Origin of the sequence: Christensenella massiliensis, assembly GCF_040409835.1 — a bacterium.
GTDB classification, from domain to species: domain Bacteria; phylum Bacillota; class Clostridia; order Christensenellales; family Christensenellaceae; genus Christensenella; species Christensenella massiliensis.
This window is the reverse complement of record NZ_CP117826.1, coordinates 230,685-1,153,430: the sequence shown is the minus strand read 5'-3', so window position 1 is coordinate 1,153,430 and position 922,746 is coordinate 230,685. Positions and strand designations below refer to the sequence as shown.

837 protein-coding genes, 23 tRNA genes, 3 other RNA genes, 5 pseudogenes, 4 riboswitches and 2 other annotated features (2 of these 874 running past the window's edge) are annotated in these 922,746 nt (G+C 48.6%); of the genes and pseudogenes, 594 read left to right on the top strand and 274 right to left on the bottom strand.

Going from position 1 to position 922,746, the window contains the following annotated elements:
• The 5 genes from PUP29_RS05505 to PUP29_RS05485 all read left to right on the top strand — a co-directional run.
• Positions 1-1,002, top strand: partial view of an aldose 1-epimerase family protein gene (locus PUP29_RS05505; protein WP_353423965.1) — the 3' portion only. The gene continues 57 nt to the left of window position 1, outside the view; 1,002 of the gene's 1,059 nt are visible here — the last part of the coding sequence; its start codon lies off the left edge, out of view; its stop codon occupies positions 1,000-1,002.
• 416 nt (positions 1,003-1,418) lie between these two features.
• Positions 1,419-2,510 carry a substrate-binding domain-containing protein gene (locus tag PUP29_RS05500; RefSeq protein WP_353423964.1) on the top strand — a complete coding sequence of 364 codons (1,092 nt, stop codon included), beginning with the start codon at positions 1,419-1,421 and terminating at the stop codon, positions 2,508-2,510.
• Positions 2,511-2,588: 78 nt separating this feature from the next.
• Complete coding sequence (locus tag PUP29_RS05495) at positions 2,589-4,103, top strand: sugar ABC transporter ATP-binding protein (RefSeq protein ID WP_079546771.1); 1,515 nt, start codon at positions 2,589-2,591, stop codon at positions 4,101-4,103.
• A gap of 15 nt (positions 4,104-4,118) precedes the next feature.
• A complete protein-coding gene (locus PUP29_RS05490) occupies positions 4,119-5,150 on the top strand; it encodes an ABC transporter permease (RefSeq protein WP_079546772.1) in 1,032 nt (343 codons plus the stop codon).
• A gap of 2 nt (positions 5,151-5,152) precedes the next feature.
• Entirely contained in the window at positions 5,153-6,151 is a 999-nt protein-coding gene (locus tag PUP29_RS05485; protein WP_079546773.1) for an ABC transporter permease, read from the top strand.
• 421 nt (positions 6,152-6,572) lie between these two features.
• Here the strand turns inward: PUP29_RS05485 and PUP29_RS05480 are convergent, their stop codons facing one another.
• The 7 genes from PUP29_RS05480 to PUP29_RS05450 form a co-directional block, all read right to left on the bottom strand.
• On the bottom strand, positions 6,573-7,637 hold the full coding sequence (locus PUP29_RS05480; protein ID WP_079546774.1) for a LacI family DNA-binding transcriptional regulator: 1,065 nt from the start codon (positions 7,635-7,637) through the stop codon (positions 6,573-6,575).
• Positions 7,638-8,286: 649 nt separating this feature from the next.
• Positions 8,287-8,664 (bottom strand): type II toxin-antitoxin system death-on-curing family toxin, encoded by a 378-nt coding sequence (locus tag PUP29_RS05475; protein WP_079546775.1) that lies wholly within the window; start codon positions 8,662-8,664, stop codon positions 8,287-8,289.
• The gene (locus PUP29_RS05470; protein ID WP_079546776.1) at positions 8,661-8,903 is read right to left on the bottom strand and encodes a type II toxin-antitoxin system Phd/YefM family antitoxin; all 243 of its coding nucleotides are present in this window, start codon (positions 8,901-8,903) and stop codon (positions 8,661-8,663) included. Before PUP29_RS05470 ends, PUP29_RS05475 begins: the two co-directional genes overlap by 4 nt.
• Before the next feature lie 114 nt (positions 8,904-9,017).
• Positions 9,018-10,241: a tyrosine-type recombinase/integrase gene (locus tag PUP29_RS05465; protein ID WP_079546777.1), complete on the bottom strand. Its 1,224-nt coding sequence runs from the start codon at positions 10,239-10,241 to the stop codon at positions 9,018-9,020.
• A 154-nt stretch (positions 10,242-10,395) separates the two neighbouring features.
• Positions 10,396-11,004, bottom strand: coding sequence for a recombinase family protein (locus PUP29_RS05460; RefSeq protein ID WP_079546778.1), 609 nt, complete (start codon positions 11,002-11,004; stop codon positions 10,396-10,398).
• Positions 11,005-11,248: 244 nt separating this feature from the next.
• Positions 11,249-14,026 carry a leucine-rich repeat protein gene (locus tag PUP29_RS05455; protein WP_079546779.1) on the bottom strand — a complete coding sequence of 926 codons (2,778 nt, stop codon included), beginning with the start codon at positions 14,024-14,026 and terminating at the stop codon, positions 11,249-11,251.
• 57 nt (positions 14,027-14,083) lie between these two features.
• Positions 14,084-14,875 (bottom strand): hypothetical protein, encoded by a 792-nt coding sequence (locus PUP29_RS05450; RefSeq protein WP_353423963.1) that lies wholly within the window; start codon positions 14,873-14,875, stop codon positions 14,084-14,086.
• A gap of 207 nt (positions 14,876-15,082) precedes the next feature.
• On the opposite strand from PUP29_RS05450, the gene PUP29_RS05445 reads away from it, so the two are divergent.
• Both PUP29_RS05445 and PUP29_RS05440 read left to right on the top strand, forming a co-directional pair.
• Positions 15,083-15,454 (top strand): helix-turn-helix domain-containing protein, encoded by a 372-nt coding sequence (locus tag PUP29_RS05445; RefSeq protein ID WP_079546781.1) that lies wholly within the window; start codon positions 15,083-15,085, stop codon positions 15,452-15,454.
• A 264-nt stretch (positions 15,455-15,718) separates the two neighbouring features.
• The gene (locus tag PUP29_RS05440; RefSeq protein WP_079546782.1) at positions 15,719-16,000 is read left to right on the top strand and encodes a hypothetical protein; all 282 of its coding nucleotides are present in this window, start codon (positions 15,719-15,721) and stop codon (positions 15,998-16,000) included.
• Between the two features lie 83 nt (positions 16,001-16,083).
• On the opposite strand, the gene PUP29_RS05435 is transcribed toward PUP29_RS05440, so the two are convergent.
• The 6 genes from PUP29_RS05435 to PUP29_RS05410 all read right to left on the bottom strand — a co-directional run bounded on the left by PUP29_RS05435 (position 16,084) and on the right by PUP29_RS05410 (position 19,862).
• The gene (locus tag PUP29_RS05435) at positions 16,084-18,336 is read right to left on the bottom strand and encodes a phage/plasmid primase, P4 family (RefSeq protein WP_079546783.1); all 2,253 of its coding nucleotides are present in this window, start codon (positions 18,334-18,336) and stop codon (positions 16,084-16,086) included.
• A 12-nt stretch (positions 18,337-18,348) separates the two neighbouring features.
• On the bottom strand, positions 18,349-18,531 hold the full coding sequence (locus PUP29_RS05430; RefSeq protein WP_079546784.1) for a helix-turn-helix domain-containing protein: 183 nt from the start codon (positions 18,529-18,531) through the stop codon (positions 18,349-18,351).
• 293 nt (positions 18,532-18,824) lie between these two features.
• Positions 18,825-18,901: transfer RNA gene (locus PUP29_RS05425), tRNA-Met, on the bottom strand.
• A 150-nt stretch (positions 18,902-19,051) separates the two neighbouring features.
• Positions 19,052-19,237 (bottom strand): hypothetical protein, encoded by a 186-nt coding sequence (locus PUP29_RS05420; protein ID WP_079546785.1) that lies wholly within the window; start codon positions 19,235-19,237, stop codon positions 19,052-19,054.
• A gap of 11 nt (positions 19,238-19,248) precedes the next feature.
• Positions 19,249-19,461, bottom strand: coding sequence for a hypothetical protein (locus PUP29_RS05415; RefSeq protein ID WP_079546786.1), 213 nt, complete (start codon positions 19,459-19,461; stop codon positions 19,249-19,251).
• A gap of 20 nt (positions 19,462-19,481) precedes the next feature.
• On the bottom strand, positions 19,482-19,862 hold the full coding sequence (locus PUP29_RS05410; RefSeq protein ID WP_079546787.1) for a tyrosine-type recombinase/integrase: 381 nt from the start codon (positions 19,860-19,862) through the stop codon (positions 19,482-19,484).
• A 253-nt stretch (positions 19,863-20,115) separates the two neighbouring features.
• Here PUP29_RS05410 and bsh point away from each other — a divergent pair, with 253 nt between their 5' ends.
• The 4 genes from bsh to PUP29_RS05390 all read left to right on the top strand — a co-directional run bounded on the left by bsh (position 20,116) and on the right by PUP29_RS05390 (position 23,729).
• On the top strand, positions 20,116-21,093 hold the full coding sequence (gene bsh, locus PUP29_RS05405) for a choloylglycine hydrolase (RefSeq protein ID WP_079546788.1): 978 nt from the start codon (positions 20,116-20,118) through the stop codon (positions 21,091-21,093).
• A 477-nt stretch (positions 21,094-21,570) separates the two neighbouring features.
• Positions 21,571-22,422 (top strand): tyrosine-type recombinase/integrase, encoded by an 852-nt coding sequence (locus PUP29_RS05400; protein ID WP_079546789.1) that lies wholly within the window; start codon positions 21,571-21,573, stop codon positions 22,420-22,422.
• 141 nt (positions 22,423-22,563) lie between these two features.
• Positions 22,564-23,145, top strand: a complete 582-nt coding sequence (locus tag PUP29_RS05395; protein ID WP_079546790.1) for a TetR/AcrR family transcriptional regulator — start codon at positions 22,564-22,566, stop codon at positions 23,143-23,145.
• The gene (locus PUP29_RS05390) at positions 23,142-23,729 is read left to right on the top strand and encodes a TetR/AcrR family transcriptional regulator (RefSeq protein WP_079546791.1); all 588 of its coding nucleotides are present in this window, start codon (positions 23,142-23,144) and stop codon (positions 23,727-23,729) included. The genes PUP29_RS05395 and PUP29_RS05390 overlap by 4 nt, the downstream gene beginning before the upstream one ends.
• Positions 23,730-23,853: 124 nt before the next feature.
• On the opposite strand, the gene PUP29_RS05385 is transcribed toward PUP29_RS05390, so the two are convergent.
• Both PUP29_RS05385 and PUP29_RS05380 read right to left on the bottom strand, forming a co-directional pair.
• Positions 23,854-24,723 carry a radical SAM protein gene (locus PUP29_RS05385; RefSeq protein ID WP_079546792.1) on the bottom strand — a complete coding sequence of 290 codons (870 nt, stop codon included), beginning with the start codon at positions 24,721-24,723 and terminating at the stop codon, positions 23,854-23,856.
• A gap of 44 nt (positions 24,724-24,767) precedes the next feature.
• Positions 24,768-25,133, bottom strand: a complete 366-nt coding sequence (locus tag PUP29_RS05380) for an FtsB family cell division protein (RefSeq protein ID WP_353423962.1) — start codon at positions 25,131-25,133, stop codon at positions 24,768-24,770.
• A gap of 220 nt (positions 25,134-25,353) precedes the next feature.
• On the opposite strand from PUP29_RS05380, the gene PUP29_RS05375 reads away from it, so the two are divergent.
• The 5 genes from PUP29_RS05375 to PUP29_RS05355 all read left to right on the top strand — a co-directional run bounded on the left by PUP29_RS05375 (position 25,354) and on the right by PUP29_RS05355 (position 29,170).
• On the top strand, positions 25,354-26,496 hold the full coding sequence (locus PUP29_RS05375) for a DUF3048 domain-containing protein (RefSeq protein WP_353423961.1): 1,143 nt from the start codon (positions 25,354-25,356) through the stop codon (positions 26,494-26,496).
• 119 nt (positions 26,497-26,615) lie between these two features.
• Positions 26,616-27,122, top strand: coding sequence for a GNAT family N-acetyltransferase (locus PUP29_RS05370; RefSeq protein WP_079547842.1), 507 nt, complete (start codon positions 26,616-26,618; stop codon positions 27,120-27,122).
• A gap of 32 nt (positions 27,123-27,154) precedes the next feature.
• On the top strand, positions 27,155-27,661 hold the full coding sequence (locus tag PUP29_RS05365) for a DNA-deoxyinosine glycosylase (RefSeq protein WP_079546795.1): 507 nt from the start codon (positions 27,155-27,157) through the stop codon (positions 27,659-27,661).
• A gap of 43 nt (positions 27,662-27,704) precedes the next feature.
• Positions 27,705-28,436, top strand: a complete 732-nt coding sequence (locus tag PUP29_RS05360; protein WP_353423960.1) for a cation:proton antiporter regulatory subunit — start codon at positions 27,705-27,707, stop codon at positions 28,434-28,436.
• Positions 28,437-28,456: 20 nt separating this feature from the next.
• Positions 28,457-29,170: a lysoplasmalogenase family protein gene (locus PUP29_RS05355; RefSeq protein WP_079546797.1), complete on the top strand. Its 714-nt coding sequence runs from the start codon at positions 28,457-28,459 to the stop codon at positions 29,168-29,170.
• A 12-nt stretch (positions 29,171-29,182) separates the two neighbouring features.
• Here PUP29_RS05355 and PUP29_RS05350 read toward each other — a convergent pair whose 3' ends face one another.
• The 3 genes from PUP29_RS05350 to PUP29_RS05340 form a co-directional block, all read right to left on the bottom strand.
• Positions 29,183-30,859, bottom strand: a complete 1,677-nt coding sequence (locus tag PUP29_RS05350; protein WP_079546798.1) for a PQQ-binding-like beta-propeller repeat protein — start codon at positions 30,857-30,859, stop codon at positions 29,183-29,185.
• Between the two features lie 504 nt (positions 30,860-31,363).
• Complete coding sequence (gltA, locus tag PUP29_RS05345; RefSeq protein WP_079546800.1) at positions 31,364-32,758, bottom strand: NADPH-dependent glutamate synthase; 1,395 nt, start codon at positions 32,756-32,758, stop codon at positions 31,364-31,366.
• A 2-nt stretch (positions 32,759-32,760) separates the two neighbouring features.
• The gene (locus tag PUP29_RS05340) at positions 32,761-33,612 is read right to left on the bottom strand and encodes a sulfide/dihydroorotate dehydrogenase-like FAD/NAD-binding protein (protein WP_079546801.1); all 852 of its coding nucleotides are present in this window, start codon (positions 33,610-33,612) and stop codon (positions 32,761-32,763) included.
• A gap of 174 nt (positions 33,613-33,786) precedes the next feature.
• Between PUP29_RS05340 and PUP29_RS05335 the strand changes: the two genes are divergently transcribed.
• A complete protein-coding gene (locus tag PUP29_RS05335) occupies positions 33,787-35,214 on the top strand; it encodes an MATE family efflux transporter (RefSeq protein WP_079546802.1) in 1,428 nt (475 codons plus the stop codon).
• Positions 35,199-35,819 carry a TetR/AcrR family transcriptional regulator gene (locus PUP29_RS05330; protein WP_079546803.1) on the top strand — a complete coding sequence of 207 codons (621 nt, stop codon included), beginning with the start codon at positions 35,199-35,201 and terminating at the stop codon, positions 35,817-35,819. The genes PUP29_RS05335 and PUP29_RS05330 overlap by 16 nt, the downstream gene beginning before the upstream one ends.
• Before the next feature lie 63 nt (positions 35,820-35,882).
• Here PUP29_RS05330 and PUP29_RS05325 read toward each other — a convergent pair whose 3' ends face one another.
• From PUP29_RS05325 to PUP29_RS05315, 3 genes are all read right to left on the bottom strand, one after another.
• Positions 35,883-36,398: a ferritin gene (locus tag PUP29_RS05325; RefSeq protein WP_079546804.1), complete on the bottom strand. Its 516-nt coding sequence runs from the start codon at positions 36,396-36,398 to the stop codon at positions 35,883-35,885.
• A gap of 72 nt (positions 36,399-36,470) precedes the next feature.
• The gene (locus PUP29_RS05320; protein ID WP_353424061.1) at positions 36,471-37,472 is read right to left on the bottom strand and encodes an alpha/beta hydrolase; all 1,002 of its coding nucleotides are present in this window, start codon (positions 37,470-37,472) and stop codon (positions 36,471-36,473) included.
• A gap of 13 nt (positions 37,473-37,485) precedes the next feature.
• Entirely contained in the window at positions 37,486-39,705 is a 2,220-nt protein-coding gene (locus PUP29_RS05315; protein ID WP_079546806.1) for a bifunctional metallophosphatase/5'-nucleotidase, read from the bottom strand.
• A gap of 172 nt (positions 39,706-39,877) precedes the next feature.
• Here PUP29_RS05315 and PUP29_RS05310 point away from each other — a divergent pair, with 172 nt between their 5' ends.
• Complete coding sequence (locus PUP29_RS05310) at positions 39,878-40,447, top strand: NUDIX domain-containing protein (RefSeq protein WP_079546807.1); 570 nt, start codon at positions 39,878-39,880, stop codon at positions 40,445-40,447.
• Positions 40,448-40,521: 74 nt separating this feature from the next.
• Here the strand turns inward: PUP29_RS05310 and PUP29_RS05305 are convergent, their stop codons facing one another.
• The 3 genes from PUP29_RS05305 to PUP29_RS05295 form a co-directional block, all read right to left on the bottom strand.
• Positions 40,522-41,013: a hypothetical protein gene (locus PUP29_RS05305; protein WP_079546808.1), complete on the bottom strand. Its 492-nt coding sequence runs from the start codon at positions 41,011-41,013 to the stop codon at positions 40,522-40,524.
• Between the two features lie 9 nt (positions 41,014-41,022).
• Complete coding sequence (gene cobT, locus PUP29_RS05300) at positions 41,023-42,072, bottom strand: nicotinate-nucleotide--dimethylbenzimidazole phosphoribosyltransferase (protein WP_353423959.1); 1,050 nt, start codon at positions 42,070-42,072, stop codon at positions 41,023-41,025.
• A 207-nt stretch (positions 42,073-42,279) separates the two neighbouring features.
• Positions 42,280-43,662 (bottom strand): glycine--tRNA ligase, encoded by a 1,383-nt coding sequence (locus PUP29_RS05295; protein ID WP_079546810.1) that lies wholly within the window; start codon positions 43,660-43,662, stop codon positions 42,280-42,282.
• A gap of 293 nt (positions 43,663-43,955) precedes the next feature.
• Here PUP29_RS05295 and PUP29_RS05290 point away from each other — a divergent pair, with 293 nt between their 5' ends.
• Entirely contained in the window at positions 43,956-44,243 is a 288-nt protein-coding gene (locus tag PUP29_RS05290; RefSeq protein ID WP_079546811.1) for a hypothetical protein, read from the top strand.
• Positions 44,240-44,608 carry a fluoride efflux transporter CrcB gene (gene crcB, locus PUP29_RS05285; RefSeq protein WP_079546812.1) on the top strand — a complete coding sequence of 123 codons (369 nt, stop codon included), beginning with the start codon at positions 44,240-44,242 and terminating at the stop codon, positions 44,606-44,608. The genes PUP29_RS05290 and crcB overlap by 4 nt, the downstream gene beginning before the upstream one ends.
• 37 nt (positions 44,609-44,645) lie before the next feature.
• Here crcB and PUP29_RS05280 read toward each other — a convergent pair whose 3' ends face one another.
• Positions 44,646-45,149: a TspO/MBR family protein gene (locus PUP29_RS05280; protein WP_079546813.1), complete on the bottom strand. Its 504-nt coding sequence runs from the start codon at positions 45,147-45,149 to the stop codon at positions 44,646-44,648.
• A gap of 220 nt (positions 45,150-45,369) precedes the next feature.
• Between PUP29_RS05280 and PUP29_RS05275 the strand changes: the two genes are divergently transcribed.
• The 8 genes from PUP29_RS05275 to PUP29_RS05240 all read left to right on the top strand — a co-directional run bounded on the left by PUP29_RS05275 (position 45,370) and on the right by PUP29_RS05240 (position 53,480).
• Positions 45,370-45,960, top strand: coding sequence for an ECF transporter S component (locus PUP29_RS05275; protein WP_079546814.1), 591 nt, complete (start codon positions 45,370-45,372; stop codon positions 45,958-45,960).
• Positions 45,961-46,000: 40 nt separating this feature from the next.
• On the top strand, positions 46,001-46,762 hold the full coding sequence (locus PUP29_RS05270; protein WP_079546815.1) for a type III pantothenate kinase: 762 nt from the start codon (positions 46,001-46,003) through the stop codon (positions 46,760-46,762).
• Between the two features lie 28 nt (positions 46,763-46,790).
• Positions 46,791-48,068, top strand: coding sequence for a homoserine dehydrogenase (locus tag PUP29_RS05265; RefSeq protein ID WP_079546816.1), 1,278 nt, complete (start codon positions 46,791-46,793; stop codon positions 48,066-48,068).
• A 65-nt stretch (positions 48,069-48,133) separates the two neighbouring features.
• On the top strand, positions 48,134-48,478 hold the full coding sequence (locus PUP29_RS05260; RefSeq protein ID WP_079546817.1) for a cupin domain-containing protein: 345 nt from the start codon (positions 48,134-48,136) through the stop codon (positions 48,476-48,478).
• Between the two features lie 40 nt (positions 48,479-48,518).
• A complete protein-coding gene (locus PUP29_RS05255) occupies positions 48,519-49,085 on the top strand; it encodes a LemA family protein (protein ID WP_079546818.1) in 567 nt (188 codons plus the stop codon).
• Positions 49,086-49,227: 142 nt separating this feature from the next.
• The gene (locus PUP29_RS05250; RefSeq protein WP_353423957.1) at positions 49,228-51,129 is read left to right on the top strand and encodes a DUF2207 domain-containing protein; all 1,902 of its coding nucleotides are present in this window, start codon (positions 49,228-49,230) and stop codon (positions 51,127-51,129) included.
• Positions 51,130-51,408: 279 nt separating this feature from the next.
• Positions 51,409-52,143 (top strand): elongation factor P 5-aminopentanone reductase, encoded by a 735-nt coding sequence (gene ymfI, locus PUP29_RS05245; RefSeq protein ID WP_079546820.1) that lies wholly within the window; start codon positions 51,409-51,411, stop codon positions 52,141-52,143.
• A 74-nt stretch (positions 52,144-52,217) separates the two neighbouring features.
• On the top strand, positions 52,218-53,480 hold the full coding sequence (locus PUP29_RS05240) for an O-acetylhomoserine aminocarboxypropyltransferase/cysteine synthase family protein (protein ID WP_079546821.1): 1,263 nt from the start codon (positions 52,218-52,220) through the stop codon (positions 53,478-53,480).
• A gap of 122 nt (positions 53,481-53,602) precedes the next feature.
• Here PUP29_RS05240 and deoC (PUP29_RS05235) read toward each other — a convergent pair whose 3' ends face one another.
• Positions 53,603-54,304 (bottom strand): deoxyribose-phosphate aldolase, encoded by a 702-nt coding sequence (gene deoC / locus PUP29_RS05235; protein ID WP_079546822.1) that lies wholly within the window; start codon positions 54,302-54,304, stop codon positions 53,603-53,605.
• 161 nt (positions 54,305-54,465) lie between these two features.
• Here deoC (PUP29_RS05235) and PUP29_RS05230 point away from each other — a divergent pair, with 161 nt between their 5' ends.
• Positions 54,466-54,879, top strand: coding sequence for a PaaI family thioesterase (locus PUP29_RS05230; RefSeq protein ID WP_079546823.1), 414 nt, complete (start codon positions 54,466-54,468; stop codon positions 54,877-54,879).
• A 45-nt stretch (positions 54,880-54,924) separates the two neighbouring features.
• Here the strand turns inward: PUP29_RS05230 and PUP29_RS05225 are convergent, their stop codons facing one another.
• Positions 54,925-56,124: an OFA family MFS transporter gene (locus tag PUP29_RS05225; RefSeq protein ID WP_079546824.1), complete on the bottom strand. Its 1,200-nt coding sequence runs from the start codon at positions 56,122-56,124 to the stop codon at positions 54,925-54,927.
• Positions 56,125-56,325: 201 nt separating this feature from the next.
• On the opposite strand from PUP29_RS05225, the gene araD reads away from it, so the two are divergent.
• The 24 genes from araD to mutM all read left to right on the top strand — a co-directional run bounded on the left by araD (position 56,326) and on the right by mutM (position 82,960).
• The gene (araD, locus tag PUP29_RS05220; RefSeq protein WP_079547843.1) at positions 56,326-57,003 is read left to right on the top strand and encodes an L-ribulose-5-phosphate 4-epimerase AraD; all 678 of its coding nucleotides are present in this window, start codon (positions 56,326-56,328) and stop codon (positions 57,001-57,003) included.
• Positions 56,993-57,982 (top strand): helix-turn-helix transcriptional regulator, encoded by a 990-nt coding sequence (locus PUP29_RS05215; RefSeq protein ID WP_353423956.1) that lies wholly within the window; start codon positions 56,993-56,995, stop codon positions 57,980-57,982. The genes araD and PUP29_RS05215 overlap by 11 nt, the downstream gene beginning before the upstream one ends.
• Before the next feature lie 3 nt (positions 57,983-57,985).
• Positions 57,986-59,170: an NAD(+) synthase gene (nadE, locus tag PUP29_RS05210; RefSeq protein ID WP_079546826.1), complete on the top strand. Its 1,185-nt coding sequence runs from the start codon at positions 57,986-57,988 to the stop codon at positions 59,168-59,170.
• Positions 59,171-59,214: 44 nt separating this feature from the next.
• Complete coding sequence (locus PUP29_RS05205; RefSeq protein WP_079546827.1) at positions 59,215-60,591, top strand: GTP pyrophosphokinase; 1,377 nt, start codon at positions 59,215-59,217, stop codon at positions 60,589-60,591.
• A gap of 68 nt (positions 60,592-60,659) precedes the next feature.
• Positions 60,660-62,597, top strand: a complete 1,938-nt coding sequence (thrS, locus tag PUP29_RS05200) for a threonine--tRNA ligase (protein ID WP_079546828.1) — start codon at positions 60,660-60,662, stop codon at positions 62,595-62,597.
• Between the two features lie 92 nt (positions 62,598-62,689).
• Positions 62,690-62,815 (top strand) — a sequence feature (ribosomal protein L20 leader region).
• A 37-nt stretch (positions 62,816-62,852) separates the two neighbouring features.
• On the top strand, positions 62,853-63,362 hold the full coding sequence (gene infC, locus PUP29_RS05195; RefSeq protein WP_079546829.1) for a translation initiation factor IF-3: 510 nt from the start codon (positions 62,853-62,855) through the stop codon (positions 63,360-63,362).
• Between the two features lie 47 nt (positions 63,363-63,409).
• Complete coding sequence (gene rpmI, locus PUP29_RS05190) at positions 63,410-63,607, top strand: 50S ribosomal protein L35 (RefSeq protein WP_079546830.1); 198 nt, start codon at positions 63,410-63,412, stop codon at positions 63,605-63,607.
• A gap of 28 nt (positions 63,608-63,635) precedes the next feature.
• The gene (gene rplT / locus PUP29_RS05185) at positions 63,636-63,995 is read left to right on the top strand and encodes a 50S ribosomal protein L20 (RefSeq protein ID WP_079546831.1); all 360 of its coding nucleotides are present in this window, start codon (positions 63,636-63,638) and stop codon (positions 63,993-63,995) included.
• 123 nt (positions 63,996-64,118) lie between these two features.
• Positions 64,119-64,889, top strand: a complete 771-nt coding sequence (locus PUP29_RS05180) for a TrmH family RNA methyltransferase (protein ID WP_353423955.1) — start codon at positions 64,119-64,121, stop codon at positions 64,887-64,889.
• Between the two features lie 44 nt (positions 64,890-64,933).
• Positions 64,934-65,950, top strand: coding sequence for a phenylalanine--tRNA ligase subunit alpha (gene pheS, locus PUP29_RS05175; RefSeq protein ID WP_079546833.1), 1,017 nt, complete (start codon positions 64,934-64,936; stop codon positions 65,948-65,950).
• Between the two features lie 65 nt (positions 65,951-66,015).
• Complete coding sequence (gene pheT / locus PUP29_RS05170) at positions 66,016-68,385, top strand: phenylalanine--tRNA ligase subunit beta (protein WP_079546834.1); 2,370 nt, start codon at positions 66,016-66,018, stop codon at positions 68,383-68,385.
• A gap of 68 nt (positions 68,386-68,453) precedes the next feature.
• A complete protein-coding gene (locus tag PUP29_RS05165) occupies positions 68,454-68,744 on the top strand; it encodes a cell division protein ZapA (RefSeq protein WP_079546835.1) in 291 nt (96 codons plus the stop codon).
• Between the two features lie 269 nt (positions 68,745-69,013).
• Positions 69,014-70,861, top strand: a complete 1,848-nt coding sequence (locus PUP29_RS05160) for a dockerin type I repeat-containing protein (protein ID WP_353423954.1) — start codon at positions 69,014-69,016, stop codon at positions 70,859-70,861.
• Between the two features lie 30 nt (positions 70,862-70,891).
• Positions 70,892-71,563: a hypothetical protein gene (locus PUP29_RS05155; protein WP_353423953.1), complete on the top strand. Its 672-nt coding sequence runs from the start codon at positions 70,892-70,894 to the stop codon at positions 71,561-71,563.
• Between the two features lie 114 nt (positions 71,564-71,677).
• Complete coding sequence (locus PUP29_RS05150) at positions 71,678-72,562, top strand: class B sortase (protein ID WP_079546838.1); 885 nt, start codon at positions 71,678-71,680, stop codon at positions 72,560-72,562.
• A 15-nt stretch (positions 72,563-72,577) separates the two neighbouring features.
• A complete protein-coding gene (locus PUP29_RS05145; RefSeq protein ID WP_079546839.1) occupies positions 72,578-72,976 on the top strand; it encodes an RrF2 family transcriptional regulator in 399 nt (132 codons plus the stop codon).
• 96 nt (positions 72,977-73,072) lie between these two features.
• Entirely contained in the window at positions 73,073-75,439 is a 2,367-nt protein-coding gene (locus PUP29_RS05140) for an endonuclease MutS2 (protein WP_079546840.1), read from the top strand.
• A 34-nt stretch (positions 75,440-75,473) separates the two neighbouring features.
• Complete coding sequence (locus PUP29_RS05135) at positions 75,474-75,911, top strand: DUF523 domain-containing protein (protein ID WP_079546841.1); 438 nt, start codon at positions 75,474-75,476, stop codon at positions 75,909-75,911.
• A 28-nt stretch (positions 75,912-75,939) separates the two neighbouring features.
• Positions 75,940-76,611, top strand: coding sequence for a response regulator (locus tag PUP29_RS05130; protein ID WP_079546842.1), 672 nt, complete (start codon positions 75,940-75,942; stop codon positions 76,609-76,611).
• A 139-nt stretch (positions 76,612-76,750) separates the two neighbouring features.
• Complete coding sequence (locus PUP29_RS05125) at positions 76,751-78,175, top strand: sensor histidine kinase (protein ID WP_079546843.1); 1,425 nt, start codon at positions 76,751-76,753, stop codon at positions 78,173-78,175.
• Between the two features lie 119 nt (positions 78,176-78,294).
• Positions 78,295-79,611: a S1C family serine protease gene (locus PUP29_RS05120; protein WP_079546844.1), complete on the top strand. Its 1,317-nt coding sequence runs from the start codon at positions 78,295-78,297 to the stop codon at positions 79,609-79,611.
• A gap of 168 nt (positions 79,612-79,779) precedes the next feature.
• Complete coding sequence (locus PUP29_RS05115) at positions 79,780-80,925, top strand: cysteine desulfurase family protein (protein WP_079546845.1); 1,146 nt, start codon at positions 79,780-79,782, stop codon at positions 80,923-80,925.
• A gap of 27 nt (positions 80,926-80,952) precedes the next feature.
• Positions 80,953-82,122: a tRNA uracil 4-sulfurtransferase ThiI gene (gene thiI / locus PUP29_RS05110; RefSeq protein ID WP_079546846.1), complete on the top strand. Its 1,170-nt coding sequence runs from the start codon at positions 80,953-80,955 to the stop codon at positions 82,120-82,122.
• A gap of 16 nt (positions 82,123-82,138) precedes the next feature.
• Positions 82,139-82,960, top strand: a complete 822-nt coding sequence (mutM, locus tag PUP29_RS05105; protein WP_353423952.1) for a bifunctional DNA-formamidopyrimidine glycosylase/DNA-(apurinic or apyrimidinic site) lyase — start codon at positions 82,139-82,141, stop codon at positions 82,958-82,960.
• 207 nt (positions 82,961-83,167) lie between these two features.
• Here mutM and PUP29_RS05100 read toward each other — a convergent pair whose 3' ends face one another.
• From PUP29_RS05100 to PUP29_RS05090, 3 genes are all read right to left on the bottom strand, one after another.
• Positions 83,168-84,202 (bottom strand): PTS transporter subunit IIC, encoded by a 1,035-nt coding sequence (locus tag PUP29_RS05100; protein WP_079546848.1) that lies wholly within the window; start codon positions 84,200-84,202, stop codon positions 83,168-83,170.
• 193 nt (positions 84,203-84,395) lie between these two features.
• The gene (locus PUP29_RS05095; protein ID WP_079546849.1) at positions 84,396-85,727 is read right to left on the bottom strand and encodes a HAMP domain-containing sensor histidine kinase; all 1,332 of its coding nucleotides are present in this window, start codon (positions 85,725-85,727) and stop codon (positions 84,396-84,398) included.
• The gene (locus PUP29_RS05090) at positions 85,724-86,401 is read right to left on the bottom strand and encodes a response regulator transcription factor (RefSeq protein ID WP_079546850.1); all 678 of its coding nucleotides are present in this window, start codon (positions 86,399-86,401) and stop codon (positions 85,724-85,726) included. Before PUP29_RS05090 ends, PUP29_RS05095 begins: the two co-directional genes overlap by 4 nt.
• Before the next feature lie 237 nt (positions 86,402-86,638).
• On the opposite strand from PUP29_RS05090, the gene PUP29_RS05085 reads away from it, so the two are divergent.
• Entirely contained in the window at positions 86,639-88,039 is a 1,401-nt protein-coding gene (locus tag PUP29_RS05085) for a glutamate decarboxylase (protein ID WP_079546851.1), read from the top strand.
• A 129-nt stretch (positions 88,040-88,168) separates the two neighbouring features.
• Positions 88,169-89,722: a glutamate:gamma-aminobutyrate antiporter gene (gadC, locus tag PUP29_RS05080; protein WP_079546852.1), complete on the top strand. Its 1,554-nt coding sequence runs from the start codon at positions 88,169-88,171 to the stop codon at positions 89,720-89,722.
• Positions 89,723-89,779: 57 nt separating this feature from the next.
• On the opposite strand, the gene PUP29_RS05075 is transcribed toward gadC, so the two are convergent.
• Positions 89,780-89,989: a cold-shock protein gene (locus PUP29_RS05075; protein ID WP_079546853.1), complete on the bottom strand. Its 210-nt coding sequence runs from the start codon at positions 89,987-89,989 to the stop codon at positions 89,780-89,782.
• 242 nt (positions 89,990-90,231) lie between these two features.
• Between PUP29_RS05075 and PUP29_RS05070 the strand changes: the two genes are divergently transcribed.
• Together PUP29_RS05070 and PUP29_RS05065 are read left to right on the top strand one after the other, a co-directional pair.
• Positions 90,232-90,549 (top strand): PadR family transcriptional regulator, encoded by a 318-nt coding sequence (locus PUP29_RS05070; RefSeq protein ID WP_079547844.1) that lies wholly within the window; start codon positions 90,232-90,234, stop codon positions 90,547-90,549.
• Complete coding sequence (locus PUP29_RS05065) at positions 90,546-91,079, top strand: DUF2812 domain-containing protein (protein ID WP_079546854.1); 534 nt, start codon at positions 90,546-90,548, stop codon at positions 91,077-91,079. The genes PUP29_RS05070 and PUP29_RS05065 overlap by 4 nt, the downstream gene beginning before the upstream one ends.
• 6 nt (positions 91,080-91,085) lie before the next feature.
• Here the strand turns inward: PUP29_RS05065 and PUP29_RS05060 are convergent, their stop codons facing one another.
• A complete protein-coding gene (locus PUP29_RS05060; protein WP_079546855.1) occupies positions 91,086-91,592 on the bottom strand; it encodes a DUF6560 family protein in 507 nt (168 codons plus the stop codon).
• A 170-nt stretch (positions 91,593-91,762) separates the two neighbouring features.
• On the opposite strand from PUP29_RS05060, the gene PUP29_RS05055 reads away from it, so the two are divergent.
• Together PUP29_RS05055 and PUP29_RS05050 are read left to right on the top strand one after the other, a co-directional pair.
• Positions 91,763-93,154: a radical SAM/SPASM domain-containing protein gene (locus tag PUP29_RS05055; protein WP_353423951.1), complete on the top strand. Its 1,392-nt coding sequence runs from the start codon at positions 91,763-91,765 to the stop codon at positions 93,152-93,154.
• Positions 93,154-94,077: a 4Fe-4S cluster-binding domain-containing protein gene (locus tag PUP29_RS05050; RefSeq protein ID WP_079546857.1), complete on the top strand. Its 924-nt coding sequence runs from the start codon at positions 93,154-93,156 to the stop codon at positions 94,075-94,077. Before PUP29_RS05055 ends, PUP29_RS05050 begins: the two co-directional genes overlap by 1 nt.
• Positions 94,078-94,210: 133 nt before the next feature.
• Here PUP29_RS05050 and PUP29_RS05045 read toward each other — a convergent pair whose 3' ends face one another.
• Positions 94,211-95,404, bottom strand: coding sequence for an ATP-binding protein (locus tag PUP29_RS05045; protein WP_079546858.1), 1,194 nt, complete (start codon positions 95,402-95,404; stop codon positions 94,211-94,213).
• Positions 95,405-95,534: 130 nt separating this feature from the next.
• Positions 95,535-96,644, bottom strand: coding sequence for a class II aldolase/adducin family protein (locus PUP29_RS05040; protein WP_353423950.1), 1,110 nt, complete (start codon positions 96,642-96,644; stop codon positions 95,535-95,537).
• 192 nt (positions 96,645-96,836) lie between these two features.
• On the opposite strand from PUP29_RS05040, the gene PUP29_RS05035 reads away from it, so the two are divergent.
• The 3 genes from PUP29_RS05035 (at position 96,837) to fucO (ending at position 101,121) form a co-directional block, all read left to right on the top strand.
• Positions 96,837-98,123 (top strand): PHP domain-containing protein, encoded by a 1,287-nt coding sequence (locus PUP29_RS05035; RefSeq protein ID WP_079546860.1) that lies wholly within the window; start codon positions 96,837-96,839, stop codon positions 98,121-98,123.
• 170 nt (positions 98,124-98,293) lie between these two features.
• Positions 98,294-99,832, top strand: coding sequence for a M1 family metallopeptidase (locus PUP29_RS05030; RefSeq protein ID WP_079546861.1), 1,539 nt, complete (start codon positions 98,294-98,296; stop codon positions 99,830-99,832).
• A 131-nt stretch (positions 99,833-99,963) separates the two neighbouring features.
• Entirely contained in the window at positions 99,964-101,121 is a 1,158-nt protein-coding gene (fucO, locus tag PUP29_RS05025) for a lactaldehyde reductase (protein WP_079547845.1), read from the top strand.
• A 41-nt stretch (positions 101,122-101,162) separates the two neighbouring features.
• On the opposite strand, the gene mutY is transcribed toward fucO, so the two are convergent.
• From mutY to PUP29_RS05010, 3 genes are read right to left on the bottom strand one after another with little or no spacing between them, the layout of a single operon-like run.
• On the bottom strand, positions 101,163-102,224 hold the full coding sequence (gene mutY / locus PUP29_RS05020) for an A/G-specific adenine glycosylase (protein WP_079546862.1): 1,062 nt from the start codon (positions 102,222-102,224) through the stop codon (positions 101,163-101,165).
• Between the two features lie 6 nt (positions 102,225-102,230).
• Positions 102,231-102,464: an acyl carrier protein gene (locus tag PUP29_RS05015; protein WP_079546863.1), complete on the bottom strand. Its 234-nt coding sequence runs from the start codon at positions 102,462-102,464 to the stop codon at positions 102,231-102,233.
• A gap of 9 nt (positions 102,465-102,473) precedes the next feature.
• On the bottom strand, positions 102,474-104,123 hold the full coding sequence (locus PUP29_RS05010) for an AMP-dependent synthetase/ligase (RefSeq protein WP_079546864.1): 1,650 nt from the start codon (positions 104,121-104,123) through the stop codon (positions 102,474-102,476).
• Positions 104,124-104,718: 595 nt separating this feature from the next.
• Between PUP29_RS05010 and PUP29_RS05005 the strand changes: the two genes are divergently transcribed.
• Positions 104,719-105,294 carry a WxL domain-containing protein gene (locus PUP29_RS05005; protein WP_079546865.1) on the top strand — a complete coding sequence of 192 codons (576 nt, stop codon included), beginning with the start codon at positions 104,719-104,721 and terminating at the stop codon, positions 105,292-105,294.
• 227 nt (positions 105,295-105,521) lie between these two features.
• Here PUP29_RS05005 and PUP29_RS05000 read toward each other — a convergent pair whose 3' ends face one another.
• Positions 105,522-106,595, bottom strand: a complete 1,074-nt coding sequence (locus tag PUP29_RS05000) for a site-specific integrase (protein WP_353423949.1) — start codon at positions 106,593-106,595, stop codon at positions 105,522-105,524.
• A gap of 42 nt (positions 106,596-106,637) precedes the next feature.
• Positions 106,638-107,243, bottom strand: a complete 606-nt coding sequence (locus PUP29_RS04995; RefSeq protein ID WP_353423948.1) for a helix-turn-helix domain-containing protein — start codon at positions 107,241-107,243, stop codon at positions 106,638-106,640.
• Positions 107,244-107,445: 202 nt separating this feature from the next.
• Between PUP29_RS04995 and PUP29_RS04990 the strand changes: the two genes are divergently transcribed.
• The 5 genes from PUP29_RS04990 to PUP29_RS04970 all read left to right on the top strand — a co-directional run bounded on the left by PUP29_RS04990 (position 107,446) and on the right by PUP29_RS04970 (position 111,244).
• Positions 107,446-107,652, top strand: a complete 207-nt coding sequence (locus tag PUP29_RS04990; RefSeq protein WP_353423947.1) for an ICEBs1 excisionase — start codon at positions 107,446-107,448, stop codon at positions 107,650-107,652.
• Entirely contained in the window at positions 107,639-108,790 is a 1,152-nt protein-coding gene (locus tag PUP29_RS04985; RefSeq protein ID WP_353423946.1) for an AAA family ATPase, read from the top strand. The genes PUP29_RS04990 and PUP29_RS04985 overlap by 14 nt, the downstream gene beginning before the upstream one ends.
• Positions 108,791-108,888: 98 nt before the next feature.
• Positions 108,889-109,143, top strand: a complete 255-nt coding sequence (locus PUP29_RS04980) for a complexin-2 (protein WP_353423945.1) — start codon at positions 108,889-108,891, stop codon at positions 109,141-109,143.
• 388 nt (positions 109,144-109,531) lie between these two features.
• The gene (locus PUP29_RS04975; protein WP_353423944.1) at positions 109,532-110,794 is read left to right on the top strand and encodes a plasmid recombination protein; all 1,263 of its coding nucleotides are present in this window, start codon (positions 109,532-109,534) and stop codon (positions 110,792-110,794) included.
• A gap of 174 nt (positions 110,795-110,968) precedes the next feature.
• Entirely contained in the window at positions 110,969-111,244 is a 276-nt protein-coding gene (locus PUP29_RS04970; RefSeq protein ID WP_353423943.1) for a hypothetical protein, read from the top strand.
• A 7-nt stretch (positions 111,245-111,251) separates the two neighbouring features.
• Here PUP29_RS04970 and PUP29_RS04965 read toward each other — a convergent pair whose 3' ends face one another.
• Together PUP29_RS04965 and PUP29_RS04960 are read right to left on the bottom strand one after the other, a co-directional pair.
• On the bottom strand, positions 111,252-112,403 hold the full coding sequence (locus PUP29_RS04965) for a sensor histidine kinase (protein ID WP_353423942.1): 1,152 nt from the start codon (positions 112,401-112,403) through the stop codon (positions 111,252-111,254).
• Positions 112,400-113,077 (bottom strand): response regulator transcription factor, encoded by a 678-nt coding sequence (locus PUP29_RS04960; RefSeq protein WP_353423941.1) that lies wholly within the window; start codon positions 113,075-113,077, stop codon positions 112,400-112,402. The genes PUP29_RS04965 and PUP29_RS04960 overlap by 4 nt, the downstream gene beginning before the upstream one ends.
• 147 nt (positions 113,078-113,224) lie before the next feature.
• Between PUP29_RS04960 and PUP29_RS04955 the strand changes: the two genes are divergently transcribed.
• Genes PUP29_RS04955 through msrB form a run of 4 tightly spaced genes read left to right on the top strand, consistent with a single transcriptional unit; the run spans position 113,225 to position 116,378 of the window.
• The gene (locus PUP29_RS04955; protein ID WP_165643166.1) at positions 113,225-113,371 is read left to right on the top strand and encodes a CD1871A family CXXC motif-containing protein; all 147 of its coding nucleotides are present in this window, start codon (positions 113,225-113,227) and stop codon (positions 113,369-113,371) included.
• A 25-nt stretch (positions 113,372-113,396) separates the two neighbouring features.
• The gene (locus PUP29_RS04950) at positions 113,397-114,296 is read left to right on the top strand and encodes a 4Fe-4S binding protein (protein ID WP_353424060.1); all 900 of its coding nucleotides are present in this window, start codon (positions 113,397-113,399) and stop codon (positions 114,294-114,296) included.
• Between the two features lie 2 nt (positions 114,297-114,298).
• Positions 114,299-115,228 (top strand): TlpA disulfide reductase family protein, encoded by a 930-nt coding sequence (locus PUP29_RS04945; RefSeq protein WP_353423940.1) that lies wholly within the window; start codon positions 114,299-114,301, stop codon positions 115,226-115,228.
• Between the two features lie 37 nt (positions 115,229-115,265).
• On the top strand, positions 115,266-116,378 hold the full coding sequence (msrB, locus tag PUP29_RS04940) for a peptide-methionine (R)-S-oxide reductase MsrB (RefSeq protein WP_353423939.1): 1,113 nt from the start codon (positions 115,266-115,268) through the stop codon (positions 116,376-116,378).
• A gap of 79 nt (positions 116,379-116,457) precedes the next feature.
• Here the strand turns inward: msrB and PUP29_RS04935 are convergent, their stop codons facing one another.
• Entirely contained in the window at positions 116,458-116,676 is a 219-nt protein-coding gene (locus tag PUP29_RS04935) for a DUF6061 family protein (RefSeq protein WP_353423938.1), read from the bottom strand.
• A 302-nt stretch (positions 116,677-116,978) separates the two neighbouring features.
• Between PUP29_RS04935 and PUP29_RS04930 the strand changes: the two genes are divergently transcribed.
• Positions 116,979-118,052, top strand: a complete 1,074-nt coding sequence (locus tag PUP29_RS04930; RefSeq protein ID WP_353423937.1) for a DUF916 and DUF3324 domain-containing protein — start codon at positions 116,979-116,981, stop codon at positions 118,050-118,052.
• Between the two features lie 12 nt (positions 118,053-118,064).
• A complete protein-coding gene (locus tag PUP29_RS04925; RefSeq protein WP_079546867.1) occupies positions 118,065-120,401 on the top strand; it encodes a hypothetical protein in 2,337 nt (778 codons plus the stop codon).
• A 54-nt stretch (positions 120,402-120,455) separates the two neighbouring features.
• Here the strand turns inward: PUP29_RS04925 and rlmD are convergent, their stop codons facing one another.
• The gene (gene rlmD, locus PUP29_RS04920) at positions 120,456-121,802 is read right to left on the bottom strand and encodes a 23S rRNA (uracil(1939)-C(5))-methyltransferase RlmD (RefSeq protein WP_353423936.1); all 1,347 of its coding nucleotides are present in this window, start codon (positions 121,800-121,802) and stop codon (positions 120,456-120,458) included.
• A gap of 221 nt (positions 121,803-122,023) precedes the next feature.
• Between rlmD and PUP29_RS04915 the strand changes: the two genes are divergently transcribed.
• The 15 genes from PUP29_RS04915 (at position 122,024) to PUP29_RS04845 (ending at position 142,714) form a co-directional block, all read left to right on the top strand.
• Complete coding sequence (locus PUP29_RS04915; RefSeq protein WP_353423935.1) at positions 122,024-123,298, top strand: dihydrolipoamide acetyltransferase family protein; 1,275 nt, start codon at positions 122,024-122,026, stop codon at positions 123,296-123,298.
• Between the two features lie 15 nt (positions 123,299-123,313).
• The gene (lpdA, locus tag PUP29_RS04910) at positions 123,314-124,678 is read left to right on the top strand and encodes a dihydrolipoyl dehydrogenase (protein ID WP_079546870.1); all 1,365 of its coding nucleotides are present in this window, start codon (positions 123,314-123,316) and stop codon (positions 124,676-124,678) included.
• Between the two features lie 33 nt (positions 124,679-124,711).
• Entirely contained in the window at positions 124,712-127,183 is a 2,472-nt protein-coding gene (locus PUP29_RS04905) for an alpha-ketoacid dehydrogenase subunit alpha/beta (RefSeq protein ID WP_079546871.1), read from the top strand.
• A gap of 174 nt (positions 127,184-127,357) precedes the next feature.
• The gene (locus PUP29_RS04900; protein WP_353423934.1) at positions 127,358-128,929 is read left to right on the top strand and encodes a response regulator transcription factor; all 1,572 of its coding nucleotides are present in this window, start codon (positions 127,358-127,360) and stop codon (positions 128,927-128,929) included.
• Positions 128,926-130,695 carry a cache domain-containing sensor histidine kinase gene (locus tag PUP29_RS04895; protein ID WP_353423933.1) on the top strand — a complete coding sequence of 590 codons (1,770 nt, stop codon included), beginning with the start codon at positions 128,926-128,928 and terminating at the stop codon, positions 130,693-130,695. Before PUP29_RS04900 ends, PUP29_RS04895 begins: the two co-directional genes overlap by 4 nt.
• Complete coding sequence (locus PUP29_RS04890) at positions 130,692-131,663, top strand: substrate-binding domain-containing protein (RefSeq protein ID WP_353423932.1); 972 nt, start codon at positions 130,692-130,694, stop codon at positions 131,661-131,663. The genes PUP29_RS04895 and PUP29_RS04890 overlap by 4 nt, the downstream gene beginning before the upstream one ends.
• Before the next feature lie 203 nt (positions 131,664-131,866).
• Positions 131,867-133,357, top strand: a complete 1,491-nt coding sequence (locus PUP29_RS04885; protein WP_353423931.1) for a sugar ABC transporter ATP-binding protein — start codon at positions 131,867-131,869, stop codon at positions 133,355-133,357.
• Positions 133,358-133,371: 14 nt separating this feature from the next.
• On the top strand, positions 133,372-134,382 hold the full coding sequence (locus PUP29_RS04880; protein ID WP_079546876.1) for an ABC transporter permease: 1,011 nt from the start codon (positions 133,372-133,374) through the stop codon (positions 134,380-134,382).
• A 63-nt stretch (positions 134,383-134,445) separates the two neighbouring features.
• Positions 134,446-135,609, top strand: coding sequence for a substrate-binding domain-containing protein (locus tag PUP29_RS04875; protein ID WP_353423930.1), 1,164 nt, complete (start codon positions 134,446-134,448; stop codon positions 135,607-135,609).
• Between the two features lie 139 nt (positions 135,610-135,748).
• A complete protein-coding gene (locus tag PUP29_RS04870; protein ID WP_353422785.1) occupies positions 135,749-137,506 on the top strand; it encodes an L-fucose isomerase in 1,758 nt (585 codons plus the stop codon).
• Between the two features lie 217 nt (positions 137,507-137,723).
• On the top strand, positions 137,724-138,791 hold the full coding sequence (locus PUP29_RS04865; protein ID WP_353423929.1) for a DNA recombination protein RmuC: 1,068 nt from the start codon (positions 137,724-137,726) through the stop codon (positions 138,789-138,791).
• Between the two features lie 49 nt (positions 138,792-138,840).
• A riboswitch (TPP riboswitch) is annotated at positions 138,841-138,946 on the top strand.
• A gap of 93 nt (positions 138,947-139,039) precedes the next feature.
• Positions 139,040-139,651, top strand: coding sequence for an ECF transporter S component (locus PUP29_RS04860; protein ID WP_353423928.1), 612 nt, complete (start codon positions 139,040-139,042; stop codon positions 139,649-139,651).
• A 15-nt stretch (positions 139,652-139,666) separates the two neighbouring features.
• Positions 139,667-140,566 carry an ABC transporter substrate-binding protein gene (locus tag PUP29_RS04855; protein ID WP_353423927.1) on the top strand — a complete coding sequence of 300 codons (900 nt, stop codon included), beginning with the start codon at positions 139,667-139,669 and terminating at the stop codon, positions 140,564-140,566.
• Positions 140,550-142,016 (top strand): ABC transporter ATP-binding protein, encoded by a 1,467-nt coding sequence (locus PUP29_RS04850; protein ID WP_353423926.1) that lies wholly within the window; start codon positions 140,550-140,552, stop codon positions 142,014-142,016. Before PUP29_RS04855 ends, PUP29_RS04850 begins: the two co-directional genes overlap by 17 nt.
• Entirely contained in the window at positions 142,013-142,714 is a 702-nt protein-coding gene (locus PUP29_RS04845; RefSeq protein ID WP_079546883.1) for an energy-coupling factor transporter transmembrane component T family protein, read from the top strand. The genes PUP29_RS04850 and PUP29_RS04845 overlap by 4 nt, the downstream gene beginning before the upstream one ends.
• A gap of 26 nt (positions 142,715-142,740) precedes the next feature.
• Here the strand turns inward: PUP29_RS04845 and yaaA are convergent, their stop codons facing one another.
• Positions 142,741-143,505: a peroxide stress protein YaaA gene (gene yaaA, locus PUP29_RS04840; RefSeq protein WP_079546884.1), complete on the bottom strand. Its 765-nt coding sequence runs from the start codon at positions 143,503-143,505 to the stop codon at positions 142,741-142,743.
• A gap of 173 nt (positions 143,506-143,678) precedes the next feature.
• On the opposite strand from yaaA, the pseudogene PUP29_RS04835 reads away from it, so the two are divergent.
• From PUP29_RS04835 to PUP29_RS04825, 3 genes and pseudogenes are all read left to right on the top strand, one after another.
• Positions 143,679-143,974: pseudogene (locus tag PUP29_RS04835) on the top strand (aldo/keto reductase); the annotation flags it as partial.
• The gene (locus tag PUP29_RS04830) at positions 143,971-144,351 is read left to right on the top strand and encodes an aldo/keto reductase (RefSeq protein ID WP_353424059.1); all 381 of its coding nucleotides are present in this window, start codon (positions 143,971-143,973) and stop codon (positions 144,349-144,351) included. The pseudogene PUP29_RS04835 and the gene PUP29_RS04830, both read left to right, overlap by 4 nt.
• Positions 144,248-144,739, top strand: coding sequence for a flavodoxin (locus tag PUP29_RS04825; RefSeq protein ID WP_079546885.1), 492 nt, complete (start codon positions 144,248-144,250; stop codon positions 144,737-144,739). Before PUP29_RS04830 ends, PUP29_RS04825 begins: the two co-directional genes overlap by 104 nt.
• Positions 144,740-145,352: 613 nt before the next feature.
• Here PUP29_RS04825 and PUP29_RS04820 read toward each other — a convergent pair.
• Positions 145,353-148,088, bottom strand: a complete 2,736-nt coding sequence (locus PUP29_RS04820) for an AAA domain-containing protein (RefSeq protein WP_353423925.1) — start codon at positions 148,086-148,088, stop codon at positions 145,353-145,355.
• Positions 148,089-148,809: 721 nt separating this feature from the next.
• On the opposite strand from PUP29_RS04820, the gene PUP29_RS04815 reads away from it, so the two are divergent.
• From PUP29_RS04815 to PUP29_RS04785, 7 genes are all read left to right on the top strand, one after another.
• Positions 148,810-149,415 (top strand): helix-turn-helix domain-containing protein, encoded by a 606-nt coding sequence (locus PUP29_RS04815; RefSeq protein ID WP_353423924.1) that lies wholly within the window; start codon positions 148,810-148,812, stop codon positions 149,413-149,415.
• Positions 149,415-149,714 (top strand): DUF6809 family protein, encoded by a 300-nt coding sequence (locus tag PUP29_RS04810; protein ID WP_353423923.1) that lies wholly within the window; start codon positions 149,415-149,417, stop codon positions 149,712-149,714. Before PUP29_RS04815 ends, PUP29_RS04810 begins: the two co-directional genes overlap by 1 nt.
• Positions 149,715-149,866: 152 nt before the next feature.
• Positions 149,867-150,241 carry a TnpV protein gene (locus tag PUP29_RS04805; protein WP_353423922.1) on the top strand — a complete coding sequence of 125 codons (375 nt, stop codon included), beginning with the start codon at positions 149,867-149,869 and terminating at the stop codon, positions 150,239-150,241.
• Between the two features lie 120 nt (positions 150,242-150,361).
• A complete protein-coding gene (locus PUP29_RS04800) occupies positions 150,362-151,753 on the top strand; it encodes an ATP-binding protein (protein ID WP_353423921.1) in 1,392 nt (463 codons plus the stop codon).
• A 62-nt stretch (positions 151,754-151,815) separates the two neighbouring features.
• Positions 151,816-154,581 (top strand): type I restriction endonuclease subunit R, encoded by a 2,766-nt coding sequence (locus PUP29_RS04795; protein ID WP_353423920.1) that lies wholly within the window; start codon positions 151,816-151,818, stop codon positions 154,579-154,581.
• 14 nt (positions 154,582-154,595) lie between these two features.
• A complete protein-coding gene (locus PUP29_RS04790; protein WP_353423919.1) occupies positions 154,596-156,164 on the top strand; it encodes a type I restriction-modification system subunit M in 1,569 nt (522 codons plus the stop codon).
• 2 nt (positions 156,165-156,166) lie between these two features.
• Positions 156,167-157,405 (top strand): restriction endonuclease subunit S, encoded by a 1,239-nt coding sequence (locus tag PUP29_RS04785; RefSeq protein ID WP_353423918.1) that lies wholly within the window; start codon positions 156,167-156,169, stop codon positions 157,403-157,405.
• Here PUP29_RS04785 and PUP29_RS04780 read toward each other — a convergent pair.
• A complete protein-coding gene (locus tag PUP29_RS04780; RefSeq protein ID WP_353424058.1) occupies positions 157,398-158,606 on the bottom strand; it encodes a restriction endonuclease subunit S in 1,209 nt (402 codons plus the stop codon). The two genes, PUP29_RS04785 and PUP29_RS04780, sit on opposite strands and share 8 nt — an antisense overlap.
• Positions 158,607-158,709: 103 nt before the next feature.
• Between PUP29_RS04780 and PUP29_RS04775 the strand changes: the two genes are divergently transcribed.
• Positions 158,710-159,387 carry a restriction endonuclease subunit S gene (locus tag PUP29_RS04775; protein WP_353423917.1) on the top strand — a complete coding sequence of 226 codons (678 nt, stop codon included), beginning with the start codon at positions 158,710-158,712 and terminating at the stop codon, positions 159,385-159,387.
• On the opposite strand, the gene PUP29_RS04770 is transcribed toward PUP29_RS04775, so the two are convergent.
• A complete protein-coding gene (locus PUP29_RS04770) occupies positions 159,380-160,549 on the bottom strand; it encodes a restriction endonuclease subunit S (protein WP_353424057.1) in 1,170 nt (389 codons plus the stop codon). The two genes, PUP29_RS04775 and PUP29_RS04770, sit on opposite strands and share 8 nt — an antisense overlap.
• Before the next feature lie 86 nt (positions 160,550-160,635).
• Here PUP29_RS04770 and PUP29_RS04765 point away from each other — a divergent pair, with 86 nt between their 5' ends.
• The 8 genes from PUP29_RS04765 (at position 160,636) to PUP29_RS04730 (ending at position 167,312) form a co-directional block, all read left to right on the top strand.
• Positions 160,636-161,583 (top strand): tyrosine-type recombinase/integrase, encoded by a 948-nt coding sequence (locus tag PUP29_RS04765; RefSeq protein WP_353423916.1) that lies wholly within the window; start codon positions 160,636-160,638, stop codon positions 161,581-161,583.
• A 945-nt stretch (positions 161,584-162,528) separates the two neighbouring features.
• Complete coding sequence (locus PUP29_RS04760) at positions 162,529-162,762, top strand: helix-turn-helix domain-containing protein (RefSeq protein WP_161213322.1); 234 nt, start codon at positions 162,529-162,531, stop codon at positions 162,760-162,762.
• Complete coding sequence (locus PUP29_RS04755) at positions 162,755-163,111, top strand: cysteine-rich VLP domain-containing protein (protein WP_178200110.1); 357 nt, start codon at positions 162,755-162,757, stop codon at positions 163,109-163,111. The genes PUP29_RS04760 and PUP29_RS04755 overlap by 8 nt, the downstream gene beginning before the upstream one ends.
• Positions 163,112-163,237: 126 nt before the next feature.
• Positions 163,238-164,254: an AAA family ATPase gene (locus PUP29_RS04750; protein WP_303671155.1), complete on the top strand. Its 1,017-nt coding sequence runs from the start codon at positions 163,238-163,240 to the stop codon at positions 164,252-164,254.
• A 58-nt stretch (positions 164,255-164,312) separates the two neighbouring features.
• Positions 164,313-164,573 (top strand): plasmid mobilization protein, encoded by a 261-nt coding sequence (locus tag PUP29_RS04745; protein WP_177653156.1) that lies wholly within the window; start codon positions 164,313-164,315, stop codon positions 164,571-164,573.
• A 127-nt stretch (positions 164,574-164,700) separates the two neighbouring features.
• Entirely contained in the window at positions 164,701-165,039 is a 339-nt protein-coding gene (locus tag PUP29_RS04740) for a plasmid mobilization protein (RefSeq protein WP_353424056.1), read from the top strand.
• Between the two features lie 13 nt (positions 165,040-165,052).
• Complete coding sequence (locus tag PUP29_RS04735) at positions 165,053-165,976, top strand: ParB/RepB/Spo0J family partition protein (RefSeq protein WP_353423915.1); 924 nt, start codon at positions 165,053-165,055, stop codon at positions 165,974-165,976.
• A gap of 169 nt (positions 165,977-166,145) precedes the next feature.
• A complete protein-coding gene (locus PUP29_RS04730) occupies positions 166,146-167,312 on the top strand; it encodes a site-specific integrase (protein ID WP_353423914.1) in 1,167 nt (388 codons plus the stop codon).
• A gap of 116 nt (positions 167,313-167,428) precedes the next feature.
• Here the strand turns inward: PUP29_RS04730 and PUP29_RS04725 are convergent.
• Positions 167,429-167,517 (bottom strand) — tRNA-Ser (locus tag PUP29_RS04725).
• Positions 167,518-167,816: 299 nt separating this feature from the next.
• Between PUP29_RS04725 and PUP29_RS04720 the strand changes: the two genes are divergently transcribed.
• The 33 genes from PUP29_RS04720 (at position 167,817) to rplA (ending at position 203,245) form a co-directional block, all read left to right on the top strand.
• The gene (locus PUP29_RS04720) at positions 167,817-168,227 is read left to right on the top strand and encodes a hypothetical protein (protein WP_079546887.1); all 411 of its coding nucleotides are present in this window, start codon (positions 167,817-167,819) and stop codon (positions 168,225-168,227) included.
• Entirely contained in the window at positions 168,220-168,666 is a 447-nt protein-coding gene (gene tadA, locus PUP29_RS04715) for a tRNA adenosine(34) deaminase TadA (protein WP_079546888.1), read from the top strand. Before PUP29_RS04720 ends, tadA begins: the two co-directional genes overlap by 8 nt.
• A gap of 10 nt (positions 168,667-168,676) precedes the next feature.
• Positions 168,677-168,871 carry a DUF6485 family protein gene (locus PUP29_RS04710; protein ID WP_079547846.1) on the top strand — a complete coding sequence of 65 codons (195 nt, stop codon included), beginning with the start codon at positions 168,677-168,679 and terminating at the stop codon, positions 168,869-168,871.
• Complete coding sequence (locus tag PUP29_RS04705; protein ID WP_079546889.1) at positions 168,871-169,374, top strand: GNAT family N-acetyltransferase; 504 nt, start codon at positions 168,871-168,873, stop codon at positions 169,372-169,374. Before PUP29_RS04710 ends, PUP29_RS04705 begins: the two co-directional genes overlap by 1 nt.
• A 12-nt stretch (positions 169,375-169,386) precedes the next feature.
• Positions 169,387-170,181: a pur operon repressor gene (purR, locus tag PUP29_RS04700; protein ID WP_079546890.1), complete on the top strand. Its 795-nt coding sequence runs from the start codon at positions 169,387-169,389 to the stop codon at positions 170,179-170,181.
• A 126-nt stretch (positions 170,182-170,307) separates the two neighbouring features.
• The gene (spoVG, locus tag PUP29_RS04695; protein WP_079546891.1) at positions 170,308-170,589 is read left to right on the top strand and encodes a septation regulator SpoVG; all 282 of its coding nucleotides are present in this window, start codon (positions 170,308-170,310) and stop codon (positions 170,587-170,589) included.
• A gap of 129 nt (positions 170,590-170,718) precedes the next feature.
• Positions 170,719-172,083, top strand: a complete 1,365-nt coding sequence (gene glmU, locus PUP29_RS04690; protein WP_353423913.1) for a bifunctional UDP-N-acetylglucosamine diphosphorylase/glucosamine-1-phosphate N-acetyltransferase GlmU — start codon at positions 170,719-170,721, stop codon at positions 172,081-172,083.
• A gap of 223 nt (positions 172,084-172,306) precedes the next feature.
• Positions 172,307-172,861 carry an aminoacyl-tRNA hydrolase gene (gene pth / locus PUP29_RS04685; RefSeq protein ID WP_079546894.1) on the top strand — a complete coding sequence of 185 codons (555 nt, stop codon included), beginning with the start codon at positions 172,307-172,309 and terminating at the stop codon, positions 172,859-172,861.
• A 35-nt stretch (positions 172,862-172,896) separates the two neighbouring features.
• Positions 172,897-176,295, top strand: coding sequence for a transcription-repair coupling factor (gene mfd / locus PUP29_RS04680; RefSeq protein ID WP_079546895.1), 3,399 nt, complete (start codon positions 172,897-172,899; stop codon positions 176,293-176,295).
• Positions 176,296-176,390: 95 nt separating this feature from the next.
• Positions 176,391-177,620 carry a peptidylprolyl isomerase gene (locus PUP29_RS04675; protein ID WP_079546896.1) on the top strand — a complete coding sequence of 410 codons (1,230 nt, stop codon included), beginning with the start codon at positions 176,391-176,393 and terminating at the stop codon, positions 177,618-177,620.
• Positions 177,621-177,688: 68 nt separating this feature from the next.
• On the top strand, positions 177,689-179,146 hold the full coding sequence (gene mazG, locus PUP29_RS04670; RefSeq protein WP_079546897.1) for a nucleoside triphosphate pyrophosphohydrolase: 1,458 nt from the start codon (positions 177,689-177,691) through the stop codon (positions 179,144-179,146).
• 13 nt (positions 179,147-179,159) lie between these two features.
• A complete protein-coding gene (locus PUP29_RS04665) occupies positions 179,160-179,516 on the top strand; it encodes an HU family DNA-binding protein (RefSeq protein ID WP_434542799.1) in 357 nt (118 codons plus the stop codon).
• Positions 179,517-179,858: 342 nt separating this feature from the next.
• Positions 179,859-180,101, top strand: coding sequence for an RNA-binding S4 domain-containing protein (locus PUP29_RS04660; RefSeq protein ID WP_079546898.1), 243 nt, complete (start codon positions 179,859-179,861; stop codon positions 180,099-180,101).
• Positions 180,102-180,104: 3 nt separating this feature from the next.
• Complete coding sequence (gene ispD, locus PUP29_RS04655; protein ID WP_079546899.1) at positions 180,105-181,271, top strand: 2-C-methyl-D-erythritol 4-phosphate cytidylyltransferase; 1,167 nt, start codon at positions 180,105-180,107, stop codon at positions 181,269-181,271.
• Between the two features lie 10 nt (positions 181,272-181,281).
• Positions 181,282-182,475: a hypothetical protein gene (locus tag PUP29_RS04650; RefSeq protein WP_079546900.1), complete on the top strand. Its 1,194-nt coding sequence runs from the start codon at positions 181,282-181,284 to the stop codon at positions 182,473-182,475.
• Between the two features lie 14 nt (positions 182,476-182,489).
• On the top strand, positions 182,490-183,839 hold the full coding sequence (gene radA, locus PUP29_RS04645) for a DNA repair protein RadA (protein WP_079546901.1): 1,350 nt from the start codon (positions 182,490-182,492) through the stop codon (positions 183,837-183,839).
• Positions 183,840-183,952: 113 nt separating this feature from the next.
• Positions 183,953-185,053 carry a PIN/TRAM domain-containing protein gene (locus PUP29_RS04640; RefSeq protein ID WP_079546902.1) on the top strand — a complete coding sequence of 367 codons (1,101 nt, stop codon included), beginning with the start codon at positions 183,953-183,955 and terminating at the stop codon, positions 185,051-185,053.
• 71 nt (positions 185,054-185,124) lie between these two features.
• Entirely contained in the window at positions 185,125-185,859 is a 735-nt protein-coding gene (locus PUP29_RS04635; protein ID WP_353423912.1) for a DUF1638 domain-containing protein, read from the top strand.
• Between the two features lie 247 nt (positions 185,860-186,106).
• Positions 186,107-189,880, top strand: coding sequence for a DNA-directed RNA polymerase subunit beta (gene rpoB, locus PUP29_RS04630; RefSeq protein ID WP_353423911.1), 3,774 nt, complete (start codon positions 186,107-186,109; stop codon positions 189,878-189,880).
• Positions 189,881-189,960: 80 nt separating this feature from the next.
• Positions 189,961-193,530, top strand: a complete 3,570-nt coding sequence (rpoC, locus tag PUP29_RS04625; RefSeq protein WP_353423910.1) for a DNA-directed RNA polymerase subunit beta' — start codon at positions 189,961-189,963, stop codon at positions 193,528-193,530.
• 95 nt (positions 193,531-193,625) lie between these two features.
• Complete coding sequence (locus PUP29_RS04620; RefSeq protein ID WP_079546905.1) at positions 193,626-194,420, top strand: hypothetical protein; 795 nt, start codon at positions 193,626-193,628, stop codon at positions 194,418-194,420.
• A 49-nt stretch (positions 194,421-194,469) separates the two neighbouring features.
• Positions 194,470-194,718 (top strand): ribosomal L7Ae/L30e/S12e/Gadd45 family protein, encoded by a 249-nt coding sequence (locus PUP29_RS04615; protein ID WP_079546906.1) that lies wholly within the window; start codon positions 194,470-194,472, stop codon positions 194,716-194,718.
• 73 nt (positions 194,719-194,791) lie between these two features.
• Positions 194,792-195,166, top strand: a complete 375-nt coding sequence (gene rpsL, locus PUP29_RS04610; RefSeq protein ID WP_079546907.1) for a 30S ribosomal protein S12 — start codon at positions 194,792-194,794, stop codon at positions 195,164-195,166.
• Positions 195,167-195,432: 266 nt separating this feature from the next.
• On the top strand, positions 195,433-195,903 hold the full coding sequence (rpsG, locus tag PUP29_RS04605; RefSeq protein WP_079546908.1) for a 30S ribosomal protein S7: 471 nt from the start codon (positions 195,433-195,435) through the stop codon (positions 195,901-195,903).
• Between the two features lie 132 nt (positions 195,904-196,035).
• Complete coding sequence (locus PUP29_RS04600) at positions 196,036-196,158, top strand: hypothetical protein (RefSeq protein WP_353423909.1); 123 nt, start codon at positions 196,036-196,038, stop codon at positions 196,156-196,158.
• Positions 196,159-196,266: 108 nt separating this feature from the next.
• Positions 196,267-198,345 (top strand): elongation factor G, encoded by a 2,079-nt coding sequence (gene fusA, locus PUP29_RS04595; RefSeq protein WP_079546909.1) that lies wholly within the window; start codon positions 196,267-196,269, stop codon positions 198,343-198,345.
• 41 nt (positions 198,346-198,386) lie between these two features.
• Positions 198,387-199,601, top strand: a complete 1,215-nt coding sequence (gene tuf, locus PUP29_RS04590; protein WP_079546096.1) for an elongation factor Tu — start codon at positions 198,387-198,389, stop codon at positions 199,599-199,601.
• 184 nt (positions 199,602-199,785) lie between these two features.
• A complete protein-coding gene (locus PUP29_RS04585) occupies positions 199,786-200,736 on the top strand; it encodes a glycosyltransferase family 2 protein (protein WP_353423908.1) in 951 nt (316 codons plus the stop codon).
• Between the two features lie 163 nt (positions 200,737-200,899).
• A complete protein-coding gene (gene rpmG / locus PUP29_RS04580; protein ID WP_079546962.1) occupies positions 200,900-201,049 on the top strand; it encodes a 50S ribosomal protein L33 in 150 nt (49 codons plus the stop codon).
• An 18-nt stretch (positions 201,050-201,067) separates the two neighbouring features.
• A complete protein-coding gene (gene secE / locus PUP29_RS04575) occupies positions 201,068-201,340 on the top strand; it encodes a preprotein translocase subunit SecE (RefSeq protein WP_079546963.1) in 273 nt (90 codons plus the stop codon).
• Between the two features lie 15 nt (positions 201,341-201,355).
• Positions 201,356-201,985 (top strand): transcription termination/antitermination protein NusG, encoded by a 630-nt coding sequence (gene nusG / locus PUP29_RS04570; RefSeq protein ID WP_353423907.1) that lies wholly within the window; start codon positions 201,356-201,358, stop codon positions 201,983-201,985.
• 138 nt (positions 201,986-202,123) lie between these two features.
• A complete protein-coding gene (rplK, locus tag PUP29_RS04565) occupies positions 202,124-202,549 on the top strand; it encodes a 50S ribosomal protein L11 (RefSeq protein ID WP_079546964.1) in 426 nt (141 codons plus the stop codon).
• A gap of 3 nt (positions 202,550-202,552) precedes the next feature.
• Positions 202,553-203,245 carry a 50S ribosomal protein L1 gene (gene rplA, locus PUP29_RS04560; RefSeq protein ID WP_079546965.1) on the top strand — a complete coding sequence of 231 codons (693 nt, stop codon included), beginning with the start codon at positions 202,553-202,555 and terminating at the stop codon, positions 203,243-203,245.
• A gap of 133 nt (positions 203,246-203,378) precedes the next feature.
• Here rplA and PUP29_RS04555 read toward each other — a convergent pair whose 3' ends face one another.
• The 9 genes from PUP29_RS04555 to argC all read right to left on the bottom strand — a co-directional run bounded on the left by PUP29_RS04555 (position 203,379) and on the right by argC (position 213,313).
• A complete protein-coding gene (locus PUP29_RS04555) occupies positions 203,379-204,980 on the bottom strand; it encodes a DUF4153 domain-containing protein (protein WP_353423906.1) in 1,602 nt (533 codons plus the stop codon).
• Between the two features lie 157 nt (positions 204,981-205,137).
• Positions 205,138-205,353 carry a helix-turn-helix domain-containing protein gene (locus PUP29_RS04550; protein ID WP_079546967.1) on the bottom strand — a complete coding sequence of 72 codons (216 nt, stop codon included), beginning with the start codon at positions 205,351-205,353 and terminating at the stop codon, positions 205,138-205,140.
• Between the two features lie 9 nt (positions 205,354-205,362).
• Positions 205,363-205,806, bottom strand: coding sequence for a DUF2975 domain-containing protein (locus PUP29_RS04545; RefSeq protein WP_353423905.1), 444 nt, complete (start codon positions 205,804-205,806; stop codon positions 205,363-205,365).
• A gap of 203 nt (positions 205,807-206,009) precedes the next feature.
• A complete protein-coding gene (locus PUP29_RS04540; protein WP_353423904.1) occupies positions 206,010-206,279 on the bottom strand; it encodes a hypothetical protein in 270 nt (89 codons plus the stop codon).
• Positions 206,280-206,342: 63 nt separating this feature from the next.
• On the bottom strand, positions 206,343-206,870 hold the full coding sequence (locus PUP29_RS04535) for a GNAT family N-acetyltransferase (RefSeq protein ID WP_353423903.1): 528 nt from the start codon (positions 206,868-206,870) through the stop codon (positions 206,343-206,345).
• A gap of 13 nt (positions 206,871-206,883) precedes the next feature.
• Positions 206,884-210,078, bottom strand: a complete 3,195-nt coding sequence (carB, locus tag PUP29_RS04530; RefSeq protein ID WP_353423902.1) for a carbamoyl-phosphate synthase large subunit — start codon at positions 210,076-210,078, stop codon at positions 206,884-206,886.
• 66 nt (positions 210,079-210,144) lie between these two features.
• The gene (locus PUP29_RS04525; RefSeq protein WP_353423901.1) at positions 210,145-211,338 is read right to left on the bottom strand and encodes an aspartate aminotransferase family protein; all 1,194 of its coding nucleotides are present in this window, start codon (positions 211,336-211,338) and stop codon (positions 210,145-210,147) included.
• Between the two features lie 15 nt (positions 211,339-211,353).
• Positions 211,354-212,232, bottom strand: a complete 879-nt coding sequence (argB, locus tag PUP29_RS04520) for an acetylglutamate kinase (protein WP_353423900.1) — start codon at positions 212,230-212,232, stop codon at positions 211,354-211,356.
• Positions 212,233-212,278: 46 nt separating this feature from the next.
• Entirely contained in the window at positions 212,279-213,313 is a 1,035-nt protein-coding gene (gene argC, locus PUP29_RS04515; protein WP_353423899.1) for an N-acetyl-gamma-glutamyl-phosphate reductase, read from the bottom strand.
• A 176-nt stretch (positions 213,314-213,489) separates the two neighbouring features.
• Positions 213,490-213,705: riboswitch (cobalamin riboswitch) on the top strand.
• 131 nt (positions 213,706-213,836) lie between these two features.
• Between argC and PUP29_RS04510 the strand changes: the two genes are divergently transcribed.
• The 7 genes from PUP29_RS04510 to PUP29_RS04480 all read left to right on the top strand — a co-directional run bounded on the left by PUP29_RS04510 (position 213,837) and on the right by PUP29_RS04480 (position 222,641).
• Positions 213,837-214,811 carry an ABC transporter substrate-binding protein gene (locus PUP29_RS04510; RefSeq protein ID WP_353423898.1) on the top strand — a complete coding sequence of 325 codons (975 nt, stop codon included), beginning with the start codon at positions 213,837-213,839 and terminating at the stop codon, positions 214,809-214,811.
• Between the two features lie 16 nt (positions 214,812-214,827).
• Positions 214,828-215,838, top strand: coding sequence for a FecCD family ABC transporter permease (locus tag PUP29_RS04505; RefSeq protein ID WP_079546974.1), 1,011 nt, complete (start codon positions 214,828-214,830; stop codon positions 215,836-215,838).
• Positions 215,839-216,609: an ABC transporter ATP-binding protein gene (locus PUP29_RS04500; RefSeq protein ID WP_079546975.1), complete on the top strand. Its 771-nt coding sequence runs from the start codon at positions 215,839-215,841 to the stop codon at positions 216,607-216,609. It begins immediately after the preceding gene.
• 197 nt (positions 216,610-216,806) lie between these two features.
• Complete coding sequence (locus PUP29_RS04495; protein WP_353423897.1) at positions 216,807-220,028, top strand: lectin like domain-containing protein; 3,222 nt, start codon at positions 216,807-216,809, stop codon at positions 220,026-220,028.
• Positions 220,029-220,107: 79 nt separating this feature from the next.
• Entirely contained in the window at positions 220,108-221,550 is a 1,443-nt protein-coding gene (gene proS / locus PUP29_RS04490) for a proline--tRNA ligase (protein ID WP_079546977.1), read from the top strand.
• A gap of 149 nt (positions 221,551-221,699) precedes the next feature.
• Positions 221,700-222,110: a flavodoxin family protein gene (locus PUP29_RS04485; protein ID WP_079546978.1), complete on the top strand. Its 411-nt coding sequence runs from the start codon at positions 221,700-221,702 to the stop codon at positions 222,108-222,110.
• Between the two features lie 12 nt (positions 222,111-222,122).
• Complete coding sequence (locus tag PUP29_RS04480) at positions 222,123-222,641, top strand: nitroreductase family protein (RefSeq protein WP_079546979.1); 519 nt, start codon at positions 222,123-222,125, stop codon at positions 222,639-222,641.
• 109 nt (positions 222,642-222,750) lie between these two features.
• Here PUP29_RS04480 and PUP29_RS04475 read toward each other — a convergent pair whose 3' ends face one another.
• Positions 222,751-223,332, bottom strand: coding sequence for a TetR/AcrR family transcriptional regulator (locus PUP29_RS04475; RefSeq protein WP_079546980.1), 582 nt, complete (start codon positions 223,330-223,332; stop codon positions 222,751-222,753).
• A gap of 158 nt (positions 223,333-223,490) precedes the next feature.
• Here PUP29_RS04475 and PUP29_RS04470 point away from each other — a divergent pair, with 158 nt between their 5' ends.
• Both PUP29_RS04470 and PUP29_RS04465 read left to right on the top strand, forming a co-directional pair.
• On the top strand, positions 223,491-225,542 hold the full coding sequence (locus PUP29_RS04470) for an efflux RND transporter permease subunit (protein WP_079546981.1): 2,052 nt from the start codon (positions 223,491-223,493) through the stop codon (positions 225,540-225,542).
• A 53-nt stretch (positions 225,543-225,595) separates the two neighbouring features.
• Positions 225,596-227,434, top strand: coding sequence for a YhgE/Pip domain-containing protein (locus tag PUP29_RS04465; RefSeq protein ID WP_353423896.1), 1,839 nt, complete (start codon positions 225,596-225,598; stop codon positions 227,432-227,434).
• Positions 227,435-227,760: 326 nt separating this feature from the next.
• Here PUP29_RS04465 and PUP29_RS04460 read toward each other — a convergent pair.
• Positions 227,761-227,837: transfer RNA gene (locus tag PUP29_RS04460), tRNA-Ala, on the bottom strand.
• A 171-nt stretch (positions 227,838-228,008) separates the two neighbouring features.
• On the opposite strand from PUP29_RS04460, the gene PUP29_RS04455 reads away from it, so the two are divergent.
• The 5 genes from PUP29_RS04455 to uvrA all read left to right on the top strand — a co-directional run bounded on the left by PUP29_RS04455 (position 228,009) and on the right by uvrA (position 238,438).
• Complete coding sequence (locus PUP29_RS04455) at positions 228,009-228,713, top strand: ABC transporter ATP-binding protein (protein ID WP_079547852.1); 705 nt, start codon at positions 228,009-228,011, stop codon at positions 228,711-228,713.
• 4 nt (positions 228,714-228,717) lie between these two features.
• The gene (locus tag PUP29_RS04450) at positions 228,718-232,203 is read left to right on the top strand and encodes an FtsX-like permease family protein (protein ID WP_353423895.1); all 3,486 of its coding nucleotides are present in this window, start codon (positions 228,718-228,720) and stop codon (positions 232,201-232,203) included.
• A 132-nt stretch (positions 232,204-232,335) separates the two neighbouring features.
• On the top strand, positions 232,336-233,412 hold the full coding sequence (locus tag PUP29_RS04445) for an LCP family protein (protein WP_079546984.1): 1,077 nt from the start codon (positions 232,336-232,338) through the stop codon (positions 233,410-233,412).
• A 128-nt stretch (positions 233,413-233,540) separates the two neighbouring features.
• Entirely contained in the window at positions 233,541-235,499 is a 1,959-nt protein-coding gene (uvrB, locus tag PUP29_RS04440; protein WP_079546985.1) for an excinuclease ABC subunit UvrB, read from the top strand.
• Positions 235,500-235,576: 77 nt separating this feature from the next.
• Positions 235,577-238,438: an excinuclease ABC subunit UvrA gene (gene uvrA / locus PUP29_RS04435; RefSeq protein ID WP_079546986.1), complete on the top strand. Its 2,862-nt coding sequence runs from the start codon at positions 235,577-235,579 to the stop codon at positions 238,436-238,438.
• Positions 238,439-238,518: 80 nt separating this feature from the next.
• On the opposite strand, the gene PUP29_RS04430 is transcribed toward uvrA, so the two are convergent.
• Positions 238,519-239,304 carry an SDR family NAD(P)-dependent oxidoreductase gene (locus PUP29_RS04430; protein WP_353423894.1) on the bottom strand — a complete coding sequence of 262 codons (786 nt, stop codon included), beginning with the start codon at positions 239,302-239,304 and terminating at the stop codon, positions 238,519-238,521.
• 562 nt (positions 239,305-239,866) lie between these two features.
• Between PUP29_RS04430 and PUP29_RS04425 the strand changes: the two genes are divergently transcribed.
• The 9 genes from PUP29_RS04425 to PUP29_RS04385 all read left to right on the top strand — a co-directional run bounded on the left by PUP29_RS04425 (position 239,867) and on the right by PUP29_RS04385 (position 250,868).
• Complete coding sequence (locus PUP29_RS04425) at positions 239,867-240,646, top strand: glucose 1-dehydrogenase (protein WP_079546988.1); 780 nt, start codon at positions 239,867-239,869, stop codon at positions 240,644-240,646.
• 95 nt (positions 240,647-240,741) lie between these two features.
• On the top strand, positions 240,742-241,740 hold the full coding sequence (locus tag PUP29_RS04420; RefSeq protein WP_079546989.1) for an ABC transporter permease: 999 nt from the start codon (positions 240,742-240,744) through the stop codon (positions 241,738-241,740).
• A gap of 73 nt (positions 241,741-241,813) precedes the next feature.
• Positions 241,814-242,950 (top strand): sugar ABC transporter substrate-binding protein, encoded by a 1,137-nt coding sequence (locus PUP29_RS04415; RefSeq protein ID WP_079546990.1) that lies wholly within the window; start codon positions 241,814-241,816, stop codon positions 242,948-242,950.
• A gap of 79 nt (positions 242,951-243,029) precedes the next feature.
• The gene (locus tag PUP29_RS04410) at positions 243,030-244,568 is read left to right on the top strand and encodes a sugar ABC transporter ATP-binding protein (protein WP_079546991.1); all 1,539 of its coding nucleotides are present in this window, start codon (positions 243,030-243,032) and stop codon (positions 244,566-244,568) included.
• A gap of 111 nt (positions 244,569-244,679) precedes the next feature.
• Positions 244,680-245,447 (top strand): GolD/DthD family dehydrogenase, encoded by a 768-nt coding sequence (locus tag PUP29_RS04405; RefSeq protein WP_079546992.1) that lies wholly within the window; start codon positions 244,680-244,682, stop codon positions 245,445-245,447.
• A 16-nt stretch (positions 245,448-245,463) separates the two neighbouring features.
• Positions 245,464-246,147, top strand: coding sequence for a deoxyribose-phosphate aldolase (gene deoC / locus PUP29_RS04400; RefSeq protein ID WP_079546993.1), 684 nt, complete (start codon positions 245,464-245,466; stop codon positions 246,145-246,147).
• Positions 246,148-246,280: 133 nt separating this feature from the next.
• Positions 246,281-247,015 carry a deoxyribose-phosphate aldolase gene (deoC, locus tag PUP29_RS04395; RefSeq protein WP_079546994.1) on the top strand — a complete coding sequence of 245 codons (735 nt, stop codon included), beginning with the start codon at positions 246,281-246,283 and terminating at the stop codon, positions 247,013-247,015.
• Positions 247,016-247,053: 38 nt separating this feature from the next.
• Positions 247,054-249,315 carry an extracellular solute-binding protein gene (locus PUP29_RS04390; protein WP_079546995.1) on the top strand — a complete coding sequence of 754 codons (2,262 nt, stop codon included), beginning with the start codon at positions 247,054-247,056 and terminating at the stop codon, positions 249,313-249,315.
• A gap of 20 nt (positions 249,316-249,335) precedes the next feature.
• Positions 249,336-250,868, top strand: coding sequence for a xylulokinase (locus PUP29_RS04385; protein WP_079546996.1), 1,533 nt, complete (start codon positions 249,336-249,338; stop codon positions 250,866-250,868).
• A gap of 342 nt (positions 250,869-251,210) precedes the next feature.
• On the opposite strand, the gene PUP29_RS04380 is transcribed toward PUP29_RS04385, so the two are convergent.
• A complete protein-coding gene (locus PUP29_RS04380) occupies positions 251,211-251,480 on the bottom strand; it encodes a type II toxin-antitoxin system HicB family antitoxin (RefSeq protein WP_079546997.1) in 270 nt (89 codons plus the stop codon).
• Positions 251,481-251,692: 212 nt separating this feature from the next.
• Between PUP29_RS04380 and PUP29_RS04375 the strand changes: the two genes are divergently transcribed.
• From PUP29_RS04375 to PUP29_RS04350, 6 genes are all read left to right on the top strand, one after another.
• Positions 251,693-252,184 carry a hypothetical protein gene (locus PUP29_RS04375; RefSeq protein WP_353423893.1) on the top strand — a complete coding sequence of 164 codons (492 nt, stop codon included), beginning with the start codon at positions 251,693-251,695 and terminating at the stop codon, positions 252,182-252,184.
• Positions 252,185-252,304: 120 nt separating this feature from the next.
• Complete coding sequence (locus PUP29_RS04370) at positions 252,305-252,883, top strand: biotin transporter BioY (RefSeq protein ID WP_079546999.1); 579 nt, start codon at positions 252,305-252,307, stop codon at positions 252,881-252,883.
• Complete coding sequence (gene bioB / locus PUP29_RS04365) at positions 252,883-253,839, top strand: biotin synthase BioB (RefSeq protein WP_079547000.1); 957 nt, start codon at positions 252,883-252,885, stop codon at positions 253,837-253,839. The genes PUP29_RS04370 and bioB overlap by 1 nt, the downstream gene beginning before the upstream one ends.
• A gap of 472 nt (positions 253,840-254,311) precedes the next feature.
• Positions 254,312-254,749 carry an Rrf2 family transcriptional regulator gene (locus PUP29_RS04360; RefSeq protein ID WP_079547001.1) on the top strand — a complete coding sequence of 146 codons (438 nt, stop codon included), beginning with the start codon at positions 254,312-254,314 and terminating at the stop codon, positions 254,747-254,749.
• A gap of 338 nt (positions 254,750-255,087) precedes the next feature.
• Entirely contained in the window at positions 255,088-255,633 is a 546-nt protein-coding gene (locus PUP29_RS04355) for a flavodoxin family protein (RefSeq protein ID WP_079547002.1), read from the top strand.
• 9 nt (positions 255,634-255,642) lie between these two features.
• Complete coding sequence (locus PUP29_RS04350) at positions 255,643-256,920, top strand: MFS transporter (RefSeq protein WP_079547003.1); 1,278 nt, start codon at positions 255,643-255,645, stop codon at positions 256,918-256,920.
• Between the two features lie 52 nt (positions 256,921-256,972).
• On the opposite strand, the gene PUP29_RS04345 is transcribed toward PUP29_RS04350, so the two are convergent.
• The 3 genes from PUP29_RS04345 to PUP29_RS04335 all read right to left on the bottom strand — a co-directional run bounded on the left by PUP29_RS04345 (position 256,973) and on the right by PUP29_RS04335 (position 260,486).
• The gene (locus tag PUP29_RS04345) at positions 256,973-258,442 is read right to left on the bottom strand and encodes a methyltransferase (RefSeq protein WP_079547004.1); all 1,470 of its coding nucleotides are present in this window, start codon (positions 258,440-258,442) and stop codon (positions 256,973-256,975) included.
• A complete protein-coding gene (locus PUP29_RS04340) occupies positions 258,439-259,500 on the bottom strand; it encodes an undecaprenyldiphospho-muramoylpentapeptide beta-N-acetylglucosaminyltransferase (RefSeq protein WP_079547005.1) in 1,062 nt (353 codons plus the stop codon). Before PUP29_RS04340 ends, PUP29_RS04345 begins: the two co-directional genes overlap by 4 nt.
• Positions 259,501-259,682: 182 nt before the next feature.
• Positions 259,683-260,486: a DeoR/GlpR family DNA-binding transcription regulator gene (locus PUP29_RS04335; protein ID WP_079547006.1), complete on the bottom strand. Its 804-nt coding sequence runs from the start codon at positions 260,484-260,486 to the stop codon at positions 259,683-259,685.
• Between the two features lie 426 nt (positions 260,487-260,912).
• On the opposite strand from PUP29_RS04335, the gene PUP29_RS04330 reads away from it, so the two are divergent.
• The 9 genes from PUP29_RS04330 to srlD all read left to right on the top strand — a co-directional run bounded on the left by PUP29_RS04330 (position 260,913) and on the right by srlD (position 271,470).
• Positions 260,913-261,917, top strand: coding sequence for a sugar ABC transporter substrate-binding protein (locus PUP29_RS04330; protein WP_079547007.1), 1,005 nt, complete (start codon positions 260,913-260,915; stop codon positions 261,915-261,917).
• A gap of 93 nt (positions 261,918-262,010) precedes the next feature.
• A complete protein-coding gene (locus PUP29_RS04325; protein WP_079547008.1) occupies positions 262,011-263,510 on the top strand; it encodes a sugar ABC transporter ATP-binding protein in 1,500 nt (499 codons plus the stop codon).
• Positions 263,511-263,543: 33 nt separating this feature from the next.
• Positions 263,544-264,518: an ABC transporter permease gene (locus PUP29_RS04320; RefSeq protein ID WP_079547009.1), complete on the top strand. Its 975-nt coding sequence runs from the start codon at positions 263,544-263,546 to the stop codon at positions 264,516-264,518.
• Positions 264,519-264,535: 17 nt separating this feature from the next.
• Positions 264,536-265,717 (top strand): zinc-dependent alcohol dehydrogenase, encoded by a 1,182-nt coding sequence (locus tag PUP29_RS04315; RefSeq protein WP_079547010.1) that lies wholly within the window; start codon positions 264,536-264,538, stop codon positions 265,715-265,717.
• A gap of 26 nt (positions 265,718-265,743) precedes the next feature.
• Positions 265,744-266,781 carry a 2-hydroxyacid dehydrogenase gene (locus tag PUP29_RS04310; RefSeq protein ID WP_353423892.1) on the top strand — a complete coding sequence of 346 codons (1,038 nt, stop codon included), beginning with the start codon at positions 265,744-265,746 and terminating at the stop codon, positions 266,779-266,781.
• 26 nt (positions 266,782-266,807) lie between these two features.
• The gene (locus PUP29_RS04305; RefSeq protein ID WP_079547012.1) at positions 266,808-268,286 is read left to right on the top strand and encodes an FGGY-family carbohydrate kinase; all 1,479 of its coding nucleotides are present in this window, start codon (positions 266,808-266,810) and stop codon (positions 268,284-268,286) included.
• Positions 268,287-268,302: 16 nt separating this feature from the next.
• Complete coding sequence (locus PUP29_RS04300) at positions 268,303-269,208, top strand: class II fructose-bisphosphate aldolase (RefSeq protein WP_079547013.1); 906 nt, start codon at positions 268,303-268,305, stop codon at positions 269,206-269,208.
• Positions 269,209-269,552: 344 nt separating this feature from the next.
• Positions 269,553-270,665: an MGDG synthase family glycosyltransferase gene (locus PUP29_RS04295; protein WP_079547014.1), complete on the top strand. Its 1,113-nt coding sequence runs from the start codon at positions 269,553-269,555 to the stop codon at positions 270,663-270,665.
• A gap of 31 nt (positions 270,666-270,696) precedes the next feature.
• On the top strand, positions 270,697-271,470 hold the full coding sequence (gene srlD / locus PUP29_RS04290; RefSeq protein WP_079547853.1) for a sorbitol-6-phosphate dehydrogenase: 774 nt from the start codon (positions 270,697-270,699) through the stop codon (positions 271,468-271,470).
• Between the two features lie 60 nt (positions 271,471-271,530).
• On the opposite strand, the gene PUP29_RS04285 is transcribed toward srlD, so the two are convergent.
• Together PUP29_RS04285 and PUP29_RS04280 are read right to left on the bottom strand one after the other, a co-directional pair.
• The gene (locus PUP29_RS04285; RefSeq protein WP_079547015.1) at positions 271,531-271,845 is read right to left on the bottom strand and encodes a YbjQ family protein; all 315 of its coding nucleotides are present in this window, start codon (positions 271,843-271,845) and stop codon (positions 271,531-271,533) included.
• Positions 271,846-271,968: 123 nt separating this feature from the next.
• Positions 271,969-273,450 carry a radical SAM protein gene (locus PUP29_RS04280; protein WP_079547016.1) on the bottom strand — a complete coding sequence of 494 codons (1,482 nt, stop codon included), beginning with the start codon at positions 273,448-273,450 and terminating at the stop codon, positions 271,969-271,971.
• 418 nt (positions 273,451-273,868) lie between these two features.
• Between PUP29_RS04280 and PUP29_RS04275 the strand changes: the two genes are divergently transcribed.
• The 3 genes from PUP29_RS04275 (at position 273,869) to PUP29_RS04265 (ending at position 276,886) form a co-directional block, all read left to right on the top strand.
• Positions 273,869-274,627: a DeoR/GlpR family DNA-binding transcription regulator gene (locus PUP29_RS04275; RefSeq protein WP_353423891.1), complete on the top strand. Its 759-nt coding sequence runs from the start codon at positions 273,869-273,871 to the stop codon at positions 274,625-274,627.
• 58 nt (positions 274,628-274,685) lie between these two features.
• Positions 274,686-275,945: a zinc-binding dehydrogenase gene (locus tag PUP29_RS04270; protein WP_079547019.1), complete on the top strand. Its 1,260-nt coding sequence runs from the start codon at positions 274,686-274,688 to the stop codon at positions 275,943-275,945.
• Between the two features lie 170 nt (positions 275,946-276,115).
• Positions 276,116-276,886 (top strand): ABC transporter permease subunit, encoded by a 771-nt coding sequence (locus PUP29_RS04265; protein WP_353423890.1) that lies wholly within the window; start codon positions 276,116-276,118, stop codon positions 276,884-276,886.
• 88 nt (positions 276,887-276,974) lie between these two features.
• Here the strand turns inward: PUP29_RS04265 and PUP29_RS04260 are convergent, their stop codons facing one another.
• The gene (locus PUP29_RS04260) at positions 276,975-277,601 is read right to left on the bottom strand and encodes a hypothetical protein (protein WP_353423889.1); all 627 of its coding nucleotides are present in this window, start codon (positions 277,599-277,601) and stop codon (positions 276,975-276,977) included.
• A 463-nt stretch (positions 277,602-278,064) separates the two neighbouring features.
• On the opposite strand from PUP29_RS04260, the gene PUP29_RS04255 reads away from it, so the two are divergent.
• The 27 genes from PUP29_RS04255 to PUP29_RS04125 all read left to right on the top strand — a co-directional run bounded on the left by PUP29_RS04255 (position 278,065) and on the right by PUP29_RS04125 (position 308,707).
• Complete coding sequence (locus PUP29_RS04255; RefSeq protein ID WP_079547854.1) at positions 278,065-278,514, top strand: complex I 24 kDa subunit family protein; 450 nt, start codon at positions 278,065-278,067, stop codon at positions 278,512-278,514.
• 39 nt (positions 278,515-278,553) lie between these two features.
• On the top strand, positions 278,554-280,428 hold the full coding sequence (nuoF, locus tag PUP29_RS04250; RefSeq protein ID WP_079547022.1) for an NADH-quinone oxidoreductase subunit NuoF: 1,875 nt from the start codon (positions 278,554-278,556) through the stop codon (positions 280,426-280,428).
• A 42-nt stretch (positions 280,429-280,470) separates the two neighbouring features.
• Positions 280,471-282,189: a [FeFe] hydrogenase, group A gene (locus PUP29_RS04245; RefSeq protein WP_079547023.1), complete on the top strand. Its 1,719-nt coding sequence runs from the start codon at positions 280,471-280,473 to the stop codon at positions 282,187-282,189.
• On the top strand, positions 282,186-282,428 hold the full coding sequence (locus PUP29_RS04240; RefSeq protein ID WP_353423888.1) for a (2Fe-2S) ferredoxin domain-containing protein: 243 nt from the start codon (positions 282,186-282,188) through the stop codon (positions 282,426-282,428). The genes PUP29_RS04245 and PUP29_RS04240 overlap by 4 nt, the downstream gene beginning before the upstream one ends.
• Positions 282,429-282,514: 86 nt before the next feature.
• The gene (locus PUP29_RS04235) at positions 282,515-284,227 is read left to right on the top strand and encodes a [Fe-Fe] hydrogenase large subunit C-terminal domain-containing protein (protein WP_079547025.1); all 1,713 of its coding nucleotides are present in this window, start codon (positions 282,515-282,517) and stop codon (positions 284,225-284,227) included.
• The gene (locus PUP29_RS04230; protein WP_079547026.1) at positions 284,211-285,383 is read left to right on the top strand and encodes a SpoIIE family protein phosphatase; all 1,173 of its coding nucleotides are present in this window, start codon (positions 284,211-284,213) and stop codon (positions 285,381-285,383) included. The genes PUP29_RS04235 and PUP29_RS04230 overlap by 17 nt, the downstream gene beginning before the upstream one ends.
• On the top strand, positions 285,384-286,952 hold the full coding sequence (locus PUP29_RS04225; protein WP_353423887.1) for a zinc ribbon domain-containing protein: 1,569 nt from the start codon (positions 285,384-285,386) through the stop codon (positions 286,950-286,952).
• A 265-nt stretch (positions 286,953-287,217) separates the two neighbouring features.
• Positions 287,218-287,661, top strand: a complete 444-nt coding sequence (locus PUP29_RS04220; protein WP_353423886.1) for a thioredoxin family protein — start codon at positions 287,218-287,220, stop codon at positions 287,659-287,661.
• A gap of 3 nt (positions 287,662-287,664) precedes the next feature.
• On the top strand, positions 287,665-288,351 hold the full coding sequence (locus PUP29_RS04215) for a cytochrome c biogenesis CcdA family protein (RefSeq protein WP_079547029.1): 687 nt from the start codon (positions 287,665-287,667) through the stop codon (positions 288,349-288,351).
• 25 nt (positions 288,352-288,376) lie between these two features.
• A complete protein-coding gene (locus PUP29_RS04210; RefSeq protein ID WP_353423885.1) occupies positions 288,377-291,013 on the top strand; it encodes a response regulator in 2,637 nt (878 codons plus the stop codon).
• Between the two features lie 18 nt (positions 291,014-291,031).
• Positions 291,032-291,370 carry an Hpt domain-containing protein gene (locus PUP29_RS04205; RefSeq protein ID WP_079547031.1) on the top strand — a complete coding sequence of 113 codons (339 nt, stop codon included), beginning with the start codon at positions 291,032-291,034 and terminating at the stop codon, positions 291,368-291,370.
• 11 nt (positions 291,371-291,381) lie between these two features.
• Positions 291,382-292,440 carry a response regulator gene (locus tag PUP29_RS04200; RefSeq protein WP_353423884.1) on the top strand — a complete coding sequence of 353 codons (1,059 nt, stop codon included), beginning with the start codon at positions 291,382-291,384 and terminating at the stop codon, positions 292,438-292,440.
• 43 nt (positions 292,441-292,483) lie between these two features.
• Positions 292,484-292,969 (top strand): acyl-CoA thioesterase, encoded by a 486-nt coding sequence (locus tag PUP29_RS04195; protein WP_353423883.1) that lies wholly within the window; start codon positions 292,484-292,486, stop codon positions 292,967-292,969.
• 102 nt (positions 292,970-293,071) lie between these two features.
• Positions 293,072-294,955 (top strand): ABC-F family ATP-binding cassette domain-containing protein, encoded by a 1,884-nt coding sequence (locus tag PUP29_RS04190; RefSeq protein ID WP_079547034.1) that lies wholly within the window; start codon positions 293,072-293,074, stop codon positions 294,953-294,955.
• 107 nt (positions 294,956-295,062) lie between these two features.
• The gene (locus PUP29_RS04185; RefSeq protein WP_079547035.1) at positions 295,063-296,115 is read left to right on the top strand and encodes a LacI family DNA-binding transcriptional regulator; all 1,053 of its coding nucleotides are present in this window, start codon (positions 295,063-295,065) and stop codon (positions 296,113-296,115) included.
• 231 nt (positions 296,116-296,346) lie between these two features.
• Positions 296,347-297,834: a sugar ABC transporter ATP-binding protein gene (locus PUP29_RS04180; protein ID WP_353424054.1), complete on the top strand. Its 1,488-nt coding sequence runs from the start codon at positions 296,347-296,349 to the stop codon at positions 297,832-297,834.
• Positions 297,834-298,832 carry an ABC transporter permease gene (locus PUP29_RS04175; RefSeq protein WP_353423882.1) on the top strand — a complete coding sequence of 333 codons (999 nt, stop codon included), beginning with the start codon at positions 297,834-297,836 and terminating at the stop codon, positions 298,830-298,832. The genes PUP29_RS04180 and PUP29_RS04175 overlap by 1 nt, the downstream gene beginning before the upstream one ends.
• A 17-nt stretch (positions 298,833-298,849) precedes the next feature.
• Positions 298,850-299,860: a substrate-binding domain-containing protein gene (locus tag PUP29_RS04170; protein WP_353423881.1), complete on the top strand. Its 1,011-nt coding sequence runs from the start codon at positions 298,850-298,852 to the stop codon at positions 299,858-299,860.
• Positions 299,861-299,948: 88 nt separating this feature from the next.
• Entirely contained in the window at positions 299,949-301,397 is a 1,449-nt protein-coding gene (locus tag PUP29_RS04165; RefSeq protein ID WP_353423880.1) for a M81 family metallopeptidase, read from the top strand.
• Positions 301,394-303,469 carry a glycoside hydrolase family 20 zincin-like fold domain-containing protein gene (locus PUP29_RS04160; RefSeq protein ID WP_353423879.1) on the top strand — a complete coding sequence of 692 codons (2,076 nt, stop codon included), beginning with the start codon at positions 301,394-301,396 and terminating at the stop codon, positions 303,467-303,469. Before PUP29_RS04165 ends, PUP29_RS04160 begins: the two co-directional genes overlap by 4 nt.
• A 34-nt stretch (positions 303,470-303,503) precedes the next feature.
• Entirely contained in the window at positions 303,504-304,676 is a 1,173-nt protein-coding gene (locus PUP29_RS04155; RefSeq protein WP_079547039.1) for a M24 family metallopeptidase, read from the top strand.
• Between the two features lie 18 nt (positions 304,677-304,694).
• Positions 304,695-305,054, top strand: coding sequence for a sensory rhodopsin transducer (locus tag PUP29_RS04150; RefSeq protein ID WP_353423878.1), 360 nt, complete (start codon positions 304,695-304,697; stop codon positions 305,052-305,054).
• Positions 305,055-305,200: 146 nt separating this feature from the next.
• Positions 305,201-306,583, top strand: a complete 1,383-nt coding sequence (cysS, locus tag PUP29_RS04145) for a cysteine--tRNA ligase (protein WP_353423877.1) — start codon at positions 305,201-305,203, stop codon at positions 306,581-306,583.
• Between the two features lie 17 nt (positions 306,584-306,600).
• Positions 306,601-306,942: a hypothetical protein gene (locus PUP29_RS04140; RefSeq protein ID WP_353423876.1), complete on the top strand. Its 342-nt coding sequence runs from the start codon at positions 306,601-306,603 to the stop codon at positions 306,940-306,942.
• A 118-nt stretch (positions 306,943-307,060) separates the two neighbouring features.
• On the top strand, positions 307,061-307,441 hold the full coding sequence (locus tag PUP29_RS04135) for a DUF1622 domain-containing protein (protein ID WP_353423875.1): 381 nt from the start codon (positions 307,061-307,063) through the stop codon (positions 307,439-307,441).
• Positions 307,434-308,264 carry a P-loop NTPase gene (locus PUP29_RS04130; protein WP_079547044.1) on the top strand — a complete coding sequence of 277 codons (831 nt, stop codon included), beginning with the start codon at positions 307,434-307,436 and terminating at the stop codon, positions 308,262-308,264. The genes PUP29_RS04135 and PUP29_RS04130 overlap by 8 nt, the downstream gene beginning before the upstream one ends.
• Positions 308,261-308,707: a C-GCAxxG-C-C family protein gene (locus PUP29_RS04125; RefSeq protein WP_353423874.1), complete on the top strand. Its 447-nt coding sequence runs from the start codon at positions 308,261-308,263 to the stop codon at positions 308,705-308,707. The genes PUP29_RS04130 and PUP29_RS04125 overlap by 4 nt, the downstream gene beginning before the upstream one ends.
• Positions 308,708-308,752: 45 nt before the next feature.
• Here PUP29_RS04125 and PUP29_RS04120 read toward each other — a convergent pair whose 3' ends face one another.
• The gene (locus PUP29_RS04120) at positions 308,753-309,163 is read right to left on the bottom strand and encodes a DUF2871 domain-containing protein (protein ID WP_353423873.1); all 411 of its coding nucleotides are present in this window, start codon (positions 309,161-309,163) and stop codon (positions 308,753-308,755) included.
• 171 nt (positions 309,164-309,334) lie between these two features.
• Here PUP29_RS04120 and PUP29_RS04115 point away from each other — a divergent pair, with 171 nt between their 5' ends.
• From PUP29_RS04115 to trxA, 19 genes are all read left to right on the top strand, one after another.
• Positions 309,335-309,901, top strand: coding sequence for a cyclase family protein (locus PUP29_RS04115; RefSeq protein ID WP_079547047.1), 567 nt, complete (start codon positions 309,335-309,337; stop codon positions 309,899-309,901).
• On the top strand, positions 309,898-310,626 hold the full coding sequence (locus tag PUP29_RS04110) for a TIGR01906 family membrane protein (RefSeq protein WP_353423872.1): 729 nt from the start codon (positions 309,898-309,900) through the stop codon (positions 310,624-310,626). Before PUP29_RS04115 ends, PUP29_RS04110 begins: the two co-directional genes overlap by 4 nt.
• Positions 310,598-311,605, top strand: a complete 1,008-nt coding sequence (gene tsaD / locus PUP29_RS04105) for a tRNA (adenosine(37)-N6)-threonylcarbamoyltransferase complex transferase subunit TsaD (RefSeq protein ID WP_079547049.1) — start codon at positions 310,598-310,600, stop codon at positions 311,603-311,605. The genes PUP29_RS04110 and tsaD overlap by 29 nt, the downstream gene beginning before the upstream one ends.
• A 6-nt stretch (positions 311,606-311,611) precedes the next feature.
• A complete protein-coding gene (locus PUP29_RS04100) occupies positions 311,612-312,319 on the top strand; it encodes an N-acetylmuramoyl-L-alanine amidase family protein (RefSeq protein ID WP_353423871.1) in 708 nt (235 codons plus the stop codon).
• Positions 312,316-312,726 carry a Mini-ribonuclease 3 gene (locus tag PUP29_RS04095; protein ID WP_079547051.1) on the top strand — a complete coding sequence of 137 codons (411 nt, stop codon included), beginning with the start codon at positions 312,316-312,318 and terminating at the stop codon, positions 312,724-312,726. The genes PUP29_RS04100 and PUP29_RS04095 overlap by 4 nt, the downstream gene beginning before the upstream one ends.
• Positions 312,727-312,744: 18 nt before the next feature.
• Positions 312,745-313,488: an FAD-dependent thymidylate synthase gene (gene thyX / locus PUP29_RS04090; RefSeq protein WP_079547052.1), complete on the top strand. Its 744-nt coding sequence runs from the start codon at positions 312,745-312,747 to the stop codon at positions 313,486-313,488.
• Positions 313,481-314,260, top strand: coding sequence for a 23S rRNA (guanosine(2251)-2'-O)-methyltransferase RlmB (gene rlmB, locus PUP29_RS04085; RefSeq protein WP_079547053.1), 780 nt, complete (start codon positions 313,481-313,483; stop codon positions 314,258-314,260). The genes thyX and rlmB overlap by 8 nt, the downstream gene beginning before the upstream one ends.
• A 47-nt stretch (positions 314,261-314,307) precedes the next feature.
• A complete protein-coding gene (sigH, locus tag PUP29_RS04080; RefSeq protein WP_353424053.1) occupies positions 314,308-314,946 on the top strand; it encodes an RNA polymerase sporulation sigma factor SigH in 639 nt (212 codons plus the stop codon).
• Between the two features lie 129 nt (positions 314,947-315,075).
• On the top strand, positions 315,076-315,552 hold the full coding sequence (gene greA / locus PUP29_RS04075) for a transcription elongation factor GreA (protein ID WP_079547054.1): 477 nt from the start codon (positions 315,076-315,078) through the stop codon (positions 315,550-315,552).
• An 11-nt stretch (positions 315,553-315,563) separates the two neighbouring features.
• Positions 315,564-317,048, top strand: a complete 1,485-nt coding sequence (gene lysS, locus PUP29_RS04070) for a lysine--tRNA ligase (RefSeq protein WP_079547055.1) — start codon at positions 315,564-315,566, stop codon at positions 317,046-317,048.
• 114 nt (positions 317,049-317,162) lie between these two features.
• Positions 317,163-317,744 (top strand): hypothetical protein, encoded by a 582-nt coding sequence (locus tag PUP29_RS04065; protein WP_079547056.1) that lies wholly within the window; start codon positions 317,163-317,165, stop codon positions 317,742-317,744.
• A 52-nt stretch (positions 317,745-317,796) separates the two neighbouring features.
• Positions 317,797-318,750 (top strand): tRNA dihydrouridine synthase DusB, encoded by a 954-nt coding sequence (gene dusB / locus PUP29_RS04060; protein WP_079547057.1) that lies wholly within the window; start codon positions 317,797-317,799, stop codon positions 318,748-318,750.
• Between the two features lie 61 nt (positions 318,751-318,811).
• Positions 318,812-319,063 carry a preprotein translocase subunit SecG gene (secG, locus tag PUP29_RS04055; RefSeq protein ID WP_079547058.1) on the top strand — a complete coding sequence of 84 codons (252 nt, stop codon included), beginning with the start codon at positions 318,812-318,814 and terminating at the stop codon, positions 319,061-319,063.
• A gap of 106 nt (positions 319,064-319,169) precedes the next feature.
• Entirely contained in the window at positions 319,170-321,257 is a 2,088-nt protein-coding gene (gene rnr / locus PUP29_RS04050; RefSeq protein ID WP_079547059.1) for a ribonuclease R, read from the top strand.
• A 38-nt stretch (positions 321,258-321,295) separates the two neighbouring features.
• Positions 321,296-321,739 (top strand): SsrA-binding protein SmpB, encoded by a 444-nt coding sequence (gene smpB, locus PUP29_RS04045; protein ID WP_079547060.1) that lies wholly within the window; start codon positions 321,296-321,298, stop codon positions 321,737-321,739.
• Between the two features lie 55 nt (positions 321,740-321,794).
• Positions 321,795-322,179, top strand: a transfer-messenger RNA (tmRNA) gene (gene ssrA / locus PUP29_RS04040).
• A gap of 862 nt (positions 322,180-323,041) precedes the next feature.
• Positions 323,042-323,239: a 4Fe-4S binding protein gene (locus PUP29_RS04035; RefSeq protein WP_079547108.1), complete on the top strand. Its 198-nt coding sequence runs from the start codon at positions 323,042-323,044 to the stop codon at positions 323,237-323,239.
• 19 nt (positions 323,240-323,258) lie between these two features.
• On the top strand, positions 323,259-325,238 hold the full coding sequence (locus tag PUP29_RS04030) for an FAD-dependent oxidoreductase (protein WP_353423870.1): 1,980 nt from the start codon (positions 323,259-323,261) through the stop codon (positions 325,236-325,238).
• Between the two features lie 4 nt (positions 325,239-325,242).
• Entirely contained in the window at positions 325,243-325,560 is a 318-nt protein-coding gene (gene trxA, locus PUP29_RS04025) for a thioredoxin (RefSeq protein WP_079547109.1), read from the top strand.
• Between the two features lie 52 nt (positions 325,561-325,612).
• On the opposite strand, the gene PUP29_RS04020 is transcribed toward trxA, so the two are convergent.
• Positions 325,613-326,290 (bottom strand): Crp/Fnr family transcriptional regulator, encoded by a 678-nt coding sequence (locus PUP29_RS04020; RefSeq protein WP_079547110.1) that lies wholly within the window; start codon positions 326,288-326,290, stop codon positions 325,613-325,615.
• A 270-nt stretch (positions 326,291-326,560) separates the two neighbouring features.
• On the opposite strand from PUP29_RS04020, the gene PUP29_RS04015 reads away from it, so the two are divergent.
• From PUP29_RS04015 to PUP29_RS03875, 29 genes are all read left to right on the top strand, one after another.
• Positions 326,561-327,010, top strand: coding sequence for a hypothetical protein (locus tag PUP29_RS04015; protein ID WP_079547111.1), 450 nt, complete (start codon positions 326,561-326,563; stop codon positions 327,008-327,010).
• A gap of 10 nt (positions 327,011-327,020) precedes the next feature.
• Complete coding sequence (locus tag PUP29_RS04010; RefSeq protein WP_079547112.1) at positions 327,021-327,329, top strand: hypothetical protein; 309 nt, start codon at positions 327,021-327,023, stop codon at positions 327,327-327,329.
• Between the two features lie 98 nt (positions 327,330-327,427).
• Entirely contained in the window at positions 327,428-329,347 is a 1,920-nt protein-coding gene (locus PUP29_RS04005; protein WP_079547113.1) for a proton-conducting transporter transmembrane domain-containing protein, read from the top strand.
• A 1-nt stretch (position 329,348) separates the two neighbouring features.
• Positions 329,349-330,215: a respiratory chain complex I subunit 1 family protein gene (locus tag PUP29_RS04000; RefSeq protein ID WP_079547114.1), complete on the top strand. Its 867-nt coding sequence runs from the start codon at positions 329,349-329,351 to the stop codon at positions 330,213-330,215.
• Between the two features lie 31 nt (positions 330,216-330,246).
• On the top strand, positions 330,247-330,702 hold the full coding sequence (locus PUP29_RS03995; protein ID WP_079547115.1) for an NADH-quinone oxidoreductase subunit B family protein: 456 nt from the start codon (positions 330,247-330,249) through the stop codon (positions 330,700-330,702).
• A complete protein-coding gene (locus PUP29_RS03990; RefSeq protein WP_079547116.1) occupies positions 330,695-331,030 on the top strand; it encodes an NADH-quinone oxidoreductase subunit C in 336 nt (111 codons plus the stop codon). The genes PUP29_RS03995 and PUP29_RS03990 overlap by 8 nt, the downstream gene beginning before the upstream one ends.
• A gap of 39 nt (positions 331,031-331,069) precedes the next feature.
• Complete coding sequence (locus PUP29_RS03985; protein ID WP_079547117.1) at positions 331,070-332,149, top strand: nickel-dependent hydrogenase large subunit; 1,080 nt, start codon at positions 331,070-331,072, stop codon at positions 332,147-332,149.
• Between the two features lie 7 nt (positions 332,150-332,156).
• On the top strand, positions 332,157-332,552 hold the full coding sequence (locus PUP29_RS03980; protein ID WP_079547118.1) for a 4Fe-4S dicluster domain-containing protein: 396 nt from the start codon (positions 332,157-332,159) through the stop codon (positions 332,550-332,552).
• A 1-nt stretch (position 332,553) separates the two neighbouring features.
• The gene (locus PUP29_RS03975; protein ID WP_079547119.1) at positions 332,554-332,895 is read left to right on the top strand and encodes a hydrogenase maturation nickel metallochaperone HypA; all 342 of its coding nucleotides are present in this window, start codon (positions 332,554-332,556) and stop codon (positions 332,893-332,895) included.
• A gap of 3 nt (positions 332,896-332,898) precedes the next feature.
• A complete protein-coding gene (gene hypF, locus PUP29_RS03970; RefSeq protein ID WP_079547120.1) occupies positions 332,899-335,136 on the top strand; it encodes a carbamoyltransferase HypF in 2,238 nt (745 codons plus the stop codon).
• Positions 335,137-335,158: 22 nt separating this feature from the next.
• Positions 335,159-335,371 carry a HypC/HybG/HupF family hydrogenase formation chaperone gene (locus PUP29_RS03965; protein WP_079547121.1) on the top strand — a complete coding sequence of 71 codons (213 nt, stop codon included), beginning with the start codon at positions 335,159-335,161 and terminating at the stop codon, positions 335,369-335,371.
• On the top strand, positions 335,368-336,405 hold the full coding sequence (gene hypD, locus PUP29_RS03960; RefSeq protein ID WP_079547122.1) for a hydrogenase formation protein HypD: 1,038 nt from the start codon (positions 335,368-335,370) through the stop codon (positions 336,403-336,405). Before PUP29_RS03965 ends, hypD begins: the two co-directional genes overlap by 4 nt.
• Before the next feature lie 18 nt (positions 336,406-336,423).
• The gene (gene hypE / locus PUP29_RS03955; protein WP_079547123.1) at positions 336,424-337,410 is read left to right on the top strand and encodes a hydrogenase expression/formation protein HypE; all 987 of its coding nucleotides are present in this window, start codon (positions 336,424-336,426) and stop codon (positions 337,408-337,410) included.
• A 153-nt stretch (positions 337,411-337,563) separates the two neighbouring features.
• Complete coding sequence (gene lgt / locus PUP29_RS03950; RefSeq protein ID WP_079547124.1) at positions 337,564-338,325, top strand: prolipoprotein diacylglyceryl transferase; 762 nt, start codon at positions 337,564-337,566, stop codon at positions 338,323-338,325.
• Positions 338,326-338,607: 282 nt separating this feature from the next.
• Complete coding sequence (locus PUP29_RS03945; RefSeq protein WP_079547125.1) at positions 338,608-339,579, top strand: thiamine pyrophosphate-dependent dehydrogenase E1 component subunit alpha; 972 nt, start codon at positions 338,608-338,610, stop codon at positions 339,577-339,579.
• Complete coding sequence (locus PUP29_RS03940; RefSeq protein WP_079547126.1) at positions 339,576-340,553, top strand: alpha-ketoacid dehydrogenase subunit beta; 978 nt, start codon at positions 339,576-339,578, stop codon at positions 340,551-340,553. The genes PUP29_RS03945 and PUP29_RS03940 overlap by 4 nt, the downstream gene beginning before the upstream one ends.
• Positions 340,554-340,640: 87 nt before the next feature.
• Positions 340,641-342,380 (top strand): GTPase HflX, encoded by a 1,740-nt coding sequence (gene hflX / locus PUP29_RS03935; RefSeq protein WP_079547127.1) that lies wholly within the window; start codon positions 340,641-340,643, stop codon positions 342,378-342,380.
• 41 nt (positions 342,381-342,421) lie between these two features.
• Entirely contained in the window at positions 342,422-342,916 is a 495-nt protein-coding gene (locus PUP29_RS03930) for a hypothetical protein (RefSeq protein ID WP_353423868.1), read from the top strand.
• Positions 342,917-342,927: 11 nt separating this feature from the next.
• Complete coding sequence (locus PUP29_RS03925) at positions 342,928-344,346, top strand: aminotransferase class I/II-fold pyridoxal phosphate-dependent enzyme (RefSeq protein WP_353423867.1); 1,419 nt, start codon at positions 342,928-342,930, stop codon at positions 344,344-344,346.
• A gap of 17 nt (positions 344,347-344,363) precedes the next feature.
• Positions 344,364-345,005 (top strand): dTMP kinase, encoded by a 642-nt coding sequence (gene tmk / locus PUP29_RS03920; RefSeq protein ID WP_353423866.1) that lies wholly within the window; start codon positions 344,364-344,366, stop codon positions 345,003-345,005.
• The gene (locus PUP29_RS03915; protein ID WP_079547130.1) at positions 344,998-345,936 is read left to right on the top strand and encodes a hypothetical protein; all 939 of its coding nucleotides are present in this window, start codon (positions 344,998-345,000) and stop codon (positions 345,934-345,936) included. The genes tmk and PUP29_RS03915 overlap by 8 nt, the downstream gene beginning before the upstream one ends.
• A complete protein-coding gene (locus PUP29_RS03910; RefSeq protein ID WP_079547131.1) occupies positions 345,933-346,823 on the top strand; it encodes a PSP1 domain-containing protein in 891 nt (296 codons plus the stop codon). Before PUP29_RS03915 ends, PUP29_RS03910 begins: the two co-directional genes overlap by 4 nt.
• A gap of 65 nt (positions 346,824-346,888) precedes the next feature.
• Entirely contained in the window at positions 346,889-347,059 is a 171-nt protein-coding gene (locus tag PUP29_RS03905; RefSeq protein WP_079547132.1) for a DUF362 domain-containing protein, read from the top strand.
• Between the two features lie 91 nt (positions 347,060-347,150).
• A complete protein-coding gene (locus tag PUP29_RS03900; protein ID WP_079547133.1) occupies positions 347,151-347,873 on the top strand; it encodes a tRNA1(Val) (adenine(37)-N6)-methyltransferase in 723 nt (240 codons plus the stop codon).
• Complete coding sequence (gene rsmI / locus PUP29_RS03895; protein ID WP_079547134.1) at positions 347,874-348,719, top strand: 16S rRNA (cytidine(1402)-2'-O)-methyltransferase; 846 nt, start codon at positions 347,874-347,876, stop codon at positions 348,717-348,719.
• A gap of 133 nt (positions 348,720-348,852) precedes the next feature.
• Positions 348,853-349,569: a 2-phosphosulfolactate phosphatase gene (locus PUP29_RS03890; protein ID WP_079547135.1), complete on the top strand. Its 717-nt coding sequence runs from the start codon at positions 348,853-348,855 to the stop codon at positions 349,567-349,569.
• Positions 349,570-349,679: 110 nt separating this feature from the next.
• Entirely contained in the window at positions 349,680-351,608 is a 1,929-nt protein-coding gene (metG, locus tag PUP29_RS03885) for a methionine--tRNA ligase (RefSeq protein WP_079547136.1), read from the top strand.
• Positions 351,601-352,374, top strand: coding sequence for a TatD family hydrolase (locus PUP29_RS03880; protein WP_353423865.1), 774 nt, complete (start codon positions 351,601-351,603; stop codon positions 352,372-352,374). Before metG ends, PUP29_RS03880 begins: the two co-directional genes overlap by 8 nt.
• A gap of 64 nt (positions 352,375-352,438) precedes the next feature.
• Positions 352,439-353,023: a TatD family nuclease-associated radical SAM protein gene (locus tag PUP29_RS03875; RefSeq protein WP_079547137.1), complete on the top strand. Its 585-nt coding sequence runs from the start codon at positions 352,439-352,441 to the stop codon at positions 353,021-353,023.
• 75 nt (positions 353,024-353,098) lie between these two features.
• On the opposite strand, the gene PUP29_RS03870 is transcribed toward PUP29_RS03875, so the two are convergent.
• The 6 genes from PUP29_RS03870 to radC all read right to left on the bottom strand — a co-directional run bounded on the left by PUP29_RS03870 (position 353,099) and on the right by radC (position 356,958).
• Positions 353,099-353,797: a hypothetical protein gene (locus PUP29_RS03870; protein WP_079547138.1), complete on the bottom strand. Its 699-nt coding sequence runs from the start codon at positions 353,795-353,797 to the stop codon at positions 353,099-353,101.
• 21 nt (positions 353,798-353,818) lie between these two features.
• A complete protein-coding gene (locus PUP29_RS03865; RefSeq protein WP_079547139.1) occupies positions 353,819-354,658 on the bottom strand; it encodes an ATP-binding cassette domain-containing protein in 840 nt (279 codons plus the stop codon).
• Complete coding sequence (locus tag PUP29_RS03860; RefSeq protein ID WP_079547140.1) at positions 354,651-355,022, bottom strand: GntR family transcriptional regulator; 372 nt, start codon at positions 355,020-355,022, stop codon at positions 354,651-354,653. The genes PUP29_RS03865 and PUP29_RS03860 overlap by 8 nt, the downstream gene beginning before the upstream one ends.
• Positions 355,023-355,133: 111 nt before the next feature.
• Positions 355,134-355,547: an EamA family transporter gene (locus PUP29_RS03855; RefSeq protein WP_079547860.1), complete on the bottom strand. Its 414-nt coding sequence runs from the start codon at positions 355,545-355,547 to the stop codon at positions 355,134-355,136.
• An 87-nt stretch (positions 355,548-355,634) separates the two neighbouring features.
• Positions 355,635-356,090 (bottom strand): GNAT family N-acetyltransferase, encoded by a 456-nt coding sequence (locus PUP29_RS03850; RefSeq protein WP_079547141.1) that lies wholly within the window; start codon positions 356,088-356,090, stop codon positions 355,635-355,637.
• Between the two features lie 91 nt (positions 356,091-356,181).
• The gene (gene radC / locus PUP29_RS03845) at positions 356,182-356,958 is read right to left on the bottom strand and encodes a RadC family protein (protein ID WP_353423864.1); all 777 of its coding nucleotides are present in this window, start codon (positions 356,956-356,958) and stop codon (positions 356,182-356,184) included.
• A gap of 167 nt (positions 356,959-357,125) precedes the next feature.
• On the opposite strand from radC, the gene pepV reads away from it, so the two are divergent.
• A complete protein-coding gene (pepV, locus tag PUP29_RS03840) occupies positions 357,126-358,511 on the top strand; it encodes a dipeptidase PepV (protein ID WP_079547143.1) in 1,386 nt (461 codons plus the stop codon).
• A 25-nt stretch (positions 358,512-358,536) separates the two neighbouring features.
• Positions 358,537-360,327 (top strand): alanine--tRNA ligase, encoded by a 1,791-nt coding sequence (locus tag PUP29_RS03835; RefSeq protein ID WP_079547144.1) that lies wholly within the window; start codon positions 358,537-358,539, stop codon positions 360,325-360,327.
• A gap of 53 nt (positions 360,328-360,380) precedes the next feature.
• Here the strand turns inward: PUP29_RS03835 and PUP29_RS03830 are convergent, their stop codons facing one another.
• Entirely contained in the window at positions 360,381-361,652 is a 1,272-nt protein-coding gene (locus PUP29_RS03830; protein WP_353423863.1) for a PucR family transcriptional regulator, read from the bottom strand.
• Complete coding sequence (locus PUP29_RS03825; protein ID WP_079547146.1) at positions 361,642-362,886, bottom strand: PucR family transcriptional regulator; 1,245 nt, start codon at positions 362,884-362,886, stop codon at positions 361,642-361,644. Before PUP29_RS03825 ends, PUP29_RS03830 begins: the two co-directional genes overlap by 11 nt.
• 374 nt (positions 362,887-363,260) lie before the next feature.
• Here PUP29_RS03825 and PUP29_RS03820 point away from each other — a divergent pair, with 374 nt between their 5' ends.
• From PUP29_RS03820 to PUP29_RS03800, 5 genes are all read left to right on the top strand, one after another.
• On the top strand, positions 363,261-364,016 hold the full coding sequence (locus tag PUP29_RS03820) for an SDR family NAD(P)-dependent oxidoreductase (protein WP_079547147.1): 756 nt from the start codon (positions 363,261-363,263) through the stop codon (positions 364,014-364,016).
• 25 nt (positions 364,017-364,041) lie between these two features.
• The gene (locus PUP29_RS03815) at positions 364,042-365,982 is read left to right on the top strand and encodes an FAD-dependent oxidoreductase (RefSeq protein WP_079547148.1); all 1,941 of its coding nucleotides are present in this window, start codon (positions 364,042-364,044) and stop codon (positions 365,980-365,982) included.
• A gap of 28 nt (positions 365,983-366,010) precedes the next feature.
• Positions 366,011-367,300 (top strand): MFS transporter, encoded by a 1,290-nt coding sequence (locus tag PUP29_RS03810; RefSeq protein ID WP_079547149.1) that lies wholly within the window; start codon positions 366,011-366,013, stop codon positions 367,298-367,300.
• A gap of 30 nt (positions 367,301-367,330) precedes the next feature.
• Complete coding sequence (locus tag PUP29_RS03805; RefSeq protein WP_079547150.1) at positions 367,331-368,395, top strand: zinc-binding dehydrogenase; 1,065 nt, start codon at positions 367,331-367,333, stop codon at positions 368,393-368,395.
• 130 nt (positions 368,396-368,525) lie between these two features.
• Positions 368,526-369,695 carry a hypothetical protein gene (locus PUP29_RS03800; RefSeq protein WP_079547151.1) on the top strand — a complete coding sequence of 390 codons (1,170 nt, stop codon included), beginning with the start codon at positions 368,526-368,528 and terminating at the stop codon, positions 369,693-369,695.
• A 245-nt stretch (positions 369,696-369,940) separates the two neighbouring features.
• On the opposite strand, the gene PUP29_RS03795 is transcribed toward PUP29_RS03800, so the two are convergent.
• The 3 genes from PUP29_RS03795 to PUP29_RS03785 form a co-directional block, all read right to left on the bottom strand.
• Positions 369,941-370,642, bottom strand: a complete 702-nt coding sequence (locus PUP29_RS03795) for an HAD family hydrolase (protein ID WP_353424052.1) — start codon at positions 370,640-370,642, stop codon at positions 369,941-369,943.
• A gap of 80 nt (positions 370,643-370,722) precedes the next feature.
• Complete coding sequence (lepB, locus tag PUP29_RS03790; RefSeq protein WP_353423862.1) at positions 370,723-371,691, bottom strand: signal peptidase I; 969 nt, start codon at positions 371,689-371,691, stop codon at positions 370,723-370,725.
• The gene (locus PUP29_RS03785; RefSeq protein ID WP_079547153.1) at positions 371,681-371,872 is read right to left on the bottom strand and encodes a DUF951 domain-containing protein; all 192 of its coding nucleotides are present in this window, start codon (positions 371,870-371,872) and stop codon (positions 371,681-371,683) included. Before PUP29_RS03785 ends, lepB begins: the two co-directional genes overlap by 11 nt.
• Before the next feature lie 285 nt (positions 371,873-372,157).
• Here PUP29_RS03785 and PUP29_RS03780 point away from each other — a divergent pair, with 285 nt between their 5' ends.
• The 3 genes from PUP29_RS03780 (at position 372,158) to PUP29_RS03770 (ending at position 376,020) form a co-directional block, all read left to right on the top strand.
• A complete protein-coding gene (locus PUP29_RS03780; RefSeq protein WP_079547154.1) occupies positions 372,158-373,099 on the top strand; it encodes a magnesium transporter CorA family protein in 942 nt (313 codons plus the stop codon).
• A 176-nt stretch (positions 373,100-373,275) separates the two neighbouring features.
• Positions 373,276-374,562 (top strand): UDP-N-acetylglucosamine 1-carboxyvinyltransferase, encoded by a 1,287-nt coding sequence (locus PUP29_RS03775; RefSeq protein WP_079547155.1) that lies wholly within the window; start codon positions 373,276-373,278, stop codon positions 374,560-374,562.
• Between the two features lie 120 nt (positions 374,563-374,682).
• Positions 374,683-376,020, top strand: coding sequence for a hemolysin family protein (locus PUP29_RS03770; RefSeq protein WP_353423861.1), 1,338 nt, complete (start codon positions 374,683-374,685; stop codon positions 376,018-376,020).
• A gap of 131 nt (positions 376,021-376,151) precedes the next feature.
• On the opposite strand, the gene PUP29_RS03765 is transcribed toward PUP29_RS03770, so the two are convergent.
• Complete coding sequence (locus tag PUP29_RS03765; RefSeq protein ID WP_079547157.1) at positions 376,152-377,540, bottom strand: PLP-dependent aminotransferase family protein; 1,389 nt, start codon at positions 377,538-377,540, stop codon at positions 376,152-376,154.
• 122 nt (positions 377,541-377,662) lie between these two features.
• Between PUP29_RS03765 and pdxS the strand changes: the two genes are divergently transcribed.
• On the top strand, positions 377,663-378,538 hold the full coding sequence (gene pdxS / locus PUP29_RS03760) for a pyridoxal 5'-phosphate synthase lyase subunit PdxS (RefSeq protein WP_079547158.1): 876 nt from the start codon (positions 377,663-377,665) through the stop codon (positions 378,536-378,538).
• Positions 378,535-379,125: a pyridoxal 5'-phosphate synthase glutaminase subunit PdxT gene (pdxT, locus tag PUP29_RS03755; protein ID WP_079547159.1), complete on the top strand. Its 591-nt coding sequence runs from the start codon at positions 378,535-378,537 to the stop codon at positions 379,123-379,125. The genes pdxS and pdxT overlap by 4 nt, the downstream gene beginning before the upstream one ends.
• A 47-nt stretch (positions 379,126-379,172) precedes the next feature.
• On the opposite strand, the gene epsC is transcribed toward pdxT, so the two are convergent.
• The gene (epsC, locus tag PUP29_RS03750; RefSeq protein WP_079547160.1) at positions 379,173-380,084 is read right to left on the bottom strand and encodes a serine O-acetyltransferase EpsC; all 912 of its coding nucleotides are present in this window, start codon (positions 380,082-380,084) and stop codon (positions 379,173-379,175) included.
• Positions 380,085-380,360: 276 nt separating this feature from the next.
• Between epsC and PUP29_RS03745 the strand changes: the two genes are divergently transcribed.
• The 6 genes from PUP29_RS03745 (at position 380,361) to PUP29_RS03720 (ending at position 385,591) form a co-directional block, all read left to right on the top strand.
• The gene (locus PUP29_RS03745) at positions 380,361-381,017 is read left to right on the top strand and encodes a YczE/YyaS/YitT family protein (protein ID WP_079547161.1); all 657 of its coding nucleotides are present in this window, start codon (positions 380,361-380,363) and stop codon (positions 381,015-381,017) included.
• A gap of 156 nt (positions 381,018-381,173) precedes the next feature.
• Positions 381,174-382,100, top strand: coding sequence for a homoserine O-acetyltransferase MetA (gene metA / locus PUP29_RS03740; protein WP_079547162.1), 927 nt, complete (start codon positions 381,174-381,176; stop codon positions 382,098-382,100).
• Between the two features lie 8 nt (positions 382,101-382,108).
• On the top strand, positions 382,109-383,020 hold the full coding sequence (gene cysK / locus PUP29_RS03735; protein WP_434542798.1) for a cysteine synthase A: 912 nt from the start codon (positions 382,109-382,111) through the stop codon (positions 383,018-383,020).
• A gap of 26 nt (positions 383,021-383,046) precedes the next feature.
• On the top strand, positions 383,047-383,481 hold the full coding sequence (locus PUP29_RS03730; protein ID WP_079547163.1) for an RbsD/FucU family protein: 435 nt from the start codon (positions 383,047-383,049) through the stop codon (positions 383,479-383,481).
• A gap of 22 nt (positions 383,482-383,503) precedes the next feature.
• On the top strand, positions 383,504-384,589 hold the full coding sequence (locus tag PUP29_RS03725) for an iron-containing alcohol dehydrogenase family protein (protein ID WP_079547164.1): 1,086 nt from the start codon (positions 383,504-383,506) through the stop codon (positions 384,587-384,589).
• Between the two features lie 18 nt (positions 384,590-384,607).
• Positions 384,608-385,591, top strand: coding sequence for a hypothetical protein (locus tag PUP29_RS03720; RefSeq protein WP_079547165.1), 984 nt, complete (start codon positions 384,608-384,610; stop codon positions 385,589-385,591).
• A gap of 65 nt (positions 385,592-385,656) precedes the next feature.
• On the opposite strand, the gene PUP29_RS03715 is transcribed toward PUP29_RS03720, so the two are convergent.
• Entirely contained in the window at positions 385,657-386,826 is a 1,170-nt protein-coding gene (locus tag PUP29_RS03715; protein ID WP_079547166.1) for an iron-containing alcohol dehydrogenase, read from the bottom strand.
• Between the two features lie 259 nt (positions 386,827-387,085).
• Between PUP29_RS03715 and PUP29_RS03710 the strand changes: the two genes are divergently transcribed.
• Complete coding sequence (locus PUP29_RS03710) at positions 387,086-388,825, top strand: ABC transporter ATP-binding protein (RefSeq protein WP_353424051.1); 1,740 nt, start codon at positions 387,086-387,088, stop codon at positions 388,823-388,825.
• The gene (locus PUP29_RS03705; protein WP_353423860.1) at positions 388,783-390,561 is read left to right on the top strand and encodes an ABC transporter ATP-binding protein; all 1,779 of its coding nucleotides are present in this window, start codon (positions 388,783-388,785) and stop codon (positions 390,559-390,561) included. The genes PUP29_RS03710 and PUP29_RS03705 overlap by 43 nt, the downstream gene beginning before the upstream one ends.
• Positions 390,562-390,590: 29 nt before the next feature.
• Here PUP29_RS03705 and PUP29_RS03700 read toward each other — a convergent pair whose 3' ends face one another.
• The gene (locus tag PUP29_RS03700; RefSeq protein WP_353423859.1) at positions 390,591-392,192 is read right to left on the bottom strand and encodes an ABC-F family ATP-binding cassette domain-containing protein; all 1,602 of its coding nucleotides are present in this window, start codon (positions 392,190-392,192) and stop codon (positions 390,591-390,593) included.
• Between the two features lie 89 nt (positions 392,193-392,281).
• Here PUP29_RS03700 and PUP29_RS03695 point away from each other — a divergent pair, with 89 nt between their 5' ends.
• The gene (locus tag PUP29_RS03695; RefSeq protein ID WP_353423858.1) at positions 392,282-393,331 is read left to right on the top strand and encodes an FkbM family methyltransferase; all 1,050 of its coding nucleotides are present in this window, start codon (positions 392,282-392,284) and stop codon (positions 393,329-393,331) included.
• Between the two features lie 48 nt (positions 393,332-393,379).
• Here PUP29_RS03695 and PUP29_RS03690 read toward each other — a convergent pair whose 3' ends face one another.
• From PUP29_RS03690 to PUP29_RS03680, 3 genes are read right to left on the bottom strand one after another with little or no spacing between them, the layout of a single operon-like run.
• Positions 393,380-394,546, bottom strand: coding sequence for an ABC transporter permease (locus tag PUP29_RS03690; protein WP_353423857.1), 1,167 nt, complete (start codon positions 394,544-394,546; stop codon positions 393,380-393,382).
• Positions 394,543-395,217, bottom strand: coding sequence for an ABC transporter ATP-binding protein (locus PUP29_RS03685; RefSeq protein ID WP_079547170.1), 675 nt, complete (start codon positions 395,215-395,217; stop codon positions 394,543-394,545). The genes PUP29_RS03690 and PUP29_RS03685 overlap by 4 nt, the downstream gene beginning before the upstream one ends.
• Positions 395,218-395,230: 13 nt before the next feature.
• Entirely contained in the window at positions 395,231-397,483 is a 2,253-nt protein-coding gene (locus tag PUP29_RS03680; protein ID WP_079547171.1) for a biotin/lipoyl-binding protein, read from the bottom strand.
• Positions 397,484-397,689: 206 nt separating this feature from the next.
• On the opposite strand from PUP29_RS03680, the gene PUP29_RS03675 reads away from it, so the two are divergent.
• Positions 397,690-397,965 carry a hypothetical protein gene (locus tag PUP29_RS03675; RefSeq protein WP_079547172.1) on the top strand — a complete coding sequence of 92 codons (276 nt, stop codon included), beginning with the start codon at positions 397,690-397,692 and terminating at the stop codon, positions 397,963-397,965.
• Positions 397,966-398,003: 38 nt separating this feature from the next.
• Here PUP29_RS03675 and PUP29_RS03670 read toward each other — a convergent pair whose 3' ends face one another.
• The 3 genes from PUP29_RS03670 to PUP29_RS03660 form a co-directional block, all read right to left on the bottom strand.
• Positions 398,004-398,156, bottom strand: coding sequence for a hypothetical protein (locus tag PUP29_RS03670; protein WP_353423856.1), 153 nt, complete (start codon positions 398,154-398,156; stop codon positions 398,004-398,006).
• Positions 398,153-398,767 carry a hypothetical protein gene (locus tag PUP29_RS03665; RefSeq protein ID WP_079547173.1) on the bottom strand — a complete coding sequence of 205 codons (615 nt, stop codon included), beginning with the start codon at positions 398,765-398,767 and terminating at the stop codon, positions 398,153-398,155. Before PUP29_RS03665 ends, PUP29_RS03670 begins: the two co-directional genes overlap by 4 nt.
• 67 nt (positions 398,768-398,834) lie before the next feature.
• A complete protein-coding gene (locus PUP29_RS03660; protein WP_353423855.1) occupies positions 398,835-399,017 on the bottom strand; it encodes a hypothetical protein in 183 nt (60 codons plus the stop codon).
• Between the two features lie 302 nt (positions 399,018-399,319).
• Between PUP29_RS03660 and PUP29_RS03655 the strand changes: the two genes are divergently transcribed.
• The 3 genes from PUP29_RS03655 (at position 399,320) to cls (ending at position 402,123) form a co-directional block, all read left to right on the top strand.
• Positions 399,320-399,886 carry an HdeD family acid-resistance protein gene (locus PUP29_RS03655; protein WP_079547175.1) on the top strand — a complete coding sequence of 189 codons (567 nt, stop codon included), beginning with the start codon at positions 399,320-399,322 and terminating at the stop codon, positions 399,884-399,886.
• An 84-nt stretch (positions 399,887-399,970) separates the two neighbouring features.
• Positions 399,971-400,597, top strand: coding sequence for an SOS response-associated peptidase family protein (locus PUP29_RS03650; RefSeq protein WP_353423854.1), 627 nt, complete (start codon positions 399,971-399,973; stop codon positions 400,595-400,597).
• Complete coding sequence (gene cls / locus PUP29_RS03645) at positions 400,594-402,123, top strand: cardiolipin synthase (RefSeq protein WP_079547177.1); 1,530 nt, start codon at positions 400,594-400,596, stop codon at positions 402,121-402,123. The genes PUP29_RS03650 and cls overlap by 4 nt, the downstream gene beginning before the upstream one ends.
• A gap of 614 nt (positions 402,124-402,737) precedes the next feature.
• On the opposite strand, the gene PUP29_RS03640 is transcribed toward cls, so the two are convergent.
• Positions 402,738-402,824 (bottom strand) — tRNA-Leu (locus tag PUP29_RS03640).
• A gap of 104 nt (positions 402,825-402,928) precedes the next feature.
• Here PUP29_RS03640 and PUP29_RS03635 point away from each other — a divergent pair.
• The 7 genes from PUP29_RS03635 to PUP29_RS03605 all read left to right on the top strand — a co-directional run bounded on the left by PUP29_RS03635 (position 402,929) and on the right by PUP29_RS03605 (position 411,172).
• Entirely contained in the window at positions 402,929-404,389 is a 1,461-nt protein-coding gene (locus tag PUP29_RS03635; RefSeq protein WP_353423853.1) for a glycoside hydrolase family 3 protein, read from the top strand.
• A gap of 148 nt (positions 404,390-404,537) precedes the next feature.
• Positions 404,538-404,912, top strand: coding sequence for a CidA/LrgA family protein (locus tag PUP29_RS03630; protein WP_079547178.1), 375 nt, complete (start codon positions 404,538-404,540; stop codon positions 404,910-404,912).
• Positions 404,905-405,585 carry an LrgB family protein gene (locus PUP29_RS03625; RefSeq protein WP_079547179.1) on the top strand — a complete coding sequence of 227 codons (681 nt, stop codon included), beginning with the start codon at positions 404,905-404,907 and terminating at the stop codon, positions 405,583-405,585. The genes PUP29_RS03630 and PUP29_RS03625 overlap by 8 nt, the downstream gene beginning before the upstream one ends.
• 141 nt (positions 405,586-405,726) lie before the next feature.
• Positions 405,727-408,243 carry a DNA polymerase I gene (gene polA / locus PUP29_RS03620; RefSeq protein WP_079547180.1) on the top strand — a complete coding sequence of 839 codons (2,517 nt, stop codon included), beginning with the start codon at positions 405,727-405,729 and terminating at the stop codon, positions 408,241-408,243.
• The gene (coaE, locus tag PUP29_RS03615) at positions 408,240-408,830 is read left to right on the top strand and encodes a dephospho-CoA kinase (protein ID WP_079547181.1); all 591 of its coding nucleotides are present in this window, start codon (positions 408,240-408,242) and stop codon (positions 408,828-408,830) included. Before polA ends, coaE begins: the two co-directional genes overlap by 4 nt.
• A complete protein-coding gene (locus PUP29_RS03610) occupies positions 408,811-409,404 on the top strand; it encodes a lytic transglycosylase domain-containing protein (RefSeq protein WP_079547182.1) in 594 nt (197 codons plus the stop codon). The genes coaE and PUP29_RS03610 overlap by 20 nt, the downstream gene beginning before the upstream one ends.
• Positions 409,370-411,172 carry an ABC transporter substrate-binding protein gene (locus tag PUP29_RS03605; protein WP_079547183.1) on the top strand — a complete coding sequence of 601 codons (1,803 nt, stop codon included), beginning with the start codon at positions 409,370-409,372 and terminating at the stop codon, positions 411,170-411,172. Before PUP29_RS03610 ends, PUP29_RS03605 begins: the two co-directional genes overlap by 35 nt.
• Before the next feature lie 56 nt (positions 411,173-411,228).
• On the opposite strand, the gene PUP29_RS03600 is transcribed toward PUP29_RS03605, so the two are convergent.
• Entirely contained in the window at positions 411,229-411,975 is a 747-nt protein-coding gene (locus PUP29_RS03600) for a peptidoglycan-binding domain-containing protein (RefSeq protein WP_079547184.1), read from the bottom strand.
• A 75-nt stretch (positions 411,976-412,050) separates the two neighbouring features.
• Between PUP29_RS03600 and PUP29_RS03595 the strand changes: the two genes are divergently transcribed.
• From PUP29_RS03595 to PUP29_RS03565, 7 genes are all read left to right on the top strand, one after another.
• Positions 412,051-412,665, top strand: a complete 615-nt coding sequence (locus PUP29_RS03595; protein ID WP_079547185.1) for a RecX family transcriptional regulator — start codon at positions 412,051-412,053, stop codon at positions 412,663-412,665.
• Positions 412,662-413,627 (top strand): biotin--[acetyl-CoA-carboxylase] ligase, encoded by a 966-nt coding sequence (locus PUP29_RS03590; protein ID WP_079547186.1) that lies wholly within the window; start codon positions 412,662-412,664, stop codon positions 413,625-413,627. The genes PUP29_RS03595 and PUP29_RS03590 overlap by 4 nt, the downstream gene beginning before the upstream one ends.
• An 11-nt stretch (positions 413,628-413,638) precedes the next feature.
• Positions 413,639-414,562 (top strand): P1 family peptidase, encoded by a 924-nt coding sequence (locus PUP29_RS03585; protein WP_079547187.1) that lies wholly within the window; start codon positions 413,639-413,641, stop codon positions 414,560-414,562.
• Entirely contained in the window at positions 414,559-414,927 is a 369-nt protein-coding gene (gene acpS, locus PUP29_RS03580; RefSeq protein WP_079547188.1) for a holo-ACP synthase, read from the top strand. Before PUP29_RS03585 ends, acpS begins: the two co-directional genes overlap by 4 nt.
• The gene (locus PUP29_RS03575) at positions 414,924-416,942 is read left to right on the top strand and encodes an NAD(P)H-hydrate dehydratase (protein ID WP_079547189.1); all 2,019 of its coding nucleotides are present in this window, start codon (positions 414,924-414,926) and stop codon (positions 416,940-416,942) included. Before acpS ends, PUP29_RS03575 begins: the two co-directional genes overlap by 4 nt.
• A 12-nt stretch (positions 416,943-416,954) precedes the next feature.
• Complete coding sequence (locus tag PUP29_RS03570; RefSeq protein ID WP_079547190.1) at positions 416,955-417,461, top strand: flavin reductase family protein; 507 nt, start codon at positions 416,955-416,957, stop codon at positions 417,459-417,461.
• A 224-nt stretch (positions 417,462-417,685) separates the two neighbouring features.
• Positions 417,686-419,044: a sodium-dependent transporter gene (locus PUP29_RS03565; protein ID WP_079547191.1), complete on the top strand. Its 1,359-nt coding sequence runs from the start codon at positions 417,686-417,688 to the stop codon at positions 419,042-419,044.
• Between the two features lie 88 nt (positions 419,045-419,132).
• Here the strand turns inward: PUP29_RS03565 and PUP29_RS03560 are convergent, their stop codons facing one another.
• Positions 419,133-419,354 (bottom strand): hypothetical protein, encoded by a 222-nt coding sequence (locus PUP29_RS03560; RefSeq protein WP_353423852.1) that lies wholly within the window; start codon positions 419,352-419,354, stop codon positions 419,133-419,135.
• 132 nt (positions 419,355-419,486) lie between these two features.
• Between PUP29_RS03560 and PUP29_RS03555 the strand changes: the two genes are divergently transcribed.
• A complete protein-coding gene (locus PUP29_RS03555; RefSeq protein ID WP_353423851.1) occupies positions 419,487-419,738 on the top strand; it encodes a helix-turn-helix domain-containing protein in 252 nt (83 codons plus the stop codon).
• A gap of 205 nt (positions 419,739-419,943) precedes the next feature.
• On the opposite strand, the gene PUP29_RS03550 is transcribed toward PUP29_RS03555, so the two are convergent.
• From PUP29_RS03550 to PUP29_RS03540, 3 genes are all read right to left on the bottom strand, one after another.
• Positions 419,944-420,027: transfer RNA gene (locus PUP29_RS03550), tRNA-Leu, on the bottom strand.
• A 75-nt stretch (positions 420,028-420,102) separates the two neighbouring features.
• Complete coding sequence (locus PUP29_RS03545) at positions 420,103-421,317, bottom strand: hypothetical protein (protein WP_079547194.1); 1,215 nt, start codon at positions 421,315-421,317, stop codon at positions 420,103-420,105.
• A 99-nt stretch (positions 421,318-421,416) separates the two neighbouring features.
• Positions 421,417-422,835 carry an alanine/glycine:cation symporter family protein gene (locus PUP29_RS03540; RefSeq protein ID WP_434542803.1) on the bottom strand — a complete coding sequence of 473 codons (1,419 nt, stop codon included), beginning with the start codon at positions 422,833-422,835 and terminating at the stop codon, positions 421,417-421,419.
• A 132-nt stretch (positions 422,836-422,967) separates the two neighbouring features.
• Positions 422,968-423,086: riboswitch (FMN riboswitch) on the top strand.
• A gap of 65 nt (positions 423,087-423,151) precedes the next feature.
• Between PUP29_RS03540 and PUP29_RS03535 the strand changes: the two genes are divergently transcribed.
• From PUP29_RS03535 to PUP29_RS03450, 18 genes are all read left to right on the top strand, one after another.
• The gene (locus tag PUP29_RS03535) at positions 423,152-423,739 is read left to right on the top strand and encodes an ECF transporter S component (protein ID WP_079547195.1); all 588 of its coding nucleotides are present in this window, start codon (positions 423,152-423,154) and stop codon (positions 423,737-423,739) included.
• A gap of 105 nt (positions 423,740-423,844) precedes the next feature.
• Entirely contained in the window at positions 423,845-424,270 is a 426-nt protein-coding gene (gene tsaE, locus PUP29_RS03530; RefSeq protein WP_079547867.1) for a tRNA (adenosine(37)-N6)-threonylcarbamoyltransferase complex ATPase subunit type 1 TsaE, read from the top strand.
• The gene (tsaB, locus tag PUP29_RS03525; protein WP_353423849.1) at positions 424,267-424,941 is read left to right on the top strand and encodes a tRNA (adenosine(37)-N6)-threonylcarbamoyltransferase complex dimerization subunit type 1 TsaB; all 675 of its coding nucleotides are present in this window, start codon (positions 424,267-424,269) and stop codon (positions 424,939-424,941) included. The genes tsaE and tsaB overlap by 4 nt, the downstream gene beginning before the upstream one ends.
• A complete protein-coding gene (rimI, locus tag PUP29_RS03520; RefSeq protein WP_353423848.1) occupies positions 424,938-425,414 on the top strand; it encodes a ribosomal protein S18-alanine N-acetyltransferase in 477 nt (158 codons plus the stop codon). The genes tsaB and rimI overlap by 4 nt, the downstream gene beginning before the upstream one ends.
• A 46-nt stretch (positions 425,415-425,460) precedes the next feature.
• A complete protein-coding gene (locus PUP29_RS03515) occupies positions 425,461-426,681 on the top strand; it encodes an NADP-dependent isocitrate dehydrogenase (RefSeq protein ID WP_353423847.1) in 1,221 nt (406 codons plus the stop codon).
• Positions 426,681-427,184 (top strand): SEC-C metal-binding domain-containing protein, encoded by a 504-nt coding sequence (locus tag PUP29_RS03510; RefSeq protein WP_079547198.1) that lies wholly within the window; start codon positions 426,681-426,683, stop codon positions 427,182-427,184. The genes PUP29_RS03515 and PUP29_RS03510 overlap by 1 nt, the downstream gene beginning before the upstream one ends.
• Positions 427,185-427,381: 197 nt before the next feature.
• Positions 427,382-428,842 carry a 4-alpha-glucanotransferase gene (gene malQ / locus PUP29_RS03505; RefSeq protein ID WP_353423846.1) on the top strand — a complete coding sequence of 487 codons (1,461 nt, stop codon included), beginning with the start codon at positions 427,382-427,384 and terminating at the stop codon, positions 428,840-428,842.
• A 66-nt stretch (positions 428,843-428,908) separates the two neighbouring features.
• Positions 428,909-430,297, top strand: a complete 1,389-nt coding sequence (locus PUP29_RS03500) for a glucose-6-phosphate isomerase (RefSeq protein WP_079547200.1) — start codon at positions 428,909-428,911, stop codon at positions 430,295-430,297.
• A gap of 38 nt (positions 430,298-430,335) precedes the next feature.
• Entirely contained in the window at positions 430,336-432,243 is a 1,908-nt protein-coding gene (gene glgB, locus PUP29_RS03495) for a 1,4-alpha-glucan branching protein GlgB (protein ID WP_079547201.1), read from the top strand.
• Positions 432,240-433,445 (top strand): glucose-1-phosphate adenylyltransferase, encoded by a 1,206-nt coding sequence (locus tag PUP29_RS03490; RefSeq protein ID WP_079547202.1) that lies wholly within the window; start codon positions 432,240-432,242, stop codon positions 433,443-433,445. The genes glgB and PUP29_RS03490 overlap by 4 nt, the downstream gene beginning before the upstream one ends.
• Positions 433,445-434,572: a glucose-1-phosphate adenylyltransferase subunit GlgD gene (gene glgD, locus PUP29_RS03485; protein WP_079547203.1), complete on the top strand. Its 1,128-nt coding sequence runs from the start codon at positions 433,445-433,447 to the stop codon at positions 434,570-434,572. Before PUP29_RS03490 ends, glgD begins: the two co-directional genes overlap by 1 nt.
• A gap of 5 nt (positions 434,573-434,577) precedes the next feature.
• Positions 434,578-436,002, top strand: coding sequence for a glycogen synthase GlgA (gene glgA, locus PUP29_RS03480; RefSeq protein WP_434542802.1), 1,425 nt, complete (start codon positions 434,578-434,580; stop codon positions 436,000-436,002).
• A gap of 185 nt (positions 436,003-436,187) precedes the next feature.
• Entirely contained in the window at positions 436,188-436,490 is a 303-nt protein-coding gene (locus PUP29_RS03475; RefSeq protein WP_079547205.1) for a hypothetical protein, read from the top strand.
• 221 nt (positions 436,491-436,711) lie between these two features.
• Entirely contained in the window at positions 436,712-439,156 is a 2,445-nt protein-coding gene (locus PUP29_RS03470) for a glycogen/starch/alpha-glucan phosphorylase (protein ID WP_079547207.1), read from the top strand.
• Between the two features lie 16 nt (positions 439,157-439,172).
• Entirely contained in the window at positions 439,173-441,179 is a 2,007-nt protein-coding gene (locus tag PUP29_RS03465; protein WP_079547208.1) for a glycoside hydrolase family 13 protein, read from the top strand.
• A 46-nt stretch (positions 441,180-441,225) separates the two neighbouring features.
• Complete coding sequence (locus tag PUP29_RS03460; RefSeq protein WP_079547209.1) at positions 441,226-441,879, top strand: HAD hydrolase-like protein; 654 nt, start codon at positions 441,226-441,228, stop codon at positions 441,877-441,879.
• Entirely contained in the window at positions 441,876-442,448 is a 573-nt protein-coding gene (locus PUP29_RS03455) for a LytTR family DNA-binding domain-containing protein (protein WP_079547210.1), read from the top strand. The genes PUP29_RS03460 and PUP29_RS03455 overlap by 4 nt, the downstream gene beginning before the upstream one ends.
• Before the next feature lie 5 nt (positions 442,449-442,453).
• Entirely contained in the window at positions 442,454-442,876 is a 423-nt protein-coding gene (locus tag PUP29_RS03450; RefSeq protein ID WP_079547211.1) for a DUF3021 family protein, read from the top strand.
• A 42-nt stretch (positions 442,877-442,918) separates the two neighbouring features.
• Here the strand turns inward: PUP29_RS03450 and PUP29_RS03445 are convergent, their stop codons facing one another.
• From PUP29_RS03445 to ppk1, 3 genes are all read right to left on the bottom strand, one after another.
• Positions 442,919-444,307, bottom strand: a complete 1,389-nt coding sequence (locus PUP29_RS03445) for an MATE family efflux transporter (RefSeq protein ID WP_079547212.1) — start codon at positions 444,305-444,307, stop codon at positions 442,919-442,921.
• Positions 444,307-444,756, bottom strand: coding sequence for a MarR family winged helix-turn-helix transcriptional regulator (locus tag PUP29_RS03440; RefSeq protein WP_079547213.1), 450 nt, complete (start codon positions 444,754-444,756; stop codon positions 444,307-444,309). The genes PUP29_RS03445 and PUP29_RS03440 overlap by 1 nt, the downstream gene beginning before the upstream one ends.
• Positions 444,757-444,911: 155 nt before the next feature.
• Positions 444,912-447,041: a polyphosphate kinase 1 gene (ppk1, locus tag PUP29_RS03435; protein ID WP_079547214.1), complete on the bottom strand. Its 2,130-nt coding sequence runs from the start codon at positions 447,039-447,041 to the stop codon at positions 444,912-444,914.
• A gap of 162 nt (positions 447,042-447,203) precedes the next feature.
• Between ppk1 and PUP29_RS03430 the strand changes: the two genes are divergently transcribed.
• Genes PUP29_RS03430 through PUP29_RS03420 form a run of 3 tightly spaced genes read left to right on the top strand, consistent with a single transcriptional unit; the run spans position 447,204 to position 451,155 of the window.
• On the top strand, positions 447,204-447,389 hold the full coding sequence (locus PUP29_RS03430) for a hypothetical protein (RefSeq protein ID WP_079547215.1): 186 nt from the start codon (positions 447,204-447,206) through the stop codon (positions 447,387-447,389).
• A 20-nt stretch (positions 447,390-447,409) separates the two neighbouring features.
• Positions 447,410-450,046 carry a valine--tRNA ligase gene (locus PUP29_RS03425; protein WP_079547216.1) on the top strand — a complete coding sequence of 879 codons (2,637 nt, stop codon included), beginning with the start codon at positions 447,410-447,412 and terminating at the stop codon, positions 450,044-450,046.
• A gap of 2 nt (positions 450,047-450,048) precedes the next feature.
• Positions 450,049-451,155: a bifunctional folylpolyglutamate synthase/dihydrofolate synthase gene (locus PUP29_RS03420; RefSeq protein WP_079547217.1), complete on the top strand. Its 1,107-nt coding sequence runs from the start codon at positions 450,049-450,051 to the stop codon at positions 451,153-451,155.
• Here the strand turns inward: PUP29_RS03420 and PUP29_RS03415 are convergent.
• Entirely contained in the window at positions 451,147-451,671 is a 525-nt protein-coding gene (locus tag PUP29_RS03415) for a DUF4364 family protein (RefSeq protein ID WP_079547218.1), read from the bottom strand. The genes PUP29_RS03420 and PUP29_RS03415 overlap by 9 nt on opposite strands.
• 105 nt (positions 451,672-451,776) lie before the next feature.
• Here PUP29_RS03415 and PUP29_RS03410 point away from each other — a divergent pair.
• Positions 451,777-451,853, top strand: a tRNA-Val gene (locus PUP29_RS03410).
• A gap of 349 nt (positions 451,854-452,202) precedes the next feature.
• On the opposite strand, the gene PUP29_RS03405 is transcribed toward PUP29_RS03410, so the two are convergent.
• Positions 452,203-453,195 (bottom strand): linear amide C-N hydrolase, encoded by a 993-nt coding sequence (locus tag PUP29_RS03405; protein ID WP_079547219.1) that lies wholly within the window; start codon positions 453,193-453,195, stop codon positions 452,203-452,205.
• A gap of 169 nt (positions 453,196-453,364) precedes the next feature.
• Between PUP29_RS03405 and PUP29_RS03400 the strand changes: the two genes are divergently transcribed.
• The 4 genes from PUP29_RS03400 (at position 453,365) to PUP29_RS03385 (ending at position 459,100) form a co-directional block, all read left to right on the top strand.
• On the top strand, positions 453,365-454,774 hold the full coding sequence (locus PUP29_RS03400) for an amidophosphoribosyltransferase (protein ID WP_079547220.1): 1,410 nt from the start codon (positions 453,365-453,367) through the stop codon (positions 454,772-454,774).
• A 246-nt stretch (positions 454,775-455,020) separates the two neighbouring features.
• Positions 455,021-455,488 (top strand): MarR family winged helix-turn-helix transcriptional regulator, encoded by a 468-nt coding sequence (locus PUP29_RS03395; protein ID WP_079547221.1) that lies wholly within the window; start codon positions 455,021-455,023, stop codon positions 455,486-455,488.
• Complete coding sequence (locus PUP29_RS03390) at positions 455,485-457,218, top strand: ABC transporter ATP-binding protein (RefSeq protein WP_079547222.1); 1,734 nt, start codon at positions 455,485-455,487, stop codon at positions 457,216-457,218. Before PUP29_RS03395 ends, PUP29_RS03390 begins: the two co-directional genes overlap by 4 nt.
• The gene (locus PUP29_RS03385) at positions 457,211-459,100 is read left to right on the top strand and encodes an ABC transporter ATP-binding protein (RefSeq protein WP_079547223.1); all 1,890 of its coding nucleotides are present in this window, start codon (positions 457,211-457,213) and stop codon (positions 459,098-459,100) included. The genes PUP29_RS03390 and PUP29_RS03385 overlap by 8 nt, the downstream gene beginning before the upstream one ends.
• A 49-nt stretch (positions 459,101-459,149) precedes the next feature.
• Here PUP29_RS03385 and PUP29_RS03380 read toward each other — a convergent pair whose 3' ends face one another.
• The 4 genes from PUP29_RS03380 to PUP29_RS03360 all read right to left on the bottom strand — a co-directional run bounded on the left by PUP29_RS03380 (position 459,150) and on the right by PUP29_RS03360 (position 461,433).
• Complete coding sequence (locus PUP29_RS03380; RefSeq protein ID WP_079547224.1) at positions 459,150-459,377, bottom strand: hypothetical protein; 228 nt, start codon at positions 459,375-459,377, stop codon at positions 459,150-459,152.
• Between the two features lie 727 nt (positions 459,378-460,104).
• Positions 460,105-460,178, bottom strand: a tRNA-Gln gene (locus tag PUP29_RS03375).
• 11 nt (positions 460,179-460,189) lie between these two features.
• A non-coding RNA gene (gene ssrS, locus PUP29_RS03370) (6S RNA) lies at positions 460,190-460,367 on the bottom strand.
• Positions 460,368-461,070: 703 nt separating this feature from the next.
• Positions 461,071-461,433, bottom strand: coding sequence for a helix-turn-helix domain-containing protein (locus PUP29_RS03360; RefSeq protein ID WP_079547225.1), 363 nt, complete (start codon positions 461,431-461,433; stop codon positions 461,071-461,073).
• Positions 461,434-461,634: 201 nt separating this feature from the next.
• On the opposite strand from PUP29_RS03360, the gene eno reads away from it, so the two are divergent.
• The 5 genes from eno to PUP29_RS03335 all read left to right on the top strand — a co-directional run bounded on the left by eno (position 461,635) and on the right by PUP29_RS03335 (position 468,814).
• Positions 461,635-462,918 (top strand): phosphopyruvate hydratase, encoded by a 1,284-nt coding sequence (eno, locus tag PUP29_RS03355; RefSeq protein ID WP_079547226.1) that lies wholly within the window; start codon positions 461,635-461,637, stop codon positions 462,916-462,918.
• Positions 462,919-463,131: 213 nt separating this feature from the next.
• Positions 463,132-464,796, top strand: a complete 1,665-nt coding sequence (locus PUP29_RS03350; protein ID WP_079547227.1) for an AMP-binding protein — start codon at positions 463,132-463,134, stop codon at positions 464,794-464,796.
• An 11-nt stretch (positions 464,797-464,807) separates the two neighbouring features.
• The gene (lgt, locus tag PUP29_RS03345) at positions 464,808-465,668 is read left to right on the top strand and encodes a prolipoprotein diacylglyceryl transferase (RefSeq protein WP_079547228.1); all 861 of its coding nucleotides are present in this window, start codon (positions 464,808-464,810) and stop codon (positions 465,666-465,668) included.
• 69 nt (positions 465,669-465,737) lie between these two features.
• Entirely contained in the window at positions 465,738-467,150 is a 1,413-nt protein-coding gene (locus PUP29_RS03340; protein WP_079547229.1) for a nicotinate phosphoribosyltransferase, read from the top strand.
• 11 nt (positions 467,151-467,161) lie between these two features.
• A complete protein-coding gene (locus PUP29_RS03335; protein WP_079547230.1) occupies positions 467,162-468,814 on the top strand; it encodes a PQQ-binding-like beta-propeller repeat protein in 1,653 nt (550 codons plus the stop codon).
• A gap of 59 nt (positions 468,815-468,873) precedes the next feature.
• On the opposite strand, the gene PUP29_RS03330 is transcribed toward PUP29_RS03335, so the two are convergent.
• On the bottom strand, positions 468,874-470,097 hold the full coding sequence (locus PUP29_RS03330) for an AI-2E family transporter (RefSeq protein WP_079547238.1): 1,224 nt from the start codon (positions 470,095-470,097) through the stop codon (positions 468,874-468,876).
• 361 nt (positions 470,098-470,458) lie between these two features.
• On the opposite strand from PUP29_RS03330, the gene gdhA reads away from it, so the two are divergent.
• The 19 genes from gdhA to pyrE all read left to right on the top strand — a co-directional run bounded on the left by gdhA (position 470,459) and on the right by pyrE (position 486,391).
• Positions 470,459-471,793 (top strand): NADP-specific glutamate dehydrogenase, encoded by a 1,335-nt coding sequence (gene gdhA / locus PUP29_RS03325; RefSeq protein WP_079547239.1) that lies wholly within the window; start codon positions 470,459-470,461, stop codon positions 471,791-471,793.
• Between the two features lie 123 nt (positions 471,794-471,916).
• Positions 471,917-472,234 (top strand): STAS domain-containing protein, encoded by a 318-nt coding sequence (locus PUP29_RS03320; protein WP_353423845.1) that lies wholly within the window; start codon positions 471,917-471,919, stop codon positions 472,232-472,234.
• Positions 472,234-472,620 carry a hypothetical protein gene (locus PUP29_RS03315; RefSeq protein WP_079547241.1) on the top strand — a complete coding sequence of 129 codons (387 nt, stop codon included), beginning with the start codon at positions 472,234-472,236 and terminating at the stop codon, positions 472,618-472,620. The genes PUP29_RS03320 and PUP29_RS03315 overlap by 1 nt, the downstream gene beginning before the upstream one ends.
• 17 nt (positions 472,621-472,637) lie before the next feature.
• On the top strand, positions 472,638-473,381 hold the full coding sequence (locus PUP29_RS03310; RefSeq protein ID WP_353423844.1) for a sigma-70 family RNA polymerase sigma factor: 744 nt from the start codon (positions 472,638-472,640) through the stop codon (positions 473,379-473,381).
• A 168-nt stretch (positions 473,382-473,549) separates the two neighbouring features.
• Positions 473,550-473,939, top strand: a complete 390-nt coding sequence (locus PUP29_RS03305) for an ATP-binding protein (protein WP_353423843.1) — start codon at positions 473,550-473,552, stop codon at positions 473,937-473,939.
• Positions 473,940-474,021: 82 nt separating this feature from the next.
• Positions 474,022-475,203, top strand: a complete 1,182-nt coding sequence (locus PUP29_RS03300) for an HlyD family efflux transporter periplasmic adaptor subunit (RefSeq protein ID WP_353423842.1) — start codon at positions 474,022-474,024, stop codon at positions 475,201-475,203.
• Positions 475,204-475,206: 3 nt separating this feature from the next.
• Positions 475,207-475,893 carry a YggS family pyridoxal phosphate-dependent enzyme gene (locus PUP29_RS03295; protein WP_353423841.1) on the top strand — a complete coding sequence of 229 codons (687 nt, stop codon included), beginning with the start codon at positions 475,207-475,209 and terminating at the stop codon, positions 475,891-475,893.
• A 16-nt stretch (positions 475,894-475,909) separates the two neighbouring features.
• Positions 475,910-476,419, top strand: coding sequence for a cell division protein SepF (locus tag PUP29_RS03290; protein ID WP_079547246.1), 510 nt, complete (start codon positions 475,910-475,912; stop codon positions 476,417-476,419).
• A gap of 23 nt (positions 476,420-476,442) precedes the next feature.
• Positions 476,443-477,117 carry a DivIVA domain-containing protein gene (locus PUP29_RS03285; protein ID WP_353423840.1) on the top strand — a complete coding sequence of 225 codons (675 nt, stop codon included), beginning with the start codon at positions 476,443-476,445 and terminating at the stop codon, positions 477,115-477,117.
• 91 nt (positions 477,118-477,208) lie between these two features.
• Positions 477,209-477,703: a signal peptidase II gene (gene lspA, locus PUP29_RS03280; RefSeq protein ID WP_353423839.1), complete on the top strand. Its 495-nt coding sequence runs from the start codon at positions 477,209-477,211 to the stop codon at positions 477,701-477,703.
• Positions 477,678-478,589, top strand: coding sequence for an RluA family pseudouridine synthase (locus PUP29_RS03275; RefSeq protein WP_353423838.1), 912 nt, complete (start codon positions 477,678-477,680; stop codon positions 478,587-478,589). Before lspA ends, PUP29_RS03275 begins: the two co-directional genes overlap by 26 nt.
• Before the next feature lie 199 nt (positions 478,590-478,788).
• Positions 478,789-479,343, top strand: coding sequence for a bifunctional pyr operon transcriptional regulator/uracil phosphoribosyltransferase PyrR (gene pyrR / locus PUP29_RS03270; RefSeq protein ID WP_353423837.1), 555 nt, complete (start codon positions 478,789-478,791; stop codon positions 479,341-479,343).
• A 93-nt stretch (positions 479,344-479,436) separates the two neighbouring features.
• A complete protein-coding gene (locus tag PUP29_RS03265; protein WP_353423836.1) occupies positions 479,437-480,756 on the top strand; it encodes a uracil-xanthine permease family protein in 1,320 nt (439 codons plus the stop codon).
• A gap of 48 nt (positions 480,757-480,804) precedes the next feature.
• Positions 480,805-482,085, top strand: a complete 1,281-nt coding sequence (locus PUP29_RS03260) for a dihydroorotase (protein ID WP_353423835.1) — start codon at positions 480,805-480,807, stop codon at positions 482,083-482,085.
• Positions 482,066-482,992 carry an orotidine-5'-phosphate decarboxylase gene (gene pyrF, locus PUP29_RS03255; RefSeq protein ID WP_353423834.1) on the top strand — a complete coding sequence of 309 codons (927 nt, stop codon included), beginning with the start codon at positions 482,066-482,068 and terminating at the stop codon, positions 482,990-482,992. The genes PUP29_RS03260 and pyrF overlap by 20 nt, the downstream gene beginning before the upstream one ends.
• Before the next feature lie 50 nt (positions 482,993-483,042).
• On the top strand, positions 483,043-484,107 hold the full coding sequence (locus tag PUP29_RS03250; protein ID WP_079547253.1) for a carbamoyl phosphate synthase small subunit: 1,065 nt from the start codon (positions 483,043-483,045) through the stop codon (positions 484,105-484,107).
• On the top strand, positions 484,104-484,889 hold the full coding sequence (locus PUP29_RS03245) for a dihydroorotate dehydrogenase electron transfer subunit (RefSeq protein ID WP_079547254.1): 786 nt from the start codon (positions 484,104-484,106) through the stop codon (positions 484,887-484,889). Before PUP29_RS03250 ends, PUP29_RS03245 begins: the two co-directional genes overlap by 4 nt.
• Entirely contained in the window at positions 484,882-485,796 is a 915-nt protein-coding gene (locus PUP29_RS03240) for a dihydroorotate dehydrogenase (RefSeq protein WP_079547255.1), read from the top strand. The genes PUP29_RS03245 and PUP29_RS03240 overlap by 8 nt, the downstream gene beginning before the upstream one ends.
• Before the next feature lie 13 nt (positions 485,797-485,809).
• Entirely contained in the window at positions 485,810-486,391 is a 582-nt protein-coding gene (gene pyrE / locus PUP29_RS03235) for an orotate phosphoribosyltransferase (RefSeq protein ID WP_079547256.1), read from the top strand.
• Positions 486,392-486,441: 50 nt separating this feature from the next.
• Here pyrE and PUP29_RS03230 read toward each other — a convergent pair whose 3' ends face one another.
• Positions 486,442-487,035 (bottom strand): hypothetical protein, encoded by a 594-nt coding sequence (locus PUP29_RS03230; protein ID WP_079547257.1) that lies wholly within the window; start codon positions 487,033-487,035, stop codon positions 486,442-486,444.
• Positions 487,035-488,792: an Rqc2 family fibronectin-binding protein gene (locus PUP29_RS03225; RefSeq protein WP_079547258.1), complete on the bottom strand. Its 1,758-nt coding sequence runs from the start codon at positions 488,790-488,792 to the stop codon at positions 487,035-487,037. Before PUP29_RS03225 ends, PUP29_RS03230 begins: the two co-directional genes overlap by 1 nt.
• A 92-nt stretch (positions 488,793-488,884) precedes the next feature.
• On the opposite strand from PUP29_RS03225, the gene rph reads away from it, so the two are divergent.
• The 4 genes from rph (at position 488,885) to PUP29_RS03205 (ending at position 491,533) form a co-directional block, all read left to right on the top strand.
• The gene (gene rph, locus PUP29_RS03220) at positions 488,885-489,610 is read left to right on the top strand and encodes a ribonuclease PH (RefSeq protein ID WP_079547259.1); all 726 of its coding nucleotides are present in this window, start codon (positions 488,885-488,887) and stop codon (positions 489,608-489,610) included.
• A complete protein-coding gene (locus tag PUP29_RS03215) occupies positions 489,607-490,191 on the top strand; it encodes an XTP/dITP diphosphatase (protein ID WP_079547260.1) in 585 nt (194 codons plus the stop codon). The genes rph and PUP29_RS03215 overlap by 4 nt, the downstream gene beginning before the upstream one ends.
• Positions 490,192-490,683, top strand: coding sequence for a YfcE family phosphodiesterase (locus tag PUP29_RS03210; RefSeq protein ID WP_079547261.1), 492 nt, complete (start codon positions 490,192-490,194; stop codon positions 490,681-490,683).
• A gap of 97 nt (positions 490,684-490,780) precedes the next feature.
• Positions 490,781-491,533: a GntR family transcriptional regulator gene (locus tag PUP29_RS03205; RefSeq protein WP_079547262.1), complete on the top strand. Its 753-nt coding sequence runs from the start codon at positions 490,781-490,783 to the stop codon at positions 491,531-491,533.
• A gap of 92 nt (positions 491,534-491,625) precedes the next feature.
• Here PUP29_RS03205 and PUP29_RS03200 read toward each other — a convergent pair whose 3' ends face one another.
• On the bottom strand, positions 491,626-492,135 hold the full coding sequence (locus tag PUP29_RS03200; protein ID WP_353423833.1) for a helix-turn-helix domain-containing protein: 510 nt from the start codon (positions 492,133-492,135) through the stop codon (positions 491,626-491,628).
• A gap of 127 nt (positions 492,136-492,262) precedes the next feature.
• The gene (locus tag PUP29_RS03195; protein WP_079547276.1) at positions 492,263-492,553 is read right to left on the bottom strand and encodes a helix-turn-helix domain-containing protein; all 291 of its coding nucleotides are present in this window, start codon (positions 492,551-492,553) and stop codon (positions 492,263-492,265) included.
• A gap of 126 nt (positions 492,554-492,679) precedes the next feature.
• Here PUP29_RS03195 and PUP29_RS03190 point away from each other — a divergent pair, with 126 nt between their 5' ends.
• Positions 492,680-492,985 carry a hypothetical protein gene (locus tag PUP29_RS03190; RefSeq protein WP_079547277.1) on the top strand — a complete coding sequence of 102 codons (306 nt, stop codon included), beginning with the start codon at positions 492,680-492,682 and terminating at the stop codon, positions 492,983-492,985.
• 244 nt (positions 492,986-493,229) lie between these two features.
• Here PUP29_RS03190 and PUP29_RS03185 read toward each other — a convergent pair.
• The 4 genes from PUP29_RS03185 to PUP29_RS03170 all read right to left on the bottom strand — a co-directional run bounded on the left by PUP29_RS03185 (position 493,230) and on the right by PUP29_RS03170 (position 493,652).
• Positions 493,230-493,305, bottom strand: a tRNA-Lys gene (locus PUP29_RS03185).
• Positions 493,306-493,383: 78 nt separating this feature from the next.
• A tRNA-Gln gene (locus PUP29_RS03180) sits at positions 493,384-493,458 on the bottom strand.
• A 21-nt stretch (positions 493,459-493,479) separates the two neighbouring features.
• Positions 493,480-493,556: transfer RNA gene (locus PUP29_RS03175), tRNA-His, on the bottom strand.
• A gap of 19 nt (positions 493,557-493,575) precedes the next feature.
• Positions 493,576-493,652, bottom strand: a tRNA-Arg gene (locus PUP29_RS03170).
• 315 nt (positions 493,653-493,967) lie between these two features.
• On the opposite strand from PUP29_RS03170, the gene PUP29_RS03165 reads away from it, so the two are divergent.
• The 6 genes from PUP29_RS03165 to PUP29_RS03140 all read left to right on the top strand — a co-directional run bounded on the left by PUP29_RS03165 (position 493,968) and on the right by PUP29_RS03140 (position 501,377).
• Positions 493,968-495,245 (top strand): glycosyltransferase family 2 protein, encoded by a 1,278-nt coding sequence (locus PUP29_RS03165; RefSeq protein WP_353423832.1) that lies wholly within the window; start codon positions 493,968-493,970, stop codon positions 495,243-495,245.
• A 244-nt stretch (positions 495,246-495,489) separates the two neighbouring features.
• On the top strand, positions 495,490-495,915 hold the full coding sequence (locus PUP29_RS03160) for an EamA family transporter (protein WP_079547278.1): 426 nt from the start codon (positions 495,490-495,492) through the stop codon (positions 495,913-495,915).
• 159 nt (positions 495,916-496,074) lie between these two features.
• Positions 496,075-497,247, top strand: a complete 1,173-nt coding sequence (locus PUP29_RS03155; RefSeq protein WP_079547279.1) for an iron-containing alcohol dehydrogenase — start codon at positions 496,075-496,077, stop codon at positions 497,245-497,247.
• Between the two features lie 94 nt (positions 497,248-497,341).
• A complete protein-coding gene (locus tag PUP29_RS03150; RefSeq protein ID WP_079547280.1) occupies positions 497,342-498,457 on the top strand; it encodes an exonuclease SbcCD subunit D in 1,116 nt (371 codons plus the stop codon).
• Positions 498,454-500,895 (top strand): AAA family ATPase, encoded by a 2,442-nt coding sequence (locus PUP29_RS03145; RefSeq protein ID WP_079547281.1) that lies wholly within the window; start codon positions 498,454-498,456, stop codon positions 500,893-500,895. The genes PUP29_RS03150 and PUP29_RS03145 overlap by 4 nt, the downstream gene beginning before the upstream one ends.
• A gap of 50 nt (positions 500,896-500,945) precedes the next feature.
• Positions 500,946-501,377 (top strand): hypothetical protein, encoded by a 432-nt coding sequence (locus PUP29_RS03140; RefSeq protein WP_079547282.1) that lies wholly within the window; start codon positions 500,946-500,948, stop codon positions 501,375-501,377.
• Between the two features lie 92 nt (positions 501,378-501,469).
• On the opposite strand, the gene PUP29_RS03135 is transcribed toward PUP29_RS03140, so the two are convergent.
• Positions 501,470-503,164: a U32 family peptidase gene (locus PUP29_RS03135; RefSeq protein WP_079547283.1), complete on the bottom strand. Its 1,695-nt coding sequence runs from the start codon at positions 503,162-503,164 to the stop codon at positions 501,470-501,472.
• A 117-nt stretch (positions 503,165-503,281) separates the two neighbouring features.
• On the opposite strand from PUP29_RS03135, the gene typA reads away from it, so the two are divergent.
• The 7 genes from typA to PUP29_RS03100 all read left to right on the top strand — a co-directional run bounded on the left by typA (position 503,282) and on the right by PUP29_RS03100 (position 513,958).
• Positions 503,282-505,096, top strand: a complete 1,815-nt coding sequence (gene typA, locus PUP29_RS03130) for a translational GTPase TypA (protein WP_079547872.1) — start codon at positions 503,282-503,284, stop codon at positions 505,094-505,096.
• A complete protein-coding gene (locus tag PUP29_RS03125; protein ID WP_079547284.1) occupies positions 505,093-505,722 on the top strand; it encodes a class I SAM-dependent methyltransferase in 630 nt (209 codons plus the stop codon). The genes typA and PUP29_RS03125 overlap by 4 nt, the downstream gene beginning before the upstream one ends.
• Positions 505,723-506,006: 284 nt before the next feature.
• Positions 506,007-507,143 (top strand): sodium ion-translocating decarboxylase subunit beta, encoded by a 1,137-nt coding sequence (locus PUP29_RS03120; protein WP_079547285.1) that lies wholly within the window; start codon positions 506,007-506,009, stop codon positions 507,141-507,143.
• 13 nt (positions 507,144-507,156) lie between these two features.
• Positions 507,157-507,282 (top strand): hypothetical protein, encoded by a 126-nt coding sequence (locus PUP29_RS03115; RefSeq protein ID WP_353423831.1) that lies wholly within the window; start codon positions 507,157-507,159, stop codon positions 507,280-507,282.
• The gene (locus PUP29_RS03110) at positions 507,282-507,944 is read left to right on the top strand and encodes a 4Fe-4S double cluster binding domain-containing protein (protein WP_079547286.1); all 663 of its coding nucleotides are present in this window, start codon (positions 507,282-507,284) and stop codon (positions 507,942-507,944) included. The genes PUP29_RS03115 and PUP29_RS03110 overlap by 1 nt, the downstream gene beginning before the upstream one ends.
• 175 nt (positions 507,945-508,119) lie before the next feature.
• On the top strand, positions 508,120-509,592 hold the full coding sequence (locus PUP29_RS03105; protein WP_079547287.1) for a peptidoglycan-binding protein: 1,473 nt from the start codon (positions 508,120-508,122) through the stop codon (positions 509,590-509,592).
• Positions 509,593-509,701: 109 nt separating this feature from the next.
• On the top strand, positions 509,702-513,958 hold the full coding sequence (locus PUP29_RS03100) for an acyl-CoA dehydratase activase-related protein (RefSeq protein ID WP_353423829.1): 4,257 nt from the start codon (positions 509,702-509,704) through the stop codon (positions 513,956-513,958).
• Between the two features lie 23 nt (positions 513,959-513,981).
• Here PUP29_RS03100 and PUP29_RS03095 read toward each other — a convergent pair whose 3' ends face one another.
• The 4 genes from PUP29_RS03095 to PUP29_RS03080 form a co-directional block, all read right to left on the bottom strand.
• Entirely contained in the window at positions 513,982-514,380 is a 399-nt protein-coding gene (locus tag PUP29_RS03095) for a hypothetical protein (protein WP_353423828.1), read from the bottom strand.
• A gap of 23 nt (positions 514,381-514,403) precedes the next feature.
• The gene (locus tag PUP29_RS03090) at positions 514,404-514,838 is read right to left on the bottom strand and encodes a hypothetical protein (protein WP_353423827.1); all 435 of its coding nucleotides are present in this window, start codon (positions 514,836-514,838) and stop codon (positions 514,404-514,406) included.
• Between the two features lie 11 nt (positions 514,839-514,849).
• Positions 514,850-515,791 (bottom strand): hypothetical protein, encoded by a 942-nt coding sequence (locus PUP29_RS03085; RefSeq protein WP_353423825.1) that lies wholly within the window; start codon positions 515,789-515,791, stop codon positions 514,850-514,852.
• A gap of 126 nt (positions 515,792-515,917) precedes the next feature.
• Positions 515,918-516,793 (bottom strand): patatin-like phospholipase family protein, encoded by an 876-nt coding sequence (locus tag PUP29_RS03080; protein WP_353423823.1) that lies wholly within the window; start codon positions 516,791-516,793, stop codon positions 515,918-515,920.
• An 82-nt stretch (positions 516,794-516,875) separates the two neighbouring features.
• Between PUP29_RS03080 and PUP29_RS03075 the strand changes: the two genes are divergently transcribed.
• The 3 genes from PUP29_RS03075 to PUP29_RS03065 all read left to right on the top strand — a co-directional run bounded on the left by PUP29_RS03075 (position 516,876) and on the right by PUP29_RS03065 (position 518,550).
• Positions 516,876-517,694 carry a glycerophosphodiester phosphodiesterase family protein gene (locus tag PUP29_RS03075; protein WP_353423821.1) on the top strand — a complete coding sequence of 273 codons (819 nt, stop codon included), beginning with the start codon at positions 516,876-516,878 and terminating at the stop codon, positions 517,692-517,694.
• The gene (locus tag PUP29_RS03070) at positions 517,687-517,872 is read left to right on the top strand and encodes a hypothetical protein (protein ID WP_353423820.1); all 186 of its coding nucleotides are present in this window, start codon (positions 517,687-517,689) and stop codon (positions 517,870-517,872) included. Before PUP29_RS03075 ends, PUP29_RS03070 begins: the two co-directional genes overlap by 8 nt.
• Positions 517,873-517,998: 126 nt before the next feature.
• Entirely contained in the window at positions 517,999-518,550 is a 552-nt protein-coding gene (locus PUP29_RS03065) for a glutathione peroxidase (protein ID WP_079547295.1), read from the top strand.
• A gap of 72 nt (positions 518,551-518,622) precedes the next feature.
• Here the strand turns inward: PUP29_RS03065 and PUP29_RS03060 are convergent, their stop codons facing one another.
• Complete coding sequence (locus tag PUP29_RS03060) at positions 518,623-520,296, bottom strand: formate--tetrahydrofolate ligase (protein ID WP_353423818.1); 1,674 nt, start codon at positions 520,294-520,296, stop codon at positions 518,623-518,625.
• Positions 520,297-520,382: 86 nt separating this feature from the next.
• Here PUP29_RS03060 and PUP29_RS03055 point away from each other — a divergent pair, with 86 nt between their 5' ends.
• The 22 genes from PUP29_RS03055 to PUP29_RS02950 all read left to right on the top strand — a co-directional run bounded on the left by PUP29_RS03055 (position 520,383) and on the right by PUP29_RS02950 (position 546,245).
• Positions 520,383-520,997 carry a hypothetical protein gene (locus tag PUP29_RS03055; RefSeq protein ID WP_079547297.1) on the top strand — a complete coding sequence of 205 codons (615 nt, stop codon included), beginning with the start codon at positions 520,383-520,385 and terminating at the stop codon, positions 520,995-520,997.
• A 153-nt stretch (positions 520,998-521,150) separates the two neighbouring features.
• Positions 521,151-521,630 carry a hypothetical protein gene (locus tag PUP29_RS03050; protein WP_079547298.1) on the top strand — a complete coding sequence of 160 codons (480 nt, stop codon included), beginning with the start codon at positions 521,151-521,153 and terminating at the stop codon, positions 521,628-521,630.
• Between the two features lie 71 nt (positions 521,631-521,701).
• A complete protein-coding gene (locus PUP29_RS03045) occupies positions 521,702-522,253 on the top strand; it encodes a helix-turn-helix domain-containing protein (protein WP_079547299.1) in 552 nt (183 codons plus the stop codon).
• Between the two features lie 14 nt (positions 522,254-522,267).
• Positions 522,268-523,926 carry an AMP-binding protein gene (locus PUP29_RS03040; protein ID WP_079547873.1) on the top strand — a complete coding sequence of 553 codons (1,659 nt, stop codon included), beginning with the start codon at positions 522,268-522,270 and terminating at the stop codon, positions 523,924-523,926.
• A 12-nt stretch (positions 523,927-523,938) separates the two neighbouring features.
• Positions 523,939-524,799, top strand: a complete 861-nt coding sequence (locus PUP29_RS03035) for a hypothetical protein (RefSeq protein WP_353423817.1) — start codon at positions 523,939-523,941, stop codon at positions 524,797-524,799.
• Between the two features lie 119 nt (positions 524,800-524,918).
• A complete protein-coding gene (locus tag PUP29_RS03030) occupies positions 524,919-525,335 on the top strand; it encodes a secondary thiamine-phosphate synthase enzyme YjbQ (RefSeq protein ID WP_353423816.1) in 417 nt (138 codons plus the stop codon).
• Positions 525,336-525,361: 26 nt separating this feature from the next.
• Entirely contained in the window at positions 525,362-526,159 is a 798-nt protein-coding gene (locus PUP29_RS03025; RefSeq protein WP_353423815.1) for a lysophospholipid acyltransferase family protein, read from the top strand.
• A complete protein-coding gene (gene galU / locus PUP29_RS03020) occupies positions 526,149-527,021 on the top strand; it encodes a UTP--glucose-1-phosphate uridylyltransferase GalU (RefSeq protein ID WP_079547303.1) in 873 nt (290 codons plus the stop codon). The genes PUP29_RS03025 and galU overlap by 11 nt, the downstream gene beginning before the upstream one ends.
• Positions 527,018-528,256 carry an adenosylhomocysteinase gene (locus PUP29_RS03015; protein ID WP_079547304.1) on the top strand — a complete coding sequence of 413 codons (1,239 nt, stop codon included), beginning with the start codon at positions 527,018-527,020 and terminating at the stop codon, positions 528,254-528,256. Before galU ends, PUP29_RS03015 begins: the two co-directional genes overlap by 4 nt.
• 4 nt (positions 528,257-528,260) lie before the next feature.
• Complete coding sequence (locus tag PUP29_RS03010) at positions 528,261-529,544, top strand: amidohydrolase (RefSeq protein ID WP_353423814.1); 1,284 nt, start codon at positions 528,261-528,263, stop codon at positions 529,542-529,544.
• 11 nt (positions 529,545-529,555) lie between these two features.
• Positions 529,556-531,394, top strand: coding sequence for a hypothetical protein (locus PUP29_RS03005; protein WP_079547306.1), 1,839 nt, complete (start codon positions 529,556-529,558; stop codon positions 531,392-531,394).
• Positions 531,395-531,478: 84 nt separating this feature from the next.
• Complete coding sequence (locus PUP29_RS03000) at positions 531,479-532,963, top strand: B12-binding domain-containing radical SAM protein (protein ID WP_079547307.1); 1,485 nt, start codon at positions 531,479-531,481, stop codon at positions 532,961-532,963.
• Positions 532,964-533,043: 80 nt separating this feature from the next.
• The gene (locus PUP29_RS02995) at positions 533,044-533,508 is read left to right on the top strand and encodes a CtsR family transcriptional regulator (RefSeq protein ID WP_079547308.1); all 465 of its coding nucleotides are present in this window, start codon (positions 533,044-533,046) and stop codon (positions 533,506-533,508) included.
• Between the two features lie 5 nt (positions 533,509-533,513).
• Positions 533,514-533,981 (top strand): UvrB/UvrC motif-containing protein, encoded by a 468-nt coding sequence (locus PUP29_RS02990; protein WP_079547309.1) that lies wholly within the window; start codon positions 533,514-533,516, stop codon positions 533,979-533,981.
• Positions 533,982-534,102: 121 nt separating this feature from the next.
• Complete coding sequence (locus PUP29_RS02985; protein WP_353423811.1) at positions 534,103-536,535, top strand: ATP-dependent Clp protease ATP-binding subunit; 2,433 nt, start codon at positions 534,103-534,105, stop codon at positions 536,533-536,535.
• A 93-nt stretch (positions 536,536-536,628) separates the two neighbouring features.
• Positions 536,629-537,720, top strand: a complete 1,092-nt coding sequence (locus tag PUP29_RS02980; RefSeq protein ID WP_079547310.1) for an MraY family glycosyltransferase — start codon at positions 536,629-536,631, stop codon at positions 537,718-537,720.
• A gap of 108 nt (positions 537,721-537,828) precedes the next feature.
• Positions 537,829-539,277 (top strand): IMP dehydrogenase, encoded by a 1,449-nt coding sequence (gene guaB / locus PUP29_RS02975; protein WP_434542797.1) that lies wholly within the window; start codon positions 537,829-537,831, stop codon positions 539,275-539,277.
• A gap of 7 nt (positions 539,278-539,284) precedes the next feature.
• Entirely contained in the window at positions 539,285-540,061 is a 777-nt protein-coding gene (locus PUP29_RS02970; RefSeq protein ID WP_079547312.1) for a hypothetical protein, read from the top strand.
• Positions 540,058-541,590, top strand: coding sequence for a glutamine-hydrolyzing GMP synthase (gene guaA, locus PUP29_RS02965; RefSeq protein ID WP_353423810.1), 1,533 nt, complete (start codon positions 540,058-540,060; stop codon positions 541,588-541,590). Before PUP29_RS02970 ends, guaA begins: the two co-directional genes overlap by 4 nt.
• Before the next feature lie 122 nt (positions 541,591-541,712).
• A complete protein-coding gene (locus tag PUP29_RS02960; protein WP_353423808.1) occupies positions 541,713-542,669 on the top strand; it encodes a tyrosine-type recombinase/integrase in 957 nt (318 codons plus the stop codon).
• Positions 542,670-543,631: 962 nt separating this feature from the next.
• Positions 543,632-544,681: a hypothetical protein gene (locus tag PUP29_RS02955; protein WP_079547316.1), complete on the top strand. Its 1,050-nt coding sequence runs from the start codon at positions 543,632-543,634 to the stop codon at positions 544,679-544,681.
• An 85-nt stretch (positions 544,682-544,766) separates the two neighbouring features.
• Complete coding sequence (locus PUP29_RS02950; protein ID WP_079547317.1) at positions 544,767-546,245, top strand: DEAD/DEAH box helicase family protein; 1,479 nt, start codon at positions 544,767-544,769, stop codon at positions 546,243-546,245.
• 46 nt (positions 546,246-546,291) lie between these two features.
• On the opposite strand, the gene PUP29_RS02945 is transcribed toward PUP29_RS02950, so the two are convergent.
• The gene (locus PUP29_RS02945) at positions 546,292-546,588 is read right to left on the bottom strand and encodes a helix-turn-helix transcriptional regulator (protein WP_353423805.1); all 297 of its coding nucleotides are present in this window, start codon (positions 546,586-546,588) and stop codon (positions 546,292-546,294) included.
• 134 nt (positions 546,589-546,722) lie between these two features.
• On the opposite strand from PUP29_RS02945, the gene PUP29_RS02940 reads away from it, so the two are divergent.
• The 15 genes and pseudogenes from PUP29_RS02940 to purD all read left to right on the top strand — a co-directional run bounded on the left by PUP29_RS02940 (position 546,723) and on the right by purD (position 562,675).
• Positions 546,723-547,487, top strand: a complete 765-nt coding sequence (locus PUP29_RS02940; RefSeq protein ID WP_353423804.1) for a hypothetical protein — start codon at positions 546,723-546,725, stop codon at positions 547,485-547,487.
• A 50-nt stretch (positions 547,488-547,537) separates the two neighbouring features.
• Complete coding sequence (locus PUP29_RS02935; RefSeq protein WP_353423803.1) at positions 547,538-549,154, top strand: Ltp family lipoprotein; 1,617 nt, start codon at positions 547,538-547,540, stop codon at positions 549,152-549,154.
• 48 nt (positions 549,155-549,202) lie between these two features.
• Positions 549,203-549,937, top strand: a complete 735-nt coding sequence (locus PUP29_RS02930; RefSeq protein ID WP_079547320.1) for a hypothetical protein — start codon at positions 549,203-549,205, stop codon at positions 549,935-549,937.
• A gap of 559 nt (positions 549,938-550,496) precedes the next feature.
• Positions 550,497-551,105 (top strand): recombinase family protein, encoded by a 609-nt coding sequence (locus PUP29_RS02925; protein WP_353423802.1) that lies wholly within the window; start codon positions 550,497-550,499, stop codon positions 551,103-551,105.
• Positions 551,106-551,136: 31 nt separating this feature from the next.
• Complete coding sequence (locus tag PUP29_RS02920) at positions 551,137-551,631, top strand: hypothetical protein (RefSeq protein ID WP_079547321.1); 495 nt, start codon at positions 551,137-551,139, stop codon at positions 551,629-551,631.
• 628 nt (positions 551,632-552,259) lie between these two features.
• Positions 552,260-552,550, top strand: a pseudogene (locus PUP29_RS02915) (glutamine-hydrolyzing GMP synthase); the annotation flags it as partial.
• Between the two features lie 292 nt (positions 552,551-552,842).
• Entirely contained in the window at positions 552,843-553,301 is a 459-nt protein-coding gene (locus PUP29_RS02910) for an exonuclease domain-containing protein (protein ID WP_079547322.1), read from the top strand.
• A gap of 691 nt (positions 553,302-553,992) precedes the next feature.
• Positions 553,993-555,450, top strand: coding sequence for an NCS2 family permease (locus PUP29_RS02905; RefSeq protein WP_079547323.1), 1,458 nt, complete (start codon positions 553,993-553,995; stop codon positions 555,448-555,450).
• 77 nt (positions 555,451-555,527) lie between these two features.
• The gene (purE, locus tag PUP29_RS02900) at positions 555,528-556,019 is read left to right on the top strand and encodes a 5-(carboxyamino)imidazole ribonucleotide mutase (RefSeq protein ID WP_079547324.1); all 492 of its coding nucleotides are present in this window, start codon (positions 555,528-555,530) and stop codon (positions 556,017-556,019) included.
• Complete coding sequence (gene purC, locus PUP29_RS02895; protein ID WP_079547325.1) at positions 556,016-556,732, top strand: phosphoribosylaminoimidazolesuccinocarboxamide synthase; 717 nt, start codon at positions 556,016-556,018, stop codon at positions 556,730-556,732. The genes purE and purC overlap by 4 nt, the downstream gene beginning before the upstream one ends.
• A 5-nt stretch (positions 556,733-556,737) precedes the next feature.
• Positions 556,738-558,195, top strand: a complete 1,458-nt coding sequence (gene purF, locus PUP29_RS02890; protein ID WP_079547326.1) for an amidophosphoribosyltransferase — start codon at positions 556,738-556,740, stop codon at positions 558,193-558,195.
• Between the two features lie 17 nt (positions 558,196-558,212).
• Positions 558,213-559,226: a phosphoribosylformylglycinamidine cyclo-ligase gene (purM, locus tag PUP29_RS02885; RefSeq protein WP_079547327.1), complete on the top strand. Its 1,014-nt coding sequence runs from the start codon at positions 558,213-558,215 to the stop codon at positions 559,224-559,226.
• A complete protein-coding gene (gene purN / locus PUP29_RS02880; protein WP_353424048.1) occupies positions 559,223-559,840 on the top strand; it encodes a phosphoribosylglycinamide formyltransferase in 618 nt (205 codons plus the stop codon). Before purM ends, purN begins: the two co-directional genes overlap by 4 nt.
• Before the next feature lie 16 nt (positions 559,841-559,856).
• Positions 559,857-561,398, top strand: coding sequence for a bifunctional phosphoribosylaminoimidazolecarboxamide formyltransferase/IMP cyclohydrolase (purH, locus tag PUP29_RS02875; RefSeq protein ID WP_079547329.1), 1,542 nt, complete (start codon positions 559,857-559,859; stop codon positions 561,396-561,398).
• 20 nt (positions 561,399-561,418) lie between these two features.
• On the top strand, positions 561,419-562,675 hold the full coding sequence (gene purD / locus PUP29_RS02870; RefSeq protein WP_079547330.1) for a phosphoribosylamine--glycine ligase: 1,257 nt from the start codon (positions 561,419-561,421) through the stop codon (positions 562,673-562,675).
• A 98-nt stretch (positions 562,676-562,773) separates the two neighbouring features.
• Here the strand turns inward: purD and PUP29_RS02865 are convergent, their stop codons facing one another.
• From PUP29_RS02865 to PUP29_RS02845, 5 genes and pseudogenes are all read right to left on the bottom strand, one after another.
• Positions 562,774-564,153, bottom strand: coding sequence for an NAD(P)/FAD-dependent oxidoreductase (locus PUP29_RS02865; RefSeq protein WP_079547331.1), 1,380 nt, complete (start codon positions 564,151-564,153; stop codon positions 562,774-562,776).
• 26 nt (positions 564,154-564,179) lie between these two features.
• On the bottom strand, positions 564,180-564,656 hold the full coding sequence (locus PUP29_RS02860) for an ACT domain-containing protein (RefSeq protein WP_353424047.1): 477 nt from the start codon (positions 564,654-564,656) through the stop codon (positions 564,180-564,182).
• A pseudogene (dapB, locus tag PUP29_RS02855) lies at positions 564,639-565,394 on the bottom strand (4-hydroxy-tetrahydrodipicolinate reductase); the annotation flags it as partial. The pseudogene dapB and the gene PUP29_RS02860, both read right to left, overlap by 18 nt.
• Before the next feature lie 13 nt (positions 565,395-565,407).
• Positions 565,408-566,289 (bottom strand): 4-hydroxy-tetrahydrodipicolinate synthase, encoded by an 882-nt coding sequence (gene dapA, locus PUP29_RS02850; RefSeq protein ID WP_079547333.1) that lies wholly within the window; start codon positions 566,287-566,289, stop codon positions 565,408-565,410.
• Between the two features lie 21 nt (positions 566,290-566,310).
• Positions 566,311-567,324 carry an aspartate-semialdehyde dehydrogenase gene (locus tag PUP29_RS02845; RefSeq protein ID WP_079547334.1) on the bottom strand — a complete coding sequence of 338 codons (1,014 nt, stop codon included), beginning with the start codon at positions 567,322-567,324 and terminating at the stop codon, positions 566,311-566,313.
• 116 nt (positions 567,325-567,440) lie between these two features.
• A riboswitch (Lysine riboswitch) is annotated at positions 567,441-567,623 on the bottom strand.
• Between the two features lie 116 nt (positions 567,624-567,739).
• Here PUP29_RS02845 and PUP29_RS02840 point away from each other — a divergent pair.
• The 12 genes from PUP29_RS02840 to PUP29_RS02785 all read left to right on the top strand — a co-directional run bounded on the left by PUP29_RS02840 (position 567,740) and on the right by PUP29_RS02785 (position 578,942).
• Positions 567,740-568,882 (top strand): M20 metallopeptidase family protein, encoded by a 1,143-nt coding sequence (locus PUP29_RS02840; RefSeq protein ID WP_079547336.1) that lies wholly within the window; start codon positions 567,740-567,742, stop codon positions 568,880-568,882.
• Complete coding sequence (locus PUP29_RS02835) at positions 568,875-569,639, top strand: class I SAM-dependent DNA methyltransferase (RefSeq protein ID WP_079547337.1); 765 nt, start codon at positions 568,875-568,877, stop codon at positions 569,637-569,639. Before PUP29_RS02840 ends, PUP29_RS02835 begins: the two co-directional genes overlap by 8 nt.
• Positions 569,632-570,513: an Hsp33 family molecular chaperone HslO gene (gene hslO, locus PUP29_RS02830; RefSeq protein WP_079547338.1), complete on the top strand. Its 882-nt coding sequence runs from the start codon at positions 569,632-569,634 to the stop codon at positions 570,511-570,513. The genes PUP29_RS02835 and hslO overlap by 8 nt, the downstream gene beginning before the upstream one ends.
• A gap of 1 nt (position 570,514) precedes the next feature.
• The gene (locus PUP29_RS02825) at positions 570,515-572,215 is read left to right on the top strand and encodes a tetratricopeptide repeat protein (protein WP_079547339.1); all 1,701 of its coding nucleotides are present in this window, start codon (positions 570,515-570,517) and stop codon (positions 572,213-572,215) included.
• Positions 572,212-572,892, top strand: a complete 681-nt coding sequence (locus PUP29_RS02820) for an HD domain-containing protein (RefSeq protein ID WP_079547340.1) — start codon at positions 572,212-572,214, stop codon at positions 572,890-572,892. The genes PUP29_RS02825 and PUP29_RS02820 overlap by 4 nt, the downstream gene beginning before the upstream one ends.
• Positions 572,889-574,007, top strand: a complete 1,119-nt coding sequence (locus PUP29_RS02815; protein WP_353423797.1) for a THUMP domain-containing class I SAM-dependent RNA methyltransferase — start codon at positions 572,889-572,891, stop codon at positions 574,005-574,007. The genes PUP29_RS02820 and PUP29_RS02815 overlap by 4 nt, the downstream gene beginning before the upstream one ends.
• 107 nt (positions 574,008-574,114) lie before the next feature.
• Positions 574,115-574,190, top strand: a tRNA-Thr gene (locus PUP29_RS02810).
• A gap of 4 nt (positions 574,191-574,194) precedes the next feature.
• A tRNA-Pro gene (locus tag PUP29_RS02805) sits at positions 574,195-574,271 on the top strand.
• 291 nt (positions 574,272-574,562) lie between these two features.
• Positions 574,563-575,402: a DUF1002 domain-containing protein gene (locus PUP29_RS02800; protein WP_079547342.1), complete on the top strand. Its 840-nt coding sequence runs from the start codon at positions 574,563-574,565 to the stop codon at positions 575,400-575,402.
• Positions 575,403-575,550: 148 nt separating this feature from the next.
• Positions 575,551-576,453: a cation diffusion facilitator family transporter gene (locus PUP29_RS02795; protein WP_353423796.1), complete on the top strand. Its 903-nt coding sequence runs from the start codon at positions 575,551-575,553 to the stop codon at positions 576,451-576,453.
• Positions 576,454-576,856: 403 nt separating this feature from the next.
• Positions 576,857-577,489 carry a corrinoid protein gene (locus PUP29_RS02790; protein WP_079547344.1) on the top strand — a complete coding sequence of 211 codons (633 nt, stop codon included), beginning with the start codon at positions 576,857-576,859 and terminating at the stop codon, positions 577,487-577,489.
• A gap of 82 nt (positions 577,490-577,571) precedes the next feature.
• Positions 577,572-578,942, top strand: coding sequence for an ASKHA domain-containing protein (locus PUP29_RS02785; RefSeq protein ID WP_353423795.1), 1,371 nt, complete (start codon positions 577,572-577,574; stop codon positions 578,940-578,942).
• Between the two features lie 294 nt (positions 578,943-579,236).
• Here PUP29_RS02785 and PUP29_RS02780 read toward each other — a convergent pair whose 3' ends face one another.
• The 4 genes from PUP29_RS02780 to aroF (PUP29_RS02765) form a co-directional block, all read right to left on the bottom strand.
• Complete coding sequence (locus tag PUP29_RS02780; protein ID WP_353423794.1) at positions 579,237-580,466, bottom strand: hypothetical protein; 1,230 nt, start codon at positions 580,464-580,466, stop codon at positions 579,237-579,239.
• 84 nt (positions 580,467-580,550) lie between these two features.
• A tRNA-Ala gene (locus PUP29_RS02775) sits at positions 580,551-580,626 on the bottom strand.
• A 119-nt stretch (positions 580,627-580,745) separates the two neighbouring features.
• Positions 580,746-581,978, bottom strand: coding sequence for a peptidoglycan-binding protein (locus PUP29_RS02770; RefSeq protein WP_353423793.1), 1,233 nt, complete (start codon positions 581,976-581,978; stop codon positions 580,746-580,748).
• 231 nt (positions 581,979-582,209) lie between these two features.
• On the bottom strand, positions 582,210-583,223 hold the full coding sequence (gene aroF / locus PUP29_RS02765) for a 3-deoxy-7-phosphoheptulonate synthase (RefSeq protein ID WP_079547348.1): 1,014 nt from the start codon (positions 583,221-583,223) through the stop codon (positions 582,210-582,212).
• Positions 583,224-583,797: 574 nt separating this feature from the next.
• Between aroF (PUP29_RS02765) and aroF (PUP29_RS02760) the strand changes: the two genes are divergently transcribed.
• From aroF (PUP29_RS02760) to PUP29_RS02735, 6 genes are read left to right on the top strand one after another with little or no spacing between them, the layout of a single operon-like run.
• Complete coding sequence (gene aroF / locus PUP29_RS02760) at positions 583,798-584,802, top strand: 3-deoxy-7-phosphoheptulonate synthase (protein ID WP_079547350.1); 1,005 nt, start codon at positions 583,798-583,800, stop codon at positions 584,800-584,802.
• A gap of 11 nt (positions 584,803-584,813) precedes the next feature.
• Entirely contained in the window at positions 584,814-585,824 is a 1,011-nt protein-coding gene (gene aroB / locus PUP29_RS02755; RefSeq protein ID WP_079547351.1) for a 3-dehydroquinate synthase, read from the top strand.
• Between the two features lie 5 nt (positions 585,825-585,829).
• Positions 585,830-587,074: a 3-phosphoshikimate 1-carboxyvinyltransferase gene (gene aroA, locus PUP29_RS02750; RefSeq protein WP_353423791.1), complete on the top strand. Its 1,245-nt coding sequence runs from the start codon at positions 585,830-585,832 to the stop codon at positions 587,072-587,074.
• Positions 587,071-588,147: a chorismate synthase gene (gene aroC / locus PUP29_RS02745; protein ID WP_353423790.1), complete on the top strand. Its 1,077-nt coding sequence runs from the start codon at positions 587,071-587,073 to the stop codon at positions 588,145-588,147. Before aroA ends, aroC begins: the two co-directional genes overlap by 4 nt.
• Entirely contained in the window at positions 588,140-589,258 is a 1,119-nt protein-coding gene (gene pheA / locus PUP29_RS02740) for a prephenate dehydratase (protein ID WP_353423788.1), read from the top strand. Before aroC ends, pheA begins: the two co-directional genes overlap by 8 nt.
• Position 589,259: 1 nt before the next feature.
• Positions 589,260-589,757 (top strand): shikimate kinase, encoded by a 498-nt coding sequence (locus PUP29_RS02735; RefSeq protein WP_353423787.1) that lies wholly within the window; start codon positions 589,260-589,262, stop codon positions 589,755-589,757.
• Here the strand turns inward: PUP29_RS02735 and aroE are convergent.
• Entirely contained in the window at positions 589,735-590,568 is an 834-nt protein-coding gene (gene aroE, locus PUP29_RS02730) for a shikimate dehydrogenase (protein ID WP_353423786.1), read from the bottom strand. The genes PUP29_RS02735 and aroE overlap by 23 nt on opposite strands.
• A 71-nt stretch (positions 590,569-590,639) precedes the next feature.
• Here aroE and aroQ point away from each other — a divergent pair, with 71 nt between their 5' ends.
• The 3 genes from aroQ to PUP29_RS02715 all read left to right on the top strand — a co-directional run bounded on the left by aroQ (position 590,640) and on the right by PUP29_RS02715 (position 592,401).
• The gene (aroQ, locus tag PUP29_RS02725; protein ID WP_353423784.1) at positions 590,640-591,074 is read left to right on the top strand and encodes a type II 3-dehydroquinate dehydratase; all 435 of its coding nucleotides are present in this window, start codon (positions 590,640-590,642) and stop codon (positions 591,072-591,074) included.
• Positions 591,071-591,910 carry an aldo/keto reductase gene (locus tag PUP29_RS02720; protein ID WP_434542796.1) on the top strand — a complete coding sequence of 280 codons (840 nt, stop codon included), beginning with the start codon at positions 591,071-591,073 and terminating at the stop codon, positions 591,908-591,910. Before aroQ ends, PUP29_RS02720 begins: the two co-directional genes overlap by 4 nt.
• Positions 591,911-591,990: 80 nt before the next feature.
• On the top strand, positions 591,991-592,401 hold the full coding sequence (locus PUP29_RS02715) for an HIRAN domain-containing protein (RefSeq protein ID WP_079547358.1): 411 nt from the start codon (positions 591,991-591,993) through the stop codon (positions 592,399-592,401).
• A gap of 50 nt (positions 592,402-592,451) precedes the next feature.
• On the opposite strand, the gene groL is transcribed toward PUP29_RS02715, so the two are convergent.
• A complete protein-coding gene (groL, locus tag PUP29_RS02710; RefSeq protein WP_079547359.1) occupies positions 592,452-594,089 on the bottom strand; it encodes a chaperonin GroEL in 1,638 nt (545 codons plus the stop codon).
• Positions 594,090-594,108: 19 nt separating this feature from the next.
• Entirely contained in the window at positions 594,109-594,393 is a 285-nt protein-coding gene (gene groES, locus PUP29_RS02705) for a co-chaperone GroES (RefSeq protein WP_079547360.1), read from the bottom strand.
• A gap of 327 nt (positions 594,394-594,720) precedes the next feature.
• On the opposite strand from groES, the gene PUP29_RS02700 reads away from it, so the two are divergent.
• From PUP29_RS02700 to PUP29_RS02445, 52 genes are all read left to right on the top strand, one after another.
• Complete coding sequence (locus tag PUP29_RS02700) at positions 594,721-595,170, top strand: deoxycytidylate deaminase (RefSeq protein ID WP_079547361.1); 450 nt, start codon at positions 594,721-594,723, stop codon at positions 595,168-595,170.
• 18 nt (positions 595,171-595,188) lie between these two features.
• The gene (locus tag PUP29_RS02695) at positions 595,189-595,542 is read left to right on the top strand and encodes a DRTGG domain-containing protein (protein ID WP_079547362.1); all 354 of its coding nucleotides are present in this window, start codon (positions 595,189-595,191) and stop codon (positions 595,540-595,542) included.
• 1 nt (position 595,543) lies between these two features.
• Positions 595,544-595,957 (top strand): ATP-binding protein, encoded by a 414-nt coding sequence (locus PUP29_RS02690; protein ID WP_079547363.1) that lies wholly within the window; start codon positions 595,544-595,546, stop codon positions 595,955-595,957.
• Positions 595,958-595,986: 29 nt separating this feature from the next.
• Entirely contained in the window at positions 595,987-597,312 is a 1,326-nt protein-coding gene (locus tag PUP29_RS02685; protein WP_079547364.1) for a [Fe-Fe] hydrogenase large subunit C-terminal domain-containing protein, read from the top strand.
• Positions 597,309-597,647 carry a hypothetical protein gene (locus tag PUP29_RS02680; RefSeq protein ID WP_079547365.1) on the top strand — a complete coding sequence of 113 codons (339 nt, stop codon included), beginning with the start codon at positions 597,309-597,311 and terminating at the stop codon, positions 597,645-597,647. The genes PUP29_RS02685 and PUP29_RS02680 overlap by 4 nt, the downstream gene beginning before the upstream one ends.
• Before the next feature lie 4 nt (positions 597,648-597,651).
• On the top strand, positions 597,652-598,344 hold the full coding sequence (locus PUP29_RS02675; RefSeq protein WP_353423780.1) for a hypothetical protein: 693 nt from the start codon (positions 597,652-597,654) through the stop codon (positions 598,342-598,344).
• Between the two features lie 97 nt (positions 598,345-598,441).
• A complete protein-coding gene (locus PUP29_RS02670; RefSeq protein WP_079547367.1) occupies positions 598,442-598,927 on the top strand; it encodes an NAD(P)H-dependent oxidoreductase subunit E in 486 nt (161 codons plus the stop codon).
• Between the two features lie 15 nt (positions 598,928-598,942).
• Positions 598,943-599,494, top strand: coding sequence for an ATP-binding protein (locus PUP29_RS02665; RefSeq protein ID WP_079547368.1), 552 nt, complete (start codon positions 598,943-598,945; stop codon positions 599,492-599,494).
• 343 nt (positions 599,495-599,837) lie between these two features.
• Positions 599,838-600,215: a (2Fe-2S) ferredoxin domain-containing protein gene (locus PUP29_RS02660; protein ID WP_079547369.1), complete on the top strand. Its 378-nt coding sequence runs from the start codon at positions 599,838-599,840 to the stop codon at positions 600,213-600,215.
• A gap of 31 nt (positions 600,216-600,246) precedes the next feature.
• The gene (gene nuoF, locus PUP29_RS02655; protein WP_079547370.1) at positions 600,247-602,037 is read left to right on the top strand and encodes an NADH-quinone oxidoreductase subunit NuoF; all 1,791 of its coding nucleotides are present in this window, start codon (positions 600,247-600,249) and stop codon (positions 602,035-602,037) included.
• Positions 602,038-602,054: 17 nt separating this feature from the next.
• Complete coding sequence (locus PUP29_RS02650; RefSeq protein WP_079547371.1) at positions 602,055-603,797, top strand: NADH-dependent [FeFe] hydrogenase, group A6; 1,743 nt, start codon at positions 602,055-602,057, stop codon at positions 603,795-603,797.
• 148 nt (positions 603,798-603,945) lie between these two features.
• A complete protein-coding gene (gene dnaG, locus PUP29_RS02645) occupies positions 603,946-605,706 on the top strand; it encodes a DNA primase (RefSeq protein WP_353423777.1) in 1,761 nt (586 codons plus the stop codon).
• A 74-nt stretch (positions 605,707-605,780) separates the two neighbouring features.
• Positions 605,781-606,905 carry an RNA polymerase sigma factor RpoD gene (gene rpoD, locus PUP29_RS02640; protein ID WP_079547877.1) on the top strand — a complete coding sequence of 375 codons (1,125 nt, stop codon included), beginning with the start codon at positions 605,781-605,783 and terminating at the stop codon, positions 606,903-606,905.
• A 612-nt stretch (positions 606,906-607,517) separates the two neighbouring features.
• On the top strand, positions 607,518-608,996 hold the full coding sequence (locus PUP29_RS02635; protein ID WP_353423775.1) for a sugar ABC transporter ATP-binding protein: 1,479 nt from the start codon (positions 607,518-607,520) through the stop codon (positions 608,994-608,996).
• Between the two features lie 18 nt (positions 608,997-609,014).
• Positions 609,015-609,986: an ABC transporter permease gene (locus tag PUP29_RS02630; RefSeq protein ID WP_079547373.1), complete on the top strand. Its 972-nt coding sequence runs from the start codon at positions 609,015-609,017 to the stop codon at positions 609,984-609,986.
• Positions 609,987-610,040: 54 nt separating this feature from the next.
• Entirely contained in the window at positions 610,041-611,117 is a 1,077-nt protein-coding gene (locus PUP29_RS02625; protein ID WP_079547374.1) for a substrate-binding domain-containing protein, read from the top strand.
• Positions 611,118-611,592: 475 nt separating this feature from the next.
• Complete coding sequence (locus PUP29_RS02620) at positions 611,593-612,273, top strand: tRNA (adenine(22)-N(1))-methyltransferase (RefSeq protein ID WP_353423772.1); 681 nt, start codon at positions 611,593-611,595, stop codon at positions 612,271-612,273.
• Positions 612,264-613,376, top strand: a complete 1,113-nt coding sequence (locus tag PUP29_RS02615) for a Nif3-like dinuclear metal center hexameric protein (RefSeq protein WP_353423771.1) — start codon at positions 612,264-612,266, stop codon at positions 613,374-613,376. The genes PUP29_RS02620 and PUP29_RS02615 overlap by 10 nt, the downstream gene beginning before the upstream one ends.
• Positions 613,377-613,384: 8 nt before the next feature.
• On the top strand, positions 613,385-614,119 hold the full coding sequence (locus tag PUP29_RS02610; RefSeq protein WP_353423770.1) for a zinc ribbon domain-containing protein: 735 nt from the start codon (positions 613,385-613,387) through the stop codon (positions 614,117-614,119).
• 5 nt (positions 614,120-614,124) lie between these two features.
• An RNA gene (gene rnpB / locus PUP29_RS02605) (RNase P RNA component class A) lies at positions 614,125-614,458 on the top strand.
• A gap of 235 nt (positions 614,459-614,693) precedes the next feature.
• The gene (locus PUP29_RS02600) at positions 614,694-617,759 is read left to right on the top strand and encodes a hypothetical protein (protein ID WP_353423769.1); all 3,066 of its coding nucleotides are present in this window, start codon (positions 614,694-614,696) and stop codon (positions 617,757-617,759) included.
• Between the two features lie 146 nt (positions 617,760-617,905).
• Positions 617,906-618,424, top strand: coding sequence for a cob(I)yrinic acid a,c-diamide adenosyltransferase (locus tag PUP29_RS02595; protein WP_079547379.1), 519 nt, complete (start codon positions 617,906-617,908; stop codon positions 618,422-618,424).
• 86 nt (positions 618,425-618,510) lie between these two features.
• Positions 618,511-618,861 carry a DUF134 domain-containing protein gene (locus PUP29_RS02590; RefSeq protein ID WP_079547380.1) on the top strand — a complete coding sequence of 117 codons (351 nt, stop codon included), beginning with the start codon at positions 618,511-618,513 and terminating at the stop codon, positions 618,859-618,861.
• A gap of 89 nt (positions 618,862-618,950) precedes the next feature.
• Positions 618,951-620,714, top strand: a complete 1,764-nt coding sequence (locus tag PUP29_RS02585) for a YgiQ family radical SAM protein (protein ID WP_079547381.1) — start codon at positions 618,951-618,953, stop codon at positions 620,712-620,714.
• Between the two features lie 122 nt (positions 620,715-620,836).
• On the top strand, positions 620,837-622,270 hold the full coding sequence (tig, locus tag PUP29_RS02580) for a trigger factor (RefSeq protein WP_353423768.1): 1,434 nt from the start codon (positions 620,837-620,839) through the stop codon (positions 622,268-622,270).
• 49 nt (positions 622,271-622,319) lie between these two features.
• On the top strand, positions 622,320-622,910 hold the full coding sequence (gene clpP / locus PUP29_RS02575) for an ATP-dependent Clp endopeptidase proteolytic subunit ClpP (RefSeq protein ID WP_079547383.1): 591 nt from the start codon (positions 622,320-622,322) through the stop codon (positions 622,908-622,910).
• A gap of 19 nt (positions 622,911-622,929) precedes the next feature.
• Positions 622,930-624,207 carry an ATP-dependent Clp protease ATP-binding subunit ClpX gene (gene clpX, locus PUP29_RS02570; protein WP_079547384.1) on the top strand — a complete coding sequence of 426 codons (1,278 nt, stop codon included), beginning with the start codon at positions 622,930-622,932 and terminating at the stop codon, positions 624,205-624,207.
• A 111-nt stretch (positions 624,208-624,318) separates the two neighbouring features.
• A complete protein-coding gene (locus PUP29_RS02565) occupies positions 624,319-626,298 on the top strand; it encodes a DNA gyrase/topoisomerase IV subunit B (protein ID WP_434542795.1) in 1,980 nt (659 codons plus the stop codon).
• A complete protein-coding gene (gene gyrA / locus PUP29_RS02560) occupies positions 626,279-628,720 on the top strand; it encodes a DNA gyrase subunit A (protein WP_353423767.1) in 2,442 nt (813 codons plus the stop codon). The genes PUP29_RS02565 and gyrA overlap by 20 nt, the downstream gene beginning before the upstream one ends.
• 79 nt (positions 628,721-628,799) lie before the next feature.
• Entirely contained in the window at positions 628,800-629,099 is a 300-nt protein-coding gene (locus tag PUP29_RS02555) for a YerC/YecD family TrpR-related protein (RefSeq protein WP_079547387.1), read from the top strand.
• Positions 629,100-629,101: 2 nt separating this feature from the next.
• Positions 629,102-631,285 carry an ATP-dependent helicase gene (locus tag PUP29_RS02550; protein ID WP_079547388.1) on the top strand — a complete coding sequence of 728 codons (2,184 nt, stop codon included), beginning with the start codon at positions 629,102-629,104 and terminating at the stop codon, positions 631,283-631,285.
• Between the two features lie 13 nt (positions 631,286-631,298).
• Positions 631,299-633,260: an NAD-dependent DNA ligase LigA gene (gene ligA / locus PUP29_RS02545; RefSeq protein ID WP_353423766.1), complete on the top strand. Its 1,962-nt coding sequence runs from the start codon at positions 631,299-631,301 to the stop codon at positions 633,258-633,260.
• Positions 633,261-633,275: 15 nt separating this feature from the next.
• Entirely contained in the window at positions 633,276-633,665 is a 390-nt protein-coding gene (locus tag PUP29_RS02540) for a C-GCAxxG-C-C family (seleno)protein (protein ID WP_079547390.1), read from the top strand.
• 139 nt (positions 633,666-633,804) lie between these two features.
• Entirely contained in the window at positions 633,805-634,092 is a 288-nt protein-coding gene (gene gatC, locus PUP29_RS02535) for an Asp-tRNA(Asn)/Glu-tRNA(Gln) amidotransferase subunit GatC (protein WP_353423765.1), read from the top strand.
• Between the two features lie 12 nt (positions 634,093-634,104).
• Positions 634,105-635,559 (top strand): Asp-tRNA(Asn)/Glu-tRNA(Gln) amidotransferase subunit GatA, encoded by a 1,455-nt coding sequence (gatA, locus tag PUP29_RS02530; RefSeq protein ID WP_079547392.1) that lies wholly within the window; start codon positions 634,105-634,107, stop codon positions 635,557-635,559.
• Between the two features lie 12 nt (positions 635,560-635,571).
• Positions 635,572-636,999, top strand: coding sequence for an Asp-tRNA(Asn)/Glu-tRNA(Gln) amidotransferase subunit GatB (gene gatB, locus PUP29_RS02525; RefSeq protein ID WP_079547393.1), 1,428 nt, complete (start codon positions 635,572-635,574; stop codon positions 636,997-636,999).
• Positions 636,996-637,982 carry an AIR synthase-related protein gene (locus tag PUP29_RS02520; RefSeq protein WP_079547394.1) on the top strand — a complete coding sequence of 329 codons (987 nt, stop codon included), beginning with the start codon at positions 636,996-636,998 and terminating at the stop codon, positions 637,980-637,982. The genes gatB and PUP29_RS02520 overlap by 4 nt, the downstream gene beginning before the upstream one ends.
• A 54-nt stretch (positions 637,983-638,036) precedes the next feature.
• Positions 638,037-638,903, top strand: a complete 867-nt coding sequence (locus PUP29_RS02515; RefSeq protein ID WP_353424045.1) for a YicC/YloC family endoribonuclease — start codon at positions 638,037-638,039, stop codon at positions 638,901-638,903.
• 12 nt (positions 638,904-638,915) lie between these two features.
• Positions 638,916-639,179, top strand: coding sequence for an extracellular matrix/biofilm regulator RemA (gene remA, locus PUP29_RS02510; RefSeq protein WP_079547396.1), 264 nt, complete (start codon positions 638,916-638,918; stop codon positions 639,177-639,179).
• Entirely contained in the window at positions 639,163-639,744 is a 582-nt protein-coding gene (gene gmk, locus PUP29_RS02505) for a guanylate kinase (RefSeq protein WP_079547397.1), read from the top strand. The genes remA and gmk overlap by 17 nt, the downstream gene beginning before the upstream one ends.
• Positions 639,745-639,758: 14 nt before the next feature.
• Positions 639,759-639,965 carry a DNA-directed RNA polymerase subunit omega gene (rpoZ, locus tag PUP29_RS02500; RefSeq protein ID WP_079547398.1) on the top strand — a complete coding sequence of 69 codons (207 nt, stop codon included), beginning with the start codon at positions 639,759-639,761 and terminating at the stop codon, positions 639,963-639,965.
• 1 nt (position 639,966) lies between these two features.
• Positions 639,967-641,151: a bifunctional phosphopantothenoylcysteine decarboxylase/phosphopantothenate--cysteine ligase CoaBC gene (gene coaBC, locus PUP29_RS02495; protein WP_079547399.1), complete on the top strand. Its 1,185-nt coding sequence runs from the start codon at positions 639,967-639,969 to the stop codon at positions 641,149-641,151.
• Between the two features lie 54 nt (positions 641,152-641,205).
• Positions 641,206-643,410: a replication restart helicase PriA gene (gene priA, locus PUP29_RS02490; protein ID WP_079547400.1), complete on the top strand. Its 2,205-nt coding sequence runs from the start codon at positions 641,206-641,208 to the stop codon at positions 643,408-643,410.
• A gap of 12 nt (positions 643,411-643,422) precedes the next feature.
• Positions 643,423-643,911 carry a peptide deformylase gene (def, locus tag PUP29_RS02485; RefSeq protein ID WP_079547401.1) on the top strand — a complete coding sequence of 163 codons (489 nt, stop codon included), beginning with the start codon at positions 643,423-643,425 and terminating at the stop codon, positions 643,909-643,911.
• Positions 643,895-644,860: a methionyl-tRNA formyltransferase gene (gene fmt, locus PUP29_RS02480; RefSeq protein WP_353423763.1), complete on the top strand. Its 966-nt coding sequence runs from the start codon at positions 643,895-643,897 to the stop codon at positions 644,858-644,860. Before def ends, fmt begins: the two co-directional genes overlap by 17 nt.
• Complete coding sequence (rsmB, locus tag PUP29_RS02475) at positions 644,857-646,158, top strand: 16S rRNA (cytosine(967)-C(5))-methyltransferase RsmB (RefSeq protein ID WP_079547402.1); 1,302 nt, start codon at positions 644,857-644,859, stop codon at positions 646,156-646,158. Before fmt ends, rsmB begins: the two co-directional genes overlap by 4 nt.
• Positions 646,155-647,198, top strand: a complete 1,044-nt coding sequence (rlmN, locus tag PUP29_RS02470; protein ID WP_079547403.1) for a 23S rRNA (adenine(2503)-C(2))-methyltransferase RlmN — start codon at positions 646,155-646,157, stop codon at positions 647,196-647,198. Before rsmB ends, rlmN begins: the two co-directional genes overlap by 4 nt.
• Positions 647,195-647,929: a Stp1/IreP family PP2C-type Ser/Thr phosphatase gene (locus tag PUP29_RS02465; protein ID WP_079547404.1), complete on the top strand. Its 735-nt coding sequence runs from the start codon at positions 647,195-647,197 to the stop codon at positions 647,927-647,929. Before rlmN ends, PUP29_RS02465 begins: the two co-directional genes overlap by 4 nt.
• Positions 647,926-649,806, top strand: coding sequence for a protein kinase domain-containing protein (locus PUP29_RS02460; protein WP_079547405.1), 1,881 nt, complete (start codon positions 647,926-647,928; stop codon positions 649,804-649,806). The genes PUP29_RS02465 and PUP29_RS02460 overlap by 4 nt, the downstream gene beginning before the upstream one ends.
• Positions 649,807-649,812: 6 nt before the next feature.
• Positions 649,813-650,664, top strand: a complete 852-nt coding sequence (rsgA, locus tag PUP29_RS02455) for a ribosome small subunit-dependent GTPase A (protein ID WP_079547406.1) — start codon at positions 649,813-649,815, stop codon at positions 650,662-650,664.
• On the top strand, positions 650,665-651,318 hold the full coding sequence (gene rpe, locus PUP29_RS02450; RefSeq protein ID WP_079547407.1) for a ribulose-phosphate 3-epimerase: 654 nt from the start codon (positions 650,665-650,667) through the stop codon (positions 651,316-651,318).
• Positions 651,315-651,965, top strand: a complete 651-nt coding sequence (locus tag PUP29_RS02445) for a thiamine diphosphokinase (RefSeq protein ID WP_079547408.1) — start codon at positions 651,315-651,317, stop codon at positions 651,963-651,965. Before rpe ends, PUP29_RS02445 begins: the two co-directional genes overlap by 4 nt.
• A gap of 62 nt (positions 651,966-652,027) precedes the next feature.
• On the opposite strand, the gene rpmB is transcribed toward PUP29_RS02445, so the two are convergent.
• Positions 652,028-652,219: a 50S ribosomal protein L28 gene (rpmB, locus tag PUP29_RS02440; protein ID WP_079547409.1), complete on the bottom strand. Its 192-nt coding sequence runs from the start codon at positions 652,217-652,219 to the stop codon at positions 652,028-652,030.
• Positions 652,220-652,403: 184 nt separating this feature from the next.
• On the opposite strand from rpmB, the gene PUP29_RS02435 reads away from it, so the two are divergent.
• From PUP29_RS02435 to PUP29_RS12740, 28 genes and pseudogenes are all read left to right on the top strand, one after another.
• Positions 652,404-652,757: an Asp23/Gls24 family envelope stress response protein gene (locus tag PUP29_RS02435; RefSeq protein WP_079547410.1), complete on the top strand. Its 354-nt coding sequence runs from the start codon at positions 652,404-652,406 to the stop codon at positions 652,755-652,757.
• Positions 652,758-652,770: 13 nt separating this feature from the next.
• Positions 652,771-654,417, top strand: coding sequence for a DAK2 domain-containing protein (locus PUP29_RS02430; protein WP_079547411.1), 1,647 nt, complete (start codon positions 652,771-652,773; stop codon positions 654,415-654,417).
• 81 nt (positions 654,418-654,498) lie between these two features.
• Positions 654,499-656,505 carry an ATP-dependent DNA helicase RecG gene (gene recG / locus PUP29_RS02425; protein ID WP_353423761.1) on the top strand — a complete coding sequence of 669 codons (2,007 nt, stop codon included), beginning with the start codon at positions 654,499-654,501 and terminating at the stop codon, positions 656,503-656,505.
• Between the two features lie 82 nt (positions 656,506-656,587).
• On the top strand, positions 656,588-657,757 hold the full coding sequence (gene hisZ / locus PUP29_RS02420) for an ATP phosphoribosyltransferase regulatory subunit (RefSeq protein ID WP_079547413.1): 1,170 nt from the start codon (positions 656,588-656,590) through the stop codon (positions 657,755-657,757).
• Between the two features lies 1 nt (position 657,758).
• A complete protein-coding gene (gene hisG / locus PUP29_RS02415) occupies positions 657,759-658,391 on the top strand; it encodes an ATP phosphoribosyltransferase (protein ID WP_079547414.1) in 633 nt (210 codons plus the stop codon).
• Position 658,392: 1 nt separating this feature from the next.
• Entirely contained in the window at positions 658,393-659,676 is a 1,284-nt protein-coding gene (gene hisD / locus PUP29_RS02410; protein ID WP_079547415.1) for a histidinol dehydrogenase, read from the top strand.
• 11 nt (positions 659,677-659,687) lie between these two features.
• Positions 659,688-660,275: an imidazoleglycerol-phosphate dehydratase HisB gene (hisB, locus tag PUP29_RS02405; RefSeq protein WP_353423759.1), complete on the top strand. Its 588-nt coding sequence runs from the start codon at positions 659,688-659,690 to the stop codon at positions 660,273-660,275.
• Complete coding sequence (gene hisH / locus PUP29_RS02400; protein WP_353423758.1) at positions 660,272-660,877, top strand: imidazole glycerol phosphate synthase subunit HisH; 606 nt, start codon at positions 660,272-660,274, stop codon at positions 660,875-660,877. Before hisB ends, hisH begins: the two co-directional genes overlap by 4 nt.
• Positions 660,874-661,587 (top strand): 1-(5-phosphoribosyl)-5-[(5-phosphoribosylamino)methylideneamino]imidazole-4-carboxamide isomerase, encoded by a 714-nt coding sequence (hisA, locus tag PUP29_RS02395; RefSeq protein ID WP_079547418.1) that lies wholly within the window; start codon positions 660,874-660,876, stop codon positions 661,585-661,587. Before hisH ends, hisA begins: the two co-directional genes overlap by 4 nt.
• The gene (hisF, locus tag PUP29_RS02390) at positions 661,588-662,346 is read left to right on the top strand and encodes an imidazole glycerol phosphate synthase subunit HisF (RefSeq protein ID WP_079547419.1); all 759 of its coding nucleotides are present in this window, start codon (positions 661,588-661,590) and stop codon (positions 662,344-662,346) included.
• 2 nt (positions 662,347-662,348) lie between these two features.
• Positions 662,349-662,951, top strand: coding sequence for a bifunctional phosphoribosyl-AMP cyclohydrolase/phosphoribosyl-ATP diphosphatase HisIE (gene hisIE / locus PUP29_RS02385; RefSeq protein ID WP_079547420.1), 603 nt, complete (start codon positions 662,349-662,351; stop codon positions 662,949-662,951).
• Positions 662,952-663,088: 137 nt separating this feature from the next.
• On the top strand, positions 663,089-663,913 hold the full coding sequence (gene rpsB, locus PUP29_RS02380) for a 30S ribosomal protein S2 (protein ID WP_079547421.1): 825 nt from the start codon (positions 663,089-663,091) through the stop codon (positions 663,911-663,913).
• Between the two features lie 21 nt (positions 663,914-663,934).
• A complete protein-coding gene (gene tsf, locus PUP29_RS02375) occupies positions 663,935-664,582 on the top strand; it encodes a translation elongation factor Ts (RefSeq protein ID WP_079547422.1) in 648 nt (215 codons plus the stop codon).
• A gap of 656 nt (positions 664,583-665,238) precedes the next feature.
• A complete protein-coding gene (locus PUP29_RS02370) occupies positions 665,239-665,463 on the top strand; it encodes a hypothetical protein (protein WP_079547423.1) in 225 nt (74 codons plus the stop codon).
• Positions 665,464-666,040: 577 nt separating this feature from the next.
• Complete coding sequence (locus tag PUP29_RS02365; protein WP_353423756.1) at positions 666,041-667,240, top strand: sugar ABC transporter substrate-binding protein; 1,200 nt, start codon at positions 666,041-666,043, stop codon at positions 667,238-667,240.
• 176 nt (positions 667,241-667,416) lie between these two features.
• Positions 667,417-668,349, top strand: coding sequence for an ABC transporter permease (locus tag PUP29_RS02360; RefSeq protein WP_079547425.1), 933 nt, complete (start codon positions 667,417-667,419; stop codon positions 668,347-668,349).
• 32 nt (positions 668,350-668,381) lie between these two features.
• Entirely contained in the window at positions 668,382-669,887 is a 1,506-nt protein-coding gene (locus PUP29_RS02355) for a sugar ABC transporter ATP-binding protein (RefSeq protein ID WP_079547426.1), read from the top strand.
• Positions 669,888-669,899: 12 nt separating this feature from the next.
• The gene (locus tag PUP29_RS02350; protein ID WP_079547427.1) at positions 669,900-670,820 is read left to right on the top strand and encodes an ABC transporter permease; all 921 of its coding nucleotides are present in this window, start codon (positions 669,900-669,902) and stop codon (positions 670,818-670,820) included.
• A 158-nt stretch (positions 670,821-670,978) separates the two neighbouring features.
• Positions 670,979-672,946: an FAD-dependent oxidoreductase gene (locus tag PUP29_RS02345; protein ID WP_353423753.1), complete on the top strand. Its 1,968-nt coding sequence runs from the start codon at positions 670,979-670,981 to the stop codon at positions 672,944-672,946.
• Positions 672,947-672,959: 13 nt separating this feature from the next.
• Positions 672,960-673,808: an electron transfer flavoprotein subunit beta/FixA family protein gene (locus PUP29_RS02340; protein WP_079547429.1), complete on the top strand. Its 849-nt coding sequence runs from the start codon at positions 672,960-672,962 to the stop codon at positions 673,806-673,808.
• 19 nt (positions 673,809-673,827) lie between these two features.
• Positions 673,828-675,051, top strand: coding sequence for an electron transfer flavoprotein subunit alpha (locus PUP29_RS02335; protein WP_353423752.1), 1,224 nt, complete (start codon positions 673,828-673,830; stop codon positions 675,049-675,051).
• 47 nt (positions 675,052-675,098) lie between these two features.
• Positions 675,099-675,935: a TIM barrel protein gene (locus tag PUP29_RS02330; protein ID WP_079547431.1), complete on the top strand. Its 837-nt coding sequence runs from the start codon at positions 675,099-675,101 to the stop codon at positions 675,933-675,935.
• A gap of 51 nt (positions 675,936-675,986) precedes the next feature.
• On the top strand, positions 675,987-677,321 hold the full coding sequence (gene melA / locus PUP29_RS02325; protein WP_079547432.1) for an alpha-galactosidase: 1,335 nt from the start codon (positions 675,987-675,989) through the stop codon (positions 677,319-677,321).
• A 73-nt stretch (positions 677,322-677,394) separates the two neighbouring features.
• Positions 677,395-678,510 (top strand): GntR family transcriptional regulator, encoded by a 1,116-nt coding sequence (locus PUP29_RS02320; RefSeq protein ID WP_079547433.1) that lies wholly within the window; start codon positions 677,395-677,397, stop codon positions 678,508-678,510.
• Positions 678,511-678,527: 17 nt separating this feature from the next.
• Positions 678,528-680,198 (top strand): ribulokinase, encoded by a 1,671-nt coding sequence (gene araB, locus PUP29_RS02315; protein ID WP_079547434.1) that lies wholly within the window; start codon positions 678,528-678,530, stop codon positions 680,196-680,198.
• Positions 680,191-680,889, top strand: a complete 699-nt coding sequence (locus PUP29_RS02310) for an L-ribulose-5-phosphate 4-epimerase (protein WP_079547435.1) — start codon at positions 680,191-680,193, stop codon at positions 680,887-680,889. The genes araB and PUP29_RS02310 overlap by 8 nt, the downstream gene beginning before the upstream one ends.
• 11 nt (positions 680,890-680,900) lie before the next feature.
• A pseudogene (locus PUP29_RS12745) lies at positions 680,901-680,993 on the top strand (hypothetical protein); the annotation flags it as partial.
• Positions 680,994-681,058: 65 nt separating this feature from the next.
• Positions 681,059-681,151: a hypothetical protein gene (locus tag PUP29_RS12740; protein ID WP_079547436.1), complete on the top strand. Its 93-nt coding sequence runs from the start codon at positions 681,059-681,061 to the stop codon at positions 681,149-681,151.
• A 517-nt stretch (positions 681,152-681,668) separates the two neighbouring features.
• Here the strand turns inward: PUP29_RS12740 and PUP29_RS02295 are convergent.
• The gene (locus tag PUP29_RS02295; RefSeq protein WP_079547437.1) at positions 681,669-684,152 is read right to left on the bottom strand and encodes a glycyl radical protein; all 2,484 of its coding nucleotides are present in this window, start codon (positions 684,150-684,152) and stop codon (positions 681,669-681,671) included.
• A 403-nt stretch (positions 684,153-684,555) separates the two neighbouring features.
• On the opposite strand from PUP29_RS02295, the gene PUP29_RS02290 reads away from it, so the two are divergent.
• The 82 genes from PUP29_RS02290 to PUP29_RS01885 all read left to right on the top strand — a co-directional run bounded on the left by PUP29_RS02290 (position 684,556) and on the right by PUP29_RS01885 (position 768,484).
• Positions 684,556-685,473 carry a glycyl-radical enzyme activating protein gene (locus tag PUP29_RS02290; protein WP_079547438.1) on the top strand — a complete coding sequence of 306 codons (918 nt, stop codon included), beginning with the start codon at positions 684,556-684,558 and terminating at the stop codon, positions 685,471-685,473.
• 43 nt (positions 685,474-685,516) lie between these two features.
• The gene (locus PUP29_RS02285; protein WP_079547439.1) at positions 685,517-686,152 is read left to right on the top strand and encodes a class II aldolase/adducin family protein; all 636 of its coding nucleotides are present in this window, start codon (positions 685,517-685,519) and stop codon (positions 686,150-686,152) included.
• 10 nt (positions 686,153-686,162) lie between these two features.
• A complete protein-coding gene (locus tag PUP29_RS02280) occupies positions 686,163-687,020 on the top strand; it encodes an L-ribulose-5-phosphate 3-epimerase (protein WP_079547440.1) in 858 nt (285 codons plus the stop codon).
• Between the two features lie 20 nt (positions 687,021-687,040).
• Positions 687,041-688,549 (top strand): FGGY-family carbohydrate kinase, encoded by a 1,509-nt coding sequence (locus PUP29_RS02275; RefSeq protein WP_353423749.1) that lies wholly within the window; start codon positions 687,041-687,043, stop codon positions 688,547-688,549.
• Between the two features lie 30 nt (positions 688,550-688,579).
• Positions 688,580-689,560, top strand: coding sequence for a sugar-binding transcriptional regulator (locus PUP29_RS02270; protein WP_079547442.1), 981 nt, complete (start codon positions 688,580-688,582; stop codon positions 689,558-689,560).
• A gap of 34 nt (positions 689,561-689,594) precedes the next feature.
• On the top strand, positions 689,595-690,692 hold the full coding sequence (locus PUP29_RS02265) for a GntR family transcriptional regulator (protein WP_079547443.1): 1,098 nt from the start codon (positions 689,595-689,597) through the stop codon (positions 690,690-690,692).
• A 1,296-nt stretch (positions 690,693-691,988) separates the two neighbouring features.
• Positions 691,989-692,951, top strand: coding sequence for a hypothetical protein (locus PUP29_RS02260; protein WP_353423748.1), 963 nt, complete (start codon positions 691,989-691,991; stop codon positions 692,949-692,951).
• A 6-nt stretch (positions 692,952-692,957) separates the two neighbouring features.
• The gene (locus PUP29_RS02255) at positions 692,958-693,791 is read left to right on the top strand and encodes an FUSC family protein (protein ID WP_353424044.1); all 834 of its coding nucleotides are present in this window, start codon (positions 692,958-692,960) and stop codon (positions 693,789-693,791) included.
• Between the two features lie 315 nt (positions 693,792-694,106).
• On the top strand, positions 694,107-694,817 hold the full coding sequence (gene pyrH / locus PUP29_RS02250) for a UMP kinase (protein ID WP_079547880.1): 711 nt from the start codon (positions 694,107-694,109) through the stop codon (positions 694,815-694,817).
• Positions 694,818-694,929: 112 nt separating this feature from the next.
• Complete coding sequence (gene frr / locus PUP29_RS02245) at positions 694,930-695,493, top strand: ribosome recycling factor (RefSeq protein WP_353423746.1); 564 nt, start codon at positions 694,930-694,932, stop codon at positions 695,491-695,493.
• On the top strand, positions 695,483-695,692 hold the full coding sequence (locus PUP29_RS02240) for a hypothetical protein (protein ID WP_353423744.1): 210 nt from the start codon (positions 695,483-695,485) through the stop codon (positions 695,690-695,692). Before frr ends, PUP29_RS02240 begins: the two co-directional genes overlap by 11 nt.
• Positions 695,693-695,725: 33 nt before the next feature.
• Entirely contained in the window at positions 695,726-696,475 is a 750-nt protein-coding gene (locus tag PUP29_RS02235) for an isoprenyl transferase (protein ID WP_353423743.1), read from the top strand.
• A gap of 9 nt (positions 696,476-696,484) precedes the next feature.
• Complete coding sequence (locus PUP29_RS02230) at positions 696,485-697,324, top strand: phosphatidate cytidylyltransferase (RefSeq protein ID WP_353423742.1); 840 nt, start codon at positions 696,485-696,487, stop codon at positions 697,322-697,324.
• Between the two features lie 16 nt (positions 697,325-697,340).
• Entirely contained in the window at positions 697,341-698,501 is a 1,161-nt protein-coding gene (dxr, locus tag PUP29_RS02225; protein ID WP_079547450.1) for a 1-deoxy-D-xylulose-5-phosphate reductoisomerase, read from the top strand.
• A 4-nt stretch (positions 698,502-698,505) separates the two neighbouring features.
• Complete coding sequence (locus PUP29_RS02220) at positions 698,506-699,540, top strand: M50 family metallopeptidase (protein ID WP_353423741.1); 1,035 nt, start codon at positions 698,506-698,508, stop codon at positions 699,538-699,540.
• Between the two features lie 9 nt (positions 699,541-699,549).
• Positions 699,550-700,614, top strand: coding sequence for a flavodoxin-dependent (E)-4-hydroxy-3-methylbut-2-enyl-diphosphate synthase (ispG, locus tag PUP29_RS02215; protein WP_079547452.1), 1,065 nt, complete (start codon positions 699,550-699,552; stop codon positions 700,612-700,614).
• Positions 700,611-704,969, top strand: a complete 4,359-nt coding sequence (locus tag PUP29_RS02210; protein ID WP_353423739.1) for a PolC-type DNA polymerase III — start codon at positions 700,611-700,613, stop codon at positions 704,967-704,969. Before ispG ends, PUP29_RS02210 begins: the two co-directional genes overlap by 4 nt.
• Positions 704,970-705,111: 142 nt before the next feature.
• Positions 705,112-706,413: a protein translocase subunit SecD gene (gene secD / locus PUP29_RS02205; protein ID WP_353423738.1), complete on the top strand. Its 1,302-nt coding sequence runs from the start codon at positions 705,112-705,114 to the stop codon at positions 706,411-706,413.
• On the top strand, positions 706,413-707,345 hold the full coding sequence (secF, locus tag PUP29_RS02200; RefSeq protein ID WP_353423737.1) for a protein translocase subunit SecF: 933 nt from the start codon (positions 706,413-706,415) through the stop codon (positions 707,343-707,345). Before secD ends, secF begins: the two co-directional genes overlap by 1 nt.
• Positions 707,346-707,422: 77 nt before the next feature.
• On the top strand, positions 707,423-709,420 hold the full coding sequence (gene recJ, locus PUP29_RS02195) for a single-stranded-DNA-specific exonuclease RecJ (protein WP_353423736.1): 1,998 nt from the start codon (positions 707,423-707,425) through the stop codon (positions 709,418-709,420).
• A gap of 1 nt (position 709,421) precedes the next feature.
• Positions 709,422-709,934 carry an adenine phosphoribosyltransferase gene (locus PUP29_RS02190; RefSeq protein ID WP_079547457.1) on the top strand — a complete coding sequence of 171 codons (513 nt, stop codon included), beginning with the start codon at positions 709,422-709,424 and terminating at the stop codon, positions 709,932-709,934.
• Between the two features lie 16 nt (positions 709,935-709,950).
• Complete coding sequence (locus PUP29_RS02185) at positions 709,951-712,089, top strand: RelA/SpoT family protein (RefSeq protein ID WP_079547458.1); 2,139 nt, start codon at positions 709,951-709,953, stop codon at positions 712,087-712,089.
• A 10-nt stretch (positions 712,090-712,099) separates the two neighbouring features.
• On the top strand, positions 712,100-712,549 hold the full coding sequence (gene dtd, locus PUP29_RS02180; RefSeq protein ID WP_079547459.1) for a D-aminoacyl-tRNA deacylase: 450 nt from the start codon (positions 712,100-712,102) through the stop codon (positions 712,547-712,549).
• 34 nt (positions 712,550-712,583) lie between these two features.
• On the top strand, positions 712,584-713,171 hold the full coding sequence (locus tag PUP29_RS02175; RefSeq protein WP_353423735.1) for an MBL fold metallo-hydrolase: 588 nt from the start codon (positions 712,584-712,586) through the stop codon (positions 713,169-713,171).
• Positions 713,172-713,240: 69 nt separating this feature from the next.
• Positions 713,241-714,659, top strand: coding sequence for a coproporphyrinogen dehydrogenase HemZ (hemZ, locus tag PUP29_RS02170; protein ID WP_353423733.1), 1,419 nt, complete (start codon positions 713,241-713,243; stop codon positions 714,657-714,659).
• Between the two features lie 107 nt (positions 714,660-714,766).
• Positions 714,767-714,992, top strand: a binding site (T-box leader).
• Between the two features lie 62 nt (positions 714,993-715,054).
• Positions 715,055-716,305 (top strand): histidine--tRNA ligase, encoded by a 1,251-nt coding sequence (gene hisS, locus PUP29_RS02165; protein WP_079547462.1) that lies wholly within the window; start codon positions 715,055-715,057, stop codon positions 716,303-716,305.
• 25 nt (positions 716,306-716,330) lie between these two features.
• Positions 716,331-718,115, top strand: a complete 1,785-nt coding sequence (gene aspS / locus PUP29_RS02160; RefSeq protein ID WP_079547463.1) for an aspartate--tRNA ligase — start codon at positions 716,331-716,333, stop codon at positions 718,113-718,115.
• A complete protein-coding gene (locus tag PUP29_RS02155; protein ID WP_079547464.1) occupies positions 718,115-718,816 on the top strand; it encodes a tRNA threonylcarbamoyladenosine dehydratase in 702 nt (233 codons plus the stop codon). The genes aspS and PUP29_RS02155 overlap by 1 nt, the downstream gene beginning before the upstream one ends.
• Positions 718,813-719,256 carry a SoxR reducing system RseC family protein gene (locus tag PUP29_RS02150; protein WP_079547465.1) on the top strand — a complete coding sequence of 148 codons (444 nt, stop codon included), beginning with the start codon at positions 718,813-718,815 and terminating at the stop codon, positions 719,254-719,256. Before PUP29_RS02155 ends, PUP29_RS02150 begins: the two co-directional genes overlap by 4 nt.
• Entirely contained in the window at positions 719,247-722,798 is a 3,552-nt protein-coding gene (gene smc, locus PUP29_RS02145) for a chromosome segregation protein SMC (RefSeq protein WP_353423732.1), read from the top strand. The genes PUP29_RS02150 and smc overlap by 10 nt, the downstream gene beginning before the upstream one ends.
• Before the next feature lie 19 nt (positions 722,799-722,817).
• Positions 722,818-723,717, top strand: a complete 900-nt coding sequence (gene ftsY / locus PUP29_RS02140) for a signal recognition particle-docking protein FtsY (RefSeq protein ID WP_079547467.1) — start codon at positions 722,818-722,820, stop codon at positions 723,715-723,717.
• Positions 723,718-724,365, top strand: a complete 648-nt coding sequence (locus PUP29_RS02135; RefSeq protein ID WP_079547468.1) for an MBL fold metallo-hydrolase — start codon at positions 723,718-723,720, stop codon at positions 724,363-724,365. It abuts the gene before it with no gap.
• 93 nt (positions 724,366-724,458) lie between these two features.
• Positions 724,459-724,698 (top strand): YlxM family DNA-binding protein, encoded by a 240-nt coding sequence (ylxM, locus tag PUP29_RS02130; RefSeq protein WP_079547469.1) that lies wholly within the window; start codon positions 724,459-724,461, stop codon positions 724,696-724,698.
• Entirely contained in the window at positions 724,699-726,021 is a 1,323-nt protein-coding gene (gene ffh / locus PUP29_RS02125; RefSeq protein ID WP_079547470.1) for a signal recognition particle protein, read from the top strand.
• A 71-nt stretch (positions 726,022-726,092) separates the two neighbouring features.
• On the top strand, positions 726,093-726,332 hold the full coding sequence (gene rpsP, locus PUP29_RS02120) for a 30S ribosomal protein S16 (RefSeq protein ID WP_079547471.1): 240 nt from the start codon (positions 726,093-726,095) through the stop codon (positions 726,330-726,332).
• 14 nt (positions 726,333-726,346) lie between these two features.
• On the top strand, positions 726,347-726,574 hold the full coding sequence (locus PUP29_RS02115) for a KH domain-containing protein (RefSeq protein WP_079547472.1): 228 nt from the start codon (positions 726,347-726,349) through the stop codon (positions 726,572-726,574).
• A complete protein-coding gene (gene rimM / locus PUP29_RS02110) occupies positions 726,571-727,092 on the top strand; it encodes a ribosome maturation factor RimM (RefSeq protein ID WP_079547473.1) in 522 nt (173 codons plus the stop codon). Before PUP29_RS02115 ends, rimM begins: the two co-directional genes overlap by 4 nt.
• A complete protein-coding gene (gene trmD / locus PUP29_RS02105) occupies positions 727,082-727,819 on the top strand; it encodes a tRNA (guanosine(37)-N1)-methyltransferase TrmD (RefSeq protein WP_079547474.1) in 738 nt (245 codons plus the stop codon). The genes rimM and trmD overlap by 11 nt, the downstream gene beginning before the upstream one ends.
• A gap of 102 nt (positions 727,820-727,921) precedes the next feature.
• Complete coding sequence (gene rplS, locus PUP29_RS02100; protein WP_079547475.1) at positions 727,922-728,263, top strand: 50S ribosomal protein L19; 342 nt, start codon at positions 727,922-727,924, stop codon at positions 728,261-728,263.
• Between the two features lie 78 nt (positions 728,264-728,341).
• Positions 728,342-729,184, top strand: a complete 843-nt coding sequence (gene ylqF / locus PUP29_RS02095; protein ID WP_079547476.1) for a ribosome biogenesis GTPase YlqF — start codon at positions 728,342-728,344, stop codon at positions 729,182-729,184.
• A 1-nt stretch (position 729,185) separates the two neighbouring features.
• Entirely contained in the window at positions 729,186-729,821 is a 636-nt protein-coding gene (locus tag PUP29_RS02090; protein ID WP_353423731.1) for a ribonuclease HII, read from the top strand.
• Complete coding sequence (locus tag PUP29_RS02085) at positions 729,814-730,170, top strand: YraN family protein (protein WP_079547478.1); 357 nt, start codon at positions 729,814-729,816, stop codon at positions 730,168-730,170. Before PUP29_RS02090 ends, PUP29_RS02085 begins: the two co-directional genes overlap by 8 nt.
• Positions 730,171-730,188: 18 nt before the next feature.
• Entirely contained in the window at positions 730,189-733,419 is a 3,231-nt protein-coding gene (locus tag PUP29_RS02080) for a glycosyltransferase family 39 protein (protein ID WP_079547479.1), read from the top strand.
• Positions 733,420-733,439: 20 nt separating this feature from the next.
• The gene (locus PUP29_RS02075; protein WP_079547480.1) at positions 733,440-734,987 is read left to right on the top strand and encodes a YifB family Mg chelatase-like AAA ATPase; all 1,548 of its coding nucleotides are present in this window, start codon (positions 733,440-733,442) and stop codon (positions 734,985-734,987) included.
• Positions 734,980-736,086 (top strand): DNA-processing protein DprA, encoded by a 1,107-nt coding sequence (dprA, locus tag PUP29_RS02070; RefSeq protein WP_353423729.1) that lies wholly within the window; start codon positions 734,980-734,982, stop codon positions 736,084-736,086. Before PUP29_RS02075 ends, dprA begins: the two co-directional genes overlap by 8 nt.
• Before the next feature lie 64 nt (positions 736,087-736,150).
• Positions 736,151-738,331 (top strand): type I DNA topoisomerase, encoded by a 2,181-nt coding sequence (gene topA, locus PUP29_RS02065; protein ID WP_079547482.1) that lies wholly within the window; start codon positions 736,151-736,153, stop codon positions 738,329-738,331.
• A complete protein-coding gene (gene trmFO, locus PUP29_RS02060) occupies positions 738,312-739,631 on the top strand; it encodes a methylenetetrahydrofolate--tRNA-(uracil(54)-C(5))-methyltransferase (FADH(2)-oxidizing) TrmFO (protein ID WP_079547483.1) in 1,320 nt (439 codons plus the stop codon). Before topA ends, trmFO begins: the two co-directional genes overlap by 20 nt.
• 13 nt (positions 739,632-739,644) lie before the next feature.
• Positions 739,645-740,178 (top strand): ATP-dependent protease subunit HslV, encoded by a 534-nt coding sequence (gene hslV, locus PUP29_RS02055; protein ID WP_079547484.1) that lies wholly within the window; start codon positions 739,645-739,647, stop codon positions 740,176-740,178.
• Between the two features lie 9 nt (positions 740,179-740,187).
• Positions 740,188-741,567 carry an ATP-dependent protease ATPase subunit HslU gene (hslU, locus tag PUP29_RS02050; protein ID WP_079547485.1) on the top strand — a complete coding sequence of 460 codons (1,380 nt, stop codon included), beginning with the start codon at positions 740,188-740,190 and terminating at the stop codon, positions 741,565-741,567.
• Between the two features lie 146 nt (positions 741,568-741,713).
• Complete coding sequence (locus PUP29_RS02045; protein WP_353424043.1) at positions 741,714-743,351, top strand: ribonuclease J; 1,638 nt, start codon at positions 741,714-741,716, stop codon at positions 743,349-743,351.
• Positions 743,352-743,364: 13 nt separating this feature from the next.
• Entirely contained in the window at positions 743,365-743,718 is a 354-nt protein-coding gene (locus PUP29_RS02040) for a YlbF family regulator (RefSeq protein WP_079547487.1), read from the top strand.
• 17 nt (positions 743,719-743,735) lie between these two features.
• Complete coding sequence (mltG, locus tag PUP29_RS02035) at positions 743,736-745,046, top strand: endolytic transglycosylase MltG (RefSeq protein ID WP_353423728.1); 1,311 nt, start codon at positions 743,736-743,738, stop codon at positions 745,044-745,046.
• The gene (locus PUP29_RS02030) at positions 745,043-746,260 is read left to right on the top strand and encodes a peptidase U32 family protein (protein WP_353423726.1); all 1,218 of its coding nucleotides are present in this window, start codon (positions 745,043-745,045) and stop codon (positions 746,258-746,260) included. Before mltG ends, PUP29_RS02030 begins: the two co-directional genes overlap by 4 nt.
• Positions 746,261-746,272: 12 nt before the next feature.
• Positions 746,273-747,121, top strand: coding sequence for a TIM barrel protein (locus PUP29_RS02025; protein WP_079547490.1), 849 nt, complete (start codon positions 746,273-746,275; stop codon positions 747,119-747,121).
• A gap of 4 nt (positions 747,122-747,125) precedes the next feature.
• Positions 747,126-748,178, top strand: a complete 1,053-nt coding sequence (locus PUP29_RS02020) for an aminopeptidase P family protein (RefSeq protein WP_079547491.1) — start codon at positions 747,126-747,128, stop codon at positions 748,176-748,178.
• 18 nt (positions 748,179-748,196) lie between these two features.
• Positions 748,197-748,754, top strand: coding sequence for an elongation factor P (gene efp, locus PUP29_RS02015; protein WP_066518755.1), 558 nt, complete (start codon positions 748,197-748,199; stop codon positions 748,752-748,754).
• Positions 748,755-748,841: 87 nt separating this feature from the next.
• The gene (locus tag PUP29_RS02010; protein WP_079547492.1) at positions 748,842-749,294 is read left to right on the top strand and encodes an Asp23/Gls24 family envelope stress response protein; all 453 of its coding nucleotides are present in this window, start codon (positions 748,842-748,844) and stop codon (positions 749,292-749,294) included.
• A gap of 148 nt (positions 749,295-749,442) precedes the next feature.
• The gene (amaP, locus tag PUP29_RS02005) at positions 749,443-749,997 is read left to right on the top strand and encodes an alkaline shock response membrane anchor protein AmaP (RefSeq protein ID WP_079547493.1); all 555 of its coding nucleotides are present in this window, start codon (positions 749,443-749,445) and stop codon (positions 749,995-749,997) included.
• Positions 749,998-750,015: 18 nt separating this feature from the next.
• The gene (locus PUP29_RS02000) at positions 750,016-750,237 is read left to right on the top strand and encodes a DUF2273 domain-containing protein (protein ID WP_079547494.1); all 222 of its coding nucleotides are present in this window, start codon (positions 750,016-750,018) and stop codon (positions 750,235-750,237) included.
• Between the two features lie 28 nt (positions 750,238-750,265).
• Positions 750,266-750,682 carry a transcription antitermination factor NusB gene (nusB, locus tag PUP29_RS01995; RefSeq protein ID WP_079547495.1) on the top strand — a complete coding sequence of 139 codons (417 nt, stop codon included), beginning with the start codon at positions 750,266-750,268 and terminating at the stop codon, positions 750,680-750,682.
• Positions 750,679-751,590, top strand: a complete 912-nt coding sequence (locus tag PUP29_RS01990) for a hypothetical protein (protein WP_079547496.1) — start codon at positions 750,679-750,681, stop codon at positions 751,588-751,590. The genes nusB and PUP29_RS01990 overlap by 4 nt, the downstream gene beginning before the upstream one ends.
• A gap of 5 nt (positions 751,591-751,595) precedes the next feature.
• Positions 751,596-752,444, top strand: a complete 849-nt coding sequence (folD, locus tag PUP29_RS01985; protein WP_079547497.1) for a bifunctional methylenetetrahydrofolate dehydrogenase/methenyltetrahydrofolate cyclohydrolase FolD — start codon at positions 751,596-751,598, stop codon at positions 752,442-752,444.
• Positions 752,437-753,642 (top strand): exodeoxyribonuclease VII large subunit, encoded by a 1,206-nt coding sequence (gene xseA, locus PUP29_RS01980; RefSeq protein ID WP_353423724.1) that lies wholly within the window; start codon positions 752,437-752,439, stop codon positions 753,640-753,642. The genes folD and xseA overlap by 8 nt, the downstream gene beginning before the upstream one ends.
• On the top strand, positions 753,635-753,829 hold the full coding sequence (gene xseB / locus PUP29_RS01975; RefSeq protein WP_079547499.1) for an exodeoxyribonuclease VII small subunit: 195 nt from the start codon (positions 753,635-753,637) through the stop codon (positions 753,827-753,829). The genes xseA and xseB overlap by 8 nt, the downstream gene beginning before the upstream one ends.
• 4 nt (positions 753,830-753,833) lie before the next feature.
• Entirely contained in the window at positions 753,834-754,715 is an 882-nt protein-coding gene (locus PUP29_RS01970) for a polyprenyl synthetase family protein (RefSeq protein WP_353423723.1), read from the top strand.
• A gap of 11 nt (positions 754,716-754,726) precedes the next feature.
• Complete coding sequence (cmk, locus tag PUP29_RS01965; protein WP_079547501.1) at positions 754,727-755,392, top strand: (d)CMP kinase; 666 nt, start codon at positions 754,727-754,729, stop codon at positions 755,390-755,392.
• Positions 755,393-755,400: 8 nt separating this feature from the next.
• Complete coding sequence (locus PUP29_RS01960) at positions 755,401-755,997, top strand: lysophospholipid acyltransferase family protein (RefSeq protein ID WP_079547502.1); 597 nt, start codon at positions 755,401-755,403, stop codon at positions 755,995-755,997.
• Positions 755,985-758,087, top strand: a complete 2,103-nt coding sequence (locus tag PUP29_RS01955; protein WP_079547503.1) for a bifunctional 4-hydroxy-3-methylbut-2-enyl diphosphate reductase/30S ribosomal protein S1 — start codon at positions 755,985-755,987, stop codon at positions 758,085-758,087. The genes PUP29_RS01960 and PUP29_RS01955 overlap by 13 nt, the downstream gene beginning before the upstream one ends.
• 171 nt (positions 758,088-758,258) lie before the next feature.
• Positions 758,259-758,335 (top strand) — tRNA-Pro (locus PUP29_RS01950).
• 27 nt (positions 758,336-758,362) lie between these two features.
• A tRNA-Glu gene (locus tag PUP29_RS01945) sits at positions 758,363-758,437 on the top strand.
• 37 nt (positions 758,438-758,474) lie between these two features.
• Positions 758,475-758,551: transfer RNA gene (locus tag PUP29_RS01940), tRNA-Ile, on the top strand.
• A 63-nt stretch (positions 758,552-758,614) separates the two neighbouring features.
• Positions 758,615-758,691: transfer RNA gene (locus tag PUP29_RS01935), tRNA-Asp, on the top strand.
• A gap of 4 nt (positions 758,692-758,695) precedes the next feature.
• Positions 758,696-758,771 (top strand) — tRNA-Phe (locus PUP29_RS01930).
• 9 nt (positions 758,772-758,780) lie between these two features.
• Positions 758,781-758,856: transfer RNA gene (locus PUP29_RS01925), tRNA-Thr, on the top strand.
• Between the two features lie 5 nt (positions 758,857-758,861).
• Positions 758,862-758,946 (top strand) — tRNA-Tyr (locus PUP29_RS01920).
• Positions 758,947-758,951: 5 nt separating this feature from the next.
• Positions 758,952-759,038: transfer RNA gene (locus tag PUP29_RS01915), tRNA-Leu, on the top strand.
• Positions 759,039-759,229: 191 nt separating this feature from the next.
• Complete coding sequence (locus PUP29_RS01910) at positions 759,230-760,396, top strand: peptidoglycan-binding protein (protein WP_353423721.1); 1,167 nt, start codon at positions 759,230-759,232, stop codon at positions 760,394-760,396.
• Positions 760,397-760,503: 107 nt separating this feature from the next.
• Positions 760,504-761,850 (top strand): tRNA (N6-isopentenyl adenosine(37)-C2)-methylthiotransferase MiaB, encoded by a 1,347-nt coding sequence (miaB, locus tag PUP29_RS01905; protein WP_353423720.1) that lies wholly within the window; start codon positions 760,504-760,506, stop codon positions 761,848-761,850.
• Complete coding sequence (gene mutS, locus PUP29_RS01900) at positions 761,850-764,444, top strand: DNA mismatch repair protein MutS (RefSeq protein WP_353423719.1); 2,595 nt, start codon at positions 761,850-761,852, stop codon at positions 764,442-764,444. The genes miaB and mutS overlap by 1 nt, the downstream gene beginning before the upstream one ends.
• The gene (mutL, locus tag PUP29_RS01895) at positions 764,434-766,302 is read left to right on the top strand and encodes a DNA mismatch repair endonuclease MutL (protein ID WP_353423717.1); all 1,869 of its coding nucleotides are present in this window, start codon (positions 764,434-764,436) and stop codon (positions 766,300-766,302) included. The genes mutS and mutL overlap by 11 nt, the downstream gene beginning before the upstream one ends.
• The gene (miaA, locus tag PUP29_RS01890) at positions 766,299-767,213 is read left to right on the top strand and encodes a tRNA (adenosine(37)-N6)-dimethylallyltransferase MiaA (RefSeq protein WP_353423716.1); all 915 of its coding nucleotides are present in this window, start codon (positions 766,299-766,301) and stop codon (positions 767,211-767,213) included. Before mutL ends, miaA begins: the two co-directional genes overlap by 4 nt.
• Entirely contained in the window at positions 767,213-768,484 is a 1,272-nt protein-coding gene (locus PUP29_RS01885; protein WP_353423715.1) for an aminotransferase class I/II-fold pyridoxal phosphate-dependent enzyme, read from the top strand. Before miaA ends, PUP29_RS01885 begins: the two co-directional genes overlap by 1 nt.
• A gap of 16 nt (positions 768,485-768,500) precedes the next feature.
• On the opposite strand, the gene PUP29_RS01880 is transcribed toward PUP29_RS01885, so the two are convergent.
• The 15 genes from PUP29_RS01880 to nagB (PUP29_RS01810) form a co-directional block, all read right to left on the bottom strand.
• Entirely contained in the window at positions 768,501-769,553 is a 1,053-nt protein-coding gene (locus PUP29_RS01880) for a tyrosine-type recombinase/integrase (RefSeq protein ID WP_079547519.1), read from the bottom strand.
• 178 nt (positions 769,554-769,731) lie between these two features.
• On the bottom strand, positions 769,732-770,172 hold the full coding sequence (gene rnhA / locus PUP29_RS01875; protein ID WP_353423713.1) for a ribonuclease HI: 441 nt from the start codon (positions 770,170-770,172) through the stop codon (positions 769,732-769,734).
• 37 nt (positions 770,173-770,209) lie between these two features.
• On the bottom strand, positions 770,210-770,992 hold the full coding sequence (gene proC / locus PUP29_RS01870) for a pyrroline-5-carboxylate reductase (protein ID WP_353423712.1): 783 nt from the start codon (positions 770,990-770,992) through the stop codon (positions 770,210-770,212).
• 160 nt (positions 770,993-771,152) lie between these two features.
• Entirely contained in the window at positions 771,153-771,866 is a 714-nt protein-coding gene (gene nagB, locus PUP29_RS01865; RefSeq protein ID WP_353423711.1) for a glucosamine-6-phosphate deaminase, read from the bottom strand.
• A gap of 85 nt (positions 771,867-771,951) precedes the next feature.
• Complete coding sequence (locus tag PUP29_RS01860; protein ID WP_079547522.1) at positions 771,952-772,656, bottom strand: PIG-L deacetylase family protein; 705 nt, start codon at positions 772,654-772,656, stop codon at positions 771,952-771,954.
• A gap of 25 nt (positions 772,657-772,681) precedes the next feature.
• Complete coding sequence (locus tag PUP29_RS01855; RefSeq protein WP_353423707.1) at positions 772,682-773,506, bottom strand: hypothetical protein; 825 nt, start codon at positions 773,504-773,506, stop codon at positions 772,682-772,684.
• Positions 773,507-773,627: 121 nt separating this feature from the next.
• The gene (locus PUP29_RS01850; protein ID WP_079547524.1) at positions 773,628-774,395 is read right to left on the bottom strand and encodes an SDR family NAD(P)-dependent oxidoreductase; all 768 of its coding nucleotides are present in this window, start codon (positions 774,393-774,395) and stop codon (positions 773,628-773,630) included.
• Between the two features lie 13 nt (positions 774,396-774,408).
• Positions 774,409-775,185 (bottom strand): SDR family NAD(P)-dependent oxidoreductase, encoded by a 777-nt coding sequence (locus PUP29_RS01845; protein WP_079547525.1) that lies wholly within the window; start codon positions 775,183-775,185, stop codon positions 774,409-774,411.
• A 35-nt stretch (positions 775,186-775,220) separates the two neighbouring features.
• A complete protein-coding gene (locus tag PUP29_RS01840) occupies positions 775,221-776,171 on the bottom strand; it encodes a glucosamine-6-phosphate isomerase (RefSeq protein WP_079547533.1) in 951 nt (316 codons plus the stop codon).
• Positions 776,172-776,270: 99 nt separating this feature from the next.
• Complete coding sequence (locus tag PUP29_RS01835) at positions 776,271-777,296, bottom strand: Gfo/Idh/MocA family protein (RefSeq protein ID WP_079547883.1); 1,026 nt, start codon at positions 777,294-777,296, stop codon at positions 776,271-776,273.
• Positions 777,297-777,318: 22 nt separating this feature from the next.
• Positions 777,319-778,353: a sugar ABC transporter substrate-binding protein gene (locus tag PUP29_RS01830; RefSeq protein ID WP_353423710.1), complete on the bottom strand. Its 1,035-nt coding sequence runs from the start codon at positions 778,351-778,353 to the stop codon at positions 777,319-777,321.
• 106 nt (positions 778,354-778,459) lie between these two features.
• Positions 778,460-779,461: an ABC transporter permease gene (locus PUP29_RS01825; protein ID WP_353423709.1), complete on the bottom strand. Its 1,002-nt coding sequence runs from the start codon at positions 779,459-779,461 to the stop codon at positions 778,460-778,462.
• Entirely contained in the window at positions 779,439-780,953 is a 1,515-nt protein-coding gene (locus PUP29_RS01820) for a sugar ABC transporter ATP-binding protein (RefSeq protein ID WP_353423708.1), read from the bottom strand. The genes PUP29_RS01825 and PUP29_RS01820 overlap by 23 nt, the downstream gene beginning before the upstream one ends.
• 236 nt (positions 780,954-781,189) lie before the next feature.
• Positions 781,190-782,419, bottom strand: a complete 1,230-nt coding sequence (locus PUP29_RS01815; protein ID WP_079547528.1) for an ROK family transcriptional regulator — start codon at positions 782,417-782,419, stop codon at positions 781,190-781,192.
• 345 nt (positions 782,420-782,764) lie between these two features.
• Positions 782,765-783,478: a glucosamine-6-phosphate deaminase gene (gene nagB / locus PUP29_RS01810; protein ID WP_079547529.1), complete on the bottom strand. Its 714-nt coding sequence runs from the start codon at positions 783,476-783,478 to the stop codon at positions 782,765-782,767.
• A 150-nt stretch (positions 783,479-783,628) separates the two neighbouring features.
• On the opposite strand from nagB (PUP29_RS01810), the gene PUP29_RS01805 reads away from it, so the two are divergent.
• Positions 783,629-783,702 (top strand) — tRNA-Trp (locus tag PUP29_RS01805).
• A 60-nt stretch (positions 783,703-783,762) separates the two neighbouring features.
• Here PUP29_RS01805 and PUP29_RS01800 read toward each other — a convergent pair.
• From PUP29_RS01800 to pta, 78 genes and pseudogenes are all read right to left on the bottom strand, one after another.
• Positions 783,763-784,467 carry a PIG-L deacetylase family protein gene (locus PUP29_RS01800; protein WP_079547522.1) on the bottom strand — a complete coding sequence of 235 codons (705 nt, stop codon included), beginning with the start codon at positions 784,465-784,467 and terminating at the stop codon, positions 783,763-783,765.
• Positions 784,468-784,492: 25 nt separating this feature from the next.
• A complete protein-coding gene (locus tag PUP29_RS01795) occupies positions 784,493-785,317 on the bottom strand; it encodes a hypothetical protein (protein ID WP_353423707.1) in 825 nt (274 codons plus the stop codon).
• 121 nt (positions 785,318-785,438) lie between these two features.
• Positions 785,439-786,206, bottom strand: coding sequence for an SDR family NAD(P)-dependent oxidoreductase (locus PUP29_RS01790; protein ID WP_079547524.1), 768 nt, complete (start codon positions 786,204-786,206; stop codon positions 785,439-785,441).
• Positions 786,207-786,219: 13 nt separating this feature from the next.
• A complete protein-coding gene (locus PUP29_RS01785; protein WP_079547532.1) occupies positions 786,220-786,996 on the bottom strand; it encodes an SDR family NAD(P)-dependent oxidoreductase in 777 nt (258 codons plus the stop codon).
• Between the two features lie 35 nt (positions 786,997-787,031).
• A complete protein-coding gene (locus PUP29_RS01780; protein ID WP_079547533.1) occupies positions 787,032-787,982 on the bottom strand; it encodes a glucosamine-6-phosphate isomerase in 951 nt (316 codons plus the stop codon).
• 99 nt (positions 787,983-788,081) lie between these two features.
• Positions 788,082-789,107, bottom strand: coding sequence for a Gfo/Idh/MocA family protein (locus tag PUP29_RS01775; protein ID WP_079547883.1), 1,026 nt, complete (start codon positions 789,105-789,107; stop codon positions 788,082-788,084).
• Between the two features lie 98 nt (positions 789,108-789,205).
• Positions 789,206-790,267, bottom strand: a complete 1,062-nt coding sequence (locus tag PUP29_RS01770) for an autoinducer 2 ABC transporter substrate-binding protein (RefSeq protein ID WP_353423705.1) — start codon at positions 790,265-790,267, stop codon at positions 789,206-789,208.
• 96 nt (positions 790,268-790,363) lie between these two features.
• Entirely contained in the window at positions 790,364-791,362 is a 999-nt protein-coding gene (locus tag PUP29_RS01765; protein ID WP_079547536.1) for an ABC transporter permease, read from the bottom strand.
• Positions 791,362-792,345, bottom strand: coding sequence for an ABC transporter permease (locus PUP29_RS01760; protein ID WP_353423703.1), 984 nt, complete (start codon positions 792,343-792,345; stop codon positions 791,362-791,364). Before PUP29_RS01760 ends, PUP29_RS01765 begins: the two co-directional genes overlap by 1 nt.
• Before the next feature lie 36 nt (positions 792,346-792,381).
• Positions 792,382-793,881, bottom strand: a complete 1,500-nt coding sequence (locus PUP29_RS01755) for a sugar ABC transporter ATP-binding protein (RefSeq protein ID WP_079547538.1) — start codon at positions 793,879-793,881, stop codon at positions 792,382-792,384.
• Positions 793,882-793,918: 37 nt separating this feature from the next.
• Positions 793,919-794,692, bottom strand: coding sequence for an SDR family NAD(P)-dependent oxidoreductase (locus PUP29_RS01750; RefSeq protein ID WP_353423702.1), 774 nt, complete (start codon positions 794,690-794,692; stop codon positions 793,919-793,921).
• 203 nt (positions 794,693-794,895) lie between these two features.
• The gene (locus PUP29_RS01745) at positions 794,896-795,876 is read right to left on the bottom strand and encodes an ROK family protein (protein WP_353424042.1); all 981 of its coding nucleotides are present in this window, start codon (positions 795,874-795,876) and stop codon (positions 794,896-794,898) included.
• 84 nt (positions 795,877-795,960) lie between these two features.
• Positions 795,961-796,125, bottom strand: a pseudogene (locus PUP29_RS01740) (MarR family transcriptional regulator); the annotation flags it as partial.
• Between the two features lie 369 nt (positions 796,126-796,494).
• Positions 796,495-797,874, bottom strand: coding sequence for a citrate/2-methylcitrate synthase (locus PUP29_RS01735; RefSeq protein WP_353423700.1), 1,380 nt, complete (start codon positions 797,872-797,874; stop codon positions 796,495-796,497).
• Between the two features lie 284 nt (positions 797,875-798,158).
• The gene (locus PUP29_RS01730) at positions 798,159-799,334 is read right to left on the bottom strand and encodes an NAD(P)-dependent malic enzyme (RefSeq protein WP_353423698.1); all 1,176 of its coding nucleotides are present in this window, start codon (positions 799,332-799,334) and stop codon (positions 798,159-798,161) included.
• 87 nt (positions 799,335-799,421) lie between these two features.
• On the bottom strand, positions 799,422-800,138 hold the full coding sequence (locus PUP29_RS01725) for an NAD-dependent protein deacylase (RefSeq protein WP_353423697.1): 717 nt from the start codon (positions 800,136-800,138) through the stop codon (positions 799,422-799,424).
• Positions 800,131-801,393: a competence/damage-inducible protein A gene (locus tag PUP29_RS01720; protein WP_353423696.1), complete on the bottom strand. Its 1,263-nt coding sequence runs from the start codon at positions 801,391-801,393 to the stop codon at positions 800,131-800,133. The genes PUP29_RS01725 and PUP29_RS01720 overlap by 8 nt, the downstream gene beginning before the upstream one ends.
• A gap of 14 nt (positions 801,394-801,407) precedes the next feature.
• Positions 801,408-802,325: a glycosyltransferase family 2 protein gene (locus tag PUP29_RS01715; RefSeq protein WP_353423694.1), complete on the bottom strand. Its 918-nt coding sequence runs from the start codon at positions 802,323-802,325 to the stop codon at positions 801,408-801,410.
• A 124-nt stretch (positions 802,326-802,449) separates the two neighbouring features.
• Complete coding sequence (rbr, locus tag PUP29_RS01710) at positions 802,450-802,995, bottom strand: rubrerythrin (protein ID WP_079547546.1); 546 nt, start codon at positions 802,993-802,995, stop codon at positions 802,450-802,452.
• 81 nt (positions 802,996-803,076) lie between these two features.
• Entirely contained in the window at positions 803,077-804,504 is a 1,428-nt protein-coding gene (gene purB, locus PUP29_RS01705; protein WP_353423692.1) for an adenylosuccinate lyase, read from the bottom strand.
• Positions 804,505-804,743: 239 nt separating this feature from the next.
• Positions 804,744-806,285 (bottom strand): ribonuclease Y, encoded by a 1,542-nt coding sequence (rny, locus tag PUP29_RS01700; RefSeq protein WP_079547548.1) that lies wholly within the window; start codon positions 806,283-806,285, stop codon positions 804,744-804,746.
• 113 nt (positions 806,286-806,398) lie between these two features.
• Complete coding sequence (locus tag PUP29_RS01695) at positions 806,399-807,628, bottom strand: NAD(P)/FAD-dependent oxidoreductase (protein WP_079547549.1); 1,230 nt, start codon at positions 807,626-807,628, stop codon at positions 806,399-806,401.
• A complete protein-coding gene (locus PUP29_RS01690; protein ID WP_079547550.1) occupies positions 807,621-808,523 on the bottom strand; it encodes a MurR/RpiR family transcriptional regulator in 903 nt (300 codons plus the stop codon). The genes PUP29_RS01695 and PUP29_RS01690 overlap by 8 nt, the downstream gene beginning before the upstream one ends.
• 43 nt (positions 808,524-808,566) lie before the next feature.
• Positions 808,567-809,361: a 5'/3'-nucleotidase SurE gene (gene surE, locus PUP29_RS01685; RefSeq protein WP_353423690.1), complete on the bottom strand. Its 795-nt coding sequence runs from the start codon at positions 809,359-809,361 to the stop codon at positions 808,567-808,569.
• Positions 809,362-809,563: 202 nt separating this feature from the next.
• The gene (locus tag PUP29_RS01680; RefSeq protein WP_353423688.1) at positions 809,564-810,334 is read right to left on the bottom strand and encodes an SDR family NAD(P)-dependent oxidoreductase; all 771 of its coding nucleotides are present in this window, start codon (positions 810,332-810,334) and stop codon (positions 809,564-809,566) included.
• Between the two features lie 24 nt (positions 810,335-810,358).
• Positions 810,359-810,751: a VOC family protein gene (locus tag PUP29_RS01675; protein ID WP_353423686.1), complete on the bottom strand. Its 393-nt coding sequence runs from the start codon at positions 810,749-810,751 to the stop codon at positions 810,359-810,361.
• 13 nt (positions 810,752-810,764) lie between these two features.
• Positions 810,765-811,661 carry a sugar phosphate isomerase/epimerase family protein gene (locus PUP29_RS01670; RefSeq protein WP_353423684.1) on the bottom strand — a complete coding sequence of 299 codons (897 nt, stop codon included), beginning with the start codon at positions 811,659-811,661 and terminating at the stop codon, positions 810,765-810,767.
• 26 nt (positions 811,662-811,687) lie between these two features.
• On the bottom strand, positions 811,688-812,122 hold the full coding sequence (locus PUP29_RS01665; RefSeq protein WP_353423683.1) for a VOC family protein: 435 nt from the start codon (positions 812,120-812,122) through the stop codon (positions 811,688-811,690).
• Entirely contained in the window at positions 812,097-812,825 is a 729-nt protein-coding gene (locus PUP29_RS01660; RefSeq protein WP_353423681.1) for a hypothetical protein, read from the bottom strand. The genes PUP29_RS01665 and PUP29_RS01660 overlap by 26 nt, the downstream gene beginning before the upstream one ends.
• Before the next feature lie 12 nt (positions 812,826-812,837).
• The gene (gene deoC, locus PUP29_RS01655; protein WP_353423679.1) at positions 812,838-813,524 is read right to left on the bottom strand and encodes a deoxyribose-phosphate aldolase; all 687 of its coding nucleotides are present in this window, start codon (positions 813,522-813,524) and stop codon (positions 812,838-812,840) included.
• Between the two features lie 12 nt (positions 813,525-813,536).
• Positions 813,537-814,217: a deoxyribose-phosphate aldolase gene (deoC, locus tag PUP29_RS01650; RefSeq protein WP_353423677.1), complete on the bottom strand. Its 681-nt coding sequence runs from the start codon at positions 814,215-814,217 to the stop codon at positions 813,537-813,539.
• Positions 814,218-814,381: 164 nt separating this feature from the next.
• On the bottom strand, positions 814,382-815,482 hold the full coding sequence (locus tag PUP29_RS01645) for a sugar ABC transporter substrate-binding protein (protein WP_353423675.1): 1,101 nt from the start codon (positions 815,480-815,482) through the stop codon (positions 814,382-814,384).
• A 32-nt stretch (positions 815,483-815,514) separates the two neighbouring features.
• Entirely contained in the window at positions 815,515-817,038 is a 1,524-nt protein-coding gene (locus tag PUP29_RS01640; protein WP_353423673.1) for a sugar ABC transporter ATP-binding protein, read from the bottom strand.
• Between the two features lie 16 nt (positions 817,039-817,054).
• Complete coding sequence (locus tag PUP29_RS01635) at positions 817,055-818,029, bottom strand: ABC transporter permease (RefSeq protein WP_353423671.1); 975 nt, start codon at positions 818,027-818,029, stop codon at positions 817,055-817,057.
• Positions 818,030-818,045: 16 nt separating this feature from the next.
• The gene (locus PUP29_RS01630; protein WP_353423669.1) at positions 818,046-819,581 is read right to left on the bottom strand and encodes a xylulokinase; all 1,536 of its coding nucleotides are present in this window, start codon (positions 819,579-819,581) and stop codon (positions 818,046-818,048) included.
• A 197-nt stretch (positions 819,582-819,778) separates the two neighbouring features.
• Entirely contained in the window at positions 819,779-820,552 is a 774-nt protein-coding gene (locus PUP29_RS01625) for a DeoR/GlpR family DNA-binding transcription regulator (protein ID WP_353423667.1), read from the bottom strand.
• Positions 820,553-820,754: 202 nt separating this feature from the next.
• Positions 820,755-822,152 carry an oxaloacetate decarboxylase subunit alpha gene (locus PUP29_RS01620; protein ID WP_353423665.1) on the bottom strand — a complete coding sequence of 466 codons (1,398 nt, stop codon included), beginning with the start codon at positions 822,150-822,152 and terminating at the stop codon, positions 820,755-820,757.
• Positions 822,153-822,176: 24 nt separating this feature from the next.
• Positions 822,177-823,316 (bottom strand): sodium ion-translocating decarboxylase subunit beta, encoded by a 1,140-nt coding sequence (locus PUP29_RS01615; RefSeq protein ID WP_079547886.1) that lies wholly within the window; start codon positions 823,314-823,316, stop codon positions 822,177-822,179.
• A 64-nt stretch (positions 823,317-823,380) separates the two neighbouring features.
• Positions 823,381-823,800, bottom strand: coding sequence for a biotin/lipoyl-containing protein (locus PUP29_RS01610; RefSeq protein WP_079547553.1), 420 nt, complete (start codon positions 823,798-823,800; stop codon positions 823,381-823,383).
• A 27-nt stretch (positions 823,801-823,827) separates the two neighbouring features.
• Positions 823,828-824,202, bottom strand: a complete 375-nt coding sequence (locus PUP29_RS01605) for an OadG family protein (protein ID WP_079547554.1) — start codon at positions 824,200-824,202, stop codon at positions 823,828-823,830.
• Between the two features lie 15 nt (positions 824,203-824,217).
• Complete coding sequence (locus tag PUP29_RS01600; protein WP_353423663.1) at positions 824,218-825,726, bottom strand: acyl-CoA carboxylase subunit beta; 1,509 nt, start codon at positions 825,724-825,726, stop codon at positions 824,218-824,220.
• Positions 825,727-825,923: 197 nt separating this feature from the next.
• Positions 825,924-826,643, bottom strand: coding sequence for a pseudouridine synthase (locus PUP29_RS01595; protein ID WP_353423661.1), 720 nt, complete (start codon positions 826,641-826,643; stop codon positions 825,924-825,926).
• Positions 826,644-826,671: 28 nt separating this feature from the next.
• Positions 826,672-827,208, bottom strand: coding sequence for an SMC-Scp complex subunit ScpB (gene scpB, locus PUP29_RS01590; protein WP_353423659.1), 537 nt, complete (start codon positions 827,206-827,208; stop codon positions 826,672-826,674).
• Positions 827,205-827,951 carry a segregation and condensation protein A gene (locus tag PUP29_RS01585; RefSeq protein ID WP_353423657.1) on the bottom strand — a complete coding sequence of 249 codons (747 nt, stop codon included), beginning with the start codon at positions 827,949-827,951 and terminating at the stop codon, positions 827,205-827,207. The genes scpB and PUP29_RS01585 overlap by 4 nt, the downstream gene beginning before the upstream one ends.
• Positions 827,929-828,471 carry a site-2 protease family protein gene (locus tag PUP29_RS01580; RefSeq protein ID WP_353423655.1) on the bottom strand — a complete coding sequence of 181 codons (543 nt, stop codon included), beginning with the start codon at positions 828,469-828,471 and terminating at the stop codon, positions 827,929-827,931. The genes PUP29_RS01585 and PUP29_RS01580 overlap by 23 nt, the downstream gene beginning before the upstream one ends.
• 230 nt (positions 828,472-828,701) lie before the next feature.
• Positions 828,702-829,517 carry a purine-nucleoside phosphorylase gene (locus PUP29_RS01575; RefSeq protein WP_353423653.1) on the bottom strand — a complete coding sequence of 272 codons (816 nt, stop codon included), beginning with the start codon at positions 829,515-829,517 and terminating at the stop codon, positions 828,702-828,704.
• 26 nt (positions 829,518-829,543) lie between these two features.
• Positions 829,544-830,281, bottom strand: a complete 738-nt coding sequence (locus PUP29_RS01570; protein ID WP_079547561.1) for a sporulation initiation factor Spo0A C-terminal domain-containing protein — start codon at positions 830,279-830,281, stop codon at positions 829,544-829,546.
• A gap of 12 nt (positions 830,282-830,293) precedes the next feature.
• Entirely contained in the window at positions 830,294-832,003 is a 1,710-nt protein-coding gene (gene recN / locus PUP29_RS01565) for a DNA repair protein RecN (protein ID WP_353423651.1), read from the bottom strand.
• 16 nt (positions 832,004-832,019) lie between these two features.
• Positions 832,020-832,472 (bottom strand): arginine repressor, encoded by a 453-nt coding sequence (locus tag PUP29_RS01560; protein ID WP_079547563.1) that lies wholly within the window; start codon positions 832,470-832,472, stop codon positions 832,020-832,022.
• A gap of 12 nt (positions 832,473-832,484) precedes the next feature.
• On the bottom strand, positions 832,485-833,327 hold the full coding sequence (locus tag PUP29_RS01555) for an NAD(+)/NADH kinase (RefSeq protein ID WP_079547564.1): 843 nt from the start codon (positions 833,325-833,327) through the stop codon (positions 832,485-832,487).
• A 66-nt stretch (positions 833,328-833,393) separates the two neighbouring features.
• The gene (locus PUP29_RS01550; RefSeq protein ID WP_353423649.1) at positions 833,394-834,188 is read right to left on the bottom strand and encodes a TlyA family RNA methyltransferase; all 795 of its coding nucleotides are present in this window, start codon (positions 834,186-834,188) and stop codon (positions 833,394-833,396) included.
• Positions 834,185-834,721: a hypothetical protein gene (locus tag PUP29_RS01545; RefSeq protein ID WP_353423647.1), complete on the bottom strand. Its 537-nt coding sequence runs from the start codon at positions 834,719-834,721 to the stop codon at positions 834,185-834,187. Before PUP29_RS01545 ends, PUP29_RS01550 begins: the two co-directional genes overlap by 4 nt.
• A 661-nt stretch (positions 834,722-835,382) precedes the next feature.
• Positions 835,383-836,417, bottom strand: coding sequence for a recombinase RecA (gene recA / locus PUP29_RS01540; RefSeq protein ID WP_353423645.1), 1,035 nt, complete (start codon positions 836,415-836,417; stop codon positions 835,383-835,385).
• Between the two features lie 18 nt (positions 836,418-836,435).
• On the bottom strand, positions 836,436-836,978 hold the full coding sequence (gene pgsA, locus PUP29_RS01535) for a CDP-diacylglycerol--glycerol-3-phosphate 3-phosphatidyltransferase (RefSeq protein WP_079547568.1): 543 nt from the start codon (positions 836,976-836,978) through the stop codon (positions 836,436-836,438).
• Positions 836,975-838,300: a 30S ribosomal protein S12 methylthiotransferase RimO gene (gene rimO / locus PUP29_RS01530; protein ID WP_079547569.1), complete on the bottom strand. Its 1,326-nt coding sequence runs from the start codon at positions 838,298-838,300 to the stop codon at positions 836,975-836,977. Before rimO ends, pgsA begins: the two co-directional genes overlap by 4 nt.
• A gap of 1 nt (position 838,301) precedes the next feature.
• Positions 838,302-840,707, bottom strand: a complete 2,406-nt coding sequence (locus PUP29_RS01525; protein ID WP_079547570.1) for a DNA translocase FtsK — start codon at positions 840,705-840,707, stop codon at positions 838,302-838,304.
• 154 nt (positions 840,708-840,861) lie between these two features.
• Entirely contained in the window at positions 840,862-842,139 is a 1,278-nt protein-coding gene (locus PUP29_RS01520; protein WP_353423642.1) for a M16 family metallopeptidase, read from the bottom strand.
• Between the two features lie 91 nt (positions 842,140-842,230).
• Positions 842,231-844,336: a polyribonucleotide nucleotidyltransferase gene (locus PUP29_RS01515; protein ID WP_079547572.1), complete on the bottom strand. Its 2,106-nt coding sequence runs from the start codon at positions 844,334-844,336 to the stop codon at positions 842,231-842,233.
• Between the two features lie 139 nt (positions 844,337-844,475).
• Positions 844,476-844,739 carry a 30S ribosomal protein S15 gene (gene rpsO, locus PUP29_RS01510; RefSeq protein WP_079547573.1) on the bottom strand — a complete coding sequence of 88 codons (264 nt, stop codon included), beginning with the start codon at positions 844,737-844,739 and terminating at the stop codon, positions 844,476-844,478.
• Positions 844,740-844,835: 96 nt separating this feature from the next.
• Complete coding sequence (locus tag PUP29_RS01505) at positions 844,836-845,762, bottom strand: bifunctional riboflavin kinase/FAD synthetase (protein WP_353423640.1); 927 nt, start codon at positions 845,760-845,762, stop codon at positions 844,836-844,838.
• Positions 845,734-846,657 (bottom strand): tRNA pseudouridine(55) synthase TruB, encoded by a 924-nt coding sequence (gene truB, locus PUP29_RS01500; RefSeq protein ID WP_079547575.1) that lies wholly within the window; start codon positions 846,655-846,657, stop codon positions 845,734-845,736. Before truB ends, PUP29_RS01505 begins: the two co-directional genes overlap by 29 nt.
• Positions 846,654-847,604 (bottom strand): DHH family phosphoesterase, encoded by a 951-nt coding sequence (locus tag PUP29_RS01495; protein WP_079547576.1) that lies wholly within the window; start codon positions 847,602-847,604, stop codon positions 846,654-846,656. Before PUP29_RS01495 ends, truB begins: the two co-directional genes overlap by 4 nt.
• Positions 847,601-847,957: a 30S ribosome-binding factor RbfA gene (gene rbfA, locus PUP29_RS01490; RefSeq protein WP_079547577.1), complete on the bottom strand. Its 357-nt coding sequence runs from the start codon at positions 847,955-847,957 to the stop codon at positions 847,601-847,603. The genes PUP29_RS01495 and rbfA overlap by 4 nt, the downstream gene beginning before the upstream one ends.
• Positions 847,958-847,969: 12 nt before the next feature.
• Positions 847,970-850,450 carry a translation initiation factor IF-2 gene (gene infB, locus PUP29_RS01485; protein ID WP_353423637.1) on the bottom strand — a complete coding sequence of 827 codons (2,481 nt, stop codon included), beginning with the start codon at positions 850,448-850,450 and terminating at the stop codon, positions 847,970-847,972.
• Positions 850,437-850,775: a L7Ae/L30e/S12e/Gadd45 family ribosomal protein gene (locus PUP29_RS01480; protein ID WP_079547579.1), complete on the bottom strand. Its 339-nt coding sequence runs from the start codon at positions 850,773-850,775 to the stop codon at positions 850,437-850,439. Before PUP29_RS01480 ends, infB begins: the two co-directional genes overlap by 14 nt.
• Complete coding sequence (gene rnpM / locus PUP29_RS01475) at positions 850,762-851,028, bottom strand: RNase P modulator RnpM (RefSeq protein WP_353423635.1); 267 nt, start codon at positions 851,026-851,028, stop codon at positions 850,762-850,764. Before rnpM ends, PUP29_RS01480 begins: the two co-directional genes overlap by 14 nt.
• Positions 851,029-851,040: 12 nt before the next feature.
• The gene (gene nusA / locus PUP29_RS01470; protein ID WP_079547581.1) at positions 851,041-852,246 is read right to left on the bottom strand and encodes a transcription termination factor NusA; all 1,206 of its coding nucleotides are present in this window, start codon (positions 852,244-852,246) and stop codon (positions 851,041-851,043) included.
• Between the two features lie 16 nt (positions 852,247-852,262).
• A complete protein-coding gene (gene rimP / locus PUP29_RS01465) occupies positions 852,263-852,721 on the bottom strand; it encodes a ribosome maturation factor RimP (protein WP_079547582.1) in 459 nt (152 codons plus the stop codon).
• A 118-nt stretch (positions 852,722-852,839) separates the two neighbouring features.
• Positions 852,840-853,445 (bottom strand): glycerol-3-phosphate 1-O-acyltransferase PlsY, encoded by a 606-nt coding sequence (plsY, locus tag PUP29_RS01460; protein WP_079547583.1) that lies wholly within the window; start codon positions 853,443-853,445, stop codon positions 852,840-852,842.
• A gap of 3 nt (positions 853,446-853,448) precedes the next feature.
• On the bottom strand, positions 853,449-854,780 hold the full coding sequence (gene der, locus PUP29_RS01455) for a ribosome biogenesis GTPase Der (protein WP_353423632.1): 1,332 nt from the start codon (positions 854,778-854,780) through the stop codon (positions 853,449-853,451).
• Positions 854,781-854,791: 11 nt separating this feature from the next.
• On the bottom strand, positions 854,792-856,090 hold the full coding sequence (locus PUP29_RS01450; protein ID WP_353423630.1) for a DUF512 domain-containing protein: 1,299 nt from the start codon (positions 856,088-856,090) through the stop codon (positions 854,792-854,794).
• A 55-nt stretch (positions 856,091-856,145) separates the two neighbouring features.
• Positions 856,146-857,333 carry a serine hydroxymethyltransferase gene (glyA, locus tag PUP29_RS01445; protein ID WP_434542801.1) on the bottom strand — a complete coding sequence of 396 codons (1,188 nt, stop codon included), beginning with the start codon at positions 857,331-857,333 and terminating at the stop codon, positions 856,146-856,148.
• A 58-nt stretch (positions 857,334-857,391) separates the two neighbouring features.
• Positions 857,392-858,072 carry a ribonuclease III gene (gene rnc, locus PUP29_RS01440; protein ID WP_353423628.1) on the bottom strand — a complete coding sequence of 227 codons (681 nt, stop codon included), beginning with the start codon at positions 858,070-858,072 and terminating at the stop codon, positions 857,392-857,394.
• On the bottom strand, positions 858,053-859,072 hold the full coding sequence (gene plsX, locus PUP29_RS01435) for a phosphate acyltransferase PlsX (RefSeq protein WP_079547588.1): 1,020 nt from the start codon (positions 859,070-859,072) through the stop codon (positions 858,053-858,055). Before plsX ends, rnc begins: the two co-directional genes overlap by 20 nt.
• Before the next feature lie 109 nt (positions 859,073-859,181).
• Complete coding sequence (gene rpmF / locus PUP29_RS01430) at positions 859,182-859,370, bottom strand: 50S ribosomal protein L32 (RefSeq protein WP_079547589.1); 189 nt, start codon at positions 859,368-859,370, stop codon at positions 859,182-859,184.
• Positions 859,371-859,393: 23 nt separating this feature from the next.
• A complete protein-coding gene (locus PUP29_RS01425; protein ID WP_079547590.1) occupies positions 859,394-859,879 on the bottom strand; it encodes a YceD family protein in 486 nt (161 codons plus the stop codon).
• 98 nt (positions 859,880-859,977) lie between these two features.
• On the bottom strand, positions 859,978-861,180 hold the full coding sequence (locus PUP29_RS01420; RefSeq protein ID WP_353423625.1) for an acetate/propionate family kinase: 1,203 nt from the start codon (positions 861,178-861,180) through the stop codon (positions 859,978-859,980).
• A 19-nt stretch (positions 861,181-861,199) separates the two neighbouring features.
• Positions 861,200-862,198: a phosphate acetyltransferase gene (pta, locus tag PUP29_RS01415; RefSeq protein WP_353423623.1), complete on the bottom strand. Its 999-nt coding sequence runs from the start codon at positions 862,196-862,198 to the stop codon at positions 861,200-861,202.
• 110 nt (positions 862,199-862,308) lie between these two features.
• Here pta and PUP29_RS01410 point away from each other — a divergent pair, with 110 nt between their 5' ends.
• Entirely contained in the window at positions 862,309-863,481 is a 1,173-nt protein-coding gene (locus PUP29_RS01410) for a nucleotidyltransferase (RefSeq protein ID WP_353423621.1), read from the top strand.
• Here PUP29_RS01410 and PUP29_RS01405 read toward each other — a convergent pair.
• The 24 genes from PUP29_RS01405 to fusA (PUP29_RS01290) all read right to left on the bottom strand — a co-directional run bounded on the left by PUP29_RS01405 (position 863,470) and on the right by fusA (PUP29_RS01290) (position 885,391).
• Complete coding sequence (locus PUP29_RS01405) at positions 863,470-864,246, bottom strand: patatin-like phospholipase family protein (protein WP_353423619.1); 777 nt, start codon at positions 864,244-864,246, stop codon at positions 863,470-863,472. The two genes, PUP29_RS01410 and PUP29_RS01405, sit on opposite strands and share 12 nt — an antisense overlap.
• Before the next feature lie 63 nt (positions 864,247-864,309).
• Positions 864,310-864,780 (bottom strand): hypothetical protein, encoded by a 471-nt coding sequence (locus PUP29_RS01400; RefSeq protein WP_079547595.1) that lies wholly within the window; start codon positions 864,778-864,780, stop codon positions 864,310-864,312.
• The gene (coaD, locus tag PUP29_RS01395; protein WP_079547596.1) at positions 864,767-865,255 is read right to left on the bottom strand and encodes a pantetheine-phosphate adenylyltransferase; all 489 of its coding nucleotides are present in this window, start codon (positions 865,253-865,255) and stop codon (positions 864,767-864,769) included. Before coaD ends, PUP29_RS01400 begins: the two co-directional genes overlap by 14 nt.
• Positions 865,252-865,806 (bottom strand): 16S rRNA (guanine(966)-N(2))-methyltransferase RsmD, encoded by a 555-nt coding sequence (gene rsmD / locus PUP29_RS01390; RefSeq protein WP_353423617.1) that lies wholly within the window; start codon positions 865,804-865,806, stop codon positions 865,252-865,254. Before rsmD ends, coaD begins: the two co-directional genes overlap by 4 nt.
• Positions 865,803-866,354, bottom strand: a complete 552-nt coding sequence (locus tag PUP29_RS01385; RefSeq protein WP_353423615.1) for a 5-formyltetrahydrofolate cyclo-ligase — start codon at positions 866,352-866,354, stop codon at positions 865,803-865,805. Before PUP29_RS01385 ends, rsmD begins: the two co-directional genes overlap by 4 nt.
• Before the next feature lie 8 nt (positions 866,355-866,362).
• Complete coding sequence (gene alr, locus PUP29_RS01380; RefSeq protein ID WP_079547599.1) at positions 866,363-867,526, bottom strand: alanine racemase; 1,164 nt, start codon at positions 867,524-867,526, stop codon at positions 866,363-866,365.
• Between the two features lie 11 nt (positions 867,527-867,537).
• The gene (locus PUP29_RS01375; RefSeq protein ID WP_079547600.1) at positions 867,538-867,966 is read right to left on the bottom strand and encodes an ACT domain-containing protein; all 429 of its coding nucleotides are present in this window, start codon (positions 867,964-867,966) and stop codon (positions 867,538-867,540) included.
• A gap of 54 nt (positions 867,967-868,020) precedes the next feature.
• A complete protein-coding gene (locus tag PUP29_RS01370; protein WP_353423613.1) occupies positions 868,021-868,605 on the bottom strand; it encodes an indolepyruvate oxidoreductase subunit beta in 585 nt (194 codons plus the stop codon).
• Positions 868,596-870,329, bottom strand: a complete 1,734-nt coding sequence (gene iorA, locus PUP29_RS01365; RefSeq protein ID WP_353424041.1) for an indolepyruvate ferredoxin oxidoreductase subunit alpha — start codon at positions 870,327-870,329, stop codon at positions 868,596-868,598. The genes PUP29_RS01370 and iorA overlap by 10 nt, the downstream gene beginning before the upstream one ends.
• Positions 870,330-870,378: 49 nt before the next feature.
• Complete coding sequence (locus PUP29_RS01360; RefSeq protein ID WP_353424040.1) at positions 870,379-871,677, bottom strand: phenylacetate--CoA ligase family protein; 1,299 nt, start codon at positions 871,675-871,677, stop codon at positions 870,379-870,381.
• 146 nt (positions 871,678-871,823) lie between these two features.
• The gene (locus PUP29_RS01355; RefSeq protein WP_079547603.1) at positions 871,824-872,390 is read right to left on the bottom strand and encodes a histidine phosphatase family protein; all 567 of its coding nucleotides are present in this window, start codon (positions 872,388-872,390) and stop codon (positions 871,824-871,826) included.
• Positions 872,387-872,959, bottom strand: coding sequence for a bifunctional adenosylcobinamide kinase/adenosylcobinamide-phosphate guanylyltransferase (gene cobU / locus PUP29_RS01350; protein WP_353423610.1), 573 nt, complete (start codon positions 872,957-872,959; stop codon positions 872,387-872,389). Before cobU ends, PUP29_RS01355 begins: the two co-directional genes overlap by 4 nt.
• A 56-nt stretch (positions 872,960-873,015) precedes the next feature.
• Positions 873,016-873,429 (bottom strand): ATP synthase F1 subunit epsilon, encoded by a 414-nt coding sequence (gene atpC, locus PUP29_RS01345; RefSeq protein WP_079547605.1) that lies wholly within the window; start codon positions 873,427-873,429, stop codon positions 873,016-873,018.
• Complete coding sequence (atpD, locus tag PUP29_RS01340; RefSeq protein ID WP_079547606.1) at positions 873,430-874,845, bottom strand: F0F1 ATP synthase subunit beta; 1,416 nt, start codon at positions 874,843-874,845, stop codon at positions 873,430-873,432.
• Between the two features lie 17 nt (positions 874,846-874,862).
• Complete coding sequence (atpG, locus tag PUP29_RS01335; RefSeq protein WP_079547607.1) at positions 874,863-875,723, bottom strand: ATP synthase F1 subunit gamma; 861 nt, start codon at positions 875,721-875,723, stop codon at positions 874,863-874,865.
• Entirely contained in the window at positions 875,720-877,561 is a 1,842-nt protein-coding gene (gene atpA, locus PUP29_RS01330) for a F0F1 ATP synthase subunit alpha (protein WP_353423609.1), read from the bottom strand. Before atpA ends, atpG begins: the two co-directional genes overlap by 4 nt.
• 14 nt (positions 877,562-877,575) lie before the next feature.
• Positions 877,576-878,052 carry a F0F1 ATP synthase subunit B gene (atpF, locus tag PUP29_RS01325; RefSeq protein WP_079547609.1) on the bottom strand — a complete coding sequence of 159 codons (477 nt, stop codon included), beginning with the start codon at positions 878,050-878,052 and terminating at the stop codon, positions 877,576-877,578.
• A 55-nt stretch (positions 878,053-878,107) separates the two neighbouring features.
• Positions 878,108-878,332 carry an ATP synthase F0 subunit C gene (atpE, locus tag PUP29_RS01320; protein ID WP_079547888.1) on the bottom strand — a complete coding sequence of 75 codons (225 nt, stop codon included), beginning with the start codon at positions 878,330-878,332 and terminating at the stop codon, positions 878,108-878,110.
• A gap of 53 nt (positions 878,333-878,385) precedes the next feature.
• Positions 878,386-879,066 (bottom strand): F0F1 ATP synthase subunit A, encoded by a 681-nt coding sequence (locus PUP29_RS01315; RefSeq protein WP_079547610.1) that lies wholly within the window; start codon positions 879,064-879,066, stop codon positions 878,386-878,388.
• A complete protein-coding gene (locus tag PUP29_RS01310) occupies positions 879,066-879,356 on the bottom strand; it encodes a hypothetical protein (protein WP_079547611.1) in 291 nt (96 codons plus the stop codon). Before PUP29_RS01310 ends, PUP29_RS01315 begins: the two co-directional genes overlap by 1 nt.
• A 116-nt stretch (positions 879,357-879,472) precedes the next feature.
• Positions 879,473-880,510, bottom strand: coding sequence for a GNAT family N-acetyltransferase (locus PUP29_RS01305; RefSeq protein ID WP_079547612.1), 1,038 nt, complete (start codon positions 880,508-880,510; stop codon positions 879,473-879,475).
• The gene (locus PUP29_RS01300; RefSeq protein ID WP_079547613.1) at positions 880,507-881,415 is read right to left on the bottom strand and encodes a DUF2156 domain-containing protein; all 909 of its coding nucleotides are present in this window, start codon (positions 881,413-881,415) and stop codon (positions 880,507-880,509) included. The genes PUP29_RS01305 and PUP29_RS01300 overlap by 4 nt, the downstream gene beginning before the upstream one ends.
• 8 nt (positions 881,416-881,423) lie before the next feature.
• Positions 881,424-883,175: a pyruvate kinase gene (pyk, locus tag PUP29_RS01295; protein ID WP_079547614.1), complete on the bottom strand. Its 1,752-nt coding sequence runs from the start codon at positions 883,173-883,175 to the stop codon at positions 881,424-881,426.
• A gap of 140 nt (positions 883,176-883,315) precedes the next feature.
• On the bottom strand, positions 883,316-885,391 hold the full coding sequence (gene fusA, locus PUP29_RS01290) for an elongation factor G (protein WP_079547615.1): 2,076 nt from the start codon (positions 885,389-885,391) through the stop codon (positions 883,316-883,318).
• A 187-nt stretch (positions 885,392-885,578) separates the two neighbouring features.
• Between fusA (PUP29_RS01290) and PUP29_RS01285 the strand changes: the two genes are divergently transcribed.
• Complete coding sequence (locus PUP29_RS01285; RefSeq protein WP_079547616.1) at positions 885,579-885,869, top strand: hypothetical protein; 291 nt, start codon at positions 885,579-885,581, stop codon at positions 885,867-885,869.
• A 40-nt stretch (positions 885,870-885,909) separates the two neighbouring features.
• Here the strand turns inward: PUP29_RS01285 and PUP29_RS01280 are convergent, their stop codons facing one another.
• The 3 genes from PUP29_RS01280 to murI form a co-directional block, all read right to left on the bottom strand.
• Complete coding sequence (locus PUP29_RS01280; protein WP_079547617.1) at positions 885,910-886,572, bottom strand: hydrolase; 663 nt, start codon at positions 886,570-886,572, stop codon at positions 885,910-885,912.
• Between the two features lie 130 nt (positions 886,573-886,702).
• Positions 886,703-888,937, bottom strand: a complete 2,235-nt coding sequence (locus PUP29_RS01275; protein WP_079547618.1) for a vitamin B12-dependent ribonucleotide reductase — start codon at positions 888,935-888,937, stop codon at positions 886,703-886,705.
• A 98-nt stretch (positions 888,938-889,035) separates the two neighbouring features.
• Entirely contained in the window at positions 889,036-889,824 is a 789-nt protein-coding gene (gene murI / locus PUP29_RS01270) for a glutamate racemase (protein ID WP_079547619.1), read from the bottom strand.
• A gap of 167 nt (positions 889,825-889,991) precedes the next feature.
• Here murI and rpsT point away from each other — a divergent pair, with 167 nt between their 5' ends.
• A complete protein-coding gene (gene rpsT / locus PUP29_RS01265; RefSeq protein WP_079547620.1) occupies positions 889,992-890,255 on the top strand; it encodes a 30S ribosomal protein S20 in 264 nt (87 codons plus the stop codon).
• A gap of 47 nt (positions 890,256-890,302) precedes the next feature.
• Here the strand turns inward: rpsT and holA are convergent, their stop codons facing one another.
• The 19 genes from holA to PUP29_RS01170 all read right to left on the bottom strand — a co-directional run bounded on the left by holA (position 890,303) and on the right by PUP29_RS01170 (position 921,364).
• On the bottom strand, positions 890,303-891,319 hold the full coding sequence (gene holA / locus PUP29_RS01260) for a DNA polymerase III subunit delta (protein ID WP_353423607.1): 1,017 nt from the start codon (positions 891,317-891,319) through the stop codon (positions 890,303-890,305).
• Positions 891,320-891,326: 7 nt separating this feature from the next.
• On the bottom strand, positions 891,327-893,531 hold the full coding sequence (locus tag PUP29_RS01255) for a ComEC/Rec2 family competence protein (RefSeq protein WP_079547622.1): 2,205 nt from the start codon (positions 893,529-893,531) through the stop codon (positions 891,327-891,329).
• A 35-nt stretch (positions 893,532-893,566) separates the two neighbouring features.
• Entirely contained in the window at positions 893,567-894,283 is a 717-nt protein-coding gene (locus tag PUP29_RS01250) for an MBL fold metallo-hydrolase (protein WP_353423606.1), read from the bottom strand.
• Positions 894,280-894,792, bottom strand: coding sequence for an ECF transporter S component (locus tag PUP29_RS01245; RefSeq protein ID WP_079547624.1), 513 nt, complete (start codon positions 894,790-894,792; stop codon positions 894,280-894,282). Before PUP29_RS01245 ends, PUP29_RS01250 begins: the two co-directional genes overlap by 4 nt.
• A gap of 15 nt (positions 894,793-894,807) precedes the next feature.
• On the bottom strand, positions 894,808-896,241 hold the full coding sequence (locus PUP29_RS01240) for a GerMN domain-containing protein (RefSeq protein ID WP_079547625.1): 1,434 nt from the start codon (positions 896,239-896,241) through the stop codon (positions 894,808-894,810).
• Between the two features lie 7 nt (positions 896,242-896,248).
• Positions 896,249-897,226 carry a GerMN domain-containing protein gene (locus PUP29_RS01235; RefSeq protein WP_079547626.1) on the bottom strand — a complete coding sequence of 326 codons (978 nt, stop codon included), beginning with the start codon at positions 897,224-897,226 and terminating at the stop codon, positions 896,249-896,251.
• Positions 897,223-898,665, bottom strand: a complete 1,443-nt coding sequence (locus tag PUP29_RS01230; protein ID WP_079547627.1) for a HAMP domain-containing sensor histidine kinase — start codon at positions 898,663-898,665, stop codon at positions 897,223-897,225. The genes PUP29_RS01235 and PUP29_RS01230 overlap by 4 nt, the downstream gene beginning before the upstream one ends.
• Before the next feature lie 298 nt (positions 898,666-898,963).
• Positions 898,964-908,314, bottom strand: a complete 9,351-nt coding sequence (locus PUP29_RS01225; RefSeq protein ID WP_353423604.1) for a Cna B-type domain-containing protein — start codon at positions 908,312-908,314, stop codon at positions 898,964-898,966.
• A gap of 1,096 nt (positions 908,315-909,410) precedes the next feature.
• Positions 909,411-910,097 carry a response regulator gene (locus PUP29_RS01220; RefSeq protein WP_079547629.1) on the bottom strand — a complete coding sequence of 229 codons (687 nt, stop codon included), beginning with the start codon at positions 910,095-910,097 and terminating at the stop codon, positions 909,411-909,413.
• A gap of 112 nt (positions 910,098-910,209) precedes the next feature.
• On the bottom strand, positions 910,210-910,977 hold the full coding sequence (locus PUP29_RS01215) for an ABC transporter ATP-binding protein (protein ID WP_079547630.1): 768 nt from the start codon (positions 910,975-910,977) through the stop codon (positions 910,210-910,212).
• Between the two features lie 290 nt (positions 910,978-911,267).
• Positions 911,268-913,280, bottom strand: a complete 2,013-nt coding sequence (locus PUP29_RS01210; protein WP_079547631.1) for an FtsX-like permease family protein — start codon at positions 913,278-913,280, stop codon at positions 911,268-911,270.
• A complete protein-coding gene (locus PUP29_RS01205; RefSeq protein ID WP_079547889.1) occupies positions 913,270-914,037 on the bottom strand; it encodes an ABC transporter ATP-binding protein in 768 nt (255 codons plus the stop codon). Before PUP29_RS01205 ends, PUP29_RS01210 begins: the two co-directional genes overlap by 11 nt.
• 169 nt (positions 914,038-914,206) lie before the next feature.
• A complete protein-coding gene (locus PUP29_RS01200; protein WP_079547632.1) occupies positions 914,207-915,217 on the bottom strand; it encodes a sensor histidine kinase in 1,011 nt (336 codons plus the stop codon).
• Positions 915,214-915,876 carry a response regulator transcription factor gene (locus PUP29_RS01195; protein ID WP_079547890.1) on the bottom strand — a complete coding sequence of 221 codons (663 nt, stop codon included), beginning with the start codon at positions 915,874-915,876 and terminating at the stop codon, positions 915,214-915,216. Before PUP29_RS01195 ends, PUP29_RS01200 begins: the two co-directional genes overlap by 4 nt.
• Positions 915,877-916,026: 150 nt before the next feature.
• Complete coding sequence (locus PUP29_RS01190) at positions 916,027-917,475, bottom strand: sensor histidine kinase (RefSeq protein ID WP_353423600.1); 1,449 nt, start codon at positions 917,473-917,475, stop codon at positions 916,027-916,029.
• Positions 917,465-918,133: a response regulator transcription factor gene (locus tag PUP29_RS01185; RefSeq protein WP_353423598.1), complete on the bottom strand. Its 669-nt coding sequence runs from the start codon at positions 918,131-918,133 to the stop codon at positions 917,465-917,467. Before PUP29_RS01185 ends, PUP29_RS01190 begins: the two co-directional genes overlap by 11 nt.
• 115 nt (positions 918,134-918,248) lie before the next feature.
• Complete coding sequence (locus PUP29_RS01180; RefSeq protein WP_353423597.1) at positions 918,249-919,736, bottom strand: rhamnulokinase; 1,488 nt, start codon at positions 919,734-919,736, stop codon at positions 918,249-918,251.
• Entirely contained in the window at positions 919,733-920,365 is a 633-nt protein-coding gene (locus PUP29_RS01175) for a class II aldolase/adducin family protein (RefSeq protein ID WP_079547636.1), read from the bottom strand. The genes PUP29_RS01180 and PUP29_RS01175 overlap by 4 nt, the downstream gene beginning before the upstream one ends.
• Positions 920,366-920,434: 69 nt before the next feature.
• Positions 920,435-921,364, bottom strand: a complete 930-nt coding sequence (locus tag PUP29_RS01170; RefSeq protein WP_353423596.1) for a 1-phosphofructokinase family hexose kinase — start codon at positions 921,362-921,364, stop codon at positions 920,435-920,437.
• Positions 921,365-921,677: 313 nt separating this feature from the next.
• On the opposite strand from PUP29_RS01170, the gene PUP29_RS01165 reads away from it, so the two are divergent.
• A protein-coding gene (locus PUP29_RS01165; RefSeq protein WP_079547638.1) for a xylulokinase crosses the window boundary here: on the top strand, positions 921,678-922,746 show its 5' portion. The gene runs 470 nt beyond the window's last position; 1,069 of the gene's 1,539 nt are visible here — the first part of the coding sequence; it begins with the start codon at positions 921,678-921,680; the stop codon falls past the right edge of the window.

Here is a 922,746-nt window from a genome sequence, read left to right as displayed (position 1 = left end):
AAGGAATTCATGCTTTTGAGAGGAAAAGAAAACGGCGTCCGTATGATGCAGGTCAAAAATGGCGGGAAGCTGCGCTTCGATGTTGTTACCGACCGGGCGCTGGATATTGGGAATCTGGAATATAAAGGGCTCAATTGCAGCTTTATGAGCAAGACGGGGATCGTAAATTCAAAATACTATGTGGAAAACGGCCCCGACGGATTTTATAAGAATTTTTACGGCGGGATGCTGACAAGCTGCGGAATGACGCATATGGGTGCACCCTGTGAAGACGAGGGGAGAAAGTTGGGGCTGCACGGACCGCTGTCCTGTACGCCTGCGGAAGAGGTCAGCGTGCGGACGGAAAAGACTGATACCAATGCGCCCTATATTGAGATCAAGGGAAAAATGCGTCAAAGCGAGGTATATGCGGAAAATCTTGTCATGGACAGGACAATACGGGTCGATTATGGAAAGGATATCATAAGCATACGCGATACCGTCACAAATAAAGCGTTTGTTCCGGCGCCGTTCATGCTGCTGTACCACTACAATTTTGGTTATCCGTTTTTAAGCGAAAAAACAAAGCTTATGCTTTCCTATAAGGAATTCACGCCCCGTGATGAACCTGCGGCCAAAGGGCAGAACAGAAAATATGTGTTCGAAAAACCGGAGGACGGCCGTCCGGAGGAATGTTATTTCTATAAACTGGCAAGCGATGGGAACGGTATTACAAAAGTCCTTGTGGAAAATGAGGAATTGGAGATCGCTGCGGTTCTTCAATTCAATACCGGTCAGCTGGAGTATATGACAGAGTGGAAATCTATGATGGCCGGCGATTATGCGCTCGGTATCAACCCGGGAACCTATACTCCTATGGGCAGAGCGCATGCGAGGCAGAATGGCCTTTTGAAATTCATACAGCCGGGTGAATCGCTCCATTTTGATGTGAGTATAGAATTTACTGATGATAAAAACTATATAAAAAAATTACAAAACATAATAAAATGCTTGACGTTTTAATGTTGAAACCGTATAATTTAGCTATACAAATAAAACGTTTTTCAAAAATTTTCTCAATAAATAATACAGAAAAGGAACACGGAAAATACAGCTTAGGCCATAAAATGTGCGCATAGAGCGCATAGAGGCAGTTATAAAAGTATACATTGATAACCACTGCAATACCGTTGCCATTACGCGCATAAAAAGGCGCGTTTTTTTGTGGTCAATTTTTTATAGTTTTTACATCGTTTTACACAAATTTTGGCAAAAAAGGCACTATCGCATAAATTTTTGGACATCAGAATCATTTTTGCCATAACGGTAACAGTTAGATGGAACGTTGTGTTCACGGCAATCGAAACGGAAAGCATTGCAGGGGTACACCTTCCATTTGACTTCATAAATAAAAAGCTTAGGAGGTAAAGAAAAAGGAAATGATGAAAAGAATCGTAGGGATTGTATTGGTTGTCCTGTGCATATTTGCACTTGTAGCCTGCTCGGGCAGCGGCGGAGAGACGTCTGCTGAGCCGCCGGCATCTGCGGAAGCGTCTGCTGAGGCATCGGCGCCCGCGGAGACGGAGGGATCAGCAGCTACCGAATCCGCGGCGGAAACGGAAGGGGAGACTGTTCTTGCCGAAGTGATCGATACCGACATGAGTGTTTTGCAGGGATTGAAGGTCGGTTATGCGCAACGGAATACAAACGGCGCATGGCTGATCGCTCAGACGGAAAATTTAAAGAAAATAGCGGAGCAATACGGTGTTGAATTTATCATGACCGATGCGGATGACGATCAGAACAAGCAGCTTTCCGACGTGGAAGACCTTTGCGCGCAGGGGATCGATATTTTGGTATACCCCCCGATCGAATACGAAGCGGGCGCGGCGGCCTTGGATATCGCGGCCCAGTATGGTGTTCCGGTCATGCTGCTTGGCAATGACTGCGCAAAGGAAGACAGCCAGTATGTCGCATCTATGCTGTTCAACTATGTTATGGACGGTGGTGCCTGCGGCGAATATGTGGCGGAGAATCTTGACGGCGCCAAGATCGTAGAGATCCAAGGGATATTGGGCTCCGATCCGGAGATTGGCAGGTCAGAAGGTTTTGCAGCAGAACTGGAAGGAACAAATTGCGAGATCATCGTTCAGCAGACGGCAAATTTTCTGATGGACGAAGCACAGGAAGTCATGGAAAACATCCTTCAGTCCTATGACGGCCAATTCGACACTGTTTATTGTCATACAGACGAGATGGCGCTCGGCGTTGTTGCGGCGCTGAAAGCGGCTGGAAAAGAAGGAACAGTAAATGTATTGGGGATCGATGGACAAAAACTGGCGGTTCAGGAGATCATTGACGGGAACATCACGGCGATCGCAACCTGTGATACACAAAACGGCGAACTGCTGTTCTCAACGATCGCTGCTTATCTGAACGGCGAGCTGGAGAACAAGGACGTAACGATCCCGCCAGAAATCATTGACGCTTCCAATGCGGAAGAAGCAATGACTAACGGCATGGCGTTTTAAAATAAAAGAGTGGAGTGATGCTGGAGAACAGAAAATTCTGTTCTCCAACATCTTTTGTGTAACATTTGGAGGTTAACTATGTCAGAGGAAAAGCGTGTTTTGCTCGAGATGAGAGATATATGCAAATCTTTTATCGGAGTAAATGCTTTGAAAGGTGTTGATCTTGTCGTCCGGGAGGGCGAGGTGCATGCGCTTGAGGGTGAAAATGGCGCGGGAAAGTCGGTCCTTATCAAAATATTGACCGGGATTTACCAAAAAGATGCGGGAACGATCCGGTTTGACGGAAAAGAAGTGAATTTTACATCTCCTGCACAGGCACAGGAAGCGGGCATAAGGCCGATCTATCAGGAACTCACGATTTGCCCGATGCTCAGCGTCGCGGAGAATATGTTTATGGGAAACGAGATCAAGAAAAGAGGCTTGATCGATTGGAGAGCGACCTATAAACGGGCAGAAGAGATTTTGCAGAGTGTGAATTTGAATATCGATGTCAGGCAGCCTATGGGGCAACTTTCCGCGGCGATGCAGCAGATGGTAGCAATCGCAATGGCGGTCTCGTTGGATGCCAAGCTTATTATTATGGACGAAGCAACTTCCTCCCTCGACGATAAGGAAGTCCAGTCCTTGCTTAATATCGTAAAGGAATTGCAGAAGAAAAATATAGCAATCATCTTTATAACACACAGAATGAATGAGATCTATGAAGTATGCGAAAGATGCACAGTTTTAAAAGACGGCGAGTTTATAGGCTGCTATGATCTGGATAAGCTGCCTAAGCTCGAGTTGATATCCAAAATGGTAGGAAGAGACGCCTCCACAATCGTCAATTTTAAGAAGCAGTATAACAGTGATATAGAAAGCAATGAGGTCATCTGTGAATTTAAGAATGTCGCGCAGGGGCTGAGATTAAAAAATATTGAATTCGAGCTGAAAAAAGGAGAGGTTCTTGGCTTTGCAGGGCTTTTAGGCTCAGGAAGAACAGAAACGGGAGAGGTGCTATTCGGCATTCGGAAATATACGGGCTCCATCACCGTAAAAGGAAAAGAAGTACATTATGCGAATGCGGGTCAGGCAATGAAGGATAATATTGTTCTTTGTCCGGAGGAAAGAAAACGGGACGCGATTTTTCCGGATATGTCGATTGAAGACAATATTACAATTCCCATCATGAATAAAATCAGCAGGCTCGGCTTTATCGATCGGAAGAAGCAGGCTGAATTGGTTGACAAGTATATTCAGATGCTGAAGATCAAAACGCCGAATAAAGAGCAGCTGATCAAATTTTTATCAGGGGGCAATCAGCAAAAATGCATTATTGCCCGGGCAATGTGCTGCGATCCGGAAATCATTATTTTAGATGAACCGACGCGTGGGATCGATGTCGGGGCAAAATATGAAATAGAAATGCTGATTCAGGATATCGCCAAATCCGGTATCAGCGTTATTATGATCTCTTCAATATTGGAAGAGCTGGAAAGAGACTGTGATCGGGTCGTCATCATGCGTGAAGGTATTGTGGTCGGTGAATTGCTGCATGAGGATATTACAGAAGAGAATATCATTCACACGATTTCTGAAGCACATACGAACTAAAAGGAGGGTGTTGGAGTGGAAAATGACGTAAATGCAAGCTTGCTTCAAATTCAGGAATTGAGCAATAAAGCATTGAAGCGCAGCGAATTTGCAAAAAAATACGGCGCACTGATCGTATTTGCAATTCTGATCATATTTAATTTGATTGTGACCCCGGGCTTTGTGGATTCCAGTACGGTCTGGAATCTAATCATACATACTACGACGACACTCGTCGTAGCAATGGGCATGACATTTGTGATTGCAACTGCGGGGATCGACATCAGTGTTGGTTCCACGATGGCGCTGACAGCAGTCGTCACCGCTACGTTGCTGCCAATGCTCGGAATGGCCGTTTCGATCATGATCGGTCTGGCTCTGGGTGCCGGAATCGGTCTTTTGATCGGCACGCTGACGGTGAAATTCAAAATACAGCCGATGGTCCTGACGCTGGCGCTCATGATTGCATTGCGCAGTATCGCAAGAATGGTGAGCAATGCCAAAACAGTCAATATTGCCGATGAAGGATTTATTGGTCTTTCCGTCAATTATATTGGAGGCACAGTTCCGGTCCAGTTGATTTATGTGGTCGTTATCGCAATCGTCTTTTATATTATCGCAACAAGGACGGTGTTCGGAAAATCGGTCGAAGCGATCGGCAACAATCCGTCGGCTGCGAGGTTATCCGGCATTAAGGCGGACAAAAATACGATCATGGTTTATGTTCTGCTGGGAATACTCTCTGCATTGGCAGGATGCTTGGCGATAGCCAGAACAATGAACTGCAATCCCTCGTCGGTCGGCTCAGGCATGGAGATGGACGCGATCGCCGCGGTGGTGATCGGCGGAACGTCAATGATGGGCGGTAAGCCACGGATCTTGGGAACGGTGATTGGCTGCTTCATCATCACGCTGATCACAACGACTGTCAATATGAACGGTATCCCGAGCGAGTGGTCAATGGTATTTAAGGCAGCTATCATTATTCTTGCCGTTTATATCCAGTCTGAAAAGAAGATCAAAGTAAGGCAGAGCAAAATAAAGCCCATTGCAAGTAAGGAGGTGTAAGCATGGACAGATCGATCAGCGCAAAACATGTTATTACGCAAAATGCCACTCTGGTCGCTGCCGTTGCGATCATAATAGCGGCCGGCATCGCTTTTGATAATTTTTTTACTGTAGTCAATCTATCTAATATTTTCAGACAGGCCAGTATGATCGGGATCATGGCGATCGGCAGCTCCTTTGTCATCCTTACGGGAGGGATAGATCTCTCGGCGGGTTCGCTGTTTGGGTTCGCTGCCGTTATGTGCGGTATTGTAGATGCCTTTTGTCCCAATCCATTCGTGATGGGGCTCATTGCGATCCTGACCTGTGCAGGATTTGGCGCCTTGAACGGATTTTGCGTGACAAAGCTTCGTATTCCTCCGTTTATCGTGACGTTAGCCATGATGTCCGGCGTGCAGGGCCTCGGGCTCATTATCACTGAAGGGGGAAATACGCTGCCGATTACTGCGGAGGGCTTTACAAATATTGCTACAGGTACGATTGGCTCTGTTATAAATGATAAGGGCTTAGAGGTAGGCGTCGTTCCAGTTCCTGCCATCATCATGATCGTGGGCTTTGTCATTGCAGTCATCGTTTCGAAATATACCACGTTTGGAAGAAATTGCTATGCGGTCGGCGGTAATGAGGATGCAGCCATTATGAAAGGGATATCTGTCAACAGAACAAAATTTTTAGCTTATCTTATGAGTGGGATATGCTGCGGGATCGCAGGTATCATCGTTGCGGCGCGCACCAGAGGAGGACAAATCACAGTTGGAGACGGTTATGAGATGGACGTTATTGCATCAGTAGTCCTTGGCGGTACTCTTTTAAGCGGCGGGCAGGGTAAGGTGCTGAATTCCATGTGGGGCGCATTGATCATCACAATGATCGGAAATATCATCAATCTAAATTCTGATGTTATCTCTTATCTGTGGGAGGGCACGATCACGGGGATACTGCTGCTTGTTATTCTGGTAGCACAGTCCAAAATGCAATCGAATAAGTTAGGTGCGAGATGATTTTAGGGCCGTCACAGCGGAACTGCTGCGGCAGTCCGGCCAACGTCTGAGAAAAAAATACTGAAAGTAGGCTTATCGTTTGATTCCCCCTGAAATACAGATTAGAAAAGCCCCGGCATTCATGCCGGGGCTTTTCTTTTTCCGGGCTTCTGGGGCACGGTATCACTGGTTCAAATACAAATATAAAGGCCGAACCCGAATGCTTCCGGAAAATGGAATGCTCCGCGGATGCACAATACAACGTGTACAAAAAAGAATAAAGGGATAGTGTGATAAGCAAAATACAGCCATTAAAACGGCTGTATTGGAAAGAAATACGCTGTTGGATTTTGATATTTGCACAAAAGGCTGATACGATCTGCTCCGTTCCCAACGTGAGCAGCCGGCCTTGCCGACTGCTATGTTCGATCCAGACACAGGTTCACCAACCCGAAATGTCCCATGGCGGGTGCATCGAGGTGTCGGTTGAATTTCTTACAATGATTTTTGTTTTCAAATAGGTAGGCGCTAAATAATTAGGCTTTTCTTCACTGTCGATCAATTCTAAAAGTCTTGTGATCGCTGTTTTCCCTAACCGATAAGAAGGAATGTCGATCGTCGAAAGAGATGGAGAGATCAATGTGCCGGTATAGATATTATCTGTACCAATAATCGCAATATCATCAGGAACATGATATCCGGTATCCTTGATTGCCTTGATTGCGCCAATACCGATTTCGTCATTTCCAGCAAAAACTGCGTCGATATCCTCCTGTGTCAACAGATCCTTCATGTTGGAATAGCCGTTTTCCGGAAGAAACGGGCCGTAGCGTATCAATGCCGGATCAAAAGGGATTCCTGCGCTTTCCAATGCGCGTTTATAGCCGGAAAGCCGTTTTTGCGTTACGTCATACATCGCGCGGCCGGCAATATGCGCAATATTTTTTCTTCCAAGCCTGATCAAATGCTGAACAGCCTGAAAACTGGCCTCTTCATAATCGGATAATATAGATTCTACGCCAACGATCGGCAGATAACGCTCAATACTGATGATTGGTATATTCTTTTTCGATTTTGTAATACTCCTAAGAAGGCTATAGCATTTAGCACCGTGCTTTTCTGCGTCGTTTGCGTAGCTTGATATAATGATCCCATCAGGCTGGGAAGTCAAACAGATTCGAAGACATTGCTCCTCGATCTTTTGGTCCATGTCTGTAGTATATGTATTAATGATGAGATTCCTGCCAAAACAAACCTCCTGTATACCCTTTAATATCTGTGAATGAAAAATATGGGTATAAGAAGGGATAATGACGCCGATGATATGATTTTTTTTCCCGCGCAAACCACTTGCCATAGGGTTTGGCACATAATCCAATTCTGCGATCGCGTCATTGACGCGCTTTACCAATTCAGGACGTACATATTTATTGCCTGTTCTTACATTGGATACCGTAGATACAGAAACCCCCGCTAATTTCGCAACATCTCGAATACTCGGCTGCATAATGAAAAATCCCCATACTCTAAAGCCTGCTTTATTAATATATTATTAGTATATCGCAAAACAACAGAAACAGCAACACAGAAAAATGTTTTTCCGTTTTGGATACAGCAGATGATTTCAAAAATGCAATCATGATATATCGAGTAAAAGAAGACCATTCGATCTTGTCGGTCAAGCGGTTTTAAATGGAATAACTACCCTGTTTGAGAACTTTTTATCCGCGATAAATCGCGCCGCAGGCATACAACCGTAAAAAGGCGGAAGAACACCAGCGTGTTATGAGCGTATTTACCAAGAGAGCAGCGTAGCTTTTTTGCAAAAGAGGGGAGACATCAAGGCAAACAAATACCCCGCCATTCAGGCGGGGTATTGTAAGCGGAGCACGCTCCGATGTGGTTGCGGGGACAGGATTTGAACCTGCGACCTCCGGGTTATGAGAAACCGTTTCGTTGTACTATTATTTTATAAAGCGTCCTATAATATAGTATTATAAAGCCTTTCTCGGGATTGATTTATTATATTTTATTATTATCTCGCATTATCTCTCATCGTAATTATAAGGAAAATTATAAGGTTTTATATTTTCATCTCTTCATTTTCAGCGCAAAAAACAGTCGTTTTCACGACTGTTTTGAGTGTTGTCTAAATTTCATAATTCATGATTAAGTATCCAGTGCAGAAGCTGTTCATCGTTCATTGTGCCATCTGCAATCTCTAATCCTATGCGTATCAAATCGTCATCTTCACAGTCAATTTTTATTTCGTTTAGCTCAAGAAAAGACAACATTGCCATAATCCCTACACGCTTATTGCCGTCTACAAAAGGGTGATTGCAAATCAGGGAATATCCGAGCCTTGACGCTTTATGTTCAAGCGTAGGATATACATATACACCGTCAAAGGTCTGAAAAGGAGAATTGATTGCCGATTCAAACAGGTTTTCATCCCGCAGGCCATCTAAACCACCGGTTTCATCCAGCAGAATTTTATGCAGCAATTTGATTTGCTCGCCTGTCAACCGCTTCATTTTGCCAGTTCCTCAAAGGCATGCCGGTTTTTTGCAAGAATCCTGCGCCCGATTCTTTCGACCTCTTCTGTTGCGGCCTCTTCTTCTTTTTGAAATTGGCTGATCTCCATTAAAACATATTTTGGAGTATTATTTTTCAAAATCACCGCCGCACCGTTTTCGTCTACCAGTCTGGCAACACGAGAAAAATTTTGATTCGCTTCCGAAATAGATACAAGATTATTTGTATTGACATTCATCGTTCTCACCTCTACTAATATTATACGCATATTTTAGGATAAATACAACCTAAATCATAAAATAATATAGACGATTCGTCGTCTTGTTAGGGATTGACTGCGATTCCTGCTGATTTATTCTTCCTTTTCTTTTTCCGATATTCCCATGCAGGCGGCAATTTTATCCATGGCTTCGCTTTGTAGTTCAGGTAACACATGCATATAGGTATCCATTGTAATTTGTACCGACGCATGGCCTAAAAGCTGACTCACTACTTTTACTGGGATTCCTGCTTCCAATGCTCTTGTTGCAAAGGTATGTCTTAATGCATGAAAAGTATGATGTTTTACTCCCGCTTCGTTCAGCTTCTGCTGATAATGATCACGAAAAGTCGCAGGGTCAATATAATAACCGTCCTCCCGGGAAAAAATCATGTCTAAATGGTGATATCCTTTTCCAAATCTCCTTTTTTGCTCATCCTGCTGTATTTTGTACCTGTCAAACAACTTTATCAATCCTTCTGGAATAGGTATCGTGCGGTTTGAATTCTTCGTTTTTGTATCATCCTGTATTCCTAACCGTGTTTTGGCCTTTGCGTTTGGGTTGTAATCCTTTAATCTGTTTACCTGACGGCATATCGTCAAAGTTCTATTTTGATGATTAATATCTTTCCATTGAAGCCCCAATAATTCGCCCAGTCGCATACCTGTTAATAAGTCTACCTTTATAGCTACGCTATATACATCATCGCCACATGCATTTATTAGAGCTTCCTGCTCCTGTCGCGTCAAGACTTCTACCTCTTTCTTTTTTGTATTTGTACTTCGCAATGTTGGAACATCTGCTATATCTGCGGGATTCTTTATAATTAGCTCGTGCTTCATTGCCTCGCTTAACGCTTTATGTAAAACTAAAGCCACATTGTTCACCGTCTTAACGCTTAATCCGCCTTTACCATCTGCACGGCCTTTTTTCAATAGAGTAAGATACATTTCTTCGATATCAGCCTTTTTTAATTTATCCAACTTAATATGGCCGATATAAGGGATTAAATGCCTTTGAATAATAGTCTCATAACTGCTTTTTGTTGAAATCTTTACATTTTTATCCACATAATCATCAAACCATTTCAATAGCCACTTTGCGACAGTCATGTTTCCGTTGGATCTCGGTTCTATTCCTTTCTGATTTGCAATATAATTGGCTAATTTTGCGGCGACTACACTTCGTTTTTTTGATGTAAAGGTTTTGAATGTTGGTTTCCCCTTGACATCTCTGCCAATCATAATACGAGCTTCCCATGTACCATCTTTCAAATGATAAATTCCGCCTTCGCCATTGCCTCTTCTTGAAGCCATTTTTCTGTCTCCTCCAATCAATTTAATCTATTTGGGGGTGAACGAAAGAAAGCCCTCTTCTCCCCCGATCTATATAACGACTGAAGGAGTAACTTTCCGAGTAAGGAGGGGTTTATGCCAAATAGACTGTATTGATTTGTGGTATATTATGGATTTATGAGTTTTTTTCTTCTTTTACAAACTTATAAAATGTATTTGTTTTGAGACCTAATATTTTCATTGCCGCTACTGCGGTTATTTCCTTGTTTACCCATTTCTGATATATCTCATCCCAATTCTCCGGCCTTTTGGCCTTTGGTCTGCCGATAGGCACTCCTTTGGCCTTTGCATTTGCAATACCCTGCGCCTGCCTTGCCCTGATATTTTCGCGTTCTTTGGCGGCAACATAGGAAAGTATCTGCAAAACCAAGTCCGCGACAAAACGGCTGTCTATGGAATCTTTTTCCGTCCGCGTATCGAGCAAGGGCATGTCCAATACCTGTATATCCGCTCCCAATTCGTTTATAATATGCCGCCATTGTTCCTGTATTTCGGTATAATTACGGCCTAAACGGTCGATAGAAGGGATAATGATTAAATCACCTCTGCGTACTGCGTTCAACATTCGCTGATATTCCGGCCTGTCAAATGACTTTCCGCTGATTTTATCAATGTAGATATCCCGCTCGGAAACTCCGGCTTCCTTTAGGGAATTGATTTGCCGTTCCTCGTTCTGTTCCTTTGTAGAAACTCTCGCGTAACCGTGTATTCTGATTTCGCTCATATCCTTTACCACCTTTATCTGTGATAATGATATTATATAATAACTATTTACAAAAGTCTATGGATTTGCAAATATATTTATAAAATATTTTTAGACTTAAATCAATATAAATCCCTATGGAGATTTAGGGGAAATGACATATTTGTAAAGGTGTACTTTTATAAAGGGATAGGGGAAGGAGGGAAGCAGAAAAACAAATACCCCCGGATTTCTCCGAGGGTATTCGCTCAAATCAACATCGTTATTAGTTTACAATACGTCTAAAAGCATAGCTGTGATAGATTTCTCCAAACCATGTATAGGATAACAATTCTGCCGCCTGTGCAGGGTCAGCAAGAACCTCCGGCTCTATATCATACCAAGTTTCCCAATCTTCGCCTGTGCCTTGACGTTGCCAACCTGTCGTTTCCTCAAAGTAGACTGTTTGCAATCCAGTATTTCCGAAAGAAGAATTGGCAATTTCTGTTAAGCTTGCTGGAATTGTTAAAGTTGTTAAAGAAGTACAACTACCAAAAGCGCTTTCAGTTTCTATTGTTTGCAGACTCTTACTGAGATTTATGGATGTTAATGATTCACAATATTGGAATGCGCTGCTTTTTATAGTAGTAATTGTATCAGGCATAGAAACCGTTTTGAGATTGCGACAAGACTGAAAACCTGCCTCCGCAATCTGCGTAACTGTCCTGCCGTTATAGGTTTCTGGTATGACTACTTCTTCAATACTGTCTCTGTACTGCTCGGCTATGGCTACGCTGACCTCGGAATCATTCAGTATGGTAAACTTGAAATACTGCGGGTCAGTCGGTTCCTCCGGGTCAGTACCGGAGCCGGAAGAAGTGATCTTGCCGAGGTTGTCCTCTGTCCCATCGGTATAGGTTACAATCAGTTCGCCGCTTCCGTTTATCTCCATGTCAGCAATCCCGCGCCCATCTTCGCCGGGTTCGCCTTTATCACCTTTGTCTCCTTTGTCGCCTTTTGCACCTTTCACATTTCCAAGATTCTGAACGGTATTATCCGTCAAGGTAACGCTCAAATCTCCCGAAGCAGAGAGGGTAATGCTCTTGATTCCAACGCCGTCTTTGCCGTCCTGTCCGCTTGTTCCGTCCGTTCCAACTACTTTACCAAGATTCGATGTTCTTCCGTCTGAATAGGTCAAAACAAGCTCGCCGAGACCGTTTATCTCAGATTTTGTAATGCCGATTCCGTTCTCGCCCTTGATGTTTCCAAGCTCTAACCGCGTTCCATTGGTAAGCTCTACGGTCAACGCGCCTTCCGGGGATATGGTTACATCAGAGATACCAACGCCATCCGTTCCGTCTGCGCCGTTTTGCCCATCCGCACCAACAACTTTACCGAGATTGATACTGGAAGAATCCGAGAAAGTAAGCTCCAGTTGACCGCTTCCATTGATAGACGCTTCTGTGATACCGATTCCATCTTTGCCATCCTGTCCGTCTGCACCATCGCGCCCATCCTGACCGTCCTGTCCATCCGAACCGACGACAAGGCCAAGATTTTTGGAATCCCCGTTGGTATAGGTAATGACAAGCTCGCCGGACGGGTTGATTTCCGTTTTCTCTACGCCGATACCGTCCTCGCCATCCTGTCCGTCCGCTCCGTTTTGTCCGTCCTGTCCATCCATACCATCTTTTCCATCTTCGCCGACTACTTTACCGAGATTGGTGGAATTTCCGTCCGAATAGGAGATAATGAGTTCTCCTGCGGAGTTGATAGAAGTCCCTGTTACGCCGATACCGTCCTCGCCGTCCGCTCCATCCTCGCCGTCTGCGCCTTTGATTGTGCCAAGATTTAAGTTTGTACCGCTCGTCAGCAGGATTTCCAGTTCGCCGCTTGCGTTGATTTCAATCGTCTCAATCCCTACGCCGTCTTTGCCGTCCTGCCCATCTTGACCGTCCTGCCCGTCAAGGCCGCCGACTACACGGCCGAGGTTGTCCACCACATCATCCGAATAGGTCAACACCAGTTCACCGTTCTGATTGATTTCGGATTTTACAACGCTTCTTCCATCTTCGCCATCCTGCCCGTCAATACCGTCTTTGCCATCCGCGCCGATTACTTTGCCGAGATTGGATTTCTGCCCGTTGGAGTAGGTGAGTACCAGTTCGCCATCGGTATTGATTTCAGAGCCAGATACGCCGATTCCATCCGTTCCGTTCAGCCCATCTTCACCGACTACCTGACCGAGATTAACGGAATTGCCATCGGTATAGGTCAAAAGAAGCTCGCCGTTCCCGTTGATGGAAGCATTGGCAACGCTGAGACCATCTTCGCCGTCCTGTCCGTCCGTTCCGTCCTGACCGTCTGCACCTACGACCTTTCCTACATTGGCCTGCTGACCATTGGAGTAGGTGAGCACCAATTCTCCCTGCGGGTTGATTTCGGATTTTGTCACGCTTACGCCGTCTTTGCCGTTTACGACCGTGATTTTATCCAGATTGACAACACGGCCGTCAGAAAAACTGATAAGAAGCTGTCCCGCGTCATTGACGCTCGCGCCCGTAATGCTCACGCCGTCTTTACCGTCCTGTCCATCTGCGCCGTCTTTACCGTCGCGCCCGTCCGTTCCATCCTGCCCGTCCGCGCCGTTCCTGCCGCTTGCGCCGACAGCCCTGCCAAGATTCAGTTCGGTACCGTCAGTGAGGGTGAGCACTAAATCCCCGTCAGAGGAAAAATGCGCCGTTGAAATGCCTGCGCCGCCTTGCTCCGCCGCAGCCGCCAAAGAATTGACCCATTCCTGCTCTGTACCGGAATATCCGTTTTCAACCGCAATATCATAGGCAGATTTCCCGACGAGGGAATCCAGCCATTCCTGCACCGTTCCTTCATACCCATACTGCACCGCCAGTTCATAGGCTGATAAACCATTTTCTACGGGTTCAGCCGTTACGCTTTGGGCGTCTTCGGTATTACTGTTTCCCTGACACGCCGATACGCTGAATATGATAGCAAATGCCAAAACAGCGCATAATGCCTTTACAAAAATATGCCGTCCTTTTTTCATTCTGTAACCTCCGCAATAGTGATGATAGAAGCCCGCTTCCGGGCCGCTTTTCATTGTTTAGGATTTTGTATATCTGCATCTATCTTTTACTCTGCAAACATGGCAGTTGGGATAACTTTTCGTACAAATCCCGGTATATCCCGTTGCACAGTAAGACCACAGGATGTAATCTGTCTCGGCAACAGATTTTCCCGCCTGCTTCGCCAGTTCTTCCACAATTTTCAACGCTTCATATTCTCCGGCGTCTTCTTTCTCCGAAAGGACGAGCCGTTTGCTCCCTAAAATCCGCCGGACATGCCTGTCCGGCTTGGCAATGTCATAGCCGACATTCCGCAGATACTCCGAAACCAAAGCAATCCCCATCTGCTCCATTTTGCTGTTCGGACTGCCACTGCTGGCTTCAGATAAAGAACGAATCAAATCTTTGATCGTAGGAAAAGTATTGTAATATGCCTCGATACTGCCGTATTCAGCTTCAAATTCCTGTAATTTTGGTATGTTTGTTCTAATAAGAGCATCTAATTGCTTCTTCAAATAGGGGGTACCGCCTACGGTTTGTTGTATCTCTCTGTAAAGTTTGTCAGAAGTGGAGTTTAACACAAAATTCACTTCATATTGGTGGAAAATATTGTCAATTTTTGGGATTCTTCCGTGTTCTTCTATGAGTGGTTCCAGCCGCGTCCATATGATTCCAGAGCTGAGGAAAGAATACACCATTGCGCGGATGTGGTCTTGGATGAAAAAGGGTTTTTTAGCCTTTCTTCTGTCTATATGGTGTTTGATATGGGTATTCTCCCATGATTTTTGGGGATTCATACGCCAGACTGTTTCCCGCAGGTATTGTTCCATCTGCAAAACGGCTTCTGCCGCCAATTTCAGACTTGTTTTTCCCATTTTTCGCACAACCCCCTCCTGTATCGCTGAAATTCTGCAAAATACCTCTATTCAGTATAAAACTATTTTCTCGTTTCATCAACGAGATTTTAGTTTTAATAGGCCTTTTAGTTGTGCTCTATGGGAAAATAGAAAATAAAGTGTAGATTGGTGGTTATCATTATGACTTTAGGAAGGAAACTTCGTATTTTACTGGAAGACCGAAACATGACACAAAAACAATTGGCAACGGAGTTGAATATTGCTCCATCAACCATAGGGGGATATATTCAAGATAGTAGTGAGCCGGATTTTTCAACCTTAAAGTTATTGGCTTCCTATTTTCATGTAACTACCGACTATCTTCTGGATTATCACCACAATACAGCCGTTCATCAAAAAGAAATTGATGAATTATTACGCATTTTTGATTCCATGACACCGGAACAACGAGAATTGTATTTAGAGCAGGGAAGAGCCTTCTTGAAAATCAATTCTAAAAGAAAGGCCACATCATCCGGGTTGATTTCACAAAAAAATAAACAGATAAAATAGGAAAGATAAAATAGAATCAATGCCCCCTATAATTATATACCCGTGAGCCATTATCTTTTGTCTCTCGTCCTTCTGCAAATGCAAAACATATAAATTTTATGGATTTTACCTTGTATATGAATAGATAAGAGAAAACCTCTTTTTCAGCTTTCGTTTTGGAGAATAAAACCGTCATTCTCCCGAAAGAAAGGACAGGGAAACGCCTGTCTTTGGATGTTTGCAGGTTCTCTCTGGTTTTCAATCACAATACAAGGAGAATGATATATGAAAATATTAGTTAAGCCTGTAACAGCCGCAGAAACTGTCTGCGAGCCTTACGACGATGAAATGTGGGATGTAAGATATGAGGAAGTACGCGGAGAAATTATGACCGCGTTTCGGGAAGGGTATTTAAGCAAGGCAGATTTCTTTCATCTGATGGACTGTCTGGAAAATATCACGCCGGACCGTCCGTATGAAAACCTTTCGGATGAAAAACGGCAGCAAGCCTCTGATTATTTAGATACTTTATCCAATGATGTCCGCCAATGTATGCAGATGCAGTAATAAAGGAAGACCGCCGGAGGCCTTCGGGTTTTGCCTACCGGCGGTTTTTATATGCTAATAGTTATGCTTTTAATATTAACTTTTCAAAAGTTTATGTCTTCGGTGTCATCCTCCGTCATTTCTTGTTCTCGTGAAAAATTATATTCCGGAAGAGAATATACGGAATCCACCATTGGCATATCCTCGTCTGCAAGTTGCAAGCCTTTATAATAGGCTCCTTTACTATTTCTGTTCCACTGATATCCGGCTTCTACCAATGCTTTTTTGAAATCGCTTGCTGGTCTGACATACCGCTCCCCGGTATCTTCGCAATATTTTTGGTATGCCTTATACAATTCGCCGGATTTTACGGAAAGGCCCCCTCCTGTTTCGCAACGGTCAATGATAAAGTTATTTAACCAATCATTTTCCGCCCGGTATTGCTCTATTGCTTGCCGTACTACTTCGGGCTCTGTAACTTTGCAGTTTGATTGGATAAATTTTTTTGCGCCCTCTATCATCCATGATAGAATAGCTCCCCCTGCCTGATTGTAAAGAAATTCGGCGTAATTTTTTATATCATTCTGCTCCTCGATCTCCGCGAGAAATGGAATAACAACCAACCGCCGCCATGTGCCTTTGTCTATGGTACCAACTGCCGGTAAATGATTAGTATAAAGAACAATCGTATGTGAGGGAATGAACTGGAAGGGATCTTTATACTTTTTTTCCGCATAAATTGGATCAGTAGAGCACAGTTTTTTGACGACCGATGTATCGAGCCTCATGCCTTCTTCCAATTCAGCCGCAATGATAAAACGCTTCCCTCGCAGTTCTGCAAACTCAGGACTTTTGTTTTTTCTGCTTCGTGATGTCAGTATCTCTGCGGATACCATTCCTGCATAACTGCCCAAGACGAGGGAAATAGCATTGAAAAATGTACTTTTTCCGTTCCGCCCGCTTCCGTATGCAATAATAAGGTTTTCACGGAAAACCTTTCCGACCAGAAACATTCCTGCAATTATTTGCAGATATTCCTGTAAATCAGTATCACCGCAGGTAATTGTTTCTAAAAAGGTTTGAAACAGCTCGGCACCTTCGTTGTTTGGTTCTGCCGCCGTTATCTTTGTGCAGTAGTCCAACGGGTTATGCGGAGATGTCTCTCCAGTTCTCAAATCGACAAGGCCGCCGGGAGTATTCAGCTTCATTCCGTCAGCGTCAAGCAACGAAACATCAATCTCAACCATTGGTTGTACTTCACGCATAATGCCGGATATATGTCTGCTGTCCCTGCAACGCAGAATAAATTTATAATACGCTTTTTCCTTTTCGCCGTCTGCCGACTTTTTGCCGGTTAATGTCTGTAACTGCCATTCGGTTAGTTCCTGCGCCAATCCATGCACTTTGATTTCATCTTCAGACCAGACCGTGCCTGTATAATAAAGAAATTTTGTAGCCGCAGAATAACCAGTTATGTTTCCAAACACATTGGCTAAAACCCGTGCTTCTCCTACATCCGTAAAGTCGCTCGGTTTCAGTTTTTTGGCTGTAGGAAAATTAAATTGCTCCGGCGGGATATAGTCTGGTTTTATCTGTATATTTTCACAATAATATTTTTGTGCTCCCCGCCAAATTTCATCTATTTCCTGCTGCTCCAGTAAGGGAATACATGTTTTTGACTTTTGAAGATAGGCTTGACGGGCCGCCTCTGTATCTCCCCAACGCGTCAATACTTTCAGCGCGTATTTATGCAATGTGTTGTTTCTTTCCCCTTGCGGGATAATATCTGCTTCATGCTTGGAAGTGCCGTTCTGCGAGCAGGGGATGGAAACGGCAGAAGCCGTCTCCATAAAATTCAAAAGGCTGATCTCGCCGTCAACATACATGACCTGCGGATTTTCCACACCGTAAAAGAAACGCGCCACGTCCTTTGCGTTTTTATCGAAGCCGCAAAAATATCGGCATACCCTTTCTTTCAACTGTTCATATTCACCGCTATCGCAGATAGTATCATGCGGGAAATACACATGAAATTTTGGTCGCGGTCTTTTGCCGTCCTTCTCTTTCATGTGATTGCGCGAAAAAACAATGTAATGTTGTACACCGGGAAAGCTCTTTTTAATGTCCTCGGGTGTAAGCCATTCATTTGCGTTATCACTATGTATGTTATCAACATCAAACATACTGCAATCAGCCTGAACATAGTTTTCTTTCCTGCGCCGATTGTCCTTATATTGTACGCAAACATGGTCATAGTGTACCGCATCACGAAAGTCATTCTCATTCATAATCACCCTATGAAATGGATATTCCGCATTGGTGGCCTTTTGCTTGCATTGATTATAGAAAATTTTCATCTTAATCTCCTCCTATTTTTCGTAGCATACTACATTTTTTGAGACCCAAATCCGTAGCTCTGCTACGGGAACCATCAGCCGTTTGCCTATACGCAGAACGGGGAAGCCGTCTGTATGAGCCAGCCGATATGCAAGCGCTTCTGATACGCCGAAATATTCAGCTAATTCTCGGATGCTTAATATTTCTTTGTCCATTTTTTTCCCTCCCTTCTGATGTTTTGTATTGATATAGAAGGTCAAGGAAAAAGCTAAAATCGGTATTTTTTTAACAGAAATAAATTGTTTACAAAAAGTTCACAATTTTATGCCGTTTAATTTAAAAAGCAAAGGTTTTGACAAAAAATTAAAATTTTATTGAGAGAAATAATTTTGTTAGATAGTAAAATGACAAGAAATATTTAGGTTGATTTTTCAAAATTATAAGGGAAATTATAAGGAAAATAAAACAATAAGGCTTTCGGAATTTACCGAAAACCTTATTCTCATTATGGTTGCGGGGGCAGGATTTGAACCTACGACCTCCGGGTTATGAGCCCGACGAGCTACCAAACTGCTCTACCCCGCGACGTATTTTATGCTGTTTATTTAAGACAGCTTAATTATTATATAACAGGTTTATAGATATGTCAACCTTAACGCCATATTAAATTTCAATATCATAAATCCGTCAAATCATGGGGGCCAAATGGGGGCCTGATTCTGTACGGACAGGAAGCTATCTGTTCAGCCTGTCAGAGATGACGGCAAGTGTCTTGGCCGCACGCCGCAAGTCCGAAGCCTCCGCTTCGCTCAATGCAGCGTCATGATGGGTTTCGTAGAGTACTTCCAGTATCAGGTTCTTAGCCTCCCTCAGCTTATCGGACGGTGTGCTCAGTTCCGTAATCTCGATTCCATTCCCCATGCTATCCCTCCTCATTCCATATTTCCAGTTTCACATAATCCACGCAAACGGTCAACAAGTATCTCCAGTTTGAATCTCATATCCCGCAAATCGTCAAACTCCCGTTCCGAAAAATAGGGAGCGTCCACATTGGCAGACATAGCATCCGTAACATACTGATACGCCTTATCCAGATTATCCGCTAATGTCTTTTTGTCCGTTACTTCTTCCGTAATCTCAATCATATTCTGTCCTCCTTAACATATTACCTCACAGCCAGCACAGCGTCCAGCTTATCCGCCGCGTCGCTGTCCTTTGTCTTCAGGGCATGAGCATACACATCCAATGTGATGGATGTATTTGCATGACCTAACCTCTTAGAGACCGTACAGATGTCCACCCCCTCCGCTATCATAAGGGTTGCATTGGTATGACGCAGGGAATGGAGGGTTACTTTGGGCAGGTCATGGCGTTTCAGGAATTTGGCGAACCATTCCGTTACCGTATCGGGATAAATGGGTTCTCCGTTGCTTTGGGTAAACAGCCTGTCTGTATTCACCCAGCGTTCTCCTATACGAAGCCTCCGTGTATTCTGCCATACCCTGTAATCTTTCAGCAGAGTACAGAGGGTAGGACTGAGCGACAGCTCCCGCCGTCCTGAACGTGTCTTGGATTATTTCATGATAATATAATTTTATTATTTGATATCTTCTGCCTGACCTCCCTGAATGTTTACAGGATTTTAAAATGGTTAATAAATAGAACAACAGTTCAAAAGTTTAAAAAGATAGAACTATAAAAAATATAGGTAAAATCAGCATAGATAATGGTATTTAATTATGAAGATGGAGAACCGATAGCTGCTTTACAGAAATTAAATATATGAGGAGAAGATACAAATGTGCACAGCAATCACATATTACACAAAAGATCATTATTTTGGAAGAAATCTGGATTTGGAATTTTCTTATAATGAAACGGTAACGGTCACACCAAGATATTATCCATTTCATCTTCGCAATGGGAAAACGCTCGATCATCATTATGCAATGATAGGAATGGCTTATATAGTTGATGGGTTTCCGCTTTACTATGATGCAACAAATGAAAAGGGCCTCAGCATGGCAGGACTAAATTTTCCAAACAATGCAGATTATAAAGAGGAGAGGGAGGGCTGCGATAATATTGCTCCTTTTGAATTTATTCCATGGATCCTCGGTCAATGTGCAAATGTGAATGAAGCAAGGATCCTTTTAGAACGGATCAACTTAGTAGATTTGAATTTTAGTGAAGAGCTGCCGCTTTCTCCACTACATTGGATGATTTCTGACAAGGGAAATTCTATTGTGGTGGAATCGGTAAAGGATGGTTTGAAAATCTTCGAAAATCCTGTAGGAGTTATGACAAATAATCCTACGTTTGACTATCAAATGTTCAATCTCAATAATTATATGCATTTATCTAAAGAACCTCCTGCAAACACATTTGCTGCCAAATTGGAACTTGAACAATATAGCCGGGGTATGGGTGCGATAGGCCTCCCCGGAGATCTATCATCCGTTTCAAGATTCGTAAAAACAGCATTTACAAAAATGAACTCGGTTTCCGGTGATTCGGAATTGGAAAGCATCAGCCAATTTTTTCACATTCTTGGCTCGGTAGAGCAGCAACGAGGCTGCGTACATCTTGGTGGAGATAAGTATGAAATAACAATTTATTCTTCCTGCTGTAATATGGACAAGGGGATTTACTATTATACAACCTATGAAAACAGTCAGATCACAGCAGTTGATATGTATAGAGAAAATCTGGACGGAAACACTATAATAAGCTATTCGCTCGTGAAGAAACAGCAGATCAATTATCAGAATCGCTAATGCCTGCAAATTTTAATTATTTAGACTAAGCGTATTTCAAAGCCGTAAATATTTATAGTACGTAGATATTACGGAGCGACTGTAAATCAAAATTGCATTATTAAAAGTAATGCCAAAGCCCCGCCTAACATTTCATCAAGCGGGGCCTTGGCATGTTGAGGTCCATGGTTTATGATGGTGTTTGGCTGATTTTTTGAAAATTTTAACAAAAACGGGAAAGAAAGGACGGGGATGCGTATTTTGCAAAGATGCCCTCGTTCGGCTTTTTTAAAATTTGTATAGTATGGAAAAGGGGAACATATTTAAAGCAATACAAAAATAACAGTATCCCGATCTCTATACATACTTTACAATTATGGTTTTCCACGTTATTTTAATCGAATGGAAACACCCTTTTTATAAATAAGACATATTTTATCCACATTCTGAGGTTATGTTAACAATGCGTAGTGTAACGCAATAAAATAGGAGGAAAATATGGTTCAAAATATAACCTTACAAGAGGTGGAGGAGAAGAAAAAGGGATATCTGGAGCAGCTGCTTATGCAGGAAAAAGCGGCAAATACGATGTCAGCCTACGCTCGTCATATCGATACCTTTATCAGGTATATCCGTGAGGAAAAGGAGAGCGGAGAATTTGGAAAGATGGAAGTGGTGGCTTTCAAACAATGGTTGCTGCCTAAATATTCCCCTGCAACGGTCAATTTAGTGATTAGCTCTCTGAATGGATTATTTGCTTTTATGGGGTTGGATTTTATGAAGCTGAAAAAACTAAAATATCAAAGATCCAACAGCGTAGAAAACGTCCTGACGGTAACAGAATACAGGAAGCTCTTGACAGCTGCAAAAATGTATAATGAAAAGCTGTATTATATTATCCGTACCCTGGCAGGAACGGGGATCCGCGTTGGAGAACTGAAATATATTACAGTAGAGGCGGTGAAGCGGGGGGAAGCCAAAGTGATCAATAAAGGGAAGATACGGAATGTGGTACTGAAAGAAAATGTACGCCGAATGCTGGAAAGCTACTGCGAGCAGCAGGGAATACTCGGGGGGGTGATTTTTGAAGGCAGGAACGGACGGGAGGTGATCAGCCGTTCCTATATTTGCTCGGCCATGAAAGAGCTGGGAAAACGGGCAGGTATTGCGCGGGAAAAATTATTCGCTCATAATCTGCGCCATCTTTTCGCGAAACGGTTTATCGAGAAAACAAATGATATCGTAATGCTTGCTGATGTGCTCGGACATACAAGCATCGATACGACGCGAATCTATACAAGGACCTCCAATGCAGAAAAGAGGGCTAAAATCGAGACAGTCGATCTGTAAAAGCACCGGCTATCTGCACGAGGATACTGCCCGCCATTTATATCCAGTCCAATACGAAGCTCTATTGTTTTTTAGAAAAGTTGAAAGATACGAAAGGGGATTTCTGTGGTATAGTATAACCAGAAAAAAGGAGGGTGATGAGTGGTGCAGACCCGAAAAAGTAAACAAACCAGAAATAGATTGATCGATACGGGGATCGAGTTGCTCCGAAAAAAGGGAATGAAAAAGTTTTCGATTCGGGAGGTTGCGCGTGAGTGTGGCATGTCGCCGAAAGCGCCGTATAATTATTTTGAAGATGCAGCTGCATTTTTAGCAGGTATGCGGCATCAAATTTTTCGAGAGATGATGAAGCGTCTTTATTCAGACGAAGTGCTGAGGGAAACGGATCCTTTTAAACGGATTACAGAGCTGGAAAAGGAATTCTATGCATATCATGAAAAATATTTTCCGCTGCTGCGGCAAATATTTATAAAAGCACCTATGACACAATACTATATTGAGGAAGACGGAGCGATTTGGCAGTATGTTACAGATTATCCGGTCGTAATAGACGGACAGGATGATTGGAACCTCCGCTGGTATAAACAGATGATAATGGGCGCCTTGATCGAAGGGATGCCCTATACAGCCGGCGAATGGGACGATGGAACCCGCATCGAACGAATTCTGAAAACGGGAATGTCTTGTTTGGACAATAAGAGGACCGGAGGGGAAGGAGAATGACAAAGCACGGAACCATGAATCCCACCAAAGGGATCCTGTTGGATACTGCGCTCGCCATGGTAAAAGAGGATGGGATCGAGAATTTTTCAGCAAGAAAATTGGCGGAGCGCTGCGGCCTTACCCATCAGGCTCCCTACCGCTACTTTAAAAATAAGGATACGCTTATAGAAGGGATGGCGGAAGAGGTTTGCAATAGGCTGACTGTATATGTGAACCGGCAGATGAAACGGCGAAGCGGTGAAGAGGCGTTTCTGGTGCTGATCGAAGAGATGATACGTTTTCTTGTAAAGGACCCAAGCTATGGACTTCTATTCTATTCAGAGCACAGGACTGGTCCGGCGGGCTGTAGGGCAGGAGGAAGAGACCAGCGGTTTTATGCCCGGTTCAGGGATACGGCGCAGACTCATCTCATGAAGTGCTGCGTTCCGGAAGAAGAATGGGAGGATACGGCGGATGCCATCTATGCAATCCTTTCCGGCCTCATCATCCGCATCATTAATAAGGCTGTCATCATAGACGGAGCGCTTGCTCCGGTAGTCCGCATTATAATAGAAGATATTCTTCATTTGAAGCCTAAAAAATAATGGAAGCGCCGTACGGCGCTTCCGATCTATGAGGAAGAATATGAAAAAAACTTGATGTATTTATCATAAAGCAATTTTATGAACAGTAAATATTAAAATTATGAAAAATATATGAATATAATGCTCACAGCATGCGCAAATATTCTTTCTTATAATCGATATGCCCGGCCAGCGCACTATGCAGCTGTTCCATCATTGCACTGCGGTCTTTATTCAAAGTGCCGCGCAGGGAAATATAATTAGAAGCATGGTTGCTGCGGAAGATGCTTCCCTCACAATCCATGTGCTCCAGCATAACGAGAGTCTCAAGGGCTGCCTCATCCGGTGAGAGAACGGCAAATCTGCCGGCAGCGGCGTCAGAGAAAAGAGGCGTTCCTTTCTCGAGCATCAAGGTCAAAAGTCCGATATAATCGGGCTTTAAGGCAGTAAACGCCTTTCCGGTATCGACCGCATGCCCATGCCAAAGCGCTTTTCCGCCCAGACCGCTGATAGCGGTAACGGAAAGCCTGATGCCTGCACATTTGACCCGTTGCCCAGCGGAAATGATCTCTTGAGCGGAAACACCCTTATGGACGAGACGCAGAACCTCATCGTTTCCGGATTCCAACCCGAGATATACCATATCGAGGCCCGCCGCACAAAGGCAGGTCAATTCCTCTGCCGTTTTCAGCATGATGCTGCGCGGCGAAGCGTATGCGGAAATGCGCCGGCAGGCTGGGAAGCAGGTGCGAATATGAGAAAGCACAGTAAGCATTTCAGCAGTGGGGAGGATCAGGGCGTCGCCGTCCGCGAGAAAAATACGCTCCGCCCCGGGATACAGAATGGAAGCCTCTGTAAGATCGGCCAATATGTCTTCTGTTGGACGGACACGGAACTGTTTTGCTTTATACATGCTGCAAAATGTGCAGCGGTTATGGGAACAGCCCACCGTAGCCTGCACGATCAGGCTGTGCGCTTCGCTTGGCGGACGGTAAATATCGCCTTCATACTGCATAACATTCTCCTATCAAAAAACCTGCCCTGTGGCAGGTCTTGATTTTATTCAGCCGGTTCGGAGGATGGAACGGTATCGCTTGGAGCCGGTTCGGAGGATGAGTCCGCGGCAGGATCGTCGTTCTCTGGAAAAACATATTTTTTCTCACCCGGCTTCAGCCAGCCGAGGCGTTCCCGCGCTTCCCGCTCCACATAGTCATCGCTTCCAATATATTCGCGTTCATTTTTGTAATAATCGATTTCCTGATTGAGCGCTTCCTGCTCCGCCAATAATTCCTCCTGCTTGGTTTGTTGGGCGGCAAGAAGCGTTTGCTGGTTAAAAAAAGTCAAACTGGCATATACAAGCACGCCAATCAGAACGAATACTTTGATACGGCTAAAACGAAATGTTTTTTTCTTCTTTTTCGCCACAGAACAAACCTCCCTCAATTATTTATAACATACTCGGCTATGTACTGCAAGCGAAATGCAGATAAACGGGGAAAAGCGGAAAGAATCTTAATTTTTTACGGATTTGTTTAAAAAATATGAAGTAAGTGTTATAATAATAACCAGTTTTACAGGCAGCCGGATTGGCTGCAGGGATATGCGTAAGCAGATCTCCAAAAATGTTAAAAGAGGTTCTGTCTATATGAAAAAGTTTTTAACAGTGATGCTGGCTGCAATAGTGGCCTGCAGTATTTTTACAGCCTGCTCTCAGCCTGTGGAGGAGGAACCATCCGTACAGCCGACGGTGATCGAGGCGGCAACGCCTGCTCCTGCGGAAACGCCGGCGCCGGAAGCATCCGCCGACCCCACAGAAATTTCGCCCACGACGGGCCTGCCCGGAAATACAGTCTATAAACCAATCATGGTGCAGATCGACAATGCAGACGCCGCGCGGCCGCAAACGGGGCTCAGTTATGCTGATATCGTCTATGAAACGGACGTAGACGGCGGGGACACAAGGTTCACGGCGCTTTATAACGATGCGGTGAACGGAACGGATGCACCGGACGAGCTGATCGTCGGGCCGGTGCGTTCTTCGCGGTATTATCATCAATGGATACAGGAAGAATGGGACGCTCTCTATGTACATATGGGAGGGCCGGATACGACAACAGATGACGAGACCGATATTTGGGGCTCCAGCAGCGAGCATATCCGGCAGCGCATCAACGGAGCGGGGCGGCATGCCGTCAATCATGATCTCTTTTTTCCGCTGAAAGACGGATATTCCGAATCGGACTATGCAGGGATCGACCTGATGGAGGCGCTCGCGATTTATGATTATGAGCCGCAGGCGCTTCAGTCCTTTGCGTTTTATCCGGCGCAGGATTACACGGACCAGCCGGAGATTCAGGAGATCGGCCTGCATTTCTTTGGAGATAGAGAGTTCGCATCCTATGAGTATGATGCGGACGCCGATAGTCTGCTGCGCTTTACAAGAGGGAAAGAGCACAGGGACGATGCGACAGGCGAACAAATTACAGTTCAAAATGCGGTCATCCAGTTTGTTCACGATGCAAGGGCAAACGACGGCCCAGGCAGCGACCGCAGGATCGTTGATGTAAAGGGAAGCGGCGACGCGCTGTTCGTGATTCATGGAAAGCTGATAAAAGGCACGTGGGAACGGCCGACCTATGACAGCCCGACCTCCTATACGCTGGAAAGCGGGGAAGAGCTCACGCTCGCGCCGGGCAATACGTGGATCACGATGATGCCCTCCGGGCGGGAAGTGACTGTCACATACGCCGACGGTACGGATGAGACGATCGTCGGTGAAGCTGACTGATAAAGCAGAGCAGAAAGAGGGCAGCCGCGGCGCTGCTCTTTTTTCTGCCCGCCGCTCAGGGGAAGAGACGGTTGACCGGACAGGCGGAGGGTGCTACGATGAAAAAAAGGAGGGGGAATATGGAATTTGTACTCAGAAGATGGAAGGAAGAAGATGCGGCGTCCATACAGAGCTATGCGAATCATGAGAAAATTGCGGCAAACCTAAGGAATGTCTTTCCATATCCCTATCCGCCCGGCGCCGCTGCTCAATATATCCGTTCCTGTATAGAACAGGAGGGAGACGGACAGGTGACGCGCGCCATTGCAGTCGATGGAACAGCCGTGGGAAGTATCGGCGTTTTTTTCGGGAGCGATGTGTATGAAAAGAGCGCAGAGCTTGGCTATTGGCTCGGTGAACCGTTCTGGAATCAAGGGATCATGAGTGAAGCGGTCGTGAAAATGTGCCGTTATGTTTTCTCGAAATATAATATCGAACGGATTTTTGCGGAACCGTTTGCGGGAAACGCCGCTTCCCGCAGGGTGCTTGAAAAAGCAGGGTTTTCGTTGGAGGGCATCCTGAAAAACAGCATATATAAAAACGGCGTTCTGCAGGATTCCTGTATGTATGCGCTGACAAGAAGATAGCAGCTCCGCTCTGCACATGTTATAATAACTGCATGGAGAAAAAAACGAGCCGGCTCGTCCACCCGTTGAGACCGGTGTTTGATAAGCGGTCCAGAATATTGATCCTCGGAACGTTTCCGTCTGTTAAATCGCGGGAAACAGGCTTTTATTATGGGAATCCGCACAATCGTTTCTTTCCGGTGCTTGCAGCTTTGTTCGGCCGGCCTGTGCCGGAGGGAACGGAAAACAGGCGATGCTTTTTGCTGGAAAATAAGATCGCGGTGTTTGACGTGCTGCGGTCATGCGAGATCAGAGGGAGCGCAGATGCGTCCATCAAAGCGCCGGAGCCGAACGATTTGACAGAGATTCTTCAAACGGCCGACATCCGCGCTATTGCTGCAAATGGGAAAAAGGCGGGAGAGCTATATCGCAGATACTGCAAGGAGGCTGTGGAAAGACCGGCCCTCTGTCTGCCGTCGACCAGTCCTGCTAACGCGGGAATGACGATCGAAAAATTGATTGGCGCATGGAAAGTCCTGCTGGAGTATTTGAAAGAATAAACAGAAAAGAATGTGCACAGCACACGAAGGAGGGAGCAGACGGATGACGCTTTCCGTTTCCATTTCTTTATTTTTTGCGGTAGCAGTATTGTATATCTTGATTATCGATATTTTTACGATCCTGTTCCGCATGTCGGGCCTCACAGAGGAAAAAGCAAAATTTCAGGTGATATCCTTGCTTACAAACAGCGGATATACGACGCAGGAGAGCGAACTCATTATGGGAAAGCTTCTGCGCCGGCGGCTTGCGCGTACGATCATGCTGTTCGGCTACATTTTTTCCATTACGATCGTTACGGCATTTGTAAACGTCGTTCTGAACCTGCCAAAAGCGATTCAGGAAGATTTTTGGACGCTCACAGTCATACTTGCAGTGGTATTCGTCATATTTATGATTGTCAAGCGCGTGCCGGGAGCAAAACAAAGGTTTAATGACCTGATCGAAAAAATGGGACGCAAATGGATGTTCCGGGGCAGTGTCAATATCGTAAGCGTAGTGGATCAATACGCGAAGGGCGTAGTCGCGGGCGTCAGCATCGCGGCCGTACCCGACAGCATACAGGGCAAGAGCTTGGGGGAGAGCGGCCTGATGGAAAATTTTGGGGTGCGTATCATCCTGATCCAACGCGGCGGCGAGGTAATGGAATATATCACCCGGGATACGAAAATAGAGAAGGGTGATAAGCTCGTTGTCTTTGGAAAATTGGAAAAAATTCGGAGCCTGTTCGTGCTCGGCGACGCGCAGGAGACAATACAGAATACAGAAACTCTGTAAAGGAGCATGAGGGTAAGGCTATGGTAGGTATCATTTTATTTGCGGCAGCCTATTTTGTCCTACTGTCTTTCTATATTCGGGAAGACATTTTCGGACGGTTCAGCCGTGCGACCAAACTAAAAATGACGCTCAGCACACTTTTTTGTGTATTAGGTGGATGGGGGCTACTGTCATGGCCCGCCGGTCCTCCTGAAGAGGCGGTATTTATTTTATGCGGACTTGTATGTGCGCTCATAGGGGATTATTTTCTGCGCTTTATTCAGATCGATGCGCGGAAATTCAATTGCGGCATTTTGTTTTTTGCAGGCGCGCAGGCATTCTTTCTCGTTTCCATGTTTACTGTGCAGGGGATCGGACCCGCTGAATTCGTTTTCACAGCGCTCTTGCTCGCGGCAGCGCTGATCCTGATGAAAAAGCAAAGCTGGCAGCTTGGAAAAGCACAGGGCCCGCTTACGGTCTATATGATACTGCTTTCCCTTATGATGGCAAAAGCGCTCGTAACAGTACTCGCCCCAACTGCCGGTGCAGAGCTGTGGCCGTCCACAGTAAGCCCGCATATCCCGGCTTATTTTTTCATGGCAGCGGGAGCAGTCCTGTTTTGGACGTCTGACCTCCTGCTTGGAATATGGAACTATCACAGCAGGAAAAACAGCATCACCGCATGGAATTCGATCACCTATTTCACAGGCGTTTTCCTGATCGCTCTGAGTTTACAGTATACGCTTCCTATATAACGTGAGAATTTTTTAACCAAGCAAAATCCCAGTTCCGCCGAAAACAGCGGTACTGCCGAAAACAGCGGCAGGAGCCCCCGTGCTTTCGGGAACGTCGAGAGAATCGAGGAGAGTTCCCGAATTGTCTAACAGAACAGCCCGCCCCTCTGCAGAAAGGAATACTGCTGCCGCTCCGTCCGGAGTATAAATGGGAACCGGCGAATCGGACGCAGCAAGCCCTGTTTGATATTCCCATTTGATTTCCCCCGTATCATCGGCAAGCGAATAGACGGCGGAATAAGAGCCGTCTGCATGAGAAACTGTACAAAGCACAGCGCCGTCCAAGGAGCCATATCCCGGAACAGGCGTGGAAAGGACTCCGCCCGCTTCCCCGCATGAAAATTCGCGCTGCCAGATGATTTCGCCCGAAAGGCCTTTTATTTTGTAAAGAGAGGCGGCAGCGTTGGAGGCGCTGGTGCCAATGTAAAGATAAATACCGTCTGCTTCTTCCTCCAGAAGAGGAGCGGCAGCACAGGCTCCGTTCAGATACTGTATATAAACCGGGTTCATAGTGTTAAGGTCAATGCATTGCAGATAACCGCCGCTGTCCGTCACAAAGGCATATCCCCGCCATGCACACAGACCGGTGATCGAATAGCTTTCATTTTCCGCGCCGGAGGAAATGCTGTACCGGTATTTCACGGGCGAATCAGGATTGACGGACACGGTCCCTGCCGCACGGTCAAAGTCTGAATTTAGCACAAAGGTATAGAGAACGCCGTTGTTTCCTGCCCAAACAAGCGTATCTGCATCCGCAGAGACGAGGGGAGAGCAGGAGAACCCTTTTTCTGTATCTGCGGGAGAAAATGTGTCCGTCTGGCTGTCATATCGGTACAGAAGCTCGCCGGATAAAAGGCTGTAGATACGGATGGACGGGTCCTCCGTTCCGCCGCCGGCATAGAGCAGCGGATATCCCCGCGGATCGAGAGCGAAAGAGCTCCCGGAGCCAAGCGAAAGTGCATCACGGGTGGGACTGCCGTCTGAAAGGTCCTGAAAGGCAAGCGTTCCATCGTCTTGGAGCGAAAGCACTTCCACGAGGCCATCCTTATTTTGTTTTTCGGGATAAAGCTCCATCATCTGCCGCAGGTCAGCCTCCCATTCCACGATAAGCGGCTGTAAAGAAGAGGACGTGGTCTTTTCGTGCCATGCCGTCTCAAGTGAGCCGGCTCTTTCAGAAAGTGCGCCAAAGCTTTTTGCGGAACGATAATTGTTTCCGTTTGCCAAGGCGATCCCGGAAAGGAGGGAATAATCGTTTGCGGACGGAAATAGGATGTCCTTTGCGCGTACAGCGGATGAAACGGTATTTCCATCCTGCTCGATCTCAAAAGAAAGGCCGAATGCCGTGGGCTGCGTCGAGTCGGCTGCGGCCGGAGCAGCGTCGGCAGGCGCGGAAGCATAAGCAGGCTCAAAGGAGGAAACGGATTGACTGCCATCGGCTGACCGGGCAACATCCTCCGTCGAGAATACGCCGGTTTTCGTCAAAAACATGATACCAAATACGATCCCCGCAATGACAGCAGCAAAAATCAGGATCAGAAGAAGCAGACGGCCAACGCGCAGACGGCCTCGATGACGGCGGGGCCGGTAGCCTCCGCCGGAATAACTGCGGTGATAAGAACGCTTGCGGTGATAATGAGAATGGTACGGCATGTGAGTAGCTCCTTACAATAATCGCTCTGCTGTCATTATACATGAAATATGGGGAACATGAAAGTGCCGGCTGCCATCGCCTGTGCATATAGAAGAAAGAATAAATATTTTATGCATAAAAAGAATGGAATATGCAAGACGCTGTTTGTAAAAAAGGTGAAAAAACGCTGTCAAGTCCGGAAGAAATGTGTGCAGGTTTTCCGCATGCCAAAAACCCGCATATTTATGCGGAAAAGAAAAGTTATCCACAGAAAGATGTGGATAACTTTTTCTGCGAAAAACGGCTCTGTAAAGCTGTTCTTTCAGAAAATGAAGCTCCGGCAAAGAATGAGTTATCCACAAGTGCAAAAAACGCGCTGCTGTGCTGAAAACAGCTTGTCAATAGGAAAACGGAAAAAAGTTCTGAAAATCAGAAAAATTTTCTGATACAAGAATTTTTATTCATAAGAATGAATAAAAAGACCGCGGAAAAAGCCGCGGTCTTTTCTCATTTGTTTTATCCTTTCAACGGCTCAGATAGGCGTCGATGCTTTTTGCGGCGGTCTTGCCCGCACCCATGGCAAGGATCACAGTTGCTGCGCCCGTCACGGCGTCGCCGCCCGCATAAACACCGGGGATAGAGGTCTCTCCGGTTTCCTCGTTTGTAATGATGCCACCCCACGGCTGCGTTTCCAACGCAGGCGTAGAATTTTTGATCATCGGATTAGGCGACTGACCGATCGCTACGATGACCGCATCCACCGGGAGGACATATTCACTTCCTTCGATAACAACGGGTCTGCGCCGTCCGGAGGCATCCGGCTCACCAAGCTCCATGCGAACATCTTTCATGCCCGTTACGTTGCCGCGCTCGTCTCCGAGGATTTCGACAGGCGCCTCCAGAAGTCGGAATTCGATCCCTTCCTCCTTCGCGTGGTGGACCTCCTCCAAACGGGCGGGCATTTCTGCTTCGCTCCTGCGGTATACGATATAGACCTTGCCCGCGCCAAGACGCTTTGCGCACCGTGCAGCGTCCATCGCCACGTTGCCGCCGCCGATGACCGCGACATTGGAATAAGGCTTGATGGGCGTATCGTAGGACGGATATTCGTAAGCATGCATCAGGTTGATGCGCGTCAGAAACTCGTTTGCGGAATATACGTCATTCAGATTTTCACCGGGAATGTTCATAAAGGACGGGAGTCCTGCGCCGCTGCCGATAAAAATCGCTTCATAGCCCATCTCTTTCAGCTCGTCGATCGTCAATATCTTGCCGATTACCATATCGAGTTTGATCTCCACGCCCATTTCTTTCAGGACGTTGATTTCAAGGTCGACGATCTCTTTCGGGAGACGGAACTGGGGAATACCATATTTCAAAACGCCGCCCGCGGTATGGAAAGCTTCAAAGACAGTAACGTCATATCCCTTTTTTGCAAGGTCGGACGCACAAGTAAGCCCTGCCGGACCGCTGCCGATTACTGCGACCTTTTTGCCTTTTTTAGGAGCGATATCCTTTGCACCGAGCGCGCCCTGACTCATCGCAAAATCTGCCGCAAAGCGCTCGAGACGGCCGATGCCGACAGGCTGGCCTTTTTTGCCGCGCACACAGTATTTTTCGCACTGGCTTTCCTGCGGGCAAACTCTGCCGCACACGGCGGGCAGACCGTTCGTCTCCACGATCTTCTGATAAGCAGCCATAAAATTGCCTTCTTTGATCTCGTGGATAAATTCCGGGATATTGACCTGCACAGGGCAGCCCGATACGCACGGCTTATTTTTGCATTCGAGACACCGGTTGCTTTCCTCCTGCGCCATTGCAGGTGTATAGCCGAGTGCGACCTCTTCAAAATTGGTCGCACGTACTTTGGGGTCGAGCTCCGGCATCGTTACTTTTTCAAGAGACATATTTCTTTCCATGGTCATTTGTCCTCCGCATTATCTGCCATTTGAATCAATCTGCAATCCGCTTCACGCTCTTTCATGCCATCATACATGGAAAGGCGGCGCATAGCCGCGTCGAAATCGACCTCATGGCCATCGAAATCAGGACCGTCGATGCATGCGAATTTGGTCTTGCCGCCAACCGTCAGCCGGCAGCCGCCGCACATACCGGTGCCGTCTATCATCACAGGATTCATGCTGACGATCGTCTTGATCCCATATTCTTTAGTCAGCAGGGAAACGAATTTCATCATAGGGATAGGTCCGATCGCAACGACGATGTCGTATTTGACGCCGCTCTCGATCTGTTTTTTGAGGGCGTCCGTCACAAAACCGTGCATGCCGAACGAACCGTCGTCCGTCGTGATGATGAGGTTATCCGAAGCCTCTGTCATTTCCTTTTCCAGAATGATGATATCCTTGGTCTTAAATCCGGCGATCATATCTACAGAAACGCCCATCTGCTTCAGATGCTTTGCCTGCGGAAGAGCGATCGCGCAGCCGAGGCCGCCGCCGATCACTGCGGCTTTTTTGATGGAGGGGTCAAAGTGCGAAGCAACGCCGAGAGGCCCAACCACGTCGAGGATATTTCCGCCTTCCGGAAGCTCGCCAAGCTGCTGGGTCGATTTGCCGACTTGTGCGAAGATGATCGTTACCGTTCCGGCCTCGCGGTCAAAATCCGCGATCGTGAGCGGGAACCGTTCGCCCTTTTCATGAGTACGCAGAACGAGGAACTGGCCGCTTTGCGCTTTTTTAGCAATCAGCGGAGCATCGATGACCATTTTGGTAATGCCGTTTGCCAGTGTTTCTTTCTTTAAAATTTTAAACATAATGCACTCCCCATTATATAAGATTCGTGAATTGCCGTACATAAATATTATAAACGAAACGGCAGCGCACTTACAAGGGGAAAATAAACAGTTGACATTGCGGGAGGGGCATAATAAGATGATAGATGTAAATGAACATGCGTTCAGTTTGCAGCGCCGCAGGAGAGAAACAGGATGGAGCAGACGGTTGATAAGCGCGCGGAAATGATGGGCACGGCAAAGGTGCCCAGCGCGATCGTACGGCTTGCGGTCCCGGCCATTGTCAGTATGGTCGTGATGGCCGTTTATAATATGGCGGATACCTATTTTGTCAGCCTATCGCCGGAAGGGTATCTCGGTACGGCGGCGGTGTCGGTCTATATGCCGATCATGCTTCTTACGCAGGCGTTGTCTGTTTTGTTTGCGGCAGGCGGAGGAGCATATCTTTCCCGGCTTTTAGGAGCGGAGGAAAAGGAAAAGGCAGGCCGCACGGCGACGGCTACTATTCTCCTCGCCTTTTTGTCCGGTGTGCTTGTTGCGGTTGTGGGAAGTATCTTTGCAGAGCCGGTTCTGCTTGCGCTTGGGGCCTCCGGCGATACGATCGGCCTTGCGCTCGATTATGCGCTGATCCTGCTGCTTGCGTCTCCGGTACAGCTCACGAATATGGCGTTCAATAATCTGCTGCGTGCGGAAGGAAGCGCGGTCCAGTCCATGACCGGCATGGTGATCGGGGCGGTGCTGAATATCATTCTCGATCCGGTCTTTATTTTTACCTTTGATATGGGCGTAATGGGAGCGGCAGCCGCTACGGCGCTTTCGCAGGGGATTGCATTTGTCCTCCTCGCTTCCAATTATTGGAGAAAAAAGACGGTCGCACGATTTAGGCTGAAAGGCTTCCGCTTCGAGAAAGAAATCGTCGCCTACATCGTCCGCATTGGTTCCTCGACCTTTTTGACTCAGCTTCTTGCAGCGGTGGGTTTTGCGGTCATCAACATCTGCGCAAAACCGTATGGGGATGCGGCGATCGCGGCGTTTGGGATCGTAAACCGGATCCAGTTTCTGGGATTTGCACTGATGTTTGGTTTTACGCAGGGATATCAGCCGGTAGCAGGATATAATTTCGGAGCGCACCGTTTTGGACGGCTGAAAACCGCCATGAAATTTGGGATCGCGGTCTCTCTTGTGATCGGGGCGCTTGTCACGCTGGCCTGCTATTTGTTTGCGCCGCAAATGCTGCGCCTGTTTACAACGGATGCCTATGTCATGGAGATAGGGGTGCCCGCGCTTCGCTGGTTCACCTCCGGATTTACGATCACCGCGTTCACACTCGTTATGCTCATGACGCATCAGGCTCTGGGGAAAGCGGGAGGAGCGCTGATCTTGTCGGTCTCACGGCAGGGAGTGTGCCTGATACCGACGGTCATGGTGCTTGCCAATGTGCTCGGCCTGCTGGGGATCATGCTTTCTCCTCTGGTATCGGATGTCATATCGGGGGGGATCGCCGTCGTATTGGCAATGCGCATTTTCCGGTTTATTCGGGAAGAAAAAGAAAAATATGCGGCTGCTCCGACAGGAGAAGACGCGCAGGGCTCAGGAAAGGAAGGATCATGCCGAAAAAAATAGAGGACGTAACACAGAAAATCATCAGCGCGGCGCTCGATATTTATCATAAAGAAGGGTACGACAGCCTTTCCATGCGTAGGATCGCTGAAGTGAGCGGGCTTTCCGTAGGAACGGTGTATACGCATTTCGACGATAAGGAAGCGCTGCTCGCACAGGTGCTCGCAGGCGAGATCGAGCAGATCATGAATGAATTTATGCGCAATGTGTTTGGGAAAGAGCCGAAGGAAGCGCTTTATGGGGCGATCTATTGCTTTATTGCGCGTATGGTAGAGACACCGCAGGATGTGATCAATCAAGTTGTGAACTTTGAGTCGGATAAAGAATATATTGAGCGGACACTATTTGGGATACGTAAGCAGGTGCAGCAGCTTCTGATCGAGCTCATCACCCGAGTATTCGCAGAGTGTGGAACAAAATTGACGGAGGAAGAGGCGGAGGTCCTCTCCGAGCTTCTGTTTGGCATGCTGAATGCGGTCTCGCTGCATGGTGCAGGAAATGTGGAGCGTCGTTCCGTGTTGGTGTACGACATGTTTATCGCCTATGCGGAGAAGCAAAGCAAAGCACGGAAGCTGCTGCACAGGCGGCGGACGAAAAAAGAAAAATAGTCCTGCAAAAAACACAAAAAAACGGCGAATCACGATTCGCCGTTTTCGTTTTTTAGGATGCGTTTAGTTGGAAGCCTGCGTAGAGGGAGTATAGACCCTCGATGCAGCGTCGCTGTCCATGTAGAGGATACCAGCCTCGCTGTTTCCGCTGATTTTCAGCTTCTCGATCAGTCCGCTGGCATTCTCTTCCTCTTCGACCTGCTCGGTCACGAACCATTGCAGGAACTGCTGCGTTTTGAAATCGCGCTCGTCAACAGCGTTTGCCATCAGATCATTGATCATTCCGGTCACCTTCTGCTCATGCTCCAGCGTCTTTTCAAAAATATCCATTGGCGATTTGAAATCCGTGTCCGGTGCCTCGATGGCGCGGAATTCTGCATTCCCGCCTACACGCAGGATATAATTCATGAGCATCGTGGCATGGTCGCGCTCCTCCTGCGCCTGTACGGTATACCAATTCGCAAACCCATTCAGGTTTTTGGAAGAGAACCATGCAGCCATCGAAAGATAGAAATAAGCGGAGAAAAATTCGTTCTTCACCTGCTCATTGAGCATATCTTCCATTTTTTTACTGATCATAATACTTACCCCCTTAAAATATAAAATCCAAATCCAGATACTATTATAATACCCCAAAATAAAAAACGAAAACTATTTTTTTGTGCGCTCCAAAAATTCTATGAAACGGGAAAAAGTCTTTATAGCTTCGGACCTGTGCATCAGAAATTGATACTCATGCGGCAGAAAAACGGAAGAGCGGGAGTAGAATACTGTTTCCACAGACGTGCCGCATTCCCGGAGCGCCTGCGCATAAGCGATCCCTTGCTCGGTGAAGGTGCCGATATTTCCATCCGTCAGGAAAACGGGAGGAAATCCGCAGCGAGGAATGTGGCGTACGACGGAAGCTTCTTCAAGCGCCGGGCCGTTTCTCCAATTTGGATCAGCCGTTACGCCCCAAAAAACACGCCGGACCAAATAGGAAAGAGGCGTGCGGCGGTCAAAGCGCGCGGCATAGGCTTCAGCGTCATATAAGCCGCAGAACAAAGCGGCACCGCGAATGGTATCGGGCGGAACGACCTGTCCGATACCGGCGGCGCGCGCATAGCTTTCATCGAGCTGAGCTGTTACGAACTGCGCTGCCATTTGCGCGCCGGCGGAGTCTCCGGCGAAATAGACGCTTGACAGATCGGCGTTCAGCTCAATGAGGCGCGAACAAATAAAACGGTATGCATCCGCGACGGCACGGACGCCGGACGGATAGGGAGACTCCGGTGCAAGCGGATAATTGATATTTGCCACAATGTATCCGCATGCGGCGATTTGTACGGCATAGCCCTCTACGTCGGATTTATCACCGCCGACATAAGCGCCGCCATGCAGCCAGAATAGGACGGGGAGGGGAGGAGCGGAGACTGCAGCGGGCGAGATGATATCTAGCCGGCTGCAGCGTACGTTACGTTCTCTATAGGGCAGGTCTCGTTCGATTCGGACCGACGCGCGCGCAAAAGCGTAGTCCCGCGGACGGATATAGGTCCCGAAGCGAAACAGATTGCGCAGGAACAGGCAGGCAGGTCTGGGAGAGAATGGAAAAATCAACAGCGGGAACGACAGCCCTGTCAATATGATCTTTATAAGCCATTTCAAAATATTCATAAACGGCAAAAATTTATTCCTTTTCCTTTTTTGCAGGCTGTTTTTGCGCGCCTTTCTTTGTAATGAGGAAAAATACGACCCAAACGGCAAATACAGACACGAGGACGACAATCCCCAGCGTAAACGGATGGTTCGCCGTCGGATTCTCAAATATGGTCGCGGCATTCAAAAGCCTCGAATTCAACAGATAAGTAACGCCCGGAGAGACGGAGAACGTTACATTCCCGGTATGATCGACCTCGATACCGTCCTCGTTCAGTGGCAGAATGTCCCGGTTCTGATCGTAATAATACAGATAGACGAGGGAACCGGGCGGGTAGACATCTCCGACGTAAATGCTGATACTGGTCTCCGGCGGGAGAGCGTCGTTTTGGGAGAGGTCGAGAAATACAGCCTCCGCGTCTGCAGACGAGGCAGTGCGCTTGCCCTGCGGAGGTTCCTGAGAAACATTGGCAGAGAGGCTTATATTCATTGGAACAGAAAGGTCTGTTCCGTTAAAGATAAAGGAGTAGGGACGGTCTCCCTGCATGGTAAAGGTCAGGTTCCGGTCCTGTCCGATCAATGGATAAACGACGCTTTCCGGAATGATGGAAGCTTCGTTTAAAAATACGTGAACGTCCTCGGGAACTTCCGCCTCCAGCTTTGCGGATATGCTGTCAGCGTCGATCGTTTCCTCCCATATCGTAAGAGGAGAGGGATCGGATAAGGATGAAAGCGTTTCCGCAGTTTCTTCGTTCAGATAATTGATGACGGTATCAAAAAGAGTCGGCCCCTCCTTAAGGAGCGGCTCGCTGAATGTGTAGCCGTCTCCGCCGTAATACATAAGATCGGTCACAGCGATTGTAAAACGATCCGTATCGGCGATCTCTTTTCCGTCCTTTGTGAGGGCTTGGACTGCAGCGGCGGATTCCCCGTCTTCATTGAGATATTTCCGGGCGGAAGCCTCAAAACCTGCAAATTGAGGAAAGGACCCGCTGCCCATAATAAGATGTTCGTTCAAAAGGTCTTTCAACTCCGCACCGGAGATCTCCGTCGTAACAATCGTGCTGTCATAAGGAATGGCATTATACAGGGCTCCGAAAGAGACCGCTCCCTCAGGAATGGAAGAAGACAGGATGCTGCTGCTCATAAGCGCGATATCAGCCCCTGTGGCTTTGAGCATAGCCTGCGTGCATAGCTGGCCGAAATTTGTACTTCCTGTGAGGACAAAGGCCGGATCGGCATTCAAAAAAACAGGCGTATAAGAGACCGTTTCGGTCATGATAGGCTGCTGTTCCTTTTCATATTCTATTACCGTCTCGGAAACTTTTTTATCGGGAGAATAGCCCGAAGCCTCCTCGATCTCCACAAGCCGTTCGCTTACACCTATCAGCATACCGTTGCTGTCAAAAGACAAACTGGCGATCCCGAAATTTTCAAAATTTTTTCCGGTCTGTACGATAAGAGGCGTACGTCCCTCGATATATCCGGGATAGCTTGTATAACCTGTTTCATAGACTGCATCGGATTGGCCGTCTATGATCAGATCGATCCCGCTCACATGTGTTGCCACATCGACGCATGCGGGCTGCCGGCGATCCGACGTTCCCAAAGAAGAAAGCACGACTACGGCGTTTACGTTCTGGGCGCGCAGGTCGTTTACGGCGTTCTGCACCGCAGTAAAAAGGGGCTCGCCATCAAGAAAGCTGGCGCCGTCCAAATTACGCGTATCGGCAAATTCAGCCGCCTCGGGAGAAGCGATGCCGATCACGCCGATCCGAATGCCGCTTTCCTGAAAGATATGGTAAGGCTCAAAAACAGGAGTGCCGTCTTTACCGATGATATTGACTGCAATACCGGCAGTGCCGGAGCTGTCCAGCAGGCTGAGAAGCGTCTCACTGCCAAAACTAAAATCGTGCGTGCCGGGAACCATGCCGTCATAACCGATCTGGTCCATCAGCGCGGCGATGCTCTGACCGTTGCTGAGGTTGGAAAATGCAGTCCCGGAAAAAACGTTTCCGGCATCGAGCACAAGGCGCCCGTCCGCATTGTCCTCCTTTAAAATGGTCCGCAGCCGCGCATAGCCGACGGCGGTTTCCGTGCCGACCGCGTGGCCGCGTACATTTCCGGTATGATAAATATTGATGACCGTCTCGATATCCGCAGCCGCAGGCTCTGCAGCTGCAAGACCGGGGAGGGCTGCAATGGCGATCAGGACCGCGATCAGGACCGCCCAAGCTGTTTTATGACGCATAATGCCTCCATGATTCCGCAAGGGTGCGTTTCCTGCATTATATCAAAAAAGCGTACGCTATGCAATTTTCGTCTTGCTGGATTTCTGTGCCGATGCGTGGTAAGATGAAAAAAATATCGTGGCGCGGCAGGACCGCCAAAAAAGACTGAAAATATGCTGCCGGGAGGGAAAAATGGAACTGAAAGAAACAAAATTATCTTCAGAAACGGTCTATGATGGAAAAATCATTAAGGTACAAAAAGATACGGTAGAGCTTCCAAACGGAAAAGAAGCGGTAAGAGAGGTAGTACGCCATTCGGGCGGCGTATGCGTATGCGCGGTGGATGGAGCGCTCAATTTGTTTTTCGTGCGCCAATACCGCTATCCATTCGCGGAGGAAATGCTTGAGCTTCCGGCCGGAAAGCTCGATGTTGAGGGAGAGGACGCTTACGACGGTGCGCTCAGGGAGCTTAGGGAAGAGACGGGGATCCACGCAGCAGATTTGATGCCGCTCGGAGAGATCTATTCCAGCGTCGGTTTTTGCGATGAGGCGATCCATCTGTATCTTGCGGTCAATATCGAGCAGGGAACGCAGTGCCTTGATGAGGATGAATTTATCAGCGTAGAAAAAATACCGCTTGGCCGGGCGGTAGAAATGTGCCTGAAAGGCGAGCTTCGGGACGCGAAAACGGTCGCGTGCGTGCTGAAAGCGTATATCATTTTGGAGCAGCTGCAGCGCGGAGCGGAGCAGGAAAACGCTTGAACACGGGAGGAAAAACCGTCTGCTGCAGAAAATGAAAAGACAGGCCGGGCACAGAAGGGCGCCGGCCTGTTTTCTTACCTATAGCGGCGTGCGGCGAGAAAATAAACGAGATAGACAGCCCCTCCCGCAACAGCGGAACGGATCAGCATATTCCGAAAATCAGGGGAATGGAGTGTGATGTTTTGTTCATAAACGCGCAGCATCAAAATGCATGTGACCACTACGGCGATCAGTTGCCCGGTGCACAAAGCGATCTTGGCAATGTGATACTGCAGCTCCACATTGTCCGCATTGATCTTTACCGGATACCGGTACAGGCGTGGAAAACGGGATAAAAGAAACAGCAGGCCGCACACTCCGCCGCCCAAAGCAAACAGAATAAACAGTACGGTCCGCATCCCATATTTTGCGACGAGTCCGTCCGCGTCGGGAGACGGCGCGGGAGCGGGCAGGATGCTCGCCGTAAGGGCAAAGACCACCACCATACAGATGATGCTGATAAAGGTCGCCCATTCCAGCAGAAAACGCCAGTTGCGCAGGACGTTTAAACGCAGGTCCGTTTTCATGACAAAATATCACCCGCGCAGATCGACATAATTGGTCGGATCGATGCAGCCCTCCTCAAATGTTCCCATATCCTCGAGCATGCGCAAAGATGCCTCGAGAATATAGAACATAAGCGGGCAGCCGCTGCCCTCGCCGAGGCGCATATCCAGCATGAGGGCGGGGGAAAGGCCGAGCGCCTTTGAGATCGCGGCATATCCCTGCTCGTAGCTCTTGTGCGACGCGAACATATAGCCGAGACTCATCGGGGAGATACGCATTGCGCACAGCGCGGCACAGGCGGAGATAAAGCCGTCGATCACGACAGGAACCTTATAGTGGGCGCAGGCGAGATACGCGCCGGTCATCGCGGCAATATCAAGGCCGCCGACCTTGGCGATCACATCTACCGGGTCGTTTGCGTCCGGCTCGTTCACTTCGATTGCCCGGCTGATTGCGGCGATTTTTTTCTGATACTGTTCTTCCGTGATGCCTGCGCCCTTTCCGGTCATCGCGCTGACGGGTTTGTCTAAAAGAACGGAAGCAACGGCAGCCGTTGTAGAGGTATTGCAGATACCCATTTCACCGAGGCCGAGCACGTCATAATCCGCATGCGCCGCGGCAGCCTCATATCCGGCTTTCATAGCGCGTTCGCATTGCCCGCGCGTCATGGCAGGCCCTTTGGTCATATCGTTCGTGCCGCGCATCACGACTGCGTCGATGATATTTTTCTGACGGACCTCCTTTGCGATGCCGACATTGTAAACGAATACATCTGCTCCGGCCTGCGCTGCGAAAGCGTTTACTCCCGCAATGCCGTTGGCGATATTGATCGTCTGCATCGGCGTTACGTCCTGTGGAACGGGGGTGATCCCCTGTTCATAAATACCGTTGTCCGCCGCGAATACGAGCACCGCGCGTTTTGCCAGCGTACCGCCCATAAACCCGCGGATCCCGGCGAGCTTCACGGCATAATCCTCAAGCTGTCCAAGGCTTCCGAGCGGTTTGGAAAGGGAGTCGATGCGCTGGCGCGCCTCCGTCATAGCGGATTCGTCTAACGGTAATACATCTGCATAATTCATAAACGGTTTTCTCTCCTTTTGAAGTGTATCCGTCTCCGGAACAGGCCAAGAAGCGAAAAGAGCCATTTGAAGTGTTCCGTTTTTATAAAGCGGATATTTTTTATTATATCCAGTATGGCATATTTTTTTCTTGTAATGCAATCTAAAAATTGGTAAGATTTCACGAAAAAGAGGGCGCATGCACTGCATACGCCCTCTTTCTGCACGTCAGAATACGAGCTTATCCTCGATAAACTGCTTGACAGCGTCCATCGAAATGCGCTCCTGCGCCATCGTATCGCGGTCACGCACCGTCACGCAGCCGTCCTCGAGAGAGTCGAAGTCTACGGTCACGCAGTAGGGCGTGCCAATCTCGTCCTCGCGGCGGTAGCGCTTGCCGATCGAGCCCGCAAGGTCGTAATCCACGTTGAAATGCTTCGCAAGGTCGGCGAACAATTTGTCCGACGTTTCCGCGAGCTTTTTCTGGAGCGGAAGGACGGCGGCCTTGAAAGGCGCGAGCGCCGGATGGAAATGCAGCACCGTGCGAACGTCACCGTTCTCCAGCGTTTCCTCGTCGTAAGCCTCGCACAGGAACGCGAGCGTCACGCGGTCCGCGCCGAGGGAAGGCTCGATGCAGTACGGAACATATTTCTGCCCGGTGGAGGGATCGAGATATTCGAGGCTCTCGCCGGAATGCTGCATGTGCGCCTTGAGATCGAAATCCGTGCGGTCCGCGATGCCCCACAGCTCGCCCCAGCCGAATGGGAAACGGTACTCGATGTCCGTCGTCGCGTTGGAATAATGGGAAAGTTCTTCCTGCGCATGGTCGCGCAGCTTAAGGTTCTCGTCGTGGATGCCGAGGGAGAGGAGCCAGTTGTGGCAGGTGTCCTTCCAGTAGTTGAACCATTCGAATTCCTCTTTCGGATCGCAGAAGAATTCAAGCTCCATCTGCTCGAATTCCCGAATACGGAAAATAAAGTTCCCCGGGGTGATCTCGTTGCGGAACGATTTGCCGATCTGGCCGATCCCCATCGGCATCTTGCGGCGCGTCGTGCGCAGCACGTTTTTGAAATTGACGAAAATGCCCTGAGCGGTCTCCGGACGCAGGTAGATCTGCGCCGCCGTATCCTCGTTGACGCCCTGAAAGGTCTTGAACATCAGGTTGAACTGGCGGATAGGCGTGAAGTCGTTTTTTCCGCAGGACGGGCACACGATATGCTCTGCGATAAACGCTTCCATTTCTTCTTTGCCCATAGCTTCCACCGGACCGATATCGAGGCCGTTCTCCGCCACATAGTCCTCGATCAGCTTATCTGCACGGAACCGTTCCTTGCAGCTTTTGCAGTCCATCAGCGGGTCGTTGAAGCCGCCCACATGACCAGAAGCGACCCATACCTCCGGGTTCATCAGAATGGCTGCGTCAAGGCCGACGTTGTACGGGCATTCCTGCACGAACTTCTGCCACCACGCGCGCTTCACATTGTTTTTGAATTCTACGCCGAGCGGACCGTAATCCCACGAATTTGCGAGCCCGCCGTATATCTCCGAGCCGGGATATACAAAGCCGCGCCCTTTTGCGAGCGCTACGATTTTGTCCATTGTTTTTTCCATCGTTTACCCTCCAAAATTTTGTAAAAAAAATCTTTCGCTCCCTATCGATCAGGGACGAAAGAACATCTTCCGCGGTTCCACCCTTTTTGGTCAAAAAACCCGCCTTCTTTGATGCGTTTCTTTTGCGCGGGGCGCCACACCCGCAAAACGCGCTATTCACTTACAGCCACAATCATATCAAGTTTAAAGGCGGATTTCAAGATTATTTTCCAAAATACCGGGGACCGGATTTTACGGAGACGCGGCATGTGATATACTGAATGGGAATCAAAAACATACAAAGGAGTACCATCATGACTGGGCTTGGCCTGTTTGGAATCATTACGGTATGCTCTACGCTGGCCGTTTTCATCGTATGCCTCGCGCTTTACTGCCGCATTCAAACAAAACGGCATTTTAAATGCCCCTATTGCGGCGCGCGCTTCAAGATGCCCGGAATGCGCACATTTTTTGCGGCGCGTCAGGGAACGGACCGTTTGCTGTTCTGTCCGCAGTGCGGACAAAGCGGATATATGGAAAATATTCCGGATGCGGACTATGAGGCGGAAAAAACAGAAGAAAAAGAGGACGGCAGAACATGACTGTGCTGCTGATCGGCCTCGGAGGCTTTGCGGGCGCGGTGGGACGTTATGGCATGAGTCTGCTGACAAAAGGACTGTCCGGAGATTTTCCGTGGGGAACACTCCTTGTGAATCTTATCGGATCCTTTTGTATCGGCTTGGTATATCAAATGACGCTTGCGTGGAACATAGACGAACGGCTCTCGAGCATGGTGATGCTGGGCGTTCTGGGCGGGTTTACGACGTTTTCCACTTTTTCACTCGAAACGCTGCGCCTTTTCGAAAAGGGCGATTTGCTTTTTGCGCTGCTGAACATTTTGTTGTCTGCTGCGGCATGCGTGTTTGCGGCATGGCTCGGGAGACTGCTGGTCCGTACGTTTTCATGACGGGGAACGGCCGCTTTTCTTGCGCAGCTCCGCGCATTCAGTTGAGCGCGAGGATCGAAACGTTGAGGACTGCCGCGATGCAAAGCCATATAAGATAGGGGAGCAGAAGAACAAAGGCAGGACGGTCTTCTGAAAAAACGCTGCGCAACAGGAAGAACAGATTCACGAGCAGGGCGGCCATAACGATAAGTGCCGGCAGAGGCGCATGGGCAAGAAAAAAGACGGGAGACCAAAGCGCGTTCAATATGATATTGATGATATAACCGGCTGCAGCGGCCCTGCATATACGGCGTTTCGAAACGATGCGGATAAAAGAAACGGCCAGCAGGATATATAAAACGGTCCATATAGCGGCAAAAGCCCATGGCGGCGGCTGAAGCGGGGAAAGTGTAAGGCCCGTATACCATGCGGACGAAGTATCCGTAGAGAGCCCGCCTATTACAGCGCCGGCGGCAGTTGCGGCGGCGGCGCCGATCATTCTGAAAACGCGCATATTTTTTTCGTGCTTTCGTTCCTCCATACTATAAGTCATGACAAACATAGCATATCCTCTCTTTCTCCGGGAAAAGAATCCCGGAATCTTCGATAATTCCTTGCAATATAACGCGTAGCTGGGCTATAATAAATCATTGGAGATCTGTCCGGCGCTATCGCGCAAGCAGTTTAATGATAACCGCGAAGCGCACGGGTAAACGGTTTTTCCATTAAAATTCACTTATGTAGGGTATCCGCCGTATGCGGAACCTGAGCGGAGGTAACAAATGAATAAGAAAACGAGAACGCTGACCCTGACGGCGATTTTGATCGCCATAACGCTGCTGTTTGGTTTCACGCCGATCGGTTATATCCAGACGCCTTTCGGCATCGTGATCACACTGATGTGTCTGCCGGTCATTATCGGAACGCTTACGTTGGGCTGGAAAGCGGGTCTTGCGCTCGCAGCTCTTTTTGCGGTCACGAGCATCGCAAAAATACCGTCTGACGTATTCGGGCCGACGCTGCTTGCCGCGGATCCGGTGCTGCTGATGGTCAACATCATTGTTCCGCGTCTTTTGATCCCGCTTGTGGTCGCACTGGTATACCGTGTGATGCATACAAAGCGGGAGCTTCTCAATATTGGAGTCGCGGCGGTAGCAGGATCGCTGACGAACACGGTGCTGTACCTCGGATTTCTGTATGCGTTCTTTTCCGGCATCGTGGCCAGTGGGATCATTATTTCAGTAGCGCTTCTCAACGGTATCATCGAGGCGGTGGTCGCGGCGCTCCTGTGCCCGCCCATCGTGCGCGCGCTGAGAAAGACGGTGCCGCCGCTTGGCAGGGGGGCGTCCGCGAAACAGACGGCGGCCGAATAAAACGCGCGGATAGCCGCGCTCAAAGGAGATTTTACAGCAGATGATATTTGTGATGGATGTGGGCAACACCAACATCAAATGCGGCATGTTTGAGGGGAATGTACTCGTACATTCCTTCCGGATGACGACGGATATCGACGCAACGTCGGACCAGTATGGTATTCAGATGATAGAGTTTTTTGATTATCTGGACCATGCGCCGATGGACATTGACGGGATCATCATTTCTTCTGTCATTCCGTCTATCAACTACACGCTTGACCACATGTCGCGCGAATATTTTAAAAAGAAGCCTATGTTCGTCGGGCCGGGGATCAAAACGGGGATCAATATCAAATACGATAATCCAAAAGAGCTCGGAACGGACAGGATCGTCAACGCGGTAGGCGCCTATGAGCTGTTCGGCGGCCCGGTCATTACGATCGATTTTGGAACGGCAACGAGCTTCGGCGCGATCTCCGCAAAAGGGGATTTTCTCGGCGGTGCGATATGCCCGGGGCTTCGCATCGCGTCCGATGCGCTTACGGAAAATGCAGCCAAGCTGCCGCGCATCGAACTCAAACGCCCGGAGACGGTCATCAATAAAACGACGGTCACGTCTATGCAGGCGGGCATCATTTATGGCTATGTCGGGCAGGTGCAGTATATCGTCGAGCGAATGAAAGACGAAATGGGCGGCGCAAAGGTCGTAGCGACGGGCGGCTTTTCCGAGCTGATCGCGCAGGAGACCAATTGTATTGACGAGATCATACCGACGCTCACGCTGATCGGTTTGAATAAGATTTATATGAAAAACTGCTGAGCAGTTTTCCGGAAAAGGAGTTACGGCTATGAAAGACATAAAAATAGCGATTCTGGGAATGGGTACGGTAGGCGGCGGTATCTATCAGCTCATCGAACAGGAACAGAAGAATATCGAACACAAGGACGGCATACGCCTTACGGTCAAAAAGACGCTTGCGCTTTCCTATGCGGTAGATGTGCCGGAAGAAAAGAAAGCCAAGGATATCGACGAGATCGTGAACGATCCGGAGATATCGATCGTTGCGGAAGTGATGGGTGGCCAGCATCCTGCCAAAGAGTTTATTTTAAAAGCGCTTGAAGCGGGCAAGACGGTCGTTTCTGCGAATAAAGACATGATCTCGCAGAACTGGCCGGACCTTGAGGCGGCGGCAAAGCGCAGCGGAGCCGGCTTTTATTTTGAAGCGGCTGTCGGGGGAGGAATACCGATCCTGCGGGCGCTAAACGATTCTATGCAGGCAAACAGCATCAGGGAAGTATATGGGATCGTAAACGGAACGACCAACTATATCCTGACTAAAATGGACGACGAGGGGCGCGATTTTTCCGATGTGCTGAAAGAAGCGCAGGCGCTGGGCTATGCGGAAGCAAATCCGGAGAGCGACGTGGAGGGCTACGATGCGCGGTATAAGCTTTCCATTCTTGCCTCTATGGCATTTCATGCACGTGTGCCGGTGGATAAGATATACTGTGAGGGCATCACAAAGCTGACGAAAGCGGACATTGCGATCGGGCGGGAGCTTGGCTATGTGGTCAAGCTGCTCGCTATCGGAAAAAAGGATGCAGACGGCAGCATCGAGGTACGCGTACATCCTACGATGATCCCGAAGGAGCATGCGCTCGCGAACATCAAGGGCTCGTTCAACGCGATTTTCATCGATGGCAGCGCTGTAGGGGAAATGATGTGGTATGGAAAGGGCGCGGGCGATTTCCCGACTGCGAGCGCTCTTGTATCCGACATGGTCTATGCCGTGCATAATGCCGGTCATCCGCGTTATGCGACATTTGACAACAGGTATGAAGCAGATCAGGTGAAATTCAATAACGATTGGATCACAGAATATTTCATCCGCACCGATGTGCAGGATAAGCCCGGTGTGCTCGCAAAGATAGCGGGGATATTCGGAAAGCATGACGTCAGCATTGAAAGCGTCATCCAGAAAGGCGCAAAGCCGGGCGAAGAGAGCGCGCCGCTCATTTTGGTGACGCATAAGGCGCATGAACAGGACCTTAGGGATGCAGTAAAAGAGATACAGGAGCTTGAGGCAGTCGTTGGAACTGTCAACTGCATCCGGGTGGAAAAATAGCAGTAGAAGAGGGGGCGGCCGCTGCAAAGCACGCAGCCTGCCGGAATTATGAAAGGAGAATCGAAATGGTAATTGGAAAACATGAAGCAGTAAATGCGGATAAGCTGGGCGGAAACGGCGAGGGAAAGGCGCAGCTTTATCACTGGCTGGACGGAGCCGAAATGTGTCCGAATCTTGAACTGCTCACAACGATCACGCTCGAGCCGGGTGCAACGGTGAGTGACCATCCGCATCACGGAGAAGCGGAAATCTATTGCCTTACGGAAGGCAGCGGGGAATATAATGACAACGGAAAGACCGTTGCCGTAAAAGCGGGCGATGTAACGGTCTGCTATGACGGGGAAATGCACGGACTTAAGAACACGGGAGACGGAACGCTTGTGTTCCATGCGATCATCGTAAAAGGATAACGCCTGCAGAGAAAGCTGTACCGACGAAAGGAGAAACAGAATGGAATGGTGGACGTGGCTCATTATTGCTGTCGTAGCTGTCGTTGTTATCATCGTGATTTGGTATATCACGGCGTACAACAGCTTCATCAAAATGAAAAACAGCATCGAAGAAGCGTGGGCGACAATCGATGTATATCTCAAAAAAAGGTTCGACCTGATCCCGAACCTTGTGGAAACGGTAAAGGGCTATGCGGCGCATGAACGGGGAACGCTCGATGAAGTGACCGCAGCGCGCAACAGCGTGGCAAGCTCGGCAACGACGGAAGAGAGGCTTGCAAACGAGAATATTCTTTCCGGTACGCTCAGAAGCCTGTTTGCAGTTGCGGAAGCGTATCCGGACCTGAAAGCGAATACGAATTTCCTCGATTTGCAGAACCAGCTTAATATGGTGGAAACAGACCTTGCAAACGCGCGCAAGTATTATAATGCGAACGTGAGAATGTTCAATACCAAGCTTGAGACTTTCCCGACACGCTTTATCGCGCGGAAGTTCAATTTCACGAAGCAGCCGATGTATGAAGTGGAGAACGCGGCAGAGCGCGAAAATGTGAAGGTGCAGTTTTAAAGAATATCGCTTATGGAAATACGCAGCCGCAAAGCGGCTGCGGTTTTATATAAGCACATAAAAGGGCCTGTATCGGCCTAAAATGCGGACCGCATCCGGCAGGAACAGGAATCGTATGCGGCCCCATCATAAGGGAACTAATATGAAAAAATTTTTAACCGGCCTCGTCATAGTGCTTCTGCTGTGCCTGTCGTTTGTTTCGACGGGGTTTGCAGCAGACGCTGATTATGTCATCGAGGACTATCACCGGAAGATCACGGTGCACGAAAACAATACATACAGTATAGAAGATACCATGACGGTAAACTGGCTTACGCCTGCCCATGGCCTGCGTGTGGATATCCCGACGAAGGCGGAGCTTACGCGTGAATATGAAGGGAAAAGCTATCGAGACACCTATCAGGTCCTTGTGAGCGACGTGCACGCACAGCGGCAGTATAGTACAGAAAAAAGCGGCGATACGTTTCTGATAAAGATAGGTGATCCGGATTCGTATGTAACAGGCAGGCATACCTATACCTTTGGTTATCTGTTTGACCCGGGCGATGATGGACATGAGGAGTTCGATGAATTCTATTTTAACCTTGTTGCACCGGCATGGGCGGCGCCGATCGAACACTTTTCATTCGAGATAGAGATGCCGAAGGAATTCGATACTTCGAAGATCGGATTTTCAACGGGGGCCTATGGAACCTCAGGCTATAATACGGATGCACTGCGATTCACAGCAGACGGTACGAGCATTGCGGGAGAGGTGACGCAGACGATAGCACCCTACGAGGGAGTGACTGTCGCTGTTCAGCTGCCGGACGGATATTATGTGGGAGCGCGGGACCCGCACAGCCAGATTTTTCCGTGGATCATCGGCGGGCTTGCTGCCCTTGGCGTCATAGTGCTGCTGTATGTTACGGCGGGACCGCGCCGCAGGGAGATACAGACGGTGGAATTTTATCCGCCGGAAGGTATGAATCCTGCGGATGTCGGCTATATCATAGACGGGATCGTAGAAGACCGGGACGCCGTATCCCTGCTTATCTATTGGGCCGACAAGGGTATCATCGAGATCTATCAGGAAGAAAAAGAAGAGCTGCGTTTCCGTAAAAAATCGGAGCTGCCCGCGGAGGCGAACGATTATGAGCGTATTCTGTTTGATAAAATGTTCAGCGGGCGGGAAAGCGTACGTCTGAAAGATATGCGGTATCATTTTGCGTCTACGGTCTCGGCCGTAAAAGACCGCATTCGGGATAAATACAGGACAGAGGAGAACCTTGTGTTTACAAAAGGCTCCGGGCCGCGGCAAACGGCGGCGTGCTTTTTTGCCGTGCTTCCGGCAGTCCTGATGTTCCTGTTCGGCAACTATATGGAAGAGTTCGACCTATTTACAGCGGTGTTTTCGGGTGTCGTTGCATGTGTATTCGGCTGCGCTTTCGTTTCGATGCTGTGCAGAAATATCAATAAATGGAAGTCGGAAAAGCTGGCCTCCAAAACAGGAGCGATGATTCTCAATATCGTATTGATCGCAGGCTGGCTGGGCGTGCTCCTGTTGTTCAGTATCGATAGCTTCAGCACATGGGCGCTCGTGCCTGCGGCGGCTTCGCTTGCAGGTATGGTCCTTGCGACGCAGATGCGCAGACGGACAAAGCGCGGCGCTGATTGGGCGGGCCGTATCCTCGGACTTAAGCATTTTATCGAAACAGTGGAAGCGGATAAGCTGGAAATGCTGGTGGAAAGCGACCCGCATTATTTTTACAATATTCTTCCCTATGCTTATGTGCTGGGTGTGACCGACAAATGGGCGAAGCAGTTCGAGAGCATCGCGGTCGAGCCGCCGGATTGGTATTACGGATATAACGGCTCGGTCTTTACGACGGTACTGTTTGCGAATATGCTTTCCCACAACCTCTATTATGCGCAGCAGAGCATGATGGCGGTTAAGAATTCCGGCGGAAACGGCGATTTCGGAGGAGGGATCGGCGGCGGAGGCGGCTTCTCCGGCGGCGGATTTTCCGGAGGCGGCTTCGGCGGCGGAGGCGGGAGCTGGTGACGTCGCAGCGCGCCTCTTTGCTCGCTTTACCGTTTTACGGTAAAGCTTCGCCTTTCCGGCGGCTGCAGCTCTGCATACCTTTATTTTTCCAATCGCGCGGCGCTTTCGCTTGCGCTCTTGGAATTACAGGCATCCTTTTCCCCACCCGAACCGCTTACGCTGGGTTCGTACGGGGACCCCGGCAAAGGCGTTAACAGCGCACCCCTTTGCTCGCTTCGCCGTTTTGCGGCCATCGGATCGGGGATGCAGTAAACAATTAGAAACTTTGGAGTGACAGTTATGAAAGGAACAGTCCTTATCACAGGGGCCTCGCGCGGGATCGGCCGGGCATGTGCTCTTGCGTTTGGAAAAGCAGGCTGGTGTGTCGCGGCAAATTATCATACGAATAAAGAGGCCGCGCATTCGCTGCTTTGCGAGCTAAAAGACCTGCATGTCAGCGCTGGGATATTTCAGGCGGATGTTTCCGATGCCGTACAGGTCGCGCGTATGTACGGCGAGGTCAGGGAACGGTTCGGGAACGTGACCGTTCTGGTCAACAATGCGGGGGCCGCGCAGCAAAAGCTATTTACGGATATTACCGAAGCAGATTGGCAGCGGATATTCGATATCAACGTAAAAGGAATGTTCCTGTGTACGCGGGCGGTCTTTCCGGATATGATCAGCCGTAAACAGGGATGTGTCATCAATCTCTCGTCGATTTGGGGAATAGCCGGCGCATCATGCGAAGTACATTATTCCGCAGCCAAAGCGGCAGTTATTGGCTTCACGAAAGCGCTTGCAAAGGAAGCGGGGCCGTCCGGCATACGCGTCAACTGCATTGCGCCCGGTGTGGTCGAAACGGATATGCTCGCCGGCATTGACGAAGCCGCCCGGCAGGAGCTTGCAGAAGAAACGCCGCTCGGCTGCCTCGGCACACCGGACGATATCGCACAGGCAGCGGTATTCCTCGCGGGAGAGGGAGGAAGGTTCATAACAGGACAGATATTGAGTCCGAACGGGGGGCTCGTCATTTAAAAAGCGTTTTGACGCTGGACTTTCAGTCCAAAAGGAGTACAATAAAAGCAAAAAGTAAAAGCGGGAGAATGGATATGAAGATAGAGACAAAATGCCTGCATGAAGGCTGGAAGCCTAAAAACGGAGAAGCACATGCGCTTCCGATCTACCAAAGCACGACCTTTAACTACGATTCGACAGAACATATCGGAGACCTTTTCGATCTCAAGGCAGAGGGTTATTTTTATACACGCCTCGCAAACCCGACGGTCGGCTTCGTGGAAGAGAAGATCGCGGCGCTTGAGGGCGGCGTGGGCTGTATGTGTACCTCCTCCGGACAGGCTGCCAATATGATCGCGCTCCTTAATATTATGGGTGCAGGGGATCACATGATCTGCGCTTCCGAGGTATATGGCGGTACGATCAACCTGTTTGGCGTGACGCTGGAAAAGCTGGGGATCGAGTGCACATTTGTAGATCAGAATGCGCCGGACAGCGAGCTTGAAAAAGCTTTCCGGCCAAATACGAAGCTTGTATTCGGAGAAACGATCGCCAACCCGGCCATTAGTGTATTTGATATTGAGCGTTTTGCGGGACTTGCGCACCGGCACGGCGTGCCGCTGATCGTGGATAACACGTTTGCCACGCCCGTCCTGTGCCGGCCCTTTGAATTCGGCGCCGATATCGTGACGCATTCTACCTCCAAATATATGGACGGTCATGCGGTACAGCTTGGCGGGGCGATCGTCGACAGCGGCAATTTCGACTGGAAGGATTATCCGGGACTCACGCAGCCGGACGAGAGCTATCATGGCGTGACTTATACGGAGACATTCGGAAAGCTTGCCTATATCACCAAGGCGCGTGCGCAGCTCATGCGTGATATCGGCGCGAGTCCGACTGCGCATGCGGCATTTTTGCTGAATCTTGGCCTTGAGACACTTGCGCTTCGCATGGAACGTCACAGCGCGAATGCGCAGGCGGCGGCAGAGTTTCTCGCGGCACAACCGGAAGTGGAGGAGGTCAATTATCCGGGACTCAAAGATGACCGGTACTACGGGCTGGGGCAGAAATATTTGCCGAAAGGTGCGAGCGGCGTCGTGTCCTTTTCCCTCAAAGAGGGGCGCGAAGCGGCCGTGAAGTTTATGGATAGCCTCGAGCTTGCCTCGAATGTAGTACATGTAGCGACAGTCAAGACTTGTGTACTGCATCCCGCAAGCGAGACACACAGGCAGCTTTCGGATGAACAGCTGATCGCCGCAGGCATCACGCCCGGCATGATACGCCTATCGGTCGGTATAGAGAATATTGATGATATCATCAAAGATCTGGAAAAAGGATTTCGGGCCGTTCGCTGAAAAGTTGTCCGGTTTGTTTCCTGCACGAAAAGCAAGAGGAAGACGCTTTCTGGATGAAAACGGCATCTTCCTCCGCGGAGTTCAATAAAAAAGCCGTTTTCCAAACGGCTTTTTTGATTTGCTCATTCTTTTTGACCGATCATATTTTCCCGGCCGAGCCTTTGATCGAGCTCCCGCAATATCCCGTCGCAGCCGCGTACGCCGAGACCAAAACGCTCCGCTCCTGCATCGGCCATTTCAAGAAGCGTATCGAGGCTGCGGATGCCGCCCGAGGCTTTTACTTTTACGGTATCTCCTACCGCGTCTTTCATGATGCGGACCATTTCTACTGTAGTAGGCTTTCCCTGAAATCCGGTGCTGCTTTTGACCCACGGCGCCCCTGCGCCCGCGACGAGCTCTGCCGCCCGCGCGATTTGTTCATCCGTCAAAAGCGCCGTCTCGATAATGACCTTGACGGGGATCTTTACGGCGTCGCATACTGCTGAAATGTCCTGTTTGGTATATTTCAGATTCCCTGAAAGAAAAGCGCCTATATTCATGACCATATCGATCTCCTGCGCGCCTAAAAGCTCGAGCTGTTTGGCCTCGTATACTTTGGCGGACGTGAGCTCGCCGCCGAAAGGAAAACCGGTCACACAGCCGTGCAGCAGGTCGTAGCCGATCGTATTCTTCAGCGTGCGGGAAAAATAACAGGGCAGGGTGATCGTAGAAGCACAATGATACGCTTTTGCGATATCACAGATGCGGTCTACGTCCGACAGGCGCGTATCCGCGGCAACTGCAGTAATGTCAATCATATTCGGTAGAGTTTCCAAAGAAACCATAGCGTGATCCTCCGATATTCAGGTCGAATTTAGCGGCTGATGCCTAAAACAGTATTATCATAGACCGTGGACCCCGGTGTTGTCAATGAATAAAAGTAAGAAATTTTCTATATTTTGCTGTATAATGAAAGCGGAACAAAAATAGAAACGGAGCATCAAAAATGAACATTGAAGCAGTTAAGGAATTTTTCAGGCAGGACAGATTCGTTCAGGCAGCCGGGATCGAGATCAAAAGCGCGGAAGCCGGGGCGTGCGAGTGCGTTGCGAAGATCAGGGAAATGCACCTCAACGCAGGAAATGTGGTGCAGGGCGGAATGATTTTTACGATTGCAGATTTTGCGTTCGCGGTCGCCGCGAACTGCCGGCACGGGAACGTTGTTTCTCTGAATAATAATATCACCTATGTGCGCCCGCCGAAAGGGAAACTGCTGATCGCCCGCGCGAGAGAAAAGGCGGCGACGAGAAAGACCTGTCTGTATGAGGTCGAGATCACAGATGAGCTCGAAACGCCGGTAGCGTTCATGACGACGTCCGGCTATATCAAGGGAGGCAGCATCGGCCTGCCTGAGAAATAAAAAAGAACGGGAGCATCTCAGCACTCCCGTTCTTTTATTATCCGGTCAAGCGGGCTTTTTTGCTGCATCGCGTTTCAGAGCCAGTGTTACGAAGATACCGGCAACGGATGCGATCGCCGGAACGAGGAACGTCCATGCCGTCGGGATGCCGCTCGGCGTTACGACGGTCGCGATCGCAGGGAACATGAGGCCGGAGGCGGCGAACGCGATCATGACGAGGCCGTAATTCGTGCCGTTGTTTTTGATGCCGAAATAATCAGCCGTCACGGCAGGGTAGACTCCGGCGCTCCCGCCGAATGCAAACGATATAAGCGCGATGAGTACGATGAAGAAATAGCTTTGCGCAAAGGTCAGAAGCAAAATACTCACGAGCGTGATACCATACAAAAGGAACAATACGTTCCTGCGGCCGAGACGGTCGGACAGCCATGGAGCGAGCAGTCTGCCGGCGGCGGAGGCCATACCTGTAGCCATCACGCCGGCAAGCGCCGCGGCTTCCGTGAGGCTGCGCAGCTCTCCCAACGATTTCAGCAAAGGATTGATGATAAAATAAGCGGGGGTTAAAAGCAGCATGCTGAAGAAAATAAAGTAATAATATTTTGTTTTGAGGACCTCGCCGGGCGTATATTGTTTTTGCGCGGAAAGATCGGGCAGCTTTGTCTCGAAACGCTCCATATATCCTTTGGAGGGATTTTTGACGAACCAACCGAAAATAAGAAGCACGGCGAGGAAAATAAGCGAAAGGGTCAAAAATGTCTGCGAGACGCCGACGGCTTTCAGCAGCGTGTTTGCGACTGGAGTGAACACAACGGTGGAAGCGCCGAACGTACAGACGATCACGCCCGTTGCGAACCCTTTTCTGTCCATGAACCATTTTTGCGCGCAGGAGATCGTAGACGTATAGGCCGCTCCTACGCCAAAGCCTGCAAGCCCGCCGTAGAACAGCCAAATCAGCTGGGGCATATCCTTTGGAACGAGGGACGAGAGGAAAATACCTGCGCAAAACAGGAGGCCGCCGAGAAATACAACAGGCCGCGGTCCTTTTTTATCGCCCAGCCGCCCGCCGAGCACGATGCCGAGGACGAAAGTTGCGAGCATGATCGAAAAGGTCACGGAAGCGTCCGCTGCACTCCATGAATAATATTCCATGACGGAGGGCTGGAAAATACTCCAAATATAGATGATCCCAATACAGAGCTGGATGACTGCACCGGCAATCAGGGGGAGAGCCTTGTTTTCTTTCATAGGGTACCTCCGAAAGCGTATTTTAATATGCTAACATAATAATAGACGATTTCAGCAGGAAAAGCAACGCTGCCGGGCGCATTTTACGGGCGGGAATATTTTTTCGGGTGCGGGGGCCTCTTGTGGATTCAGGCGGCAGGATGTAAAATAAGGAATAGGCGGAAGAGCCGGACGGCAACGAAAAAGAGGACAGAAGACGATATGCTGGAAGGAATCAAAATAGAAGTATATAAAGCGAATCAGGAGCTTGCAAAAAACGGGCTTGTTACCCTGCGCTGGGGTAATATATCGGCGAAAGACGAGAATACAGGGTATATTGTCATCAAACCGCGGCGGACGGCGAGCGCGCTTCTCCGGCCGGACGATCTGATCGTCTGCGATATGGACGGGAAAATACTGGAGGGAACGCACGCGCCGACCTCCGATCTATTTACGCATCTGGAGATCTATAAGGCGTTCCCGCAGGTCATGAGCGTTGCGCATACCCATTCCAAGTGGGCGACGGTGTTCGCGCAGGCCGGGAAGAGCATTCCCAATCTCGGCACGGCGCATGCGGATTATTTTAAATACGATATCCCCGTCACACGCACGATGCGCCCGGAAGAGATCGCAAAGGACTATGAAAAAAATACGGGCCGTATCATTGCGGATGCTTTTACTCTGAAAGACCCAATGACCACACCGGCGGTGCTCGTCAAAAGCCACGGGCCGTTCGTCTGGGGACAGAGCATCCATGAAACGGTAGATAATGCGGTGGCGCTCGAATATGTAGCGGAAATGGCGTTCTATACGCTGCGGCTCAATACGGATACGGATATGAATACGTATCTGATCGAAAAGCATGTACAAAGAAAACAGGGAGGGCGGAATGAGCAATAAGTCCACCTCGACGGAGCGGCAGCTTTTTATCCTGTCGCTGCTCTCGCAAAGAAAGAGCGGATATACGATTACCGAGATCATCGACAGCCTGAAGCGTATGGCGGATATCGACGCAACGCGCCGTATGGTCGCGCGGGATATGGATTATATTTCACAGAATTTCTTTGTGTACGAGGAAGAGCATGATGGGAGGCTCGTCTATAAGGCGGATAAATACGCCCTTTCAGATATTGATTTTTCCATTGCGGAGATCGTGTCGCTGTATTTTACGGAACAGGTCCTGAAGACCTATCGCTCTCTCGGTATGGCAAAGGATGCTCTTACGATTATACGGAGGATATTGGATAAGCTGCCCGGCCTATCGCGCAGCGCGATAGAAAATGTGAAAAAAATGATCAAGATCGTTCCGGAAGCAGGCGACGATCCGGCGGATGAGGAAGTCTTGGCGCTTGTGCAGGAGGCGCTTGAAGCGTCCCGCAGCCTGCGGCTCACCTATCGTTCTTTTTCCTCGGGTGAGACGGCGCAGCGCGTATTCGACCCATACGTGCTTGAAATACGCGAGGGCTGCTGGCACACGCTGGGCTTCTGCCATCTGCGGCAGGCGGTGCGCGATCTGCGCGTATCGCGCATTATAGCGGCGGAGCTCACAGATGAGACATTCACGCCCCCGCAGCGCTTTTATGAGGAATACCGTAAAACGCGGTTCGATAAACTGGCGGGAGAGGAGCTTTGCGATATCCGAATACGGTTCACAGGAGACGCGGCGCGCCTCGTTCGGGAATATCATGCGCGCAAGGCGGACCGTATAGAAGAAAACGAAGGCTCGATCTTATTTGAGAAAAAAGCGGCTGTCACGCCGGACCTGAAAAGCTGGCTGCTTTCTTTCGGCGGGCAGGCTGAGGTGCTCGCGCCGGACAGGCTGAAAAAGGAACTGAAAGAGGAAGTGGAGCGCATGAGCGCTTTATACGGGAAGGAGTAACCAATGAAACAGAGACAGATATTGAATACCCTCTCTCCTGATTTTAAACGTGATGGTCAGGGGCAGGAAGCATATATCCGAACGAAAAGAGCACAGACGGTGGATTTCGTGCGGCGTTATTTAAACAGGGCTCACGCCGGAGGCGTGGTGCTGGGCGTTTCGGGCGGGATAGACAGCTTTCTTGCGGCGGCGCTGTGTGCGCAGGCCTGCGCAGAGGAAGGGAAAAAAATGTATATCGTGCTCCTTCCGAACGGAACACAGAGCGATTTTGAGGACGCTGAGGCCTGTGCGCGGCAAATCAGGCAAATCAATCCGCAGACGGTATGCGATACGGTTTCCATCGCGGGCGGCTACCGGGGCGCGGTAGAAGACCTCTCTGCCGCGCAGGGCTTTTCGCAGGACGCCTATACGCTCGGAAATCTCCAGCCCCGGCTGCGCATGATGTACCAATACGCGCTCGCGAAAGGGATGCTCGTTGCCGGAACAGACCATGCGACGGAGGCGATCACAGGCTTCTATACAAAATACGGGGACGGCGGGAGCGATTTCAATCCACTGCAGGAGCTTGTAAAGGACGATATTTATGATATGGCGAAAACTTTCGGCGCGCCGCAGGCTGTGCTCGATAAGCAGCCCGCCGCAGGCCTTGGGATATCCGCAACGGATGAAGAAGAGCTCGGGATAAGCTATACGGATATCTGTGCATATCTGAAAGGGCATGTGATCGAAGACAGCGTACGGGAAAAGCTCGAAGCAGCATACGACCGCTCTGCGCATAAGCGCGCGATGGCCGCGTCGCTGAAAGATGAATATTCGCCGGTAAAGCCGGTCACGCATATCCATATTGGCCATGCGGACGAGCAGCGGGTGGAAAAAAGTACGATCGCCTATATCAACGCACATCCGGAGCAGAATGTGCTTTATGTAACAGACGGGCGGCTTGAAGATGCGTTTTATCATGAGATCAAAAAGACAGTCAATACGCCGGTCGCGCATTATAATTGCTTTGCGCCCGACGGAGACGGCGGAGTGAACAAAGAATTCGGACGGCTGGCGGATAATCTTGAAATGGACGTGGTGGTCTCCGGCAAGGTGGACGATACGTTCCGGCGCATTCTGCTGCACCTGATGAACAGCCGGTATCAGGTTACGCTCCTGAAAGACTGTCTGACAAAAGTAAAAAAATAAAAAGAGGGGCGGAGGCCTGCCAAAAACGGTAAAAGGGGAAAATTATGGATATTTTCAAGTATGTGGACGAAGTGGTCGATTATTACGAGACCATACAATATAAATATAAAAATATTGCGCATGACCTGAAGCACATGATGGAAGAAGCGGTATGTAAAAATTCAGAATATACGCTGAATATCTCTTACCGGGTAAAGGAGCCGGAGAGCGTGCGGGAAAAGCTGATACGCAACAGCTACTACCGCCTGCATACGACAAAAGAGGAGATCGTCGCCAATATACAGGATATCATCGGCCTGCGCATCGAGTGCAAATTCAACGACGACGAGGCCTACGTCTATTCGCTTATGCTCAAGCTGTTCAACCGGACGGACGACCAAATTTTTTATTATAACGATAAGTTCCCCAAAATGCGCTTCAAGCTGAACGAAAAACAGCCGGCGAAACAGAAAAACGGCTTCGATATTTATAAAATAGACGCGCGCTATGAAGACCATAAGGGAGAAGAGGACGAGATACGCGTCAACTTTGAAGTGCAGATCAAATCGATGGTCAACATGTTCTGGGGCGATATCGAGCATAAGATCATCTATAAAAATCCTTCCTACTTCATGGTAGAACAGCAGGTCATTGAGAACATGGTTTCTATCAAGGAGAACCTGAACCTTGTCGATCATCAGCTCCATGTGCTGTATAAGCGGTATAAGCGCGATAACAACTCCAAGCTGCATTACCGCAAGGAGAATATCCAGAATATCATCAGCAAGCTGATCCACGATACCATCGCGCGTAAGATGAAAAACGACCTCGGCTTCGTCGTGCAGTTCAAGGACAGCTGCGACAGCATCGTCGATTACATTTTCATCGTGAACAACGCGGCGCAGATGGAGGATTACGGGCGCGTTATGACGGAGATGTTTTATATCACAGGAACGATGAGCGGCGAAGAGCTCAATTTCCGCGAATCGCTTCAGCTCGAGCGTGAATTCAATACAGGCGATCCGTTTATCGATACGGTAGGGACGACGATCCAAAAGCTGATGAACGTGGATTTCAACTGGCATCTTTACTGTATGATCCTGTTCGAACTGGAGCGCGGCAGCCGGATCGACGCGCTCGAGACGTTTATCCGATACTATAAGGGGAGACTGACGGCGAATTCGGAGCTGCACCGCCTCGGGGAAGTATTCCCGTCGGAAACGGCGAAGAAGATCAAGGCGGATCTGCTCTCGGAAATGGGCTATGTGTTCCGCCGTCACGCGGATATCACCCTGCTGCACGAAGAGGGGATTCTCGAAATGACACGCGCCCTGAAAAAAACGGTATCCAATATCATCAAGGACAATCCGGACTGGAATAAAGAGAAATCCATCTATTTTCTGTATCTGAACAACAGTGTCAATCTGGAAACGCGAAATTGACAAAAGGCCCTGTGTGGCAGTAAGATTGTAAAAGAAATGCAAATAATTGAAAAAGAGGACGAGAGGCAATGAAAATCAAACTGGCTGACGGCAGCGTCAAGGAATTTAAGGATGGCATGACCGCTCTTGAGATCGCAAAAGAGCTGAGTCAGAAACTGGGCAAATCCGCAGTAGCGGCAAAAATCGACGGTACAGTCACGGAACTCACGGCGGTTCCGACGGATGGCGCTGCGCTCGAGATCCTGACGTTCGGCGACGAGGAGGGCAGAAAAGCGGTTTGGCATACGGCGTCCCATGTGCTCGCACAAGCGGTAAAGCGCCTGTATCCGGATGCGAAGCTGGCGATCGGTCCGGCGACAGACAGTGGATTCTATTATGATTTCGATACGGAAAAGCCCTTTTCAAACGATGACCTTGCCAAAATCGAAAAGGAAATGAAAAAGATCGTGGCGGAAAATATCCCGCTTACGAAATATACGCTTCCGCGCGCGGAAGCGATCGCGAAAATGAAAGAAGCGGGAGAGCCCTATAAAGTAGAGCTCATTGAGGACCTGCCCGAGGACGCGGTGCTGAGCTTCTATGAGCAGGGAGATTTTACCGACCTGTGCGCGGGGCCGCATGCGGCGGCAACCGGCAGGGTAAAAGTGCCGAAGCTCCTGCGGACAGCGGGCGCGTATTGGCGGGGCGACGAAAAGAACAAGATGCTCCGCCGCATCTATGGTATCGCATTTCCGACGCAGAAGGAGCTGGACGAGCACCTGCAAAAGCTGAAAGAAGCGGAAGAACGCGACCACAACAAGCTGGGCCGTGAGCTTCACTATTTCACCACCAGCCCGGTGGTCGGACAGGGGCTGCCTCTTTTAATGCCCAAGGGCGCGAAAACGATCCAGCTTTTGCAGCGCTTTGTGGAGGATGAAGAAGAACGGCGCGGCTATGTGCTCACCAAAACGCCGTACATGGCAAAAAGCGACCTCTACAAGATATCGGGGCATTGGGACCACTACAAGGAAGGCATGTTCGTGCTGGGCGACGAGGAAAAGGACGACGAAGTGCTCGCACTGCGTCCGATGACATGCCCGTTCCAATATACGGTCTACAACGCGGAGCATCATTCATATAAGGATCTTCCGATCCGCTACGGGGAAACGTCCACCCTGTTCCGCAATGAAGCGTCGGGCGAGATGCACGGCCTCATCCGTGTACGCCAGTTTACGCTTTCGGAGGGACATATCATTTGTACGCCGGGACAGCTCGAGGATGAATTTATGGGCGTGCTCGACCTTATCAAATACAATATGGGTGTGCTCGGGATCGAAAAGGACGTGACCTATCGTTTTTCCAAATGGGATCCGAACAATAAGGAAAAATATGTCGGAGACGAAGCGGAGTGGGAACGTGTGCAGGATGCGATGCGCCAGATTCTCGACCATACCGGCCTCAAGTATTATGAGGCGGACGGAGAGGCTGCGTTTTATGGCCCGAAGCTCGATATCCAGTTCAAAAACGTATTCGGCAAGGAAGATACGCTGTTTACGGTGCAGATCGATTTCTCACTCGCGGAACGGTTCCAGATGACCTATGTGGACCGGGACGGACAGAAAAAAACGCCGTATATCATCCACCGTTCCTCGATCGGCTGCTATGAACGTACGCTTGCTATGCTGATTGAAAAATATGCGGGCGCGCTGCCAATGTGGATGATGAGCGAGGAGGTTCGTCTGATGAACATTACAGAAGCGGCGGCGGCCTATTGCCACGAATATGCACAGCGGCTGCGGGCCGCGGGCCTGCGCGTCACGGTGGATGACCGTCAGGAAAAAATAGGCTACAAGATACGCGAAGCGCGGAATGAACGAATCCCCTACATGCTGGTTGCCGGGGAAAAGGAGATCACGGGCGGCACGTTTGCAGTACGCCGACGCGGCGAAGGAGAGATCGGCAGCATGACGCAGGATGATTTTCTGGAGATGGCGGTACGGCAGGATCGGGAAAAGACGATTTTCTGATGCAGCCGCAGGGCGGCATGGAAAAGTATAAAATGCATATAGCCGTATTTTTGCTTGACACTATGCCAAGCGCATGATATAGTAATAACGTTAAAACAAAGCAGAGGCTGCCCGCTTCTCACCTGTACGCAAGGGCGTGCATGGTCAAATAACAGACGAAAGCTTTATTTGTCGGTATTTTTGCGGGTAGTGTAAGCTGCCCGCTTTTTTGTGGGCAGAGGGTAAAACGACATCCGATGTTAGGGGGAAAAAACCATCGCAAACGAACCGCTCATCAATGAGCAGATCAGAGAACCGGAAGTTCGGTTAGTTGCCGAGGACGGAAGACAGCTTGGCGTGATGTCTTCACGCGAAGCGCAGAAGCTGGCGGACGAGGCTGACCTTGACCTTGTCAATATCTCGCCTAAGGCGAAGCCGCCGGTATGCAAGCTTATGGACTACGGCAAATACCGCTTCGAACAGAATAAACGGCAAAAGGAAGCAAAGAAGAACCAGAAGGTCATTACCTTGAAGGAAATGCGTCTTTCTGCCACGATCGACAAGCACGATATGGAAGTGAAGGCCAAAAACGTCAAAAAGTTCTTGGAAGCAGGAGATAAAGTAAAAATATCGATTCGTTTCCGCGGCCGTCAGCTTTCCCATACAGATCAGGGCCGTCAGGTCATGGAGCTGTTCCTTGAGATGCTCGGGGAAGCGGCAGTGGTCGAGAAGAATGCAAAAATGGAAGGCCGGAGCATGTTTATGATCCTGTCTCCCAAAGCATAAAATAGAGTACCAAACGAAAAGTTTTTATACAGAAGGAGGGCGTCAAGATGCCTAAGATGAAGACACACAGGGGCGCGGCAAAAAGATTCAGCCTCACGAAATCGGGAAAAGTCAAAAGAGCCAAAGCGTACAAGAGCCACATATTGAATAAAAAATCCTCCAAGAGGAAGCGGAATCTCCGCAAGGGTACTTATATCAGCGCGGCAGAGCAGAAGAACGTAAGAGTTCTGATTCCGTATAAGTGATCGGAAAAGAGACGAGGAGGTTTAAAAAATGGCAAGAGTAAAAAGGGCAGTAAGCTCCCATAAAAAACGCAGAAAAATATTTAAGCTCGCAAAAGGATATTTCGGAGCAAAATCCAAGCAATACAGGTCCGCAAAGCAGCAGGTAATGAAATCCATGCACTATGCTTATGCGGGACGCAAGCTTAAAAAGCGCGATATGCGCCGCCTGTGGATCGTGCGTATCAATGCGGAGGCGCGGCAGAATGGTATCAGCTATTCTCAGTTTATGAACGGTCTTAAGCAAAGCGGGATCGACCTCAACCGGAAAGTACTGGCTGACATGGCTGTAAGCGACAAAGCCGCATTCAAACAGCTTGCTGAAACGGCGAAGAAAAAGGTGCAGGCATAAAACGGAAATGTACGCAAGGGGGATAGTAGGCTAAAGTACTATCCCCATTTTTATTTATACATGCAGGATGCGGCATCTGTATCCGGACGGATAGATATGCGCAGGGTATACAGAGGGAAAACAATGAAAGAGATCAGGAGCCATTCCAACGAATATATCAAGATGCTGAGATCCCTGAAGCGCAAAAAATTCCGGGATGAACAGGGCCTGTATATTATTGAGGGAGCTAAGACCATTGAGGAGGCGGTTTCTTCAGGACAAGAGCTCGCCTGTATTCTGATATCAGATAAAAACGGCTCTGTTATGCGGTTTGCGCAGCAGCATAATGTAGAAACAATAACTGTACCATATGAAATAGTACAGCAGGTCGCGGATACAAAATCTCCGCCGAAAGAGCTTGCATGCGTGAAAAAACAGGAAAATCTTCCTGATCTCGGCGGCAGCTTCTATGTAGCGCTGGACGATGTGAACGATCCCAAAAATCTGGGTACGATCATTCGGACGGCAGATGCCGCAGGAGCGGACGGCGTGTTTATTTCAGAGACGAGCGCGGACTTCTACGGCCCGAAAGCGCAGCGGGCCGCGATGGGAAGCACCTTTCATATACCAATCGAGGTCTGTGATCTGAAAAAACGTCTTGCGGGGCTGAAAGAAAGCGGAGTAAAAATCGTTTCCGGCTCGCTTCAGGGAAAGGAAGAAATGCCGGAAGGCCTCACGGCGGCATGCGTAGTGGTCGGGAACGAAGCGCGCGGGATATCGAAAGAAATTGCAGACATGAGCGACGTGCTCTATAAGATATGCATCTATGGACAGGCGGAAAGCTTGAATGCGAGCGTCGCGGCGGGTATAATGATGTATGATGTGCGGCGCGCACTGAAAGAAGCTATTATTTAGTTTATCATAATTGATTTGTATTTTGATTTTGAGAGGAAACGAAAATGGAATGTGAGCAGATCGTAGCAAAGGCGCAGGGCGAGATCGCCGCGGCGCAGTCGAGCGCAGAGCTTGACGGCATTCGTGTGAAGTATCTCGGTAAAAAAGGCGAGATCACGCTGCTGATGAAGCAGATGGGCGCCCTTTCCAAAGAGGAACGCCCGGCGTTCGGGCAGGCAGTCAATGCGGCAAGGAAAGCCGTAGAAGAGACGCTTGCACAGGCAATAGAGAAAATTGCAAAAAAAGAAAACGAAGAAAAGCTGGCGGCGGAGCGTATAGACGTTACGCTGCCCGGAAGAAAACAGGCGCTTGGGGCGCTTCACCCACTGACGCAGGTATACCGCGAGGTGCGCGATATCTTCCTCAGTATGGGCTTTGATGTTACAGAGGGACCGGAGGTAGAGCTTGACCGGTATAACTTCGAGCTTTTGAATATTCCGAAGGATCACCCTGCCCGTGATATGCAGGATACGTTTTATGTCAGCGAGGATGTGGTGCTGCGGACACACACCTCCCCGGTACAGGTGCGCACGATGCTCTCACAGAAGCCGCCGATCCGCATGGTGTGCCCGGGGCGCGTGTTCCGTACGGACGACGTAGACGCCACGCATTCCCCTGTATTTATGCAGATGGAAGGGCTCGTCGTGGGAAAGAACATTCGTTTTTCCGATCTCAAGGGAACGATCAACACGTTCATCCGTAATTTTTACGGGGAGCATGTGAAAACAAAATTCCGTCCCGGCTTCTTTCCGTTTACAGAGCCGTCCGCAGAGGTGGACGTCACATGCACGGTATGCGGCGGTAAGGGCTGCGGAGCCTGCAAGGGCGCGGGTATGATCGAAGTGCTCGGCTGCGGGCTTGTGAACCCGGTCGTGCTTGAAAACTGCGGGATCGACCCGAACGAATATTCCGGCTTTGCGTTTGGACTGGGGATCGACCGTTTGGCGAATACCAAATACGGCATCACGGATATCCGTCTGCTGTATGAAAACGACGCGCGCTTCCTGCGCCAGTTCGTATAAAGAAGAAACAGGATAGCGGACGTTCGGCGCGTTCTTTATTGGAATGATAGAAAGAGGATAGATATATGTTAGCACCCTATAGATGGATCTGCGATTACGCAGATATAAAATCAGATCCGCATACACTTGCGGAAAAAATGGTCATGACCGGAAACGGCGTAGAAGAGATCGTAGAGCTGGGCAAAAATATTCAAAATGTGGTGGTCGGCCGGATCGAGAAGATCACAAAGCATCCGGACGCGGATAAGCTGCAGATTTGTATGATCGATGTGGGAGACGAAGAGCTCCTGCAGATCGTCACAGGCGCGGACAATGTGTTCGAGGGCGCCTATATCCCGGTTGCGAAAGCGCCGTCTATGCTTCCGGCAGGGCCGATCAAAAAAGGCAAGCTTCGGGGCGTGGAGTCGTTCGGGATGCTGTGCTCGGGCGAGGAGCTGAATTTAAAGGAAGAAGACTACCCGGGCGCGGGCGTAAACGGTATCATGATACTTGAGGGCGAGCCTGCGGTCGGAACGGATATCCGCGAGCTTTTAAACCTTTCGGGAACGGTGATCGATTTTGAGGTCGGCGCGAACCGGCCGGACTGCCTTTCCATTTTAGGAACAGCGCGCGAGGCTGCTGCCGCGGACGAAACGGCGTTCCGCCTCCCGGAAGTAAAATATGAAGAACACGGGATCAATACAGAAGATCTGGTCAGCGTAAGCATTCAGGCGCCTGAACTGTGCACGCGCTATATTGCAGCGGCGGTGACCGATGTTAAGATAGAGCCGTCGCCGGAATGGATGCGGGTGCGCCTGCGCGAGGCGGGCATACGGCCCATCAACAATATTGTGGATATCACAAATTTCGTTATGCTGGAAACAGGCCAGCCGATGCATGCGTTCGACGCCTCCAAAATACGCGGGGGAGAGATCATTGTGCGCCGGGCGAAGAACGGCGAGAAGATGAAGACGCTTGACGATAAGGAGCGCACCTTTACGGAAAATATGCTGCTGATCTGCGATAAGGAAGGCCCGATCGGCGTTGCGGGCGTCATGGGCGGCCTTGATTCGGAAATCACAGATCAGACCAAAACGGTCGTGTTTGAATCCGCGAAATTCATGTATGGAAATATTCGTCAAACGTCGCGCGGCCTCGGACTCGCGACAGAAAGCTCTATGCGCTTTTCAAAGGGCGTAGACGCAGTGACAACGCTGCTTGCGATGCAGCGTGCACTCACGCTGATCGATATGCTCGGAGCAGGAAAGGTAGCGAGCGGCATGATAGACGTGCTGAACGAGGACCTGAAACAAAAGGTCATCAAAGTCAATGCGGCGCGTGTCAACGCAAAGCTCGGCACAGATATCTCTGCAAAAGAGATGCAGCAGTATCTGAACCGCGTATTTATCCAGACGGGGCTTATAGGCGATGAGCTGGTGTGCACCATTCCGGCTTTCCGCGGGGATATTTGCGGTACGGCTGATATCGCAGAGGAAGTGGCGCGCATTTATGGTTATGACAATATCCCGGAGACAGACGCGCTCATGCATCTGTGCCGCGGGCGTATGTCCGCTTATGAAAAGAAAGCGGACGCCATAAAGGATTATTTAAAGGATATGGGCTTTCTCGAATGTGTGACCTATTCCTTTACCGGCCCGCAGGATTATGCGAAAATCGGTATGGGCGTGCCGGACAGCGTGAAGATCATCAATCCGTTGGGGGACGATTCCTCCCTTATGCGCACTACGCTCGTTCCGCACATGCTTTCTGTCGTCGCGCTGAACCAAAACCGGAAAAATGAAAACGTACAGCTTTTTGAAGTGTCGCGTGGTTATTTCCCGCAGGACGGGGAGCCGCTGCCGCATGAAGTGCCGATGCTTGTTCTGGCGCAGACAGGCAAGGATTTTTTCGATATGAAAGGGATCATAGAGAACATCGTACGCCTGACGGCCGGAGGGGATATCCGCTGCAGGCGGGCAAACGAGCCGTGGCTGCACCCGGGCATATCGGCGGATATTTTCGCGGGCGGACAGAAGATCGGCGTGATGGGAAGCGTACATCCGGATACGATGGAAGCGTTTGATATGCCGGAACGCGCGGTGATCGCGCAGATCGATCTCGAAGCATTATACGCAATAGAAAAACCGGAACGGAAATTCCATGCGCTTCCGAAATTCCCGGCTGCAACGCGGGACCTTGCGGTGATCGTAGACCGGGAGACCGGCGCGGGAGATATGATGGAAGCCATGAAAAAAGCGGGCGGCAGGCGCGTAGAAAAAGTGGAGCTGTTCGACGTATTCAGCGGCGCGCAGGTCGGAGAAGGAAAAAAGAGCGTAGCCTACGCCATTACGATGCGCAGCCCGGAAGGAACGATGCGGGATGAAGAAGTGGACGCGGTCATAAAGAAGCTTCTTAGAACGCTCGAAAAAGAGTTCGGGGCGCAGCTCCGGCAATAATGCAGGTTGTGGAAAAGCAGAGCCTGTTGTATAATAGAAGAAAACCCGGATGAGAGAGGGAATGCGGCATGGAAAAAACAAAGACGGTCGTCAGTATCGGCGGAAAAGAATATACGATCTGCGGAACAGACAGCGCGGAATATATCCACAGAGTCGCCCTGCACGTCAACAAGAAATTGACGGAGCTCAAAAAAGCGAATCCGGACCTGAATAATATCCAGCTTGCCATGCTTACTTCCCTGAATATCGCAGACGATTATATGAAAATCAGCGACGAGCTCGCAGCGGCAAAGCAGGAGCTTGAGCGGCTCGGGAAAAATACGGGAAACAGTCATCCGGCACAGTTCAACAGACGGTAATGAGACCATAAAAACAGGCGCGCGCGCCTGTTTTTTTTGTGCCCCGAACGGCGGAAAACGGCAGGCCGCGCGGGAAAGGAAACCGGAAAACCGCCTCAAACGGGAAAGAATCTCCATAAGTGAATCACCTAAAAGCCATATTTTGCATGATTTTGTAAGTACATATACAAAAAAACGTGCCCTTCACAGGAGGAGCGCGTAATTCTTATAAAGTATGCCTTTTGAAACAAAAGAGCAAAAATTATTATTATGAGAAGGAGAATTTCAAAATGAGAAGAAAAAAATTCTTAGCTGTTTTACTGGCGGCGCTTTTAGTGTTGGCGGCTCTACCAACTATGGCGTCCGCAGCTCCGGTATACGATGTAGTCGGAGTAGAGGTGGTGGACGGAACAGACGGCTGGACGCCTGTTACGGCGCCTGAAGCCGGACAAAAGCTGACGGCAAATATTTATACGACTAACCCGGATGAACCGGCGATCGGTTCCTATCCGGTGAATGAAAATGCGCGGTATAAGTGGTATTACAAGGAAAGCCCGGATACCGTGCTTGGTACCGAAGCGGTTTATACCGCAACGGCAGATAATACTAACAAAACACTGTGCGTGGAGGTGAGCGTAAACGGTTACAACGGCAAAGCGGTATGGGAAGCGCCCGGAACGGTGCGGTATAATGTAACCGGAGTAGAAGTGGTGGATGGAACAGATGGCTATACGCCCGTTGTCATTCCGAAGGACGACCAGAAATTGATTGCGAACATTAAGACGGATGACCCGGACAACGCGGTGATTGGTTCCTATCCGGCGAATGAAAACGCGCAGTATAAGTGGTATTACAAGGAAAGCCCGGATACCGTGCTTGGTACTGAAGCGGTTTATACGGCCACAACGGATAACTTTGGCAAAACGCTATGCGTGGAAGTGAGCGTAAACGGTTATACCGGAACGGCTGTATGGGAAGCGCCTAACACGGTCGGAGATAAAGATAATTATGATATAACCGGGATAGAGGTAGTAGATGGAACGGACGGCTATACGTCTGTTACTATTCCGAAATCCGGTCAGAAACTTCTTGCGAATATTAAGACGGGTGATCCGGACAACGCGGTGATCGGTTCCTATCCGGCGAATGAAAACGCGCAGTATAAGTGGTATTACAAGGAAAGCCCGGATACCGTGCTTGGTACCGGAGCATATTACACCGTAACGACAGATAATACTAACAAAACGCTGTGCGTGGAGGTGAGCGTAAACGGTTACAACGGCAAAGCGGTATGGGAAGCATCTGCGAAAGTGCCCTATAACGTGACCGGAGTAGAGGTGGTGGACGGAACGGACGGCTATACGCCTGTTACGGCGCCTCAAAATGGACAGAAGCTGACCGCAAACATTAAGACGGACGATCCGGACAACGCGGTGATCGGTTCCTATCCGGCGAATGAAAACGCGCAGTATAAGTGGTATTACAAGGAAAGCCCGGATGCTGTGCTTGGTACCGAAGCAACTTATACTGTAACGGAAGACAATGTTGATAAGGTACTGTGTGTGGAAGTGAGTGTAAATGGTTATACCGGAACGGCTGTATGGAAAGCGGATTCTGTTGTAACAAAGCCGGTTTATAGGATTCTCGGCGCGGCGGTAGTAGAAAAAGACGGTGTTACACCTGTAACGGTTCCACAGGTGGGAGATATCCTGACGGCTAATATCATTACGAGCGATTTTGAAGATCCGGTAATCGGGGCGTATCCGATCAATAAGAATGCAAAATACAGATGGCATTATGAAGATAGTGACAACGTACTTGGCACAGATCCGGTTTATACGGTAACAAGCGATAATGTCGGCAAAACGTTGTGTGTGGAAGTAAGTGTAGCAGGATACAGCGGAAGCGCTGTATGGACGGCTAAAGGAGCGGTAGAAGAAGTGTCGGTCGTAATTCCGGGCGATGTGAACAAAGATGGTCTTGTTGACCTTCTGGATATGATCCAGATCAATAACGTGATAAACGAAGAAGCGGAATTTGATGCCGATGCGTTTAAAGCGGCAGATATCAATGCAGATGGCCTGCTCGATCTTCTGGATATGATTCAGGTCAATAACATAATAAACAGCAATATCTAAAAAGCAGTAGGAAATTTGGAGGTAAATAACATGAAGAAAAAAACGATATTGTCGATTGCGTTGGCAGCCATTCTCGTGTTGGCTTTCGCGACGACAGGCATGGCGGCAGATGTTCCGGTAAAAGTAACGATTGACAATTCAAATCCAAATCCGGGAGATACGGTAAATATCACCGTATCCTGTACAGGAAATGATATAGGTGGATTTGAGGGAAAAGTCACAACGAGCGGCTTGAAATATATAAGTGATGATGGCCAATTCAGCAATGAAACGCAGCTGAGAGCGATGGGGAGCGGTAGCGTGACCTATACCTATACGGTAGAGGGACAGCCGGGAGATGCGATTAAATTTTCGCTGTCTGATGTAAAGGTTGGAGATGCAGCTGGTAGCTCTTGGCATAATCCGGTTGGAGACTTTGCCGTAAGCGGCACGGTAGAAGCGGCAGTAAATCCGCAGCCGAGCACGCAGCCGAGCGAAGACCTGCAGCCGTCCGAGGACCCGTCCGAGCCGACGCAGCAGCCGTCTGAGCCCACGGGCGAGCCGAGCGCACAGCCGTCCGATTCCCAGAACGCTGACGAACTGGACGACGTTCCGAAGACCGGCGACGCAACAACGGACCTTTGGGTGCTCGCAGTAGTTGGCATCGCAGCAGCCGCGACAGTGGCGGTCGTTGCAGGCAAAAAAGTGTTTTCTCATAAGTAATAACTTTATCCATACAATGACGCACAAGTAACCTATGAGCAGTAAGAACGCGGCGGGCGGGGATCACTCCCCGCCCTGCGGCGTTTTTGCGGGAAGAACGGAAAAGGAAGACCAATGGAGCGAAACAATAACGGATATCATAGCAATACGGGCGGCCGGCAAAGGCGCAGGGCGCAGGCCTCCCCCGCAAAGAAAAAACGGCCGGGCGGGAAAAAGAGGCTGTGGATCGTGATCATGGCAGCCGCAGCCGCGGCGGTATGCATCATCCTTGCCGCCGCCCTGCCGATGTCGCAGCCCGCGCCCCGGCCCGTGCACGTTACGACGGAAACGGCGAGCGTCAGCACGCCCGCGCCGAGCGCGGCGCCAACGGGAAAGAAGATGCTTCCCGCTATGCAGACGCTGTATGAGCAGAACAGCGATATTGCGGGCTGGATCACGATAGAGGGGACGGAGGTGGATTATCCGGTCATGTATACGCCGGAGGACGGAGAGTACTACCTGTACCGGAATTTTGAAAAGGAGGACGACCCGACGAAGGAGGGGTGCCTTTTCATCGATAAAAACTGCACGGTAGAGCCGCGCAGCACGAATCTTCTGATCCACGGGCACAACATGAAGAACGGAACGATGTTCCACACGCTCATCAGCTATCAGGACGAGGCGTTTTATAAGGAGCACCCGACGATACGCTACAGCACGCTCTATGAGGAAGAGGAATACGAGATCGCGGCGGTATTCCTGTCGAAGATATACAAAAAGAGCGAAACGGACGTATTCAAATTCTATCAGTTCTATGACGCGGAGACGGAAGAAGAATTCGATGAATTTGTGCGGAGCATCAAGGAGCAGGAGCTGTATGAAACGGGCGTGACGCCGGAATACGGCGACGAGCTCATCACGCTGACGACGTGCGAATATTCGCAGGAGAACGGCAGAATGGTTGTCGTAGCGCGCAAGGCGGAAAAGGAAGCGCAGGCTGCGGAAACGGCGGCAGGCTGAACGGAGGGAAGGGATATGCGGATCAAGGCGACGACGGTCTACGCTGTAAGGATATTGGGGTTCATGATGCGTCGGCCCGGGGTCACGACGGTAAGCGAACTCGTCCGGGGCGTCGGCATCACGCACCAGTACTGTATGAAGATATTGAACGAGCTGCGGCACGCGGGGCTGGTCGTATCGGAGCAGGGCTGCAAGGGCGGCTTTCGGCTGGCGGCGGAGGACGGGATCATCACCCTGTATGACGTCGTGGCGCTGTTCGAGCCGGAAAAGCAAAGTGAGAAAGGCTGGAAAGCCGCGGAGGGAGACCTTTTCCACAGCCATCTTCTGAAAATATGGGAGGAAAGCGTGGAAAGGCTGAAAGGGCTGAAGCTGAAAGAGATCTATGCGGGCTGTTCCGCAGAAAAAACATTTTGATTTGACCGCGGCGCTTTTTATGTGCAGATATAAAAAGCGCCGTTTTTATTTGGAAAGATTTCTGGACGGCATATTTTATGATATAATAACCATGCTATGAATAAGATGAACTTGCCAAAAGCATTGGAATTTAAAAAAATATTGGAACGGCTCGCGGAAAAGGCGGTTTCCGGGCCGGGAAAGGAAGCGGCACTTACGGTATGGCCGGAATCTGCTTTTGAAGCAGCGGAGCTTTCCATGCGGAAGACGATGGAAGCGGAAACGATGCTCATCAAGCGGCCGGGATACCCGATGCGCGCTTTCTCAAATATCGAGGCAGAGCTCAGACGGCTGAAAACGGGCGCGGCCCTTTCCTGCGGCGAGCTACTGCGCGTTGCGGGGGTGTTCCGCGCGGCGAAAGCGGCGGGTCCGCTCGCCAAGCCTGCAAAAGACGAAAACGTCACGCTCATTCCAGAGCTTGCGCGCGGGCTTTATTATGACGGAGCAGCGCTGAAGCGCATCACAGACTGCGTCCTTTCGGAAGACGAGCTTGCAGACGAGGCGTCCCCGGAGCTTGCGCGTATCCGAAAGGCAATGCGCAGGGAGAACGAATCGATTCGGGAGAAGCTGCAGTCTATGATTCGTTCGCAGAACGATTCCAAATATTTACAGGATGCGATCATCACCCAGCGCGGTGGCCGGTTTGTCGTACCCGTCAAAGCGGAATACCGGGGCAACGTGCCGGGGATCGTACATGAAAGAAGTGCTTCCGGTGCGACGCTGTTTGTAGAGCCGGCAGGCGTCGTAGAGGCGAATAACCGTATTCGGGAATTGGAGGGAGAGGAGGCACGGGAGGCAGCCCGTATCCTTGCGGAACTCACCTCTATGCTGTATCCATACCAAAAAGAACTGCGGGAGGATATCGAGATATTGACCGAGCTCGATCTGCTTTTCGCAAAGGCCTCGCTCGGCCTTGAAATGAAAGCCGTTCCGGTCACGTTCGAGCGGAAGAAAAACCTTGAGATCAATGAGGGCCGGCACCCGCTGATCGATACGCAAAAGGTGGTTCCGGTCACGGTGCACATGAAAAACGGCATACATGCACTGGTGGTGACAGGGCCGAATACAGGCGGAAAAACGGTCACGCTGAAGCTCGTCGGCCTGTTTGCGGCAATGGCGCAGGCCGGATTTTTCATCCCGGCGAAATCGCCCGTGCGGCTGCCTGTGTTTGACGGTATTTTTGCAGATATCGGAGATGAGCAAAGCATTGAACAATCCCTCTCTACATTTTCCGCGCACATGAAGAGTATTATTTTTGCTTTGAAGCATGCGCACGGAGCTTCCCTCGTGCTTTTGGACGAGCTTGGAGCGGGCACGGACCCGCAGGAGGGAAGCGCGCTTGCGCAGGCTGTCCTCGCGGAGCTGGATACTAAGGGCTGTACCATTCTTGCGACGACACACATCGGCGAGCTGAAGGTGTTCGCGGGGGAACGGGAAGGGTTTGAAAACGCCAGTATGGAATTTGACGCGGCGACACTCACGCCGACGTACCGTCTGCTGATGGGAGTGGCCGGGCGCTCCAATGCGCTCTCTATTTCGCAAAAATTAGGGTTGCCGAAGCATGTGCTCCAGAATGCACGAAATTATATGAACGAGGAACATGTGGAATACAGCAGACTCATTGAGAACGCGGAAAAGGCGCAATCCCGTGCGGACCGCATGATGAATCAGGCTTATCAGGCGCTGGAGGAAGCAAAAAAACAGCGCCGGCGCGCGGAAGAGGAAGCGCAGCGTCTGAATGAGAAGAGAAAGAAAATGCTCGAACAGGCGAATGAAAAGGCCATTGAGATCATAAACGAAGCCCGCAATACGGCGGAGGAAGCGATTAAGGAGACGCGCAGGCTTAGAAAACAGGACGAATCGCAGCGGACAAAGACCGTTCAAAAGGTACGCGATAAGCTTGAACATAAGAAACAGTATATTGAAAAACACAAAAAGCTGCAGAGAAAGGTCAAAACACTGCAGCCGGAGGACATCCATGCGGGCGATACGGTGACGATCGTTTCCATGGATGCGCCTGCAACAGTGCTCGAGCCGCCGAATGGGAGAGGAATGGTGCGCCTTAAGGCGGGCATCATGACGGTGGAGCTCCACTATACAGAGCTTGCGGCGGGAAAAGGGCAGGAACAGAAGCAGGCGGCGGAGCGCATGTCGCGCATCACGCTCAGCCGGGGCAAGGCGGTGCCGCTGGAGCTTGACCTGCATGGGCAGGCGGTAGACGACGCGCTTATCATACTGGATAAATATCTGGACGATGCGTTTCTGGCTGGCCACCATGAGGTGCGGATCGTGCACGGACGCGGAACGGGAACGCTCCGCAACGGCGTTCAGCAGTATTTGCGCACCCATCCGCATGTTGCAAAACAGAGGCTGGGAGAATATGGCGAAGGCGGGATCGGTGTGACGGTGGTCACCCTGAAATGATACCGGCCGGTCTGGGATGACAAAGGAGTTTTTGATGATCATAGTAAGCGCCTGTCTTGCAGGCAAACCATGCAGATATGATGGAGAGGCAAGGCCGAATGAAGAAACCGTGCGTCTCGTACGCGAGGGAAAAGCAGTATGCGCCTGCCCGGAGGCAATGGCCGGGCTTACGATACCGCGTCCTCCGGCCGAAATATGCGGAGGAGACGGTTTTGACGTTTTAAGTGGAAAAGCCGGTGTTTATAATAAAGAGGGAGCGTGTATCACGCAGGATTTTATAGAAGGGGCGCAGAAGTTTTTACAATATGCACAGAAAATAGGAGCGGAAGAGGTATGGCTGAAAGCCAAAAGCCCGTCGTGCGGCACGAGCCGCATCTATGACGGTTCCTTTCAGGGCGTGCTTCGCGAGGGCTGCGGCGTAACTTGTGCGCTTCTCAAGAAAAATGATATAAAAGTAGTGGAAATTCCATAAAGCCACCCGGGAATAAAGGAGGAGTTGGATGAAACAGAATATTTTAGTGATCGATGACGATAAAAATATTCGCGAGGTAGTAAAGCTATACCTGCGCAAGGAGGGATATGAGGTCACGGAAGCGGCGGACGGTGCGATCGGCGTGGACCTGTTTTTCGGCAAGCAGTACGATCTTGTGATCCTCGACATCATGATGCCGGTTCAGGACGGCATTGAGACGATCAAGCAGATTCGCGCAAAGAGCAACGTGCCTGTAATCATGCTGACGGCAAAAGGCGAGACGTTCGATAAGGTACTCGCGCTCGAGCTCGGCGCAGACGATTATATCGTAAAACCGTTTGATCCCAAAGAACTCGTTGCGCGCGTAAAGGCGGTCATCCGGCGCAGTACGCAGGATGAAAAAACGGATATTCTTGAATATCCGGATCTTAAGATCGATATGCAGAACTATCAGGTGATTTATGAAGGCAAGGAGCTGCAAATGCCGCCCAAGGAAATCGAGCTGCTGCATTTTCTCGCCTCACGTCCCAATAAGGTGTTCACGCGCGACCAGCTTTTAGAGCAGGTATGGGGATTCGAATATTTCGGCGATTCCCGCACGGTCGACGTGCATATCAAGCGTCTGCGCGAGAAATTCAAAGACGGGGAGCCATGGCAGATCAAAACGGTGTGGGGCGTTGGATATAAATTCGAGGTCTGACCCCGCGCGCATAAAAGTGTGAAAGAAGCGGAATGATCTGTATGCGCTGCATACAGATTATTTCATATTTTTTTCATATATTTGACATAAAGAAGGCCTATAATGACCGGAGAAGGAAACGAAAAGACGGGAAGAGCGGATGATTAAAACCATTTTTGGCAAAATAATGCTGCTGTTTATGGCGATCATTATGATAGCCCTGCTTTTGTCCGGCCTTATGATGAGTCAGGTCGTACGCAATGCCTATCTTGACGACAGCAAGCAGCAAATGACGGCGACAGCGGACGATGTGGAAAATTTAGTGAATCTTTATTCCAAAGGCGTGCTGTCCTTTTCCCAGCTCAATGAGCAGATCGCCGCAAAAGCGAAAGCCGACAATAATGCGATATGGGTCATCAACAGCAATCTGTTCGGGTGGCTGATGGAAGACCCGAGCGGCCGTACGAGCGTCACGAAGGAAGAGATACAAACCTATTATGAGGACATGATCACGGAACTGAATAAGGGAAATACTGTGCGCAAGATCACCGAAGCGAACAATGTATTCAATACACCCGTGCTGACGGTGGCAACGCCGGTCGTGAGCGGCGGCCAGATCGTAGGGTATGTTTTTGTTCATAAGCAGGTCTATGAAATGGAGCAGTCTCTTATGGCAATGTACCGGCAGATCGTGCTCGCCGCAGGCATATCGGCGGCACTTGGGATCGTATTGACGTATATTTTTTCCAAGAGTATGCTGCGGCCGCTTTCAGTGGTGACGCTCGGCGCACGTCAGCTTGCAAAAGGGGATTTCGATATCCACCTGCGGGTCAGTTCAAAAGACGAGATCGGGCAGCTCGCCTATACGTTCAACAGCGTGGCGCGGGACCTGAAAAAGTATGAGGCGTCGCGCGAGAGCCTGATCGCTAACGTATCTCACGAGCTCAGGAGCCCGCTTACCTCCATACAGGGGCTGGTACAGGCGGCTCTGGACGGAACGATACCAAAGGACGAAATCGACCATTATCTGGAAGTTGTGCTGGACGAATCAAAACGGCTGAATCTTTTGATTACGGACATGCTCGACCTTGCGAAGATCGAATCGGGGCAGTTCCCGATGCAAATGGAACGCATAGATATCGGAGAGCTGATACGCCGCGTGCTGATCTCCTTTGAAAGTAAGATCAGCGCGAAAAAGCTGGAAGTCGAAGCAGCACTCATGGAAGAGAAGATATATGTTTTAGCAGATATGAACCGGATCACACAGGTGTTGCACAATATCATGGAGAATGCAATCAAATTCGTTCCCGAAAATGGAACGCTGCGCGTGTCGGACGAGGTGCATGGCGACAGCGTGTGGGTGAGCGTTAATAATTCCGGTGAGCCGATCCCGAGCGAAGACATTCCCTATATTTTCGACCGGTTCTATAAGATAGACAAATCGCATACGCGGACGAAAGAGGGAACAGGCATCGGCCTTTCCATCGTCAAAAACATTTTAAAGGCGCATGGGCAAAAAGTTTGGGTGACGTCAAACGAACAGGACGGAACGACGTTCACCTTTACGCTGAAAAAAGCGAATTGAGCCATCTCAAAAATCAAATGCGTTTTTTCATTTGTTCATACATTTTTCATATAATTCGCGTATGATAATAATTGGAAATAAACGGTCTGAAGAAGGCGGCCGCGAGGAGGAAAACAGTTATGGACGAGAATGGGTTCAATCAGTATAACGGCGGGCAGGATACACCGCCCGGACAGGGACAGCCCTATAGTTATAGCGGCTATGGAGCGCCGCAGCCGGGTATGGCAGGACAAGGACCAGCAGGAGGAGAGCCGGCCCCTCCAAAGAAAAAAAGAAAATTTCCCAAGATATTGGTAGCCGCAGCAGCGGGCGTCGTAGCAGGCGGGCTCATTACCGGTTTTCTGATCGTACCGGCAATAACGGGGCAGTGGGTGCAGAGCAGCGGTCTGCAGCAGCTCCCGACAAAAGAGGAACAGGCGCAGGCAAATGCGGCGGAAGAAGCGCCGAACCTCGGCGGAGAGGCGGAGAATATCCAGAATACGCAGAATCCTGCAGTAGAGATCGCGGAAAACCTGTCGGGCAGCGTAGTGGGCATTACTGCTTATAACAAGCAGCTTGTTTCCGGGCAGGAGCCGGTAGAACAGGCGCTCGACGCAGGCACAGGTTTTGTGATATCCGAAGAAGGTCATATCCTGACCAATAATCATGTAGTCGCAGATGGAAACCTCATCAAGGTAACGACGCCTGACGGGCAGGAGCACATTGCGGAAAAGATCGGCGGAGATGCTGCCACGGATATCGCGGTCATACAGGTGGAGGGGCTCGGTATCAAAGCCGTACCAATAGGAGACAGCGATTCCATCAAAGCAGGCGAGCTCGCAGTCGCCATCGGGAATGTACGGGGAACGACGTTCAACAATTCCGTTACGGTCGGACATGTGAGTATCGCGGAGCTGGAGGTAGCACTCGACGGAAATAAAATGACGATGATCCAGACGGATGCTGCAATCAATCCCGGAAACTCCGGCGGCCCCCTTATTGGAGAAGACGGCAAGGTGATCGGTGTCAATACGGCGAAAAAGTTTTATTCCGGAATGGACGCCAACGGGAACCTGCTCGATTCGGAGGGAGTAGGATATGCGATCCCGATCAACCGGGCGGTCAGCATTGCACAGCAGCTGATTGAAAACGGCAGCATCCCGCGTGCGGGGATTGGAATCACCTATACGCTGATATCCGAGATCGATGCAAAGCTGTGGGATACGCCGCGCGGCGCTCTTGTGGTCGACGTTACGGCGGGAGGGCCTGCGGATCAGGCAGGGCTTCAGCAGAATGATGTGATCACGGAGATCGACGGGGTCGACCTTACGACAGGTGCGGATATGCCTGTCCTATCTGAAAAAGCAGTAGGGGAAACGATAACGGCCAAGGTATGGCGGGAGGGCAAGGAATATTCCGTGGAATTCACCCTCGCGGATATGAACAATCTTGGATGAAAAAGAGCCGTATGCCTAAGGCGGCAGGCTGAAGTATAGAACGGAGAAGAAAGGCACGGGGAACCGTGCCTTTTGTGTTTGCCCGAATAAAAAGTTATGGAGAAAGGTATTTATGCGCGGAGTATGCTATAATAATACAGATCAAATGAATTCTGAGGCGGCGGTTTTATGGAACAGGAGATATATTTAGATAACGCGGCGACAACGAAGCCGTTAGAGCAGCTAAAGGACGTTTATGCGGAATATGCCGCGGAAATGTGGCAAAACCCCTCTGCGTTGTATGCGGGAGCCACGCGCACGCAGAAAAAGATCGACGAGGCAAAGGAAACGCTGCTCCGTGCATTCGGCGCGCAGGAACATAAATGCTTTTTTACAAGCTGCGGTTCAGAGAGTGCGAATACGGTCATTTTACGTGGGGCAAAGCAAAAGAAAGCGATGCACTATGTATGCGGGGGAGCGGAGCACCCGTGCGTAGAGGAAAGCTTTAAGCTTCTTCAGAGCGCGGGATGCGAGGTGACCTTTGTGCCCACGGACAAAAACGGCGTGACTGCCCCGGAGGCAGTCGCGGATGCGGTGAATGAAAACACTGTGCTCGTCAGCATTATGCATGTCAACAACGAAACAGGAGCCAAAAACGATGTGGAACGCATCGCATCACTCGTAAAAGCAAAAAATCCGAATGCCCTGTTTCATTCGGACGGCGTACAGGCCTTTTGCCGGGAACGGCTGCAAAACACTTCGAGCATCGATTATTATACGGTCAGCGCGCATAAGCTGCACGCGCACAAGGGAACGGGCGCCGTATTCTATAAGGAGCATACGCCACTCAAGCCCTATATCCTCGGGGGAGGACAGGAAAGCGGCCTGCGGTCAGGAACACAGAATAATCTGGGTATCTTCAGCTTTGCGGCAGCAGTGGAATATTTTGAAAATAATCCGGCAGAAGAAAAGATACAGGAGATAAGGAGGGTGTTTTTGAACGAGTGTTCAAAAATACCGGATACCGTTATCCTGTCGCCGCAGGAGGAAGAACGGTCCTGCGGACATATCATAAGCATTTCTGTTCTAGGTGTGAACGGGGAAACGCTGCTGCATACGCTGGAAGCGCAGGGGATCTATATTTCGACCGGTTCGGCCTGTTCCTCCAAAAAGGGGAAGAGCCGGATCGCAGCAGCGCTCGGCCTCACGCCGGAAGAGGCGGCAGGCGCTGTGCGTATCAGTTTTTCGCCTTTCACTACGAAAGAGGAAGTGCGCGCCGCAGCGGACGCGATCGCAAAAAATGCCGCGCTTCTGCGCAGGTTCACACGGAAATAAATTTATGATGAAACGGGAGAGAAAAGTATGATATTACTGGTTCGTTATGGAGAAATACATTTAAAAGGCCAAAACAGGCCGCATTTCGAATCCCTGCAGTTAAAAGCGATCAAACGGGCGCTGCGGGAATTTCCGAATGCTGTGACACAAAAAGGATACGGGCGTTTTTATGTGACGGGCCTTACGGAAGAAGAGATGCCGCGCGCGGTGCGGGCGGTGTGCAAGGTTTTCGGGATCCATTCCGTTTCTCCGGCGGTGGAAATGAAGAAGGATATCGACTCCATCGGCGAAACGATGATTCGCCTTGTGCGGGAGTATATGGAGACAAAAGGAATCAAAGAGGCAAGCTTCAAGGTGCAGGCGAAGCGTGCAGACAAGCGGTTCCCGCTTTCCTCGATGCAGCTTGCCGCCGAGCTCGGCGGACGTATTTTAGAAGCAGTGCCGGAGCTTTTCGTAGATGTACACGAGCCTGATTTCAACGTTTACGTAGAAGTACGGGAGCAATGCTATGGATATGTGGATATCATCCCGGCTGTAGGAGGGATGCCTCAGCATTCGAACGGGCGTGCTATGCTGCTGCTTTCCGGCGGGATCGACAGCCCGGTCGCCGGATATATGATAGCCAAGCGTGGAGTGGAGATCAACGCCGTACACTATCACAGCTTCCCCTATACGAGCGAGGCGGCAAAACAAAAGGTGATCGACCTTGCGAAGCTCGTGTCGGAATATGCGGGCAGGATACATCTGAATGTGGTCAGCTTTACGGATATCCAGACGCAGATCTATGAAAAGTGCCCGCACGAGATGCTCGTTATTATCATGCGGCGTTTTATGATGCGCATTGCGCAGAAGCTTGCCGAAAAATGCGGCGCGCAGGCCATCGTTACGGGGGAGAGCATCGGGCAGGTCGCGAGCCAGACGATGGAAAGCATGTATGTTACGAACAGCGTCGTTTCCATGCCTGTGTTCCGGCCGCTGATCGGTATGGATAAGCTCGATATCATCGGTATCGCAGAGAAGATCGGAACCTATGAAACGTCCATTCTGCCGTACGAGGATTGCTGCACGGTATTCGTTCCCAAGCATCCGCTTACGCGGCCGAAGCTTGACCGCATCGCAGAAGCAGAGCAGGCGCTTGATATCGATGCTTTGGTAGAGGAGGCAGTTGAAAGCGTAGAGCATATCGTCATTGGCTGAACGGAAGAGAGGATCAATGCCGGAATTACCTGAGGTAGAAACAGTCAGACGGGTATTGGAGCCGCAGCTCGCCGGACGGCTGATCAAAAAAACAGTAGTAAATAGACCGGAGGTCATCGGCTGGCCCCGGCCGGAACGGTTCTGTGAAGGCGTTGCGGAGCAGCACATCACGGGACTGGAAAGGCGGGGCAAGTTTTTGTTGGTATGTCTTGCGGGCGGAACGGTCGTCGTGCACCTCCGTATGACGGGCAGGCTCGTTGCCGTACCCTCCGGCTTTCCGGAGGAAAAGCATACGCATGTCGTTTTCCATCTGGATAACGGAACGGAGCTGCGGTTTATCGATACGCGCCGCTTTGGAAAGCTTTGGTGGATACCGGACGGAGAGGAAGACCGGTTCAGCGGGCTTGGAAAATTAGGCCCGGAGCCGTTCGGAACTGCGGCGGATGCCGGATATTTACAGGCAGTGTGCGGAACAAGGAAACGGGCCGTCAAAGAATGCCTGCTTGATCAGAGCATCATCGCCGGGATCGGAAATATCTATGCAGACGAGATTTTGTTTGCATCGCATATCCGGCCGGATAAGCCTGCCCGCTCTCTTTCCGAAGCGGAATGGAAAAGCCTTGCGAAAACCATTCCTGAACGGCTGAATTATTTCATCGAAAAAAATAGGGTCACGCCTGCAGAATATCTTGCCGGAAAGGGAAAGAAGTACCGCAATACTCCATTTTTGCAGGTATACGGACGGAAAGGGAAGCCTTGCCCGGTGTGCGGTGCTGCCCTCTGCCGTATAGTCATTGCGGGTAGGGGAAGCGTTTTTTGCCCGCACTGTCAGAAATAATGCATGGGGAAGCTGTGTGCAATTCTGGATGCGCCGATACAGGAATATATAGAAAACAGGAAATGTTCGTCCAATCTATCATAGCTTCCATTTTGCAGGATAAAGCTTGGCTCCCATAAGCGGGTTGGTTTTTCCCGAGGGGTTCCTTAATGATCGGACCAAAAAGGGAAGCGCGTGACCGCGTTTCCCTTTTTGTATCTGTTTTCCTTATTTCATCATTTCGAGCTTTAAGTCCTGCGGGCGTATCCATCCGGCTTTTCGCATGAGCGCTGCAAAAATCAAAGTAAAGATGGCCGGAAGTACGAAATGGACAAGGGCGATCTCGAGGATGAGCATCGGTGCGGGCGTCGCAGAGCTCATGGCAGCCCACGCACCAAACTGACCGACAAGGCCGGAGGTTCCCATGCCCGCGCCGGTCGGCGTATTCGTCATTTGGAACACCATCGTTGAAATAGGACCTACGATCGCAGATGCAATGATAGGGGGCAGCCATATCTGCGGGCGGCGCAGGATATTCGGAACCTGAAGCATCGATGTGCCGAGGCCCTGCGCCAGAAGGCCGCCCCAGCCGTTTTCTTTGAAGCTCATGACCGCGAAGCCGATCATATTGGCACAGCAGCCGGCAACTGCAGCACCAGCTGCAAGTCCGCTGATCCCCATCATGATGCACAAAGCGGCGCTGCTGATGGGCAGGGTGAGCGCCATGCCGACCAATACGGAAACGATAATACCCATCGGAAGCGGGGCAAGGACGGTCGCCGAATTGATGACCTCGCCGAGCCACGTCATGAACGTATTGAGCGGCGGCCCGACCAAAAGGCCGATAAAGCCGCCTGCAAGGATCGTAACGATGGGCGAAACGATGATGTCGACGGGCGTTTTGCCTGAAACGAGGCGGCCGACTTCAGCACCCACGAGCGCGGCCACATAGGCGCCGACAGGACCTCCCATGGCGTAACCGAACGCGCCCGTTGCCGCAGACGAAAAAATGACGAGAGGCTTGTTTTTCAAACCGTATGCGATCGCCACGCCGATCGCGGCGCCTACCACAGGCGACTGCGCGCTTAGTACCTCCGTAAATTGCGATAAGACAGAAAGTCCGGGGATCGTCGCAAGCTGTGAAATGATCAGCCCAATGATAAGACTGGAGAAAAGACCGAGCGCCATCGCGCCCATTCCATCGATGAACCAGCGTTTTGCATATTTTTTGATCGCTGCTGTTGCGTTTGCATGATTTTGCATAAAAAAATACCTCCCAAAAAGTTCATATTTGTTGCAATCAGCAAATATCGGTACTTCTCGAGCGGTACGTATACCGGAAACTATGTTTCACGACCCGGAAATCATGTGTCTTGAACTGCACATGATACCAATCAGCGTGTTTTATTATACAGAAAATCACTCTGCGATGCAAGTAGTGTTTGTGAAAAAAAGCTCAGCCTTTTTTCTGCTTCTTCTGCGGGAGAGGAAGGAGGACAGTAAAGCACGTTCCCTCTCCAAGGCGGCTGCGGACGGAAATTTTACCGCTACAGCTGTCTAAGATCTGTTTTACGATCGCAAGGCCAAGACCGTTTCCCTGTTTGGAATGGGAAGGATCACCCTGATAAAATTTTTCAAAGATACGGGGCAGGGCTTCTTCTGCGATCCCTGCGCCGTTGTCTGCGATCTCAGCCCTCGCAAAGGCGCCGTCGTTTTCGAGACGGACACGCAGCAGACCGCCGTCGTGTGAAAATTTGATAGCATTGGAGAGCAGGTTGATCCATATCTGCTGGATCATTTCCTCATTTCCCACATAGCGTATGGACTGCATCTCGATATCGAGCTCGATGTTTTTTTTGCTCCAGTCGTTTTCGAGCAGCAGCAGGGTCTTGCGAATCTGCTCGTCGAGAGAAAATTCGGAATCCTGTTCGGGTATCGCTTGATTTTCCAGCCGGGACAGGCGCAAAAGATTGGAAGAAAGCTTAGCGAGACGGCCGCTCTCGCTAATAATAACATCGGTATATTCATCAAATTCTTCAGGGGATAGGTCTTTGGATTTCAAAAGGCGCGCAAAGCCTTGAATAGAAGCAATAGGCGTCTTGAATTCGTGAGATACGCTGCTCACAAAATCCTTTCGCAGATATTCCATATTTTTCAGCTCGCGCGTCATCAGGTTAAAGTGGTGCGCAAGCTGGCCGACCTCGTCACACGATTCATAATCCACGGTCACGTCAAAATTACCTTTGGCAACTTCTTTGGTGGCCTGTGTAAGGCGCTTTACGGGCTTTGTCACCTGCATGACGGCTACAAGGATCAGAATAGCGCCGATCGATGCGCAGAACAGGAGTGCCGTCAGGGAATTGCTGCGGAAATAGGTCAGCTCATTGTTATCCGCATGCGGCGTCATCACTATATAGGAATCCCGCACTTTCAGAAACGCATAGGGAAATCGGTCTCCGTCCCGCGGTGCAAAATATATGGTGTTCTCTTTGAGGGAAGCAAGATTTTCAGAGGCTACACCTCCGGGCGGCGCGGCCGTATCCGGGTCATAAATGCTGATGGAATAAAAGGGGCTGGCGACCGTATCGAGTATCTCATCCATACTCAGGTCTGTGTCGGAAAGCCGGACGATATTTTCGGAGGTCGTCATGATCTGATTTTTCATTTCGCTGAGGATCGCCGACTGCACAACGCCGGACGCAAGAATCAGCGCGCCGGTGCATGCAATGAGCAAAATGCCCACGAATACGAACATGAATTTCAGCTGGATCGAGTGGAAATGCCTCATACGTACCGTTCCGCCTTGTAGCCGAGACCGCGTATCGTAATGATCTTAAATTCGGAAAGCTCTTCAAATTTTTCGCGGAGTCTCTTGATGTGCACATCTACTGTACGTTCGTCTGCTTCGGCATCCATCCCCCATATTTCGTCCATAAGCTGCTGGCGGGTGAAAATTTTTTTTGGATAGGAGAGCAGCTTGAATAAAAGATAAAATTCCTTTTTGGGAAGCTCATACAGCCTGCCGTGCGCGTGTACGGTAAGGCTGTCGTAATCGAGGAGGATATCGTCGCCGATCTGCAGCTTATGCTCGTTGGCGATATTCGCTCTGCGCAGGAGCGCGGCGACACGGAGCAGCATTTCCTCCATGTCGATCGGCTTGACCATATAATCGTCCGTTCCGGCAAGAAAGCCTTTCTTTTTATCCTCAAAGGTCTCCTTTGCCGTCACCATCAGGATAGGTATAGTGAACCCTGCGGCGCGTAATTCCTCCACCAATTCATAGCCGTCGATGTTCGGCATCATGATGTCGCTGATCATCAGGTCGATATGCGTGGAATCCAGAACGGTGAGCGCTGCTTCGCCATCCTCTGCATGATAGACCTCATATCCCTCCTGCTCGAGATAAGCGGCCATGAGCCGCCGCAGGTTTTTATCATCCTCTACAACCAGTATATGAAACATAGAAAACTCCAGCCAGTATATTTTTTACTATAGTATAGCACGATTGTGAATTGAAAATGAAGCGGCTTTCACTGCTCCCTGATCATAAAGGACAGCGTCGCGTTCTTTTTTGCAAACATTAAAATTTGGCACTATTTGTTTAGGCTGCGGAGGAGGCGTTACATATATGCATAATGATTCATGAATGGTCCACACTTGCGGACACGGTTTCAAATTTATTTTTTAGGAGTGATAAACATGCTACATACGAACAAACGGTTAAAAGAGGATCAAACAGATTCCCTGAATCTCGCGATTTTTGGAGCAGATGAGGGAATGCCGAAGAATGCTTTGAACGAAAAGCCGATTCCGGCGGAGGCGGCATACCGCCTCATTAAGGACGAGCTGATAGACGAGGGGAACGCCCGGCAGAATCTTGCGACCTTCTGCCAAACCTATATGGAGCCGGAAGCGACGAAGCTGATGGCTGAAACACTTGCGGTGAATGCGATTGATAAATCGGAATATCCGCAGATGACAGAGGTGGAGAACCGCTGTGTCAATATCATAGCGGACCTTTGGAACGCGCCGGAAGGAGAGGCGATGGGCACATCCACCGTGGGCTCCTCCGAGGCGTGCATGCTCGGGGGGATGGCTATGAAATTCCGTTGGCGTGAACTCGCAGAAAAAGCAGGGATCGATACGAAAGCAAAAAAACCGAATCTGGTCATTTCCTCCGGCTATCAGGTCTGCTGGGAAAAATTCTGTGTTTACTGGGATATCGAGATGCGTCTCGTTCCGCTCGATGAGCAGCATATGAGCATGAATATGGATACGGTCATGGATTATGTGGACGATTATACCATAGGGATCGTCGGGATCCTCGGTATTACCTATACGGGGAAATTCGACGACATCAAGAAGCTGGATAAACTGGTAGAAAAGCATAACAAATCGGCAAAGGTACCGATCGGTATTCATGTGGACGGCGCCTCGGGCGGACTGTTCGTGCCGTTTACGGATCCTGAGCTCGAGTGGGATTTTCGTTTGAAAAACGTACATTCCATCAACGCTTCCGGACACAAATACGGCCTCGTCTATCCGGGTATCGGATGGGTATTGTGGAAGAGCAAAGAATATCTTCCGGAAAAACTCATTTTTTATGTAAACTATTTGGGCGGGGAGCAGCCGACGATGGCGATCAATTTCTCGCGCTCCGGCAGTCAGATCATCGGCCAGTACTATATCTTTCTGCGGTATGGGCGGGAAGGGCTTCAGCTCGTACAAAAGCATACGCAGGAGGTTGCGCTGCATATTACGCAGGCAGTCCGCGATATGGGGATTTTTGAGATCTACAACGATGCGACGAACATCCCGATCGTGTGCTATAAGCTGAAAGATCCGGGCAAGCATAAATGGACGCTTTATGAACTGGCGGACAGGCTGGCGATGAAGGGCTGGCAGGTTCCGGCCTATACGCTGCCTGAGAATATGACGAACGTTCTGATTCAGCGTTATGTGGTGCGCGCGGACCTTTCCTACAACATGGCGGATTCCCTCATTCAGGATATGAAGATGGCTATCGAATACCTTGAAAAGAATACAAAAGAAGAAGCGCCGGGCAAGCAGAAGAGCGGCGCACAGGGCTTTACGCATTAAATGAGCTCCGGACGCTTTACGGCGCTCCGGCAGATCGATAGCTTGGGCAAGGTCTGCGGCTCTTCCGCCGCAGCCCCGGCCCGAATGAAAGAAAAAGAGTATGGAAATTTTTTCCAAAGGAGGTAATTTATGAAAAGTGTTGTGTCTGCCGCATCCGGTAATAAGCATTTAACACTGTTCGGATTTTTTGCGATCACAGCTTCCATGGTCATGACCGTATATGAATATCCGACGTTCGCATCCTCCGGATTTTCACTTGTATTTTTCCTGATCCTCGGCGGCGTTTTATGGTTTTTGCCTGTAGCGCTCTCCGCCGCGGAAATGGCGACCGTAAAGGGCTGGGATACCGGCGGCGTTTACACATGGTCTGGAAATATGCTGGGTGAGAAATGGGGATTTGCGAATATATTTTTCCAATGGTTCCAAATCACGGTAGGGTTTGTGACAATGATCTATTTCATATTGGGGGCGCTTTCCTATGTCTTGAACTGGGATGCGCTGAACAGCAACCCTGTGATCAAATTTATCGGTGTTCTGGTCATTTTCTGGGCGCTGACCTTTTCCCAGTTCAAAGGAACAAAATTTACGGCAAAGATATCAAAGATCGGATTTATATTCGGTATTATGATCCCGGCCATCGTGCTTTTCGCATTGGCGATCGGTTTCTTTACAACGGGAGGCAAGAGCCTCGTGCCGCTTGACGCAAAAGCGCTCATTCCGGATTTCACGAAGCTCGACACTCTGGTGGTGTTCGTGTCCTTTATCCTCGCTTATGCGGGAATCGAAGCGTCAGCAACGCATGCCAATGAAATGAAGAATGTGAAAAAAGACTATCCGGTCGCCATCATCATATTGGTGATTTTAGCGATCGTGCTCAATACGATCGGTGGTACCTCGATCGCCGCCGTAGTGCCGGAGAGCCAGCTTGGGCTTTCCACCGGCGTCATTCAGGGCTTTGAAGGCTTGGTGCACCATTTCGGAAGCGGAATGGACTGGATCGTCAGTATCATTGCGGTCCTTATTGCAGTCGGTGTGATCGCGGAAGTCTCCGCATGGGTGGTCGGCCCGTCGTGGGGCATGCTCGAAGCCGGAAAGAACGGGCTTTTGCCCAAAAAGCTGTCTGAAACGAACAAGCATGGAGTACCGACAAAGTTCCTGCTCCTTCAGGGCGTTATCGTAACGATCTGGGCGGCTGTACTTACGTTTGGCGGCGGCGGCAGCAACGTGTCGTTTTTCACGGCCATCTCGCTCACGGTAATCATTTATATTGTCGGTTACATCATCTTTTTCCTTGCCTACATCAAGCTGGTCAGGAAGCATGACGATCTTCCGAGGGCGTTTGAAATATCAAAGAAAAAGCCTGTAAAATTGATTATGGCGGTCATTGGCCTTGCGGTCTCTATTTTTGCCTTGGTCATCTCGTTTGTTCCGCCGTCTCAGCTTACCGGGCAGAATGCCGCTGCGGATTATCTGACGATCCTGATCATCAGCTTCGCAGTAGTCATATTCATTCCGTTCATTATCTATCATTTTATGCGGAAGAAAAATCCGCTTCCTCCGGGGGTGAAGATGCCGCAGACACATGAAGCTTCGGCAGAAAACGCCGCACCAGCGGATGGAAGCGGCAGTACACGAACGGCGCCTCATGCAGCCCCGGTAGGACAAAAGCCAAAAGAGCCGTAATGGGATAGCAGAGTGATCAAAAAATGCCGGGGGGATTTCCCCCCGGCATTTTTGCGTTCAGAGCGCGCACACGTTGCACGCCCTTACCTTACTGCTCCTCGCATCAAGCTCCGTATCGAACGTGACATGCTGACCGTCATTTAACGCTTTATAACCGTCCGTCTGGATCGCGGAAAAATGTACGAATACATCCTCTCCCGTGCTGTCGTTCGTGATAAATCCATATCCCTTTTCTGCGTTGAACCATTTTACCGTACCATTATTCATTGTGGTACCTCCTGAAATTAGTATTTGTAACGATGTAAAAAGAAAAACCCCATATTTCTGTAAACCATGACGCAGGATGATTTACACAAATACGAGGTCAATCAACTACATGAATACAATATTATTATAACATTTTCGGACGGAGAAGTCAAATTTTATGAAAAAAATAGTTCCGGCAGTTGACATATATCACGATACGATATAAAGTATATCGTAATGTGATATATATGAGGAAAGGAAAAATGGACGGGAAAAGAGCGGAAAACCGATATATCCCCATGAGTGAAACGATGTTCTATATTCTGTTTTCGCTGCGCAGGAAGCGGCATGGCTATGGGGTCATGCTGCACGTGGAGGAGCGTACGCATGGCAGGCTGCGTATTGGAGCAGGAACCATGTATCAAAGCCTGTCAAAGCTTGCGGGAGACGGGCTGATCCGCCCGGCGGGAGAAGAAGGACGGCAAAAGAAATATGAGATCACCGCGCTTGGCGAAACGATCTTGAAAAAAGAGGCGCGCCGGCTGCGGGAGCTATACGAAGCCGCGGAGGAACTGTTATGAAAACAACGAAAAGAGCGTGGTGGACGCCATATAAATACGCCGTGCCCTCCGATTGGGAACATTTTATGGAAGATATGGCCGCGCAGGGCTGGAACGTAGACAAGATACGGCAGAGCAGCTCTTTTTGCATGGTGTTCCGTAAAACGGAGCCGAAGCGGTACCGATATGTAATGGACCTCAATGCCTTTCCAAAAAAGGACTATACTGCGACCTTTGAGGCGTTCGGCTGGGAGCTTGTGGGGAAGATGGCGAGCGAGTATATCTGGCGGAAAGAATATGAGGGCGAGCGGCCGGAAGCGTTCAGCAGCGAGGAGAGCAGGATAAAACGGTCGATGAATATTATAAACGTGCTTCGTATCTTATTGCTTCTGATGCTCGCCGGGGCGGGGATAGTCACAGCGGTTCGGATAGCGGCTCCGCAGTATTTCAACCGTCCGGAAGAATATGCGGCGCCCGTTGTGATCTTTGGGGCAATGGCGGTATTTTTGGGGATATTCATCGGGAAGATATACCGAAAGCGGGAATATTGAAGCCTGCTACAGAAAACGGGCGATATCCACATGGTTCTCACGCAGGCGGACGAGAAACGCTTCACGATAGACGATACCAGCGGAAAAACGGTAGGTTTTGGCTGCCGTTTCCATCAGAAAAAGCCTGCGGGTGACGGTAACATGCCGGATATCCTTGAAATAGACCTGCCTTTTTCGTCCAAAGATGTTATAGGTCATCACATATTCGGAAAAGACCTTGATGCGCCATACGAGGGCAAGAAGCAGGACATATACGCCGCATGCGGCGAGGATGGAAAGAAGGATAACGCCCGTCCAGTCAAACGCATGCCAGATGAGGAGCAGCAGCAAAACGCAGGAGAGGAAACAGAAAAACACTACCGCGAGCCACACGAATACGCGGGGATAGCGGACAGTAAAATCCTGCCCTGCAGACAGTGCGGGAACACGCTCGTTTTTTCCGGCGGTTAAAATAAAATTGACCGCCACCGCGATGAGCACGGCGGCGAGGATGATTTGAAAAGCTGCTGACATGCCTGCGCTTCCTTTGTTGTTATTTTACCCTGTTTATTATAGCATAGAGAAAAGAGAAACGGAAAGCGGTCGCTATGTTTTGAAACGGTGTAAAAATATTTGCGCAGTCTTCTTGATAAAGTGATAAAATAGAAATAGAAATGTTTGGTTCTCAAAAGGGGGTTATACAAATGGTAACAGCTGAACAGGTGCAGCGTTTTTTAGGGAGCGCTTTTATCCAACGCAGCCTAAAAAAGCTGTCGGAGGCCGAGGGGGACGGCCGGATGCGTATAGACCACTTGATGGCCGCATACGCGCGGGAGGAGAAAAAACAGTTCAGGAATATTCCGTATCATATTTTGCTGTCTTTTCTTCCCTTGTTTTTTAAAGTGAAACGCAGCGAGATCGAAGAGACGTTTGCGCAGCCGTTCTACCGAAAGGCGATCTGTAATATTGCGAACAGCCTGCCGGAGTTCGGATTGAGTGCGCCGCAGTGCTTTTCTTCGCCTATCCTGATCGTGTGGAATTTTACAAATATCTGTAATCTGCGCTGTGTGCATTGCTATCAGGACGCGCATAAAGCGCTGCCTGACGAGCTTACGCTGGAGGAACGTCTGCATGTGATAGACGAAATGGATAAAAACTATGTGGCGTCGCTGGCGATCTCCGGCGGGGAACCGCTGATGCATCCGGATTTTTGGAAAGTAGCGGAATACGCACACCAAAAGGGCATTTATCTTTCCGTAGCGACGAATGGAACGCTGATCGACGAGGAAACGGCTGCGCGCCTCCACGAGGTCGGCGTAGATTATGTCGAGATCAGCGTGGACAGCGTAGACCCGGAAACGCACGATACGTTCCGCGGCGGGAAGGGGCTGTGGGATAAAGCAGTGCAGGGCATCAAAAACTGTGTGGCAACGGGAAAGCTCGACGTAGGTATGGCGTCCACCATTACGCGCCGGAATTTCGGAGAATTAGACGCGCTTATTGACCTCGCCACGTCGCTGAAAGTAAACTCTTTTTACGCATTTAACTATATTCCGGCAGGACGGGGAAAGAGTATAGAGGAAGAGGACCTTACTCCCGAAATGCGGGAAGAGATGCTGCATAAGCTGCATACGGCGCTGCTTGATGATAAAAAGGTGGATACGTTTTCCACCTGCACGCAGTATGGGCGTTATTGTATCGAAAATGCACCGGACGATAAAATAATCGTGAACCATTACGGGGCGTTCAAAGGACAGCAGGCAAAAATGCTCTGCGAATATATAGGAGGGTGCGGAGCCGGAAGATTGTACTGCGCGCTCCAGCCGAACGGTCTTGTAACGCCTTGCGTTTTTATCCCGAAGGTAGTAGGCGATCTGCGGAAGCAAAGTCTGAACGAGGTATGGCATGAATCGGAGGTCATGCAGCAGCTGAGGGACCGCACACTGCTGGAGGAACACTGTGTATCGTGCAAAAACCGCACCATTTGCGGCGGCTGCCGCGCACGGGCGTATGGCTATTATGACGACTATCTGGCGCCCGATCCGGGCTGTATCTACAATACAGAGGCATGGAACAGCCTCGCAGGAATGAAATAATGGCGGCAGGAGAAGCGCTCGCACACTGCACATTATGTCCGCACGCGTGCGGAACAAACAGGCTTTCGGGGGAAAAGGGAGCCTGCGGCATGGATGCCCGGCTGCGGATAGCGCGGGCGGCGCTCCACTTCTGGGAAGAACCGTGCATTTCAGGAACGGCAGGCTCCGGGGCTGTGTTTTTTTCCGGATGCCCTCTTCACTGCGTCTATTGCCAGAATGCGGAAATCAGCGAAGGCAGGGCGGGCGCAGTGGTAAGCACACGCCGCTTGGCGGATATCTTCCTCGAGCTTCAGGAAAAAGGGGCTGTGAATATCAATCTTGTCACGCCGACACAGTATGCGGTGCAAATCAGGGAGGCGCTTTGCGATGCGGACAAAAGAGGGCTTTCCATTCCTATCGTTTATAATTGCGGCGGATATGAAAGCGTACAGGCCCTCCGAATGATAGAGAGCAGCATAGATATTTATCTTACGGATTTCAAATATATGGATAGGAAGCTGGCCGGACGTTTTTCGCATGCGGAAGATTATCCGCTGTGTGCGCGGGAAGCGCTGAAAGAAATGGTGCGGCAAAAGGCAGAGGCTGTGTTCGATGAGACGGGTATGATGAAAAGAGGCGTGATCGTCCGGCATCTCTTGCTTCCGGGCTGCCTCGAGGATTCCAAACAGGTCGTACGCTATTTATATGAAACGTATGGAAACGATATTTATATCAGCCTGATGCGCCAGTATACTCCTGTGCATGCCGAAAACCTGCCGGAGGAATTACGCCGTACGGTGTGCACGGAGGAATATGAAGAATTGGTCGATTATGCGCTTGCGCTTGGTGTGGAAAATGGATTCCTTCAAGAGGAAGGAACGGCAAGCGAGAGCTTTATTCCTCCCTTTGATCTTACAGGAGTGCTGGAAAAGACGCGGAGATGAGGAAAATAAAAAGAAGACAGATAGATACACAAAACAGATAGATACACAAAAACCGCTGTATATAGCGGTTTTTATAACTGTATTATTATGCATAATACAGATTGTTCCGGGCAAAATGCCCGTTTTTCACCCGCTATATTCCAATCGCCTGCACCTGTTCCAAAAACTGCTTTGCCACACGGGGCGAACGTCCGCCGCGTTCAAGCGCATAGATCTCAGCCTGACGGAAAAGCTCGTCGCGTTCGGTCTTGATACTGTAAATATCGGCGAGATGTCCAACGATTGCAAGATATTGTTCCCGATTCGGACGGGAGAACGTGAGCGTGAGGCCGAACCGGTCCGAGAGGGAGGTAAGCTGCTGCACCGTATCGTTTGCGTGCACCTCATCGCCCTCGCGGTCGGAAAAGGTCTCGCGCACCAAGTGACGGCGGTTGCTGGTGGCATATACCGCCAGATTTTTCGTCCGCGCGGAAACAGAGCCCTCGAGGATCGCTTTCAGCGCGCCGAAATCATCGTCGTCCCGCGTGAAGGAAAGATCGTCGATGAACAGAATGAATTTCAGCGGATTTTCGCCCAAGCTATCGATCAGGCCGGGGATCATACGAAGCTGATTTTTTTTGATCTCGATCAGCCGCAGCCCTCTTCCGGCAAATTCGTTCACAACAGCCTTTACGGTAGAAGATTTTCCGGTGCCGCTGTCGCCGTACAGCAAGACGTTTGCGGCGGGCTTCCCGTCCAGCAGCGCAAGCGTATTGCGAATGACACAGCTCCGTTCATATTCATAGCCGGATAACTCGGAAAGCCGTGTACTGTCCGGATGCTTCACGGGAACAAGGTTCCCGTCTGCAACTGTAAAGAAATGATGATTTGCAAACGGGCCGTAGCCGTATATGCCAATGTGCGCGATATGCTCCCGATAGGCGCGTATAAAATCATGTTTTGATATTTCCCAGTCGGGCAGGAAACCATCGTAGGGAATGAGGCGTTTTACTTGTGCGCTGGAAACGGCGGATAATTCCTGAAGAATGGCAAGCTCATTCTTCAGGCAGCGTTCCAGCCCGTGCGCGGGCCGCTCTCCTTTGCCCTTTTTCAGCGCATACAGGTTTTCGCTTTCCAGTACGGCATTTAAAATATGATCGCTGAAATTCGTTCCATGTGCAAAAAGATGAGCGCAGAAGCCGGAATAGGCATCCAAGCATTTTTCAGGATTGCCCTGCTCGGCGGCGCGCATCAGTGCGGTGAATTTCCGCAGGACCGGAGTTTTCAGCAAATTGCGGAATAATACGAGAGAATGAAGCTTCAGAGACAATTGCTGCAAAGTTTCCATGATATAGCTCCCTTTCTGCCAAATCTAAAATACCCGTTTATTATACTGCGTTTTCTTTTTGAAAGCAAAGGCCGCAGGAACAGAAAAGGGGCCTGCACTAAGGTGCAGGCCCCTGCCGTTTGCGAACCGCTCAGCCCTGATTTACTTTCTGGCGGTATGCTTCCATTTCCCAGTTAGTAATGAAATCGATCAGCTCGGGCGTCATGTGCAGAGGACCTCCGAAGTTTTCCGAATAAACGGCGATCTTTACCGCATCAAGGAACAGCGCCTTTGAAGTCGCGATCTCCTTTTCCGTATTTCCGAGGATAAACGCGCCAAAACCCTTGATGCAGACGATCTTGGGAGCATAGCCGTTTTTGTCCATGAATTCCGTAAACTTTACGTCGAGCAGATCGGGAGCTTCCGTATACAGGAATTCAGCCTTGCAGTAAACGATATGGTCGGGCGTGAAAGCTGCCGAAAGAGGGGCAAAAGCGCTCTTTGAAGCCGTAAGGGATAAAATTTCCCGATTGCACAAAAGCTCGGCCTTTCCGTTCGGCGAATAGAGCGCGGCCAGTTCGCGCTTCAGGGCTTCCGCCTTTTCCATATCGCAGGAAGCTTCTGAAAAGTCCGGCGTGCGGCCGAGCCTGCCGTTTAGCTGCCCGATCACATGTGTCATCAGCGCGTCGATCTCCTCCCGCGTGTCGGCGGCAACAAAGATACCATGATTTTGCAGCAAGAGGATCTGCGCTTCTTTTCCGTGCTTCGCCTTATATTCCGCGAGCTTTTTCCGGCACAACAGCGATAACACATAGCCCGGGCGTGAAAGCGGGATCCATACATGCTCGCCGGGGAAGAGCTCCGCCGCGATCCTCTCGCCCTCCTGCCCGCAGGTGAGGCCGTTTACCAGCGCCGGATGTATGTGCAGGATCAGACGGAACGGGAACAAATTGTGAAGCGTCGTTTCAACGCTCGGGCGCTTTTCCTCAAAGCCGGGAAGGCGCGCGGCCATCATGTCCGCAAGAGAAGCCGCTTCCCGCTCTTTATCGCCGGACGGGTAATCCGCCGTCATCATGGCGGAGAGCTTTGCACGGTCCATACCGACGAATCCGTCTTCCGTAATGGTAGCAAGCGTCGTCCCCGAGCCTTTGATATACATTTCCCGCTCGTCTTTCAGAGAAGTATTTCCCCCGCCTGCAAGAACGTAATCTTCGTTTTTGCCGTAATCATTCGAAAGTTTTACCAGTTCCGCAAGATTCAATTTCGTTACCTCTTTTCCTGAATTTTGTTTAGATTTTCCTATGAAAATCGTGAGAAGCATGATATAGTAAAGATGAGTTTGAACGTTTCATACACTACTGCTTCATTATATGTAATTTATTTGTGCTTTTCAATAAGAAAATTGTGAAAAAATAACACAATATTGAGGGGCAACAGAAATGGAGGAAGAGCGATGGATCAGGAGACATTGTTAAAAGGTTTAAACGCGCCGGAAAAGCAGCAGCGCCTTGAAGCTCTGCGCGGCCTGCGCAAAATGCTTGACGAAGGACAGATTGCGGAGCCGGAGCGCACGACGGACACGAACAATCACGTTCACACGACGTATTCGTTTTCTCCCTATTCGCCGTCTGCGGCAGTCTATTATGCTTACATGAGCGGACTGTGCACGGTCGGGATCATTGACCATGACTCGATCAGCGGTGCGCGGGAATTCATAGAGGCAGGGGAAATTATGCGTATCACGACCACGATCGGCTGCGAGGTACGCGTGAGCTTTGCGGGAACTCCTTTTGAGGGACGCACGCTCAACAATCCGGACGAGCCGACAGTCGCCTATATCGCACTGCATGGCCTGCCGCACAACAAAATAGACGAAATGGACGCCCTGCTCATGAAAATCCGCGCGAAGCGCAATGAACGGAATGCACAGCAGGTGCAGAGGCTGAACGGGATCATAAAGCCTTACGGACTCTCGCTGGATTTTGAAGAGGACGTGAAGCCGCTTTCCATGGCGCACGATGGCGGCAGCGTCACGGAGCGCCATATCCTGTTTGCACTGACGAAAAAGCTGATCGGCCGATATGGAAAAGGAGAAGGGCTGATCCGCTTCCTTGAAGAGCGTATGAGGCTCACGATCAAGCCGAATGTGAGGAAAATGCTCGAGGATACGGAGTTTTTTGCCTATGAATACGATGTGCTCAATATCTTAAAGTCGGAATTTGTTCCGCAGTTCTTCATTGCGGGAGGCGAAGACAGCTTCCCGGTGAAGGAGGTCGTGGAATATGCGCGTTCTCTGGGCGTGATACCGACCTATTGTTATCTCGGAGATGTGGCGGAATCGCCCACGGGGGATAAAAAAGCGCAGAAGTTTGAGGATGAATTCTTGGACGAACTATTCCCGTTCGTAAAAGAGCTCGGCTTTGAAGCGCTTTCCTATATGCCTTCGCGGAACACGATGGAACAGCTTGTGCGCGTGATGGACAAATGCCGTGAGCTTGACTTCTTTGAGATATCCGGAGAAGATATCAACCAGCCACGGCAGAGTTTTATCTGTATGAAGCAGCGCGACGAAGCGTTCCGGCATCTGTCGGACAACACATGGGCGCTCGTCGGACACGAAAACGCGGCGACCGCCGACCCGGAGGAGAGTATTTATTCGGATAAGATCAAAAAAGAGTATCCCGGGCTGAAGGAACGGGTAGCCCATTTTAAGGAGATCGGACTGCAATACAAAAAATAAAAACCTGTCAATACAAGAAAAGAGGCCGCCCGGCGGTCTCTTTTTGTGCCCGAAAAACAGTATGGAAAATTATCTGCGAAAGATTTTATGAGCCGTTTGAGCAGGAAAGATACAACTGTGAAACAAACGGGCGGTATCGTAGATAAAAATCCAATAGACAGAGGTAAAAAATGAAAAAAGTAATTGCAGCCATTCTAACGGCGGTCCTGCTCCTTTTCTGTACCGCCTGCCAAACGGAAAAAGCCGCGAAAGAAGGAGGAGCGGCGGTATTCCTTCCGGTGGAGAGCGGCCAGCCGGAGCGCCTTGCGGAAGAGACGCCCGCGCCGTCTTCTGACGCGATCCCGTTTCCCCAAGGAGGGGAACCGATTAACCGGTTCGATTTACAGTTTACGCTCGACGACGCTTCGCATACGCTGGTCGTACAGGAAAAGCTCAAGTATTATAACGGTACGGGAAACGGACTTACAGAGCTTTACTTCAATCTCTATCCGAACGCTTTCCAGACGGACGGCGGCGGAATCGAATTGAAAACGTTTGAGATAGAGGGAGAGGCGTCGGAGCTTGCGCAGGCGGATGGAACGGTTTGGAAGACAGAACTGCCGGAGGAGCTTCCGGCAGGAGAAACGGTCGGCATACAAATGGAATATATCGTCTGCATCCCCAACATCAACAACCGCTTCGGTTATCAGGATGAGGTTTATAATCTGGGGAATTGTGTGATCACGCCCGCCGTATATGGGGAAAACGGCTGGACGGTTGAGCCGTATGTGGACCTCGGAGACGCATTTTATACGGATATAGCGGATTATACGGCGGAAATAGAAGTGCCGGACGGCTACATGATCGCAGCGGGAGGAACGGAAACACAGCCGGGTATATTTGAGGCGCGGAACGTGCGGGATTTCGTGTTTTGCGCGGGTAAGGCGTATGAGCAGCGTTCCGCCGAGGTACAGGGGACGGAAATTCATGTTTTCTGCGATAAGGAACTGCCGGAAACAGGGGAATTTCTACTGGACGCGGCGTGTAAGGCGCTTACGCTCTATAATGAATTGCTCGGACGGTATCCCTATGATACGCTGACAGTCGTGAGCAGCGGCCTTACGGGAGGGGTGAGCGGCACGGAATATCCGACGCTGATTATGGTCGCGCCTGAGGTGCCGTTGGAGCAGTTCGAGATGGGGATATCCGGTTCCGATGGCCCGGGGAGAGAATATTATGAAGCACAACTCGCGGTTACGGTGGCGCACGAGGTCGCGTACCAATGGTTTTATGGAATCGTAGGCAACGACCAGATCCAGGACCCGTGGCTCGACGAGGGCTTTTGCCGGTTCGCGGAATATTTCTACGAGCAGGAATATCTGCCTGAGGAGATCGAAGGCTTTTATTGGAAGCGGGAACGGTTTAAAGATACGGACGTTATGCAGCGGGGCGGAAACGAAAACACGATAAGCGACCAAACGAAGATCGGCGGTTCTCTTTATGATTGGCTGAACGAGCCGGCCGAATATTCGTCCGGCGTATACGATAAGCCGGCGGCGATGCTTTATCAGATGATGCTGCAGATGGGCGGGGAACAGTTTCTGAACGCTTTGAAGGAATATGTCGCCGTGTTTGCGTGGGATTTTGTGTCGCCCGGGGACTTCAGGGCCTTTTGGAACGGAAAAGAGGATTTTTCCGAGCTGTTCGCTTTATATATGGGGGAAGCATGAACGGAAAGCGGCCTGAGCTTCCTAAAAAATGGTGTAAAATAAAGGAAAAGACGGTTGTACAGACAGGGAAAAAAGACTACAATAAATGCAATGAAAGAATTTTTGCCGCTCGCATAAAGGAGGAAGAGCAGATGCCGCAGAGAATGATATTAAATGAAACGTCCTATTTCGGGCAGGGGGCGCTTTTGAATTTGCCGGAGGAGGTGCGCAGGCGCGGTTTTCGGAAAGCGCTTATCATAACAGACGCCGTTTTGGTAGAACGCGGCGTTGTCGCTAAGGCAACGGCGTTTTTGGACGCAAACGGTATGCCCTATAATATTTTTTCGCAGGTGAGAGCAAACCCGACCGTAGACGTCGTAAAGAAGGGGCTCAATGCGTTTCGGGTGAGCGGAGCGGATTATTTGATCGCGATTGGCGGAGGTTCGTCTATCGATACGGCGAAGGCGGTGGGGATCATTGCCGCGAACCCGGAGTTTTCAGATGTCGTGAGCCTCGAGGGAACGGCAAATACGGCGCGTCCGGCGGTTCCGATCATCGCCGTTCCCACGACGGCAGGCACGGCGGCGGAGGTAACGATCAACTATGTTATCACAGACGAAGAAAGAAAACGGAAATTCGTATGTGTGGACGCGCACGATATCCCGCAGGTCGCGATCGTGGATCCGGATATGATGGCGTCTATGCCGCGGGGGCTTGCGGCGGCTACGGGAATGGACGCCCTGACGCATGCCATAGAGGGTTATGTGACAAAGGGCGCATGGGAAATGACGGATATGTTCCATCTGCAGGCAATCAAAATGATAGCGGAAAATCTTCGGGCAGCGGTGGACGGCAACGCGGCGGCGCGCGAGAAAATGGCGGCCGCTCAATATATCGCGGGAATGGGATTTTCAAACGTAGGGCTGGGAGCGGTGCACGGAATGGCGCACCCGCTGGGCGCGTTTTACGATACGCCGCACGGAGTGGCAAACGCGGTGCTGCTGCCCTATGTGATGGAGCATAATCAGGACGAGACGGGAGAAAAATACCGCGAGATCGCACGGGCGATGGGCGTTTCGGGTGTGGACGGCATGAGTCCGGAGGAATACCGCCGGGCGGCGGTCGAAGCGGTGCGGGAGCTTTCAAGAGCGGTCGGTATCCCGCAGACGCTTGCAGAGATCGGCGTGCGTACGGAGGACCTTGAAGACCTCGCAAAAGCGGCGCTGCGCGATGTGTGCACGGGTGGAAATCCAAAGGAGATGACGGAAGAGAGCATTCTCGGCGTGTATCGCTGGGCGCTTGGGATTTGATTTTAAAAGATAAAGAGGAGTATCAAAATAAGCCTCCGGCCTTATAGGCCGGGGGCTTTTAAATACTGTATGGCAGTTTTGGTATAGGTGCGGAACGCGGAGGGAAGCGCGTGCGTATGCGCCAGCTCCTCCCATGTGCACCATGTGAATCCCTCGCCCGGAGAGGACGTGTCCACGAGATAACCCGTCATGCGCCATTCGATGTGCGTAAAAATATGCTTCGCAGGCGCGAGCGGTACAATGCGGTACGGAACGATACCGGAGGCGCGGAGAAAATCTTCCGCCTCCGCAGAAGAAAGCGCGCCCTCTGTACCCGGAAATTCCCACAGGCCGGCGAGCAGACCCTTTTCTTCTCTTTGCCGTATGGCGGCGCGGCTGCTGCGAATGAGCACGAATATGGTGCGCGCCTCGATCCGCCGTTTTTTCTTTGCGGCTTTTACGGGGATATCGCCTGTGAGCCCCTCCGCATACGCCCGGCACAATGAAGCGAGCGGACATTTTCCGCATAGGGGCTGCCCGTTCGGCAGGCAAACGACAGCGCCGAGCTCCATCATCGCCTGATTAAAATCGCCCGCACAGCCGTGCGGGAGGATTGCCGCGATGTCTTCCGAAATACGGAGCTTTACTTTTGGATCGGCAATGTCGTCTTTGCTGGCGCGCAGGCGGGAAACAACGCGCAGTACGTTTCCGTCTACCGCCGGAACAGGAATGCCGAACGCGATAGATGCAATCGCGCCTGCGGTATAGGCGCCGATACCGGGAAGAGAAAGCAGAGCATCAAAAGAGGAGGGAAGCTCTCCCTTCCATTGCTCCACAATGATTTGGGCGGCTTTTTTCAGGTTGCGCGCCCGATTGTAATATCCAAGCCCCTCCCACAGCTTCATCAGCTTTTCGTCAGGAACCGCTGCGAGCTCCGCGGGGGAAGGAAGCGCATGCAAAAAACGCTCGTAATACGGCATGACCGCCGTAACGCGCGTTTGCTGGAGCATGATTTCAGATATCCATACGCGGTATGGGGAGGGTTCGTTCCGCCACGGCAGGATACGAGCGTTTTCGCCGTACCATTGGAGCAGCGGGGCGGGAATACGGGATAAGACGTCCACGGAGCTTCAGCCCTTGGAAGCGTGCTGCTTCAGATAGGCTTCGATATCCGCGACGCGCTGAAAAGAACGCAGGTCGTCGTTCGATATCTCCACGCCGAATTCGTCCTCAAACGCCACAACAATGTTGATCACGTCAAGCGAATTCAGTCCGAGGTCGGCAGTCAGCCGGGCATCCGGAACAATGCTGCCCCGGTCTGCTCCCGAATATTCCTGTAAGATGGTAACGATTTTTTCAAACATGATGCTTCCTCACTTATTTAAAACGAAACGTTTTATTTTTTTGGTCGTGGTCTTTTCAAATTCCACATCGCGGAATTTGACCGCCTGTATCTGCTTATATTGGGGAAAAGACGCGTTGAGCTTATCGATCTCCCCGCGCAGGAACGCCTGCACATCCGCGACCTTTTCACGTTCCGCGGCTTCGATATCCGGGAACAGCTCTGCTGTAACCGCGCCGCCGCTTTCATAGACGACAGCCTCTTTGATAAGCGGTATGCGCATCAGATAGGTCTCCAGCTCTTCCGGACTGATGTTTTCCCCGTTGCTCAAAATAATCAGGTTCTTTTTACGGCCGGTGATGTGGAGAAACCCTTTTTCATCTACACGGCCAAGATCGCCTGTGCGGAACCAGCCGTCCGAAAAAGCGGCCTGCGTCTCCGCGTCGTTTTTGTAATATCCGAGCATTACATTGTCGCCCTTCACAAGGATCTCGCCGTCCTCTATTTTCAATTCGCAGCAGGGAAGAGCAGGGCCCACCGAAGAATCATTATAATACTTTTCACGGTTTACTGCAACAAGCGGGGAGCACTCCGTAATGCCGTACCCCTGCAGCATCACGATGCCGAGATCGCGGAAAAATTCTGTGATCTGCGGGTCGAGCGCCGCGCCGCCTACAAAGGCTTTTTTGAAGCGCCCGCCAAACGGCTCGTATACGTCGCGGAACAGCCTGCGCGGAACGCCAAGGCCGAGCTTACGCATAAAATGGCTTAACTTTCGCCCAAACATCAGCTTTTTATATTTCCCCATCCGTTTGGCGCCCTCGATCACCTGCTTATACATCGTTTCGGAGAACATGGGAACGAGCGACATACCGGTTGGCTTAAATAATTTCAGGTTATCAAAAAAATATTTCAGATTTTCGTTGAAGCATACGACCGTGCTGGTGTGGAGCATTGCGAGAATGCCACAGTTGCTTTCGTAGGCATGATGCAGCGGGAGTACGGAAAGCATGACGTCGTCTTCTGTGAAGCTGACGTGCTTGCAGGCGCAGTCAAAGCTTGTGATCAGGTTTTTCTGCGACAGCATAACGGCCTTGCTGTTGCCGGACGTACCCGACGTAAAGAGGATAGCGGCCATTTTTTCCGTATCGGGCTGTATGTCCAGATAAGAACGGTCTCCTGCTTCAAGCAGCGCACGCCCCTCTTCAATGAGCGCGCCGAGCGTCACGCCGAACGTCTCTTCGCCGTTCGTGCTTGCAAAAAGCGTTATTTCGGGCAGCGAGGGCGCGAGCTCCTGCATTTTTGCTTCGTAGGTTTTGGAAAAAAAGACGGCCGTCGCATCGGAAAACCGCATTTGTTCCGCGAGCTTTTCAGCGGGCAGGTCACGGTCGAGCGGTACGATCACACCCGCGCCGCATAAAACGGCCATATAGACGAGCACCCATTCGTAGGAGTTTTCGCCGATCACGCAAATGTGCGCGTCTGCAAGTCCGCGGCGGCAAAGAGCCGTTCCAAGCGCGTTCACATCACTTTCAAATTGCTTCCATGAAATACCTTTATAATGATTGCGGTCGATACGCACGCGGAAAGCGTCTTTTTCGGGCGTGCGGGACGCAGGCCAAGAAATCACGTCCCGAAGTGTGGAAACGGGCCGCGTCTCATAATAAGGATAGGGTCTCAATGTTTTTCCTCCATTGCTTGCTCTTTTAACATACTAAATCATTATACCAGTTGGGAATGGTTTTGTGAATATAGCTGGCGGAAAAACAGTGCAGGAAAGATACGGATCGGAGGGCTGCCCTCCGGCCCTTTTATTAAGGCTTTAGCTAGGCGAGTACACAAAAGATGAGAAATATAAACCACCCATTATACGGATACGCGATAAAAGTTATATCTCAAAATTGCTGTTAGATTTTTGGAATGATACTTTGGAGTACCCAAGCTATCTATCCTGCTGTTTTACTAAATCGAAATGAGTAGAAGACGACAGTATTATATCGTATCGGAGAACGGAATCGCACTCGAAATTTTGTATGCATGGCAGAAAGGCAGATGAGGCAAATAGTTTATGACGATGAAAGACAGGGTATAAGTAACGCAACAGAAGGGATAAACGTTTTTGAGCCGGGAAAAATCAAATGATATAAATGAAACAGCAAAACACAGTTAAAAAAGAAATTTTTGTTATTTCTATCGGAGATATATCTTGACACAAGCGATATTGTTTTCTCTGCTGCACAAGAAAAGAACCGAATTGGTTCGGAAAGGAAGATTTTATGAAAAAAAGAAAATTGTTTGCCGTTATAGCGGCGGTAGGCATCTTATTTGCATTTGGAGCGACTGGATTCGCAGCGGGTGCGGATACGAAAACTTCGGAGGCTTCGATTGAATTCAAAGCCGGGATTCTGGAATTGAATTCTGTTCCGGCACTTGATTTTGGAGCGCATACGATCGATGGAACGACTACTCAGTTCCCAATGGCTGACGGCACCCCCTCTATGCAGGTGGCGGACGCGAGGGGAAACGGCGCAGGATGGAAAGTAACAGCTGCGCTTGGCGCGTTTTCCACAACAGGAGGCGCGACGCCTATTGAGAGTGCGACGATCACGTTAGGACAGGGTACCTCAAGAGCAACGGGGACCTTAGACACGGCTCCGACGGTCAAGCAAGCCGTTACCTTAGCGGCAAACGGCGCGTCGGATACGGTTGCAACGGCTGCTGTAAGCTCTGGACGCGGAACATGGAACGTGGACTGGACTGCGGGCAACATCATGATCGATGTGCCGATACAGCACCAGCGTACAGGAACGCACACGGCGACACTCACATGGACACTGGAAGATGCGCCGTAAGAGAAAAACGGAAAACGTGTACCCGGGTGAGACCGGGTACGCGTTTTATATGGACGATCTTTGTATAGACGGTAAACCCGGATCTGACAAGGAGAGGATAGAGTGGGAATAAATATTTAGTGTTTTCTGAATCCTGAAAAGCGTTGGTAATACAGCGTTTTTCAGGATTTTTCTTTTTTGCCGGCTACAAATTGGCTACATTTGCAGCGATTTTTGTAGCCAGAGGCTCACGGCATGATGCCGTCAAGCTGTCTGGCTACCTCCACCTGCTTGTTGGGGTACAGGTGGCTGTACGTGTCCATCGTGGTCTGCACCTTCTCGTGTCCGAGCCGCTCCGCGATCAGCAGCGGTGAGAAGCCCATCTCCACCAGCAGGCTGGCGTGGCTGTGACGAATGTCATGCACCCGGATGCGCTTTACCCCCGATGCCTTGCAGCCATACTCCATTTCGTGATACAGAAAGCTCTTGGTGTAGGGAAACAGCCGATCATCATTTTGCAGTCCGTAGCAATGGGACATATACTCTTGCAAACAGTTGCAAAGACCGTCGGGAATGGGGATAGTGCGGATGCTTTTCGGTGTTTTCGGAGGGGTGATAATATCCTCTCTGCCGAGGCGCTGATAGCTCTTGTTCACCGTCAGGGTCTTCTTCTCGAAGTCGATGTCCGACGGTGTGAGCGCCAGCAGCTCTCCCTCCCGAATCCCCGTGTAGTACATGGTCATGAATACCGTGTAGCTGGCGGGACGGTCTTTCATGCTCTCGATAAAGGTCTGGAACTCGTCCTTTGTCCAGAACAGCATCTCATCGGCTTTCTTCTTGCCCATGCTCCCCGCCTTGTGGCAGGGATTTTCTTTCAGCCCATAGTATTTGACTGCGTAGTTGAAAATTGCCGTGAGCTGGTTGTTGATGCACTTGAGATAGGTCTGGGCGTAAGGCTTGCCGTTTTCATCCCGATAGCTGGTCAGGGAGTTCTGCCATTGGCGCACATGAGTGGGCTTGATCTCGTTCAGCGGGATTTTCTTGAAGAAAGGCGTTACCTTCAGGTCAATCAGCCATTTCTTGCTGGCAACGGTGGAGGGCTTGAGGCGGTGCTCCATATCCTTGACATACAGGGCGATGAAGTCACCGAAGGTCATGCCGAGGCTACCCGTGGATTGGCTGATGAAGTCACGTTCCCATTGAAGGGCTTCCTTTTTGGTGGCGAAGCCGCGCTTCTTCTTGTGGATGGTCTTGCCCGTCCAGTCCGTCACGCGGATCTGGGACATCCAGCGACCGGTGTCGCCGTCTTTTGTTACTGACATTTTTACCTCCTTCCCTCAAGAATCGGGCTTTGATGGGGTTATTTACTCATTACTCTCGTTTTTACCGTATTCCTTTTCCAAAAGCTCTGTCCGTCTTGCAATCAGTTCATCACGGTCAAGTTCTTCCGGCTCTGTGCATTTGACTGCGTTCGCGGCATAGTATGCAAGCGTCTGCTCCTTCCAGCGCTTATATGCTGCCTGCGTGGAGTTATAGGCGCGAAGCTCGCTGCGTTCGTCCTCCCACTGCTCAAGGAACAGGCACATATCGGCGTTGAACTCTGCCATGCTCTTTCCGTCAAAGGAAATGGAACATTCCCACTGCTTGCTGCGGGGTGGCTTCTGCACGTCGATCTTGAAGTCGATGCCCTCTACCGTTTCCAGCTTGAAGAGAAAGTCCATCACGTCGGAAAGCGTTCTGATCTGCGTTGTACTGGATTCGTAGCCGAGGATATAGGTCGGCGTTGAATCCAACAGGTCGGCAATCTGATTGACAACGGCAATCGACACTTCGATCTCTCCAGTTTCGTACTTCTGTACGGTGCGGAGAGATTTTTTCAGCATTTGTGCCAGTTCGGTCTGGTTCAGCCCCTTGCGTTTTCGGAGCTGCTTGATTCTCTGCCCAATGGCGGGATAATCGAAATTGTCCATATCTGATTCACCTCGTCCATATCATACCACAGAATAAAGCGAATTGCAAGTACATATTTTTGTTCCGTAAAGGCTTGACAGATGCACCTTGTATTCGTATAATAAAATATGTACTCAGGGTACGTATTTCGGAGAGGCTGGAGAAGGGAGGTGAACAAAAGATACGCAGGCCGAGGCAGATCACATTGAAACAGGAGGTACTATGAGAGCACAGTTTATCACAGCGTCAGAGGTGGCAGAGATCATGGGAATCAGCCGCAGCAAGGCGTATCAGATCGTCCGGGAAATGAACAGGGAACTGAAATCCCAAGGCTATCTGACCGTAGCCGGAAAATGCCCTGCCCAGTATTTCAAGCAGAAGTTCTACGGCTTCCAGATTCCCGGAGGTGAGTGCAATGACGGAAAATGAGAAAACGACCGCCCTCATCCCATCTGTTGGCGCAGATGGAGGGCAGCCGCCTCACAATTCAACTAACCAGAGCATACCACATGAAACCTGCGAAAGCAATCCCCCGGAGGAAAATATTGAGGAAATGCGTGAGAAAATCCGGCGCATGAACGATCCTCGTTATCTTCATACGGTTTCCATGACAGAGCTGTATCAGACCGCCTACAAGAGCAGACCGCCCGTCATAGACGGTCTGCTCTACTCCGGGGCATATATCCTCGCAGGAGCACCCAAAATCGGAAAATCATTTCTGGTAGCGCAGCTTGCCTACCATGTCAGCACAGGGCAAAGGCTGTGGGGTTATGAAGTCCATTCCGGCACGGTGTTATACCTCGCGCTGGAGGATGATTTCCAGAGAATCCAGAGCCGGATGTTTATGATGTACGGCGTGGCGGATACCGCCAGCCTGCATTTTGCAACGGCAGCAAACAAAATCGGAAACGGTCTTGACGAGCAGCTTGAGAATTTCATGCGCGAGCATCCCGACACCAAACTCATTATCATCGACACCATGCAGAAAATCCGGGAGGTCGGCGGCGAGGCGTACAGCTACGCCAGCGATTATGAGATCATCGGTAAGCTCAAGCAGTTTGCCGACAAGCACTGCATCTGCGTTTTGACCGTCCACCACACCCGTAAGCAGCCTGCCGGAGACAGCTTTGAGATGATCTCCGGCACAACGGGATTGCTCGGCTGCGCGGACGGCTCGCTGCTTATGCAGAAGAAAAAGCGCACGGCGCTGGACGCCACCATTGACGTGGTGGGACGCGACCAGCAGGATCAGATTCTCTATCTGAAAAAGGATGCCTATACGCAGATTTGGGATCTTGAAAAGGTGGAAAACGAGCTACACAAGGAACCGCCCGATCATATTCTGGAAGCGGTTGCCAAGCTGGTGTCCGCAGAGCAACCGGTATGGACAGGCTCACCCTCTGCGCTTGCCGATGTCGTTTCTGCTGGCATGGTGGCAAATGCACTGAGCAAGTATCTGAATGTGAAGTCCGGTAGGCTGCTGGATGAATACCATGTCCGCTACGAGAACAAGGTTCGGCATGAGGGGCGGCGAATTACGCTGACCTATGATGCTGAAAGCAAATAAGCCGCGCGACGGCTGCGACGGTTGCAACGGTGAAAATGATACCTCTAAAACAACCGTCGCAATCGTTGCGACCGTCGCGGATAGGAAAGGATAGAAAAATGAAAAGCGTACAAATCCCCTATGATCTGTTCATCGACCTCGCCATGTACCATCTGCGGGGCGAGGATGATTTTGAAGAAGAAATTCGGCAAGGCTTGGAGAAGAAGCTCGACGCCATGCTGAACCGGCAGCTCTATTCCCAGTACAAGACCGCTCCCACCGAAGAGGAACGGGAGCAGGCAAGGCAGGAGTATCTTGACCGCTGTGGAGTGCCGCAAAGCTATCGCTGGACTACTCCTCCTTGGGAACTGTGACAGGAGCGTGGCACGCTCCTGTTGCTGGAGGACAAGGCAAAGCATTGGCTGACACAGCCCCTCGCATCCCCGTCCCCATCGAAAACCCCGCAGATTTTGAGATGGATGGCGGAGAGGATTTTCAAAATTCTCTCTGCCTGTGGGCGGCAGCGTTGAAGCAAATTCGATTGCTGAAAGGCTGGCGGTCACGCTGTGGATTTTGCAAAGTGGGTACTACTTGCAAGCCACGGCAGAGGCTTCCGCAGAAGCCGCATACCCCCTCGGAGAGCCCACGATACTTTGCAGCCGCAGGATGAAAGTATCATAGTGGGTTATTACACTTCCGCAGAAGTGCCTCCCCGAAAGCTGCCCCGTCCTGCACAATCTGAAATCAGGAGGTAAACTGCCTATGGCAAGAGGCGACGGTATCCATCGTACCAACGCAAGAAATATGAGGCTGACCGCTGCCAGAATCGGCAACGCGCAGCAGCACAACGAACGGGAAAAGGAATCCTATGTCAATCAGGATATTGTCCCGGAGAGAACGCACCTCAATGTCCATTTCAAGAAACCGACCGCCGGATATGCGGAGATGTTTGAGCAGTTGAAAAAGGACGGGATCATCTCCACCCGTGGATTGAAAGAGGATGCCTTTCTCTACGGCGAGCTGGTCTTTGACGTAAACACCGCCTATTTTCATAATCACGGCGGCTATGACTTCGCAAAACAATTTTACACCGGCGCATACAAATCCGCAATAGAAATCGTCGGCGGCGAGCAGTATATCCTTTCGGCGGTCATGCACGCCGACGAGCGCAACCGCGCCATGTCCGACGCGCTGGAGCAGGACGTGTACCACTATCACCTTCATGTGGTCTACATTCCCGTCGTAGAAAAGCAAATCCTGTGGTCGAAACGCTGCAAGGATAAATCGCTGGTGGGTACGGTCAAGGAAACAATACAGCAGGTCAGCATGAGCAAAAAGTGGGATTCCAAGCCCGCGCTGGACGAGCATGGGAAACCGCTGCTGAACGCAAACGGGAAAACTGTGCTCCGAAAATCCTATTCCGTTCTGCAAGATGATTTCTTCGCTGCCATGCGACAGGCAGGGTATGACGATGTGGAGCGAGGCGAACGCGGCAGCTCCGAGGAACATCTGACGGTGACGCAGTTCAAGGTGCAGCAGGAACAGGCGCGGCTGGCAGAATTCACAGAGCAGAACCGTCAGCAGGAAAAACAGGCAGCAACGCTTGGGAGCAAAATTGAAAAAATCCAGAATCAGCGGGTCGATGTGCGGTCTATCAAAAAAATCGTGGCAACGTCCATTCCCTTCTCATCCAAAGTTGCCGTGGAGCGTGAGGACTTTGACCGGATTTCCACTCTGGCAAAGAAGTACGTTACAGCAGAGAAAAAGGAATCCAAACTGCAAAAGGCGGTGGATGCGGCAAACAAACTGATTGCAAAGCTCAAGGCTGAGATTGACAGTTTGAAACAGGAAATTTCTGATTATAAGTCTGTCCACAGCAAGCTCCGTGCGGCAGAATTGGAGCGTGAAAATACGGAGCTACGCGGGAAAGTCCGCAGCTATGAGGATGTAATTCAGCGTAATAATCTGTGGCGATTCTTCCATCCGCTCAGAGAAAAAGCGGTCACGAGGGACGAAGCTCGCTGATTCCTGTGTAGAGCCGGAAAAAACGCATTTTATCGAATGGGAGCGCGTCGGACAGGGCAGACATCGTCCGGCGCGCTCCTGTTTGAAAATCGCCATTTTTCCCAAGTCAAGAGCCGAAGAAAATCCCCCAAAAACACCCCTATTGCGTGACAGAGCCGCAGAAAGGATAAGCCTATGAGAACAGGACTTACCAAGCAGGAAAAGACCACCGAAATCTACTTTGACGAGAAAGAACCCATCATCTTCATCCGCACCCACAACACAGACCTCAGGAACAGGCTGACCGAGTACAGCCGCAAATATCCTGCCGCCTGCAAGCTGACAGACTATGACCCGGACACAGGCTGCATGGAATTTGAGATTGAAAAGGGACACTTCTCTTTCCGGCTGACCGCCCCATACAGCGAGGAGCGCCGCAGGGCGGCAAGCGAGGCGGCAAAAAACGAATAAAAGGGTTTTAGGGCTTCGTTGATTGTTGCGTTGGCAGCTCCACCGCGATGGTCGTGCCCTTGTCCGAACTTTTCTCTACCCAAACGGAGCCGCCGTGGAGGTCGGCGATCTCCCATACCAGTGAGAGCCCAAGTCCTGCGCCACCGTATTCCCGGCTGCGAGACTTGTCCACCCGGAAGAAAGGCTGGAAGATACTGCGCTGATACACCTCCGGGATGCCGCAGCCGGTGTCGGAAACGCGAATGATGCACTTTTCCTGCCCCTGCGCAAGCTCGACCCGCACCGAGCCGCCGGGACGGTTGTATTTGACGGCGTTCTCCGTCAGGTTAAAGAGCAGACGATAGATCAGCGCGTCGCTGCCGGTGAGAGCGGCGTCGCCCTCCGCTTCCAGCGTGATGCTTCGCTTCTCCGCCAGCGGCGCAAGATCCGTTAAGATCTCCTCAACCATGGGGGCGAGCTGAAGCTGCTCGTTCCGCGCCACCTGCTGCAAATTGCTCATCTCCAGCAGTGTCTTGGTCATCTGCGTCAGCCGCTCCGTCTGCTCGCGCAAAAGCGTGAGGAACTCCGCCGTCTCCGGTCGCACATCGGGATGCTCCGCGGAAAACAGCTCCAACTGCGCCTGCATCAGCGCCAGTGGCGTGCGCAGCTCGTGGGCGGCGTTGCCGGTGAACTGCCGCTGGGCGGAAAAGGCGTTGTTCAGTCGCTCCAGCATCTGGTTGAACGAGCGGCTCAGCTGCCGGAACTCCGAAATAGCGTCCTCATCGATCCTCATATCGGCAAGATTGTTCAGCTGCACCTGCTCCACCTGCGAGGCAAAGCTGCGCAGGGGCTTGAGAGCGCGTCCGCTGACGAAATAGGCGAGGATGCCGCTGAGCAGCGTTACCGCCGCCGTGATATACCAGTTGGTGGTGCGGAAGCGCCCCTGCACCCCATCGACGACGATGGTCAACTCCTCGTTGGGCGCTATGAGCTGCGGGTCAAAGCTCGCCGCGCCGCCCTCATTCAGGATCACCGTGCCGCCGCCCTGTAAGCTGTCCGCAATGGTGTCCATATAGTACACACCGGAGGAGCACAGCAGCAAATTCATGGCCACGCAGGTGATGCCGATGAGCAGGACGGACATCAGCGTGATGCGCCACTGCAAGGAAAGCCGCTTCATTCCTCCTCGCCTCCCATCAGATAGCCCGCGCCGATGCGGTTGCGGATGGGGTCATAGCCCAGCACGGCGCGGAGCTTTTTGCGCAGGGCGGAGATGTGGACGCGAATGGAATTGCTGAAGCTGTCCACGCTATTGTCCCAAACGCGATCCATCAGCTCCTCCTGACTTACTGGCCTTCCTTGATGCGCCATCAGGTATTCCAGGATTCCCGTTTCCTTGCGGGTCAGCGTCAGCGTCTGCCCGTTGACAGCGGCGGTACGGGAGCGGGTGTCAAAGGTCAGACCTCCGCAGCTTAGCAGCACATCCTGCTGGGTGAACTGCCGCAATGTCAGGCTGCGGATGCGGGCCTCCAGCTCCGCCAAGTGGAAGGGCTTCGCCAGATAGTCGTTCGCCCCGGCATCCAAGCCCTGCACCTTGTCCTCCACCTCGCTGCGGGCGGAGAGGATCAGCACCCGCGTCTCCCGGTCGGTCTGCCGCAGGGTGCGCAGCACCGTCATGCCGTCCTTTTTCGGCAGATTCAGATCAAGAAGCACCAGATCGTATCGTTCCACGCCCAGAAGCGCCAGCGCCTTTTCCCCGTCATAGCAGTAGTCCACGCTGTAGGCCAGCCGCCGCAGGCTGCGGACGATGGTCTCGCACAGGGCGCGTTCATCTTCAATTACTAAAAGGTGCATGAGAGCCCTCCTTTTTATTTTTCCGTTTTTGTGTTGCTTTCATTATAGCAAAAACAGATAAGGTTTGCGTTAAGTTTTCGTTCTTAACAGAGACTTTAACTCTCCCGCGCTATGATGGGGGCAGAAAATCGGAAAGGGTGATGAAAAATGAGCTGCGGGAAAAAGGCCGCGGCGCAGATCGTGCTGCTGATGGCCGGAGCCGCCATGCTGTGCTTTGGTGTCTGGCGGGGCGAGGCGGCGACAGTGCTGAGCAAAGCAATCAAATTATGTCTGGAGTGTGTGGGCATTGGGTAAAAAGTTTTCAGGCGTTTCGCAGACCATGTCCCGCTTCCGGGGCTGGATTCAGGCGGGGGCGACGCTGCTGACCAACCTGCATCTGCCGAATTTCCTCAAGGGCGGACTGTATCAGGGGGCGGGGAAGACTGTCTGCGTGCCGGGGCTGAACTGCTACTCCTGTCCGGCGGCCTCCGGAGCCTGTCCCATCGGGGCGTTTCAGGCGGTGGTGGGCTCGTCCAAGTTCAGCTTCTCCTATTATATCACAGGCTTTCTCATTCTGCTGGGCGTGCTGCTGGGGCGCTTTATCTGCGGCTTCCTCTGTCCCTTCGGCTGGTTTCAGGAGCTGCTGCATAAGATCCCGACAAAGAAGCTCTCCACAAAGAAGCTCAAGCCCCTGACATACCTCAAATACGCTGTCCTGCTGGTGATGGTCGTTCTCCTGCCGGCGTTCCTTGTGAACGATGTGGGCATGGGCGACCCGTTCTTCTGCAAATACCTCTGCCCCCAGGGTGTGCTGGAGGGAGCCATCCCGCTGTCCCTTGCCAATTCCGGCATCCGGGCGGCGCTGGGCAGCCTGTTTACCTGGAAATTCAGCATTCTGCTGTCGGTGATCGTGCTGAGTATCGTATTTTACCGTCCCTTCTGCAAGTGGCTGTGCCCGCTTGGCGCGTTCTATGCGCTGTTTAACAGTGTGTCCCTCTTCCAGATGAAGGTGGACAAGAGCAAGTGCGTCTCCTGTGGGAAATGTGCCAGAGCCTGCAAGATGGATGTGGACGTGACAAAAACGCCCAACCATACCGAGTGCATCCGCTGTGGGATGTGTATACGCGCCTGTCCCACAGGTGCCGTTTGCTTCCGCTACGGCTTTGGAGACGGTCAAGATAAGCAAACCCTTGCGGCCAAAGCGCCGCAGAAAAACAACGACATGAATCAGGAGGAATAAAAATGAACGTCAAAAAACTGGTAACCTTGCTGCTGGCCGCTGTGCTGGTCTTCTCTCTGGCAGCCTGCGGTGCGGCGGGCGGCGATAAAAAGGACGGCGAGCCGAAAAACGCCGAGGAGGCGGCCGCCATGTACAAGGAACTGATGGAGCAGGAAAACGCGATTCTTGGAAAAAACACCGAGCTTTGGGAAAAGGTTTTCATGGCGGCCGACAAGGGCATGACCATGCAGGAGGACGGCAAAAACTATGGTGAGTTCTTGTTGGACACCATCGAAGGTTCCAAAGATCAGTTTACGGAGGATGAGCTGAAGCTGCTCAAGGAGGCGGCGGAGAAGATCCGCGAGATTGAAAACAAGCTGACCATGATTGAGAAAAAGTACCCCGAGGCGGCACAGCAATCTAAGGATGGCGCTATGAGCGTGCCCGCGGGCAGCGACATGACCACGCCGCCTGATGACGGCAGCATGCAGAAGTTCCCCGCCTTTGAGGGCAAAGACCTGGACGGCAACACGGTGAAGAGCAAGGAGCTGTTTTCCGGCAATGCCGTCACCGTGGTGAATTTCTGGTTCACCACCTGCAATCCCTGCGTGGGCGAGCTTTCCGAGCTGGACGCACTGAACAAGGAGCTTGCGAAGAAGGGCGGCGCACTCATCGGTGTCAACACCTTCACATTGGATGGCGACGAAGCGGCAATTTCCGAAGCAAAAGATGTACTGGCCAAGAAGGGCGTGACCTACCAGAATGTGTATTTCGCTTCCGACGGCGAGGCTGGCAAGTTCACTACAAACATTTTTGCCTACCCCACCACCTATGTGGTTGACCGCAACGGCAATATCGTGGGTGACCCCATCGTAGGTGCTATTACGGAAAAGAAGCAGGCTGAGACGCTGCAAAAGCTCATCAACCAGGCCCTTGCCGCCGATATGGGTTGACAAACGGATTTATCTCCTCAGGAAGGAGGGATACACCATGTATCGGAGCGTATTGCCGCTTCTGCTCACCGCGGTACTGCTGCTGAGCGGCTGTACTGCCGGGCAGAAAAATATGCCGCAGAAAACGGACGAGAAGGAAATGACCGGACAGCCCTCTGATATGTCCGGTGAAGGAAGCATGTATATGGATACCACGGAAAACGTCATATATCTGGCGGGCGGCTGCTTCTGGGGCCTGGAACAGCTGATGCAGTCCATCCCCGGCGTCATCGATGCCGAGAGCGGCTATGCCAACGGCACCTGCGAGGCGGACGCCGATTACAAGACCGTCTGCAAGGGCGAGACCGGCTTTCGGGAGACCGTGCGGGTGGAGTATGACCCCGAACAGGTGAGTCTCGACGCCCTGCTGCTGGCCTACTTCTATGTGATCGACCCCACGGTGGAGAACCGGCAGGGCAACGACCGGGGCAGCCAGTATCAGACCGGCGTCTATTACACCAACGAAAGCGCGAAGGAAACGGTGGAGCGCATCGCGGAAATCGAGCGGGGACGCAATGAAAAGTTCTTCGTGGAGATCGGCCCACTCAAGAACTACTACCCCGCCGAGGAGTACCACCAGAACTACCTCGAAAAGAACCCGAACGGCTACTGCCACATCCCGCGCGCGGAGATGGAGCTGTTTTCCCGGCTGCGCATCGATCCGGGCGACTATCAGAAGCCCGCGGCGGAATCCATCCGGGACAAGCTGACGGCGGAGCAGTACCGTGTTACGCAGGAGAGCGGCACGGAGCGTGCCTTCACGGGCGAGTTCTGGGACAAGTTTGAAAAGGGCATCTATGTGGATGTCGTCACCGGCGAGCCGCTCTTTTCCTCCACGGATAAGTACGAGAGCGGCTGCGGCTGGCCGGCTTTCACAAAGCCCATCGAGGGCCCTGCCGTAGTGGAAAAAGAGGATCTGAGCCACGGGATGCGCCGCACGGAGGTCAGAAGCCGCGCCGGAGATTCTCACCTTGGTCATGTGTTCACCGGCGATCCGGAGTCCCCCAATGGCGTGCGCTACTGCATCAACAGTGCGGCCCTGCGCTTCGTCCCCTATGAAAAAATGGAGGCCGAGGGCTACGGATACCTCCTGTATCTGTTCGAGGAATGAGTTCGCAAAATACAATGATATAATAAGCAGCGGCCCAATCATTATGAACCGGGATGCTGTCGTTTATGCTCATGTCGGTTTATTCAAACAGGACGTTCAGCTTGCTGTTCAGAATCAGATCGGCATAAGCAAGCGGGTCGTTGTAGATCAGATAATCCAGCTCTGACCGCTGGAAGCGGTTATCGGCAACTCCGTTTTCAACGGCGGTGAAGTCAATGGAAATCCGGCTTCCATCGTCAAAAACCAATTCCACGCAGGCCGTGTCTATGTTGAATTGACAGGATATAAGTTTGCTCATGGTCATACCTCCAGGATGTTTTTTGAGGTGAATCAGGCGGTCAATTTCCGGGTGATTATTGGCGGGAATCATATCGAAACCCGCTGCAAATCATTCAAAGAAAGTCGTTGCGAACGGTTAGTACGTATAAAATAGCTGGCTACAAAACGGCTACAAAATTCGTAAGGAACCTATGTACAGCCCGAAATACGTGGATTATGTGGACAAAAAGCGTATCGAGAGTGCATTTTATAACCCTAAATCAAAGCCCAAGACTTGAGTGGGGATAAAAGAAAATGGAAACGGTCCGAAGAAACGGATATATGAAAAAAAGAAAAATTGGAATAAGCAAGTGGTTTATCGCTTTGATCTTGGCTGCGGCTTTGCTTTTCGGATCAGTTCCGGCGGCGTATGCCTCCGGGGAACCGGAACAGGTGACATTCGCAGTCAGCGCGGTTTTGCCGGAGAATCAAATCAATGAGACGGTATCCTACTTTGATCTGCGCATGCAGCCGGAGGAAGAACAGGATTTGGCAGTCACAGTATATAATCAGGGTACGAAAGAAATAAAGGTGCGGGCAGAGGCGATCAGCGCGTCTACGAACGCGAATGGTATCATCGATTATAAAACACCGGATAAAAAGGATGAGACTCTGAAAATACCATTTTCGGAGATCGCGGAAGTAAAGACTCCCGTGCTTACTATTCCGGCTGGCGGTGAAAAAACGGCGTATATACATGTTTCTATGCCCCGAAGTTTATATGACGGCACAGTACTTGGCGGGATCGTTTTGACACAGGAGAAAGAACCGGAAGCTGCGGAGGAAACAAAACAGGGCGTAGTGATTCAAAACGAATACAGCTATGTAGTCGGCATAAAACTGTCTGAAACAGATGTGGAAGTGCTGCCTGAATTCGAGCCGGTCGAAGCTGTTCCGGGGATAGAAAACTACCATGCGGCAGTCACTCACTATATCCGGAACAGAGAAGCGGCGATCGCAAAGGATATATCGCTCGCGATCGAAGTATTCCGTGACGGAAAGCAGGAAGCAGTAAAAACTTCCGCAGCGACTGTTGATATGGCGCCGAATTCCGTGCTCCCTTATCCGATTCTATGGGAAGAAGAACTCCAGCCCGGGAAATATGTCAGCCATGTTGAGATGGAAATGGACGGCAGAACTTGGGAAATGGATATGCCCTTTGAAATAACCGCACAGGCGGCGCAGGAGATCGCAACTGGTTCTGTTGATACAGAGCCGGGCCTGCCATGGTGGGGGATCCTGCTTATCGTCTTAGTCATTGTATTGATCGTGATCCTGCTTCTGCTGCTTGCCGCAGTCAAGAGAAAAAAGAGGAATGATCCGGATGAGAATACCAGAGCGGGAAGACGAAAATAAGAAAGATATATTATGATGAAGCAAACGAGAAAAAAACTGTTTCCGGTCTTGGCAGCCGTTCTCCTGATAGTGATGGCACTGACGTTTGCCGGAAGTGCGTTGGCCTATTCTGAGGCGGAAGTTGGGAACGGAGAAGAGGGCTTTTCTGAAGAAGGTTCTAACTCAGAAGAAGAACCAAAGGAGCCGCCGGTGCCGGAGGAAGCGCCGGAAAAAAGCGATCCCCCCGAAACGGAAGAAAATGTCGGGGTAAGCCCTGATACAGAGCCTGAAGCGACAGGTGAACCCGTGCCGGATGAAGAAGTAAAACCGGAGGCAAGTCCTGAAACAAGTATGGAGCCAACTCTTATAGAGCAGGAAGAGGCTGTGCCGGACGCGGAAGAGAATGCCGTGCTCATGCCGGCTTCTATCATAACAGATGGACTCGCCGCAAACGAGGTAATGGTCAGCAGTTTTGCAGACCTTAAAACAGTTTTGACAGATTACAGTACTTATGCGGGGATAGACACCGTTTATTTGAACGGAGATATCGTTTATGAGCCGGGAGGGATTGCGATCCATGCGAGCAGAAGCAAACTCACGATCGTCGGACACCCGAAGGGTGGAACAGGACGGCATACGGTCAGCGATATTGCGGGAGGACAAGGCAACTTGATCCGCCCTCAGCAATCGGGCTTCAGCCTGACGGTAAAAGATGCTGTGATCGCCGGAAAAAATTATTACGGCGCCTTTACGGTCTCGGATTCCTACAGCGGGGTAACGACCAGCTATGTGAACGTTTCCTACCATGGCCCGCAGTTTTCCTATAACCGTCGGGGACTGGTACGCTATATCGACACGTCCATTACGATCGCGAATACCGGAGGAGACCCTGCGCAGGAGATCGCGGAGCTGGCGCAGCTTGAGATAGGCGGCAATACAACGCTTACGAATACGGCGGGCGGAAACGCAATGTTCTGGCTTGCGGGGAATTCGGGAAGCAATCAATATTTTAAAGTGTTGGACGGGGCGAATGTAACGGCTGTTCACAATTCCGCCAATTCTCCCTATGGCTTTATTTATGTGGAAGGCTCCGGCAGCACTGCGAATCAGAAGCCGGAAGTTACGGTCGGAACGAATGCGTCCTTATCCGTCACGACCAAGGTCGGCTTTACGCACAGCGGGCATCGTGTAGAGTCCATAACAGTGCAGCCGGGCGGTACTCTTACGGTCGCGCAGACGAGCAATTCGGGAGACTATCCCTCCATTTATGTAAATTCATCGGTGACGGTGCGCGAGGGAGGAACCTTGAGCGTGAAAAGAGGCGCGAATACCAGCTCGAATGGATTGGTTCGTTTTTACAATGCGGGCGGCGTGATGAAGCTGGATGCCCCGCGAAGGATTCTGCTCTATAATCCAAATGGGCGGCTCATTACAACAAATTCCGGAACAGCGGCTATAGAGGGCTCCATACAGGCAGTCAATGTATGGGATACGGATAAAGGCTTTACCGACAGCATGGAAAATATGCCGAAAAATATCTGGAACAAAAATGATTCGGGAGCAATGGAGCTGAAAGCGGTCCTGAATACTTCCGGCGTAACGTCCGCCGTTATATCGAACCGGACGGAAGACGATCCATTTACCGCGGAATTTAACGCTGCATCGTTCAATACCTATGCGATGCCGATGCTGGCGATGGGAAGCTATACGCTCGAACCTGATACGGTGTATACGAACAGCATCGGTATATCGGGCAGCAGCCGAGCAGGCGCTAAGATACAGGCCGGCTATCAAAATGCAGGAACGGCCCAAAAGCTTTCGGCTGAAGCGGATTCATCCGGACGGTATGATATGGCGATACCAGATGCGCCTCTCAGCGTGGGAACAAAGATACTGACATTATGCCACTCTGATTTTTTAAAAGTACAGAAACAAAATGCTGTACAGCTGCCTCCGGCGGTCCTTGAATTCGAAACAGTTCCGGATATTCTGTTTCAAACAACGATATCAGCGCTGCCGCAAACAGTGCAAAGGACTGATGCGGATTGGGCTATGTCCGTGTATGATACGCGCGGAGCGGGAAGCATGTGGAGGATAGAGGCCGCAGCCGCTCATCCGCTCACGGGGCTGTATAATGGAAGCAGCGTTACACTCCCGGAAGCGCTTGTATTTATAGACGAAGAGGGAGGAACGCATCCGCTTGAGAATGGATCTGTTGTAGTCCGGGAGGGAACGACGGGGAACACAGCGCTGAATGAAGTGCGGTGGCAAGAAAATGAAGGAATACTCGTATCGCTGAACGGCGGAGAGGGAAAGCCCGGCGTGACCTATAAAACCACGATCGAATGGACGCTGGTGGACGCACCGTAAAATAACAAATAAAAGCCGTATCCGGCAAAAATCTGGATACGGCTTTTATATTCCTTAATTTTTACAGGACAAAACAACAACGCACTCCACATGCGTCGTCTGCGGAAACATATCGACAGGCTGAACGACGCCCGCGCTGTAGCCAAGCTCGCTGAACAAGGCAAGATCGCGCGCAAGCGTAGACGGATTGCAGGAAACATAACCGATCTTCGGTACGCCGGACGCGGCGAGCGCGCGTACAACAGCCTCGTCGAGCCCTTTGCGCGGTGGGTCGACGATCACGGTGCTGACGGCTTCGCGTTCCAAAACGGACGGAAGCAGACGGGCGGTATCTCCGGCAAAGAAAATGGCGTTTTCAATGCCGTTCAATTTGGCGTTAAATTTTGCGTTTTCCACGGCTTCCTCCACAAGCTCGATACCGATCACCCTTTTTGCGCGTCGCGCGGCGGCAAGCGATATCGTTCCGGCACCGCAATAAAGGTCGAGGACGGTATCGGCCTTGGTAAGGGCGAGCATGCGCAGCAGCGTGTTGTAAAGAGCCTCCGTTTGCGCGGAATTGACCTGCAAAAAGGTCTGCGGCCCGATGCGGAATTCAAGCCCGCACAGCGTCTCGAACAGATAGTCTTTGCCATAGATGCATACAGAGCGGCCGCCCATGATAGTATTGGTTCGTTTTGTATTGAAGCTGAGTATGATAGATTTCACCTGTGGAAGTACAAATTCGAACAGCATGATAAGGTGCGCCTTATTCGGAATATCCTCCCCGTTGATACACAGGATCAGCATAAGCTCGCCCGCCTTGTTTTCACGCAGGACGATGTGGCGCAGAAGCCCGGTGTGCGTACTTTCATCGTAAATGGAAACCTTGTTTTTTACGAGCCATACCCGCAGCTGCGACATCACGATGCGGAGCGCGGACGGCTGTATCCGGCAGTCGTCCACATCGATCAAACGGTGCGAATGCGCCGCATAAAAACCGATGTCGATCTGCTCCCCGTTTTTTTGCACCGGAAAGGCCGCTTTGTTACGGTAACGGTATTCATTGCGCGCGGGCAAAGGAAAATTGACGGGAAGCTCCAGCTTCCCGATGCGCTGGATACAATTCCGGACAAAATTTTGCTTGAATTGAAGCTGTGCAGCATAGGAAAGATGCTGCAAACTGCAGCCTCCGCATTTTCCAAAAACGCGGCAGGGCGGTTTGACGCGCATGGGAGAGGCAGATAGGATCTCCTCCAGTTTGCCCACAACATAATTTTTTTTCAGCGCGATCACTTTTGCACGCACCCTTTCTCCGGGTAAGGCGCCGTCCACAAAAACAGCCGCTCCGTCTTTGTGCCCGATCCCCTGACCGTCCGTGCCGAGGTCGTCGATATCAAGTTCGATCCAATCATTTTTTTTCATACCGTTATTATATCAGAAGATAGAAAAAAGTGATAGGAAAACCTCATAAAAGGTAGTGAAATGCATTGACAAAGAGAAGAGGTATTTGTTACAATGAGAACATAAAAATGTTAAATTTTAACAAGAATGTGTCCGAAATTGTTGAATGAAGCGTTTTTAACATGTAAAATTAACAATTTTGGTACATTTTAACAAATTGAATGACGACGGAGGTAAATTCGATGGCAACAGCGGTAATCATGCCAAGACAGGGACAGTCTGTAGAGAGCTGTATCATTACCAAGTGGAACAAAAAGGTAGGGGACAGCGTAGCGGAGGGCGACATCCTTTTTTCCTATGAAACGGATAAAGCGTCCTTTGAAGAAGAAGCCAAGATATCCGGTACGATGCTCGCGATTCTGGCGGAAGAGGGAGACGACGTTCCGTGTCTTGAAAATGTATGCGTGATCGGAGAGCCGGGCGAGGATGTGTCCGGGTTTGCAGCGGCGGCGACGATCGGCGGCGAAGCGGCAGCTCCGGCTCAGCAGGAAGCGTCCGCGGCACAGGCGGAGGCAGCGCCTGCGGCAACTCCGGCTGCCGCTGCGACGGGCAGCATACAGGAGGGAGAACGCATCAAGATCTCTCCGCGTGCAAGAGGCATTGCGGAAAACCAGAATCTTGATATCAAAAAGGCAGTTCCGACGGGGCCGAACGGTCGTATCATCGAACGTGATATCTTAACGCTTTCGAAGCTCGGCGCGGATGCAATGGTCTCTGCGGCTCCAGCGGCGGCAAGCACAGCGGAAGCAGTGGCGCCGGCGGCAGAATATGAGGATGTGCCGCTGCCGAATATCCGGAAGGTAATCGCGAAATCGATGCACGCATCGCTGTCGGAAATGGCGCAGCTGACGCACTCGTTCTCGTTCGACGCGACACAGATCATGGCATACCGCAAGCTCGTGAAAGAGAACGCGGAAAAGATTGGGCTGGCGAACATCACGTTCAACGATATCATCCTGTACGCGGTATCGCGCGTGCTGCCGAAGCATAAGGACCTGAACGCACATTTTCTCGGAGACAAGATGAGATACTTCACGGACGTGAACCTCGGTATGGCGGTAGATACGCCGAGAGGGCTGCTGGTGCCGACGATCTTTGGAGCGAACAAGCTGTCGCTGAACGAGATCGCGCTCAAGGCAAAGGAGCTTGCGAAGCAGGCACAGGAGGGGACGATCTCGCCGGACCTTTTGAGCGGGGCGTCGTTCACGGTATCGAACCTCGGAACGTTCGGGGTAGAGCACTTCACACCGGTGATCAACCCGCCGCAGACGGGCATCTTGGGAGTGAACAATATCCAGACGCGTCTTAAGATGGTGGACGGGGAAGCGGTGCCGTATCAGGCGATGGGGATATCGCTGACGTACGACCACAGGGCGCTGGACGGTGCGCCGGCGTCGCGGTTTGCACAGGAGCTGTGCAAGACGCTGGAGAACTTCATGGCACTTTTGGCAAAATAAGAAGAGGTAAAGCAAATGAGTTACGATCTGGTAGTGCTGGGCGGCGGCCCGGCGGGATATCTTGCCTGCGAGCGCGCGGCGCATGAGGGCATGAAAGTAGTATTGATTGAAAAAAGGAACGTAGGGGGCGTATGTCTCAACGAGGGCTGTATTCCGTCGAAAACGTTCCTGTATTCGGCAAAGCTGAAGGACGGCGCGGCGCATGGCAATAAATACGGCGTGAAATGCAAGGGAATCGAGATCGACCATCCGGCAGTCGTCGCGCGGAAGAATAAAGTAGTCAAGACGCTGACAGGCGGCATTGCCTCCATGCTGAAAGGACTCAAGGTAGAATGGGTGAAAGCAGCGGGCGTCATCAAAGGGAAAGGGCCGGACGGCTATGAAGTGGAAGCGGACGGCAAGATCTATGCAGGTAAACGTCTCTTGATTGCAACGGGCAGCGAGGCGGCCATGCCCCCGATCGACGGGCTGTACGAGCAGTTTGAAAAAGGGTTTGCGCTTACGAACCGCGAGATATTGGATATCGAAGCGGTGCCGAAAAAGCTGGTCGTGATCGGCGGCGGTGTGATCGGCCTCGAAATGGCAAGCTATTTCAATTCGGCGGGCAGCGAGGTAACAGTCATCGAGATGCTCGATCAGATCGGCGGGCCGATCGATTCGGACATTGCGAAGCTGCTGAAAAAGAATTACGAAGCAAAGGGCATCACATTCAAGATGGGGTGCAAGGTCACGAAGATAGAAGCGGGTGCAGTCGTTTACGAGGAAGCGGGCAAGCAGCAGAAAGCAGAATGCGATAAAACGCTTGTGTGCATCGGCCGCAAAGCGAATACACAGGGCATCGGCCTTGAGACGATCGGCGTTCTTACGGAACGCGGCGCGGTCGTGACGGATGAACGCATGAAGACGAACCTGCCGGAGGTATATGCGGCGGGCGATGTGAACGGGAAGTCCATGCTTGCGCATACGGCTTACCGCGAAGCAGAAGTCGCAGTGAACAATATGCTCGGCAAAAAAGACATTATGAAATATAATGCGATCCCGGGCGTCATCTATACGAATCCGGAAGTTGCTGGAGTGGGCGAAACGGAACAGAGCGCAAAGGCGAAAGGGCTTGACGTGACTATCAAGAAAGTACCGATGCAGTTTGCGGGGCGCTACGTTGCGGAGAACGAAGGCGGCAACGGCTTCATCAAGATCATCGTCGACAATAAATGGAACAAGCTCGTGGGCGTGCACATGATCACGAATTATTCTTCCGAGATCATTTGGGGAGCAGACGCTCTCGTAGATAAGGAAATGAATATCGAAGCGATCAAGAAAATCGTGTTCCCGCACCCGACGGTCAGCGAGATCATTCGCGAAGCGATTTTCCAGCTGTAAATGATTAGTGAATTTATATAAAGGAGAAAAACAATGACGAAAAGTTTGGTAATCGAGCCTAAAAAGATGAGAAAACCGGGCAAGATCACGTTCAAGGATATCCCGATGAACGTCTATCAGAAAACGGTAAAAGACGAAGTAAAGAACTTCACAAAGGAACAGTTCAAGAATATTTACAGGGATATGTGGGTCGTCCGTGAATTTGAGACGATGCTCAATTCCATTAAAACGACGGGACAGTATGAGGGCATCGAATATAACCACCCGGGTCCGGCCCATCTTGGCATCGGGCAGGAAGCGGCCTATGTTGGTCAGGCGTTCGAGCTTGGCGTAGAAGATTTTACCTTTGGTTCCCACAGAAGCCACGGCGAAATTCTTGCGAAGGGCATGTCCTGCATTGAAAAGCTTTCCGACGACCAGCTGATGGAAATCATGGAAAACTTCTTCGACGGCGAAACGTTCGCGGTCGTAAAGGAGCATACACAGTATAAAGCGGTAAAGGATATGGCGCGCGAATTCCTGCTGTATGGCATGGTCGCTGAAACGTGGGGACGCCAGACGGGCTTTAACCGCGGCCTCGGCGGCTCGATGCACGCATTCTTCATTCCATTTGGCATTTTCCCGAACAATGCGATCGTAGGCGGCAGCGCTCCAATCTCGACAGGCGCGGCGCTCTTCAAGCGCGTAAACCAGAAGCCGGGCATGGTCGTCTGCAATATCGGCGACGGCTCCATCGGCTGCGGTCCGGTTTATGAATCCATGAACTTTGCTTCCATGGACCAGTTCAACACCCTGTGGGATAAAGATCACAAGGGAGGCCTACCGATTATTTACAACATCTGGAACAACAGCTATGGCATGGGCGGTCAGACAAGCGGAGAAACGATGGGCTACGGCGAAGTGGCGCGTCTCGGCGCAGGCGTGAACCCGGACGAGATGCATGCGGAGCGCATCGACGGTATGAACCCGCTGGCAGTAATCGACGCTTACCGCCGTAAACGGAAAATCATTGAAGACCGCAAAGGACCGGTTCTCCTCGACGTCGTGACCTACAGGACTTCCGGCCACAGTCCGTCAGACTCGTCCTCCTATCGTACGAAAGAAGAGATTGCGATGTGGGCGGAGATCGACTCCATCAAGGTGTTCGGAGAGCAGATGATCGAAGCAGGTGTTGCAACGGCGGAAGAGCTCAAAGAGATTGAACTGGGCATCCGCAGAGATATGACGTGGGCCGTGAAGCTCGGCAAAGACGAGACCATTTCTCCGCGTATCAACCTTGACAAAGACCCGAACGCGATTGCGGATATGATGTTTACGAATCTTGAGATCCCAAGCATGGATACGACGAGAAAGCCCGACGTTCTCATGCCGAAGGAAGAAAACCCGCGCGTGCAGAAGCTTGCCAAGAAAGTAAGAAGCGCGTTTGAAGCGGACGGAAAACCGGTCTCCAAAAACAGAACCTTCCAGAACCGTGACGCGATTTTCGAAGCGACGATTGATAAATTCTATCAGGACCCGACGTTTATTGCCTATGGTGAAGACAACCGCGACTGGGGCGGTGCATTCGGCGCATATACGAACCTCACGGAATCCATTCCGTATCACAGGTTCTTTAACTCCCCAATTTCCGAGGCGGCGATCGTGGGTACGTCCGTCGGTTATGCGATGGCAGGCGGGCGCGTGATGTCCGAGCTGATGTATCTTGACTTCATCGGCCGTGCGGGCGACGAGGTGTTCAACCAAATGGCAAAATGGCAGGCAATGAGCGGCGACGTTCTGAAAATGCCGTTTGTGCTCCGCTGCTCGGTTGGCTCCAAATACGGCGCGCAGCACTCTCAGGACTGGTCGGCGCTGTGCACGCACATTCCGGGCCTCAAGGTCGTGTTCCCGGCAACGCCTTATGACACGAAAGGCCTGCTGAACGCAGCTCTCAACGGAACGGATCCGGTCATCTTCCTTGAAAGCCAGAGAACCTACGACCTCGGCGAAATGTTCCAGAAGGAAGTACCGGCAGGATATTATGAAGTAAAAATTGGTGAGCCGGACGTAAAACGCGAAGGAAAAGACCTCACGATCCTGAGCGTCGGCGCAACGCTGTACAGAGTGACGAAAGCAGCGGATATCCTTCAGGAAAAATACGGTATCTCTACGGAAATCATCGACGCACGCTCCCTTGTACCGTTCAACTACGAGCCGGTCATCGAATCCGTTAAGAAGACGGGCAAGATCATCGTGACGGGCGACGCCTGCGAGCGCGGCTCGCACCTGAAAGACTTTGCGCAGTCTATCAGCGAGATGGCGTTCGATTACCTCGACGCGCCGCCGGTCGTTGTGGGCGCGAAGAACTGGATCACGCCGGCGCACGAGCTGGAAGAATACTTCTTCCCGCAGCCGGAATGGATCATCGATGCGGTGCATGAGCGCATCATGCCGCTGCCGGGCCATACGTGCACGACAAACCAGACGATCCTCCAGCAGATCGAAAACGATAAGAAAGGCGTATAACGCCAAGGATAAAAAAGGAACGGCGCATGCCGTTCCTTTTTTGTGTTGTCCGCGGCGTTTTTGCAGGCGTTTTCGGTAGGGCGTGTCTATCCGGACGGTATTGAGACTTGACCGGCGCGCAGAAAGAGAATAAAATGTGAACAACCCATCTGTTGGAGAGGGGAAAGGGGATTTATGTACCGTATTCTGATCGTCGACGACGAAGCCCTTGTGCGCAGGGGTATCAAGAAGAGCATCAATTGGAACGAGCTTGATATAGAAATGGTGGCCGAAGCGGAAAACGGCGTGGAAGCGTTGGAGCAGGTGCTTGAAAATGTACCGGATATTATTCTGCTCGATATTTGCATGCCGAAAATGGACGGCCTTGAGTTTGCCAGTATTGTCAAGCAGAAATATCCGCAGATGCGGATCGTTATTATTACCGGCTTCGATGATTTCGAATATGCCCGCAGCGCCCTGCGCGCCGGCGTTGACGACTATATTCTCAAGCCGATCACGCGGGAAATGGTGGAGGATGTCGTAAAAAAGCAGATCGAAAAAATTGCCGAGGAACGGGAAAAAAATATACCGGTAAAGCCGGACGAAAGTAAAGCCGCTGCTGCCGTTCTGAATGCGGCACTGCGGCGTGAAGCGCGTGCGGGGCAGGACTTTTCGGTGTTTCTGGATTATGCGCAAATCCAAGACGAGCACATCTATTTTGTCATCATGAAGGATTATCTGTCGCGGTGTAAAATATGGGCTGATGCAGCGGCCGATGATCTTGCAGGCTTTGCGATCCTGAATATTGCAGAAGAGCTTTTGCGCGATACTCGTATGGGCTTTGCCTTTGAAACCTACCGAAACGAGCTGGCTATGGTGGTATCATGCGCCACTCTCCGCGGACTGGAGGAGCTTCTGGCCGATATCTACCATAGTATTCTGGATTTTATCGAGATCCCCGTAGATTTTGCAGTTTCCGAGGAAGGAACGCTCGCAAAGCTTCCTGAGCTTGCAGAGCAGGCACGGGAGGCGCTTGAATGCACCTTTGTGCTTTCCGAAAAAAATATTATTCATTACGGGGAGGTAAAAGCACACGGCGCTGCAGATTTTCAATATCCAGAGAAGATCGAAAAAGAGCTTTTGGCTGTCATGTATTCCGGCGATGCGGAAGAAAGCAAGAGGCTGATCGAAGAGTTCTTTTCCCGCCTGCGGGAGGCAACGCCGGATGTGACACGTTGCAAAAGTATGCTGCTTCGCCTGCTTTTGAATTTGTCGAACACAATGGAATCCGTGAGCTCACGTTTACATATTGAGACGAGGAACGGTGCTGTGTTATTCGATCCGGTGAAAAGACTGGAACAATTCGAGACATTGGAAGAGGCGGAGGAATGGGTGAAAAAGCTTTATCAAGAGACGCTTTCCTATGTATCCGCCATGCGGTCGCGCAGCGGGCAGCTGTTTTTGAAGATCGTTCAATATATTGAAAAAAACTATGGAGACAGCGATTTGAATTTGAAAAAGTGCAGCGAAGACCTTTTTCTTTCCTCCGGATATATCAGCATGATCCTGAAAAAAGAATCCGGAAAGACGTTTGTAGACTACCTGAATGAATTCCGTATTGCGCGTGCTGTCGAACTGCTGGAGGAGCCGGAAAGCAAGGTGTATGAGGTGGCCGCGGACGTGGGCTTTACGCATCAAACCTATTTCAGCTCGGTTTTTAAGAAGATAATAGGTGTATCTCCCAAGCAATTCAAGGAAAGAAAATGAAAAAGGCGCGCGTTCCGAAACGCATCTCAACGATTATCATTTTATGCTTTTCCCTGTTTATGATAGCGATCCTAATTATCATGAGCGTTCTTTCCTATTATTATTCCTATGAAAGTATGCGGGAACGGACGATCGCAGATACAGAGGTGATCCTGTCTCAGGTCGGAAAAAACATAGGGCGCTACATCAGCAATATTGAAAGTATTTCCGAGATCATCAATGCAAATCAGGACGTTTTGACCTATCTGAAGGATCCGGATGCGGAAAATGCGGGGCTCACCCGGACGAATTTCAGCAATTTTCTCAACTATCTTCCCCAAATCGATGCAAACATTGTTTCCATCTTTATTTTTGACCGGGAAAATCGGCCCGTCTATGTTCCGGCAAACCTGCGTATGAAGAAGAACTATGATATTACGCAGGATAAATGGTATCAAAATATGGAAAATTATAAGGCGGGACAGCCGGCCTTAACGGGCACGCAGGTGCGCGTCATGACGGAAAAGGAAAATCCGTGGGTGCTCTCTCTCGCTCAGCGCATACTAAACACCGCGACAGGAGAGGTGATCGGCACACAGCTGGTAGAATTGAATTACAGTGTTATAGACGATATCCTAAACGATATCAGTCTTGGAACACGGGTTTATATTTTTGTGATCGATTCGGAAGGACAAATGGTGTATCATCCACAGCTCCAACTGATTTATTCGGGTCTGAAAACAGAGGAAACCGCGCAGGTATTAAGCACGCAGAGCACTACGCTGGAATTTCCGGAGCAAAACAAACTGTACAGCATCAGCGATATCCCGAATACTGAATTTAAAATGGTCGGAGTATCCTATCTTGATGAGATCGTTGCATCGGCACGCGAGATGATCACACTCTATATCATTTTTACGCTGGTCATGGTGCTGGCCGCGTTTATCGGAGCGGTCAAGATTGCCGAATATATCACGCGGCCGCTCTCACGGCTCGAGCTTGCGGTCAATGAGGTAGAGGCAGGTAATCTGGACGCAGATTTTGCCATACAGGGTACGGAGGAAATTGAGAAATTCGCAGGCTCTCTTTCGGCGATGACAGGAAATGTAAAACAGCTTATGAAGCAGATCGTTGTCGATCAGGAAATGATACGTACCAGCGAGCTGAAAGCGCTCCAGTCTCAGATCAATCCGCATTTCTTGTATAATACGCTGGATTCCATCGTATGGATAGCCGAAGAAACGGGAAACGAAAAGATCAAAGAGATCACAGTCGCATTGGCAAATTATTTCCGTATCGTTTTGTCTGCGGGAAAAGATATCATAAGCGTACAGGAGGAAGTGGAGCATGTCCGCAGCTATCTTGTGATCCAAAAAATGCGTTATGAAACGCTGGATTACCATATTGAGGTCGAAGAAGCCGCGCTGCCGTTTACCATGCCCAAGCTCCTCCTGCAGCCGATCGTAGAAAATGCGATCTATCATGGGATCAAGAACGAGCCGGATGGCGGGACCATTTCAATACGGGGTTTTGTAGAAGATGGAAAGCTGATTTTTATCATAAGTGATAACGGAAGAGGAATGCGTCCGCATGAACTGAAGCACATATTTGAACCAAGGCGGAAAAATAGACCAATACGCCACGGCGGCGTAGCGATGCACAATATCAAGGAACGGATCGATCTTTATTACGGACCGGAATATGGTATGAGGGTGGAAAGCGAGTACCACAGGGGAACGCGTGTTACGATCACACTCCCGGCAAGAAAGGGAAAGGAACCGAGATGAGCAGGAAAGTATTTTATACAGTAATCGCATTCCTGCTGGCGGGCATATTCGTTACATTCGGGATATTCCTGTTCCAGAGGGATATGACAGCAGGAAAGGTCGATGCAGCGCTTATCGTAAAATCGCGGCAGTCTGGTTTTGAATTTTGGGAGCAGCTCGAAAAGGGGGCGGAAGAGGGCGCCAAGGAATTCGGGGTCGATTTAAAGGTGGACGGCGCGCTGTCCGAAGACGATACGGAGGGGCAGATTGCCGCTGTGCAGCGCGCGATTGCAGAGGGACCGGATGTTCTCATTTTAGCGGCTGTCGATCAGGATGCCCTGCTTCCTTATGCAAAAGAGGCAAAGGAAAAGGGGATCAAATTGATCCTTGTAGATTCCGGTCTTCGGGAACCGGTAGAGGACTGCTTTGTCAAAACAGATAATTATGAGGCGGCCAATTATGTGGGAGATGTTATGGGACGGGAAATGGGAGCCGGCAAGGTGGTAATTGTTTCCCATGCGAGACAGACGACGACCGCGCAGCAGAGGATCGCCGGCTTTGAACGCGCGATCCTCAACTATCCGGAGATCGAGATCATAGGAGTGTACGATACCGGAGACAGTACCCGGCGGAGCTACGAGACTACGGCAAAGCTTTTGCAGGAAAATTCCGATATCACGGGGATATTTGCGACCAACCAAATTTCGGCGGAAGGCGTTTCGCAGGCGATCGAGGAAGCGGAACGCAGCGGTATTTACTTTTATGCGTTCGATCACTCTGCCGCGCAAAATGAAGCGCTCGAAAAAGGGATCGTAAACGGTTTTGCTGCACAGAATGCTTTTAATATGGGCTATACGGCCGTTAAAGCTGCGGCAGAGGCTTCGCGGGGCACGCTGCGGGAAAATGTGATCGATACTGGCTTTACATTTGCGACTCGTGAAAATATGCGTGAGGAGGAAATACAAAAGCTGATTTATCCGTTCGTATAACAAAAAAGCACAGCAGGACGCCGTATACACGGGCATAAGGAAGCGCTTTTCAGAAAATAAGGGCAACCACACAAGGCTTAAAGAGTATGGAATCTTTAATGTTTTGTGTGGTTTTGTTTATTACCATTTTTACTCCAACCCTTTATAGTATAGGCATAGAAAGCGTGCGGGAACATGAAGTCTAATAAAGGGGTGAACAGTATATGGCTGAAGTAGTGGTAAGCATGAAGAATATCCAAAAGCGGTTCCCCGGCGTGCACGCGCTCGATAACGCGCAGATCGAACTCAAAAAAGGAGAGGTCCATGGGCTTGTCGGCGAAAACGGAGCGGGCAAATCGACGCTTATGAAAGTGCTCACCGGAATTTATGAAAAAGACAGCGGAATAGTAATTGTGAAAGGACGGGAGGTCAGTTATAAAACTCCGGCCGATGCGCTTGAGGATGGGATCAGCATGATCCATCAGGAATTGAACCTGATGCCGCATCTGACGGTCGCGGATAACATTTTCATCGGACGGGAGCCTAAAAAAGGGCTTGTGCTCGATAAAAAGAAAACTCTTCAAATGACAAAAGAGCTTTTGAAGTCGCTGCATCTGGATATTGAGCCGGACGTAACGGTTGGACAGCTTACGGTGGCGAAGCAGCAGATGATCGAGATCGCAAAAGCGATATCACTCAACGCGGATATCCTGATCATGGACGAACCGACTGCAGCGCTTACCAATTCCGAGATCGACGAGCTGTTTAAATTTGTAAGCGATCTGAAGAAGAAAGGGGTCGGTATCGTATATATTTCCCACCGCATGGAGGAGCTGAAAATCATTACAGACGATATTACGGTCATGCGCGACGGACAGTATGTCGATACGGTAAGAACGAAAGATACGGAAATGGCACAGATCATCAGTATGATGGTCGGCCGTACGATTTATGAGGAACCAAAGACGCACAGCATGGTTCCTAAAGACGCTCCAACGGTCCTTCGGGTAGAGCATCTTTCGTCTCCGGTGGTCCGCGACGTCTCTTTTGAGCTGAAAAAAGGTGAGATTTTAGGGTTTGCCGGCTTGATGGGCGCCGGACGGACAGAAACGGCGCGACTGATTTTTGGGGCGGATCCCAAGACCGAAGGGAAAATATTCGTGAACGGAAGAGAAGTACGGATTGAAAGCCCGCAGGACGCGGTCGAGAATGGGATCGGATACCTTTCCGAGGACCGCAAAGCATTTGGGCTCGCAATCGGGCTTTCGGTGGCGGACAACACCGTTATGGCAAAGCTGGACGATTTTGTAAGCGGCGGCATAGTGAACGAAGCGAAGATCGCAGCGGTCACAAAGGAATATGTGGAAAAACTCGATCTAAAAACGCCGTCTATCCGGCAGCTTGTCAGAAACCTTTCAGGCGGCAACCAGCAAAAGGTAGTCATTGCGAAATGGCTGGTACGGGATTGCGATATCCTGATATTCGACGAGCCGACGCGCGGAATCGACGTTGGTGCGAAAAGTGAGATCTATAAGCTGATGAACCGGCTTGCCGGCGAAGGGAAGTCGATCATCATGATATCATCGGAAATGCCGGAACTTCTGCGCATGAGCGACCGTGTGCTCGTCATGTGCGAAGGGAAGATAACGGGCGAGATCGATATCAGTGAAGCAACGCAGGAAGGCATTATGCAATATGCTACACAAAGAAGTTAAGAGAGGTGGAAACAATGAGTAATGAAGCGAAAGCATTGAAACAGCAGGGAACAAAGAGGATCGACCTGCAGAAGCTGTTGGCGCTGGGCGCGCTCGTCATTCTGTTCGTATTCTTCTTCATCGCAGCTGTATTTGGAAATAACGTAAACGGCCTCACGTTTATCACGAATGTTTTGGAATCATCTTACTTTGTGGGTTTTTTGGCGCTTGGTGTGACCTTTGCGATCATTACCGGAGGGATAGACCTTTCCATCGGAACGATCATGATGTGCGGTGCGCTGATCGGCGGCTATCTGTATAACGCCTGCGGACTGCCTCTTATTGCAGCGATCATCATTACCATATTGATCCCCACGGGCTTTGGAATATTGAACGGATTCATGATCGCACGGCTCAGGCTCCCCGCCTTTATTGCAACGCTTGGCACCATGATGATCTCGCAGGGGCTAGGCTCTATCGTAACGTCGGTACAGACGCAGCGCTGGCCCACGGCAGCCGATGTAGACGGGTGGTTCAAATCTGTATTCCTGAAAACGCCGGAGGGCTTTCCGACGGGGATCCTGTGGCTGGCCGGCTTCTTTCTGCTCGCCATGTTCCTGCTCAACAAGACGAAATTCGGGAAATATACATTCGCGATCGGTTCCAACGAAGAAGCAGCCCGTCTTTCCGGCGTGAACACCTCAAAGTGGCTCATACTCGTCTATACGGTAAACGGTCTTTTCTGCGGGTTTGCGGCCCTGATGTATGCGGCGACCTACACGACAGTGCTTCCCGGAACGGGCAACGGGCTTGAGCTTCAGGGAATCGCGGCAGTCGTGATCGGCGGAACCTCGCTCGCAGGCGGCGTCGGCTCCATGTCGGGCACTCTGATCGGCGTGTTCATCATGTCGGTCTTGAAAATGGGTCTTACCTCGATTGGCCTGCAGCCTCAATGGCAGACATTTTTTGTCGGTGTAGTCGTGATATTAGCGGTATTGATGGATATTTACCGCCAGAGATCCGCTAATAAAGTAAAGGCGGTATGATCGGTGCTTTTCAGGGAATCCCTGATTGCAATAAAGAAAGCTATTTCTGAAGGAGGAATAAAAATGAAAAAAAGATGGATCAGTATTCTTATGGTAGCTCTGGCATGTGCATTTCTGTTTGCGGCCTGCGCACCGGCAGCAGAGGCACCATCAGCGTCAGCTTCCACGGAAGCTTCCGCGGAAACATCTGCTGAAGCGTCTGCAGAGGCCTCGGAGCCCGCAGCCGCCGGAGATTTGACAGTAGAGATCGTTGCCAAAGGATTCCAGCACCAGTTTTGGCAAGTTGTTAAGCAGGGCGCGGACGCAGCCGCCGCGGACCTCGGAGTGTCAATCAACTTCCAAGGACCGCCGTCTGAAAGCGACATTCAGGCGCAGGTCGATATGCTGAACAGCGCGCTCTCGAAGAATCCGTCTGCGATCTGCCTCGCGGCGCTCGATACCGGGTCCGTAACGTCGCAGCTTGCAGACGCGCAGGCAGCAGGGATCCCGATCATCGGTTTTGATTCCGGTGTTCCGGACGCACCGGAAGGACAGGTCCTTGCAACAGCTGCGACGGATAATAAAGCGGCGGCAGGCATCGCAGCAGACGAAATGATGAAAGACCCTGCTTTTCTGGAAAAATTAAAGGCTGCAACGCCGGAAAAGCCGGTGAGAGTAGCGGTGCTTTCACAGGATGCGACCTCCACCTCGGTCACACAGCGCACAGAAGGCTTTATCGAGGCGTTCAAAGCTGCTGCGGAAGAAATTTTTCCGGATCAGGTAGCGGTGGAAGGACATGACCTGTATGCACAGGCTGCTGCACAGACGCCGGCAGTTATCGTCTCCGTACATATCGCCCCCACGACAGATGCGGGGGATTTGAAAAATATTGGCAGCGCAGCCCTGCAGGAAGAAAATCTGATCGGCGTGTTCTGCTCCAATGAAGGCTCAGTCACAGGCTTCCTGAACGCGACGAACGACGGCGCGGATCTTGACCGGGAGAACGGTGCCTACAAGGATCTGACGGTAGCGGGCTTCGACGCGGGCAGTACGCAGAAGACAGCGGTACGCAACAATTGGTTCCTCGGCTCTGTTACGCAGGATCCTTACCAGATCGGTTATCAGGCAGTAGAACTTGCGGTAAAAGCAGCGCAGGGAGAGAAAGTATCAGATGTTGATACAGGAGCAAAATGGTACAATTCTGAGAACATCGACAGCGCAGACATCAAGGATTTGGTATATGATTGAGCAAAAAAACTGTCTTGCACGAAGGAGGCGGCTGGAGCCGCCTCCAAAATCCTTTATAACTTCGTTCCGTCCTTCCAAGCAGGAGGACGGAACGAAGTTATAACGATACGGCGGAAAATAAGAAAAAGGAGACGAAGCAATGGTAAAGATCGGGATCAGACCAACGATAGACGGACGGGAAAAGGGGATCAGAGAGAGCCTTGAGGAGCAGACGATGCGCATGGCGCATGCGGCTGCGAGGCTGATCAGCGGGAATGTGAAGGACGAGGACGGGAACGCGGTGGAGTGCGTGCTCGCAGACGGAACGATCGGCGGCGTGGCGGAAGCGGCGCGGTGCCGGGAGAAATTCGAACGGGAGGGCGTGTGCGCGACGCTGACGGTCACGCCGTGCTGGTGCTATGGGAGCGAAACGATGGATATGGACCCAAGGACGCCGAAGGCGGTCTGGGGGCTGAACGCAACAGAGCGGCCGGGGGCGGTGTACCTCGCGGCGGTCATGGCGGCGCACGCGCAAAAGGGGATACCGGCCTTTTCTATCTACGGACGGGACGTGCAGGACGCAGATGATGAGCGGATACCGGAGGATGTAGCGGAAAAGATCCTGCGGTTCGCGCGTGCGGCAGCGGCAGCCGGGCAGATGAAGGGGAAGTCATACCTGTCTGTAGGGAACGTGGCAATGGGGATCGCAGGAAGCATGGTAGACCCGGATTTCTTTGAGGAATATCTTGGGATGCGGTGCGAATATAAGGATATGAGCGAGATCATCCGGCGGGTGGAGAATGAAATCTATGACAAAGAAGAATATGAACGTGCGCTGGCATGGGTCAAAGAGAACTGCAAAGAGAATGAGGATATCTACAACGGAGAAAACGGACACAGCCGGGAGCAGAAAGACGCGGAGTGGGAATACTGCGTAAAGATGGCGCTGATCGTGCGTGATATGATGCAGGGAAGCGAGGCAGTGAAAGCAAAAGGCTGGAATGAAGAAGGAAACGGGAATAATGCAATTGCGGCCGGTTTCCAAGGTCAAAGACAGTGGACGGACTTCATGCCGAACGGTGACTTTATGGAGTCTATCTTGTGCTCTTCTTTTGACTGGAACGGGATCCGCAAGCCGCTTGTGGTGGCGACGGAGAACGACTGCCTGAACGGTGTGGCAATGCTGCTGGGGCATCTGGTGACGAATACAGCGGCAGTATTCAGCGATGTGAGGACCTACTGGAGTCCGGAGGCGGTGAAGCGTGTGACAGGCTATGAGCTGGAAGGGCAGGCGAAGAACGGGATCATCCATCTGATCAACTCAGGAGCAGCTTCGCTGGACGCATCGGGCGAGCAGGAAAAGGACGGGAAACCTGCGATGAAGCCGTTCTGGGAGATCACGGAGGAGGAGGCGCAGAGGTGCCTTGATGCGACGAAATGGACGCCTGCGAATGTGGGATATTTCCGGGGAGGAGGATTCTCCTCGACGTTCCTGACGAAGGGGGATATGCCTGTTACGATGTGCCGTATGAACCTTGTGAAAGGGCTTGGGCCGGTGCTTCAGATCGCGGAGGGGTACACGGCAGCGTTGCCGGAGGAAGTGAACAAAGCGCTTTGGGACAGGACGGACCCGGGTTGGCCGTGCACATGGTTCGCACCGGTGCTGACGGGCGAGGGAGCGTTCCGGGATGTATACAGCGTGATGTCGAACTGGGGAGCGAACCACGGAGCGTCGGTATACGGGCATGTGGGAGCGGAGCTGATCACGCTGGCGAGCATGCTGAGGATACCGGTGAGCATGCACAATGTGAGCGGGGAGCGGATATTCCGGCCGGCGGCATGGAACGCGTTCGGCACACAGGACCGGGAGGGTGCGGACTACCGCGCCTGCAGGACTTATGGCCCCCTGTATAAGTGAAACAGTATTTCCTTCCTGTTATATATAGCTCCAACAAGAAAGGATGCGGCAATAAATAGGCCGCATCCTTTCTTGTTGGAGGAAGAGGGCGTTTCAGCAGGAGGTTTGACAGACTATAAGAGGCAAGAAGCCGGACAAAAATTTGTGCATGAAATGCTCTGCCATTTGTAAACCGGATATGATAGGATATAGGATAAGCAAAGAAGGAGAAAACAATATGGAATGGATATTGATTTTAACGGCCCTTGCCGTGCTCGTTATACTCTGTGCTGTGATCTTGCTGCGGCAGAAAAGGGAAACGAACGATGATGCGGCCCTGCGGACAGAACTGATCAATCAGTTTCAGCTTTTGTCGGGCATGGTGCTCGATACCGTGGATAAGGCGTCCGCGGCGAATGGCAGAAACATCGGGCTGCTGCGGCAGACAGTGGAGGAAAAATTGGCGGAGATCCGTATCTCAGTGGACCAGAAGCTCGATACTACATTGAGAAGCGGACTTACGACTTCCTTTGCGCGTGTCAGCGAACAGCTTCAGCAGGTCTACAAAAGCATGGGAGAGGTGCGTGCGCTCACCAATGGGGTGGGCGATTTAAAGCAGATACTTTCGGGCGTCAAAACGCGTGGAATATGGGGAGAGGTGCAGCTTTACCGTCTCCTTTCGGACTTCCTTTCCCCCGGACAATTTATAGAAAATGTGCGTATTGCGAATGATAGTACAGTTGAATTTGCCGTGTGCATGCCAAGCGACGAGGGCGAAAACATCCTGCTTCCCATTGACTCCAAATTCCCGATGGACCGTTATGCGCGCGTAGCGGCGCTCGCGGAAGCGGGAGACGGGCAAGCGCTCGCCGCAGCACAAAAAGAGTTTGTTCAGGCGATCGTAGCTGAAGCAAAAAAAATCAGCAGCAAATATATCCGGCCGCCTAAAACGACGGATTTTGCAGTTATGTTCCTGCCCTCCGAGGGATTGTACGCAGAGGTGATCCGTCTTGGGCTTGTGGACAGGCTGCAAAGCAAATACCGTGTGATGGTTACAGGACCGTCCACGCTCGGTGCTTTTCTGACCAGCCTGCAGGCAGGCTTCCGCACCTTATCGATTAGAGAGCATTCCGCCGCCATAGAACGGATGCTTGCGGAGATCCGAAGCGAGTTCGACGTGTTCGCGGATACGCTGCGTAAAACACAAAATTCTCTTGCAGCAGCTCAAAATCATTTGGATGCGGTTCAGAAACGTTCTGCACGAATCAAAACAAAGCTTTCGGACGCGGCGGGAACGGAACTTTAACGTTGACATTGTTACTGCATTTTGATATATTAAAACCATAAAACTGCATAGAAAAAGGCAGGGGAGCCGCCGTAAGCGGCTGAGAGTAAGCAGTAGCTTAGACCCTTGAACCTGACCCGGTTAATACCGGCGGAGGGAGCACAGATTTTGTTGGAAAAATCCTTTCCGTATGGCCGCGGAAAGGATTTTTTTAACGGGAATCGATGCGGTGCTTTTTGCTATGCGAGTTCAGAAAAGAGGGAAGAATTATGAGTGGAAAAATAAAAAGGTATGCGTGGCAGCTAAAGGACATTATCATGATCGGAATACTCGGCGTCCTGTTTGCCCTGATCTATCTGGGGGCTTTTTACATTGGCATGGCATTGCAGGGAGCGCTGACACCGTTTGGGCTTGCGCCGTTTGGACTTGAATTCATGTATGGCGTATGGTTTATGGCGGCGACGCTCGCGGCGTTTATCATGCAGAAGCCGGGTGTTGCGTTTGTAACGGAGGTTTTGGCGGCGTTTCTCGAGCTGTTGATGGGAAACTTCCCAATCGTGATCACGACGGGGATCATTCAGGGCGCAGGACTGGAGATTGGCTTTGCTGTATTCCGCTACAAGAAATATAATATGTTGAGCATGTGCGTATCTGCTGTATTTGCATGCATCCTGAGTTTTATTTGGACATATTTTACGAATGGATATGCTGCTCTGGAGGTCGGAATGCTGGTCGGAATGTTTGCGGTACGACTCGGTACATCGCTCCTGTTTGCCGGCGTACTCAGCAATCTGCTTGGAAAAGGGCTCGCGCGCACGGGCGTTCTGAAGGGCTATCCGGTCGGCGCGAAATATGTTCATCAGGATATTATGGACGACTAAAAAGGGAGAAATACAATGAAAACACTTCACATGGAATTGGATTGGTTCGCCAATACGAACCACACAGGTTTTTATGTGGCGCTGAAAAAGGGCTACTATCAGGATATGGGTATCGAATTGAAAATCAAGGGAGAATTCGGCGGCTGCGGGCACCAGTTTGCCGGAGAGCCGGACATCGTAGTCGCGCCGGAACCCGCGATGCTCGTCTATATGGATGAAACGCCGGAGGAAGAGCAGGTGCAGGCCATTGCAGTGCTCACACAGGTGAATGATTCGGGAATCATTTCCCTCAAGGAAGAGGGGATCACACGTCCGCGCGCGCTGGAAGGGAAGCGCCTCACGCACTGGACGCCGGAGTGGTTCCATAAGGTGATCGGCTACGCAGTAGAGGAGGATGGCGGCGACTATTCCAAGGTAAAACTGGTCAATAAGGACGTAGGAGATATTGCAGAAACGCTCGGAAACGACGGCGACGCGGTGTGGATCTATAAGAACTGGGAATGGTTTGTAATGAAGCACGCACATAAAGACTGTAATTATTTTGCCCTTGCAGATTTCGATCCGGTGCTTGACTTCTGTGCGCCTGCCGTAGCGGCAAAGACAAGGCTGATCAAAGAGGAGCCGGAAGCGATCCGCGCTTTTGTGAAGGCGAGCGATCAGGGGTTCGTCGACGCAGCGAGCGATCCGGAAGAGGCTGCTAAGATCCTGCACGGCTATACGCCTCATTTTGCGCTCGATCTGCTTGTGGAAAGCCAGCAATATATTTCCGGGCTTTATCTCAATGAAAACGGGCGCTGGGGCACGATACGGCCGGAACGCTGGGACCGGTTCAGCGCGTTTATGCAGGAAAAAGGGATGACGAAGAAAAATATTTCGGGAGAAAACGGCGGATATACGAATGCATTCCACGATTGAGCCGGGCGGGATACGGTGCGAGGGCCTCACATTCCGCTATATGGAAACAAGCAAATATAAGGTCGTGGACCATACGGAACTTGCGATACCAGAGGGACGGGTCACGATACTGACCGGCCCGTCCGGCTGCGGCAAAAGCACGCTTCTTTATTTGATGGCCGGGATATATCCTCAGAATGCGGGTGTAGTAGATGAGGGGCGCGTCACGGTAAACGGAAAGGAGCTCGGCAGTCTCTATCCGCACGAACGGGCGCCGGTCGTGGGGATGATGTTCCAGAATCCCGACCTCCAGTTTTGTATGGATACAGTGGAGAACGAGCTTGCATTCTGCCTTGAGAATAAAGGCGATGAGCCTGCGGGAATGCGGAAAAAGATCGGGGAGGCGCTTGATTTCTGCGGTATCAGGCATCTTGCGGAACGGTCCTTTCATACGCTGTCCGGCGGGGAAAAGCAGAAGGTTATGCTCGCGTGCGCTGTTCTGATACGGCCGCAATGGCTGCTTCTCGATGAACCGTTTGCGAATATCGATCCGGATTCCGCGCGCGGGCTGGTGGAAAAGCTTGGCCAGCTGCATCGGGAGCGGGGAATGAGCATCGTAGCCGTAGACCATCAGTTTGCGCCATGGCTGCCGATCATGGACGAAGCAATTTTGCTGGAGGAGGGGGCCCGCGCAGCGATACGCGGCATCATGCGGGAAAACCTCGCGGAGCACGAAGCGGATTTTTGCGAGCGTGGGATCGCCTTTCCGGGACGGCCTTACCGGGAAAAGCAAAAAGCGAACAGGCCGGATATTCCGGTGCTGAAGCTGCGCGGTGTGTGCGCAGGCTATGGCGGGGAAAGCATTTTGCATGATCTGGATGCGGATTTTTACCGGGGAAAGGTGCACGCCATAACAGGCGCGTCCGGCAGCGGAAAAAGCACGTTGTTTTCTATCCTGTGCCGCGTCATACCCTATAAGGGAAGCATTCGTCTTGAGGACAGGGAATTAAAAGCCATCCGCAGGAAAACGATGGCACACCGCTTGGGCTTTGTATTCCAAAATCCGCAGGATCAATTTGTCGCGCAGAGCGTATACGAAGAAATGGCCGTCAGCTTGCGGCAGACCTATCAGGGGGAAGAGCTTGAACAGAAAATCAAGGAATATCTTCAGGAGGTAGGCCTGTGGCGCTACCGCAGGATGTCTCCCTTTATGCTCAGTCAGGGTCAGCAAAGGCGGCTTGCAGTCGCGGCTCTGCTGGCATACGATTGTTCGGTGCTCGTGTGCGACGAGCCGACGTATGCACAGGATGCGCGTTCCCTTCAGGCAGTGATGGAGCTCTTGATGAAGCGCGTAGAGGAAAACGGCCTCACTCTCATTTTTTCAACGCACGACAGGCAGCTTGCCGCAGATTACGCGGATATATGGTATGTGCTTGAGGACGGCAAACTGAAGCGGAGGATGGATGTATGAAAAAGATCAATCCTTCATGGAAGCTGATCGGGGTCCTTGCACCTATTGTGATTCTCGCCTTTTTCTACAACATTACGCTCAATTTTGTTATTTTCGGCGGGTGCCTGATCGTTCTTGCATTTTCTAAAATACGGTGGAGCACGGCCCTGAAGATCATGATCCCTGTTGCCATACTGGCTGTAGGCATGTATGTAACGGGAATGAAATTTCATGCCGGGGCCAATATTGGGATAGGAACGAGCGAGGGCTTTCTTTCAGATGTGGCGGTGGAAAACGGGCTTCAGCTTGGAAGCCGTGTACTTGCGTTCGCAGGGCTCGGGCTGCTGTTTGTGACGACGACGGATATTATGGAGCTGGTACGTTCACTCGAGCAGCAGCTTCATTTTCCCGTAAAGTTTGTATATGGGCTGCTCGCCGCGTTTCAGATACTGCCGAATATGCAGCAGGAGTATCGGAAAACCAAAGCCGCGTTCTGGGCACGGGGCGTATATCCGGCGGCGGTGTCGCCGCGGCTGCTCGTACCGCTTATGGTCAAAGCGGTACGCTGGTCGGAGGCGCTTGCTGCGGCTATGGAATCCAAGGGGTTTGATGAGAAAGCGCAGCGGACGATTTACCGCAGGATTCCTGTGCGCCCGGTCGACTATGCATTTCCTTTTTTGACGACCGGGCTGCTCATTCTCGGACTGTTGTTTCTATGACAAAATCAATAAGGCGCTGAGGGCTATTACTGTTCGGCGTCTTTTTTAGTCTGTCTTAAAAACACATACCGTTCAGGAGCGGAAAGATCGTCCCGATAGGAATAACCGAGACGGTCGAAGTGTTTTACGTCTTCCGGTCTGCGAATATCGTTTTCCGCCATGAAACGCACCATTTCGCCGCGCGCCATTTTTACATAAACGCCCTTTTCTCGTATCTTCCCGTTCTCCTGCTCTCCGAAGATGCAGGTAATATAGGAAATATCCGGTGTAAGATGTTTTTCAATGCAGCGGCTGTATTCTGCCGAAGCGAGATTTAAAATCGTGCGGGTATTCTTGGTCAGTTCCCGAAAAATGCAGTCTCCCCAAAAATCATATAAATTCCGGAACGGAAGCCCCTTGGGTTTTGCCTGCATTTCGAGCCGGTAGGGAACTACCCCGTCGAACGGACGCAGAATACCGTAAAAGCCTGAAAGAATACGCAGATGCTTCCGTACATAATCAAAATAAGTATACTCGAATATGCGGGGCGCCATATATTGATATTGGATACCTACATAAGAAAGAAGAGCAGGCGAAAGGCCGCGCAAGAGGTCCATATTGCGGTAGCGCTGAAAATTAAGAGTTGCGATCTGGTCATTACAGCAGAGCAGCTTTTTCAGTTCGGGATAGGAAAGGCTGCGCAGATAATCCAGAAGTTGCTGCGCCTTTTCAAGAAAAACGGGAGTGTCCTGAAAGCCCGGCTCATCCGGATAATATTCCATCCCTTTTGCGGGTGAAATGATAATTTTCATCATGAACCCTCCTTACAGCCATTATAACAGAAAGGACGCAGAGATAGTATTTGAAAAAACAAAAGTAAAAAAATTTCAGAAAGCCTATTGACTTAGAGTAAACTCCAAGTGTTACTCTGGATAAGAACCGAGGCATAGTAAAATATTACAATAAACAAAAAAGGGGAAAAGAGATGGAATATGCTGAATTAGGAAAATCAGGCATTCGGATCCCGCGTCTTTGCGTCGGTTGTATGAGCTTTGGAGACCCAGCGAGCCAAATGCATATATGGACGCTGGACCCACGGGAAAGTGAAAAAATCGTTAGGCATGCGATTTGGGAATCAATTTTTTTGATACTGCCAACATCTATTCTGCAGGGCCGAGCGAGGAATATCTCGGAAAGGCGATTCGGAGCAATGTAAAGAGAGAAGACGTTGTACTGGCCTCCAAGGTCTATTTTCATGACGGACATCCAAAGAAGCGATCGCCCGCGGAGAGATACTGAAAAATGAAGGGGTCGCTTCTCTTGCGAAGAAATACGGCGTTTCCACTGTGCAGCTTTGTATCAGATATGTAATGGAGCTTGGAGCGGCAGCGCTTCCCAAAGCCGGAAGCAAAGAACACATGTGGGAAACCATGAAGCTTAGCTTCAATAGTTCGCCGGAGGACATGAAAGCACTCAAAAGCCATGAATATGATACGGGATCATGGAAAATACAGCCATTTTCCGGTATTCAGCGGAAAATAGAAAGGGAAGAAAATGATGGAACAAAAGAAAACATTGGTAGCATATTTTTCATGCAGCGGAGTAACAAAAAAAGCAGCGGAAGCAGTTGCAAGCGTTGCGGATGCGGACCTTTATGAAATCAAACCGGAGATACCCTATACAAGTGCGGATCTCGATTGGACAGACCCAAAAAGCAGGAGCAGTATTGAAATGAAAGACCCATCCTCACGTCCGGCGATCGCGGAAAAAGCGGCGGGGATGGACGGATATGAAACCATTTTTGTAGGCTTTCCGATTTGGTGGTATGTCGCACCGACGATTATCAGCACATTTTTGGAGAGCTATGACTTTTCTGGAAAAACGATCGTTCCATTCTGTACCTCCGGCGGGAGCGGCCCCGGAAAAACGGACGATATCCTGCACGCTCTTTGTCCTGATTCGGTGCAATGGCGTCCATGCAGGCTGCTCAACGGGCATCTGTCCGAGAAAGAATTGCATAGATGGATCGAAAGCCTCAGCCTATAAGCGAGGAAGTTCGTTTTACATGTAAAACTGTTGTTCGAACGATCAGAATAAAACGGAAAAGGAAGATAAATCTTTTGTAGCTACGTTCTTGGCGGCGGAAGCGGTGGATAGTACAGATATTATCTGTAACTCGTTTTGTACGGAAAGCCTATAGAATAAAAAAGCCTATACGTTTCGCATAGGCTTTTTTTGATGGAGTTAGGCGTTGGACTGGATTTGAACTTTGCAATGATAAACGCCGTACCGCGGGTGCAAACTGTAAAAAACTGACGGCGGTGAACCGTTATGAACAGACTTGCGGCCTGCAAACGAACGATTGAGCCAAGTGTGACTCTTATAGAAGAGAAAGAGCAGAAAAACACCTTGTTTTACTAAAGCTAAAAAAATAAGACGGAGCAAAGCGGATTTGCTCCGGTGCGGCGGAGGAGGAAGGGGTGCGGGTCAGAGCGTGGAATCCGCGCATAAAGAAGACCATGGGCGAACGAGTGCGATCCGGATTTCCCTACCGAACTGCTGGCAGACATGAAAGAGGTCGCAGCGTATGAATTGAACTACACGGCGATACATAAATGGTTGCCGTAGATGGAAAGCAGCATTTGGAAGCCGGCGGCGCTTACTCCAAAGCTCGAAGAATCTGCTCCCGTTCTCTGCTGCCATTGGTGGGAAGCCGTAAAAAAGGAATCTCATATTTTTTCAAAATGGAGTCCTTAAGTGCATCGCGCCGAAGCTGCTCCGGCCTGTTTTCATGGAAAGCAAAACCATCCACTTCCACCACTAATTTGCAAGACTTATCCTGCTTATAATATACGACAAAATCCAAAGAAGCACGGTTGTTGACGTAAGCCAATTCTTCGTCACTGAGATTTTCTACGGTATTTAAGAGGTTACGCAGCAGCATCCCCTGTGCGTAGTTAAAACGATTATACTGCGGCTGTGTGAGAATTTCCTCCAGCAGCACACGGAGCGCCTCTTCTGACTGGTACCGTGCCGCCGAGTCCATCTTGGCTTTCAAAGGGAGCAGCTTTTTGGAATACTGTTTGTACAACAAGTCGAAAACCGATACCACCTGACTTTCGATAACATTTTCATCGAGCGTACTGTACTGCATATAGCGAATCAGATCGCCGATGTTCTTTCCCTTTTTATAAAACAAATCATGATCCGTAACCAAAACAAATTGCCTGACAGCACGGGATACAGCTACATTTACCATATGAGGATCGTCCACGAATTCCAAACCTCGCTGCCCCTGCCATGAACCATCCAATACGGTGGACAATATCATCAAGTCTTTTTCACGTCCCTGATACTTGTGGACAGTATCACTTTCAATCCCGGCCGGCATCAGGCCGCTGGCAAGATTCGCCTGCTTACGGTACGGTGTCACAAAGCCGATTTGGCTATTCTCGGTTGCGAGATCAGGATTTTGTAAAATTTCTTCAACCGTTACATCCAGTTCCCGCTGATTATATGTTCCTTGTTTTTCTCCACGCGTAACTCTGCGCATATGGTTTCCTTCTGCCGTTTTATACAGTACAAGCGGGGTACGTGACAAATCTGGATTAGTATAAGGAATCAGCTTGCCGTCATAATATTTTTGATTGCAAAATTCGATGATTTGAGGGTGACAGCGGTAATGCTCCCGGAGAACCACGCGCGGCAGATGCTTGCCATATAACTCGATGACAGAGGACAGGATGCTGTGGTTAAAATAGTTGTATACAGGTTCCGGCGGAATATTTTTCAACTGCGGTTGAATTTTTTGATCGGTTATTTGAGGAAGCTGTTTTGTGTCGCCCACCACAATGACATTGCGGCAACAGGAAAAAGCCAGTACGCCGGTAATCAAGTCTACCTGTGATGCTTCATCGATAATGACATAATCAAGCAAATAGTTCTGTGGAATGGAACGGCGTAAAGCATGCGTCGTGCTGAGAATAATGGGATAAGCCTCAATAAACTGCCGGAATTTTGCCTTAAAGTTCTTTTTCGTAAAGCTGCCGGCGGTTCGTCCGCCATGACTTTGATACAGACACTTGCGAAACAGTTTTTCGGAAACATGTTGATGCTGTTCCAGTAGTGCGTCAAACGATGTGCCGTTCAACTGATCTTCCAAAGATTCGACATCGTTCTCCAGTTTTTGAATTTGTTTTTGGTAGAATACCCGTTCAAGCAACAGCAACACAGAAGCCTCCTGCCGCTGTAGCTTTCGGAAAGCTCCTCTGTATTTTATGAGCATTCTCAGTTTATACATCAGCTTTTCCGTGTACTCGCGTTCTTTCGCCAGCGAGGTTTCCGCAAGGAAAGAAATAATCCGGTCTGAATTTGCTCTTAACAGGGGAAGTTTTTCAATTTCAACTACATTCTGACGACTGTAATATTCGTTAAAATGCTCCTGCTCCAATTGCCATGCCCGCAATTCCTGTTTCAGTTGGGCTCTTTTTCTATCGAGCTTCAACAGGGTATTCAGTCGCACATTCAGGCTTTCAATCATTTGGACAAGCTCTTTCTTCTCTTCCGGACAGTTCCAATCATCCGTATGGGGCACCGGCAGTTCGGCGAAGAAAGCATCTTGATTTTTCTTTTTCCCAAGCAACGCTGTAAGAAAACTATACCCTTTCTTCGTCATTTTCTCAATAACATTCTTGACCGCCTCGTTGTTGTTGGAAACCACCGCTACACTTTTCCCATGGATAGCCACAAGATTCGCCAGGATATTTAAAATTGTTTGTGTTTTTCCTGTACCTGGTGGTCCCTCGATCACAGACATGGAATGGGTAAGGGCATTTTCAAGCGCAGATTTCTGGCTGAGATTAAAACGGAACGGAAAAATAATGCCGTCCATAGGCGGCGTTCTGTTTTCAACGGGCTGACGATTCAAATATTGTCCTAACACGCTTTCCGGATGAACAAATGTTAGCTGATCCATCTCCTGCTTTAAAAATGCTTCCTCCGCCGGATCGTTTGCTGTGCACCTTGAAATCTCACGCAGATACGCCAAGATTTGCTGAACATTTTTATCGGAGGAACCATTTTCCACAAGCGATAGCTCTTCGGGCTTTACTGATTGCATGGTACCGTTTTTTTGAATGATCCGTATGCGGTTTTTGAAATCAAGTATAAGCCGGGGGTCATAAACGGGCATCCCGTTTATATAGGCCACCCTTCCGTTCAGGTCGATGTTTTTGGGGTTTTCCAGAACCAGCACATTCGCCGAATTATAAGAATAGGAACGTCCGCCAATATATGTTACCTGTGTTTTCCGGCTTGCGGTGTCAAAGGAAACAGCGGCAACCGTCTCCGTTTTATCCTCACCTCTAACAAGAATCATTGTTTTTTCTATGTCCATACTGTCATGTCCTCTACGAGTCTTATACTTTTAAATAAAGTAAGAATATCACTTCAACAACTTGAACCTTGTCCGGAACCGTTTCAATTATCCAGTCGTTGTTTCGATGGAACCCATAACAAACTTTGCCGAAAATCTAAGATAATTTCATATCACGGTTTCCTTCCGGAATTGTATCATTAATTTGCGTTTTTTAACAATAATATAAAAGTAAATATTAGTGGATTTATGATTTCATTTGTCTTTTATCTTATGACTATGGCCCGCAAATTAATTATATAAAAGAACAGAATAAAAAACGACCTGTTTTTCATCAAAATCAAGCCACTATCAATACCATAATTCTATTTTTAACCTATTAGTTGATAAAAGAAGAGACAAACCTACTCTAAAACAAGTTTGCCTCTTTTTGGCGGAGGAGGTGGGATTCGAACCCACGTGCCCGTTAAGGCTACACGATTTCGAGTTTTATCGCCGTCTGTTACTTACATGGTTTCTCCTGTCAGTTTCAGTCAGCCTTGTACGCCCGCAAACCCGCATGAAATCTGGATTTTTTGAAGAAATCGCCCGAAAATACTGAGAAATCGCCCATCGGTTCCAATCAGCGATTTTTCTGCTTTTGGAAAGAACTGCGGAAAGAACGGAAAGAACAAAAATCAATAGGCAATACACGGACAGTTCGAATGCCGACAAAGCTTATCAAGATATGAGGTGTATTGTCATGAAAGAAAACGCAATCAACTGGGACGATGTCCCCGATGTAATTACGAAAGATCAGCTGTATCGCATTTGCCACATCAGCAAATCCACCGCCCTGTACCTGCTCCAAAGTGGGAAAATCCCCTGCGAGTACACGGGCAGGAAAACACGCTGCTACAAAATCAAAAAAGAGGATGTGATCGCCTATCTGGAAAACCGCAAGGTGTTCCCCGAAAGTTACTCCGCCCCGGCGGGCTGGTACAAGGGCGATTATACTGTCCAGATGGAGGAACAAGTTCCCCCAATCGTGCGGGAGCATTTGCGGCTGTATTATACCGAGTTGCTCTCCAACTATCCCGACGTGCTGACCACCCAAACGGTTTCCAAAATCACCGGCTACGGAAAAACTTCAATCAACAACTGGTGCAATCAGGGACACATCAATTCTTTCCGGAAAAACAACGTCAACCACATTCCGAAGGCTTATCTGGTGGAGTTTTTCTGCTCTACCTACTTTCGCACCATCACCCGCAAATCGCCGTGGCACATCCGCACTCTGCAAGGCTTTTCAAGCTGGCGGAAAATCCGTGACCTGCACACGGCAGAAAGCGAAGGAAGTGCAGAGTAATGGCAAATTTCTTAGAAGAGCTGTACTACGGAAATGTTGATCCGCAGGCAAGAGGATACCGAAAGGGCAGTCATACTCTTAAGGTTTCAAAAAACATAAACGAGCTGGAAGAAAAGCTGACCGAGCGTTTAAGCGGCGAGGACAAGGCGATGTTCCTCGATTTCTGCAATGCTTATGGCGAGCTGATGGGCGAAAGCGGTCTCGATTCCTTTCTCGTCGGCTTCCGCCTCGGCGCAAAAATGATTTTCGATACCTTTTGCAGCGATGACGCACCGTTTGAAAGCTATCTGAAAGACTAAAAGGTCTGCTGAATCGAAATTTAGTCAATTACGATTGACTAAATTGTAGTTGACGAATTTTATCAATATATAACGTGCGATAATCAAAATCGCACATTCGAAAAGCAAAGCTTCCTTTGGTACAATGATGGTATCAAAGGAGGTTTTGCATTATGGCTAAAACAATATTTGAACAAACGGGCGGCACATACACCATGCAGGGCGACTATTGTTTGCCTGATCTTACATTACCAGCCGAAGAAGAACGCCCCATCGGCGTCTGGGCACACCGACGCCTGCGGTATCTAAAGCAGCACCATAAAATCCTGTACTACAATCTGCTCACTTCCGGCAAGCTCCACTCCCATCTCGGTGATGTGGAGGAAGAAGCGCAATCTCTTTTTCTTCGGCTAGTCAAAGAATACGCCGAGCGTGAAGGCGTAACCGAACAGCTGAAAGCGGAAAATCCAATGGAGTGGGTGCAGAAAGTGAACAACATTCGCAGCCGTGCGGCGGAAACCGTTTGTGCCGACTTGATTTTTGCGTAACAACAGAGAATAATCAGTAAAGAAATTAGTCAAGCGTGATTTGCCGAATCATACTTGACTAATTTTAATTTTGTGGTATACTATACTCAGTGAATTTATGGCAGATGGGAGGATACCGCCATGTTTATCGGCAGAGAGCATGAACTTGCGGCGCTGAATAAGTTATACGCATCGGATAAGTTTGAATTTGTTGTCATTTACGGTCGCCGCCGTGTCGGCAAAACGGCGCTGATCAGTCGCTTTATAGAAGATAAAAACGCCATTTATTTTATGGGCGTCGAGAGCAACGCTAAGCAGAACCTCGAAAATTTCAGCAAGAGCATTCTAAGCTTCCACACCGGCATGGAGGCTGAAACCTCTTTCCTATCCTTTCAGGCGGCTTTGGAGTATGTGTTCAAGTTGTCCGAAAAAGAACGGATTATTCTTGCAATCGATGAATACCCTTATGTCGCCCGTTCATCAAAAAGCCTCGCTTCCACCATTCAGCTTTTGATTGACCAGTACAAGGACACCTCCAAGCTGATGCTGATCCTTTGCGGCTCGTCCATGTCCTATATGGAAGACCACGTCCTTGCCTACAAAGCGCCGCTTTACGGCAGACGGACAGCGCAGATGAAAATTCTCCCCTTTGATTTCGATGAAACTTGCCATTATTTCAAAAATTTCACCGATGAAGAAAAAGCCTATGTGTACGGCATTGTCGGCGGTACACCCCAGTATCTGCTTCAGATGAGTGATAAGCTGAGCATTGAGGACAATATTAAAAACACATTCCTGAATCCCAACTCCGCCCTGTTTGAAGAGCCGGAAAACCTGCTCAAGCAGGAGGTGCGGGAACCGGCGCTCTACAATGCCATCATCACGGCGATTGCCACCGGCGCTTCCCGTATGTCGGAGATTTCCGGAAAGGTTGGAGAAAGCACCAATATTTGCTCCGCCTATGTGAAAAACCTGATCTCCCTCGGCATTATTGAAAAAGAGACACCATACGGTGAAAAAGCATCCCGGAAAGCGATTTATTCAATTGCGGACAATATGTTCCGCTTCTGGTATCGTTTTGTGCCGGAAAACAATTCAATCATCGCTCGTGGCGCTGCCGACTTGGCATACAAACGTATCGAGCCGTATCTGTCCGATTATATGGGCAAGGTATTTGAGGAAATCTGCAAGCAATATCTCTGGAAGCTGCTGCTCTCCGGCGAATGTCCGGTGGAGTTTTCCTCTCTCGGACGCTGGTGGGGCAACAACCCTAAAGAAAAGCGTCAGACGGAGATTGATATTCTCGCCGAGCAGGACAAAAACACCGCCCTTTTCGGGGAGTGCAAATGGACGAATGAGAAAGTCGGTCTCGGTGTTTTGGAAACACTCATAAATCGCAGCGAGCTGTTTCCCTACAAGAATGTCCAATACTACCTCTTTGCCAAAACCAGCTTCACCAAAGGGTGTATAGACCGTGCAAATGAGATGGGGAATGTGACGCTGGTGAGTTATGAAGATATGGTGAGTAAATGAAATAAAGTGCACTCACATTAAAGACAATTTATAAATGATCCTCAAGTAATGGAGATGAAGATATGGCATATCAAAGTGAAGCAGAACTCGAACTTCAATTTATAGATCAACTAAACAAACAAGGTTATAATACCGTTTCAATTCCTGACTATGATGCGCTGGTGGAGAACTTTAAGGTGCAATTCGAGGCGTTCAATGCGAGCAAGTTGGACAAGCCGCTCACAGATAAAGAATGGGAACGCATTTTCAACCTGATGCTCGGCAAATCTGTGTTCCAGAGTGCAAAAATACTCAGGGATAAGTTTGTCTTGGAACGTGAGGATGGATCGAAGGTTTATCTTTCGTTTTTTGACAGTGACCACACAAAGAATATCTTTCAGGTAACGCACCAGACTACTGTTGTCGGGAAATATGTCAACCGTTACGATGTAACCATTCTCGTCAACGGACTTCCACTGATTCAAGTGGAGTTGAAGCGTAGAGGCATTGACATCCGTGAAGCAGTCAATCAGGTGATGCGGTATAAAAAGCATTCTTACAATGGGCTTTACCACTTCATTCAAATCTTTATTATTTCTAATGGCGTAGATACAAAGTATTTTGCAAACTCGGATCGGGAGATGCTACATAGCCTCGCATTCTTTTGGACGGACTTTGATAATGTTCGCCTTACGAATTTGAAGGATTTTTCGATAGCTTTCCTTGCCCGTGACCATATCATCAAAATGTTGACACGGTATATGATTTTGAATGATACGGACAAGTTGCTGATGGTTATGCGTCCTTATCAGGTTTATGCTGTTGAAGCGCTTGTTCGGCAAGCAACGCTGACAAACCGCAATGCTTACGTCTGGCATACAACCGGCGCCGGTAAGACTCTGACCTCTTTTAAGACGGCTCAGATTCTGGCAGCCAATCCAAATATCAAGAAAGTCATCTTCCTTGTTGACCGCAAAGACTTGGACTCTCAGACTACGGAAGAATTCAACAAGTTTGAAAACGGATCGGTGGATGCAACCGACCGCACCGATGTTCTCGTTAAACAAATGCAAGATAAGAACCGGCAGCTCATTGTTACCACCATGCAGAAGATGGCAAATGCAGTCAAGCGTCCGCAGTATGCTAAAATCATGGATGCATATAAAGATGAAAAAGTCGTTTTCATCATCGACGAATGCCATAGAAGTCAGTTCGGCGATATGCACAAAGATATTGTGCGGCATTTCCAGAAAGCACAGTTCTTTGGCTTTACTGGAACGCCTCGTTTTGAGGTCAACGGAAAAGTAGAAGGAAAAATCACGCAGACTACAGAAATGCTGTTCGGGGAGTGCGTCCATAACTACCTGATTAAAGACGCTATTTTCGATAACAATGTCCTCGGCTTCCATGTGGAGTACATAAAGACGATGGAGGGAGATTTTGATTGGGACGATCCCACATTGGCAAATGCCATCGATGTGAATGAACTTTACCTATCCGAAGAGCGAATGTCCTTGATTGCCAATCACATCATTCAGAACCATAAGGCAAAAACACGGAATAGGCAGTATACTGCCATATTCGCAGTTTCGTCGATTGAGGCGCTGGTCAAGTATTACGACATCTTCAAGAGCATCAAACACGACCTAAATATTTCCGGTATCTTTTCTTATGGACAGAATGAAGATGCGGAGGGAAAAGACGAGCATAGCCGTGATGCGTTGGAGCGGATCATCAAAGATTATAATGAGATGTATAGCACCAACTTCTCGACCGATACCTTCGCCGCCTATCACAAGGATATTTCGGATCGTGTGAAGGGTAAGAAGACGAAGCCGCTGGACATCCTTCTCGTGGTCAATATGTTCCTCACCGGCTTTGACAGCAAAACGCTCTCTGTCCTTTATGTGGACAAAGATTTGAAGTATCACGATCTGTTGCAAGCCTATTCCCGTACAAACCGTGTGGAAAAGGAAACAAAGCCGTTTGGTATAGTCATCTGCTACCGCAACCTCAAAAAGCAGACGGATGATGCACTCACTTTGTTTTCAAAGGCGCAGGACACGTCGGGCATTATTGTTCCAGACTATGATTATTTCGTCGAGAAATTCAACGAAATGGTGATTAAACTGAAGGAAATCGCCGATACTCCCGCTGCGGTAGATACCATGCAGAGCGAGGAAGATCAAAAGCAGTTTGTTGTGACTTTCCGTGAGCTTACAAAGTATCTGCAATCCCTGCACACCTTTATAGAGTTTAGCTTTGACCAAAATGCGCTCACAATGTCTGAACAAGAGTATCAGGATTACAAGAGCAAATATCTGATGCTCTATTCAAGGCAGAAAACAGACCGTGAAGTTGTTTCAGTGCTTAACGATGTGGATTTCTGCATTGAGCTAATGGAAAGCGACCGAATCAATGTCGCTTATATCATGAACCTTATCCGCAATATCCACTTTGATGACGCAAAGCAGAAAGACTACGACATCAAGCACATCAAAGATGAACTTGGCAGGACGGACAACCCGCAGTTGCTCAAAAAGGTTGAAATTCTGCAATCGTTCTTGGATACGGTTGTCGCAGGGCTTAACAGCGCTGATGAAATTGACGCTGCCTACAACGACTTCGAGAACGCTGAAAAGCAAAAAGAAATTGAAGCTTTTGCCCATCAGGAGGACATCGACGCTAAGATACTTACCGACTTCATCTCGGAATATGAATTTTCCGGTACGATGGATGCCGGAAATATCCGTGACCGGCTAACAAAACCCATGCCGCTTTTGAAAAAACGGTCATTGGTCAATCGTATTGTGGAATTTATCAGGAAGCATACCGAAAAATATCAATAAGGAGAAAGTGAAAAATGGACAACACCATTCAAGCTCACCAAAAAGAGCTTTGCAACAAGCTTTGGGCAATGGCCAATGCCCTCAGAGGTAATATGGAAGCCTATGAGTTCAAAAATTACATCTTGGGCATGATTTTCTACTACTATCTTTCAGACAAAACAGAAAAGTACATGGCAAATCTTTTGAAAGATGATGGAATTGGGTATGAAGAGGCGTGGGCCGATCCTGAGTACAAGGAAGCCGTCGTGGAGGAAGCTTTGCGTGACTTGGGATTTGTGATTGAACCGCAGTTTCTTTTCCGCAAGATGGTTAAGATGGTGGAAAACCGTTCGTTCGATATTGAGTTTTTGCAAAAGGCCATCAACTCCTTAATGGAGTCCACCATAGGCAATGATTCTCAGGAAGATTTTGACGGCTTGTTCTCGGATATGCAGCTCGATTCTACGAAGCTTGGACATACCGTCAAGGACAGAAGCGCAGTTATGTCCAAAATCATTTCATCTCTTGATGAAATCAATTTTGGTGTGGAAGATACGAAGATTGATGTGCTTGGAAACGCTTATGAATACCTGATCGGCCAATTTGCCGCCACAGCCGGTAAAAAGGCTGGTGAGTTCTACACGCCTTCGGGCCCTGCTGAACTGCTTTGCCGGATTGCTTGTCTTGGGCTGTCGAATGTTAAGGATGCTGCTGATCCGACTTGCGGCTCCGGTTCTCTTCTGCTACGCCTCAAAAACTATGCTAATGTACGCAACTACTATGGTCAGGAGCTTACCTCTACTACCTATAATCTTGCCAGAATGAACATGATTCTGCGTGGTATTCCCTATCGCAATTTCAATATCTACAACGGTGACACCTTGGAGCATGACTACTTTGGCGATAAAAAATTCCGTGTTCAGGTAGCAAATCCACCATATTCAGCGCATTGGTCAGCCGACATGCGGTTTATGGAAGATCCTCGTTTCAATGAGTATGGCAAACTCGCCCCGAAGAGTAAGGCAGACTTTGCATTCGTGCAGCACATGGTTTATCACATGGATGAAGATGGACGAGCTGTCGTGCTGCTGCCTCACGGTGTTCTGTTCCGTGGCGCTGCTGAAGAGGTAATTCGTAAGCATCTTATCCAAAAACTGAATGTACTGGATGCTGTTATCGGTCTTCCGGCAAACCTCTTCTTTGGCACAGGCATTCCCGTCTGTGTCCTCGTTCTTAAAAGAGAGCGCAACGGCAATGCGGATAACATCTTGTTCATTGATGCTTCCAAAGACTTTGAAGCTGGAAAGAATCAGAACATCCTCCGTGAGTGCGACATCGACAAAATCGTAGAGACTTATGAGCATCGTGAAGACGTGGATAAGTATGCACATGTGGCGACGATGCAGGAGATTGAGGACAATGGCTTTAACCTCAACATTCCCCGCTATGTTGACACCTTTGAGCCGGAAGAGGAAATTGATCTGAACGAAGTAGCTGTGGAAATCCGCAAGCTCCAAAGCGAAATTAAAGACATCGACGCAGAGTTGAAACCGTATTTCGACGAACTGGGGCTGGATTTCCCGTTTGATGTGGAGGGCAAATAATCATGGCAAATGTATCCTCAAGTAACGGTCTTGAAAAGCGCCCGAAGCTGCGCTTTCCGGGCTTTGACGAGCCGTGGAATGAATCAAAGTTATCAGCGTGTTTTGCAAAGAACATAAAGAAAAATACGGATGGGAGCATTTCCAATGTAATTTGCAACTCCGCAAAGATGGGGCTTATCCCCCAGCGTGATTACTTCGATAAAGACATTGCAAACAGTGATAACACCAGCGGGTACTACATAATTGAACGTGATGACTTTGTTTACAATCCAAGAAAGTCATCCGATGCGCCATACGGGCCTATAAGCCGATATACTTATTCAGAGGCGGGGATTGTTTCGCCGCTCTATCTCTGTTTTCGAGCCAAAGGAAATGTAGACTCAAACTTTTTTGAGTGGTATTTCCGTTCATCCGCATGGCATCGCTATATTTATATGACAGGTGATAGTGGCGCACGGCATGACAGAGTTAGTATTAAAGACACAGATTTTTTCGCAATGCCGATCCGTTATCCCTCTACCACCGAGCAAGAAAAAATTGCGTCATTCTTGACAGCTATTGAAGAGCGAATCAGCTCTCAACAACTTCTTGTGGACAACCTCAAGAAGTATAAAAGAGGTGTCATCCAGCACATTTTTCGCCGCTCGCATGGACAAACTGAAAGCCAACAGTGGCAACAAGTTCGTTTGGGCGATATATTCAAAAAAGTCTCCCGCAGGAATACTGACGGAAAGATAAAAAATGTTATTACGAACTCCGCTGAGTATGGGCTTATCCCGCAGCGAGACTTTTTCGATAAAGATATAGCTATTGAGGGGAATACAGAGAATTACTATGTAATTGAAAACGGAGATTTTGTTTATAATCCAAGGAAGTCAATTACAGCACCTTACGGACCGTTTAACCGCTATACTCTTAAAGATCAGGGGATCATCTCTCCTTTATACACTTGCCTTGTTCTTAAAGTCAACATCAATCCATCCTACCTCGCATGGTACTTTAAGAGTGACGCATGGCATAGATACATTTACGATAATGGGTCACAGGGTGTGCGTCATGATAGAGTCTCCATGACTGATGATTTACTCATGGGGATTCCCGTCATTTTTCCTGATCGTACAACTCAAGATAGCATCGCAAACGCTTTGGATTTAGTTGAGAACAGACTTCATCTGGCACAAAATAAAATGGATTTATTGAATATGACTCGAAAGGGCTTTATGCAGCAACTCTTTATATAAAGAGCTGTTGCATCAGTCCGTTTCGCAGCTCGGTTAGCTTGTTTAATCCTTTTTGCGATATTTCAAGTTTTTCTTGAATCAAGGAAAGAAATGTGGCAATGACCGTCTGCTCTTTAGTATCAGTTGGAAGGATATGCGTTGTATTAAAGAACCCATCAGTAGGCACATTCAAAAGTCCATGATTCCTCGCACCTTCGGCACAGATTTCATTTATGCTGCGATACCACTGCGATGACTCAAAGTACCATTTTACAAAATCATTTACCATAACATTTTCGTTTACTGAAAAGCACAGATAGAGAGTGGACACCGCTCCTTTATCATAAAGCTCAAGTCTTTTTATGGAGCCAAAAGGGTAATCATTTGAAGTGCTGCGGTTGTATGCGTATTCGCCTTTTCGGAGCAAATAGTAACCGCTCATATCAGCACTTGCAACTACTTTAGAGAAAAAGTCTCTTTGATCTATCAATCCATATTGGGCCGAAATGGTAAGCGGAATATCAGTTGTTCCATTGTTTTTCCTTATTATTCGAGAAGCGAAGTCACTGAGTTTGAAAATTTTCCAATCTCTTTGCTCTTCTTTGGAAACAAGGCGTAACTTACGAGAAAAGATAGCCTCAAAGACACCTCTTTTATACTTCTTGAGGTTGTTAATAATTTCAGACTGTTTTTCAATTCTATTATCAACTAAGCTCAAAATAGTCACGATCTTTTTGCGCTCATTGCCAGATGTAGGATAAAAGGTGCGTATATCAAGAATATCGCTTGCGTTGTACGATGGCAAAGCTCCGACCTGGCTGTACTTACTGAGTTTGATTTTTTGAAACAAGTGATATATAAACTCCAAGTCTTCTTTCTGCTTTGGGGTAAACGCCATCATATTATTGTCTATAAGAAAAGGTGAAAGGGCAATTCGCTTTCTCTCATGCGAAATTGCAGCGCCAACTTTTGCAAATACTATTGCATCTTCAAAGAATGGGCGCACTCGAAGTTTTTTCACCGTTGATTGAGAGACATAGTTGTTTGCCTGCTGCATAACTTTTATGTTTTTAGGGAGATTCATGTCTGACACCTTATAAAATGGTATCTCTGAAGTTTCTTCTCCTTGATATGCGTCCGGGAAGCCGAATCCACTTGATGCTTCCCCGACATCAGAAAGGTGTATTGCCTTCCACGGCTCATCAAAGCCCGGAAAACGCAGTTTCGGGCGCTTTTCAAGACCGTTACTTGAGGTTTATTTTGGCAGTCAAAATTGATATAGTACCATAGCAAAATCCCTTGCAGTAGCAGAGGTAAATCCGCTATTGCAAGGGATTTCGGTATTTATAGATCGTTTCTGCATACTTGAACAGAAGTATAAAAGAGGTACGGTAAGGTATCTTCTCTCACCAAAATCATGCCCACTCAAAAATGCGAGGTGGACTACTGCCAAGCTGGGCGAACTCGGCAACTTCGTAAAGGGAGCGCCTTTATCCAAAGCCGATATATCCGAGGATGGCACACCCTTTATCCTCTATGGAGAGCTTTATACCACCTATAACGAGGTTGTAACCAGCGTCAAGCGGCGGACGCAAGCACAAGTTGATGAGCTGTTTCTGAGCCGTGTAGGAGATGTCGTGATCCCGACTTCCGGCGAAACGTCAGAAGAGATTTCAACGGCTTCCTGCGTCATGCTGCCCGGTGTCATCCTTGCCGGAGACCTCAATATTTTTCGTAGCGACAAGGTGGATGGGCGCATAATGAGCTATCTGCTCAATCATGTTGTCAACGCCAAAATCGCCCGCATAGCGCAGGGAAAATCAGTTGTTCATATTCAAGCAAGTGAATTGGGTAAGCTTACTTTGTCATACCCTGATGAAAACACCCAGAAAAAACTTATAGACTTCCTTTCCAAATTTGATGATAAGATCGTGATTGAAGAAAATGCTCTTACTTTTTTGACTGGCCTAAAAGAAGGGCTTATGCAGCAGCTCTTTATATGAAGAGCCGCTGCATCAATGCCTCTTTTGTACGAATCAGCTCTTGTGCGCAAGCATTGCAAATGTCAATCTTCAAATCCATAGTATAGAGCATGGAAGCTATTCGTGATTGCATCTCGTATGAAGGAAAAACAACAGATGTTTTCATTATCTCGCTTTTGCTTATCGAGGAAACCTTTGTCCCTTGTATCAGTGGTAGTATCTGCGCTCTGAACCGATTAGAGTTGATAAAATAGCCGAGATACATCGGTGCAAAAGAAAGCTTAGGACGGCACGGTATTGTGTGAAGCCCCGATAATGCCTTTTCATCAGTAATCCCAGCTATCTCTACTGCCTTGCCGACTGTGTAATCTTCTGCGGTGTCTGCGATCACTATATCCCCATCTCTCAGATAACTATGCTGAGCGAACTTTGAAAGGCTTACATCCGATTTAATGTAAGGAACCTCAACTTTTGAAAGATCGACCACAGTACCGTATTTGATCAGGACATCGCCATAATGGATATTATAAACAATTCCGTTTTCAGTTGACATTTCATCCCGTGAGAAAGTGTTGTTTTGCAGCAACTCGAAAGCTTCACTAAATGGAATTGCAGTCCAATCATCTGTTACTCCATTCTTACTAAAAAGCTCATCAGAGAGTCCTCTTTTATACTTCTTGAGGGAATCAACAAGTTGCCGTTGTTTCTCAATTTTCTTATCAAGCACCAATAGGAAATCATCGATGTGAGATTGTTCTGCAAGAGAAGGAATATAAATACAAATCTCCGACATCACATTGTTCATTAACTTTGGATTACCCACATACGATACATATCTTTTACTGACTCTTCCTAATATTTCAGCAATGCAGCGATTCGCATAACCATACGAATTTAGCAGTACTCCGCAAACATTAGTGCAGTAGAACTTTCCTTTACGGAAATGAACAGTGCCAGCATTAGCGCCGTCGGTTGTCCATGTAATTGCATCTTCAAACAGGAACTCATTATAATATCCCATCAATCCATCATCTTTAGTTTGTGATGAAAAAACTGGATATGTATAACCGTTGGATTTTTCTGATGAAACCAACGCAGAAGAAAGAACATTGCCTCTGGTTACCTTGAAAATATCGCCTATCTTAATTTCTTTCCACGGCTCATCAAAGCCCGGAAAACGCAGTTTCGGGCGCTTTTCAAGACCGTTACTTGAGGTTTATAATGCCTTGATTATTCCTCCATCAGATAATGTTCGTGGAGGTGGTCAATATGACTAACAATACACAATTCAAGACGCTGCTGAACACTTGGCTAAATCAAAAGAAGCCAATGATCACGCCGTCAACCCACGCCAGCTTCACGCTGATTGCCGAAAATCACTTAATCCCATACTTCGGCAAGCGTAAGATTGGCAGCATCACCGAAACGGACATTCAGAGCTACATTTCGTATCTCTACAATGCCGGTCGGCTGGACAACACGGGAGGACTGACCGTAAAGACCATACGGGATGTTATCCTCGTTCTCAGGCTTGCAATGGAATATGCCTACAAGGAAAGGGCGATTCCTTTGCTGAACTGGGACTTGATTGAGTACCCTAAAGAACTGGGTGTCAAAAAAGTCAACTCGCTTTCCAAAGATCAAGAACAAGCGCTTATTCAGTGCATCTACATGAATTTGAGCAGGAAAACGGCTGGAATTCTAATTGCGCTGTTTACCGGCATTCGAATTGGTGAACTTTGTGGACTTCAGATGAAGGATATTTCCCTTACGGAGAAAACGATCAATATCAACAAGACTGTCCAGCGTATCTACGACAAGAGAAAGGGTAAATCCTATCTTCACATAGGTCCGCCAAAGACAAAGACATCTGCAAGAATAATTCCAGTTCCGTCACTACTCATGAACATCATCAAGAAGTTTTATACGGAGAATCCGAATCACTACTTTCTGACAGGTAAGACGAAACCAACTGAACCTCGTACATACCGGCAGTTTTTCTCTCGATTTCTCAAGCGTAATGGACTGCAAAAGGTAAAGTTTCATGAGATTCGTCACACCTTTGCAGTACGAGCAATCGAGATACCGGAGTTTGACATCAAGTCGCTCTCTGAAATCCTTGGCCACAAGAATGTATCGTTCACCCTGAATGTCTATGGGAGCGCAAATCTCCAACAGAAAGTGAAGTGCATGAATCTTCTTAACGATTTATTATAAACAAGCCGTGTTGTCGTCTCCATGCAAACACAAAAACGCCCGCCATATCCGGCGGGCAAATTTTTTTGCCTTTTTTCGGGATTACTATCCCCAAATGCCCTCTCCCAGTGGGAACAAGTGAGGGGATGTTTTTGAGATAAACAGCTTTTTCAAAAAAATTTTCTGTTTTTTCTAAAAAACAGGTTGCGTTTTGGCGCTCAAATTCCAAATAAGTGAAAGGACTTTTTAGGTAAGTAAAATAAGCCGTCCCACAATCGAACAAAATATTTTTCAAATTTTTTGTGAAAACAGGGTGCGTTTCGACTTCCCAATTCCAAATAAGTGAAGGGATAAAATTTTTTGAGATTTAGGGTGTGCATTTGGTTTCTCGCAGTGGGAATAAGTGAGGAGGTTTTTACAAACAGCAAAATATTTTTTGAAACAGGGTTGGAATTAACCCCTTCCCGGTGGGAATAAGTGAAGAGACTTTTTCTTCGGTAAGTAAAAACAAATCATCCCTTAACAGGGCAAAAAATATTTTCAGTTTTTCTGAAAAATAGGGTGTCATTTGGCTTTGTAATTCCAAATAAGTGAAGGGTAAATTTTTTCTCAAAAAAATTTTTGAGAAAAAGCCCGGAAATGGGTGTGCATTTCGGCACCCTTTGTCCAAATGAGTGAAGGGAGTTTTTAATCCGTAAATATTTTTCCCGTTTAGGGGGTGCGTTTGACCTCTCCCTGTGGGAATAAGTGAAAGACCTTCTTACTGTACCTTGAAAATTGAATAATAATCCGAGTGGGATATGACTGTGCCACGACCTTCCGAAAGAAGCGAGCACGGCGACGCCGCTTGACGGGGGCAGGGATAGAAAACGACATTCGGAAAAACGCAGCAGATATCGGATGGCACTATGATCCTCACGCCGGTATCTGCCTTACATAGCCGTAAAAAAGGAGGATTGAAGCGCTATGAAAAAATCGGAGCTCAAAGAGCTTTATCAGATGATGTTTCCGGAATATCCGGACATCGTGACCGTCCGGCAGCTTCGGGAAATGCTGGGTATCAGCCGACAGCTTGCCTACGATCTCATCAACGATGGTGAATTGCAGGCAATCAAAATCGGCAATAGTTTCAAAATCCCGAAAGTCAGTGTAATTAACTTCGTGACCGAAGAGAAAAAGGAGGTGAAATCAAGTGCCTGAAATCCTGCGGCTTACCCCGTCCCAGCGTTCAAGGTGCAACCGCCTGATCAAAAGGCTGTGCGCCAATTATGACGATGGCAACTGCCTATTGCTGGATGACGGCGAGCCCTGCGTCTGTCCACAGACCATTTCCTATTCGTTGCTGTGCCGGTATTTCCGCAATGCGGTTTTACCCGCAGAAAAGGAACTGTATGCGGACATTTTCAAACAGCGTACTTATCACTGCGCCGAGTGCGGAGCGGCTTTTGTGCCAAACTCCAACCGGCAAAAATACTGCCTATCGTGCAGCAAAAAGGTGCACCGCAGGCAGAAAAACGAGAGCGCCAGAAAGCGTAAAGCAGACAATTAGGGACCCAAAAACGCCCTATTTTCAAGGCCTTTTTGACACCAAATCGGGATATATAGGGTAAGAATACTAAACCCTTCGATTTCGGTGTTCTAACTGTCCGAATAACAAAAACGAAAGGATGTACTTATGAAAAGAAAATTAGTGACCGTGGACGCAGAAACTCTGCTGGCCACACCGATGAGTAAGACCATGTTCATTGTCGATGGGCTGATCCCACAAGGGGTGAATGTCTTGAGCGGAGCCGCCAAAATCGGCAAAAGCTGGCTGATGTTGTGGCTTGGATTGCAAGTGTCTCAAGGACTACCCGTTTGGGGAATCCCGACCATGCACTGCGATGTGCTGTATCTCTGTTTGGAGGATACACAAAGACGAATTAAAGACCGACTTTTCGATTTGACCAATGATCCGCCTCGGAGTTTCCATTTGTCTGTAACCTGCGGCTTGATTGGAAACGGGCTGGAAGAAGAAATCATTAACTTCTTGGAGGACTTCCCGAAGACAAAGCTGGTAATTATCGACACGCTTCAAAAGGTGCGGGATTCCAAAGGCAGCACCGGGAAAACGGGAATGTACGGCAACGATTACGACGACATTTCCTCCATTAAGCGGATCGCAGATGAGCACGATATTTCCATTATTCTCGTCCATCATCTGCGAAAACTCAAGGACGGAGACGATCCGTTCAACGAGGTGTCCGGCTCTACCGGCATCACCGGAGCGGCGGACACCAATTATGTGCTTAAGCGCAAACGAAGCAGCAGGGACGCCACCCTTCTTGCCTGCGGGCGGGATGTGGAATATCAGGAGCTGACTCTGCGGTTTCAAGACCTGAAATGGGAGCTTGTGGAGCACAAAAACACAGAAGAAATCCGCAAAGCGGAAATCCCGCAGTTTCTTTTTCGGGTAGCGGAATTTATGAAATCCCGCACCGAATGGGTAGGAACTGCCACCGATTTGATTGCAGATATGGCGGAAACCGAAACCACGCCCAATGTGGTAACCAAGTATTTAGGACAGTTTTCAAATGAGGTACTGGAACCTGCCGGGATTGAGTACCGAACCAAGCGGACAGGGCAAAGCAGGCTGATCAAGTTCATACGGCATGACGGCGGTGACGCAAATGACGGGGCAAACGATATATAGCGAAAAGTGTGTCACAAGCGTCATTACCGTCACAATTTTAAGAAAGGATTTGATGTTTATGAGAAGCAAAACACTTGGAATCAACGTAAGAGTAACACCTGCCGAGAAGGAGAAACTCAGCGAAAACGCATATTATTGCGGACTTTCTCTATCGGAATATCTGCGGAGGTTGGGACTTGGAAAAGATGTAAAAGCCGCAACCGATGAGAAAATCTACAAGACTTTTCGGCTTATCCGACAACTGAAAAAGGATTTTGAATCACTCGAAAGAAGCGAAATCCTCCATCGGATAAGCACGATAGAGGATTTCCTAAAGTAGATAATACAAGACAGCGGTTTTAGGCTGCGTTATCTTAGCGAGCAGACCGTTTATACTCCCAAAAGTCGTAAAACGGTGAATCTCGTTAGGGCGCACCCTAATACCCCGTAAAGAAAGGATGAAAAAGATGAAACGAAGAGTTAAAAAGCAATTCTGGCTTTCCCCACAGGACGCCAGAGAATTAAAACGCAAGGCAAAGCTTTGCGGAATTACAGAGACAGCAGTGATCCGCATCCTGTTACACGGCTACGAGCCCAAGGAAAAGCCGGACACAAGATTTTATGAAGCAATGCGCCAGCTTTCCGCCATCGGCAACAACATCAACCAGCTTGCAGTGAAAGCAAATACACTCGGCTTTATTGACACGCCGATGCTGAAAACCGAAGCCCTGCGCTGGCATCGCTTTCAGGCAGATATCGAAGCGGTGTTTCTCCGCCCCGGCAAAAGCAATTTGAAATGGCAATAAGGAGGCGAACATAATGACAAAACGAAAATCTGATTTTACTTTACCAACAAATTCGCTGGACGAGCTGTTTTCCTCGCAGGAGGAAAGGGACGACGCAAAGCTGGAACGGGTAAAAGAAATTCCTCTTTATGAGTTGCACCCGTTCAAGGAGCACCCGTTCAAAATCCAAAACGATGAGGAAATGAAACGCCTGATTGAGAGCATCCAAAAGTTCGGGACGCTCACACCGGCGCTCGCCCGCCCCTTGCCGGAGGGCGGGTACGAGTTGATCTCCGGGCACAGAAGGCTGGCGGCGTGTCAGGTGCTCGGAATTGAAACAATGCCCGTTATCGTCCGGGAGATGAGTGACGATGAAGCGGTGATTGCAATGGTGGACGCCAACCTGCAACGGGAACATATTTTGCCCGGTGAAAAAGCGTTTGCCTATAAGATGAAATTAGATGCGATAAAACATCAGGGTAAAGCTTCTGTGCAAGTTGCAGAGAAGTTGTTGAGTGTGGAAAAAGTAGCCGACGATGCAGGTGAAAGCAAAGACCAAGTCCGCAGATATATTCGCTTGACCTACTTGATCCCCGAACTATTAGAAATGGTAGACGAAAACAAAATTGCTTTCAACCCTGCCGTTGAAATTTCGTACTTAGAGCAATCGGAACAACGGGTATTGTTAAACGCAATGGAGCTCAACGACTGCACGCCGTCCCACGCACAGGCAATCCGCTTAAAGAAACTTTCGCAGGAGGGGGTACTGCAAGACCAGACGATCTACGCCATCCTCGCCGAGCAGAAGCCCAACCAGCAGGAGCAATATAAATTCAAGCGGGAGGACATTCGCAAATATTTCCCGAAGAGTTACACGGACAAGCAGGTCTGCGATACGGTCATCAAGCTGTTGGAACAATGGCAGCGCAGACGGGAGCGTGACAGGGACAGCCGCTGATTCGAACCGAAAATGTGTGCGGAGCACGACCTTCACACAATGGAAAGAACGGCACCGGCAGGGTATAATGGCCTTGTCGGTGCCGGACTGTCCTGTGTAAAAGCAAAGAAAGGAGTTTCATCAATTGGTATCAGGACATTTACAGGTTAAAAAGGGGTACTACTACGCTGTGCTAAGCTTCTACGACAGCAAAAACAAGCGGCACGTCAAGTACATATCCACCGGACTTCCCGAAAAGGGAAACAAACGAAAGGCCGAAGCGGTGCTTGTAAAAATCCGCAACGCCTTTGAGCCGCCCGCAGAGATCGGCGAGCTTTGCTCCAACATGCTCTTTGCCGACTATCTGCTCGGCTGGCTGGAAATTGTCAAGGTCAGGGTGAAGCCCACCACCTTCGGGTCCTATGAGAGCATGGTAAAGCAGACCATCGAGCCGTATTTCCGGAATAAGCCGATCACGCTGAAAGACTTGGAAGCAAGACACATCCAGCAGTTCTATTCCGAAAAGCTGCGGACGGTCAAGCCCAATTCCGTGATTCATTACCACGCTGTCATTCATCAGGCGCTGAAATACGCCATGAAAACCGATCTGGTAGCACAGAACGTGGCGATGAAGGTAGACCGCCCAAAAAAGAATGATTTCCAGCCAGTGTTTCTGGATGCGGCGGAGCTTCAGCACTTATTTGAAGTGGTTAAGGGTACAAAGCTGGAGCTGCCGGTGCTGGTTGCCGCCTTTTACGGCCTGCGCCGTGGCGAGGTGCTGGGGCTCAAGTGGGACGCTATTGACTTTGAGCGTGGAACGCTGACCATCAAACGGACGGTGACCTCCGTCAATGTGGGCGGGAAAACGCAGGTCATCGAGCAAGAATCGGCAAAAACCAAATCCAGTATGCGCACTCTGCCGCTGGTGGGAAGATTCAAGGAATATTTTGCGGAGGTCAAGGTGGCGCAGGAGCTGAACAAGCAGGTCTGCGGCAACTGCTATAACTATGAATACGACGGCTTCGTGTTCGTGGACGAGCTGGGCGAGCGGATGAGGCCCGATTACCTGACCTCGCAGTTTCCTGCTTTCATCCAGCGGCACGGCATGAAAAAGATGCGCTTCCACGATCTCAGGCATAGCTGCGCCTCCCTCTTACTTGCCAACGGCGTACCGCTCAAGCAGATTCAGGACTGGCTGGGGCACTCGGATTTTTCCACCACGGCAAACATTTACGCCCATCTGGATTACAGTTCGAAACTGTCCTCGGCGCAAGCGATGATGAGCGGTATGCCGCTTCCCGAAGCGGGAGATTTCGGCAGCAGATGGGAGCAAAACGCAGAAAAAAACGGGGCATAAAGCAAAAAGCTGTTCTTTCCAAAATTTATGGAAAGAACAGCCCAAAATCGGGTGATTTTTAAAGCGAACGCAAAAAAGAAAAATCCAGAAACCCGCATGGTTACTGGATTTTTCGATGGCGGAGCGGGTGGGATTCGAACCCACGAGCCCGTGAGGACTACCTGATTTCGAGTCAGGCCCGTTATGACCACTTCGATACCGCTCCCTATATGTTCAGCCGCCGTTTTCCCCCGCCTTTTTCCGATAGAAAAAGGCTTTGGAAAGAACTGACGGAAAGAACAGCAAACTTATTCAATTTTCGAACCGGGTAAAACCCGCATGGTTACAAGGTTTCGGCTGGACGAAACGGACAGCTCCCCGCAAGATTTCGAGTCGCGCCCGTTATGACCACTTCGATACTCCTCCGTATGACGAATTCCATTTTATCAAAAAATATGTCTGATTGCAATATGATAATGAAATTCGTATAATAGAAAGAAAAAAGTTGCGGAAAGGAGCGGAGGCATGAAAAAATATATTTGCTGTGTCGTTGCAGCAATGTTATTTCTGGCAAATGCCTGTGCACTCTCTTCTGCAGATCGATATGATAATTTCATCAATGATTTAGACGCTGTAACCCGTTTACAGACGGGTTTGCGGCAGATGGAGGAGGGAGAAATGACGCCCTATGTCCGTGCAGATATGGAAACGCTTGTACAGGACCTTTCCATACTGCAGACGGATGATGCAGAGATCCTGAAGATAAACGGGGCTTTTATCGATACAGCGTGTCTGCTGCAGGAAAGCATGGATGCAGCTGCAAGTGCGGAACAAAAGGCGGCACGGTCGCTGTATGAGAAAGCGGAAAAATGCTTTGCTATGGGCTATGAGTCATTTTTTGCGCTTTTAACGGGGGGAGGACGCGTCAATGGATGACGAACAATGGATGCGTGCGGCTATCCGGCAGGCGCTATTGGCAGAGACGCTCGACGAAGTCCCGATTGGTGCAGTGATCGTGCGTGACGGCGCTGTCATAGCGGAAGCGCATAATACGCGTGAAACGCAGAAAGACCCGCTCGGGCATGCTGAAATCGGGGCGATCGCACAGGCGGCCAAAATACTTGGAGGCTGGCGGCTTATCGGATGCACCTTATATGTGACCCTTGAGCCGTGCCCGATGTGTGCGGGAGCGGTGATCAACGCGCGTATCCCAAGGGTCGTGTTCGGCGCCTATGATAAAAAGGCGGGAGCCATGGGAACGGTATATGATCTTGCAGAGGGCAAATTGAATCATAGGCCGGAGGTTCGGGGCGGCGTGCTCGAAAGCGAGTGTGCACAGCTTTTAAGCAGCTATTTCAGAAACAAAAGAAAGTGAGATGATCGGTATGGAATGTAAGAGGGAACGAAATGAAACGATGTGTACTTGTTCGTTTTCGTGCACGAGAAAAGGACTATGCTGTGAATGCGTGAAGCATCACCGGGAAAAGGGTCAGCTGCCGGGCTGTTATTTTTCTGAAGAAATGGAAAAAACAGGAGACCGGAGCATTGAAGCATTCTTTCGGGATTGGCAGGCGCGTTGATGGCAAGGGCAAGATTAAAACGGATCAGCAGAGAGCGGGAGTTCCTTTCGGCGGCAGAGCTTGCGCATGCGATATGGAGGGAACATTATGCGGGGCTCTTGTCCGGCGACCAAATCGAATATATGCTTGAACGGTTCCAGTCGGCTGCAGCGATCAAAGAGGCGGACGCGCAGGGCTGCGAATATTATCTGATTCGCGTGCTGGGCGTGAATGTTGGCTATGCGGCATTTCAGCCGGATCATCCGCAGGGAAAGCTATTTCTCAGCAAGGCTTATCTGCTCAAGGATTACCGGGGAAAAGGATATTTCAGCAGTGTGATTCGCGAGGCATGTGAAATGGCGCGCACGATGCGGCTCAAAAATATATGGCTCACAGTCGCAAAAAACAACCGTTCGTCAATCGCCGTATATGAACATCTTGGATTTATTCATACGGAAGATATTTGTACGGATATCGGCGGCGGCTTTGTAATGGATGATTATATTATGGAACTCACCGTCTGAAAGGGACAATAGATGCGGAACAAAAAGCAGCGGATAGCGGCGATGTGTGCAGTTTTAGCCAAAAATCCAAATAAGCTGTATTCTCTCAATTATTTTCAGGAGATGTTCAGCGCGGCAAAATCGAGCATTTCCGAAGATGCGGCCGTTATCAAACAGGCGTTTGAAGACGTGGGCATCGGGCGAATAGAGACGGTGGCAGGTGCGCACGGAGGCATCCGCTACATTCCCAGCATGCCGCAGGCGGCAAGGGTACTCCTGTTGAAAGAGCTGACGGAAAAAATGACGGATACGTCGCGTATTCTGCCGGGCGGCTATATGTATATAGCAGATCTGTTTTGTACGCCATATTATGTGGATGGCATGGCGCAGATCATGGCTGAATGGTTTGTGGGCGCGCGCGCAGATTTCATCGTTACGGTCGAGACGAAAGGCATACCGCTTGCTATGAGCGTAGCCCGCATTTTGAATCTCCCGCTTGCGATCGCGCGCAGGGAAAGCAAGCTGACGGATGGCTCCGTCTTTTCGATCAATTATCTTTCGGGTTCGTCGCGGCGCCTGCAGACCATGTCGCTCTCTAAGCGGATGATCCGGGAGGGAACGCGGGCGCTTGTGATCGACGATTTTATAGCAGGCGGCGGAACAGTAAAGGCGATTTGCGATATGCTGGGGGAATTCATGATCGAGGTAGTAGGTATTGCGGCGGCGATTGTGAACCGTTATCCTCAGAAAAAGAGGATCAGCGGCTATCGGGCGATCTTTGAATTGGAGGAACTGAGTGAAACGAAAATAGAGATTTCAGCCTGCTGAAAGGCCGGAGGTTGCAATTTTCCGAGAGATATGTTAAATTTAACATAAGTGAAATCAATGGGGTGGATTTGCTTGGAGCCGCTTTTTGGAAGCGGAAAGCTCAACAACAAGGTGGAGGATTGAAGAATGGAGATCACAGATATTCGCATCAGAAAAATTGACGGTACGGGTAAAATGAAAGCGATCGTTTCGGTGACGTTTGACGATATGTTCGTGATTCATGATATGAAGATCATCGAAGGAGCCAGCGGTCTTTTTATAGCGATGCCCAGCAGAAAGACGCCGAGCGGAGAATATAAAGATATCGCCCATCCAATCAATTCAGATACGCGCGAGATGATTCAGCAGATCATACTGAAAGAATATGAGAATATGCCGGATGAGGCGTCCATACCGGAAGAGTATTGAAAGACATAAAAAGCCCTTCCAGCCGGAGGGGCTTTTTTCTATGCCCGGACCGCTTTGCATACAAGGCGGTTTTGTGTATAATAAAAAATTAGACAGAGAAAATAAGAGCATACAGGAGAGCGGACAGAGATGAAAAAATGCATGGCAGTCATCCTTGCGGCGGGCGAGGGGACTCGTATGAGATCAAAACGGCCCAAGGTGTTGCATGAGGCGGCAGGCCGCAGCATGCTGGAATGGGTCATGCGCGCGGCGCACGGCGTTGAGATGGAAAAATGTATCGTAGTTTGCGGACGCGGGAGTGAGCAGGTGCAGGAGCGCCTTGGAGAGAAAGCAGTCTATGTACAGCAGGCCGAACGTAAAGGAAGCGGACACGCGGTGATGTGCGCGGCGGAAGAACTGAAGGGCTTTGATGGATATACCTTGATCATCGCGGGCGATATGCCGCTTCTGCGCACAGAAACGATCGCTTCTCTTGCGAACATGGCGGAAATGGGCGGCTATGCCTGCACATTGCTGACGGCACAATTGGACGAGCCCTATGGATATGGACGGATCGTACGGGGAACGCACGGGGATGTGGCAGAGATCGTAGAGGAAAAGGACGCGACAGACGAGCAGCGCAAGATCACAGAGGTAAATGCATCGTGCTATTGCGTCCGTACGCCGCTTCTGCTGGACTGCCTGAAAGAAATAAAACCGGCAAACACACAGGGAGAGTATTATCTGACGGACATCATAGGCATCCTGAATCGGAAGGGCGAAAAAGTAGGCGCCTGCATTGCAGAAGACGCGCAGGAATGTATGGGCGTAAATGACAGAATACAGCTTGCGCAGGCCTCAAAGATTTTGCGGGAACGTATTCTGGAAGAGCACATGAAAAACGGCGTGACACTGATCGATCCCCAAAATACCTATATCGATGCAGAGTGCGAGATCGGACGCGATACGGTCATCTATCCGAATGTTACGCTTGAGGGGCATACGAAGATCGGTGAAGATGTTATACTCTATCCGGGTTCCCGTATCAAAGACAGTATCGTTGGAGACGGAACACAGGTGCAGAATTCGGTCATTCTGGAGGCGGAGATCGGAGAGCATTCGACGGTTGGTCCAAATGCCTATATCCGGCCGGATTCACAGGTAGGCAGCCATTGCCGTATCGGTGACTTTGTGGAAATCAAAAATTCTAAGATTGGAGACGGTACTAAGGTGTCGCATCTCACCTATATCGGAGATTCGGATTTCGGAGAGCAGATCAACGTGGGCTGTGGTGTAGTGGTCGTGAACTATGATGGAAAGCATAAGTTCCGTACTGCGGTAGGTGACGGCGCATTTATCGGCTGTAATACCAATCTGATTTCTCCGGTGAACGTAGGTGACGGTGTTTATATTGCCGCAGGCTCGACCATTACGGACGACATCCCGGCAAATGCCTTTGCGATCGCGCGGAGCCGGCAGACGGTAAAGGCGGATTGGAAGGATAAGCGGAAATAGAGGCTTTGCTGCCGGAAGAAAAAGCGCGGAGCAAAGGCAACAAGGGGCCCCCGCGCGAGTCCAGCGGAAGCGAGTCGTGCGGGGAAGAGGAGCAGCCGCCGAAAAGGCGAAGGTTCGCCGGGGAACGGCGAAGCGAGCAAAAAGGCGCGATGCGACGAGCGATCGCGCGGAGCCGGCAGACGGTAAAGGCGGATTGGAAGGATAAGCGGAAGTAGGTACACAAATGTATTTTATCGCCGGCCTCGGTAACCCGGGGCTCAAATATAAAAATACGCGGCATAACGCTGGCTTTCAGGCGCTCGATGTCCTTGCCAAACGGCACGGGATCAAGCTGAAAGCTACAAAATTCGATGCACATGCCGGACAGGGGATGATCGGCGGCGAAAAAGTGATGCTGATTCGCCCCACGACTTTTATGAACAACAGCGGCTATGCTGTAGACGGTATTTTGCACTATTATAATGCGGAGCTTTCCCGGCTCATCGTCATGTATGACGATATTGATATCCCATTTGGCACGCTGCGTATCCGCGAAAAGGGAAGCGCCGGAACACATAATGGCATGCGCTCTATTATAAGCTATACCGGCTCGGGAGATTTCCCGCGTATCAGGATCGGGATCGGGAAGCCGCAGGGCGATCTGATCGGACATGTATTAGGAAAATTCGAAAAGGAAAAACGCGAACAGGCACAGGAGCTGTTTGCACGTGCGGCGGATGCCTGTGAATCTATCCTGACGGAAGGCGTTGCAAAAGCACAGGCCAAATTCAACTGCTGACCGTACGGGAGTAAATAAAGGAAAGGACGGAACCATTGGGAGATACGGTAAGTCCGCTGATCATGAAAAGCGGCGCGTTTCAGGACATACTTGACGATATCCGGGGAGGGCGGCTGCCTTGCTCGGTTTTTGGCGTTACGCCGCATGCGAAAGCATATTTTGCGGCGGCCGTTGCGCGAAGTATTCAGAGGCAGGTCGTTTGTATTACGAATACGGAACAGGCGGCGCGGGAATATGCCGCCGCCGCAGGCGTGCTCTTTCCCGAAAATGAATTTTCACTGCGTGCCGCGGAAGCAAAGGGACGTGACGAAGAGCTTGTGCGCGTCAAGATCATGAAAAATGCCGCCGCCATCAAGAAACCGGTGTTTCTTTCCATACGCGCCTTTCTCGGACGCGTCGTTCCTCCGGAATACTTCAGAAAAACGTGTTTTGAGCTTATTGCCGGCAAAAGCTATAACGGCGAAGAACTGATGAAGGAGCTCGCAAAAAACGGTTATGAACGAGTAGGAACGGTTTATTCGCGCGGAGAGTTTGCGCGCCGCGGAGAGATACTGGATATTTACCCGCCGGATTCGAGGATGCCGCTGCGCATCACTTTTTTCGATGATGAGATCGAAAGTATCCGTCCGTTCGACAGCGAGACGCAGCGTTCGGTAGGAAAAGCACTGGAAGCCTATCTTGTTCCGCCTGCGCGCGAGGTGGTGCTCGGAGAACGGGAAAAAGAAAAGCTATTTGTCTATCTGGAAGCACAAGATAACCGGAAGCTTGCCGATTCCATTATGGCGGATGTGGAGGAGTATGGCAACTTTGAAAATGCCGATACTTTTCTTCCGGTCTTATTTGCTCCGGCTTATGTGAAAGATTATTTTCCGGACGCGCTTCTGCTGTTTGATGATTTCGAGCGGATCTACGGTGAATCGAAGCGTATTCTGACAGAGTTTACCGATATGGCAGCCGCCCTTGAAGCGGAGAAAGAGGCCTTTCCTGTGCAGGGCGAGAGCATGGGAGAACTGCGGAACCTGATCCGCACAAAAACTGCGGACCTGATCGACATGGCAGGAACAAAGAACGCGCAGCTCAAAACTGTATCTGAAGTGGATATGGATATGCGCGGCGCCATAGAATACCGGGGACACGTAGAGCAACTCGCGAAAGACCTTCTTACGCGGCGGGAGCATGGATATTCCGTGCGCATGTTTGCGGGAGGAAAAGCGCAGTCGCTTTCGGCAGCGCTGGCGGAGCTTGACGTTATCGTACCGGTAGAAAAGGAAATGACTGCGCCGCTCAGTATAAGCGAGGATTACGTTTCTTACGGTTTTGAGCTTCCCACGGGGAAGCTGCTCGTGCTTGGAGCAAACGATATTTACGGACGTGTGCGGAAGACAGGGGTACGCAAAAAGCGCCGGCGTACGGAAGAAGATATATTCAGCGATCTTTCGCCGGGTGATTTCGTTGTGCATGAAGTGCATGGGAAGGGAAAATATTTAGGCCTTAAAACGCTGGACGCAGGCGGAGTCACGGCGGAATACATGGAGATAGAATATCGCGGAGGAGATAAGCTCTATATCCCAACCGCGCAGATCGACCGTGTACAGAAATACATTGGCAGCGAGGATGCGCCGCCGCAGCTTTCAAAGCTCGGGGGGCGCGAATGGGAAACGGCGAAAACAAAAGCGCGCGAGTCGGCCCTGAAGCTTGCTTTCGATCTTGTGGACCTGTATGCGCAGCGTTTTGAAAGCAAAGGGCATGCGTTCCCGAAAGATACCGTGTGGCAGAAACAATTTGAAGAGGCTTTCGAATATGAGGAAACGGAAGGACAGCGTGAGAGCATCGAAGAGATCAAAAAAGATATGGAATCTCCCCGCGTGATGGACCGCCTCTTGCTTGGAGACGTAGGCTACGGAAAAACGGAGGTCGCCATGCGTGCCGCGATGAAAGCGGTGACAGACGGAAAGCAGGTTGCTGTGCTCGTGCCGACGACGCTGCTTGCACGGCAGCATATCAAAACGTTCCGCGAGAGGTTCCGCGATTTTCCTGTGACGATCGAAGGCTTGACCCGCTTCTCAAAAGGAAGGCATAAGGAAGTGTTGGAGGAACTCCGGCGGGGCAAGGTAGATATCATCATCGGAACGCACCGTTTACTTTCTTCAGACGTACAGTTCAACGATTTGGGGCTTCTTATCGTTGACGAGGAGCAGCGGTTCGGCGTGACGCATAAAGAGAAGATCAAGCTGCTGAAGCAAAGCGTGGATGTGCTGACGCTTTCAGCTACGCCGATTCCGCGCACACTGGAAATGTCGCTTGTAGGGATACGCGATATGAGCACGCTCGATACGCCTCCGTCTATGCGCAAGCAGCCTTATTCCTATGTGATGCGCTACTCGGACGGACTGCTGCGCGACGCAGTCATGCGCGAGATCGGACGCAACGGACAGGTTTATTTTGTCTGCCGCAGGATCAATGAGATGGACAAACTCGTAGCTGATGTAAAACGCAATGTGCCTGAAGCGCGCGTTGCGGCGGCTCATGGACAAATGAGTGAAGCGGAGCTGGAACGTGTGGTCGGCGGGTTCATCGACGGAGAATACGATGTACTCGTCTGCACGACGATCATCGAAAGTGGGATCGACATTCCGAGCGTCAACACGATCATCGTATATGAAGCGGATAAATTCGGACTTTCGCAGCTCTATCAGCTCAAGGGACGCGTCGGGCGTTCCGATAAAAACGCGTACGCTTACTTCACCTATCTGGGCGACGGCGGAATGAAGGAAAATGCAGCGAAACGTATGGCGGCAATCCGGGAATTTACTCAGCTCGGAAGCGGCTTTAAAATCGCTATGCGGGACCTGCAGATACGCGGCGCGGGGAATTTGCTCGGCCCGGAGCAAAGCGGGCATATGGCAAACGTAGGCTATGCGATGTATTGCAAGCTGATGCGCGAGGCTGTTGCAACGGCAAAAGGCAAGCATGTCGAAGCGGAGTTTGAAACGGCGGTGGAACTCGGCGTTCCGGCCTATATACCGGACAGCTACATCAGCGGGCAGACGGATAAAATGGATATTTACAAGCTGATCTCAAAGATCAGAACGGTTGCAGATGCGAAAGCAGCGGCAAAAGAGCTCGCCGACCGGTTTGGGAAAATACCGCGGGAGGTCAATAATCTGATCGTGACCGCAACCGTCAAGAGCTATGCGGCAGCGGCGGGAATCGCGAGTGTGATAAAAAAGACGGATGGTATCGAGCTGAAATATTCGGAAACAGTCGATCCGAATGTAAAGAAACTGTTAAAAATCGTGAGCGGCAGGGCAAATGATGTTATACTGAGACCGTCTACCCCGCCGGCATTGATCTATAGGACGGACAAAGGGTTCGACACAAACGCATTTCTGGAATTTCTGGGTGGGATCAAGCTGCGCCGGCGGAAAAGATAGGAAGGGCTTTATCGTGGGTTTGCGTTGCAAATTACAGGGGCTTCCTGTATAATAATATTCGTTGCGTATTTATTTTGGAAAGGAAAAAGAGGAGTATGAGTCGGATAAAAAAAATCATAACTGCTGCGGTATGTGCAGTTTTATGCATGACATTCGTTTCGTGTTCTATGGTGTCGGTCAATGAAGAGAAAGACCGTGCGCAGGTAGCGGCCGAGGTGAACGGAACGCAGATAACCAAAGGAGAGGTTTTGGATCAGGTCGATATGACGATCACAGGATATGGCATGACGTCGCGGGAAGCGTTCGTGGAGCAGTATGGAGCGGATCAGTTCACTTCCTTGAAAGAGAGCGCGCTGGATCAGATGGTGGAGAATGAGATCCTGTATCAGCATGCGCAGGCAGATGGGTTGGCAGACGATTCCGAAGAAGCAAAAGCGGAAAAGCGGGCGGAGATCGAAAGCTCGCTGGAGAGCCTGAGGGCAAGTATTGAAAGCGTAGCGGAAAATGACGATTCGATCACGGATAAGGAGGCCTATGTGGAGGAGCAGTATAATGAGTACATCAATACATACGGCTATGCGGATCTCGACAAAGCAGTAGAGACTGCCCTCCGGTCGGATGCTATCAATGCCGAGGTCGGAAAGCTGAATGATGAGGTTTCCTATACAGAGGAAGACGCAAAGGGCGAATATGATTCTCTGCTGTCGCAGCAACAGCAGCTGATCGATCAGGATCCGACCAATTACACGACCTATGAGCAGCTTGGAACAGTAGTATATGAGCCGCAGGGCTCGCGTTACATCAAAAATCTGCTCATCGGACTGCCGGAGGACGTACAAAGCGAGATCAAAACGCTGCGCCAGAACGGAGACGATGAGGGGGCAGATGCGCTGCGGGATGAGGAGCTTGCAAAAATCAAAGCCGATGCTGACGCTGCGCTTGCGCGCGCAAAAGCGGGAGAAGATTTTGATGCGCTCATCGAAGAACTGGGTACGGATACGGGAATGACCCAGGAGCCGGCAAAGACAAAAGGCTATCTTGTGTTCGAAGGCTCGGGCATGGTAGCGGAATTTGAGGAAGCGGCATTGGCGCTGCCGTCGGTCGGCGCGATCTCCGAGCTGGTAGCGACCGATTATGGCTATCATATCCTCCAGTATACGAGCGAGGGAGGCGGCGCGATCCCGTTTGAAGAGGTAAAAGAAACGCTCATGAGCGACGGGCTCAGCACGGCGCAGTCTGCGCATTTAAACGATACGCTCACGCAGTGGAAAGAAGCGGAAGATATCAAAACATATCCTGAAAGGCTTTCGACCTTTGAGGGCTGACAAAAGAAAAGGCGTAAGGGCCGTGCGGTTGCGTACGGCTCTTTTTTGAAAAATGGGAGAGAAAAAGTATGATGGATCTGCAGATCATAGAGCTTGCCGGAGAACCGGACCTGCTTCCGGTGCGCGCGGTGGAAGCGATAAAAAAAGCGGACATCGTGATTTTACAGAGCGAACGGGCGGAATGTGCAGGGGAACTGGCAAAATGGAATAAAAACCGGATAACGCTTGACAGCCTGTTTGAAGAGGCGGAGGATTTTGATACTCTGTATGCTGCGGGCGCACAGCAGATCATACGGGAAATGAAACAGGAAGACCGAGCTGTATTCTGTATACTTGGCAACGCGGGAACGAATGGATTTGTAAGGGAACTCGCGCAGCGGAGAGTAAAGATGGAATACATCTCCTGCGGCGGGGCAACGGCAGCAGCGATCGCAGCGGCACGCAGCTGCTTTGAGATAGCCGAATATTCTGTGTTCGACGCACGCAGCCTTTGCGAAGCAGTATTCGATACATCCGCAGCGCTCGTGATCGACGGGCTCGACAATACCTATTGTGCGGAAAACGTAAAATGTGTTTTATCGGACTATTATGCGGAAGAGACGGAGGGACTCCTTTATGCGGGGGGAACGGCACGGCGCGTACGGCTGTATGACCTTGACCGGGATGTTTCGCTTGGAACAGGGGGCGTATTCGTGCTTCCGGCGGTATCCTTATATCAAAAGGAACGTTATGGGCTGTATGATCTTGTTCGCATCATGAAAGTCCTGCGCGGAGAAAACGGCTGTCCGTGGGACAGAGAGCAGACGCATGAGAGTCTGCGGCAGTATATGCTTGAGGAGGCTTATGAAGCGGTAGATGCGATCGATGCAGACGACATCTGTGCCTTGTATGACGAATTGGGAGACGTGTTCCTGCAGGTGGTGTTCCATGCGGAGGTTGCGCGTGAGTGCGGAGAGTTTGATATTGATGATGTTGCGACAGCGGTGTGTAAGAAGATGATCCACCGCCATCCGCATATTTTTGGGAACGGAAAAGCGGATACTGCGCAAGAAGTAATAACAAACTGGGAAGCGATCAAGCGCAGGGAAAAGAACAATGAGAATTTTGTATCTGTCCTGCGCGATGTGCCGCGTTCGATGGGCGCGATGATGCGGGCCTATAAGCTGCAGAAAAAGGCGGCGTCGATCGGGTTCGACTGGAAGGATGCAGAAGCGGCGCTTCCCAAGGTGGAGGAAGAGCTTGCAGAATGGAAGACGGAGCTTTGCAGCGGAGAAAACGACGCGATGGAAGGAGAAGCGGGAGACCTGCTGTTTGCAGTTATCAATGTACTTCGCCTTAAAAAAACGAATCCGGAATTGTGCCTCAACAAGACATGCGAAAAGTTTATTGCACGTATGGAATCGATGGAGAGAAATGCAGGGCGGGAACTTGCGGGCATGACGCTTGCGGAACTTGACGAATTATGGGAGCGTGCAAAGCGGGAAAAAGCGGATAAAATAGGGAAAAATGCTGAAAATATGGGTTGATTTATGAGGGAGATTGTATTATAATCATCACAGTGTCAAACCGCGCGGAGTGGCTTCCGCCCGGAAATCTATTAAAAATCTCAAGGAGGGTAAAGTTTTGAATAAGACTGAACTCGTAGCTGCTATCGCGGCAAAAGCCGGAATTTCTAAAAAAGATGCAGACGCTGCTCTGAGTGCATTTGCAGACAGCATTATCGCAGAGATCAAAAAGGGCGGAAAAGTACAGATCGTGGGATTCGGCACGTTTGAGGCAAGAAAGCGCGCTGCAAGAACGGGTATCAATCCGCAGACGAAAGAACAGATCAAGATCGCTGCTTCGACGGTTCCCGCTTTCAAAGCCGGCAAGGCTTTCAAGGATGCTGTAAAATAAGTGATTCTGCAAATAAAGCGCTCACCTATAAAGTGGGTGCTTTTTTGTTGCGGTGAGAAAAAACTGATGAGGAGCCTTAGAAACCGGATTTCCGAGCGCTGGTATGCGCGCGGGAAATCAACCTTGAGCAAAGGGGGCCCACGGGGGAAATGCAATTTCCTCCCGTGAAGCGACCGGAGGGAGCGCTTCGGGGTGTGGGTGCTTTTTTGTTACGGTGAGAAAAAACTGATGGGGAGCCTTAGAAATCGGATACCGCCTTGATGCGAGGAAGATGCGGGCATTGAATCCGGACGCAAAAAAAGATATAATATATCTATCTATATGCTTAAGAGAGGAATTGCATTGAGACTGGATAAATATCTGAAGGTGTCCCGGCTGATCAAACGGCGTACAGTAGCGCAGTCTGCCTGTGCGGGCAGCCGGGTTTTCGTGAATGGGAAAGAGCGTAAGCCAAGCTATGCCGTGAAGATCGGAGACGAGATCACGATCGAATTCGGCTCAAAGCCTCTGCGTATCCGTGTGCTTGCTTTGACGGAGACGACGAAAAAACAGGATGCCGAAGGAATGTATGAGGTGCTTGATTAAGCGATGAGGATATGTGCGATCATTCTTGCGGCAGGCAGCGGCCGCCGCATGAAAATGGATACCAATAAGGTTTTTATCAAATTTGACGAACAAAGCGCCGTGGTCCGGTGTATGAAAACATTCGAAACGACGGGACTTTTTTCGGATATCATCGTTGTGTGTAAGCGGGAAGAACGCGAGATGATGGAGCGCAAGGCAGCCCGTTATATTAAAAATATGCGGTGCATCTTCTGCGAGGGCGGCAAGGAACGTCAGGATTCCGTGGCGAATGCTCTCCAGCTTGTACCCGACGATGCGGACATCGTTATGGTACACGATGCGGCACGGTGTTTTGTAACGGAACGCATCATCCGCGATTGCGCGGCAAGCGCCATTCGCTGCGGGAGCGGCGTAGCGGCGATCCCAGCGACCGATACCATTAAGCGGGCAAGACGGAACGTGGTGAAAGAAACGCTCCCGCGGGAAGAGCTTGTATGCGTACAAACACCACAGGCGTTCTCGCGCGACCTTATCATGCGTGCCTACGCGCAGGCGGCGGAGGATGGCTTCCTCGGGACAGATGATGCGTCGCTTGTGGAGCGTATTTGCGATGAAGTCCACATCGTGCCGGGTTCTCCCGATAATATCAAGCTGACGACGCGGGCCGATGTGGAGCAGGGAAACGACATCGCGCGCAAGCAGCAGGCATCGGATATCCGCATTGGCAACGGATTCGACATGCATGCGTTTGCAAAGGGCCGCAGGCTGATCCTCGGTGGTGTGGAGATACCGTCCGAATATGGCTTGGATGGGCATTCCGACGCAGATGTGCTGGTGCATGCCATTATGGACGCGCTTCTCGGCGCGGCGCGCATGGGCGATATCGGCGGCTTGTTCCCGGATACGGATCCCAAGTATAAAGATATTTACTCGATCGCTTTGCTTGAGGAGGTAGGCAATCTTCTGACGAAATATGGGTACTGCGTCGTGAATATAGACAGCACGCTCATTATGCAGAAACCGAAGGTCATGCCCTATCGTGACGCAATGGTCGAAAATATTGCAGGCGCGCTCGGTATGCCGCGTTCGTACGTGAACGTAAAAGCGACGACGACGGAATATCTTGGCGCGGTAGGACGCGGGGAGGGTGCTGCGGCGCAGGCGGTATGTATCCTGCAAAAGAGGAGATAAAGAAAAAAGGATGCGCAGACACAGACATAAAAGCATGACGACCGTCCGGCAGCCGATGATGCTCAGCCGGATCAAGAGAAGTAATTTCTGGGCGCGCTTCCGTATTATCCTGCTGGTCGCAGGGATCGCGGCGGGCATCCTTGCGGTAATATTTTTTGGATTCCCGCTCGTGGAGGACCTGATCAAAGGAGTAGATCCTTCTCTGCGTTATCAGCCGAAAGTAGAGGCGAGCTTTACGCATGAGGAAGAGAGCGTACCGCAGAGCATCGAATCGGCAGAATTATATTTCGATAAAAAATACCAGCTGAAGAATGAGCCGTATATCGACGGTGACCAGATCATCTTCACGACGCAGGCGCAAAAAGGCGTGTCGCAGAATCTTGACGGAGTCGTGGTCTATAACACCCAAACGGGGGAAGAACGGCTGCTTGAGAATACGGAAAAGAAATACGATAATTTCATTTGTCCGGTGCTCTCGGGCAATATTGCGGTGTTCCTTGACAGCATGGAAGCGGGCGGAGGACGTATTTTAGGCTACGATCTTGAAACGGGGGAGCAGTTCCTGATCAAGGAATACGCCTATGCGCCTCCGCATCTTTCGATGAGCGGCGACTTGCTCGCCTTTATGCAGTGGGCAGGAGAGGAAACGCAGCGTCTTTATGTGTATAATGTGCAGACGCGCGAGCCGGTTACAGTCAAGCTATATGAAGCGGCAGCCGGGAACAGCGATGTGGATATTTCAGATTCCGATATGGTATGGGCGGAAAAAGACGGCAAGGGAAACAGCGTGCTGAAGCGCGTTGTATTCCGTAGCGACGGCACGTCGGAATTTGAGAATTATAATTTCGGAAACGCCGTCTATGGGCCGAAAACGAACGGCAGGCAGATCGTGTATAAGACGGAGGAAAACAGTATCTCCGGTACGCTTATGATCTCTACGGAGGGCGGAGAGCCGACTAAACTCGCAGAGGGCGTGTTTGATTACGAGATCGGCGATAATTTTGTGGCATACTCGAAAGACGGGCAGATCTATGTGGCCTACACCAATGCGGCGGATACGGTCCAGCTCACGAATGAGATCACGCGCAACTTGCTTGCGTCGGCAAACGGAAACGGCGTCTGCTATTATGATATTACGGATAAATCGACGGAAAATGCGGTGCTGGACGAGGTCGTCCAGTATGCGTATGTGCCGGAGACATAACGGCGGGATAAAAAATGGCAAAGACAAAAACACAATTTGTATGCAGCGAATGCGGATATGCCAGCGGAAAGTGGTCGGGGCAGTGCCCGTCCTGCGGGAGCTGGAACACGATGACGGAGGAAATGGTGACAACCGCACCGCAGGGAGCAGTACGTCCGGCCTCTGTGCCCGGGCGTATCGTGACTTTCGATAAAATACCGCTTGAATCAGGAAAACGCTTTAAAACCGGGATCGGAGAATTTGACCGCGTTCTTGGCGGGGGCGTCGTTTCCGGCGGGGTGACGCTTGCCGCGGGAGAGCCGGGGATCGGGAAATCGACCTTGTTTCTGCAGATCGCCAAAAGCCTGACCGCATACGGAAACGTTCTCTATGTATCCGGAGAGGAATCGCCTTCGCAGGTCAAAATGCGTGCGAAGCGGCTTGGGATCGAGGATAATATCTATTTGATGGCTGAAACGGAAGTGGGAAGCATTCTTGCCGGAACAGAGCAGCTTTCCCCGAAGTTTTTAATTGTAGACTCCATACAGACGCTGTATGACGCGTCTCTTTCCTCCGCGCCGGGAAGCGTAGGACAGGTGCGCGGCTGTGCCTCGCGCATCACGCAGGCTGCAAAGCACATGGGCATAGCCGTTTTTATCGTGGGGCATGTAACGAAGGAGGGTGCGATCGCCGGGCCGCGTGTTCTTGAGCATATCGTAGATACCGTATTGTATTTTGAAGGCGAGCGGACCTCCAACCTCCGGATCCTGCGGGCGGTCAAAAACCGTTTTGGTTCAACGGACGAGATCGGCGTTTTCGAGATGCGGGATGCGGGTATGATGGAAGTGAAAAACCCAACCATGCTTTTTGAAGGGGATTTCGGGCAGGATATGAGCGGTGTTTCTATTTTTGCAGCTACGCAGGGCACACGGCCTATGCTGCTTGAGATGCAGGCGCTGTGCACGCACACGCAGCTCAATATTCCACGCCGTCTTGTGTCGGGCATCGACCAGAACCGGCTTTACATGGTATGTGCGGTGCTGGAGAAAAAGATCGGCCTGAAATTGTATCAGCAGGATATCTTTATAAACGTTGCGGGCGGGATACGGGTGCGCGAGCATGCCGCAGACCTCGCAATGGCAGTGTCTATCGTGTCGTCTTTGCGCAATTTGGGGCTGCCGCGGGATACGGCTTTTATTGGAGAGGTGGGCCTTTCGGGAGAGATCCGGCATGTGACGCAGCTTTCAAGGCGTATTTCCGAATGTGAGAAAATGGGGATACGCAGGGTGTTTGTTCCGAAAACAAGCTTGGAGCGCGGCGCGTCATACGGCATACAGGTGGAGGGTATGAATACGCTTTCGGATGTTCTGGCAAGAGCCTTTTGAATTTCGTAAAGGGCCGTTCATAAAAAAGACATAAATTTCCGCTATACTAAAGCTATCAGCGAACGCGCTTCGCGGAGCTGAATAAAAATTAAATAACAGAAAGGAGTGGTGAAATGTTTTATAAACTGATGCGGCTCTTTGTCGTAGTAGTCGGCTGTTTCATCGGGCCGGGGCTGGTGCTCCTCGGGGTGACGCTGTACAACTACTTCGCATCGGCGGATCTTTTCAGCACGCTTCAGACGTGGGTGCCGTTCGTATCCTATATCGCCAGTGGAATCATATCCGGAATCATATTTTTTATTTTATCCAGACGGCTGGCAAACGCGTTTGATAAAAACACAAAGAAGGTAGAGGCAAAGCTTGCGGCAACGCCGTCGGCAACACTTCTTTCCGGAACCATCGGATTGATACTTGGGCTCGTGGTGGCGGCTTTGATCTCCATTATTATCGGTCTGATCCCGATTGCGTGGATATCGATCCCCCTTACGATCCTTGTGTACCTGATGTTTGGCTCGATCGGCCTTTCCATCGGTGTGCGCCGCCGTTTCGATCTTTCGGCATTTCTGCATACGCGCAGATCGGGAAAAGGAGCGGAGCCTAAAAGGGAAACCGGAAATGGTGTTTCGCCCAAAATATTGGATACCAGCGTCATTATCGACGGGCGCATCCTCGATATCTGTAGGACAGGAATGTTTGAGGGAGACATTATTGTACCGGAGTTTGTGCTGAAAGAGCTGCAGCGGATCGCGGACTCGAGCGACTCTATGAAGCGGACGCGCGGCCGGCGCGGCCTTGACATATTGGGCAGTATGCAAAAGGAACTGAAAAATGCGGTCAAGGTCGTTGATACAGATTATGAAGACGTTCCGGAGGTGGATATCAAGCTTTTGAAGCTGGCAAAAGACCTTGGCGGCAAAGTCGTGACGAACGACTATAATCTGAATAAGGTAGCGGCTGTGCAGGATGTTCCGGTATTCAATATCAATGAGCTGGCAAATGCCGTAAAGCCCATTCTGACTGCGGGCGAAGAGATGAAGGTCACTATCGTAAAGGATGGAAAAGAGGCGAACCAAGGCGTTGCCTATCTTGATGACGGAACGATGATCGTCGTGGAGGGTGCCAAGGGTATGGCGGGTGAGACGCTTGAAGTAGCTGTAACGAGCGTGCTTCAAACTGCAGCAGGACGGATGATATTTGCGAAAATGAAATCATGACGGCTTTCGGGAAGCGCGGGTCAAGGGTCCGCGTTTCCTGCTTTGGGGAGGGGAAAAAGATGAGGTTGAAAATGATTGCGTGTAAGGCCCTTTACCGTGAGTTATCTCTGCTGACGGCAAAATGCGGGAATTTTGTCGATATGACTTATATGCGGCAGGGACTGCACGATACGCCTGTGCTTCTTGCGCAGGCGCTTCAGGAAGAGATCGATAAGATAGATGCGGGCGAAGACCTGCATACCTATCATTCCTACTATTCCAGCCGGGATTTTGATGCGATTTTACTCGGATACGGCCTGTGCTCCAATGGAACAGTGGGACTTTCCTCCAAGCGGTATCCGCTGGTCGTACCGCGGGCGCACGACTGTATCACGCTGTTTCTCGGTTCGAAGGAAAAATATAGGGAATATTTTGACCGGCACAGCGGCACCTATTGGTACAATGCTTCGTGGATCGAGAACGGAGGAACGCCCTCGGAGGAAACGGAAAAGGATATGCTGCGGGTATATGCGGAAAAGTATGGAGAGGAAAACGCAGAGTTTTTGCTCTATACTGAGCTTACGGGAAATTACAACCGGTGCGCGTATGTGAAATGGAAAGAGCTGCCGTTCCCGCAATATGAGGAATATACCCGGCGCGCGGCGGAGCATTACGGCTGGGAGTTCGACTGTGTCGAGGGGGATGCCCGGCTGATGGAGGAATTTCTGAGCGGAAACTGGCGGAACGAGGATTTTCTCGTCGTACCGCCGGGAAAGAAGATCGCTGCGGATTATCTGGACGGAGACAGGATACTTTCCTATGAATAAATGCGTATGCTGCCCGCGGTCAAAAAGATTTAAAAAATAAGGGATTTTTTTGTTGACACCTTGATTTTTCTATGATAATATAGTAAACTGCATTAGCATAGTTGTACTGTGGTGAACTGGCTTTAGCAGTTTGCCCTGAAATGCCTTTGAGAAGCCACTTTCGGGGCGTTTCAAAAAGCGGCGCAGCAGATGTGTCCGCGTTTTTGGTCGTGAATAATCAATTTAAATATAGGAGTTGTTGTTTAGTATGCATGAAGTTAAGTTTGGAACGAATAAGAGAATGAGCTTTTCCAAGATCAAAGAAGTTCTTGATATGCCGGACTTAATCGAAATCCAAAAGAACTCTTACAAACGTTTTTTAGAGGAGGGGCTTGGAGAAGTACTGAAGGACATCTCCCCCATTACGGACTATTCCGAAAACCTCGTGCTTGAATTTATCGATTATCGTATTTCAGACGCGCCGAAATATGACGTGGAGGAGTGCAAGGAACGCGATGTGAATTATGCCGCGCCTTTGAAGGTGCAGGTCCGCCTGTTCAATAAGGAAACGGGTGAGGTCAAGGAACAGGAAGTGTTCATGGGCGATTTTCCGCTGATGACAGAAAAAGGAACTTTTATCATCAACGGCGCGGAGCGCGTTATCGTGTCTCAGCTCGTAAGATCGCCGGGCGTATATTTTGGAGCGGCAAAGGATAAAACAGGCAAAGACCTGTTCAGTTCGACGGTCATTCCGAACCGCGGCGCGTGGCTCGAATATGAAACGGATTCCAATGACTGCATGTATATCCGCGTGGACCGTACGAGAAAGCTTCCCGTAACGGTGTTTTTGCGTGCGATGGGGCTTTCTACAGATGCAGACCTGCGTGCGTTCTTCGGCGACGACGTCAATCTGGAAGCGACCTTGAAAAAGGATAATACATCTATTAAGGAAGAGGGCCTGCTTGAAATCTACAAGCGTCTGCGCCCGGGCGAGCCGCCGACGGTAGAGAGCGCAAATATTCTTATAAGCTCACTGTTTTTCGATAACAAACGGTACGACCTTGCGCGTGTCGGGCGGTATAAATTCAACAAAAAGCTGGCGATTTCCAGCCGGATCGAAAATCAGGTGGCTGCGGCAAATGTAATCAATGAAGATACCGGCGAGCTGCTTGCCGCTGCGGGCGACGTCATTACGCCGAAAGCCGCGCTTGCGATCGAGAACGCGGGTATCGCCTCCGTGGATATTTCCGTCGGAGAATCGGTCGTGCGCGTACACGGAAACCGTTTTGTAGATGCGAAAGCGCACCTCGACTTTAAGCCTGCGGACGCAGGGATCAATGAAAAAGTATACTATCCGGCCCTGAAAGAGATACTGGACGAGTGCGGACAGGATAAAAAGAAGCTCAAGGAAGTCATTCGCGAGAACCTGCACGTTCTCATCCCGAAACATATCATCATTGACGATATGTTCGCTTCCGTGAGCTATTTTCTCGGTCTCAAGCATGGGATCGGCGTGACGGACGATATCGACCATCTGGGCAACAGGCGGCTGCGTTCGGTAGGCGAGCTTTTGCAGAATCAGATACGCGTCGGCCTTACAAGGCTCGAACGTGTCGTGCGCGAAAGAATGTCGATTCAGGACATGGATGTCGCAACGCCGTCGAACCTGATCAATATTCGGCCGGTGACGGCTTCCATTAAAGAATTCTTTGGTTCCTCACAGCTTTCGCAGTTCATGGACCAGACGAACCCGCTTGCAGAGCTGACGCACAAGAGAAGGCTGTCGGCGTTGGGGCCGGGCGGACTGAACCGTGACCGCGCGAGCTTTGACGTGCGCGACGTTCACCATTCGCATTACGGACGCATGTGCCCAATCGAGACGCCTGAAGGTCCGAACATCGGCCTCATTGGCTCCCTTTCGACGTACGCGCGGATCAACGAATATGGGTTCATCGAAACGCCGTTCCGCATCATTGATAAGAAGAACGGCATCGTAACGGATAAAGTACAGTATATGACGGCGGACGAGGAGGAAGAGCTCATCGTTGCGCAGGCAAACGAGCCGATCGACGAAAACGGGCAGTTCGTACGCGAGCGTGTTATGTGCCGTGTGCGCGATCAGATCGTAGAGGTCACGAGAAACGAAGTGGATTTGATGGACGTTTCTCCGAAGCAGCTCGTTTCGGTAGCAACGTCGCTGATCCCCTTCCTCGAAAACGACGACGCGAACCGCGCGCTGATGGGTTCGAACATGCAGCGGCAGGCGGTTCCGCTCCTGATCCCGGAAGCTCCGGTGGTTGGAACGGGCATGGAATATAAAGCGGCCTACGATTCGGGCGTGTTGTCTATTTCCAAAAAGAGCGGCGTTGTCAAAAAGGTGGACGCCAAAAACATTGTGATCGCAAACGACGATGGAACGGAATCGGAATTCCATCTGATCAAATTTGCACGCTCTAATCAGGGAACCTGCATCAACCAGCTTCCCATCGTTTATGAGGGACAGCGGATAGAAGCGGGTCAAGTCGTGGCGGACGGCCCGTCTACGGCGAAAGGCGAGCTTGGGCTCGGCAAAAATGTCCTGATCGGCTTTATGACTTGGGAAGGCTATAACTACGAGGACGCAATGCTCCTTTCTGAGCGGCTTGTGAAAGACGACGTATTCACTTCCATGCACGTTGCAGAGTATGAAGCGGAAGCGCGGGATACGAAGCTCGGACCGGAAGAGATCACGCGGGATATTCCGAATGTCGGAGAGGACGCGCTGAAAGACCTCGATTCGCGCGGCATTATCCGCATTGGCGCGGAGGTGAGAAGCGGAGACATATTGGTCGGCAAGGTTACGCCCAAGGGCGAGACGGAGCTGACGGCGGAGGAACGCCTGCTGCGCGCGATCTTTGGAGAAAAAGCACGCGAGGTGCGCGATACTTCTCTGCGCGTTCCGCATGGAGAGGGCGGCGTGGTCGTCGACGTTAAGATATTTACACGCGAGAATAAAGACGAGCTGACGGCAGGAGTCAACAAGCTCGTGCGTGTTTACATCGCGCAGAAACGGAAAATTTCCGTGGGAGATAAAATGGCGGGACGTCACGGCAACAAGGGTGTTATCTCGCGCATCCTCCCGATGGAGGATATGCCGTTCCTGCCGGACGGACGTCCGCTGGACATTGTGCTGAACCCGTTGGGTGTACCTTCCCGTATGAACATAGGACAGGTGCTGGAGGTCCATCTTGGAATGGCGGCCCGGCAGCTTGGTTATGATGTTGCAACACCGGTATTCGACGGAGCAACGGAGGAGGACATCGAGCAGCTTCTCGAGCAGAGCGGACTCTCGCCGGACGGCAAAACGGTGCTTTACGACGGGCGCAGCGGCGAACCGTTTGAAAACCGTGTAACGGTCGGCTATATGTATATCTTAAAGCTCCACCATTTGGTAGACGATAAGATCCACGCACGCTCCACAGGCCCGTATTCCCTTGTTACGCAGCAGCCTCTCGGCGGTAAGGCACAGTTCGGCGGACAGCGTTTCGGAGAGATGGAAGTGTGGGCGCTTGAAGCGTACGGCGCGGCAAACACGCTGCAGGAAATTTTGACTGTGAAGTCGGACGATGTAGTCGGGCGTGTCAAAACGTATGAAGCCATCGTCAAAGGTGAAAATATACCGGAGCCGGGAGTACCGGAATCCTTTAAGGTCCTCATCAAAGAGATGCAGAGCCTTGGCCTTGACATCAAGGTGCTGTCTGAGGATAGAGGAGAGATTGCCATCAAGGAAACAGATGAGGATGACGGCATGGCGATCGATATCAACATCGCGGGTGTGGAAGACCTGCCGGAGGGAGAAGAAGAGTTCGACGCAGGAGATATGGTGATCGAAGACCTCGACGATCTTTCTATGGATGAGCTGGATCTGCCGGATATCGGACTGCTTGACGACGAGGAGCTTGGCTTTGACGACTTCGAGGACGATGTGATCGGAGACCTCGACGATGATATCGGCATCGGCGATGTCGACATCGATGCCGGCGGTATGGATGATGATATGTGATTTTAGCTGGCGCGAAGAGCGCATGGGCATACAAATAGTTTATAATTTTTTTGAGATAGCAGAGAGGAGTGGAGTTACCTTTGTTTGAACTCAATACATTTGATTCGATACAGATTGGTTTGGCATCTCCGGAAAAAATACGCGAATGGTCGCACGGCGAGGTAAAAAAGCCGGAAACGATCAACTATCGTACTTTGAAGCCGGAGAAGGACGGACTTTTCTGCGAACGCATTTTCGGACCGACAAAGGACTGGGAGTGCCACTGCGGACGCTATAAGCGCATCCGCTATAAAGGCATCGTATGCGAAAAGTGCGGTGTAGAGGTGACGCGCGCGAAGGTGCGCCGCGAACGTATGGGCCACATCGAATTGGCCGCGCCCGTATCGCATATCTGGTATTTTAAAGGAATCCCGTCCCGCATGGGCCTGCTTCTCGATATGTCTCCCCGTTCGCTCGAAAAGGTGCTTTATTTTGCGGCCTTTGTCGTTACGGACCCGGGAGAAACTCCTCTTGAATATAAGCAGCTCCTCACGGATAAGGAATACCGCGAAGCGCAGGCAAAGTTCGGTGAGAATTCATTTTCGGCAGGGATGGGCGCGGAAGCGGTCAAGGTATTGCTGAAAAAGGTCGATCTTGAAGAAGAAGCAAAGGCTCTGCGCGAGGAATTGAAAACCTCCACGGGACAGAAGCGTATCCGTGCGATCAAGCGCCTCGAGGTGGTGGAGGCGTTCCGGCAATCCGGGAACAAGCCCGAATGGATCATTATGGACGTCGTACCGGTCATCCCGCCGGAACTGCGCCCGATGGTACAGCTTGACGGCGGCCGTTTCGCGACCTCCGACCTCAATGACCTGTACCGCCGTGTCATCAACCGCAACAACCGCCTCAGCAGGCTTTTGCAGCTGCGTGCGCCGGACATCATCGTGCGCAACGAAAAGCGTATGCTGCAGGAAGCGGTAGATGCGCTGATCGATAATGGAAGGCGCGGACGCCCGGTGACGGGCCCCGGCAACAGGCCGCTGAAATCCCTTTCGGATATGCTGCGCGGCAAGCAGGGGCGTTTCCGGCAGAACCTGCTCGGAAAGCGCGTAGACTATTCCGGCCGAAGCGTTATCGTAGTCGGGCCGGAGCTGAAAATGTATCAGTGCGGCCTTCCGAAAGAAATGGCGCTCGAGCTGTTCAAGCCGTTCGTCATGAAAAAGCTTGTGGAGGAAGGCTTTGCCCATAACATCAAATCCGCAAAGCGGATGGTGGAAAAGGTGCGCCCGGAGGTTTGGGACGTGCTTGAGGAAGTGATTCAGGGGCATCCGGTGCTTCTCAACCGTGCACCTACGCTGCACAGATTAGGCATCCAGGCGTTCGAGCCGATCCTTGTGGAAGGGCGGGCGATCAAGCTCCATCCGCTCGCGTGTACGGCATATAATGCAGACTTTGACGGCGACCAGATGGCCGTGCACGTTCCGCTTTCCGTGGAAGCGCAGTCTGAAGCGCGGTTCCTGATGCTTGCGGCAAACAATATTTTGAAGCCGCAGGATGGAAAGCCCGTCGTATCGCCTACACAGGATATGGTCATTGGCTCGTATTACCTGACGATCCATAAAGAGGGCGCTAAGGGAGAGGGCAGCATCTTTGCTTCACCGGATGAAGCGATCCTTGCCTATAATACGGGCAACATCGATTTGCAGGCAATGGTGAAGATCCGTGTGACCAAAGAAGTGAACGGCGAAATGAAAACGGGCATTATCGAGACGACGACGGGCCGCGTGATTTTCAATCAGGCGATTCCGCAGGACCTCGGATATATGGACCGGTCGATACCGGGGAACGAACTGAAATTCGAGGTAGACCGGCTGATCGACAAAAAGCAGCTCGGTAAGCTTGTTGATCTTTGTTATGCAAAGCTCGGACCGACGAAAACGTCTTATGTACTGGACGATATCAAAAAGCAGGGCTTCCATTATTCGACGATTGGGGCAATTACGGTCTCCGTATCGGATATCAAGATCCCGCCGGCGAAGAAGAAGCTGATCGCGGAAGCGGAAGACCGCGTTTTGACGATCGAAAAGCAGTATAAGCGCGGTCTGCTGACAGATAAAGAAAAGAAAGACAATGCAGTTAAGGTTTGGGAAGAGACGACCAATAAGGTGACAGATGCTCTGATGAAGAGCCTCGACAAGTTTAACCCAATCTATATGATGGCGAACTCCGGTGCACGTGGTTCTACGAACCAAATCAGACAGTTGGCTGGGATGCGCGGCCTGATGGCCGACCCGAACGGCGAGATCATCGAGATCCCGATCCGTGCGAACTTCCGCGAGGGGCTTACCGTTTTGGAATTCTTCATTTCCTCGCACGGCGCGCGGAAAGGACTTGCAGATACGGCTCTTAGGACGGCAGACTCCGGATATCTGACGCGCCGCCTCGTTGACGTTTCCCACAATGTCATCGTGCGCGAGGTGGATTGCTTTGAGAATCTCGGGGAACAGGTGCAGGGCATGCCGATCCGCAAGCTGACCAACTCGAATGGCAAGGAAGTTATCGAGCCGCTTGCTGACCGCATCCGCGGACGTTATACATCGCAGGATGTGATTGGCCCGGACGGCGAGGTGATCATCAAGGCAAACGAGATGATCACGGCAGAGATTGCCAACCAGATTGAAAAAGCGGGCATCGAAGAAGTCTACATCCGTACGGTATTCACCTGCAAGAGTGAGCACGGTGTATGCGCAAAATGCTACGGCGCGAATATGGCAACGGGCAACCTCGTTGACATCGGCGAAGCGGTCGGCGTTATCGCGGCGCAGTCCATCGGCGAGCCGGGTACGCAGCTTACGATGCGGACGTTCCACACGGGCGGCGTTGCCGGCGGCGATATTACGCAGGGTCTTCCGCGTGTCGAGGAATTGTTCGAAGCAAGAAAGCCGCGCGGCCTTGCGGTCATCTCGGAGATTGCGGGAACGGTCGCCATCAACGATACGCGCAAGAAGCGCGAGATCACAGTGGCGAACGATTCGGGAGAGGCAAAGACGTATCTTATTCCGTATGGCTCCCGCGTGACCGTTACAGACGGACAGGTGATCGAAGCGGGCGACGAGCTCACCGAGGGCTCGATCAACCCGAACGATATTTTGAAGATCAAGGGCGTGAAGGGCGTTCAGGAATACCTGCTGAAAGAGGTACAGATGGTTTACCGGATGCAGGGCGTTGAGATTTCCGATAAGCATCTTGAGATCATTGTGCGGCAGATGCTCAAGAAATGTAAGATCGAAGATGCCGGAGACACGACGATGCTTCCGGGAGAACTGGTCGATATCTTCCAGTTCGACAAAGAGAACGAACAGATGCTGCGTGAAGGAAAAGAACCCGCGACTGCGTCGCGCGTGCTGCTTGGTATCACCAAAGCGTCGCTTTCTACGAACAGTTTCCTTTCGGCGGCTTCTTTCCAAGAAACGACGCGTGTGCTTACAGAAGCGGCGATCAAAGGCAAAGTCGATCCGCTCCTCGGTCTTAAGGAGAACATTATTATCGGTAAGCTGATACCGGCCGGAACGGGAATGAAGCGGTATAAGAACATCGACGTGATCAGCAATGTAGTGAACGACGATATCGCAGCACAAATAGATGATGATATCGCGGATATGGATATCTAAGTAATAGATGTGCAGCGCACATAGGGCGGGGGCGGCAGCGTCCCCGCTTTTTGGAAAACGCCGGATAAAAATGGGCGCTTCTACAGGAGGAATGAATGGAACATACAAACTATGATTCGCGCGGTAATGAAGGACTCAAAAAGCATTGCCCCATCAGCGACAGCGAGCTATGCGATTGGTTAGGGAAAAAGGGCTGCTATCAATGTTATATCAGCACCTTGAAAACGGAGACACAAAAAACAGATGCGCTTGAACGCTGGAAAGTGACGCTTTCCTATCTTCCGGATAATATCGACGACCTGCATACGTCGGACGAATGCCAGTTCTGTAAAGACGAAAAACCGGAAAAAGCGCAGTATTATGCGACTTTTGAGATGGCTCATCCCGAGCCGTACGCAGAAAAAGGAATGATACTCGGCTTTGGGAAAAAGGTGCGGACGCCGGTGGGTTCTCTGCTGACGATTCAGGCCGCGATTGGAAAAGAGTGCAAAAAAGCGTTCCGTATGGCGGATATTTTGCAGCTCGGGATATTTATTGGATTTATGGCCGCGGCGTTCCTGATGCTGATGATCCCCCAGCTTGGTCAAACTATGGCCAGCTGGACGCCGCTTATGCCCTATATCTTTATTGCGCTCATGCTGGTCGCGGGGTATTTTCTGGGGCGTAATCTTGCATCGGCATATATCAGAAAGGCAAAGCAAAAAGTTAAGATCGATCTATCGGAGATCCCGCTGATAAAGCAAATGCTGAATCTGGGCTGGTTCTTTTTCCAGACGGGGAGCGATGGAATGCCAAAGGTCTTCTTCCACAAGGAAAAGACGTATGATAGAATCGTAAGACCACGAAATGATGAGGATGAAGACGAGCCGCTTGACAACATCAACATTTGAGTGGTATTATATTTAGGCGCGCTTTTTTGCGTTTTTGTGGGGAACAAGGATGTTTGAAGAACTAAAAAATGCCGAAAATAAGGTCGTCGGCTTAAAACAGCTTTTGCGCGGCCTTGCTGCAGACGATGTCTCGGTCGTGTATATCGCGGACGACGCAGACAGGCATGTAAAGGAGCAGATCTTAACGGCGATCGGTGAAAAGGATATCCACATCGTGAATGTGGAATCGATGCGCGAGTTAGGCGAGCAATGCGGGATCGATGTTTCGGCCGCATGTGCTGCGATCCTCAACAATTGATTCTCTTCAGGGTTGCGGAGAATTTGAACGATATGTTGCATAAATTGACGATGAAAGAAAGGAAGGTGCGTGTATGCCTACCATAAATCAGTTGGTAAAACACGGCAGAAAAACTCAGGTTTCGAAATCAAATTCGCCTATATTGAAGCAGTCGCCTCAAAAAAGAGGCGTATGTCTCGCAGTAAGGACGATGACTCCTAAAAAGCCGAACTCTGCGCTTCGTAAGATCGCGAGGGTCCGTCTTGTAAACGGGATGGAAGGTACCGCCTATATCCCGGGTATTGGCCACAATCTGCAGGAGCACAGCGTTGTTCTCATCAGAGGCGGAAGAGTCAAAGACCTCCCGGGTGTAAGATATCATATCATCCGCGGTGCGCTTGATACAGCCGGCGTTGCGGACAGAAAGCAGGCGCGCAGCCGTTATGGCGCGAAAATGCCGAAAAAATAAGTCGCGTATATGCTTGGATGCGGGCTGAACATCTTGTTATGCTTGCTTATGTTTGTGCGAACGGAAGACGAAACATTTTTTGTCGCGGCAGGCAGGAAATAGAAAGACTTTAGAGTGCATCCGAAGAGTATACGTTTGATACAGATCGGTTCCGAAAAGACCGAATCGTGTCAGTGTGCTGCAGAAATGGTGGGATATTGCCGAAAATGTTTCCCATCGTTGGTGGCAACTTTCATTATTTATTAGATTAAAAGGAGGGCTTTGAAATGCCTAGACGCGGTGGAGTACCGAAACGTGAGGTAATAGCGGATCCTATGTATAACAGTACGGTCGTGACCAAGCTCATCAATCAGATCATGGTTGACGGAAAGCGGGGAACGGCGCAGCGGATCTGTTATGACGCTTTTGAAATAATCAAAGAAAAAACAGGGCAGGATGCGATGGATGTATTCAATTCCTGTATGGAAAATGTAATGCCTGTACTGGAGGTAAAAGCACGGCGCGTTGGCGGTGCGACCTATCAGGTACCGATGGAGGTTCGGCCGGAGCGCCGTCAGACGCTTGCGATTCGTTGGCTGGCACTCTTCTCGAATAAGCGTGGAGAGCGTACGATGCGGGAACGCCTTGCGGCGGAGATCATGGATGCGGCCAATAATACGGGCGCAAGTGTGAAGAAAAAAGAAGATATGCATAAGATGGCGGAAGCGAACAAGGCATTCGCGCATTATCGGTGGTAAGCGCCGGGCATATCAACTGAATGGCAACAGGAATTTTGCGGAAGCGGTTTTGCGGGGGAACCCTGTAAAACCGCCGATGCTTTACGGGAATCTCCTGCGGCGTTGCGCAGAGAGCAGAGAAAAAGAGCGCGCATGGGAAGTTCACGCGAAAGCGGAATGGAGCAGGCGGGCTTTGCAGCGTTAAGCGAACACGCGGCTGCGTGTGTCGGTTATTTTGCGGCTCGCAGCCGTAAATTTACCGTAAACGGAGCGTAAATTTTTCGTGAAAACACTGGCGGCTGCCAAAAGGAAACGCTATACTGTTGTCTGTTAGAGGGAAAGATTTTTTCATATAAATTTTAAGTGAATTGGAAAGGAGATACAATGTCTGGAAAATTTCCGCTTGAAAAAGTAAGAAATATCGGCATCATGGCGCATATCGACGCAGGCAAAACGACTGCGACGGAACGAATCCTGTTCTATACGGGCCGGACCTATAAGATTGGCGATACGCATGACGGAAATGCCGTTATGGACTGGATGGAGCAGGAGCAGGAGAGAGGTATCACGATCACCTCCGCTGCAACGACCACGCAGTGGGAAGGCCATCAGATCAATATCATCGACACGCCGGGCCACGTTGACTTCACAGTTGAGGTGGAGCGTTCTCTGCGTGTACTGGACGGCGCTGTTGCCGTATTCTGTGCAAAGGGCGGCGTAGAACCGCAGTCTGAAACGGTATGGCGTCAGGCAGAGGGCTATGGTGTTCCGCGTATGGCGTTCGTCAATAAAATGGATATCATGGGCGCGGATTTCTATAATGTAGTAGATATGATCAAGGAACGCCTTGGCGCGAATCCGGTGCCGCTTCAGCTCCCGATTGGTGTGGAAGACACCTTTTCCGGAGTGATCGACCTCGTGGAGATGAAAGCGATCACTTACCCGGACGACGACCCGACAGGCACTAAGTTCGTTGTGGGCGATATTCCGGAAGACATGAAAGAGATTGCCGATGATTACCGCGAGAAGCTGATCGAAGCAGTTGCAGATCAGGATGAATCTATCATGGAAAAATATTTCGCGGGCGAGGATATCACAAAAGAAGAGATCATCAAGGTGCTGCGCAAAGGAACGATCGCTGGTACGATCATTCCGGTATGCTGCGGCAGCGCCTACCGGAACAAAGGGATCCAGCCTTTGCTCGATAAGATCGTCGAGCTGATGCCCTCTCCGCTTGATATTCCGGCCATCAAGGGGATCAAGCCGGGAACAGAGGAAGAGATCGAGCGTCCGGCAGATGTAAACGGCCCGTTCGCGGCTCTTGCATTCAAGATCATGGCAGACCCGTTTGTTGGAAAGCTGGCGTTCTTCCGCGTTTATTCCGGTAAGCTGAGGAGCGGCTCGTATGTTCTCAACTCCACGAAGGGCAAGCGCGAGAGGATCGGACGTATCCTGCGGATGCATGCAAACCATAGAGAAGAAGTAGACGAGGTCGAAGCGGGCGATATCGCGGCGGCTGTCGGCTTCAAGGATGTGGGAACGGGCGATACGCTGTGCGACGACAAGCAGCAGATCATACTTGAGAATATGGTATTCCCGGATCCGGTCATTCAGGTCGCAATCGAGCCGAAGACAAAGGCCGGACAGGAAAAGATGTCTGTTGCGCTCCAGAAGCTGGCGGAGGAAGACCCGACATTCCGTGCTTACACGGACGAAGAAACGGGCCAGACGATCATCGCAGGAATGGGCGAGCTCCATCTTGAAATCATCGTGGACCGTATGCTCCGCGAGTTCAAGGTGGAAGCGTCGGTCGGTAAGCCGCAGGTTGCTTACCGAGAAGCGATGACAAAGCCGGTCGACGTAGAAGGTAAGTATGTCCGTCAGTCTGGTGGTAAAGGTCAGTATGGTCATTGTAAGATCCATGTTGAACCTCTTGAGCCGGGCAGCGGCTATGAATTTGAAAACAAGATCGTCGGCGGCGCTATCCCGAAGGAATACATTCCTTCCATTGACGCAGGTATTCAGGAAGCGGCCAAGAGCGGTCTTGTCGGCGGTTATGAAGTAGTAGACTTCAAGGTCACGCTGGTCGACGGTTCCTACCACGAAGTCGACTCCTCTGAAATGGCATTCAAGATCGCAGGCTCTATGGCAATCAAGGAAGCGTTTGCAAAGGGCGGCAGTATTCTGCTTGAACCTATGATGAAAGTGGAAGTTGTCGTTCCGGAGGAATACCTCGGCGACGTCATGGGTAATGTCAACTCCCGCCGCGGGCGTATCGAAGGAACGGAAGCGCGCGGCGGCGGACAGATCATCCGCGCGATGGTGCCGCTTTCCGAAATGTTCGGTTATGCGACAGACCTGCGTTCGAGAACGCAGGGACGCGGTCAGTTCACTATGCAGTTCGACCACTATGAACCGGTTCCGAAGAGCATGGTAGAAAAGATCACCGGAGAAAAGAAATAAGTTATTATTAACGAAAGAAAAGAAATAAGGAGAAAAGAGCAATGGCAAAGGGTAAGTTTGAAAGAACGAAGCCGCATGTAAACATCGGAACGATCGGGCACGTAGACCACGGGAAAACGACGCTGACAGCGGCGATCACGATGGTGCTGGCAAAGAAGGGCCAGGCGGAAGCGACGAAATATGACGAGATCGATAAGGCGCCGGAGGAAAAAGAGCGCGGGATCACGATCAACACGGCGCACGTAGAGTATGAGACGGAAAAGAGACACTACGCGCACGTAGACTGCCCGGGGCACGCGGACTATGTAAAGAACATGATCACGGGGGCGGCGCAGATGGACGGAGCGATCCTTGTGGTATCGGCGGCAGACGGCCCGATGCCGCAGACGAGAGAGCACATCCTGCTGGCGAGACAGGTAGGAGTACCGTACATCATCGTATATATGAACAAGACGGACCAGGTAGACGACCCGGAGCTTCTGGAGCTGGTCGAGATGGAGATCCGGGAGCTGCTTTCGGAATACGACTTCCCGGGCGACGACACGCCGATCATCAAGGGAAGCGCGCTGAAGGCGCTGGAAGCGGCGCAGGCGTCGGACGACATCGCGGACAATCCGGACTGCCAGAGCATCTTCGAACTGATGGATGCAGTAGACAGCTATATTCCGGAGCCGCAGAGAGACGTAGACAAGCCGTTCCTGATGCCGGTAGAGGACGTATTCTCGATCACAGGGCGCGGGACGGTAGCGACGGGCCGAGTGGAGAGAGGAACGGTCAAAGTACAGGATACGGTAGAGATCGTAGGGCTGACGGAGGAGAAGAGAAGCGTCGTGGTAACGGGCGTGGAGATGTTCCGGAAGCTGCTTGACGAGGCGATCACGGGAGATAACATCGGAGTGCTTCTGAGAGGGGTACAGAGAGACGAGATCGAAAGAGGCCAGGTACTGGCGAAGCCGGGCTCGATCCATCCGCACACGCACTTCAACAGCAGCGTATACGTGCTGAAGAAGGAAGAGGGCGGGAGACACACGCCGTTCTTCAACGGATACCGTCCGCAGTTCTATTTCCGTACGACGGACGTAACGGGAGTGATCGAGCTTCCGACGGGAACGGAAATGGTAATGCCGGGAGATAACGTAGAGATGGAGATCAAGCTGATCACGCCGATCGCGATCGAGGAAGGACTTCGGTTCGCGATTCGTGAAGGCGGCCGCACGGTAGGATCCGGCGTCGTAACGGGGATCATTGAGGACTAAGAAGTGTTGACGGGCAACACAAAGGGAGCGCACCGCGCTCCCTTTTTCTATACGAATATCGGATGAATAGAGCTGTCTGTAAGCCGATGCAAATGAAAACGCTTTGTAAACAAACGGGAGGCAGATTGATTTTAAACGGCAGATATAGTATGATTATGATATCAAAAAACAGGAAGAACGACGTATGGATTCTCTTTATATCGTAGTTCCGTGCTACAATGAAGAAGAAGTGCTGCACGAGACGACAAGGCGGTTGACGGATAAACTGAATAGAATGGTAGCGGACGGAATGATTGCAGGCACGAGCCGTATTATGTATGTGGACGACGGCTCTAAGGACCAGACGTGGCAGATCATCGGGCAGCTGCATGCGGAAAACCCGTATGTGACGGGGGTGAAGCTTTCCCGCAACCGGGGACATCAGAATGCGCTTCTGGCAGGCCTTATGACGGCGAAAGACCTGTGCGATGTAACGGTTTCCATGGATGCGGATCTTCAGGACGACATTGAGGTGCTGGACGAATTTATCCAAAAATACCGTGAAGGATGCGACATTGTATACGGCGTGAGAAGCAACCGGGATACAGATACAGGATTTAAGCGCAATACGGCGCAGGCATTTTATAAGCTGCTCAAATTTTTTGGAGTGGACGCAGTCTATAATCATGCGGATTACCGGCTGATGTCAAAACGGGCTCTCGACGGCCTCGCGGAGTTTGGAGAAGTGAATCTTTTCCTGCGTGGAATCGTACCGCAGATCGGATATCAAACGGCGGTCGTGGAGTATTCCCGGGGCGAACGCTTTGCAGGAGAATCAAAATATCCGCTGAAAAAAATGATGGCCTTTGCATTTGACGGGATCACGTCGTTTTCCATTAAACCGATCCGCATGATATTAACAGTGGGGCTCGTGATTTTTCTGGTGAGCCTTGTGATGCTCATTTATTCTCTTGTCGTCAATGCTTTGGGACAAACGGAAACCGGATGGACGAGCATGATGATGTCGATCTGGCTCCTTGGAGGCTTGCAGCTGATGGCGGTCGGTATCATTGGGGAATATGTCGGCAAGGCCTATCTGGAGACGAAAAAACGGCCGAAATATATCATTGAAACAGTATTGAAAGACAGGGAATAGGAGCGGCGGGAAAAAACCGCCCGTTCCTCTTAAAAGCGCGAAAAAATTTGGCTGAAATCTTGACAACAACGGGGTTTAATGGTATCATATAAAAGCATCTTTGATAAAAGGCAGAGAGTGCCTTTTTTAGATTGCCTAAAAACAAAAGACCGGAGGAAAGAAAATGCGCACGAAGATCACGCTTGCTTGCACGGAATGCAAACAGAGGAACTATGATACGATGAAGAATAAAAAGAACGATCCGGACAGACTTGAAATGTCTAAATACTGCAAGTTCTGCAAGAAGCATACCGTACATAAGGAAACCAAATAATTTTGAGGTGGCATTACGATGGCTAAGACCAAACTGCTCGGCGAGGAACGGGAAAAGCACCTGAAGGAGCAGAAAAAGCTCGCCAAAAAAAAGAATAAAAAGCAGAGAAGGAGCCCTGCCCGTTTCTTTAAAGACGTTTGGGGCGAAGTGAAAAAGGTAACGTGGCCGACGCGCAAGGACCTCTTTAAAACGACGTTTGCGGTTATTGTTTTCATTGTTATTTTTGCGGTTATCGTCGGACTGATGGATTGGGGCTTTGGTTCACTGTTCAGAACGTTCCTGCAGTCTTAGGAGAAAAAACTGTTTATGAGTATGGATAAAAATGGACCGGAAGACGTCCTGATCCCCGAGGGGAATACGAATATCGAGAGGCCTGCCGAAGAAAAAGAGGAGCGTCCTAAATTCCTGAAGCAGGAAAAGACGGATAAGCCCTATTGGTATGTTGTATACACCTATTCCGGTTATGAAAATAAAGTAATGGATAACCTCCTGAAAACAGTGGAAAACCATAATCTTCATGATACGATCATGGATGTCAAGGTACCGATGGAGGAATCTGTAGAAGTCAAAAACGGAAAGAAGCGCCATGTTTCCCGGAAAATGTTCCCCGGCTATGTCATGGTGAAAATGTTTCTGACCGATGAATCGTGGTATGTCGTACGGAACACACGCGGCGTGACCGGGTTTGTCGGACCGTCATCCAAGCCGATCCCGCTTTCTGATGCGGAAGTGCGGGCAATGGGAATCGAAAATGTACGAATCAGCCTTGATGTTGAAGTCGGAAATAATGTGATCGTGACCTCAGGACCGCTCGAAAGCTTCGTCGGCGTAGTAGAGGAAGTAAATACGGAGCGCCAGAAAGTACGTGTTCTGGTTTCTATGTTCGGGCGTGATACTTCTGTAGAGCTTGACTTCGTACAGGTAAAACGGATTTAACAAAGGCTGCCGTACCCGGGATATTGCGGTGGAAAACGCCGCAGAGGAAAGAGGACGGCAGGAAGATAATTTGTTTCAGAGTGGGAGGCGTAATCCTCACGCCGCGCACCACATCACATAAAAGAAGGAGAAAAGAAAATGGCAAAAAAAGTTGCAGGGTATATCAAATTGCAGATACCCGCAGGAAAAGCGACGCCCGCGCCGCCGGTAGGTCCGGCTCTTGGACAGCATGGCGTCAACATTATGGACTTCACAAAGGCGTTCAATGAAAAAACGGCGCAGCAGGCCGGACTTATCATTCCGGTTGTTATCACAGTATATGCAGACCGTTCGTTCAGCTTTATTACAAAAACGCCTCCGGCAGCCGTACTGATCAAGAAAGCCTGCAAGATCGAGAAAGCTTCGGGCGTTCCGAATAAGCAGAAGGTCGCGAAGATCACGCGTGCGCAGCTGGAAGAGATCGCTACCCTGAAAATGCCCGACCTCAATGCGGCCAGCCTTGAGGCAGCGGTCAGCATGATCGCAGGAACAGCGAGAAGTATGGGCGTAGAAGTGGAGGGCTAAACGATGAAAAGAGGAAAGAATTATCAGGACAGTGTAAAGTCCTATGACAAAATGAATCTGTTTGACCCGGAAGAAGCGGTAAAGATCTGCAAAGAGACTGCCAAAGCGAAATTTGACGAGACGATCGAGCTTTCGGTAAAGCTGGGTGTAGATCCTCGCCATGCAGACCAGCAGGTCAGAGGCGCGGTTGTGCTGCCGCACGGAACGGGTAAAACGGTACGTGTGCTCGTGATCACCAAGGGGGATAAAGCAAAGGAAGCGCAGGAAGCTGGTGCGGATTTCGTAGGCGCAGAGGAAATGATCGAAAAGATCCAGAAAGAAAACTGGTTTGATTTTGACGTTATCGTAGCGACGCCCGACATGATGGGCCAGATTGGCCGTATTGGTAAGATCCTCGGACCGAAAGGCCTTATGCCGAACCCGAAATCCGGTACGGTCACGATGGAGGTCGCAAAAGCGATTGCCGATATCAAGGCCGGTAAGGTTGAGTATCGCGTCGATAAGACGGCAATCATTCACGTGCCGATCGGAAAAAAGAGCTTCAGCGAGGATCAGCTGAAGGAAAATCTGAAAGCGATCATGGACGCGATCGTCAAGGCGAAGCCGTCCGCAGCAAAGGGCACGTATTTAAAGAGCGTCGTTCTTTCCGCAACGATGGGTCCGGGCGTGAAGTGCAATCCGCTGAGATTCATCTAAAGAGTGTATATAAAGAAAAGGAGACTCGTGAAGAGTCTTCTTTTTTATAACCGCTATAGCAAATTCGGTGTGCAAAGAAAGGGCCGCCTGTAAAGACGAGCGGCCCTGATATTGCGGGAAGTAAGAAAGTGCATTAGGACAGCCCGGCAGTCAAGGCCTCCTTGATTTTATCAATATTTTCTATAAGCTGGGGGTTCGCTGCAAGCGCTTCCTGTGCGGCTTCCCGGCCAACGTTGAAATAACGCCAGTCGCCGGCTGAAGATTCGAGACTGCGCATCATGCGCCGCAGATGCCAAGCCTGCCTGAGCGTTTCATCATCTTGATACAGAAGTATCCTGTCGTTGCCTAAATATTGATAGGCCGCGGTATCATATTGGAATTCGTCCTCTGGAATGATCGTTATGGTGAAGTCGCTTTCATCCAGCAAACCAATATAATAGGGAAGCGCATCGGCACTGAGTGTGGTCAGGTAGGAGATATCTGCTTTTTTTCCTTGATTTTTGATGTTTTCCCGCGCGATAAATGCGTCGATATTCCAAAAAGCAAGAATAAGGTAGCAGGTCATAAAGCAGAAAAAGGCACATTTTTTCAGATCGATGCGTGGGAGCCACAGTCGCAGGATAACGATGATTAGAAATGCGAAAAGGGCGGTCATAAAAAACTGTGTAAAGAGGCGGAGCTGGGAAAAGCCGAAAGCCTGTTCGTAAAGCGTCATGCGGGAAAAAGAAGATAAAAGCAGAATGAGAGTACAGCCGAGAAGAAATGCGGCTAAAATGCGCCGAAGCTGAAACGCGGCAGGCGTGCACGGACAGCCGAAGCGGAGCAGTAGGAGGACTGTCAGCATGACGATAACAGCAGCGCCGAGGAGCTGCCAGAAGCCGCTGCGGGCATATTCCGCATAGGTCACTCCCGCAGGAACACGGCTGGAGAACAAATAGAAAAACTGGATGGCGCAAAAAACGGCAAGCACTGCCGATAACGCAAACAGTATGATCAAAGAGGCGGAGAAAGGAATCGTTCTTTCTTTTTTTGCCGCCGGGGCGGCGGAAACGGGCGGCTTTCGCGGGGCCCTATTTGCAAGAGACCAGAATAAACCGGAGAAGAGAACAAACAAAGCAAGGGCGATGAGTACGCGGCCAATAATGTCACCCCATTCCAGACTGCCGAATGCCGCGGTAAAGAAGTGGGCGAATACGGCGTCTCCAGATAAAAGCAAAGGAATGACAGCGAAAAGAATGGGAACGGCTATCGTGATCCCGATCAGTATCCCGGAAAAACGGCTGCCGTTCTCATTTCTATATTGGCGGAACGCTCCGCCGATGCCGCCAAAGGAAAGGGAAAACCAACAGGAAAGGCTGTCGCCCACCATGTGGACAGAATAAGGCGCGTAAAGCGCCTGTCCTGTGCCAAGCATGATTTGCTCACCCACAAGCAAAATGATCAGGCAGGCGTTGATTGAGAGCAGAACAGGATCGTTGAACAGAACGAACGTAATGGAAAGAAGAACGGCATAGACAGAATGAAACGGTGCACGTACAAGAAGACGAAAAAATTTTTTACCGAAGGCTGCGGCCATAAGCAGATAGAAAGCTGCGAGGCTGAGCGGAACGTTGAGCCCGAACGGCTTTAGATGAAACAGATTATCGTAAAACAGGATGCAAAATAACAGCGCGGGAACCACACCCGCAAGAAGAAGCTTTAAAGTACTGATATTGTTTTGGTTTGTGGTATTCATAAAAATACTCCTTTTGTTTACTAAGGTATGAGGGAGGTACGGTTTCCTTTTATATACAGCCCCCGATCACGGTCATTTTTGCGTACAAAAATCTAGTTGCCATGCACAAAATGAAACTGTGGGCAAGAAAGAGCAGATTTCATTGCAGAACAAGATATTACAGCTCCTCGTCCGGAATGTATTCAAGGAGCTCGGACGGCTGACAATCGAGCGCCTTGCAAAGCGCATTCAGCGTAGAGAAGCGTATTGCCTTACATTTATTATTTTTTAAGATAGAAAGATTGGCAAGCGAGATATCTACTGCGGCAGAGAGCTCGTTTAAGCTGATTTTTCTTTTTGCCATCATTACGTCAAGATTTACTAAGATCGCCATACCGTCACCTCACACAGTCAGGTCGATCTCTTCACGGTACTCGGCAGCCCGTTCGATCAGATGAGCTAAAACCTGCGCACACAGGATACCAAGAAGTAGGACCGCGATGCAGAGAAGCTTTGAAATAGAAGGAACAAAACAGAAAATAAAAATGAAATCAGCCATCAAAAGTCCAAGCGCAAGAGAAAGACGCTTTAAGCTTACTACGTTGCGCCGAACAAACGGATTTCCCGCTTTTACGCTCAAAATCAGCCTGCGCAGTTCCCATAAAAACCACAGCGCGATCGCGCCGGCGGAATAAAAGAAGATCATGCTCGGAACCAGATAAATGAAGTAGTACAGCACATAATCCGTCATAAAAGGCAATGCGACAAACAGTGCGGCGATCACCGCCATACAAATGAGCAGGATAACATTCAATATCCCTGCGATTTTTTTCCCGCCTGTTTTCATAGAGAAGGAACCTCCCTTTTGTACTTTCCTGTTTAGTATATGCGAACAATTATTATATGTCAATAAAAATTTATTGAAAAACAATAAATTAATGGCGAAAGACAATATATCAAGAGAGAAATAAGAACTCTCCATATTTCTGCGCGAAAAGAAACGCACAAAAAAAGGCGCAAATCTTTTGCGCCTTAAAAAAAGTATTTTTATTAGAAAACAGCGGCGATACATCCGAGCGGAAGCAGAATGACCCAGAACAAAACGCCGAGGATAGCGAGTACGATACATACCGTGCCGATAGCTTTTCCGGCGCGTGCGTTTTTGTCGTTAGGGTCGACCTTGATGATCTTGCTTCCGGTCGCAACTGCTACGATCGCTAAAACAAAGCCGATGAAAGAAAGATATCCGAGCTCTAAAACAGGGATCCACCCGAGGATATCGCACAAAAGGGCAAGCAGACCTAAAATCAATGATACCATAAGAATTCAAAACCTCCATTCTATAGTACAATAACCCAACCGAAAGGTGGGCAAACGGAAAGCTCAATGCTTGGCCCTTGCACATACCGTTTCATAATCAAACATCTCATCCATTTCACAGATCTCGTTTACCATAAGGGCGCGGATATAATCGCTGTCTTTGGAAATAGAATGGATATAATATCCGTTTTTTAGATAAAAAGCAACTGTGGAGCGCATTTTAGAAGCCGTGTGCAGCGTGATGGCACGTACTCCCATGGAAAGACACTCGATACGCACCTTTTCAAGCAGAAGACCGCCAATGCCAAGATTCTGTGCTTCCGGATCGATGGAAAAACGGCTGAGGTAGGCAATACCGTCTGAGAGCAGCTCAAAACGGACGCTGCCTACGGTCTCCCCGTCGATCTTAGCGACGAATACATTTTTGTTATGAATATCCGAGAGAACGTCACTGAGCGTTTCGTACAGCGCAGCTACACTCTCACGTTTACGTATCTCACGCGCATACAAATCGAACGCACGCTTTGTGATCTTAAGGACATCCTGCGCATCCGCATCGGTCGCGCGGGTGAGCGTGATCTGATCCATCATGGCGCCCGCCCCCTTACTTATATTCGCCGAGCGGGATAATGCTCAGCTTATCGTCCGATTGAAGCACTTTCAGCATAGAGTTGACCGTATCCATAGATGTGATGCACGGCACGTTGAAGCTGACCGCCGTCCGGCGCAGCTTAAAGCCGCTGCGCGTCTTTTGTTTCCCGCGTGTGGGAGTGTTGACGATGAGCGCGAAATCCCCGGTCTTGATGCGGTCGAGGACAGTCTCATTCGGAACAAGCTCCGTTTCGAAGCCGTGCCCGCTGAAATATTGATGCGTGCCCGGAGTAGCAGCCAACTCAAAGCCGCATTCCCGCAGCTGCTTCGCAATGCCGAGCGCCTCTTCCTTATCGCGGTTCGCTACGCTGACGAGTATCTTTCCCTCTTTATCCGGGATGCTGCTTCCGGAGGCAAGGAACGCCTTTTTAAGCGCCTTGATGAAGGTCCGGTCCGTTCCCATTACCTCGCCTGTAGATTTCATTTCAGGCCCGAGGAAGGTGTCTACCGTAGCAAGCTTGGAGAACGAGAACACAGGCGCTTTTACCGTGACGAGGCGGGATTCCTTGTGGACGCCCGTCGCATAGCCCATACCCTTCAGCGTTTCCCCCAGCATGATGCGTGTTGCAAGGCCGACCATAGGCACGCCCGTCACCTTGGAAAGGATCGGAACTGTCCGGCTCGCGCGGGGGTTGACCTCAATGACATATACGTTGTCTTTTTCGTCCATGACGAACTGAATGTTGAACAATCCCTTGATATTGAGCGCACGTCCGAGAGCGATACCGTAGTCCGCGACCTTTTTCTTTGCTTCCTTGGAAATCGTCTGCGTGGGATAGACGGCAAAGCTGTCGCCCGAGTGAACGCCTGCCCGTTCGATATGTTCCATGATCCCGACAATGAGCACGTCCTCGCCGTCGCACACGGCGTCAAGCTCGATTTCTTTTCCTACCACGTATTTGTCGATCAATACGGGCTTGTCCGGCGATACCTCCGCTGCCATCGTCATATATTCCGTCAGCTCCGCGTCGTTATATACGATCTCCATAGCCCGTCCGCCGAGCACATAGGAGGGGCGCACGAGCACCGGATAACCGATGCTTGCCGCAGCCTCGAGGGCATGCTCGAGGGAGAATGTCGTATCTCCCTTAGGAAGCGGGATATCGAGCTGCTTCAGTACGTGCAGGAACTTATCACGGTCCTCTGCACGGTCGATATCCTCAACGGTCGTTCCGAGGACGGTTTTACCTGTATCTACGATCGGCTTGGCAAGATTGATCGCCGTCTGTCCGCCGAACTGGACAATGACGCCCTCCGGCTTTTCTTTATCGATAATGTCGAGCACACACTCTTTGGTGAGCGGCTCGAAATACAGCTTGTCGGACGTATCGAAGTCCGTAGACACCGTTTCTGGGTTGGAGTTGATGATGATGGACTCATAGCCCATTTCCTTTAAGGTGTTGACCGAATGAACGGAGCAGTAGTCAAACTCGATACCCTGACCGATCCGTATCGGCCCGGAGCCGAGCACGATGACCTTCTTTTTGTCCGTGCGCTCCACCTCGTCTTCGTTGTCATAGGTGGAATAATAGTAGGGAGTAACGGCCTTGAATTCACCCGCGCATGTGTCGACCTTTTTAAAAGAGGGATGTATGCCAGTAGCGCCGCGCATATAGGTGATCTGCGACTCATGTGCGCCAATACAGTCAGCAATATAACCGTCGCCAAAACCGGCCTTTTTGCACTTGCGCAGGAACCATGCGGGGAGATTCTCGATGGTATAGGTACGCAGCTCCTTGGAAAGGTCTACGATATTCTTCAGCTTATTGATAAAGAATTTATCGATTTTTGTGATCTCGTGCAGTTTGTCGACAGAATAGCCGTGTTCGAGCGCCTTGGAGAGCACGAAGATACGTTCGTCGTCCGGATTGCGGAGGGATTCATCGATCTCGCTCAGCGTCCAGTCGTCGATATTTTTCATGCCGAGATTGTAATTGAGCTTTACGTCGAGGCAGTCTATTGCTTTCAGGAGCGATTCCTCGATGCTCCGCCCGATCGCCATTACCTCGCCCGTCGCTTTCATCTGCGTACCCAGCGCGCGATTAGCGCCCGTAAATTTATCGAACGGCCAGCGCGGCACCTTAGTGACCACATAGTCGAGTGTCGGTTCAAAGCAGGCGTAGGTTTTCCCGGTCACGGAATTTTTGATCTCGTCAAGATTATAGCCCACCGCGATCTTGGCCGCGACGCGGGCGATCGGATAGCCCGTCGCTTTGGAGGCGAGCGCGGAGGAGCGGGAAACGCGCGGATTTACTTCAATGACTACGTAGTCGTAGGAATTTGGATCGAGCGCGTATTGGATATTGCAGCCGCCGCGTATGTCGAGCGCGCGGATGATCTTGATCGCAGAGGTGCGCAGCATCTGATATTCCCGGTCGGTCAGCGTCTGTGAGGGGGCAACGACGATGCTGTCGCCGGTGTGAACGCCGACAGGGTCGATGTTTTCCATGTTGCATACAATGATGCAATTGTCCGCGTTGTCACGGATCACCTCATATTCGATCTCTTTCCAGCCTGCGACACTTTGCTCGAGGAGGACCTGATGAATGAGGCTCATCTTGAGACCGCGCGCCGTAATATCCATCAGCTCGTCCATGTTATGCGCGACGCCGCCGCCCGTGCCGCCGAGCGTGTAGGCAGGACGGACGATGAGCGGGAAAGGACATTCCTGCGTGAATGCCTCCGCCTCTTCAAGGGAAGTGACGATGGTGGAGTGCGTCGTTTTCTGCCCAGTCCGTACCATCAGATCTTTGAACATTTCGCGGTCTTCCGCCAAACGAATAGATTCAAGCTGTGTTCCAAGCAAGCGGATACCAAGTTTGGGAAGAATACCGCAATTGTCAAGCTCGATCGCCATATTAAGGCCGGTCTGGCCGCCGAGCGTGGCGATGATGCCCTGCGGCTTTTCTTTCTTCAGGATGCGGATCACCGTATCGAGGGTGATTGGTTCGATGTATACTTTATCCGCCATGTCAAGGTCGGTCATAATGGTGGCGGGGTTGGAGTTGATGAGTACGACCTCATAACCCTCTTCTTTCAGGGCCTTGCAAGCCTGCGTACCGCTGTAGTCAAATTCTGCGGCCTGCCCGATGATGATGGGGCCGGAGCCGATCACAAGGATTTTTTCAATATCTGTCAGTTTTGGCATCTCGCATTCCTTTCTTTTGCAGGTTTAATCTTTTAAAAAAGCAGACGCCTGCGCCTGCTTGATTTATCATGAAAATAATTCGCTGAGCGCGCCGATCAGCAGATCGATCTGCCCGCGGCTGATACAATACGGAGGAGCGAAACGAAGCGTATTCGAACCGGCCGTACCGATCACGAAGCCCTTTGCGATCAGAGCGTGCTGCACTGCATGCGCGTCCTTTTTTTCCGAAAGCTCGGCGCCGAGCAAAAGCCCCATGCCGCGCACATCGGTCACGATCTTTGGAAAGCGCTCCTTGAGTGCAAGCAGCTGCTCTTTGAAATAGCCTCCCGTGCTTTCGATACGGGAAAGCATATCGGCGTCCACACGTTCCGTTACATAAAGCCCTGCCGCACAAGCAAGCGGATTGCCGCCAAAGGTGGAACCGTGGTCTCCCGGACCGAAAGCGTCTGCAAACGGAGAAGAGGAGAGGCATGCGCCGATGGGCATACCGTTCCCGAGCGCTTTAGCAAGCGTTGTGATATCCGCATGTACGCCGTAATGCTCCTGCGCGAGAAGCTTTCCGGTGTGCCCCATGCCGGTCTGGACTTCGTCGATGATAAGAGGGATATCCTGCTGTGTGCACAGGGTGCGAAGCAGGGAAACGAACTCTTTTTGCAGCGGAAGAACGCCGCTTTCCCCCTGTATTACCTCGAGTATTACACCGCATTTATCCGCTGTAACAGCGGCTTTCGCAGCTTCGATATCGTTTGCGTCGATATATGTGAAGCGGTAAGCGCCGGGGCGGAACGGTTCATGGAATTTTTCCTGCCCGGTCGCCGAAAGCGTCAGAAGCGTCCGGCCGTGAAAGCTCTTTTTGAGCGCAACGAACCGATCGGAACTGTTCCCCTTATCGGCCGCATATTTTTTTGCCAGCTTCAGGGCGCATTCATTTGCTTCTGCGCCGCTGTTCGCGAAAAATACGCGCTCAAAGCCTGTACGTTCGCACAGAAGCTGTGCGAGCCGCGTCTGAGGCTCGTTATAAAAATAATTACAGATATGTATCACGCCGCTGTCGATCTGCCCTTTCAGAGCGGACGCAAAGCCCACGTCGGCATAACCGAGGCAGTTCACCGCGATACCGGCAAGAAAATCGATATATTCCTTATGGTCAGAATCCATAAGGACGGCGCCTTTCCCCCCGGTAAAAACAACGGGGAGGCGTGCGCCGAACGTTTTCATATAATACTGCTCGTCGATCTGTTTCAGTTCCTCGTACGTCATCAAAAAATCCTTCCTTTAGCCCGTCACCATCGTACCGATACCGGAATCTGTAAAGATTTCAAGAATGATCGGATGAGGGATCGTTCCGTTCAGGATATGGGTGCGTTTCACGCCCTTTTCGATCGCGGCCAGACAGCTCTGCACCTTGGGCAGCATACCGCCCGTGATCTTCCCCTCGTCGATCATATTAAGTATATCCGTTTTGGACGCTACATACAAGAGGGATTCGGGATCATCTTCATTGGTGCGTATGCCGTCTGTATCCGTCAGGAAAATGAGCTTTTCCGCCTTGAGAGCTGTGGCGATCGCTCCGGCAACGGTATCCGCGTTGATGTTGTAGCTTTCGCCGTGATCGCCCGTCCCGACCGGCGCGATGACCGGGATATACTGGTCGTGGGCGAGGGTGTTGAGGAGCGTCGTATTGATCGACGTGATCTGCCCGACGTTGCCGAGGTCAACGCCGTTTTTCGGCGGCGCCTTGACCGCCTTGATAATGTTGCCGTCGATACCGCAGAGGCCGATGGCAGACGCGCCCATACCGTTCAGCTTGGCGACGATCTCTTTATTGATTTTCCCGGTAAGCACCATCTGTACGACTTCCATCGTTGCGTCGTCCGTCACGCGCAGGCCATCGACGAAGTTCGGCTTGATGTCAAGTGAGTCAAGCATGTGATTGATGTCCGGCCCGCCGCCGTGTACGAGGATGGGATTCATGCCCACGAACTTCAGGAGGGTAACGTCCTCCATGATCTTCTGCGTAAGCTCATCGTGCATCATGGCTGCGCCGCCGTATTTGATAACGATCGTTTTTCCAAACAGACGCTGGATATAAGGCAGAGCCTCGATCAGCACATGAGCACGTTCCAGATATTTTTCCATTTTTTGATCTTCCATACTATTCACCATTTCCTTTAATAAGAGGCGGCAATACCGCCGGTAGTTACAGATACCATGCCGTCCGGGGCAGCCCCAGCGTTTCATCTAAGCCGTTCATGAGATTAAAATTCTGGATCGCCTGTCCTGCGGCGCCCTTGATGAGATTATCAGTACAGGAAACGATAATGATCCTTCCGGTACGCTCCGAGAGTTCAAAACCGATCATGCAGTTGTTGGAGCCGACTACATATTTCAGCTCAGGCAGCTTTCCGTGCGGCAGAACGTGTGTGAAAGGGGCGTCCGCATAGTAGCTTTCGTATACTTTGGAAATTTGCTCCGCGGTAACGCCCTCCGCGAGCTCTGCGTAAATCGTCGCGAGAATGCCGCGTTTGACGGGCAGGAGATGCGGTGTGAACAGGAGGCAAATATCCTTGCCGGAGAGCTTGGAGAGCTGCTCCTCGATTTCCGAGGTATGCCTATGCAGCGGTACGGAATATGCTTTGAAGTTATCCGCCGTTTCACAATAGGAGAAAGCGAGCTTTTCTTTCCGGCCCGCTCCGGTCACACCGGATTTCGCGTCGATCACGATACCGTTTTCCCGAATGACGCCCTCCGCAAGCAGCGGCGCGAGCGCCAAAATACTCGTCGTCGTATAACAGCCCGGATTGGCTGTAAAAGAGGATTTTTTCACATCGTCTCCGAAAAATTCGGGCAGTCCGTAAACGGCGGAAGCATTTTCCTGCTTCGCGGTATGCGGGATACCATACCATTTTTCATAAATATCGGTATCGTCATAGCGGAAATCCCCCGAAAGGTCGATGACCTTGTGCCCGGACGCAAGCAACGCGGGCGCGGCCTTGAGAGACTGGCCGTGCGGCAGACAGAGAAATACGAAATCACCCGCATCCGGACCGCTTTCCTCTCCGGTGAGCCCGACGCTTTGGTTCGGAATAAAATTTGCATAGATATCTTTCATCTCTTTTCCGGCAAAGCTTTTGGATACAGCCTTATTGATATGCACGTCCGGGTGCGCAGAAAGGAGGCGCAAAAGCTCCGCGCCCACATAGCCGGTCGCCCCGATCACGCTGACATTTACCATAATAAAAACAACTCCTTTTGTAGGGGAACCGTTTTGCGTGCCCCTGAATTTCAAACTGATATTAATAATTATACATTCAAATGAATAATTATGCAATAGGGGTTATAAGAAAATAGTGCCAAATAAGAGAGAAAATTCCATTGTATGAAAAATTTTTTTGTGATATATTTTAAAACATAAATAAAATCGATTTTGGTGCCGGGAAACCGGATAATAGGGAAAGCGTATGCCGCTGCAGCCCACCGCTGCCGTGTGACGGAGCAACTGCGCCGGACTGGAAACAGACTGGAGCTTGCGGGAAACCGTATAAATGCCACTGGCCAAAAGGCCGGGAAGGCGCGCAGGATGCGATGAAGTCAAGCCGGAAAACCTGCCGAATCGTGAAACGATGTTTTTTTCTTCGGCGGGGAGAAAGGAAAACGCACAGTGCCTTTTCTGCTGTTTAAGCCGGAAAGGTATTTTTATGTACGCAGGCCGCGCCCGGGAAAAGCAAGCAGTTACTATTTTATACAGGAGGACAGTTATGAGGAAAAGATGGATCGCACTATTTTTGTGTGTCGTGCTCTGCGCTGCGGCGCTTGCGGGGTGCGCTGCGCAGCCGGCGGAAGAAACAGGAACGCCGGAGACGTCTGAAAGCCCGGAGGCAAGTGTTTCCGCTGAAGCGGCTGAACCTTCCGGAACGGCAGAGGCAGACGGCGTGACCGTAACAGATATGGCGGGAAATGAAGTGACGGTCAAAAAGGCAGACAAGATCGTTTCCCTTACGCCCGCGGGTACGGAGATCGTATGCGCGCTCGGCGCGGCGAAGCAGCTCGTTGGGGTGGACGCATATTCGGATTATCCGGAGATTACGGAGTCTATAGAGGTCGTCGGTGATTTCAACGGACCGGACGTGGAAAAAGTGGCGTCTCTTGAGCCTGACGTTGTGCTGGCAGGAACCGGCTTGCAGGAAGATGCTGTCGCCCAGCTTCAGGAGCTCGGGATCGCGGTCGCAGTCGTAGAGGCGACGACGTTTGACGAAATATCGGGTTCGATCGAACTGATCGGAGAGATCATCGGCGCGCAGGAAGAGGCCCAAACGGTGATTGGAGAGATCGACGCTGCGGTAGAAGAAGCGCAGGCGAACCAGCCGGCGGAAAAGAAAACTGTTTATTACGTCATGAGCTATGGTGAAAACGGCAACTGGACGAGCGGCCCGGGAAGCTTCATCAACACGATGATCGAGCTTGCAGGGGGAAAATGCGTGACGGAGGACGCCGAATATCCGTGGATCGAATATCCGGTGGAGGACCTTGTGGTCGCAAATCCCGACATCATACTCGTAGGAGAGACGATGGGAAGTGAAGCGGACGGATTGGCGCAGGCGCAGGGCTATCAGGACCTTGACGCGGTCAAAAACGGAAAGGTCTATGAGATCGACGCGAACGTGTTCACACGTCCCGGTCCGCGGATCGCGGAAGCGATTGCGCAGCTCAGCGAGATCTTAAACGAACAATGATCCGGCGGAACAGGATATGAAAAAAAGGACTGTAAAATTCGGAATACTTCTTTCGGCGCTCATCATAGGCGGCATAGCCGCCTTTGTGTGCGCCTTTTTCATTGGAAGCTCCGGGTTTTCGGTCGCAGAATTCGGGCGGATCATAGACGGCTCTGCCTCACAGACCGTATATAATATTTTCCTGAATATCCGGCTCCCGCGCGCGGTGGGAGCATTTCTTGTCGGTGCGGCGCTTGCCGTTTCCGGCTGCTGCCTTCAGGGCGTATTTAAAAACCCAATGGCAGATTCCTTTGTGCTCGGCGTTTCGTCGGGAGCGGCGCTCGGCGCGACGGTCGCCATGACGTTTCTGACGGGCATGAGCCTTTTCGGCGCGGGAACAACTGCCGTATTCAGCTTTGCCGGTGCGCTCGTTGCCGTATTTATCGTGTATAACATTTCACGCATACGCGGAAAGGTATCGACGTTTTCCCTGCTTCTTTCCGGTTTTTCCATGAGCGCGCTGTTTTCGGCGATCATTTATCTTATTATGCTGCTCAACCGGGACAAGATGGAAAATGTCGTCATGTGGAACATGGGAAGCCTTGCGAATATGACATGGGATAAGATATGGGTCGCGCTTCCCGTCATCCTTTTATGCTCTGCGCTGCTGATGTTTCATGCAAAGCCGCTCAATATCATGCTGAACGGAGACGAGGTCTCGCAGAGCCTCGGAGTGGATACGCATAAGACGCGCAGGAATATGCTTATTTTAACGTCTTTGCTTTCCGCGGTCGCGGTGTCGATCAGCGGGATCATCGGCTTTGTCGGCCTGATGGTGCCGCATCTTCTGCGCATGATCGCCGGGCCGGACAATAAAAAGCTGATGCCGCTCTGTTTTGTGGGCGGCGGCATGTATCTGCTCATTTGCGATGTGATTGCCCGCGTGATCCTGAACGGGCAGGAGATGCCCGTGGGTATCGTAACGTCTATCTTCGGTGTGCCGTTCTTTATTTTTCTGCTGCGGCGCGGAAACAGGGGAGGGATCTAAGTGGGAATCTGTATCAGGAACCTCGATTGCGGAGTAGGCGATACGCCGATCCTGCACGATATCTCCCTTACATTGAATACGGGGATGATAGGCATCATAGGACCGAACGGCGCGGGAAAGACGACGCTTCTGCGGACGATTTCCGGCTATTTAAAGCCCGAAAGGGGAAGTGTGGAGATCGACGGAACGAACGTGCGGGAGATCGGTGTTAAGGCGCTGGCGAAAAAGATGGCGCTCGTGCCGCAGAATTATGCCTTGGAATATGATTTTACCGTGCTTGAAACTGTGCTCATGGGGCGCAATCCTCATAAAAAGACATTTGAGGGAGACAGCATGGAGGATATCCGTCTCGCGCGGGCGGCGATTGCCAAAACGGGGATCGCGCACCTTGAAAACCGGTCTGTGATCGGGCTTTCCGGCGGGGAATGGCAGCGCATGATCATTGCGCGGGCGCTTACCCAGCAGTCGAGCATCCTGCTGCTCGACGAGCCGGTCTCGAGCCTCGATATCAAGCATCAGGTGGGGATACTGTCTCTCGTAAACGAATTGGTACGGGACAGCGGGCTTTTATGCGTATGCGTCCTGCACGATCTGAATCTTGCAAGCCACTATTGCAGCGAGATCGTGCTGATGAAGCAGGGGCGCATTGTCCGGCACGGGCCGACCAGAGACGTTTTGCAGAAAGATATCCTCGAGGAGGTCTACGATACGAAAATCCGTATGCTGCATGAAAATGACGGTTCCACCTATATTTTCCCGGAAATGCCGTGATCAAAACAAATAAAGGAAGCCGCACCGGTAAGGAGCGGCTTTTTTGTTATATCCGGCGCATGTATGAGGAAGCGTCGAAAGGATTTGTTTTGTACATCGATTTTGATGCGGATATGCGGCAGTCATGCTATAATATCTGTAGTATAAAATGAACAGGCGTGCGCATGTGCGGGCGCATAGGATGGAGAATCGACAGAATGAAAAAAACAGTAAGCTTATTTTTAGCGGTGGTTTTGGCTGTAACGGCAGTATTTTCCTGTGCGCCGCTTGCTTTTGCATCGGAGTTTCTTGTCGTGGAAAATTGCGAAGAACCAGACGAAAGCGGCCTCTATACGGCGCAGGAGGATACAACGGTAAGGATTGCGGATCCTGCCTCCGTGCAGGGGCAGCCGCTTCACTATATGCTGATCTTCACGTTGAAGAACAAGGAAATGAGGGTCACGGAGCAAATAGAATATGAACCGTCGCAACCGCTGCGCCTCACCGATGCGATCATTCGGGCAATAGAGGACGGCGTGCTTACGCAGGAAGAGCTTGAGGGCGTCAGTGTTGCCATTCTGAGCATGACAGTCGGAGATGAAGACGCGGCCCTGTCGGAGGATATACGTTTTCTTCCGGCGGCCTGCGCGCCGGTCGAATTTTTACAAGAGGAGGGGCAATATCCTGTTTCTGAGGAGATCGGTCTTTCTACACAGACGCAGGACGCAGAGATACGCTATACGCTGGACGGGACCTCTCCGCTCCATGAAAGCGCGCTGTTTTACGATAGGAACACGGGGATCGTATTGACGGAAGATATGAATATCCGCGCAAGCGCGCGCAAGGCTGGGCTCAAAAGCAGTGAAATAGTACAGGCGGCCTATACGGTGGCAAAAAGCGGAGCGGTCGCGGCTTCTCCCGTGCCGGGAACTGTTCCTGCTGGAACGGAGGTCACTCTTTCGGCTGCTGAAGGAGAAACTATCCTCTATACGACGGATGGAAGCGTACCGGAAAAGGGCGCGGCCGGAACGGAGGACGCAGGAACAAACCGGGCGTCCGTAACGGTAAACGGGGATATGGTGATCAGCGCCCGAACCTATAACGGGGCTGCCGCACCGGGAGATGTGCAGCGTTTTTCCTATCGGGTGTCGGGTGCGGGTGACACTTACGAACCAAACGACAGCGCCGTTTCCGCAACGGAGGTCTCCTTTCCCGCAAAGCTGAAAGCGACGCTCCATACCGCTTCCGATGTAGATTATTATAAATTCCACTACAACTACCAAATGCCTGTAGAGCTGCTGCTCTTTCAGCCGGATGATGACAACGCGGCCTATACGCTCAGCCTGCTTGACGAAAGCGGAACAGAGGTCGCGCGCAGCGAATTGGAGGGCGATCAGCGCATCACAGCAAAATTGAGCGAAGGAGACTATTATGCCGTTGTACAGGGAAACGGCGGATATTTTACGGAGCAGGAATATACGCTCGTGCTTTCCAAGCAGGCTGCGGAGGGGATCGATCTTTCTGAATATAACATGCTGAACGCGATGCTCAATGCAGACTCATCTGAAGATTGCTACACGCCGACGGAGGGGCGCGGCGGTATTCTTTCAGGCGGGGACGTCTATATGGCGCTCGCCTATCTTGCGCGATGGAGCGGCCCGGTCCTCGAGGCAGACGATCCGTATATGCTGGATGAACTGGATTATTTTGATTTTACCTATAACGAGGTGCCCGCGCGGTATCATTTGCGGCAGGCGATCCTGCTGCCCGACCGGGAGAAGAACGCGGAGGATACGCTGCATTATAAAAACGCGATCTATACCTACGGGGCGATTTACTGCGGGCTGCGGCATATAGAGGGAGAAAACGGTTATTACGACGAGACGGGCTCCTACTATTATAAGCCGGAGGAGGATATGGCGGGCGGCGGCCACGCGATCTCGCTCGTAGGCTGGGACGATACGGTCCCGGCGGAAAGCTTCACCGTAACAGTGGACGGAGAAACCTATACGCCGGCGGGAGACGGAGCGTTTATTGCGAAAAACAATTACGGAACAGAAAAGGGACAGAACGGTTTTTTCTATATCTCCTATTATAGTGCGGACCTTTCGGCAAACTCGGCCGCGGCAATTTTTGTGGATGATCCGGCAGACAGCTACGATAACATCTATCAGTATGACATGCTGGGCTATACTAATTATTATGAGCCAAGCCAATATTCGCGCGGAAAGGTGCTGTACACAAAAAATGTGTTTGAAGCGGCGGGAGATCAGGCGATAAAGGCAGTCTCTTTCTATGCGATGCATGAGGAGCAGGACTACGATGTCTATATCGAAGCGAATGGGGAGACGAAGCATGTCGCCAGCGGAACGCATAAATATAAGGGATATTATACGGTAGAGCTCGGTGATGGGATGCTGGTTTCAAGCGGTGAAACATTCAGCGTGATAATACGCCTGCAAAACCGTGACGGAAGCGATGTTGCGGCGGCGATCGAAATGCCGATATCGGGGAGGTCGGAACGGGCGAAAGCGCAGGCCGGACAGAGCTTTACAAGCGCGGACGGAAGGACGTGGACAGATATCTCGCAGCAGTATTCGGCCAATAACTGCATCAAGGTATTTACGGACGGTGAAGGAGGCGGCACGAACGAAGAAGACCAAGGCGAGCCGGGAACGGCGCTGCGCGTCTCCCAGCTTTCCGGAACCGGCATTTCTGCTCCGGCAGCAACGGCGGATACGGCTTCGGCGAGCGGTCAAAACCGGACGGCGGCTCTTCCGCAGGGAGAGACGGCAGCGCCGGCTACTGAGCTTCCGGAGAAATTTGACCTGCGGGATGCAGGCGCGGTCACACCGCCGAAAAATCAGGGCTGGATCCCCTCGTGCTGGACGTTCGCGGCAATGAGCAGCGCGGAAAGCATCCTGCTGCGGCAGAATAATATCGCGGAAAAGCTTGGGGTGGAAAGCATAAGCATAAACAGCGCGGATTCAGTAGACCTAAAAGCGGAGGGAACGGCCGAGTTTACAGCGGCGGCGGTCGTCATGCCGGATGAAGAAGAATTTTCCGGTGTGAAATGGAGCTATGCGGGCGACCTCGACAGTATTGAGATCAAAATGGAGGATTCGGTAAGCGGAGAGCAGACAGTCCTTTTTACTGCGAAGCTTCCCGGAACGGTGACCATTACGGCAACGAGCACGGCGGATGATACGAAGTCAGTCAGCAAGACGATAGAGATCACACAGGCAAGTCCGCAGCCTGCACCGGGTCCAAGTTCTCAGCCGGACGGAAACGGCGGAACGGGGCAGGATACGGCTGGGGTACAAGATTCTCCAAAGACGAACGACGGCAAAGATATGACGCTGTGGATCGTGCTTGCCGTTGCTGCGGCCGCGGCAGTCGTTGTGGCTGTCATCCTGCTGAACCGGAAAAAGAAGCAATAGCATGGCGCGGGACGCTTGAAAAAAGCGTATCAAAATGATAAACTATTAGAGTTTCAGTACATATTTGAAGGAGAGAGCTATGGCAAAGCAGACAGGCGGTTTTGTGGAACACATCACGCCGCAGAGCGAAGATTTTTCACGGTGGTATACGGACGTCATCAAAATGGCGGATATGGTCGACTATTCCGAAGTGAAGGGCTGCATGGTCATCAAGCAGTACGGTTATGGAATATGGGAGCTGATCCAGCGTCAGCTTGACGACAGGTTCAAAGCGACGGGGCATAAAAACGCGTATTTTCCGTTACTGATTCCCAAACATTTGTTGGAAAAGGAAGCGGAGCATGTAGAGGGGTTTGCTCCGGAGGCTGCATGGGTCACGATCGGCGGAAAAGAGAAGCTGGCGGAGCCGCTGTGCATTCGTCCCACGTCCGAAACGATCATCTGCTCCATGTACTCCAAGTGGGTGCAGAGTTACCGCGACCTGCCCGTGCTGCTCAACCAATGGTGCAACGTTATGCGTTGGGAAAAGAGTACCCGTCCTTTCCTGCGGACTTCTGAATTTTTATGGCAGGAAGGGCATACCGTACATGCAACACAGGAGGAAGCAGAGAAAGAAACGGTGCGCATGCTGAACGTTTACCGCGAATTTATGGAAAATGTGCTTGCAATCCCCGTGATTGCAGGGCAGAAGAGCGAAAAGGAAAAATTCGCGGGCGCGGACCACACCTATACGGTGGAGGCGATGATGCTGGACGGAAAGGCGCTCCAGATGGGAACGTCGCATAATCTCGGACAGAATTTCGCTAAAGCCTACGATATCCAGTTCCTCGACCGGGACGGGCAGCTGAAGTATGCATGGCAGACCTCATGGGGGGTTTCCACCCGTATGATCGGCGGTCTCATCATGGTACACGGGGACGAACGCGGATTGAAGCTGCCGCCGCGCGTCGCGCCGATCCAGTGCGTGATCGTTCCGGTGGCCGCGCATAAAGAGGGCGTATTGGAAAAAGCGCAGGAGCTTTACGATATTTTAAAAGATGCGGGAATACGCGTAGAGCTTGACGACCGCGACCAAAGCCCGGGCTGGAAGTTCAACGAATGGGAGCTGAAGGGCGTTCCGGTGCGGCTTGAAATCGGCCCGCGCGATATCGAAAAGGGCGCGTGTATGCTTGCTCGCAGAGACACCTGCGAAAAGGCAGCCTATCCACTTGAAAATATCGGGGAGACTGTGCAGGAGCTGCTCGACCGTATCCACGACGATATGCTTGCGGGCGCGCTTGCGCACCGTGAGGAACGCACGTTTGATGCGCATAACTGGGAAGAATTTATGCAGGGAATCGAAGAGGGACACGGATTTGTCCGCGCAATGTGGTGCGGAGAGACAGAGTGTGAGGAAGCGATCAAAGAAAAAACAGGAGTGACGACCCGTTGTGCTCCGTTTGAGCAAAAGGACCTCGGAGAGGTCTGCGTTCACTGCGGAAAGCCTGCAAAGAAGATGATGTATTTTGCAAAATCCTATTGATCCTGCGCTATATTGCCAAAAGAGACCTATAAGGCCGCTCCGGACAGATGTTTCCGGACGGCCTTTTTTATGCGAAATACCGGTTATTGTGAAAGTATTAGCCTCAGAATTTAATATTGTGCTATAATAAAAAACGGGAGGCAACGGAAATGGTGGAGATACGGTATTTTTCAAAATCGGGCAATACGAAGGCGATCGCCCAGTCCATTGCTGCTGCAGTCGGCGCGGAGGCGCACGACATAAGCACGCCGCTTTCAGGCAAGGCAGATATTTTGTTCCTTGGAGGCGCAGTATATGCGTTTCGCATTGCGGGAAAGCTGAAAAAATTTATCAAAACGCTTTCACCGGAAGCGGTAGGAAAAGTCGTGGTTTTCAGCACGGCCGGAAATCCGGCAGGCGCGTCGCAGCTCATCAAAAAGCAGCTGCGGAAATGCGGTATCGTGCCGGCCGCAGAGGAGTTTCACTGCGTGGGCAGACTGGCAGAGGATGAAGCGGTGCAAAAACAGGCGGCACAGTTTGCGCGGGAGACTATAGACAGGTTGGATCATGACAAAAGATAGGAGGTATGCTATATGGGCTTTTTAGAACTTGCAAAAAAAAGGTATTCTGTACGGAAATATAAAAACACGCCGGTAGAAGAAGAAAAGCTGAAACGGATACTCGAGGCGGGCCGCGTCGCGCCTACCGGAAAAAATAATCAGCCGCAGCGGCTGATCGTGGTAAGAAGCGAAAAAGGGCTTGAAAAGATCGGTAAGGCTGCGCGTATTTACGGCGCTCCCTGCGTGATCATCGTATGCAGCGATACGCAGGAAACATGGGAGCGTCCGTTTGACGGGAAGAAGCTGACGGATATTGATGCGAGCATCGTGACAGATCACATGATGCTGCAGGCGACGGAGCTCGGACTCGGCACCTTGTGGATCTGTTGGTTCGACCCACAGGTGCTGCGTGCAGAATTTGAGATACCGGAGCATCTGGAGATCGTGAGCCTGCTCGCCGTGGGATATGCAGACGGCGAGCCGCAGAGCCCGGAGCGGCACGGCAGAATGCGCCTGCCGCTCGAAAAAACTGTATTTTATGAAAACATGTAACAGCCTTCGGGCTTCTCGAATAAGCTATTTGGTTTTCAAATCAAAAGGACGTGCTGAAGCACGTCCTTTTTGTGCGGCAACGGATAAGCGGCAACTGCGGGCGCGGCATTTATTGCTCTTGGACCGCGCGGTCAAAATTGGCGACGCCGTTATAAAGAACCTGAAAGATCAGACGTGAAACTTGGTCTGCAGACTCCGGCGTTCCATCCTGAAGCCACTTTTGCAGGATACTGATGCAGCCTGTGATGCCGAACACAGACAGATAGTCTTTTGTACGCGTGTCGAGGCCGGAATAGATTTGTACGGGCATGATGTCGGGCAGCTTCATGATCTCCCGCTGGATATCGGGCTCGCAGTGATCGCTTAAGAGCGCTTTGAAAAGCGGCGCGTTTTCCTGAACGTATTCAAGGATCAGGCTGAGGACCTGAAAGGAAATAGGGCTTCCGCTGCCGACCGTCTGCTGCTCCAGATGCTTTGTGATGTTTTGCAGCACCTCCTGCTCCATGTGGTGCAGGAGGTCGTATTGGTCGTGGAAATGCGCGTAAAACGTACTTCGGTTAACGTCGGCCAGCTCGCATAACGACTTCACGGAAATTTTAGAGATATGCTCCTCCTGCATTAATGTGATGAGCGCGTTTTTTAAAGCATCGAGCGTATATTTCACACGGCGGTCTGTTTTTCGGGTGTTCATATTAAGCCTCCAAATTTAAAAATATTGTAACAATCCAACGTTTTTCTGCGTTCTGTTGTATAACCGACATATCAAACGGGATTGTTGGTTGTAATCCAACAGTGTGTTGATTATAATACAAATCGTATCATATTACAACAGGACGCTGTGGAGGAGAAATGAACGGGCTAACAGGATTCATCATAAAACGTAAAAAAGCGATCCTGATTTTTTTTATTGCCGCAGCGGTAATATGCGCGGTGCTGCAGTCGTTTGTAAAGGTGAATTACAATATGGTGGACTATCTTCCGCCGGACGCGCAGTCTACGAAAGCGCTCGAGATCATGGAAGCGGAATTCGATACGGATATGCCGAACGCGAGCGTAATGGTAAAGAACGTATCTGTCGAAGAGGCGCTGGAATATAAAAATGCGCTGACGGAGCTTCCCGGCGTTTCCGGCGTGATGTGGCTGGATGACGTGCTGGACCTAAAGCAGCCGCTTGAGGTGGCAGATCAGGATACAGTCGCAGAATATTACAAAGACGGTACTGCTTTATATACTGTAACGATCGAGGACCAGCGGGAGCAGGAAGCGTCGGATGCGATCAGAAATTTGATTGGCACGGAAAACGCGCTTGCCGGGGAAGCGCCTGATCTTGCGACGATGCAGGAGGCGACGAGTGCGGAGGTTGGCAACGCCATGGCGATCCTGCTGCCCATCATTATCGTGATCCTGATCCTTTCGTCCTCCTCGTGGATCGAACCGCTGCTCTTTCTGGTCACGATCGGCGTGTCGATCCTCATCAACATGGGAACCAATATTTTCGTGGGCGAGATATCCTTTATGACCAATTCGGTAAGCCCGATCCTGCAGCTTGCGGTCTCGCTCGATTATGCGATTTTCCTTTTGCACAGCTTTGCGGCAAACAGGGAAAAATACAGCGATGTGAACGACGCCATGCGCCATGCGGTCAGGGAATCGATGTCCACTGTGGCGGCCAGCGCGGCAACGACGCTGTTTGGGTTCCTCGCGCTCACCTTTATGAACTTTCAGATCGGCGCCGACCTCGGATGGAATCTTGCGAAAGGCATCATTCTGAGCTTTGTGACAACGATGGTGTTCCTGCCGGCGGTCACGCTGTGCACATTTAAGCTGATCGACAAAACAAAGCACAGGCCTTTGCTGCCAAGTTTTCGGAATATCAATAAGGTGTTTTCCCGTGTGGCGGTTCCGGCGCTGATCCTCGTCGCCGTTCTCATCATACCGAGTTTCCTCGGGCAGGGGCAGACCGGATTTGTATATGGGAACGGCAGCGCGGCGCAGGCCAGCGAAAGCGGACGGGATAAGCTGGAGATACAGGAAGAATTCGGGCAGTCTACGGTTATGGCACTTCTTGTTCCGCGGGGAGATGCGGCAAAAGAGCTGGAGCTCAGCCGGGAGCTTGAGCGGATGGAGCATGTGACGGGTGTGATGTCGTACGCAAATACGGTGGGAACGGCTATTCCGTCCGGATTTTTAGATAAAAATATAACAGGACAGTTTTATTCGGATCATTACGCACGGATCGTGGTATACACAGATACGGAAACGGAAGGGGATCTGGCGTTTCGCGTCGTGGAAGAGATCACGGCGGCAGCAAAGAGCTATTATGGAAATGAAGTATATTCCGTGGGTGAGAGCGCCAATCTCTATGACATGAAAATGGTCGTGCAGACAGATAATCAATTCGTGACGCTGCTTGCGGTTGCTGCGATTTTCCTTGTGCTGCTCGTCACATTCAAATCGGGCACATTGCCATTCATACTGCTGCTGACGATCGAGGCAGGAATATGGATCAACTTGGCGATCCCCTATTTCACAGGCACGTCTATCAATTTCATCGGTTATCTGGTGCTCAATACGGTACAGCTCGGAGCGACGGTCGACTATGCGATTTTGCTCACCAACACCTATACGAGATACCGAAAAGTTATGCCGCAGAAAGAAGCGATGCACAGAGCAATGGGAGATTCCTTCAAGTCGATCCTTGTGTCGGCCGCAACGCTGTCGGCTGCTGGCTTCACCTTATATGCGACGTCTTCGAATCCGGCGGTCTCCGATATCGGACTGCTGCTTGGCCGGGGAACGCTGCTGTCTCTTTTCATGGTGATCTGCTTTCTGCCCGGTATGCTGCGGCTGTTTGACAAGGTGATCGCTAAAACTACCTATAAAGCGGGGTTTTATCAATGATAAGCAAAAGAAATATAAATCGGAAAAAAAGACTGGAGCGGAAACAAAAGCGAATGAAATACACGGTATCCGTCAGCATCGCTGTTGCGCTTTTATTGGTAACCACGATAGGGGCGGGCATATCGTCCGCTGCCACAAGCCCGGAGCAAATTCCGGAGCGGACCTCCGTGGGAAGCAACGGTCCGGCACAGATCAAGGAAAAAGACGAGATCGTCTATGCGGCTCTTTCAGCAGAGGGGAATGCCGAAGCCATTTATGCGGTGAACCATTTCGAGCTGCAAACAGGCGGAACAGTAACGGATTACGGTACATATGAAAGCGTTGTCAACCTGACGGACAGCAGGGATATCACGCAGGACGGTGAGGCGGTGACCTTTTCCGCGAATAAAGGAAATTATTATTATCAGGGAAACATGAAAAGCACGGAGCTGCCATGGCGTTTTAATTTCTCCTATTCGCTGGACGGGCAAAAAATGAGCCCACAGGAAATCGCAGGAAAGTCCGGCGCGTTGGAGCTCAAGATCACATCCGCTCAAAACAGCAGCACAGACCCAACGTTTTATGAGAACTATATGCTGCAGATCACGGTAACGCTGGATACGGAGAAGTGTACGGATATCGATGCGCCGGGGGCGACAGTCGCGAGCGCGGGAGCGGATAAAGCTATCGCCTATACGGTCCTGCCGGGCAATGATGCGGATTTCACCTTAAAGGCAGACGTAACAGATTTTACAATGACGGGAATATCCGTCTCCGCCGTTCCCTATTCTATGAGCATGGAATTTCCCGACATCGAGGGACAGCTCGGCGAATTGGAGCAGCTTCCAGATGCGGTCGCACAGTTAAATGAGGGCGCGAAAGAGCTGAAAAGCGGAACAGAGAAGCTGAAAACCGGAAGCGCCGGGCTGGTGGATGGTTCACAGAGTATAGAAGTGGGGCTTGCTCAGCTTGCCGGAAACGCAGAGCAGCTTACGGACGCATCGCAGCAGATAGATACTGCGCTCGTGCAGATCGCTTCTGCGCTTCAGACGGGAGGAGAGGTAGACATCAGCCAGCTTGCACAGCTTCCGCAGGGGCTCGCAGAGCTTTCGAATGGGTTAAAAGCAATATCCGGACAGATTGGAACGCTGAAAGACGGTTTTGCACAGGCCTATGGCGGCCTCGACGCGGCAATGCAGGGCATAAAGGCTGCAGTCAGCGAGGAACAGATCGCCGCGCTGGAAGCGGCGGTCGCCGGTCAGGAGGAAGAAGAAACTGCAAATGCGCTGATCGCGCAGTATCGGGCGGCGCAAACGGCAAAGAGCGTCTATGATAACGTCAATGCGGCGTTTGACGGTGTGAATGCTGCATTGGAGCAGCTGCCGTCTTCCGTCGAGACGATAGCGGGCATGCTGGATGCAGTTTCTGCACAGGCAGGCAGCGCACTGGAAGAAATGGGAGGACTCGAGCAGCTTGGTATGCTGACAGAGGGGCTTACGGCGCTTTCGGAGAGTTACGCTTCTTTCCATAGCGGCCTTACGGGATATTTGAATGGAGTACGGGAACTGGCTTCGGGCTATGCGGATTTCCATGCAGGGCTTGAATCCTTTGATGGCGGCGTAGGAGAATTAGATGACGGCGTAGGAGCGTTTTCCGACGGTACCGAGGCGATGAACAACGAAATGGCGGATCTGCCCGATATGATCCAAGAAGAGATCAATAAGATGAAAGAGGAATATATGCCGTCCGATTTTGAGCCGGTATCGTTTACTTCGCCTCAAAATACGGATACGGACTTCGTACAGTTTGTGCTCCAAAGCACGGGGATCGAAAAGCAGGAAGAACCCGAACCCACGCAGAACGAAGAAGAGCCGGAAACGTTTTGGGACCGCCTGATTGCGTTGTTTCAGTAAAAAGATTACGGGTAAAAACTGATTTTTTGATTTGAAAACCGGAACGAAAGAAAGCAGGAAAAGGCCTGTAACCTTTTCCTGCTTTCCTGTCGCGGAGGCTGCTATTCTGTTTCATAGTATAAAAAACATGTTCCAAACGCCGTCCATTCCCGGCTTGATAGTTCCGTGTATAACTCGTTATATAAGGCTCTTTCATTTGCTGCGCTTTCGTTGTAGATTTTTATGTTGCCTTACTGGGTAATACCCTGTTTATACGGATATTCTCAAATTTTTAACTGTATTATAAAAAAGGCATAAACAAAAAGGGTTTTGTTTATGCCACGGTATGGTGGAGCATACCGGATTCGAACCGGTGACCCCCACACTGCCAGTGTGGTGCGCTAGCCAGCTGCGCTAATGCCCCGTTGCGCACTATTATATCATACAAAATTTTACTTGTAAATTGTTTTTAAGCGCAGGATTATTTTTGCAGGCCGGACACATCGCGTTCAAACTTCGTTCATACGCGGAAGTTATGATATAATAGTAAAAACGGATGATCCCCGAAGGACAGGGAAAAGGACGGATGCAGGAAATGGGATGCTTTGTTGAAGTAAAAGACGTATACAAGAGATACCGCATGGGCGAGGTGATGATCACCGCGTCGGACGGCGTATCTTTTGAAATAGAAAAGGGAGAATTTGCGGTGATCGTAGGTTCTTCCGGCGCAGGAAAAACAACGGTGCTGAATATTCTCGGCGGGATGGACCAATGCGATGAAGGGCATATCATGGTGGACGGAAAAGAGATCAGCCGTTATTCTCCGCGCGAGCTTACGGAATACCGCCGCTTCGATATCGGCTTTGTATTCCAGTTTTATAATTTAGTACAGAATCTGACGGCAAAGGAAAATGTCGAACTTGCGACACAAATATGCCGGGCGCCCAAAGATGCGGAGACGGCTCTGCGGGAAGTAGGGCTTGCGGAACGTATGGATAATTTCCCGGCACAGCTGTCCGGCGGGGAGCAGCAGCGCGTCTCTATTGCGCGCGCCCTTGCAAAAAATCCGAAGCTGCTTCTGTGCGATGAGCCGACGGGCGCGCTTGATTCCGAGACGGGGAAAACGATCCTGAAGCTTTTGCAGGATACTTGTCGGAGAGACCACATGACGGTGATCGTCATCACGCATAACCATGCGATCACCCCGATGGCTGATCGGGTCATTACGATGAAAAACAGCAAAGTCGTGGATATCAGCTTGAACAGCAGCCCGACTCCGGTGGAGAAAATAGAGTGGTAAGGATATGAAATCGAAACTAGTCAAGGAAACGCTGCGGGAAATATGGAGGAGCCGCAACCGTTTCTTCTCAATCATGGGGATCGTCGCGCTGGGAGTAGGCTTCTTTGCAGGCGTAAAAGCAAGCTGCCCGGATATGAAGCTCACAATGGCGCAATATTACGAAGATACCGCGCTTGCGGATATCCATCTTGTTTCTACGTATGGCTTCAACGAAAACGATTTAGAGGCGATCAGCACAGACGGGGATATCCGCGCGATGATGCCTGCCTATTCTGTCGATGCATTTGTAGACGTTGGGGAACGGTCGGACACGATCGTCAAGGTGCTTTCTCTTAACGCGGAAGAGCTGGACAGCGCAGACACGCTGAACAAGCCCGTGCTGAAGGAAGGACGCTGGCCGGAAAATACAGGGGAATGTGTAGTCGAACAGAATATCCATTCTCCGGAAGAATTTCAGATCGGCAATACAGTAACGCTGGTCGCCGGGCAGGAAGACGAGGATATCGGAGATACGCTTGCACAGGATACGTTTACTATTGTGGGGATCGTGGAATCTCCGCAATATATTTCCTTTGACCGCGGAAAAACACAGGTCGGGGACGGAGAGATCGACACGTTTATGATGGTCCCGGAAGAGGATTTTACGCTGGACGTCTATACGGACGTCTATCTGACGCTCAAGCAGACGCAGGGCCTTTCACCGTTTGAACAGCCATATAAAGATGCAGTGGAGGAAGCTGTCGGACGTTTTGAGCAGATCGCAGAAACGCGCGAACAGGAACGGTATGATGAAATCATAGACGATGCGCAGGCAGAACATGACGATGCGAAACGGCAGCTTGCAGATGGAGATGCACAGCAAACAGCCGAGCTTGCGGACGCCCGGTCGCAGTTAAACGCCGCGCAGACGGAGCTCGACAGCGGGCGCGAGGAGCTGAACGCAGGAAAAAGGAAATATAACAGCGAGATCACGGCGGCGGAACAGCAGCTTGCAGACGCAAGGGCAGAGCTCGACAGCGGATGGGAGCAATATAAGACGGGTCTTGCAGAATATCAAAACGGTCTTGCGGAATTTGAAGAACAGGAGCCGGAGGCGCTTGCAGCTCTGCAGGAGCTTGAGAAGCAGCGGGACGCGCTGAAAGCGCAGGTACAGGATGGAGAAGCGCAGATCGCGGCAGGACGGAACCTCGTGTCGGGAATCGGGAACATCGCGGACGCTTATGCGGATATAGCGGGCGACCTTTCCAATCTGCCGGCAGACGCCGCGGCGGTGGTGCAAAACGCGGGAGCACTGGACGCCATGCTGCCGCCGGGCACGCTGCCTTCCGGGATTACTGTGAAAGGCACGTTGGAGCAATATATTTCCGCACAGCCCGGGAGCGCAGAGAAAAGCAGGGCAGGGCTTATCCTCAGCATGGCGGAAAGCGGAATAAGCAGCTATCTTGATACGCAGGAAAAGGAGCTCGCACCGGCAAAAGAGGGGCTTGAACAGCTTGCGGCAGGCATTGCGGACGCACAGCAAAAGCTGAACAGCGCACGGGAAAAGCTGGAAAGCTCCAAACAGGAACTGAACAGTGCAAAGGCAGCGCTTGAAACGGGAGAAGCGGAACTGGCGGCAGGACAAGAGGAATTGGAGAGACAAAGAGCGGAAGGCCTGCAGTCTCTGTCCGATGCGGAACGGTCGCTTGAGGAGGGACAGCAAGCGCTTGCCGATGCCCGGACAGATTATGAAGAAGGGAAACGGGAATCTGATCAGGAACTCTCTGATGCGCGTACTGAGATAACCGATGCAGAAGCAGAGCTCTCCGGCCTTGAAAAGCCGGTTTGGTATGTATGGGATCGGGATGAAAATCCGGGCTATTCCAGCTATCAGGAGGATGCAGAAAAGGTCGATGCGGTCGCGCAGGTATTTCCGGTATTTTTTATCCTTGTGGCGGCGCTCGTCTGCCTTACGACCATGACCCGCATGGTAGAAGAACAGCGGACGCAGATCGGAACGCTGAAAGCGCTCGGTTATTCCAACCGGACGATTATGGCGAAATATTTATGGTATGCCATTGCGGCGAGCCTCATCGGCAGCATTGTGGGATTGCTCGTTGGCTTTACGCTGTTCCCGACGACGATCATCCATGCCTATCAGCTCCGTTATTTTATGCCGGAGCCTATCACGCCGTTCCGGTGGGATTATGCGGTATGGTGCACAGTCGTGGCGGTATTGGTCACGGGCCTTTCCGCGTGGGCGGCAGGATATGCGGAGCTGAAAGAGCAGCCGGCGCAGCTGATGCGGCCGAAATCGCCTCCGTCCGGCAAGCGTGTGCTGCTCGAAAAATGGACGTGGCTGTGGAACAGGCTGAATTTTACCAAAAAGGTAACGGTACGCAATCTGTTTCGATATAAGAAGCGCGTGCTGATGACGGTGGTCGGCATCGCAGGCTGCACGGCGCTGATGCTGACAGGCTTTGGCCTGCAATATTCGGTCGGGGCGATCGTTCCCAAACAATTTGAAGAAATATTCGTTTATGACGCGATGGGCGCAATGGAGGAAAACATTACGCCGGATGAAGTCGAAGCGGTGCGCGGACAACTGGAAAGCACGCAGGGGCTTGAAAGCGACATGATGATCCTTTATCAGGGAATGGATGCGGAAGCGGGAAACAAAAAGGCAAGCGTGACCACGTTTGTGCCGGAGGAACCGGAGCGCATCGGAGAATATATCACGCTGCGCACACGGGAGGGCCACGAACCCATTGCGCTCGGAGACAGCGGCGCGGTCGTCAACGAAAAGCTGGCGAAGCTCCTTGGCCTGAGGGAGGGCAGCAGCTTTACGCTTACCGACGCGGACGGCAAACAGGTGGAGCTGCAGGTGGCGGCTATCACGGAAAACTATGCGATGAATTTCGTTTATCTGTCTCCTGCATATTATAGTCAGGTGTTCGGCGAAGAAGCGGCTATGAATACGTTCGTATTCAATACGGCGGACGGCGCGGACCTCAGCTCGCTTTCAGAGACGATACTCGGCTATGAGCATGTGCAGGGGATATCCTATGCGGAAAGCTCTGTCACGCAGTTTTCCGATATTGCGGACAGCCTTGGGAGCATCGTTCTTGTGCTGATCCTATCGGCGGGGCTGCTCGCATTTATCGTGATGTATAATCTGGTCAATATCAATGTGACGGAGCGGATACGCGAGCTTGCGACGATCAAGGTGCTCGGTTTTTATGACAAGGAGGTATCGGCCTATATCTATCGGGAAAACAACATCTCGGCGGTAATCGGGATGCTCGCCGGCCTGATAGGCGGGATATTCCTTGAACGGTTCGTGATACAAACCGCCGAGGTAGATATCGTGATGTTTGCACCCGAGATCCCGTGGACGGCGTTTGTGTACGCAGGCGCGCTTACGCTGGCATTCACCTTTATTGTAAATTTTGTCCTGCATTTCAAGCTCAAGAAGATAGACATGGTGGAATCCATGAAATCCATTGAATAAGACGGAAAATATCCGGTTTTTCTGAACGGAGAAAAGACGCATGCAGTGAGCGTGCGTCTTTTTGCTTAGGATACAAGTTTGATGCAAGGGGGCTCTATAATATGAGAAACGATAAGCAGGGAGGGAACGGTAATGAGCCATTCAAAAGCGGTCAAAGTGCTGCTGGGAACTTTGGCAGGCCTTATTGCCGCTGCAATATTGCTTGCCTGTCAAATAGCGGGAGTGTGGCAGGCGCTGCGTGCGGACCCTGCGTCGGTCTTTGTGTCACAATACATTGGGAACGGCGAAACCGGCGAAAGGCCAGCATTTGGAGACAGCTTGGGCGCGCAGACTGTGACGTATAACGGAGCGGAATACCGTAAAAAACAAAATGTGGTCACAGTATTGCTCATGGGGATAGACTGGGACGGCTCGGAGCAGCGGGCGGACGAGGGCAAGCGCAGCGATATGACGATGCTTTGTGCCGTGGAACTGGACAGCGGGAAAGTAGCCTTATATTCGCTGCCCCGTGATACCCGCACGAACGTTTATAAAGTAAGCGGAGAAACGGGCGAGGCAGAGGGAAAAGCCTATGAGACCAAGCTGTGCCACGCCTATCAAATGGGCTATATCGCAGCCGGAGACGAGGCAGGCGCAAGAAATCAAATGCTTGCGGTCAGGGAGCTGATCGAATGCGGCGGACAGCTCAATATTCCGGTAGAATATTATGTGTCGATAGACCTTGAGCATCTTCCTCAGCTTGCAGAAGCACTGGGCGGCGTTGAGGTCACGCTGGAGCAGGATATGAAGGGCGTGGGAGAGGAGGGAGAGACCGTCGTTTTGAATGAAGAGACGACGCGCCTCTATCTCCAAAACCGCAAGGGCGTAGCAGACGGAGAAATGGACCGGCAGAGGCATCAACAGCAGTTTATGAAATCCTTTATCGGCTCTGTGAAAAAAATGGGCGCTGCGCAGGCGGCGACGCGGCTTTTTCCACAGCTTTCCGGCAAGGTCATACAGACGGACCTGAAGCTCGAACAAATACTTGCGCTGGCAGACGTGATAGACAGCGTAGAGAACGTAGACGATATCGCATTAGAGACGTTTCCGGGCCCGGAAGACTGGGAAACGCTGCACGATCCTCTGCTCGGGAAGAACACGGATTATTTCATGATGGATCGTGATATTTTGATGGAGGAAATGCTGCGGCTCTACTATGACAAAAAATAAAAATGAGCAGAGCAAAAAGACGCCGTACCGGCGTCTTTTTGCTCTGCAGGATATAGATTAAAAATCGTATTTCCAGTGTAAAATGTGGTATAATATAGGGTAATCGTTTTTTAGACAATGGAGGTACTATGGAGCGTTTTGAACTGCATTCCCGCTACGCGCCGGCAGGCGACCAACCGAAAGCGATCGACGAATTGGTGCGGGGGATCGAAGAAAAGAAAGAGGCGCAGGTTCTTCTCGGCGTTACGGGAAGCGGAAAGACGTTCACGATGGCGAACGTGATCGCGCGTACACAGCGGCCGGCGCTGATCCTCGCGCACAATAAAACGCTGGCGGCGCAGCTATGCAGTGAATTCAAAGAATTTTTTCCCAACAATGCCGTGGAATTTTTCGTGTCCTACTACGATTATTATCAGCCGGAGGCCTATATTCCCGGCCGGGACCTCTATATCGAAAAAGACGCCAGCATCAACGATGAGATCGATAAAATGCGCCATTCCGCCACTTCATCGCTTCTCGAACGGCGGGATGTGATCGTTGTGGCAAGCGTGTCGTGCATCTATTCGATTGGCGCGCCCGAAGATTACGGAAAGCTTGCCGTCGCCCTGCGGGAGGGAATGGAATATCCGCGGGAGGAGCTTCTTGAAAAGCTGGTGTCTATCAATTATACGAGAAACGATACGGATATGTCGCGCGGGACGTTCCGGGTACGCGGAGAGATCGTAGAGATATTTCCGGCCGGGCAGAGCGAGAAAGCTGTCCGCGTGGAATATTTCGGAGACGAGATAGAACAGCTCTCCGAGATCGACGCGCTTACCGGCAGAAAGTTGAGTATTTTGAAATACACCATCATTTTCCCGGCATCCCACTATGCCATGGACCATGAAAAGGTGCTTGCACACCTGCCGGATATCAGAAAAGACCTCGCGGCTCAGGTCGAACTGTTCAAGGAGCAGGGCAAGCTGCTTGAAGCGGAACGCATCCAACAGCGCACCCTGTATGATATCGAGATGCTCAAAGAGCTGGGTTATTGCTCGGGCATCGAGAATTATTCGCGCTATTTCGACGGGAGGTTGCCCGGGCAGCCGCCCTATACGCTGATGGATTATTTCCCGGATGACTATTTATTATTCGTGGACGAATCCCATGTGACGCTGCCGCAGGTGCGGGCGATGTATAACGGAGACCGTGCGCGTAAGCAGATGCTGGTAGATTACGGCTTCCGGCTGCCATCGGCGTTCGATAACCGTCCGCTGCGGTTTGAAGAATTCAATGAAAGGGTGCATCAGGCAGTATACGTTTCCGCGACCCCGGCGGAATACGAACGGGAGCGGGCCGGAGGAAGCGTAGTAGAGCAGATCGTCCGTCCGACGGGGCTTCTCGACCCGGCGATCGAGATACGCAAAACGGAAGGACAGCTTGACGATCTGCTTGGGGAGATCGGAGATATCGCCGCGCGCGGGCGGCGCGTGCTTGTGACGACGCTCACCAAACGGCTTGCGGAGCGCCTGACAGAGTATTATACGGAAATGGGTATCCGCGTGAAATATATGCACTCGGATATCGACACATTAGAGCGGATAGAGATCGTGCGCGGCCTGCGCCTTGGGGAGTTCGATGTTTTGGTGGGCATCAATCTGCTGCGCGAAGGACTTGATATCCCGGAGGTGGAGCTCGTCGCAATACTTGACGCCGACAAAGAGGGGTTCCTGCGGAACGAGACTTCGCTGATCCAGACCATCGGCCGCGCTGCGCGGAACGCGGAGGGGCGCGTGATTTTATATGCAGATACCATCACGCGGTCGATCAAGGCCGCCGTAACGGAAACAGAACGCCGCCGCGCGCTCCAGAAAAAATATAATGAGCAGCATGGTATCACGCCGACGACGATATCAAAAGAAGTGAGCGAGGCGCTGGCCATCTCGCAGAAAGCGGAGCCGGAGGATATCGCGAAGCTGCCGAAGGAAGAACGGGAAATGCGCATCGACCTGCTGACACAGCAGATGAAAGAGGCGGCGGCAGAGCTTGAATTCGAGGCGGCGGCCAAGCTGCGGGATATGATAGAGGAATTGAAGAATAACGCATAAATCTAGAGCAAAACGGAGCGCGGCCAAGGCGCCGGCGTATCCGCCCGATAGATTTGAAGGAATATTTTGGAGGAAAAATGGACTATTTACGCATCAAAGGCGCACGTGAGCATAATCTGAAAAACATTGATATCACGCTTCCGCGCGACAAATTTATTGTCATCACAGGGCTTTCGGGCAGCGGAAAATCGTCGCTCGCGTTCGATACGATCTATGCCGAGGGCCAGCGGAGGTATGTGGAGTCGCTGTCCGCGTATGCGCGGCAGTTTTTAGGGCAGATGGAAAAGCCGGACGTAGACCTCATCGAGGGGCTTTCCCCCGCGATCTCTATTGACCAAAAGACGACGGCGCGCAATCCGCGTTCCACGGTGGGAACGGTAACGGAGATACACGATTATTTAAGATTGCTCTATGCCCGGGCGGGGGATGTATACTGCACGAAATGCGGAAAAAAGATCTCACGGCAGACTGTGGACCAAATGGTGGATCAGGTCATGAAGAACCCGGAGGGAACGAAGCTGATGATACTCGCCCCTGTGATCCGCGCCAAAAAGGGCGAGCATAAAAAAATATTGGAAAACCTTGCGAAAGAGGGATATGTACGTGCCGTAGTGGACGGAGAAACACGGGAGCTTGACGAGGAGATCAAGCTGGAAAAACAGAAAAAGCATTCGATTGCCGCCGTGGTGGACCGCATCATCGTAAAGCCTGAGAGTGCAAAGCGTGCGGCGGATTCCATCGAAACGGCGCTGCGCATGGCGGGCGGGCTCGTTGTTATCCGCGATATGGCAACGGGCGAAGAAACGCTGATGAATGAAAACTTTGCGTGTGCGGACTGCGGTGTGAGCATCGAGGAGTTAACGCCGCGCATGTTCTCTTTCAACAGTCCGTTCGGCGCGTGCCCGGAATGTACGGGGCTCGGGATGCTGCTGAAGATCGACCCCGATCTCATCGTTCCGGACAAGACCAAAACGCTGCGAGAAGGGGCGGTCAAGGCCTCCGGCTGGAATTTTGGAACAGTGGGAACGATTGCGAAAAATTATCTCGACGCGATGATGAAGCGTTACGGCTTTGATATGGATACGCCCTACGAAGAATTGTCCGAAGAAGTAAAACACGCCCTGCTCTATGGCACAGACGGCGAAAAGCTGCGCGTGGAATATGACGGCATGGGCGGAGCAGGCTATTATAATGCCGCATTTGAGGGCATCATTCCTAATCTGGAGCGGCGGTATGCGGAGACGACGTCCGAATATATGAAGGGCGAGATTGAAAGCTATATGGTGGAAACGCCGTGCCCCGTATGCCATGGGCAGCGCTATAAGCCGGAAACGCTCGCCGTAAAGATCGGCGATAAAAATATTGCGGAGCTGTCGGATATGTCGATTCGCGCGGCGCGGGAGTATGTAAATACGGTCCAGCTCAGCAGCAAGCAAAAAATGATCGCGGAGCGCGTCCTAAAGGAGCTCAACGCCCGGTTCGACTTCCTAATCAACGTGGGGCTCGATTACCTCACGCTTTCGCGCGCGGCGGGTACGCTTTCGGGCGGGGAAGCCCAGCGCATTCGCCTTGCGACGCAGATCGGGAGCGGGCTGATGGGCGTGCTGTATATCCTCGATGAGCCGAGCATCGGCCTGCATCAAAAGGATAACGATAAGCTCCTTGCGACGCTGAAGGGCCTGCGTGACCTCGGAAATACGCTCATCGTGGTGGAACATGACGAGGAAACGATGCTGAATGCCGATTATATCGTAGATATCGGACCGGGAGCGGGCGCGCACGGCGGAGAAGTCGTTGCAGAGGGAACTCCGAAACAGATCATGGCCAATAAAAAAAGCATTACGGGGCAATATCTTTCCGGCAAAAAGCTGATCCGCATCCCGGCGAAGCTGCGCGAGCCTAAGCAGTGGATCACGGTGCGAGGCGCGCGGGAGAACAATCTGCAGAATATAGACGTTTCTTTCCCAACTGGCGTTATCACGGCGGTGACGGGCGTTTCGGGCAGCGGAAAATCGTCGCTCGTGAACCATATCCTCAAAAAAGCGGCGATGCAGAAATTTTATCACTCAAAAGACAGGCCGGGCAGGCACGACCGCATCGACGGCCTCGAATATGTGGATAAGATCGTCGATATCGACCAGTCGCCCATCGGCAGGACGCCGCGCTCGAATCCGGCGACCTATACGGGCCTGTTCGATATGATACGTGATATTTTTGCCATGACGCAGGACGCCAAAGCGCGCGGCTACCAAAAAGGCCGTTTTTCCTTCAATGTCAAGGGCGGCCGCTGCGAGGCGTGCCGGGGAGACGGCATCATCAAGATCGAGATGCATTTCCTGCCGGATGTGTATGTGCCCTGCGAGGTGTGTAAAGGGCAGCGCTATAACAGGGAAACGCTCGAGGTGCGCTATAAAGGGAAAAATATCTTTGAAGTGCTGGATATGACGGTGGAAGAAGCCTATCATTTCTTCGAGAATATCCCGCGCATCGAGAGCAAGCTCAAGGTGCTGATGGACGTAGGCCTTTCCTACATCAAGCTAGGGCAGCCGTCCACAACGCTTTCGGGCGGGGAAGCGCAGCGCGTAAAGCTCGCCACGCATCTCGCCAAAAAGCAGACCGGGAATACGCTCTTTATTCTCGACGAACCCACGACGGGCCTGCACATGGACGATGTAAAACGCCTTGTTAAGGTACTGAACCGCCTTGCGGATAAGGGCAATACCGTAGTGGTCATCGAGCATAATCTCGACGTCATCAAAAGCGCGGATTATATCATCGATATGGGCCCGGACGGGGGCGATAAGGGCGGAACAGTAGTCGCGGCAGGCACGCCGAAAGAGGTCGCGGAAACGCCGGGCAGCTATACGGGAGAGTATTTGAAACGCATCTTTGACAATGCTACGCCCGAGCATTATTTGCAGCCGAAAAAGCACAAATAAAGAGAAAACGCCGGCGAAAAAGAGCGCTTTTTATCCGAAAACCAAGCCTGCGGCACATTGTAAGCAGGAAAAAGGAAAGGCTATTTTCCCATTTCCGCATATTCATGCGCACGATACGGATTTTGCACTTTGAAGAATCCGCCGTCTACCCCGATGATCTCGCCGGTCACATAACCAGCCTCCGGAGAAGACAGGAACGCGACGAGAGCGGCGGCTTCTTCGCCCGTGCCGAAACGCTTGAGGGCGATCTGCTTTACCTGCTCATCGCCGCGTTCACGGATCATGCCGTCTGTCATATCGGTATGGATGATACCCGGCGCGTAAGCGTTTACTGTGATACCGTAAGGCGCAAGCTCGCCCGACATGATTTTGGTGAACATATTGACGGCGGCTTTACTGCATCCGTAGCCTATAAGACCTACGTCCGCAAGGGTACCGGAAATAGAAGACGCATTCACGATGCGCCCGTAATGGTTCTTTTTCATGTAAGGCAGAACAGCCTGTGTCATCAGGAATTGGCTTTTAAAGTTGATGCTCATGTAACGGTCGAGATCGTCCTCCGTCATATCTTCGAGAAAAGCGAAGCCGAAGATCCCTGCGTTATTGATCAGGATATCGATACGCCCAAAGCGCTCGCCCACTGTCTTTACGATCCTGTCTACGTCGGCTTTTTTGCCGACGTCGCCCTGAAGGATATCTGATTGGGGAGAGAAAGCCTGCAGTTCATCCCGTACCTTGAGCGCGGCTTGTTCGTTCGAACGATAAACCGCGATCACGATGTCGCCGCGCTGCGCGAGGGCGATACTCATGCTTTTTCCCATGCCGCGTGTTCCGCCGGTTATGATTGCTACTCTTTGTTCGGTCATATTCTTACACTCCTTTGTTTTTTGTGACAAGAGTTTCATGCAGGTTTAACGGATAAAACCAACATTTTCACAAAAAAATGATAATTTAGAACAAAAATTTATCTCATTCTACCAAGACGAAATGCAAATTGTCAAATATTTTTTTAGGCGTTTCCCCAAAATTGATTTTTTGAAAAAAGGTGTTGCTTTTAAAAAATGTTTGTGATAGAATAAGCCCAACAAAGTGAATGGAACGTTCCAAAAGGGAACTGAGATTCGCGGCGGGATTGAAGAAGCATTTAAATTTTTTATATATTTTATATCAAGAGCACGAACGAACTGCATAAAGATATTTGAAAAAGGAAGATTCCAACATCTTGTTTGCAGTGACAACTGGATTATTACGTACACAATTTTGACCAACCCCATCTTGGAGTAGCGACAATGGAGAATCGCAGGCAATGCCTGCGTTTTTTATTGCCTTTTTTTATTTTTCGCGTCTGACCGGACACGGAAAATAAAGTGTATATTTTTAACCTTCCATACGCAGCGGAACTTCTGAAAAAATCCGGAGGCTTTCAAGATGGATGTAATGGACAGATTCTCGATGAAAGGAAAAGCCAGTGTTGTCACGGGTGCGGCGCAGGGGCTTGGCAAGGCAATGGCGGAGGCGCTTGCGTCCGCGGGGTCCGATATTGTGATCGCAGAGATCAATACTGACCTTGCCGCGGAGACAGCAAGGGAGATCGCAAAGAACTATGGAGTCAAGGCCGAAGCGGTGAAATGCGATGTGACTTCTCCGGAAGATAATCAAAAAGTGGTCGAGCATACGGCAGCTGTATTCGGAAAGATAGACGTTATGATCAATAATGCGGGGATCGTGAAGCATATCCCTGCGGAAGATGTGAAGCCGGAGGAATGGCTGGCGGTGATCAATATCAACCTGAACGGCGTCTTTTTCGGTGCACAGGCCGCTGGGCGGGCAATGATCAAACAGGGCTACGGGAATATCATCAATACATCCTCTATGTCCGGGCTCGTCGTCAATACGCCTCAGCCGCAGGCTTCCTATAACGCGTCTAAGGCGGGCGTGATTCAGCTGACCAAAAGTCTGGCGTGCGAATGGGCGCCCTACAATATCCGCGTGAACGCGATCTGCCCCGGCTATATGCAGACCGATATGACGAAAAAGTTTTTCGAAGACGGCGGAGAATGGGTGGATAAATGGATGGCGATGTCACCGATGAAACGGCCGGGAACGCCGGACGAGCTGCAGGGCGCGGTCCTGTATCTTGCCAGTGATGCCTCTACCTTTACGACAGGAACAGCGATACCGATCGACGGCGCATATACCTGTTGGTAAGGCGTAAAAGTGGTTGCGGTTCATGATACGGCAGTGCCGTATATGAAATATTTAGGCGGAAACGCCATGGCATTATCATTATAGGGAGGAAAATTATGAGTAATCAGACTGGAACAGAACTCACCGCAAAAAGAAGCGGAACGTTTGGAAAGTTAATGGCAAAGCCGGAAATGACGGCCCTTGTTGCCCTGATCGCATTATTCGTGATCATGTGTATCGTGCGGCCGGCGACATTCCCGACAACGACGAATATCTTTGTTATTATCCGGCAATTCTCGCTGAATGCGATCCTTGCGGTCGGTATGGGCCTTATCATCATCACGACAGGCATCGACCTTTCCGTTGGGTCGGTCATCGCGGCATCGGCGGCGTTTGGAACCTATTTCGCCCGTGCGACCGATTATGCACTTCCCGGTATCGTCGTATTGCTGCTGATCCTCGGTATGGGTACTGCATTCGGTCTTGCGAACGGCCTGCTCGTTTCCAAGGTCGGCCTTCCGCCGTTCATCGCTACCTTAGGTATGATGAGCGTAGGCGAGGGTGTGGCGCTGCTGATTACAAATGGTTCGCCGATCCGGTATGAGCCGACGTGGATCTCCGTATTCGGCGGCGGTTACATCGGACCGGTACCGGTCACTGTTATCGTAATGGCGGCGATCGTCATCATCGGTTTTATCTTCGCGAACAATACAATGACCGGCCGAAATATTTACGCAGTGGGCAACAGTGCTCCGGCGGCGAAATTGTCCGGTATCAAGGTAGACAAGATATTGACGCTCGTATATGTCATCGAAGGCTTCCTCGCTGGCGTATGCGCCCTGCTTCTTGTTGGGCAGATGAACAGCGCAGACCCGTCCTTTGGTAAGGGGTACGAACTTGATGTTATCGCAGCAGCCGTGATCGGCGGGATTTCGATGTCCGGTGGTGAAGGGAATATCCTCGGCGTAGTCGTCGGCGCAGCGCTCATGGGCATTCTGAAGAATATGTTTACACAGCTCGCGGTATCCGGCTATTGGCAGACAGTCATTCTGGGCCTCATTATCATCGGTGCGGTCGCGATCGACAGCGTGCGCAAAAAACGCGCGGCCCGTTAAGCGGAAAGCGCTCCTGAACGTGTATTCAAACCGGAAAACCGGTTGAATAATAAAAAATCTGGGAGGAAAGATTATGTTAAAGAAGACCTTAGTAACCCTCGTTGCAGTGATTCTCTGTGTAGCGATGCTGGTTGGCTGCTCCGCACCCGCTGCGGAACCGAGCACGGAAGCCTCGACTGAGGCGTCCACGGAAGCTTCGGCTGAAGCGTCCGAACCGGCCGCTGAAGAATCGGCGGAAGCTCCGGCTGACGGAGAAGCGGAATTTATGGCTGAAGCAGACCTTGCGGAAGCAGTGCCGGCAGGCAAAAAACTGCTGTCTCTGCCCGTTGTGCAGAACGCGGAAGAACCGATCAAGATCGCTACGATCTGCGTACAGAACAACCCGTGGGGTGCGGCTGTGCGTGTAGGTCAGGAATACGCGAAGGCGGTACTCGCTGACAAAAACTGCACGGTAGACGTTCTGGCGGTCGAAGACTTTGATCCGCAGAAATGGACGGCAACGATCGAAAACTGCATCGCTTCCGGGTACAATGCAATTTGCTTCTTCGGATTGTCCGAAGCGATGCAGCCCGTTGTGGACAAAGCTGTTGACGCAGGAATTCTGGTATATGTGTTCAACACGGAGCCGGGTCCGGATTCCAAACGTCAGGCTTATTATGGCCAGAGCGGTACATACGGCGGTGAAGAATGCGCGAAACTTCTGGAAGAGCTGATGGGCGGCGAAGGCAAATATGCCATCATCACAGGAGACTTCACGGTTCTCGGGCATGAAGAACGCCGTCAGGGCGCGCACAGCATTCTCGACGCGAACGATAAGCTTGAGTGCGTGGCGGAAGTAGAAAACAACGACAAAGCGGAAGAAGCATATACGCAGACGCAGAATATCCTGATGGCGAACCCGGACCTCAAAGGCCTGTATGTAACCGCAGGCGGCCCCTCCGGCGCTGCGAAAGCACTGGTAGACATGGGCCTGCAGGATCAGGTGATGCTGGTATGCCACGACGTCCTTGAAGAGACTGCTCCGTATATTGCAGACGGAACGATCAAGGGCTGCATCGACCAGGATCCGTTCAATCAGGGCTATCAGCCGGTCATCGACGCATACAACAAGCTTGTAGCGGGAATCGACCCGGCCGAAGAAGTAAACTGGTATGAAGGCGTTATGGCTACGCCGGATAACGTAAAAGAGCTGTTCCCGGAATTCTTCTAAGAATCGAGACACAGCGAGTACAAGGATATGGGCTGCGCTGAGCGCAGCCCCATCCTTTCAAAACGGAGGTTATGAAATTATGAGCAAAGAGCTGATTTGCAAATTAAACGGCATATCTAAGATCTTCCCGGGTGTTAGAGCTCTTGACAACGTAAGCTTTGATATCTACAGCGGTGAAGTGCACGCGATCGTGGGGGAAAACGGCGCGGGCAAGTCCACGCTGATGAATATACTGTCCGGCGTTTACCCGGCGGACGAAGGAACTGTGGAATTTGAAGGGAAACCGGTTCACTTTCGGGAACCGAAGGAAGCGCAGCTGGCAGGGATCGCGATGATCCATCAGGAGCTGTCGCTTGCTCCTCACATGACGGCTGCGGAAAACGTATATGTTGGACGTATGCCCAAAAAAGGGCTGCTCATCGACAAAGCGAAGATGTACCGGGATACGCAGGCATTCCTCGATGAATTGGGGATCGACTATATCGACCCGAGCGTGGTCGTCAAAAATTTGAGCGTATCGGAACAGCAGCTTCTCGAGATCGTAAAGGCGATGTCTTTCCGCTCCAAAATGCTGATTATGGACGAACCGACGGCGTCGCTTACGGAAGGAGAGATCAAGTTCCTGCTGAAAATCGTAGATAATTTACGCAAAAGCGGCGTTGCGATCCTGTATATCTCCCACAAACTGGAGGAGATCATGGAGATCGCGGACAAGATCACGGTCCTGCGCGACGGGAAGCACATTGAAACGCGTGAACGGAAGGATATGGACGAACAGACGATGATCAATCTCATGGTCGGCCGTGAGTTTGACCAGTCCGCGCACCGCGACTTTATGACCGGTTATGAAACGCGCACACCTGTCCTTGAGGTGGAACATCTCTCCGATGTGCGCGGCCGCGTGAAAGACGTTTCCTTTAAGCTGTACGAAGGAGAAGTGCTTGGGCTCACCGGCCTTGTAGGCGCGGGACGTTCTGAGCTGTTGGAGACGATTTTCGGCGCGCATCAGAAAAAAGAGGGCACGATCAAACTGAACGGCAAGGAAGTGAACATCAAAAACACGGAAGATGCAATCGAAAATGGTATGGCGCTGATCCCGGAGGGCCGGAAAATACAGGGGCTGTTCCTCAAGATGTCCGTGGAGGACAACATGACGATGGTCTATTTGAAGCGGCTCAAAAATAAGCTTGGGATTCTGAATAAAAATAAGGTAAAAGGGATAGCCGACGAATATGTCGATAAGCTGAGAGTAAAAACACCTTCTTTGCAGCAATGCGTCAATAATCTGTCCGGCGGGAATCAGCAGAAAACGATCGTTGCGCGCTGGCTGATGAACGGGCCGAAGATCCTGTTTATGGATGAGCCCACGCATGGTATCGATATCGGGGCAAAATCGGAGATATACCGTATCATTGATGACCTTGCAAAGCAGGGTGTGTCTGTTATCCTGCTTTCGTCGGAAATGCCGGAAGTGCTGTCTATGTGCGACAGGATCATGGTCATGCATCATGGAGAACTCAGAGGAATCCTCGGGCATGGTGAAGCAGATCAGGTGAAAATCATGTCCTATACGCTTGATTCAGCGGCAAATAGCAAAAAAGAGGACCGGACCGCTTAATAGAAACAGAAAGCAAGGCAGGCTTATGATCTGTTTTTATGCTGCATAGGATAGCCTGACCGCAGGCAAGTCTGCGGCGGTAGAGGCTGGGACAGATAAGGAGGATAACAGATGGCACACAGGGAATTCAACGAAAATTTTGACCTTGCGGGGAAACGGGCGGTCATTACCGGAGCTGCAAGCGGGATCGGCTTTGAGATAGCCAAAATGTATGCGCGCAAGGGCGCGGATATCATCGTATTCGACCGTACGGACTCGGAAGAACTGAAGCAGTACGTGGAAGGACTCGGACGCGAATATCTTGGCTATGCGGGCGACATTACAAAAGGAAGCGACCGGCAGGGCGTTGTGGATGCGGCAATCGCGCGTTTTGGAAAGATCGATATTCTTGTGAACTGCGCGGGTGTGGGCCTGATTGAAAAAGCGGTCGATATGACGGAAGAGATGTGGGACCTTACGATGAACGTAAACCTCAAGGGCATGTTTATGTTAAACCAGATCGTAGGACGCACGATGATCGAAAACGGCGGCGGAAAAATCATCAATATGGCGTCGCAGGCAGGCATTATCGCGCTTGATAAGCATATTGCCTATGGTGTAGCAAAAGCAGGCGTGATTTATATGACAAAGCTTTTGTGTTATGAGTGGGCGCAATACAATATTAATGTAAACGCGATCTCACCGACTGTGATCCTGACGCCGATGGGCGAAGCGGCATGGGAAGGAGAAGTGGGCGAAGTCTTTAAAAAGAAGATACCTGCGCGCCGGTTTGGTTATCCGGAAGAGGTTGCGGCCTGCGCCGTATTCCTTGCCAGCGATGCGGCAAGCTTGATCAACGGAGAAAATCTGGTGATCGACGGCGGCTATACGATCCAATAACAGAGAGGAGATCATTATGAACGATCAGCTCACCTTTAAAACCCTGCCTAAGATCGTCGATATCAGTGCGCTCTCCGTACCAACGACGGAAGAGGATGTAAGGAAACTGGCCAAAGCGGCAAACGAATATGGTTTTATTGCGGCGTTTGTCATGCCGTGCAATATCTCCTATTTAAAAGAACAGCTTGGAGCGGATACAAAAGTGATCATGGGCGCTCCGGTCGGCTTTCCGACCGGAACGGATCTTACGCAGGATAAGGTGTTTCAGGTAAAGGAAATGAAAAAGCTCGGCTGTACCGAGTTTGATATGGTAATCAGTGTATCCAAACTAAAATCGAACAGGCTCGATTATGTAAAGGATGATATCGCGGCGGTCATCGAGGCTGCAGACGGTTATCCGGTCAAGGTGATCCTTGAAGTGACCTATCTTACGGACGACGAGATCAAAACAGGCAGCGAGATCGTAGCGGAGTCGGGCGCGCAGTATGTAAAAACGGGCACGGGTTATTCCGCGAAGCCGACGGAAGTGCGCCATGTGGAGATCATGAAGCAGATAGTAGGAGACCGCGTTAAGATCAAAGTGGCCGGAGGCGTGCGCGATTTTGATGCGCTGAAAGCTTTCTATGACGCAGGCGCGGAACGCTTCGGGATCGGGATGAAGTCTGCGGTCAGCATTATAGAATCGATCAGAAACCAATAATTTAATTTCATTTTCCTCTTAACAGGGCGCTTTGGGGAACGGAGCTGCCGTTCCCCGGACTGCCCGCATACATTATATTGTTTCAGATGAGCTTCAAAATTAATATTATATATAATAGAAGGAGAAAAGTATTATGGAAAAGAAAAAAATCACCGTACAGGAAATAGCGGATGCACTCGACCATTCTCTCCTGCGCCCGGACATTACGGTCAAGGAACTGAAAGAGGGCTGCGATCTCGCGAAAGAATATAAATGTGTTTCCGTATGTGTGCGTCCTTCTGATCTCCCTATCGTTGTTGAAGAACTGAAAGGAACAAAGGTGCTGCCGACGACGGTCATCGGTTTCCCGCATGGCACGTGCACGACAGAGACAAAAGTATTTGAGACAAAAGACGCAGTCGCAAAGGGGGCTGTGGAAGTAGATATGGTCATGAACATCGGAAGATTTCTGTCCGGGGAATACGATTATGTGCTGGACGAGATCAAACAGGTCGCGAAAGCGGCACATGACGGCGGCGCATTGCTCAAAGTGATTTTTGAAAACTACTATTTGAACGATGACCAAATCATTAAGGCAAGCGAGCTGGCAAAGGCCGGCGGCGCGGATTTCTCAAAAACATCGACTGGATATGCCGGCGGCGGCGCGACGATCCATGATTTGAAGATCATGGTGGAGCATGCGGACGGCATGAAAGTAAAGGCTGCCGGCGGCGTAAAAACACTGGATGCGGCGCTCGCGGTCCTTTCGACGGGAACTGTACGCATCGGCACACGCTCTTCCAAAGCGATTCTGGAGGAAGCGGTGGAGCGTGAGAAAAAGGGAGAGCTTTTCCTGAGCGATGAAGGAGAGCTTGGAACAGGATATTAAGCCTAATATAGGCAGGATAAGGCAGGCGAAGCGGAAGAATGGCCACGATGAAGGATGTTGCGAAATTGGCGGGCGTATCGCATGGCACGGTTTCCAACATTATAAATGGGGCAAAAGGAGTCAGTCTCGATAAAGTAAAGCGCGTGGAAAAGGCAATGAAAGAGCTTGCCTATGAGCCAAACGCGATCGCGCGCAGCTTGAAACTGAGTAAATCAATGCAAATCGATGTCATTTTGCCCAACATCGTTGCTGCGGCTATGGCCCAAATTTATACGAATCTATCCGGGCTGTTTGCAGAAAGAGGGTATGTGACCAATCTGCATATCACCAACGAGGATGCGGAGCTGGAGACGCGGCTGCTCAATATGTCTCTGATGCATAATGTGGACGGCGTGATGCTCAGTACCTGCCAACCAAAGAATACCGGGTTGTTTCGCAGGCTTGCACAGAGCGGGCTTAAGATCGTTTTTCTCCAGCGCCAGCCTGACGACGAACAGAGGCACTATGTCGGCCTCGATGCACAGGAACAGGCGAGGGGCACGGTCTCCCAGCTGATCGAAGCGGGATATCGGGATATCGGCATCTTACTGAGTCCGATCCAGTATACACTGGAGGAACAGACATTCAATGGATATGTGGAGGCACACAGGGACCATAAGATGACCGTTCGGCAGCATCTGTGCGCGGTTTCGAGTTACGACCGCGAAGGCCTGCTGAAAGAAGCGATCAGGCTGACAGCCTCGGGGAAACCGCCGCAGGCCATATTGGTGATTTGCTCTCAGGCAATGGACGCGGTGCTGAAGGCCTGCGAAATTTTGAATATCCCAAAGGAAAAACGGCCGCTTATTGTGGCGAATATGCCGACGTCGTGGACTCTTACCGCGCGGGATGGCGTCATATATGTACCGCATCCCTATGCTAAGCTGACAGAAATCGCCGCAGCGATGCTGTTCGATTATATCGAGCAGGGAACAGATTTCCCGGCAGATACTGTTTTCCTGAAATTAAAGTCGAAGCCGCTCAAGGAGCTTGCGCCGAAGCAGGAGATCAAGGTAACTGAACCGGGAAAAACGCTGCGGGTCCTGCTGACGATAGACCGGGCGCGCTATGCGATGGAAACGATGAAATCCGGCTTTGAAAAAAGGACGGGCTTCCGGCTCGAAATCGACGCGAAAGCGCAGACGAACATGTATCAGGCGATTCGTGACGAATGGTATAAAGACCGTTATGACGTCTTTGACGTCGATATCCCGTGGCTCGCGGAATTTGCGCAGAAAGGGGTCGTAGAAAATTTAGACGGCTATATCGCGGAGGATCCCGTATATTACGATGATATGCTGCCCAGTATATTTGAGAAATATTCTATACGGCAGGGCTCTGTTTACGCAATTCCATTCACATTCTGTACGCAGCTGCTTTTCTATCGGAAGGACTGTTTTGCGGATATACGGATGCAGCGGATGTTTTATGAGCAGTATAAAAAGGAACTGCGGGTCCCGCGTACATGGGAAGAATTTAACCGGATCGCAAAGTTTTTTACAAGAAAATACAATCCGGATTCCCCGACGGAATTCGGAACGACGCTTGGAAGCCGGATGTCATCCGGCGGCGTATGTGAATACTTGCCGCGGCTATGGTCGTTCGGCGGAGAAGTACATGACGGAACGCGGTTCACGCTGAACAGTAAACAAGCGGTGGAAGCGTTGGAAAATTACCGGGAAAGCTTCCGCTATGCATCAGCGGAATCGTGCGACAACTGGTGGGGAGAGCAGGCGGCGGAATTCCGCAGCGGGAAAGCCGCGATGATCACGCTGTTTACGGATAACATGTCTACCGTAACGGAGTGGAGCAAATCAAAAGTAAACGGGAAAATTGGCTTTGACTACATGCCGCACAAGGTAAGCGTAGACGGCGGATGGGCCCTCGCGGTCAATGCGTACAGCAGGAAGAAAAAAGCCGCGCTGGAGTTTATCCGCTGGGCGACAGACCGGGAAATATCGGTCCTGAGCACGATACTCGGCGGTTTTGCACCGAGACGGACAGCGATGGAAAACCTCGAGGTGGCGAATGTTTATCCGTGGCTGCACCGGACGGTGGAAGCGAGCGGCTTTGGACGCATGAGAGAGCTGCCTCTCCGTGCAGACGGAATCTGCCTGTCGGAACAAATGTTTGAGGATATTTTAGGAAAGGCGGTTTATGATGCCGTAACGGGAAAAGCAGAGGCGTACGCCGCACTCACGGCGGCGAATAACGAGCTGAACGCTTTACTGGAAGAAGATGAACTGCTAAAAGCGGAATAAAAGACAAAGGAGCAGGGGAAATGGAACAAAAAATCATTGCATGGGACCTTGGAACAGGCGGAAACAAGGCGTCTCTTTATGACAGCGAAGGCAACTGCATTGCGGCGGCGTTTATGCCGTATAATACGACCTATCCGGCGCACGGATGGCATGAACAGAAGCCGGAGGATTGGTGGGACGCGATCGTAAAAAGTACACGCCTCCTTCTCGAGAAAACAAAGGTAGACAAGAGTGACATCGCATGCTGCGGCATTTCAGGACACAGCCTCGGCGCCGTGCCGATCGGGAAAGACGGTTCGCTCCTGCGCGAATATACGCCGATCTGGTCAGACGGCCGTGCGACGAAGCAGGTTGCCGATGTGTTCGAGCATTACAGCGAAGAAAAATGGTATATGACGACGGGGAACGGATTTACCCCGGCATTTTATTCGGCATTTAAAATTCTCTGGTATAAAGACAACGAGCCGGATATCTACAATAATATTGGAAAAGTGATCGGCACGAAAGATTATATCAACTATAAGCTTACAGGCCGCCTGTGCACAGACCCGTCCTATGCGTCGGGAAGCGGTGTATGGGATCTTGAAAAATGGGAATATTCGTCCGAGCTGATCGAAGCGATGGGCCTGCCTGCCGAGATTTTTCCGGAGGTCGTGGCATCCACCGACGTGATCGGACAAATCACTCAGGAAGCGGCGGAAGAGCTTGGCCTTACGACGAATGTGAAGGTCGTTTCGGGCGGCGTGGATAATTCCTGTATGGCACTTGGCGCAAAGGCGTTTAAGGAAGGACGGGTATATAACTCCCTCGGTTCCTCCTCGTGGATCGCGGTATCTTCCCAGAAACCGCTTTTGGAGGCAAATTCGAGGCCGTATGTATTTACGCACGTGGTTCCCGGTTATTTTGCTTCCGCACTGTGCCTGACGGCAGGCGGAACCTGCTTCCGTTGGATGCGCGATCAAATGTGCCGGGAATTTGTGGAAGAGGCGGAAAGAAACGGCGGGGATGTTTATGACCTTATGACGCAGGAAGCGGCAAAATCTCCGGTCGGTTCCAACAAGCTGCTGTTTAATCCGAGCCTCGGCGGCGGTATGCCGATGGATAAGAGCTATAACCTGCGCGGCGCTTTCATGGGGCTTGACCTTATTCACACGCGCGCGGATGTCATACGTGCCTCGATGGAGGGGATTTCGATGGGGCTGCGCGCCTGCCTCGATAAGCTGCGCGAGCTGACGGATATCGCAGATGAGATGCTTTTGGTAGGCGGCGGAAGCAAAAGCGCATTGTGGCGGCAGATTTATGCAGACATTTATAAGATGCATGTGCTGAAGTCTAATATCGACGAGCAGGCGGCAGCGCTTGGCGCGGCAGCCTGTGCTGCGGTCGGAACGGGAATATGGTCTGATTTCGACCGGATCGACGAGCTGCATAAAATTGAAGAAGACGTTGCGCCGATCCCGGAAAATATGGCGTATTATGACAAGATGATGAAGGTTTACCACAAGGCGTCGGACAGCCTGTCTGACCTCGGCGATATGCTGATGGAAATATAAAAAAGCTGGACTGAACGGAAGCGCGGCTTTCGATCTAAACAAAATATTAAACTATCTGAAAGGGCTGAATTCTGTACGGAACAGGATTTGGCCCTTTCCATGTGAAACGAAACGTGTTCATATATTCATTATAGGTACTGGCAATACATACGCATGATAGATGTAAGCAACAATAAAGAAATATATCCGTAAACAAAGAAAATAAGATATAGCATTGAACAAGCTGAATATAAGTGCGGCGCTTCCTTCAGCGGATAGGAAAAAATGGCAATAGAGATACTCCTTGGACGCCGATTGGGTGTCGCCGGCTTTTGAAATCCCATGCCGCTCTATGGAATTTTTTTATGGACCGGAAACCGTTTGCGTGTCGATCATGATGACAAGGACGATATTTCCCTGTTCCTCTGCTATCTTCCCGGCAGGCGTAGGATGGGGAATGCTTTTATGGCCGGCTTCTCTATCATACAATAACAGAAGAAGCTCCTCTTCCGCCATTTCATAGGCGTCCTCAAATGAATGGCCGAATGCGATAGGGCAGTCAAGATCTGGGAAATGACCGATATAAAGAGTATGTTCCTTTTTAAAAACAGCAGGATAACTATATTTACACATTTTGAACAGCCTCCTTTCCGGCAGCGGCGTTTTAGTCATGCTGTTGCTGTTTCATATATACGGCTGGGCCATTGAGCATAAAATTAAATTTATCGTTTATTGCAGAATGTCGTTTTTTGTGATACAATTCAAACAATAGAAAACGCGTATAATGGTTCAGCGTAAAATCAATTTGTTTTGGTTTTACGCTTTTCTGTTTTCAGGAGGAAAAAATGGAATTTTATATGAAATTGCCGCGCAGCAAAAAGGAATTTGCTATATTTATAGGAATCGTTTCGATTCTATCTGTAAATATGATAGCGCCCTTGATTACCTGCCCTGAAGCGGGGTTTTATCTGTCTGTTTGGCAAGACGCTTTAACTGTACTGCCTTTTATCTGGATGAGCGTTATAGCAGCTGTATTGCTGACCTATGTGCCTGCTGAAAAATTGACCCTGATGATCGTTTCTAAAAAAGACAGCTTTCGTGCACAGATTGTAGTGAATACCTTGTGTACGGTTTTGCTGATGTCGATTTTATTAACCATAATTGGATCACGGATAGGAACACGGTCTATCACATTAGAACCAATTCGGCTGTTTTTCTATAAATGGCCGCGCAATTTTGCCATATCTCTATTTGTAGAACTATGTATAGCCCAGCCGGCCGCGCGTTTGGCGATTTTGAAGCTTCATTTGCGAAAGGAAGCGGGAAAGGAGGAGTAATCTATGGAGGAAGATAAGAGGTATTATTTCTGTGCAATATGTAAACTTATATTTTTTTATAGTTTACAATTAAAACGGAATATGTTATTCTGATAAAGCACAAAAGAATGGAGGCCGAAAATGGAGAAAACGATGGAAAAAAGACGAATCGCGACACGGAATATGATCCTGTGCGCCTTGTTTGCCGCGCTGATTGCGATCGGCGCATTCATCAAGATACCGATCCCCTACGTACCGATCACGTTCCAAGGCTTTTTTGTATTGCTTGCGGGCTTTCTGCTCGGCCCGAAATATGGCTGTATTTCCATGCTGATCTATATTGCAGTCGGCTTAGTAGGATTCCCGGTCTTTACGGCCGGCGGCGGTATCATGTATGTTCTTCAGCCAACGTTCGGATATCTGGCGGGCTTTGCCGTATGTGCTTATGTTGCAGGAGCGCGTGCGCGCAGGCTGGAACGGCCGGGAGTGGGCAGCCTGTTTCTTTCCGGTATGCTCGGCATGGTCCCTGTCTATATCATTGGGACCTTGTATTTCTATTTTATCATGAATTATGCTCTTTCAACACAGATGGGAATGTGGGAAGTGCTGTGGTCCTGTGTGATCGTCTTTCTGCCGGCAGACATACTGCGCTGTCTGCTTGCATCATGGATTGCAAAACGTCTGCTGCCCGTGTTGAAAAGAAGAGGGGCGGCCGCGTGATGGAAAGGATAGAACTGCTGTATCGCAAGGCGGAACAGGGGCAAGCCATCTCAAAGACCGAAGCGCTTTTTTTAGCGGAACAAGAGCTCGGCATACTGTGCGCCGCCGCAGATAGTCTTCGAAAGGAAGCATGCGGCGACGATTTCGATTTATGCGCCATCATAAACGGGAAAAGCGGCAGGTGCTCCGAAAACTGTAAATTCTGTGCGCAGTCTGCACACTATAGGACCGGAGCAACGTTTTATGAGTTATTGGATGAACAGAGTATTCTCGCCGCTGCGCAGAAATGCAAAGCGAGCGGTGTGCGGCGTTTTTCTGTCGTTACCTCCGGCAAGCGGCTGACAGACAGTGAGGTGGAGCGGCTGTGCGGCATCTATCGGCGTATTGGAGAAGAATGCGGTCTGAAAGTATGCGCATCTCATGGCCTGCTGACCCGGGCGCAATTCAATATGCTCAAACAGGCGGGCGTATCGCGCTATCATAATAATCTCGAGACCTCCCGCAGATATTTTCCGAAAATTTGCACTACGCATTCCTATGATGATAAGCTTGCGGTGATCCGCGCGGCACAGGAAGCCGGACTTGCCGTATGCAGCGGAGGGATCATTGGTATGGGAGAAACGATGGAGGACCGTATCGATATGGTACTTGACCTGAGAACGCTCGGCATACGTTCCATACCCATCAATATACTCGAGCCTATCGATGGAACGCCGCTGAGCAGCAGGCCGGTTTTACATGAGGCAGAGGCGGCGCGTACCGCTGCGGTGTTTCGTTTCCTGATGCCGGATGCACAGATCAGGCTTGCCGGCGGCAGGGCACATTTGAGGGACAGGGGAAAGACTTTGCTTGGCGCAGGCGTCAATGCGGCGATCACGGGCGACATGCTTACCACGGCGGGAACAACGGCGGAGCAGGATGCCGAAATGATACGCTCATGCGGGTTTTGTCTGTAAGCACGATTAAAATACAGACGGAAGCCTTGCGAAAAAGTAAGCAGAGTGCTATGGTGATAGATAAAGGAACGAAATGCACGATGACGTAAAAAGGGGATATGCAGAAGCCTATCCCCTTTGTTGCGTTAATTCACGTTACAGTAGCCCATCGTATATTCTTTTCATGATCATTTTCTGTTTAAAAGATAACATTTTATACTAATGTTGTCAAGTATTGTGTGCAATTTTCAAAAATATGGCTTATTTTCCGGGCAAATAGCAAAAAAATAAAGTATTGAAAAACGAAAAAATAAACTACGGTAGAAAAAGTCTCTGTTTTACAGTTGCCGAAGTATCCTTAACGTGAATTAACGCAACAAACGAAAGAATTTACACAGGAACTGAACTGGAGCTTTGTTAAATGTAAAGGGATATTCAATGAAATTATAGGATATACCTGTAAATAAGTCAAATATCATGAAAAATCGTATTTATGGAGAGTATTGCGATGAAGGTCACTACGATATATGCCGCGCAGATACTTGGCTATCTTACGGCTAAAGAAGAACCTTTGGCGACCGCGAAAGAGATCGTGGCACAGGTAGGCGTCACCTATCAATACTGTATGAAGATATTGAATGAGATGCGGCATGCAGGGCTGCTCGTCTCGGAACAGGGCTGCCGGGGCGGATTCCGCTTGGGAAAGGCCGCTGAAAAAATCAGTCTGTACGACGTAGTCAGCCTCTTTGAGCGCGACTATGCGAAGCTGCACGGCCGGGACTTTTTGCCGGACGATTCGTTCAGCCGTGTAATGGACTATATTCTTGAGATAGAGGCCGAAAAAATGAAGCATCTTACTATCCGCGAGATCTACAGCTGTGATAAATGCAGGTTGAAAATGTTGGTTGAGTCCTGCGGGCAGGAGATATGAAAGCAGGATGCGTAAAGCGGCGCAGCCTTATGCAAAAATATGAGATATGGCCGCGGCAGGGCCGTTAGAGAAGAAAGCCCTCTCTGTCCATGCAGTAGAAAAGTGACAGTGAGGCAGGGGAACACGCAAAGAACGATTTTAAGTAAAAACAAAAGAGGTGCGGGCCGATACCTGCGCTTCTTTTGTTTTCAGAAGAATATACAGGTAAAATAGAAAACGCTGTAAAATAATAAAAAAGGATACCTGACTACAGAATATTCAAAAATATCCACTTTACGGGCCGGATATTTTCCCGTAGAATGTAAAATAAAGCTGATTTCATTTTGGAGGGAAATAATATGGGGAAAAAAATCATTGTATTGACAGGCAGTCCGCGCAGAGGCGGGAACAGCGACTGCATTGCAGAGGCGTTTATTGCAGGAGCAAAGGAAGCAGGACATGAAGTCATAAAAATCGAAACGGGAGCTCTTGACGTAAAGGGATGCCGCGCGTGCGACGGGTGTTACCGCGGAGACAGGGCATGCTTTTTTAACGACGATTTCAACAGGATAGCGGAGGATATCCTTACGGCGGATGCAGTCGTCTTTGCAGCGCCGCTGTATTGGTTTTCTTTTCCGGCGCAGCTCAAGAATGTGATCGATAAATTTTATGCTTTCGTGGCAGGCGGAAAGAATTTCAAAGGAAAGGAATGCGTACTCCTCGTCTGCGGAGGAGATGAAAGCGAAACAGCCTTCGACGGCGTGACGGCGAGCTATGAACGCATCGCATCCTATCTGGAATGGACGGACCGCGGAAAACTGATCGTGACCGGCGTAAATGCAAAAGGCGATGCGGCCGCGACCGATGCCCCGCAGCGCGCAAAAAAAATGGGATTAGAATTTTAGAGGTTCCAGATGTCGCATACCTACCGATCAACTATATATGCATGCTATCGCGGCTATATCGTACAGGCGGCGGTTGTAAATCTTGCTCCGCTGTTGTTTGTTATTTTTCAGCAGCAATTCGATCTTTCTCTTTCCATGATCGGGAATCTGATTTTTCTGAACTTTGGAACGCAGCTTGCCGTAGACGCGATCGCGGTCCGGTTTGTGGATAAGATCGGTTACCGTACCTGTATGGTGTCGGCGCATTTCCTGTGTGCTGCAGGGCTTGTTGCGCTTGGACTGCTGCCCGGGCTCATGGAGCCGTATGCCGGGCTTTGCACAGCGGTGTTTCTATATGCGGTGGGAGGAGGCTTGATTGAGGTGGTCATCAGCCCTATCGTCGATTTGGTTCCCGGGGACAACAAAGCCTCCGCTATGAGCCTGCTGCATTCCTTTTATTGCTGGGGACAGGTTCTGGTCGTTCTGCTCTCTACGGTATTCCTTTCCGTATTCGGACACGGAATGTGGGTGATATTGCCTGTGCTGTGGGCGATATTACCGGTATATAATGGGATCAGGTTCATGCAGGTTCCTCTTCCGGCACCGGTAGAGACGCATGAGAAAATACCGGTGCGGAAACTGCTGGTATCTAAGATATTTATGATCGCGATGCTCACGATGCTGTGCGCCGGCGCGGCCGAGCAAGCTATGTCTCAATGGTCCTCGCTTTTTGCGGAAAGAGCGCTCGGGGTGTCAAAAGTGATGGGCGATCTGCTTGGGCCGTGCCTTTTTGCCGTGTTTATGGGGATCGGAAGAACGATCTATGGCCTGCGGGGTAAACAAATCAATCTAACGAGCGCGCTGCTCGCATGTTCTATTCTGTGCGCAGGCTCCTATCTGATCGTTTCCCTCACGCGCCTGCCGCTCCTTTCGCTGATGGGGTGCGCGGTCTGCGGCTTTGCAGTCAGTCTGCTTTGGCCGGGAATGCTCAGCTATTCGGCGAAGTGTTATCCAAAAGGCGGAACGGCAATGTTCGGTATTCTTGCGATCTGCGGCGATCTCGGCTGCTCGGTCGGCCCGTGGATGACGGGGCTCGTATCGGAGAACGCACAGTCGTCAGGCATCTTGAACTGGGATATTTTGTCCGGGTTTTCACCGGAACAGGCGGGCCTTAAGATCGGACTTTTATCAGCGATCATTTTTCCGGCCGTCATGACGATCGGCATCTTGATCATGAAGCGCCTGCGCAGAACGGAACGAGGGCGTACGGCAGCTGCGGACACAGCTTCGGAAAGCGGAACAAAATAAAAAAACCCCCTTTGCAGCAGTGTGCGAAGGGGGTTTTTGCAATGTCAATGTATTATTTTTTCCGCAATACATATACGGCAGGATATAGGCCGCCTGCGTCGAAGGTCGTACGCTTCAACGTCTGGAATCTTCCGTTGTTCCTGATCAGACGTTCGGTCAGTTGCTTTTCATGCGTATAAAGTACGGCAAGACCCTCCTCTGTAAGGATATCCGGGAGAATAGAGAAATAGGATCTGTAAAGCCGTTCATTTCTGGAATGGTTTCCCACCCGCAGCCCGAATGGCATGTTGACGATCACTTCATCATATTTTTTTGCCGTGAACTTCAGACAGTCGATATAGTGGAACTGCGGATGCACATGCGCATACCGGCTGTTTTCCTTGGCAGCCTCCACAGCCGTCATATTGATATCTGCTCCGGTCAGGGAATGATGCGGATAAAAGCCCCTTTCATACAGCATGGTTCCGCTCCCGCAGAAATTATCGAGGACGCGTGCGTCGGGGTTAAAAAACTCGCTTGCATATGCGCACACGCTTGCTGCAACTCCGGGATGAATACTGGCGGCGATCGCTTTTTTACGGTAGGAGAAGCGGTCGTCCGTAAGCGGATTCAAAAACACCTGCGCCTTATCGCCATCTAATTCGATCATGATCTCAATGGAATACGAAGAAGGCGTATTCACAAGCTCTTTCATAGAAGAAACGCATTTTTTGATGATGTCGAGACGGACCTGATGGGTCACGCTGCGTACCTCAAGTCGGTAACCCGTGACTCCTGTGCGCTGCAGAACCGCGCGTTCACGCTGCGCCAAGAATGCCGGAAGCTCAGCGACGGGAGAAGAACCAAGATAGATATAGGCATCCGTATAAGCGCGGAGCTGATAAATGTTATAAAAATCAGAAAGCCCGGAAACGGCAATATAACGCCCCAGTTTTTTAGGAGACAGCCCCGCGTCTGCACATTGAGAATATGTCACGTTCGGATTTGGCGAGGCGAGCAGCACGATATCCGAGGGGAGTATGCGTACGCGCGCTTTTTTTCGGATGATAAATCCGGCAAGCGCCTTATCAAGAGCGGCCTTTTCCTCTTCGCGGTGCTTTTCAAGATCGCTTCGAAGCTGATAGGAATCGAGAAACCGTTTGGCGCGGTCGCTTTTAGCGCGGCCGATAGCAAGCAAATAAGAGGGAAGAGCAAACATCGTCTGCTCGTGCATGATCGCCCCGATCAGCTCGTCGAGATATTCGCCCGCGCAGGTATTGCCGATGATCTGAGCGGCATGCATGCGGACTTTTGCGTCGCTTGCATGCAAAAATTTCAGGAAGCTTTCGGCGTTCGACTTTACAAAATCGGAGGCTCTACTGCCTGCATCTGCAAGAACGCGCAAAGCTGCGCGCGTGTTCGCGCCCTTTGCCAAATTGAGGACTGTTTTGAATTTTTCGCCTTTGACGATGTCGGAAAGGCCTTCCTTACGTTCGGCTGACGGCAACTCATGATAGTTTTCTACGAAATTCTGAATGTTCATTTGACTCCAATACTTTTTAAAATAATAGTAAGTACGTTATTTGTTCCATCCGCTTCCACACTTCGGGACATATTGCCGATTAGCTCTTCACGGTGCGCCTCCAGCTCACAAAGAGCGGAAAGAAGCGTTTCCGGCGTGAGGTCTTCCTGCGCGATCACCTCAGCATAGCCGCGTTTCTTGAAATAATCCGCATTTAGGATCTGATCGCCGCGGCTGGCGGACAGCGGCAGCGGAACGAGAAGAGCGGGAAGCCGCAGGGCAAGGAACTCAAAGATCGCGTTTGCACCCGAGCGCGAAAGCGCAAGGTCGGCAGCGGCAAAAATATCGTTCAAGCCCTCCTCGATATATTCGAACTGCCGGTAATCAGCTTTTCCGTCGAGCGTGGGGTTCAGCTTTCCCTTTCCGCGCAGATGAACGATGCTGTAACGGCTCGTGAGTTCCTCGATATCCGCATCGACGGCATCGTTTACTGCCTGTGCGCCCAGAGACCCTCCCATTATTAATAACACCGGTTTATCGCCGCTAAACCCGAGTTTTTTAAGCCCGGCAGTCCGGCTTCCGGTCAAAAGGCCGCTGCGGATAGGCGAGCCGGTAAGAACGCCCTTTCCGCCGGCCGCTTCGCGCGTGTCAAAGGAAAGACATACCGTTTGCGCTTTTTTCATACATAAACGGTTGGCGAGACCGGGCGTATAATCGCTTTCATGCAGAATGACAGGGATATTAAGCTTGGCTGCCGCCCATGCCACAGGCACGGAGACGAAGCCGCCCTTGGCAAACACGATATCGGGCTGGAGAGAACGCAAAATCTTTTTGGCCTGCCCGTAGCCCTTGATGATCTTGAAAATATCAGTGATATTTTTAGCGCTTGCGTAGCGGCGCATCTTGCCCGCCTCGATCACATGGTAGGGAACGCCATGCACAAGCGTATGCTCGATCCCGTCCTGTGTGCCGATATAGTGCACTTCAATATCGTGTGCCTGCAGACCGGGGATCAGCGCGAGGTTAGGCGTTACGTGCCCGGCGCTGCCGCCGCCGGTAAGTACGATCTTCTTACTCATATCATAACCTGCCTTAACAGTGAATTTATAACCTTACCCATGATAGCATAACGGATACGTGCGGGCAAGGCGGCGAGACGGCTTTTCCGCAAAATAATAAAAAGAACAGGAAGAAAAACTTTATTCGGGTAAAAACAGTATATCGTATTGATGCCGATATACTGCGGGCTGCTCTGGATTTTTTAAAAGAGCGCAGGAGCCGGTGCGGAGACGATATCGACTCCTTTTTCTGTAAAAATGGTTCGTTCTGTATCAGGCATATGCCAATCGGTAATGACGCGGTAAATTTGCTGGAGAGGAACGATCTGGACAAGAGAATCATTCCAAAACTTCGAATAGTCTGCCAAAATATAGTTTTGCTTCGAAGCCTGTATAATGATCCGCTTCAATTCCGCATCGAGCATATTCGGCGTAGTGAAGGAATGCTCCGGAGAAATATGCTCGACCCCAATAAAGCCTTTATCAAAAATAAGCTGGCGGATCACATCATTTGTTATATAACCGCTGCAAGCTCTGACATCAGGACGTATCTCTCCTCCGACCATAATAACATTCAAATCGGCCCGCGCCTGTAATTCACGCGCGTGGTCCAACGCATTTGTTGCGATCAGCAGGTTTTGTTTATTCCCCTGCGCGATCAGCTTGGCAAGCTCTAATGTCGTCGTTCCGCTGTCCAGATATACGGCATCGCCTTCTTCGATACAATCATATGCGACTTTTGCGATCGCGATTTTCTCGGAAAGATTGCGCGTTTCACGTACCGGATAGGAAAGCTCGTTGGTCGCACGGGTCAGCTTGGTCGCGCCGCCCCAAGTGCGCTGCAAAAGGGCTTCATTCTCCATTGTGATCAGCAGCTTGCGAATGGAAACATCAGACATCTGGAAACATTCACTGAGCTCTGATACTGTAACAGAGCCTTGCTTATCCAAAAGAGACAGGATATATTGTTTGCGCTTTTCAATACTGAGTCGTTTTTTATGGTCCATTTTAAATTCCTATGTATGTTATAATTCGAAACCTAAATAGATGATATCGAATTTCAAAAAAAAAATCAAGTGAATTCATGATTTGTTTTAAAACATCTGGAAAATACGGCTAAAACAGTAAGGAGAACAGCGTTTTTTATACTGCCGGAATAAATATAAAAAGTAAAAAACGAAACAAAAAGAAGTGGTTTTATGGATTGAAATTGTGTAATAGAAATATTTTCGTAAAAAACCGAAAAAAGTATTGACATAAAAACGAGATATCGGTAATATATGAAACATAAAACATTCGAATTAACAGATTTCAAAACATAAAACGAAAAAATACGAGATATAAATTTTGAAATAAACAAAACGAAACAATTTCAAAAATGATTTGCAAAGAGAAAATTATCTTTGCAATAAAAAATAAGGAGGAAGTATAAAATGAAAAAAATTGTCGCTTTAGTATTGGGAACCCTCTTAGTGTTTAGCTTGGCAGCGTGCAGCATGAGCTCGCCCGCTGAGAGCTCTGGAACAGAACCGGCTGAATCGCAGCAGGCTGCGGCCAGCGAAGACGGCGCGGCTGCGGACGGTGAATATACGGTAGGCTTCTGCCCGATGGACCTGTCGAATAATTTCTGGGCCGCGATTGCGAATTCCTTTGAAGAAGCCGGAGAGGAAGCGGGAATAAAAACGATCGTGACAGACGGGAAATCTGATGCGGCCACACAGGTTACGGCCTTAGAGAACTTCATTTCACAAGGAGTGGATGTTATTGTAGTCGGGCCGGTCGACGCGGAATCGTTGCAGGGCGTGATCGGGGAAGCGAAGAACGCGAATATTCCTGTTATTACGCATACGACTGCCTATGATGATGCGACGTGTAATATGAATGTAGACGAGATAGAGATGGGAACCGCCATCGGACAGTTGGCCGGACAGTGGATGGTAGATACGTTCGGCGAAGAGGCGGGCTGCAAATATGCTATCCTTACGCAAAGCCAGCTGGAGCAGACCATTGGCCGCGAAAACGGCATTCAGGCCGGTATTGAGGAGTTTGTACCCAATGCAGAATGTGTGACGAAGGTCGACGCACATACGACGGACCTTGGCATGACTGCAGCTGAAAACATTCTTTCCGCACATCCGGATGTCTGCGCGATCATCGGCATCAACGATTCCGGTGCATTAGGAGCCTATGAGACGGTCTCGGCACGCGATATGGGGGATGAATTCTTTATTGGAGGCGTAGACGGAACAGATCAGGCCCTTGAACTGATCAAAGGAGGAACTATTTACAGAGGTACGGTATACCTGAATCCGGTCGGAACGGGACAACAGTTTATCGATTATGCCTTGGCACTGAAGAATGGGGAAGAAATTCCGGAATCCTATATGGTACCGGTCAATGCGATCAGTGCGGAAAATATCGATGAATATATCCAATAGATCGCTATAAAGAAGAGAGCTTAGAGGGAGCGGAGCGTCTTATAACGCTCCGCTCCCGAAACGAGACGAAAACACGAGGTGTCATACGTGCAAATGGAAAACAACGATCTCAATATCAAAATGGTAGATATCTGTAAATATTTTCCGGGGGTAAAAGCGCTCGACCACGTTGATTTTGAATTGAAAAAAGGCGAAGTACATGCATTGCTCGGGGAAAATGGAGCCGGAAAATCGACGCTGTGCAAAATCATTGCAGGCGCCCAGCCGATGACGTCGGGCGAATACTATTTATTCGGGGAAAAAGTTACGGGCCTGACGCCGAATGCGGCGAAAGAAAAGGGAATCAGCATGATCTATCAGGAATTTAACCTTGTTCCCTATCTGAAGGTTTACGAAAATCTATTTTTAGGGAAAGAAATCACAGCCGGGCCGAATCTCAATAAAAAGGAAATGATTGCAAAAACAATAGAAATATTCGAACGTTTCCAAATCAAGATCGATCCTGAAGCGCGGGTATGCGACTTGCCAAATGCATACAAACAGCTTGTAGAGATCGCTAAAGCGGTACTTGAGAATGCGCAGGTCCTTTGTATGGACGAGCCGACGGCGCCCCTTTCGAACCGGGAAGTTGAAATATTATTCTCATTGATACAATCGCTGAAAAACGAAGGGGTTTCCATCATTTATATCTCCCATCGGATGGAAGAGATATTTGAAGTTGCGGACCGGATCACCGTGATGCGGGACGGGAAATATATCTGTACGATGGATGCCGATAAGACCAACAGAAAAGAATTGATCAGTCTGATCGTCGGACGGGATCTAACGGAAGAATATCCGAAACGGGAGAGTGTTCCGGGCGAAGAGATCCTTCGGGTCGAACACCTGTCAACAGATCTGACAAAGATACACGATGTTTCTTTTTCTCTGCATAAGGGAGAGATCCTTGGCTTTGCCGGACTTGTAGGCGCAGGAAGAACGGAAGTGATGCGCGCCCTGTTCGGTGCAGACCGGAAAACTGCGGGGGAAATCTATTTATATGGAAAGCGGATAGAGATACATAAACCGGAAAATGCGATCGAACAGCGTATCAGTCTGATTCCGGAAGACCGTAAAGGACAAGGTGTTTCTCTGACGCTGAGTATCAGAGAAAATATATCGCTTGTAAAACTGAAGGGAAAAGAAATTTGCAGCTTTATGGGCATCAATAGGAAAAAAGAAAGAAATCTTGCGGACGAGTATATAAAAGCCCTTAATATCAAAGCGCCCAGTATGGAGCAATTGGCGAGCAACCTATCGGGCGGAAATCAACAGAAGGTAGCGATCGCGAAATGGCTGGCAGTCGACGCGGATATTCTCATTCTGGACGAACCGACCCGGGGGATCGATGTTGGGGCGAAGTATGAGATTTATCTTTTGATGAACGAATTGATCAAGGCAGGGAAATCGATCATCATGATTTCCTCTGAAATGCCTGAACTGATCGGGATGAGCGACAGGATCCTCGTCATGCAGCAGGGGAGGCTCGTTGGAGAAATATCTGGAGACGAGGTGTCTCAGGAAAAGATATTGGAAATGGCATCGTGCGGCTGATGGCCGCGCTGCCGAGGGAGGAACGATTATATTATGAAAAAGAAGCTTTCATTCAGCAACGTATTTGTATATGTGATCTTGATTATCGTACTGGCATTTTTCTCATTCTCTGCGCCGGACAGCTTCCTGACATCGAACAATATTTTTAATATGCTTCGTCAGGTCTCCATGATCGGAATATGCTCAGTCGGCATGACGATGGTCCTGTTGACAGCGGGAATCGATATTTCGGTTGGTTCCGTCATCGCGCTTGTCGGCGTCGTATCAGCGCTGCTCATCGTCAATACCGGAATGCCGGTTGCATTGGCGATGATAATAGGAATTCTGGTAGGAACCGGCTGCGGAACCGTAAGCGGCATCATGGTAGCGAGATTTCAGGTGCCTGCTCTGATCGCAACGCTTGCCATGCAAACGATCGCCCGCGGATTTGCATTTATATTGACGGAAGGGATTCCTGTCTATGGGCTGCCGGAAGATATCAAGTTCATAGGGCAGGGCTATATGGCGGGGATTCCGATCCCTGTTATCATTATGGCGCTTGTATTCCTGTTCGGCTGGTGGCTGCTCGAGAAAACAAGGTTTGGCCGTTATGTTTATGCTATTGGCGGAAATGAAGAGGTTGCCCGGCTATCGGGGATAGATGTAAAAAAGGGCCTTCTGAAAGTATATGCACTCAGTGGATTCTTTGCGGGTCTTGCGGGCGTTATTATGCTCTCGCGGATCAATTCCGGCCAGCCCAACACCAGCGAAGGATTTGAGATGGATGTCATTACAGGAGCTGTTCTGGGCGGCGTAAGTGTCGCGGGCGGTGAAGGAAAAATACTCAATGTAATTGCCGGCGTTCTCATTATGGGGGTGCTGAGCAACGGTATGACATTGCTGAACCTTGATACTTATTGGCAGTGGGTCGTAAAAGGGGCGGTACTGCTGTTCGCAGTCGCGTTCGATAATATGCAGCGTGCACGGAGCGCGCGTATCGCGGCGGAAGCAGCGGGCGCAGAAGCCTGATAAGGAGGAAAAATTTTATGGATGCGAAAACATGCAAGGCGGCAGTATGGTCGGGAAGGCAGAAAATAGACGTTAGGGATGTACAATTGCCAAAGTGTCTGGACGACGGACTCATCATTAAGCTGGAAGCTGCAAGTATATGCGGAACGGATCTGCACCTTTTCCGGCAGGAGCCGCCGGAACCGATGATCTTAGGACATGAAATGTGCGGCAGGATCGTCGAAATGGGAAAAAATGCCGCACAGGCAATGCGCTGCTATACGGGAACGGTCAAAATAGGCGACAGGATATGCCTATATCCATGGGTCGTATGCGGAACCTGTTCAAATTGCCTTACCTACGGTATAGGAGCGTGCGGTATTTGTGAAAATGCTTTCGTATATGGCGTACCCTTTGAAGAGCTGGGTGTCGGCGGCAGTCCGGTCCGTTCCAACTCCGTTGAGGAAGCGCCCTATATCAAGGGCGGATTTGCAGAATATATGTATGTATTTCCCGGAACATTCATGTGGCAGGTGCCGGAAGAAATGCCGAGCAACGTTGCCTCGCTGCTCGACCCGACTGCAGTCGCAATGCGGGCAGTCGAGCTGGCGATGCGGTCGCCGGGCATATTTGAAGATTCTTTCAATTTGGGGTCCACAGTTCTTGTGATCGGAGACGGACAGGTTGCAGCACTTACGGCTATGATCGCTCGTACGCTGGGAGTACAGAATATTGTTATCAGCGGCTTCAGCGATCAGAAACTGGCCTTGGCACAAAAGCTGTCGCAGGCCGATGTCATAATGAATTCGGCAAAGATGTCCATTGAAGAGCGGCGGGATATTATTATGGGCCTGAACCACGGAAAGGGTGCGGATGTCGTATTCCAATGCGCCGGTTCGCCGCAGGCATTCCGCGACGGGATCGATCTGATGAAAAATGTGGGAACGTTGATTGAGGTTGGGAATATCGTAGGGAAGAATACGGTGGAATTCGATCCTGCACGGGATCTGTGCAGCAAACATGCAACCTACATCGGGATGAGCGTAAATACGGCAAGTGCGTTTCACAAGGCCTTTCAAATGCTGTGCAAATTCAAAAAATTAGGATTTGGAGCTATCTTTACACACAGATGTACGCTCGACACCTTGCAGGAAACGATGCTGAAAGGCGGAGACCCGGATTATATGAAAGGCTGGGTCGATTTTGGAAGCTCAATATAAAAGACAGAACAAAAGGAGAGAGAAAGATGGCGAAAAAAGTCGTTTGTATTTATGACAGAGGGATCGACAAGGCAGCGATGAGCGGCTTTTGCGAACTGGAAGAATATGGATACGAGGTGGAATTGATCGAAAAAACAGTAGGCGAGACACCGCTTGAATATCAGAATTCCATGCTGGAGGTAGAAGTAAACGGGCCGGATAAAACGCCGATCAACCCCGAAGCATACCGGGCGGTAGCAGATGCAGAGATCATCATTACCCATTTTGCTCCGGTGGGGAAAAAGCTGATGGATTCCGCCCCCAATCTGAAGATCATAGGAACATTGAGGACCGGCGCAGAAAATATCAATCTCGGAGAAGCGGCAAAAAGAAATATTAAAGTGATCAACGCCCCGGGGCGCGCGGCGGCGGCTGTAGCGGACTTTACAGTCGCGGCAATGCTGTGCGAGATGAGAAATATCGCAAGGACGGACGCTGATATCAAAAGAGGACTGTGGACAAAGAAGTTTGATAATATGTCCTATTCAGATAACATGTGCAACATGAAAGTGGGGCTGATTGGCTTCGGAGATATCGGAAAAAGAATCGCAAAACGCCTGAAAGCGTTCGGTTCGGCTATTATGGTATACGATCCCTATTGCGAAAAGAAAGATATTGAGGCGCTGGGCTGCATCGCGGGCAGCATGGAGGAAGTGGTTTCGGAATGTGATTTTGTATCGCTTCATATGCGGCTGACTCCGGAAACGAAAGGGATGTTCAGCAGGGAGTGGATCAGCAAGATGAAACCGACTGCAATTTTCGTAAACACCGCGCGGGCAGGCTTGGTAGATGAGAAGGCATTGATAGAGGCGCTGCAGGAGAAAAAGATCGGAGGAGCGGTTTTGGATGTTTTTCAGGAAGAACCGCTGAGTGCGGACCATTTACTGCGAAAATTGGATAATGTTACTCTGTCGGCCCATCTTGCCGGAACATCGATCGGCACCTTCACCGCCTCTGTTGCGATCGTTGCAGACAGCTTAAAAGACTATTTTAAAGGACAACCTCTGCGCAATACGATCGCTTGAGGACTGGAGAGAGGGGATGGTTTTCAATGGGCAAGCAGGCATGCTATCTGGCAATTGATTTTGGGACCTCAAACGTACATGTAACGCTCTTCGATCGGCAAACGATGAAAACCGTTGCGGGAACAAGCAGAAAATACTGCTGGTATACTCCTGCGGCAAATCAAATCGAGCTCGACGCGGAAGAAATATGGACGGCGTCCGAGACGGCCGTGGCCGAAACGATACGCTTAGGAGGCGCCGTAGAAATCGCTGCTGTTACCTTTTCGTTTTTTGGAGATAATATTACGCCGGTCGACGGGAAAGGAAACGCGCTATACCGGATGCTGCCCGGATTTTGCGGAAGGTCTTACCGGGAAGTCGAGACACTTGCGCGGGAGATCGGCGCAGAACAATATGGAAAGATCACCGGAAATACGCTGAGCACGCTAAGCTCTGCCTCTAAAATCCTGTGGCTCAAGCGGAACTGCCCAGACGTATTCGCACGATCAGAAGCTTTCTATACGAATCAGCAATATATTATGCACAAGCTTGGATTCGGAGATATACAGGACAGGACAATGGCGGCAAGAAAGCTGGCTTATGACGTGCAACGGGAACAGTGGTCAGAACCGATCCTCGATGTGTGCGGAATGACGGAGGAGCAGCTTGGAACAACTATCGTGGAATCACAGACCGTTGTGGGGAAGATCCGTTCTTATGGGCGGGTGGAACTGGGCGGCCCGGTTCCCGTGACGATCGGATGTCACGATGTATCGGCTTCTCTTTTAGCCGCAGACGTAAAAACAGATCAAATCGGAACGCTGGGCGTACTCATGGGGACTTACGAACAGATCGGGTATTTTTCAGACGAGTTTGTAACAGGCTGCAATGAGTTTGGGGATTCCCTTATTTTTTCGTGCTGCTATAATTCGCCTTTTCGGGGGAAATATACGGTGATGGACGCATTTCCGACAGCAGGGGCAATGCTGGAGTGGTATTGCAAAAATCTTTTAGCGGATACAAAAGCCGATATCGGGCAGATGATAGCGAAAGCAGACTTGCAAAAAGAAAGCCGCCTGTTCGTGCTTCCTTATATGGAGAACTATCACGGCGCGATTCTGGGCATGAGTATGGCGACGACATTGGAGGATATATTTGAAGCGCTGCTGAAAAGCCTTGCTTACCAATTTGTCGCCTGCATCGATTATATCAAAGGAACTACGAATGGAGTATTCCATAATATCCATTTTGGCGGCGGCGGTTCGCGGTCGGATAAACTGATCGGGCTGCGGGCGGATCTGCTGAACACGAGGATGGGAAGGATGAAAAATATTGAATTGCCGTCGCTTGGAAGCTGTATTTTAGCCTCGCTGGGAAATGGATGGAGCAAAACAGTGGATGAAGCGCAGGAACAGGTCAAAAATGATGTGGTTTATTTTGAACCGGACTGTGTGAACGGAAGAAAACAGAGGGAAAACTATAAAGTCTATAAAGCGCTTTCAGCCGATTATTTAAAAAATTATTAAGGAGGGCGTTGGTTATATGGAAGCAAATACAGTAATAAAAAAGGCACGCATGATCGGAAAGTGTATTCCGGCATTCAATATTCCCCACATTCCCATGGTAAAGCCGATCGTGCAGGCCATCGTTGATGAAAACAGTGTGGCGATGCTTCAGGTCGCAAGGGTAGAATGGGAGAAAATGCAGGCAGAATCTCTGGAGCGTGTAGCAGAGGAGTATGAAAAGTATAAAAACGATGAACATACGCTGCTCCATTTGGACCACATTCCTGTAATTGACGAGGATTATAAGCCGGTTCTCTATATGCAGCTGATCGAACGCGCGATCATCGCAGGATATCAGTCTATTATGATCGACGGCTCGCGTCTCGATTTGAATGGGAATATTGAAAAAACAGCGGAAGCAGCTGCGGCGGCCCATGCGGCTGGTATACCATGCGAGGCGGAACTGGGAGCGGTCATGGGACACGAAAGCAAAGAATTGCCGCCATATGAACAGATATTCGCAGAAAAAATAGGATTTACTAAAATAGAGGAAGCGGTTCGATTCGTGGAAGAAAGCGGCTGTGACTGGCTTTCAGTCGCCGTAGGGAACATACATGGCGCGGTCGCCGAGTTGGTCCGCAACCAGAAAAAACCGGAAGCGAAACTCGATGTGCAGCACATTGAATCCCTGTTTCAGGCAGTCAAAATACCGCTGGTCCTGCATGGCGGTTCAGGGATCAGGCATCAATATATATTGGATGCGGTCAAAGCGGGGATTGCAAAGATCAATGTCGGCACGGAATTGCGGCAAACCTATGAATTCGCATTGGAAGAACGTGCAAATGACATTGAATATGCGAGGGAAAAAGTGTATGCGGCAACGAGGGAATATATTGCGAATTATTTGAAAAATACAGACTTGAAAGCCTTACTGGGCGAATAGAAAATAAATATGGGCGCCTCTATAAAGCGGGCGGCGCATACAGAAGTCTGATCCCTGATTTCGTTTGTGCACCTTTGGGAATAAAGCTGAGAAACGGTGTGAATATTCGGCACACCGTTTTTTAGCGTTGTGATGATGGCGCAGCCTGAAGGGGCATTGTGGATTTTTGGACAAAATAACATTTCTGCCGGTTTTTTAAGAGAGATTGCACAGAAAGTATAAATAAGAGCAAGGCATAAGGAATTTGTAAGAATTCTTTGGGACTTAAAGCGTTGATAATAACATTTGCCTATGCTATATTAAAATAGGATCGTTGGGGTAATGTAAAATGCGGAGGTTGGACGATGAAAGTGCTGGTCTTAAGTATGACCGTCGGGCAGGGACATAACTCAACCAGTAAAGCTCTGCGCGCCGCCCTTGTAAAAAGAGGACATGAATGCAAGATTCTTGATACCTATAAATTTCTGAATAAGGCAATCGGTCTTGGGTTCGACAAAGGATATGTTGCGATGGGGCGTTTCGTCCCGAAACTGAATGAAACGATTTATAAGGGAGCGGAAAAAGCGAATGGCCGTGCGGACATGAAGCTGTATTTCCCATGGGCCTTTGCCAATCTTGCCAAAAACAAGCTGCAGAAATATATAGATGAAGAAAAGCCAGATGTGATCGTGTGCTCGATCGTGATGACGGCAATGCTCGTCACGGCGCTGAAAGAAGCGGGGATGTATGACGAGCGCATCAAAAGCATCGGGATCGTGACGGATTATTCCCTCCATCCATTTTGGGAATATACGGCGATGGATTATTTTGTGGCGGCAAACGAGCTGCTTATTCCGGAATTTACACGGAGAGGTATTCCGGAAAGTAAGATATTGCCGACAGGGATCCCCGTAGACCCGAAATTTACGAGAGCCTTGCCGCGCAACGAAGCGCGTGGGCAGCTTGGACTCGATAAGGAGAGATTTACCGTACTTTTGGCGTCGGGAGGAATGGGATTTTCGGGCATGGTGCCCGTTATACAGGATATTGACCAAATGGAGGATGTGCAGATCGTCGCAGTCTGCGGTTCCAATAAACGGCTGAAAAATAAGCTTGCTTCCGTAGCTTACAAAAACAGCGTGGAAGTGCTGGGCTTTGTGGACAATATGGAAAAGTATATCGATGCGGCGGACGTTGTTATCACAAAGCCGGGAGGCCTTTCGACCTCTGAAACGATCGCCAAATGCAAGCCGCTTTTGCTGATGAAGCCGATGCCGGGGGTGGAGAATATGAATCATGCGTTTTTGCTCAACCATTCCCTCGCGGTGCATTGCAGCCAATATCAGTCGGTCAGTCAGGTGATCATGCAGCTGCGCCTCAATAGCCTGAAGCTGAAAGAAATGGAGCGAGCGCAGAGAAAATGGGGGAAAAAGCACAGCGCAAAAGCGCTTGCGGAATTTATAGAAAAACTTGTGTAGGATAGGAGAGAAGAAAAAGATGGAACGGTGCATGAAATTTAAAGACAAGGTAGTCGTGATCACTGGCGCAGCACAGGGACTTGGGCAGGCGCTCGCTCAGCGTTGTTCAGACGAAGGCGCGAAGGTCGTGATCGGCGATATGAATTACGAAGGCGCATGTGAAACGGCAAAGCTTTTGAAAGATGCGGTCGCGGTAAAGCTTGACGTAACGAAATACGCAGATTGCGAAGCGCTGATCAAGACGGCGGTCGACAAATATGGAAAAGTGGATATCCTTGTTGCAAATGCAGCGATCGTTATTTCCGGAGCAATCGAAGAATTTGATCCGGAAAAATGGAAATTCGTCATCGACGTAAACCTCTGCGGCTTCTTTAACACTGTGAAAGCGGCTATCCCGGTCATGAAAAAGCAGGGCTATGGCAGCATCGTACAGATCAACAGCAAATCCGGCAAAAAGGGTTCTGCAAAAAATTCCGCGTATGCATCCTCGAAATTCGGGGGTATCGGTCTCGTAGAGAGCCTTGCGCTCGAACTCGCAGAAGACAACATCCGCGTGAATGCGATCTGCCCGGGCAACATGCTCGACAGCCCGCTTTGGGTCAACAGCCTGTTCAAGCAGTATGCAAGGAATCAGGGTATCACAGAGGAAGAAGTGCGCCAGAAATATATCAATCAGGTACCGATGAAGCGCGGCTGCCAGTATGAAGATATTGCAAATTGCCTCGTATTCATTGCAAGCGACGATGCGTCCTACATGACGGGACAGGCGCTCAATGTGACAGGCGGACAGCAGATGCAGCCGTAAGGACGATCAGAATGCAATATAAAAGAGACGGGATAGCCCGTCTCTTTTATATTGAAAAATTTAATCTTTGAATTTCACTGCGGTGCCGTAGGCAATGATCTCGGCCGCTCCCTGTGTGATGGAGGAAGAAGCATAACGCATAGCCACGATAGCGTCCGCACCCATTTTGGAAGCTTCGGCAACCATACGGCCGGTAGCGATCTTGCGGGCCTCCTGCATCATCTCGGTATAGGAGGTAAGTTCCCCGCCGACCAGCGTTTTGAAGCCTGCCATAAAATCTTTGCCGATGTGCACGCTTTGGACTGTACTGCCCGTAACGATACCAAGCTCCTCCAACGTTTTTCCCGTAATACTTTCGCGTGTTGTAAACAGCATATCCTTTCTCCTGTCTGATAGATTTTTAGACCCATTTTTATTATAGAGGGGGAAGATATGGTTTGTAAACAGATAAAAAATACGGCATGACTTTCGCCATGCCGTAAAGTAGATTGTTGATTTTTATTTCAGGTTTTCCGGGATCTCAGTCGCTCTGTCGCACGGAACATGTCCGCAGTTTCCGCAGCCGGCAGCGCCCATTCCATTCGTTGTATCGACACGTTTGCCCATCGCGTGGTTGATGATGCCATTGAACGGATAATGTCCGCAGGACCAGATCTCGTCTGCTTTTACTTTCCAGTTTTCAGCGATTTTGTCCGTTTTAGCCGTCAGCACGTCGACACCCTCGAGGTCAAGGTCCTGTGTCGGATGTGCACCGGATTCATGGACTGCCTTTCTGAGGCCGTCCGGATTATCGAGCAGCGGGCACGGACGCAGAAGGTTATCGGAGAACGGCTGACCTTCCTGATACTTGCGGAAGAGCGGGCTGCCGAGAGCCTCTTCAAGCGTGCATTCGTTGATATTATGCGTCGCATAGTGGATAAATGCGCACGGCTCGCAGTCGCCGTTGGAATTGATGTGGAAGTAGCGGCGCCCGCCGGCGATGCAGCCGCCGACATATTCGCCGTCGTTCCAGAAGTCGAGGATAAAGATCGGCTTATATTCACGCATCTCACGAACGCGCTGATACATGTGAGCCCTTTGCTCGGGCGTTACACACAGGTCCATAACGGCGTCTTTACCAATCGGCATATAGGTGAACAGCCAACCGAACAGGCAGCCTGCCTCGATCATCGTGTCGTTCCATTCGTCGCTCGCGATGGTTTTGTAGTTCTGGCTGTGGTAGCAAGCGGAATAACCGAACGGAATACCCGCATCCTTCAGCAGCTTCATGGCCTTCATGACTTTATCATACGTGCCTTTTCCGCGTCGTGCGTCTGTTTCTTCCGGTGTGCCTTCTACGGAGATCATGAAAGTAAAGTTGCCAACGCGCAGCAGATCCTGTACAAAGTCTTCGTCGATCAGAGTAGCGTTTGTGAATGCGCCGAACGCACAGTCGGAATGCTTCTCCGCAAGACGGATCAGGTCTTTTTTACGAACCAGCGGTTCGCCGCCTGAGAACAGGTATACATAGATGCCGAGCTCCTTGCCCTGCGTGATGATCTCGTCCATCTTTTCATAGGTCAGATTGTAATGCTTGCCATATTCTGCCGCCCAGCAGCCGATGCACTTGAGATTGCACGCGGAAGTCGGGTCCATGAGGATCGCCCACGGGATCTGAACGCCCATCTCTTTACCCTTTGCCTGAGCGATCGGCATACCCTTTACGCCGGAGTTCAGAAAGAAGTTCAGAATGAAGCGCTTCAGGTAGTTTACGTTAACATCGGTGAGGACGCGTTTCATCAGAACGCCCTGCCACGTCTGCTGATCCCACCAGTTCTGGAAATTCTTAACGGAATTGTTCCACTGGTTGCCTTTCGTGAATCCGTCCGCCCACTTCAGCAGCTTCGGAAGATTCTTGACCGGGTCTTTTTCGAGGTACTTGAACGCTGCAGAAAACGCAACGTTAGCCCCCGCGCTTTTGATCGTACTTTTGATTGCCATGATAAAACCTCCAAAATAAGTCCTTCATAATAAATTCTTGGTCCGATACGGATTGATACTAACGCCCGCAAAGGGCGGTAAGATGCGCAAACGTGATGCGGATTTTAATACGAACCATAGTTCATTTAATAAAATAATACGGATTTCCGGAGAGGTTGTCAAGGCAAAAAATCCCTTTTTAATGCGGGGTTTTGATATTTTGAAACGCTGTGAACGTGCGTTCAATTTAAAAAAGCGTAATAATCGCATTTTTGGAATTTTTCGGAGGGGTGTTCAAATAAAACAAAAAAAGAAAAATTTTTGGTAGGTAGGGGGGAGTATTCTAAAAATCAGACAAAAATGTCAAAAATTTTCACAAATTTGTTGAGAAATGAACATTTTTATGTTACAATATAAAAAACAATGCGGAGATACTGTTATGAATACGGAAAGACGGGAAGAAATCAAAGAGCTGCTGCGGGAGCGCGGCGAAGTAAAACTGAAAGAATTGGAGCAGCATTTTCCGGACTGTTCCAGTATGACGCTGCGGAGAGACCTGAAGTATCTGGAAGATAACGGATATGTAAAACGCACGCGGGGCGGTGCGGTTGCCATGAGCAGGCTTTCCATCGCAGCAGAGGATATTTATTCCGAACGGGCGCTTGAGAATGTGGCGGAAAAGTATGTCATCGCTAAAAAAGCGCTCCAGTTTATCGAACGCGGGAGGTCTATTTATGTAGACGCGGGTACGACTCTCATGCTGTTCACGCGGGAAATGGAAGACGAATACCTGTCCATCATGACGTCCGGCGTAAATATAGCGATGGAGCTGATCAAAAAGCAGAAACCAAGCGTTACGCTGATCGGCGGGCAGGTGAACCGCAACACGATTTCCGTATCCGGGATCAATTCCTGTAACTTTATCCGTGAAGTCAATATCGATATCGCTTTTATAGCGGCGAGCGGTTTTTCCGTGGAGAACGGCTTTACGAGCGGAACTTATACGGAATGTGAGATCAAAAAAGAAGTTGTCAGCCGCGCGCGCAAAACGATCGTTTTGATGGACAGCAAAAAGATCGATAAGATCATGCCGTTCACATTCGCCTATATGGAGGATATCGATGTGCTCGTATCGGACGACGGCCTTGATGAGGAAGTCGTGCGCGAAGCGCAGCGCAGGAACGTGCAAATCGTATAAACCGCCGCAGTGCGGCGTTGAAACCATTCTACTAAAAAGCAGGGCTTGGAGGAAAACAATGAAAACAAAAGCGGTTAGATTGTATGGAAAATCGGATTTGAGGCTGGAAGAATTTGAACTGCCGGAGATCACGGACGATGAAATGCTTGCCAAAGTAGTGTCTGACAGTCTGTGCATGTCGAGCTATAAGGCGGCGCTTCAGGGCGGCGACCATAAGCGCGTTCCGAACAACGTTGCGGAAAATCCGGTCATCATCGGTCACGAATTCTGCGGAGAGGTCGTGAAGTGCGGAAAGAACGTAGCGCATCTGGCAAAGCCGGGCGATAAGTTCACGGTACAGCCGGCTATGTTCTATAAAGGTTCACTCGAAGCTCCCGGTTATTCTTATCAATATTATGGCGGTGATGCGACCTACATTGTCATCCCTTCCGAGGCTTTTGAGACGAACTGTTTCCTGAAATATGAGGGAGAGGCGTTTTATCATGGCTCGCTTGCGGAGCCAATGAGCTGTATCGCAGGCGGCGCGCATGTGAATTATCATACAAAATTCGGCTCCTATGTTCATGAAATGGGCATCAAGGAGGGAGGAAAAATGGCGCTTCTCGCAGGCGTAGGCCCGATGGGGCTGGGAACCATCGATTATGCGCTGCATTCAGACAGGCGGCCGTCACTCCTTGTGGTAACGGATATCGATCCTGTCCGGCTGGCTCGTGCAGAAGTGCTCTTTCCGGTGGAAGAAGCGAAAAAACAGGGCGTCGAGCTTCATTATGTCAACACAGCGGAAAAGGACGAGGCTTACGTAATGGAGCTTTCAGGCGGCACGGGCTATGATGACGTTTATGTGATGGCGCCCGTTAAGCCTGTTGTTGAAATGGGAGACAATATTCTCGGCATGGACGGCTGCCTGAATTTCTTCGCAGGCCCGACTAATACGGAATTCAAGGCGGAATTCAACTTCTATGACGTGCATTACGCGGCGACGCATGTATGCAGCAATTCCGGCGGAAATACAGATGATATGCGCGAAGTGCTGAAAATGATGGGAGAGGGCAAACTGGAGCCGTCGGTCATGATCACGCATGTCGGCGGTCTGAACTGCGTACCGGAAGTAACGCTCAAGCTGCACGATATCCCGGGCGGCAAAAAACTGATCTATACGCAGATCGATATGCCGCTTACAGCGATCGATGATTTTGCAGAGCTCGGGAAAACAGACCCGATGTTTGCAGAACTCGCAAAGATCGTGGAGAAATCAAACGGCCTGTGGTCTGCAGAAGCGGAGCGGTATCTGCTTGCGAATGCAAAACCGATCGGCTGATCAAAAAAGAACGGCGCGGCAGTAAGCCGCGCCTTTTTTATGCGAGGGAAAATATGGTGCCGGAGAAACGAACCGTTAATCTGTTAAAGGGAATCGCTCCCGCGTTTCTTCCATTGATCGTCTTTCTTTTTTGGGGGCTATTTCAACCGGATTTCTTTTCAGGCGCAAATATGTTAAATACCGTTAGGTCCTTTGTGCCGTTTGCGGCGCTCGCGGCAGGGATGGCGATCGCTGTCCGTGCGGGAGGACCGGATTTGTCGTTGGGCTCTGTTCTGCTGTTGAGCGGAACAGCTGCGGCGCAGGCTGTATCTGCCGGCCTGCCGTTTGCAGCAGGGGGCGTGCTTGCCGTTGTACTGGGCGCGGCGATAGGAGCAGTAAATGGGCTGCTCATCGTACGTCTGCGGTTTCCGGCAGTATGGGGTACGCTTGCCGTGTGCATTGCTGTGCGAATGATAAACAGCCTGTTTCCCCGGAGACTTCCTGTGCCGGAACTCGCGGCGTATGCGGAGGCGCTTTTTCTGCCTCTGCTGATTGGGATACCGCTTGCGGCGCTTTTTCTGCTCGTGCTGATCCCGCTGAAAGGAAGGGAGCGGCATGGGCTGAGAATTTGCGTTTCAGTCTATGCGGCTGCCTTTGCGGCCTTGGGCGGGATTTATTTCTGCGCGAGAACCACAGGAGTCATTATGGACGGAGGGATCGATTATGAAATATGCCTCATATTCCTTGCCGGCGGTCTCTGTTTGGGCAACGCGGCGGGCAGAAAGCTACTGCCGCTTCCGGCCGCGCTTTTGCTTGCTTTTTCATGGTGTACGCTTATGAATTTATTGACTCTCTATTGCGTCAGCTCCTATTGGCAATTGGTGCTCCAGATACTGCTTGCGGCGGTATTTGCGCTCGCGGCCTTTTTCTCGAATAAGAAAAAACAGCATTCTATGGGATAAGAGCAAAAAGCAACAGAAAATATAAAATCCCGGAGGAAGCATACCGGGATTTTTATTTTAGATCAGAAAAATCAAACATTTGGGGGGATCAAGAGCTTATCCGTCCTTGCGAAAAGAGACATTTCAGAACGACTGCAAGGCCCGCATTCTGCAGTTTGCCGGTATCTTCAGCGAGTTCCTCCGGGGATAGGAGGGCAGCACCGTCGCCATCGTACAGGAGAACGGCAAGAACCGTTTCTTCCGCCGCGGAAAGCTCGTTTATTCCGGCGGGAAGCTGAGAAACGGAGAGCTCAGAAAAGGAGCCGGAAAATTCACCGGGGTCATTATAGCTGAAGGCGGAGCCCCCGTTGGTACCTGCATCGTTCGTCAGGCCGATCGCCCAATGAGGAGCCTGCGTATCGTGGGCTAATAGATAGATCATGCCGGATTTTCCATTCATCTCATCCAAATAGGTCCTAAGAGGCTCGGACTTTTCACCGTTTTGATATACCTCAAGCCATACGGCCGCCTCCGGCGTGGGATTTTCCCACTCGTAGCGAAATGCGAATATGTCCGAGCTTCCGACCGGAAAAGCTGTGGATGCGGAACGCAGATCCTCCGGGGGGATTTGTGATTCAGCTACCGCTTCGACCGTTCCCGGATTGCGAATGGAGCAGGAGACAAGAAAAAGTGAGAAAGATAGAAGTACCAAAACCAGAACGATTGTTTTTTTCATTTGGTGTTCCCCCAAAGATACTGATCCAGAGTCCTGCAAGTGCTTCGGGCGCAGAGCGTAACAGATAAACGGCCACAGATAAATGGCCAACCGTTAAAGAAAGTATAGCGCCCCCTATATCGCATTGTAATAGGGATCTTGACGCCTGCGGGCTGTCGGGAAAAGACTGAAAGGAAACCGGCAGCGCCATTGTACGGAAAGCAGATTTATTTGTTAGTTTGTAAGGACAATAAGCCCGCCGAAAAAATAACAGGGATGGAAAGCAAAAAATGCCTTTGTTACAGCACTTTTGCAATAGGAGGAGCAAGCGTAAAAAATTTGCAAAATATTCTTTAAAAAACAAGAATTTGGATTGCTATTTCCGTAAAAAAAAGATACAATAAAAAGGCATGTTAAATAATTAACAATGTTTGCGCGGAAGCGCAGGGAATTTTAGGAGGTCTTAGATTTGGAGAACGCGGAAATGCGGCAGGTTCTGGATACGATCCTGTCCGAGCACACAAAAAAGTCGGAAATCATTCCTATCTTACAGGCGATACAAAAGGAATATCGCTATCTTCCCGAGGAAGCGCTTTGCTATGTTGCGAAAAAGCTGCATGTGGGAGAGGCGAAAATTTATTCGATCGCAACGTTTTATGAGAATTTTTCTCTCGAGCCGAAAGGAAAATATGTCATCAAAATTTGCGACGGAACGGCCTGCCATGTGAGGCGGTCGATCCCGATCTTGGAAGCGCTGCGCAAAAAACTCGGGCTTTCCGAACAGAAAAAAACGACGGACGATATGCTCTATACGGTAGAGACGGTCTCATGCCTTGGCGCGTGCGGGCTGGCGCCGGTTCTTACGGTAAACGATAAGGTCTACCCCGCTATGACGCCGGATTCGGCCTGCGAGCTGATCGATACCCTGAAATAAGGGCGAAGAATAACGACGCAAACGACGGAAGGAACGGATATGATACATAACGTAAGGGAACTGAATAAGTTTAAAAATCAATATAAAAAGTCAATGGAAGCCCAGTACAAAAAAGTATTGGTCTGTGCGGGAACCGGCTGCGTGGCGGGCGGTTCGCTCGAGATATTTGAACGGCTGAAACAGCTTACCGAAGAGGCGGGAATGCCCGTTTCGGTCGAGCTCAAGAAAGAGCCGCACGAGGAGATCGCTTTTAAGAAAAGCGGATGCCACGGTTTTTGTGAAATGGGGCCGCTCCTCCGCATCGAGCCGTTTGGCTGGCTGTATGTGAAGGTAAAGCCGGAGGATTGTGAGGAGATACTCGAGAAGAGCCTCAAAGGAGATGAGCCGGTGGAACGTCTCCTGTTCCATCAGGACGGGAAAGCATACGCGGCAGAGGAAGAAATACCATTCTATAAGAAACAGACGCGTATCGTGCTTTCCAATTGCGGCCATACGGATGCGGAAGCGATCGAGGAATACATCGCGCGCGGCGGCTATCAGGCTGTTGCAAAAGCGCTCTTCGATATGAAAACAGACGATATCGTGCAGGAGGTGATGGATTCCGGCCTGCGCGGACGAGGAGGCGGCGGCTTCCCCACGGGCAGAAAGCTGCAGCAGGTGGCAAAGCAAAAAGAGGTGCGGAAATTTGTCGTGTGCAACGGCGATGAGGGAGACCCGGGCGCGTTCATGGATAGGAGCATCATGGAAGGCGATCCGCATAAGATGATCGAGGGCATGATGATCGCCGGGATCGCGACGGGCGCGCACGAGGGATATATTTATGTCCGTGCGGAATATCCGCTGGCAGTAAAACGCCTGCAAACAGCAATCGCTGCTGCGGAAAAGCAAGGGCTTTTGGGAGATAATATTTTAGACAGCGGATTCGACTTCACGCTGCGGATCAATCAGGGCGCGGGCGCGTTCGTATGCGGCGAAGGTAGCGCGCTCACCGCTTCCATCGAGGGCAACCGCGGCATGCCGCGGGTAAAGCCGCCGCGCACGGTAGAGCAGGGCTTGTTCGGAAAGCCTACGGTGCTGTCGAATGTGGAGACGTATGCCAATATTCCGATGATCATCCTAAACGGCTCGGATTGGTTCCGCAGCATGGGAACGGAAAACAGCCCGGGCACGAAAGCGTTTGCGCTGACGGGAAACGTCAATAATACAGGCCTTATAGAGGTGCCGATGGGCACGACGCTGCGCGAGGTCATTTTTGATATCGGCGGCGGTATCAAAAACGGTAAAAAGTTCAAGGCGGTGCAGATCGGCGGGCCGTCCGGCGGCTGCATGACGGAGGAACACCTCGATATGCCGATGGATTTCGATTCCCTCAAGAAAAAAGGCGCGATGATCGGTTCGGGCGGCCTCGTGGTAATGGACGAGGATAATTGTATGGTGGAAGTGGCGCGGTTCTTCATGAATTTTACCCAGAATGAATCGTGCGGGAAGTGTGTTCCCTGCCGCGAGGGCACGCTGCGCATGCTCGAGATACTGGAACGGATCGTTGCAGGCAAAGGAGAACGGGAAGACCTCGATATGCTCGAAGAGCTCGCGGATATGATATCCAAGACCGCATTGTGCGGGCTCGGGAAAACAGCTCCGTCTCCGGTCATCAGCACGATGAAATATTTTCGGGACGAATATCTCGCGCACGTTGTGGACAAAAAATGCCCCGCGAAGAACTGTCAGGCCATGAAGCGCTATGTGATCATAGAAGAAAAATGCAAGGGCTGCAGCAAATGCGCGCGCCAGTGCCCGGTAAACGCGATCAGCGGAGAAATCAAGAAGCCGTTTGTGATCGACGCGGATAAGTGCATCAAGTGCGGCGCATGCGAGACCGCGTGCAGCTTCGGCGCGGTCACCGAGCAGTTTTGACGAGATGGACGAAGCGCTGCATACAGAAAGGAAATAAGTGGTATGACTGACAAAAAACACATGATCATAGATGGACAGATCGTTAATTTTGATAAGGAGCAGAATATACTCGCGGTGATCCGCAAGGCGGGGATCGATCTGCCGACTTTCTGCTACTATTCAGAGCTCTCTATTTACGGCGCGTGCCGCATGTGCGTAGTGGAAGACGAATGGGGCGGGATCATCGCCTCATGCTCTACGCCGCCGCGCGATAAAATGAAGATCAAGACCAATACGCCGCAGCTGTTCCGTTACCGGAAAATGATTTTGGAACTGCTTCTGGCAAGCCATTGCCGTGACTGTACGACATGCCCCAAAAACGGGAAATGCCGCCTGCAGGAGCTGGCGCTCCGGTTCGGCATCGACAGTGTGCGTTTTGAAAATACAAAAAAAGAAGCGGTGGTAGACGATTCCGCGCTTTCCATTATCCGAGATTCCTCCAAATGCATTCTGTGCGGTGACTGTGTACGTATGTGCTCAGAGATCCAGAATGTAGGCGCGATCGATTTTGCATACCGCGGCTCGGACATGACGGTCTCCACCGCGTGGGGAAAGCCGCTTGCCGAAACGAACTGCGTCAACTGCGGCCAGTGCGCGTCGGTCTGCCCGACAGGCGCGATCGTGATCCGCAACTGCACGCAGAAATTCTGGGATGCGATCTATGACGACTCGAAGCGTGTTGTAGTACAATTCGCGCCCGCCGTCCGCGTGGCGCTCGGAGACGAATTCGGCCTCGAGCCGGGCACGAACGTTGCAGGCAAGATCGTGGGCGCGCTCCGGAAAATGGGAGTGGACGAGGTATACGATACGACGATGGGCGCAGACCTTACGGTCATGGAGGAATCCAAAGAGTTTGTGAAAAAGTATAAGGCGGGGAAAAAGCTGCCGCTCTTTACATCCTGCTGTCCGGCATGGGTAAAATATGCGGAACACGAGCATCCGGAGCTTGTAGAGCAGATCTCCACCTGCAAATCGCCGATGCAGATCTTCTCGGCGGTCATCAAGGAGCACTTCAAGCAGGTGCAGGAGGTGGACGGGAAGGAGACGGTCGTGTTCGCGATCATGCCGTGTACGGCGAAAAAAGATGAACAGGTACGGCCGGAATTTATTTATGAGGATGGCTCGCGTGATACGGACGGCGTTATCACTACGCAGGAATTTGCGAGCATTCTAAAACAGGCAGGCATCGTATTCGAAGACGTCGAGCCGGAAGCGGCGGATATGCCGTTCGGCATCACGTCGGGCGCGGGCGTGATCTTTGGCGTGACGGGCGGCGTTGCGGAAGCAGTCATTCGCAGAGTAGTAGATGACAAAAGCAATAATATGTTGCATAATATAGCATATACCGGCGTGCGCGGTATGGAGGGCATCAAGGAGGCCAGCATTCCATACGGCGAGGGCCGTGTGAAGATCGCTGTAGTAAACGGTCTTGCCAATGCAGAGAAGCTGATCGAACAGATCGAGATCGGGGAGGCAGAATACGATTTTGTAGAAGTCATGGCCTGCCCGGGCGGGTGCATTGCAGGTGCGGGGCAGCCGTTTACCCGCATGGAAGGGAAAAAAGAACGTGCGAAAGGCCTTTACGATGCGGACAAGCTGTCGCAGGTCAAGCGTTCGGAAGAGAATCCGGTCATGATGGCGCTGTACGGAGGTATCTTAAAGAATAAGACACACGAGCTGCTGCATGTGGATTACAATAAAAGGGAGGAAGTTGCAAAATGATGACGATCAACATTTGTATCGGGAGCGCGTGCCATTTAAAAGGCTCGTATAATGTGGTGAGCGAGCTGCAGGAGATGATCGAGGAGCATAAGCTCGGAGACAAAGTAGAGCTTACGGGCGTGTTTTGTCTCGGGCATTGCACCGATGCGGTCTCCGTACAGATCGGAGACGAGATTTTTTCCGTAAATACGGATAACGTAGGAGATTTTTTCCAGAAGCAAGTATTGGAACGGATATGAATGAAACGAAAAATGGGGGAAAGATGTGCGCCGGAGGCGCACATCTTGTATTGCTGTCAATTTTAACGGCGTAAGGAGCGGATGTTATGTCGATCATTCAGTTTAAGGAAGCCAACTGCAAGAACTGCTACAAATGTATCAGAAGCTGTCAGGTCAAATCGATCGCTTTTAAAAATGAGCAGGCGGAGATCACGGAAAAGGAATGCATTTTATGCGGGCATTGCTTTTTGGTCTGCCCGCAGAACGCGAAATATGTAGAGAGCAGTATCGATAAAGTAAAAGGATTCATCAGTAACGGAGATAAAGTATATGTTTCGGTGGCGCCGTCTTTTTCGGCTTGTTATAAAAATGTGACGTTTCCGAAAATTTCTTCTGCACTCAAAAAGCTTGGATTTACGGGGGTGGAAGAGACCTCGATCGGCGCGGCAAAGGTTTCGAAAAGCTTTATGGAGCTGATGGAAAAGCATGAAATGAAGAACATCATCACGACCTGCTGTCCGACGCTCGTTCTGCTGGTGGAAAAATACTATCCGGAGCTGATCCCCTATCTTGCGCCGGTGGACGCTCCTATGACGGCGCATGGAAAAATGATGAAAGAGGTTTACGGGCCGCGTATCAAAACGGTGTTCGTTGGGCCGTGCATTTCGAAAATACACGAAGCGCGGGAATCGGACGGTGCGATCGATGCGGTGCTTTTGTTTGACGAGCTGATGCAGTGGCTGGAAAGCGAGGGGATCGACCTCGAGGCGGAAGACCCGGATGTGCGGGAAATGAAAGCGACGGTGAACCGCTTATATCCGGTTCCCGGAGGCATCATCCAAACGATCGATAAGCCGATACGTCAGAACTACAAATGTGTGGCGGTCGATGGGATCGACCGTTGTGCGGAGGTTTTGGATTCCCTGCGGTCGGGAGAGCTTGAAAATTTCTTTTTGGAGATGAACGCATGTCCGGGAAGCTGTCTTGGAGGGCCGGGCTCTAAAGAGATCGCGATCCCATTCCTGCATGTAAAAGACCGTACGCTGCAATATGCAAAGAACCGTACCGCATGCAGCGTGCCGGTAACGGAGGATATCAGTTTGGACATCAGCCGGGAATATACGGACCGTTCGCTTCACCGCCGTGTTCCGAGTGACGAAGAGATCAGGCAGATATTCGTGCGTATGGGAAAAACGAGCGAGGATAAAATACTCAATTGCGGCGGCTGCGGTTATCCGACCTGCCGCGATAAAGCGATCGCCGTCCTGCAGGGAAAGGCGGACATCAAAATGTGCCTGCCGTTCATGCGCGAAAAAGCGGAGAGTATTTCAAACGTAGTGCTTGACAACACGCCGAATGCGATCGTGATACTCGACAGCGATTTCAACCTGATGGAATACAACAAGGCTGCGGCGGAGCTGTTCCGCTTGAATGAAAGGAACTATGTGGGCAGGCCCGTTTCCATGATCATCGACTGCGATGATGTCGACGAAGTGAAAAAGACGGGGGAAAATATTTTCGACCGTAAGGTGTTCTATAAAGACCTCGGTATCACGGTCAAGCAATCGACGATCTTTATCAGAGAAAATTCTATGTACCTGCTGCTCATAAAGGATATTACAGAAGACGAACGGCAGCAGAAAAAGATCGGAGAGATGCGCGCGGAAACAATGGAAGTAACGCAGGAGGTAATCAATAAGCAAATGCGCGTAGCGCAGGAGATAGCAAGCCTCCTCGGCGAGACGACGGCAGAAACGAAGCTGGCTCTCACCAGCCTCAAGAAATACATTCAGGAGAGTGAAGATGAGCGTATTTATTGAGACGAACAGCGAAAGCCTGTTTAAACACGGAGAAGAGCTGTGCGGAGATAAGGTGGAGATCGTCCGCAAGGGCGATGTTACGACGATCGTTCTGGCCGACGGGCTTGGAAGCGGCGTGAAAGCGAATATCCTTTCTACGCTCACCAGCAAGATCGCTGCGACGATGCTTTCCGAAGGCGCGGACATCTATGAAACGGTAGAGACGGTAGCGTCTACGCTCCCCGTATGTGCGGAGCGCGGTTTGGCTTACTGTACGTTTACGATTTTGCGCGTCAATACGGACGGGAAAGCGCACATGGTGGAATTTGATAATCCGCAGGCTATCATTCTGCGCGCGGGAAAAGAAGTGCCCGTGGAGAAAAAGGAGATCACGATCGGAGATAAGCAGGTCCTCGAAAGCCGTTTCACAATGCAGGAGGGTGATATGTGCCTTGCTTTTTCCGATGGGGCGATCCATGCGGGGGTGGGGCAGACCCTTAATTTCGGATGGCAGCGCGATAATATTGTGGAGTATGCGTGCCGCGCCTATCGAAAGGATATGCCTGCCCGTGCGATGACAAAGCTGATGCTCTCGGCCTGTAATTCGCTTTACGACGGCCGCCCGGGGGATGATACGACCTTCGTTACAACGAGGATACGGCATGCGCAGCCCGCTTTCATCATGGTCGGCCCGCCGGTAGATCCTTCGCGCGACAAAGAGTTAGTCGAACGGTTTCTGAAAGCGGACGGCATTAAGGTAGTATGCGGAGGAACGACCTCACAAATCGTCAGCCGCGTATCGGGCAGAGATCTTAGGGTCAAGATCGACTATAAGGATACAGGCGTGCCGCCGACCGGAATAATAGAGGGGATAGATCTTGTTACGGAAGGTGTCGTGACGCTTGCGAAGGCGTACGAGATCATGAAGATCTATATGTCGGAGGAAAGCGAGATGGAGGAACTGTTCGACATCTTCAAGCAGGACGGGGCCTCGCGGCTCGCACGGCTCTTACTGGAGGATTGTACGAGCGCGCATTTTACGGTTGGGCGTGCGGCGAACCCGGCGCACCAAAACCCCGATCTTCCCATTGACCTCAGCCTCAAGCTGCGTATGGTGAAAGATATTGCGAAGATCCTCCGGCAAATGGGAAAAGAGGTAGAGGTAGAATACTGCTGAATGGTCATCAGGACGCTTGTTTTAAAACTGCATAGGCCAACGGCGGCCAAGCGTTTACTGCTCGATCAGGCAATCATGCGGTATAACCGGGCGCTTTCCTACCTGTTTGAGCATACGCAGGATAATATGGAGACGGTCCTGAAAGAAATGCAGGGCGGCAGGGCGCATCTCACGCGGCGTATCATGGGCCTTTTGAAAAAGGAACTGATGGATAAGCTGAATGTATTCGGCGTACAGCCGTTTAAGGATGCGCTGAAAATGGATTATGCCATGATGATGGTCGCATGGCTTTCTCTGCGGCGGACACAGAGAAAGGCGCGTTATCCGCAGGTACTGGATGAGGAACTGTTTGAACGCCGCTTTTGGGAGACAATTCGGGAATTTGACGATGGAATGATTGGGCGGGATGGACTTAAGGCCCGGGTCAACAGGCTGTATAACGGCTATGGCATCAGTAAACCGTTATTTTTTGGCCGGTATGCAAAAAACAGGGATTATTGCCTGCTTTATGATGAAGAGCACGACCGGTTTTACGCTAAGCTATACCTTCTCAATGTAAAAGCGCCGGAACGCCGCGGAGGCATTGCGCGGGGAAGCTGCCGGCTGAGGTATGTGACGGCGGATAGAGCTCTTCTTGAAGAAGATAACCGCCGGGAACGGTATATCGTGGCGCCGCTTTCGTTTGGAAAAGAGCAGGAGGCCGTTCTTAAGGAGGGGCTTCAAAATCCCGGTATCTTTAAGACTGCACGGTTGCTTCGGAAAAACGGCGCATACTATCTTTCCGTCAATATAGCATGTGAATGCAGGCAAAAGGAAAGAAGCGAAACCTATATGGGCATTGTGCGCAGCCTGAAAGAGGCGGTGCGGTATGCGGTCGTGGACCGGAAAGGAATACCTGTCGCAGAAGGCGGGCTTCCATACGGGGAGAAAATAACGACTAAAAATGGGATGCATGCCGCGGCAAACGAGCTGGTACGCGTCGCGCAGGAATATAAAAGCCATATCGTCTCTTACCGCATGGGAAATATCGGCGATAAGCTTACATACGGCGCGGAGAGGGCAAGGCTTACAGCGGGAACTTTCAATCAGCTGATGGCGATGGTGAATTATAAGGCGGAGCTTAAAGGATTAAAAAAACCGGTATTCGTAAGTCCGCGGGGTATCTTTACTACTTGTCCGCGCTGCGGAACCAATACACAGCGGAACAGGTTCCCGGGCGGCCGTATGATATGTGTAAAATGCGGCTGCGCGGGAGACATCGAAAAAAACGGCCCGCTGAATGCGGCGCGCAGGCTGTTGAAATACAGGGGAACCGCTTTGCTGTTTTATGCAAAAAAAACGGAAGCGGGGCTGCTGATCCATAATGACGTCCTGCGGCTTGCTTATCTTGCGGAACCCACGCAGGAGGGCATAAAAGGCTTTTTCAAATTTGTGGAAGAAAAGGTACGGGAGATGAAGCGGCAGCAAGACAGACTATGCGGTGGAACTGCACGCGAGGTCAGCTATCGGAAACGGTTTATGAATATTCAAAGCGCGCGTGACGAGATATCGATCGTTGATGAAGAATAGTCAAGGTAGGATATTTATAGTATAATTGTCATAGGCGCATTTTGCTGCCGCGCCGGCCTACTGGATCCTTGCCGAAAGACGGGGTCCGGAGGGAACTTCCGCCGAGCGGAACGCGCTACGCGCGAAAAGTGCAGCTATCTGTCCGGAAAAGGCGGAGTGGCTGCACTCCGCCTTTTTGCTTGCGGTGAAAAATTGGTTAATACCCATGCGCTGTGGGTATCTATATATCTGAAAAATTATTTTTTCAATATGCAAGGGGAGAAAAATGAAACACTTTTTTTCGGGAACAGCAGGAAAAGTAACGATCGTAACAGCAGTTCTCCTGCTTGTTTTATGCGTTTTTCTGGCGAAAACGATGCAGGAGGAGAAAAAGGCAGATATAGAGCCTGCTCAGGCTATGCAGGAATGGACGCAGGACGGTTTGCCCGTTTTCGTCGATTTTACGGCCGACTGGTGCTCTTATTGCCGGGAAATGGAATCGGTGATCGAGGAGCTGCGGGAAGAATATCGGGGAAAAGTATCGTTTGAAACAGTCGATATAGACCGGCAGAAGAAGCTGGCAAAAGAATTTGGTGTTGCCAGCGTTCCGTTTTATTTACTGCTTAGCGCAGATGGAGAGCCTATCGCCTACTATCCGGGAGCCGCGGAAAAGGAAACGCTTGCATCTATGATCGACGCTGGAACGGCAGGATTGCTTTCGGGGGGATGATGAATGACAGACTTGCTTGCTCAGTTAGGAGAATTGATTTCTCAGAATTTGTGGATCGGTCCGCTTGCAGCGTTTGCCGCAGGCGTGCTGACGTCGCTCACACCATGTTCGCTTTCCACATTTCCGCTCGTGATCGGTTATGTGAGTGCCGGGAAGAGCGGAAAGCGGTCTGCGTTCCTGTATTCACTTTTGTTTTGCCTCGGGATGACTGCAACATTTACAGGCATTGGCATCGTGCTTGGAATATTAGGGCAGCAGCTCACCGCTATGGGAAGCTGGTGGTATCTCATATTAGGAGCTTTGATGGTCTTTATGGCGCTTGTGATGTGGGATGTGATAAAGCTGTTTCCTGCATGCGGCGTGCGGCAGACCACTACGAAAAAGGGCGGGCTTGGTGCGTTTTTGCTTGGGCTTCTCGGAGGTGCGTTCGCGTCGCCGTGCGCGACTCCGGCGCTTGCAGCGATTTTGGCAGTCGTTTCAAGCGGGATCAGTCTTGGGTTCGGAGCATGGATGCTTATTACCTATTCGATAGGCAACAGCCTGCTCATTATTGCAGTCGGAACGGGAATCGGCGCAGCCAATCAGCTTGGAAGCTCGGGACGGTTCGCGGCAGCAGGAAAGTGGGTACGGCTCGCGCTTGGCGCGGCAATTTTGATTCTTGGCCTATATCTGCTTTATTTAGGGTTCTGATGGAATATACGCAACGGGGTAGCTTATGGACCACAAAAAGAATTGGAGATTAAAAAATATCAACGCCCTGCTTATCGTGGTTGTCGTTATTATTTCGCTCGGTGTGTTTGCATTTGCAGGGATGACCATTATCAATACAGATAATCTTGCAACTTATACCGCCGAAATCTACAGCAGGCCTTATGCGGTCAATAATGCTGCATGGCAGATGCGTGCGCAGATATTGTTTGCACGGAATACGATGCTCAATTTACTGCTTGACGATGAGTATGGAGTAGACGCGGAAGAAAAGCTGCAGGCTTTATACAAAATGCGCGAAGAAATACCCGGATTGGAGCAGACTCTGCAGACGCAGTATGAGGGAGATGAGGAGACGGTCGCCCGGCTTATCAGCGAGGTGGAAAGGTTAAGACGGCTTCATGACGAATGTATTGAACTTATAAAGGCCGGAAACATACGGGAAGCGGGTGAAATATTGTATGGAAGCGCCTATCCGCTCTATTCGGCTGCGGAGATGCATGCACAGGAGCTGATCGGCCATTCACAGGAGAAGATAGACGCCTATGTCGCACAGTCGTATGCCCTGAATGAGCAGACCAATCAGCTGGCATTGATCTGGGGCCTTGCTCTTGTTGCGCTCGCAGTATTGTTGTCTGTAGTCAGTGTCCGCACGATCACGAAACGCAACGGGGACATTTTCCGCAGCAATACGCTTTTCCGCATTATTTCTGAAAATGTAGACGACGTATTTATCGTTTATGATATAGCACGGAAAAGCGTGGAATATGTCAGCGACAATGCAGAGCGTATTCTGGGTTTTTCTCCGTCGGAATACAGGGGGGATCCCCCGCTCGCAAGGGAATATCTCGATGAAAAAACGTTCCGCCGCCTGCGTGACCATTTCTGGGATGCAGAAGGCGGGGAGATACAGGAAGAGTTGTTTTTGATGACCGATCCTAAGACGGGGAGCAGACGGGAATGCATCAGCCGCAGATATCCGATCGTGGAAAATGGGAAGATCACAAAAGCAGTTTTTGTGACCAGCGATCTCACCGAACAGAAACGCACCCAAAATATGCTGCGTACAGCACTGGAAAGAGCGGAAAACGCCAATGTTGCCAAACGGGAATTTCTGTCACGTATGAGCCATGAGATCAGAACGCCCATGAACGCAATGACGGGAACGCTTCGCGCAATGGAATATGATATAGATAACTCCGGAAAAATGAAAGAGCATTTACGCAAGCTCAATATGTCTGCCATGCATCTGCTTGACCTGATCAATGACATTCTCGACATGTCGAGGATCGAGAGCGGGAAAATACAGATAGAATCACGGCCGTTCAGCCTGAATGCCATGCTCAGTGAGCTTACGGACATCATGCAGACAAAAGCGGAAGAAAACAGGCAGGCTTTCAATGTTTTGCTGAAAAGTACGAGCTGCGATATGGTGAAAGGCGACGACACCCGCATCAAGCAGGTGCTTCTCAATTTTCTGTCCAACGCGATCAAATTTACGCCGCCGCACGGTAAGATAAGGATGTCCGTGGAGGAGATCGAGAGGCGTGGGAATCAGGTTCTGCTGAAATTTGAAGTGCGGGATACCGGGATCGGAATGCATGAAGAATTTTTAAAGCGCCTGTTTGAGCCATTCGAGCAGGAGCAAAATTCCACCTACCGTAAATATGGAGGAACGGGTCTCGGGATGGCGCTCTCCAAGGCGCTTGTCGAGTCGATGGGCGGAGAGATCATGGTAGAGAGTGTACCGGATATGGGGAGCGTGTTTTCTTTCTGCCTATGGCTCGAAGCTGCCGGCGCGGGAGGAAGTTCTGTGCAGATATCAGATAAAGTAAAAAATCTGCGCGTATTGGTGATAGAAGATGATGAAGAGATGCGGGAACATCTGAAGCTGCAGTGCAGGCAGCTCGGTGTCGAGGCAGAAGCGGTCGCGTCCGGATTAGAGGCGGTCAGAACGCTTCGCAAGACAAAGAGAAAATTCGATTTGTGCCTCATAGACCTGTATATGCCGGATGTAGACGGCATCCATACTGCGGAATGGATACGCAAAAGCGCGGGAAAAGATACGTTCATTGTGCTGATGTCCGCGTATGACCATAAAAAGATAGAGAAAGAGGCGGTTGCGGCCGGAGTAGATGCATTCCTAACGAAGCCGGTCATGCGGGCAGATATCTATCGGGTGCTGCAGGATATGAGCGGAGAGGAAGTGATGGTCAGTGAAGAGGACGGCATGGAGGACTATGATTTTGCCGGGAAACGGCTCTTGATCGCGGAAGACAACGAACTGAATATGGAAGTGGCGCAAGAGCTATGCGAGCATGTGGGCTTTGAGGTGGAATGTGCATATAATGGAAAAATCGCTGTAGAAATGTTTGAACGGTCGCCTGTAGGTTATTATGACGCGATACTGATGGATGTGCATATGCCGGTCATGAACGGGAACGAGGCGGCACAGACTATCAGAAATCTGAAGCGGAAGGATGCCGGTTCGGTCGTAATCATCGCAATGACGGCCAATGCATTTTATGAGGACGAGGTGGAGGCGCTCAAAAGTGGGATGAACGCACACATGGCAAAGCCGATCGAACCGGAAGCGATATTTGCGGCGTTGAAAAAATTCCTGTATGATAATAGAGAAGAATGATAAGTGGAGGAAAAGAGAATGGAGATCGGAGAGTTGAACCGTGCCGGGATCGATTATGCGGATGGGCTGAGGCGCATGAGCGGAAATGAGGCCCTGTATCATAAATTCCTGAAAAAATTTCTGCAGGACACAAGTATGATCCGGCTGAAAGACTGCCTGCGGGAAGGCGACATGCAGGGAACTTACGAGGCTGCGCATACACTGAAAGGAACGAGTGGAACACTCGGGATGTATGAACTGGCGGAATGCTGTGACGCGGTATGCAAAAAAATCAGAAACGGAGAAGCAGATTTTGATATAGACGCTGTGTATGACCGCTATGATATTGCAATACAGGCGATCGAAAGAATTGAATAAAGAGGCGTGCTATGAAAGAAAAATTGCTGATCGTCGATGATGCGGAGTTGAATCGTGCCGTTTTGGAGGAGCTGCTTTCACCGGAATATGAGATCGTGTGCGCAGAAAGCGGAAGGGAAGCGCTGCAGATATTAGAACAGGAACGGGATGGATTTTCCCTTGTGCTTTTGGACGTTATGATGCCCGGCATGAACGGATACGAGGTTCTGGAATATATGAATTTCAACGGGATGCTGAAGCGGACGCCTGTTATCATGGTAACGGCAGCTGATTCGGCAGAGGACGAAGAAAAATGCCTGCGGCTGGGAGCGATGGATTTTGTCCGCAAGCCCTATGTGACGGATATCGTAAAGCGCCGTGTGAAAAATGCCGTGGAGCTTTATCGTTATCAAAACGGGCTTGAAGATGTGTTGGAGCAAAAAGCGGAGACGCTTTCCAATGTGAATGAGATCATCGTAGCGGTTCTTACCTCTGTACTCGAAACAAAAACCGAGGAATCGAAAGAACATATCCAGCGGGTGCGGCTTTATACCCGCGAGCTCCTGAAATTTATTTATGAACACAGCGACGACGGAAACGGCCTGACTCCGCAGACGATCGAAACGATCTGTATTGCATCGGTACTGCATGACATCGGAGAGCTGCTGATACCAGAGGCGATCCTGCATAAAGAACCGGGAGAACTTACAGACGAGGAACGTCTGATTTGGCAGCAGCATACGGTAAAAGGCTGTCAGATCATCGAACCGCTTAAGAATATGGAAAATAAGGACTATATCCGGTATTGCTATAATATCTGCCGCCATCATCATGAAAAATGGGACGGCTCCGGGTTTCCGGATAAGCTGGTTGGAGACGATATACCGATTTGTGCGCAGGCAGTTGGGCTGGCGCATTATTACGACAGGCTCGTTGTCACGAAAGGGTATTCTCACGAGCAAGCAAAAGAACGCATCCAGAGCAGGCTGTTCCGTTCCTTTTCACCGGTCCTGACAGAGACGTTCCATCTCGTTGCGGACCGTTTTAAAGCGATACACGAGCGGAATCCGGAGCCGGCCCGCACATTTTGAGTATGAAGTGACTGTCGGCTGGTTTATGACGAAAGGCGGGAAAATGCTGAATCAAACTATGGGATCATGCGCGGAAACGACGCATATCGTTATGTCGGAAGACATCAATCAGTTAGGAAATCTGCATGGCGGAACGCTGATGCAGTGGGTAGATATCGTAGGGGCAGTCGCGGCGATGCGGCATGCGCGCTGCATGGTGACGACTGCGGCGCTCGACAGCATGGATTTTAAGCATCCGGTGCCGTTGGGGGCAATCGTAACGCTTCGGGCCGCCGTAACATGGACGGGACGTACTTCACTCGAAGTGCGGGTAGACGTATACAGCGAGAAAATGGGAGAAACAGCCAAAAAGCATACCAATACAGCCTATCTCGTTTTTGTAGCACTCGGCTATGACGGGAAGCCGCAGGCCGTACAGCCGTTCGTTCCACAGACAGAAAGTGAAAAACAAGAATATGAACGCGCAGCGCAGCGCCGGGAAGCGCGGCTTGCCCAGCGGCGCAGTGCCGGGGAACGGGAGCTCCGGTAAGAGCATAAAGATAAGCAAGGTAAGAAACAGGCGGAGAGTATCCTCCTGTTTCTTTTTGTGGTATGATATAATACTGGAATCGATATACAGGAGAAAAACGCAATGCTTGCATCGCTTACAGACGTGACCGTAGCCTATGGGGATACGGAAATTCTAAAGAATATTACGGCAAATATCAACACGGGGGACCGGATCGGGCTTATTGGTTCAAATGGGGCAGGAAAAACGACGCTTCTCAATACGCTCGTGCGCCGGCTCCTGCCGGAAAAAGGAACTGTGACGCATAAGACCGGACTCATAACCGGTTATCTGGAGCAAAACAGCGGTCTCGATACAGATAGTACGATCATAGGGGAAATGCGCAGCATATTCCGGGAGGTGATCGCCGCAGGGGAGCGTATGCGCGCCATCGAGCAGGAGATGGGCGAGCGTCCGGAAGATAAAATGCTGCAGGCCGAATATACACGTGCACAGAACCGGTTCGAAGCAGGCGGCGGCTATTCGTTCGAGGTGGAGATCAAAAAAATACTAAACGGTATGGGCTTTTCGGATAAGCACTATGAAACGAATATTGCGACGCTTTCGGGCGGGGAAAAGACGCGCCTTGCGATCGCGCGGCTGCTTTTGCTCGATCCGGAGCTTCTGATCCTCGACGAGCCGACGAACCATCTGGACTTCAAGACGCTGATGTGGCTGGAGGAATATTTAAACGGCTATAAGGGAGCGGTGCTTATCGTGTCTCATGACCGGTATTTTCTCGATAAGCTGGCAAAAAAAATATGGGAGCTCGATGAAGGAGAGCTTACCGAATATACCGGAAACTATACGCAGTACAAACAGCTCAAGGCGGAATATGTTTCGTGGCAGCTTAAAGAATATGAAAAACAGTCACGGCAGATTGCACACATGGAGGACTATGTTGCACGCAATCTGACGCGCGCGTCCACGGCAAAAAGCGCACAGAGCCGGGTAAAGCAGCTCAGCCGCATCGAGCGTATCAAAAAGCCGAAAACCAAGGTGCCGGTGCCATCTTTTCAATTTGATTTTTCACAGCGTTCGGCCAGCGACGTGCTGGAGGTGCAGGACCTTGAGCTTGCGGTCGGACGCGAGCGGAAGATATTGGCGCGCCATGTGGGGCTCGAGATGAAGCGTGGTGAAAAGGCGGCGGTCATCGGAGATAACGGAACGGGAAAATCTACGCTCATCAAACGGCTTGTTGCCGCGGCGCGGCAGCCGGAGGAGCATATCGTGTTCGGGAAAAATACGCTTGTCGGCTATTATGATCAGGAAAACAAAAATATGACGCCGGAAAAAACAGTGGTACAGGAGGTCTGGGATGCTTTTCCGTCTCTTATGGAATATGGCGCCCGGTCTATGCTTGGACGGGTCCTGATCACCGGAGAAGAGGTCTATAAGCATATCGGAGACCTGTCCGGCGGAGAACGGGCCAAAGTAGGTCTTGCGCTGCTCATGTGCGGGGGATATAATGTTCTGCTGCTCGACGAGCCGACCAACCACCTCGATCTGCCCGCGCGGGAAAGTCTTGAAGCGGCCCTGAAGGAATATGAGGGGACATTGCTTTTTGTATCGCATGACCGCTACTTTATCAATGCGCTCGCGGAGAAGATATACGAGATCGCAGACGGCAGGGTGGAAGAATTTACCGGCACGTTTGACGAATACCGGCAAAAAAAAGAACTCGAGGAAGAAAGGAAGCCTGTGCACAGGAATACTTCTGCGGAACGCCCGGCAGCGGAAATGAAAAATCCAAAGCAGCGCCGCGCGGAAGAGGCGCGGCGGCGGGAGCGCGTTTCACGGGTAGAAAAGCAAATCGCAGAGGCGGAGGCGCGCGAAGAGGAGCTCGGGAGGCTGATTTCCGAAAATCCGGCGGATTTCGAATTGGTCGGGAAATGCTGTGCGGAATTGGAAGAACTGAAGCGGGAGCACGATGCATTGCTGGAAGAATGGCTTGCCCTTGAATCATAAATATTTTAAAAAGATAGTTGACAAAGGCCAGTGTAGGTGATATGCTTATTGCAAACGATATCAGAAAACGTTTGCAGAAATAGATATCGCATAAGGAGCCTGATCGTATGGCCAGTTCGAACACGCTGAAAGATATTGCTGAAAAACTGAATGTATCTGTTTCGACAGTATCGCGTGCGGTCAACAATAAGGCTTATGTGAAAGAAGAAACACGCCGTAAGGTCCTGCAAGCTCTCAAGGAATATCATTACGTTCCAAACGAGATCGCAAGATCGCTCAAATCCCAGTCCACCAAAACGATCGGCGTAGTCATTCCGGATATTTGCGAAGTGTTTTTCGGACAGATCATCAAAGGGATCGATGAGGTCGTATCCCGAGAGGGCTATACGATCATCGTAGCGGATTCCAGCGAAAATAAAATAAATGAAGCGCGCGACCTTGAAATGCTGTTTCAAAAGCGGGTGGACGCCTTGGTTCTGGCTACGGTCGAGCTGAAAGGCAAAAAAGTTTTCCGGTTCCTTGAAAATGAGATCCCTGTAGTATTCATTGATAATCTTCCGGAGATAGACCGCGAGATCGATTCGGTCATGATCGACAACGTGAAAGCAAGCAAAATTGCGATGCATCATTTGCTCGCGCTCGGGCATAAAAATATTGCAGTCATCATCGGCTCGATCGAAGAAACAACGGGTTACGACCGCATGCTGGGATATAAGGAGGCTCTTCAGGAAACGGGGCTATCCATTGATGAAAGATTGATCGCATATGGGGATTATAAAGAAAAAACCGGCTATGAATGCATGAAAGCGCTGCTTGCGCAAAGAGACGAGGCGCCGTTTACGGCGGTTTACGTCACATCTGAAATGATGACGTTTGGCGCCATAAAGGCGATCAATGACTGCGGACTGCGCATACCGGAGGACATCTCTCTCATTGGCTTTGACGTACACGACAAAACGGGGCTTGTGGTTCCGGGGATCACAACGGTACGTCAGCCGGAAAACCAAATCGGCACGACGGTAGGCAAAATACTTCTGAAGCATATAAAACAAAAGAACAGCCGGGAAGCCCAAAAACTCCGGGAACAACAAAAGGTGCTGCTGGAGCCTTATCTTGAGATCGGGCAAAGCTGCAAAAAGCTCTCTGTTTCTGAAAAATAGGATAATCACTATTTATTATTTTCTCGTACAGCTAAATAAGTTTACCTTGATAACCACCGCAATACATTGCCGTTACGCGTTCAAAAGGCGCGTTTTTTTTATGGTCAAAAATCTAAAGGTTTAAGACCATTTAGAAAATATTTTGTACCCATTTCTGCAAACGTTTACAGAAAAATGAAATGGTTTTTTTAGACAAAAAAATAATAAAAGCAGGTGAAAAATTTGAGAAAAATGATTTTGAAGATGGAGGGCATATCGAAGAGCTTTCCCGGTGTAAAAGCCCTTGACGGCGCCGCGATCGCGGTAAAAGAAGGTGAAGTCCATGCCCTGATGGGAGAAAACGGAGCGGGAAAATCTACATTTATGAAAATCCTCAACGGTCTGCTGGAGCCAGATGAAGGCAGTATAGAATTTGCCGGACAAAGGGTTCAGATACATAGCCCGGCAGAAGCGCTGAAACTAGGGATCGCCATGATTTATCAGGAGCTCAATCCCATCAAAGATATGACGATCGCAGACAATATTTTTTTAGGACGTGAATACACCCGGGGAAACAGTGCGTTTGTCGATAAGAAAAAAGCAGAAGAAGAGGCCGATAAACTGCTGAAAGAATTTGGGCTGCCGGTCGGAGCAAAGACGCACATGCGTGAGCTTTCTATTGCTCAAATGCAGATGATCGAAATCATCAAAGCAGTATCATCCGGAGCCAAGCTTATCGTGATGGACGAACCGACCTCTTCCCTTACGGATGAAGAGATCGCGATATTGTTTCAGACGATACAGGATTTAAAGCAAAATAATGTCGCGGTCATTTACATCTCACATCGTCTGGAGGAGATTTTTCAAATCGCGGACAGAGTGACAGTGCTGCGAGACGGAAAATATATAGACAGCCGGAAAACAGAAGAACTTGATAGAGATTCTCTGATCAATATGATGGTAGGACGTAAATTAGATAATATTTTTCCCAAAAAAATCGTTGATATCGGAAGCATTGTATTGGAAGTAAAAAAACTTACAAGGAAGGGTGCGTTTGAAGATATCAGTTTCGATGTGCGCGCCGGGGAAATCGTAGGATTCTATGGACTGGTGGGCGCGGGGCGCAGTGAAGTCATGCGGGCAGTATTTGGACTGGACCGGGCCGACCAAGGAGAAATATGGATGGACGGCCGCAGGATAAGAGTGAAAAGACCGCAGGATGCGATTTCGAATGGGATCGCTCTTGTTACGGAAGACCGGAAAGATACGGGGCTCGTCCTATGTCGGTCGATCCGCGAAAATATTGCGCTCCCCAGTTTGGGAGAATTTTGTAAAGGCGTATTTCTCGATAAAGAAAAGGAAAGCAGAATGTGCCGCGAAATAGCAGGAAAGCTGACGGTGAAAATGAGCGGACTTTCTCAGGAAGCGGGCAATTTATCCGGCGGGAACCAGCAGAAAGTAGTTTTATGCAAATGGATGATGAAAAGTCCAAAGCTTTTGATCCTCGACGAACCTACGCGTGGGATCGATGTGGGAGCAAAAGTAGAGATACATTCCCTGATGGGGGATTTTGCAAAGGCTGGAATGGCGATCATAATGATTTCCTCTGAGCTGCCGGAGATCATCGGAATGAGCGACCGGATCATCGTGATGGGCGAGGGGAAGATCAAAGGAGAATTTAAGCTCGGAGAATATTCGCAGGACGATATTTTGAAATGTGCACTGGGAGGTAAAAAATAATGATGGCATTTGGAGGCAATAAAGAAGGGGTACTTCAGAGAGGAAATTTCAGACAATATATTAGAAGCTATGCGCTTGTGATCATATTTTTAGGCGTGTGCGCCATTTTTGCGATCGCATCGCCTACTTTCTTATCGCCTACGAATATTGTCGGTGTCTTTCGGCAGATAGCGATCAATGGCGTTCTGGCTCTCGGAATGACATTGGTTATTATCACGGGAGGCATTGACCTTTCAGTAGGTTCCCTCATGGCGATAACCGGCGTCGTGTCAGCCATGATTTTGGAAAACGATCCGAACATGCTGGCGGTTGCACTGATCGTAGGGATCGGCGCAGCTGCAGTCGTGAGTATGTGGACAGCCGTTCTGGTGGCAAAGATGAAGATCGCGCCATTTATCGCCTCGCTTTCTACTATGACCATTGCACGCGGTATCGCGCTCGTATTGGCAGACGGGATACCGCATACGATCAAAAACGCAGAATACAGCCAAATCGGAAATGGATATTTGTGGGACGCCTCTTTAACAGGCGGAGTAGGATTTCCCATATTAGTGCTTATATTGATCGTGATTGCCGTTATAACGACCATTATCTTATATAACACGAAATTTGGACGCTATATTTATGCGGTGGGAGGAAATGAACATGCGGCAGAGGCCTCCGGAGTTAACGTTGTAAAGATAAAATTTTGGACCTATGTGTTGAACGGCGTGCTTTGCGGTGTAGCAGGAATGATGCTCGCAGCCCGTATCACTTCCGGACAGCCGAATGCAGGAGATGGTTATGAGCTCGATGCGATCACTGCGGTCATTATCGGCGGAACGAGTATGGCGGGCGGCAGCGGAAAAATCAGCGGAACGATTATAGGGGCGTTGATCATAGGCGTTTTGGATAACGGTTTGGTTTTGCTGGGCGTGTCTTCATACTATCAGCAGATCATTAAAGGTATCATTATTGCAGTCGCAGTGCTGCTTGATATGAAAACCAAAAAAAGATAATCAAGGAGGAAAATGGAATGAAGAAACTGGTAGCTGTAATACTGGCCATCCTTTTGGTGGCGATGGTGGCGGGATGCTCGGGAACAGTGGAACCGTCCACATCTGCAGATACGTCTCAGCCTGCGGAAAGCAGCGGAGCTGAACAGCCTGCGGAAGATGCGGAAAAAGTATGGAAAATCGGGGTATCGACCCAGTCATGGGAACATGAGTTTCTGAAGAATATGGTCAACGCCTTGCAAGCAATCGATGAATCGATGCCGAATGTGGAGCTTGTGATCGTTGATAGTGAGGATTCGGTTGAAAAACAATTGAACGACGTCGATACGCTCATTGCGCAGGGAGTAGACGGTATCATTCTGAATGCCGTCAATATGGAGGGCAGCAGTCAGGCTGTGGTAGCAGCGAAAGAAGCGGGCCTACCGGTCGTCGAATTGGTGGCTTTGACGGAAAATGAAGATTATGACACCTTCGTAGGAACCGACGTAAAAGCATCTGGTATTCTCGCAGGAGAAATAGCTGCGGAAATGATGGGAGAAAAAGGGAAATTATTCGAGATACAAGGACAAATGGGGCATTCTGCGCAGATCAACAGAGGCGCAGGGATCGCTGAAGTGTTAGCGGAGTATCCGGATATCGAGCTTGTTGAGTCGCAGAGCGGCGAATTCACAAAAGACAAAGCGATGTCGGTCACCGAGGCATGGCTTGCAAAATATCCTGCCGGCGAAATAGACGTTATTATTGCCCATAATGACGGAATGGCTCTCGGAGCAATGAATGCATGTATTTCGGCCAACCGTCCGGAAATCAAGATCATCGGTATCGATGGAGATGCTGAAGCCTTACAAGCAGTTATTGACGGAACTTTAGCGGCAACTGTTGTTGACGACGTTGAAACGGAATCACAGCTTGCAGTAGATGAAATGGTCAGCATTCTCGAGGGGAGCGCTCCGGAAGGACAGATATTAGCGGAATATATTCCCATCACAACGGCTGAAGATGCAGAAGTATGGCTCGAAAAGAGACAATGATTATAAGAAAAAGTATAAAGGCAGAATGATGCAGGACGGGGAAAGGATACCTTTCCCCACAGCCTGCGGCGGAAAGAGGAATGCTCTGATGAAAGTTTTGACAGGTTCCTTTCAATGTGAATCAAATTCGTTTTGCGATGACGTAGCAAAGGAAAGCGATTTTGAAGTTTATTATGGAAAAGACGCGGCGCAAAAATTAGCTGCGACACGATATTTTGAAGAAAACGGTATAGAAGCTGTTCCCATGGTATTTGCCAGCGCATTGCCAAGCGGCGAAGTCGCTTATTCGGCTTACCAATATTTTGAGCGGATATTTCTTGAGAAAATCAGAGAACAGAAAGATTTTGATGGGCTCTATATCTATTTCCACGGTTCCATGTATGTGGAAGGGCATGGCTGCGGGGAAGAGCTTCTCACAACGGCGATCCGCAAGGAAATCGGAGACAAAATACCGATTTCGGCAGCGTGCGATTTTCATGCGACGCTATCAGACCAGTTTTATAAGAACGTAAATGCCGTAAACGGCTTCCGTACGGCGCCGCATACAGACCATGACGATACGGAACGGCGCGCCGCGCGGTCATTGATTGAATGTATGAAGCGGAGTATCGCGCCGAGATTGCAGCGTGTCCGTGTTCCGTTCTTAGGAGCGGATGCATCCGTCACGGCAAACGAGCCCTACCTTTCCGTTACCAAGGAGCTTCAAAGGCTCGACGCAGAAGAACATGTTATCTCATGTGCATTTTTTAACGGACATGCATGGTATGATGCGCCGCACACGGGAGCCTGCGCCGTAGTGGCGGATACAGACGGCGAAACGGCATTCGCGGAAGCAATGAGGCTCGCAAAAATATTTTGGGAGCATAAGGAAGGCGCGGTGTTTGAAGGCGCAATGCCTACGGACGAGGCAGTCGACCGTTCCCTTGCGCAAAAAGAGGGACTTATTTTCGTGGATGATTCAGGAGATAATACGACCGCTGGCGCTTGGGGCGCAGGAACGCTTATGCTCCGCAAATATATGAAAAAGAATGCGAAGAATGTACTGATATGCGGGATCTTCGATCCGGAGGTCACGACTGCGCTTCTGGAAGACAAACCGGGTGAAAAAAGACGCATCGTGCTGTGCAAAGGCAAACACACCGCACAGGAGATCGAGACTGAGCTTGATGTCACTGTGAAAAGCGCCGGAACGGTATGCGGCTGGGCAGGTGATGAAGTGGGAAAGGGCGTCGTGGTCAAATGCGGAGGGATCGATATTTTGATAACGGATGCCCGGGCAGCATTTACGACTTCAAGGCATTTTGAAAAAATGGGTATCGATCCTTACGATTACCGGATCATTGTATTAAAAATGGGATATTTGTTCCCAAAACTGAGGGAAATATCGGACTTGGCTGTTGTTGCATTGACGCCGGGACAGAGCACAAATGATTTTTCACAAATTGATTTCAAGCGGGCGCCGAAGCGGCTTTATCCGGCCTGTAAGGATATCCGCTGGGAAGAGATAGAAACGAAAGCGAGGCGAATGCGTTTATGAAAAAGATCATGCCGCAGCCGAAGATCATGTACGAGCTCCCGCCGCGGGCAGAGCCTTTCACCGGGCTTTCCATTCGCTCAAATTGCAAAAATACGGAAGGAGCGGAGCAGTTGTTCCGGTCACGGTTCTGGAACATGAAAAGCGTTCTGCAGGACGAGACGGACGGTTATCCCGTCTATCTGAACGATACGCCCAGCAGCGTGAACGACGAACGGCTGTTTCGCGAGCAGGGCTATGTGCTGCATGCGCAGGCGGATAGAGCGGAGGTCTATGCTGCGGCAAAGCAGGGGTTTGCCTATGCTGCGGCTGCGTTGAAACAGCTGATTTCACACGCAGAGAGCGGATATGCGGTCGATTGTGCGCACGTTGAGGACTACCCCTCTGTTGAGGTGCGGGGCATATCCATTCCATTTACATGGTATGCCGGTTATGGGAGGATCGGTTTTGATTCCCAGCTTTGGAATTTTGAGCAGTGGAAACAGTTTTTGGACGTCTGCTCCGATTACCGGATCAATCAACTCAACATGGTATTATACGGCTTCTGGCCGTTTGAGTTTCCCGAATATCCGGAGACTGTGCTCAGAGATCTTGAAATGCAGGTGTACGATCCGGAAAACGACGGCTGGCTCACCGTCAAATATACGCATCCGAATGTAGAAAGCCCTTTCCTCAAGAAACTCATCGAGTATGGGCACGGGCTTGGGATCCGGTTTTTCGCTTATACGGGGCTCAACAGCTATAGTGGAGGCTATGCCTGCCGCCACCCGGAAAAGCGGATGAAAAAGGAGGCAGGCAGTAAATTTATCAACGATTTCGACAGCCTGTGCCTGAGCGACCCGGAGACGATCGAGTATTTGAAGGCAAGCATCCGAAAAATCGTGGAACAGGGCTTTGATGGGATCGATTTTGAGGAAAGCGAAGAAGCTTTCTGGTATTGCAGCTGCGAGCAGTGCAAACAGACCTTCTGGAAGAATGCAAACACACCGGAGGAAGCGCTCCATGCGGCAAATACGACGCTGCTGAAGATACTTTATGAGGAGATCAGAAAGATTTCCAAGGATTGTGTGATTGGATTGCGGGCATGGCGGCAGCCGCCGTTGGTCCGCAGCGAAGAACTGATCGAAAGTATGGTAAAAAGCGTGCCGGACGATATCGTGCTGTTTTGGGCTCCCGGCCAATATGTACCGGATGAAGAATTCGAAAAATGGGCCAAAGCCTTTGGAAAGGAACGGATATGGGGGCGCGATACGGAAGCCATTGGCTTTGCGGCCTGCTTTGGCAGACTCCTGCGGCCGTTTCGGTGGAACGGACTGCGGGCAGAAGAAGAAACGATCACACAATTTGTAGAAGAGGACATTCGCCAGCATAGGGGTTCTGTCGAGATGAAAGTCAAGGGGATCAACGGATATCAATTTGAATGGTACGGATTCTTTATGGCGCTTTTTGCCCACTCCTATTACGGCTGGGGCGGAACAATGGAAGCGGAAGCGTTCTATCGTTATTCTCTTGAAGCAGCTTTTGATCAAGCGGCAAACGATGTATGGTATGTCATGAAAAATATGCTGACGATCCATGAGAGTCAAATGAAAATATACCGTGCGGAATTCCCTATGGCACGCAACAAGGTGGAGCAGCAGGATATTCCACGCATCAAACGGGCGATCGAAGAGTATCCGGATATGATGGAGCGGCTCGGCAGGATACGTGAATATGTACGCGCGCATGAGGAGACGGTGCATTTTGACCTGCATTTCAAAAAATGGGAGATTGCGATGCGTAGATTGAGAATCATTTATGATATGGCGCTTGCGTCTGTTGCATACGATAACGCACAGGCGCCGAAGGAAAAACGGAAGCATCTGAAAGAAATGTACAGGCTGAACGAAAAGGAATTCGAGATCATCCGCAGCAGCTATTTTGATGTGAACCCAATGACTGAGGCGGGCGTGAAATCCTGCTGCTTCCCGTATCATGAGATGAAGCGGATCCTGACGAACGCGCTCTATCCTGAACGGGAAGATAACGAACCGATCTATGCGGGCGTGGAAGCGCTCGGATGGTTATGGGCATAAATAACGAAAAATCTAAACAAAAAGGAGAAATGGTATGTCTTACTATAACGAACAGGAAACGAAAAACAGGATCGAAAAGGTAAAGGGGATCCTGAAAAGCAAAGGTCTTGATGCAGCGCTGATCTATTATGACGAGCTGAACATTGCGAACGGTTGGTATCTTACGGGCTGGTGCCCCCAGTTTGAAAAAGGAGCCGTGCTTCTGCCGGTGGAGGGAGAAGCGCTTCTGTTAGGCGGACCGGAAAGCGAACCCTTTGCAAAAATGAGCAGCGCGGTCAAGGAAACACGCAATTTTTCGGCGTTCATGGTGCCGGACGAGGAATACCCAAATGCAACGATCATGGACTTTACCGGACTTGCAGAAGAACTAAAGGCCAAAAACTGCATCCTGAAAAAGGTCGGCGTCGTTGGAACGAATGCAATTCCCTATCAGGTATACACGCAGTTCAAAGAGGGCTTCCAAGGCGTAGAGCTCATTGATATCACGGGCGAATATGAAGCGCTGCGGGCTTATAAATCCGCGTGGGAGACGGAAAATGTAAAACAGTCCTTTGGAATATGCTATGAGGCTTTCAAGGCCATGAAAGCTGCTGTAAAACCCGGTGTATTCGAGCACGAGGTCGCAGCAGAGGGTGAATATATCTGTCGGAAGCAGGGAGCCAGCAGCTTTGCCTATACGACGATCGTCGGCAGCGGAGAGCGTTCAGATGCGGTCGTCCCAACGGCGATCAACAAAGAAATGAAAGCCGGGGAATGGGTCATGATCGGCATTGCGCCGCGTATGAATGGATATGCGGGAACAGTGGGCGAGACGCTTCCGGTATCGGGAGAATATACGCCCGAACAGCGCGACGCAGTCAATACCCTAAGAAAGGCGCTGCGTGTTACAAAGGAGATATTGAAACCGGGTATGAGCGGCAGAGAGCTCGATATTCCGGCACGCAGACTTTTTGAAGAAAAGGGGCTGATCGAATATCTGGTATGTCCGTTTGTGCATACGATCGGCTTGATGGAAGCAGAAGGGCCGTTCTATGGTCCGAACAGCGACGATAAGCTGGAGGAAGGCATGACGGTGTGCATAGACGTCAGCTTTTTCGGCCATCCGACGCTCCATGGCGCACGGATCGAAACGGGGTATTTGATCACCAAGGACGGCTGCGAGCCGCTTAGCCCTGAAATGGATGCGGTTTTCATGGAAGACCTGTAAAAACCGGAGGAAAACAGAATGGAGCTTGGGAAAAAAACGTGGGTGTTTGCGGACGGCGATTTGCCGCCGCAGGGAGAAAGCGAGCCGCTGGGACATGAGGCATTGATGATCGTAAACAATTGCGGAGAAACGGCCGAAATCACGCTCGATCTGCTGTTCGAGGATAAGGCGCCGAAGGAGGGGATCAAGATCGCAGTTCCCGCAAAACGGGTAAACTGCTTCCGCATGGATTTTATAATCGGCGAAGAGGGATATCAGATACCCAAAGGGCAATATGCGGTAATACTGACATCGAACGTTCCGGTCGTGGCTGCATTCGGCAGATTGGACCGGAGGAAAGATATGGCCTATTACCCGGTTGCGGGCTACAGCATATAATAGGAAGCACAGTGCGCAAAAGCGTTTTCCCATTAGAGAAAACGCTTTTGTCATCCTGTGAAAAAGACAGGAAGCCCCTTGTGGATTTGTGCGCCATATATTATAATAACAAAGTATGGTAATTTAACAGACAAGAGGGTTTGACTTTGAAGATTTTCAATTCGATGACGGGCAAAAAAGAGGAATTGGTGCCTCTCCATCCCGGACAAATCAATATTTATGCCTGTGGGCCGACGGTATACAATTATTTTCATATCGGGAATGCACGGCCGTTTATCGTGTTCGATACACTCCGCAGATATTTGGAATATCGGGGCTATCAGGTGTCCTTTGTGCAGAATTTTACTGATGTGGACGATAAAATGATCCGCGTGGCAGCGGAAGAGGGAATCACCGTAAAGGAACTGGGCGAGCGGTATATCGGTGAATATTTCGAGGATGCAAAAGCACTGAACATCCGTCCGGCTACTGTGCATCCTAAGGCGACGGAGCATATCGGCGATATTATTGCGTTGGTGCAGAAGCTGGTCGATACCGGACATGCCTATGAGCTGAACGGCGACGTATATTTCGATACGCAGAGCTTTCCGGGGTATGGAAAGCTTTCCGGGCAGGACCTTTCGGAGTTAGAGCTTGGTGCGCGCATCGATATCAACGAAGAAAAAAAGAATCCTATGGATTTCGCTCTTTGGAAAGCCAAAAAAGAGGGAGAGATCGCATGGCAGAGTCCGTGGGGAGAGGGAAGACCGGGTTGGCATATCGAATGCTCGGCCATGAGCATGAAATATCTCGGCGATACGCTTGATATCCACGGCGGCGGGCAGGATTTGAAATTTCCGCACCATGAAAATGAAATCGCCCAGAGTGAAGCTGCGACGGGGAAGCCTTTTGCAAATTATTGGATGCACAACGGCTACATCAATATCGACAATAAAAAAATGTCAAAGTCTGCGGGCAACTTTTTTACCGTGCGCGATATCCTGAAAGAATTCCGCGGACCGGCGGTACGTCTTTTCATGCTGAGCGCACATTACAGAAACCCGATCAATTTTTCGCGCGAGCTGCTCACACAGTCGGAGACGGCCTACGACCGCATCCTCAACTGCCGGGAAAACCTCAAATTTATCATGGAGCATCCCAAAGATATCGCAGTGGATGTAGCGCCTGCGGCTACCGCCGCAAATGAAAAATTCAACGCGGCTATGGACGACGATCTGAACACAGCGGATGCGATCGGCGGCATTTTTGAATATATCAAGGAAGTCAATACGCTCTTTGAAAACGGCGGACAGACTGAAGCTGCAAAGGCAGCGCTTGCGGCGCTCGACACATTGCTGGATGTGCTTGGGCTCCTGCCGGAGGAAGCGGATGAAGCGATCCCGGAAGATATCCGGAGGATGGCGGACGAGCGGCAGGCCGCGCGCGCCAGCAAAGACTGGGCCGAGGCAGACCGTCTGCGGGATGAGATCAGAGCGCGGGGCTATGAACTGAAAGATACGCCGGACGGCGTTAAAATCAATAAAATTTAGGGGGAAAACAGGTAAATATGGAAAGCGCTTTTAATTTTATGATGATATTCGACATCTTTATCGCGATATACTTATTATATTATGCGATCAAAGGGTCGGGGAAAGCATACGAGAACGATTATCCTGAAGAGATGCAGGAAGCACACAGAAAGCTTCTGCGTACGTTCTGCTGGATCACAGGTGTGCCGCTGCTCGTGCTCTCTATTTTGGAATATACGAGCGCAGAGGGGATCCAGTCGCCGTGGAGCATCGTCAGCATTATTTATATTCTGGCGTGCGTCGTAGCATATTTCATCATCTTCCGGGTAAAATTCAAGGAATATCTGCGCGATCCGCGTAAAAATCTGCCGAAAAAGTAAGGGACGGTCCCGCGGCAGCTGCTGCGGAGGAAAAAGCTGTGAAAGGTCCGGCGGCGTTTGCCGCCGGGCTGTTTGCATTGGCAGGGGAACAGGTATATAGGATCGAAAGGAGAAGCGTATGGAATTTTTGGCTCCATATCTTGATATCGTTACGACCGTTCTATATCTTTGTTCGATCACAGTCCTGCTTTGGGGCATGGTTCTGTGCCTCAGGGATTTTCTTGCTTCCCATCTCAGGAGGGAAATAAGAAGCGGCAGGATGCGGGAACTCACAGAGATCAAAAATAATCTGGGACGATATGTCCTGCTCGCGCTTGAGGTTCTGATCGTAGCAGATATCATCGATTCTATCGTAAAGCCTACCTTTGAAGATATTTTGCGGCTCGCTGCGATCGTGGCGATCCGTACCGTGATCTCTTATTTCCTGAATAAGGAGATCAGAGATTCGGAACAATGGGGAAAAGTAAACGAAAAGAAACGGAGTGAACGACATGAGTGAAAATTGTACGCACGACTGCGGAAGCTGTTCGGAAAGCTGTGAGTCGAGGAAGCAGAAGCCGGAGGACTTTTTAGAGCAGCCAAACGAGGCAAGTACGATCAAAAAGGTGATTGGTATCGTCAGCGGAAAAGGAGGAGTCGGCAAGTCGCTCGTCACATCGATGCTGGCGGTCCTGCTGCGCCGGAAAGGTCTGAATACGGCCATACTCGACGCAGATATCACAGGCCCGTCCATTCCCAAGATGTTCGGCCTGACGGAAAAGGCGAGAGGAACGGAGAACGCGATATTCCCAGTCTATACGAAAGAGGGCACGCAGGTCATGTCTGTCAATCTGTTGCTGCCGGATGAGACCGACCCGGTCGTATGGCGCGGCCCGGTGATCGCGGGAACTGTGACGCAGTTTTGGAAAGATGTGATTTGGTCTGATGTGGACGTGATGCTTGTGGATATGCCGCCGGGCACGGGCGATGTACCGCTCACTGTATTCCAGTCGATCCCGGTGGATGGGATTATCGTAGTCACCTCTCCGCAGGAATTGGTGTCCATGATCGTGGGAAAAGCCGTTAAAATGGCGAACATGATGAATATACCGGTTTTAGGGCTTGTGGAAAATATGAGTTATCTGGAATGCCCGGATTGTGGAAAAAAGATCGCTGTTTTCGGCGAAAGCCATCTTAACGAAACGGCGCAGAAATTCGGACTTCCGGTCCTCGGAAGAGTACCGGTCGACCCGCAGATCGCCCGTGCGGCGGATGAGGGCAAAATAGAAGAGCTGCGCGGCGAATGGCTCGACGCGGCGGCGGAGCAGGTCGAGGGCCTATGAGCGGGAAAGCGGAAGAGGCCGGCGGTTACTTTCGTCAAGGCTATAACTGCTGTCAGGCAGTGGTTCTCGCATTTGCCGAGGAAGCCGGACTGACTGCAAAAGAAGCGGCGCTTCTCGGTTCCTCCTTTGGAGGCGGAATGGGACGGCTGCGCGAGGTGTGCGGAGCTGTAAGCGGTATGCTGATGGTTGCAGGCTTATTGAAAGGGTATGTTTCACCCAAAGATAGAGAGGGAAAAACAACCCATTATGCGCTTGTGCAAAAATTAGCGGATGAATTCAGGAAGAAAAACGGGTCCATCGTCTGCCGTGAGCTTTTAGGGATAGAGGGCAGGAGCCCACACGTTCCCGAAGCGCGTACGGATGCCTATTATAGAAAAAGACCGTGCGGCGAACTCGTGGAATGCGCAGCAGATATCCTTGCGCAGGAGCTTGGAGTAAAATGAGCAATTAAAAGGCGGCGCAAACCTACGCCGCCTTTTAATTGCCGATTATTTTTCGGAACGAGAAACGCGTTCAAATAAGGAGAGAAAAAGAAAGATAAGACCGATGGCCGTAAGGATATGCCCGATCCCGGCGATCCCTGCGACCGCCGCGCTTTCGACGATCCCCTGCACCTGTAGAATACCGCGCATCAGCATCAAGGCCGCTGTTAGTGCAATACCAATATTGTAAAAGTATAAAAAGGGTCTCCATTTTTTACTGGAAGATAAGGAAAACGCTTTTTCGAATAGGAGCAGCAAAAGGAACATCAACATTCCCAATATCAAAAGATGTGTATGCACAGCAGCAAGCGCTGTTTCCCCCGCAAAGCCGTAAAGCTTGGTAAATTCCCGGAAAAATACGCCGGCAGCGAGTCCGGCGATTAGATAAGCCAAAGAAAATTTAAGTAAATTTTTCATCAGAAACTCCTCCTGAGAGCTTATTTGCTGTGTGAGGCCATTTCTATTATAGAACATCCGCGTAGAATTTGGAACGATTTTGTGAATAATCAAAGCGGCGGTTGAAAAAACAGATGAAAATCACTATAATAGACACTACGGAATGAAAAGGCAAAACTTTGAAAATATGAGGTGTTTAAAATTAAAATAATCGATATTACCCGTGAATTAAATAGCGAAACGAGAGTGTACGAGGGAGATCCGCACGTGCGTCTCGAAAAGTTTTTTACCGTGGATAATTACGGTTATGCCGTGACAAAGCTGACGATGGGGTCGCACAGCGGAACGCATATCGATGCGCCGGCCCATGTTGTGGCCGGAGGGAAAACGGCGCGGGAGATACCGCTTTCCACCCTCATCGGCGACGCGGTGCTCGTATATAAAAAGGATTTTCGCATTCCCCGCGGTACAAAACGCGTCATTTTGAAAGGCTCGGAGGAAACGGAAGGGCGGCTGTCCGAAAAAAGCGCGCGCAGTCTTGTGGATGCGGGCGTGTGTCTGATCGGAACGGATGCTCAGTCTATCGGAAACGACTCTGTGCATAAAATATTGCTTTCCGAGGGGATCGTCGTGCTGGAATCCCTCGATCTCAGCAAGGCGGAGCCGGGACAATATATTTTGTGCGCGCTTCCGCTGAAGATCGATACGGATGGTTCGCCGATACGTGCTTGTCTCATCCGGGAATGGGATGAGGAATGAGCGGTACGGGAACGAAGAGAAGCGGCTTATGGGCTGTAAGACTGCTGGCGGCAGCGGGAGCGGTCCTGATCATCTTTTCGGCTGCTGTGGCGTGCATCAGCGGCACAGCGTTTGAAAAAGCTTTTTACCGGGAAGAATACCGAAAAATGGATACGGCGGCGTATGTGGGCGTTACTGATTCTGTTCTTGGACAGGCGACCGATACGCTGCTTGACTATTTACAGGGCAATGCGGCTTCTCTGGACCTTGCGATGGAAAACGGAGAAGAATACTACAGCCAGCGCGAAAAAGACCACATGGTAGATGTAAAAGCCCTGTATCAGGGAGCGGTGCGCTTTATGACAGCGGGCTTCTGCGCAGGAGGCGTGTTGCTTGCCGGCTGCTTTCTGTGGAAAAGAAAAAATGCGCTTAAGCCTGTTCTGCAAAGCTGGTTTTGGGCGGCAGCCGGCGTGCTTGCATTTTTTGCATGCATCGGTATTTGGGCGGCAGTAGATTTCAATAGCTTCTGGGTCAGCTTTCACCATGTGTTTTTTACAAACGACCTGTGGTTGCTCGACCCGGCCTCTTCCCGTATGATACGCATGTTTCAGGAAGAATTTTTCGCCGCTATGGTAGCGCGCATTCTGGTATGGTTTTTGGCCATTGTAATAGGAAGTGCGGCCGCTGCGGGGATCGTTTACCAAAGGATGAAAAAGCATGGAAGATATCAGCATACTTGCAATTGAGACCTCGTGCGACGAAACGGCGGCGGCGGTCGTTAAAAACGGCCGGGATGTCGTTTCGCAGGCGCTTTATACACAGATTGAGATCCATAAGGAATACGGAGGAGTCGTTCCGGAGATCGCTTCGCGCAATCATGTGAAAAAGCTTCCGCATGTTGTGGAAGCCGCTGCGCATGATGCGGGAGGATTTGAGCAGATCGATGCGATCGCGGTCACGAACGGGCCGGGCCTTGTAGGGGCGCTGCTGACGGGCGTTTCCTATGCAAAGGGGCTTGCCTATACGCTGAAAAAGCCTCTTATTCCTGTTCATCACATAGCGGGGCATATTTGTGCGAATTATATTTCTCATCCGGAACTTGAGCCGCCTTTTTTATGCCTTGTGGCGTCGGGCGGCCATACGCAGATCGTGTGGGCAAAGGATTATACGGAATATGAAACGCTTGGCCGCACGCGGGATGACGCGGCAGGCGAGGCGATCGATAAAGTCGCGCGCGTGCTGGGGCTTCCTTATCCGGGCGGCCCGAACCTACAGGAGCTTGCAAAGCACGGAGATGAAACAAAATATAAATTTCCGCACAGCTTCCGCGGCGAAACGCATTTGGACTTTTCCTTCAGCGGCCTCAAAACAGCGGTCATCAATCTGCTGCATAAATTTGACCAACAGGGGCAGACGTACCGAAAAGAAGACGTTGCCGCGTCGTTTTTGAAAAATGTCGCGGATACGCTTGTAAAAAACACCTTTGAAGCGGCGCACAGAACAGGAGCGCATGCCCTTGCAGTGGCGGGCGGTGTTTCCGCAAATGAACAGATCCGCGGGGCATTCGGGAAGAGAGCGCGGGAAGAGGGCGTTTCCCTCTATTTTCCCGAACCCCAATATTGTACGGACAATGCGGTGATGATCGCTTCCTGCGCGTATTATGAATTTTTAAAGGGAACGCGCGGGGGGCTTGAACTCAATGCGCGCCCGGTCATGGAGCTTTAAAGAGAAATGATGAGGCTGAAACGATCGCTGCTCATCCTGCTTGCAGGAGTTATGCTGCTTATACTGTCCGCATGCGGAGCGGAAGCCGACCCTAAATATTCTTCCGTGAGCCTTGAGGGGATGAAGATCATCGTAGATCCGGGCCATGGCGATACGGATGTCGGAACGATCGGCGTATCGACAGGCCGGTATGAAAAGGAAGTCAATCTTGAGATCGGACTGAAGCTGCAGGCAATGCTTGAAAAAGAGGGCGTTACAGTAGTCATGACCCGTGAATCAGACGGGCCGATTGCCGCGGCGGCGGAGATGGATATCGCCAAGCGTAAGGAAGCGGACATGCAGAAGCGCGAGCAAATCATTCGGGAAGCGCAGGCGGATATGTATATCGGAGTCCACCAAAACAGCTTTGAGAACGAAGACGCATGCGGCCCGCAGATTTTCTATTATACTGATTCCAGCCAAGGGAAAAAACTGGCGGAGTGTATTCAAGCGGTCATGAATGAAGAACTGGAAGTGCAGGAGCCGCGCAAGGTGAATTTCGGGCGCTACCGTCTGCTCGCACCGGGGAGCCAGCCAAGCGTAACGGTGGAGTGCGGCTTTTTTACAAATCCGGAGGAAGAGCAAAGGCTGCAGCAGGATGGCTATCAGGATAAGGTAGCTGCAGCTATCGTGGACGGGATCAAATATTATCAAATGGAAAATGGAACTGTATGATAGGCGGGATAGATAAAACGTTAAGACTCACAGAAGACAAAGCGGCTCAGATGCCGCCGCTGACGCTGGCCTATATCGGCGACAGCGTGTTCGACCTTTATGTGCGGACAAAATATGTGCTCGGCTGTTCCAAAAACGCCGGAGCACTGCATGCGATGAGCGTTCGTCTCGTGAATGCGCGCGCACAGGCGGAATTTGCGCATCGCTGGATGGAACACTTCACGCCGGAGGAGGCAGACGTTTTCCGCAGAGGCCGGAACGCCAAAAGTCCCTCTCCGCCTAAAAATATGAGTATCGCAGACTATAAATACGCGACCGCTATGGAAGCGGTCATCGGCTACTTGTATCTGACAGGACAGGACGAGCGGATCGATGAGATACTCGGAACGCTCGCATTCGAAGTATGAACGCAGGAGGAAAAGAAGATGCCCAAAACAAAGCTCAAAACAGTATTGCTGGCGGCAACGCCGGATCCGGAGCTCATCGTCTCCATGGGGGCGAAGCTGTGCTATTCAAAGGCGGATATCGCCGCGCTTGAACAGACGGCAAAAAGCCCGGAATTTATCGACAGGCTGACGCAGATGGGGCATCTTTCGCCGATCGAGCATGCGGTCTTTTCATTTGGAATAGAAGGCGTATCGCGTGCGCTTCTCGCGCAGATCACGCGGCACCGCATCGCGAGTTTTTCCGTGCAGTCACAGCGGTATGTGAACCAAAGCGCGAAAAAGGGCGAATTCTCCTATGTGATCCCGCCGAGCATCGAGGCGCTCGGAACGGAGGCAGTGCAGAAATTTGAGAGCCAGATGAATACCATGCAGAAATGGTATGACGAGTGGGTGGATGCACTCGGAAACGCGGGAGAAAAGTCCAACGAAGACGCACGGTTCGTTTTGCCGAACGCATGTGAGACAAAAATGATCGTTACGATGAATGCGCGTGAGCTGCTGCATTTCTTTGCGCTTCGCTGCTGCAATCGGGCACAATGGGAAATACGCGAGCTTGCATGGCAGATGCTTGCCCTTGCCATGGAAAAAGCGCCTGCGCTTTTCAAAAGCGCGGGTCCCGCATGTGTAAACGGGGTATGCAGCGAGGGGAAGATGAGCTGCGGGCGTATGGCTGAGGTTCGGGAACGGCATCGGAAACTCATGGAGGGCTGCGGACATGAATGAGCAGGAATACATATTTGGACGCAACAGCGTGCGGGAAGCGATCAAAAGCGGAGAGCAGATCGACCGTATCTATGTACAGCAGGGACTTGCGGACGGAAGCATTCGGGAGCTTTTGATGCTGGCGCGCCAAAACAGTCTTGTGGTGTCGGAGGTTCCGCGCAGCAAGCTCGACAGTATGTGCGCGGGGCTCGGCCCGGGAGAACGGCCGGGAAATCATCAGGGTATCGTTGCACAGGCACCGGCATTCCGGTACAGCGAGCTCGAGGATATCTTTGAGCTTGCACAGGTGCGCGGAGAACAGCCGTTTATCCTCATTTTGGAAAACGTTCAGGATCCGCATAATCTTGGCGCGGTGATACGAAGTGCGGAGGCGCTTGGGGCACACGGCGTGATTATCGGGAAACGGCGGTCGGCGTCGCTTACTGCGGCGGCGTTCAAGGTATCCTGCGGAGCGGCGCAATATATTCCGGTAGTCAAAGTAGCAAATATCAACCAGACGATAGAAAGCCTGAAAAAACGCAGCGTATGGGTCGCCGCAGCGGATATGGATGGCCAGCCGCTTTCGGTCTCAGACCTTACCGGAGCCTTTGCGATCGTGATCGGCGGCGAGGGCGAGGGGGTCGCGAAGCACACGAAAGAATTGTGCGATCTGACTGTGAAGATCGAAATGGGAGGGCGGACGACATCGCTCAACGCTTCCTGCGCGGCAAGCATACTCATCTATGAAAAGCGCCGGCAGGAGCTGGTCAAGCGGGAAAGGAAGAGCAATTGACGGAAAAAGAGACAGTGAAGGCATTGGAGCCGGAAGAGCAGGATGTCATCGTACACGCAGGCTTTGAAAGGTATGCTCTCATGACGGACGAACAGGTCGTGATCATGGCAAACGAAGAAGAAAGCGGAACAGCGCTCGAGTATATCCTGCATAAATATAAAAATTTTGTCCGTGCAAAGGCAAGGTCCTACTTTTTGATCGGCGCGGATAAGGAAGACATTGTGCAGGAAGGAATGATTGGGCTCTATAAGGCGGTACGCGATTATGACGCGGAGAAAAAGGCGTCGTTTCGTGCATTTGCGGAGCTTTGTATCACCCGGCAGATCATTACAGCGATCAAGACTGCGACGCGGCAGAAGCATCAGCCGCTCAATTCCTATGTATCTCTCAATAAGCCAGTCTATGAAGAAGAGTCCGAGCGTATGCTGGTGGATATCATCGCGGCGTCTAAAGTATCCAATCCGGAGGAGATCGTGATCGATCAGGAGGATTACGCCAGCATGGAGGAGGAGATCGCTAAAATGCTTTCCAGCCTCGAAAATCAGGTGCTTACCTATTATCTGCACGGGCTTTCCTATCAACAGATCGCGCGGCTCTTGGGACGGCACGAGAAATCGGTGGATAATGCACTGCAGCGGGCTAAGGGGAAGATCGATAAGTTCCTTGAAGAAAAGAACAGGAAATAGCGCGTTATAAAAGGGAAAAACAGGCGCGCACGGAGAGGGCTCGCCTTGACAAAACAAGGATTTTCTCTATATAATAAATGACATGTAAATTGGATAAGTGCGCGCAAACGCACGGCGAGGAGTAAATAAATGGCAAACGAGGGTGTAGTATTAACGCATCAGGGCGTAAAAGAACTGGAAGAAAAATTAGAATACCTAAAGACTGTAAGACGTCTTGAGATCGCAGAAGAGATCAAAACGGCACGGGCGTTTGGCGACCTTTCCGAGAATGCGGAATATGACGAAGCCAAAAATGAGCAGGCTAAAATAGAGGGCGAGATCGTGATGCTCGAAAATATGCTGCGGAACGCGACGGTCGTAGATCAGGAGGACGTGGACGTACAGCGCGTCAATGTAGGAACAACGGTCAAGGTGTTGGATAAGGAATATGACGAAGAGATAGAATATAAGATCGTAGGCTCTGCGGAAGCGGACCTCAGCACGAATAAAATATCGAATGAATCTCCGGTGGGCAAGGCTTTGCTCGGAAAAAAGGTGGGCAACCTTGTCAAGGTGGAAACGCCCGGCGGCATCGTACGGCTTAAGATTTTAGACATCCACAGGTAAGGAGAAAAGACATGAGCGATACACAGGAAAAGCAGCAGGAATTGAGCGAGGTATTGCGCGTACGGCGGGAGAAGCTCGCGGCGCTCAAAGAGGCGGGCCGCGATCCGTATGAGATCACGACGTTCGGCAAGACGCATTCCTCCGACGAGATCATCAGCCGCTTTGCTGAAATGGAGGGGGATACCGTATCGGTCGCCGGAAGGATTATTTCAAAGCGCGTGATGGGAAAAGCAAGCTTTTTTCATATTCTCGACGGGAAGGGAAAGCTGCAGATCTATGCCCGGCGCGATGTAATGGGCGACGAGCCATACGCGGAATATAAAAAATTCGATATCGGCGATATCGTCGGTGTGACGGGGGAAGTGTTCAAAACGAATGCGGGCGAGATCTCCGTCAAAAGCCACGAGGTCGTCTTGCTTTCCAAATCCTTGCTGCCGCTGCCGGAAAAATGGCATGGCCTAAAGGATACGGACCTGCGGTACCGTCAGCGGTATGTGGACCTGATCGTGAATCCGGACGTAAAAAATACGTTCTATGCCCGCTCAAAAATCATCCGTGGCATCCGTGATTTTCTGGATGGGCAGGGCTATATTGAAGTGGAAACGCCCGTTTTGCAGACGAATGCGGGCGGCGCGGCGGCACGGCCGTTTATCACGCATCACAATACGCTCGATATCGATATGTATCTGCGTATCGCAACGGAGCTGCATTTGAAGCGCCTCATTGTAGGCGGCTTTGAACGTGTCTATGAGATCGGCAGGATATTCCGGAACGAGGGGATGGACCCGAAGCATAATCCGGAATTCACGACTGTGGAGCTTTATCAGGCTTATACGGATTACAAGGGAATGATGGAGCTGTGTGAAAATCTGTTCCGTTATTGCTCGCGGCAGGTGAACGGCTCGGATGTGATCACTTATCAGGGAACGGAAATAGACCTTGGCTCTCCGTGGAAGCGGTTGACGATGGTGGAAGCGGTGCGGGAGTATGCCGGCGTTGATTTCGGCGCATGCGAAACGGACGAGCAGGCGCGTGAGCTTGCGAAGCAGGCGGGGATCCATTTTGAGGGGCAGCCTTCGCGCGGCGCTCTGCTGAATGAAGCGTTTGAACAGAAGGTGGAAGAAAACCTGATCCAGCCGACGTTTATTTACGATTATCCAATCGAAGTTTCGCCGCTTGCCAAGAAAAAGCCCGGTTCGGATTGGCTTGTGGAGCGGTTTGAATTGTTTATTACCGGCAGAGAGCTTGCGAATGCGTTTTCGGAGCTCAACGATCCGGATGATCAGCGGGAGCGCTTTATGGAACAGGCAAGGAAGCGCGCTGCGGGCGATGAGGAAGCAAACATGATGGATGAGGATTTCGTTACGGCGCTTGAATATGCAATGCCGCCGACGGGCGGCATGGGAATCGGCGTAGACCGCATGGTCATGCTCCTTACGGACTGCTTCTCGATTCGCGACGTGCTTCTGTTCCCGACAATGAAGCCGAGAGAGTAAAAAATGCCTTGGCAAAGGGAGATTAAGCGCTGAATAAACAAAATTTACGACATATTTACGACAATGAAACCGAAAGATACCGTTTGATCGAATGGAAACCGGAACGAGGTAATTATGGTGGCAAAAGAAGGCGGCAATAAACCGGCCAGAGGCATCCTATATATATTATCGCGGTTAGCGATCGTTGTGGTGGCAGCGGCGGTCGTCGTCGTTGCTTTTTACGCTGCGATGAATACGATGAATATCCGAATGGTGGCTAAGGACGCGCTTTCCCTGCGCGCAGAGGTCGTATTGACGCACGATGAAGAGAAAGTGGATTCGTCTCAGCTTCAGAATTATTTTACGGAACGCTTTCTGACGGGTGATCCTGTGCTGAATAGCTCGACCTATTCAGAATTTCAGATCACGAATTATTACCAGCGTGCAGACATCAGGCCGCCGGTCATATGGCCGTGGCAGACAGAAGCAAAAGTACCCGCGGACGATATTATTACTGAAATATCGGGGCACTTAGCCGCACAGACGGAAGAGGACGGGGAAGATACGACGAAGCCGCCGGAATGGCAGAGCGGAACGTATGAGCTTTCTATGGTGAAAGTAGACGGCGTTTGGATGATAGACGGGATGGAGCTCGTTCAGGCCGTCATGCCGGAAGAGACAAGCATGCCGGAGGAAACGCCGGCAGCATCGGAATAGATGGAAAAGCGCGCTCGGCTGCGCGCTTTTTTGCGGAAAAAGGACTGTGAAAATGACCGAACCTAAAATCTATCTTGCTCCTATGGCAGGCGTGACAGATACGGCCATGCGGGAAGTATGCGTCTCATGCGGGGCCGAGATGACCTTTACGGAAATGGTCAGCGCAAAAGGTATCGCCTATCGGAACAAACGTACGCAGGAGCTGCTCGCAGTCTCGCCGCTCGAAAAGAAAATCGGCGTTCAGCTTTTCGGCAGAGAGCCGGATATTCTCGCGGAGACGGCGAAAGAAATATGCGGTTTGATCGGAGAGCGTCTGTTTACTATAGATGTAAATATGGGTTGCCCGGCGCCAAAGATCGTAAATAACGGAGAGGGAAGCGCGCTTATGCGGGAACCGGCGCTTGCGGGGCAGATCATTTCCGCCCTGAAAAAAGCGGTGAATATTCCGGTGAGCGTTAAATTTCGGGCCGGATTTACGCAAAAAGAAAAAAATGCGGTAGCTTTTGCGAAAATGGCTGAAGATGCGGGCGCAGATGCCGTTACGGTCCATGGCAGAACACGCGAGCAATATTACAGCGGGAAAGCGGACTGGAATGTCATAGCTGAAATAAAACAGGCCGTGAAGATCAAAGTGATTGGAAACGGGGATATTTTTACCGCGCAGGACGCGGCGGAAATGTTCCATAGGACAGGCTGTGATGCCGTAATGGCGGCGCGCGGTGCGCAGGGGAACCCTTTCCTGTTCACCCAGATCCGCGAGCTTCTTTCAGAGGGCAAGGTAAGGACATATCCGACGGAAGCCGAACGAATTGCCATGTGCCTGCGGCAGGCGCGCATCGCCGTACGAGAAAAAGGAGAAGCGCTTGCCATCAAACAGATGCGCGGGCATGCGGCGCATTACGTGAAGGGAATGAAAGGCGCGGCCGGCCTGCGCGCTCAAGTCGTACATGCCGAAAGCTATGCGCAGCTTGAAGAGATATTAAATGGTTGGCTCGCGAAAAAATAGTTGCAATTTGCGCCGGTTCATGCTATCATATCTCTGTTACGTATTTTAACTGGAGGTTGTTATGGAGATATTATCTCTTGTTATTAAAATAGTATTGGTTGTTTTCTCTGTGTTCCTGATTGTAGTCGTGCTGCTTCAGTCAGGGGCGAAAACAGGCGTGCCCGGTGCGATAGGCGGCGGCGCGGAAGCAATGTGGGGCAAGAAGAAAGCCCGCGGCATGGAAGCCACTTTGGTACGGTTGACAAGGATCGCCGCGATCGGCTTCATGGTGCTCGCAGTATTGCTCGTCATTATGCAAAAGTATTGGATGTAAGCTGGTTTAGAGAAAACACCCGCAAACGGCAGGGTGTTTTTTTTATGAAAAGCATACCGGGTGCTTATAAAAAACAAGAAGATATCAATTGAGATTGGAGATTTATTTGGATAGGAATGAAGAGATTTTAAAAGAAATCGGAGAACGGATCTATATTGGGATAGACGAGCTGGCAGAGCGTGTAGAGCTGCCGTCAGATATGCTGAGGGGCATCGTGGACGAGCTGGAGCGGGAATATCTTGTAGCGCGGACAAAGAGCGGAAAATATGCGCTTGCGTCCACGATGGGGCTTTTCCGCGGAACCATTGATTGTAAGCGGGGCGGTTTTGCTTTCCTGCGCACGCCGGAAAATGTGGAAGATATTTTCCTTTCACCCTCTCACAAGGGAGGCGCGTTCGATGGAGAAGATGTGCTGGTACGGCTGCTCAAGCGGCAGAGCGGCGGCGGTCATTTGGAGGGTAAGGTAGTCAAGGTTTTGTCTCCTTTGCCGGTCGAGGTGGTCGGAACAGTTCAGGCGCGCAATGGAACCGTGTTTGTCGCGAACGATGCGCCCGGCTCAGACGATGTATATATTCCCAAAAGGTCGCGACGGGGAGCAAAAAATGGACAGAAGGTTGTAGCACGAGTGACACAGCGGGCCTTTCGGGGGAAAAGCGCGGAAGGCGAGATCATAGAAATACTCGGAAAAGCGGGAGATGCAGGGGTAGATATCCTTGCCTATGCACGGCGGTTCGGACTTGTCTCTGAGTTTCCAGACGCATGCAGGCGGCAGGCTGAAGCCCTGACTGCGGAGCAGACAGCCATGGAGGGGCGGACGGACCTGCGGGACCGAATGGTGTTCACCATAGACGGCGCCGACGCAAAAGACCTTGACGACGCGGTATCGCTGCGTATCCTTGAAAATGGAAATTATGAGCTTGGCGTGCATATAGCAGACGTGAGCCACTATGTTCGCGAGGGTTCGCCGCTCGATAAGGAAGCGCTTCGCCGGGGAACAAGCGTTTATTTGGTGGACCGCGTTGTGCCGATGCTTCCGAAAGAGCTTTCAAACGGCCTCTGTTCTCTTAATGCGGGGGAGGATAAGCTTACGCTTTCCTGCATAATGGAAATCGACCGGCGCGGGGAATTAGTCGCGCAGAAATTAGAAAATACGATGATACGGTCTTCCTATCGGCTGACATACGAAGGCGTGAACCGCCTGCTCGCAGGAGACACGGAAGAGTGCGGAAGATACGCCGAAATCAAAGATACGCTGGCAGAAATGAACAAGCTTGCCAAAACGCTGCGGGCACGCCGGTTTGAAAAAGGAAGTATCGACTTTAACATAGACGAGGCACAGATATTGTTGGATGGGAAAGGCATACCGAAAGCGGTTACCGTAAGAAAACGCGGCGATGCGGAAAGGATGATCGAAGAATTCATGCTCCTCGCCAATATTACAGTCGCGCAGCAGTATTATTATATGGAGCTTCCCTTTCTGTACCGGATCCACGAGCAGCCGGATGCTCAGCGCATGAAAGAGCTTGCGGTATTTCTCGGCAATTTCGGGATACATTTGAAAGGATTTCAAAATGTACATCCTCATGCCATACAAGATGTATTGACGCAGGCAGAGGGAAGACCCGAAGAAATAATTGTCAATACGGTGACTCTGCGGGCGCTCAAAAAAGCGCGGTATGCGGTGCAGCCGATTTCGCATTTCGGTCTTGCGGCGGACCAATATTGCCATTTCACCTCCCCAATCAGGCGCTATCCGGATCTGCAGGTGCACAGGATCGTAAAAAGGCTGATCGGAGGAAAGATGGACGACGGGTATATCCGGCATCTTGAAACTGTGCTTCCAGAGATTGCTACGCAAACGAGTGCGCGGGAACGGAACGCGATAGAAGCCGAGAGGGCGGTACAGGACCTGAAGATGACGGAGTATATGGCGCGGTATATTGGAGAGGAGTTTCCGGCGGTCATATCGGGCGTTACGAATTTCGGTTTGTTTGCAGAGCTTGACAACACGATCGAAGGAATGATACCTCTTGCATGTATGAACGATGATTATTATGTATATCACGAAAAGGAGTATTGCGTGATAGGGGAGCATACGAAGAGAAGGATAACGCTTGGGGACAAAGTGCGGATAAAAGTTGCGGCAGCAGACGTAGCGGTAGCAAAAATTGAATTTACCTTTGCGGATATTTGAAGTATAATAGTGTTGACAGGAATGGTAAGGAAAACGATATGGCGGGAGAAAAGCTTCTTGCACAAAATAAAAAAGCGCGGCATGAATACTTTATAGAAGATTCCTATGAAGCGGGGATCGAGCTTGTAGGCACGGAAGTAAAGTCCTGCCGTATGTCGAAGGTCAACCTGAAGGATTCCTATGTGCAGATCAGGAATGCGGAAGCGTTCGTGAACAATATGCACATCAGCCCGTATGAAAAAGGGAATATCTTCAACCGCGATCCGCTGCGTGTGCGCAGGCTGCTTCTCCATAAAAAGGAGATCACAAAGCTTCTCGGACTCACTGCGCAAAAGGGATATACGCTCATTCCGCTGCGAATGTATCTGAAATGCGGAAAGGTCAAGCTCGAAGTAGGCGTTTGCCGGGGAAAGCATTTATATGATAAGCGGCAGGACCTGAAGGAAAAAGCCGTAAGGCGCGATATGGAACGGAGGATATAGCTCCGTTTCATATAGAAAACGGCATCGCACACCGCATGCCGAAAAAACTGAATATGGGGATGTACTGGTTTCGACGGGGGCATTTGTGAGGGTAATAAGCAAGCCGCAGTTGAGTACTCTGCGTTAAAAAGATTCATCTAAATATAAACGCAAAAACAAACAAAACGGCAGAAGTGGGTTCTCCCGCTCTGCTCGCTGCTTAATTTAAATTAGCAGCCTTCCGGCCTCTCTTTCCCTGTTTGGGAGAGGATCGGGAGTCAATTTAAAACAGGCTACTACGCTGCCAAAGCTTTGCGGCAGCGCGGAGCTTATGAAGCTACCTCTTTTTGGTTTTTGTGGCCGGGGGCTTTAAAGAGGGAAATAAACAAAGGCCAATAAGCTTGTAGAAAGTTGCCCGGGCAGGCTTTCGGACAGGGGTTCGACTCCCCTCATCTCCACCAAGTCGCGGTGGATTCCGCGATTCATAACCTGCTCGGGTTTCCGAGCGGGTTTTCAAATCGCTTCATCGCCGCTCCTTTGCCGCGAAAAAGCCCGGCGACGCTCTGGCTATTCGCTTGCAAGCGCGCGAATAACGCTTTCGCTGCCTACCACTTTTTCGCGGTAGCGCGCCTCCGGCGCGCGTGATTGACGAAATAACAATTCGTTTTGACGGAAACGGGAGGAGAACCAAATTGCGAAGCAATTTCGGTTCGTCTTTAGCCCGCGCAAAGCGCGGGACTCCCCTCATCTCCACAACGCTGCAGCAAACTGCGCTGTGCTTGAAAGCCCCGTTAAAAGTGGGTTTTTTACGTTCGCTCCGTTGCTGCGCATCTTCCGCAACAAGTCGTGTTCATGCTGTCCAAGCCTTTGCAAACGCGGGTGCTACACGGTAACTTGCTCGCTGTTAACTTTTTGCGGAGTATATATGCGACAAGCAGCTTTTTTAAGAGAGAAAATATACTCAAGCAAAAAAATTACGCATGCGCGCTTGCTTCGATTTTCTTCATTGAATCCATTCCGTCTTACTGTATTGAGCCTCGGCGGTTCCGCGTTTGCTTGTGCGCTATTAGGAGAGAGCAAATTTCAGAACGGCTTTTGAGTGATCTTAACATAATAAAGAACGTTCCCTTTTTCTGTATACATATCTGTCCGTTTTTTTATTTCCATGTACTATTTACAATAGGAAGAGTGCCTTTATCGATACCCGCTTGTGTGACCGAATCACAGAAATAATCAAAAAAATAAGCTAATATAAATAACAGGAAAAGGAACAGTACCCATACGAGATATGCAAAAGATGAAAGAAAGGAAACGCGATCAATAATGAAACAGGAAAAAGCAAATATTACAGTAGATCTAAACCGCTGTCCGCAAAACCATCCGTGTCCGTCGGTCAATATATGTCCGACCGGAGCACTGTACCAAAACGGATTTGACGCTCCCGCAGCGGATATGGAGCAATGCATCGGCTGTGGCAAGTGCGTAAGGTATTGCCCTATGGGCGCGATCAGCTTGGGATAAGACAGAGGAAGGAAAAGCTATGGGCAGGAAAATATTGATCGTCGGAGGCGTGGCTGGGGGAGCTTCGGCTGCCGCACGGCTGAGGAGACTGGACGAGACAACAGAGATCGTCATGCTTGAAAAAGGAGAATATATCTCTTTTGCGAATTGTGGACTGCCGTATTATATTGGCGGCGAGATCAAAGAAAAGTCAGCGCTGACGCTGCAAACACCGCAGAGCTTCCATGCGCGTTTTAACATAGATGTCCGGACTTCTTCGGAAGCAGTGGCAATAGACCGCGTGCATAAAACTGTTTCGGTCAAAGATAAAAAAACAGGCCGCATCTATACGGAAAACTATGATAAATTGATTCTTTCTATGGGAGCGGAACCGATGCGCCCGCCGGTCGACGGTTTTGAACTGGAGCGCGTATTTACTCTGCGGACGATTCCGGACACCTATCGTATCAAGGCATATATAGAAGAACGTACGCCTAAATCTGCGGTAATTATTGGGGGCGGCTATATCGGCGTAGAAATGGCGGAAAACCTGAAAAAGTCCGGCCTTGACGTTACGCTGATCGAAATGACGGAGCAGGTGATCGCGCCGCTGGATTATGATATGGCAAGCGATGTGCACAGACATATGGAAGAAAACGGAGTCAAGCTGCTGCTCAATCATACAGTCCGTTCGATTCAAATAAAAAAAGGAAAATTGGCGGTTACCGTAAACAATGGGGAGCTTTTATGCGATATGGCGGTTTTGGCGGTCGGCGTCAGGCCGGAGACAAAGATCGCAGGAGAAGCAGGTCTGGCTCTCAGCAGCAGGGGAGCGGTCATCGTAGACGCCTTTATGAGAACGAACGATAAAGATATCTATGCGATAGGGGACTGTGCGGAGACTGAGGACTTTGTGACGGGGGAAAAGACACTGATTCCATTGGCAGGCCCGGCAAACAAACAGGGGCGGATTGCCGCAGACCATATTTGCGGAGAGAAAAACAGCTATACAGGAACGCAGGGCTCGGCGATCTTAAAGGTGTTCGATATGACTGCCGCGGCAACGGGAATGAATGAAAAGACGGCTAAACGTATGGGAATACCCTATGAAAAGTCATTCACCTATTCTGCAAGTCATGCCGGATACTATCCGGGCGCGGCAAATATGTCGGTCAAGGTCCTGTTCCACCCGCAGACCGGGAAATTGCTGGGTGCACAGCTCGTAGGATATGAGGGGGTGGACAAGCGGTGTGATGTGCTCGCAACAGCGATCCGCGCAGGGATGACCGTCGAAGACCTAACCAGATTAGAGCTGTGTTATGCACCTCCATATTCTTCCGCAAAAGACCCGGTAAATATGGCGGGATTTGTAGCTGAAAATATCCTGCGCGGAAAAGTCAAAAATATCCATTGGCACGATATTCCGGAGCTGCCGCGTGACGGAAGCGTACAGCTTGTGGACGTAAGAAACGAATTGGAATATGCGGGAGGACATATCGGAGGCTTTATCAATATTCCCCTTGATTCTCTGCGCGGACGGCTTGGAGAGCTGGATAAGAGGAAAAAAGTATATGTGACCTGCCAGATCGGGCTTCGGGGATATATCGCCGCGCGGATCCTGATGCAAAATGGATTTGAGACCTACAATTTAAGCGGAGGATACCGCTTATATCAGTCGATTTTCGGAACGGACGGACCGCCGCCGTTCACGAAAGCTATAGAAACACAGGCGCCGGAAATAGCGGAACAAAATGGCGGAAGGACGATAACGCTCGACACCTGCGGAATGGCCTGCCCCAAGCCCATGGAAAAACTGGTTTCAGTCCTGAACGAAGCGGAAAACGGAGAGACCGTTCTGTTCAGGACGACAGACCGGACTCTTGCACAAAATCTGGAAAACGATCGTGTGTCTGCGGGGAGCCGTGTAGACAAGGCGCAAAACGATAAGGGAATTTATACGGTGTGGCTTAAAAAGGAAGAGGACGGCAAAAAAGACGAACGATATAAAAAAGGAGAATGATAAAATGAACGTATTTACTATTACAGAAGAAAATTTCGCCAAAGAAGTGCTGGAAGCGGACCGGCCCGTACTGCTCGATTTTTGGGCGGCATGGTGCGGCCCGTGCCAGATGGTATCTCCGGTGATCGATGAGATCGCAGACGAGAATCCGCAGATAAAAGTAGGAAAGATCAATGTGGATGAGCAGCCGGAGCTTGCCGGACAGTTCGATGTCATGAGTATTCCGACCTTGCTGGTCATCAAAGATGGAAAAGCAGTCAGGAAGACAGTCGGCGCCCGGCCCAAGGAAGCAATATTGGATATGCTCAAAAGCTTTTATTGATAGCTCATAGCAAAAGGCAGTTCAGTTCTCGAAATATGAAAGAATTGCCTTTTTATGTTGTAAGATCGCGCAGATGCTTTTTGTCAAGAAGCGTGATGCGGCCGCGGGAAACAGAAACGAGCCCTTCGCGCTCGAATTGCTTCAGCATCCGCGAAACAACTTCACGTGCGCTGCCAATATATTTTGCGATCTGCTCGTGTGTGAAAAACAGCGTATCAAGACCGCTTTTATTGCTTTCATCCAGCAGAAATGCTGCCAGCCTGCCGTCTATTTTCATGAACAACAATTGCTCCATTGCCCACATGACGTCTGAAAAACGGTCGGCGGCCGTGCGCAGCACGTAATTTTCAACCGCCATATTTCCGGCAATAAGCTCGGAGACTGCAGCGCTTTCTACCATATAAAGGTCCGTATCCTGCTCGGCGTCGATATGTACGTCAAACGTAATATTTTTTAATATGCAGGACGCGGAGAGCACACAAACGTCTCCGGCCGACAGGCGGTAAAGCGTAATATCCCGGCCATCGTCAGAAAGCAGGTAGGTGCGCAGTCCGCCGTTTTTTATGAGGAACATACCCATACATTGATACGCCGGACCATAAAGGCTTTGACCCGCGTGATACCGTACAGCTGAAGCATGGGCAAGCAGATAGTCCTGTTCGCCGGAAGAAAGCATCTCAAAAAAAGAAAGCGTTTGGCGCAGATAGGCAGCGTCGCCTGCATTTAGCATAAAAACCCCCGTAATGATTCTATATTCTTTATTATTGTAACATAAAAAATTCAGATATATATTTTTTCAAATAAAAAAGCTGCAGGAATTGTCCTGATTGGCGAAAATAGACGCATTTTATAGGAATTTATGATAAAAGTAGACAAAAAATAAAACGCTTCCTGATATTGACTTGTGAATTTATTGGGAATAAACTAATCTATGGAAAAGAAACGGGTACGATTTAAAGATATTGTATCCGGTTTGTTTTGAGAAAGAAGGTATTGGACTATGGCGTGTTTTTTAGTACCGGTAGCAGAAGCAATCGTTGTTACGGCAGTCAAAAGAAAAGTGGAAAAGAAAGAGCGTGAATCAGCGCTCTGTCAGAACGGCCTGCAGGAAGAACTGCAGGCAGAGAGCGGAAAAATCAGTGAAATAGCGGAAAAAAGCTCTAAGATTCCATGGGGCAGGAAGCTGAGATGGCTGTCTAATCTGCTGTGGGGTGGCAGCTTTTTGTTGCTGATCGAGCATATTTGGCATGGAGAGGTCGTGCCATGGCCGCCATTTTTGACCGCAATGGGGAATCCGGCCGATATGGCAGGGATGTTTCAGGAAATGGCCATGGTTGGAACGGTCATGACGCTTGCCGTTACAGGCGTATGGGCGCTTATGGTATGGTTTGCGGAGCATAAGCTGTCGGATAAACAGCTCGCGCCTGCTAAAAGGCCGGCAGAAAAGTAAGGGTGAAACGATGTATTTGATTATTACAGCAGCTGCAGCGGTTTCGGCAACAGTGGCATGGTATGCTACTGCCCCGCAAAACCGCTATAAACTCAATGTATTGTGTCTGATTTACTGGGGCGCGGCAATTATGTGGCTTTGCGATTTTATTGTTGCCTATATCAGCGAGGGCGGGCCGTTTCCGGAAATGAGTGCGGAGGCGGCGCTGCTTGGGATCGTAGTCGTGATATGCGGTGCAGCCGCATGGCTCGTTTATCTTTTAGTTTGCGATCCCAAAGGAGTGTTCAAGAAAATATTGAAAGAAGAACCGCAAAAATAAGGATGGATACTGAAAAAAACATCTGAAAATGCGGAGCTAACGGTCGGCGCCTGTTTGTATCAAAAGCTTCGGGCTGCAGGACCGCCGGGAGGATGGCCTTGACGATTATTTCATTTTTGATTTTATTTCCATTTATTGCCGCACTGATTTTGGCGTTTATGCGTAAAGGAACGCCGGTACGGAAATATACGCTTTTTGCCTGCTGCGCATTGATCGTAGCAGGTGCAGTCTATTTTGTGGTAAACAGTCTTTCGGACGGGCATACGATGTCGTTTTTGACAGAGACCCATACGCTGGATACGGTGATCCTGATTGCAGAATGGGGGCTTGCAGCGCTTGTTTGCTATTATAGCTTCCGTTACCGGAAATATTATTGTGCGGCCCTGTCGCTTGTACAGACCGGACTGATCACGTGGCTGGAGCTTGGCGGTCATGCAGAGGTCCTGCCTGCCGCGCATATTTTTTCAGACAATCTCACTATTGTAATGTGCCTGATCATCGGCATCGTCGGCTGCCTTATCTGCGTGTATGCGATGGGATACATGAAGGATTATAAAGAGCATCATACGGAATTCAAAGACAGGCGTTCCTTTTTCTTTGCGATGCTGTTTGTGTTTTTAGGGGCTATGTTTGGGCTCGTATTTTCCAATAATCTTACATGGATCTATTTCTTCTGGGAGATTACAAGCATTTGCTCTTTCCTGTTGATCGGCTACAATCAAACGGAGGAGGCGATCAAAAATTCGTTCAAAGCCCTATGGATGAATCTGCTTGGCGGACTCGGCTTTGCAATCGCAATCGTTTATTGTATGCTTGAGCTTCATGTGGCTGATCTGCAGAGTCTCGTGGCACTTGCGTCGCAGCCCGGTTCCGCGGCGATCGTTTCAATCATTTTGCTGGCCTTTGCGGGGCTTACGAAGAGTGCGCAGCTTCCTTTTTCGGGATGGCTCCTTGGAGCGATGGTCGCGCCTACGCCGACCAGTGCGCTGTTGCATTCCGCAACGATGGTAAAAGCAGGCGTCTATCTTCTGCTGCGCCTTTCTCCGGCGCTGTGCGGCAATTTGGCCGGACTTATGGTCACTACGATCGGCGGATTCACATTCTTTGCGACCTCTCTGCTTGCCATATCGCAGAGCGATGCTAAAAAAGTATTGGCTTATTCTACTGTTTCCAATTTAGGACTTATTACGGCCTGCGCGGGCGTGGGGATGTATGAGGCCGTTTGGGCAGGGATATTGCTGATGATATTCCATGCGGTGTCTAAGTCGCTGATGTTCCTTTCGGTCGGTGCGACGGAGAACAGCCTTGGAAGCAGGAACATTGAGGATATGCACGGTTTGATCGTTAAGCTCCCGCGGCTTGCCTATGTAATGATTATAGGTATCGCCGGAATGTTTTTGGCGCCGTTCGGCATGCTGATCTCCAAATGGGCTGCGCTCCGGGCGTTTGTGGATTCCAATAGTATCCTGTTGGTCGTATTTCTGATTTTCGGCAGTGCGACGACGCTCTTTTATTGGACGAAATGGCTGGGAACGCTTGTGGCGGTACATCATAATTCGGAACCGATCAAAAATATTACCAAAAAGAGCGAATGGTTCTCGCTCATCTGCCATAGTGTCATTATGGTCGCGCTGTGCGTATCATTCCCGCTCATTTCCGTCTCATTGATCGAGCCGTTCCTTGAGGGGATGTTCCACGTAACGATGCCGCCGATCATAGGAACGGGCAACGTCATCATCATGATCATGATGATGTGCCTGATCGCGATCCTGCCGATCGCGGCACGGTTCCTGACATTAGGCAAGAAAAATCAGGTCGTCATGTCTTATATGGGCGGCGCGAATACCGGGGACGACCGAAGCTTTACGGATTCCTTTGGCAAACCAAAGCGCCTGTATTTGGCAAATTGGTATATGACGGAGCTTTTTGGCGAGAAAAAACTGCTGAATGTATCGCTCATTCTTTCAGCCGCGGCCTTGGTGATCTTGACAGTAATGGCAATAGGAGGTGCGGTCTGAGATGAACTGGTCAGTTATATCGATGCTCTTATTTATTGTTTTAGCGCCGTTTGCAGGCGGACTGCTTCAGGGGGTCGACCGGAAGATCACTGCGCGTATGCAGGGCAGGCAGGGTCCGCCGCTGCTGCAGCCATTCTATGATTTGCATAAGCTGTTTTCCAAGCAATCCGTCGTGGTGAACCATCTACAGGACTTCCTTGTATGCGGATTTCTTGTGTTCATCGTGTTTACAGGCGCATTATTCTTCTGGGGCGGAGATTTGCTGCTGGTATTTTTTGCGCTGACGCTGGCGGAGATATTTTTCATTATGTCGTCCTGCTCGGCAAATTCGCCGTACAGCTCCATGGGGGCGCAGCGTGAATTGATGCAGGCGATGGCCTACGAACCGATGGTGCTGATGGTTGCGATCGGATTTTATATGGTGACGGGAAGCTTTGGCGTTTCGGATATCATTGGCAATAGCACTCCGGCGATCGTGTGGCTCCCCGGTATTTTTGCCGGGTTCCTCTATATCCTGACGATCAAGTTTCGCAAATCACCGTTTGACCTGAGCACCTCGCATCATGCCCATCAGGAAATGGTACGCGGGCTCACAACGGAAATATCGGGCAATATCCTCGGACTGGTGGAGCTGTCGCACTGGTATGAAAATATCTTTCTGTTGGGAGTTGTTGCGCTTTTCCTGCTGGATGCGAATTGGTGGAGCGTACCGGTCGCAATCGCAGTTTGCTTCGGAGCGTACTTTTTAGAAATTTTGATCGACAATGTGTTCCCGCGCGTGAAGTGGCAGAGCATGCTGAAATCGGCATGGCTGGTGACGCTCGTGGCAGGCGTAACGAATTTTATGGTTTTGGTGCTTGTAAAGTAGTTTGAAAGCGGATTGAAAAGAGGTTGTTGAGATGAAGGTGTCTAATTCACCGTGGCTGCTCCACTATGACGGTTCGAGCTGCAACGGCTGTGACATAGAGGTATTGGCTTGCCTGACGCCGGTCTATGATGTAGAGCGTTTCGGCGTGATCAACACGGGAAATCCGAAGCATGCGGATATCTTTCTGATCACAGGCGGTATCAATACACAGAATAAGGCGGTAGTCGAGCAAATTTATTCGCAGATGCCGTCTCCGAAGGTGGTGGTCGCAGTCGGGATATGCGCATGCAATGGAGGCATATTCAAGGAATGCTATAATATTCTGGGCGGCGTAGATACTGTGATACCGGTCGATATCTATGTGCCGGGCTGCGCTGCACGGCCGCAGGCGATCATAGACGGAGTCGTAAAAGCGGTGGCGCTGCTGGACGAGAAAAAGAAGAAAAGAGACCAAAAAAAGGCGCAGGGAGGAAGCGGCAATGCGTGACGGAATCATTATGGAGGTCGGTGCAGGCAGTCTGGTTCCGGAGGTGCTGATGCTGAAACATGAGGGCTACCGGCTGGTTCAGATATGCGCGACCAAGACGGAAAAAGGATATGAGTTGACTTATTCGTTTGGGCAGGCTTATAAGCTGGTGAATCTGCGCTTGAAATTAGCGCCGGGAGCTGAAGTGGTGAGTATCAGCGATATCTACGAGCCGGCATTCCTGTATGAAAACGAGATACACGATTTGTTTGGCATCAAGGTGCGGATGATGGCGCTCGATTATGAGGGGAATCTGTACCGGATCGACCAAAAAAATCCGTTTCAATAAACAAGGGGAACGGCTGCTCTGCAGCAAGGAGGAATTTTCATGTCTACACGCAGTATAGTCCCGTTCGGGCCGCAGCATCCGGTCCTGCCGGAGCCCATCCATCTGGACCTCGTACTGGAGGATGAAAAAGTGGTAGAGGCGGTTCCGTCTATCGGCTTTGTCCACAGGGGACTGGAAAAATTAGTTGAAAAAAAGGATTTTCAGGAATATGTTTATGTAGCGGAGCGTATCTGCGGTATTTGCAGCTTTATGCACGGCATGGGCTATTGCGAGGCGGTGGAACACATCATGGGTATAGAAATACCGCCGCGGGCCAAATATCTGCGCACGATCTGGTGCGAAATGTCGCGCATACACAGTCACATGCTCTGGCTCGGCCTGCTTGCCGATGCATTCGGCTTCGAAAGCCTGTTCATGCAGTCGTGGCGCATTCGTGAAAAGATATTGGATATGTTCGAATATTCCACGGGCGGCCGCGTTATTTTCTCTGTGAATAAGATCGGCGGGCAGCGCAAGGATATGGACGGCGATATGCTGAAGCAGTTCATGGAGGTGTTGAGCGGCATTGAGGCGGAAACAAAGGTGATCGCAAAAACGTTTCTGGGTGATAAAGCGGTCAACAGCAGACTGCGCGGCGTCGGCTTTCTGACAAAACAGCAGGCGCATGATCTTGGCGCGGTAGGCCCGTTTATGCGTGCGAGCGGGATTGCGCTCGATAACCGAAAATTAGGCTACGCGGCATATCCGGACATTGATTTTGAGCCTGTCACCAGTGAGATAGGCGATTGCTATGCGCGGTGCGATGTGCGCATTCGGGAGATATTCCAATCAATCGACATCATTCGTCAGGCGGCAGCGAAGATACCGGAGGGAGAGGTCGCAGTTCCGGTCAAGGGATTGCCGGACGGCGAATATATGATGCGTGTAGAACAGCCGCGGGGGGAAGCGATTTATTACGTAAAGGCGAACGGAACAAAATTTTTGGACCGTGTCCGCGTCCGCACCCCTACGTTCGCAAATCTGCCGGGAATGCTGGAGACGCTGAAAGGCTGCGATTTTGCAGACGTGCCGATCTTGATCCTGACGATAGACCCGTGTATCAGCTGCACAGAGAGGTGAGGCAGTTATGGGATTTATGAATTTTACGAAAACGGTGATAACAAATCTGTTCCATAAGCCGGTAACAACAGCCTATCCATTTGAGCCGGAAGCCTACCCGGAACGCACGCGGGGCAAGGTCGGTATTGCGATCGAGCAGTGTATTTTCTGTGGCATGTGCGGCAGGAAATGCCCGACGGGAGCGATTCGCGTCGATCGGGCCGAAAAGCGGTGGACGATCGAACGGTTCGGCTGCATCCAGTGCGGCAGCTGTGTGGAGAATTGCCCCAAAAAATGCCTGTTTATGATGCAGAACTATCCGCAGCCGGCGGCAGATAAATATGAGGAAAGCTTTGTGCAGCCGCCTGCGCCGGCAACGGAGGAAGCGCCCAAAAAGGAAGAAACGAAAGGAAAGGTAGATTGATATGCACGAATATCATGAGGCGATCCATATTATTGAACATGCGATAGAGGAAGCAAAGGAGAAAGGCTACCGGAAAGTGACGAAGATCAATCTGGTGATCGGGGAAAGCTCCGGTTATTCCGGAGACAGTATTCGGATGCATTATGAAGATGCGGCGCAGGGTACGATATGTGAGGGCGCGGAAATTTGTGTGCGCCCGGTAAAAACAATGCTTCGGTGTCCGAAGTGCCATGAACTCTTTGCCCGCAAGCCCTTCCACTTCGAGTGTCCGCATTGCGGAACGGAGGGGGAGCCGAGCGAGATCGGCAAAGAGATGGCGATCGAAAGTATAGAAGGAGAATGATGGATGACGGTGTCCATTACCGTGCTGGGTATTGTTCAGGGAGTCGGGTTTCGGCCGTTTGTAGCACGAACGGCGGAAGAGCTCGGCATTGCGGGAACAGTACGCAACAGCGGGGGTATCGTAAAGATCATTGCAGCAGGTGAAAGGGAGGCGGTGGACGAGCTTGTTCACCGCCTCCGGTTTCAGAGCCCCAAGGGTGCACAGGTAACGGAGGTTCTTTGCGCGCCTGTCGAATGTGCAGAGAAACCGCCGGGGTTTCGTATTGTGGAGAGCGACGAGGACAGAAATCCGCTCCCCATGCTCCCACCTGATTTACCGGTCTGCGAGGACTGTCTGCACGAAATGAGGGACCCGAAAAACAGACGGTATGGATATCCGTTTATCAGCTGCGTTGCCTGCGGCCCGCGGTATAGCATCGTAAAACGGCTTCCCTATGATAGGAATACGACGACGATGGAGGATTTTCCGATGTGCGGCGCCTGTGAAGCCGAATACACGGGAAAAGGGAGGCGCAGACATGCGCAGACGATATCCTGCCACGATTGTGGTCCTCAATTGATTTTTGAAGAAAAAGGCTGCATACTGCAGCGGCAGAAAGCGCTTGAGCGCGCAGCGGAGCTGCTTCAAAGCGGTGCGGTATTGGCTGTCAAGGGAATCGGCGGTTACCAATTCATCTGCCTGCCCTACTGTGAAACGACAGTAGAACAGCTGAGGCTGCTGAAAAAACGGGATAAAAAGCCTTTTGCAGTCATGTTTCCGTCACTGCGGGCGGCCGGAGAGCTGTGCATCGTCGGAAAAGAGGAAACGGAGCTCCTGACTTCACCGGCACGGCCAATCGTATTGCTGGCTAAAAAGAAAGATATATTTGCGCCGAATGTTGCCGGGGAAAGCCGAAGGATCGGGGCGTTTCTGCCATATACGCCTCTGCATCAGATGCTGACGGATATTTGCGGACCGTTGGTCGTAACAAGCGGCAATGTGTCGTCGGAACCAATTATCACAGAGGACCGCGAGATGCTGGATGCGGTTTTGCCGAATCTTAACGGTATACTATATAATACCCGCAGGATCGAAACGCCGCTCGACGATTCCGTGGCGCGCGTCGCTGCGGGGATAAAGCAGCTCCTGCGCCGCAGCCGTGGCTATGTTCCGCTGCCTGTTCGGATCAAAAAAAAGACGAGGAAACCTTTCCTTGCTATGGGCGGCGATCTGAAAGCGTGTTTTGCGCTGTGCATGGAAAATCAGGTTTATCTGAGTCAGTATTTCGGTGATGTGGAGGAATATAAGGTGCTGCGGGAATTTCGCCGCGGAATTCAGCGGATGGAGGAGATATTCGGTATCCGGCCCAAGGCAGTACTCCATGATCTGCATCCCGCTTACCAAACCTTTGCTTTGGCGCAGGAGATGAATGAAAAACAAGCTGTTCCTTTACGCGGGATACAGCATCATCATGCGCATGCGGCGTCCGTAATGGCGGAGCATGGCATAGAGCATTGCATTGGCGTAGTGTTTGACGGAACAGGTTATGGACCCGACGGAACAATATGGGGAGGGGAATTTCTCCGGTGCCGCGGCACGGAATTTGAGCGTATAGGGCAGTTGGAGGAGATCGTTTTATGCGGTGGGGATGCCTCGGCGCGGGATGCGGAGCTGACAGGCTTATGCCATAAATATGCGGCGGGACTGCCGGATGGCAGCAGCCGGTTCGCTGTGGCAGCGGCCGCCATAAAACAGCGGGTCAATACCGAACGAAGCTCCAGCATGGGCCGTCTGTTTGATGCGGTGAGCGCCCTGCTGGGCCTAAGACAGTATAACAGCTATGAGGGGGAATGTGCGGTCTCTGTGGAGAATGCCGCGGCAGACGCGCAGGAAAAGGGCGATACACCTTTCCCGCTGTGTTTTGATATTGTAGAGCGGGAGGGACGGTTCAAGGCTCTGCGTACTCCGGTCATTCGGGCGATAGCGGATGCAGCCGGCAGAGAAGATGCAGGCAGACTGGCGTTAGGATTCCATGCGGCTCTTGCGGACATGGTCGTGCGTATGTGCAGGATGATACGGGAAAAAACAGGCGAGAACAATGTTGCGCTGACGGGCGGCGTATTTGCGAATTTGTTGCTCACCGAACGGTGTGCCGATTTGCTGAAAAATGAGGGATTTCATGTGTGGCTGAATTCTGCTGTGCCGTGTAATGACGGCGGGCTTGCGCTTGGACAAGCCTATCTTGGCGCACAGTGGTTTTGATAGGAATGGAGGAGAAAGCGGTATGTGCGTTGCTGTGCCGGGAACGGTAATATCTGTGGAGGGAACGGTCGCTGCGGTCGATTTCAGCGGAAATGTGGTACGGGCGGAGGCCGGACTCGTTTCTGTGAAACCGGGTGATTTCGTACTGGTCCATGCGGGCTGTATCCTGCAGGTGTTGACGAAACAGGATCATGACAGCCTGATGGAGCTGTTGAAGGAGATAGACGGATCATGACCGATAGAAAGGATTTTCTGAAAGCATACAGTGGTGAGCCATTACGGTTCATGGAGGTATGCGGCACACATACGGCGGAAATTTCACGCAATGGGATCACAGAGCTGCTCCCTCCTGAGATCAGCCTGATCTCAGGTCCGGGCTGTCCTGTATGCGTGACGGTCACAGACTATATCGACCGTCTGGTCTGGCTGGCGCGTCAGCCGGAAACAACGGTCGTTTCCTTTGGCGATTTACTGCGCGTGCCCGGGAGCCGGGAAAGCCTTGCGGATGCGCGCGCGGACGGCGGGTCTGTAAAAATGGCCTATTCTCCTCTCGACATCCTGAAAATGGCAAAAAGCGAGCCGAAGCGGACCTATGTGTTTGCGGCGGTCGGCTTTGAAACGACAGCGCCGGTCTATGCGGTGCTTCTTGAAAATGCGATAGCACAGGGGATAGAGAACATTCGCCTGCTCACTTCACTGAAGACAATGCCTCCTGTGATAGATTGGGTGTGTGGCAACGGAAGCAGGATAGACGGCTTTCTTGCCCCCGGGCATGTAAGTGTCATTACGGGAAGCCATGTGTTTCAAAAGTTGGCGGAAAAACACGGGCTTCCTTTCGTAATTGCCGGCTTTGACGGAGAACAGCTTTTAGCAGCTGTTTATACGCTCGTAAAATGCCGGGGCAGGGCCGGTGCTGTGAATCTATACCGGTCTGCCGTAACGGAAGAAGGAAATAAGCGGGCGCAGGCGGCTGTTGAGCATTTTTTTGAGCCGTGCGGTGCAGCGTGGAGAGGTATCGGCATTATCCCAAGCTCGGGCTTGCGCCTGCGGGAAGCGTATGCGCGTTTCGACGCGGGAAGCATGGGCCTTGACAGCGACCGCGAGCATAATCCCTTGTGCAGATGCGCACAGATCCTAACGGGCGCGCAAACTCCGGTCTCCTGTCCTTTGTTTGGAACGGAATGTACGCCGCAGCATCCGCAGGGAGCCTGTATGGTTTCGGCGGAGGGAAGCTGTTACCAATACGCAGTCCATCACAGGAAACGCTGAAAGGGGAAGAATGGTTTAATGAAAATCACAATGGCTCACGGCAGCGGAGGAAAAGAAACAAGCGGCCTGATCTCGGAAATTTTTGCACATTATTTTGATAATCCGGTCCTCGCACGCATGGAGGATTCCGGTATCGTGGATGGAGCGGAGCGTATTGCGTTAACGACGGACAGCTTTGTGGTGACGCCGCTTTTCTTTCCGGGCGGAGATATTGGCCGGCTCTCAATATGCGGCACGGTGAATGATTTGCTCATGAGCGGCGCAGTTCCGAGATATCTGACCTGCGGTTTTATTTTGGAAGAGGGCGCGGATACGGAGGTGCTGAAACGAGTCGCCCAGTCTATGGCGCAGACGGCAAACGAGGCGGGCGTTTCGATCGTTGCGGGAGATACTAAAGTGATCGAAGGCAATGGAGGGATCTATATCAATACGGCGGGCGTCGGCTTTGTACGAAGCGGGATAGAGATCGGTGCAGGAAACTGCCGCGGGGGAGACGCGGTGCTCGTTTCGGGAGAGCTTGGAGACCATCATGCGGCAATCTTAAGCGCCAGAATGCAGATCGAAAATACGATTCGAAGCGACTGCGCACCGTTAAACGATATGGTGGAAGCACTGATAAAAAATGGTATAGAGATCCATGCTATGCGTGATATCACACGGGGCGGATTGGCGACGATCGCAGGCGAATTTGCGCGGGCTTCCGGCTGCTGTATCGAGCTTGAAGAGAAGCGGCTGCCCGTCAACGAACAGGTGAAAGCGTTTTGCGGGATATTAGGGCTTGACCCGCTTTATATGGGAAACGAGGGAAAAATGGCGGTGGTCGTCGCAGAAAAAGACGAGCAGCGTGCTCTTCAGTGCCTGAAGGAAAGCAGATATGGTGAAAATGCAGCGGCCGTCGGACATGTGACGCATCGGGAGAACGGCATGGTGCTGATGAAAACAGCGATTGGAGGAACGCGCGTCGTCCCTGAATTGATGGGGGAGGGGCTTCCGCGTATCTGCTGAACAGCCGGAACGCTTTCGGCGGCTTCGGGCAATCACAAGAGGAATACCGCGTTTGCCATTTTCCAGAGCAGAAAGGCGGTTTGCTCCAATACACGGTTTGTGTTACACTATAGAAATGAATCAGGCAGACAGAGGGAAAGGCAGGCGGCTTGTTTGTATAACGATATTTTGACGATCGGGTCCGTAACGATACACGGTTACGGCCTTATGATAGGGATCGGGATCATCTGTGCGCTGTTTATTGCGCTGTTCCGGGCCAAAAAGCGCGGTCTGAGTCAGGACGCCGTTCTGACGCTTTGTATTTTTGCCGTATTGTTTGGCTTTGGAGGCGGAAAGCTTCTCTATATTTTTCTGGACTTTCAGAATTTTATCAGGAACCCGTTAGAGGTCCTTTCGGGCAGCGGATTCGTAGTATATGGCGGGATCATTGTCGCTATTATTGCCGCGGTGCTCTACTGCCGTAAAAAAGGCTATAGCTTTCTTGCTTATTTCGATCTGTATATGCCGTCTGTTGCTGTGGCACAGGGGTTTGGGCGGATCGGATGCTTTTTGGCGGGCTGCTGCTATGGTGCGGAAACAACGAGTCCGATCGGCGTAGTGTTCCCGCCCGGTTCGATTGCGCCGAGCGGCGTGAGCCTGATACCGACACAGCTTTTTTCTGCGGCGGGAGATTTCCTTTTGGCACTGCTGCTGATTTTATATGCGCGCAAAGACAGGAGAGAGGGACGCGTAGGCGCCTTATATCTGATTTTGTATGCGGTAGGAAGATCGGTCATAGAAATATTCCGTGCCGATTATAGGGGCGCGATAGGGATTTTTTCCACATCGCAGTTTATTTCTATCTTTGTAGCGGTGATCGGCATTGTATTATTTGCCGTAAAAAAACCGCCGGCCTTTCTTTCGAAAAAAATATAAATCGATATTTGCGTTTATAAAATGATATTGGGACGTTCGGGTGTGAAAACTGCGGAATTTTGTTAAAAATACACAAAAAAAATGTGGAAAACAATAGGACTTGACAAAGGGAAAGACCCTCTCTATAATTACAAAAGGTCGGCAGTGTGCAGGATGATCGCCGTGCGGACGAGCCGGACAGAAGCGAATAAAAGCCGGGGAGCCGTTTCGATTGAAAAGAAGCGGCTGATTTTTTACAAAATATGGCGAAATGTATCGAAAGAAATATAGGAATAGAATCGCATGATATTGACGAACGAACAAGCGAAAACGATATATGAACAAATGTTCAGCGCAAGGATATTTGAAGAACATGTAGACGCGCTGCTGCGCAAGGGGATGATCCATGGAACGGCGCATCTCGCGGTCGGGGAAGAAGCGACGGCGGCCGGAGGTGTGGGCGCGCTCTGTCCGGATGATTATATTATGAGCAGCCATAGAGGGCATGCGCATTGTATTGCAAAGGGCGCAGACCTCAGGCGGATGATGTGTGAGCTGCTTGGAAAACGCGAGGGCTATTGCAAAGGGCTGGGCGGCTCTATGCACATCGTAGACATCTCTGCCGGGAATTTTGGAGCGAATGGAGTTATGGGTCCGTCGATACCCATGGCGACGGGCGTTGCACTCGCGATCAAAAAAGAAAACAGCGGAAAGATCATTTTGGATTATTTTGGCGACGGCACCTCAAATTCCGGACTTTTCCATGAAGCGCTCAATATGGCGGCGCTGTGGAAGCTGCCCATCGTATATTTGTGTGAAAACAATCTGTATGGATTATCTACGCATGTATCGAAGAGCGTATCCGTGACGGATATCGCCATGCGTGCAAAGGCGTATGGCATGCCGGGCAGGATAGTCGACGGCATGGATGTTCTTGCGGTCATGGAGGCCGTGCGGGAAGCTGCCGACAGAGCGCGCCGCGGGGAAGGGCCCACGTTGATCGAAGCCAAAACCTATCGCTATCTCGGACATTCAAAAAGTGATAAGCGTATTTACCGCAGCCGTGAGGAGGAAGAGGAATGGAAGAAAAAGGATCCTATTCCGGCTTTCGCAAGGTATATGCTTGAGCAAGGTATATCCAAAGAGGAGATTCGGGAGATCGAAGACCGGTCAAGAAAAGCGTGCGATGAAGCGGTGGAATATGCTTTGGCGGCGGATCCGCTGACGTTTGAAGAAGCGAAAAAGCTTGTATTTACGGCGGAGGAACAGAAATGAGCAGGGTCACTTACGCGCAGGCAGTCTCGGATGCGTTGCGGGAAGAGCTGCGCCGAAACGAAAAGGTATTTCTCATAGGTGAGGATATGGGCGTATACGGAGGCTGCTTTGGGATCACGCGCGGCTTTCTGGAAGAGTTTGGGCCGGAACGGATCATAGACGCGCCGATATCGGAGGGCGGTTTCACGGGAATGGCTGTAGGCGCAGCTATGGCAGGATTCTATCCGGTCGTAGAGTTCATGTTTTCGGATTTTTTGACCTGCGCGATGGATTTGATTTGCAATCAGGCGGCAAAGCAGCGTTTTATGCTGGGAGGGCAGGTCTCGGTCCCGCTTGTGATCCGTACGCCGATGGGAAGCGGAACAGGCGCCGCAGCGCAGCATTCGCAAAGCCTTGAGGCGTGGTTTTGCCATGTTCCCGGTCTGAAGGTGCTCGCGCCCTCCACTCCCTGTGATGCAAAGGGGCTCTTAAAAGCAGCCATCCGCGAAAAGGATCCGATCCTGTTTTTTGAACATAAATTTCTTTATCAAATGGAGGGAGAAGTGCCGGAGGAAAACTATCTCCTGCCCATCGGAAAAGCGGATATCAAGCGAAGCGGGAAAGACCTGACGATCATCAGTTACTCCTACACCCTGCATAAAGCCCTGAAAGCGGCAGAAATGCTCGAACAAGATGGAGTAGATGCGGAAATCCTTGATTTGAGGACACTCTCCCCCCTTGATACAGACGCTGTCATTTCCTCCGCGCGCAAGACTGGAAGGGTGCTCGTGGTGCATGAAAGTGTACAGGATTTTGGCGTGGGAGCAGAAATAGCGGCTGTCATTGCGGAAAGCGAAGCATTTTTCCATTTGAAGCAGCCAATCAAGAGGTTTGGCGGAGAAAATATGCCAATGCCCTATGCGGAGCCTCTTGAGGAACAAGCCGTTCCGCAGGCCGAGACGGTTTATGAGAGGGCGAAAGAGCTTCTGAAATAAAACCCGGACAATAAAGCGGCGCCGAGATATTTACGGAATAAGCCGCTTTTATATTTAAGCGAAAAGATTTTCTGGTATAATCTATCTATGGATAAATTACATGGAAATACAGCGGGCCTCAAAGCCCGGATAATTGAAGAGCTGGAGCAGCTATACGACTTCAAACTTTCCTCTCAGGAATTTGTTTCCGAAGCATTGCTGGAAGAGATGGCGCGCCTTACGGAAGTCACCGGAAAAGAGATATCCGTGTTTCTTTCAAGAGGGGGCAAGGTTCTCGATGTATCGATCGGAACGGATAAAGATGTGACGCTGCCTTTCATGCGGAAACGGCGCGGTATGGCAGGTGTGTCGGGCATCCGCACGCTGCATACGCATCCGAATGGGAGCCCGATGCTCTCCGATGTGGACATCGGCTCTCTTATTTCCAGCCGGTTCGACGCGATGGCTGCGGTGGCCGTACGGGCGGGAAAGGCTGTCTCTGTTTGTATCGGATTTATAGGAGAAACGCTTGAGCAGGCAAAGATCGCCGGGCCTTTCTATACAAAACGTATACCGCAGCAGGCGCTTATGCACGAGATCGCTGCTGCAACGGAACGGGTGGCACGGCTTGTCCGCGTGCAGGAGACGGAAGATATTCCCGAACGGACGGTTTTGGTGGGCCTCAATGTTTCGGAGGAAAGTATGGAAGAGCTTGCGCGTCTTGCGGAAACGGCGGGAGCGCAGGTCGTGGGAACGGTCACGCAAAGCAGGGAACGGGACAGAGCCTATTATATCGGAAAGGGAAAAGCGCGGGAGCTGGCGCTCTATCTTTCCGCGGGCGATGCGGATATGGTCATTATGAACGATGAGCTTTCCCCGCTTGAGGCGCGAAATCTGGAAGAGACGCTCGGTGTCAAGGTCGTAGACCGGACGATGCTGATCCTTGATATCTTTGCCGCACACGCACGTACGCGCGAGGGAAGACTGCAGGTCGAATTGGCTCAGCTGCAATATACGCTTCCGCGCCTTGCGGGAGAGGGCGTTTCCTTGTCGCGGTTAGGCGGAGGCATCGGTACGCGCGGACCGGGAGAAAAAAAGATAGAAATAGACCGCCGGCGTATCCGGAGGCGCATATTCGAATTACAGAAAGAAATAGAAAAAGTGACGCAGCAAAGGGAGCTTCGCAAAACTGCCCGGCGGGAAAGCGGCGTGCGGGAGGTAGCGCTCGTCGGTTATACGAATGCAGGGAAATCGAGCCTGCTCAATGCTTTGGCGAATGCGGGCGTATATGCGGAAGATAAGCTGTTCGCGACGCTCGACCCGGTCGCACGGCGGGTAAAGATACCGGGAATTGGCGAGACGGTGTTTATAGACACGGTAGGTTTTATTGAAAAATTGCCGCATGAACTCATCAGCGCGTTCCGGTCTACATTGGAGGAAACGGCGCATGCAGACCTGCTTTTATGCGTAACGGATGCGAGCAGCAGGAATGCGGAAAAGCAGATGGAAGTCGTGAGGGAGGTGCTGTCCTCTCTGCATGCGGAAGAAACGCCGCAGATCACCGTAATGAACAAAACGGACCGCCTTGCCAGCGTGCCGGAGACGGAACGGGATACCGTTTATATTTCGGCCAAAACGGGAGAGGGGATCGAGGAGCTGATCGCACTTGTTGCTGAAAAACTCACGCCGCGGCTCACAAGCTATAGCGGGATGGTCGGGTATGACAGGGGCGACCTTTTGGCGCTGGTGAATAAGCATGGAAAGGAAGTAAAGCTGGATTACAGTCCCGAAGGGGTGCGTGTCGAGGCGAAGCTTCCGATAGAAGTGATAAAAAAGCTCAAAGGGTGAGCCGGACGGCGGCATGCTTGCGGAAAGGGCGGCTTTTTGGTATGATAGGAACAGACGCCGGGAGGGAATTTTATATGTACCGGGAAGAAATGGCACATAAAAAAATAGGTCCGCTTGCGGGCATCTTGATCACGGTCGGCATCGTCGCAGCGATTCTGGGTACGATGTTCGTTTTGTCGTTTATCGGCTTTCTGCTCGATTTGCCGTGGCTGCAGCTTTTTGCTTTTGTTATCGTCGTATGCGCGGGTTTTATCGTTATCCGGCGCTATATGACGGATTACATCTATATCGTGGGAGACGGAAAGCTCCTGTTCGGCAGGCGGATAGGCGCACGGGAAAAAGAGCTTTCTACGATCCCTCTGCGTAACATCAGAAAAATGGGCGGTTATGCGGAAATGGAAAGCGGGCTTTCCGGCAAAAAAAAATATAAATATACGTTTCGCAAAAAAACAGAGGCTTATGTGCTCGACTGCGGAGATATTGCTATTTTGTTCAGCCCTACAGAGGAATTGAAAGGGAAGCTGAAACGGCGGTAGGAGGAATGCGCATGGATACACCGATTGTTTCTATGCTGGACCGCGTTTCGAAAGAGACGCGGTTGCGTTTTTGTATGCCCGGGCACAAGGGGAAAAAAGGATTTCTTTCCGGCACGGTCAATGCACAGGATATTACGGAGCTTCCGGGTGCGGATAACCTATATTGTCCGCAGGGGGTGATTCGGGAGGCGCAGCAGCTTCATGCAAAGTATATCGGTGCGCGCGAAAGCTGGTTTCTCGTGAACGGGAGCACCTGCGGTGTACAGGCGTCCGTGCTTTCGGCGCTCGAACCCGGAGATACGGTCATCGTTGCGCGGGATATCCATCTTTCAGCGGTCCATGCATTCATCATGGCGGACGTAAAGCCCGTTTTTGTGTACCCCTCCGCACAGGCTGCGGATGTGCCGTGCGTGGTGAGCGTGCAGGATATGGCGGCGGCCATTGCGCTTCACAAAAAAGCAAAAGCCGTTTATCTCACGTATCCCAATTATTATGGGCTGTGCGCGGATCTGAACGGCATTTGCGCAGTTGCGCACGAAGCGGGAATGAAAGTGATTTGTGATGCAGCCCACGCGGCCTTATTTGATTTTTCCGAGCTGCTGCCGACGGCGCCTGCTCAGGCAGGATGCGATATTTGGACGTGCAGCCTGCATAAAACGGCCGGGGCCATGAACCAGTGCGCGGTATTGAGCGCAGGTGAAGAGGCTGAGCTGCAGCCGGAGGTCATACAGTCCCGCGTCAATCTGCTGCAAACGACGAGTCCCTCCTATCTGTTGCTTGCTTCTGCCGACTATGCGCTCGGCTTCCTGCGCGGAGAAGAAGGAAGGATACGGCTCACCGCAGCGATTCAGCTTGTAGAGGAAAATATGAGGCGTATCGAAGCGCTTGGCGGTTATCGGTGCATCCTTCAGGATATTCCCAGAGATACGGGTGCGTTCGACCGGGATGTTCTGCGCCTCGTGATCGATGTGACAGACAGGGGCGTAAGCGGCTTCGGAGCGGCACGCTTTTTGCAGGAGAGAGGGATCGCGGTCGAAACGGCTGATATCTCCAATATCGTTCTGATTTGTACGGCTGCGGATACGGCCGAAGATTTTGAGGCGCTCAAAGCGGCGCTTGCCGAAATCAAGGGCTCTAATTATAAAATACGGCGGATGCTGACGGCGGGGGATCTGAAGCAGGTCTTTTTGCCTCAGATATCAGTACCCATGCGCAGGGCATTTTTTGCAGAGCGGCGCAGCGTTCCGCTTGAGGAAAGCGTTGGATGTATCGCGGCTGTTCCGGCAGGGGCCTATCCTCCGGGAACTCCGGCGGTCCTGCCCGGCCAAAAGATCACAGAGGATATGGTGGATTACTTGATCCTTCTGAAAAACCGGGGCTATAGCCTATTTGGAATTTATCGGAACGAGATAGAAATTGCTTGTATTTAAGAAAGGATAAGGATATTTTGAAAGGCCTATTTATTACGTTTGAAGGCGTAGACGGCTGCGGAAAAAGCACGCAGATGCGTTTTTTATCGGAATATTTAACGAAGCGCGGGATCGAACCGGTCTTGACGCGCGAGCCGGGAGGATGTAATATCTCGGAACAGATTCGGGATATGGTGCTTGATATTGAGAACCGCGAAATGGGCGACAGGACGGAAGCGCTGCTATATGCCGCAGCGCGGGCGCAGCATGTCGAAGAGGTAGTCAGACCGGCTGTAAAGGCGGGGAAAATCGTGCTGTGCGACCGGTTTATCGATTCGTCTCTTGCCTATCAGGGGGTAGGACGCGGCCTTGGGATCGATAAAGTGATGGATATCAATCGTTTTGCGATGGGCGATATGATGCCGGACAAGACGTTTTTTCTCGATTTTCCGCCGCAGCTCGCTTTCGGGCGGATGAGCAAAAAACGCGTGCACGACAGATTGGAAACGCAGGAAGAAGAATTTTATGTTATGCTTTACAACGGATTTGTAAAGCTGGCGGAGCTGTATCCGGAGCGTATCATTCGTATCGACGCTTCCGGAGACAAGTTCACAACGCAGGAAATCATTCGCGGCGAAATGGAAAAGATTCTGGAGGCAAATAGGTCCCGGCATGAATGAGATACTGGAAAATGCACTGAAAACAGGAAAGATCGCAGGCGCATACCTTATCGCAGGGTCTTCGCCGGAAGCGGCGCAGGAACAGATAGACGAATTCCTGCTGCGCGTATTCTGCCATACGGGAACGGGCTGCAGAACCTGTCCGGGCTGCGTGAAATATCTGCGCCGCAGCCACGCGGATCTCTTCATGATCGAGCCCACGAAAAACACGATCAGTATCGGCGATGTGCGGGATATCCCCGCCGCTATAGCAAAAAAGCCTTACGAAGGGGGCTTTCAGGCGGTCGTCATCGCACGGGCGGACGCAATGACGCCGCAGGCACAGAATGCGCTTTTAAAGGCGGTCGAGGAGCCGCCCGACCATACGGTGTTCATGCTGGGGGTGCAAAACACCAAAAATATATTGCCTACCATTCTTTCGCGGTGTATAATTTTAAAGACATCGTTTTCCCCAGCGGAAACAGAAAGATTGCTGCACGAAGAGCACGGAGTGCCTACTTTGCGTGCGCGCGTGCTGACCGCCGCGGCAAAGGGAGATTATCATCTGGCGGCGGCCTATCTGTCAAAAGGTTTTTTTGAGATACGCGATGATATGATACTTGCCTTAAACCGTTTGTTTACGGCAAGAAATATGGCGACGAGCGCAACTCTGGAGCTTTTTTTAAAGCATGAGGGGGCACTGGACTTATGCTTCGTAACAGCGCAGCAGTATATAGCGGACGTACTGCTCTATAAGCATACGGGGCGGGTGTCTGTCTATGAGGACAAGCTGCGGGAGATAGAGCAGCATGCGCAGATGCGTGATTTCGTGCTTGTGAATATACAGCGTATCCTGCTTGAATATACGGCAAAGCGCGCTCAATGCGCGGGGCTGAATGTGAAGCTGGCATTGGAAAGTATGCTTTTCCATATTTTGGAGGTTATTTTATGAGTTTTATTATCGGCGTACGGTTTGCCGAGGTCGGGAAGATATATTACTTTGACCCGGGCGAGCTTGAGCTTGAAATGAATGATAAGGTCGTCGTAGAAACGTCGCGGGGCGTGGAGTTCGGAGAGGTCGTTCTGGCGCCGCGGGAGGTGGCGGAAAAAGAGATCACGAAGCCGCTGAAGAAGGTGCTGCGTAAAGCGGATGATAGAGACCTAAAAAAAATAGAAGCGAACAGGCAAAAAGAAAAAGAGGCTTTCCGTACGTGCAGCGAGCGTATTGCAAAGCATAAAATGGATATGAAGCTGATCGACGTAGAATATACGTTCGATGGAAGCAAGATCATTTTTTATTTTACCGCAGAGGGCAGGGTGGATTTCCGGGAGCTTGTAAAAGACCTCGCCTCAGTATTTAAAACGCGGATCGAGCTGCGGCAGATCGGCGTACGCGACGAGGCGAAGAAAATAGGCGGCCTCGGGCCATGCGGGCGTCCGTGCTGCTGCAGTGCATTTTTGGGCGATTTTCAGCCGGTGTCTATCAAAATGGCAAAGGAACAGAATCTTTCTCTTTCTCCGACTAAGATCAGCGGGCTATGCGGGAGGCTGATGTGCTGCCTGAATTATGAGCAGGAGCATTATCACGATATGTGCAAAAAGCTCCCGCGTGTGGGCCGTACAGTCAAAACGCCCGACGGATCGGGAGAGGTTGCTGAAACAAACGCGCTCACAGGCAAAGTAAAAGTCAAACTGCCGCTTGAGGACGGAACGTTTGAGCTTGTGGTCTATGATCATTCGCAGGTGCGCACGATAGGCGACGGACCGAAAAAAAGCCGCAAAAAAGAAGAAAAAGGAAACGCTGCGGAGACGGAAATAAAATCTTCAGATGCCAAATAAAACTATTGCTTTTTTATGGGTGGATGGGTAGAATAGAGATGTATTAAGTATGGAGGTGAAAAGACATGGCATATAAAATTTCGGATGCTTGCATCTCTTGCGGTTCGTGTGCGGCTGACTGCCCGGTAAACGCGATTTCCGACGGCGGCGATCAGTATCAGATCAACGCTGACGAGTGCATCGATTGCGGAGCGTGCGCTGCTACGTGCCCTGTGGAAGCGATTTCCGAGGCGTAAGCAAAAGTAGACGTGCAGAATAAGAGAGGCCTGCCTCTGCGGCGGGCTTCTTTTTTTATAGACGGCAGCGGATTTATGCTATAATACAGATATGGAAAGAATCGACGATCTCCAGTTAAAGGGCTTGAAGATATTGCAGGATACGGAGTTGTTTTGCTTTGGGACAGATGCCGTCCTGCTCGCAGACTTTGTGCGTCTTAAAAAGAACGCGCGTGTTGCAGACCTTGGAACAGGAACGGGGATACTGCCCTTGCTCCTTTATGGGCGGCAGGAGGAGATCTCCGTGCAGGCGCTTGAGCTGCAGGAAAGACTTTGCAATATTGCGCGCCGCAGCGTACGGATGAATGGGCTCGAGGATAGGATAGAAGTGCTCCGCGGCGATATAAAAGAGGCACGCAGTCTGCTTTGCGGAGAATTCGACGCAGTTGTATCAAATCCGCCCTACGAAAAGGAGAAGGCGGGAATACAAAGCACGGATGAATCCCATCGGCTGGCCCGCTTTGAATGTACCGTTACGTTTGAGCAGCTTTGCAGATCGGCATATAAACTGCTTCGGTCGGGCGGACGCTTCTGGCTCATCCACCGCGCGCAGCGGTTGGCAGAGCTGTTATGCTGTCTGCGGGAAAGCAGGCTGGAGCCTAAAGAGATACGCCTGATACACAGCTTTGCAGGACGTCCTGCCGCGCAGGTTTTGCTGTCGGCCGTAAAGGACGGAAACGAGGGACTCACCGTACATCCGCCGCTGATCGTCCATCATGAGGACGGAAGCGAAACAGAGGAGATCAGAAAAATATATCACAGGGATGGGATCTAAATGGAATATGGGAAACTGATGATCGTCGCGACCCCGATCGGCAATTTGGGAGATATCACGCTGCGCGGCTTGGAAGCATTGCGTACAGCCGATATCATTGCAGCAGAAGACACACGGCGGACGCTCAAGCTGCTCAGCCATTACGAAATCAAAAATAAACTGATCAGCTTCCATGAATACAGCCGTGAAGCACGTTTTGAGGAGATCATTAAGCTGCTGATGGAAGGAAAGACGGTAGCTCTCGTTTCCGATGCAGGCACGCCTGTTATTTCAGACCCCGGCTATGAGCTTGTCCGGCGCTGCATATCACAGGGGATCGGAGTCGAAACCTTACCCGGTGCGTGCGCAGCGGTCGCGGCAGTGACGCTTTCGGGTATGGACTGCGCACGGTTTTTATTTTGGGGCTTTTTAAGCGCCAAAGGGCCGGCGCGCAGGAAGGAATTGGAAGAGATACGAAAAAAAGAGATGCCCTGTATCCTTTATGAGAGCCCCAACCGTATCGTAAAAACATTGGACGATATCTGCGAGGTCTTCGGAGAAGAAACGGCGGTCTGCATTTGCAGGGAGCTTACGAAGCTGCACGAGGAATGCCTGCGCATGAATGCGGTACAGGCAAAGGAAATTTTGGAACAGCGCGAGGCTGTCAAAGGAGAATTTGTGCTCCTGATAGGAAAGGCGGAAAAAGAAGAGAAAGAGCTGACGGAGGAACAGATTTTACGGGAACTGAAAAAAAGGATGAAAGAGGGACTGACAAAGAAGTCTGCGGCTGCGGCTGTTGCTGCGGAATATGGGCTGCCTAAAAATAAGGTCTACAAAATAACGCTTGGGAAAATACCGGGGAAATAGCGCGGATGGGTGAGGAAAATTTTATAAATCGCGTGGGAAAAGCTTTTTCAGCAGGAGAATGCTTGTATTTTGGAGTGATATGTAGTAAAATAATAAATCGGACAGTAGAAAGAAAAACAAGTAAGGGGTAATTATGAAAGTAGTTTGTTCAGCAGTTTTTCGTGACCTGCCAGTCCATGAATTGCCGGATAGAACGGCTGTTATGGTAGATGCGCTGCGCGCGTCGGCAACGATCGTTACAGCAGTATCGAACGGCTGCGACCGTATCGTTCCTACGGGTGAAGCGAACGAAGCGGCGGCCATCAAAAAAATATCGGAAGGGAACGTCCTTTTGTGCGGAGAGATCGCAGCCCAGAAGGTAGGCGGCTTTGATCTTGGGAATTCTCCTCTTGAATATACGCAGAATGTGGTGGAGGATATGGTCGTTCTATATTCCACATCGAACGGCTCGATCGCGATCAAAGAACTTGCGGCAGCGGAGGACGTATTGATAGGCAGCTTCATCAATGCGCAGGCAGTCGCAAAAAAAGCGCTTTCCTATGGGCGTGATATCGTGCTTGTATGTGCGGGAACGAAGCGTAAATTTTCGACAGATGACATTCTGGCGATGGGCTGTATCCTTGACAGAATGCTGAAGCTCGACGATACGCTCGAGCTTGATGATATGGGACGTGTCGCGCTAAAGCTGTATCACGACGCAAATCATGATATTCTGGGGGCGCTTGAGGGAAGCACACAGTTCGAATACCTGAAAAAGCTCAAGCTGTATGACGATCTTGAATATTGCACGCGGGAGGATATGTTCGACGTTGTTCCGATTTATCAGGAGGGCGTCATCATTAAAGGATAACTTTGCGGAGAATCCGGGGGCACAGCCGCGCAAAGGCTGTGCCCTTTCTGTTGAAAAAAAAACAGTAAAAGGCTATAATGGGAACGATACTGGAAAAAGGAGCCATGGGAATGAGCGAAAAATTTTATATTACGACGCCGATCTATTATCCGAGCGATAAACTGCATATCGGGCACGCCTACTGTACGACAGCAGCGGACAGCATTGCGCGTTTTAAACGGCAGACCGGCTATGACGTCATGTTTCTGACCGGAACGGATGAGCACGGTCAAAAGATAGAAAAGATCGCGACGGAAAAGGGAATGTCGCCGAAAGAATATGTGGACGGGATCGTCGCACAGATCAAAGAGCTCTGGAAGCTGATGAATATCAGCAACGACGATTTTATCCGCACGACAGACAAGCGGCATGAGGAGTGCGTACAGAAGATTTTTCAAAAGCTCTATGAACAGGGCGATATCTATAAAAGTGAATATGAAAGCTGGTATTGCACCCCCTGCGAGGCGTTCTGGACAGACCGTCAGCTTGTAGACGGAAAGTGTCCGGACTGCGGGCGCGAGGTACAGCGGGTGAAGGAGGAGAGTTATTTCTTCCGCGCTTCGAAATATGCCGACAGGCTGATACAATATATCAAAGACCACCCGGAATTTATTCAGCCGGAATCCCGCAAGAACGAAATGCTGAACAATTTCCTGCTTCCCGGCCTTGAGGATTTGTGCGTATCGCGTTCCTCTTTCAAATGGGGCATCCCGGTCCCATTCGATCAGGAACATGTGATGTATGTTTGGATCGACGCGCTGTCTAACTATATTTCCGCACTTGGCTATCTTTCGGATGACGACAGCAAATTTCAAAAATATTGGCCGGCGGACCTGCATCTGGTGGGCAAGGAGATCGTACGTTTCCATACGATCACATGGCCGACGATCCTGATGGCGCTGGGGCTTCCGCTTCCGAAACGGGTATACGGGCATGGTTGGCTCACATTGCAGGGCGGCAAGATGAGCAAGAGCCGCGGGAATGTAGTCGATCCGGTCGTGCTCGTAGGGCGCTATGGGGTAGACGCGATCCGCTACTTTCTTATGCGGGAAGCGCCGCTCGGGAGTGACCTTATGTTCTCAAACGAGCTGCTGCTCTCCCGTATCAATGCAGACCTTGCAAACGACCTTGGCAACCTGCTTTCGCGGACTGTTGCCATGATCGGAAAGTATTTTGGCGGCAGAGTGCCGGCGGCAGGCATGCTGGAGCCGGAGGACCGCGAACTGGTCGGGTTTGCTGAGCAGCTTCCGAAGCGGGTAGACGTACTTATGAGCGATTGGAAAGTCTCGGAGGCATTGACAGAGATTTGGCAGTATATCGGAATGCTGAATAAGTATATCGACGTCACGATGCCGTGGTCCCTTGCCAAAGATGAAACGAAACAAGAGCGGCTTGGAAGCGTGATGTATCACCTCGCGGAAGGTCTGCGTATCGTAAGCGTGCTGATCGAGAGCGTGATGCCGGAAACGGCGGTGCGCATGAGGGAGCAGCTTGGTGTGGCTCAGGATAAAAAGCTGACCGACTGGGCGAGCGTAGCTTCTTATGGAACGCTGCCGGATGGCACGCAGACAAGCAAGGGAGAGGCGATCTTCCCGCGCATCGATATCGAAAAAGAGCTTGCAGAGCTGGAAAAGCTGATGGCACCGAAGCCGGAAAAGCAGGAGATGAAAGAGGACACAGCAGAGCAGATCACGATTGACGATTTTAGGAAGATACAGCTTAAGACAGCCCTCGTTACGGAATGTGAGAATTTGAAGGGATCGGATAAATTATTGAAGCTGACTGTAAAATGCGGCGAGGAAACACGGACGATCGTTTCCGGCATTCGGGAGAGCTTTACGGCGGAAGAAATGGTGGGGAAAACGGTCGTGATCGTAGCGAACCTGAAACCGGCCAAGCTGCGGGGAACGCTGTCTGAAGGGATGATTCTTGCCGTAGGTACAGGTACGGATATTGCGCTCGTAACAGCCGATGCAAAGGATGGGCTGGACGTTGGGTAAGGAAATGCTCTTTGATACGCATGTACATCTGCTGGACGAGCGGTTCGATGAAGACCGCGAAGCGGTTCTTGCCGAGCTTGCGGGAAGCGGGGTGGGAAACGTGGTGGAAGCATCTTCCGGTCTTGCGGACAGTATACGCGCGGCAGCGCTTGCCCAAGAGCATGCGGCTGTATATGCTGCGGTCGGGATACATCCGCATAGCGCGGACGAATGGAGCATGGCCGTTAGAGAGGCGCTGCACACGCTTTTACAAGAGAAAAAAGTAGTGGCTGTAGGCGAGATTGGGCTCGATTACCACTATGATTTTTCACCGCGGGAAAAACAAAAAGAGGTATTTGAACAGCAGGTGGAGCTCGCGCTTGAGACCGATATGCCGATCGTGGTGCACAGCCGTGAGGCGACTGCGGATACAATGGAGATACTGCGGCGCCATCCAAATGTGCGGGGAGAGCTCCATTGCTTTTCCGGAAGCGCCGAAACGGCGGCAGAGCTCGTGAAGATGGGCTTTTATATCGCGTTTGGCGGAGCGCTTACCTTCAAAAATGCGCGAAAAACACTGGAAGCTGCGCAGGCCGTTCCGCTTGACCGCCTTTTGATCGAAACAGATTGCCCCTACATGACGCCCGTACCTTTTCGCGGAAAACGGAACGAGCCCGCCTATGTAAAATATGTGGCGGAAAAGCTGGCGGAAGTGAAAGGGGTTCCTGTGCAGGAGATCGTCCGCATGACGGAAGAGAATGCAAAACGGTTTTTTAGGATCATATAAAGGGTATGAAAGAAAAGAAAGGAACCATCGGGCGCTGAAAGATGTGTACGTGGTATGATAGGCTTTGGATACATATATTTATAAGATAGGAAATCAAAATTACATTAATCTGACGAACCGCTGCACGAACGACTGTGAATTTTGCGTCAGAAGGACGGAAAAAGGCGTAGCAGGATATGACCTGTGGATGGAGCGCGAACCCTCTGCTCAGGAGATCATCCGTTTGCTGGAGAAAGATAAGACGGATGTTGTATTCTGCGGCTACGGAGAGCCGACAATCAAAATCGATGAGCTCAAGGAGATCGCCGCTTACGTAAAGGGATACGGCGGGCATACGCGCATCAATACGAATGGGCATGCAAGCGCATATCATGGACGGGATATCGCCAAGGAGCTGGTAGGCTTGATAGACGAAGTGTCGATCAGCCTCAACGAAGCGGATGCGAAGAAGTATGAGGCGGTAGTGCACAGCCGCTATGGAGAAGACGGCTTTCGCTATATGTTGGATTTTGCACGGGACTGTGTACGGTATGGAATCAAAACAACGCTTTCTGTGGTAGATGTGATCAGCCCTGAGGATATTGAAACGTGCCGGAAGATCGCAGAAGACGTGGGCGCACATTTCAGGGTACGGAACTATATTGCCTGAACATATTGTCGGGAAAAGAAAAAGCGGACGTATGATAAACGTATGTCCGCTTTTTGAATAGAGATTTGATCCTGTTTAGCCAGCGGGTTGCTGTTGTCTGATTCCTGCCCGGCGGGTGACGAGCCAACCAAGAAAAAGGAAGAGAGCCGCAAACAACAGCCAGAAAAGCGCTGCGTTCATAATGCTGGCAAGCATCCACTGCAAGAACAGCGGAAGCGGCTGGACCTCCGGACCAACAGGAGCGGCTGTATTCATGATCAAAACGAAGCAGGTGATCGCAGCGGCAGGAATGATGATGGAGACGGTGATTTTTGCCGCTTTATTCATCCGGTAGTATGCCCCGGCGAGAAAATAACCGAACGCCATAAAGCCGAAGTTTAGCGTGAAGTAAAAAAATATCTGCATGCCGGGCGTATCTGTGAGCAGGGGAATATAGGTAGACGGCGACAGACTGGGGATCATATCGATCAGTACGCAAACAAAAGCGGTCAGCGCGCTGGAAAAAGCGGCAAAAAGCAGAAAGCTCAGGAAATGCGTTCTGCGGGAGACGCCGTTCCCGAAAGCGATATGAAGGTTTTCTGCAAAGGAGGCGCAGCCGACGACGAACAGAAAAAACACGCCGATGGAGGCCGCGGCCATATTGAAGGTCCCGTTGCCATTCCGGGCAAACACAATGGTAAGGACCGTTGTTAAAGCCGTAATAATGCAGAAAAAGATGATAAAAGCAGGAAGGCTCGATTTCAGCTGCCATAAAAACATTTGTTTGATTTTCATAAAAGGGATCCTCTCTTTCTTTCAGGAATTTGTCAGGTGAATAAAAAGCTGCTGCAGGTCGAGCGGCGTGGCGGTGAGAGAAGCGGGGATATCGCTGCGCCTACCAAGAATATGCGCCAGCATCAGCCCGCCGATCTCCTGAGAGCCCAGTATATTTTTGCCGGCACACCATTTTTCCACCTCGTCTTTTTTGCCGGAGACCGTAAAGCCCATATTATGTATTTCTTCTGCCGGACGGTCGAGAAGAATACGCCCGTCCTTTATGATGACGACATGTTCGATCAGACTTGCGATCTCTTCAATGAGATGGGTAGAAAGAATGACCGTACACGGCCGTTTGGAATAACGGGCAAGCAGCTCCTCATAAAAAAGCTGACGGTGATTCGCATCGAGGCCGAGAACCGGCTCGTCGAACAGCAAATATTCCGCTCCGGAGGCCAGTGTAAGAACAAGCTTGAAAATAGAGCGGTAGCCTGTGGAAAGCTGCCCGACCTTTTTTCTGGTATCAAGCCCAAACTTTTCAGCCAATGCAGCCGCATACGCAGTATCGAATGCGGGATAAAACATGGCGGTCCATTTGAAAATACGTTCTACCCGCACAGACGGTTCATATAAAGTGTTCTCACTCATACAGAAGATCTTTCCAAGGACTCTGTCGTTTTCCGTAAGAGGAAAACCATCCAGATACAGAAACCCCTCCGTCGGGATCAAACGGTTCGTCATTAGATTCAGCAATGTAGATTTTCCTGCCCCATTCCGGCCAAGAAGGCCGTAGATACGGTTTTCACCGAAGCTGACATTTAAGGACCGCAGTGCTGTGACGTTCCGAAAATTTTTTGTGACATTTCTTACTTCAATCATTTTTCGCTCCTTCTTTTATCATGCTGATGACCTCATCGGGACTGATGCCAAGCTTTTCTGCTTCTGAAAGAAGACTTGCGACATAGTCGTCAAAAAAGGACTGCTTCCGCCGCGCCTGTATCTTTTCCTTCGCACCTGTGCATACGAACATGCCTACGCCCCGGCGTTTATATAGGACGCCATTGCCTGTAAGCAAAGTGATTCCTTTCAGAACGGTCGCCGGATTGATCTTGTAGAGCGTGGAAAGCTCCGTCGTAGACGGCACCTGCGTATCCTCCGGGAAAATACCCGAAAGGACTGCATCCTCGATTTGGTCTGCGATTTGAAGATAGATGGGAATTCCGCTTTCAAAATCGATCTTCATTACAAACTCCTTAATTGGTTAATTACTTATGCAACTAACTATATAAGAGAAACGGAAATTTGTCAAGAAAAAATAAAAAAAGCCGCCGAAAGCGGCTGAAACGGCTCTCTATCAAAGAACCATGACAAGAGTACCGAGCGTGATGAGTATACCGCCGACCACTGTTTTTGTTGTCACGGCTTCCTTTAAGATGATAAACGCAAGGACCATACTGATGACTACGCTGAATTTATCGATGGGAACGACCTTAGAGGCGTCGCCGAGCTGAAGCGCTTTAAAATAAAAAAGCCATGAAAAGCCGGTCGCGATACCGGAAAGGATGAGGAATATCCATGATTTCGCCGTGATATTCGGAATATTGCATTGCGCTCCCGTCATAAAAACGATCCCCCACGCCATGATGAGGACCACTACAGTACGGATCGCGGTCGCGAGGTTCGAATCCATACTCTGGATACCGATTTTGGCAAGGATCGCGGTCGCTGCAGCAAAGACGGCCGAGAGAAGTGCGAAAACAAGCCACATGTTTTTTCCTCCGCGTATACTGCGCATAAATGAAATGCCTCCACAAAAAAAGCCGCAATATCATGCGGCTTTGAGCTTTGAAAGCGATCATAGCTCCTTTTGCAGCATCAGGATCTCTTCACCATCCAAAAATTCGCTTTGCATACTGTCGCTGGCTACAAAGCCAAGCTGTTCCCGATAGATCTTGAGCGCCCGGTAATTGGACGGGTCGACATTTACCTCCACCAGCTTGATGCCAAAAGCGCGCATGTCGGCGAACGCGATATTCAAAAGGGAAGTACCGAGGTTGGGGAAAGCCTGCGGATCCAAAATATTGATGCTGTGCAGAAAAACTTTATCCGGATTATCAAAATTCCGCATAAAATAGACTGCGCCTAAAATCTCGTCATACTCCACGGCAACATAGACGCGCGCATGCCTAAGCATCGCGATCAGGTCGAATACGTCGAGAGCACCGCTGTCATAAGAAGAATTTTCGATCTGTATCAACTGTTCCACTAAATCGAAGTCCCGCTCTTTTATATGGAAATATTCAATCGCCATTTTTATCCTCCGGTCGCGCAGACTGCGCGTTAAATTCTATAATACATAGAAATTATAGCGAAAAAGTTTACGTATTGCAAGTAGGCGCAGACTACTGCTGATCTTCCGCATGCAGCCATGCGGGGAGCTCCTGCATCACATGACCTGAATATTGTGCGGCGCGGGCATTTGCGGCAGGACGGCCGCCGAGGGTAAGAAGCTTTTCCGAAAAACTGAACGCCTCATGCTCGCCGATAATGATATGGTCGAGCAAAGAAACGGAGATCGCATCCATTGCGGCTACGACTTGTTCCGTAATAAGCAGATCTTTTTTGCTCGGATGAGCGCTTCCGCCCGGATGATTATGGGTCAGAAGTATTTTTTCCGCTCCGGTACGAATAACGGTCTCTGTAATTTGACGAACATAAACAGGTGTTTCTGTGGCACTGCCGCGGGAAAGACGGTCGGTATGCCGCACACGGAAGTGTGGATCGAGGCATACGACATATAGTTCTTCTTTGGTTTTGCCGCGCAGGAGGAGGCTCGCATATTCGATCGCCGATTGTATGGAAGAAAGCATAGTATGCTCCTCGATATCGGAGAGCCAATATTTCCGCGCAAGCTCGGATTGGAGCTTGATGAGGACTGCTGCATTCTCGCCGATCCCCTTGATGCGGGCGATATCCGCCGCGTCAGCATCAAAAATGTTTTTCAGACTGCCAAAGCGGGCAAGGAGCTCGTGCGCAAGGGAATTGGTATCCCTGCGCGGAAGCGCATAAAAAAGCAGCAGTTCAAGCGCTTCGTGCTCCTCAAAAACCTCGAGGCCGTATTTTAAAAACCGGCTTCTGAGCCGGCTGCGGTGTCCGTCGTGGATAGAGATACCGATCACACTCCCTAAATATCGTTCAACAAATAAATTCGCCGTGGCGGGGCCGGATTCCTTTTGCCCCGGAGAGATGCCTAAAAAAGAAAAAAAGCGGTATATATCCTTTCTGAAATCTGTTATAATAAATGATAGCTTAAGACAGACGGGAAGAAGCGAAGGAGAAAAATCTGATGCTCGAATTTACGGCAGCTACACGCCGGGATGAGATGATAGAAGCGCTTTGCAAAATACTTGCAATAGAAAGCGTAAAGAGCGCTCCGCAGGGAAACATGCCCTATGGAAAGGGCGTATTCGATGCGCTCATCAAAATGCTCGGTATTGCAGAGAAGCTTGATTTCGACAGTGTGAATTTCTATTCCCACCTTGGTTATGTGGAATATGGCGACGGGGACGACCTTTTTGGCATCGTAACGCATCTCGACGTCGTGCCGGCGGGGGACGGATGGACGGTGCCGCCTTTTGCCGGTACGGTAAGGAACGGACGCATTTATGGACGGGGAGCGATCGACGACAAGGGGCCGGCGATCGCGGCCCTGTTTGCGCTGTCTGCAATAAAAGAAAACTGTATCAGCCTTAATAAACGGGTACGCATCATTTTTGGGTGCGACGAGGAAAGCGGTTGGTCTGATATGGATTTTTATAAGAAAAACGGAGGGGAAATTCCCGGGATGGCTATTTCACCGGATGCGGAATTTCCTATCATCAATGCCGAAAAAGGCCTGCTGCAGCTTCGGGCGGTGCGAAAGGCCTATCCTGTCACGCAGGAAAAAGGCGGGCTTGTCGTGGAGGCGCTTCATGCGGGTGAACGGGTGAACGTCGTACCCGCGGTATGCTCCTGCAAGATCAGGGGAAATGCGGAAGTGGTACGGCGGATGCTCGATATCTTCAACGAGGATTCCGCGGTGAAGATCACTGCTGAAGAAAAAGACGGCGCGCTGCTTCTTACCGCGCACGGTCTTTCAGCTCACGGCTCAAAACCGGAGGAGGGCAAAAATGCGCTTTCCTATATGCTCTCGTTCCTAAATATGCTGCCGCTGCAAAAAAATGCAGTATCAGACGCAGTCTATGAGCTTGCACGGTATGTTGGTCTGCAGACGGATGGAACAAATTTGGGTATTGCTTCACATGATGAATCCGGCGCGCTTTCTCTCAATCTCGGCTATTTTAAAACGACGGAAGAGGGCGTTGAGGCAGGCATCGACATTCGGTATCCGATCCACACGGAAAAAACACCGGTCCTTTCCGCGATACGCGGTAAAATAAAAGAGCTTTCTATTGAAGAAGTATTCTCACGCCCTCCGCATTATGTGCCTGAGGATTCACCGCTTGTTGCAGGGCTCAAACGGGCTTACGAGGAAGTGACGGGGGAAAAGGCCTATTGTATGACGATGGGCGGGGCGACATACGCGCGGGCTTTTCCGAATTCCGTTGCGTTTGGCGCACTGTTTCCCGGACAGCAGGGAACGGAGCATCAGGCTGACGAATATATTGAGATCGATTCGCTGGTAAAAACGGCGGATATCATAGCCAACGCCATTTTGGTGCTGTGTAAATAGAATAGACGACAGAGGAGTTTTTTGGATGAAGTGCTTAACGAGTGATGAATTGAGACAAATGTATTTGGATTTTTTCAAGAGCAAGGGGCACGCGGTCATTAAAAGCGCGTCGCTGATACCGGAGAACGATCCGACCGTGCTCTTTACGACAGCAGGGATGCACCCGCTCGTTCCCTATCTTTTGGGGCAGAAACATCCGGCGGGCACACGGCTGACCGATGTGCAGAAATGTGTGCGCACGGGAGATATTGACGAAGTGGGCGATGAGAGCCACTGCACTTTTTTTGAGATGCTGGGGAACTGGTCTCTCGGAGATTATTTTAAAAAAGAGGCGATCACATGGAGCTTTGAATTCCTGACAGACGAAAAGTATCTGGGGATCGATAAGGACAAGCTGTATTTCAGCTGCTTCGCCGGAGACGACGACGCTCCGCGCGATATGGTGGCACACGATACATGGCGTTCTCTTGGCGTAGCGGAAGACCACATCTTCTTTTTGCCGAAAGAAAATAACTGGTGGGGCCCTGCCGGCATCACCGGACCGTGCGGCCCGGATACGGAAATGTTTATCGATACGGGGAAACCGGCCTGCGGACCGGATTGCAGCCCTGCGTGTGACTGTGGAAAATATCTTGAGATATGGAACGACGTGTTCATGGAGTACAATAAGCAGGCAGATGGAACCTTTGCTCCCCTTGAACAGAAAAATGTGGATACGGGAATGGGGCTTGACCGTACGATCGCGATCCTGCAGGGCAAGGGTTCCGTTTATGAAACAGATGTATTCGCGCCGATTATTGCCAAGATAGAGGAACTGTCCGGGAAAAAATATGAGGGCGCAGACGAGGAGACGAGGAAGGCTTTCCGTATCGTTGCGGACCACATACGCTGCGCGGCCTTTATGATCGGCGACGAACGGGGCATCACGCCGTCGAATGTAGATCAGGGCTATGTTCTGCGCAGGCTTCTGCGCCGGGCGATCCGTTTTTCCGGGAAGTTAGGGATCGAAGAGGGCAGTCTGCCTAAGATCGCTCAGGTCGTTATTGACAAATATGCGCATGCATACGAAGAACTGAAAATCAATGAAACGAAAATACTTTCCGAGATCGCAAAAGAAGAAGAACGCTTCCAAAAGACGATCACACAGGGAATGAAGGAATTTGAGAAAACAGTGGAACGGCTCGATGGAGATACAATCGACGGCAAAAGTGCTTTCCGCTTATACGATACGTTTGGCTTCCCGATCGAATTCACGCTTGAGCTTGCGGCGGAACGTGGGCTCAAGGTGGACAAGGACGGATTTGACAAAGCGTTCCAGCATCATCAGGAGCTTTCGCATGCGGGTGCGGAGCAGCGTTTTAAGGGAGGCCTTGCGGATACGAGCGAGCAAACGGCGCGCCTGCATACCGCGACGCATCTTCTGAACGCGGCCCTGCGTAAGCTGTTGAGCGAGGATATCGTCCAGAAAGGCTCCAACATCACGGCGGAGCGCCTGCGGTTCGACTTTAATTTCCCGCGCAAGGTGGAGCGGGACGAGCTCGATAAGCTTGAGGCTTACGTCAATGAGGCGATTGCCGCGGGGCTTGATGTAGTGGAAGAAGAGATGTCGGTGGAAGAGGCAAAAGCACAGGGCGCAATGGGCGTGTTCGATTCCAAATACGGCGATGTCGTAAAGGTCTATACGATCCCCGGATATTCCAAAGAGATATGCGGCGGACCTCATGCGAAAAATACGGCGGAGCTGGGGCATTTCAAAATCAAAAAAGAACAGAGCAGCAGCGCAGGCGTGCGCAGGATCAAAGCGGTGCTCGACTGACGCCGGACTGATGCAAAAATAAAAAATCCACCGGGTTTTAGCCGGTGGATTTTTTATTTGCTTATTTCGTACATGCGGTATAACTGGATCGAGGCGGAAAGGGCACGCGCGATCTCGGGTTGTTCGAAATCGGCTTGCAGGATTTGGAAAATACGTTCCAGACGATATCGAAGAGTACCGCGGTCGATAAATAGGGATTTTGCCGCCGCCGAATAAGAATTGCCGTTCCTTAGATATTGTTCCAGTGTTTTCAGGTAAGAGGTCTTGTTTTCCTGATCGAACAGGATCAATTTGTTGATTTCGGATAAAAGCAAAACAGGAACGCCGAATCGTTCTGCCGCGCTTGTCAAGAGCAGTTCTGTATAAAAATCGATATAATGATAAAGATATTTTTGTGGTGCCTGCCGTATACCGGTTTTCAAGACTGCCAACGCCTGCTGTTTAAAAAAACGCCGTTGATTTATGTTTTCAAAAGGGTCAGAAACGGCGGCAAAGAGCTGCTGCTGGTAACAGAAGTTCTCTATCTCCTCCAGTTGTGCCTGCGTATAGCCATAGAAAAATGCCAGCAGTCGATTTCTGTGGATCAATGAAAAACTATTGGGAAAATGGTATTCCAATTCATAGAGAACACGAGTATAATCCGGTATCTTCTCTTTGCTGCTGCGGAATTGCAGGGCGGCGATCACGAAGGGCGGCCGTACGGGACCGCCTTTTGTTTTCTGCTTTAAAAAAGCTTCATATTTTTGAAGACTGTTTTCGGATAATCTTTTTACAGTACCATTGTCGTAAAGAAGCAACTCCCGTGCGATCATGACATCCGTTATGTCTTTTTTTAGAGGAGGTCTTGCAGACATCTCGTGAAATTGTGTTTCGCACAGAACGGCGATAAGCGAAGCGGCCTCTTTGGCAACCGTCAGCAATTGCGGGTCATCAAACTTAAGGATCAATACCCAAGCGGGACGGTCATCCTTTCGGATCGGATAGAAGACCGTGCAGTAGGGATCTTCCGGCGTGATGGACACAATATGGGGTACAGAATCCTCAAAAATCTGTTTTGCAATATCAAAAAAAGCAGCCTCGCTGTTATCGACATAACAAATAAAATCTTCCTTACCGAGATAGGAGGAGGGGAAATAATTTGGGAGTGCTTTCGCGGCAGAGTGGAGCATCAGACGGCCATCAAGATCGAGCACAAAAATATTGAGCGGAATATGGTCGCGGACATGCTGTAAAATGATGGGAAAAGGATGCCCGTTTATAAGGTCCTGAAGGATCACACGATTTAATTCATAAGAAGCTGACGGATTCAAAACATCACTCTCCATTTTGATTTTGCTCCGGAACATGGTAATGCTGCAAAACACGCATCATATTAAGACCGGTATACAATTGCCGAGCGACCTCGAAATCCCGCACATCAAGTCCGATCAGCTCAGTTATTTTATTCAACCGCAGGCGTATGGTATTGGGATGTACGGCGAGGGCGGAAGCTGTTTCGGAAAGATTGCATAAATGGTCAAAATAACAGGACAAGGTAGTGAGGAAATCGCTTTGCTCACGCTTGTCGAAAGCTGCAAGTTGACGCAGGGCATAGGGAAGAGAAGCGTTTTCCCCTAACCTTTCGATCGTATTATAACAGATGATATCCATATACGAATCGCGAAAAGAAAAACGTTTCCGCGTGGGATTTAAACTGCTGCCTACCGATTGCGTATGGATCGCCTGCACCCTGTGATCCGGTAACGTACGGATATCCGAAAAGAAATCGGATAAACTGTAGCAGAATGTCTGCTGCAGGGAGAGCCGGAACAACAAATCTTCAATTTCTTGCAGGACTGCATGGCCGGAGACAGATGAAAACAACAGATAAAGATACTGGCTTTCAGAAGAACAGCCAATTGTATTAGGATCGGTCTTGCATATATATCCACGGGTATACTGCAATTCCACTTCGTTTGCATTCGGAAAGTAAAGGACCGCCAGCACATAAGGTGGTGAAAACTGAGACTCGTAGGCATTGATCACCTGTTGGTCGGGAACATCGGAAAGCAAAAGCTGCTGCGCATATTGCTGGGGCGAAATAATTCCCCTATGTTCGTCGTCAGCTTCATAGAGCAGGCAGCCAAGAGTTCCCGCCATTATTCCGTTGATTTCCATGACCACATCTACAAAAGGAGAATCACCCAGATCAATGCCAATATAACCGTACAAAAAATGATTATGAAAAATCGGACAGCAGGTTTGAGGGTGGTTTTCACAGGTGCCCCATGTGATGAGCGTCGGTTTCCCGTTGCGGTAGATGATATCCTGATAATCAAGCTGAGTATCGATTATTTTTTGCTGCGGCGCGCTGCCGCGTTCTGCGATTTCCTCCCAATCCTGAAAATAGAACGGACGGGAAAACGCATAGGTGATCAGGGTAAGTGTTTCATCGAATACGATGATCGGATAACGTAATTCGTTATATACATTGCGCACAAAAATATCGACATCCTGTTTTTTTAAGATTGCTTCCATGCAAAGACGCTGAATTTTAACGATATCCGGCCGGCTTTTCATGCGATTTTCCTCCAATAGTCAACATTATAATACAGGAAAGATTAGATATCAAACCGTTATTTTCTTCACAAAAAATGAGAATGGCGATTGTGTGGAAGGTGGTGAAACTATAAAATAAATTTTCACGAAATATACAATGCTTGTGAAAAATATAGCGGTTTAACGGCTTTTTGCGATGGAAGAGCCGGAAAAACGATGCAGATACGAGCGGCAGGAACTGTTTGTGATGGAAAATGTGGAATTTTAAGGAGCTGTAATTCAGCAATTCATACATTGATAAAATATTATCAAAAAGATACGATTGTATAGACGCAAAAACAGATATTTGTTCGTCTATTAAATAATGTAAACAAATAAAAAAGGGGGAAATTACAATGTTTGATCTAAAAGGAAACGTTGCAGTCGTTACCGGAGGAGGCGGCGGTCTGGGACGCCAGTTTGCCTTGGCTCTCGCAAAAGCAGGTGCAAAGGTCGCCCTTCTTGCACGCAGGCAGGCGAAGCTGGATGCAGTAAAAGAGGAAATAGAGGCTCTGGGAGGAGAGGCGCTTGCGATATCGACGGATGTTACGGAGGTAAAAACCATTATAGCGGCCCGTGATAAAATTTTGGAACAATGGGGCCGGGTAGATATCCTTGTAAATAACGCTGGCGGGGGCGTCAACGTACCCATTGAAGAACTTTCAGAAGAAGACTGGGCGGCGAATCGGGCGCTGGACTTTGACGGAGTTTTCTATTGTATGAAATATTTCGGACAGGTCATGCTGAAACAGGGATATGGGCGGATCATCAATATTGCTTCTATTCTTGGAAAAGGCGGACTCAAAGAGATGCCGATCATCGCTTATACATCAGCAAAGGGCGGCGTTGTCAACATGACGCGCCACGCAGCCGCTGAATGGGCGACTAAAGGGATCACCGTGAATGCGATCTGCCCGGGATTTTTTGCATCGGAAGCAAACAGTGAAGAAGCGATGGAGATCATGGCGGATATGATCAAGACGCGTACTCCCATGGAAAGGCCCGGGAAAGAAGGAGAGCTCGATTCTACTGTTGTATATCTCGCAGCTCCAGAATCGTCCTATGTTACGGGAGTCATCCTTCCCGTGGACGGAGGCTGGACCTGTATTTAATGTTGAACCATAAGGAGGTAATGATATGGCCTACAACTACAACCGGCTTTTTGAGCCCATAAAGATCAATGGGATGCGGCTCAAAAACCGTATTTCCCTTTCGCCGATGGGAACGTTTACCCCTAATATCGACGGAACGGACAGCGAAGAAGGGATCCGTTATTATGAGGAACGGGCCAAAGGGGGAGCGGGGCTGATCCAGACAGGGGCGATGTTCCTAACGAGTAAGCTTGCACAGGGCAGCCCGACGATCGCCGTAGACAGTATCCGCTCGATCCCGAGGCAAACGCTTATGATCGAGCGCTGCCACCGGTGGGGAGCAAAAGTCAGCCTGCAATTAAGCTGCGGTACGGGCCGCAACGGTGCGATCACCGTAACGGACGACGTGCTTGTTTCCGCTTCTGCGGTACCGGCATATTACGATCCGAATATGATTTGTCGGCCGCTGACCGTTGAAGAGATCAAGGAATCGATGAAAGATTGGGAGAATGATACGCGAATCGCATTGGAAGCAGGCTACGACGCTATAGAAATTCATGCGCACGCCGGTTACCTGATCGATCAATTTATGTCTCCGATTTGGAACAAACGTACGGATGAATATGGCGGAAGCTTTGAAAACCGGGCGCGTTTCGCTGTGGAAATCGTGCAGGCCATTCGTAATGTGGCAGGCCCCAAGTTCCCCATCTTATTCCGTATTTCCTTGGATCATCGTTTCAATGGCGGGCGCACGGTAGAAGAAAGCATGAAGCTGCTGCAGGTTCTCGAAAAAGCCGGCGTAGATGCGTTCGATATCGATGCAGGCTGTTATGAATCACAGGATTACATTTTTCCGACCTGCTACACGGGTGAGGGATGTATGGCATATGTATGCGAAGAAGCGAGGAAGCACGTCAGCGTACCACTGTTAAACGCAGGCAATCACTCGATGGAAACGGCAGTTGAATTGCTGGAGTCGGGTAATTGCGATATCATCCAGTTCGGCCGCCAGTTCATAGCCGATCCGGATTTCCCCAATAAGCTGAAGGCAGGGCACCGGGAAGATGTTCGTCCGTGCATCATGTGCAACGAAGAATGTATTGGCAGGATATTCGGACGCCTGACCCAGCTTTCCTGCACTGTTAATATCCAAACGGCGATGGAAGACGCAATGAAGATCACTAAGCTTGAAAAAACCAAAAATGTGGTTGTGATCGGCGCGGGACCGGGGGGACTGGAAGCGGCGCGCGTGGCTGCTATGCGCGGCTGCAAGGTAACGGTTTACGAAAAAGCCGATAAGATTGGCGGCATATTCCGCGCAATTGCTACAGCTGATTTCAAAAAGAGGATACGCGACCTGATTACATGGTATGGCGTACAATTGGAAAAATTAGGAGTTGAGATCAAATTCAATACGGAAATCAAACCGGACGATCCGGTGCTGCAGGACGCCGATGAAATTTTTGTGGCAACAGGTTCCGTGCCATTCCTGCCACCCATCAAGGGAATCGATCTTCCGAATGTGATCGACGTTACGAAAGCGCATCAGTTTGGTGTTGACGCTGAAAATATTGTGATCTGCGGTGGAGGCCTTTCCGGATGTGATACCGCTATCGAGCTGGGAGAACGCGGCAAAAAAGTTACGGTTGTGGAAATGCGCGATGATGTAGCTCTGGATGTTATGCCGATCAATAAGATCAGTATTACGCGCCTGCTGGATGAATACGGCGTGGATCTGCAGGTCGGGAAAACGGTTATGAGGATCGAGGAGGACGGCGTTATTGTAGTCGATAAAGAATGCAATGAAGTCAAAATTCCGGCAGATGCGGTGATTACCGCTTTCGGACAGAAGCCGGCGGCAGAGGTACCCGAAGCGATCCTTGCTAAATATCCGATGAAGACGACGCTGATTGGGGATTGCGACGGCGTATCTAAGGCTGGGAAAGCAATTCGGGAAGGCTTCTATGCCGCAATGGCATTGCAATAGGCAATCATAATAAAAAGGGGAATGTATCATGGAAAGCACGAAAAAGTTCTTTGGCTATAAAGCGTCTCTGGGCGCGTTTTTGGTCATCTTTGTGAATCTTGGAATCTGCACCTGCCTGGGAGTATTTCTCGCGAGCATCGCGGAATATATTGGTTGGGATGTAGGAACAGTAGCGATTCTGGGCACCCTGAACACGGTTGGGAATATCTTCCTGAGCCTTGTGGTCGTTCAGGTCGTGAAAAAGATAGGCGTGAGATGGACGATGCTTATTTCCATCATTGCATGTGCGCTGCACATCACGCTTTATACTTTTACTACCCCCGGACAAAACCCGGGAAGCCTTGCGCTGATGTATATTGGCGGTCTTATCGCTTCCGTTGCGATCACTTTCGGTTCGCATGCAGTATGTACAAGCCTTGTGGCGGAATGGTTTGCGGATACGCACGGGCGGGAAAAAGTGACCGGCATGGTCGTTTCCGGAGCAGGCTTTGGTGCTGCGATCTGGGTGTTCTTTGCGGGGCAGCTTCTTGCTAATTTTTCATGGCAGGACAGCTATCATATTATGGCCATCGTGGGTCTTGTGATCGGCCTTGTGGCAGTATTTATCTTTATTAGGACGCCCAAGCAGGTTGGGCAGGAACCAAAAGGACTCGAGCTTGCCCGGCAAGAAGCCAAAGTTGCCGAAGGACAGGAGCTTCCGGGCGTCACGAGAAAGCAGGCGCTTAAGACGGCTTCTTTCTGGCTTTTGTGTATCGGCATGGTGCTTGCTATTGCAGGCGCATCGGGCTTCATTTCCTATAACGCGACATACTGGCAGTCAATGGGGATGGACATCACGGAGTCGGCGAACTGGAATGCTGCATGGCTGATCCTTTCTGCAGTAATTATGCTCTTTGTAGGCAATATGTTCAAGAAGATCGGCGGAAAAGGCTTTACGATCTACGTAAGCGTTGCCTTTGCCCTTGCATGCGTATTTATGATATTGTGGGGCAACCAGCTCCAGACCTACCTCGTTATTATTACGATCATCTTCGGAGCGCTTGGTTATCCGCTTTGCGCAGCATATCCTACGTTGGTTACGCACAGCATGTTCGGACCGCGGGATATCGGCGCGATCGTCGGCACATCAATGGCGGCCGTTTACATCGGTCAAATGCTTGGGCCTCTGACACTGACGGCATTTCTCCCGATGGGCTGGACGACAGTATGGGCAATTTGGGCTGTTATGGCGATCATCGGTATGGTGATTCTTTTGATTGCAGTCACGAAATCGCCGATGAACCAGCTGGTAAAGGAAAAGAAATTAACGCAGAATTAAAAATGTTTTTATTGGATTTGGAGGGAAAATATGAAAGGAACGATGAAAGGATATGGCGTCGTCGTACCGTTTAAGGAATTCGGCTTGATTGAAGCGGAAGTTCCGGTATGCGGACCACTCGACGCAATCGCACAACCGGTCGTGATGGCAACGTGTTCTTCCGATCCGCATCAGGTTCATGCTGGCCTGCCGGCGGGACTGATTTTGGGACATGAGGTGGTCGCACGGATCGTAGAGACCGGTTCCATGGTAAAGGATTATAAGGCTGGCGATGTGGTAGCGGTCGGAGCAGTAACGCCCGACTGGCTGAAGATTGAAGGGCAGGATAATCTGCATCAGCATGCCGGCGGACAAAACTACGGAATGAACTGGTGTGTGTTTGAAAATGGAACTTTTGCAGAATATTTCCGTATCCGTCAGGTAGATCAGAATGCTGCGCGTATCCCGAATGGCCTGACCTATGAGCATGCGCTTATGACGGGCGATATGGTAACGACGGGATTTCACGGCGTTGAACTTGCCCATGTCACATGGGGAGATACGGTCGTGGTCATGGGCATCGGACCGGTGGGCTTGATGGCGGTAGCGGGGGCTGCCCTGCGCGGAGCGGGAAAAATCATTGCGATCGGAAACCGTCCGAATACCATGCGGCTTGCAAAGGAATACGGTGCGACAGATGTTCTCAATTATAAAGACGGACCGATAGATGAGCAGGTACAGGAGCTTCTGGGAGGAGGACAGCCGGATAGCTGCATTGCTACGGGCGGTACCAACGATACGTTTGCACGCTGCTTGAAAATGGTCAAACCGAACGGTTATGTGACGAATTTGCAGGCGCAGACGTTCGATACGGAAATTCCGGCGGATTATACCTTGGCATGGTGCGCACACAAGCATCTTAACGGCGGACTGTGCCCGGGTGGACGCAGAAGATTGGAACGTCTGATGGCGATTATGGCAGCAGGACGGCTTGATCCCACAAAGATGATCACGCATCGGTTCCATGGTTTTGAGCATGTCATGGATGCATATGCGCTGATGGATGCTTATCCCAAGAACGATGAGGTAATCAAACCGATCATCTATTTTGAATAATTCTATAACAGATGTGTAGATCGGGGCAGGAAATACCCCGGTCTACACAATATAAAGACAGCGAGAAATCGGTGCGTATGTATTGCCGGATTTGGCAATGCTTTTACGCACAAGAGGGGGATAAGCAGTAATGAGATGCGAAAAATTGACAGCCAAGGAACTGGGAAGCTCATTTGGCGTCGCAAACGTATATATCGGCGCGCTTGTAGGGCCAGCATTAGTGGCGGGAACCTATGCGACGACATTTTTCCTGCCGGATGGATGCAATTCATTATGGTTGCCGTTCGTCGCCTTGGCAATCGTAGGCCTTATGTGTTTTCTGGCGGCAGAAGTCATCCGGCGTTTTAAAATCTACGAATATGGTTCGCTAGCGAAAAAGATTTATTTTAACAAAAAGTTCTTTTATACGTTATTTGAAATATATGTTCTTGCATCCAATATCGTTGGCGTTGCGATCGTACAAAATATGTCGGGTACTTTCATGAAGGAATTATTCGGCATGCCGGATTTTGCAGGGATGATCATCATTGGTGTGATTTCGCTTTTTCTGATCCGTTATCGGGATTCCCTGATTCGCATTGTCAACAGCGTTATGTCAGTCGTAATGTTGGTAGGCTTTGTGATCATCTCAGTACTGGTCATTTTGCTGTTTGGACCGCAGGTAAGCGAGATACTGTCGGACTGGACCGTTCCTGAAACGGCGAATATGGGTGATGCACTTTTACGCTGCTGTCAGTTTGCATTTGCTTCCTCAGCCTTTGCAATTACTTTATGCTGTGTGGAACAACCCATTAAAAAGCATAAACAAAGTGTATGGATCGGACTTTTCATTATGATTTGTGCAGGTTTTATGATGGCGCTTTCCTGCTTTAGTTTCCTGCCTTTCCAGAGCGAGATCATGAATGATCCGGTTCCGCTTGTATACGTCATGAACAATTATATTGCCGGTTCCTATCCATGGATCCCGGTGGTGTATTACATTGTTATGCTGCTGGCTATTATTTCTTCGGTGATTCCGGCAACCTATATGATTTCCTCCAGATGGCAGAATCTTGTGCCGGACATTGGACCGATCAAAACGGATGATAGGAAGAATGTTTTTGTCGCCGCGATTTTTATTGCGATCTGTACGGCGATATCCCTGCTGGGGCTCACCAATATCGTGAACATTGGCCTGAGTATGCTTGCATATGTGGGCATGCCACTGGTTGTGATTCCGATTTGCGTGATCTGGCCGATCCTCCTGCACAAGGAAAAGAAAAAACAAAGAATGCAGGAAGAAGAGCCGGAAAATATCTGAAAAAGATAAAAAACATAAAAATCCGTCGAAACCGGCGGGTTTTTTATGTGCGGCGAAATCCTCACAATAGGCGGGGAGATTGAAAAAAGGCGGAATAGTTGTGATAGAAAAGTGTTCTGAACCTATTAAAATAGGAACTGGCCGGCTGCCAAGCGTCTTAAGGTGCTGCAATAGCGAAATGCCCTTACAGGGTTAGTACAAACTGCACGTCAGATGCGCAATTATGAATATACTTTTCTGAAATATTATGGCTGCGCTGCCCATTCATAAAGAGCGGGAGATGTGAAGTCGGCGATCACCGCATCGGCGGTATCCGCAAACGCGGAAACACCCAGACTGGATGAGACCGCGAATACCATAGCGATCCCGGCACGCCGCGCGGAGAGTGTACCAAGAGGGGAATCCTCGACCGCAAGGCAGCTGCCGCCGTCTGCGTTGAGGCGGGCGAGGGCGCGAAGGTACAGGTCGGGCTCCGGTTTGCCGCGTACCGTTCCGTCATTATATACGATCTTGTCTGCGTCAAACCAACGCAAAAGCTGGAAATGCTCAATATAAAAATCAAGATTCGATTTACCGGCAGCAGTTGCAATGGTACAGGGGATGCGTTCTTTTTTCAGATGATCCAGAAAAGCGGGTACACCTTCCGCAAGGTGAAAATGTTCCCGGTCTTCCAAACATAATGCCCGGTAGATCGCCTCTTTTCGTTCGGACAGCCTGTGCGCTTCGCTGTCGGAGAGAGCGCGTTCCATAAAATGTTCGAGGATCGCCTTGTTGGCACGCCCGTGAATATTGTAACGGCTCATTTCTTCCATAGATATTTTCCGGCTGCATACAGTGTTCAGGACCTCATGCCATGAAGCGTTGTTTTTATCCGTATCAAAAAATAAAGTGCCGTTAAAATCAAGAATAACTGATTTTTTTGTCTGCGTTTTTGGTGGTGTTTCCATCGTAGTCGAACAGAAAAAACGGTGTTTGCCGTTATAGCTCCTTTCGTTTTGCCTCATGGACAAGCCTTTTGTATGCCGTATCATTGCACGGAATGGATATTGTCGAGCGGCCAGATGACAGACAGAGCGTGGCCGACGATCTCGGAACGGGCGATCGGCCCGACTGTTCGGCTGTCTTTAGAATGCGCACGATTATCGCCCATGACAAAAACGGTATCCTCCGGCACCGTAACAGCAGCCATATCCAGATAGGGATCGGTAGTATTGATATAGGGCTCCGAAAGAGCCGTACCGTTGATATAGACGACGCTGTCCTTGACCTCTACGGTTTCACCGGGCAGTGCGATCACACGCTTTACATAGGTCGCGTCTTTCGTGTCCTCATCTTCATATTCGTCCGGGTAGTGAACGATGATGATATCTCCGCGTTCAGGCAGGCCAAAATAACGGCTCACCTTTTCGACTGCCAGCTTTTCATCTGAATAAAGCGTGGGGTACATAGAGTTTCCGTCTACTACGATGATCTCAAAAAAGAAAGCGCGTATGATAAACGCGACTGCGACCGCTATGATGATGGAAATGATCCATCCCCAGACTGCGCGGGATCTCGTCATAAGCTTTTCTTCATGGATGCGCTTTTTTTTGCGCTTGCGTCCGAATTCGTCATAAGTAACGAGATCGTCGTCAAGCGGCTCGAACTCCTGGTAGAAACGGCGTGCCTTATTGGGATTAAAAGCAGGCTCGTCCGGAGCGGAGAAATAATCTTCCTCCTGCTGGCTGGTGTCCGGTTCCTCGCTGACCGTTTCGTCCTCATAAAAGCCGTCTGTATCAAAATAGGAAGTCAAAGGCTCTTCAAGCTCACTGCGCCTGCGGGAAGCAGACATATGGGGAATATGCCGTCCCGTTCCGGAGGAAAGCGCGCCGGAATCCGATTCGTACGAGTCGTTGTAAGAAGAGGGCAATTTGCGGCCGTACGTTCTTGGCATATCGGCGCGGCGGGGTGTGTGGTCCCGTCCGCGGTGCACGGGATAGTCGTTTCTATGATCCATTTGTTAAAACCTTTTTCATTCGTTTTATAAATGCCGTATAATCGAGCATCACAATATGCCCGCAGCCAAGGCATTTCAGCTTGATATCGGCGCCGGTACGTATGATCTTCCATTTGTCGCTTCCACAGGGATGCTTTTTTTTCATAACGACGATATCGCCGCAGGAAAAATTTTCCGTCATTTTATCGCCCGGTCCGTTTCATTCTTGATCCAGTTTATTATACTATACGCGCAGGGAAAATAATAGATAAAAATTACTTGCGGATCTTCGAAATGAGACTTGCGCAAGCAGCAGGTAAAGGATATAATGATAAGCGGACAAATTCGTGTCGATTCCATTCACAGGAGGTGGGAAATACGTGGACGCAGACCCTAAACGAACGAATCTAAAACATACAGACAGCGGGTCGCGTAAGGTATTTCCGCGCTTTTGACCGCTGCCTGCTTTTGAAAGTAGGTGAAATATTTGATCAAGATTTTCAGTTCTGCGGAGAACAACCAATTTAAGGAAATTGAAACGATAGAGCCGGGCGCGTGGATCCATCTTCTCGACCCCACGGAGGAAGAACTGGTATATGTAAGGGATACGCTTCACATTGAAGATGAATTTATCCGCGCAGCGCTGGATGAAGAGGAAACAGTGCGTATCGATACGGAGGACGACCAAACATTGGTGCTCGTCGATATTCCGCTTGTCAGTGCGGAGCGGAATTCCTTGATTTATACGACCCTCCCGATGGGCATTATCATTACTGCGGATAATATCATTACCGTGTGTCTTGAGGAAACGGCTATTTTAGAGGCGTTTTGGAATGGCAACGTACGCGGCGGGTTCGATACATGCAAAAAGACACGCTTCCTGCTTCAGATTTTATATAAAAACGCGGGAAAATATCTGCAATATCTGAAGCAGATCGATAAGGCTTCCACGCAGGTGGAAAACGCATTGCATAAGTCTATGAAAAACAGCGAACTGATACAGATGCTCCGCTTGGAAAAATCGCTTGTCTATTTTTCTACCTCTTTGAAGGCAAACGAGATCGTATTGGAAAAAATGCTGAAATCCAAGGTGATCCAACGCTATCCGGACGACTTGGATCTGTTGGAAGACGTTATCATCGAAAATAAACAGGCAATCGAGATGGGAACGATTTATAGAGATATCCTTTCGGGAACGATGGATGCATTTGCGAGCGTCATTTCGAATAACCTGAATATCGTCATGAAGATACTCACCTCGCTGACAATTATCCTCGCGATACCGACGGTCTTTGCCAGCCTGTGGGGAATGAACGTGGGCGGGATACCATTTGCGGAAAACCCATTCGGCTTTCTGTGGGTAACGGTGATTGCGCTTGGCGGAACGGCTGTAGCCGTCTGGATACTCTGGAAAAAGAAAATGTTTTAATTTTGCGGAAAAGCCGGGACCTCCCGGCTTTTTGTTGTTTAAAATGGCTATGCACAGCGTATTTGAAGCTGGCAGACCTGAAAAGGAATGTTTGCTTGAAAAAAAAGGCTTTCAATGGTAAAATATAAGAAAAAATTGCAGTCTGCGATTGTGAAATAAAGGAAGTATCCAATTTTATGACAGAGAAAATTGTGATCAACGGCGGGATACCGCTCAAGGGCACGATTGAAGTAACGGGTGCCAAAAATGCGGCGGTAGCGATTCTGCCTGCCACGATTCTTGCGCGCGGAGTGTGTGTGATCGAGAATCTTCCCAACATTGCGGACGTGCTGATTATCAAGCGTATTTTGGCAGAGATCGGCGCGGAAGTGGAATTTGAAGACGGAACGATGACGGTGGATACCACCAATATCAATACGAGCAAGGTAACGATGAACCTTGTGAAAAAAATGCGTGCCTCTTATTATCTTCTGGGGGCGCTTCTTTCACGTTTTGGCGACGCGGAGATCAATTTGCCCGGCGGGTGTACGATCGGTGAACGGCCGATCGATTTGCATATCAAAGGAATGCAGGCGCTCGGTGCGAATGTAAAGACGGAATATGGCCGGGTCGTGGCGAATGCGCCGGACGGCCTCCGCGGATGCGATATTTACATGGATAAGGTTTCCGTAGGCGCGACGATCAATGTGATGCTTGCGTCGGTTTGCGCAGAAGGGCAGACGTCCATTATCAATGCGGCGAAAGAGCCGCATGTAGTGGATGTGGCTAATTTTCTGGTATGTATGGGCGCGAAAATCAAAGGAGCCGGAACGGATGTGATCCGTATCACAGGCGTAAAGCAGCTGCATGGCTGTAATTATTCCATCATACCGGATCAGATCGAGACCGGAACATTTATGATCGCGGCTGCGGCAACGCGCGGAGATGTGACGATCAAAAATGTGATACCGACCCACATGGAGGCATTGACGGCAAAGCTTGAAGAAATGGGGGTCACCATTCAGGAGGGAGCAGATTTTATTCGTGTGACATGCGATAAACGGCCGAAGGCGGTGAAAATCAATACCATGCCTTACCCGGGGTTCCCGACCGATCTGCAGCAGCCTGCGACGGTACTGCTGTCCACCGCGCAGGGAACGAGCATGATCACGGAAACGATTTTTGAATCGCGTTTTAAGCATATCAAAGAGATACGGCGTATGGGGGCGCAGATCACGACGGAGGACCGCGTAGCGGTCGTAGAGGGAGTAGAGCGGCTGACGGGCGCTCCTGTCAGCGCTACAGATCTCCGGGCCGGCGCTGCGCTTATCGTTGCAGGGCTGATGGCGGATGGTACAACAGAAATACAAAATGTAAAGTATATAGACCGGGGCTATGACCATATCGAAGACAAGATGCGCAAGCTTGGAGCGGATATACGGCGTGAGGAAGTCGTACATACGGAGGATGACGATCTTTATTAAGGAGACGGTTTTAAGGACCGGGGCGCGCGGGCTTCGGTTCTTTTTTTAGAAAGTATTTATAATCAATAACGTTGTTTATGTTATAATAGCGGTAATATCATGATTGAGGAGGATATTTTTTTGGACGACCCTTTAATATGGCAGCTTCTTTTACAGGTGGTTTTGATTGCAATCAACGCTTTTTTTGCTTCGACGGAGATCGCGGTGATTTCTCTGAATGCGAATAAGGTACGCCGGATGGCGGAAGAGGGGGACCGAAAGGCAAAGCAAATGCTGAAGATGGTAGAGGTGCCGGAAGGGTTTCTTTCTACGATCCAGATCGCCATCACTTTAGCGGGTTTCCTTGGAAGTGCATTTGCGGCGGACAACTTTGCCAGCAGGCTAACGGACTGGATGATAAACGTACAGGGAGTTGCGATCGCGCCGGATACGCTGAATACGATCGCGGTCATACTGATTACCCTTATTCTTTCCTATTTTACATTGGTGTTCGGGGAGCTTGTGCCAAAGCGTGTGGCGATGCAAAAGCCGGACCAAGTTGCACGGATGTCGGCAGGCATCATTACGGCGCTTTCTATTATTATGAAACCAATCGTCTGGCTGCTGTCTGTTTCTACAAATGGTGTCCTGCGCCTTATGCGAATGAATCCGCATGCGGAGGAAGAGACGGTAACAGAAGAAGAGATACGCTTGATGGTGGATATCGGGGAGGAAAAGGGCGCGATAGAAACTGTTGAAAAGGAGATGATAGAAAACATCTTCGAATTTAACAATACAACGGCTAAGGACGTCATGACGCACCGCACCAATGTGACAGCGATTTGGAAGGAGGATACCCCGGAGGATATCATGACGGCAATACGGGAAAGCGGTTTGTCGCGTTTCCCCGTGTATGACGAGGACATCGACGATATCATTGGGATACTATCTACACGCGCTTATCTGCTGAACGAAAAAAGCGACCATCCGAAGCCGCTTACGGAAATCATCTATCCGGCTTATTGTGTGCCGGAGTCGGTCCATACGGACGTATTGTTTCGTGAAATGCAGCGGCAAAAGATCCACATTGCGGTCGTGGTGGACGAATATGGCGGCATGAGCGGTATCGTAACGATGGAAGACCTTTTGGAAGAGATCGTCGGCAATATCTATGACGAATTTGATCCGCAGGACGAACAGGATATCCTTGAGGTGAAACCGGGCCTCTGGCGCATTTCAGGCGCGGCAGAAATAGAGGATATTGCAGAAGCGGTCGGCGTGGAGCTGCCGGAGGACGAGGATTTTGATACGCTGGGAGGTCTTGTATACAGCCAGCTCAGCACGATACCGGAGGATGGAAGTCATCCGGAAGTAGATGCCTATGGCCTCCATATCCGGGTAGAAAAGATAGAAGACCGGAGGGTGGAGTGGGCTCTTGTTTCTAAAGCTGCTCCGGAGAAAAATTCGGAAAAACAATAGCTGTATTTCATATTGCGGTCACAAAAAGGAAATAAACTAAAAATATAAGATTTTTTAGTTTCCTTACAAATGTCTGCAAACAAAGAACCTGCGGTACTCCTGCAGGTTCTTTGTTTGCAGAAGAAAAACAGTCAAAACCATACCGCACAAAGCGATTGCGCAATATCGCGCAGCACTTCCGCCGAATAACCGGAATAGCCGGCAACGATAGTCGCGGGCGGTGCGGAACGAGAGGCATAGTAAGCAGACAGGGGAAATATTTGGATATTTTTTTGAGAGGCGGCCGTAACAAGCTCCTGTTCCCGCATCCCGTTCCGTACGGTGAGCAAAAGATGAGGCCCGGCTTCAAGGCCGGTCAGCGTGATCTGCTCCCAATGTTCATGAAATCCATCCACAAAGGCGTCGCGCCGTGTACGGTAGATTTTCCGCATACGGCTTAGGTGCCGCTCAAAATGTCCGCGGTTCAAAAAAAGGGCAAGAGTACGCTGTTCAAAGCTGGGTATAGTACAGGAATAAAAAAAGAGGTCTTTGCGGTATTTTTGAATCAGATGAGGCGGCAAGACCATATAACTGATGCGCAGGGAAGGAGCAAGCGTTTTTGCGAACGTGTTCATATAGATAACACGTTCATTGTTGTCCAGACTTTTCAGGGCCGGTATCGGCCTGCCGGAAAAACGGAATTCGCTGTCATAGTCATCTTCTATGATGTACCGTTCGCCGTGGGAGGCCCATGCAAGCAATTCCTGACGCCGCCCTATAGGTGTTATGATGCCGAGCGGAAAATGGTGGGAGGGCGTAACGTGTGCAACGTTGGCGCCGCAGGCTTCGAGAGCAGAGATATCCATGCCATAGCGGTCCAGAGGAACGGCGAGGGCCGGAAGACCATTTGCGGCTAAAATGCGCTCTGTTTTCCGGTAACCCGGATCTTCATAGGCATAGCTATATTGCCGTGGCAGAAGCTGAGTGATGAGGCCGAGCAGGAATTCCGAACCTGCGCCGAGAACGACTTGACCCGGCTCGGCATCGATGCCCCGAAAATCATGAAGATACCGGACGATACCCGCCCGCAGATCCGCATCGCCCTGCGGATCGACCGGACCGAGGAGGCTGTCGCGGTCTCCGTTTAAAATTTCCCGCATCAGCTTTGCCCATGTTGCAAATGGGAAGTTTTCCGTATCTACACGTGCGGTCGAAAGAATAAAACGGCAGGGATTCGGAGAGGGCGGCAGGGCTGCGGGGCTTGCAGCAGGCCGGGGCTGCTGAAGAGAAACGTTTCCCTCTAAATGGCAAACATAATATCCGCGCTTTTCCCGCGAATAGATATATCCTTCCGCCATCAGCTGAGAATAGGCAGCCTCGATCGTTCCCTGACTGACTTTTATGTGGGAAGCAAATTTTCGTTTGGACGGGAGCCGGTGATTTTCAGGGAGCCGGTGTGTTTTGATTTCTTCGCGCAGATAGCGGTATAGCTGTTCATAGATTGGAGTTTTACGCGTGGGATCAAGCGTTGGCGTCAGCATATCTATATCCTCTCCTCAAACTGGCATTGTCAAAAAAAGCAAAACTGGCGTTTGAATATATATCAGTCATGGGTATAATCATACTTATAATACATAAAAATGTCAATGAAAAGGAGAAGAAGATGGAACAGACCCGATATGAACTCAATAAAAATCTTGCACAGATGCTGAAGGGTGGGGTTATCATGGACGTGACGACACCTGAACAGGCAAAGATCGCGGAAGAAGCGGGCGCATGTGCGGTCATGGCGCTTGAACGCATCCCGGCGGATATCCGTGCTGCGGGCGGCGTATCGCGCATGAGCGACCCGAAAATGATTCGGGGGATACAGGAGGCAGTCAGCATTCCGGTCATGGCAAAGGTGCGGATCGGCCATTTTGCGGAGGCGCAGATCCTGCAGGCGATCGATATCGATTATATTGACGAAAGCGAAGTGCTTTCTCCGGCTGATGATGTGTATCATATCGATAAAACAAAATTTGACGTACCCTTTGTCTGCGGTGCGAAAGATCTTGGAGAGGCCCTGCGCCGGATCGCGGAGGGAGCCTCAATGATTCGTACAAAAGGGGAACCCGGAACAGGAGATATTGTGCAGGCAGTACGTCACATGAGAAAAATGAACAGCGAGATACGCTGTCTCGCAGGATTGGCGGAAGACGAGCTTTTTGAAGCAGCTAAACAAATGCAGGTACCGTTGGAGCTGGTCAGATATATACATGAAAATGCAAAGCTTCCTGTCGTCAACTTTGCCGCGGGCGGCGTGGCGACTCCGGCGGACGCAGCCCTCATGATGCAGCTTGGAGCAGAGGGCGTTTTTGTAGGCTCGGGCATCTTTAAATCGGGCGACCCGGCCAGACGTGCCGCGGAGATCGTAAAGGCTGTTACGAATTTCAGCGATGCGAAGATACTTGCAGCGCTCTCCGAGGATTTGGGAGAAGCCATGGTGGGGATCAATGAGCAGGAAATTGAAATCCTGATGGCGGAGCGCGGAAAATGAAAATCGGGATACTGGCCTTGCAGGGAGCTTTTATAGAACATAAGACTATGTTGGAAAGGCTTGGCTGCGGCAGCTTTGAAATACGGAAAAAAGAAGATGTCAAAGCAATGGATGGCCTGATTCTTCCGGGAGGGGAAAGCACCGTGATGACAAAGCTGCTGCACGAGCTTGCGCTATACGAGCCGCTGAGCTGCATGATACGGAACGGTCTCCCAGTATTCGGAACATGCGCCGGATTGATCCTGCTTGCGAAGGATGTAATAGGAGGAAAAACATGCTTTGGATGTATGAATATTACGGCGCGCAGAAATGCCTACGGGCGCCAGCTTGGGAGCTTTCGGACGAAAGGATATATGGCGGGGATCGGAACGATTCCCATGGTATTCATACGCGGCCCATACATCGAACATGCCGGAGACAGAGCAGAAGTCCTTGCACGGGTAGAGGGGCATATCGTTGCTGCCCGGCAGGATAATATGCTGGTGGTCTCATTCCATCCGGAGCTTATGCCGGATGAACGGCTCCACAGTTTTTTTCTTGATATGGCGGCAAAGCACCGGGCAGAGAAAACGGCGCGGGCAATATAGCGTAAACCATGAAAAAGGCTTCGGCAGCCGCCGAAGCCTTTCCGTTTTTATTTTGAAATAATGGGGGACGGAGTAGCGTTGTAAACGGTAGTATGCGGTTCGATGGAATGGGTGAGCCATACGTTTCCGCCGATGACCGATCCCTCGCCGATCACCGTATCGCCGCCGAGTATCGTCGCGCCGGAATAGATGATGACATGGTCTTCGATATCAGGATGGCGTTTCACTCCCTTGACGGGATGACCGTTATCGTCCAGCTCAAAACTCTTTGCGCCAAGAGTAACGCCCTGATAGATCTTTACATGCCGGCCGATCGTACAGGTCTCGCCTATGACTACTCCGGTGCCGTGGTCTATGAAAAAATATTCGCCGATCTTTGCACCGGGATGGATGTCGATTCCCGTAGCGCTGTGGGCCTGCTCTGTCATGATACGCGGCAGCAGCGGAATATGACGTTCATACAGAGCGTGCGCCAAACGGTAAATACTGACTGCCTCAAAGCCGGGATAGGAAAGCAGGATCTCCTCATTTGAGATCGCTGCAGGGTCTCCGCAGTAGGCCGCCTCGATATCCGTATTCAAAAGCCGTGCGATATCGGGAAGCTGCTGCATGAAATGCAGCGTGATCTTTCGGGCGTTTTCGCGGCATTTGTCGCAGTCGGTACGCCTGCGGTTCTGCAAATGGCACTGGTTCACCATCACTTCCGCGATGATGCAGTCGAGAAGAACGGCGGCCTCCTGCAGCCTTTTTTCTACGACTTCATCGAGAGCGGATTCTTTTATGACCATATTATCATAAATATTCGGAAACATTGCGCTGCGTATCAGCCTGACAACAGCCGCGACCTTTTGCTTCATACCAAAACCGCTGATCGTTTCCCCGGTAATATTGTGGGAATTGATCGAAACGATCTCATGGGCAAGATCACGAATCGCCAGTTCATTCAGGTCTTTGAGCATACTTTCCTCCCTATATAAAACTGCCAACTGGTCCGCAGATGGCGAAAACAGAGTATAATTTCGATTTCATAAAAACGTATTCTTATTATAGTTTCTTCCGCACAGGAACGCAACTGAAAGCTTATGGTTTTAAGGAATGTATTATAAAGATTTTGTTTCTGCAGCGCTATGCTGCCTCTGCCTATAGATGAACGTGGAGCAGACAGAACGGCGTTTATTTTTAAAAGCAGATTTGCTATAATAATATCAAATGTCGGTGAGTACGGGGAAAATATAATGGAATGGAACCAACCGATGATCGTTTTCAAACGAATTGCGCTGCTGTTTGCAGGCCTTGTTATCGCGCATTTCGGAGTTACGCTTTTCTTGCTGACGAATCTTGGATCAGATCCGTTTAATGTTCTGGTTCAGGGGATATCACGCCAGATCGGTTGGTCACACGGGAACACGCATATCCTTGTGAATGTATGCATCATAGTCATCTTGTTGCTGACAGCGCGAAGATATATTAAAATCGGCACGGTTATCTGCATGCTCTGTGGGGGGCCCATCATCGACTTTTTTACATGGATAATGGCAGAGACAATATCGGACAGCCTGCCGTTTCCGTTTAAAATCATTTTGCTGTTGGCCGGATGCGTTATCTTAGCGTTTGGAATGACGGTGGTGATCAAGTCAGACGCAGGGACTGGTCCGAACGATCTGGTTTCCGTAGTGATCAGTGATATAACGGGAAAAAAATTTGGCGGTATACGTGTGCTGACAGACATCACATTTGTTGCTGTTGGTTTTTTGTTGGGCGGCGTATTTGGCGTGGGAACAGTCATCTGCGCATTTTTGGTTGGTATCGTTGCCGGAAAATTTATGCCATATAGCCAAAAGCTTGTAGAGTATGTTTTGGGCAAAAGCTGGAAAGTAAGCTCAACCGAATAGCAGCAGGGAAGCAGATGGTTTTCTGCTTTTCATATTCGGATATTTCCGGTTTTTGGCATGCTTTTTCACAAAAAGCTTCGACGATATGATATAATTCATATATTGTGAATTATTTATATTAGCTTTAATCGATCAGGGAAAAGGAGGAATGCGGATATGCCGATCAATATCAACAGCAATTTGCCGGCGGCAAAAGTATTGGCGCAGGAGGGCATATTCACGATGCCTTTTGAGCGGGCGGAGCGGCAGGATATCAGGCCGCTGAGGATCGCGATCCTGAACATCATGCCAACAAAAGAGCAGACGGAAACGCAGCTTATGCGCCTGCTTGCCAATTCGCCGCTGCAGATCGAGATCGTATTGCTGCACCCGGCTACACATGTATCGAAAAATACGCCTATTGAGCACCTGAACGCGTTCTATCAAACATTCGAGGATATCAAGCACCAGAAATTCGACGGGCTTATCATTACCGGCGCGCCAGTGGAGCAGATCCCGTTCGAGCACGTTACTTATTGGAAAGAACTGGAAGAGATCATGGAGTGGAGCCGGACAAATGTGTATTCCACTATGCATATCTGCTGGGCAGCGCAGGCAGGGCTCTATTATCATTACGGTATTCCGAAATATCCGTTGGAGCAAAAACTTTCGGGAATCTATCTGCATAAGCGTACCGACCATAACAGCCCGCTTATGCGCGGCTTCGACGACGTGTTTTGGGCGCCGCATTCCCGCCATAGTTACGTGAAGATGTCTGATGTCCAAAAAAATCCGGAATTAAATATCTTATGCGAATTTGGGGAAGACGGATTATATCTCGTTTCAGCAAAACGGGGACGGCAGATTTTTGTGACCGGGCATCCAGAATATGACGCGAATACGCTGAAAACGGAGTATGTAAGAGATCTTGCCAAGGGGCTCGATGTACCCATGCCCGCGCATTATTTTACAGATAATGACCCGAAAAAGCCTCCGCTCGTACGCTGGAGGGGGCATGCGAACCTTTTGTTCAACAATTGGCTCAACTATTATGTTTATCAGGAGACGCCGTATGATCTCCAAGCAATCCAAAACGAGGAGTGATCGTAATCATGAAACTGGCCAAGCAATTAACGGAACTGATCGGCAATACGCCGCTGCTGCAGCTCAATCATATCAATCCCGCGATCTGGGCGAAATTGGAATCCTTTAACCCGCAGGGAAGTGTAAAGGATAGGGCGGCTTACTACATGATCCAAGACGGACTCGAAAGGGGCCTGATTCGGGAGGACACGGTGATCGTTGAGTCTACAAGCGGCAATACGGGAATCGCACTTGCGTATATCTGCACCTGCCTCGGCCTGCGGCTCATCATCACAATGCCGGAATCCATGAGCGTCGAACGCAGGAATTTGCTCGCGGCGCTGGGCGCAGAGCTCGTTTTGACGCCTGCTTCGGAGGGGATGCGCGGCGCGATCAGAAAGGCAAAGGAGATCTGTGAGCAAAAAAACGGATATATGGTAGGACAGTTTGAAAATCCGGCCAATCCCAAAGCCCACAGAGAAACGACGGCGCAGGAGATCATGCGCGATCTGGTAGACGATGTAGACATCTTTGTTGCGGGAGTAGGCACAGGCGGAACCATTACGGGCTGCGCGGAAGCATTTAAAGAAAAGCTGTCAGATGTTAAGGTCGTTGCGGTGGAACCGGCAGAAAGCCCGGTGCTCTCAGGCGGAAAGGCCGCACCGCATAAAATACAGGGGATCGGTGCGGGTTTCGTTCCTAAAATTTTGAAGCGTGAATTGATCGATGAGGTGATGCAGATCAGTGCGCAGGAGGCATATCATGCTGCGCGTATGCTTGCAAAAGAAGAAGGCGTGCTATGCGGCGTGTCGTCGGGCGCAGCGCTCGCAGCGGCCTTGAAGCTTGCAGAGCGGCCGGAAAATGCAGGGAAAAAGATAGTAGTTATTCTTCCGGACACGGGCGAGCGATATCTTTCCACAGATTTGTTTTCTGGAGAATAAGCATAGAATAGAGGAGGGAAAATATTATGCTGAGGAATATACCGGATATCATTTCGCCGGAGCTTATGTATGCTTTGATGAGCATGGGGCATGGAGACGAGATCTGTTTTGGAGATGCTAATTTTCCGGCGGATTCTATGGGGCAGCGGGTCATCCGGGCAGACGGACATAAGATCACGGAGCTTTTGGATGCGGTTCTGCAGTTTTTTCCATTGGATGCATTTGTGCAAAAGCCATGTGTGCTTATGGATGCACCGGTAGGAAATGAGCCCGCCGTATGGAGGAAATACAGCGAGATCATCCATGAAAATGATTTCGCGAACGCTTTCAAAAACGGATTTGAAAAGATAGAGCGCTTTGAATTTTACGAACGGGCGAAAGAGTGCTACGCAGTCGTTGCGACGGGCGAATATGAAGGATACGCGAATATCATTTTGAAAAAGGGCGTTATTTTTAAATAACGGACGGCGGGAGGCCGAAGAAATGGAATTTCAGTTTCAGGTTCCTACAAAAATCATTGTGGGCAGGGATTGTGTAAAAAAGAACGCAGCGCTGTTCGCTTCCATGGGAAAGAGGACCGCAATCGTCAAATCAGGATCGGCCGGGAAAAACGGCGCTTTGGAAGATGTAGTGCGGACGCTCGAAGAACAGGATATTTCCTATCATGTATGCGAAAATGTTCCGCCGAACCCAACCCCGGAGGACGTTGCTTCTCTTCTCGGATATGCGCCGGATTTTGACTTTATCGTTGCGGTCGGAGGGGGCAGCGCGATGGACGCTGCAAAATGTGTGGCTGTGCTCGCAGTAAACGATATCCCGGCAATGGACCTGTATAAAAGGCCATACGCACACCGCCCGCTGCCGGTAGTGGCCATACCGACCACATGCGGAACGGGCAGCGAGGTGACAGCAGTATCGGTCCTCGAGGTAGGGGATACGAAGAAATCTGTTTCAGATCCGGAGCTGTTCCCGGCGGCAGCTTTGCTGGATGCTGAATATTTGAAGACCCTGCCGTGGGAGATAACGGCGGATACCGCGCTCGACGCGCTTGCGCATTGCGTGGAGGGCTATTTGATACTCGATTCATTAGCGGCGGAGATGTGTGCGGAACAGGCGTTTACTTACTTTGCCTCCTATAAAAAATCGCTCATAGGGCGTTCTTTTACGGAAGATGAACTGGAGCTGATGCTCTATACATCCACGCTGGGCGGAATCGTGATCAGCATGGCGGGCACTTCCGCGGTCCACACGATCGGCTATCCGCTGACCGTACATCGCAATATTCCGCATGGCCGTGCCTGTGCGCTTACGCTTGGCGAATACGTCGCATTTTCCTACGATGTAAAGAAGAAAAAAATAGACAAAATGTGCGCTCTGCTTCAGGTGGATGGCGTTGAGGGCTTTCAGGAAATGATTCGCAGGATATTGCCGGCGTTTCCGTCCTTTTCCAAAGAAGAAATCATCCGGTATACGGATATATCGGCTGCGGATGCGGCAAGGAAAAAGAATACAAAGCCGGTTTCCAAGGAAGACATCCTGCGGATCTATTCTGCATCTTTACTTGGATAGATGGGAGAGGGATGAAATATGAACAAATCTTTAGGAGAAGTATTCCGCTCTGCATGGGGAACGACAAAAAATAATTTTGGACCGTTGCTCGTGGGGATCGTGGTCTATCTGGCGCCAACGCTCATACTTTCACTTATTGAAACGGCGCTTGAGCCGACAGAGGCGGCTGGGGCAATATTGCCGCTGCAGCTGTGCAGCCTGCTGTATACCCTGTTTGTTTCGCCGCTTTATCTTGGATATATGACCTCTGTGCTGCGCTCGTGGCATTTGATGGGCGTTCCGGCGAAGATATCGGCTGCGTGGGCGGCGGCGAAAGCCAATTACGGGCGCTACCTGACGACTGTGCTCGCCGCTATGGTCCTTTCTTTTGCGGCAGTGCTGGTCATTGTTGTAATGATTTCAGCCGTAACAGTCGGAACATTATTTTCTGTAGGATTCCCGGATACAGCGGCAATGATCGGTATATTTATGCCCGCAACGATCGTGATGCTCGCACTCCTTCTGCTGTATATGCTTTTCATCAGCTTTGTCCAGTTTATTCCGGGCATGGAATTTCCAAGCGCATTTCAGGCGGTATTCAAATCCTTCCGTTATGTCGCGCGGGGAAATTTTTTGAAAACGCTGGGGCACAGCATTCTGATCATATTGATTACCGTGGGGATCACGGTGGGGCTCTATTTTGCGATGGCAGGAGGGTATATTGCGGAACTTTATTCGACTCCTTCGGCTGTGGAGGGATTGGAAATCAGCAGGAGACTGATGGCGATGCTGCCGGTTTATACGACGGTTATCATGATCGTCAGCATTTTCCTCCAGACCTTTACTGTGCCTTATATGTTTGAGGTATACCTCAACGCCAAGCATATCAGTGACGGCAAGGATTCGCATAAACTTCAGAATACCTATGGGGTGCCCTATGCAAACTTTACACAGAATAAAAACGGGGCCGGGCCGGGCGGCGGCGGAAACGGAACTCCTCCGCAAATACCGCCGCAGGCTTGAATGCGCAAATTAGTGAATCGATCAAAAAAGACCGCCCGCGGGCGGCCTTTTTGATATTGCTCAACTTAAAACTCAACGTCTTTTCCGTAGTAGGCACAGTCAAGCACTTTGCGCATAGATTCGACATCTGTCTCGCGTGGGTTGCTTCCCGTACAGGGATCTGCGACTGCATTTTCCGCAATGAAATCAGCGACTTTCAGATATTCCTCTTCGGAAACGCCATTTTCGCGGTAGGTCTGCTTGATTCCGAGCTTTTTGTTCAGATTTTTGATCGCATCCACAAGGGAATTGACAAGCTGCCGTGTCGTTGCGCCGGGAAGCCCGAGCGCATGTGCGATATCCGCGATGCGGTGGCGGCATGCCGTCGCATTATACTCGATCACATAAGGCAGCAGGATCGCGTTGCAGCGGCCGTGCGGGATATCGAATTGTGCGCCGGTCTTATGTGCGAGCGAATGGCAGATACCGAGCAGAGCGTTCGAAAAAGCCATACCAGCCATACATTGTGCGATATGCATGCGGCCCCTTGCTTCCACATTCCCTTCAACGGAAGCAACAAGATTTTCATAAACCATCTGAATGGCTTTGAGCGCAAGCGCGTCGGAAATAGGGCTGTGCAGCGCGGCAACATAAGCTTCGATCGCATGCGTAAGAGCGTCCATGCCAGTGTCGGCAGTAAGCGCCTTTGGCATCGTAAGGGGAATATTGCTGTCAAGAATAGCGATATCCGGTGTGATCTCAAAATCTGCCAAAGGATATTTGATGAGCGTTTTATAGTCTGTAATGACGGAAAAGGCAGTGACCTCGGTCGCTGTGCCCGACGTCGATGGGATAGCGACAAAAATTGCTTTCCGACGGAGCTTTGGCATTGTGAAAGGCTCTTTGATGTCATCAAAAGTCTTCTCAGGATATTCATAGAATACCCACATTGCCTTCGCAGCGTCGATAGGAGAGCCGCCGCCGATCGCTACGATCACGTCGGGCTCAAAGTCCCGCATTGCCTGTGCGCCGCGGTAAACGGTCTCTACCGACGGATCGGGCTCAACGCCCTCAAACAATTTGGTTTCAAGGCCCGCTTCATGCAGAATATTCTCGAGCTTATCGAGAAACCCGAATTTCTGCATAGAGTGACCGCCCGTTACGATGATCGCTTTTTTGCAGCCTTTCAGGCAGGAAAGCTCATTCATCGCGTCGGGACCGAAATAAAGGTCGCGGGGTAATGTAAATCTTGCCATAATAGTTCCATCCTTTCCGATTTGTTTTATACTTATATTGATAACCACGATCGTTATCTTTTATATCTCCATTTTACACTTTGTTAAATAAATATCAATTATTATCCGAATACTTTTTTAAAAGAGAAGAGCTCCGCATCTATATTAATATGGTAAAAACTATAAATAAGAAAATTGTTACAAAGGAACCGTTTTGTGCTACTATTATAAGGACGATTCGGTTGGGACTGTGCTGTCGGCACAGTTAAAGGAATATTTCATGTGGAAGCTTGTAAAATATCTGAAAAATTATAAAAAAGAAGTGATTTTAGGCCCCATCTTCAAACTGGCAGAAGCAGTTTTGGAATTGATTGCTCCGCTTATTATGGCAGATATTATTGATACGGGAATCAAAAATGCGGATGCGGATTATGTTTTGCGGATGGGGGGGATCATGATCCTGATTGCAGCGATCGGCCTTGTTTGTGCGCTTATCTGCCAGTATTTTGCGGCCAAAGCATCACAGGGCTTCGGAACAGACCTAAGAAACGAAATGTTCGCCCGCATCAGCGCGCTTTCCCATGCGGAGATAGATGCAGTCGGCACGCCCTCCCTCATTACACGTATCACGAATGATGTCAATCAGCTTCAGGTCGCAGTCGCCATGCTGATACGGCTGGTGATACGCGCGCCTTTCCTTGTGATAGGGGCAACGGTTATGGCCGTGCTCATAGATTGGAAGATGTCGCTGATTTTTGTGGCTGCTGCGGCAGGGATCGCGGTCATTCTGTATCAGATCATGTCACGCTCCGTACCTTTTTATAAAACGATACAAAAGCTTTTGGACCGTATTTCACTGATCACACGGGAGAATCTTTCCGGGGTACGCGTCATACGGGCGTTTTCCAAACAAGAAACGGAGCAGGAGCGTTTTGAAGAGGGGGCGGACGACCTGAAAAGGGCGTCCCTGCGCGTAGGGAAAATTTCTGCTCTCCTGAATCCGCTCACCTATCTGACAGTCAATATCGGAATTATCGCAATTATATGGTTTGGCGGCGGTGCAGTCAATACAGGTATGCTTGAACAGGGCGAGATCGTGGCGCTCGTGCAGTATATGACACAGATATTGCTTGCGCTCATTGTTGTTGCCAACCTGATCGTTATCTTTACCAAAGCGTCCGCCTCCGGGGTGAGGGTAAATGAGATATTGGAAATGCAGGCGGCGGTATCAGATACGGGGAACAGGGAAAAGCATCCGCAGAAAACGGATGCAGTTCCCAAAATCGAATTTCAGAACGTATCATTTTCCTACGGCGGAGATGAGATGGATCTTGAAGATGTTTCCGTAAAGATCATGCGCGGGCAGACTGTAGGTGTGATCGGCGGGACCGGCTCGGGAAAAACGACATTTGTGAATCTTATACCGCGCTTTTATGATGCTGCGCGGGGACGCGTATTAGTAGACGGGGAGGACGTGCGGGATTACCCGCTCAAGCAGCTGCGCGGACAGATCGGGATCGTGCCGCAGCAGGCGGTGCTTTTTTCGGGAACGGTACGGGATAATATGCGTTGGCGGGACAGAGAAGCTACAGACGAAGAAATATGGGAGGCCCTGCGCACGGCGCAGGCCTATGATTTTGTGAAGCGGTCGCCCGAGAAGCTCGGCATGCCAATTCTGCAGGGGGGAAAGAATCTTTCGGGCGGGCAACGGCAGCGCCTCACGATCGCACGCGCTCTCGTCGGCAGGCCGGAGATATTGATACTGGACGACAGCGCTTCCGCACTTGATTTTGCGACGGATGCAGCCTTGCGGAAAGCGCTGCGGGAGTATGGACGGGAAATCACGGTGCTCATGGTTTCCCAACGTGCGGCAACGCTCAGAAATGCAGATAAGATCATTGTTTTGAGCGACGGACGGGCCGTGGGGATCGGAACGCACGAAGAGCTGTTTGAAGCAAATGAAGTATACCGGGAGATATGCCTTTCTCAGCTTTCGGAAAGCGAGGTAAAGGGAAAGTGAAACAGAATGTCATAAGACGGCTGCTGATTTTTTTAAAGCCCTACCGCGCCTATCTTGTTCTTGCGCTGCTTGCCGCTGCCGCAAGTGTGGCTATGTCTCTTTGGGCGCCGGTGCTGATAGGCAGCGCCGTAGATTTGATCGTCGGTACGGGAAAGGTAGACTTTATAGGAGTCGCGGGTGTGCTTTTGAAAATCGGGATAGCGATTGGAGCCTCTGCGTTATTTCAATGGCTCATGACGCGCAGCATAAACCGCGTGACCTATTACGCCGTACGGGATTTGCGCGTCCGGGTATTTGAAAAGCTGAAAGCTGTTCCGCTGAAATATATTGATACGCATGCGCATGGCGATCTCATCAGCCGCGTAGTAAACGATATCGACCAAATCTCAGACGGCCTGCTGCAGGGCTTCGCACAGTTGTTCACGGGCATCGTGACCATTATAGGAACGCTTCTCTTCATGCTGTCTATCAGTGCCGAGATCACGATCGTAGTCGTTCTTATCACACCGCTGTCGTTTGGCGTCGCGGCTTTTATTGCGAAAAAATCTTTCCGTTTGTTCCGGCAGCAGGCGGCAGCGCGCGGAGAGATCAGCGGATACGTGGAAGAGCTTGTGGGAAATCAGAAAGTAGTGAAAGCTTTTGGATATGAGGAAGAAGCGCAGAAAAAGTTTGAAGAGATCAATAGCAGATTATATACGAGCGGCGTACGTTCCCAATTTGCATCTTCACTTACGAATCCCTGCACGCGGTTTGTGAACGCCATCGTGTATGCGGCGGTGGGGATCGTTGGAGCGCTGTCCGCTATAAGCGGTAATATTACGGTAGGACAGCTTTCAAGCTTCCTTATTTATGCGAATCAGTATACAAAACCGTTCAATGAGATATCCGGCGTGGTAACGGAGCTTCAAACAGCGGTCGCATCGGCAAGACGGATATTTGAAGTGCTGGACGAGCAGGATGAAATACCGGATGCTCCGGAAGCGGCTGCGGTAAAGACCTGCCGGGGAAATGTGCAGATAGAAAAAGTCTCGTTTTCCTATCTGCCGGACCGGAAGCTGATCGAAGGGCTGAGCCTATACGCACAGTCCGGACAGCGCATTGCGATCGTCGGGCCGACGGGCAGCGGAAAAACGACGATCATCAATCTCCTGATGCGGTTTTACGATGTAGATAAGGGAGCAATACGGATCGACGGAACGGATATCCGTCTTATGACGCGGAATTCGCTGCGGGCTCTTTACGGAATGGTACTGCAGGAGACGTGGCTGTTTTCCGGAAGTATTCGGAACAATATCGCCTATGGAAAGCCGGATGCGGGGCAGGAGGAAGTTATCGCCGCGGCAAAGGCTGCGCATGCACATAGCTTTATCCAAAGACTGCCGAACGGCTATGATACCGTCATATCCGAGGACGGCGGCAATCTGTCGCAGGGTCAGAAGCAGCTTTTGTGCATTGCGCGGGTCATGCTGACAAAGCCGCCCATGCTGATTCTGGACGAGGCGACGAGCAGTATCGATACGCGCACGGAGCTCATGATACAGAAAGCGTTCCAAAAGCTGATGGAGGGACGCACGAGCTTTGTGGTAGCGCACCGTTTATCGACGATTCGGGAATCGGACCATATTCTCGTTATGGATAAAGGGAATATCGTAGAGCAGGGAACGCATGAAGAACTGCTTGCCAAAAATGGATTTTATGCCAAGCTCTATAACAGCCAGTTTGAACAGACGATATAAAAAAGAGCCCGCTTTTGGGCTCCTTTTATTCAGTAAATATCTCCGCCGCCATATTCCTCAATGAATTCATCATAGGTGCCGAGGCGGTCTATGATCCCGTCCGGTGTAAAGCGGATGATCCGGTTTGCGACCGTATTGATGAACTCATGATCGTGCGAGGCGAATAAAACGGCACCCTTAAAATCCACAAGCCCGTTGTTTACAGCCGTAATGGACTCAAGATCAAGATGGTTGGTCGGTTGATCGAGAAGCAATACGTTTGAGCCGAACATCATCATGCGTGACAGCATGCAGCGGACGCGCTCTCCGCCGGAAAGAACGTTTACCTGCTTGAACACATCCTCGCCTGAAAAAAGCATACGTCCGCAAAATCCGCGAAGATAAGTTTCCGTTGTGTCCTTGGAATACTGACGCAGCCAATCGAGGATCGTAAGCTCGCAGCCGTCGAAAAAAGAGGAATTATCTTTTGGAAAATAAGAGGTCGACGTGGTGCCGCCCCATTTGAAGGAGCCCTCATCCGGCTCAAGCTCACCGGTAAGGATTTGGAATAAGGTAGTCGCGGCGATTTCGGTATCACCGATGAATGCAATCTTATCGTCTTTATTCATACGAAAAGAAACATGCTTCAAGACCTGCTCACCGTCGATCGTTTTGGAAAGGTTTTCCACGGTAAGTACCTCCTTGCCGATCTCACGGTCGGGCGTAAAGCCCACAAACGGATAACGGCGGGAGGAAGCGGGCATTTCCGAAAATTCCAGCTTTTCCAGCAGCTTTTTGCGCGAGGTCGCCTGCCGTGATTTCGATTTGTTTGCGGAGAAACGCTGGATAAAGGTTTGCAGCTCTTTCGCTTTTTCCTCGTTTTTCCGGTTCTGGTCGCGCATCATCTTCTGGATCAGCTGGCTCGACTCATACCAGAATTCATAGTTGCCCACATACATTTTGATCTTTCCGTAATCGATATCCACCATGTGCGTACATACCGTATTCAAAAAGTGGCGGTCGTGTGATACGATAATGAGCGTGCCCTCGTAGTCGAGCAGAAAATCTTCCAGCCAATGTACGCTCGCCACGTCGAGGTGATTGGTCGGCTCGTCAAGCAGGATGATGTCCGGTTTGCCGAACAATGCCTGCGCGAGCAGCACCTTGATTTTCTCGTTATCTGGCAGGGAAGACATCGTTTGATATAAGATGTCCTCGGAAAGGCCGAGCCCTTGTATCAGCTTGGAGGCATTCGATTCAGATTCCCAGCCGTCGAGCTCTGCGAACTCTGCTTCCAGCTCTCCGGCCCGTATGCCGTCCTCTTCCGAAAAATCCGGTTTCGCATACAGCGCATCCTTTTCACGGGTGATCTCGGCCAGCCGGGGATTCCCCATGATGATCGTGTCAAGCACCGTAAAATCATTATAAGCGAAGTGGTCCTGCTTTAAAACGGACATACGTGCTCCCTCTTGGATATGCACATCGCCTGTCGTAGAATCGAGGTCGCCCGAAAGGATACGCAGGAAGGTGGATTTTCCCGCGCCGTTTGCCCCGATGATCCCATAGCAGTTTCCGGGCGTGAATTTAAGGTCAACGCCGGAAAAAAGATTTGTTCCGCTGAAATTCAAGCTTAAATTGGTTACTGTTATCATTGCATACTCCTTTTGCCCAAGTTCGTCCATTATATCATAAAACCGGGAAATATGGTAAAATAGACATACTAATTTAACAGAAGGCAGTCATGGAACGCAGAGAAAATATTTCCCTATGGGAAGCCTTGAAAAATAACGATAAGCCGATCGTACTCTATGGGATGGGCGATGGTGCGGACAAAATATTGAACGAGCTCGGCCGCCGCGGCATTTGCGCGGCAGGCGTTTTCGCGAGCGACGAATTCTGCCGGGGACAGTCTTTCCGCGGCTTTCCGGTCATAAGCTATGCACAGGCAAAGGAACGTTTTGGAGACATGACGGTGCTCGTTGCCTTTGGAACACATCTGCCCGAAGTAATGGAGCGGATCAAAAGGATCGGATATGAGCAGGAGCTTTATGTGCCGGACGTGCCGGTGTATGGGGAAGAACTGTTCGATATGGATTATCTTAAGAAGCATGAAACAGAACTCGGTCAGGCGTACAGCCTGCTTGCGGATGAAGCCTCACGGCAGGCGTTCCGGGATATTGTGGACTATAAGATAAGCGGAAAGCCGGAGTATCTGTATAGCTGCGAAAGCAGCATAGAGGAAGCGTATGAGCGGGTGCTTTGCCTTGGCCGGCGGGAATGTTATGTGGACGCAGGCGCATATACGGGTGATACCATTCGGGAATTGATACGATATACAGGCGGGTATGAAAAGATTTTTGCTTTTGAACCGGACGAAAAAAACTATAGAAAATTGAAACGCTTTGCAGAAAGCCTGTCTAATATAGAATGCTTCCGCGCGGCAATATATTCGCAGAAAGGGGAGCTTTGCTTTCGGCAGCGCGGGGGACGCAATTCCGCGGCAGGACAAAGCGGCGTCAGGATACCGGCCGATACGCTCGACCGCTTATTGACAGGCGAACCTATCACCTATATCAAATATGATGTAGAGGGAATGGAGCAAGAGGCTGTGCGGGGAACGGAAAATGTGATACGGGAGCGGAAGCCTAAGCTGTTGGTTTCCGCCTATCACCGCAGTGAAGATATTTTTCGTATCCCGCTTCTTCTGTGGGAGATACGGCCGGACTATAGAGTGTACCTCCGGCATCATCCCTGTCTGCCTGCGTGGGATATGAATTATTATTTTGTATAAAAAATTTTCGGAAAGCGGCCGGGATAGGGATATCCCGGCCGCAACCGTTCATTCCGCCCGCAGCGCTTCGATCGGAGGCATTTTTGCCGCTTTATTGGCAGGATTGATGCCGAATATAATGCCGATCGCCATAGAGAAAAGAACGGCGAGCAGGGAAATACCGGCGGACATTGTATAAGAAGTTCCCATTGCGGCCGACAGGATCGCCAGCAACACCCACGACAATCCGAGCCCGATCAGACCGCCGATCGTGCTGACCATGAGCGATTCGATCAAAAACTGAAGCAAGATACGTCTGCGCCCGGCGCCAATGGCCTTGCGGATGCCGATCTCGCGCGTGCGTTCCGCTACGGAAACGAGCATGATATTCATGATGCCGATCCCGCCGACCAAAAGAGATATTCCGGCTATTCCGCCAAGCATCATTGCCATCGTATCCGTAATGGAATCCATTGATTCGAGAATCGTGGATTGATTCATTATGGAAAATGCATCCTCGTCTCCGAAACGTTCCATCAGGATGCTCGTGATGTCTGCTTCCGCTGCGTCTACAAGCTCGCTCGACTGGGCGGCAAGCGTAAAGGAGGTCACGCCGGAAACATAGAACATGCGCTGCGCCGTCGTATAGGGAATGATGATGGTGCTGTTTTCACTGCCGGCGAGAGTTTCTCCGGCATCGGCAAGCACACCTACCACAAGAAAGCTGCGTCCGTCTACAGATAAAGTCTCACCGACGATATCCGTATATCCGAACAGATCCTCCGCTGCTTCATAGCCTACAACGGCAACTGCCGAATTATTATCTATGTCCGGAGATTTCAGGAAACGTCCGGACTGTAGGGAGAGGTCGTTAATATCAGCATAGGCTGCTGTAGTTCCCGTTACTGTTGCTGTTGTACTGGTATCTCCGGATTTCAGCGTAGCGCTTTGCGTCGTAGTGGGAGCAGCGTAGGCGATACTTTCATATTCCTCAGGAAGATCCGCAATATCACTGACCGAGAGCGGCTGGTAGCGGGAGGTGGTGACTGTGACAGATAGCGTATCGGCTCCGAGGCTTTCAAGCTCGCCTTGCACAGACTCGGTCGTGCTTGAGACGATCGATACCAACACGACTACAGCCATAATACCGATGATGATTCCAAGCATCGTCAGGAAAGAGCGCATTTTATTGGAAAGAATAGAGGCAAACGCCATTCGGAACGATTGTATCATCATGCTTTGGCCTCCTCTGTTACCTGTCCGTCTAAAATGCGCAGGCGCCGTTCCGCCTTTTTAGCCACACCGTCGTCATGGGTAATAAGCACGATCGTATTCCCGTTCCCGTGCAGCTCACGGAATAGTTCCATGATTTCTACTCCTGTTTTATGGTCAAGATTTCCGGTCGGTTCGTCAGCAAGGATTAGGGAAGGCGAAGTGACGAGAGCACGCGCGATCGCTACGCGCTGCTGTTGTCCGCCCGAAAGCTCGGATGGCCGATGCTCCAGCCGCTCGGAAAGCCCCATACGCTCAAGCGCCTGCCGCGCACGGGCGCGGCATTCCCTGCGTGGGACTCCCTGATAAATAAGAGGGAGCTCTACGTTTTCAAGCGCTGTGTTTTTCGGAAGCAGGTTGAAATTCTGAAATACAAAACCGATCTTGAAATTGCGGATACGGGTCAGATCGTCCTCTGTATAGTCTTCGATCTCCTGTCCGTCCAAAAAGTATTTGCCCTCATCGGCAACGTCGAGACACCCCATGATATTCATAAGCGTGGATTTTCCGCTTCCAGACGGACCGACGATTGCGACAAATTCTCCATTCCCAATGGAAAGAGACGCATGGTCCAGCGCATAAAGTGTTTCGCCGCCGATCCTGTATATTTTTGAAATGTTTTTCATTTGAATCATAGGAAAACCTCCGTCAGCCCATCGGGCCGCCGCCCATATCACCACTTGGAGGAGTGAAGCTGCCCATATCCATATTACCGCCCATACCACCGGGGAACGAACCGCCGCCTATATCGGGCATTGCGTTTTGCTCGTCGGTTTGGTTGGAAATGGATTCGGTGTATACGATCTGCTCTCCTTCAGACAATCCGGACAGTATCTCAACGTTCGTACCATCTGAAAGCCCGGTCTCTACCGCACGCTGTTCGTTATCTCCGTCTCCATCTCCGGCGATATAGACGAATTGCTCCGCGCCGCGTTCCTGCAGCGCGTCGAGAGGGATCAGAAGTACATTTTCGCTCCTTGCGACGGAGATCGTTGCAGTAGCGTTCATACCGGAAAGGACGCCCGAATCCGCTGCATCGTCAAGCGTGATCGTTACAGGATAGGTGGTCACACCGGATTGCGCCGTGCCGGAGCCGGACACTTTCGTTACGGTCCCGTGGAACGTATCATCAGGCAGCGCGTCGAGAACAACGGAAACTTCCTGCCCTTCCTCTATGGAAAGAATATCGAGCTCATCTACATTTACGGTAAGGGAATTGGCTTCCCCTGTTTGGATCGTGATTATAGTCTGCATAGACAGGCTGCTGTCAGACGAGGTCGAATCGGCCGTGCTGACTGAGGAAGAAGCGCTTCCGCTTCCTACGGATGCTGCTGTACCGGAGGGGAAAGACGTTCCTGCACCGTTTCCATGGACAGATATATCGTTTTCAGTATTGGGAAGATGGCTATCCTGTGCGCCGTCGTTAGACGGCTCCGGCTCGGAAGCATCACCGGTTGCCTGCGTGGCGGGAAATACTGCGCTGAAAGATAGCGTATTTGTTTCGCTTTCCGCACTGACCATTACATTTTCCACCGTTGCTCCCGTAACACTTGCTGTAGCATCCTCTGAAAAACGGTAACCGTCCTGCGCGGTCAGTACGACATTTGCGGTGTAAACCGTTCCGGATTCAAATTTTGAGGCGGATGGCTGCCATGTGATAGTTCCGGTGTATCCGCTTCCGGGCATGATCGTGCTTTGCGGAGTATCACCGGTCACAGGATTATTGATATATACCTGTACCGTTCCGGAGATATCAGTAGCTGTATGATCGGTGCCGGACAGCAAAACAGGCGTGTCGGCCATTCCGGATCCGGAAGAAAGTAGGCTGGCGGAATTGCCCGCAACAGTTGTAGACATGATTTGTGCCGATGTTTCCGATGATTGTGTGACAGATGAGGAGGAAACGGAGGATACGGCCTCGACGATCGTTCCAGAAGCGTCTGCTGTGATAGAATTTGTCTGTGCATATTTTAGCAGAGCACGCAGTGTGTCAGCGTATTCGGCACGCTCGGACAGGAGCGCCGCATATTCCTGTGATACTGCGCCTGAAACGGTAAACAGAGCATCTCCGCTGTCGACCATCTCATTGAGAGAGACCTCTACGCTTTCGATCGTTCCCGTTCCGCCAAGGATACTGATCGGAGCATTTACCTCAAGCGTGCCTGAGCCAAGCGCCGTACCGTTTACGGAAATGGAAACGGTATCGCCGTAAGCAGGGCCGTCGTCTGTCAGTGTTACGGTGCAGGTATCTGCAGAAAGAGCTGCGACCGTTCCCGTTACAGTACTTCCATCGGAAAGAGTGATCTCGGCCTCCGAACCGACAGTGATCCCATCTGTGGAAGACGGGGTGAATAAAACTTTCATTTTTCCGTCAAGAGATAGTATGGCAAGCGCACCGTTTTCGCCGAGCACTTCGCCGGAGTCGTCTCCTGCCGATGCATAGATTTGCTTGACACGTCCGTTTACGGAGGCTTCGACGGAGTAAGACTCCTCGTCGGTCGATATATCACCGAGCTCCGAATCAAGCGCATCAAGCTCACTTTGAAGATTGGAAATCGCACTTTGCAGGGAAACGGCGTTGAGTGTTGCGAGAATGTCACCCTCCGATACGGAATCGCCGGCCTCTACAAGGACGGATTCTACCGTCACGCTTGAGGGAAGGGATATATTTAGTGTGCTTTCAGCGGAAAGGTTGCCCGAACCGGTCACAGTTGTCTCGATCGTTCCCCTTTCCACGGTGACGGTACGTGTTGCAGCTGCAGCAACGGCATTTCCCGCGACAGAACGAAAGAAGAACTGTGGTAATAAGAAAACGGCCAGTAAAATGCCGACCGCAGCTACAGCTGTTATGATGATCCACTTTTTTTTCTTTTTTGGTTGTTTTTTCCCTGTTTTATCCATAAAGACCTCCTGTATTCCAAAGCGTTTACGATAAATGATTATTGCCGAGCCATGTGAAAAATATGTGAACGCAGAGTGACAGGGTTCTAAAAATTGGACAAGAAGAGAAGATGTAAAATAATCCTGAAAATCGTGAATTTACTGTAAACAGATGGAGCCCAAAACGACCTGTGCGGTAAAATAAGCAGGGGAGGAAAGGAGGATATATGGTTTTTCTATTTCATTTGCATATCCCGCATTACGAAAAATATATAGAGACGGTAGCGCTCGTCATTTACTGGATCAAAGGAGCGGCCCGGGCGCGGGAACTGAAAGAGCTTTGTGAAAATGATTATATTTCCTATAAAAAAGAAGTAGCGGATGTATTGGGGCTGAAGGATGAATATGATACCAAACGGGGAAAGATGTTTCACAGCTACGAGATGTATCAGACGGGACAGACGCTGTTCCTGTATGATAAGATGTCCTATAATCCAGTATAAAAATGCCGTTCCTTACGGGGAACGGCATTTTGAAAAGATTATGAGTGTTTGACCTGATGCTTTACTTCGGTGGAACCATCTATTTTCTTCTTCGCCGTTGTCTTTTCGACGCGTTTACCGGCGGCGGTTTTTGTTTCTACCTTTTTTACGCTCTTATTCGGCGTGCTTTTTGTTTTTAACTTTGTCGTCATTTGTATTCTCCTTTCTGATCGGGGCTGCCCGGAACCGGCTGCTCATCATAAGAGGCTTTGGGGTCATCTTCATTTGCATGCTTTACCTGAAGCTTTTCTGTTTCTGTTCCTGTAACGGAGTTTTGCTTGTGTTCGTATTTTTCTTTTTCTATAGAGGACGATGAAGAGGAAGAGGAATCTGAAAGAGGCTCCTGCGCTTCTTCATCTGCCTCTGCCTTCATATCGATCGATTTTGCTTCCACCTCGGGAACGCTGTCCGCATCGTGGTCATTCTTCGGCTCCTGCATATTGGCTTCCGCCTTGCTTTCAGGAGCTTCGCTTTCCATTTCGGCCTCAAGCTTTTGCAGCTCAGCTTCATTTTCATCGATTTTTTTACTGATCGCTTTCATCTCATCTGTATATTCTTCCTGTTCTTTTATCATTTTTCCAAGCTGCTTATAATATTCTTCATTTTCACCCTCAAGCTGGACCTTTTGCGTGTTCAGCTTTGCGGATTCATAAGCTTCCTTTGATTTATTCGCGATCGTCTCGCCGAACGACATCAGGCCGTCCTTTGCCTGAGAAAATACATCGCTTAATACATCGCCTGCACTTTTGTGTTCCTGTGCCATTATTTGTTCCTCCTTTTATGTGCCGGAAACTCCGGCTGTGATCTGTTTCAGGGTTCAAAGAACCGCCTCAGACGCGCGGTATCTCCTTGATATTCTGATGAATATCCTGAGCGGTCTCCACCTCGTTTTGTTTTTGTTCCATTACGATATCGTTTCCGCGTTTTGTCGCATCCAGCTTCGCTTTTTTCAGTTCGACATTCCGTTCGCGTTCCAGTTTTGTGACCTTTTTTTCGGTCTTTAACTGTTCCACATGGATTTTAGAGTCGAGCCTATCCAGTTTGTCTTTTGCTTTTTGTTTTTCTTTTTGTATATCTTACTGAAGTCTGTCTATTTTACTGTCGTTATACATAACAATTGCCTCACTTTCTGTTTGTTTTTAAGTATCTGCAGATTCTTGGGTGCAAAATCTTTACACAAGCGGCAGGGGAGGTAAACGGAAAAAATGATTAAAATTTTTTAATTTAGGATATCGGTTTATGACAAAATCCGGCTGTTTATACTTGGCATGCAGACAGCCGCCCCGAGCGGCAGAACAAAAGGAGGAACTAAAAAATGACTGAAATGGTGCAAAAAGAACATGGAAAAGCAAAGGCGGCTTCCGGAAGCGCGATGATGCTGGTGCTCAGTATCGTGCTTCTGATCGTAGGGATCGCGCTGATCGCAAATCCGGTAGCAGGCCTTGAAGTCGTGATGATGATTTTGGGAATTATTCTGATCGCTTATGGTGTGATCACTATTCTGACGAACGCAATGAAAGGAATACGCGATGCACGTACGTTTGTCATACCGGCGATCCTTATCATCGTGGGGATATTGCTGATCGCATTCCGAGGGCCTGTTGCAGGTATCGTATTGCCTCTTATTCTGGGGATCGCAGCAATCGTTTATGGACTTGTCAACCTCGTGAAATCGAACCGTGTAAAACATGACGGGGGCTATTGGCAGGCATCGTTTATTCTTGCGCTTATCACGCTTGGCTTAGGTATCGTTATGCTGGCCGTTATGTTCGCGGGCGGAAATGCGGCCGGCGTTATTGTGGGCGTGATACTTGCGGTTTTTGCAGTCGTCAGTATCATACAATGGTTCATTGAACGGTCTGCCGCTAAAAATGCGGGATGAGCCCGGAAACGGACCATAAGGGGCGTGAAACATAGTTTCATGCCCCTTTTTCATCAAGATGCAAAAGAAAGAATGGAGGAAAACATGATGTGCGAGCGATATTATATGGACGGTAGCATGCCGGAAATTCATTCTATCTTAGAAAGAATTCAAAATATAACGGGCTGCGGCAGAACAATAAGGCCGGGAGATAAAGAGCCGCGGCAGATCGTTCCGGCGCTGGCAGGCCGGGCGGAAGACATCCGATGTATTCCGGCGCTTTGGGGGATACAAGAGCATGGACCGGGCCGCAATGGCCTTATTTACAATGTTTGGACAGAGCATGTGCTGCATGATAAAATGCTTCGGCGGGCGCTCATAGAGCATCCGGCCGTACTTCCGGCTACAAGCTTCTATGAATGGAAAAGAGTACGGAGGAACATCGTAGAACAGTATCGTTGCTACGACGAGGAAAAATCACCGGTCTATCTGGCGGGCTTCTACAGAACCGGACAGGACGCTTCCGGGAACGATATAAAAATGGCGGCGCTCCTGACTGTTATCGCTAACAAAGATATGCTCCCCTATCAGTATAGGATGCCGCTTTTATTGAAACAAAATGAAGTGGCCGCGTGGCTGAACGGAAGCTATACCGAATATTTTCTGAACCGCGTACCGCCACGTGTAGAAATAAAGCTGGCAGCACAGGAAATCGGGGAAAACAGGCAATGAGAATGAAGCTGAAACGATTTTTTACCGGCAGGCTGTTTTTGTTCCTGTTGATCGTAGGCATACAGGTTGTCCTGCTGCTTTTTTTCCTCTTCTGGTTCAGCGATCGGCTTCCGGCTGCAGAAGCCGTGCTGTTTGCCTGCAGCCTGATATTGACGCTGCATATTATCAATAAAAGGCAGGATCCTGCCTATAAGATCGTATGGATCATTCCCGTGCTCATTTTTCCGATCGCAGGCTTTTTACTCTATTTTTTCTTCAGCCAAAGAAGGATACGGAAGCGGGATAGGGAATATGCGCTGCAGATCCATCGGGAAACGAACGCCTGCTTGGAAGATGGGGACGGAATTTGCCGATTGATGGAAAGCAGGGAGGAAGATAGGCTCGGATTGATAGCCTATATCAGAAAAGCACGGAAATATCCTGCGTTTACCGATACGGAAACAGAATATTTTCCAAAGGGAGAATTGTTCCTCGAACGTTTTTTAAAGGAATTGGAGCAGGCAAAACGTTATATTTATCTTGAATTTTTTACGATCAAGCACGGAGTGATGTGGAATGCCGTTTTAAAGACGCTGAAGAAAAAGGTGCAGGCGGGAGTGGAGGTGCGGCTCATCTACGATGATCTGGGCTGTGCGGGTTCTTTGGAAAAGAAATATGCGCAGGAGCTGGAGCGGCAGGGGATCAGGTGTGCGGTTTTTAACCGTTTGAATCCGATGTTCGCATCGATGTTCAATAACCGGGACCATCGGAAGATCGCGGTAATAGATGGGGAAACGGCGTTTGTATGCGGAACGAATATTGCCGATGAATACATAAATGCGATCCATCCGTTCGGCCTCTGGAAAGATGCCTGCCTGATGGTGAAAGGTGCGGCGGCATGGGGCTTCTTGGTTATTTTTTTGCAGACATGGGATTTTCTCTGCGGGGAAAAGACATCTTTGATCGGCTTACGGCCGAAAATAGGCGAATGGAAGAAAGACGGTTTTGTACAGCCGTATGCGGACGATCCGTTGGACGAGATGCATTTGGCGGAGAATGTCTATCTGCATTTGATCTATGGTGCCCATAAGTATCTCTATGTAACGACGCCTTATCTCGTACTGAACTCCGCATTGACCGCTGCTTTTTGTACGGCGGCTGAAAAAGGAGTTGACGTAAGGATCGTGACCCCGGGGATACCCGATAAAAAGACTGTATTTATGGTGACGCGTGCGAATTACCGTGAGCTTCTGGAAAGCGGCGTAAAAATTTACGAATATACGCCCGGCTTCATTCATGCAAAAACATATATATGCGACGGGGAATATGCGGTCGTAGGGACTATCAATACCGATTACAGGAGTCTGTTCCTGAATTTTGAATGCGCGGCGCTTTTGTATCGGAATTCGGCGATCGGGGATATGTACAGCGATTTTTTGGAAACGGTGGACGCATGCAGACCGATAACATTAGAGACAGTAACTGCTGCGGCATGGCCTGTTAGGCTCGCGCAGTCTTTTTTGAATGCATTCGCGCCGATGCTCTGATTTGCCGCAGATAGGATGGGAGCGGCATAAAAGGGCAAATAAAAGAAAAGACACTGTCCGCTTGTCTGTGCGGACTTAAAACCCGAAAGGTTCCTCTGTATACGCTGCGTATGGCCCGTGGGAATTCACGGCAGACCTGATTTCTTTTGTCTACCGTTGACGGTGATCTTCATTTTTTAAGTGCGGTCTTACAAAAGGTCAGCGGCAATCAGGAGCATCTGGAAAAGTATCTTGCGCAGCCGGGCAAGCCCAACTATATTTGAACGATACGAAAGCAACAGTCATGGCGGTTTTGCCGTTTATTGGAGTGCTGACCGACCCCGACGTCCAAGGGCCTTTCAGACCGCAGACAGGCACGGGAGTATACGGAGCCGAAAGGATAAAAACATGGGTGGGGGCTTCGGATTGGTTTTTTTGTATTTGATAAAAAACGGATAGAAAGAAACGAGAGGCAGCTATAATATAAATTATGGTTGCATTTCTGGCTGTATCAAACGCCTTTATAACGCAATTATCGTATTTTTAGCTGCGTTTTTGGTTACGTTGGAAGAATTGGAGAATACGGAAAAAATGGCCTTAATAAAGAAAAACCGCTTCACAAGCGGTTTTTCCTTTGGTGCCGAAGGTGGGAATCGAACCCACACGGTATTGCTACCACAGGATTTTGAGTCCAGCGCGTCTGCCAGTTCCACCACTTCGGCTTATTTGATTGCTTTGAAATGATAGCATAACAAAAGGGAAAAGTCAATGAAAGAATGAGAATTTATGGTATACTGGAGGCATAGAAAAGTTGGGAGACGCCATAATGAAATCAAAAATAACAGCATTATTTTTATGCGGAGCGTTTTTTTTGGCGGGCTGCGCTGCGGGCGGAATATCCGAGAGGTCGGTAATGCCCACGGAGGTGAAGGCTGCTGAAGACAGCGTGACTCCGGAGGACACAGCTGCTCTTTCGCCCATGCCTACGCCGGAACTAAAAACGCTGCTTGGAATGATAGTGGAAATAGGAGAGAGCAGTTTCGTGCTAAAGGAGAAGAGCAGCGGAGAAACGCTTTCCTTTCTGTTTGGAGACGGATTGGATAGGGCGGTGACACATTCTGTTCATTCTGCTGAAACAGCGGCTGCAGAAAGCCTGCCGTCTGTACGGACGATAGAAGCCGGCGATGTTGTAGAAACGCTTTATTTTGAAAGTGCAGGAGAACGTATTGCAGCACAAATAGAGCTAAAGGAAAAGGCGCCGGATCCGCCGTTCAATCTTTACGAGGACCGTGCGGAAGAAATTATGCGGGAAATGACAGTCGAAGAAAAAGTCGGGCAGTTGTTTTTTGTACGCTGTCCGGAGACAGATGCGGCGGAAACCGCAGCAGAATACCATCCTGCGGGTTATATTTTGTTCGACCGCGATTTTAAAGACAAAACAAAGCAGGAAGTACGTGCTGCGGTCGATCGATATCAGCAGGCTGCGGATATCGGAATGCTGATCGGCGTAGATGAGGAGGGAGGCACGGTCAAGCGTGTCGGCAAATATGAGCAGCTGTGCGGAGAAACCTTTCTGTCACCGCAGGAGCTTTATGCACAGGGCGGAACGGAAGCCGTATTGGAGGATACGGCAAGAAAATCGGAGATTCTCCTCGAACTGGGAATCAATGTAAATCTCGCCCCTGTGTGCGACGTTTCCACGAGCCCGGACGATTTTATTTATGAACGTACGCTGGGAAAAGACGCTGTCGAAACGGCAGAATATACAGCGGCAGTCGTAGAGCAGATGAATAAAAGCAGCATAGGCTGTACGCTCAAGCATTTTCCGGGATACGGCTCCAACGAAGACACCCATACGGGAATCGCACAGGATACGCGCCCCTATGATGAATTTGCAGAAAACGACTTTCTGCCTTTCGAGGCGGGGATCGCGCAAAATGCAGGCAGTGTACTCGTCTGCCATAATATCGTAGAGTGTATGGACGGGAATAGGCCTGCGTCGCTGTCGCCTGAGGTCCATGAGGTACTGAGGGATGATCTGGGATTCTCCGGTGTGATCATGACGGATGACCTTTATATGGACGCGATACGCGGCGAATACGGAACAGGAGAGGCGGCTGTGCTTGCTGTTCAGGCCGGAAACGATCTTGTACTGAGCTCGCAGTTTGAAGCACAGTATGACGCTGTGCTGGAAGCGGTGAAAAACGGAACGCTTACGCAGGAACGAATCGATGAATCTGTAAGGCGGGTTTTATGCTGGAAGCTGTCTTTAGGCATCATTGATTAATTGGATGCACAGCTTTTGGAACAATAAAAATCATGTGCGGCAGTATGGCGGGCATTTTCCGTGCAGGCGGTCTGCAGAAAAAGGTTGCCTGCTATGGAAAAGGGGACTATAATGCCAAAGGGATATTTTAACGGCATGGGGGCAATCAATGAAAAGTTTATTCCAAGTGGGCGTCGTGCTTACCGTATGCCTTGCAGGTGAATTGATATCGGGAGTACTTCCGATCACGATCCCTACAAGTGTTGTCAGCATGATACTGCTCTTTGTATTATTGCTCGTCAAATGGATAAAACCGCGTCATATCGAGCAATTCGGAGATTTTCTGCTGAAAAATATGGCGTTCTTTTTTATTCCGGCAGGAGTTGCCATCATCGAACAATTCGATCTTTTGAAAGAATGCCTGTTTCCTTTTCTGCTCATCTGCTTTGTGACGACGATCATAACCTTTGCGGCTACGGCCTATACGGTAAAAGCAGTTATGGCGGTTCAAAAGAAAGCGCGGGAGGGACGCAGAGATGAGTGAATTTTTCGCTTCCCCGTTTTTTGGAGTCGTTTTGTGCATCTGCGCGTATGCAGCCGGCTTGTGGATCAACCGCAAAACGGGTTCGCCCATCGCAAATCCGCTTTTGATCGCGATCGCCATTGTGATCGTGGTGCTTCTGACCTTTCATATACCGCTTGAAAGCTTCAACCAAGGCGGAGACCTGATCGCATTTTTTCTGGTGCCGGCAACGGCGTCTCTGGCCCTGTCTATTTACCGGCAGGTATGGCTTCTCAAACGAAATTTTCTGCCAATCATAATTGGAAGCGCAGTCGGTTCTCTCGTGTCGATGGGAAGCGTATACGGTTTATGCAGGCTTTTTCATTTGGATGAAGTCATGCTGTATTCTCTGCTCCCTAAATCGGTCACGACGCCAATCGCGATGGATGTCTCCGCAGGACTTGGAGGGGAGCCGTCCATTACGGTTGCCGCGGTCGTCGTAACGGGGATCGTGGGGGCGATGCTCGCACCGTCGCTGATCAAATTGTTTCGTGTGGGGAATTCGATCGCAGCAGGCGTAGCGATCGGCACATGCAGCCATGCGCTCGGCACGGCAAAGGCGTTGGAGATAGGCGAGGTGGAGGGAGCTATGAGCGGTATTGCTATTGGGATATCCGGGATCCTCACGGTGCTCTTTGCTATGGCGCTCATGTAGCGCTGCGGAAAAGTAAAAATTCAAAAAGTTTTTACAGAATTTCCTGCCTTGCCGGGCCGGAAAGCCGTGGCCGCGGTTTGATTTTACCTATTAGGCATGATAGAATATTAGCATTGCAGCGCGGCTTTAAGGGAGGATATTATGGCGGATACATTACTTGCGATCGATGGGAACAGCCTTGTGTTCCGGGCATATTGGGCGCTGCCCACAACGATGCAGGATAAGGAAGGCAGGCCGACCAACGCCATTTATGGCTTTTTCACGATGCTTTTTCATGTCGTGGAAGAATATGCGCCTACCTATATTGCGGTCGCGTTCGACCGGCGGGAGAAGACATTCCGCCATGAGAAATACGGCGAATATAAAGCGGGACGGCGAAAAACGCCGGACGAGCTTTTAGCACAGATCCCTATGCTGCAGGAAGCGCTCGAACATATTGGCGTACATTGCGTGGATCAGGCCGGATATGAGGCGGACGATATTATCGGCGCACTTTCCGTGCGGGCGGAAAAAGAGAATATTCCTTCTTTTATTTTTACGGCGGACAAAGACCAGCTCCAACTGATCGACGATCATATCAGCGTTGTACTTACTAAAAAAGGCGTTACGGAAACGAAACTGATGTCGCGGGAAACGTTGCTCGATGAAATGGGGCTTACACCGTCACAGATACCGGATCTTAAGGCGCTTATGGGAGATGCGTCCGACAATATACCCGGGATTGCGGGCATCGGCGAGAAAACGGCGCTCAAGCTGCTGCACGAATATCCGACGATAGAGGCTCTTTACGATGCGCTCGAGCAGCTCCCTAAAAATAAGCTGTATGAAAAGCTAAAAGCAGGAAAAGAATCTGCGTTTATGTCAAAAGACCTTGCGACGATCGATACGGGAATGCCGCTGAAAAAGGATTTGGATGACTTCCGGTTCAGCGGATTTGACAGGGACGGGCTGCGCGAAATGAGCAGCCGATACGGCTTCACATCTTTTCTCAGACGCTTTGCGCTGGAAGAGGCGGAAGAGAAAAAGGTGGAAACCATACCGATAGAATTGTCGGAGCTCGGGATGCTTGACGATGCATACGAATTCTCCTTTTTGCTTCGGGACGGGATACGGCTCGCCATCGACGGGGAAACAGAATATGTTATCCCTTTGCGGCAGAGTCTGTTGGATGACGGCTATGACTTGAACGAAGCGATGCGTGCCCTGAAGCCTTTTCTGGCTGAGAAAAGGGTGATCGCGCACGATGTCAAAGCGCTTATGCACGAATGGGGCGGGGAGATTTTTCAGGATTTTTATGATACGATGCTCGGCGCATGGGTGCTTGACCCCTCCCGCTCGAAATATGACCTCGCAAGCGTCATGAAGCGGGCAGAGCTTGGTGAGAATGCAGCTGACCTATTCACGCTTTCAGCGCGTCAGCGCGATGGGATAGAGCGCAGCGGGCTTGAAAATATCCTGTACGAGATCGAGCAGCCGCTTCTGCGCGTGCTCTATGGAATGGAAAAAGAGGGCTTCCATGTGAGCGGAAAGGCGCTTGAGACGCTTGGGGAAAAATATGATAAGCAGATCGAAACGCTCACGGAAAAGATATTCGGGCTTGCAGGAGGAACATTCAATATCAGTTCGACGAAGCAGCTGGCGGAGGTCTTGTTTGACAAGCTGGAGCTTCCTGTTGTGAAAAAAACAAAGACCGGCTACTCAACGGATATTGAAGTGTTGGAAAAGCTGGAGAACAAGCATCCGATCATTCCGTACATCATTGAGTACCGGTCTCTTACGAAGCTGAAAGGTACGTATATAGACGGTTTGATCGGCATGATACGGGGTGGTGTCATCCATACGACGTTTCTCCAGACTGCGACGGCAACCGGACGGCTTTCAAGCGCGGAGCCAAATCTCCAGAATATTCCCATCAAGTCTGCAATGGCGAACGACATTCGCAGCGCATTTGTTGCACCGGACGGATTTGAGATCGTTTCCGCAGATTATTCGCAGATCGAGCTGCGCATCCTCGCGGCTATCGCGGATGACAAGCATCTGAAGGACGCTTTTCTGAAAGGGCAGGATATCCACGCGCGTACCGCGGCGGAAGTACTGAGTAAACCGATAGAGGATATCACTCCTGCGGAAAGGGCAAGCGCAAAAGCAGTCAACTTTGGAATCGTTTACGGGATCAGCGATTTTGGCCTTGCACGGAATCTTGGCATCACACGTAAGCGGGCAGCAGACTATATCGCACGCTATTTTGAGGAATTCGGAGGCGTGCGCAAATATATGGATGAGGTGATTGCACAGGCGCATGAGGATGGTTTTGTGAGGACCTTGTGCGGACGGATACGCTATATACCGGAGCTTTCCTCGGGGAATTATAACATTCGTTCCTTTGGGGAGCGCGCGGCGCTCAACACGCCGATACAGGGCAGTGCGGCCGATATCATTAAGATCGCTATGAATAGGGTCCAAAAGGCGCTGGAGGAAAAGAAATACGTCTCTAAACTCGTGCTGCAGGTGCACGACGAGTTGATTTTATACGCAAAAGAAGAGGAGCTGGAAGAGGTGACCGAGCTGCTGCGCGATTGTATGGAAAATGCGATGAAGCTGAGCGTGCCGCTTCGCGTCAACATAGCGCGCGGGAAAACGTGGGCGGAGGCGAAATGAAACGCACGATAGGACTCACGGGAAACAGCGGAGCGGGAAAAAGCACAGCTGCGGAATATATGCGGCAGCTTGGGGCAGAAATCATTGATGCCGACCAGATCTCGCGCGATCTCTGCCGCCCGGGGCAAAAAGGTTATTTAGCCGTACGGGAAACATTCGGGCCGGATTTCTTTCTGAAAGACGGAACGTTAGACAGACGCAAGCTGGGCGCCCGTGTTTTTGCGGAACCGGATGCCCTTATGCGGCTCAATGCTATTTTGCATCCGATGATACTGGATGAAGTGCGGTGCCGGAAGGCTGCTTCCAAAAAGGAGATCGTCGTCATAGACTGTGCGCTCCTGACCGATACGGGGCTTGACAGGGATGTTGACGAGATATGGCTGATTCGGGCCGGCGATGCGCAAAAGCTTGAGCGGATACGCGCGCGGGATGGGATAGACGGGGAACATGCAAAAAACCGGCTGAAAAGCCAGACAGCGGAAAAAGAGATGCTCGATAGGGCCGACGTCGTGCTCGTAAACGACGGAACGCCTGAGCAGCTGAAAAAACAGATTGAGGTTCACTTTTATGGGAAGAGTCGGGTATAGACGGCAGGGCCGCGGCAAAAAGGCTGCGATCGCAGTGATTTGCATCACGGCAGCGGTCATAATAGGATTAGTATGTATTTTCGCATTGATGCCGGAACTGGAAAAAAGCCAGTACCGGTTGGAATACGAGGACTTGATTGAACGCTATGCGGGGGAATATGGCCTTGACCCCTATTTTGTGGCGGCGATCATCCATACGGAAAGCGGGTTTGATCCGGAGGCGGTCTCAGGAGCCGGAGCCATGGGCCTTATGCAGATCATGCCGGAAACAGGCGAGTGGATCGCAGGAAAATTAGGATCAGAGGGCTTCACAGCGAATGATCTTTTAGACCCGGAGACCAATATAGAGATGGGATGCTGGTATCTGCAGTTTTTGCAGGAGCGGTTCGATTCGCTTCCTGTCATTATGGCAGCCTACAATGCCGGACATAACCGGGTCATGGAATGGCTCGATGATCCGCAGTATTCGGATGGTACGAATCTGACGAATATTCCGTACGAAGAGACGGACCATTATGTAAAAAAGGTAACAAAAGCTTATGAAAAATATAAAGAGCTGTATGAGCTTGGGTAAAAAAATGACCGCATGTCTGCTTGCATGCGCAGCGGTTGTTTTGTGCGCATGCGGCAGTATAGGAAATGACGCAGAGGGAAATCCCGGAACGGCAGCATCTGCCTCCGCTGCAGTCTCCGCAGAGCAGACGCAAAAGCAGGTGGGAGGAGAGCTTTTTATTGCGATGCCTGCTGATATAATTTCTCTTGACCCGCTTGAAGCAACGGATGAAGACCTTGTTAATTTGCTCGGCCTAATCTATGAGCCTGCGGTACGTATCGGTACAGGCGGCATGCCTGAACCCTGCCTGATCGAATCGTGGGAGACGGACGAAAGCGGCCGGATATATACGCTGAAAGTGCGGCAAAACGTTACATTTTCCGACGGCACCCCGCTTACGGCAGAGGATATCGTCTATAGTGCGCAGCAGGTCGGCGCGTTGAGCGGAACACAGTTTCAGGCTCCGGCAGAGGAGGCGCCCGAACCTGAAAGAACGCAGGAGCCGGACGCACAGGCGGGCGGTGACGGTACAGAGGAAGCAGAGGGAACGGCAGAACCGTCGGATACACTTTCGCCGTCAGCTTCTTCTGATTCGGCTGATGGGACCGGAACGCCGGACGGGTCGGCGGCCGTGGAGATTCCGCAGACCAACCGTTATACGCAATATAATTCACTTGTTGAAAGCATAGAAGCAGTAGACTCGGCTACAGTCAGACTTACTATGACGAAACCCGGAATGGAAGCATTATATTTTCTGGCGTTTCCCGTATTCAATCAGTCTCTGCACGAAGCGGAACAGACGGTAGGCACAGGCCCTTATCGCGTGGAATCGTTCGATGCGGCGAATGAGATGGTGTTGGTCGCAAATGAAGCGTGGTGGCAGACTGCACCGAATATCCCGAGGATCGTAGCAAAACCGACGGTAGGCAGCACGGCGAAGCTTGAGGCGGTATCAACAAGCGTTCTTGATTTTATAACGACAGATGTTCTATATGCGGGAAATTATAAGAGCTCCGGAAAGACGAAGGTAGTAGATTATATGACGAACTATTACGATTGTCTGATCCCTAATTTGAACCGTTCGGCACTTGGCGTCACTGAAGTGCGGCGGGCGATATCTTATGCGATAGACCGCAGAGAACTCATTTCGACGGTGCTTCTGGGGCACGGGATCCCTGCCAATATGCCGATATCACCGGATTTCTATGCATACGATTCCAAATATAAGCAGGATGACGATCTCAAAACGGCGCGTGCGCTTCTGGAAAGCGCGGGCTATAGGAGCAGCAAGGACGGGCAGGGAAATATTCTTTCGCTCACGCTGATCGTACCCGATGACCGGGAGCTTTCCTACCGCATGGAGGCCGCAAAGGCCATCAAAAAGCAGCTTGGCGAAGTGGGCATCGAAGTGACGGTAGAGGAATTAGACCAGCGAACCTATTATGACCGCTTACAGACGGGGGCGTTTGATCTTGCGCTGTGCAGCTTCTATTTGGATGAAGACCCGGATATCGGTTTTATGTTTAATCCGGGAGGCTCGGCAAATTACGGCGGTGTGAACAGTACGGAGATCACCGCCGCGATTGATGCGGCGCGTGCAGCCTTTACGGAAGAAACGGTGAAAAGTGCCTATAGTGAGCTTCAGCGGCTGTTGATCGAGCGCATGCCGCAGATAGGGCTTTATTTCAGAACGAACTCTATTGTATGCAACGATTTATTGACGGATATCGGGGAGCCGCTGCAGGGCCAGATATTTGCAGATATAAACGCTTGGTACTACAGGAGCTGAGAAAAATCAATAAAAAAACGGCTGTTACAGCCGTTTTTTTACGTTCAACCATCGTTTTACTGTCCGGCCCGCAGCAGCGCTTGAATATGTTCCTCATCTGCAAGCGAGAAAATATCCGTCTTGCTATTATTAAAATATAGGAAAGTGTGTCCGTGCATACCGCTCCCATAAAGATCGTCTCCGCCGGTCGGCATACCGAAAAGAGAAGCCGCGTATGTATGACCGTTCAGAGTGACCAATACGGCGCGGTGCTCCCATGTATCGTCTCCGCCGAAGATAGAACGGTAAGTTTCATAATCTGCCGGGGAGGGAGTCGCCACCTGTGCACAGTTTATGCCGCCGGTCCGTACAAGATTAAATGTACTGCCTGTGTTAAGGTCCTGCACGGAAAAGGAAGTATCGGCCGGGAGCAATGGATCTGCATCTTCCCAAGACAAAAGCTCGCCTCTTTGCTGGACGGAGCCGGAATATGCCGGGCCGGATACCTTTTTGACAGATGGATTCATCGGCGCCCGTTTCGCGTCGGCGGAAAACAACGCCTGATAGGTCTCGCTGCCGACCTGCCCGTCCGGTGCGATGCCGCTTTGCATTTGAAATTTTTTTACGGCCTCTGCCGTCATATCGCTGAATTTCCCGGTGGGCCGGTAATTGAGATAACCCAAATCGCGCAATCTGGCTTGGATCAAAGCGACCTCGTCTCCGGTGGAAGATTGCTTGATGGCAGCGTCCTCCTGTGCCGAAGCAAGAACAGGGAGCACTGTTATTAGGCAAATAAGCAATAAGATACCAATCATCTTTTTCATATCGCCATTTTACAAAAAAACAGGAAAAAATGCAAATTTATTCCAAATCATACCCGTTTCCAGTATAATAGTTGTATGGAAAGGATAACGGATATTCGCGTCGGGCAAAAAAATAAGGAACGCGTTCATATTTATACCGGGGGAAAGTTTGCGTTCGCAGTTTATGCGGATACCGCCGTTTCTCACCGTCTGAAAACAGGAGCATATATCACAGAGGAGGAGAAAGAACGTATTCTGCAGGAAGACGGAGAAAAATACGCGCTTTCCTGCGCAATGAAACTGCTCTCCTACCGTATGCGTACGGCAAAGGAGCTGCGCGATAAACTGCGGGAAAAAGAGATCGCGGAGGAGACGGTCGGGCGCGTGATCCGGAAATTAGAAGAGATCGGTTATCTGGACGACGGCAGATTTGCAGAGCTTTATGCGCAAGAGCTTTCCCGGAAATACGGACGCTATGTCGTGATACAGAAATTGATGCAAAAAGGCATCCCGCGCGATATTGCACAGGCTGCGGCACAAAGCACGGAGAAGGATGAAGACGTGATTCGCGGGCATATCGGCAGACTCAAGCAAAAATACCGTGCAGAAAACGAAAAAAGCGCGAAACAGAAAATCATGCGTGCGTTGATGGCAAAGGGCTTCGAATACGAAGAGATCAAACGCGCGCTTGAAAGGCATGAAGAGGAATGAGAAAAGATATTTTAAAACTGCTTTTCGATGCGGATGACTTTTTATCCGGAGAGCAGATCAGCGAACGGCTGGGCGTCTCACGGGCCGCCGTATGGAAGCATATCAAGGCGATCAAGGAGGACGGGGCGGAGGTCGAGGCACATACGAAGCGGGGATACCGCCTTGTGAAGCTGCCGGATGTCCTCAAGCCGGAATACATCGGGCTTTTTACCGAGCGGGAGCATGACGTCACATGGCTGGAGGAGACCGATTCAACGAATGAGTATGCCAAAAGACAAGCGCGGGCAGGCGCTGCTGACGGAACGATTTATATTGCGGAGCTTCAGACAAAGGGAAAAGGACGGCTCAGCCGGGGCTGGGTATCTTTGCCCGGGGATTCCGTCCAGATGAGCATGCTTTTCAGACCGGGCTTTGAACCGCCGAAAGCACCTGCGGTGACCTTTGCCGCAGCGCTCGGGGTGATCAGCGCGGTCAGGAGGATATGCGGTGTGGACGCAAAGATCAAATGGCCGAACGACGTCGTCTATCAGGGGAAAAAGCTATGTGGGATCTTGACGGAAATGTCTTCTGATATGGACCGGGTGGAATATATTGTCTGCGGGATGGGGCTGAACGTCAATCAGAAGGAATTTCCCGGCGAGCTTGCGCAAAGGGCCGTCTCTCTGTTGACGGCGACAGGGAGAGAACAGAGCCGCCTGAAGCTTGCGGCCGCTATGGCAGATGACGTATCGGCCTATTGCAGCCGGTATATTTCCGGAGGGATCGACGCGATTTTTGACGAATATTGCGCAAATAGTGCTATAATAGGAAAAGAGATCAGGGTACTGAGCGGAGAAGAAACGTTTTCAGGCGTGTGCAGAGGATTTTCCAAGCAAGGAGAGCTTCTGCTGGATATCAATGGAAAAATAAGAGCCTTTATGGCGGGGGAAGTCTCGATCCGCGGGATCGGGCAATATATCTGACGGAGATTTTTATGTACAGCGGAAGCATTACGGACATTCAGGGCCTGTTGGTGGGCCATGCGCAGGACCATGCGGGCAGCACGGGGATCACGGTCGTTCTCGTGCCGAATGGGGCGGTATGCGGCGTAGACGTGCGCGGCAGTGCGCCGGGCACGCGTGAGACGGATTTTATGTCTCAGGGAAAGGCAGTACAGGAATGCTATGCGGTGCTGCTTGCGGGCGGAAGCGCATTTGGGCTTGCTGCTGCCGATGGCGTTATGATCTATTGCGAACAGCAGGGAATGGGAGTGCGTACAGACGATGCCGTCATTCCGATCGTTCCGGCCGCCGTGATCTATGATCTTGGGTATGGAAGAAGCGATATCCGCCCTAATGCAGGCATGGGATATGCGGCCTGCATCAACGCATGCACGAAAGTACCGCAGGGAAGCGTGGGCGTTGGCATGGGAGCGACGGTAGGTAAGGCGCTCGGTATGAAGCATGCGCAGAAAAGCGGCGTCGGAACTGCCAGCCTGCAGCTTCCGGGCGGCGTTTTTGCAGCAGCGCTCGTCGGAGTCAACGCATTTGGAGATGTTGTGGAAAACGGCAGGATATTAGCCGGCACGCAAAAAAACGGTATACATATCAATACGGCTCAGCATCTGCTCGAGCATAAGGCGCAGGTGGAATTTATGAAAGGCAGAAACACGACGATAGGCGTGGTGGCGACAAACGCCGCGCTTTCCAAGGATGAAGCGGCAAAGCTTGCGCAGGTCGCGCACGACGGTCTTGCAAAAGCGATCGATCCGATCCATACGATGGTGGACGGAGATACGATGTTTTCGCTTTCCTATGGAACAAGAACGGCGGATATGAACGCGCTGATCACGGCGGTGATCGAGGTGACGCGGCGGGCCGTTGTCAATAGCGTGCTTGCCGCGGGAGAGACCAAATGATCGCGGGCGTAGGGATCGACAGCCTCCGTATCGCACGTATGGAACAGGCGATGAAACGGGAGGCTTTTCTAAACAGGGTATTTACTGAAAAAGAACGGGATTATCTTAAAAAAAGGGCGCTTGCGGCGCAAAGCGCGGCCGGAATGTTCTGCGCCAAAGAAGCGGTCCTGAAAGCGTTGTCGCTTGGTATTACAGACGCCCGGCTGACAGATATTGAAATATTACATAGGGAGAGCGGCGCACCGTATGTCGTTTTGCATGGTGAGTTGGCTGGAAAAGCAGCGGCTTTGCATATCAGTATCACACATACGGAAGATACGGCAAGCGCGGTCGTCATACTCGAAAAGGAGGAAAAGGCAGAATGAGGACATTACTGACGTCACAGCAAATGAAAGCGGTAGACCGCTATATGATAGAACGGATGAAGATACCGGGGCTCGTATTGATGGAAAATGCAGCGCACGGGGTCTATGAAGCGATACGCGCAGAGATGGAGCCGTGCAGTGTGCAGGTGTTCTGTGGAACAGGAAACAACGGAGGGGACGGGTTTGCCGTTGCGCGGATACTCCTTGCGAACGGATACGACGTAAAGGTCGTCGTGCTTGGAAATCCGTCCGATATCTCCGGCGATGCAGCGGAAAATTTTGCTTTTTTTAAAGAAACGAGAGAATTCTATACCGTCATAACGAACAGGGAGGGGCTTGAGGCGCTTCCGGAAGCGGACGTTTATGTAGACGCAGTTTTTGGGACCGGGCTTTCGCGTCCGTTGGACGGGATATACCGTATTGCCGCTGAATTTCTGAATGAACGGGATGCGTTGGTCGTCAGCATAGATATCCCGTCGGGGATCAGCGCGCAGACGGGCGCGGTCCTTGGAACGGCAGTGAGAGCGGATATCACGGTCACGTTCCAATATCCGAAGATAGGACACTTTCTTTATCCGGGCAGGGAACATTCCGGCGAGCTTCAGGTCGTGAAGATCGGTATAGATGATGGATGCGATATCCCTCTGCAGGCGGCAGTCTGTGTTTATGAGAGCGACGATCCCGATATGTGTCTCGGACAGCGTCCGCTCGACTCCAATAAGGGGAGTTATGGCAGATTGCTTATGATCGCGGGCAGCTATGGAATGGCAGGAGCCGCTGTGCTTTGTGCTCGTGCCGCTTCCCGCGCGGGCGCAGGGCTCGTTACTGCCGCGGCCTGTGGAGATGTGGTGGATGTTCTGCAGCATACTGTGCCGGAGGCGACCTGCTTTGAACTTGCGGACGAGAATGGAGTTTTGGCAAAAGAGGCGGCAGACATGGTCCTCAAGCTGTCACAGGGGAAAACGGCGGTTGCTGTAGGGCCCGGACTCGGACGCGGCGAGGCGGTCGAGGAGGTGGTAAGCCGTATCATTGCAGAATGCGATTTACCAAAAGTGATCGATGCAGACGGACTGAATGCTCTTGCGGGTCATCTGGAAGTATTGGAAGAGAAAAAAGGAGAAGTGATCCTTACCCCTCATCCAAAGGAATTTTCCAGATTATGCGGCCTTTCTGTGGGAAAAATTTTGGAAGATCCCGTTAAGGCTGCGGTCGATTTTGCAGCGGAATATGGTGTGACTCTGGTTTTGAAAGGAAGCACGACGATCGTTGCGGACCAGTTTGGGAACGCTACGCTTCTCTGTGTAGGAACTCCGGGAATGGCAAAGGGCGGCAGCGGAGATGTACTGACCGGTGTGATCGGCGGTCTGCTTGCGCAGGGAAAGGATGTCTATGAGGCTGCGATAACCGGAGTATATATTGCCGGAATGGCGGGAGAAACAGCAGCAGAGCAGGAGGGAGAATACTCTATGACGCCAATGGACACCGTAAGGTACATTGGAAAGGTCATAGACGATATGGTAGTAGAGTATATTTCCGCAGATACGATCCACGGATGCGGCGGCGGGGAATATATGCCGCATAGGCTTCAACAGCCGACGGAGATCGTTATGGAGCCGATCGGAACGCCGGTTTTTCAGGCTTCTGAGGCCGATGCTGCGGAAAAAATGGAGGCGGAGGAAACGGCAGAGAGCCCGGCTGCAAGTGCAGAAGAAGCAATGGAAGAGGAGGAGCCGACCATTGTAGTACCGCCGGTCGGAGAAGCGGAGGTGCAGCCGGACGAACCGGCAATGGATTTCCTCGAAAAATATGCGGACGATCCTAAGCCCGCAACGCGCGCGCAGCGCAGGCGGCTTGAAGGTCTGCAGGAAAAAGAACGCCGGCCGTTCTTTCGGCACAGAGCCAAAGAGGAAACGGAAGCGGCGGACGATATGACAGAGGAAGAATTAGTAAACAAAGTCCGGGAAGAGTTGCCTCCGGATACGCCGAAAGGACCAACGCGGCGTAAAATCGGTTAAAGGAGAACGAAAATGACAGATTTTAAAGAGTTTGAACTAACAGAGTGGAAAGAAAATCCTTTCCAGTCGATCGGAAAAGACTGGATGCTCGTCACGGCTGAGAGCGAAGGGAGAGTAAACGCAATGACGGCCTCGTGGGGTGGCCTCGGCGTTATGTGGGGAAAAAACGTGGCTTTCGTCGTGATACGTCCCCAACGCTATACAAAAGAATTTATAGATATGACCGATCATTTTTCGCTCGCATTCATGGATGAGAGCTACCGTAAGACGCTGAATTATTTCGGAACAGTATCGGGCAGGGATGAAGATAAGGTAAAAATCTCCGGCCTTACGGTCATACATGAAGAGAAAACGCCCTGCTTTGCAGAGGCAAAGACAATTCTTATATGCCGTAAGCTTTATGCGCAGGAGTATGCTCCGGAATGCTTTCTCGATAAGGAGCCGGATCAGAAATGGTATCCGGATAAGGATTATCACACGCTGTATATTGCCGAGATCGTCAAGGCGCTAAGAAAATAACAAACAGGCGGAAAAATCCGGCGGGCATCTTTGCCCGCCGGATTTTTGCTGCGCTTTGTTCCGATAGGAAAGGCGGAATGTGGCAGAGGAAGAACGGCATCTAAAAGATAAGGAAAATATATAAATTATAATATTATGATTTAAGGATTCCTTTTAGAGCAAGAGTATAGTAAAATATTTTGAGACGATTGTAGATTCATAAAATTGATAATGGGGTATTGGTCGTGGAAAAACGGAGTCTGTTTTCAAGTAAAATCGGGTTTGTATTGGCTGCTGCCGGTTCGGCGGTAGGATTAGGGAATATTTGGCGTTTCCCTTATCTCGCTGCAAAATATGGCGGCGGGATATTTTTGTTAGTATATATTATTCTGGTATTGACATTTGGGTTTACACTGATGGTCACAGAAATCGCTTTAGGCCGGAAAACGGGCCTGTCCGTTATTGGAGCATACCGTGCGCTAAATAAGAAGTGGGCTTTCTTGGGTGTGCTTTCGGCCGTCGTTCCTATTATCATTGTGCCGTACTATAGCGTGATAGGCGGTTGGGTAACGAAATATTTTGCGGATTTTATTTCCGGCGCGGGAACGGCGACTGCAGGAGACGGATATTTCAATGCTTTCGTCAGCAGCGAATGGACGCCTTTATTTTGGTTTGCGGTGTTTATCGCGGCGACTTTCGTGATCGTATTTATGGGGGTGGAAAAAGGCATCGAAAAAGCGAGCAAGATATTGATGCCTGTATTGATCGGCCTTACGGTCGCGATCACGATCTATTCCCTTACGCTTCCCGGCGCGGGCGCAGGCGTAGCTTATTACTTTATGCCGGACTTTTCCAAGTTTTCCGCGGAAACGGTGCTTGCCGCGATGGGGCAAATGTTCTATTCCATGTCTCTTGCCATGGGCATTATGGTCACGTACGGTTCTTATATGAATAAAAAGCAGGACCTCGAACAATCTGTAAAACAGATCGAAATATTTGATACGGGCGTAGCGATCCTTGCCGGGCTGATGATCGTTCCGGCTGTTTTCGTGTTTTCCGGCGGTGACGAAGCGGCACTGTCTACAGGACCATCCCTGATGTTCCAGACAATGCCAAAGGTATTCGGCAGCATGGGCGAAGCCGGAAACATTGTAGGCGCGGCATTCTTTCTGATGGTTCTTTTCGCAGCCCTCACCTCTTCCATCTCCCTGATGGAGACAGTGGTTTCCATCTTCAAGGACAAATTTAAAATATCCCGTAAAAGATCGTGCTTTATTTCGCTTGCGATCATTGTCGCACTGGCGATCCCATCCTCTCTTGGCTTTGGCATGTGGGATCATATCACGTGGAATGGAATGACGATACTGGATATGTTTGACTTTACAAGCAATTCCGTTATCATGCCGATCGTTGCAATGCTGACCTGTATCTTTGTGGGCTATGTCATCAAGCCGAAAGCGATCATTGGGGAAGTGGAGCTGTCCTCTCAATTCAAGCGGCGGAAAATGTATCGGGTGTTTATCAAATACATCGCGCCGTTTATTATGGCGGCGATCCTGATTTGCTCCGTATTACAGGGTATTGGCGTTATGCCCGCTTTCTAAACGGGATAACGGTATGTATAAAAGGTTCGATCAAAATATCCGCATAGAAAATATGCGGATATTTTTTATCTTCATAATATGGAGCGGACTAATGGGCCAGTATGATCTCAGTGCTGTCAAAGCCGTCGATAAAAAGAACACGCTGCCCGCCGCGCTTTACCCATGTGCCTTGCATAGAACCGCTGTATGTCCATGTACCGTCGGAACGGATAGACAGCTCGCTGGTATGGAATGGGGCGTTTATATGGCCACAGGCCAATATAAACAGACAGATAACGACGGTCACTGCAAGCAGGATTATTTTTTTCATACTAATTGCTCCTTTGGTGATCCAATGATATTGAAAGCCGGAACAGCACGGGCAGTAAATATCCAAAATGATTTTAGTACAAATATTTACTAAAGTCAACAGTAAATATATTTACTACCTTATGATAGGAGCATGAATAGAAGAAACACGATGAACGAGCTGCCCGGATATATCAAAAGACTGCGGGATCTTAGAGAAGATTGTGATCTGACACAGGCTCAGGTCGCGCAGAAGCTTGGCACTTCACAAACTATGTATGCACGATATGAACGCGGGGCCAATGAACTGCCGGTACGTCATCTGATTACTTTGTGTCGTCTGTATCATGAATCTGCAGATCATATTTTAGGCTTGGATGAATCTAAAAAGGCAGGAGATATTTAATCGGAAAATACCGCTCATAGACCGTCTGCCGCCTTTGTATTATGTTTGATACAGAACAGCTTTTGAAGCAGGGGAAGAAAACGGAGTAACAAGAAAGGGCGGGGGCGAAAGCTCCCGCCAATTTGTTTATAAAAAAAGTGTGGTCAAAAGCGTGGTCAACGAGAAAATAAAAAGCCTTTAAACCGCATGGTTAAAGGCTTTTTATTGGTGCGGTAGATGGGACTTGAACCCATACGTCATGGACACACGCCCCTCAAACGTGCCTGTCTGCCTATTCCAGCACTACCGCGAGCAACACAAAATATTATAGTATACGAACTGCATGAAGTCAAGGATAGAACCTGTTTTTTTTACAAAAACAGGACTATTTTTTCTTCCGGCCATACCGCTCTACGCGCGAGCCGACTTTGGGACGGGAAAAATCGCGAGAGGGAGAGGGAATAGAATCGTGTTCGGAAAACGCAGCGTCTTGCTCCTCCGGCTCGGTCGGAACAGGATTGGCAGCGGACGCTTCCTCTATCCGTACCTCTGTCTGCCGTGTGCGGCGGGATAAAGCTTCCTCCGCGATCGTAGGACGGGTGATTGCCGAAGCCGGCATATTATCACTGAGGGCATCTGTGCCGCCCTCATCTGCAGGCTCCTCTGTGGTGGCATTTTCTCTGTCCTCTTCATATCCATCCATTTTATCCCGTCTGCGCCGGGCAGCGATCAAAATAATAATGATGATGACAAGAGCGGCAACGATACACGCTCCGGCAACGTAGATCGGAAAATAAGGATCGTTATAGTATGCATAGGAAAGACGCTCGCTGAAATTGCGGAAAAACTGTGAAGCGCCGCCGGAGACTGTCGAGACCGTGACCTTAGGGCCGGCTTCATCGGAAGAGACCGGCAGCGGAGAAACGGAAAGTGCATCACTTTTCAGAGAAGACGGAGATGCGGCGGGGGAAACGACCGGAGTACTATCAAAACGCAAAGTTGCTAAAACATTTTCAGCCTGTTCAAGGGCAATACCCGTACCGTCGTTTTTATAGCGCAGCGTGATAGAAAATAGGCAGTTATTATCAGCGGCGAGATAAAGAACAGTCGTGTAAGGGTCTTCCGTCTGACCGCCCAACACATCGTCGGTAAGGCGGCCTGTCAACACAAGCGCAGTTTTTCCGGCTAAGGAAGCGATATCGTCCGCCCCGAATGCGTAAAGAGAACCATATTCTGCTTTTTTGCTTTGAGAGAGCAGATCTATCTGCTCGTCGGAAAGCTCAGACAAATCGGTGATGTTTTTCCCGGAAAGCTCAGGAAGAACAGTCTCAAGCGAAACAGCTGTCATATCGAGCGAGTAGGAAAGTCTGAGATTTTCATAAGCTGCCAGCAGAAAACAAGCCGGAGGATTTTTAGACTGCGCAACAGTAAGGAGATCTTCCGGCATATTTGAACTTTCCTGCGTATAGTAGTAGGTATCTGACCCTTCCGGGAGATCGATGCTGTAACGGTAGGTTTCGTCTGAGTAAGATACGGCCAATGCCGGCGCGGCGGTAAACAGAACCAATAGAAACATCACGAACGGCAGAATTCTTTTCAAAATAACTCCTCCCAGAAGCGGCTATGATTTGTTATTATATAATAACAGCGGATAATTTTCAATGAACGGTGCCTTTGCGCGCACAGACGGAAAAGCGCATTATTTTATGCGTTGTTTTTGCGCTGCTTTGCTTGGCTTTAAAAATCTCCGGTCAAAATCGTCCGTCTGTTTAACGATCACATTGCTGAGCACGAGCAGGCAGATAAGGTTCGGGATCGCCATAAGGCCGTTTGCCGTATCCGAAAAATCCCATACGATCTCAAGCGTCGTGATCGCGCCGACAAAAATGAAGCACGCAAAGATAACGCGGTAAACATAGCGCGCTTTAACGGAATGCGTAAGATATTCAAGGCTCTTTTCCCCATAATAGCTCCAGCCGAGAATGGTAGAAAAAGCAAAGAGGATCAGGCCGATCGTTACGATATAGCTTCCTGCTGGCCCCATGACGCTGCCAAAGGCCGCGATGGTAAGGGAAGCGCCGGTGACGAGCTCTCCCGCTGCATCAAGGGTGCCGAGCACACCGGAGCTTGCAATGGCAAAACCAGTCAATGTACAGACGATGAGCGTATCGAAAAATGTCCCTGTCATGTTGATATAGCCCTGACGGCACGGATGGTCTGTTTTAGCGGCTGCAGCGGCGATCGGCGCGCTCCCGAGGCCAGCCTCATTCGAAAAGACGCCGCGGGCAACGCCGAAGCGAAGCGCGCTTGCAAAAGTAAAGCCGGCGACGCCGCCGAGCACCGACGTGGGCGCGAAAGCGCTGCTTAGGATCTGGCCGATCCCAGACGGCAGCGCGTCAAGATTGGACAGAATAATGATCAGACAGCCTGCGGCATAGAAGACAGCCATAACTGGAACGACCTTGGCCGACACTTTCCCGATGGATTGGATACCGCCGAGCAATACGACGCCGACCAATACGGCGATAACGATTCCCGTGATCCATGTTGGAACATGGAAAGTTCCGGAAACTGCATCTGCAATGGAATTGATCTGGGTCAGATTTCCGATCCCGAACGACGCGATCACGGCAAATACCGCGAATGCACCTGCAAGCGCGGTTCCGAGCCATTTGATCTTGAAGCCGTTTTTGATGGAAAACATAGGACCGCCCGACATTTCTCCGCGCTGGTCCTTCTCGCGGTAATATACGGCAAGGACCGATTCCCCATATTTGGTCGCAAGGCCGAACAGGGCGGATATCCACATCCAGAAGAGTGCGCCGGGTCCGCCGAGCGTCATTGCAGTCGCTACGCCCACGATGTTTCCGGTCCCGATCGTAGCGGCAAGAGCTGTCATAAGCGATTGAAAGGGAGAAATATCACCCGCATCGGTATTATGCTCTTTTTTAATGCTGTGTTTGGAAAAGACCTGCCCCAGAGCATAGCCAAGATTGCGCAGCGGACGGAACTTTAAACGGATCATCAGAAAAACGCCCGTGCCGACAAGCAGAACGAGCATAACGGGCCCCCAAACAAAATCGTTTACGCTGCCGAGTATCCCGGAAAAAGAGGACATAAACGCTTCCATAACATACCTCAAAGATTTTTTAGATAGATACTTCCTTATATTAAACAAAAAGGGAATCCATGTCAAATAACGGGATTGACAGGAGAAAGAGGAAAGCATATAATAGATACCGAAAAGTGAATGAGTCTTCGGGGCAGGGTGAGATTCCCTACCGGCAGTAAAGCCTGCGAACTCCTGTAAGGAGCCGATGCGGTGGAATTCCGCAGCCGACAGTATAGTCTGGATGAGAGAAGAAAAATATGGTCGCATATGATTTCCGGGGATTTCGATTCACGGAAATTTTTTATGTGGAGGTATTGATCTCATGAACACTTTAGCAAAGCCGCGTTTTACGACGCGCAGCATCACATCCATCGCGGTCATGGCGGCGTTATCCGTCGTATTGGTGGCCCTGATCCATATCCCGATGTTCCTGCCGTTTCTTGAATACGATCCGGCGGATATCCCGATCTTCATTACGACCTTTGCGTTCGGGCCGTTCGTCGGCTTTATTCTTACGGTCATCGTTGCGGTCCTTCAGGGGATTACGGTAAGCGCCTCGGCTGGCCCTATAGGGATCATGATGCATATCGTTGCGACAGGCGTTTTTGTGATCGTGGCGGGGAATATCTATAAAAGGAACAAGACGCGCAAAAATGCGGCGGTGGCGCTGGCCGTCGGCGTCGTTGCATGGACGGCGGTCATGGTCGTATGGAACATCATTGTAACGCCTCTTTATATGGGAGTTCCGCGTGAACAGGTGATCGAGCTGGTCGTTCCTGCGATTCTGCCGTTCAACCTGATCAAGGCGGGCATCAATTCGGTGCTGACATTCGCGCTTTACAAGACGGTAGGACGTTTATTCGGGCTGAAAGAAGTAAAAAGCGTGCGAGAGTGCCCGGCAGAAAAATAGGTGTGCGCAGGTGTGGATTTCGTGCAGAAACCTTGCAAAAACGGCTGTTTTCCTTTATAATAAAAAAATGTGCAACGCACATAAGAGATGAGGAAACAGGCGCAAATGCAGGAATTTTTCAGCGACAGCGAACTTAAAACAAAAGAATTTGCAAAAAAGCTGGCTTCCCATCTGGTTCAAGGCAGCTTTCTTGCCGTTTATGGGGAACTTGGCGCAGGAAAGACCGCCTTTGTACAGGGCCTCGCTGAGGGGCTCGGCGTGCGGGAGAGCGTCGTAAGCCCTACCTATACAATACTTAGGGTGTATGAAAGCGGACGGCTTCCCCTATACCACTTTGATATTTACCGTGTGGAAGACGAGGACGAGCTTTACGAGACCGGCTTTGAGGAATATGCTGCCGGAGACGGCATCTGTGTGTGCGAATGGGCCGACCTGATACCGGAAGCGCTTCCGGCGCCGCGGCTCGATATCAGTATTGTAAGAACAGGAGATGCCGGACGGCATATAACCGTGCGGGAGGTAGAAAAGTGAGACTGCTTGGGATAGATACAACGGGCAATACGCTTTCCGCCGCCGTTATGGAAAACGGGAGAGTGCTTTCCGAATTTTATATCGACGCGGGGAAAAAGCATTCCGAAACGCTGATGCCCGCGGTTGACGGAGCGCTGCGCGCGGCAGGATATGGAGCGGCGGATATGGACGCTTTTGCGGTAGCCTGCGGCCCCGGCTCTTTTACGGGCATACGGATCGGCACCGCGGCCTGCGCGGCCATGGCTCATGGGGCAGGGAAGCCCGTGATCGCGGTCAACACGCTGGAGGCGCTCATTGAAAATGCGGGAGCGGAGGAACGGCCCGTCTGTGCGGCAATGGATGCACGGAGGGGCGAAGTCTATACGATGACGAAGCATAATGGCAGAGTGCTTGTGGCGGAACGTGCGGTACCGCTTACGGTGTTGCTGGATCAGCTGCTTCCGGAAGGGCCGGTGGTATTCGTGGGAGACGCGGCCGAGCGGTTCCGCGAGGAAATAGCCGCACACAGGCCGGACAGTGTGTTCCTGCCGCAGCAGTTCCTGCTGCAGCATGCTTCTTCCGTATGCGCGGCTGCTGAAAAAATATATGTGCAGGGCGGCCTGCTTAAATATGATGAATTAGAGCCCCATTATCTGCGGGAAAGTCAGGCGGAAAGGCTGAAGAAACGTTGAGAGCTTTAAGCGATGTAGTGATTCGGCGTGCGGAGCGCGGCGATCTGGAAGATATCCATTACTGTGAGAACAGCAGCTTTGACCTCCCGTGGTCTTATGCCATGCTGTATGACGATATCATCGAAAACGATAATACGGTCTATCTTGTCGTAGAAAAGGACGGAACGATCATAGGATATGGCGGCATGTGGATCATTCTTGACGAGGCGCATATCACGAACGTATGTATCCTGCCCGCTTATCGGGGAAGAGGTTATGCCTACGCTCTGATGAAAGAATTGAACCGCGCCGCAAAGGAGCACGGAGCGGACGCGATGTCGCTGGAAGTCAGAGTGTCGAACAAGGCGGCGCTCAGGTTATATAAAAAATGCGGTTTTTCGATCCACGGGATTCGAAAACGGTATTATTCCAACAATGGGGAAGACGCGTATGTTATGTGGACGGAACGCGGCCCGGGATTGGAAGCTCTGTAGGCAATCGCACGGAGTGTGTGAAAATAAGATTTCAGGAGGAAAGGATATGCAGAAAATAAAAATGCCGGTGCCCCTTGTCGAAATGGATGGGGATGAAATGACAAGGATTATATGGGATATGATCAAGCAGGACCTGCTTTTGCCATATATTGAACTGAATACGGAATATTACGACCTTGGGCTGCCCTACCGGGACGAAACGGACGATAAGGTAACCTATGACGCCGCCAATGCGATCAAAAAGTATGGCGTAGGCGTAAAATGTGCTACAATCACCCCGAATGCGCAGCGTGTAGAGGAATACGGCCTGAAAGAGATGTATAAGAGCCCGAACGGTACGATTCGTGCGCTTCTTGACGGTACGGTGTTCCGCGCGCCCATTGTAGTAGACGGTATTTCTCCGTCCGTAAAAACATGGAAAAAGCCCATCACGATCGCGCGTCACGCGTATGGCGACGTATACCGCAACACCGAGTACCGCGTACCGGCAAACACAAAATTTGAAATGCTGTTTACGGCACAGGATGGAACGGAAACCAAGCTTCCCGTGTTTGATTACGAGGGCGGCGGCGTTGCACAGGGCATGTACAATACGGATAAATCCATCGGCAGCTTTGCACGCAGCTGTTTCAATTATGCACTTGATACGAAACAGGACCTTTGGTTTGCGACCAAAGATACGATCTCCAAGATCTATGACCATACGTTCAAGGATATTTTCCAAGAGATCTATGATGCGGAATATAAAGAGCGGTTCGAAGCGCTTGGCATTGAATATTTCTATACGCTGATCGACGATGCGGTGGCCCGCGTGATCCGGTCGGAGGGCGGCTATATCTGGGCGTGCAAAAATTATGACGGAGATGTCATGAGCGATATGGTGGCAACGGCATTCGGCAGTCTTGCCATGATGACGTCCGTGCTCGTTTCGCCGGACGGTAACTATGAATATGAAGCGGCACATGGTACGGTCACGCGTCATTATTACAGGCATCAGGCAGGAGAGGAGACGTCTACAAACTCTATGGCCACGATCTTCGCATGGTCGGGCGCACTGAAAAAGCGCGGGGAGATGGACAAAAACGAGGCTCTCGTGAAGTTTGCAGATGCGCTTGAGCGGGCGTCGATCCGCACGATCGAAGAGGGCGTGATGACCAAAGACCTTGCCCTCCTGTGGGAAAAAGGAGAAAAAACGGTCGTGAATACGCACGATTTTATCCGGGAGATCGCAAAACGGCTCGACAGGGAGCTTGAGGAGGTGCTGTAATGGCTTTATATGAACAGTGGAAAAACCTTGCGCAGATGGCGCAGACTCCGGCGCAGCAGCAGGCATTCTGGGACGATTATTTTTCGGCGGAGACAGACGTTTATGAAAAAATTCTGGAAGATACGTCCGTTTCATACGAAGGCGCTTTGAAGGACGTGGCGGAAAAGGTCGGAATGGAGCCGGTCGTTTTCTGCGGATTTATCGATGGTATCAATACGAGCCTTAAAGAGGAGATCGACCTTGACGCACTGGAGGAAGATACGCCTATCAAGCTGGATATCGACTTTGAAAAGCTATATTTCAATATGCATGAGGCAAAGGCAAAATGGTTATACACACTGCCCCAGTGGGACGGTGTGCTTTCCGCAGAGCGGAGAAACGAGATCACGCGGGAATGGCGCGCTTCCAAGCAGGCTGTGAGCGAAAAAACAGTCGGGCGGAACGACCCGTGTCCATGTGGCTCCGGAAAGAAATATAAAAAATGCTGCGGCAAAAATGTGTAAGAAAAAAATGCCTTTCCGCATGAGTGGAAAGGCATTTTTGCAATAGAGCGGCGAAAATGCCGGGAAAATGTTGTTTGCGAAGCGTCAGAAGCACCGATATAAAGTAGACGGCGGTAAAGTATATTCGACAAAGATATATACTTTTAAGACAAAAAAATATATAATAAAGGTGTAATGAATTTGACGGAGACAAATCTATGAAACGGGGAAGCGGGATACTGCTGCACATATCATCCTTACCATCTCCTTATGGGATCGGAACGCTGGGAAAGGCGGCCTATGATTTCGTAGACAGGCTTCATGCGGCAAAACAATCCTATTGGCAGGTTCTCCCCTGTACGCCTACGGGCTATGCAGACAGCCCCTATTCCGGCACGAGCGCTTTTGCCTATAATCCATATTTTATTGATTTCGATCTTTTGGAAGAAGACGGCCTGCTGCGCAAAAGCGATTACGAGGCGCTCAACTTTGGAAAGGATGAATCCAGCGTAGATTATGAGGCGCTTTTCCAGCTAAAGCACGGCGTATTGGAAAAAGCCTATGAGCGCGGGATAGAGAAATATGCGCATGAATTTTCCGCTTTTAAATATGAAAATGCAGGATGGCTTTTTGACTACGCGCTATTTGTCGTCTTGAAAAAGCATTTCCATTATTTGCCTTATGGGCAGTGGGCGCCGGATATCGTAGAGCGTGAACCGGCGGCGATCATGGAGCTGACACAGCGATATAACAGGGAGATCGAAGCGATCCAGTTCACGCAGTTTTTATATGAGCGTCAATGGTTTGCCTTGAAAGAATATGCGAATAAAAATGGGATACAGATGATTGGAGATATCCCGATTTATGTGGCGCTCGATTCTGCGGAAACATGGGCGCATCCCGAATATTTTTTGAAGGATGGAAGCGTTGCGGGAACGCCGCCCGACTATTTCTGTGACGAGGGTCAGCTTTGGGGCAATCCATTATATGACTGGGACTATATGCGTGAGCATCATTATGAATGGTGGGTACGGCGCATGAAACGCAGCCTGCATTTATATGATATCCTGCGGATCGACCATTTCAGAGGCTTTGAGGCTTATTTCAAGATCCCCAAAGGCGGCGTTCCGAAAGATGGAGAATGGGTAAAAGGACCGGGCGGCGCACTCTTCGATGCGATAAAAACGGCGCTCCCTATGCCGCCGATCATTGCGGAGGACCTTGGGGCAATAGACGATGCAGTCAGAGGATTCCTCGATTATTGCGGCTTTCCGGGATTAAAAGTGCTCCAGTTTGCGTTTGACGAACGAAACAGCGATTATCTGCCGCACAATTACCCGCGTAACAGTGTAGTCTATACAGGTACACACGACAACGATACGACGCTCCATTGGTTCAAAACGAGTCCGCCGGAAACGAAGCGCTTTTTGGCAGGCTATATTGGAAAAGCGACGGAGAAAAATGTGGTGCGCAAGCTGATTCGTCTCGCCATGATGAGCGTCGCGGACATTTCCATCATTCCCATGCAGGACATATTGGAGCTTGATGGGGAAGCGCGTATGAACTATCCGTCAAAGGCTCTTGGAAATTGGAAATGGCGTATGAAAAAGGGTGCGTTTGACAAAGAAAAAATAGACTGGCTGCGTTCCGTAACGGAGATCTATGGCCGGGCGGAATAAGATATTGTGTGAAATGGCCGGAAACGGCTTCAAAATATTTGAAAATAACAAAACGGAGGATCAGAAATGAAGATCGATTTTAACCACATGCTTGTTCAAACGATCGGAGAACATGGAATTGAGGAGCAGGATATACAGAAAATGGCGCTGAAAATCCCGCAGATCCATCAGAACATGTGCGCAAAAAAAGATGCTATGGCGTGGCGCAGTCTGCCCTATAATCAGGCCGCGGTCGTTGCGGATATCAAAAAGGAAGCGGAGCGCATCAACGCAGGCTTTGAAAACTTTGTCGTGCTCGGAATCGGCGGAAGCGCACTTGGCTCAAAGGCATTGTTTACCGGCATCAAGCATTTGAAATATAATGAACTTCCGCGCGAAAAACGCGGCGGCGTACGCTTTTATGTAGTCGATAATGTAGACCCGGATGGGATCAACGCATTGTTTGATGTGATCGACGTAAAGAAAACGTGTTTTCATGTGATCACCAAAAGCGGAAATACGGTAGAGACGATGTCTCAGTTCATGATCGTTCTCGGTAAGCTGAAAGAAGCGTTGGGAGACCGTTTTCAGGAGAACATCATCTTAACAACGGATAAGGAAAAGGGGATACTGAAAAAAATATCCAATCAATACGGATTCAAGACGTTTACCGTGCCGGACGGCGTCGGCGGACGCTTTTCCGTATTATGTCCGGTCGGTCTTCTTTCCGCAGCTGTACTCAACATTGATATCGAAGCGCTTTTTGCGGGCGCACAGGAAATGGACGAGGCATGCACCAAAGAAAACCTTTGGGAAAATCCGGCCTATATGTATGCGCTTCTTTATTGCGCGGCAATGAAAAAAGGCGCCAATATTTCCGTCATGATGCCATACGCAGACGGACTGCTGAATATGGCGGAGTGGTACGCGCAGCTATGGGCGGAATCGCTCGGAAAACGCTATGGAAATGATGGAAGCATCGTCAATAAGGGGCAGACGCCGGTCCGTGCGCTTGGCGTGACCGATCAACATTCCCAGATACAGCTTTATACGGAAGGGCCGTTCGATAAGGTGATCGCGTTTATCGATGTGGAAAAATTCCATACGGAGCTTAAGATTCCGCAGGCGCCCATCGATATGCAGGACGCATCTTATCTGCAGGGGCAGACGATCAATAAGCTGATCGCTTCGGAGATGCGCGCAACAGAATATGCCGTCACACAGGCTGGCAAAATGAATATGCGTATCACGCTTTCGGAAATGAATGCAAAAGAGATCGGAGCCTTATTTTTCTTCCTTGAAATGGCAACTGCCGCAGCAGGGGAATTTTTGGAGATCGATGCATTCGACCAGCCGGGCGTAGAGGCGGGCAAGATTGCGACTTTCGCTCTGATGGGACGGGATGGATATGAGGAAAAGGCAGCGGAGCTGAATCAGGCTTCGCAGAAGGACGAGAAATTCGTTTATCAGGTGTAAAACGTTGTCGGGGATATTGAAAAAGGACGGTGAGCACGATGAAAGAGAGCTATCAGGCGTACTTGCCGGAGTATGACATCTATCTGTATAATACCGGGGAAGCGCAAAGGGCATACGAGTTTTTTGGATGCCACTATATTCCGAAGCTTCGTATGCACCGTTTCTGCGTGTGGGCTCCCAATGCAAGGAGCGTGAGCGTCGTAGGGGATTTCAATGGCTGGGACATCGAAAAGAACCCGATGGAGCCTTGGAAAAATGGCGTATGGACTGCATTTATCCCCGGCCTTGCAGATGGAGATAATTATAAATACTTTATATACGGATATGACGGCAGCAAGGTCATGAAGGCCGATCCTTTCGCATTCCATGCGGAGGTTCGGCCGAATACGGCCTCTAAAGTTTGGGAGCTCGGCGGATATGAATGGCATGACTCATCATATATGAAACGCCGGCTCAAGAAGAATATATTGAAAGACGCCGTATCCATCTATGAGGTGCACATTGGGTCGTGGCGCACGAAAGAGGGATATCGCTTTCCGAGCTTTCGGGAGGTGGCAGATGAGCTGGCTGACTATGTGAGCGATATGGGCTATACGCATGTGGAGATCATGCCGGTAGCGGAATATCCCTACGATGGGTCATGGGGCTATCAGATCACCGGCTTTTACGCCGTCACATCACGCTATGGAACGCCTCAGGATTTCATGTATTTCGTAGACAAGCTCCATTCGCGCGGGATCGGCGTTATTATGGACTGGGTTCCCGGGCATTTCCCGAAAGACGAACACGGACTTGCAAAATTCGACGGCACACATTTATATGAGCACGAAAACGTTTTGCAGCGGGAGCATCCCCAGTGGGGAACGCTGATCTTCAACTACGGCCGGCCGGAAGTGGTAAGCTTTCTCGTATCGAACGCCATGTTTTTTATGGACAAATATCATATCGATGGCCTGCGGGTAGACGCAGTCACCTCCATTCTGTATTTGGATTATGCGAGAGACGGCTGCTTTGTTCCAAATGAGGAAGGTGGGAACATCGACGGCCATGCAGTAGAGATGCTGCGCCGGATGAACAGTACGGTGCTGACAAATTATGCGGGAGCCATGACCATAGCGGAAGAGAGCACGGCTTACCCGATGGTCACAAAACCCCCGTATGACGGAGGCCTTGGCTTTACGTTCAAGTGGAACATGGGATTTATGCACGATACACTCGATTATATGAAAATGGATCACTATTTCCGGCAGTTCGAGCATAACAAGATATCTTTCTCCATGTATTATGCCTTTTCCGAGAATTATATCCTGCCTTATTCGCACGATGAAGTCGTGCATGGGAAAAAATCGATGGTCGATAAAATGTTTGGGGATTATTGGCAGAAATTTGCGTCGCTTCGGGCACTTTATGCCTTTATGTTCGCACATCCCGGAAAGAAGCTGATGTTTATGGGGGATGAATTTGCGCAATTCATAGAATGGGACTATAAAAAACAGCTTGATTGGTTTTTGCTGGAATACGATTCCCATGCGGGCATGCAGAGGTTCGTGAAGGACCTGAACCATATTTATACCGCATATTCTGCCCTCTATGAGCTCGACGACAGCTGGGATGGCTTTCGGTGGCTGAATGTAGACGACAGGGAGCAGAGTACGTTTGCCCTTATGCGTATGAGCGGGGAGGAGGCAGTCGTGTGCGCCGTTAATTTTACTCCTGTCGTGCGGGAGGATTACAGAATAGCGATGCCGCAGAGAGGGAGCCTTGAAAGGCTGATCTGCAGCGACGATGAGATCTACGGCGGTTCGGGCGTGATGCCGGATAAGAAGCTTCAGACGGAAAAGCTTGCCTTAAACGGCATGCCGTACAGTGTAAAAATAACGCTGCCGCCGCTTGGAGCAGTGTACTATCGGTTCACTTTGAAAAGCAAAGGGGATGGGAAAAGATGATTAAAAAGAAAAAATGTATCGCAATGCTTTTGGCCGGAGGGCAGGGAAGCAGGCTCGGGGTTCTCACCAAGCACCGTGCCAAGCCAGCCGTTACCTACGGAGGAAAGTATAGGATCATCGATTTTCCGCTTTCCAACTGTATCCATTCGGGCATCGATACGGTCGGCGTTCTGACGCAGTATGAGCCGCTCGAGCTGAATGCATATATCGGAACAGGCTCACCATGGGACCTCGACGGGATTACGGGAGGCGCTTTTGTACTGCCGCCGTATGTGAAAGGCGAGCGGGGCGAATGGTATTCCGGAACGGCAAATGCGATCTATCAGAATATCTATTTTATCGAGCAATATAATCCGGATTATATCCTCGTGCTATCGGGCGACCATATCTATAAAATGGATTACAGCCAAATGATCGAAGCGCACGAGGATAACGAAGCCGATGCGACGATCGCCGTGATCGAAGTACCGATGGAAGAGGCGGCACGGTTCGGTATCATGAATACCGATAAAAATCTTCGTATCGAAGAATTTGAGGAAAAGCCGAAGAAACCGAAAAGCAACATGGCATCTATGGGCGTTTATGTTTTCAGCTGGAAAAAGGTGCGGGAATATCTGATTGCAGATTCGAAAGATGAAAGATCGAGCAACGATTTTGGAAAAAATATCATTCCTGCTATGCTGGAAAACGGAGAACGTCTGTTTGCCTATCCCTATAAAGGATATTGGAAAGACGTAGGAACGATCGATTCCCTGTGGGAGGCCAACATGGAGCTGCTGCACGATGAGCCGGGGCTCAATCTTTACGACGACGCATGGCGCATTTTTTCGCGCAATCCGAATAAGCCGCCGCATTTTGTCGACCGTGGGGCGAAGATTAAAAACTCTCTTATTTCAGAAGGATGTTATATTTATGGAACTGTAGAAAATAGCATCCTTTCGGCAGGTGTCATAATAGAAAAAGGGGCGGTCGTACGGGATAGTATCATTATGCAGGAGACGGTGATTGGAGAAAAAAGCAAGGTGCTGAAAAGTATCGTGGACGAAGAAGTCTCCGTAGAGCCGGGTGCTGTCGTCGGCGGAAAAGGCGAAATTACGGTGGTGGGCCATAAGGCGGTCATACGGGCCGGAGCGAGCGTTGCGGCCGGTGAAAGCGTGGCTGCAAAGAAAGTGATCAAAAATACGGCAGGAGGTGCTTCCTGATGCTTCGGAATACATTTGGTTTGATTTATGCGGGAGAACAGAATATCAATCTGCGTGAGCTCGTTTATCTTCGGACGGTTGGGGCGCTTCCGGTAGGGGGACGCTACCGGGCGATCGACTTTATTCTTTCCAATATGGTCAATTCGGGGATACGAAATATCGGTGTGATCGCGCAGCGTTCCTATCATTCCTTGATGGATCATCTCGGCTCCGGAAAAGAATGGGACCTCTCCCGGAAAAACGACGGGCTCTTTATTTTGCCGCCCTTTTCCAGTTCGGAAAATATGGGGACCTACCGCGGTGTAGTAGATGCGATCAAGGGCGTTATGAGCTATATTACGCGTTCTAAGCAGCAATACTGTATTTTGTCCGGCTCCTATACGATCTATAACCGGACGTTTGATGATTTGGTGGAATATCATCTCGATAACGGGGCGGACATCACGATGCTGTACAACGAAGACGAGGCGGACTATTTCCGGGGAGAACGCTATAACGACGTCCGGTTGCATCTGAATGACGAAGGAAGAGTCGTTGATTTGGAAATAAACGCAGCCGCGAGCGATTCGCGGAAAGTAGGAATGGATACCTATGTAATGCGGAAAGATCTTCTGGAATATCTGGTGGAGGACTGTGTATCGCGTGGAAAATATAATTTCGTCAGTGACCTCCTAATGGGGAATCTGAGCCGGATCAAGATCATGGGCTATGAGCATAAAGGCTATGTAGGACGTTTGCACTCGGTTGCTTCATACTATAAAATCAATATGGATTTTCTCGACCGTAGTGTTCAGGACCATCTTTTCAACGGAGACAACCAAATCTATACGAAGATCAAGGATGAGGTTCCGGCAAAATATGCAAAGACCTCTAATGTTAAGAATTCGTTGGTCGCAAATGGGTGTATCATCGAGGGGGAAGTGGAAAACAGTATCCTGTTCCGCGGCGTATATGTCGGAAAGGGTGCAAAGATAAAAAACAGTATTATTATGCAGAACAGCGAAGTATACAATAATTCGGACCTTGAATATGTCATCCTCGATAAATCCGTCAACATCCGGCAGGGAAGAAGGCTGATCGGAGATGAAGTATTTCCGGTCATTATCCGCAAGGGGGCGATCGTATGAGCAAACTGAAAGTATTGATCGCAGGAGCAGAGGCAACGCCCTTTGCCAAAACCGGAGGGCTTGCCGATGTGATCGGGGCTCTTCCGCGGGCGCTTTGTGCACAGGGGATAGACGCGCGTGTCATATTACCCAAGCATAAGACGGTTAAAGAAAAGTACGGGGATCGGCTGCGCGTGCTTGCAACGATGAATATCCAGCTTGGCTGGAGGACGCTGTATCTTGGTATTGAGACGATGGAGCTTGAAGGCGTCACCTATTATTTTATCGACAATGAATATTATTTCGGCTGGTGCATTTATAAAGGCGGCGAAGCGGAAGCGGAGCAGTATGCGTATTTTTGCCGTGCTGTGCTTGAAGCGCTTCCGTTTCTCGGATTTGAGCCGGATATTATCCATGTCAACGACTGGCATACGGCAATGATACCGTTTCTCATACGCACCCAATATCAGGGAAGACCGCAGGGAAATGTGAAAACGGTGCTCACGATCCACAATCTGCAATATCAGGGGCAGATATCCTTTGATTTTGCCAAAGATATTCTGGGGGTGGAAGACAAATATCTTACGCCGGAATATGTGGAAGCGTACGGCAGCGCCAATATGATGAAAGCAGGCATCGTCTTTGCCGATAAGATCACGACGGTAAGCCCCTCCTATGCACAGGAAATACTCGATCCTTATTATGGACGTGGTATGGAAGGGATCTTGCGGGCGCGCAGCAGCGATTTAGTCGGTATTTTGAATGGGATAGATACAAAAGAGTTCGATCCGGAGCACGACGCTCATTTGAAATACCGCTATGCGCCAAATGACCTCGGCGGGAAATACCACGATAAGGAAGAACTCATGCGGGAACTCGATATCAAAGTGCGTCCCAGCATGCCGCTTATCGGAATGGTAACGCGCATGACAGAGCAAAAGGGGCTTGATCTTGTGCGCGCAGTGCTTGAGGAGCTTCTATATGAGAATGTGGCGTTTGTGCTTCTCGGCAGCGGCGAAGAACAGTATGAAAGCTTTTTCCGTTATATTGCGGATAAATATCCGGATAAGACGGCAGTATGCCTTGGATACAGCGATCCGCTCGCGCACCGGATCTATGCGGGAAGTGATTTTTTCCTAATGCCATCAATGTTTGAGCCATGCGGGATCTCTCAGATGATCGCTCAGCGCTATGGAACGCTGCCGATCGTCCGCGAGACCGGCGGCCTGCGAGATACAGTCATACCCTATAACATTTATACGCGGGAAGGCAACGGTTTTTCGTTCACAAATTATAATGCGCATGATATGCTGAATACGATTTGGTTTGCTTTAAATGTTTATCAGGATAAGGCAAATCTGGCGGAGCTCATTCGGAAGGCAATGGCGGCCGACAATAGCTTTGACCGGTCTGCAGCGGAATACATTGCACTGTACCGTATGCTCTTATAGCAGGCGAAAAGCCGGGGATAAGACCAAAATAGAGTGCTCGCGCGGATGGGAACGCAGCATATTGACGAAAAAACATTTTTTTAATACAATATATTGTAAATCCGGTGTGACGGCTGCAATGCAGCGTATGCAGGCAGGACGGTCTTGCCGGGCAGGATTCTAAACGACACGAAAGGAAGAATAGATTGGAACATACAAAAGATGAGGCTGGAGGCTGTTGGGGCAATATAGGCGAAAAACGCGGGGCAGGTCGGGAAGCGATCGGCGAGATAGCGCGGGAGCTGGAGCAGGAGCAGCTTTTGGAAGAAAAGATAGATGAAGCGATCCATGTAGATGATTATACGATCCCGGAGGAAGCCGAAAATGAACCGGCAGTCCGGGCGGCAGAGGAAACGGAAGAAATATTTGCCGTTTTGGAACGGGCGTCCGATCGTTTAGCTGAGGAAGAAGAAGAAATATTCAGCGTATTGGAAGAGGATGCCTCCTGAAAGTAAGATGCAGCGACGGGAAAATACATGGGAAAGAGGCGAAGGCGCCGGAGCTGAGAACAGCTGCAGAACGCCGTGGAATAGGGAAGAAATGAGGAAAACTGCCGTTTTCGGCAGTTTTTCTGTACGTAAAATTATTGTGAATAATCGTATTCCCGCGAGGGTATATGATATAATATTGACATGATTGCTGAAAGCAGGATAAACAGGAGGTTCTTATCATGGCCGATCCTATCGTAAAAAAAGAAGAGATCAAGGAGCAGATTCTGGGCAAGCTGAAGCGGCATTTTGGCAAGACACTGGAAGAAGCGACGAAAGACCAGATTTATAAATCGTGTGCACTTTCTATACGTGACGTGATCGTGGAAAAGTGGACGGACGCCAATAAGCAGGTGCTCAATCAGGGACTGAAACGCCTGTATTATTTATCGGCAGAATTTCTGATGGGCCGTGCGCTCGTCAATAATATGATCAACCTGCATCTTTTAAAGGATTATCAGGAAGTTTTAAGTGATATGGGGCTCAGCTTGGATGACATCGAAGAGCAGGAAAGAGATGCGGGGCTCGGAAACGGCGGTCTCGGGCGTCTTGCGGCATGCTTTTTAGACTCCCTGTCTACGCTCGATCTTCCCGTGACTGGCTGTAGCATCCGATATGAATATGGATTATTTAAGCAGCGCATTTTAGACGGCGAACAGGTCGAGGTGGATGATAACTGGCTTGAAGCGGGAAATGTGTGGGAGATCCCGCGCCCGGAAGAGCAGGTGGAAGTCCGTTATGGCGGCGAAATAGAAGAGATATGGACGGAGCAAGGCCTTAAGATCGATCATAAAAATTATTACAGCGTGCTTGCGATCCCTTATGATTATCCGGTCATTGGATATATGAGTGAAATGCCCGCAACGCTTCGCTTGTGGAGCGCAAAAGCCAAAACAGGGCTCGATATGCATTATTTCAACCGGGGCGATTACGCCCGTGCTATGCAGGAACGGGAACTGGCCGAGGTCATTTCCAAAGTGTTGTATCCGGAGGATAATCATGAACAGGGGCGGCAGCTGCGCTTGAAGCAGTTTTATTTCTTTACATCCGCGACGATGCAGCACATGGTGCATAAGCATAAGGCGAATTACGGAGATCTTCACACGCTGCCTAACTATTTTACAGTCCAGATCAATGACACGCATCCGACGCTTGCCATTCCAGAGCTGATGCGTATCCTTATGGATGAGGAAGGTATGGGCTGGGACGAAGCGTTTGACATTTGCAGCAGAATATTCAATTATACCAATCATACGATCATGTCGGAAGCGCTTGAGTGCTGGGAAGAAGAGATGTTCCGGGAGCTTTTGCCGCGTATTTATGAGATCATCAAGGTAATAAACGATAAGTTTTGCAGTAAGCTATGGGACGTATATCCGGGACAGTGGGATAAGATCAGTAAAATGTCTATCATTGCGTATCATGAAATACGCATGGCGAACCTATGTATCGCCGTATGCAACAAGGTGAACGGCGTTTCCAAGCTGCACGGGGAAATATTGAAGGCGCGCACGTTCCGGGATTTTTATGTGGTATTTCCGGATAAATTTTTGGGGATCACGAATGGTATCACCCATAGAAGGTGGCTTGCAAAGGCAAACCAGCCTCTTACACAGCTTCTTGCAGACCATATTGGAGACGGCTTTCTAAAAGATTACAAAGAGATGGATAGGATTGCAGACCTTCTCGGCGATGCGCGCTTCCTCGATGATTTCATGGAGGTCAAGTACCGGAATAAGGTGCGCTTTTGCGAGCACCTGAAAAAGAAGCAGGGGATCGAGATCGACCCGGATACGATATTTGATGTGCATGCAAAACGGCTGCACGAATACAAAAGGCAGCTTTTAAAGGCGCTCCATATCCTGCATCTGTATAATTTGAAGAAGGAAGATCCCGCGGTCCACATAGAACCCTGTACGTTTATTTTCGCGGCGAAAGCATCGCCGGGCTATGTGCGGGCAAAAAATATCATACGCCTCATTCTTGCCGTGGCAGAGCTTGTCAATAACGATCCGGCAACCAAAGGCGTGCTTCAGGTAGTATTCGTAGAAAACTACAGCGTATCCGAGGCCGAGCTCATGATACCGGCGGCGGACATCAGCGAGCAGATTTCTACGGCAGGACTGGAAGCATCCGGAACGGGCAATATGAAGTTTATGATGAACGGCGCCGTTACGCTTGGAACGATGGACGGCGCAAATGTAGAGATTTATGAAGCGGTAGGAGAAGATAATATCTTTATCTTTGGTGCGACAGAACGTGAGATCAGCCGAATGGAGCGCTATGGAACCTATAAACCGGGAGAGTATTACGAACAAAATACGGATTTGCGGCTCGCGCTCAACCGCCTGATCGACGGAACGCTTCATATCGCGAATGACCGCCAGTTTTCTGATTTATATCATTCTTTGCTTTTCGGAGATATGGACCGTGCGGATAAGTATTACCTGCTGTATGACTTTGCGTCCTATTCGCAGGCATACGAGCGGGCAGTCGCCGCCTATCGGGACAGAGAACGCTGGAAAAGGATGGCGGCGACGAACACCGCGAAATCAGGCGTATTTTCATCCGACCGGACGATACGGGAATATAACGATAAAATATGGCACCTGCGGGAATTGACCTGACGCAGGAGGGAGAGGTATGCAGGAGATCGATTTCTCAAAGCAATTGATGCATGATTCGGCCGAGGAAATATACCGGGTACCGCTTGGAGCAGTCGCCGCCGGAACAGCGGTACGTCTTTCGCTTGCGGCGTATGAGCTGGATTTTAAAAAGGCCTATTTGATACTGATGACAGACGGAATGGAAGAATCGGTCGAAATGCGGCAAACCGAGAACGGATTCTGGCAGGCGGAGTATACGGCGCCGGATATACCGGGGCTCGTTTGGTATTGGTTTCGTATCTGCTTAGACGAAAACTGCAGTATCTATTATGGCGCCCGTTCGGGATATACAAGCGGTACGGGAGAGGTCTACCGGAATCCGCCGCCGCCGTTTCAGCTTACGGTATATGATGGAGCATTTACAACGCCGGATTGGGCAAAGAGGGCGAATTTGTATCAAATTTTTCCGGACCGGTTTGCACGGGATGAGAGCGATACGTTCCGCCGCGGGGCAGACTATCACCGCAGTCTTGGCCGGAACGTCCTTGTGCATGAGGACTGGAATGAGCCGGTGCTCTATGAGGCGATAGAAGGACAGGAGCATTATGAACCATGCGATTATTATGGCGGAACGCTCCGCGGGATCATGGAAGCATTGGATGAGCTGTGCGGCATAGGAATCACTGCGCTCTATCTTAATCCTATCGTAGAGGGAGCCTCCAACCACCGCTATAATACGGGGGATTACAAAAAAGTAGATCCGATCCTTGGAACGGCAGAGGACTTTGAGCAGTTAGTACGTGAGGCGCATAAGCGGGGAATACGAGTGATACTCGACGGCGTGTATTCCCATACGGGGGATGACAGTGTCTATTTCAACAGATATGGACGGTATGATTCCATAGGAGCCTATCAGAGCAAGGCGTCGCCTTACTATTCATGGTACCGGTTTACAGACTATCCGAATGAATACAAATGCTGGTGGGGCTTTCAGACGCTTCCGGAGGTGTGTGAAACGGAGCCGGAATGGATAGATTTTGTGATCGAAGGAGAGCAAAGCGTATTTTCCACATGGCTCGCGCACGGCGCAGACGGCTTCCGGTTGGATGTGGCGGACGAGCTGCCGGATGAAACGATCGAAAGAATGCGTGTGAGCCTCAAGCGGGAAGCACCGGACAATTTTCTGCTCGGAGAGGTTTGGGAAGATGCGACAACCAAGCAAAGCTATGGAAAGCTCCGAACCTATGCGCTGGGTAAAGGACTTGATTCCGTCATGAATTATCCGCTTGCAGGTGCGGTAACGGAATTCCTGCAGGGGAAAAAGAATGCGTGGGAGTTCAAACGTTTTTTAGTCGGGCAAAGCCAGAATTATCCGCGCGAGATGTATTACTGCCTGATGAATCTGCTTTCCAGCCATGATATCGCCCGCATACGGACGGTCCTTGGAACGCGGATCGACGCGCGTTCTCTTTCGCGCGAGCAGCAAGCGCATTTTGTCGTATCGAAGGAACAGGATGAATATGGTGCAAGACTGCAAAGACTCGCTGCAGGCATCCAGTTTTCGCTGCCCGGGATGCCTTGCATTTATTATGGGGACGAGACAGGCATGCATGGCCTGCTCGACCCGTTCAATCGGGGTCCTTATGAAGTGCGCGACAGAAATATGAAGGAATACTATAAAACATTGGCGCTCTTGCGGAAAGAAAACGACGCATTCAAAACGGGCTGCTGTATATTTTATGTACAGGAGGAAAACGTTTTGGGTATTCTGCGTTATTGTGCGGAGGGAAAAGACGCGTTTGGAATGCCTGCGCGGAACGGCCTGTTTTTGACATTGATCAATCGGGGAAAAGAAACGCGCCGTGCAGCAATAGACCTTTTTGCGCGGGAAGAGCTGATGCCGGAGAAACACCGCTTGATTTTTCGGGAGTTGGAATTTGAATGCGCTGAATGCAGGCTGACGGGAGCAATATATCCCGTTCGCGAAGGGCTTGTGCAGGCCGAGATCCCGGCAGAAGGCATCAGAATATTAGAGATCAAATAAATAAAAAGAGAAGAACATAAAACAACGGGAGTGGAGACAAACGGGCATGAAGTATAGGACGGTATTATTTGACTTTGACGGCACTTTGATGGATACGAGCAGAGGAATATTGTATTGCGCAAAAAAGACGATCAGTGATTTGGGATTTGAGATCCCGGACGACGCAGCTCTGCGCAAATTCATAGGGCCGCCGCTGAAGCTTTCCTTTATGGGGGTATGCGGGATGGATGACGAGCAAGCTACGCGGGCAGTACAGCATTATCGGGAGCGCTATGCGGAAAAAGGCATGCTGGAGGCGGATATCTATCCCGGTATGGAGAAATTGCTGAAAAGCTTGGGTGAAGGAGGAGTGACCTGCGCAGTCGCGTCTGTCAAAATGGAAAAGATCGTACGGAAAACGTTGGCCCATTTTGGATTGACCGATTATTTTGATGCGATCTGCGGCGCACCGGAAGATGTCAATATCAAGGGGAAAGAGGCGATCGTCCGGGAGGCGGTCTCGCGTACTGATTCAAAGCCGGAGGATTGCCTGCTCGTTGGAGACAGCGATTATGACGCAAAGGGGGCAGAAGCCGCAGGGATCGATTTCTGCGCTGTACTTTGGGGATTCGGATTCAGTAAAATGGAAGATGCGGCGCAGTTTACCTGCCGGTATATTGCGGAAGATGTTCCGACGCTTGAGCGGTTTCTGCTGAAATGATAAAGCAGGAGACGATAGACCTGCCGGAATATGCAACATACAGCGCGCGCAATGCAGCTTGCGGAAAATGCATTGACGCGCGTTTTTTTATTTCCTATACTCAAAAGCAGGAAAGGAGAAACGACATGAAAATAACGCTCGATATCGATCCGAAGTATCTGCAGGAGGAATTGATCGTCCGTTGTCCGGAAATAAGCGATGAGCTTTCAAAAATCATTGCGCTTGCGGGCAGTACGCAAAAAAAAGTTGTCGGCAGCCGGGAACGTCAAACCTTTCTGCTCGAGCCGAAAGATGTTTACTATTTTGAAAGTGTGGATGATAAAGTATTTATCGCCACAAGAGATGAGATATACGAATGCGCACTCAAGCTATATGAGATCGAAGAGCGGTTTCCGAGAACAGATTTCCTGCGCGCAAATAAGTCTACGATCATTAACTTGGCCAAAGTACGCAGCCTGAACCCGGTTTTGAATGGGAAGATAGAGGTAGTATTGGAAAATGGAGAGAAGCAGATCATATCCCGGCAGTATGCTCCGATACTAAAAGAAGCGTTAGGACTGGAAAGGTGAAAGAAATGAAAAAAGCGATTCGTTTGTTTGTAACAGTATTGATCACCGCGTTTTTGATCGCATTGACGATCAGTACGGTCATAACCTGCGCCTTAGGCTGGGATGCAGTACTGATCGTTGAAATAAGAAATGACCTGCTCCTTGCGTTGTTCATTGCATGTGTGCAGCTGTTATGGGTAGGCTCCGATAAGAACAATAAAACCTATATCATACGTACAGTGATTCACTTTGCCGTATTGATGACAGGCTGCACCCTGCTTATGGTATGGTTCGGCTGGCTTCCGTTGGGGAATTGGCTTGCCCTCTATTACGTGACCTTTACGGCGCTCTATGCTGTTATCTGGCTCATTATCTGGAATTTGAACCGGAAGAAATGGAAAGTGCTGAACCGGAAGCTGGAAGAATATAAAAAGAATATACAGGAATAGAGAAAGGATGGCTCAGACCTCCTTTCTCTATAAAACCAGCCCTTACAGGCCGGAGGCCTTCGCCTGTTCCAGTCGCTTCATAGCTCTCATCTCTTTTGAAACGAAAAGGACCGCGACGAGTGCGGCGATTCCATCGGCAACCGGACCGGCATACATCACGCCGTCTATCCCAAGAAAGATAGGGAGGATCAGTACGAGGGGGAGCAGGAAAATGATCTGGCGTGTCAGGGAAAGCCAAATTCCTTTTGTTGCCTTTCCAATGGAGGAAAAGAAGTTGGACGTAACTGGCTGAATGCCGTTTACAAAGGTAAATAAAAGGAAAATACGGAAGCAGCGCTCGGCAAAATAGAAATACTCCTCGCTGCCGGAACCGAAGATGCTGATGATCTGGCGCGGGAAAAGCTGAAACGCAAGGAATGCACAGATAGAGATAATAGTGGCAGCGGTAATCGCTTTGCGGTATGTCTCGCGTACGCGGCCATATTTTTCCGCCCCGTAGTTGAAGCTGGAAATAGGCTGAAGCCCCTGCGCGATACCGATGATGATGGACATGAAGATCATATTGACTTTCATAATGATCCCTACAACGGCAAGCGGGATCTCGCTTCCATAAACCGACAGAGCTCCATAATATGTAAGAACATTATTCAGAGCGATCTGAACGACCATCATAGCAAGCTGATTGAAGCATGCGGCGGCGCCAAGCCCCATGATTGCACGGCTTTTTTTCCATGTTGCACGGAACGCGCTTTTTTGGAGACGGACGGTTTTAAAGCGGACAGTCAGATAATATGCCGCCAATACGGCGGAAGCGATCTGCCCGAGGATCGTCGCCCATGCCGCCCCTGCGATCCCCATTCCAAAACCAAAAATAAATAAGGGATCGAGTATCGTGTTGATGACGGCACCCGTCAGCACGCAGGCCATAGAGAATTTCGGACTGCCATCCGCGCGAATCAAATTGCTCGCTCCGGTCGAAAAAATCAGAAAGGGAAATCCCAAAGATGTAATGCCTGTGTATGTAAGCGCATATTCAAGGACGTCTGGCGTTGCGCCGAAAGCATGCATCATTGGATCCAGAAAAATACGTACGACAACCATGAGGGCGATACCGCATGAGATGAGCAGGATGATTGCGCAGCCGGCGAATCCGGCCGCTTGCTTTTCCTTTTTTGCCCCCATGGAAAGATTGAAATTAGCGGCTCCGCCAATCCCGAGAAGCAAAGCGATCGCCGTGCATACCGTCGTCAGAGGAAAAGCGACGTTGGTAGCAGCGTTGCCGAGCATTCCGACACTTTGACCGATAAAGATCTGGTCCACGATATTATAAAGAGCGCTCACGAGCATGGCGATGATGCTTGGAACGGCAAATTTGATGAGCAGTTTCCCCGGCTTTTCTACACCGAGCGGGTTACTGGACGTTTGCTCCATCATCGCGCCTCCTTTTCCGGTGAGAGAGCGTTTTCTACCATTTTTGCGAGTTGCCCGCGCAGACTGGAAAGCTCTTCCGGCCGAAAATCCCTGAGCAGCACTTTGTCCCAGTCCTCAAAGCTTTCGAGCAGGAGAGGGATCGCTTTATGCCCGCGCTCAGTGAGAAAAAGGGAAAAAGAACGCATATCGCCCGTATCTTTTTTTCGCATCACAAATCCGCCGTCTGCAAGTTTTTTCACAGCGCGTGTTACCGCTGCCTCATCGATAGACAGCATGGCCGCAAGGCAGCGCTGATTGATCCCTTCGTTTTTTGAGATATGAATAAGAAAAAGATGATCCGAAGAGGTGAAGCCAAACGGCTGCATTCTTTTGTTGATGTATTTCTGTGCCGCGCGGTGAAGAATGGCGATATATCTGCCGATCCGTTCGACATAATCTGCATTTTCCATAGAAGCCTCCTAATAATTGATAAGTCAATTATTAAGATAGCGGAATATAATTGACAAGTCAAGCAAAAATAAAATACAAAATAACGTTCTTTTAAAAAGAACCTGAAAAGCAAAAAGAGAATAAAAATGCAGAAAAGCTCGGTTTTACGAAAGCATCAGCGGCTGTCCTCCGGTAAGGGAACAGAGCCCTTGCGCACAAGCCATTCCGGAAGAGGATTGCCTGCCTCAAGATAGGCACACCGGAAGAGCTCGATCTGGCTGTCGACGGACGGTGCTCCCGGCGGTACGGGAAGCTTCTGATAGACTCCTTTTCCTATTTGGTGCCGTGCTTTTACATTATCCATAAGCTGGATATCGATCAATTGGTCGATCTCTTCCTTAAGATCGGGATCGAGGATAGGAACGGCGACCTCTACCCGCCGTTCGGTATTACGCGACATAAAATCTGCGGAAGAAATGTAAATTTTCCGCCGTTCTTTTGGGCCGAACATGTAAACGCGCGAATGTTCGAGATAACGGCCGACAATACTTGAAATCTCAATATTGCGTGTTTTACCGGTCTTTTCCACGTTCAGACAGCAAATGCCGCGTACGATCATTTTAATTTTGACGCCTGCATCGGACGCCGCGATCAAACGCTTTATGATGTCGGTATCATTGAGCGAGTTTATTTTAAAGATAAGCTCTGCCGGCGCGCCGGATTTTGCCATTAAAATTTCTTGATCGATATAGCGCAATACGGACTGCTTGAGCGTCAAGGGGGAAACCATCAGAATATCGGAATTTTCAACGAGACTCCCCATGCACAGATTCTTAAAGACATCCTGCGCGTTCATAGCAATCTCTTCGTTGGCTGTTATAAGAGAAAGATCTGTGTAGAGCTTGGCTGTACTTTCGTTATAGTTACCGGTACCGATCTGCGTAATAAAGCCAAGAGAACCATCTTTCTTCCTCAGTGTGATCAGCAAAAGCTTGGAATGGACTTTATAATCCTCGATACCGTAAATAAGGGAAGCACCGGCTTCCTGCAGCCGCTTTGACCAATCGATGTTGTTCTGCTCGTCGAAACGGGCGCGCAGTTCTACGACGGTAATTACTTCCTTTCCGTTTTCTGCGGCACGTATCAGAGCGTCGATCACTTTGGAATTGCGTGCTACACGGTATAAGGTGATCTTGATCGACATGACATTCGGATTGACAGCCGCCTCATCCAAAAGACGGATGAACGTCTTCATATCCTGATAGGGATAGGAAAGAAGTAAGTCCTTTTTCTGGAGCTGAGGGATCAGCTTCTTGTTTTGATCGATCTTTCCGGACGGCTGCGGAACGAGGGGAGGATAAAAAAGAGGCTTATATTTTTCATCCGTAAGCTGATTGCGCAGATCGGATACGAAAGAAAGGATCGTAGGCATTTCGTTGAAAAATACATCCTCCTGTGTGAGACCCAGATGCTTCATCAGACGTTTGGTGATCTCGTCGCTTTGGCTGCGGCAGATATCAAGACGTACAGGCTCGAGTTTTTTACGTTTCTTGACGATGATCTCCATGATATCCCGATAAGACATATCATAATCAAAGAAAGCCTCGTCGGCATCTATATCCGCGTTGCGCGTGATAGAAAAAATACTGCGCGCCTCTATCTTGTGCCGCGGAAAGACACGCTCCGCAAAATGATAGATCAAATCTTCGATCAGAGTGAATTTGATATATTTGCTGGGCAGGAGCAAAAGACGCTCGAAATATCCGCTTGCCGGAATGATGCCAAGCTGGCTTTTTCCTTCCTTTGATTTCAGCAGTACGGCGATATATACCGTATTGTTTTGGAGAAAAGGGAACGGGTGGTGCTTATCTAAGATGTGCGGAGAAAGCAGCGGCAGCACGTTCCGCTCAAAATAGCGTTCCAGAAAACGTTCTTCATATTTCGTAAGATGCGCACCCATACGGTAAAAAATCTGATAGTCCTCTAATTCCCGGAGAATTTCGATCAGAGCTCTGTTCTTGCGCGGTGTCAAGCGGTGTATTTCCCGGTTGATCGCACGAAGCTGCTCGAGCGTCGTCATACCGGAACGCGGATCTATTTCATCTTTTTTTAAGAGAAGCCGGTCATGCAGACCGCCGACGCGGACCATGAGAAATTCACTGAGATTGCTGTGATAGATCGCAATAAAGTTGAGCCGCTCGAACAGAGGATTAGATTTATCCTCAGCCTCTTCGAGGACACGTTCGTTGAATTTGATCCAGCTCAGGTCACGGTTTATGAGATGCTTATATTTATTCTCCGCCATAATACACTCCCGAATAATACGATCTTTTATTTTTATTATACCCCAAACACTGAAAAAACGACGAGGAAAATCATGGCCATACAAAAATTTTACAATTGCCGATTCCCTTGCTAATGGGGAGGAATAACGGTATAATAAAAAAGTATGTAAACAGGAGAAGCCATGGAATTTTTTGCAAATATCACAACGGTACAAATCGCGGGGCTTATTTTATTGGCGGGAGGCGCGGTGCTCAGCTTTGCGGCAAAATGGATCGCCGGCAGGCTGCGGCATAGGCATGCGGATATCGCTGTTAAAATAGCGGGTCTTTGCGTTGTGATTGCAGGATTTGTCATGATTTTTATTTAAGAGTGGTTGGAGGCAGAAGAATGCGCAAAGAGCTGAGCAAAACATACGACCCAAAGCAGGTGGAAGAAAAGCTGTATCAGAAATGGCTTGACAAGGGATATTTTCACGCGGAAGTCGACCACGGCAAAAAGCCTTTTACGATCGTGATCCCACCGCCGAATATAACGGGGCAGCTGCACATGGGGCATGCGCTCGATAATATGATGCAGGATGCGATCATCCGTACCAAGCGGATGCAGGGATATTCTACGCTGTGGATGCCGGGAACAGACCACGCGAGCATCGCAACGGAGGTAAAGATCGTAGACGCGCTGCGCAGCGAGGGAACGTCTAAGGAGGAGCTGGGACGTGAAAAGTTTTTAGAGCGTGCGTGGCAATGGCGCAGCGAGTTCGGCGGACGGATCGTTGAGCAATTGAAAAAACTGGGCTCGTCGCTCGATTGGGAGCGGGAGCGCTTTACGATGGACGAGGGCTGCAGCAGAGCGGTACGCGAGGTGTTTGTACGCCTGTATGAAAAGGGGCTTATTTATCAGGGAAACCGCATCATCAACTGGTGTCCCGAATGTATGACCGCACTTTCAGACGCGGAGGTCGAATATGAAGAACAGGATTCACATCTTTGGCATATGCGTTACCGGGCCGAAGACGGCGGAGAGGGCATCGTAGTTGCGACGACGCGCCCGGAAACGATGCTCGGGGATACGGCGGTTGCGGTCAATCCGGCGGACGAACGGTATAAAGACCTCGTCGGAAAAAATGTGATTCTGCCGCTGCTCGATAAGCCGATCCCGGTCGTGGCAGACGAATATGTCGATATGGAATTCGGTACCGGCGCGGTGAAGATCACGCCGGCCCACGACCCGAACGACTATGAAGTGGGCGAGCGGCACGGGCTTCCGATCGTGCGCGTCATGAACGATGACGGCACGATGGCGGATAATGCCGGAAAGTATGCTGGGCTCGACCGCGATGAGGCGCGCAGGCAGATCGTGGAAGACCTTGAAGCGTGCGGAGCGCTTGTGAAAATTGAAGAGTATAAGCATAACGTCGGACATTGCTACCGCTGTCATACTGTGATTGAGCCAATCATTTCGAAGCAGTGGTTTGTTCGCATGAAGGAGCTTGCACAGCCTGCGATCGAAGCAGTGGAAACGGGCAGAGTGAAATTTGTGCCCGAACGGTTCTCAAAGATATATTTCAATTGGCTGTATAATATCCGAGACTGGTGTATTTCCCGTCAGCTTTGGTGGGGGCACCGCATTCCAGCCTACACGTGCGCGCAGTGCGGAAAGCTCATCGTAGCGGCAGAGAAGCCGGACGCTTGTCCGGAATGCGGCTGTAAGGAATTCGCGCAGGACGAGGATGTGCTCGATACATGGTTCTCATCGGGGCTTTGGCCCTTCTCTACGCTTGGTTGGCCGGACAAAACGCCGGAGCTCGAATATTTTTATCCGACGAATGTGCTCGTGACGGGCTATGATATCATCTTTTTCTGGGTCGCGCGTATGATCATCTTCGGGCTCGAAGTAATGGGCGACGTTCCGTTCCATACGGTGGATATTCATGGCATTGTACGCGACAGCGAGGGGCGAAAAATGTCAAAGTCGCTTGGGAACGGGATCGATCCGTTGGAGGTGATTGGGAAATACGGAGCGGACGCGCTGCGGTTCTCGCTTGCTGTGGGTAACAGCCCGGGAAACGATATGCGTTTTTATTGGGAAAAAGTAGAAGCAGCCCGTAACTTTGCCAATAAAATATGGAATGCGTCGCGGTTCGTGCTGATGAACATCGGAGAGGACGCAATAGAGCCGATCAATGAGAGTAAATTAGATATTGCAGACCGCTGGATCCTTGCAAAGCTGAACGACGCTATCCGCGAATGTACGGCAGACATCGAGAAATATGACCTCGGCCTTGCCGCGCAGAAGATATATGATTTCTCGTGGAGCGAGCTGTGCGACTGGTATATCGAGATGGCGAAGCCGCGCCTATACGGGGAAGATGAAGCGGTGAAAAAAGCGACGGTCAGCGTGCTCGTTTATGTACTGGAGAACACGCTGAAGCTGCTGCACCCATTCATGCCGTTTATTACGGAAGAGATCTATACGAATTTGCCCGGAGCAGACGAGACGATCATGCTGGGGCCATGGCCATCCGTCGCCTATGAGGGCGAAAAAGAAAAAGCGGATATGATGAACGGCGTGATGGATATGATCCGTTCTATCCGCAATGTGCGTGCGGAGATGAATGTTCCGCCGAGTGTTAAAGCTAAAATCAATGTGCTGACAAAGCATCCGGATGCTATCCGTGAATGCTCGGAGTATTTGAAGCGCCTTGCCTATGCGAGCGATGTAGAGATCGTGGAAAGCAAAGAAGATATCCCGCGGGACAGCGTGTCCGCGGTTTGTGCGGTCGGGGAAGCGTTTATGCCGCTTGCGGAGCTGATCGACGTCGAAAAGGAGCTGGCGCGGCTCACAAAAGAAGCGGAGAAAAATGAAACCGAGATCAGGCGGGCAGAAGGCAAATTGGCGAACAAGGGCTTTACGGAAAAAGCACCGGCCAAGGTCGTGGAAGAAGAACGGGCCAAACTTGCGACCTATCTTGAGATGCGCACCAAACTGTCGGAACGCATTGCGTTTTTGGAGGGAATGAAATAAAGATGCGGTATATCCATTTGGCGGGAACGAACGCCAAGGGGTCCACGGCGCAGTATATTGCCGAAATGATAGCGGGGGAGTACAGCTGCGGACTTTTTACATCGCCGCATATCGTTTCCCCCCGCGAACGTATGAAAATAAACGGTCAGGAAATATCCCGGACGGAATATGATGCATATATGCAGCGCGCGAGAGGTGACGGAAACAGGCACCTCTTTTGTGTCTGGACAGATGCGGCGCTCGCATGGTTTAGAGACAGGCAGGTAGAATACGCTGTGATCGAAACCGGACTCGGCGGCCGTTTCGACCCGACTAACGTGGTTCCGGCAGATATACAGGTGCTTACGCCCATAAGCTATGACCACATGGCTGTGCTCGGAAATACTCTCACAGAGATCGCACGGGAAAAATGCGGTATCATCAAACCGAATGCCACGGTGTTTTCTCATCCTCAGCCGGAAGAAGCGATGCGCGTGATTCGGCAGACATGCAGAGGAAAGCATGCGCAGCTTATTGTGCTGGACAAATCAAAAATACATGTGAAGGAAAGCACGCCGGCGGGCCAAAGATTTGATTTTTCTTATGACGGGAAACAGTATCGCGACCTTGTGATACGGGCGGCTTCTCCCATGCAGATAGAAAATGCATGTGTCGCGCTTATGGCGGCCGTCCAAGCAGGAATCGGGGAAAGCCCGGTTCGGGAGGGGCTGCGGCGGACTGCAATCACCGCCCGCGCTCAGATTGAGGGAAAAATAGTGATCGATGGAGCACATAATCCGGCGGCAGTAAAGGAATTGGCGCGGATGCTTGAAAAGTACTATCCCAACGAGGACGTCACGGTCCTTACGGCTGTTATGCAGGATAAAGACCTACAGGGCATTGCGGACGAGATCGGCCGTTTCGCCGATAGGGTTGTGTGTACCTGTGCAGAGAAAAGAAGAGGGCTTCCGGCGAAAGAAATGGCCTCCTATTTCCAGTGCTCCACTGCGGTGGAGGCGCCGGATCATGCTTTTGCGGAAGCAAGACGGCAGGCAGAACAAAAAAAGGGCCTGCTGGTCGTGTGCGGCTCCTTTTATTTGGCGTCCTATGTGCTCGAAAGCTTAGCCTAAACGCAGGATCACATCTTTATAAATATTGACCGCATTTTTTCGCCAGTTATCTACGATGTTCTGTGCTTCGGTCTTTGAATATACGATACTGTTGATTTCGAAGATAGTGCGGTCATGCTCAAGAACTTTCAGAATGACCCGGTATTCGTTCTGCGAAAGCTTGATATATTCGCCGACTAACTGAGATTCCAGCTCCAGCTCGCCGCGATGCTCCTTGAGATATGCATCGACTGTTTCACGAAAAGAAAGGCGAAGATCGTTCACAAGCACGTTCAGCATATTCTCGCCCGCTTCGGTAATACCATAGACGGTATTTTGAGGGGTCATTTTAGAATAGAGGTGTCCGCCTTGCTCAAGCTCGAAAATACATTCCTTCAAATCGAAATAGCCCATGAACGAAAGCTCGGCCATGATGCGGACCAATTGCAGCTCAGAAAGAGCCATTCCGCTTTTCTGAAGCAGATAAAGCAATAATAATTTATTGTGTGCCATCGTTTGCTTTGGCTTTATTTGCATAATAAAAATCCCTCCGGTTTTTATTATACCATACCCGAAAATCTTTCGAAAGGAATGCTTGAAATTTACATGATTTTATGTATAATAAGAAAGGTAATGAAGCTTGGGGTTGTAACTCAGTTGGTCAGAGTACCACGTTGACATCGTGGAAGTCGCTGGTTCGAGCCCAGTCAACCCCACCACGTCGCGGTGGATTCCGCGATTTATAACCCGCTCAGAAAACCGAGCGGGTTTTCAAATCGCTCCTTTACCGCAAAAAGCCCGGCGGCGCTGCGGCTATTCGCTTGTAAACGCGCGAGCAACGCCTTCGCTGCTTACCGCTTTTTCGCGGGATGCGCGCCTACGGCGCGATTTATTACAAGCAAGGAGTTCATATTTGGTAGGTGTACCCATACCGGAGCAAAACAGGTCTTGCTCCGGTTTTCTTTTCGTGAAATATTTTTTGAGGATATCCTTGTGCTGCCATTATACGAGAAATGCGGCTGTTTTTATAGGGAACAGGCGCCGCCTGTTAGAAATTGGAACGGATCATCAGACCATACGGATCGTTTCAAATTGCTGGGAACGTGGGAGCTTCCATATTTTTGCGTCAGGCGCGTTTCTGTCGTTATCATACAGACTGATCTTGCAGATTTGACTGTTATTATATGTCTTAAAATAATAGGTACACGTATCACAGAACATAGCGGAAGAGTATTGCGTATAATCCGGAATCTTCCGGTCGGTCATAACACTGCCTTTTGGGATATCCACGGAAGCTAAAATGTGGAAAGCGGCAGTTAGGGTCTCCGTTTCAGTTCGCGGATGCTTGAGCGTTTCTTTTCCAAAAAGGACACGGAGAAATCTGGAGGGCGGAGTATAGTCTCCCGGAAGGCCGAACGTTCCGGAGCCTTGACTGAACGGAGCAAAGGAATAGCCGCCCAATGTGATTGGCTTGAGTTGATTCGGACGCACGCCGATATAGTTCCGAATATTTGTCAGATGCCAGTTAAGGTCCGGGCTGTTCGACATGACGCCAACGGGATTATCATATATCTTAAGGCCGTCTTCGAGCGGCTCTATCACGATACAGGCCCCCGTTTTGTCCGTAATGATCCAATGGAAGGGCGGAGTGAGCCCAAGCATTTTGACCTGCATATCAATGATATTGAGTTTTGGGAGCGCCTCGCGGACCTCGTCGACGCTTGCAAAGCTCGATAAAAGCCAAAATACTACCTCGTGCGGAGCGAGATTCAGCATTCCTTCCGAGATGGTATCGTGGTAGGATGCATAACCGGGAAAATAGAGAACAGCACAGCAAAGCCCGCGATCGTTGATGCCGTCGGCAAAGATATATTCCTCCTGAAACCTTCCCAGTCCTGTAAAGGCATATTTTGTCTTATACATTTTTTCATCGGGTCCTGCACGCCACGAATAGTTTCGTGGGACCAAGACCACGTCCGGGTCTAATTCAAACGAAAAGTCCATTGTACGCGCGAGCATATTAGGGCCTTCCGGTGTTTGATAGGTAAAACTTGTACACATAATTCCATCTCCTGCTTTCTGTTGATACTATAAGTTAAACTGCGAAGCGAAGCGTTAAACGGGAGGCTGCTGTGCAGCATAGCGAAAAGAAAATATATTTTTGTGTAGTCCGCGCCTGCCGAAAATGATATAATCGTTATGGATAAAATATGCAACGGAGGAAAAAGCAGTGGGCGGCGTATTTGGAGCGGCGAAAAAAGGGAATTGTGCTTACGACTTGTTTTTCGGAACAGACTATCATTCGCATTTAGGCACATACCGCGGAGGAATGACGGTCTATTCAGACGGAAAATTTCTGCGGGCGATCCACGGAATACAAAATTCGCCTTTTCGTACAAAATTTGAACGGGATGTAGAAGACCTGACGGGCCCGATGGGGATCGGAAGTATTTCGGATACGGCTCCGCAGCCTCTTACCGTGCGGTCTCACCTCGGAACCTATGCCGTGGCTACGGTGGGGCGCATCAATAACACGGATGAGATCATCGGGAGATGCTTCAGCAACCATTTTGCCCAGTTTTCCGAAATGGGGAACGGTCAGGTGAACCCAACGGAGTTGGTGGCCGCGCTGATTGGCAGTCAGGAAACGCTTGCGGAAGGAATACGTTATGCGCAGGAACTGATAGACGGCTCAATGACGATGCTGGTGCTCACCAAAGAAGGCATTTATGCGGCCCGGGATAACGTCGGACGCACCTCTTTGGTGCTTGGCGAAACGGAGGATGGCTACTGCGTGGCATCGGAGAGCTTTTCCTTTTTGAATCTTGGTTACCACGATGTGCGGGAATTAGGACCGGCAGAGATCGTTCTGATCACGCCGGAGGGGATAGAACAGATCCTGCCGCCCAAGCAGGAGATGAAAATATGTGCCTTTTTATGGACCTATTACGGCTATCCAACGACCTATTACGAAGGTGTAAATGTGGAGCAGATGCGCTATGAAAGCGGACGGCTGCTTGCTTCGCGGGATAAGGGCAGTGTACAGCCGGATTCTGTGGCAGGCGTGCCCGATTCCGGAACGGCGTATGCAATTGGATATGCGAACTGCTCGGGCATTCCGTTTGCGCGGCCCTTTATTAAATATACGCCGACGTGGCCAAGATCGTTTATGCCGCAAAAGCAGGATTTGAGGAATCTGATCGCGCATATGAAGCTGATTCCGGTAGAAGGGCTCATCAAAGGGAAAAAGCTGCTGATGATCGACGATTCTATCGTCCGCGGAACACAGATGAGGGAAACGACGGAATTTCTGTATCAGAGCGGTGCGCGCGAAGTGCATGTGCGTTCAGCCTGCCCGCCGATTTTATTCGGATGTAAATATCTGAACTTCTCGCGTTCGACTTCGGACCTCGCTCTGATTGCGCGGAAAATGATCGCACGGCGCGAAGACCACGTATCTATGGAGCTTTTGCAGGAATATGCCAATCCAAACAGCGAATGCCATGAATGCCTGACAGATATGGTATGCAAGGAATTACACTTCACCTCGCTGCGGTATCATCGTCTGGACGATTTGGAGAAATCGGTTGGGATCGAGCCGTGTAAATTGTGCACCTATTGTTGGAACGGAAAGGAGTAACGGTGGGGATATAGCTGTGGAAGCGTTTTTGAAAACAAACGAAAAGCGGAGTAGGATCGCAGGAAATAGTATGATAACGGGCGTGGATACGCCCGTTATTTTATGAAAAAAGAAAAGCATAGAAGGGCAGTTTATTCGTATTGAAAACGAAAAAAATCCTATTGACATATAAAATAATTGTTTTTATAATAAGTAACATGCTACAGAATAAAAGTGTAGCACACTACGAAAAAGGAAGGCTTTTGGATGGATACGCACAGTATTGGCGGGATGATAAAAATATTGAGCGAAGCAATCGGTCAGAAGACGAATGCCGACTGCAAGGAGTTCAATCTGACGATGCAGCAAATGAAGATACTTCGCTTTCTGAAGCTGCGTGAGGGAAAAAAAATAACGAGTCAAAAGGATATACAAGAGTATATGAAGATATCACATCCGACGACGGTGAACATCATTCGCCTGCTGAGGGAGAAAGGATTTATCCAAACGTCGACAAGCGAGAAAGACAAACGAATGCGGATCGTCTCGCTGACGGGGCAGGAAGAACGGTTTTTTCAGGATATCATACGGTGCAGAGACGCCATGGAACAGGAGCTCATCCGAGGGTTGACGGAAAAGGAACAGGATGATCTGCGCCGCTATCTGAAGCATATTTATAGAAATATCTGTGAACCGGACAAGCAGGATATCAAAGGAGGGAAACGAGCTATATGAACAGATTATTGATGAGATCCTTGCGCGAATATAAAAAACAGTCGTTTCTGGCGCCTGTCTTTGTTATTTTAGAGGTGCTGATGGAGGTTCTGATCCCATTCCAGATGGCCAAGATCATAGACACCGGTATTCAGGGACAGGATATGAATTATATCATCCAAGTAGGTCTCGAACTCGTTGTCATGGCTATGCTTGCGCTTCTGTTCGGCGCTCTGGCCGGAAAATATGCAGCGGAAGCAGGCGCAGGCTACGGCAAAAATCTAAGGCATGATATTTTTTATAAAATACAGGAATTTTCCTTCAAGAATATCGACCATTTTTCAGCGCCGAGTCTTGTGACGCGAATGACGACGGATATCACCAACGTCCAGATGGCATATATGTTCACGATCCGTCTGCTTGCCCGCGCGCCGATCATGATCATTCTTTCGATGGTCATGACATTCAGTATCAATACGGATATAGCGCTGCTGTTTTTGATCGCAATACCGGTGCTTGGCATTGCACTGATCGCCATTGCGAAGATAGCGCATAAATATTTCATCAAGGTTTTTGATGAATATGATGTGCTGAACAACGATGTGCAGGAAAATGTCAATGCGGCCCGTGTCGTTAAGGCCTATGTGCGGGAAGACTTTGAAGACCGGAAATTTCAGAAAATTTCTCAAACGATTTTCAAGCTGTTCACGAAAGCAGAAAAGATCGTCGCGCTGAACGGGCCGGTCATGACGTTCGTGATGTATGCGGTCATCCTGATCATGGTGCTGATCGGCGGAAAAGCGATCGTAGGCGGAAGCATGGAAGCAGGCGAGCTGACAAGCGTTTTGGTATATGCGATGCAGATACTGATATCGCTGATGATCGTATCGTTCGTTTTTGTTATGATCATGATCGCGGAAGCATCGACAGACCGCATTACAGAGGTCATGAAAGAAGTGCCGGAGATGCAGGATAAAGAAAATGCGGTAAAAGAAGTAAAAAACGGAGATATCGATTTCGAAGATGTGAACTTCAGTTATGCGGGAAAGGGCGGAAAGCTTGCGCTGAAAAATGTAAACCTGCATATTAAGTCGGGCCAAATGATCGGCATATTCGGAGGAACCGGAAGCGCTAAGACGACTTTGGTGCAGCTGATACCGCGGCTTTACGATGTAACGGAGGGCAGCGTTAAGGTAGGCGACGTCGATGTGCGGGAATATAATCTGGAAGCGTTGCGCGATCAGGTGGCGGTAGTTCTTCAGAAAAACGTACTGTTTACCGGAACGATTTATGATAATATCCGCTGGGGCGACGAGGAAGCAAGCGATGAAGAGGTACAGCGCGTGTGCCGGCTCGCGCAGGCGGATGGATTTATCCGGGAGTTTCCAAATGGTTATGATACGATGATCGTGGAGGGCGGAAACAATGTTTCCGGCGGACAGAAGCAAAGACTTTGTATTGCGCGTGCACTCCTTAAAAAACCGAAAATATTGATTCTGGATGATTCGACGAGCGCTGTGGATACCAAAACGGACGCACTGATCCGTAAAGCTTTCCGGGAAGAGATACCGGATACGACAAAGATCATCATTTCTCAACGGGTCTCCTCTATTGAGGATGCAGACCAGATCATCATTATGGATAATGGAGAAGTGAACGGAATCGGTACTTCGGAAGAACTGTTGAAAACTAACCAGATCTACCGTGAGGTTTATGAATCGCAGGTAAAGGGGAGGTCTGAAGATGAATAAGAAAAAGCAGGGCAAGATGAGCAAAAATACGCTGAAAACAGCGGGCAGACTGCTGAAATATGTTACGGGGACCTATAAAAAAGAATTCGTCATCGTTATCGTGTGCATTATTCTTTGCTCGATCGCGACGATCGCAGTATCGTTTTCCATGAAATATTTGCTGGACGATTATATTCTGCCGCTTGTCGGGCAGACAGATCCGGATTTCGGAGGCCTATATCAGGCGCTCACGGTTCTGGCATGCATCTTTATCGTCGGCGTAGTCGGCTCTTTCCTGTACAGCAGGCTGATGGTAAAGATCGGGCAGGGTGTTCTGAAACGGGTGCGCGATGAGATGTTTGAACATATGCAGACCTTGCCGATCAGGTATTTCGATCAGCATACCAATGGTTCTATCATGAGCCTTTATACGAATGATACCGATACGCTGCGGCAGATGATCAACCAGTCTGTTCCGCAGGTGCTGATGTCTGCAATTACGATCATTGTTACGTTTATTGCCATGCTGGTACTGAGTCCGCTTCTTACCCTGCTTGCAGTCGCTATGATCTTTGTGATGTTCCTTGTCGCGAAAAAGCTGGGCGGAAGCAGCGGAAAGTATTTCATAAAGCAGCAGATGGATGTTGCCGATGTAACGGGATATGTGGAAGAACAAATGAATGGGCAGCGTGTTGTCAAAGTGTTCAATCACGAAGAAAAATCGGAAGAGGAATTCGACGTGCTGAACGAGAAATGGTATCATAGCTCTTCGCGGGCGCATACCTTTGCAAGTATCATGGGCCCGGTCATGGGGAATATTGGGAATATCCTCTTTGTGCTGACTGCTATATTAGGAGGCGTGTTGCTGCTGGAGGGGATCGGCGGTCTTACGATTGGTACGATCGTCGCCTATCTCCAGTTTACCAAAAGCTTTACGCAACCGTTCATGCAGGTCGCGCAGCAGTTCAATGCCATTATTATGGCGCTTGCAGGTGCGGAACGGATATTCCGCATGATGGATGAGGAGCCGGAGGTGGACGATGGATATGTTACGCTGGTAAATGCGAAAAAGGATGCGGACGGCAACATCATAGAGTGCGAAGAAAGGACCGGGATGTGGGCATGGAAGCATCCGCATCAGGCGGATGGAACTGTTACCTATACAGAACTGAAAGGAGATGTGCGTTTTTACGATATGTCCTTCGGATATACGCCCGATAAAATGGTGCTGCACGACTTGACGTTATATGCAAAGCCGGGCCAGAAGCTGGCGTTTGTCGGTTCCACAGGGGCCGGTAAGACGACGATCACGAACCTCATCAACCGTTTCTATGATGTTCAGGACGGCAAGATACGCTATGATGATATCAATATCAATAAAATCAAAAAAGCGGATCTGCGCCATTCCTTGGGTATCGTCTTGCAGGATACGCACCTGTTTACCGGAACGATTATGGAAAATATACGCTATGGGAAGCTGGAGGCAACAGACGAAGAGGTATATGAAGCGGCAAAGCTTGCATACGCGGACCAGTTTATTCAACGGCTTCCGAACGGCTATGACACCATGCTGACCGGAGATGGGGAAGAGCTTTCACAAGGCCAAAGACAGCTTCTTGCAATCGCGCGGGCTGCGATCGCTAACCCGCCTGTGTTGATTCTGGATGAAGCGACTTCCAGCATCGATACCCGTACGGAGGCGATTGTACAAAAGGGTATGGATAATCTGATGAAAGGCAGAACGGTATTTGTCATTGCGCACAGGCTTTCTACGATTCGGAACAGCGATGCGATCATCGTGTTGGAGCATGGAAGGATCATCGAACGCGGTACACACGAAGAACTGCTGAAGCTGAAAGGAACGTATTATCAGCTTTATACAGGAAAGCTGGAACTTTCCTAAGAGGAAAAAGAGCACGGACTAAAATCCGTGCTCTTTTCTCTATAGAAGCTTAAGATTTCATATCGCGGTATTCGATATTTCCGCATTTTTTGCATCGGATCTGGAGTCTGTTTACAGACGGACAGCCGATAATGTCCCAATCCTTGCAGCCGCATTGATTGCATACGGCATATTTGTTGCCATACCAATGATGCTCTGGATTGACTTCGACTCCGCCGTTTGCCTCCTGCAACTCTTCCTCTGTGAGCGGCACTCCTTTTACATCTGTAATTTTCATTTTTGCTGACCTCCTTGTATCGATTTCAGGTTGTTTTTCCTGTATCAAATTGATGATATAATATACGAATCGATTTTACAAGCATCTCAAAACGAGACAGGAAAGGAGCGCTTATGGAAAAGATGAGCGCACTATAGCTTATATGTATGAGAATGATTACGGACAGAAAACAGGAATGGAATATCGTACTGAAAGGATATGCACAAGGAAAGAAAAAGAGGATAAAATACTCTGTGTATGTTTTAGAAATAGATAAATTCTGTCAGTCGTTTTCCATAGAAAAACTGATTCATGCCCGAAGTGCAAACCGAAAATAGATACTGTAATATTTGCACTCATCGTGGACATGAAATGTGGACATGAAATAAAGAAGGGGATGGGTCGATTTGCAAGGGATAATATAGTAGAAAATATGTATTAAAAGAATTCGGAAATAGTAGAAAAATGCGAGCTATAAATTATCTCTTTTATATTTGATTTGGTATGCATAAATAAAAATTCCCCGGCGTAGTCAGGGGTATTTTTATTATTGATTTGAAGTGACCCGCCCCTTGCGGCGCAGGCATATGCTTATAAAGGTTGGCAACGACAGTGAGCCGTCGCGAGGGCACCTATAACAGAACGGCGAGCCGAGCGCGACTTTTTGCGGAAGAAGGAGGAAGCGTGGAGCAAGCAGTTGATTTTTTATAAAATAAAAAAATCGGAACGAGTACAACCCGTTCCGACGTGGCAGCGGAATAAGGGCTCGAACCTTAACTAAACGAGTCAGAGTCGTTTGTGCTACCATTACACAATTCCGCTATCTTTTCTAAATTACCCCCAAAGTGCCGTCCGCCTTGCTTCTAAAACCCGCCTCACGGCAGGTGGGTATCCTGTTTGCAGCTTCAGGCTTTCTGCCCGTAACAGACTTGCTCACTGCTGTAAAACCCGGATTCCCGAATTTAGAATGTGGGTTTAAAATACAAAGCGTAACGCACACCCCAGGAAAACAATATCTAATTTTCGTGTATTATAATATCATAGGAGGCAGGATTTGTAAACCCTCATTTTCTGATATCGGCTTTGTTTTTTATTCATATGGAACAAAGGGGCTGAGGAACTTGATATGGAAAATATAATTATATGCATAAATACAGCATTTAAGAACTATTCTCAATCAAGAAAGCAACCATTTCGCCACGAATTTATCATGATTGAATGAGCCTTGATATGACAAAAAGAGCAAGAAGAGGTTGCGCTAAAACACGTCTCTTTTTTTCTTATGGCTACGATTATGCTTTGCTTCAGGCATAAATTTCAACACGGATTTCATAAGCTCGTTTTGTATTTCATCCTCTCATTCTCCGTCTGTCCTTATGCTGACCTTACCGTTTTCATAGCAGGAGGAGCGCAAATATAATTTTGATATATCCGTCATAAAGCCTAAAAATTTCTTTGATTGCCTGTTCGTTACCGTTGTGTCGGACGTATTGATGATCTTACCATAAGCAGGGTAACCACAAGCTTTTATTATTTTCTTTCATTCACCGACGTTTGCAATTTTTACGTTCATCTCTTGCTTGTACAGCTTGCAGAAGAATGCAATACATGGGTAAGTAAAGCCCGGAAAAAAGGAAAAGCCCGTACAGGACATATAGTTTGCACGAGCTAAGCCAATATAACAGCTTCTGAGAATACGCAAGAAATCAGAGTGTTATTTTGCGAAAAAAATTCCATAAACGACAATAACGGCAAAGAAAACAAGAGCTGCAGCTCCAATTGCAAGACATACTTTGATAAATTTTTTGCCTTCATTCATGTCGTTATATACTGAAGATAATTTTTCGCTATTTATATTTTTTTCTCTTACTTCCTGCACATCAATATCCTTTACCAATTCATCTAATGACAAGCCGAAATAATCGCTCAATAATACTAAACGCTGAAAATCCGGATAGGATTGGCAAGATTCCCATTTTGAAATAGTTTGTCTCGAAACTTTTAATTCATTCCCCAATTCCTCTTGTGAAAGCCCTTTGGATTTTCTTAAGCTTATTAGCTTTTCATTGAAATTCATAAACTGCCTCCTAATATTGTTTTGATTTGCGGCCGCAGGAAAAGTATTACAGATACAGACGGTTTCTTCAACCAACCTTTGTTGGAATTTTGTCAACCAATTGTAACAAAGACATTATTTTGCGTTTTCATTAAAACAGAAAAAGTGTATATAGCACCCGAAATGGGTATCTATCTTCAAAGGGACAAGGAGGAGCAGGACATGAGAAGAGAATACGAAATCATTTCCGTAAGAGGGCGCGAGATCATAGATTCACGCGGAGAACCTACAGTAGAAGCTGAAGTAGAACTGGCGGGCGGGGCGGTTGGCAGGGCCAGCGTGCCTTCCGGCGCTTCCACCGGGATATTTGAGGCGCACGAGCTGCGCGATGAAGATGCGCTGCGGTTTCATGGGCACGGCGTTTTAAAGGCAGTCGGGCATGTAAACGGAACGATTGCGGATATTGTTCGGGGCATGGACGCATCGCGGCAGGCCGACGTTGACCGCGCGATGCTCGCGGCGGATGGAACGGAGAATAAAACGGTGCTGGGAGCCAATGCGATTCTCGCGGTATCGCTGGCTGCTGCAAGAGCGGCGGCTCGTGCGATGCATATACCGTTCTACCGCTATTTAGGAGGAACAATGGCGCATATTCTTCCCGTTCCGATGATGAATATTTTAAACGGAGGCAAGCATGCCTCCAATAATATCGATATCCAGGAATTTATGATCGTTCCGGTAGGCGCCCACAGCTTTCGTGAAGCGCTTCAATGGGGAAGTGAGGTTTATCATGCGCTTGGGGTGCTTTTACGGAAACGGGGACTGCCGACTGCTGTAGGAGATGAAGGCGGATTTGCCCCGGATCTCAGAAATGACGAAGAAGCGCTACAAATGATTGTCGAGGCGATCGAAGCCTCCGGCCGTACTACGGACGAGATAGGACTGGCGGTCGATGCGGCGGCCAGTGAGTGGTATGCGGACGGGCAGTACACTTTGCCAAAGCGGAAGCAGCGGTTAAAGACAGACGAGCTGATTGGCTACCTTAAGGAATTGACACGCAGGTTCCCGATACTTTCTATAGAGGATGGCCTTTCAGACCGGGACTGGAGCGGATGGAAAACGCTCACGCAGGAACTGCCGATCCAATTAGTGGGCGACGATCTATTTGTCACTAATACACGACGGCTGCGGAAAGGGATAGGCGAGCGGGCCGGAAATTCTATTTTGGTGAAAATAAACCAAATCGGGACTCTGACAGAAACCTTTGAAGCGATCGATATGGCTCGGGATGCGGGATATACCGCTGTTATATCTCACCGGTCGGGCGAAACGGAAGATACCAGTATCGCAGATATCGCGGTGGCTGCAGGAACCGGGCAGATCAAGACGGGCGCGCCTGCCAGAACGGAACGGACTGCAAAATATAACCGTCTGCTCCGAATCGAAGAGGAACTGGGAGAAGCGGCGGTTTATGCAGGAAAGAGCGTCATGTGGTACAGAAAATAAGAAGCAGGCAAACGATTTGCGGTCCTGCAAATTGCCCTGTGTGCGCGGCAGACAAAATGACGCACATGCGTTGGGCAGAAAGAATCATGAAAAATGCGGAGAGCGGGTTGGTGTTCTCCGCATTCTTTTTAACACCCCATGTTGCGCGCAGCCTCCTTTTTTGATAAAATATACAAGTTAAAGTTTGAATCAATTTTCAAGGGAGGCAACGATATGTCTGCATTGATGGAAATAACGATCGGAGACCTGCTCGAGAAGCAGGCGGCTTTATATCCGGATCAGGATTGTTTGGTCTCGCCTTATCTTGGTGTCCGTTATTCGTACCGGGAATTTAACGAACTGACAGACCTTGTGGCGCGTGCATTTATGGGAATGGGCATAGGAAAAGGCGATAAGGTCTCTATCTGGGCCAGCAATTACCCGGAATGGATGATCACCCAGTTTGCCACCGCCAAAATGGGTGCAGTCATGGTTACGGTCAACACCAACTATAAACAGTTTGAACTGGAATATCTTCTGAAGCAAAGCGACACGATGACGCTCATCATGATGGAGGGCGTAAAAGACAATAATTATGTGAATCATATTTATGGGCTGTGCCCGGAACTCAAAGAGTCGGAGCCGGGACAGCTTTCCTGCGAGCGCCTGCCATTCCTCAAGAACATCATCTTTTTGGATGAAGAAAAGCATCCGGGTATGTATCAGTGGAACGACATTTTTGCTTTTGCAGATAAGGTGAGCCCGGAGGAACTGGCTGCAAGGAAAAAAGAGCTGGATATACACGATGTGATCAATATGCAGTATACGTCCGGGACCACAGGCTTCCCCAAAGGCGTTATGCTGACGCATTACAATCTGGTCAACAACGGAATGGCGATCGGCGACTGCATGAAGCTCACGCATGAAGACCGGCTGTGTATCCCAGTACCGCTTTTCCATTGCTTCGGCTGCGTTTTGGGCGTCATGGCCGCATATACGCATGCGGCGTCTATGATATTGATCGATCATTTCAATCCACTTAAGGTCATGGGCGCGATTCAGAGCGAACGGTGTACGGCGGTGCACGGTGTTCCTACGATGTTCATTTCCATGCTGGATCATCCGGATTTTAAGAAATATGATTTTTCAACACTGCGGACGGGGATCATGGCGGGTTCGCCCTGCCCGATCGAATTCATGAAGCGGGCGATGGCCGATATGAATATGCGGGAGATCACGATCACCTACGGACAGACAGAATCTTCCCCGGCGATCACCATGACGAGCACGGACGATCCGATCGAAGTGCGCGTAGCTACTGTCGGAAAGAAGATACCGCATGTAGAAGCAAAGATCGTCGACCCGGAAACGGGGGAGGACGCGCCGTTTGATACACAGGGCGAAATTGTTGCACGCGGCTACAATCTGATGAAAGGCTATTATAAAATGCCGGAAGCGACTGCGCAGGCGATTGATGCGGACGGTTGGCTGCATACGGGCGACCTTGGCACTATGGATAAAGACGGCTATTTCAAAATCACAGGCCGGCTGAAAGACATGATCATCCGCGGCGGCGAGAATATTTATCCGCGCGAGATCGAAGAATTCCTGTATACGAATGCAAAAGTACGCGACGTGCAGGTGATCGGTGTGCCGGATAAGCGGTATGGCGAAGAAGTGCTAGCCTGCATCGTGTTGAAGGATGGCGAAGAGGCAACGGAAGAGGAAATGATCGAGTTTGTGAAAAACGGACTTTCCAGATTCAAGGCGCCGCGCTATGTGCGTTTTGTAGAAACGTTCCCCATGACAGCCAGCGGGAAAATACAAAAATATAAGATGCGCGAATGGGCCATCGAAGAGCTGGATCTCAAAGATGCGGCAAAAATAGAAACTGCGTGAGGAAGTAAAACATGGGAACGCCGGACAAAATAGCGATCCACAATTTATTCGGGATAGAAGGCCTCGATATAGCGTGGTATGGAATACTGATTGCCGCAGGGATCGTTGCGGGCGTCATGCTTGCGGTCCACGAAGCGAAAAGGCGGGGCTATACGTCGGAGCTGCTGGTAGATTTTATGATTTTGGCTCTTCCGCTTGCAATCATTGGAGCGCGCATCTATTATGTGGCGTTTGAATGGGATTATTACTCCCAGCACCCCGATGAGATCATCGCGGTCTGGAACGGCGGTATTGCGATCTACGGGGCGGTCATCGGCGGCATCGTCGCGGCGCTCATTCTTGCCAAATGGCGGAAATTCCCGATGGGACGGCTGCTCGATATTTGTGCGCCCGGCCTTATTTTAGGGCAGGCGATCGGACGTTGGGGAAATTTTGTAAATCAGGAAGCATTCGGGAATATCGTAACAGACCCGAATCTCCAGTTTTTTCCATATGCGGTGTATATTGAAGAGCGTTTCACCGGTACAGAATGGGTGATCGATCAATGGGTGCAGGCGACGTTTTTCTATGAAAGCATGTGGGATATTGGCGTAATGGTCCTGCTTCTTGTGTATGCACGCAGGACAAAGCATGACGGGAATGTATTTGCCATGTATTTGATTGGATATGGGGCAGGGCGCTTCTGGATAGAGGGGATCCGCGTTTCAACACTACAAACAGGCTTCGGAATGCCCGTCTCGCAGCTCCTTTCTCTGATATTGGTCATCATAGGGATTCTGTATATTCTTATTATGCATAAAAAGAATAAGCCAAATGCGTTCTACGATGGGAAATATTGCAGGGAATACCAGAAAGCGCAGACACAGGAATAACGAAGATGGGCGGATCTCTCCGCCCTTAAATTTTAATGGCAAGAGGTGGATGGTGTGAGAAATTTAACGATGATGACGGATCTGTACCAACTAACGATGATGTACGGATACTTCAAAGCAGGGAAGCACAAGGAGCGGGCGGTCTACGACCTGTTTTTCCGCCGTCAGGGAGATGAGACCAATTATGCAGTCTGTGCGGGCCTTGAGCAGGTGATCGATCTGATCAATAATCTGCGTTTTGAAGAAGAGGATATCAAATATCTGCGTTCCCTGAAGCTTTTCGATGAGGAGTTCATGGCGTATTTAAGAGATTTCCGCTTCACCGGAGAGATTTATGCGATGCCGGAAGGAACTGTTGTGTTCCCGATGGAACCGCTGGTGCGTGTCAGCGCACCCATTAGTGAAGCGCAGCTTGTGGAAACGGCGCTTCTCAATATTGTGAATCATCAGACACTTATCGCCACAAAAGCAAGCCGTGTCGTCTATGCGGCGCAGGGAGACCCGGTGCTGGAATTCGGGCTGCGCCGGGCGCAGGGGCCGGATGCCGGCATCTACGGTGCGCGCGCAGCGATCATCGGCGGTTGCACCTCGACCTCCAATGTGCTTACGGCGCAAATGTTTGGCGCGACGGCTGCGGGCACGCATGCGCACAGCTGGGTCATGAGCTTCCCGGACGAGCTTTCCGCATTCCGCGCCTATGCGGATACGTTCCCATCGGGTTGTATGCTGCTTGTGGATACCTACGATACGCTGAAAAGCGGGATCCCGAATGCTATTACAGTCTTTAAGGAGTTGCGCAAAAAAGGATATGAGCCGGTGGGAGTGCGGCTTGATTCGGGGGATTTGGCCTATCTGTCAAAACAAGCGCGTAAAATGCTGGACGAGGCGGGATTCCCGGCTGCAAGGGTCTTTGCATCGAGCGATCTTGACGAATATACGATTGCCGATCTGAAGCAGCAGGGAGCGAAAATTGATGTATGGGGCGTGGGTACGCGCCTTATCACCGGACACGACCATCCGGCGCTCGGCGGCGTCTATAAATTGTGCGCCAATACGGAGGACGGAAAAATGGTTCCCAAGCTCAAAATCAGTGAGAATGTGTGGAAGATCACAAACCCGGGTATCAAAAAGGTCGCTCGTATTTATGGAAAAAAAGACCACATGGCGATCGCAGACCTCATCATGCTGGAGCATGAAACGATCGATGAAACGAAGCCGCTGACGATTTTTGATCCAATCGAGACATGGAAGAAAATGACGGTTACGGATTATGAGATACGCGAGCTGCTCGTGCCGGTATTTGAGGATGGGAAGCAGGTCTATCGATCGCCGTCTTTAAAGGAAATACAGGATTATGCGGCAAACGATATGGCGACGTTCTGGGACGAGTTCAAACGGATCAAGCGGCCGCACCTCTATAAGGTGGACCTTTCGGACGAGCTGTATAATCTGAAAAAGAAATTGCTGAATGAACAGAAATAAGAGGATAACAGATGAAAACAAGTCGTTGGTTTCGGATTTTTATGATGGCGCTCGATACAGTCGTGCTCTTCTTCCTGCGCATGTTCCGCAGGTTCGACCACGTCTATCAGTATGAAAATATAGAGGGCGGAACGATAAACGAAAGACCGCGTGCAGTCAAAGGAACCGCACAGGCGGACCTCGGGATCGAGTGCGAGCTGGAGCTGAATGGAACGCCCGTGCAGGAATATCAACGGGGAAAGAAGATGGATTTTCCGATTGGCCGTTCCTATACGGATATGGAAGGGATCGTAACGTTCCGCGGAGATAATTTCAGGAGCGGAGCGGCGTTCGGAACGCTTTCCCATACGCCGAAAGCGTTGGAAAAGGCATGGTCTGTTTCCACCGGCCGGCTGCAAAAAGGATATGGAAAAGGATATTGGACCGGGAGCGGATGGACGGGGCAGCCGCTGATCGTCCGGTGGAACCCGGAGCTTCGCAGGCTCATGAACATCTATCCGCATAAAAAGGAAAAAGATGGGCTTACGGAAGCGATCTATTCCACGATGGATGGAAACGTTTATTTTATTGACATTGAGGACGGTGAAAAAACACGCGACGATCTCTATGTAGGGCTTCCCTTCAAGGGAGCGGGAGCGCTCGACCCGCGTGGAATCCCAATGCTTTATCTTGGGCCGGGAGATTCCTGCGGAGATGAGCCTGCGCGCGGCTTTATTTACAGCTTGATCGACTGCAAAAAGCTGTATGAATTCGGGGCAAACGACCCGTTTTCTCTGCGTAAATTTCATGGATATGACAGCTCGGTATTGATTTCGGAAAAAACGGATACGCTGATCGCGCCCGGAGAGAACGGCATCCTGTATACGATGAAGCTGAATACGAAATTCGACCGGGAGACGGGCGAGCTATCCATCGCTCCGTCGGATATTCTAAAGCTGCGGTATAAAACGTGGCGCTCCAGTGAGCAACGCTATTGGCTGGGCATGGAAGACAGCGGCGTGATGTGGAATAATTATCTCTATATTGCGGACAATGGCGGGAACCTGATGTGCATCGATACCGATACGATGAAGATCGTATGGGCGCAGGATGTGGTGGATGATACGAATGGTTCGCCGGTGTTCAGCGTCGAAGATGATGTACCTTATATTTATATCGCGACTTCCCTTCATTGGACGGCAAGCCGCAGGCTGAAGCTTGGAGACGTGCCGATATTCAAGATCAACGCGGTCACAGGAGAGTATGTGTGGCGACATACCTATCTTTGTAATACGGTTGCCGGTATCTCGGGCGGAGTACAGGCAACATGTGTCAATGGCAAGCATAATATCTCCGATTTAGTCCTTTTTCCTGTCGCACGTACGCCGCAGGTGCGTGCGGGGATCCTCGTGGCGCTGGATAAGAAAACGGGACGCGAGGTATGGCGCTATCATACGGGCAGATATGTTTGGAGCTCGCCCGTTGATATTTATGATGGAGATGGAAACGCATATATTATTGTGTGTAATTCGGCAGGCGATATGGACCTGCTTGAGGGACGCACAGGCAAACTGATTTCGCGGCTCAACTTTGGAGCGAACATTGAGGCGTCTCCGGCGGTTTTTGAGAATATGCTGGTCGTAGGTACACGGGGGCAGGAGATCGTTGGCGTAAAAATTTCATAATTAAAGTTTATGGCAAATAAAAAAACGGGCAAACTCCCGCCCGTTTTTTATTTGGTTTTTCACTCAATGACGTTTTTTTTCTGCCTGCGCTTTTTATGCGGGCTTTTTTGGATCACATCTTTAGGCGTGGTATATTTTTCTGCCGCGACACCTTTCTTTTCGAGCGAACGGTTGATGCAGGCTTTGATAAGAGAATAAATGATCGTAAAGACGGGAACACCGAGCAGCATGCCCCAGAAACCGAATAGACCGCCGAACAGGATGAGTGCGAACAGGACCCAAAAGGCAGACATGCCGATGTTAAGCCCAACAATTTTCGGCATAATGATATTGCCGTCTATCTGTTGGAGAATCAGAATAAAGATAACAAACGCCAGTGCATATAATGGATCAACGATCAACAGAATAATTGCGCTCGGGATCGCACCTAAAAAAGGGCCGAAGAAAGGAATGATATTGGTACAACCAATGATGACCGCAATAAGAAGCGCATAAGGGAAGCCGCATACGGTCATGAAGATAAAGGTCGTAACGCCTACGAAAGCGGCATCGATCAGGGTTCCGTTGATAAAACCGAGAAAGACATTATTCGAATACCGGAGAACATCGAGAAAACGATCGGCAAAGCTTTCCGTAAAGACGGCGTAGACAAGTTTTTTGGCCTGCCTTTTGAATTTCTCGCGTGCGAATACGACATAAATGCTGACGATCAAGCCGACAAAAAAATTAAAAAGACCAGTTCCCACGCTCGTTATCATAGTGGGCAGGCTGTCTATCAGCTTATCGAAAAAGGAGGTAACGTCGAGTACGGTGTTGCGCAGGTTTGAGATCTGATCGGCGACCTGCGGTGTGTAGATCCCCCACGAATCCAAAAAGCCAACGACCGTCTCCTGAAGCTGGTCGAGATATGCGGGGATATTATTGAAGAGCATGGTCAGGCTGGCGAATACTTGGGGAATAACGGAATAAATAAGCAGAGCAAATAGTGCAAATGCGATCAGGATGACAGTAAGAATAGAAAGAGAACGGCGCAGACGCGGATGCGGTTTCCTGCGTTCCACGAAGCGAAACCAATGCTTTTCTACAAAGCGGCAGGGGCGCACAAGCAAATAAGCGATGGCGAAACCCACGATAAAAGGCATGAGTATCGTGAAAAAGGCAGCGACCGCGCTGCCGAAGAATTGGATGTTCAGGAAAAACAAAACGATCATTGTAATGATTGCCGCAGCAATAATAGCGTAAACGGTAATGGTCGTATATTTTTTATTCCACTCTACTTTCATGAACAGCTCCCGTATCGAATTGATTTCATCATTATACACTATATAAGAAGGGGATGACAATGGAACAGTGGGGGTTTTTTACGAAAATACAAAAGCAACACCGCATAAGCGATGCTGCCTCCGCAATTTATTGGTCCCCACCAATATATAACGAATCAACTATTTTTATTGTAGCAAAATCATACGGAAAAGGCAAGTGTGTTGCAAATTGAAACAAAATATGAAAGAAAAGACAAAAAAATTGCAAAAAATTGCAAAAAATACTGTAAAAACCATTGAAATCTACTTGTTTTTGAATTTTACAAGTGTTATAATGTCAAAGTAATATTAAAGAAAACACAAAGCAATGGAGGTTTGTGAAATGTCTTACGTGCAAAATGTATTAAGCAAAGTGAAAGAAAAAGATGGCGGACAACCGGAGTTCATTCAGGCGGTTACAGAAGTGTTAGGAACGCTGGAGCCGGTATTTGCAAAGCATCCGGAATATGAGAAAGCAGCGTTGCTCGAGCGCCTTGTAGAGCCGGAGCGTGTCATTATGTTCCGTGTTCCGTGGGTGGATGACAATGGCGCTGTTCATGTGAACCGCGGTATGCGCGTACAGTTTAATAGCGCAATCGGGCCTTATAAGGGAGGACTTCGCTTCCATCCGTCGGTCAATCTTGGTATCATCAAATTCCTCGGATTCGAGCAGGTGTTCAAAAACAGCCTGACAGGAACGCCGATCGGCGGCGGCAAGGGGGGCAGCGATTTTGACCCCAAGGGAAAGAGCGATAATGAGGTGATGCGTTTCTGCCAGTCTTTCATGGCAGAGCTTTACCGTCATATCGGGGCTGATACGGACGTACCGGCAGGCGATATCGGCGTCGGTGCGCGGGAGATCGGCTATCTTTTCGGCATGTATAAGAAGATCAGAAACGAATACAGCGGTATACTGACCGGAAAAGGGCTTGAATATGGCGGCAGCCTTGCACGTAAGGAAGCTACGGGATACGGCCTCGTATACTTTATGAAAGAAGTGATCGAAGCAAAAGGGAAATCCTTTAAGGATGCAACGGTCGTTGTTTCCGGTTCGGGCAACGTTGCGATCTATGCGACGGAGAAAGCGCAGTCCTATGGTGCCAAAGTTGTTGCGATGTCGGATTCAAACGGATATATTTATGATCCGAACGGCATCCGGCTTGACGTAGTAAAAGAGATCAAGGAAGTACGCCGCGGCCGCATCAAAGAATACGCCGATATCGTGAAAGGCGCAGAATATACGGAAGGCTGCAAGGGCATCTGGACGGTAAAATGTGATATCGCACTTCCGTGCGCTACGCAAAATGAACTGGATGAAGAATCGGCCAAGATACTTGTGAAAAACGGCGTATATGCGGTTGGAGAAGGCGCCAACATGCCTACGACGATCGAGGGAACGGAAGTATTCCAGTCGTCCGGCGTTCTGTTTGCACCCGGAAAGGCTGCAAATGCAGGCGGGGTTGCGACATCGGCGCTTGAAATGACACAGAACAGTATGCGCCTGCCGTGGACGTTTGAAGAAGTGGATGAGAAACTTCACCAGATCATGATCAATATTTATAAGCAGTGCGAGCAGGCAAGCACAGAGTATGGGTTCAAGGATAACTTCGTCGCCGGAGCGAATATCGCAGGCTTCCAGAAAGTAGCAAATGCAATGATGGCACAGGGGATCGTTTGAACGCTCACAATAAAAGGCATGAAAAACAGGAGAATTCATTTCTCCTGTTTTTTTCGTTTAATGAAAAGAAAGAGTGTTTATCAATAACAGAACAAGAAATGAATCTTATTTGGAGGTACGATTTTGGATATTCGAGTAAATTTCGATGAACAGGCAAATAAAATCATAGTAGATCTGGACGGAGATCTTGATCTGAACAGCGTGGGTGACTTCAAGCGCAGAATGGACGAGGAGATAGATGCACATAAGACTGATATCATGGTAAACTGTGAAGCGCTCCGTTATATCGATTCCACTGGGCTTGGTATTTTGGTAAGCATATTGAAAAAAGTCAGGGAATGCGGCGGCACAATGGAAATCAAACAGCTGAAGCCCTATTTGTTTAAAATCTTTGATGTAACGGGCCTTACGAATGTTTTTAAAATTGAGGTGGCTGAATAATGGCAGAAACAGTTAAAATGCAATTTCCGGCAAAAAGAGAGTATTTAAAGGCGATCCGCCTTGCGGTATCTGGTATCGCATGCAATATTGCATACGATGTGGACGAAATAGAAGACCTGAAAACATGTGTTGCAGAGTCGTGTATCTTGTTTCTTTGCCGGCAGAAAAGCGAGGAGCTTGAAATCAGCGTGGAATGTAAAGATGATGTACGCGTCATAGTGCGCGGTCAGGGCAGGCAGATACTGTGCGAGGAATGTGCGGAATGTACGGGATTCAGCGAGGAGATCAGCAGGCTGATGATACAGTCGTTGAGCGATGCTGCAAGCTTTGAAGAAGAAAACGGAATGCTGAAGTCGGTTTCATTCAGCAAAAAACCGGCAGCTTAAAGAACGAGGAGTTTTCAGTGACGGATTATACGAAAATAGACAGTGACGAGCTGTTTCGGCTATATACGAAAAATCATGATGTAGAAATTAGGAATATACTGATCGAGCGGTATTTATATATCGCGGAGATCGCGGCAAAAAAATTTGCCGGGAGAGGCGTGGATTATGAGGACTTATTTCAGGTTGCAAGTCTTGCGCTTGTCAAGGCGATCGAGCGGTTCGAACCGGAAAGAGAGATCAAATTCTCCAGTTATGCGACGCCCTCGCTGATCGGTGAGATCAAAAATTATTTCCGGGATTCTTCACGCGTGATGCGTCTTCCGCGCCGGGACACGGAGCAGCTTAAAAAAATCAAGCTTTATACGCAGGAATATATGGCGCGGAATGGTAAAAAGCCTTCTCCGAAAGAAATCGCAGACGAGATGGGGCTTTCTGTGGAGCGTGTCCTCGAAGTACTCGAAATGCAGCAGGCGGATAATATTCTTTCGCTTGACAGCGCACTTGCGGCTGACAGTGAGAATTTCTCGCTTGGGAATATCTTGGGGCAGGAAGATGCAAGCTTTGAGCATGTGGAGAATCATGATTTTATTAATTACTGTATGAGCCTCCTGAATGATACGGAAAAGAAAATAATCGAACAGCGCTATCTTGGCAACAAAACGCAGAAGCAGGTTGCTGATATGCTTCATGTTTCCCAAATGCAGATTTCGAGGATGGAGCGTAAGATACTGAACAAGTTGGCTATGGTCTACAAAAAGTAAGAAGCTTTCAAAGGAGTGCAGGGAAGCAGAAGACACTGTGCTCCGGCATCCAGAAAAATCGGAAACGTACGAGAAAACGGTATTTAGAGATTATTTACATTTGTTTTGTTAGTTGCTTTTTCTTAGGGGGTATGAATACTCTGAAAAAAGCAATAGGGGTATGAAACGTTGTTAGTAAGAAAAAAACTGTTCAGTCTAAGTGAAATGAATGATGCGATCGGCTCGGTAATAGATGGAGTAAGAAAGGAACGTGAGCTCGATGCGGGACAGATATACCGCATCAGGCTCGTGATGAGTGAGCTCGTTGTCAATATTTTTAAATATTCAGATGCCCGTGAAGTGAAACTGAGGGCAGAATATGACGAAAACAGCCTGCATATTGTATTGGCGGATGATGGCGGCGGCTTTGAGACAGGTCCTGTTTTATCACGGAACGTATCATCGGGGGAATTTCTGATGCGCGAAACCGGGAGAGGGGTTTTTCTGGTACGCATGATGACGGACAGTTTTCATTACAGCGAAGCAGGAAATGTTGTAGATGTAACATTAAAGCTATGATAATTCTTCAAATTGTGGTATAATAATATACAACTACTGGATATAGTGGTGATAGGAAAAAATTTGGAGAAGGTTTCCGAAAATGGCAGTGAAGCGGAGAAGACGCGCAAACACTAAATTTTACATTTTTATTGGTGCGGTCGCAGTGGTTGCGGCTGTCATCCTTTTTTTTATTTTTAATATGCAGACAGCGGAAGTTGAGACGGGCACCATTCCTTTCGAAACGGAAGTGGCGGCTATTGTTGTACGGGACGAGCAGGTCGTTTCAGCGCAGAACTATGGAAAGGCCAACTATCTTGTCTCAGAAGGGGAACGCGTAGAAGCGGGCTCACCCGTTATGCAAGTGTATAAATGGGGCTATAATGAAAAGGTCATGAACGATCTGATCGATTATCAAACCAAGATAGAGCAATATCAGGAAAACGGATTTCAGTCGGAAGAGCTGACGGGGCTTCAAAAAGCGATCGCAGAAAAAGCGGCGGAGATCCGCGGTATCGTAAACGGCACGCAGGATGGCGATACTGTTGTGGCAGAACGCGAGCTTGAGGCGCTCCTCGCACAGAAGCAGCAGTATCTCAAGGAGAACGTTTCGGCGGACCAGCAGCTGCAGGAATTTTATGCGCAGGAGCAGGAGATACAGGGAAGGGTAGATAACTGGGTGCAGGAATTGACGGCCGATTCGGCAGGAATAGTCAGTTACTATTTTGACGGCGCGGAAGACGCGCTGAATGCTGCAAATATTGAGAATATCAAGTCAGAGGACATTTTGGATATCTTAAATGGCAACGGAGCGCCGAAAGGACAGGAAATACAGGATGCGGATGCGGAAAAGCCTGTTTATCGTCTCGTAAACAGCTTCCGGTGGTATCTGGTCGTATGTTCGGAGGAAGAAATACCGGAATTGGTAAATGAACAGGAATTTTCCATCGCTTTCGACGATTATCCCGCACGGCAGTATCAGGGAACGGTAACCGGTACGGTAAAGGAAGAAGATTATCTTTATGTGATTGAGATTTCCGATGATATCGGGGAATTATTGAATGTACGCCGGGCCGATGCAAAGGTATTTACGCAGTTTGCAGGGCTTAAGGTGCCGGAAAAGGCTTTGAAAGAGCAAGATGGAGTAACGGGCGTAAATGTCGTGATCGAGAATACAAAGACATTCGTACCGGTGACAGTAAATATCATAAAGGATGGAAATGCGATCATAACGCCGACAGAGGCAAACAGCCTTCTTGCGGCGGGGCAAAGGGTCGAGGTGTAAAATATGGGACTTTCAGAAAATATTGCTATCGTGCAGGAAAAAATCGCCTGTGCCGCTGAGAAAGCCGGCCGCAGCGCGGAGGATATTACGCTGATTGCCGTATCGAAAACGGTAGATGCCGAGATGGTGAAAGCGGCGTATGATTATGGACTCAGGAGCTTTGGAGAAAACCGGGTACAGGAATTTCTCCGGAAAAAAGAAATTTTGCCGGAAGATATACAGTGGAACCTGATTGGACAGTTGCAAACGAATAAAGTTAAGTATATAATTGATAATGGAGTAGCGTTATTACATTCGCTTGATCGTCCGGCTTTGGCATCGGAACTGCAGAAAGAGTGTATAAAAAAGGATGCGAGTATCGATGTGCTCGTGGAAGTAAATTTTGCAAAGGAAGAGAGCAAATCGGGCCTGTATCCGGAGGAAGTAGATTCCTTTTTGGAACAGCTTGCGGACTGCCGGCGGATTCACCTGAGCGGGTTTATGACGGTAGCGCCTTATACGGACGACAGGGTCTATTTACGGAAGCTTTTTGCGCAGGCAAGAGCTCTGTATGATAAAAAGAAGAAAGAATTTCCGGAGATTCGCTATCTTTCAATGGGAATGTCAAATGATTATGAGGACGCGATTCTGGAAGGCTCGAATATGGTACGTGTGGGGACTGCGATATTCGGGCACAGGATATATCAATAAACGGGAGGCTTGATGCATGGCTAAGATTGGAGAAAAATTGCTCAATTTCATCGGGTTGGAGCCAACAGATGAAGAAGAATATGATGATGAATTCGAGGAACAGGAAATGATGGACGACGATATGAGCTTCCCGCCGGATGATTATGAGCCGGCCCCGGTGGAAGAAAAGAAGTTTACGAAAAAAGGCAGAGAGCATAGAGGAGATACCGGCAAGGTGGTCGGCATACCCGATACAAGCAAGGTACGTGTGCTGATCTATAAGCCTGTTTCGTATGAGGATACGCAGAGCATTATCGATAATTTGAAGGAAAAGAAACCGATTATTATCAATCTGGATGAGTTGGATACCGATGTTGCCCAGCGCATTCTGGATTTTGTGAGCGGCGCTGTATACGCGTTGAACGGAAATATTCGGAAAGCAGCGAGAAATATTTTTGTTGTTGCACCCTATAATGTCGACGTATCTACAAACGCAGCCGAATCGGTTGACGATTTTGGATTTGGCGGCTATCTGGAACGGGATTAAACGGATGATTTGAGGTAAATCTGATGAATATCACACCGAAAAATATACTCGAAAAGGAATTTTCTAAAAAGTTCAATGGTTACGACCAAGAACAAGTCGATGAGTTTCTGGACGAGATCATTAAACAATTTGAGTCCCTGCTTGAAGAAAACGAAAATGTGATCGCGAAAAATGAAGAACTGAAATCGGAGGTCGCACGGCTGAAGCAAAAAGCGGATAAGCTGGAAAATGTGGAAGAAAAGCTGATGGCCACTGTTATTACTGCACAGCGGAATGCGACGCTCTATATTGAGAAAGCCGAGCTTCAGGCGCAGAAAATCATGGATGTTGCTAATCAAAATGCAAAGACGGTGATTGAAAGTACGCAGCTGCGGATGGAAGCGGCTAAACAGGAAATCAGGCGTTATGAAAAGCAGATCGCAGATTATAAAAAGCGTTTCCGTTTGTTTCTCGACGAGCAGATGGCGTTCGCCGAATCTAAACTCGACGATGAAGAGGTGCTCAAGCATCAGGCTACGGAGATCAGCCAGTCGATCAGCAATCTGACGAATCAAATGGCGGACATCGATCATGATTCCCAGAACACGTCGATCCATCTGAACGAGATATTGAAACAGTCTAAAGAAGAGACGGAGCATGATTTCAAGCAAAGCACTGCAAATTTACAGGAAATCGTAAATGAGATCATTGATGACTAAAGCATGGGATACCGCTTGCAGCGCAGGCGGTATTTTTTTTGCGCGGAATATGATATAATACAGTCTGACTATAAAAATGGAGTGCTTACTTATGATTTATGCATTGTTGATCGCGGCGATCGTGATAGGAGATCAAATAGCAAAATATTTTACAGTGGCTAATTTGGCGTTGGGAGAAAGCATTACTTTTATTCCCGGCTTTATGGACTTTACCTATGTGAAGAATACCGGAGCGGCATTTAGCATGTTCAGTGGGGCAACGTGGCTCCTTGCTTTGCTTTCAGCCGTCATGGCGGCTGTTATTATTTTCCTGCTTTTTAAATATAAAAAGCAGGTGAATTCCCAATTGTTCAACGTTGCTATGGCGTTCATTGCGGGAGGCGCGATCGGCAACTTGATCGACCGGGTAGCACAGGGCTATGTAACGGATATGCTGCAGTTCACCTTTGTGGACTTTGCAGTCTTCAATGTAGCGGATAGCTTTGTATGTATTGGTGCGGTACTGCTTGGTGTTTGGGTGATTTGGTTCTGGGATAAGCATAAGAAAACGGAAGTGGCAAATGGCGACGCTCAGAAAAAAGGCTGAATTGCAAGGAAAACAGCGTTTAGATGCATATCTCGCGGAAGTTTATCCGCAGTTTTCACGTTCTTTTTTAAAAAAATTGATCGAACAGGAGAGCATCCTGCTGAATGGCCGGGTGGTAAAAGCCGGAAATAAGGTGAAAGCCGGTGATACGATAGAACTGGATGTTCCGGAAGCGGAGGAGATATCTGTTGTTCCGCAGGATCTCCCGCTTGATATCGTTTATCAGGACCACGATATTGCAGTTATCAATAAACCGCAGGGTATGGTAACGCATCCGGCGCCGGGCAATTATGAAGGTACGCTGGTCAATGCGCTTCTGTATCATATAGGCGATCTGTCCGGTATCAATGGACAACTGCGCCCGGGAATCGTCCATAGGCTGGATAAAGACACCTCCGGTCTGCTTATTATTGCGAAAAATGATGGGGCGCACAAGGCTCTGGCGGAGCAGATCGCCCAAAAAACTGCTCAACGCATCTATCTCGCGCTTGTTTATGGAAATATAAAGGATGAGGAAGGAACGATAAGCACCTTGCTTGGACGCGATGTGCGGGATAGAAAGAAAATGGCCGTAGTACGTGCAGGCGGCCGGGAAGCAGTCACGAATTACCGCGTGCTTGAGAGATATGGAAACTATACGCTCGTGGAATGCAGGCTCAAAACAGGGCGTACACATCAGATCCGCGTACACATGAAATATATCGGACATCCGGTAGTCGGAGATCCTGTATATTGCAGACAGAAGGACCCGTTTGGACTTTCCGGTCAGCTTCTCCATGCGAAGAGGCTGGAGATCATACACCCGCGTACCGGAGAAGAGATGGTTTTCGAAGCGCCCTTACCGGCGTATTTTACAGAGGTTTTAACGCAGCTGAAAAAAATATAAAAACACATTGAATCCACAGGGAAAGTTTGATATACTATTGAAAAGAAAATCCTGCCTTTAAACAGGTCCGCTGAGAGGCCGTAAGGTGAACAGATCAAAGTAGCTTTTTGTGTGCCTTGCTGTGCCCTGCGGCGCAGCGAGGTTTTTTTGTGGAACGGAGACGTACAGACGCTTGGGTGTATGTAGTCGGAGGGAAAAATTGGACGCAAAAAGAAAAGCCACGATCATGGATAAAGAGACGATGCAGCGGACGTTGAAACGCATTGCTCACCAGATAATCGAAAATACGGATGGAGCAAAAGAGCTCGTTTTTATCGGCATTGCCCGGCGCGGAGTTACGATCGCCGAGCGTATAGCAGACTATATTCGGGAATTTGAACATATCACTATTCCGATCGGAACGTTGGACATAACCTTTTACCGGGACGATCTTTCACATGACTCCGAGCAGCCTGTCGTGGGAACGTCAAATATTGGTTTTGCCATAGACGGCAAGCGGATCGTAATGTTTGACGATGTGCTCTATACCGGCCGTACCGCACGTGCCGCCATGGATGCGATCATGGACATGGGACGTCCCAGTTTTATTAAATTTGCGGTGCTTGTAGACCGCGGGCATCGCGAGCTTCCGATCCGTGCGGATTTTGTAGGAAAAAATGTACCGACGGCGGCACACGAACAGGTTTCGGTCAGGGTTGCGGAATTTGACGGCGAAGAAAGCGTCGATATTTGCGACCTAAAAAATGATGGATAAGCCTTATCGCACCGATAAGGCTTTTTCATGCTTTTATACTGCTTCAAGCAGTATAAAAAGAACTTATATATCATATCATTTGGGAGGTATTGTATGGAAAACTCATTAGACCAACAGAGCAGCATGGGGAAAAAGCTGATCCTTGGATTCCAGCACTTGTTTGCCATGTTTGGCTCGACAGTATTGGTTCCGCTCCTCACGGGTCTGAATCCTGCGGTAGCGATTTGCTGTGCGGGGATCGGCACGCTGATCTTTCATCTGATCACCAAGGGAAAGGTTCCGGTGTTTCTTGGCTCCAGCTTCGCATTTATTGGTGTCATCGTACTTGTAGCGACACAAATAAGCGGCGTGGACCCGTCGGTGGAGGGCTACCTCGCGTCGCCGGAATATCAGGCGGCTCTTCCGTATGTAGCAATAGGGATCATGGCGGCCGGAGCGCTGTATTTGATTCTTGCGCTTGTCGTTAAGTTCGTTGGGGTAAAACGCGTAATGTCCGTATTCCCGCCTATCGTAACGGGACCGATGATCATGGTAATCGGCCTCACACTGGCGCCGACGGCGTTCGACAACATCGTAACAGCGCCCGCAGCGGCAGGCGTGGCGGATGTTCTGTGGATGCGTTGGGTCATCGCGCTGATCGTCGTTGTGACTATGGTCGTGATTTCTATCTTTGCGAAAGGCTTTTTTAAGCTGGTTCCTATCATTATCGCAATCGGAGTCGGATATGTCAGCGCCGCGCTGATGGGGCAGGTAGACTTCTCGGGATTTCAGGATGGGGCGAATCTGGGTTTCCAAATCCCCGCATTCAATATTTTCGTGACGCATGAGCTCGACCCGCAGGGCGTTATTACCTCAGTCAGCATTATCGCGCCGATTGCGATCGTGACTTTTATGGAGCATATCGGCGACATCACAACGAACGGCGCCGTGGTCGGCAAAAATTTCATTGAAGATCCGGGCCTGCACAGGACCTTGGCGGGAGATGGAATTGCAACAATGGTTGCAGGTTTCCTCGGAGGCCCGGCCAATACCACCTATGGCGAAAACACCGGCGTGCTGGCTGTAACGAAAAATTATAATCCGGCGACTCTCCGAATCGCAGCAGTATTTGCAATTATCATAAGCTTTTTCGGCGTATTCACGACGTTTCTCGGCTCCATTCCGGGAGCGGTCATGGGCGGCGTATCGATCCTGCTGTTCGGTATGATCGCGACGATTGGCCTGCGTACTCTTGCGGAAGCCAAGCTTGATTTCAGCCATAGCCGGAACCTGATCATTGTTTCCTTGATGTTGGTGATCGGGCTCGGTCTTTCGGGCGGTATCCAGTTTTCAGAATCCTTTACGCTCTCCAATATCTTCCTGAGCGCTCTTGCAGGAATTATTCTGAACGCAGTGCTTCCCAAAAATATTTGAAAAAAGCGGGCGGGGCGACCCGCCCGCTTCTATGCATAAAGGAGCTATATGTCAATACTGATCCGGAATATTACGGCTGTAAATGCAGACGGAATACAGCAAAATACAGATATCTATATTGAAAAGGACCGTATTGCGGAAATCGCGGCGGGAATTTCTCAAACGGCGGAGCGGGTGATCGATGGAACCGGGCTGGTGGCGTTCCCGGGTTTTTTGGATCTGCACTGTCATTTAAGGGACCCGGGACTCACTTACAAAGAAGACATCAGATCGGGTACGCGCGCGGCGGCTGCGGGAGGCTACACAGCGGTATGCTGTATGCCCAACACCAAGCCGGTCATAGACTGCGCAGAAGTGATACGCTATGTTTTGCGGCAGGCAGAGGAAGCCGGATATGCGGAGGTACTGCCCGTTGCTGCAATAACACGCGGTATGGGGGGAAACGAGTTGACGGATTTCCCCGCGCTGCTTCGGGCGGGAGCAGCCGCTTTTTCAGACGACGGACTGCCCGTTGCGAAAGATGAGGTGATTCTCGCGGCAATGCGGCAGGCGAAAGGATGCCGTGCGCTTTTGATGCTGCACGAGGAGGATCTCAAAAACCGGGGACAGGGTATCGTGCACGATGGGCAGAACGCCAAAAAAGCGCGTCTTGCAGGAATACCGCGTGCGATAGAAGAGGACATGACGGCGCGCGATATTGCTTTTGCCGAGCAGGTTGGCATTCCAATCCATATTTGTCATGTTTCGACAGCCGGAAGCGTTCAGCTTGTGCGTGATGCCAAAAAAAGAGGCGTGCGTGTGACCTGTGAAACGGGTCCGCATTATTATTCCATTACAGATGCAGAAATTCTGGATGGTAATCCGAATGCGAAGGTGAATCCTCCTCTTCGTGAAGAAACGGATAGAGAAGCAGTCTGCCGGGGGCTCGCAGACGGAACGATCGATGCGATCGCCACAGATCATGCGCCGCATAGTGAAGAAGAAAAGGCGATGGGGATTGCAAAGGCGCCATTCGGCATGATCGGGTTTGAAACGGCATTTCCCCTGACGGTGACGCATTTGTTTGAAAGCGGGATCATCGGGCTCACCGATATTGCAAGGCTGCTGTCAAAACGGCCGCATGAGATATTGGGCAGAAACGGCGGGGAGCTCAAAAAAAATACAGCTGCAGATATTGTGATATGCGACATGAACGAGAAATTCGTGTATAATAAAGATAGCGTTGTTTCAAAAGCAAGAAACAGTCCGTTTTTGGGAATGGAGCTAAAAGGACGCGTATGTTATACGATCAGGAAAGGGAATTTTACCTATGATAGACAAGCTGATTGAGCGGATTGCAGAAAAACAGAGCCCGATCTGTGTAGGGCTTGATACGAAGTTTGATTATATTCCGCAGGAGTTTTTATCGCGCGAATTCGAAAAGGACGCGCTTACCTATGCGGCGACGAACATATTTCAGTATAATTGTGCTTTGATCGATGCGGTTGCAGATATCGTGCCGGCGGTAAAGGTTCAGATCGCCTATTACGAAATGTATGGCTGCGAGGGAATGAAGGCGTTTCGGGATACGATCCGCTATGCTAAAAATGCAGGGCTTATTGTAATTGCCGATGTGAAGCGCAATGATATCGGCGCGACGGCTACGGCCTACTCCAGCGCCTATTTGGGGAGGACTAAGATCGGCGAGGAAGAGATCCCTGTGTTTGATGCTGACTTTGCGACTGTTAACGGATATCTTGGAACGGATGGGATAGCACCTTTCGTAGAGGATTGCCGGAAATATGAAAAAGGGATATTCGTGTTGGTAAAGACATCCAATAAAAGCTCGGGAGAGCTTCAGGATATTGAGATCGAAGGGAAAACCATCTATGACCGCATGGCCGACTACGTTGCCCGGTGGGGGGAAGATTGTATCGGCGTTTATGGATATTCCTCCGTTGGAGCAGTCATAGGGGCGACTTATCCGCAGCAGGCGGAACGCATCCGCGAGACCCATCCGCATATCTTTGTCCTGATTCCGGGATATGGCGCGCAGGGCGGCAGCGCAGAAGGGCTGATACCAAATTTTGACAAAAAGGGGTTTGGCGGGATCGTCAACAATTCCCGGGCGATCCTGACCGCATATCAGAATGAAAAATATGCGGGCCTGTCGTTTGAAAAAGCGGCGAGGGAAGCGACTCTCGCAATGCAGAGAGATATTTTAGAAACATTCGCAAAGCATGGAATAGCTTATTAAATGGGCTGCATAGAAAAAGGAAAGAAGCCTTACGGAGGTGGCAGAAAAGAATGGCATATTTGACACTTGAAGATGGAACGATCTTTAAAGGAGAATCCTTTGGTGCAAAAGTCGATATTATGGGCGAGGTCGTTTTCAATACGGGAATGACGGGATATCAGGAGGTTCTGACCGATCCTTCCTATTGCGGACAGATCGTAACGATGACCTACCCGATGATCGGAAATTACGGGATCGACGAAGCCGTTTCGGAATCAGCGAGGCCACAGGTGCGGGCATTTGTGATGCGTGAAGTGTGTAAAGAGCCGTCGAACTGGAACTGTAAGGAAACGCTGCAGGAATATTTGGAGCGTTATCAAATCGTTGGCTTGGCGGGGATCGATACGCGCGAGTTGACGCGCAAGATTCGTGATAAAGGAACGATGCATGGCATCATTACACAGGTTCCTCCATCCGTCCATCAGATCGAGGAGATGAAAGTGTTTGAAGTGGAACGTCCCGTGGAAGTAACGACATGCAGGGAAAAATATTGTTATTGTGACGGGGAACGCAAGGTAGCCGTATTGGATTTCGGACTGAAACGCAATATTTTGCGCAGCCTTGAAAAGCGCGGCTGCGCGCTTACTGTATTCCCGGCACGCACGGCGCCGGAGGAGATTCTTGCAGGCGGCTTTGACGGCCTGATGCTGACGAACGGGCCGGGAGACCCTAAGGTCAATACGGAAATCATCGAAAACCTAAAGCAGTTGATTGGGAAAATGCCTATTTTTGGGATTTGCCTCGGACATCAGCTGGTGGCGCTTGCAATGGGCGCCGATACGGAAAAACTGAAATATGGCCATAGGGGAGCGAATCATCCCGTCAAGGATATGCAGAAAAACAAAGTCTATATCACGTCGCAGAACCATGGTTATACGATCATGAGCAGGTCGCTTCCGGCATGCGCCGTTGTGTCGCACAAAAACTGGAACGACCAGACGATAGAAGGCGTAAAATATATCGGTTATCCGATGTTTACGGTCCAATTCCATCCGGAGGCAGCGCCGGGGCCGGAGGATACAGCCTATTTATTTGATGAGTTCATTGAATTGATTGACAGGAAGAGACGGACATGATAAAGAAGCAGTTTGCGGAGCGGGTGTTGGAGAACCGCTTGATTGCTGAAAACACCTATCTGATGAGGCTGACGTGTGCAGAAGAGGTTATTCGTCTTTTTCGGCCGGGACAGTTTGCGCATATAGAGATACCAAACGCCGGAGAGCTTTTGCTGCGCAGGCCGATCAGCATCAACTATGTTGACAGTACAAAAAAAGAAGTGCATCTTGCTTACAATGTTGTCGGAAAGGGAACCGAGCGTCTTTCATACGTACATCCGAATGATGTGATAGACGTGCTTATGCCGCTCGGAAACGGTTTTCAGCTTACAGACAGCATGAAAAAAGTATGGCTCGTTGGAGGCGGTATCGGGATCGCGCCTTTAAAATCCCTGACGTGTAAATATCCGGACAGGGAATATACGGCATTTCTCGGCTACCGCAGTAAAAGCTGTGTATATGAGGTGAAAGATTTTGAAGCGTTTGCCAAAACGTATGTGACGACGGATGACGGGAGCTATTGCAGAAAAGGATTCTGCACAGACGTATTGCTTGAGGAAATCGAAAAAAGCGGAGCGCCGGACGTCATTTTGGCCTGCGGACCGCATTTGTTCTTTCGCTCTCTTGCGCGGGTGGTGGAAAAGATAGGCGGTATTCCTGCATTTGTTTCTTTAGAGCAGCGTATGGGCTGTGGTACAGGGGGCTGTGCGACCTGTGTCTGCAAAGTGGGCGGAAAGCACAAAAAAGTGTGTCTGCAAGGACCGGTATTCCCAATACGGGAGGTGGATTCCCTATATGACTGATATGCGTGTTGAGATCGCCGGAGTTGAATTGAAAAATCCGGTCATTACCGCCTCCGGCACATTCGGATTTGCGGAAGAATATGCGCCGTATATGGAGCTTTCCGGCATTGGTGCGGTTGGCCTGAAGGCGCTTACGCGCGGGGAACGACAGGGAAACCCGCCGGTACGTATAGCAGAGACCGCAAGTGGGATATTGAATTCGGTCGGGCTCCAAAATCCGGGAGTGGACGAATTTCTGCGGACGATTTGGCCGCGCATCAGAAATATCGATACGGTCAGGATCGCCAATATCGCAGGAGCATGCGTTGAGGATTACCTTTATGTTACGGAACGTCTTAACGATACGGAGATCGAGCTTTATGAGATCAACGTGTCCTGCCCGAATGTAAAACATGGCGGCGTCAACTTCGGGACGGATGCAAAAACATTGTATGGAGTAGTTTCAGAAATCAAGAGGATATCAAAAAAGCCCATTATCGTGAAACTGACGCCCAATGTCGCACATATTGCAGAAATGGCGCGTGCGGCTTCGGACGGGGGAGCAGATGCTCTGTCGCTCATCAATACTCTGACGGGAATGGCGATAGACGCACATACGAAGCGGCCTGTGCTGGCAAATATAACGGGCGGCTTATCCGGGCCGGCGGTAAAGCCGGTCGCTCTGCGTATGGTATGGGAAGTCTATCAGGCAAAGCTTGGCCTTCCGATCATCGGTATGGGAGGAATCATGACAGGAGAGGATGCCGCAGAATTCATGATCGCCGGAGCAGACGCAGTTATGGTGGGAACAGCAACGATGCGTGATCCGGCTGCGGCAGAAAATATTGCAGGAGAACTGGAGCGCTTCGCGCAGGAAGAAGGACTTCAGGCTGTCCGGGAACTGACCGGTTCGCTGAGTATAGAATAGAGAGGGAGATACAATGACGAGAGAAGAGATTATAGCGATTTTTAAAGAAAAGGAAGTAATGCTGGAGGGACATTTTCTGCTTACGTCGGGAAGACATTCCGATAAATATATGCAATGTGCAAAATTATTCCAATATCCGGACGTATCGGAAAAGATTTGCGCGCAGCTGGCAGAGCAGTTTTCTGATATGAAGATAGACCTTGTAGTTGGCCCGGCAATCGGCGGGATCATCATGGCCTACGAAATGGCTCGGCAGCTTGGCGTAAAAAATATTTTCGCAGAGCGGGAAAATGGAAAAATGACCCTGCGCCGCGGATTTTCTGTAGAAAAAGGTACGCGGGTATTGGTCACGGAAGATGTTGTAACGACGGGAGGCTCCGTTAAGGAGGTTATCGCGCTTCTTACAGAAATGGGAGCAGAGGTCGTTGGCGTAGGGAGCGTAGTGGACAGAAGCGCCGGGAAGGTGGATTTCGGTGTGCCGTTCCGGGCGGTGCTCTCCATGGAAGTAAGATCCTATGAAGCAGATGAGTGCCCGATCTGCAAGACGGGGATGCCGCTCGTAAAACCGGGCAGCCGGACACTGCCGGTAAAGTAACAAAAACAGAAAACAGCCGTGGAGACTCACGGCTGTTTTTTTACAGCTATTCACTCTAAAGAAGAGGGAAGTTCGGAATATTTGGGAGCGTGAAAGCGCAGGCTGCGCTGGAACCATTGATTGAACGGCCAGATGCCGTCGATGTGCGCAGGAAGAGAGCCATGATATAAAAGACGCTTGTCATACAGGCGGGCATCATAAAAGCCTTTCCCTGCACCTTTTTCTCCGAGATTTACATAAAAACTGCGAATTTCCCGCCCCAGAATATTATCTGCGCATATACTGCAATATTTACGCGTGAGAACGGTAGGAGGTATCCTGCGGCGTATGATAGATGTGATATGGAGATCCCCCTCAAAATAGGCGCGCGTGCTTCCGTCCGGATAATCGGCATAAGCGATTATTTTCCTTAAAATATCTCCGTCATACCAAAGAAACATCAGCTCATTCAACTGAACATAATCCCACGTATTTACAACAGGAGAAAGCTGAACGCGGATACGGTCTTTGTTGGAAAGGGAATACCATCCATTTGGGGAATGGCCGCGCTTGACGATATATTTATCCGGAATCAGAATATTCCGGTTTTCATTTCGATCTATCCCGCTTGTAAATATGTCATAGATCTCACTGCGGATATCCATCAGCTATCCTCCGAGGGCAAATATGTTTTCCCCTTTTCCGCATCTATATAGACGGTAAAATAATCGTCATAAATCACTTTGCCCGGTCGTGCAGCCGGAGGCTTTTTGAGGTTTTTACGCTGTGTATAATCGACAGGCGTTTTGCCGGACTGGCGAGCGCGGGAGTGCGCTGCGGCAAGCTCGGCGGCCATCACAACGGTCGCATCGTCGAGTTGCTCGAGCGGGGTGCCGTTTGTTACAAGCAGTACGTGAGAGCCGGGGATTTTTTGTGCATGGAACCAAATATCCTCGCGTGTAGCCATCCGCATGGTGAGCCAATCGTTTTGCCGATCATTTTTTCCAACGAATATTTCGTATCCCGACGGAGAACGGAACCGCAGGGGAAGCGACTGTGTTTCCTGCGCCTTTTTGCCCTTGGGGGGAGCGGCGAAATAACCCGCGCGAATCAAAGTATGCCGAATGTCGGCGATATCCTCAGACGTTTCCGCATTCTCCGTAAAATGAAGAGCCCCCTCTAAGAATTCGAGCTCTTCCCGCGCGTCCTCTAATTTCTGACTGCTGATAGCGGCGGCGGTTTTCAGTTTTCCGATTTTTTTATATAGCTTTTGCGCCGTTTCCTGCGGTGTGCGCGACACGTCGAGAGGAATCGTCACGGTGTTTCCGGTTTCATAGTCAACGGCTTCAAACTCTTTCATACCCTTTTTGAGACGATAGATGTTCGCTGTAATGAGATCGGCACGCTTTTGCAGTTTGGATTCCTTGGCAGCGTCGCGCAGGGTCGCTTCGTAGATTCCGGAAAGCTTTTGCAGTTTGGTATAAATTTTGTGTATCGACTTATAGAGGGATTCGCGCTGCTGCCGTATCCGCGCAAGCTCTAAACGTCGGCCATAATAAAAATCCAGCATTTCGTTGACAGATATAAATTTTCTGCGCGTTTCGGCAGGATAGATCTCATAAGGAATGCAGGAAAAAAAGACGGGCATTTTGTCAGCGTTGAATTGTACGCAAGGCTCCGGATGCTCTGCCGCCTCTGTAAAAAAGCAATGGATATGCTCTGCAAGACGGTCTGCAAGGCGCGGCGTCAGCTCGGAGGTGAGCGACGCTTCTATTTTGGATCTGTACAGAATTTCTTCCGCAGTCTGCAGAGACATACCGTCAAATACAGAAACCATGTGATGAACGATCTTAGTTTCCTGCCGTGTTCTGAGCGCTTCGGACAACGTCGTCAGAGAGAGCGCGAGGGGGTCGAACTTTGTCTGCGGGGGATCCTCATAATGTACCCCCGGGAGGATTTGCCGCTTGCTGCTCATATCGATGGATACGCGGCGTATACTGTCCAAAATTCGATCGTTTTCGTCTGTCAGGATAATGTTGGAATATTTCCCCATGATCTCAATAATAAGTTTTAGCGTAATGGGGTGCAGGAGCTCGTCTTTGGTTTCCAGTGTAAAAATGACGATCCGGTCAAGGCCGCGTTGGCTGATATCTGCAATGCGCGCGCCTGTAAGATACTTTCTCAAAAACATGCAGAATACAGGAGGGACCTTTGGATTTTCCTTTACCTGCTGTGTGAGATAAAGGGAGCAATCGCCGGCGTTGGCATTCAAGGCAAGGCGCAGAGTTCCCTCGGCCGCTGAATAAAGCTGCAGGACGATCTCCTCACGGCCGGGCATCAAAATCTTTTGTATTTTAGCATCTGAGCAGCGTTTGCGCAGCTCGGAAACACATATATGTAAAGTCAATCCATCTAATGTCATAATACGCCTCCGTTCGTTTTATTATACCACATCCAATTGTATGAACACAGGAATTGTGTTAAAATGAAGCAAATAAGAAACAGGAGAAAACAATGCGAAATAATGGCAGAAAACTCGACGAGCTGCGAAAACTGGATATTGAAGTTAATGTTTTGAAAAATGCACACGGAAGCGTATTGATCAGTACGGGGAATACGAAGGTATTATGTACGGCTATGCTGGAAGAGGGAGTACCGCCGTTCCTTGCAGGCACAGGCAGCGGTTGGCTTACAGCGGAATATTCCATGCTGCCCGCTTCAACGCCGCACCGCAAAAAACGCGACGGTATGCGGCAGGACGGCAGGGGAGTCGAGATACAGCGGCTGATAGGCCGTTCGCTCCGCAGCGTATGCGATTTTGCAGACATGGGGGAGTATACGGTCTATATCGATTGTGACGTTTTGAATGCGGATGGAGGGACACGGACTGCTTCCATCAGCGGCGCATTTTTAGCGGCCGCCCTGTGCCTTGCGCATGCGCGGAAAGCGGGAACATTACAGAAAATGCCGGTCAAAAAACATATCGCAGCTGTTTCCGCTGGAATCGTGGGAGACGTTCCTATGCTCGACCTCTGTTATACGGAGGACAGCAGCGCGCAGGCAGATATGAATATGGTAGCAGCAGACGACGGAAATATCGGGGAAATACAGATCTGCGGGGAAAAACGTACTGTTACGGAAGACGAATTTATGGCGCTGATGGCCCTGTGCAAAAAAGGGATATATCAAATCATAGAGCGTCAGAAAGAAATTTTGAAAGAAGAGGGGATCACGATATGAAAAGGCTTATTATTGCGACGAATAATCAGGGAAAGGTTCGCGAGATCAAGGCGATCCTTGGAGATTTTTATGATGAGATACAATCCTTAAAAGACGCAGGGATCCATGCTGAGGTTGAAGAGGACGGAGACAGCTTTCACGCAAATGCGCGGAAAAAAGCGGTTGAGATCAGCAAAATAGTGGAGGGAGATGTGTTAGCCGACGATTCCGGCCTGTGTGTAGAAGCGCTCGATATGGCGCCGGGGATTTACTCAGCCCGTTTTTCGGGAGAAGGCGCAAATGATAAAAAGAATAATGAAAAGCTTCTTGCGATGGTAAAGGATAAGGAGAACAGACGGGCGTGGTTCGTTTGCGCCCTTGTTCTTGCGAACAGCGGAGAGGAAAAAATATATGTAGAGGAACGGGCCGAGGGTGAGATCATCGATGAACCCCGCGGAGAAAACGGCTTTGGATACGATCCGCTGTTTTTCGTGAAAGAATATGGGAAAACCTTTGCGGAGATCGCGCCGGAGATCAAAAATAAAATAAGTCATCGTGCAAAAGCGCTTGCAAGCTTGCAGAAAAGAATACAGGAGAACTGAGTGGAACAGTATATACATGCGCTTGTCTTAAGCGATACGCATGGAAATAAAGGCGCGGTCGACCGGATATTACAGCAAAATACGGATGCAGACTATATTTTCCATTTGGGGGATTATATTGCAGATGCGCGCTATATCGACCGAAAAACCCGGGCAAAGGTGATATGCGTAAAAGGAAACTGTGATTTTGGAGATGCGGGCAATACCGAAGATGAGATCACGCTGATGGGAAATAAACTACTGCTTACCCATGGACATCTTTATAAAGTCAAATATTCTTATGACAGGCTTTTCTATCATGCATGTGAGCGGGAAGTGAAGGCGGCGCTGTTTGGACATACGCATACGCCGTACTGCGAATTCGAGGAGGGCGTATGGCTTGTAAACCCCGGAAGTGCAGGCGCATCAAATGACGGGCTGCTTCATTATGCGACTCTGCTCATTGGAAAAGTGGGGGTCATACCAAAATTAAAAACTGCAGACGCAATATGAAAAGCAGGCCCGCAGGGGCCTGTTGCCCGTATGTTTGAAATATTGTATAATATATAAGATAATTCAACCCACGACGACATCTGAAAGGACCGATGGAATGAACCCGGTATATTATCAGTTAAAATTGGACAGGGATATTCCTGTTCCATTGTATTACCAATTGAAGCAGTTTATGATCACGAATATAGAGAACGGAAAGCTAAAAGAGGGAGATGCCGTTCCGACAGAAGAAGAGCTTTGCAGTATATTGAACATCAGCCGGGCAACGATTCGGCAGGCATTCAGCGAACTCGTAACGGAAGGGCGTCTGAAACGGCAGAAGGCAAAGGGAACGTTTATTGCTAAGCCTAAAATAGAGGGGCGTTTTTTTCAGGTTATAGAAAGCTATAACGACGAAATGCTGAAAAAAGGGCTGCAGCCGTCTACGATCGTAGTGGATTCCGGGCTTACGCATGATAGGGATATCTTGGAGAAATTAGGACTGGACGGCCGTTCCTCCTGCGTATATATCAATCGTGTACGATATGCGAACAACGAGCCTATGGTATATACGAGGACCCACCTTCCGGCAAAACAGTTTAAGGGGCTGCTTGCGGTCGATTGGGGAAAGAATTCTTTGTACAAAACATTGGAGGAAGAATTTGGGATAGTCGTACACCGGGTATCCCGCAGGCTTCAAGTAGCTCTTTCAGATGAAGAGCTTTCGAAGCTTCTTGGAATACCGGAAGGTTCTCCAATCTATGTAGTGTATACAACGTCTTACACAAAAAATGGAATGCCGGTAGAATATTCTATCGCAAAATACAGAGGAGACCTCAACGAATTTCGAATCGACCTCGAACGGGGATAACACCGCTTTCATACATTTACGATTCAAATCGTATATAAATTTGAAAAAACGGGGCTCTGCGATTTAAGCTGCATTCCAAAAGCGGAGGAGTCTTATGCTTTTTTACGCGTCAAGACGCTCCCGATGACCGCGCCGATAAGGATAGCCGGTGCGAATCTGACAAATAACCATTCAAATGCGTGAAAAGCCGCTCCGGCAACGGCGGTTTCGGGGTCGCTGTAATCCCAGTTCAGGTAAGGACTATTTAATATGATCAAAACTACCGAGACCGTTGCTGTGAACGCGCACAACGAGATAAGCAACCAATGAAACATCTTCCGCCTCGCAGCCTTTCGTTGCGCAAGCTGCAGGTTTATGATCTCCAGTTTTTCGGAAAGCGTTTTTAAATCATCGCTTCCCGACTCAACAACAGTTTCTCCAAGCAAAATGCTTACGGGGGTTTCAAGCGCTTCTGCTATGGAAATCAGCATATCGGAATCCGGGACTGACAATCCCTGCTCCCATTTAGAGATCGTTTGCCGCACCACATTCAGCTTGACGGCAAGCTCTTCCTGTGAGAGTCCCTTTGATTTTCTGATCGCTTTTATATTGGCATTTAACATTAAGAATCCCTTCTTTCTTTCAGTCTTTGCGGCTATTGTATAAGGAACTGACCATTGCTACAAGCAACGCATATTAACATTCCGGAATTGAAACAAGAAAAAAAACGCTTATCAAGCGGTTTTTACCTTATATATCATCTTTTCGCAGCCGCTCTACCAATTCGGTTACGATTCTTACGTCATCATCTGACAACCCTTTTACATTGATACTTGGCTCTTTGCTATAGCCTAAAAGATAATCTGTTGACGTATGGTATAGATGCGCAAATTTTAGAAGTATTTTATAAGATGGCAAACGGTGCGTTACTTCATACGAACTAACCATAGACTTTGAAATGCCTAAACGTTCCGCAACCTGTTGTTGTGTTAGATTATGGTTTTTTCGCAATTCTTTTAATCTTTCGTTTAACTGGTTCATGGCTTACCTCACAAACATTCTAAAAGAAATATGTACCTAATAGGAGTACACGAAAATATATATAAGTTGACTATTGCGCTGATTTTATATAGAATTAAAGAAGAATACTGATAGTGAGGAAGAAACATGAAAAAGTATATTGATGATCTGAAAAGGAAATATGCAACGCGGTATATAATAAGCAAACAAGAATACGATGCCGCGAAGCGAAAGACAATGGAAAAAGAATTTTGGGAATCCTATGAAGAAGATGCAGGGGAGTACTATTATTTGGAATACCCTAATGACGCAGAATTGAAAGCTATGATTTTAGATGACAGGTTAGGGGAAATATCAAACGATATTAAATTTTTTAAGAATCTTACAATTGCTGGAATGGTGATTGTTGCCATCAGATTTATTATATGGTTGTTCGAGATATTGCCATCATAAATAGGATAAAAGCTACGCTGCTGGGGATGATTAGCGGGATTTTCAAGTCTTTCTTTCCTGCTTTTCACTTATGGTTATATATGCCGTATAGCTCTTTTTGTAGGATAATGAAAAAGAAAATTCCTATATTTTATAGGAATTTATCTTTTTATATATTTGTCTTTTCAGATTAGAGCAATTTATTCTTTGATTCAGATGTTACTAATAAAAAAACTGCCTGAAACCCTTTGTTCAAGCAGTTTTCTGGTGACCCACCGGAGACTCGAACTCCGGACACCTTGATTAAAAGTCAAGTGCTCTACCACCTGAGCTAGTGGGTCGTCTATATGAGACGTGAACTATTATATCATAACTGCAAAAGTATGTATAGTCTTTTTTCTTTCGCAGAAATTTTTTTTTGGCTGGGGTAGCAGGATTTGAACCTACGAATGCTGGAATCAAAATCCAGTGCCTTACCGCTTGGCGATACCCCAACGCTCAAGATAAAAGAAAAATGGGGTGAGTAGTGGGATTCGAACCCACGACCTCCAGGGCCACAACCTGGCGCTCTAACCAACTGGGCTATACCCACCATGTCCTTATTATCTTTCTGGCGCGCCTGAAGGGATTCGAACCCCTGACACACGGCTTAGAAGGCCGTTGCTCTATCCAACTGAGCTACAGGCGCATAGCACTTGCGGCACAACGTTTTTAAAACATTCCAGCCTCGGCTGACAATTAAAAATTATAGCAAACAGCCCATTAAAAGTCAATTGCTTTTCTATGATTTCCTAAGCGAAAAACGATATATTCCTGCTTTATCCTATTTTTAACGTTTTATTCTCAGGGCTTTCCGGTTATATTAAAGCGGTAATCCGGCATCTTGCCGAAGTTAATGAAATGTTCAAAATTTACGTATGGAATTAGACACATTACCGTGCTATAATTTGGACTTGTGTGAAAAAGTCGGTTCCGCGAACCACATGGCGAAGGAGGTCTTAACTTGCTATCATTCATTACTAACTTCAATCTGGCGATGTTTATACTTTTCACCGCGCTTTATTCTTATCAAGCGATTTATGTTGTGATCGCCCTGTTTAAAAAACCGAAAAAGCCTGAAAAGGCATTGAAGAATCATCATTTCGCCGTATTGATCGCGGCTCGCAATGAAAGCGCTGTGATCGGTCAGCTGATCAGCAGTATCAAAAAACAGAAATATCCACAGGATAAAATCGACATTTTTGTAGTCGCCGATAACTGCACAGATGATACGGCCGATGTTGCACGAGAGGCAGGGGCGACTGTTTATGAGCGCTATAATAAAAAATATATCGGAAAGGGTTATGCTTTAAGCTTTGCCCTTAATGCAATCAAACGCGATTACGGAAAGGATGCCTTTGAGGGTTATTTCGTATTCGATGCCGATAATCTGCTCGATGAAAACTATGTTGCCGAAATGAACAAATTATTCGATAAAGGCTATCGTGTGCTCACCTGTTATCGCAATTCAAAGAATTATGGCACGAATTGGATATCGGCAGGGTATTCCTTATGGTTCCTGCGCGAATCCAAATATCTCAACAACCCGCGCATGATGCTGAAAACGAGCTGTGCGATATCGGGGACTGGCTTCCTGATCCATAATGATATCATACAGAAGAACAATGGATGGAAGCATCATCTGCTGACGGAAGACATTGAATTTTCTGTGGATAGTATTATCCATGGAGAGACGATCGGCTATTGCGGAGATGCTAAAATTTATGATGAGCAGCCCTGTACATGGAAGCAATCGTGGACACAGCGTCTTCGGTGGTCCAAAGGTTTCTATCAGGTGCTTGGAAAGTATGTAAAGGGTCTTGTGAAAGGATTTACAGTAGATAGGCGCTTTGCATGCTATGATATGTTTATTACGATCGCGCCGGCGATTTTTGTTTCCCTTGCCAGTATTTTGGTAAATGCCTGCTTTCTTGTAAACGGTATGATGAATTCCAGCTTTTATCTGCAGCATTTGATTTTTTCGACTACGACGTCCGCTATTTTGACGTCTCTGTTTAATTTCTACATCATGCTCTATTTGGTTGGACTCATCACGACGATTACGGAGTGGAAAGAGATACATGATACTAGTCCGGTCAAAAAAGTATTGTATACATTTTCTTTTCCGTTTTTCATTCTGACCTATATCCCGATCTCGATCGCAGCGTTATTCAAGAAAATCGGCTGGGACCCGATACCGCATAATATTTCAAAATCGATCGAAGATTTTGAACGTCCTTGACCGCAATGTGAAAAAGCTGTCCGATGCCTAAGGGGCAGGACGGCTTTTTATATTACGGGCGGCAGCCGATATCGATAGAATCAGAGGAGCAAAAATTTTTGTTCAGCCCTATTGATTTGACAGCCATGGCCCTGCGTGATACAATCAAAATAAAATTTATGATTACGGTTTCATTCGGGTGAACACCTACCGCAGACAAAAGGTTTTTTGTTTGCGGTTTTTTGTTCTGGAGGGAGGAGATTCTATGTGGAATATGCTTTGGCCGATTTTGCTTGTTGTAGGAGCAAATACATTCTATAATATCAGCACAAAATCGATGCCGGGAAAAATAAACGCCTTTGCATCGCTTACGGTGACTTATTTTACCTGCTTTGTGCTTTCTATTTTTATGTTTTATATTACATCCAGCCAAAAAAATTTGATTGCCGAGCTGTCTCATATAAACTGGACCTCTTTCGTACTGGGGATCTCAGTCGTAGCGCTGGAATTTGGTTATATCAGTCTTTACCGGGCAGGATGGAAGGTAAGCGCGGGTTCTTTGGTCGCGAATATCAGCCTTGCCTGCGTTTTGCTCATTGTAGGCTTACTGGCCTATAAAGAATCGGTATCGCCTCGGCAGCTTGTGGGGATCGGCGTGTGCGTAGTTGGTCTGCTTCTTATCAATAAATAAGAAAATGGACCGCTGCCTGAAAATAGGAGTGTGTGTTTCAAATTTGCCGGCACAAAAGCTTTTGGAAGCAACGTTTATTCAATTGACATCGGGTGTATATCATAATAGAATAAATTTAAACAAACCGGCACAACAGCCGTAAACAGGAGGAACGCCTGAATGGATAATGATATTTTTTATAATCCGACAAAAGTGATATTCGGCAAAGGAACAGAGCTGCTTTGCGGACAGGAAGCGGCAAAGTATTGTGACAAAATGCTCCTGCACTACGGCGGCGGAAGCGCAGAGAGATCGGGCCTTTTAGATAGGGTGCGTGCATCTCTGCGGGCTGCAGGCATCACGGTATTTGAACTGGGCGGGGTAAAGCCTAATCCTCGTCTTGAACTGGTATATGAGGGCATCAATCTCTGCCGTGCAAAAGGGATTGGTTTCATACTGGCTGTAGGCGGCGGAAGCGTGATCGATTCAGCGAAAGCGATCGCCTGCGGCACGCCGAACAGCGATGATGTTTGGGATTATTTTCTTGGAAAGAAAACCGCACAGGCATTGCTTCCGATCGGAACCATACTGACGATACCGGGGGCGGGTAGTGAATCTTCGGACGGTATGGTCATTACAAATGAAAAAACGATGGCTAAGCTTGCCTATGGAGACGAGCGGTGTCGTCCTGTTTTTTCTATTTTGAATCCGGAACTGACTTATACCGTACCTGCCTATCACACAGCGGCGGGGATCGCAGATGCGATCGCGCATGTTATGGAGCGTTATTTTACAAAAACAGAGCATACAGACGTGGTAGACAGGATGTGCGAGGGAGTCATACGCTCTTTGGTACGGAACGCAAAACAAGCCGTAACAGACCCTGAAAACTATGACGCGAGGGCCGAGATCATGTGGGCCTGCAAGATCGCGCACGACGGAACGCTTGGAATGGGGCGTGAGGAAGATTGGGGGTCACATAATATTGAGCATGAGCTCTCCGCTAAATATGATGTGTCGCACGGCGCGGGTCTATCTGTTGTTTTCCCTGCATGGATCAAATATGTATATAGAAAAGCGCCAAAGCGCTTTATCCAGTTTGCAATGCGCGTATTTGATGTTGAATACGATGGAAACGACCCGGATTGGACCGTGATGCAGGGCGTGAAGCGGCTGATGTTCTTCCTGCAATCCATCAGTATGCCGACTTCTTTGCGTGATCTTGGCATCAATGATAAATCTGTATTGGACGAGCTTGCACATCGCTGTGCTGAAAATAACGGAGGAACGGTAGGCCGGTTCGCCGTACTAAATGAAGCGGATATCCGCAATATTCTTGAATTGGCATATTAATCGCAGAAAAGCTCCCGGATACGGGAGCTTTTCTTAGGATGCCCGCTTTGTGATACGCAAATAAAATATGATATGATATTTCCGGAGGGAATTTATGCGTATTCTACACACTTCAGATTGGCATCTGGGGATCACTCTGAACAACATGCCGCTGCTGAGCGAGCAGGAAAAGTTTCTTAAAGCGCTGTACCGTATCACGGTTGAAGAAAAAATAGATGCGGTCATCATAGCGGGCGATATTTTTGACCATGCCGTTTCAAATGCAGATGCGATCGCACTTTATAATGAAGCGATGACAGAGCTTTGCGCCGTGCAGAAAAAGACGGTGATGGTCTGCGCAGGGAACCATGACGGAGCCGCACGCCTTGCGTCCTGCAATGCCTTGCTCGAGCAGGCGGGATTATTTGTTGCGGGAAGACTACGGGATGGCATAAAGCAAATCGAGATAGGAGAAAATATTTTTTATCTCCTGCCTTATTTTTCCATCGATGAGGTACGCTATCTTTATCCGGAGTGCGAGATAAACGGATATGATGCGGCGATGAGGGCTGTAATAGACCATATAAAAACAGATCAGAAAAAACACAATATATTGGCAGCGCATTGCTTTGTGACGGGGGCGGAACCAACCGAAAGCGACCGCTCGGCAATGGTAGGGGGAGCCAACATGGTGGGCGCGGCGGCTTTTGCGCCGTTCGATTATGTTGCGCTTGGACATCTGCACCGTGCGCAGGATATTGGAGAAAATATAAGATACAGCGGTTCGCCGGTCAAGTTTTCCTTTGCGGAAGCAAATACGAAAAAGAGTGTAACGGTTATCGATACGGAAGATTTTTCAAGAACAGAGATACCGCTCGCGATGGAACATGATCTGCGCGTATTGAACGGAAATTACGAGGAGCTTCTCAATCGGGCCAAAACAGATGATAAACGGGAGGATTATATCAAAATCGAATTAAAGGATGAATATCCACATGTAGAAATTCTGAACCTATTTCGCAGCTTCTATCCTAATCTGCTTTCTCTTTCGGGAAAACAGTTAAAAAATATGGAATCGTCTCTTTCTATAGAAAAAGCAGAAAGTCTGCAGCCGGAGGATATCATGAAAATGTTTTACAGGGAACATACAGGCGAGGAACCGAACGAACGCCAGCTTGAATGGTTTCGGAGAGCGCTTTCCGCGCAGGAAGAGGACGGTGATATGCAATGATGCCGGAGCGGCTTGTGTTTGAGGCATTCGGCCCTTATGTGGAGCGGCAGGAAATCGATTTTTGTCCGCTTGAACGCGCGGGGCTGTTTTTGATCCACGGTAAAACCGGTTCCGGGAAGACGACGGTGCTCGATGCGATGGCCTATGCTTTGTTTGGGGAAAGCAGCGGCGGTCTGCGGGGAGATATCACAGCTATGCGAAGCGATTTTGCGGCAGATGAGCAGGATACAAAGGTGGATTTCATCTTTCGGATCAACGGGAAGAAATACCGTTTTCTTCGTACGGTACGCACCCGCATCAAAAAAAACGGCGAAAAAGAGCTGCAGGTATCCCAAAATGCTTTTTTCTTGAATGAAAGCGGGGAATATGAACCGTTTTTTGAAAATCCGGGGATCAAGAATATACGCCAAAAAGCAGAAGAATTGTTAGGGCTTACTTACGATCAATTCAGGCAGGTGATCCTCCTGCCGCAGGGAAGGTTTGAGCAGCTTCTGGTCGCAGATTCGGCCGAAAAGGAAAAAATATTAGTGACTCTGTTCAAAGCGGAAAAATGGCAGCGGGTCACAGACTGGCTTTGCGGGCAGGCGCTGGAATGCAGACGGGAAAAGGATACTGCAGAGCAGGGAATCGAATCTGTTTTGCATCAATATGATTGCGAAACGCAGGAGGAGCTGGAGAGCTGCGCCCGGGAAAAAAGAGAATTGCTGGTAGAGTTGAAAAAACGCTGCGAGGAGGCAGAAAAACAGGCTGCGGCAGCTGAAAAAGCTGTAACCGGTGCACAGACAGTAGAAAGTATGTTTCAGGAATGGAAGCAGGCTCAGGAGAAGGCAGCCGTTATACGGGCGCAGGAAAAGGAGATCAGACGTTTAGAGGAAAGCTGCAGACTTGCGGAAGCGGCGGCGCAGCTTCTGCCGTTGCGCAAAGAAACGGTCGCGCTGCAAAAACGGTGGCAGGAATGTGATCGGAAAGCGCAGGAAGCTGAAAAAACGATAGAAGACTTTAGCGGAAAAATAGAAGAATGCATAGAAGCGCTTTACGGAGTTCTGTATGAATTGCAAGAGGAACGAAAAGAGGAAAATGAGAAAAAAATACGCAGCGAGGTCTTGTTAGGGCAGAAGGAAAGGCAATATCAGGAGCTTTTTTCAGGCTATATCGAAAATACGGCGGGGATGCTGGCAGAAGCCTTGGAGGAAGGAAAGAAATGTCCGGTATGTGGGAGCATCCATCATCCACATCCAGCTGTACGCGCGGGCCGTATTGTTGGTCAGGAGGAGGTCAAAGCGGCAGAGCAGGATTTACGGAAAATCAGAAAGGAGATCGCCGAACAGGAAAAGCGGTTGTTTGTTCTTGAGCGTCAGGAAGAGAGCTGTAAAAATGGACTCCGGAAACTGGGTGCGGAATCACAAAAAGGGGAAAAAAGCAAAAAGGGTGGCGGAGACCCGAAGAAATGGCTGGAAAGGGCGGAGGAATTCAAAACAGGACGGAATACAGCTGTCAATTCCCGGAAGATATTCCGGGAGGAAGCGGAACAGGCGCATGCGGCATTTGAAAGTGCTATGGAAAATTTTCGGACAGCCTGCCGAACGCAGGGCTTTGAGACAGACGAAGAATTCCGAGCGGCCTGTTTGCCGGACGAGCGGCTGAAAGAGCAAAAAGAGAGGATACAGAGCTATGCTATCGATCGGAAAATAACGGAAGAAAATGAGCGGACGCTGGCAGAACGGTTACATGGCGTCGAACGTCTTGATATTGAGCAGATGCAAAAGGAATGGGAGCAAAAAGCCCGGGAGAAACAGAAAGCGGACGCGGAATTTGCAAAAATAAAAGCGGAGGAGGATCTGCTTCTCAAAGCAGAGGGTATCATAAAGAAAAAGGCTGGGGAGTTAAAGAAGATAACAGAAAAATATGTGGAGCTCGACCAGTTTTCCAGAATTTTGCGGGGCTCTAACGGCGTGGGGTTACAGCGGTATGTTTTAGGCGTTATGCTCAGCGCAATCACGCAGGAAGCGAACAGGCTCCTCCAAAAGGTCCACGATGGGCGGTATCAGCTTTGCCGCTCTATAGAAAGCAGCGGACGGACAAGAAAGGCAGGGCTCGATTTGGAGGTGTTCGATGCATATTCCGGCGAAAAGCGGAATGTTAAAAGCTTATCCGGCGGCGAAAAGTTCTTGGTTGCACTGGCCCTGTCACTCGGGCTTTCGGCGGTCGTACAGGCGCAAAGCGGCGGAATACACATCGATGCTCTTTTTATCGACGAGGGCTTTGGTTCTCTTGACCCCGCATCCATCGAAAATGCGCTTGACGTATTAGCCAGTGTAAGAGGAGGCTCGAAGCTTATTGGCATCATATCCCATGTGCAGATGCTGCAGGAGAACATAGAAACAACGATAGAAGTGTGTAAAAACCGTACGGGAAGTACGCTGGCAGTTACCTGCTGATCAGCATACGCTCGTGTCCGCAGACACATGATATGGAAAGGATGATTTGAATGGCTGTAGATAAAATGGATTGGCACGCCGTAACATTCCCGGACAGTATTCCTTACGAGAATGCAGGAACGCATATTGGAATGTATTTAGCGTGGCTGATTTTAAATGATCATGTACAGGAGGACTGGAAAGAAGAATTCTCCAATGCTTTGGACCGCGTTAAAAGCCGTGAGATGACAGGGCGGGATTTTTTGATGGAGTACTTGGATGAAACGCTGCCGGAAGAATTTATGACAGATGAAGCGCTGGAGTTTACCGGCGAATATTATGTTTCTTCCTATATTGATGATTTTGCGAAAGCCTTATCCGGCGAAGACACGGATTCCGAGTTTGCAGTCTATCTTCATGACGATACATGGGAAAATTATGACAAGGTAGAGCCGCTGATAAGTGCGAAATTTGAGCGGTGGAAAAATAACGAGTGGGAATGATCTGCTGACGCTGCGGGATAGAAAAATAACAACTGAAGCAGCCTCATACAGAACAGGGGCTGCTTCTGTTTTACAGCAAGGAAAAAACTCGCTTACTTTACTCCCCGTGTAAAATGACCGCGTGTGAATTCACGCGGAAGCGCGCGGGGGGCTTTGCCGTGCATGGCATCCCGATATTCCTGAACGAGACGAGCGCACTGCTTGGGAGTCTCCGTCGTAAAAACGAGCCGCAGAACATTGGCGCTGATCAGGGGCAATTTATCTGCCATATAGATGGGAGCGGAATTCAGAAGAGCGATGCGGCAGCCGGGCCCGAGATATAAGATGGGGAATTTTTTGCCCATACGGTCGGTCAGTACCGCTTTACCGGCTCGCGCGGCACAGTGCTTTGGATCGCCGCAGCGCAGCGGACAGCGGTTTGTCGTCATTAGGGTAAGCCTTCCATAAGCAATCACTTCAGTGGGGAGGACATCTGATAAATCAGATATCTGCGCCGCGTTCAGCTCGACACTGACCGTTGCCCTTTCACAGCCGAGCATACGCAGCGCTTTTAAGGTCTGGCTGTTTGCGGCATGCAGAGAAGCGTCGGATATTCTATGAGGTGCATCCGAAGCGCCCAAAGTGGAAACCAGCTCCGTCTCAAACCCGGAAGCGCAGGCGCTGTGCTCACCGTCATGCGAAACAAGGGAACGGACGCCGACGATCTGCGCTTTATTCTTGGCAAGCGCTCCAGTCCAGCCCGCATGGCAGGGAACATAAAGAATGTCAACCAATGGAAGAACGGCACGGGCCTGTGCTTCCGTTAAGACCTGCGCCGCAAGCTTGCGCGGCTTTTTGGGTTTACCTTTTTTAAGAGGCGCGTATTCACTGAAACCCGCACCAATACTTGCGGCCCCGGACGGGTGTGCTTTCAAGGCGGAATGGCTCCGTGGAAGAATATCGGGGATTTCGGCCGAAAAAGGACGGTCTGTGAAACCGCGTCTGCTGAATACGCGCAGAAGCTCGGCTTTATCCTCTTTCGTGATTGGCTTACCGTCGAGCGCTTTTCGATAAATGCGGGTAACGGTACCAACATATTGCGCCGGCTTCATTCGGCCCTCGATTTTAGCGCTGGCGATACCGGCCTCGTCCAGTTGGAGAATATGATCGATCAGGCATAGATCGCGGGGAGAAAGCAGGCGCCCCTTTTTTCCGTTTGCGGAATAATCGAGGCGGCATGGTTGAGCGCAAAGGCCGCGGTTAGCGCTTCTGCCGCCGATCAGGCTGCTCATCAGGCACTGCCCTGAATAGCATACGCAAAGGGCCCCGTGAACGAATACCTCGAGATCGATATCGACATTTTCCTGTATCCGGCAGATCTCAGAGAAGGAAAGCTCGCGCGCGAGTACAACGCGTTCAAAACCAAGTTCTTTCAGGGCGCGTACCCCGGCGGTGCTATGCGCGGTCATCTGTGTGCTTGCATGCAGACGGACGGAAGGACAAAGCTCTTTCAGAAGCATCGCGCAGCCGAGGTCCTGAACGATGAAGGCGTCTGCACCGGCTTCTGCGGCTGCTTTGGCGGTATCCAGCCATGCGGGGATCTCCCTGTCGCGTACAAGCGTGTTGAGGGCGAGATAAAGCTTTACACCGGCACGGTGCGCAAACGAAACTGCTTTTGCGATATCTTCGAAATTGTCTGCTAAGTTCCGCGCGCTAAAATTCTTAGCGCCGATATATACGGCGTCCGCGCCGTTCTCAACCGCCGCTTTCAGACTGTCCCAGCCGCCGGCAGGAGATAAGAGCTCCATTATACGCCTCCCATTTCTTTTTTCTACATTATAACATATAGATATACCGGCTGTATCCCTTGCATACAAGCGTTTTTTGATATATAATAAATTGTTTTGAAGAAAGGGAGAATGAACGTGTTAAGAGAAGATTTAAGAAATATAGCTATCATAGCGCATGTAGACCACGGGAAGACGACTTTGGTGGACGAAATGCTGAAGCAGGGCGGTTCTTTCCGGGAAAATCAGGTGGTAGCCGAACGTGTGATGGATTCGGGAGATTTGGAGCGGGAACGCGGCATTACGATTTTAGCAAAGAATACAGCTACTTACTACAACGGTGTCAAGATCAATATCGTAGATACGCCCGGACATGCAGATTTCGGCGGAGAAGTGGAGCGCGTCTTGAAAATGGTGAATGGTGTGCTGCTGCTTGTGGATTCGTTTGAAGGCCCGATGCCGCAGACGCGCTTTGTGCTGCAAAAGGCGCTTGAGCTCAATCATCGCGTTATTATTGTAGTCAATAAAATGGATAGGCCGGATGCACGCCTTAATGAGGTGGGGGATGAAGTGCTTGAGTTGCTTCTCGAGCTCGATGCGACAGATGAACAGCTTGACAGCCCTATCATCTATTGTTCCGGACGTGAAGGCACGGCAACAATGGACCCGAACCGGAAGGGAACAGACTTAAAGCCGCTGTTTGATACCATATTGGATTATATCCCGGCACCGGAGGGAGACCCGGACGGCCCGTTGCAAATGCTGGTATCTTCAATCGATTATAACGATTATGTAGGCAGGATCGCCGTCGGCAGGATAGAACGGGGAACGATCAAAACGGGGCAGGAGGTATCTCTGTGCGACTATCATGTGGAAGACCTGTGCACCAATGGACGCGTTACGGCGATTTATCAATATGACGGTCTGAAGCGTGTGGCGGTGGAAGAAGCGAAAGCGGGAGATATCGTAGCGTTTTCCGGTCTCGAAAACGTAAATATCGGCAATACCGTATGTGCACCATATGAATTCGAACCGATCCCGTTCGTCAAAATATCTGAACCGACAGTGGAAATGACGTTTTCCGTAAACAATGGCCCGTTTGCAGGACGCGAGGGAAAATATGTGACGTCCCGGCATTTGCGCGACCGCTTGATGGCAGAGCTGCGCAAGGATGTTTCGCTTGGTGTGCACGAGACGGAAAGTCCGGAAACCTTTCGGGTGCTCGGACGCGGGGAAATGCATCTTTCGATCCTGATCGAAACGATGCGCCGCGAAGGATATGAATTTATGGTAGGAGCACCAAAAGTGCTTTATAAGACCATAGACGGGCACATGTGCGAACCGATCGAACGGCTGCTTGTAGACGTACCGGCGGAAAGCGTTGGCAGCGTGATCGAAAAGCTCGGATCGCGCAAATCGGAAATGGTCCACATGACACCGCAGGGAGAGCGTATGCGCATCGAGTTTAAAATTCCTGCCCGGGGCTTATTTGGGTACCGCGGAGAATTTTTGACGGATACACGCGGAGAAGGGATACTGAATACGGTTTTTGACGGCTATGAACCGTATAAGGGCGATATCGAAAAACGTTCCGTAGGTTCGCTGATCGCCTTTGAGACGGGCGATGCGGTAACGTATGGCTTGTATAACGCACAGGAGCGCGGAACTTTGTTCATTGGAGCGGGCACTCCTGTTTATATGGGCATGGTGGTAGGGTCATCACCGAAAAATGAGGACCTTGTGGTCAATGTCTGCAAGAAAAAGCATGCCTCCAATGTACGCGCGTCGGGAAGCGACGATGCGCTGCGGCTGATTCCGCCTAAAAATATGAGCCTTGAAGAAATGCTCGAATTTTTGGGAGATGACGAGCTTTTGGAGGTGACTCCTGAAAGCCTGCGCATCAGAAAGAGGATACTGGACCATCAACTACGAATGAAAGCGAATAAGAAATGAAGACACCCGATGAAATATTGCAAAACTGCAAAAAACCGGAAGGCGCTTTGGGGGAAGAAACGATTTTGCGCATGAACGAGAGCCATGCCGAGCTGACCGCATGGGGGATTTCGCAGATCGAGATAGCCAAGCAGGCAGTCGTACTCGATATCGGCTGCGGCGGCGGCAAAGCGCTGGGAAGACTTTCGAAGAAGGCAAAAGACGGCAGGCTGTATGGGCTCGACTATTCCGAGACCTCTGTTGAAATGGCCAAACAGGAGAACCGGGAAGATGTTGAAATGGGAAAGATGGAGATCGTCCATGGGAGCGTTTCCGCTCTTCCGTTTCCGGACGGTATGTTCGACATCGTAACTTCTGTAGAGAGTTATTATTTCTGGCCCGACCTTTCCCATGACTTCAGAGAGGTTCGGCGTGTTATGAAAAACGGCGCCGTTTTTGCGGTCATTGCTGAGATGTATAACCACGAAGGGCAGAGCGAAGAGGATAAGTACATCGTCAAAACGCTCCAAATGCATAATAATACGCCGGAAGAACTGGAAGACATGCTGAAAAAGGCAGGTTTTCGGGAAGTACGCATAGAGCTGGAACAAAACAAAGGCTGGCTGTGTGCGGTCGCCGTCAGGTAGTCAGGCTATCAAAAAATATAGACGGATCAAAAAGGCCGGAGTAGATTCGGCCTTTTGCATACAATGATCTCAAACGGAGCGTTTCTGCTTCGGTAAATTGCTTTTGCAATACAAAAGCATATTTATGCAACAGTGTTTTTAGAAAAAGCCATGCAACGGAAAAATAAAGCTTTAAATGACAGATCAAGCCTAAAATTTTTCTAAAATATGTTTTCAATGAAATGAGAGAATGCTATACTGTTTTTGGATGTTGAAAAGTAAATATTACGACAAAGGAGAGACCAATGGAATTTTTGGTGGAAGGTTTTGCTGCGCTCACATGGCAGCAAGTGGTCATGTTTATCGTGGGAGGCGTATTGATTTATCTCGCGATTTCCAAAAAATTGGAACCCGCCTTGCTTTTGCCTATGGGGTTTGGAGCGATTTTAGTCAACATCCCTTTTTCGGGAGCCGTCGATCAGGTAATGGAAGGGATCGGCCCGGTAACAGGGATCGTGGACTGGCTTTTTGATGTGGGGATCCACGCATCGGAGGCAATGCCGCTTTTGCTCTTTATAGGAATTGGGGCTATGATCGATTTCGGACCATTGCTTAAGAATCCTAAGCTGCTGTTTTTTGGTGCGGCGGCGCAATTCGGGATTTTTCTGACCGTATTCGCGGCGGCAGGAATGGGGTTTTCGCTTACAGACGCTGCTTCTATCGGTATTATCGGCGCTGCGGATGGCCCGACGTCTATTCTGGTTTCGCAGGTTCTGGGCAGTAATTATGTCGGACCGATCGCCGTGGCGGCCTACTCATATATGGCGCTCGTTCCCATCATACAGCCGCTTGCGATCAAGCTGGTAACGACTAAAAAAGAGCGTGCGATCAAGATGGAATATCACGGAGAAGATATTCCGCGAATCGCGAAAATTTTATTCCCGATCGTCGTAACGATGATTGCCGGTCTTGTAGCGCCGTCTTCCATCGCGCTCGTTGGGTTCCTGATGTTCGGCAATCTGCTCAGGGAATGCGGTGTGCTCGATTCACTTTCAGATACGGCACAGAAAGTATTGGTCAATCTGATCACCTTGCTTCTTGGGATCACGATCGCTTCTACGATGCGGGCCGAAGCGTTCGTAAATGTGCAGACGATCCTCATTATGTGCCTTGGCCTCGTAGCATTCTTCTTCGATACGATCGCGGGCGTTTTGTTTGCGAAGCTGCTGAACATATTCAGCAAGAAGAAAATGAACCCGATGGTAGGAGCGGCCGGGATCTCCGCATTTCCAATGTCTGCGCGCGTTGTACAGAAGATGGGACTTCAGGCGAACAATCAAAACCACTTGCTGATGTTCGCGGTAGGAGCAAATGTTTCCGGACAGATCGCTTCCGTCATTGCGGGCGGCGTTATTCTTGGACTTGTACCAACGCTGATTTAGGAGGAAAAATAATATGGATGCAATTACAGGCTCGCTTCAGCTTATGTGGCAGGGCATGGTATCGATTTTCGTGGTGATCGCCGCAATCTGCGTGGCAGTCGTCATTGTGCAGAAAATAAGCAAAAAGAAAAAGCAGTAATGATATCGGATTATATAAAAATCTTGGAGGGCGCTTATATTACATTGTATGGGAGCGCCTTTCTGCCTTTTCGGCAAAGAGTATATGAAGAACTGCCTTATGTGATCTCCTTTGCTGTTCCCCTACCGCGTGCAGTCGTGCGGGAGATCGCAGCCGAGGGTCCGACCAAAACATATTTTCATCATTACCGGACCTGCAATTCCTACATCGACCACGTTTCCTACCGGCTGACGCTTGCGATTCGAAAGGCCGGCTATGATGCGCTGTATGTTCCGGCTTCGCAATCTGTCAGCAAAGATGGATTTCAAGGACTTTTCCCGCATAAAACAGCAGCTGTGCTGTGCGGATTGGGAGGGATCGGAATGAACGGGCTTTTAGTGACTGCGAAATACGGGGCGGCGGTGCGCCTTGGAACCGTAATGACAGATATGCCGGTTCCGCAGGCAGAGCAAATTGAAAATCCGTGCAGAAGATGCGGGTGCTGTGTAAGGGCATGTCCGAGCGGAGCGCTTTACGGAACGGCATGGAAAGACAAAACGCCGGTTCAGGATATATTAGACGTGCAGCTGTGTAGTGCATATATGAAAAAAACGTATCGTGAAATCGGCAGAGGAGCCGTGTGCGGGATCTGCATGGCGGCCTGTCCGGTAGGAGCGGAATAGAAAGCATTTTATTTTTTCTGATTTTTCGGAAAATTGTATTGAAAGCTATGGATTTGAAAGAACTATGAATAATTTATTACGAAACTATTTACAATTGCGCAGAAAGGAGGTATAATAAACAAAGTTATAAAGTCTGGTCGATTTATAACTTCGTAAAAAAGCAGAGGAGATTAATATGAACCATATTATATCTAATGTTAAAGAGGGGCTCTCTAAGGCCGGAAACGCAGTAAAAGGCGGGCTTTCCCGGATAAAGGGTTCACTTTCTCAAACGGTGGCAGGACCTGCCGCAGGAAGATCAGGAAGAAAAACAAGAATAACAATGCAGCATCCTGTGCGGCGGCAGACCCGCAGATATGCGGCGAGGAAAGTAAATCAGAAGAGATTTACGGTCGTTGTGGCAGTTGCAGTCGTAGCGGTGATGGTACCTGTTATGGTTATGGCTGCGAATGGTGATACCGCTCAGACAGTGGCGCCGGAAGCGGCACCGGAAGCGGTACAGGTCGCTGATTATACAGTAGAGGAGCCTGAAACACAGGCGGTTACAGCATCTGCTCCAGAATTAACGGAAACGACGGAGAGTGCAAGCGCGCTTGAAGAGAGCACGGTAGCCGAGGATAAGGAAACGGAAACGGATGTTGTGGAAGCAAAGACAGCGCCGGAACCGGAACCGACTCCGGAGCCGACTCCTCAATATATCAATCTGACGGAAGGTGTTACGGATGATTCCGTAGCCGCTTTGCAGCAGAGATTGATGGAATTGCACTATATGAGCGAGGATCAGCCGACAAATTATTTTGGGCCGGCGACTTTAAGAGCGGTTCAGGCTTTTCAGAGAAAGAATGGCCTTACGGTTGACGGCGCGGCCGGACCAGAGACACAGGCTCTTATCTTCTCGGACAGCGCGAAAGAGTATTCGGCTGCTTTTGGTGCTGAAGGCGACGATGTATGGGAAATTCAGGAACGTCTGCAGGAGCTTGGATATGATGTGTCTCCGACAGGATATTTCGGTGAGGATACAGAAAAGGCAGTTAAATATTTCCAGAGAATGAATGGACTGGACGATGACGGAAGCGTAGGGAATATGACGAAAGAAGTGCTGTTCTCCGATAATGCTGAACCGTCTGAAGAATTTACACAGGAGGAAGAAGAGGAAGAAGAAAGCTCCTCCGGTTCTTCCGGAAGCAGTTCGTCCGGCGGCAGTAGTTCTTCAGGCAGCGGCAGCAGCTCGGGTGGAAGCAGTTCGTCCGGCGGCGGTTCATCTTCCGGCGGCAGCGCGCCGTCCGCAAATCCGGGTGATGTAGAGGCGTTTATCGACGCAGCGCTTGCGCAAGTCGGAAAGCCTTATGTGCTTGGCGGAAAAGGTCCTGATGTGTTCGATTGTTCCGGTTTCGTATATTATGCATTGAAGCAGAGCGGAAACGGCATTGGCTACATGACCTCCGGCGGATGGGCAAACTCGGGTTACACCTCGGTAAGCTGGGATAATCTGCAGAGAGGCGATATCGTCTGCGTAACAGGACATGTAGGGATTTATCTTGGCGGCGGACAAATCGTTGATGCCTCCTCGAGTTCCGGGCAAATTGTTGTTAGAAATATGGGATCTTGGTTCCAGAGCAGATTTATCTGCGGAAAACGGGTTCTGTAAAACAGACATAAATTGAACAAAAGAGCGGATGCGAAAGTATCCGTTCTTTTTTGTGTTCTTGTATAGTTCACAGATATTTGCTATAATATTTTCTCAGCGGGAGGTAGTTATGGCAGGATATAGATTAGGCCTTGATATTGGCTCAACAACGATCAAGATCGTTTTAATTGATGATAATGACCAAATTTTGTTTGAAAGATACAGAAGACATTTTTCAGATGTACGGGGAGAGCTTTTAAACCTTTTTAAAGAAATCGCGGAGGAATGCGGGGAATATACGGTAACGTCAGCCATTACAGGTTCCGGAGGACTTTCGGTGGCCAATCTTTTAGGATTGCCTTTTATCCAAGAGGTCGTTGCCGGGGCACGGGCGACGCAAAAATATATTCCGCAGGCAGATGTTGTATTGGAGCTGGGCGGAGAAGACGCTAAAATTACTTATATGAAGCCGTCGCTTGAGCAGAGAATGAATGGAACGTGCGCAGGCGGCACAGGTGCTTTTATTGACCAGATGGCGACCTTGCTCAATACGGACCCTATGGGACTGAATGAGCTTGCCAAGGGCTATCAAACGCTTTATCCGATTGCGGCACGCTGCGGTGTATTTGCAAAAACAGATGTTCAGCCGTTGATCAATGAGGGGGCAGCCAAGGAAGATATTGCGGCTTCTATTTTTCAGTCTGTCGTAAATCAGACGATATCGGGCCTTGCATGTGGAAGACCGATACGCGGCAATGTGGCGTTTTTGGGCGGGCCGCTGCATTATCTGACAGAATTGAGACAGCGTTTTATTGAAACCCTAAAGCTGCAGGGCGAGGCGATCATTCACCCGGAGAATTCGCATCTGTTCGTAGCGCTTGGTTCAGCTCTTATGGCGGAAGGGCGGGAATTTCAAATCAGCGATTTGCCCAGCATGCTGGAGAACGCGGGCGATGGAGAGCATGAAACGCGCAGATTGCGGCCTCTGTTCAAAAATCAGGAGGAATTTGACGCTTTTCAGCAACGGCATGCACAAAGGAATGCTGAGCGTTCAGAGCTCAAGGCTGCGGCAGGAGAATGCTATTTAGGCCTCGACGCCGGCAGTACGACGATCAAAGCGGTATTGATCGATGATAAAAGCAGGATATTGTACTCCCATTATCATTCGAACGAGGGAAGCCCGCTCGATTCAGCGGTAGAGATCGTTCGTGATATTTACCGTAAGCTGCCCAAACATGCCTATATTGCAGGCGCATGCGTAACGGGATATGGGGAAGCGATCATCAAAGAAGCATTGAAGCTCGATCTTGGAGAGATCGAGACAATGGCGCATTATAAAGCGGCGGAATTTTTCAACAAGGACGTCGATCTGATCATCGACATTGGCGGACAGGATATGAAATGCCTGCGGATTAAAAATGGAGTAGTGGACGGGATCATGCTGAATGAAGCCTGCTCTTCCGGCTGCGGAAGCTTTTTGCAGACGTTCGCTTATTCCTTGGGAATACCGATTCAGGAATTTGCGCAGGAGGCGCTGCGGGCGCAGAATCCAGTAGACCTTGGAACAAGATGTACTGTGTTTATGAACAGCAGGGTAAAGCAGGCGCAAAAAGAAGGCGCTACGGTTGGGGATATTTCAGCCGGGCTTTCCTATTCGGTCGTGAAAAACGCGCTATATAAGGTCATCAAAGTAAAAGACCCGGCTGATCTTGGAAAAAATATCGTGGTGCAGGGCGGTACTTTTAAAAATGACGCTATCCTGCGCTCTTTTGAGCTTGAGCTCGGCCGTGAAGTTGTGCGGCCGGACATTGCAGAGCTCATGGGAGCATTCGGCGCGGCGCTGCTTGCCAAAAAGGAAATGGCTGGCAAGCGCTCGGGTATTTTGTCTGCGGAAGAGTTGGAACGGTTTACCTATAAAGGAAGCTTTGCACGGTGCGGTAAATGCGAGAACCGCTGCATGCTGACCATTACGACGTTTGAGGACGGAAGGAAATTCATATCGGGAAACCGCTGCGAAAAAGGGAGCGGTATCATACGAAAAAACGATATGCCGAATCTGTTTGAGTATAAATTGAAACGGGTGTTCGACTATACCTCCTTGAGCGAGGAAGAAGCAGTCAACGGAACGGTCGGCATACCGCGCGCCTTGAATATTTATGAAAATTACCCGTTTTGGCATACGATGTTTACGAAACTCGGGTTCCGTGTTGTACTTTCCGATCCGTCCAGTCATTCCATGTTTGAAAAGGGAATGGAGACCATTTCTTCGGATACGGTATGCTATCCGGCCAAACTGATACACGGGCACATAGAGAATCTCGCGGAAAAGGGCGTCAAACGTATCTTCTATCCCTGCGTTCCGTTTGAACGCAAGGAGTTTGACAATACCAATAATCATTACAATTGTCCGATCGTGACCTCGTATCCTGAAGTCATCAAAAATAATATGGATGTTCTTCAGGAACAAGGGATCGAATTTATCAACTTCTTTGTAGCTCTCGATGAACCGGACTTCATGCCGCAGAAGATCATGAAGGAATTCGGGAAATATGGAATCACGGAGCAGCAGGCAAAGGAGGCAGCAGAGGCTGCATACGCCGCTCTTGACGCTTTCAAGCAGGATATGAGGGAACAGGGCGAAAAGACCATCAAATGGCTCGAGGAGACCGGAAATACGGGCATTGTGCTTGCAGGGCGGCCCTATCATGTGGATGCGGAGATCAATCATGGAATCCCATCGCTTATCACTGGATATGGACTTGCGGTACTGACAGAGGACAGCGTTGCTCATCTCGGGCATTTAGAGAGGCCAATCCGCGTGATGGACCAGTGGGCGTTCCACACGCGTCTTTATGAAGCTGCGGCGGCAGTTGGACGTTACGACTGTCTTCAGCTTGTGCAGCTCAATTCTTTTGGCTGCGGTCTTGACGCGATCACGACCGATCAGGTGCAGGAGATCATCACGGCGGCAGGAAAAATATATACGCTGCTGAAGATCGACGAGATCAGTAACCTCGGCGCGGCGAAAATCAGAATACGTTCACTCATCGCCGCGTTAAAGGAGAAGCGGGAAGAGGAACGCGAGCAGCCGAAGCAGGAAAAAAGAAATGCCGTATGGCACCGCCGTATTTTTACAAAAGAGATGCGGGAAAAAGGAACGATCGTATGCCCACAGATGGCGCCGCTGCAATTCCAATTTTTAAAGCAGGCGTTCGACCCGACGGGGTATCATTTTAAGGTCCTTACGGAGGTCACGAAAGAGGATATCGACGTTGGCTTAAAATATGTGAATAACGACGCGTGTTACCCTACGATCATCGTAGTAGGACAGCTTGTGAATGCGTTCCTGACCGGGAAGCTCGATCCGGACAATACGGTCATCATGCTGACGCAGACGGGCGGAGGCTGCCGCGCGTCCAACTATCTCGCGTTTTTGCGCAAGGCGCTGAAAGAAGCGGGGTTCCCGCAGGTCGTCGTGGTGTCGATCAATTTTTCAGGACTCGAAAAAAACCCGGGCTTCCGCTTTACCGCCGGGCTTGCGATGCGTCTTTTACTCGCGATCCCGTTGGGCGACCTGCTGCAAAAATTATTGCTGGCAACGCGGCCGTATGAAAAAAATAAAGGGGAGACAGACGCTCTGTTTGATAAATGGGTGAAGAAAGTACAGGATATCGTAGAGCATACCCGCTATTTTGGTTACCGCAGGGCGGCCAAACAAATGGTACGGGATTTTGAAGCGATAGAACGCACGGGCGAGGTGAAGCCTAAAGTTGGTATCGTTGGAGAAATATTAGTGAAATATCACCCGGATGCGAACAACCATGCGATTGAAGTGATCGAGCGGGAGGGCGGAGAAGCCGTGATGCCAGCGCTGATGGAGTTCTTCACCTACAGCCTGTATAGCTGCAAGTTCAAGCATGAGGAAATGGGAAAATCCAAAGGCGTTTATAAGGCCGCCATGTTTGGAATATGGCTGGTAAATTGGTTTAGAAACCCAATCCAGCGTGCGCTGCGCAAGAGCAAATATTATGAGCCGTATCCGAAAATACAACACCTTGCGGAACGGGCGGAGGAGATGATTTCCTGCGGGAACTGCACGGGCGAGGGTTGGTTCCTGACGGCCGAGATGCTGAGTCTCATCGAAGAGGGAACGCCAAATATCATCTGTGTACAGCCGTTCGCTTGCCTGCCGAATCATGTAGTCGGCAAGGGAATGATACGGGGGATCAGAAATAAATATCCGCAGGCGAATATTGTCGCGGTCGATTATGACCCCGGTGCGTCGGAGGTCAATCAGCTGAACCGAATCAAGCTGATGATCTACAGCGCGTTCGAGAATTTGAAAAAGCAGCAGGCGGAAAAGGCCGCGGCAAATGAACGGAAATAAAAGGAATGCAAAACCGGTATTGCTTAATGCCGGTTTTTCTTTTCCGCAGAACGGGCGGCCCGTGCCTTGTGTCTGCGGCGATATAGGATCTCAAGGACAATTCCCGCTAAAATGCAGACGAGATATACCGCACCCCAAATAAGCCATAGATTGTCTGTTCTTCCACCGCCGGGGTCCGTTCCATAAGAATGGAACAGGATACCTGAGAAAAAACCGACAGCATAGCCAATGGGTACGGAAAACCGTATGGCATGAGAGACGGACGGGAGGGAAAGGAAAATCACTCCCATACCGAAAAGAAACAGCAAAAGCGGAAAATCCTTCATGCCATGCCAATCAAACAGAATAAAACGGCAGAGCAAAAATTCAACCAGTAAAATAATGGCGGCGAAAATAGCCTGAAGGAAATGCTTTCGGGGCATTTGGCGGCCTCCTTATGTATCGGTCAGGAAACAACCGGAAGTTCAGATTCTGAAACAGGTATTTCCTCATAATCAAGGCTTTCCCATAATACATCGTATGATATGGGAGTGATAGAATACAGCTTGCCGTCCTTTCGCAGAAGAGAGCCGTTGCCGCCAATGGAAATAACGATATCTGTTCCGCCCGTTAAATGGAACCGAAAATGCAGGCCGATCCCGCCCGCAACCTCGTCCGCTTGGGAAGCGCTTCCAAGAAATTTGATTTGATTGACTGCTTCAGTGAGCCGTTTGATATCCTCTTCGTGCGAAACTGTTTTTCGTACCGCCGCAGCGGGAACGCTTCCCGTAAAAACATCGACCGACTGCACCTCCGCAGGGGAGAGTGAAAAAGCAGATTGGCAGCCTGTAAGCAGCAAAAGAAGACCAACGGAGACGGCCAGCAGAAAAAATTTTCTCACGATCTTTTCCCTCACTTTGAGTATGGTTCAAAAATGATCCAGCGAAAGCAGTCCTCCCCCTCCGGCATATAGACCTCTATCGTATCGTTCGAGCCGAACTGATATCCGAAGCCGGTACCGAAATTGGACTGGCCGTTTTCAGCGGGAAGCTTTGCACCGTCTACGGAAGAAGTGATCTCGCCGTCCAAAGTTCCGCAGCGGTTATGGACGGCGCTCCCGCGTCCGGTGCTGCGGTAGAGAATGCCGTCTACCATGAGCATCGGAGGTTTGTCCTGCTGCGCTTCCTGTTCAAAAATGATCCATTTGCCGTCCATATTGACGTAAAGCGTTTCATCTTCGAGGACATATCTGCTTCCGACAAAGCCAAAATTGCTTTGCCCGTTTTCCGTTGGAAGCTCCGTGACGCCGGTAGAAGAGCATATCTCGCCCGATATCGCCGCGGAAGCGCCCATCGGGCTTTCCCTGCCTGTATCCAAATAGAGCGCGCCGTCCACCATGACCATTGGACGCCTAGCCGCCGGGGATTCGGAGCCTTCATGCTCCTGAACGGGCGGAGACGAAGCGCCGCGCAGCCGATACCATTCGCCGTCGAGAACGAGATAGCGCTCATCCGGGCCCAAATCCTGAAATGAAAAAAGCGTCATGCCGTCCGGCGTCCTGAAATCATAGCTTTCGCCGCCGTCTATGGTTTGCCCCGGATACTCGCCGTCCTTGAATTTTTCTTTCCGTTCCACATCAAGCTCTAAGAGCCATTCGTGCAAATTTTCAAGCATTCCCGGTGAAACCGTGAAGTTCCTTTCCTCCGCATAGATGAAGTGGGAGGCGTTCAGGGTATTTATGTCTTCCGGTATGATCTCCAGAAGTTTGTCTTTTGATAAAACAGTACCGCAGGACGCGGAAACCAACAGAACAGGAAGCAATACGGCGCACAGCACGGCATTCCATCGTTTCATGGTGTATCCTCCGGGCAAAATGAGTGTCTGTAAGAGAATGAAAGCTTTTATCTATTATATACCCTGATATTTCATGATTGAACAGTCTTTTTTGAGAAAATTCATAAACTGTTCAGAAAAGAGCCGCTATTTGCGCAGCTCCACATTTTCGAGGCCGTCGGCAAAAGCAAGCAGCTTATCGCGCATTGCCATAGCGTCGTCATAGCCGACCTGATACTGCGCAGACAGTTTCGCAGGATCCTTTTCCATACGGCCCGCGATGATTGGCTTGGTAGGACGAATGATGAGAGCGTTTCCCGCCCGTTCCTGCTGCTGTGCGATCTCGATGCTCTTGTTGTAGTATTGCCAGCGTGTGGCGACCGTGTGTGCGAATGCCCTGTGAGCAGGGTAACGCAGGTAGGGAAACCAGCTAAACCTGCTTTTCTGATGCCGGAAGCCTTCGCATCTGGTCAGCACGATGATATTCTTGGCGTTGCCTTTCGCAAGAGAATATTCGATTGGAATAGAATCAGAAGCTCCGCCGTCCATGAGCTTATGGCCCTCTACCTTTACGATGGTGGAAGCCATGGGGATAGCGGCCGTCGCACAAAGATATTTCATATCCGCATCCTGCTCCAGATCGGTAAGCTGTTTATAAAACGGTTTTCCATCCTCCACGTTTGTGGCGACTATCGTAAGCCGTTTTTTGGAATTTTTGAACCTATCGTAATCAAATGGGATGATATTACGTGTCACTTCATAGAAAACATATTTCATGCCGAAAAAAGAACCGGTAGTCAGAAAATTCCATGTACTCAGATATTTGCGGTTGATGCAGGTATTGTATATAGTAAGGTTTCTGCCGCGCTGCTCAGAAATATAAGAGATACCGTTTGCGGCGCCGGCAGATACGCCGATGATGTCCTGCATGTGAAGCCCTATATCTAAAAATGCGTCCAATACGCCTGCAGTATAAGAGCCGCGCATGCCGCCGCCTTCCAAAATCAAACCTGCTTTTCCCATCAAATCCACCTCATATTTATTATAACTTTTCTGTAGCAAAAAATCAAAAGTATGATACAATAGAGCGCGGGAGAATTTGGATATGTTTTGGATCATTTTAGCGGCAGTTGTAGTTGCGGGATTTTTTGCTCTTTATCGGTTCATGACAGCCGGCCGGCCGACAGATTCGTGGCTGGCAGATTTTGACTATGCGCACCGTGGACTTCATTCACAGGAAGCGCCGGAGAATTCGTTGGCGGCTTTTCGCCGGGCCATGCAGAACGGATATGCCATTGAGCTTGACGTTCACCGGTCGAAAGACGGAAGGATCATGGTTTTTCATGACGATGATTTAGAACGTATGACGGGAACGCGCGGGAAAATAGAGGATATGACGGCAGAGGAGCTTAGAGCTTTGCGGTTGAATAAGAGCGGGGAGTGTATTCCGTTTTTAGAGGAAGTACTGGAATTGGTAAATGGGAAAACGCCTCTGCTGATTGAATTGAAGAATACGGGAAGAGCCGGAATGCTTGAGGTAGACGTATATAAACAGATGAAAGACTATCATGGGAAATATGCGGTTCAGTCTTTTTCGCCGTTTTCTATCCGCTGGTTTTATAAACATGCGCCGGAGATATTGAGAGGACAGCTTTCCGCGACCTTTACGGAGGGAGCGGAAGCGATCCCTTTATGGCAGCGATGGGGTCTGCGGCATCTTTTGTCTAATGTCCTTTGCAGGCCTAATTTTATCAACTATGAGAAGCAAGGTCTGCGGGAGACTATTCTGAAAAGACTGAGAAAAAAGGGCTTGCCTGTTTTTGCATGGACGATTCGAACAGAGTACGAGGCAAAGCAAGCGCTTTTCTTTGCCGATGCGCTCGTCTTTGAAAATTTTGAGCCGGAGGAAGAAAAGCGTGCATAAGAAGCTTTCGGCTATATTGGTGCTTGCGTTAGGAGCGTTTTCCTTTCTGATCATGATCCCGGAGCTTTTATGGCTGGGACTTGCATTTGCAGGCGCTGGAGTGATCGCGGGTGCGGCAGGTCTCAAGAGGGCCCCGGTCTGTTCGGGCATTGGCATCGTTCTTTCGATCATTGCGTGAGTACTCTGCCTGAACAGCATGATATGAGCAGAAAAATTTCTGCCGCTTTGATAAAATCTGGTTTCGCAGTTCGTTCCGAATGGTATCAATAAATAAAAATGATAGTATCAGGAATGGAGTGAGCGAATGAACATCTATGACTTTACCGTAAAGAAAATGAACGGAGAACCGCAGCCTTTAAAGGATTATTCCGGAGAGCTGCTGCTGATTGTCAACACGGCGAGCAAATGCGGTTTTACGCCGCAGTTTGAGGGGCTGGAAATGCTCTATAAAAAGTACCGCGATAAGGGATTTATGATCTTAGGCTTTCCATGTAATCAATTTGCAGGACAAGATCCGGGAACGAATGAGGAGATACAGGAGTTCTGTTCCCTTAATTTTGGCGTAACGTTCCCTATGATGGCTAAGATCGAAGTGAATGGGGAAAACGAGGAACCGCTTTATCAATATTTAAAAGAGCAAAAGGGCTTTGGCGGCTTTGACATGGCGCATCCGATCGCCGCAAAGTTAGACGAGATCCTACGCGCGGATGACGAGGATTATGACAAAAATAGTGATATCAAATGGAATTTTACAAAGTTTTTGATCGGCAGGGACGGAACGGTGCTCGAGCGCTTCGAGCCGACTACGACTCCGGAACAGATCGAAGCAGTTTTGGAACGGGCGCTTGCCCAATAGACAGCAAATAAAAACACCGCTTAGGCGGTGTTTTTATTTGCGGTGTTTTTATTTGGAATAGTACCAACATAGCTAAAAGAGCCCAACTATTTCGCCCGCTTCATCAAAGCCGATCGCTTCTGCGGCAGGCCGTTTGGGTAACCCGGGCATGCGCATGATCGTTCCGCACAACGCTACGATAAAACCAGCGCCGGAGTTCAGCGTCACATCACGCACCTCCATCACAAAAGCTTCCGGAGCACCGAGCTTTTTCGGGTCGTCAGAAAACGAATATTGAGTCTTGGCAATACAGATCGGAAGATTAGAATAACCCTGTGCTTCATACATTTGAAGCTTGCGGAGAGCTGCTTTAGAGAAATCGACGCGCTCCGCTCCGTAGATCCTTGTGGCGACATCGGTGATTTTCTGCATAAGCGGCGCGGCATAATCGTATGGATGGCTGGGCGAAGAGTGAGTGAGCATAGAATCGACGACTGCATCTGCAAGCTCAAGCGCGCCTTCGCCGCCCTTGGCCCATACATCGCATATCACAGCCTTTACACCTGCGGAATGCGCCTGCCTGCAGATCTCTTCCAGTTCTGCATCTGTGTCGGACAGAAAACGGTTGACTGCAACTACAACGGGCAGACCATAGATATTTTTCAATGTATCTATATGACGGCGAAGATTAGCAGCGCCTTTTGCGAGCGCTTCCACATTCTCCTCTGTCAAGCTTTCGCGAGGAACGCCACCGTGATATTTCAGTGCGCGCGCCGTAGCGACAAGAACGACGGCATCCGGCCAAAGATCAGCGGCGCGGCACTTGATATCGAGGAACTTTTCTGCGCCGAGGTCTGCGCCGAACCCCGCCTCGGTCACGGTGTAATCAGCGAGATGATTCGCCATCCTTGTAGCAATAATGCTGTTGCAGCCATGCGCAATATTGGCAAAGGGACCGCCATGCATAAAGATAGGCGTATGTTCAAGGGTTTGTACAAGATTCGGCTTGATCGCTTCCTTGAGAATGACGGCCATGGCGCCGCCTGCACCGATATCCTTTGCGAAAACCGGCTCTCCGTCTAAATTGTAACCGATCGTGATACGGTCGAGCCGCCGGCGCAAATCGTCTAAACCAGAGGCAAGACACAAAACGGCCATGATCTCGGAAGCAGCCGATATATCGAAGCCGTCCTGACGCGGAATACCGTCGGTACGTTCGCCAAGGCCGCAGACGATGTTGCGCAGGGCGCGGTCGTTCATGTCCATACAGCGCTTGAAGGTAATGCTTTTTATATCGAGCCGCAGCAGATTACCATGATAAATATGATTATCGATCATTGCACACAATAGATTGTTGGCAGTCGTTATCGCATGGATATCTCCTGTAAAATGCAGATTGATATCTTCCATCGGAATAGCCTGCGCATATCCGCCCCCCGTCGCGCCTCCTTTGATACCGAATACAGGCCCGAGAGAGGGCTCGCGCAGAGCAAGGCACGTTTTTCTGCCGCTGCGCGCAAGACCATCCGCAAGGCCGATCGAAACGGTCGTTTTCCCTTCGCCCGCAGGGGTGGGGTTGATTGCTGTAACGAGGATCAAACGTCCCGGCTGCTTCGATTTTTCAAGCTGCTCCAGATAGGAAAGCTCTACCTTGGCGATGTTTTTGCCGTAAGGCAGCAATACATCGTCCGGGATCCCCAGCGTCTCAGCGATTTTGGCGATAGGCTCCGGTGTTATAGAATTTGCGATTTTCAGATCGTTGTTCATGGGTGTCACTCCTACTAATGATTGGCTTATTTCTTCTATTTTCATCTATCTGACTATGTTTGTCAATGTATGTTATAATAAATACTATGGAAAAGGAACTTGCATTTTTTAAAATCGATGGAAGCTATTACGGCGGAGACCAGAACTGGCATACACATCACATGATGAAGCTTGGAGGCTGTTCGGCGGTATGCGCATGCGAGCAATGTATTTCTGCGGCAAAGACGTTCCCCGCGCTGACCGGATTATATCCGTTCGATCCGGAGCGTGTGAGCAAAGACGATTTTTTGAGGTTTTTCGAAAAAATGTTCCGCTATATCCATCCGGGGATCGGCGGCCTGACCAGTATCGATAAATTTGAAAGAATGTTTTTGAAATATGCGCATGCCGCCGGGGTCGATCTGGCATTAGAAAAGCTTGACGGACATGCGGACGTCAAACAAGCGGGAAGATTCGTACAGGAGGCCATTTCATACGGCGTACCCGTTATGTATCTGATGCTGAAGCACGCGGACGCTGCATTTGACGAATTTGAATGGCATTGGTTCAATCTGACCGGCTTCAAAACGCAGGAGGAAAAAATGGATGTGTCATTCGCCACGTGGGGAAGAAGATGTACCTTTGATTTTATGCGTGCGTGGGATACCGGGAAATTTTGGAGAGGAGGAATGCTGCGTATTGCAAAAAGCTGTTTAAAATAGCTGTATGCAAATTTGGATGGAAACGGGCGGTAAAACTCTTTACATCCGGAGCGGTTTTTAATATACTAAAAGAATCGGGTCTGCGGCCGGACCAAATTTGAAAAAGCAGTCACGGCAGATGCGGCCCGGCGAAAGGGGCATATATCAAAGAAGATGAAGAAAAAACTGATCGTACTATTTGTTATTGTAATAGCGGCGGCCGTTGTCTTTACTGGCTGCGGCGGCGCGCAGCAGATCGCGCGGCCGGAGGCGGATTCAGAGACGACATTTGAAGTGACGGGTTCCTGCACGGCGGAACTCGTGGATGGGAAACTGGTCGTTTCCGGAGAAACGAATCTGATGGATGGAACAAACGGCATTATCAGCGTTCTCAATTCCGACGGAACGCGCATTGAGCAGCAGAAAGTAACAAAGGAAGGCGATAACCTGAAAGCGGAATTTACAGTAGGAGAAGACTGGCCCGATAAGGTCTATGGATTCCTTATGTTCGATACCTCAAAGTCGGACGGACAGCCGGACGAAGTAAAAGAGGCTTATGGAAAGAAATTTCAAAACCTGACGGGAGACGACCTCATCTGGGATCAGAACGGCATCATTGTCGTTTTCCAGAGCGAAGCGGTCGAGATCAATTAAAAAATGAGACAGCATAGGAATACCCCGCGCTTTTAAACGGGGTTTTCCTTTTTCAGATAGGAGTTTTAAAAATGAATGAAATCAAAGAGATCGCACAGAGGATCAGTGTCCTGCGGGAGATCGAAGAGATCAGCATTGAAGAAATGGCTGAGCTTACCGGAAAAACAGTAGACGAATACCGCGAGTATGAGTCGGGAGAAAAGGATTTTTCGTTCAGCTTTCTGTATACGCTGGCGAACCGCTTCGGCGTAGACATTACAGAGCTTCTGACAGGAGATAATGCCAAGCTTAAGACCTTTACTTTGGTAAGAAAAGGCGAAGGACTGAAAATGGAGCGGCGCAAAGCCTATAAATATCAGCATTTGGCGCCCATCTTCAAAGAAAGAGCGATGGAGCCTTTTCTCGTAACGGTAGAGCCGAAGGATACGGATGCCGTCAAGAAAAATGCACATGAGGGACAGGAAATGAACTATGTTGTGGAGGGAAGCATGACCATTTTCATCCATGACGCAGAGATACGGCTGAACGAGGGCGATACCGTGTATTTTGACGCTTCCACTCCGCACGCGATGCGGGCGGAAGATGGGAGACCCTGTAAATTTTTGGCGATCATTTCAAAGTGAGGGCAAATATGAGGATATACGAAAAATTCAGTACGACAGGCTTTACCAGCTATGAAGATTTTGCAAAGAATTACAAAACGATCGTTCCCGAAAATTTTAATTTTGGCTTTGACGTAGTCGATGTGCTTGCACACGAAAAACCGGATAAACGTGCGCTCCTGTGGACGAATGATGCGGATGAGGAACGGACGTTTACGTTCGCGGATATCAGTAGGCTTTCCAATCAGGCTGCTAATTTTTTCCGGGGAGAGGGAATCGGAAAAGGCGACAAAGTAATGCTTATTTTAAAGAGGCATTATGAATTTTGGATCTCGATCATTGCACTGCATAAATTAGGAGCGATTGCGATCCCCGCCACGCATCTTTTGACGAAAAAGGATATCGTCTACCGTAATAATGCAGCGGACGTTAAAATGATCGTCTGTACGAAAGACGGCGAGCTCAAGGAGCATGTGGAGGACGCGGAGGCGGAGTCGCCTACGCTTGAGAAAAAAGTTATTGTAGGGGAAAAAAGGGAAGGCTGGCTCGAATTTTGGGAAGAAATGGAACGGTATGGGCAGGATTTTCCACGCCCACAAGGCGATGAAGCTACGCATAATGATGATATTATGCTGTTATACTTCACGTCGGGAACGACTGGGATGCCGAAAATGGTCGCGCATAATTTCACCTATCCGCTCGGGCATATCGTGACTGCGGTCTATTGGCATAATGCCGACCCGGAGGGGCTGCATCTTACCGTTGCAGATACCGGGTGGGCGAAAAGCGCATGGGGAAAGCTTTATGGGCAATGGCTCGCGGAAACGTGCATTTTTGTGTACGATATGGATAAATTTGTACCGGATAAGCTCCTGAAAAAGATAGAGGAATACCGCGTAACGACATTCTGCGCGCCGCCGACGATCTATCGCTATTTTATCAAAGAAGACCTTACAAAATATGACCTTTCAGCGCTGAAATATGCGACGATCGCAGGAGAACCGCTGAATCCGGAGGTCTACTATCAATTTAAGGAAGCGACGGGCCTGAAATTGATGGAGATATACGGGCAGACAGAGCTTACCGTAACGATCGGGAATTTTATCTGGATGGAGCCGCGGCCCGGTTCTATGGGAAAACCGAATGCGATGTACGACCTTGATATCGTAGATGAAAACGGCGATTCCTGTGCACCCGGAGAAACGGGGGAGATCGTGGTATATACAGATAAGGAAGTCCCTACGGGAATGTTTCTTGGATATTACCGCGATGAGGAACGAACGCAGAGCGTATGGAACTATGGCGTATATCATACGGGAGACGTGGCTTGGAAAGATGAAGACGGTTATTTCTGGTATGTTGGACGCGCGGATGATGTGATCAAATCATCGGGATACCGTATTGGCCCGTTCGAAGTGGAAAGCGCACTGATGGAGCATCCTGCCGTATTGGAGACCGCCATCACGGGAGTTCCGCACCCGGAAAGGGGACAGATCGTTAAAGCAACGATCGTTTTGGCAGAGGGCTACCAGCCGTCTGAAGAGTTGAAAAAGGAATTGCAGAACCATGTGAAAAAGACGACGGCTCCTTATAAATATCCGAGGGAAATCGAATTTGTAACAGAACTGCCGAAGACGATAAGCGGAAAGATCCGCAGGGTAGAGCTTCGGGAAAAGGACAACAAGAAAAAATAGAAAGGTAAGAATATGGAAACGACAGTAAATAGAACGAAAAGAGCACCATTTATTATTTTAGCCATTATCATTCTGGCGGCCTGCGCAGTTTTCTTCACGGGATTCGGAGGATATATGCATGAAGCTGCCGCCGCTTCCGGAATGACGCTTGGAATTCAAATGATACTCTATTATTTGTACCTGTACGGCGGCATGATGGTCGCCTGCATTGTAGTCCTCATGCTGATGGTATTATTGCTGAAAAACAAACGCGAATTTTTTGCAAAAATATTCGTATGGGGCGCTTTCCTTTTGGCCATGCTTGCGAGCGCAGGCTTTTTCGGGAATCTGGTTCAGGTTTCGAGCTTCACCACGACCGAACAAGGAGTTGCCTATTTCGCCACCTATATTCCCTATGTGGTGTTTGTTGTATCCTCCATCGCCCTGATCGTACAGTGGGACAGCAGCAGCCGCAGGGCGGTTAATCTGGTCTCGCTTGTCAGCCTGATGGTTTCTGCGGTTTTGACGGTTCTGCTCATCGCAAACATCATGACACAGATGCAGTCTATGCTGGATACGTTGGGAACGATCCAAACGGCCTATATTTATCAGTATATGTTCATGATCGCGATAGGGATCATCTGCACTCTCATGTGTGCGCTCTATTTTTCTGTTACACTCGACAGAAGAAAATTTGACTGCAATATGATCGGAATGACAGACGAAGAAGCGGCGATCGTGGAGCGGATCGAAGCACGGGTCGACGAGATCGCCGATGAAGTCGAGGAGCTTGCGGCGGAAGGAGAGGCAGTCATCGCGGAAGAAAAAAAGATAGAAGAAGCGAAAGCCGACCGGCAGAAGCAGGAAGAAAATGATCCGGAAAATGAAAAATAAATAAGCTGCGGCAAGAAGCGCTTCGGCCTTTAGGCAGGAGCGCTTTTTCAATGAAATCGTTTTGCGCTATGGTATACGCTATGGTATAATATAATATCTGGCAATAAGGAGATGAAAAAATGAAAAGTTATCGCAGCGTATTGGAATTCGATTTGCCTCAGCGCAGGCAATTTGTCAATATCACGCCTCAGGTAGAACAGGCGCTGAAGGAAAGCGGCGTTCGGGAAGGACTGTGTCTTGTGAATGCCATGAATATCACAGCAAGCGTTTTTATTAACGACGATGAAAGCGGACTCCATGCTGATTTTGAAAAGTGGCTGGAGCGGCTGGCGCCGGAAAAACCATATAGCCAATATGCACATAACGGTTATGAGGACAATGCAGATGCCCACATGAAACGGACGGTCATGGGCAGGGAAGTCGTTGTCGCGGTTACGGACGGGTGGCTTGATTTTGGAACGTGGGAGCAGATTTTTTACGGCGAATTTGACGGGAAGCGGAAAAAACGCGTATTGATCAAAATAATAGGAGAATAACGTTTTTGAAACCAGAAGAGGAAGATTTGAATAGACAAGAGCACAGCGAGCCGAAAACAGAACTGGAAAAATTACGCGAAAATGGCAAGCGGCGAAGAAAGGGCCCGGCAGAACGGATGTGGGCGCCTATTAAATTGCACCTTGATGAAGATTATCAGTATGTGACGAAAAACTGGGGCCTGCGTTTTTTATATTATTTTGCGATGTTTGTCGGAATGCCTTTTGGCTATTTGTTTTTCAAGATACGCTGGGGCTTCGGCGTGATCGGAAAGAAAAATGCAAAGCTCGTAAAGAAAACGGCGGCGATCACAGTAGCGAATCATGTGCACAATATGGATTCTCCCATGCTGACCTACGTATTTTATCCAAGCGCACCCTATTTTGTCGCTCTAAAACACAATTTTGAGGCATTCATCATTGGCGGCTTGGTGCGGGTCCTGCGAGGTGTTCCGTTACCGTCGGATATAAAAAATTTCGAGCATTTCTCCGAGCAGATGAATCATGTGCTTCAGCATACGACGCGGAAAGTTCATATGTATCCGGAGGGAGAGATCGCGCCTTATTCACGCGAGCTGCGTTCCTTTAAAAATGGGGCGTTTCATTTTGCCGTAAAAAACGACGTGCCCGTGCTGCCGATGGTGTTTGTATTTCCAAAGCCTAAGAAAGTAAAGCTGATCGTCGGAAAACCGGTTTATTTGAAAGACGTACCGGGGACGGAAGGGGTAAAAGCACCGCGGCAGACTGTTATGCTGTGCAGATATGTGAAAGAAAGAATGCAGGAAATGCTGGATGAATACTATGGAGGGCTCGAACATGAAAATTAGGAAAGCCGTGATTCCCGCGGCAGGGCTTGGAACGCGCTTTTTGCCGGCAACAAAAGCTCAGCCGAAAGAAATGCTTCCCATCGTAGACAAGCCGACGATACAATATATTGTTGAAGAAGCGGTCGCGAGCGGAATAGAGAGCATCGTTATCATTACAGGACGCAGTAAACGTGCGATCGAAGATCATTTCGATAAGTCGATCGAGCTTGAGCTTGAATTGACGAAAAAGAACAAAACAGAGCTTCTGCAGCTTGTGGAGGATATTGCGCACATGGTAAACATGATGTATGTGCGGCAAAAGGAGCCTCTTGGCCTCGGACATGCAATACTGACAGCCAAAGATTTCATTGGCAATGAACCGTTTGGCGTGATTTTGGGCGACGACGTGGTAAAGGGACAAGCACCGGCACTGCGGCAGCTTATGGACGCTTATGAAAAATGCGGAACAACGGTCCTTGGCGTACAGAAGGTAGATATTATGGACACGGACAAATATGGAGTGATCGCAACGGACGATAAAACCGGACGGCTGCACCGTGTCACAGATCTTGTTGAAAAGCCGGGGCCGGAACATGCGCCGTCCGATATTGCCATTCTTGGAAGATATGTGCTCACCCCCGGTATCTTTGAGGCGATCGAAAATACACCGCCGGGAAAGGGCGGCGAGATACAACTGACAGATGCGATCAAAAGACTGAACGGCGAAGAAGACGTTTATGCATACGAATTCGAGGGAAAACGGTATGATGTGGGAGATAAGCTTGGTTTTTTGAAGGCGACCTGCGAATTTGCTCTTGACAGAGACGACCTGCGGGATGACTTCACACAATATTTGAAGGAATTGGTTGGTAATTTGAAATGAGTGATATCAGAGATATAAAACTTGCACCGGCGGGAAAACAAAAGATAGAATGGGTCAAACGGTATATGCCGGTCTTAAGCAGCTTCCGGGAGGAATTCGCTTCCCAAAAGCCTTTCGAAGGCTATCAGCTTTGCGTATGCTGTCACCTTGAGGCGAAGACAGCCTATTTGATCCAAGTGCTTCAGGCATGCGGGGCAAAAGTCGCGGCATGTGCCTCCAATCCACTCTCCACGCAGGATGATGTAGTGGCGGCGCTCGTTGAGGGGGGCGCAGATGTATATGCGATTCACGGTGAAACGATGGAGCAGTATGAAGCACATATCAAAAGTGCGCTTGCGGCAAAGCCAAATTTAATCGTAGATGACGGCGGCGATGTGATCACGATGCTGCACAGAGAGTTCCCGGAGTTGCTTGAGAACGTGATCGGCGCGAGCGAAGAAACGACTACGGGGGTGTTGCGTCTCAAGGCAATGGAAAAAGCGGGAGAACTCAAAATCCCTGTGATTCCGGTCAATGACGCGCAATGTAAATATTTGTTCGATAACCGTTATGGAACAGGGCAATCTGTCTGGGACGGTATTATGCGGACAACGAACCTGATCGTCGCAGGAAAACGTGTCGTAGTCGCCGGATACGGCTGGTGCGGCAAGGGCGTAGCAAAGCGGGCGGCAGCACTCGGCGCGCGTGTGATCGTAACGGAGGTAGACCATATCAAAGCGGTCGAAGCATTAATGGACGGCTTTGATGTAATGAGCATGGATGAGGCAGCGGCGCTTGGGGATGTGTTCGTGACGGTCACGGGCTGCGAAGATGTGATTGTGAAACGGCATTTTGATCAGATGAAAGACGGCGTGCTTCTTGCAAACGCCGGACATTTTGATTGCGAGGTCAACGTTGCGGAACTTGCGGCAACCAGCGAAAAAGTGATCGAAATGCGGAATAACGTAGAGGGTTACATCCAGACGGACGGGAGAGTGCTCAATGTCATCGCGGGAGGACGCCTCGTTAATTTAGCGTCGGGCGACGGACATCCGGCGGAAATCATGGATATGAGCTTCGCGCTGCAATTTTTGGCGCAGAAATATATTCGGGATCATTATGCTTCTATGAAGCCGGGGCTGATGAATCTGCCGGAGGACATCGATTACAGCGTGGCGGTCCGGAAATTGAACGCGCTGGGAGGATCGGTCGACGTACTTACCCCGGAGCAGCATAAATATTTATATGGAGACTGATGATATGATAGAAATTCGGAACGCGGTAATTATCACCAATAGCGATACAGGCGATGTAATAAAAAATGCGGTTGTGCAAGTAGCAAACGGAAAAATCGCTTATGCCGGGGCTGCGGAACATGCGCCGGACTTTGAAGCGCAGCGCGTGATCGATGCACATGGGAATATTGTGATGCCCGGCTTTGTAAATATGCATACGCATGTTCCCATGAATCTTTTCCGGTCGTATGCCGATGACCTTGACCTGATGACATGGCTGAATACACGGATTTTTCCTGCCGAGGACCGCTTGACGGAAGAAAGCGCCTACTGGGCCAGTATGGCGGCTATGTGCGAGCTTGCCGCATCTGGAACGGTCGCATTCAATGAGATGTATTTTTTTATTGATTCCATAGCAAAAGCGGCTCAAGAGAGCGGACTGCGGGCGTTTTTGTCCCGCGCGGTCGTTACGCCTGCCCCGGGCGTAGGCGAGCGGATGCTGGATGAGAGTGAAGAACTGTTCCATAAATATGACGGGAAGGGGAGACTGCGTGTATTCATGTCGCCTCATGCCCAATATACAGTAGAAAACAGCATGCTGGAAAAGATAGCGGAAAAAGCAAAAAAGCTTGGAACAGGCGTTCACATGCACATATCAGAAACAAGAGGAGAACATGAAAATTGTGTGCAGGAGCAGGGCATGACGCCGATTGAGCTTTGCAAAAGCGTCGGACTGCTGGATGTTCCGTTTTATGCTGCGCATTGCGTATGGGTGAGTGAACATGATATGGAACTGATGGCGGAACATGGAGGCACGGTATTATCCTGTCCGAAAAGCAATTTGAAGCTTGCAAGCGGGATCGCTCCGCTTTCCAAAATGATGGAAAAGGGGATCAGCGTGACTTTTGGAACAGACGGAGCATCGTCCAACAATAAGCTTTCTATGATGGAAGAAATGACGTATGCCTCTTTTCTCCAAAAAGGAACGACCTACGATCCGAAAGTGATGCCTGCAGTACAGGCGCTGAAGATGGCCACACGCGGCGGAGCGGAAGCGTTAGGCCTCGAAAGCGGCGTGATCGAAGCGGGCAAAAATGCCGATATTATTATGCTGCGTACGGATGGAATACGGTATACACCGGATTATGACCCGGTATCCCTTGTCGTATATGCAGGCAGCGATGCGGACGTATGCATGACTATGGTGGGCGGCGATATCATCTATGAAAACGGAACATTTTCCTTTGCAGACATAGACGAAGTAAAAGCGAAGATCGCAGAATATGCGGAAGATATGAAAAGGATTTAAGGATAGATTCTATGCAAAAAAAGTTCAGCTGCATTTTAATGATTTTGCTTGCGGCGGCTTGTCTTTTTGTTTCGTGCGCACAGGAGGGGCAGCAAACGCCGAGTGAGCCGCAAACCGAAAAGCAGGTCGCTGGAACTGTGACAGGCGGGGATCCCTCTTTAGGAGACGCGGTAAATCTAAAAGATATCAATGTGGAACAGCAGGGAGAAAATACAGTTATTACGATGTATTTCCTAAACGGCTCAAGGCTATCGGGAGTAGATGAATCCAAGCTTTCCGCTGTACCGGGATACAGTGTAAAGCTGTTGTCTTCTCCTTACCGTTTGCAGGTAGACCTTTCTGTTGGTTATTGGGATTATGTGGAAAATAACGAGACTTACGACAACAGTATTTTATATGGATTATTCAGTGCGATCCATTCGGAGGGAGAGAAAAAGCTTTCCGTATTTTTTCAGCTGAATAATAATGCGAAGGCTGTATTGAGCGAAGAAGACGACAAACTGGTCATCACCTTGTCACCGGACGAACAGGGAGCGCGAGAGGCCTATTTTGTAGGTCTGAACGCCTATGAAGCGTATGAGCAGGGGCTGATCCCGGAAGATGCGGGTCTGACACCCACGATGTGTGAGGGGCTTACCGATGTTACTTTGGTTTCCGCACCTCTGCGGGATGAGACTTCGGCACAAAAGCTGGCTGAGGAGATCGACCTGAAGATCGCAAGTGCGGTGCCCGCTAAAAAGGCTTATGTATTCACAATGAGCACGGATGGGCTTCCGGCTTATAATAAAGATGCAGATACGGAATCGGTAAAAGAAGAGCCGGTTGTTTTGAAAGATGGAATGCCTGCAGTATTGCCGGTATTGGTAGAAAACGGACGCTATCTTTGCACAACGGTTCAGGGAAATATCATTTATGCGCGTTCTTATGTACCGAACAGCGGTGAAGACACGGAGCAGGTATTGAAAGAACGGCTGTGGATGATTGAGACGAACGGCAAAAAGACGCAGTTTGAGCTTCCGGACTTTTATGGGATAGAGAAAGCTGCGGTCTCGGCTGATGGACGCTATATTGGGATATTGGATTCCGGTATTGAAAACAAAGTGCTCTATGTTTACGATATGCAGGACAATATCCTGCATAATCTTGGAGAAGAAGGACTGGGCACGATCACAACTTCCTTTGCGTGGGATGCTGAAAGGCCTGTTATTTATGCAATGTCCGGAGTGGGCGCGGCGGAGGGAACGAGCTCCCTGCAGCTTGTGAAATATGATTTTTCACGAGAGGGAGGGGAGCGGGTCGAAGCGATTGGCGGAGATATGCCGGGCACCGACAGCAAAATAACTCTTGTGAACGGAAGTATTTACTTTGCAGATAAAACGGCCGGAGAAATATATGCTGTTGACACCGCCGCGGAGGAACGGCGTAAAGTCGCTGATGGGATCGACTTTGCCGTATCGCCGGACGGCAATCATATAGCGGCAGTCGTGCCGGTCGTAGAGGCAGAGGAAGAGGGGAGCTCCGTCACGTTTAATATCACGGTCACAAATCTGGCGACCGGAGAGAAGCGGGATGTGTTTCAGGGGATCGGCGAGGGAGAGAGCCCAAGTATTGGATTTGATGCGGGAAGCGATATCCTGTATTTTACAACCTACTCCTATGAGGGCGTGACAGAGGATTATCAGGTAGCGATCATGGAATATACGATCTCTTCTGATGAGCTGTCCCTGATGGAATATTCGAAAACAGAACGTATCATGCCGGGGGTGAATGTTGGAGAGATCTATGTGATCAATTATTACAGTCAAAATGAAGACAGCTTTTATGTTACGTATGTCCAGACAGAAAAATAAAAAAACCGGCCAGGCCTATCCTATAGAAAATGTGACAAAAAGGGATCAAGGCCGGTTTTCTATTTGCTGTAACGGAATATTTTTATGAAAAATTTATTGGTTGCGTTAAATTCCAGTTATATCCATACAAATCCGGCGGTCCGCTCGCTTTCCGCAGCCTGCTGCGGAAAAGCCTTTTTTTCGGAATATAATATCAATGAGGACAGTCATAACGTTCTGCGGGATATTCTTGAACAGCATGCTGATGTCGTTGCTTTTTCCTGCTATATATGGAATATTGGGAATGTACTGCAACTTGCGGAGGACCTCAAAAAGGCGGCGCCCGAGACGATGGTCGTCTTGGGAGGCCCGGAGGCTTCCTTTCGTGCAGGGGAACTGATAGAACTGTGGTACATTGATTTTTTGGTATGCGGCGAGGCGGAGGAGAGCCTGCCGGAGCTATTTTTGGCATTGGAGACCGGAAGCGGAATAGAGAGCCCGGGGCTCCTCTATAAAAAGAACGGGCGGCCTGCGGGAGAAAAAGTTTATCGTATCGTAGAGAAAATGGAAGCTCTGCCTGCGCCGTTTGCTGCCGGAGACGAGTATGACGAAAATAAAATATATTATTACGAATCGTCGCGGGGATGTCCGTTTTCCTGCGCATACTGCATGTCTGGCATTGGCATCCCTATACGCGAGAAAGCTTTGGAACAGGTAAAGAAAGAAATCAGACTCTTTACTGAACGGAACGTAAAGCTGGTAAAGTTTACAGACCGCACCTTTAATGCACATGTATCGCGTGCAAAAGAGATACTGCGTTTTGTGATGGATGATACGGGAGAAACATGTTTTCATTTTGAAGTCGCGCTCGATTTAATGGATGAGGAAATGATTGCGCTTCTCCAAAAAGCGGCGCCGGGTAAAATACAGCTCGAAGCGGGCGTGCAGACGACGAATGCACGTACTCTGCAGGCTATTATGCGAAAAACGGATTTGAAAAAAGTAAAAAAGAATGCGAAGCGGATCATGGCGCAGGGCAATATCCATCTGCATTTGGACTTGATTGCCGGCCTGCCCTATGAGGACTATCACAGCTTTCGCAATTCTTTCAATGAAGTATACGGCCTCTATCCAGACGCGCTGCAATTGGGTTTTTTGAAGCTGCTTCCGGGAACTGCGTTAAGAGAAGCGGCAGAGCAGTATGGGGTCGTCTATCGGAGCTATCCGCCGTATGAAGTGATCGAAACCAACGACATTTCAGCAGGCGAGCTTTTGCACTTGAAAGAGATCGAAGGGCTTTTGAACCGTTATTATAATACAGGGCGGGCGAGAAACGCGCTTGATTTTCTTACTCAAAACGCTGTAATGGAGCCGTTCGAGCTTTATGACACTTTATGCAGCTTTTGCAGACAAGAGGGCTATGCGAGCCGGCCCTTAAGCGCAAGGAACCAATTTGTCGTTTTGATCGAATTTGCAAAAAAGAGTCTTGCAGCGAACCTCTTGCCCCCCTTTTTTTCTTTGCTGAGACAGGATTACGACCGCGTCAGGATCAAGGGAAAAATTCCGGAAGAATTGGAAAAAAATGTTTGAAAAATATGTTTATTCTGTTGAAACAGGGGTATTATTAAAATAAAGGTCAAAGAAAGTCAAAGAAAGGAGAGGAGGAAAAAATGTCGGTGCTGAGCGACCATATTGAAGATTTCATTAAGGAGCTGATGACGGAAGAGGACGGAACAGCAGAACTGCAAAGGAATGAATTGGCACAGCGGTTCCAATGTGCGCCGTCACAGATCAACTATGTATTGACCACAAGATTCTCTCCTAACAGAGGATATATAACGCAGTCAAGACGCGGAGGAGGAGGTTATATCCGGGTCATTCGCCTGAATGTGGATAAATGTGCTTATATCTCGCAGATCATAGAGCAGAACCTAAGACAAGGGATCAATATGAGGCAGGCAGGAGAGCTCATAGAGGGGTTTGTACAGACTGGCGTTATAAACGGGAATATGAAGAATATGCTGCTGGCCGCAGTTTCAGACAAAGCGCTCACAGGTGCCGGAGAACAAAAAGACGAGCTGAGAAGTTCGATTTTGAAAGAAGCATTGACTTCTGTTTTATTAAAGGAGGATTGAATAATATGTTATGTGATAAATGCAAGCAAAGAGAAGCGAATGTCCATATCAAGCAGAGTATCAACGGTGTGACAACAGAGCGCAATCTATGCGAAGTATGTGCGCGGGAAGAAGAGGGGCTGATGAATGCTTTTTCAATGGACGGCCTTTTCAATGACCTGTTTGCGACAAGTCTGATGAAACGGGGAAGAGGCAGACTCGCCAGCATGTTCGATATCATGCCGCAGCTCCCGCAGACGGCAAACGAACGGTATAATGCAGAGTTTGCAGGCGTTGAACAGCCGTATGTAAGCGGGATAGAGCTTCCCGAAATAAACCTTGCGCCTCATGGAAAAGAAAAAACGCAAAAGGTGGAAGAAAACGATTTGAGAGCGCAGCTGGCACAAGCAATCAAAGAAGAAAATTATGAAAAAGCAGCAGAGATACGCGATAAAATGAAAAAAGAAAAAGAGGGCCGCGAAGAAAAGGCCTGAATTGTTTGAATAAGGGCAACAGCGGTTATTTTATAACAAAAGATAAAATAGAAAGAATAGGCTTGCCGTTTGCTGAAAAAAGCGGTGGCTTTCTGAAAGAAAGCCTAAGGGAGGAATCAATATGAGCAACAATATGTCGAGATTTACCGCGGGGGCGCAGGAAGCTGTGAACCAAGCGGCACAATTTGCAAGCAGTATGGGAGAAAATTATGTAGGAACGGAGCACTTGCTTTTGGGTATGATCTTAGAGGGCGGCGCAGCCGCCGAGATCCTGCAAAAGCAGGGGATCGATGCCGAAAAGGCAACGGAATATATTCGTTCGGTATCTACGGACGGCGGCTATGGAAATCCGCAAGTGATCGGATATACGCCGCGTACTAAAAAAATCATCGAAATGAGCGTCGTTTTTTCGCGACAGCTCGGACAGAATTTTATTGGAACGGAGCATATGCTTCTGGCAATCATCAATGAGCGTGAGAGTATGGGATTCCGTATGCTGCGCGACCTCGGAGCAGATTTAGCCGCTATGCAGCAGGAGATACTGGCTGTTGCGCAGGGCGCGCCTACAGGCAGCGAAGAGAACAGCAAATCGAGTACGCCGAAATTGGATAAGTTTGGCCGGGATCTTACGCTTGCAGCAAAAAACGGTGAGCTTGATCCTGTGATCGGACGTTCAGAAGAGATAGAACGGATCATACAGATACTGAGCCGCCGTACGAAAAACAACCCTGTTTTGATCGGTGAACCGGGCGTTGGGAAATCTGCAATCGCAGAAGGCCTTGCAGAAAAAATCGTGGAAGGTAATATACCGGATATGCTGAAAAACAAGCGGGTCGTGATGCTTGATCTTGCTGGTATGCTGGCAGGCTCAAAATTCCGCGGAGAATTTGAGGAGCGCTTAAAAGACGCGCTTGATGAACTGAAAAAGGCGGGAGACGTTATCCTGTTTATCGACGAGCTCCATACGCTGATCGGCGCAGGCGCGGCAGAGGGCGCGATGGATGCGGCAAATATCTTAAAGCCGATGCTCGCGCGGGGCGAAATTCAAGTGATAGGCGCGACGACGATCGATGAATACCGCAAGCATATCGAGAAGGATGCGGCTCTTGAACGTCGTTTCCAGCCGGTCAATGTCGGGGAGCCGACACCGGAAGAGGCACTGCAGATTCTGGAAGGACTGCGCGATAGATATGAAGCGCACCATAAGGTGACTATTACGGATGAAGCGCTGAAGGCAGCGGTAGACCTGTCTACGAGATATATCATGGACAGATTCCTGCCGGACAAGGCGATCGACCTGATCGACGAGGCTGCTTCTAAAGTGCGGATCGCGATGTTTACCTCTCCGCCGGACCTCAAAGAATTGGAAGACAAGCTGGAAGAGATCGGAAAAGAAAAGGAAAGCGCGGTCGCGCATGAAGATTTTGAAAAAGCAGCGAAGCTGAGAGACGAAGAAGCGGATATCAAACGTGATATTGAGCACTGCTCCGAGGAGTGGCGTAAGGCTGTGGCAAAAGAGAAGGGCGTCGTTACAGAGGAAGATATTGCGCAGATCATCTCAAGCTGGACGCATGTTCCGGTCAGTAAGCTTACAGAGGATGAGAGCAAAAAGCTGCTGAATCTTGAAAACATGCTTCATGAACGTGTGATCGGACAGGATGAAGCGGTCACAGCAGTCGCAAAAGCGATTCGCCGTGCGCGTGCCGGACTGAAAGACCCAAACAGACCGATTGGTTCCTTTATCTTCCTTGGACCGACCGGGGTAGGCAAAACAGAACTCACGAAAGCACTCGCAGCGGCGATGTTCGGTGATGAAAACGCAATGATCAGGCTTGATATGTCGGAATATATGGAAAAGCACTCCGTATCTAAGCTGGTAGGTTCGCCTCCGGGATATGTAGGATACGATGAGGGCGGGCAGCTTACGCAGGCAGTGCGTACCAAGCCTTATTCGGTCGTGCTGTTTGATGAGATAGAAAAAGCGCATCCCGACGTATTCAATATGCTGCTTCAGGTTCTGGAAGACGGGCGGCTGACGGATTCAAAAGGCCGGACGGTCGATTTCAAGAACACGATCATCATCATGACATCTAACGTAGGCGCGCATGAGATCGCAAAAGGGAAGATCGGCTTCGCAAAAGAGGACGACGGAGATAAAGAAAAGCTGAAAGAATACGACGAGATGAAAGAGCGTATGATGGAAGCGCTGAAGAATACGTTCCGGCCGGAGTTTATCAACAGGATCGACGATATCATCGTATTCCACAAGCTCACGGGCGAAGATACGGAACGCATCGCAGAACTCATGCTGAACAGTGTCGCCAAACGCCTGCATGATAGGGAGATCGATCTTACCTATACGAAAGACGCGGCAAAACTGATGGCCAAAGACGGCATGAGCGACCAATATGGTGCACGCCCGCTGCGCAGGATGATCCAACAGACAGTAGAAGATAAATTGTCTGAAGAGATCCTCGCAGGGAAGATCAATATTGGCGATAAGGTAAAAATGTATGTAGAGAACGGAGATGTTGCATTTAAAAAGGAAAATTGATATAATGTAGCAAAGCACAAGTGCGGCAAATAATCTTTGCCGCTCTTGTGATATTTACTACTAGTTACGGCATGGAAAGAGGAATCGTCTATTATGGATGTACGCTCGGGCATTTTGATTGTGATCGCGTTGCTGTTTACGTTTTTTGTAACGTACACAACGACGCCGCTTGTCCGTAAGCTTGCGTTCAGAGTGGGCGCCGTTGATATTCCCAAAGATGAGCGGAGAATGCATAGCAAGCCGATCCCGACGATGGGAGGGCTTGCTATATTTGTCGCTTTTGCGTTTGGCATTCTTGTATTCGGCGAGATGGATCCTACCTTTATTGGCCTGCTGGTCGGTGCTTTCATGATTATCATTTTAGGAATATTAGATGATATTTATGATCTGAAGCCGTATATCAAGCTGCTTGGACAAATCGCTGCGGCACTTGTCGTTTGTTTTTCGGGCGTGCTGATCACCCGGGTAACGCTTTTCGATCAAATCATCTATTTCGGAAATTGGGCGATCCCGATTACAGTACTCTGGATCGTAGCCATCACCAATACGATCAATCTGATTGACGGCTTGGACGGCCTTGCCTGCGGCATCGTAGCGATATCATCCTTTGCGCTGTTAGCGGTTTCCCTGCTTTCAGCCTATGCACCTACAGCGTTTACTATAACGGTGATTGCCGCGGCGCTTGCAGGCTCGTGTCTCGGATTTCTGCCGTATAATCTAAATCCTGCAAAAATCTTTATGGGAGACGCAGGCTCCATGTTTTTGGGATTCGTTCTTTCAGTCATTTCGATACAGGGATTTTTCAAGATCAATGCAGTCGTATCGTTTGGTATCCCTTTTCTTGTTCTGGGATTACCTATCGCAGATACGGCGTTTGCGATCCTAAGAAGACTGCTGAAAGGGCAGCATCCGTTCCATGCAGATCGGAAGCACTTACATCATAGACTGATCGATATGGGGCTCAATCAGAAGCAGTCAGTTTCCTTGCTTTATGCGATCTCGGCGCTTCTCGCGATTTCGGCAGTCTTGTTTGCAGAGCGTGAATTTACAGGCGCGGTTCTTGTATTGGTGCTGTCTTTTGTAGTAGGCTCGATCAACTGGATCGTTTTGAAGCGGGAGCATCAGCACTCTCTTGCGGAAGAAGAAAGACAAAAAAAAGAAGAAAATAATATGCCGCCGCATTGACATGGATGCGCGTGCTTTTTTTATACCGCAAAATAAGCTGACAGCATTGTGCCCGGCGCATAATGTTAGGATAAATTTATATGAATGACCAGAAAGGAAGAAACGCACATGAAAATTACGGAAGGCCTTACATTTGACGACGTTTTACTGAAACCGCAGAAGAGTTTTGTTACGCCGAATGAAGTAGACGTTTCGACGCATATTACGCCGAACATCAAACTGAATATCCCAATCATGAGCGCTGCGATGGATACCGTTACAGAAAGCGGGCTTGCCATTGCGATCGCCCGTGAGGGAGGAATGGGAATTATTCACAAAAATATGTCGATCGAGCAGCAGGCAGATCATGTGGATAAGGTGAAAAGAAGCGAGCATGGCGTTATCAGCGATCCATTTTCGCTCTCTCCGGACCATACGGTAAACGATGCGGATCAGCTGATGGGACGTTATAAGATTTCGGGTGTGCCGATCGTAGAAAAGGATGGAAAACTGATTGGGATCATCACCAACCGTGATATGCGTTTTGAAACAGACTATTCACGCAAGGTAAGCGAAGTAATGACAAGTGACCATCTGATTACTGCACCGATCGGCACGACGCTCGACGAAGCACAGCAGATCCTGCGCAAATATAAGATCGAAAAGCTGCCCTTGGTAGACAAAGACGGAAAACTGATGGGGCTTATCACGATCAAAGATATCGAAAAATCGATTCAATATCCATTGTCAGCTAAAGATAAGGGCGGACGCTTGCTCGTCGGTGCGGCGGTAGGAACCGGGAACGGAACGATCGAACGTGTGGAAGCACTGGTGAATGCAAAGGTGGACGCGATCGTGATCGATACGGCGCACGGTCATTCCGCTTATGTACTGCAGGTACTGGAAAAGGTGCGCACGAGATTCCCGGAGCTTGATATTATTGTAGGGAACTGTGCGACCAAAGAAGCAGCGCATGATTTGATTGCGGCAGGCGCCAGCTGTGTAAAGGTAGGCATTGGGCCGGGCTCGATTTGCACAACGCGTGTTGTTGCCGGAATCGGCGTTCCGCAGCTGACTGCAGTTATGGACTGTGCGGAGGAAGCGGCAAAATACGGTGTCAAGGTGATTGCAGACGGCGGGATCAAATATAGCGGGGATATTACAAAAGCGCTTGCAGGCGGTGCTGCAGCCGTAATGATCGGGAGCCTCTTTGCAGGAACAAAGGAAAGCCCGGGAGAGATGGAGATTTATCAAGGAAGAAGCTTCAAGGTATACCGTGGTATGGGTTCGATCGCTGCAATGCAAAAGGGAAGCGCCGACCGGTATTTCCAAGAAGGAACGCAGAAATTGGTGCCGGAAGGCGTAGAAGGCCGCGTTCCGTTCAAGGGGCCGCTGGCGGATACGACTTACCAGATGGTAGGCGGATTAAAGTCCGGCATGGGTTATTGCGGGGCAGCGACGATCGAACAGCTGCAGAAAAATGCGGAATTTGTAAAGATCACAAATGCAGGGCTTTTGGAAAGCCATCCGCACGATATTAATATTACAAAGGAATCACCAAACTACAGCGCGAAGTAAACAGAAAATGACGGCGCAGAAGAAGTTCAGCCGACTTGTTCGGCTTATTTATGAGCTCGATCATGTGGCAGTGGCGTTTTCAGGAGGAATCAAATCGTCACTGCTGCTTTGTGCCGCACAGGAAGCGCATGGGCGTGACGTGTGGGCTTTGACTGTAAATGCAGCGTTTTTTACAAAGGAAGATTTATATTGCGTCCATGAGGTGCTGGAAGATTATAAGCTGAATGATGCCCGTATCCCGGTATATGTACTGCAGGAACAGGCGGTCTCCCGCAATGGCAGGGAGCGATGTAAAGTCTGCTCCGGAATGATGTCTGCAGAGCTTGCGCGATATGCGGAGCAGGTGGGCGCAGAGGTATTGCTGGATGGCTGTCTTAAAGGAGGCAAAAGCTGTATTGCTTTGCAGCGCTCGGAAAAGCTGGAATGCAGAAGTCCTTTTATAGAATTGGGATATGATATGCAGGATATCTGTGATATGCTTCAGGCAGTAGGAAGAGGCTACTATATCCGCAAGCCTGCCGGATGCCTTGCGGACCGTTTTGCACCGGAGGAGTATTTGACCGCGGAGAAGCTTGATTTTGTGGAAGAGGCGGAGGTTTTCATTCGGAAATTCGCGGGAAAGGAACGTCGCCTGTATTTTACAGATTGGAACGTTATAGTGTATACTAAAAAGGATTTATTGGAAGCGGAAAAGGAGAGCATTGGTGCTGAACTAAGAAAAAGAGGCGCAAAAAATGTGATGTTTGCTTCTTTGCAAGAGGATGGAGAGGAAAGATGCCTATGAGAGAAACGATTATTGTGTTGGATTTTGGCGGACAGTACAATCAGCTGATTGCCCGCCGTGTTCGGGAAGCCCATGTATATGCTGAGCTTATGCCATATCACACGGACGTCCAAAAAATCAAAGAAAAGAACCCGATTGGAATCATCTTTACAGGTGGTCCTAAGAGCGTATACGAAGCGGAAGCGCCGGTGTGCGATGAAAAAATTTTGTCGTTGGGGATCCCGATTTTGGGGATTTGTTATGGAAGCCAGTTGATCAGCATGCAGTTAGGAGGGCATGTCGCTTCAGCTCCGGCAGGAGAATATGGGAAAACAGAGATAGAGTATCAGACAGCAAATCCATTGCTAAAAGATATGGAAGTCAAATCAGTTTGCTGGATGAGTCATATGGATTATATCGATAAAGCTCCGACGGGCTTTGAAGTATTGGCGAAAACGACCTCCTGCCCGGTTGCTGCCTTTGGAAACCGGGAGAAGAAAATCTACGGTGTGCAGTTCCATCCAGAGGTACAGCATACGGCAGGCGGACAAAAGATACTGGAGCGTTTTTTATTTGATATATGCGGTGCAAAGGGGGATTGGGATATGAATGATTATGCAAAGCAGGCAATTGAAGAGATTCGGGAAAAAGTAGGCGATAAAAAAGTCCTATTAGCTCTTTCGGGCGGCGTAGACAGTTCTGTCTGTGCAGTCCTGCTGCATAAAGCGATTGGCAAAAATCTGACCTGCGTTTTTGTCGATACAGGGCTTATGAGAAAATATGAGCCTGAAGAGGTGGAAAACGTTTTCAAAAAACAGTTTGATATGAATCTGGTTCATGTCAAGGCAGAGAAGAGGTTTCTTGAGAAACTGGCTGGCGTCACAGAACCGGAACGGAAACGCAAGATTATTGGTGAAGAGTTTATACGCGTCTTTGAAGAGGAAGCGAAGAAAATCGGGAAAGTGCATTTTCTTGCACAGGGAACGATCTATCCGGATGTCGTTGAGAGCGGCGTAGGCGACGCGGCGCTTATTAAAAGTCATCATAATGTAGGCGGACTGCCGGAGCATGTTGATTTTGATGAGATTATAGAGCCTTTGCGCGAATTATTTAAAGACGAAGTGCGGGAACTCGGCGAAGAACTGGGACTTCCGCGCCATATGGTATGGAGACAGCCATTCCCGGGCCCGGGCCTTGCGATTCGTGTGATTGGTGAGATCACAAAAGAAAAGCTCGACCTTCTGCGAGACGTAGACTTTATTTTCCGTGATGAAATCGCCAAAGCAGAACTGGATGAAAAAATATGGCAGTATTTTGCGGTGCTGACCGACATGCGAAGCGTAGGTGTAATGGGGGATGAGCGGACCTACGATTACACGGTCGCCCTGCGCGGCGTGACGAGCGTGGACGCAATGACGGCGGACTGGGCCCGTATTCCGTATGATGTGCTTGGAACCATTTCCAACCGCATCATCAACGAGGTGCCGCACATCAACCGTATCGTTTATGACATTACGAGCAAACCGCCGGCAACGATTGAGTGGGAGTGATGTTTTTGGCTTAACCATGCGGGTTTGAGCCGGACGGCGTTTGAGTGGGAATCGCATCAAAATTCAAAAGATAGGTGGTAATCATGACCACCTATTTTTTATTTTTGGAGGTGTTATTCCTTATGGAAAAACAGACGAAAGAGCCACAGGTAACAAGAAGAAAAAAGTTATTGGATTGTAAAGTAACGGATATTGGTTATGATGACCTGTACCGTCTTTACGAACAGGAATGTAAATTAAAGAATTTAGCGGACGTAACAATCAAAGGATATGAATTTGCGCACAAGCATTTCTGCGCGTGGGCAGGGAATGATTTACGGTGTTCAGATATCACGCAGGATTTAATCAATGAATATGTATTGTATCTGAAAGATAGGTTAAAACCCGAAACCGTTAATTCCTATCAATTCAAAATATCCCCTGTTATTAAGTACGGCATCAAACGGGGGTACATCAAAGACAATATCCTGTTTGTACATTTAATTGAACAGGAACACATCAAAGACATTTATACGAAAGAAGAATTAGAAACCCTTTTGAAACGTCCCGAAACAAATAATTTTGCGGAATACCGTTCATGGATAATAGTCAATGTATTGCTTGCAACGGGCATACGGGCGCGGGAATTGCGAAAATTACAGGTACAGGATGTGGATATGGACGGGAATATTATTCATTTGCGACACACCAAAAACAGAAAGCCGCGCATCGTACCGATACCGACGACTTTAAGAATCCGTTTAGCAGAATATTTAAGGATACGGAAGGGGACAAAGGAAGAACCGCTATTCTGCAATATTTATGGGGAAGAATTGCCGCGCACCACCCTACAAATCAGTGTTACAAAATACTGCAAAAGACGGGGCGTGGAAAAGCACAGTTTGCATCTGTTCCGGCATACATTTATCACATTAAGTGTAAGAAATGGAATGTCGCCCGTATTGCTTCAACGGATAACAGGACATCAAAGTATGAAAATGCTGAACAATTATTACCAGTTTAACCCCGCCGATTTGGTGAATGTGGTAGACACATTTAATCCACTGGAAGGATTCAACATAAAAAAGAAATTATTTTGACCTATGATATACGCCAGACATCACAGAAAACGGCAGGACAAAGGATATGGTTGAAGGAATAGGATTATAGGATTTATCAATCAGAAAGAAAAAACGGTTACAGGGCATCTGGGGCAGGCTGAACACGAATAGCGGGATTATAGCAAGAAACAAGCGGGGAAATTTCCCCGCCTGTTTCTTAGGGGATATTTCCTTAAATTAAGACGAAAAACACGCGAGAGAAAATATCCTTGCGGAACGAACGGCATTTTTCTTTGATGAAAATTGCCGAAAAACCTGTCAACCATGCGGGTTTCGCGGGCTTATGCAAAGCCAAAGCCCTTGACAATCCCCCTTTTTCATGGTATAATTATACATAAAGAATGAATAATGCGCAGTGTTCATTCTGCACGCTTCCGAAGTGCAAGGAAGTAAAGGGCTGTAGTATAAGGATATCCAGACAGCCCGAAATCCATGCATGGTAAAATAGAATAGTAGGGTAAACAGGTGCATTGCAGTCCTTTGTTGGATAAAGGGATATGATGTATTATGTTTTGTGTACGCTTTTTTCTGGAAAGGGGTGACTATAGCATGAAATACATATAAATAGATACACGCGCAAGCGAAAATGTGTTATACAAGGTGGAAACAGCGGGTGCATGGAACGCAAATCCCTTGACATCATATTTGTTTTATGGAATAATCCAAACAAGGCAGGGCGAAGGACGTTCCTTTTATCTGCGGCATTTTAGAAGCAAGGTTACAGCCGTAACCAATAATTCAAATAAAAAAAAGAATGGGCATATAATGTATAATATAATGAATTTTTATTCATTTATATTTGTGCGCCTAAAAACAAGAAAGAAGGTAGATTATATATGGTTTAAAATAGAATGATATTTAAAATTAAGAATAAATGAAAGGTAGGAAACAAAATTGATAAATCTAATTATAAAACATAAATCATTAAGGAGGAATCAACTATGATAACAGAGCATGATTTTAATATTATGAAGGCTCACTTTACTTGCCTTATGGAACATAATAGTAGGGATAAACATTTAGTATTGACTGATGATATAGACAGTCTAATGACATGTTTATTCTTAAAAAATAGATATAATATTCCTATTGGTGCTTTTTTTGACTTTCGGACAATGGTATATAATCCGTATGTGTTTCAGCCATGGTACTGTGATGGGATACGGCGCAATCATTCCATTTTTGTAGATTGTGCGGTGGTGAATTGGGAATACAATGTAGACCAACATGTAACATGCAGGAATATCCCGGTATCTTTGAATGTGAATACAGGAATTGCCATAGGAAATAACAAATATATTTCAAAATATGCGGGTTCAACCTATCTTACCACATTGATTATGGCAGGTATCAATGTCAATGAATTGCCGGAAAATGAATTGTTATTCTTACTGCTAATTGATTCATTCTATGCACAATATTACCGCGAATATAATAATACATGGGATACATGGGTAAATCTATTGGGATGCCAAGCAATGACAGAAATTGTCCGCGCACACCCTAAGGAATATTTTGAAAATTTACAGCGGGAATTTAAAATTGCCGGATATGGTGATGATAGGAAAAGATTGGGGAAAATATGGATAAAAGATGATGGGCATTTAGATTCTAATATCGACTTTGACGGAATCAGAAATCATTTTGGCATAGAAATTGAATTGCCCGATATTCAATTTAATTATGCGCCGCGTAGGTTTAGAAGGGATGTAAATCTAATAAAATGGATTGATGATAGGGAAAAATACGGAAAAAAATGTAGGCAATACAGAAAGCAGCTAAAGGTAGTTACCCCAGAAGAAGTAGCGACAATGTATACATGCGCTATGGTAGGAACAGATGTTATACGGTATTCAATACCTGAATTTCAGGATTTACGGGTTATATGTATTGATGAAAATCAATCTAACGCCAAAAAGCAAATAGATGTAATTAACCGCATTAATAATGTCCAAGATGCAAAAATAAGGCATTGCTACCAAGATCAATAATCTAAAAAATAATTGAATAAGGGTATGCGAACGGCGCATATTGAATTGCGCTTTGTTTCGTATACCCTTAGAAAGGAATTTAGATATGTATGTATCGGATTTAATAACGGAAGACATCATTGATACATGGTGCGGGAACGACAGGATTTTAATAAAATCGCCCTGCGGAACAGGTAAAACAAAATTTATCACAGATACGTTTTACACCTATGCGAAACAGCGCAGTAAAAAAATATTGATATTAAATAACCGCCGTTTCTTGAAACAACAGACGGAAAAGGAATGTGAAGGAAAAGAAGATGTTATTACTGTCAAGACCTATCAGTCATTGGAACAAAATTTAGATTATGCCAATATGATGTTAGGCGAATATGATTATATCGTTGGGGATGAAGCGCATTATTTCTTTACCGACAGCGTTTTAATGAACAGTAAGACATATAAATTAATGCCTATACTGGAAGAAATAGACCGCCCCGTTATTTTTATGACGGCAACGCCGGAAACATTGGAACAATGGATAACATTCAATGCTAACAATATATTTGACACTGAAAAGCCGCCGCAGATAGAAAAATTGTATTATTTCAGAAAGCGTAAAGCGATAGATAAATTATTGAAAGTGATACCACTGGATGAAAAAGTGATATATTTTTGCAGTGATTTACGGTATATGGAAGAATTATATAATCAATATAAAGATGAATGTATGTTCGTGTGTTCGGAATCGCAGGAATATTATTATAAAAAATATGTTGATAAAGACAGGGTAGAACATGAAATTATCTGCAATGAAACATTTTCCAAACATCTTTTGTTTACTACAAGCGTCCTTGACAACGGGGTTAATTTCAAAGACAGGAATATCAAACATATTATCTGCGATTATGCGGATATTACAACGATGATTCAATGCATTGGACGAAAACGGTATATAGATGAAACCGATACAATCAATTTATATATCATGGATTATATACAGGAAAAATTACAGGGGCGAATCGGATTGATGCATGAATTTTTTCAAAGGATTTCTGAAATAGAAAATATGTCAAAGGAAGAATATGCCCGGAAGTATGAAACCAATTATTTCCATAATGGATTGATATTAAATACAGATGAAACCGAGGAATTATGTTTTACACCGAAATTATCGGTTCAATTAAAATATCAATATGATATTGATTTATATGACGTGATTTTCAGCCGCTATGATAACCGCCATTTTACAAAATATTTATGCGATAAATTAAGATTAGGAAATATGGCATTACAATCATTGGAAGCGGAATACGATAATCAAAAAATAATGGAATTATTTTCTGAAATAGTGAATCAAAAATTATTCGGAAAAAAAATAGAATCCGTCAAGGATTTTTTTCAAAATACTTTAGTGGATGACTGTACGGCACGAAGTATAGGCGGCATCAATACCTATCTACAGAAAAGGGAATTGTACTACTACTTTGAATCAAAACAGGAAAAATCATACAAAGACGGAAACCGTGATAAAACATATTGGATATTAAGGGATTATTCGGATGTTATGGAAGATGTGGGGTAAAAATGGTTAAAATCCTTATAAAAGGCATAAAAAATACCCCAAAATTTTATTTTTGACTGCGGAAGTATTCGGCCAATTCAGTCAACATGCCAATTTCTTTATCGGATAAGTCATTTGCATCAATCAACATATTCGTTTCTAGCCCAAGCAAATAATCGGTAGAAACATGGAATAAATCAGCCATAGCAATCACATATTGCACGGTAGGACAGGAAACGCCCATTTCCCAAGCGTTCACGGAAGCGCGGGTTATTTCTAATTGTTTGGCTAATCCTGCCTGTGTCATATCATATTTTTCCCGAAGCATTTTGATGCGGTTAGCAATTTTATCTTTGATTATCATGGCAATATCCTTTCTGATTATTTTGATGTTATATAATCAAATAAAATATTGCATTATCTAAAAGAGGTTTTGAATTGACTTAACGGAATATGACATTTATAATTTGATTATCAAAAAGAGGTTTATAACATACTATGAAGCAAAGTATTTTTGATTACTGCGAATGGAATAATATGCAGATTCAATTTCTGTTGGAAGAATTGCGGGCAAATAATATTGCCCCGCAATATGGTTTTGAATTACAAAAGACAGTCAATTTGAACCGCCGCAGAAATTGGGTGAAATGGGATTCGTGTAATGTAATTGATTTACCACGCATGGAAGGGATAGCCGTTGATGATATCCACCGGAAAATAATTTTGTTTTTTTATTCGGGTGATTTACTGCAAACCAATGCTCTTGAAGATGAAAGCCGCGCTTATGACTTTCTGCTATTTGATTTTGACGATATATTAGGTGTCCGATTGGAAACGGACGCGCGGCGCATTTATGAAACAACAGTAGACGAAAGCATCTTACCGCCTGCGCCTGCCCGAACGCTTAAGGGGATTATCAAAGAATTATATCCAAATGAAATTATTTTAACATTGGCAACGCGCCGCGCGGATGCACAGGTGATACGGTTGCATATACAAAGGGCAGAAGATGGTTCGCTTGATAAATATATTTCAAATGCGATGAACGGAATATTTTCGGCATTAAATAAGAAAATAGCCGTTTTATCGGGAACGGACGAAAAATCCTATATATTAAAAAGGGTTTATAGGGATGACTGCCGGGATGTTCAATTACAGGGAATACAGGATATCAGAAATATGCTTTGCTTATTTGCGGTTAGAATTGGCGCGGTAGTTAATAAGAATATGGAGACATCATACCATTATAAATCTATAAATTAAAAATTTATTTAAAAATAAATTTTTTAAAATCCAAAAAAGGAGAAAGTAAGATGAAAAGGATAATCTGTCTGGCAGTTGTATTGCTGATGATTGTTTTCTCAATAGCAGGATGTACTCAAGAAGGGCAACAGCAATCGTCAGAACCTACAGAAACGACTACCTCAAGTGCTGAACAACAGGAAAGCGAAGAACAGTCAAATGATGAATATGAAGATGAACTGTTTGCGGAAGCGGCACAATTCTTAAATAATAAGGATTATGTTTCGGCGCATGAAGTAGCGGAAAAAAGCACATCGGGGAAATGCAGGGATGCGGTTGAATATGCTATTGCAGATGCGTTTTCAAGGGAAATGTTATATGGAGTGAATGTTATTACTGAGATTCTTAATACGGTAACCGCTGAAAGCAATGTGATAAATGACACGATGTTAAAAGCGGTAGCTAATGTACCCGTATTGGCTGAAGAGCGGGTAGAGCCGTTATATCGGATTACGAGTGAAATTCCGAAAGATATTTTACCAGAGGAAGTACATACGAACTACGATAGTTATCTACAGTTGTTGGATTTAGGCAAGCAAATACTGTCTACTTTACCGGACTGTTGGAATGATTCGGGGGAACAAACGGAATATATGACTGAATGGAACGCTATATCTGCAACTTATAGCGAAATGTTGACACCAACCTTAGATACTACTCAATACCTAAACGAAGGATATACACTTCCGGCAGAGTACCGTGAATTATTGGATGCGAACGTTTTCTTTAATTATGGGTCGGGTACAAGTGCATTAAAGATAGATGATGATAGTTCGCAGGCTACGGAAGGCGATTTCCGAAATGCTGTATGGGGAATGTCGCAGGATGAAGTAAAACAGTCGGAAACCGTAGAATTGATTGATGTGAACGGCGTATTGGGCAGCGGTGAATTTTCAAATTGGGAAGATGACATCGTACAGCGAGAACTTGATGGTAGTACAGATGTATACTTATATGGCGCGGTAACCGATAATGAGGGAGCGGAAAACATCATTTCGCATGTTTTCTACGGATTCAATACGAACGGGCAACTATCCAACGTAAGGGTTTACATTGGGAAAGACGTAGGAAGTTATGCCGATGCAGAAGAACAAAAGGCTATTGCCACGCAACTTTATAATACTTTTACGGAAAAATATGGGGAACCGGTATCCGCTTCTGATGAAAAAGATAGTGGCGCATGGCAAACGGACAGAAGTGTCGTTGCATTAAATTGCCAAAATAACGAAGAGCGGGGATGGGAAGGGATTTGGTTACAATTTATATCGCAGACGATTGACCTATCGTCATCTGTAGAAGATTCTGATGTACAGGAAGATAAATCGACAAATAAAAGTACAACGGTCAGTCAAAGCAACGCGGTAAATAGGGCAAAAAGTTATTTAGATTATACGGCGTTTTCGAGACAGGGATTGATAGAACAGTTGGAATACGAAGGATTTTCAAATGCAGATGCGACCTACGGCGCAGATCATAGCGGTGCAGACTGGATGGAACAGGCGGTAAAAAAGGCAGAAAGTTATTTAGAATATTCGTCTTTTTCAAGGTCGGGGCTGATAGACCAGTTGGAATATGAAGGATTTACGCATGAACAGGCAGTACATGGCGTTAATTCAGTCGGATTATAAATACGCTCTATGCTGAATGACAACGGAATGCGGGAAAGGAAAATGAAGATGAAAAAGATTGTAGGTTTGATTTTAACCATATGTTTTATTTGTGTATTCCTGATTTGCGGATGCTCTCAAGCACAGGCAATACAAGAGGCCATCGGTAATAAAGATTTTGGAATGGCACGTACGCAAATTGAAGAAATACAGGGCGGTTCTGAAAAAGATGAAATCACGGAGAACTACGAGGATGCGTTGTTTGCTGAAGCCGCGCCTTTATTAAATGACCATCGGTTTATAGAAGCAGATGAATTAGGAAAGCAAAGTATATCAGGAAAAGCACAAGAAGCGATTACACATATCATTTTACAATATTATGTAGCTAGCCTTGGTGATGGATTTACTGCGATTACAAATTCTACATCAAGTGCGATGGATATGATGAATATCGATAAGTCAGCGTCTATGAGCGCGTTTTCAACATTTGCAGAAGCATTTACACCTTATATAGAATTGAATGACGAAGTACCAAAAGATATACTACCGGATGAATTTTCAGAACTTCATGAGCTCGCGGGAACGCTATTTTCAGATGTTTATCATGTATTTGCTGAAATTCATAACCATATAGATGAAAATGGGCAAGTAGATAACGAATTTAATGAATTATTTGCTAAGGTTAGTAGTTCGCTATCTACTATATCCATCATGCTGCAAGATTTATCACAGCAATATACGGGCTTCGCCTATCAATTGCCGGAGGAGTACAAAGAGTTGATAACTTTACCATCCATATCCTAAAAATGACTAAACCGTGATGCAGAAAATAATATCGGAATAGAAACGGGCAGAAATTATTAGCGGATATTTTTATTATGTTACGAAAAAAAGATGTACTAGTATAGGATGATTAGCGGGATTTTTAAGTGATATATTCCCGCTTTTCACTTATAATAACAATGCCGTATAACATTTTTTTACGGTATAACGCAAAAGAAAATGTCTATATAATTTATAGGCATTTTTTATGCTTATATTTATACGGAAGCAAAATCATTTTTTTGATTTTGCCTGTGAATGTGTATTTTGCGTTTTAAGGTGTTTTGACAGGCATGTGGTGCTTTTGATTGCTTGTATCATAAATCTGTTCTGAGGAGGTTATATGAGACGACAACGCTATATCTGATTGATTTATGTCTATAAAGGTATACCTTTACAGACAAGGAAAAAGAGGACTGAATCGTAAGAAATAACCGTCTTTAAATTATAAAAAATAATTTAAAGATATATCTGCAAATATATTGACATTTAGAGATGTACTCGATATAATTCCGGTATCAAACAAGGACGGTGGTCTACAATGTGTGAAATGAGAATACACGGATATGCGCGGGTATCTTCTAAAGACCAAAATGCGGAACGGCAGATTGCGGCATTAAAGGAATTTGGCGTACAGGACAGGGATATTTACACAGATAAAATAAGCGGGAAATCTTTTGACCGTCCTGCTTATAATACAATGATAAATATGCTCCGCAAAGGGGATTTGCTTGTTATCCAATCCATTGACCGATTGGGACGCAATTATACTGAAATACAAGGGCAATGGAAACATATCACGGAAGAGGTGGGAGCGGATATTAAAGTGTTGGATATGCCTCTTTTGGATACACGGACAACAGGGGAAACGATAGACAGCCGTTTTGTTGCTGATTTAACGTTACAAATACTTTCTTATGTGGCGCAGAAGGAACGGGAAAGCATCAAGGTAAGACAGGCGCAAGGCATAGCGGCGGCAAAGGCGAAAGGAAGGGTGTTAGGCAGACCAAAAGCCACTTATCCCGATAATTGGAAAGAAGTATACAAAGAATGGAAAGAGGGGGCTATAACAGCGGTCAAGGCGATGGATAAATTAGGGTTGAAACGTTGCACGTTCTATAAATTGGTGAAGCGGTATGAAGCGCAATAGTGGTATATGATACAAGTATGAAAGGCAAATTATGAGCAAGCAAGATTTTTTGTATAGCTTTGAAATAAGTTACCAAGAAGCAATAGACACTATCAATAGAAGTTGTAGTAATTCAAATGGTGTTTCGCTTTCAAAAGAAGTACATCATAAATTAGGAATTTTAATACACTCGATGATGGATTTATGGGGCAGAATAGCGCCAGACAATAATAACATGCTTGAAGAAGAAAAAAAGATTATGCAGGCTTTTAGGTTTATTTGCAATGAATTGAAGCATAACAAAGAATATATTAGTATTCACAAGAGGGTTAGCAGTTCAACTTTTCCCTTTTCTTTTCCTTTTCGGTTTGGTAGCAACTCTTATATCGAATGGAAAGAGGCTGACGTTAAATCTAATATCAAATTTGAAAACCAACGAAAGGCCTATCAATCGATGTTAGCGGGGAAATCGGTAATAGCGACTATTCAAACTGCAAGAGAGATAATCGAAAAATATATCTCTGGAAGTCGTTGTGATAATTTTTAAATAGACAAGCAAATTTATTTGACTATTAGCGAAAATAGGTTATAATAAAAGCAGGGACACAACCGCAAAGCGGTTAGCCCGCGAAGTTATTTCAAGTGAAAATAACTGCCCGTGCCGGGGCGGTTATTTTTTATCCTTCGAAATCTGCCAAACAATGATTAATATCACTGCAAAAACGACAAGATATTCCATTGGCATCACCACTCTCTAGCCCTAAATAGGGAGATGTGGCTAACCGCCCGCTTTTGTATCCCTGCCCTTATATTTTATCATAGCGTGATTCAGCCGACAATTAGTAACATTAGAGTGGGAATAGGGCAAGGGGATGGTAAACATTTTTCACCTTAATTGAAAAATAGAAGATTCTAGTTAGTAGGTAAATTCCCGAACGCTGATGCTAAAACAATAAATCAATATTCGTGACATATTAGATGATTTCCCACTGCAACGTAGGCAATTCCCACTGAAAAAAGGGGCTGTTTTTTAGTGGGAAAGGGCTCCAAAAGAGGATTTCATATGGTATGATATAAATGGTACATGGAAACCACCTAGATTTTGAAAAACATGGTGGCTTTCCCACTACAAACAAACCAATAGTGATGGGCGTAAATGGTTTTGTTATGCGGTTATTTTCCGTGATGAAATTGCTAAAGCAGGGCTAGATGAGAAAATATGGCAGTATTTTGCAGTGTTGACAGATATGCGTTCTGTTGGTGTGATGGGAGATGAAAGAACCTATGATTACACAGTTGCGCTTCGCGGTGTAACCAGCATAGACGCAATGACGGCAGATTGGGCGCGTATCCCATATGATGTGCTCGGAACAATTTCAAACCGAATCATTAACGAAGTGGCCCATATTAACCGTATTGTTTATGACATTACGTCAAAGCCCCCGGCGACAATCGAGTGGGAATGATTTCTCTCCTTTGAAGAGCCCGTAAATAAAGGCTTTTCGCCGCTTTGAAGCCCTTAATGGCAACATTATTTGGATGATTGCAAAAGTAAAGAGCTATCTGATTTCAAGTTGAAGTCAGATAGCCCTTTTTTGTTGATATGTAAAATTGATTTATATTTTCTGTCGAATCATGCCGCTAAAAGTAAAGGTGAAATGCTGTCCTATAAAAATGGAAAAATTGTTTTCAATATCCGCAAGCGTTTGAAAATGATGCGAGATAAGGAAATCTTGTGAATAAAAAAGGAGTACAGAAATGGATACTATCATTCTGGATATGGAATGGAATCAGCCGTTTAGCAAGAAAAGAATGGTGAAAAGCCCCGTGTGCTTAACCGGAGAAATTATACAAATAGGGGTAGTTAAACTGGATAAGAACTATTGTATTGTAGATACTTTTAAAATAATGATCACGCCGCAATATTATACCAAAATGCACAAAAAGGTTTCTGATCTCACGAAAATTACAACGGAGGAGTTGCAATATGGTTTTTCATTTCCTGCTGCATTGAAATATTTTAGAGCGTGGTGCGGTAAAGAATTTATATTTCTGACATGGGGAACTGATGATATCACTACACTTCATGCTAATCTGGAGCTTCACGGATTAGATTCCGCTTGGATTCCCGAATCATATGATATCCAGCCTATTTTTGACGAGCAGATTACGAAAGAAAAGCGTCAAGTATCCCTTTCCGATGCAGCAAAAAAATAGGTGCGCCAACACTTGAAGCTCATGATGCGTTACATGATGCAATAAATACAGCCAGTATTTGCCGATACCTTGACATGTCCAAAGGCATTGACGCTTATGATAAAATTCAAAAGAAAGGACAGAGCAATAAAAACTGCGTATTGTAAAAAAATTCGATAAGCTCTATTCTGCGAGGATGGCGGCTCTTGGAGATCCGCAATTGACCCGGTTCTATTGTGGATCATGCGGTTCACAAATTGTCTGCAAAGAGACTATACGGCAGAATACTGATAAGTATATTGGGATTGGCTACTGCGAGAATGGAGAGGAAATATTTATTAGATTTTAAATTTAGAAAGTGCCGGAATGGCAATTTTTATGTTTCGCGTATTATCTATCAAATGAATGGGAACAATAAACAATATCATTTGCTGAAAAAGCAGAAAGTCGAAGAAGCTCTGGATACCTATTAATAAAATTTATCAGTTTGAAGATCTGTCCTATAGCTTATAGCTATCGCTCAAAAGCCAGATATTTTGGAAATACAGAAGGTAGGGAAGGGGGATGAAATAAATTATATTCGGAATATATCGAACAATAAAGATACGATTGGATAAATAGTTCGATAGTATATTGCGCTATGTTTCCCTTTCAAGTATGATAAATACGTAAGCTTTTTGGCTTATATATCATATTTGCAGGAGGTATCATAATGGAAAGGTTTTTCAAGCTGAAGGAAAACGGAACCAAGGCATCGACCGAAGTGATCGCCGGATTAACGACGTTCTTCGCGATGTCCTACATCATTTTTGTCAATCCGAGCATTCTTTCAGCAACGGGCATGCCGACACAGGCAGTATTCTTGGCAACGATCATTGCGGCGGCGATTGGTACGCTGGTAATGGCGTTGTTTGCAAACGTACCGTATGCGCAGGCGCCGGGTATGGGGCTGAATGCGTTTTTTACGTATACAGTATGCTTTGCACTGGGCTTCACATGGCAGCAGGCGCTGGCAATGGTCTTTATTTGCGGTATCGTAAATATCATTATTACGGTAACAAAGCTCCGCAAAGCAATCATCAAATCTATCCCTGAATCATTGCAGCATGCGATTGGAGGCGGTATTGGTATCTTTGTCGCATACATTGGTATCAAGAATGCGAATCTGATCAATTTTACTTCCGATCCGGGTACGATCATGTCTATCAACGGCTCTGCATTTGCAGCTGACGCGACCTATACGGGGATCACCAGTGTTGTATCAAGCGGCGGTGCGGTTCCGGCACTGGCGACATTCAATACGCCGGCTCTGATCCTCGCACTTATCGGTGTGATTATCACGATCGTTCTTTTGGTTGCAAAAGTAAAAGGAGCAATTTTGATCGGTATTGCGATTACAACCGTTATTGCGATCCCGATGGGCGTAGCAGATGTATCCTCTGTAAGCCTCAGCGCAGACAGCCTTGGCAATTCGTTCAGCGAATTGGGAACGACGTTCGGTGCCGCCTTTGGGCCGGAGGGGATGCAGAGCTTATTTGCAGACCCGTCCAAGATCGTTTTGGTCATTATGACAATATTTGCCTTTAGTATTTCTGATACGTTCGATACGATCGGAACCTTTATTGGTACAGGACGCCGCAGCGGCATCTTCAGCGCAGAAGATATGAAGCAGATGGAGACCAGCAAAGGCTTCAAATCCAAAATGGACAAAGCGTTGTTTGCTGATGCGATCGCGACCTCCGTTGGCGCGATCGTAGGCACTTCCAACACGACGACATTTGTAGAAAGCTCTGCAGGAATAGGTGCCGGCGGACGTACCGGACTGACCAGTTTAGTGACGGCCATTGCACTTTTGGCCTGTATGTTCCTTGCGCCGGTCATGGGCATCGTTCCATCAGAGGCAACTGCTCCGGCGCTGATTGCCGTAGGTATTATGATGATGTCTTCCTTTAAGGAGATCAAATGGGGAGAATTCGAAGAAGCGGTTCCAGCATTCTTTGCAGGAATCTTTATGGCTCTGTGCTACAGCATCTCCTATGGTATTGCAGCAGGTTTCCTGTTCTATTGCATCGTCAAGATCGTGCGCGGCAAGGCGAAAGAACTCCATCCTATTCTGGTGGTGTCCACGATTTTGTTTGTGATCAACTTTATCATATTGGCAGTAATTTAATGAGAACGACGTTAAGCCGGCGAAAGCCGGCTTAACAGTATGTTTTATATTACGAATGAGTTTTAAAGGAGAAAGAAATGAAAGCAGCAGTAATTATGGGCTCAAAAAGTGATTTGCCGGTCTTAAAGCCTGCAATAGACACATTGAGAGATTTTGGAATCGAGGTAGAAGCGCATATTATGTCTGCGCACCGTACGCCTGAGCTTGCGGCGGATTTTGCCAAAAACGCGAAGGATAACGGTGTTGAGGTAATCATTGCCGCTGCAGGAAAAGCGGCGCATCTGGCCGGAGTGATCGCGGGGCACACGATTCTGCCCGTCATTGGCCTGCCAATCAAATCATCTACTATGGATGGTATGGATTCCCTGCTTTCCACCGTCCAAATGCCGGAAGGGATCCCGGTCGCTACGGTAGCGATCAACGGCGGCAAAAATGCCGCGCTTTTAGCAGTGCAGATTCTCGCATTGAAGTATGATACGTTAAGCGATTTATTATATAAATTTAAAGAAGAGATGCAGCTCAAGGTAGTAGCGGCAGACGCTGAACTCAAGGAGGAGTTATCGAAATGAAAAAGATGGAGCAGTTGTATGAGGGCAAGGCGAAAAAAGTATTCAGAACAGAGGATCCAAATTATGTGATTGTAGATTATAAGGACGACGCGACGGCGTTCAATGGGCTGAAAAAGGGAACAATCGTCGGAAAAGGAGCCGTAAATAATAAAGTATCGAATCATATGTTCAGAATGCTGGAAAAACACGGAATACCCACACATTATGTGGAGGAGCTTTCTGATCGTGAAACGGTCGTAAAGAGCGTCTCGATCGTTCCGGTAGAGGTGATCGTACGTAATATTGCTGCGGGAAGCCTTTCCAAGCGGCTCGGGATTCCGGAAGGAACCAAGCTGAAATCGACGGTGTTGGAATACAGCTATAAAAACGACGAGCTCGGCGATCCGATGATTAACGATTATCACGTATATGCGATGGAGCTTGCGACGCCTGAGGAAATGGAAAAAATTGCGGAATATTCGTTTAAAGTAAATGAGATCATGACAGATTATCTCAAGCAGTTTGGGATCGAACTGATCGACTTTAAGCTTGAATATGGCCGGTGTCAGGAGTGCGGCGGAAAAATCATCCTTGCCGATGAGATATCGCCGGACACCTGCAGGTTCTGGGATTCCAAAACGGGAGAAAAGCTTGATAAAGATCGTTTTCGTCAGGACCTCGGCCATGTGGAAGATGCTTATCAGGAAATTTTGAAAAGACTGATGGGAGAATGACATCTATGTGTAAGCTCACATCCTGTCAATATGACCGCTGGAAACCAAAGGACGATGTGATGCCGGAAGAATGCGGCGTATTTGGGATCTTTATGGACGATCAGCGTTACGACCCGGCAGAGGCGGCCTACGTAGGACTTTATGCGCTTCAGCACAGAGGACAGGAAAGCGCGGGAATTGCCGTTACAGATGGAAAAGACGTTAAATTCCATAAGGGAATGGGCTTGTGTTCTGAGGTGTTCAAGGATAATCTTGGGAAACTATTGGGAGGACATATCGGGATCGGCCATGTGCGGTATTCAACAACGGGGGACAGTAGAGCGGGAAACGCACAGCCCCTCGTTATGTCGTACCGCGGCGGGAGACTTGCGCTTGCACATAACGGCAACCTGATCAACAGCAGTGTTTTACGGGAGCGGCTGGAAGAGGAAGGCTCTATTTTTCAGACCACTCTTGATACGGAAGTCATGGCAAATCTGATTGCACGGCAATCGAAAGAAGGGATTTTAAAAGCGATCACTGCAATGATGAGGGTCGTAAAAGGCTCTTATGCGCTTGTCATTATGACACAGGATGAATTGATTGCAGTCCGTGACCCGTTAGGCATTCGCCCTCTTGCGTTAGGGAAACTTGACAACAATTATGTAGTAGCCTCTGAATCGTGTGCATTCGATGCGATCGATGCGGAATTCGTACGGGATATCCGGCCGGGTGAGATCGTCGTTGTTAATAAGAATGGTTTAAAGTCTTATCAGGCCCAATCGTCGATGGAAACGGCATTGTGTGTATTTGAGTATGTCTATTTTGCCAGACCGGATTCAGATATTGATGGGATCAGTGTATACCGTTCAAGGGAAAACATGGGAACAAGGCTTGCACAGGCTTTTCCGATCGAGGCGGACCTTGTTAGCGATGTGCCGGATTCGGCAACACCGGCCGCATCGGGCTATGCAGCGGAAAGCGGGATACCTTATGCGAAAGCATTGGCAAAAAACCGCTATGTCGGGCGCACGTTTATTCAACCGTCACAGGCACTTCGGGAACGCGGCGTAAAGCTGAAGCTGAATGCCATGAAACGAAATGTGCATGGGAAGCGGTTGATTTTGATCGATGATTCTATCGTCCGCGGCACAACGAGCCGTAAGATCGTAGAAATGCTGAGGCTCGCAGGGGCGCGGGAGGTGCACATGCTGATCAGCTCTCCGCCGGTCGTATGTCCCTGTTTTTTCGGGATCGATACACCTTCCCATGACCAGCTGATTGGGTCCAAAAATTCCGTGGAGGAGATACGGAGGATCATTGGAGCGGATACGCTGCATTACCTCTCGATCGACGATCTGCTGAAAACGGTGGAAGGAGCGGGATGTAATTTTTGCGTAGGTTGTTTTAACGGATGTTATCCGATCGATATTCGGAAAGCTCTGAAAGAGACAGAGCAGCTTGACTTAAAGACGATTGAATAAAGTAGAGGAGCGAAAAAATGTCAGTAACCTATAAAGATGCCGGCGTAGATGTGGAACGCGGATATGAGGCCGTAAGGCTGATGAAAGAGCATGTGAAAAAGACGTTTGATAAAAATGTGATTACCGATTTAGGAACATTCGGCGGGATGTATGACATCGGAAACGGCCAAGTACTGGTATCAGGAACGGACGGAGTGGGAACAAAGCTAAAAGCGGCATTTGCTATGGATAAGAACGATACGGTAGGGATCGATTGTGTAGCAATGTGTGTAAACGATGTTGTGTGCCACGGTGCAAGACCGCTTTTCTTTTTGGATTATATTGCGACTGGGGCGCTTGTTCCGGACGTTGCAGCAGATATTGTAGGCGGAATCGCAAATGGCTGTACGCAGGCGGGCTGTGCTTTGATTGGAGGGGAGACGGCCGAAATGCCGGGCTTTTATCCGGAGGGAGAGTATGATCTTGCAGGCTTTAGCGTCGGTATCGTGGAACGCAATAAAATTATCAATGGTTCCGATATAGCGGCGGGAGATAAAATCATCGGCCTTGGTTCTACGGGTATTCATTCGAATGGATTTTCGCTCGTCAGGAAGCTCTATGCAATGGATGAAAGCCTGAAAACAAAAAAGATAGACGAAGCAGGCAAAACACTTGGGGAGCTGCTTCTTGAGCCGACAAAAATTTATGTAAAATCGATTTTAAGTCTGATCGAAAAGATAGCTGTAAAGGGGATTGCGCATATCACAGGCGGTGGTTTTTACGAAAATATCCCGCGTATTCTGCCCAAGACAGCAGATGCGAAAATCAAGCTTGGGACGTGGGAGATGCCATATATTTTCGATATGCTGGTAAAAGACGCTCAGCTCTCACAAAAAGATGCCTATAATACGTTCAATATGGGGATTGGCATGGTCGTTGTAGTGAAAGCGGAAGATGAAAAAGAAGCGCGCGAGGCATTACTTGCATCAGGAGAAAAGGCGTTTTTGATTGGTGAGATCGTACCCGGCAGCGGAAAGGTTGAATTATGTTGAAATTCGCAGTAATGGCTTCCGGCGGCGGAACGGATTTTCAGTCGCTGATCGATGCGGTATCAGCGGGGAAAATCAACGCGGAAATTTGCTGCTTGATTGCCGGAAAGCCGGGCATTTACGCAATAGAGCGTGCACGTAAAGCCGGTATTGCGGCTGAAGTAGTACAGAAAAAGGAATTTGCCGGAGCGGATGAGTTCGATGAAGCGGTTTTGAAAACATTGCAGCGGAATCAGGCTGATTTTGTTGTGCTTGCCGGATATTTGAATATCGTTGGGCCAAAAACGATACGTGCTTATAAAAATAAAATCATCAATATCCACCCGGCGTTGATACCCAGCTTTTGCGGGATGGGAATGTATGGAAAGCACGTGCACGAGGCAGTCATTGATTATGGAGTCAAATATTCCGGAGCAACAGTGCATTTTGTAAACGAAGAGGCGGACGCCGGGCCGATTATCATGCAGGAAACAGTTCCGGTGCTCGAAAACGACACGCCGGAGACTCTTGCGGCACGTGTTCTTGAGACGGAACATATATTGCTGCCGAAGGCCGTGGCTCTCATGGCAGATGGAAAGCTTAGGGTAGAAGGAAGAACCGTTAGAATCTTAAAATAGTTTGGAGGAAAATAATATGGCGAAAAAAGCTTTTTTGAGTGTGTTTGACAAAAGCGGGATCGTAGATTTTGCAAAAGGACTCGTAAAATTGGGATTTGAGATACTCTCCACAGGCGGAACGCAGAGAGAATTGGAAAATGCGGGCATAGCGGTGACGAACGTTTCGGATATTACAGGATTTCCGGAATGCCTTGATGGGCGGGTAAAGACGCTGCATCCAAAGATTCATGCAGGCATTCTCGCAATGCGCGGGAACGAAAAACATATGCAGCAGCTTGCGGAGCTGGGAGTTGATACGATCGATATCGTAGCTGTCAATCTCTATCCGTTTAAGCAGACCATCTCAAAACCGGATGTTACGTTGGAAGACGCAATAGAAAATATCGATATCGGAGGCCCGACGATGCTGCGCGCAGCGGCAAAGAACTGGCAGGACGTTGCGTCGATCGTGGACAGCGCCGATTATGAGACCGTGCTGCAGGAGCTTGCAGAAAAAGGGGAAGTGTCGCGGGAAACAAAATTCCGGCTGTGTGCCAAGGTCTTTGAAACCACAGCAGCCTATGATGCGCTCATCAGTCAATATTTGAGGAAGCAGATAGGTACGGAAGAACTGCCCGAAAAGCTGACTCTTACTTATGAGAAGCAGCAGGGGATGCGCTATGGAGAGAATCCGCATCAAAAGGCAGCATTCTATCGGGAACCGCTTTATGTGCCGGGAAGTCTTGCAAACGCGGAGCAGCTGAACGGTAAGGAATTGTCTTTTAATAATATCAACGATACGGCCGGGGCGCTCGATTGCTTGAGAGAGTTTGAGGAAACGACTGTCGTTGGTGTAAAGCATGCGAATCCCTGCGGCGTAGGGAGCGCCGAGACCGTATACGACGCTTATATGAAAGCCTACGAATGCGATCCGGTCTCCATATTTGGAGGAATTGTGGCCTGCAACCGGGAGATAGATGAGAAAACAGCGGCGCAGATGAGCAAGATATTTCTTGAGATCGTCGTTGCTCCGTCCTATACAAAAGAAGCGCTCGACATTTTATGTCAGAAAAAGAATCTGCGTGTTTTACGCTTGCCGGAGATTTCCGCACCGCTTCCAAAAGACGGATTGGATACCAAGAAGGTGCTGGGCGGCCTGCTTGTGCAGGGCTTGAACAACAAGATGTTCGACGGCGAATTTAAGGTCGTCACAAAGCGGAAGCCGACGGACGAGGAAATGGAAAATTTGGAATTTGCGTTCAAAGTGGTAAAATATGTAAAATCCAATGGGATCGCAATCGCGAAGGACATGGGAACGCTTGGGATCGGCCCCGGGCAGACAAACCGTATTTGGGCTGCGGAAATGGCGCTTGAAAGAAGTGGAGAAGAGGCAAAGGGAGCGGTGATGGCTTCAGATGCATTCTTCCCATTCGACGATTGCGTAGAAGCGGCAGCGAAAGCTGGGATCACTGCGATCATTCAACCCGGCGGCTCGATACGTGACGAGGATTCTATCAGGAAATGCGATGAAAATGGAATCGCCATGGTATTTACAGGGATTCGCCATTTCAGACACTAAGAGACGGGAGAGACGAGCGTATGAAAAAGGTATTGGTAGTCGGTGGAGGCGGACGTGAGCATGCGATCCTGTGGAAGCTGAAGCAAAGCAAGGAAGAAATGGAATTGTTCTGTGCTCCGGGAAACGGCGGGATCGCACAGATCGCAGCGTGTGTGCCGCTGAAAGCAGATGATGTAGACGGGATCGTGAGCTGGGCGAAAGAAAACGCAATGGACCTTGTCTTTGTCGCGCCCGATGATCCGTTGGCACTTGGCATGGTGGATGCTTTACAGGAAGCTGGGATCCGGGCATTCGGACCGACAAGGTCTGCTGCGGAGATTGAGTGGTCAAAGGCTTATTCAAAGTGGCTGATGAAAAAATACGCAATACCGACCGCAGATTTTGAAGTATTCGATGATGCAGAGCAAGCGACTGCTTACCTTTCCGGTGCGTCTTATCCAATCGTTGTAAAGGCTGATGGCCTTGCGCTGGGAAAGGGAGTCCTGATTTGCGAAAATTTTGCTCAGGCAAAGCAGGCAGTTCAGGATATCATGCTGGATAAAAAGTTTGGCAAAGCAGGAACACAAATCGTCATAGAAGAATTCATGACAGGACCGGAAGTTTCTGTGCTTGCATTCTGTGACGGGAAAACGATTTTACCGATGGTAGCCGCTCAGGACCACAAAAGAGCCTACGATAATGATGAAGGCTTGAATACAGGAGGAATGGGAACCTTTGCACCTTCGCCTAAATTCACGCCTGAGCTGCAGGAATATGCACAGAAAGAGATATTTGAAAAGACGGTAGAGGCTTTGAATGCGGAAGGCCGTGAATTCAAGGGCGTTATATTCTTTGGACTTATGATTACACCGAATGGACTTAAAGTATTGGAGTATAATGCAAGGCTTGGCGATCCGGAAACGCAGTCGGTTTTTATGCTGCTGAAGACGGATCTCGCGGAGGTCATTGATGCTGTTATCGACGGAACGCTGGACAGGATATCTCTTGCATGGGAAGAAGGCGCTGCAGTATGTGTTGTGATGGCATCGGGAGGATATCCCCAAAAATATGAGAGCGGAAAGCAGATCGAAGGCCTTGACACCGTTGACAAAGATGTCGTTGTTTTCCATGCAGGTACACGAACGGAGGATGGAAAATTCTATACTAGCGGAGGCCGTGTTCTTGGTATTACGGCAGCAGGGAAGGATATTCCGGCAGCGCGGGAAGCAGCTTACCGCAACTTAGAGAAAATCAGATTTGACGGAGCGCATTATCGGAAAGATATTGGCATCAAATAAGAAAAGCCGCACTTCTATGATTTGAACAAAAACGGTTGTATATGAATATAACCCCACCTGTTTTGCAGGTGGGGTTATTATAATAGTTCTGATTACGGTCACATGGTTTGAGAAAGGAGCTTATCCGCCACATACAACCCATTTGCAGCTGCCTGCGAAAGGGAACGTGTGAAGCCTGCGCCGTCTCCGGTCGCGTAGATATGTTCAAAGCCGTCAAGCTCGAAATCATGAGCGAGCGGCCGCGCCGAATAATATTTGCATTCGATGCCGTACAGAAGAGTATCGTAATTTGCCGTACCGGGCGCGATCTTATCAAGTGCATATAATGTTTCAATGATATTATCCAACTGCCGTTTAGGGAGGCACAGGCTGAGATCGCCGGGAACAGCGTGGAGAGTTGGCCTCGTAGTAGACTGTGCAAGACGTTTTGCATCTGTGCGCCGCCCTGCGAGGAGATCGCCGAAGCGCTGAACAAGTACGCTGTCGCCGCTAATCAGATTAGCCAGACTGGCGACATGCCGCGCATATTCGATCGGCTCCTTAAACGGTTCTGTGAACCGAATCGTAGTAAGCAGGGCAAAATTCGAATTCTCTGTCTTGCGTGATTGGTCACGATAGGAATGCCCGTTTACGGTAAGCACGCCGCTTGTGTTTTCCGTAACAACGTTCCCGCGTTCATTAAAACAAAACATACGCGTCGTATCACCATATCCCTTGCTGCGGTACCAAATCTTAGGTTCATAGATTCGCTTGGAAAAATGCTCCCACACACTGGAGGGAAGCTCGACGCGCACACCGATATCGACCTGATTGTTGATAAGTCCCACCTTGTTTTTCTTGCACCACTGTGTGAAAAATCGACTGCCAGCGCGGCCTACGGCAAAAATGATATCCTTTGCGCTGAATGCCAAATCACCGGAGCTTGTCTGCACAAAAATGGTATGTGCCGAGGCATCCACATCAGTCACGTTAGAATCGGTGTAGATATCACATTTTTTCGCAATATATTCAATCATTTTGCGCATCGTATCAAAGTTTTCGTCGGTGCCCAAATGCTTCAGCTGCGCCTGCGACATGTGAAGATCGTATTTCAGACATTCTGCTTTCAGCGTATTATCCGGCATAAAGCGCTCTGTAGTAGCTCCAAAAGAAACAAGCAGTTTATCTGCCTGCTCGATATAATCGATCACCGTCTCGGGAGGAAGAAAGTCTGTCAGCCAGCCGCCGTATTCTGTTGAAATAACATATTTGCCATCGGAAAACGCTCCGGCCCCAGCCATACCCTCCATGATCGCACAGGATGGACATTTGATGCAATGATCGGCTTTCTTTTTGATAATGGGGCAAATACGGCCTGTGATCCCGTGCCCTTTCTCAAACAGTGCGACCCTAAGAGCCGGATTGGCATCGGTCAGGCGGTATGCGCACATGATTCCGCTGATACCGCCGCCGATGATAGCTATGTCATAGTTTTTCAATTGATCGTATACCTCCGGATGGGGGATTATAGGTCAAAAGCCTGCGTAACAGCCTTGATTGCTTTGGTCACATCGGTACTTTGCAGGCAGAAAGAAATCCTCGTATGTGAATTCGTTATGATATAGGTCTTGATACGGTCTGCGGCAAGTGCCGAGAATAGTTTGGAGGCCACGCCATATTGACGGGCCATACCATCGCCCTCGATTACAAGCGTCGTAATACCGGAGATCGCTTTATATTCCAAGCCATCCACTGTATCCAAAGCAGCTTTTACAGCATCGAGCGCAGGGCTTGCAACTGAGAACGTAATATCAACAGTTCCGTTCTGCGGATATGCTTGACTGATCGTATCGATGTTGATGCTGTTGTGGGCAATGATGTCAAACACGTTTGCAATATAGGCAGGATCATGCGGAACATTGATGAGCGTAACGATCGCATTGTTTTCCTCCTCAGCGTAAATACTGCTTACGATTTTCTTTCCGGAAATGATATCTTCCATGGAATAGAGACCGGCAGAGCGGCCTGCGATAAATTGTGCTGCCCGCACCGCTCCTTCCGCAAAAATCTGTTTGGAAAGAGCGCGGTGATGCACCTCTATGATTTCATCATTGCCAAGAAACAAAACATCGTGATCGCCGACGACCGTACCGCCTCGTACAGCGTGAATACCGATCTCGCGGGGATCGCGTTTTGCACGGACCTTAGGTGTACGGCCGTAAATATATTCTTTTTCGCCGGAAAAGACGCCGTTGATCTTATCGGCGATGGCGAGGGCGGTGCCGCTGGGGGCATCGACCTTTTGATTGTGATGCTTTTCGATGATCTCAATATCAAATTTTTCGCCTAAAAATTCTGAAGCCATTTTACAAAGCTCCATTTGAAGATTCACACCCAAAGACATATTGGCCGAGAAGAACAGCGGAATATGCCCGGCATATTTCACGATCATCATCTTATCGTTCGCGGAATATCCCGTAGTTGCAAGGACGGCGGGAATTTGCCTGCTCTGCGCAAACTCCAAAAGCCCATGCAGTGCATCGGGGCGTGAAAAATCGATGATAACATCGACGGCTTCCACAACATGTGAAAAATCACCATATACAGGAAACGGATTTTCACGGATATCCGGCATTTTATCGACACCGGCAACAACGACCATATTTTCTGTTTCGGATACGCAAGCGGCGACCGTCTGGCCCATTTTGCCGTTCGCGCCGCTGATCAATACTTTTATCATGTTAGGACCTTTCTTAATCGCAGAGACCAAAGCTGCGCATCTGCATCAGGAGATTCTCATAATTTTTCTGCTCCAGTTCCGTGAGGGGAAGACGGAACGGCCCCATATCGAAGCCAATCATCCGGAGAGCGGTTTTTATGGGAATCGGATTGACCTCCGTAAACAGAGCGCTCACCAAAGGATTGATCTCAAGCTGCATCTCGCATGCTTCCCTTATTTTACCGTCAAGATAATTCCGCACCATGTTATGCACATATTTCGGCATAATATTGGCAAGAACAGAAATCACGCCGTTGCCGCCAAGAGAAAGCAGCGGAACCACCTGATCGTCATTTCCGCTGTAAAGAGCGGCTTTTCCGCGGATACGGCGCGCTGTTTCAACAACCTGCGCAATATTCCCGCTTGCCTCCTTGATTCCCGCTATCTTTTCATGGCAGCAGAGGCTTTCGTAAATGGCAGGGGAGATATTGACTCCCGTACGGCTGGGAACATTATACAATATGACGGGAAGATCGGTGGCGTCGGCAAGGGCCGTAAAATGGGCCAAAAGCCCCGCGTTCGTGCATTTGTTATAATAGGGAGTCACGGCGAGGAGAGCGTTCGCACCAAGCGCCTGCGCGGCTTTGGCACTGGTGATTACATGAGCCGTATTATTGCCGCCGACGCCTGCAATGACAGGAACTCTGCCCGACGCGGTTTTCACTACGCATTCGATGACAGAACGCTGCTCATCATCCGTCATGGTGGCAGGTTCGCCCGTCGTGCCGCATGCGATCAAGGCATCGGTGCCGTTTTCGATTTGGAATTCGACAAGCTTTTCAAGCGTATCGTATGAAATTCCATTTTCCGTAAAGGGCGTTGCCAAAGCAACGCCGGAACCTTCAAAGATCATGATTGAATCTCCTATGAGCTAAATTTATTTGTTCTGCATGTCGATCCACTTTTGAGCGATCTGAACGGCGTTGGTAGCTGCGCCTTTCCGGATATTATCCGCAACGACCCAAAGATTCACACCGGATTCTACCGAACGGTCACGGCGAATACGCCCGACATAGACCTCGTCTTTTCCGGCGATCTCGACCGCCATGGGATAAATACCGCTGCCTTCTCCCTTTTTTACTTCATCCATTACGATGAGGCCGGGGAAGTCGGCAAGCGTTTTCTTGAGGTCGTCAAGATCGTAATCCTTCTCAAATTCCACATTGATGGATTCGCTATGCCCGTGGAACACAGGAACACGCACAGTAGTTGCCGTTATGCGCATATCGTCGTGATGCAGGATCTTACGAGTCTCATTTATCATCTTGAGCTCTTCCTTGGTGTAATCGTCCTCGTCAAATACATCGATCTGCGGCAGACAGTTGCCAAAGATCGGATAAGGGAACTTTTTGGGGGCATCACCGTTGATCCCGTTCTCAAGATCGCTGTATCCGCCCATGCCTGCGCCGGAAACAGCCTGATAGGTCGAATAAACGACGCGTTTGATTTTGTATTTATCATCAAGAGGCTTCAATGCGACCATTGCCTGAATCGTGGAGCAATTCGGATTTGCGATAATGCCGCTGTTCCACGCGATATCCTCGGGATTGACCTCCGGTACGACGAGCGGGACCTTAGGGTCCATACGCCATGCACTGGAATTATCGATCACAAGAGCGCCGGCCTTTACCGCAACAGGGGCGAACTTTTCGCTTGTTCCGCCGCCCGCGGAGAAAAGGGCGATATCGATGTCCTTGCCGTCAAAACAAGTTTCCGTCAGTTCTTCCACGGTATACTCTTTTCCCATAAATGCAACCTTTTTTCCGGCGCTGCGCGCGCTGGCAAAAAGATAATAATTTTCTACCGGAAGTTTGCGCTCTTCAAGGACCTGCAGAAATTTTCTGCCTACCATACCCGTTGCGCCAACAACAGCAACATTATACTTTTTCATTTCAAGCTCCTATTCTTTGCCGCCATGCGGCATTTTTAAATATTTTAACGGTCTCCCGCTTTATACAAAAAACAACGGCGCATTGCTGCGCCGCATTCTGCATTCCTGATTTATCTGGTAGCAGCAGCGCAACACCGCGGAGCGGTGACAGTGATACGGCTATTGACCGCATCCCCAGACCGCTACGCCCGGCGTGCATAGCGTCTTCGGCGTTAAGCCCTTTCCCGCCTGATGCGACCGCTCCGCCGAGAGCTTGTCATCCTGCGGTACTGATGCTGTAACGCGCCTCTGTCTGTCCTTTTGCCATTATACAACATCGTTTTCAGCATGTAAATACTTTTCCCGGCACTTGCGAAAAATACCTGAAAACGGTATGATTTAATTGGTGGCAAGGAGCGGGAAAGGAGCGGAATGAATGAAGATACGGAAAACAGTAGAACAGCAATTTGATGAATTGATCAGAGTACGCAGGGATCTGCATAAAATTCCGGGATATTCGTTTGACGTTTCCGAAACGCGGGACTATCTGACGGATTATCTCCGGGAGTTAGAGCCGGATATCCTGCAGCCTTGCGGAGAGGGCATAAAAGCGGTATTCCGGGCGGAGAACGCACAGAAAACCGTAGCAATACGGGCGGATATGGACGGCCTGCGCATACGGGAGGAAACAGGCTGTGCATTTGCCTCAAAAAATAAAGGCATGATGCATGCCTGCGGACATGACGGCCACATGGCGGTCGCGCTTGTATGTGCGCGTATGATTGCGCAGGCCAGAAACCGTTTGGATAAAAATTATGTATTTCTGTTTCAGCCGGCAGAAGAGACGGTAGGCGGAGCGCAGCCTATGATCGAGGCAGGCGCGCTCAAGGAGCCTGATGTAGACGAAATCTATGGGATACATCTGTGGCCATATCTGCCGCTTGGCATTGTTGGCACGAAACCGGGGCCGATCATGGCGCAGATGTGCGATTTTATCATCGATATTTATGGAAAAGAGAGCCATGGCGCTAAGCCGCAGGACGGCAGAGACGCGCTTGTGGCGGCGGCAGATTTTATCATGGGGATACAAAGCATCGTTTCAAGAAATATTGATCCGTATGAAACAGCGGTGGTCACAGTCGGACATATAGAGGGAGGACAGGCGCAGAATATAGTTTGCGGGCACGTACGCCTTGAAGGAACGATGCGGGCATTCGAAGCGGAGGTCATGGACCGCATAAAGAAAAGGATGAACGATATGCTGAGGGGGTTTTCCGCTGCGTATGAAGTAAAATATGAATACCGCGAGCCGATGACGTATCCTGCCGTTGTCAACGATAAAGAATTGTTTGAACGGGCTGCAGAAAAGATGGACAAGGATGAAATGCAGATCGCAAAGCCTTTTATGATGGCGGAAGATTTTTCTAATTTTCAAAGAGCTGTTCCGGGGTTATATTCATTTATAGGTGTTGGAGACCCGGAGCATAAGGAACCGCTCCATTCGGGAAAATTCGATTTTAACGAACAGGCTTTGCTGAATGGTGTAGAATATTTTCTGAGGGTGATCGAATTTGACTGAACGATACAGCGCGCTTGCGCAGATATACGACCGTCTGATGTATGACGTCTCGTATGAAACATGGGCAGACTATTTGTTGGGGTTTCTGAAAGAGCAAGGAATAGGAAAGGGAGAACGTATTTTGGAATATGCCTGCGGTACGGGGAATATTACGCTTCCGTTGGCAAAAGCCGGATATCATGTGATTGCACTTGACGCTGTGGAAGAGATGCTCTTTATTGCACAGGAAAAGACGAGGAAAAAAGCACAGCAGGTGGAATACGTATGCGGAGATATGGAGCGATTTGTTTTGAACCGACCGGCCCGGGCGGCAGTATGCGCGTGCGATGGCGTAAACTATTTGCCGGACAAAGACGCGCTCAGACGTTTCTTCCGGTGCGTTCATACGAATCTGCAGGAGAACGGGCTGTTCTTGTTCGATATCAGTTCTGCTTATAAGCTGGAAAATATTATCGGGAACGAGTTCTTTTACGACGACGGGGAAGAGGAGACGGTGTTCTGGAAAAATCATTTTGATGAACAGAACAGGATGGTGACGATGGAACTGACCCTTTTTATCGCGCAGGGGTCTCTTTATGAGCGGCAGGACGAAGAACATATCCAGAGAGCATGGGAACGTGCGGAAATAGAAGAGATGCTGAGTGAAACGGGCTTTACAGATATTCGAGCCTATGGCTTTTTAGAAAAACAGGAGCCAAAGGAACGGGAAGAGAGGATACAGTTTCAGGCGATCAGGAAAGGAACGAATCATGGGTGATATATTGATAAGGGCGATGCTGAATAATGAAGCATCGGTATGTGCATGCGACATCAGTGAGATGACAGAGACTGCGCGGAAGATACACGGCACGATGCCGGTTGCAACGATCATTCTTGGCCGCGCTCTTGCGGCGGGTACGATGATGGCCTCGATGCTGAAAAACAAGCAGGACCAACTGACCCTTATGATAAACGGAGGAGGGCCCGCGGGAACGATTATGGTAGCGGGAGATGCGAAACTCCGAATGAAAGGATATGTGGCAAATCCGGCGGTGAACCTTCCTGCGAATGAAAAGGGAACGTTCGACATTGAGGGAGCAGTTGGACGGAAGGGATTTGTGACGGTAGTAAAGGATTTGGGACTGCGGGAACCATATACCGGAAAAACGCCGGTGCTTACCGGAGGGATCGGAGAGGATATCGCAAATTACTTTTTGGTATCGGAGCAGCAGCCTTCGATCGTTTATGTAAACACATGGCTGGAGACGGATATGAGCATTGTAAACGCAGGCGGGGTGATCGTCCGCCCGCTTCCGGGATGCAGCGAAGAGACGTTGAAAGAAATCGAAAAGAGGACTGGAGAGATTGCCAATTATGCAGTTTATATGCTGCCGAAGGGGGTGCGCGGCGCGCTCGAACAAATCTTTGCAGGAATGGATATGGAGCTGTTGGAGAAGCAACAGCCTGTATGGAGGTGCGACTGTTCCAGAGAGAGGCTTAAGGAAGTAGTGCTGTCCCTTGGGAAAAGCGAGATAGAGGATATGATCGAAAAGGATGGAGGAGCAGAGCTTGTTTGTCGTTTCTGCAATACGAAATATTGGTTTTCGGCAGGCGAGTTGGCCGCTCTTCTGAAGCAGAGCACAGAGGAGTAGGATGGAAAAACAGGAACAGAAAATTTTAGAATTTGACCGTCCGGCGGATTTTTATTTCCAGTCCGCGTTGAAAATGGCAGAGCGTATGAATTATCTCGGTGCACTGCCGATGATACGCCGCGCGCTTGAAAAAGACCCCGGAAATATCGAATATATGCTGAAACAGGCGGAGGTCTTGACAGAGCTTTCCAAATATGAGGAATCCAACAGCATCCTGTTCGAGGTGCTCTTAAAAACAAAAGAGGCGCGCAGCGAATGCTTTTTTGGAATGGGATGCAATTTTATCGGTATAGGAGATTTGGATAAAGCAGGGGAAAGCTTCGAAAAATATCTCGCTATATCGCCGGATGGAGAATTTCGTGATGATGTGGAAGACTTTCTGGCTCTATTTGGCGATATGGAAGAAGAGGAGGAATACGTTCTCGAGGATGTACACGATGCAAAACAACAGGAGCTTGCCGAGGAGGGAAAACGGCATTTGGATAATTGCGATTACCAAAAAGCTGCGGAGGTCCTTGAGAAGATCGATACGAAAGATCCGGAAATGCTGTTCGCAAGAAATAATCTTGCGCTTTCTTACTATTGCCTGAAAAAAGTTGATAAAGCGGTCGATATCACTCAAAAAGTATTGGCCTGCGATCCGGAAAATATACATGCAAACTGTAATATGGCGATGTTTTTGAATAAAGAAGACCACGAGGCAGCATGTAAATATATAGAAAAAGCGATCGACAGACAAAAGAATACGCAAGACGACCTGTATAAGATTGCGATCACCTATTGCGAGATCGGAGAGCATGAAAAAGCGCTTCAGTATTTAGAGAATATTTTGAAGATGGCTCCGTATGATGAAAAAGTATTATTTTGCGCGGCAGTTGCCAGCTTCAATATGCGGCGGTATACCGATGCAGTAAATTATTTCGCGGATATTATTAAAATGGAACCGGAAGAAAGCATAGCCGGCTACTATCTGAAATATGCGAAAGACGTTATGGCCGGACGGAAGCAGCATCAGGAAATCGGATATGTCTTTCAGGTACCGCCCCAAGAAGCGAGAAAACGAATCAGATATCTGAATGAAAAAATGAAATTACCGGAACAGGAATTCAGAGAGTTATGGAACAGGGAACGAAAATTAAAGGATATTCTTCTGTGGGGCCTTGAATATGGAGATAACTTCATCAAAAAAGCAGTCGTTGAGATCATAGGAGGACTGGGAGGAGAAAAAGCAGAAAAGATATTTCGGCGGTATATTCTGAAGCGGAATCAACCGGATGAAATCAAAAACGAGGTATTCGTGACCTTGAAAAAAATGAAGGCTGCCGAACCCTATGTCGCTTATTTTAACGGGAGTATCGTAGAAGTAAAAGTCGGAATATTGGATCATATCGAGGAATCCGGTACAGAGCAATTCAATAAGCTGTTTGATTTGGTCATAGGGATCGCCGGTGAGAGATATTCCGAACAGCTGGCAGGACAGGCGGCTGGACTGCTGCAGGGTTTTATTGAAAAAGGGACGGGTAGCCGTTATTTGAATGAAATAAATGAGCTTGCCGGTGCAGTCGTATTCGCAGCGCTGTACTTTAGGGGAGAAGTGGAAAAGCCGCGTGAGATAGCGGCTCTTTTTCAGGCGGACGTGAACAGAATGGCTGCCATCGCAATGGAAATCATCAATACGGCAGAGAAAGGGAAGGAAATATGATGGCTAAGATATCATCGGAAGATGTTCAGAAAAATTCAAGAATCAGGATTCTTGTAGAGCAGGCAAACGCATGCCTTGAAACGTTAGGATATACAGATCACGGGCCGCGGCATGTAGGATATGTCAGCAAGATCGCAGGAGAGATACTGGAAAAGCTTGGATATCCGGAGGAACGTGTCGAATTAGCGCGCATCGCAGGATGGACGCACGACGTGGGCAATATGATCAACCGGAAAATGCATTCGCTTACAGGCGCGACGCTTTTGTTCGACGAGCTTCAACGAATCGGGATGGATCTGCAGGATGTATGCGATATCTGTTCGGCCGTAGGCTCCCACGATGAAGAGACGGGAACGCCGGTGAGCGATATTTCGGCTGCGCTGATCATTGCCGATAAGGTGGATGCCTATAAAAAACGCGTGAAGAGAAAGGATATGGACGATATCCACGACAGGGTAAACCTCTCTATTTATGAGACCGATGTCCGGGTATCTCAGGAGAAAAATCAAATCACGTTTGAGCTCAAGATGAAAGAGCATGCAACGCCTATGGAATTTCTGCAGATTTATCTGGGACGGATGAAAATGTGCGAAAAGAGCGCGAAGTTTCTCGGATGTACATTTAAGCTGGTGATCAATGGACTCGTAATGAACAAAGTAGGAGGACAGCAAGCATGAACTATAGATGCTATGCTTCCTGTGCTTTTGGAATAGAGGGTATCCTTGCCGGAGAACTGAGGACACTCGGCTTTCAGAATGTAGCCGCGAGAGATGCAAGAGTCTATTTCGACGCCAATGAGCAGGAGATCGCAAAAGCAAATATTTTTCTGCGCACGGCAGACCGGGTTTATCTGATATTGAAGGAATTTCGGGCGGTCACTTTCGAAGAGTTGTTTGAAGGAATAGCGGCGATACCCTTTGGTGATATCATGCCGTCAGATGCAAGATTTCCTGTCGATGGGAGCGCGGTGCGCTCCGTGCTTGGGAGTGTATCGGATGTACAGGCAGTCTCTAAAAAAGCGGTCGTAAAAGCGATGCAGCGTGTTTATCCCCAAGAACACTTTGAAGAAACAGGCAGTATGTTCAACTTATATGTGAATTTGCTGAACGATCAGGCGACCGTAGCACTCAACACCAGCGGAGCAGGGCTTAACCGGCGCGGATATCGTTTAAAGAATGCGCAGGCGCCGCTTAAGGAAACACTTGCTGCGGCGCTCATTATGATTTCCCGGTGGAGGACGCGTGATTTTTTCGACCCCTTGTGCGGCAGCGGTACGATCGCCATTGAAGCGGCAATGCTGGCCGCGAATATGGCGCCGGGCATCAAGCGCAGATTTGATGCGCAGGGATATGGCAATGAATTCCGGAAAGAGTTTGCAGAGATGAAAGAGTACGCTAAAAGTCTTCTGAAAATACCGGAAATGGAAATATATGCGAGCGATATTGACGGACGCACACTTGAGCTTGCCAAAGAGCATGCATATAATATGGACGTAGCGCAGTTGATTCGGTTTTCGCGGAAAGATGTCAGAGACTTTGAACAGCCGCAGCGTCAATCCACTATCGTCACAAATCCACCTTATGCAATGCGAATGGGGGCTGAAAAAGAGGTTGCGGAATTGTACCGCGCAATGGGAGAGCGCTTCTGCGGACTTCAGGACACGGTAGTGTTCGTAATCACCGCAGACGATAAATTTGAATCGAAATATGGGGAAAAAGCCGATAAGAAAAGAAAATTATATAACGGGAACATAAAATGTACCTATTACCAATACTTCAGAAAGAAACGATAGAGGAAGCATTCTGTTTGGAATTTAAAATTCTGTCTGTAATTTTTAAAAAAGTGGTTGATTTTTATGATAAATCTGATAAAATATTAGAAGTCGGCACAAATAGGAATGCCAACGTGGCTCAGTTGGTAGAGCAGCTGATTCGTAATCAGCAGGTCAGCGGTTCGAGTCCGCTCGTTGGCTCCAGATTCGGGGTGTAGCGCAGCTTGGTAGCGCGCTTCGTTCGGGACGAAGAGGTCGCAGGTTCAAATCCTGTCACCCCGACCAACGCGAAAGAAAATCAAAAATGGTTTTCTTTCGTATTTTTTATACACATATTAAACAATAGGGTCTCCTACACTTAAATGTTGTTTTCAAAGAGAATAAAAAACGCATCATCCTATTTTCAAGACCATAAAAGCGAGACATACATGCCTTGCAGTAGCTTCCCCATGTTACAGGATATTTTATTTCTTAATAAAGTATTAACAATCCATGAAAACCAGACACTCAAATTGAATTTAGCAGAAGTCCATGCTATAATTCAGCTATATTAACTGATGAAAGGTAGTTCCTATTATGTTAAAAAAAATAATTGCAGTTGTGCTTACGCTCGTATTAGCGGTATCCTTTGCAGTTCCGGCATTTGCCGCCGGTCAGGAAGCGCGTGTTGTGATCGGGGCGGATAATTCGGAGGAGCAAATTGCGGATGTTTACAGTTCTTTTGGAATCAATCGCGGAGATGTAACGGAGTTGCAGGTAACGAACAGCGAGGAACGGCATTATCTGGAGGGACTCGTTCCGGATCAAAAGATTGGTGACGTCGCCCTTTCCTGCGTATATATACAGCCGAATGACGGCGGTGGGATCGAGCTCGAGGTCAATAATATCAATTACGTAACGGAAAAAATGTATATGGCAGCACTTTCCACGGCGGGAATAACCGACGCAAAGGTAAAAGTTTCCGCTTATAAGCCAGTATCCGGTACGGGAGCGCTTGCGGGGATTTATAAAGCGTATGAAGATATGACAGGTACGGTTTTAAGCGAGCTCGCGAAAGATACGGCAGTAGAGGAGCTTGTCGTTACAGGTGAGCTGCAGGAGGCATTAGGAGATGTATCGGTCGATATCATCAACGACCTGAAAGGTAAACTGAAAGAAACAAAGAATATGACGGATGACCAAATCATTGAGTTGATTCGGGAGACCGCCGATAAATATGAAGTGACGCTGACGGATGATCAGGTACAGCAGATATTGCAGCTTGTTAAAAAGTTCAATGAATTGAATTTAGACCCGGATACATTTTTGAACCTGTTTCAGGCGAAGGAGGGCGTGGAGAATTTCTTCACAAGCGTAGGGGATTTCTTCAAGAGCATCGGGGACTTCTTTGTAAATCTCTTTGGCGGAGGAAACTGAATAGATATTCAGGATAGAAGAGACTGATCAAAAACCGCTTCCATAAGAATTCCGGAAGCGGTTTTTGATTGATGAAGTGTTCGTTCAGATGGAAACGTTGCAGAAACTGTGATAAAATAGTGTTAAAATAATCGGGAGTATTACGATTTTGGAAGACCGTTTTTTATCTGGAAAAAAGGTTGCTATCCTTGGGATCGCAGCCAATATTATCCTGTTGCTGCTGAAACTGACGGCGGGGTATGCGTCGGACAGTCAAGCGATGATCGCAGACGGATTCAATAGTTTAGGAGATGTGTTTGCATCGACTGTGACGCTTTTGGGCAGTATCTATGCAGCAAAGCCAAAAGATGCGGAGCACGTCTGGGGGCATGGCAAAGCAGAATATATTGCTTCCATGATCATTGGATTTTCTATGATCGTAATGGCGGTCTATACAGCTGTAGGATCGGTGGAATCGCTTGCGGCAGGGGAAAAACTCGAGTTTTCATGGTGGCTGGTAGCGATTGCCGCTGCTACGATCGTGACCAAATTGAGCCTCTATTGTTATTGCATTGGAAAAAGCAGGCAATATAACAGTGTATTGATCAAAGCAAATGCGCAGGATCATAGGAATGATGTGTTTGTCACATCAGGTACGCTTGCTGCGATTTTTTTAAGTTTCGCGGGCTGGTATTTTATGGATGGCGCGATCGGTATCGCGATTTCGGTTTGGATCGTATACAGCGGCGTTATGATTATTTTGGAATCGGCACGTGTTTTAATGGATGCGGGAATGGACCGGGATACGTTGGAGCAGTACCGTAAAGAGGTATTGCAAATAGAAGGGATCGATCATGTCGATAGTCTGAATACAAAACCGGTTGGGGCAAAAGCGATCCTTGTGGTAAAAATATCGGTAGATAGGGATATGACCGTAATCAAAAGTCACGAAATAGGTAAAAAGGTCGAAGACGAATTGCTCGCATGTCATCCGGAGCTGGATGACGTGATCGTGCACATCAATCCGGACCTTCCGCACGATCTTGAAAAAATGGAATTTAGAAAAAAATAAGAATATGCAGCAAGAAAAAAATCTGCTATTCAGCAGATTTTTTTCTCGGAAGTATCATATTTATATATGTTTAACGCCTGCCGGCGGTCTTACCCAAAGGCCTTTCGGCCTTTTTAGAGAAAGAAGATTTATGAAAAGTTGTGACTGCTTTTCTTTTTGATGTACTTATCATAACAATGAAATATGAAATGCGTATGAATGAAATATGAATAGAAAATGAATAATAGAATATTCAGGAAAAAATGATGAAAGCGTGTTGAGCACGGACTGCTTGCCTGAGGGATTTTTATTCAAAAAAAGAGAAAATAGTATAATAAAAGAGAAAATATTCGCAGTATCATTATAGTAAGGTATATTTCAAAATAAAAATTGCTGAAAGGCAAAAAGGGGAGGAAATTTGGAAATGAGCGTTTATGAAGATTTGAGCACGTTGGTTCAGCAGGGGAGAGCGAACAACGTCAAGGAAATTATTGCGGCAGAGCTTGAAAAAGGGACCAATGCTCAGGACCTGCTGCAGGACGGCCTTCTTGTAGGGATGTCCATTATTGGTGAGAAATTTAAAAATAATCAGGTATATGTACCGGAAGTGCTGATTGCTGCCCGTGCTATGCAGGCCGGAATCGATTCTCTTGCGGGTGCACTTGCGTCTGAAAAGGTGGAATCGAAGGGAAAAGTTGTGCTTGGAACGGTAAAAGGCGACCTGCACGACATCGGTAAAAATCTGGTCAAGATCATGCTTGAGAGCAAAGGGCTTGAAGTAATTGACCTTGGTGTAGACGTATCCGCAGAAAAATTTGTCGATACGGCAATTGCGGAAGGAGCTCAGGTCATTGCGTGCTCTGCGTTGCTTACGACAACGATGGCGGTCATGAAAGAAGTGGTGGATGAAGTCAATGCGAAAGGCGTAAAGGATAAAATCAAAGTCATGGTCGGCGGAGCGCCTGTAACGGAAGACTTTAAGAATAAGATCGGCGCAGACTATTATACAGCAGATGCTTCGAGTGCAAGCGATGTCGCTTTGCAGATCTGCCAGTAAGTCATGTACTATTTTAAGAGCTGCCGGGTGTGGCAGCTCTTTTTTCATAAAAGCAGAACTGTATCGTTTTGGGGGGAAGAACATGGAAAAAGAGCCGGTATGCAGGGGAGAATGTCTGTTTGGGAAATGCCCGCATAAGCGCTGCATTAAATTCGCGCAGCGGAATGCCGAAGCAAAAGATTTGCGTGCGGAAATGGAAATCTTAACGGAAGGGATAATGCCCGTACTAAAAACAGGCAGGCATGGTTTCGGCATAGCCGTTGATATTGGAACAACAACAGTAGTGGTTTATCTCTATCGCTTAGATGAAGCAAAATGCGTTTGTGTAAAAAGCCGGATCAATGCGCAGGCATCGCTTGGTTTAGATGTGATATCACGTATCAAGTTTTGTGCGGATCATGAAGACGGATTGCAAAAAATGAACCGTGCGATCGTTCGGGAGTTGGATTCCCTCATTGGAGAAGCGGCGGAAGAGACGGGGATCAAAACAAGTGATGTGTCGGAATGCGTGATCACGGGAAATACGACCATGCTGCATCTGCTTGCCGGCTTGTCGCCGGTCTCGATGGGCACTTTGCCGTTTGAACCAGCTTCTAAATTCGGAATATCCATTTCTGCGAAAGAGATAGGGCTCGATTTGCCGGGGGCTGATTGTTATTTAACGCCTTGTATGTCTGCATTTGTCGGAGGAGACATTACGTCAGCTCTCCTTGCGACGGGTTTCGTTCATTCAGACGATATCTGTTTACTGATGGATATCGGCACGAATGGGGAAGTTGCGATTGGAAACAGCGATTTCATTTTAAGCACATCGACCGCTGCAGGTCCGGCTTTTGAAGGCGCGCAGATCAGCTGTGGAATGGCGGGAGTCAAAGGAGCAGTCAACAGTGTAGATGTTCTCCAAGGGAAATTGCAGGTCCATGTGATCGGAGGAGGTGCTCCGCAAGGGTTATGCGGTTCCGGCCTTTTAGATGCGGTCGCTTTGATGTGCAATGCGGGAGTAATCGACGAAACAGGACGCATCGCAGAAGAAACGAAAAGCCGCTATATTATTGAGAAAGAAGGAGAGCCTGCTCTTTTGATCGCAGAAAATGTATTTATCACGCAAAAGGATATCAGGGAGCTGCAAACAGCAAAGGCTGCGATTGCCGCAGGTGTCCTTTCCCTGGTAAAGGAAGCGGATCTCGAAGTCGGGGATATTAAGCGGGTCTATCTGGCAGGAGGATTTGGCAACTATATGAATCAACAGAGCGCGATGCGGATCGGCTTGCTGTCAAAGGATTTCAGGGAGATCATCAGTGTTGGAAATGCAGCAGGAGCAGGAGCAGGAATGGCTCTGTTTGATGATGAATGTGAAAAAGATATGAAACACATTTGCAGCCTTGGAAAGCATGTAGAGCTTGGAAGCAATCCCTATTTCATGGAAAAATATGTAGAGTGCATGTATTTTTGAAGCCTGAGATCTCGAGCGGGCAGGAAAAGCTTGTGAGCTTTATCAGCCGGACGATAACACCGGAGAATTCCTCGTATGCAGGCAGGAAAATCTGTCGGCCGAGCGGATAAAGACAAGAAACACAAAAGGTTTCTTCATTGATAGGGATTTTTTCAGTAGTGTATTGGTACAGGGTGGAGTGAGCATTTTTTGCGTTTCCATCATCAGACAGATCATATTTTTTGAGTAGAGCACGGCTTCTGAGTAAGGCGGAGACTTTGCGAAAAAAGGGATAATGACGTGAGGAGAAAAGCGCTATAGGAGCTGTAGGTGCATGAGCAAAGCTCCGTAAAGGTTAAAAAGTATGGCGAAAGCCCCGGTAATGATTTCCCATTTTCGGGGTTTTTGTTTTGGAGAGAAAAGAAGATAAGACAAAACAAAGGGTAAAAGGTCTACCGTATAGCGTGCACCGAATTGCCAGCCCCCAAATGTTTTATGAATGAGAAGAAGAAAAAGATTCAAGGCGAGGCCCACGGCCAGAATGGCCTTTTCGGGTGTCATCTGTTTTTGAATGATGTCGGCCGCCAGTCTGACAAACCATACGATAAAAATCGGATTGGCAAGATAAAACATAAAACCATCAAACAAGGGGAGTACAATAGCGCCGTTTTCCGAAAAAGATGGCAGGCGAAGAAAAATATTATAAGCATTTGCCGGAAGATACTCTAAACCGAACTGTGCGTTTCCCACACCGGTAAATTCAGGGAGATAATTGTGTCCAAATTCAAACGGGTCCTGAAACCGTATGAAATTATAGAGTAGATATCCGGCTGCAATACACGCAGGGATTATTAGATATCTTGTTTGCCGGAGGACACAAAGGAAAAACTTGTTATGAGATTTGCGGGATTCAGAAAGTACAAGATAGAGAAAAACGGCGAAAAAGAAACAGACAGAGAATGGACGGCAGCCGACCGCAAGTGCCAGCAAGGTCAGACATAATGCTTTTTTATGATAAAGTAAGCTTAAAATAGCAGCAAAACAAAGCGTCATATTCAGCGCTTGGGCGAGAAACCACGAGCCGCCCGAGGTCGACATCCACAGCATATTGCTGCCTAATACAAAAAAGAGCGCCCAAAACATTGCAGAGAGCTTCCGCAGCCCGGTCCTTTGAAAACACTTATATGCAAATGTAATGCTCAATAGAGCATAGAGCATGATGATGAAATTACTTGGTACGAGACCCTCAAACAGGAAAGTGAGAGGAAACATGACAAGAGAGGGAACGGGAGGAAAGGACACGAAATAATTTCCGTTATATTCGGCCAATTCAAGCCATGAATAGTTTTGCGGTAAGGAGACTGCGCCGTTCCGCCATGCAAGCGCCTGAAGCGTATAGCTATCCCAGTCATTATAGGAGAAAAGAGTCCCACCAAACAGCGAATGGAACAGCAGATATGCAAAAAATAAAAAAATAAGTGTGACGATCAGAACCCAATCGATCTTATGCTGATATACCGGCGACACCTGAAAAGAATTTTTCATAGATTTATTATAGCACTACAGAGAGAATGAGGTAAAGACAGGAAGCTTTAGAAAACAAAAATCCTGCGATAAGCAGGATTTAATTGGTGGAGATAAGCGGATTCGAACCGCTGGCCTCTTACATGCGAAGCAAGCGCTCTACCAGCTGAGCTATACCCCCATGACAACGATATGATTTACTGTGCGAAATATATTTTACCAAACAATGATGAAAAATACAAGTACTAAATTAGAAAAAACAGTTGCAAAATTTGCAGCTGTTTTCAGATATCATATCGTTCAAAAGACCCGTTTTGCTCCAAGAAAATTGCGGGCGTAATAGCCGGACGACATACTGCTGACCGCCACGCCGCCGGAGGAAGGAGCCGAATGGATCATACTGCCTCCGCCAAGATAAATACCAATGTGACCAACGGACGAGCTTTTATCCGACCTAAAGTAGACGAGGTCTCCCGGCTGCAAAGCATTCACATCCTTTATGGTGTCCCATCTTGAAACAGTCGAATACCCGGCAGAACTCAGTCGGCTGGCAGCAACGCCGGAATTCTTTAAACAATAATATACGAATCCGGAGCAATCATAAGAATTCGGACCACTGGAGCCATACGAGTAGGGCTTCCCGATTTGCGTATGCGCGATCTCGATCATACGGTCGGCGCTGGAGTTCCCGCTGCTTCCGGCTGAAGAAGATGATGAGGCGGAAGAACTGCCGGAGCTTCCTTTTTTAGCATCGGAAGAATAGAGATATTTGCGGGTGTCTTTGCCGACTACACCATCTACGGCTAAACCGTTTGCACTTTGAAAGCTTTTAACGGCACTTGTTGTAATACTGCCGAAATAGCCTGTAGAGGTCGCGTCGAAATATCCAAGCTCGCCTAATCTGTCCTGCATTTCCCGAATATCGTCTCCGCTGTCTCCGGGATACATCGTGTAATATTTACTTCCGGATTTTAGAAGCTCAAGACATTTCGAATCCATGATGCCGTTCACCGTAAGATGATTGGTACGCTGAAACCGTTCTACAGCTTCGGTCGTGACCGGACCATAGTATCCGGTAATACTGGAATAGTCATAATATTCCAGATCCTGTAAACGCTGCTGAAGGTCGGAAACCTCGCTGCCTTTATCTCCGGGATTGAGGGAAGTACCGGAAGAAGTCTGCTGTACCGTCTGGGGGCTCGCGGAGCCTTTTACCTCGCGGCTGGGATCAATCTCAGAATATTCGTCGCCGAAAAGTGCTTTTCTGGTGTTCGGGCCGGCCTTTCCATCAACAACAAGACCGTTATCTGTTTGAAATTGTATCACGGCATTCTGCGTATCCGTTCCGAAATAACCGGTAGGATTACATTTCAGATAGTCTGTTTCATGAAGCTTTTCCTGAAGCTCTTCTACCCATGCGTCTTCATCTCCAATCTGTAATACTTCATATCGGGAGACGGCCAATGCGGAAAATGGCGCCAATACAACGATGGAAAGACAAATGGAAATACTGAGCATTAACTTTTTAAACATAAACAGACCTCTACTTTTAGCATGTTATAACAATATGAAATAATTGTAACAATTTCTTAACAATTATACAATCATTACATACACATTCCAGAAGCGGAAAAACATTAAAATCGTAAGATTGCATAAAATAGCGCCGGTTTACTAACGAATACGCCGAATATCAGCCAAAAGCTGATACGGCGATAAAATAAAACAGCGGCATTTCAGACCGCTGTTTTATTAAACCTGCTGCTATTCCAAGGTTTTGCTTTCCAGTTGCATATATGCTTTCAAAGATTTCATTACTTCTGAAAAGCGAGTAGGTGTGAGGGATTGTTTTCCATCTGAAAGAGCGTGTGGAGGGTCATTATGGACCTCGATCATAAGGCCGTCGGCACCGGCTGCGATCGCAGCTTTAGCAAGAGGCTCGACCATCCAGTCGAGCCCGGCGGCATGACTGGGGTCTGCAATGACTGGCAAATGAGAAAGCCTTTTGAGCATGGGGATGGCACTTACATCAAAAGTATTGCGCGTATAGGTCTCAAAGGTGCGAATACCGCGTTCACATAGTATTACGTTCTCATTCCCGCCAGACATAATGTATTCCGCGCTCATTAAAAGCTCTTCGATCGTATTCGCCAATCCACGCTTTAAGAGAATGGGTTGTTTTAATTTTCCAAGTTCCTTTAGGAGACGGAAATTTTGCATATTGCGCGCACCGACCTGAATGATATCGACATCTTCAAACAACGGGATATCTGAAATCCCCATGATTTCGGTTACAATTGGAATACCATATTTCTTTTTGCATTCCAACAGAAAATCTATTCCATATTTTTCAAGACCCTGGAATGCGTAGGGTGAGGTCCGCGGCTTAAAAGCGCCGCCGCGCAGAAAGGTCGCGCCGCTTTGCATAACGCTTTCAGCGACTTCAAGGATCTGCGGCTCACTTTCAACAGAACAGGGACCTGCCATTACGGCAAAATGCCCGCCGCCTATCTTTTTCCCTAATACTTCAACAATAGTATCATCCGTATGGAATTTACGGTTCGCTTTCTTATACGGCTCGGAAACGCGCCGCACATCCTCTACGATATCACGGGCTTTCAGGCTATCGATATCCACGAGAGAGGTATCGCCGACAAGGCCTATGATCGTAGTATTTTCACCCTCGCTCAAATGTGTTTTAAAGTTCTGTTCCTCCAAAGAATGGATCAGGGAAGTGATTTTTTCCTTGGAAGTGTCTTGCTTTACGATAATGATCATTGCATTTTTACCTCGCTTTTCTGTCGATTTTATTATATCGAAAAGGAAAAGAGAAAGCAAAAAGAATATTATCAAATCAAAAACTTACAAAAAATCTTACAGAAATTTTACGCAAAAAGAAAACTGCGGCATTGCCGCAGCTTTCTTCAAAAATTATGATACTGGAGGAACATTATATTGAAAAAAATCATTAACTCTGTTTATAGATTATCACAAGAAATTTATCTTGTAAAGAGTTTTTTGTAATATTATCGTAATATTTTTTGCGCAGTCATGAAAAAGTGAACCTTTGGCTGAAAAAGTAAAAAATACAGCTGCGCAAAAAAATCTTGAATTACCGGTTCAAATCACATATAATAAAAAACAAGGAGTAATAAAACGATGATGGCAACAGTATCGACACGATTTTTTAACATGTTTTGCTTTAACGGCTTTTACCGTTGGAGCTTTTTTGCATGTTAATTTCTGTCGGTATGCACATATAAACGAATAGCATTGGTAATATGCTGTGAGTGCCGGCAGGTGCCCACAGCTTTTTTATTTTAAAATCTTGAAGAAATGAGGATGAGTCAACATGATCGTAGTAATGAAAAACAGCGCGTCTAAAGAGGAGATACTGCGAGTGACCGATGCGTTAGTCAAAAAAGGGATGCAGGTACAGACGAACAAGGGCGTAGATTGTACAGTACTTGGCGTTTTGGGCGACACCTATATGGTGGATAAGGAGCGCGTGGGTATGATGAACGGGGTAGACAGGGTGGTATCCGTTCAGGAGCCCTACAAAAAAGCGAACCGCAAATTTCATCCGGAAGACAGTATCGTTCATGTAAGCGGCGTCGATATCGGCGGCGGAACGCTTACGGTAATGGCAGGGCCATGTTCGGTCGAGTCTTTTGAGCAGCTTGAGGGGATCGCCAAAAGCTGCAGGAAATCCGGTGCAAAAGTTCTTCGCGGCGGTGCCTTCAAACCACGGACTTCTCCTTATGCGTTCCAAGGACTGGGAGTAAAAGGCCTTGATATTCTGACCGAGGTCAGACAGGAAACCGGAATGCCGATCGTAACGGAGATCATGGCGCCCAAATATGTTGAATTGTTTTCGGAAAAAGCGGATATCATACAAATCGGTGCACGTAATATGCAGAATTTTGATTTGCTGAAAGAGGTAGGGCAGACGAAAAAGCCGATTCTTTTGAAGCGCGGACTATCTAATACGATTGAAGAATGGTTGATGAGCGCGGAATATATTATGTCGGGCGGAAACGAGAACGTAATACTGTGCGAGCGCGGTATTCGCACATTTGAGACCTATACGCGCAACACACTCGATATCAGTGCGATCCCTGCAGTCAAAAAGCTGTCACATCTGCCCGTTGTCGTTGACCCGAGCCATGCATCCGGGCTATCCTATATGGTAGAGTCTCTTGCGCTCGCCGCCGTTGCAGCCGGGGCGGACGGACTTTTGATCGAAGTGCACAACGACCCGAAGCATGCTCTGTGCGACGGTGCGCAGTCGCTTACACCCGATCAGTTCGACAGCATCATGCATAAGCTCACAGCGCTCAAGAACGTCATGTCCTGACGGGAGGAATTATGAAAAAGGTTTTGGTAGACGCGGATAATGGAAGATATGATATAGTAATAGGAAACCGTATCATTTCGGATGAACCGCTGAAAAGATATACAGATTATGCCGTTATTACGGACGATATCGTATATCCTTTGCTGCATGAGTATTTTCCAGAGGCAAAATGGATCATTTTGCCTGCCGGAGAAAGCTCGAAAAGTATGCGGAATCTGGAAATGATCTATCAGAAATTGATGGAATTCGGGATAGACCGTAAAGGCGCGGTCGCTGCGCTTGGCGGCGGTGTCGTAGGAGATATCGCAGGCTTTGCGGCGGCTACCTTCAAACGCGGTATTTCGTTTGTTCAGTATCCAACGACGCTGCTTGCGCAGGTAGATAGTTCGGTAGGAGGAAAGGTAGCGGTCAATCTTCCGGAGGGGAAGAATATGGTGGGCGCTTTTTATCAGCCGGATATTGTCATAGCAGACACTGGAACGCTTGCAACACTTGATACGCGTCAATATGCAGCGGGCATGGCGGAAGTCATCAAATATGCGTATATATATGATGCAAAATTGCATCAAACGCTTGTTTCAGGGAGGGCAGATATCGCGGATATCGTAAGACGCTGCTGCGAGATCAAGGCAGATTATGTGAAGCGCGATCCCTATGATACAGGCATCCGTATGCAGCTCAATTATGGTCATACGCTTGGGCATGCGATTGAAGCAGCGGCAGGCTACGGAGCCTTTTTGCATGGAGAAGCGGTTGCCATAGGAATGGTATACGCAGCACGAATCGGGGAGAAGTTAGGAGTATCTCCGGCAGGCTTAACGGAGGACACAAAGTCGCTCTTGGAACAAAACAGGTTGCCGGTCGAAACAGAGGGCAATATACTGCATAAAGCGCTGGAGCTTCTGCTTGCAGATAAAAAAGCTGAGGGCAGAAAGATCAACTTTATACTGATCGATGAAATCGGGCATGCGGTCATCCAAAAGCTCGATGTAGAAGAAATACAGAAAATATTAAAGGAATAGAGTTTATGAAAAAGATAATCCCATCAAAAATTCGAGGAAACATCAAAATGATCCCATCGAAAAGTGTGTCACATCGTGCGCTCATCTGTGCCGCGCTTGCCAATGGAAAATCGATATTGAGGAATATGGCCTTTTCCGAGGATATAACAGCTACGGCTAATGCGTTGCGGGATATGGGACTATGTAAATATGAAACGGACGGATATGTATGCACTGTATACGGCGGCTTTCACGAAGCGGGAAAGAAAATGATCGATTGCGGAGAATCAGGCTCTACGCTTCGTTTTCTGATCCCGCTCGCGCTTGATGGGAAAGAACGTACTTTCATCGGGCACGGAAGACTGATGCGGCGGCCGCATGACGCGTACGATAGGGTTTTTCTAAGAAATAACATAAGAGCCGAAAAGCAAGATAATGCACTTACGCTGTGTGGAACGCTGGAAAGTGGAGAATATGCCATGCCGGGCAACATATCCTCCCAGTTTATATCGGGGTTACTGTATGCATTGCCCCTTTTGATGGACGATTCCGGTATTCATCTCACGACAGAGATCGAATCGCAGCCCTATATCGATCTTACACGGGATATTCAGCGGGCGTTTGGTGTGGAGACCAAATGGCGGGGGAATATTATCGATGTGTTTGGGAGACAGGGCTATCGTCCGTGTGATATGACGATAGAAGGAGATTATTCCCATGCCGCTTTTTTTGCCGTCTCAGCGGCTCTTGCGGGTGAGGTGCTTCTTACTGGCTTGAAGCAGGAGACAAAGCAGGGGGATAAGGAAATATTGGGGATATTGAAATGCATGGGGGCAGACGTTGAATATCGGGCAGACGGAATCCTTGTGAAAAAAAATTCCCTGAAACCGATTGAAATAGACGTAAGTCAGATACCGGATCTTGTGCCGGTGCTGGCTGTTCTTGGATGTGCAGCAGAAGGAAAGACGCGCATTTATAATGCGGGACGGCTGCGGTATAAGGAAAGCGATCGCCTGCATGCTATAACGCAGGAGCTGGAAAAGCTTGGAGCGGATATTATAGAATATGAAGACAGCCTGACGATCCATGGAAAAGGGATGTTGAATGGAGGAGAGGTGGACAGTCACGCCGATCATCGGATCGCTATGGCATTGGCTGTAGCTTCTTGTATTTCAAGGGAGCCCATATTACTGAATGGTTCAGAAGCGGTCGGGAAATCGGCTCCGCTTTTTTTTGAAGAATTTGCCAGCGTAGGAGGTTGTGTAAGATGAGTGCAACATTTGGAAATAATCTGAAAGTAACGATTTTCGGCGAGTCTCATTCGGCAGGAATTGGTGTTGTCATAGACGGACTTCCTGCAGGCTTGAAGATCGACGAAAAAAAAATAGCAGAAGCGATGAAACGGCGTGCACCTAACCGCTCTGTTGCTTCTACAAAGCGGCAGGAAGCCGATATTCCGGAAATAGTGAGCGGGTATTTCAATGGGAGAGCGACGGGAACGCCGCTTACCGCACTGATCCGCAACACGGATACACGTTCTCAGGATTATGAGAGAACGGTCGAATTGCTACGCCCGGGCCATGCAGATTACACCGGATTCGTTAAATATCACGGGTTCAACGACTACCGGGGGGGCGGACATTTTTCGGGCCGCCTGACTGCCCCTATCGTGTTTGCGGGAAGCATTGCGCGCCAGCTTTTAGAGCAGCACCATATCCATGTTTCAGCCCGAATCAAACAAATAGCGGACGTTATGGACCCGGGGCCATATTCTGCGGCGGAAATGGAGGAAACAGAGAGGAAAGATTTTCCGGTCGTAGATATGGATATTGGACGGAAGATGCAGGATAAGATACGTGAAGCGCATAGCAAGGCTGACTCGGTAGGCGGAGTGATCGAATGTGCCATCAGCGGACTTCCGGCAGGCTTAGGAGATCCTTTTTTCGACAGTGTTGAAAGCACGCTTGCACATATTATGTTTTCGATTCCCGCTGTAAAGGGCTTGGAATTCGGAGATGGATTTAAAATAGCGGGCATGCGCGGCAGCGAGGCAAACGACACTCCCATTCTAAAAAATGGAACTGTTTCCTTTGCTTCAAATCACAGCGGAGGGATCGGCGGCGGCATCACAAATGGAATGCCGGTTTTGTTTCGTGTTGCGGTCCGGCCGACGGCATCGATCGCCCAAGAGCAAAAAACGGTCAATATCCGCACAATGGAGGAAGCATCTCTGCGGATACACGGACGGCATGACGCGTGCATCGTGCCGCGCGCAGTAGAGGCGGTAAAATGTGCAGCTTCGCTTGCTGCGGCCGATCTGTGGTTGGAGGTGAACCATGACTGAACTTGAAAGCCTGCGCAGAAAAATAGACGAAGTAGACGCTGTAATCGTACAAGCGTTTGAAAAGAGGATACAGATCGCAGAAGAGATCGCAAGATGCAAGATAGAACGGGGACTGCCTGTCCTAGATAGGGGACGTGAGGTGGAGGTGCTGAAAAAGCGCGAGGAGATGCTTTTCGATAAGCGGCTGTGTGGAGACATCGACAGGCTCTATGAATTGCTTATGAGCATGAGCCGTGCCTACCAAAGACGAGTCGTCGGAAAACATGCAGTAGAGAAAAAAAATTGCAGCGGAAGCGGAAAGGTTGGGTATTCCGGTATTCGCGGCGCTTATGCGGATATGGCGCGGAACAGGTATTTCGGAGAACAGATGCAGGCAGTCGGCTATCAGGGCTTTGAAGATGTCTTTGCTGCTGTGGAATCAGGAGAGGTCGAATTTGGCGTATTACCGATCGAAAATTCCTATGCAGGAAGCGTACAGCAAGTCTATGACCTGCTGGAGAAATACGATGTTGCCATCACAGGCGAACAACTGATCCACATCAGCCATGCACTGCTTTGCGTTCCGGGTGCGTCGATAGACGATATCGAGGAAGTATATTCGCACGATCAGGGTTTGATGCAGTGCGCGGAATTTTTAGGCCATTATCCCCAGTGGAGGAGAATACCGTATTACAATACTGCCGCCAGCGCAGAGTATGTCTCCAAGACGGGCGATCCGTCCAAGGCGGCGATCGCCAGCGAATATGCAGGGAAAATTTATGGGTTGGAGCCTTTGGAGAAAAATATCAATACCAGCGGAGAAAATACTACACGGTTTATTATGATCGGCCGGACAGAAAAAGCGGACGGGAGTGGTAATAAAGCAAGCATCAGCTTTGTGTTGGAGCATAAACCGGGAGCGCTGGCCTATATTTTGAACGTATTTGCGGAACGCGGTCTCAATATGGTAAAAATCGAATCGCGTCCACTGAAGCACCGGACTTTCGAATATCGGTTCTATGTGGATTTTGCGGGAGATGAGTTGCAGGAACAGATCGAAAAAGCAATCGACGGCATCAGCCGCTATTGTTCGCAGCTAAAGCTGCTTGGTATCTATGAGAACGGTTGTTGATATGAAACATATTTTTTTGATTGGCATGATGGGATGCGGAAAATCCGCAGTCGGACAAGTATTGGCGCAAAAGCTGAGGCTTCCGTTTACCGATCTTGACTCCAAGATCGAAAATGAACAGGGGAGGACGATCAGCGATATTTTTCAAGCGGAGGGAGAAGCATATTTCAGAACTCTTGAAACGGAAGCGCTTGAAGAAATGGCAGAGGAAAAAACAGATCACGTTATTTCCTGCGGCGGAGGGATCGTGCTGACAAACCGGAATATTGAGATCATGCGAAAAACGGGAACGGTTATATGGATAGTTCGGAACGTAGAAACGATCGTAAATACTGTAGATACAACAAAACGCCCTCTTTTGAAAGAAGGCGCCGGACGCGTACGGCAAATATTTGAAGAACGCAGGAGTTGCTATGAAAAGGCAGGCGATATTCGTATCGAAAACGACGGTACGGTAGAGCAGACGGCGCAGAAAATCATGTGTGCACTAAATCTTTGAGCAAAGCTGCTTCGACTGCCTGATAATCTCCGCGGTCAGGTAAGATCCCAAACCACTTCTCAAAAGAAAAAAATGCCTGCCAGATCAGCATTCCAAGGCCGTTCATCGTTAAGAGGCCGCGATTTGCCGCGTATTGAAGAAAAGACGTCTGAGCGGGAGAATAGATAAGATCGCACACAGCAGCACTGACAGGAAGAGAATCCAAAAAGGACAAGTCTTCGAAGTCCTGCCCTGTTCCGTGCATGCCGAGCGGGGTAGTATTGACCAGAAGCTCACAGTTTTTTAAATGCTTTGCAATGTTCGGAAGAGAATCAAAAGAAGCGTTGATCTCCCGCGCTATGCCTTGCGCTTTTTCGGGCGTACGGTTCACGATGACAACGCTTTTTGCACCCTTTTGAACAGCGTCATGCGCAAGCAGGCGAGTAACGGCTCCGGCACCGATGAATACGACATTCCGTCCGTGATAACCGGAACCAATATTTGTAAGAGACGCATAAAAGCCAGCTGCATCGGTGGAATAGCCAAAAAGTCTTCCGTCAGCCTGAACAACGACGGTGTTGACGCCTCCTGATGCCTCGGAAGAGACCGAGGAAAGATACGGGAGGATCGTTTGTTTGAGCGGCATTGTGATGTTAAACCCATAGATGCCGCGGGCGTCCAAAGAGGAGAGAAATCCTTCCAGCGTATCAGGCCGCACCAGTTCTTTTCCATACGAGCATTCAAGCCCATACCGGGCGTAAAGCATGTTATGGATCGCAGGCGATAGGCTGTGGGCGATAGGGGAACCGATCACACAATAATTTTTCCGCATGGCAATAGTAAAACTCCTTCGGGTTATGATACAATCAAGTATATTATATTTCAATGATTTGGGAGAAAGCAATGAAAAAAATTTTAGTGATGAATGGGCCGAATCTAAATATGCTCGGTATTCGTGAAAAAGGAATTTATGGCGTAAAGACGTTAAATGAAATCAATTCGTTTATTGCGGAGCAAACAAAAAATATGGAGGTAGAGCTGGAATTTTTCCAGTCCAACCATGAGGGAGTATTGATCGATAAAATCCACGACGCCTATGGAGACAAGGATGGCATCGTATTGAACGCGGGGGCTTATACACACTATAGCTATGCGATACGCGACGCTATTTCGTCCGTTAGTATTCCGTGTGTGGAAGTACATCTTTCAGATATCCATGTGCGCGAAGCCTTTCGGCACATTTCGGTGATTTCTGATGTGTGCGTCGCACAGATATGCGGAAAAGGAGAACAGGGATATGTAGACGCGATCGCTTTATTGACGGAGGAGAGAAAATGATAAAGAGCTTGCAGGATACGGTACGGATCGCAGACGGCGTGGATATGCCCAGATTCGGACTCGGCCTTTATAAGGCAAGAGCCGGAGAGGAGGTGTACCGAGCGGTGCGTTTTGCACTTGATTCGGGTTACCGGCATATCGATACGGCTACCTTTTACGGGAATGAAGAAGATGTTGGGCGCGCCATACGCGACAGCGGGATTGCGCGGGAGGAATTGTTTATAACGACAAAGCTATGGCCGACCGATTTTAAGAATGCGGAAGAGGTGTTCCAAAAAAGCCTTGCTTCCCTTGGCGGGGACTATATCGACCTTTATATGCTTCACTGGCCGGGAACGGATGAAACGCTTCGTTACCGCACGTGGGATACGCTTCTCTCCCTGCGTGGGAAAGGCTTGATCCGTGCGGCGGGCGTCTCTAATTTTACGGTAGAGCAGCTGCGGGATATGTATAAGAAGACAGGGGCGTATCCTGCGAACGATCAGGTGGAGCTGCACCCGTGGAATCAACAGCGGGAATTAAGAAAGTTTTGTTTGGAAAATAAAATATCCGTTACAGCATGGGGGCCGATTTTTCACGGGCATCTCAGTGAAGAGCCGCTTATGGAAGAGATCGGGCGAAAATATGGAAAAAGCGCGGCACAGGCGACCCTGCGCTGGCATATTCAGAACGGCATCACTGTGATACCCAAATCTGTAAAACCAGATCGCATCGCTGCGAATGCAGATATTTTCGATTTTGAGTTACAGGAGGAGGACATGAAAAAAATCGATGCACTCGACGGTAAAAAGATGTTTGCATGGGATTCGGCAAAGTTTGACGGGAAAGTTGAATAACATGTAGCGCAAAAGGCTGGTGAATTGGAAAAAAGCTCGAAGAAATACGCAGTTGCGCTGCTTTGAAAGGAAAGAAGATTATGATAGATGGCACGTTTGTAACGGTGACAGGATTTCGACATTATCGGGATAGAGTACCGTTTTCCATTGGTGCGGAATTGTTGTGCTGTAAAGAGCCGGAAAATGCTTACGACACAGAGGCGATCAAAGTAGTAGCTGAAGATGACGGCAGTAGGGTCGGATATATTGCGAATAGTGCCAATACAAAAGCAAACGGTACAATGTCTGCGGCACGGATTTACGACAAGGTAGGCGATTTTTTTCTGGTTGAAGTTTGTTTCTCCACTCAGACTAAAATAATATGCCGGATCACAGACTTTAATGTTACAGATGAAACAACGCTGGAACGTTTCCGGGATAAAAATGAAATAATAGAAAGCAGTTTTGGAGAACCTATAGACTGGTATGATCTTGAAGAAATAAAATTTTAGCAATAAAAAACGGGAGAATTTTTCTCCCGTTTTTTATTACTTATTGATTCTTAGTACATTCCGGGCATTCCGCCGGGAGCGCCGCCGCCCGGCATTGCCGGCGGTTCCGGCGCCGGAAGATCGGTCACGATGCTTTCCGTCGTGAGCAGCATAGCCGCAACGGAGCATGCGTTCTGGATCGCAGAACGGGTAACCTTCGTCGGGTCGATGATGCCTGCTTCGATCATATCTACATATTCGCCCGTAGCAGCGTTGAAGCCAAACGTCTTAGATTTGTCAGCAACGATTTTCTCTACGATAATGCTACCCTCAAGACCTGCGTTTGCAGCGATCTGGCGGACAGGCTCTTCCAAAGCGCGCAGCACGATCTTAGCGCCCGTTTTTTCATCACCGGTCAGTTTTTCGATCAGCGCCTTGATATCGTCTGTTACCTTCAGCGGGGCAGTACCGCCGCCCGGAACGATACCTTCTTCAACAGCAGCGCGCGTTGCTGCGAGAGCGTCTTCGATCCTCAGCTTTGCTTCCTTCATTTCCGTCTCCGTTGCTGCGCCGACGCGGATAACAGCTACGCCGCCCGCCAGTTTAGCAAGACGTTCCTGAAGTTTTTCCTTATCGTAATCGGAGGTCGTTTCCTCGATCTGAGCCTTGATCGATTTGATGCGGCCATCAATATCCTCTTTTTTGCCCATGCCTTCCACGATAGTCGTGTTATCTTTGTCGACCTTGACCTGTTTTGCGCGGCCGAGCATATCCATCGTCGCTTCCTTAAGATCGATACCGACCTCTTCGGAGATGACCGTGCCGCCTGTGAGCGTTGCGATATCCTGAAGCATCGCTTTTCTTCTGTCGCCAAAGCCCGGAGCTTTTACTGCAACACAGTTAAACGTGCCGCGCAGCTTGTTGACAACGAGGGTAGCGAGCGCTTCGCCCTCAACGTCTTCAGCAATAATAAGCAATTTTTTACCCTGCTGTACGATCTGTTCAAGAATAGGGAGGAGATCCTGAATATTGGAGATTTTCTTATCTGTGATCAGGATAAGAGCGTCGTCCAGAACAGCTTCCATTTTTTCCGTATCAGTTACCATATATGCGGAAGCATAGCCGCGGTCAAACTGCATTCCTTCCACAACGTCGAGATCTGTCTGCATCGTCTTGGATTCTTCGACCGTAATAACGCCGTCGTTCCCAACCTTTTCCATAGCGGAGGAGATGAGGGAACCGATTTTTTCGTCGCCTGCGGAAATGCTCGCGACCTGAGAAATCGCTTTGCTGTCTGCAATCGGCTTGGAAAGAGCTTTCAGACTCTCAACTGCCGTTTCGCATGCATTGAGGATACCTCTCTTAACGCCCATCGGATTTGCGCCGGCAGCAACGTTTTTAAGTCCTTCACGAATAACAGCCTGTGCAAGCAGGGTGGCAGTCGTGGTGCCGTCGCCGGCTACGTCGTTGGTCTTGGTCGCAACTTCTTTTACGAGCTGCGCGCCCATGTTTTCAAAAGGATCTTCAAGTTCGATCTCTTTTGCGATGGTAACACCGTCGTTTGTGATCAGCGGTGCTCCGAATTTCTTATCCAGAACAACGTTGCGGCCTTTCGGTCCGAGCGTTACTTTTACGGTATCTGCTAACTGGTTTACGCCTTTTTCAAGCGCGCGGCGTGCTTCTTCGCCAAATTTTAACTGTTTTGCCATAATTGATCAGCCTCCTTACTTATTTCACGATTGCAAGAATATCGGATTGACGAACGATCATCAGTTCTTCGCCGTCCAATTTTACTTCCGTACCGGCATATTTGGAATACAGGACCTTGTCGCCCTTCTGTACTTCCATTTTGATCTCTTTGCCGTCCACGACTCCGCCGGGACCTACTTCTACAACTTCTGCGACCTGCGGCTTTTCCTGTGCCGAACCGGGCAGAACGATGCCGCTTTTCGTGGTTTCTTCCGCTTCAACGGATTTGATGACGACTCTGTCACCCAATGGTTTGATTGTCATATCTCATGCCTCCTGTAATAATAAATATCTGTGTCCTGTTAGCACTCGACTTAAATGAGTGCTAATTTTTCTAAACCTAATGATATCTATAAACAGAAAATAAATCAAATAACATTCATTATTAAAAATATGAAAATATTATGTTTAAATGAAAATATTTTTGAAAAACGCAAAAATACTTCATATATCTCTTGATATCTATCAAATTTGATCCCGACATATAATGTGAAATAATGTACAATAAAAATCATAGAAAGCCATACAAATTTATATGACGGAAAATAACTTCAAACGATTTCAACAATCTATCTTTAAAAGGGGAACAGAATGGATAAGTGGGATAAAAGGTTTATGGGCCTTGCAGAAGAGATCGCACATTGGACGAGCTGTTATAAAACCAATCGAAGCATTGGAGCTGTGATCGTAAAGAACAAAAGGATCGTCACGACGGGTTATAACGGCGCGCCCGCGGGGATCGACAGCTGTAAGGAGCGTGGAGAGTGCCTGCGTATCAATTTGGGGATACCTTCAGGGGAACGTGCGGAACTGTGCTATGCGATCCATGCCGAGCAGAATGCGATCATACAGGCTGCAAAGTTAGGAGTAGCAATCGACGGAGCAACAATGTACTGTACGCATCAGCCTTGTTCGATTTGCGCGAAGATGATCGTCAACGCAGGAATCGTACGCGTTGTTTATAAGCATCCGTATCCGGACGAATTTGCGAATAAAATTTTTGATATGGTAGATATTCAGATCGAGCAATATAAGGAATAGGGGAACGGAGGAGGATTTATGAAAGTAGCGGAAATTGCAAAGCTGTTGGATGCGGAATTTCTCTGTGGCAGCGATAAGGCGGAAACGGAGATCCTGTGCGCGTGTGGTGCAGATATGATGAGCGATGTGCTTGCTTTTACAAAACACGATGCGATCCTCATGACCGGCCTTGTCAATAACCATGTGATCCGTACTGCCGAAATGATGGATATCCCGTGTATTCTTTTTGTACGCGGTAAACGGCCGGCGCAGGACATTGTCGATATGGCGCAGGAGCGGGATATGATCCTTCTCGCGACCGATAAGCCGATGTTTACGACCTGCGGGATATTATATGAAAATGGAATAAAAGGCGGAATGCGGGGGGAATGATATGATCTATACCCGGGATTATGCAATAGAAAAAGATGATTTTGCAGCGGCAGGGGAAGTCTCTGCGCGTATTAAAAATAAACTGAAGCAGATGGGCGTGGATCACACGCTGATCCGTAAAATAGCGATCGCTTCCTATGAAGCGGAAATCAATATGATCATACACAGCTTTGGCGGACACATGCAGCTCGATATCGACGAGGATTCCATCACGATCATTTGTGCCGATACAGGGCCGGGAATACCGGATATTGACCTTGCAATGCAGGAGGGGTATTCGACAGCATCAGATACTGTGCGTGAAATGGGCTTCGGAGCCGGTATGGGGCTGCCCAATATGAACAAAAACAGCGACAATATGCAGATCGAATCCAGTCCTGCCGGAACGACGGTGACTCTGAAATTTAAAATGTAATAGAAATAGAAAAATGGCGGTTGACGATCATGGAGAAATATTTTCATTCCGTACGCCTCGAAAAAGAGAAATGCTCGGGATGTACCAATTGTATCAAGCGGTGCCCGACGGAAGCCATTCGGGTACAAAAAGGCAAAGCAAAAATTTTAAAGGAACGGTGCATTGACTGCGGAGAATGTATCCGCGTATGTCCTTATCATGCCAAAAATGCAGTCACAGACCCGCTCTCAAGCATTAGCCAGTTCAAATATAAGATCGCGCTTCCCGCGCCCGCGCTTTATGCGCAGTTCAAAATGGTCAGCCAAGTCGATAAAGTCGACAGGGTCCTTTCAGGACTGAAAGCAATGGGGTTCGATGATGTGTTCGAAGTGGCAAAAGGGGCGGAGATTTGCAGCAAAGCGATTGCCAAGGAGCTGGAGAAGCCGGGCATACGTCCTCTTATTTCGTCCGCTTGTCCGGCTGTTGTCCGGCTGATACAAGTGCGTTTTCCGGAGCTCCTCGATAATGTGGTAAAGGTAGATGCACCGGTAGAGGTTGCGGCAAAAGTGGCAAAGCAAGAGTTTGCACGGAAAAATAACGTGGATATCAGCGATATCGGCGCCTATTTTATTACGCCTTGCCCGGCAAAGATGACCAGCATCAAATCACCGCTTGCCAAAGAAAAAAGCGATGTGGACGGAGCGATCTCTATTTTGGAGGTTTACGGCCTGCTGACAGGACAGCTGAAATCGGCTGACGCTAAGCGCTTTGAGGGAGACAAGGCCTCTGCAAAGGGGATCGGTTGGGCAAACAGCGGAGGCGAGGCGTTTGCGGTGGGCGAGAAAAATGCGCTTTCCGTGGACGGGATATCAAATGTGGCGCGGGCACTTGAGGATATTGAGAACGATAAGCTGAAAGATTTGGATTTCTTTGAGGGACTGGCATGTACGGGCGGCTGCGTAGGGGGCCCGCTCGTATTTGAGAGCGCATTTGTGGCACAGTCGCGTGTGCAGAAGATCTGCGACGAGGTTGGGTTCAATGAAAGCATAGAGCAAAAGGCCCGCGAATACGCAGAGACAGGCGTTGCAGCAACAAAGAAGCAGATGGAAGCCATAGATGTGATGAAGCTGGACGACGACCGGATGGAGGCGCTTCGGAAAATACAGAAGATCGAGGAGCTTGCGAACAAGCTGCCGGGAATGGACTGCGGAAGCTGTGGAGCACCCTCGTGCCGTGCGCTTGCGGAGGATATCGTGCGCGGACATGCACAGGAGATGGACTGCGTTTTTATGCTGAAAGAGAAAGTACGGTATCTTGCGGAAGAAATGGTCGACTTGGCAAGTAAAGATAAAATAGCGGAGGATGATGGGGAATGAAAACAGCGGAAATAGCCGAAAAGATGGGACTCAAGCTGCTTACGGACGGACTTTCGGAGGACGCGGAGGTAACGGATGGCTGCGTATGCGACCTTCTCAGTTGGGTCATGGCGCGCGGCGAGGCGGGAATGGCATGGATAACGGTGCAGACGCATCTTAATGTGATTGCTGTGGCGTGTCTGCATGATTTCGCATGCGTGATCGTACCGGAAAATATCGAAGTGCCGCAGGCAACGATCGAAAAAGCGAAGGAAGAGGGCGTTGTGCTTTATTCATCGCCCGATACGTCGTATGCGGTCTGTTGCAAATTATACGGACTGGGGATCGGCAAATAGCGTTATGCTCCTTTATTATGACCTTCATATCCATTCGGCGCTTTCACCTTGTGCGGACGATGATATGACGCCGAACAATATTGTTAACATGGCGAAATTGAAGGGGCTTGACCTTATCACAGTGAGCGACCATAATTGTGCGCGGAATGTAGAGGCGGCGGCAAGGGTGGCTGCCGATGCCGGGCTCCTGTTTTTGCCCGGGCTCGAGATGACCACCTCCGAGGAGGTGCATGTACTGGTTTTCTTTGAGGAAGCGCGGGCAGCGCGGGAGTTTGGCGATAAATTATATGCCGAGCTTCCAGATATCCGAAATCAGCCGGATTTTTTCGGGAACCAGTTTATTTTAAATGAAAAAGATGAGGTCGTAGGAACGCTTGATAAGCTTTTGATCTCTGCGCTTCCCTATGATATCGACGAGAGCTGTGCTTTGGTTCGTGAATATGGCGGATATGCGGTTCCCGCGCATATCAATAAAGGAGCGAATTCCGTTTTAGCAAATCTCGGCTTTTTCCCGCCGCAGCTTTTTTTCAAAACGGTCGAGACGGTTCCGGGGCTTGCGATCGAAAGCGATATATCGCGTTTTGAGCAGATACATTCGTCTGACGCGCATAATTTATGGCAAATCGCGGAACGGGAGCGGGCGCTTGAAGTGGAGATTGCAAATGTCCGAACAATTCTACAAAAATTATGTGACTAATTTCACAAAAACTAATGCAAAAGAAATTATTATATGGTAAAATACTTCTCGGACACAATGAGATCAAGAGGTCGATTATTTTAAGGAGGCACTTTTCATGGGGAACACAGCGGAAGTACAAGCAAAATATGACGAACTAAAGGGCTTTATTGCGGAAACAATGAAAAAGCCGGGGCCGTTAATGCCGATCATGCAGAAAGCACAGGATATTTTCGGCTCTCTCCCGTTTGACGTTCAGAGGTTCATTTCGGAAGAGATGGGGATCCCGATGTCTGATATTTATGGAGTTGCGACATTCTATTCCCAATTTGCACTCGAGCCGAAGGGAAAACATGTCATTGGCGTATGCATGGGAACGGCCTGCTATGTAAAGAAAGCGGAAAGTATCCTCAATGCACTTGGCGACGAGCTGCAGACGGCACCGGGCGGAACGACCCCTGATGCGCTGTTTACACTGGAAGCGACGCGCTGCCTTGGGTGCTGCGGGCTTGCTCCCGTCATGATGATCGACGATCAGGTATACGGCAGGCTGAAAGCGGAGGATATCCCCGGGATAATCAGCCTGTATAGAAATAAACAGTAACGCGCCGGAAAATCAATGAAAGAGATTTCCCTACACATCATGGATATCGTGCAGAATTCGATCACCGCAAACGCTGCGCTGATCGAGTTGTTTCTCAATATCCAAAGGTGTAAAAACCGTCTTTCCATTATCATAAAAGACAATGGAAAAGGAATGAGCAAAGAAATGGTAGCGAGCGTAACAAGCCCATTCGTAACAACACGGACGACACGCAAGGTTGGGCTTGGGATACCGTTGTTTAAAGCAGGAGCGGAAAACGCGGGCGGGATGTTCGAAATTTCTTCCGAGCTCGGCAAAGGAACGGAGGTGAAGGCGGTCTATGTACTCGATCATATCGATCGCCCGCCGATCGGCGATTTTGCCGGAACAGTGCACTCGATCATTGTTTGTAACCCCGGTATCGATTTTGTAGTCAGCGTTACGCTTGATGAAAGGGAAGAGGTGCTCGACACGCGTGAAATAAGAAAGATACTGGGCGAAGATGTACCGCTTGATCTTCCGGATGTTTCGGCGTGGATCAAAGAGAGGCTGGACGAAATATTCCCAGCCGAATATGGAATGCTTTAAAAAGACCCGGTCTTTGAGACCGGGTCTTTCAGTGGCGCTGCCGAAGTGTTATAGCATATATGAAAATCAACTTCGAATGGTACGAATGTAAGTACAAATAGAAATAAATTGATAATATGGTTAATTTTTCACGAAAGAAGTTGATTTGGCAGGATATTACTGCTATAATAGCAAATGGAGAAATTGTCTTTTTTTTCACTAATCAAAACATGAATCGGATATTTATGTGAAATATACCGCATAAATAACATTTCATATCTCGGCTGACCGCTTGCCGGAAAAGCGGCCCGCGGCATATGGCATATAAAGAGATAAGACTGCCGCGTGGTATGGGGAGTAGAACATGAAGTCACTTGAGGAGCTGGAAGCAATCAGAAAAAAGATGCAGGGAAGGGTAGATATCCGTAAGAGCGATGCCGAAAAGCGTGTAGTAGTGGGTATGGCGACCTGCGGGATCGCGGCAGGCGCACGGCCTGTCCTCCAAGCGTTTGTTGACGAAGTCGCGACGCGCGGGCTTTCCGACGTAGTCGTCTCGCAGACAGGATGCATTGGCGTATGCCGGTTGGAACCGATCGCAGAAGTATTCATGCCGGGGCAGGAAAAGGTCACCTATGTAAAAATGGACGCTGAAAAAGCCAAACGCGTCGTTGCAGAGCATCTGGTCAACGGGAATGTCGTAACAGAATATACGATTGGCTACTACGAAAAGAACAACGCTTGACTTTGTATATTTAATTGGAGGTTTAGGATAAATGGATTTTTATCGTGCGCATGTATTGGTATGCGGAGGCACAGGATGTACTTCCTCCGGTTCAGCGGAGCTGATCGAACGTTTCGAAAAGGGACTGGCGGAGAAAGGTCTGGAAAAAGAAGTTAAGGTCGTCAGAACAGGCTGTTTTGGACTCTGTGAAGCCGGACCGATCGTGATCGTGTATCCGGAAGGCGCATTTTATAGCCGGGTACAGCTTGAGGATGTTGACGAGATTGTCGAAGAGCATCTTCTGAAAGGGCGTATTGTTGAGCGGTTGCTGCATAAGGACGAAAAAGAAGAAGATGTCGCAACGACTCTTGACGATATAGAGTTTTACAAAAAGCAGAATCGTGTCGCGTTGCGCAACTGCGGTGTGATCGATCCGGAAGTGATAGATGAATATATCGCATTTGACGGATATAAAGCACTTGGAACCTGCCTGACTGAAAAGACGCCGCAGGAAGTGATTGACATCATCAAGGCCTCCGGTCTGCGCGGCCGTGGCGGCGGTGGTTTCCCGACAGGCGTGAAATGGCAGTTTGGCCATGATGCAAAGGGAGATCAAAAATATATTATTTGCAACGCCGACGAAGGAGACCCGGGTGCGTTTATGGACCGTTCGGTCTTAGAGGGAGACCCGCACAGCGTTATTGAAGCGATGGCGATCGCCGGTTATGCGATCGGCGCGAATATGGGGTATGTATATGTACGTGCAGAGTATCCAATCGCAGTAAAACGCCTTCAGATCGCAATCGATCAGGCGCGGGAATACGGCCTGCTCGGCGAAGGGATATTCGGTACGGATTTCCAATTTGACATCGAGATCCGTCTTGGCGCAGGCGCTTTTGTCTGCGGAGAGGAAACGGCGCTGATGGAATCGATCGAGGGACGCAGGGGAGAACCGCGCCCGAAGCCGCCGTTCCCGGCAAATAAAGGACTATTCGGCAAACCGACCGTTATCAACAATGTAGAAACGCTTGCCAATATCCCGCAGATCATTTTGAAAGGCGCGGATTGGTTCGGTTCCATGGGAACGGAAAAATCCAAGGGCACGAAAGTGTTCGCGCTCGGCGGAAAAATCAATAATACGGGTTTAGTAGAGATACCAATGGGAACGACACTGCGTGAAGTCATTTATGATATCGGCGGCGGAATACCGGATGGAAAGAAATTCAAGGCAGCGCAGACAGGCGGCCCCTCCGGCGGTTGTATTCCGGCCGAACATCTTGATCTTAAGATCGATTACGATACCTTGACCTCCATTGGTTCTATGATGGGTTCGGGCGGCTTGATCGTAATGGACGAAGACAACTGTATGGTGGACGTCGCAAAATTTTTCCTCGATTTTACCGTAGACGAATCGTGCGGAAAGTGTCCGCCGTGCCGGATCGGCACAAAGCGGATGCTTGAGATCCTGCAGCGCATCACGGATGGTAAAGGAAAACCGGGCGATATCGAAAAGCTGATCGAACTCGGAGAGAGTATCAAAGCGGGCGCACTTTGCGGCCTTGGAAAGACAGCTCCGAATCCGGTGCTTTCTACCATTAAATATTTCCGGGACGAATATGAAGCGCATATCTACGATAAACGGTGCCCGGCGGGTCACTGCCAGCAGCTTTTGGTTTACGAGATCATTCCGACAAAATGTATTGGGTGTGGAATGTGCGCACGTGTATGCCCGGCGGAAGCAATTACCGGAGAAAAGAAACAACCGCATCACATTGATCCGGATAAGTGCATTAAGTGCGGCGCTTGCATCGAGAAATGTAAGTTCGATGCGATCAAAAGGTAAAAGGAGGATTATGTGATATGGTATCATTGACGATAGATGGCGTAAGAGTAGAAGTTCCGGAAAATTCTACCGTGCTTGACGCCGCAAGAAAAGCAAACATCGATATTCCGACTCTCTGCTTTCTGAAAGGGGTCAACGCGATTGGCGCATGCCGTATTTGCTTGGTGGAAGTAAAAAACAACCCGGCATTGCAGGCAGCCTGTGTTCTTCCGGTCGCAGAGGGAATGGAAGTATTTACAAAAACGGAAAAAGTGCTGAAGGCGCGTAAGGTGAGCCTTGATCTTCTGCTTTCCAATCACGACCGGGAATGCCTTACCTGTGTGCGCAACCGGAACTGCGAGCTGCAGACTCTGGCGGAAGAATTTGGTATCCGCAATATTCAGTACGAGGGTGAGAAAATACATAAAGATATTGATGATAAATCGGTATCTGTTGTGCGCAATCCCAACAAGTGCGTATTGTGCAAACGCTGTATTGCAGCCTGCGAGAAAATACAGACGGTAGGTGTCATAGGTTCTACGAACCGCGGCTTTAGAACGATGGTAGAGCCGGTATGGGGGAAATCTCTGGTCGACGTACCGTGTATCAACTGCGGCCAATGTATCGTATCCTGCCCGGTCGGAGCACTTTCTGAAAAAAGCGAGATCGATCAGGTGTGGGCCGCTTTGCACAATCCGAATATGCATGTGGTCGTGCAGCCTGCTCCGGCTGTGCGTGTAGCTCTGGGAGAAGAATTTGGCATGCCAATGGGCACCCGCGTGACGGGAAAGCTTGCAGCGGCGCTTCGCAGAATGGGCTTCGATAAAGTATTCGATACGGATTTCGGTGCAGACCTGACCATTATGGAGGAGGGGTATGAGTTCATTAACCGTGTGAAAAACGGTGGGAAGCTCCCGATGATTACCTCCTGTTCTCCGGGATGGATCAAATTCGCAGAATATTTCTTCCCGGATATGCTCGACAACCTTTCCAGCTGTAAATCTCCGCATCAGATGCTCGGTGCAATCATAAAATCTTATTATGCACAGGAAAACGGTATCGATCCGGCAAAGATTTTTACGGTATCCGTCATGCCGTGCACTGCTAAAAAATATGAGAAAGACCGGGCGGGAGAAGATGCCACCGGGTATCCTGATGTAGATGCGGTGCTTACTACGCGTGAAATGGCGCAGATGATCAAGGAAGCCGGGATCGATTTTGTTAATCTTCCCGATGAAGATTTTGATCCTGTTCTTGGTACGTCTACAGGTGCAGGCGTTATTTTCGGCGCGACGGGCGGCGTTATGGAAGCGGCTCTCCGTACCGTTGCCGAAGTACTCACAGGGCAACAGCTTGAGAGTATTGATTTCTGTGATGTACGTGGGATCGCAGGTATCAAGGAGGCAGAAATCATGGTAGGCGATATGCCGGTAAAGGTAGCCGTTGCAAGCGGAACGGGTAATGCGAGAAAGCTTCTTGAAGCGGTGCGTGCAGGCGAAAAAGAGTATCACTTTATAGAGATCATGGCCTGCCCGGGCGGCTGTGTCAACGGCGGCGGGCAGCCTATCGTTTCGGCACGCGTTAAGAATGTTCTCGATCCGCGCGTCGTACGTGCGAAAGGGCTATATGATGAGGACTGCGACAAGCAGCTGCGGAAATCTCATGAGAATCCGGATATTCAGAAATTGTATCAGGATTTCCTCGGAGAGCCGAACGGACATAAGGCGCATGAGCTGCTGCATACATTCTATGAAGCGAAGCCTAAATATAGGGAACAATAACTAAAAAACGGACAGCAAAAACGCCCGGTATTTTCCGGGCGTTTCGTTTATTCGAACAGATTTTAACAGAAATTTAAAGGATTTAACGTTTTATACGTGTAATATTATAGTATAAAATATGCAGAGGATTCGGTTAAGGGAGGCATAAATGCCGTTTTTTCCAGAAGAATGGATTCAAGATCTGCTGTCTAAGGTCGATCTTGTCGATTTGATCAGCGGATATGTTACATTACAAAATAAAAGTGGGCGTTGGTGGGCGTGCTGCCCGTTTCATAACGAGAAAACGCCCAGTTTTTCTGTAAATCCGGAAAAGGGCTTTTATCATTGCTTCGGGTGTGGAAAAGGAGGAAACGCGATCCAGTTTGTTATGGAACAAGAAAAAATGACGTTTCCTGAGGCATGTCAGTATTTAGCGGAAAGGGTCAAGCTTCCGCTCCCGGAAAACAGCGACGATACCGGATATGAAAAACGTAAGCAGCAGCGGAAGCGGATTCTGGAAATGAATAAAATAGCCGCACGGTATTTTCATCAAAATTTATATTCGCCGGATGGAAAACAAGCGCTGGATTATTTGCAGGGCAGAGGGATAACCGAGAGGACCATCAAAACTTTCGGAATGGGCTTTGCACGAAACGGTTGGGATCATTTGATGAATTTGCTTGCGGAAAACGGATATACCAAACAGGAAATGCAGGCAGCCGGGCTCATTAAACTAACGGACGGGAAAAGCTATGATATGTTCCGTAACCGCGCCATGATCCCGATTATCAATGCGTTTGGGGATATCATTGGTTTTGGCGGGCGCGTGATGGATGACGGCATGCCCAAATATCTGAATTCGCCTGAAACGGCGGTATTCAACAAAAGCCGCAATTTATATAATTTAAATCTGATCCGGCGGCAAAAAAATCTTTCTCATTTAATATTGGTAGAAGGATATATGGACGTGATTGCGCTTTTTTCCTATGGAATACCGGAATGTGTCGCAACGCTCGGAACAGCACTCACACAGGACCAAGCCCGGCTTATCAAGCGGTATACGAACCATGTATATATTTCCTATGATGGAGACGGAGCAGGGCAAAAAGCGACGCTGCGCGCGCTTGGCATATTGACGCAAGAGGGGATAGAACCGCGGGTCGTTGTGATACCGGACGGGCAAGATCCGGATGAATACTTGAGAAAGCAGGGACGGAACGGTTATATTCAGCTGATGAAAACGTCCTTGCCCGAGATGGATTACCGTTTTCGGAATGTAGAGGCAAAATATGATCTTTCCGATGGGTATCAAAAAGAAAAATTTGCACAGGAATGTGCAGGGATATTGAAAAGTGTGGACAGCGCGGTCACGAAAGAAAAATATGCGCGCAAACTGTCAGAAATAACAGGCTTTTCTCAGGCTTCTATTCTCCAAGATGCCGGCGGTACCCAAAAAGAGGTGCCAAAATGGATACCTCCGAAAGCGGAAACAGGTGAAAGAACGGCTGAGGAGAAAGCAGAAGTTTGCCTTGTCCGCAGGTTATATGTAGATCCGCAGTTTGCGTTGAAGCTGGATGGAAAGCTTTCAGAAGAAGATTTTCAGAAGCCGGCGAACAAAAAAATATTTTCTTATATTATGGGGAAAGCAAAAAAAGGGATTTTTACTGCAAACAGCGAATTATTATCCGTACTGAATGAGGAGGAAGGGGTCTATCTTAGGAAAATATTGAGCGCTGAAGATGCACAGGAGCAGACAGACGAGTTTATGAAGGGATGTGTAAAGCAGCTGCGGATCAGTAGATTGGTGCGTCAGCGAAAATCACTTCTCGCAGCATGCGGAACTGAGACACAGCCTGAAAGGAAGCGCGACATACTTCAAAGGATAGACGAATTGGGAAAAGAGCTCCATAAGCTTAAAAATAGTTTTTAATATTTTAATATAGTAGGTGAAATTTATTGACAGAGAAAAATGAAAAATTACAGAAAGAATTAAACGATGTTTCCATTGAAGCCGCAGCTGCGGTAAAGCAAGACAGCACGGCAGAAAGAAAAGGACAGCAAAAACTGTCAGATGAGCGAATTATAAAAATCGTTGAGATTGGAAAAGCAAAAGGCGTCTTGAAATATGCGGAGATAGCAGAATATATAGATGATGCCCATGCTGCTCCCGAGCAGATCGATAAGCTGTATGAAGCGCTGGAAGAACAGAATATTGACGTTCTTGATGACGAGATCGAAAAAGAAGTACCCAAAATTGAGGAGGAAACGGTCGATTTTGAGTTGTCTATGCCGGAAAATATTAATATCGACGATCCGGTTCGCATGTATTTGAAAGAGATCGGGAAAGTTCCATTGCTGTCCGCTAACGAGGAAGTTGAACTGGCAAAGCGGATGGGAGAAGGAGATCAGGAAGCCAAACGGAAATTAGCAGAAGCAAATCTGCGTCTTGTCGTCAGCATAGCCAAACGTTATGTGGGCCGTGGAATGCTTTTCTTGGACCTTATTCAGGAGGGAAATCTGGGGCTTATTAAGGCTGTTGAGAAATTTGACTATCAAAAGGGCTATAAATTCAGCACATATGCCACATGGTGGATACGTCAGGCGATTACACGGGCGATTGCCGATCAGGCACGGACGATTCGTATTCCTGTCCACATGGTAGAAACGATCAACAAATTGATTCGCGTATCACGCCAGTTGCTGCAGCAGTATGGGCGGGATCCGTTGCCGGAAGAGCTGGCAAAAGAAATGGATATCCCAGAGGAAAAGGTGCGGGAGATATTGAAGATCGCGCAAGAGCCCGTATCGCTGGAAACACCGATTGGTGAAGAAGAGGATAGTCATCTGGGTGATTTTATCCCGGATGATGATGCGCCAGCTCCGGCAGAAGCAGCAGCCTTTACGTTACTCAAAGAACAGTTGATGGACGTGTTGGATACGCTGACACCACGCGAAGAAAAAGTATTGAAGCTGCGGTTTGGTCTCGAGGATGGCCGTGCACGGACATTGGAAGAGGTTGGCAAGGAATTTCAGGTAACGCGTGAACGGATCAGGCAGATCGAGGCAAAGGCACTTCGCAAGCTGCGGCACCCATCGAGGTCAAAAAAACTGAGGGATTTTCTGGAATGAGGATATTACTTACTGCCGGTTCTTGCGGGCGCTATGCTTCATTATTCCAAAAGTCAGGAAAACGATCGAAGAGTGCTTGTTTGCTGATAGGCAGATAAGCACTCTTTTTTCGATGCGCAAAAAGAGTGGTGCGAAAAACGTTTTCATATCAAAAAGGATTAAAAATAAGATGAACATTCGAAAATGGTCCGAGAGTGAAAGCGGATAAATGATTTTTGACTTGATTTTTTTATTCATAAGCTCATACAGCTTGCACAATGAGAATGAACACCCCCATCTGATTATCGAATGTAATTTTTTTAAAAAACACTTGACTATTGTAATTCGATTTGTTATATTATCATTGTACTAAATACATATAATATTTTAAAGAGATATCCACTAAGTGTTAAAATGAAGAAAAATATTTTGATATAAATAGTTTAAAATATTTGCGTTGAAATTACCGGAGAGTGGTAAATTGTTTACACCTTGATAACCACTATTATATCGTGCCTTTATGCGCTCAAAAGAGCGCATTTTTTTATGGTTAAAATTCTGTAGTTTTTTTGACAGGAAAACGTTTTTATTTATAAATAATACTGTTGAAGAAAAGATAAGGAGGAGAAGAAATTGCCGGAAAAAGCACTTGAGATGAAAAATATATCAAAAAGCTTTATGGGTGTGCATGCGCTGCGAGATGTATCTTTCAATGCATACCGGGGTAAGGTCAATGTGCTGATAGGTGAAAATGGAGCCGGTAAGTCAACGTTGATGAAAGTTTTATCGGGAGCGCATACTATGGATTCCGGTGAGATATATATCGACGGTAAACTTGTCGACATCAAAGATCCTACGTCGGCTATGGAAAGCGGCGTAGCAATGATCTATCAGGAACTTAATCTTTGCTCCGATATGACGGCGAAAGACAATGTTTTTCTGGGAAGAGAAAAAGTCAACGGTCTTTTGGTAGACGAAAAAGAATGTGAAAGAAAAACCTTGGAGCTTATAAAAGAGTATGAGATGGGCTTTCATCCCAACGATAAAGTTGGAGATCTGCCGCTTGCAAAACAGCAGATGCTGGAAATCGTAAAAGCTATTTCCAAAGACGCAAAGATCGTTGTAATGGATGAACCTACATCTTCCCTTACTGTAGACGAGGTCGAGCACTTATTCAGGATCATAAAAAAACTTAACGCAAACGACGTCACTATTATATATATTTCCCATCGCATGGAGGAGCTCTTTGAAATAGGCGACTATATCACCGTCATGAGAGACGGAGAATTAGTAGGAGAATGGCCCATAGAAGAGGTAACGAAAGATTCACTCGTTGCTTCTATGGTAGGACGTGAAATAAAAGATATATTCCCAAAACAGCAGGTGCCGATAGGCAGTACTGTACTTGAAGTCAAGAATCTCACGAAGGAAGGCGTTTTCAGAGATGTAAGCTTTTCTGTAAAAAGCGGAGAGATATTGGGAATGTCGGGTCTTGTGGGCGCAGGCAGAACAGAGGTATGCATGTCGATTTTCGGTGCGTTGAGCAGAGACGGCGGGGACGTTTATCTGAAAGGAGAAAGGGTCGATATCAAGTCTCCTGCGGATGCCATGAAGAAAAAAATAGCTTACCTCTCGGAAGACAGAAAGCTTATGGGGATCAGCCTTATGAATACAATAAGAGATAACATAAGTCTTTCGAATATGGAACAGGTTTCGAAAAACGGTTTTATGGTAAAAGCGAAAGAGGAAGAGTTGAGCAATAATGCAGTAAAAATGCTTAGCATCAAAACTCCCTCTATCTATCAGCTTGTTGGTAATCTTTCAGGCGGCAACCAACAGAAGGTCGCTTTGGCTAAATGGATCGAAAGAGATATTGATGTTTTGATACTCGACGAACCTACCAGAGGCGTGGATGTAGGAGCAAAACAGGAAATACATTCACTCATAGGCGAGATAGCAAAACAGGGTATCGCCATTATATTGATATCCTCAGAGCTTCCGGAGATACTGGGTATGTCGGACAGAATAATCGTTATGCACGAAGGTGAAGTAAAAGCCGAAATAAATGCCGAGGAAGCCACTCAGGAATCCATTATGTCTTATTCTGTATAAAAATTGGAGGAGTTAAAAATGGAAGAGAGATCGTTAAACAATGTTTCGTTCAGCGCAAAGCTGAAACGATTCCCCCAGCTTACTATATTGATTGCATTCATTGCGCTGTTTTTAGTTTTTGCGTTCGCAACAGATACGTTCCTGACACCCGGAAATATGATGAATGTTTTCAGACAGGCAGCACCAAATCTGATCGTTGCAATCGGTATGACATTTGTACTCATTTTGGGTGAGATAGACCTTTCGGTTGGATCGGTAGCTTGTATGTCCGGTATACTCGCGGGCGGATTCATGGTCAATCAGGGTATGCCTTGGGTGCTTGGCATGGTATGCGGTATCGCCCTCGGAACGCTTATGGGCTTTATCAATGGTATTCTTGTCGCAAAGGTAAAAATGCCTTCCTTTATAGCAACGCTTGCGATGATGAGTACCGCGCGCGGTATCGCTCTTGTATATACAGGCGGTTATCCTGTATCGGGAATCCCGGATGAAGCTCTTAATATCGGCCGCGGATATGTTGGAGAGCTTCCGATCCCTGTGATCATAATGCTTGTCATCGTAGTTTTAGCATGGATACTTCTCTCAAGGACAAAATTCGGAAGATATGTTTATGCAACGGGCAGCAATTCCGAATGTGCAAGACTTTCCGGCGTTAAAATCGGAACGATCAAAATATTGGTGTTCACCCTTTGCGGACTGTTTGCTTCTATAACAGGCTTTGTTATGGCGATGCGACTCGGTTCCGGGCAGCCTACTATGGCGGACGGCCTTGAGATGGACGCTATCACAATGGCGGTCCTCGGCGGCACAAGCCTTTCGGGCGGCAGAGGATTTATGCTTGGTACGATCATAGGCTGTATGTTTATGACAGTACTTTCAAATGGATTCAATATCATTGGAGTTTCTTCTTTCTGGCAGCAGGTACTCACAGGCATCATTCTTGTTGCAGCTGTATGCATGTATGGAAGAATGAATAAAGGTAAAGTATGAGAGACTTAAGTTTGGCAATCTGCCAATAAACAATATAAATTTCAGGAGGAAAGCATGAAAAAATTATTGGTACTAGTACTTGTTGTTGCAATGGTAGCGGCCATGTTTGTCGGATGCTCTTCTGCTCCGGCAGAAGATGCGGCGACTGAGAGCAGCGCGGCGGCAGAGGAAAGCGCAGCAACCGGGGAAACGGCCGGCGACGGCGCTGCAGCGGACGGTGACATAACCATAGGTGTTACGCTGATGGATTATCAGTTTGCATTCTATCAGGATATGCTTGCCATGATGAAAAAGACGGCTGATGAGCTTGGGGTTACTATCGTAGACGTTGACGGTGCAGGAGATGTTCAGACACAGCTTACGGCAGTTGAAGACCTCATTTATGCAAAGGATGTTGATGCCATCGTGATGTGTCCTGTTGATACGGAAGCGATCAGTACAGCTACGCTTGAGTGCAATGAAAACAATATTCCGGTCGTAACGGTTGACGTTAGATCGGCTGACGGGGACGTCGTGTCACATGTCGCTTCGGATAACTATCAGATCGGTGTAGAGGCTGCTAAATATGCAGAACAGCTGCTCGAAGAAAAATATGGTGAAGTAAAAGGAACGGTCGCTTGTGTAGGCTATCCGCAGATTACGACGATCGCAGAAAGAGCAGACGGCTTCACAGAGTATTTCGCTGATAATCCAAATGTTGAAGTGGTTGTTCAGGACCCGATTTCCCTTGACCCTGATACGGCACAAGGGGTTGGCGATGACCTGCTTCAAGCATATCCGGAAGGCTCGCTCGATATAATATTCGGCGCTAATGAAACGAATGCGGTTGGCGTTATATCTGCCGCTGAATCAGCAAACAGAACAGATATTGCAGTCATTGGCGTTGATAACAGCCAGGTATTCCTCGATGCTCTCCAGACGGATACAAGCGTACTGGTCGCTACGATCGCACAGGCTCCAACTGAAATGGGCAAGATCGGTATCGAAACGGCTGTCGCATATCTCAAAGGCGAGGATTATGAAGAAGAAGTCGGCACAGAGCTCACAGTCATAACGAGAGATTCAGTTGCAGACTATATTGCTTCTCAGGAAGAATTGCAGGAATCCATTTCATCCTACAAAGCAAGCTAATCGGCAAAACGAACGAAAGGGCAGGTTTACCTGCCCTTTTTATATGCCCGTTAAGCGGAAAGCGAAGTATAGCAGCGCGTTGTACAATAGACTCACTCTATGTATATGTACCGGCAGAAAAGTAAAAGGCATAAGCAGTAAGCGATGTTCCCATAAATGGTATGATAAGGGCAAAAACAAAAGCATTCAGAAGGAAAAGAATATTGTGATCGTCTTGCTGAAGTGATATACTTGTAATGGAAAAAACGCGATGATATTTGCAGGGAAGCACGGCTCTGCAGTTTTTCCAAAACGGAGTAAAATAGTTGAGAAATTTTGTGAATTAAAGCAAAAAATATTTTTAGTAAATGGCTGCGCTTATAGAAGCGCAGATTAGAAAACAGTTTTGCAGGACTGATAGGGATTTGAGACAGTTGAAACGTGTGGAAAAATGGAGGGAGCATAAAGGCGGCGCAAGGCCGCCTTTCATATCTGAATGGAACTGACAGACAGATTGAGGGCAATATTAGACTTTGTGGAACCTGCTGATACAGCTGCTGACATCGGGTGTGATCATGGCATGATATCGGCGGCGTTGATTGAAGAAAAAAAAGCGCGCCATGTGTTTGCCTGTGATATCAGCCCAATGTCACTGAAAAAAGCGGGATTACTTGCTGAAGAGCGCGGATATACGCAGATTGAAACGAGGCTTTCAGACGGACTGGCTGCCCTCAAGGGAGAGGCTATAGATACGGTTATTATAGCGGGCATGGGAGGGCTTTTGATTCGCGATATTCTTGCAGGAGGTTTGGAAATAGCCGCACATACCCGCCAGTTTGTGCTTGGACCGCAGGGAAATGAATATGAGCTGCGCAGATTTTTATATGAAAATGGATTCGTCCTTGAAAATGAAGCGATCGTAAGGGACGATGGGAGATATTACCAGATTTTGAATGTAAAACATGGTAAATCGTCTTTACCAAATGAAATTTATTTGTTTTTCGGATATTATCCGGTACTGCGCAGGGAAGTTCTGCAAAAAGAATTTCTGCAGTGCAAACGGAATGAACTGGCTACGATCATCGAACGGGCAGGACGCGGGAAAAATACGGAAAACTATATTGCAAATAAGAAAAAACTTCTTAGAGAGGTGGAGGAGGTATTGAAATGTCTGTAACGATGCAGCAGATGGAACTGATTTTAGAGAAGATCGCCCCCGTGCGCTTTGCAGAAGAATGGGATAACAGCGGTTTTAATGTAAATTTTCATAATAGAGAAATTACAGGAATCATGATTTGCCTCGATGTTTTGCCGGAAATTATAGAAGAAGCAGAGAAAAAAGGCTGCAATCTGCTTATTTCACATCATCCGCTTTTGTTTCGTGCAACGAAAAGGATCGATTCGGAGCGCTATGAAGGAAAATGCATACGAATGCTGGCGGAACGGGGTATCTCGTTATATTGCGCGCATACAAGCATGGACAGTGCTCCGGATGGCATCAATACGTGGCTGGCCGATCAATTTCATCTCACAGAGCGCGAATATATTCAAGATGGAGTGGCCGAACATTTTTATGAAATAGCTGTGCACGTTCCGTGCGAGCATGCGGATAAAGTCCGGCGCGCGATGACCGCGGCAGGGGCGGGAAGATTAGGAGAATATGAGGAATGTACTTTTAATATTTATGGAGAGGGAACGTTTCGGCCCAATGAATATGCGCATCCCTATATAGGAAAGACAGGAGAAATGGAAACTGTAAAAGAAGTGCGTATCTCGGCGATATGCAGTGAATCTGATACAGAACGGGTGCTCCGCGCCGTGCGTGCAGTTCATCCGTATGAGGTGCCGGCAATCAGTGTATTGAGGACTGAAGAGCCGAAGACGCTCCAGTCGGGGCTCGGGATCGTCGGCGATCTTCCCCAGCGGCTTCCCGTAAGAGAAGTGCTTGACCGGCTAAAAAAGATATTGCAGACAGACAGCGTTCGTGTAGCGGGCGACATCGAAAAGTCGGTCGCGCGTATCGGAATATGTGGGGGCGCAGCGGGAGATTTTGCAGAAGCAGCCCGTAAAAAAGGCGCAGAGCTTTTCATCACCGGGGAGATCAAGCATAATGAGTATGCGGCGCGCAGCGAAATCATTCTGGCAGAAGCAGGGCACTTTGACACTGAAAAGTGTTTTTGCAGGATATATGAGCAAGGTTTACAAAAATGTTTGGATGATGTAAACTATAACATAGCGATTTATGTGACGAATTTACGCAGACCATACGTAAATTATTAAGGAGGTCTATGTTGAGTAATGATCTGAAAGCGTTGTGGGATTATCAGGCTGCAGAAAATGAGCTGGAATCCTATGAACGTACGTTAATGAATACTGAAACCAGAAAAAAATTAGTGCATCAGCAGCAGGTTTATAAGAACAATCAGCAAAAGCTCAAGCAGCTGGAGCAGGAATCTATGCTGCTTCAGAATAAAATGAGCGGCATTGCTTCCCAGATCGATACACTGCAGAAGCAGATGCAGGAAAAGAAAGACGAGATAAACGAAGTTTCCGGATATGATTTGGAGGATATGTTTCTTGAAGACGTACGGGAAATGATTCAAGAATGCGAAGAAATCAAAGCGTCTGTAGAGGTAAGCAAGCGTAAAATCGTAGAAATTATGCATCGCCTTGAAAAATCGGAAACAGAGATCAAAGAGACGCTCATAAAAATGAGCAACGCAAAAAAACAATTTGACATTCTGAAAGAGCAGCATGCCAAAGAGGTTGCCGCAGGAAAAGATGATTTGGATAGGCTGAGGGCGAATGTTGTGCAGGCTGCAAAAGGGATCGAGCCTTCTCTGATGGAGCGATATAAGGCAATCAAGCAGCACCGCGCAAATCCTATGGCAAAATTGGTGGGAGACCGTTGCGAAGGTTGCAAAATGCAGCTTCCGTCAGGAGTTCTCCAAAGCCTGAAAGTAGAAGGCAGTATTGTAGAATGTGAAAATTGCGGCAGGATTCTTTTTGTGGCGGAGGATTAAATATTTGAGCAGACTGGATGGCTGCGCGCTTTGGCGTGAGGAAAGTCCGGGCTCCGCAGGGCAGAGCGCCGGGTAACACCCGGTGGAGGCGACTCCAAGGAAAGTGCAACAGAAATAAACCGCATCTCTCTGGATGCAAGGGTGGAAAGGCGAGGTAAGAGCTCACCGGCGTTATGGCAACTTAACGCGTCAATGTAAACCCCGCTTGGTGCAAGATTGGTATGAGGACATTTAATGGCGGCCCGTCACGTCCTTTGTAATCGCATGAGCCGTTTGGCAACAGACGGCCTAGATAGATGGTCATCAAAACAGAACCCGGCTTATAGGTCTGCTCAAATCATTTATAAAGCATGTGCGGCAACTCGGAAACGAGTTGCCTTTATTATTGCTGCAGATCATATTAATGCACTTGACACAGGCATTTGCAGAATGTTATAGTAGCCTTAAAAGGTATTATATATGCGCTGTTGTAAATCTGATCAATATAAAAGGATAAAATAAAATAATACCAATTAAAGATGGTATAATTATAATAAAAATGATATATAAACATAAATAGGAAAGGAATTTCAAAATGAAAATGGGTCAGCATAAAAAATTAATGTCTGTGATTCTGTGCATCGCTATGTGCCTGACATTATTTGGAGGGAACATTGCGTTGGCGCAGGGGAAAGAGGACGAACCCGTTCAGGGGATCGCCTGCAGCGAAGGGTGTATATTGGAAAGCGGCCATGAGGGAGATTGCGTAATGGCTGTCGATGATGACACGGAATCCGTATCGGAGCAGGACGCAGGTGCAGAAGAAGTAATAGAAGAAACTGAAAAAACGGAACCGGCAAATGACGCCACGGAATCCGAGAGATTGCCTATGCTTTCAAGAAAAGCGGTTCCAATGACTGAACCGTCTTCAACTGTTGCAACGATAGGCGAAGACAGCTATGCTTCTTTGAAATCGGCCTTTGAAAATGTAAAGACCGGAGAAACGATCATACTTCAGGAGAACATTACCGGTTTGACGACAGACGGCATTGCAACATTAGCTGCTGGAAAAAAAGCGACGTTCGATATGAACGGAAAAAGCATTACAGTAGCTCCTGATTTTGCGGGAAGACCGATCGTAAATGAAGGTGAGCTGACAGTCGTGGGGAATGGCGTGATCGATGCTTCTGCCTCTGAAAGCGACGGACTTGGTGCAATCAATAATAAAGGAACTCTGACGATCGAAAACGGAACCTATCGCGGAGCCAAATACGCTTCCGGTTCGGCAATCCGCAATACAGGGAGCGGTGCGGTATTGACGATCGAAAACGGAACATTTGATGGAGCAACATGCGCAGTATTCAATGAGGGAACGGTCACGATCAACAACGGTACATTTACGGGAACGACATGCAGTCAATGCAATGGTGATATTTGGTCCTATACGATCCGCAATTATACGACGGATTGCAAAATGACGATTAACGGCGGAACATTCACGGGTGTACAAGGAGCGGTATCGGCTTCTGTTGGATATCTCGAAATCAATGGAGGGACCTTTAAAACGGTAAAATGCGTAAGCGATCCGTCTCATACCGCTACATTCTATGCGCTTTATGCGGCAGGAGAAGTGGGAAAGGTAAAATGTGTGATCAACGACGGCCATTTTGAAACGGAAGGACAATATACTGCCGTTTTGATCGGAAACGATAATGATGGTGGGATCCATGAAGAGGCTACTGGGATCATCAACGGCGGAACGTTTGTAGCGCCGGAGGGTGTTCCAGCCTTAAAGGGTGCAGAAAAAACAGGAGATCCGCAGATCAACGGCGGAACGTTCAGCAGCGATGTAAGCAAGTATGTAAGTGACGACGCAGGAAAAATGATCGAAGATAAGGACGGTAATTATGTCGTCAAAGAGTATGTCGCGGAAACAGGCGGAGAAAAATATATCTATCTTCAGGACGCGATCAATGCGGCGAACGGAGGTACGGTAACGCTGGTCGCGGATACAACGGAGAGCGTGGAGATACCTGCGGGTGTAGAGGTAACGCTTGATCTTGGAGAATTTACGTTGACCAACGAAGCGGGAAAACATACGATTACGAACCGCGGCACATTGACCATTTCCGGCAATGGTACGGTAGACAATATTTCGCATGCGCGCGGTGCATTGGTGAATTATGGAACGGCAACGATGGTTGGAGGAACGCTTACCCGGTCGGCTGAAGCGGGGAGTTCGCCTACTGAAAGCGGCGGTAATTCATGGTATGTTGTAGATAATAACGGTGGAACGATGACGGTGAAAGGCGGAACGATCGTCAATACGTCAGGTTTTAGTTCCTTGATTCGTAATTTGAACGCAACGTTTAATATGGAAGACGGCGTACTTCAAAATAAATTTATTGCGCTGAAGAATGACGATAACGGCGTAATAGATATGACGGGCGGAACGATCACTACCACAGGAGCGGGCGGAAGCGCCGTCCAGAACTGGGGTGAGTTTACGATGTCCGGAGGAGAGTTGAACGCACCCGATGATGCAAAGGCAATTTACGCGCTTGCATGGGATGACCAGTATAAAAAGCCGACGGCAGTCATTCGGGACGGAGCGGTCGTCAATGGCGATATTCTGGTAGAAGTAGACACAGCCAATTCCGATGGGATCGCGCGTCCGGATTTGGTCATCGAGGGCGGCGACATCAATGGTGATATTGAAGTCGGAACGGATGGCGACGTCGTAGTGGACGGTGGTTCGGTAAGCGGAAGCGTTACGTCGACGAATGAAGGCGGCACTTTGAAAGTCAGCGGCGGGGAATTCGCTGTGATGCCGAATTCGGAATATATCGACCCGAATATGACGGCGGTTGAATATACGGCGCAGGATGGCAGTAAGGTCTCTTACATCGGCACTGCGGAAGAGGTTGCTCAGAAATTGGCTTCGGCAGGCGCAGGAGATACTGTTGAGATCGTACAGGGAGATGTTGCTTTGACGCTTCCTGAGGGCGTGACGGTGGAAAACAAAGGAGAAGGCGAGGTCGTTGTAAACGGAGAAACAGTAGAACCGGGTAAAACGATTATAGTAGCCGAAGTGAAAACGGTATATTACAAAGACGCAGCGACGGGCGTGATACTGAACACGGATACGACCAAGGTGCCGGATGGCTCCTATCTGCTCGTGAAGCCGGTAGCGGAGACAGAGCAGGCGCACGCGGACGCGAAGGAAGCGCTGAAAGATAAGGCGGGGCGGTTCGTGCTGTATGACATCACGCTGGTGAATGCGGCGGGCGAGCCGATCCAGCCCGCGGGCGACGTGCTGATCGGGATCCCGACGCCGGATGGGTACGACACGTCGAAGCTGGCGGTGCACCGCATCAATGAGGACAAGACGACGGTGGAGCACGGGGTGACGGTGCAGGACGGCGTCTCCTATTTCCAGACGGACCACTTCAGCAAATATGCGCTGATCGAAAAGGGGAGCATGAGCGGAGCGGGAACGGATGACACAGCGAAAGATGAGGGCGCCGACTCCTCCGACACGCCGAAGACGGGCGACAGGGCGGACATGACGCCGTATATCCTGCTGGCAGTTATGGCGGGAGCGGCGGTCGCTGCTGCGGTCACCGTAACGATGCGGAAGAGACGGCAGTATGAAAAGTAAGAGATAGAAAACAAGAAAAACGGCGGCGATGCCCTATGTATCGCCGCCGTTTTTGGTTGCAATGGCAAAAAGGTGGTATTATAGAAAGAAATAGAGTATTATGGATTTGGTGCCATGTAGTAAAAAGACGAAAGGTGACTGCTGCGATGAAAGGGCTGATACACATTTACTGCGGAGATGGAAAAGGAAAGACGACAGCTGCCGTTGGGCTTGCTGTACGCGCCGCAGGACATGGAAAACGCGTGCTTTTCCTGCAATTTATGAAAGATGGAACCTCGGGAGAATTGAGGGTATTGGCTGATATACCGGGCATAACGGTATTTCCCGGAGAAAAGGGCGTTAAATTTGCGTGGAGCATGAGTGAACAGGAAAAGGAAGACGCGCGCACACTTCAAAACAAAAGGCTGAAAGATGCAGCGGAAATGGCGGAAGATTATGATCTTTTAATTTTGGATGAGGCGGTAGGCACATGTGAAGCCGGTTTTTTAGATAAAGATGTTTTATGTAGTTTTTTGGATGATAAGCCGGAATCGCTGGAAGTAGTTTTAACAGGGCGCTCTCCGGGCCGCGAGCTTTCAGAACGTGCGGATTATATATCGGAAATCAAAAAGATCAGGCACCCGTTCGATAGAGGGATCAAGGCCCGTGAGGGCATTGAACAATAGTGGAGTGTATGCTTTACTTATCGAATATATTGACATATGCTCATAATGTTGCATATAATGAGCAAAAATGATGTGAGGTATTCAAAATGGCACGGCCGTTTAAATGCAGATGTATTTGTTCCAAACCAAAGACGACCTGTTTTGTTCCGCAGAACAGCGCCGGAAATGGAATAGTAATATTGGGATATGATGAATATGAGGTCATACGCCTGCTCGATCATGCGGCGCTTACGCAGGAGCAATGCGCAGATAAAATGAACGTATCCCGGTCGACGGTAGCACGTATCTATGATATCGCACGAAAAAAAATGGCGGATGCACTGGTCAATGGAAAAGAGATCCGCATCGGCGGCGGCGATGTGATCGTCTGCAATGCACCGAAGCCTGAATGTGCCCATGAAAAGCATTGCTGCCGCAGAAATCAAGATAGAGAATGATTATTGGGAGGGCACGGGATTCGGCGACAGATTTTTATTGTGGAAGGATAACGTTACTAAGCCGCCGGACCTGCCGATGGTGATAGAGGATGAATGGCTTTTTACCCATATCAAAAGCAGATATGGCAGAACGCGGGATCGGGCAATTGGATTTTATATTGGTAACAGGGGATGCCTATGTGGACCACCCTTCGTTTGCGCATGCCATTATTTCCCGGTATTTATCTGCGCATGGATATTCGGTAGGGATCATTGCGCAGCCCGCATGGAAAGATATAGGAGACTTCAAACGGCTGGGGCGTCCGCGGCTCGGCTTTTTGATCAGCGCAGGAAACATGGACAGCATGGTGAACCTATATTCAGTAACCAAGCACAGACGGGCACGCGATTTGTATTCGCCGGGCGGCAAAGCGGGGAAACGGCCTGCACGGTCTACAATTGTTTATGCAAAAAAAATAAGGGAAGCCTATGGAAATATTCCGATAATTATTGGCGGTATAGAGGCCAGTCTGCGGCGTTTTGCTCATTATGACTATTGGGACAACACAGTGCGACCGTCGATCTTGGTGGAAAGCGGGGCTGATCTATTAGTATATGGCATGGGAGAACGTCCTATCGTGGAGATAGCTGAAGCGTTAGACGGCGGCCTTGCAGTACAGGATATTACCTATATCAATGGAACGGCTTATTCCGCTCCGAATCTAAAACGGGTCTATGAATATAAAAGTCTGCCGTCCTACAAGCAGGTAATAAGCAGTAAAGCGAGCTATGCTAAAGCTTTTATGACGGAAATGAGAGACCGGAAAAACACTCTTGTGCAGGAATATGACAAGGGCTTTGTCGTACAGAATATCCCTTCCGAACCGCTTGAACAGCGTGAATTGGATTTTGTTTATTCTTTGCCCTATATGCGTGCGGCGCATCCGATTTATCAGCAGCCGGTTCCGGCATTGGAAGAGGTAAGATTCAGTATCACTGCAACGCGCGGCTGCATCGGAGCCTGTGCATTCTGCGCCCTTTATTATCATCAGGGAAAAGATGTGACGTGGAGAAGCGCTGATAGCATTGTGCGAGAAGCTGAGCAGCTTACTGCTGAAAAGGATTTTAAAGGGTATATCCATGACGTAGGCGGCCCGACAGCAAATTTTTATGGGGTAAAATGTATAAATCCAAAGGGCAGGTGCAGCACGCGGAGATGTCTGACACCGGAGAAGTGTAAATTTCTGAAAGAAAATCATGGCGAATATATTCGCCTGTTGCGCAGAATAAGAGCGGTAAAGGGCGTTAAAAGGGTATTTATCCGTTCTGGGATACGATACGATTATGCACTGCTTGATAAAAGCGGAGAATTTATCAGAGAGCTTGCAGCCCATCATGTAAGCGGGCAGCTGAAATTAGCGCCGGAGCACGTAAGCGAAGAGGTGCTGCGTTTGATGGGAAAGCCGGGAATAGAAAAATACCAGCGGTTTTGTCAGAAGTTTCGTGCGGCCTCACAGCACGCGAATAGGAAACAGTATGTGCTCCCTTATTTTATGTCTTCTCATCCGGGATGTACGCTGGATAACGCGGTGCAGCTTGCAGAATTTATCCGGGACACCGGGTTCATGCCGGAGCAGGCGCAGGATTTTTATCCAACGCCGGGAACATTAGCCACCTGCATGTATTATACGGGTATAGACCCGGAGACAGGCAAAAAGGTGTATATCCCCAAGACTGCCGAAGAGAAAAGCATGCAACGTGCTTTGATTCAGTATAAAGCTCCAAAGAATCGTACGATCGTGAAAAAAGCGTTGCACAAAGCAGGCAGAGAGGACCTCATCGGACATGGAAAGAGGAAGCTGATAAGGGATTAGAAAAGGGTTTTGAAGGAGAAATATATCTGTTAATTCGTATTGCACGCGGGGTATAAATATAGTATACTATTCTCTGTATTGTTCTGCAATTTTATAGTTTTGAAACAACTAGGAGGATGAAAATGGCTGCTAAATTAGAGAAGCTTGAAGGGAACAAAGCGAAATTAGAGATCAATGTTCCCGCGAATAAATTTGAGGAAGGAATGGCGAAGGCATATCAGAAATTAAAAGGGAAATTCAACATTCCCGGTTTCCGGAAAGGAAAGGCGCCAAGAAAGATGGTCGAAAACTTTTACGGCCCTCAGGTGTTCTATGAGGATGCACTCGACGAGATCATTCCACAAGCCTATCTGGATGCAGTCAAGGAGCATGAGCTGGATGTGGTTTCAAGACCGGAATATGATGTGTTGAGCATCGATCAGAAAGACGGCGTAGTCGTAACGGCCACCGTGATTCTAAAGCCGGTCGTGAAGCTCGGTAAGTATGAAGGCCTCAAGGTCAAGAAGCCGGTTGAGAAAATCACCGCGAAAGAAGTAGACGCAGAGGTAAACAGAACGCGTGAGCAGAATGCAAGATGGATCGACGTAGAACGTGCCGCTAAAAACGGCGATACGGTGTTGATTGATTTTGTCGGCAGCATCGACGGAGTAAAATTTGAAGGCGGGTCGGCGGAGGACCAGACGCTCGTTCTTGGAGAAGGACGTTTCATACCCGGCTTTGAAGAGCAGATCGTCGGCATGAAAGCAGGAGATGAAAAAGACATCAATGTCAAATTCCCAGAGGATTATACGCCGGAATTTGCTGGAAAAGACGCAGTATTTGCCATTAAACTCAAAACGGTAAAGGAAAAAGAGCTGCCGGAGCTGGATGACGATTTTGCACAGGATGTGTCCGAATTCGATACGCTCGCAGACTATAAAAAAGACGTTAAAAAGAAACTGCAGGACCGTGCAGATATGCGCGCGAAAGCAGAAATGGAAAATCAGCTGCTCGAAGCAGTTGCAAAGGGGATCGAGGTAGAGATTCCTGATGTAATGATTGACGACCAGATCGACTATCAGATTCAGCAGATGTCCTATCAGTTGATGTATCAGGGAATGAAGCTTGACGATTACCTGAAATACATTGGCAAGACGCTTCAGGACCTGCGGAACGATTACAGGGAAAGTGCGCAGGAGCAGGTGCGCATGCGTCTCGCCGTAGAAGCGCTTCTGAAGAAGCTTGAGATCGATCCTACGGATGAAGATATCGAAAAGAAATATGAACAGCTTGCGAAAGAAGCGAATAAAACCGTGCAGGAATTCAAAGACACTATGAGCACGCAGGAGATCGATTATTTCAAAGAGCGCGTCGCAATGGAGCAGCTTTTCGATTACCTTGTATCCAAGGCGGAGATCGAAGAAGTAGATCCGAAAAAAGAAGCGGCTGAAAAGAAGAAGGCGGCAAAAGAGAGCGCGAAAAAAGAACCTGCCAAGGATTCCGAAAAAAAGGCAGCCAAGAAAACAACGGATAAGAAAGAAAAAGATGCCGGGAAGTCAAAAGCTGCTAAGGAATAACAAATTTCTGTGCGCGTCATGAAGTGCCGCGCAATAAGGAGGTTATTTTATGAGCTTAGTACCGATTGTAGTAGAACAGACAAACAGAGGAGAACGGTCTTACGACATTTTTTCCCGTTTGCTGAAAGACAGGATCATCTTCCTGTCGGGAGAAATAGATGATACGGTTGCGAATTTAGTTGTAGCGCAGCTGATTTTTCTTGAAGCGGAGGATCCGGATAAAGATATTTATCTGTATATTAATAGCCCGGGCGGCTCCATAACGGCAGGAATGGCCATTTATGATACGATGCAGTATATCAAGTGTGACGTCAGCACGATTTGTATCGGTATGGCTGCTTCCATGGGAGCGTTCCTGATGGCAGCAGGGCAAAAGGGAAAGCGTAAGGCTCTGCCGAACAGCGAGATCATGATCCATCAGCCGCTTGGCGGTGCGCAGGGGCAGGCGACGGATATAGCGATCCATGCCCAGAGAATCATCGCCATCAAGGATAAGATGAATAAGATATTGAGCGAACGAACGGGGCAGCCGCTTAAAAAAGTGCAGAAGGATGTTGAACGTGATTATTTTATGACGGCGGACGAAGCGCTTGCATACGGGATCATTGACGAGATCATCCCGGCTAAGGACGCGAAATAGCGTCAGAGGTGGATAAAATATGTATGATAACTATAACGAAGGCGACAGCCAGATAAAGTGCTCGTTCTGCGGAAAGACGCAAGACGAGGTGCGCAGGCTGGTAGCTGGGCCCGGTGTGTATATCTGTGATGAATGCGTTGAATTGTGCCGGGAGATTATTGACGAGGAGTTTAAGGAGGCAGCAAAGTTTGAGCTGAAAGAGATCCCCAAACCGTCAGAGATCGTAAATATTTTGAACGATTATGTGATTGGGCAGGATAAGGCCAAAAAATATCTTGCGGTGGCAGTATATAACCACTATAAGAGGATCAATGCGGAAGCTGCGGAGGATGACACAGAGGTTCAGAAGAGTAACATATTGATGCTTGGGCCGACGGGAAGCGGGAAAACGCTTTTGGCACAAACATTGGCGCGGATCCTGAACGTACCATTTGCGATAGCAGACGCAACGTCATTGACAGAGGCAGGCTACGTAGGCGAAGATGTAGAAAATATTCTGCTGAAACTGATTCAAGCTGCGGATTTTGACATCGAACGTGCGCAGAAAGGGATCATCTATGTAGATGAGATCGACAAAATCGCCCGTAAAACGGATAATCCATCGATCACAAGAGATGTTTCGGGCGAAGGCGTACAGCAGGCGCTGCTTAAGATTCTGGAAGGAACGGTTGCAAGTGTGCCGCCGCAGGGTGGACGCAAGCATCCTCATCAGGATTTTCTCCAGATCGATACCACGAATATCCTGTTTATATGCGGCGGAGCGTTTGACGGGCTCGACTCCATTATAGAGAGCCGCGTAGGAAAGAAAACAATGGGCTTTGGGGCCGATGTCAAGAGCAAAAAGGAAAAGGACATCAGCGCGCTGTTGGAACAATTGCAGACCGAGGATTTGTTGAAATTTGGATTGATTCCGGAGTTTGTGGGCCGCTTGCCGGTTGTGGTGAACCTGCAGTCGCTCGATGAACAGGCGTTGGTCGAGATACTGAAAAAGCCTAAAAATGCATTGACAAAGCAGTATAGAAAGCTGTTTGCGATTGACGGTGTGGAGCTTGAGTTTGAGGATGAGGCTCTGGAAGAGGTCGCAAAGCTGGCAATTGAGCAAAAGACGGGAGCGCGGGGGCTGCGCAGCATCATTGAAACGTCTATGATGGATATCATGTATGATTTGCCGTCAAGGAATGACGTTTTAAAGTGCGTTATTACAAAGGATACGATCGATTCCAGAAAGCCGATGCTGGTAATGGGAGAGAAACCGGCTCTGCCGAAAGCTCGTGATAAGGAAGAAACCGCATCGTAAGGTTCAGTTTGCAAGGAACGGGAGAGGTTCTCCCGTTCTTTTTTGTTTGCTATATTTTGTGGCCTGTTATATAATATTACAGTATGTATACACAATGTTGTGGAGGATAGATTGATTATGTCGAAAGCATATACAGCGGGGGATATACAGGTTCTGGAGGGGCTTGACGCAGTGCGCCGCCGTCCGGGAATGTATATTGGCACGACGAGCTCGCGCGGCCTGCACCATCTGCTTTGGGAGATCGTTGACAATGGCATCGACGAGGCGGCAAATGGGTATGCGGATAAACTTACAGTAACGATCCATCAGGATAATTCGGTTTCAGTAGAGGACAACGGGCGGGGCATCCCGACCGGCCTGCATCCGGAGCTTAAAATATCCGGCGTGGAGGTAGTGTTTACACAGCTCCACGCTGGCGGAAAATTCAATAATGACAATTATGCTTACTCCGGCGGCTTGCATGGTGTCGGTGCATCCGTGGTAAACGCGCTTTCTAAATGGCTTGAAGTAGAGGTCTATCAAAACGGAAAAGTCTACTATCAGAAATATATAACAGGGACGGACGCTAAGGGAAAGATGCATGTCGGCAAGCCGATAGAGAGCCTGAAAGAGATTGGAGAAACCAAGAAAAAAGGCTCCAAAATAACATTCCTTGCGGACGATACGATTTTTGATACCATTGATTTCCAATTTGATGTTGTCAGGAGGCGGCTGCGGGAGTTGGCTTTTCTCACAAAAGGGCTGCACATCACCCTGATCGATGAGCGTCAGCTTACAAATGGCCGTCCGCGTAAAGAGATATTTGAATATACGGGCGGTATCGTCGATTTTGTTCTTTATCTTAATAAGGAAAAAACGCCGCTTCATGCTGCGCCGATATTGCTTGAGGGTATCAGAAACGGAGTGGTAGTAAGTATTGCAATGCAATATAACTCCAGCTACACGGAAAGCATCTTTTCTTATGTCAATAATATCCCGACAACAGAGGGAGGGATGCATGAGACCGGATTTAAAACCGCGATCACGAAGGTGATGAACGATTATGCCCGCAGTAATAATCTGTTGAAGGACAAGGAGCCTAACTTAACGGGTGACGATTTTCGCGAGGGACTGTGCGCGGTCGTCAACATTAAGATGAAAAATGTACAGTTTGAAGGACAAACAAAGACAAAGCTCGGAAATGCCGAAGCACGTGTTGCCGTAGAGGCGGTCGTTACCGAGAAGCTCTCTGCCTTTATGGCGGATCTCAACAATACCCAGATATGCACTAAAATATTGGAAAAAGCGATTGGCGCGGCCCGGGTGCGTGATGCCGCCCGAAAAGCCAAAAAAATGGAGCGGGCAAAAAACAAATTGGAAACATCACCTCTCGTGGGTAAGCTTTCCGCTTGTACGGGAAGAAAGCCGGAGCTTAACGAGTTGTTTATCGTGGAGGGCGACAGCGCGGGAGGCAGCGCGAAGCAGGGAAGAGACCGGCGGTTCCAAGCCATTCTGCCATTGCGCGGGAAACCGCTGAATGTTGAAAAAAAACGGATCGACCAAGTGCTTGCGAACGAGGAGTTCCGCTCGATTATCACAGCGCTTGGAGCGGGATTTGACGATAGCTTCAATATTCGGAACATCAAATACAATAAAGTCATTATTCTCGCGGATGCCGATCAGGACGGCGGGCATATCCGTACGATCCTGATCACCTTTTTTTACCGCTATTTTAAAGAGCTTATTACAGATGGGCATTTATACATTGGCCGTCCGCCGCTTTTCAAGATTGCGAAAGGGAATAAGGTGCTGTACGCCTATAACGATGAGCAGCTGGAACAGGCAAAAGCAGAAATAGGGAGAGGATATACCGTGCAGCGCTATAAGGGACTGGGCGAGATGAATCCCGAACAGCTGTGGGAGACCACTATGGATCCTGAAAAAAGATCGCTCATCCGTGTGACGATCGATGATTTGGCAGATGCTGAGCAGATCGTTACGACCCTGATGGGAGATAATGTGGAACCACGGAAGCAGTATATCGCAGAGCATGCGAATTTCAACAAGCAGGATGATTTTGAGGTAGTACAACATGAAATCGAAACAAATTAATTTCAGCGAGGAGATCGTGGATGCTGCTCTGGATGAGATCATGCATACCTCGTTTATGACGTATGCCGAGTATGTAACGCTCGAGCGCGCTCTGCCGCGGGTCGAGGACGGCCTGAAGCCGGTACAGAGACGTATTCTTTATACGATGTATGATCTTGGCATCCTGCCCGATAAGCCTTTTAAAAAATCCGCAAGGATCGTGGGCGAAGCGCTGGGCAAATATCATCCTCATGGAGATATGAGCGTATATGACGCAATGGTCCGGCTTGCACAGGCCTATTCCCTGCGCATGCCGCTTGTGGACGGACACGGGAATTTTGGTTCGCCCGACGGTGACAGCGCCGCCGCCATGCGATATACGGAAGCGCGGCTTTCACCGCTTGCCCTTGAAATGCTGCGGGATCTGAACAAAGATACGGTTCCGTTCCGGCCTAATTTTGATGATACGGAGCGGGAACCGGATATGCTTCCCGCGCGTTACCCGAATCTTCTGGTAAATGGCTCATCTGGTATCGCGGTAGGCCTTGCGACCAATATTCCGCCGCATAATTTAGGAGAAGTTATAGATGGAGTCGTTGCGAGGATAGAGAAGCCGGAGTGCAGTCTCGATGACATAATGCAATATATTAAAGCACCGGATTTTCCGACCGGAGGCTATCTTCTGCGCGGAGACGGTCTCAAGCAGGCGTATGAAACGGGCCGGGGCAAGGTATTTATACGTGCAAAAACACACATTGAAAAAAGCAAAAACGGCAGGAATATGATCGTTATCACCGAGATACCGTATGAAGTGCGGAAATCGGCAATGCTTGAAAAGATATTGGCAGTCAGCGAAAATAAAAAAGAGCTCTTTGCCGGAATCGACGATATACGGGATGAATCAGACCGGGAGGGGATTCGCGCGGTGATCGAGATCAAAAAAGGACATGATCCGGAAAAGATATTGAACCTTTTGTTCAAATATACGGATCTTCAGGTCACCTTTGGAATCAATATGATGGCGATCGCGGATGGTTCCCCGAAGCAGCTCGGCTTGCTTTCCATGATCGATTATTATATTCGCCACCAGAAGACCGTTGTCACGCGCAGGACACAGTTCGATCTGGAAAAAGCAGAAAAGCGCGAGCATATTTTGCTTGGACTCATTATTGCGGTCAAAAATATCGACCGGGTGATCCAAATCATTCGTTCATCCAAAAATTCAGACGAGGCTAAGCGGCGGCTCATGAAGGAATTCAACCTGACGGGCGTACAGGCGCAGGCTATTCTTGATATGCGTCTTGCACGTTTGACAAATCTGGAGGTTGAGCTTCTGGAAAATGAATACAAAGAGGTCGTCGCGCTTATCAAATATCTGCGTTCGATATTAGGCTCTGAGGAGAAACTGCTTGCGGTGATCCGCGACGAGCTGTTGGAGGTAAAAGAAAAATATGCGGATAAACGCCGGACGCAAGTGATAAAGGAAGAACATGCCCGCATCGAAGTAGATGAGAGCGAGTTTGTAGTGGCCAGCGAATGTACTGTGATCCAGACGAGAAACGGAAATCTGAAAAGAATGACGCAAAAAGCGCTGCAAAAGGGAATGGAAGCGGGAGAATTAGAGGAAAAATTCCAGCCTGCCCTGCTTATACCGACGGATACGGCAGGAAAGCTGTATATTTTTACCAATCGAGGCAATATGATGATCCTGCCGGTTGCTTCCGTACCGGAGGCGCGCATGAAAGAAGCGGGAAAATCGATCAACGCTTTAATACCGGGCGTAGAAGCCGACGAAACGATTTTATGCATTCTTACCAAAAAGGACTTTGAACATAAGTTGATGTATTTTGCAACAGAGGGCGGTCTTGTAAAGGCGACCCCAATGGAAGAATTTGACGTAAAGAAATCAAAGATACTGGCATGCGGCTTAAAAGACGGAGACCGGCTTATTTATGCGAAGCCGGATGCTCCCGATCAGGAAAATATGCTTTTCATCACCTCCGACGGGATGTCTATCAATATCCGGAAGAAAGAAATCTCCGTTATGGGACGGAGCGGAAAAGGAGTTGGGGCGATACGCCTCGGAAAACATGCTAAAGTCGTGTTCGCGGAACAGCTCCGAAACGGACAGGATGGCAATATATTGCTGATGACAGAAAAAGGATATGCAAAGCTCACGCCGATTGCAGAATTTGAAGAACAGGGAAGAAACGGAAAAGGACTGAAGGCATATCAGCTTGCGGGAGATTCCGGAAGAAGTATCGTAGGCGCGCTGCTCGTAGAAAAGATATCTATGGTTACAGGAATACAAAAATCGGGCGATATGAGCAAGCTGTCTACGGATACGATACCCATAGCAGCGCGCAATACGCGTGGTGAGCAGGTGATTCTCGCCGTCATGGGAAACGACGTAAGCGAGTTGTATCAAAACATTTTCGATTGACTTTATTTTCGCATGGTAATGTGCTAAAATACGGAAGGGATAGCTTTAGACCGTATCACTACATTGCGAGGTGTTGAAAATGTATCGTTCCAAACTGGAATCGAAAGAGCTGGATATGCTGTTTCAAGCGGTTTTGTCGCTTAAAAATGAAGAAGAATGTTACATGTTTTTCGAAGATCTGTGCACGGTTGCAGAGCTCACGGCGATTTCTCAGCGCTATAAAGTAGCGCAGATGCTGAAAGAGGGAACTACCTGCCATGCGATCGCGGAAAAGACAGGCGCGTCCACAGCGACGATCTCCCGCGTAAACCGTTGCCTCAATTATGGAACAGGCGGCTACAGGACGATTCTTGACAGAAATGAGAAAAAGGGAGAATAGATTTGTATCAGTTAAATGAACGGCAAAAGCAGGCGGTGGAAACGATATCGGGAGCCGTGCTCGTTCTTGCGGGAGCAGGCAGCGGAAAGACGCGTGTGCTTACCGAGCGTGTCGCGTATCTCATCAACGGGAAAAATGTAGCGCCGTGGCAGATTCTTGCCATCACGTTTACAAACAAAGCGGCACAGGAGATGAAAGAGCGCATTGCAGGCGTTGTTTCCGCGGACATGAGGGATATGTGGATCAGCACGTTTCATGCGATGTGCGTGCGCATGCTTCGCCGTTATGCAGACAGTCTTGGCTATACTAAAAATTTTCTGATTTATGATACGGACGATACCTTGCGTCTTCTGAAAAAAATATTGGAACGAATGGGCCTGAAAGAGAATAAAAGCTATTCGGACCGCTATATCAAGAATCTGATCAGTAAATATAAAAATGATAATACGACCCTTGATTTTGCGCAGTATGCGGAAGAGCGCAATCCATTTGTGGCAGATCACGCGGGTGAGATATTCGATGAATATACGCAGGAGCTCCATAAACAAAATGCTATGGATTTTGACGATCTGCTTCTGAATACGCTGACGCTTTTAGAGACAGTTGATGAGGCGCGCATATATTATCAGAATAAATTTCACTATATCATGGTGGATGAATATCAGGACACCAATATGGTGCAGTATAAATTGATCAAAATATTGTCGGGAGGATACGGCAATATTTTTGTGGTAGGTGACGACGATCAGTCGATTTATGCGTTCCGCGGAGCGAATATACGGAACATTCTGGAGTTTGAAAAGGATTTTCCCGGGGCGGCAGTTATTCGGCTGGAACAGAATTATCGCTCCGATAAAAAGATACTGGATGTAGCCAACTGCGTCATCAAAAACAATGAAGGACGAAAAGGGAAGACGCTTTGGAGTAATATCGACGACGGCGAAAAGCCGGTGCTCTATACGGCTGGCAGCGAATATGAAGAAGCCGAAACGATCGCACGGGAGATACAGCGGCTGTCGGACGAGGGAACGAGATATGCAGATATGGCGATTCTATATCGGATCCATACGCTTTCCAGAATTTTAGAAGAAAAGCTGCGTTTATATGCAGTTCCATACCGCATTTATGGAGGCATCAGCTTTTATGAGCGTAAAGAGATCAAAGACATGATCGCCTATTTGAATATTATCGCAAATCCGGCGGCAGATCTGCAGCTCTTACGAATCATTAATACACCAAAGCGCGCGATCGGTATGGCTAAAATCGATGCGCTCGCTCGGGCTGCGGAATATGGCGGGATGTCTATTTTGGAAGTGATGCAAAAGGCGGAAGCTTTGCTTTCGGATAAAGCGCTCATAAAAAAAGCAAAAGAGTTTTATGAGATGTATGAACGCATGTGTGAAAATGCAGAAGAACTTACCGTACATGAGCTTTTGGAACGCGCGTATGAAATTTCGGGATATAAAAAGATGCTGGAGGAAGAGCAGACGCCGGAGGCAGAAGCCAGAATGGAAAATATCGCCGAACTGATCAATTCCGCCTATACCTACGATGAGGAAGAAGAGGCATCTTTGGAGGGATTTCTGCAGAACATTGCTTTGATCACCGACCTTGACAGCATGGATGATAAAGGCGGTGTCACGCTGATGACCATGCATGCAGCCAAAGGCCTTGAATTTGATACAGTATTTATTGCAGGAATGGATGAGGCCATCTTTCCGAGTCAGCGTGCGATCGATGAAGATAACATCGAGGAAGAACGCCGTCTTTGCTATGTAGCGGTCACGCGTGCAAAGCGAAAACTTTATATGCTGCATTCCAATATGAGGACTCTGTATGGCCGCACGCAGCCATCCGTGCGATCGCGCTTTTTAGATGAGATCGACGACAGTCTGCTAAATGAGATTGGAAAGAAGAAACCCGTTATATCCGCAAAACAACCGGCTTCTGCTTCCGAAAGGAAAGGCCTGTTCTCGGGCGGATTCGGATTCCAGAAAAAGGCTGTTCCGCAGAAGGTGAGCGGAGACTATAAGATAGGAACGATCGTAGAGCATAAAACCTTTGGCCGGGGAAAGGTGAAAAGCATTGCGGGAGAGGGAGATTCCCGCGTTGCAGTAGTGGATTTCTATGAGGCTGGCGAAAAGAAGATGTTTTTAGCTTTTGCATCGCTGAAAATTTTGAAATAGGTGGCTGCGTGCGATGGAACGTATGAGACAACTAATCGACAAGCTGAACGATTATGCTTACCGCTATTATGTTTTGGATGATCCGGCCGTTGCAGACGCAGAATATGACAGGCTATACGATGAGCTTGTACGCTTGGAAAAACAGACCGGTACGATAGAACCGGATTCACCTACACAAAGAGTGGGCGGAAAGCTTTTAGAGGGTTTTCGCAAGCACACGCATCTCGCGCCATTATGGAGTTTGGATAAGGCACAGAGCATAGAGGAAATATCTGCATGGCAGGAGCGTACCAATAAGCAGATCGACGCATTAGGACTCCCGCAGCCCAGCTACTCATTGGAATATAAATTTGACGGGCTGACGATCAATTTGACTTATAACGGCGGATATCTGGTTTCTGCAGCGACGCGCGGAAACGGAACAGTGGGGGAAGATGTTACGGAACAAGTCAAAACGATACAGTCCATCCCTTTGAAAATTGATTTTGCCGGGAAAATGGAGGTTCAGGGAGAAGCGATCATGCGGCTCTCTGAACTGGAAAAATATAACCGGACAGCAGAGGAGCCTCTGAAAAATGCGCGCAATGCAGCGGCGGGGGCTATCCGCAATCTGGATCCGTCGCAGACTGCAAAACGGCATTTGGACGCATTTATTTATAATGTAGGCTATATAGAGGGAAAGATTTTTGCCAATCATCAGGAGATGATCGCGTTTTTGCGCGATAATCGGTTCAACGTAAGCTCCTATGAAAGAATACTCACGGATATTGCCGAAATCACAGAAGCTGTCAATGCAGTGGATGCAGAACGGGAAAGACTGGATTTTCTGATCGATGGAATGGTCGTAAAGATAACGGATTTTCAAACGCGGGAGGCTCTCGGATATACCCAAAAGTTTCCGCGCTGGGCGATTGCATATAAGTTTGCTGCGGAGGAGATGACAACGAAGGTTCTGTCTGTCACATGGGATGTAGGCAGAACGGGGAAGCTTACGCCGCTTGCGCATCTCGAGCCGGTAGAGCTTGCAGGAGCAACGATCCAAAGGGCCACGCTGAATAACTATGAGGATATTTTAAGAAAACGTGTGCAAATCGGCGCCGATGTATTTATTCGGAGGTCAAATGATGTGATCCCGGAAATTTTAGGAGCTTCTCCGGTTCAGGACGGGACGCTTATACCGATCCCGAAACCAACACATTGTCCGGCCTGCGGAACTGCTTTGGAAGAGAACGGACCAAATTTGTTTTGCCCGAATTCCCTGAACTGCAAGCCGCAGCTTACTTCGCGCATGGTGCACTTTGTATCGCGTGACGCAATGGATATTGAAAACCTGAGTGAAAAAACGATAGAGCTGATTTTTGAAAAGCTTGATATCAAAGATATCGCTGCGATCTATACTTTAACAGATGAACAGCTGCTGGCGCAGGAGGGATTTAAGGAGAAAAGGACTCAGAATATCTTGGATGCTATCGAAGCAAGCAAAAAGCCGCCGCTTTCTCATTTTATTTATGCGCTTGGCATATCGAATGTAGGAAAAAAGACCGCCAAAGACCTTGCACGTACGTTCCGGACCTATGATAGGCTAAAAGCGGCGACGATAGAGGAGCTTGTGGCTATACGCGATGTGGGCATGGTCGTCGCACAGGATGTTATCGACTTTTTCCGGAATGAAAATTATATGCGCGTCGTACAGGAGCTCTTTGACGCAGGCGTACAGCCACAGGAGGACAAAGGAGAAGAAGCCGGCGGAAGGCTGGAAGGAAAAACGTTTGTACTCACGGGCACGCTTGCGCAATATACACGAAAGCAGGCACAGGAGCTGATTGAAAGCATGGGTGGAAAAACGAGCTCTTCGGTCAGTAAGAAAACGGATTATGTTTTGGCAGGCGAAGACGCAGGAAGCAAGCTGAAAAAGGCTCGGGAGCTTGGCGTAACGATTATTTCGGAAGATGATTTGAAAGAAATGATGTCATAAAGGAGAGAGGGAAAAATGTTAAAAGAAAGGGCACGTATCTATTATCAGGAAAAAGACTGCAATTGCGCGGAGGCAATTATTCGTGCCGCAAACGATGAATATGAGCTCGGAATAAACGAGGAAGGCATGAAAGCTTTCGGCGGCTTTGGCGGCGGAATGCAGTGTGGAAGCATCTGCGGTGCTGTTTGCGGAGGAATGGGGGCGATCAGCGCTAAAGAGATAAAGACGTGCGCGCATCAGACGAGCGATCTGAGTCCAAAGTGCAAAGCGATGATGAACGGGTTCAAAGAAAAATTTGGCAGTGCATTCTGTGCCAAAGTACGCAAAGAAAATTTTAACCGGGAGAGCAAATGCTGGAAAGTCGTGGAAGGTGCGGCGGAAGTTCTGGAAAAAATCATGGAATAGTGAATATGTGTGTGTATGTGGGGAGTGGAGGATTCATTCCCCACAAGCATTTTAGTATGGGCAAAAAGATTCACGCAGCCCTTATTTTATGATATAATTAATGATTGTGAAACGACTCATGAAAGGGACGAAAATAAAAATGCGCGTTACATTAGACGAAGTAGAACGGATCGCATCGCTTTCGATGCTGAGCCTCGACGATGAAAAAAAAGAGATGCTCCAGAAAAATCTGGATGAAATACTCGGCCATGCTCAAAAGCTGAATGAACTGAACACAGAAGGCGTAGAGCCGACCTCGTATATTTTGAAGCAGCAAAATGTAGTCAGAAAAGATATCCCCGGAAAAGTATGGGAACGGGAAGATATGCTGAAAAATGCACCGGAGCAGGAGGATGGTTTTTTTACTGTTCCGAAAGTTGTGGACTGATGGGAGGAACTTATGGAGCTTACATCTCTTAGTATAAAGCAGGCGGCAGAACTGCTTGAAAAAAAGGAAGTCACTTCCGAGGAACTGACAAAGGCCTGCCTTGAGCGGATCGAGGCGGTCGAGCCGCAGATCAACGCGCTGGTCACGGTATGTGCGGACGAGGCGGTGGAAGCGGCAAAGTGCGTAGACGAAAAACGGGCTAAAGGAGAAGCGCTTGGAAAGCTGGCGGGGATACCCGCTATCATCAAAGATAATATGTGTACAAAAGGCATCTTATCTACCGCGTCTTCTAAAATGCTGTATAATTATAAGCCGGTCTATGATGCCACTGTGATCGAAAAGTTAAAAGCGGAAGACTACGTTTTGATCGCTAAAGCAAATATGGACGAATTTGCGATGGGCTCATCCACAGAGACGTCCTATTTTGGAGTGACGAAAAATCCATGGGATATTTCACGGGTGCCGGGAGGCTCCTCGGGCGGAAGCGCGGCGTGCGTTGCCGCAGATGAAGCGATTTTTTCCCTTGGCTCCGATACAGGCGGCTCTGTCCGGCAGCCGGCCGCATTTTGCGGCGTCGTAGGCCTGAAGCCTACCTATGGCACAGTATCGCGGTTCGGCCTGATGGCTTTTGCTTCCTCGCTCGACCAAATCGGCCCTCTGACGAAAAACGTTGAAGATTCCGCATTTGTTCTGGATATTATTGCGGGGAACGACAGCAAAGATTCCACGTCGGCTATTATGGACTATCCTCATTATGGCGAAGGGATGAAGAGGGATATCAAAGGCCTGAAGGTCGGGATCCCCAAAGAATATCTGGAGCAGGAAATAGATGCGGAAGTACGGCAGTCCTATTTGGATGCGGTCCGGCTGTTTGAGGAAATGGGAGCTATTGTTGAAGAGACTACGCTTCCGACTTTCGATTATGCCCTTTCCGCATACTATGTGATCGCATCTGCGGAAGTGGCCTCCAACCTTTCGCGGTTTGACGGAATACGGTATGGTTACCGTACGGAACAGTATGATGATTTGAAAGAAATGTATAAAAATACGCGGTCTGAAGGCTTTGGCGACGAAACAAAGCGCCGCATTATGCTCGGGAATTATGTTTTGAGTTCCGGATATTATGATGCTTATTATTTGAAAGCGCTGAAAGTAAAGACGCTGATCAAAAACGATTTCGACAGATTGTTCGGCCAGTATGATATCCTGCTTTCGCCTACTGCGCCCACGCCGGCATTTCAGGTGGGAGCGAAGTCAACGCCGCTTGAAATGTATGTGAACGACCTGTTTACCGTTCCGGTGAATATTGCGGGTGTAACGGCGATCTCCGTTCCTTCGGGCGTAACGAAAGAGGGTCTGCCGGTCTCTGTGCAAATGATTGCGAAAGCGTTCGATGAAAACACGATGTTCCGGGCAGCATGGAACTTTGAACAGGCTGCCGGATTTGACAAAAAACCGACGTTATGATGGAGAAAAACGATGAAATATGAAACTGTAATAGGCCTTGAAGTCCATGTTGAAATGGCAACGGAGACGAAGATTTTTTGCTCCTGTAAAAACGAATTCGGATCGGAACCAAATACGAACGTATGTCCGGTATGTCTGTCTATGCCGGGGACGCTTCCCGTGCTGAATGAGCAGGCGGTGGAATATGGAGTGCGCGCGGGGCTGTCGCTCAATTGCAATATTCCGAATTATTCCAAGCTGGACCGAAAAGGATATTTTTATCCGGACCTTGCAAAGGCATATCAGATATCCCAGTATGATTTTCCGCTATGCGGACATGGAGAAGTAGAGGTAGAGGCCGATGGGGAAAAACACAAAATCGGCATTACGCGTATCCATATCGAGGAAGACGCTGGGAAATTAGTCCATCAGGGCACGGAGAGCTTTGTGGATTACAATCGGGGCGGCGTTCCGCTTATGGAGATCGTAACAGACCCGGACTTTAGAAGCGCTGCGCAGGTGAAAGCGTTTCTCGATACTGTACGGGCCAATATGGAATATATCGGCGTATCGGACTGCAAGATGGAGGAAGGATCTATGCGGTGCGATATCAATATTTCCGTGCGCCCGATCGGTTCTGAGCGATATGGAACGCGTACTGAGCTGAAAAATATCAACAGTATCTCGGCGGCGCAGCGTGCGATAGAATATGAGGCCAAGCGCCACATTGAGGTGATCGAGGACGGCGGGGAGATCATTCAGGAAACGCGCCGGTGGGACGATGCCAAAGGCAGGACCTTCCCGATGCGCGACAAAGAAGAGGCTCATGATTACCGCTATTTTCCGGACCCGGATCTTGTTCCGGTTTATTTGACGGATGAACGGATCGCAGATATCAAGGCTTCGCTTCCAGAGCTTCCTGCTGCGAAACGGCAAAGGTATGTGGACGAATTCGGGCTTCCGGAATACGATGCCGGCGTTCTGACGATGTCAAAATATACGGCGAAGTTCTTTGAAGACAGTGTGGCCGTCTACCGCGAGCCGAAAGCGATCAGCAATTATATCATGGTAGAACTTGCACGTCTTCTAAAGGAAAATAATGTCGAAGCAAAAGACATTCCCATCTCGCCGGAGGATTTTACCGATTTGCTGAAGATGGTAAACGACGGGGTCATCAATTCGAGCGTAGGCAAGCAGGTGTTTGAGGAGATGTTCAAAACAGGCAAGAAGCCCGCGCAGATCGTAGAAGAAAAGGACCTGAAGCAAAACGATAATGCGGACGAGATATTGGCGCTCGTGCAGAAGATCGTGGCGGAGAATCCGAAGCCTGTCGCCGACTATAAGGGCGGAAACAAAAAAGCGATGACCTTTTTCGTAGGACAGGTCATGAAAGCGACCAAAGGAAAAGCGAATCCTAAGACCGTGAATGAACTGGTGAAAGCGGAACTCGATAAAGCATGAGACAGGGAAAACTGACCAGCGCAAAGCTTCGGGAGCTTATTATAGATCAAATACAGCCGCACAATGAAGAAACGGTCGTAGGTGCCGGTGTGGGTGAAGACTGTTGTGCAGTGATGACAGGAGATTTGTGCGTCGTGTCGACGGACCCGATCACTGCTGGCGGAGAGCAGACGGGAATGCTTGCCGTCCATATCAATGCCAACGACGTGGCCGCTGCAGGCGCTGTGCCGGTAGCAGCACTTGTAACGATCCTGATTCCTCCTTCTGGCAAGGAAGAACAGGTGCGTGATTTGATGGGCAGTTTAACAAAGGCGGCTCACGAACTCGATATCGACATTATTGGCGGGCACACAGAGGTAACGGACAGTGTGACCCGTATCATAGTTTCAGTCACGATGATTGGAAAGCCTGTGATCCCGGGCAGGATGTTTCGTACTTCGGATATGAAAGCAGGAGACGATATCATCATGACAAAGTACGCAGGCCTTGAAGGAACTGCCATTATCGCGGGAGAATATCCGGAGGAACTCGGTCTGACGGAGGAAGACCAAAAGCAGCTGCGCAGCGTGCGCGGCTCCTTAAGCGTCGTAGCAGATGGAAAAACAGCGGCGAAAGTCGCAGGAGTACATGCGATGCATGATATTACGGAGGGCGGTGTTCTGGGCGCGGTATGTGAGATGTGCGAGGCGTCCGGTATTGGTGCGGAGATAGACCTTTCATCTGTGCCGGTCCTTCCGGTCACAAGCAAGATATGCAAAAGATATGCTCTTGATGTGTTTGGGCTGATCTCATCAGGCAGCATGATGATTGCCGCGGAAAACGGTGCGTTGGTAATAGAAACGCTCAAGAAAAATGGAATTTCGGCTGCGATGATAGGAAAAGCAGGGGGAGACGGCGTTTATGATATATCCTCCGGGGAGAAAAAAGCAGTGCTTCCATATCCGTCGGACGAGCTTTATAAAGTATTGGAAAGAAAAGAATAATTGTGTTATAATCATATTTAACGATTTTGAAAGAGGGCTGTATCTTTGAAAAGCATGACAGGCTTTGGCAAAAGCGAAATTGCACTTGACGGCAGAAAGCTTCGGGTAGAGATCAAAACGGTAAACCATCGTTTTCTGGATATCAGTATCCGAGAACCGAGGTTTATGGTGTTCTTGGAAGATGAGGTGCGCAAGCATATCAAAAAGAGTATCAACCGCGGCAGAGTAGATATTTTTATCTATTATTCATCTGAACGGGAGGATGCAAAAAATGTGATTGTCGATATGCCGCTTATAAATGCCTATATAGAAGCGGCGGAGAATATCAGCAGACAGCATGGCATCGTCAATGACTTGGGAGTAACGGCCTTGATGCGTTTACCGGATGCAGTCACCTATGAAGACGAACATTCGGACGAGGATGCTCTGCGTGAGCTTTTGTATACGAACCTTGATGCGGCTCTTGAGGAACTGAAAGCGGCGCGCGAGAAAGAAGGCGAGCAGCTGAAAAAAGATATCATGAAGCGTTTGGATACGATACTTGTTTATGTGAACAATATCGCCTCTAAAGAAGATATCGTAGTCTATGAATACAAGATGAAGCTGAAAGAGCGGCTGCAGGAGCTGCTTGACGGTGCGGAAATAGACGAACAGAGGTTGGCGCAGGAGGTCGCGTTTTACGCAGACCGCTGCAATATCACGGAGGAACTGGTACGCATCAGGAGCCATGTGAAACAGTTTAAAGCAGCAGCGGAGGAAGACACGCCGCAGGGGCGCAATATGGATTTCATTGTGCAGGAGCTGAACCGCGAATTTAATACGATCGGCTCGAAAACACAGGATGGCGAGATACTGAAGCAGGTGATTGCCGGCAAAGGAGAAGTGGAGAAAATCAGGGAACAGATACAGAACATTGAGTAAGGAGACGAGTCAATGGCAATCAAACTTATCAATATTGGATTTGGAAATATTGCATCGGCGAACCGTCTGGTTGCAATCGTCAGCCCGGAATCTGCACCCATTAAGCGCATTATTTCAGAGGCGCGCGCTGCCGGGAGGCTGATCGATGCGACCTATGGAAGGCGTACGCGCGCAGTAGTCATTATGGACAGCGATCATGTGATTCTGTCCGCAGTACAGCCGGAAACAGTGGCAAACCGGATCGTTACAAAGGATAACGATGAAACTGATGATTGAGGAAGAGCGTATGAGTGAAATGGGAAAATTGATCGTCCTTTCCGGTCCTTCGGGAGCGGGGAAGGGAACGATCGTCGACCAGCTTTTAAAAAATGGAGAATACGAGCTTTCAATCTCTTGCACAACGCGTGCGCCGCGCGGACAGGAAAAAGAAGGCATAAATTATTTTTACAAGTCCAAAGAGGAATTTGAGAAAATGATCGCGGAGGGAAAATTCCTCGAATACGCAGATGTGTTCGGCTGTTACTATGGAACGCCGCGGGATTATGTGCTCGGCAAATTAGAGCAGGGGAAGAGTGTTATTCTCGAGATCGATGTGCAGGGAGCGCTGCAGGTAAAAGAAAATTATCCGCAGGCGATCATGATTTTCATTTTACCTCCGTCGGAAGAGGTGCTTTTGGAGCGACTTCGCGGCAGGGGAACCGAAACGGACGAGCAAATTGCAAAACGTTTCGGCAAAGCGAAGGCTGAAATGGAACTTGCATGCCGCTATGACTATTCTGTAGTAAACGACGACCTGATGACTGCTGTTGAGGAGATCAGGCGGATCATAGAGAAAGATTGACGGAGGTTTTATCAATGATACATTTGGAATTGAACGATTTACTCTCAAAGGTAGATTGCCGCTATACGCTGATCGTTGAGACAGCAAAGCGTGCCCGCCAACTGATAGATGGAGCGCAGCCTTTAAACGAACCGGTTGACAAAAATCCTGTTTCGCAGGCTGTAAATGAAATTTTAAACGATAAGGTGACGTATATCCGTGTTACAGACGGAATCAAATAAAATGCTGCAGGGAAAAAATATTCTTCTTGGCGTTACGGGTGGCATTGCCGCTTATAAGGCCGCGAGTCTTACTAGTATGCTGAAAAAGACGGGAGCCGGAGTCGATGTTGTCATGACAGAAGCGGCTACCCGTTTTGTTGCCCCGCTGACATTCGAAACGCTGAGCAAAAATGCGGTAGCGACAGACTTGTTTTCAAGGGAAAGGCCATGGGAGGTCGAGCATATTGCGCTTGCGCAAAAGGCTGATCTTGCCATCGTTGCTCCGGCAAGTGCCAATACGATCGCAAAGCTGGCGTGTGGCCTTGCGGACAATATGCTGACCACAACGCTGCTCGCATGCACCTGCCCGATATTGATCGCACCTGCGATGAATACGGCGATGCTGCATAATATCGCGACGCAGGTGAATTTGCAAATTCTAAGAGACAGAGGCTATATGATTCTGCCGACTGGAAACGGAGAGCTTGCGTGCGGACAATCGGGCGATGGAAGAATGCTGGAGCCGGAGGGTATTCTAAAAGCTGTTGAGGATCATTTTAAGAATCGGGATGATCTTGCGGGGAAAAAAGTTTTGATTACGGCGGGACCAACACGGGAAGCGTTCGATCCGGTCCGGTATCTGACAAACAGGTCCTCTGGAAGAATGGGCTATGCGCTTGCAGAGAATGCGGCAGAGCGGGGAGCTGAAGTTATGCTTGTCTCCGGCCCTGTTGCGATTGAAGCGCCTCCCAAGGCAGACCTCTATCCGGTAGAGAGCGCCGCTGAAATGTATGACCGGGTGATGGAGCTTAAAGAGCGGGCTGACATCATTATCATGTGTGCTGCCGTTGCAGACTATGCGCCGGCAAATTGTGCGGTGCATAAAATGAAAAAGCAGGAAAGCATGACTGTTGAGCTTGTGAAGACAAAGGATATTCTTGCGGAGCTTGGTCGTGAAAAGAAGGCATTTCTTGCCGGTTTCGCGGCGGAAACGCAAAATTTGGAGCAATATGCAAAGGACAAGCTCGTGCGGAAAAATCTTGATATGATCATCGCAAATGATGTATCTGCTCCGGAGATTGGCTTTGACAGCAGCTATAATGCTGTATCCATTTATAAGAAAAACGGGGAGACGCTTCACTTGCCAAAGGATACGAAGCGAAAATTGGCGGAAAAAATTCTGACAGAGATTAGGAACAGCATTTAAACAGATAGCGCGCCTTTAAGAAGGAGCGCTATTTTTGGAAAGGAGGGAAACTGCATGTATGCTGAGGTTATCGTCGATATCTCCCATACACAGGTAGACCGCGTATTTGAATATCGCATACCGAGCGAAATGGAGATTCGGCCCGGTATGCGTGTAAAGGTTCCCTTCGGAAAAATGAAAGATACAGAGGGGATCGTGATTGGAATCAAGGAGATTTCTGATTATGAGCCGGATAAAATACGGGAGATCATAGAACCGCTCGAATCCTTTTGTGCGCTGACGGAAGAACAGATTCATCTGGCGGAATTCATACAAAAAAAATATAATACGACTTTGGCGATGGCGCTGCGCTTTATGCTTCCCGCACAGGTGCGGGGGGGGCGCATATCGGCTAAAACGCAAAGAATGGCGCGTCTGATCTTGAAAGGACAAGAGCTGGAACAGGCTGAGCGTGCGCTTTTAAAAAAAGACGGCAGGCCGAGATCGCCGAAACAGATGGAAGTCCTTACCTTTCTCAAGCATAATGGACAAATGGCTCTTCGTGAGCTGAATACATCCGCGGTGCATGCGCTTGAAAAAAAGGGAATACTTGAAATCGTGCGTGCGGAAATAGCGCGGCTGCCCTTTGAAAAGAGCGTTCCACGTACACGGGATTATGAATTGACGGAAAAGCAGAAGCAAATTTTGGAAGCGATTAGGAACGGAAAACAAAAGCGCTTTTTACTGCACGGCGTTACGGGAAGCGGAAAAACGGAGATTTATATCCGCGTCATGCGCGACTGTATTGCAAAGGGAAAAACCGCGATACTTCTTGTACCTGAAATTTCGCTGACGCCTCAGACCTATCTTTTTTTGAAGCAGCGCTTTGATGAAGAGATTGCTGTATTTCATTCCGGACTCTCCGCGGGAGAACGGTTTGACGAGTGGATGAAAGTAAAGCGCGGTAAGGCAAAAATCGTACTTGGGGCACGATCGGCTATCTTTGCGCCGCTTGATGATCTTGGCGCGGTCATTATTGATGAAGAGCATGAAACAAGCTATAAGGCCGACAATTATCCCAAATATACCGCACATGAGATCGCAGAAGAACGCTGCCGCCTCAGCGGTGCTCTTTTGATTCTCGGAAGCGCTACGCCGCAGATCGAAACCTACTATAAAGCATGCCGCGGTGAGTATGAGCTTCTCAAGATGCCGAACAGGCTTTTTGGCCTTCAGCTTCCTGCGGTCGAGATCGTGGATATGTGCGGGGAACTGAAGAAGGGAAACCGCACAGCAATCAGCGGACGATTATATGAGGAGCTTGAACATACGCTGTCTCAAAAAAAGCAGGCTATGCTTTTTCTGAACCGCAGAGGTTATTCTACCTTTGTCATGTGCCGGTCCTGCGGCTATGTAGTAAAGTGCGGGAGCTGTGATGTGACGATGACTTATCACAAGACACAGGATATTTTAAAGTGTCACTATTGCGGACGCACCAAAGTACCGGAAACAGTTTGTCCGATATGCGGAAAACCGCATCTGAAATATTTCGGAACAGGAACCCAGCAGATAGAGGAACAGGTCAGACAAATGTTTCCGCAGGCTCGCGTTTTGCGTATGGACCTCGACACTATGACAACAAAAGGCGCACATCTTGAGTTATTTGAAGATTTTGCCGCGCATAAGGCAGATATCCTGATAGGAACCCAAATGATAACCAAAGGCTTCGATTTCAAGAATGTGACCCTATCGGCAGTGCTTGCAGCCGATACGATGCTGAACATACCGGATTACCGCAGCGCAGAGCGTACCTTTTGCCATATCACACAAATTGCCGGACGCGCAGGCAGGAAAGAGCCGGGCACAGTGATCCTGCAGACCTATAATCCGAAGCATTATGCGATACAGTATGCGAAATATCATGATTACGAAGGCTTTTACCGGGAAGAGATCGCTATGCGCGAGATGGCACAGCTCCCGCCGTTTTCGACCTATGTGCAGATACAGTTTTCCGGGGAACGGGAAGAGCAGGTAGTGGAAGCCGTGAAAGATTTCATCAGGAGATTAAAAGCGGTGCTATTGCCCCATAAACGTGGTATAATAAGTATCAGAGCGTCTGAAGCGGCCATCAAAAGGATCAAGGATATGGAACGTTACCATATCTTGATTCATCTAAAGAACGATGAAGATTTGATTGGACAGATATATCAGCTGTTTCAGAAGACAAGATATGGCAACGTTTTGACCGGTATCGATATCAATCCGGTCAATATGGCGTAACGGAGGAAAAATATGGCGACCAGAACCATACTTTTAAAAGACAATCCGAGGCTGCGTAAGATCTCGCGTCCGGTAACTAAAATCAATAAGCATATTACCGAGCTCTTGGATGATATGGCGCAGACGATGTATGAGGCGCGTGGAGTTGGATTAGCGGCCCCGCAGGTGGGGGTGCTCAGGCGTGTTGTTGTAATCGATGTCGGCGATGGCCTCATAGAGCTCATCAATCCTGAGATCATACATGCGGAGGGGCAGCAGCGGATGGAGGAGGGCTGCCTTTCCTTGCCGGATGATGCGGGATATGTGGTGCGTCCTGCTAAAGTAACGGTGCGCGCATTGGACCGCAACGGGGAAGAGCATGAATATACTGGGGAGGAACTGTTAGCACGTGCCTTTGCACACGAAATAGATCATTTAGACGGCATTTTATTTACAGATAAAATGGTAGAGCGCATTGAACCGGAGGGGCATGAGGAGCATGCGGATGAAAAAGGACTTTAATATCGTTTTTATGGGAACGCCTGATTTTGCCGTTCCCTCCTTAGAAATGCTGATTCGGGAAAACTATCATATATCGGCAGTCATTACTCAGCCGGACAGAAAAGCGGGCAGAGGCCATAAATTAACGCCTCCGCCTGTTAAAGCGGCTGCTGAGGCGGCGGGGCTTCCGGTCTATCAATTTGAGAAAATCAAAGCGCCCGAGGGGGTTGCGCTCTTAAGGGAGTTGTCGCCGGATTTGATGATCACAGCGGCGTTCGGGCATATCCTGACGGAAGAGATCCTTTCGCTTCCGCAATATGGCTGTATCAATGTGCACGCTTCTCTTTTGCCGAAATTGAGAGGAGCGGCCCCGATCCAGTGGGCGATCATCAACGGAGAGAAACGAAGCGGAGTGACGACTATGTATACGGCGCTTGCGTTGGATGCAGGAGACATTCTGGAGCAGGAGGCAGTCGATATCGGAGAAGATATGACAGCAGGAGAGCTGTATGAAACCTTGAGTGTTCTCGGCGCAGATGTATTGCGCAGAACGTTGGAAAAAATGAAAGCAGGCACGCTTATGCGCACGCCGCAAAAAGAAGAAGAGGCAACCTATTTTCCGATGTTCAAAAAAGGCTTCGGACAAATTGATTTTAGTAAAACAGGACGTGAGCTCCATGACTTTGTGCGCGGCACAAACCCCGCGCCCGGAGCCTATATGATGTATCGTAATGAGAAAATAAGAGTATACCGTGTATCTGCGCATGACTATTCCGGAAGCGAGCCGTGCGGAACGGTTTTGTATGCCGATGACAAACGGGGGCTCGGGATCCGCTGCGCGGACGGTTTGGTGACGATCGATGAACTGAAACGAAGTGGAGCACGGTGTATGGCCGCGAAAGATTGTATGAGAGGCCGTCCGCTCGAGTCAGGATATATTTTTGAAAAGCAAGGGGAACAACAGGATTGAATGCGCGGCAGGCGGCGCTTGAGATCGTATCGAATGTGCTGCAAAACGAAAGCTATCTGAACTTGGAATGCAAACGTGTGCTGTCAGGCAGGTGGAGCGTTGAGGATAAGCGCTTTATTATGGCGCTTGCAAATACTACGATCGAAAACCTGTTTCGTATCGATCATGTACTAAAGCAATTTATTACTGTGCGGCGGGTACATACGGTGATTATGAATATTCTGCGTTTGGGCGCGTGCCAGCTTCTGTTTTTTGAATCGGTTCCTGTTTCTGCAGCGGTTAACGAAAGCGTGAAATTAGCGGAAAAAAGCGGCAAAAAACAGCTAAAAGGCTTTGTGAACGCTGTATTGAGAAATCTATCCAAAAGCTTTGGGAAGATTCATTATCCGGATCGCGACGGCGATCCGGCGGAATATTTTCATGTTTTCTACAGCTATCCCAAATGGCTGTGTAAGAAATACATAAAAGAATATGGCGAAGAACAGGCAGAGCAAATGATGAGCTATACCGGTGACCGCTCTCTGACGTGTATACGCTTAAACCGGCTGAAGGCAGGGCCTGCAATTGCTGCGGGATATTTGTCCGGACTGTATTGCGAGGACGCATATTATATCAAGGGAATGGAAGCGCCGGAGCAAATGCCTGAATTTCGCGAGGGGCTTATCACGATACAGGGAGAAGCATCTCAGGCTGCTGTCTGTGCAGCAGGAATCAAGCGGGAAGATAAGGTGCTGGATGCCTGTGCCGCTCCCGGCGGAAAGAGCGCTTATGCAGCATGCTTTGCACTGAATGGCAAAATTGTTTCTCAGGAGCTGCATGAACATAGGAAGGTACTGATTGAAAAAACGTTTGCGCGGCTCGGCGTTGAGAGTGCAGAAGTCTGCCTTGGAGATGCGGCGGTATTCAAACCGGAATGGAAAGAGGCATTTGACGTTGTTCTTGCAGATGTACCGTGCAGTGCGCTTGGCCTTTTATATCGAAAGCCGGATATTAGGCTTTTTAAAAAGGAAACGGATATTTCAGAACTTGTCCGTATCCAGCGCGCGATACTGGATACCTGTGCAAACTATGTACGGCCAGGCGGCGTTTTGCTCTATTCGACTTGTACGATAGACTGGGCAGAGAACGAAGAGAATGTCCGGAATTTTCTGGAACGGCATCCGGAATTTTCAGAGGACAATTTAGCTCCTTATCTGCCGGGAGAATTGAAGGAACGCGCCGACGGCGGAATGCTGCAATTATTTCCGCATATCGACAGTATAGACGGTTTTTTCATGGCGAGGTTGAAGAAATCATGAAACGGCCTTTGATCGACTATACATACAGCGAATTGAAGGATGAGCTTCGGCACATAGGTGAGAAATCGTTCCGGGCGAAGCAAATTTTGAAATGGATCTCGGAACAGAAACCGATTGAAGAGATGACGGACCTTTCAAAGGTACTTCGGAGCCAATTGCGGAAAGAGTATGGAGAAGGTTATGCCGAATCGTGCAGGGTGCTTTCTGCCGCAGACGGAACGAAAAAATATTTGTTCCGTTATTTAGACGGCAGCACGGTCGAAAGCGTATTCATGCCAAAAAATTATGGAAACACGATCTGCGTTTCTACGCAAGTAGGCTGCCGGATGGGGTGTGCGTTTTGTGCTTCATGCAGAGATGGCCTGAAGCGTAATTTGACTGCCGGAGAGATTTTAGCACAGGTGATCGCTGTAAATGCAGAACAAGGGCCCGGGCGTAATATTGATCATATCGTATTGATGGGAATGGGGGAGCCTCTTGATAATTATGACCATGTCGTCCGTTTTATTCGTATGGTGAATGAACCGGAGGGAATGGGCATAGGACTGCGCGGGATATCCCTTTCGACATGCGGGCTGACAGACGAAATAAAAAAGCTCTCGGAAGAAGGCCTTGGAATCACGCTTTCTATTTCCTTGCATGCCGCGTCTGATGAAAAGCGCTTGAAAATCATGCCGACGGCCCAAAAATATAAAATCGCTGAAATATTAGATGCAGCGCGAACGTACTTTCTAAAAACAGGACGGCGTATTATAATAGAATACGTCGTAATAGACGGCTTTAATGATACAAAGAATGACGCCCGCATGCTGAAAGAGATATTGACGGGGATGAATTGCCATGTCAACCTGATACCGCTGAATGGAAACGATGGGATAACTTTGAAAGCGCCATGCAGGAGAAAAGTATATGCTTTCTGCAATATGCTGGAGAAGGAAGGGCTTTCAGCGACGGTGCGTAAGTCTATGGGCAGCGATATCGCCGGAGCGTGCGGACAGCTTAGGCAGCAATATGTTGGCAAAAATGGAGATAGGACATGAAAGCAGCGGCACTGACACACATCGGAAAAGTAAGAGCGACAAACGAGGATTCTATTTTAGTACACGATCAAAGCCAGCCTTTTTATATGCTGGTAGCGGACGGAATGGGCGGGCATGCCGCAGGCGAAGTCGCGAGCGGTATGGTGTGCGCTGAGCTTGAGTGCTATATTAGTGGATTAGGCTGTTCCGTATTAAGCGAGCTGCAAATCATAGAAGGCATTCGCTTTGTGAATCAACGCCTGATCGAGGCGGTGGAAAAGGATTCGGCGTTGCAGGGAATGGGAACTACGCTTACCTTTGCGGCCTTTGATGAAGACAAAATCACGATCGCTCAGGTAGGAGATTCAAGAGCCTATCACAAGCGGGCGGAGGATATTTATAAGATCACGAAAGACCATACGTATGTTCAGCACCTGATAGACAGCGGTGTTATCAACGAAGGTGCGGCGAAAGACTATCCTTTTAAGAATATTATCACGCGCTCTGTAGGCATGAAAGATTTGGAAGTGGATTTGTTTTCCGTGGAGTGGAGCGGAGACGATATTATTCTGTTATGCTCAGACGGTTTGTCAAACTATCTGGATAAAGAAATGATGTTTCGTATTTTAAAGGGGCCGAACAGTCTTGAAGAAAAAGCGCAAAAGCTTGTTGATATTGCCTTGGAAAGCGGTGGAAAGGATAATATTTCCGTTATCCTCGCCCAGCGTACGCAAGAAGGAGGCGCCTTATGATAGGACCGGATACGGTGCTGGGCGGACGGTACCGCCTGATCGAACAAATCGATTCAGGAGGCTCTGCATATATCTATAAAGCGGTGGACGAACTGTCAAAGAAAACCGTGGCCGTTAAGGTGCTGAAGCCTGAGCTTACAGAAAATGAAGAATTCGTACAGCGCTTTAAAAAAGAAGTGCAAGCCGCGGCAAAGCTTCGCCATGCGAATATTATTCGTGCCTATGATGCAGGGCTGGATGACGGTACCTATTATATCGTAATGGACTTGATCGAGGGAAAAACGCTCAAGCATTTGATCAATGTGAATGGTCCGCTGCCTGTCAAATATGCCGTCGCCGTTGCGAAGAAAATATGTCTCGCTCTCGAATATGCACATGTAAAAGGATTTGTGCACAGGGATATCAAACCGCATAATGTGATGGTCGATATGACAGGAGAACCCTATATTGCTGATTTTGGGATCGCGCGAAATATAGCGCAGAATACGATCACAGCAGAGGAAGGAAGCGTCATGGGATCGGTTCACTATTTTTCGCCGGAGCAGGCACGCGGCGAACGGGTAGATAAACGCTCCGATATCTATTCCCTTGGAATATTACTATACGAAATGGTAACGGGGAAAGTACCGTTTGACGCGGATACGTCGGTTGCGATCGCATTGAAGCATATCAATGATCCAATGCCGGATGCAAGAGCGGAAAATCCTGCTGTGCCGGAAAGTATCAATAAAATAATCCAGAAAGCCACACAAAAGGATAAGCATTTTCGCTATAAATCGGCTTTCAATATGTATGAAGATCTGCAGAGGTGTTTGCTTGAGCCGGATGGAGAATATGTAAAATACAGCGAGAGCAAACGCACGCAGCAGCATTTGGAGGAACATGCAAGGCGTTCCAAAAAAAGCATGAAGCGCCTGTTGATGATTTTTGGAGTTGCTGCAGTCGTTATTTTTGCGATCATTGCTATTGTGAGCGCAGTCATCAATTTCAGTGCAGAAAGGCCGGTCACCCTTCAGGATTTTGTTGGAATGACGGAAAAAAACGCGGTAGAAGCAGCACAAAAGGTGACGACAGTTCCAACGGTAGTTTATGAGAATTCATCGGAAGCAGAAAAAGGGATCGTAATTCGTCAGGAGCCGGCGGCAGGTGCGGATTTCAAAAAGGATGACCCGCTTACCCTTATCGTAAGCAACGGAACAGGCTCCGATATTATGCCAAATGTAACAAATATGGATAGAGCACAGGCGGAGAAAGTGCTGCTCGAAAATGGGATAGAGTGGGACCAAATCGTAGAAGATACGAAGGGAGACGCTCCGGTCGGTTATGTGATCGAACAGCATCCGGCGGCAGGAGAATCTGTATCTGAGAGCGGAAGTGTTTGGCTCACCGTAAAGGCCTCGCCGGATACGCAAAAGATTTCTGTTCCCAACATACAGAGCATGCAGCTTGCAGATGCGCTGAACGTGCTGCAGTTAAAAGATTTAAACCTGTTTTTTGTCTATGAGAAAGAGAGCGGTGAAGAAGAAGGTACCGTAATATCTCAGAATCCACCTGAAAATACGGAAATATCTGTGAACGATCCGGTAGCGCTGACGATTCCGTCGGCAGATGGAAAACGGTATCAAATGAAAGACGAATTCAGTCTTAATATCCCAAAGGATGTTACATCGGTGCGGATCGGTGTTCCGGGCAATATCAACGGCGTTCCTGTTTATTATATCATTTACGATACTATCATGGAAGCGGGCGACCATGTTGTGGAACCGGGTGGGACCGTTTACATCGATTCGGATGAAGAGATTGTTCAGCAGGATGTAGTGTTGTTTCTGAACGACGTCCAAGTGCGTACCGAAACAGTAGAATTTACAAGGAGGTAAAGAAAAATCCGCGGAAGGATCATAAAAGGGATTGGCGGTTTTTATTATGTAAGCGACGGTAAGGGTAATGTTTTTGAGTGCAAAGCACGCGGCCGTTTTCGCCGGGAAGGCCTTAAACCAATGACGGGCGACCTCGTAGAATTTGAGGCGCTGCGCGGCGGCGGCTCTATAGAAGAGATCCTGCCGCGCAGAAATGCGCTTGTACGTCCGATGGCGGCCAATATAGATAAGCTGCTGCTTGTCCTTTCGGCGGGAAAGCCTGCACCGGATCTTATTCTTGCCGATAAACTGCTGATTCAGGCAGAGAAGAACAAAATAGAGCCTGTTATTCTTATCAATAAAACAGATATGGATAGAATACAGGCAGAAGCTATTCGCCGCCAATATGCCTGTTATGCAGTTTTACTTACCTCGGCGAGGACGAATGAAGGGATCGGCCCCTTAAAAGAAATATTGCGGGGCAAAAGCGCATGCTTTGCCGGTCAGTCGGCAGTCGGGAAATCATCGCTGCTGAACCGGTTGGACCCTGCTCTGACATTGGAAACAGGCGGTCTCAGCAAAAAGACGGCCCGCGGACGACATACGACCCGGCAGGCGGAGTTGTTTTATATTGCTGACTGCGATGCGTATATCATAGATACCCCCGGGTTTTCCATGTTTGAGACGGGGCTTGATAAATCGGAAACGGCAGTTTATTATCCTGAATTTCGTATTGCTGCGCAAGCCTGCCGATTCGCATCCTGTCGGCATGACAAGGAACCGGATTGCGCTGTTAAAGCTGCAGTGGAAAGGGGAGATATTCCCCGAGAGCGTTATGAAAGATATATACGGATTATTCATTCTTTGGAGGAAAAATAAATGATAAAAATAGCACCATCTTTATTGGCAGCAGATTTCTGCAACATGGAGCAAGGCGTAAGAATGATGGAACGGGCCGGAGCGGACTATCTCCACTGCGACATTATGGACGGAGTTTTCGTTCCCAATATTTCGTTTGGTTTTCAGATGATTTCAAGACTGAATGAGATCACGGATATCCCGCTTGATGTGCATCTGATGATCGTCCAGCCAGAGCGGTATATTGAGCGCTTTGCAGAAGCTGGCTCTGATCTTATTACAGTACACGCGGAAGCAACGGATCATTTGCAGCGCGTCCTGAAGCAGATATCACAATGCGGTAAAAAACCGGGTGTCGTTCTGAATCCGGCAACTCCGCTTGAAGTGCTGAAATATGTTTTGGATGACGTCGACATGATTCTTTTGATGTCCGTCAATCCCGGATATGGCGGACAAGCCTTTATTCCTGCAGTGCTGGAAAAGGTAGCAGACCTGCGCAGAATGATAGACGCTTCCGGAAAAAAGATCGATATCGAAGTGGATGGGGGAGTCGATCTCAGCAATTGTATGCAGCTGCGAGAAGCAGGAGCAACGGTACTCGTAGCCGGGAATGCAGTGTTTAGTGCAAAGGATCCGGAAAGAACAGTGCGGGAACTGCGGGGAGAAGCAGAATGAAAGCTCTCTTGGTGGCGGCGGGGGACGAACCGGGAAAAGCTCTTTTTTTGGATGCCGTGCAGCAGGCAGAGCTGTTGATCGCGGTTGACGGCGGACTGCGGGTTTTCGATAAATATGGAGTTGAACCGGCGTTTGTCGTTGGAGATATGGATTCAGTGGAGCCTTCTTTGCTGAAAAAATATGAAAGAAAAAGTTGTTTTCTTACGGCTCCCTCAGAAAAGGATGATACCGATCTGACATTGGCGGTCGATAAAGCAAAGGAGGAGGGTGCAGAAGAGATACGGCTTCTTGGAGCGACAGGGGGCCGAATCGACCATCTGCTGTCCAATCTGATGCTGCTGAAATACACGTTTCAAAGAGAGATGTCTCTGACGATAGAAGATGACATTCAGGAAATCACCCTGCATATAGGAACCTTTCATATCAGCGGTCAGCCGGGACAAACGGTCTCCATAATCCCGGTGAACCAAAAGGCCACGGTAACGGCGAGCGGGCTGTATTATCCGCTTGAGGATCTTGTATTGACCAACGGAAGACCCCGCGGCGTAAGCAACCTAATGCTGGGGAACAGAGCGGAGATCAGCAGCGATGATTTTGTTTTTATCTGCAAAGATAAGAAAGTTCCCCTGTGCCGAAAAGAGAAATAAAAAATAATATAAAAAAGGACGGAAACACATTGAAATCCGTCCTTTTTGCATTATAAAACTTATTATACGTAGCGTTCAACTTTGCCGGAACGCAGGCAGCGCGTGCAAACATATTTTCTGGTAGGGGTCCCATTTTCAATGACCCTGACACGCTGTACGTTTGGAGCCCAAATTCTTTTGGATGTTCTGTGCGAATGGCTGACTTTGTTGCCAGATACGACACCTTTTGAACAAATCTCACAATATCTTGCCATCTAAAACACCTCCCTCTTGGTGTATACGTTCAAACAGCGTTTATTTTACCATCAAAAGCGACTGAATGCAAGTGTTTTTTATGAATAATGGTTAAATTTAGTGATTCGGAACGGGATATGCGATTGCTATTGGCAAAAAGTTGGTATATAATAAATATCAATAAACCATTAGGAGGTTTTTTTCATGAGTGCAAGTTTGAAAGTCGATTTGGGTACGGTAACCTATACGGAAGACTATATTGCTTCTATCGCAGGATACAGTGCGCTCGAGTGTTATGGCCTTGTCGGGATGTCGCAAAAGAATATCACGGAAATGATTGCCAATATGTTCACTGGCGATAATCTGAAAAAGGGCGTGCATGTTAAGACCGACGGTTCTGAAAATATCGTCATCGAATTGTATATTACGGTAAAATATGGGGTTTCTCTTGCTGCAGTGGCAGAAAACATTATAGACAAAGTAAAATATACGGTGGAAAAGGAAACGGGCCTGAATGTACAGAGCGTAGATATCATCGTACAGGGAATCCAGATTTAAGGGGGAACTCGAATTGATCGAACTGCTGGATGGGCAGCAATTTAAAGATATGATCGTAGGCGCGGCAGCGACTCTGGAGAAGAATAAAGAGTCGCTCGACGCGCTTAATGTATTTCCGGTACCGGACGGCGATACGGGAACGAATATGTCGCTTACCATGATTTCAGCTGCGAAAGAGGTGGCGGCGGCAGATCCGGCCGACATGAAAGCGATCGTGCAGGCCTTGAGTCTGGGTGCGCTGAAGGGAGCACGGGGAAATTCGGGCGTGATTCTGTCACAGATATTCGCAGGCTTTGCCGATACGCTCTCAAAAGCAGAAGGAAGTATTGGAACTGCTGTATTTGCAGAAGCGTTCCGAAACGGCGTAAATTATGCATATAAAGCGGTCATGAAGCCCAAAGAAGGTACAATACTCACAGTCGCAACAAAAATGGCGGAAGCAGCGGAACTCATGGCCGAAAAGTCGGCCGATTTATATGCACAGCTCGAATACATCATCCAAGAAGGTGAAAAAGCCCTGAAAGAGACGCCTGAGCAGCTCCCGGTCCTGAAAGAAGCAGGCGTTGTGGACGCAGGCGGGGCAGGCTTTCTTGCCATTATTATGGGTTTGAAGAGCGTGCTCGACGGTGCTGATGTCGATGCAGAAAATATTTTAGGCTCGCAGGGAGTTGTCGTCGATTTTACGAACCTCGAAGCGCCGGATGAAGAAATCAAGTTTGGATACTGTACGGAATTTTTTATCAAGAATATCTATCCGGAAGTCAAACAGAGGGATATCGATACCTATAGAAATAATCTTTCCAAAATAGGCGATTGCGTATTGGTAGTCGGCGACCTATCTTTGGTAAAGACACATGTGCATACAAACGAACCGGGACTGGCACTCCAATATGCACAGATATTAGGAGAACTGAGTCATATTAAGATAGACAATATGAGAGAACAGCATCGTGAGCTTTCGGAGATAGCTCCGGATATGGAAGCTCCCGTACAGGCGGAACAGCGTAATATAGCGGTTGTTGCCGTGACTGCAGGCGATGGAATACGGACGATTTTCCGTGATTGGCAAATCGAAGCGTTCGTAGACGGCGGGCAGTCGATGAATCCCTCTACAGACGATATTTTGCAGGCGGTAAAGAAAGCTCCGTCCGATAATATCATCGTTCTGCCGAATAATAAAAATATTGTTCTTGCAGCGGAGCAGGCAGCAGAACTGAGCGAGAAAAATGTGTTTGTACTAAAAACCACTTCAGTTCCACAAGGGATCGCAGCGGCGGTCGCGTATGACCCGGAAGCAGACCTTGAAGCCAATGTAAAGCGTATGGGCCGGGTGATAAAAGAAGTTAAAACCGGGTTGATCACCCATGCGGTGCGCGATACAAGATTAAATGGAAATGAAATCAAGAAGGGCGAACTGATTGGGATTGCTGAGAATGATATTGTTGCGAACGGAACAGAGCTCAAAACGGTTTTTATGGAACTGCTGCGCGTGATGATCGATGAGGATTCTGAAATGATTTCGATTTATTATGGTGAAGGTGCTGATGAAGCCAGCGCAGGCCAGCTTGAGGAATTATGCGGAAAAGAATTTTCAGATCGTGATATCGAGCTTCATTACGGCGGGCAACCGGTTTATCCTTATATGATTGCAGTGGAGTGATCGAAGCGACGAAAAAAGCCGGCAAAGCGTCGGCTTTTTTCTTTATCGATAGGGACCTTTAAACGGTTTATGGGTATGGAAATGGAACTGAATGAAAGTGTAAAAGGCCTCTCGGGCATAGGAGAAAAAATATTTCAAACGTTACAAAAAATAGAGATCTCTACCCTAAAGGATCTCGTATATCACCTGCCGCGCGCTTATAAAGACTTTTCCCACATCAAAAAAATCGGGGAAGCCCGCTTTGGAGAAACGGCTTTTTTTGAAGGGAAAATAGTATCGCAGCCTACCGTCAAAAGACCAAAACGCAATCTTGAGATCACAAGCTTTCAAATAGCAGATGGTACAGGAATAGCGGCGGTAGATATCTTTAATCAATTTTACATCAAAAATAATCTTGCGACTGGAAATACGCTTTATATTTATGGACGGTTGGAGCATAGATTTGGCAAAGTGCGTATTGCAGTGCCGGAGCTGTATTTCAAAAAGCCGGAAGAGGCTTTTCAGCCTGTTTATCCTCTGACGGCTGGGCTGACGCAGAACATGATGAGGAAATTCATACGGGAAGCCCTGCGGGTCATGGAACCGGTAGAGCTTTATTCAAGCAGTTTTTTACGCAGATATAAATTACCGGGTATCAAGGCGGCGCTGAAAGAGGTACATTTCCCGGAATCAGCTGCGCATATAGAAAAAGCGAGAGAAAGAATCGTTTTTGATGAACTCTTGATTTTTAATAGAATGCTGACGCTTTTGGGAGATGAAAGCCGGGCGCAAAGCTGTGCGCGTATAAATGAATGTTCTGTCCAAGAATTTGAACGGTCTCTTCCGTTTGAGCTCACCAACGCTCAACGACGCGTTATGAAAGAAATCATGGATGATATTGAGGGAGACACAGTCATGAACCGTCTTGTGCAGGGCGATGTAGGGAGCGGCAAGACGGTAATTGCTTTTTTTGCTATGTATTGTATGCGCAAAAACGGCTATCAGAGTGTCCTTATGGCGCCTACCGAGATATTGGCGCGGCAGCATTATGAAACGGCGGTAAAATTGTTCCCGGAAAATGAAGTGATTTGCCTGACGGGAGCACCAAACGCTAAAAAGAAAGACGAAATGCGGCAAAAAATATCTGACGGTTCTGCGATGATCATCATTGGTACGCATGCGCTTTTATACGGAGAACTTTCTTTGAAAAGGCCCGGACTGGTCATAACGGATGAACAGCATCGCTTTGGCGTAAAGCAGCGTGCAGCTCTTTTGGGAGGACGGGATATCCATACGCTTATCATGTCTGCTACGCCAATTCCGCGTACGCTTTCCCTTGTGCTTTTTGGGCATACGGATATCTCCATAGTGGACGAGCTTCCGCCGGGACGCAAAGAGATCAAGACATATTTGATCCATCGGGATAAATATGATGCTATGGTTGGTTTCATCAGACGGGAGCTGTCTGCGGGAAGACAATGCTATTTCGTTTGTCCGCTGATCGAAGAGGGAGAGGGGATGGAGGCCAAGGCTGCAAAGCAGATGCTTGAAGAAATACGGAAGTTCTATCCCGGAAGCAAGGCTGCCCTTATTCATGGCAAATTAAAGAATGCGGAAAAACAAGAGATCATGGATGATTTTTCGAAAGGCAAGATCCAGATATTGGTTTCAACTACCGTAATTGAAGTGGGGATCAATGTACCAAACGCAACGGCAATGGTCATTATGAATGCGGAACGTTTTGGTTTAGCACAGCTTCATCAGTTAAGAGGACGAGTGGGCCGGGGAGGATTTCAATCTTATTGCTTCCTTGTCTCCGATCATCAAGAGGCGTATGAACGCCTGCGCGTTCTTGTGCGGAGCAGCGACGGTTTTGAGATTGCGGAAAAGGATATGCAGCTGCGCGGCTGCGGTGATATTATAGGAACACGGCAGCATGGCGTGAGTACGCTAAAGGCGGCGAATCTTATTACAGATGTGGAGCTTTTGACCGAAACGAAAGAGATTCTTGCGAATATGGAAAAAGTTTATCCAAAAGAATATCAGATGATCACAGAGCAGGCTAAACGCCAGCTCGCGGGGAAATTGCTCGAGATTGCACTGAATTGATTTTTCTTGACAGACGGCGCGGGATGGATTATTATAGTAATGTGATATCGATTTACTACGCTAAAATATCAAGGAGAGGGCTATGACAGAAAAATTAAAAAAGCAGGTGCCGGCCGGCGCATGGGATTATTTGCCGGAAGAGTGCGCTGCAAAGCGTAAGATAGAAAATGAAATAAGAGATAATTTTTTGGTAAGCGGCTATCAGGAGATCGAGACGCCGTCTTTCGAATATTATGAAGTTTTTATGCATGATTCTGTTCCCTACGTGCAGGAAAATATGATGAAGTTTTTTGACCAGCAGGGTAGGATACTGGCGCTCCGCCCCGATCTTACGGGCCCGATCGCACGCATGACGGCGACAAAATTATTAAGCGAGGGAAAAGTATTCCGTCTATGTTATATTCAGAATGCATTTGGATTTTTGAACCGGGGCATTGCGGGAAAAACGGAATTTACGCAGGCGGGCGTTGAAATGATTGGAAAGAAAGGCGCAGATGCAGATGCTGAGGTGATTGCGCTCGCGATCGGAACTCTGCTGAAAATAGGATTTGACGGTTTTAAGATAGAGCTCGGACAAGTGGCCTACTTCAAAGGTCTGCTTGCGGGATGTGGTCTTGATGATGAGCAAACAGAACGTATCCGTGCGCTTGTAGATGCTAAAAACAATGTGGAGCTGGAATATGAACTTTCACGGCTCAATATAGACACGGAGAAAAAAACGGCACTTCTTGAACTCGGAAGCCTTTTCGGCGGACCCGAGGCGCTTGAGAGGGCGGACCTCCTTGCTGAGAATGACGAGTGCCGCGCCGCAGTAGAAAATATAAGGGAAGTTTATGATATTTTATGTGGATTCGGATATGAGAAATATATTTCTATCGATTTTGGGATATTGAATAATTTTAACTATTATTCGGGAATCATCTTCCGGGGGATTTCAGATGGGATCGGAACGCCGATCTTGTCCGGCGGACGTTATGATGAATTGCTGCGCGAATTCGATGCCGATGCTCCGGCGACCGGATTTGCACTTGGTGTAAAGGAACTGCTTGTAGTACTTGAGCGGCAGGGAAAGCTGCCGAAGCTTTCCGGAAAAACGCTTGTGGTACGGACAGATAGGAAGCACATGGCTGCCGCGTTTTCGTATGTACAGAAATTGCGCGAAAGCGGAAAGCGGGCATTGTTGGAATTAAGTGATGAAAACAACTACGACCCCGTTCTGTTTGAGACTATAGATTTTAAGAAGGAGGCGTAATATGGAACTCACAGTAGCGCTCGCAAAAGGAAGACTTGCAAAATTTGCGGTCGATCTTTTTGAAAAATGTGGGATCGATGTGTCTGAATTACGCGGGGATACGCGCAAGTTAGTGATTTGCGACAAAAAAAATGAAATGAAGTTCGTCTTAGTAAAGCCCTCGGATGTTCCGGTCTACGTCTACCGCGGTGTAGCTGATATCGGTATTGCCGGAAAGGATACGCTCCTCGAGGAAGGACTGCCGTTATATGAAATGCTTGATCTGAAGTGCGGAAAATGTAAAATATGTGTCGCCGGATATCCTCATCAGAAAGAAAGGATCACTTCCAATATCACGCGAGTCGCCACAAAGTATCCGCGCATCGCAAAAATGTATTATGACGAAAAAGGAGAGGGCATAGAGATCATTAAGCTGAATGGGAGCATCGAGCTGGCGCCGATCCTCGACCTTTCTGATGTGATCGTAGATATTGTAGAAAGCGGGACGACGATTCGCGAAAATGGACTTACCGTTCTGGAAGAGGTATGCGATATCAGCGCACGTCTCGTAGTCAACCAAGTGAGCCTGAAAACGAAAGCGGAAAAGATACAGCCGCTGATCGGGAAGATGAAGAAAGCATTGGAGGATATGTGATATGCTGCCTATACTTTCCGCACAGGAAACAGAAAAAATAAAAAGGCGTCTTATGGAACGCGCTAATACAGATTACTCGCAGCAGCAAAAGATCGTAGATGAAATTCTTCAAGATATTCGGGAGAATGGTAATAGGGCACTGTTTTCCTATATCCGGAAATTTGATGGCTTTGATGTCAATGAAAAAAATCTCCTTGTGACGGAAGCGGAGCTTGAAGAAGCTTTTCGTATGGTAGAGCCTGAGCTTCTCGCAATCATGCGGGAGGCAGCCGTAAATATTGAGGAATTTCACAAGCGCCAGAGAAGAGAGAACTGGTTTATTGAGCAGGATGGAAAATATATAGGACAGTTGTATATACCGGTAGAATATGCAGGCGTCTATGTGCCCGGAGGAAAAGCTGCCTATCCGTCGAGTGTGCTGATGAACATTATTCCGGCGAAATGCGCCGGGGTAAAAAATATTTTTGTGGCTACGCCGGCACAGGGGGGAAAAATCGATCCCGTAACGGTCGCTGCAGCGAAAATAGCGGGTGCGCACCGTATCTATAAAATGGGGGGCGCACAGGCAATTGCAGCTTTTGCCTATGGAACAGAGAGTATACCATGCATGGATAAAATCACCGGACCGGGTAATATTTATGTAGCGTTAGCTAAAAAAAGCGTTTATGGACAAGCTGGGATCGATATGATCGCAGGGCCGTCCGAGGTGCTTATCCTTGCGGACGAAACCGCGAATGAACGTTTTATTGCGGCTGATTTTCTTTCACAGGCGGAGCATGATGAACTGGCAGCCTGCGTGCTTGTCACGGTAAGCGAGCAAAAAGCGCATGAGGTCCGCACAGAGATCCTGCGGCAGGCAGAAACTCTGCCTAAAAAAGAGATCGTCATGAAGTCGCTTGAGAATTACGGAACGATCATCGTTGCAGACACGATAGAGCAGGCAGTGGAAGCGGCGAATCATATCGCGCCGGAGCATCTGGAAATCTGTACGGGAGATCCGCAGGCTCTTCTTCCTAAAATACAGAATGCAGGCTCTATTTTTCTGGGGGAATTTGCGCCTGAGCCGTTAGGCGATTATTTCGCAGGCACGAACCATGTGCTGCCAACAAATGGTACGGCGCGTTTTTCCTCTCCGTTGAATGTGGACGATTTTCAAAAGAAATCCAGTGTGATATACTATTCCCGGGAAGAATTTGAAAAAGTGTACCGCAAAGTCCAGACATTCGCAAAAGCGGAGGGGCTGGAAGCTCATGCGCGTTCGGCGGCAATTCGTTTTGAGGACTGAGGGGGTAAAAGATGGAGAGAAAAGGCACGGTTAGAAGAAAAACGAATGAAACGAATATCAGCGTGGAACTGGCGCTCGACGGCTCCGGCGTTTACTCGGTCAATACGAGGGTCGGTTTTTTTGATCATATGCTTTCTCTTTTTTCTAAACATGCGATGATCGATTTGAATTTGTCTTGTGCAGGCGATATCCAAGTGGATGCGCACCATACGGTGGAGGATTGTGGGATCGCGCTTGGCGAGGCGATAAGGAACGCTTTAGGAAACAAGGAAGGGATCCGGCGCTATGCTACAAAATTTGTACCGATGGATGAAACGCTCGTCATGGTGAGCCTCGACATCAGCGGACGTCCTTTTCTGGCGTATCAGGCAGAATTGCGGCAAAATAAAGTCGGAGACTTTGACGCAGAATTATGCGAGGAATTTTTCCGGGCGGTTGCCGTCAATGCGGGGTTAACGCTCCATTTAAATATGCAATATGGGAAGAATACGCATCATATTCTGGAAGCATTTTTTAAAGCATTCGGGCAGGCGCTTCGGGAAGCGGTGTCATTAGATCCGCAAATCAAAGGCGTATTTTCCACGAAAGGCATATTATGATAGCAGTCGTTGATTACGGTATGGGCAATTTGCGGAGCGTTGAGAAAGCATTTGAATACCTCGGCTTCGATGTGCATGTTACAGATAATAAACAGGCCTTACGGGATGCGGACCATATTGTTTTGCCGGGGGTGGGGGCGATTGCCGACGCACTGATACACCTTGAGAAACGCGGCCTGACCGATGAGCTCATAAAGCAGGCAGAGAGCGGGAAACCGTTTTTGGGTATCTGCCTTGGAATGCAGCTGTTATTCGATAAAAGCTATGAAAACGGCGAATACAAGGCGCTCGGCTTGATAGAAGGAGAGGTAAGACCGTTCAAATTGCCTGATATGCGTGTTCCGCACATGGGCTGGAATTCGCTGGAAGCAATCACAAATCCGCTTTTTTGCAATAGCGGAGAAGTAAAATACGTTTATTTTGTGCATTCCTATCATGCTGCAATGGTGCCGGAGGAAAATGTGATAGCAAAAACAGAATATGGCTATCCATTCGTTTCGGCGGTAAGAAAAGGGAATCTATTCGGGCTGCAGTTTCATCCGGAAAAGAGTGGAGAAACGGGGCTTGCTATGCTGAAGAATTTTGGAGGTTTGAAGTCATGAAAATTTATCCTGCGATCGATATTCGGGATGGAAAGTGTGTACGTTTGATGCAGGGAGAGCTCACAAGGTCTACGGAATACGGCGACCCGATCGATATGGCTAAGCGTTGGGAAGACGAAGGGGCATATTATCTCCATGTCGTCGATCTTGACGCTGCATTTTCCGGTACCTTTGTGAATCAGGATATCATTACAAAATTGGTACAATCTATCAAAATACCTGTTCAAATGGGCGGAGGTGTACGAACAAAAGAAGATATCCGAGTCCGTCTTGATGATGCGGGGATCTCGCGTGTGATACTCGGCACGGTCGCGGTAGAGGAGCCGGAGCTTGTCGAGTGGGCCGTTGGCCGGTATAAAGATCGGATCGCAGTGGGGATCGACGCGAAAGATGGGAACGTTGCAATCAAAGGATGGGCGGAAAGCTCAGGGATCGACCCGGTAAAGCTGGCAAGCGAGATGCATCAGCGTGGGGTAGATAATATTATTTATACGGACATCTCGAAAGACGGCATGATGGAAGGGCCGAATTTGGAGAAAACGGAATTGATCGTGAAAAAAACATGGATGAATCTAATCGCCTCGGGAGGGATCAGCAGCTTGGAGGATATTCGAAAGGTACGTGCAACCGGAGCGAGCGGATGCATTGTAGGGCGTGCGCTTTACGACGGCGCTTTCACCCTGCAGGATGCAATGAAGGCGGCTAAGTAGATGCTGACACGGCGAATCATTCCTTGCCTCGATGTCCATGCGGGCCGAGTCGTAAAAGGGGTCAATTTTGTTGACCTAAAGGATGCGGGAGACCCGGTGGAGATCGCGAAAGCCTATAACGCGCAAGGTGCAGACGAGATCACATTCCTCGATATCACCGCGTCCTCGGATGACCGGGGGATCATGGAGGATGTTGTCGCACGAACAGCGGAGCAGGTATTTATCCCACTTACGGTAGGGGGCGGCATTCGGACGGTAGATGATTTCAGGCGCATCCTGAAAGCGGGTGCGGACAAGATATCGATCAATTCGACAGCGCTGAAAACACCGGAGCTGATAAATGATGCGGCGGCACGTTTTGGAAGCCAGTGCGTCGTTGTGGCAATCGATGCAAAGAAAAACGGCGGTAAATATGAAGTATATCTCAACGGCGGCAGAGTAAACACCGGAAAAGATGCTGTCGAGTGGGCAAAAGAAGCAGTGCAACGCGGCGCGGGAGAGATTTTGCTCACCAGTATGGATGCGGATGGAACAAAAGCGGGCTATAATATCGAATTGACGAAAATGGTCTGTGAAAATGTAGGAGTGCCGGTGATTGCATCAGGCGGAGCAGGAAAGCTGGAAGATTTTGCAGAGGTGATTCGCGAAGCGGATGCCAGTGCGGTACTCGCAGCGTCTTTGTTTCATTATAAACAGTTGTCGATCAAGCAAGTAAAGGATTATTTAAAGCAAAATGGAATTGCGGTAAGGAGCGTGTGATAATGGAAATCAAATTTGACGAAAAAGGATTAGTGCCGGCGATCGCGCAGGAAGCGCGCACAGGCGCAGTATTGATGCAGGCCTATATGAACAAAGAGGCGTTTGATAAAACGCTGGAGACCGGATATGCGCACTATTATTCCCGTTCAAGGCAAAAATTATGGAAAAAAGGGGAGACATCGGGCAACGTACAGAAAATCGTCAGTGTCAGTCTTGACTGTGACGGGGACTGTGTACTGCTGAAAGTAGAGCAGACCGGGGGCGCATGCCATACAGGGGAATATTCGTGCTTTTTCAATATGGTACAGGAAAATGCGAAGATAGCAAACGCTTCGATGCTCTATGAGCTTTATGATCTGATTGCGGACAGAAAAGTCAACCCGAAAGAAGGCTCCTATACCAATTACCTTTTTGAAAAAGGAATCGATAAGATTTTGAAAAAAATCGGAGAGGAAAGTGCGGAAGTGATCATAGCGTCTAAAAATCCCGGTACTTCCGAGCTTCGTTACGAGGCGGCCGATTTGATATACCATTTGCTGGTGCTGATGAACGAAAAAGGTCTTACTTTAACGGAACTGTTCGGAGAACTGCAGGGAAGAAGATAATTCTATTGCAATTGTGCAAATAGATGTGGTATAATATCATCCGATAACGCACCCAATGCGGATCCCGGCACTCGTGCCTGTAAGGTCATGCCGGATAAGAAGCTTGGGGAGGCATAAAACGAGGAGGTAAATTTATTATGTCAGTTATTTCTATGAAACAGCTTCTTGAAGCTGGAGTACACTTTGGTCATCAAACGCGCCGTTGGAATCCGAAGATGAAACGTTTTATCTTTACGGAGCGGAACGGCATCTACATCATCGATCTTCAGAAAACAGTAAAAGAAGTCGAAAAAGCTTATTATTTCGTGCGCGACATTGCAATGGATAATAAAACGGTTCTTTTTGTGGGAACGAAAAAGCAGGCGCAGGAATCGATCGAGGCGGAAGCAAAGCGCTGCGGTATGTTCTATGTTTCTAACCGCTGGCTTGGCGGAATGCTTACGAATTTCAAAACGATCAAAAGCCGCGTGGCGCGTCTGAACAAGATCGAAGAGATGGAGCAGAATGGCGACATGGATCTGCTGCCCAAAAAAGAAGTTATCCAGTTGATGCATGAGAAGGAAAAGCTTCTGAAAAACCTCGGTGGTATCCGCGAGATGAAAGACCTGCCGGGGGCATTGTTCGTCGTCGATCCGAGAAAAGAGCATATCGCAATCGCAGAAGCAAGAAATCTGGGGATTCCGGTCGTTGCAATTGTTGATACGAACTGTGACCCTGATGAAGTAGATTATCCGATCCCGGGCAATGACGATGCGATCCGCGCGGTCAAGCTCATCACCTCTAAAATGGCGGACGCTGTTCTGGAAGGCAAACAGGGAGAACAGATGGAGGAAGAAGCTGTGGAAGCTGCGGAAGTATTGACGGAAGCAGAGGAAGAGGCAGCTGCTGCAGAGGAGATCGCGGAAGAAATCGCACAGGAGATTCTTCCTGAAGCAGAAGCAACGACAGTAGAAGAAAACTAAGTAAGCGGAGGTAATTGACAGATGGTTTCGGCAAGTGATGTAAAGACGCTGCGCGAGCGTTCCGGTGCGGGCATGATGGATTGCAAAAAGGCCCTGCAGGAAGCAAATGGAGATATGGAAAAAGCAAGTGAACTGCTGCGGGAAAAGGGACTTGCGGCAGCAGTAAAGAAAGCCGGAAGAATTGCAGCAGAAGGTATCGTCGGCTCCTATATTCACATGGGTGGAAAAATCGGCGTTCTGGTGGAAGTAAACTGCGAGACGGATTTTGTTGCGAAGACGGATGCGTTTCAGGCTTTCGTAAAAGATGTTGCAATGCATATCGCGGCAGCAAATCCGATGTATGTGTCGGAGGAGGAGATCGATCCGGCAGTTCTTGAAAAAGAAAAAGAGATTCTTACCGCGCAGGCGCTCAACGAAGGAAAGCCGGCAAATGTAGTAGAAAAAATGGTAGAGGGCAGAATCAAAAAGTTCAAGAAAGAAATTTGCCTGCTCGATCAGCCGTTTGTAAAAGATCCTGACAGAACGGTTCAGGAGTTGGTAAACGATCAGGTCGCTACGATTGGTGAAAAAATCTCTATCCGCCGTTTCACCCGTTATGAAATGGGCGAAGGCCTTGAAAAGCGGCAGGACGATTTCCAGAAGGAAGTTATGGAGCAGGCTGGCCTTTGATTTCCAACTCACTTTTGGGAATCATTTAAATAATTATTCCTAAAATCAGACCAAACATTCAAAGAGTGTTTATTTGTAAAACATGCATCTAAACACTCTTTTTTATTTTACTCAAGAAATGTTATGGGTACAAAAAGTACTTTTATAAAGCTGTAAAATGGTTCTCATGTTTCAAAATGACTGTCGCATCATTTAGGAAAACTGGAGACGGGCAGGTATAGGGAAAATAAGAGAAAAGATGATTTGATTTTTGGAAAGAATTGAGTGGACGGAGACATGTACTTTTTTCAAAATAGTTTTTGTCAAAATAATGCATATATGCTAAAAATAGTTTGAGGTTATGCGGACTAAAAAAATGTGCTTTTAAAAAACAGAATAGACTAAAAAACTTGAGGGAACTTGAGGGGGAAATCCTGTTAGTTATGGATAAAAAAGTAGAGAAAATTTGGTATGGAGCAAAATCGAGCGGTTTCCACAGCTAAGCATTCCCGTGCGCGTTCATTGTGTTATTGTCTGTGGCATCCGACGCCTCCTTATGCGACGTATAGGCGACACTATCGGTACTCGACAAGGGGAAGTGCTGTGTACTGTGCGGTAGTGCGTATGGCACTGCAAGTTCTGGTTGTGCTCGACAAAAAAATAGGCGAAGAACAGTGATGAGGTGGTATGAAAGCGTATCCATGGTAGCGGTATACGCGCATGACGGTGCTACGTACATCGTGAAATGCGACAGCGAGGGCAATGTTTTGGACGATCTCACAGGTAAGGTATACGATAAAATCAATGTAAGAGCGAATGCGGGAGCGCCGTCGGTGGCTTTTGAAAATACAATTGTCGCTGAAACGTGCAGTTTTCAGATTGTCGGCATGAAAATCCTTTAAATGAATAAGAATTATTAAATTTTGTCATGACCGATGACATACGCCGATCTCCGTAGTTCGTAAGGAGAAACGTGTTTATATAAAAACGGCAAAATAAATACAAGTTTTCAATAAAACAATATAGAAGACGGAAAAAAGACATATTTTTCAGAGAAGTTTACGGCTGAATACATGCTGTTGATAAAAGATGAGCATACACAGATTACACAAGAAAAATAATAACAGCTTTGGTACAACTTATTATTGTTTTTACTAAAAAACTCTCTATTTTTTAATAAAAATGTAAAAAAAAGAAATAATAATACAAGTTTGTGCTCGAAAACAATGTTTTATAATACAAGTTTGTGTTGAAATGGCGGAAAATCCGTTGACACATGTATTGTAAAATGTTAAATTACATATAGCGAAAAGAAATAAAATTCTTTACTGAGAATTCATAAGAGAAAATTGAAATGAATGCCTATATGGTAGGCGTCTAAAAAAGAGGAGGGACGCTGCCGGTGTATTTTGTTTACCATTTTTAAAATAGTTTGCCCGAAAGGCAAAATAAAGATACAAAAGGAAAAGGAGAAAGATCATGTTAAAAAAAGTTTTGTTAGTCGTAATGTGTGTTGCATTACTGGGAACGATGATAGTAGGGTGCTCGTCCCCTACATCCGAAAGCTCTGCGCCAGTAGCGTCAAACGATGCGTCGGCTACAGTAGAGGCAGCAAAAGATAGTGTTGCACCCAAAGCGGACGGTGAAAGAATCAAAATCGGCGTTAATTTTTTCAATTACACAATGCCTCTTGCGCAGGATTTGAAAAGGATGATCGATTCTGCGGCAGAAGCGCTTGACTGTGACGTTGAATACGCAGCAAACGATTTTGAGGATGAAAAGGTTGTTACCGGTATCGAGAACCTGTTCGCAAGTGGATGCGACGCGGTCATTGTGTGCAATACAGCTGAAGGCCAGATCCCTAAAGCGCTGAAGGTTGCCGAGCAGTACGATGGCAAGGTATTCCAGTTCTTCCGTACGCTGAATGAAGAAGAGGTGAAAGACGCAGCGTTCTCATCCCCGTATTATGGCGGACAGGTACATGAGGACGAAATGCAGGTTGGTTACAACATGGGCAAGATTGTCAACGACAAAGGCTGCAAAAATGTTGGCATCATCAACTACAACCACGGCGACCTCACGGCAGAAACAAGATATGAGGGCTACATGAAAGCTTTTGAAGAATTCGGTATCAATGTTGTTGCCGAAACATGGGAAGTAGCGACAGGCGAGCAAGGCACGCAAGTTACGGAAAACTATCTGGCTTCCTATCCGGAAATGGATGCGTTGGTTGTTGTAGGAGGCGGTGGTGAGAACTTGATTGGCGCAATGAGTGCGCTACAGAAAGCAAACAAGACGGACGACATCGTACTCGTTTCCACAGACTTCACGGATACGCTGATTGAAGACATGGAAAGTGGTACGCTGGACGCTATGTCTGGTGGTCATTGGTGCGACCCATTCTTCTCGTTCATGTTGGCTTACAACTCCGTTGCAGGCGCTGAGTGGGCGCAGGAACCGGTAGAGATTGCCATGGATATGATCTATGTAACGAGCGCAGAAGAAGCAAAACAGTATGACGAATGGTTCCGCGGAGACATCCTTCCTTACACGGCGGAAGAAATCCAGCAGCTTTCTATTACACATAATCCTTCCCTGACAAAAGATGAATTCATAGAAACGGCCCAGAGTCTCTCGTTGCAGGATGTTATGGAAAGACATGCCGATCTTAAAGAATAAGCGTGGTTTAAATTAAAGTAATCAATTAAAAAGAAGCCTGAACCTGCCCGGGACGCTGCAAAGTCTCGGGCAGGGAAAAGGCAAACTGGTTTTAAAGGAAGATGTGGTTTTGCGATCTCTTCTTAGGACAAATACACAGGAAAAGAAATAAAACGGAGAAACGTAGGTAAAATCTTATGAAAAACAAAGTGAAGAGTTTAGTTTTACTGCTGGGTTTACTCGTTGCTACCTATTTAGTGTTCTTTATCTTGCAGCCCACACGTTTTGGCAGCGCGGAAAGTTTGTTTATTCTGTTGCAGCAATGCCTGCTGCCATCCATCGCCGCCTGCGGCTTTTACTTCGTGCTGACGATGGGGTTGTTTGATTTCAGTATTGGCGCAAATATCATTCTCAGCGCGCTCGTAGCGTGCATGCTCTCCGTACAGTTTGGTTTCGTGGGGCTAGTGATCGGCGCAATTTTGGTAGGAACGTTGGTAGGCGTAGCAAACGGATTTTTGTATCTGAAGTTTAAGATACCGTCCATTATCGCTACGGTAGGACTAATGATTATTTACGAATGCGTTGCAAGCTACCTGGCGGGCGGAAACAGTTATGTATTGGCAGAAGAATACCGGATTTTAGGACAGGCGCCGTGGAATATTATCATTGCGGTCATCGCGTTTGCGATCGCTATGTTTATTATCAAATTTACACGTACAGGTATTTATATCAAAGCAATTGGAAAGAACGAACCGATGGCGCAGAATATGGGCGTTAACGTTTCAAAATATAAAGTAATCGGATTTATTCTCTGCGGTTTCTTTACAGGGATCACGGCGTTGCTGACGATTTGTTATAGCTCAACGGTTATACCCGTACAGGGTATGAGCAGCATGTCCAGGAACTTTACGCCGATTATGGGTTGCTTTATCGGGCTGGCGTTCAAGAAATATGTCAATCCGGTTATCTCGATTATCATCGGTGAGTTTATTATAGCGATGATCATCAGCGGGATTATGACCAATGGGTTGGATTCGACGCTGCAAAACACGATCATCGGCGTAATTCTGTTGGTCATTGTGGCGGCTATGGGCCTCAAAAACAAGGGAAAGGCCGAAGTGGTTAAATAACCGCTTGCGTGCGGGCAAAGGAGGAAAAAAGAATGAGTAAAGAAGTACTGATTAGAACTCAGGACCTTTCCAAAACATTTGGTACGACCAAAGCCGTAAAGCAGGTTTCCTTTGAAGTATACAAGGGAGAGATCCACGGCCTCATAGGGGAAAACGGCTCGGGAAAATCGACGATTACCAATATGATCACGGGGATCCATACCGTGACCTCGGGTGAAATGTTTTTAGAAGGGCAAAAATACGAACCGAAAAACCAGCTCGACGCGAACAGGCATGGCGTCAGCATCATCGTGCAGGAAATGAACACTATCGAAGACCTGACTGTAGCGGAGAATATCTTCTTTGGTAACGAGGAGCTTTTCATCAGGAACGGGGTCATTGATTCCAAGGCAATGAACAAAAAAGCGCGGGAATACCTGGATGTTTTCGGCTTTGATAAAATAAATCCGGCTGACGACGTGGTACATTACACGTTTGAAGAAAGAAAAATGATCGAGCTTGTAAAAGCGACTTATTTCAATCCTAAGTTGCTGGTTGTGGATGAAACGACGACGGCGCTCTCGCACGACGGCCGCGAAAAGCTTTACGAGTTGATTCGACATGTAAAAAATAGAGGTGGCAGCGTGATCGTAATTTCGCACGACCTGCAGGAAGTGCTTGAGCTTTGTGACTCTATTACCGTCCTGCGCGACGGCGAGCACATCAAATCCTTTCCAGTGACGGATGAAATCACAGAGGATGATCTGAAAAAACATATGGTCGGACGTGAGCTTTCCGGAAAATATTACAGGGAAGACACACATTCCAATATCGAAGGCGAGGTCGTGATGTCACTCAAAGACGTCAATGTGGAGGGCATACTCAGCAATATCAATTTAGAGCTGCACAAAGGTGAAATCCTCGGTATCGGCGGCCTCACGGAATCGGGCATGCACGAACTGGGTAAGGTGATGTTCGGTGCGCTTGAAAATCAGACGGGTACGGTAAGCCTGCCGCAAAAGAATGTGGAAATAGGCAGTATTAAGACGGCGATTGCGTCCGGCGTAGCATATGCTTCAAAAAACAGAGACCAGGAGGGCTTGATGATCAATGCCAGCATCCTTGATAACGTGTGCCTGAGCAGTATGGACAAGCTCCAGAGAAAAGGATTTATTTCTCCCAAAAGGGAACGTAGATTCACGAACGAATATGCAACCAAGATGAACGTAAAGATGGAGAATATCAACCAGTTTGTGTCGGCGCTTTCCGGCGGCAACAAGCAAAAGGTCGTCCTTGCAAAATGGCTGGGGCGGGATTCGGATATTCTCGTTCTGGATAGCCCGACGCGCGGGATTGATGTCATGGTAAAGGCGTCTATCTACGAGCTGATGCAGGAACTTACGAAGCAGGGTAAATCCATCGTAATGATTTCCGAGGAAATCCTAGAGTTGATCGGTATGTGTGACAGGCTGGTCGTGTTAAAAGACGGCGAAATCACCGGCGAACTGCTCCGCGAAGAGGGACTTTCCGAAGAAAAGATTATTCACTACATGATCTAAGGGGGAAACATCATGAATAAAAAGATGTTACAAAGCGCTGTCCCGTACCTCGGACTTGTGATCGTCATTGTATTGTTTACCATACTGACACAAGGAAAATCCATGGACGGCTCCAACTGGAAACTGATTATAGAACAGGCGCTTACATTGCTTATTTGTTCAGCCGGCGTTATGTTCGTCATGACGATGGGATCACTCGATTTCTCGCAGGGTTCGATTGTGGGTCTCGCGTGTTATGCGGCGGCGGTCGTATCGAGCTTCAGCATCCCGCTGGCCATCGTGGCGGCGGTCGGTGTGGGCGCGGGCATAGGCCTTTTAAACGGCGTGATGCATGCAAAATTTAAAATACAGTCCTTTATCGTTACTATGTGCACGATGTTCATTTTCCGTGGCTTGGTCGTGTTCTTTACGAGCAACTTCCCTGCAGAGACGCCTTATGCGATTTATGATTACGACAATCTGGTCGGAAAATTCATCGTCGTAGTGGCCATCGTGGCAGCCGGATTCATTGTGTTCAGATTCACCAAGCTGGGACGGCAGGTACGTGCAATCGGTTCGGGAGAGATTGCTGCCGCTTATTCCGGCGTAAACGTAGACCGCACCAAGATACTGGCATTCGTCATTGCGGGTGCGCTCGCGGGCATAGCGGCGTTTTTCGCACTGGTGCGTACGGGCAGCGCTACGGCGCAGACGGGTAATCTGATGGAAACAAATGTAATGATCGCATTGGTTTTGGGCGGGCTTTCCGTATCCGGCGGTGCGAGATCCAACTACATGGCGGTTATTATCGGCGCCATGATGCTCACCTGCCTGACAAACGGCCTCGTCCTCATTGGGGCGGACCCGATCACGCAGCAACTGATCAAGGGTATTATCTTCCTATTGTGCATTATTATCACGACGGACAGAAAGAGCGGACTGATCAGCAAATAATGAGACCTACACTCCTGAATATTTCTTGTGTGTGACCCGGGCGGCGCGGTTTTGATAGGGCTGTGCCGCGCAAGGTCGCACAGATTTTAAAGCAAAGGGTGTTTTTGATAGTTACATCCTTAAATATATAAAACATGCAATAGAAAGGAAAGCTTGCAATGGAAACACGAAACGACTTCAAACACCTGTTGTCTCCGTTTACAATGGGTAAAGTGACCTTTAAAAACAGATTTGTTTTCCTGCCTCATCATACGGGCTATGCGCTTGACGAGGGATATCTGGAGAATGGACTGTTTTCAGACCGGAACGTAAGGCATTACGTAGAGCGCGCCAAGGGCGGCGCGGCTGCTGTAACGGTGAGTCAGAATGTCGATCCGAACAGTCAGATGTCTTTTAAATATGTTTTAGGATTTGAACCACGGAATAAGGATAATTTCAAACGGCTTGCAGACGAAGTACACGAGTACGGATGTAAAGCGATTACTCAACTGAATCAGGGCGGCCACACGACCCTGATGAATCCTCCTCAGCTTTTGGTCGCCCCGACGCAGATGAACGAGCCGTATTGCCATTTTAATACAAAAGAGCTTGAAAAGGAAGATATGGAGCTCATCAAGGAATATTATGTGAATTCTGCTGCATGGCAAAAAGAACTTGGATGGGACGCAGTCGAGCTGAAAATCGCGCACGATGGGCTTTTACGTACTTTTGTCTCGCCATTTTTCAACCGCAGGGAGGATGAATATGGCGGAAGCTTTGAAAACCGTATGCGTTATCCGTTGGAAGTGATAGCGGCCATCCGCGAGGCGGTTGGGCCGGATTATCCGATCGGTATCCGGTTATGTGTGGACGAGTTTACATGGTATGGATATTCGCTTGAATATGGGATGAAGATTGCCAAAGCTCTGGAAAAAGGAGGCGTCGATTACCTAAGTACGGACGCGGGTACTTTCAGTAGCTGGTATATGCAGATTCCGCCGTCGCCGTTGCCGCTTGGTTGGGCGATTTATGAGAGCGCGGAACTTAAGAAAAATGTAGATATTCCGATTACGGCATTCGGGCGTATCAACGACCCTGTGCAGGCGGAAACAATTCTTGCGGAAGGTAATGCGGATTTGATTGGCATGTGCCGCCAGTTGCTTTGCGATCCGCAGACGCCTAATAAAACGATGGAAGGGCGGCTTGATGATATCCGCCACTGTATCGGCTGCAACGAGGGTTGCGTAGGCGTTGACGGGATTTATGTAGAATGTATCCAAAATCCCGGTGTGAGCAGGGAAAAGCGGCTGGGCATCGGGACTCTTGAAGAGGCGAAAGAAAAGAAACGTGTTATGGTCGTCGGCGCGGGCGTAGCGGGCCTTAAGGTAGCGGAAATCGCGGCCAAGCGCGGCCATAACGTACAGGTATACGAAAAAGACAGTGTTGTAGGCGGACAGGTGCGCCTTGCAGAAAAGCTCCCCTACCGCAACGAACTTGAGGAAGTGTACCGCTATATGAAAATACAACTGCAGGAACTGGGCGTTCCCGTACACTATAACACAGAGGTGGATGAGGCGCTGGTAATGCAGGAGGATCCTGAGGTGCTGGTGGTGGCGACAGGTTCTTCGCCGCTCATTCCCGATTTTAAGGGACTCAAAACGGCTGAAATGGCAGTCATGGACGTACGCACGGCGCTCAAGAACGTAGAAAAAATCGGCAATAACGTGTTGGTATACGATGATATTGGATTTTGGCAGGGCGGCGGCGTAGCGGATTACTGTCAGGCGCTAAACGCGCAGGTGACGGTGGTGACACCGTCCGCGAGCGTGGGAGTGGATATTGAGAGTGGGCAGGCATACCTGCTCAACAAGCGCCTTTATGAAAATGGTGCGCGTATCATTACCAATCACGCGATTGCTCGCTTTGACGGCGGGGACGTTGTTTTAGAGAATGTTTATAACCACGAGGAAATGCGGCTTGGCGGACTGGATACCGTATTGATTGCAGGACAGAGCCGGTCGGTAAACGGTCTTTATAAGGCATTTAAAGGTAAACGGCCGGAAGTATATTCCGCAGGCGACTGCGTAGCACCGCGCGCAATAGAACAGGCGATCTTAGAGGCCGAAGTTCTGGCGCGCCGGATATGATGGGAGGCATGATATGAATATCATTGTATTTGTAAAGCAGGTACCGGATACCAGCGAAGTAAAAATAGACAGCAAAACAAATAATCTGGTGCGCGAAGGCGTCCCCAGTATTATCAATCCCTACGACGAAAACGGTATGGAAACCGCACTTGCCCTGCGCGATGAACTGGGTGGCAAGGTGACCGTCGTTTCCATGGGACCCATGCAGGCAAGCTCCACTCTGGAATATTGCCTTAAAATGGGGGCGGACGAGGCGGTGCTTGTATCGGACCGGCTGATTGGCGGTTCGGATACACTTGCTACGGGCTACACGCTTTCCGAGGTCGCAAAAAAACTTGGTTATGACCTGATTATATGCGGCAATGAGGCCATCGACGGATGTACGGGACAGGTGGGACCGATTATGGCAGAAAATCTGGGCATCCCGCAGTTCACATATGTGCGCGATGTACAGGTGGAAGCGGGTAGGTTGAAAGTACAGCGCGAGGTGGGCAGGAATATCGAGTTTTATGAAGCGGAACTGCCGGCGCTCGTATGCGTTTTAAAGGATATCAACCGACCGAGGAAAGCGGAAAAAACGGACAAGAAAGTCCGGTTGATGAAAGTTGCGGATTTAGATTTGGATCTCCAGAAAATTGGCAATGGTGGTTCGCCTACCAAGGTAGTAAAAATCAAGATGTCCGACGCACGGGCAAAAAGCTATGTGACGATTGACGATTCTCTTTCCGCAGAGGAGCGGATCCGCATGATCATAAACGGTGGAATCGAGAAAAAGGAAAAAATTGATCTCTGGCGGGGCACGCCGGAAGCGATCAGCGACAGGCTGATGGAATATGACGGTTTTAGCAGGTATATCGTTTGAACATATAGGGAGAAGAAATATGATAGTTGTTGATAAAAATAAATGTATCGGCTGCGGACTGTGTGCGAAAGCATGCTCGTTCGGCGCGATAGAAATGAGAGATAAGCTGCCCACGGTACTCGACACTTGCGTTTTTTGCGAGGAATGCGTTAAGGCGTGTCCTGTACAGGCGCTCAAAAATGACAGTGTTTCTGCGAAAAAACAGGATTTCAGCGAATATGCGGGCATATGGGCGGTCATGGAAATAAACCATGAGCGTGGACAGTTACAAAAGGTGTCGCTTGAGCTTCTGAGCGAAGCAAAGCGGCTGGCAGATATATTGGGAGAGCAGGTTTCGGCAGTGCTTCTTTGCCGCGATATTCCCGAGGATTTTGAACAGAACGTTGCCAATGTAGGATGCGACATAGTTTATATTGTGAAAAACGACCTGCTTGAAAGGTATGATACGGAGCTTTATACCAGCGCGGTCTGTGAACTTGCCAAACAATATAAACCGGCAGGCATCCTCTTTCCGGCAACGGAAAACGGACGCGACCTTGCGCCCCGTGTGTCGTGTAGGCTGCAAGTCGGGCTGACGGCGGACTGTACGGCCCTGGATATTGATGAGCAGCGTAATCTGGTGCAAATCCGGCCTACGTATGGTGGCAATATCATGGCTTCTATCATATCGCCCGACCATCGTCCGCAGCTTGCGTCCGTACGGCCGAATGTATTACTGGTAAACCCTTTGAAAACGCCTGCAGATACACAGTTTGTCTGCGTGGATATGGAGCTGGATGCAGAGAGCAGTAAGGCAAAGTTTGTAAAAGCGGTGGAAAAGGAAGGAGTGTTTCGTGACGTTGGAGAAGCGGAGATTGTCATTTCCGGCGGTTATGGGATAGGAAGCGCGGAGAATTTTCGGATACTGCAGAAACTGGCAGTTAAAATGGATGCCGCAGTGGGTGCGACAAGAAAGGCGGTAGACGAGGGTTGGGCGCCGTTCGACATACAGGTTGGCCAGACAGGGAAGACCGTCGCGCCTGAGCTTTATATTGCGTGTGGTATTTCCGGTGCATTGCAGCACACCATTGGCATAAAAAATGCCAAACACATCATTTCTATCAACACCGATCCGGCAGCGCCGATTTTTACAATGAGCGACGTAGCGATTATGGGCGACGCGGTGCAGGTGCTTAGCAGATTGTGCGATAAGGTGGAAAAGTATGGCAGGGATTCGTTGCTTACAACAGGTGGAGCAAAATAACGCGGTAAGCGACGGTATTGGCAGAACGGCTGAAAGGAGCAAAAGATATGTTCAAATATAGCTATGACGCGCTGGTATATTGCGGCGAGCCGATTAGAACGAGTATTGAACGTTTGGCAAAGTATGGATACGATGCGATTGAGATGTTGGGTGAACCGGACAACTTCAATATAAACGAAGTAAACGGGTTATGCCGTGATAACGGGATTAAAGTGTCCTCGACTTGTTCAATTTTTACACCGCAGCGCGATTTGGTACATCCGGATTATAAAATCCGTAACCACGCGAAAGATTATGTGAAAAAAGTCGTCGATTTTACTGCGGCTCTTGGCGGAGAAAAGGTTATCGTCGCTCCGACGGCGTGTTCGAAAGTCGCGCCTATTGCAGATATTGAAGAAGAACTTAGCTGGGCAGTGGAGAATGTCCGCGAGTGTGCTGAATATGCACAAAAATGCGATATTACGATTTGCCTTGAATCGTGGAACAGGTATGAAACGTATATCACGCACAGCCTGTCGCGCGTGCTTGCCTTATTAAAGCGGATCGATATGCCGAATGTAGGCGTGATGGGCGACACGTTCCATATGAATATAGAAGAGGCGGACATGGCGCAATCGCTGATCGAATGCGGAAAGGATCTGGTGCACATCCATCTGGCGGACAGCAACCGCGCCGCGCCGGGAGCCGGACATATCGATTTCGAGCCAATCATAAAGGCACTGGTTGAAATCGGATACGATGGATACCTGACGTTTGAGCTTCTTCCCGCAGGGGCAGATCCGTTCGCTGTGATGGCGCAGGGCGGTTGCGATGAGTTTTATGACAAGTACACCAAGATGGCGATCGACACCATCAAAGCGGTGGAAAAGAAATTGAATGTATAACCGGGCTGGATAAATCGGTTTACATAAACAAAAAAATTGCGGAGGGGAAAAATGAACAAAGTAGTAATCATTGGTGCAGGCAGTGCAATGTTTGCAAAGAAGCTGATTGGAGATTTACTTCTCTACGATGATATCAGGATCGACAATATATCGCTCGTTGATATTAATGTGGAAAAACTGGAAGTGATGGAAAAAGTTGCAAAACAACTTTGCAAACAAGCTAAGAAGGATGTTATAATTAAAGCAACCGATAAGCGCAGAGAAGTGCTTGAGGATGCTACTTATGTAATCAATACCATCAATGTCGGGGGAGTGGAACAATACAAGTTGGATCTCGAAATACCGGACAAGTATGGGGTGCATCAGGCTATCGGTGACATTATCGGACCAGGGGGGATGTTCCGTTTCTTGCGCGCATATCCCGAGATACTCGCGATTTGCCGCGACATGGAAGAATTGTGCCCGGATGCATATTTATTCAATTATACGAATCCCATGGCCCCGCTTTGTCTGGCGCTGGGCAATGCGACGCCGATCAAAGTATTTGGTTTTTGCCATAACGTGCAGAGTACTGCGCTACAATTATCGGCGTATCTTGAGGTGCCGCGTGAACATGTGTCCTTTTGGGCGGCGGGCATCAACCACATGGATTGGTTTTTGCAGTATAAAGTGGACGGCAAGGATGCCTATCCCGAGCTTTTCAGACGCGCTGAAAAGGTGGAGGATATTATCAAGATGGCCGACCGTGAGCCTGACTATATTACGATGGGTGTACGCCTTGTCGATATTGTCAGGTTCAAAATTATGCAGAACTTTGGGTATTTCGTATCCGAATCGCCTTTCCATATGTCGGAATATGTTCCGTATTTCCGCAAAAACGAACAGGCGATCCGCGATTTGCAGGTAGACAGAAGATGGTGGCTGGACCATGAGATGGCGGCCGATGATTATTTTGAAGAACTTAAAGGCATGTTGGAAAAGGGGGAGGAGATCCCGATGGTCAAGACGTTTGAATACGCGCCGGAGATCATACATGCCAATTTGACGGGCAAGCCGTTTCGGGCGAACCTCAACGTAAAGAATACGGGGCTGATCGAGAATCTGCCCAGGAACAGCATCGTGGAAGTGCCGTGCTATGCGGACTCCGAAGGAATTCACCCGTGCTATGTAGGCGAGTTGCCGGACGCATTGGCTGCGCTTAATATTTCCAATATCAATGTGCATGTGCTGATGGCAAAAGCCGCAAACGAAAAGAAACTGCAATATATCTATGAGGGCATCAAGATGGATCCGCTGACGGCTGCTATACTCAATCTGGACCAGATCAATGAAATGGTCGGGGAACTCATTGATGCTAACAAGGAATATATTGCTGATTTTAAATAGAATGACAGAAGCGCGAAAGGGCTTATGTTTCCTGCGCGGCTACTGATAATTTGTAATAGGCGAGGACGGACTCTTGAAAACACAAGCTGCAGAGACAACTAATTTTAAATACAGGGCGTTGCGCGACTGGTTGGTCGAAAATATCGATAAAGGCCGGTTTCAATACGGCGACAAACTGCCATCAGAGAACATGTTGTGCAGTAAGTTTTCAGTCAGCAGGCAGACGGTGCGCAAGGCGTTGGACGAACTGGAAGATGCAGGCGCGATCGAACGCCGCAAAGGTAGCGGTTCGTATGTCAAAAAGCAGATGCTGAAACCGAAAAATAATATGGTCGGCGTTTGTATGAGTTTTCTCGATAACTATATTTTTCCGGAGGTCCTGTCAGGGATCGAAGGAGTGCTGACGGAGGCAGGCTATGGCATTGACCTCGGATTCGGGCATAACCGTGTGGAAAACGAAGCGCGGTTTTTAGAACGTATGATCGATTCCAACGTAGCGGGACTCATTGTGGAAGGTGTCAAATCCGCTTTGCCAAATCCGAATATCAAATATTACAAGGCGCTTACGGCAAACAAGGTGCCGATTGTATTTGTCAACAACTATTATCCTGATTTTCCGTGTACCTGCGTGCTGATGGAGGACGAGAAGTGGACATACGACATCACCAATCTGCTGATTGCCGCCGGACATAAAAAAATAGCCGGATATTTTAAGTTTGATGATTTGCAGGGACATTGGCGTTACGCCGGTTATATCCGTGCGTTGATGGATGCGGGACTTGAAGTGGACGAGAACTGTATCGGTTGGTATGATTCATCCAATACGGCACATACGCCGCAGAAGATGGATATGCTGGAGGAGGACCTTGTATCGTCGATCGACGAATGCACCGCTCTTGTATGTTACAATGATTTTGTAGCTAAGAGGCTGATAGGTAAGCTGGATAAAAAAGGCAGGAAAGTGCCGGATGATATTTCGATTGTCGGCTTTGATAATTCGGTGGATGCGAAGATCAACGGGAACGACTTGACATCCGTTAACCATCCCAAGGAAAAGGTAGGGATCGAAGCAGCGAAGAGATTGCTGCACTTGATTAAAAATCCGGAGGAAGTCAAGGAAGAACGCGTGTGCTGTTATATGCCTTCCTTTATTCGTGAAAGAAGCTCTATCAAAAAAATATCGGAGTAATGTAAAGGAGTCGGAAAATGGCGAAATATTCTATCGGTATCGATTTTGGCACGCTTTCAGGGCGCGCTCTGCTTGTGGATGTCCGTACGGGCGAGGAAATCGCGACAAGCGTGTATGATTATCCGCATAAGGTAATGGACGAGATGCTTCCCAGCGGGAAAAGGTTGGGCGTGGATTTTGCTCTGGAGCATCCGCGGGACTATTTGGATGTGATTGAAAAGACGATATCGGCGGTGATTCGCGAAAGCGGCGTTTCGCCGGATGATATTATCGGAGTGGGCGTGGACTTTACGGCCTGCACGGTGATGCCGGTCAAGGCAGACGGAACACCTGTCTGCTTTCTCCCGGGATTTAGAGACAATCCGCACGCATACGTCAAGCTATGGAAACATCATGCGGCGCAGGATAAGGCAAACAAGCTGAATGAAACAGCGGCTGCACGCGGGGAAAAATGGCTGGCGCGCTATGGAAACAAAATATCCTCGGAATGGCTAGTGCCGAAAATCTGGCAAATCCTTACCGACGCACCAGAGGTATACGAGGAAATGGACTGCTTCATAGAAGCGGCGGACTGGATCGTGTGGCAGCTCACCGGTAAGGAAACACGCAACTCATGCTGCGCCGGGTACAAGGCGATTTGGCATAAGCAGGACGGCTATCCGTCCAAAGAATTTTTCGCGGCCCTCGACCCGAGGCTTGAAAACGTGGTGGAAGAAAAGCTGGGAGGGGAGATATTGCCATTGGGGAGCTGCGCGGGAGGAATCACGCCGGAAATGGCGGCAAAGACAGGTCTTGCCGTAGGTACGCCCGTTGCGGTTGGGAACGTGGACGCGCATGTATGTGTGCCTGCGGTAGGCATCGACGGCCCGGGTAAAATGCTCGCAATCATGGGCACCTCGACATGTCACATCCTGATGTGCGAAAAGGAATGTAGTGTGCCGGGGATCTGCGGTTATGTAGAGGACGGCGTGATGCCGGGGCTCGTCGGCTATGAAGCGGGGCAGTCATGCGTGGGAGACCATTTTGCATGGTTAGTGAATAACTGTGTGCCACCACGGTATTTTGAAGAGGCAAAGGCGCATGGTATGGATATTCATGTATACCTGCAGGAAAAGGCGAGTGAGCAAAAGCCGGGAGAAAGCGGCCTTTTGGCGCTCGATTGGTGGAATGGAAACCGTAGCGTACTGGTAGATGTAGACTTGACGGGCATGATGCTCGGGATGACTCTAACCACGAGGCCGGAAGAGATGTATCGCGCGCTTGTGGAAGCGACGGCATACGGAACGCGAAAAATCATTGAGAATTTTGAAGAGAACGGCGTACCGGTCGATGAGTTTTATGCATCCGGCGGGATTGCGGAAAAGAGCGCGTTTGTTATGCAGATTTATGCGGACATCATCCGAAAGCCAATCAAAATTTCGGGAAGCGCGCAAGGTCCGGCGTTGGGGGCGGCGATTTTTGGCGCGGTTGCGGCAGGAAAGAAAAATGGCGGGTACGACAGTGTGTATGATGCGGCCCGCATGATGGGAAAATTAAAAAATATCACGTACTTGCCCAATGAAGAAAATGCAAAGGTGTATGATAAATTGTATGCGGAATACAGCACGCTGCATGATTATTTTGGTACGGGCGGCAACGACGTGATGAAACGCTTAAAGGAAATCAAGAAAGGCGTTCAGAATGCTTGAACAATTAAAACAGAAAGTATATGAAGCAAACATGCTCCTTCCGAAATACGGGCTGATTACGTTTACATGGGGAAACGTGTCCGGTATTGACCGTGAAAAGGGACTCTTTGTCATCAAACCGTCCGGCGTGGAATATGAAAAGCTGCGTCCGGAAGACATGGTGGTAGTGGACCTTGAGGGTAAGGTGGTGGAAGGAGATTTAAATCCGTCTTCGGATACGGATACGCATCTCGTGCTGTACAGACATTTCAAAAATATCGGCGGCATTACGCACACGCACTCGCGTTGGGCAACCGCGTGGGCTCAGACAGGTAGAGGGCTTCCAGCTTATGGAACAACGCACGCGGACTACCTGTACGGTGAGGTTCCGTGCACGCGCGCGCTGACCATGGAAGAGATTAGAGGCGAGTATGAATGGAACACAGGCAAAGTGATTGTTGAAACCTTTGAAGAGTTGGATCCTGATTTGATGAACGCGGTGCTTGTGAGAAGTCATGGGCCGTTCGTATGGGCGGAAAACGCGACGAAATCCGTGGAAAAGGCGGTCGTGTTAGACGAAGTGGCAATGATGGCGTTTGTAGGCGAAGCTGCGACGGCCTGCGCAATGAAAGCGATTCCGCAGGAACTCCTGGATAAGCACTATTTGCGCAAGCATGGAAAGCACGCTTATTATGGACAGAAACAAGAGTAAACTTATGAAAGCATTCGGGCAAGCAGTATAACCGGACGATTCCCTTAAATGAGATCGATATGGATTTCATGAATCTAAACCAGAGCGCGCACGGCGACCGTGAAGCGCCGGCAAGGATGATTTTCGAATCCGCCGCCGGAAAAGCGATATTACTGTATCGCTCGTCGATATGGGAGGCAGAATGCGGCTGACCGTGGCCGACGTTGAGTGTGTAAAGCCTATCGGAAAGATGCCGAATCTGCGTACGTCCGCAAAAGCATAGATACTCGCGGATGGTGCGCACCATTCGGTACTCAGTTATGCGCTTAACGCGCAGCACATGTGTGATTATGCAGAAATGGCAGGTATTGGACCTGTCCACATCGGTAAGGACATCGATATGAATAATTTTAAAACGGGATCTTGCGCTTTTGGACATGTTGTGGCAAATGAAACTGAAGTAGCATAAAGATAAAAGAGGATGATTTAAGCATCCTCTTTTTGTTTCTTCAATTATTGTTTCGCTCGTCAACGCAAAAAGCGGGAATCAAGGAATCGATGATTTTATAGCGGAGCATGGGGAAAAGTCATAGTTATCTTGAAATCCTTGAAAATTCCACAAATTACATCGTAGGTCCTCTTTAAGGTCTGCGGATCGTATCGTTTGCCATATAATAAATAATCCCCAGCTTTTCGTTGCAAAAAGCTTCTATTATATGCTGTTTGTACGTTGGATTCAAAAGCGGAAGAAACATAAAAACCCCTTTCGTGAAAAGGGGTTTTTATGTGATAGTTTGTCTCTATAAAACATGCTCGGTCCTTGCGATTATGTCATTTTGCAGGTCACGGTCAAGCGGCGCGAAGAGCGCACTGTAGCCTGCCACGCGGACCATCAGGTCTTTATACTTCTGCGGCTCTTTTTGAGCCTCTTTCAGTATATCCGCGTTGACTATATTAAACTGGATGTGCATTCCTTTTAGATCGCCGAGGAAAGTGCGTACCAGCGATATAAACTTTTGCCGTCCCGCTTGTGTATCCACAGACGCGGGACTTAGCTTCAGATTAAGCAGTGCACCACCCGATACAAGCACGGTAGGCAGTTTGCTGACCGACTTTAGAGAAGCCGTGGGCCCGTGCGTATCTGTGCCATGCATAGGAGCGGTAGTGTCTGCAAGGGGCTCTCCCGCGACACGTCCGTCAGGCGTCGCGCCTACCATCGCCCCAAACGGTACGTTGGCGGAAATGGTACTGGTGGACGGCTGCCACATGGCGCCGATAGGGCCACGACCATAACGAGTCGTCTTGTATTTTACGATTTCTTCGCAGATGAAGCGGAAATATTCGACAGTCAGCTCATCCACGTAATCGTCATCGTTACCAAATTTAGGGGCACTTACAAGGATTTGCTGAATCTCAGCACCGGTAGGCGAGGTTTCCATATCCTTGAAATTCGTATGGAGAGCATGCATAACCTGTGCAGCCGTCAGCGTTTTGTCCTCAAAAACGACTTTTTTGATGGCGGCGAGGCAGTTACCCACGTTGGCGGTGCCGATGAATTCCGGCCCGGCATAATCGTAATACATGCCGCCTTCTTTAAGGCCGCGCCCACGGCCGATACAATCCTCAATAAGCATGGAAACGAGCGGATCGCCGATATACTGCTCGGTGCATTTATCAATGATGTTGTCCCAGATGACCTGCTCGCGGATATACCATGCGCTGAATTGCTTGATTGCCTCAAATACCTCATCGAAGGTTTTGAACGTTGTCAGGTCACCGTTGCCGGCGTGGGGGCAGATGCCCGTCCTCGGATCGACGCCGTTGTTTAACGCGACCTCGACAATCTTGCCCAAATTGATCAGACCGGAACCGTTGGGACGGTGTCCGCATTTGCCTTCGCACACGGCTTCCACACAGCCGACTACGGAATATTCAGTCGCGTCTTCCACGGACATACCACGGTTGACAAGCGCTGGAATATAGATTTCGTCGCTGTAAAACGCGGGTTGTCCGCCGCCAAGGCGGATACAGTCAAGACACGCATGGATAAACTTGTTGGAGACACGGTCGTGGTAACGCGCGGACACGGAGGGCGTATGTAAACGGATAGCGGCTTGTGTTTCCAACACAAGGTAGGAAAGCTCGTTGGTGGCATCGTGGCCGTTTTTGTCCTGTCCGCCGATGGTAATGTTCTGGAAAAGCTGATAACCAGAAAACGATTTCTGATTGTCAAAGGTAAAAATCTTGTTCAATTGGAATAGTTTCAAAAACAAGCAGCTCAAAAGCTCCACCGCGTCGTCAGCGGATTCCAGTTCGCCGGATTCAAGGTCGTTCTTATAAAAGGGATACAGATTAGTATCCATGCGGCCGAGCGAATAGGAATGTCCGTTGTTTTCAATTTGGATAACCAGATTGATGAACCAGTACGCCTGCAGCGCTTCATGGAAAGTACGCGCGGGGTATTCAGGCACGCGGTTGCAGATTTCGGAAATCTTATAAAGTTCCGCCTTACGCTGCGGGTCATTTTCTTTTTCACCCATCTCTTTTGCAAGCGTGGCGTAGCGGTGCGCAAAGGCGGTGATGGCATCGCACAGGATGACGCAGGATTGCAAAAACGGCAGTTGCGTCATATCGTCCGGCACGGAAAGATCAAGTGAATCAATTTTGGAGAGAGCTTGTTTTTTAAAGGAAATCAGACCCTCGTAAGCGACACGCTTTAAGTCCACCGTCAGGTGACCGTCCGCGCCGTTCATCAGCCAGTAGGAATCGACCGCGCCGATGGCGCCTGTATTGCGAATATCGTCCGTAAGTAGCTTCTCGCAATGCTCGGCATGCGTTTTGCCTTTCCAGAAAGGAGCCAGTTCACGTATGTTTTTTTCGTGTTCTTCGCTGATGATAAAGCGGTCGCCCTGACGTTGGTCGGGACGCATGGGCTTGCCGTCAAGCTCGTCGATGATCCAATTAATGGAAAATTCGGGAAAGACGGGTGCGCTGCGGGGTGTGGATGCCTGGTTGCCAACCAGAAGCTCACCATCCAAAATAAAAATACTCATTTCTTCCAATACTTTTTTGAGCGCCTTGGCACGCAAGATATAAATATTTTCCCCTTCGAATTCTTGATACGCCTTGGTAACGGCTACCGCGCGCTGGGAACAAATAGTGGGAGCGGAAGCAAGCAAAAGGTTGCGCAGGTCCTCGATTCTCTTGCTGCGGTAAACAGTCTTGCCGAGAATCGAAGCATTGGTGTCCTTATATCGTTTCGTAACTTCGTCGACATATTTCATGACAAAATTCTCCTTTTCTGAAAAATAACATTTATGAATCGCCCGGCCAAAATCCGGCGGTATTGGAAACTTACATGTGGGAAACGATAGATGTCTTCTTGTGTTGATTATAGGTGCAATACGTCGGGTTGTAAACGGCAAAAAGCCTGTTTTAAGCCATTTTATAACAACTTTCTACTTAGGTGGGCAGAATTTATAACAACATTTCTGACATATGTTTTCCAAGTTGTTATACCCGTAAAATATGTTGTATTTGAATCGGAATTTAGTCTTGAGTTTCCGTTTTGAGTACTCTAACATATGATTTGACAAGTGTCATAAATATTGGAATCCACACTATCATTTTTTACACGGCGCCCGAAACGATACACTTCAGATATTTTCAGAAAAAAGGAGAAATAGAATGGAGAGAACGGGAAAAGTATTTAATATAGAAAAATTCCATATCCATGACGGCGAAGGAATCCGTACGGCCGTTTTCCTGAAAGGATGCCATCTGCAGTGTCCGTGGTGCAGTAATCCGGAATCCCAGAAAACGGGCAATGAAATCGTAGTATTCGATAATCTGTGCACTGCTTGCCTGCGCTGCGAGAATCTATGCCCGCAAAAGGCGATATACCATATTGAAAATAGAATACGTACCAACACTACGCTCTGTAATTTCTGTGGTAAATGTGTGGAAATGTGCCCTACGTCTGCGCGTCAGATCTATGGTGAAGATATGACGGTAGCGGAAGTTATACGCGAGGTCATGGAAGATGAAATATATTACGCGCGTTCGGGCGGCGGCGTAACGGTCACCGGCGGGGAGCCGCTTTTGCAGGCGGAATTTGTGCAGGAGCTGATTGCGGCATGCAGGAGCGAATATCTGAGTGTAGCGGTAGAAACATGCGGCATTGTGAGTTGGGATAAGATGTGGATGGGGCTGGAAAACGCAGATGAAATCCTGTTGGATATTAAGACTACGGATCCGCAGAAGACAGTAGTTATCATGCCGAACGGAAGCGACGATTATATTGGTGTTTTAAGAAACAATATCCGCAAACTAAGGCAGAAAGATAAAAATGTGATTTTCAGATGCCCGATCATCCCGGGCTTCAATGATACGAAATCCCATGTGATGTCTGTTGTCATTTGGGCGAAAGAATTTGACGTACAGCGTATTGACCTGCTCCCTTTCCATCAGTTTGGCAGGCATAAGCACCGCGCACTGGGCCTTGGCTATGTAATGGAAGATAAGAAGCAACTGCAAAACGAAGATATGGAAAATTTGAAATCTCTGATTGAACGCGCTGACCTTACATGTATAGTCGGCGGCTGAAAACGGTACCAAAATTCATTTTAAATAAACGGAGGATAAAACAATGTATGAGGAAGACAAAAAGGCAGTCATAGCGGCGGCGCTCGAAATGAAAGACAACAGGCTGATTACGCTTTCGGGCGGCAATGTGAGTGTCAGAAAAGAAAACGGTGACATCATTGTCACGCCATCCGGTATGAGTTATGTGGGCATGGTGCCGGACGATTTGATTGTTTATAACAAAGAGGGTGAAATCATTGAGGGCACGCGCAAGCCGTCGGTAGATACGGTTGCCCTGCAATATATTTATGAGCATATGCCGGAAGTGAATGCAATCATCCACACGCATCAGCCCTACGCGACGGCAGTAGGCCTGATCAGCGACAAGCTGCCGGCCTGTTGCACCACGCTTTCCAACGTGGCGTTGGGGGAAGTATATGTCGCACCGTACAGCACGCCGGGCAGCCTTGAGATGGGGATACTGACTGTGGACTATTCCAAAGGAAAACGCGCCGTCATCCTGCGCCACCACGGCGTAGTTACTATTGGCGGTAACCTGAAAGAGGCACTCTATGCGGCGGTATATACGGAAGACGTTGCGCGCAGTTATCTGGCTGCCAAGGCAGCGGGCGATCCGGCGGTCATGACGGAAGAAGAAGATAGGCTCGCGGTGGAAATGTTCAGCAGGTACGGACAATAAGGGGAAAGGCATGGGCTTAAAAGACTGTAAGGTAGGGCTTTACGAAAAAGCTTTGCCCAAAAGCTTCGGATGGAAACAGAAAATAAAAGAGGCAAAAGCAGCTGGATACGATTTTATCGAGATCAGCATCGATGAAACGGATGAAAAGATAGCGCGGGTCCGGTCGGGCAACCCGCAAGGCATAGAAATTAGGGAAGCGCTGCTGGAAGAGGATTTTCCCTTGCTGACGATGTGCCTGAGCGGCAACCGGCGTTTTCCAATCGGCAGCATGGACGATGGTACGCGCAATACAGGACTTGCTTTGATACGCGAGGCGGTGGATTTTGCAGTTGCGGCGGGCGTACGTATTGTGCAGCTTGCGGGTTATGACGAATATTACGGCCCGCGAAGCAAGGAAACAGAACGGCGATTTTTGGACGCGCTGCGCAGCGCGACGGAATATGCTGCGCAGCGTGCGGTGACGTTGGCGATTGAAAACGTGGACACCGATTTTATGAATACGCTCAGCAAAATCAAGACCTATGTCGATGAGGTGGATTCTCCGTGGCTTAAGATATACGCGGACATTGCGAATCTTACCGCCTGTGGCATGAGCATGCAGGATTTATATGAGGATATCGGCTGCGCATACACGGATACGATCGCATGGCATGTGAAGGACGGAAAATTAAACGTCATTCGCGATACGCCGTACGGCACCGGAATTGTGGATTTCGACACATTCTTTACGTTCCTAAAAGAAAAAGAATACGCCGGATTATTCGTCATGGAAATGTGGTCGGACCAAACGGAAGAGTCCGTCCGGTATGTGCGGACTGCACGGCAGTTTTTGGAAGAGAAAATCGAGATGGCGTATGGGAAACGATAGGAAGGAAGGCGGAAGAAGATATGGCGGGAAAATATTACATCGGGCTGGATAACGGCGGCAGCGTGTCCAAGGCGGGTCTATTTGATTGTGCAGGAACCGAACGCGCAGTGGCGACGGCAATCGTGCCGCAAATATTGCCACAGGCCGGTTATGTGGAGCGCGATACAAACCTGCTGTATCAGGCAAACGTGCAGTGTATTCGTGAAGTCATCAGGAAAAGCGGCGTAGAACCACGGGAAATCGGCGGCGTTTCGGTAACGGGGCACGGCAACGGGTTATACCTGATCGGCAAGGATGGTAAGCCGTCTTATAATGGCATCATCTCAACAGATATGCGTGCTGCGGATTTGGTGGAAGCATGGCTGGATGACGGAACGTTTGATAAAATCCTGCCTAAAACAAAACAATCGTTATGGGCAGGTCAGATCGTTCCGCTTCTGAAATGGTTTTCGGTAAACAGACCGGAGGTCATAAAGCGGTCGCGGTATGCGTTTAGCTGCAGCGACGTGATCCGTTATTTTCTGACGGGCGAGGCTTGGGGAGAGATTTCCAATATGTCGTCCATCAGCGCCATGGACCTTGAAAAGGGTGAGTATTCACGTGAAGTGCTCACGGCCCTGGGTGTAGAAGACTGCATGCGGCTACTGCCGCCACTGCGGCGTTCGACAGATGTTTGCGGCAAGATCACGGGGCAGGTGGCGCGGGAGACAGGTCTTGAACCGGGAACAATTGTCGCGGGAGGATTGGTCGACTTTACCGCTTGCCCGATTGCCACAGGTATCGTCGACGAAACGGTGCTCAGTATTGTTGGCGGAACATGGGCGATCACCTGTTATGTGGATAAACAACCAGTTGAGGACAAGGATTTATTTATGTCTTCTATCTATACGGTTGACGGATATTATAATATAATGGAAGGTAGCATGACGTCCGCTAGCAACTTGGAATGGTTCATCCAGAAAATACTCAAGGATGAAAATAAAAGCAGCAAGGAATATTACGAGCTGTGCAATGAGATGGTGGATTCCAAGCAGCCGGAAGATTGCGACGTGGTATTTTTGCCGTATTTATATGGAACGAACGCAAACCCCAAGGCAAAGGCGTGCTTTATAGGCCTTACATGTATGGACGATAAGGCAAGCATGCTGCGCGCTATTTATGAGGGTGTGGTTTTTTCCACTTGTTACCACGTGGAAAAGCTGATGGGCTACAAGAAAGATGGCGTAAAGGTCGCGCGTATATCGGGTGGCCCATCCAACTCCAGAGTATGGGTACAGATGTTCGCGGATGTGTTGGATATGCCCATCGAGGTTTGCAGGGCGGGAGAGTTGGGAACGTTGGGCGCGGCGATGTGCGCGGCGGTTGCGGATGGGCAGTTTGCAGATATGAAACAGGCGGCACAGACATGCTACCACGCCGACTATACTTGTGAACCCAACCATATGAACGTGGAAATTTATGCCCGTAAATATAAAAAATTCAAAAAGCTGGTCGATACACTGGACGGTTATTGGTCCGTATGTGTTTGACGCAGGAGCAATAGGGCGGTGAGAACGTAAGTGGACGGTAAGAACGACATCCAGATCATGGTGCAGTGCGCCAAAATGTATTATACGGAAAAGATGACGCAGGCGGAAATTGCTAAAAAGTTAGGAATTTCGCGTTCCGGCGTGTCGATGATGCTTTCGGAAGCGATGGAGAATGGGATCATTGAAATCAATATCAAGGACCCATACGCCAACAACGATTCGCTTTCGGGCATCTTTAAGGACCGCTTTCACCTTGATGACTGCCGTGTCATACCGACCAACGTGACCAGTGAGGAAATGCTCATCCGAATCGTTTCCTCGCAAGGCGGGTTGCTCGCGTCTAAGATACTCAAAAGTCATTCCGCCCTTGGTATTGCATGGGGACGGATGTGCTATGAATTTATGCAATCCTTTCCAATCAGTAAAGATATCTACGATGTGAACGTAGTGCCGCTTTTAGGTGGCTCTAACCGTGTAGGTATGGAATATCAGCTCAACGAAACGGTGCGTATGTTCGCGGAAAAGCTGCATGGCACGCCGTCATTTATCTATGCACCCGCAATTGTAGAGACGATTGCGGACCGCGCGCTTTACATGCAGAGCGTATATATGCAGTCTATCGTGGAAAAATGGGCGAATATCGATTTTGCCGTAATATCGGCAGGTGCGCCGCCGAACTATTACGAAAATAATATGCAAGTTCCATTGGACCGCATGATTGATATGATTAATGAGAATTATGGGAAGCCGGTAGGCGATATTTGCGCTTTCCGTATTAATATCAAGGGCGAATTCGTCAATAATGATTATAACAGCCGTATCATCGGTATCGGTGAGGAATATCTGAAAAAGGCGGGTAAGGTAATGGGGATTATTGCTGGAGAATACAGGGCGCTTTCCGCCATCGGCGTACTTAATACCGGATTGCTTAATTATCTGGTGATCGATGAGAGAACCGCGCAGCGCGTACTGGAAATTTTAGACAGAAAACTCATTCATTGCTTGCAGTGAAGAAAATTTTAAGGCCGGAGGCCCTAAGAACGGTATGGACGACAGCAGTAAAAATTTTAATTTTAAGTATATTATCCTCAAACAATGGATCGTGGATAATATCAAAAACAAAACCTTCCGGCAAGGAGATAAATTGCCGTCCGAGAATTTGTTGTGTCGGAAATTCGGGATCAGCAGGCAGACGGTGAGGAATGCAATGGCGCAATTGAGCGAGGAGGGTGTAGTTAAAAAGGTACGCGGAAGCGGGATGTACGTCAACAAAACATTCGCGGCTGCTACGTCCAAAACAGTCGGGATCTTGATTAGTTATTTAAACGAATATATATTCAAGCATATTTTCAAGGAGATCGAAACGGTATTAAAGCTCGAGGGATACGAAATCGACCTTTGCATTTCTGAAAACAGGATTGAGCAGGAACGCGGTTTTCTGGAGCGTATGTATCATTCGGATGTTGCGGGGCTGATCATCGAGGGAACACGCTCTGCGCTACCCAATCCGAATATCGAATATTACCGCAAGCTGGAAGAAAAGGAAGTTCCTTTCCTGTTTATCCATAATTATTACAGTGACGTGAAATGTCCGAGTATTCTGATGGACGACATTGGAGCATCCAAAAAAATGACGCAAATGCTCATTGAAGCAGGACATACCGATATTGCGGGAATTTTCAAGGGAGACGATTTGCAGGGACACAGGCGTTACTTGGGATACGTACAGGCACTTGGTGAAGCGGGCATTCCCGTACGCGAGGAACTAATTGGCTGGTTTTATTCTAATTATGATAATAATATCCTGTTGGAAATCAGTATCAAGGCCATTCTTGACACGCTCGATTATTATACGGCGATGATCGCTTATAACGACTTGATTGCGTTGGAGATCAACAGGTTTTACGTGCAAAATGGAATCAGCATCCCAAGGAATGTTTCGATGGTCAGCTTCGACGATGGCGCAGCGTCTAGTAATCTGGGGATCATTTCAGCCAAACACCCCAAAAAGATGCTGGGTATTGAAGCGGCAATGCGTATATTGCGTATGATACGCGAGGGCAGGGACGCGATTCCTCCTGTGCCGTATGTGATTAATACGGAACTTGCGCTGCGGGATTCTATTAAAAAAATTGCCAGATAAATTATAAAGTGTAACCAGCGAGGCTACCGCAAAAAGGCGGATTTTTATATGTAGGTGGAATACCGATAAAGGTAATGGAAAGCTGTTGCCGCTGTGTGTAATTGACCGTTTATCCGATACCGCCGCCGGATGTTAGGCAGGCTGAACCTTTGTTTGCGTAGTGTGCGGGAGTATATAAACCAGCCGTATTGGATAGATGATAGTATTCTTATTTCCAGTACAATGGAACAAATAACAGATTAGCACCCCGCGCCATACTACAGCAAGAGACATCTCGAACCTGTGCTATTTTGATATGGGTGCAGACAATTCCGTAGCTATTACGAACAATGTGGGCAAACCATGCCTCCTGTTCAAGGGAGCATTGTGAAATCTATCAACCAACGGTATAACAAACAGATAGCCCGCATTATAAGTGAGCGGACTTCTGATTCCAAGGTAAAGCTATTATGACACCGGAAATCAATTTGTTATGCCTGAAGCGAGATAATCAAATTAGCGATTTAATGCACAAAACGACCAGAAGTATTGTTCAGTGGTGCGTGTCGGCAACAATATTGATATCCTTGCCATTGGTAAAATAAGATTTTGGAAGCTTGAAAGCAGAAAACGGAAATATTCTAAACTTCTATTTTCCATGGATTGATAATACCGTTCTCGTCAAGGGCATAAATGCGATTGCGTTTTCTGGCGGGCTCTTTCCCAAAATGCAAAGTAATTGACCAAAAGGGATACAAGAGGAAACAGGTGGTGCTTTATTTCTATTCAAGATACAGATCTATCCCAAATGACTGGGAGCGGGAATCGCGATCAATATGCTGACAACCGGAAAATTAAATCATCATAGCATATATCCTGGCATATAATGGTCGCATTTAAAAGATATCAAGAAACGGATAGAGAAGCTGCCGCTGGCGGCTTTTCTGTTTGCTAAATAATAGCGTATGGTTTATTATAAATAATTCGGACATAGAAATTTTATGTTAGCTTGAATGCTGTCTCGACAGTTTATGTGATTTAATAAAGAAAATGGACAGAGCCAGTACAGAAGCAAAAGCGCCTGAAAAGAAATGTGTCTGACGCATTTTTTGTTATGTTATATAGATTTTTTAAGATAGGAGGGGAACAACTATATCTGCAGCTTCCGCTTTTAGAAATATGAGCATGGAGTTTCGCAAACGTTTTCTGGACGCTTTGCCGGTAATAGTATTCTTCCTGCTGTTATTTTACACGGTCGTTTTTTCTGTAGGAACGAATTACGCGCTGATCGTTTCTATCACCACGACTGCATTCAAAGTGAATTTTAAGAAAAAAATGGATCTGCCGGGCATCTTTTTGTTGCTTTGCTCTCAAATAATCATTTGTGTTCTTGCATTTTTAGCGACGTTGAATATACCACTGTGTGTTATTCTGAATGGAATTGTTCCCTTCGTATTGATTTATTTGCAGTCATCTCAATTTAATCAAAAGGGCTATTTTGTGAGCGCCATGACATTTATTTTTTTGCAGCTGCGGCCGGTAGGATGGGATGGAATACTTTCTTTGCTCGGTATTATGGCACTGGCAAGCGGCTGCCTTGTAGTAGGTCTATTGCTTTATTCGGCATTCCATAAAAAAACTACCGATTATACGGCGGTCAAAAAAGGGATTATGCTTCTGTCTCAAGATTTTTGTGAAATGTCGGGGGGGAATGCAGAGCCGCATGGTTTACAGGAAAATATTCTTCAAATACAGGCTACGTTACACCGTAGAGTATACAGCAACAGAGATCTCATCTATCTGACCCGATATGAAGGAGAGATCCATTATATGTTTGCCCTGATGTTTCAGCGCGCGGCATACTATATTCTGGATTTCGGGGAAAGTATAGATGAAAATACGGAAAATAATCGAAAGATATTTTATAGGCTGGGTATTTTTCTAAATAAAGTAAATGATACAATGAATACTGCTGACAACAGCGAAATAATTAAAGAGGCTGAAAGTCTAATGAAAGAAACGAGCGGATTGACGGAACGGTTTGCTACATTTCTAAGGAACTTTCTCCGACTCTTGATCATGGCGCTGAAGGGGATGACTGAGGTGGAAAATAAGCCGCACCCTCAATGGAAGCTCCCGGTGAATTTACGGCCTATCAGCGGTCTCCGGGCCAGTATGCGGCTGAATCAATTTGAAGTAAGATTTGCCCTGCGCTTATCAATGACGGCAGTTATCAGCTTTTTAGTCGTAAGACTTACAAACAGCGAGCACTCCTATTGACTTCCGCTGAATGCATTTTTATTGTTGCAGCCAATGTATGAAGAAAGTGCCTACCGTATCAAAACAAGATTGTTTGGAAGCAGTATTGGCTGTCTGCTGTCCTATTTCGCACTTATGCTGTTTTCAGGGATTACGGGACATCTTATTTTTGCCACCGTTATGATAACCTTAATGTATTGTTCTACTCCGGGGAAATGGGTACAGCCAATTTTTTCGACAAGTTTTGCACTTTCACTTGCTTCCTTATCTATTGGAAGCACAGCGGCGGTTGAATTTAGATTGCTCTACCTTGGATTGGCGATAGGCCTTGTATTTTTCATTAACCGTTTTTTCTTTCCGACAAGTGCAAAAGGGCAATTCAAATTCAACATACGGGAATTGTTCCGCATACAGGATTCCTATATGAGTATGCTGGAAACAAGTTTATTACATTCCATAGATTCTCTGGTGCTGAGCGATTCTCTGGTGCATTTTCATCTGTTGCAAGATGAGATACGAAAATATGCGGATAAGAATTGTAAAAAGGAGGAGCAAAGGGCAATACGTAGCATGACGCTTCTCATGTGGCGTATGCTTGCGGAAGCGGAGCAGATGATCGTATTTATACAACGTGGAGAGTTAGCGGAGGAAAAACGTGGAGCAGTCCTGCAGTTTTCACATACTATGCGCCGCTGCTTTGAGAAGGGAATTTCCCCAAAACAGGAAATCCTTTCTCTGCCTTGTACGGAGTCTCCTTTTTTTGATGTACTTGAACAGCACTATTATTGCAACTTAAATGAACTGCAAAAATTGATCGGCACAGAAAAAGGGAATCTGCTATTCCTGTCTGTCAATCTATAAAACCAATCAGCGGGAAAAGCAGCCATTTTATATTGCCGAGCGATGGTTCTTTTGATATAATCAATATAAAGGCAAAGCATATTATCCAGAAGTCTATTGAGCCATTTTGGAGAAAATAATGATAGAAATATTTTCGGAAAAATCATTTGCATTTATGGATGCGGCCGCTAACGGGCTTGATATTCTTCTGATAGCAGTTAGAGCATAAAAGAAACACAATTGTGTTTCTCTTTTTATGTGTAAATTTATATATAAGGATGAACATGCTCGCCGCCAATACCGGAGGGATGTGAGATAAAAATGGAGGGAAGACAGATGACAGAACCTAAATATAAACGAGTGATTATGAAAATAAGCGGTGAAGCGCTCTGCTCACCAAATAATAAACCATTGGATTTTGATATTATAGATAATGTGACAGAACAAATTATTGATATTGCCGCACAGGGAGTAGAGATCGGTATTATCGTCGGAGGGGGCAATATTTGGAGAGGCGCCCGCGTAGGTAAGCACATGGATCGTACGACGGCAGATTATATGGGTATGCTTGCAACGGTCATCAACGCGCTTGCTCTTCAGGATTCCCTGGAGGAAAAGGGGCTGCAGACGCGTGTGCAGACAGCGATAGAGATGCGGCAGATCGCAGAACCATACATCCGGCGGAAAGCAGTAAAGCATCTGGAAAAAGGCCGGGTCGTGATTTTTGCATGCGGAACAGGAAATCCATATTTTTCCACAGATACAGCGGCTGCACTGCGCGCGGCAGAAATGGAAGTGGATCTGATCATGCTGGCCAAAAATGTAGACGCGGTATATGACAGTGACCCGAAAGAAAATCCGGGCGCGGTACGTTTCGATTCGATCAGTTATATGGATGTGATCAATAGGGGACTCAGCGTGATGGATAATACTGCGATTACCTTATGTATGGATAATCATATTCCGATCAATGTATTTGGCGTGAACGAAAAGGATAGTATCAGGCGTGTTGTTTTCGGAGAAGAGATTGGAACGATGATTCGTTAGGAGCGGTAAAATCCTATAAGTTAGGATTGAGTTTTAAAACGCATTACGGTACAATAGTATTAAATACAAAACACCTTTTTATGATTTGGAATGATGAAAGGAACGGGTGAATATGCAGATTAAACATGAGGCACTTGAAACTGCCGCAACCAAAATGGATAAAACATTGGGCGTTCTGAGAAAAGAGCTCGTCAGCATCCGGGCAGGACGCGCAAATGCACAGCTTTTAGATGGAATTATGGTGGATTATTACGGTACGCCTACGCCGATCAATCAGGTCGGCAACATTGCGGCACCCGAACCGCGGCTCCTTACGATTTCATTGTGGGATGCGAGTATATTGCATGAAGTAGAGAAAGCGATCCAAGCATCGGACCTTGGCATCAATCCGGCCAATGACGGGAAGATGATTCGCCTCGCTTTCCCTGAAATTACAGGAGAAAAAAGACAGGAGCTTGTAAAGCTGGCTAAGAAAAAGACCGAGGAAGCAAAAGTTGCGATACGCGCCATTCGCCGTGACGCGAACGAAGTGTTTAAGAAAGATAAAAAAGCAAGCATCATTACAGAAGACGATTATGAGATATTGGAAAAAGAGATTCAAACGCTGACAGACAAAAAGACGAAAGAAGCGGAAGAGATTCTTGCTGCAAAGGAAAAAGAAATTCTTGAAATATGATTTTTTGGGGGTAGAGCTGAAAGAGGCCGAGAGGATATTGAAACGGGATAAGCAGCCTTACAGTATTGTCCGTTATGTATCCTATAGACCCTATACAGATGCCGATTCAATACGGGTCCTGCGGATGCGTTTCCGTAATGGGATCTATGAACTTGTGGTCGGCGAATTTATAACGAATGTTAGGACGTCTCAGGGCTGATGCCTTGAGACGCACTTTTTAAGGGAGCAGTAAATGGGATTCTTTTCAAGAAAGCGCTCTGCAGAATTGTCGGAGCTTGACCTCGGCAATCTGCCTGCGCATGTGGCGATCATTATGGACGGAAACGGCCGGTGGGCGAAAAAACGTTTCCTGCCCCGCGCAGCAGGTCATCGGGCGGGGATGTATAAGGTGAAAACGATCATTCGCATGAGCAGCGATATCGGTATCAAGCACTTGACCCTATACGCTTTTTCAACAGAGAACTGGAAACGGCCGAAAGAAGAAGTAGGGGCGTTGATGAATCTGTTGATTGAATTTTTACAAAAAGAACTCGACGAAATGCATGAGCGAGGCGTAATATTCCGTACGATAGGGGATATCAGCCGCTTGCCGCAGGCTGTGATCGATGTGCTTGAGAATGCAAAGGAAAAAACGAAAAACAACACGGGATTAACGCTTAATATTGCGCTTAATTATGGTTCGCGTTCCGAGATCAAAAACGCTGTGATCAAAATCGCAGATAAAGTAAGGAACGGGGAGATCGCCCCTGAAGAGATCACAGAGCAAATGATCTCTGAACATCTGGACACTTGCGGACAGCCTGACCCTGATTTTATGATACGCACAAGCGGTGAGGAACGGCTTTCCAATTATTTGCTTTATCAGCTTGCCTATGCGGAATTTTATTTCACACCAGTGTTTTGGCCGGATTTCGATGAAGCGGAATATGAAAAGGCTCTTATTGAATATCAAAACAGACAGCGCCGTTATGGCGGCCTTTAAGGAGCAACTATGCTGAAAAGAATTTTAGTATCGATTCCGATTGTGGTCATCGTAGCACTCGCCGCGATCTTCCAAAGCTGGATATTGGTGATCCTTGCGGCGGTACTGGCCCTTACCACACAGTTTGAGATCGTCCGGGCGTTAAACGGCAACGGAAAGAGAGTCGTAATTTTCACCTCTTATTTATTCGCAGTCGTTTTAGCAGCTTTTTTTGTCGGCTTTTTTCTCTTACTGCAAAACGGTGCGGATTATGTCCCGTGGATGCCGGTCTTATCTCTTTCCGCATTTGTTATACTGATCATGCTGACGTTTATTATTGCTATGTTTTCGCGGAAGCATACGGCAGACAGTGTGACAAATACGATTTTTACGTTTGTATATCCCCAATTATTTATGGCGTTGTTTTATATGCTGATTCTTGCGAATATAGGGGAATACTACCGCATGCTCGTTGTATTTCTTATGGTTTTGATTCCCGCCATGTTTTCAGATACATTCGCTTATTTCATTGGTATGGCACTGGGCAAGCGCAAACTATGTCCTCAAATCAGTCCTAAAAAAACGGTAGCCGGCAGTATAGCGGGCATAATCGGCGGAACGGTTGGTGCGCTCCTGATCACCGTATTATTTTGGGGAGGAAAAGATATTCTTTATTTTATGGCATCAGGAGCAATATTGGGAACGATTTCGCAATTTGGAGATCTCAGCGCATCGTTCATAAAGCGTTCATTGAATATTAAAGATTTTGGCAAGATTTTACCCGGTCATGGTGGTATAGTGGACAGGATGGATAGTATCCTGTTCTGCATTCCGGTTGTGTTTATTTTGACAACAACAGGATTGATATGACTGCAAGGAGACAGCATTGAGAAACATAACGATATTAGGTGCGACCGGTTCGGTCGGAAAACAATCGGTGGATGTGGCGAAGGCCTATCCGGACAAGATACATGTCGGCTGTATTTCAGCGCACAGAGATGTTGAGGCTCTTGCGGAAGCAGCAAATGAGTTGCGGCCGGAGTATGTTGCATTTACGGGAGCAGAGACTGAACTGAACCAAGTAGAAAAGCTGCTGGACTATCGCCCGGTTATTCTATCGGGACGGGATGCGCTGAAGAAGGCGTGTACATGCGGCCAGCCGGATATGGTGGTGTTGTCTGTTTTGGGGATCGCAGGTCTTCCTGCGTTTGAGGAGTGCCTGAAGCATAAAATCACAGTGGCGCTTGCCAATAAGGAATCTTTGGTGTGCGGAGGGCATATCGCGCAGAAACTGATTCAGGAGACAGGCACGAAGGTACTTCCGGTCGACAGCGAACACTCAGCACTATTTCAATGCCTGAATCACCATTTTGATACGAAAGGTGTAGAAAATTTGTGGGTCACCGCCTCTGGCGGTCCTTTTCTGAATTGGAGCAAGGAAGAGATAGAACATGCTCCGCTCGAAAAAGCGCTGAAGCATCCCAGATGGAATATGGGGCAAAAAATCACGATCGATTCAGCTTCTCTTGCTAATAAAGGGCTTGAAGTAATGGAGGCACATTTTATGTACCATATTCCGCCCGAACATATTAAGGTATTGATACACCCGCAGAGTATCGTTCATTCCATGGTGGAATGGGAGGATTCCTCAGTAACTGCCCAAATGGGGCCGGTCGACATGCGGATGCCGATCCAAAAGGCGATGCTGTTTCCGGAAATGGTACCCAATCCTTGTATAAAGCCGCTTAATTTCTATGAAATCGGAAGCTTGGAATTTTCAGAGCCCGATATAGAACGGTTCCCATGTCTTGCACTTGCGTTTGATGCAATCAGGGAGGGCACGACTGCCGTCTATAATACGGCGAATGAAGAAGCGGTCGCCTGCTATTTGTCAGCATCAATTGAATTCGGAGAAATAGCGCGGTTGATACAAAAAAGCATGAAGGAGTTTCGCGAGAAAAAACCGCAGAACGTTGCCGAAATACTGGATTTGGAACAGGATGTCAGAAATTATGTGAGAGCTCAGGTCTGGGATATCCGGAGGTAAATGATTGCAGGTCATAATTAGTATTATCGTAACGCTGCTCGTCCTTACTGCCCTTGTGGTAGCGCATGAGTTTGGTCATTATATCGTTGCGAAGAAGCGTGGAATAAAGGTAACTGAATTTGCGATCGGCTTTGGGCCAAAGCTGATCAAATGGCATAGGGGGGAAACGGAATTTTCGATTCGGCCCTTCTTCATAGGAGGTTATAACAAATTTGCGGATGACGAGGAGCACGAGCCGGTACCGGGGGATTTTCGTGCTGCCTCTCTGAAAAGCCGTTTTTTAGTGATCATTGCCGGCCCTCTTATGAACGTTATCCTTGCCGTTGTGCTGGCTGCCGTATATTTAATGTCTGTTGGAACGGTTTTACCGAAAGTGGTTGCTGTCGACGCGGGTTCTCCGGCATATGAAGCGGGGGTTCAGGCAGGAGATGTGATAAAAAGCATGGACGGTATCAGCATCGATTTTACAAACGATTTGACGACTGCCATGACTGCGCCGCAGGGAGACTCGTTGGAGCTTGTTGTGCAGCGCGATGGCGAGACGCTGCGGTTTAGCGTGCCTTATGAGGATGAAACGGTAGATGGGCGCAAGGTGACCGGTTTTACCATGGGGGGAGAAAATGGCTGGCAGGAGGTGCGCTATAATTTTTTTGAAGCCGTGGGCCTCAGCTTCAAATGGCTGTTTTTAATTACGCAGCAGATGCTTTCCGCATTAGGACAGTTGTTTTTTATGGGGCAGGGAGTCCAGAATATGTCGGGGATCGTCGGTGTAGCAACTGTCGTGGGGCAGGCGGCAATGATTGGATTTGAACCGGTGCTCTATTTGACAGCTCTGCTGAGCATTAATCTTGCTATTGTTAATTTGCTTCCGATCCCGGCGCTCGACGGCGGTAAAATTGTCCTATATGCAGTTGAAGGGATCCGGAAAAGACCAGCCTCGCCCAGAGTGGAGGGAGCGCTAAACCTTGGCGGAATGATATTGATTTTCGGATTAGCGATTTTTTTGGTTTTTCAGGATATTCAACGGCTGATTTTGTAGGAGCGGGATATGAAGACACGGGTGGTAAAAATTGGGAATACTGCGATTGGAGGAGGAATGCCGGTCGCAGTCCAATCTATGACAAATACAGATACGAAAGACGCTGTAAAAACGATAGCGCAGATCGCCTCTCTTGAAAAAGCAGGATGTGAAATCGTTCGGTGTGCAGTTCCGGATGTGGAGAGCGCAGCGGCTCTGCGTAAAATCAAGGATGCGATCTCCATACCGTTGGTCGCAGATATTCATTTTGATGCACAGGCAGCCATTGCGGCAATTGAAAACGGGGCAGATAAAATACGCATCAACCCCGGCAATATCGGGAACCGGGAAAAGATCATAGCCGTTGTGGAGGCGGCAAAGGCAGCGCATATTCCGATCAGGGTCGGAGCAAATGCAGGTTCGTTGGCAAAAGATGTGTTATCTAAATATGGCGGGCCCACCTCTGATGCTTTGGTCGCAAGCGTCATACAAAACATACGAATTTTAGAACGGGCAAAATTTGAAGACATTGTTGTGTCTATCAAATCCTCGAATGTTCCGGTTTGTGTAGAAGCCTACCGGAAGATCGCAAAGCAGATCGATTATCCGTTGCATCTCGGAGTGACGGAAGCCGGCACCTATCATATGGCCGTAATCAAATCTGCTATTGCGATAGGAGCCTTGCTTCTTGACGGGATCGGCGATACTCTGCGGGTATCCGTTACAGGAGATCCGGTGCAGGAGATTTACGCTGCGCATGATATATTAAAGAGCTGCGGGCTTCGCAAGTCAGGCGTAGAAATTATTTCCTGCCCGACATGCGGAAGATGTTCCATCGATATTGAAAAAATTGCCGGAAGCATTGAGAAGTTTACACAGGATATCAAAGCTCCGCTGAAAATTGCGGTCATGGGGTGCGCGGTCAACGGGCCGGGCGAAGCGCGTGAGGCAGATATCGGAATTGCTGGCGGACGCGGCGAGGGGCTTTTGTTTGCCCATGGGGAGATCATTAAAAAAGTAGATGAATTCAACATTCTGCCGGAACTGCGCAGGATGATCTTGGAGCTTGTAGAGGAAAGGGAAGAACAACATTGAACGCGCTTGTAAACGCCCTCGCAAAGATAATCGAAGCGATCAAAAAGGACGAACACTTTTCAAATATCATACAATTCGATAGAGTGGAATACAGCTCGGAAGAAGAAAAGATGAAGGCTTTCTTCAAAACAGTAAAGCATCTTTCTCCTTTTGAGTTTATGCACATAAAACAGAAATTAGAAATATCTGGAAATGAGAAAATAAAGATTCTGCTGGATCAGTCCGATTATGCAGAGGCGATCCTTTCTGATGAGACTATTTTAGAGCAATATCTGAAAGATTTTATAATTCTGTCTGAACCTGCGGTCATGCCGTTTATCAGTCAGGCAAAAATAACGATGGCGGACCATAGTCTTGAAATCGTATTCCCGTCTGAAATAGCAGAGGGGATATGTAAGACAATGGAGCTTGGCATGCTTGCCGAATATTTTTTAAAGGATACCTACGGCCTGAAGATGGGGATACGCACCTGCGTAGCAGAGGATGCGCAAAGCAGCTATGAGGTTTCTCCCGAAGTGAAGAAATCGATCGAGAGCCAAAGCAGCAGGAGCGAAAGAACGAATAAGCGCCCTGCAGAACGAAAGGAACCTATCGCTGAAGAAATGACGCCGCCACCGTGGGAAGCGCCTCCCGAAACAGAAGAGCCGGCCCCCATATCCGCTCCGGAAAAGATACCATCCCCCGTGCAAATGCAGACTGATTCATCGGCGGGCGGAGCAATAACAAAAATATGTGATTTGCAGACAGATACACGCGTCTCCATAGAGGGGGAAGTCGTTTTTACAGAGGATAAGGAACTTAAAAACGGCGAGCTGATCAAGCATAAATTTGTCGTAACGGATTACACCTCCAGTATTACCTGTTTTTTTCTGGAAAGCAATAAATATAAAACACGTCTGACCGCACCGAAGAAGGGCCAGTGGGTAGTAGTTACCGGCTTATGCGCAGACGATAGCTTCGAGCATGAAAAAACGGTCAAAGCGCAGAAAATCGAAAAATCCAATCATAAGGACAGGGAGGATAAAGCCGAGGTAAAGCGTGTAGAGCTGCATACGCATACTCAAATGTCGGCGCAGGACGCCGTATCGGATGTGAAAAAGATCGTGGAGCGCGCAGCTAAATGGGGACATAAAGCGATTGCGATCACAGATCACGGTGTCGTACAGGCGTTTCCGGATGCGGCAAATGCCGCTAAAGCAAACGGGATCCATTTGATTTATGGAGTAGAAGGATATATGATAGATGATTCCCGGCGGATCTATGACGCTGAGGATCACCGGAAATTCACGGATGAATATGTGGTATTTGATATCGAGACGACCGGACTTTCTCATATCAACTGTGATATTACTGAAATAGGCGCTGTGCGCGTGAAGGATGGGAAACTAACGGACCGCTTTCAGACTTTTGTTAGACCGCGCGGCCCGATCCCGCCCAAAATCGTCTCTTTAACAGGGATCAATGACGATATGGTCAAGGATGCGCCTTTGCCGGAAGAGGCGCTGGAGGAGTTCCGGCGTTTCTGTGGGGAAGAAGCGGTACTTGTCGCGCATAATTCAGACTTTGATACAAAATTTATTTTTCACAAGTCGCGGGAGTTTGGGATCACCTATCCGCATAAGGTAGTGGATTCCCTTGCCTTATGCCGCCTTGCTTTTCCTTCCTTAAAAAATCATAAATTAAATACAGTGGCAGGGCATTTGCATATTCCGCTTGAGCATCACCGCGCGGTGAATGATGCGGTATGCACTGCGCGCGTCATGCTGGAATGCTTCCGAGAATTTGAAAAGCAAGGCGCGGCGGATATGCAGGGTATAAACGAAATGTTTGCAAAGCAAGCAGACAGTAAAACCGCCAAGACTTATCATGTTATTTTGTTATGTAAAAATAAGCAGGGACTTAAAAATCTGTATAAGCTTGTTTCGTTTGCACATCTCGATTATTTTTACCGCAAGCCGCGTATGCCGAAAAGTGTGATCGAAGCGCATAGAGAGGGCCTGCTTATCGGTTCTGCCTGCGAAGCGGGAGAATTGTATCAAGCCTTGCTCGCAGGAGCGGATGAACAGAAGCTAATGAACATTGCTTCGTTTTATGATTATTTGGAAATACAGCCCACGGCCAATAATGAGTTTATGGTCAAAAAGGGTATCTTGGCAAGCAACGAAGATATCAGACATCTCAATAAAAAGATCGTAGAACTTGGGAAAAAACTCGATAAGCCCGTCGTGGCGACCTGTGACGTCCATTTTTTAGACCCGCATGAAGAATATTTTCGCCGCATCATTTTTCAGATTCAGGGATATGACGACACAGAGCAGGCGCCGCTTTATCTGCGTACAACAGACGAGATGCTGAAAGAATTTGCGTATTTGGGGGAAGATACGGCTTATGAGGTAGTGGTCAAAAACTCCAACAGCATCGCTGAGATGACAGAGGAGATCGAGCTTTTTCAGTCCGAGACAGCAATGCCGAGCCTTCCGAACGCCGCAGAAAATATTACGGAGCTTGCCTTTAAAACGGCAAAAGAAAAATATGGGGACCCGCTTCCGGAGCTTATTGAAGCGCGTTTGAAGCGCGAACTGGATTCGATCGTATCCCATGGATTCTCTGTGCTTTATTACAGCGCGCATCTGTTGGTAAAAAAATCCAATGAGGACGGCTATCTGGTCGGCTCCAGAGGGTCCGTTGGTTCCAGTCTTGCCGCTACGATGACGGGGATCACGGAAGTAAATCCTCTGCCTCCGCATTATATTTGCCCAAAGTGTAAACATTCTGATTTTGATATCGATAAAGAGAAGTATCCCTCAGGCGTAGATTTGCCGGATGCGGTATGCCCCGTTTGCGGCACACAATATCTGAAAGACGGTTATGACATTCCGTTTGAGGTTTTCCTCGGGATAGATGCGGATAAGGTGCCGGATATCGACCTTAATTTCTCAGGAGAATATCAGCCGACTGCGCATAAATATACGGAAGTGATGTTTGGAAAAGGACATGTGTTCCGTGCAGGAACGATCAGCACCGTAAAGGATAAGATCGCCTATGGTTATGTCAAAAAATTTCTTGAGCAGACGGGAACACAGGCAAATGAGGCGGAGATCAACCGCCTTGTACAGGGAGTATCGGGAGTAAAAAAGACGACCGGACAGCATCCGGGCGGCATTGTTATCGTGCCGCACGATATGGAGGTGTATGATTTTACGCCCGTACAGAAGCCGGCCGATTCAGCGGAGGCAGAATGGGTTACGACCCATTTTGATTTCAATTCCATGCATGATATTTTGATCAAGCTGGATATTCTCGGCCACGATGTTCCTACAATCATTAGGCTGCTGCAGGACGCGACCGGGATCGATCCGCTGACGATCCCCTTGGACGACAAGCCGACGATGGAGCTTTTTTCCGGGCTAAAGCCGCTTGGACTTAAATCAAAAGACCTTCTCGGCATTCAAACAGGAACGCTCGGGATCCCGGAATTCGGAACGAAGTTCGTGCGCCAAATGCTGATGGATACGAAACCGACAACGATGTCTGAGATTGTGCGGATCAGCGGCCTTTCCCATGGAACAGACGTATGGCTCGGAAACGCGCAGGACTTGATAAAGGCTGGCACCTGTACGCTGAAAGAAGCGATTTGTACGCGGGATGATATTATGAATTATCTGGTAGATAAAGGCGTGGAAAAGCGCATGGCGTTTTTCATTATGGAAGCGACCAGAAAGGGAAAGGTAGCCAAAAACGGCTTTACAGAGGATATGCAGAAAGCGCTCGATGATGCGCATATTGCGGACTGGTTCATAGAATCCTGTAAAAAAATCAAATATATGTTCCCCAAAGCGCATGCGGTCGCATATGTGATTATGGCATACCGAATCGCTTATTGTAAGGTCCATTATCCGGAGGCATTCTATTCCTCTTATTTTACAGTCCGCGCCAATGACTTTGACGCATCGTATGTATTAGGCGGACTTGAAGACATTAAAAAGAACTGGCAGGCCATAGAAAGCAACGGAAATGCGACGGCGAATGAGAAAAATATGGCGACGATGCTTGAAGTAGCGTGCGAGATGTATTTGCGGGGTTATCATTTTCTGCCCGTAGACCTTAAAAAATCAGATGCAGAAAAATTTTTGATCGAAGAGGGCGGACTGCGGCTGCCGTTTTTGTCGATCCCCAAGCTTGGGGGAAATGCGGCGGCAAAAATCGTTGAAGAGCGTGAAAAAGGGGCGTTCCTGTCTATAGAGGATTTGAGAAAGCGGGCCAAAATATCGACCGCAGTCATCGAGGAAATGCAGAAAATGGGGACGCTTACCGGGCTTTCCCAAACGAACCAGCTCAGCTTGTTCGATTTCTAAACGAAGCGTTTTCAATTGACTATTCCTTTGCACAGCTATATAATATTAAGGTGAGTTTTTAGCCGCAGATGCTTGCGGTTTCTTTTCACAGCGGACAAAGGCTTGATTTTGTCTGACAATTAGAAAGTTAGGAGGAACATTGATGAAAAAACGCAGTGTGATCGGCATTATTGTGACATTTGTAGTCATCATATTGTTGTGCTTTGTTGTCATCAACGGTTTCGATGTTGGAGTCTACGAAATCAGGCCGCTCAACGGTATCCAACAGGGACTGGATCTGACAGGCGGCGTTTATACCGTTTATCAGGCAGCTGACACCTCGGTTGATGATTTTGATGAGAAAATGGACGGTGCCATGCTTGTGCTTCGGGATAGGCTCGATGCAAAAGGATTCACGGAAGCAACCGTTACAAGACAGGGAACGGACCGTATCCGGGTCGAGATACCGATCAACAGTACTAGTGAAATGCAGGACCCAAACGAGGTGGCTGAGTTCATCGGAACGCCTGCTAAGCTGGAGTTTGTGGACCCGAACGGTGAAACGATTCTGGAGGGCGGAGATATCCAAAAAGCAGAGGCGGTACAGAATTCGCAGACGCTTGAATATGCCGTAAGCTTTGAACTGACGCAGGAAGGAGCAGAAAAATTCGCCGAAGCTACGCAGGAATTTCTGAACCAGACGATTGCCATTACGATCGACGGAGAAACCATCTCTGCTCCTACTGTAAACAGTGTGATTGCCAATGGGCGTGGAGAAATCACAGGAGATTTTACCATGGAAGAAGCGCAGGATCTTGCAATGCAGATCGAAAGCGGTGCGCTTCCTCTTGATCTTCAAGAAATAGAGGTGCGTTCCATCAGTGCTACGCTTGGAGAGGGAGCGCTTCAAAACAGTATCTTTGCGGGGATAGTCGGCCTTGTGATCCTCTTCGCTTTTATACTGATTTATTATAGGTTGCCGGGGCTCACGGCTTGTATGGCACTTATCGTTTATATTATGTTTGTTCTGCTTTTGCTTGGCAGTGTGCCGGGGGTACAGCTGACGCTACCCGGTATTGCAGGTATTATCCTCGGTATCGGTATGGCGGTCGATGCGAACGTCATTATATTCGAACGGTTCAAGGAAGAATTTCGTTCAGGAAAAACGCTACGTACCTCTTTTAACGGAGGCTTCCAAAAAGCGTTCATTACAATTCTGGATTCCAATATCACGACGCTTATCTGTGCGGTGGTGCTTGCGGTGTTTGGCACGGGAACTCTGAAAAGCTTTGCGTATACGCTTATTATCAGCATCATTGTTTCCATGATTTCAGCACTGCTGATTACAAGAGGGATCCTGAAAATGTTCATCAACCTGAATATTAAAAATCCAAATGTGTTTATGGCGAAGGCCCGACAGCTCCGCGAAGCAGCGAAGGCTGCAAGGGAAGGGGGTAATGCGTAATGATTACGAAGCATTTTAAAAAGTTTCTGATTGCTCCCATCGTTATTCTCGCTCTTGGTGTTATTTTCGGTATAGTGAACGGCGGTCTGAATCTCGGTATTGATTTTACCGGAGGCAGCATCGTTACGATCGACTTTCAGGAAGAATTTGATACAGCTGTCGTACAGCAGGCCCGTGATCAAAATGGAATGGGAGATTCGCCGATCGTGAAATCGGGGGAGGGGTATACGCAGGCGGAGATTCGGATGCGTACGCTCGATACGGATGAATTGCAGTCCACGACAAACAATGCAATCTTGGAGGACATCAAGGAGACTTATCCGGAAGCAGAAATCACAACTGTCGATAAGGTCGGCGGAGTCGCAAGTGCTGATCTTGTGAAGAATGCATTTTTGGCAGTGGCGATCGCATGCGGTCTTATGCTGATTTATATCTGGATACGGTTCCAGCTATATAATGGTATTAGTGCAGTCGTCATGCTGGTGCATGACGTAGGTATCATGATTGCCATTATGTGCATTCTGCAGATACAGATCAATAGCGCATTTATTGCGGCCTGCCTCACTATAATCGGTTATTCCATCAATAATACGATCGTTATTTTTGACCGTGTGAGGGATAATCTTAAAATCATGAATCCGAAGCGTATTCCGCGCGCAGAAATTGCAGATACCAGTATCAAAGAAACGCTTACGCGTACGATCAATACATCTGTGACAACTTTGATCATGATCGTGTGCCTGTATATTTTTGGCATATCGACGATCAAGGAATTTTCTTTCCCGATCATCGTTGGTTTGCTTGCAGGCGTTTATTCTTCCGTATTTCTGGCGGCCCCTATGTGGTCGCTTATGGCAGACCGCTCCGACAGGAAGAAAAATGGTGCTGCTAAAACAAAATCAAAGAAGAAAACAAAAACAGCAAAGGCTTAACAAAAAAAGACCTCCCTATGAGGAGGTCTTTTTTCTAAGGAAACAATATGAGGTATATTTTAAAACAGAAGCCTCAAATGAATACAGAAAAAGAAGCGGTCGCACGTTTGCGGAAAGAATTGAAGCTATCCCAAATCACGGCTTCTCTGCTATGCGCCCGCGGTCTGTCGGATACCGCGGCAGCTTATGATTTCCTGAATCCCGGAGTCAGCCAGCTGCATGACCCATTCAGTTTTTTAGATATGCGCGATGCAGTAAGCGCGATCAAGCATGCAATAGCGTCTAAAAAAAGAATCTGCGTTTATGGGGATTATGATGCAGACGGTATCTCTGCCAGCGCGATTCTGTATAAAACGCTTGTGCAAATGGGCGGACAGGTGGAAGTATTTCTGCCAAACCGTATGGAGCATGGCTACGGCCTTACGATGGATAACGTAAAGAGCTTGCAGGGAATATCCCTGCTCATCACTGTAGATTGCGGGATCACCAGCATAGACGAAATAGAGCAAGCAAAAAAAATGGGGATGACGACGATACTTACCGATCATCACGAATGTCCGCCGGTTTTGCCGCAGGCCGATTATATTTTAAATCCACACCGTCCCGGGGAGACATATCCGTTTGATTCTCTTTGTGGAGCGGGCGTTGCATTTAAATTAGCTCAGGCCCTGATTGGCGATGCTGCGCTTGAAATGATCGATCTTGCTGCGCTTGCTACGATTGCCGATATCGTTCCGCTGCTTGGTGAAAATCGCTCGATCTCGGCTTTGGGTTTAAAACGTCTGAATGAGGAACCCAACCCGGGCGTTGCAGCACTCGTGCAAAAAGCCTGCACAAAACGCAACGCGGAGATCGACGCGCAAACGGTATCTTTTGTTCTTGCCCCCCGTATCAATGCGGCCGGACGTATTTCCACCGCAAAAACTGCTTTTGAGCTTTTAACGGAAAACGACGAGGAGAAACTCAATGATCTTGCAGAGCAGTTATGTGCGCTCAATGCAGACAGACAGCAGAGGCAGGAGAAAGTCGTAAGTGAAGCGGTCCGGATGTATACTGAAAGCGGTGATCCATCGGCGAGCATTATTATTCTCTATCAAAAAGACTGGGATATTGGCATCGTGGGATTGGCGGCATCTAAAATCGCAGAAGCATATATGCGCCCGACGATCCTGCTTGGGGAAACTGAACCGGGCCTTTATACCGGCTCGGCGCGCAGTATCCCCGGAATCAACATATATGAGGCGATGAGGTCTCAGGCTAAATTATATGAAAAATTCGGCGGGCATGCCGGAGCCGCCGGCTTGACGGTAAAAGAAGAATATCTTCCGCAGATTGCACGGCGCCTTGATGGCTATTTGAAGCAAGCCTATAAAGAAGATGTTTTTAGACCGCTTAAGACCTATGATTTTGAAATCGTTCCCGCTGAAATCAATAATGCACTGATTTCTGAATTGGAGCGGCTTCGGCCTTTCGGTTTCAAAAATGAGCAAGTAGAGCTTTTAGTGCGTGGCGCCCGTTTGGAAAATATCCGTTCTATAGGGGAAGACCGCCATGCAAAGTTTAAGATATCAAAGCAGGGAAGGGAAATAAACGCCGTTGTTTTTGGAACATCTGCTTCCGAGCTCCCCAAACAGGCGGATATCGTGGGAACGGTAAGCGTGAATACCTATGATATGAAACCGCAGATGGTTGTAAGTGTATTGTCTTATGAAGACACTCTATTGCAACGGCTTCAGAAAGCAAAAAAATATTTAGAGCGCATGACAGCTCCGGCGGTGTCGGACCGACAGATATATTTTGTTCCTCGTTCTCTTTTGCTTGAGATATATGCCGTCCTGAAAGGGGCGGCAGAGCGTAAAATAACGTTTTCGGATGAAGCGGATGTCGCCGCTTTCATCCAAAAATACGCGCCAGTTACTGAACCTGAAAGAATCGTTTTCGCATTAACTGTGTTTCGGGAAATTGGTTTGCTTGAAATGAAAAAAAATGATAGAATACACATTGTGATATATACGGGAAAGCGCGAGCTTTCGAACAGCAGATTATATAAAATGTTTACTTCGGGAGAGATGTGAGATGGATTTAAAGGAAAAAATAAGAAATATCAAGGATTTTCCAGAGAAAGGGGTTATTTTCCGCGATATTACGACATTGATCAAAGACCCGGATGCATTTGAGTATGTAACGGATGCATTGGCCAAACATGTTGAAAAGGAAGATATCGATGCGATCGTTGTACTTGATGCACGGGGTTTTTTGTTCGGAGCGCCAGTTGCATATCTGCTGAAGAAAAGAATCGTGCCGGTTCGCAAAAAGGGCAAGCTTCCAGCCGAGACCTATCAGGTGGAGTATCAGCTTGAATATGGAACAGGACAGCTCGAAATGCATAAAGACGCGATTCAAAAGGGGATGCGGGTCGCTGTTTTTGACGATTTGTTGGCTACGGGCGGAACGGCTAAGGCGGCGTGCGAATTGGTCGAGCTTGCAGGTGCGCAGATCGTATCGCTGAATTTCGTGATTGAGCTGACTGAGCTGGGCGGCAGAGAGGCTCTGAGCGGATATCAGGTATATTCATTAGTACAATATTGACGGGGAGATAGTTTGGGTGTCGGAATATTATAACGACTTTATCAGACGGCATAAGCTTGAATATGACCCAATGGTCGAAAAGGCCTTTACGATAGCGGAAAAAGCGCATGCAGGACAGCTGCGCCATTCCGGCGAGCCTTTTTTTACACATCCTCTTGCGGTGGCGGATATCGTTGCAGATTTGGGCCTCGACCATACGACGATCATCGCTACGATCCTCCATGATGTAGTAGAGGACACCCAATTTACGACAGAAGATATCAGCCGGGAATTTACTCCTGAAATTGCAAAGCTTGTCGACGGAGTAACGAAGCTCAATAATTACGATTTTAAAACGCGCGAGGAGCAGCAATGGGAAAGTCTGCGAAAAATGTTTCTCGCAATGGCTTCCGATATCCGTGTAGTAATTATAAAGCTTGCGGACAGACTGCACAATATGCGGACGCTGAAATACCAGTCTGAGAACAAACAGATAGAAAAAGCCAAAGAGACGCTTGAAATCTATGCGCCGCTTGCGCACCGTCTCGGGATCAGTACCATACAGTGGGAGTTGGAAGATCTTTCTTTAAAATTTTTAAATCCAGACGAATATTTTGAGATCGCCAATAAAATTGCATCGACCCGCGAGGAACGTGAGAAACAGATCAGTTCCGTAATAGTCAAGCTGGAAGATAAGCTTGCCGAAATGAAAATAAAAGCGGAGATCGAAGGGAGACCCAAGCATATTTATAGCATCTATAAAAAGATGAAAGAAAAGCATAAGGTTTTTGAAGAGGTATACGACCTGATTGCTATCCGGATCATTGTATCCAGCATCAAGGATTGCTATGGTGTGCTCGGGATCGTTCATACCATGTGGAAACCGATCCCGCTCCGTTTTAAGGATTATATCGCAGTACCAAAGCAAAATATGTATCAATCCTTGCACACGACGCTTCTCGGCGAGGACGGGAAACCATTTGAGGTGCAGATCCGGACATATGACATGCACCGTACTGCTGAATATGGAATTGCCGCGCACTGGAAATATAAAGAGGGCGGCAAGGAAAACAGTATGGATTCCAAGCTGGCATGGCTGCGTGAATTGATGGAATGGCAGAACGATCTGAAGGATTCCCGAGAATTTATGGAAACCTTGAAGGTCGATCTATTTGCGGATACCGTTTTTGTGTTTACGCCGAAAGGCGACGTGAAGGACTTTGTGGCAGGGGCAACGCCGCTCGACTTTGCCTATAGCATCCATAGCGCGATAGGAAATAAATGTGTTGGAGCAAAAATAAATGGCAAGATCGTTCCGTTGGATTACAAACTGAAAACGGGAGATATCGTTGATATCATCACTTCTAATTCAGCGACGCCAAGCCGTGATTGGCTCAAATTTGTTAAAACAGCACAGGCGCGCAGCAAAATCAAACAATGGTTCAAAAAGCAGCTGAAAGAAGAAAATATCGTTAAAGGCCGTGAAATGCTTGAGAAAGAAGCAAAACGGCAGGGCTATCAGCTGTATGAACAGCTTTTGAAGCCAGACTGGCTGAGCGTGCTTTATAAGCGTTTTACGCTGAATTCACAGGACGATATGTTCGCAGCGGTCGGCTATGGTGCGCTTTCTGCCCAGCAGATACTTTCCAAGCTGATCGAACAATATAAGATGGCGAACAAGATCGATTCAGGCTCGGAGGAATTGAAAATCGTAAAACGCACGGGAAAGGGTGCGGAGGAAGATATTACAGTAGAGGGAAATACCGGGTTGGCAGTCCGGTTCGCGAAATGCTGTAATCCGGTTCCCGGAGACGATATCATAGGATATATCACGCGCGGCCGCGGTGTATGCGTACATACGAAAGAGTGCAAGAACCTGCAGAATGTAGATAAGGAACGGTTGATAGAGGTCGCATGGGCGGGCGATCAGACGACCTCCTATAATGTTGAGATACAGATCGTTGCGGATGACAGGCCGGGTCTTATGGTAGAGATTGCGCAGGCAATGTACAATATGGGACGTGATATCACGGCGATCAATGCACATTCTGCCAAAAATGGAGTCGCTACGATATCGCTTCGTTCTAATATTACCTCCGTGCAGGATCTGCACGATCTGATGAATAAGCTGAAAAGCCTGAAAGGCGTGCGGGATGTGTTCCGCGTGAATTATTGAGGGAAACGGCATGAGAGCAGTTGTTCAGCGCGTGAAAAATGCTTCTGTTTTCGTAGAGGACGCAGAGATATCAAGGATCGAAAACGGTATCTTGGTGTTTTTGGGAATCGCAGGGGATGACACGGAAAAGGATATGGAATATATTGTGGAAAAGTGTGTTAACCTGCGCATATTTGAAGATGCGGAAAACGTTATGAATCTATCTGTACAGGATATTGAGGGGGAGATTTTGCTCGTATCTCAGTTTACGCTGTATGGGGATGCCCGCAAGGGAAGGCGTCCAAGCTATCAGAAGGCTGCTTCGCCAGATATGGCGCGCGGTTTGTTTCAAAAATGTATATGGCTCTTTGAGCAGAAATATTCTAAGGTCAGAACAGGAAAATTTCAAGCAGAGATGCAGGTAGCGCTCATCAATGACGGACCTGTAACGATTTTGCTCGACAGCAAGAAGGATTTTTAAGATGCAGGTAATCTCGCTTATAACAGGCCCTTTAATGGAAAATACTTATATTGTTTCCGATGAGCTTTTTCAGAATATGGTAGTGATAGACCCGGGGAGCGAAGCGGAAAAAATCATGGAACAAATAGACCGTAAAGGCGGAAAGGTTTCTTATATCCTTCTAACGCATGGTCATGCGGACCATATCGGTGCAGTAGACGAACTGCGGAAGCGATACAGCGCGCAGGTAGCGATACACAAAGAAGATGCGGATATGCTTGGCTCGTCCTCTGGAAATCTTTCTCAATTTCTGGGGAACCCGTTTACCGTTCTCCCTGCGGATATATTTCTTGCGGATGGCGATGTCATTCGTTTTGGAGAAACGGAATTGAAAATCATACATACGCCCGGGCATTCTCCGGGAAGCATTTGCCTGCTTGGCACAGAGGTTATTTTTTCCGGGGATACGCTGTTTGAAAGTTCCATCGGCCGGACAGATTTCCCGGGAGGAGATATTGAAGCAATGCGGGAATCGCTCAGTATTCTTGAGGCGCTGCCGGGCGACTATACAGTCTATCCCGGTCACGGCGGAACAACGACGCTTGCTCAGGAAAGAGCAATGAATCCATATATGGGACGGTAATCCATGGTTTCGGTTTATACAGATACACCTTCTTTCTTTAATGATATTTGCGAAGAGATCCGCTTATTTTTGCCGGAAGAAAAACATGTCGAACAATTAAGTGCGCCGAAAAATACAGGCCGCGGTGTTGTGCTGCACCATTTTTGGAAAAAGGAGGGCGCGGCATGGCGCAACCGGGCTGAATATTATGTTGATGGGATACTTGCGGCGCATGTTTCCGAACGACATACGCCCGCGGAGGAGTTTGGCAGAGAAAGAAACCGGAAAGAAGCTCCTCTGCTCGTCAAAAGAATGAAAAAGCATGCGGTAAAGCGTATCGTCTATGAAACGCTGCGCCAATATTATCAGAAGGATATGCCATGGGGTTCGCTTACAGGGATTCGTCCGACTAAATTTCTGCGCGAGTTGTCCGCAGAGCATGGCGCGGCGGAAGCACGCCGTATTTTTGCCGCCGCTTATCATGTTTCTGAACAAAAAATACGGCTGGCTGAAACGATTTGTTCCGTTCAGGCTCCTTTTATGGACAGGAAAAAAGAAAATGAGCTTGATATTTATATTGGGATCCCTTTTTGTATCTCCCGTTGTAAATATTGCTCTTTTATCTCAAAAGACCTGCAGTTCAATCAAACGATCAAAACACAATATTTACCCCGGCTATTTTGGGAAATGGATTCTATGAGACCGATCATAGAAAATTATCATGTCCGCGCCGTTTATATTGGCGGGGGAACACCGACTGCATTAAGCGAAAAGGAATTGGAAGCCCTGCTTTTGAAAGTGACCAGTCTTTTCCGCGGAAATTATGAGTTTACGGTCGAAGCCGGGCGTCCGGACACCATTACAAGAGAGAAGCTTGCCATTTTGAAAGAAAATAATGTTCAGCGTATTAGCATCAATGCGCAGACAACAAATGACAGAACGCTTGAGTTGATTGGACGCAGACATACGACGCAGGAATTTGAGCAAGCCTTTTCGCTTGCAAAGGAGTTTGGATTTCAAAGCGTCAATACGGATATGATCCTTGGGCTTCCCCGCGAGGAGCTGACAGACGTTGAAAAAACGCTTCGTGATATCATGCGGTATGAACCCGATAATGTAACGGTCCATACTCTTGCGATTAAACAATCCTCTTCCTTTGCGGAAGAGCAGAGGAACGACCTTCCGGATGCAAAACTGGTTTCCAATATGGTAGAGCTTTCTCAGAACTTTTTACAGAAAAAAGGATATCTTCCCTATTATCTGTATCGGCAGAAATATATGAGCGGAAATCTTGAGAATGTAGGCTTTGCACGGCCCGGAAAAGAGTGCGTTTATAACATAGATATCATGGAAGAGACCGTTAGCAACCTTGCATTTGGCGCGGGTGCGATATCAAAGCGTTTATTTCCGGAGAAAAATTTGATCAAACGCGCACCGAATGTAAAAGACTTAAAAAATTACATCGAACGGACAGACGAGATGGTGCTGCGTAAAAAGGAACTATTTTAATCTGTGCAGCGCACGGATTCAGAAATGCGTTCAAAACGAGAAGAAGGCTTTTGTGCTGTTTTCAGCTTTATTGACAGCCCTTTGTTTTCCCGGTATAATGGAATCGGTAAAAGGCAATGATGTGGAGAGTAACCGTGCGCCTTGCGGAAAGAGAACGGTTGTCGTGGCTGAAAACAGCCGTACGTTCAAGACATGGTGAAGAACGCCACGGAGCTTCTGTCGTGAAAGCGGTCTTGTAATTAGCGGCGGGCGCAGGTCTGCGTTACGGACGAGAGCGGAGGATTTGATTCTCAATTTGGGTGGTACCGCGGATTTTTAAACTTCGTCCCTGTCTTGGTCAGGACGTTGTTTTTTTATATGAATAAGAAGCAGGCAAATGAGGAGGGAACTGTAACGTGGCAGTAAAAGCCCCAAAAGGAACAAAGGATATTCTTCCACAAGAAAGCTATAAATGGCAATACGTTGAGAAGCTTGTACGAAAGCTTACGGCACTGGCCGGGTACCGCGAGGTGCGTACACCGATTTTTGAGCATACGGAATTATTTTTGCGCGGTGTCGGCGATACGACGGATATCGTGCAGAAAGAAATGTATACCTTTACAGATAAGGGCAATCGCTCCATCACGCTTAGGCCGGAAGGAACGGCAGGAGTTGTACGCGCGTTTCTGGAGGGTGGGCTGCCTTCCAATGCACAGCCGACAAAAATGTATTATCTGAGCGCGCCGGTGTTTCGCTATGAAAAGCCCCAGTCCGGACGTCTGCGCGAACATCATCAATTTGGAGTAGAAGTGTTTGGCGCGCCGGATGCGAGCATTGACGCTGAGGTGATCGGGCTTGCCCTGACGCTTCTTGGAGAGCTTGGATTAAAAGGGCTTCGGCTCAATATCAACAGCATTGGCTGCGAGAAATGCCGCCCTCAGTATAATGAGCTTTTAAAGCAATATCTGCGCGAGCATACAGAAGAATTGTGCGACTCCTGCAAGGAACGTATGGACCGCAATCCGCTGCGCGCATTAGACTGCAAGGAAGAGCGGTGCCGGGCCGTTGTAAAAAATGCTCCGCTTATGATCGATCATTTGTGCGGAGAGTGCTCCGGGCATTTCGAAAAGCTGAAGAAATATTTGGATGCCATGGGCATCGGTTATGCGGTTAATCCTTTTATTGTACGCGGGCTCGATTATTATACTAAAACAGTATTTGAGATCATATCGGACAGTATCGGCGCACAGGGAACCGTATGCGGCGGCGGGAGATATGATCGGCTCATGAAGCAGGTCGGCGGCCCGGACATGCCGGGTATCGGCTTTGGTATGGGGATAGAGCGTTTATTGCTGGTGATGGAAAACGAAGGTATTTCCATTGAGAAGCCGTCTCTTACAGATATCTTTTTGTGCGCACATGGAGAAGAAGCGCATCTTCGAACTGCACAGCTGGTACGCGAGCTGCGGGCAAAAGGGATAAAAGCCGATATGGACCATTGTGCACGCAGTATGAAAGCACAGTTTAAGTATGCAGATAAATTGGGCGCAAAATTTGTCGGGGTTGTCGGAGAAACCGAGCTTGCAGACGGAACCTTGGTTTTGAAAACGATGCAGACCGGCGAAGAACGCAGCATACATCAGGACGAAATTGAAAAGTTTTTATAAAGAATTTATGATTGGGAGAAAAGCTATGGGAGAATTTTTAGGAGATTGGAAACGGACTGCGTTGTGCGCAGAATTTACTACGGCAGATATCGACAGGGAAGTGACTTTGATGGGGTGGGCCGATACCCGGCGTGACCTCGGCGGCTTGATTTTTGTCGACCTTAGAGATCGTTCCGGAATCATGCAGGTCGTATTTGATGAATCTATGTTCGAAGGGGATTTTAATAAAGCCGGGAGTATTCGCAGCGAATTTGTATTGGCTATCAAAGGAAAGATCGTGAAACGTTCCGAGGATACGGTGAATCCAAAGCTGCCGACCGGATTGATCGAGGTGAAAGTACGTGAGCTTAAGATATTAAGCCGCGCGGAAACACCGCCGTTTGAAATAGAGGACGGCAGCAAGGTGCGCGAAGAACTGCGCTTGAAATACCGTTATCTTGACCTGCGGCGTCCGGAAATGCAGAAAAACCTGATTTTGCGCAACAAAATCGCGAATTCTGCGCGCGCTTATCTGACAGAAAATGGATTTCTCGATATCGAGACGCCGATGCTGCAAAAAAGTACGCCGGAGGGCGCAAGGGACTATCTGGTGCCGTCGCGTATCCACCCGGGCTGCTTTTATGCGCTGCCGCAGTCTCCGCAGCTTTTTAAACAGATCCTGATGATTTCGGGGTATGACCGGTATTTCCAGATCACAAAATGCTTTCGAGATGAAGACCTCCGTGCAGACCGTCAGCCGGAATTCACACAAATCGATACGGAGATGTCTTTTGTAGATGCGGACGATGTAATGACGATGCATGAGGGCTTGATCCAACGGGTATTCAAGGATGTGCTTGATGTTGACATCAAGCTCCCCCTAAAACGTCTCCCTTATCAGGAAGCAATGGACAGATTTGGCAGCGATAAGCCGGACACTCGCTTTGGGTTCGAACTGAAAGATGTAAGCGATATCGTGGCAGGCAGTGAATTCAAAGTATTCAGCTCCGTTGTGAAAAACGGGGGGAGCGTCCGCGCGATCAATGCAAAAGGATGTGCAAATCTTCTTGCGCGGCGGGAAATCGATGCGCTTGTCGATTTTGTCAAAATCTATGGCGCAAAGGGAATGGCGTGGATATCGATTCGGGAAGACGGGTTGAATTCACCGATCACGAAATTTATGACGCAGGAAGAGATCGACGGTATCATGCAGAGGCTTGATGGTCAGGTAGGGGATATCCTGTTTTTTGTCGGCGATAAAAATTCAGTTGTATATGATTCTCTTGGCGCACTGCGCCTGAAGCTGGCTGAAAAGCTGAACCTGATTCAGGATGGCACATGGGATCTATTGTGGGTAACGGAATTTCCGCTGTTCGAATACAGCGAAGAGGAAAAGCGGTATGTTGCCAAACATCATCCGTTCACATCACCGATGGACGAGGACATCGACAAAGTGGAAGGTGATCCGGAGCATGCGCGCGCAAAAGCATACGATATCGTTTTGAACGGAAACGAGATCGGCGGTGGAAGCATCAGAATACACAGCACGGAATTACAGGAAAAAATGTTCGGGGCGCTTGGCTTTTCCAAAGAAGACGCATGGGAGCGTTTTGGGTTCCTGCTTGAAGCGCTGAAATATGGCACGCCTCCGCATGGCGGGCTTGCGTATGGTCTTGACCGGCTGGCTATGCTGATGGCTGGAGTGGATTCCATTCGGGACGTGATTGCATTTCCGAAAGTACAGAACGCTTCCGATTTGATGTCGAAAGCACCGGATACGGTGGATAAGAAGCAGCTGCGCGAGCTGCATATCAAAGTGGATGAAGATTGATGCTTGATTGCTCGAGAACGATTTCATTGATCGGCGAGGAAGGAGCGGCGCGTCTGCGCGCCTCTGCGGTAGCCGTATTTGGTATAGGCGGCGTTGGTTCGTTTGCAGCGGAAGCGCTTGCGCGTGCAGGGGTCGGAACACTGCTTTTGATCGATAATGATGTTGTGAAGCCTTCCAACTGCAACCGGCAGTTGGTTGCGCTTCATTCCACGATTGGACAAAAAAAAGTGGATGTCATGGCGCGCCGCGTACAGGATATCAATCCGGAGATCAAAGCAGTTTGCCTTGATTTATTCTACGGACAGGATGACTCGGAGGAAATATTTTCCCAAAGAATAGATTTTGTCGTCGACGCGATCGACAGTCTGCGCTCCAAGGAAGCGCTGATTCTTGAATGCATCAAGAGAAAGATCGATATAATATCTGTAATGGGAGCAGGCAATAAACTGTATCCGGAGCGTTTCTCTATCATGGATCTTTTCCAAACGCGATATGATCCGATTGCCAAAATCCTGCGGAGGAATTTACGGGCGGCAGGCGTACGTTCCCTTTCGGTCGTTTGCTCGGACGAGCCGCCGCACAAGGCGCAGTGCAGAGATGAAGGGAAGACTGTTCCCGCCAGCATCTCGTTCGTACCGTCTGTGTGCGGTCTGCTTGCAGCGGGGGAGGCAGTCCGAAAATTAGCGGGGATTCAGGAATGAACGAATCAGGACTTGTTATAAAAACAAATGAAGATATCGCTTATGTGAGATTCGAACGGACCTCGGCTTGCTCCAAGTGCGGCGCCTGCGGAATGCTCAGCGGACAGAATGACATTACTGTTTCCATGGAAAACAGTCTGCATGCTAAGACGGGCGACCGCGTTGAAGTCCAGTTTACAACGAAGAATGCGCTGCAGTCTTCTGCGATTGCCTATATCTTTCCCTTGCTGATGCTTTTTTTAGGCGTATGGATCGGATATATCATTCCGCAGAATATATTTCCGGTAAACGATGTGCTTGCCGCACTGCTCGGGATCGTTTTTGCAGCGGCTGCTTTTGTCATATTAAAGCTTCTGAATCCATACTTCAAGAAAAAATTTTCCAATGTATATACTATGACAAAGATCATAAAAGAAAGCGAGCAAGATAAGTGTTCCTGAAACGGATTGAACTTAACGGGTTCAAATCTTTCTGTAACAAGAAAGAAATCATCATTAATAAGGGGATCACGGGTGTCGTCGGTCCGAATGGAAGCGGTAAAAGCAATATTGCAGACGCTATGCGTTGGGTGCTGGGAGAGCAGAGCTCTAAAAACCTGCGCGGGACGAGCATGCAGGATGTTATTTTTAACGGGACCCAGACGCGCAGTAAGAAGGCTTACTGCGAGGTCTCTCTTATTTTTGATAATTCCGATATGCGTATCAAATCGGATTATACGGAAATTTCGGTCCGGCGCAAGATGTACCGTTCCGGAGAGAGTGAATATTCCATTAATAATACGGGCTGCCGATTGAAAGATATCCTTGAGCTTTTTCGCGATACCGGAATTGGGAAAGAGGGTTATTCCATCATTGGGCAGGGAAAAATCGACGAGATATTGACCAGTAAGGCGACAGACCGCCGCAAGGTATTTGAAGAAGCAGCCGGAATCATGAAATTCCGGTTTCGCAAAGAAGAGGCGGAACGCAATCTTCGAAAAACAAAAGATAATATTACTAGAATAGATGACATCCTTGCTGAACTTTCTGCGCAGATCGAGCCCCTTGAGAAGCAGATGAAAGAGGCGCAGGACTATCTGAAGCTGCGCGACCGTCTGAAAGAGCTTGATATCAATCTATATTTGTATCAATATGATCGTGCAGGGGAACGGATCGCAAAAACGGAAGAGCAGATCCGTGGAAACGAACAGGCGTTAGAGGAACTGACCGCTCAAATCGCACAGGAAAACATAAACGCCGCGGAAACAAAAAAGCATTTAGCCGCTCTTCAGCAGGAAATTGAAAAGCAGAACATACAGCTTGGGGAATACATGAGCGAGCAGGAGCGCCTGAAAGGCTCATTGAACCTTTTGGAGGAGAAGGAGCATGTGAACCAGAGCGCTATGCGTGAAAATTTTGAGAAGCGGGATTCGTTGGAAGCGCGATTGATATCCGATGAAAAAGCCCTTCAGGAGCTCGGAACACAGATCGGTCATAAAAATACTCAGATCGATGAACAATATGCACAGATTATAGAGTTGCGGAAAAAGATCGAAACGATCACCGGGGCGTCCGGAGATACGCAGGAAGAAATCGATGAGGCGCGTGCTCAGGTGGAAGAAGCCCGCACTGTGTTGCAGACTTTGCTGATCGACTTAAATGAAAAACAGGTAAAAGCCGAAGTCGTTGTGCAAAAGAAAGAGCAGGCACAGGCAGAGGCGGAAAAGCAGGCGGCTTATGTCGTACAGCTGAAAGAAGAGGTCAAAGAACTGGAGGCAGATAGGCAGGCCTGCGAAGAGCAGGGGGCGGAGCTGCGCAGAAAGCTGAACGAAACCTCCCGGCATTTTCAGGAGCTGCAGGAGGAGCGTGCTCAGACCGAGCAAAAAGCCGCGGAGATCCTCCGGCGGTTAAATGAGGATGAATCGCGTCTAAAGCTGCTCGAGGATATGCGGGAAGGATACGAGGGGTATTTTGACAGCGTTCGCGCCTTATTTCGGGAAGCGAAAAAAACGCCGGAGATCGAAACAAAAATAAAAGGCGTTTTAGCCGAACTGATCGATGTTCCTAAAAAATATGAAACGCCGATCGAGGTGATTTTAGGCAATGCCTTACAGAATGTGGTCGTGGAACAGGACACGGATGCAAAGGATATTATTTCTTTCCTGAGAAAGAATAACCTGGGGCGTGTGACGTTTCTGCCGACCCGATCTTTAAAGGTGCGAACCCTGCAAAAGGATGAGCGTTCGTTTCTTTCACTCAGCGGAGTAGAAGGCGTTGCCAGCGAAATGATAGGTTGCGCGGATGAGATACGTCCTGCGGTCGATTTTCTGCTTGCGCGTACTGTAATTGTACGGGATATGGATAGTGCAATCAATCTGATGAAAGGAGCCGATTACGCTTTCCGCGCTGTTACGATGGACGGAGATTTTATCAAGCCGGGGGGAGTGATTACCGGAGGCAGCTTCAAAAAAAGCAATGTCGGACTTCTTGCACGTAAACGGATGGCGCAGGAGTTAGAGAAAAATATCAGAGATAATAAGCAGGCATTGGAGCAATGGAGGACAGTGCTTGCAGACAGTGAAGAAAAGGCGGAGCAAGCGCGGAGCATGCAGCAAGAATTGATGCAGGTCCTGCGCGAGCAGGAGATAAAGGCAGTCGAAGCAAAGCAAAAGGCGCTCACGGCGCAGCGTTTGCTTGCGGAGAATGAAAAAAATGCAGAAGAACTTGCGGACGGTCTTTTTGAGACGGAAAATGAACGTGAAAAAATATTGGCGTCAGTGCAGGAATTGGAAAAAGATGCCAAGCAGGCACAGGCTGATTTTGACAGGCTGAAGAAGCGGCAGGAAGCGGCAGAGGCGCATGCAGCAGGAGTTGCCGCCCAGGCGGCCGAAATAAAGGAGCTGTTATCGTCAAAAGAATTGCGCCAAAACGAGCTGAGCAATGAAAAAAATATGCTGCTGAACGAAGCGGAACATCTGCGTAAAGCTATTGCACAGAACAAAGAGGAAGTGGAGCGGCTGCTGCAGCGCAATGAGACGCTTTCCGCAGAAATGAAAGAGCTCACGCACTCTAAAGCCGAGATGCGCGGTTCTTTGGACAATATTTTGACTGCTATTCGTATGGCGGGGGAAGAAGCGCGCGGGAAGCTGGCGCAGCGTGACAGCTGGAATCTTCAGGCGGAAGAGGCCGCTCAAAAAGCGGAGGAGCTGACCGTACAGAAAAATTCCCTGATCGAACAAAAATATAAATTGGTCGCAAACCGTGAAAAGCTGGAGCTTTCACGGGAAAATCAACAAAATAAGCTTTGGGAGGACTATGGACTTACGTATGCCAACGCTCTCCCGTTCAAAAAATCAGATTTTGCCTACCAATCCTCAGGACGCGAGGCAGATAGGATCCGCGAGCGGATCCGTGGAATGGGAGCAGTCAACCCCAATGCGATTGAAGATTATACACGCGTGCGGGAGCGTTACGACAATTTATCTATCCAGCGCGAGGACCTTATAACGGCCGGAAACGACCTTCAGATCGTGATAGACGGGCTCTTATCCGGTATGAAAGAAAGCTTCCGCGAAAAGTTTGCGCAGATCAACGAAAACTTCCAAAGAACATTTCACGATCTGTTCGGAGGCGGTCACGCGCGGCTGGAGCTTGAAGACGGCGATATCATGGAATGCGGCGTAGAGATCATCGCCGAACCGCCGGGAAAAAAGCTGCAGAATATCAGTCTTTTATCGGGGGGAGAAAAAGCGCTTACGGCAATAGCACTTCTGTTCGCAATGCTTGATATCAATCCATCGCCGATCTGCCTGCTGGATGAGATAGACGCGCCTCTCGACGATGCCAATGTGATTCGGTTTTCAGAATATCTGAAGAGCCTTTCGGCGGAGCTGCAGTTCATCGTCATCACTCACCGCAAGCCATCTATGGCAATTTGCGATACTCTTTACGGGGTGGCGATGCAGGAAAAGGGCGTTTCGGACATTGTATCCGTACAACTTTAAAAAAGTAGGAGTGATAAAAATGGGTTTTTTTGACAAACTAAAGGAACGCGTCAATAAGACGCGGGAGAATTTTTCGACAAAGGTCAACAGCGTGATCAAAAATTTCCGAAAAGTAGACGAAGAATTTTTTGAAGAGCTTGAAGAAGCGCTGATTCTTTCAGACATTGGCTATGCTACTACGGAAAAAGTGATAGAGACGCTTCGGGACCGCGTGAAAGAAGAAAAAATATCGGATCCGGCTGAAATAAAGGACATGCTGATCCATATTCTTGCGGAGTATATGACGGCCGACCCGCTTGAGATCGTCAAACCCACCGTTATGTTGGTCGTTGGAGTAAACGGTGTAGGAAAAACAACTGCAATCGGAAAACTGACCAACTATTACAATAAGCAGGGGAAAAAGGTGCTCTTGGCGGCAGCGGACACATTCCGCGCAGCGGCAGCGGAACAACTTTCTATTTGGGGGCAGCGCACGGATACGCGGGTCATCAAATATGCGGAGGGCGCAGACCCTGCAGCAGTCGTTTATGACGCGATCGATGCAGCGAAGCACGCGGGCAGTGATATTTTAATAATAGATACGGCAGGACGTCTTCACAACAAAAAGAATCTTATGGGCGAGCTTGAAAAAATAAACCGGGTGATCGATAAAGAATATCCGCAGGCGAACCGTGAAACTTTCCTTGTTGTGGATGCAACGACTGGTCAAAATGCGATCTCTCAGACCGAGGTGTTTAACGAAAGCGTAAAGTTGACCGGTATCATCCTGACTAAGCTCGATGGAACCGCAAAGGGCGGCGTAGTATGTGCGGTAAAAGATATGACCGGAGTTCCGGTACGCTTTATCGGCGTAGGGGAAGGTGCTGAAGACCTTCAGCCGTTTGACGCATACGATTTTGCAAAAGCAATTTTGGAATAGATGGCCGTTACAGTTACACGTTTACGCTTCGGGGGTGATAACTGCTATCTACTGGAGCAAAATGGCAATACGATATTAGTAGATACCGGGAGAGCCTCTGCACGGGCACGGCTGTCTGAAATTCTGGAACTGCACCGAATAGAACTCGCTGTCCTGACGCATGGGCATTTTGACCACATTTCCAATGCGGCCTTTCTGCAGCGGGAGCATGGGATCAAAATCGCGATGCATCGTGCAGATATCTTCTTAGCAGCGGATAACCGTATACGAAGCATCGACGCCCGCGGGCTGCTGGGGATTTTGATAAAGAAGCGGTCGCTTGCGTCTATCCGAAAGACCCGGATCGATTTTTTCCGGCCGGATATTCTTTTGCAGGATGGTCAGGAGTTAAATGATTTTGGAGTCGATGCGCAGGTGATAGAGCTTGCGGGGCATACGGCAGGCTCTATTGGGATATTAACGGCGAAAGCGTGTATTGTAGGCGATCTGCTCATGAATGTTGGCTTTGCCTGTTCCGCGCGGATTGCTGAAGATTTTACGGAAACAAGGCGGAGCATAGAGCGCCTCAAATGCACAACATCGGATATCTTTTATCCGGGGCATGGCGGGCCGATCTTACGTCAACGGCTTATGAAGCTGAAGGTGTAAAGGCCTGACGCTTGACATCAGGAGAAAATCATGTATAATAAACAGATGTAAAGCAGTCAGCCTTTACATCTGTTTTTTGATTGGCGGTGCGCTATGAAGCATGAAAAAGATTTGAGCCTCATCCTGTATTACGATTTCTATGGAGAGTTTCTTACGGAACGGCAGGCAAAGATATTTGAGCTCTATTATAATGATGATTATTCTTTAGCAGAAATCGCGCAGGAATGCGGTATTTCGCGGCAGGGCGTATTGGATGCCCTGAAACGTGCTCAGGTAAAATTAAAAGATATGGAAAACAAGCTTGGGCTCATAGCTGACAGCAAGGAGATTTAAATGGCATTTGAGGGGATCGCGGAAAAACTTCAAAACGTATTTAAAAAGCTAACGTCCCGCGGGAAGCTCTCGGAGAGCGATATTAAGGCCGCTATGCGCGAGGTCAAGCTCGTCCTGTTGGAAGCCGACGTTAACTTTCTGGTGGTGAAAAAGTTTATCAAGGAGCTTTCTGCGAAAGCGGTTGGAGCCGAGATATTGGAAAGCCTGACTCCGGGACAGCAAGTCATCAAGCTCGTGCGCGATGAATTGACGGAGCTGTTGGGCGGAAAGCAGTCTGAAATCAAGCTGGCCGGTTCGCCGCCCACCGTCGTATTGATGATGGGGCTTCAGGGTGCGGGAAAAACGACCTTTTGCGCAAAGCTTGCGGGATATTACAAAAAAAAGGGAAAAAAGCCTCTGCTTGTAGCGTGCGATATTTATCGGCCCGCGGCCATCAAACAGCTTCATGTAGTCGGGGAGCAGGTTGACGTCGACGTATTCGATATGGGACAGGATAACGCATCGAATATCTATCGGGAAGCAGCTAAATATGCCATGAAGCTGGGATGCGATATGATCATTGTCGATACCGCAGGACGCCTGCATATTGATGACGAAATGATGGCGGAGCTGAAAGAGCTGAAAAAAACGTCGAATCCGACAGAGACTCTGCTCGTTCTCGACGCTATGACAGGACAGGATGCTGTAAACGCGGCCACCGCCTTTAACGACAATATCGGTATCGATGGGGTGATCCTGACGAAGATAGACGGAGATACGCGCGGCGGTGCGGCAATGTCTGTTCGCGCAGTGACCGGAAAACCAATCAAATTTGTAGGCGTAGGAGAAAAGCTCACTGACATCGAGCCTTTTCATCCAGATCGTATGGCTTCCCGTATTCTCGGGATGGGAGACGTCATGTCTCTGATCGAAAAGGCGGAAGCGTCCTTTGAAGAAAAAAAAGCGGTTGAGCTGCAAAAAAAGATTGCAAAAGATCAGTTGACACTGGAAGATTTTCTCGACCAGATGGAGCAGCTGCAGGATATGGGTTCTGTAAGTGATATATTGGCGATGATGCCCGGCGGAAATAAATTAAAGGGCCTGACCGTAGATGAAAAGCAGCTTGAACGCACAAAGGCGATCGTGCGTTCCATGACGCGGGAAGAGCGTCTCAATCCGCAAATCGTAAACGCGTCGCGCCGGCGCAGGATAAGCGCGGGCAGCGGTACGACAGTGCAGGACGTCAACCGGCTGCTGAATCAGTTTGAGCAAATGAAGAAAATGCTCAAGCAGTTTTCGGGAAAGGGCGGAAAACGGCGCGGAATGATGAAGTTTCCCTTTTGATGCAATGCTTTAAACCGCACGACGCGGTAAATTATATTTCAACAAGGAAAATATTTTGGAGGTAATATGTCATGTCAGTAAAAATCAGATTGAAAAGAATGGGTTCTAAGAAACGGCCTTTTTACCGGATGATCGTAGCAGATGAACGTGCTCCGCGCGATGGCCGCTATATTGAAGAATTAGGGTATTATAACCCGCTCACAAAAGACCTGAAGCTGGACAATGAAAAAGCACAGGGATGGATCAGCAATGGGGCGCAGCCTACGGATACCGCGCGTGCTTTGCTGAAAAAGAGCGGTGCAATCAACTAAGAAGGTAGAATGCAATGCGTGAATTAGTGGAATATATCGCCAGAAATCTGGTGGATGACCCAGAGGCTGTGCGCGTAAACGAACGCGAGGAAGAAAACGCTTTTATTCTTGAGCTTACTGTGGCGCCTGACGACATGGGGAAGGTGATCGGTAAGCAGGGGCGTATCGCAAAGGCGATTCGGACGGTCGTAAAAGCCGCGACGACGAAATCTCCGAAAAAATATATTGTCGAGATTATATGACGACGGAATATTTTGAGCTTGGCCGCATCTTAAGGCCGCAGGGAATCAAGGGAGAGGTAAAATTCGACGCGTTCACCGACGATTTGTCCAGATTTGATACGCTTGATTTTGCATATTTTAAAAATGAGGATTATGAGCGTATCAATATCGAAAGTGCACGTATCGACGGCAAATATGCGTATTTGAAGCTGGAAGGGATCGATACACGCAATGAGGCTGAGAACCTGCGCGGATGTTTTCTGTATATCGATAGGGCGCATGCCGCAAAGCTTCCGGAAGGCGCATGCTATATTCAGGATCTCATTGGCTGTACGGTGAATGACACAAATGGAGCGATCATCGGTACGCTGAAGGATATTCTTCAAAATGGTGCTGCCGATGTATATGTCGTCAAAACAGCCAAAGGGAACTGTATGTTTCCGGCAGTCAGGCATGTTGTTTTGGAACGGGATATTAAAAGCGGTACGATAACTGTCGACGCTCAAAGGCTTGACGAGGTTGCCATACATGATTTTTAATTGCCTCACGATCTTTCCTGAAATGTTTGCAGGATTTACGGGGACGAGTCTCTGCGAAAAGGCGATCCAAAAAGGCTTGATCGAAGTCAATCCTGTCAATTTCCGGGATTATACGGAGGACAGGCATAATCGTGTGGATGCTTATCCTTTTGGGGGAGGCGCCGGAATGCTTCTCGCGCCTCAGCCCTTATTCAGTTGTTTTGAGGCTCTTGACAGGAAGTATGAGGGGAAAAAGACGCACAGCGTCTATATGAGTCCGGCGGGGCAAGTCCTGACGCAGCAAAAAGCCGCTGATCTTGCCGGGTATGAGGTGCTCAATGTTTTATGCGGCCATTATGAAGGGGTAGACCAACGCGTGTTGGATCATTTGATCGATGAGGAGATCTCGATCGGAGATTATGTATTGACCGGCGGCGAATTACCGGCAATGGTGCTGATAGACTGCGTTATGCGGTATATTCCGGGGGTCCTTTCAAACGGAGATTCACTTGCAGAAGAAAGCTTTTCAGGCGGTTTGCTGGAATATCCGCAATATACGAGGCCCGCTTCTTTTCGGGGCATGGATGTTCCGGAAATCCTGCTTTCCGGTCATCATAAAAATATTGCAGCATGGCAGCGGGAGCGAGCGCTTGCTAAAACGCTTGCATGCCGTCCGGAGCTTTTGGAGCAGGCAGAACTGACCGCGGAAGACAGGAAAATTTTAGAGCATCTAAAAAAACAGCCTTGATATTTTTATCTGGTTATGATAAACTTTTAATGTTTTGAATTAGGATGGTCCGCTGCCCGAATATGCGGGTATGAACGTCTGAAGGGGAAGGAGGAATTCAAAATGAACGATATTATCAAAGCGGTGGAAGCAGAACAGCTGAAGACAGATTTGCCCAAGATGAAAGTGGGCGATACAGTTCGTATCTATGTAAAGGTTGTTGAAGGTACGCGAGAAAGATTGCAGGCGTTTGAGGGATATTTAATCGCACAGAAAGGCGGCGGCCTCTCTGAGACGATTACAGTGCGTCGTGTATCGTATGGTATCGGCGTGGAAAGAACGTTCCCGATCCATTCGCCTCGTGTAGACAAGATCGAAGTCGTCCGTCATGGTCGTGTGCGCAGAGCAAAATTGTTTTATCTGCGCGATCGTGTTGGTAAAGCAGCAAAGATCAAAGAATCTTAAGGCGGGGGGCGTAACGCCCCCTGTTTTTTATCTGTCTTTTTATGACCGACTGAAAAATTCCGGAAAGGAGCGGATAAAATGGATATTCAATGGTATCCCGGGCATATGGCAAAAGCGCGCCGGCAGCTAAGAGAGAATTTGAAAACGGTGGATCTCGTCATCGAGGCGTTGGATGCGCGTGCGCCCGCAAGCTCCTTAAATCCCGATTTTGACGATCTTTTTTCTCATAAGACGCGTTTTTATATTTTAAATAAAGCAGATTTGGCTGACCCGAATATCACCGCTAACTGGTTGGATCATTTTAAAAGAAAGGAAATAGACGCCGTTTCCTTTTCCGCTGTCTCCGGAAATATACAGTTCCTGAAAAAACGCATACTCGACTGCGCCGCAGCGATCCTGAAACGCTATGAGGAACGTGGTATGCATAAGACGCTGCGCTGTGCGATCGTCGGCATACCTAATGTTGGAAAATCAGCAATTTTAAATCGACTTTCAGGCGAAAAAAAGCTGAAAGAAGGAAACCGCCCGGGGGTAACAAAATCACTTCAATGGGCACGAATCGACGAACATCTCGAGATCATGGATACGCCGGGGCTCCTGTGGCCGAAATTTGAGAACGAACAAACAGGAGCCGTTGTTGCCCTTATCGGCAGTATCAAGCTTGATATTCTTGACGAGGAAGCCCTTGCCTTCTATTTGCTCGGCCGTTTGAAAAACACGGCCCCCGGGCTTTTGAAAGAACGGTATCATTTGGACGAGTTGGATAAAAATGATTTTGAGCTTTTAGAGGATATCTGCCGTAAGCGGGGATTTCTTTTGAGAGGCGGAGCGTATGATACAGAACGCGGGGCAAAAACGCTTTTGGATGAATTCAAAAATGGAAAATTGGGGCGTCTTTCGCTCGAAAAGCCGGAGCAGTAAAATGGGAAAACGAGAAGAGCTGTGGCAGCAAAAATTGCAGAGTATGACTGTTTATGAAAGGCCTTATTGGGAACGCGGAGAACTGGTCGCCGGAATTGACGAAGCGGGCCGCGGCCCGCTTGCCGGACCTGTTGTGGCGGCATGCGTCGTCATGGATCCGCGGGATTTGATTTTGGGAATAGACGATTCCAAAAAAATATCCGAAAAGCGCCGCGAAGCATTCTATGATATAATACTGGAAAAAGCGGTTGATTGTTCTGTATATATCGTGGATAATAAAGTGATAGACGAGATCAATATACTGAACGCAGCACGGCAGGCGTTTGAAAAAGCGCTTGCGGGCCTCAAGGTACAGCCGGCCCATATTTATACAGACGCTATGGATATCGATACGGATATCCCGTATACGCCGCTCATAAAGGGAGATGCAAAGGTCTATACGATCGCGGCGGCTTCCATAGTTGCAAAAGTGACCCGGGATCGGATCATGCGGGAATATGACAAGAAGTATCCCGGTTATCTTTTTGCAAAGCATAAAGGATATGGAACAAAAGAACATTATGCCGCGATTCGTTCATATGGGATACTTGACATACACAGACGAACGTTTCTAAGGAAGTTTTTGCAGAATGACTGATACATTGCGTCTTGGCAGGGCGGGGGAGGATGCCGTCTGTAAATATATAATAGACCGGGGAATGAAGCTGCTGGCGAGAAACTATCGTGCAGCAAAGGGCGAAATAGATTTGATTGCCTGCACGGGAGATACCGTTGTCTTTATAGAGGTAAAATCACGTTCCGGGCTGTCCTATGGAACGGCGGCTGAGGCAGTTGGGTTCCATAAGCAAAAAACAGTGATCCGTACTGCGCAGCATTTTATTGCGCAGCATGGTCTATATGAAAGCAATATACGTTTTGATGTAGCCGAAGTATATTTGGCACAGGAATGCCGCATCAATTATATTGAAAATGCATTCGGAATATAAACGATATGGTGGTATTTTATGGAAGCTCAAAATGAACTGATCGTATGGTTTACCGTGATAGGCGTTATTTTTCTTTTTTTGATCGCCTATTTGTATTATGGAAAAAAGACGAGAAATCCTTTTGAAAGGCCGCTGCCGGCGGGAATGCTTTTTGCTATATTTGCCGCTGCAGCCGTTTTGATCAGACTTATACTCGCCTATTCGCTTCCGGGTTATGTAACGGATCTGGATTGCTTTAAAGCATGGGCTAATTATTCTTATACGGGTGGTCTGGAAAATTTTTATACCAGCGATTTTTTTGCAGACTATCCTCCCGTATATATTTATGTACTATATTTCTTTGGCTTCCTGCAAAATGCTCTTTCTTTGAATCTCGGAGGTCCTGAGTTCGCCTTATTGATTCATATTCCGGCTATCTTCTGTGATATTCTGGCAGCCTATCTTGTTTATAAACTGGCGCGTACGAGATTTCGTCCGGAACTTGCGCTTCTATTGGGTGCCCTCATTTTATTCAACCCGGCAGCGATCTTTAATTCCAGTATATGGGGCCAGATCGATATTCTGATTACACTTGCCATTGTGCTCGTTATCTATCTGCTTGTCAAAAAGCGGCCTGTCCTTGCTTCTGCGGCATTTATGGCCGCCTTTCTTCTGAAGCCTCAGGCGATCATGATATTACCGCTCCTGCTGTTTGTTTTGATACGCAATATCATTATTTCCCGGGATAAGAAAAAAGAGATCGGAAAGCTGCTTGCTTCTCTTGGCGTTATGGCCGGCCTTTTTTTCCTGATCCCATTGCCGTTCGGAAACGGTCAGGAGCCTTTATGGCTTTTCAAACAAATGATAGAAACGATGGGGCAATACGATCAGGCTTCTCTCAACGCCTTTAACCTATTTGCGCTCCTTGGCCAAAATTTTGTTCCTGCGGATCAGGCTGTATTCTTAGGGCTTCCCGCTAATGTATGGGGCTCCATTATGATCGCGCTTGTATGCGCATATTCACTTTTTTTGTTCATCAAAAATCAGAGCAGGGAATTTCTGTTTGCTCTTGCTGCATTTATCATAATGGGCGTATTTTTTCTCGGCCACGGGATGCACGACCGCTATTTGTTCCCGGTACCGTTCTTGCTGCTCTTCGCGTTTATTTTTATGAAAGACAGACGCCTCATATGGCCGGTCGTCCTCAACTTTATCGTACTTCTTCTGAATCAGAGCATTTCTCTCTATTATTATCAGGTTTTGATTCCCGAAGCATGGACCATCAGCGTATCGGCAGTATGCATGGCAGTTTTTGTCTATACAGCAATTATTATTACAAAGCTGGCAGTCAGCCCCGTACAGCAGAAAGCAGAGGATACCGATGTTTCCGCTATGGAAACGCTTGAGAAACCGCCTGCCCAAATACGTCTTGAAACCTTTCAAGAGAAAAAAACGCTCAATAAAAAGGACGGCTTGTTGATGCTGGCCATTTCTGCGATTTATGCTGTCGTAGCCTTTACGAATCTCGGTGCATTTCAGATTCCGGAAACATCCGCACTGCTTGAGGATGAGCCGATCGTAATAGAGCTTCCTGCAGAAGAACAAATTTCTACGATCGAATACTACGCGGGTTATGGGGAAGGGAATTTTATCTTTTCTTATTCGGACGACGGAAAAGCTTATACGCCTGTCGTTCTTGAGAAGGGTGAAACAAAGCTTTCGGAGATCGAACATAAATTTGCCAATATGTATAAATGGCAGATCTATACGGTAGATATTCAAGCGAAATATATTAAAATCGAACCGATCTCCGGCTCTCTGCCGGTTTTGGAGGCCGCTTTTAAAAACGAGCAGGGAGAATTGATCGTACCGGAGAAAGTTATTCCTTCCTCTGCGCAGGCACTTTTTGACGAACAGGCACTCGTTCCTGAAGAGTCTACCTATATGACGGACTTCTATTTTGATGAAATTTACCACGTCCGGACGGCGTATGAAAATATTCATGGTATAGAGCCTTATGAAATTACACATCCTCCGCTTGGCAAGCTGATACTTGCCTGTGGTATCCAGCTGTTTGGGATGAATCCATTCGGCTGGCGCTTTATGGGGACATTGACCGGCGTTCTGATGCTTCCCGTCATGTATATTTTTGCGAAAATGCTCTTCAAAAAGAGCAAATATGCAGCGATCGCGACAATTCTATTTGCTGCGGACTTTATGCATTTCGCGCAGACGAGGATCGGGACCATAGACAGCTATAGCATATTATGGATCATGCTGATGTACTTGTTTATGTACCGTTTTACGCAGAGCAATTTCAACTGCCAGAAAATATCGAAATCTCTCGTTCCTCTTGCACTATGCGGTCTGTTTTTCGGCATCGGCGCAGCAACAAAATGGTTATGCATTTATGCAGGCGCAGGTCTGGCGGTGATATTCTTTATTACGCTGTATAAGCGCTACAAAGAATACCGGTTTGCACGTGAACAATTGCTTGCTCATGAGACAGGCAGGGCATCTGATTCCGGCGGCCTTTCTCTCTACCGTTCCATCGTCAGAAAATATAAAATCAATGTTGCGCTTATCCTGTGCTGGTGCGTGCTGTTCTTCATCATCATTCCTGCGGTCATTTATGTCGCTTCCTATTATCCCTATACAGTTGTTATACAGGGAGAAGCATATCAATTTATCGTGCCCGGGAATCTTAAAGAGCATCACAGTATTATCGGAAACCAGTTTTATATGCTCAATTATCACTCTACGCTCAATCCGGATCACGTTCATCCTTTCTCATCAATGTGGTATACATGGCCGTTGGATGTCCGTCCGGTACTGTTTTTTAACGGACATAACGATGCGAACTATACGACCTCCACACTTTCTACTATGGGAAATCCGCTTCTTTGGTGGGCGGGGGTCGTTGCGTGCTTCTGGCTCATTATAGATTCCGCGCGCGGCAAGCACCGTAATTATGGCGTTATGTTTACCGCTATTGCCGCGCTTTCACAGTTTATGCCGTGGTGGTTCGTTACGCGCGAGGTCTTTATTTACCACTATTTTGCGACGGTACCGTTCCTGATCATTCTCGTCGTATACTGGCTGAAAAACATCGAAAGCGACTTTAAATACGGGAAATATTTTATGTGGGAATTTGTGATTGCCTGCATCGCCATGTTCGCGCTCTTTTATCCGGTCATCACTGGCATTCCATTCAATACGGATTATATAACGAATCTCCGCTGGCTGCCGTCGTGGCCGTTTTATGGTTGAGATAAGGAGGGGATGGGAATTTGCTGGCTAAGGTTCTGAGCTTTGGACTTCAGGGACTTGAGGGATATCCCGTCTTGGTGGAGGCGGACGTTTATAATGGCTTACCGGCATATGAACTTGTCGGACTTCCGGACACGGCGGTCAAGGAATCTAAAGAACGCGTCCGTTCTGCAATCAAAAATTCAGGATTCGAATATCCGGCAAAGCGTATCACGGTAAATCTTGCGCCTGCTGATATGAAAAAGGAGGGACCGCTGTATGATCTGGCTATCGCCGTCGGTCTTTTGGCTGCGAGCGATCAGGTGCTTCCCGATTTTTTGAAATATATGGTGATTTTTGGCGAGCTTTCCTTGAACGGCGACGTGAGACCTGTCAATGGAATATTGCCTCTTGTAATAGAGGCGAGGAAACGCGGTTTTAATCTGATGGTCGTTCCTTACGAGAATGCGCGGGAAGCAAGCTATATCAACGATGTACGCATCCTGCCGGTCAGAAATCTTAGGGAGCTATCCAAAATACTGAATAAACAGGAAAAGCCTGTTTTTGATTCGGTATCCCAATGGAAAGCACCGGAGCACCAGAGTCCGGATATCGATTTCAGCATGATAAAGGGGCAGGAAAAGGCCAAGCGTGCAATGGAGATCGCGGCTGCAGGCGGTCATAATATTCTATTGATTGGCCCGCCGGGGTCCGGTAAAAGCATGCTCGCAAAATCGCTCCCCGGTATACTTCCGGATTTTACCTTTGAAGAAGCGCTTGAGGTAACAAAGATACATTCGATAGCCGGCGAGCTGCGCAGCCAAAATCAGGAAATCGTATGCAGGCGGCCATTTCGCAGTCCGCATCATACATCTTCCGCGGCCGCGGTGATCGGCGGCGGTGCAAAAAGCCGTCCCGGGGAAATCAGCCTTGCCCATAGGGGAGTTCTGTATTTTGACGAGCTTCCTGAATTTAATCGCGCGCTACTCGAAGCGCTCAGGCAGCCGTTGGAGGATGGGATCATATCGATCTCACGGGCAAATGCAAAGGTTTCCTATCCGGCTGATTTCATGTTTGTTGCCTCTATGAATCCCTGTCCGTGTGGAAATTTCGGTTCGGAGGATGCGGAATGCAGATGCAGCCCCGGGCAGATCGCGCGTTATCTTTCAAGGATATCAGGCCCTTTGCTTGACCGGATCGATCTTCATATAGAGGTTGACAGAGTACGTTATGACGATATCCGCAGTAAAAAAGCACAGGAAAGTTCGGCGGAAGTACGAACCCGCGTCAACGAAGCGCGCAGGCTGCAGAACGAACGTTACCGGGAAATCAGAAAATTTTGCAATGCACAGCTTTCCTCGGGTCAGATCGGAAAATACTGTGAAGTTGAGCCGCAGGCGGAGACCCTTTTGAAGAGCGCATACGAAAAGCTGAAGCTGAGCGCACGGTCCTATACGCGGGTCGTGTTGGTCGCGCGTACGATTGCGGATTTGGAGCGAAGCAAAACCGTACAGGCCGCGCATGTTGCGGAGGCGATACAATACCGGACGCTTGACAGAAAATATTGGGGGAATTCTTTTCATGACTGATATCACGCAGGAAGAACGGTATTGGCTGTGGTTCTCTTCGATCGACGGGATAGGCCCGGTACGATTTTATGATACGCTTAGCGTGTTTACGGATATCAGCAGTGCTTTCAGAGAATGCCGCTCCATTACAGCACGAGTACAGTCGGTCGGCAAAAAATATGAGCAGGCGATTTGCCAAAGTGCAAACGAAGCGTATATAGACCGAATTTTAGAACGCTGCTATCAAAAAGATATCCATATATTGACCCGTTTGAACAGAAACTATCCGCAAACACTGGCTGAAATAGAAAATCCGCCGCCGGTCCTGTTTTATAGGGGAACGCTTCCGAATTTTGACGATAAGTCCTGCGCGGTCGTCGGCTCGCGCAGGCCCACCAAAAATGGGTTTTCAACCATCCGCAGTCTTGCAGGCGGACTCGCGAATGAGCAGGTTGTGATCGTATCGGGGATGGCGCGCGGCATCGATACAGCCGCTCATATGGGCGCGCTCGATTCCGGCGGGATCACTGCTGCGGTTCTCGGCTGCGGCGCAGATGTTGTATATCCTCTTGAAAATAGAGATTTGTATGAAAAGATTTTGGAAAAGGGCGCAATTATTTCGGAATTTCTTCCCGGCGTGGAACCTAAGCCTCAATTTTTTCCGCAGCGCAACCGGATCGTATCCGGTCTTTCCAGCGTTTTAGTAGCGGGCGAAGGCGGCGAGCGCAGCGGCGCGCGAATCACGGTGGATTATGCTCTCCGGCAGGGCCGGGATGTATATACGACGGCCTGCGACATGAAATCGCCAATGGCGAAGCTGCCGCTTTATCTTATGGAAGCGGGGGCTCCTCTGGCGCGCAGTGCGGCCGATATTATGCATGGAATGGGTTGGCCGTCTGTCAATAAAGAATTACCGCAAAACAACGACGCTGAAATAAATGGGCTTGATTTATCGGAGTCCCGGATATATAATCTGCTTTTAAAGGAGCATTTATCGGCTAGCAATCTTGCGGAGGAAACAAAGCTTCCTATCCGCGAGGTCAATATTCTTCTGACCGTAATGGAATTGAAGGGATTGATCGAGGGAATTCCGGGCGGAAAGTTTAGAATTAACAGTTAATTTACATTAAGTATGCTTTTTGTGATTATAATATATAGTATTAGTTAGAATTTGGAGGAAGAGAATGGCGAAGGAAGCGACTGGCACTGCCGGGAAAACAGCTGCAAAAAAGAAGACGGCAAAGAAAACGGCAGGAAGCACAAAAGCGTCCAACCGGAAGCTAGTCATTGTGGAGTCTCCCGCAAAGGCTAAGACGATCGAAAAATTTTTGGGGAAGGGCTACACAGTGCGTGCCTCGAACGGCCACCTTCGGGATTTACCAAAAAGTAAAATCGGGGTAGATATTGAAAACAATTTTGAGCCGGAATATACAACGATTCGCGGTAAGGCTCAATTGATCAAGGCGTTAAAAGATGAAGCAAAAAAATCTTCGCGTGTCTATCTTGCGACAGACCCAGACCGTGAAGGAGAAGCGATATCGTGGCATATCGCAAATTTACTTGGGCTCGACCCGGCGGACGCAAGCAGGATCGAATTCAATGAAATCACAAAAGACGCAGTTACAGCAGCGATCAAAACGCCGCGCAAAATCGATATGGACCGCGTAGACGCACAGCAGGCGCGCCGCGTTCTTGACAGGCTTGTCGGATATAAACTAAGCCCTTTGCTTTGGAAAAAAGTGAAAAAGGGACTTTCTGCCGGACGCGTGCAAAGCGTTGCTGTCAAGGTGATCGTGGACCGCGAGAATGAAATACGCAGTTTTAAGCCTGAAGAATTCTGGACGATCAGTGCGAATCTGAGGAAAGACGAACAGGAATTTGAGGCAAAATATTACGGAATGGCCGGGAAGAAAGCGGCACTCTCTACGGAAGCCGATGCGGCGGCCGTTTTGAAAGCAGTGGATGGCGCAGATTTTATCGTATCGAAAGTAAAAAGCGGTACAAGAAAGAAAAATGCGCTTCCTCCTTTTACAACCAGCTTCTTGCAGCAATCCGCTTCCGGGAAGCTTGGATTTACTGCTAAAAAAACAATGATGCTCGCTCAGATGCTTTATGAGGGCGTACCTCTTGAAGATGGAAATACCGTCGGTCTCATCACCTATATGAGAACCGATTCCACGCGTGTGTCTGCAGAAGCGCAGGCTGCTGCACTGAGCCACATCAGCAAGGTTTATGGAACGGAATACGCGCCGGAGAAGCCAAATATTTATAAAGGCCGCAAAAATGCGCAGGACGCGCATGAGGCGATTCGGCCTACCTATATCGAGAATACGCCGGAACGGATAAAGCAATATCTTACACCTGACCAATATAAGCTCTATAAGCTGATTTATACACGTTTTCTTGCCAGTCAGATGATGCCGGCAAAATTTGAAACCCTTGGTTACGACATTGAGGCGAACGGCCATACCTTTAAAGCAAGCGGCTCCCGCATTTTGTTCAAAGGCCATCTGGCGGTATATGATTCGCGCACGGATGATGACGAGCAAAAAATGCTTCCCCGTGCGGAGGAGGGGGAAGCGCTGGAATGTCTCGGCGTCATCCCAAAACAAAATTTCACGCAGCCGCCGGCACGTTACACGGAAGCGGCTCTCATCAAATTTCTCGAGGAGCGCGGTATCGGACGTCCGAGCACATACGCCCCTATTATTTCAACCATTCAGGACCGCGGCTATGTTCAGAAGGAGGCGAGGTCTTTCGTGCCGACAGAGCTGGGAGAGATCGTAACGGAGCTGATGGCAAAAAACTTTTCCGATATCGTCGATATTGCGTTTACAGCAGATATGGAAGAAAAGCTTGACGGCGTAGAACAGGAAGGGAACGATTGGAAAAAAGTTATCAGCGATTTTTACGGGCCGTTTGAAAAAGATTTGGAAAACGGCGAAAAAAATATAGAGCGTGTAAAGCTTCCGGAAAAAATATCGGATGTTATCTGCGAGAAATGCGGCGCAAACATGGTCTATAAAACAGGACGGTTCGGCGAATTTTTAGCATGTCCAAATTATCCGGAATGCAAAAATACCAAGCCAATCGTCAAGCAAATCGATGTGCCTTGCCCGAAATGCGGCGGCAAGGTCGTCGTAAAACGCGCGGGGAAATCCGGAAAGAGTTTCTATGGATGTGAAAATTATCCGGAATGCGATTTCGTATCGTGGGATAAGCCTCTCGATGAAAAATGCCCTGAATGCGGAGCCTATATGGTAGAAGCAAAATTTCGTTATGGCGGCAAGACATATAAGAAGTGTTCCAATCCTGAATGTGTGACGAACCAGAAGAAGAAAACAGATGCAAAAAAAGAAAGTTAACGTAATTGGCGCGGGCCTTGCGGGATGCGAATGCGCTTATCAGCTCGCGCGGCGCGGGGTTCCGGTCCGCCTCTATGAGATGAAACCCGGCAAAAAAACACCGGCGCATGTAAGCGGGCTGTTTGCGGAGCTTGTATGCAGCAATTCCTTGAGATCGGACCGCATTTGTAATGCCGCAGGCCTTTTAAAAGAAGAAATGCGTCTTTTGGGAAGCCTTATCATGCAGGCCGCCGATGCAACGCGCGTTGCAGCCGGCGGAGCGCTCGCGGTCGACAGAAACGCTTTTTCCGAGTATATCACGCGGGAGATCCGGCAAAACGATTTGATCGAGATCGTGCCTGCTGAAGTGAGCGATCTTTCCATATTTCAGGATGAATTTGTAGTAGTTGCAAGCGGGCCGCTGACCTCTGATGTGTTATCCGATGCAATTATGGAAGCGACAGGAGAAGAATATCTTCACTTTTTTGATGCGGCGGCTCCGATCGTCTCGGCGGAAAGCATCGATATGGGATATGCTTTTTTTGCATCCCGTTATGACCGGGGAAGCGATTATGTCAACTGTCCGATGACGAAAGACGAATATGAAGTGTTTTATCATGCACTGCTTCGCGCGGAATGCGCCGAGCTCCATGAATTTGAAAACACATGCGTATTCGAAGGATGTATGCCTGTGGAAACGATGGCGTCGCGCGGCCACGACACCTTGCTGTTTGGTCCTTTAAAGCCAAAGGGGCTTATTGATCCCAAAACAGGCAGGGAACCATTTGCAGTCGTACAGCTGCGTAAAGAAAACGAGGACGGCAGTATGTATAACATCGTCGGTTTTCAGACGCATCTGAAGTTTCCGGAGCAAAAAAAGGTATTCGGCCTTATTCCTGCGTTGAAGAACGCAGAATTCCTGCGGTATGGAGTTATGCATCGAAATACATTTCTGAATGCTCCGCAGCTTCTGGACCGCTATTACCGCTTGCGCAAGAATCCGGCGATTCGTTTTGCCGGACAGATCACAGGAGTCGAAGGATATGTGGAAAGTACCTCCAGCGGACTTTTGGCCGGAATATTCACGGCGTGCGAATATTTGGGAAAGCCTCAGCCGGAGTTCAATGACGACACTGCATCCGGCGCTCTGTGCGCCCATGTTTCGGGGGCGATTTCCGGGAATTTTCAGCCGATGAATATCAATTTTGGGATCATGCAGCCGCTTGGATACAAAATCAGAAACAAGGAAGAAAAAAATACACGTATTGCAGAGCGTGCTCTTGCTAAAATAAAAACGACGGTCCGTGAATACGGATTATAAACGGAGGATATCGATGGGATTGAAAGGAACGACAATATTAGCAGTAAAAAAAGGCGGCCAATGCGCGATTGCAGGCGATGGTCAGGTGACGCTCGGCGAAAGCGTCATCATGAAAAAAGGGGCGACCAAGGTCCGCAGGATCTATGGAGACAAGGTCGTGATCGGCTTTGCCGGAAGCGTGGCAGATGCTTTTGCGCTATCTGAAAAATTTGAGGCCAAGCTCGAGGAATATGGCGGAAGTTTGCAGCGCAGCGCCGTTGAACTGGCACAGGATTGGCGCAGCGATAAAGCGATGCGGCAGCTTGAAGCAATGCTGATTGCGGCAGACAAAGAAAATCTTTTGATCATTTCCGGTACCGGCGAGGTCATCGAACCGGATGACGGCGTATGTGCAATCGGCTCGGGAGGAACGTACGCGCTTGCTGCAGCCCGCGCGCTTATCCAGAATACAGAGCTTCCGGCAGCAGAAATTGCATATAAAGGCTTGAAGATCGCAAGTGAGATCTGTGTGTATACAAACGACAATATTACAGTAGAAGAAGTGTAGGTGAAATGAATGTCATATTTAACGCCAAAAGAAATTGTAACAGAGTTGGATAAATATATTATCGGACAGGATAAAGCGAAAAAGGCAGTAGCGATCGCGCTGCGAAACCGTTACCGCAGGAGCCTGCTCGAACCGGAGATGCGGGAAGAGATCACGCCGAAAAATATTATTATGATGGGCCCGACCGGGGTTGGTAAAACAGAGATCGCCCGGCGTCTTGCAAAACTGATGGATGCTCCTTTTGTTAAGGTGGAGGCAACAAAATTTACAGAGGTCGGCTATGTGGGCCGCGATGTGGAATCTATGGTGCGCGACCTTGTCGAGGCTTCTATTCGTATGGTAAAGCAGCAACGGTTCGAAACTGTAAAAAACCGGGCGGCGGCAAATGCGGAAGAACGTCTGGTGGATATTCTCGTTCCCAACAAGCAGGCACGCCAAAATACCAATCCGCTCGGCGCACTTTTCGGCGCGCCTCAAATCGAAGCGGCGCCGGCAGAGAGCGATGAAGAAAAACAGAAGCGCATGTCCCGTCGGGACGAGATACGCGCAAACCTTCGTGCCGGAAAGCTGGATCATTTGGTGATAGAGCTTGAAGTAGAAGTCAGTCAGGGAATGGGTATGGAAATCCCCGGTATGGGCGGAGAAAGCATGGGGGATCTTCTCTCGGGGATTCTGCCGCCTAAAAAGAAGAAACGAAAGGTAAATCTGATCGAGGCAAGAAAAATTTTGGAACAGGAAGAAGCTGAAAAACTGATCGACATGGACGAAGTCACCCAAACCGCAATCGAACGGGCAGAGCAGGACGGCATCATCTTTCTGGACGAGATCGATAAAGTCGCCGGAAAGGGAGCCGGAAACGGTCCCGATGTTTCCCGCGAGGGAGTCCAGCGGGATATCCTGCCTATTGTAGAGGGAAGTACAGTCGTTACGAAATACGGCCCTGTCAAAACGGATTATATGCTTTTTATTGCAGCGGGAGCGTTCCATGTAGCTAAAATATCAGACCTGATCCCAGAGCTTCAAGGGCGTTTTCCCATCAAGGTTGAGCTTGAAAACCTGACAAAAACGGAATTCGAAAGGATTTTAACACAGCCTAAAAATGCGATCACCAAGCAGTACGAAGCATTGCTTGCAGCGGACGGCGTTAATCTGAAATTTACGCCGGATGCTCTGAAGAGGATAGCGGAATTCGCACAGGTCGTCAATGAGAGCACGGAAAATATCGGCGCGCGCAGATTGCATACGATCATGGAAAATCTTCTGGACGATATCTCTTTTAACGCAAGCGGCATCGAGCCTGCCGTAGATGTTGTGATCGACGGCAATTATGTGACAGAGCATCTAAAAAATGAAGAGCAATACACTAATCTGCAAAAATTTATCCTGTAAATGCAGAGTCAGTATATTTATGGTATAATGGTTACAGAAAAGACAGAGTAGAAAAGAGAGATCAATAAAGTTTGGAAAATAAAAGAGTAAAAACAAAGCAGCCGCGGCAAAAGCAACAAAATAAGGCCCCGGCTCCGTCGGTCAAGATCATTCCATTAGGCGGGATCGGCGAGATCGGCAAAAATATGACGGTGATCGAATTTGAGAATGATATCATCGTGATAGATGCGGGAATGATGTTTCCGCGCGAGGAAATGCTCGGCGTCGATTATGTGATAGCCGACACCGCATATTTACAAAAAAATGCACATAAAATCAGAGGTATCTTTTTCACACACGGGCATGAAGACCATATTGGCGGCGTTCCGTATGTTCTTCAGACATTGAATGTCCCCCTGTATGGTTCTACGCTTACGATGGCATTGATCGAAGCTAAATTGGCAGAACATCCGGAAATCGAAGCGGATATCCATGTTGTAAAAAATGGCGACAAAATCAAAGCAGGCGTTTTTACGGTAGAATATATTCATGTCAGCCATTCCATCGATGATGCAATGGCGCTTGCTATTACGACCCCGATCGGCTTGCTCGTTCATACGGGCGATTTTAAGATAGACCTCACGCCTGCCTGCGGAGAGGTCATGGAGCTTTCCCGTTTTGCAGAACTGGGTAAAAAGGGTGTTTTGGCGCTGATGTCTGACAGTACGAACGCGGAGCGGCCGGGCTTCACGATGTCGGAAAGTCAAGTTGGTGAAACATTCGTCAACTATTTCCGGCAGGCCAAGGGAAGGATCGTTGTCGCTTCCTTTGCCTCCAACGTGCATAGGATCCAACAGGTGATCGATGTTGCACGTATCTTCAACCGGAAAATATGCCTTTCCGGGCGGAGTATGATCAAGATCGTGAACGTTACGCGCGAGCTTGGCTATTTGAATGTTGACGACGACATGTTCGTCAGTTTCGATGAATTGAAAAAGCTGCGCGATAATCAGATCGTTATTTTGACGACAGGCAGTCAGGGCGAGACGATGTCGGGCTTGGTACGCATGGCAACAGGCCAGCACGCGAAGCTCAATGTTAAGGAGGGGGACCTCGTTATCATTTCAGCATCACCGATCCCCGGGAATGAGAGATATGTATCGGATGTTATCAATATGCTGTACCGCAAGGGAGCAAGCGTGATCAATGATGCGGTCGATATGGTGCACGTTTCCGGACATGCGTGTGAAGAGGAGCTGAAATTGATGCTTTCCTTGGTCAAACCAAAATTCTTTATTCCGGTCCACGGAGAATACCGGCATCTCTATAAGCATGCGGCTCTTGCGGAAAAAATGGGGCTCAAAAAGAAAAATATTTTTATACCTGAAATCGGTTCTGTGATCGAACTGAACCGCAAAGTAGGCGTTCAAAAGGACACCGTACAATCGGGAAGCGTACTGATAGACGGCCTTGGGGTAGGCGATGTCGGAAATGTTGTTCTCCGCGACAGAAAACAGCTTTCTTCCGACGGCTTGTTCATCATCGTGGTAACGACGTCGAGCGAAACAGGCGAGCTTTTGTCTGCACCGGATATCGTTTCACGGGGCTTTGTTTATATGAAGGAATCGGAAGACCTGCTTGAGCATGCACGCGATCTTGTGATCGATATTGTAGATCATTGCAATGCGAACGGCCTTTCCGATTGGTCGACGCTCAAAAGCTCTATCAAAAAGGAAATATCGAATTACTTATATGATATGACGCAAAGAAGCCCGATGATCCTGCCTATTATTATCGAAGTGTAAAGGAGAACAAAGCATGATAAATATTTATGATAAAGCGAATGAGCTTGCCTCTCTCATCAAGCAAAGCGAAGAATACAAAGCTTATGATAAGATAAAAGATGAAGTATATGAGGATGAGCAGTCCAAACGGATGATCAAGGATTACAAAAAGCTGCAGTTCGAAGCACAGGCGGCTTATCTTACCGGAAAAGAGCCCGAAGCGGAGCTGATGGAGAAAATTCAAAAAATGGGAGAGGTGCTCCAATTCAATCCGAAAATCACTGAATTTTTTTCCGCAGAATATAAATTCAATACGCTTGTTTCCGATATCTATAAAATTATCGGCGAGGCATGCGACGTTGGAGCGAATATGTTTGACGAAGACTGACACAGGAGTGAAAGCCCTTGGCAAAGAAATTGGAAAATCCATATACGGATGATGGAATAGAATACGGCGCGCCGGAAATCCTTTCAAATGGGAAAAAGCCGAAAAAAAAGCCTTCCAAAAAATCAATGTGGAGCAAATTGCGCCCGCTGCTCACGGTCGTGATTAGTTTGGCGATCGTTCTTTGCGTGGCTTTCGGCCTTTTCAATTATGTGAAAGAGCACTACTTTGACCCGGTCGATATAAGCGATACGTCAACGGTGGAGGTCGAGATCCCAAGAGGTTCTTCGCTCAACACCATTTCCGAAATTTTGTATGAAAATGACTTGATCCGCAATACGCAGGTATTCAAGCTTTATGTGGATTTTTCCGATATGTCTTCCAAGCTGAAAGCGGGAACCTATGAGCTTTCCCGCAGCATGACGTTTGACGATATCATCTATACTCTGCAGGAAGGAAACGCAGCGCAGGCGGCTCTTGACGTGCGTTTTATCGAAGGGCGTACTGCGGAAGAGTATGCGCAGCAATTAGTTGATAATTACGGTATTTTAAAGAATACGGAGGATTATATGGAGATCGTCCGTACGGGCGGAGATTTCGTAAATAGCGGCGATTATCCGTTCCTTGCTGAAGCAAAGGCAAAGGATGATGCGCGTCCTGCTGAGCAAAAGCGTTATTCCCTATTGGAGGGATATTTATTCCCGGATACGTACAACGAATATTCGGATGCTTCTGCCGAAACGATCATAGAAGACCAGCTGGATCGCTTCAAGGAGGTCATCAGCATGAAAAAGGAAGGCGAGGAGCAGACTTATCAGGAACGGGCGGCGGAGCTTGGCTGGAGTATCGATGATGTTGTGACGCTTGCTTCTATCATCGAAAAAGAAGCGTCCAAAGCAGAGGATTACGCAAAGGTGTCCGCAGTCTTTCACAACCGTTTGGATTCAGAGGAGGAGTTTGCACATTTTCTGGATTCTGACGCTACGCAGATGTATGGTCTTGGGATTACAGGGCAGATCACGATAGGCGATGAAGAGCTTATGACATCGACGCCATATAATACGCGTCGGAACGGCGTCGGCTTTGCAGGGCTTCCCGCCGGTCCGATCGGCAATCCCGGAAGAGCCGCCATCGAGGCCGCGCTGTATCCGGATGAAAGCCTGATGCAGGAGGGAGAAGAATATTATTACTTCCTTGCAACAGATATAGAAAACGGTGTTGTCGAGTATACCCAGACGCTGGAGGAATTCAACGCATTGAAAGAACAGTGGCAGCCCGTATGGGACGCGCTCGACGCTGAGGCCTCGGCAAATGCGGAAGGTGGACAATGATCGAATTGCTTGCCCCAGCCGGGAATCTTGAGACTCTTGAAACAGCTTTGTATTTTGGCGCTGACGCCATTTATATGGCGGGAAAGCAGTATGGCTTACGGGCATTTGCAGATAATTTTACGGAAGACGGTCTTGCCGCTGCCTCAAGGCTTACGCATGAATACGGAAAAAAGCTGTATGTGACCGTCAATTCTGTCCTTTGGAACAGGGATATACCCGGATTGGAGGGATATCTCCGTTATCTTTCCGAGATACGGGCCGACGGCATTATCGTAACGGACCCTGCGGTTCTTCTGTTGCTGCGGCGTTCCGGCATCCCTCTTGCCGTGCATATCAGTACGCAGGCAAATACGACGAATTATTTGTCTGCTTCTTTTTGGTATGAGCAAGGGGCGGAGCGAATCGTTTTATCTCGCGAGGTATCTCTTGATGACATAGCGGAAATACGGAAAAATGTGCCCGCCGGTCTTGAATTAGAGGCATTTGTACACGGTTCCATGTGTATCGCGCATTCCGGGCGCTGCCTGCTGAGCTCAGTCCTGACAGGCCGGAGCGGCAACCGCGGCGCTTGTGCGCAGCCCTGTCGCTGGGAATACCATCTTTATGAAAAGGGCTATGACGGCCAATACTTCCCAGTATTTGAAGATGATCACGGGACCTATATCATGAACTCACGCGACCTGATGATGATCGAGCATATCCCTGAATTGGTGCAGGCGGGCGTTACGAGTTTTAAAATCGAGGGACGTATGAAATCTGCCTATTATGTTGCTTCCGTTGTGCATGCATACCGCAGGGCCATCGATGCCTACCAGAAGGACCCATCTGCCTACTGCTTTAACGAAAATCTGAAAGAAGAGCTTATAAAGTCCGCGACACGCGGCTTTACTACTGGTTTTTATTTTGGGAATCCCTATGAAGACGGACAGGATACTGTGCGGGATACAGACCCGCGGCGGTATATTTTCACCGGAAAGGTGATCTCAGCGGAAAAAGATGGCTTCATCGAGGTGGAGCAGCGAAATAAATTCAGCGTTGGGGAAAGATTGGAAGTGCTTTCTCCGCGCCTTGAAAGCGCTGCGTTTTTTGTAGAATCAATCAGAGACAGTGACGGAAATATGCAAGAAAGCGCGCCTCATCCGCAGCAGCATGTCCGAATCAATTGCCCCTATGCGCTGCAGCCGGGCGATCTGCTGCGCAGACAGGATGGGTGATAAGGAGATTTTATGATACGATTTGGTCCTGCCGGAAATTCCGAGGCATTTTATGCAGAAGGCAATAAGCATACCTACGAAGCACCAAAATGGCTGTGGGAGCAAGGTTTGAACGCTTTTGAATATTCGTTTGGCAGAGGCGTTAAGCTGAAAGAAGCTACCGCATCAAAGATACGCGAACAAGCGGAGCAATATGATATTGCCGTAAGCGTGCATGCGCCATACTATATCAATCTTGCAAACGACGCGCCGGAGAAATTTGAAAAAAACCTTGCTTATTTTCGGGAATCAACGGCTGCGGCGGGTTATCTCGGCGCACAGCGTATCGTTTTTCATCCCGGTTCCTGCGCCAAGCTGGAGCGCTCGGAAGCATTTCGCAATGTATGTAAAAATCTCAAGGATATTCTCCATGCGCTGCATGAAGAGGGATATCACGATTTTATTTATTGCGCGGAAACGATGGGCAAGCTCAATCAAATTGCCGATCTCGAAGAAGTCTGTATTCTGGCGCAGCTCGATGACTGTATCTATCCGGCGATCGACTTCGGGCATCTCAATGCGCGTACGCTTGGAGGGCTTAGGACGCAGGAGGATTATACGGCCGTTCTGTCCAGTCTCGAAAATAGTGTTGGAAAGGAAAAGACTGATAAAATGCATGTTCATTTTTCTCATATACAGTATACTGACAAAGGGGAAAAGATGCATTTGACGTTCGAAGACCGTGAATGGGGACCCTTTTTTGAACCGTTGGCCGCAGTATTAAAGGCACGGCCGGGCATGGAGCCTGTTATTATCTGTGAATCAAGCGGAACGCAGGCAAAGGATGCAGTAAAAATGAAACGATTATACGAGGAAGCATAAACGGATGGAAAATGTAATTGAAAAAATCAGAAAAACAGGAAAAGCGGATGCATATTTGCTTTCCTCTATACAAAATGTAGCCTATGCGACAAATTTTTCAGGGGATTGCTCCCAATTATTGATCACTGGAACGGGCGCATATTTTTTTACTGACTTCCGCTATGTGGAGCAGGCGCGGAGTGAAGTAAAGGATGCTGAGATCATTATGACTGCGGCAGGAGACCGTCTCGAAAAAATCAACGAATATCTCCGAGGGGAAGCGATCCGCATGATCGGGATCGAAAAAAATGACGTTACGGTCAAGGTATTCGAGGGATACCGCGGAACGTTCGAGCCTTATTATTCTTATATTGATATCGCAGAAGAGCTCCTATTGCTCCGGATGATAAAAACAGACGATGAGCTCGCCAATATCCGAAAAGCCGCGCAGGCAAATGAAATTGCGCTGCACGGGCTTCTTCCTTTGATCAAGCCCGGAATCAGCGAACTGGATATCCGCGCTGAGCTTGAATACCGTATGCAGAAACAGGGAATGGATCTTGCTTTCCCTACGATTGTTGCCGCAGGGCCGAATTCTGCATGCCCGCACGCGACGCCCTCCGCCTATAAGCTGCGGCCGGGAGATTTTCTGACCATAGATTTCGGCTGCCGGTATCAAGGATATTGTTCGGATATGACCCGCACTTTCGGCATCGGAAATATTGACGGGAAGAGAAAAAAAATATATGATATAGTTAAATATGCACAGGCAAGCGCCGCTGCGGCTGCTGTGCCGGGTGCAAATACGCACGATGTAGACGCTGTTGCGCGCGATATCATTGCAAAAGCTGGTTATGGGGAATATTACGACCATGGTACGGGTCATGGAGTCGGGCGTTTCATCCATGAGCTTCCGGTTTTGAATCCCCGCACCTCCTCTATCCTCGAGGAAAAGATGGTGTATACTGTTGAGCCGGGGATCTACGTTCCGGAAATCGGCGGGGTGCGGATAGAAGATATGCATATCGGCGGATACGGCAGCGTTTATGAATTTACGAAGGATTTAATTTTGTTATAAAACAGGAGGTATGGTTGTATGGTTTCAGCCGGAGAATTCAGAAAAGGGATGACAGTAGAAATAGACGGACAGGTGTGGGTCATCGTCGACTTCCAGCACGTAAAGCCGGGAAAGGGCGCTGCGTTTGTACGTACTAAAATCAAAAATGTCGTGACCGGGAATGTTTTGGAGCGTACATTCAATCCGACGGAAAAATTCCCGAAAGCGCATATTGACCGTAAGGAGATGCAGTATCTTTATTCAGACGGTGAGCTTTATTATTTCATGGATACGGAGACTTATGAGCAGCTGCCGCTCAATCATGACAAGGTGGAGGATGCGCTTCCTTATATCACAGAAAATATGAATGTGACCATCAAATTTTTTAAAGGGGAAGCGTTTTCTGTCGAACCGCCGAATTTTGTCGAATTGACCATTACGGAAACGGAGCCCGGGTTTAAAGGGGATACGGCAACGGCAGGAAATAAGCCGGCAATCATGGAGACCGGTGCAAAAATCATGGTTCCTTTGTTCATTGATACAGGAGATAAGATCCGCATCGATACCAGAACCGGCGAATATATGGAACGCGTATAAAAAGATTCATAGACAAATAATGGTTTTCCACCGGACGATGTGGGTATAAATGGTTTATATTAAAAATGAATCGGAGGCGGTTTAATTATGGCAGATACAAATTTAAGTACACAGGATACGACTGCGGTCAAAAAGGAAAGCAATGGAACGGTAACGTTCGCAAATGAAGTAATTGCGACGATCGCAGGTTTGGCAGCTGTAGATATCCCGGGCGTTGCCGGAATGAGCGGTGGATTTGTGGACGGTTTTACTGAACTTCTCGGCCGCAAGAATCTCTCTAAGGGAATCAAGGTTGAGGTCGGAACGGAGGAAGTGGCTGTCGATATTGCTATCGTGGTGGAATATGGTACGCCTGTGCCGGAAATCGCCCGTAATATCCAGATGGCGGTCATGAAAGCGATCGAAACTATGACCGGTCTTAAGGTTGTGGAAGTGAATCTGAACGTACAGGGAATCAAATTCAAGGAACAGACAGCGCCTGTTCGCAAGGAGAAAGAACCGAAAGAGGAGAAACCGGAGAAAGCACCCAGAGTCAAATAGCAAAGCAGAAAAGCTTACCGGGCCATACGTGGTAAGGCAGAGCTTTGCTTGCTTTATAGCAATGCTGCAAATTTTGTATACCCGGCCATTTCAGGCCGGGTATATTCAGTAAATCTTTGTTCGGCAGAATCTTTGGGAGGAAAAATATATGAAAATGAAGGTGGGAACCCGTGTTGTCCTAACGATTTATTTGATCGCTGTCATCATACTGTGCGGCTTTATACTGGCAACGCTTGGCGGGCTGATTCCGGGCAGCAATTTGTCGGATTTTACAGATACGGTTCTGAACGGTCCATTGGGATACAAAATTCTTTACGCCGTAATTGCGGTCGTTGTCATCATCATAAGTTTTATGCTGATGTTCTTTGGGGTGGGAAAGGCCCCGGCGCCGAAAACGGCAAAGGTCGCTTCTTTTGAAAGCGGGAATATCCTGATTACCGTAAAAGCGATCGAAGAATTGGTAGAGCGTTATGTTCACGAAAACAAAAATGTGAAAGGACTCAAAACAACGGTCGTTTCACATGAAGATTCGCTGGATATCGCGATCGATATTTGTGTTCTTCCAGATGTCGATATCCCGGCTGTCACCAAGGAGCTGCAGTCTGGGTTGGCATCTTATATCCAACAGCATACGGGCATTACTGTGAACGAAACAAAGATTATGGTAACGGGCCTCAAGGAAAATGCCGGACGGGCTTCCTGATTAGCGGAGGCGCGCGGAATGAAAGAAAAATTTTTTGAATGGTACAGCGAGAACAGCGGACTGTTTTGGGGAATCGTGATCGGTCTTCTCGTTGCGATCCTATTCCTGACGATTGGCTTTTGGGCGACTCTTTTGATTGCATTATGCGTAGGAGTCGGTGCGTTTTTGGGGGCGCGTCCTGATATTCGGTTAATGATCCGGGAATGGTTTATGGGACTCTTCACAAAGAGAAATCATTAATTATGAATTATGGGGGTATTGTTTTGGCATGAGCAGGACGAGTGCACGCGAAACTGCAATGAAACTTCTATATGAATATGGCGTCACTGGAACGCTCAGCAAGGATTCGCTCGAAAATGCTCCGGACGTTTTTGATACGGATTCTCTGGATGAGAATAATATGCGGTATATCGATCATATCGTAACGGGCTTTCCGGAAAAATGCGGAGAGATCGACGCAATTATTTCCACACATTCCAAGTCATGGAAATTGGAGCGGATCGCAAAAGTCGATTTGGCTATTTTGCGTCTTGCGCTTTACGAAATACTTTTTATGGCGGATATACCCGCCAAGGTAACAATCAACGAAGCGGTCGAACTTGCGAAAAAATATTCTGCTGAAAAATCTTATCAATTTGTCAATGGGCTTCTCGGCGGTTATCTTCGAAGCGGAGGAGACAAGTGACTGCATATCTTGGGATCGATACAAGCTGTTATACGACGTCTCTTGCAATTGCGAATCAAGAGGGAGAAATTCTGCGTCAATTAAAAATACCGCTTGAGGTTGCACAGGGCAAAAAAGGCCTTCAGCAATCTCAGGCTGTATTTCTTCATATCAAAAATTTCAGCCGTATGTTTCGAGAGTATCGTCTGCACGATTATGGAAAATTAGGCGGCATCTGCGTAAGTGAAAGGCCGCGTCCGCAGTGCGGCTCTTATATGCCTGTCTTTACCGTCGGGACCATGCTCGGCGATGCTTTTTCCAGCCTGTCTTCTGCGCCGGTCACTTATGCTACTCATCAGGAAGGACATCTGTCCGCTGCTCTGATCGGCAATCCGATGCCGGAAAAATTTTTAGCAGCACATGTGTCCGGCGGAACAACAGAGATCCTTTCTGTTCAGAAATCCGAGGCTTCCTTTCTGATTGATAAAATCGGCGGAACAAAGGATATTGCGGCAGGTCAGTTGATCGACCGGCTGGGCCAAAAGCTGGCGTTTCCGTTTCCAAGCGGGAAAAGCATCGAGCAGGCCGCCGCAAATGGAGAAGATCTTAAATTAAAAGTCAGTGTCTCTGGTACTGAAATCAATTTATCCGGGCTTGAGGCGCAGCTTTTCAGGATATTCGATAAAAGCCGTGCAGCCGATCTTTGCTCTTCTGTTTTGCTTGGGATCGCACGCACGCTGGAGCTTGCTTTGGAAAGCGCCATATCGGCGACAGGAATAAGGGATGTTCTTTTATTTGGCGGTGTAATATGTAACGGTCTTATCCGTTCCTATCTTTCTGATCGATTGGAGCGTGTCCGATTCGCAAAAATAGAATTTTCTTCCGACAATGCGGCTGGTCTCGCCGTTTTGGCGGCTCAAAGGAGGTAAACAAAATGAGCGCACAAATTTTAAGCGGAAAAGAGCTTTCCGCAGAAATCAGGGAGCAATTAAAAGAAAGAGTTTCTTTTCTGAAAAAAGAAAAAGGGATCACGCCCGGCCTTGCTGTCATTCAGGTGGGGAATGATGGCGGATCTACAGTTTATGTGAACAACAAAGAGAAGGCCTGTGCTGAAGTCGGTATTTATTCCGAGGTCAACCGTCTCCCGGAGGAGACTACACAGGATGAGTTGCTCGCAATGGTAGAGCGGTATAACAATGAGCCTAAGATCCACGGCTTGCTCGTGCAGCTTCCTTTACCGCCGCATATCGATGAAACGGAAATATTAAAGGCTATCAAGCCGCAAAAAGATGTAGACGGATTCCATGTCCAAAATGCGGGCAGTTTATTTACAGGACTTCCGGGGCTGGTTGCATGCACGCCGAAAGGTATTATCAAGCTCATCAAGAAATCAGGGATCGATATCAGCGGTAAAAACGCGGTCGTGATCGGGCGCAGCAATATCGTCGGGAAACCAGTGGCGATCTTACTTTTGAACGAAAATGCTACGGTGACGATTTGTCATTCCAAAACGAAAGATCTTCCTAAGATATGCGCGCAGGCAGATATTTTGGTCGCGGCAATCGGCAGACCTGAATTTGTGACCGGAGAATTTATTAAGCCGGGAGCTGTTGTGATCGATGTCGGCACTTCTCGTATAGACGGCAAACTAAAGGGTGACGTCAAATTCGATGAAGCAAGTGAAATAGCAGGATATATCACTCCTGTTCCGGGCGGCGTAGGTCCGATGACGATCACAATGCTGATGGAAAACACGATCGATGCCGGAGAAATGTATGGATGACCTTGTTCTTTCCGTTTATGAACTGAACAGTTATGTTTCCGATAAGCTGTCCAGCGATCCTTTTCTGGAGGAAATATGGGTACGCGGAGAAGTGACCGATGTCAATCTGCGGCACAATACTTTGTTTTTTGTGCTAAAAGATGACGCGGCCTCCGTTAGCTGCATGTTGTTTGACTGCGCGGAGGCGATCGAGTGTGCCGATGCCATCGTGGAAGGACAGACCATACTGGTCCGCGGAGAGATATCTCTTTACCGGAAAAATGGAAATTACCGTATTATCGTAAAGGAAGTTCAGCAGATTGGATTAGGGGAATTATATGCCCGTTTTGAGCGGATCCGGGCCCGGCTAGATAAGCTTGGTGTCTTTGATGAGGCACGAAAGCGGAAATTACCGCCTTATCCTCGGAAAATTGCTGTCGTTACATCGGCGCAGGGTGCAGCCATTCAAGATATCAGGAATATCGCGCAGCGCAGAAATCCTCAGGTAAAGCTGGTTCTGTATCCAGTTAAAGTACAAGGACCGGATGCGCCTGCGGATATTGTGCGAGGAATTGAGTATTTTAATGAAAACAGCGACGCGGATATTTTGATCGTCGGAAGAGGCGGCGGAAGCGCGGAAGATTTGGCCGCCTTTAACGAGGAGGCTGTTGTTATGAGTGTGTACCGTTCGCGGATCCCGGTCGTCAGTGCAGTCGGTCATGAAACTGATTTCACACTGTGCGATATGGCGGCAGATCTGCGGGCACCCACACCTTCCGCAGCAGCCGAGCTATGCATTCCGGCGCGCGACGATATTTATTCCCACATACTTTCTCTGCGGGAGGGAATCACACAAAGGCTTTTTCAGATATTATACGAGAAAAAGACGGTTTTTGAGCAGTATCGCCAGTTTTTGCGCAGAGACCTTCTTATGTTTCGTATTTCACACGCCCGGTCTCTGGCCGATTCTAACCGTGAATTCTTAAAAAACGCTGTCTTTCAGCTTTATAAAAACCGTAAAATGCAGTATAATGGTTATAAAGGAGCGATTGAAAATCTTAGCCCTATCAGCGCATTTGAGCGCGGATATTCTGTTGCCATGTATCGCGGAACAGAATTGCGCAGCATAAACAGCGTAGGGGAGGGAGACGAGATCGAGATCATTTTAAAAGATGGTTCGATCAAAACGCGTGTCATAAGGAGCATAAGCAATGCCTGAAAAAGACCTTGAAGCTTATCTGGATGAATTAAAAAAAATATCGGAACAAATCTCCGATGAAAATATCAAGCTGGCGGATGCCGTTTCTCTATATAAGAAAGGAATGGCCGCTGCGGATAAAGCTTCCGGAATATTAGAAAAATTCGAACAAGAACTTGAAATTGTCCAAGATGAAAGCGAGGAATAAAAATATGCCGGAGATCCTGAACAAATATACGGAGATCATCAATACACGTCTGAAGGAATTGCTGGATTTGAAGCAGGTGCATCCTGTCATTAAGGATGCGATGAATTACAGCGTTATGGCAGGAGGAAAGCGCCTCAGACCGACGCTCAATATCATGGCGAATGCCCTTCTTTCCGGGAATGTACGGGAAACGCTTGATATTGCATGCGCCATTGAGATAATACACACCTATTCTCTGGTCCATGATGATCTTCCTGCGATGGACAACGACGACCTGCGGCGCGGAAAACCGACGAGCCATGTTATGTTCGGAGAAGCTTTTGCCGTGCTGTGCGGAGATGCCCTCCTCAATTTTGCGTATGAGGTCATGATGAAAAACGCGCTTCGTCATGCTTCCAATATGGATTCCCACCTAAAGGCCATGCTTGAAGTTGCTACCGGCGCTGGTGTGTACGGCATGATTACCGGTCAGTGCGGAGATATCGAAAATGAGGGGCAAATTTTAACAGAAGCAGAACTCAAACAGGTGCACGAGCATAAAACCGGCGCTATGATAAAGTCATCGCTTCTTTCCGGTCTGCTGTTATGCGACCCGCGACAGGAGTATATCGATGCCCTCACCGTTTATGGCAATAATATCGGGCTGACATTCCAGATCATTGACGATGTACTCGATATCGTCGGAGACAGTAAAAAGATGGGGAAAACGCTCGGTAAGGATAAGACCTCCAAAAAGTTTACTTTTCCCACTTTATACGGAATAGAGAAATCTATGAAGATCGCGGAAGAGAAAACGGAGGAAGCTGTAAATGCTCTCACAATTTTCGGAACACGCGGAAAAGAGCTTACAGATCTTGCTTATTTTATCTTGAAACGGGAAAGATAACGAGTGCGGATATGAAAATAGCGATAGATGGCCCGGCCGGCGCCGGAAAGAGCACCGTTGCTAAGGCTGTGGCCCAAAAACTAAACTTGAATTATCTCGACACGGGCGCAATGTACCGTGCCGCAGCCTATGCGATGTTAAAACGGGGGATCGAGCCGTCCGACCGTACGGCTGTCCTTTCGGCGCTTCCTTCTCTCTCAATGGAAATCGTTTATGATGCGGGCAGCCAAAAGGTGATCGCAGACGGGGAGGATGTGACTCCGTTTATCCGTACAGCACGCATTTCAAAGGGCGCAAGCGATATTGCCGTCATTCCCGAGGTGCGCTTGAAGCTTGTGGACCTGCAGCGCAATGCCGCACAGCACTATGATATCGTTATGGACGGAAGGGATATCGGCACCTATGTTCTCCCTGATGCAGATATCAAATTTTTCATCACCGCCTCTCCGCGTGAACGCGCACGAAGGCGGTTTCTCGAGTTAAAAGAAACTGTTCCGGAAGCAGATATCGATGAAATCGAGCGGGATATCATCGCACGTGACAAGACGGATTCTACGCGTGAATTTGCACCGCTTCGTCAGGCGGAAGATGCTATTCTTGTCGATACGACAGATATGAACAGAGAACAAGTGATCGATTTTGTTTCTGGGCTGATTGCCGAAAAAAAGCGGAGATAGGAATTATCATGGTATATTTTCTTGCGCGTGTGTTTGCTTATATTGTTCTGATGCCTATTTTTTTTGTACGGGTCCTCCACAAAGAAAATCTGCGCATACACGGAGGATGCGTCGTTATTTGCAATCATATCTCTAATTGGGATCCCATTGTCCTTGGTCATAGTGTGAAGACACAGCCTGTCTGCTATATGGCGAAAGAAGAATTGTTTCGCAACAAAGTGGCAAATTGGTTTTTGAGGCATCTTCACGCGATTCCCGTAGCCCGTGGTAAAAGCGACCTAAAAGCGGTAAAAACGGGGCTGTCTGCACTGAAAAGCGGAAAAATATTGGGAATATTCCCGGAGGGTCATCGAAGTGAAACGGGTGAGCTGCTTCCGTTCGAGCCGGGTGCTGCGTTGATGGCGCTGAGGGCCGGTGTTCCCGTAGTTCCTGTATATATCAGCGGTAATTATAAGCTGTTTCACCAAATAAAGCTCTATACGCATCCTGCTATTGATTTGAAAGAGATCGTCGGCGATAAGACGAACAGCGCCGCGATCGAGCAGGCAACAGAATATCTGCAGGCCGTGATGGCCGAATTAAAGGAAAGCGCATGTCAAAAATAATCGTAGCTCAAAATGCAGGCTTCTGCTTCGGTGTCGCACGGGCAGTGGATACCGTAAATGAAACGATCGGAAAATATGAACACATCTATACCTATGGGGAACTGATCCACAACAAAGATGTCATTGCCGATTTGGAAAAAAAGGGCGTGCTGGTAACAGAAGATATAGATTCCATACCGCAGACGGAACGCACGGTCGTTGTGATTCGCTCTCATGGCGTCTCCAAAGCGGTATATGAAAAGATAAAGCAATGCGGCTTTGAGGTGTTAGACCTTACGTGCCCGTTTGTTGCACGGATCCATAGCCGTGTGATAGAGGCGGGAGATATGCCCGTTATCATTATAGGCGCTGAAAATCATCCTGAAGTGATCGGGATCAAAGGCTGGGCGCAGGGAAAGGTATATATTGTGGGGAGCGCCGCAGAAGCCGAAAAGGTTCCGTTCCTCGAAGCTGCGCTTGTTGTCGCACAGACGACGATCACTCACAGGCTGTGGGATGAGGTGGTTTCTGCGCTAAAGACGCGCATTCGCCAACTCGATTTGTTCAATTCTATCTGTGATACCACGCAAAAGCGGCAGAAAGAGGCAGTGGAGCTGGCCCGCGCTTCCGATATCGTGCTTGTAGTAGGAGGAAGACATTCCTCCAATACGGAAAAATTATATCAGCTTTGCAGAAGGCATTGCGAAAAAACCTATTACATAGACAATATCGCACAACTTCCACTTGAAAAAGTGACGAATCATGTTATAATAAGTATTGTCGCCGGTGCATCGACACCGGATTGGTTAATTAGGGAGGTAAAGACACTTATGAGCGATGTCGAAAAAGTAGTGGATACGACTGAAAATATGGAGGAACAGGAAGTAGTATCCACCGAGCAAGAACAATCACAAGCAAACGAGGATTTCATGGCTGAAATTGAAAAATCGTTTGTATATATTAAGAGAGGGCAGATCGTGACCGGAACGGTTGTTCAGATTTCCGACAGTGAAATATGTGTCAATATTGGCTATAAATCTGACGGTATCATCAAAAAAGAGAACCTTACCGCCGCCGGAGACGAAAATCCGATGGACCTGTTCAAGGTAGGCGATGAGATCGAGGCGGAAGTCGTCACTCTCAATGATGGGGAGGGAAATGTTGTCCTTTCCAGAAAATCTATTGAATCCAAATTGAAATGGAAAGAACTGGTAGAATCGCTGGACGAAAATGCAGTTTATACTGTAAAAGTCGATAAAGTTGTCAAGGGCGGTGTTCTTGCAAAGCTGGACGGCTACGATGCGTTTATCCCGGCTTCACAGCTTTCTCTTCGTTATGTTGAGGATTTAAGTGAATTTGTTGGACAGGAGCTTGAGGTCAATATCATCGAAGCTGATAAGCGTCAGAGACGTTTTGTTTTATCGCACAAAAATATTCTGAAAGCACAGGCGGAGGAGCAGGAGAAGAAGCTTTATGAAACCTTTAAGAAAGGTGACAAGGTCACCGGAAAGGTGAAACGTCTGACGGATTTCGGCGCTTTTGTCGATATCGGCGGAATCGATGGGCTTCTTCATATCACTGACATCTCGTGGGTCAAGATCAAGCATCCGTCGGATGTCTTGAATGTAGGCGATGAAATCGAGGTTTTGATTTTAAATGTCGATCCTGAGAAAAAACGGATTTCTCTTGGTCTCAAGCAGCTTTCACCGAAGCCATGGGATCTCGTTCCTGAAAAATATATCGTAGGAGATACCGTCGAAGGAACCGTTGTTCGTATCATGCCATTCGGTGCATTTGTATCGCTTGAGCCTACCATTGATGGCTTGGTGCACATTTCTCAAGTAACGAACAGGCGTCTTGAGAAAGTTGAGGAAGAGTTGCGTATAGGCGATAAAGTGACTGCTAAAATCATGGAGGTGAATCCCGCCAAAAAGCGTATCAGCCTGAGTATTCGTGCGCTGATGGATGAGCCTGAAAAGCCTGCGAAGAAAGACGACGATTCCAAAGATCGGGAAGAGAAGTTCCATTATGAAATTCCTCCGGTCGAGGAAGCAACTTCTTCTCTGGCGGATTTCTTCCCGAAAATGGACGGCAACGAAGATAACGAATAATTTGTGATAAGCTTAATATGCTGCAAAAAGACCGCAAAATGCGGTCTTTTTGCGTGTCTCTTCCTTTAAAGATTTTCTTATTATAAAATCTCAAAAAAAGCGAGAAAAAGTATTGACTTTTAAGCCGAATTAAAGTATATTATAAAGCGTCGCAAATAACGGAGTATGCTTCGGGGTGTAGCGCAGTTTGGTAGCGCACGTGCTTTGGGAGCATGGGGCCGGGGGTTCGAGTCCCTCCACCCCGACCAACAAGCTCTTCCCCGAATTTGCACAATGGCCCCATGGTCAAGCGGTCAAGACATCGCCCTTTCACGGCGGTAACCCGGGTTCGATTCCCGGTGGGGTCACCATTAGCTTTTGAGCAGGGTTTACTCTTAATTTGCTTGCGGGCCCTTAGCTCAGTTGGTCAGAGCGGTCGGCTCATAACCGATTGGTCCGGGGTTCGAGTCCCTGAGGGCCCACCAATAGAGCAAAAGCCCATCTGGCTTGGAGAGTGAACACGCATGGCAGGACCCGCTGCCAAAGTTGGCCTGGTAGTTCAGTTGGTTAGAACGCTAGCCTGTCACGCTAGAGGTCGAGAGTTCGAGTCTCTTCCAGGTCGCCAACATGCCTCTGTAGCTCAGTCGGTAGAGCAGGGGACTGAAAATCCCCGTGTCGGTGGTTCGATTCCGCCCGGAGGCACCATTTACACCAGCTGGTGTAGCTCAATTGGCAGAGCAGCTGATTTGTAATCAGCAGGTTGCGGGTTCAAGTCCCATCACCAGCTCCAAATGTGGAGAGATTCCCGAGTGGCTAAAGGGAGCAGACTGTAAATCTGCCGGCGACGCCTTCGATGGTTCGAATCCATCTCTCTCCACCAATTTTGCGGATATGGCGGAATTGGCAGACGCGCACGGTTCAGGTCCGTGTGAAGGCAACTTCATGGAGGTTCAAGTCCTCTTATCCGCACCATGTCGTGGTGGATTCCGCGATCAAGAACCCGTTCGGCAATCCGAGCGGGTTTTAAATTTTGTCTTAGGTATGACAGCAGTAGCAGTATTTGTCAGAATCAGTATTTTTAATTCCGTCACTGCATTCAGGTACTATTCAAATTATTAAATTTATGTTACAATTATCTCAATATCTGGAAGGAGAATTGCGGTATGCGAAGAAAATTTATCAAGGTAAGACGACATACCTATTATCCTTTTTCATTACGTGTCAGAAGATTTTTCCTGAATTTCAAGGATAAAATGACCCGGATGCCTAAAACAAAGCGTTTGACGATGACAGGCTCTGTATGCGGTGCTGTCGTTGTGGTCGTCCTCCTATTTTCGTTTGGAGTGTTCGGGAATATGCCCGCCTTTAACTCTAATACTAATGCGGCGAATGCAGATGATACGCTCTTGGCAAATGATGCCTCCGCCATGGCAGAGGCTGCTCCCACCCCGGCTCCAACACCGGAACCTACTCCTGAGCCGACCCCGGATCCCACTTTGAAAGAGGGAATGGAGGGCCCGGAGATACAGACGCTGCAGCAGCGGCTAATGGATCTTGGATATCTTGATATTGATGAAACAACGCAATATTATGGCCCTGCAACAGCAGGAGCTATCGCTTTTTTTCAAAGACAGCATGGTATTGAGCAGGATGGTGTATGCGGTCCTAAAACACTTGCGATCATCTATACGGATGATGCTAAGCCCTATACTCTTCTGGAAGGCACAGAGGGGGACGACGTAACAGTACTTCAGGAGCGGCTTCAAGAGCTTGGCTATATTTCATCGGTGACGGGTTATTACGGAACAGAGACGATCGATGCCGTTAAACGGTTCCAGGAGAGAAACGGACTTGGTGTGGACGGAAAAACGGGAGAAATGACTCTCGGGCTCATCTATTCCGCAGATGCAAAGCCAACGGCCGAAATGGCGGCGGCGATCCAGCGCAAGGGTAATATCGACAAATTCATTTCCGTTGCAGAAGAGCAACTGGGCGAGCCATATATATGGGGCGCTTCCGGCCCCGATTCTTTTGACTGTTCCGGCCTCGTGACCTATTGCCTGCGGCAGGCTGGTTCTTCGACCGGACGTTTGAATGCGGCAGGCTTTTCGCAAAATTCTTCTTGGGAAAAAATATCCTTTGACGATCTTCAGCGTGGGGATTTGATTTTTTATTCCAACAATGCGGGAACACGGGTAGGACATGTCGGGATCGTTGTCGGCGATGGGATGATGATAGACGCTTCTTCCTCTAACGGAAAAGTTGTCCATCGCAGTTATGACACCTCCTATTGGAGAAATCATTTTGTTTGCGGGCGAAGGCCTTGGTAACAATAAAGAGCTGCTCGTGTGTTTCACCGGGCAGTTTTTTTATTTCATTGAAATAGGCAAGGTGGATTTTATCACGTTTTTGCATTATAATATGAACTATGAATAATATGAATCATTTGAAAAGAGAAATCAAGGAAAAATCCTTAAAATATCATATCATTACCTATGGCTGCCAAATGAACTCACATGAGTCTGAAAAAATAGCCGGGCTTTTGGAGGAAATGGGATACGGACCGGCGGATTCGAAAGAGGACGCTGATTTTATTTTGTTTAATACTTGCTGCGTACGGGAAAATGCCGAGCAAAAAACCTTTGGCAATGTAGGCCGAATCAAAAAACTAAAGCTTAAGAACAAAGACCTTCTGGTTGCTGTCTGCGGCTGTATGATGCAGCAAAAGCAAGCAGCCCAAAAATTGTTGGATACGTTTCCATTTGTGGATATCGTTTTCGGAACCCATAATATTCATGAGCTTCCGAACATGATTCTTGCTGTAAAAGAAAAACATGAGAGGGTTTATCAGGCTCCGGAGCTTACAGAATTGCATGACGATGTTCCGCAGAAGCGGGCTGCCGGCCCGCTTGCATCGGTCAATATCATGTATGGATGTAATAACTTCTGTTCTTACTGTATTGTTCCGTATGTTCGGGGCAGAGAGCGTTCCCGGAATGCGGAGGAGATCATCCGCGAAATCGCAGAGCTTTCCCCACATGGTTACCGCGAGGTCATGCTGCTCGGTCAGAATGTTAATTCCTACGACGGCGGTATCGGTTTTCCACAACTGTTAACCCGTATCTGTGAGGAAACAGATATTCCCCGTATTCGTTTTATGACTTCTCATCCGAAAGACCTTTCTGATGAATTGATTTCTGTGATTGGACGGTATCCGCAGATTTGCCGTCATATTCACCTTCCGGTTCAATCGGGAAGCTCGCGCATCCTAAGAGAGATGAATCGCAATTATACGCGGGAGGCCTATATTGGATTAGTCGAAAAAATTCGTAAAAATATTCCGGGAATCGCCATTACGACCGATATCATCGTCGGATTTCCGGGAGAGACGGAAGCAGACTTTGCAGACACGCTTTCGCTTGTGCGTGAGATTCGTTTCGATTCCGCTTTTACGTTTGTTTATTCGCCGCGGTCCGGAACGCGGGCTGCAGAAATGCCCGATCAGATTGGTGAAGAAATACAATCAAAACGAATCATAGAATTAGTTGCTTTGCAAAATGAAATCACAGAGCAGCGTAACCGCGAATATGTCGGGAAAACGTTAGAGGTGCTCGTCGAAGGGATCAGTACGCGTGATCCGGGGCATATGTGCGGACGGACAAGCACCTCAAAAATGGTAAACTTTCCGGGTCCGCCATCTTTGACTGGAGAATTTGCCGATATCAAAATTACGCAGGGCAAAAAGACGACATTATTTGGAGAAATGATCAAAGAGGAACCATAATGGCAGAACTGACACCTATGATGAAGCAATATCTCGACCTAAAGCAAGAATATCCGGACTGTATCCTGATGTTTCGGTTAGGCGACTTTTATGAAATGTTCTTTGAGGACGCAGAAACGGCCGCGCGGGTTCTTGAAATTGCGCTTACCGGTCGGAATTGCGGTCTTAAAGAACGCGCCCCCATGTGTGGCGTGCCTTATCATGCTGTTGACAGTTATATCAGCAAGTTGATTGCAAATGGCTATAAAGTGGCTATCTGCGATCAGTTAGAGGACCCGCGGGCTGCTCAGGGAATCGTAAAGCGCGGAGTCACGCGGGTCGTGACCCCCGGAACGGTTGTTGAAAACTCGATTTTGAATGAATCGGAAAACAATTACATTCTGTGCGTCCATTACGGAGAACAAGGGAGATACGGTATCTCCTACTGTGATGTTTCTACCGGCGAATTTGTTCTTGAGGAGCTCGAAGACGATACAGCTCTTTTTAACGAAATGACTCGTCTTAATCCTCAGGAGCTCCTTATCGCCGACTCCCATGCCAAAGAATTTTTGATCATGACGGGGAAAACACGTTTTAAAAATACGTTTGTCAATCCATATTTTGATTGGGCTTTTGAAGCTAAAGCTGCGGAAAAAGCGCTGCGCGGACATTTTAAGGTTTCTTCCCTAAAGGGCTTTGGCTGCGCCGAAATGGTGCTTGGTGTTTGTGCGGCCGGAGCGTTGATGCAATATCTGATCGATACACAAAAGAACGCATTGCTCCACATCACTACGCTCCGCACGTTAAATGAACGCGCCTATATGATACTCGACCCTAATACGCGCCGGAATCTTGAGTTGACTCAGACTCTTATGGAAAATAGTAAACGCGGTTCTCTTTTGTGGCTACTCGATAAAACGCAGACTGCAATGGGCGCCCGTTTGCTGAAAAAAATCGTTCTTCAGCCGCTGAAGCATCTCGATGCGATAAACGAACGGCTCGATGCAGTAGGAGAGATCCGTGAAAGTATCTATCTTAGGGAATCTCTTGCGGATTCTCTAAAGCATGTTTATGATCTTGAACGTATCATTTCACGTATTTCATACGGATCGATCGATGCGAAAGACTGTCTTTCTCTAAAGCGTTCGATCGGCATACTGCCAGAATTGCATAAGCTTCTGGGGGAAACAAAAAGCGTGCTTCTTTCCCGTCTTTATAGCGGCTTAGATTCCCTGCAGGATATCTATGAGCTGCTTGACAGTTCTATCAGCGAAGATGCGCCGGCAGGCATCATGGACGGCAATATCATAAAGCCCGGCTACGACAAAGAGATAGACCGCTTGATCTCCGCCTCCAAAAACGGAAAAGCATGGCTGGCCGAGCTTGAAGCGCGGGAAAAGGAAGAGACTGGGATAAAAAATCTCAAAATCGGATATAATAAGGTTTTCGGTTACTATATCGAGGTGACCAAATCTAATCTTTCTCAGGTTCCTTACCGCTATTTGCGCAAACAGACGCTTGTGAATTGCGAACGTTATATTACGGAAGAATTAAAAGAAATGGAGGATACCATTCTTGGAGCGGAGGAGAGGCGTAAGGCGATTGAATATGAAGCTTTTCTAAAAATAAGAGACATGCTCGGGGAAAACGTTGGGCGTATTCAGTCCTGTGCTGCCCGTGTAGCCTTTTTGGATGTTCTGCAGTCATTCGCTTGTGTCGCCTATGAAAATGCGTACGTGCGGCCGGAAATGGCCGATGACGGGCTCCTTGATATCAGGAATGGCAGACATCCCGTAGTAGAGAGTATACGCCGTCAGGAATTCGTTCCTAACGACGCACTTCTTAATGATGATACGCAGAATATGCTTTTGATCACCGGACCTAACATGGCGGGTAAAAGCACTTATATGCGGCAGGTCGGTCTGATCGTCTTAATGGCGCATATCGGCTGCTTCGTTCCGGCTTCATCCGCGCATATCTGCCTCGTTGACCGAATTTTCACCCGTGTAGGCGCTTCCGACGACCTTGCTTCCGGTCAAAGTACCTTTATGGTGGAAATGAATGAACTAGCCAATATTCTAAACAATGCAACGCCGAAGAGTCTTTTGATTTTAGATGAAATAGGACGTGGAACCAGTACGACAGACGGTCTTTCTATCGCATGGGCAAGCGTAGAGTATATTATCAATAATATCCGCGCAAAAACTTTATTTGCGACTCACTATCACGAGCTTGTGGAGCTTGAGAACATGTTTGACGGTATCTGCAACTATTCGGTAGCTGTAAAGGAAGTGGGGCATGACATCATTTTTCTTCATAAGATCGTAAAAGGCGGTACCGACCGCAGTTTTGGCATCGACGTTGCCAAACTCGCAGGGCTTCCGGAAGAGGTCATCTCGCAGGCGCGTATATTCTTGGACCGTCTTCAGGAATATGAGATCTCACTCAATGGGTTGCCCCGTGAACGAAAGGAAGAGAAGCCTGAAAATCCTTCTACTTCTGCGCTTCCTGCTTATATTGCGGAGCTTAAAAATGTAAATATCGATACACTCACGCCTATTGAAGCTCTGAACCTCGTCTATTCGCTTAAAAAGGAGCTGAACCATGAAGCATAGGATCAATGTTTTGGATGAAGCGATTTATAAGCGGATCGCAGCTGGGGAAGTCGTGGTGAATCCTGCTTCTGTTGTTAAGGAATTGGTGGAGAATTCTATGGATGCAGAAGCTACTGCAATTACGATCGAAATCGCCCAAGGCGGAAAAGAGCTGATACGCGTCACCGATAATGGAGTTGGTATCATTGCTGAAGATGTACCGCTTGCCGTTCAAAAGCATGCAACGAGTAAAATTCGTTCACTCAGTGATCTGGAGCAAATAGAGACGCTCGGGTTTCGAGGTGAAGCCCTTTCCAGCATGGCGGCGGTGTCCCGTCTTACGATCAAGACCCGCCCGCATGATAGTGTAGAGGGTACTATACTTTCGGTCAGCGGTGAGCACCGTCCTGAAGTTTCTTCTGCCGGGCTTGCTGAGGGTACGACTGTCCGGGTAGAGAATTTATTCTATAATATTCCTGCGCGAATGAAGTTCTTGAAAAATACGGCACGGGAGACGGTGAACGTGACTTCTGTTGTCTCCAGATTGATTTTCGCTAATCCTCATATTGCCATCAAATATATCAATAATGGAAAGGTGATATATCACAGCCCCGGGAACGGAAGCCTGAAGGATGCTGTTATCGCCGTATATGGTAAAGATATCTCCCATAGACTGATCGATCTGGAATATCCGGGAGAAATTGCCATACACGGTTTGATTTCCCGCCCGGATTTTTTATATAAAGGTACAAATCATATCTGCTTTTTCCTGAATAGCCGATATATCCAGTCTAGAAATCTCCAAGCCGCAGTTCTCCGCGGATATGGTGAGCGTTTGCTTCGCGGACATTTTCCATTTTCTGTCCTGCATGTCACGCTCCCGCCGGACCGTGCAGATGTAAACGTACATCCCGGCAAGCTGCAGGTGATGCTTTACGACGAAGCAGATGTATTGTCTGCGGCCGAACATGCAGTCCGTGCAGCATTAGAGGAGGACAGCAAGCCACCCGTGCTTTCTCTTCAGGATATTCCGCCTGCTTCTTCAGGAAGTCCGTCCGCGCCGTCAGTCAGCAAGGACAGCAAAGATCCTTCTTTTCATCATTATCCGCAGCTTCGGAGCGCAGAGAAGCTTTATCGAAACGATTGGAAGACTGCGGCACAGGAAAGTGGATATATAAGAACAGAGACATCTTCAGCGTATGGAGGAACATTCACGCCGAATCAGGATTTTAAAGAGATGATTCATTCTGTTGCCGAATATCATGCCCCTGTTTCAGAGCAGGAAATGATCGAGGACGTACGCCGCTTGCTCGATTACCGAATCATCGGGCAGATATGGAATACCTATATCATCATCGAGTGTGCTGATCTACTTTATTTGATAGACCAGCATGCAGCGCATGAGCGTATCAATTTCGAGCGTATGAAAAAAGCTGCCGCCGGAGGTACAGTTGCTGCCCAGGGGCTTTTGGTCCCTTATATCACAACTTTAACGGCTGAAGAGTTTTCCCTCCTTATGAAAAACAAAGATCTATTGAGTTCTCTTGGATTTGAATTGGAGGAGTTCGGTCCGCTTACTTTAAAATTCAGTTCGTTCCCGGCACAAATAGAGAAAAGCAGCGCTGAACAGCTGATCGAAGAAATACTATTCGAATTGAAAAACACCCGCGGCGATATCCTGCTGCAGCGCGAAGCCGTTATCCGTGCTTCCTGCCGTTACAGTATCAAGGCGGGCTATGAACTATCTGACGAGCAAATCGAAGAGCTCATGAAAGAAATTACGGAGCTTGATGCGATCCCCAACTGTCCTCATGGGCGTCCGATCGCTATAGTACTCCAAAAAAGTGATTTGCAAAAAGGATTTAAACGGACCGTATGAAAGAAAGAGTATATGTAATCGTTGGTCCTACCGCTTCCGGAAAAACGGCAGCGGCCGTAAAGCTGGCAAAACGGATGGACGGGGAAGTAGTTTCCGCAGATTCCATGCAGATCTACTGCGATATGAATATCGGAACAGCTAAGCCGGATCAGAAAGAAATGCAGGGTGTCGTTCATCACATGATAGATATCGTTTCACCGGATGCCGCTTATTCCGTTGCAATGTTCCAGCGCGGCGCATTCGGATGGATACGTGATATTGTGAAACGCGGCAAAACTCCCATAGTAGTAGGGGGAACAGGACTTTATATCAATTCTCTCACTTACCGGCTCGACTTTACAGAGACCGCTCATGATCCTGAATTTCGTGCTTTATTGGAAAAAAGGGAGCCTGCAAGCCTGCATAGGGAACTTGCGCAGGCAGACTCCGAAGCCGCCTTGCGTATCCATCCTCACGACAAAAAGCGTATCATTCGCCGATTGGAGATCCTTCGTCATCAAAAAGAGCGGGGAAGTTATTCTTTCGGCGTTCTGAATGACGACTATGATTTTATCATGTCAGGACTCACAATGGAGCGCGCTCTCCTATATGACCGTATCGAACGGCGTGTAGATCAAATGATGGAACGCGGACTTCTGGAGGAAGCGAGGAGCCTGTTCCAAAAATACGGCGATGCTCCGGCCTCTATGCAGGCAATCGGGTACAAAGAGTTCATTCCTTATTTCATGGGCTCTATCTCATTGGAAGAGGCAGTCGGTTTGCTCAAGAGAAATACCCGTCGCTATGCAAAGCGGCAGCTTACATGGTTCCGGCGCGATCAGAGGATCCGCTGGTATGATGTACAGGAAAACGGCATAACAGCAACTGAGCTTGCAAAGCAACTAAGTGAACAGGGGAGAGATAAAAAATAATGGATATCCTTTCATATATCAGTGATCAGTTTCATATCAGGCGCGAATTGGTACAGTTTGTTTTTGAATGTGAAGAAGATGTAAAACCAGTATTTCGAACACTTCAGGAAACCGCCCAGCTCGGACAGTTCCGCGTTATCGATGCATTTCAGAAAAATTGTGTTTCTGCACGGCATTTTTATGCGTCTACAGGCTATGGCTATGGAGATGAAGGACGGGAAAAACTCTGCCGTATATTTGCCGATACTTTCGGTGCAGAGGACGCCATTGTTTCTCCAATGCTGATGAGCGGCACACATGCGATCTCTACGGCGTTATTTGGATTGCTGCGGCCGGGCGATACCTTATATTCCCTGACAGGAAAGCCATATGATACTTTACGCTCTACTTTATACGGGGCGAACGGGTCGTTGGAAGAATATAATATCCGCTTTGCCTGTACTCCCTTGAAGGAGGATGGCAGTATCGATCTCGCCGCTGCTCTTTCCGCAATAAAAAAGGAACCGTCTGTTACGGTCATTTACTTGCAGCGCTCCACCGGCTATGAAATTAGACCTGCTTTCACAACAGAGGCCATCGGCCATGTAATTTCTGTGATTCATAGGGAATTTCCCGACAAGATCATTATGGTCGATAATTGCTATGGGGAATTCGTCTGTACAAAAGAACCAACAGCAGTTGGCGCCGACGTGATCGCCGGCTCATTGATCAAAAATCCGGGCGGCGGTCTTGCTCCAACCGGAGGTTATATCGCCGGCCGAAAACCACTGATCGAAAAAATAGCCGGGAGCTTTTCTGCTCCGGGGATCGGAACCGAAATCGGCTCTTATGCTTTCGGCTATCAGCAATATTTTCAGGGATTTTTCATGGCTCCACACACGGTTTGCCAGGCTTTGCAGGGTGTTGTGCTTGCAGCCCGTGTATTCGAGCGGCTCGGATATCGTTCTCAGCCTGCCTATAATGCTGTACGCGGCGATATCACGCAGTCTATTATATTTGACAGCGAAGAACCTATGACTGGTTTTGTACGCGGTATACAGCGGGCCTCCGCAATTGACGGACATGTGGTTCCATACGCATGGGATATGCCCGGTTATGACGATAAAGTAATTATGGCGGCCGGAACCTTTGTGCAGGGCGCTTCTGTTGAGTTGACTGCCGACGGCCCCATGCGCCCGCCGTATGCAGCCTATCTACAGGGAGCGCTTACCTATGAGCACGCAAAGCTTGGAATATTGTATGCCCTCGATTCAATGGGAATAGCGCTGTAAGCTCTTTTCCCATTATTTACTTGCGCAATTTCACTGCTTTCGAGGCGCGTTTGCGGTTATCTTCCGACATGGCGGCATAATGCTTTCGCGTCGTATTAACATCCTTATGCCCGAGCACGTCTGCAACAAGATAAATGTCTCCCGTCTCATCATAAAGCATCGTGCCGTATGTACTGCGCAGCTTATGCGGAGAAATCTTTTTCAGCGGGCTAGCGATGCGCGCATATTTTTTCACCATCAGTTCTACGCTGCGAACGGATATTCTCCTGTCCTGCATAGAAAGAAACAGGGGAGCGTCAAGCGCATAATTTCCCCGCTCCTTACGTTCGGAAAGATAGGCCTCAAGCGCTTCAGCTGCTTCATCGTCGAAATAAAGCATAACTTGGTTACCGCCTTTTCGCGTGACCTTAAAACAGCCGTTTTTAAAATCAATATCATTGATATTGAGAGAGACCAGTTCCGATACCCGTATCCCCGTGGTCAGAAATAGAGTCAAAATGGCAACATCGCGTTTCACATTTTTTTTGTGATATTGTCTTTGCTTTTTAGTAAGCTGTTCACCGTTTTCCGCTATATCAAGCAAATTTGCCGCCTCATCGGGTTCTAAGCGTATAATCGCCTTTTCATGGATCTTTGGAGTATCCAGTAAATCACATACGTTGCTTTCCAATATCCCTTTTCTATAATAATGCTTAAAAAAAGACCTTAGACATGCTACTTTCCGCGCTTTTCCGCGTTCATGATTTTCAATAAATTTTTCGTCATTATCAGCCGCAGTATATAAATTCAAATAATCAAGAAAAAGATAGAGGTCATCGACCGTGACGGCTTTAAGGTCTTCTTTCGTAATAGATGAGATGCTTTTTTCAGCAAAATAGGGAACTTCACGTATTAAAAATTGAAAAAAAATGCGAAGATCAGCCGCATAGTTAACGCGCGTTAAAATCGTTGAAGTATTTTCAACAGCAATAAAAAAGCTTGCTGTAAAGGAAGGAAGCTCTTTCATAATTTCCCGCAGCTTAAGGGTCATCTTTTGATTAAAATCCTGATGATAATTGTTAGAATCCATATTAAGAAGAAAGCTCCTTTTAAATTAAAGCTTATAAAAAGCAAAAGAGAGAACTAAATTTTACTCCTTAGAAAGGTATTATACCATAGAGAACAATTAAAATGCAAACAACTATTCGCAAAACTTGTGTTTTGCGAATAGTTATCTCTCTCCCATTTTTGCTTCTTTCAGTTATTTTTCAAGTGTTCTTTTTGATTTGCTCCCGCGCAAGCTTATCGCAGCGGTTATTCATTTCATCGTCCGCATGTCCTTTGACCTTAAACCATTTTACTACATGGTTTTTCGATGCATTTACAAGCTGTTTCCACAATTCCTGATTTTCCACCGGCTTTTTTGCCGCTGTTTTCCATCCATTTTTCTGCCACGCAATGATCCAGCCTTTATCAAAAGCGTTGTGAATATAGGCGCTGTCTGTATATACTTTGACACTGCACCGTTCTTTTAAAGCCAAAAGTCCCTGCAGGGCTGCCATAAGTTCCATGCGGTTATTGGTCGTATCTGCCACAAACCCCGATAATTCCTTTTTGTTTCCTCTATAGTCGAGCACACAGGCCCACCCGCCGGGGCCCGGATTGCCGGAACACGCTCCGTCGCAATATAAAATTACTTCCTTTAGCATAAATTAGAATATCCTTTTTTAATTAATTGTGGCTCTTCTATTTAGAAAGCTCTCTTGATTTCGCTACGCATGCGTCGACAGCCCACTCAACGACTCCGCGTGTTTCATTCATATCAAATATTTTCATTGCTTCTATGGTTGTGCCGCCCGGCGAGCAGACATTATGGATCAGCTGTGACGGAGTATCTCCCGTTTGCTTCAGCATTTCGCAGGCTCCCTCAAATGTCTGTACCGCAAGACGCAGAGATACATCTTCCGGCAAGCCATGTTTGGCGCCTGCTTTCGCCAATGCATCGATGAACATATAAACGTATGCGGGTCCGCTGCCCGAAACTCCTGTAACGCTATCCATCAAATCTCCGCTTACATACTCTATGATACCGAGTGGCTGAAATATGTGTTCAATAAAATTCTGCTCCTGTTCCGTAAAATCAGTCGGTATCTGAATACAAATAGCGCCTTTCCCTACCAGAAGCGGTGTATTGGGCATGATGCGCATAATACGTCCAGCAGGTTTCAATAAATCTCTTATCTTTTCCGTTCTAACTCCAGCAGCAATGGAAACAAATGCTTTTCCTTCTGCTTTGATTTCCTGCAAAACATCCGGTAAAACATTCGGCTTTACACATAAAAAGATAATATCTGCCTTTTCGGCAACCTCATTGACATTTTGGCATAAAGAAGCGCCCTCAAATTTTTTACATTTCGCTTGATCCTTATCATAGATGAAAAGGTCAGTGAATCCCGCTTTTTCCATACCGCCTATGATAGCGGAAGCCATGTTGCCACAGCCTATAAATCCTGTTTTAAAACTTTCCATCGAGTCCTCCAAAGATGAATCCGCCTGATTCAATTATATTTTATTCTGTACTTTTACATTATACCATAATAAACTGAAATAGAAAGCCGTCTGCGCTGTGCGGGACGCAGACGGCTCTTGCTATCAAATAGATGTAGTTTCTTTCTAAAAGAAACTACATCTATTTGATCGTCGTTATTATAGTTACATCCGGATGCAAACGCAGAAAAGATACCGGAAAATCTGTCCGCAGGCTCGTATCCTCCCAAAGCCGATGGATCGCTTCCTCCTTATCGTCCCCGTCTGCCACCAATATAATTTTTTTTGCTTTCAGGATCGTTCCCATTCCAATCGTAAGTGCCTGCTTTGGTACCTCTCCTTCATTCCTGAAAAAGCGTGCGTTTGCTTCTATCGTACTTTGAGTCAGCGTCACACAATAGGTCGCGTAATGGAGACTGTCGGCTGGTTCATTAAATCCGATATGTCCGTTTCTTCCTATGCCCAGAAACGCTGCGTCAAGACCGCCCAAGCCGTCTATCATCTGTTCATACTGCTCTGCCGCCTGTTCCGGGTTTTCCGCCATTCCATCCGGAACGTGCGTTTTTTCGAGATCCACATTCACATGGCGGTAAAGATTCTCATACAGGAAATGATAATATCCCTGCTCGCTTTCCCGGGAAAGTCCGACATATTCGTCCACATTGAAAAAATTCCCTTGGGAAAAATCCACTTTCCCCTCCTTGTTGAGTCTTGCTAAGGCCCGGTAGGTCCCTATCGGTGTTGAACCGGTAGGCAACGCAAATACCGCCGACGGTTTTCTATTCAGTTCTTCTGTCAAAAATTCAGCGGCTGTTTCGCTCATCTGGTCGTAGCTGTCTGTTAGGATAAAATTCAACTCCCGCCCTCCTTTTTCCACTCATAAAATATGGTAAGGCGCCGAATCACAAGTATCGGCGCCTTGTCTTTTGCCAGCAAGTCCTTTACGGCAGCAAACGCTTTGTACTGAACCGCGGCCAACCGGCGTATTGCCGAAATCCCTCGGCGTATGGAACGCCGCACTGCAATCCCCGGTATTTTGAACAGGTACGTACAAAATCTATGAAATCTATTTTGTCATGCTCCAGCATCCATTTGATCTGACTCTCGTGGCATGCGAGCATTTTCAGTTTCGTTTCGATCGTCTCTGTTACGTCAACATATTCCGTTGGCACGAAATTGATCCCCGCGAGCGTATCCATATAAAAAATCGGAACGATTTCACCATATGCCTCGGTTGCAGTTTGAATATGAGGAATGGACGAACCGAAGCTTGCATGAAAAGCCAATTGGCTCGTCTGCTGATGATCGCGCATGTAATCGTCCGGATTATGCGTAATGATCAGATCCGGCTTGGCATAACGCACCACCTCAATGAGCCTGTTGATCGTCTCCCGTTCCGACGCCTCTACATGCATATCTCCTACGTCTATGTTGATCGATTCCGCTCCAATCAGCGCCGCAGCATCCTCCGCTTCCTTGGTGCGCATTTTACGCAGCTCGTCCGGCATGATCACTACATGCCCCAGATTTCCGTTCGCCACATGGCACATGATCACTCTATCGCCGCGTTCCGCATATTTTGCAAGCGTTCCTGCACAGCCGATCTCAAGGTCGTCCGGATGACAACCGATCGCTAATATATTCATAATAAGGACTCTCCCCTTTCCATGTTCAGATCTCAGACAATTCAAGTGTTACCGTATAGCTTTCACTGGTATGCGGCGCTACCCACTTCACATATCTTCCCTCATTGATCGCATTGGGCGTTCCCAGCCACGGCTCTGCCGTTACGAGCCCATCGAATAAGGTGCATACCACCAATGCTTCAAATGCATCGTCCGTTTGTATCGACACTTGATATCCGTCCGCCTGATTTATGATCTTTGTTTCGTTTGAATGCTTTTTACTGAATACATAATCTCCGGGCTTTGTGAAATCTATCTCACTGTCATAACGCCGCTTTGTTCCATCCAGATAATTCACATATTCTTCCATATCGATCTTATATCTTAATCTGCTTTTGTCTGAGACCTTAAAATAGTGGTGCCAGCCAAAATAGTGCGGCATGGGCCTATCGGAACGGTTGCGGACCACAGCGTTGAATACCACGTGACCGTTTTCCATACGATAGGTGACCTCCAGACGAAAATCAAAGGGAAAATGCTCCTGCATGGATGTTTCGTTATTCGTGATATACAGCGTTACGCTGTTTTCTGTTGCTTCCTGTATCCCGAACGCCGCATTTTTGACGAGTCCGTGAAACGGCATCGCATATTCTTTCCCATCTATCGTGTACCGGTCGTCGGCTGTCCGGCTTGGAAATGGGAACAGCACCGGGCAGCCGCCTGCAATCACGTTCGTTGTATAAAGCTTACTTTCATCTATTGTTATAATTTCTCTGCCCCGATAAAGCAGTTTCGTAAGCATTCCGCCATAATCCGGAACAATCTCTCCGATAAGATTATTTTCTTTATTTTGTATAATTAATTTTCTCATATTTGTTCCTATCCTACAATCTTATGTCAAAATAGAATTATGATGATAAATTGTCAGGGGATTGCATTTTGAATGATCCATCAACCCCCTGACAACACTTGTTTATATACGGCATTATCTATTATGCAACGGTGATGCCGCCATCTGCGACGAGGATCGCGCCGTTCATATAGCTTCCTTCATCGCCTGCCAAAAACAACGCGATGTTCGCAATATCTTCCGCCGTTCCCCATCTTCTCAGCGGTGTGCCCTGCGTCAGAAATTTCTGTTCGTCAAACGTAGGCTTGTTGAGGTCGCTCTCATAGATCATCGGCGTATGGATCGCTGCCGGCGCAATACAGTTCGTCCGAATCTTTTCCGGTCCGAATTCCACTGCCATCGCACGCGTGAGCGATATCGTCGCTCCCTTTGACGCGCTGTAAGCGTCGCAGTTTGGAATACCGATCACTCCGCAGCTCGATGATGTGTTGATGATGCTTCCTCCTCCACGCTTCTTGAGCAGCGGAATCGCCGCTTTCGAGCAATACATCATTCCAAACAGATTGATCCGGATGATCTGCTCGAATATATCCACATCTATCACGTCGAGCGCTGCGTCCTTCGTTCCCCAGAACACCGATGCATTGTTATACAACACATCGATCCCTCCGTACTTTTTCCCGATCTCCCCGAATACCGCCTGTACCTGCTCCCAGTCTGCGATATCCAGTTCGAAAAATTCAGCCTTTCCTCCGGCAGCGCAAATCTCTTCTTCCGCCTTTTTGCCGCTCTCTTTGTCCCGTTCTAGAATCAGTACGGTCGCGCCTTCCTTCGCAAACAGCTCAGCCGCCGCTCTTCCGATCCCGCTTCCTCCGCCTGTGATGGCCGTTACCTTTCCAGATAGTCTCATATCCCTGTTCTCCTTACCATATCGTATAGCCGCCGTCAGATACTACGTTGGCTCCCGTCATATAATCTGACGCTCCAGACGCCAGAAACACCGCTATATCCCCAATATCCTCCGGTTCTCCCCACTTTTTCAGCGGGATCTGCCGCAGGGAATCCTCATAGAATTCCGGGTGCTCTGCTACATACGCCTTATTGATATCTGTCATATAATATCCCGGACAGATGGCGTTTACCGTAACGCCGTATTCCGACCATGCTCCCGCCATCAGCCTCGTTAGGCATTCGATCCCTGCCTTTGATACGTCATAAGCGCCTACTGTTGGATTGCGCATGGCAGCTAAACTTGTCATTGAAGTAAGATTAATTACTTTTCCATCTCTCTGTTCGATCATGATCCTTCCAACATGCTTCATCATGAGGAATGTACCCGTCAGATTCGTTTCCAGAATACTGTTCCATTCCTCAAGCGGTTCATCAATGAGACGGACATCACTGCGGCCAACTGCCGCATTATTCACGAGAATATCTATTTTCCCTGTAATTTCTAATACTTCAGCGCAGGCATTTATGATACTTTGCTCGTTCGTAATATCCAGCTGGATGGCATGTGTTGCCGTTCCCATCTCGTCTGCGATCTCCTCCGCCGTACGTGTAAGGCGTTCCAAATTCCGCGCCATCAGGAATACCTCCGCTCCCGCTCCTGATAATGCTCTCGCAAACGATCTCCCAAGGCCCTGCCCCGCTCCTGTCACTACCGCTGTTTTCCCGCTCAGGTCAAATTTGTTTTTCATGGCACCTGCCTCCTTGTTCCGCTTTCCATGCCTGCTCAATTACATTCTGCTTCGAGCGGGCCTGCCAGCTCCTTGATGAAGAACAGCTTACCCGGAAGCGTCGGCATGAAGCTCGCCGGCACCCACATATCCGGTCCGTACCGCAGCGCCACCCACAGTGACATCCCCTGCCACATCATCCCGCGCTCGTAACAGCCGTCGCACCCTCCTATGATCCGGTCTGACTGCAGGAACAAACCCGGCCCGATCGTATTCGCAAACGCCGGCACCTGCGTCGTCCTGCTTTTGAAGCTGTGCAGCGCATTCTGCTCGATCGTCAATGGGTTCAGATGCGCTCCCAGCCTGTGCGTTGCGCTTTTCCACTCCTCCAAAGAGCTGTATTCTCCTGCAAACTGGGGCTCCCAGAATGCAATATGGAACACACGCCCGATCCCGAATACGGTGACCAGCTCCGCGCCCTCCGCCTTCAGTGCCGCGATCTTTTCCGCATACGCCGGCAGATTCTCACGCGTTGCAAAATTGCGCTGCTCCTCCGGTATCGTCAGCTCTCCGAGCGGCCCATAAAAGTTTTGTTCCATTGCATACTGGAACGAGCCATGATTGTTCTTCTCCAGCGTATTGCCTTCCTCGTCGCTCCACTCGTCCATATTGAACCCATAGACATGGCCGCAGTCTATTCCCCACTCCTTCAGAAAATATACCGCCCATTGATACATCCCCATCGGCCCTACCGGGAAGATCATCGCCAGCTTCCTGCCTGCCTCCTTCGCCCGCCTGATCTCAAGGGCGATCTCATGCCCCATCATCATTCCGAAGACCGTATTGTCTTCACATTCCACCGGCCTGAAGTCCCTGTGCCAAAATTCCTGTCTCTCAAAAATCTCTGCCGGCGCGTGCCCGCAGCATTCATCTATTTTCGCTAAATCCCATCCTTTTGGGAAAAAGTTTTCCATGTTTGAATTCTTTATTGTTGTCAGTAGATTCATGTTATTCCTGCTCCTAATTTTATGATATTTTATAGCCTTGGGTTTCCTTTTTCTGCGGATAGGAGATTGACACTTCTATCCGCAGAAAGGAAAATCTTTTTAATACTGTACCGTGATCGGTTCCCTCTTGGCAGCAGATTCCAGCACGGCCAGAAGCGCCAGCGATGTGTTCGCAGCATCCTCCGTGCTCACAAGGAACGGCTTCCCGTCTATCAGCCTGTCTACAAACGACCGGATGCTCTCGTATGCGAAGCCCTTTACCTTTCCGTCCACGCGGTCTCTTACGATCACGTCCGGCGTCGTCACCTTTTTGTCCGTTACTTCTTGGATCATCGTATGGCTCGAGCAATCGATATTGATCATCCCATCCGTTCCCAGCACCGTGAATTTGATATCATTGATGCATGTGTTCGCATTCGGGGTGATCCAGCCGTTTTCCATCTGGGCGATGCCTCCGTTCCTGAACTCGAGCGTTGTCAGATACATATCCGGTACATCTACTCCCAGCTTTTTCAGCACGCCTTCCCGCGACACTGCATACACCCGTTCTACCTCGCTTCCCATCAGCCATCTCAGCGTATCCAGGCAATGGCTCCCGAGAAACCACAGGATAGACGACTGTGCCGCCCACGACAGCATGTCTGTCGCTACCCATTTGATATCGTTCAGACGTCCGTATGCGCTGTAGGGCGTACCCAGATTCCCGGCGTCGATCGATTGCTTCGCGACATTGACCGCCGGGTTCCAGCGGTTGTGCAGGTCTACCATGGCTCGGACATTGTTCTTCCCGAACGCATCCATCATTCTGTGCACATCGTCGCGTGTGGTTGCCAGCGGCTTTTCGATCAGCAGATCCTTCTTTGCGTTGGCACATGCCACAGCGATATCTGCATGCAGGAAGTCCGGCGTTACGATCGCGATCGCATCGCAGCTCGATTTTTCCGCCATTTCGCGGTAATCTGTATACACCTCTTCCACGCCGAATTTTGCTGCCAGTGCCTCTGCTCTTCCTTTATCTTTATCGCAGATTGCTACCGTCTGGGCAAACGGATGCTCGTTGTAAATGCTTGCATGCGTTTCTCCCCAGATCCCTGCTCCTACGATTCCCATCCTCAATTTTTCCATTGCTTTATACCTCTGCCATTTATTAATATCTTTCGTCATAATATTCCTGCGCATTTTCCGTCGTTACTTTAATAACCGGGAAATGATCATATTTTTCTACTGTACCTCCGTTTAACAGAGTCTGCATGTTTTCAAGCAGGATCTTGGACTGAGCTCTTCCGGAATCAGGACTGATAGAACCTTTCTGCGGATCTCCATTAATGATATTCAGTACTTCCTGTTCCGTTGCATCAATAGAAAACAGTGCATATTCTCCATATTGAGAGGGATCTACAGAAGCTTTGATTGCTTCATTACCACCAACGCCACCGCCCGCGCCAAGACTTAGAATTACGCGGCAATCCGGATTTGCTTGTAGTATTGTTTCCGTATTTTTCATTCCCTCATCTACGGTAAGTGTCGCGCCATGACCAACCTCTACAGAATTGGGAACGAGTTCCGGCATTTTCTCACGTACAGTTTCGCCTTCACGTACGCCGATTTCTACGGTGGGGATATCAAGGAAACCCCATTCCACTGTCTCGTCTTCTGAATAATGTTCATTGATCCAATCTGCTGCAATCTCAACAAGTGCCGTTGCAGTCGAAACCGGGTCCATTGATAGAGAATAGTCGACATTTTCCATCCCTCTTGCATAGTCTACAACTATGATTCCCTCATCCATAGCTTTTTTTGCAATAGGCTCAACGGCCTCAACATCAATAGCAAGGATACAAATCGCGTCCATGCCGCTCTGGATAAAATTCTCAATTTGAGAAATCTGCGTTGAAGAATCTTCTCCAGCGTCTACATAGGTTACATCCATACCATATTCTGGTCCTAATTCTACAGCCGACTCAACAACTTCTGCCCAAATTGGATTTGAAAGATTGTAGAAAGCAAATCCGACCTTAAAATTTTCGCCCGTGGAGTTTGTTTCCTCTGCATTTGTATCAGCTGATTCAACAGATTCCGACGTTTCTGTAGAAGCAGATGCAGAAGGTGCGGTTTCCGCTGTACAAGCCGCGAACGTAAACAACATAGCTACACAAATTACAATTGCAATTACCTTTTTCATTTTTTCCTCCATTTTTCGTTTATCCATTTTTTGAATTAAAGACTTCCGAACTTAAAACGTATCTTTTATTTTCCTCCTTTCTTCCCGCCTTTCGGCACGATTTATTTCAGACTTGGTTGTTAACATTAATTGCTTTGATTTTCTTAATACGTTCGTTCTTTTCGCGGGACAGAGTGTCATAGACAACTGCCGCAAGCATCATGATTCCCTGAATCACCAGTTGCGTGTATTCATTGACGTTCATGAGAAGCAGACCATTTTCCAAAAATCCAACGATCAATACACCAACCAATGCTCCGAAAATCGTTCCTTTACCGCCTGACGCGCTTACTCCGCCTAATACGCAGGCTGTGATAACATTAAATTCAAAACCATCGCCATTTGAAGATAATCCCGAATTTGTACGCGACAGCATCAGCAGAGCACCAATAGAAGTGAGAAATGCGCATAATCCATATGCAAAGATTTTTAATTTTCCCGTATTGATTCCCGAAAGCTTAGCTGCCTCTTCGTTACTGCCAATCGCATAGAAATATCTGCCGAAATATGTTTTTTTCAGAATAATTGCCCCAACGATGAAAATTGCAATCATGATAAGGAGTGATATCGGTATTCCTGCAATGCTTCCCTGTCCGGGAACAGAAAAACTTTTATCGAACCCAAAAATTGGCAGGCCTTTTGAAACCATAAAGCTTAATCCATTCAGAATATTCAGCATAGCAAGCGTAACGATCAAAGGTGCAACATGAGATTTTACGATTATAATACCGTTTAAAATACCGATTCCGGTCGTCATCAAAATAGTTATGACAACTGCTAATATCGGATTTAAACCTCCATTTACCATGAGCCACGCACATACAACGTTCGCTAATGATATTTGGAATCCAAGAGATAGGTCTATTCCTCCGGTTATCAACACGATCGTCATCCCTACAGCACAAATCCCAAGCGTACAAACCTGTCTTGCAACATTAAAAATATTGTTGATATCAAAGAAATTCGGTGCAATAAAACTAAATAGTATGAACATCGCTATAAGCACCAGAAATATTCCGTATTCACCAAGTTTTTTCCCTGTTTTTTTAGCTTTCAATTGTTCCATCATCTTTTCCCTCCGCAGCGTATTTCAATACTTTTTCTTGTGTACATTCTTCTTTTTCAAGAATACCGGATAGTCTGCCTTTGCTTAAAATCACCATTCGGTCAGACATTCCAAGGAGTTCCTCCATGTCCGATGAGATCATAATGATTGATTTCCCGCTTTTGGTAATGTCGACCATCAGCTTGTATATTTCCTGCTTAGCCCCTACATCTATTCCTCGTGTCGGTTCATCAAAAATCATAACGTCGGGATCCGTTCCCATCCATTTTCCCAGAACAACTTTCTGCTGATTGCCCCCAGATAAATTCTTTACTTTTTGGTCAATAGATGGCGTTTTAATATTGAGGCTGCTTACATATTGGTTGGTAAATTCTTTCTCTGCCTTTGCATTAACGAATCCCTTATTGGAGAGTCTTTTCATAGATGCCGCTGTCAGATTTTCTTTTACTGTCATATCTAGAATCAGTCCTTGATTTTTACGGTCCTCCGGTACTAAAGAAATCCCAGAAGCAATCGCTTCTTCCGGTAACCGCGGATCAACCTTTTTGCCTTTTAATATGATCTCTCCACCAGTGATTCTGGCATTTCCAAATAGTAAGGCCGCAAGCTCTGTACGTCCGGCACCCACAAGACCTCCAAAGCCGAGTATTTCTCCCTTTTTCAAATCAAATGAAATATTTTCTACCCCGTTGCCCGATAAATTTTTCACTTCAAGAATCACTTCATCTGTAGAGTTGTTCCGCTCAGGATAGGTCTCTTTTAGAGTCCGTCCTACCATATAGCTGATTAATTCATCTTTCGTGGTATCTTCGATATTTTTTGTCGTAATATATGTACCATCGCGCAACACCGAGACTCTGTCTGCTAAGCGAAAAATCTCTTCTAACCGATGAGATATATAAATAACAGTAACTCCACGTTCCTTTAATGTGTCTACAATATTAAACATTGCCTCGACTTCATTTGTCGTAAGAGGCGCAGACGGTTCGTCCATAATTAATATTTTTGCATCTTTGGCGACCGCTTTTGCTATCTCAACTATCTGTTGATAGCCAGTTGTTAGGTCTTCTACTTTTACATTAGGATCCAACTCGATTTTCAGCATTTTAAAAAGCTGAGCGGCTCTTGCGTTCATGGCTTTTCTATCGCATATCAAACCTTTACGGATAAATTCTCCTAAAAAAATATTTTCGGCGGCAGAAAGAACCGGAACCAGCGTAAATTCCTGATATACGACTGCAATACCATTTTCACGCGAAAGCGTAGGAGTAAGGCTTTCAAAATGTTTTCCTTCCACCGCTATCGTTCCTGCCGTCGGCTCGATTGCTCCTGAAATCGTTTTGATCAATGTAGATTTCCCGGCTCCGTTTTCTCCGACTAAAGCATGCACCTCTCCTCTACGAAAAGAAAGGGTCACATTGTCAAGCGCCTTCACTCCCGGATATAGCTTTGTTATCTTTTCTAATTCCAAAATATTTTTATTCACCATTGCCATATTATCCTTCCAACATTTTTTATTTCAGACTCTCACGCTCCGGAGTTATTCTAAAAAAATCAACATGAAATAAACCTCCTATCATAGAATTATGTGTGAGTAAAAATCTACCTATTTGCTGAAAATTTCCAAAGTGAAAACTGTTGGGACTATTCTGATATCATTACTTTCAAAATGGATTATATTTTTGAGTAAAACACATTTTTATAACAGATGGTTTAAAATTCTTTTCCTCCTCAGTTAATTACTTTCTGCAGAATAATATTATTAAATACATATTCTTTTAATTCTTGTATGCCGCCATATAACTGGGCATCTTCACCAAGCGTGCTAACTCTGATTTCCGGTTTAAACATACCGAGATCCGCAAACATTTCTCTCAGAGTATTCAATATATAATGATTTTTTTCAGATATTTTACCTCCAAGTATGATCATTTCAGGATTCAGTATCAAATCTATATTAATTAAAATAATCGCCCAAGCTTTCAGCATTCTATCAAAAATATCTTTTACATCTAAGTCGCCTTCTTCTGCAGCTTTCTCCAATAATTCTAAAGATATCTCGCACTCCTGTTCTTCCATGAGCAAACGAAGGACTTTACAGCCACCATTGTTCAATTTTTGCATAACACGACCATACAACGTCTGAAGACTGGCTTCATGTTCAAATTGACCACTGCCATCTCGATATTCCTGAAAAGAATAGCCGCTGTCAAAACATGTCTGTCCAATCTCGCCGGCATAATTTCTCCCGCCTTTTACTAATTTATTTCCGATGATGATCCCCATACCTATTCCAATAAATTCTGTAATATTGATATAAGCCATATCTTCGATAAAAGGGTAACTACAGGTTTTTTCCCCTACCGCTGCCAACCATGCAACATTATTGATAATAACAGGTACACCTAAAATCCGTTCGGCATAATCAAAAAATTTTGTGTCACTCAAAAAATAAATGTCCGGAATTTTATGAATCATTCTTAGTTTTTGGTTTATAACTCCGGGGATTGAGAATCCTGCGGCTAAAAGCCTCCGATTTCTTTGCCCATTTGCTGTCATAAGCCGATCCTTGATTTTCTCAATCACTCCTAATAATTCTTCGAGTGTTCCCTGAGAACGATATTTGACACCATATTGTTCCTCCAAATGTCCTGTTATATCCAATAAATATCCATGAATTTCGGCCGCGGTCATATAATAGTGAAGCATATATCCATAGCCTCTATTAATACTAAATAATTCAGGACTACGTCCTTTTTCTGTTTTTTCTTTACCAAGATATTGAATAAGCTCCTTTTCTTTTAAGTTGCGAAATACTCTACTTATCGTCGCTGCACTAATTCCAATCTTAGAAACTATATCAGAGGCTGAAACTTTATCATGAGAAATCAATTCTTCTAATACTTGTAACTGATTCCGATCTTTTTCTGATAGCTCTACTCTGTTTATATCTATCATCATCCGCTTTTCCCGTCCTGCCTGTCGACAAATTCTCGAAGTATTTATATTTAGTTGTGCTAAATCTGATATTAGTAAAATAAATGATAAATTTTCTATAGAAATTTAACCACAAAAAAACACGCCTTATTAGACGTGTATAAACAGTAATATAATAGTGGTTATAAAAGTATACTAAATAATCCAAATGTATTTTACATTTATAATATAATATAAAATCGTTCCGATGTCAATTATTATTTTCAAAGAAAAATTATATTTTTAAAATAAAAGCCGTCTGCGCTGTGCGGGACGCAGACGGCTCTTGCTATCAAAAAAATGTAAGTTTCTTTCTAAAAGAAACTACATCTATTTGATCGTCGTTATTATAGTTACATCCGGATGTAAACGCAGAAAAGATACCGGAAAATCTGTCCGCAGGCTCGTATCCTCCCAAAGCCGATGGATCGCTTCCTCCTTATCGTCCCCGTTTGCCACCAATATAATTTTTTTTGCTTTCAGGATCGTTCCCATTCCAATCGTAAGTGCCTGCTTTGGTACCTCTCCTTCATTCCTGAAAAAGCGTGCGTTTGCTTCTATCGTACTTTGAGTCAGCGTCACACAATAGGTCGCGTAATGGAGACTGTCGGCTGGTTCATTAAATCCGATATGTCCGTTTCTTCCTATGCCCAGAAACGCTGCGTCAAGACCGCCCAAGCCGTCTATCATCTGTTCATACTGCTCTGCCGTCTGTTCCGGGTTTTCCGCCATTCCATCCGGAACGTGCGTTTTTTCGAGATCCACATTCACATGGCGGTAAAGATTCTCATACAGGAAATGATAATATCCCTGCTCGCTTTCCCGGGAAAGTCCGACATATTCGTCCACATTGAAAAAATTCCCTTGGGAAAAATCCACTTTCCCCTCCTTGTTGAGTCTTGCTAAGGCCCGGTAGGTCCCTATCGGTGTTGAACCGGTAGGCAGTGCAAATACCGCCGACGGTTTTCTATTCAGTTCTTCTGTCAAAAATTCAGCGGCTGTTTCGCTCATCTGTTCATAGCTGTCTGTTAGGATAAAATTCAACTCCCGCCCTCCTTTTTTGATATACTTTTCACCTTACTTATCTAACCATAGCCGAATAAATTTATAGCGTAGTTTATCTATTTTGTTGACAAAATCAATTGACGTAAAAGCTGATTTCATGTATAATTTATTACGTTGTCCTTAATGATTAGGGGTGTAGTATAATGGTAGTGCATTGGTCTCCAAAACCAATTGTGGGAGTTCGATCCTCTCCACCCCTGCCAAAAATATGGTAAGGCGCCGAATCACAAGTATCGGCGCCTTGTCTTTTGCCAGCAAGTCCTTTACGGCAGCAAACGCTTTGTACTGAACCGCGGCCAACCGGCATATTGCCGAAATCCCTCGGCATAAGGAACGCCGCACTGCAATCCCCGGTATTTTGAACAGGTACGTACAAAATCTATGAAATCTATTTTGTCATGCTCCAGCATCCATTTGATCTGACTCTCGTGGCATGCGAGCATTTTCAGTTTCGTTTCGATCGTCTCTGTTACGTCAACATATTCCGTTGGCACGAAATTGATCCCCGCGAGCGTATCCATATAAAAAATCGGAACGATTTCACCATATGCCTCGGTTGCAGTTTGAATATGAGGAATGGACGAACCGAAGCTTGCATGAAAAGCCAATTGGCTCGTCTGCTGATGATCGCGCATGTAATCGTCCGGATTATGCGTAATGATCAGATCCGGCTTGGCATAACGCACCACCTCAATGAGCCTGTTGATCGTCTCCCGTTCCGACGCCTCTACATGCATATCTCCTACGTCTATGTTGATCGATTCCGCTCCAATCAGCGCCGCAGCATCCTCCGCTTCCTTGGTGCGCATTTTACGCAGCTCGTCCGGCATGATCACTACATGCCCCAGATTTCCGTTCGCCACATGGCACATGATCACTCTATCGCCGCGTTCCGCATATTTTGCAAGCGTTCCTGCACAGCCGATCTCAAGGTCGTCCGGATGACAACCGATCGCTAATATATTCATAATAAGGACTCTCCCCTTTCCATGTTCAGATCTCAGACAATTCAAGTGTTACCGTATAGCTTTCACTGGTATGCGGCGCTACCCACTTCACATATCTTCCCTCATTGATCGCATTGGGCGTTCCCAGCCACGGCTCTGCCGTTACGAGCCCATCGAATAAGGTGCATACCACCAATGCTTCAAATGCATCGTCCGTTTGTATCGACACTTGATATCCGTCCGCCTGATTTATGATCTTTGTTTCGTTTGAATGCTTTTTACTGAATACATAATCTCCGGGCTTTGTGAAATCTATCTCACTGTCATAACGCCGCTTTGTTCCATCCAGATAATTCACATATTCTTCCATATCGATCTTATATCTTAATCTGCTTTTGTCTGAGACCTTAAAATAGTGGTGCCAGCCAAAATAGTGCGGCATGGGCCTATCGGAACGGTTGCGGACCACAGCGTTGAATACCACGTGACCGTTTTCCATACGATAGGTGACCTCCAGACGAAAATCAAAGGGAAAATGCTCCTGCATGGATGTTTCGTTATTCGTGATATACAGCGTTACGCTGTTTTCTGTTGCTTCCTGTATCCCGAACGCCGCATTTTTGACGAGTCCGTGAAACGGCATCGCATATTCTTTCCCATCTATCGTGTACCGGTCGTCGGCTGTCCGGCTTGGAAATGGGAACAGCACCGGGCAGCCGCCTGCAATCACGTTCGTTGTATAAAGCTTACTTTCATCTATTGTTATAATTTCTCTGCCCCGATAAAGCAGTTTCGTAAGCATTCCGCCATAATCCGGAACAATCTCTCCGATAAGATTATTTTCTTTATTTTGTATAATTAATTTTCTCATATTTGTTCCTATCCTACAATCTTATGTCAAAATAGAATTATGATGATAAATTGTCAGGGGATTGCATTTTGAATGATCCATCAACCCCCTGACAACACTTGTTTATATACGGCATTATCTATTATGCAACGGTGATGCCGCCATCTGCGACGAGGATCGCGCCGTTCATATAGCTTCCTTCATCGCCTGCCAAAAACAACGCGATGTTCGCAATATCTTCCGCCGTTCCCCATCTTCTCAGCGGTGTGCCCTGCGTCAGAAATTTCTGTTCGTCAAACGTAGGCTTGTTGAGGTCGCTCTCATAGATCATCGGCGTATGGATCGCTGCCGGCGCAATACAGTTCGTCCGAATCTTTTCCGGTCCGAATTCCACTGCCATCGCACGCGTGAGCGATATCGTCGCTCCCTTTGACGCGCTGTAAGCGTCGCAGTTTGGAATACCGATCACTCCGCAGCTCGATGATGTGTTGATGATGCTTCCTCCTCCACGCTTCTTGAGCAGCGGAATCGCCGCTTTCGAGCAATACATCATTCCAAACAGATTGATCCGGATGATCTGCTCGAATATATCCACATCTATCACGTCGAGCGCTGCGTCCTTCGTTCCCCAGAACACCGATGCATTGTTATACAACACATCGATCCCTCCGTACTTTTTCCCGATCTCCCCGAATACCGCCTGTACCTGCTCCCAGTCTGCGATATCCAGTTCGAAAAATTCAGCCTTTCCTCCGGCAGCGCAAATCTCTTCTTCCGCCTTTTTGCCGCTCTCTTTGTCCCGTTCTAGAATCAGTACGGTCGCGCCTTCCTTCGCAAACAGCTCAGCCGCCGCTCTTCCGATCCCGCTTCCTCCGCCTGTGATGGCCGTTACCTTTCCAGATAGTCTCATATCCCTGTTCTCCTTACCATATCGTATAGCCGCCGTCAGATACTACGTTGGCTCCCGTCATATAATCTGACGCTCCAGACGCCAGAAACACCGCTATATCCCCAATATCCTCCGGTTCTCCCCACTTTTTCAGCGGGATCTGCCGCAAGGAATCCTCATAGAATTCCGGGTGCTCTGCTACATACGCCTTATTGATATCTGTCATATAATATCCCGGACAGATGGCGTTCACCGTAACGCCGTATTCCGACCATGCTCCCGCCATCAGCCTCGTTAGGCATTCGATCCCTGCCTTTGATACGTCATAAGCGCCTACTGTTGGATTGCGCATGGCAACATGCCCGGTCATAGATCCGAGATTTATGACTTTACCGCTTTTTTGTTCGATCATAATCCTTCCAACATGCTTCATCATGAGGAATGTACCCGTCAGATTCGTTTCCAGAATACTGTTCCATTCCTCAAGCGGTTCATCAGTAAGCTTTTTGTTGCTTCTCCCGACCGCCGCATTATTGATCAATATGTCGATTCTGCCGGCTGCATCCAGAACCGCTTGGCAGGCTGCCTTTACGCTTTGCTCGTTCGTAATATCTAGCTGGATGGCATGTGTTGCCGTTCCCGTCTCGTCTGCGATCTCCTCCGCCGTACGTGTAAGGCGTTCCAAATTCCGCGCCATCAGGAATACCTCCGCTCCCGCTCCTGATAATGCTCTCGCAAACGATCTCCCAAGGCCCTGCCCCGCTCCTGTCACTACCGCTGTTTTCCCGCTCAGGTCAAATTTGTTTTTCATGGCACCTGCCTCCTTGTTCCGCTTTCCATGCCTGCTCAATTACACTCTGCTTCGAGCGGGCCTGCCAGCTCCTTGATGAAGAACAGCTTACCCGGAAGCGTCGGCATGAAGCTCGCCGGCACCCACATATCCGGTCCGTACCGCAGCGCCACCCACAGTGACATCCCCTGCCACATCATCCCGCGCTCATAACAGCCGTCGCACCCTCCTATGATCCGGTCTGACTGCAGGAACAAACCCGGCCCGATCGTATTCGCAAACGCCGGCACCTGCGTCGTCCTGCTTTTGAAGCTGTGCAGCGCATTCTGCTCGATCGTCAATGGGTTCAGATGCGCTCCCAGCCTGTGCGTTGCGCTTTTCCACTCCTCCAAAGAGCTGTATTCTCCTGCAAACTGGGGCTCCCAGAATGCAATATGGAACACACGCCCGATCCCGAATACGGTGACCAGCTCCGCGCCCTCCGCCTTCAGTGCCGCGATCTTTTCCGCATACGCCGGCAGATTCTCACGCGTTGCAAAATTGCGCTGCTCCTCCGGTATCGTCAGCTCTCCGAGCGGCCCATAAAAGTTTTGTTCCATTGCATACTGGAACGAGCCATGATTGTTCTTCTCCAGCGTATTGCCTTCCTCGTCGCTCCACTCGTCCATATTGAACCCATAGACATGGCCGCAGTCTATTCCCCACTCCTTCAGAAAATATACCGCCCATTGATACATCCCCATCGGCCCTACCGGGAAGATCATCGCCAGCTTCCTGCCTGCCTCCTTCGCCCGCCTGATCTCAAGGGCGATCTCATGCCCCATCATCATTCCGAAGACCGTATTGTCTTCACATTCCACCGGCCTGAAGTCCCTGTGCCAAAATTCCTGTCTCTCAAAAATCTCTGCCGGCGCGTGCCCGCAGCATTCATCTATTTTCGCTAAATCCCATCCTTTTGGGAAAAAGTTTTCCATGTTTGAATTCTTTATTGTTGTCAGTAGATTCATGTTATTCCTGCTCCTAATTTTATGATATTTTATAGCCTTGGGTTTCCTTTTTCTGCGGATAGGAGATTGACACTTCTATCCGCAGAAAGGAAAATCTTTTTAATACTGTACCGTGATCGGTTCCCTCTTGGCAGCAGATTCCAGCACGGCCAGAAGCGCCAGCGATGTGTTCGCAGCATCCTCCGTGCTCACAAGGAACGGCTTCCCGTCTATCAGCCTGTCTACAAACGACCGGATGCTCTCGTATGCGAAGCCCTTTACCTTTCCGTCCACGCGGTCTCTTACGATCACGTCCGGCGTCGTCACCTTTTTGTCCGTTACTTCTTGGATCATCGTATGGCTCGAGCAATCGATATTGATCATCCCATCCGTTCCCAGCACCGTGAATTTGATATCATTGATGCATGTGTTCGCATTCGGGGTGATCCAGCCGTTTTCCATCTGGGCGATGCCTCCGTTCCTGAACTCGAGCGTTGTCAGATACATATCCGGTACATCTACTCCCAGCTTTTTCAGCACGCCTTCCCGCGACACTGCATACACCCGTTCTACCTCGCTTCCCATCAGCCATCTCAGCGTATCCAGGCAATGGCTCCCGAGAAACCACAGGATAGACGACTGTGCCGCCCACGACAGCATGTCTGTCGCTACCCATTTGATATCGTTCAGACGTCCGTATGCGCTGTAGGGCGTACCCAGATTCCCGGCGTCGATCGATTGCTTCGCGACATTGACCGCCGGGTTCCAGCGGTTGTGCAGGTCTACCATGGCTCGGACATTGTTCTTCCCGAACGCATCCATCATTCTGTGCACATCGTCGCGTGTGGTTGCCAGCGGCTTTTCGATCAGCAGATCCTTCTTTGCGTTGGCACATGCCACAGCGATATCTGCATGCAGGAAGTCCGGCGTTACGATCGCGATCGCATCGCAGCTCGATTTTTCCGCCATTTCGCGGTAATCTGTATACACCTCTTCCACGCCGAATTTTGCTGCCAGTGCCTCTGCTCTTCCTTTATCTTTATCGCAGATTGCTACCGTCTGGGCAAACGGATGCTCGTTGTAAATGCTTGCATGCGTTTCTCCCCAGATCCCTGCTCCTACGATTCCCATCCTCAATTTTTCCATTGCTTTTTCCCTTTCGTCGGCTCGTAGCTTATCACTATCCATTATCCTGTTTATATCCGGTATCCGGGAGCCCCGGATACCGGACAACAGTTATCGTTTTAGAATTCGTAATCGTGAATATTATCTTTGGTGAAAATGATACTCGGGATATAACCAACAGTCGTTCCTTCGGGAACAATAATCTCTCCGCCATATTCTCCGAAGTTCTGTCCATCCTGCGGAAGACTTCCGTCGTTCAGATAGTTGATCGCTGCCGCTGCTGCATCATATCCCATCACGCCGGGATCCCATAGAATCAGTTCCGGAATCGTACCAGAATCAACATATTCCGAGCACTGGGACGGCAGGCCGATTCCGAGAGAAATAATCTCCCCGGTTTTCCCAGCAGATTCAATCGCCATCGCAGCAGCCGGTGGGTTGACAGTGGAAACGCCTGCAAATGCCTTGATATCCGGATAGGTCTGAATCAGATTTTCTACCTGAGAAACACACTTTTCGAAGTCATCATCGCAGGCTTCCGTTGCAACGATTTCGATATCCGGATAGTCTGCTAAAACCGCTTCGATTGCATCGAGTCTCTGATTCAAGGTGTCGGAGCCAAGGCCGCCCGTGAGAAGTGCAACCTGTCCTTCTCCGCCGGTCTGTTCTACAATACTCTCACCAATCGCCGTTCCGCTTTCTACCGCATCGCCTGCCGTAATGCAGAACAATCTGTCGCTGTCCGGCGCATCAATATCGAAAGTGAATACTGCAACGCCCGCTTCTATCGCTTTGTTGATCGTGGGAATAATCGCCGTACTATCTGCCGTAGACACAAGGATCGCATCTGCCCCCTGTGTGATCAGATCCTCAATAAAAGTGATCTCCTGATTGACATCTTCAGAGGACGGACCTGTGTAAGAAATAATTTCTGCACCCATTTCCTCGGCGGCTTTCTTCGATCCCTCCGCAGCATAATCAAAATACGGAGCACCCATCTGTTTTACAACTATGCCGATTTTCCACGGTTCTCCATCGCTGCCTGTCTGTGTTTCCTCAGCTGTCTGTGAGCTTTCTGCAGGCGTCGAGCTTTCCGCAGGTGCTTCAGACGAACATCCGAACATAGCGAATACCATAACTGCTACTAAGGCCAGTATTGCAAATACTTTAACTTTTTTCATTTTTTTCTCCTTTTTTCGCTTCATAATTTTTTGATCCAACTGCTTTGTTACTTTCTCTCCATGGATTTTTTCTTTTCACCTCCTCAGTCGACACAATCAATGCGCTGCCACTGCCTTGTTGCGCTTCTTTACTTTAAAACCGCCGCTGCGGCGTTTTGCATCATATCCTACCGCTACAAGCAGTACGCATCCCGTAAATATCATCTGCCAATATGCGTTGATGCCCAGAAGATTGAAGCCGTTGATAATGAAATTCATGATCAGTACCCCAATAATCGTTCCGGGGATATTTCCTTTCCCTCCTACAATACTGGTTCCCCCCAGCAGCGCAGCCGTTACTACGTCAAAAGCAGTATTATCTCCTGCATCAGGGGAGGCGGATATCAGTCTGGAGGAAAAGATTATCCCGGCAAAAGCTGCCAGTAATGCACTGATCACGTAAACAGATATCGTGATCTGATCCGTATTTACTCCCGCAATATTCGCTGCTTTCGGATTTCCACCCGTCGCATATACAAAGCGTCCAAACTTTGTTGACGTCATGATCCATGCAAATACGATTGAAACTACAATCATCAATATAATAGGAATCGGGAAGCCTCCTACCGTACCATGCGCGAGTTCCTCGTATCCGTCTGGAAACGTGCTGACAGGCCGTCCGTCCGTAATTACATAGATGATACTGCGCAGAGCCGTCATCGTTGCTAACGTTCCAATGATTGGCTGGAATCTTGCCTTTGCAATCAGTATCCCGTTTAAAAGTCCGATTACTGCCGCGACCAGCAATGCTAAAATAAGCGCCAGTGCAAAATTCATTCCCATTCCATAGCATATACCTGCAATTGCCGGTACGATCGCCATGACCGTTCCGACCGAAAGATCAAAGCCTCCCGCAATAATAACGACCGTCATGCCAATCGCTACAATAGCCGTTTCACTGATTCTCGTAAGAACCGTTATGATGTTGTTCGGAGTAACGAAGCTGGAATTTGCAAATCCCATAAATACGAACCATGCAGCCAAAAAGAGCAACAGAACGATTTCGTATCCGAATTTGAAGCCGCCTTTTGATTTTTGTGTGTTTATTTTCTGCATTACTGTCTCTTCCTTTCTTTATACAGGGTTCTCGCTGTATCGAGCAACAATGCCAGAATGATAACAACGCCGGTAATCAATCCCTGATAATTGGCTGAAATTTTCAGCAGCGTCATTCCGTTCATAAGCAAACCCATCAGAACTGCACCTAAAAGTGTTCCAACGACTGAGCCCTTTCCGCCGAGAAAACTGACGCCGCCGAGGACAGCCGCTCCAATCGCATCCATTTCGTATCCTGCTCCAGCGCTCGGCTGGATCGCTCCCGTACGTCCGATAAAAATCATGGCCGCTAACCCTGACAGAAGCCCGGAGCACATGAATATCATTCTCTTTGTGTGGTCGACGCGAATACCTGCAAGACGTGCAGAATCTTCATTGCTGCCGATTGCATAGACATATCTGCCGAAACGCGTATATTTCATAATGACCGCGAAAACAACGACAGTTGCCGCTAAAATAAGCCCTGGTACGATCCCGGTTCCCATAACCAAGAAATCATCTGAAAGATTTGTCGTCCATTTGCCACCGGAATACACATAGGCGATCCCTCTGAAAATGTTCATAGTCGCAAGCGTCACGATGATTGGCGCTACCCGCAGCTTCACAATCAAGGCTCCGTTCAGGAACCCGCATGCCGCTCCTAATCCAAGACTAACCAAAAGAACGAGCCACGCGGGAGCTCCAACTTGAATCAGCGATCCTGCAACCGCACAAACAAGCGCAAGAAGCGAACCTACTGAAAGATCGACGCCTTTTGCAATGATCGCTAACATCATACCGATAGATATAACTCCGTTTACTGCAATCTGCCTCGTAATATTCAAGACGTTCGTGCCAGTAAAAAATATATTGGACTGTACCCCGATGAATATGGCGACGATCACAATAAATAAAACAATCGTTAGCTCCGGGATATTGAATAAAGCACTTAGGAAACCTCTATGAGATTGCCTTTTTGCATTCGCTGTTATTTCATTTTTCACAATAGAAATACCTCCTGTTTGCAGTTGTCAAGCTATTTAATTATGTGTTCCGGTCGCATATCCCATTACGATCTCCGGTGTTGCTTCTTTTTTATCTAAGATTCCCGTGATCTTTCCTTCGTGCATAACCATGATCCGGTCACTCATCCCCATTACTTCAGGCAGCTCTGACGAAATCATAATGATACTGTAGCCCTGCGATACCAATTCATTCATCAGTTCATAAATTTCCGCTTTGGCACCAACGTCGATACCTCGTGTCGGCTCGTCGAATATCAAAATTTTTGCAGAACTCGCAAGCCATTTAGCGATAACGACCTTTTGCTGATTCCCGCCCGACAGATTTTGCGCCAACTGCTTGATCGATGGTGTTTTGATCAATAACTTATCCACATATCCGTCAACCAACCCGGCTTCCTGTTTTGCTTTGATAACAAAATTGTGCTTATTTCCTGCAAGAGAGGGCATCGTTACATTAGATTGTATCGACATCATCAGAATCAGGCCTTGCTCTTTTCTGTCCTCCGGCAGAAGTCCGATCCCCAGCTTCAGCGCTTCCTTTGGAGATCTTGGGATACGGCATTTCTTCCCTTCGACCATCATTTCACCGGAATCTACCCGGTCTATTCCAAAAATTGCCCGCGCGACCTCAGTCCGTCCTGCACCGACCAGCCCGGATACGCCTAATATCTCTCCGCGGCGCAGCTCGAAGCTGATATCTTCAAACGCTCCCTTAGCCGTAAGATTTTTTACAGAAAATACTGTTTCGCCAATTTCATTGGTACGTTCTTTAAAACGCATATTTACCGTACGTCCGACCATCATAGACAATATCTCATCCAAATCAGCATCTTTCGTATCCTTTGTTCCAATATATTCTCCGTCCCGTAATACGCTGATACGGTCCGATACCTCGAATATTTCTTCAAATTTATGTGATATATAGAGAACCGAAACCCCCTTAGAGCGTAAGTCCTTAACGATCTCCATCAGGGTATTCACCTCATGCTCAGAGAGTGACGATGTAGGTTCATCCATAATAATCAGCTCTGCGTTCATGGTCAATGCGCGAGCAATTTCAATCAACTGCTGCGTCGCAACCGTGAGTGAAGATACCTGAGCAGCAGGAGAAACATTTACCTTAAGCTGTGCAAGTACCTCCTGCGTCATCCGGTTCATCTTCTTCCAATCAATCAGGCCATTTGAAAAGCGCGGCTCACGCCCCAGAAAAACGTTCTCGGCAACGGAAAGGGCCGGACAAAGTGTGAGCTCCTGATAAATCGTTGAAATCCCTGCCTGCTGTGCTTCCCACGGTTGACTGACATTCAGCGGCTCATCTTTCCATAATATTTCTCCCGACCAACCGCTGAGCGCACCTGTCAGTATCTTGATCAAGGTGGATTTTCCCGCACCATTTTCTCCGACCAGTGCCAGAACCTCTCCTTTCCTGATGTCGAGCTGCACATTGTTAAGCGCTAAAACCCCGGGGAATTCTTTCGTAATATCGCTTAGCTTCAGCAATACATTATTTTCCACTTTCTTCACCTCGCATTAAAAGTTTGTATCAAGCAGGCTACCATATCATATATCCGCCGTCTACCTGAATAATGGTACCGTGTACATAATCCGACGCATGGGAGGCAAGATAGAGCAGTGTTCCGGCTAAATCCTCCGGCTGCGCCATCTTTCCTGCCGGGATCAGGCTGAGTGCTAAATCATAAAAATCCGGATCTGCCGCAAAAAATTCTTTATTCGGATCTGTCATGAAATATCCCGGAGCAATCGCGTTCACATTGATGTTGTAGGAGGCCCATTCAGCCGCAAGCGCTCTCGTCAAGCCGTCGATCGCTTGTTTAGATACATCATAGGAGCCTCCATGCACTCCTTTGTTGATGATTTTCCCGGAAATAGAAGACATATTGATGATCTTCCCTTTCCGGTTCTTTAGCATGATCTTTCCAACCGCCTTCGCACAAATAAAACTGCCGTTCACATTGATGTCGATCACTTTCTCCCATTCTTTCAGCGTAGTATCCTGCGGCGTTTTGTTCAGTCTGCCAATCCCGGCATTATTGACAAGAATATCGATCGTTCCATATTTCTCAACACATGCTGCTACGGCTGCTTCCACCTCCGGTTCATTTGTGATATCCGCATAGTAACTCATCACGTCATATCCGGCATCTTTCATTTCCTGCTCCGTACGCAGCAGGTCCTCTTTCTCAAACGAGAGCAGGCATACCTTTGCCCCGGCCTGTGCTAACGTATTGGCAAACATTTTCCCAAGCCCCTTACTGGCTCCTGTAACGAATGCTACCTCTCCTGTCAAGTCAAAAAAATTCAACATTAAATAAACCTCCTATCATAATATGATTTTGAGAACACAAACTATACTTATACAATTTACTGATCAGAACATAAATTCATTGAAGTGATTTTAAATTTCAGCACCGCACCTATAATATTGTGGCACCATCCATGCTAAAATTAATATTTAATTTTTGCTACATGAAATGATAAGCGTTCAACTCCTCTCATTCCGTTATCGAATCAGCTTATAACTTCCTGAACTATAATATTGTTAAATACATAGTCTTTTAGCTCCTGTATTCCGCCAATCAACTGGGCATTTTCCCCCAGTACGCTCAGCCGTATTTCAGGTTTGAACATTCCGTCCTGCGGGATAAATTCCTGCAGGGCACCGAGTATATATTCATTCTCCGTTGATATCCTGCCTCCCAGAACAATGACTTCAGGATTCATAATCAAATCAATATTGATTAAAATCGAAGCCCATGCCTTTAATGTCGTATCGAATATTTCTTTAACATCCTCATCTCCTGCCATCGCTGCTTTTTCAAGGCTCTCGAGCGAAACAGCTTCTTCCTCATCTTCTGCCATAATTTTCTTTAGGGTCACACATCCGCCTTTTTGCAGCGCTTTTTCAATTCGGCTATATAAAGTCTGCAGACCAGCTTCAAACTCAAAATGACCTTTGCCATTTAAATAATCTTCGAATGAATATTCACTATTAAAACGCGTTTGGCCGATTTCTCCTGCATAATTTCTGCCGCCTTTTACCAATCTGTTCCCTACGATGATTCCCATACCAATACCAATCGATTCTGATACATTAAAATATACAAAATCTTCTATAAACGGATAAACCGACGCTTTTTCGCCGATTGTCGCCAGTCTTGAAACATTGTTCAGGATAATCGGCACTCCTAATATTCTCTCGGCATAATCAAAAAACTTTGTGTCACTCAACAAGAAAATATCAGGTATCTTATGAATCATTCTTGCCGTCTGATTGATGACACCCGGGATGGAAAAGCCCGCCGCCAATAGTCTTAATTCTCTCTGCCCATTCGTAACGACTAAATCGTCTCTTATGATTTGAATGACATCAAGCATATCCTCCAAAGTACCCTGCGGCCGATATTTTACGCTGCATTCTTTTTCCAGGCGTCCTGTAATATCAAGCAAGTAACCTTTGATCTCTGTTGCTGTCATATAGTAATGAAGCATATATCCATAAGCCTCATTTACGCTGAAAAGCTCCGGACTCCGTCCCTTTTCTGTTTTTTCCTTTCCCAGATATTTGATCAGTTCTTTTTCCTTTAAATTCCGAAAAACCCGGCTGATCGTAGCTGCGCTGATCCCTACCTTGGAAACGATATCCGAGGCCGATATCCTTTCATGGGAGAATACCTCTTCCAATACCTGCAACTGATTTTTGTCTTTCTCAGATAGCTTTAGCCTGTTTATATCCAACATACCCCGTTTGTCTCACTCCACAAAACATAATTTTGAGCATATTTTCTAAACTGTTACTGCCTATAATTTTACTGCTCTATTCAATTATAATCGCCATTGATCGTAAATGATAGTTTGAAAGATAAATCACTAACTTCTGTTTCTGTTTTTATAATAATATGAAATCAGTTCAATGTCAACAATTATTTTTATTCTGAAAATAATTATTCTATTTTAATATTTAAGCGCTATAAATCAGCAACATTTAGCCATTTTTATATTTAAACAATATAATTTCTCATTAAAATTATAGAGGAATTCCAGCATAAAAAACGAAGTATTCTTCAAAAAGAATACTTCGCTGCACATCTCTTATAAGCTTGTTTTTATTTACCCGCGCTCATCAAGCGGAATATAGGGCCGCTCATCCTGAATATTTCTATACGCCGGTCGGATGATCTTTCCGGCATTGGATAATTCCTCGATCCGGTGTGCGCTCCAGCCTGCTATACGCGCAATCGCAAAGATAGGCGTAAATAATTCTGTAGGCAATTTAAGCATCGTATAAACAAAGCCACTATAGAAATCTACATTTGCACTAACGCCTTTATATATTTTTCTTTCCTTAGCAATGACTTCCGGTGCGAGCTTTTCTACCAATGTATAAAGCTTGAATTCATCGGAAAGCCCTTTCGCCTCCGAAAGATTCTCTACAAACTTTTTGAAGATATCCGCGCGCGGATCAGACAACGAATAAACAGCATGCCCCATTCCGTAAATCAATCCCGCCTTATCGAAAGCCTGCTTATTGAGCAGCTTCGTCAGATAGTCGCGCACTTCGCTTTCACTTGTCCAATCAGAAAGATTCTTTTTCATGTCCTCGACCATCTGAACGACCTTAATATTTGCGCCGCCATGCTTCGGTCCTTTCAGCGATCCTAGCGCCGCTGCAATCGTAGAATAGGTGTCCGTTCCCGACGAAGACACGACATGCGTCGTAAATGTCGAATTATTGCCGCCGCCATGCTCGGCATGCAAAACGAGACAAACATCTAAAATCCGTGCCTCAAGCTCCGTATATTGGCTGTCCGGCCTAAGCAGGTGAAGCAGGTTCTCTGCTGTGGAAAGCTTCGGATCCGGAACATGGATGAAAAGGCTTTGTCCGTCATGATAATGCCGGTAGGCTTGATAACCATATACCGAAAGCAAAGGAAACAATGCAATCAGTTGGAGCGACTGTCTTAAAACATTTGGAATGGAAATATCGTTTGCTTTGTCATCATAGGAGTATAGCGTAAGCACGCTCCGAGCAAGCGTATTCATCATATCCGGGCTGGGAGCTTTCATGATAATATCGCGGACAAAACTCGTTGGCAGCGTACGGTAATGCGCCAGTAAATCTGTAAAATCTGCGAGCTGCTGTTTATCCGGCAGGCTTCCCATTAAGAGCAAATATACTACTTCTTCAAAGCCGTGCCGCTTTTCCTGCATGAAGCCGCGCACAATATCCTTGATGTTGATCCCGCGATAAAAAAGCTTTCCTTCACACGGGATACGCTCTCCATCCTTTTCAGTGAAAGACTGTATATCCGATATTCTGGTCAGTCCGGCCAAAACACCTTTTCCGTTGATATCGCGCAAACCGCGCTTTACTTCATATTTTGTATATAATGCAGGATCAATGTTTCCTGTTTGATAAAGCCTGTCTGTCAATTCATAAATTTCCGGCGTAATTTCTGAAATATTTTTTGAAATATTCTGTTTCTCCATACACTTTCCTCCTGTTTTTATACTAAAAACCGCCTTGTTCCCAATATGGTAAACTTATAAAGCCCGGCACGTAAATCCTATATTGATTTATGGTTAGCCCTGCCCCGCAGAGGGAAATGACTATAGCATCATAAACTTCTAACAAACGGGTAACAAATTATTAATAATTGTATTATACTACAAAATCGGCTTCTTGTAACGTTTTTTTTAATTTTACACCATACATCATAGGGAAAACTACAGAAAAAAGCTGCTCAAAAATTTCTTTTCAAGCAGCTTTTTTCTTATGGGAGCCGGTTTACATTCGTCTCTCTCGCCGCTTTGGCAACAGCCTCTGCAACAGCCGGCGCCACTCGTTCGTCAAACGGAGAGGGAATAATGTATTCCGGAGTAAGTTCGTTTTCCGGGATCAGCCCGGCAATCGCACATGCTGCGGCTATCTTCATAGCGTCGTTGATATCGCTTGCGCGAACATCCAACGCTCCGCGAAAGATGCCGGGAAAAGCCAATACATTATTGATTTGGTTCGGGAAATCACTTCTCCCTGTTCCCACAATCGCAGCGCCTGCATGACGGGCGGCGTCCGGCATGATTTCCGGTATAGGATTGGCCATCGGAAAAAGGATGGGATCCTCCGCCATAGAACGCACCATTGCTTCACTTACTGTTCCGGGCGCCGATACGCCGATAAAAATGTCTGCTCCCTGTATGACATCCTGCAGGGAGCCTTTTTTATGTCTCTTATTCGATATTCGTGCCATTTCCTGTTTTTCTTGATTCAGATGGCTCCTGCCTTCGTAAATAGCGCCTTCCCGATCACACATAACGACATCTTCAAGTCCCATTGCCATCAGAAGCTTTATGATTGCAATTCCTGCCGCACCAGCGCCGGAAGTAACAACGCTGATATTATGGATATCCTTTTTCACAAGCTTTAAAGCATTTAAAAGCGCTGCAAGCGTTACGATCGCTGTTCCATGCTGGTCGTCATGAAAAATCGGAATATCGCACCTCTCCTTTAGCTTCTGTTCGATCTCGAAGCAGCGAGGCGCACTGATATCCTCAAGATTGATGCCGCCGAAACTCCCTGCAAGCAGAGCGACCGTATTGACGATCTCGTCAACATCTCTGCTGCGAATACACAGCGGAAACGCATCCACGCCTCCAAACCGTTTAAATAAAACGCATTTGCCTTCCATGACCGGCATTCCTGCCTCCGGTCCAATATCTCCAAGACCAAGGACTGCAGAGCCATCTGTTACAACTGCCACCAGATTGTTTCTGCGCGTATATTCATAAGACAGAGAGCTATTTTTCTGTATAGCAAGACAGGGTGCCGCGACTCCCGGTGTATACGCGATAGACAAATCATCCTTGCTTTGCAGCGGAACGCGGCTTTCTATCTCTATTTTTCCACGCCATTCCTTATGCATTTCCAGCGCCTTTTTTTCGTAATCCATACAAAACGCCTCCTCGTTTTAATCATTGTTTCCCATTTATAAATAAACCAAAAAACTGAAAATTAAAACAAAAAGGCGTATGATATTTCATATAGCTGAAAAAACAGTCCCTATCTTTTCTTTGATCAAAAGATCGGCTTTTTTATCATACTGTGTTGGCGACTGATTGATCAATACCAAACGTTCTCCTGTATAATAGTCGATCAATCCGGCAGCCGGATAAACATCCAAAGAGGTTCCGCCGACGATCAGCATATCTGCTTCCGCGATTTTTTGGACCGCTTCTTCGATCGTCTCTGCGTTAAGCGCTTCTCCATACAATACAACGTCCGGTTTGATGATTCCGTTGCATTTTCTGCAATGCGGAACTCCCTTGACTTTCGCGACCTCCTCAATGCTATATTTTTCTCCGCAGTCCATACAGAAATTTCGATAGACTGAGCCATGCAGCTCCAGAACATGATTCGAGCCCGCCTTTTGATGCAATCCGTCTATATTCTGCGTAATCACTGCCGTCAGTTTTCCAATTTGTTCCAGCTCTGCCAGCTTTTTATGGGCAGCATTTGGCTTTGCATCCGCCGCAAGCATTTTTGCCCGGTAAAACTCATAGAATTCTTCCGTATGGCTCATAAAAAAATCATGACTCAAAATAACTTCCGGCGGATAGCGGTAGGTCTGGTTGTAGAGTCCGTCTGCGCTCCTAAAATCCGGGATCCCACTTTCCGTCGAAACTCCCGCTCCTCCAAAAAATACGATCCTCGAGCTTTTATCCAGCATATTTCTGAATATCTTCATCTCATCCATCTTGATTTTCTTTTCCCTCCAGCGCTTTCAGCACCAATCGAAATACATTCTGCGCCGTCATGTGTCTGATGTAGTTTCTTTCATCCGCCTTATGATAGTTGATATTCAATTTCAAGACCGTTGTAAGATCATCGCTGTCGATTCCAACATAGACGAGCCCAACCGGCTTTTCCTTTGTTCCGCCGCCCGGCCCTGCAATCCCTGTCGTAGAGACGCCGATATCGGAACCTGCCAGTCTGCGGATCCCGCTCGCCATCTCGCGCGCTGTCTGCTCCGACACCGCACCATATTTTTGAAGCGTTTCTTCCGACACTCCTAATACGCGGTGCTTTATCTCGTTCGCATAGGAACAAACTCCACATCCAAATATCCTGCTTGCTCCCGGTATTTGCGTGATGCGCTCTGATATCAGCCCGCCTGTACAGCTTTCTGCTGTCGCTATTGTAACATTATGCTCGAGCAATTTTTCCACAGCAGCCGTTTGAAGATCCGGAACATCGATCCCATAAATATATTTTCCTATAGCTTTCTTTATTTTTTCGATCGCAGGTCCGATCAATTTCTCGCATGCTTCTTTTGTATCTGCTGCAGCCGTTATGCGCAAAGTTACCTCACCCATTTTGGCATAGGGCGCAATCGTTGGATTTGTACTGTTCTTCATCAATTCATGCAGAACCTCCTCTACGCGCGATTCCCCCATTCCAAAAATGCGCACATTGTGCGATACCAATACCTTATCGGAAAAGCCCATTAAATAAGGCAATACTGCCGACTGGAACATAGGCTGCATCTCCGCAGGCGGTCCGGGAAGAAGGATAGCTGTTTTTCCATTTTCAGAAACAGCAAGGCCGGGCGCCGTTCCATTGGCATTCGGAAAAATAGTCGCTCCTTCCGGCATCATTGCCTGCTTTTTATTGTTCTCCGTCATTGGTCTGCCAAGCCTCTTGAAAAATCCCTCAATACTTTCAAGCGATGCAGCGTCCAGTTTCATGTTCCGGTGGAAGTATTCCGCTACTGTTTCTTTTGTAAGATCGTCGTAGGTAGGCCCCAAGCCTCCAGTCATAACGACAATATCCGCGCGGGAAAACGCAAGTGCAAGTCCTTCTTTCAGCCTATTGTCGTTATCTCCGATAACAGATTGATAGTATACGTCAATACCAATGTTTGCCAACTCTTTTGCGATATATGCCGCATTGGTATTGACAATATCGCCGAGCAAAAGCTCTGTTCCTACGCATAAAATTTCAGCTTTCATTCCATTATACTTCCTTATCCGTAAATAATTTGTCCAATTTTGCGGTAAAGCCCGCTTTTATATAGCTTATATTTTGAAAGAATACGCATCCTTTTCCATATCCCATATCTATCAAGGCCAGCGAATGCGCAGATCATCTCTTTTTGTTCGTCGTTTAACATATCGTCATAGGCATCTAAAAAAGCAGCAGCCTGCCGGTACGTCTTTTGAATAGATTTTTTTATTTGTCCTGTGTCCGATAGCTTTCCCTTCACATAGGAAACGCTTTTCACATCCTTTGCTCCCACCTCATTGGTTTGATGCTGCCTATAGTGGATGCGGTTAGGCGCTATTAGGATGCCGCCAAACGCTGCGGCAACGAGGCCGATCCACCAATCATGCATTAATGCGCCTTCATTCGGGCGAATTATATCTGCCAATGCGCGGTTTATCATGACCGTGCAGCCTGTAATATTATTTTGTGAAAGAAGTTGATTGAGCCGCCGCCGTTCAGGGTCTAATTTTTGTAGTGCAAACATCGATGAATGGAGAATTCTGTCCTCTTCATCTACTACAGTAAGGTCTGAATGTACCAGCAGGGGGGCCCCATTCTGCTTTCGTTCTGCTTCCCGAAGAACTGAGAGCGTACTCTCCACCTTATCCGGCATCCAAATATCATCCTGATCGGCAAACATGATATATTTGCTTCGCGCATTCGAAAGGAGAGAAAAAAAATTATCGCGCGCAGAACCTTTCCTCCGTCCGTCTCTCAGTACTGTAATTTTATCCGGATATGCCCGGCAAAATCCGTCCAAAATAGCAGGTGTTCCATCCGTTGACCTATCATCCCGTGCATAAATATGAAATTCATGGTAAGTCTGTCCGAGCAGGGAATCCAACATTTCTTTCAGATAACGTTCCCCATTATAGGTTGCGAGCAATATATCGACCATCTGTTTCTCCCGTTTGAAAATCCTATCTTTAATTTATCACGATTGCACATAAAAAAAAAGAGCATTAGCCCAATCATCATAAAAAAGCGGAGGATAAATATCCTCCGCTTTTTTATGATCAGCCTCAATAGTTGTCTTCCTTCAACTGGAAGTATGCCTTTGGATGCTGGCATACCGGACATTTCTCCGGAGCAGCCTTAGATTTCTGGATGTGACCGCAGTTGATGCATTGCCACAACACTTCTGTATCCCGTTCAAATACTTTTCCGTCCGTCAGATTATCCGCCAGCTTGCGGTATCTGTTTTCGTGCTCCTGCTCAACAGCTCCCGCTCCTCTGAACTGGCGGGCAATTTCCGTGAATCCTTCCTCTTCAGCAATCTTTGCAAAGGAAGGATACATTTCAGACGTTTCATAGTGTTCCCCTGCCGCCGCATCTTTTAGATTTGTGATCGTGTCCGGAATCTTGTTATCCGGATGCAGCCACTTAAACCATAATTTTGCATGCTCCTTTTCGTTTGCTGAGGTCTCGGCAAAGATATTGGATATCTGAACATAGCCATCCTTTTTGGCCTGCGAAGAATAATAAAGATATTTCATGTGAGCCATCGATTCTCCCGCGAAAGCGTCCTGCAGACATTTCTCTGTTTTCGTTCCCTTTAAATCTTTCATAAGATACATACTCCTTTTCTCAAGTTAAAATAAATGAATAACATATCTTATAATTAAACCGCTAAGACTGATTTAAACAATTTATACGTTGATTTCTCCCTGCATAGTTAGATCTGAATAATTTGCGAGAATCGGATCTGCGACTTCACGCACAAAATCCTCTGTCTGCACATCTGCAAGCCCAATAAAATTATGGGGCTCCATCAGCGCGTCGATTTCCGCAGGCTCCATACGAAAATCTGCATCCGCCTTGATCCGCTCTATCAAATCATTCTCTTTTCCCTCCACTTTTACGCGCGTACCGGCTTCCATAGAATATTTCCGTATCCGCTCATGAAGTTCCTGTCTGTCGCCCCCGCGTTTTACTGCATCCATCAAAATCGTTTCTGTAGCCATAAACGGCAATTCTTCACGAATCCTCTTCCCGATCACCTTAGGGTAAACGACCATGCCGCTTGAAACATTCAAATAAATATTCAGCACTGCGTCCAAAGCCATAAATGCCTGCGGGATGACCAGCCGCTTATTCGCACTATCGTCAAGCGTACGTTCAAACCATTGGGTCGACGCGGTGATAGCCGGACTTGAAGCAAGGCTTATGATATACCGGGCAAGAGAGCAAATTCTCTCGGAGCGCATCGGATTCCGCTTATATGCCATAGCTGATGAACCGATCTGATTTTTTTCAAACGGTTCTTCTACTTCCTTTAAATTCTGCAGCAGGCGGAGATCGTTTGCAAACTTATATGCGCTCTGTGCGACCGAAGAGAGAAAATCGACCACAAGGCTGTCAAATTTTCTCGGATAAGTTTGTCCCGTCACCGCAAATACCTTTTCATAGCCCAATTTTTGCGCTACCTTTTTCTCGAGCGCCTTCACTTTCTGAGCGTCTCCCTCAAAAAGCGTTAAAAAGCTCGCCTGTGTTCCTGTCGTTCCTTTCACGCCGCGCAGCCTGACTTGGGATTTTACAAACATGAGCTGTTCATAATCCAGCACAAGGTCCTGCATCCACAGAGTGGCGCGCTTTCCGACCGTAGTGAGCTGCGCCGGCTGATAGTGCGTGAAGCCAAGCGTCGGCAGGTCTTTATATTTCAGCGCAAATTCTTTTAGCCGTGCAATCACATTGACGAGCTTTTTTTCAATAATAGCGAGAGCTCTATCCATCACGATAACATCTGTGTTATCGCCTACATAACAGCTTGTCGCACCCAAATGAATGATTCCCTTTGCTTTAGGGCATTGCACGCCGTATGCATAAACATGCGACATAACGTCATGACGCACCTCGCGTTCTCTCGCTTGTGCAACATCATAGTTGATGTCCTCCGCATGTACCTTTAATTCATCGATCTGCTCCCTTGAAACCGGGAGCCCCATTTCATGCTCTGCTTCTGCAAGAGCGATCCACAGCTTTCTCCATGTTTTAAATTTAACATCGTCAGAGAACGTATGCGCCATTTCCCTGCTTGCATATCGTGTGATCAATGGATTTTCGTAAACATCTTTCATGAAAAAACTACCGCCTTTAGTTTGATATTCTTTTTTTATTGTAACGGGTTTACCGCTCTATTTCAAGCTATCACATGGAAAGAATACTTCCCTTTGAGTTATATGCAAACGAGCGTTCTCTCGGATGACCAGCCTTTGTTTTTCTCCGTGTTATTATGTCTGCCATCCGCTTTCTGCAATATTGCTCTCCCGCATGCATGTTACATAAAAAAGGAACGGTATAAAACCGTTCCTTTTATTTATTTTGCATAATCTGTCGTTCTCGTTTCCCGAATCACATTGACTTTGATTTGCCCCGGGTAGTCGAGTTCGTCCTCGATCTTTTTCACGATATCTCGTGCCAGCAAAGTTGTTCCTGCGTCGTCGATCTCATCAGGCTTTACAATGATTCTGATCTCTCGACCAGCCTGAATTGCATAAGATTTATCAACGCCTGCAAATGAATTTGCAATTCCTTCAAGGTTTTCAAGACGTTTGATATAGTTTTCCAAAGATTCTCTTCTGGCTCCCGGCCTTGCAGCGGAAACAGCGTCAGCAGCCTGCACCAAGACAGCTTCTATGGTCTTGGGCTCCACATCTCCATGATGTGCAGCTATCGCATTGATGACGTCTGCATTCTCTTTATATTTCTTCGCGAGGTCAGCGCCAATCTGGATATGCGGACCTTCCACTTCATGGTCGACCGCCTTTCCGATATCATGCAAAAGTCCCGCACGCTTCGCGAGCTTTGCATTCGCTCCGATCTCCGATGCCATCAGGGAAGCTAAATGTGCAACTTCGATCGAATGCTTCAATACATTTTGTCCATAACTGGTACGATATTTCAATCTGCCCAGTAGTCTTACAAGTTCAGGATGCAGGGAATGGATCCCTACGTCAAAGACTGCATGTTCTCCGGCCTCCCGAATTTGTGTATCGACTTCTTTCTGTGCTTTATGCACCATTTCCTCAATACGCGCGGGATGAATACGCCCGTCAACGATCAGTTTTTCAAGCGCGATCCGTGCGACTTCCCGCCTGACCGGATCGAAGCCGGAAAGGATGACAGCCTCAGGAGTATCATCTATGATCAAATCAATTCCTGTAGCCGTTTCCAATGTCCGGATATTTCTTCCTTCTCTTCCGATGATCCTGCCTTTCATTTCATCGTTAGGCAGGTTGACAACGGATACCGTGCTTTCTGCAACATGGTCCGCCGCGCATTTCTGGATTGCCAGCGAAAGGATATTGCGGGCCTTTTTATCCGCCTCGTCTTTTGCTTTCTGTTCAATATCCCGAAGCATTACGGCCATATCATGCCGCGCCTCATGCTCCACTTTCTCAAGGAGCAGGCCTTTTGCTTCATCAATGGTCATTCCCGAAATGTGCTCGAGCTGCTCAAGCTGCTGCGCATGGACATGCGCAAGATCTTCCTTAGCCTTTGCGATCTCTTTGGTTTTTCGGTTGATTTGCTCTTCTTTCTGCTCTATGCTGTCTAATTTCTTATCCAGCACTTCTTCCCTTTGTACAAGTCTTTTTTCGATCTTTGTAATTTCATTCCGTCTTTCTCTTGATTCCTTGTCAAATTCGCTACGCAGTTTATGAACTTCTTCCTGAGCCTCCAGAACCGTCTCTTTCTTGATCACCTCAGCACGCTTTTGCGCTTCGTCGATCAACTTCTTAACGGAATCCTCCGCGCGGCCGATTTTAGATTCCGCAATATTGCGTCTGTAAAAATAGCCGATAATAAGACCCGCTACCAGACATCCCGCGCCTATGAGGATAGGAATCAGCACATCCACTTAGCAAATTCACCTCCCATTCTTCCATATTCTGTTTTCAAAATTCAATTCGGCAAGTTTGTAATAATAACAAATATAACCAATATATATTGTATCTTTATTTTAGGATAATGTCAATCAAATACGCTCGTTCCCGCCAGAAATCCGGTGGAAAATGCGATTTGAAGATTAAAACCGCCTGTTTTTGCGTCTACATCTATTACTTCGCCCGCAAAATAAAGATTATGCACCAATTTGGATTCCATAGTGGAGGGATCGATCTCGCGGACACATACGCCGCCAGATGTAACAATTCCCTCTTCGATCGGGCGTGTGTCGGCAATCGAAATCGAAAAAGCTTTCAACTGCCTGCAGAGCGATTCGCGTTCCTTCTTTGTAATACTGTGGACCGGTTTATCCGGTTCTATTCCCGTTTCCGTCAGAAATGGATAAATCATTTTTCCCGGCATAAGACTGGCCATGACCGTTTTTATCCGCTTATTTTGGGAAGAGGTAAATTCCCGCAGGATCCGCGCTTCCAGTTTTTCGGCACTTAAAGCCGGCTTTAAATCTATCTCTGCACGCAGAGACAGCGGCTGCTTTTGATGGTCTATAAAACTGCTTGCGGAAAGGACGACCGGACCGGAAAGTCCAAAGTGGGTGAAGATCAGCTCCCCTTGTTCGCCATAGATACGCTTTTCATTTTGGAATAGTGTAAAATAAATATTTTTGAGGGTCAGCCCCTGCATTTTAGGACAAATGTGATGGACATCTTCCAAGGGCACAAGCGCCGGATGCAGCGGTCGCACCGTATGTCCCAACTCCTTTGCAAACCGGTAGCCCTCTCCGGTGGAGCCTGTAAGCGGATAAGATTTTCCGCCTGTTGCAATCAAAATGGCATCTGCTTCTAATGTCTGGCCGTTCCGCAGGAAAAGAACAAACTTGTCTTGATTTCGTTCTATCCTGCACACCTCTGAATTCAAGCGTATCCTCGCGCCTGCCCGTTCCGTCATGGACCGCAACGTGCGGATCACATCGCTCGAATGGTCGCTTTGAGGGAATATGCGCCCTCCGCGTTCCACTTTAGTCGGGAGACCATTTTGGTTGAGCAATTCGATCAAATCTCTGTTGCTGAAAGAATAAAGCGCGCTCATCAAAAACTTTTCATTATGTACGACCTGTGGGAAAAAATCGCTGATATCACAATCATTGGTGATATTGCAGCGACCCTTTCCTGTAATAAACAGCTTTTTTCCTACTTTTTCATTTTTTTCCAGAACGATCGTCCGTATCCCCCGCGACGCAGCCGCATAGGCAGCCATCATCCCCGCAGCGCCCGCACCGATAATAATCAGCTTATTCATAGATATCCTCATCTGTTATTTGGGCATCCAGTTCTTTTGTTGCATACACATCATTTGTCTGCCATAGTTCTTCCAGCCGATTGAAATTCGCAAATAATATATCTTTTTTCCGCAGGCCCAGCATAATGATCAGAAGGTTGATAACGGCCAAAGGAGCAACGAAAGAATCTACAAATGAATTCATATAGCTTTTTGCCGTCAGCGTATAGTCAGCAATTTGAGCAGGAGGCGAGGTTTCGTTGTCCGTTATGGCGACCACCTTGCAGCCGCAGTTTTTCAGATAGGTCATCCCCTCTATCGTACGCATCGAATAACGCGGAAAGCTGATCGCGATCGCAACGTCTTTTTCATTCGCCGTAAGGATCTGACTGAATATATCGCTCCCGTCAAAGCGGATCAGCCGGATATTTTCCGTCATATAGTTCATATAATAACGCAGAAATTCCGCCAGAGGGCCGCTGGAACGGGTCCCTAAAATATAGATATTTCTTGCCTTATCGATACTGTCTACAATCTTTTCAAGATTTTCCGTCTCAATATGCTCACGTGTTACCCGCAAATTATTGATATCCGTTTTAAATGATGCGTTTACGACCTCGTCCGAACTAAGCCCTTCCATCATATTAAGGCGTTGTGCGGTCGTCAATTTTGTCTGGATCACCTCTTGAAGGTTTTTTTGCAGCTTCGGATAGCCGTCATATCCTAATGCATAAGCAAACCGCACTACAGTCGATTCACTAACGCCTACAAGCTTGCTGAGTGTCGCTGCAGTCATGAACGCCGCTTTGTCGTATTCTTTTAAAATATAGTCGGCGATCAGCTTCTGTCCTTTCGACATTTTTGCATATTCTGTATTGATACGGTCGATCACATTCCCGAACATCGTTTCCTCCATAAGCCATTGACTTTCATATCTGTTTTATTATAGCAAAACAAATTCAAAAATGCAATTTTATCTGTTCAATCTTGCATTTCGAGCGTGCCAATTCTGTTTCTACCGTTTGATTCCAGCGCAGCGGCGTAATGGAGATATATCCCTCCCTGCACCATTTGACATCCGTTTGATGCGATTCGTTATAGCTATGCCCGATCATTTGTCCGCTGATCCAATAATAGTCTCTGCCAAACGGATCGACCCTTTTGTCGTATGCTTCATCGTATGCACTGATTCCCTGTTCACACATTTTGATCCCTTGAATAGCTTCCTGCGGAACAGCCGGAAAATTAACATTATATATATAATCCTTCATTGCTTGTATCTCAAAATGCCGAATCAATTCCATGGAAAGGGCTGCTGCATTTTTCAGATAGAGATCTATATTCTCTCTGCTCTGTCTGCCTAAAGCCTGTGAAAAAGCGATCGCGGGCATACCAAGCATATTTGCTTCAAGCGCGGCGTTTACAGTACCCGAATATACGATATCCGACCCAAGATTAGCTCCGATATTGATACCGGAAAGCACAATATCCGGCTGCTTATCTTTCAGCAGATGTGTCAGGCCTACTTTAACACAGTCTGCCGGAGTGCCGGATACGGAATAGGCTTCCTCCGCGATCCCATCTATTCTTTTTATTGTAAGCGGCATATCCATTGTGAGCGCATGCCCGCATGCACTCTTTTCCCGGTCCGGCGCTATAACCGTGACATGATGCCCCGCATGTATGGCGGCATCTGCAAGCGCGCGTATCCCCAGCGCATGAAACCCGTCATCGTTTGTGATCAAAATATTCATGGTATTTTTCCTCCTTCTTACCGGTCATTATATAATAATTTAAAAAAATAAAAAAGACATGGAGATAACTGCTATGCAGAAAATCAGATCGGGATCTTGTTTCTGTATAGGACCCGCTCAGTCCATGTCTAAAATAATATTATAAGCGATATGTGATGTATATTATGCAGCAGCATATAGATTTTGCACACGCAAAAATCGGTCATCCAACATTTTTATCTTGTCTGGGCTGCCCGTTCCACGCCGTAAGGCCGCCGTCCACCGGAAGATTGTGGCCACAAATATGCTCCGCCTGCGGTGAAGCCAAAAATAATACTGCATCCGCTACCTGCTCCGGTAATCCAATTTTATGATCAGGCAGAGCGTCCTGAAATGCCTGCATCACATTGCGGCTCGTTCCTGACAAAAACATAGGAGTTGCCGTTGCAGATGGTGATACGCAATTGATTCGAATTCCCTTTTCCATATAATCGAGAGCTGCTGCACGCGTCAGACTCACGACTGCACCTTTGCTGGCGCAATAAAGCGGGGCGTTGTAATCTCCGCGCATCCCCGATACCGAGGCGACATTTACGATACTTCCTCCGTGTGCTTCCAGCATCAGCGGTAATACCGCCTTCATCATCAGGTAAGTTCCCCTTACATTTATGTTGAACTGTATCTCATAGTCTTCAGTGACAGATTCATGCAAAAGTCCTCCGCGGAATACTCCTGCACAATTTACGAGTACATAACGATCCGCTTTTATTCTCTTTATTTGATCGGTCAGTACATCAATGCTTTTTATATCCGAAACATCGGTTTCGTTGCACATAAACCTTCCGTTCCATGCTTCAAGTTCTTCTTCTACTGTCCGCAATCTTTCTAAATTCCGGTCAACGAGGATAACTTTATGACCAAGCTGTAAAAATTTTTTTGCAACGGCCTTTCCGATGCCACTGCTGGCGCCCGTTACGATCGCTAATTGTTCCATTCCCTATCTTCCCCCCTGTTGCCCTCATAAAATCTGGTCAAATTCTATTTCCTCGCCGCCCGGTCCTTTGATTTTAAAATAGCGGCATCCTCGTTCCCATGCGTTGTCGATAGACTCTATACCATTCGTCGTGCATTCGTAGCCACTCGATATGAACCAATAATAGTCTTTTTCGATATCGTCTGACGTATAGGAAACGTGATCCACCTTTTCCGTCTGGCCCGGAGCTACTCCCACAGCCGGTTGAAATACTTCATATTTCAGACTTCCATTCCGCAGAAATTTAATAGGCGTTCCATCCGGAGCAACGCATTCGCCAAACACTTCAAATCCCAAAATTTCTGTATAAAAACCGACTGTTTTGTCAAGATCGTCTGTTGCAAGACCAATATGATCATGCTTTCTTTTCTCTGTCATTTTCCCGTTCCTTTCATCCAATCAATTTATGCTGCGCCGATTTGTCCTTTAAAAAGGCCAATGCTTCTGCTTCCATGCTCTCAAATTTTTCTCTGCTGACTCCACGGGAAATATCTCTCCACACACCGATAATCGCGCTCATGTCCCCTTCGGGCAGCATAAACACTTCAAGATCCATATACCCATTGAAACCGATCTCTTTCAATGCGGAAAAGAATTCATCCCAACAGAAATCTCCCATTCCGGGAAATCTTCTGTTTCGTTCTGCAACATGCAGCGCAGCAAGTCTTGAGCCTGCTGTTTTGATCGCCCCTGCAATACTGTCCTCCTCGATATTCATGTGGAAGGTATCAAAATGTACTTTTACATTCGGGTTTCCCACTCTATCCACAAAGTCTGAAGTCTCCTCACTGCAATTGAGCAAATATGCCTCAAATCGATTGAGCGTCTCTATGGCACAGGTCACTCCACATTCTTCTGCCGGCTGCGCCGCAAGCCGATACGCTTCCGCTGTCCGTTGTATAAGCTCTTCTTTATGATCCAGCGAAAGCGCTTCTGTTCTGCGTACGGGCCACTTTGTATAGTGGCAGCCTACGAGCAAGTCCGCATTCATTTTTTGCATGAGTAGGAGGAGTTTATGCATATATTGAATACCATTTTCGCGGACGGCTGCATCGTCGCTGAGCATATCACATTCTTCCGGGAAGCCTCCGCAGAAAGCCAGCTTAATTCCCTTTTTATTTGCATAATCTGCAATTCTCAGTCCCTTTTCTTCCCCGTTCCGCTCCATAAGATCGCCGAACGGGATCTCTAATGCATCAAATCCAATTCGCGCCGCACGATCAATCGTTTTATAAGGATCGTACGAAAATGAATTGATTCCAATTAAATAATGGGTGCCAAATTTCATATTTTTTCTCCTATCCGTATGCTCTTTTATGAAATGGATTCACAAAGCTCTACAACAACGCCGTTAGGATCGGAAATCAAAAGAGCACGTTTTCCGATTTCAGGCATTTCAGATATTTCCTGTACAAAGGGGATTCCTTTTTCTTTGAGAAAAACGTTCCAAGCGCTGATATCATCAACCTCGAATGCGATGTGCCGCAGACCGCGGCAATTTTCAGCAACGACCCAACATTCCGTGTTGCCACGCAAATCAAACAATTCCATGTAGGCATCTTCCGAAATTTTCATATAGACCAGCGTACATGGCCCCATATCCGCCCGTTTTACTTCTTGGAAGCCGAGAATATCCCTATAGAAGCTTACCGATCTCTCGATTTCTACTGTATTGACAGCAATATGATGCGTATGGCTTATCTTCACGTTCTTGTCCTCCGGATTATTCTGCTTCCTTATATTCGCCATATTTGGTCTCTTTTGTATCAAAATCAAATTGAATATCCTGTCCGATTCCGCCAAGCCTCCGCCAGCTTCCCATGTGAAAGAAACGGGCCCCCGCATCGATCATCTTTTCTGCAGTCTCGCGCGAACGCACTTTTCCCGCGACTTCAATTTCCAGCTTGTCGCCCCAGTTGTTATGCAGCCATTCAATGTGCTCCACCTGCATTCTTCCAAAATGGATTCCGGCACTTGTCTTTACAGACGTGATCCCGAGTTCTACATAGATCTTACACAGCTCATCTACGATCTCAAATGGAAATTTGACCATCCACAGCATCGGTATAATTTTTACTTCTCCGCCCGCTGCTTCCATAATGAGCTTCATTTCTTCCCGCACTTTATCAAAATCTTTTGATGCAGCCGCAGTCACATTGAATCCAACGTCTACTTCATCAATATGCTTCTCTCTTGCATATCGGACAAGATACACCTTCATATTGGTAGACATGCCGCCGTAGGGATATCCTATGACCATACCCGTCCGTGAATATCCGTTATCATACTTTTCCTTGATATCGTTGATAAGGTCGCATTGACCGGGAGCAACGATTGCCGAACGTATGCTGTTTTTATATCCGTCCACAAGCTCCTGCCGGACGTCGTCTTCAGATAAAAAGGAAACGAACGGTGAAGTGATCGCTCTTTTTACAAAATCTCTATCGTACATAGTATCCTCCCATTATTTCCAGCTTCGCAGGATATCTGCCGCATATTCCGAGCTAATATAATCAGCTCCAGCTTCCAGAAGTTCCTTACATTTTTCCACGCTGTCCACATTCCCTTGTGCAACGATCTTCACTTTATCCTGTACAACCGCTTTTATTTTACGAATATCATCCGGCTCCACCCCAATCAATACATCGTTTTTATTTTCATCCGGCCGTGTATACACACCAATAGAGGTGCAAACTCTGTCTATTTTTTCCTCTGCGGCGATCTCGCATACCTTTTGAATCATTTCATCCGTCAGCCATTCGCATTCAAGAATCGCTTTTACCACATGGCCGTCCGCAGCCTGTCTGCAGGTTTTGAATTCCTCACGTACTTGCTTCCATTTTCCCGAGCGCACATTGATATTATGAACCACAAATTCAACCTGTGTCGCTCCTGCTGCGATCGCATCCTTGATCTCAAATGCCTTTTGCTCTGGCAGAAATGTTCCGTGCGGATATGCAACGACCGCACACACCTCGAGCTTTCGCCCATTGAGTACCTCCTGTACCTTAGGAAGCATATTCGGGAATACCTGAATGCATTCCAATTCAAAATCAAGTGCCTCATATACTAAATTCGATACATGGGCATAATCGTAATAACTCTCCATAATACGTCCGCCCATGATTTTGCCCAATTCTTTTGCCGTCATTTTCGTTTCTCCTTACTCGAACGATTTTACGATCTCGATGGCAGACTGCGTATTGATGCCGAAGCGCTCCACTCCCATCGCGAGCAGCTCGTCGAATTCCGCGCGCGTGCGGATCCCCCCCGCTGCCTTTACCTTCACTCCTGTTCCCGCAAGGTTCTTCTTGATCCTCCGGATCCGCTCGATGTTCGCATCCCCCGGCACCCAGCCCGTGCCCGTCTTGAGAAAATCTGCTCCGCTCTCCACAACAAGCTCGCACGCCTTGTCCGCTTCCGCCTCTGTCAGGCAGTTCAGCTCGATCAGCACCTTCGTCAGGATCGGCCGCCCCGCATTCTTCGCAAGCCCGATGATCTGCTTCAGCTCGTTCAGCGCGTAATCATATTCCTTATTTTTGAAGCGCCCAACGTTCATCACGATATCCATTTCCTCGATGCCGTCCTGTATGAGCCCAACCGCTTCCAGAATCTTGGTCTGCGTCTTGTGCGCCCCCGACGGAAAGCCTACCGGGCCGCCCGCATATACCCCGTCTACATCTTTCAGCATCTCTGCAAGCTGCTTCATCCAGTTCGGCAGCACATGCACATTGATGAATTGATATTCCTTTGCATACCCCACGATCTCCTCGATGTCCGACATCGTGTGATGCGTCCTTACCGCGCTGATATCGATCAGATGCGCCGCTTCTTTTGCATTCATAACAAATTCCTCCTGATTGATTCTGATTTCAATTTATTTCACAGCAGTAATGCTGTTATATACAAACTTCATATTTTATTTTTACACTCCCATCTCGCGGGACCTGTCTGTCCCGCGAGATGCCATTCAAACTAATACTACCTTGCTTGTTATTTAATTATTGATCATTCGGGAAACAATTCTCCTACATTGTCCTTATCAATAATCATAGAGTGCGAAGCGAGCACAGCTTCTTCCGGTTCCTGATCTGCTACCACTTTGTTATACAGATACATAAATCCGTCAAACGATACGCCGGTAGGATTCTGTCCGATTACCGTCATTTCTCCCGTGCGTACATAATCGAGATTTTCCACTGTCTCATCGTGCCCGATCACAAACACTTCCCCGGTTTTCCCCATATCAGCAATCGCTTTCGGCGCTCCATAAGGGCCGCCTGCTACGCAGTAGATCGCTTTTACATCAGGGTTTGCAGTCAGAATGTCTTTCGTAAGCGTATAGGTCTGGTCCGCACTATCATTTGCCTCAAAGTCTCCTACGCTGACATATCCCTTAGATTCAAGATAATCTTTAACGGTATTGCGCTTGATCTCCAAATTTTCCATCGTGAAAGAAGCAGTAATGATCGCAAATTTAGCCCCCTCTTCGCCGCCAAGCGCTTCATCCATCGCCTCAGCAACAGTCTGCCCCGCTTCTTCGTTATCCTGTCCGATGAAAACAAAACGCTTACTCGGTTTTGTGCTTTCTCCATAAAGAGTTACGACTGGGATACCTGCATCGACAGCCGCGTCGATATAGTTTTCAACTCCCGTTACGAAAGGCGTAGTAACGATCCCATCATACTGCTGTGCGATTGCTGCTTCGAGACCGCTGTTAATTACAGTTGCATCGATCGATTCACCAAGATTGATATTATCGATCGTTACATTGTGTTCTCCAAGGAATTCCGTCGCTTCAGCAACACCGTCCTGCACCATATTCCAGAACGGGTTGTTCTGGAATCCAAGAAATGCAAAACGCAGCGGTTCATCGGGTTCCTGTTCAACGATCTTCACATTCTCCACTTCTCCTACCTGCTCCCATTCATACGAGCCGGTACTTTCTGCCTCCGCAGATGTTTCAGCGGATTCTTCCGGTGCAGCGGATTCGGAAACCTCCGCAGACTGGGAAGGAGCTTCACTAGCAGCGGGCTCCTGTGCGCATCCGGCCAATAGAACCGTTGCAAACAAAACCGCTACCACAATCAGACTAACAATCTTTTTCATTTTTTCCTCCTGAGGTTTTATATTTTTAAGCATCAGCTTAAATTGGATTTCTTTTGACCGGTTGCGTACATCATAATATTCTCTTCAGAATAGTCCTGAGGCTCTATGATGCCGCTTATCTTCCCCATATTCATAACAACGATCCTGTCGCTGAGCATCAGCAGTTCCGGAAGTTCAGAGGATATCAGCAGGATGGTGATTCCCTGATCTGCCAAATCGCGTATTATCCCATAAATCTCGGCTTTAGCTCCCACGTCGATTCCGTGGGTCGGCTCATCGAGTATCAGGATTTCCGGCTCTGTCTGCAGCCATCGCGAAAGTATTGCTTTCTGTTGATTACCGCCTGATAGATCTCCAATACGTTTTTTGGCATTCGTCGTTTTGATATTCAGCTTTTCTATATATTTCCGGGCTGCTTCCGTCTCAAGTTTTTTATCGATCAGCTTTCCTTTTTTCAGTTTCCGGTAACTTGCAATATTGATGTTGTCACCTACGCTCAGATCTGGAAACAGACCTTTTACCTTACGCTCCTCCGGTACCAGTGCCAGCTTATGCCGAGCTGCGTCATAGGGGCTTCTGATTCGTACAGGATTTCCCTTAATAAACACTTCTCCATCATCTATTTTGTCAAACCCAAAAATAGCTTCCATCAATTCGCTTCGTCCGGCCCCTACAAGGCCGCCAAATCCAAGGATCTCTCCTTTGCGTGCAGCAAAACTGATATCTTCAAACTTGTTTTTCCGTTTTAAGCCGCGCACTTCAAGAATCACATCTTTTCCAATGCTTTCCGGAGCACGCTTTTTCATATTGTTCATCTGGCTTTCTAAATCTCGGCCCACCATCAGCCGAACAGCCTCATCAATGCTTATATCTGTCTTGTCGACTGTTTTGATCATGACCCCATCGCGCAGGACGGTAATTTTATCCGCTACTTCAAACACTTCTTCCATACGGTGCGATACATAGACGATAGCGGTCTCTTCTCTGCGCAGCTTATTTATAATGTTCATCAATGTATGCGTTTCTTTAGCTGTAAGGGCCGCCGTTGGCTCGTCCATCATCAGCAGCTTTGGTTTTAGTGAAAGCGCCTTTACGATCTCAACGAGCTGTTTTTGTGCAACGCTCAATTTTTCCACCGGAGTATCCGGGCCGATATCCGGCACATCGAGTTCATCCAACAGAGCAACGGCATTTTCCCGTAATTTTCGCTTATCAATGAATGCTCCGTTTTTGGGGTAATGTCCAAGATAAATGTTATCCATTACACTAAGATAGGGAATAAGTGAATTTTCCTGATGTATCATAGATATTCCAATATGTTGTGCCTCGATCGGTGAATTCAGAGATACCTTTTTCCCTTCCCAAATAAGATTTCCTTCTTCCGCATGATAATAACCGAACAGGATATTCATCAGCGTCGACTTTCCCGCGCCATTTTCTCCAAGTATCGCGTGGACCTTTCCTTTGCGGAAATCAATGTTGATATCATTCAATACTTTTACGCCCGGAAAGGATTTAGAAATATGTTCCACGCGGAGCAATGCCGAATTTTCCATATCTGCTCTGCCCTCCTTACTGTTTGCTGCGACGGAACATATCGAATGCACAGGCCGCGATGATAACAAGGCCGATCGTGATCATCTGCCAATAATTGGAGACCATCAGCAGTACAAATCCATTTCGTATCACGCCCAGAATGCCCGCACCGATCAATACGCCGACGATAGATCCTTGTCCGCCGGAAAGGCTGCAGCCGCCGATAACCGCCGCCGCAATTACGTCGAGTTCCATTCCGGAACCAGCCGCGGTATCTGCGGAGTTCAGATTCCCAGCCGTAATGATGCCCGCAAAGGCAGCAAGTACACCGGTGATTGCATATACTGCGAATTTAACGCGGTCTACCCGTATACCCGAGAGCTTGGCCGCCTTTTCATTTCCCCCTACTGCAAATATGTTCCGTCCGAATTCTGTCTTGGTCAAAACAATGTGCCCAATTATTATGATGATAAACATCAGAATGACAGGAACTGGAATCGGGCCTACTGTTCCGCCCAGAACAGCAACCGGATTATCAAAATCAATGGGGAGACCTCCGGAGATCAAATAAGAAATTCCCTTTACAATATTGAGCATCGCCAATGTTGTGATGAATGGATTGAGCTTCAGTTTGACGACACATAGGCCTGATGCGAATCCAAGGCCTACTCCTAATATGAGTGCAAAAATGAGACCCAGCCATGGATTTATCCCCGCTGTGATCATTGCGGCACAACTGACGCCGCCGAGGGAAATAAAACTTCCGACCGAAAGATCTATCCCGCTGGTAATAATCACAAATGCCTCTCCTACGGCGATGATCCCCATAACGGATATCTGGCGCAGCACGTTGATCGCATTTGTCGCTGTGAAAAAGACTGGATTGAATAGACCGATAAATACGCACAGCGCTATTAATACGATCAATATACCAAGCTCGTTGAAAGTCTTTTTATTTGCTTTTTTGATGTCCTTTTGAGCAATATCTGCCCCTGTTGTGAAGTTCCACATTGCACGTTATTCCCCCTTAAAATGTAAATTGACTCATTTCTTTATATACAGGCATCAAGCTTTCATAAAAATGCTTAAATATTGGAAGAAGCTGCCTATATTTTTCCATATCCCCGGCATTCGGCTGTGCACAGTCGCTCAATTCAATCACATCGCCCGCCGCATCAAGGCTATTGATAAGTCCGGCGCCTACGCCTGCAATCAGCGCCGCACCAAGCGCGCCAATATATTGCAGATTTTTGGGACGGATCATTTTAACGCCAAACATATTGGCCAATATCTGCATCCACAGCCTGTTATTTGCCCCGCCGCCAATCAAACGGGCCTCATTCGTCATCACTCCCATCATCTTATAAAAGTCAACTCCCATCATCAGATCAAAGGCCGGACCTTCCATTGCCGCCCGGAGGATATCCGCTTTTGTATGATGCATTTTCAGTCCTACCAGACTTCCTGCCAAGCTTGCGTCGGAGTAAAAAGTATTTCCACTAAACATAGAGGGCAAAAAGAAGATGCCGTTTGCTCCGATTCCAGACTGCTCTGCAAGAGCTGTAGCTGCTTCGTAAACCTTTTTTCCGTATTTATCTTTGAGCTCTGCACATAAATTGCTGACGACCCATTCATAGGAAACGCAAGCGGAATGAGAGTGCACACTTGTAAAATATGTATCGTTTCCAACATAAACTATATTGGACATAAAGCCGTCTGCCATTAGAGGTTTTTTGTTATTTACGCCAACCCATCCGGCGGTTCCTAGGCATGTAACAAAAGTATTCTTTTTACGTACGCCGCCGCCAAGTGCACACGCATAATTATCCCATGAGCCAAGAACGACCAACGTATTCGTGGTAAGCCCCATATCCGCAGCTGCTTGTTTGGTAAGATAACCAACCGGCGTCGTATTTTCAGCAGGTATCAGTAATTTCTCTTCATCCACACCGGAGATTCGCAACAGTTCTTCATCCCACTTATGTGTATTCATATTGTAAAGCCCGCTCATGCCTGCATCGCCGTAATCTGTATTCCGATAGATTCCCGTCATGCGGTAAGCAAGATATTCTTTCGGATTTAAAAATTTAACAGCCTTATGATATATTTCAGGCATATTACGTTTCAGCCAAAGCAGCTTGGAAGCTGGATACAAGGCGACGTCAAAGCTGTTTCCCGTTTTTTCATAGCGTTCCCGCATACCGATATTCTCAAGAATATATTTTGCTTCCTCCGTACTCCTCGCGTCCATCCAAGTCATGACCTGTTCCAGCAGGAGATTGCCGTCTTTATCGATCGGGATAGCAGTCATTCCATGTGAACTAAAGGAAATCGCTTTCACATCCTTTGGCGCTATCCCAGATTTTGATACGACCTCGTGAGTAGCATCTTTTACCGCCTGCCACCATTCTTCCGGGCGCTGCTCCGCCCAGTCTGGCTGAGGATAATAAGTTTTGATTGGATAGTATGCCTCTGCAAGAAAATTACCATCGGTGTCAAAAATACACGCTTTATCGCCGCTGGTTCCGAAATCGTGTGCTAATACATAATACTGGCTTCTCATTTTTTCTTCCTATCGATATAATAATTTTATTTTGTCTAAATTTTTGTAATTTTTTATCCGTACAAAAAATAAAAAAAAGAACGCTTTTTTCAAGCGTTCTCGAATAAAAAATATCTGGTTAAAAAACTACACCTTTTTTATCATTTGCCGAGACATCAACTTCTGCAAATACTGTATTTCTTGAGTAACGGTTCATTTTAAACACGTAATACTTTTACATGATAATCTGTGATTTTTTGAAGCTCTGTCTCATTCTCAGCATAAAAATCAGTAATCAGAGTATGGATCCTTTCTATGCTGCAAACTTTATAAGCGCTTACCTTTCCTACCTTCGTGTGATCACACAGCAGAATCACTTCTTTGCTATTTTTGATCACCGCAGATTTCAATTCGCTAAAATCAAGTCTTGGAACAGAAAAACCGTTCTTTGCATTAATTGCGATCGATCCTAAAAAAGCTTTTGTAAAATTGTACCGATTGATGGTATCAATGGTCATTTTTGAAGCCATGCTTTCATCTTCCGCTTCTAATTCTCCTCCCGGCAAAAGCACCTTAAATTGTTTTTTCCCTACAAAGCACCTTGCAATATTAAGTGCCGCACAGGCAATCATGACTCCATTTAAGTCAGTCCGCCTCCCGAGCATAGCTGCAAACTCATAGGTCGTTGAGCCGCTGCCAATATAGAGAAAATCGTTATCTTCTACCAGACTCACGGCTGCTTCAGCAATTTTATGCTTACTCTCTTGGTTTTTGGTCACTCGCTCTGTGAAAGAACCATAGCACGTATTTGCCAAAACTCCGCCATGAAATGACTGAATCCGCCTCTCTTTTTCCAATACTTTTACATCTCTACGAATCGTAGATGTGGAAAGCTTTAAAGCCTTGCCAATTTCCTGAATAGTAGTTACATTGGCGTTCGCTATAAATTCATAGATTTCACGCTGTCTCTGGGTAATTAGATCATCATTCATCTTCAATTTCTCGCTTTAGTAAAAATATATCAAAATGAAAAAAAATTGTCAAGCAATTTTGGAAAAATATTTTTATAAGAATATCATGACGGCAAAAGATAAACCGATTGGACAGAACCATGCGATTTCATTCTATGGTTCTTTGTTGATTGTTATAAAAAAGCCGCATACATCTAATATGTATGCGGCTTTCTGATTTTTGTCAGACAGGATGAATCATATTCTCTTTATCCAACATATCGGAATCAACTTTATATTTGTTCGCTCTCCGGAACTCAAAGAATTTAGGCGCGACCTGCGGGAACATCGCATAGGTCACGATATCTTCTTCCTGCTCCATCCACCCCTTGACCTCTTCTTTATATTTCTCGAGCTCAGGAGGAAGCAGATCTGCCGGACGTACTGTGATGACCTCTTCATCTCCAATACATTTCTTACGTACCTCTTCATTGACAGGAGCCGGTAATCTGCCATATTCTCCGCGCAGCATCGCTTTTGACTCTTTTGTGACCATCTTATACCGCTCACCGGAAAGCACATTCAGCACAGCTTGTGTACCGACGATTTGACTGGTGGGCGTAACGAGCGGCGGATATCCAAAATCCTCGCGGACGCGCGGTACTTCGGCAAGCACATCCATCAGCTTATCTTCAGCTCCAGATTGTTTTAACTGGCTGATAAGGTTCGAAAGCATCCCCCCCGGAACCTGATACAGAAGCGTATTGATATCGATCCCCAGAACTTTCGGGTCCAAAAAACCATCCGCTTTTAATCTGTCGGCCACCTTGGTAAAATATTTTGCTGCTTCCGTCAATTTTTTGAGATCAAGACCCGTATCATATTCCGTACCAGCAAGTGTGGCAACAATCGATTCCGTTGCAGGCTGGGAAGTTCCATTCCCAAGCGGTGAAAGAGCAGTATCAATAATATCTACTCCTGCTTCGATCGCCTTTAGATAGGTCATATCTCCTACTCCACTTGTATTATGCGTATGCAGATGGATCGGAACTTTAACATGCTTTTTCATTGCCGAGACGAGATTATAAGCCTCATAGGGCAAGAGCAGATTTGCCATATCCTTAATGCAGATGGATTTTGCTCCCATTTTCTCAAGCTCCTGCGAAAGCTCCACGAAATAATCGAAGGTGTGCACAGGGCTTGTGGTGTATGAAAGCGCTACCTCTGGCCAGCCGCCGTAACGATTGGTCGATTCGATAGACTGGCGCAAATTTCTCGTATCGTTGAGCGCATCAAAGATACGAATCACATCAATACCGTTTTTGCAGGCCATTTTGATGAAAAAGTCGACCACATCGTCCGCATAGTGCTTATATCCGAGCAGATTTTGTCCACGCAGCAGCATTTGCAGCTTTGTATTCGGCATTGCCTTTCTCAGCTTACGCAGACGTTCCCACGGATCCTCGTTCAGAAAACGAAGACATGCATCAAATGTAGCGCCGCCCCAGCATTCGATCGACCAATAACCGATGCTGTCAAGCAAGGGGGCGATTGGAAGCATCTCTTCCGTAGTCATGCGCGTCGCAGCCTGCGACTGATGCGCATCCCTTAAAATCGTATCCATTATATTTACTTTAGCCATATTATCTGTTTCTCCTTCAGTTCATTAGCCGAACAGCGAAAGCAGCACGCCTGCCGCTACCGCTGAACCGATCACGCCCGCAACGTTCGGCCCCATTGCATGCATCAGCAGGAAGTTTGATGGGTTCTCCGCCTGCCCTACTTTCTGAGACACACGCGCAGCCATGGGAACTGCGGAAACGCCCGCAGAACCAATCAGCGGATTTACTTTTCCGCCAGTAAGCTTGCACATGAGTTTTCCAAGCAACACGCCTCCCAGCGTACCGCCGGAGAATGCAATAACGCCAAGCACGATGATTCCCACCGTCGTTGCGGAAAGGAATACGGAACCGTTTGTTGTTGCACCGACCGAAACGCCGAGAAAAATCGTTACAATATTCATCAACTCGTTCTGTGCCGTATTGGAAAGGCGGTCGCATACTCCCGATTCACGCAGCAGATTACCAAGCATCAGCATACCCACAAGCGGCGTCGCCGACGGAACAAGCAGCGATACGAAAATCGTAACTGCAATCGGGAATATGATCTTTTCGCGCTTCGATACGTGCCGAAGCTGCTCCATCTTGATCGAGCGTTCCTTTTTCGTCGTGCACAGCTTCATGATTGGCGGCTGTATGACCGGTACAAGCGCCATATAGGTATAGGCCGCTACAGCAATCGGCCCTAAATATTCCGGCGCAAGCTTTGACGTCACATAAATCGCCGTCGGGCCGTCCGCACCGCCGATAATGCCGATAGACGCAGCTACATTTGGTGCGAAGCCAATCAAAAGCGCCAAAATCAGAGCAATAAAAATGCCGAGCTGTGCCGCCGCCCCCAAAAGTAAGCTTTTAGGATTTGCAATCAGCGGCCCAAAATCCGTCATAGCGCCAACACCAAGGAAGATGAGCGGCGGATAAATACCAAGCTTTACGCCGAGGTATAGATAATCCAACAGACCTGCTGAATTCTGGAAATTAGCCCAGTCTACATGCCCGCCCGCAAAGAGTTCTGTATGATACATCTCCGCGATCGGTAAATTTGTCAGCAACATGCCGAAAGCAATCGGCAAAAGCAGCAACGGTTCGAATTTTTTAACAATAGCAAGGTACAGCAGTATACACGCAATACCTATCATTACCCACTGCTGCCAGTCGGTAGCATTAAAAAACCCGGTCGATTGCATGAAATTGGATAATGTCTCTCCAAAATTTTCCAAAATGAATCAACCTCCTTAATTGTCCAGCCGTTTAACCAATTACCACAAGAAGGTCGCCGGTTTCTACAGTAGCTCCTTTTGCAACAGAAATCGTCTTAACAGTTCCCGCATGAGGCGCCATGATCTCATTTTCCATTTTCATTGCTTCAAGAATAACAAGCACATCTCCCTCCGCGACTTGCTGCCCAACAGATACCTGCACATCAAGAATGTTCCCCGGCATCGGCGATGTAACTTTCGTTCCATCGGCCGGAGCCGCAGCAACAGGTGCCGAAGCCGATGCAGGTGCTGCGGCCGGGGCAGCCTGCGGCTGAGGCGCCGGAGCTTCCGCAGCGGGTGCAGCAACAGGCGCTGCGGATGCTGGAGCTGCCGTTGGTACGGCAGATGCCCCTATTTCCTCTACATCGACTGTATAAGAATTTCCATTCACATTGATCATAAATCTACGCATATTTGATTACCTCCGAAATAAATTTGATTACCAGTTCGTAATTTGCGAGTCCCGTCCGGCATGTCTCCATGCTTTCGCTCCAACCGTTCTTTTATAGGATCGGATCACAAATGGCGTCCTACCGCCCTCTTGTTCCATTGCTGCTGCAACAGCCGCTGTCAGCACGGCCAAAAGCTCATCGTCCTGTACTTGTACTGTGACCGGCTGCGGTACCGGCTTCTCAACGATTTTTTCGATCGTCGGTTCTTTTTCCGCATTCTTTTTTCGCTCCTTCAAAACAACGGATAGAATCGTAATAACAACAATCAGCAAAACCAGACAGGCAAACACCACTACAAGCCCCAGTGCTGTTGTCTCTCCTGCAATCGATAACTTTTCAGCTAAGCTAAGTCCACTATTCATGACGTTTTCCCCTCCTTAAAGCGGTAATACGCCGTGCTTCTTGGGCAGCCTATTCTCACGCTTGGTAAGCGTCATTTCAAGTGCGGCCGCAAGGATCTGGCGGGTATATGCCGGTTCTATCACATCGTCAACCACACCCTGTGCAGCAGCTTGCCATGGGTTTGCATATTCTTCAATATATTTTTCTTTCATCTGCTCCTTGGCAGCGATGCCATCTTCTGCCGCTTTGATCTCATCTTCATATAAAATAATAGCACCCGCTTCCGGAGGCATAGAAGAGATTTCTGCACTTGGCCATGCATAAACCAAATCTGCTCCAAGGGCCTTGGGGCACATGACCGCAAATCCGTCGCCGACTGCCTTTCCTGTTACCAGCGTCAGCTTTGCAATTCCTGCCTGTGCATAGGCGGAAAGCAGACGCGCAGCATCTGTGATCAAAGAATCCTGCTCTGCATCGATGTCGATCTCGGTGCCGCCGCAATTGACAAGAGTTACTGCCGGGATACTGAACGCATCAAGCAATCCAACAAATCTTGCCGCCTTTTTGGCTCCTGCCGCCGTCAATTCTGCCTTTGCATTGGCAATGATGCCGCATACATTTCCGTTGATCCTGCCAAATGCAAGAAAGATGTCCGGAGCAAAAGCAGCCTGAATTTCAAAAATATCACTATTATCGCAAATAGAAGCAGCAACTGCCCGCGCATCAAACTCTTCCTCGCCCGTAAAAGGCAGCTGCCGGTTAAGATCATCCGCAGAAGCTTCATACGGCGCCTCATCTAAATTATTGGAAGGCAGGAATGACAGGAGCTTTTTCACCCCCTGCGCGCATTCCTCCTCATTTGCATAGGCAAATTGTGCGATCCCTGTCTTTTCCGCATGATTTTTAGCGCCGAAAAGCTCGGTTTCTTTCAAGCTCTTCCCAGATGCCGAAGCATAGATTTGCGGTCCGTGAAGTGCAACTTCAGATATTCCGTCTGTCATAAACGTAAAATCCGAAACTGCTGCAATATAAGCGGCAGTTCCAATACAAGGCCCTGCAACGACGGTCAAAGTGGGAACGACCCCCGATAGCTCGCTATATTTATTTAGAATTGCGGCCGTGCTTCCAATTGCCGCAACCCCTTCAGATATCCGCGCTCCGCCTGAATCCAATATTCCGATGACTGGAACGCCATTTTTTGCCGCCATATCCATTACTTTTATGATTTTGGATGCATGCGCAGCAGAAAGAGAGCCTGAGAGAACCGTATAGTCCTGTGCATATACAAAAACTGCACGCTCTCCAATCGTTCCATAGCCGCATACAACGCCTTCCCCTGCTTCGCTTGCCGCCTCGAATCCCGGAGTTGCGAACGTGCGTTTCACAAATTTCTCGATTTCAACAAAGCTGCCTTTATCAAGCAGGCTGTCTAATCTCTCCCTCGCGGTTTTCTTGCCGGCAGCATGCTGCGCCTGAACGTTTTGCCCGTTTCCTGTAAGAATCGCCGCATTCTTTTGCCTGAGCTCTTCCAGTTTGCCCATCATGATACCTCCACATAAAAAATTTAAAATAAAAAACATGATTACACGCATCTGTATTTACTACAGACTACCTTGCGCACTGCTCCGTATTGGGAGCGATTGAGCAATTATCAGCGGTATCAAACCGTGTAATTAAAAACTTATCCTACTTATATAAATTCAACATTTATCCTTTATATCCTGCCTGAAAAATATTTTTTTCACAAACAAATAAATTTCTTCAAATAGTCCGTTTCTTCTTTTGTAAGCATTCTGTAAGAGCCCTTTTTTAAATTTCCCAATTTGATGTCGCCGATCGCTACACGCTTCAAATAGCGCACGTTTTTATCGATCGCCTGAAACATCCTGCGTATCTGTCGGTTTTTGCCCTCGGATATTACGCACAAAATTTCGCTTCGCGCCGCAGAGGCCGAAAGAAGCTTAAGTACACACGGTGCTGTCTTATAGCCGTCGTCAAGAACGACCCCTTTTGCCAGCTTTTCCAATTCCTGTTCCGTTATTTCCGTATCCAAAACCGCCAAATATTTCTTGGGAACGTTATGCTTAGGGTGCGTGAGCGCATTGGTGAGCGCGCCGTCATTCGTCATTAAAAGAAGCCCTTCCGTTGTAAAATCCAACCTGCCGACCGGATATAGCCGTTCTTTGATATCTCCCACATATTGCATAACTGTTTTGCGTCCACTCTCGTCGTGACAAGTGGAGACACATCCGGCTGGCTTATTCAGCATCAAATATATCCTTTTGGCGGAAGGTTTTACGATTCGGTTCAAATACTTAACCTCATCTTTTTGAGGATCTACGAGATATCCCATTTCACGTACGGTTTTTCCATTTACTTCGACTCTTCCCGCAGCAATCAGTTCTTCTGCCTTTCTGCGCGAAGCAATTCCCGCATCAGCTAAAAATTTTTGCAGTCTCATTTGTGTTATCCCCCCATAAAAAACAGCCTTACACAAGGCTGTTTTTTTCTATTTCTTCAAAATCAATTTCCGGAAGCTCGGCAATAGATGAAATTCCGAAATGTCTTAAAAACTCATCTGTCGTTGCAAAAAGCAGCGGGTGTCCGAGTACATCTTTTTTCCCGACCGCGCGTATCAGTCCTTTTTCAACAAGAGTAGCCACCGCATAATTGGAGCGCACCCCGCGTATCTCATCAATTTCGGCTCTGGTGACCGGCTGTTTATAGGCAACGATGCTTAAGGTCTCAAGAACCGATTTTGATAAAGAAGTATGCTCATCCGGCGCGAGAAGCGCACGTATCTTCTCCGCGTATTTAGCGTTCGTACAAAGCTGCACCTTATCTCCGACCCGCGTCAAAAGCAGGCCGTCTCCCAGATTCTCTTTCTCCTCAATCAGCTCCTGCAGTATTTTGTCGAGCTCGTCGCGATCTATTTCAAGCAATTGTGCAAATGCGGATATCTCTATTGCGTCTCCTGCTACAAATAAAGCCGCTGTTATGATCCCCGCGATCTCATTTTTCGTCAATCTTTTTCTGCACCTCCTCGGTATACAAGTGCAATATCCGAAAACGCTTTTTTTTGCCGGACAGCAAGTTCACCAATGTGCCAAAGCTCTAAAAGCGCTATGAAAGTTACCGCGATCTCCATACGAGACGCCTGCCCATCAAACAAAGACGAAAACGCGATCTCTTTTTCCTGCCTAAGCCGTCTCAATATCTTTCTCTTCTGTATCCGTATGCTAAATGTATCCTGCTTGATCTCAACGCGACGAGGCGCTTCTTCCGTCTCACTGTTCCGCCGCCTCAGCAGCTCTAAAAATGCTCGGTATAAGTCGTCGGCATCGCTGCCATCAATAATGATCTCCTGCTCTACATCTATAAGCTCTTCCGGAAGCTTATAGTAAACATCCTTTGCCCGTTCCTCCAGCTTTGCCAAACGCTCTCCTGCTTCTTTATAAAGCTTATAGGCACGCAGACGCTCGATGAGTTCTTCCTCCGGGTCTATAAAATCCTCGTCCTCCGATTCCTCGCGTTTAACAGGCAGCAAGGCTCTCGATTTTATATAGAGAAGCGTAGCCGCCATATTCAAAAACTCGCTGGCCCGCTCCATATCCAGCTCTTCTATCTGCTCCATATAAGATAAATATTGTTCCGTGATTTCCGAAACAAAAATATCCTGCAGGTCGATCTTTGCTTTACTGATCAGATGAAGCAGAAGATCAAGCGGCCCTTCAAACTGTGCAAGCTTAAAAAGAATAGGCGAAGACATACGATACCTGCAAAATCCCTTTCATTCCGGGAGCAAATAAGCTGAAGAACGAATCGTAAACGCCAATCAGCCAAATAGTGAAATTCCCGAGGAGCCACCCCGTAAATCCGCTAATGATCAAAACCAATAGAATGATAAATCCGTAGCGATACAGCACATTAATGACCGCCGTCGCTTTCCTCGTTAAGAAGCTGTTCAAGAACTGAAAGCCATCAAGCGGCGGTATTGGGATCAGGTTGAATATCCCAAGCGTAATATTCAGTGTAATTACGGGAACCATGATATGGATAAATATTTCGTTGACGAATCCAAGCCCCAGTGCAACAAAAAGAATCGCAGCTGAAATAAACGAGAGGATAAAGTTCGCAATGATTCCCGAAAGCGAGACAATAATATTATCTTTCCTCGGATGCTTGAAATTTCGCGAGTTGATCGGAACCGGCTTAGCCCATCCGAAACGAAACAAAAGGAGGCATATCAGCCCTATCGGGTCAAGATGCTTCACCGGATCAAGACTCATCCGCCCAAGATTCCGCGCCGTTGGGTCCCCACACCTATAGGCTGAATATGCATGAGCATACTCATGTATGGAAAGTGCCAGTAATACCGCCGGTATACTGTATAAAAGTCCCATCCAATAATTAGGATTTGAAAAATAACTGAACATATCTTAGCTACCTCACCTGCTGCTCCATCCGTACACTATAAAACACATGAATCCATTCTAACATGTTTTGCCGCGTTAAGCCATCATATTTTTTCAAGGAAGCCGTCTACAAGAGCGCGCATCTTGGAAGCTACGGCTTTTCCTGCTTCCAAGACCTCTTCCATTGTAAGAGCATGCTGCGCAACTCCGGCTGCAAGATTGCTGATACAGGAAACCGCAGCCGTTTCCGCTCCTGCATGAGATGCGGCAACGACCTCATGCACGGTAGACATTCCAACGGCATCGGCGCCGAGCACGCGCAGGGCGCGTATCTCCGCTGGTGTTTCATAGGACGGCCCCACCATATATCCATAGACTCCATGCCGGAGAGAGATTCCCTTTTCCTCTGCAACTTCGTCTAACAATCTGTTCAAACGCTTGGAATATGCGAAAGACATATCCGGAAACCGCGGACCAAGCTCCTCGATATTCGGCCCTGTCAGCGCATTATGTGCAGAAAAGTTGATATGATCGGTAATCACCATGAGATCACCCGCCTGAAAATCCATATTGATCCCTCCCGCAGCATTTGTAAGTATGACAAAATTTGCTCCGAGCATCAATAAGGTCCTCAGCGGTACGACCGTTTCTGCCGCCTGATATCCTTCATAGCAATGGAACCGGCCTGAAAGAAGGGCGACCCGTTTGTCTTTTTTATATCCGAAGGTCAGCTTACCCGCATGCCCCGGCGCAGTAGAGACCGGAAAGCCGGGAATTTCCGAATAGGAAAATTCCGCTGCGACACTTTCTATCGTATTTCCATAATCACCCAGTCCAGAGCCGAGTACAATGATCACTTCCGGCTTAAACTCTGTTTTAGATTCGATATAATTTTTTGCAATTGTAATCCGTTCCTTCATTCCCGTTTTCCTTTCAGATTTTTGTATCACGAGATCATCTTTTCGGCAAGCGCGGCAATAAATTCTGCGTTTGTGGGCTTTCCCTTTTCCGAGCTGATTGAATAACCAAAATATTCATAAAACGCATCCGTATCGCCGCGTGTTGCCGCGGTTTCTATGGCGTGCCGTATATTGCGTTCCACGCATTTTACAGTAGAGCCATACTTTTGCGCAAGGGGCATATAAACATTCCGATTAAGGGGCCGCATCTTTGCCGAATCGGTACATACTGCCATCAACGCCTCTCGCAGCAGCTTATACCCCTTTATGCTCATCGGTATACCTAACCGTTTCAGGGCTACCGAAATTCTGCTGTCAAGCAATTGATCGCTTTCCGCAAAAGCCTGCCGGCGGCCCTCCTGCATTTTGGCAGCCTCCAAAACGCGTCGGATAAAATACTTTTTCACGTAAGGCTTGACGATAACATAACCTGCTTCCAGCTCAAACGCCTTTTTCACAATGAGCTCTTGATTCGCAGCAGCCAAAACGATCTTTGTTACATGCTTATCCGGCAAAATATGTTCCATCAATGCAAACCCGTCATATCCCGGCAAAATAGCCTCTGCCAACACTAAATCCGGCTGAAAGCTGTCATAAAGCTTCAGAGCCTCTTCCCCGTCGGTCGTAGCTAAAAAGGAATCCGACTCTTCAGCGAGCATTTCCTTTACTTGTCTGATATAATCGTTATTTTGTTCGACGATCAACGTACGCCTGAATCTTGCCAAGGCCGCCCTCCTCTACCCATCCAGCGCTTTCTTGATCTCCCGTGCGTTTCGACGTAAATCGCCGGCGTATTTTCTTGAGCTCGCCGTTTCTATTCCGCCTGCCAAACGTGCGATCTCATCTGTTGCCTCCTCTTCCGTAAGCCGCGCTACCGTAGTATGAGTCGCTCCTTCCTCCGCGTATTTGCGAATCAAAAAATTTGCATCTGCCATCGCTGCGATCTGCGGAAGATGTGTCACGCAAATAACTTGGCGCAGTCTCGCGATAGATGCCATTTTTTCAGAAACGACCAATGCCATTTTGCCGCTGATCCCCGTATCGATTTCGTCAAAAATCAAAGTAGAAATATCATCCAGCCCCGCCGATATATTTTTGAATGCCAGCATAACGCGTGAAATTTCTCCTCCTGACGCGATCTTGGAAAGCGGCCTTAGCGGTTCTCCCTCATTTGTAGAAAGATAAAATTCCACTTCGTCTATTCCGCTTTTTTTCCACGGCGAAGCTTCTCTTCCCGGCAGCGGAGCAAAACGCGCTTCAAAATCTGCTCCCGGCATTCCTAAATCCGCAAGCTCTTTTCGGACCTGCCGTTCTAATTTTTCAGCAGCTTTTCTCCGCGCTTCTGAAAGTGTCGTATATTCCGTGTATAAGGCGTCCTGAAGCTTTTGGATCTCCGCCGTCAGCCTATCTGCTTCTTCCTCCGCATTTTGCAGTCGTTCCAGTCTTTCCCGCGCTTTCTCACAAAACGCAAGAACTTCCTCTTCCGTGTTTCCATATTTCCTTTTTAAGGCGCCAATCTGTTCGATCCGCTCCTCGATCTCTATTTGCCGTTGCTCATCAAAAAAGACATTCTCCGAAAAATCCCGCAGGTCATGCGCGCATTCTTCCAAAATAAAAGCGCTTTCTTGGATCCGCTCCAACAGCTTTCCGTAAGCTTCGTCATACATAGACACCTGCGATAGCTGCCGGATCACATCTTGAATCAGAGAAAGCGCGCTGCCTCCTTCATCTCCGCCCATATAGAGTTCTGCATATCCGGCGGAAAGCGCCTGCATGATTGCCTGCGCGTGATTTAATTTTTCTCTTTCCTCCCGCAAGGCGTCTTCTTCCCCTTTGGAGAGCTGTGCCTCTTCGATTTCCTGTACTTGAAAAGCAAGAAGCTCTGCATCTCTGGCGCGCTCTTTTTCGTCTCCGCCTATTCCGGCAAGCAGCTTCTGCTTCGATATAAGCGATTCATAAAGCTCTGATATGCGTAAAACAAGCGTCTTTATCTTCTCTCCGCCATAGTTATCGATAAATGAAAGATGATTTTTTGCATAAAGAAGCGACTGATGCTCGTGCTGCCCGTGAAGGTCCACAATTCTATCCATCAATGCTTTTAATGTTGACAGACTGACTACCACGCCATTCACTCTGCATACATTCTTTCCGGTGATAGAAAGGTCTCTCGAAATAATCAATTCATCATCGGCATCCAATTCATTTTCCATAAAAAAATCTGAAAACGCATTGGAATCGATATAGAGCGCCGCCTCAACATGCGCCTTTTCCTGCCCGCTCCTGATCAACTCCCTGTCAGCGCGTTCTCCTAACAGAAGGTTCATGGAATCTACTATGATTGATTTTCCGGCGCCGGTTTCGCCCGAAAGTACATTGAGTCCCTTCACAAAATCGATATTCAGTTCATCGATCAACGCAATGTTTCTGACCGTCAGACTCTGTATCATTATGTGTCACTTTCTTTTATCTGTTTATCATCTTTGCAAAACGTTCTGCGATATCATCCGCCGCCTGCTCTGATGTCGTTGCGATAAAAATCGTATTATCCCCTGCCAGAGTTCCCAATATGCCGTTGTAATGGAAACTGTCCACGACTTCCGCAGCTGCATTGGCGCTGCCTGTAAGCGTCTTGATCACAACAAGATTCATGGCGCTGTCGATCGATAAAACGGTATCCCTGAATATCCGCATCAGCACGTCCATGTCGTTGCCTCTGTTTTTTTTATTATCTGCATATTTATACGCACCCGATGAAGATTGTACCTTGATAAGATGAAGCTCCTTAATATCACGCGAAATAGTCGCCTGCGTTACTTTATAACCGGCTTCATTCAGCAGAGCCACAAGCTCTTCCTGCGTCTCCACTTCATTATTTTCAATAATTTCAATAATTTTATTTTGTCTTTTGGATTTCATATAATACGGCTCCTATTTTTTCGGTACGCTCCACTGCGCAAGCTTATCTTTCAGCTGCGGGAAAAATGTATCATTTGTAAAACGCAAAAATCTTGCCTTGATATCCGACCTGCGTATCATGACCTTGTCGGCTTCGCTCAAATACTGCAATTCCTGTCCGTCCGCAGAAAAGGTTACATTTTCTTCTCCGGCATGAGGCCGCACCATGATCGTATCGCTGAATTTCGTCACGATACTACGCGCATATAGAGAATGCGGACACATCGGCGTAATCAAAATGCAATTTACATTGGGAGCAATGATCGGGCCGCCGGCGGACAAAGAATAGGCTGTAGAGCCGGTCGGCGTCGCCACGATAAGCCCGTCCCCGTTATAAAACTCCGCAAGCGTACCGTTTACATAAAGGTCAAGCTTCACCATTCGGGTACGGTTGATTTTGGTAATAATAAAATCATTGAGTGCCAAAAGCTTCGAACACTTTCCGTTGATACTCGCTTCAAGCATCATGCGCTCGTCGATCACATAATCACACTCTTTAATATGACGAATCATCTTATCAATATCCGAAAGGTTTATCTCACTCATAAATCCTAAATGCCCGATATTGATCCCTACAAGCGGCAGTCCATAAGAAACATACTTGCGCGCAGCACGCAGGATCGTTCCATCGCCGCCTAAAATAAAGAGCGCATCTGCTTTCGCCGCATCCCGATACCTTTCCAGCCCCAAAAGCGCCGCTGTTTCCGCATCGTAGCAGATACTGCAGTCTGCCATTTCCAGCGCTTCAATCACTTTTCGGGTCGCATGCAGGCCCGGATCCTTATCTTTATTTGTATACACCCCAATGTTCAGCATACTGGGCCTCGCTTTTCCTATATCGATTCAAAGTATATTATACATAAAAATGCATAGATATACAAGTTAATTTAACGCTTTATGCGCCGCCTGTACAACCGTGCCAACATCTATGTTTTCCTGAGCTTCCGTTGAAGACGAAGTGGAAAAAAACGCCAGATACTCGATATTTCCATTTGGTCCTTTTATTGGAGAATACGTAAGCCCACGCAAAAACAGCCCATATTCCTGCGCGCTTCGTATAACATTTTCAATCACGGTCTCATGCACGCCCGCATCACGCACTACCCCTTTTTTCCCTACGTGCTTTTTTCCGGCTTCAAACTGCGGCTTGATCAGGGTGACGATTTGCGCCGCCTGTCCAACAAGGCGTAGGATAGCCGGAAAAATCAGTTTCAGCGAGATGAATGAAACGTCCACGCTTACAAAATCAACAGGCTTATCCTGCCTTTCAAGATATCGGGCGTTGGTTCTTTCCATCAGCTGAATCCGTTTATCGTTTCTCAGTTTCCAGTCAAACTGCCCATAGCCTACGTCTACCGCATAAACAAACGCTGCACCGTTTTGCAGCATACAGTCCGTAAATCCCCCCGTAGACGCTCCAATATCCATGCATGTTTTGTTCTCCAAACAGATCCTGAATTCCCGAATCGCCTTTTCGAGTTTCAGGCCGCCCCTGCTTACATAGGGACATACATGGCCTGTCACTTCTATCTCTATATCCGTTTCATATTGCTCGGATGGACTTTTTACTATATGCCCGGCGGCCTTTACCTGTCCGGCTATAATGAGCGTTTTGGCTTTTTCCCTGCTCGGTGCCAATCCGTTTTCAAAAACCAATACGTCGATCCTTTTCTTCATCCTTTATCCCTTCCTCCGGAAAAAAAATTGGCAATAGAGCCAATCGCAAGCACGATATCCTTATTTCTTTTTAAGGCGATCGTTTTTCCCCACGCTTTACCCGCTACTGTCGCCGCTGCGATCAGTGCCGATATCGCAATGGAAACGACAAGATCGGGAAACGGGAAATCGAACACCAAGGCTTTCAGCGTGATCGAGGCCCCGGCCGCACCGCTGACGATCCCGCAAATATCTCCTATCACATCATTACAGAAGTTCGAAACCACATCTGCATTTTTCAGCATTTTGAGTGCAGAATGAGCCTTTTTATTTTTTTTTGCAGACATCGCGATAAACGGCGCTTGATCGCAGCTTGCAAAAGCAACGCCGACAATATCAAACACCACGCCAACAGCGATCAAGGCTGCCAAAATGCCTATCGATGCCAAAAGCGATAGATTGGAAATAAAATATTCCGCAGCGACGGAGACACCTGCGGAAATAAAAAGGGTCATAAAAAAAATTTTGATCGTCCAGTGTTTGATTACCTTCATGGTTTTCCTCTGTCTATCAAACAAACTCATTCATATATGGTGGCGGCAATAAGGGTAGACCTTGCAGTATATGGTCCGGTAGGATTTCCCCACAGACTACTTCCCGTCGCCGAAAGAAGCGGTTTCCCTTAAAAGCCTGTGATGCGGCGTTGCCGCGCGCATGACCAGATTGCCTGTTCAAACCACACTATAATCCCCTTATTGCCTGAATACAACAGTCTAGGAGCTTTCCTCAACAGCACAAGTTCCGGTTCCTAGTCTCTTTTGCCAGCATGGTTTTTTACGGTCGTGCTTCCGCTGCCCGTACGCTGCAAACGGTTCGCAGTTTATCCCGCATTTTCCACCAAGCCAACTCAAGGCAGGCTACTCTGTACACAGCTTAATACCGCATAGCAGGTTTTTCCCTGTCCAGTAATCATGCTTACCACCGAAACAGGTCTCCGCGAAAGCTGGGTCAACGCCCATATGCCCTTATGGATCGCCCTTCTTTCTTAACTCCCAGCATCAGCCCCCGACGGGGCGTCAGCAGCCAACACCAGAAACTTCATCGATGTGCCCTATAACGGATTTTTAGGCCCGTCTTCGGAACCGGCAGTACCGACTAGAATACTGCGCCACCAAAACTTAATTCCTTATTCTATGTGCAAGGTTCACAAAGGACTTATTTTTCTTCGCCGTTTTCTCCCTGCAGCTCCATATCCTTATATTTCCCCAGCCCATAGGTCTTGAGCACTTGCTGCTTTACTTCTTCCATTATGTCAGGATTCGCCATCAAATATTGCCGTGCATTGTCTCTGCCCTGTCCGATATGCTCCCCATTATAAGAGAACCACGCACCGGACTTTGTGATCAGTCCGAGCTGCGTTCCCAAATTGAGTACGCTCGCCGGTTCACTGATCCCCTCTCCGTAATAGATTTCAAACTCTGCTGTTTTAAACGGCGGAGCCACTTTATTTTTAACGACTTTGATCCGCGTCCTGTTTCCGATCATCTGGTCGCCTGCCTTAATGGTTTCGATCCTCCGCACATCAAGACGTATCGATGCATAGAATTTAAGCGCTTTTCCGCCGGTCGTTGTCTCCGGGTTTCCAAACATAACACCTATTTTTTCGCGCAGCTGATTGATAAAAACAACAACTGTATTCGTTTTATTGATCGCACCCGCGAGCTTGCGCAATGCCTGTGACATCAGGCGCGCCTGTACGCCCACGGAAGAATCTCCCATCAAGCCTTCTATCTCTGATTTCGGAACCAATGCCGCGACCGAGTCTACTACAACGATATCGATCGCTCCGCTTCTCGTCAACATATCAGCAATTTCAAGCGCTTCTTCGCCGGTGCTCGGCTGCGATACATATAGATTATCGATATCGACTCCCAAATTTTTTGCATAGACCGGGTCGAGCGCATGTTCGGCATCAATGAAAGCCGCTGCCCCTCCAAGCTTCTGCGCCTCTGCGATCATATGCAGCGCTACAGTCGTTTTACCGGAAGATTCCGGACCATATACCTCTATGATCCTTCCCCGCGGAACTCCGCCGATCCCCAGTGCAATATCGAGTTCCAAGCAGCCTGTTGGTATCGCCTCGATATTCATATTTTTGGACGCATCACCTAATTTCATGACCGCGCCCTTTCCGAATTGTTTTTCAATCTGTGCCAAAGCCGCATCTAAAGCTTTTTCTTTGTTATCCATACTATTTCCTTTCCACCATCAATCTGTAAATACGCTGCGGTTTTTAACAAAATATTCAATACACGAATAAACCGACAATACAACGCTTATCCAAATCAAGATCGTTCCAACTGACACGGGAACAAACATAAACGGCCAATCGTTCAGCAAAAGAAGAATGATCGCAATGAACTGCACCACCGTCTTTAACTTTCCCGACTTATCCGCCGCGATAACAACCCCCTTAGAGGCTGCTACCGACCGCATACCGCCAATCAGAAGCTCGCGCGCCTCTAAAATCAGCACAGCGATAAAGCCGACCTTTCCCCAATCCATCAGCAGCAGCAGCGCTGCAAGCACCAAAAGCTTATCTGCGATCGGATCCCACAGCTTTCCAAAATTTGAGACCTGATTATTCTTGCGGGCCAGATAACCGTCGAGCCAATCCGTTACCGCAGCTACAATAAATATTATAGCAGCCCATATGTTCCAATGCGGTAAACCCGAAAAATAAAACAGTACAAAAAATGGGATCAATATGATCCGTATGACTGTCAGTATATTTGGCGCATTCCATTTCATCTTTCCAACTCTCCTATGCAGTCATAGCTATAAGCCATCGTTATTTTAACAGGATAATACCGCCCCGTTTCAAGCGGCTCCTGCGTTTTGATGAATATTTTTCCATCCACGTCCGGCGCTTCGGCATAAGACCTTCCATAGTAGAGGCCGGAATGTTCGTCAAAGCCTTCTACCAGGACATCGTAAACCTTATCCACACGCGCCTGATTCCGGTCTAAAGAAATAGACGACTGAGTATTCAATACAGAATCGCGCCGAAACTCTTTCTCTTCGTCATCGATTTGGCCATCCATTTCAGCAGCCGGCGTTCCCTCTTCCTGCGAATAAGAAAATACTCCTAACCGGTCAAACTGATATTTTTTTAAAGTCTGATATAAATGAATCACATTTTCGCGTTTTTCCCCCGGGAAGCCTACGATCACCGTAGAACGAATGATAAAATCATCCGAGGCATTTCGTATTTTGTTCACGACCTCCTCAGTCAGCTTCCATGTGTTGCGTCTATGCATCTTTTGCAGGATTTCGTCATCCGTATGTTGGATGGGGATATCGAGATATTTTACGATGTTATCGTGTCTGCACATGACCTCTAACAATTCATCCGTTATCCCATTCGGATAGCTATATAATACCCGCAGCCACTTTACTCCGGGAATTTGCGCCGCACGATCCAAAAGCTTGGCAAGATCGATATCTTCCTCCAAATCTTTTCCATATCCTGTAGTGTCCTGTGCAATTAAAATAATCTCGCTGTATCCATCTCTTGCGAGTGAAGCGATCTCCTCCAGAATATATTCCGGTTTTCTGCTCTGATATTTTCCGCGGATATCAGGAATGACGCAATAGCTGCAGCGATTATCGCAGCCCTCTGCGATCTTCACGTAGGCCGTCGGCGGCACCGTTGTAAGAACTCTTTTTGAAAACGTCTCATCGATCGTTTGATCTGGATAACTGCTGAAAGAGCCTCCCGCAACAACAGCCTCGATCGCCTTTCGGATATCCTTATATGCCGCCGTACCAAGAAAGGCATCCACACGCGGCACCATCTGCTTCAATCTTTCACGATACCGCTCCGGAAGACAGCCTGTTACGATAATGCCTTTCAGTTTGCCAAATTTTTTTTGCTGCTCTGCTTCAAGAATCGTATTGATGGATTCTTCTTTCGCATCATTGATAAATGCACAGGTATTGATCAGCATGATATCCGCATCCTGCATATCCTGCACAAATTCAAAATCCCCTTGCAGCTCGGCAAGCATTTCCTCCGTATCGACCCTGTTTTTTACACAGCCGAGTGAGATCACACCAATCTTTACCGCCATTTTATTCTCCCTCTTCCTGCGGATTCATCATTTTTTGCAGCTCTTCCTTTGTGACCAGCACCTGCCGTCCTTTGCTGCCATCCATCGGCGAAATATAGCCGTGCTCTTCAAGCTGGTCGATCAACCGGGCAGCCCTTGCATATCCGATCCGCAGCCTTCTCTGCAGCATAGAAGTCGAGGCTTGATCATATTCTATGATCGTTTCAAGCGCGCGTATGAAAAGCTCATCTGTTTCCGCCTGCCCTGCGATCGGGTTCGCGCTATCCTTTGCGATTCCGTCTATGACCTTTGCGTCATATTCAGATGAAAGCCGTTCTTTCAAGAACTTCGCTACTGCATCCACTTCGCGGTCTGATATGAAACATCCCTGAAGGCGCATAGGCTTTGGTGCCCCGGAAGGATAAAAGAGCATATCGCCCTGCCCAAGAAGCTTTTCAGCTCCCGCCATATCAAGGATAGTCCGTGAGTCCACCTGAGATGAAACTGCAAACGCGACTCTGGAGGGGATATTTGCTTTTATAATTCCTGTAATGACATCGACAGACGGCCGCTGTGTTGCAATGACAAGATGGATCCCGCTGGCACGTCCAAGCTGTGCGATCCGGCAGATCGCATCCTCTACATCGCCCGGCGCCACCATCATAAGGTCGGCAAGCTCGTCTATAATAACAAGAATATGCGGAAGCTCTTTCCCGTCTTCCTCCGCCTGCATCAGCTCATTATACTTTTTCAAGTCCTTTGCGCCTTTTGCCGCAAACATACGGTAGCGCATCGTCATTTCATTGACGGCCCAATTCAGTGCAGACGCCGCTTTTTTCGGGTCTGTGACCACCGGTATCAGGAGGTGGGGAATATCATTGAATACATTGAGCTCTACCACCTTCGGATCAACCATGATCATTTTTACTTCTTCCGGAGAAGCATGATATAGAATGCTCACAATCAGAGAATTGATGCAGACGCTCTTCCCTGAGCCTGTTGCTCCTGCAATCAACATATGCGGCATTTTCGCAATATCTGCATAAACGTTTGCACCTGCAATATCTTTTCCAAGCGCAAAGGCAAGAGGGCTTTTAAGATTTTTAAATTCTTCGCTGCCCACCAATTCCCGCAGCCCGACCGAGCTTGTTTCTGAATTTGGTATTTCGATGCCTACGACTGGCTTGCCCGGCACTGGAGCTTCGATCCGTACGTCCCTTGCCGCAAGATTCATGGCAATATCATCGGCAAGATTTACGATCTTGCTTACTTTGATCCCCGGTGCCGGCTGTACCTCGTACCGTGTCACGACCGGTCCCCTGCTGACATTTACCACCTTCGCGCTTACATTAAAGCTGGCCAGTGTATTTTCCAATACATCAACATTTTTCTTTAGATCCGCTGAAGAAGTTCTCGCGCTTTTGGCCGGCTGTGAAAGAAGATTGAGCGGCGGCTTAATATATTTTTTGTCTCCTCCTAAATTCCCCTGCACGCTTATGGGAGCAAATTCTTCTGTTTTCTGCGTTACCTTAGGCTGCTTGTCCGTTACTTGAGATACGCCTATCTTACGCGGCCCCTTTGTTTCCGCCGGAAGCTCATCATCAAATTCTATATCTGTATCTGAAAATACTTTCCGGTATTCCTCCGGGTCATAATCCGCGAATTCTTCCGGTATTTCCGAACCATATACTTCGTCCGTCAACTCCGGCTCTTCCACATGCAGATTAAATTCACTTTCCTCTTCTCCGCGCATGCGCGCGGCCTCTTCCTGCCGCCGGCGCATTTCCTCTTCCTTATCGAGGTCAAGGCTCTCTATATAAAGGCGTTTTTTTTCCCTCCTCTGCTCCGCGCGAACCTTGTATTCATCATATGTTGTTTTGACAGCCGCTCCGATATCCTTACTTACTTTTTTGATGGAAAGATTCGTAAGCGCAAGAATACATGCTGCGATCCCTGTGATGAAAACGATATAGCTGCCAACCGCACCCAAATAGCGATAGGTCCAGTAGGTTAAAAGCGCGCCTAAGGCCCCTCCTCCTGCAAGTTCCGACATTCCATATTCAAAAGAATTCCGGATAAATGCACCATATTCGCCGCCTTCCGCATAAATAGCATTGATCGGAAAAAGATGCGCAAGAGAAAAAACAAAAAAAACTGCCAGTGCGAGTAAAATCAATTTTCCTGCATTCGTCGATTTTTTTCTTGAGGCGATGAATAAAACACCGATCATCCCTATAATGACAGGAACGATATAACCAAGCGCTCCGCATGTTCCAAAAACAGCACCCGCGATCATACGGCCAAATACGCTGTCAATATTCATATAGATTGTAATCGCAACAAAAATAGCCAGTCCTATAATAATAATACCGGCGATCTCATTTTTTTTATTGGTATTTTTTCTTCTACGTTTCTTCCTCGCTGCCATAAAAATCCCTTCGCATCCAGACTTACAATCTTTTATATTATAGCATCAAACGCCATATATTTCAATCGCCCTGCCGTTCGGGTCATCCCCTCAAATAAATATAGCGGCATTATGTTATATATGCCGCTATATTTATATCATTGAGCATATTCTCTTAAAAAACGACCCGCCGCAGTTCTCCGCTCTCCGGCACTTTCCCTACACACGTTACTGTCATACGGTCAAAATCAAGGCAAGCGTCTATGATGTCCTGCGTTTCTTCGTATCGTACTTCTTCCATCAGCCGAAGCACTTCTTCATCTGAATAAACGTTTCCGGTAAGGATCATTGCCTTTCCTATAGAACTCATTTTAGAGGAAGTGCTCTCAAGAGATAAAATTAAATTTCCCCGGGATTGTTCTTTGCTCTGAATGAATTCATCCTTTGTGATCCCTTCCTTTTTAACGTTTCTCAGTTCTTTTAATATCGTTTCCGCGACCTGCAGCGTATTGCTTGCCATCGTCCCGGCATAGACACCATACATACCGCTGCCAGCATAAAGAGCCGGATAAGTAAATACGGAATATGCCATTCCCATTTCCTCGCGTATCCTTTGGAAAAGACGCGAGCTCATTGAGCCTCCGATCACATTGTTTACGATATTCAACGCATATTTTCGTTTGTCATCGAGCCGTATCCCCGGGAAGCCCATACACAAGTGTACTTGTTCGATGTCCCTATCGATTTTTGCAAAATTATCTTTTTGCGGCTCAAATCCCCGGCACCCTGCGAATTCCGGAACAGTAAGCTGCTTTTGGTTGACCTTTTTCAGCAGCATATTCAAGCAATCCCGAAGCTCCTGCGCATCAAAATTTCCCGCTACTGCAACGACGATATTTTCCGCCGTATAATACCGTTTCATATAACTGACCAAATCCTGCCGCCCAAAGCGGCGAATATTATCCGCCGGGCCAAGAATCGTCTTTTCAAGAGAACAGCCATGGAAATAGGTGCTTGCGATCAGATCCATTGCCAAATCTTCCGGATTATCGTTGCTCATGGCGATCTCCTCCAGAACAACGTTTCTTTCTTTATCCAGTTCCTCTGTAGGTAACGTCGCATTGCAAAAAAGATCTGTCAGTATTTCAAGTCCTGCGGCAAGCTTTTCATCGATTACCTTAATATAATAACAGGTACATTCTTTAGAAGTAAATGCATTGATCTGTCCTCCAATATTATCGACGTCGACCGCGATTTGCTTTGCCGTACGCTTTTCCGTTCCTTTGAACAGCATATGCTCGATCAGGTGCGATATCCCATTTTCATCCGGAGTTTCTGTCACGGAGCCTGCACCTACCCATATACCTGCTGTTACCGAGTGGAAATTCGGCAATTTTTCGGCAATCAGACGCGCGCCGCATTCCAGCTTCTCATTAATAAATGTTCCGTCCATTTATCGTTCCTTTCCTGAATGATAGAAAAAAGCCGACGCAGGAAGCGCGCAAAGACCGCGCATACTCAAAGTCGGCTTTTTAAACTGCACTTTAGTCCAATTCTTCCGGTTTTACACCTTTATGCGTAAGGTTGATCCTGCCCTGCTTATCGATCTCGATCACCTTAACGAGCAATGTATCTCCAATATTGCACACATCTTCCACTTTTTTTACATACTCTTTGGAAAGATTCGAAATGCGGCACATCCCTTCCTTACCGGGTGCAAGCTCTACAAAAGCGCCGAAGTTCATGATACGCGTTACTTTTCCGTTGTATACTTCGCCGACCTTGACGTCCTTGACGATCGTTTCAATGATCTTCCGTGCTTTGGCAGCGGCTTCATCGTCAGGAGTCAGAATCGCAACGCGCCCATCGTCCTCGATGTCGATCTTTACTCCCGTATCATCAATAATCTTATTGATGACCTTTCCACCCGAACCGATCACCTCACGAATTTTATCCGGGTCGATCATAAACTGTACGATCTTCGGCGCATAGGGCGAAAGATGTTCGCGCGGCTGTGCAAGCACTTCATTCATTTTATCAAGAATATATAATCTTCCACGCAATGCCTGTGCCAAGGCGCGCTCCAATATCTCCTTATCGATACCCTTGATTTTAATATCCATTTGAATTGCCGTAATGCCATCTTTGGTGCCCGCTACCTTGAAGTCCATATCTCCCATGAAGTCTTCAAGCCCCTGAATATCTGTAAGAACCACGACTTTTCCGGTATCAGGATCTTTGATCAGTCCCATAGCGCAGCCTGCCACCGGCTTTTTCAGCGGAACACCGGCATCCATCAATGCCAGCGAGCTTGCACATACGCTTGCCTGCGAAGTCGAACCATTCGAGCTGATGACTTCAGACACCGCACGAATTGCGTATGGGAATTCATCCTCCGAGGGGAGCATCGGCTCGATCGCCCGTTCCGCAAGCGCCCCATGTCCGATCTCGCGCCGGGAAGCGCTGCGCATCATTTTCGCCTCGCCCGTCGAGAAAGGCGGCATATTGTAATGATGCATATAGCGCTTGAAATCTTCGTCTGTGATGCCGTCCAAATTCTGTCCTTCCCGTAGGCCGCCCAACGTAACGATATTCATGACCTGCGTCAATCCGCGTGTAAATACCGCACTTCCGTGCGTCCTTTTGAAAAGGCCCGTTTCGCACCAGATCGGACGGATATCTTCATATCCGCGGCCGTCCGGACGAACGCCGTCATTCATGATCTTGCTGCGAAGCACCTCTTTCGTCATTGCATACAAAACATCGCCGATATCTCCGGCGCTGTCCGGGAATTGTTCCGCAAAATGCTCGGTCGTCTCCTGTTTCACCTGTTCTTCACGCGCTTCACGCTCATCCCGCTCAAACGTATCGAGGCTCCACACGACCTTTTCTGCTGCAAACTCACGCACTGCTTTCTCGATCTCTTCCGAAGGCTTATGGATCTCCACTTCCTGCTCGGGTTTCCCAATCTCATCCTTGATATTCTGAATAAATGCGCAAATCCGCTTGATCTCCTCGTGCGCGAATAGGATAGCATCCAGCATTTCTGCTTCGGTCACCTCTTTGGCGCCTGCTTCCACCATCATGACCGCATCTTTTGTGCCGGATACGGTAAGATTCAAGCGGCTTTTTTCGCGCTGCTCACTGTTCGGATTGATGATATATTCTCCGTCTACCATACCGACCGCAACCGAGCCCGTCGGCCCTGCAAACGGAAGCCCCGAAATGCAAAGCGCCGCAGAAGACCCGATCATCGCCAATACTTCCGGCGGATTGTCGAGATCAACGGACATCACCGTCGCAACGACCTGAACGTCCTTATAGTATCCTTTCGGGAAAAGCGGACGAATCGGGCGGTCGATCAAGCGGGCCGCCAAAATAGCCGACGTTGCCGGCCTGCCTTCTCTCTTGATAAAACCGCCCGGTATTTTCCCGGCGGCATACATTTTTTCTTCATACTCCACACTCAGCGGGAAAAAGTCGATGCCTTCCCGTTCCGTTTTCGAGCCGGTCGCATTCACCATAACGGCCGTGTCTCCGCATCTGACGATCACAGAGCCCCCTGCCTGAAAAGCATATTTGCCGCTTTCTATGGAAAGAGTACGGCCGCCGAGCTCCATCTCGTACACATGATTCTGTACTTGCTGCATAGTTTCCTCCTATGTTCTTCTTTATATTCCTCAATTGGTAACAAAACGGATAAAACCGGAACGCCATATAGGGCTCTCCGCCCGCCTGCGTTCCGGTGACATGCAATAAAAAGAGCGAGAAAAACCCGCTCCTTTTTGCTTACTTTCTTAAATTCAGGCTGCTGATCAGGCTTCTGTACCGCTCGATATCCTTTTCCTTCAGATAGTTGAGCAGGCCGCGTCTTTTACCAACCATTTTCAGCAAACCGCGCCGCGAATGTGCGTCTTTTTTAAACTGCTTCAAATGTTCGTTCAGATGATTGATCCTATACGTGAGAAGTGCAATCTGCACTTCCGGAGAGCCTGTATCCCCTTCCTTTTGAGCGTACTTCTGAATGATTTCTGTCTTTACTGCCTTTTCCATGGTTTTCCCTCCATTTTTTTAGAACTCGTGATGCTACGGTGCCGCCGGAGTTGTCGTACATCGGAGCATACGATTGATTAATCAACGTATTTCAGTTTACCACACGATATTACGTTTGTAAACCTCTAAATCCTCCAGCATTTTCTGCGCCGCCCGGGCATCGCTTGCAATCTGCCGCCGAAGTGCGTCTACATCCGGGAACGTTGTCTCTCCTCTGATAAAAGATACGAAACTTACACGTATCTCTTCGTTGTAAACATCCCCCGAAAAATGGAAAATAAAAGTCTCGATATTTGGAATGCCCGAATTCGATACGGTGGGCTTTATGCCGACATTCGTTACCGCGGGATAACATTTCCCGTCTATCTGAACGATCGTCGCATAGACGCCGTATTTCGGCAAAAGCTTTTCAGTAGATATGTTAGCGGTGGGAAAGCCTATCGACGAGCCTAAATGCTTCCCTTTTTCTATCTTTCCATCTATAAAATAGAAGCGCCCGAGCAGATCTGTGACCCGCTCCATTTCTCCCCGTTCAATATGCTTTCTGATCAGCGTACTGCTCACTTTTCCTTCACAGCACTTGACCTCCGGTACGACGTGCACCGTATATCCAAAGCGTTCTGCCTGCGTACGTAAATATTCAGCCGTTCCTTCTGCATTTTTCCCGAAACGGAAATCGAATCCTACCGTGATATGCTTTGCATTCAGCTTTCGTACGACCCATTCCAAAAAAGCCTCTTTCGAGGTGTTGGAAAATTCCGGCGTAAAAGGCTGCCGATAGAGCATATCTATGCCAAGTGAAGAAAAAATGGCTTGTTTCTCCTCATCTGTATAAATATTTTTATAAAACGTATGATTTGGCTTCGTATCAAATGTGTAGACCAATGACCGCATATCTTTCCGGCCTTTGATATCATCTATCAGCGCTATATGCCCCTCGTGTATTCCGTCAAACAAGCCGATCGCTACCGCTGTTCTATCTGTCAGCGGCAAATCATTTGGTGTCAGCAGTTTTAGTTTCACCTGAAGCACCCCCCAGTTCTTTCAGCATCGATATTATTTTCAGCTTATCGCCTATTTTTTTCCCTATCCCTATCAGCTCGCCGCCGCAAAAAACTGCATAATCGACATCCGGCTGCAATTCAAGTTTCGTTTTGGTAAGATCGATCGGCGTTCCTGTTGTCAGAAAAGGATAAAGCCGCTTCTCGCAGTGGAGCGATTTCAGAAAGGACAGAGCTTCCTCCATGGAATACAATGCGGAAGCCAGCGTTCCCATTTGCACCATCATTTCGATCTCCGGTAAGGTATATGCGTCCTCGACTAAAAAGCCGCATGTTTCTGTTCTCAGCAAAAACGAGGTGTAAGCACAGCAATGGAGCGCTTCGCCCATATCTGCACAAAGCGTACGGATATAAGTTCCCTTTGAGCACCTGATTTTCAGCAGGAATTTATTGATCTGTCCGCCAAGTATATCGATCTGGCGGATATAGACTTCGCGCGGAGGTTTTTCAATCGTGATTCCTTTCCGCGCCAACTGATAAAGCTTTTTCCCTTCATGCTTCACAGCCGAATACATCGGCGGTTTTTGAAATAATTTTCCGGTAAATTCCGGCAAAACCGTCTCGACAGCTTGCCGCGTAATATTACATTCGCATCTGCGAAGAGACGTTCCATAGCTGTCCTGTGTATCCGTTTCGATTCCAAACGTGATCTCCGCGATATATTCCTTATCGCCCCGCATGATATAATCTGCGATTTTTGTCGCACGTCCTACACATATCGGAAGTACGCCGGCAGCCCCGGGGTCAAGTGTTCCGGTATGTCCTATTTTCTTTTGCCCCAATATTCTCCGCAGGTGCGAAACAACGTCGCTTGAAGTCATCGCAGGCGGCTTCAATATATTCAATACACCGTTCACTTCAAATAATTCCTTGCCGATTTGATAAGAGTCTCTGTCACATCATAGATATTTCCCCGCAGCATGCAGCCTGCTGCTTTCGCATGTCCGCCCCCGTCAAATTCCCCCGCCAACGCGCCTACATCCGCATAGCTGTTTGCGCGCAGACTGATTTTATAGGTATCCTTCTTCATCTCGCGGATAAACGCCGCGATTTCCACCCCGTCTATCTCCCGTGCGTAATCGATCAATATCTCGCTATCCGACACATCTGCGCCGCACTGCGCAATATCGTCCAATAGAATGACCGATATCGCAAGAGAATCATTTTCATACAGCCTGATATTGTCGATAAAACGTGCAATCAGCTTAGTTGCCCCCAGCGAACGTTTGTTGAAAATCTGCGCCGCCATCTGAGCAAGAGGCAGTCCCTCCGCGACTAAGCGGGAAAACAGCAGAAGTGTGGACTCCTGTGTGTTGGAATACATAAAGCTTCCGGTATCAGTCGAAATCGCCATATATGTTGCCATACGCACCGTCTCGTCCGCTTTCGCTCCCAACTGTTCCGCGATCCGCCAAATAAGCTCTCCCGTTGCCGCCACATTCTCCACATAATTTACCTGCGCATATTCGGTATTGGAAATATGATGGTCGATATTGCAATTCGGCAGACTCCGGAAAAACTCCTGCGCGGAAGACAAACGCCCTATCGTGGCACAATCTACTGCCACCGCAGCATCATAACTGCACTTTCCCGTTTCCTCTAAAAGCCGATATAAGGAATCAAACTGACTAAACCGATATTTGGAGGGCGGTTCACATAATAAAATAACCTCGGCAGACTTGCCAAGATTATTCAAGCTCCGTGCAAGCGCATAAGCGCTCCCAAGCGCGTCGCCATCAGGATTCAGATGAGTGAGCACCGCAAATTTGCGGTGCTTCTCCAAAAATTCAATTACCCTTTTCATGACTCTTCCTTGCCTTTTACATCATCGATCAGCTTGGAAATCTTTATGCTGTACTCGATCGAATCGTCCAATACAAAGGTAAGCTCGGGAACGCGCCTGATATCCACGGCTTTTGCCAATTTGGTACGGATAAAAGCAGCGCCATGATTAAGGGCATCAATAGACGCATACTTTTTCTTCTCCGTATCATACACGCTGATATACACTTTCCCAAATTTCAGATCCGGCGTGATTTCCACCCTTGTTACAGTTGCCATCACAGACAATCTGTCGTCCTTTACATCATTCCGAATGATCTCTGCAAGAGCGCGTTTCACCTCTTCGTCGATCCGGCTCAATCGGTTTGTCGCCATAATTGTTTCTCCTTAGCGCGCGATTTCATGCATCTCGAAACACTCGATCACATCGCCTTCCTTGATATCATCAAAGCGTTCCAGCGAAAGACCGCATTCATACCCCTGCGCCACTTCCTTGGCATCATCCTTAAAGCGTTTCAGAGAGCTGAGCGCTCCTTCATAGATAACCACATTATCGCGCAGCAAACGCGCCTGTGCATTCCTCCGGATCATTCCATCAGTAACGTAACAGCCGGCGATCGTTCCCACAGAGGAAACTTTGAACGTCTGTCTGACCTCTGCATGGCCGATGACCAGTTCTTCAAACTCAGGCTCCAGCATTCCCTTCATGGCAGCCGTTATATCCTCGATCGCCTTATAAATGATACGGTAGAGACGAATATCGACCTTTTCGCGCTCTGCAGCCGTCTGCGCCATATTGTCCGGCCGCACATTGAACCCAATAATGATTGCATTTGCTGCCGAAGCAAGCATAACGTCCGTTTCTGTGATCGCGCCGACGCCGCAATGGATCGCACGAACGCGCACTTCGTCATTCGAAAGCTTTTCAAGCGACTGCCTTACCGCTTCTACCGAGCCCTGAACGTCAGCTTTGATAACGATATTCAAATCTTTGATTTGCCCTTCTGCGATCTGATTGAACAGGTCGTCAAGCGAGACTTTCGTCATTTTCTTTAGGATCTCAGCTTTCTGCTTGTCCTTTCTTTCCTCAGCCACCTGCTTAGACAGCTTGTCTGCAGGAGTCGCATGCAAAATATCTCCAGCTACCGGCACCTCAGAGAAGCCAATTACCTCAACCGGCTGGGAGGGCAACGCTTCGCTTACGTTCTGTCCGATATCGTTTACCATCGCCCGCACCCGGCCATACGCCGTTCCCGCAATGATCGTATCTCCTGTCCGCAGCGTTCCTGTTTCCACCAAAACAGTCGCAACTGGGCCGCGGCCTTTATCGAGCTGCGCTTCAATAATTGTTCCTTTTGCCAGCCGGTCCGGATTTGCCTTGAGCTCCTGAACCTCCGCAACCAGAAGAATCATTTCAAGAAGTTTATCGATCCCCTCGCCTGTCTTTGCGGAGACCGGAACCACGATCGTCTCTCCTCCCCATTCTTCGGGCAGCAGGTCATGCTCGGTAAGCTCCTGCATGATTTTTTGCACATTCGCATTCGGACGGTCTATCTTGTTGACAGCAACGATGATTGGTACATCTGCTGACTTTGCATGGTTGATTGCTTCTACTGTCTGCGGCATGATACCGTCGTCCGCCGCAACCACGATGATCGCAATATCCGTTACCTGTGCTCCGCGGGCGCGCATCGCCGTAAATGCCTCGTGCCCCGGCGTATCGATAAAAGTGATTTTCTCCCCGTTCAGCTCGACCTGATAAGCGCCAATATGCTGCGTGATTCCGCCGGCTTCTCCCTCAGTCACTTTAGACTGCCGTATCTTATCGAGCAGAGATGTTTTACCGTGGTCAACATGCCCCATGATCGTAACGATCGGCGGGCGCTTTTGCAGCTGCTCCTCAAGATCCGGCGCTTCCTCGATCAGGATATCTTCCGCTGTCTTTTCTATCTTTTGTTCAAGCTCGATCCCGAACTCACCTGCCACCAGTGAAGCCGTATCGAAATCGATCTGCGAATTGATCGTGGACATCATCCCTAAAAGCAATAGCTTTTTCAGTATTTCAGAAACCGGTTTTCCTATTTTTTCCGAAAATAACTTGACGGAAATCGTCTCTTCCGTAATAACCGCTTTCTCGATCTTGATGGGTTCGATCACTGTTTTAGGCTGCTGCTTTTTATTGCTGCGGCGCTTACGGGAGCCTCTCGGGAAATCATCGTCATCGATACTAAATACGCGCTCCTTGATTTTTGGCCGCTTTCCACGGTCTTCTTCCATTTGCTTCTTCGATTTCTTACCGTGTTCAAAACCACCCGGTTTCGCATTTTGATTCGCAAATTTTTTGGCCGGCTTGGCTTCGTTCTTTTCAGGCTTCTTAGCTGTCTCCCGTTTCTGCTTCGGAGCAGCTTCTGCTATCACTTCTTTGCCCATGGGCTTCTCCGTCTCTTCTGCTTTCGGCCGTTTAGAGCCCGTCTCTGTTTTGGGGGCAACAGAAACCTTCTCTTCGATAACGGTCTCTTTCGGAACCGGAACTTTTTCCTTGGGTCTCTCTTCCTTTGGCTGGGTGTTCTCCGGTACTTTTGCTTCTTCCTGCCGTTTCCGGGCTTCTTCTTCAGCTGCCGCTTTTTCCTCCGCGGCTTTCTGCTGAGCCAATTTCTTCGCTTCTTCCTCAGCGCGCTGCTGCTCTTCCTTCTCTTGTCGCGCTTTTTCATTTCTGAGCTTTTCTATATCAAGAATCTTAGCCTCTATGGCCTTGATATCACGAAGCTGGCTGTCTGCTTCCGTCTGCATCTCCAAAATACGGTTAAAAATACCCTGTGCATTCGTAAGAAGAGATTTGTTTGTTTCTAAAATTTTAATCTTGCTCAATAGTTTCACCCCCGGAATTAGCGTAATATTTGTCCATCGCACTCTGCGCAAACTGCGGACACACTATTCCTATGACTTTATTATTTGGTTTATGGAAGCTTGCCTCCAAAATACCGCGCTCTTCAAGAATGACGAGCCGTATACGATAATAAGTGCAAGCATCCATGATTGCTTTTTTTGTATTTTCGGAAGCGCTGCCGTCTAATATCACAAGCTTCGCTTTCCCCTTTTTTACCGCCTGTTCTACGGCCTGCATACCATACACGATTTTTCTTGCACGCGCAGCAAGTCCTAAAAATTTAAAAAAACTCTCATGCGTTGCCATGCTCGTCTGCCAATTCTATAAGCATATGATACGCCGCTTCATCCATCTCGCAGTGCATCACTTTAGGAAATATCCTTTTTGCCTTTTCAATGCATTCCCTATTCCTGCATACATAAGCGCCCCGTCCCTGTGCCTTACCCGTTCTGTCAACCAAAAGCTGTCCTTCCTTCGTACGCACGAGCCGTATCAATTCGCCCTTCAACTTTCCGCTGCGGCAGGCAATACACATTCTTACCGGCTGCTTCTTATTCAATCCGTTTCACCCTTACTCGTCTGTTTTAGCCGCATCGTCCTTTTCCTGCTCCGCGGCTTCAAGAATATCCTGTTCCGCTTCTTCCTCTGCGGCCTCCTCGTTCAGCCGTCCGACCATTCCAAATGTCTCCGCAAGCGAATCGAAACTCGTATCTGCGTTTGCAAATTCTTCTCCGAAAACTTCCTGTTCTGTCTGCGACTGACTCTTGATATCGATCTTCCATCCCGTAAGCTTAGCTGCAAGGCGGGCATTCTGTCCTTCCTTGCCAATCGCAAGAGAGAGCTGATAGTCTGGAACAATGACCTTTGCAGCCTTTTCATCCTCGTTGATCTGCACCATAACAACTTTTGCGGGGCGCAGTGCATTCGCTATAAATTCAATTGGGTCCGAGCTCCACGGAACTACATCTATCTTTTCACCGCCCAGTTCTTCTACCACTTTCTCGATACGCGTTCCTTTGTGTCCAACGCATGCGCCGACGGGATCGACGTCCTTTTCATCGCTCCACACCGCAATCTTCGTGCGTCCGCCCGCTTCGCGCGCTATGCTCTTGATCTGCACAACGTTCTGCCGGATCTCCGGGACCTCGATCTCAAATAAACGTTTGATCAATGCAGGATGGGTACGGGATACAATGATCTGCGGTCCTTTATTCGTTTTCTTCACTTCGAGCACGTAAACCTTCAGTCTGTCGTTGATATTATATTGTTCGGAATACACCGTTTCGCTCACCGGTATGATTCCCTCCGCGCGGCCAAGCTCTACATAAACGTTTCCGCGTTCTATTCTGTGCACGATCGCCGTTAATACTTCATTTTCCTTTTCTGAATATTGATCGTAAATAATACCGCGTTCCGCCTCACGGATTCGCTGTACAACGACCTGTTTTGCCGTCTGCGCTGCAATACGTCCAAAATCGCGCGGGGTCACTTCTGTTTCCAGCACATCTCCCGCCTCATATTTCGGATTAATGGCCCGCGCATCTTCTACCGATATTTCCGACTCTTCATCTTCCACTTCATCCACAACATTTTTGACAGCGAATACCTTAATCTCGCCGGTATCTCCATCGATTTCAACACGCGCATTCTGATCTGTGCCAAAATGCCTTTTGTAAGCAGAAATCAGCGCCGTCTCAATCGCTTCCAGCAAAATATCTTTTTTGATTCCCTTATCATGCTCTAAATCTGATAAAGCTTCCATAAATTCCGTATTCATAACCTTTGTCTCCTTATCAAAAATCCAAGTGAAGGCATATTTTTGCGGTTTCTTTACAATCGAAAATGATCTCGCTTTCATCTGTTTCGATCGTGATACTGGACGGCGTATACGCCGAAAGCACACCGGTATATTCTTTTTGACCCTGAAATGCCTGATAGAGCTTTACATCTACTATCTGTCCAAGGCAGCGCGCAAAATCGCGTTCATTTTTCAGAGGTCTGTCTAATCCCGGAGAAGACACACATAGAATGTAGCTTTCCGAAATAGGATCTTTTTCATCGAGGGCCGCTTCTACTGCACGGCTTACCGTCTCGCAATCCTCAAGAAGTACTCCGCCCTCTCTATCGATATAAATCGTAAGCAGCCAATCTTGCCCCTGCTTCGCATATTCTGTATCGACATATTGGAAGCCGCAGCTTTTTACGATCGGTTCTGCGATCTCTTCAACGACTGCTCGTGTATTTCTTGCCATAACAACTCCATAAAAGCATTCATAATGCGAAAGAGTGGGGTTTTATTCCCACTCTTTAGTCAAGCATTTATTAACCTACTCCAGAATACCATAACAGCGCCTTTTATGCAAGCCTTTTTTACTTTTTGGAGAGGCTTAATTTCCGTTCGTTTCCATGGATCAGCCGTTCTATATTTTCCCGGTGGCTCCATATTCCAAGCGCCGCTATGATGAGCAGCGCAATATCCTGATACGGATCTCCCGGCGCAACGATAAACGCCGCTGCCGCACTTAAAATCAGCCCAATAATAGAACCGATGCTCATGATTTTTGTGGATATCACAATAATGATCGCAATCGTAAAGATAATAAGCGTCGGTACTGTCTGTATGATGAGCAATACGCCAATCGTCGCCGCGATCCCCTTGCCGCCTTTGAAATTGAGAAAACAGGAATAATTATGCCCAATGATCGCAAAAACCCCCGCTACGCACATCCCGATCTCTCCGCCGAAATGCAGACCGATCAACGCTGCAAACAGGCCTTTCAGTACGTCTCCCGCAAACACAGCGAGGCCCATGCCCCATCCATAGCTACGCAGAACATTCGTCGTCCCCGCATTTCCGCTACCCTTTTCGCGGATATCCTCATGTCTTATCTTCTTCGTAAAAATGTAGGAAAACGAGATAGACCCCAACAGATAGGCAATCGCCGCACATAAAATCAGTATCAAAATCCCGTTCATAGCCTACTCCCCTTTCTCGTCACTTTTCTGTCTTACTATTATTTTAATCGGTGTGCCCGTAAAGTCAAATGTTTTGCGCAAATAATTTTCAAGATAACGCTGATAGGAAAAATGCATCAGCGCCGTATCATTCACGAATAAAACAAACGTAGGCGGTTTGACGCTTACCTGTGTTGCATAATAGATCTTAAGCCTTCTGCCGTTCGTCGAAGGAGGCTCCGCCGCTGTGACAGCCTCCTGCAGACAGTCGTTCAGCACTCCCGTCGGAATGCGCCGAATATTGTTTTCATAAGCCTCATGTAGCATGGAAAACAATCTGTCGACGCGCAGCCCCGTCTGTGCGGAAATATAAATACGTTGAGCATAAGGCATAAACGCAAGATCTGCAGCTATTTTTTTATTATATTTCTCAATCGTATAGGTGTCTTTTTCTACGGCATCCCATTTATTGACGACGATCACACACGGCTTGCCCTCTGAATCCACATAGCCCGCCACTTTCACATCCTGTTCAGTGATCCCTTCTGTCGCATCGATCATGACTGCCACTACATCAGCCCGGCGTACCGCCCCCAGAGAACGGATCACACTGTACCGTTCGATCGATTTGTCGTCAATACGGCCCTTTTTCCGCATCCCCGCCGTATCGATGATCGTATATTTTTGACCATCCCGTTCAAACACGGAGTCGATCGCATCGCGCGTCGTTCCCGGGATATCGCTTACAATGACTCGTTCATAACCTAATATCTTGTTGGTCAGAGAGGATTTCCCCACATTCGGCTTCCCGACCAGCGCGATCTTTAGGGTATTATCCTCCTGCTCTTCCGTTTCATACTCGCCCAGCTCGCCGGCCACCTCATCCAAAAGGTCTCCGATCCCAAGCCCCTGTGCAGAGGATATTCCCATCACATTGCCAAGGCCAAGCTCATAGAAATCAAAGATATTTTGTTCGTCCGTTTTATTGTCTGTCTTGTTGACTACAACGATGACCGGCTTTCCGGATTTCCGCAGCATTTTTGCTACCTCGTAGTCCTCCGATGTGATTCCCGTTTTCCCGTCTACGAAAAACAAAATCAGACGGGCTGCATCGATGGCGAGTTCTGCCTGAATCCTCATCTGTTTTAGAATGACGTCGTCTGTATTCATGTCCACGCCGCCCGTGTCGATCAGGGTGAATTCTTTCCCCAGCCATTCTGCATCCGCATAGATCCTGTCTCGCGTCACACCGGGCGTATCTTCGATAATCGCCAATTTTGTTCCTGTTATCCGGTTAAAAAATGTGGACTTTCCAACATTGGGGCGACCTACGATCGCAACCAAAGGTTTTGCCATAAAATTATTCCTCACTCTTCCAGCAGCATTTCTATCACTTCATATCCGTCTCCGCTCGCTTTATAGCAAGGCGTATTCAACGCACCGCTCAATTCTTCCAGCGTTACATCATCAAGCATCCTGTCCTCGTTTTCCTTAAAGCAGCAACGGCTTAAGAACAACGCTTCTTCCTCCTGCGTCTTTACCTGTCCGATGATATCCCGGCCTGTCAGCAGGCCTGCGACCGTAACACTCTTTCCGAAAAAACGGTTCTCTATCCGATAGACATTCACCTGCAGGCGAAAGGAATCCTGAATCTGCAGGGCAAGCCTCTTAAGAAAGGGATAAAAATCTTCTCCTGTAATAAACCCTATTTTTCGGTACCGCACTTTCCTGCCGCGAAAAGCCTCCAGCGCTTCTTCCGCTTCTGTCAGAAACATGCGCACCAGACCAACTCCATTTTCGATCTGTACGAAATCTTCATAGCTCTCAAAAGACGGAAGCGGCATTCCTGCACGAATATACATTTCGTCTGATGCAAATACGAATCTTGTTTCATTATTCTGCTCTAAAAAACGTTTTTGACCGCTTTCTATCATTTGAATCGTTTCTTCCGCCGCTTTCCTGCTGACCGGTGAAAGCGGATAAAGACCCTTCCGATAGCGTGTAAGCCCTACTGGTACGACCGCGACCGACTGTACGGCCGGGAAAAGGCCATATAACGCTTCTATCGTCTGTTCTAAAACGGCTCCGCTGTTGAGCCCCTCACACATCACGACCTGTGTATGCATGTGAAGCCTGTTGGCCGCAAAACGGCGAAGCAGCCCAAAAGTCCGTTCTGCATCCTTGTTTCCGAAGAGCTTCTGCCTGACTGCATCGTCGTATGCGTGAACAGAGATATAAAGCGGTGATATTCTCTGCTCAATGATACGGGCGGCTTCTTCGTCCGAAAGATTAGTAAGCGTGACATAGCTTCCCATAAGGAAAGACATACGCCAGTCGTCATCCTTCACATACAACGTCCGCCGCATCCCCTTCGGCATTTGGTCTACAAAGCAAAAAAGACATTTATTCCGGCAGTATATCTTTTTGCCGAAGCCGTCGTTTTCAAAGACGATCCCCAATTCTTCATCCGGTTCTTTTTCGATCTCGATTTCTTCGACTGTTCCGTCAATTTTCTGAACGGCAAGAACAATTTCAGATTCCGCAAGCCCATAGATATAATCGATATAATCCCTCAATTCGCGTCCGTTGATCGACAGCAAAGCATCGCCGGCAGAAATCTCACATTCTTCAGCGATGCTCCCGGCATCTACTTGTTTTACAATCATCCGCGCTTCCTCAAAATCGGGCGGAATATATCTCCGCCCGATCTAAATATTGCCTTTATTTATACAGCGGAAATGCTTCGCATAGCTCTGCAACGCTCTTCTTTACTTTTTCCGACGCCGCCTCTCCGTTCAGGATCATATCTGCAATCAAGGCGCCGATCGTTTCCATTTCCTTTTCTTTCATTCCTCTTGTGGTCACGGATGGCGTTCCGATCCTGATGCCGCTCGTAACAAACGGGCTTAATGTTTCAAAAGGAATGGTATTCTTGTTTACCGTAATATTTACCGTGTCCAGCAAAGCTTCCACTTCTTTTCCCGTTTTTTCTTTTTTGCCTACGTCCACCAGCATCAGATGGTTATCCGTTCCGCCGGAAACGAGCCTCAGCCCGTTATCCATAAGCGTTTTTGCGAGCGCCGCGGCATTCTTCACGATCTGCTTCTGGTATTCCTTGAATTCCGGCTGCATCGCCTCATGGAAAGAAACCGCCTTCGCCGCAATCACATGCATGAGCGGTCCTCCCTGCGTTCCCGGGAAGATCGCCTTATCCACAATTTTCGCATATTCCTCAGAGCAAAGTATCATTCCTCCGCGCGGTCCGCGCAGCGTTTTGTGCGTCGTTGTCGTCGTAAAATGCGCATACGGAACCGGATTCGGGTGAAGCCCCGCCGCAACGAGCCCCGCAATGTGAGCCATATCTACCATCAAATACGCGCCTACAGAATCCGCGATCTCACGAAATTTTGCAAAATCGATCGTACGCGGATATGCACTTGCGCCCGCAACGATCATTTTCGGCTTATGTTCCTGCGCAAGATCATACAGTTTGTCATAATCGATTTTTTCATCCGCCTCGCTCACACCATAGGGTACGATGTTAAAATATTTTCCCGAGAGATTCACCGGACTTCCATGCGTCAGATGTCCGCCATGCGAAAGGTTCATTCCGAGAATCGTATCGCCCGGCTTGAGCACACCGAAATAGACCGCCGTATTGGCCTGCGCCCCCGAATGCGGCTGAACGTTGGCATGCTCCGCTCCAAACAGCTTCTTCGCCCTTTCCCGCGCAAGCTCCTCTGCCTCGTCTACAAATTGACAGCCTCCGTAATAACGCTTCCCCGGATATCCCTCTGCATATTTATTTGTCAAATGCGAGCCCATCGCCTGCATAACGGCAGGCGACACAAAATTCTCCGAAGCAATCAATTCTATATTATGTTCCTGACGCCCAAGCTCGCGCATCATGGAATCATAAATTTCCCTGTCCGTATTCTTTACCGCTTCAAATTCAAACATCACATTTTTACTCCTTATAAATTTTCTTAAAATCCGCGATCGCAGATTTAGCTGCATTTTGTTCCGCTTCTTTTTTCGAGCTCCCCGTTCCTTCACATAACGCTTTTCCGCCTAAAAAAAGGCCTACATGGAATACTGAATCATGCGGCGGTCCCTCCTGCCGAAGCACCCGGTAGGCGATCTCCTGTTTGACTGTCCGTTGGACAAGCTCTTGAAACTGCGACTTATAATCATGATCTCTTCTACGCTCTACGGCATCCTGCACCGCATCAGCAAACAAGCGGCGTACCACCCGCTGCGCTTCCTGAAAGCCGCCGTCCAGATAAACAGCTCCCATGACTGCCTCCATCACATTTTCAAGGATCGACGTCTTTTTCCGCCCGCCGGACTCTTCTTCGCCTTTTCCCAAAAAAATATATTCCCCAAGGTCAATAGACCTTGCGATCCGTGCAAGCGACTTAGAGCAAACGATATCTGCCCTCCGCTGTGTCAGCATGCCTTCGGAAAGCTCCTGATATCCCCGAAACAGATCATCGCTGATAATGAGCTCTATCACTGCATCTCCCAGAAATTCAAGCCGTTCGTAATTCGGAGCATTTCCGCAAGACGGGTGCGTCAATGCATGCCGCAAAAGCTCCCGGTTGCGGAAAGAATATCCAAGTCTGCTCTCAAGCTTCTGTTCCGTCATCTTCAACCGCCAATTTCGATATTTCCTGCCCGATCGCACCTACAACGTCGCCTGCGATAAATTTGCGCGCCGCGGCGATCGCATGAAAAATCGCCTGCCTATCCGAACTTCCGTGTGCTTTCATTACACCGCCGTTCAGCCCCAAAAGCAACGCGCCTCCATACTCCTTATAATCCATCTTTTGTTTCAGCCTGCTAAACGCGCCTTTCATGAATAAATAGCCGAACTTCGCACTTCCGCTTTCTTTGACATAGACTTTCAGCATACCCAATATCGTCTTGGCACATCCCTCCAAAAATTTTAAAACGATATTCCCGGTAAAGCCATCGCATACAAGCACGTCAAAATCACCGGAAAGAAGCTCGCGTCCCTCTGCATTCCCAACAAAGTGGATCGGCGCTCGTTTCAGAAGCTGGTAAGCCTTTTTCGTAAGTTCGCTCCCTTTTTCTTCCTCCGCGCCATTATTGACCAAGGCGACCCGCGGAGCTGCCAAACCAAACACCTTTTGCATATAAATGCTTCCCATCACGCCAAACTGCTGCAGATATTGTGGCTTGCAGTCTGCGTTTGCGCCGCCGTCGATTAGAAGGACCTCCCCCGTCTGGGTCGGAAGCACCGGTGCGAGCGCCGGACGCTTGATCCCCGGAAGCCGTTTTACAATCAAAGTAGAACCCGCTACAAGAGCGCCTGTACATCCGGCCGATATCAGCATTTCGCCTTTTTTTTCCGCCAACAGATTCAAGGCAACCACCATGGAAGAATCTTTTTTCTCCTTCAGCGCCTTGACCGGCGAATCGTCCATTTCAATCACCTGCGTCGTGGGAACGATCTCCATTCGGGCAGAATCATATTTCTGTCCCCCGAGCAAAGCCCGGATTTTATCTTCATCTCCCGTCAGCAGGAATGAAGTGTCTTCAAATTTTTCCATTGCAGCCAAAACACCTGCAACGATCTCCTGCGGTGCATGATCTCCGCCCATCGCATCAATAATAATCCTCATGCCGTCTCCCTCAAAACGATATACAATAGATACAGTATACACGAAAAAAGTCCTTTTTCAAAGAGAGAAAACAAAAAAGGTTTGCTATCTGCAAACCTTTTTTAACATTTTATTTTGCCGCTTCTTTCGGCGCAACTGCCAATCTGCCGTTATAATAACCGCAGTTTGGACAAACTCTGTGAGCCAGTTTCGGCTGGTGGCACTGCGGACACTGAGATACGGCCGGAGCCGTCAGTTTCCAATGTGCTCTTCTCGTATGTTTACGCTGCTTCGACGTTCTATTCTTTGGTACTGCCACTTTCACACACCTCCCTTAAGGTTTCAGAACAATCCCTTTAATTTTGCAAACGGATTCGTCTCATCCGTATCTTCCTGCTTACAGTTGCATTTTTTGCGATTCAAGTTTTGTCCGCATTGCGGGCAAAGTCCTTTGCATTCTTCGCTGCACAATAATTGAGGCGGCAAATTAAGAATGATCGCGTCATACACCAGCTTATCGAGTGACAGCGCATCATCCCGATAGGCATATTCCTCTTCCTCCTGCGTTCCGTCCGGAGAAAACGTTTCGTCGAAATAACAGGAAACTTCTGTCTCCATTTCATCCAAGCACCGGTCGCAAACAGTATGCAATACGGTCTCAAACGTTCCTCTTACCGACACTTTCCGTTTCAGCACACTATATTCCGCCTCTAATATAAGCGGCTTTGCAAAGCTTATATCCTCGCCCAAATCGGGAATTCCCTCATAATGGAACGTATAAGCAACGCCTTCGTTTTTCAGTGCCTCCCGGATATCCAATTCTATCATCGCTCTTCTCCACGCAAGAAAACGAGTACCACTACATTATATTTTTATGCGGCGCTCTTGTCAACTGTTTTTTCCGTTGAGCTATCGAGAAGCGTTCCTTACTTACAGCAGATATCGTAGGTATCTTTTGCGATCGTCATCTCTTCGTCCGTCGGAACTACGAGGATCTTTACCTTGGAATCCGCCGCGGATATTTCCGCTTCTTCTCCGCGCAGGCCGTCATTTTTCTCTTTATCAAGCTTAATTCCCATAAATTCAAGCCCCTCAAGCGCATGAAGTCTCACGTCCCAATCGTTTTCTCCTACGCCTCCTGCAAACGTGATCACATCGACTCCGCCCATCGCCGCTGCATACGCGCCGATAAACTTTTTAAGACGGTAATTGAATACGTCAAGAGCCAGCTTCGCACGCTCATTCCCTTTTTCTTCTTCGGCCCAGAGGTCGCGGAAATCACTGGAAACACCAGATATCCCCCAGACGCCCGATTCTTTATTCAGATAGTTGATTGCCTGATTGACGTCCATATCCATCTTGTCCATAAGATAAGGAACGATCGCCGCGTCAAGATCGCCGGAACGCGTTCCCATCACGAGACCTTCCAAAGGCGTGAAGCCCATAGAGGTATCTACCGATACGCCGCCGTTCACTGCGGCAACGGACGAACCATTCCCAAGATGGCAGGTAATGATCTTGAGGTCTTTTATATCTTTCCCGAGCATTTCTGCGGCACGGTGGGAAACATATTTATGCGATGTTCCGTGGAAACCGTATCTCCTAACTTTATAATCCGTATACGCCGTATAAGGAATGCCGTACAAAAATGCCTTTTTCGGCATATTCGCATGAAAGGCAGTATCAAAAACACCGACCATGGGCACATCAGGCATCAGCGCGCGGCACGCGTCGATCCCCATCAGATTTGCCGGATTGTGCAGCGGAGCCAGCTCAATGTTCTCCTTGATCGCCTCAATCACTTCATCTGTGATGAGCACTGACTCACTGAACTTTTCACCGCCATGTACGATCCTGTGCCCGACTGCGCATATTCCCGAGAGATCGGAAACCACGCCGTGAACCGGATCTGTCAGCGCTGCGATCACCTGTTTCATTGCATCGTTGTGGTCTTTCATCGGCGTTGCGATCTCTACTTTATCCTTGCCCGCCGGTTTGTGCTTGATTACAGAACCATCGATCCCGATCCTTTCAACAAGTCCTTTCGCGATGACGTCCGCGTTTTCCATATCGATCAACTGATATTTCAGGGAAGAGCTTCCCGCATTGATTACCAGAACATTTTTCATTTTACTATACCCCTTTTGATTAAAAAGACTGAGCCTGTACTGCCGTGATCGCTACAACGGAAACGATATCTTCTACGCTGCATCCGCGCGAAAGATCGTTTACAGGACGCGCAAGCCCCTGACAAATCGGCCCGATGGCTTCTGCTCCGCCCAGCCTCTGCACTAATTTATATCCAATATTTCCTGCCTGAATATCAGGAAAAATCAGAACGTTTGCATGCCCCGCAACCTTGCTGCCCGGGCTCTTCAGCTGGCCAACCGCTTCGATCAATGCCGCGTCCGCCTGCAGCTCGCCGTCTATATTAAGCTCCGGCGCCATTTCTTTTGCAAGCTTTGTCGCTTCGATCACTTTATCGACCTTTTCATGCTTCGCACTGTTTTTGGTAGAGAATGAAAGCATCGCGATCTTCGGATCCGCGATCCCTGCAAGGTCTTTCGCCGAATCCGCAGACGCAACGGCGATTGCCGCAAGCTCTTCCGCATTTGGATCAATATTGACTGCGCAGTCCGCGAACACCATTACGCCGTCCTGTCCCCACTTGCTGTCCGGGTGCTCCATAATGAAGCAGCTTGAAACGATCGGTACGCCCGGTTTCGTTTTGATGACCTGCAGAGCCGGACGAAGCGTATCGCCGGTGGAATGGATCGCTCCGGACACCATACCGTCCGCATCGTTTGCCTTGATCATCAATACTGCGTAATACAGCGGATCTTTTGTCGTTTCCAGAGCCTGCTCCGGCGTGATCCCTTTCTTCTTGCGCATTTCATAGAACATATCCGCATATTCCTGAAGCTTCGGCGATGTAGCAGGGTCGATGATCACCGCGTCCGAAAGATCGACGTTCTTCACGTTCGCTTTTTTAATCTCTTCCTCATTTCCCAGCAGGATCACATTTGCGATTCCCTGCTCGATGATCTTCGCGGCCGCTTCGATCGTACGCGGTTCGCTCCCCTCAGGTAAGACGATGTTCTTCCTGACCGACTTTGCTTTGTCCTTGATTTTGTCCATTAACGACATTTTTCTGCACCTCACGATTTTTATAAAATGAATTTTAAAATTTCGATTTCTCTGCTATAATAACACTCATATATTATAGAGTAAAAAGCGTTGCTTTGCAAAGGTATTTTATGAAAATTGCCGGAATCGTCGCAGAATATAACCCGTTTCATACCGGGCATGCCTATCACGTTGAAACCACATGTGAAAAATGCGGTGCAAATCACATCATTTGTGTGATGAGCGGGAATTTTACACAACGCGGGGAGCCGGCGATATGGGATAAATGGACCAGAGCGCGGGAAGCGCTGCTGCACGGAGTCAGTCTTGTACTTGAGCTTCCTTTTATTTTTGCTACGCAAAGCGCAGAAGGCTTCGCGCAGGGCGCTGTTTCGCTCCTCAACTCTTTAGACTGCGTAGATGTGCTTTCCTTTGGTACGGAAGAGGCCGCCTTTCCAAGTCTTCTGGAAGCCTCTCATATATTGGCGGAGGAACCTCCGGCTTTCAAAGCGCTCCTAAAAAAAGCGCTTATGTCGGGCGCTTCTTTCCCTGTCGCACGGGCAAAAGCAGTTTCCGCCCTTCTGCCGGAAGCGGAACCTTCCATATGGAAAAAGCCGAATAACATTCTTGCGCTTGAATATTTAAAAGCACTTTCCCGCATAAAAAGCAGGATAGTGCCTTTGCCTATCGATCGGCTTGGCAGCGGATATTCCGACATCTCCCTCGGTCCGCTCTACTCAAGTGCCCGCGCGATCCGCGAAGCGCTCAAAACAGGAAGCTCTGCGTGCAGGCAATATCTCTTCAGGGACATAGATGCTTTTCCGCCCGCGGTGTTTCCTGAAGCTCTGTTCCCGTTTCTCCTGTTTCAGCTCCGCCGCATGACGACAGATGACATCGGCCGGGTCTACGGCGTTTCCGAAGGTCTTGAATACCGTATTTTCAAAGAAGCAAAAAATGCGGAAAGCTACGAAGCCCTTGTCCGTTCTGTTTCCAGCAAACGCTATCCGCATTCCCGCATACGGCGCATTCTTCTTTACTGTCTTTTTGGCGTCACTGCCGAGCGTATGGCGGATTATGAGCATCACCCGCTCTATGCACGCGTTCTGGGCGTTCGCAGAGATGCGCTCGGCCTCCTTTCTTATCTTGCAAAGAAATCCTCTGTTCCAATTATAACCAAAGCGGCTTCTTTTCCAAATAACCCCCTTTTTGAAATGGATATTCAGGCTACCGAGGTTTATTCTCTTCTGACAAAAAAAATCGCGCCCGGTAAGCGCGATTTTACACAAAAATTATTAATCGTTTAATAAATTCACGATTTCCGGGAGTGCCTCATGCGCGGCCTGTTCCCCCCGTGCAATGATGTTTTGAATATCTTTATATTGGCTCCCGTCTATTCCGCTCACGTCTGGAAAAATGCACAGGCTGGCTTTAGGAAGATTCACCTGCGCGAGATGCCAATCTGCAATCGTAAAGGCCGTTTGCGCCAATCCAATCACACTCTTAGGGGGAGTGATCTTTTCTCCTTTATATCCAACGTCTACGGCGATCACGATATCCGGCTCCATATCCCATGCCGCATCGATCGCTGTGCGATCGATCACCCCGCCGTCAACGTAGGTTTTCCCGTCGATCTCGTGCGGCGTAAACATGCCGGGAATAGAGATGCTGGCACGCACCGCTTCATGGATCGGGCCTTTTGTAAAGCGTGTCAGGCGCGCATCCTCAAGGCAGGTAGCAATACAACAAAATGGGATCCTCGCTTTTTCGATGGAAATATTTTTTGTCATGAGCTTGATGAGCTCCTGAACCTTATTTCCTTTCACATATCCTTTGGAAGATAGGGTGAGGTCAAAATATTTCTTAAAATCAAATACGCCTGCAAAATCTTCCAATGTTTCAAGGTTTGCCTCCGATGCATATATGCCCCCGATCAAAGACCCCATGCTGCAGCCAGCTATCATACTGACCGGAATATTATTCTCAAGCATGACGCGCAGTACGCCGATATGTGCAAATCCACGGGCAGAACCACCGCCAAGCGCAAACGCTACCTTTTTCATTTTCCCCATATACAATTGCTCCTACAAAAAAATCCTTGCATCTGCTCTTCAGGACGCAAAGATTTTTTTGGTTTACTCAAATTCCGCCTGATCTTTGTTCTTTTTATTGATAAAATTAGACTGATTTTCTTTTATGATATCCATATACTCTTTCATATAGGACGAAAGGTCTTCCAGCACATTTACTGCATAATCATTTGCATTCACCCGAATTTCATACGCTTGTTTCTGAGCCGTATCGATCACACGGTTCGCTTTCTCATAAGCAAGCTGCGTTACCTTGTGCTCTTCGATCAGCTCAGAGAGCCTCGTATCTACTCCATCGAGAATATTTTTAGCTTTTGCCTGTGCCGAATCGATGATCTCACGTTTATGATCCAGAACCTCCTGTGCATATACGATCTCGTCCGGCAATGCTGTTTTGATTTCCTCTAATATTTCAAGAACGAATTCTACATCGATCGTCTTTTTATTTCCAAAGAGAGATTTACGGCTGTTGTCTACTTCTTCTATGATCTCATTCAGCAAATCAAAGATTTTCATTTTTTATTCCTCCGTTTATCATATCCGCTACCTCTCTTGGAACATAGCCGGATATATCTGCATGAAATTCAATCAGTTCCCGCACTGCGCTTGAACTGATAAAATAGGTCTCCGGTTTTGCCAGCAGCGCAACCGTTTCTGCCCCCGGAAGAAGTTGTCTGTTGATTACAGAGAGCTGCTGTTCAAGCTCAAGATCCGCACCTGTCCGCAGTCCGCGGATAATGATTCTGCAGGAGAGCCTTTCCATGAGATCGACCAGCAACCCCTCAAAGGACACGGCTTCCACTCCATCCATTCCGCCTGTCGCCCTGCGGATCATCTCTACACGTTCTTCCACCGAAAACAGATTCCGCTTGGCAGTATTGTTTAATACGCCGACATAAACTTTCGGAAAAATATTGCGCGCCCGGCATATAATATCTATATGCCCGTTTGTAATGGGATCAAAGCTTCCCGGATAAATACACGCGTTCATTGCTTTCCTCTCCAACGGAAAAACGTCAAATAAACTTTTCCATATTTTTTTTGTTTTTCCAAAACAAGATTCTCCGTGAAAAACTCGATTGGCCTATCACTTTCCGCTACGACAGCGGCATGCTCCGCCAACAATCCATATTCCACCAATCCGTTTAAAGCCGTCTCATAAAAATCGCTGCTTCGGTAAGGCGGGTCTATCAATACTATATCAAACTTCCTGCTGTTTTGAAATAGTTTCAACGCATTCCTAAAATCATTTTTTATAAACTGTGCGCGCCGCTGCATTCCTGCCGCCGCAATATTCTTTTTGATTATCTCTCCGGCCTGCTCGTCGCAGTCAACTAAAACCGCCTCTTGCGCACCCCTTGAGAGAGCCTCCAGCCCCAAGGCTCCGCTTCCCGCAAAAAGATCCAGCACACATTTTCCGCTGATTTCAAATTGCAGCCTGCCAAACAGCGCTTCCTTTACTCTGTCAAGCGTCGGCCTTGTTTCCGCTCCATCCTTTGCCGCGAGCTTAAGGCCTCTCTTTTCTCCTGCGATGATCCTCATCTGATCCTTCCATCCGGCGTAATGATGATATCTACCGGGATATCGTGCGTTTCCTCCGGTATAAAGTCCACGATTTGAAAATCGTATGCCAATGCGATCTTCTTCGCCTTCGTCGCCCTTTTCAGGAATCGGTCATAATACCCGCAGCCAAACCCTATTCGCCTCCCGCCCCTGTCAAATGCAATACCCGGAACAATGACGATATCAAGCTCCTCCGGCGCCGCAAAAGAGGCTTTTTCATATTTAGGCTGGGCAATCCCGAACCGACTGAGCTCCAGCACCGCACTTTTGATATCTGCCGCAAACATCTCTTTCTGATAGACGCATGGAAGGCAGAGACGTATTCCATGGAACATAAGCCATCCTGTCAGCATCGCAGTTTTTACTTCGTTGTCAAAATCGCTGTATGAAAGGACCTGTTTTGCTCCGTCAAAGAGTCCGCTGTCCATCAGATGCTCATATATTTTAGCTGACTCATCTTCGATATATTTTGAAGTAAGGCTTCGGCGCATATCGAGGACCTTCTCGCGTATTTCCTGTTTTGTCATTCTTTCTCCTATGGTGTGGCCGGCTTTGTTTCAAAGCTATCGTCAGTATAGACCCTCGGTATCCGTTCATTAAAATCCAGCAGCACTTCATAGCTGATCGTTCCGCAAATTTTCGCAATATCGTCCGCCGTTATCGATTTCCCTTCTTTTTCGCCAAGCACGGTCACAATATCACCTGTATATATTTCTCCGTCTATATCGGTGATATCCAGCATCGTCTGGTCCATACACACTCGTCCTATGATCGGAGCATACCAAGAGCCGGATTCAGTCGTTACGATCATACTGCCCTTGTTTGAGAGCAAACGGTTATAGCCGTCTCCGTATCCGATCTGTACCGTCGCAACTTTCGTCGCGCGGGCAGCCGTAAACGTACTGCCGTACCCTACGCTTTCTCCCGCCTCTATCGTCTTTATATGCGAAATTTCCGCAAAAACCTCCATAACAGGTCTGAGCCGAACTGCCTGCTTATCCACTTCGTCTGACGGATAATATCCATACATTGATATACCGAAGCGTACCATGTCGTGTGAGAACTGCGGAAGATCGATCGTTCCGGCGCTATTGTCGGCATGTACGACCGGATGGAAGCCGCGCGCATTTAAAATCTCAATATAGTGCAGAAATTTTTGATGCTGCAAACAGGTGTCTGCTTTGTTCCGTGCATCGCTGTTCGCAAAATGCGTAAACACCCCCGCCAGATGTACATTGGGGCACGCGGAAAGTGTTTTGATACATTCTTCCAATTCTGAGTTGCTGCGTATCCCGATTCGGCACATTCCCGTATCGAATTTTAAATGAATGTCTATCGTTTTCCCTGATTTTTTACAGATCCTTTGAAGAAACAAGATATCATCCGGTGTAAAAACACAGGGCTGGAGCCCAATTTCCGCAGCCAAAGAAAGCTGCTCGTGATTGGAACGCCCGATGATCATAATCGGAATGTCCTTATCCGCCTCGCGCAAAGGCAGCGCTTCCTCCGCCAAGGCGACCGCAAGCATGCATGCACCCGCCTGCTTTGCCGCGCGGGCGCATGCGACCGCTCCATGTCCGTATGCGTTTGCTTTCACGACCGCTACGATCCCGCACCCATGCGGCAAATTCGCCGCTGCATTCTTTATATTTTGCTTCAAATTCCAAAGGTTGATTTGAGCGTATGTCTTTCTGTACAAAACTCTTCCTCTTAAATATTATAGACCATCTCTTCCGTAAGCATTTTTAACCCCGAGCCTTTCAATGCTTCAAATGCTTTTTCCGTTTCCTTCACATGGAAGATTACGATCGCATTTTCGCTCATCGTACCTACGAAAGAATATAAGTACTCAACGCTGATCTCGTTTTCGTGCAGCACCTGCAAAACTTGAGCCAGACCGCCCGGGGTGTCCTCCACCTCTATCCCGAGTACTTTTGTCATAGAGGCCGTAAAGCCTGCGTCTCTCAATATTTTAAGCGCTTCGTCGGGCTTGTTGACGATACAGCGCAATATCCCAAATTCCGAGGTGTCCGCGATGCTCAGGGCTTTTAAGTCGATACCATGATCGGCAAGCGCCCGGGTCAGGCTGTACAGCCTCCCTTTTTTATTTTCCACAAAAACCGATATTTGCCTGATCAATGTATTTGCCTCCTCTTTCGCCAATTGCCGCCGCAAGTTGCTTACAGCGTTCTTTTATAGTGCATATCCAAGCTCAAATGTAGTCTCGTTCAAATCAATAAATTTTGGTTTGACTACAGCGCGTATCGCATCTTTCCATACTGTTTTTTCAATGTCCATGTTTCTTGCAAGAACACCAAGCAGAACCGTATTCACAGCTTTCACACTTCCCGCCTGATTGGCCAAGGCAAGCGCGTCAACAAAAACCGCATCCGGAAAATGTTCCCTGATTTTTTCAGGAATATTCTCCGGATATACTTCTGCACCCGTAATAACAGGCATAGGCAAAATTTGCTGCGTATTACAGTAGATCTTTCCTCCCTGCGGATTAAGGTATGGCAGCCAGCGCAGCCCTTCCAGTTCTTCGAACGCAAGCAGAATATCTGCCCCGCATTCGTCTATCACGGGAGAATATACCTTTTCCCCTTTATCTCCGATTCGAACATAAGTTACTACGCTCCCGCCGCGCTGTGCCATTCCGTGCACTTCCGAAAGCTTTACATCGTATCCGAGCTTAAGAGCGATTTGACCAAACACAGTGCTCGCAAGCAAGGTTCCCTGTCCGCCTACTCCGGCGATCAATATACTCTTCATTCGCATTTTCCTCCAATCGCGTGGAATGGGCAAACGTCTGCGCACAGGCCGCAGCCAATACAAAGCGATGCATCAATGCGCACCGCATTTTCTCCTTTTACAAGGGCGGGACATCCAAGCTTCATGCATGCTCCGCAATTCCGGCAGTCATCTGTGACGGCAAGCGTCTCTTTGACGGACCCTTTATCAATCAAGACGCAGGGACGTTTGGTAATGATCACGGAAACTTCTTCCCGCGCCGTTTCCTCGCGCAGCGCCGTTTCAAGTGCCGGAAGATCAAATGGATCTACAACACGTATATTTTTCACACCAAGCGTTTTTACAAGCTGCGGAATATCCACTGCCGGTGCAGGCTCGCCTTTTGCGTTCTTCCCCGTGGCAGGATGATCTTGATGCCCGGTCATGCCCGTCGTGGAATTATCTAAGATCAGTACGGTAGACGTTGCGCCGTTATAGACCATATTCGTAAGCCCTGTAAGCCCGGAATGCATAAAAGTGCTGTCTCCGATCACGCTTACAAGCCTGCGGGCAAATTCTTTTCCGCGCGCCTTTTCCATGCCATGTGCCATACCAATGGAAGCTCCCATGCACAGCGTCGTGTCGATCGCCGAAAGCGGTGCGCCTGCTCCAAGTGTATAACAGCCGATATCGCCCATTGCGGTCAGCTTAAGCTTATTAAACATGTAATAAACTGCACGGTGCGGACAGCCCGGGCATAATACCGGCGGGCGCTGCGGCAGTGCCCCCGTCTCTACCGGCTCACACGCCTCGCCGCACAGCTTTTCACGAATCATTTTTGTAGAATACTCGCCCTGTACTGTGAAGAGCTCTTTTCCCATCACAGAAAGACCCATCACTTTGATTTGATTCTCAAAGAAAGGCTCCAGCTCTTCTATCACATAAAGCTTCTTTACCTTAGCCGCAAATTCCTGTATCTTCTTAGCCGGCAACGGATAAACGATGCCCAATTTCAGGATGCTTGCCTGCGGCATGGCTTCTTTCACATAATTATAGCATGTACCGCTCGTTATAACGCCTATTTCCGCGTCTTCGTATTCAATGCGGTTCAACTCCGACGCTTCCGCATATTCCGCCATATCTGCCATGCGCTTTTCGACAACGATATGGCGGCCCCGCGCCATTCCGGGCATCATCACATACTTTTTAATATCTTTCTTATATTCCCGGACAGGCACTTCCTGCCGCGCCTGCACCTCCACGATCCCGCGCGAATGCGAAATTCTTGTGTTGGAGCGAAGAAGTATGGGCGTATCGAATTTTTCACTTAACGCAAAAGCTGCTTTCATAAATTCCTTTGCTTCTCCGCTGTCTGCCGGCTCAAGCATTGGAACATGCGCGCTGCGCGCATAGAAACGCGAGTCCTGCTCATTCTGACTCGAATGCATTCCGGGATCGTCCGCCACTAAAATGACCAATCCGCCGTTTACTCCCGTATAAGATGCCGTAAAAAGCGGATCGGCCGCAACATTGAGGCCCACATGCTTCATACAGCAAAGTGCCCGCGCGCCGCCATAGCTTGCTCCCGCCGCCACTTCCAGCGCTACCTTTTCGTTCGGCGCCCATTCGGCGTATACTTCATCGTGCTTTACGATGTTTTCGGTGACCTCTGTACTCGGCGTTCCCGGATAAGACGAGACGACACGAACGCCAGCCTCGTACGCTCCCTGTGCATACGCCTCATTCCCCAACATGATCTTTTTCATCCCAATATCAAACCTCTTCCGTCGTAATAATTCTCTTGCTTCAGCAAACGGCCGTTTATTCCGTCCTCATATCCGTGACGCGGCGCGCTTTCCCCTCAAAGCGCTTCAAGGTGTGCGGCTCCGCTAAAGTCACTTTAACATGCATATTCAGAATAGAATAAATATTGTTTGCGATCTTTTCTTTCAGATTCTCCAACGCAGAGTAGCTCGTCAAAAGCTCTGCATCCGCAACCTCCACCTTTACTTCGATGCGGTCCAAATGCTTTTCTGTCGTAAGTACGATCTCGTAATGCGGCGCGACATCGTCCATGCCGAGCAAAACTCCCTCGATCTGTGACGGGAATACGTTGACTCCGCGAATCACAAGCATATCGTCCGTCCTCCCCGAGACCTTTTCCATCCGCGTCGTTGTCCGCCCGCATTTGCACGGTTCGTCCATCAGGCGCGTAATATCCTTCGTACGGTAACGCAGGATCGGTACGCCCTCTTTTGTCAGACTCGTTACGACCAATTCTCCTTTTTCTCCCATGGGGAGCGTCTCTCCCGTCTTCGGATCGATGATCTCAGAAATAAATTCATCATCTGCTATGTGCATTCCGTTTTGTATATAGCACTCACCGGAAAATCCGGGACCAATCACTTCTGTCAGCCCATAGTTCTCTGTATCTGTGATATTCAAATATTTTTCAATTTGTTTTTGCATCTCTTTTGTATGCCCTTCACCACCGAAAAGGCCCAGACGCAGCTTCAGCTTCTTAAAATCGATGCCCATCTCCTGTGCTGTCTCGCCCAAATACATGGCATACGACGGCGTGCTGATCAGCACGGTGCTCCCGAAATCCTGCATGAATTTGATCTGCCGTTTCGTATTCCCGCTTGATACCGGGATCACGCTGAGTCCGACCCGCTCTAATCCATAATGCAGGCCGAAGCCGCCTGTAAACAGCCCATATCCAAATGATATCTGCGCAATATCATCGGGAAGGACTCCCGCAGCGCAGGCAACACGGGCCACGAGCCCAGTCCACATGTCAAGATCGTGCCGCGTATAGCCTGTCACGACCGGATTTCCCGTCGTTCCGGAGGAACCATGTATCCGTACGATATCCTTCATCGGTACAGCGAACATATCGTATGGATAGTTTTCCCGGAAATCTTCTTTTGTTGTAAACGGTATCTTTTCAATATCCTTGAGCGTTTTGATGTGCTCGGGTTTAAGGCCTATTTCATCGAATTTCTTTTTATAATGAGGTACGTTGTCGTAACAATACTGCACCGTATGCTTGAGCCGCTCCAACTGCAATTCCTTGATTTTTTTTCGATCTGCGCATTCAAATTCCCTATCCCATATAATATGTTCCAACGCACCATTCCTCCTATAGAAAAGCGGTATTTCCCCGCTTAAAAACAATTAACTAATATTATAATACATCCGGTCCAAAAAGGAAATAGCTTTCGGCAGTTATCTTCCCGAAAGCTACTTCTGTCCGGATGCTTCATTTATACTGTAACCGTTACAAATTCCCCGTTTCCAATGTCCCGTGTAAACACATCCGCCATTTCTCCTGTCAGCAGCGCCGACCAGCATGCGAGAATAAATCCCTTGTGTGCGACGATCAATATTCTGTTGTTTTCATACTCGAAAAGGATATCATGGATAAACCGGCTGCAGGAATCATAAAAATCTCTTGTTCCGTCTCCCTCTGGAAAGACAAAGTCTTGCCAGTCCTGCATATACCGTTCCCATTCTTTAGGATACTTATCCTGCGCTTCATCCGCTGAAAGTCCTTCGAATCTTCCAAAGCTCATTTCCCGAATCTGATTTGATTTCAAAATGATCTTGGGAACCTCCTTCATCTTGCTCAAAACGTAATCTGTCGTTTGCAGGACCCTTTTCGCCGTACCATAGAAAACAGCGTCGAAATGTTCGTCCGCCAATATTTGCGCTGTTTGCTGCGCGCACATTTCTCCCGCTTTGCTAAGCGGCAGATCGCTGCTGCCGCTGAATACGCCTTTTGCATTCGCCTCCGTCTGTGCGTGACGTAAAAAGGTAAAGCTCGTACTCATATCTCCTCCTCTTTCCCCTTGAGCGGCAATAGTACCCCGCTCACCGAAAGATAAACCTGCGCCGCTTCCGCTGCGATCATCTGATTAGCGCGCCCCACAGCGTCACGAAACACTCTGCCCAGCGGATAAGCGGGTACAAGACCCAGCCCGACTTCATTTGACACTACGATAAAATTGCCGCCGCATTCTTTCATAGCAAGGACCAATTCCCGTATTTTCTTCTCAACGGCATTTTCCAGCTGCATTTGTTCCGACCGCTCCAAAATATCGGAGTCCCAATTTTCCTTTTCTTTTAAGAGCAGATTCGTGATATAGACGGTCACACAGTCTATCAAATAGGTTTCGTGGCTGTGTGACCGTATCACCCGCGCAATATCGTAAGGCTCCTCATAGGTCGTCCATTCCTGCGGCCTTTGCTCCTGATGCCGCTGCACCCTCAGCTTCATCTCATCATCTGTTACGATTCCCGTTGCAATATAAGCAACGTCCCGATACTGCCTCGCAATTTCTTCCGCATGAGAGCTTTTCCCGCTTCTTGCGCCGCCCGTAATAAACAGAATATTTCCCATAAAAATATCCCCTCTTCTTTTTCCAAAAAACCGGGGGCTTTTAGCCCCCCTATCTTTTATAACGTTGTTTTCCGTTTTGTAAGGCTCAACCTTGCCATTGCCCGCGCAAGCGCGATCTTATTACGCCTGTATTCCTGCTCGCTCCGCCTCTGCCGGAGGCGCTCTTCAGCGCGTTCCTTTGCGCGTTCTGCACGTTTTACATCGATCTCCTCCGGCCACTCCGCAGCCTGCGTGAACATGATCGTTTCGTCGGGCCGCACTTCTAAAAAACCCTCTGCAACGGAACACATCAGCCATTTTTTCCCAGTATTGATCTTCACTTCCCCCGGAACGACTGTCGCGACCTCCGACTCATGCCCTTTTTGGATGGACATTTGTCCATCTTCCGTCGGAAAAATGACAGATACGATGCTTTCGCAGAAAAACGACCGTTCCGGCGTCAGAATCTCCAATAAAAATTCCGAAGCCATTTATTTCATTCCCTTTGCTTTTTCTTTTGCGTCGTCGATATCTCCAACCATCAAAAAGGCTTGCTCCGGCAGGTCATCCACCTCGCCGTCAAGGATCGCTTTGAAGCTTCTGATCGTATCTTTCAGCGGAACGTACCTCCCTTTTATTCCCGTGAATATCTCCGCTACGAACATTGGCTGCGACAGGAACCGCTGCACCTTCCGTGCCCGGAATACTGTGATCTTATCCTCCGGCGCAAGCTCTTCCATACCAAGGATAGAAATAATGTCCTGCAATTCCTTATAACGCTGCAGCGTATGGATCACGCGGCTGGCTACCTCATAATGCTCCTCGCCCACGATGCGCGGGTCAAGAATGCGCGATGTGGATTCGAGCGGGTCGACCGACGGATATATACCGAGCTCTGCAATGCTTCTGGAAAGCACCGTAATGGCGTCCAGATGAGAAAACGTCGTAGCCGGCGCCGGGTCGGTCAAATCGTCGGCAGGAACATAAATCGCCTGCACCGATGTAATGGAGCCATGCTTCGTAGAGGTGATGCGTTCTTCAAGCTCTCCCAGTTCGTTCGCCAACGTCGGCTGATATCCGACCGCCGATGGGATGCGCCCCAAAAGCGCCGACACTTCCGAACCCGCCTGAATAAAACGATAGATATTATCGATGAACAGGAGCACATTCTGCTGCGTCTTATCCCTCAGATACTCCGCCATGGTAAGGCCTGTCATTGCAACACGCATGCGCGAGCCCGGCGGTTCATTCATCTGTCCGAACGCAAGCGCAGTCTTTTCCAAAACGCCGCTTTCTTCCATTTCACCGATCAGGTCCCGTCCTTCCCGGCTTCTTTCCCCAACCCCAGTAAATACGGAATAGCCCCCGCTTTCCGTAGCGATATTGTGGATCAGCTCATTGATCAGCACGGTCTTTCCGACTCCCGCGCCGCCAAAAAGCCCGATTTTTCCGCCCTTTGCATAGGGCGCGATCAAATCGATCACTTTTAATCCTGTTTCAAATATCTCGGATACTGGATTTTGCTCTGCAAAAGCCGGCGCCGGCCGATAAATCGGCCAATAATCCTCCGCTTCGATTTCTCCCTTTCCGTCGATCGCACGGCCCATAACGTTTACCACACGCCCCAGTATGTGTTCTCCTACAGGTACGGTGATCGGCTCTCCTGTATTATACACCTTCATGCCGCAGGCAAGGCCTTCCGTTGCTTCCAATGCAATGCAGCGCACCACGTTGCCGCCAATCTGCGAAGCAACTTCCATCCACACACGTCCGCGTTTCTCTTCTTTTTCCTGTGCATAAAGAATCGTATGGATAGATGGATCTGCCTTTTCCGGGAATTTTACATCTATAACAGGGCCTGTGATCTTTACGATAGTCCCCTCGCTTACAATTTTATAATCGTACATAGTTGGTTCCCTTCTCTTCAGGTCAATGCTTCTATTGCACCGACGATCTCCGTGATCTCCATTGTAATCGCCTGCTGCCGGGCACGATTCAGCTCAATATTCAGCTTTCCCAGCATCTCTTCAGCGTTTTTGGATGAAGAATCCATCGCTACCATCCGTGCGCTGTTTTCACTGGCAAACGCCTGAATCAGCGCACCATAGACAAGTCCGATGATATATTGCGGAACAAGCACGTCAAAAACTTGCTTGGGCGAAGGATGATAATTCATCTCGTTTTCATATTCCAGTTCCGTTTCAATATCTGCAAAGCTTGAAAGCTCCACCGGGAGCAGCTTCAAGGCCGTCGGCACTTGCTTTACAGAGGAATAATACCGCGTATAAAGAAGATATACCTCATTCATCTCGCTATCCTTATACATTTTCGAGAGATCGTCTGCAAGATTACGTGCTTCATACAGGGTCGGATTTTGCGAAATATGCAAATATTCCACATCGATCGGAATATTTTTTCGTTCAAAAAACGCGCGGGCTTCCTGTCCTATCGTGATCACAAATTTATCGTCCGGCTTCATGAAGTCATGCGCAAAATTCAGAATATTGTGATTATAAGCACCGCACAGCCCCTTATCCGCCGCAATCACAATATAGGCCGGTCGTCCTTTTTCATGCTTTTCCAAAAACGTATGATGCAGCTCGTGCGAATGTACGAGGATATCCTTGAGCGCGCTGCGTACACGGTTAAAATAAAGTAGGTTCGCATCATAACGCTGAATAGCTTTCTGCATCTTCGAGGTGGAAATCAGCTTCATTGCATTTGTGATTTTGCTGGTATCACCGATTGCACGTATGCTGTTTTTGACATCTGCAAGACTTCTCATAACTGCCGCCCATCTTTCACCGATGCAGGAATGATTTCTGATTGCTTTTCTTTTCCGGCAAAGAAACCGCGTTCAAACTCTTTTACCGCTTCCAAAATCAGTTTTTCGTTTTCCTCCGAAAGCGCTCCCGTCTCTTTAATAGAGCCTCTTACCTGCGGATACTTTGCATTCATAAAGTCCAGAAATTTTTCATTGAACTCCCGCACGCGTTCTGCCGGGATATCCATCAGCACTTTATTCGTCGCTGCGCAGAGCAAAATCACTTGGTTTTCGACCGTATACGGCGTATATTGCGGCTGTATGAGCGCACGCGTCACCTTCAGCCCATTATTCAGAGCATCTTGCGTCACTTTATCTAAATCAGAGGCAAATTGCGAGAACACCTCCAACTCACGATACTGTGCCAATTCAAGCCGCAGCGGTCCCGCGACCCTGCGCATCGCTTTGATTTGTGCGCTTCCGCCAACGCGCGACACGGAAAGTCCTACATTGACTGCAGGCCTCTGCCCTGAATTGAATAACTCCGTTTCAAGATAGATCTGTCCGTCGGTGATCGAAATCACGTTGGTGGGAATATAGGAAGAAATATCTCCCTCCATCGTCTCGATAATAGGAAGCGCCGTCATCGATCCGCTGCCAAGCCCTTCTGCAAGCTTTGCAGCCCGTTCAAGCAATCGGGAATGCAGATAAAAAACGTCGCCCGGATAGGCTTCCCTGCCCGGCGGTCTGCGCAACAGCAAAGACATTGTCCGATATGCAACGGCATGTTTGGAAAGGTCGTCATAGACGATCAGCACATCCTGCCCGCTGTACATAAATTCTTCGGCAATTGCACAACCAGCATATGGTGCGATATATTGCATAGGCGCCGTATCGCTTGCCGTAGATGCCACGACTGTCGTATAGTCAAGCGCACCGAATTCGTCAAGCCGGCTTACGATCTCTGCAATGGTCGACGCCTTTTGAGCGATCGCTACATAAACGCATTTTACATTCTGGCCTTTCTGATTGATGATCGTATCGACTGCGATCGCCGTTTTTCCCGTTTGGCGGTCTCCGATAATCAATTCCCGCTGTCCCCGGCCGATCGGTATCATAGAATCTATTGCCATAATGCCCGTTTGCAGCGGTGTATCGACCGGCTGCCGATCGATGATTGCAGGCGCGGGCGTCTCGATCGGCCGGTATTTCTCTGTTATGATCTTTCCGTTTCCGTCTATCGGAATGCCGAGCGGATTTACGACCCGCCCCAGGACTGCATCTCCGACGGGCACTTTCACCACATCTCCTGTATGGCGCACCATAGAGCCTTCTACAACGTCAGTAACGCCGTTCAAAAGTACTGCGCCTACGCGCTCGAGCTCAAGGTTCATAACGATCCCATAGGCATCATTTTCAAACTGGAGAAGCTCGCCATATTTGCAGCCGTCCAACCCCCGCACAAATACGACGCCGTCTCCCGTGCGTTCTACAATGCCAATCATTGCAATATCATACTTGACGTCGAATTGTGTGATTCGCGCAGCCAGATTTCTTCCTATAGCGTCGTCGCCAAACGTACCGTCTACACTCCTTTTAAGGCTGACAGCCATATCCTCCGCTGTTTTTTCGTCTTTTGTGTCATCCCCATCCATATACTCCTGCATACGGTCAAGATAAGATTTCGCGCTTAGGTCATAGACCATGTTATTGACAGTTACAACGAAACCATTCAGCAGTGAGGAATCGACCGTCACATCAAAATCTATTTTTGCATCGAATAGTTTATCAAACTTTTCGGTGATTGCTGAAAGTTCATCCGGCGTAAATTCAGTTGCACAAACGAGTTTACCCTTCATTTCCATTCTCAATATCAGCCTACTTTCTCAAAGAATTCGTTGATCACTTTCTTGTTGTCCTCGTAAGATACTTCCCGCTGTAAGACCTTTTCCGCGATTTGGATCGCCATTCTCGTTACTTCCTGACGCATTTCAAGCACCGCCTGCTGCTTTTGAGACTCGATATGTTTTTCCGTGCGCATTCTTATCTCCTCCGCGCTTTCTTCCGCTTCCGTCACGATTTGCCGTGCTTGCTCATCAGCGACAGATTTACTCTTATTGATGAGCTCCGTTGCAAGGTCCTGCGCATTTTCCATCATTTCATCATACTTTGCTTTCAGCTGTTCCGCATCGGAATATTTTTGTGCTGCCTCGTCGATCTGCTTTTGGATCTCATTCGTCCGATTGTTCAGGAAGCGTGTGATCGGCTTATAAAGCAGCCACCGCAAAAAGAAGAACAAAATAATAATATTGACGATGTAAAGTATGATCTCCAAAAAATTAATTTCCATTTTACTTTCCCCTGTGCCAACGTGCACGCTCCTATTCTGCGTGCATGCCTCCTATTTACTGCCCCATCGTGAAAATCATGATGATCGAAATAACAAAACCGTAGATTGCCGTAGATTCTGCAAGCGCCAAGCCGATCAGAAGAACCTGATTGATCTTGCCCGTAGCTTCAGGCTGTCTTGCTACCGCTTCACATGCTTTGCTTGTGGCAATACCCATACCGATTCCCGCGCCCATTCCTGTAAAAACGGCCAGTCCTGCGCCGATCGCAATCAAACCCATATCCATAATTATTACCTCCGTTCATTTACTAAGATATTCCAAGAAAATTCCGTTTAAGCTTTTTCCTCTATGAAAGACATCGTCAGCATGGAGAACACATAAGACTGCATCCCCAGATGAAACAAAATAAAATAAATAGAAGCCAATGCAGGAACGCCGACAGCAAAATATCCCATTGCGCCATACAGCATATCCATGACCACGAGTCCGCTGAACATGTTGCCAAAAAGCCGGCATGCAAGCGAGATAGGAACCGCCACCGAGGAGAGTACATTGATCGGAACCATAAATGCTTTGGGCTCCGCGTATGTTTTAAGCCAGCCTTTCACGCCCCGGAAGCGGATCGAATAGGCAATGATCAGTACAAATGTGATTAGGGCCAAGCCAATCGTACAATTCAAATCAGTTGCGGGAGACCGTATTCCTATAAATTCAAGCAAACCGCCGCATATAATAAAACCGAATATCGTCATGATATAAGGCGCCAGTGAGCTTGCTTTTTTCCCCATTCCCATAATCGAAACAGAAAACTTGTTGATTCCTTCCACCATAAGCTCCATGACATTTTGCAGGCCTTTGGGTACTCTTTTAAAATTTTTTAAAATAATAAACCGGAAAATGAGCCCGAACAAAATGATGGCCAACGTTGTTCCAAACGCCGCAATTAAAGTCGTTGATATGCTGAATCCACCGAAAATCACTATTTTTTCAGGGAATACGCTTGGTATTTCCATTATTTCCGCTCACCTCCGCCTCGTTTATACTTTTTAATCATCCGAATGCTTAGAATGACTGGAATCCCGATCATGGCGGCTGCAATCCCCGCTGCACACCAAACCATTGCGCTGAGCGATACAAATTCTGCAAACAGCCATAAAACGATCAAAATAAGAGCAAGCTTCGCAATAACGATCGGAACTGCAGCACCTGCCCCGCCTTTTCCAGCCGTCATCATCGAAATCAACTTTTTTAAGACGTAGATCTCAAACGCACCGAGACCTATCCCAATCAGAATGCTCCACATTTTTAACTCAATTTATAGTTTAGTCTTATTTTTGCCGGAATACAACCGGAAATTTATAATTTTCTGTTGATTGAACTGTTAAAAAACGGTATCTTTATTTTTTTCATATTAATTACTCAATAGGTTTCAAAAAAGCAAGAGGTCTGCGGAACAAAATATTCTGCCGCCTTCCCCGTTTGATATACTCCGGTAACCATCGCAGCAAGCTCTTCCGGTGACGCTTCGATATCCGCCTTTGCTTTCGTAGAGAATACCCGATTTTCTGTCTTCTCCTTTCGGACCAAAAAACGGCCTTCCTCTTCTAAAAATTCATCATACACATGTATAACGAATTCGTCTTTGGCGATATGGGCATTTCTTAAAACTGCTTCCGGCTCCAACACCCGCATCATCGTAAATTCTTCACTTTTTTCCGCCGTCTGATAAGCCGGAAGAAAATATCTCAGTTCAGAAGCAGATATCCCCTCTAAGAAGTCTGAGGAATGCCCGGGCACGAGCTCGAATACTTCTGCAATTTCATTTTCTTTATAATAAAGCGCATAAGCCAACGCTGAGCCGTCATCATATACCAACGCCTCTCCGCCGTCCGCAAAAAGGAGACGCAGCCATGCTGAAAAACGCTTTTCATCGCGCAGGAAACAATTATCAAACCGCTTCATATATTCGCGATATGCTTTTACCATTTTTTGGATGGGCACATCTTCCATCTTTCTGCAAACTTTCGTATGCGGATGGCTGCCTTTCGGATTTTTCCGTGTTTTTCGTTCTATATAAGCAATTGTTCCATATCCAAATTTGCGGTAAAACGCATGAAGAAACGGATGAAGATAAGTGACGCTGCGTCCCCTCTTCCTCATGTCGAGCATGGCATACCGTACCAGCTCGCGCATAAGCCCGCGTTTTCTTGCCTGTGGAAGCGTGGCACAGCCTGCCAAAAAGTCTGCATGGCAAGCATGATTTGCAAGCTTTGGACAAAAGTCCAGCATAAAAAGATCTGCTACGAGCTCGTTTTTATCATAATACCCCAGAGACGCGTTCCAATCCGCCACTTCGCTAAAATAGACCTTAAGAAAGTCGTCCGAATCGCCAAAGCATATTTTCCAAATCTCTTTTGCCTTGTTTTCATCGTCCGGAGAAAGGCGCCTGATGTTCATGCTGTTTCCCCACTTAAAATCACATCGTATTTTTCGAGCATAAAAGCCGGATGGTAGGATTGTTTCGCCTTTCGTATACCGGGTACTCCCATGTCCTCCGCACGGTTGATATAGGTGCAGTGCCGCCACATGTTTGCCGCAAAAGCATTGTTGATATAGGTAAACAGCCCGTTATAATCCGCACGCGCTTTTTCAATATGAATAATTGCCGTATCCGGACAAATTTGCTCTCCGAACGAAAAAGCGGCTATTTCTCCCCCGATTTTGACAACACAGCCTCTAAAATTTAGTTCCCGCCAATGGTCCAGCGCTTTTGTGATCGAAAGCAGTTCTTCTTCCGCTTCCCGAGGATCCGCATCTTTATCAGATGCCCATTCTTCTTGAAGCCTCAGGCATTCATCCCGGTATTGATCTTCATAAGGGGCGAATTCACTTTGATAGGTGCGCAGGAACGCATTGATATGATTCCGCTTGGAATGATATTTTTTCCCGGAAAGCTCGATCAGGTCTTTCGCGTTATATACATATTCTGAATTATATTCATCATATACGAAATCATACCGATCCCCACAATCCAGCCTGATTTTTTCTACCATACGCGGCGTAGCGCATTTGATATAAAACACTCCGCCCTTATCCGCCATATATTCCTCACATCTGCGCATATAAGGCTCGATCGACTCATTCGGATCTTTGAGATAGGGAGGCAGCATAAACGGCTTATAAACGTCGCTGTCCATCCAGATATACAGTCCATTTCCCTCCGTCGCCATTCGAATGTCCCATGCTTCCTGCCACGTATACATATTCGAAAACGACGCTTCCGAATGCCTGAAATTCTGCGGCAATACGATGCCGTCAAAAATCGGCTTATCTTCCAGCTCCAACGGTTTAAAATTCAGCATAAGCAGTATCAGTCCTCACGATTTTCATTGCAGACAAGCCCGCGGTCCGCATCCAGTTTGATGTGCGTACCGCTTTTCAGGATCTGTGTGGCGCTTACGGCTCCCACCAATACCGGAATATCGAGCGCCATTCCAACGATCGCTGCATGTGTATTCGGCCCATCCTCTTCTGTTATGATACCCGCCGACTGTTTCATTAAATCCAAAATATTGTTGGAAGTCGTGGGAACCACTAAGATGTCGCCGCGCTTGAACGTCTGTCTCGCTTCCTTTTCTGTCCGTGCAACGCAGAGATTGCCGGATGCGCAAAGACCGTTGATCCCATTTCCTTTGACGAGCACATCCCCGACGATATGCACCTTTAAGAGATTGGTCGTTCCGGCGATCCCAAGCGGCACACCGGCCATAATGACTACAAGGTCGCCGTTTTCAAGCAGTCCGGCCTTTTTCCCATCATTTACGACCATCTCAAACAACTCGTCCGTATTAAATTTTTGTTCCACCTTCATCGGCACAACGCCCCACGACATATTAAGCTGCCTGCACACCTGCTCATCGGGAGAGCATCCGATGATAGGAATGGACGGCCGATATTTAGATACCATGCGCACCGAATTTCCGGTTTTTGTGACCGCGATGATCGCAGAAGCACCAAGATCATAAGCTGTAGTACATGCCGCGTGTGAGATCGCGTTTGTCACATCCGATATCTGCATCATGTCATTTTTCTTGAAACGCATTTTATAGTTGATATCTTTTTCTGTACGGAGGGCGATCCGCGCCATCGTTTTCACACACTCCACCGGATATTTTCCCGCTGCCGTTTCTCCTGAAAGCATGATCGCGCTCGTTCCATCATAAATCGCATTTGCGATGTCCGTCGTTTCCGCACGTGTCGGCCGCGGATTATGCATCATGCTGTCCAGCATCTGCGTAGCTGTAATGACCAATTTTCCTGCACTATACGCTTTACGGATCAATCTCTTCTGAAGGACAGGTACTTCTTCCAGCGGGATCTCCACGCCCATATCGCCGCGCGCCACCATAATACCATCGGAGACCCGCAGGATATCGTCGATATTTTTAACGCCTTCCGCATTTTCTATCTTAGCAATAATCTTGATGCTTTTGCATTTATGCCCGTCAAGTATGCGTTTGATGTCAAGAATGTCCTGTTCGCTGCGCGTAAAGCTCGCCGCGATAAAATCCAGACCGTTCTCAATGCCAAAGATAATATCCGCTTTGTCTTTTTCGCTGATATAAGGCAGAGAGATCGAAAATCCCGGCACATTGACGCCCTTCCTGTCTGAAATAATACCACCGTTCAGCACCTTGCAGGTAATCTCTGTATCTGTAACGCAAACTGCCTGCATCTCTATCAGGCCGTCGTCTATCAATATGATGGCTCCCTGTACAATATCCTGCGGCAAATTTTTAAAAGACACCGATACACGGGTCTTATCTCCCTCTATCTCATCCGTAGTAAGCGTAAACATATCGCCTTCATGCAGCTCTACACTTCCATTTTTAAAGGTGCCGATCCTGATCTCGGGCCCTTTCGTATCCAGCAGGCAAGCAATAGGCTTCCCTGTTTCTTTCCCTATTTTTCTAATGTTCTTTACTCGTTCAAGCTGTATTTTATGGTCGCCGTGAGAAAAATTAAGGCGCGCTACATCCATACCGGCCTCTACCATACGCCGTATCGTGTTCTCATCTTCGCTGGAGGGTCCCAGTGTGCAGATAATCTTCGTCTTTCTCATATGATTTGTTCTCCTGTGTGACTCAAAATATTTATCATAGCGATTTTATTTTATCATAAAACCGCTAAAAAATCCCTTTTCGGCCGCCCGCGAAAAATAAAGGCTGTGTCTCCACAGCCTTTATCTTATCAGTTTTCAACTCATTCTTCCATATCTTTTTTCGCCTGTTCGATAATTTTTCCCGCCATCTGGGCCGGAACCTCTTCATACCGCTCAAATGTCTGCCGGAATGTTCCGCGCGCCTGCGTCATAGACCGCAGATCTGTCGCATATTTAAACAACTCGCTCTGCGGGACCTCTGCGGTCACCTCCTGCATTCCATCAATCGGATTCATCCCAAGAATACGTCCGCGCCTGCGGTTCAAATCTCCTATAATATCGCCCATATATTCATCCGGTATCGTTACGACCACTTTCATAATCGGCTCCAAAAGAACCGGATTTGCCTCCGCAACGCCTTTCTTGAAAGCGAGGTTAGCCGCCACTTTAAACGCCATCTCCGAGGAATCGACCGTATGGTAAGAACCGTCATACAGCGTACATTTCAGACCAACGACCGGATATCCGGCTAAAACACCCTTTTGTATGCTTTCTTTTAGACCTTTTTCCACCGCAGGAATATATTGCCGTGGCACGACGCCTCCGACAATCTTATCCTCAAAGATAAAATCTGCCAAGCCATCCGGCACAGGAGAAAATTCGATCCATACATCTCCGTACTGTCCATGTCCGCCCGATTGCTTCTTATGTTTTCCCTGCGCCTTTACCGCTTTCTTGATCGCTTCGCGGTAAGGAATGCGCGGATCGTGCAGCTCGCCCTCCACGTTGAACTTGCTCTTCAATTTATTGTTGATGACCTCGAGATGCATTTCCCCCATGCCATTTGCAAGCATATCCCCTGTTTCTGTATCCTTTACGAGCTTAAAGGTCGGATCCTCGTCCTCCAGACGGTGCAGGCCCGAGAATACTTTTTCTTCTTCTCCTTTTTTCTTGGCGCCGACCGCCAGACAAATGCACGGTTCAGGAAAAACGATGGGCGGGAATTTTACAACGCAGGAGGCAGAGCACAGCGTATCCCCGGTGGCCGTATGCTGTAATTTAGCGACTGCGCCGATATCCCCGGCCTCCAGTTCGCTTTCATTGATCAGCTTTTTCCCTCTCATCACGCCAAGTCCAGAACATTTTTCTGTTTTTCCCGTGTTGGCGTTCACGATAGACATATCCGATTTAAGCGTTCCCTGTACGATCTTGATAACGGAAAGTTTCCCGACGAATGGGTCCGCGATCGTTTTCAATACATGCGCAACAAAAGGCGCCGCAGGATCGATCTTGAGCGTTACGGGATTTCCCGATGCGTCGAGCGCTTCTGCATCCGGCATTTCGGCAGCATTCGGCATAAGCATAACGATTTCATCCATTAATTCTTTTACACCGATATTCGGCGCTGCTGCGCTTACAAATACGGGGGCTATTCCTCCTTGCAGGATCCCCTCACGCAAGCCTTTCAAAATATCCTGTGTAGAGAGCTCTTGTCCGTCAAAAAACTTCTCCATCAGTTCCTCGTCGTTTCCGGCTGCATTTTCTACTAAGGTTTCCCGCAGGGCCTCCGCATCATCAGCACATTCTGCCGGGATATCGCTCTCTTTTACGTTCGTTCCGTCAAACAGATAGGCTTTCATTCCGATAATGTCTATCATCCCGGCAAATTTTCCCTCTTTCATGATAGGCATTTGCACCGCGGTCACTGCAGATGTATATTTCGTTCCGAGCGCCGCGACAGTCTTCATATAATCCGCATGCTCTTTATCTACCTGATTCACAACAAAAGCGCGGGGGATATCATGCTTTGCGCAATAGTCATACGCTTTTTGCGCTCCTACCGGAACCGTTCCATTCGCCCCCAGCACGATAAGCGCACTGTCACACAGCTCATAAGCCGCAACAGCTTCGCCCTCGAAATCGAAATACCCCGGCGCATCGATCAAGTTGATTTTTTTATTTTTCCACTCGACCGGCGCTAACGCAAGACCGATCGATATTTGACGTTTTACTTCTTCCCCATCATAATCCGTCGTCGTATTTCCGTCCTCTACGCGCCCCATACGTTCCGTGGCGCCGGAATCAAAAAGCATTGCCTCAACGAGCGTCGTCTTTCCTTCTCCGCCATGTCCGACGACAGCAATGTTAAAAATGTCCTGTGGATGATATACTTTCATGTAACAAGCCTCCCTAAAGATAATTATTTATGTGAAGCCTTTAAACTTAAATTCGCATATTGGAAATGAAGATATTTTTAGTGTAACAGATTCTTTATAAAAAATAAATAAATTTTTCAATTTAATATAGAATTTAGAGGCAATCTATGTAATAATAGGAAAAGTATTTGTATTTAAGGGGTATATTATGAAACAAATTACGGAAAAGCAATTGAAATTTCTGCAAATTTTTCTCGGGATCGTTGCCGGCATCGGAATATGGCTTGCAATTTATTTCGGCAGTGAAGCCGACAATGTCCTTCTGCAATACCTGTTTATCATTATTTTTGCCGCTATCATCTTTATCCAAAGAGCAGTCGAACGCAAGATCGATCAGCGGCTTACCCTATTTACAAAATTCTGGCTGATTGGTCTCATTATTGGTCTTGGCATCTTTATTCTTATGGGCGCCGTTTCCGGCAGATTATTTGCCTCCTGATCCAACGCATAAAAATCCGGCTAAACGCCGGATTTTTTCTTTACGCTAAATTCTCTCTGAACAACTGCATCGTTTTTTTAAACAGTTCTGCGCTGGTGGGCGGCGTATAAGTAATTGCATCCGCTCCACAGTCGATGGTCTCCCGGATACTGTCGTCTGTCGGTCCGCCTGTCGCAATAATAGGGATATACGGATATTTATTGCGGATCCTTTCGATGATCCTGCATGTATTTTCCGCACCGGATACATTGAGGATATCTGCTCCGCTCTCGATCCGGCGTTCTATGTCCTCCTTTTCTGAAACTACAGTCACAACAACGGGAATATCGATGCGTTTTTTGATTTTCGCAATGATCTCATTATCGATCTCCGGTCCGAGCACCGCCCCTACCGCTCCTCTGAATTCGGTTTCAAGCGCTAAATGAACGGCTCGTTCGTCTTTCAGCTCACCACCGCCCACGCTGCACATCACAGGCACATCTGCCGTCGTCATGATCGCCTGATTGATCGACGGCTGAGGTGTAAACGGATAGACCGCCATAACTGCATCCGCATCCGTATTCCGTACAAACGCAATATCCGTTGTAAACAGAAATGACTTTAACACCCGTCCGAATATTTTGATCCCGGGCGCTTCTTTGATGATTTCCGGCACAGAAATGATCAGATATCTCAGTTTGCTCTCAAATTCTTTTTCAGACATTGAAACGTTCCTTCCACACATAATTTGCTATTTACTCTTTAGTATCATACATCTACCTCAAAAAATCAACCTCAAACAAAAAAACATAGAAAAAAGCAGGATGCCCGCATCCTGCTTTTGAAATCTATCTTCAGCCGCATTTTGAATAACCGCACGAACGGCAAATATTACATCCGCCTTCAAATGCCAGCGGTTTCCCGCATTCCGGGCATTTGGAATCGTCATGCACCTCCTGCTCTTCCTGCATTACAAGAGGCGCGATTTTTTCGCTTTGCATTTGAGCGACTGTTTGAAGAACTCTTCCAATTGCGTCCGGACAGGAAAGGACTTTTACGTCGCCGCCCTTACGAAGCGTAGAATGGCAGCGTATCCCACGAAGCTGTTCTACAATAGATTCTACGTCCATTCCGGAGCGCAGGGCCGTGGATATCAGCCGGCTCGTCGCTTCAGACTGCGACGGACATCCGCCGGCGCGTCCTAAGTTCGTAAATACCTCGCATATCCCATTCTCGTCATAGTTGACCGTAATATAAAGATTTCCACACCCGATCTTGACTTTTTGGGTAATTCCCTGCGTCACCTCCGGCCGCATCCTTGGCGCGACCCGTCCTAATCCTCTTTCCGCATCAGCAGCAGGCTCTGCCTCTCCCGCCTTATTTACTTTTCCGATATTTAGGACCTGTGCGTCGCGCGAACCGTCTCGGTAAATAGTAACGCCTTTGAGTCCGAGCTCATAAGCCAGCTCATAGACCATACGTACATCTTCCTGTGTAGCTTCGCGCGGGAAATTGACCGTTTTTGATACTGCGTTATCCGTATATTTCTGGAAAGCCGCCTGCATCCGTATATGATATTCCGGCGTGATATCGTGTGCGGTCACAAAGATATCGCGGATATCCTTCGGTATCTCTTCCAGATGTGCGATCGTTCCCTCTTGCGCGATTTTTGACATCAATTCTTTACTGTATAAGCCCCTTTCTTTCATCACTTCCTCAAAGTAAGGATGAATTTCCAAAAGCTCGTCATTATCCATGACATTCCGAATATAGGACAAGCCAAACACCGGCTCGATCCCAGACGAAGCGCCGCAGATGATGGAGATCGTTCCCGTAGGAGCGATCGTTGTAACAGTCGCATTCCGCTGCACCATTCCCTTGGATTTGAATACGCTTTCTGAATAGGTCGGGAACGTACCACGCTCCTTCGCAAGCTCATTGGAAGCATCGCGCGCTGTTTCCCGCAGGAATTTCATGATTTTTTCCGCCAGCAGTATGGCTTCTTCCGAGTTATAGGGAATGCGCAATTTATATAAAATATCGGCAAACCCCATTAATCCAAGGCCAATCTTACGAGTGGATAGAGTCATGTCGCGTATTTCTTTCAGCGGATAATTGTTGACGGTAATAACGTTATCCAAAAAATGGACTGCATTGCGTATCGTTTTTTCAAATTCGGTATAATCGAATTCATACGCTCCGTCTTTGCAGACAAGCATAGCGTCCAAATTGATGGAGCCAAGATTACAGCTCTCAAAGGGAAGCAGCGGCTGTTCCCCGCAGGGATTCGTGCTCTCTACTTCTCCTAAGGAAGGAACAGGATTATCGCGGTTGATGCGGTCAAGAAAAACGATTCCCGGCTCGCCGTTCGTCCACGCCATCTTGACGATTAAATCGAAAACATCCGGTGCATATAATTTCCCGCATTCCCGTTTGTCATGCGGATCAATAAGCGAATATTCCCTTTTTTCATGCACAGCCTTCATGAATTCTTCCGTTATTCCCACACTGATATTGAAATTTGTGATCTCGGCCGTGTTTTTCTTGCATTGTATAAATTCCATGATATCCGGATGATCGATACGCAGGATCCCCATATTTGCCCCGCGGCGGGTACCGCCTTGTTTAACCGCTTCTGTTGCGGCATTGAACACTTTCATAAAGCTGATCGGCCCGCTTGCTACGCCGCCCGTCGAATTGACCGCTGCCCCTGCCGGACGCAGCCGTGAAAAAGAAAATCCTGTTCCACCGCCGCTTTTATGGATAAGAGCGGCGTTTTTCAACGCATCAAAAATATCCTCCATACTGTCTGCGACTGGAAGGACAAAGCACGCTGAAAGCTGACCAAGCGGCCGCCCCGCATTCATAAGCGTCGGAGAGTTTGGCATAAATTTAAGATGATACATCATATCATAAAAAATATCCTGCGTCGCTTTGATATCTGCATCCACATCGTATTCTTTATCCGCTTCCGCAATTGCCTGTGCTACGCGTTTAAAAAGATCCTCCGGACTTTCAGTCGGTCTTCCCTCCGCATCTTTTTTCAGATAACGTCTTTCAAGCACCGTTATCGCATTTTGACTCAACATAAAAAATCCCCCCATGCAATATATTTGGTAGCGATCATAAGACCAGAACACTACATATAGTACACCAGTGGGCTTTAAAATACCAGACCTTTTTTCGGCTATTTGGAAATTTTTTGCAGGAAGCGCTTAAAAACAGCGATATGAGGCGCTTCTCCTGAAGAAAAAAATTTTACGCTTCCTTGTTCCTCAGAATCATTCAAAATTTTCTCTTCTGCAAGCACATCGGCAATATGCCGTGCCGTGCCATACATACCGTCGAATATTTCACACGGACCACCGCATATTTTTTTAGCTACGTCGCGGATTTGTGCGCTCACAAAAGAATAATGCGTGCAGCCGATAACGATGCCGCTGAAAGCCGTTCCGCGGTAAGGAGAAAATTTTTCGCAAAGATAAGCTTTAATATGGGGATCAGAAAGCTCTCCCTCTTCTACCAGTTCCGCTAGGCATTCGCAAGCGATATTTACAGTCTGCTGTTCTGCATTCAGCTTTTTTAAAAGAGCATGATAGCGTTTCTGCTGTAAGGTAGCCGGAGTCGCTAATACTGCGATCTTGCCGTCCGGATACTTCTCCACCGCAGGCTTTACCGCTGGCTCAATACTAATAATCGGGATATTGTATCTCTCCCGCATCGTTTGCACCGTGATACTGGTTGCCGTATTGCAGGCGATCACGATCATTTTGACGCCCTTCTGGTATAAAAAATCCCCGCACGCAAGAGAAAGATCGCGGATCTCTTCCTCTGTCCGCGTACCATAAGGAGCATTTGCGCTATCCCCATAGTAAATAAAATTTTCCTGCGGCAGACGCAGCTTTGCCTGTGCCAGAACGCTTACGCCGCCTGCTCCCGAATCGAAAACTCCGATCGGCCGTCTCTTTTTATCCATAATTTACCTTAATACTAAAAATGATGCGGTTTTATTATATAACAATACTGAGCCGGAGTAAAGCGGACAGAAATACAGCCCGTTCTCACAAAAATAAACTTGCAATGGGCATTACAATATGATAAAATACCAAATGCTGGATTAAAATATTACGGGGGGGTGAAACGATGCCTAACATTAAATCAGCAAAGAAGCGTGTCAAAGTGATCGCAAAAAAGACATTGCAGAACAAAATGATCAAATCTGCACTTAAAACGGATTTGAAAAAATTTGATGCTGCAGTTGCGGAAAACAGCGCAGATATGGATGTATTATACAAAAATGCTGTCAGCGCGATCGATAAGGCTGCTTTGAAAGGTACGATCCACAAAAATAAAGCAAATCGTACAAAAGCGCAATTGGCAAAAAAATTAGACGGAAAAGCCGAATAATTTTTTGTCTCCCCCATAAAAATAAAGTATAAAAGGCTGATTCACCCTCAGCCTTTTTTATTTGCGCCCATATAAATATCCACCAAAAGTGCATAAAGGTCTGTTTTCAACTGAATGACGCCCTGTTTGGCGTCGAAATCCATTTGCGCAAGCTTTTCAAGTGCGCGCCGAAGCTGCGCTGCCGTGAACTGCTTAGACTGCGCTAATGCTCGCTTAGCGGCAAATTCCCATGCTCCCGTCGCTTTCATCACATGAGTCAAAATCTTCTGTTCCGGAAAACGTGCATCTCTGCAGGCGCGCGCAACAAGCATCTGTCTGAAATTATTGGACAGCAGAGTCAGAAATCCTATCGGATTGCTATCCTCCGCAAGCAGCCGCCCGACTAGCGCGTAGCTCTCTTTTGCCCGGCCCGCCGTCATTAAATCGTGTATTTTATAAACATTGTACTGCATAGACTTTACGGCATATTTTTCAATATCCTCCGCCGCAATACTTCCTCGGCAAACGCAGGCAAGCTTCTCCAGCTCATTTTGGGCCGTCCCCATATCTCCATCCGAAAGCTCTGCGATCGTCTGAGCATTTTTGGCCGAAATAATGAGCCCTTTTTGTTTGGCTGCTTTTATGATATAAGCAGTAAGCTCCGCATCCTTCAGTGCACTGCACTCCAATAAAAAGCCATTTTTCGAAACATATTTTACGAATGCTTTTCGTTTATCCACATTTCCCTGCTGCACGATGATCAAAACATTCTGTTCCGGAAAATTTGCTTTTTCAAAAGAGGCACTCCATTCTCCCGATGCTGCGGAGGAAAGGATATCTGTATTTTTTACAACTACTACCCTGCGCTTTCCCATAAAAGGCAATGTTTCAAAGGATCGTACGACTGCGACCGGATCCGGCCGTTCTTCAAAAACTGATAGATTCAACTCCGGCAGCTCGACAGCGAGCGCCGATAATACAGCATGAAACCCCTGTTCTCTTAAAGCGCCGTCTTCTCCACTGAATATCATGAAATTGGGAACCGTTCCCTCTTTTATTTTCTTTAACGCATCTTGTATCTTCATGCTTCGCTCACATTTCCGTCCGCAGGCTGATCTCACCCTGCTCGCTGATTTCTATGGTGACTGCTCCGCTGTCTGCTGTAGAAAGCACCTCTATCTGCCTTTCAAATAGCAGATCAGTCACAGCAAGCGCAGGAAGCTGCCGTTTATTGTCTTTTTTCACAGAAAGAATGGCATACTGCGGCTGTATCGTCCGCAGCAGCTCCTCCGTTACGGCCCCTGCCTTGCCGCCGCCCGCTACTTTTAATACCGGGACTTTTTCATCCACCCGCATATCTTCCGGCAGCGTCTGCTCGAACAGACAAATTGGCTGATCTTTATAGCAAAGCAGCAACGATAAATATTTCCCATCGCTTCCAATCACTTCAAGGAAGCTCTCGTCTTCTAAATGTATTTTATCATAGATTCCATATTCTTTCACCGGATATTGTGTATCATACTCTTTTTCTATATAGTTGCCGGGAACATACAGCGCTTTGATTCGTTCATCTTCTGCAAGTCCATTCAGGTTTTTTGTCCTGTCGTTTGTTACGATAACAGCGTCAAAAACGATTTTATTTTCTTCCGCATAATCTCTGACATTGGAATACTGTATGTTTCCGCCGTTATCGATCAGATAATCTCTCCCATCTGTTTCTATATGAATCGCATCGCCCGTTCCGACATCCAATACTGTCACGCGCATAGCGCTTTGAGGAATAAACGCCATACTCACAAATAAAAAGACAGCAGCCATTGCTCCCGCGGTAAACAGCTTGGTTCTGCGTTTGACCAGCACATAATCGGAACACAGAAAGATGAATGCCATTACAAAGAAGCATAACCAGACCGGAACATGCGTTACTTCTATAAATCCCAAAGAACTCTGCGCGATTTTTTCGTTAAGCCATGTAAGGCCGCGGATCGAAAGCTCTGCCGGAAAGGCGAAGAACTTTCCAATCAGCGGAGAAAGGAACGCCAGCAGAGTGCCTGCTCCAGTAAACAATACGATAATTCCTGCAAGAGGTATCGCAAAAAAATTAGCCAAAGGAGCGGCAAGTGCAATATTATTGAAAAAATAGGCCGTCATCGGAAAAACGGAAGCCGTTGCCGAGATCGATGTTGCGAGCGACGTATCGAGCCGCACTTTGTTCAGCTTAATTCTATGGAATATCCGCTTGAGCGGCGGATTTAGGCATAGAATGCCGAATACGACGCCATACGACATAAGCAGACCGGGAGAAAATAGCTGGGCGGTATTGATAAAAAGCGTAACAAGCAGAGCTGCAGAAAGAAATACGAGCGTATCCCGTTTGGAGAATCTCCATCTCCCAATTATTACAAATACCGTCATGAGAACCGCACGCAGAATGGAGGGCGCGAATCCGGTAAGCGCCGCGTATAAAACGAGTAAGGATATATTCAGCAAAAAACGTATTCTGCGTTCCGCTTTCATCTTCTTCAGAAGAAAATTGAAGGCATAGGAAATAATAGCCACATGCAGGCCCGATATCGCAAGAATATGCGCAATACCTGTTTTTGAAAACTGCTCCCTCATTTCCTGCGGTATTTCGTCTTTGATCCCTAAAAACATCGCTTTTGCAACAGGGGCGCTTACCTCCGAGAAAACAGCATCTATTTTCTCCGCCATTTTCTCTCTTAAGAGAAATGGATACTGATACCATGAAACATGATTCCCTATTACCTCGACCGATGTTTGGTAAAGGCTGAAGCCTGCCCCTTTTCCCGCCAAATACATCGCTTCGTCAAAGTCTCCCGGATTCCGTGGCGGAGAGGGCTGCTCGATTTCGCCGGACATTAAAACCGTATCCCCATAGGAAAGAGAGGCCGGCGAATATAAGATCACGCTCTTATCGAGCTTCTCCCCGCTAACTTGCACATTCGTGAGCGTATAAGTATGGGTTTGCGCGTTCATTTTAGAGCGGTCCGATACATATCCTTGTATTTGGTATTCCACATTAGGCTCAAATTGCGAAAGATCCGTTTTGAACTGGACTTGAAAAAGAAAAGCTCCAAAAAAGAAGAAAAGGAGATAAAAACAGAAAAACACCTGTTTTCTGCCTGTACACAGGCAAAAAGCAAACAGTCCTCCGCTTATCAGACATAATGGCAAAATCAAATAAACAGGAAGATTCAGATAATAGGATGCGGCGATCCCAACAATAAAAAAGAAAGCAAGAAAAGCAACGGGCCGGGGATTTAGTATACGTTTCATCTCTGTTACCGTTCAAAGCGTCTGAAAAAACCGTTTTAAATAAAGTACTGTTTCATCTCTTCTACGATTTGAGTATTTTCAAAACGCTCCCTTGCTTCACACAGAAGCGCTTCCTCTTCATAGATGGGATTGATATGAGTGAGCAGCAGTTTCCCCACATTTGCTTTTCGCGCCGTTTCCGCCGCTTCCTTCACATACATATGCGGAAGGCTTCCCGTATCTTTCTGCGAGGATAAAAAGCCGCTGTCACAAAGCAGGACATCTGTACCTTCACAAAAAGCCGTGAGTTTTTCACTATACCGCGAATCACCCGAAAACACAAAGGAACGCGATCCATTTTCAAATTTTGCCGCATAGCATTCCACCGGATGTATGGTTCGGCAAAAGGAAACTTTTACTTCTGCATCCGGCATCTGTATTTCCATACCGTCTGAAAGCACGGTCGTGTCGAAACAGGAGCAGGCATCCAGCAGACGATATTCCGCCTCCGGCGTGCGCGGCAAAAACAGCGGCAGCTTTTTCTTCTTGAGCGCATACCGCAGAATAAATAAGTCACTGCAATGGTCGGAATGAAGATGCGTCAGAAAAACAGCGTCGATCTCTTCCAAAGAACAAATCATCTGTATTCTGGAAAGGCTCCCGGTTCCGGCATCAAGCAGAAATTTTTTGCCCTGTTCTTCAACAAGATAAGAGGTAGTCGCTCCTCCGCTTTTGGGATAAGGCCCATATTTTCCAAGTATAGTGATTTTCATATTGCCGTCCTTAAATTCAGTTTGTTCCGCATCATATATATCGGGCGGTAAAGCACGATCGCGAGCGCGGCCCCGCATCCGGCCTGAATCAAATTCGGAAGCAGCGTAAGCAAGGCCCCGCCAATACCAACGAGAAAAACCTCATATCCGAAATATCCAAATGCCATGATTAATGCCGCTGTTATGCAGGCCGCTATATATTCCCGAAGAGAACGTTTTTTCTTTGTGACCGCACCTGCAAGCAGCGCCATACACGCCTTTATCACGACTGTTGCCGGAATATAGATCGTAGACCCCACCGTAAGATCAGCAAATCCGCTTCCTATTGCCGCCGCAGCCGCTGTATATGATCCGCCCATAATATACGCGGCGCAATAGATGACTACGTCCCCCAAGTTGAAATAAGCTCCTTTTACGGCCGGGATCTGAATCACTAAAAGCAGCGTCACCACATAGACTAAGGCTGCCGTCACTGCTGTTGTCGTTAATTTTCTCGTCTTTACTCCCATTTTTTCTTCTCCGTTTTATTCATCCTTGATCACTCCCGGATTCTTTAGCAGCGGGTCGATCACATTAAGATTGCCTCCAAGGCTTTCTACACGTTCGCCGTCGATCAAAAATTGCACTCTTTTGATATTATTTATATTGGTTAAAGTATTGACGATGGAATAAATCATCATAGATTCATCCCTTCTGCTGACTCCCGCCAGTTTTTCAATGATCGAAGCTTTAAAGTCGACGACCGCTATATCTTTCGCAAGATATACGTCGTTTACATCTTCCATCGATATCCCAGACAAAAAGGAAGGGCTCACATCTTTATCATCCGCCTCCGTGGGCCCGCGCATAAGCTCTGCAAGCATTTCCTTTGGCGCGCCCGCTTTTTCCTGCGCTATCATTCGTTCCACACCAATAAACAGCGTATAAGTCGAATTTGGGAAATAAAGCAGAATATTGTTCCCCAAAAATTCGCTGCACATATCCTGCGTATATATGACCGGATCTGCCTGTGCATTTCCATTTACATAAATTTCCACTCCATCAATTCCGGGCAAAAAGCCCACAATCGTTTTCGTGATGGCAAGCGCCGCAAGTTCCTCACCATTACTGAATTGCTGTGTGATCGCCACGGGCGCTTTATTGAAATTAAGCCGGACGACCGTCCGTCCATCTTCCAAGCTTACGATCTCCGTTCCTAAAAGCTCTGCGATTGTTCTGTCTATCACCGGCATATGCTGATAGGTATTCTCCGGCCCCCTCATGAGCCCCTGAACAACAGAACTGATCATCTCCTCCGGCTGACTCGTTTCAAATTGAAAGCTTCTTGTTTCCGGAATCAGAAACCGCTCCGTTCCATCCAAAAAATATAACACAACATCCATTACGGGATTATCTACGCTTGCCCGCTGCTGTATTTTGGTTTGCTCCTCCCGCAAGGTGCCCGATGGTTTTTGCAGTACCCCTATCGGTTCCCCCTCACAACCATTCTTCACTCCGTTCACAAATATGTTGACATAAGAAACGCCGGAAAAGTCAGAGAGCGTAGAGGTAAGCGCCAACTCCATCAAAATGATCTCATCATCTGTTTTTTCTTCTTCCGTGCTTAAATAGACGTTTATTACATCCGGAAGTATCTCGATGCCCTCATAGGCAAATCCCTCAGCTACCGGTTGATAATTTTCTGTCGTCGGCCCGGCGATAACTGCTTCAATGATTTTTTTTTCGGCACGTTCATTTTGCTTTACTGCAATGCTGCGCGTTTCCGCAGCCAGCTCAGATTTGGAAGCATCCAGAAAATACAGGGCGGGAGTAACGATGATCCTCGGCTCCAAATCGACCTGCTGCATGACCATTTCCGGTATCTCTATATTTTCCTGTTGCTTGGTATCCTCCCGCACAATAGAACACCCTGCCAGAAAAAATACGCCTGCAAGCAGAATTATCAGTACTCGTTTCATATATCACCTATGATAGAAAATTCCTTTTGAATTCAGTGTACGTCATTTTCCAAATATCATTCTCCATAATCAGTTTAATGGGAACATTTGCAACAGTCTGGGCATCTCCGTCGCGCAGCTTCAGCACATAGCTGGCCATCACGACCTCTGCAAGCCCATCCGCTCCCTCTATTTCATCCCCGATTTTGAAATCTGAAATAACAAGCTTTGCGGCCGTGACCTCACTCCTGAATTCCTCCAGGGACGGCTTATCCTCGCCATATAAATTTTTATAAGATATGTAATTGTATAGTGTATCCCACGATTTATTCTCTATGCAGCTCATGATCTCACGCAGGGTATTCGGGCCGCTCAAATTTAGCGCTCCATTGCGTTCCAGCGCTTCCGTTGTTCCGTCTGTGCCAAGTCCCGCTTCTGCAAGGGTCAGCGGACGTCCGTTTCCCGTTCCATCGTCATCGATATAAATTTGTACCCGCGAATAAGTTCCCTGTTCGATCAAAGTATTGACGATAGAATAGACTGCAAGCATCTTTCTCGTTTCTTCATAGGTCTCGTTTTCCTGACTGTCTGCCAATGTCTCCTCCGGAGGCGACAAAAATTCCTTGCTCAATGTTACAAATAGATTAGTTCCTTCCGAACGCACACTCACTACTTTTGTCTCCGGATTGATGATTTGAGTAAAATCTGCCCGGGCTGCGGATGGTCCTTTAATCAGTTCCGTAATGATAGACGTCTGTATATTTTCGTTAATGGGAACGGAAAAAACGCGCACCTCTCCAATCAAAAGCGGTTCGTGCATATAACCAAAATACAGCCGGGCCGTCTCCTTATCCTTGCTTACTGCCTCCGGCAGCGGATTGATTTGGATCGACACTTCCTCGGAAGACGATGCAGCATCCTCTTCCGGTTCTTTAACACACGCCGCAAGACCGCATAACAACAAGCCGCATAATAGTATGCACACTATTTTTTTCCATTGCCTCATTCTATATCCTCCGTATCCTGTACAAGCGGGAGCACCAATGTGAAAACAGAGCCCTTTCCTTCTTCACTCTCCACGTCAACGCGGCCGCCGTGCATCAGGGCGATCCTTCTCACGATATGCAGGCCGAGGCCCGTTCCACCCGTCTCGCGCGAACGCGCTTTATCTACCCGATAGAACCGTTCGAATATATGTCCCAGATGCTCCTCGCTCATTCCGATACCATCATCCTCCACGCGTATCGCTCCTTCGCCTGCATGATGCTTTGTTGTTACTGTCACATGGCCGCCGTCTCCCGTATATTTGATTGCGTTTTCAATCAGATTATTGATTGCCTGCCGCAGCTTAAGCGGATCGCACTCCAATTCAAAGTTATCACTCATATCAGTTTTTATGCGGATATTCCGTTCCTTTGCAATAGGCTCGAGCGCAGTTATGCATTTACGGATGATGCTGGATATACGTACCCGTTCTAAATTGATCGTTACAATATCGCTATCCATCTTTGAGAGCAGAAGAAGATCCGTGATCAAGCTGTTCATCCGGTCTATTTCACCATTGATATCGCCCAGAAATTCCTTATATACTTCTTCCGGCACATTATCCTGATACAGCATAGACTCTACCAGTATTTTCATGGAAGCGAGCGGTGTTTTCAGCTCGTGCGATGCGTCTGAGACGAACTCGCTTCTCTGTTGGTCCATATTCTGTATTCGTCCGCACATCATGTCAAAAGTCTGCGCAAGCTCGGCTACCTCTCCCTTCCCTTTGATATTGGCCCGTTGTGAAAGGTCTCCATTCGATATCTTGATTGCAACATCGGTCAATTTTTTGATTGGCTTTGTAATTTGATTCGTTGTAAAAAGACTAATAACAATTATGATCCCGCAGGCAAACAGAAAAATCGTGAGCGTTCTTGCCTGAAGCATTGCAGTAGCATCTACCACATCCTGTATGCTCGACGAGTAGAGCACCGCACCAATGATTTCACCGTTATGGATAATAGACGACGTGCAATAGACCGCCCAGAATCCTCCATTTTCATCGTTAATCAGATGAAATCCATAAGAAGATGAGTTCTGTCCATATAAAATGTCGTTGACTTCCCGATCAGATAGTTTTACGCCATTCATGTCCGAAAAGCTATCCACAACGACGATGCCCGAGCGGTTGAGCACAAGAAAACGGCCGCCGGAATCGTTTCCGTTTTTCACCGCGATATTATACATGCTTCCCGCGTCATAATCTGACAGATAGGACGCCATTTGCACCGCGGTATTGTTAGTGACGTTCATGACTGATTTTATTCTTTGGTCCACCAAGTAATCTTCTACCAGAGAAGATATGGCAACGGATACTACGCCGAAAACAATCCCCACGAGGACCAGATAAATAACGGCAAATTGCCATCTGATCGAATATAGCAGCTTATTTGTGCGCAAAAAAGCTGTTCCTCCACTTCCATACGATTTGTCGGGACTGCCGCTGCTTCAAAATACTTTTTTCGGATATTTTTCCGCTTATGAAGCTATGCCCCGCCGGTATATGCGCATCAAGCTCTTGCTTTTCAGTGTCGGCCTATACCTGTTTTCTTTTACAGATAGTATACGCCGCCCTTCTAAAAAACTCAAGTTTATCGTCGCCGCCTCTTTCTCTGCTTTCCCGAGCTTTATGTGTCCGGCGCATGAAAACGGCAAAACCATTTATATGGTTTTGCCGTTTCTTCTCTTCATTCCTATTTTATTTCGTATGTCTTCTTTTCTGCTTCACGAATATGCATACCGTCAGTACAGGCAGGGCGGTAAGAAGCAATATCATATAGCAGAACATTTCGTTTGTTTCACCTGTTTTAGGATTTTCTCCATCTTCTGTCTGTTCTGCCGGAGGCGTACGGTAATTTTCAAAAATAGCTTTTACGGTATCTCCGGGCATAATCGTTCCTTCATTCCCTTGCGCCGTCACCCGATAGTCTTCTGCTTCATCTTCTATCACCGTATAGCCCGTACCCGCCGGTAAGCCTAATGCAGTTACCGTTTCTCCGTGCTTTAGTGTGAGCCTCGCGGTTCCGGACTGAAATACCATATCGCCATATATTCCGTCGATAGACACATCGTCTGTCCGAACAGTAAAGTGAAAGTCTCTGTCTTGCTCTCCTCCGTTTCCCGTCACAGATTTAGAGACGCTGAGATTCCCTTTCTGTACGTTCTCAACGGTAAATCCATGATAGTAAGCGTCATAACCATCCGGTACGTCTGCTTCTGCTATTGTATAAACGATCTCGACGCCGTTCTCATCATATTGAGGCAGACCTGTGAATGAATATTCCCAGCTGTCACCCATATTTTTCTGTCGTACCCCCTCTTTTCCGATGCCGATTTCTGCACTCGCTGCCTCTGTACCGTTCGCATAGAGGATAATGCGAATCGTTTCCGGCCGTGTTCCAAACGCATTTCCGTTATCGTTCCATATCTTAACGACCGGAATATCGATAACTTTGGACAATATATTTGTGAAGTTCTGTCCGTCCTGTTCCCCTACATATCCTTCCGGTACGGCCTCCTCCACATGATAGGTATATGGATTCCCTGCATCGTCGGTCATCGGGAGTCCCGTATAGCGGTAGAGCCATGTATCGCCCCTTTTATCCCATATAGGCTCCTCATCTACTTTTTCGTCCTCGCCGCCGCTTATGCTGCGGTATAAGGTAAGCGTAAGCTCTTCCGGCCGTGTTCCATAAGCGTTGCTGTTGTCTTTCCACCTTTTCACGCCGGAAACCTCAGTCGCTGCGATGTTTGCGATGGACGTTCCATGATCGTCTGTCGTGGAATGAACGATATATTCCGTCTCCTCTATCGGCTTTTCCCCTACTGCAAGCTCCTGAGCGAAATATAAATGACGATTTCCTTCTTCATCAAACCGCGGAAGCTCCCTAAATACGTCCTGCCACTGGTTATCCTCATGCAGCTTCAACGTCATATGGGCTCCCTGCTCGTCACAGACCTTTTCCGCCTCTTCCGCTTCATTCGTCTTACGGTAAAGCCCAACTGCGATCTCGCCCTGTTCATCTTCCGGTACTCCTCCCCAGACTTTCAGTACCGGCAACTCAACCTGTAATGTGTTGATTATTGTAAATCCGTCTGTTTCAGACCGGTATTCCGGCGGAATATCAAACTCTTTCACCGTATAGGTGATCCGTTTTCCGCTCGCATCATATTCCGGCAGGCCTGTAAATGTGTAGCTCCATATGTCGCCCTGGCCTGTGAGCGCTTTCCAGAACTCCTGTATGATATTTCCGGCTGTGACCGTTTCCCTCCGCACTTCAACGCCGTCCGCGTAAAGTGCTACTGTTATAGAATCCGGACGCAGGCCGTCTGCGTTCCCTCCGTCCTTCCATACCTTAGTGACAGGAATATCTATCTCATCTTCCAACGTGTTGGTCAGGGCAAAGTCCTCCTGCTTTCCGGCATATTCGCCGGGCACAGCTTCTTCCACACGGTATGCATATGTATTCCCGGCATGGTCCGTTACCGGAAGCCCGGTATAGCTGTACTTCCATATATCTCCGTTCTTTTCCCACACAGGCTCTGCATCTACCGTTTCCTCTGTGCCGCCGCTTATACTGCGGTACAAAGTAAGCGTAAGTTCCTCCGGCCGTGTTCCATAGGCGTTTTGATCGTCCCGCCATGTCTTTGTGCTCGATATATCTCTCTTTCCAATATTTGCAATAACAGTCTTGCTTTCCGTATCCTCATGATAAATAAAGAATCCTGCATCTTTCGCCGGCTTTCCGCCTATGGTAAGCTCACGCGCAAAATATGTATATGCGGCTCCGCTTTCGCTATATCTGGGTAATCCCTCAAAGCTTGCTTTCCAGCTTCCCACCGCCGTAAGCGTTCGTTTCAGCTGCGTCCCGTTTTCATCTTCTACGGGAACTGCCTCTTCTTTATCTCCGGTCGTTCTCCATAGGCCTACCACTACATTCCCTTGCTGTACCGCCGATACACCGTACCATTTTTTCTCCACGCCAAAGGACGTTTCCGCTACATTCGTATAATGATATTCAATAGCTCCGTCCTCTCTCGTTTGGACCGTTCCGCTTTCCTGCACATAGCCGGAGGGCAAAGTCTCCACTACTCTATATTGCGTCTTGCCGTCCTGTGTCAAAGCGCTTCCGCGTATGACTTCCGGCACTCCATTCCATACGCCTTTCCAGCTCTCGTATTCATAGTATACCTTTCCGGGTGTATCTGCCGTTCCGTCCAAAACCACAAGCGCCCGGTTCTCAAAGGACCTCCAGCGCCCATCCGCGCCTTTGTATTGAAGCTCCATAGTGACCGGAGCCGGAGTGGTAGAGGGGTTCCATACTTTGGAGACGTAAACCGCCGTTTGGTTCAGGGTGTTTTGAGCCGTCGTTCCGTTTGGATAGGTTGTCGTGTAGGCGTCATAATAGAGCGCGCCGTCCCCGATGATGTCTTCATTGGACACTTGTCCTGCAGACACCGTATATCCCGGCTGCAGCTCTCGTGCGCGATAGAGATAAGCGGCCCCGCCTGCCTCCGCTGTTTTGGGCAGTCCGGAAGCAATAGCCTGCGCCGAAGCTTCCTGATTGGTCCCATACACGGTAACGACCAGATCCTCGCGCGTTCCGTCCGCGCCATACACGGCTACATTTTCCCATGTCTGCCCTTCATTTGCAGACCGTTGTATGATAAAGCTTACCTCCCAGTCATATTTCTTCCGTTCTGTTTCAGGCCGTGTGGCATAGATGTTGTCATTATCTCCGCTCCATATTTTCTTTGCCACAAGCTCCGTCGTTTCCATTCGGTTGTATATATTGCGGGTCGTATTAAGGTTTGATTCCGCCCATTCTCCCTGCGGGTCCTTATACGCAGGCGAAAACAGCCCGGCTGTAAATTCATAGGTATAACCCGTTTCATTGACATCATGAACGGTGACCGTCTGCGTTGTGCTCCCATAGGAAATCTCGGTTTCAATTATCCGATAAGCAAGACGTATCGTTTCATCGCTCGCACCGTTTTCCCGGATAAGGTATGGAAGCCCGCTGAACCGTCCTTCGGCTCCCCATACCGTACTATCATTGATCCGACCTGTCTTTTTCTGCTCAAATGCATAATCGGCGAATATCGCGCGATAGACCGCATCGTCTAAATGATTACTGAAATACTCCTCCGCGTCCTGCCATGCTCCGGTGTTCCCGTCTGTCCGTTCCGCTACCTGCAGCTTAAAAGAAACGGTAAGCTCGATGCCAAGATAGTCTTCCGTAATAACGGCTCCATCCGCATCGATCCATGTTTTGCTGTACGGCACCGACGTGGCGATCGTATTCCGCAAATCGTACATTGTGATTTCCGTCTCCTGCTGGCTTTGCTCTGTCACGCGGCCGTTTGCAGGAGAAACTGTATAGACGTTTTCACTTCCCTGATGAGCCGTTTCCGTCACAACATATTCCCACGGCATTCCATTAGGCGCGTAGCGCTCCAATTCACCTGTTCCGGCTTTTCCGCTGATCGCATAGGTCCACTTATTCCCGTCACTTCCTTTATCCCAAACGATCTCATACTGTTCTTCCGGGAGAACCAACTCTCCAATCCCATTTCCCTGTCCGGGCTGTTGATTTGCATAGCGCGATACTGTGATATTGATTTCTTCCGGCCGAAGCTGAAATGCATTGCCGAAGTCGTCCCATACTTTCGTTCCGGTCAGGGTCACGGTCTCCCGCCCGTCCTTTACAGGGGCGTTGATGAATGTTGCTGCAACCGCAACATTCTCGGCTGTTTCCCCTCTTCCCCCATCTTGGTTCATCGTTAACGCAAGGGCAGAAACCGATTCTCTTTTGTTTTCATCTTTTTTGACAGTCTGCGCCTCGTCTGCCGTTATGCTCCCGGATACCGCCCATGTTTCATAGTCTCCCAGATAGGTCTTTATTTCCGTTACCGCATAGGAATATTGCGAGCCGTTTGGCGCGTAGATATCCAGCCCTTCAAAGGTAAACTCTTTTTCCACCGTAATATTCCGGGATGCCTCGTATACCTCCCGCATTTCTTCAGACGACCAAATTTGCCTCTCTACGACTTCCGGTACAGATTCCCCCTTTGGATTTCCGTTCGCATCGTATACCGTATAGGTCCTTGAAAGCTCAAAACGGACAGCCGGATATGCCTCCGGTTTTCCATCGGCTCCAACGGGGAGCTCCATGAGCTTTTTTACCTTCAGCGCGCCTTGAATACTGTCGTAAAAATTCGTAACAATATAATTGTTAATGGTAGGCGTGCCAAACACAAGCGTGCTGTCCGGTGCGCTGCCGTTCGGCCATGTCACGGAGGTTTCCCTTAGAATATAGGTATACAGTCTTCCGTCCTCCGTATATTTAGGCAATCTTTGTGCATCACTGCTTTCTCCGCTGACAACGATTTTGCCGTCCGGATCTGTGCTCATACTATTTTTTCCCATATATTCCATTTGGAATATATAGCTTCCGTTATTATAGAAAGACGCCCAGTCTGTTATTGTCAGAGTTGCGATCCCCTCCGTTTTTTGTATTGCGCCGTTGCGGTCTGTATATTGACGGTCAAGCGAGAAAGTGACCGCCGGAAGATCTTCTGCCGGGAACCCTGCCGAAAGGTTATTCCAGCGTTTTTGTCCTTGTACCGTAACAGGGGCCGCGATCGTATTGGTAAAGGTTCCTTCTTCTATCAGCGCATAATACGGCTCCTCGCTTCCAATCAAGCTACCTATGTTCTGTACATATTCCTCCCCCTGATATTCCGCTTCAACGTCATATTCCGTTCCGATCCGTATGGTTGCCAGTCCTTCGTCTCCGTTCGGGATAGAATATCCCACCGGAAGGTAATCAAAATCCTGCGAATTGACGGCCGTATGCTCGGAAGCATAGTACATGATCTCATATCCCAAAGCGTCATATTTGGGCAGCCTCGTTATTTCCGCATGCCAATGATTTTGTTTGTCATATAAGCCGTCCGGATCCGAACCGGGGTCTAACGACGAGTAGGTCCATTTATAATTTGCGCGATACAGAACGGTTTCCAGCTTATCGGCCGATATATGGCTCGTCTGATAAATATCAAGATAGATATCCGGGCGATAATTGGATTGATAATTATAATCATCCTCCCATTGTTTGTGCCACAATACATCTTTAGTACCCTGCAAACGGTTCGTTACCGCAATTGTCTGACTGTCCGCTGCATGAAGCTCGCCGACGGTATATTCCGTCTGCTTATAGCTGGTCTCATATTCCGTAAGCAGCGAATACAGCGCAGGATACTTCTTCTGTATTCGCTCCATACTTATGGCGTTTCCGCTCTCATCTACCCAGATCTCATGCACATCATACTGCACGACAGATCCGTTTCTGTCATATTTGGGAAGATTGAAAAAGGTATATTCGGATTCCGGCACGCTAATATCGAGCCTCTGTACAGAGGATTCAGGCTGTCCTGCGCTGTTTTTAACAGCTACCATATCGTCCTGATTTCCAACCGTGACCGCATCTGTCGAATCCAAACCATTTCGGGTGATCCTATAATAGCTTTGAGCAGTTCCCTCTGCAAAATCCAAACGGAGAGCAGGAAAGAGCGCCACGCCCTCCTCGGCAAAGAGCCGCTCAAGCTCATTCTGTATTTTCTGACGGTTCTCACCTGCGCCGTCCACCCAATTCTTCGTCACAGTCAGATCGATGTTCCCTAACCGGCGGTTGATTACCGTATAGCAAAGCTCTCCCGCAATTTTTTCGCGGCTGTACGTCGCATCATACCTGTGGTATTGCGTTTCATACTGGATTGCTGTATAGTCATCATTATTTCCTCTATATTCAACAGGCGCCTGCGGCTCACTATAGTTGGGTTCCGCTTCTCCGTTTAAATAATAAGTCGTAAACGGAACGGGGGTATCTCCTACCGCCGTTTCAAGGATATAAACCTCTTCCGGCTGCAACCTTCCGATACCCGCGATCTTATACCACACCCCGTTTCCAAGGGTGACCTCCGTTATCTTTTGATTGCTTTGATATCCGTATTTATCGACTCGGCTGTATACTGCTACCGTTACGGGCAAACGGTGTGCATTATCGCTGTCATCTGTCCAAATCTTGCGCACCATAATATAATTTCCTACACCCGGCGCGTTATATACAGTGGTTTGATAGCCTTCTTCATTTCGCTGCGTTTCATAATTCGGAATATAGGTACCTCTTGTTCCAGCCTCCAGCAGGATATATTCATATTGCCGCCCCTCTGCGTCATATTCAGCCAAGGCGGTCACTTCGGATATCCACGGTTCTGTTTCCTGCGCGTATATCCCCAGTTCTTCATTGACAAGCACCGGAGTTTCATCCGCCGTTCCGTCCATGGTAAATAGAGCGACCGGATCGCCTATCTGTTCTCCGCCGATGCTTCTGTAAATATGGAATGTTGCGCTCTCGCCCGCAGGGGCTTCTGTTGGTTCGCCCTCGCCGTTCATCCATATTTTGGTCGTTTCATAATCGATCGTATTGGCGATAGAATTGGTGACCAGCGTGCTCCCATCAGTCTGCACTACTGAGGAGGAACGATAATCGATTTGTCGCCCGTCCTGTTGCAACGTAAAAACGCCGCCGGTTTCATCAGGTACTAACAAATTATCCGTGCTTCCCTCTCCCTGATAGACTGCTGTTTCTATCCAACGATATTCCAATTTTCTTCCCAGCGCATCATATTCCGGCATCGACTGCTGCATCGTGACCGTTAAGTTCTCTGCAAAAAATCCATCTATTTCCTGACTGGCAGACGTCGTTTTCCACTCCCCTGTGCTTCCTGCAATACGGGATTCCAAAGTCAGCTGTATCCTCACATCCTCAAATCCGGATTGAAAGGCGGCTGCCTTCCACGTTTTGGATACCGGTACAGATATCGTTCCTACGATTCTGTTGGAAAGCGTTCCGCCATCGTACAAAAAGGTATTGCCGGATGGTCTCTCGCCTGCTTCGACGATCTCACCGTTCTGGTCAATATGGTCTCCTATGCTCCCATCCTCCGCTACAGTTCCAAATACTTGTTCATAGGAATTAGCCGCAGCTCCTTCAGCCGTTTTAGAGTCCAGATATTCCCGGATCACATAAATATATTCGAAGCCCTCCGAATCATATTTTTCAAGATCGTCGAATGAGATCAGTTGGCTGTCCTCTCCCGTATTAAGGGTAATCGTTTTAATCGTGCCGTCAGTATTCCGTATCGGTGCAGCGGTTGTATAGCTTTTTCCACGGCGGTAGCGCCAGAGCTGGAATTCTCCCGTGGGGCGCTGCGCGATGAACTCTCCGCCCTCGTCTAACCATATTTTATATGCATCATAATCTGTTTTTCCGGTCAAAGTAAGATAGATTCTTCCTCCGTTATGCGCCTTATCTGTAACTGAGCCAAAATTCGGTGCGGCGGAGTTATCATAGGCAACTGCGAAATAATCTTCCTGCGGAAGTACCGGGAGCGTGATCCCTCCTGCGTCCGAATCATTTTTTTCCATGGTGCAGAAGATGGAGGAGCCATCCAGATTGTATTTCCAGATATTTTGAATGATCAAGGTTCCTGATGTAGGATTATTCGGATCGGCAGACGGATCGACCGTAAACACAACGCTTTCCGCAGGCAGTTTGCTCAGCTGATATTCCTGTTTCTCTCTGTTTGTCTCTACAACAAGCTTAAAATAATCCTTGATTGCATTGGTAATTCCCGGCGCACTCCCAAGCGTTCCCCACCTGATACGAAAATCGGATTTAAACTCCGACGTCAATACATAATACCATCCTATTCCCGTTACGGAAGCGGACGGATTTTCTCCTATATTTTCGTCTGTGATCTCAACCGTGCTGTATCCATTTACATCTTGCGGTTCAATTTTCCAAACAACTTTATGTGCCGCTTCATCTCCATAGCTGTCGATATACGTGATCTGCGACGGCAAGGTATTCCTGCCGATGGATAACATATAATTTCCCGCTCCACGCTGAGTATCAATATCTATCTGCGGAAATTCCTCCATGCCGAGCGTTTCCATATTACTTTCCGTCAATTCTTCAAACGTATTTCCATCTATGGAAAAATTTAATTTCGGGCGTGGATACTCCTCTCCGCCGGGCCGGAGCTTTTCTTCATTATTATGGTCTATCCAAAAAATATTTTGACTGTAAGCGTCACGATAGGCATCGATGCGCACCTGTTCTTCGATTGCGGCAGGCACCGCTGCGACTGCGCCCATATCAGTAATATTTGATATCTTTTCCTGAAACTGCTCCCCCGGAAGCTCTGCAAGGATCGGCAGATATTCCTTTACACTCTCCGTCTTTTGGATGTTGTCCTGCCCTGTAAAGGTCGCCATACTGATCTCCAGAAGAACTACCGCATCATCGCTTAATTGCATATCTTCAGTGCAGGAAAAGGCCGCCCCTGAAAATATGAATTCATATTGGAGGTCAGAGATTTCCTGCACAGCCGGACAGTCTATCGCAAAACTAAGATGCTGGTCGCCGGCACGGTCTTTTATTTGAATTTCCGCATCTTTCCCGAGCCCCTCTATACGCAAAACAGACGCCTTATCCGCCATGATTTGGTTGTCCAGCACAAAAAATTCTCCGGACAGATGCATCCCCTCCGGGAGCATTAAATTCGCTTCAATATAATTCCGGACTTTTGTGTCCTTTGTCTGTTTCGCAGATGCCTGTAGTTCGGCGTGCAGCCGGAAAGAAAAGTCCGGGAGAGACTCTCCTGTGAGCCTCAGAGAGTCTTGATCTGCTTTCAAGCTAATAGTCCATTCTGGTATATTTTCTGTCTTTCCCTCGTTTTCTTCTCCAACAGATGCAGGCAGCTCCGATGCTTCAGGTACTGGAGCATCCGGCGATTCGGCCGTTTCTCCCCCTTCTTCTAAGGAAGAAGGCTGCGGACTGTCTTCTGCTATTTGTACTGCGTATTGCTCATTCGCTGTCTCATCTGCATAGGCGATCGCTGATAGCGGCATGATCGAAATCGTCATGATCACTGCTAACAGAAACCCGAAAAAGCGTTTGTTTTTTATTTTGTTTTTCATCGTTTCTCCCCTGTATTGCTTCTGTTTATTAAGCTTAAGCAATACCTTTGTCCGTTCGTGCGCTAATAGCATACAGCTTATTTTCAGGGAAATAGGCTGATATCATTTCTCCGTTTTCATAAATTTTCATGACTGCATTGGTTTTGGTCGTCTTGTTTTTCCTTGGGGTATTCCGGATTTGACGGAAAAGTGTGAAAAGAATTGTATATGCTTTTGCCGAATGAAGCTCTATTAAAACGGTTATACCACGATAAACGCCGTATCAGTCGGCTAACATTAAAAATGTTTATTCCTCCATTAAAATATATCATTTCCTCTAATTTATCTTTTTAAAGATAGTATTATTTTTTCTTAGCTCAGCCTCATAGATCCTCTCCCGCTTCTGCCGCCTCCTCTGTCGGCTGTCTTTTCTATACCGTGATCTATAAAAGCAATCACATAGTTGATTTTTTAATTTTTAGAGATTACACTTGATATATTCAATGAAAAAATATTTATGTGTGAAAAATATTATTTATGCTCCACACCAGCAAATGGCAATTTTATTTCTATCGTTTCCCCGCTTTCCAATCACCATACCTATAATGATGCACTTACTTGCGATAATTCACATTACGGAAATAAGTATCACCAAAAAAGTATAGTTTTTATTCAGATATAGTGTCGTTTTTTAGACTTTCTTTCCTTAGCAGAACAAATCTTAACCATAAAAAAGAGGCGTTACTTGACAGTATCACTGCGAAATGATATATTTTATACAAAAATAGACTGTATTTTAATAGTTAGATAGTTCCTATAATGTGAATTAACGCAACAGAGCGAATATGGCGGCTGCCATATTCGCTCTGTTTTTCTATACTTCAGCATATCATGTTTCAGGCTGCATCACAAGCCGTTCCAAATTAAATTTAAAACACTTGTTCCTTCCTTAAAATATAACTTAACAGCAGCCAAAATTTTCCGCCATTTAGCTTCTTGTCAAAAAAGAGCCGCATTCTGCCAGCTCTTTTCTCATTTCCACGATATGGATATTTTCATCTTGCTGCTTTCGCTTTTTAATATCTCCTTTGGAAAAAGAGTGATAGCAATAGTTCGGTCATTTATTTGTGAAGAAATAGCCGATACCCCATTTGGTAAGGATATATTCCGGCTTTGCCGGATTCTGTTCTATTTTCTCCCGGAGACGGCGAATATGCACATCGACTGTACGTAAATCTCCCTGATGCTTCCATACAAGCTCGAGCAGCGTATTCCGGTCGAATACCTTTCCACGGTTCGTAATAAAGAGGTTGAGAAGATCAAACTCCTTGGCCGTCAAATTGATATCCTCTCCATTGATCTCCACACTGCGGTTGATCAAGTTCACTTTCATATCCTTCACTTGAATCGTCTGCGTATCTGCCGCCGGCTTTTGAGCCCCCGCCCTGCGCAGGATCGTTTTAATACGCGCTTTCAGCTCCAGCATGTTGAACGGCTTCGTCATATAATCATCCGCGCCAAACTCCAGCCCCATGATCTTATCCATATCCTCTCCCTTTGCGGTGAGCATAATGATCGGTACGTCCGATACGCTGCGAATCTTCTGGCAGACTTCCATTCCGTCCATTTTAGGCAGCATCAGGTCGAGAAGAATCAGGTCATGCTTTTCAGGGTCAAACACCTGCAGCGCTTCCTCCCCATCGTAAGCAACGTCGATCGCATATCCTTCCTGCTGCTCCAGATTAAAACGCAGGCCTTTGACTAATGTCGGCTCATCGTCCACGATCAGAATATTTTTTGCCATAATGAGTGCTCCTTTAAAAGACATTGCTTTATTATAGCATATTTCATTATAATTTTGTAATATTTTATATGAAAAAAGCGGCAGCTATTCTGTTGGCCGAAAAAAGCAGATATCAGCCTGCGCACACCGAATCCCCGCCTAAAACAGATACGACCTCCATGATATGCTCAAAGAACGTTTTCCGGTCATTCTTTCCTTTATTCAGTTCTGAAAATATCATGCCATCGCGCAGAAATAAAATACGGCTGCACCAACTCGCCGCATAGGCGTCGTGCGTTACCATCAGAATCGTTACGCCAAGCCTTCTATTGATTCTGGAAAAGCTCTCCAGAATCATTTTGGCGGCATGTGAATCAAGCGCCCCCGTCGGCTCGTCCGCAAGTACTATGGAGGGCTGGACGGCAAGCGCACGCGCCGCCGCTACGCGCTGCTTTTGCCCGCCCGAAAGCTCTTGCGGATATTTTTGCAGAATATCGCCTATCCCTACCATATCCGCCGCCTGCATCACAAGCGTCCGAAGTTCCGGATAGTTTCTGCCTCCTATAGCCAACGCGACCGCAATATTTTCATAAGCCGTCAAGGTATCGATCAATTCAAATTCCTGAAACACAAAGCCAATCCGCTCTCTGCGGAACTGCGCAGTCTGATTTCTCTTTAGATTGGTTATATCTACTCCATCTATGTAAATATGCCCCGTCGTTACTGTATCTATCGCTGAAATGCAGTTCAGCAGCGTTGTCTTTCCGCTGCCGGATGGGCCCATGATCCCAACCAATTCCCCTTGCGCTATATTGAAGCTGATCCCTCCAAGTGCTTTTGTAATCCTGCCGCGGCCGCCATAGATTTTCTCGACCTCCGAAACGTTCAGCAACTTCTCCATGCCTGTTCTCTATGCTCTTCTATAATCCGGAATGACCTTCAGTGCTTCGGTCTCATTCAGCCCTGCGCTGACCAACAGGAAAGCACTCATCCATACCATCGCCGCATAAAATACCTTTTTCACTTCGCTCACTCCTTTTTTTATTTGACTTAAAAAATTATAAACCGTACTTCTTAACGGTAAGTAGTTGAAATCCTTACGATATTCTTACAATGTCACATATCCACAAAGAAGGCGGAAGCAAATACTCCCGCCTTCTTTACAAGTATCATATCACCTATGGATGTTTATCACTTTTCTTTTATGATCTTCTTGCTGCTGATATAGGTCATTATAAAGTATATTCCATAAATCACGGCAATCAGCGCCAATCCCAGAAATACATCCTGATAGACATTTTCATACCACACCATATTGATCATACTCATCAGTCCCTGTATTCCGAATATTGCGTGGATCGCGGCCACCGCCAGCGGTATCAGGAAATAGATGGCAATCTGCTTTAAGAGCGACCGGTTGATCAGCTTTTCTTCCGTTCCGAGTTTTCGAAGCGTCGCATAGCGTTTCCGGTTGTCGTTTGCCGCTGAAAGCTGCTGCAAAGCAAGTATGACCGCAGCAGTAACCAGAAAAGTAATCCCTAAATAGATGCCTACGAACGAGATCGTGACGCGCAGGCCAATTCCGGAATCCTGCGAAGTGAGCGCTGTCGTGAAATAACTGAACGGACGTTCCGGAGCTGCCTTGCGTAATTCATTCTGTTTCGCCCATACGGCATCTTCCGTCTCTTCTTTGGGGACGTTATCCACATAAACGCCGTCGACCATTACGTCTCTGATTTCGAAGCCTGAAACATCTCCGTCCGGATATACAAGAATGATCGGCGACACTGACGATGAACCCATGATCCGCGTATTTTCAATACGGATATCGCTTGCTTCAAGGCTGTATTCCCTGCCGTTCGAAACGATCTTATTTCCATCCTGTGCAAAATTCTCCAATGCTTTTGCCATCGCTTCATTGTAAGTCACGACGCCGACTTCATTTGCTCCGATTTCTATTGGTTCGTCTCCAACCATATCGAGAAAAGTATTGAATTCCGATACGCTCACAGCTCCGGTATAGGCACGTCCTTTCATATTACCTTCTATTTCCTTTAGTTGAGCAATGTCCAGATGGTCTGCAAACTGCTCCATAATATCCACATCGCTGTCATACTGGGTATATTCTGCCGTCCTTTGATAGAATTCGTTCACCGGTATTCCATACGCCTCCAGTGCTGCCACGCCACCGCCCGCGTTTTCCGCATCTGCCGTATATACAAAATATTCTGCGTCGAACCGGATATCCCGGTTCGTTTCCTGATTGACCGCTGCTGAAACGCCGGAGCTCGCTCCTAATGTCACGATCGTTACAAACAGCATCAGGCAGATGAGCGCCATCGACGTATGTGTAGAATTGATTTTACTGGTAAGCTGCCGCGTTACAAACAGATTCAAGCCTTTGAAATACCTTGTTTTGTTATGCGCCGCTATTTTATATACAAAACCGGAGAGACCGGCAAACAGAAGGAATGTCCCCGGGATACCAAACAGCATAACAAATGGAAGATACATGATCAACATGCCTTTTATGATCAGATAGTAGGCTATGATGATCAGTACAATTCCGGCAGCCGTAAGTGCTACGGATACGCCTGTCTTTTTACTGAGCACTTTTTCATTTTCGGTTTCCGAATGGAGGAGCTTGATCACCTTTTGCTTCGATACTCGGACGGCATTGAACACCATAACGCACAGGAACATCACTCCGAAGTAGATCACAGACTGTACAGCGGCACGCGGTGAAAAAATAAATACATATTCCTTTAACTCCGCTTCAAACATTTTTGCTGTAACAAGCGACATTCCCTGTGAGAACAAAACGCCCAACAGAAGTCCTGCTGCAAGTGCAATGATCCCTACAAGCAGCGTCTCGAGCATCAAAATACCGGCTACGCGTCCCTTTCCCATACCAAGTATCAGATAGATGCCAAGCTCTTTGTTCCTGCGCTTGATCAGAAAATTATTTGCATACAAAATCAAGATCGCCAATGCGACTGCGACAAAGACCGAGAATACCTCGATGCTCTGAAGCATCATCTGCGCGGCTGTCTCCTTATTTTCATTCAGGTCCATAACTGCCTGCTGTGCATCCAAGGAATTGAATGCATAGAAAAACATAACGGCAAACATCAGCGTAATAAAATATACTGTGTAATCGCCGATGCTTTTACGAACGTTTCGGAATGCTAATTTACACAGCATCGGCTACGTCACCTCCCAGAAGAGACACCACTTCTATTATTTTGCTGAAAAAATCTTTTCGGCTGTCTGTGCCGCGCAACAGCTCCGTGAATATTTTCCCGTCGCGCAAAAACAGTATCCGGCTGCAATAGCTTGCCGCGAACGCATCATGCGTTACCATCAAAAGCGTGGCGCCAAGCTTTTGATTCATATCCACAAAATTCTCAAGCAGCATACGCGATGATTTGGAATCAAGCGCCCCTGTCGGCTCGTCCGCGAGAATCAGTGATGGATTTGTGATGATTGCCCGTGCCGCTGCAACACGCTGCTTTTGTCCGCCTGACATCTCACATGGATATTTATATAATACGTCGCTTATTTCCAGCGTCTTTGCGATATTTTTGATACGCTCCTTGATCTTTCCATAGCTTACTCCGCAAATCGTCAATGCAAGCGCGATATTTTCATAGCCTGACAGTGTATCCAGCAGGTTGAAATCCTGAAATATAAATCCAAGCTGCTTTCTTCTGAATTCCGCAAGGCTTCCGGCTTTCAACATCGTGACGTCGGTATCGTGTATCGTGATATGGCCGCTTGTTACCGTATCGATCGTAGAGATGCAATTCAGGAGTGTTGTCTTTCCGCTCCCGGACGGCCCCATTATTCCGAGAAATTCCCCCTTTCCAACATCAAAGTTCACATCATCAAGCGCCTTAGTAAGGTTGCCCTTCCCTCCATATATTTTTTCGACATTCCTGACTTTCAGCAGTGTTTCCATCTTTACCTCCCAATAGATGCTCATTTTCATTCTCCGTTTATAGGATTTCGGCAGGCAGATTCTCTCTGGCCTGCGATTTTATTATAAATGAAGCGATCAGAAACACCTATCTTCCTGTCTTACACCTTCCTTACAGTTTTGTAAGCAGGCAAAAACAGCCAAGCTGTTTTTACTGGAACATGGAGCTTTCCGGAAACACGATCGTTACCGTTGTTCCTTGCCCTTTTTCGGAAGAAATTTTAAGACCGTGTCCCAGTTTTTCGCACAGCCTTGCGCATAGATAAAGACCCATTCCAGTCGATTTTCCCTGTTTCCGTCCATTTGTCCCAGTGAATCCCTTTTCAAATACCCGCCCTATTTCCTCCGACGGTATGCCGATCCCATTGTCCGCAACATCGAGCAATACAGCATTTGGCTTTGTGCGAAGAGAAATTTGTATCTTAGGTTCTTCCCGGCGGCCATATTTGATAGCATTACCGATTATCTGGTTGAGTATAAATTCGAACCATTTTCCATCCGTATTCACTTCGCGGTCAAGGCCGAAAGTCTCTACTTGTATTTTCTGCTCGATCAGGATATTCGCATTCCGGCGTACCGCGCCATAAACGATGTCTTTCAGATTTGTCCTGCGCACCATATAATCCTTTTCCACCGCATTGCTGCGCGCATAGAACAAAACCTGTTCAACGAGATTTTCGAGCGTATCCAAATCCTCGCAAAGCCCTTTCGCTCCGGGAATGTCCTCATGATTTTCAAGCATAAGGCGTGAAGAGGCAATCGGCGTTTTGATTTCATGGACCCACATCTCTATATATCCGCGATATTCTTCCTGTGCTTTGCGGTATTGCTTGATTTCCTCCAGCATGGCTTTATTCGAGCCTTTTAGAATATCGTAGAGGATGATCCCCTCCTTAAAATTCGGTTGCTCCATAACTTCTGCAATCAAATTTTTCTCTTCTAATGCGTCGAATAAAGATAACAGACTATGATAAAATTTTCTTCGCCTGCCGTAGTCGATAATAAGTGGTAGAAGAAGGCACGCCAAAACGATCGCGCTGAAAAAAATGATGACCATAGTTCCTACGGAAAGCAGATAAAACAAGAGTGCTAACGCCGCCACGAGCAATATATCTGCCAAAAGAAACAGGCTTTTATCTTTTAGATAGTCTTTCAGTTTCATTTCAGCAAGTATCCTTGTCCTCGTTTTGTTTCGATCACGTCCGCGAGCCCGGCGTCTTCCAATTTTCGGCGCAGCCGATTCACATTCACATTGAGTGTGTTTTCGTCTACGAACATGTCGCTGCTCCATAAATCTGTCATCAGTTTCCCGCGCGAAACGATACTGCCCGCATTCTGTCCCAATGTATTCAAAATACGCAGTTCATTCTTGGTAAGTTCGATTTCCTGCCCATCATATTCCACGATACTTTTCGAAAGGTTTAAAACAAAACGGCCGCATTCCAGTTTATCGACCGTATGATAGGCCCGTTTCAGGACAGAATTGATTCGCGCAAGGAGAATCTGTGTATTATAAGGCTTCGTGATAAAATCGTCCGCCCCCAGATTCATGCTCATCAGTTCATCCATTTCCGTATTGCGGCTCGTCACAATAATGATGGGGAGCGCCGACCGCTTCCTTATTTCACGGCAGATAGAATAGCCGTCTACTGCCGGCAAATTGATGTCGAGCAAAAGCAGGTTCGCGTCCTGCTCCATAATCGCAGTCACGATATCTCCATCAAACTCTTCTACCGTACACACTGAATAACCGTATTTCTGCAAAAAAGACGCCAGTTCTTCCCGTATTTTCCGGTTGTCCTCCACAATGCAAATTTTCATTTTTGTTTTCCTTTTCTTTTTTCTCTTCCAAATTATAGAATAATCCCTTTTTTTATTCAATGTACCGCCGTTATCTTAAAAAAATATTAAGTATTGCCGATTTCAGGCAACAAAAAAAGACGGCAAGGGCCGTCTTTTTTCAAATAGTGTTTATCCCTTAGCTTCAGGAAGCCTGAACCAAAAAATGCTCCCCTTTCCAACTTCACTTTCCGCACCATATCCGGCATGGTGTAATTCCAAAATCCCTTTTACGATCGAAAGCCCAAGCCCGGTTCCAATAGATGCCCTCCGATGCGTTTTATCCACCTTACAATATCTATCCCAAATATATTCAAGCTGTTCCTTTTCGATCCCAATACCGTTATCTTCGACCGCGACCGTAACCATTCCGGCTTCGGCTGTCTGCCGTATAACGATCTTCTTGTTCTTTCCCGCATAATTAATGGCATTATTGAGCAGATTACACAAGACCTGCCCGATCTTTACCTCATCCGCCTCTACGAAAATTTCCCGGTCATACAGAAAACTTAAATGATATCCTCCTTGTTCTGTCATCTTTACATAACGTTCTGTGATATGCCGCACCATATCTGTAAGGTCGAACCGATGAGCATGCAGTTCCTGTGCTCCTGCCTGCAGCTTTGAAATATCCATTGCATCATTTACAAGCGTTGTAAGCCGTTTTGCTTCGTCTATAATGATCTGGATGTTTTCGGGAGAATTTTCTCCCGGTATATCCCGCATGACCTCTGAATAGCCTATGATCATAGTAAGAGGCGTACGGAGGTCGTGAGAAATGTTTGCCAAAAGCTCTCTGCGCAGCTTCTCTACTTTAGAAAGCTCACGCGACGCATAATTGAGCGTATCGGCAAGCTCTGCAATCTCCCTGTAACCGCCATCATCGAAGTGAACCTGATATTCTGCCTGTGCAAGCTTTTTGGCGCTTTTATTGATTCTTGCAATAGGCCGCGATACCCATTTAGAAATCAGGAACGCCAGCAACAGGGCGCATCCAATCAAAATGACCGTAATATAGATGAGCTGAACACGCAACGTATCGACAGTAGCGTCTACAGGCGTAATACGGGAAGCGAGGATGATTAGTACCTGTGAACCGTCCTGCACCTCCGCGATCTGCGAATAGATCAGTGTCTCAAATAATTCCATCTCGCGCGGCGGTATATTCTTTCCGACGAAAGCTTGTTCGTTATAGGTCGGATCCGGCAAATTTTCCCTCCGCAGGATCTCCATCATGCTCCCGCCGTTCTCCTGCGTCTGCTGCGCGATACCGACAAGCTCACTTTGAGAAATCTCCGGTAATGTCTCCGTCGAATAGAGAACTGTTCCATCCATTTCTGCGATCTCTGCATGTATGTCGAAGCGTTCTCCGATCCGGTCGATCAATGATTGGATATCTTCATGATCGATATTCTGCGATATGGTCTGAGCTGTATTTTCAATCTCATTTTTTTTGATCGCCTTATAGAATTCATCTAAAAATACAATCTGGAACAGCCACAGAAGGACGATCATGGCCGCTGCAAATATCAGAATATAGAAGAATATTTTCCATTTTGCGGTCATCGTATTAGGCTTCAAAACGGTATCCCACTCCCCTAAGCGTTACAATATAATCTCTATATCCTTTCAAAGCACTTCTCAACAGCTTGATATGCGTATCAAGCGTCCTGTCATCGCCGTAAAAATCATAGCCCCACACTTCAGTGATCAGGGTTTCACGCGTAAGAGCTATTCCCTTATTTTTGGCCATATAATACAGCAGCTCGTATCCCTTAGGCGAAAGCTCCGCCTTTTCGCCGTCTACATAAACGAGCATTGCCGAAGTATCGATCACAAGCCCTCCAAATGTCATTTTTTCATTTTCCGTACCATTTCTCCGTGAACGCTGCAGGATCGCATTTACACGCATCATAAGCTCCTTCGGCGAAAACGGCTTTACTACATAATCGTCGATGCCGAGCTCAAACCCATGTATCCGGTCATATTCTTCTCCGCGCGCAGAAAGCATCAGGACCGGGATATCCTTCTCTTCCCGAATCTTGCTGCATGCCGAAAAGCCGTCAAGCTCCGGCATCATGATATCCATAATGATAAAATCATAACCGTGCGCACGACATTTTTCTACCGCTTCCATACCGTCTTTCGCTTCATCTACTTCATAGCCCTCAAATTCTGCATATTTGCGAATCAGGGAGCGGATATTCTCTTCATCATCAACAACCAATATTTTATACATTGCACTGCCACCCTCCTATTTTTTCCATATTCTACCCTGATAATGTGAATGCTGTGTGAAAGCAATCTGTTTTTATACGAAAAAACGGCTCTTTAGGAGCCGTTTTACCGATCTTCTATGCCTTTTTAATGTCTTTCAGAAACTTTTGATAATGTCTTTCAAACGCTTCATCACCAACTGGCTGATACGTTCGAATATCACATGAGGCGGCACAAATCTCTCTCGCTTCCTTCAAATCCTTGAGAATACCGCGTCCGATCCACTGGGTAAGAATATTTCCGATTCCCGTCGCATCGGCGGGCCCTGTTTTGACCGGCTTATGCAGATAATTTGCTGTCAGCTGGTTTAAAAAAACATTCTGACTTCCTCCGCCAATAATATGCAGACATGGAAACTTCTTGCCTGTCAGATATTCGATATTATCGACAACATACCGGTATTTGCAAGCAAGGCTTTGCGTCACGATCCGCACGATTTCAATATCGCTGCGCGGCGTATATCCTTTCTCTTTTATCATCTGCGCTACGACCTCAGGCATATTGGCGGGTTCAAACAAACGCTCGTCATCTGGATCGATAAATACCATGTCGCAGCCGACGATTTTGCTTGCTTCCTCCGCAAGTCCTGCGAAATCGTAAGCTTTTCCCTGAAGATTCCACATGCGAACGCATTCCTGAAGGATCCAGAGCCCCATTACATTGCAGATAAAACGGTTTCTGCGCATCACTCCGCCTTCATTTCCGAAGCCAAGCCGCATGCTTTCCTCTGTCATAATAGGATGGCGAAGCTCTGCTCCTACAAGCGACCATGTGCCGCTTGAAATAAAGAGGAATTCTTCATCATCTGCCGCGGGCGCCGCTACGACGGCGGAAGCCGTATCGTGTGAGCCAACCGCATAAATCTCCGCAGACGGAGTCTGCAATTCATCCGTCACATCTTTCGCGATCTCTCCTACTTTCTCTCCCGCGTATACGATGGGCATAAAAATCTTTTGCGGCAGACCGTATGCATCAAGTATCTCCCTATCCCATTCGTTTCGCACGAGATTATATAGATTCGATACGCTTGCAATCGTATACTCCGAATACTTTTTCGCACCGAGCAGATGCGCAAGATAATCCGGTATGAAAATCAGTTCTTTTGCAATTCCAAGGATATCAGGGTCCTGTTCTTTTTCCGCAAGCAGATGATAGCTTGTCTCAAATCTCTGAAACTGCTGGCCTGTACGCCTGTAGACCTCATACTGCGGCATTAGCCCAAAAGAGCGCTCTACCCAACCAAATGTGCGGCTATCACGATAATTTCTCGGGGAACCGATCATCGTTCCATGCTCGGAAAGAAGTGCGTAGTCATTACACCACGAATCGATCGCGAGCGAAGTGATCCGTCCGTCAAATTCCCGCTGCGCATGGGCATAGCCCATTTTGATTTCATCAAAGATACGCAGGAAATCCCAATAGGCTTTTCCTTGTGCAAGCACGATTTTATTCTTGAATTTATGCACCGGGTAAATTTCCGCTTTCCCGTCCTTTAATTCACCAACGAAAAGCTTGCCGCCCGAAGCGCCGAGATCGACCGCCAGTGCGAGTCCGTTTGTTTTCATTTGTGTAAGTTCTCCTGAGCTGCATAAACAAAGGGCTTGAAAATATTTGCCATCGCGTCATACTCAACACGTTCTACGATACTGAACGCTTTATTGAGCGTCGGAGCCGCGGCAACGATACCATGCTGCGGAAGGATGCCCTCAAGCCCCATCTTCTGCGCACGCTCACGATTGTTCATAAAATACTCGTTGGTGCGAATCGCTAATTCCTCCGAATATGCCCATGCCTGATGGATAACGCCGCAGTCTCCCATTTTCATCGTCGCTTCCGTTACAGACGGAATCGGTTGGCTGAATGCAGCAAAGCACATCGAATACTGCGGATGGGCATGAATCACCGCGCCGAACTCAGGGAAATTTCTCAAAAGCATTGTGTGCATTCTGCTTTCACGTGAAAGCTTATCCGGGCCCTCGATAATATTGCAGTCATAGTCGATTATCATCAAATCCTCCGGCTTTAGACGGCATCTGTGATGCTCAGACATCATCGTCGGCGTGATCAGCACACGGTTCTCCTCGACACGCTCGGAAAGATTGCCTCCGGCTGCATTGGTAAGCTTGCGGTCATACAAGAACTCGATGATCTCAAGCATTTCCATTCTCTGTTTCATATAAGATAATTCTGCCATTTTATTTGCCTCCCAGTATAAACTTTATATTTCCGGCATTGCCGGATCTTACTCATGATAAAACAGGCTCTAACGAATCACGTCGATCTTAACGTCTTTCATCCATTCCTTAGCTTTTTCAATATCAAAACCAACCGTTTGATTGCTTGCCGCGCAGGTTGCAGAAAGCGCCGTTGCATAGGCAAGCATATCCATTACGGGCATGGGATTGCACTCAAGACCATAAATAAGTCCTGTCAAAAGCGCATCTCCGCATCCGGCTGTGTTGCCCACCTGAACTTTCAGTCCATAGCCACGGTAGATCCTTCCTTCATAACGGAACACCCAGCCGTCTCCCCCCATCGATACCATAACGACCGGGATATCCGGGATCTCGTCAAGTGCTCCTACCACGTCGTCTGCATTTTTTAGCTCTCTCCCTACAAGCTCGGACAGTTCCTCGAGATTAGGTTTGATAAGCTGCGGATGATATTTCATGCCCTCTTTCATAAAAGCGCCGGAGCTGTCCAAATAGAGCTTGAGTCCCATTTTCTTTGCAATTTCAAGCAGCTTTTTCTGGACATCCTTGTCTTCTACATTCGAGGCATCTCCCGCGATGATGAGCGTATCTCCCTCTTCCATCTGAGACTCCATTAGGGCAAGAAGCTTTTCCGTGATCTCGCGGGTAAGCACCTCCCCTTTCCCTCCAAGAAAAGTACAGTTCCTTTCTTTATCCACAATAAGATAATTGGTACGCGTTTCGGGCGTCTCATACCAAAGGTAGTGCGTATCTGCTCCCGACTCTTTCAAAACGTCTATTACTTCCTGTCCCCGCAGACCGAAAGAGACACCAAACGTACGGTTGGGTACGCCTAAAAGCGAGAAATTGTAAGCAAGATGCGTTCCCTTGCCGCCAAGACATTTTTCTTTTTTTTGAATACGATTCATACAATTTTCCTGAAAGGATTCAATATAGAGGATCTCATCCATTGCCGGATTCAAAGTAACTGTATTTATCATGCGCTTCTCCCTCTTAAACTTGAAAATTTTTACCTCTTTTGAAAATGTTGTTTTTAGTTGTTTTCTGTTTGTTTACGGTTCTATCATATACCAAAAAGAGGTTGAAGTCAACACTTTATAATGTTAGAAACAGTCTCATGTGAAATTTGAATACCTAAAAAACAACTGCAAAAAGTGTGTTGGCTTTTGCCCGTTTCAAATTTGAAAAAATAACTTTTTTTGAAAAAATATTTTCATTTTTCTATTGAAACCCCTAACCTGATTGATTATAATAAACTTATCGCAACAACATTATTTTGAATGGAGCTATCTCATGAAACAGTATATTATCGCGTATGATTTCGGAACAGGCGGCATTAAGGCGTCTCTTTATACTGCCGATGGTCTTTCTCTCGCATCATCGTTCGAACCTTACGACACCCTTTATCCTCATGTCGGTTGGCACGAACAACGGCCCGCGGACTGGTGGAAATCCATTTGTGTCAGCACGAAACGCCTGCTCGAATCGTCAAAGGCTGATAAAAACGAAATTGAGGGCCTTGCGATTTCAGGGCATAGCCTCGGTGTAGTTCCTGTAGACAAAGACGGTAATTTGCTTCGGGAGACGGCGCCGATTTGGTCGGATACACGCGCCCAGAAAGAGGCAGATGAATTTTTCGCTTCTCACAGCAAAGATGACTGGTATATGATGACGGGCAACGGTTTTCCGAGCCACTTATATTCGGCTTTCAAGCTGATGTGGTACCGAAAAAATGAGCCGGAAATGTTTCGCAGGATCGCAACTGTTTTAGGAACGAAAGATTATATCAATTATCTTTTGACCGGAAAAATGTTTACCGATCATTCTTATGCCTCCGGTATTGGGTTTTACGATTTGAAAAAAGGCTGTTATGACGAACGCTATATGAAAGAAATGGGGCTTCCTTCCGATATCTTCCCGAAGATCGTTCCTTCCACCGAGATCATCGGCACCTTAACGAAAGAGGCTTCAGAAGAAATCGGACTTCCTATGGACGTTAAGGTCGCATGCGGCGGCGTGGATAACTCGTGTATGGCGCTTGGCGGCCGCTGCATCTCAGATGGACGGGCTTATGTATCTCTCGGTTCTTCCGCATGGAATGTCGTTTCCAGTCACGAGCCTATCTTGGATACAAAGCTGTCCCCCTTTGTGTTCGCTCATTGTATTCCCGGCCTATTTGTTTCGGCAACTTCGATTTTTTCGGCCGGTTCCTCTTTCCAATGGGTGCGTAACCAGCTTTGCAAGGATATTATGCAAAACGCCGGCACAAAGGATCCCTATGTCGTTATGAACGAACTTGCTGCACAGTCTCCTATTGGAGCGCACAAGCTGTTATTCAATCCAAGTCTTGCCGGCGGTACTG

What these genes read in the sequence shown, in the direction of transcription:
- PUP29_RS05500 (WP_353423964.1), top strand. Translation starts at nt 1,419, where the DNA reads ATGATGAAAAGAATCGTAGGGATTGTATTGGTTGTCCTGTGCATATTT.
- PUP29_RS05495 (WP_079546771.1), top strand. Translation starts at nt 2,589, where the DNA reads ATGTCAGAGGAAAAGCGTGTTTTGCTCGAGATGAGAGATATATGCAAA.
- PUP29_RS05485 (WP_079546773.1), top strand. Translation starts at nt 5,153, where the DNA reads ATGGACAGATCGATCAGCGCAAAACATGTTATTACGCAAAATGCCACT.
- PUP29_RS05480 (WP_079546774.1), bottom strand. Translation starts at nt 7,637, where the DNA reads ATGCAGCCGAGTATTCGAGATGTTGCGAAATTAGCGGGGGTTTCTGTA.
- PUP29_RS05475 (WP_079546775.1), bottom strand. Translation starts at nt 8,664, where the DNA reads ATGAAGCGGTTGACAGGCGAGCAAATCAAATTGCTGCATAAAATTCTG.
- PUP29_RS05470 (WP_079546776.1), bottom strand. Translation starts at nt 8,903, where the DNA reads ATGAATGTCAATACAAATAATCTTGTATCTATTTCGGAAGCGAATCAA.
- PUP29_RS05465 (WP_079546777.1), bottom strand. Translation starts at nt 10,241, where the DNA reads ATGGCTTCAAGAAGAGGCAATGGCGAAGGCGGAATTTATCATTTGAAA.
- PUP29_RS05460 (WP_079546778.1), bottom strand. Translation starts at nt 11,004, where the DNA reads ATGAGCGAAATCAGAATACACGGTTACGCGAGAGTTTCTACAAAGGAA.
- PUP29_RS05455 (WP_079546779.1), bottom strand. Translation starts at nt 14,026, where the DNA reads ATGAAAAAAGGACGGCATATTTTTGTAAAGGCATTATGCGCTGTTTTG.
- PUP29_RS05450 (WP_353423963.1), bottom strand. Translation starts at nt 14,875, where the DNA reads ATGGAACAATACCTGCGGGAAACAGTCTGGCGTATGAATCCCCAAAAA.
- PUP29_RS05445 (WP_079546781.1), top strand. Translation starts at nt 15,083, where the DNA reads ATGACTTTAGGAAGGAAACTTCGTATTTTACTGGAAGACCGAAACATG.
- PUP29_RS05440 (WP_079546782.1), top strand. Translation starts at nt 15,719, where the DNA reads ATGAAAATATTAGTTAAGCCTGTAACAGCCGCAGAAACTGTCTGCGAG.
- PUP29_RS05435 (WP_079546783.1), bottom strand. Translation starts at nt 18,336, where the DNA reads ATGAAAATTTTCTATAATCAATGCAAGCAAAAGGCCACCAATGCGGAA.
- PUP29_RS05430 (WP_079546784.1), bottom strand. Translation starts at nt 18,531, where the DNA reads ATGGACAAAGAAATATTAAGCATCCGAGAATTAGCTGAATATTTCGGC.
- PUP29_RS05420 (WP_079546785.1), bottom strand. Translation starts at nt 19,237, where the DNA reads ATGGGGAATGGAATCGAGATTACGGAACTGAGCACACCGTCCGATAAG.
- PUP29_RS05415 (WP_079546786.1), bottom strand. Translation starts at nt 19,461, where the DNA reads ATGATTGAGATTACGGAAGAAGTAACGGACAAAAAGACATTAGCGGAT.
- bsh (WP_079546788.1), top strand. Translation starts at nt 20,116, where the DNA reads ATGTGCACAGCAATCACATATTACACAAAAGATCATTATTTTGGAAGA.
- PUP29_RS05400 (WP_079546789.1), top strand. Translation starts at nt 21,571, where the DNA reads ATGGTTCAAAATATAACCTTACAAGAGGTGGAGGAGAAGAAAAAGGGA.
- PUP29_RS05390 (WP_079546791.1), top strand. Translation starts at nt 23,142, where the DNA reads ATGACAAAGCACGGAACCATGAATCCCACCAAAGGGATCCTGTTGGAT.
- PUP29_RS05385 (WP_079546792.1), bottom strand. Translation starts at nt 24,723, where the DNA reads ATGCAGTATGAAGGCGATATTTACCGTCCGCCAAGCGAAGCGCACAGC.
- PUP29_RS05375 (WP_353423961.1), top strand. Translation starts at nt 25,354, where the DNA reads ATGAAAAAGTTTTTAACAGTGATGCTGGCTGCAATAGTGGCCTGCAGT.
- PUP29_RS05370 (WP_079547842.1), top strand. Translation starts at nt 26,616, where the DNA reads ATGGAATTTGTACTCAGAAGATGGAAGGAAGAAGATGCGGCGTCCATA.
- PUP29_RS05365 (WP_079546795.1), top strand. Translation starts at nt 27,155, where the DNA reads ATGGAGAAAAAAACGAGCCGGCTCGTCCACCCGTTGAGACCGGTGTTT.
- PUP29_RS05360 (WP_353423960.1), top strand. Translation starts at nt 27,705, where the DNA reads ATGACGCTTTCCGTTTCCATTTCTTTATTTTTTGCGGTAGCAGTATTG.
- PUP29_RS05355 (WP_079546797.1), top strand. Translation starts at nt 28,457, where the DNA reads ATGGTAGGTATCATTTTATTTGCGGCAGCCTATTTTGTCCTACTGTCT.
- PUP29_RS05350 (WP_079546798.1), bottom strand. Translation starts at nt 30,859, where the DNA reads ATGCCGTACCATTCTCATTATCACCGCAAGCGTTCTTATCACCGCAGT.
- gltA (WP_079546800.1), bottom strand. Translation starts at nt 32,758, where the DNA reads ATGGAAAGAAATATGTCTCTTGAAAAAGTAACGATGCCGGAGCTCGAC.
- PUP29_RS05340 (WP_079546801.1), bottom strand. Translation starts at nt 33,612, where the DNA reads ATGTTTAAAATTTTAAAGAAAGAAACACTGGCAAACGGCATTACCAAA.
- PUP29_RS05335 (WP_079546802.1), top strand. Translation starts at nt 33,787, where the DNA reads ATGGAGCAGACGGTTGATAAGCGCGCGGAAATGATGGGCACGGCAAAG.
- PUP29_RS05330 (WP_079546803.1), top strand. Translation starts at nt 35,199, where the DNA reads ATGCCGAAAAAAATAGAGGACGTAACACAGAAAATCATCAGCGCGGCG.
- PUP29_RS05325 (WP_079546804.1), bottom strand. Translation starts at nt 36,398, where the DNA reads ATGATCAGTAAAAAAATGGAAGATATGCTCAATGAGCAGGTGAAGAAC.
- PUP29_RS05320 (WP_353424061.1), bottom strand. Translation starts at nt 37,472, where the DNA reads ATGAATATTTTGAAATGGCTTATAAAGATCATATTGACAGGGCTGTCG.
- PUP29_RS05315 (WP_079546806.1), bottom strand. Translation starts at nt 39,705, where the DNA reads ATGCGTCATAAAACAGCTTGGGCGGTCCTGATCGCGGTCCTGATCGCC.
- PUP29_RS05310 (WP_079546807.1), top strand. Translation starts at nt 39,878, where the DNA reads ATGGAACTGAAAGAAACAAAATTATCTTCAGAAACGGTCTATGATGGA.
- PUP29_RS05305 (WP_079546808.1), bottom strand. Translation starts at nt 41,013, where the DNA reads ATGAAAACGGACCTGCGTTTAAACGTCCTGCGCAACTGGCGTTTTCTG.
- cobT (WP_353423959.1), bottom strand. Translation starts at nt 42,072, where the DNA reads ATGAATTATGCAGATGTATTACCGTTAGACGAATCCGCTATGACGGAG.
- PUP29_RS05295 (WP_079546810.1), bottom strand. Translation starts at nt 43,662, where the DNA reads ATGGAAAAAACAATGGACAAAATCGTAGCGCTCGCAAAAGGGCGCGGC.
- PUP29_RS05290 (WP_079546811.1), top strand. Translation starts at nt 43,956, where the DNA reads ATGACTGGGCTTGGCCTGTTTGGAATCATTACGGTATGCTCTACGCTG.
- crcB (WP_079546812.1), top strand. Translation starts at nt 44,240, where the DNA reads ATGACTGTGCTGCTGATCGGCCTCGGAGGCTTTGCGGGCGCGGTGGGA.
- PUP29_RS05280 (WP_079546813.1), bottom strand. Translation starts at nt 45,149, where the DNA reads ATGTTTGTCATGACTTATAGTATGGAGGAACGAAAGCACGAAAAAAAT.
- PUP29_RS05275 (WP_079546814.1), top strand. Translation starts at nt 45,370, where the DNA reads ATGAATAAGAAAACGAGAACGCTGACCCTGACGGCGATTTTGATCGCC.
- PUP29_RS05270 (WP_079546815.1), top strand. Translation starts at nt 46,001, where the DNA reads ATGATATTTGTGATGGATGTGGGCAACACCAACATCAAATGCGGCATG.
- PUP29_RS05265 (WP_079546816.1), top strand. Translation starts at nt 46,791, where the DNA reads ATGAAAGACATAAAAATAGCGATTCTGGGAATGGGTACGGTAGGCGGC.
- PUP29_RS05260 (WP_079546817.1), top strand. Translation starts at nt 48,134, where the DNA reads ATGGTAATTGGAAAACATGAAGCAGTAAATGCGGATAAGCTGGGCGGA.
- PUP29_RS05255 (WP_079546818.1), top strand. Translation starts at nt 48,519, where the DNA reads ATGGAATGGTGGACGTGGCTCATTATTGCTGTCGTAGCTGTCGTTGTT.
- PUP29_RS05250 (WP_353423957.1), top strand. Translation starts at nt 49,228, where the DNA reads ATGAAAAAATTTTTAACCGGCCTCGTCATAGTGCTTCTGCTGTGCCTG.
- ymfI (WP_079546820.1), top strand. Translation starts at nt 51,409, where the DNA reads ATGAAAGGAACAGTCCTTATCACAGGGGCCTCGCGCGGGATCGGCCGG.
- PUP29_RS05240 (WP_079546821.1), top strand. Translation starts at nt 52,218, where the DNA reads ATGAAGATAGAGACAAAATGCCTGCATGAAGGCTGGAAGCCTAAAAAC.
- deoC (WP_079546822.1), bottom strand. Translation starts at nt 54,304, where the DNA reads ATGGTTTCTTTGGAAACTCTACCGAATATGATTGACATTACTGCAGTT.
- PUP29_RS05230 (WP_079546823.1), top strand. Translation starts at nt 54,466, where the DNA reads ATGAACATTGAAGCAGTTAAGGAATTTTTCAGGCAGGACAGATTCGTT.
- PUP29_RS05225 (WP_079546824.1), bottom strand. Translation starts at nt 56,124, where the DNA reads ATGAAAGAAAACAAGGCTCTCCCCCTGATTGCCGGTGCAGTCATCCAG.
- araD (WP_079547843.1), top strand. Translation starts at nt 56,326, where the DNA reads ATGCTGGAAGGAATCAAAATAGAAGTATATAAAGCGAATCAGGAGCTT.
- PUP29_RS05215 (WP_353423956.1), top strand. Translation starts at nt 56,993, where the DNA reads ATGAGCAATAAGTCCACCTCGACGGAGCGGCAGCTTTTTATCCTGTCG.
- nadE (WP_079546826.1), top strand. Translation starts at nt 57,986, where the DNA reads ATGAAACAGAGACAGATATTGAATACCCTCTCTCCTGATTTTAAACGT.
- PUP29_RS05205 (WP_079546827.1), top strand. Translation starts at nt 59,215, where the DNA reads ATGGATATTTTCAAGTATGTGGACGAAGTGGTCGATTATTACGAGACC.
- thrS (WP_079546828.1), top strand. Translation starts at nt 60,660, where the DNA reads ATGAAAATCAAACTGGCTGACGGCAGCGTCAAGGAATTTAAGGATGGC.
- rpmI (WP_079546830.1), top strand. Translation starts at nt 63,410, where the DNA reads ATGCCTAAGATGAAGACACACAGGGGCGCGGCAAAAAGATTCAGCCTC.
- rplT (WP_079546831.1), top strand. Translation starts at nt 63,636, where the DNA reads ATGGCAAGAGTAAAAAGGGCAGTAAGCTCCCATAAAAAACGCAGAAAA.
- PUP29_RS05180 (WP_353423955.1), top strand. Translation starts at nt 64,119, where the DNA reads ATGAAAGAGATCAGGAGCCATTCCAACGAATATATCAAGATGCTGAGA.
- pheS (WP_079546833.1), top strand. Translation starts at nt 64,934, where the DNA reads ATGGAATGTGAGCAGATCGTAGCAAAGGCGCAGGGCGAGATCGCCGCG.
- pheT (WP_079546834.1), top strand. Translation starts at nt 66,016, where the DNA reads ATGTTAGCACCCTATAGATGGATCTGCGATTACGCAGATATAAAATCA.
- PUP29_RS05165 (WP_079546835.1), top strand. Translation starts at nt 68,454, where the DNA reads ATGGAAAAAACAAAGACGGTCGTCAGTATCGGCGGAAAAGAATATACG.
- PUP29_RS05160 (WP_353423954.1), top strand. Translation starts at nt 69,014, where the DNA reads ATGAGAAGAAAAAAATTCTTAGCTGTTTTACTGGCGGCGCTTTTAGTG.
- PUP29_RS05155 (WP_353423953.1), top strand. Translation starts at nt 70,892, where the DNA reads ATGAAGAAAAAAACGATATTGTCGATTGCGTTGGCAGCCATTCTCGTG.
- PUP29_RS05150 (WP_079546838.1), top strand. Translation starts at nt 71,678, where the DNA reads ATGGAGCGAAACAATAACGGATATCATAGCAATACGGGCGGCCGGCAA.
- PUP29_RS05145 (WP_079546839.1), top strand. Translation starts at nt 72,578, where the DNA reads ATGCGGATCAAGGCGACGACGGTCTACGCTGTAAGGATATTGGGGTTC.
- PUP29_RS05140 (WP_079546840.1), top strand. Translation starts at nt 73,073, where the DNA reads ATGAATAAGATGAACTTGCCAAAAGCATTGGAATTTAAAAAAATATTG.
- PUP29_RS05135 (WP_079546841.1), top strand. Translation starts at nt 75,474, where the DNA reads ATGATCATAGTAAGCGCCTGTCTTGCAGGCAAACCATGCAGATATGAT.
- PUP29_RS05130 (WP_079546842.1), top strand. Translation starts at nt 75,940, where the DNA reads ATGAAACAGAATATTTTAGTGATCGATGACGATAAAAATATTCGCGAG.
- PUP29_RS05125 (WP_079546843.1), top strand. Translation starts at nt 76,751, where the DNA reads ATGATTAAAACCATTTTTGGCAAAATAATGCTGCTGTTTATGGCGATC.
- PUP29_RS05120 (WP_079546844.1), top strand. Translation starts at nt 78,295, where the DNA reads ATGGACGAGAATGGGTTCAATCAGTATAACGGCGGGCAGGATACACCG.
- PUP29_RS05115 (WP_079546845.1), top strand. Translation starts at nt 79,780, where the DNA reads ATGGAACAGGAGATATATTTAGATAACGCGGCGACAACGAAGCCGTTA.
- thiI (WP_079546846.1), top strand. Translation starts at nt 80,953, where the DNA reads ATGATATTACTGGTTCGTTATGGAGAAATACATTTAAAAGGCCAAAAC.
- mutM (WP_353423952.1), top strand. Translation starts at nt 82,139, where the DNA reads ATGCCGGAATTACCTGAGGTAGAAACAGTCAGACGGGTATTGGAGCCG.
- PUP29_RS05100 (WP_079546848.1), bottom strand. Translation starts at nt 84,202, where the DNA reads ATGCAAAATCATGCAAACGCAACAGCAGCGATCAAAAAATATGCAAAA.
- PUP29_RS05095 (WP_079546849.1), bottom strand. Translation starts at nt 85,727, where the DNA reads ATGAGGCATTTCCACTCGATCCAGCTGAAATTCATGTTCGTATTCGTG.
- PUP29_RS05090 (WP_079546850.1), bottom strand. Translation starts at nt 86,401, where the DNA reads ATGTTTCATATACTGGTTGTAGAGGATGATAAAAACCTGCGGCGGCTC.
- PUP29_RS05085 (WP_079546851.1), top strand. Translation starts at nt 86,639, where the DNA reads ATGCTACATACGAACAAACGGTTAAAAGAGGATCAAACAGATTCCCTG.
- gadC (WP_079546852.1), top strand. Translation starts at nt 88,169, where the DNA reads ATGAAAAGTGTTGTGTCTGCCGCATCCGGTAATAAGCATTTAACACTG.
- PUP29_RS05075 (WP_079546853.1), bottom strand. Translation starts at nt 89,989, where the DNA reads ATGAATAATGGTACGGTAAAATGGTTCAACGCAGAAAAGGGATATGGA.
- PUP29_RS05070 (WP_079547844.1), top strand. Translation starts at nt 90,232, where the DNA reads ATGGACGGGAAAAGAGCGGAAAACCGATATATCCCCATGAGTGAAACG.
- PUP29_RS05065 (WP_079546854.1), top strand. Translation starts at nt 90,546, where the DNA reads ATGAAAACAACGAAAAGAGCGTGGTGGACGCCATATAAATACGCCGTG.
- PUP29_RS05060 (WP_079546855.1), bottom strand. Translation starts at nt 91,592, where the DNA reads ATGTCAGCAGCTTTTCAAATCATCCTCGCCGCCGTGCTCATCGCGGTG.
- PUP29_RS05055 (WP_353423951.1), top strand. Translation starts at nt 91,763, where the DNA reads ATGGTAACAGCTGAACAGGTGCAGCGTTTTTTAGGGAGCGCTTTTATC.
- PUP29_RS05050 (WP_079546857.1), top strand. Translation starts at nt 93,154, where the DNA reads ATGGCGGCAGGAGAAGCGCTCGCACACTGCACATTATGTCCGCACGCG.
- PUP29_RS05045 (WP_079546858.1), bottom strand. Translation starts at nt 95,404, where the DNA reads ATGGAAACTTTGCAGCAATTGTCTCTGAAGCTTCATTCTCTCGTATTA.
- PUP29_RS05035 (WP_079546860.1), top strand. Translation starts at nt 96,837, where the DNA reads ATGGATCAGGAGACATTGTTAAAAGGTTTAAACGCGCCGGAAAAGCAG.
- PUP29_RS05030 (WP_079546861.1), top strand. Translation starts at nt 98,294, where the DNA reads ATGAAAAAAGTAATTGCAGCCATTCTAACGGCGGTCCTGCTCCTTTTC.
- fucO (WP_079547845.1), top strand. Translation starts at nt 99,964, where the DNA reads ATGCCGCAGAGAATGATATTAAATGAAACGTCCTATTTCGGGCAGGGG.
- PUP29_RS05015 (WP_079546863.1), bottom strand. Translation starts at nt 102,464, where the DNA reads ATGTTTGAAAAAATCGTTACCATCTTACAGGAATATTCGGGAGCAGAC.
- PUP29_RS05005 (WP_079546865.1), top strand. Translation starts at nt 104,719, where the DNA reads ATGAAAAAAAGAAAATTGTTTGCCGTTATAGCGGCGGTAGGCATCTTA.
- PUP29_RS05000 (WP_353423949.1), bottom strand. Translation starts at nt 106,595, where the DNA reads ATGTCAGTAACAAAAGACGGCGACACCGGTCGCTGGATGTCCCAGATC.
- PUP29_RS04995 (WP_353423948.1), bottom strand. Translation starts at nt 107,243, where the DNA reads ATGGACAATTTCGATTATCCCGCCATTGGGCAGAGAATCAAGCAGCTC.
- PUP29_RS04990 (WP_353423947.1), top strand. Translation starts at nt 107,446, where the DNA reads ATGAGAGCACAGTTTATCACAGCGTCAGAGGTGGCAGAGATCATGGGA.
- PUP29_RS04985 (WP_353423946.1), top strand. Translation starts at nt 107,639, where the DNA reads ATGACGGAAAATGAGAAAACGACCGCCCTCATCCCATCTGTTGGCGCA.
- PUP29_RS04980 (WP_353423945.1), top strand. Translation starts at nt 108,889, where the DNA reads ATGAAAAGCGTACAAATCCCCTATGATCTGTTCATCGACCTCGCCATG.
- PUP29_RS04975 (WP_353423944.1), top strand. Translation starts at nt 109,532, where the DNA reads ATGGCAAGAGGCGACGGTATCCATCGTACCAACGCAAGAAATATGAGG.
- PUP29_RS04970 (WP_353423943.1), top strand. Translation starts at nt 110,969, where the DNA reads ATGAGAACAGGACTTACCAAGCAGGAAAAGACCACCGAAATCTACTTT.
- PUP29_RS04965 (WP_353423942.1), bottom strand. Translation starts at nt 112,403, where the DNA reads ATGAAGCGGCTTTCCTTGCAGTGGCGCATCACGCTGATGTCCGTCCTG.
- PUP29_RS04960 (WP_353423941.1), bottom strand. Translation starts at nt 113,077, where the DNA reads ATGCACCTTTTAGTAATTGAAGATGAACGCGCCCTGTGCGAGACCATC.
- PUP29_RS04955 (WP_165643166.1), top strand. Translation starts at nt 113,225, where the DNA reads ATGAGCTGCGGGAAAAAGGCCGCGGCGCAGATCGTGCTGCTGATGGCC.
- PUP29_RS04950 (WP_353424060.1), top strand. Translation starts at nt 113,397, where the DNA reads ATGTCCCGCTTCCGGGGCTGGATTCAGGCGGGGGCGACGCTGCTGACC.
- PUP29_RS04945 (WP_353423940.1), top strand. Translation starts at nt 114,299, where the DNA reads ATGAACGTCAAAAAACTGGTAACCTTGCTGCTGGCCGCTGTGCTGGTC.
- msrB (WP_353423939.1), top strand. Translation starts at nt 115,266, where the DNA reads ATGTATCGGAGCGTATTGCCGCTTCTGCTCACCGCGGTACTGCTGCTG.
- PUP29_RS04935 (WP_353423938.1), bottom strand. Translation starts at nt 116,676, where the DNA reads ATGAGCAAACTTATATCCTGTCAATTCAACATAGACACGGCCTGCGTG.
- PUP29_RS04930 (WP_353423937.1), top strand. Translation starts at nt 116,979, where the DNA reads ATGAAAAAAAGAAAAATTGGAATAAGCAAGTGGTTTATCGCTTTGATC.
- PUP29_RS04925 (WP_079546867.1), top strand. Translation starts at nt 118,065, where the DNA reads ATGATGAAGCAAACGAGAAAAAAACTGTTTCCGGTCTTGGCAGCCGTT.
- rlmD (WP_353423936.1), bottom strand. Translation starts at nt 121,802, where the DNA reads ATGAAAAAAAATGATTGGATCGAACTTGATATCGACGACCTCGGCACG.
- PUP29_RS04915 (WP_353423935.1), top strand. Translation starts at nt 122,024, where the DNA reads ATGGCAACAGCGGTAATCATGCCAAGACAGGGACAGTCTGTAGAGAGC.
- lpdA (WP_079546870.1), top strand. Translation starts at nt 123,314, where the DNA reads ATGAGTTACGATCTGGTAGTGCTGGGCGGCGGCCCGGCGGGATATCTT.
- PUP29_RS04905 (WP_079546871.1), top strand. Translation starts at nt 124,712, where the DNA reads ATGACGAAAAGTTTGGTAATCGAGCCTAAAAAGATGAGAAAACCGGGC.
- PUP29_RS04900 (WP_353423934.1), top strand. Translation starts at nt 127,358, where the DNA reads ATGTACCGTATTCTGATCGTCGACGACGAAGCCCTTGTGCGCAGGGGT.
- PUP29_RS04895 (WP_353423933.1), top strand. Translation starts at nt 128,926, where the DNA reads ATGAAAAAGGCGCGCGTTCCGAAACGCATCTCAACGATTATCATTTTA.
- PUP29_RS04890 (WP_353423932.1), top strand. Translation starts at nt 130,692, where the DNA reads ATGAGCAGGAAAGTATTTTATACAGTAATCGCATTCCTGCTGGCGGGC.
- PUP29_RS04885 (WP_353423931.1), top strand. Translation starts at nt 131,867, where the DNA reads ATGGCTGAAGTAGTGGTAAGCATGAAGAATATCCAAAAGCGGTTCCCC.
- PUP29_RS04880 (WP_079546876.1), top strand. Translation starts at nt 133,372, where the DNA reads ATGAGTAATGAAGCGAAAGCATTGAAACAGCAGGGAACAAAGAGGATC.
- PUP29_RS04875 (WP_353423930.1), top strand. Translation starts at nt 134,446, where the DNA reads ATGAAAAAAAGATGGATCAGTATTCTTATGGTAGCTCTGGCATGTGCA.
- PUP29_RS04870 (WP_353422785.1), top strand. Translation starts at nt 135,749, where the DNA reads ATGGTAAAGATCGGGATCAGACCAACGATAGACGGACGGGAAAAGGGG.
- PUP29_RS04865 (WP_353423929.1), top strand. Translation starts at nt 137,724, where the DNA reads ATGGAATGGATATTGATTTTAACGGCCCTTGCCGTGCTCGTTATACTC.
- PUP29_RS04860 (WP_353423928.1), top strand. Translation starts at nt 139,040, where the DNA reads ATGAGTGGAAAAATAAAAAGGTATGCGTGGCAGCTAAAGGACATTATC.
- PUP29_RS04855 (WP_353423927.1), top strand. Translation starts at nt 139,667, where the DNA reads ATGAAAACACTTCACATGGAATTGGATTGGTTCGCCAATACGAACCAC.
- PUP29_RS04850 (WP_353423926.1), top strand. Translation starts at nt 140,550, where the DNA reads ATGCATTCCACGATTGAGCCGGGCGGGATACGGTGCGAGGGCCTCACA.
- PUP29_RS04845 (WP_079546883.1), top strand. Translation starts at nt 142,013, where the DNA reads ATGAAAAAGATCAATCCTTCATGGAAGCTGATCGGGGTCCTTGCACCT.
- yaaA (WP_079546884.1), bottom strand. Translation starts at nt 143,505, where the DNA reads ATGAAAATTATCATTTCACCCGCAAAAGGGATGGAATATTATCCGGAT.
- PUP29_RS04825 (WP_079546885.1), top strand. Translation starts at nt 144,248, where the DNA reads ATGATGGAACAAAAGAAAACATTGGTAGCATATTTTTCATGCAGCGGA.
- PUP29_RS04820 (WP_353423925.1), bottom strand. Translation starts at nt 148,088, where the DNA reads ATGGACATAGAAAAAACAATGATTCTTGTTAGAGGTGAGGATAAAACG.
- PUP29_RS04815 (WP_353423924.1), top strand. Translation starts at nt 148,810, where the DNA reads ATGAAAGAAAACGCAATCAACTGGGACGATGTCCCCGATGTAATTACG.
- PUP29_RS04810 (WP_353423923.1), top strand. Translation starts at nt 149,415, where the DNA reads ATGGCAAATTTCTTAGAAGAGCTGTACTACGGAAATGTTGATCCGCAG.
- PUP29_RS04805 (WP_353423922.1), top strand. Translation starts at nt 149,867, where the DNA reads ATGGCTAAAACAATATTTGAACAAACGGGCGGCACATACACCATGCAG.
- PUP29_RS04800 (WP_353423921.1), top strand. Translation starts at nt 150,362, where the DNA reads ATGTTTATCGGCAGAGAGCATGAACTTGCGGCGCTGAATAAGTTATAC.
- PUP29_RS04795 (WP_353423920.1), top strand. Translation starts at nt 151,816, where the DNA reads ATGGCATATCAAAGTGAAGCAGAACTCGAACTTCAATTTATAGATCAA.
- PUP29_RS04790 (WP_353423919.1), top strand. Translation starts at nt 154,596, where the DNA reads ATGGACAACACCATTCAAGCTCACCAAAAAGAGCTTTGCAACAAGCTT.
- PUP29_RS04785 (WP_353423918.1), top strand. Translation starts at nt 156,167, where the DNA reads ATGGCAAATGTATCCTCAAGTAACGGTCTTGAAAAGCGCCCGAAGCTG.
- PUP29_RS04765 (WP_353423916.1), top strand. Translation starts at nt 160,636, where the DNA reads ATGACTAACAATACACAATTCAAGACGCTGCTGAACACTTGGCTAAAT.
- PUP29_RS04760 (WP_161213322.1), top strand. Translation starts at nt 162,529, where the DNA reads ATGAAAAAATCGGAGCTCAAAGAGCTTTATCAGATGATGTTTCCGGAA.
- PUP29_RS04750 (WP_303671155.1), top strand. Translation starts at nt 163,238, where the DNA reads ATGAAAAGAAAATTAGTGACCGTGGACGCAGAAACTCTGCTGGCCACA.
- PUP29_RS04745 (WP_177653156.1), top strand. Translation starts at nt 164,313, where the DNA reads ATGAGAAGCAAAACACTTGGAATCAACGTAAGAGTAACACCTGCCGAG.
- PUP29_RS04740 (WP_353424056.1), top strand. Translation starts at nt 164,701, where the DNA reads ATGAAACGAAGAGTTAAAAAGCAATTCTGGCTTTCCCCACAGGACGCC.
- PUP29_RS04735 (WP_353423915.1), top strand. Translation starts at nt 165,053, where the DNA reads ATGACAAAACGAAAATCTGATTTTACTTTACCAACAAATTCGCTGGAC.
- PUP29_RS04720 (WP_079546887.1), top strand. Translation starts at nt 167,817, where the DNA reads ATGAAAAAATATATTTGCTGTGTCGTTGCAGCAATGTTATTTCTGGCA.
- tadA (WP_079546888.1), top strand. Translation starts at nt 168,220, where the DNA reads ATGGATGACGAACAATGGATGCGTGCGGCTATCCGGCAGGCGCTATTG.
- PUP29_RS04710 (WP_079547846.1), top strand. Translation starts at nt 168,677, where the DNA reads ATGGAATGTAAGAGGGAACGAAATGAAACGATGTGTACTTGTTCGTTT.
- PUP29_RS04705 (WP_079546889.1), top strand. Translation starts at nt 168,871, where the DNA reads ATGGCAAGGGCAAGATTAAAACGGATCAGCAGAGAGCGGGAGTTCCTT.
- purR (WP_079546890.1), top strand. Translation starts at nt 169,387, where the DNA reads ATGCGGAACAAAAAGCAGCGGATAGCGGCGATGTGTGCAGTTTTAGCC.
- spoVG (WP_079546891.1), top strand. Translation starts at nt 170,308, where the DNA reads ATGGAGATCACAGATATTCGCATCAGAAAAATTGACGGTACGGGTAAA.
- glmU (WP_353423913.1), top strand. Translation starts at nt 170,719, where the DNA reads ATGAAAAAATGCATGGCAGTCATCCTTGCGGCGGGCGAGGGGACTCGT.
- pth (WP_079546894.1), top strand. Translation starts at nt 172,307, where the DNA reads ATGTATTTTATCGCCGGCCTCGGTAACCCGGGGCTCAAATATAAAAAT.
- PUP29_RS04675 (WP_079546896.1), top strand. Translation starts at nt 176,391, where the DNA reads ATGAGTCGGATAAAAAAAATCATAACTGCTGCGGTATGTGCAGTTTTA.
- mazG (WP_079546897.1), top strand. Translation starts at nt 177,689, where the DNA reads ATGATGGATCTGCAGATCATAGAGCTTGCCGGAGAACCGGACCTGCTT.
- ispD (WP_079546899.1), top strand. Translation starts at nt 180,105, where the DNA reads ATGAGGATATGTGCGATCATTCTTGCGGCAGGCAGCGGCCGCCGCATG.
- PUP29_RS04650 (WP_079546900.1), top strand. Translation starts at nt 181,282, where the DNA reads ATGCGCAGACACAGACATAAAAGCATGACGACCGTCCGGCAGCCGATG.
- radA (WP_079546901.1), top strand. Translation starts at nt 182,490, where the DNA reads ATGGCAAAGACAAAAACACAATTTGTATGCAGCGAATGCGGATATGCC.
- PUP29_RS04640 (WP_079546902.1), top strand. Translation starts at nt 183,953, where the DNA reads ATGTTTTATAAACTGATGCGGCTCTTTGTCGTAGTAGTCGGCTGTTTC.
- PUP29_RS04635 (WP_353423912.1), top strand. Translation starts at nt 185,125, where the DNA reads ATGATTGCGTGTAAGGCCCTTTACCGTGAGTTATCTCTGCTGACGGCA.
- rpoB (WP_353423911.1), top strand. Translation starts at nt 186,107, where the DNA reads ATGCATGAAGTTAAGTTTGGAACGAATAAGAGAATGAGCTTTTCCAAG.
- PUP29_RS04620 (WP_079546905.1), top strand. Translation starts at nt 193,626, where the DNA reads ATGGAACATACAAACTATGATTCGCGCGGTAATGAAGGACTCAAAAAG.
- PUP29_RS04615 (WP_079546906.1), top strand. Translation starts at nt 194,470, where the DNA reads ATGTTTGAAGAACTAAAAAATGCCGAAAATAAGGTCGTCGGCTTAAAA.
- rpsL (WP_079546907.1), top strand. Translation starts at nt 194,792, where the DNA reads ATGCCTACCATAAATCAGTTGGTAAAACACGGCAGAAAAACTCAGGTT.
- rpsG (WP_079546908.1), top strand. Translation starts at nt 195,433, where the DNA reads ATGCCTAGACGCGGTGGAGTACCGAAACGTGAGGTAATAGCGGATCCT.
- PUP29_RS04600 (WP_353423909.1), top strand. Translation starts at nt 196,036, where the DNA reads ATGGGAAGTTCACGCGAAAGCGGAATGGAGCAGGCGGGCTTTGCAGCG.
- fusA (WP_079546909.1), top strand. Translation starts at nt 196,267, where the DNA reads ATGTCTGGAAAATTTCCGCTTGAAAAAGTAAGAAATATCGGCATCATG.
- tuf (WP_079546096.1), top strand. Translation starts at nt 198,387, where the DNA reads ATGGCAAAGGGTAAGTTTGAAAGAACGAAGCCGCATGTAAACATCGGA.
- PUP29_RS04585 (WP_353423908.1), top strand. Translation starts at nt 199,786, where the DNA reads ATGGATTCTCTTTATATCGTAGTTCCGTGCTACAATGAAGAAGAAGTG.
- rpmG (WP_079546962.1), top strand. Translation starts at nt 200,900, where the DNA reads ATGCGCACGAAGATCACGCTTGCTTGCACGGAATGCAAACAGAGGAAC.
- secE (WP_079546963.1), top strand. Translation starts at nt 201,068, where the DNA reads ATGGCTAAGACCAAACTGCTCGGCGAGGAACGGGAAAAGCACCTGAAG.
- nusG (WP_353423907.1), top strand. Translation starts at nt 201,356, where the DNA reads ATGAGTATGGATAAAAATGGACCGGAAGACGTCCTGATCCCCGAGGGG.
- rplK (WP_079546964.1), top strand. Translation starts at nt 202,124, where the DNA reads ATGGCAAAAAAAGTTGCAGGGTATATCAAATTGCAGATACCCGCAGGA.
- rplA (WP_079546965.1), top strand. Translation starts at nt 202,553, where the DNA reads ATGAAAAGAGGAAAGAATTATCAGGACAGTGTAAAGTCCTATGACAAA.
- PUP29_RS04555 (WP_353423906.1), bottom strand. Translation starts at nt 204,980, where the DNA reads ATGAATACCACAAACCAAAACAATATCAGTACTTTAAAGCTTCTTCTT.
- PUP29_RS04550 (WP_079546967.1), bottom strand. Translation starts at nt 205,353, where the DNA reads ATGGCGATCTTAGTAAATCTTGACGTAATGATGGCAAAAAGAAAAATC.
- PUP29_RS04545 (WP_353423905.1), bottom strand. Translation starts at nt 205,806, where the DNA reads ATGAAAACAGGCGGGAAAAAAATCGCAGGGATATTGAATGTTATCCTG.
- PUP29_RS04540 (WP_353423904.1), bottom strand. Translation starts at nt 206,279, where the DNA reads ATGGTATCATTGATTTTAGGTCTGCTTGCCCTTTTGTGCGATATCCTC.
- PUP29_RS04535 (WP_353423903.1), bottom strand. Translation starts at nt 206,870, where the DNA reads ATGATGGATCAGATCACGCTCACCCGCGCGACCGATGCGGATGCGCAG.
- carB (WP_353423902.1), bottom strand. Translation starts at nt 210,078, where the DNA reads ATGCCAAAACTGACAGATATTGAAAAAATCCTTGTGATCGGCTCCGGC.
- PUP29_RS04525 (WP_353423901.1), bottom strand. Translation starts at nt 211,338, where the DNA reads ATGACGTACGAGGAACTGAAACAGATCGACGAGCAGTATTATATGAAA.
- argB (WP_353423900.1), bottom strand. Translation starts at nt 212,232, where the DNA reads ATGGAAGATCAAAAAATGGAAAAATATCTGGAACGTGCTCATGTGCTG.
- argC (WP_353423899.1), bottom strand. Translation starts at nt 213,313, where the DNA reads ATGGTAAATGTCAGCGTGATCGGGGCGACCGGCTATGTGGGCGCGGAG.
- PUP29_RS04510 (WP_353423898.1), top strand. Translation starts at nt 213,837, where the DNA reads ATGAGGAAAAGATGGATCGCACTATTTTTGTGTGTCGTGCTCTGCGCT.
- PUP29_RS04505 (WP_079546974.1), top strand. Translation starts at nt 214,828, where the DNA reads ATGAAAAAAAGGACTGTAAAATTCGGAATACTTCTTTCGGCGCTCATC.
- PUP29_RS04495 (WP_353423897.1), top strand. Translation starts at nt 216,807, where the DNA reads ATGAAAAAAACAGTAAGCTTATTTTTAGCGGTGGTTTTGGCTGTAACG.
- proS (WP_079546977.1), top strand. Translation starts at nt 220,108, where the DNA reads ATGGCAAAGCAGACAGGCGGTTTTGTGGAACACATCACGCCGCAGAGC.
- PUP29_RS04485 (WP_079546978.1), top strand. Translation starts at nt 221,700, where the DNA reads ATGGTGGAGATACGGTATTTTTCAAAATCGGGCAATACGAAGGCGATC.
- PUP29_RS04480 (WP_079546979.1), top strand. Translation starts at nt 222,123, where the DNA reads ATGGGCTTTTTAGAACTTGCAAAAAAAAGGTATTCTGTACGGAAATAT.
- PUP29_RS04475 (WP_079546980.1), bottom strand. Translation starts at nt 223,332, where the DNA reads ATGAACACCCGAAAAACAGACCGCCGTGTGAAATATACGCTCGATGCT.
- PUP29_RS04470 (WP_079546981.1), top strand. Translation starts at nt 223,491, where the DNA reads ATGAACGGGCTAACAGGATTCATCATAAAACGTAAAAAAGCGATCCTG.
- PUP29_RS04465 (WP_353423896.1), top strand. Translation starts at nt 225,596, where the DNA reads ATGAAATACACGGTATCCGTCAGCATCGCTGTTGCGCTTTTATTGGTA.
- PUP29_RS04455 (WP_079547852.1), top strand. Translation starts at nt 228,009, where the DNA reads ATGGGATGCTTTGTTGAAGTAAAAGACGTATACAAGAGATACCGCATG.
- PUP29_RS04450 (WP_353423895.1), top strand. Translation starts at nt 228,718, where the DNA reads ATGAAATCGAAACTAGTCAAGGAAACGCTGCGGGAAATATGGAGGAGC.
- PUP29_RS04445 (WP_079546984.1), top strand. Translation starts at nt 232,336, where the DNA reads ATGAGCCATTCAAAAGCGGTCAAAGTGCTGCTGGGAACTTTGGCAGGC.
- uvrB (WP_079546985.1), top strand. Translation starts at nt 233,541, where the DNA reads ATGGAGCGTTTTGAACTGCATTCCCGCTACGCGCCGGCAGGCGACCAA.
- uvrA (WP_079546986.1), top strand. Translation starts at nt 235,577, where the DNA reads ATGGACTATTTACGCATCAAAGGCGCACGTGAGCATAATCTGAAAAAC.
- PUP29_RS04430 (WP_353423894.1), bottom strand. Translation starts at nt 239,304, where the DNA reads ATGACCGAACAAAGAGTAGCAATCATAACCGGCGGAACACGCGGCATG.
- PUP29_RS04425 (WP_079546988.1), top strand. Translation starts at nt 239,867, where the DNA reads ATGGATGTAATGGACAGATTCTCGATGAAAGGAAAAGCCAGTGTTGTC.
- PUP29_RS04420 (WP_079546989.1), top strand. Translation starts at nt 240,742, where the DNA reads ATGAGTAATCAGACTGGAACAGAACTCACCGCAAAAAGAAGCGGAACG.
- PUP29_RS04415 (WP_079546990.1), top strand. Translation starts at nt 241,814, where the DNA reads ATGTTAAAGAAGACCTTAGTAACCCTCGTTGCAGTGATTCTCTGTGTA.
- PUP29_RS04410 (WP_079546991.1), top strand. Translation starts at nt 243,030, where the DNA reads ATGAGCAAAGAGCTGATTTGCAAATTAAACGGCATATCTAAGATCTTC.
- PUP29_RS04405 (WP_079546992.1), top strand. Translation starts at nt 244,680, where the DNA reads ATGGCACACAGGGAATTCAACGAAAATTTTGACCTTGCGGGGAAACGG.
- deoC (WP_079546993.1), top strand. Translation starts at nt 245,464, where the DNA reads ATGAACGATCAGCTCACCTTTAAAACCCTGCCTAAGATCGTCGATATC.
- deoC (WP_079546994.1), top strand. Translation starts at nt 246,281, where the DNA reads ATGGAAAAGAAAAAAATCACCGTACAGGAAATAGCGGATGCACTCGAC.
- PUP29_RS04390 (WP_079546995.1), top strand. Translation starts at nt 247,054, where the DNA reads ATGGCCACGATGAAGGATGTTGCGAAATTGGCGGGCGTATCGCATGGC.
- PUP29_RS04385 (WP_079546996.1), top strand. Translation starts at nt 249,336, where the DNA reads ATGGAACAAAAAATCATTGCATGGGACCTTGGAACAGGCGGAAACAAG.
- PUP29_RS04380 (WP_079546997.1), bottom strand. Translation starts at nt 251,480, where the DNA reads ATGTGTAAATATAGTTATCCTGCTGTTTTTAAAAAGGAACATACTCTT.
- PUP29_RS04375 (WP_353423893.1), top strand. Translation starts at nt 251,693, where the DNA reads ATGGAATTTTATATGAAATTGCCGCGCAGCAAAAAGGAATTTGCTATA.
- PUP29_RS04370 (WP_079546999.1), top strand. Translation starts at nt 252,305, where the DNA reads ATGGAGAAAACGATGGAAAAAAGACGAATCGCGACACGGAATATGATC.
- bioB (WP_079547000.1), top strand. Translation starts at nt 252,883, where the DNA reads ATGGAAAGGATAGAACTGCTGTATCGCAAGGCGGAACAGGGGCAAGCC.
- PUP29_RS04360 (WP_079547001.1), top strand. Translation starts at nt 254,312, where the DNA reads ATGGAGAGTATTGCGATGAAGGTCACTACGATATATGCCGCGCAGATA.
- PUP29_RS04355 (WP_079547002.1), top strand. Translation starts at nt 255,088, where the DNA reads ATGGGGAAAAAAATCATTGTATTGACAGGCAGTCCGCGCAGAGGCGGG.
- PUP29_RS04350 (WP_079547003.1), top strand. Translation starts at nt 255,643, where the DNA reads ATGTCGCATACCTACCGATCAACTATATATGCATGCTATCGCGGCTAT.
- PUP29_RS04345 (WP_079547004.1), bottom strand. Translation starts at nt 258,442, where the DNA reads ATGAACATTCAGAATTTCGTAGAAAACTATCATGAGTTGCCGTCAGCC.
- PUP29_RS04340 (WP_079547005.1), bottom strand. Translation starts at nt 259,500, where the DNA reads ATGAGTAAGAAGATCGTACTTACCGGCGGCGGCAGCGCCGGGCACGTA.
- PUP29_RS04335 (WP_079547006.1), bottom strand. Translation starts at nt 260,486, where the DNA reads ATGGACCATAAAAAACGACTCAGTATTGAAAAGCGCAAACAATATATC.
- PUP29_RS04330 (WP_079547007.1), top strand. Translation starts at nt 260,913, where the DNA reads ATGAAAAAAATTGTCGCTTTAGTATTGGGAACCCTCTTAGTGTTTAGC.
- PUP29_RS04325 (WP_079547008.1), top strand. Translation starts at nt 262,011, where the DNA reads ATGGAAAACAACGATCTCAATATCAAAATGGTAGATATCTGTAAATAT.
- PUP29_RS04320 (WP_079547009.1), top strand. Translation starts at nt 263,544, where the DNA reads ATGAAAAAGAAGCTTTCATTCAGCAACGTATTTGTATATGTGATCTTG.
- PUP29_RS04315 (WP_079547010.1), top strand. Translation starts at nt 264,536, where the DNA reads ATGGATGCGAAAACATGCAAGGCGGCAGTATGGTCGGGAAGGCAGAAA.
- PUP29_RS04310 (WP_353423892.1), top strand. Translation starts at nt 265,744, where the DNA reads ATGGCGAAAAAAGTCGTTTGTATTTATGACAGAGGGATCGACAAGGCA.
- PUP29_RS04305 (WP_079547012.1), top strand. Translation starts at nt 266,808, where the DNA reads ATGGGCAAGCAGGCATGCTATCTGGCAATTGATTTTGGGACCTCAAAC.
- PUP29_RS04300 (WP_079547013.1), top strand. Translation starts at nt 268,303, where the DNA reads ATGGAAGCAAATACAGTAATAAAAAAGGCACGCATGATCGGAAAGTGT.
- PUP29_RS04295 (WP_079547014.1), top strand. Translation starts at nt 269,553, where the DNA reads ATGAAAGTGCTGGTCTTAAGTATGACCGTCGGGCAGGGACATAACTCA.
- srlD (WP_079547853.1), top strand. Translation starts at nt 270,697, where the DNA reads ATGAAATTTAAAGACAAGGTAGTCGTGATCACTGGCGCAGCACAGGGA.
- PUP29_RS04285 (WP_079547015.1), bottom strand. Translation starts at nt 271,845, where the DNA reads ATGCTGTTTACAACACGCGAAAGTATTACGGGAAAAACGTTGGAGGAG.
- PUP29_RS04280 (WP_079547016.1), bottom strand. Translation starts at nt 273,450, where the DNA reads ATGGCAATCAAAAGTACGATCAAAAGCGCGGGGGCTAACGTTGCGTTT.
- PUP29_RS04275 (WP_353423891.1), top strand. Translation starts at nt 273,869, where the DNA reads ATGAATACGGAAAGACGGGAAGAAATCAAAGAGCTGCTGCGGGAGCGC.
- PUP29_RS04270 (WP_079547019.1), top strand. Translation starts at nt 274,686, where the DNA reads ATGAAAACAAAAGCGGTTAGATTGTATGGAAAATCGGATTTGAGGCTG.
- PUP29_RS04265 (WP_353423890.1), top strand. Translation starts at nt 276,116, where the DNA reads ATGTTAAATACCGTTAGGTCCTTTGTGCCGTTTGCGGCGCTCGCGGCA.
- PUP29_RS04260 (WP_353423889.1), bottom strand. Translation starts at nt 277,601, where the DNA reads ATGAAAAAAACAATCGTTCTGGTTTTGGTACTTCTATCTTTCTCACTT.
- PUP29_RS04255 (WP_079547854.1), top strand. Translation starts at nt 278,065, where the DNA reads ATGCGGCAGGTTCTGGATACGATCCTGTCCGAGCACACAAAAAAGTCG.
- nuoF (WP_079547022.1), top strand. Translation starts at nt 278,554, where the DNA reads ATGATACATAACGTAAGGGAACTGAATAAGTTTAAAAATCAATATAAA.
- PUP29_RS04245 (WP_079547023.1), top strand. Translation starts at nt 280,471, where the DNA reads ATGACTGACAAAAAACACATGATCATAGATGGACAGATCGTTAATTTT.
- PUP29_RS04240 (WP_353423888.1), top strand. Translation starts at nt 282,186, where the DNA reads ATGATGACGATCAACATTTGTATCGGGAGCGCGTGCCATTTAAAAGGC.
- PUP29_RS04235 (WP_079547025.1), top strand. Translation starts at nt 282,515, where the DNA reads ATGTCGATCATTCAGTTTAAGGAAGCCAACTGCAAGAACTGCTACAAA.
- PUP29_RS04230 (WP_079547026.1), top strand. Translation starts at nt 284,211, where the DNA reads ATGAGCGTATTTATTGAGACGAACAGCGAAAGCCTGTTTAAACACGGA.
- PUP29_RS04225 (WP_353423887.1), top strand. Translation starts at nt 285,384, where the DNA reads ATGGTCATCAGGACGCTTGTTTTAAAACTGCATAGGCCAACGGCGGCC.
- PUP29_RS04220 (WP_353423886.1), top strand. Translation starts at nt 287,218, where the DNA reads ATGAAACACTTTTTTTCGGGAACAGCAGGAAAAGTAACGATCGTAACA.
- PUP29_RS04215 (WP_079547029.1), top strand. Translation starts at nt 287,665, where the DNA reads ATGACAGACTTGCTTGCTCAGTTAGGAGAATTGATTTCTCAGAATTTG.
- PUP29_RS04210 (WP_353423885.1), top strand. Translation starts at nt 288,377, where the DNA reads ATGGACCACAAAAAGAATTGGAGATTAAAAAATATCAACGCCCTGCTT.
- PUP29_RS04205 (WP_079547031.1), top strand. Translation starts at nt 291,032, where the DNA reads ATGGAGATCGGAGAGTTGAACCGTGCCGGGATCGATTATGCGGATGGG.
- PUP29_RS04200 (WP_353423884.1), top strand. Translation starts at nt 291,382, where the DNA reads ATGAAAGAAAAATTGCTGATCGTCGATGATGCGGAGTTGAATCGTGCC.
- PUP29_RS04195 (WP_353423883.1), top strand. Translation starts at nt 292,484, where the DNA reads ATGCTGAATCAAACTATGGGATCATGCGCGGAAACGACGCATATCGTT.
- PUP29_RS04190 (WP_079547034.1), top strand. Translation starts at nt 293,072, where the DNA reads ATGCTTGCATCGCTTACAGACGTGACCGTAGCCTATGGGGATACGGAA.
- PUP29_RS04185 (WP_079547035.1), top strand. Translation starts at nt 295,063, where the DNA reads ATGGCCAGTTCGAACACGCTGAAAGATATTGCTGAAAAACTGAATGTA.
- PUP29_RS04180 (WP_353424054.1), top strand. Translation starts at nt 296,347, where the DNA reads ATGATTTTGAAGATGGAGGGCATATCGAAGAGCTTTCCCGGTGTAAAA.
- PUP29_RS04175 (WP_353423882.1), top strand. Translation starts at nt 297,834, where the DNA reads ATGATGGCATTTGGAGGCAATAAAGAAGGGGTACTTCAGAGAGGAAAT.
- PUP29_RS04170 (WP_353423881.1), top strand. Translation starts at nt 298,850, where the DNA reads ATGAAGAAACTGGTAGCTGTAATACTGGCCATCCTTTTGGTGGCGATG.
- PUP29_RS04165 (WP_353423880.1), top strand. Translation starts at nt 299,949, where the DNA reads ATGAAAGTTTTGACAGGTTCCTTTCAATGTGAATCAAATTCGTTTTGC.
- PUP29_RS04160 (WP_353423879.1), top strand. Translation starts at nt 301,394, where the DNA reads ATGAAAAAGATCATGCCGCAGCCGAAGATCATGTACGAGCTCCCGCCG.
- PUP29_RS04155 (WP_079547039.1), top strand. Translation starts at nt 303,504, where the DNA reads ATGTCTTACTATAACGAACAGGAAACGAAAAACAGGATCGAAAAGGTA.
- PUP29_RS04150 (WP_353423878.1), top strand. Translation starts at nt 304,695, where the DNA reads ATGGAGCTTGGGAAAAAAACGTGGGTGTTTGCGGACGGCGATTTGCCG.
- PUP29_RS04140 (WP_353423876.1), top strand. Translation starts at nt 306,601, where the DNA reads ATGGAAAGCGCTTTTAATTTTATGATGATATTCGACATCTTTATCGCG.
- PUP29_RS04135 (WP_353423875.1), top strand. Translation starts at nt 307,061, where the DNA reads ATGGAATTTTTGGCTCCATATCTTGATATCGTTACGACCGTTCTATAT.
- PUP29_RS04130 (WP_079547044.1), top strand. Translation starts at nt 307,434, where the DNA reads ATGAGTGAAAATTGTACGCACGACTGCGGAAGCTGTTCGGAAAGCTGT.
- PUP29_RS04125 (WP_353423874.1), top strand. Translation starts at nt 308,261, where the DNA reads ATGAGCGGGAAAGCGGAAGAGGCCGGCGGTTACTTTCGTCAAGGCTAT.
- PUP29_RS04120 (WP_353423873.1), bottom strand. Translation starts at nt 309,163, where the DNA reads ATGAAAAATTTACTTAAATTTTCTTTGGCTTATCTAATCGCCGGACTC.
- PUP29_RS04110 (WP_353423872.1), top strand. Translation starts at nt 309,898, where the DNA reads ATGAGCGGTACGGGAACGAAGAGAAGCGGCTTATGGGCTGTAAGACTG.
- tsaD (WP_079547049.1), top strand. Translation starts at nt 310,598, where the DNA reads ATGGAAGATATCAGCATACTTGCAATTGAGACCTCGTGCGACGAAACG.
- PUP29_RS04100 (WP_353423871.1), top strand. Translation starts at nt 311,612, where the DNA reads ATGATGAGGCTGAAACGATCGCTGCTCATCCTGCTTGCAGGAGTTATG.
- PUP29_RS04095 (WP_079547051.1), top strand. Translation starts at nt 312,316, where the DNA reads ATGATAGGCGGGATAGATAAAACGTTAAGACTCACAGAAGACAAAGCG.
- thyX (WP_079547052.1), top strand. Translation starts at nt 312,745, where the DNA reads ATGCCCAAAACAAAGCTCAAAACAGTATTGCTGGCGGCAACGCCGGAT.
- rlmB (WP_079547053.1), top strand. Translation starts at nt 313,481, where the DNA reads ATGAATGAGCAGGAATACATATTTGGACGCAACAGCGTGCGGGAAGCG.
- greA (WP_079547054.1), top strand. Translation starts at nt 315,076, where the DNA reads ATGGCAAACGAGGGTGTAGTATTAACGCATCAGGGCGTAAAAGAACTG.
- lysS (WP_079547055.1), top strand. Translation starts at nt 315,564, where the DNA reads ATGAGCGATACACAGGAAAAGCAGCAGGAATTGAGCGAGGTATTGCGC.
- PUP29_RS04065 (WP_079547056.1), top strand. Translation starts at nt 317,163, where the DNA reads ATGGTGGCAAAAGAAGGCGGCAATAAACCGGCCAGAGGCATCCTATAT.
- dusB (WP_079547057.1), top strand. Translation starts at nt 317,797, where the DNA reads ATGACCGAACCTAAAATCTATCTTGCTCCTATGGCAGGCGTGACAGAT.
- secG (WP_079547058.1), top strand. Translation starts at nt 318,812, where the DNA reads ATGGAGATATTATCTCTTGTTATTAAAATAGTATTGGTTGTTTTCTCT.
- smpB (WP_079547060.1), top strand. Translation starts at nt 321,296, where the DNA reads ATGGCGGGAGAAAAGCTTCTTGCACAAAATAAAAAAGCGCGGCATGAA.
- PUP29_RS04035 (WP_079547108.1), top strand. Translation starts at nt 323,042, where the DNA reads ATGAAACAGGAAAAAGCAAATATTACAGTAGATCTAAACCGCTGTCCG.
- PUP29_RS04030 (WP_353423870.1), top strand. Translation starts at nt 323,259, where the DNA reads ATGGGCAGGAAAATATTGATCGTCGGAGGCGTGGCTGGGGGAGCTTCG.
- trxA (WP_079547109.1), top strand. Translation starts at nt 325,243, where the DNA reads ATGAACGTATTTACTATTACAGAAGAAAATTTCGCCAAAGAAGTGCTG.
- PUP29_RS04020 (WP_079547110.1), bottom strand. Translation starts at nt 326,290, where the DNA reads ATGCTAAATGCAGGCGACGCTGCCTATCTGCGCCAAACGCTTTCTTTT.
- PUP29_RS04015 (WP_079547111.1), top strand. Translation starts at nt 326,561, where the DNA reads ATGGCGTGTTTTTTAGTACCGGTAGCAGAAGCAATCGTTGTTACGGCA.
- PUP29_RS04010 (WP_079547112.1), top strand. Translation starts at nt 327,021, where the DNA reads ATGTATTTGATTATTACAGCAGCTGCAGCGGTTTCGGCAACAGTGGCA.
- PUP29_RS04000 (WP_079547114.1), top strand. Translation starts at nt 329,349, where the DNA reads ATGAACTGGTCAGTTATATCGATGCTCTTATTTATTGTTTTAGCGCCG.
- PUP29_RS03995 (WP_079547115.1), top strand. Translation starts at nt 330,247, where the DNA reads ATGAAGGTGTCTAATTCACCGTGGCTGCTCCACTATGACGGTTCGAGC.
- PUP29_RS03990 (WP_079547116.1), top strand. Translation starts at nt 330,695, where the DNA reads ATGCGTGACGGAATCATTATGGAGGTCGGTGCAGGCAGTCTGGTTCCG.
- PUP29_RS03985 (WP_079547117.1), top strand. Translation starts at nt 331,070, where the DNA reads ATGTCTACACGCAGTATAGTCCCGTTCGGGCCGCAGCATCCGGTCCTG.
- PUP29_RS03980 (WP_079547118.1), top strand. Translation starts at nt 332,157, where the DNA reads ATGGGATTTATGAATTTTACGAAAACGGTGATAACAAATCTGTTCCAT.
- PUP29_RS03975 (WP_079547119.1), top strand. Translation starts at nt 332,554, where the DNA reads ATGCACGAATATCATGAGGCGATCCATATTATTGAACATGCGATAGAG.
- hypF (WP_079547120.1), top strand. Translation starts at nt 332,899, where the DNA reads ATGACGGTGTCCATTACCGTGCTGGGTATTGTTCAGGGAGTCGGGTTT.
- PUP29_RS03965 (WP_079547121.1), top strand. Translation starts at nt 335,159, where the DNA reads ATGTGCGTTGCTGTGCCGGGAACGGTAATATCTGTGGAGGGAACGGTC.
- hypD (WP_079547122.1), top strand. Translation starts at nt 335,368, where the DNA reads ATGACCGATAGAAAGGATTTTCTGAAAGCATACAGTGGTGAGCCATTA.
- hypE (WP_079547123.1), top strand. Translation starts at nt 336,424, where the DNA reads ATGAAAATCACAATGGCTCACGGCAGCGGAGGAAAAGAAACAAGCGGC.
- PUP29_RS03945 (WP_079547125.1), top strand. Translation starts at nt 338,608, where the DNA reads ATGATATTGACGAACGAACAAGCGAAAACGATATATGAACAAATGTTC.
- PUP29_RS03940 (WP_079547126.1), top strand. Translation starts at nt 339,576, where the DNA reads ATGAGCAGGGTCACTTACGCGCAGGCAGTCTCGGATGCGTTGCGGGAA.
- hflX (WP_079547127.1), top strand. Translation starts at nt 340,641, where the DNA reads ATGGATAAATTACATGGAAATACAGCGGGCCTCAAAGCCCGGATAATT.
- PUP29_RS03930 (WP_353423868.1), top strand. Translation starts at nt 342,422, where the DNA reads ATGATAGGAACAGACGCCGGGAGGGAATTTTATATGTACCGGGAAGAA.
- PUP29_RS03925 (WP_353423867.1), top strand. Translation starts at nt 342,928, where the DNA reads ATGGATACACCGATTGTTTCTATGCTGGACCGCGTTTCGAAAGAGACG.
- PUP29_RS03915 (WP_079547130.1), top strand. Translation starts at nt 344,998, where the DNA reads ATGAATGAGATACTGGAAAATGCACTGAAAACAGGAAAGATCGCAGGC.
- PUP29_RS03910 (WP_079547131.1), top strand. Translation starts at nt 345,933, where the DNA reads ATGAGTTTTATTATCGGCGTACGGTTTGCCGAGGTCGGGAAGATATAT.
- PUP29_RS03905 (WP_079547132.1), top strand. Translation starts at nt 346,889, where the DNA reads ATGGCATATAAAATTTCGGATGCTTGCATCTCTTGCGGTTCGTGTGCG.
- PUP29_RS03900 (WP_079547133.1), top strand. Translation starts at nt 347,151, where the DNA reads ATGGAAAGAATCGACGATCTCCAGTTAAAGGGCTTGAAGATATTGCAG.
- rsmI (WP_079547134.1), top strand. Translation starts at nt 347,874, where the DNA reads ATGGAATATGGGAAACTGATGATCGTCGCGACCCCGATCGGCAATTTG.
- PUP29_RS03890 (WP_079547135.1), top strand. Translation starts at nt 348,853, where the DNA reads ATGAAAGTAGTTTGTTCAGCAGTTTTTCGTGACCTGCCAGTCCATGAA.
- metG (WP_079547136.1), top strand. Translation starts at nt 349,680, where the DNA reads ATGAGCGAAAAATTTTATATTACGACGCCGATCTATTATCCGAGCGAT.
- PUP29_RS03870 (WP_079547138.1), bottom strand. Translation starts at nt 353,797, where the DNA reads ATGAAAATCAAACAAATGTTTTTATGGCAGCTGAAATCGAGCCTTCCT.
- PUP29_RS03865 (WP_079547139.1), bottom strand. Translation starts at nt 354,658, where the DNA reads ATGATTGAAGTAAGAAATGTCACAAAAAATTTTCGGAACGTCACAGCA.
- PUP29_RS03860 (WP_079547140.1), bottom strand. Translation starts at nt 355,022, where the DNA reads ATGAAGATCGATTTTGAAAGCGGAATTCCCATCTATCTTCAAATCGCA.
- PUP29_RS03855 (WP_079547860.1), bottom strand. Translation starts at nt 355,547, where the DNA reads ATGTGGCTTGTTTTCGCACTTCTCTCGGCCGTCTTTGCTGCAGCGACC.
- PUP29_RS03850 (WP_079547141.1), bottom strand. Translation starts at nt 356,090, where the DNA reads ATGGCGATTGAATATTTCCATATAAAAGAGCGGGACTTCGATTTAGTG.
- pepV (WP_079547143.1), top strand. Translation starts at nt 357,126, where the DNA reads ATGCTCGAATTTACGGCAGCTACACGCCGGGATGAGATGATAGAAGCG.
- PUP29_RS03835 (WP_079547144.1), top strand. Translation starts at nt 358,537, where the DNA reads ATGAAGTGCTTAACGAGTGATGAATTGAGACAAATGTATTTGGATTTT.
- PUP29_RS03830 (WP_353423863.1), bottom strand. Translation starts at nt 361,652, where the DNA reads ATGGAGAGTGATGTTTTGAATCCGTCAGCTTCTTATGAATTAAATCGT.
- PUP29_RS03825 (WP_079547146.1), bottom strand. Translation starts at nt 362,886, where the DNA reads ATGAAAAGCCGGCCGGATATCGTTAAAATTCAGCGTCTTTGCATGGAA.
- PUP29_RS03820 (WP_079547147.1), top strand. Translation starts at nt 363,261, where the DNA reads ATGTTTGATCTAAAAGGAAACGTTGCAGTCGTTACCGGAGGAGGCGGC.
- PUP29_RS03815 (WP_079547148.1), top strand. Translation starts at nt 364,042, where the DNA reads ATGGCCTACAACTACAACCGGCTTTTTGAGCCCATAAAGATCAATGGG.
- PUP29_RS03810 (WP_079547149.1), top strand. Translation starts at nt 366,011, where the DNA reads ATGGAAAGCACGAAAAAGTTCTTTGGCTATAAAGCGTCTCTGGGCGCG.
- PUP29_RS03805 (WP_079547150.1), top strand. Translation starts at nt 367,331, where the DNA reads ATGAAAGGAACGATGAAAGGATATGGCGTCGTCGTACCGTTTAAGGAA.
- PUP29_RS03800 (WP_079547151.1), top strand. Translation starts at nt 368,526, where the DNA reads ATGAGATGCGAAAAATTGACAGCCAAGGAACTGGGAAGCTCATTTGGC.
- PUP29_RS03795 (WP_353424052.1), bottom strand. Translation starts at nt 370,642, where the DNA reads ATGGAAACACCACCAAAAACGCAGACAAAAAAATCAGTTATTCTTGAT.
- lepB (WP_353423862.1), bottom strand. Translation starts at nt 371,691, where the DNA reads ATGGATCATAGAAACGACTATCCCGTGCACCGCGGACGGGACCACACA.
- PUP29_RS03785 (WP_079547153.1), bottom strand. Translation starts at nt 371,872, where the DNA reads ATGACGGAAAATTTTTCCTGCGGCGATATCGTCGTTATGAAAAAAAAG.
- PUP29_RS03775 (WP_079547155.1), top strand. Translation starts at nt 373,276, where the DNA reads ATGACAGAGAAAATTGTGATCAACGGCGGGATACCGCTCAAGGGCACG.
- PUP29_RS03765 (WP_079547157.1), bottom strand. Translation starts at nt 377,540, where the DNA reads ATGCTGACGCCAACGCTTGATCCCACGCGTAAAACTCCAATCTATGAA.
- pdxS (WP_079547158.1), top strand. Translation starts at nt 377,663, where the DNA reads ATGGAACAGACCCGATATGAACTCAATAAAAATCTTGCACAGATGCTG.
- pdxT (WP_079547159.1), top strand. Translation starts at nt 378,535, where the DNA reads ATGAAAATCGGGATACTGGCCTTGCAGGGAGCTTTTATAGAACATAAG.
- epsC (WP_079547160.1), bottom strand. Translation starts at nt 380,084, where the DNA reads ATGCTCAAAGACCTGAATGAACTGGCGATTCGTGATCTTGCCCATGAG.
- PUP29_RS03745 (WP_079547161.1), top strand. Translation starts at nt 380,361, where the DNA reads ATGGAATGGAACCAACCGATGATCGTTTTCAAACGAATTGCGCTGCTG.
- metA (WP_079547162.1), top strand. Translation starts at nt 381,174, where the DNA reads ATGCCGATCAATATCAACAGCAATTTGCCGGCGGCAAAAGTATTGGCG.
- cysK (WP_434542798.1), top strand. Translation starts at nt 382,109, where the DNA reads ATGAAACTGGCCAAGCAATTAACGGAACTGATCGGCAATACGCCGCTG.
- PUP29_RS03730 (WP_079547163.1), top strand. Translation starts at nt 383,047, where the DNA reads ATGCTGAGGAATATACCGGATATCATTTCGCCGGAGCTTATGTATGCT.
- PUP29_RS03725 (WP_079547164.1), top strand. Translation starts at nt 383,504, where the DNA reads ATGGAATTTCAGTTTCAGGTTCCTACAAAAATCATTGTGGGCAGGGAT.
- PUP29_RS03720 (WP_079547165.1), top strand. Translation starts at nt 384,608, where the DNA reads ATGAACAAATCTTTAGGAGAAGTATTCCGCTCTGCATGGGGAACGACA.
- PUP29_RS03715 (WP_079547166.1), bottom strand. Translation starts at nt 386,826, where the DNA reads ATGGCAAGATTTACATTACCCCGCGACCTTTATTTCGGTCCCGACGCG.
- PUP29_RS03710 (WP_353424051.1), top strand. Translation starts at nt 387,086, where the DNA reads ATGTGGAAGCTTGTAAAATATCTGAAAAATTATAAAAAAGAAGTGATT.
- PUP29_RS03705 (WP_353423860.1), top strand. Translation starts at nt 388,783, where the DNA reads ATGCCTTTCTCAGCTTTCGGAAAGCGAGGTAAAGGGAAAGTGAAACAG.
- PUP29_RS03700 (WP_353423859.1), bottom strand. Translation starts at nt 392,192, where the DNA reads ATGATAACAGTAACCAATTTAAGCTTGAATTTCAGCGGAACAAATCTT.
- PUP29_RS03695 (WP_353423858.1), top strand. Translation starts at nt 392,282, where the DNA reads ATGGAACGCAGAGAAAATATTTCCCTATGGGAAGCCTTGAAAAATAAC.
- PUP29_RS03690 (WP_353423857.1), bottom strand. Translation starts at nt 394,546, where the DNA reads ATGATGATACAATCGTTCCGAATGGCGTTTGCCTCTATTCTTTCCAAT.
- PUP29_RS03685 (WP_079547170.1), bottom strand. Translation starts at nt 395,217, where the DNA reads ATGATTCAAATGAAAAACATTTCAAAAATATACAGGATCGGCGGCGAA.
- PUP29_RS03680 (WP_079547171.1), bottom strand. Translation starts at nt 397,483, where the DNA reads ATGGATAAAACAGGGAAAAAACAACCAAAAAAGAAAAAAAAGTGGATC.
- PUP29_RS03675 (WP_079547172.1), top strand. Translation starts at nt 397,690, where the DNA reads ATGGTTTTTCTATTTCATTTGCATATCCCGCATTACGAAAAATATATA.
- PUP29_RS03670 (WP_353423856.1), bottom strand. Translation starts at nt 398,156, where the DNA reads ATGACGACAAAGTTAAAAACAAAAAGCACGCCGAATAAGAGCGTAAAA.
- PUP29_RS03665 (WP_079547173.1), bottom strand. Translation starts at nt 398,767, where the DNA reads ATGGCACAGGAACACAAAAGTGCAGGCGATGTATTAAGCGATGTATTT.
- PUP29_RS03655 (WP_079547175.1), top strand. Translation starts at nt 399,320, where the DNA reads ATGACTGAAATGGTGCAAAAAGAACATGGAAAAGCAAAGGCGGCTTCC.
- PUP29_RS03650 (WP_353423854.1), top strand. Translation starts at nt 399,971, where the DNA reads ATGATGTGCGAGCGATATTATATGGACGGTAGCATGCCGGAAATTCAT.
- cls (WP_079547177.1), top strand. Translation starts at nt 400,594, where the DNA reads ATGAGAATGAAGCTGAAACGATTTTTTACCGGCAGGCTGTTTTTGTTC.
- PUP29_RS03635 (WP_353423853.1), top strand. Translation starts at nt 402,929, where the DNA reads ATGAAATCAAAAATAACAGCATTATTTTTATGCGGAGCGTTTTTTTTG.
- PUP29_RS03630 (WP_079547178.1), top strand. Translation starts at nt 404,538, where the DNA reads ATGAAAAGTTTATTCCAAGTGGGCGTCGTGCTTACCGTATGCCTTGCA.
- PUP29_RS03625 (WP_079547179.1), top strand. Translation starts at nt 404,905, where the DNA reads ATGAGTGAATTTTTCGCTTCCCCGTTTTTTGGAGTCGTTTTGTGCATC.
- polA (WP_079547180.1), top strand. Translation starts at nt 405,727, where the DNA reads ATGGCGGATACATTACTTGCGATCGATGGGAACAGCCTTGTGTTCCGG.
- coaE (WP_079547181.1), top strand. Translation starts at nt 408,240, where the DNA reads ATGAAACGCACGATAGGACTCACGGGAAACAGCGGAGCGGGAAAAAGC.
- PUP29_RS03610 (WP_079547182.1), top strand. Translation starts at nt 408,811, where the DNA reads ATGGGAAGAGTCGGGTATAGACGGCAGGGCCGCGGCAAAAAGGCTGCG.
- PUP29_RS03605 (WP_079547183.1), top strand. Translation starts at nt 409,370, where the DNA reads ATGAAAAATATAAAGAGCTGTATGAGCTTGGGTAAAAAAATGACCGCA.
- PUP29_RS03600 (WP_079547184.1), bottom strand. Translation starts at nt 411,975, where the DNA reads ATGAAAAAGATGATTGGTATCTTATTGCTTATTTGCCTAATAACAGTG.
- PUP29_RS03595 (WP_079547185.1), top strand. Translation starts at nt 412,051, where the DNA reads ATGGAAAGGATAACGGATATTCGCGTCGGGCAAAAAAATAAGGAACGC.
- PUP29_RS03590 (WP_079547186.1), top strand. Translation starts at nt 412,662, where the DNA reads ATGAGAAAAGATATTTTAAAACTGCTTTTCGATGCGGATGACTTTTTA.
- PUP29_RS03585 (WP_079547187.1), top strand. Translation starts at nt 413,639, where the DNA reads ATGTACAGCGGAAGCATTACGGACATTCAGGGCCTGTTGGTGGGCCAT.
- acpS (WP_079547188.1), top strand. Translation starts at nt 414,559, where the DNA reads ATGATCGCGGGCGTAGGGATCGACAGCCTCCGTATCGCACGTATGGAA.
- PUP29_RS03575 (WP_079547189.1), top strand. Translation starts at nt 414,924, where the DNA reads ATGAGGACATTACTGACGTCACAGCAAATGAAAGCGGTAGACCGCTAT.
- PUP29_RS03570 (WP_079547190.1), top strand. Translation starts at nt 416,955, where the DNA reads ATGACAGATTTTAAAGAGTTTGAACTAACAGAGTGGAAAGAAAATCCT.
- PUP29_RS03560 (WP_353423852.1), bottom strand. Translation starts at nt 419,354, where the DNA reads ATGAAAAAAATAATCCTGCTTGCAGTGACCGTCGTTATCTGTCTGTTT.
- PUP29_RS03555 (WP_353423851.1), top strand. Translation starts at nt 419,487, where the DNA reads ATGAATAGAAGAAACACGATGAACGAGCTGCCCGGATATATCAAAAGA.
- PUP29_RS03540 (WP_434542803.1), bottom strand. Translation starts at nt 422,835, where the DNA reads ATGTCCTCTTTTTCCGGGATACTCGGCAGCGTAAACGATTTTGTTTGG.
- PUP29_RS03535 (WP_079547195.1), top strand. Translation starts at nt 423,152, where the DNA reads ATGAACACTTTAGCAAAGCCGCGTTTTACGACGCGCAGCATCACATCC.
- tsaE (WP_079547867.1), top strand. Translation starts at nt 423,845, where the DNA reads ATGCAGGAATTTTTCAGCGACAGCGAACTTAAAACAAAAGAATTTGCA.
- PUP29_RS03515 (WP_353423847.1), top strand. Translation starts at nt 425,461, where the DNA reads ATGCAGAAAATAAAAATGCCGGTGCCCCTTGTCGAAATGGATGGGGAT.
- PUP29_RS03510 (WP_079547198.1), top strand. Translation starts at nt 426,681, where the DNA reads ATGGCTTTATATGAACAGTGGAAAAACCTTGCGCAGATGGCGCAGACT.
- malQ (WP_353423846.1), top strand. Translation starts at nt 427,382, where the DNA reads ATGAAACGGGGAAGCGGGATACTGCTGCACATATCATCCTTACCATCT.
- PUP29_RS03500 (WP_079547200.1), top strand. Translation starts at nt 428,909, where the DNA reads ATGAAGATCGATTTTAACCACATGCTTGTTCAAACGATCGGAGAACAT.
- glgB (WP_079547201.1), top strand. Translation starts at nt 430,336, where the DNA reads ATGAAAGAGAGCTATCAGGCGTACTTGCCGGAGTATGACATCTATCTG.
- PUP29_RS03490 (WP_079547202.1), top strand. Translation starts at nt 432,240, where the DNA reads ATGATTAAAAAGAAAAAATGTATCGCAATGCTTTTGGCCGGAGGGCAG.
- glgD (WP_079547203.1), top strand. Translation starts at nt 433,445, where the DNA reads ATGCTTCGGAATACATTTGGTTTGATTTATGCGGGAGAACAGAATATC.
- PUP29_RS03470 (WP_079547207.1), top strand. Translation starts at nt 436,712, where the DNA reads ATGGCCGATCCTATCGTAAAAAAAGAAGAGATCAAGGAGCAGATTCTG.
- PUP29_RS03465 (WP_079547208.1), top strand. Translation starts at nt 439,173, where the DNA reads ATGCAGGAGATCGATTTCTCAAAGCAATTGATGCATGATTCGGCCGAG.
- PUP29_RS03460 (WP_079547209.1), top strand. Translation starts at nt 441,226, where the DNA reads ATGAAGTATAGGACGGTATTATTTGACTTTGACGGCACTTTGATGGAT.
- PUP29_RS03455 (WP_079547210.1), top strand. Translation starts at nt 441,876, where the DNA reads ATGATAAAGCAGGAGACGATAGACCTGCCGGAATATGCAACATACAGC.
- PUP29_RS03450 (WP_079547211.1), top strand. Translation starts at nt 442,454, where the DNA reads ATGAAAAAAGCGATTCGTTTGTTTGTAACAGTATTGATCACCGCGTTT.
- PUP29_RS03445 (WP_079547212.1), bottom strand. Translation starts at nt 444,307, where the DNA reads ATGGAGCAAACGTCCAGTAACCCGCTCGGTGTAGAAAAGCCGGGGAAA.
- PUP29_RS03440 (WP_079547213.1), bottom strand. Translation starts at nt 444,756, where the DNA reads ATGGAAAATGCAGATTATGTCGAACGGATCGGCAGATATATCGCCATT.
- ppk1 (WP_079547214.1), bottom strand. Translation starts at nt 447,041, where the DNA reads ATGGCGGAGAATAAATATAAGCATCTCATAAACCGTGACCTGAGCTGG.
- PUP29_RS03430 (WP_079547215.1), top strand. Translation starts at nt 447,204, where the DNA reads ATGGAATTTTTTGCAAATATCACAACGGTACAAATCGCGGGGCTTATT.
- PUP29_RS03425 (WP_079547216.1), top strand. Translation starts at nt 447,410, where the DNA reads ATGCGCAAAGAGCTGAGCAAAACATACGACCCAAAGCAGGTGGAAGAA.
- PUP29_RS03420 (WP_079547217.1), top strand. Translation starts at nt 450,049, where the DNA reads ATGCGGTATATCCATTTGGCGGGAACGAACGCCAAGGGGTCCACGGCG.
- PUP29_RS03415 (WP_079547218.1), bottom strand. Translation starts at nt 451,671, where the DNA reads ATGCAAATAAAGCCAAAGCAAACGATGGCACACAATAAATTATTATTG.
- PUP29_RS03405 (WP_079547219.1), bottom strand. Translation starts at nt 453,195, where the DNA reads ATGTGTACAAGTTTTACCTATCAAACACCGGAAGGCCCTAATATGCTC.
- PUP29_RS03395 (WP_079547221.1), top strand. Translation starts at nt 455,021, where the DNA reads ATGGATACGCACAGTATTGGCGGGATGATAAAAATATTGAGCGAAGCA.
- PUP29_RS03390 (WP_079547222.1), top strand. Translation starts at nt 455,485, where the DNA reads ATGAACAGATTATTGATGAGATCCTTGCGCGAATATAAAAAACAGTCG.
- PUP29_RS03385 (WP_079547223.1), top strand. Translation starts at nt 457,211, where the DNA reads ATGAATAAGAAAAAGCAGGGCAAGATGAGCAAAAATACGCTGAAAACA.
- PUP29_RS03380 (WP_079547224.1), bottom strand. Translation starts at nt 459,377, where the DNA reads ATGAAAATTACAGATGTAAAAGGAGTGCCGCTCACAGAGGAAGAGTTG.
- PUP29_RS03360 (WP_079547225.1), bottom strand. Translation starts at nt 461,433, where the DNA reads ATGAATTTCAATGAAAAGCTAATAAGCTTAAGAAAATCCAAAGGGCTT.
- eno (WP_079547226.1), top strand. Translation starts at nt 461,635, where the DNA reads ATGAGAAGAGAATACGAAATCATTTCCGTAAGAGGGCGCGAGATCATA.
- PUP29_RS03350 (WP_079547227.1), top strand. Translation starts at nt 463,132, where the DNA reads ATGTCTGCATTGATGGAAATAACGATCGGAGACCTGCTCGAGAAGCAG.
- lgt (WP_079547228.1), top strand. Translation starts at nt 464,808, where the DNA reads ATGGGAACGCCGGACAAAATAGCGATCCACAATTTATTCGGGATAGAA.
- PUP29_RS03340 (WP_079547229.1), top strand. Translation starts at nt 465,738, where the DNA reads ATGATGACGGATCTGTACCAACTAACGATGATGTACGGATACTTCAAA.
- PUP29_RS03335 (WP_079547230.1), top strand. Translation starts at nt 467,162, where the DNA reads ATGAAAACAAGTCGTTGGTTTCGGATTTTTATGATGGCGCTCGATACA.
- PUP29_RS03330 (WP_079547238.1), bottom strand. Translation starts at nt 470,097, where the DNA reads ATGAAAGTAGAGTGGAATAAAAAATATACGACCATTACCGTTTACGCT.
- gdhA (WP_079547239.1), top strand. Translation starts at nt 470,459, where the DNA reads ATGTCTTACGTGCAAAATGTATTAAGCAAAGTGAAAGAAAAAGATGGC.
- PUP29_RS03315 (WP_079547241.1), top strand. Translation starts at nt 472,234, where the DNA reads ATGGCAGAAACAGTTAAAATGCAATTTCCGGCAAAAAGAGAGTATTTA.
- PUP29_RS03300 (WP_353423842.1), top strand. Translation starts at nt 474,022, where the DNA reads ATGGCAGTGAAGCGGAGAAGACGCGCAAACACTAAATTTTACATTTTT.
- PUP29_RS03295 (WP_353423841.1), top strand. Translation starts at nt 475,207, where the DNA reads ATGGGACTTTCAGAAAATATTGCTATCGTGCAGGAAAAAATCGCCTGT.
- PUP29_RS03290 (WP_079547246.1), top strand. Translation starts at nt 475,910, where the DNA reads ATGGCTAAGATTGGAGAAAAATTGCTCAATTTCATCGGGTTGGAGCCA.
- PUP29_RS03285 (WP_353423840.1), top strand. Translation starts at nt 476,443, where the DNA reads ATGAATATCACACCGAAAAATATACTCGAAAAGGAATTTTCTAAAAAG.
- lspA (WP_353423839.1), top strand. Translation starts at nt 477,209, where the DNA reads ATGATTTATGCATTGTTGATCGCGGCGATCGTGATAGGAGATCAAATA.
- PUP29_RS03275 (WP_353423838.1), top strand. Translation starts at nt 477,678, where the DNA reads ATGGCGACGCTCAGAAAAAAGGCTGAATTGCAAGGAAAACAGCGTTTA.
- PUP29_RS03265 (WP_353423836.1), top strand. Translation starts at nt 479,437, where the DNA reads ATGGAAAACTCATTAGACCAACAGAGCAGCATGGGGAAAAAGCTGATC.
- PUP29_RS03260 (WP_353423835.1), top strand. Translation starts at nt 480,805, where the DNA reads ATGTCAATACTGATCCGGAATATTACGGCTGTAAATGCAGACGGAATA.
- pyrF (WP_353423834.1), top strand. Translation starts at nt 482,066, where the DNA reads ATGATAGACAAGCTGATTGAGCGGATTGCAGAAAAACAGAGCCCGATC.
- PUP29_RS03250 (WP_079547253.1), top strand. Translation starts at nt 483,043, where the DNA reads ATGGCATATTTGACACTTGAAGATGGAACGATCTTTAAAGGAGAATCC.
- PUP29_RS03245 (WP_079547254.1), top strand. Translation starts at nt 484,104, where the DNA reads ATGATAAAGAAGCAGTTTGCGGAGCGGGTGTTGGAGAACCGCTTGATT.
- PUP29_RS03240 (WP_079547255.1), top strand. Translation starts at nt 484,882, where the DNA reads ATGACTGATATGCGTGTTGAGATCGCCGGAGTTGAATTGAAAAATCCG.
- pyrE (WP_079547256.1), top strand. Translation starts at nt 485,810, where the DNA reads ATGACGAGAGAAGAGATTATAGCGATTTTTAAAGAAAAGGAAGTAATG.
- PUP29_RS03230 (WP_079547257.1), bottom strand. Translation starts at nt 487,035, where the DNA reads ATGGATATCCGCAGTGAGATCTATGACATATTTACAAGCGGGATAGAT.
- PUP29_RS03225 (WP_079547258.1), bottom strand. Translation starts at nt 488,792, where the DNA reads ATGACATTAGATGGATTGACTTTACATATATGTGTTTCCGAGCTGCGC.
- rph (WP_079547259.1), top strand. Translation starts at nt 488,885, where the DNA reads ATGCGAAATAATGGCAGAAAACTCGACGAGCTGCGAAAACTGGATATT.
- PUP29_RS03215 (WP_079547260.1), top strand. Translation starts at nt 489,607, where the DNA reads ATGAAAAGGCTTATTATTGCGACGAATAATCAGGGAAAGGTTCGCGAG.
- PUP29_RS03205 (WP_079547262.1), top strand. Translation starts at nt 490,781, where the DNA reads ATGAACCCGGTATATTATCAGTTAAAATTGGACAGGGATATTCCTGTT.
- PUP29_RS03200 (WP_353423833.1), bottom strand. Translation starts at nt 492,135, where the DNA reads ATGTTAAATGCCAATATAAAAGCGATCAGAAAATCAAAGGGACTCTCA.
- PUP29_RS03195 (WP_079547276.1), bottom strand. Translation starts at nt 492,553, where the DNA reads ATGAACCAGTTAAACGAAAGATTAAAAGAATTGCGAAAAAACCATAAT.
- PUP29_RS03190 (WP_079547277.1), top strand. Translation starts at nt 492,680, where the DNA reads ATGAAAAAGTATATTGATGATCTGAAAAGGAAATATGCAACGCGGTAT.
- PUP29_RS03160 (WP_079547278.1), top strand. Translation starts at nt 495,490, where the DNA reads ATGTGGAATATGCTTTGGCCGATTTTGCTTGTTGTAGGAGCAAATACA.
- PUP29_RS03155 (WP_079547279.1), top strand. Translation starts at nt 496,075, where the DNA reads ATGGATAATGATATTTTTTATAATCCGACAAAAGTGATATTCGGCAAA.
- PUP29_RS03150 (WP_079547280.1), top strand. Translation starts at nt 497,342, where the DNA reads ATGCGTATTCTACACACTTCAGATTGGCATCTGGGGATCACTCTGAAC.
- PUP29_RS03145 (WP_079547281.1), top strand. Translation starts at nt 498,454, where the DNA reads ATGATGCCGGAGCGGCTTGTGTTTGAGGCATTCGGCCCTTATGTGGAG.
- PUP29_RS03140 (WP_079547282.1), top strand. Translation starts at nt 500,946, where the DNA reads ATGGCTGTAGATAAAATGGATTGGCACGCCGTAACATTCCCGGACAGT.
- PUP29_RS03135 (WP_079547283.1), bottom strand. Translation starts at nt 503,164, where the DNA reads ATGGAGCTCTTATCTCCTGCCGGCGGCTGGGACAGTCTGAAAGCGGCG.
- PUP29_RS03125 (WP_079547284.1), top strand. Translation starts at nt 505,093, where the DNA reads ATGAAGACACCCGATGAAATATTGCAAAACTGCAAAAAACCGGAAGGC.
- PUP29_RS03120 (WP_079547285.1), top strand. Translation starts at nt 506,007, where the DNA reads ATGGAATTTTTGGTGGAAGGTTTTGCTGCGCTCACATGGCAGCAAGTG.
- PUP29_RS03115 (WP_353423831.1), top strand. Translation starts at nt 507,157, where the DNA reads ATGGATGCAATTACAGGCTCGCTTCAGCTTATGTGGCAGGGCATGGTA.
- PUP29_RS03110 (WP_079547286.1), top strand. Translation starts at nt 507,282, where the DNA reads ATGATATCGGATTATATAAAAATCTTGGAGGGCGCTTATATTACATTG.
- PUP29_RS03105 (WP_079547287.1), top strand. Translation starts at nt 508,120, where the DNA reads ATGAACCATATTATATCTAATGTTAAAGAGGGGCTCTCTAAGGCCGGA.
- PUP29_RS03100 (WP_353423829.1), top strand. Translation starts at nt 509,702, where the DNA reads ATGGCAGGATATAGATTAGGCCTTGATATTGGCTCAACAACGATCAAG.
- PUP29_RS03095 (WP_353423828.1), bottom strand. Translation starts at nt 514,380, where the DNA reads ATGCCCCGAAAGCATTTCCTTCAGGCTATTTTCGCCGCCATTATTTTA.
- PUP29_RS03085 (WP_353423825.1), bottom strand. Translation starts at nt 515,791, where the DNA reads ATGAAACGATGGAATGCCGTGCTGTGCGCCGTATTGCTTCCTGTTCTG.
- PUP29_RS03080 (WP_353423823.1), bottom strand. Translation starts at nt 516,793, where the DNA reads ATGGGAAAAGCAGGTTTGATTTTGGAAGGCGGCGGCATGCGCGGCTCT.
- PUP29_RS03075 (WP_353423821.1), top strand. Translation starts at nt 516,876, where the DNA reads ATGTTTTGGATCATTTTAGCGGCAGTTGTAGTTGCGGGATTTTTTGCT.
- PUP29_RS03065 (WP_079547295.1), top strand. Translation starts at nt 517,999, where the DNA reads ATGAACATCTATGACTTTACCGTAAAGAAAATGAACGGAGAACCGCAG.
- PUP29_RS03060 (WP_353423818.1), bottom strand. Translation starts at nt 520,296, where the DNA reads ATGAACAACGATCTGAAAATCGCAAATTCTATAACACCGGAGCCTATC.
- PUP29_RS03055 (WP_079547297.1), top strand. Translation starts at nt 520,383, where the DNA reads ATGGAAAAGGAACTTGCATTTTTTAAAATCGATGGAAGCTATTACGGC.
- PUP29_RS03050 (WP_079547298.1), top strand. Translation starts at nt 521,151, where the DNA reads ATGAAGAAAAAACTGATCGTACTATTTGTTATTGTAATAGCGGCGGCC.
- PUP29_RS03045 (WP_079547299.1), top strand. Translation starts at nt 521,702, where the DNA reads ATGAATGAAATCAAAGAGATCGCACAGAGGATCAGTGTCCTGCGGGAG.
- PUP29_RS03035 (WP_353423817.1), top strand. Translation starts at nt 523,939, where the DNA reads ATGGAAACGACAGTAAATAGAACGAAAAGAGCACCATTTATTATTTTA.
- PUP29_RS03030 (WP_353423816.1), top strand. Translation starts at nt 524,919, where the DNA reads ATGAAAAGTTATCGCAGCGTATTGGAATTCGATTTGCCTCAGCGCAGG.
- galU (WP_079547303.1), top strand. Translation starts at nt 526,149, where the DNA reads ATGAAAATTAGGAAAGCCGTGATTCCCGCGGCAGGGCTTGGAACGCGC.
- PUP29_RS03015 (WP_079547304.1), top strand. Translation starts at nt 527,018, where the DNA reads ATGAGTGATATCAGAGATATAAAACTTGCACCGGCGGGAAAACAAAAG.
- PUP29_RS03010 (WP_353423814.1), top strand. Translation starts at nt 528,261, where the DNA reads ATGATAGAAATTCGGAACGCGGTAATTATCACCAATAGCGATACAGGC.
- PUP29_RS03005 (WP_079547306.1), top strand. Translation starts at nt 529,556, where the DNA reads ATGCAAAAAAAGTTCAGCTGCATTTTAATGATTTTGCTTGCGGCGGCT.
- PUP29_RS03000 (WP_079547307.1), top strand. Translation starts at nt 531,479, where the DNA reads ATGAAAAATTTATTGGTTGCGTTAAATTCCAGTTATATCCATACAAAT.
- PUP29_RS02995 (WP_079547308.1), top strand. Translation starts at nt 533,044, where the DNA reads ATGTCGGTGCTGAGCGACCATATTGAAGATTTCATTAAGGAGCTGATG.
- PUP29_RS02990 (WP_079547309.1), top strand. Translation starts at nt 533,514, where the DNA reads ATGTTATGTGATAAATGCAAGCAAAGAGAAGCGAATGTCCATATCAAG.
- PUP29_RS02985 (WP_353423811.1), top strand. Translation starts at nt 534,103, where the DNA reads ATGAGCAACAATATGTCGAGATTTACCGCGGGGGCGCAGGAAGCTGTG.
- PUP29_RS02980 (WP_079547310.1), top strand. Translation starts at nt 536,629, where the DNA reads ATGGATGTACGCTCGGGCATTTTGATTGTGATCGCGTTGCTGTTTACG.
- guaB (WP_434542797.1), top strand. Translation starts at nt 537,829, where the DNA reads ATGAAAATTACGGAAGGCCTTACATTTGACGACGTTTTACTGAAACCG.
- PUP29_RS02970 (WP_079547312.1), top strand. Translation starts at nt 539,285, where the DNA reads ATGACGGCGCAGAAGAAGTTCAGCCGACTTGTTCGGCTTATTTATGAG.
- guaA (WP_353423810.1), top strand. Translation starts at nt 540,058, where the DNA reads ATGAGAGAAACGATTATTGTGTTGGATTTTGGCGGACAGTACAATCAG.
- PUP29_RS02960 (WP_353423808.1), top strand. Translation starts at nt 541,713, where the DNA reads ATGGAAAAACAGACGAAAGAGCCACAGGTAACAAGAAGAAAAAAGTTA.
- PUP29_RS02955 (WP_079547316.1), top strand. Translation starts at nt 543,632, where the DNA reads ATGATAACAGAGCATGATTTTAATATTATGAAGGCTCACTTTACTTGC.
- PUP29_RS02950 (WP_079547317.1), top strand. Translation starts at nt 544,767, where the DNA reads ATGTATGTATCGGATTTAATAACGGAAGACATCATTGATACATGGTGC.
- PUP29_RS02945 (WP_353423805.1), bottom strand. Translation starts at nt 546,588, where the DNA reads ATGATAATCAAAGATAAAATTGCTAACCGCATCAAAATGCTTCGGGAA.
- PUP29_RS02940 (WP_353423804.1), top strand. Translation starts at nt 546,723, where the DNA reads ATGAAGCAAAGTATTTTTGATTACTGCGAATGGAATAATATGCAGATT.
- PUP29_RS02935 (WP_353423803.1), top strand. Translation starts at nt 547,538, where the DNA reads ATGAAAAGGATAATCTGTCTGGCAGTTGTATTGCTGATGATTGTTTTC.
- PUP29_RS02930 (WP_079547320.1), top strand. Translation starts at nt 549,203, where the DNA reads ATGAAAAAGATTGTAGGTTTGATTTTAACCATATGTTTTATTTGTGTA.
- PUP29_RS02925 (WP_353423802.1), top strand. Translation starts at nt 550,497, where the DNA reads ATGTGTGAAATGAGAATACACGGATATGCGCGGGTATCTTCTAAAGAC.
- PUP29_RS02920 (WP_079547321.1), top strand. Translation starts at nt 551,137, where the DNA reads ATGAGCAAGCAAGATTTTTTGTATAGCTTTGAAATAAGTTACCAAGAA.
- PUP29_RS02910 (WP_079547322.1), top strand. Translation starts at nt 552,843, where the DNA reads ATGGATACTATCATTCTGGATATGGAATGGAATCAGCCGTTTAGCAAG.
- PUP29_RS02905 (WP_079547323.1), top strand. Translation starts at nt 553,993, where the DNA reads ATGGAAAGGTTTTTCAAGCTGAAGGAAAACGGAACCAAGGCATCGACC.
- purE (WP_079547324.1), top strand. Translation starts at nt 555,528, where the DNA reads ATGAAAGCAGCAGTAATTATGGGCTCAAAAAGTGATTTGCCGGTCTTA.
- purC (WP_079547325.1), top strand. Translation starts at nt 556,016, where the DNA reads ATGAAAAAGATGGAGCAGTTGTATGAGGGCAAGGCGAAAAAAGTATTC.
- purF (WP_079547326.1), top strand. Translation starts at nt 556,738, where the DNA reads ATGTGTAAGCTCACATCCTGTCAATATGACCGCTGGAAACCAAAGGAC.
- purM (WP_079547327.1), top strand. Translation starts at nt 558,213, where the DNA reads ATGTCAGTAACCTATAAAGATGCCGGCGTAGATGTGGAACGCGGATAT.
- purH (WP_079547329.1), top strand. Translation starts at nt 559,857, where the DNA reads ATGGCGAAAAAAGCTTTTTTGAGTGTGTTTGACAAAAGCGGGATCGTA.
- purD (WP_079547330.1), top strand. Translation starts at nt 561,419, where the DNA reads ATGAAAAAGGTATTGGTAGTCGGTGGAGGCGGACGTGAGCATGCGATC.
- PUP29_RS02860 (WP_353424047.1), bottom strand. Translation starts at nt 564,656, where the DNA reads ATGGAAGATATCATTTCCGGAAAGAAAATCGTAAGCAGTATTTACGCT.
- PUP29_RS02845 (WP_079547334.1), bottom strand. Translation starts at nt 567,324, where the DNA reads ATGAAAAAGTATAATGTTGCTGTTGTTGGCGCAACGGGTATGGTAGGC.
- PUP29_RS02840 (WP_079547336.1), top strand. Translation starts at nt 567,740, where the DNA reads ATGAAGATACGGAAAACAGTAGAACAGCAATTTGATGAATTGATCAGA.
- hslO (WP_079547338.1), top strand. Translation starts at nt 569,632, where the DNA reads ATGGGTGATATATTGATAAGGGCGATGCTGAATAATGAAGCATCGGTA.
- PUP29_RS02825 (WP_079547339.1), top strand. Translation starts at nt 570,515, where the DNA reads ATGGAAAAACAGGAACAGAAAATTTTAGAATTTGACCGTCCGGCGGAT.
- PUP29_RS02820 (WP_079547340.1), top strand. Translation starts at nt 572,212, where the DNA reads ATGATGGCTAAGATATCATCGGAAGATGTTCAGAAAAATTCAAGAATC.
- PUP29_RS02815 (WP_353423797.1), top strand. Translation starts at nt 572,889, where the DNA reads ATGAACTATAGATGCTATGCTTCCTGTGCTTTTGGAATAGAGGGTATC.
- PUP29_RS02800 (WP_079547342.1), top strand. Translation starts at nt 574,563, where the DNA reads ATGTTAAAAAAAATAATTGCAGTTGTGCTTACGCTCGTATTAGCGGTA.
- PUP29_RS02790 (WP_079547344.1), top strand. Translation starts at nt 576,857, where the DNA reads ATGAGCGTTTATGAAGATTTGAGCACGTTGGTTCAGCAGGGGAGAGCG.
- PUP29_RS02785 (WP_353423795.1), top strand. Translation starts at nt 577,572, where the DNA reads ATGGAAAAAGAGCCGGTATGCAGGGGAGAATGTCTGTTTGGGAAATGC.
- PUP29_RS02780 (WP_353423794.1), bottom strand. Translation starts at nt 580,466, where the DNA reads ATGAAAAATTCTTTTCAGGTGTCGCCGGTATATCAGCATAAGATCGAT.
- PUP29_RS02770 (WP_353423793.1), bottom strand. Translation starts at nt 581,978, where the DNA reads ATGTTTAAAAAGTTAATGCTCAGTATTTCCATTTGTCTTTCCATCGTT.
- aroF (WP_079547348.1), bottom strand. Translation starts at nt 583,223, where the DNA reads ATGATCATTATCGTAAAGCAAGACACTTCCAAGGAAAAAATCACTTCC.
- aroF (WP_079547350.1), top strand. Translation starts at nt 583,798, where the DNA reads ATGATCGTAGTAATGAAAAACAGCGCGTCTAAAGAGGAGATACTGCGA.
- aroB (WP_079547351.1), top strand. Translation starts at nt 584,814, where the DNA reads ATGAAAAAGGTTTTGGTAGACGCGGATAATGGAAGATATGATATAGTA.
- aroA (WP_353423791.1), top strand. Translation starts at nt 585,830, where the DNA reads ATGAAAAAGATAATCCCATCAAAAATTCGAGGAAACATCAAAATGATC.
- aroC (WP_353423790.1), top strand. Translation starts at nt 587,071, where the DNA reads ATGAGTGCAACATTTGGAAATAATCTGAAAGTAACGATTTTCGGCGAG.
- pheA (WP_353423788.1), top strand. Translation starts at nt 588,140, where the DNA reads ATGACTGAACTTGAAAGCCTGCGCAGAAAAATAGACGAAGTAGACGCT.
- PUP29_RS02735 (WP_353423787.1), top strand. Translation starts at nt 589,260, where the DNA reads ATGAAACATATTTTTTTGATTGGCATGATGGGATGCGGAAAATCCGCA.
- aroE (WP_353423786.1), bottom strand. Translation starts at nt 590,568, where the DNA reads ATGCGGAAAAATTATTGTGTGATCGGTTCCCCTATCGCCCACAGCCTA.
- aroQ (WP_353423784.1), top strand. Translation starts at nt 590,640, where the DNA reads ATGAAAAAAATTTTAGTGATGAATGGGCCGAATCTAAATATGCTCGGT.
- PUP29_RS02720 (WP_434542796.1), top strand. Translation starts at nt 591,071, where the DNA reads ATGATAAAGAGCTTGCAGGATACGGTACGGATCGCAGACGGCGTGGAT.
- PUP29_RS02715 (WP_079547358.1), top strand. Translation starts at nt 591,991, where the DNA reads ATGATAGATGGCACGTTTGTAACGGTGACAGGATTTCGACATTATCGG.
- groL (WP_079547359.1), bottom strand. Translation starts at nt 594,089, where the DNA reads ATGGCAAAACAGTTAAAATTTGGCGAAGAAGCACGCCGCGCGCTTGAA.
- groES (WP_079547360.1), bottom strand. Translation starts at nt 594,393, where the DNA reads ATGACAATCAAACCATTGGGTGACAGAGTCGTCATCAAATCCGTTGAA.
- PUP29_RS02700 (WP_079547361.1), top strand. Translation starts at nt 594,721, where the DNA reads ATGGATAAGTGGGATAAAAGGTTTATGGGCCTTGCAGAAGAGATCGCA.
- PUP29_RS02695 (WP_079547362.1), top strand. Translation starts at nt 595,189, where the DNA reads ATGAAAGTAGCGGAAATTGCAAAGCTGTTGGATGCGGAATTTCTCTGT.
- PUP29_RS02690 (WP_079547363.1), top strand. Translation starts at nt 595,544, where the DNA reads ATGATCTATACCCGGGATTATGCAATAGAAAAAGATGATTTTGCAGCG.
- PUP29_RS02685 (WP_079547364.1), top strand. Translation starts at nt 595,987, where the DNA reads ATGGAGAAATATTTTCATTCCGTACGCCTCGAAAAAGAGAAATGCTCG.
- PUP29_RS02680 (WP_079547365.1), top strand. Translation starts at nt 597,309, where the DNA reads ATGAAAACAGCGGAAATAGCCGAAAAGATGGGACTCAAGCTGCTTACG.
- PUP29_RS02675 (WP_353423780.1), top strand. Translation starts at nt 597,652, where the DNA reads ATGCTCCTTTATTATGACCTTCATATCCATTCGGCGCTTTCACCTTGT.
- PUP29_RS02670 (WP_079547367.1), top strand. Translation starts at nt 598,442, where the DNA reads ATGGGGAACACAGCGGAAGTACAAGCAAAATATGACGAACTAAAGGGC.
- PUP29_RS02665 (WP_079547368.1), top strand. Translation starts at nt 598,943, where the DNA reads ATGAAAGAGATTTCCCTACACATCATGGATATCGTGCAGAATTCGATC.
- PUP29_RS02660 (WP_079547369.1), top strand. Translation starts at nt 599,838, where the DNA reads ATGAAGTCACTTGAGGAGCTGGAAGCAATCAGAAAAAAGATGCAGGGA.
- nuoF (WP_079547370.1), top strand. Translation starts at nt 600,247, where the DNA reads ATGGATTTTTATCGTGCGCATGTATTGGTATGCGGAGGCACAGGATGT.
- PUP29_RS02650 (WP_079547371.1), top strand. Translation starts at nt 602,055, where the DNA reads ATGGTATCATTGACGATAGATGGCGTAAGAGTAGAAGTTCCGGAAAAT.
- dnaG (WP_353423777.1), top strand. Translation starts at nt 603,946, where the DNA reads ATGCCGTTTTTTCCAGAAGAATGGATTCAAGATCTGCTGTCTAAGGTC.
- PUP29_RS02630 (WP_079547373.1), top strand. Translation starts at nt 609,015, where the DNA reads ATGGAAGAGAGATCGTTAAACAATGTTTCGTTCAGCGCAAAGCTGAAA.
- PUP29_RS02625 (WP_079547374.1), top strand. Translation starts at nt 610,041, where the DNA reads ATGAAAAAATTATTGGTACTAGTACTTGTTGTTGCAATGGTAGCGGCC.
- PUP29_RS02620 (WP_353423772.1), top strand. Translation starts at nt 611,593, where the DNA reads ATGGAACTGACAGACAGATTGAGGGCAATATTAGACTTTGTGGAACCT.
- PUP29_RS02615 (WP_353423771.1), top strand. Translation starts at nt 612,264, where the DNA reads ATGTCTGTAACGATGCAGCAGATGGAACTGATTTTAGAGAAGATCGCC.
- PUP29_RS02610 (WP_353423770.1), top strand. Translation starts at nt 613,385, where the DNA reads ATGTTGAGTAATGATCTGAAAGCGTTGTGGGATTATCAGGCTGCAGAA.
- PUP29_RS02600 (WP_353423769.1), top strand. Translation starts at nt 614,694, where the DNA reads ATGAAAATGGGTCAGCATAAAAAATTAATGTCTGTGATTCTGTGCATC.
- PUP29_RS02595 (WP_079547379.1), top strand. Translation starts at nt 617,906, where the DNA reads ATGAAAGGGCTGATACACATTTACTGCGGAGATGGAAAAGGAAAGACG.
- PUP29_RS02590 (WP_079547380.1), top strand. Translation starts at nt 618,511, where the DNA reads ATGGCACGGCCGTTTAAATGCAGATGTATTTGTTCCAAACCAAAGACG.
- PUP29_RS02585 (WP_079547381.1), top strand. Translation starts at nt 618,951, where the DNA reads ATGAATGGCTTTTTACCCATATCAAAAGCAGATATGGCAGAACGCGGG.
- tig (WP_353423768.1), top strand. Translation starts at nt 620,837, where the DNA reads ATGGCTGCTAAATTAGAGAAGCTTGAAGGGAACAAAGCGAAATTAGAG.
- clpP (WP_079547383.1), top strand. Translation starts at nt 622,320, where the DNA reads ATGAGCTTAGTACCGATTGTAGTAGAACAGACAAACAGAGGAGAACGG.
- clpX (WP_079547384.1), top strand. Translation starts at nt 622,930, where the DNA reads ATGTATGATAACTATAACGAAGGCGACAGCCAGATAAAGTGCTCGTTC.
- gyrA (WP_353423767.1), top strand. Translation starts at nt 626,279, where the DNA reads ATGAAATCGAAACAAATTAATTTCAGCGAGGAGATCGTGGATGCTGCT.
- PUP29_RS02555 (WP_079547387.1), top strand. Translation starts at nt 628,800, where the DNA reads ATGTATCGTTCCAAACTGGAATCGAAAGAGCTGGATATGCTGTTTCAA.
- ligA (WP_353423766.1), top strand. Translation starts at nt 631,299, where the DNA reads ATGGAACGTATGAGACAACTAATCGACAAGCTGAACGATTATGCTTAC.
- PUP29_RS02540 (WP_079547390.1), top strand. Translation starts at nt 633,276, where the DNA reads ATGTTAAAAGAAAGGGCACGTATCTATTATCAGGAAAAAGACTGCAAT.
- gatC (WP_353423765.1), top strand. Translation starts at nt 633,805, where the DNA reads ATGCGCGTTACATTAGACGAAGTAGAACGGATCGCATCGCTTTCGATG.
- gatA (WP_079547392.1), top strand. Translation starts at nt 634,105, where the DNA reads ATGGAGCTTACATCTCTTAGTATAAAGCAGGCGGCAGAACTGCTTGAA.
- gatB (WP_079547393.1), top strand. Translation starts at nt 635,572, where the DNA reads ATGAAATATGAAACTGTAATAGGCCTTGAAGTCCATGTTGAAATGGCA.
- PUP29_RS02520 (WP_079547394.1), top strand. Translation starts at nt 636,996, where the DNA reads ATGAGACAGGGAAAACTGACCAGCGCAAAGCTTCGGGAGCTTATTATA.
- PUP29_RS02515 (WP_353424045.1), top strand. Translation starts at nt 638,037, where the DNA reads ATGACAGGCTTTGGCAAAAGCGAAATTGCACTTGACGGCAGAAAGCTT.
- remA (WP_079547396.1), top strand. Translation starts at nt 638,916, where the DNA reads ATGGCAATCAAACTTATCAATATTGGATTTGGAAATATTGCATCGGCG.
- gmk (WP_079547397.1), top strand. Translation starts at nt 639,163, where the DNA reads ATGAAACTGATGATTGAGGAAGAGCGTATGAGTGAAATGGGAAAATTG.
- rpoZ (WP_079547398.1), top strand. Translation starts at nt 639,759, where the DNA reads ATGATACATTTGGAATTGAACGATTTACTCTCAAAGGTAGATTGCCGC.
- coaBC (WP_079547399.1), top strand. Translation starts at nt 639,967, where the DNA reads ATGCTGCAGGGAAAAAATATTCTTCTTGGCGTTACGGGTGGCATTGCC.
- priA (WP_079547400.1), top strand. Translation starts at nt 641,206, where the DNA reads ATGTATGCTGAGGTTATCGTCGATATCTCCCATACACAGGTAGACCGC.
- def (WP_079547401.1), top strand. Translation starts at nt 643,423, where the DNA reads ATGGCGACCAGAACCATACTTTTAAAAGACAATCCGAGGCTGCGTAAG.
- fmt (WP_353423763.1), top strand. Translation starts at nt 643,895, where the DNA reads ATGAAAAAGGACTTTAATATCGTTTTTATGGGAACGCCTGATTTTGCC.
- rlmN (WP_079547403.1), top strand. Translation starts at nt 646,155, where the DNA reads ATGAAACGGCCTTTGATCGACTATACATACAGCGAATTGAAGGATGAG.
- PUP29_RS02465 (WP_079547404.1), top strand. Translation starts at nt 647,195, where the DNA reads ATGAAAGCAGCGGCACTGACACACATCGGAAAAGTAAGAGCGACAAAC.
- PUP29_RS02460 (WP_079547405.1), top strand. Translation starts at nt 647,926, where the DNA reads ATGATAGGACCGGATACGGTGCTGGGCGGACGGTACCGCCTGATCGAA.
- rpe (WP_079547407.1), top strand. Translation starts at nt 650,665, where the DNA reads ATGATAAAAATAGCACCATCTTTATTGGCAGCAGATTTCTGCAACATG.
- PUP29_RS02445 (WP_079547408.1), top strand. Translation starts at nt 651,315, where the DNA reads ATGAAAGCTCTCTTGGTGGCGGCGGGGGACGAACCGGGAAAAGCTCTT.
- rpmB (WP_079547409.1), bottom strand. Translation starts at nt 652,219, where the DNA reads ATGGCAAGATATTGTGAGATTTGTTCAAAAGGTGTCGTATCTGGCAAC.
- PUP29_RS02435 (WP_079547410.1), top strand. Translation starts at nt 652,404, where the DNA reads ATGAGTGCAAGTTTGAAAGTCGATTTGGGTACGGTAACCTATACGGAA.
- recG (WP_353423761.1), top strand. Translation starts at nt 654,499, where the DNA reads ATGGAACTGAATGAAAGTGTAAAAGGCCTCTCGGGCATAGGAGAAAAA.
- hisZ (WP_079547413.1), top strand. Translation starts at nt 656,588, where the DNA reads ATGACAGAAAAATTAAAAAAGCAGGTGCCGGCCGGCGCATGGGATTAT.
- hisG (WP_079547414.1), top strand. Translation starts at nt 657,759, where the DNA reads ATGGAACTCACAGTAGCGCTCGCAAAAGGAAGACTTGCAAAATTTGCG.
- hisD (WP_079547415.1), top strand. Translation starts at nt 658,393, where the DNA reads ATGCTGCCTATACTTTCCGCACAGGAAACAGAAAAAATAAAAAGGCGT.
- hisB (WP_353423759.1), top strand. Translation starts at nt 659,688, where the DNA reads ATGGAGAGAAAAGGCACGGTTAGAAGAAAAACGAATGAAACGAATATC.
- hisH (WP_353423758.1), top strand. Translation starts at nt 660,272, where the DNA reads ATGATAGCAGTCGTTGATTACGGTATGGGCAATTTGCGGAGCGTTGAG.
- hisA (WP_079547418.1), top strand. Translation starts at nt 660,874, where the DNA reads ATGAAAATTTATCCTGCGATCGATATTCGGGATGGAAAGTGTGTACGT.
- hisF (WP_079547419.1), top strand. Translation starts at nt 661,588, where the DNA reads ATGCTGACACGGCGAATCATTCCTTGCCTCGATGTCCATGCGGGCCGA.
- hisIE (WP_079547420.1), top strand. Translation starts at nt 662,349, where the DNA reads ATGGAAATCAAATTTGACGAAAAAGGATTAGTGCCGGCGATCGCGCAG.
- rpsB (WP_079547421.1), top strand. Translation starts at nt 663,089, where the DNA reads ATGTCAGTTATTTCTATGAAACAGCTTCTTGAAGCTGGAGTACACTTT.
- tsf (WP_079547422.1), top strand. Translation starts at nt 663,935, where the DNA reads ATGGTTTCGGCAAGTGATGTAAAGACGCTGCGCGAGCGTTCCGGTGCG.
- PUP29_RS02370 (WP_079547423.1), top strand. Translation starts at nt 665,239, where the DNA reads ATGAGGTGGTATGAAAGCGTATCCATGGTAGCGGTATACGCGCATGAC.
- PUP29_RS02365 (WP_353423756.1), top strand. Translation starts at nt 666,041, where the DNA reads ATGTTAAAAAAAGTTTTGTTAGTCGTAATGTGTGTTGCATTACTGGGA.
- PUP29_RS02360 (WP_079547425.1), top strand. Translation starts at nt 667,417, where the DNA reads ATGAAAAACAAAGTGAAGAGTTTAGTTTTACTGCTGGGTTTACTCGTT.
- PUP29_RS02355 (WP_079547426.1), top strand. Translation starts at nt 668,382, where the DNA reads ATGAGTAAAGAAGTACTGATTAGAACTCAGGACCTTTCCAAAACATTT.
- PUP29_RS02350 (WP_079547427.1), top strand. Translation starts at nt 669,900, where the DNA reads ATGAATAAAAAGATGTTACAAAGCGCTGTCCCGTACCTCGGACTTGTG.
- PUP29_RS02345 (WP_353423753.1), top strand. Translation starts at nt 670,979, where the DNA reads ATGGAAACACGAAACGACTTCAAACACCTGTTGTCTCCGTTTACAATG.
- PUP29_RS02340 (WP_079547429.1), top strand. Translation starts at nt 672,960, where the DNA reads ATGAATATCATTGTATTTGTAAAGCAGGTACCGGATACCAGCGAAGTA.
- PUP29_RS02335 (WP_353423752.1), top strand. Translation starts at nt 673,828, where the DNA reads ATGATAGTTGTTGATAAAAATAAATGTATCGGCTGCGGACTGTGTGCG.
- PUP29_RS02330 (WP_079547431.1), top strand. Translation starts at nt 675,099, where the DNA reads ATGTTCAAATATAGCTATGACGCGCTGGTATATTGCGGCGAGCCGATT.
- melA (WP_079547432.1), top strand. Translation starts at nt 675,987, where the DNA reads ATGAACAAAGTAGTAATCATTGGTGCAGGCAGTGCAATGTTTGCAAAG.
- araB (WP_079547434.1), top strand. Translation starts at nt 678,528, where the DNA reads ATGGCGAAATATTCTATCGGTATCGATTTTGGCACGCTTTCAGGGCGC.
- PUP29_RS02310 (WP_079547435.1), top strand. Translation starts at nt 680,191, where the DNA reads ATGCTTGAACAATTAAAACAGAAAGTATATGAAGCAAACATGCTCCTT.
- PUP29_RS12740 (WP_079547436.1), top strand. Translation starts at nt 681,059, where the DNA reads ATGGGAGGCAGAATGCGGCTGACCGTGGCCGACGTTGAGTGTGTAAAG.
- PUP29_RS02295 (WP_079547437.1), bottom strand. Translation starts at nt 684,152, where the DNA reads ATGAAATATGTCGACGAAGTTACGAAACGATATAAGGACACCAATGCT.
- PUP29_RS02290 (WP_079547438.1), top strand. Translation starts at nt 684,556, where the DNA reads ATGGAGAGAACGGGAAAAGTATTTAATATAGAAAAATTCCATATCCAT.
- PUP29_RS02285 (WP_079547439.1), top strand. Translation starts at nt 685,517, where the DNA reads ATGTATGAGGAAGACAAAAAGGCAGTCATAGCGGCGGCGCTCGAAATG.
- PUP29_RS02280 (WP_079547440.1), top strand. Translation starts at nt 686,163, where the DNA reads ATGGGCTTAAAAGACTGTAAGGTAGGGCTTTACGAAAAAGCTTTGCCC.
- PUP29_RS02275 (WP_353423749.1), top strand. Translation starts at nt 687,041, where the DNA reads ATGGCGGGAAAATATTACATCGGGCTGGATAACGGCGGCAGCGTGTCC.
- PUP29_RS02265 (WP_079547443.1), top strand. Translation starts at nt 689,595, where the DNA reads ATGGACGACAGCAGTAAAAATTTTAATTTTAAGTATATTATCCTCAAA.
- pyrH (WP_079547880.1), top strand. Translation starts at nt 694,107, where the DNA reads ATGACAGAACCTAAATATAAACGAGTGATTATGAAAATAAGCGGTGAA.
- frr (WP_353423746.1), top strand. Translation starts at nt 694,930, where the DNA reads ATGCAGATTAAACATGAGGCACTTGAAACTGCCGCAACCAAAATGGAT.
- PUP29_RS02235 (WP_353423743.1), top strand. Translation starts at nt 695,726, where the DNA reads ATGGGATTCTTTTCAAGAAAGCGCTCTGCAGAATTGTCGGAGCTTGAC.
- PUP29_RS02230 (WP_353423742.1), top strand. Translation starts at nt 696,485, where the DNA reads ATGCTGAAAAGAATTTTAGTATCGATTCCGATTGTGGTCATCGTAGCA.
- ispG (WP_079547452.1), top strand. Translation starts at nt 699,550, where the DNA reads ATGAAGACACGGGTGGTAAAAATTGGGAATACTGCGATTGGAGGAGGA.
- secD (WP_353423738.1), top strand. Translation starts at nt 705,112, where the DNA reads ATGAAAAAACGCAGTGTGATCGGCATTATTGTGACATTTGTAGTCATC.
- secF (WP_353423737.1), top strand. Translation starts at nt 706,413, where the DNA reads ATGATTACGAAGCATTTTAAAAAGTTTCTGATTGCTCCCATCGTTATT.
- recJ (WP_353423736.1), top strand. Translation starts at nt 707,423, where the DNA reads ATGAATACAGAAAAAGAAGCGGTCGCACGTTTGCGGAAAGAATTGAAG.
- PUP29_RS02190 (WP_079547457.1), top strand. Translation starts at nt 709,422, where the DNA reads ATGGATTTAAAGGAAAAAATAAGAAATATCAAGGATTTTCCAGAGAAA.
- dtd (WP_079547459.1), top strand. Translation starts at nt 712,100, where the DNA reads ATGAGAGCAGTTGTTCAGCGCGTGAAAAATGCTTCTGTTTTCGTAGAG.
- PUP29_RS02175 (WP_353423735.1), top strand. Translation starts at nt 712,584, where the DNA reads ATGGAAAATACTTATATTGTTTCCGATGAGCTTTTTCAGAATATGGTA.
- aspS (WP_079547463.1), top strand. Translation starts at nt 716,331, where the DNA reads ATGGGAGAATTTTTAGGAGATTGGAAACGGACTGCGTTGTGCGCAGAA.
- PUP29_RS02155 (WP_079547464.1), top strand. Translation starts at nt 718,115, where the DNA reads ATGCTTGATTGCTCGAGAACGATTTCATTGATCGGCGAGGAAGGAGCG.
- PUP29_RS02150 (WP_079547465.1), top strand. Translation starts at nt 718,813, where the DNA reads ATGAACGAATCAGGACTTGTTATAAAAACAAATGAAGATATCGCTTAT.
- ftsY (WP_079547467.1), top strand. Translation starts at nt 722,818, where the DNA reads ATGGGTTTTTTTGACAAACTAAAGGAACGCGTCAATAAGACGCGGGAG.
- PUP29_RS02135 (WP_079547468.1), top strand. Translation starts at nt 723,718, where the DNA reads ATGGCCGTTACAGTTACACGTTTACGCTTCGGGGGTGATAACTGCTAT.
- ylxM (WP_079547469.1), top strand. Translation starts at nt 724,459, where the DNA reads ATGAAGCATGAAAAAGATTTGAGCCTCATCCTGTATTACGATTTCTAT.
- ffh (WP_079547470.1), top strand. Translation starts at nt 724,699, where the DNA reads ATGGCATTTGAGGGGATCGCGGAAAAACTTCAAAACGTATTTAAAAAG.
- rpsP (WP_079547471.1), top strand. Translation starts at nt 726,093, where the DNA reads ATGTCAGTAAAAATCAGATTGAAAAGAATGGGTTCTAAGAAACGGCCT.
- PUP29_RS02115 (WP_079547472.1), top strand. Translation starts at nt 726,347, where the DNA reads ATGCGTGAATTAGTGGAATATATCGCCAGAAATCTGGTGGATGACCCA.
- rimM (WP_079547473.1), top strand. Translation starts at nt 726,571, where the DNA reads ATGACGACGGAATATTTTGAGCTTGGCCGCATCTTAAGGCCGCAGGGA.
- trmD (WP_079547474.1), top strand. Translation starts at nt 727,082, where the DNA reads ATGATTTTTAATTGCCTCACGATCTTTCCTGAAATGTTTGCAGGATTT.
- rplS (WP_079547475.1), top strand. Translation starts at nt 727,922, where the DNA reads ATGAACGATATTATCAAAGCGGTGGAAGCAGAACAGCTGAAGACAGAT.
- ylqF (WP_079547476.1), top strand. Translation starts at nt 728,342, where the DNA reads ATGGATATTCAATGGTATCCCGGGCATATGGCAAAAGCGCGCCGGCAG.
- PUP29_RS02090 (WP_353423731.1), top strand. Translation starts at nt 729,186, where the DNA reads ATGGGAAAACGAGAAGAGCTGTGGCAGCAAAAATTGCAGAGTATGACT.
- PUP29_RS02085 (WP_079547478.1), top strand. Translation starts at nt 729,814, where the DNA reads ATGACTGATACATTGCGTCTTGGCAGGGCGGGGGAGGATGCCGTCTGT.
- PUP29_RS02080 (WP_079547479.1), top strand. Translation starts at nt 730,189, where the DNA reads ATGGAAGCTCAAAATGAACTGATCGTATGGTTTACCGTGATAGGCGTT.
- dprA (WP_353423729.1), top strand. Translation starts at nt 734,980, where the DNA reads ATGACTGATATCACGCAGGAAGAACGGTATTGGCTGTGGTTCTCTTCG.
- topA (WP_079547482.1), top strand. Translation starts at nt 736,151, where the DNA reads ATGGCGAAGGAAGCGACTGGCACTGCCGGGAAAACAGCTGCAAAAAAG.
- trmFO (WP_079547483.1), top strand. Translation starts at nt 738,312, where the DNA reads ATGCAAAAAAAGAAAGTTAACGTAATTGGCGCGGGCCTTGCGGGATGC.
- hslV (WP_079547484.1), top strand. Translation starts at nt 739,645, where the DNA reads ATGGGATTGAAAGGAACGACAATATTAGCAGTAAAAAAAGGCGGCCAA.
- hslU (WP_079547485.1), top strand. Translation starts at nt 740,188, where the DNA reads ATGTCATATTTAACGCCAAAAGAAATTGTAACAGAGTTGGATAAATAT.
- PUP29_RS02040 (WP_079547487.1), top strand. Translation starts at nt 743,365, where the DNA reads ATGATAAATATTTATGATAAAGCGAATGAGCTTGCCTCTCTCATCAAG.
- PUP29_RS02030 (WP_353423726.1), top strand. Translation starts at nt 745,043, where the DNA reads ATGATCGAATTGCTTGCCCCAGCCGGGAATCTTGAGACTCTTGAAACA.
- PUP29_RS02025 (WP_079547490.1), top strand. Translation starts at nt 746,273, where the DNA reads ATGATACGATTTGGTCCTGCCGGAAATTCCGAGGCATTTTATGCAGAA.
- PUP29_RS02020 (WP_079547491.1), top strand. Translation starts at nt 747,126, where the DNA reads ATGGAAAATGTAATTGAAAAAATCAGAAAAACAGGAAAAGCGGATGCA.
- efp (WP_066518755.1), top strand. Translation starts at nt 748,197, where the DNA reads ATGGTTTCAGCCGGAGAATTCAGAAAAGGGATGACAGTAGAAATAGAC.
- PUP29_RS02010 (WP_079547492.1), top strand. Translation starts at nt 748,842, where the DNA reads ATGGCAGATACAAATTTAAGTACACAGGATACGACTGCGGTCAAAAAG.
- amaP (WP_079547493.1), top strand. Translation starts at nt 749,443, where the DNA reads ATGAAAATGAAGGTGGGAACCCGTGTTGTCCTAACGATTTATTTGATC.
- PUP29_RS02000 (WP_079547494.1), top strand. Translation starts at nt 750,016, where the DNA reads ATGAAAGAAAAATTTTTTGAATGGTACAGCGAGAACAGCGGACTGTTT.
- nusB (WP_079547495.1), top strand. Translation starts at nt 750,266, where the DNA reads ATGAGCAGGACGAGTGCACGCGAAACTGCAATGAAACTTCTATATGAA.
- folD (WP_079547497.1), top strand. Translation starts at nt 751,596, where the DNA reads ATGAGCGCACAAATTTTAAGCGGAAAAGAGCTTTCCGCAGAAATCAGG.
- xseA (WP_353423724.1), top strand. Translation starts at nt 752,437, where the DNA reads ATGGATGACCTTGTTCTTTCCGTTTATGAACTGAACAGTTATGTTTCC.
- xseB (WP_079547499.1), top strand. Translation starts at nt 753,635, where the DNA reads ATGCCTGAAAAAGACCTTGAAGCTTATCTGGATGAATTAAAAAAAATA.
- PUP29_RS01970 (WP_353423723.1), top strand. Translation starts at nt 753,834, where the DNA reads ATGCCGGAGATCCTGAACAAATATACGGAGATCATCAATACACGTCTG.
- cmk (WP_079547501.1), top strand. Translation starts at nt 754,727, where the DNA reads ATGAAAATAGCGATAGATGGCCCGGCCGGCGCCGGAAAGAGCACCGTT.
- PUP29_RS01960 (WP_079547502.1), top strand. Translation starts at nt 755,401, where the DNA reads ATGGTATATTTTCTTGCGCGTGTGTTTGCTTATATTGTTCTGATGCCT.
- PUP29_RS01955 (WP_079547503.1), top strand. Translation starts at nt 755,985, where the DNA reads ATGTCAAAAATAATCGTAGCTCAAAATGCAGGCTTCTGCTTCGGTGTC.
- PUP29_RS01910 (WP_353423721.1), top strand. Translation starts at nt 759,230, where the DNA reads ATGCGAAGAAAATTTATCAAGGTAAGACGACATACCTATTATCCTTTT.
- miaB (WP_353423720.1), top strand. Translation starts at nt 760,504, where the DNA reads ATGAATCATTTGAAAAGAGAAATCAAGGAAAAATCCTTAAAATATCAT.
- mutS (WP_353423719.1), top strand. Translation starts at nt 761,850, where the DNA reads ATGGCAGAACTGACACCTATGATGAAGCAATATCTCGACCTAAAGCAA.
- mutL (WP_353423717.1), top strand. Translation starts at nt 764,434, where the DNA reads ATGAAGCATAGGATCAATGTTTTGGATGAAGCGATTTATAAGCGGATC.
- miaA (WP_353423716.1), top strand. Translation starts at nt 766,299, where the DNA reads ATGAAAGAAAGAGTATATGTAATCGTTGGTCCTACCGCTTCCGGAAAA.
- PUP29_RS01885 (WP_353423715.1), top strand. Translation starts at nt 767,213, where the DNA reads ATGGATATCCTTTCATATATCAGTGATCAGTTTCATATCAGGCGCGAA.
- PUP29_RS01880 (WP_079547519.1), bottom strand. Translation starts at nt 769,553, where the DNA reads ATGGATTCTAACAATTATCATCAGGATTTTAATCAAAAGATGACCCTT.
- rnhA (WP_353423713.1), bottom strand. Translation starts at nt 770,172, where the DNA reads ATGCTAAAGGAAGTAATTTTATATTGCGACGGAGCGTGTTCCGGCAAT.
- proC (WP_353423712.1), bottom strand. Translation starts at nt 770,992, where the DNA reads ATGGAAAGTTTTAAAACAGGATTTATAGGCTGTGGCAACATGGCTTCC.
- PUP29_RS01860 (WP_079547522.1), bottom strand. Translation starts at nt 772,656, where the DNA reads ATGAATATATTAGCGATCGGTTGTCATCCGGACGACCTTGAGATCGGC.
- PUP29_RS01855 (WP_353423707.1), bottom strand. Translation starts at nt 773,506, where the DNA reads ATGAGAAAATTAATTATACAAAATAAAGAAAATAATCTTATCGGAGAG.
- PUP29_RS01850 (WP_079547524.1), bottom strand. Translation starts at nt 774,395, where the DNA reads ATGAGACTATCTGGAAAGGTAACGGCCATCACAGGCGGAGGAAGCGGG.
- PUP29_RS01845 (WP_079547525.1), bottom strand. Translation starts at nt 775,185, where the DNA reads ATGAAAAACAAATTTGACCTGAGCGGGAAAACAGCGGTAGTGACAGGA.
- PUP29_RS01840 (WP_079547533.1), bottom strand. Translation starts at nt 776,171, where the DNA reads ATGAATCTACTGACAACAATAAAGAATTCAAACATGGAAAACTTTTTC.
- PUP29_RS01835 (WP_079547883.1), bottom strand. Translation starts at nt 777,296, where the DNA reads ATGGAAAAATTGAGGATGGGAATCGTAGGAGCAGGGATCTGGGGAGAA.
- PUP29_RS01830 (WP_353423710.1), bottom strand. Translation starts at nt 778,353, where the DNA reads ATGAAAAAGGTAATTGCAATTGTAATTTGTGTAGCTATGTTGTTTACG.
- PUP29_RS01825 (WP_353423709.1), bottom strand. Translation starts at nt 779,461, where the DNA reads ATGATGGAACAATTGAAAGCTAAAAAAACAGGGAAAAAACTTGGTGAA.
- PUP29_RS01820 (WP_353423708.1), bottom strand. Translation starts at nt 780,953, where the DNA reads ATGGCAATGGTGAATAAAAATATTTTGGAATTAGAAAAGATAACAAAG.
- PUP29_RS01815 (WP_079547528.1), bottom strand. Translation starts at nt 782,419, where the DNA reads ATGATGATAGATATAAACAGAGTAGAGCTATCAGAAAAAGATCGGAAT.
- PUP29_RS01800 (WP_079547522.1), bottom strand. Translation starts at nt 784,467, where the DNA reads ATGAATATATTAGCGATCGGTTGTCATCCGGACGACCTTGAGATCGGC.
- PUP29_RS01795 (WP_353423707.1), bottom strand. Translation starts at nt 785,317, where the DNA reads ATGAGAAAATTAATTATACAAAATAAAGAAAATAATCTTATCGGAGAG.
- PUP29_RS01790 (WP_079547524.1), bottom strand. Translation starts at nt 786,206, where the DNA reads ATGAGACTATCTGGAAAGGTAACGGCCATCACAGGCGGAGGAAGCGGG.
- PUP29_RS01785 (WP_079547532.1), bottom strand. Translation starts at nt 786,996, where the DNA reads ATGAAAAACAAATTTGACCTGAGCGGGAAAACAGCGGTAGTGACAGGA.
- PUP29_RS01780 (WP_079547533.1), bottom strand. Translation starts at nt 787,982, where the DNA reads ATGAATCTACTGACAACAATAAAGAATTCAAACATGGAAAACTTTTTC.
- PUP29_RS01775 (WP_079547883.1), bottom strand. Translation starts at nt 789,107, where the DNA reads ATGGAAAAATTGAGGATGGGAATCGTAGGAGCAGGGATCTGGGGAGAA.
- PUP29_RS01770 (WP_353423705.1), bottom strand. Translation starts at nt 790,267, where the DNA reads ATGAAAAAAGTTAAAGTATTTGCAATACTGGCCTTAGTAGCAGTTATG.
- PUP29_RS01765 (WP_079547536.1), bottom strand. Translation starts at nt 791,362, where the DNA reads ATGCAGAAAATAAACACACAAAAATCAAAAGGCGGCTTCAAATTCGGA.
- PUP29_RS01750 (WP_353423702.1), bottom strand. Translation starts at nt 794,692, where the DNA reads ATGTTGAATTTTTTTGACTTGACAGGAGAGGTAGCATTCGTTACAGGA.
- PUP29_RS01745 (WP_353424042.1), bottom strand. Translation starts at nt 795,876, where the DNA reads ATGCTTCATTACTATATGACAGCAACAGAGATCAAAGGTTACTTGCTT.
- PUP29_RS01735 (WP_353423700.1), bottom strand. Translation starts at nt 797,874, where the DNA reads ATGGAGAAACAGAATATTTCAAAAAATATTTCAGAAATTACGCCGGAA.
- PUP29_RS01730 (WP_353423698.1), bottom strand. Translation starts at nt 799,334, where the DNA reads ATGGATTACGAAAAAAAGGCGCTGGAAATGCATAAGGAATGGCGTGGA.
- PUP29_RS01725 (WP_353423697.1), bottom strand. Translation starts at nt 800,138, where the DNA reads ATGGATGAGATGAAGATATTCAGAAATATGCTGGATAAAAGCTCGAGG.
- PUP29_RS01720 (WP_353423696.1), bottom strand. Translation starts at nt 801,393, where the DNA reads ATGAAAGCTGAAATTTTATGCGTAGGAACAGAGCTTTTGCTCGGCGAT.
- PUP29_RS01715 (WP_353423694.1), bottom strand. Translation starts at nt 802,325, where the DNA reads ATGGTCGATATATTGCTCGCAACCTATAATGGGGAACGTTATCTGAAA.
- rbr (WP_079547546.1), bottom strand. Translation starts at nt 802,995, where the DNA reads ATGAAAGATTTAAAGGGAACGAAAACAGAGAAATGTCTGCAGGACGCT.
- purB (WP_353423692.1), bottom strand. Translation starts at nt 804,504, where the DNA reads ATGAAAGATGTTTACGAAAATCCATTGATCACACGATATGCAAGCAGG.
- PUP29_RS01695 (WP_079547549.1), bottom strand. Translation starts at nt 807,628, where the DNA reads ATGAATAAGCTGATTATTATCGGTGCGGGCGCTGCGGGGATGATGGCT.
- PUP29_RS01690 (WP_079547550.1), bottom strand. Translation starts at nt 808,523, where the DNA reads ATGGAGGAAACGATGTTCGGGAATGTGATCGACCGTATCAATACAGAA.
- surE (WP_353423690.1), bottom strand. Translation starts at nt 809,361, where the DNA reads ATGAATATTTTGATCACAAACGATGACGGGTTTCATGCGCTGGGGATA.
- PUP29_RS01680 (WP_353423688.1), bottom strand. Translation starts at nt 810,334, where the DNA reads ATGGAACAATTAGCGATCGTAACGGGCGCCAGCAGTGGCATCGGAAAG.
- PUP29_RS01675 (WP_353423686.1), bottom strand. Translation starts at nt 810,751, where the DNA reads ATGACAGAGAAAAGAAAGCATGATCATATTGGTCTTGCAACAGACGAT.
- PUP29_RS01670 (WP_353423684.1), bottom strand. Translation starts at nt 811,661, where the DNA reads ATGAAATTTGGCACCCATTATTTAATTGGAATCAATTCATTTTCGTAC.
- PUP29_RS01665 (WP_353423683.1), bottom strand. Translation starts at nt 812,122, where the DNA reads ATGGCGAATATAAGGAAGCAGAATAATCCGGAGGACAAGAACGTGAAG.
- PUP29_RS01660 (WP_353423681.1), bottom strand. Translation starts at nt 812,825, where the DNA reads ATGTACGATAGAGATTTTGTAAAAAGAGCGATCACTTCACCGTTCGTT.
- deoC (WP_353423679.1), bottom strand. Translation starts at nt 813,524, where the DNA reads ATGACGGCAAAAGAATTGGGCAAAATCATGGGCGGACGTATTATGGAG.
- deoC (WP_353423677.1), bottom strand. Translation starts at nt 814,217, where the DNA reads ATGAATGCAAAAGAAGCGGCGCATCTGATCGATATCAGCGCGGTAAGG.
- PUP29_RS01645 (WP_353423675.1), bottom strand. Translation starts at nt 815,482, where the DNA reads ATGAAAAAGATTGTTAGTCTGATTGTGGTAGCGGTTTTGTTTGCAACG.
- PUP29_RS01640 (WP_353423673.1), bottom strand. Translation starts at nt 817,038, where the DNA reads ATGGAAAATTCGGCATTGCTCCGCGTGGAACATATTTCTAAATCCTTT.
- PUP29_RS01635 (WP_353423671.1), bottom strand. Translation starts at nt 818,029, where the DNA reads ATGTGGAACTTCACAACAGGGGCAGATATTGCTCAAAAGGACATCAAA.
- PUP29_RS01630 (WP_353423669.1), bottom strand. Translation starts at nt 819,581, where the DNA reads ATGAGAAGCCAGTATTATGTATTAGCACACGATTTCGGAACCAGCGGC.
- PUP29_RS01625 (WP_353423667.1), bottom strand. Translation starts at nt 820,552, where the DNA reads ATGAATGATGATCTAATTACCCAGAGACAGCGTGAAATCTATGAATTT.
- PUP29_RS01620 (WP_353423665.1), bottom strand. Translation starts at nt 822,152, where the DNA reads ATGGCTAAAGTAAATATAATGGATACGATTTTAAGGGATGCGCATCAG.
- PUP29_RS01615 (WP_079547886.1), bottom strand. Translation starts at nt 823,316, where the DNA reads ATGCAATCGACCGGGTTTTTTAATGCTACCGACTGGCAGCAGTGGGTA.
- PUP29_RS01610 (WP_079547553.1), bottom strand. Translation starts at nt 823,800, where the DNA reads ATGCGTAGATTTATGATCAATGTGAATGGAAATTCTTATACAGTCGAT.
- PUP29_RS01605 (WP_079547554.1), bottom strand. Translation starts at nt 824,202, where the DNA reads ATGAATAGTGGACTTAGCTTAGCTGAAAAGTTATCGATTGCAGGAGAG.
- PUP29_RS01600 (WP_353423663.1), bottom strand. Translation starts at nt 825,726, where the DNA reads ATGATGGGCAAACTGGAAGAGCTCAGGCAAAAGAATGCGGCGATTCTT.
- PUP29_RS01595 (WP_353423661.1), bottom strand. Translation starts at nt 826,643, where the DNA reads ATGAGACTGCAAAAATTTTTAGCTGATGCGGGAATTGCTTCGCGCAGA.
- PUP29_RS01585 (WP_353423657.1), bottom strand. Translation starts at nt 827,951, where the DNA reads ATGTCTTCGCCTATTCTTTTTAAGCTTGCACAGTTTGAAGGGCCGCTT.
- PUP29_RS01580 (WP_353423655.1), bottom strand. Translation starts at nt 828,471, where the DNA reads ATGAGTCTTGATCCGGTGAAGCATCTTGACCCGATAGGGCTGATATGC.
- PUP29_RS01575 (WP_353423653.1), bottom strand. Translation starts at nt 829,517, where the DNA reads ATGAAGGAACGGATTACAATTGCAAAAAATTATATCGAATCTAAAACA.
- recN (WP_353423651.1), bottom strand. Translation starts at nt 832,003, where the DNA reads ATGATACAGAGTCTGACGGTCAGAAACATTGCGTTGATCGATGAACTG.
- PUP29_RS01560 (WP_079547563.1), bottom strand. Translation starts at nt 832,472, where the DNA reads ATGAAATCCAAAAGACAAAATAAAATTATTGAAATTATTGAAAATAAT.
- PUP29_RS01555 (WP_079547564.1), bottom strand. Translation starts at nt 833,327, where the DNA reads ATGCTGAACATTGGGGTGTATACAAATAAAGATAAGGATCCGGGCCTG.
- PUP29_RS01550 (WP_353423649.1), bottom strand. Translation starts at nt 834,188, where the DNA reads ATGAAGAAAAGGATCGACGTATTGGTTTTTGAAAACGGATTGGCACCG.
- PUP29_RS01545 (WP_353423647.1), bottom strand. Translation starts at nt 834,721, where the DNA reads ATGAAGGTAATCAAACACTGGACGATCAAAATTTTTTTTATGACCCTT.
- recA (WP_353423645.1), bottom strand. Translation starts at nt 836,417, where the DNA reads ATGGATAACAAAGAAAAAGCTTTAGATGCGGCTTTGGCACAGATTGAA.
- pgsA (WP_079547568.1), bottom strand. Translation starts at nt 836,978, where the DNA reads ATGAAATGGAATGCGCCAAATATACTGACAGTCATACGGATCATATTG.
- rimO (WP_079547569.1), bottom strand. Translation starts at nt 838,300, where the DNA reads ATGGCGGTAAAGATTGGTGTGATCTCACTCGGCTGTGTAAAAAACAGG.
- PUP29_RS01525 (WP_079547570.1), bottom strand. Translation starts at nt 840,707, where the DNA reads ATGGCAGCGAGGAAGAAACGTAGAAGAAAAAATACCAATAAAAAAAAT.
- PUP29_RS01520 (WP_353423642.1), bottom strand. Translation starts at nt 842,139, where the DNA reads ATGGACGGAACATTTATTAATGAGAAGCTGGAATGCGGCGCGCGTCTG.
- PUP29_RS01515 (WP_079547572.1), bottom strand. Translation starts at nt 844,336, where the DNA reads ATGCAGCAAGTACAGAATCATGTGTACGAGATGGAGCTCGGCGGCCGT.
- rpsO (WP_079547573.1), bottom strand. Translation starts at nt 844,739, where the DNA reads ATGGAAAAGGCAGTAAAGACAGAAATCATTCAGAAGTACGCTCAAAAG.
- PUP29_RS01495 (WP_079547576.1), bottom strand. Translation starts at nt 847,604, where the DNA reads ATGAAAAGGGTAATTGAATTTTTGGAGAAGCACCGCAAATTTGCGGTG.
- rbfA (WP_079547577.1), bottom strand. Translation starts at nt 847,957, where the DNA reads ATGGCGACAAACCGATTGAGCCGGATCGACGAAGAGGTGAAACGCGCT.
- PUP29_RS01480 (WP_079547579.1), bottom strand. Translation starts at nt 850,775, where the DNA reads ATGGCAACGCATGAGAGTTTTTTTAAATTTTTAGGACTTGCTGCGCGT.
- nusA (WP_079547581.1), bottom strand. Translation starts at nt 852,246, where the DNA reads ATGAATACGGAATTTATGGAAGCTTTATCAGATTTAGAGCATGATAAG.
- rimP (WP_079547582.1), bottom strand. Translation starts at nt 852,721, where the DNA reads ATGGCAAGAAATACACGAGCAGTCGTTGAAGAGATCGCAGAACCGATC.
- plsY (WP_079547583.1), bottom strand. Translation starts at nt 853,445, where the DNA reads ATGAACGGGATTTTGATACTGATTTTATGTGCGGCGATTGCCTATCTG.
- der (WP_353423632.1), bottom strand. Translation starts at nt 854,780, where the DNA reads ATGGCAAAACCTTTGGTTGCGATCGTAGGTCGCCCCAATGTTGGAAAG.
- PUP29_RS01450 (WP_353423630.1), bottom strand. Translation starts at nt 856,090, where the DNA reads ATGATTGTAAAACAAGTAGATGCCGGGAGCATCGCTGAAGAATGTGAG.
- glyA (WP_434542801.1), bottom strand. Translation starts at nt 857,333, where the DNA reads ATGATGCGCGAGCTTGGGCGTCAGGAACATAATATAGAATTGATTGCT.
- rnc (WP_353423628.1), bottom strand. Translation starts at nt 858,072, where the DNA reads ATGACGGAACAGAAGCTTGAGAGCAGACTTGGATATTCTTTCCGCAAC.
- plsX (WP_079547588.1), bottom strand. Translation starts at nt 859,072, where the DNA reads ATGAGGATTATTATTGATGCGATGGGCGGAGATCATGCACCGCAGGAG.
- PUP29_RS01425 (WP_079547590.1), bottom strand. Translation starts at nt 859,879, where the DNA reads ATGATAGAATTGGATATCCGGGAGGCACTGAAAAACGAAGGCGTTGCT.
- PUP29_RS01420 (WP_353423625.1), bottom strand. Translation starts at nt 861,180, where the DNA reads ATGAAAAATGTTCTGGTAATCAATGCGGGAAGCTCTTCCCTGAAATAT.
- pta (WP_353423623.1), bottom strand. Translation starts at nt 862,198, where the DNA reads ATGTCGTTAATGGACAAAATCAAGGACAAAGCAAAGTCGGTCAGGAAG.
- PUP29_RS01410 (WP_353423621.1), top strand. Translation starts at nt 862,309, where the DNA reads ATGAAAATTGCCGGAATCGTCGCAGAATATAACCCGTTTCATACCGGG.
- PUP29_RS01405 (WP_353423619.1), bottom strand. Translation starts at nt 864,246, where the DNA reads ATGGGGAAAATGAAAAAGGTAGCGTTTGCGCTTGGCGGTGGTTCTGCC.
- PUP29_RS01400 (WP_079547595.1), bottom strand. Translation starts at nt 864,780, where the DNA reads ATGAAAATCTTTGATTTGCTGAATGAGATCATAGAAGAAGTAGACAAC.
- coaD (WP_079547596.1), bottom strand. Translation starts at nt 865,255, where the DNA reads ATGAACGCGTGTATTTATCCGGGAAGCTTTGATCCCATTACAAACGGG.
- rsmD (WP_353423617.1), bottom strand. Translation starts at nt 865,806, where the DNA reads ATGAGGATCATCGCAGGAGAAAAGAGAGGCCTTAAGCTCGCGGCAAAG.
- PUP29_RS01385 (WP_353423615.1), bottom strand. Translation starts at nt 866,354, where the DNA reads ATGACAAAACAGGAAATACGCGAGAAGGTCCTCGATATGCGCCGAAGC.
- PUP29_RS01370 (WP_353423613.1), bottom strand. Translation starts at nt 868,605, where the DNA reads ATGCGAATGAAGAGTATATTGATCGCCGGAGTAGGCGGACAGGGAACC.
- PUP29_RS01355 (WP_079547603.1), bottom strand. Translation starts at nt 872,390, where the DNA reads ATGAGTACGAGCTTTACCTTTTTACGTCACGCACAGACGGAGGCGAAT.
- cobU (WP_353423610.1), bottom strand. Translation starts at nt 872,959, where the DNA reads ATGGGAAATATTCTGTTTATTACGGGCGGCGCAAGAAGCGGGAAAAGC.
- atpC (WP_079547605.1), bottom strand. Translation starts at nt 873,429, where the DNA reads ATGGCTTCGGAATTTTTATTGGAGATTCTGACGCCGGAACGGTCGTTT.
- atpD (WP_079547606.1), bottom strand. Translation starts at nt 874,845, where the DNA reads ATGTACGATTATAAAATTGTAAGCGAGGGGACTATCGTAAAGATCACA.
- atpG (WP_079547607.1), bottom strand. Translation starts at nt 875,723, where the DNA reads ATGAGAAGTCTTGCAGATGTCAAAAACAGCATACGTGCAATCGGTGAT.
- atpA (WP_353423609.1), bottom strand. Translation starts at nt 877,561, where the DNA reads ATGAAGGGTAAACTCGTTTGTGCAACTGAATTTACGCCGGATGAACTT.
- atpF (WP_079547609.1), bottom strand. Translation starts at nt 878,052, where the DNA reads ATGGAAATTAATTTTTTGGAGATCATACTTTACATCGTCAATATTATT.
- atpE (WP_079547888.1), bottom strand. Translation starts at nt 878,332, where the DNA reads ATGGGTTTGATTGCGATCGGCGCAGGACTGGCCGTTTTTACAGGAATG.
- PUP29_RS01315 (WP_079547610.1), bottom strand. Translation starts at nt 879,066, where the DNA reads ATGGAAATACCAAGCGTATTCCCTGAAAAAATAGTGATTTTCGGTGGA.
- PUP29_RS01310 (WP_079547611.1), bottom strand. Translation starts at nt 879,356, where the DNA reads ATGTGGAGCATTCTGATTGGGATAGGTCTCGGTGCGTTTGAGATCTAC.
- PUP29_RS01305 (WP_079547612.1), bottom strand. Translation starts at nt 880,510, where the DNA reads ATGAACATCAGGCGCCTTTCTCCGGACGATGAAAACAAGGCAAAAGAG.
- PUP29_RS01300 (WP_079547613.1), bottom strand. Translation starts at nt 881,415, where the DNA reads ATGCTGAATTTTAAACCGTTGGAGCTGGAAGATAAGCCGATTTTTGAC.
- pyk (WP_079547614.1), bottom strand. Translation starts at nt 883,175, where the DNA reads ATGAGAAAGACGAAGATTATCTGCACACTGGGACCCTCCAGCGAAGAT.
- fusA (WP_079547615.1), bottom strand. Translation starts at nt 885,391, where the DNA reads ATGAAAGTATATCATCCACAGGACATTTTTAACATTGCTGTCGTCGGA.
- PUP29_RS01285 (WP_079547616.1), top strand. Translation starts at nt 885,579, where the DNA reads ATGAAACAAATTACGGAAAAGCAATTGAAATTTCTGCAAATTTTTCTC.
- PUP29_RS01280 (WP_079547617.1), bottom strand. Translation starts at nt 886,572, where the DNA reads ATGTCTGAAAAAGAATTTGAGAGCAAACTGAGATATCTGATCATTTCT.
- PUP29_RS01275 (WP_079547618.1), bottom strand. Translation starts at nt 888,937, where the DNA reads ATGTTGAGTCAAAATGCGATAACGGTGCTTGAAAGACGTTATCTGAAA.
- murI (WP_079547619.1), bottom strand. Translation starts at nt 889,824, where the DNA reads ATGGATAAAAAGAGACGGCCGATCGGAGTTTTCGATTCGGGAGCAGGC.
- rpsT (WP_079547620.1), top strand. Translation starts at nt 889,992, where the DNA reads ATGCCTAACATTAAATCAGCAAAGAAGCGTGTCAAAGTGATCGCAAAA.
- holA (WP_353423607.1), bottom strand. Translation starts at nt 891,319, where the DNA reads ATGAAGATACAAGATGCGTTAAAGAAAATAAAAGAGGGAACGGTTCCC.
- PUP29_RS01255 (WP_079547622.1), bottom strand. Translation starts at nt 893,531, where the DNA reads ATGAAACGTATACTAAATCCCCGGCCCGTTGCTTTTCTTGCTTTCTTT.
- PUP29_RS01250 (WP_353423606.1), bottom strand. Translation starts at nt 894,283, where the DNA reads ATGAAAATCACTATACTTGGAAAATATGGGCCTTATCCCAAAAGCGGA.
- PUP29_RS01245 (WP_079547624.1), bottom strand. Translation starts at nt 894,792, where the DNA reads ATGGGAGTAAAGACGAGAAAATTAACGACAACAGCAGTGACGGCAGCC.
- PUP29_RS01240 (WP_079547625.1), bottom strand. Translation starts at nt 896,241, where the DNA reads ATGAAACGAGTACTGATAATTCTGCTTGCAGGCGTATTTTTTCTGGCA.
- PUP29_RS01235 (WP_079547626.1), bottom strand. Translation starts at nt 897,226, where the DNA reads ATGAGGCAATGGAAAAAAATAGTGTGCATACTATTATGCGGCTTGTTG.
- PUP29_RS01225 (WP_353423604.1), bottom strand. Translation starts at nt 908,314, where the DNA reads ATGAAAAACAAAATAAAAAACAAACGCTTTTTCGGGTTTCTGTTAGCA.
- PUP29_RS01220 (WP_079547629.1), bottom strand. Translation starts at nt 910,097, where the DNA reads ATGGCAAAAAATATTCTGATCGTGGACGATGAGCCGACATTAGTCAAA.
- PUP29_RS01215 (WP_079547630.1), bottom strand. Translation starts at nt 910,977, where the DNA reads ATGGAGAAGTTGCTGAACGTTTCGGAGGTCGAGAAAATCTATGGCGGC.
- PUP29_RS01210 (WP_079547631.1), bottom strand. Translation starts at nt 913,280, where the DNA reads ATGCTGTGTAAATTAGCATTCCGAAACGTTCGTAAAAGCATCGGCGAT.
- PUP29_RS01205 (WP_079547889.1), bottom strand. Translation starts at nt 914,037, where the DNA reads ATGGAAACACTGCTGAAAGTCAGGAATGTCGAAAAAATATATGGAGGG.
- PUP29_RS01200 (WP_079547632.1), bottom strand. Translation starts at nt 915,217, where the DNA reads ATGAAACTGAAAGACTATCTAAAAGATAAAAGCCTGTTTCTTTTGGCA.
- PUP29_RS01195 (WP_079547890.1), bottom strand. Translation starts at nt 915,876, where the DNA reads ATGAAAATTTGCATTGTGGAGGACAACCGGAAAATACGGGAAGAACTG.
- PUP29_RS01185 (WP_353423598.1), bottom strand. Translation starts at nt 918,133, where the DNA reads ATGTATAAAATATTGGTTGTTGATGATGAAGAGAATATCCGCTCCCTG.
- PUP29_RS01180 (WP_353423597.1), bottom strand. Translation starts at nt 919,736, where the DNA reads ATGAAAACAAACGGACTCGCACTGGCGGTCGATCTCGGCGCTTCGGGC.
- PUP29_RS01175 (WP_079547636.1), bottom strand. Translation starts at nt 920,365, where the DNA reads ATGGCAGAATTATCTTATATGAAACAGAGAATGGAAATGCTTGAGATC.
- PUP29_RS01170 (WP_353423596.1), bottom strand. Translation starts at nt 921,364, where the DNA reads ATGATAAATACAGTTACTTTGAATCCGGCAATGGATGAGATCCTCTAT.